Annotated in this window: 722 protein-coding genes, 9 tRNA genes, 5 rRNA genes, 11 pseudogenes and 1 riboswitch (2 of these 748 running past the window's edge); of the genes and pseudogenes, 422 read left to right on the plus strand and 325 right to left on the minus strand. The window is 68.4% G+C overall.

Translation table 11 applies throughout. The annotated features are described in order from the left end of the window. The 5 genes from JRI60_RS20050 to JRI60_RS20070 form a co-directional block, all read left to right on the plus strand. Positions 1 to 1,506, plus strand: a 23S ribosomal RNA gene (locus JRI60_RS20050) (it extends 1,462 nt beyond the left edge of the window). Positions 1,507 to 1,674: 168 nt separating this feature from the next. Further along, positions 1,675 to 1,791: ribosomal RNA gene (gene rrf, locus JRI60_RS20055) — 5S ribosomal RNA — on the plus strand. Between the two features lie 332 nt (positions 1,792 to 2,123). Then, positions 2,124 to 4,958, plus strand: coding sequence for a serine/threonine protein kinase (locus JRI60_RS20060; RefSeq protein WP_204227461.1), 2,835 nt, complete (start codon positions 2,124 to 2,126; stop codon positions 4,956 to 4,958). Positions 4,959 to 5,054: 96 nt separating this feature from the next. Then, complete coding sequence (locus tag JRI60_RS20065; RefSeq protein ID WP_204227462.1) at positions 5,055 to 6,425, plus strand: KamA family radical SAM protein; 1,371 nt, start codon at positions 5,055 to 5,057, stop codon at positions 6,423 to 6,425. Beyond that, positions 6,425 to 7,636, plus strand: a complete 1,212-nt coding sequence (locus JRI60_RS20070) for a KamA family radical SAM protein (protein WP_204227463.1) — start codon at positions 6,425 to 6,427, stop codon at positions 7,634 to 7,636. Before JRI60_RS20065 ends, JRI60_RS20070 begins: the two co-directional genes overlap by 1 nt. Before the next feature lie 10 nt (positions 7,637 to 7,646). Here JRI60_RS20070 and JRI60_RS20075 read toward each other — a convergent pair whose 3' ends face one another. The 3 genes from JRI60_RS20075 to JRI60_RS20085 all read right to left on the minus strand — a co-directional run bounded on the left by JRI60_RS20075 (position 7,647) and on the right by JRI60_RS20085 (position 9,205). Next, positions 7,647 to 8,189, minus strand: a complete 543-nt coding sequence (locus JRI60_RS20075; protein WP_204227464.1) for a hypothetical protein — start codon at positions 8,187 to 8,189, stop codon at positions 7,647 to 7,649. 132 nt (positions 8,190 to 8,321) lie between these two features. Next, positions 8,322 to 8,645, minus strand: a complete 324-nt coding sequence (locus JRI60_RS20080) for a hypothetical protein (RefSeq protein ID WP_204227465.1) — start codon at positions 8,643 to 8,645, stop codon at positions 8,322 to 8,324. Between the two features lie 38 nt (positions 8,646 to 8,683). Beyond that, positions 8,684 to 9,205, minus strand: a complete 522-nt coding sequence (locus JRI60_RS20085; protein ID WP_239470620.1) for a hypothetical protein — start codon at positions 9,203 to 9,205, stop codon at positions 8,684 to 8,686. Between the two features lie 89 nt (positions 9,206 to 9,294). On the opposite strand from JRI60_RS20085, the gene JRI60_RS20090 reads away from it, so the two are divergent. The 6 genes from JRI60_RS20090 (at position 9,295) to secF (ending at position 16,307) form a co-directional block, all read left to right on the plus strand. Beyond that, positions 9,295 to 10,401 carry a SpoIID/LytB domain-containing protein gene (locus tag JRI60_RS20090; protein ID WP_204227466.1) on the plus strand — a complete coding sequence of 369 codons (1,107 nt, stop codon included), beginning with the start codon at positions 9,295 to 9,297 and terminating at the stop codon, positions 10,399 to 10,401. A gap of 48 nt (positions 10,402 to 10,449) precedes the next feature. Continuing rightward, positions 10,450 to 11,535, plus strand: a complete 1,086-nt coding sequence (queA, locus tag JRI60_RS20095; RefSeq protein WP_204227467.1) for a tRNA preQ1(34) S-adenosylmethionine ribosyltransferase-isomerase QueA — start codon at positions 10,450 to 10,452, stop codon at positions 11,533 to 11,535. 13 nt (positions 11,536 to 11,548) lie between these two features. Continuing rightward, positions 11,549 to 12,733: a tRNA guanosine(34) transglycosylase Tgt gene (gene tgt, locus JRI60_RS20100; protein WP_204227468.1), complete on the plus strand. Its 1,185-nt coding sequence runs from the start codon at positions 11,549 to 11,551 to the stop codon at positions 12,731 to 12,733. Positions 12,734 to 12,996: 263 nt separating this feature from the next. Further along, entirely contained in the window at positions 12,997 to 13,347 is a 351-nt protein-coding gene (yajC, locus tag JRI60_RS20105) for a preprotein translocase subunit YajC (protein WP_204227469.1), read from the plus strand. Then, positions 13,347 to 15,116, plus strand: coding sequence for a protein translocase subunit SecD (gene secD / locus JRI60_RS20110; protein WP_204227470.1), 1,770 nt, complete (start codon positions 13,347 to 13,349; stop codon positions 15,114 to 15,116). Before yajC ends, secD begins: the two co-directional genes overlap by 1 nt. 21 nt (positions 15,117 to 15,137) lie before the next feature. Next, entirely contained in the window at positions 15,138 to 16,307 is a 1,170-nt protein-coding gene (gene secF, locus JRI60_RS20115) for a protein translocase subunit SecF (RefSeq protein ID WP_204227471.1), read from the plus strand. A gap of 83 nt (positions 16,308 to 16,390) precedes the next feature. Here secF and JRI60_RS20120 read toward each other — a convergent pair whose 3' ends face one another. After that, a complete protein-coding gene (locus tag JRI60_RS20120; protein ID WP_204227472.1) occupies positions 16,391 to 16,990 on the minus strand; it encodes a hypothetical protein in 600 nt (199 codons plus the stop codon). Between the two features lie 216 nt (positions 16,991 to 17,206). On the opposite strand from JRI60_RS20120, the gene recJ reads away from it, so the two are divergent. Beyond that, the gene (gene recJ, locus JRI60_RS20125; RefSeq protein WP_204227473.1) at positions 17,207 to 18,919 is read left to right on the plus strand and encodes a single-stranded-DNA-specific exonuclease RecJ; all 1,713 of its coding nucleotides are present in this window, start codon (positions 17,207 to 17,209) and stop codon (positions 18,917 to 18,919) included. Positions 18,920 to 18,966: 47 nt separating this feature from the next. Here recJ and JRI60_RS20130 read toward each other — a convergent pair whose 3' ends face one another. From JRI60_RS20130 to JRI60_RS20140, 3 genes are all read right to left on the minus strand, one after another. Then, complete coding sequence (locus JRI60_RS20130) at positions 18,967 to 19,188, minus strand: YHS domain-containing protein (protein WP_204227474.1); 222 nt, start codon at positions 19,186 to 19,188, stop codon at positions 18,967 to 18,969. 208 nt (positions 19,189 to 19,396) lie between these two features. Next, positions 19,397 to 20,173, minus strand: a complete 777-nt coding sequence (locus tag JRI60_RS20135) for a hypothetical protein (protein WP_204227475.1) — start codon at positions 20,171 to 20,173, stop codon at positions 19,397 to 19,399. Next, complete coding sequence (locus tag JRI60_RS20140) at positions 20,170 to 21,444, minus strand: hypothetical protein (RefSeq protein WP_204227476.1); 1,275 nt, start codon at positions 21,442 to 21,444, stop codon at positions 20,170 to 20,172. The genes JRI60_RS20135 and JRI60_RS20140 overlap by 4 nt, the downstream gene beginning before the upstream one ends. 149 nt (positions 21,445 to 21,593) lie before the next feature. Here JRI60_RS20140 and aspS point away from each other — a divergent pair, with 149 nt between their 5' ends. From aspS to JRI60_RS20165, 5 genes are all read left to right on the plus strand, one after another. Next, complete coding sequence (aspS, locus tag JRI60_RS20145) at positions 21,594 to 23,414, plus strand: aspartate--tRNA ligase (RefSeq protein WP_204227477.1); 1,821 nt, start codon at positions 21,594 to 21,596, stop codon at positions 23,412 to 23,414. A gap of 19 nt (positions 23,415 to 23,433) precedes the next feature. Continuing rightward, positions 23,434 to 24,351, plus strand: coding sequence for a diacylglycerol/lipid kinase family protein (locus JRI60_RS20150; protein ID WP_204227478.1), 918 nt, complete (start codon positions 23,434 to 23,436; stop codon positions 24,349 to 24,351). Between the two features lie 136 nt (positions 24,352 to 24,487). Further along, a complete protein-coding gene (locus JRI60_RS20155) occupies positions 24,488 to 25,537 on the plus strand; it encodes a DUF72 domain-containing protein (protein ID WP_204227479.1) in 1,050 nt (349 codons plus the stop codon). An 86-nt stretch (positions 25,538 to 25,623) separates the two neighbouring features. Further along, a complete protein-coding gene (locus JRI60_RS20160; RefSeq protein WP_204227480.1) occupies positions 25,624 to 25,875 on the plus strand; it encodes a hypothetical protein in 252 nt (83 codons plus the stop codon). Further along, positions 25,862 to 26,200, plus strand: coding sequence for a Smr/MutS family protein (locus JRI60_RS20165; RefSeq protein WP_204227481.1), 339 nt, complete (start codon positions 25,862 to 25,864; stop codon positions 26,198 to 26,200). Before JRI60_RS20160 ends, JRI60_RS20165 begins: the two co-directional genes overlap by 14 nt. Positions 26,201 to 26,252: 52 nt before the next feature. Here the strand turns inward: JRI60_RS20165 and JRI60_RS20170 are convergent, their stop codons facing one another. The 6 genes from JRI60_RS20170 to JRI60_RS53460 form a co-directional block, all read right to left on the minus strand. Beyond that, a complete protein-coding gene (locus JRI60_RS20170; protein ID WP_430384391.1) occupies positions 26,253 to 29,093 on the minus strand; it encodes an SNF2-related protein in 2,841 nt (946 codons plus the stop codon). Positions 29,094 to 29,329: 236 nt separating this feature from the next. After that, entirely contained in the window at positions 29,330 to 29,794 is a 465-nt protein-coding gene (locus JRI60_RS20175) for a DUF4265 domain-containing protein (RefSeq protein WP_204227483.1), read from the minus strand. Then, on the minus strand, positions 29,791 to 30,183 hold the full coding sequence (locus JRI60_RS20180) for an HNH endonuclease (RefSeq protein WP_239470818.1): 393 nt from the start codon (positions 30,181 to 30,183) through the stop codon (positions 29,791 to 29,793). The genes JRI60_RS20175 and JRI60_RS20180 overlap by 4 nt, the downstream gene beginning before the upstream one ends. A 239-nt stretch (positions 30,184 to 30,422) precedes the next feature. Continuing rightward, on the minus strand, positions 30,423 to 31,748 hold the full coding sequence (locus tag JRI60_RS20185; protein ID WP_204227485.1) for a DUF58 domain-containing protein: 1,326 nt from the start codon (positions 31,746 to 31,748) through the stop codon (positions 30,423 to 30,425). Continuing rightward, complete coding sequence (locus tag JRI60_RS20190) at positions 31,745 to 32,722, minus strand: AAA family ATPase (RefSeq protein ID WP_204227486.1); 978 nt, start codon at positions 32,720 to 32,722, stop codon at positions 31,745 to 31,747. The genes JRI60_RS20185 and JRI60_RS20190 overlap by 4 nt, the downstream gene beginning before the upstream one ends. Next, complete coding sequence (locus JRI60_RS53460; protein WP_239470621.1) at positions 32,719 to 33,399, minus strand: hypothetical protein; 681 nt, start codon at positions 33,397 to 33,399, stop codon at positions 32,719 to 32,721. The genes JRI60_RS20190 and JRI60_RS53460 overlap by 4 nt, the downstream gene beginning before the upstream one ends. On the opposite strand from JRI60_RS53460, the gene JRI60_RS53465 reads away from it, so the two are divergent. The 3 genes from JRI60_RS53465 to JRI60_RS54555 all read left to right on the plus strand — a co-directional run bounded on the left by JRI60_RS53465 (position 33,398) and on the right by JRI60_RS54555 (position 36,578). Beyond that, on the plus strand, positions 33,398 to 33,619 hold the full coding sequence (locus JRI60_RS53465) for a hypothetical protein (RefSeq protein ID WP_239470622.1): 222 nt from the start codon (positions 33,398 to 33,400) through the stop codon (positions 33,617 to 33,619). The genes JRI60_RS53460 and JRI60_RS53465 overlap by 2 nt on opposite strands. 225 nt (positions 33,620 to 33,844) lie before the next feature. Next, positions 33,845 to 35,905, plus strand: coding sequence for a peptidylprolyl isomerase (locus tag JRI60_RS20200; protein ID WP_204227488.1), 2,061 nt, complete (start codon positions 33,845 to 33,847; stop codon positions 35,903 to 35,905). 544 nt (positions 35,906 to 36,449) lie between these two features. Next, positions 36,450 to 36,578: a hypothetical protein gene (locus JRI60_RS54555; protein WP_275439399.1), complete on the plus strand. Its 129-nt coding sequence runs from the start codon at positions 36,450 to 36,452 to the stop codon at positions 36,576 to 36,578. 11 nt (positions 36,579 to 36,589) lie between these two features. On the opposite strand, the gene JRI60_RS20205 is transcribed toward JRI60_RS54555, so the two are convergent. After that, positions 36,590 to 37,696 carry an HD domain-containing phosphohydrolase gene (locus JRI60_RS20205; protein WP_204227489.1) on the minus strand — a complete coding sequence of 369 codons (1,107 nt, stop codon included), beginning with the start codon at positions 37,694 to 37,696 and terminating at the stop codon, positions 36,590 to 36,592. A gap of 257 nt (positions 37,697 to 37,953) precedes the next feature. On the opposite strand from JRI60_RS20205, the gene JRI60_RS20210 reads away from it, so the two are divergent. The 4 genes from JRI60_RS20210 (at position 37,954) to JRI60_RS20225 (ending at position 42,082) form a co-directional block, all read left to right on the plus strand. Then, positions 37,954 to 38,955: an NAD(P)H-dependent amine dehydrogenase family protein gene (locus JRI60_RS20210; protein ID WP_204227490.1), complete on the plus strand. Its 1,002-nt coding sequence runs from the start codon at positions 37,954 to 37,956 to the stop codon at positions 38,953 to 38,955. 13 nt (positions 38,956 to 38,968) lie between these two features. Then, positions 38,969 to 39,418 carry a MaoC family dehydratase N-terminal domain-containing protein gene (locus tag JRI60_RS20215; protein WP_203403837.1) on the plus strand — a complete coding sequence of 150 codons (450 nt, stop codon included), beginning with the start codon at positions 38,969 to 38,971 and terminating at the stop codon, positions 39,416 to 39,418. Next, positions 39,418 to 40,071, plus strand: a complete 654-nt coding sequence (locus JRI60_RS20220) for a MaoC family dehydratase (protein WP_204227491.1) — start codon at positions 39,418 to 39,420, stop codon at positions 40,069 to 40,071. Before JRI60_RS20215 ends, JRI60_RS20220 begins: the two co-directional genes overlap by 1 nt. A 172-nt stretch (positions 40,072 to 40,243) precedes the next feature. Then, complete coding sequence (locus tag JRI60_RS20225; RefSeq protein ID WP_204227492.1) at positions 40,244 to 42,082, plus strand: acyl-CoA dehydrogenase; 1,839 nt, start codon at positions 40,244 to 40,246, stop codon at positions 42,080 to 42,082. 122 nt (positions 42,083 to 42,204) lie between these two features. Here JRI60_RS20225 and JRI60_RS20230 read toward each other — a convergent pair whose 3' ends face one another. Further along, positions 42,205 to 42,654, minus strand: a complete 450-nt coding sequence (locus JRI60_RS20230; RefSeq protein ID WP_204227493.1) for an ExbD/TolR family protein — start codon at positions 42,652 to 42,654, stop codon at positions 42,205 to 42,207. Positions 42,655 to 42,665: 11 nt separating this feature from the next. Then, complete coding sequence (locus JRI60_RS20235; protein WP_204227494.1) at positions 42,666 to 43,382, minus strand: MotA/TolQ/ExbB proton channel family protein; 717 nt, start codon at positions 43,380 to 43,382, stop codon at positions 42,666 to 42,668. A gap of 43 nt (positions 43,383 to 43,425) precedes the next feature. Here JRI60_RS20235 and JRI60_RS20240 point away from each other — a divergent pair, with 43 nt between their 5' ends. The 8 genes from JRI60_RS20240 (at position 43,426) to JRI60_RS20275 (ending at position 51,074) form a co-directional block, all read left to right on the plus strand. After that, positions 43,426 to 44,247: a DUF4292 domain-containing protein gene (locus tag JRI60_RS20240; protein WP_204227495.1), complete on the plus strand. Its 822-nt coding sequence runs from the start codon at positions 43,426 to 43,428 to the stop codon at positions 44,245 to 44,247. 89 nt (positions 44,248 to 44,336) lie between these two features. Continuing rightward, complete coding sequence (locus JRI60_RS20245) at positions 44,337 to 45,083, plus strand: general secretion pathway protein GspE (RefSeq protein ID WP_204227496.1); 747 nt, start codon at positions 44,337 to 44,339, stop codon at positions 45,081 to 45,083. Between the two features lie 21 nt (positions 45,084 to 45,104). After that, on the plus strand, positions 45,105 to 46,253 hold the full coding sequence (locus JRI60_RS20250; protein WP_204227497.1) for a general secretion pathway protein GspE: 1,149 nt from the start codon (positions 45,105 to 45,107) through the stop codon (positions 46,251 to 46,253). 38 nt (positions 46,254 to 46,291) lie between these two features. Then, on the plus strand, positions 46,292 to 47,284 hold the full coding sequence (locus JRI60_RS20255) for an ABC transporter ATP-binding protein (protein ID WP_204227498.1): 993 nt from the start codon (positions 46,292 to 46,294) through the stop codon (positions 47,282 to 47,284). Further along, positions 47,281 to 48,312 (plus strand): ABC transporter ATP-binding protein, encoded by a 1,032-nt coding sequence (locus tag JRI60_RS20260; protein ID WP_204229020.1) that lies wholly within the window; start codon positions 47,281 to 47,283, stop codon positions 48,310 to 48,312. Before JRI60_RS20255 ends, JRI60_RS20260 begins: the two co-directional genes overlap by 4 nt. A 1-nt stretch (position 48,313) precedes the next feature. Continuing rightward, entirely contained in the window at positions 48,314 to 48,721 is a 408-nt protein-coding gene (locus tag JRI60_RS20265; protein ID WP_204227499.1) for a DUF2085 domain-containing protein, read from the plus strand. A 308-nt stretch (positions 48,722 to 49,029) separates the two neighbouring features. Beyond that, positions 49,030 to 49,629, plus strand: coding sequence for an RNA polymerase sigma factor (locus JRI60_RS20270; protein ID WP_239470623.1), 600 nt, complete (start codon positions 49,030 to 49,032; stop codon positions 49,627 to 49,629). After that, complete coding sequence (locus tag JRI60_RS20275; RefSeq protein WP_204227501.1) at positions 49,626 to 51,074, plus strand: zf-HC2 domain-containing protein; 1,449 nt, start codon at positions 49,626 to 49,628, stop codon at positions 51,072 to 51,074. The genes JRI60_RS20270 and JRI60_RS20275 overlap by 4 nt, the downstream gene beginning before the upstream one ends. 118 nt (positions 51,075 to 51,192) lie before the next feature. Here JRI60_RS20275 and JRI60_RS20280 read toward each other — a convergent pair whose 3' ends face one another. Genes JRI60_RS20280 through JRI60_RS20310 form a run of 7 tightly spaced genes read right to left on the minus strand, consistent with a single transcriptional unit; the run spans position 51,193 to position 57,893 of the window. Beyond that, on the minus strand, positions 51,193 to 51,948 hold the full coding sequence (locus JRI60_RS20280) for a hypothetical protein (protein WP_204227502.1): 756 nt from the start codon (positions 51,946 to 51,948) through the stop codon (positions 51,193 to 51,195). After that, entirely contained in the window at positions 51,945 to 52,172 is a 228-nt protein-coding gene (locus tag JRI60_RS20285; protein WP_204227503.1) for a hypothetical protein, read from the minus strand. The genes JRI60_RS20280 and JRI60_RS20285 overlap by 4 nt, the downstream gene beginning before the upstream one ends. Beyond that, on the minus strand, positions 52,169 to 52,966 hold the full coding sequence (locus tag JRI60_RS20290; RefSeq protein WP_204227504.1) for a hypothetical protein: 798 nt from the start codon (positions 52,964 to 52,966) through the stop codon (positions 52,169 to 52,171). The genes JRI60_RS20285 and JRI60_RS20290 overlap by 4 nt, the downstream gene beginning before the upstream one ends. Further along, the gene (locus tag JRI60_RS20295; protein ID WP_239470624.1) at positions 52,963 to 53,736 is read right to left on the minus strand and encodes a hypothetical protein; all 774 of its coding nucleotides are present in this window, start codon (positions 53,734 to 53,736) and stop codon (positions 52,963 to 52,965) included. The genes JRI60_RS20290 and JRI60_RS20295 overlap by 4 nt, the downstream gene beginning before the upstream one ends. Beyond that, the gene (locus tag JRI60_RS20300; RefSeq protein WP_204227505.1) at positions 53,727 to 54,872 is read right to left on the minus strand and encodes a TadE/TadG family type IV pilus assembly protein; all 1,146 of its coding nucleotides are present in this window, start codon (positions 54,870 to 54,872) and stop codon (positions 53,727 to 53,729) included. Before JRI60_RS20300 ends, JRI60_RS20295 begins: the two co-directional genes overlap by 10 nt. An 8-nt stretch (positions 54,873 to 54,880) precedes the next feature. Continuing rightward, positions 54,881 to 56,908, minus strand: coding sequence for a TadE/TadG family type IV pilus assembly protein (locus JRI60_RS20305; protein WP_204227506.1), 2,028 nt, complete (start codon positions 56,906 to 56,908; stop codon positions 54,881 to 54,883). Positions 56,909 to 56,912: 4 nt separating this feature from the next. Next, the gene (locus tag JRI60_RS20310; protein WP_204227507.1) at positions 56,913 to 57,893 is read right to left on the minus strand and encodes a TadE/TadG family type IV pilus assembly protein; all 981 of its coding nucleotides are present in this window, start codon (positions 57,891 to 57,893) and stop codon (positions 56,913 to 56,915) included. Between the two features lie 271 nt (positions 57,894 to 58,164). Here JRI60_RS20310 and cpaB point away from each other — a divergent pair, with 271 nt between their 5' ends. The 11 genes from cpaB (at position 58,165) to JRI60_RS20365 (ending at position 70,199) form a co-directional block, all read left to right on the plus strand. Continuing rightward, positions 58,165 to 58,986: a Flp pilus assembly protein CpaB gene (cpaB, locus tag JRI60_RS20315; protein ID WP_204227508.1), complete on the plus strand. Its 822-nt coding sequence runs from the start codon at positions 58,165 to 58,167 to the stop codon at positions 58,984 to 58,986. A gap of 62 nt (positions 58,987 to 59,048) precedes the next feature. After that, positions 59,049 to 59,894 (plus strand): type II secretion system F family protein, encoded by an 846-nt coding sequence (locus JRI60_RS20320; RefSeq protein WP_204227509.1) that lies wholly within the window; start codon positions 59,049 to 59,051, stop codon positions 59,892 to 59,894. Positions 59,895 to 59,904: 10 nt separating this feature from the next. Continuing rightward, the gene (locus tag JRI60_RS20325) at positions 59,905 to 60,795 is read left to right on the plus strand and encodes a type II secretion system F family protein (RefSeq protein ID WP_204227510.1); all 891 of its coding nucleotides are present in this window, start codon (positions 59,905 to 59,907) and stop codon (positions 60,793 to 60,795) included. A 34-nt stretch (positions 60,796 to 60,829) separates the two neighbouring features. Further along, positions 60,830 to 62,359 (plus strand): FHA domain-containing protein, encoded by a 1,530-nt coding sequence (locus JRI60_RS20330; RefSeq protein WP_275439628.1) that lies wholly within the window; start codon positions 60,830 to 60,832, stop codon positions 62,357 to 62,359. A 38-nt stretch (positions 62,360 to 62,397) separates the two neighbouring features. Next, positions 62,398 to 64,212: an FHA domain-containing protein gene (locus JRI60_RS20335; protein ID WP_204227511.1), complete on the plus strand. Its 1,815-nt coding sequence runs from the start codon at positions 62,398 to 62,400 to the stop codon at positions 64,210 to 64,212. Beyond that, positions 64,209 to 65,957, plus strand: coding sequence for an exodeoxyribonuclease VII large subunit (gene xseA / locus JRI60_RS20340; protein WP_204227512.1), 1,749 nt, complete (start codon positions 64,209 to 64,211; stop codon positions 65,955 to 65,957). Before JRI60_RS20335 ends, xseA begins: the two co-directional genes overlap by 4 nt. Before the next feature lie 82 nt (positions 65,958 to 66,039). Further along, entirely contained in the window at positions 66,040 to 66,399 is a 360-nt protein-coding gene (xseB, locus tag JRI60_RS20345; RefSeq protein ID WP_204227513.1) for an exodeoxyribonuclease VII small subunit, read from the plus strand. A gap of 30 nt (positions 66,400 to 66,429) precedes the next feature. Beyond that, the gene (locus JRI60_RS20350) at positions 66,430 to 66,819 is read left to right on the plus strand and encodes a response regulator (RefSeq protein WP_204227514.1); all 390 of its coding nucleotides are present in this window, start codon (positions 66,430 to 66,432) and stop codon (positions 66,817 to 66,819) included. A gap of 1 nt (position 66,820) precedes the next feature. Continuing rightward, positions 66,821 to 67,711: a polyprenyl synthetase family protein gene (locus JRI60_RS20355; RefSeq protein WP_204227515.1), complete on the plus strand. Its 891-nt coding sequence runs from the start codon at positions 66,821 to 66,823 to the stop codon at positions 67,709 to 67,711. Next, the gene (locus JRI60_RS20360; RefSeq protein ID WP_204227516.1) at positions 67,708 to 69,462 is read left to right on the plus strand and encodes a 1-deoxy-D-xylulose-5-phosphate synthase; all 1,755 of its coding nucleotides are present in this window, start codon (positions 67,708 to 67,710) and stop codon (positions 69,460 to 69,462) included. The genes JRI60_RS20355 and JRI60_RS20360 overlap by 4 nt, the downstream gene beginning before the upstream one ends. Continuing rightward, entirely contained in the window at positions 69,459 to 70,199 is a 741-nt protein-coding gene (locus JRI60_RS20365) for a TlyA family RNA methyltransferase (protein WP_204227517.1), read from the plus strand. The genes JRI60_RS20360 and JRI60_RS20365 overlap by 4 nt, the downstream gene beginning before the upstream one ends. A gap of 392 nt (positions 70,200 to 70,591) precedes the next feature. Here the strand turns inward: JRI60_RS20365 and JRI60_RS20370 are convergent, their stop codons facing one another. Further along, complete coding sequence (locus JRI60_RS20370; RefSeq protein ID WP_204227518.1) at positions 70,592 to 71,218, minus strand: PAN domain-containing protein; 627 nt, start codon at positions 71,216 to 71,218, stop codon at positions 70,592 to 70,594. A 183-nt stretch (positions 71,219 to 71,401) separates the two neighbouring features. Between JRI60_RS20370 and JRI60_RS55125 the strand changes: the two are divergent. The 5 genes and pseudogenes from JRI60_RS55125 to JRI60_RS20390 form a co-directional block, all read left to right on the plus strand. Continuing rightward, a pseudogene (locus tag JRI60_RS55125) lies at positions 71,402 to 71,539 on the plus strand (IS3 family transposase); the annotation flags it as partial. 105 nt (positions 71,540 to 71,644) lie between these two features. Beyond that, positions 71,645 to 72,526 (plus strand): annotated as a pseudogene (locus JRI60_RS20375) (transposase); the annotation flags it as partial. A 467-nt stretch (positions 72,527 to 72,993) separates the two neighbouring features. Then, positions 72,994 to 75,657 (plus strand): Ig-like domain-containing protein, encoded by a 2,664-nt coding sequence (locus tag JRI60_RS20380; protein ID WP_204227519.1) that lies wholly within the window; start codon positions 72,994 to 72,996, stop codon positions 75,655 to 75,657. Between the two features lie 296 nt (positions 75,658 to 75,953). Continuing rightward, a complete protein-coding gene (locus JRI60_RS20385) occupies positions 75,954 to 77,510 on the plus strand; it encodes a serine/threonine protein kinase (RefSeq protein WP_204227520.1) in 1,557 nt (518 codons plus the stop codon). After that, on the plus strand, positions 77,507 to 78,358 hold the full coding sequence (locus JRI60_RS20390; protein WP_204227521.1) for a tetratricopeptide repeat protein: 852 nt from the start codon (positions 77,507 to 77,509) through the stop codon (positions 78,356 to 78,358). Before JRI60_RS20385 ends, JRI60_RS20390 begins: the two co-directional genes overlap by 4 nt. A 726-nt stretch (positions 78,359 to 79,084) precedes the next feature. On the opposite strand, the gene JRI60_RS20395 is transcribed toward JRI60_RS20390, so the two are convergent. After that, complete coding sequence (locus tag JRI60_RS20395; protein ID WP_204227522.1) at positions 79,085 to 79,894, minus strand: hypothetical protein; 810 nt, start codon at positions 79,892 to 79,894, stop codon at positions 79,085 to 79,087. Positions 79,895 to 80,203: 309 nt separating this feature from the next. Between JRI60_RS20395 and JRI60_RS20400 the strand changes: the two genes are divergently transcribed. From JRI60_RS20400 to JRI60_RS20410, 3 genes are all read left to right on the plus strand, one after another. After that, positions 80,204 to 80,806, plus strand: coding sequence for a PadR family transcriptional regulator (locus JRI60_RS20400; protein ID WP_204227523.1), 603 nt, complete (start codon positions 80,204 to 80,206; stop codon positions 80,804 to 80,806). Beyond that, positions 80,787 to 82,367, plus strand: a complete 1,581-nt coding sequence (locus JRI60_RS20405) for a nitrilase-related carbon-nitrogen hydrolase (RefSeq protein WP_204227524.1) — start codon at positions 80,787 to 80,789, stop codon at positions 82,365 to 82,367. The genes JRI60_RS20400 and JRI60_RS20405 overlap by 20 nt, the downstream gene beginning before the upstream one ends. A 288-nt stretch (positions 82,368 to 82,655) precedes the next feature. Then, on the plus strand, positions 82,656 to 83,858 hold the full coding sequence (locus JRI60_RS20410; RefSeq protein WP_204227525.1) for a threonine/serine ThrE exporter family protein: 1,203 nt from the start codon (positions 82,656 to 82,658) through the stop codon (positions 83,856 to 83,858). Positions 83,859 to 83,871: 13 nt separating this feature from the next. On the opposite strand, the gene JRI60_RS20415 is transcribed toward JRI60_RS20410, so the two are convergent. Together JRI60_RS20415 and JRI60_RS20420 are read right to left on the minus strand one after the other, a co-directional pair. After that, positions 83,872 to 88,068, minus strand: a complete 4,197-nt coding sequence (locus JRI60_RS20415) for a protein kinase domain-containing protein (protein WP_204227526.1) — start codon at positions 88,066 to 88,068, stop codon at positions 83,872 to 83,874. Positions 88,069 to 88,221: 153 nt separating this feature from the next. Then, positions 88,222 to 88,932 carry a peptidoglycan-binding domain-containing protein gene (locus JRI60_RS20420; RefSeq protein WP_204227527.1) on the minus strand — a complete coding sequence of 237 codons (711 nt, stop codon included), beginning with the start codon at positions 88,930 to 88,932 and terminating at the stop codon, positions 88,222 to 88,224. Positions 88,933 to 89,192: 260 nt separating this feature from the next. Between JRI60_RS20420 and JRI60_RS20425 the strand changes: the two genes are divergently transcribed. Together JRI60_RS20425 and JRI60_RS20430 are read left to right on the plus strand one after the other, a co-directional pair. Continuing rightward, positions 89,193 to 89,777, plus strand: a complete 585-nt coding sequence (locus tag JRI60_RS20425) for a DUF1360 domain-containing protein (RefSeq protein ID WP_204227528.1) — start codon at positions 89,193 to 89,195, stop codon at positions 89,775 to 89,777. 16 nt (positions 89,778 to 89,793) lie between these two features. Then, complete coding sequence (locus JRI60_RS20430; RefSeq protein ID WP_204227529.1) at positions 89,794 to 91,677, plus strand: glycoside hydrolase family 15 protein; 1,884 nt, start codon at positions 89,794 to 89,796, stop codon at positions 91,675 to 91,677. Between the two features lie 9 nt (positions 91,678 to 91,686). Here the strand turns inward: JRI60_RS20430 and JRI60_RS20435 are convergent, their stop codons facing one another. After that, a complete protein-coding gene (locus JRI60_RS20435) occupies positions 91,687 to 92,460 on the minus strand; it encodes a nucleotidyltransferase domain-containing protein (RefSeq protein WP_204227530.1) in 774 nt (257 codons plus the stop codon). Between the two features lie 100 nt (positions 92,461 to 92,560). Between JRI60_RS20435 and JRI60_RS20440 the strand changes: the two genes are divergently transcribed. Continuing rightward, positions 92,561 to 94,072 carry a PLP-dependent aminotransferase family protein gene (locus JRI60_RS20440; protein WP_204227531.1) on the plus strand — a complete coding sequence of 504 codons (1,512 nt, stop codon included), beginning with the start codon at positions 92,561 to 92,563 and terminating at the stop codon, positions 94,070 to 94,072. A gap of 36 nt (positions 94,073 to 94,108) precedes the next feature. Here JRI60_RS20440 and JRI60_RS20445 read toward each other — a convergent pair whose 3' ends face one another. Together JRI60_RS20445 and JRI60_RS20450 are read right to left on the minus strand one after the other, a co-directional pair. Beyond that, a complete protein-coding gene (locus tag JRI60_RS20445; RefSeq protein WP_204227532.1) occupies positions 94,109 to 96,427 on the minus strand; it encodes a right-handed parallel beta-helix repeat-containing protein in 2,319 nt (772 codons plus the stop codon). Between the two features lie 87 nt (positions 96,428 to 96,514). After that, the gene (locus JRI60_RS20450) at positions 96,515 to 97,249 is read right to left on the minus strand and encodes a methyltransferase (protein ID WP_204227533.1); all 735 of its coding nucleotides are present in this window, start codon (positions 97,247 to 97,249) and stop codon (positions 96,515 to 96,517) included. 349 nt (positions 97,250 to 97,598) lie between these two features. Between JRI60_RS20450 and JRI60_RS20455 the strand changes: the two genes are divergently transcribed. Continuing rightward, entirely contained in the window at positions 97,599 to 98,024 is a 426-nt protein-coding gene (locus tag JRI60_RS20455; RefSeq protein WP_204227534.1) for a YciI family protein, read from the plus strand. Between the two features lie 57 nt (positions 98,025 to 98,081). On the opposite strand, the gene JRI60_RS20460 is transcribed toward JRI60_RS20455, so the two are convergent. Further along, positions 98,082 to 99,056 (minus strand): arginase family protein, encoded by a 975-nt coding sequence (locus JRI60_RS20460; protein WP_204227535.1) that lies wholly within the window; start codon positions 99,054 to 99,056, stop codon positions 98,082 to 98,084. A gap of 123 nt (positions 99,057 to 99,179) precedes the next feature. Here JRI60_RS20460 and JRI60_RS20465 point away from each other — a divergent pair, with 123 nt between their 5' ends. The 3 genes from JRI60_RS20465 (at position 99,180) to JRI60_RS20480 (ending at position 102,293) form a co-directional block, all read left to right on the plus strand. After that, positions 99,180 to 99,575: a YkgJ family cysteine cluster protein gene (locus JRI60_RS20465; RefSeq protein WP_204227536.1), complete on the plus strand. Its 396-nt coding sequence runs from the start codon at positions 99,180 to 99,182 to the stop codon at positions 99,573 to 99,575. Between the two features lie 249 nt (positions 99,576 to 99,824). Then, complete coding sequence (locus JRI60_RS20475) at positions 99,825 to 101,870, plus strand: Ig-like domain-containing protein (RefSeq protein WP_204227537.1); 2,046 nt, start codon at positions 99,825 to 99,827, stop codon at positions 101,868 to 101,870. A 48-nt stretch (positions 101,871 to 101,918) separates the two neighbouring features. Beyond that, positions 101,919 to 102,293, plus strand: coding sequence for an ADYC domain-containing protein (locus tag JRI60_RS20480; RefSeq protein WP_204227538.1), 375 nt, complete (start codon positions 101,919 to 101,921; stop codon positions 102,291 to 102,293). 128 nt (positions 102,294 to 102,421) lie between these two features. On the opposite strand, the gene JRI60_RS20485 is transcribed toward JRI60_RS20480, so the two are convergent. Then, positions 102,422 to 105,892 carry an ATP-binding protein gene (locus tag JRI60_RS20485; protein ID WP_204227539.1) on the minus strand — a complete coding sequence of 1,157 codons (3,471 nt, stop codon included), beginning with the start codon at positions 105,890 to 105,892 and terminating at the stop codon, positions 102,422 to 102,424. A 328-nt stretch (positions 105,893 to 106,220) separates the two neighbouring features. Between JRI60_RS20485 and JRI60_RS20490 the strand changes: the two genes are divergently transcribed. The 3 genes from JRI60_RS20490 (at position 106,221) to JRI60_RS20500 (ending at position 108,085) form a co-directional block, all read left to right on the plus strand. Then, positions 106,221 to 106,721: a hypothetical protein gene (locus JRI60_RS20490; protein ID WP_204227540.1), complete on the plus strand. Its 501-nt coding sequence runs from the start codon at positions 106,221 to 106,223 to the stop codon at positions 106,719 to 106,721. A 105-nt stretch (positions 106,722 to 106,826) separates the two neighbouring features. After that, positions 106,827 to 107,513 carry a hypothetical protein gene (locus tag JRI60_RS20495; protein WP_204227541.1) on the plus strand — a complete coding sequence of 229 codons (687 nt, stop codon included), beginning with the start codon at positions 106,827 to 106,829 and terminating at the stop codon, positions 107,511 to 107,513. Next, a complete protein-coding gene (locus JRI60_RS20500; RefSeq protein ID WP_239470626.1) occupies positions 107,498 to 108,085 on the plus strand; it encodes a DinB family protein in 588 nt (195 codons plus the stop codon). Before JRI60_RS20495 ends, JRI60_RS20500 begins: the two co-directional genes overlap by 16 nt. Before the next feature lie 6 nt (positions 108,086 to 108,091). On the opposite strand, the gene JRI60_RS20505 is transcribed toward JRI60_RS20500, so the two are convergent. The 6 genes from JRI60_RS20505 to JRI60_RS20530 form a co-directional block, all read right to left on the minus strand. Beyond that, complete coding sequence (locus JRI60_RS20505) at positions 108,092 to 108,436, minus strand: hypothetical protein (protein ID WP_204227542.1); 345 nt, start codon at positions 108,434 to 108,436, stop codon at positions 108,092 to 108,094. A gap of 75 nt (positions 108,437 to 108,511) precedes the next feature. After that, on the minus strand, positions 108,512 to 109,942 hold the full coding sequence (locus JRI60_RS20510) for an MXAN_6640 family putative metalloprotease (protein WP_239470627.1): 1,431 nt from the start codon (positions 109,940 to 109,942) through the stop codon (positions 108,512 to 108,514). Further along, positions 109,939 to 110,688 carry an HmuY family protein gene (locus JRI60_RS20515; protein WP_204227544.1) on the minus strand — a complete coding sequence of 250 codons (750 nt, stop codon included), beginning with the start codon at positions 110,686 to 110,688 and terminating at the stop codon, positions 109,939 to 109,941. The genes JRI60_RS20510 and JRI60_RS20515 overlap by 4 nt, the downstream gene beginning before the upstream one ends. Before the next feature lie 11 nt (positions 110,689 to 110,699). Beyond that, a complete protein-coding gene (locus tag JRI60_RS20520; RefSeq protein WP_204227545.1) occupies positions 110,700 to 111,311 on the minus strand; it encodes an HmuY family protein in 612 nt (203 codons plus the stop codon). A 10-nt stretch (positions 111,312 to 111,321) separates the two neighbouring features. Further along, on the minus strand, positions 111,322 to 113,166 hold the full coding sequence (locus JRI60_RS20525) for a TonB-dependent receptor plug domain-containing protein (protein ID WP_239470628.1): 1,845 nt from the start codon (positions 113,164 to 113,166) through the stop codon (positions 111,322 to 111,324). Positions 113,167 to 113,259: 93 nt separating this feature from the next. Next, entirely contained in the window at positions 113,260 to 114,288 is a 1,029-nt protein-coding gene (locus JRI60_RS20530; RefSeq protein WP_204227546.1) for a DUF6607 family protein, read from the minus strand. Positions 114,289 to 114,413: 125 nt separating this feature from the next. Between JRI60_RS20530 and JRI60_RS20535 the strand changes: the two genes are divergently transcribed. Continuing rightward, positions 114,414 to 115,859 (plus strand): chondroitinase-B domain-containing protein, encoded by a 1,446-nt coding sequence (locus JRI60_RS20535; protein ID WP_239470629.1) that lies wholly within the window; start codon positions 114,414 to 114,416, stop codon positions 115,857 to 115,859. 61 nt (positions 115,860 to 115,920) lie between these two features. Here JRI60_RS20535 and JRI60_RS20540 read toward each other — a convergent pair whose 3' ends face one another. Continuing rightward, complete coding sequence (locus tag JRI60_RS20540) at positions 115,921 to 116,283, minus strand: GFA family protein (RefSeq protein WP_204227547.1); 363 nt, start codon at positions 116,281 to 116,283, stop codon at positions 115,921 to 115,923. A gap of 101 nt (positions 116,284 to 116,384) precedes the next feature. Here JRI60_RS20540 and JRI60_RS20545 point away from each other — a divergent pair, with 101 nt between their 5' ends. Beyond that, positions 116,385 to 117,212: a helix-turn-helix domain-containing protein gene (locus JRI60_RS20545; RefSeq protein WP_343213417.1), complete on the plus strand. Its 828-nt coding sequence runs from the start codon at positions 116,385 to 116,387 to the stop codon at positions 117,210 to 117,212. On the opposite strand, the gene JRI60_RS20550 is transcribed toward JRI60_RS20545, so the two are convergent. Continuing rightward, positions 117,167 to 117,853 (minus strand): RNA 2'-phosphotransferase, encoded by a 687-nt coding sequence (locus JRI60_RS20550; RefSeq protein ID WP_239470631.1) that lies wholly within the window; start codon positions 117,851 to 117,853, stop codon positions 117,167 to 117,169. The two genes, JRI60_RS20545 and JRI60_RS20550, sit on opposite strands and share 46 nt — an antisense overlap. A gap of 101 nt (positions 117,854 to 117,954) precedes the next feature. Between JRI60_RS20550 and JRI60_RS20555 the strand changes: the two genes are divergently transcribed. Both JRI60_RS20555 and JRI60_RS20560 read left to right on the plus strand, forming a co-directional pair. After that, on the plus strand, positions 117,955 to 118,815 hold the full coding sequence (locus tag JRI60_RS20555; protein WP_204227549.1) for a LysR family transcriptional regulator: 861 nt from the start codon (positions 117,955 to 117,957) through the stop codon (positions 118,813 to 118,815). A 261-nt stretch (positions 118,816 to 119,076) separates the two neighbouring features. Beyond that, on the plus strand, positions 119,077 to 122,367 hold the full coding sequence (locus JRI60_RS20560) for a LamG-like jellyroll fold domain-containing protein (protein ID WP_204227550.1): 3,291 nt from the start codon (positions 119,077 to 119,079) through the stop codon (positions 122,365 to 122,367). Positions 122,368 to 122,483: 116 nt separating this feature from the next. Here JRI60_RS20560 and JRI60_RS20565 read toward each other — a convergent pair whose 3' ends face one another. Both JRI60_RS20565 and JRI60_RS20570 read right to left on the minus strand, forming a co-directional pair. Further along, positions 122,484 to 127,898 (minus strand): trifunctional serine/threonine-protein kinase/ATP-binding protein/sensor histidine kinase, encoded by a 5,415-nt coding sequence (locus tag JRI60_RS20565; protein ID WP_204227551.1) that lies wholly within the window; start codon positions 127,896 to 127,898, stop codon positions 122,484 to 122,486. A gap of 189 nt (positions 127,899 to 128,087) precedes the next feature. Further along, positions 128,088 to 129,029: a LysR family transcriptional regulator gene (locus JRI60_RS20570; protein WP_239470632.1), complete on the minus strand. Its 942-nt coding sequence runs from the start codon at positions 129,027 to 129,029 to the stop codon at positions 128,088 to 128,090. A gap of 169 nt (positions 129,030 to 129,198) precedes the next feature. Here JRI60_RS20570 and JRI60_RS20575 point away from each other — a divergent pair, with 169 nt between their 5' ends. From JRI60_RS20575 to JRI60_RS20585, 3 genes are read left to right on the plus strand one after another with little or no spacing between them, the layout of a single operon-like run. After that, positions 129,199 to 130,446, plus strand: a complete 1,248-nt coding sequence (locus JRI60_RS20575) for an MFS transporter (RefSeq protein WP_204227552.1) — start codon at positions 129,199 to 129,201, stop codon at positions 130,444 to 130,446. Between the two features lie 26 nt (positions 130,447 to 130,472). After that, positions 130,473 to 130,784 (plus strand): hypothetical protein, encoded by a 312-nt coding sequence (locus JRI60_RS20580; RefSeq protein ID WP_204227553.1) that lies wholly within the window; start codon positions 130,473 to 130,475, stop codon positions 130,782 to 130,784. Between the two features lie 54 nt (positions 130,785 to 130,838). Continuing rightward, the gene (locus tag JRI60_RS20585; protein WP_204227554.1) at positions 130,839 to 131,264 is read left to right on the plus strand and encodes a hypothetical protein; all 426 of its coding nucleotides are present in this window, start codon (positions 130,839 to 130,841) and stop codon (positions 131,262 to 131,264) included. Positions 131,265 to 131,273: 9 nt separating this feature from the next. Here the strand turns inward: JRI60_RS20585 and JRI60_RS20590 are convergent, their stop codons facing one another. Then, positions 131,274 to 132,131 carry a LysR family transcriptional regulator gene (locus tag JRI60_RS20590; RefSeq protein WP_204227555.1) on the minus strand — a complete coding sequence of 286 codons (858 nt, stop codon included), beginning with the start codon at positions 132,129 to 132,131 and terminating at the stop codon, positions 131,274 to 131,276. Between the two features lie 103 nt (positions 132,132 to 132,234). Here JRI60_RS20590 and JRI60_RS20595 point away from each other — a divergent pair, with 103 nt between their 5' ends. Continuing rightward, positions 132,235 to 133,080, plus strand: a complete 846-nt coding sequence (locus JRI60_RS20595) for an MBL fold metallo-hydrolase (RefSeq protein WP_204227556.1) — start codon at positions 132,235 to 132,237, stop codon at positions 133,078 to 133,080. Positions 133,081 to 133,141: 61 nt separating this feature from the next. Here JRI60_RS20595 and JRI60_RS20600 read toward each other — a convergent pair whose 3' ends face one another. Next, positions 133,142 to 134,017, minus strand: a complete 876-nt coding sequence (locus JRI60_RS20600; protein WP_204227557.1) for a hypothetical protein — start codon at positions 134,015 to 134,017, stop codon at positions 133,142 to 133,144. A 150-nt stretch (positions 134,018 to 134,167) separates the two neighbouring features. Here JRI60_RS20600 and JRI60_RS20605 point away from each other — a divergent pair, with 150 nt between their 5' ends. Together JRI60_RS20605 and JRI60_RS20615 are read left to right on the plus strand one after the other, a co-directional pair. Then, positions 134,168 to 136,306, plus strand: coding sequence for a hypothetical protein (locus JRI60_RS20605; RefSeq protein WP_204227558.1), 2,139 nt, complete (start codon positions 134,168 to 134,170; stop codon positions 136,304 to 136,306). A gap of 781 nt (positions 136,307 to 137,087) precedes the next feature. Further along, positions 137,088 to 137,369, plus strand: a complete 282-nt coding sequence (locus JRI60_RS20615) for a hypothetical protein (RefSeq protein WP_204227560.1) — start codon at positions 137,088 to 137,090, stop codon at positions 137,367 to 137,369. A 15-nt stretch (positions 137,370 to 137,384) separates the two neighbouring features. Here JRI60_RS20615 and JRI60_RS20620 read toward each other — a convergent pair whose 3' ends face one another. Beyond that, the gene (locus JRI60_RS20620; protein WP_204227561.1) at positions 137,385 to 138,764 is read right to left on the minus strand and encodes a cytochrome P450; all 1,380 of its coding nucleotides are present in this window, start codon (positions 138,762 to 138,764) and stop codon (positions 137,385 to 137,387) included. Positions 138,765 to 138,809: 45 nt separating this feature from the next. After that, complete coding sequence (locus tag JRI60_RS20625; protein ID WP_204227562.1) at positions 138,810 to 140,837, minus strand: lipoxygenase family protein; 2,028 nt, start codon at positions 140,835 to 140,837, stop codon at positions 138,810 to 138,812. A 295-nt stretch (positions 140,838 to 141,132) separates the two neighbouring features. On the opposite strand from JRI60_RS20625, the gene JRI60_RS20630 reads away from it, so the two are divergent. Then, positions 141,133 to 141,756, plus strand: coding sequence for a hypothetical protein (locus tag JRI60_RS20630; protein ID WP_204227563.1), 624 nt, complete (start codon positions 141,133 to 141,135; stop codon positions 141,754 to 141,756). 47 nt (positions 141,757 to 141,803) lie between these two features. After that, positions 141,804 to 143,252, plus strand: coding sequence for a tetratricopeptide repeat protein (locus JRI60_RS20635; protein ID WP_204227564.1), 1,449 nt, complete (start codon positions 141,804 to 141,806; stop codon positions 143,250 to 143,252). A 113-nt stretch (positions 143,253 to 143,365) separates the two neighbouring features. Here the strand turns inward: JRI60_RS20635 and JRI60_RS20640 are convergent, their stop codons facing one another. Both JRI60_RS20640 and JRI60_RS20645 read right to left on the minus strand, forming a co-directional pair. Continuing rightward, positions 143,366 to 145,942, minus strand: coding sequence for a PAS domain-containing sensor histidine kinase (locus tag JRI60_RS20640; protein WP_239470633.1), 2,577 nt, complete (start codon positions 145,940 to 145,942; stop codon positions 143,366 to 143,368). A gap of 333 nt (positions 145,943 to 146,275) precedes the next feature. Continuing rightward, a complete protein-coding gene (locus JRI60_RS20645) occupies positions 146,276 to 146,869 on the minus strand; it encodes a DUF1993 domain-containing protein (protein ID WP_204227565.1) in 594 nt (197 codons plus the stop codon). A gap of 211 nt (positions 146,870 to 147,080) precedes the next feature. Between JRI60_RS20645 and JRI60_RS20650 the strand changes: the two genes are divergently transcribed. Continuing rightward, the gene (locus JRI60_RS20650) at positions 147,081 to 147,605 is read left to right on the plus strand and encodes a glycine cleavage system protein R (protein ID WP_204227566.1); all 525 of its coding nucleotides are present in this window, start codon (positions 147,081 to 147,083) and stop codon (positions 147,603 to 147,605) included. A gap of 64 nt (positions 147,606 to 147,669) precedes the next feature. Here the strand turns inward: JRI60_RS20650 and JRI60_RS20655 are convergent, their stop codons facing one another. After that, complete coding sequence (locus tag JRI60_RS20655) at positions 147,670 to 148,812, minus strand: hypothetical protein (RefSeq protein ID WP_204227567.1); 1,143 nt, start codon at positions 148,810 to 148,812, stop codon at positions 147,670 to 147,672. Positions 148,813 to 149,183: 371 nt separating this feature from the next. On the opposite strand from JRI60_RS20655, the gene JRI60_RS20660 reads away from it, so the two are divergent. Next, entirely contained in the window at positions 149,184 to 149,549 is a 366-nt protein-coding gene (locus JRI60_RS20660) for a hypothetical protein (RefSeq protein WP_204227568.1), read from the plus strand. A gap of 11 nt (positions 149,550 to 149,560) precedes the next feature. On the opposite strand, the pseudogene JRI60_RS20665 reads toward JRI60_RS20660, so the two are convergent. Then, positions 149,561 to 149,962: pseudogene (locus tag JRI60_RS20665) on the minus strand (hypothetical protein); the annotation flags it as partial. Positions 149,963 to 150,043: 81 nt separating this feature from the next. Between JRI60_RS20665 and JRI60_RS20670 the strand changes: the two are divergent. Next, on the plus strand, positions 150,044 to 152,251 hold the full coding sequence (locus JRI60_RS20670) for a site-specific recombinase (RefSeq protein ID WP_239470820.1): 2,208 nt from the start codon (positions 150,044 to 150,046) through the stop codon (positions 152,249 to 152,251). Positions 152,252 to 152,285: 34 nt separating this feature from the next. Here JRI60_RS20670 and JRI60_RS20675 read toward each other — a convergent pair whose 3' ends face one another. Then, positions 152,286 to 153,281: a hypothetical protein gene (locus JRI60_RS20675; RefSeq protein WP_204227570.1), complete on the minus strand. Its 996-nt coding sequence runs from the start codon at positions 153,279 to 153,281 to the stop codon at positions 152,286 to 152,288. Between the two features lie 166 nt (positions 153,282 to 153,447). On the opposite strand from JRI60_RS20675, the gene JRI60_RS20680 reads away from it, so the two are divergent. Then, on the plus strand, positions 153,448 to 154,191 hold the full coding sequence (locus tag JRI60_RS20680) for an alpha/beta fold hydrolase (protein ID WP_239470634.1): 744 nt from the start codon (positions 153,448 to 153,450) through the stop codon (positions 154,189 to 154,191). A gap of 38 nt (positions 154,192 to 154,229) precedes the next feature. Here JRI60_RS20680 and JRI60_RS20685 read toward each other — a convergent pair whose 3' ends face one another. The 4 genes from JRI60_RS20685 to JRI60_RS20700 form a co-directional block, all read right to left on the minus strand. Beyond that, positions 154,230 to 154,910: a GON domain-containing protein gene (locus tag JRI60_RS20685; protein WP_204227572.1), complete on the minus strand. Its 681-nt coding sequence runs from the start codon at positions 154,908 to 154,910 to the stop codon at positions 154,230 to 154,232. A 26-nt stretch (positions 154,911 to 154,936) separates the two neighbouring features. Beyond that, the gene (locus tag JRI60_RS20690) at positions 154,937 to 158,086 is read right to left on the minus strand and encodes a HEAT repeat domain-containing protein (RefSeq protein WP_204227573.1); all 3,150 of its coding nucleotides are present in this window, start codon (positions 158,084 to 158,086) and stop codon (positions 154,937 to 154,939) included. Between the two features lie 122 nt (positions 158,087 to 158,208). Continuing rightward, on the minus strand, positions 158,209 to 159,807 hold the full coding sequence (locus JRI60_RS20695; protein ID WP_204227574.1) for a hypothetical protein: 1,599 nt from the start codon (positions 159,805 to 159,807) through the stop codon (positions 158,209 to 158,211). A gap of 16 nt (positions 159,808 to 159,823) precedes the next feature. Then, positions 159,824 to 161,917, minus strand: coding sequence for an OmpA family protein (locus JRI60_RS20700; RefSeq protein ID WP_204227575.1), 2,094 nt, complete (start codon positions 161,915 to 161,917; stop codon positions 159,824 to 159,826). A gap of 184 nt (positions 161,918 to 162,101) precedes the next feature. Between JRI60_RS20700 and JRI60_RS20705 the strand changes: the two genes are divergently transcribed. From JRI60_RS20705 to JRI60_RS20745, 9 genes are all read left to right on the plus strand, one after another. Continuing rightward, the gene (locus JRI60_RS20705; protein ID WP_204227576.1) at positions 162,102 to 164,603 is read left to right on the plus strand and encodes an ATP-binding protein; all 2,502 of its coding nucleotides are present in this window, start codon (positions 162,102 to 162,104) and stop codon (positions 164,601 to 164,603) included. A gap of 20 nt (positions 164,604 to 164,623) precedes the next feature. Then, positions 164,624 to 166,498, plus strand: a complete 1,875-nt coding sequence (locus tag JRI60_RS20710) for a tetratricopeptide repeat protein (protein WP_204227577.1) — start codon at positions 164,624 to 164,626, stop codon at positions 166,496 to 166,498. A 17-nt stretch (positions 166,499 to 166,515) separates the two neighbouring features. Next, positions 166,516 to 167,352 carry an alpha/beta hydrolase gene (locus JRI60_RS20715; RefSeq protein WP_204227578.1) on the plus strand — a complete coding sequence of 279 codons (837 nt, stop codon included), beginning with the start codon at positions 166,516 to 166,518 and terminating at the stop codon, positions 167,350 to 167,352. Positions 167,353 to 167,415: 63 nt separating this feature from the next. Next, positions 167,416 to 167,760, plus strand: a complete 345-nt coding sequence (gene bacN / locus JRI60_RS20720) for a bactofilin BacN (protein WP_108076791.1) — start codon at positions 167,416 to 167,418, stop codon at positions 167,758 to 167,760. A gap of 48 nt (positions 167,761 to 167,808) precedes the next feature. Continuing rightward, complete coding sequence (locus tag JRI60_RS20725; RefSeq protein ID WP_204227579.1) at positions 167,809 to 168,135, plus strand: bactofilin family protein; 327 nt, start codon at positions 167,809 to 167,811, stop codon at positions 168,133 to 168,135. Positions 168,136 to 168,138: 3 nt separating this feature from the next. Next, positions 168,139 to 168,852: a bactofilin family protein gene (locus JRI60_RS20730; protein ID WP_204227580.1), complete on the plus strand. Its 714-nt coding sequence runs from the start codon at positions 168,139 to 168,141 to the stop codon at positions 168,850 to 168,852. Positions 168,853 to 168,933: 81 nt separating this feature from the next. Continuing rightward, positions 168,934 to 169,761, plus strand: a complete 828-nt coding sequence (locus JRI60_RS20735; protein ID WP_204227581.1) for a ParB N-terminal domain-containing protein — start codon at positions 168,934 to 168,936, stop codon at positions 169,759 to 169,761. Then, entirely contained in the window at positions 169,762 to 170,328 is a 567-nt protein-coding gene (gene pyrE / locus JRI60_RS20740; RefSeq protein ID WP_204227582.1) for an orotate phosphoribosyltransferase, read from the plus strand. Next, on the plus strand, positions 170,325 to 170,954 hold the full coding sequence (locus JRI60_RS20745) for a hypothetical protein (RefSeq protein ID WP_204227583.1): 630 nt from the start codon (positions 170,325 to 170,327) through the stop codon (positions 170,952 to 170,954). Before pyrE ends, JRI60_RS20745 begins: the two co-directional genes overlap by 4 nt. A 15-nt stretch (positions 170,955 to 170,969) precedes the next feature. Here JRI60_RS20745 and JRI60_RS20750 read toward each other — a convergent pair whose 3' ends face one another. From JRI60_RS20750 to nadB, 3 genes are read right to left on the minus strand one after another with little or no spacing between them, the layout of a single operon-like run. Continuing rightward, on the minus strand, positions 170,970 to 171,563 hold the full coding sequence (locus JRI60_RS20750) for a TIGR00730 family Rossman fold protein (protein ID WP_204227584.1): 594 nt from the start codon (positions 171,561 to 171,563) through the stop codon (positions 170,970 to 170,972). Further along, a complete protein-coding gene (locus tag JRI60_RS20755) occupies positions 171,564 to 172,304 on the minus strand; it encodes a rhomboid family intramembrane serine protease (RefSeq protein ID WP_204227585.1) in 741 nt (246 codons plus the stop codon). It abuts the gene before it with no gap. Positions 172,305 to 172,311: 7 nt separating this feature from the next. After that, a complete protein-coding gene (gene nadB, locus JRI60_RS20760) occupies positions 172,312 to 173,901 on the minus strand; it encodes an L-aspartate oxidase (protein WP_204227586.1) in 1,590 nt (529 codons plus the stop codon). 87 nt (positions 173,902 to 173,988) lie between these two features. Between nadB and JRI60_RS20765 the strand changes: the two genes are divergently transcribed. From JRI60_RS20765 to JRI60_RS20805, 9 genes are all read left to right on the plus strand, one after another. After that, on the plus strand, positions 173,989 to 174,678 hold the full coding sequence (locus JRI60_RS20765) for a lytic transglycosylase domain-containing protein (RefSeq protein ID WP_204227587.1): 690 nt from the start codon (positions 173,989 to 173,991) through the stop codon (positions 174,676 to 174,678). Next, positions 174,632 to 176,128: a tetratricopeptide repeat protein gene (locus tag JRI60_RS20770; RefSeq protein ID WP_204227588.1), complete on the plus strand. Its 1,497-nt coding sequence runs from the start codon at positions 174,632 to 174,634 to the stop codon at positions 176,126 to 176,128. The genes JRI60_RS20765 and JRI60_RS20770 overlap by 47 nt, the downstream gene beginning before the upstream one ends. An 11-nt stretch (positions 176,129 to 176,139) precedes the next feature. Next, entirely contained in the window at positions 176,140 to 176,832 is a 693-nt protein-coding gene (gene pgsA, locus JRI60_RS20775; protein WP_204227589.1) for a CDP-diacylglycerol--glycerol-3-phosphate 3-phosphatidyltransferase, read from the plus strand. Between the two features lie 84 nt (positions 176,833 to 176,916). Beyond that, positions 176,917 to 176,991 (plus strand) — tRNA-Gly (locus JRI60_RS20780). Between the two features lie 15 nt (positions 176,992 to 177,006). Further along, a tRNA-Gly gene (locus JRI60_RS20785) sits at positions 177,007 to 177,081 on the plus strand. 155 nt (positions 177,082 to 177,236) lie between these two features. Further along, the gene (locus tag JRI60_RS20790; RefSeq protein WP_204227590.1) at positions 177,237 to 178,019 is read left to right on the plus strand and encodes an ABC transporter permease; all 783 of its coding nucleotides are present in this window, start codon (positions 177,237 to 177,239) and stop codon (positions 178,017 to 178,019) included. A 5-nt stretch (positions 178,020 to 178,024) separates the two neighbouring features. After that, entirely contained in the window at positions 178,025 to 179,371 is a 1,347-nt protein-coding gene (locus JRI60_RS20795) for an ABC transporter ATP-binding protein (RefSeq protein WP_204227591.1), read from the plus strand. A gap of 19 nt (positions 179,372 to 179,390) precedes the next feature. Beyond that, positions 179,391 to 180,224 carry a glycosyltransferase family 2 protein gene (locus JRI60_RS20800; protein WP_239470635.1) on the plus strand — a complete coding sequence of 278 codons (834 nt, stop codon included), beginning with the start codon at positions 179,391 to 179,393 and terminating at the stop codon, positions 180,222 to 180,224. A gap of 14 nt (positions 180,225 to 180,238) precedes the next feature. Next, positions 180,239 to 181,651 carry a glycosyltransferase family A protein gene (locus JRI60_RS20805; RefSeq protein ID WP_204227593.1) on the plus strand — a complete coding sequence of 471 codons (1,413 nt, stop codon included), beginning with the start codon at positions 180,239 to 180,241 and terminating at the stop codon, positions 181,649 to 181,651. Positions 181,652 to 181,736: 85 nt separating this feature from the next. On the opposite strand, the gene JRI60_RS20810 is transcribed toward JRI60_RS20805, so the two are convergent. The 4 genes from JRI60_RS20810 to JRI60_RS20825 are packed head-to-tail and all read right to left on the minus strand — an operon-like array spanning position 181,737 to position 186,010. After that, entirely contained in the window at positions 181,737 to 182,624 is an 888-nt protein-coding gene (locus JRI60_RS20810) for a hypothetical protein (protein WP_204227594.1), read from the minus strand. Then, positions 182,621 to 183,880, minus strand: coding sequence for a glycosyltransferase (locus JRI60_RS20815; RefSeq protein WP_204227595.1), 1,260 nt, complete (start codon positions 183,878 to 183,880; stop codon positions 182,621 to 182,623). Before JRI60_RS20815 ends, JRI60_RS20810 begins: the two co-directional genes overlap by 4 nt. Next, entirely contained in the window at positions 183,877 to 184,392 is a 516-nt protein-coding gene (locus tag JRI60_RS20820) for a hypothetical protein (RefSeq protein WP_204227596.1), read from the minus strand. Before JRI60_RS20820 ends, JRI60_RS20815 begins: the two co-directional genes overlap by 4 nt. Further along, complete coding sequence (locus JRI60_RS20825; protein ID WP_239470636.1) at positions 184,382 to 186,010, minus strand: glycosyltransferase family 4 protein; 1,629 nt, start codon at positions 186,008 to 186,010, stop codon at positions 184,382 to 184,384. Before JRI60_RS20825 ends, JRI60_RS20820 begins: the two co-directional genes overlap by 11 nt. A gap of 120 nt (positions 186,011 to 186,130) precedes the next feature. Here JRI60_RS20825 and rfbB point away from each other — a divergent pair, with 120 nt between their 5' ends. Together rfbB and JRI60_RS20835 are read left to right on the plus strand one after the other, a co-directional pair. Beyond that, positions 186,131 to 187,159, plus strand: a complete 1,029-nt coding sequence (rfbB, locus tag JRI60_RS20830) for a dTDP-glucose 4,6-dehydratase (protein ID WP_204227597.1) — start codon at positions 186,131 to 186,133, stop codon at positions 187,157 to 187,159. A gap of 4 nt (positions 187,160 to 187,163) precedes the next feature. After that, positions 187,164 to 188,063 (plus strand): SDR family oxidoreductase, encoded by a 900-nt coding sequence (locus JRI60_RS20835; protein ID WP_204227598.1) that lies wholly within the window; start codon positions 187,164 to 187,166, stop codon positions 188,061 to 188,063. Here the strand turns inward: JRI60_RS20835 and JRI60_RS20840 are convergent. Beyond that, complete coding sequence (locus JRI60_RS20840) at positions 188,023 to 189,627, minus strand: hypothetical protein (protein WP_204227599.1); 1,605 nt, start codon at positions 189,625 to 189,627, stop codon at positions 188,023 to 188,025. The genes JRI60_RS20835 and JRI60_RS20840 overlap by 41 nt on opposite strands. Positions 189,628 to 190,039: 412 nt before the next feature. Between JRI60_RS20840 and JRI60_RS20845 the strand changes: the two genes are divergently transcribed. The 8 genes from JRI60_RS20845 to JRI60_RS20880 all read left to right on the plus strand — a co-directional run bounded on the left by JRI60_RS20845 (position 190,040) and on the right by JRI60_RS20880 (position 199,046). Beyond that, a complete protein-coding gene (locus JRI60_RS20845) occupies positions 190,040 to 192,586 on the plus strand; it encodes a glycosyltransferase (RefSeq protein ID WP_204227600.1) in 2,547 nt (848 codons plus the stop codon). A gap of 1 nt (position 192,587) precedes the next feature. After that, a complete protein-coding gene (locus JRI60_RS20850; RefSeq protein WP_275439411.1) occupies positions 192,588 to 193,580 on the plus strand; it encodes a GDP-mannose 4,6-dehydratase in 993 nt (330 codons plus the stop codon). 9 nt (positions 193,581 to 193,589) lie between these two features. Further along, positions 193,590 to 194,306: a sugar phosphate nucleotidyltransferase gene (locus JRI60_RS20855; RefSeq protein ID WP_204227601.1), complete on the plus strand. Its 717-nt coding sequence runs from the start codon at positions 193,590 to 193,592 to the stop codon at positions 194,304 to 194,306. After that, positions 194,299 to 195,219 carry an NAD-dependent epimerase/dehydratase family protein gene (locus JRI60_RS20860; protein ID WP_204227602.1) on the plus strand — a complete coding sequence of 307 codons (921 nt, stop codon included), beginning with the start codon at positions 194,299 to 194,301 and terminating at the stop codon, positions 195,217 to 195,219. The genes JRI60_RS20855 and JRI60_RS20860 overlap by 8 nt, the downstream gene beginning before the upstream one ends. Before the next feature lie 7 nt (positions 195,220 to 195,226). Beyond that, complete coding sequence (gene rfbA, locus JRI60_RS20865; protein ID WP_204227603.1) at positions 195,227 to 196,108, plus strand: glucose-1-phosphate thymidylyltransferase RfbA; 882 nt, start codon at positions 195,227 to 195,229, stop codon at positions 196,106 to 196,108. Further along, positions 196,105 to 196,656: a dTDP-4-dehydrorhamnose 3,5-epimerase gene (rfbC, locus tag JRI60_RS20870; protein WP_204227604.1), complete on the plus strand. Its 552-nt coding sequence runs from the start codon at positions 196,105 to 196,107 to the stop codon at positions 196,654 to 196,656. The genes rfbA and rfbC overlap by 4 nt, the downstream gene beginning before the upstream one ends. A gap of 143 nt (positions 196,657 to 196,799) precedes the next feature. Next, positions 196,800 to 197,888 carry an alpha/beta fold hydrolase gene (locus tag JRI60_RS20875; RefSeq protein WP_204227605.1) on the plus strand — a complete coding sequence of 363 codons (1,089 nt, stop codon included), beginning with the start codon at positions 196,800 to 196,802 and terminating at the stop codon, positions 197,886 to 197,888. A 117-nt stretch (positions 197,889 to 198,005) separates the two neighbouring features. Then, positions 198,006 to 199,046, plus strand: a complete 1,041-nt coding sequence (locus JRI60_RS20880) for a YihY/virulence factor BrkB family protein (protein ID WP_204227606.1) — start codon at positions 198,006 to 198,008, stop codon at positions 199,044 to 199,046. On the opposite strand, the gene JRI60_RS20885 is transcribed toward JRI60_RS20880, so the two are convergent. Together JRI60_RS20885 and JRI60_RS20890 are read right to left on the minus strand one after the other, a co-directional pair. After that, complete coding sequence (locus JRI60_RS20885) at positions 199,043 to 200,641, minus strand: ABC-F family ATP-binding cassette domain-containing protein (protein WP_204227607.1); 1,599 nt, start codon at positions 200,639 to 200,641, stop codon at positions 199,043 to 199,045. The genes JRI60_RS20880 and JRI60_RS20885 overlap by 4 nt on opposite strands. Before the next feature lie 226 nt (positions 200,642 to 200,867). Further along, positions 200,868 to 201,290: a hypothetical protein gene (locus JRI60_RS20890; RefSeq protein WP_204227608.1), complete on the minus strand. Its 423-nt coding sequence runs from the start codon at positions 201,288 to 201,290 to the stop codon at positions 200,868 to 200,870. Positions 201,291 to 201,438: 148 nt separating this feature from the next. Between JRI60_RS20890 and JRI60_RS20895 the strand changes: the two genes are divergently transcribed. From JRI60_RS20895 to JRI60_RS20905, 3 genes are all read left to right on the plus strand, one after another. After that, positions 201,439 to 202,956 (plus strand): alkaline phosphatase D family protein, encoded by a 1,518-nt coding sequence (locus JRI60_RS20895; protein WP_204227609.1) that lies wholly within the window; start codon positions 201,439 to 201,441, stop codon positions 202,954 to 202,956. A gap of 109 nt (positions 202,957 to 203,065) precedes the next feature. Then, complete coding sequence (locus tag JRI60_RS20900; RefSeq protein WP_204227610.1) at positions 203,066 to 204,124, plus strand: hypothetical protein; 1,059 nt, start codon at positions 203,066 to 203,068, stop codon at positions 204,122 to 204,124. 123 nt (positions 204,125 to 204,247) lie between these two features. Continuing rightward, positions 204,248 to 205,327, plus strand: a complete 1,080-nt coding sequence (locus tag JRI60_RS20905) for an ADYC domain-containing protein (RefSeq protein WP_239470637.1) — start codon at positions 204,248 to 204,250, stop codon at positions 205,325 to 205,327. Between the two features lie 28 nt (positions 205,328 to 205,355). Here JRI60_RS20905 and JRI60_RS20910 read toward each other — a convergent pair whose 3' ends face one another. After that, complete coding sequence (locus tag JRI60_RS20910; RefSeq protein ID WP_343213426.1) at positions 205,356 to 206,282, minus strand: sigma-70 family RNA polymerase sigma factor; 927 nt, start codon at positions 206,280 to 206,282, stop codon at positions 205,356 to 205,358. 99 nt (positions 206,283 to 206,381) lie between these two features. Between JRI60_RS20910 and JRI60_RS20915 the strand changes: the two genes are divergently transcribed. From JRI60_RS20915 to JRI60_RS20930, 4 genes are all read left to right on the plus strand, one after another. After that, positions 206,382 to 210,347: a bifunctional serine/threonine-protein kinase/formylglycine-generating enzyme family protein gene (locus JRI60_RS20915; RefSeq protein WP_204227611.1), complete on the plus strand. Its 3,966-nt coding sequence runs from the start codon at positions 206,382 to 206,384 to the stop codon at positions 210,345 to 210,347. A gap of 18 nt (positions 210,348 to 210,365) precedes the next feature. Continuing rightward, a complete protein-coding gene (locus tag JRI60_RS20920) occupies positions 210,366 to 213,833 on the plus strand; it encodes a CHAT domain-containing tetratricopeptide repeat protein (RefSeq protein WP_239470638.1) in 3,468 nt (1,155 codons plus the stop codon). A 93-nt stretch (positions 213,834 to 213,926) separates the two neighbouring features. Continuing rightward, positions 213,927 to 216,116 (plus strand): PKD domain-containing protein, encoded by a 2,190-nt coding sequence (locus tag JRI60_RS20925; RefSeq protein ID WP_204227612.1) that lies wholly within the window; start codon positions 213,927 to 213,929, stop codon positions 216,114 to 216,116. Positions 216,117 to 216,155: 39 nt separating this feature from the next. Next, entirely contained in the window at positions 216,156 to 219,608 is a 3,453-nt protein-coding gene (locus tag JRI60_RS20930; protein WP_204227613.1) for a CHAT domain-containing tetratricopeptide repeat protein, read from the plus strand. 121 nt (positions 219,609 to 219,729) lie between these two features. On the opposite strand, the gene JRI60_RS20935 is transcribed toward JRI60_RS20930, so the two are convergent. Next, positions 219,730 to 220,326 carry a peptidoglycan-binding protein gene (locus JRI60_RS20935; protein ID WP_239470639.1) on the minus strand — a complete coding sequence of 199 codons (597 nt, stop codon included), beginning with the start codon at positions 220,324 to 220,326 and terminating at the stop codon, positions 219,730 to 219,732. Between the two features lie 233 nt (positions 220,327 to 220,559). Between JRI60_RS20935 and tgt (JRI60_RS20940) the strand changes: the two genes are divergently transcribed. Continuing rightward, positions 220,560 to 221,738, plus strand: coding sequence for a tRNA guanosine(34) transglycosylase Tgt (gene tgt, locus JRI60_RS20940; RefSeq protein WP_204227615.1), 1,179 nt, complete (start codon positions 220,560 to 220,562; stop codon positions 221,736 to 221,738). A 4-nt stretch (positions 221,739 to 221,742) separates the two neighbouring features. Continuing rightward, the gene (locus JRI60_RS20945) at positions 221,743 to 222,591 is read left to right on the plus strand and encodes a tRNA (5-methylaminomethyl-2-thiouridine)(34)-methyltransferase MnmD (protein WP_204227616.1); all 849 of its coding nucleotides are present in this window, start codon (positions 221,743 to 221,745) and stop codon (positions 222,589 to 222,591) included. A gap of 99 nt (positions 222,592 to 222,690) precedes the next feature. Here the strand turns inward: JRI60_RS20945 and JRI60_RS20950 are convergent, their stop codons facing one another. From JRI60_RS20950 to JRI60_RS20965, 4 genes are all read right to left on the minus strand, one after another. After that, positions 222,691 to 223,323: a DUF2378 family protein gene (locus JRI60_RS20950; RefSeq protein ID WP_204227617.1), complete on the minus strand. Its 633-nt coding sequence runs from the start codon at positions 223,321 to 223,323 to the stop codon at positions 222,691 to 222,693. Between the two features lie 195 nt (positions 223,324 to 223,518). Then, the gene (locus JRI60_RS20955) at positions 223,519 to 223,713 is read right to left on the minus strand and encodes a hypothetical protein (protein ID WP_204227618.1); all 195 of its coding nucleotides are present in this window, start codon (positions 223,711 to 223,713) and stop codon (positions 223,519 to 223,521) included. Then, positions 223,682 to 225,520, minus strand: a complete 1,839-nt coding sequence (locus JRI60_RS20960) for a hypothetical protein (RefSeq protein WP_204227619.1) — start codon at positions 225,518 to 225,520, stop codon at positions 223,682 to 223,684. The genes JRI60_RS20955 and JRI60_RS20960 overlap by 32 nt, the downstream gene beginning before the upstream one ends. 4 nt (positions 225,521 to 225,524) lie before the next feature. Further along, complete coding sequence (locus JRI60_RS20965) at positions 225,525 to 226,889, minus strand: UbiA family prenyltransferase (protein WP_204227620.1); 1,365 nt, start codon at positions 226,887 to 226,889, stop codon at positions 225,525 to 225,527. Between the two features lie 160 nt (positions 226,890 to 227,049). Here JRI60_RS20965 and JRI60_RS20970 point away from each other — a divergent pair, with 160 nt between their 5' ends. The 3 genes from JRI60_RS20970 (at position 227,050) to JRI60_RS20980 (ending at position 233,331) form a co-directional block, all read left to right on the plus strand. Next, on the plus strand, positions 227,050 to 229,608 hold the full coding sequence (locus JRI60_RS20970) for a DEAD/DEAH box helicase (protein ID WP_204227621.1): 2,559 nt from the start codon (positions 227,050 to 227,052) through the stop codon (positions 229,606 to 229,608). 77 nt (positions 229,609 to 229,685) lie between these two features. Further along, positions 229,686 to 232,358 carry a phosphoenolpyruvate carboxylase gene (locus tag JRI60_RS20975; RefSeq protein ID WP_204227622.1) on the plus strand — a complete coding sequence of 891 codons (2,673 nt, stop codon included), beginning with the start codon at positions 229,686 to 229,688 and terminating at the stop codon, positions 232,356 to 232,358. Between the two features lie 97 nt (positions 232,359 to 232,455). Beyond that, a complete protein-coding gene (locus JRI60_RS20980; RefSeq protein WP_204227623.1) occupies positions 232,456 to 233,331 on the plus strand; it encodes a Uma2 family endonuclease in 876 nt (291 codons plus the stop codon). 6 nt (positions 233,332 to 233,337) lie between these two features. Here the strand turns inward: JRI60_RS20980 and JRI60_RS20985 are convergent, their stop codons facing one another. Further along, positions 233,338 to 234,408 carry a TauD/TfdA family dioxygenase gene (locus JRI60_RS20985; protein ID WP_204227624.1) on the minus strand — a complete coding sequence of 357 codons (1,071 nt, stop codon included), beginning with the start codon at positions 234,406 to 234,408 and terminating at the stop codon, positions 233,338 to 233,340. A 300-nt stretch (positions 234,409 to 234,708) separates the two neighbouring features. Further along, positions 234,709 to 235,569 carry a hypothetical protein gene (locus JRI60_RS20990; protein WP_239470640.1) on the minus strand — a complete coding sequence of 287 codons (861 nt, stop codon included), beginning with the start codon at positions 235,567 to 235,569 and terminating at the stop codon, positions 234,709 to 234,711. A gap of 219 nt (positions 235,570 to 235,788) precedes the next feature. Between JRI60_RS20990 and JRI60_RS20995 the strand changes: the two genes are divergently transcribed. Next, positions 235,789 to 236,145, plus strand: coding sequence for a TIGR02266 family protein (locus JRI60_RS20995; RefSeq protein ID WP_204227626.1), 357 nt, complete (start codon positions 235,789 to 235,791; stop codon positions 236,143 to 236,145). A 24-nt stretch (positions 236,146 to 236,169) separates the two neighbouring features. Here the strand turns inward: JRI60_RS20995 and JRI60_RS21000 are convergent, their stop codons facing one another. The 3 genes from JRI60_RS21000 to JRI60_RS21010 all read right to left on the minus strand — a co-directional run bounded on the left by JRI60_RS21000 (position 236,170) and on the right by JRI60_RS21010 (position 238,836). Continuing rightward, the gene (locus tag JRI60_RS21000; protein WP_204227627.1) at positions 236,170 to 236,661 is read right to left on the minus strand and encodes a GNAT family N-acetyltransferase; all 492 of its coding nucleotides are present in this window, start codon (positions 236,659 to 236,661) and stop codon (positions 236,170 to 236,172) included. 108 nt (positions 236,662 to 236,769) lie between these two features. Further along, positions 236,770 to 237,825: an alpha-ketoacid dehydrogenase subunit beta gene (locus JRI60_RS21005; protein WP_204227628.1), complete on the minus strand. Its 1,056-nt coding sequence runs from the start codon at positions 237,823 to 237,825 to the stop codon at positions 236,770 to 236,772. 3 nt (positions 237,826 to 237,828) lie between these two features. Beyond that, positions 237,829 to 238,836, minus strand: a complete 1,008-nt coding sequence (locus JRI60_RS21010) for a thiamine pyrophosphate-dependent dehydrogenase E1 component subunit alpha (RefSeq protein WP_204227629.1) — start codon at positions 238,834 to 238,836, stop codon at positions 237,829 to 237,831. Between the two features lie 641 nt (positions 238,837 to 239,477). Here JRI60_RS21010 and JRI60_RS21015 point away from each other — a divergent pair. The 11 genes from JRI60_RS21015 to JRI60_RS21065 all read left to right on the plus strand — a co-directional run bounded on the left by JRI60_RS21015 (position 239,478) and on the right by JRI60_RS21065 (position 258,840). Further along, positions 239,478 to 241,088, plus strand: coding sequence for a SpoIIE family protein phosphatase (locus JRI60_RS21015; RefSeq protein WP_204229033.1), 1,611 nt, complete (start codon positions 239,478 to 239,480; stop codon positions 241,086 to 241,088). Between the two features lie 5 nt (positions 241,089 to 241,093). Then, positions 241,094 to 243,625: a tetratricopeptide repeat protein gene (locus JRI60_RS21020; RefSeq protein ID WP_204227630.1), complete on the plus strand. Its 2,532-nt coding sequence runs from the start codon at positions 241,094 to 241,096 to the stop codon at positions 243,623 to 243,625. Then, positions 243,622 to 244,527, plus strand: coding sequence for a PhnD/SsuA/transferrin family substrate-binding protein (locus JRI60_RS21025; RefSeq protein WP_204227631.1), 906 nt, complete (start codon positions 243,622 to 243,624; stop codon positions 244,525 to 244,527). The genes JRI60_RS21020 and JRI60_RS21025 overlap by 4 nt, the downstream gene beginning before the upstream one ends. A gap of 169 nt (positions 244,528 to 244,696) precedes the next feature. Further along, positions 244,697 to 246,964: a TonB-dependent receptor plug domain-containing protein gene (locus JRI60_RS21030; protein ID WP_204227632.1), complete on the plus strand. Its 2,268-nt coding sequence runs from the start codon at positions 244,697 to 244,699 to the stop codon at positions 246,962 to 246,964. A gap of 16 nt (positions 246,965 to 246,980) precedes the next feature. Beyond that, positions 246,981 to 247,838 carry a hypothetical protein gene (locus JRI60_RS21035; protein ID WP_239470641.1) on the plus strand — a complete coding sequence of 286 codons (858 nt, stop codon included), beginning with the start codon at positions 246,981 to 246,983 and terminating at the stop codon, positions 247,836 to 247,838. Positions 247,839 to 247,849: 11 nt separating this feature from the next. Beyond that, the gene (locus JRI60_RS21040) at positions 247,850 to 251,107 is read left to right on the plus strand and encodes a serine/threonine-protein kinase (RefSeq protein ID WP_204227633.1); all 3,258 of its coding nucleotides are present in this window, start codon (positions 247,850 to 247,852) and stop codon (positions 251,105 to 251,107) included. A 45-nt stretch (positions 251,108 to 251,152) separates the two neighbouring features. Then, complete coding sequence (locus JRI60_RS21045; protein ID WP_204227634.1) at positions 251,153 to 253,462, plus strand: lantibiotic dehydratase; 2,310 nt, start codon at positions 251,153 to 251,155, stop codon at positions 253,460 to 253,462. Further along, entirely contained in the window at positions 253,459 to 254,967 is a 1,509-nt protein-coding gene (locus JRI60_RS21050; protein ID WP_204227635.1) for a hypothetical protein, read from the plus strand. The genes JRI60_RS21045 and JRI60_RS21050 overlap by 4 nt, the downstream gene beginning before the upstream one ends. Next, complete coding sequence (locus JRI60_RS21055) at positions 254,964 to 257,252, plus strand: lantibiotic dehydratase (protein ID WP_204227636.1); 2,289 nt, start codon at positions 254,964 to 254,966, stop codon at positions 257,250 to 257,252. The genes JRI60_RS21050 and JRI60_RS21055 overlap by 4 nt, the downstream gene beginning before the upstream one ends. Then, positions 257,252 to 258,358, plus strand: a complete 1,107-nt coding sequence (locus JRI60_RS21060) for an NAD(P)/FAD-dependent oxidoreductase (protein ID WP_204227637.1) — start codon at positions 257,252 to 257,254, stop codon at positions 258,356 to 258,358. The genes JRI60_RS21055 and JRI60_RS21060 overlap by 1 nt, the downstream gene beginning before the upstream one ends. Before the next feature lie 14 nt (positions 258,359 to 258,372). Then, positions 258,373 to 258,840, plus strand: coding sequence for a hypothetical protein (locus JRI60_RS21065; protein WP_204227638.1), 468 nt, complete (start codon positions 258,373 to 258,375; stop codon positions 258,838 to 258,840). Between the two features lie 27 nt (positions 258,841 to 258,867). Here the strand turns inward: JRI60_RS21065 and JRI60_RS21070 are convergent, their stop codons facing one another. The 5 genes from JRI60_RS21070 to JRI60_RS21090 all read right to left on the minus strand — a co-directional run bounded on the left by JRI60_RS21070 (position 258,868) and on the right by JRI60_RS21090 (position 265,075). After that, positions 258,868 to 259,185 carry a hypothetical protein gene (locus JRI60_RS21070; protein ID WP_204227639.1) on the minus strand — a complete coding sequence of 106 codons (318 nt, stop codon included), beginning with the start codon at positions 259,183 to 259,185 and terminating at the stop codon, positions 258,868 to 258,870. After that, a complete protein-coding gene (locus JRI60_RS21075; protein ID WP_204227640.1) occupies positions 259,185 to 260,831 on the minus strand; it encodes an SH3 domain-containing protein in 1,647 nt (548 codons plus the stop codon). The genes JRI60_RS21070 and JRI60_RS21075 overlap by 1 nt, the downstream gene beginning before the upstream one ends. A gap of 114 nt (positions 260,832 to 260,945) precedes the next feature. Then, positions 260,946 to 262,094 (minus strand): Gfo/Idh/MocA family protein, encoded by a 1,149-nt coding sequence (locus JRI60_RS21080; protein WP_204227641.1) that lies wholly within the window; start codon positions 262,092 to 262,094, stop codon positions 260,946 to 260,948. A gap of 44 nt (positions 262,095 to 262,138) precedes the next feature. Beyond that, positions 262,139 to 263,233 carry a Gfo/Idh/MocA family protein gene (locus tag JRI60_RS21085; RefSeq protein WP_204227642.1) on the minus strand — a complete coding sequence of 365 codons (1,095 nt, stop codon included), beginning with the start codon at positions 263,231 to 263,233 and terminating at the stop codon, positions 262,139 to 262,141. A 63-nt stretch (positions 263,234 to 263,296) separates the two neighbouring features. After that, positions 263,297 to 265,075 (minus strand): hypothetical protein, encoded by a 1,779-nt coding sequence (locus tag JRI60_RS21090; protein WP_239470642.1) that lies wholly within the window; start codon positions 265,073 to 265,075, stop codon positions 263,297 to 263,299. Positions 265,076 to 265,293: 218 nt separating this feature from the next. Between JRI60_RS21090 and JRI60_RS21095 the strand changes: the two genes are divergently transcribed. Next, positions 265,294 to 266,352, plus strand: coding sequence for a hypothetical protein (locus JRI60_RS21095; RefSeq protein WP_204227644.1), 1,059 nt, complete (start codon positions 265,294 to 265,296; stop codon positions 266,350 to 266,352). Here the strand turns inward: JRI60_RS21095 and JRI60_RS21100 are convergent. From JRI60_RS21100 to JRI60_RS21155, 12 genes are all read right to left on the minus strand, one after another. Beyond that, a complete protein-coding gene (locus JRI60_RS21100) occupies positions 266,272 to 267,189 on the minus strand; it encodes a sterol desaturase family protein (RefSeq protein WP_204227645.1) in 918 nt (305 codons plus the stop codon). The genes JRI60_RS21095 and JRI60_RS21100 overlap by 81 nt on opposite strands. 11 nt (positions 267,190 to 267,200) lie before the next feature. Then, positions 267,201 to 267,836 (minus strand): TetR/AcrR family transcriptional regulator, encoded by a 636-nt coding sequence (locus JRI60_RS21105; protein WP_204227646.1) that lies wholly within the window; start codon positions 267,834 to 267,836, stop codon positions 267,201 to 267,203. Between the two features lie 313 nt (positions 267,837 to 268,149). Next, positions 268,150 to 269,439: a GTPase family protein gene (locus tag JRI60_RS21110; protein ID WP_204227647.1), complete on the minus strand. Its 1,290-nt coding sequence runs from the start codon at positions 269,437 to 269,439 to the stop codon at positions 268,150 to 268,152. Between the two features lie 48 nt (positions 269,440 to 269,487). Beyond that, positions 269,488 to 271,128 carry a cyclic peptide export ABC transporter gene (locus JRI60_RS21115; protein ID WP_204227648.1) on the minus strand — a complete coding sequence of 547 codons (1,641 nt, stop codon included), beginning with the start codon at positions 271,126 to 271,128 and terminating at the stop codon, positions 269,488 to 269,490. Next, complete coding sequence (locus JRI60_RS21120; protein WP_204227649.1) at positions 271,125 to 281,762, minus strand: non-ribosomal peptide synthetase/type I polyketide synthase; 10,638 nt, start codon at positions 281,760 to 281,762, stop codon at positions 271,125 to 271,127. The genes JRI60_RS21115 and JRI60_RS21120 overlap by 4 nt, the downstream gene beginning before the upstream one ends. Positions 281,763 to 281,866: 104 nt before the next feature. Next, positions 281,867 to 282,805: a formylglycine-generating enzyme family protein gene (locus tag JRI60_RS21125; RefSeq protein WP_204227650.1), complete on the minus strand. Its 939-nt coding sequence runs from the start codon at positions 282,803 to 282,805 to the stop codon at positions 281,867 to 281,869. Positions 282,806 to 282,835: 30 nt separating this feature from the next. After that, positions 282,836 to 284,161, minus strand: a complete 1,326-nt coding sequence (gene ribD, locus JRI60_RS21130) for a bifunctional diaminohydroxyphosphoribosylaminopyrimidine deaminase/5-amino-6-(5-phosphoribosylamino)uracil reductase RibD (protein WP_204227651.1) — start codon at positions 284,159 to 284,161, stop codon at positions 282,836 to 282,838. Next, positions 284,158 to 285,882, minus strand: coding sequence for a WD40 repeat domain-containing protein (locus tag JRI60_RS21135; protein ID WP_204227652.1), 1,725 nt, complete (start codon positions 285,880 to 285,882; stop codon positions 284,158 to 284,160). The genes ribD and JRI60_RS21135 overlap by 4 nt, the downstream gene beginning before the upstream one ends. 23 nt (positions 285,883 to 285,905) lie before the next feature. Further along, the gene (locus tag JRI60_RS21140) at positions 285,906 to 286,547 is read right to left on the minus strand and encodes a GTP cyclohydrolase II (RefSeq protein ID WP_204227653.1); all 642 of its coding nucleotides are present in this window, start codon (positions 286,545 to 286,547) and stop codon (positions 285,906 to 285,908) included. Positions 286,548 to 286,915: 368 nt separating this feature from the next. Next, positions 286,916 to 289,594 (minus strand): protein kinase domain-containing protein, encoded by a 2,679-nt coding sequence (locus JRI60_RS21145; protein ID WP_204227654.1) that lies wholly within the window; start codon positions 289,592 to 289,594, stop codon positions 286,916 to 286,918. A 69-nt stretch (positions 289,595 to 289,663) separates the two neighbouring features. Further along, positions 289,664 to 290,029: a J domain-containing protein gene (locus JRI60_RS21150; RefSeq protein ID WP_204227655.1), complete on the minus strand. Its 366-nt coding sequence runs from the start codon at positions 290,027 to 290,029 to the stop codon at positions 289,664 to 289,666. Position 290,030: 1 nt separating this feature from the next. Next, positions 290,031 to 291,788: a DUF6109 family natural product biosynthesis protein gene (locus JRI60_RS21155; RefSeq protein ID WP_343213427.1), complete on the minus strand. Its 1,758-nt coding sequence runs from the start codon at positions 291,786 to 291,788 to the stop codon at positions 290,031 to 290,033. A 109-nt stretch (positions 291,789 to 291,897) separates the two neighbouring features. Between JRI60_RS21155 and JRI60_RS21160 the strand changes: the two genes are divergently transcribed. Beyond that, a protein-coding gene (locus JRI60_RS21160; protein ID WP_430384330.1) for an IS5 family transposase occupies positions 291,898 to 292,715 on the plus strand; the annotation gives its coding sequence in 2 pieces (ribosomal slippage) (positions 291,898 to 292,240 and positions 292,240 to 292,715; 819 coding nt in all). A gap of 46 nt (positions 292,716 to 292,761) precedes the next feature. Here JRI60_RS21160 and JRI60_RS21165 read toward each other — a convergent pair. Genes JRI60_RS21165 through grpE form a run of 3 tightly spaced genes read right to left on the minus strand, consistent with a single transcriptional unit; the run spans position 292,762 to position 295,256 of the window. Further along, positions 292,762 to 293,049, minus strand: coding sequence for a DUF6109 family natural product biosynthesis protein (locus JRI60_RS21165; RefSeq protein ID WP_204227657.1), 288 nt, complete (start codon positions 293,047 to 293,049; stop codon positions 292,762 to 292,764). A 3-nt stretch (positions 293,050 to 293,052) separates the two neighbouring features. Beyond that, on the minus strand, positions 293,053 to 294,732 hold the full coding sequence (locus tag JRI60_RS21170) for an Hsp70 family protein (RefSeq protein WP_204227658.1): 1,680 nt from the start codon (positions 294,730 to 294,732) through the stop codon (positions 293,053 to 293,055). After that, on the minus strand, positions 294,729 to 295,256 hold the full coding sequence (grpE, locus tag JRI60_RS21175) for a nucleotide exchange factor GrpE (RefSeq protein WP_204227659.1): 528 nt from the start codon (positions 295,254 to 295,256) through the stop codon (positions 294,729 to 294,731). The genes JRI60_RS21170 and grpE overlap by 4 nt, the downstream gene beginning before the upstream one ends. Before the next feature lie 419 nt (positions 295,257 to 295,675). On the opposite strand from grpE, the pseudogene JRI60_RS55130 reads away from it, so the two are divergent. Then, positions 295,676 to 295,848: pseudogene (locus JRI60_RS55130) on the plus strand (AHH domain-containing protein); the annotation flags it as partial. A gap of 165 nt (positions 295,849 to 296,013) precedes the next feature. Here JRI60_RS55130 and JRI60_RS21180 read toward each other — a convergent pair. From JRI60_RS21180 to JRI60_RS54955, 10 genes and pseudogenes are all read right to left on the minus strand, one after another. Further along, entirely contained in the window at positions 296,014 to 296,484 is a 471-nt protein-coding gene (locus JRI60_RS21180; protein ID WP_204227660.1) for an NUDIX hydrolase, read from the minus strand. Beyond that, positions 296,481 to 297,890 (minus strand): DUF2380 domain-containing protein, encoded by a 1,410-nt coding sequence (locus JRI60_RS21185; protein ID WP_204229510.1) that lies wholly within the window; start codon positions 297,888 to 297,890, stop codon positions 296,481 to 296,483. Before JRI60_RS21185 ends, JRI60_RS21180 begins: the two co-directional genes overlap by 4 nt. 621 nt (positions 297,891 to 298,511) lie before the next feature. Then, positions 298,512 to 298,598, minus strand: a tRNA-Sec gene (locus tag JRI60_RS21190). 118 nt (positions 298,599 to 298,716) lie between these two features. Then, positions 298,717 to 299,010: a hypothetical protein gene (locus tag JRI60_RS21195; RefSeq protein WP_204227661.1), complete on the minus strand. Its 294-nt coding sequence runs from the start codon at positions 299,008 to 299,010 to the stop codon at positions 298,717 to 298,719. After that, positions 299,007 to 299,390 carry a DUF3969 family protein gene (locus tag JRI60_RS21200; RefSeq protein ID WP_204227662.1) on the minus strand — a complete coding sequence of 128 codons (384 nt, stop codon included), beginning with the start codon at positions 299,388 to 299,390 and terminating at the stop codon, positions 299,007 to 299,009. The genes JRI60_RS21195 and JRI60_RS21200 overlap by 4 nt, the downstream gene beginning before the upstream one ends. Before the next feature lie 14 nt (positions 299,391 to 299,404). Continuing rightward, positions 299,405 to 299,680 (minus strand): hypothetical protein, encoded by a 276-nt coding sequence (locus JRI60_RS21205; protein WP_204227663.1) that lies wholly within the window; start codon positions 299,678 to 299,680, stop codon positions 299,405 to 299,407. 3 nt (positions 299,681 to 299,683) lie between these two features. Beyond that, the gene (locus JRI60_RS21210) at positions 299,684 to 300,001 is read right to left on the minus strand and encodes a hypothetical protein (RefSeq protein ID WP_204227664.1); all 318 of its coding nucleotides are present in this window, start codon (positions 299,999 to 300,001) and stop codon (positions 299,684 to 299,686) included. A gap of 24 nt (positions 300,002 to 300,025) precedes the next feature. Then, positions 300,026 to 301,321 carry a SitA5 family polymorphic toxin gene (sitA5, locus tag JRI60_RS21215; RefSeq protein WP_239470643.1) on the minus strand — a complete coding sequence of 432 codons (1,296 nt, stop codon included), beginning with the start codon at positions 301,319 to 301,321 and terminating at the stop codon, positions 300,026 to 300,028. A gap of 81 nt (positions 301,322 to 301,402) precedes the next feature. After that, positions 301,403 to 301,666, minus strand: coding sequence for a DUF2381 family protein (locus tag JRI60_RS21220; protein WP_343213428.1), 264 nt, complete (start codon positions 301,664 to 301,666; stop codon positions 301,403 to 301,405). 154 nt (positions 301,667 to 301,820) lie between these two features. Beyond that, positions 301,821 to 302,795, minus strand: a pseudogene (locus tag JRI60_RS54955) (hypothetical protein); the annotation flags it as partial. A 317-nt stretch (positions 302,796 to 303,112) separates the two neighbouring features. Between JRI60_RS54955 and JRI60_RS21225 the strand changes: the two are divergent. The 6 genes from JRI60_RS21225 (at position 303,113) to JRI60_RS21250 (ending at position 308,104) form a co-directional block, all read left to right on the plus strand. Then, complete coding sequence (locus tag JRI60_RS21225) at positions 303,113 to 303,856, plus strand: hypothetical protein (RefSeq protein ID WP_204227665.1); 744 nt, start codon at positions 303,113 to 303,115, stop codon at positions 303,854 to 303,856. Positions 303,857 to 303,891: 35 nt separating this feature from the next. Further along, positions 303,892 to 304,932 (plus strand): IS21 family transposase, encoded by a 1,041-nt coding sequence (gene istA / locus JRI60_RS21230; protein ID WP_204227666.1) that lies wholly within the window; start codon positions 303,892 to 303,894, stop codon positions 304,930 to 304,932. A gap of 93 nt (positions 304,933 to 305,025) precedes the next feature. Further along, positions 305,026 to 305,843, plus strand: a protein-coding gene (locus JRI60_RS21235) for an IS5 family transposase (protein WP_430384330.1) whose coding sequence is annotated in 2 segments (ribosomal slippage) — positions 305,026 to 305,368 and positions 305,368 to 305,843 — 819 coding nt in all. Because the reading frame shifts where the segments join, the coding sequence is not laid out codon by codon here. A gap of 50 nt (positions 305,844 to 305,893) precedes the next feature. Next, the gene (locus JRI60_RS21240; RefSeq protein ID WP_204227667.1) at positions 305,894 to 306,361 is read left to right on the plus strand and encodes a transposase; all 468 of its coding nucleotides are present in this window, start codon (positions 305,894 to 305,896) and stop codon (positions 306,359 to 306,361) included. A 118-nt stretch (positions 306,362 to 306,479) separates the two neighbouring features. After that, positions 306,480 to 307,238 (plus strand): IS21-like element helper ATPase IstB, encoded by a 759-nt coding sequence (gene istB, locus JRI60_RS21245; protein ID WP_204219788.1) that lies wholly within the window; start codon positions 306,480 to 306,482, stop codon positions 307,236 to 307,238. An 80-nt stretch (positions 307,239 to 307,318) separates the two neighbouring features. Further along, positions 307,319 to 308,104, plus strand: coding sequence for a DUF2381 family protein (locus JRI60_RS21250; protein WP_204227668.1), 786 nt, complete (start codon positions 307,319 to 307,321; stop codon positions 308,102 to 308,104). 241 nt (positions 308,105 to 308,345) lie between these two features. On the opposite strand, the gene JRI60_RS21255 is transcribed toward JRI60_RS21250, so the two are convergent. From JRI60_RS21255 to JRI60_RS21265, 3 genes are all read right to left on the minus strand, one after another. Then, positions 308,346 to 308,801: a hypothetical protein gene (locus JRI60_RS21255; protein ID WP_204227669.1), complete on the minus strand. Its 456-nt coding sequence runs from the start codon at positions 308,799 to 308,801 to the stop codon at positions 308,346 to 308,348. Then, a complete protein-coding gene (locus JRI60_RS21260) occupies positions 308,798 to 310,117 on the minus strand; it encodes a hypothetical protein (RefSeq protein ID WP_204229036.1) in 1,320 nt (439 codons plus the stop codon). Before JRI60_RS21260 ends, JRI60_RS21255 begins: the two co-directional genes overlap by 4 nt. 238 nt (positions 310,118 to 310,355) lie before the next feature. After that, entirely contained in the window at positions 310,356 to 311,612 is a 1,257-nt protein-coding gene (locus JRI60_RS21265; RefSeq protein ID WP_204229035.1) for a hypothetical protein, read from the minus strand. Between the two features lie 805 nt (positions 311,613 to 312,417). Here JRI60_RS21265 and JRI60_RS21270 point away from each other — a divergent pair. Further along, the gene (locus tag JRI60_RS21270; RefSeq protein ID WP_204227670.1) at positions 312,418 to 313,053 is read left to right on the plus strand and encodes a hypothetical protein; all 636 of its coding nucleotides are present in this window, start codon (positions 312,418 to 312,420) and stop codon (positions 313,051 to 313,053) included. A 138-nt stretch (positions 313,054 to 313,191) separates the two neighbouring features. Here the strand turns inward: JRI60_RS21270 and istB (JRI60_RS21275) are convergent, their stop codons facing one another. Beyond that, on the minus strand, positions 313,192 to 313,965 hold the full coding sequence (istB, locus tag JRI60_RS21275; protein WP_204227671.1) for an IS21-like element helper ATPase IstB: 774 nt from the start codon (positions 313,963 to 313,965) through the stop codon (positions 313,192 to 313,194). Positions 313,966 to 314,190: 225 nt separating this feature from the next. Here istB (JRI60_RS21275) and istA (JRI60_RS21280) point away from each other — a divergent pair, with 225 nt between their 5' ends. Together istA (JRI60_RS21280) and istB (JRI60_RS21285) are read left to right on the plus strand one after the other, a co-directional pair. Next, positions 314,191 to 315,735 (plus strand): IS21 family transposase, encoded by a 1,545-nt coding sequence (gene istA, locus JRI60_RS21280; protein ID WP_204220288.1) that lies wholly within the window; start codon positions 314,191 to 314,193, stop codon positions 315,733 to 315,735. A 127-nt stretch (positions 315,736 to 315,862) separates the two neighbouring features. Further along, the gene (istB, locus tag JRI60_RS21285; RefSeq protein ID WP_204220289.1) at positions 315,863 to 316,603 is read left to right on the plus strand and encodes an IS21-like element helper ATPase IstB; all 741 of its coding nucleotides are present in this window, start codon (positions 315,863 to 315,865) and stop codon (positions 316,601 to 316,603) included. A 248-nt stretch (positions 316,604 to 316,851) separates the two neighbouring features. Here istB (JRI60_RS21285) and istA (JRI60_RS21290) read toward each other — a convergent pair whose 3' ends face one another. After that, positions 316,852 to 318,372: an IS21 family transposase gene (gene istA / locus JRI60_RS21290; protein WP_204229037.1), complete on the minus strand. Its 1,521-nt coding sequence runs from the start codon at positions 318,370 to 318,372 to the stop codon at positions 316,852 to 316,854. Positions 318,373 to 318,628: 256 nt separating this feature from the next. On the opposite strand from istA (JRI60_RS21290), the gene JRI60_RS21295 reads away from it, so the two are divergent. Next, positions 318,629 to 318,844 carry a DUF2381 family protein gene (locus JRI60_RS21295; protein ID WP_204227672.1) on the plus strand — a complete coding sequence of 72 codons (216 nt, stop codon included), beginning with the start codon at positions 318,629 to 318,631 and terminating at the stop codon, positions 318,842 to 318,844. Between the two features lie 85 nt (positions 318,845 to 318,929). Here the strand turns inward: JRI60_RS21295 and JRI60_RS21300 are convergent, their stop codons facing one another. The 3 genes from JRI60_RS21300 to JRI60_RS21310 all read right to left on the minus strand — a co-directional run bounded on the left by JRI60_RS21300 (position 318,930) and on the right by JRI60_RS21310 (position 322,227). After that, positions 318,930 to 319,244: a hypothetical protein gene (locus JRI60_RS21300; RefSeq protein ID WP_204227673.1), complete on the minus strand. Its 315-nt coding sequence runs from the start codon at positions 319,242 to 319,244 to the stop codon at positions 318,930 to 318,932. Between the two features lie 132 nt (positions 319,245 to 319,376). After that, positions 319,377 to 320,921, minus strand: a complete 1,545-nt coding sequence (locus JRI60_RS21305; RefSeq protein WP_275439435.1) for a hypothetical protein — start codon at positions 320,919 to 320,921, stop codon at positions 319,377 to 319,379. Further along, the gene (locus tag JRI60_RS21310) at positions 320,911 to 322,227 is read right to left on the minus strand and encodes a hypothetical protein (protein WP_239470644.1); all 1,317 of its coding nucleotides are present in this window, start codon (positions 322,225 to 322,227) and stop codon (positions 320,911 to 320,913) included. The genes JRI60_RS21305 and JRI60_RS21310 overlap by 11 nt, the downstream gene beginning before the upstream one ends. A gap of 318 nt (positions 322,228 to 322,545) precedes the next feature. Between JRI60_RS21310 and JRI60_RS55135 the strand changes: the two are divergent. After that, positions 322,546 to 322,704, plus strand: a pseudogene (locus tag JRI60_RS55135) (IS3 family transposase); the annotation flags it as partial. Between the two features lie 108 nt (positions 322,705 to 322,812). Then, on the plus strand, positions 322,813 to 324,468 hold the full coding sequence (locus JRI60_RS21315) for an ISL3 family transposase (protein WP_204227674.1): 1,656 nt from the start codon (positions 322,813 to 322,815) through the stop codon (positions 324,466 to 324,468). A 515-nt stretch (positions 324,469 to 324,983) separates the two neighbouring features. Here JRI60_RS21315 and JRI60_RS21320 read toward each other — a convergent pair. Both JRI60_RS21320 and JRI60_RS21325 read right to left on the minus strand, forming a co-directional pair. Further along, positions 324,984 to 325,079 (minus strand) — tRNA-Sec (locus tag JRI60_RS21320). A gap of 46 nt (positions 325,080 to 325,125) precedes the next feature. Beyond that, positions 325,126 to 326,202, minus strand: coding sequence for a metallopeptidase family protein (locus tag JRI60_RS21325; protein WP_204227675.1), 1,077 nt, complete (start codon positions 326,200 to 326,202; stop codon positions 325,126 to 325,128). A 91-nt stretch (positions 326,203 to 326,293) separates the two neighbouring features. Between JRI60_RS21325 and JRI60_RS21330 the strand changes: the two genes are divergently transcribed. Further along, positions 326,294 to 326,650 carry a response regulator gene (locus tag JRI60_RS21330; protein ID WP_204227676.1) on the plus strand — a complete coding sequence of 119 codons (357 nt, stop codon included), beginning with the start codon at positions 326,294 to 326,296 and terminating at the stop codon, positions 326,648 to 326,650. Positions 326,651 to 326,807: 157 nt separating this feature from the next. Then, positions 326,808 to 328,448 carry a chaperonin GroEL gene (gene groL / locus JRI60_RS21335; RefSeq protein ID WP_204227677.1) on the plus strand — a complete coding sequence of 547 codons (1,641 nt, stop codon included), beginning with the start codon at positions 326,808 to 326,810 and terminating at the stop codon, positions 328,446 to 328,448. A gap of 107 nt (positions 328,449 to 328,555) precedes the next feature. Here the strand turns inward: groL and sinK are convergent, their stop codons facing one another. Next, positions 328,556 to 330,145 carry a hybrid histidine protein kinase/response regulator SinK gene (gene sinK, locus JRI60_RS21340; protein WP_204227678.1) on the minus strand — a complete coding sequence of 530 codons (1,590 nt, stop codon included), beginning with the start codon at positions 330,143 to 330,145 and terminating at the stop codon, positions 328,556 to 328,558. A 141-nt stretch (positions 330,146 to 330,286) separates the two neighbouring features. Here sinK and JRI60_RS21345 point away from each other — a divergent pair, with 141 nt between their 5' ends. Continuing rightward, positions 330,287 to 330,682, plus strand: a complete 396-nt coding sequence (locus JRI60_RS21345; RefSeq protein ID WP_204227679.1) for a demethoxyubiquinone hydroxylase family protein — start codon at positions 330,287 to 330,289, stop codon at positions 330,680 to 330,682. 10 nt (positions 330,683 to 330,692) lie between these two features. Here the strand turns inward: JRI60_RS21345 and JRI60_RS21350 are convergent, their stop codons facing one another. After that, the gene (locus JRI60_RS21350; protein ID WP_204227680.1) at positions 330,693 to 332,066 is read right to left on the minus strand and encodes a GGDEF domain-containing protein; all 1,374 of its coding nucleotides are present in this window, start codon (positions 332,064 to 332,066) and stop codon (positions 330,693 to 330,695) included. Positions 332,067 to 332,112: 46 nt separating this feature from the next. On the opposite strand from JRI60_RS21350, the gene JRI60_RS21355 reads away from it, so the two are divergent. The 4 genes from JRI60_RS21355 (at position 332,113) to nadC (ending at position 338,888) form a co-directional block, all read left to right on the plus strand. Next, the gene (locus JRI60_RS21355; RefSeq protein WP_204227681.1) at positions 332,113 to 332,925 is read left to right on the plus strand and encodes a chemotaxis protein CheW; all 813 of its coding nucleotides are present in this window, start codon (positions 332,113 to 332,115) and stop codon (positions 332,923 to 332,925) included. A gap of 125 nt (positions 332,926 to 333,050) precedes the next feature. Beyond that, positions 333,051 to 334,376: a response regulator gene (locus JRI60_RS21360; RefSeq protein WP_204227682.1), complete on the plus strand. Its 1,326-nt coding sequence runs from the start codon at positions 333,051 to 333,053 to the stop codon at positions 334,374 to 334,376. Positions 334,377 to 334,470: 94 nt separating this feature from the next. Next, entirely contained in the window at positions 334,471 to 338,022 is a 3,552-nt protein-coding gene (locus JRI60_RS21365) for a valine--tRNA ligase (RefSeq protein ID WP_204227683.1), read from the plus strand. A gap of 23 nt (positions 338,023 to 338,045) precedes the next feature. Beyond that, on the plus strand, positions 338,046 to 338,888 hold the full coding sequence (nadC, locus tag JRI60_RS21370) for a carboxylating nicotinate-nucleotide diphosphorylase (RefSeq protein WP_204227684.1): 843 nt from the start codon (positions 338,046 to 338,048) through the stop codon (positions 338,886 to 338,888). Between the two features lie 9 nt (positions 338,889 to 338,897). On the opposite strand, the gene JRI60_RS21375 is transcribed toward nadC, so the two are convergent. Further along, positions 338,898 to 340,514, minus strand: a complete 1,617-nt coding sequence (locus JRI60_RS21375; protein ID WP_204227685.1) for an alkaline phosphatase family protein — start codon at positions 340,512 to 340,514, stop codon at positions 338,898 to 338,900. A gap of 95 nt (positions 340,515 to 340,609) precedes the next feature. Between JRI60_RS21375 and JRI60_RS21380 the strand changes: the two genes are divergently transcribed. The 4 genes from JRI60_RS21380 (at position 340,610) to JRI60_RS21395 (ending at position 343,045) form a co-directional block, all read left to right on the plus strand. Continuing rightward, positions 340,610 to 341,011: an acyl-CoA thioesterase gene (locus JRI60_RS21380; protein WP_204227686.1), complete on the plus strand. Its 402-nt coding sequence runs from the start codon at positions 340,610 to 340,612 to the stop codon at positions 341,009 to 341,011. A 40-nt stretch (positions 341,012 to 341,051) separates the two neighbouring features. Beyond that, positions 341,052 to 342,017: a class II fructose-bisphosphatase gene (glpX, locus tag JRI60_RS21385; RefSeq protein ID WP_204227687.1), complete on the plus strand. Its 966-nt coding sequence runs from the start codon at positions 341,052 to 341,054 to the stop codon at positions 342,015 to 342,017. Positions 342,018 to 342,044: 27 nt separating this feature from the next. Beyond that, positions 342,045 to 342,470 carry a type II toxin-antitoxin system RatA family toxin gene (locus JRI60_RS21390; protein ID WP_204227688.1) on the plus strand — a complete coding sequence of 142 codons (426 nt, stop codon included), beginning with the start codon at positions 342,045 to 342,047 and terminating at the stop codon, positions 342,468 to 342,470. A gap of 395 nt (positions 342,471 to 342,865) precedes the next feature. Further along, entirely contained in the window at positions 342,866 to 343,045 is a 180-nt protein-coding gene (locus JRI60_RS21395; protein ID WP_204227689.1) for a hypothetical protein, read from the plus strand. 93 nt (positions 343,046 to 343,138) lie between these two features. Here the strand turns inward: JRI60_RS21395 and JRI60_RS21400 are convergent, their stop codons facing one another. Beyond that, entirely contained in the window at positions 343,139 to 344,206 is a 1,068-nt protein-coding gene (locus JRI60_RS21400; protein ID WP_204227690.1) for an ADP-ribosylglycohydrolase family protein, read from the minus strand. A gap of 96 nt (positions 344,207 to 344,302) precedes the next feature. Between JRI60_RS21400 and eno the strand changes: the two genes are divergently transcribed. The 5 genes from eno to JRI60_RS21425 all read left to right on the plus strand — a co-directional run bounded on the left by eno (position 344,303) and on the right by JRI60_RS21425 (position 350,769). Then, the gene (eno, locus tag JRI60_RS21405) at positions 344,303 to 345,598 is read left to right on the plus strand and encodes a phosphopyruvate hydratase (RefSeq protein ID WP_204227691.1); all 1,296 of its coding nucleotides are present in this window, start codon (positions 344,303 to 344,305) and stop codon (positions 345,596 to 345,598) included. 22 nt (positions 345,599 to 345,620) lie between these two features. Continuing rightward, positions 345,621 to 346,415: a 5'/3'-nucleotidase SurE gene (gene surE, locus JRI60_RS21410; RefSeq protein WP_204227692.1), complete on the plus strand. Its 795-nt coding sequence runs from the start codon at positions 345,621 to 345,623 to the stop codon at positions 346,413 to 346,415. Positions 346,416 to 346,423: 8 nt separating this feature from the next. Continuing rightward, positions 346,424 to 347,332, plus strand: a complete 909-nt coding sequence (locus JRI60_RS21415; protein WP_430384392.1) for a peptidoglycan DD-metalloendopeptidase family protein — start codon at positions 346,424 to 346,426, stop codon at positions 347,330 to 347,332. Between the two features lie 1,242 nt (positions 347,333 to 348,574). After that, positions 348,575 to 349,615, plus strand: coding sequence for a hypothetical protein (locus JRI60_RS21420; protein WP_204227693.1), 1,041 nt, complete (start codon positions 348,575 to 348,577; stop codon positions 349,613 to 349,615). Between the two features lie 17 nt (positions 349,616 to 349,632). Further along, on the plus strand, positions 349,633 to 350,769 hold the full coding sequence (locus JRI60_RS21425) for a tetratricopeptide repeat protein (RefSeq protein ID WP_204227694.1): 1,137 nt from the start codon (positions 349,633 to 349,635) through the stop codon (positions 350,767 to 350,769). A 76-nt stretch (positions 350,770 to 350,845) separates the two neighbouring features. Here the strand turns inward: JRI60_RS21425 and lexA are convergent, their stop codons facing one another. Next, on the minus strand, positions 350,846 to 351,508 hold the full coding sequence (gene lexA / locus JRI60_RS21430; RefSeq protein ID WP_204227695.1) for a transcriptional repressor LexA: 663 nt from the start codon (positions 351,506 to 351,508) through the stop codon (positions 350,846 to 350,848). Between the two features lie 251 nt (positions 351,509 to 351,759). On the opposite strand from lexA, the pseudogene JRI60_RS21435 reads away from it, so the two are divergent. The 9 genes and pseudogenes from JRI60_RS21435 to JRI60_RS21465 all read left to right on the plus strand — a co-directional run. Continuing rightward, a pseudogene (locus JRI60_RS21435) lies at positions 351,760 to 353,982 on the plus strand (response regulator); the annotation flags it as partial. 162 nt (positions 353,983 to 354,144) lie between these two features. After that, positions 354,145 to 354,447: pseudogene (locus JRI60_RS55140) on the plus strand (response regulator transcription factor); the annotation flags it as partial. Positions 354,448 to 354,552: 105 nt separating this feature from the next. Further along, positions 354,553 to 355,023: pseudogene (locus JRI60_RS55145) on the plus strand (diguanylate cyclase domain-containing protein); the annotation flags it as partial. Beyond that, on the plus strand, positions 355,020 to 356,891 hold the full coding sequence (locus tag JRI60_RS21440) for a sensor histidine kinase (RefSeq protein WP_204227697.1): 1,872 nt from the start codon (positions 355,020 to 355,022) through the stop codon (positions 356,889 to 356,891). The pseudogene JRI60_RS55145 and the gene JRI60_RS21440, both read left to right, overlap by 4 nt. Before the next feature lie 12 nt (positions 356,892 to 356,903). Further along, positions 356,904 to 357,887 (plus strand): FecR domain-containing protein, encoded by a 984-nt coding sequence (locus JRI60_RS21445; protein WP_204227698.1) that lies wholly within the window; start codon positions 356,904 to 356,906, stop codon positions 357,885 to 357,887. 79 nt (positions 357,888 to 357,966) lie between these two features. Beyond that, a riboswitch (cyclic di-GMP riboswitch) is annotated at positions 357,967 to 358,047 on the plus strand. Positions 358,048 to 358,147: 100 nt separating this feature from the next. Further along, a complete protein-coding gene (locus tag JRI60_RS21450) occupies positions 358,148 to 359,887 on the plus strand; it encodes a hypothetical protein (protein WP_204227699.1) in 1,740 nt (579 codons plus the stop codon). Between the two features lie 62 nt (positions 359,888 to 359,949). Beyond that, positions 359,950 to 361,854, plus strand: a complete 1,905-nt coding sequence (locus JRI60_RS21455) for a hypothetical protein (RefSeq protein WP_204229040.1) — start codon at positions 359,950 to 359,952, stop codon at positions 361,852 to 361,854. Next, positions 361,851 to 365,447, plus strand: coding sequence for a flagellar motor protein (locus JRI60_RS21460; protein WP_204227700.1), 3,597 nt, complete (start codon positions 361,851 to 361,853; stop codon positions 365,445 to 365,447). The genes JRI60_RS21455 and JRI60_RS21460 overlap by 4 nt, the downstream gene beginning before the upstream one ends. 55 nt (positions 365,448 to 365,502) lie before the next feature. After that, positions 365,503 to 368,643, plus strand: a complete 3,141-nt coding sequence (locus JRI60_RS21465; RefSeq protein WP_204227701.1) for an MYXO-CTERM sorting domain-containing protein — start codon at positions 365,503 to 365,505, stop codon at positions 368,641 to 368,643. Positions 368,644 to 368,655: 12 nt separating this feature from the next. Here the strand turns inward: JRI60_RS21465 and JRI60_RS53475 are convergent, their stop codons facing one another. After that, the gene (locus JRI60_RS53475; protein ID WP_239470645.1) at positions 368,656 to 370,635 is read right to left on the minus strand and encodes a DUF4388 domain-containing protein; all 1,980 of its coding nucleotides are present in this window, start codon (positions 370,633 to 370,635) and stop codon (positions 368,656 to 368,658) included. A gap of 29 nt (positions 370,636 to 370,664) precedes the next feature. Here JRI60_RS53475 and JRI60_RS21480 point away from each other — a divergent pair, with 29 nt between their 5' ends. Further along, entirely contained in the window at positions 370,665 to 371,051 is a 387-nt protein-coding gene (locus tag JRI60_RS21480; protein ID WP_204227702.1) for a VOC family protein, read from the plus strand. Between the two features lie 70 nt (positions 371,052 to 371,121). Further along, positions 371,122 to 372,525 (plus strand): general secretion pathway protein GspE, encoded by a 1,404-nt coding sequence (locus JRI60_RS21485; protein ID WP_204227703.1) that lies wholly within the window; start codon positions 371,122 to 371,124, stop codon positions 372,523 to 372,525. A 33-nt stretch (positions 372,526 to 372,558) separates the two neighbouring features. On the opposite strand, the gene JRI60_RS21490 is transcribed toward JRI60_RS21485, so the two are convergent. Continuing rightward, positions 372,559 to 373,485, minus strand: coding sequence for a transporter (locus JRI60_RS21490; protein WP_204227704.1), 927 nt, complete (start codon positions 373,483 to 373,485; stop codon positions 372,559 to 372,561). A gap of 191 nt (positions 373,486 to 373,676) precedes the next feature. Between JRI60_RS21490 and JRI60_RS21495 the strand changes: the two genes are divergently transcribed. Both JRI60_RS21495 and JRI60_RS21500 read left to right on the plus strand, forming a co-directional pair. Beyond that, a complete protein-coding gene (locus tag JRI60_RS21495) occupies positions 373,677 to 375,524 on the plus strand; it encodes an ATP-binding protein (RefSeq protein WP_239470646.1) in 1,848 nt (615 codons plus the stop codon). Between the two features lie 52 nt (positions 375,525 to 375,576). Beyond that, positions 375,577 to 376,089 (plus strand): GNAT family N-acetyltransferase, encoded by a 513-nt coding sequence (locus JRI60_RS21500; protein ID WP_204227706.1) that lies wholly within the window; start codon positions 375,577 to 375,579, stop codon positions 376,087 to 376,089. Positions 376,090 to 376,159: 70 nt separating this feature from the next. On the opposite strand, the gene JRI60_RS21505 is transcribed toward JRI60_RS21500, so the two are convergent. Beyond that, complete coding sequence (locus tag JRI60_RS21505) at positions 376,160 to 377,593, minus strand: ELWxxDGT repeat protein (protein WP_204227707.1); 1,434 nt, start codon at positions 377,591 to 377,593, stop codon at positions 376,160 to 376,162. A gap of 380 nt (positions 377,594 to 377,973) precedes the next feature. On the opposite strand from JRI60_RS21505, the gene JRI60_RS21510 reads away from it, so the two are divergent. Then, positions 377,974 to 378,447 (plus strand): DoxX family protein, encoded by a 474-nt coding sequence (locus JRI60_RS21510; RefSeq protein WP_204227708.1) that lies wholly within the window; start codon positions 377,974 to 377,976, stop codon positions 378,445 to 378,447. A gap of 3 nt (positions 378,448 to 378,450) precedes the next feature. Here JRI60_RS21510 and JRI60_RS21515 read toward each other — a convergent pair whose 3' ends face one another. Beyond that, positions 378,451 to 379,926 (minus strand): hypothetical protein, encoded by a 1,476-nt coding sequence (locus JRI60_RS21515; protein WP_204227709.1) that lies wholly within the window; start codon positions 379,924 to 379,926, stop codon positions 378,451 to 378,453. 110 nt (positions 379,927 to 380,036) lie between these two features. Beyond that, entirely contained in the window at positions 380,037 to 382,748 is a 2,712-nt protein-coding gene (locus JRI60_RS21520; RefSeq protein WP_204227710.1) for an ELWxxDGT repeat protein, read from the minus strand. 272 nt (positions 382,749 to 383,020) lie between these two features. Between JRI60_RS21520 and JRI60_RS54560 the strand changes: the two genes are divergently transcribed. After that, a complete protein-coding gene (locus tag JRI60_RS54560) occupies positions 383,021 to 383,146 on the plus strand; it encodes a hypothetical protein (protein WP_275439439.1) in 126 nt (41 codons plus the stop codon). A gap of 46 nt (positions 383,147 to 383,192) precedes the next feature. Here the strand turns inward: JRI60_RS54560 and JRI60_RS21525 are convergent, their stop codons facing one another. Beyond that, complete coding sequence (locus JRI60_RS21525; protein WP_204227711.1) at positions 383,193 to 385,391, minus strand: RICIN domain-containing protein; 2,199 nt, start codon at positions 385,389 to 385,391, stop codon at positions 383,193 to 383,195. Between the two features lie 386 nt (positions 385,392 to 385,777). Here JRI60_RS21525 and JRI60_RS21530 point away from each other — a divergent pair, with 386 nt between their 5' ends. The 3 genes from JRI60_RS21530 (at position 385,778) to JRI60_RS21540 (ending at position 389,314) form a co-directional block, all read left to right on the plus strand. Further along, positions 385,778 to 386,737, plus strand: coding sequence for an endo alpha-1,4 polygalactosaminidase (locus JRI60_RS21530; RefSeq protein ID WP_204227712.1), 960 nt, complete (start codon positions 385,778 to 385,780; stop codon positions 386,735 to 386,737). A gap of 12 nt (positions 386,738 to 386,749) precedes the next feature. Continuing rightward, complete coding sequence (locus JRI60_RS21535; protein WP_204227713.1) at positions 386,750 to 388,183, plus strand: carotenoid oxygenase family protein; 1,434 nt, start codon at positions 386,750 to 386,752, stop codon at positions 388,181 to 388,183. A 93-nt stretch (positions 388,184 to 388,276) separates the two neighbouring features. Further along, positions 388,277 to 389,314 carry a hypothetical protein gene (locus JRI60_RS21540; protein ID WP_204227714.1) on the plus strand — a complete coding sequence of 346 codons (1,038 nt, stop codon included), beginning with the start codon at positions 388,277 to 388,279 and terminating at the stop codon, positions 389,312 to 389,314. Positions 389,315 to 389,317: 3 nt separating this feature from the next. Here JRI60_RS21540 and JRI60_RS21545 read toward each other — a convergent pair whose 3' ends face one another. Both JRI60_RS21545 and JRI60_RS21550 read right to left on the minus strand, forming a co-directional pair. After that, positions 389,318 to 390,259: a ferritin-like domain-containing protein gene (locus tag JRI60_RS21545; protein ID WP_204227715.1), complete on the minus strand. Its 942-nt coding sequence runs from the start codon at positions 390,257 to 390,259 to the stop codon at positions 389,318 to 389,320. Positions 390,260 to 390,463: 204 nt separating this feature from the next. Further along, the gene (locus JRI60_RS21550; protein WP_204227716.1) at positions 390,464 to 390,874 is read right to left on the minus strand and encodes a RidA family protein; all 411 of its coding nucleotides are present in this window, start codon (positions 390,872 to 390,874) and stop codon (positions 390,464 to 390,466) included. Positions 390,875 to 390,995: 121 nt separating this feature from the next. Here JRI60_RS21550 and JRI60_RS21555 point away from each other — a divergent pair, with 121 nt between their 5' ends. After that, positions 390,996 to 391,901, plus strand: a complete 906-nt coding sequence (locus JRI60_RS21555; RefSeq protein ID WP_204227717.1) for a LysR family transcriptional regulator — start codon at positions 390,996 to 390,998, stop codon at positions 391,899 to 391,901. 517 nt (positions 391,902 to 392,418) lie between these two features. Here the strand turns inward: JRI60_RS21555 and JRI60_RS21560 are convergent. The 9 genes from JRI60_RS21560 to JRI60_RS21600 all read right to left on the minus strand — a co-directional run bounded on the left by JRI60_RS21560 (position 392,419) and on the right by JRI60_RS21600 (position 400,546). Beyond that, a complete protein-coding gene (locus JRI60_RS21560) occupies positions 392,419 to 393,036 on the minus strand; it encodes a DUF4238 domain-containing protein (protein ID WP_239470648.1) in 618 nt (205 codons plus the stop codon). Between the two features lie 996 nt (positions 393,037 to 394,032). Then, positions 394,033 to 394,191, minus strand: a complete 159-nt coding sequence (locus JRI60_RS21565; protein WP_204227719.1) for a hypothetical protein — start codon at positions 394,189 to 394,191, stop codon at positions 394,033 to 394,035. Positions 394,192 to 394,274: 83 nt separating this feature from the next. Further along, positions 394,275 to 394,610 (minus strand): hypothetical protein, encoded by a 336-nt coding sequence (locus JRI60_RS21570; protein WP_204229511.1) that lies wholly within the window; start codon positions 394,608 to 394,610, stop codon positions 394,275 to 394,277. 62 nt (positions 394,611 to 394,672) lie between these two features. Next, positions 394,673 to 395,305 (minus strand): ankyrin repeat domain-containing protein, encoded by a 633-nt coding sequence (locus JRI60_RS21575; protein ID WP_204227720.1) that lies wholly within the window; start codon positions 395,303 to 395,305, stop codon positions 394,673 to 394,675. Between the two features lie 3 nt (positions 395,306 to 395,308). Next, positions 395,309 to 396,193 carry a hypothetical protein gene (locus JRI60_RS21580; protein ID WP_204227721.1) on the minus strand — a complete coding sequence of 295 codons (885 nt, stop codon included), beginning with the start codon at positions 396,191 to 396,193 and terminating at the stop codon, positions 395,309 to 395,311. Positions 396,194 to 396,826: 633 nt separating this feature from the next. Beyond that, positions 396,827 to 397,644 (minus strand): IS5 family transposase gene (locus tag JRI60_RS21585; RefSeq protein WP_430384330.1). Its coding sequence is split into 2 segments (ribosomal slippage): positions 396,827 to 397,302 and positions 397,302 to 397,644, totalling 819 coding nucleotides; the frame shifts between segments, so codons are not numbered across the junction. Between the two features lie 286 nt (positions 397,645 to 397,930). Beyond that, positions 397,931 to 398,485 carry a hypothetical protein gene (locus JRI60_RS21590; protein ID WP_204227722.1) on the minus strand — a complete coding sequence of 185 codons (555 nt, stop codon included), beginning with the start codon at positions 398,483 to 398,485 and terminating at the stop codon, positions 397,931 to 397,933. Between the two features lie 239 nt (positions 398,486 to 398,724). Beyond that, positions 398,725 to 399,309 (minus strand): superoxide dismutase, encoded by a 585-nt coding sequence (locus JRI60_RS21595; RefSeq protein ID WP_204227723.1) that lies wholly within the window; start codon positions 399,307 to 399,309, stop codon positions 398,725 to 398,727. Positions 399,310 to 399,592: 283 nt separating this feature from the next. Then, positions 399,593 to 400,546: a hypothetical protein gene (locus JRI60_RS21600; protein WP_204227724.1), complete on the minus strand. Its 954-nt coding sequence runs from the start codon at positions 400,544 to 400,546 to the stop codon at positions 399,593 to 399,595. Between the two features lie 204 nt (positions 400,547 to 400,750). Between JRI60_RS21600 and JRI60_RS21605 the strand changes: the two genes are divergently transcribed. Beyond that, positions 400,751 to 401,839 (plus strand): helix-turn-helix transcriptional regulator, encoded by a 1,089-nt coding sequence (locus JRI60_RS21605; protein ID WP_204227725.1) that lies wholly within the window; start codon positions 400,751 to 400,753, stop codon positions 401,837 to 401,839. A gap of 11 nt (positions 401,840 to 401,850) precedes the next feature. Here the strand turns inward: JRI60_RS21605 and JRI60_RS21610 are convergent, their stop codons facing one another. The 4 genes from JRI60_RS21610 to JRI60_RS21625 form a co-directional block, all read right to left on the minus strand. Next, positions 401,851 to 402,381, minus strand: coding sequence for a hypothetical protein (locus JRI60_RS21610; protein ID WP_204227726.1), 531 nt, complete (start codon positions 402,379 to 402,381; stop codon positions 401,851 to 401,853). A 182-nt stretch (positions 402,382 to 402,563) separates the two neighbouring features. Next, positions 402,564 to 403,262, minus strand: coding sequence for a hypothetical protein (locus JRI60_RS21615; RefSeq protein ID WP_204227727.1), 699 nt, complete (start codon positions 403,260 to 403,262; stop codon positions 402,564 to 402,566). After that, the gene (locus tag JRI60_RS21620) at positions 403,259 to 405,340 is read right to left on the minus strand and encodes a serine/threonine protein kinase (protein WP_204227728.1); all 2,082 of its coding nucleotides are present in this window, start codon (positions 405,338 to 405,340) and stop codon (positions 403,259 to 403,261) included. Before JRI60_RS21620 ends, JRI60_RS21615 begins: the two co-directional genes overlap by 4 nt. A 51-nt stretch (positions 405,341 to 405,391) precedes the next feature. Beyond that, positions 405,392 to 406,711, minus strand: coding sequence for a trypsin-like peptidase domain-containing protein (locus tag JRI60_RS21625; RefSeq protein WP_204227729.1), 1,320 nt, complete (start codon positions 406,709 to 406,711; stop codon positions 405,392 to 405,394). Positions 406,712 to 406,842: 131 nt separating this feature from the next. Between JRI60_RS21625 and JRI60_RS21630 the strand changes: the two genes are divergently transcribed. Then, on the plus strand, positions 406,843 to 407,841 hold the full coding sequence (locus JRI60_RS21630; RefSeq protein WP_204227730.1) for an ATP-binding response regulator: 999 nt from the start codon (positions 406,843 to 406,845) through the stop codon (positions 407,839 to 407,841). Positions 407,842 to 407,845: 4 nt separating this feature from the next. Here the strand turns inward: JRI60_RS21630 and JRI60_RS21635 are convergent, their stop codons facing one another. The 3 genes from JRI60_RS21635 to JRI60_RS21645 all read right to left on the minus strand — a co-directional run bounded on the left by JRI60_RS21635 (position 407,846) and on the right by JRI60_RS21645 (position 411,265). Further along, positions 407,846 to 408,883 (minus strand): agmatinase family protein, encoded by a 1,038-nt coding sequence (locus JRI60_RS21635; protein ID WP_204227731.1) that lies wholly within the window; start codon positions 408,881 to 408,883, stop codon positions 407,846 to 407,848. A gap of 360 nt (positions 408,884 to 409,243) precedes the next feature. Continuing rightward, entirely contained in the window at positions 409,244 to 410,233 is a 990-nt protein-coding gene (locus JRI60_RS21640) for an NAD(P)H-quinone oxidoreductase (RefSeq protein ID WP_204227732.1), read from the minus strand. Positions 410,234 to 410,269: 36 nt separating this feature from the next. Further along, positions 410,270 to 411,265 carry a magnesium transporter gene (locus tag JRI60_RS21645; RefSeq protein WP_204227733.1) on the minus strand — a complete coding sequence of 332 codons (996 nt, stop codon included), beginning with the start codon at positions 411,263 to 411,265 and terminating at the stop codon, positions 410,270 to 410,272. 54 nt (positions 411,266 to 411,319) lie between these two features. Between JRI60_RS21645 and JRI60_RS21650 the strand changes: the two genes are divergently transcribed. The 3 genes from JRI60_RS21650 to JRI60_RS21660 are packed head-to-tail and all read left to right on the plus strand — an operon-like array spanning position 411,320 to position 413,320. After that, the gene (locus tag JRI60_RS21650; protein WP_239470649.1) at positions 411,320 to 411,532 is read left to right on the plus strand and encodes a DNA gyrase inhibitor YacG; all 213 of its coding nucleotides are present in this window, start codon (positions 411,320 to 411,322) and stop codon (positions 411,530 to 411,532) included. Next, on the plus strand, positions 411,529 to 412,266 hold the full coding sequence (locus tag JRI60_RS21655) for a tyrosine-protein phosphatase (protein ID WP_204227735.1): 738 nt from the start codon (positions 411,529 to 411,531) through the stop codon (positions 412,264 to 412,266). The genes JRI60_RS21650 and JRI60_RS21655 overlap by 4 nt, the downstream gene beginning before the upstream one ends. A 16-nt stretch (positions 412,267 to 412,282) precedes the next feature. Then, a complete protein-coding gene (locus JRI60_RS21660; protein WP_204227736.1) occupies positions 412,283 to 413,320 on the plus strand; it encodes a lysylphosphatidylglycerol synthase transmembrane domain-containing protein in 1,038 nt (345 codons plus the stop codon). A gap of 248 nt (positions 413,321 to 413,568) precedes the next feature. Here JRI60_RS21660 and JRI60_RS21665 read toward each other — a convergent pair whose 3' ends face one another. After that, entirely contained in the window at positions 413,569 to 413,811 is a 243-nt protein-coding gene (locus JRI60_RS21665; protein WP_204227737.1) for a ribbon-helix-helix domain-containing protein, read from the minus strand. A gap of 346 nt (positions 413,812 to 414,157) precedes the next feature. Between JRI60_RS21665 and JRI60_RS21670 the strand changes: the two genes are divergently transcribed. Then, entirely contained in the window at positions 414,158 to 414,736 is a 579-nt protein-coding gene (locus JRI60_RS21670; protein WP_204229042.1) for a TMEM165/GDT1 family protein, read from the plus strand. A 6-nt stretch (positions 414,737 to 414,742) separates the two neighbouring features. Here the strand turns inward: JRI60_RS21670 and JRI60_RS21675 are convergent, their stop codons facing one another. Further along, positions 414,743 to 417,004 (minus strand): sensor histidine kinase, encoded by a 2,262-nt coding sequence (locus tag JRI60_RS21675; protein ID WP_204227738.1) that lies wholly within the window; start codon positions 417,002 to 417,004, stop codon positions 414,743 to 414,745. Between the two features lie 112 nt (positions 417,005 to 417,116). On the opposite strand from JRI60_RS21675, the gene JRI60_RS21680 reads away from it, so the two are divergent. After that, on the plus strand, positions 417,117 to 418,493 hold the full coding sequence (locus JRI60_RS21680; protein ID WP_204227739.1) for a hypothetical protein: 1,377 nt from the start codon (positions 417,117 to 417,119) through the stop codon (positions 418,491 to 418,493). Positions 418,494 to 418,528: 35 nt separating this feature from the next. Here JRI60_RS21680 and JRI60_RS21685 read toward each other — a convergent pair whose 3' ends face one another. The 3 genes from JRI60_RS21685 to JRI60_RS21695 form a co-directional block, all read right to left on the minus strand. Then, entirely contained in the window at positions 418,529 to 420,418 is a 1,890-nt protein-coding gene (locus tag JRI60_RS21685; RefSeq protein ID WP_204227740.1) for a T6SS phospholipase effector Tle1-like catalytic domain-containing protein, read from the minus strand. Continuing rightward, positions 420,408 to 421,022 carry a DUF3304 domain-containing protein gene (locus JRI60_RS21690; protein WP_204227741.1) on the minus strand — a complete coding sequence of 205 codons (615 nt, stop codon included), beginning with the start codon at positions 421,020 to 421,022 and terminating at the stop codon, positions 420,408 to 420,410. Before JRI60_RS21690 ends, JRI60_RS21685 begins: the two co-directional genes overlap by 11 nt. Before the next feature lie 145 nt (positions 421,023 to 421,167). Continuing rightward, positions 421,168 to 421,241 (minus strand) — tRNA-Ile (locus JRI60_RS21695). A gap of 508 nt (positions 421,242 to 421,749) precedes the next feature. Here JRI60_RS21695 and JRI60_RS21700 point away from each other — a divergent pair. Together JRI60_RS21700 and JRI60_RS21705 are read left to right on the plus strand one after the other, a co-directional pair. Further along, positions 421,750 to 422,052, plus strand: a pseudogene (locus tag JRI60_RS21700) (AHH domain-containing protein); the annotation flags it as partial. Positions 422,053 to 422,078: 26 nt separating this feature from the next. Then, positions 422,079 to 422,303: a DUF2283 domain-containing protein gene (locus JRI60_RS21705; RefSeq protein WP_204227743.1), complete on the plus strand. Its 225-nt coding sequence runs from the start codon at positions 422,079 to 422,081 to the stop codon at positions 422,301 to 422,303. A 145-nt stretch (positions 422,304 to 422,448) separates the two neighbouring features. On the opposite strand, the gene JRI60_RS21710 is transcribed toward JRI60_RS21705, so the two are convergent. Together JRI60_RS21710 and JRI60_RS21715 are read right to left on the minus strand one after the other, a co-directional pair. Then, positions 422,449 to 423,003 carry a hypothetical protein gene (locus JRI60_RS21710; protein ID WP_204227744.1) on the minus strand — a complete coding sequence of 185 codons (555 nt, stop codon included), beginning with the start codon at positions 423,001 to 423,003 and terminating at the stop codon, positions 422,449 to 422,451. A 578-nt stretch (positions 423,004 to 423,581) separates the two neighbouring features. Continuing rightward, positions 423,582 to 423,794 (minus strand): hypothetical protein, encoded by a 213-nt coding sequence (locus JRI60_RS21715; RefSeq protein ID WP_204227745.1) that lies wholly within the window; start codon positions 423,792 to 423,794, stop codon positions 423,582 to 423,584. 121 nt (positions 423,795 to 423,915) lie between these two features. Between JRI60_RS21715 and JRI60_RS21720 the strand changes: the two genes are divergently transcribed. The 6 genes from JRI60_RS21720 (at position 423,916) to JRI60_RS21745 (ending at position 431,848) form a co-directional block, all read left to right on the plus strand. Further along, positions 423,916 to 424,533 (plus strand): hypothetical protein, encoded by a 618-nt coding sequence (locus tag JRI60_RS21720; RefSeq protein ID WP_204227746.1) that lies wholly within the window; start codon positions 423,916 to 423,918, stop codon positions 424,531 to 424,533. Between the two features lie 46 nt (positions 424,534 to 424,579). After that, positions 424,580 to 425,098: an FHA domain-containing protein gene (locus JRI60_RS21725; protein WP_204227747.1), complete on the plus strand. Its 519-nt coding sequence runs from the start codon at positions 424,580 to 424,582 to the stop codon at positions 425,096 to 425,098. 69 nt (positions 425,099 to 425,167) lie between these two features. Beyond that, positions 425,168 to 426,439, plus strand: coding sequence for a Stp1/IreP family PP2C-type Ser/Thr phosphatase (locus JRI60_RS21730; protein WP_204227748.1), 1,272 nt, complete (start codon positions 425,168 to 425,170; stop codon positions 426,437 to 426,439). 107 nt (positions 426,440 to 426,546) lie between these two features. After that, a complete protein-coding gene (locus JRI60_RS21735; protein ID WP_204227749.1) occupies positions 426,547 to 429,516 on the plus strand; it encodes a carboxypeptidase-like regulatory domain-containing protein in 2,970 nt (989 codons plus the stop codon). 100 nt (positions 429,517 to 429,616) lie between these two features. Further along, positions 429,617 to 430,834: a bifunctional phosphopantothenoylcysteine decarboxylase/phosphopantothenate--cysteine ligase CoaBC gene (gene coaBC, locus JRI60_RS21740; RefSeq protein ID WP_204227750.1), complete on the plus strand. Its 1,218-nt coding sequence runs from the start codon at positions 429,617 to 429,619 to the stop codon at positions 430,832 to 430,834. A 141-nt stretch (positions 430,835 to 430,975) separates the two neighbouring features. After that, on the plus strand, positions 430,976 to 431,848 hold the full coding sequence (locus tag JRI60_RS21745) for an OmpA family protein (protein ID WP_204227751.1): 873 nt from the start codon (positions 430,976 to 430,978) through the stop codon (positions 431,846 to 431,848). An 80-nt stretch (positions 431,849 to 431,928) separates the two neighbouring features. Here the strand turns inward: JRI60_RS21745 and JRI60_RS21750 are convergent, their stop codons facing one another. Continuing rightward, complete coding sequence (locus JRI60_RS21750; protein WP_239470650.1) at positions 431,929 to 432,387, minus strand: hypothetical protein; 459 nt, start codon at positions 432,385 to 432,387, stop codon at positions 431,929 to 431,931. Positions 432,388 to 432,741: 354 nt separating this feature from the next. On the opposite strand from JRI60_RS21750, the gene JRI60_RS21755 reads away from it, so the two are divergent. The 9 genes from JRI60_RS21755 to JRI60_RS21795 all read left to right on the plus strand — a co-directional run bounded on the left by JRI60_RS21755 (position 432,742) and on the right by JRI60_RS21795 (position 440,943). Beyond that, positions 432,742 to 433,695 carry a uracil-DNA glycosylase gene (locus tag JRI60_RS21755; RefSeq protein ID WP_239470651.1) on the plus strand — a complete coding sequence of 318 codons (954 nt, stop codon included), beginning with the start codon at positions 432,742 to 432,744 and terminating at the stop codon, positions 433,693 to 433,695. Positions 433,696 to 433,724: 29 nt separating this feature from the next. Next, on the plus strand, positions 433,725 to 434,732 hold the full coding sequence (locus tag JRI60_RS21760; RefSeq protein WP_204227753.1) for an alpha/beta hydrolase: 1,008 nt from the start codon (positions 433,725 to 433,727) through the stop codon (positions 434,730 to 434,732). 166 nt (positions 434,733 to 434,898) lie between these two features. After that, a complete protein-coding gene (locus tag JRI60_RS21765; RefSeq protein WP_204227754.1) occupies positions 434,899 to 435,930 on the plus strand; it encodes an L-erythro-3,5-diaminohexanoate dehydrogenase in 1,032 nt (343 codons plus the stop codon). Positions 435,931 to 435,942: 12 nt separating this feature from the next. Further along, complete coding sequence (locus JRI60_RS21770) at positions 435,943 to 437,493, plus strand: lysine 5,6-aminomutase subunit alpha (protein ID WP_204227755.1); 1,551 nt, start codon at positions 435,943 to 435,945, stop codon at positions 437,491 to 437,493. After that, positions 437,493 to 437,984, plus strand: a complete 492-nt coding sequence (locus tag JRI60_RS21775; protein WP_204227756.1) for a hypothetical protein — start codon at positions 437,493 to 437,495, stop codon at positions 437,982 to 437,984. The genes JRI60_RS21770 and JRI60_RS21775 overlap by 1 nt, the downstream gene beginning before the upstream one ends. A 5-nt stretch (positions 437,985 to 437,989) precedes the next feature. Beyond that, positions 437,990 to 438,778: an OAM dimerization domain-containing protein gene (locus JRI60_RS21780; RefSeq protein ID WP_204227757.1), complete on the plus strand. Its 789-nt coding sequence runs from the start codon at positions 437,990 to 437,992 to the stop codon at positions 438,776 to 438,778. Next, positions 438,775 to 439,170 carry a hotdog fold domain-containing protein gene (locus JRI60_RS21785; protein ID WP_204227758.1) on the plus strand — a complete coding sequence of 132 codons (396 nt, stop codon included), beginning with the start codon at positions 438,775 to 438,777 and terminating at the stop codon, positions 439,168 to 439,170. Before JRI60_RS21780 ends, JRI60_RS21785 begins: the two co-directional genes overlap by 4 nt. Further along, positions 439,167 to 439,994 carry a 3-keto-5-aminohexanoate cleavage protein gene (locus JRI60_RS21790; protein ID WP_204227759.1) on the plus strand — a complete coding sequence of 276 codons (828 nt, stop codon included), beginning with the start codon at positions 439,167 to 439,169 and terminating at the stop codon, positions 439,992 to 439,994. The genes JRI60_RS21785 and JRI60_RS21790 overlap by 4 nt, the downstream gene beginning before the upstream one ends. Positions 439,995 to 440,166: 172 nt before the next feature. Beyond that, on the plus strand, positions 440,167 to 440,943 hold the full coding sequence (locus JRI60_RS21795) for an SDR family NAD(P)-dependent oxidoreductase (RefSeq protein ID WP_204227760.1): 777 nt from the start codon (positions 440,167 to 440,169) through the stop codon (positions 440,941 to 440,943). Positions 440,944 to 440,950: 7 nt separating this feature from the next. On the opposite strand, the gene JRI60_RS21800 is transcribed toward JRI60_RS21795, so the two are convergent. From JRI60_RS21800 to JRI60_RS21810, 3 genes are read right to left on the minus strand one after another with little or no spacing between them, the layout of a single operon-like run. Beyond that, the gene (locus JRI60_RS21800) at positions 440,951 to 441,574 is read right to left on the minus strand and encodes a peptidylprolyl isomerase (RefSeq protein WP_204227761.1); all 624 of its coding nucleotides are present in this window, start codon (positions 441,572 to 441,574) and stop codon (positions 440,951 to 440,953) included. Between the two features lie 38 nt (positions 441,575 to 441,612). Next, positions 441,613 to 442,521, minus strand: coding sequence for an aromatic amino acid exporter YddG (gene yddG, locus JRI60_RS21805; RefSeq protein WP_204227762.1), 909 nt, complete (start codon positions 442,519 to 442,521; stop codon positions 441,613 to 441,615). Between the two features lie 52 nt (positions 442,522 to 442,573). Then, positions 442,574 to 443,617, minus strand: coding sequence for an aquaporin (locus tag JRI60_RS21810; RefSeq protein WP_204227763.1), 1,044 nt, complete (start codon positions 443,615 to 443,617; stop codon positions 442,574 to 442,576). A 123-nt stretch (positions 443,618 to 443,740) separates the two neighbouring features. Here JRI60_RS21810 and JRI60_RS21815 point away from each other — a divergent pair, with 123 nt between their 5' ends. Beyond that, positions 443,741 to 445,426: an amidase gene (locus tag JRI60_RS21815; protein WP_204227764.1), complete on the plus strand. Its 1,686-nt coding sequence runs from the start codon at positions 443,741 to 443,743 to the stop codon at positions 445,424 to 445,426. Positions 445,427 to 445,541: 115 nt separating this feature from the next. Continuing rightward, the gene (locus JRI60_RS21820; protein WP_204227765.1) at positions 445,542 to 446,855 is read left to right on the plus strand and encodes a flavin monoamine oxidase family protein; all 1,314 of its coding nucleotides are present in this window, start codon (positions 445,542 to 445,544) and stop codon (positions 446,853 to 446,855) included. 45 nt (positions 446,856 to 446,900) lie between these two features. On the opposite strand, the gene JRI60_RS21825 is transcribed toward JRI60_RS21820, so the two are convergent. The 3 genes from JRI60_RS21825 to JRI60_RS21835 all read right to left on the minus strand — a co-directional run bounded on the left by JRI60_RS21825 (position 446,901) and on the right by JRI60_RS21835 (position 452,465). Continuing rightward, positions 446,901 to 448,733: a bifunctional metallophosphatase/5'-nucleotidase gene (locus tag JRI60_RS21825; RefSeq protein ID WP_204227766.1), complete on the minus strand. Its 1,833-nt coding sequence runs from the start codon at positions 448,731 to 448,733 to the stop codon at positions 446,901 to 446,903. A 107-nt stretch (positions 448,734 to 448,840) separates the two neighbouring features. Continuing rightward, entirely contained in the window at positions 448,841 to 450,973 is a 2,133-nt protein-coding gene (locus JRI60_RS21830; RefSeq protein ID WP_204227767.1) for a hypothetical protein, read from the minus strand. Between the two features lie 229 nt (positions 450,974 to 451,202). Then, the gene (locus JRI60_RS21835; protein WP_204227768.1) at positions 451,203 to 452,465 is read right to left on the minus strand and encodes a TCR/Tet family MFS transporter; all 1,263 of its coding nucleotides are present in this window, start codon (positions 452,463 to 452,465) and stop codon (positions 451,203 to 451,205) included. A gap of 113 nt (positions 452,466 to 452,578) precedes the next feature. On the opposite strand from JRI60_RS21835, the gene JRI60_RS21840 reads away from it, so the two are divergent. The 3 genes from JRI60_RS21840 (at position 452,579) to JRI60_RS21850 (ending at position 457,766) form a co-directional block, all read left to right on the plus strand. Continuing rightward, positions 452,579 to 453,691, plus strand: a complete 1,113-nt coding sequence (locus JRI60_RS21840; RefSeq protein ID WP_204227769.1) for a hypothetical protein — start codon at positions 452,579 to 452,581, stop codon at positions 453,689 to 453,691. Positions 453,692 to 453,810: 119 nt separating this feature from the next. Further along, the gene (locus JRI60_RS21845) at positions 453,811 to 455,703 is read left to right on the plus strand and encodes an SUMF1/EgtB/PvdO family nonheme iron enzyme (protein ID WP_239470652.1); all 1,893 of its coding nucleotides are present in this window, start codon (positions 453,811 to 453,813) and stop codon (positions 455,701 to 455,703) included. Next, on the plus strand, positions 455,700 to 457,766 hold the full coding sequence (locus JRI60_RS21850; RefSeq protein ID WP_204227770.1) for a M14 family metallopeptidase: 2,067 nt from the start codon (positions 455,700 to 455,702) through the stop codon (positions 457,764 to 457,766). Before JRI60_RS21845 ends, JRI60_RS21850 begins: the two co-directional genes overlap by 4 nt. Before the next feature lie 88 nt (positions 457,767 to 457,854). Here JRI60_RS21850 and JRI60_RS21855 read toward each other — a convergent pair whose 3' ends face one another. After that, positions 457,855 to 458,856 (minus strand): alpha/beta fold hydrolase, encoded by a 1,002-nt coding sequence (locus tag JRI60_RS21855; protein ID WP_204227771.1) that lies wholly within the window; start codon positions 458,854 to 458,856, stop codon positions 457,855 to 457,857. A gap of 121 nt (positions 458,857 to 458,977) precedes the next feature. Between JRI60_RS21855 and JRI60_RS21860 the strand changes: the two genes are divergently transcribed. The 4 genes from JRI60_RS21860 to JRI60_RS21875 all read left to right on the plus strand — a co-directional run bounded on the left by JRI60_RS21860 (position 458,978) and on the right by JRI60_RS21875 (position 462,592). Continuing rightward, positions 458,978 to 459,769: a class I SAM-dependent methyltransferase gene (locus JRI60_RS21860; RefSeq protein ID WP_204227772.1), complete on the plus strand. Its 792-nt coding sequence runs from the start codon at positions 458,978 to 458,980 to the stop codon at positions 459,767 to 459,769. Positions 459,770 to 459,774: 5 nt separating this feature from the next. Further along, positions 459,775 to 460,563, plus strand: coding sequence for a GNAT family N-acetyltransferase (locus tag JRI60_RS21865; RefSeq protein ID WP_204227773.1), 789 nt, complete (start codon positions 459,775 to 459,777; stop codon positions 460,561 to 460,563). A 376-nt stretch (positions 460,564 to 460,939) separates the two neighbouring features. Then, positions 460,940 to 461,803, plus strand: coding sequence for an SGNH/GDSL hydrolase family protein (locus tag JRI60_RS21870; protein WP_204227774.1), 864 nt, complete (start codon positions 460,940 to 460,942; stop codon positions 461,801 to 461,803). A gap of 81 nt (positions 461,804 to 461,884) precedes the next feature. Beyond that, positions 461,885 to 462,592, plus strand: a complete 708-nt coding sequence (locus JRI60_RS21875) for a lipase family alpha/beta hydrolase (RefSeq protein WP_204227775.1) — start codon at positions 461,885 to 461,887, stop codon at positions 462,590 to 462,592. 10 nt (positions 462,593 to 462,602) lie between these two features. Here the strand turns inward: JRI60_RS21875 and JRI60_RS21880 are convergent, their stop codons facing one another. Beyond that, positions 462,603 to 462,818, minus strand: coding sequence for a hypothetical protein (locus JRI60_RS21880; RefSeq protein ID WP_204227776.1), 216 nt, complete (start codon positions 462,816 to 462,818; stop codon positions 462,603 to 462,605). A 64-nt stretch (positions 462,819 to 462,882) separates the two neighbouring features. On the opposite strand from JRI60_RS21880, the gene JRI60_RS21885 reads away from it, so the two are divergent. Then, entirely contained in the window at positions 462,883 to 463,851 is a 969-nt protein-coding gene (locus JRI60_RS21885; protein ID WP_204227777.1) for a DMT family transporter, read from the plus strand. On the opposite strand, the gene JRI60_RS21890 is transcribed toward JRI60_RS21885, so the two are convergent. The 6 genes from JRI60_RS21890 to JRI60_RS21915 form a co-directional block, all read right to left on the minus strand. Next, a complete protein-coding gene (locus tag JRI60_RS21890; RefSeq protein WP_204227778.1) occupies positions 463,852 to 464,247 on the minus strand; it encodes a hypothetical protein in 396 nt (131 codons plus the stop codon). It lies immediately after the preceding gene. A gap of 6 nt (positions 464,248 to 464,253) precedes the next feature. Next, positions 464,254 to 465,666: a glycosyltransferase gene (locus JRI60_RS21895; protein ID WP_204227779.1), complete on the minus strand. Its 1,413-nt coding sequence runs from the start codon at positions 465,664 to 465,666 to the stop codon at positions 464,254 to 464,256. 67 nt (positions 465,667 to 465,733) lie between these two features. After that, a complete protein-coding gene (locus tag JRI60_RS21900; protein WP_204227780.1) occupies positions 465,734 to 466,954 on the minus strand; it encodes a cytochrome P450 in 1,221 nt (406 codons plus the stop codon). A 176-nt stretch (positions 466,955 to 467,130) separates the two neighbouring features. After that, on the minus strand, positions 467,131 to 469,704 hold the full coding sequence (locus JRI60_RS21905) for a putative metal-binding motif-containing protein (protein WP_204227781.1): 2,574 nt from the start codon (positions 469,702 to 469,704) through the stop codon (positions 467,131 to 467,133). A gap of 53 nt (positions 469,705 to 469,757) precedes the next feature. Continuing rightward, the gene (locus JRI60_RS21910) at positions 469,758 to 471,011 is read right to left on the minus strand and encodes an OmpA family protein (RefSeq protein ID WP_239470653.1); all 1,254 of its coding nucleotides are present in this window, start codon (positions 471,009 to 471,011) and stop codon (positions 469,758 to 469,760) included. A 63-nt stretch (positions 471,012 to 471,074) separates the two neighbouring features. Next, entirely contained in the window at positions 471,075 to 471,656 is a 582-nt protein-coding gene (locus JRI60_RS21915) for a TIGR02265 family protein (RefSeq protein WP_204227783.1), read from the minus strand. A 393-nt stretch (positions 471,657 to 472,049) separates the two neighbouring features. Between JRI60_RS21915 and JRI60_RS21920 the strand changes: the two genes are divergently transcribed. The 4 genes from JRI60_RS21920 (at position 472,050) to JRI60_RS21935 (ending at position 482,203) form a co-directional block, all read left to right on the plus strand. Then, positions 472,050 to 472,742: an FkbM family methyltransferase gene (locus tag JRI60_RS21920; protein ID WP_204227784.1), complete on the plus strand. Its 693-nt coding sequence runs from the start codon at positions 472,050 to 472,052 to the stop codon at positions 472,740 to 472,742. Positions 472,743 to 472,784: 42 nt separating this feature from the next. Beyond that, complete coding sequence (locus JRI60_RS21925) at positions 472,785 to 474,092, plus strand: MFS transporter (protein WP_204227785.1); 1,308 nt, start codon at positions 472,785 to 472,787, stop codon at positions 474,090 to 474,092. 62 nt (positions 474,093 to 474,154) lie between these two features. Continuing rightward, positions 474,155 to 481,333: an amino acid adenylation domain-containing protein gene (locus tag JRI60_RS21930; RefSeq protein WP_204227786.1), complete on the plus strand. Its 7,179-nt coding sequence runs from the start codon at positions 474,155 to 474,157 to the stop codon at positions 481,331 to 481,333. Positions 481,334 to 481,375: 42 nt separating this feature from the next. Next, a complete protein-coding gene (locus JRI60_RS21935; protein ID WP_204227787.1) occupies positions 481,376 to 482,203 on the plus strand; it encodes a cupin-like domain-containing protein in 828 nt (275 codons plus the stop codon). A gap of 25 nt (positions 482,204 to 482,228) precedes the next feature. Here JRI60_RS21935 and JRI60_RS21940 read toward each other — a convergent pair whose 3' ends face one another. Next, positions 482,229 to 483,371, minus strand: coding sequence for a bifunctional chorismate mutase/prephenate dehydratase (locus JRI60_RS21940; protein WP_204227788.1), 1,143 nt, complete (start codon positions 483,369 to 483,371; stop codon positions 482,229 to 482,231). A 110-nt stretch (positions 483,372 to 483,481) separates the two neighbouring features. Then, entirely contained in the window at positions 483,482 to 484,636 is a 1,155-nt protein-coding gene (locus JRI60_RS21945) for an acyltransferase family protein (RefSeq protein WP_204227789.1), read from the minus strand. 147 nt (positions 484,637 to 484,783) lie between these two features. Here JRI60_RS21945 and JRI60_RS21950 point away from each other — a divergent pair, with 147 nt between their 5' ends. The 3 genes from JRI60_RS21950 (at position 484,784) to JRI60_RS21960 (ending at position 486,611) form a co-directional block, all read left to right on the plus strand. Beyond that, positions 484,784 to 485,689 carry a hypothetical protein gene (locus JRI60_RS21950; protein ID WP_204227790.1) on the plus strand — a complete coding sequence of 302 codons (906 nt, stop codon included), beginning with the start codon at positions 484,784 to 484,786 and terminating at the stop codon, positions 485,687 to 485,689. Positions 485,690 to 485,896: 207 nt separating this feature from the next. Further along, positions 485,897 to 486,100, plus strand: coding sequence for a cold-shock protein (locus JRI60_RS21955; RefSeq protein ID WP_204227791.1), 204 nt, complete (start codon positions 485,897 to 485,899; stop codon positions 486,098 to 486,100). 328 nt (positions 486,101 to 486,428) lie between these two features. Next, positions 486,429 to 486,611: a hypothetical protein gene (locus JRI60_RS21960; RefSeq protein ID WP_204227792.1), complete on the plus strand. Its 183-nt coding sequence runs from the start codon at positions 486,429 to 486,431 to the stop codon at positions 486,609 to 486,611. A 5-nt stretch (positions 486,612 to 486,616) separates the two neighbouring features. Here the strand turns inward: JRI60_RS21960 and JRI60_RS21965 are convergent, their stop codons facing one another. Both JRI60_RS21965 and JRI60_RS21970 read right to left on the minus strand, forming a co-directional pair. Then, positions 486,617 to 487,648, minus strand: a complete 1,032-nt coding sequence (locus tag JRI60_RS21965) for a hypothetical protein (protein ID WP_239470654.1) — start codon at positions 487,646 to 487,648, stop codon at positions 486,617 to 486,619. 217 nt (positions 487,649 to 487,865) lie between these two features. Beyond that, the gene (locus tag JRI60_RS21970; protein ID WP_204227793.1) at positions 487,866 to 488,480 is read right to left on the minus strand and encodes a PH domain-containing protein; all 615 of its coding nucleotides are present in this window, start codon (positions 488,478 to 488,480) and stop codon (positions 487,866 to 487,868) included. A 225-nt stretch (positions 488,481 to 488,705) separates the two neighbouring features. Here JRI60_RS21970 and JRI60_RS21975 point away from each other — a divergent pair, with 225 nt between their 5' ends. Then, positions 488,706 to 492,101 (plus strand): DUF4082 domain-containing protein, encoded by a 3,396-nt coding sequence (locus JRI60_RS21975; RefSeq protein WP_239470655.1) that lies wholly within the window; start codon positions 488,706 to 488,708, stop codon positions 492,099 to 492,101. A 111-nt stretch (positions 492,102 to 492,212) separates the two neighbouring features. Here the strand turns inward: JRI60_RS21975 and JRI60_RS21980 are convergent, their stop codons facing one another. Both JRI60_RS21980 and JRI60_RS21985 read right to left on the minus strand, forming a co-directional pair. Further along, positions 492,213 to 493,268: a zinc-binding dehydrogenase gene (locus JRI60_RS21980; RefSeq protein WP_204227794.1), complete on the minus strand. Its 1,056-nt coding sequence runs from the start codon at positions 493,266 to 493,268 to the stop codon at positions 492,213 to 492,215. Positions 493,269 to 493,608: 340 nt separating this feature from the next. Beyond that, the gene (locus JRI60_RS21985) at positions 493,609 to 494,373 is read right to left on the minus strand and encodes a zinc-dependent metalloprotease (RefSeq protein WP_204227795.1); all 765 of its coding nucleotides are present in this window, start codon (positions 494,371 to 494,373) and stop codon (positions 493,609 to 493,611) included. 670 nt (positions 494,374 to 495,043) lie between these two features. On the opposite strand from JRI60_RS21985, the gene JRI60_RS21990 reads away from it, so the two are divergent. The 4 genes from JRI60_RS21990 (at position 495,044) to JRI60_RS22005 (ending at position 504,503) form a co-directional block, all read left to right on the plus strand. Further along, entirely contained in the window at positions 495,044 to 496,471 is a 1,428-nt protein-coding gene (locus JRI60_RS21990) for an alpha/beta hydrolase (protein ID WP_204227796.1), read from the plus strand. A 151-nt stretch (positions 496,472 to 496,622) separates the two neighbouring features. Then, positions 496,623 to 498,641 carry an amidohydrolase family protein gene (locus JRI60_RS21995; RefSeq protein WP_204227797.1) on the plus strand — a complete coding sequence of 673 codons (2,019 nt, stop codon included), beginning with the start codon at positions 496,623 to 496,625 and terminating at the stop codon, positions 498,639 to 498,641. Positions 498,642 to 499,018: 377 nt separating this feature from the next. Then, positions 499,019 to 500,848 (plus strand): cellulase family glycosylhydrolase, encoded by a 1,830-nt coding sequence (locus tag JRI60_RS22000; protein ID WP_204227798.1) that lies wholly within the window; start codon positions 499,019 to 499,021, stop codon positions 500,846 to 500,848. A gap of 283 nt (positions 500,849 to 501,131) precedes the next feature. After that, entirely contained in the window at positions 501,132 to 504,503 is a 3,372-nt protein-coding gene (locus tag JRI60_RS22005) for a beta strand repeat-containing protein (protein WP_204227799.1), read from the plus strand. 47 nt (positions 504,504 to 504,550) lie between these two features. On the opposite strand, the gene JRI60_RS22010 is transcribed toward JRI60_RS22005, so the two are convergent. The 5 genes from JRI60_RS22010 to JRI60_RS22030 form a co-directional block, all read right to left on the minus strand. Next, positions 504,551 to 505,390 carry a CheR family methyltransferase gene (locus JRI60_RS22010; RefSeq protein ID WP_239470656.1) on the minus strand — a complete coding sequence of 280 codons (840 nt, stop codon included), beginning with the start codon at positions 505,388 to 505,390 and terminating at the stop codon, positions 504,551 to 504,553. A 96-nt stretch (positions 505,391 to 505,486) separates the two neighbouring features. Further along, complete coding sequence (locus JRI60_RS22015) at positions 505,487 to 507,283, minus strand: methyl-accepting chemotaxis protein (RefSeq protein WP_239470657.1); 1,797 nt, start codon at positions 507,281 to 507,283, stop codon at positions 505,487 to 505,489. A gap of 238 nt (positions 507,284 to 507,521) precedes the next feature. Beyond that, positions 507,522 to 508,343: a peptidoglycan-binding protein gene (locus JRI60_RS22020; protein WP_204227801.1), complete on the minus strand. Its 822-nt coding sequence runs from the start codon at positions 508,341 to 508,343 to the stop codon at positions 507,522 to 507,524. A 182-nt stretch (positions 508,344 to 508,525) separates the two neighbouring features. Beyond that, positions 508,526 to 508,780: a hypothetical protein gene (locus tag JRI60_RS22025; RefSeq protein ID WP_204227802.1), complete on the minus strand. Its 255-nt coding sequence runs from the start codon at positions 508,778 to 508,780 to the stop codon at positions 508,526 to 508,528. Between the two features lie 178 nt (positions 508,781 to 508,958). Beyond that, positions 508,959 to 509,786 carry an SDR family oxidoreductase gene (locus tag JRI60_RS22030; RefSeq protein ID WP_204227803.1) on the minus strand — a complete coding sequence of 276 codons (828 nt, stop codon included), beginning with the start codon at positions 509,784 to 509,786 and terminating at the stop codon, positions 508,959 to 508,961. Between the two features lie 178 nt (positions 509,787 to 509,964). Here JRI60_RS22030 and JRI60_RS22035 point away from each other — a divergent pair, with 178 nt between their 5' ends. From JRI60_RS22035 to JRI60_RS22055, 5 genes are all read left to right on the plus strand, one after another. Then, positions 509,965 to 510,513 carry a TetR family transcriptional regulator gene (locus JRI60_RS22035; RefSeq protein WP_204227804.1) on the plus strand — a complete coding sequence of 183 codons (549 nt, stop codon included), beginning with the start codon at positions 509,965 to 509,967 and terminating at the stop codon, positions 510,511 to 510,513. Positions 510,514 to 510,787: 274 nt separating this feature from the next. Beyond that, on the plus strand, positions 510,788 to 511,525 hold the full coding sequence (locus tag JRI60_RS22040; protein WP_204227805.1) for a TetR/AcrR family transcriptional regulator: 738 nt from the start codon (positions 510,788 to 510,790) through the stop codon (positions 511,523 to 511,525). A gap of 19 nt (positions 511,526 to 511,544) precedes the next feature. Then, the gene (locus JRI60_RS22045) at positions 511,545 to 511,970 is read left to right on the plus strand and encodes a VOC family protein (protein ID WP_204227806.1); all 426 of its coding nucleotides are present in this window, start codon (positions 511,545 to 511,547) and stop codon (positions 511,968 to 511,970) included. Positions 511,971 to 512,217: 247 nt separating this feature from the next. Further along, positions 512,218 to 513,030 (plus strand): helix-turn-helix domain-containing protein, encoded by an 813-nt coding sequence (locus tag JRI60_RS22050; protein WP_204227807.1) that lies wholly within the window; start codon positions 512,218 to 512,220, stop codon positions 513,028 to 513,030. Positions 513,031 to 513,248: 218 nt separating this feature from the next. Then, entirely contained in the window at positions 513,249 to 514,097 is an 849-nt protein-coding gene (locus JRI60_RS22055; RefSeq protein WP_204227808.1) for a class I SAM-dependent methyltransferase, read from the plus strand. A gap of 88 nt (positions 514,098 to 514,185) precedes the next feature. Here the strand turns inward: JRI60_RS22055 and JRI60_RS53480 are convergent, their stop codons facing one another. Further along, complete coding sequence (locus JRI60_RS53480; RefSeq protein ID WP_239470658.1) at positions 514,186 to 515,523, minus strand: hypothetical protein; 1,338 nt, start codon at positions 515,521 to 515,523, stop codon at positions 514,186 to 514,188. A 248-nt stretch (positions 515,524 to 515,771) separates the two neighbouring features. Continuing rightward, positions 515,772 to 516,005, minus strand: a complete 234-nt coding sequence (locus JRI60_RS22065; protein WP_204227809.1) for a hypothetical protein — start codon at positions 516,003 to 516,005, stop codon at positions 515,772 to 515,774. Positions 516,006 to 516,180: 175 nt separating this feature from the next. On the opposite strand from JRI60_RS22065, the gene JRI60_RS53485 reads away from it, so the two are divergent. Together JRI60_RS53485 and JRI60_RS22070 are read left to right on the plus strand one after the other, a co-directional pair. Next, positions 516,181 to 516,327 carry a DUF6310 domain-containing protein gene (locus tag JRI60_RS53485; protein ID WP_239470659.1) on the plus strand — a complete coding sequence of 49 codons (147 nt, stop codon included), beginning with the start codon at positions 516,181 to 516,183 and terminating at the stop codon, positions 516,325 to 516,327. A 1-nt stretch (position 516,328) separates the two neighbouring features. Continuing rightward, complete coding sequence (locus JRI60_RS22070; protein ID WP_204227810.1) at positions 516,329 to 517,087, plus strand: DUF5953 family protein; 759 nt, start codon at positions 516,329 to 516,331, stop codon at positions 517,085 to 517,087. 290 nt (positions 517,088 to 517,377) lie between these two features. Here the strand turns inward: JRI60_RS22070 and JRI60_RS22075 are convergent. Further along, a protein-coding gene (locus tag JRI60_RS22075) for an IS5 family transposase (protein ID WP_430384330.1) occupies positions 517,378 to 518,195 on the minus strand; the annotation gives its coding sequence in 2 pieces (ribosomal slippage) (positions 517,378 to 517,853 and positions 517,853 to 518,195; 819 coding nt in all). A gap of 449 nt (positions 518,196 to 518,644) precedes the next feature. Here JRI60_RS22075 and JRI60_RS22080 point away from each other — a divergent pair. From JRI60_RS22080 to JRI60_RS22095, 5 genes are all read left to right on the plus strand, one after another. Beyond that, a complete protein-coding gene (locus JRI60_RS22080) occupies positions 518,645 to 519,121 on the plus strand; it encodes a hypothetical protein (protein WP_204227811.1) in 477 nt (158 codons plus the stop codon). After that, positions 519,121 to 519,693 carry a TetR/AcrR family transcriptional regulator gene (locus JRI60_RS22085; protein WP_204227812.1) on the plus strand — a complete coding sequence of 191 codons (573 nt, stop codon included), beginning with the start codon at positions 519,121 to 519,123 and terminating at the stop codon, positions 519,691 to 519,693. Before JRI60_RS22080 ends, JRI60_RS22085 begins: the two co-directional genes overlap by 1 nt. 117 nt (positions 519,694 to 519,810) lie before the next feature. After that, entirely contained in the window at positions 519,811 to 520,107 is a 297-nt protein-coding gene (locus JRI60_RS53490; RefSeq protein ID WP_239470660.1) for a hypothetical protein, read from the plus strand. 75 nt (positions 520,108 to 520,182) lie between these two features. Beyond that, positions 520,183 to 520,428: a hypothetical protein gene (locus JRI60_RS53495; RefSeq protein WP_239470661.1), complete on the plus strand. Its 246-nt coding sequence runs from the start codon at positions 520,183 to 520,185 to the stop codon at positions 520,426 to 520,428. 7 nt (positions 520,429 to 520,435) lie between these two features. After that, on the plus strand, positions 520,436 to 520,885 hold the full coding sequence (locus tag JRI60_RS22095) for a hypothetical protein (RefSeq protein ID WP_204227813.1): 450 nt from the start codon (positions 520,436 to 520,438) through the stop codon (positions 520,883 to 520,885). Positions 520,886 to 520,976: 91 nt separating this feature from the next. Here JRI60_RS22095 and JRI60_RS22100 read toward each other — a convergent pair whose 3' ends face one another. Together JRI60_RS22100 and JRI60_RS22105 are read right to left on the minus strand one after the other, a co-directional pair. Next, positions 520,977 to 521,120, minus strand: coding sequence for a hypothetical protein (locus JRI60_RS22100; protein ID WP_204227814.1), 144 nt, complete (start codon positions 521,118 to 521,120; stop codon positions 520,977 to 520,979). Positions 521,121 to 521,303: 183 nt separating this feature from the next. Further along, the gene (locus JRI60_RS22105) at positions 521,304 to 521,777 is read right to left on the minus strand and encodes a hypothetical protein (protein WP_204227815.1); all 474 of its coding nucleotides are present in this window, start codon (positions 521,775 to 521,777) and stop codon (positions 521,304 to 521,306) included. A 396-nt stretch (positions 521,778 to 522,173) separates the two neighbouring features. On the opposite strand from JRI60_RS22105, the gene JRI60_RS22110 reads away from it, so the two are divergent. Continuing rightward, positions 522,174 to 522,926, plus strand: coding sequence for a hypothetical protein (locus tag JRI60_RS22110; RefSeq protein WP_204227816.1), 753 nt, complete (start codon positions 522,174 to 522,176; stop codon positions 522,924 to 522,926). 626 nt (positions 522,927 to 523,552) lie between these two features. Here JRI60_RS22110 and JRI60_RS22115 read toward each other — a convergent pair. Further along, positions 523,553 to 525,136: an acyl-CoA carboxylase subunit beta gene (locus JRI60_RS22115; protein WP_204227817.1), complete on the minus strand. Its 1,584-nt coding sequence runs from the start codon at positions 525,134 to 525,136 to the stop codon at positions 523,553 to 523,555. Positions 525,137 to 525,211: 75 nt separating this feature from the next. On the opposite strand from JRI60_RS22115, the gene JRI60_RS22120 reads away from it, so the two are divergent. From JRI60_RS22120 to JRI60_RS22135, 4 genes are all read left to right on the plus strand, one after another. After that, positions 525,212 to 526,270, plus strand: coding sequence for a hypothetical protein (locus JRI60_RS22120; protein ID WP_204227818.1), 1,059 nt, complete (start codon positions 525,212 to 525,214; stop codon positions 526,268 to 526,270). 328 nt (positions 526,271 to 526,598) lie between these two features. Further along, a complete protein-coding gene (locus JRI60_RS22125) occupies positions 526,599 to 527,753 on the plus strand; it encodes a zinc-dependent alcohol dehydrogenase (RefSeq protein WP_204227819.1) in 1,155 nt (384 codons plus the stop codon). A gap of 16 nt (positions 527,754 to 527,769) precedes the next feature. Next, positions 527,770 to 528,351: a hypothetical protein gene (locus tag JRI60_RS22130; protein ID WP_204227820.1), complete on the plus strand. Its 582-nt coding sequence runs from the start codon at positions 527,770 to 527,772 to the stop codon at positions 528,349 to 528,351. 87 nt (positions 528,352 to 528,438) lie between these two features. Beyond that, on the plus strand, positions 528,439 to 528,867 hold the full coding sequence (locus JRI60_RS22135; protein ID WP_204227821.1) for a hypothetical protein: 429 nt from the start codon (positions 528,439 to 528,441) through the stop codon (positions 528,865 to 528,867). Positions 528,868 to 528,870: 3 nt separating this feature from the next. Here JRI60_RS22135 and JRI60_RS22140 read toward each other — a convergent pair whose 3' ends face one another. Continuing rightward, complete coding sequence (locus tag JRI60_RS22140; RefSeq protein ID WP_204227822.1) at positions 528,871 to 530,427, minus strand: ChaN family lipoprotein; 1,557 nt, start codon at positions 530,425 to 530,427, stop codon at positions 528,871 to 528,873. A 108-nt stretch (positions 530,428 to 530,535) separates the two neighbouring features. Here JRI60_RS22140 and JRI60_RS22145 point away from each other — a divergent pair, with 108 nt between their 5' ends. Together JRI60_RS22145 and JRI60_RS22150 are read left to right on the plus strand one after the other, a co-directional pair. After that, positions 530,536 to 533,406, plus strand: coding sequence for a TonB-dependent receptor domain-containing protein (locus JRI60_RS22145; protein ID WP_204227823.1), 2,871 nt, complete (start codon positions 530,536 to 530,538; stop codon positions 533,404 to 533,406). Continuing rightward, positions 533,406 to 534,245 carry a 5'-nucleotidase C-terminal domain-containing protein gene (locus JRI60_RS22150; protein ID WP_204227824.1) on the plus strand — a complete coding sequence of 280 codons (840 nt, stop codon included), beginning with the start codon at positions 533,406 to 533,408 and terminating at the stop codon, positions 534,243 to 534,245. The genes JRI60_RS22145 and JRI60_RS22150 overlap by 1 nt, the downstream gene beginning before the upstream one ends. A 25-nt stretch (positions 534,246 to 534,270) precedes the next feature. Here the strand turns inward: JRI60_RS22150 and JRI60_RS22155 are convergent, their stop codons facing one another. Both JRI60_RS22155 and JRI60_RS22160 read right to left on the minus strand, forming a co-directional pair. Further along, on the minus strand, positions 534,271 to 534,489 hold the full coding sequence (locus JRI60_RS22155) for a TIGR04563 family protein (RefSeq protein ID WP_204227825.1): 219 nt from the start codon (positions 534,487 to 534,489) through the stop codon (positions 534,271 to 534,273). 5 nt (positions 534,490 to 534,494) lie between these two features. Then, positions 534,495 to 534,707, minus strand: coding sequence for a TIGR04563 family protein (locus JRI60_RS22160; RefSeq protein WP_002628981.1), 213 nt, complete (start codon positions 534,705 to 534,707; stop codon positions 534,495 to 534,497). A gap of 448 nt (positions 534,708 to 535,155) precedes the next feature. On the opposite strand from JRI60_RS22160, the gene tilS reads away from it, so the two are divergent. The 11 genes from tilS (at position 535,156) to JRI60_RS22215 (ending at position 548,929) form a co-directional block, all read left to right on the plus strand. Next, the gene (tilS, locus tag JRI60_RS22165) at positions 535,156 to 536,526 is read left to right on the plus strand and encodes a tRNA lysidine(34) synthetase TilS (RefSeq protein WP_204227826.1); all 1,371 of its coding nucleotides are present in this window, start codon (positions 535,156 to 535,158) and stop codon (positions 536,524 to 536,526) included. Positions 536,527 to 536,703: 177 nt separating this feature from the next. Then, complete coding sequence (ftsH, locus tag JRI60_RS22170; protein ID WP_204227827.1) at positions 536,704 to 538,623, plus strand: ATP-dependent zinc metalloprotease FtsH; 1,920 nt, start codon at positions 536,704 to 536,706, stop codon at positions 538,621 to 538,623. A 90-nt stretch (positions 538,624 to 538,713) separates the two neighbouring features. Beyond that, positions 538,714 to 539,964, plus strand: a complete 1,251-nt coding sequence (gene folP / locus JRI60_RS22175) for a dihydropteroate synthase (RefSeq protein WP_204227828.1) — start codon at positions 538,714 to 538,716, stop codon at positions 539,962 to 539,964. 194 nt (positions 539,965 to 540,158) lie between these two features. Then, positions 540,159 to 541,553: a phosphoglucosamine mutase gene (glmM, locus tag JRI60_RS22180; RefSeq protein WP_204227829.1), complete on the plus strand. Its 1,395-nt coding sequence runs from the start codon at positions 540,159 to 540,161 to the stop codon at positions 541,551 to 541,553. Between the two features lie 67 nt (positions 541,554 to 541,620). Beyond that, positions 541,621 to 542,346, plus strand: coding sequence for a pyridoxine 5'-phosphate synthase (locus tag JRI60_RS22185; RefSeq protein WP_204229048.1), 726 nt, complete (start codon positions 541,621 to 541,623; stop codon positions 542,344 to 542,346). Positions 542,347 to 542,351: 5 nt separating this feature from the next. Further along, positions 542,352 to 542,729 (plus strand): holo-ACP synthase, encoded by a 378-nt coding sequence (gene acpS / locus JRI60_RS22190; RefSeq protein WP_204227830.1) that lies wholly within the window; start codon positions 542,352 to 542,354, stop codon positions 542,727 to 542,729. 3 nt (positions 542,730 to 542,732) lie between these two features. Then, on the plus strand, positions 542,733 to 544,265 hold the full coding sequence (locus tag JRI60_RS22195; protein ID WP_204227831.1) for an NAD(P)H-hydrate dehydratase: 1,533 nt from the start codon (positions 542,733 to 542,735) through the stop codon (positions 544,263 to 544,265). Further along, positions 544,262 to 544,738 (plus strand): tRNA (adenosine(37)-N6)-threonylcarbamoyltransferase complex ATPase subunit type 1 TsaE, encoded by a 477-nt coding sequence (gene tsaE / locus JRI60_RS22200; protein WP_204227832.1) that lies wholly within the window; start codon positions 544,262 to 544,264, stop codon positions 544,736 to 544,738. Before JRI60_RS22195 ends, tsaE begins: the two co-directional genes overlap by 4 nt. 155 nt (positions 544,739 to 544,893) lie before the next feature. Then, on the plus strand, positions 544,894 to 545,334 hold the full coding sequence (locus JRI60_RS22205) for a hypothetical protein (RefSeq protein ID WP_204227833.1): 441 nt from the start codon (positions 544,894 to 544,896) through the stop codon (positions 545,332 to 545,334). A 65-nt stretch (positions 545,335 to 545,399) separates the two neighbouring features. Further along, positions 545,400 to 546,602 carry a sensor histidine kinase gene (locus JRI60_RS22210; protein ID WP_204227834.1) on the plus strand — a complete coding sequence of 401 codons (1,203 nt, stop codon included), beginning with the start codon at positions 545,400 to 545,402 and terminating at the stop codon, positions 546,600 to 546,602. Beyond that, positions 546,599 to 548,929, plus strand: coding sequence for a hybrid sensor histidine kinase/response regulator (locus JRI60_RS22215; protein ID WP_204227835.1), 2,331 nt, complete (start codon positions 546,599 to 546,601; stop codon positions 548,927 to 548,929). The genes JRI60_RS22210 and JRI60_RS22215 overlap by 4 nt, the downstream gene beginning before the upstream one ends. Position 548,930: 1 nt before the next feature. On the opposite strand, the gene JRI60_RS22220 is transcribed toward JRI60_RS22215, so the two are convergent. From JRI60_RS22220 to hutU, 3 genes are all read right to left on the minus strand, one after another. Beyond that, positions 548,931 to 549,767 carry a class II glutamine amidotransferase gene (locus tag JRI60_RS22220; protein WP_204227836.1) on the minus strand — a complete coding sequence of 279 codons (837 nt, stop codon included), beginning with the start codon at positions 549,765 to 549,767 and terminating at the stop codon, positions 548,931 to 548,933. A gap of 71 nt (positions 549,768 to 549,838) precedes the next feature. Next, positions 549,839 to 551,104, minus strand: coding sequence for an imidazolonepropionase (gene hutI / locus JRI60_RS22225; protein ID WP_204227837.1), 1,266 nt, complete (start codon positions 551,102 to 551,104; stop codon positions 549,839 to 549,841). A gap of 3 nt (positions 551,105 to 551,107) precedes the next feature. Beyond that, on the minus strand, positions 551,108 to 552,763 hold the full coding sequence (hutU, locus tag JRI60_RS22230; protein ID WP_204227838.1) for a urocanate hydratase: 1,656 nt from the start codon (positions 552,761 to 552,763) through the stop codon (positions 551,108 to 551,110). A gap of 204 nt (positions 552,764 to 552,967) precedes the next feature. Between hutU and argG the strand changes: the two genes are divergently transcribed. The 4 genes from argG (at position 552,968) to JRI60_RS22250 (ending at position 558,317) form a co-directional block, all read left to right on the plus strand. Then, positions 552,968 to 554,323 carry an argininosuccinate synthase gene (argG, locus tag JRI60_RS22235; RefSeq protein ID WP_204227839.1) on the plus strand — a complete coding sequence of 452 codons (1,356 nt, stop codon included), beginning with the start codon at positions 552,968 to 552,970 and terminating at the stop codon, positions 554,321 to 554,323. A gap of 80 nt (positions 554,324 to 554,403) precedes the next feature. Then, entirely contained in the window at positions 554,404 to 555,369 is a 966-nt protein-coding gene (locus JRI60_RS22240) for a Vps62-related protein (protein ID WP_204227840.1), read from the plus strand. A gap of 33 nt (positions 555,370 to 555,402) precedes the next feature. Continuing rightward, positions 555,403 to 556,668: a hypothetical protein gene (locus JRI60_RS22245; protein ID WP_204227841.1), complete on the plus strand. Its 1,266-nt coding sequence runs from the start codon at positions 555,403 to 555,405 to the stop codon at positions 556,666 to 556,668. Between the two features lie 311 nt (positions 556,669 to 556,979). Then, complete coding sequence (locus JRI60_RS22250) at positions 556,980 to 558,317, plus strand: cupin-like domain-containing protein (protein ID WP_204227842.1); 1,338 nt, start codon at positions 556,980 to 556,982, stop codon at positions 558,315 to 558,317. A 24-nt stretch (positions 558,318 to 558,341) separates the two neighbouring features. Here JRI60_RS22250 and JRI60_RS22255 read toward each other — a convergent pair whose 3' ends face one another. Beyond that, a complete protein-coding gene (locus JRI60_RS22255; protein ID WP_204227843.1) occupies positions 558,342 to 559,727 on the minus strand; it encodes an MBL fold metallo-hydrolase in 1,386 nt (461 codons plus the stop codon). 76 nt (positions 559,728 to 559,803) lie between these two features. Between JRI60_RS22255 and JRI60_RS22260 the strand changes: the two genes are divergently transcribed. Together JRI60_RS22260 and JRI60_RS22265 are read left to right on the plus strand one after the other, a co-directional pair. Further along, positions 559,804 to 560,481 (plus strand): hypothetical protein, encoded by a 678-nt coding sequence (locus JRI60_RS22260; protein ID WP_204227844.1) that lies wholly within the window; start codon positions 559,804 to 559,806, stop codon positions 560,479 to 560,481. Positions 560,482 to 560,557: 76 nt separating this feature from the next. Next, positions 560,558 to 560,851, plus strand: a complete 294-nt coding sequence (locus JRI60_RS22265) for a hypothetical protein (RefSeq protein WP_204227845.1) — start codon at positions 560,558 to 560,560, stop codon at positions 560,849 to 560,851. Between the two features lie 71 nt (positions 560,852 to 560,922). On the opposite strand, the gene JRI60_RS22270 is transcribed toward JRI60_RS22265, so the two are convergent. From JRI60_RS22270 to ccmA, 8 genes are all read right to left on the minus strand, one after another. After that, positions 560,923 to 562,047 carry a zinc ribbon domain-containing protein gene (locus JRI60_RS22270; protein WP_204227846.1) on the minus strand — a complete coding sequence of 375 codons (1,125 nt, stop codon included), beginning with the start codon at positions 562,045 to 562,047 and terminating at the stop codon, positions 560,923 to 560,925. A gap of 190 nt (positions 562,048 to 562,237) precedes the next feature. Further along, positions 562,238 to 562,777 (minus strand): TlpA family protein disulfide reductase, encoded by a 540-nt coding sequence (locus JRI60_RS22275; protein ID WP_204227847.1) that lies wholly within the window; start codon positions 562,775 to 562,777, stop codon positions 562,238 to 562,240. Then, a complete protein-coding gene (locus JRI60_RS22280; RefSeq protein ID WP_204227848.1) occupies positions 562,774 to 564,798 on the minus strand; it encodes a heme lyase CcmF/NrfE family subunit in 2,025 nt (674 codons plus the stop codon). The genes JRI60_RS22275 and JRI60_RS22280 overlap by 4 nt, the downstream gene beginning before the upstream one ends. Next, positions 564,795 to 565,283, minus strand: a complete 489-nt coding sequence (locus JRI60_RS22285; protein ID WP_204227849.1) for a cytochrome c maturation protein CcmE — start codon at positions 565,281 to 565,283, stop codon at positions 564,795 to 564,797. The genes JRI60_RS22280 and JRI60_RS22285 overlap by 4 nt, the downstream gene beginning before the upstream one ends. A gap of 3 nt (positions 565,284 to 565,286) precedes the next feature. After that, entirely contained in the window at positions 565,287 to 565,463 is a 177-nt protein-coding gene (locus tag JRI60_RS22290) for a hypothetical protein (RefSeq protein ID WP_204227850.1), read from the minus strand. A gap of 1 nt (position 565,464) precedes the next feature. Continuing rightward, complete coding sequence (gene ccsA, locus JRI60_RS22295; RefSeq protein ID WP_239470825.1) at positions 565,465 to 566,154, minus strand: cytochrome c biogenesis protein CcsA; 690 nt, start codon at positions 566,152 to 566,154, stop codon at positions 565,465 to 565,467. A 142-nt stretch (positions 566,155 to 566,296) separates the two neighbouring features. Beyond that, on the minus strand, positions 566,297 to 566,992 hold the full coding sequence (locus JRI60_RS22300) for a heme exporter protein CcmB (RefSeq protein ID WP_204227851.1): 696 nt from the start codon (positions 566,990 to 566,992) through the stop codon (positions 566,297 to 566,299). Next, positions 566,989 to 567,651 carry a heme ABC exporter ATP-binding protein CcmA gene (ccmA, locus tag JRI60_RS22305; protein ID WP_204227852.1) on the minus strand — a complete coding sequence of 221 codons (663 nt, stop codon included), beginning with the start codon at positions 567,649 to 567,651 and terminating at the stop codon, positions 566,989 to 566,991. Before ccmA ends, JRI60_RS22300 begins: the two co-directional genes overlap by 4 nt. 601 nt (positions 567,652 to 568,252) lie before the next feature. Between ccmA and JRI60_RS22310 the strand changes: the two genes are divergently transcribed. The 5 genes from JRI60_RS22310 to JRI60_RS22330 all read left to right on the plus strand — a co-directional run bounded on the left by JRI60_RS22310 (position 568,253) and on the right by JRI60_RS22330 (position 573,755). After that, positions 568,253 to 569,341 carry a polysaccharide deacetylase family protein gene (locus tag JRI60_RS22310; RefSeq protein WP_239470826.1) on the plus strand — a complete coding sequence of 363 codons (1,089 nt, stop codon included), beginning with the start codon at positions 568,253 to 568,255 and terminating at the stop codon, positions 569,339 to 569,341. After that, a complete protein-coding gene (locus JRI60_RS22315; protein WP_430384409.1) occupies positions 569,335 to 570,879 on the plus strand; it encodes a lipopolysaccharide biosynthesis protein in 1,545 nt (514 codons plus the stop codon). Before JRI60_RS22310 ends, JRI60_RS22315 begins: the two co-directional genes overlap by 7 nt. 76 nt (positions 570,880 to 570,955) lie before the next feature. Continuing rightward, positions 570,956 to 571,486, plus strand: coding sequence for a serine O-acetyltransferase (locus tag JRI60_RS22320; RefSeq protein ID WP_239470662.1), 531 nt, complete (start codon positions 570,956 to 570,958; stop codon positions 571,484 to 571,486). Between the two features lie 18 nt (positions 571,487 to 571,504). After that, on the plus strand, positions 571,505 to 572,566 hold the full coding sequence (locus JRI60_RS22325; RefSeq protein ID WP_204227855.1) for a glycosyltransferase family 4 protein: 1,062 nt from the start codon (positions 571,505 to 571,507) through the stop codon (positions 572,564 to 572,566). Further along, positions 572,553 to 573,755 carry a glycosyltransferase gene (locus tag JRI60_RS22330; RefSeq protein ID WP_204227856.1) on the plus strand — a complete coding sequence of 401 codons (1,203 nt, stop codon included), beginning with the start codon at positions 572,553 to 572,555 and terminating at the stop codon, positions 573,753 to 573,755. Before JRI60_RS22325 ends, JRI60_RS22330 begins: the two co-directional genes overlap by 14 nt. Positions 573,756 to 573,772: 17 nt before the next feature. Here the strand turns inward: JRI60_RS22330 and JRI60_RS22335 are convergent, their stop codons facing one another. From JRI60_RS22335 to JRI60_RS22375, 9 genes are all read right to left on the minus strand, one after another. After that, a complete protein-coding gene (locus JRI60_RS22335) occupies positions 573,773 to 574,396 on the minus strand; it encodes a pilus assembly FimT family protein (RefSeq protein ID WP_204227857.1) in 624 nt (207 codons plus the stop codon). Continuing rightward, on the minus strand, positions 574,393 to 575,682 hold the full coding sequence (locus JRI60_RS22340; RefSeq protein ID WP_204227858.1) for a PilW family protein: 1,290 nt from the start codon (positions 575,680 to 575,682) through the stop codon (positions 574,393 to 574,395). The genes JRI60_RS22335 and JRI60_RS22340 overlap by 4 nt, the downstream gene beginning before the upstream one ends. Next, positions 575,679 to 576,209, minus strand: a complete 531-nt coding sequence (locus JRI60_RS22345; RefSeq protein WP_204227859.1) for a type IV pilus modification PilV family protein — start codon at positions 576,207 to 576,209, stop codon at positions 575,679 to 575,681. Before JRI60_RS22345 ends, JRI60_RS22340 begins: the two co-directional genes overlap by 4 nt. Before the next feature lie 11 nt (positions 576,210 to 576,220). Next, entirely contained in the window at positions 576,221 to 580,444 is a 4,224-nt protein-coding gene (locus JRI60_RS22350) for a DUF4114 domain-containing protein (RefSeq protein ID WP_204227860.1), read from the minus strand. 1 nt (position 580,445) lies between these two features. Further along, positions 580,446 to 580,805, minus strand: coding sequence for a c-type cytochrome (locus tag JRI60_RS22355; RefSeq protein WP_204227861.1), 360 nt, complete (start codon positions 580,803 to 580,805; stop codon positions 580,446 to 580,448). Positions 580,806 to 580,851: 46 nt separating this feature from the next. After that, entirely contained in the window at positions 580,852 to 581,589 is a 738-nt protein-coding gene (locus tag JRI60_RS22360) for a hypothetical protein (protein WP_204227862.1), read from the minus strand. A 252-nt stretch (positions 581,590 to 581,841) separates the two neighbouring features. Continuing rightward, positions 581,842 to 583,212, minus strand: a complete 1,371-nt coding sequence (locus JRI60_RS22365; protein WP_204227863.1) for an FAD-binding oxidoreductase — start codon at positions 583,210 to 583,212, stop codon at positions 581,842 to 581,844. A 27-nt stretch (positions 583,213 to 583,239) separates the two neighbouring features. After that, positions 583,240 to 584,208: a hypothetical protein gene (locus JRI60_RS22370; protein ID WP_204227864.1), complete on the minus strand. Its 969-nt coding sequence runs from the start codon at positions 584,206 to 584,208 to the stop codon at positions 583,240 to 583,242. A 114-nt stretch (positions 584,209 to 584,322) separates the two neighbouring features. After that, the gene (locus JRI60_RS22375; protein WP_204227865.1) at positions 584,323 to 585,450 is read right to left on the minus strand and encodes a Kelch repeat-containing protein; all 1,128 of its coding nucleotides are present in this window, start codon (positions 585,448 to 585,450) and stop codon (positions 584,323 to 584,325) included. 295 nt (positions 585,451 to 585,745) lie between these two features. Here JRI60_RS22375 and JRI60_RS22380 point away from each other — a divergent pair, with 295 nt between their 5' ends. Genes JRI60_RS22380 through JRI60_RS22390 form a run of 3 tightly spaced genes read left to right on the plus strand, consistent with a single transcriptional unit; the run spans position 585,746 to position 591,342 of the window. Further along, complete coding sequence (locus tag JRI60_RS22380; protein WP_204227866.1) at positions 585,746 to 586,870, plus strand: efflux RND transporter periplasmic adaptor subunit; 1,125 nt, start codon at positions 585,746 to 585,748, stop codon at positions 586,868 to 586,870. A 15-nt stretch (positions 586,871 to 586,885) separates the two neighbouring features. Continuing rightward, a complete protein-coding gene (locus JRI60_RS22385) occupies positions 586,886 to 590,083 on the plus strand; it encodes an efflux RND transporter permease subunit (protein ID WP_204227867.1) in 3,198 nt (1,065 codons plus the stop codon). Next, the gene (locus tag JRI60_RS22390; RefSeq protein ID WP_204227868.1) at positions 590,080 to 591,342 is read left to right on the plus strand and encodes a TolC family protein; all 1,263 of its coding nucleotides are present in this window, start codon (positions 590,080 to 590,082) and stop codon (positions 591,340 to 591,342) included. Before JRI60_RS22385 ends, JRI60_RS22390 begins: the two co-directional genes overlap by 4 nt. Before the next feature lie 49 nt (positions 591,343 to 591,391). Here the strand turns inward: JRI60_RS22390 and JRI60_RS22395 are convergent, their stop codons facing one another. The 4 genes from JRI60_RS22395 to JRI60_RS22410 form a co-directional block, all read right to left on the minus strand. Further along, complete coding sequence (locus JRI60_RS22395) at positions 591,392 to 591,979, minus strand: TIGR02265 family protein (RefSeq protein ID WP_204227869.1); 588 nt, start codon at positions 591,977 to 591,979, stop codon at positions 591,392 to 591,394. Positions 591,980 to 592,210: 231 nt separating this feature from the next. Then, positions 592,211 to 593,413 (minus strand): DUF4350 domain-containing protein, encoded by a 1,203-nt coding sequence (locus JRI60_RS22400; protein WP_204227870.1) that lies wholly within the window; start codon positions 593,411 to 593,413, stop codon positions 592,211 to 592,213. Then, complete coding sequence (locus JRI60_RS22405) at positions 593,410 to 594,291, minus strand: DUF4129 domain-containing protein (RefSeq protein ID WP_204227871.1); 882 nt, start codon at positions 594,289 to 594,291, stop codon at positions 593,410 to 593,412. The genes JRI60_RS22400 and JRI60_RS22405 overlap by 4 nt, the downstream gene beginning before the upstream one ends. Continuing rightward, positions 594,291 to 595,301 carry a hypothetical protein gene (locus JRI60_RS22410; protein ID WP_343213418.1) on the minus strand — a complete coding sequence of 337 codons (1,011 nt, stop codon included), beginning with the start codon at positions 595,299 to 595,301 and terminating at the stop codon, positions 594,291 to 594,293. Before JRI60_RS22410 ends, JRI60_RS22405 begins: the two co-directional genes overlap by 1 nt. A gap of 256 nt (positions 595,302 to 595,557) precedes the next feature. Here JRI60_RS22410 and JRI60_RS22415 point away from each other — a divergent pair, with 256 nt between their 5' ends. From JRI60_RS22415 to JRI60_RS22425, 3 genes are all read left to right on the plus strand, one after another. Further along, positions 595,558 to 596,130, plus strand: coding sequence for a hypothetical protein (locus tag JRI60_RS22415; RefSeq protein WP_204227873.1), 573 nt, complete (start codon positions 595,558 to 595,560; stop codon positions 596,128 to 596,130). A 100-nt stretch (positions 596,131 to 596,230) separates the two neighbouring features. Further along, the gene (locus JRI60_RS22420; protein ID WP_204227874.1) at positions 596,231 to 597,241 is read left to right on the plus strand and encodes a dipeptidase; all 1,011 of its coding nucleotides are present in this window, start codon (positions 596,231 to 596,233) and stop codon (positions 597,239 to 597,241) included. Positions 597,242 to 597,287: 46 nt separating this feature from the next. After that, entirely contained in the window at positions 597,288 to 597,662 is a 375-nt protein-coding gene (locus JRI60_RS22425) for a hypothetical protein (RefSeq protein WP_204227875.1), read from the plus strand. Positions 597,663 to 597,681: 19 nt separating this feature from the next. On the opposite strand, the gene JRI60_RS22430 is transcribed toward JRI60_RS22425, so the two are convergent. Beyond that, complete coding sequence (locus JRI60_RS22430; protein ID WP_204227876.1) at positions 597,682 to 598,095, minus strand: hypothetical protein; 414 nt, start codon at positions 598,093 to 598,095, stop codon at positions 597,682 to 597,684. Positions 598,096 to 598,385: 290 nt separating this feature from the next. On the opposite strand from JRI60_RS22430, the gene JRI60_RS22435 reads away from it, so the two are divergent. After that, positions 598,386 to 598,808, plus strand: coding sequence for an SRPBCC domain-containing protein (locus JRI60_RS22435; RefSeq protein ID WP_204227877.1), 423 nt, complete (start codon positions 598,386 to 598,388; stop codon positions 598,806 to 598,808). Between the two features lie 43 nt (positions 598,809 to 598,851). On the opposite strand, the gene JRI60_RS22440 is transcribed toward JRI60_RS22435, so the two are convergent. The 4 genes from JRI60_RS22440 to solA form a co-directional block, all read right to left on the minus strand. After that, positions 598,852 to 599,820, minus strand: coding sequence for a protocatechuate 3,4-dioxygenase (locus JRI60_RS22440; protein WP_204227878.1), 969 nt, complete (start codon positions 599,818 to 599,820; stop codon positions 598,852 to 598,854). Between the two features lie 149 nt (positions 599,821 to 599,969). Continuing rightward, positions 599,970 to 601,649 (minus strand): RluA family pseudouridine synthase, encoded by a 1,680-nt coding sequence (locus JRI60_RS22445; protein ID WP_204227879.1) that lies wholly within the window; start codon positions 601,647 to 601,649, stop codon positions 599,970 to 599,972. A gap of 119 nt (positions 601,650 to 601,768) precedes the next feature. Next, entirely contained in the window at positions 601,769 to 603,025 is a 1,257-nt protein-coding gene (locus JRI60_RS22450; protein WP_239470663.1) for a cytochrome B6, read from the minus strand. 327 nt (positions 603,026 to 603,352) lie between these two features. Then, positions 603,353 to 604,462, minus strand: coding sequence for an N-methyl-L-tryptophan oxidase (gene solA / locus JRI60_RS22455; protein WP_204227881.1), 1,110 nt, complete (start codon positions 604,460 to 604,462; stop codon positions 603,353 to 603,355). 76 nt (positions 604,463 to 604,538) lie between these two features. Between solA and JRI60_RS22460 the strand changes: the two genes are divergently transcribed. Beyond that, positions 604,539 to 605,849: a glycosyltransferase gene (locus JRI60_RS22460; protein ID WP_239470664.1), complete on the plus strand. Its 1,311-nt coding sequence runs from the start codon at positions 604,539 to 604,541 to the stop codon at positions 605,847 to 605,849. Between the two features lie 45 nt (positions 605,850 to 605,894). Here JRI60_RS22460 and JRI60_RS22465 read toward each other — a convergent pair whose 3' ends face one another. The 5 genes from JRI60_RS22465 to JRI60_RS22485 form a co-directional block, all read right to left on the minus strand. Then, a complete protein-coding gene (locus JRI60_RS22465; RefSeq protein ID WP_204227882.1) occupies positions 605,895 to 606,470 on the minus strand; it encodes a dihydrofolate reductase family protein in 576 nt (191 codons plus the stop codon). A gap of 126 nt (positions 606,471 to 606,596) precedes the next feature. Continuing rightward, positions 606,597 to 607,010 carry a hypothetical protein gene (locus JRI60_RS22470; RefSeq protein WP_204227883.1) on the minus strand — a complete coding sequence of 138 codons (414 nt, stop codon included), beginning with the start codon at positions 607,008 to 607,010 and terminating at the stop codon, positions 606,597 to 606,599. A 160-nt stretch (positions 607,011 to 607,170) separates the two neighbouring features. Then, complete coding sequence (locus tag JRI60_RS22475) at positions 607,171 to 608,424, minus strand: hypothetical protein (protein WP_204227884.1); 1,254 nt, start codon at positions 608,422 to 608,424, stop codon at positions 607,171 to 607,173. A gap of 461 nt (positions 608,425 to 608,885) precedes the next feature. Continuing rightward, positions 608,886 to 610,325 (minus strand): SLC13 family permease, encoded by a 1,440-nt coding sequence (locus JRI60_RS22480; RefSeq protein WP_204227885.1) that lies wholly within the window; start codon positions 610,323 to 610,325, stop codon positions 608,886 to 608,888. 118 nt (positions 610,326 to 610,443) lie between these two features. Then, a complete protein-coding gene (locus JRI60_RS22485; protein ID WP_204227886.1) occupies positions 610,444 to 611,916 on the minus strand; it encodes a PLP-dependent aminotransferase family protein in 1,473 nt (490 codons plus the stop codon). A gap of 68 nt (positions 611,917 to 611,984) precedes the next feature. On the opposite strand from JRI60_RS22485, the gene JRI60_RS22490 reads away from it, so the two are divergent. Both JRI60_RS22490 and JRI60_RS22495 read left to right on the plus strand, forming a co-directional pair. Continuing rightward, a complete protein-coding gene (locus tag JRI60_RS22490; RefSeq protein WP_204227887.1) occupies positions 611,985 to 612,836 on the plus strand; it encodes an isocitrate lyase/PEP mutase family protein in 852 nt (283 codons plus the stop codon). 99 nt (positions 612,837 to 612,935) lie between these two features. Continuing rightward, complete coding sequence (locus JRI60_RS22495; protein WP_204227888.1) at positions 612,936 to 613,871, plus strand: bestrophin family protein; 936 nt, start codon at positions 612,936 to 612,938, stop codon at positions 613,869 to 613,871. Positions 613,872 to 613,932: 61 nt separating this feature from the next. Here the strand turns inward: JRI60_RS22495 and JRI60_RS22500 are convergent, their stop codons facing one another. From JRI60_RS22500 to JRI60_RS22510, 3 genes are all read right to left on the minus strand, one after another. Next, positions 613,933 to 615,300: a class II 3-deoxy-7-phosphoheptulonate synthase gene (locus tag JRI60_RS22500; RefSeq protein WP_204227889.1), complete on the minus strand. Its 1,368-nt coding sequence runs from the start codon at positions 615,298 to 615,300 to the stop codon at positions 613,933 to 613,935. Between the two features lie 42 nt (positions 615,301 to 615,342). Next, the gene (locus JRI60_RS22505; protein WP_204227890.1) at positions 615,343 to 615,705 is read right to left on the minus strand and encodes a hypothetical protein; all 363 of its coding nucleotides are present in this window, start codon (positions 615,703 to 615,705) and stop codon (positions 615,343 to 615,345) included. Between the two features lie 162 nt (positions 615,706 to 615,867). Next, on the minus strand, positions 615,868 to 618,177 hold the full coding sequence (locus tag JRI60_RS22510; protein WP_239470665.1) for an endo-1,4-beta-xylanase: 2,310 nt from the start codon (positions 618,175 to 618,177) through the stop codon (positions 615,868 to 615,870). A 270-nt stretch (positions 618,178 to 618,447) separates the two neighbouring features. Between JRI60_RS22510 and JRI60_RS22515 the strand changes: the two genes are divergently transcribed. Beyond that, entirely contained in the window at positions 618,448 to 619,335 is an 888-nt protein-coding gene (locus JRI60_RS22515) for an NAD-dependent epimerase/dehydratase family protein (RefSeq protein WP_204227891.1), read from the plus strand. Between the two features lie 44 nt (positions 619,336 to 619,379). Here JRI60_RS22515 and JRI60_RS22520 read toward each other — a convergent pair whose 3' ends face one another. Beyond that, the gene (locus tag JRI60_RS22520; protein WP_204227892.1) at positions 619,380 to 621,650 is read right to left on the minus strand and encodes a hypothetical protein; all 2,271 of its coding nucleotides are present in this window, start codon (positions 621,648 to 621,650) and stop codon (positions 619,380 to 619,382) included. Positions 621,651 to 621,975: 325 nt separating this feature from the next. Here JRI60_RS22520 and JRI60_RS22525 point away from each other — a divergent pair, with 325 nt between their 5' ends. The 4 genes from JRI60_RS22525 to JRI60_RS22540 all read left to right on the plus strand — a co-directional run bounded on the left by JRI60_RS22525 (position 621,976) and on the right by JRI60_RS22540 (position 626,690). Further along, complete coding sequence (locus JRI60_RS22525; protein WP_204227893.1) at positions 621,976 to 623,151, plus strand: RICIN domain-containing protein; 1,176 nt, start codon at positions 621,976 to 621,978, stop codon at positions 623,149 to 623,151. 124 nt (positions 623,152 to 623,275) lie between these two features. Then, on the plus strand, positions 623,276 to 623,926 hold the full coding sequence (locus JRI60_RS22530) for an Isoquinoline 1-oxidoreductase subunit (RefSeq protein ID WP_204227894.1): 651 nt from the start codon (positions 623,276 to 623,278) through the stop codon (positions 623,924 to 623,926). Continuing rightward, positions 623,923 to 624,384 carry a (2Fe-2S)-binding protein gene (locus tag JRI60_RS22535; RefSeq protein ID WP_204227895.1) on the plus strand — a complete coding sequence of 154 codons (462 nt, stop codon included), beginning with the start codon at positions 623,923 to 623,925 and terminating at the stop codon, positions 624,382 to 624,384. The genes JRI60_RS22530 and JRI60_RS22535 overlap by 4 nt, the downstream gene beginning before the upstream one ends. 11 nt (positions 624,385 to 624,395) lie before the next feature. Then, positions 624,396 to 626,690 (plus strand): xanthine dehydrogenase family protein molybdopterin-binding subunit, encoded by a 2,295-nt coding sequence (locus JRI60_RS22540; RefSeq protein WP_204227896.1) that lies wholly within the window; start codon positions 624,396 to 624,398, stop codon positions 626,688 to 626,690. Between the two features lie 68 nt (positions 626,691 to 626,758). Here the strand turns inward: JRI60_RS22540 and JRI60_RS22545 are convergent, their stop codons facing one another. Both JRI60_RS22545 and JRI60_RS22550 read right to left on the minus strand, forming a co-directional pair. Further along, positions 626,759 to 627,148: a DUSAM domain-containing protein gene (locus JRI60_RS22545; RefSeq protein WP_204227897.1), complete on the minus strand. Its 390-nt coding sequence runs from the start codon at positions 627,146 to 627,148 to the stop codon at positions 626,759 to 626,761. Between the two features lie 502 nt (positions 627,149 to 627,650). Continuing rightward, on the minus strand, positions 627,651 to 628,481 hold the full coding sequence (locus JRI60_RS22550) for an SDR family NAD(P)-dependent oxidoreductase (RefSeq protein WP_204227898.1): 831 nt from the start codon (positions 628,479 to 628,481) through the stop codon (positions 627,651 to 627,653). A gap of 111 nt (positions 628,482 to 628,592) precedes the next feature. Here JRI60_RS22550 and JRI60_RS22555 point away from each other — a divergent pair, with 111 nt between their 5' ends. The 5 genes from JRI60_RS22555 (at position 628,593) to JRI60_RS22575 (ending at position 634,532) form a co-directional block, all read left to right on the plus strand. Then, positions 628,593 to 629,552, plus strand: coding sequence for a hypothetical protein (locus JRI60_RS22555; protein ID WP_204227899.1), 960 nt, complete (start codon positions 628,593 to 628,595; stop codon positions 629,550 to 629,552). Between the two features lie 15 nt (positions 629,553 to 629,567). Next, the gene (locus JRI60_RS22560) at positions 629,568 to 630,407 is read left to right on the plus strand and encodes a hypothetical protein (RefSeq protein WP_239470666.1); all 840 of its coding nucleotides are present in this window, start codon (positions 629,568 to 629,570) and stop codon (positions 630,405 to 630,407) included. Positions 630,408 to 630,427: 20 nt separating this feature from the next. Continuing rightward, entirely contained in the window at positions 630,428 to 632,446 is a 2,019-nt protein-coding gene (locus tag JRI60_RS22565) for a PEP/pyruvate-binding domain-containing protein (protein ID WP_204227900.1), read from the plus strand. A gap of 26 nt (positions 632,447 to 632,472) precedes the next feature. Further along, positions 632,473 to 633,171 (plus strand): hypothetical protein, encoded by a 699-nt coding sequence (locus JRI60_RS22570; protein ID WP_204227901.1) that lies wholly within the window; start codon positions 632,473 to 632,475, stop codon positions 633,169 to 633,171. 71 nt (positions 633,172 to 633,242) lie between these two features. Next, positions 633,243 to 634,532: an MFS transporter gene (locus JRI60_RS22575; protein ID WP_204227902.1), complete on the plus strand. Its 1,290-nt coding sequence runs from the start codon at positions 633,243 to 633,245 to the stop codon at positions 634,530 to 634,532. A 34-nt stretch (positions 634,533 to 634,566) separates the two neighbouring features. On the opposite strand, the gene JRI60_RS22580 is transcribed toward JRI60_RS22575, so the two are convergent. The 3 genes from JRI60_RS22580 to corA are packed head-to-tail and all read right to left on the minus strand — an operon-like array spanning position 634,567 to position 637,631. After that, positions 634,567 to 635,829, minus strand: coding sequence for an extracellular solute-binding protein (locus JRI60_RS22580; protein WP_239470667.1), 1,263 nt, complete (start codon positions 635,827 to 635,829; stop codon positions 634,567 to 634,569). Between the two features lie 57 nt (positions 635,830 to 635,886). Further along, complete coding sequence (locus JRI60_RS22585) at positions 635,887 to 636,669, minus strand: alpha/beta fold hydrolase (RefSeq protein WP_204229053.1); 783 nt, start codon at positions 636,667 to 636,669, stop codon at positions 635,887 to 635,889. Between the two features lie 17 nt (positions 636,670 to 636,686). Then, positions 636,687 to 637,631, minus strand: a complete 945-nt coding sequence (gene corA, locus JRI60_RS22590; RefSeq protein ID WP_204227904.1) for a magnesium/cobalt transporter CorA — start codon at positions 637,629 to 637,631, stop codon at positions 636,687 to 636,689. 126 nt (positions 637,632 to 637,757) lie between these two features. On the opposite strand from corA, the gene JRI60_RS22595 reads away from it, so the two are divergent. Further along, positions 637,758 to 638,924, plus strand: a complete 1,167-nt coding sequence (locus JRI60_RS22595; RefSeq protein WP_204227905.1) for a hypothetical protein — start codon at positions 637,758 to 637,760, stop codon at positions 638,922 to 638,924. Position 638,925: 1 nt separating this feature from the next. On the opposite strand, the gene dctA is transcribed toward JRI60_RS22595, so the two are convergent. Beyond that, the gene (gene dctA / locus JRI60_RS22600; protein WP_204227906.1) at positions 638,926 to 640,269 is read right to left on the minus strand and encodes a C4-dicarboxylate transporter DctA; all 1,344 of its coding nucleotides are present in this window, start codon (positions 640,267 to 640,269) and stop codon (positions 638,926 to 638,928) included. A 384-nt stretch (positions 640,270 to 640,653) separates the two neighbouring features. Between dctA and JRI60_RS22605 the strand changes: the two genes are divergently transcribed. The 3 genes from JRI60_RS22605 to JRI60_RS22615 all read left to right on the plus strand — a co-directional run bounded on the left by JRI60_RS22605 (position 640,654) and on the right by JRI60_RS22615 (position 644,726). Further along, the gene (locus JRI60_RS22605; protein ID WP_204227907.1) at positions 640,654 to 642,567 is read left to right on the plus strand and encodes a M4 family metallopeptidase; all 1,914 of its coding nucleotides are present in this window, start codon (positions 640,654 to 640,656) and stop codon (positions 642,565 to 642,567) included. A gap of 147 nt (positions 642,568 to 642,714) precedes the next feature. Further along, entirely contained in the window at positions 642,715 to 643,533 is an 819-nt protein-coding gene (locus JRI60_RS22610; RefSeq protein ID WP_204227908.1) for an HAD-IIB family hydrolase, read from the plus strand. Then, the gene (locus tag JRI60_RS22615) at positions 643,530 to 644,726 is read left to right on the plus strand and encodes a class I SAM-dependent rRNA methyltransferase (RefSeq protein ID WP_204227909.1); all 1,197 of its coding nucleotides are present in this window, start codon (positions 643,530 to 643,532) and stop codon (positions 644,724 to 644,726) included. Before JRI60_RS22610 ends, JRI60_RS22615 begins: the two co-directional genes overlap by 4 nt. Before the next feature lie 117 nt (positions 644,727 to 644,843). On the opposite strand, the gene JRI60_RS22620 is transcribed toward JRI60_RS22615, so the two are convergent. Then, on the minus strand, positions 644,844 to 645,263 hold the full coding sequence (locus JRI60_RS22620; RefSeq protein ID WP_204227910.1) for a hypothetical protein: 420 nt from the start codon (positions 645,261 to 645,263) through the stop codon (positions 644,844 to 644,846). A 161-nt stretch (positions 645,264 to 645,424) separates the two neighbouring features. On the opposite strand from JRI60_RS22620, the gene JRI60_RS22625 reads away from it, so the two are divergent. The 6 genes from JRI60_RS22625 to JRI60_RS22650 all read left to right on the plus strand — a co-directional run bounded on the left by JRI60_RS22625 (position 645,425) and on the right by JRI60_RS22650 (position 649,508). Next, positions 645,425 to 645,802, plus strand: a complete 378-nt coding sequence (locus JRI60_RS22625) for a HEPN domain-containing protein (RefSeq protein ID WP_204227911.1) — start codon at positions 645,425 to 645,427, stop codon at positions 645,800 to 645,802. After that, positions 645,796 to 646,101 carry a hypothetical protein gene (locus tag JRI60_RS22630; RefSeq protein WP_204227912.1) on the plus strand — a complete coding sequence of 102 codons (306 nt, stop codon included), beginning with the start codon at positions 645,796 to 645,798 and terminating at the stop codon, positions 646,099 to 646,101. The genes JRI60_RS22625 and JRI60_RS22630 overlap by 7 nt, the downstream gene beginning before the upstream one ends. Position 646,102: 1 nt before the next feature. After that, positions 646,103 to 646,618: a hypothetical protein gene (locus tag JRI60_RS22635; protein ID WP_204227913.1), complete on the plus strand. Its 516-nt coding sequence runs from the start codon at positions 646,103 to 646,105 to the stop codon at positions 646,616 to 646,618. 39 nt (positions 646,619 to 646,657) lie between these two features. Beyond that, entirely contained in the window at positions 646,658 to 647,290 is a 633-nt protein-coding gene (locus JRI60_RS22640; protein WP_204227914.1) for an alpha/beta hydrolase, read from the plus strand. Between the two features lie 140 nt (positions 647,291 to 647,430). Continuing rightward, the gene (locus tag JRI60_RS22645; protein WP_204227915.1) at positions 647,431 to 649,296 is read left to right on the plus strand and encodes a S8 family serine peptidase; all 1,866 of its coding nucleotides are present in this window, start codon (positions 647,431 to 647,433) and stop codon (positions 649,294 to 649,296) included. Further along, positions 649,293 to 649,508, plus strand: a complete 216-nt coding sequence (locus JRI60_RS22650; RefSeq protein WP_204227916.1) for a DUF5818 domain-containing protein — start codon at positions 649,293 to 649,295, stop codon at positions 649,506 to 649,508. Before JRI60_RS22645 ends, JRI60_RS22650 begins: the two co-directional genes overlap by 4 nt. Position 649,509: 1 nt before the next feature. On the opposite strand, the gene JRI60_RS22655 is transcribed toward JRI60_RS22650, so the two are convergent. From JRI60_RS22655 to JRI60_RS22665, 3 genes are read right to left on the minus strand one after another with little or no spacing between them, the layout of a single operon-like run. Then, positions 649,510 to 649,920: a DUF3037 domain-containing protein gene (locus JRI60_RS22655; protein ID WP_204227917.1), complete on the minus strand. Its 411-nt coding sequence runs from the start codon at positions 649,918 to 649,920 to the stop codon at positions 649,510 to 649,512. Continuing rightward, the gene (locus JRI60_RS22660; RefSeq protein ID WP_239470668.1) at positions 649,898 to 650,683 is read right to left on the minus strand and encodes a HipA family kinase; all 786 of its coding nucleotides are present in this window, start codon (positions 650,681 to 650,683) and stop codon (positions 649,898 to 649,900) included. The genes JRI60_RS22655 and JRI60_RS22660 overlap by 23 nt, the downstream gene beginning before the upstream one ends. Before the next feature lie 51 nt (positions 650,684 to 650,734). Next, complete coding sequence (locus JRI60_RS22665; RefSeq protein ID WP_239470669.1) at positions 650,735 to 651,895, minus strand: type II CAAX endopeptidase family protein; 1,161 nt, start codon at positions 651,893 to 651,895, stop codon at positions 650,735 to 650,737. A gap of 169 nt (positions 651,896 to 652,064) precedes the next feature. On the opposite strand from JRI60_RS22665, the gene JRI60_RS22670 reads away from it, so the two are divergent. Beyond that, complete coding sequence (locus JRI60_RS22670) at positions 652,065 to 652,376, plus strand: cupin (RefSeq protein ID WP_204227919.1); 312 nt, start codon at positions 652,065 to 652,067, stop codon at positions 652,374 to 652,376. A gap of 9 nt (positions 652,377 to 652,385) precedes the next feature. Here the strand turns inward: JRI60_RS22670 and JRI60_RS22675 are convergent, their stop codons facing one another. The 5 genes from JRI60_RS22675 to JRI60_RS22695 form a co-directional block, all read right to left on the minus strand. Continuing rightward, a complete protein-coding gene (locus tag JRI60_RS22675) occupies positions 652,386 to 654,938 on the minus strand; it encodes a 1-acyl-sn-glycerol-3-phosphate acyltransferase (RefSeq protein ID WP_204227920.1) in 2,553 nt (850 codons plus the stop codon). A gap of 31 nt (positions 654,939 to 654,969) precedes the next feature. Beyond that, a complete protein-coding gene (gene argS / locus JRI60_RS22680; protein WP_204227921.1) occupies positions 654,970 to 656,688 on the minus strand; it encodes an arginine--tRNA ligase in 1,719 nt (572 codons plus the stop codon). Between the two features lie 77 nt (positions 656,689 to 656,765). After that, positions 656,766 to 658,451 carry a hybrid sensor histidine kinase/response regulator gene (locus JRI60_RS22685; RefSeq protein ID WP_204227922.1) on the minus strand — a complete coding sequence of 562 codons (1,686 nt, stop codon included), beginning with the start codon at positions 658,449 to 658,451 and terminating at the stop codon, positions 656,766 to 656,768. 222 nt (positions 658,452 to 658,673) lie between these two features. Beyond that, positions 658,674 to 659,399, minus strand: coding sequence for a HEAT repeat domain-containing protein (locus tag JRI60_RS22690; RefSeq protein ID WP_204227923.1), 726 nt, complete (start codon positions 659,397 to 659,399; stop codon positions 658,674 to 658,676). Between the two features lie 101 nt (positions 659,400 to 659,500). Further along, positions 659,501 to 660,679 carry a DnaJ C-terminal domain-containing protein gene (locus tag JRI60_RS22695; RefSeq protein ID WP_204227924.1) on the minus strand — a complete coding sequence of 393 codons (1,179 nt, stop codon included), beginning with the start codon at positions 660,677 to 660,679 and terminating at the stop codon, positions 659,501 to 659,503. A 113-nt stretch (positions 660,680 to 660,792) separates the two neighbouring features. Between JRI60_RS22695 and JRI60_RS22700 the strand changes: the two genes are divergently transcribed. The 36 genes from JRI60_RS22700 (at position 660,793) to rplQ (ending at position 683,010) form a co-directional block, all read left to right on the plus strand. After that, positions 660,793 to 661,497 (plus strand): hypothetical protein, encoded by a 705-nt coding sequence (locus JRI60_RS22700; RefSeq protein ID WP_239470670.1) that lies wholly within the window; start codon positions 660,793 to 660,795, stop codon positions 661,495 to 661,497. After that, positions 661,494 to 662,003, plus strand: coding sequence for a ribosomal protein S18-alanine N-acetyltransferase (gene rimI / locus JRI60_RS22705; RefSeq protein WP_204227925.1), 510 nt, complete (start codon positions 661,494 to 661,496; stop codon positions 662,001 to 662,003). Before JRI60_RS22700 ends, rimI begins: the two co-directional genes overlap by 4 nt. Before the next feature lie 206 nt (positions 662,004 to 662,209). Further along, positions 662,210 to 662,581 (plus strand): 30S ribosomal protein S12, encoded by a 372-nt coding sequence (gene rpsL, locus JRI60_RS22710; protein ID WP_095986884.1) that lies wholly within the window; start codon positions 662,210 to 662,212, stop codon positions 662,579 to 662,581. A gap of 141 nt (positions 662,582 to 662,722) precedes the next feature. After that, complete coding sequence (gene rpsG / locus JRI60_RS22715) at positions 662,723 to 663,193, plus strand: 30S ribosomal protein S7 (protein WP_043408972.1); 471 nt, start codon at positions 662,723 to 662,725, stop codon at positions 663,191 to 663,193. Between the two features lie 142 nt (positions 663,194 to 663,335). Further along, a complete protein-coding gene (gene fusA, locus JRI60_RS22720; RefSeq protein WP_204227926.1) occupies positions 663,336 to 665,411 on the plus strand; it encodes an elongation factor G in 2,076 nt (691 codons plus the stop codon). Between the two features lie 118 nt (positions 665,412 to 665,529). Then, entirely contained in the window at positions 665,530 to 666,720 is a 1,191-nt protein-coding gene (gene tuf / locus JRI60_RS22725) for an elongation factor Tu (protein WP_204227927.1), read from the plus strand. Positions 666,721 to 666,909: 189 nt separating this feature from the next. Next, positions 666,910 to 667,218: a 30S ribosomal protein S10 gene (gene rpsJ / locus JRI60_RS22730; protein WP_002625389.1), complete on the plus strand. Its 309-nt coding sequence runs from the start codon at positions 666,910 to 666,912 to the stop codon at positions 667,216 to 667,218. Between the two features lie 53 nt (positions 667,219 to 667,271). Next, positions 667,272 to 667,895: a 50S ribosomal protein L4 gene (gene rplD / locus JRI60_RS22735; protein WP_204227928.1), complete on the plus strand. Its 624-nt coding sequence runs from the start codon at positions 667,272 to 667,274 to the stop codon at positions 667,893 to 667,895. Then, positions 667,892 to 668,185 carry a 50S ribosomal protein L23 gene (locus tag JRI60_RS22740; RefSeq protein WP_204227929.1) on the plus strand — a complete coding sequence of 98 codons (294 nt, stop codon included), beginning with the start codon at positions 667,892 to 667,894 and terminating at the stop codon, positions 668,183 to 668,185. The genes rplD and JRI60_RS22740 overlap by 4 nt, the downstream gene beginning before the upstream one ends. A gap of 32 nt (positions 668,186 to 668,217) precedes the next feature. Continuing rightward, positions 668,218 to 669,063 (plus strand): 50S ribosomal protein L2, encoded by an 846-nt coding sequence (gene rplB, locus JRI60_RS22745; protein WP_204227930.1) that lies wholly within the window; start codon positions 668,218 to 668,220, stop codon positions 669,061 to 669,063. Positions 669,064 to 669,078: 15 nt separating this feature from the next. Beyond that, entirely contained in the window at positions 669,079 to 669,360 is a 282-nt protein-coding gene (gene rpsS, locus JRI60_RS22750) for a 30S ribosomal protein S19 (protein ID WP_204227931.1), read from the plus strand. A 40-nt stretch (positions 669,361 to 669,400) separates the two neighbouring features. Then, a complete protein-coding gene (gene rplV / locus JRI60_RS22755; protein WP_204227932.1) occupies positions 669,401 to 669,748 on the plus strand; it encodes a 50S ribosomal protein L22 in 348 nt (115 codons plus the stop codon). Positions 669,749 to 669,796: 48 nt separating this feature from the next. Further along, positions 669,797 to 670,462 carry a 30S ribosomal protein S3 gene (gene rpsC / locus JRI60_RS22760; protein ID WP_204227933.1) on the plus strand — a complete coding sequence of 222 codons (666 nt, stop codon included), beginning with the start codon at positions 669,797 to 669,799 and terminating at the stop codon, positions 670,460 to 670,462. Between the two features lie 55 nt (positions 670,463 to 670,517). Next, positions 670,518 to 670,937 carry a 50S ribosomal protein L16 gene (gene rplP, locus JRI60_RS22765; RefSeq protein ID WP_204227934.1) on the plus strand — a complete coding sequence of 140 codons (420 nt, stop codon included), beginning with the start codon at positions 670,518 to 670,520 and terminating at the stop codon, positions 670,935 to 670,937. 61 nt (positions 670,938 to 670,998) lie between these two features. Further along, complete coding sequence (gene rpmC / locus JRI60_RS22770; RefSeq protein ID WP_108075877.1) at positions 670,999 to 671,205, plus strand: 50S ribosomal protein L29; 207 nt, start codon at positions 670,999 to 671,001, stop codon at positions 671,203 to 671,205. A gap of 11 nt (positions 671,206 to 671,216) precedes the next feature. Beyond that, entirely contained in the window at positions 671,217 to 671,531 is a 315-nt protein-coding gene (rpsQ, locus tag JRI60_RS22775; protein ID WP_204227935.1) for a 30S ribosomal protein S17, read from the plus strand. Positions 671,532 to 671,639: 108 nt separating this feature from the next. Then, the gene (gene rplN / locus JRI60_RS22780; protein WP_002625379.1) at positions 671,640 to 672,008 is read left to right on the plus strand and encodes a 50S ribosomal protein L14; all 369 of its coding nucleotides are present in this window, start codon (positions 671,640 to 671,642) and stop codon (positions 672,006 to 672,008) included. 37 nt (positions 672,009 to 672,045) lie between these two features. Then, the gene (gene rplX, locus JRI60_RS22785) at positions 672,046 to 672,375 is read left to right on the plus strand and encodes a 50S ribosomal protein L24 (RefSeq protein ID WP_204227936.1); all 330 of its coding nucleotides are present in this window, start codon (positions 672,046 to 672,048) and stop codon (positions 672,373 to 672,375) included. A 336-nt stretch (positions 672,376 to 672,711) separates the two neighbouring features. Further along, positions 672,712 to 673,203, plus strand: coding sequence for a 50S ribosomal protein L5 (gene rplE / locus JRI60_RS22790; protein WP_239470829.1), 492 nt, complete (start codon positions 672,712 to 672,714; stop codon positions 673,201 to 673,203). 14 nt (positions 673,204 to 673,217) lie between these two features. Then, entirely contained in the window at positions 673,218 to 673,403 is a 186-nt protein-coding gene (locus JRI60_RS22795; protein ID WP_043409024.1) for a type Z 30S ribosomal protein S14, read from the plus strand. A 180-nt stretch (positions 673,404 to 673,583) separates the two neighbouring features. After that, positions 673,584 to 673,985 (plus strand): 30S ribosomal protein S8, encoded by a 402-nt coding sequence (gene rpsH, locus JRI60_RS22800; protein WP_204227938.1) that lies wholly within the window; start codon positions 673,584 to 673,586, stop codon positions 673,983 to 673,985. Positions 673,986 to 674,043: 58 nt separating this feature from the next. Then, positions 674,044 to 674,613, plus strand: coding sequence for a 50S ribosomal protein L6 (rplF, locus tag JRI60_RS22805; protein WP_204227939.1), 570 nt, complete (start codon positions 674,044 to 674,046; stop codon positions 674,611 to 674,613). 96 nt (positions 674,614 to 674,709) lie between these two features. Beyond that, positions 674,710 to 675,066 carry a 50S ribosomal protein L18 gene (rplR, locus tag JRI60_RS22810; protein ID WP_204227940.1) on the plus strand — a complete coding sequence of 119 codons (357 nt, stop codon included), beginning with the start codon at positions 674,710 to 674,712 and terminating at the stop codon, positions 675,064 to 675,066. Positions 675,067 to 675,093: 27 nt separating this feature from the next. Beyond that, entirely contained in the window at positions 675,094 to 675,612 is a 519-nt protein-coding gene (gene rpsE, locus JRI60_RS22815; RefSeq protein ID WP_204227941.1) for a 30S ribosomal protein S5, read from the plus strand. Between the two features lie 2 nt (positions 675,613 to 675,614). Next, the gene (gene rpmD, locus JRI60_RS22820) at positions 675,615 to 675,884 is read left to right on the plus strand and encodes a 50S ribosomal protein L30 (RefSeq protein ID WP_204227942.1); all 270 of its coding nucleotides are present in this window, start codon (positions 675,615 to 675,617) and stop codon (positions 675,882 to 675,884) included. Positions 675,885 to 675,902: 18 nt separating this feature from the next. Then, on the plus strand, positions 675,903 to 676,424 hold the full coding sequence (gene rplO, locus JRI60_RS22825; protein WP_204227943.1) for a 50S ribosomal protein L15: 522 nt from the start codon (positions 675,903 to 675,905) through the stop codon (positions 676,422 to 676,424). Positions 676,425 to 676,550: 126 nt separating this feature from the next. Further along, positions 676,551 to 677,897, plus strand: coding sequence for a preprotein translocase subunit SecY (secY, locus tag JRI60_RS22830; RefSeq protein WP_204227944.1), 1,347 nt, complete (start codon positions 676,551 to 676,553; stop codon positions 677,895 to 677,897). Between the two features lie 140 nt (positions 677,898 to 678,037). Continuing rightward, entirely contained in the window at positions 678,038 to 678,685 is a 648-nt protein-coding gene (locus JRI60_RS22835) for an adenylate kinase (protein WP_204227945.1), read from the plus strand. A 421-nt stretch (positions 678,686 to 679,106) separates the two neighbouring features. After that, on the plus strand, positions 679,107 to 679,286 hold the full coding sequence (gene infA / locus JRI60_RS22840; RefSeq protein ID WP_013375891.1) for a translation initiation factor IF-1: 180 nt from the start codon (positions 679,107 to 679,109) through the stop codon (positions 679,284 to 679,286). Between the two features lie 79 nt (positions 679,287 to 679,365). Continuing rightward, positions 679,366 to 679,482, plus strand: coding sequence for a 50S ribosomal protein L36 (gene rpmJ, locus JRI60_RS22845; protein ID WP_002633586.1), 117 nt, complete (start codon positions 679,366 to 679,368; stop codon positions 679,480 to 679,482). 52 nt (positions 679,483 to 679,534) lie between these two features. Beyond that, positions 679,535 to 679,918, plus strand: coding sequence for a 30S ribosomal protein S13 (rpsM, locus tag JRI60_RS22850; protein WP_204227946.1), 384 nt, complete (start codon positions 679,535 to 679,537; stop codon positions 679,916 to 679,918). A gap of 68 nt (positions 679,919 to 679,986) precedes the next feature. After that, positions 679,987 to 680,436, plus strand: a complete 450-nt coding sequence (gene rpsK / locus JRI60_RS22855) for a 30S ribosomal protein S11 (protein ID WP_204227947.1) — start codon at positions 679,987 to 679,989, stop codon at positions 680,434 to 680,436. A 63-nt stretch (positions 680,437 to 680,499) separates the two neighbouring features. Continuing rightward, entirely contained in the window at positions 680,500 to 681,126 is a 627-nt protein-coding gene (gene rpsD / locus JRI60_RS22860) for a 30S ribosomal protein S4 (protein WP_204227948.1), read from the plus strand. Further along, positions 681,127 to 681,294, plus strand: a complete 168-nt coding sequence (locus JRI60_RS22865; protein WP_204227949.1) for a hypothetical protein — start codon at positions 681,127 to 681,129, stop codon at positions 681,292 to 681,294. It begins immediately after the preceding gene. Positions 681,295 to 681,330: 36 nt separating this feature from the next. Next, positions 681,331 to 682,410, plus strand: coding sequence for a DNA-directed RNA polymerase subunit alpha (locus JRI60_RS22870; RefSeq protein WP_239470671.1), 1,080 nt, complete (start codon positions 681,331 to 681,333; stop codon positions 682,408 to 682,410). A 174-nt stretch (positions 682,411 to 682,584) separates the two neighbouring features. Continuing rightward, entirely contained in the window at positions 682,585 to 683,010 is a 426-nt protein-coding gene (gene rplQ, locus JRI60_RS22875) for a 50S ribosomal protein L17 (RefSeq protein ID WP_204227950.1), read from the plus strand. A 137-nt stretch (positions 683,011 to 683,147) separates the two neighbouring features. Here rplQ and JRI60_RS22880 read toward each other — a convergent pair whose 3' ends face one another. Genes JRI60_RS22880 through JRI60_RS22890 form a run of 3 tightly spaced genes read right to left on the minus strand, consistent with a single transcriptional unit; the run spans position 683,148 to position 686,018 of the window. Beyond that, complete coding sequence (locus tag JRI60_RS22880; protein WP_204227951.1) at positions 683,148 to 683,783, minus strand: hypothetical protein; 636 nt, start codon at positions 683,781 to 683,783, stop codon at positions 683,148 to 683,150. 36 nt (positions 683,784 to 683,819) lie between these two features. Beyond that, on the minus strand, positions 683,820 to 685,217 hold the full coding sequence (locus JRI60_RS22885; RefSeq protein WP_204227952.1) for a tetratricopeptide repeat protein: 1,398 nt from the start codon (positions 685,215 to 685,217) through the stop codon (positions 683,820 to 683,822). Positions 685,218 to 685,232: 15 nt separating this feature from the next. Then, the gene (locus JRI60_RS22890) at positions 685,233 to 686,018 is read right to left on the minus strand and encodes a lysophospholipid acyltransferase family protein (protein WP_204227953.1); all 786 of its coding nucleotides are present in this window, start codon (positions 686,016 to 686,018) and stop codon (positions 685,233 to 685,235) included. A gap of 128 nt (positions 686,019 to 686,146) precedes the next feature. Between JRI60_RS22890 and JRI60_RS22895 the strand changes: the two genes are divergently transcribed. From JRI60_RS22895 to JRI60_RS22905, 3 genes are read left to right on the plus strand one after another with little or no spacing between them, the layout of a single operon-like run. Further along, the gene (locus tag JRI60_RS22895) at positions 686,147 to 686,797 is read left to right on the plus strand and encodes a deoxynucleoside kinase (RefSeq protein WP_239470831.1); all 651 of its coding nucleotides are present in this window, start codon (positions 686,147 to 686,149) and stop codon (positions 686,795 to 686,797) included. After that, positions 686,794 to 687,966, plus strand: coding sequence for a DUF2314 domain-containing protein (locus JRI60_RS22900; protein ID WP_204227954.1), 1,173 nt, complete (start codon positions 686,794 to 686,796; stop codon positions 687,964 to 687,966). The genes JRI60_RS22895 and JRI60_RS22900 overlap by 4 nt, the downstream gene beginning before the upstream one ends. 27 nt (positions 687,967 to 687,993) lie before the next feature. Next, positions 687,994 to 689,700: a sigma 54-interacting transcriptional regulator gene (locus JRI60_RS22905; RefSeq protein ID WP_204227955.1), complete on the plus strand. Its 1,707-nt coding sequence runs from the start codon at positions 687,994 to 687,996 to the stop codon at positions 689,698 to 689,700. 12 nt (positions 689,701 to 689,712) lie between these two features. On the opposite strand, the gene JRI60_RS22910 is transcribed toward JRI60_RS22905, so the two are convergent. Then, positions 689,713 to 690,633: a DMT family transporter gene (locus JRI60_RS22910; protein ID WP_204227956.1), complete on the minus strand. Its 921-nt coding sequence runs from the start codon at positions 690,631 to 690,633 to the stop codon at positions 689,713 to 689,715. Positions 690,634 to 690,753: 120 nt separating this feature from the next. Between JRI60_RS22910 and JRI60_RS22915 the strand changes: the two genes are divergently transcribed. The 6 genes from JRI60_RS22915 to JRI60_RS22940 all read left to right on the plus strand — a co-directional run bounded on the left by JRI60_RS22915 (position 690,754) and on the right by JRI60_RS22940 (position 699,933). After that, positions 690,754 to 691,671: a pseudouridine-5'-phosphate glycosidase gene (locus tag JRI60_RS22915; RefSeq protein WP_204227957.1), complete on the plus strand. Its 918-nt coding sequence runs from the start codon at positions 690,754 to 690,756 to the stop codon at positions 691,669 to 691,671. A 235-nt stretch (positions 691,672 to 691,906) separates the two neighbouring features. After that, positions 691,907 to 693,130, plus strand: a complete 1,224-nt coding sequence (locus JRI60_RS22920) for a sensor histidine kinase (RefSeq protein ID WP_239470672.1) — start codon at positions 691,907 to 691,909, stop codon at positions 693,128 to 693,130. A gap of 33 nt (positions 693,131 to 693,163) precedes the next feature. Then, positions 693,164 to 695,122 (plus strand): hybrid sensor histidine kinase/response regulator, encoded by a 1,959-nt coding sequence (locus JRI60_RS22925; protein ID WP_204227959.1) that lies wholly within the window; start codon positions 693,164 to 693,166, stop codon positions 695,120 to 695,122. 52 nt (positions 695,123 to 695,174) lie between these two features. Then, positions 695,175 to 697,418, plus strand: a complete 2,244-nt coding sequence (locus JRI60_RS22930; RefSeq protein ID WP_239470673.1) for a sensor histidine kinase — start codon at positions 695,175 to 695,177, stop codon at positions 697,416 to 697,418. A 132-nt stretch (positions 697,419 to 697,550) separates the two neighbouring features. After that, positions 697,551 to 699,050, plus strand: a complete 1,500-nt coding sequence (locus tag JRI60_RS22935) for a peroxidase family protein (protein WP_204227960.1) — start codon at positions 697,551 to 697,553, stop codon at positions 699,048 to 699,050. 55 nt (positions 699,051 to 699,105) lie between these two features. Further along, positions 699,106 to 699,933: a cyclase family protein gene (locus JRI60_RS22940; protein WP_204227961.1), complete on the plus strand. Its 828-nt coding sequence runs from the start codon at positions 699,106 to 699,108 to the stop codon at positions 699,931 to 699,933. Between the two features lie 21 nt (positions 699,934 to 699,954). Here JRI60_RS22940 and JRI60_RS22945 read toward each other — a convergent pair whose 3' ends face one another. Together JRI60_RS22945 and JRI60_RS22950 are read right to left on the minus strand one after the other, a co-directional pair. Then, positions 699,955 to 700,404, minus strand: coding sequence for a hypothetical protein (locus JRI60_RS22945; protein WP_204227962.1), 450 nt, complete (start codon positions 700,402 to 700,404; stop codon positions 699,955 to 699,957). A 19-nt stretch (positions 700,405 to 700,423) separates the two neighbouring features. Then, positions 700,424 to 702,568 carry a transglycosylase SLT domain-containing protein gene (locus JRI60_RS22950; protein ID WP_204227963.1) on the minus strand — a complete coding sequence of 715 codons (2,145 nt, stop codon included), beginning with the start codon at positions 702,566 to 702,568 and terminating at the stop codon, positions 700,424 to 700,426. Positions 702,569 to 702,973: 405 nt separating this feature from the next. On the opposite strand from JRI60_RS22950, the gene JRI60_RS22955 reads away from it, so the two are divergent. Beyond that, complete coding sequence (locus JRI60_RS22955; protein WP_108076015.1) at positions 702,974 to 703,207, plus strand: hypothetical protein; 234 nt, start codon at positions 702,974 to 702,976, stop codon at positions 703,205 to 703,207. Positions 703,208 to 703,265: 58 nt separating this feature from the next. On the opposite strand, the gene JRI60_RS22960 is transcribed toward JRI60_RS22955, so the two are convergent. Further along, positions 703,266 to 704,774, minus strand: a complete 1,509-nt coding sequence (locus JRI60_RS22960) for a CAP domain-containing protein (RefSeq protein ID WP_204227964.1) — start codon at positions 704,772 to 704,774, stop codon at positions 703,266 to 703,268. 2 nt (positions 704,775 to 704,776) lie between these two features. Beyond that, positions 704,777 to 705,085, minus strand: a complete 309-nt coding sequence (locus JRI60_RS22965; RefSeq protein ID WP_343213419.1) for a DUF721 domain-containing protein — start codon at positions 705,083 to 705,085, stop codon at positions 704,777 to 704,779. 187 nt (positions 705,086 to 705,272) lie between these two features. Here JRI60_RS22965 and JRI60_RS54565 point away from each other — a divergent pair, with 187 nt between their 5' ends. From JRI60_RS54565 to JRI60_RS22995, 6 genes are all read left to right on the plus strand, one after another. Continuing rightward, positions 705,273 to 707,924 (plus strand): carboxypeptidase regulatory-like domain-containing protein, encoded by a 2,652-nt coding sequence (locus tag JRI60_RS54565; protein ID WP_204227965.1) that lies wholly within the window; start codon positions 705,273 to 705,275, stop codon positions 707,922 to 707,924. A 305-nt stretch (positions 707,925 to 708,229) separates the two neighbouring features. Beyond that, the gene (locus tag JRI60_RS22975; RefSeq protein WP_204227967.1) at positions 708,230 to 709,108 is read left to right on the plus strand and encodes a GGDEF domain-containing protein; all 879 of its coding nucleotides are present in this window, start codon (positions 708,230 to 708,232) and stop codon (positions 709,106 to 709,108) included. Further along, a complete protein-coding gene (locus tag JRI60_RS22980) occupies positions 709,105 to 709,776 on the plus strand; it encodes a hypothetical protein (RefSeq protein WP_204227970.1) in 672 nt (223 codons plus the stop codon). Before JRI60_RS22975 ends, JRI60_RS22980 begins: the two co-directional genes overlap by 4 nt. A 163-nt stretch (positions 709,777 to 709,939) precedes the next feature. Further along, positions 709,940 to 710,293, plus strand: coding sequence for a hypothetical protein (locus JRI60_RS22985; RefSeq protein WP_204227972.1), 354 nt, complete (start codon positions 709,940 to 709,942; stop codon positions 710,291 to 710,293). Between the two features lie 292 nt (positions 710,294 to 710,585). Next, complete coding sequence (locus JRI60_RS22990; protein ID WP_239470674.1) at positions 710,586 to 716,324, plus strand: RHS repeat-associated core domain-containing protein; 5,739 nt, start codon at positions 710,586 to 710,588, stop codon at positions 716,322 to 716,324. Positions 716,325 to 716,430: 106 nt separating this feature from the next. Continuing rightward, positions 716,431 to 717,066 carry a hypothetical protein gene (locus JRI60_RS22995; protein ID WP_204227974.1) on the plus strand — a complete coding sequence of 212 codons (636 nt, stop codon included), beginning with the start codon at positions 716,431 to 716,433 and terminating at the stop codon, positions 717,064 to 717,066. A gap of 484 nt (positions 717,067 to 717,550) precedes the next feature. Here JRI60_RS22995 and tnpC read toward each other — a convergent pair whose 3' ends face one another. After that, entirely contained in the window at positions 717,551 to 719,227 is a 1,677-nt protein-coding gene (gene tnpC / locus JRI60_RS23000; RefSeq protein WP_204227976.1) for an IS66 family transposase, read from the minus strand. A gap of 36 nt (positions 719,228 to 719,263) precedes the next feature. Next, positions 719,264 to 720,007 (minus strand): IS66 family insertion sequence element accessory protein TnpB, encoded by a 744-nt coding sequence (gene tnpB / locus JRI60_RS23005; RefSeq protein WP_204227978.1) that lies wholly within the window; start codon positions 720,005 to 720,007, stop codon positions 719,264 to 719,266. A gap of 53 nt (positions 720,008 to 720,060) precedes the next feature. Between tnpB and JRI60_RS23010 the strand changes: the two genes are divergently transcribed. The 4 genes from JRI60_RS23010 to JRI60_RS23025 all read left to right on the plus strand — a co-directional run bounded on the left by JRI60_RS23010 (position 720,061) and on the right by JRI60_RS23025 (position 731,350). Further along, a complete protein-coding gene (locus tag JRI60_RS23010; protein ID WP_204227980.1) occupies positions 720,061 to 720,708 on the plus strand; it encodes a transposase in 648 nt (215 codons plus the stop codon). Positions 720,709 to 721,092: 384 nt separating this feature from the next. Beyond that, positions 721,093 to 721,446: a hypothetical protein gene (locus JRI60_RS23015; protein ID WP_204227981.1), complete on the plus strand. Its 354-nt coding sequence runs from the start codon at positions 721,093 to 721,095 to the stop codon at positions 721,444 to 721,446. A 460-nt stretch (positions 721,447 to 721,906) separates the two neighbouring features. Continuing rightward, positions 721,907 to 727,474, plus strand: coding sequence for an RHS repeat-associated core domain-containing protein (locus JRI60_RS23020; protein WP_239470675.1), 5,568 nt, complete (start codon positions 721,907 to 721,909; stop codon positions 727,472 to 727,474). Between the two features lie 3,204 nt (positions 727,475 to 730,678). Then, positions 730,679 to 731,350 (plus strand): tetratricopeptide repeat protein, encoded by a 672-nt coding sequence (locus JRI60_RS23025; protein ID WP_239470676.1) that lies wholly within the window; start codon positions 730,679 to 730,681, stop codon positions 731,348 to 731,350. Positions 731,351 to 731,586: 236 nt separating this feature from the next. Here the strand turns inward: JRI60_RS23025 and JRI60_RS54570 are convergent, their stop codons facing one another. Then, complete coding sequence (locus JRI60_RS54570; protein WP_204227987.1) at positions 731,587 to 733,629, minus strand: lysophospholipid acyltransferase family protein; 2,043 nt, start codon at positions 733,627 to 733,629, stop codon at positions 731,587 to 731,589. Positions 733,630 to 733,631: 2 nt separating this feature from the next. Next, positions 733,632 to 734,594, minus strand: a complete 963-nt coding sequence (locus JRI60_RS23035; RefSeq protein WP_204227989.1) for an NAD-dependent epimerase/dehydratase family protein — start codon at positions 734,592 to 734,594, stop codon at positions 733,632 to 733,634. Between the two features lie 101 nt (positions 734,595 to 734,695). Between JRI60_RS23035 and mutL the strand changes: the two genes are divergently transcribed. Further along, a complete protein-coding gene (mutL, locus tag JRI60_RS23040; RefSeq protein WP_204227991.1) occupies positions 734,696 to 736,585 on the plus strand; it encodes a DNA mismatch repair endonuclease MutL in 1,890 nt (629 codons plus the stop codon). 12 nt (positions 736,586 to 736,597) lie between these two features. On the opposite strand, the gene pip is transcribed toward mutL, so the two are convergent. Next, a complete protein-coding gene (gene pip / locus JRI60_RS23045) occupies positions 736,598 to 737,557 on the minus strand; it encodes a prolyl aminopeptidase (RefSeq protein ID WP_204227993.1) in 960 nt (319 codons plus the stop codon). Positions 737,558 to 737,657: 100 nt separating this feature from the next. Here pip and JRI60_RS23050 point away from each other — a divergent pair, with 100 nt between their 5' ends. The 3 genes from JRI60_RS23050 to JRI60_RS23060 all read left to right on the plus strand — a co-directional run bounded on the left by JRI60_RS23050 (position 737,658) and on the right by JRI60_RS23060 (position 739,660). Further along, positions 737,658 to 737,816, plus strand: coding sequence for a hypothetical protein (locus JRI60_RS23050; protein WP_204227995.1), 159 nt, complete (start codon positions 737,658 to 737,660; stop codon positions 737,814 to 737,816). A 3-nt stretch (positions 737,817 to 737,819) separates the two neighbouring features. Beyond that, on the plus strand, positions 737,820 to 738,509 hold the full coding sequence (locus JRI60_RS23055; protein ID WP_204227997.1) for a hypothetical protein: 690 nt from the start codon (positions 737,820 to 737,822) through the stop codon (positions 738,507 to 738,509). A gap of 179 nt (positions 738,510 to 738,688) precedes the next feature. Beyond that, the gene (locus JRI60_RS23060; RefSeq protein ID WP_204227999.1) at positions 738,689 to 739,660 is read left to right on the plus strand and encodes a tetratricopeptide repeat protein; all 972 of its coding nucleotides are present in this window, start codon (positions 738,689 to 738,691) and stop codon (positions 739,658 to 739,660) included. Positions 739,661 to 739,766: 106 nt separating this feature from the next. On the opposite strand, the gene JRI60_RS23065 is transcribed toward JRI60_RS23060, so the two are convergent. After that, positions 739,767 to 741,593, minus strand: coding sequence for a hypothetical protein (locus JRI60_RS23065; protein WP_204228000.1), 1,827 nt, complete (start codon positions 741,591 to 741,593; stop codon positions 739,767 to 739,769). Between the two features lie 170 nt (positions 741,594 to 741,763). Here JRI60_RS23065 and JRI60_RS23070 point away from each other — a divergent pair, with 170 nt between their 5' ends. Further along, a complete protein-coding gene (locus JRI60_RS23070) occupies positions 741,764 to 742,354 on the plus strand; it encodes a hypothetical protein (protein ID WP_204228001.1) in 591 nt (196 codons plus the stop codon). Between the two features lie 85 nt (positions 742,355 to 742,439). Beyond that, positions 742,440 to 744,152, plus strand: a complete 1,713-nt coding sequence (locus tag JRI60_RS23075; RefSeq protein WP_204228002.1) for a serine/threonine-protein kinase — start codon at positions 742,440 to 742,442, stop codon at positions 744,150 to 744,152. A 27-nt stretch (positions 744,153 to 744,179) separates the two neighbouring features. Here the strand turns inward: JRI60_RS23075 and JRI60_RS23080 are convergent, their stop codons facing one another. From JRI60_RS23080 to JRI60_RS23105, 6 genes are all read right to left on the minus strand, one after another. Continuing rightward, entirely contained in the window at positions 744,180 to 746,243 is a 2,064-nt protein-coding gene (locus tag JRI60_RS23080; protein ID WP_204228003.1) for a glycosyl hydrolase family 28-related protein, read from the minus strand. Positions 746,244 to 746,329: 86 nt separating this feature from the next. Continuing rightward, on the minus strand, positions 746,330 to 746,893 hold the full coding sequence (locus JRI60_RS23085) for a GNAT family N-acetyltransferase (protein WP_204228004.1): 564 nt from the start codon (positions 746,891 to 746,893) through the stop codon (positions 746,330 to 746,332). A gap of 62 nt (positions 746,894 to 746,955) precedes the next feature. Further along, on the minus strand, positions 746,956 to 748,152 hold the full coding sequence (locus JRI60_RS23090; RefSeq protein WP_204228005.1) for a lactonase family protein: 1,197 nt from the start codon (positions 748,150 to 748,152) through the stop codon (positions 746,956 to 746,958). A gap of 18 nt (positions 748,153 to 748,170) precedes the next feature. Further along, a complete protein-coding gene (locus JRI60_RS23095; RefSeq protein ID WP_204228006.1) occupies positions 748,171 to 749,991 on the minus strand; it encodes a carbohydrate-binding domain-containing protein in 1,821 nt (606 codons plus the stop codon). Positions 749,992 to 750,114: 123 nt separating this feature from the next. After that, complete coding sequence (locus JRI60_RS23100) at positions 750,115 to 750,828, minus strand: hypothetical protein (RefSeq protein ID WP_204228007.1); 714 nt, start codon at positions 750,826 to 750,828, stop codon at positions 750,115 to 750,117. Positions 750,829 to 750,873: 45 nt separating this feature from the next. Further along, positions 750,874 to 751,833: a LysR family transcriptional regulator gene (locus tag JRI60_RS23105; RefSeq protein WP_204228009.1), complete on the minus strand. Its 960-nt coding sequence runs from the start codon at positions 751,831 to 751,833 to the stop codon at positions 750,874 to 750,876. A 70-nt stretch (positions 751,834 to 751,903) separates the two neighbouring features. On the opposite strand from JRI60_RS23105, the gene JRI60_RS23110 reads away from it, so the two are divergent. Continuing rightward, positions 751,904 to 752,869, plus strand: coding sequence for an MBL fold metallo-hydrolase (locus JRI60_RS23110; protein WP_204228010.1), 966 nt, complete (start codon positions 751,904 to 751,906; stop codon positions 752,867 to 752,869). Positions 752,870 to 753,004: 135 nt separating this feature from the next. On the opposite strand, the gene JRI60_RS23115 is transcribed toward JRI60_RS23110, so the two are convergent. Beyond that, complete coding sequence (locus tag JRI60_RS23115) at positions 753,005 to 754,039, minus strand: hypothetical protein (protein WP_204228012.1); 1,035 nt, start codon at positions 754,037 to 754,039, stop codon at positions 753,005 to 753,007. Positions 754,040 to 754,680: 641 nt separating this feature from the next. Here JRI60_RS23115 and JRI60_RS23120 point away from each other — a divergent pair. The 3 genes from JRI60_RS23120 to JRI60_RS23130 all read left to right on the plus strand — a co-directional run bounded on the left by JRI60_RS23120 (position 754,681) and on the right by JRI60_RS23130 (position 758,528). Further along, positions 754,681 to 756,846, plus strand: a complete 2,166-nt coding sequence (locus JRI60_RS23120; protein ID WP_239470677.1) for an ATP-binding protein — start codon at positions 754,681 to 754,683, stop codon at positions 756,844 to 756,846. 120 nt (positions 756,847 to 756,966) lie between these two features. Next, a complete protein-coding gene (locus tag JRI60_RS23125; RefSeq protein ID WP_204228014.1) occupies positions 756,967 to 757,269 on the plus strand; it encodes a putative quinol monooxygenase in 303 nt (100 codons plus the stop codon). Positions 757,270 to 757,376: 107 nt separating this feature from the next. Beyond that, a complete protein-coding gene (locus tag JRI60_RS23130) occupies positions 757,377 to 758,528 on the plus strand; it encodes an oxygenase MpaB family protein (RefSeq protein ID WP_204228016.1) in 1,152 nt (383 codons plus the stop codon). Here the strand turns inward: JRI60_RS23130 and JRI60_RS23135 are convergent. From JRI60_RS23135 to JRI60_RS55150, 4 genes are all read right to left on the minus strand, one after another. Continuing rightward, entirely contained in the window at positions 758,525 to 758,893 is a 369-nt protein-coding gene (locus JRI60_RS23135; RefSeq protein WP_204228017.1) for a hypothetical protein, read from the minus strand. The genes JRI60_RS23130 and JRI60_RS23135 overlap by 4 nt on opposite strands. 524 nt (positions 758,894 to 759,417) lie before the next feature. Further along, positions 759,418 to 761,925 carry an ATP-binding protein gene (locus JRI60_RS23140; RefSeq protein WP_204228018.1) on the minus strand — a complete coding sequence of 836 codons (2,508 nt, stop codon included), beginning with the start codon at positions 761,923 to 761,925 and terminating at the stop codon, positions 759,418 to 759,420. Continuing rightward, the gene (locus JRI60_RS23145; RefSeq protein WP_204228019.1) at positions 761,922 to 762,890 is read right to left on the minus strand and encodes an ABC transporter substrate-binding protein; all 969 of its coding nucleotides are present in this window, start codon (positions 762,888 to 762,890) and stop codon (positions 761,922 to 761,924) included. The genes JRI60_RS23140 and JRI60_RS23145 overlap by 4 nt, the downstream gene beginning before the upstream one ends. A gap of 25 nt (positions 762,891 to 762,915) precedes the next feature. Continuing rightward, positions 762,916 to 763,125: a hypothetical protein gene (locus JRI60_RS55150; protein ID WP_430384410.1), complete on the minus strand. Its 210-nt coding sequence runs from the start codon at positions 763,123 to 763,125 to the stop codon at positions 762,916 to 762,918. A gap of 214 nt (positions 763,126 to 763,339) precedes the next feature. Here JRI60_RS55150 and JRI60_RS23150 point away from each other — a divergent pair, with 214 nt between their 5' ends. From JRI60_RS23150 to JRI60_RS23180, 7 genes are all read left to right on the plus strand, one after another. Then, positions 763,340 to 764,518 carry a hypothetical protein gene (locus JRI60_RS23150; protein ID WP_204228020.1) on the plus strand — a complete coding sequence of 393 codons (1,179 nt, stop codon included), beginning with the start codon at positions 763,340 to 763,342 and terminating at the stop codon, positions 764,516 to 764,518. 238 nt (positions 764,519 to 764,756) lie between these two features. Continuing rightward, on the plus strand, positions 764,757 to 765,353 hold the full coding sequence (locus JRI60_RS23155; protein WP_204228021.1) for a carboxymuconolactone decarboxylase family protein: 597 nt from the start codon (positions 764,757 to 764,759) through the stop codon (positions 765,351 to 765,353). Further along, entirely contained in the window at positions 765,350 to 766,252 is a 903-nt protein-coding gene (locus JRI60_RS23160) for an RNA polymerase sigma-70 factor (protein WP_204228022.1), read from the plus strand. Before JRI60_RS23155 ends, JRI60_RS23160 begins: the two co-directional genes overlap by 4 nt. A gap of 455 nt (positions 766,253 to 766,707) precedes the next feature. Continuing rightward, the gene (locus JRI60_RS23165) at positions 766,708 to 767,775 is read left to right on the plus strand and encodes an alpha/beta fold hydrolase (RefSeq protein WP_204228023.1); all 1,068 of its coding nucleotides are present in this window, start codon (positions 766,708 to 766,710) and stop codon (positions 767,773 to 767,775) included. Then, entirely contained in the window at positions 767,772 to 768,608 is an 837-nt protein-coding gene (locus tag JRI60_RS54575; RefSeq protein WP_204228024.1) for a MerR family transcriptional regulator, read from the plus strand. The genes JRI60_RS23165 and JRI60_RS54575 overlap by 4 nt, the downstream gene beginning before the upstream one ends. Positions 768,609 to 769,161: 553 nt before the next feature. Continuing rightward, the gene (locus tag JRI60_RS23175; protein WP_204228026.1) at positions 769,162 to 770,418 is read left to right on the plus strand and encodes an FAD-dependent monooxygenase; all 1,257 of its coding nucleotides are present in this window, start codon (positions 769,162 to 769,164) and stop codon (positions 770,416 to 770,418) included. 221 nt (positions 770,419 to 770,639) lie between these two features. Continuing rightward, positions 770,640 to 771,158: a hypothetical protein gene (locus tag JRI60_RS23180; RefSeq protein WP_204228029.1), complete on the plus strand. Its 519-nt coding sequence runs from the start codon at positions 770,640 to 770,642 to the stop codon at positions 771,156 to 771,158. 9 nt (positions 771,159 to 771,167) lie between these two features. Here JRI60_RS23180 and JRI60_RS23185 read toward each other — a convergent pair whose 3' ends face one another. Then, positions 771,168 to 771,683: an FHA domain-containing protein gene (locus tag JRI60_RS23185; protein ID WP_204228031.1), complete on the minus strand. Its 516-nt coding sequence runs from the start codon at positions 771,681 to 771,683 to the stop codon at positions 771,168 to 771,170. A 193-nt stretch (positions 771,684 to 771,876) separates the two neighbouring features. Here JRI60_RS23185 and greA point away from each other — a divergent pair, with 193 nt between their 5' ends. After that, positions 771,877 to 772,386: a transcription elongation factor GreA gene (gene greA, locus JRI60_RS23190; protein ID WP_204228033.1), complete on the plus strand. Its 510-nt coding sequence runs from the start codon at positions 771,877 to 771,879 to the stop codon at positions 772,384 to 772,386. Positions 772,387 to 772,477: 91 nt separating this feature from the next. Then, the gene (gene recG, locus JRI60_RS23195; protein WP_204228035.1) at positions 772,478 to 775,153 is read left to right on the plus strand and encodes an ATP-dependent DNA helicase RecG; all 2,676 of its coding nucleotides are present in this window, start codon (positions 772,478 to 772,480) and stop codon (positions 775,151 to 775,153) included. A 10-nt stretch (positions 775,154 to 775,163) separates the two neighbouring features. On the opposite strand, the gene JRI60_RS23200 is transcribed toward recG, so the two are convergent. The 6 genes from JRI60_RS23200 to JRI60_RS23225 all read right to left on the minus strand — a co-directional run bounded on the left by JRI60_RS23200 (position 775,164) and on the right by JRI60_RS23225 (position 786,757). Continuing rightward, positions 775,164 to 775,451 carry a hypothetical protein gene (locus JRI60_RS23200; RefSeq protein WP_204228037.1) on the minus strand — a complete coding sequence of 96 codons (288 nt, stop codon included), beginning with the start codon at positions 775,449 to 775,451 and terminating at the stop codon, positions 775,164 to 775,166. A gap of 172 nt (positions 775,452 to 775,623) precedes the next feature. Continuing rightward, positions 775,624 to 777,657: an immunoglobulin domain-containing protein gene (locus JRI60_RS23205; protein WP_204228039.1), complete on the minus strand. Its 2,034-nt coding sequence runs from the start codon at positions 777,655 to 777,657 to the stop codon at positions 775,624 to 775,626. A gap of 3 nt (positions 777,658 to 777,660) precedes the next feature. Beyond that, on the minus strand, positions 777,661 to 781,890 hold the full coding sequence (locus tag JRI60_RS23210) for a M4 family metallopeptidase (protein ID WP_204228041.1): 4,230 nt from the start codon (positions 781,888 to 781,890) through the stop codon (positions 777,661 to 777,663). Between the two features lie 294 nt (positions 781,891 to 782,184). Further along, the gene (locus JRI60_RS23215) at positions 782,185 to 785,010 is read right to left on the minus strand and encodes a hybrid sensor histidine kinase/response regulator (RefSeq protein WP_204228047.1); all 2,826 of its coding nucleotides are present in this window, start codon (positions 785,008 to 785,010) and stop codon (positions 782,185 to 782,187) included. Positions 785,011 to 785,135: 125 nt separating this feature from the next. Next, on the minus strand, positions 785,136 to 786,338 hold the full coding sequence (locus JRI60_RS23220) for an alanyl-tRNA editing protein (RefSeq protein WP_204228048.1): 1,203 nt from the start codon (positions 786,336 to 786,338) through the stop codon (positions 785,136 to 785,138). Positions 786,339 to 786,394: 56 nt separating this feature from the next. Continuing rightward, on the minus strand, positions 786,395 to 786,757 hold the full coding sequence (locus JRI60_RS23225) for an STAUR_1299 family protein (RefSeq protein ID WP_204228049.1): 363 nt from the start codon (positions 786,755 to 786,757) through the stop codon (positions 786,395 to 786,397). Between the two features lie 305 nt (positions 786,758 to 787,062). Between JRI60_RS23225 and JRI60_RS23230 the strand changes: the two genes are divergently transcribed. From JRI60_RS23230 to JRI60_RS23265, 8 genes are all read left to right on the plus strand, one after another. Then, positions 787,063 to 788,715, plus strand: a complete 1,653-nt coding sequence (locus JRI60_RS23230; RefSeq protein ID WP_239470678.1) for a glycoside hydrolase domain-containing protein — start codon at positions 787,063 to 787,065, stop codon at positions 788,713 to 788,715. 86 nt (positions 788,716 to 788,801) lie between these two features. After that, the gene (locus tag JRI60_RS23235) at positions 788,802 to 789,443 is read left to right on the plus strand and encodes a protein-L-isoaspartate(D-aspartate) O-methyltransferase (protein ID WP_204228051.1); all 642 of its coding nucleotides are present in this window, start codon (positions 788,802 to 788,804) and stop codon (positions 789,441 to 789,443) included. A 132-nt stretch (positions 789,444 to 789,575) separates the two neighbouring features. Continuing rightward, positions 789,576 to 790,139 (plus strand): hypothetical protein, encoded by a 564-nt coding sequence (locus tag JRI60_RS23240; RefSeq protein WP_204228053.1) that lies wholly within the window; start codon positions 789,576 to 789,578, stop codon positions 790,137 to 790,139. 12 nt (positions 790,140 to 790,151) lie between these two features. Next, the gene (gene thrC / locus JRI60_RS23245) at positions 790,152 to 791,474 is read left to right on the plus strand and encodes a threonine synthase (protein WP_204228055.1); all 1,323 of its coding nucleotides are present in this window, start codon (positions 790,152 to 790,154) and stop codon (positions 791,472 to 791,474) included. 175 nt (positions 791,475 to 791,649) lie between these two features. After that, positions 791,650 to 791,988: a hypothetical protein gene (locus JRI60_RS23250; RefSeq protein WP_204228057.1), complete on the plus strand. Its 339-nt coding sequence runs from the start codon at positions 791,650 to 791,652 to the stop codon at positions 791,986 to 791,988. Then, on the plus strand, positions 791,985 to 792,665 hold the full coding sequence (gene tmk / locus JRI60_RS23255) for a dTMP kinase (RefSeq protein ID WP_204228059.1): 681 nt from the start codon (positions 791,985 to 791,987) through the stop codon (positions 792,663 to 792,665). Before JRI60_RS23250 ends, tmk begins: the two co-directional genes overlap by 4 nt. Positions 792,666 to 792,678: 13 nt before the next feature. After that, on the plus strand, positions 792,679 to 793,413 hold the full coding sequence (locus JRI60_RS23260) for a competence/damage-inducible protein A (protein WP_204228061.1): 735 nt from the start codon (positions 792,679 to 792,681) through the stop codon (positions 793,411 to 793,413). Positions 793,414 to 793,552: 139 nt separating this feature from the next. Beyond that, entirely contained in the window at positions 793,553 to 794,653 is a 1,101-nt protein-coding gene (locus tag JRI60_RS23265; protein ID WP_204228063.1) for a cyclic nucleotide-binding domain-containing protein, read from the plus strand. 24 nt (positions 794,654 to 794,677) lie between these two features. Here JRI60_RS23265 and JRI60_RS23270 read toward each other — a convergent pair whose 3' ends face one another. Both JRI60_RS23270 and JRI60_RS23275 read right to left on the minus strand, forming a co-directional pair. Then, on the minus strand, positions 794,678 to 796,312 hold the full coding sequence (locus tag JRI60_RS23270; RefSeq protein WP_204228072.1) for a M28 family metallopeptidase: 1,635 nt from the start codon (positions 796,310 to 796,312) through the stop codon (positions 794,678 to 794,680). 78 nt (positions 796,313 to 796,390) lie between these two features. Continuing rightward, positions 796,391 to 797,926 carry an amino acid permease gene (locus JRI60_RS23275; protein WP_204228074.1) on the minus strand — a complete coding sequence of 512 codons (1,536 nt, stop codon included), beginning with the start codon at positions 797,924 to 797,926 and terminating at the stop codon, positions 796,391 to 796,393. 214 nt (positions 797,927 to 798,140) lie between these two features. On the opposite strand from JRI60_RS23275, the gene asnS reads away from it, so the two are divergent. Beyond that, positions 798,141 to 799,541, plus strand: a complete 1,401-nt coding sequence (gene asnS / locus JRI60_RS23280; protein WP_204228076.1) for an asparagine--tRNA ligase — start codon at positions 798,141 to 798,143, stop codon at positions 799,539 to 799,541. A 126-nt stretch (positions 799,542 to 799,667) separates the two neighbouring features. On the opposite strand, the gene JRI60_RS23285 is transcribed toward asnS, so the two are convergent. Both JRI60_RS23285 and JRI60_RS23290 read right to left on the minus strand, forming a co-directional pair. Next, positions 799,668 to 800,567: a 1,4-dihydroxy-2-naphthoyl-CoA synthase gene (locus tag JRI60_RS23285; protein WP_204228077.1), complete on the minus strand. Its 900-nt coding sequence runs from the start codon at positions 800,565 to 800,567 to the stop codon at positions 799,668 to 799,670. Positions 800,568 to 800,691: 124 nt separating this feature from the next. Beyond that, entirely contained in the window at positions 800,692 to 805,767 is a 5,076-nt protein-coding gene (locus JRI60_RS23290) for a tetratricopeptide repeat protein (RefSeq protein WP_204228079.1), read from the minus strand. 228 nt (positions 805,768 to 805,995) lie between these two features. Between JRI60_RS23290 and JRI60_RS23295 the strand changes: the two genes are divergently transcribed. Beyond that, entirely contained in the window at positions 805,996 to 807,009 is a 1,014-nt protein-coding gene (locus tag JRI60_RS23295) for a zinc-dependent alcohol dehydrogenase family protein (RefSeq protein ID WP_204228081.1), read from the plus strand. A 14-nt stretch (positions 807,010 to 807,023) separates the two neighbouring features. Here JRI60_RS23295 and JRI60_RS23300 read toward each other — a convergent pair whose 3' ends face one another. The 9 genes from JRI60_RS23300 to JRI60_RS23340 all read right to left on the minus strand — a co-directional run bounded on the left by JRI60_RS23300 (position 807,024) and on the right by JRI60_RS23340 (position 825,683). Beyond that, positions 807,024 to 808,376, minus strand: coding sequence for a hypothetical protein (locus JRI60_RS23300; RefSeq protein WP_239470679.1), 1,353 nt, complete (start codon positions 808,374 to 808,376; stop codon positions 807,024 to 807,026). A gap of 191 nt (positions 808,377 to 808,567) precedes the next feature. Then, positions 808,568 to 809,602, minus strand: a complete 1,035-nt coding sequence (locus tag JRI60_RS23305; RefSeq protein WP_204228083.1) for a hypothetical protein — start codon at positions 809,600 to 809,602, stop codon at positions 808,568 to 808,570. Between the two features lie 202 nt (positions 809,603 to 809,804). Next, positions 809,805 to 811,694 (minus strand): hypothetical protein, encoded by a 1,890-nt coding sequence (locus JRI60_RS23310; protein WP_204228085.1) that lies wholly within the window; start codon positions 811,692 to 811,694, stop codon positions 809,805 to 809,807. 27 nt (positions 811,695 to 811,721) lie between these two features. Further along, complete coding sequence (locus JRI60_RS23315) at positions 811,722 to 815,444, minus strand: DUF6603 domain-containing protein (RefSeq protein ID WP_204228086.1); 3,723 nt, start codon at positions 815,442 to 815,444, stop codon at positions 811,722 to 811,724. Between the two features lie 34 nt (positions 815,445 to 815,478). Next, the gene (locus tag JRI60_RS23320; protein WP_204228090.1) at positions 815,479 to 816,486 is read right to left on the minus strand and encodes a ComEC/Rec2 family competence protein; all 1,008 of its coding nucleotides are present in this window, start codon (positions 816,484 to 816,486) and stop codon (positions 815,479 to 815,481) included. Positions 816,487 to 816,504: 18 nt separating this feature from the next. Then, positions 816,505 to 818,742: a hypothetical protein gene (locus JRI60_RS23325; RefSeq protein WP_204228091.1), complete on the minus strand. Its 2,238-nt coding sequence runs from the start codon at positions 818,740 to 818,742 to the stop codon at positions 816,505 to 816,507. After that, positions 818,739 to 822,791, minus strand: a complete 4,053-nt coding sequence (locus JRI60_RS23330; RefSeq protein ID WP_204228092.1) for a hypothetical protein — start codon at positions 822,789 to 822,791, stop codon at positions 818,739 to 818,741. Before JRI60_RS23330 ends, JRI60_RS23325 begins: the two co-directional genes overlap by 4 nt. Positions 822,792 to 823,110: 319 nt before the next feature. Next, complete coding sequence (locus JRI60_RS23335; protein WP_204228094.1) at positions 823,111 to 825,414, minus strand: hypothetical protein; 2,304 nt, start codon at positions 825,412 to 825,414, stop codon at positions 823,111 to 823,113. After that, positions 825,411 to 825,683: a hypothetical protein gene (locus JRI60_RS23340; RefSeq protein ID WP_204228095.1), complete on the minus strand. Its 273-nt coding sequence runs from the start codon at positions 825,681 to 825,683 to the stop codon at positions 825,411 to 825,413. The genes JRI60_RS23335 and JRI60_RS23340 overlap by 4 nt, the downstream gene beginning before the upstream one ends. Positions 825,684 to 825,993: 310 nt before the next feature. Here JRI60_RS23340 and JRI60_RS23345 point away from each other — a divergent pair, with 310 nt between their 5' ends. Continuing rightward, positions 825,994 to 827,109, plus strand: coding sequence for a hypothetical protein (locus tag JRI60_RS23345; protein WP_204228096.1), 1,116 nt, complete (start codon positions 825,994 to 825,996; stop codon positions 827,107 to 827,109). Here JRI60_RS23345 and JRI60_RS23350 read toward each other — a convergent pair. Next, a complete protein-coding gene (locus JRI60_RS23350) occupies positions 827,090 to 828,829 on the minus strand; it encodes a serine/threonine-protein kinase (RefSeq protein WP_239470833.1) in 1,740 nt (579 codons plus the stop codon). The two genes, JRI60_RS23345 and JRI60_RS23350, sit on opposite strands and share 20 nt — an antisense overlap. A 701-nt stretch (positions 828,830 to 829,530) precedes the next feature. On the opposite strand from JRI60_RS23350, the gene JRI60_RS23355 reads away from it, so the two are divergent. Beyond that, complete coding sequence (locus JRI60_RS23355; protein WP_204228099.1) at positions 829,531 to 830,319, plus strand: DUSAM domain-containing protein; 789 nt, start codon at positions 829,531 to 829,533, stop codon at positions 830,317 to 830,319. A gap of 237 nt (positions 830,320 to 830,556) precedes the next feature. Here the strand turns inward: JRI60_RS23355 and JRI60_RS23360 are convergent, their stop codons facing one another. From JRI60_RS23360 to JRI60_RS23410, 11 genes are all read right to left on the minus strand, one after another. After that, the gene (locus JRI60_RS23360; protein WP_204228100.1) at positions 830,557 to 830,754 is read right to left on the minus strand and encodes a hypothetical protein; all 198 of its coding nucleotides are present in this window, start codon (positions 830,752 to 830,754) and stop codon (positions 830,557 to 830,559) included. Beyond that, positions 830,751 to 831,149 (minus strand): arsenate reductase ArsC, encoded by a 399-nt coding sequence (locus tag JRI60_RS23365; protein WP_204228101.1) that lies wholly within the window; start codon positions 831,147 to 831,149, stop codon positions 830,751 to 830,753. Before JRI60_RS23365 ends, JRI60_RS23360 begins: the two co-directional genes overlap by 4 nt. A gap of 47 nt (positions 831,150 to 831,196) precedes the next feature. Next, positions 831,197 to 831,559 (minus strand): ArsR/SmtB family transcription factor, encoded by a 363-nt coding sequence (locus JRI60_RS23370; RefSeq protein ID WP_204228103.1) that lies wholly within the window; start codon positions 831,557 to 831,559, stop codon positions 831,197 to 831,199. A 115-nt stretch (positions 831,560 to 831,674) separates the two neighbouring features. Then, positions 831,675 to 833,012 carry a hypothetical protein gene (locus tag JRI60_RS23375; RefSeq protein ID WP_204228105.1) on the minus strand — a complete coding sequence of 446 codons (1,338 nt, stop codon included), beginning with the start codon at positions 833,010 to 833,012 and terminating at the stop codon, positions 831,675 to 831,677. Continuing rightward, a complete protein-coding gene (locus JRI60_RS23380) occupies positions 833,009 to 835,294 on the minus strand; it encodes a hypothetical protein (protein WP_239470680.1) in 2,286 nt (761 codons plus the stop codon). Before JRI60_RS23380 ends, JRI60_RS23375 begins: the two co-directional genes overlap by 4 nt. Before the next feature lie 285 nt (positions 835,295 to 835,579). Continuing rightward, complete coding sequence (locus JRI60_RS23385) at positions 835,580 to 836,977, minus strand: FAD-binding oxidoreductase (RefSeq protein ID WP_204228107.1); 1,398 nt, start codon at positions 836,975 to 836,977, stop codon at positions 835,580 to 835,582. A 114-nt stretch (positions 836,978 to 837,091) separates the two neighbouring features. Beyond that, on the minus strand, positions 837,092 to 838,216 hold the full coding sequence (locus JRI60_RS23390) for an FAD-dependent oxidoreductase (protein ID WP_204228108.1): 1,125 nt from the start codon (positions 838,214 to 838,216) through the stop codon (positions 837,092 to 837,094). 21 nt (positions 838,217 to 838,237) lie between these two features. Continuing rightward, positions 838,238 to 839,305 carry an amidohydrolase family protein gene (locus JRI60_RS23395; protein WP_204228110.1) on the minus strand — a complete coding sequence of 356 codons (1,068 nt, stop codon included), beginning with the start codon at positions 839,303 to 839,305 and terminating at the stop codon, positions 838,238 to 838,240. Positions 839,306 to 839,308: 3 nt separating this feature from the next. Further along, a complete protein-coding gene (locus JRI60_RS23400; protein ID WP_204228112.1) occupies positions 839,309 to 840,334 on the minus strand; it encodes a fumarylacetoacetate hydrolase family protein in 1,026 nt (341 codons plus the stop codon). A 2-nt stretch (positions 840,335 to 840,336) separates the two neighbouring features. Beyond that, positions 840,337 to 840,687 (minus strand): Rieske (2Fe-2S) protein, encoded by a 351-nt coding sequence (locus JRI60_RS23405; protein WP_204228115.1) that lies wholly within the window; start codon positions 840,685 to 840,687, stop codon positions 840,337 to 840,339. A gap of 11 nt (positions 840,688 to 840,698) precedes the next feature. Further along, complete coding sequence (locus JRI60_RS23410) at positions 840,699 to 841,652, minus strand: VOC family protein (RefSeq protein WP_204228117.1); 954 nt, start codon at positions 841,650 to 841,652, stop codon at positions 840,699 to 840,701. 86 nt (positions 841,653 to 841,738) lie between these two features. Between JRI60_RS23410 and JRI60_RS23415 the strand changes: the two genes are divergently transcribed. Continuing rightward, entirely contained in the window at positions 841,739 to 842,659 is a 921-nt protein-coding gene (locus JRI60_RS23415) for a LysR family transcriptional regulator (RefSeq protein ID WP_204228118.1), read from the plus strand. A gap of 11 nt (positions 842,660 to 842,670) precedes the next feature. Here the strand turns inward: JRI60_RS23415 and JRI60_RS23420 are convergent, their stop codons facing one another. Next, complete coding sequence (locus JRI60_RS23420) at positions 842,671 to 843,654, minus strand: fumarylacetoacetate hydrolase family protein (protein WP_204228119.1); 984 nt, start codon at positions 843,652 to 843,654, stop codon at positions 842,671 to 842,673. 176 nt (positions 843,655 to 843,830) lie between these two features. Here JRI60_RS23420 and JRI60_RS23425 point away from each other — a divergent pair, with 176 nt between their 5' ends. Continuing rightward, entirely contained in the window at positions 843,831 to 844,622 is a 792-nt protein-coding gene (locus JRI60_RS23425) for a cyclase family protein (protein WP_204228120.1), read from the plus strand. Between the two features lie 3 nt (positions 844,623 to 844,625). Here JRI60_RS23425 and JRI60_RS23430 read toward each other — a convergent pair whose 3' ends face one another. Further along, on the minus strand, positions 844,626 to 845,156 hold the full coding sequence (locus tag JRI60_RS23430; RefSeq protein WP_430384393.1) for an SgcJ/EcaC family oxidoreductase: 531 nt from the start codon (positions 845,154 to 845,156) through the stop codon (positions 844,626 to 844,628). Between the two features lie 262 nt (positions 845,157 to 845,418). Between JRI60_RS23430 and JRI60_RS23435 the strand changes: the two genes are divergently transcribed. After that, entirely contained in the window at positions 845,419 to 846,813 is a 1,395-nt protein-coding gene (locus JRI60_RS23435; protein WP_204228121.1) for a trypsin-like serine protease, read from the plus strand. Between the two features lie 79 nt (positions 846,814 to 846,892). Here JRI60_RS23435 and JRI60_RS23440 read toward each other — a convergent pair whose 3' ends face one another. Further along, complete coding sequence (locus JRI60_RS23440) at positions 846,893 to 848,122, minus strand: MFS transporter (RefSeq protein WP_239470681.1); 1,230 nt, start codon at positions 848,120 to 848,122, stop codon at positions 846,893 to 846,895. A 62-nt stretch (positions 848,123 to 848,184) separates the two neighbouring features. Further along, positions 848,185 to 849,417, minus strand: coding sequence for an MFS transporter (locus JRI60_RS23445; RefSeq protein ID WP_204228122.1), 1,233 nt, complete (start codon positions 849,415 to 849,417; stop codon positions 848,185 to 848,187). A gap of 46 nt (positions 849,418 to 849,463) precedes the next feature. On the opposite strand from JRI60_RS23445, the gene JRI60_RS23450 reads away from it, so the two are divergent. After that, a complete protein-coding gene (locus JRI60_RS23450; RefSeq protein WP_204228123.1) occupies positions 849,464 to 850,030 on the plus strand; it encodes a hypothetical protein in 567 nt (188 codons plus the stop codon). A 12-nt stretch (positions 850,031 to 850,042) separates the two neighbouring features. Here JRI60_RS23450 and JRI60_RS23455 read toward each other — a convergent pair whose 3' ends face one another. The 6 genes and pseudogenes from JRI60_RS23455 to JRI60_RS23480 form a co-directional block, all read right to left on the minus strand. After that, positions 850,043 to 851,839, minus strand: coding sequence for a tyrosinase family protein (locus JRI60_RS23455; protein ID WP_204228124.1), 1,797 nt, complete (start codon positions 851,837 to 851,839; stop codon positions 850,043 to 850,045). A gap of 25 nt (positions 851,840 to 851,864) precedes the next feature. Next, positions 851,865 to 852,566: a YebC/PmpR family DNA-binding transcriptional regulator gene (locus JRI60_RS23460; RefSeq protein ID WP_204228125.1), complete on the minus strand. Its 702-nt coding sequence runs from the start codon at positions 852,564 to 852,566 to the stop codon at positions 851,865 to 851,867. A 455-nt stretch (positions 852,567 to 853,021) separates the two neighbouring features. Beyond that, positions 853,022 to 853,160, minus strand: a pseudogene (locus tag JRI60_RS54960) (type IV pilin protein); the annotation flags it as partial. Positions 853,161 to 853,209: 49 nt separating this feature from the next. After that, positions 853,210 to 854,124 (minus strand): hypothetical protein, encoded by a 915-nt coding sequence (locus JRI60_RS23470; protein ID WP_204228127.1) that lies wholly within the window; start codon positions 854,122 to 854,124, stop codon positions 853,210 to 853,212. Between the two features lie 135 nt (positions 854,125 to 854,259). Further along, positions 854,260 to 856,419: a polyphosphate kinase 1 gene (gene ppk1, locus JRI60_RS23475; RefSeq protein WP_204228128.1), complete on the minus strand. Its 2,160-nt coding sequence runs from the start codon at positions 856,417 to 856,419 to the stop codon at positions 854,260 to 854,262. Positions 856,420 to 856,555: 136 nt separating this feature from the next. Then, positions 856,556 to 857,110, minus strand: a complete 555-nt coding sequence (locus JRI60_RS23480; protein WP_204228129.1) for a hypothetical protein — start codon at positions 857,108 to 857,110, stop codon at positions 856,556 to 856,558. Positions 857,111 to 857,390: 280 nt separating this feature from the next. Here JRI60_RS23480 and JRI60_RS23485 point away from each other — a divergent pair, with 280 nt between their 5' ends. From JRI60_RS23485 to JRI60_RS23520, 8 genes are all read left to right on the plus strand, one after another. Next, positions 857,391 to 858,839, plus strand: coding sequence for a beta-1,3-glucanase family protein (locus JRI60_RS23485; RefSeq protein WP_239470682.1), 1,449 nt, complete (start codon positions 857,391 to 857,393; stop codon positions 858,837 to 858,839). A 117-nt stretch (positions 858,840 to 858,956) separates the two neighbouring features. Further along, positions 858,957 to 860,852 carry an RICIN domain-containing protein gene (locus JRI60_RS23490; RefSeq protein WP_204229066.1) on the plus strand — a complete coding sequence of 632 codons (1,896 nt, stop codon included), beginning with the start codon at positions 858,957 to 858,959 and terminating at the stop codon, positions 860,850 to 860,852. An 88-nt stretch (positions 860,853 to 860,940) separates the two neighbouring features. Next, complete coding sequence (locus JRI60_RS23495) at positions 860,941 to 862,377, plus strand: glycosyl hydrolase family 18 protein (RefSeq protein ID WP_239470684.1); 1,437 nt, start codon at positions 860,941 to 860,943, stop codon at positions 862,375 to 862,377. Between the two features lie 277 nt (positions 862,378 to 862,654). Further along, complete coding sequence (locus JRI60_RS23500) at positions 862,655 to 863,785, plus strand: ABC transporter substrate-binding protein (RefSeq protein ID WP_204228131.1); 1,131 nt, start codon at positions 862,655 to 862,657, stop codon at positions 863,783 to 863,785. 17 nt (positions 863,786 to 863,802) lie between these two features. Beyond that, on the plus strand, positions 863,803 to 864,591 hold the full coding sequence (locus tag JRI60_RS23505; RefSeq protein WP_204228132.1) for an ATP-binding cassette domain-containing protein: 789 nt from the start codon (positions 863,803 to 863,805) through the stop codon (positions 864,589 to 864,591). Beyond that, complete coding sequence (locus tag JRI60_RS23510) at positions 864,588 to 865,823, plus strand: sugar ABC transporter permease (RefSeq protein ID WP_239470685.1); 1,236 nt, start codon at positions 864,588 to 864,590, stop codon at positions 865,821 to 865,823. The genes JRI60_RS23505 and JRI60_RS23510 overlap by 4 nt, the downstream gene beginning before the upstream one ends. Positions 865,824 to 865,890: 67 nt before the next feature. Then, on the plus strand, positions 865,891 to 866,502 hold the full coding sequence (locus tag JRI60_RS23515) for an HAD family hydrolase (RefSeq protein WP_204228133.1): 612 nt from the start codon (positions 865,891 to 865,893) through the stop codon (positions 866,500 to 866,502). A gap of 111 nt (positions 866,503 to 866,613) precedes the next feature. Beyond that, positions 866,614 to 868,455: a glycosyl hydrolase family 18 protein gene (locus JRI60_RS23520; RefSeq protein WP_204228134.1), complete on the plus strand. Its 1,842-nt coding sequence runs from the start codon at positions 866,614 to 866,616 to the stop codon at positions 868,453 to 868,455. Between the two features lie 209 nt (positions 868,456 to 868,664). Here the strand turns inward: JRI60_RS23520 and JRI60_RS23525 are convergent, their stop codons facing one another. The 7 genes from JRI60_RS23525 to JRI60_RS23555 all read right to left on the minus strand — a co-directional run bounded on the left by JRI60_RS23525 (position 868,665) and on the right by JRI60_RS23555 (position 881,121). Further along, complete coding sequence (locus tag JRI60_RS23525; RefSeq protein WP_239470686.1) at positions 868,665 to 869,273, minus strand: RNA polymerase sigma factor; 609 nt, start codon at positions 869,271 to 869,273, stop codon at positions 868,665 to 868,667. Between the two features lie 228 nt (positions 869,274 to 869,501). After that, on the minus strand, positions 869,502 to 871,148 hold the full coding sequence (locus JRI60_RS23530; RefSeq protein ID WP_239470687.1) for a glycosyl hydrolase family 18 protein: 1,647 nt from the start codon (positions 871,146 to 871,148) through the stop codon (positions 869,502 to 869,504). A 451-nt stretch (positions 871,149 to 871,599) separates the two neighbouring features. After that, on the minus strand, positions 871,600 to 874,338 hold the full coding sequence (locus JRI60_RS23535; RefSeq protein WP_204228136.1) for a family 20 glycosylhydrolase: 2,739 nt from the start codon (positions 874,336 to 874,338) through the stop codon (positions 871,600 to 871,602). A gap of 54 nt (positions 874,339 to 874,392) precedes the next feature. Beyond that, positions 874,393 to 875,733 (minus strand): carbohydrate porin, encoded by a 1,341-nt coding sequence (locus tag JRI60_RS23540; RefSeq protein ID WP_204228137.1) that lies wholly within the window; start codon positions 875,731 to 875,733, stop codon positions 874,393 to 874,395. 167 nt (positions 875,734 to 875,900) lie between these two features. Continuing rightward, complete coding sequence (nagE, locus tag JRI60_RS23545) at positions 875,901 to 877,586, minus strand: N-acetylglucosamine-specific PTS transporter subunit IIBC (RefSeq protein ID WP_239470688.1); 1,686 nt, start codon at positions 877,584 to 877,586, stop codon at positions 875,901 to 875,903. Between the two features lie 80 nt (positions 877,587 to 877,666). Continuing rightward, entirely contained in the window at positions 877,667 to 880,216 is a 2,550-nt protein-coding gene (ptsP, locus tag JRI60_RS23550) for a phosphoenolpyruvate--protein phosphotransferase (RefSeq protein ID WP_204228139.1), read from the minus strand. Beyond that, positions 880,216 to 881,121, minus strand: a complete 906-nt coding sequence (locus tag JRI60_RS23555; RefSeq protein WP_204228140.1) for an N-acetylmuramic acid 6-phosphate etherase — start codon at positions 881,119 to 881,121, stop codon at positions 880,216 to 880,218. The genes ptsP and JRI60_RS23555 overlap by 1 nt, the downstream gene beginning before the upstream one ends. A gap of 261 nt (positions 881,122 to 881,382) precedes the next feature. On the opposite strand from JRI60_RS23555, the gene JRI60_RS23560 reads away from it, so the two are divergent. Genes JRI60_RS23560 through JRI60_RS23575 form a run of 4 tightly spaced genes read left to right on the plus strand, consistent with a single transcriptional unit; the run spans position 881,383 to position 885,288 of the window. Then, entirely contained in the window at positions 881,383 to 882,165 is a 783-nt protein-coding gene (locus JRI60_RS23560) for a GntR family transcriptional regulator (RefSeq protein ID WP_204228141.1), read from the plus strand. 4 nt (positions 882,166 to 882,169) lie between these two features. Then, positions 882,170 to 883,240 (plus strand): SIS domain-containing protein, encoded by a 1,071-nt coding sequence (locus tag JRI60_RS23565; RefSeq protein WP_204228142.1) that lies wholly within the window; start codon positions 882,170 to 882,172, stop codon positions 883,238 to 883,240. Further along, positions 883,240 to 884,403, plus strand: a complete 1,164-nt coding sequence (gene nagA, locus JRI60_RS23570; protein ID WP_204228143.1) for an N-acetylglucosamine-6-phosphate deacetylase — start codon at positions 883,240 to 883,242, stop codon at positions 884,401 to 884,403. The genes JRI60_RS23565 and nagA overlap by 1 nt, the downstream gene beginning before the upstream one ends. A 51-nt stretch (positions 884,404 to 884,454) precedes the next feature. Continuing rightward, on the plus strand, positions 884,455 to 885,288 hold the full coding sequence (locus JRI60_RS23575; protein ID WP_204228144.1) for an SIR2 family NAD-dependent protein deacylase: 834 nt from the start codon (positions 884,455 to 884,457) through the stop codon (positions 885,286 to 885,288). Between the two features lie 22 nt (positions 885,289 to 885,310). Here the strand turns inward: JRI60_RS23575 and JRI60_RS23580 are convergent, their stop codons facing one another. Further along, complete coding sequence (locus JRI60_RS23580; RefSeq protein ID WP_204228145.1) at positions 885,311 to 886,171, minus strand: SDR family oxidoreductase; 861 nt, start codon at positions 886,169 to 886,171, stop codon at positions 885,311 to 885,313. Between the two features lie 58 nt (positions 886,172 to 886,229). Continuing rightward, complete coding sequence (locus JRI60_RS23585) at positions 886,230 to 886,844, minus strand: TetR/AcrR family transcriptional regulator (RefSeq protein WP_204228146.1); 615 nt, start codon at positions 886,842 to 886,844, stop codon at positions 886,230 to 886,232. A 166-nt stretch (positions 886,845 to 887,010) separates the two neighbouring features. Here JRI60_RS23585 and JRI60_RS23590 point away from each other — a divergent pair, with 166 nt between their 5' ends. From JRI60_RS23590 to JRI60_RS23600, 3 genes are read left to right on the plus strand one after another with little or no spacing between them, the layout of a single operon-like run. Beyond that, positions 887,011 to 888,669, plus strand: coding sequence for a M14 family zinc carboxypeptidase (locus JRI60_RS23590; protein ID WP_204228147.1), 1,659 nt, complete (start codon positions 887,011 to 887,013; stop codon positions 888,667 to 888,669). An 11-nt stretch (positions 888,670 to 888,680) separates the two neighbouring features. Next, on the plus strand, positions 888,681 to 889,907 hold the full coding sequence (locus JRI60_RS23595; protein WP_204228148.1) for a cytochrome P450 family protein: 1,227 nt from the start codon (positions 888,681 to 888,683) through the stop codon (positions 889,905 to 889,907). Then, positions 889,904 to 890,851, plus strand: coding sequence for a threonine/serine dehydratase (locus JRI60_RS23600; RefSeq protein ID WP_239470689.1), 948 nt, complete (start codon positions 889,904 to 889,906; stop codon positions 890,849 to 890,851). The genes JRI60_RS23595 and JRI60_RS23600 overlap by 4 nt, the downstream gene beginning before the upstream one ends. An 8-nt stretch (positions 890,852 to 890,859) precedes the next feature. Here JRI60_RS23600 and JRI60_RS23605 read toward each other — a convergent pair whose 3' ends face one another. The 4 genes from JRI60_RS23605 to hutH form a co-directional block, all read right to left on the minus strand. Further along, positions 890,860 to 892,128, minus strand: coding sequence for a DnaA N-terminal domain-containing protein (locus JRI60_RS23605; RefSeq protein WP_204228150.1), 1,269 nt, complete (start codon positions 892,126 to 892,128; stop codon positions 890,860 to 890,862). A 293-nt stretch (positions 892,129 to 892,421) separates the two neighbouring features. After that, a complete protein-coding gene (locus tag JRI60_RS23610; protein WP_204228151.1) occupies positions 892,422 to 893,678 on the minus strand; it encodes a carbohydrate porin in 1,257 nt (418 codons plus the stop codon). Between the two features lie 468 nt (positions 893,679 to 894,146). Continuing rightward, positions 894,147 to 895,502, minus strand: a complete 1,356-nt coding sequence (locus JRI60_RS23615; RefSeq protein WP_204228152.1) for a glycoside hydrolase family 6 protein — start codon at positions 895,500 to 895,502, stop codon at positions 894,147 to 894,149. A 426-nt stretch (positions 895,503 to 895,928) separates the two neighbouring features. Then, on the minus strand, positions 895,929 to 897,455 hold the full coding sequence (gene hutH, locus JRI60_RS23620; RefSeq protein WP_204228153.1) for a histidine ammonia-lyase: 1,527 nt from the start codon (positions 897,453 to 897,455) through the stop codon (positions 895,929 to 895,931). A 160-nt stretch (positions 897,456 to 897,615) separates the two neighbouring features. Between hutH and JRI60_RS23625 the strand changes: the two genes are divergently transcribed. From JRI60_RS23625 to rrf (JRI60_RS23665), 9 genes are all read left to right on the plus strand, one after another. Further along, positions 897,616 to 898,845, plus strand: a complete 1,230-nt coding sequence (locus tag JRI60_RS23625; protein WP_204228154.1) for an aspartate kinase — start codon at positions 897,616 to 897,618, stop codon at positions 898,843 to 898,845. Positions 898,846 to 898,848: 3 nt separating this feature from the next. Next, positions 898,849 to 899,232, plus strand: a complete 384-nt coding sequence (locus JRI60_RS23630; RefSeq protein ID WP_204228155.1) for a ComEA family DNA-binding protein — start codon at positions 898,849 to 898,851, stop codon at positions 899,230 to 899,232. A 63-nt stretch (positions 899,233 to 899,295) separates the two neighbouring features. Then, the gene (locus JRI60_RS23635; RefSeq protein ID WP_204228156.1) at positions 899,296 to 901,434 is read left to right on the plus strand and encodes a hypothetical protein; all 2,139 of its coding nucleotides are present in this window, start codon (positions 899,296 to 899,298) and stop codon (positions 901,432 to 901,434) included. 195 nt (positions 901,435 to 901,629) lie between these two features. Further along, on the plus strand, positions 901,630 to 902,814 hold the full coding sequence (locus JRI60_RS23640; protein ID WP_204228157.1) for a glycosyltransferase family 2 protein: 1,185 nt from the start codon (positions 901,630 to 901,632) through the stop codon (positions 902,812 to 902,814). 956 nt (positions 902,815 to 903,770) lie between these two features. Beyond that, a 16S ribosomal RNA gene (locus JRI60_RS23645) occupies positions 903,771 to 905,306 on the plus strand. A 183-nt stretch (positions 905,307 to 905,489) separates the two neighbouring features. Beyond that, a tRNA-Ile gene (locus JRI60_RS23650) sits at positions 905,490 to 905,566 on the plus strand. 68 nt (positions 905,567 to 905,634) lie between these two features. Continuing rightward, positions 905,635 to 905,707 (plus strand) — tRNA-Ala (locus JRI60_RS23655). Positions 905,708 to 905,954: 247 nt separating this feature from the next. After that, positions 905,955 to 908,922: ribosomal RNA gene (locus JRI60_RS23660) — 23S ribosomal RNA — on the plus strand. A gap of 168 nt (positions 908,923 to 909,090) precedes the next feature. Then, positions 909,091 to 909,207, plus strand: a 5S ribosomal RNA gene (rrf, locus tag JRI60_RS23665). Together the 16S, 23S and 5S rRNA genes with 2 tRNA genes alongside form the textbook arrangement of a ribosomal RNA operon. A gap of 86 nt (positions 909,208 to 909,293) precedes the next feature. Here rrf (JRI60_RS23665) and JRI60_RS23670 read toward each other — a convergent pair. Both JRI60_RS23670 and JRI60_RS23675 read right to left on the minus strand, forming a co-directional pair. Then, the gene (locus JRI60_RS23670; protein WP_239470690.1) at positions 909,294 to 910,613 is read right to left on the minus strand and encodes an MEDS domain-containing protein; all 1,320 of its coding nucleotides are present in this window, start codon (positions 910,611 to 910,613) and stop codon (positions 909,294 to 909,296) included. A 302-nt stretch (positions 910,614 to 910,915) separates the two neighbouring features. Then, positions 910,916 to 911,665 carry a CHAP domain-containing protein gene (locus JRI60_RS23675; protein ID WP_204228158.1) on the minus strand — a complete coding sequence of 250 codons (750 nt, stop codon included), beginning with the start codon at positions 911,663 to 911,665 and terminating at the stop codon, positions 910,916 to 910,918. 135 nt (positions 911,666 to 911,800) lie between these two features. Here JRI60_RS23675 and JRI60_RS23680 point away from each other — a divergent pair, with 135 nt between their 5' ends. The 8 genes from JRI60_RS23680 (at position 911,801) to JRI60_RS23715 (ending at position 918,693) form a co-directional block, all read left to right on the plus strand. Further along, positions 911,801 to 913,489 carry a HEAT repeat domain-containing protein gene (locus JRI60_RS23680; protein ID WP_204228159.1) on the plus strand — a complete coding sequence of 563 codons (1,689 nt, stop codon included), beginning with the start codon at positions 911,801 to 911,803 and terminating at the stop codon, positions 913,487 to 913,489. Positions 913,490 to 913,558: 69 nt separating this feature from the next. Further along, a complete protein-coding gene (locus JRI60_RS23685; protein ID WP_204228160.1) occupies positions 913,559 to 915,586 on the plus strand; it encodes an ATP-dependent helicase in 2,028 nt (675 codons plus the stop codon). A 22-nt stretch (positions 915,587 to 915,608) separates the two neighbouring features. After that, complete coding sequence (locus JRI60_RS23690; RefSeq protein ID WP_204228161.1) at positions 915,609 to 917,237, plus strand: Hsp70 family protein; 1,629 nt, start codon at positions 915,609 to 915,611, stop codon at positions 917,235 to 917,237. Between the two features lie 8 nt (positions 917,238 to 917,245). Continuing rightward, positions 917,246 to 917,671 (plus strand): SCP2 sterol-binding domain-containing protein, encoded by a 426-nt coding sequence (locus JRI60_RS23695; RefSeq protein ID WP_204228162.1) that lies wholly within the window; start codon positions 917,246 to 917,248, stop codon positions 917,669 to 917,671. Between the two features lie 22 nt (positions 917,672 to 917,693). After that, positions 917,694 to 917,972, plus strand: coding sequence for a hypothetical protein (locus tag JRI60_RS23700; protein WP_204228163.1), 279 nt, complete (start codon positions 917,694 to 917,696; stop codon positions 917,970 to 917,972). Positions 917,973 to 918,024: 52 nt separating this feature from the next. Beyond that, a tRNA-Val gene (locus JRI60_RS23705) sits at positions 918,025 to 918,096 on the plus strand. Positions 918,097 to 918,121: 25 nt separating this feature from the next. Beyond that, positions 918,122 to 918,193: transfer RNA gene (locus tag JRI60_RS23710), tRNA-Val, on the plus strand. Between the two features lie 83 nt (positions 918,194 to 918,276). Next, positions 918,277 to 918,693 (plus strand): DUF4265 domain-containing protein, encoded by a 417-nt coding sequence (locus tag JRI60_RS23715; RefSeq protein ID WP_204228164.1) that lies wholly within the window; start codon positions 918,277 to 918,279, stop codon positions 918,691 to 918,693. Positions 918,694 to 918,738: 45 nt separating this feature from the next. Here the strand turns inward: JRI60_RS23715 and JRI60_RS23720 are convergent, their stop codons facing one another. Then, complete coding sequence (locus JRI60_RS23720) at positions 918,739 to 919,731, minus strand: TerC family protein (protein ID WP_204228165.1); 993 nt, start codon at positions 919,729 to 919,731, stop codon at positions 918,739 to 918,741. 45 nt (positions 919,732 to 919,776) lie between these two features. Further along, positions 919,777 to 920,676, minus strand: coding sequence for a zinc metalloprotease HtpX (locus JRI60_RS23725; RefSeq protein ID WP_204228166.1), 900 nt, complete (start codon positions 920,674 to 920,676; stop codon positions 919,777 to 919,779). Positions 920,677 to 921,194: 518 nt separating this feature from the next. On the opposite strand from JRI60_RS23725, the gene JRI60_RS23730 reads away from it, so the two are divergent. Further along, positions 921,195 to 921,956, plus strand: a complete 762-nt coding sequence (locus JRI60_RS23730) for a carbohydrate-binding protein (RefSeq protein WP_343213420.1) — start codon at positions 921,195 to 921,197, stop codon at positions 921,954 to 921,956. A gap of 248 nt (positions 921,957 to 922,204) precedes the next feature. Continuing rightward, positions 922,205 to 922,746, plus strand: the beginning of a protein-coding gene (locus JRI60_RS23735; RefSeq protein WP_204228168.1) for a Rieske 2Fe-2S domain-containing protein. The gene runs 1,069 nt beyond the window's last position; only the first 542 of its 1,611 coding nucleotides appear in the window; the start codon lies at positions 922,205 to 922,207; its stop codon lies beyond the right edge, outside the window.

The raw sequence follows: 922,746 nt of genomic DNA on the forward strand, positions 1-922,746 counted from the left end.
CGCCATCTTGTAGACGTTGAACCGAGGAAGGACGGAGAAAGCTAGGCGAGCTGGCCGGTGGTTGTGCCAGTCCAAAGGCGTAGGGGTGTCGCGTACGATGAAAAGGCGCGGCAGCTATCCCCGAGACCCGACGGCGCCCCGCAAGGGGTTAGTTGCTGATGCTCGGCTTCCAAGAAAAGTTCCGCGGGGAGTCTACAGGGTGTCCGTACCGCAAACCGACACAGGTGGGTGAGGAGAAAATCCTAAGGCGCTTGAGAGAACTCTCCTCCAAGGAACTAGGCAAATTTCCACCGTAACTTCGGAAGAAGGTGGGCCTCTGGTAGGTGAAGGCGTACAGCTGGAGCCGAGAGAGGTTGCAGAGAAATGGCGGTAGCGACTGTTTACCAAAAACACAGGACTCTGCGAAGGCACGAAGCCGACGTATAGGGTCTGACTCCTGCCCGGTGCTGGAAGGTTAAGGGGATTCGTCAGCCGCAAGGCGAAGCGATGATCCGAAGCCCCAGTAAACGGCGGCCGTAACTATAACGGTCCTAAGGTAGCGAAATTCCTTGTCGGGTAAGTTCCGACCTGCACGAATGGAGTAACGACTTCCGCACTGTCTCGGAGAGGGACTCAGCGAAATTGAAATAGCTGTGCCGATGCAGTTTACCCGCAGCAAGACGGAAAGACCCCGTGAACCTTTACTACAACTTGACAGTGACACTAGGGTTCGACTGTGTAGGATAGGTGGGAGCCTTTGAAGCCGGGCCGCTAGGTTCGGTGGAGGCAACGGTGAAATACCACCCTGTCGGATTCTGGTGTCTAACCATGCCCCCTCAACGGGAGCTGGGACACTGTCTGGTGGGTAGTTTGACTGGGGCGGTCGCCTCCCAAAACGTAACGGAGGCGCGCGATGGTTCCCTCAGCCCGATTGGAAACCGGGCGGCGAGTGCAATGGCATAAGGGAGCTTGACTGCGAGACAGACATGTCGAGCAGGTGCGAAAGCAGGTCATAGTGATCCGGTGGTCCTGAATGGAAGGGCCATCGCTCAACGGATAAAAGGTACTCCGGGGATAACAGGCTTATCTCCCCCAAGAGTTCACATCGACGGGGAGGTTTGGCACCTCGATGTCGGCTCATCGCATCCTGGGGCTGGAGCAGGTCCCAAGGGTTTGGCTGTTCGCCAATTAAAGCGGTACGCGAGCTGGGTTCAAAACGTCGTGAGACAGTTTGGTCCCTATCTGCTGTGGGCGTAGGATACTTGAGAGGCTCTGACCTTAGTACGAGAGGACCGGGTTGGAGACACCGCTGGTGTACCAGTTGTCTCGCCAGAGGCATCGCTGGGTAGCCATGTGTCGATTGGATAACCGCTGAAAGCATCTAAGCGGGAAACCGACCTCAAGACCAGGTATCCCGGGCGCAAGCCCCAGAAGACCCGTCGAAGACTACGACGTTGATAGGCCGGGTGTGTAAGCGTGGTAACACGTTGAGCTAACCGGTACTAATTGGTCGAGCGGCTTACTATACCTCAATCTCTGGCAGGCTCCCCGGTGTAAACCGGAGGGAGTCTGGAGATTCGAGGCCGAGGTCGAGGCCCCGAGCGCGCTACAAACAGCGGCGCCGGGCCCGGAAGAAGGCACAGAGCTTTTCAGCAGGAATTGAAACTACCCTTTGTATGTACGAGTCACATGTTTTCCGGTGGCAATGTCGGAGGGGTCCCACCCGTTCCCATCCCGAACACGGAAGTTAAGCCCTCCAGAGCCGATGGTACTCCGCGGGAAACCGCGCGGGAGAGTAGGTCGCTGCCGGATTTTTTTTGAAGGCCCCGAGTCCTCACATCACGTGAGAACTCGGGGCCTTCGCCTTTGCGGGCTCCAGGGGTCCTCCCGGAGGCCTGGCGTCCCGGGCGCATGCGCTTCCATGCTCCCTTGCTCCCAGGCCTGAGCGGCCGGACGCTCGCTCGGGTCATCGCTCGGACGGCGGCGTTTCTGGCCCAAGTGGCTGGAACTCTTGGGGAATCCACCTCCAGGTGCGGTTTGACTCCCCGTTCGTGCTCCGACTAAAGTCCCGGGTTCGTCCGGTTTTCCCACCCACTGCTCCTCGGACGGCGCTGTGGCCCTCCGGGTGCGGGCGGATCCACGCAATGAAGAAGCCGACCCTATTTGGGAAGTACCTCCTCCTCGAGCGTATCAACGTTGGCGGCATGGCGGAGGTCTTCACGGCCAAGGCCTTCGGCGTCGAAGGGTTCGAGCGGATCCTCGCCATCAAGAAGATCCTCCCGACGATGGCGGAGGACGAAGAGTTCATCACGATGTTCATCGACGAGGCGCGGATCAGCGTGCAGCTGAACCACGCCAACATCGTGCACATCCACGAGCTCGGCAAACACGAGGACACCTACTTCATCGCCATGGAGTACGTGGCCGGGCGGGATCTGCGCACGCTCCTGGAGCGCTACCGGCGGCGCAAGGAGATCATGCCCACGGCCCAGGCCGTCTTCATCGCCTCGAAGATCTGCGAGGGCCTCGACTACGCGCACCGCAAGAAGGACGCGCGCGGGCAGGACCTGAACATCATCCACCGCGACGTGTCTCCGCAGAACATCCTCATCTCGTACGAAGGCGAGGTGAAGATCATCGACTTCGGTATCGCCAAGGCGGCGAACCGCTCGCAGAAGACCCAGGCCGGCATCCTCAAGGGCAAGTTCGGCTACATGAGCCCGGAGCAGGTCCGCGGCCTGCCCATCGACCGCCGCAGCGACGTCTTCGCCGTGGGCGTCATCCTCTACGAGCTGCTGACCGGCGAGCGGCTCTTCGTCGGCGAGTCGGACTTCTCCACCCTGGAGAAGGTCCGCAGCGCGGACGTGCCCATGCCGCGGCAGTTCAATCCGAACATCCCGGCGGGGCTCGAGAAGGTGTTGATGAAGTCCCTCGCCCGCGATGCGGAGGATCGCTACCAGTGGGGGTCGGATCTGCAGGAGGACCTGATGCGGTTCCTCCTCGCCGGCGACGCCATCTACTCGTCCAAGCACCTGTCCGGCTTCATGAAGGAGGCCTTCGCGGAGGACATCATCCGTGAGGCCGAGAAGATGGAGCGCTACTCCACCGTCGAGCGCCCGGAGCAGATCGAGACCTCCGGCGTCACCGGTGACATCTCCCGCTCGCAGCGGCGGCAACAGGCCACCCCCGCCACCCCCGTGGCCGGTCGCTCTCCCACCTCTCCGGCCCAGCCCGCCGTGAAGAGCGGTTATGTGCCGCCCCCCACCGAGGAGGAGCTGGCGGAGCTCGATGGGGCAGGGGACAAGACGCAGATCGTCGACTCGGCCCGCGCCCTTCGGCCGGATTCCTCCGCTCCGGAGCCCTCGGCCAGTGTGCTGGTCGATGACAGCCTGACCGGTGAGACCGGCGGCTACCTGCCTCCCGAGGACGAGACCATTCCTCCCACGCCTCGCGAGAAGTTCCGCGGCGCCGGCAGGCAGCAGGTGGTCATCGGCGAGGAAGGGGAGGGTTACTCGGGTGCCACCGTCGTCGGGCCCGCTCCCACGGCGCGTCCGGACTCGGACGAGCCCGTCGAGTCCAACGCCACCCGCGTCGGCCAGATCGAATCGGGCGGTACCATGGTCAGCCCGATGCCCACCGGCCAGCGGCCACGGCTCGAGATGGATGAGGAGGATCCGTATTCCTCCCAGCACTCGGAGGCGGAGCACGACGAACAGCGGATGTCCGACGAGGAGTCTCCGGACGAGTATGGCGAGGAGCCTCACGACCTGGAGTCGGCGAGAGATCCGCAGGAAGAGGAGGCGACCGGCCCCATCGACATCTCTCCGGGGGCGCAGGATTCCGCTCAGGAGAAGTCGAAGCCCGTGTCCGGCAAGTCGGCTCCGCGTGCTTCTTCCATCGGGAAGAAGCTCCCCCCGAAGGCCCTCATCGGAGTGGCCGCGGGCGCCGCACTGATCGTGATCGTGCTCCTGGGCGTCGTGCTGTTCTCCGGTCCCAACACCGGCAGCTTGATGATCTCCGTCCAGCCCGCCGAGGGCGCCGAGGTCCGGATCGACGGGCAGATCGTCGCGCAGAACCAGGTCATCGAGCTCGCCGAGGGCTCCCACAAGCTGACCGCCACCGCTCCGGGTCATCTGCCCGCCGAGCAGGAAGTCTCCGTCGCCAAGGGACAGAGCCCCCAGGTGGTTTCCGTGACCCTGGACGCCGAGCCTCCCGCAGACGCGCCCGCCAAGCCGGCGGGCAGCGGCTCCCAGGTCGCCACCACGGGGACCGAGACCGGCACCGGTACGGGTACGGGTACGGGTACCCAGGCCGCTACGCCGCCGGACTCGCAGCATGCGGCGGACACTCCGGACAAGAACGACGAGCCGCAGACCACCGCTTCGGCCACTGGAACCGGCACGGGTACCCCGTCCGCTCCGGTGCAGCCGGCCAAGCCGACCACGTTCGCCGCGGTGTTCGTTGGCGAGGCCGGCGCGGAGATTGAGGTGGACGGCAAGCGCGTGGGCAAGACCCCCGACGCGAAGCTCAACGACCTCGCCATCGGCAAGAACTACTCCTTCACCGTCAAGCGCGCGGGCTACAAGCCCTTCTCGAGCAAGTTCCGCTCCGAGGGCGAGACCGAGGTGAAGGTGGCCTTCTCGCTCGAGAAGGAGGAGCCGCCTGCTCCGCCCCCCGAGCGTCCGGTCGTGAAGAAGACGCCCGAGCCCAAGCCCGTCGTGGCGAAGGCCTCCACTTCCACCCCTCGGACCGCCGCCAAGGGCAAGCTCGCCTGCAGCTCCAAGCCGCTCGGTGCCCAGATCTGGGTCGATGGCAAGTACACCGGCCGCGATACCCCCGCCGCGTTCGGCAACCCGGTGATCCTCCCGGTGGGCAGCCACACGGTCGTCTTCAAGCTCGACGGCAAGCAGAGCAAGCCCCAGAAGGTGAACATCACCGAGGGGGACATGGCCAAGCTCATCAACATCGCCGTCGAGTAGTCACGCATTCGTTGCCCTCTTCTCTTTGTTGGGTAAAGAGGGAGCTCCACCCGGGACCCCGACTCCCGGGTGCTGTTTCCATTAAGGTGGATCGCCATGACGACGCCCATCCGCGGCAAGGCCTCCTCGGCCGGCCCCGCGCAGCAGCCTTTCTCCTATCCGCTCCGCCGCGAGTTCGTGGAGCCCGACTGGCGGCGCCTGCCCGGCTACAAGGACGTGACCCAGGCTGATTGGGAGAGCTCCGTCTGGCAGCGCAAGCACACCGTCAAGAACCTCAAGGAGCTCAAGGCCGTCCTCGGCCACCTCCTGCCCGATGACCTCCTGGCCAGCCTCGAGCGCGATCAGCGCGAGCGGGCGACCATGTCCATCCTCGTCCCTCCCCAGATGCTCAACACCCTGGACGAGACGGACCTGTGGAACGACCCGGTCCGCCGTTACATGCTGCCCGCCTTCGACGACCGGCACCCCGAGTGGCCCAATCACCCCAAGGCCAGCCGCGACAGCCTCCACGAGGCGGAGATGTGGGCCGTCGAAGGTCTCACCCACCGCTACCCCACCAAGGTGCTGGCGGAGATGCTCCCCACCTGCCCCCAGTACTGCGGCCACTGCACCCGCATGGACCTCGTCGGCAACGACGTGCCCCAGGTCCAGAAGCACCGCTTCCAGCTCGGGCAGAAGGAGCGCTACGAGCAGATGCTCGACTACCTGCGCCGGACGCCCACCGTCCGCGATGTGGTCGTCAGCGGCGGCGACATCGCCAACCTCCCCATCCAGGCCCTCGAGCCCTTCGTCAGCGCCCTGCTCGACATCCCCAACATCCGGGACATCCGCCTGGCCAGCAAGGGCCTCATGGCCATCCCCCAGCACTTCCTCCAGGACTCCGTCCTCCAGGGGCTGGATCGGCTCGCCAAGAAGGCCAATGAGCGCGGCGTGGACCTCGCGCTCCACACCCACGTCAACAACGCCCGCCAGCTCACCCCGCTCGTCGGCAAGGCCGTCCGCAAGCTGCTCGACATGGGCTTCCGCGACGTGCGCAACCAGGGCGTCCTGCTCCGCGGCGTGAACAGCACCCCCAAGGATCTCCTCGAGCTGTGCTTCACCCTGCTCGATCACGCGAAGATCCTCCCGTACTACTTCTACATGTGCGACATGATCCCCAACTCGGAGCACTGGCGCCTCAGCGTGGCCGAGGCCCAGAAGCTCCAGCACGACATCATGGGGTACATGCCCGGCTTCGCCACCCCGCGCATCGTCTGCGACGTGCCCTTCGTCGGGAAGCGGTGGATCCACCAGGTCGCCGAGTACGACCAGGTCCGCGGCATCTCGTACTGGACCAAGAACTACCGCACCGGCATCGAGGGCGATGACGCCGAGGCCCTCACCCGCAAGTACGAGTACTTCGACCCCATCTACACGCTGCCCGAGGCCGGTCAGCAGTGGTGGCGCGATCAGGCCAAGGCGGCGTGATGCTCCCCCCAGTGCCGCCCTCCAAGGGCGCCTCCGCGCGTCCGGCCTCCGAGGCCGGGCGCCGGGCCCTCTTTCCCGAGGCCACCGACGCCGAGTGGGCCGACTGGCGCTGGCACCAGCGTCACGCCGTGCGCAACCTCGCCCAGCTGGAGAAGTACGTCCCCCTCACGCCCGATGAGCGCGCCGGCGTGCAGGAGACCTCCTCCCTGTTCCGCATCGGCATCAGCCCCTACTACCTGTCCCTCATCGACAGGGACCATCCGCTCTGCCCCATCCGGATGCAGTCCATCCCCGTGCGCGCCGAGGCCCGCATCCGCCCCGGTGAGCTCGAGGACCCGCTCGGCGAGGACAAGACCCGCCCCGAGGAGGCCATCGTCCACAAGTACCCGGACCGCGTGCTCTTCCTCGCGCTCGACACGTGCTCCGTCTACTGCCGCCACTGCACCCGCCGCCGCATCACCAAGGGCGGCGAGGCCGAGCTCTCCAAGGAGCAGATGCGCCGCGGCCTCGACTACATCCGCCGTCACCCCGAGGTCCGTGACGTCCTCATCTCCGGCGGAGATCCGTTCCTCCTCTCCGAGGAGCGGCTCGAGGAGCTGCTCGCCCCCCTCCACGAGATTCCCCATGTGGAGATGGTTCGCATCGGCACCCGCGTCCCCGTGTGCCTGCCCATGCGTGTCACCGACTCGCTGGCCCGGCTCCTGCGCCGCTATGCCCCCGTCTACGTCGTCACCCACTTCAACCACCCCAAAGAGGTGACTCCCGAGGCCCGCGAGGCCTGCGAGCGGCTCGTGGACCACGGCGTCCCCGTCGAGAACCAGGCCGTCCTCATGCGGCGCCTCAACTCGGACGCCCGCATCATCAAGGAGCTCTCCCACTCCCTGCTGCGCATCCGCGTCCGCCCCTACTACCTCCACCAGATGGACGTCGCCCAGGGCTGCGAGCACCTGCGCACCCCCATCTCCAAGGGCATGGAGATCCTCCAGCAGCTCCGCGGTCACACCACCGGCCTCGCCGTCCCCCACCTCGCCGTGGACCTCCCCGGCGGCGGTGGCAAGGTGACCCTCCAGCCCGACTACGTCCTCGAGCGCGGCGAGCACGAGACCCTGTTCCGCAACTACAAGGGCGAGCGCTACGTCTACCCCGAGCCCGAGGAGACCGACTGCTCCTGCCCCTATGACTCCGTCTGGCTCCAGCGGCGCTGGGGGTAGGGCTCGCGGCTTACTGCTCCTCCGAGGGCACGGCCTCGGAGGGTAGCTGCTCGGCCCCCGGGTCTTCCTCTCCCGCCGGAATGCCCATCTCCACCGTCGGCGGCGCGCCCTCCTGCTCCTCCAGCATCACCGGGTTCTCTTCGTTGATCCCCTGCTGGATCTGGATCTCCTCCGTCCCCTCTCCCCCGGCCTTCGCCTCCCCGGCCCCCGCTGCCTTTTCCTTCGCCTCCAGGCTCTTCTCCGCCGCCGCCACCGCCTCGTTCCCCTTCGGCCCCATCCGTGCCGTCTGTCTCGCGTAGTCCTTCGCCGAGACCCCGTGCTTGTCCATCACCCCTCGCGCGGCTTCCTGCTGCTCGCGGATGATCTCCCGGCGCTCCTCCGTGCTCAGCTCCGACGGCTTCTTGTTGCCGTGCGCCGCGTTCACCTTGTCCATCGCCTCCTTCTCGTCGCGCCGGATCCGCGCCATCTGCTCGGGCGTCAGATCCTCCCCGAACGCCAGACTCGGCACGGTGAGCCAGGTCGACAGCAACAGCATGGACAGACGGCGGGTCATGGGGACTCCTGGGTGGACCTCGGTATCGTACGGGAGGGAAGGGGGTCCTGGGTACAACCCGTGGGCCGGATACCCTCACCCCGTCCCTCTCCCAGAGGGAGAGGGGTTGTGTTCGAGGGCCGCTCGATTGGCTCAGCGCTCCCGGCAACGTGTGCAGCTGTCCGTTCCCTCCGCGCAGGACTCCCTCGCCTGCACACACCTCTGCGGCAGATCCGTTCGATCTGGATGCGCCTCGACCAGCCCGCAGAGGTTTTCAGCCACCTCGCACGTCCGCGTCGTCAGCGTGCATCGGTCCTCACAGGTCAGGTTCCCCTCCGTCCCCCTGGACCGCAGCTCCTCGAGCTGCGCCTCGTACGTGGTGAGCTGATCGTCGTCCGAACCGGCCACCCGGGTTTCCACCTGCTTGTGACATCCCACGAGGGCCAGCATCAGCAAGGCAAGGCTCGCAGCGCGCATGTGTCTCCCTTACGCGCCGCCGCTTGCTCCGTCCAGCCTCAGCGCTCCCGGGGTCGTGTCGGGGTGGGGCGCTCCGGCGGCTCCTCGGGGCGGTTGCAGTACATGTACGCCGTCAGCCCCAGCAGCGCCAACACCGCCAGCTTCCTCAGCCAGTCCTCCCTCCGGCGCTTCGGTGACTCCTCCTCCTCTCGCTCGGTGGTTTCGAGCACCGCCGCCACCTCCCCACCCAGCGTCCGCAGTCTCCGGCACACTGCCACCGTCTCCGCCAACACCTGGGGGATGGTCGCCGTCTCTCGCTCCAGGGCCTCGGCCAGCGCTCGCGCCCAGACGTCCTCCTCCGCGTCGTTCTCCGGTGGACGGCTGGGGAGGGTCAGCGCCTCCGTCAGCGCCAGCCCCGCTCGCAGCAGGTGCACGGAGAAGGCTTCCCGGGAGATGCCGTAGAAGACCGCGCTCTCCTCCAGGGTGCGGCCCTGGACCAGCCTCGTCACGAGGAACGCCGCCTGGCGGTAGGGCAGCGCTCGCAGCGCGGCGCAAAGCTCGGCGGCCGTCAACCGGGACATGTCGGGGGCAGGGGACACGGGGGCGGCATTCTCCGTCATCCGCCGGCCGATTTCTTGAGCCATACGCATCCACCCCTACACTGCCCACCATGTCGCGACCTGTTGCACTGCTGCTGCTCTTGCTCGCGCCCCTCCAGGCGCTCGCCGTGGAGACCATGCGCATCGCCATGGGGGACTCCCAGGGCGAGGTGCGCGTGAGCGGTCGGGGCCTGTCCTTCGGTCCCGATACCGAGGACGCCCGCTTCTCCCCCCTCAGCCAGGACGGTGTCACCGTTCGTCGTCGCGGCTCCCGGCTGGAGCTCAACGGCGCGCCCGTCATCGGTAACGCGGTGCGCTTCCGCGCCGGCGCGGACTCGGACGACGCGGGCGTGCCCGGCTCCTCCCCCCTGCGCGCGGGCGATATGCAGGTCCGCGGCGACGTGGTGGTGCGCCTCTACAAGGACGGGCTTCAGCTCATCAACGTCATCCCGCTCGAGGACTACCTCACCGCCGTGCTCGGCAGCGAGATGCCCGTCTCCTTCCCTCCGGAAGCCCTCAAGGCCCAGGCCGTCGCCGCTCGCACCTACGCCCTCCAGAAGAAGCTCGAGACCTACGGCAGCCCCTTCCACATGGGCAGCAGCGTGCTCCATCAGGTCTACGGCGGCGTCAACCGCGAGGACCCGCGCACCCGCGCCGCCGTGGAGGCCACCCGCGGCGAGGTGCTCACCTACGAGCTCGCCCCCATCGAGGCCTACTTCCATGCCTCCTGCGGCGGCCGCACCGAGACCGGCCAGGATGCCCTCCAGCGCGACCTCCCCTACCTGCAGGCCGTGGACTGCCCGTGTGGCCGCCTGCCCGCCAGCCGCTGGAGCGCCACTGTCTCCGACTCGGAGCTGCGCGCCGCCCTCGGCCAGTCCACCGAGGGCTTCCGCGTCACCTCCCGCACCCCCACCCAGCGGGTGAACCGGGTCGCCACCTCGGGCGGCGCCTCGCTCGATGGGGCGGCCTTCCGGCGGAAGCTCGGCTACACGAAGCTCAAGAGCCTGGAGTTCGACGTGGAGCGCACCTCGGGCGGCTGGCACTTCAATGGCCGCGGCTATGGCCACGGCGCCGGCCTGTGCCAGTGGGGCGCCAAGGCGCTCGCGGACGAGGGCCTCTCCTACCGCGACATCCTCCTGCACTACTACCCGGGGACCGAGCTCCAGCAGCTCTACTGACACATCCCGTTCCGTCGCGGCGTCCGGGCTGTTACAAGCCCCACCTCCGTGTCGTCACTGCTCTCCGATTACGACTTCGAGCTCCCCGAGGCGCAGATCGCCCAGGCCCCCCTCGCGGCCCGCGATGCCTCCCGCCTCATGGTGGTGAGCCGCTCCTCGGGCGCGTGGACCCACCGCCGCTTCGCCGAGCTGCCCGACCTGCTGCGAGAGGGCGACCTGCTGGTCGTCAACGACGCGCGCGTCATCCCCGCCCGTCTCCTCGGCTCCAAGGTCGGCACCGGCGGCCGGGTGGAGCTGCTCGTCGTCCGCCCCTCCGCTCCCACGCTCACCTCACAGGCGCTCGGCGGCGCGGCCGAGGCGCTCGAGTGGATCTGCCTCGGTCAGGCCTCCAAGGGCCTCAAGCCCGGGGCGCGCGTGTCCTTCCCCGAGGGGCTGGAGGCCGAGGTCCTGGAGGCGCTCGGAGGAGGGGAGTACCAGGTGCGCTTCCACGCCGCGCCGGGCACGTCGCTCGCGGAGGTGCTGGAGAAGGCCGGCCGCCTCCCACTGCCCCCCTACATCACCCGCGCCCCGGAGGCCTCGGACGCCGAGCGCTACCAGACGGTGTACGCGCGGGCGTCGGGCGCGGTGGCGGCGCCCACCGCGGGGCTGCACTTCACCGACTCCACCTTCGCGGCCCTGGCCGCCCGGGGCATCCACCGCGTCGAGGTGACGCTGGACGTGGGGCCGGGCACCTTCTTGCCCGTGCGCGAGGAGAACCTGGAGAAGCACCACATGCACCCGGAGCGCTACTTCGTCTCCGAGGCCACCGCCAACGCGGTGAACGCCGCGAAGGCCGAGGGCCGCCGGGTCGTGGCGGTGGGCACCACGGTGGTGCGCACCCTGGAGTCCGCCACGGACCCCGAGACGGGGCGCCTGCGCGCCGGTCCCGGCGAGACGACCCTCTTCATCCGCCCCGGCTTCGCCTTCCGGCAGGTGGACGTGATGCTCACCAACTTCCACCTCCCGCGCTCCACGCTGGTGGTGCTGGTGAGCGCGCTGCTCGGCCGGGAGCGCACCCTGGCGGCCTACCGGGAGGCGGTCGCCGCCGGCTACCGGTTCTTCTCGTACGGCGACGCGATGCTGGTGACGGAGTAGGAGACACGACGCAATGGGAGAGCCGCGCAAGGAGAAGGGTGACACCCGCGTTCCGCCGAGTCTGGTGCGCTACGAGCTGCTGCACGAGGACGCCTCGGGCTCGCGCGCCCGCCGGGGTCGGGTGCACACCCCTCATGGTCTCATCGAGACGCCCATCTTCATGCCCGTGGGCACCGTGGGCAGCGTCAAGGGCGTGGGCCCGGATGATCTGCTGACGCTCGATGCTCAAATCATCCTCGGCAACACCTACCACCTGATGCTCCGGCCCGGAGACGACCTGGTGGGGGAGATGGGCGGTCTGCACCGCTTCATCTCCTGGGACCGCCCCATGCTCACCGACAGCGGCGGCTTCCAGGTCTTCAGCCTCGCGGAGAAGCGCAAGATCACCGAGGAGGGCGCGGCCTTCCAGTCGCACCTGGACGGGCGCCACATCCTGCTGACCCCCGAGCGCTCCATCGAAATCCAGGAGACGCTCGGCGCGGACATCATCATGGCCTTCGACGAGTGCCCGCCCTCCACCGAGGACCGGGCCTACATGGAGAAGTCCCTGGCGCGCACCACGCGCTGGCTGCACCGGTGCGTGAAGGCCTGGAGCCGCGAGCGCTCCTCCCTCTTCGGCATCGTCCAGGGCGGCCTGGACAAGCAGCTGCGCAAGGCCCACGCCGAGGAGGTGTGCGCGGCGGACCTGCCCGGCTACGCGCTCGGTGGCTTCTCGGTGGGAGAGACCCCCGAGGCCATGCACGAGGGCGTGGCCTTCTCCGCTCCGCTGCTCCCCCGGGACAAGCCGCGCTACCTCATGGGCGTGGGCACGCCCGTGGACCTGGTCACCTGTGTGGAGCACGGGGTGGACATGTTCGACTGTGTGTTGCCCACCCGCTGCGCGCGCAACGGCCTGCTCTTCACCTCCGAGGGCAAGGTCGTCATCCGCAACGCCGCCTACGCCAAGGATCCCCGGCCGGCGGACCCGGCGTGCACCTGCTACACCTGCCGCAACTTCAGCCGCGCCTACCTGCGCCACCTCTTCGTGGCGGGGGAGATCCTGGCCATGCGGCTCAACACCCTCCACAACCTCCACTACTTCCTCACCCTGATGAAGGACGTGCGCCAGGCCATCGCCGAGGACCGGTACACCACCTTCGCCCGCGACTTCCGGGAGAAGGCCCGGGCCCAGGAGGCCGAGCGCACCCGGAAGAAGTGACCCCCGGCGGCGGCCATCCAGACGGCCGGTTCCCGGGTCCTCTTGGAGCGGGACCGGATTGACGACCCCCGAGTTTCCCTCGGAGGGGGGCACCCAGGAGGTGGGCGGGCGGGCATGACGCACCTCGGAAAGGCCAGCCCCTCCTCGCCGTTCACTTGCCCGGGATGTGCGCCTGCTGCTAAGAGGCCCACCTTTCCGGCTTATCCGTTGTCCGCTGGTGGACGGCGGTGGGGCCGAACCCTTTCCAAGCAACGAGGCGGTTTGTGGCAGACAGCTTTCTGATCCTCGCCCAGGCAGCGGGCGGACCCGGCGGGATGATGAACATCGTCTTCATCATCGGCCTGTTCGCCATCATGTATTTCGTGATGATTCGCCCCCAGCAGAAGCAGATGAAGGCGCACCGCGAGCTGCTCTCCGGGCTGAAGAAGGGTGATGAGGTCATCACCCAGGGTGGAATCATCGGGCGCATCCAGGTCGTCTCCGAGCGCGAGGTAACGCTCGAGGTGGCCACCGGGGTCCGCATCCGCGTGCTCAAGTCGTCCGTGGCGGGCCGGTTCGCGGTGAGCGAGCCGACGGCGGCCGCCAAGACCGAAGAGAAGAAGGAGGAGAAGTAATGGACCGCGGCTGGTACTGGAGGTTGGGCCTGGTCATCGGCGTGACGCTGCTGACCGTGTGGTTCCTCATCCCCTCCTATTATTCGATGTTCGTGCTCGACAAGAGCGAGCGCAACAACCTGGCGCTGCTCGAGCAGCGCCTGCCCAAGTGGGCTCCCCCCGCCAAGTACCGCATCAACCTGGGGCTGGACCTGCAGGGCGGCATCCACATGGTGATGCGGGTGGACACCAAGACGGCGCTCCAGAAGCGGACCGAGCGCCGGGGTGATCAGATCGCCCGCTACATCAACGAGAAGCAGCTGGGCCAGGTGTCCGTGGACACGGATCCCCAGGCGCTGCAGATGACGCTGACGGCGCAGGATCCGGCCACCATGGACGCCATCGAGAAGGAGGTGCTCGCCACCTTCACCGACTTCGTCCGGGTGGCGCGTGACGGGGCGAAGCTGACGCTCGCGCCGGACGAGGGCCAGGTGAACCGCTTCCGCGAGGAGTCGGTGGACCAGGCGATGCTCGTCATCCGCCGCCGCATCGACAAGTGGGGCGTGGCCGAGGTGGACGTGCGCAAGCTGGGCACCGACGCCATCCAGATCTCCCTGCCGGGCCGCAATGACCCGGAGCAGGCCAAGGAGCTGGTGGGCACCACGGCGCAGCTCGAGTTCCGCATGGTGGACGACTCGACCGATTTCTTCGGGCAGGTCATCCAGCAGAATCCTCCTCCCGAGGGCAGCAACATCACGCTGACCAACAGCGAGGGCTTCCCGCAGCTGCAGGGCCCCAACCGCGAGGCGCTGCTGGAGTACTTCAAGGGCAAGACGCCCGAGGGCCGCGAGGTGCTGCTCGAGTGCGTGCCCAGCGCGACGAAGAAGGGCGTGTGCGACAGCTACCGCACCTTCCTGGTGGAGAAGAACGTGCCACTGACGGGCGAGAGCCTGACGGGCGCGGATGCCTCGCTCAGCCAGCTCAACGAGCCGGAGGTGAACGTCAGCTTCGACGCGGCCGGCGCGCGCGAGTTCGAGCAGCTCACCGAGAAGGGCACGGGCCGGCGCATGGCCATCGTGCTGGACGACTACGTGCAGTCGGCGCCGCGCATCAACGAGCGCATCGGCGGTGGCCGGGCGCGCATCACCATGGGCCGCGCGGGTGGCCGTCCCCTGCAGGAGTGGCTGTCGGACGCGCAGACGCTGGCGCTGGCCCTCAAGGCGGGCGCGCTGCCGGCGCCGGTGACCACCGGTGAGATCCGCCAGGTGGGTGCCGCGCTGGGCGACGAGCTCATCCGCAAGGGCAGCCTGTCGGCGCTGGTGGGCCTGGCGCTCGTCATCGCCTTCATGGCCATCTACTACAAGGGCGCGGGCATCATCGCGGACGTGGCGCTGCTGCTCAACGGCCTGCTCATCCTGGGCGGCCTGGCGCTCTTCAACGCCACGCTGACGCTGCCGGGCATCGCCGGCTTCGTGCTGACACTGGGCATCGCGGTGGATGCCAACGTGCTCATCAACGAGCGCATCCGCGAGGAGATCGGCCACGGCAAGACGGTGCGCGCCGCGGTGGACCAGGGCTATGACCGCGCCTTCTGGACCATCTTCGACGCCCACGTCACCGCGCTCATCGCCGGCTTCATCCTCTTCTTCACGGGAACGGGCCCGGTGCGCGGTTTCGCCACCACGCTCATCATCGGCCTGCTGGCGTCGCTCTTCACGTCCATCCTCGTGACGCGCGTCATCATGACCTACTTCGTTCACGGCCGTAACGCGCAGACGGTGTCCGTCTAAACGGGCCCGGGGGAACAGCAGATGCAGATCCTCAAGCACAAGACGAACATCGACTTCATCGGCAAGCGCAAGCCGGCCCTCTTCATCTCCACGGCGTTGAACCTGGCCATCCTGGTGGGCATCGCCGTCTTCGGGTTCAACTTCGGCGTGGACTTCGCCGGCGGTACGGTGGTGGAGGTGAAGTTCAACCACCCCGTGTCCGCGGCGGATGTGCGCAAGCGCGCCGAGGCCGGCGGGCTGCACGACGTGTCGGTGCAGAGCATCGGCGCGGCCGAGGAGAACTCGTTCCTCCTGCGGCTGGGCGGCGTGACGCAGCTCACCGAGGAGAGCGCGGGCAAGGCCGAGAACGCCATCAAGGCCCTGGGTCCCATGAAGAACGTGGTGGCGGACCTGGCCAACGGCATCATCAACTTCCGCTCCGAGCAGCCGCTCACCGCCGATCAGGTCCGCAAGGCGGTGGAGGGCACGGGCACGGGCGTGGAAGAGGTGCGCGAGCTGGGCCAGTCGCAGTCCGGTGGCTTCGACTACCAGGTCGTCGCCAGCGGCATGGCGGACCGCATCCACAGCGCGCTGGAGACGGGCGCGGAGGGAGGCAAGGCGGACTTCGAGATGCGCCGCACGGAGTACGTGGGCCCTCAGGTCGGCAAGCAGCTGCGCAACCGCGGCGTCATGGCGCTGCTGTACTCCATGGTCGCCATCCTCATCTACGTGGCGTTCCGGTTCGACTTCAAGTTCGGCCCCGGCGCGCTCGCGGCCATGCTCCATGACGTGGTGATGGTGGCCGGCTTCTACCTGGTGACCCGCGCCGAGTTCAGCCTCACCGCCATCGCGGCGCTGCTGACCATCGTGGGCTACTCGGTCAACGACACCATCGTCATCTACGACCGCATCCGCGAGGACATGGCCAAGTTCCAGGGCAAGCCGCTGGCGGAGGTCATCAACATCGCCGTCAACGACACCCTGGCCCGCACCATCCTCACCTCGGGCGTCACGGCGCTCTCGCTCGTCGGTCTGCTCATCTTCTCCGTGGGAGAGATCCGCGACTTCGCCTGGGCGATGCTCGTCGGCATCGTGGTCGGCACGTACTCGTCCGTGTACATCGCCAGCCCGCTCACCATCTGGCTCGACGAGCGCGCCGCTCGCGAGGGTCAGAAGGGTGGGGGGATGAAGCAGCAGGCCACCCCGGGATGAGGGGCGGCTGAGTGCGCACCAAAGGCCCTCGTGCTCCGCGTCACCGCGGGGTCGAGGGCCTTCGGTGTTTCAGGGGCCGCGCGTCAGAAGCGGCCACCCACCGTGAGGCTGGCGTCCAGCAGGCCGCCACTCGCGTCACCCGGCACCGCCGCGTCCGCGAAGCCGTCATCCACGAGGATCCGGTAGGTGCCCCGGAGGCCCGCCGTCAGCGCTCCGGTGTTGAACTCGACGCCCGCCGACAGGGGAATCTCCTCCATCAGGTCCGACTCGTACGGGCCACCGGCCTGCGCGCCCCGCGCGTAGACGTAGGAGACGCCGAGCCCGCCTCCCACGAAGGGGCGGATGCGCTCCATGGGCGGCGACAGCTTCACCAGGCTGCTCGCGCCATGGCGGATGAAGGAGGGGGCGTCGGCGGCACGGAAGCGGTCGTCCGTCACGTCGTTCTTCGAACCGTCGTAACCCACCTCGAAGCCCAGCATCTTGAAGGGTTGGAGGTTGAGGGTGACGCCCCACGTGGGTCCCGTGGCCGTCAGTCCGCCGAGATCGCCCGTGTACCCGCCAATGCCGCCGTCCACGAAGACGTTCACATCTCCTTGCCTCGGATACCCGTCCTGTGCCATCGCGGTACCGGCCACTCCCACCCCGAGCGCCAGGGCCGCCATCCGGATGCCCCTGAGTGTCATGCAGATCTCCTTGTCCGATGCTGTGCATTTCAAGCTGTGCATCCGTCGCAACGCGTGCGCCCGGAGGGCATCCCAGGAACGCTCGTCCGCCTGCTCGTCCCAGGGCCGGAGGGACGAGCACCAGGTCGGGTTCCCACGCAGAGACTTCCGAGGTAGACTGAGGGTGGATTTCTATCCCGGGCGCCCCTGGAGGGCCCCCGAGGAGGAGATGCGAACGTGCGTTGGTTGATGCCGGAGGTGCCCCAGGAGCAGGCCGCGTCACTGGCCGTGGAGCTCGGGCTGCATCCGCTCTCCGCGCGCGTGCTGGTGCACCGCGGGTTGCGCACGCCCGAGGCCGCCTCGGCCTTCCTGTCCGACAAGCTGGCGGATCTGCCCGATCCGTTCCGGATGAAGGGCATGGTCGCCGCCGTGGAGCGGCTCTTCCGCGCCATCCGCGAGAAGGAGAGCATCACCCTCTACGGGGACTATGACGTGGACGGGGTGTGCTCCACCTCGCTGCTGGCCCTGTTCCTCCGGGAGCTGGGCGCCCGGCCGGCCACGTACATCCCCCACCGGTTGGACGAGGGCTACGGCCTCAACCTCCAGGCGGTGGAGAAGATCGCCGCGGAGGGCACCCGGGTGCTGGTGACGCTCGACTGCGGCGTCACCTCGGTGGCGGAGATTTCCAGGGCCAGGGACCTGGGCCTGGACGTGGTGGTGGTGGATCACCACACGGTGCCGCCCACGCTGCCCCCGGCCGTGGCGGTGCTCAACCCGCACCAGCCCGGCTGCGAGTACCCCACCAAGCACCTGTGCGCCGCCGGCGTGGCCTTCAACCTCTGCATGGGGTTGCGCAAGAAGCTGCGCGAGGACGGCTGGTTCGCCACCCGCAAGGAGCCCAACCTCAAGGCGCTGTTGGACCTGGTGGCCATGGCCACGGTGGCGGACGTGGTGCCCCTCACGGGCGCCAACCGCATCCTCGTGCACCACGGCCTGCAGGAGCTGTCGGCGGGCCGCCGCCATGGCGTGCGCGCCCTCAAGGAGGTGGCCGGCCTGGACGCGGACAGCCCCGTGACCGCCGGGCAGGTGGGCTTCCGGCTCGGGCCCCGCATCAACGCCGCGGGCCGGCTGCATGACGCGTCCCTGGGGTTGCAACTGCTGTGCTCCGACTCGCTCGACGCGGCGCGCTCGCTGGCGAAGGTGTTGGACCACGCCAATGCGGAGCGGCAGGCCATCGAGAGCGGAATCCTCACCGAGGCGCTCGCCCAGGCGGCGGAGCGGGCCGAGCAGGCGCGGGGCTTCGTCCTCTACGCGGACGGCTGGCACCCGGGCGTCATCGGCATCGTCGCCTCGCGCGTGGTGGAGCGCTACCACCGGCCCACCGTCATGGTGGGGGTGAAGGACGGGGTGGGGAAGGGCTCGGCGCGCAGCATCGAGGGCTTCCACCTGTACGACGCGCTCAGTGGCTGCGCGGACATGCTGGCCCGCTTCGGTGGGCACAAGCACGCGGCCGGCCTCACGGTGGAGGCCAAGCACCTGCCCGCCTTCCGCGAGGCCTTCGAGCGCATCGCCCGGCAGCGGCTGACGCCGGAGGACCTGATTGCGCGCTGCAAGGTGGACGCGGTGGTGGGCGTGCGCGAGCTGGACGAGCCCGCGGTGGAGGCCCTGCAGAAGCTCGGACCCTTCGGACAGGGCAATCCCGAGCCCGTGCTGGTGCTGCGCCACCAGGTGGCCCGCCCGCGCGTGCTACCGCACAAGTCGGGCGGTGCTGGTCACCTCAAGCTGGCCCTGGTGGACGCGCCCAGCGTGGACGCCATTGGCTTCGGCATGGCGGATCGGCTGGCGCTCACGGAGGGGCCTGTGGACCTGGCCTTCCAGGCCAGCTTCGACACCTTCCGGGGCCAGCGTCGACTGTCCCTCAAGCTGAAGGATCTGCGCGTCGCCGCCTGACGCTCCCTCTCCCTCCGGGAGAGGGCTGGGGTGAGGGTACGTGTCCCTCAGGCAATGCCCCAGCGCACCCGTCCTGGCGTCAGCAGGGCACCCGCCCGTGCCAGGTCGTTCATGCGGAACCGTTCCGCCTGCCGCTCGAACGCCGTGCGGCACCGCTCCGAGCAGAAGAAATACTTTCGCTTCTTGTACTCCGTGGACGGACGACCCTCGGGTGCCTCCAGGTTCTTGCCGCACACGGGGTCCAGGTGTCGCTTCGGTACGTCCTTCATCCCTCGCCTCCCAACCAGACTCGCCTGACCGATGCCAGAGCCCAAAGCAGCGGGCATGCCAGTGGTGACCCTCGTGGAATCGCGGGGTTGCGGGGGGAGAAGTCCAACACAGAGGCGAAGGAGGGCCCGAAAGGGGAAAAGTTTTCCCCGATCGCGGGTGCCTATTGCACCGCGGGGCATGGCCGGTCGAACGGCCCGCCCCGGGGTTCTAGAACGCGGTGCCGACGCTGGCGCCCAGGAAGGTGTCGTCCATGTATCCGCGACGGAAGCGCATCAGCTCCACGCGCCAGGCCAGCCGCAGGTTGGACTCCGAGGACAGGGGCGTGCGGCCCCGCAGGCCCACGCCGTACTGGATGAGGGACTTGATGCCGTCCACCGGCGTCACCTTGCCACCCACCTCCAACGCGGTGTGCTCCCACACGATGCCTCCGCCCACCTGGGCGTAGACGCCGTAGTCCTTGCTCTCCCCGAAGGTCAGCTCGTACGCGGGGGCGATGGAGGCGTAGTGCAGCCGCGTGTCGCCGATGATGAGCGCCGTGCCCTCGCGCACCCCGGCGTAGGTGTAGCGCACGTCGAACCAGAGCGCCTCGCGCAGCGGCTCCACGTTGAGGATGCGCCCGAACTCCCAGGTGAAGCGCCCGCCCACGGCCGGCAGGAGGTCGACGAGCTGCCCGCGCGGGCTGCTCAGCAGCATCGCGCCACCGAGCACCTCGAACGCGATGCCGGTGTTCGGGTCGTCCAGGCCCGCCAGGTGCTCGAACTTCCCCTCCTCGCCGTCCTCCTCGGAGACCCGGCGGAAATCGTCCACTGTGTCCTCGGGCTCGGCGCGGCGCCGGCGCTGCGAGGTGTCCTCCTTTTCGGACTCTTCTTCATCCGGGTAGGCGTAGGGCTTGTCGTCGTCATCCTGCCCGAGCGCGGGCGTGGCGAGGGCGAGCCCCCCGAGGAGGCAGGACAGGAGCCAGGAGTGCGCGGCAACGGTTTTCATTGGGCGATCGGGGGGCAGGCGTCGGAGGTGGTGGTGCTCTGCGGGCAGGCGTCCTGTCCCGCGGAGAGCTCCTCGATGGAAAGCTGCAGGTGGGTGACGAGCCGGGTGCACACCCTCTGCTTCAGGTCGACGTTGCCAGCGGGAATGTGCTGGACGATGGAGCGGGCGGCGGCGCCCAGGGAGAAATCCTCCTGCCTGTTCAGGGCGTTGCGCGCCAGCTGGTTGAGGCCGTACTTCAGCGGGTTGGTATCCGAGTAGGCCGCCGCCACCGCGCGAGCCAGCACCTGCCGGTCGGCGTCCGACCCGGAGGCCTTGACGAGCGCGCTCGCGAGGATGGTGCCCACCTGGTACTCGCGGCCGGAGAACACGCTGAAGTTGCCGGAGAACATCAAATCCCGCAGCTCCTTGCTCATGCACCAGTTCTGCGACAGGTCGCGATCCTCCACGGGCCTGCCCTCGAAGGAGGAGTCCAGCACGCGCGTGTTGCAGCCGAAGCTCGACCTGCACGAGGCCACGTAGGCGTGGAAGTCCGCCAGGCCCTCGTCCAGCGACTTGATGACGTTGAGGCCCGGGGTGGGCGAGCCCCCGCCGATCGTCCAGGCGGCGATGGGCTCGGGGATGCCGCGGCCGTCATACACGCGGCGGTTGAAGACCAGGTGCGCGTACTCGTGGGTGAGGATGGAGGCGTTGATGGCCAGCGGCGCCTTCTGGACGGTCTCGAAGGGCAGCACCATGAAGGAGCGCGTCGGCGCGAAGAAGAGGGCGTTGTCGCGCTGCGGCTTCTCGCTCGAGTCGGCCAGGACGAACTCGGGGAAGTAGTACACCGTCGTCTGGGGCAGCTCCTCCTTCTTCACCTCGGCGGTGGTGGTGAAGTAGTCCCAGGCGCGCTCGAAGTTGTAGTACGTGGTGACGAGGTTCCACGTGTGGAAGTCCGCCGGCCACAGCACGCCCGCCTCATCGGCGATGTAGCTGGCGGTGACGCGGTGCCCCTCCTCCTTCACCAGCGCGCGCTCCAGCGCTTCGTCGGTGGTGGCGGCCTGGGCCTCGGGATCTCGCGAGTCCAGGCGGATGTTCGCTCCCCCCTGGAACCGGATCACCGTGCCCTCGAGGGCGACGATGTCGGTGACCGTCTTGAGCTCCACCTCCAGGGGGGCGTACTGCCCATCACTGGAGCGCACGAGCGCACGGACCTTCACGGGCGTCTGGGTTTCCGGCGCGCACGAGACGGCGAGCGTCGCGAGCGCGGCGGCGGCTGTCAGCTTTCGGACCATGTCGCCCTTCATACTACGGGTCCGGTGGCCATCAGAAGCCGGGGGGCCGGGTCAGGCGGGTTGCCCGGCGCCTTCTCGGATTCCTTGACGCGTCGTTTCCACGCTCTCTATGGTCCCGCCCTTCCAACCCCTCTGTAACAGGCGGTGTCATGGCGGTCCCGTTCATCACCGAGGTCAAGCGTACTCATACTTGCGGGCAGCTCACCAAGGCGAACATCGGTGAGGAAGTCGTCCTCTTCGGCTGGGTGCAGAACCGGCGAGACCACGGCGGCGCGGTCTTCATCGATCTGCGAGACCGTGAGGGTCTCACGCAGGTGGTCTTCGAGCCGGACATCGCCAAGGAGGCCCACGAGCTGGCCGGTCAGCTGCGGCTCGAGTACTGCATCGGTATCAAGGGCAAGGTCGTCTCGCGCGGCGCCCAGGTGAACCCCAAGCTCAAGACGGGTGAGATCGAGATCAAGGCCTCGGACCTCACCATCTTCAACCGCTCCGAGCCCACGCCGTTCCTCGTCGAGGACAACGTGGACACGGCGGAGGAGAAGCGCCTGGCGTACCGCTTCCTGGACCTGCGCCGTCGGCCGCTCCAGCAGACGCTGATGACGCGCTCGAAGATGAACGCGATCACCCGCTCGTACATGGTGGACAACCGCTTCCTGGAGCTGGAGACGCCCTTCATGGGCAAGTACACGCCGGGCGGCGCGCGCAACTTCCTCGTCCCCAGCCGGCTCAACCCGGGCAAGTTCTACGCCCTGGCCGAGAGCCCCCAGCTCTACAAGCAGCTCTTCATGGTGGCGGGCTTCGACCGCTACTTCCAGATCGTCAAGTGCTTCCGCGACGAGGACCTGCGTCTGGACCGGCAGCCCGAGTTCACGCAGATCGACGTGGAGATGAGCTTCGTCACCCAGGACGACATCTTCTCCATCATCGAGGGCCTGCTCAAGCGGCTGTGGGGCGAGGTGCTGGGCATCGACATCCCCACGCCGTTCATGCGGATGAACTTCGACGAGTCCATGGCGAAGTACGGCAACGACAAGCCGGACCTGCGCTTCGGACTGGAGCACATCGTGCTGACGGATCTCATCCGCCAGCATGGCGCCGCGGGCGGCGTGCCGATGATCTGGGAGGCGGTGGAGCAGGGCGGCATCGTCAAGGCCATGGTGCTGCCCGCGGACAAGCCGATGAGCCGCGCGGAGAGCGACAAGCTGGAGGAGTTCGCCAAGCAGAACGGCGCCAAGGGACTGGCGCGTGCCAAGGTGGCCGAGGGCGGTGAGTGGACGCAGTCGCCCCTGTCCAAGACGATCACCCCGGCGCTGCGCCAGGCCATCAACCAGGCGTGCAACGCGAAGACGGGCGACCTCATCCTGTTCCAGTTCGGCCGCGAGTCGCTGGTGCACACGGTGATGGCGAACCTGCGCGTGCACGTGGCCAAGAAGCTCGGGCTCATCCCCGAGTACGGCAGCGGCGGCGTGTGGAAGTTCCTCTGGGTCGTCAACCCGCCCCTCTTCGAGTACGACGAGGAGACCAAGACGTGGGCGGCCGCGCACCACGCCTTCACCCGGCCGCACGACGAGGACGTGGAGTACCTGCTGACGGATCCGGGCCGCGTGAAGTGCCACCGCTACGACGTGGTGCTCAACGGCTTCGAGATCGGCGGCGGCTCCATCCGTCTGCATGATCCGAAGGTGCAGGCGGAGGTGTTCAAGGCGCTGGGCATCTCGGACGAGGAGGCGAAGACGAAGTTCGGCTTCCTCCTGGACGCGCTCAAGTTCGGCGCGCCGCCGCACGGTGGCATCGCGCTGGGCATGGACCGGCTGGTGATGCTGCTGACCGGCGCCGAGTCCCTGCGTGACGTCATCCCGTTCCCCAAGACGAAGATGGGCACGGACCTGATGACGGGCGCGCCGGGCGACGTGGACGACAGGCAGCTGCGCGAGGTCCACGTGCGCCCCGTGCCGCTGCCGCAGAAGTAGGCCAGGGGGATTCCAGGCGATGAAGACGTTCCTCGTGGTGAACCCGCGCAGTGCCGGTGGACAGACGGGCAAGCGGTGGGCCGAGATCTCTGGCCATGTGACCCGGGCGATCGGTGACTTCGGCTTCGGGTTCACCGAGGGCGCCATGGACGCGACGCGGCTGACGCGCCAGGCGCTCTTGGATGGCTACGAGTGCGTCGCCGCGGTGGGCGGTGACGGCACCGTCAACGAGGTCGTCAACGGCTTCTTCGCCGACGGCAAGGCCATCAACCCCCAGGCCGCCCTGGGGCTCATCCCCCGGGGCACTGGCGGCGACTTCCGGCGTGCCTTCGGGTGGGACCTGGAGCTGGACTCGGCCCTGGCGCGGCTGCGCTCCGACAAGACCGAGCCCTTCGACGTGGGGCTGGCCGAGTACGTCAACCACCAGGGCCAGAAGGAGTCGCGCTACTTCGCCAACATCGCCTCCTTCGGCGTGAGCGCGGAGGTGGCCCACGAGGTCAACACCGGCAGCAAGGCGCTCGGCGGCAACCTGAGCTTCGTCTGGGGCACGGTCAAGACGATGGCGAGGTACAAGGACCGCCGCGTGCGTCTGCGCGTGGACGGCGGCGAGCCCGAGGAGCTGGGCATCACCGTCGTCGCCGTGTCCAACGGGCGCTACTTCGGCAGTGGCATGTGCGTGGCTCCCAAGGCCATCACCCATGACGGGCTCTTCGAGCTCACCATCTGGCGCGACTACGGCGTGCACGACTTCGTCATCAAGTCCAAGGGCGTCTACAACGGTGACCACATCACCTGGAACAAGACGCGCTACCTCCAGTGCCGCACCCTCGAGGCCGAGAGCGATCAGGACGTCCTCCTGGAGATGGATGGCGAGGTGCCCGGCAAGCTGCCCTGCCGCATCTCCATCCTGCCCGGCGCCATCCGCTTGAAGGTGTAGCCCTCTCCGTCCACTCACGTGGACTCGTGCCGCCTGTCTCCTCGTGGGGCTGGCGGCCTTCTTTTTTTCCGCGACTCGACCTTGGAAGTTAGCCTGTTCCGGCGTACTTTTGAAATCAGGTACGCCGGAGCACTCCATGCCAGACAGAGATCCGTCGCAGCTCGACCTCTTCACCGGAGCCCCCAGCCCCACGCCGCCCCGTGGGCGCCGGCGCGGGCACGAGGAGCCCGTGGGCCCCGCCGAGCAACCCGAGGACGTGAGGGCGCTCGGTGAGCACCTTCCCCCGGGTTTGCACCTGGGCACCTCCTCCTGGTCGTTCCCGGGCTGGAAGGCCATCGTCTACGACCGCGAGGCCACCGCGGCACGCCTCGCCCGCGAGGGGCTCGCCGCGTACTCCCGGCACCCCGTGCTGCGCACCGTGGGCGTGGACCGGACCTTCTACGCTCCCATTCCCGCCTCCACCTTCGCCGAGTACGCCGAGCAGGTGCCCCCTGGCTTCCGCTTCCTCGTGAAGGCCCACGAGGCCTGTACGCTCGCGCGCTGGCCCGTGCACCAGCGCTATGGTGACCTGCGCGGTCAGCTCAACGACCGCTTCCTGGATGCCGCCTACGCCCGGGACCTGGTGGTGGCCCCCTTCGTCGAGGGATTGGGTGACAAGGCCGGGCCGCTCGTCTTCCAGTTGCCCCCGCAACATCCGGAGGACCTCGGGGAGGGCGGGCCCTTCGTGGAGCGGCTGCACGCCTTCCTCGCGGCGCTGCCCCGCGGCCCCCTCTACGCCGTCGAGTTCCGCAACGAGTCCCTCCTGACGGAGGCCCTGGCCCAGGCGCTCTCGGACGTCGGGGTGTGTCCGGTGCTCGCCGCCTGGAAGAACATGCCCCCCGTGGAGCGGCAGGCCGTGCGCACCCGGGCGCTGAGCGCTCCAGCCCTGGTGGTGCGCTGGATGCTGCCGCCGAACCTCGACTACGAGGAGGCCCGCCGGCGCTACTTCCCCTTCGACAAGCTGGTGGACGAGGACGTGCGCACCCGCGAGGCCATCGCCCGCGTCTCCGCCGCGGCCCTCGGGGCCGGGCGCCCCGTTTTCGTTACGCTCAACAACAAAGCGGAAGGAAGTGCTCCCCTGTCCGCCGTGCTCCTGGCGCGCAGCGTCATGTCGCGAACTCGAAACACCGGCGTTGTGGACTCTTGATCAATGCGGGTGTGCGCTTATGGTGAGGGATGTAGCAGGTGGGTCACCCGTTGGACTGAGCACGCGGCTTGCTTGGAAGGGCAGTCATGAGATCGGTCCTTGTTGCAGCGCTCGTGGCACGCATGGCGGCGTCCGGAGGGGCGGGCGCTGGCGTCGAGGAGGCTGCTCAACGCCAGCAACCCAGCGACACCTGGGAAGACGTGCGTAAACAATTCGCCGCCCTGCGAAACGAGATTTCCACCTTGGAGAGCGAATTTCGCGACGCCCAGGAGCGCCACCGCCTTGACGCGGAGCGCAAGCAGCGCCAGCTGGAGCTCGAGCGCCGTGGTCAGCCCTGACCAGGACAGCGACGGCGACCCCGATTTCGACCCCGAAGCACCGGTGGAAGTTCCCCTGGATGGGAACCTCGACCTGCATCTGTTTCACCCCCGCGACGTCAAGGACGTCGTCTCCGAGTACCTCTGGGCCTGCCGTCAGAAGGGCGTACTCGATGTCCGCATCATCCACGGCAAGGGGACGGGCGCGCTGAGGCGCACTGTCCAGGCCCTCCTCCCGAAGCTGCCCGAGGTCGAGTCGTTCCGCTCCGCTTCCGAGGCCGACGGCGGATGGGGCGCCACCTGGGTCCGGTTGACGCCCCTGGCGCCAGGGAACTCCGAAGGGTAGTCCGGTACCCTCACCCCGACCCTCTCCCGGAGGGAGAGGGGAGATTGAGGGCTCAGGACAGCCAGAAGTAGGCGGAGGCGATGAGCGAACGCTTCTCCGTCACCTTCGACTTGTTGGCCAGGTCCGCCACCTGCCGGTCCTTCGCCGCGTAGCGCTTCTCTTCCTCGTTGCGCAACGAGGCCAGCTTCTTGCGGTACTCGCGCTCCAGCCGCTCCGCGTGCCCTCGGGCCTTCACTCGCTCCGCGGGGTCCTCCTGCGCGCACACCACCTTACGCGCCTCCTGCCAGGCCTCGCGCGCCTTCTCCACCTGCTCGCGCGACTCCAGCAGGCAGTCCTCCGCGTACCGGTCCGCTCGCTCCCGCGCCAGGTCCAGCTCCAGCGCGTTGCGCCGCTCCGCCGCCCGGAGGATCTCCTCCTTGGCCGCCATCAGCGCCTGCTCCTGCATCAGCGACACCGACACCGGAGGCGGCTGCCGGCGCCGCTCCTCCTTGGCCGACAGCTTCACGAAGTGCTCGCCGTCCGTGAGCGGCAGCGCCCGGAAGCCCTTGCCGTCCCGTTCCAGCACCAGCACCAGGTGCACCATCTTCTCCTCGGCCTTCAGGCCCGTCGTCTCGAACTTGTAGACGAACCACCAGCCCTCGCTGCCCGCCAGCCGCGCCAGTCGGGCCGGCAGTTCCGCCGCGCTCAGCTGGAGGTAGTTGATGGCGTCGTGCGTCCGGTCGCGCACCGCGTAGGCCGCCTTGGCCACCTGGAGCCGGCCCGAGGCGCTGTTGTTGCCCAGCACCGAGCCCGTCAGCGCCCGCGCCCCCTGCTGGCGCTTCTCCAGCGCCTCCTTCGTCACGGCGCCCGCCATGCGCAGCCGCCGCCGCACGTCCCCGTCGAAGCGCTCCATCAGCACCGAGCGCGCCTCCGTCATGCGCGCGCTGATGCGCCCCTCCATGTCCGAGCGCAGCTTGTCGAACGCCTTGTTGATGTCGTCCGGGTGGCGGCAGGACTGGTAGATGTCCAGGATGCGCCGCTCGAAGTCCACGCCGCTCTCCAGCGCGCCCAGGATTTCATCCGACGCGCCGAACACGCCGTCGAAGAGGTTCAGCTTCTTCTCCAGCAGCTCGTACAGCCGCGCGTCCGCGGCGTTCTGCCGGTTGAGGAAGTTGATGACGAGCACGTCCCGCTGCTGGCCATAGCGGTGGCAGCGGCCGATGCGCTGCTCCACGCGCTGCGGGTTCCACGGCAGATCGTAGTTCACCACCAGGTTGCAGAACTGGAGGTTGAGGCCCTCGGCGCCCGCCTCGGTGCAGATGAGGATCTGCGTCTTCTCGCGGAACTCCGTGACGAGCGCGCGGCGCTCCTCCGGGCCTCCCCCCGCGTCACCGGACAGCAGGGAGATCTTCCCCGCGTAGCCGTTGGCCGACAGCAGGTTGAAGAGGTACTGCTGCGTGCGCTTGGACTCGGTGAAGATGAGCGCCTTCTCCGGCCAGCCCTGTCCCTTCATCACCTTGAAGGTGCGGTCCAGGGCGCGCTTGAGGGCCTCGCCCTTGGCGTTCACCTTGATGGAGTCGGCCAGGTCCGCGTACTGCTTCAGCTCCCACTGCTCGTTCTCGAGCGTGCGGATGCTGACGGGCTTGGCGGGGTCATCCGACCACTCCTCGCGCTCCTCGACGTACTGCTTGGCCTCCTCGGGCTCGAACATCTCCAGGGCGCGCTGGCCCAGCTTCGCCGCCTCCAGGCGCTTGGCGAGGTTGTCCGCGAGCCGCCGCAGGGTGGGGGCGATGGCGTACGTGGAGGAGGCCAGCAGCTTGCGGTAGCAGAGCGTGAGCAGCGTCTTCTTGCCCGGCTCGATGGCGGCCACTTCGGAGCGCCGCAGGTACTCGCTGACCTTCTCGTAGAGATCCTGCTCCTCGGCGGAGGGCGCGAAGTCCTCCACGATGGAGCGGCGGTTGGTGTAGCGGACGTACTCGCGCACCTGCCGGCGCAGCGTGCGCTGCACCACGGGGGCCAGCCGCTCCTTGAGCTCGTTGACGGCGTCCGTCTGCAGCCCGCCCGTCTCCGCCTCCAGCCGGTAGCGGCTGCGGAAGGCGTGCTCGGGGCCGAGGATCTGCTCGTCCAGGAGCGTCACCAGCCCGAACAGCTCCATCAGGTCGTTCTGCAGCGGCGTGGCGGTGAGCAGCAGCTTGGGACGGCCGCTGAGCGCGGAGCGGAGCGCCTGGCCCGTCTTGTGGCCCGCGCGGTAGGCGTTCCGCAGGCGGTGGGCCTCGTCGATGATGACGACGTCCCAGGGAATCTCCGCCACCAGCTGCGCCTTGTTGGCGGCGAACGGGTGCGAGCAGATGACGGGGAAGGGCTGGTCGAAGCAGTTGCCCGTGGCGCGCACGGTGCGGCCGTCCACCATCACGGACTCGAGGTCGAACTTCTCGCGCAGCTCGCTGTTCCACTGCGCCCGCAATACGGCCGGGGCGAGGATCAGGATGCGCGTCTTCCCCTCGGCCATGAGCTGGGCGATGACCATGCCCGCCTCGATGGTCTTCCCGAGCCCCACCTCGTCCGCCAGCATGCAGCCGCCACGCGACAGCGAATCCATCGCGAAGCACGCGGCCTCGAGCTGGTGGGGGTTGAGATCCACCTTCGCCTCGGCGAGCGCTCCCGCGAGCCGCTCGCGCGAGTCCGAGCTCTTGATGGTGAGCTCCTCGGCCAGCAGACGCTCGTGGAACGGCGTCAGCGGCTTTCCCAGCTGCTCAGCGTCCGCGCGGACCTCCGTCCCCGCCGCTGCCGCCGCCGCCGCATCCACCTCCACCCGCAGCTCCCTGAACTCCCTCGCGACCTCCGGCAAGTCCCTGTCTCCCCGTCCGTATGAAACTGGTGCTCGCACAGGCGTGTAGCACGAAAGGGGGGCCATTTTGGGAAGTGCGACGAGCGTGTAAAGGGGGTCTTCGCGGAGGCCGAAAACTCGGCTCCGGAGCGATTGGCACGCTTTTTCTTCGGGAGCGTCGTCGCGCGAGCGTGTGCGCGAGGGTGTGGCGCGCGCGACTTGACGGAAGGAGTTACAGGATGCCCCGCGCCTTCACGTGCAGATAGGTGTTGACGGCCGCGGCGCCAGCAGTCCACGTGCCTCGATGTTCGGCCGCTTCGTTTTCACTCGTGGCGAATACAGGCGTCCTCGAACTCCAGGGTGCCCGACGATTGCTGCTCCATGAGCCATGAGCGCACGACTTGGAGATCGACCTGGGCGGGCACGTCCACGGCCAGCATCTTCGAGACGTTCAGCTCCGTCGAGCAGCCGAGTTCCTGGAGTCGGCGACGGACATCCGCCACGTGGGATTCATCGAAGACGATGATGCGCAGCGTGCTGTTGCCTGAAGCACGCAACAGCTCGGAGAAGACCACTTCCTCGCCGTTCTCCTGCTGTGCGGCGACCACGTCGCCTGCACTGATACCCCGGACGAAGAAGGGGATGTTGTCGATCTCGAACGAGCCATCGTCCAGGCGTCTGGCCCAGAGCCGCTCATAGTCGACGGGCGGATAATCCTCGTCCTCCTTGTCGAGCTTGAAGAGGACTCTCACGTGTTCATCCGACATGTGCTCGGGCGTCCAGGTCATTGCTTGTCGCTCTTCTCGTTGTTGCACTCCCTGCACAGCACCTGCCCGTTCGAGGGCGAGCCATCTCCGCCCTTCGCTCGCGGGATGACGTGATCCACCTGGGTCTCGGTCTTCGGTGGTGTTACGCCCTTCTGGCTCTTCTGTGCCTCGACGGTCGTGACACCGCAGTTCTCGCATTGGTTCTCACCGCCATGTTTCTGGGCATTCTCGTCTCTGACCTCCTGCTTGCCCTTCGGCGTGAAACGCATGTACGCCCGCTCGCCATTCGCCGTGCCTTTCGAGGGCGGCTTTCCTCCTTTCTTGCCTGCCGCGATGGTCGCGGAGTCAACGGGTAGGAGGTGCTGCGAGGAGGGGTCCGCCGCGGTGGCTGCCGCATGTTCCGCCACCATCGCCACGTCTGAGCCGGCTCCTGGTGCCTCTCTGGCGGGCTGCGCGAAGGACGGTATGGCGGCGAACGCCGCGACCAGGAGCAGGGCCGTCCACCGAGGCAGGATTCGTGAGATGGCCGGCTTGTGCGGTTCCGACATGTTTTTTGCTCCCCAGCAGGTGTCGAGGTGGCCAGGCGGGCCATGCGGCGTTCGTGCAGACCGCCCGCGTCCCCTGCATGGCACATCGCTGCCGACGGCGGCTACAGCAGTCCCCGCGCCTTCACGTGCAGATAGGTGTTGATGGCGGCGGCGCCGAAGCCCTTCGCGGGGGCCCGCACGACGAGTGCACCCGCGTCTCGAAGCGTGAGAGCCGTGCGCTGGTAGTCCTCCTCGAGGCGCGCGGCGGCCTGGCGCGCGTAGGCGTCCTGTTCGGAGGCGGGCATTCGGGTGGCGGCGCCCTGAAGATCCTCGTCCAGTAGCGAGGCCACCACGGGCAGGTGGCGGGGGCGCAGCGCCAGGGTGCGCGCCAGCAGCGTGCCCGAGGCATCGGGGTCCACCAGGTCCGTGAAGAGCACCACCAGCGAGCGCCGCGAGGAGCGCGCGAAGGCGAAGTCGTAGGCGCGGCCGTAGTCGCTCTCCTCGAGGGCGGCCTCGGCGCGGTAGAGGGACTCGGTGAGCAGGCGCAGGTGCTCGTGGCCCTTGCGCGGCGGGAGGTAGGCGCGCACGTCGCTGGCGAAGGCGAGCACGCCCACCATGTCCCCCGCGTCCAGGCTCACCTTGGCCAGCCGCAGCGCCGCGTCCACCGCGTGGTCCAGCTTGCGGCGGCCATCCACCCGGCCCGCCATGTGGCGCCCGCAGTCGAGCAGCAGCAGCACGGGCTGGTTCCGCTCGGGCTGGTACACGCGCACCATGGTGCGGCCCCGGCGCGCCGAGGCCTTCCAGTCCACCGTGCGGTAGTCATCCCCGGTGCGGTACTCGCGCAGAGACTCGAACTCGCGGCCCTCGGCGGAGCGGCGCAGGGTGCGCTCGGCGGGGGCGTCCGAGGCCACGGCGAGCGCCAGGGCCTCCCGCGTCAGCGCGGAGAGATCCGGGTACACCTTCACGTTCTGCTCGAGGGGCACGCGGACCTGGCGCGCGCACAGGCCCAGCGGGCCCAGCAGGCGCAGGTGCACGTCCCCGAGGCGCAGGTCTCCACGCGCGGGCGGCGTGAGGGCGTAGGAGAGGGTGGCGCGGGGCGCGTCGGGAGTGAGGGTGAAGGGCTGCTCGTGCCCGCGCACGTCCACGCCCGGGGGCACCTCGTCGCGCACGCGGCCTCGCACGGGTTTCTGGCCGGACAGACCCAGCTCCAGGCGCACCGGGTTGGCGGTACCCGAGGAGAGGACGGGCTCCACCGCGCGCCGCACCTCCACGTCCGAGGCGCGAGGGGCGGCGAGGAAGTCGAGGGCGCACAGCAGCAGCACCGCCGAGTCCAGGGCGACGGCGAGCCACAGGAATGCGGAGCCGGCCACGGCCAGAGCCGCGGGCACGAGGGCCGCCGCGACGAGCGCCACGGCGAGCCCCGTGGGGACGGGCCGTCCGAGACTCACCGGGGGACCTGGACGCGCTCCAACGTCTGGCGGAGCACGTCGTCCGCGGTGAGGCCCTCCACCTCCGCCTCGGCCTTCAGCAGCAGACGGTGGTTGAGGACGCTGGGGCAGACGGACTTCACGTCGTCCGGGGTGACGAAGTCGCTGCCGTTGAGGGCGGCGCGGGCCTTGGCCGCGGCCAGCAGCGCCTGCGAGGAGCGGGGTGAGGCGCCCAGGCGCACGCGCGGGTTGGAGCGTGTCTCGCGGATGAGCCGCACCACGTAGGAGAGGATGGACTCGTCACAGGCCACGCGCGCGGCCTGGACCTGCAGCTCCGCGAGCGCCGAGGCATCGAGCACCCGCTCCACCTGGGCGGCCTTGCCCTGGCGCTGGTGGAAGGCGCGCACCATGTCCAGCTCGGACTCGGGCGGCGGGTAGCCCACGCGCACCCGCATCAGGAAGCGGTCCAGCTGCGCCTCGGGCAGCGGATAGGTGCCCTCCAGCTCCAGCGGGTTCTGCGTGGCCACCACGAAGAAGTGGGAGGGCAGCGCGTGCGTGGTGCCGTCGATGGTGACCTGCCGCTCCTCCATGGCCTCCAGCAGCGCGGCCTGGGTCTTGGGCGGGGTGCGGTTGATCTCATCGGCCACCAGCACCTCGGTGAAGACGGGGCCCTTCACCAGCTGGAAGGCGTTGTCCTGGGGCCGGAAGACGTTGGTGCCGAGGATGTCGCTCGGCATCAGGTCGGGGGTGAACTGGACGCGGGTGAAGGCGAGCCCGAGCGCGGAGGCCATGCTGCGCGCGGTGAGCGTCTTGGCCACGCCGGGGACGCCCTCCAGCAGCACGTGCCCGCGCGCGAGGAACGCGGTGACCAGGTCCGCCACCACGTGCGGCTGTCCGAGCACCGTGCCCTCCAGCGCGTGGACGAGGCGCTCCAGGGCGGGGCTCCGGTTGCCCGGGGCCGGCGCGGTGGCCGCGACGGAAGGTGACGACGTCATGACGCGGGCTTCTCCTTCAGTCCGAGCAGTGTGCCCGCCAGGCTCGTCAACGCGCCCAGCATGCCGATGAACACGCCCATGCTGGGGGAGGAGTTCATGATGGTCGCGTTGCCGATGGGCGAGGGCACCTCGGTGGCGTCGTACGCGAGCTTCATGAAGATGATGCACCAGAGGACGCCGAAGACGGACAGGCCGAGCTGCACCAACCAGGGGATGAGCACGTTGAGGTTGGGCAGCAGCCGGCGCACGCGCACGGCGATGGATCCGAGGATGCCGGCGGCCGCCAGCACGGCCATGAGCCCCAGGCTCATGAGGCCGAGGATCTCTCCCTCCTCGGCCGTCTCCTTCCAGGGGAGGAAGGCGGAGAGGATGACCACGCAGCTGCCCGCGAAGGCGATCTTGTCGGAGAGGCCCAGCACGCCCACGAAGTCGCGGAAGTCCTCGATGACCTGCTCGGGGGCGACGATCTGCCCGGTGCCGGTGTTGGAGGTGTCGCGGGGCGGGACGTAGTTGATGTCCGCCGGATCGAGCTCGGTCTGCGGCTGCTGGCGCCGGGGAGGGGCGGGACGGGCACTGCTGCCAGCGGGAGCGGGGCGCGGCGCGGAGGTCCCTCGGGCTCCAGCGGTGGGACGACCGCTCGCGGTGCGCGGGGGCGCGTTGCGGACGATGTCCTCCATGTTCTTGATGTTGGTGGAGTCCTCGTCCGGGAGGGCGGGGGCGGCGGGGCGGGCCCCCGAGGCGGTGGTGACGCGGGGACGAGCGCCCGCGCCAGCGGAGCTCCGGGCGGCGGGACGGGATGCGGTGCCGCGCGTGCCCGCGGCGGTGCGCGGGCGGGTCGAGGCGGCCGGCTTGCGGGCGGGGGACGCTCCGGAGCCCGACGCTTCACCGGAGTCCTGAGGGGCGTCCGTCGAGAGGAAAGAGCCGTCGATGATGTAGTCGCACGAAGGGCAGATGGAGGTGCCATCCGCGACCTTGGTGCCACAGCCAGGGCAGTTCAGGACCGGCGCTCCTTTTGAGGCGGAAAAACGCCGAGCATCTTCCGGTGCCCGGTGGTCCAAGTCAAACGGCATCAAGAGGCTAACCCCTGGATTTTCGCGGGGAATTGGCCTAGGCGGAGCGGCCATGGGTTCTCTTCGCGCCGCCGTGCCCGCCTGTCTGCTGTGGGGTCTCATGCTCTCGGGTTGTGTCCACTCCGCGCCGACACCGGACGCGGGGGAGGGGAGGGAGGTGGCTGTCTGGGAGGATCGCCGCTCGCTGGCGGACGGGCGGCTGGTGGAACTGGCGACCCGAGGGGCCGTGCCGGTGCGCGTACGGGCGCTGCGTGCCCTGGCCCGGATCCAGGCTCTCTCCACGCTGGAGACCGTGCTGGCGGGGCTCGGTGCCGCCGAGGTGCCGGTGCGCGACGAGGCCGCCTTCGCCGCCGGAGTGCTGGCGCTCTCGTGGGAGCCGCTCACGGACGCGGAGAAGGCGCGAATGACGGAGGCGCTATTGGCCGCCGAGGCCGCGGAGAAGGACGAGGGCGTCCGGCGCACGCTGCTCGATTCGCTGGGGAAGCTGGCCACGCCGGGAGCGGTGCGGCGGCTGTCCGATCGGCTCACGGATGGACATCCGGGCGTGGGGGGTCGGGCGGCCATGGCCCTCGGGGTGGCGGCGCGCAGGGGCGCGTCGATGGCGGAGGTGCCGCTGGCGCAGGTGGCGGTACTGACGCGGCCCGGCCAATCCGACGAGTCCCGGTATGGGGGAGCCTATCTCCTGGCGCTCGCGAAACGCTCCGAGGCGTTGCCGTCCCTGCGTCGCTGCCTCGGAGACGAGGCCCCCGATGTGCGCGCCCTGTGCGTGAAGGGCATGGGGGACACGGGAGGCCCGGAGGACGCGGCCGTGGTGGGGGGCCGGTTGCTGCGCGATGAGGTGCCGCGCGTGGCGGCCGAGGCGGCGCGGTCGCTCGCGAAGCTGGCCGGGCGCTGTGGCGGGGACTGCACGCCGTTGGACGAACTGCTGGCGTTGAAGTCCCGGGTCGGGAGCGTGGCGCGGGGTGACTCCGCGTCGGGCCATGCGCTGCTCGCGCTGGCACAGCAGGGGTTGCCCGAGGCGGGCCGTCCGGTACTGGTGGCGCTGCGGCGAGCGATCCAGGAAGCGGCGCCGGGCGCGGTGTCCGAGGTGGCCACGGGGGACCTGATGAACCTGGACTGCCGATTGGCGGCGGCGCTCGACCGGCAGACGGGGACGCTCGACGAGAGCTTGCGCTGTGGCGGTGGCCAGGTGCCGGAGGCGAGGCGGCTGGCGCTCGGCCTGCGCGAGATTGCCCAGTCACGTGGGAAGGGAGGCGCGAATGGTGCGGTGAAGTACCTCTCGCACCCGGACACGCGGGTGCGGTTGGCCGCGCTCGATGCGGTGTCGAGCCGTCCCGTGCCCGAGGCCGCCGGGCCCGTGCGGGAGCTCATCGGCGGGAGCGACCCGGTGGTGGCGGCCTCGGCGGCGAGCACGGCCGGGAAGTTGAAGGACGCGGAGGCACTGCCGCGGGTGCGAGCGCTCGCGGAGCGTGTTCCCCAGGAGCCGGACATGGCGGAGCCGGTCGCGGGAGGACTGGTGGAACTGGCGGGGAAGGACGCGGAGCCGGTGCTGCGGACGTGGCTCCAGCACCCGCACGCCAACGTGCGCCGGGTGGCGGCCGAGTCCCTCTCCGGTCTCACGGGTCAGCCCGTGCGAGCCCTTCACGTGGAGCTGCCAGCGGACGCGCGCCACCCCGAGCCCGCTCCGGCGGGGAGCACGCTGACCTTCCGCACGAGCAAGGGAGCGTTCACGGTGGCGTTGGATGCGGAGGCGCCGCTGACCTCGGGCAACCTGGTGACGCTCGCGCGCAAGGGGTACTTCCGAGGCATCACCTTCCACCGCGTGGTGCCGGACTTCGTCGCACAGGGAGGAGACCCGCGCGGAGACGGGGAGGGCGGGCCGGGCTACTCCATCCGTTGCGAGATGACGCGTCGTCCCTATCGCCGGGGCGTGTTGGGGATGGCGCTGTCGGGCAAGGACACGGGCGGCAGCCAGTTCTTCTTCACGCACTCGCCACAGCCGCACCTGGATGGCCGCTACACGGCCTTCGGAGAGGTGACGCGGGGCATGGACGTGGTGGACCGGCTCCTGGAGGGCGACACCATCCTCGACGTGGAGGTTGTGACGGACTGAAGACCAGTTCGGGTGCGCACTTCGGCAAGCTCCGTCAGGAGCCGCTCGCGGAGCCTGTTGCCGCGAGCGAGGCGGAGAATGCTTCGCTCGACGTCATCCAACATGCGCCTGGCCTCGTGGTCGTCGTGCTGAGGGTGTCGTCGGCACCATTGAGCATAGAGGCAGGCAACGTGGTAGCGGCGCTCGACGTTCGAGTAGCCCAGCCGCTGGATACGTCGCAGCGTGGGCCCTAAAACCGGCCATGGACAATTGCGTCCGTATGCTTCGGTGAAGAGCGTCTCGGCAATCCGCCGCCGTACCTCCTGCCGCTCGTATTTCGTTTTCACCACCGAGCGCAGGAACTCGCGCTCCAGTACTTTGAACCTGGCTTCCAACTCCTCGAAGGACTCGCCGAAGGTCTTCACGAGCAGTTGGTCCACCGCTCGTGCCACCTCCGCGAAGCGGCGCTCCGAACTTTCGGACAGCCTCACAGGTAAGGCCTCCCATCCCGAAGTCTATCTGGCCATATGCCGTTGCTCGCGAGGACGAAGTACACGCGGCGGTGATGACCTCGCTCCGTGCCGCGCTCGACCGGTGGCCGTTGCGCTCGCTGACGGAGCAACTGCTGGAGTCACGGGCGCGCAGCGAGGTGACCTGGCTGCGCGCCTTCGTGGGCAGAGCCACGCTCCCGTGAGGAGCGCGGGCTCAGCTCGCGACGCGGTTGGGCACCTTGCCCGGCGTGAAGCCGGCCCAGAGTGCGTTCTCCGCGTTCTCCATGTCCTCGACCTTCTTGCGGATGCGCTGCCACTCCGAGTCCGGAATGCGCAGGAAGGCCTCGGCCACCTCGGGATCGAACTGCGTGCCCGAGCAGCGCTTGATCTCATCGCGCGCCACGGACATCGGACGGCCCTTGCGGTACGGACGGTCCGAGGTGATGGCGTCCACCGTGTCCGCGATCGCGAAGATACGCGCCCCGATCACGATCTCCTTGCCCTTGAGCCCCTGCGGGTAGCCCTTGCCGTCCCACCGCTCCTGGTGGTGCAGCACGATCAGCGAGGCCTCGTGCAGGTAGGGCATCTTCGCGAGGATCTTGTAGCCGTACTCGGGATGCTTGCGCATCTCCACCCATTCCTCGGGCGAGAGCGGACCGGGCTTGAGCAGAATCGTATCGCTCACGCCGATCTTCCCGATGTCGTGCAGCAGCGCTCCCTGCTCCACCACCTCGAGCTGCTCGCCGCTCAGGGCGATCTCCTCACCGATACGCCGCGAGTACAGCGACACCCGGCGCGAGTGCCACTGCGTCTCGGTGTCGCGGTAGTCGAGCGCGCTGATGAGGCCATCGAGCAGCCCGTTGGTGCGCTCCACCACCATACGCTCCAGGTCGCGGTTGATCGCGGTCAACTCCGCGTTCTTCTCCGCCACCTCTCGCGTCAACCTCTCATTCGCCTCCACCAGACGGCAGTGTTCGAAGGCCTGCCGCACGGCACTGGTCAGCTCACTGAGCGACCAGGGCTTGCCCAGCAGACGGAACACCTCACCCCGGTTGACGGCTTCGGATGCAGTGCGGAAATCCGCGGCGGCGGTGAGCATCAAGCGGACCGCGCGAGGATTCTTCTCGCGCAGCGTCCGCAGCAGCTCCACGCCGTTGAGCAACGGCATCATGAAGTCCGTCAGCACCACCTGGAAACCCTCTTCCTTGGCGGCCTGGGCCGGATCCGTATGGGTGATGACCTCGTAACCCTCCGACTGGAGAATCCGCGAAAGCGCGGCGAGAATGAGGGGATCGTCATCCACCACGAGGATGCGGTCCATGAACCAAGCCTCCCAGCCCTTACAGGACGGACGTTGAAGAACCGGGCCGTTATACACGGCTTCGCACCCAAAGGTCACACCTGCCAGGAGTGCGCTCCGCTTCTTGCTCGCTGCACAACCCCTCGAAACCTCTGTTCTTTCTGAAATCGGAGGGAGGACCTGCCTCACGAGCCGCTTGCCTGTCCGGCTGGGGGTGGTCTATGGTGCGCGAATTGCTGCAATGTGGTGTAACTCCTTGATTTTAGGAGAGTTCTCCGATGCCTAGAGCCTCCGCAGGGCCGGTCCCGGTGGTGGTCATGGGGTTGGGAGTCATCGGGCAGGAGATCGCCAGGGCGGCCCAACTTTCATCCGAGGTGGAGCTGATCGGCGCCATCGACGCCAGCCCGCAGCTGGTGGGTCGGCCGCTGTCCGAGGTGCTCGGGGTGCCCGGGCTCAACGGGAAGGTGTCCGAGACGCTGGAGGCGGCGGTGGGGCGGCGCAAGGGCGTCGTGCTGCTGCATGCCACGGGCTCGCGGCTCGAGCAGGTGATGGATCAGCTGCTCGACGCGCTGAAGCTCGGCCTGCCGGTGGTCTCCACGTGTGAGGAGCTGGCCTTCCCCTTCCTCAAGTACCCGGAGCTGGCGCAGAAGCTGGAGCGCGCGGCGCAGAAGGCCGGCGTGGCGGTGCTGGGCACCGGCGTCAACCCGGGCTTCGTGATGGACAGGCTGGTGGCCACCGCGGGCCAGGCGTGCGGCCCGGTGCGCCATGCCACGGTGTCGCGCGTGGTGGACGCGCGCACCCGCCGTGAAGCGCTGCAGCGCAAGGTGGGCGCGGGCCTTTCCGAGGACGAGTTCTTCGCCCTGGTGGACAAGGAGCAGCTGGGCCACGTGGGCCTGGTGGAGAGCGCGGCCCTGTGCGCGCTGGGACTCGGCATGGACTGCGACGACTTCGAGGAGGAGATCGTCCCCGTCTTCGCCGAGGAGGACATCACCGGCGGCGCCTTCCCGGTGAAGAAGGGCCGGGTGGCCGGCATCTTCCAGTCCGCGGTGGGTCTGGAGGAGGGGCAGGAGCGGGTGCGGTTGGAGCTCACCATCGCGGTGGGGGCTGACAATCCGGGAGATCGCATCGAGATTGATGCGGACTCCAAACTGGTGCTGGAGATTCGCGGGGGCGTGCCCGGTGACCGGGCCACCGCCAACACGCTGGTGAACGCAGCCCCGCGCGTGACGGCCGCCGAGGCCGGGCTTCTGACCGTGCTCGAGCTTCCGGCCGGTCGTTAAAAGGGAGAGGGACATGCTGGACAAGAACGCCATCGGACGGGCCTCCCCGCCGTTCCTGAACGAGGTGGAGAAGGGCGCCATCCGGCGCTTCGCCGAGTCCCTCGGCGACTACAACCCCATCTATTACGACGAGGAGTACGCACGGGCCTCGGGCTACCCCACCGTGGTGGCGCCGCCCACGTTCCCCGCCTCCTTCAGCTCGGCGGCGGATCTGCGCGAGCTGCTCGGCGTGGGCATCAAGAGCCTGCTGCACGCCGAGCAGTCCTTCGAGTACGAGCGGCCCATCTTCGCGGGCGATCGCATCTTCGTCGCCACCCGGGTGGCGGACGTGCTCGAGCGCACCGGCCCGGCCGGAAAGATGGATGTCGCCGTCATCGAGGACGAGGGCCGCGACGAGGAGGGCAACCTCGTCTTCCGCGCCCGCCGGACGCTCATCGTCCGTGCCGCCAAGGAGAATCCGTGATGCCCGCGCGCAAGCTCTACTTCGAAGGACTCCGCGTCGGTGACGAGCTGCCGGCGCTGGCCAAGGCTCCCATCGACCGCGTACAGCTGTCCCGCTACGCCGGTGCCTCGGGCGACTTCAACCCCGTCCACGTGGACGAGGTGTACGCCAAAAGCGTGGGCATGCCCTCCGTGTATGCCCCGGGCATGCTCGTCATGGGCATGCTGGGCCAGCTCGTCAGCGACTGGGCCCGTGGCGGCCAGCTGCGGCGCTACCACGTGCGCTTCATCAAGATGGTGTGGCCGGGCGACACCATCGTCTGCAAGGGCCGCGTGAGCGACCGCCACGGCGAGGGGGGGCGCTACTTCGTCGAGGTGGAGCTGTGGGCGGAGAACCAGCGCGGTGAGCTGGTGATGAAGGGCAACTCCACCATCCAGCTCTTCTACTCGTTGGAGGACGAGAACCGGCAGCGCTCCGGCCAGTCCCCCATCGTCGTGGATGTGCCGCGGGAGAGCCTCCTCAACGCCTCGGCCGCCCAGGGTGGAGAGGACGACGAGGATCGCTCGGCCGCCACCTCGGGCTCCAAGAAGGCGCCCACCCAGAAGCCGGCCGCCAAGACGGCCACGGCCCCCGCCGCTCCGGGCGCTGCCGCCGCGAAGAAGGCCAAGAAGTAGGTCCTTGTCGTCCATGTGCCACTTCAGGTGGCGAGGAAGGCCTCGCCACCCAACGCGAGGCGTCATTCGCGGTTGACTCTAAAATCAATCGACGTAACCTTTCCGTGTCCCAAGTGGGGCCGCGGACCGTCGATTGTGCGGCCGTGAGCCCCCCAACGTACGGGGAGTGGCAATGTCCGCCGGCATCAACACCTACAAGACCGACCTTCGGGAAATCTTCTTCACGCTGTTCGAGCAGTTCGGCTTCGGCCAGGTCGCCGGACAGGCCCCCTTCGACGCCTGGGGACCGGACGAGGCGCGCGCCGTCCTCCAGGAGACGTACCGGTTCGCCAAGGAGGTCCTCGGGCCCATCAACGCCTCGGGTGATCGCGAGGGCTGCCGGCTGGAGAACGGCAACGTCATCACGCCCAAGGGCTTCAAGGAGGCGTGGAAGAAGCTCTACGAGCAGGGCTTCAAGACGGTGGGCGTGAGCCCGGAGCACGGCGGTCAGGGCAGCCCGATGATGCTGTACGTGCTCATCGAGGAGATGCTGTCGGGGGCCAACTCGGCCTTCAACATGTACCCGGGCCTGGCGTTCGGCGCGGCGGAGCTGGTGGCCGAGTGCGGCACGCCGGAGCAGAAGAAGCTCTTCGTGGAGCGCATGCTCAACGGCACCTGGGGCGGCACCATGTGCCTGACCGAGCCGCACGCGGGCTCGGACGTGGGCGCGGCGAAGACGAGCGCGCGCAAGAACGCGGACGGCACCTACAGCATCCGCGGCACGAAGATCTTCATCTCGGGTGGTGATCACGACCTGGCGGAGAACGTCATCCACCTGGTGCTGGCGCGCATCGAGGGCGCGGCGCCGGGCACCAAGGGCCTGTCGCTCTTCATCGTGCCGAAGATCCGCGTGAAGCCGGACGGCTCGTCGGCGGGGAGCAACGACGTGACCGTGGGCTCCATCGAGCACAAGATGGGCATCAAGGCGTCGGCCACATGTGTGCTGAACTTCGGCGAGAACGACGGCTGTGTGGGCGAGCTGGTGGGCGGGGTCGAGAACGTCGGCATGAGCCAGATGTTCAAGATGATGAACGGCGCGCGCATCGCGGTGGGCATCCAGGGCCTGGCGCTGGCGAGCGCGGCGTACTTCAACGCGCTGGAGTACGCGAAGGATCGCAAGCAGGGCGCGCACGCGAGCAAGTGGAAGGATCCGTCGGCGCCGCGCGTGGCGATCATCGAGCACCCGGACGTGCGCCGCATGCTGCTGGAGATGAAGGCGCACGTGGAGGGCATCCGCGCGCTGGTGGTCAAGCTGGCCATGCACACGGACAAGGCGCACCAGCTGGCGGGCAAGGATGACGACAAGGCGGCGTACCACCGCGGACAGGTGGAGCTGCTCACGCCGCTGGTGAAGTCGTACGCTTCGGACCAGGCGTTCCGGCTGTGCGCGCAGGCCATCCAGGTGTACGGCGGCGCGGGCTACTGCCAGGACTACCCGGTGGAGCAGTACACGCGCGACTCGAAGATCTTCTCCATCTACGAGGGAACCAACCACATCCAGGCGATGGATCTGGTGGGCCGGAAGATGGGGCAGGCGGGCGGCGCGAACTTCCAGCAGTTCATGGCGGACGTGGGCGCGTTCATCGAGGGGCACCGCGAGCACAAGGTGTACGGCGATGCGGTGCGGCAGCTGGCGGCGGCGCAGGAAGGCGTGATGGCGAGCGCCATGGCGGTGCTGGGCTGGTCGCAGGATCCGGCGAAGATGACGCTCATCCCGCTGTCGGCGAACCGCTTCCTGAACATGATGTCGGAGCTGGCGGTGGGCTGGCTGCTGCTGGAAGCGGCGATCCTCGCCGAGCGCGTGGGCGAGAAGGCGACGGGCGACGAGAAGTCGTTCTACGAGGGCAAGAAGTGGAGCGCGCTGTGGTACGCGCGCAACGTGCTGCCCAACGTGGAGCAGGCGGCGAGGATGATGGCCACCGAGGACACCTCGTCGGTGGAGATCACCAACGCGGCGTTCGGAGCCATCTAGCCAAAGGAAGAGCCCCCACTCCCTCCCTCCAACACCCTCCCTCTCCCTCTGGGAGAGGGTCGGGGTGAGGGTAGGTAGCTCCGGGGTTGCTGCCCGTGCGGTGCAGGGCGGGCGCGGGCCGCCTACTGCGCCTCGCGAACGCCGATGGCGAGCTGCCCGAGCCCAACGCTCTTGGCCAGCTCCATCACCTGCACCACGGTACCGTGGGGAACGCCCTCATCGGCCTGGACGATGACGATGGTGTCCGGGTTCTTCTTCTGAGCATCGGCGAAGGCGCGCTTGAGCTCGTCCTCGTTGACCACGTTGCCGGAGAGGACGAAGCGCCCATCCGAGAGGACGGCCACGGACAGATCCGTGGCACGCGCGGTGACGTCCGTGCTGCCGCCCTTGGGCAGGTTCACCTTGAGGCCCTGCTGGGCCCCGCCACTAGGTGACTGCTGCACGATGACCGAGCTCGTCACCATGAAGATGATGAGGAGCACGAGCATGACGTCGGTGAGCGGGGTGATGTTGATCTCCGCGAAACCGACGTCGTCGCCCTCTCCGTCTCCGGGTACCTTGCCCATCGCCATGTGAGTGGACCTCAGGCTTCCGGCAGGGAACGCGCTTCCACCGGGGCCGGAGCAGCGGCGGTGGAGGAGGGGACGGACGGCGTGGTCACGGGGCGCTCGCGCAGCAGCTCGACGAACTCGTCACCCAGCAGCCGCAGCTCCACGAGGACGCGGGACAGGCGCGCCTGGAAGTAGTTGTAGAAGGCCATGGCCTGCACGGCGACGAGGATGCCCACGGCGGTGGCCACCAGGGCCTCGGAGATGCCCGTCATCACCGCGGCGGTGCCGCCGGTGCCGCCGGCCTGTACGTCCAGGCCCAGGTCCTTGAAGGACTTCATGATGCCGGCCACCGTGCCGAAGAGGCCCACGAACGGGGTCAGCGAGCCGATGGTGGCGAGGATCCACAGGCTGCGGCGCAGCCGCAGGCCCACCTGGGCGCGCTCGCGCTCTACGGCGGAGTCCACCCCGTCACAGGTGCCGCGGGTGCGCTCGAAGCGGTCGAGGCCGGCGATGAAGATGTCGGCCACGGCGGCGTCCGAGCGCTCGGCGGCCGTGCGGGCGGCGGCGACGTCTCCGCGCAGCAGGTGCTTGTTGACGATCTCCCCGAGCGCCCGGGAGCGCTCACTCACCCCCCAGAGGGCGATCAACCGCTCGATGGCCACGACCAGTGCCACCACGGAGGCGAGGAGGAGGGCGGCGAGGGTGAAGCCGCCAATGCGCAGGTAGTGGAGAATGTCGGAGAGGCTCATGCAATGGTGGCCAGGAGGGTCGGCCTGGCGCGAGACTTAAGCCATGAACCGCGCAGCCGCAGCAATCTTCCTGGCCCTCTTCTGTTCAGGCTGTCCCAAGCGCATCGATTTCGGCCCTCGGGGGCAGATCACGGACGCCCAGGAGCTCTTCCAGCTCACCCGCTCGGCCCAGGAGCGGGTGGTCTCCCTCCAGGGGGACGGGAAGCTCCGGGTGGAGTCGCCCCAGGGGACGGGGAGTGTCTCGGCGTACCTGGCCGCCATGCGACCGGGCCTGCTGCGGGTGGAGATGTTCGATTTCTTCAACCGGCCCATCGCCGTCCTGGTGACGGACGGGCAACGGTTCGGCCTCTTCCAGGCCCAGGAGAACAGGTTCTACCAGGGGCCGGCGACCCCGAGGAACCTGTCGCGCTTCCTGCCCGTGGCCCTGCCGAGCGAGGAGCTCGTCTCCGTGATGCTCGGTCAGGTGCCCTTCATCCCCGCCGAGCGGATGACGCTCTCCCTGGACGAGAAGGAGCGGGTCTACATCCTCACGCTCCACCAGGGCGCGGTGTCCCAGGTGCTCCGGGTCGAGCCCGGGAACCTCCGGGTGGTGCGCAGCGAGGTGCGGGGGGCGCGGGCCTATGACCTCGAGTACGACCACTTCAAGGAGCACGGGGAGCTCGTCCTGCCCCACGAGGTGAAGCTCCTGGCCTCCACGGCGGACACCTCCCTGGGCCTGCGCTACACCGATATCACCCTCAACGAATCTCCGGACCTCACCCTGTTCGACCTCGCCGCCCCCGAGGGCGTGCCCGTGGTGGACGTGGACGAGGACGGCCAGTCCCTGCCCCCCGTCGCCCTCCCGCCCGTCTCGCCCGGCTCTTGAGCGAGCGGCTTCAAGAATTCAGCAACCGTTTGAATCTCGGGTAGAGTGGCCAGACCGGCGGGTCCGTTGGGACTTCCCGAGACAGCGACATGGCACAGATCAAGCTCGGTGAACTGCTGATCAAGGCGAACGTGCTCCAGGAGAGCCAGCTCAAGGCCGCGTTGGCGGAGCAGGCGAAGTGGGGCGGAAAGCTGGGAGAGATCCTGGTCCGGATGAACCTCGTGTCCGAGGACATCCTGGTCCGGGCCCTGTCCAAGCAGCTCGCCATCCCCGCGGTGAACCTGGACGCGGTGAAGGAGATCGCGCCGCACGTGCTCAACCGCGTGCCGGTGCAGACGGCGCGGGACTTCTCGGTGCTGCCGCTGCAACTGCGCGACGACGGGAAGACGCTGGTGGTGGCGATCTCGGACCCGCTCAACGTGCGGCAGTTGGACGAGCTGCGCGCCATCACCAAGTGCCGCATCGTGCCCAACGTGGCCGGGCGCACGGCGATCGCGCGGGCCATGGCGCGCTTCTACGAGGACCAGGGCGAGCTGGCGGACGCGGACACCAACTTCAAGGTGGTGGACGCCCAGGGCCGCACGGTCGTCAAGCACATGGACGTCCCGGGTGGGGGCGCCCCCGCGGCGGCTCCGGCGCCGACTCCGGCTCCCATGCCGATCAACCCGTCGCGCGAGGTGCCGTCGGTGCGTGGCGGCGGCAGCCCGGTGGAGCTGCTGCGCAGCGTGGAGGAGGTGCAGCGCAAGGAGGTGGCGGCCCTCAAGGCCATGGTGGAGCTGCTCATCGAGAAGGGCGTCTTCACCCGCGACGAGTACCTGGCGAAGGTCAAGCGGTAGGCCGTCCAGCCCCGGGTTCGTATGCGCAAGAAGATCGGCGAGCTCCTCATCGAGTCCGGAGCTGTCAGTCAGGAGCAGGTCCGCAAGGCGCTCGGCCAGCAGCGGGCCTATGGGCACGGCCGGCGGCTGGGCTCGGTCATCATCACCCTGGGCTTCGCCTCTCCCGCGGCGGTGGCCCGGGCCCTGGCGCACCAGTTCAGCCTGCCCTTCGTGGAGCTTCCCGAGGTTGCCGAGCACGTGCGCTCGATCGTCTCGCTCGACTTCCAGGCCGAGCACCGCATCGTCCCGTTCCGGCTCGAGCGGGAAGGGAGGAGCGAGCGGTTGCACGTGGCGGTGGATGATCCCTCGGACCTGTCCATCGTGGACGAGCTGAGCTTCCAGCTCAACAAGCCCATCCGGGTGCACGTGGCCGCCGAGGACGACCTCGATCGCTCGCTGGACCTCGTGCGGGGCCAGGTGGTGGATCCCCTCGCGTTGGGCGAGGACTCAGGTGAGGCGCTGGAGCTGGAGAACAGCGTCGGCATGGTGGCGGGGAGCTGGCAGGGTCAGGCCCCGAGGGCCGCGTCGCAGTCCGCCGCGGCCCTGCTCGACTGGGAGCTGCCGCCGGCCCCGCCCCTCCCGCTGCTCGCGGAAGACGACGACATCACGCTCATCACCCCGAGGTCCGCCTTGAAGCCAAAGCCCCCGGCACCGCCACCGTTCGATGAGGAGGACGATGAAATCACCCTCATCACGCCTCGGGCCCCGGTGAAGTCGAAGGCCTCCGCGGCCCCGCCGCCTCCTCCTCCGCAGGAGAGCGAGGATGTCCTCGACGAGCTGCTCGGCGAGCCCGAGCCCGAGCCCAAGGGCCGGCCCGCCCCGCCCATGCTGTCGGCCCCGCCCGTGTTGACTCCCACGCCCGCCACACCCGCCAAGGGGGTGCCGGTGGTCGTCTTCGGCGGTGCCGCCCAGGGTCTGCCGCAGCCGCCTCCGCCTCCGGATCTCTCCGACATCTCCGAAGAGGACCTGAAGGTGCTCGAGGAGATCGAGCGGATCGCGGATGGGGACGAGTCGACGCTGCACACGGAGAAGGTGAAGCCCGCGCGCATGGTGGCCAGCCTCATCCGCCTGCTCATCCGCAAGCGCGTCATCCACGAGGAGGAGTTCCTGGAGGAGCTGTCCCGGAAGTGACGCCCCGGGCCGGGTGTTCTGGCCCGGCCGTGAGCCTTATGTCCGAGCCCCTCCTCGACGTCCGTGGCCTGAAGACCCAGCTCTCCCTGGAGGAGGGCCCGGTGCTGGCCGTGGACGACGTGTCCTTCTCCATCCCGCCCGGAGGCACGTTGGGGGTGGTGGGGGAGAGCGGCTGTGGCAAGAGCCTCACCGCGCTCTCGGTGATGCGGCTGGTGCCGGAGCCGCCCGGCCGGGTGGTGGGCGGGCAGATCCGCTTCCAGGGGGAGGACCTGCTCGCGCTCCCCGAGGGGAAGATGCGTCGCGTCCGGGGGCGTCACCTCTCCATGGTCTTCCAGGAGCCGATGACCTCGCTCAACCCCGTCTACACGGTGGGCGAGCAGATCGCCGAGGGCGTGCGGCTGCACCAGGGCCTGTCGCGCTCCGCCGCGCGGGAGCACGCGGTGGAGATGTTGCGGCAGGTGGGAATCCCCGCCCCCGAGCAGCGCGTGGATGGCTATCCGCACCAGCTCTCGGGAGGCATGCGGCAGCGGGTGATGATCGCCATGGCGCTCGCGTGTGGCCCGGAGCTGCTCATCGCGGACGAGCCCACCACGGCGCTGGATGTCACCATCCAGGCGCAGATCCTCGAGCTGTTGAAGCGGCTCCAGGCCGAGCGCCACATGGCGGTGATGTTGATCACCCATGACCTGGGGGTGGTGGCCGAGAGCTGTGACGCGGTGGTGGTGATGTACGCGGGCCGAGTGGTGGAGCGGGCGCCGGTGAAGGCGCTGTTCCGCCAGCCGGCGCACCCGTACACGGCGGGGCTGCTGCGCTCCATCCCCGCGCTCCACGAGGCGGGGGCGGCGGGGGAGCGCCCGCGGCTGAAGACGATTCCGGGCATGGTGCCGAGCCTCCGCCGGCTGCCCGGGGGCTGCCGCTTCCGCGACCGTTGTGAGCGCGCGTTGGACATCTGCGCGAGGGTGGAGCCGGCGCTGGAGCCCAAGCGCGATGGCCAGGAGGCCGCGTGTCACAACCCGGTGCCCGCGCCATGACCGAGCCCCTGCTGCGAGTGAGAGAGCTGAAGACGCACTTCCCGGTGCGAGGGGGGTTGCTGGGGAGCGTGCGGGGCACGGTGAAGGCGGTGGACGGGGTGGGGTTCGACGTGCGTCGCGGCGAGACGCTCGGCCTGGTGGGCGAGAGCGGCTGCGGCAAGAGCACCCTGGGGCGCACGCTGCTGCGGCTGGTGGAGCCCACCGAGGGCTCCATCCGCTTCGAGGGGCTCGAGCTGACGGGCCTCTCCCAGCGTGAGCTGCGTCCCCTGCGGCGGCGGATGCAGCTCGTCTTCCAGGATCCGTACGCCTCGCTCAACCCGCGCATGTCGGTGCGGGAGATATTGGGCGAGCCCTTCGCCATCCACGGGTTGGCGCGTGGCCGCGAGCGCGAGGCGAAGGTGGCCGAGCTGTTGGACCTCATGGGCCTGCCGCGCGATGCACTGGACCGCTATCCGCACGAGTTCTCGGGTGGCCAGCGCCAGCGCATCGGCATCGCCCGGGCGATCGCGCTGAGGCCGGACCTGGTCGTCGCCGACGAGCCCATCAGCGCGCTGGACGTCTCCATCCAGGCGCAGATCGTCAACCTGCTGGTGGACCTGCAGCGCGAGCTGGGGCTCACCTACGTTTTCATCGCGCACGACCTGAAGATCGTCGAGTACGTCTCCACCCGCGTGGCGGTGATGTACCTGGGCCGGATCGTGGAGCTGGCGGACGCGGCGGACCTCTACCGGAGGCCGAGGCACCCGTACACCCAGGCGCTGCTGTCGGCGGTGCCGGTGCCGGACCCCGAGCGCAAGCGGACGCGCATCATCCTCCAGGGGGACGTGCCGTCACCGCTCGCGCCGCCGCCTGGATGCACCTTCCACCCTCGCTGCCCGTACGCCATGGAGAGGTGCCGGCGAGAAACGCCGCCGCTCTACACGTTGGACAACGGGCACACGTCCGCGTGCTTTCTGGTGGAGGAAGACGCGCGGCGGGTCACCCCGGGCGGGCCGGAAGCGGGCGCTCCACCGGTCTCGGGAGGGTAGGGTGTTCTGGCTCAGCCATCATCACGCGGAGGAGTACAACCGCACGTACCTGCTCGGCGGGGTGCGGGTGTGCGCGCGCTGTCTGGGGACGTACCCGGTGCTGCTGGCCGTGATGGTGGGCCTCTTCAAGGCACGGGCGCCCCTGGCGTGGCACTGGGACGTGCCGGTGGTGCTCGGCCTCACACTGCCGGCGCTCGTGGACTGGGCGGTGGGCCGCTTCCGTCCGGCCAGTGGCTCCAACGCCGTGCGCACCCTCACCGGGGTGCTGCTGGGCGTGGCGCTCGGCCGTTCGTTGTTCATCCACGTGCAGAGGCCCCTGCCGGCGGCGCTGCTGTGGCAGGCCGGATTGGTCGCGGTGGTCGCGCTCCCCGTCCTGTTCGCCACCTCCAGAGGGCCGAGGAACGAGTAGGCCTGTCGTGGACCGTGGCTTCAGCCCGCAACTGCCCACGGGCCCACGGTGTAGTCGCCCTGGCCCCAGCATGTGGGTGCTCCAGGTGTGCTTGGGGTGGGGGCCTTCCCGCCGACCGTGCGAGCAGGCGAGCTGACGGGATGACAGTGGCCGCGCGCCCTGTCATTCTCGCCACTTACAGAGGGCCAAAAAACGGGTAGACCCGAATCGCCCCACGCCCGTTTGAAGCGGGCGAGAGGGGTTGAGGACAAGGCACGAGGCCCTGAATTGGGGGAGTGTTGGGACTGGAGACCTCAGACGAACGGCTGATGCTCGCCTTTCGGGCGGGGGATGCGCGTGCGTTCGAGGTGCTGGTGCGCAGGCACCGGACACCGGTGTTCAACTTCATCCTCCGTTTCACCAGCCACCGTGCCCGGGCGGAAGACGTGCTGCAGGAGACGTGGCTGAAGGTGGTGCGCAGCGCGCCGGAGTACGAGGCGAAGGCGAAGTTCACCACCTGGCTCTACACGATTGCGAGGAACCTCTGCGTGGACAGCGCGCGCAAAGAGAGCTACCGGCAGACGGCCTCGCTGGAGGCGCCCACGACGGGTGCCGAGGGCGACGAGGGCCGTTCCCTGGGTGAGGCCCTGCCGGACGAGGGGATGAGCCCGGAGCGCGGCGCCTACAATGCCCGCGTGCGGCCGCTGCTGGAGCGCGCGCTGGCCAGCCTTCCGGAGGAGCAGCGCGAGGTCTTCGTGTTGCGCGAGTACAGCGGTATCCCCTTCAAGGAGATCGCTGAGGTAACAGGAGTGTCCGAGAACACGGTGAAGAGCCGCATGCGCTATGCCCTCGAGGGGCTGCGCCGGAGGCTGGCCGAGCTCGGAGTGGACGGCGACCTGGCCGAGGACGGAAGGACGGTGGCGGGATGAAGCCCCAGGGCAGCCATGCACACGAGGATCGGCTGTTGGACTTCGCCTATGACGAGCTCCCGCCCACGGAGGCTCGTCAGATGGAACTGCACGTGCAGGGCTGTGCGCGCTGCACGGAGGCACTCCACGGCATACGAGGGGTGCGCACCACGATGTCCCGGCTGCCGCTGGAGGCCGCGCCGGACACGGGGTTGGAATCGCTGATGGCGTACGCGCAGCAGGCCGCGCGCCGGTCCGCGGCGGGACCCGAGCCGGCGCCCCGTTGGTGGCGCCGCCTGCTGGCGCCCGCGCTGGGCATGGCGGCCGTGGGTGTGTTCGGCGTGGTGGTCCTCCAGGTGAACCGGGAGGTGGACCTGAGCCCGGTGCAGAGCAAGAAGGAGGTCGCGCGGGATCAGGTCGCTCCGCAGAGCAAGGACGTGGCGAGCCCCACGCCCGCCGCGCCCACCGCCGCGCCGGGGTTTTCCAAGGCCGAGCAGCTCCACGCGGAGTTCGACGAGGAGGTGCGCGCCAAATCCACGCAGAAGAAGGCGCCGGCGCCGCAGAAGCCCATGCGCCGCGCGGAGGAGCGGGCGGACTGGTCCAACGCGGGGGCGGGCAGTCCGGGAGGCTTCCCGGAGAAAAAGGTCGCGCTGGGGGACGACGAGGACCTGGGGGCCTTTGGTGGACTCTCGACGAAGGGAGTCTCGAGCTCCAAGCGTGGCGCGGCCAAGAGCAAGAGCATGCCCTTGCCGTCGACCGCGCAGCGTGCCGAACCCAGTCAGGACTGGGATGAGGCTCCGGCGCAAGAGCTGATGGCGGGGGCTCCTACGACCGGGGGCCCCATTCCTGGCGAGTCCCAGCAGGCCACGGAGTACGCGCCGTCTGGCAGTGTGATGAAGATCAGCGGCTCCACGGCGCGTCCGGCATCCGTGGCGAGCGTGGCCTCCGCGAATGATGACTACGCGCAGCGGCAGGCCCCGGGACGAGCCCAGGCTCCCGCCGCCATGCCGCCGCCACCTCCTCCAGCGCCGGCGGAACAGCCTCCGATGGCCGCTGTGACCGTTGCTCAGGCGGAGGGTGTGGATGCCCAGAAGACCGAGGAGGCGGAGAGTGCTCGTGGGAAGGCCAGCGCCGGGAGGAACACTCCTTCGCCGGCGGAACTCCTGAGGCAGGCCGATGTGGCCTCGCGCTCCGGGGACAAGGTGCAGGAGGCTGCCTTCCTGCGAGCGGCACTGAGCGCTGGAGCCCAGGGGGCGCAGCGATTGGATGCGCTCTCCCGGCTGTGTGAGGCGGAGTTCGATCTGGGCCGTCGGCAGAGTGCCATCGAGATCTGCAGGAGGCTGATGGCGGAGGCGCCCGGCTCACGAGTGGCCCGGCAGGCACAGCGTCGGCTGGAGAGCGAGCAGCCATCTCCGGCGGACGAAGCCGACAGCGAGTCCAAGAGCGCGGCCCCCGCGACGAAGTAGGGCCCAACCCAACCTCCCTCTCCCTCTGGGAGAGGGTCGGGGTGAGGGTATAAGTCCCCGCGCTCCCCCCCGAGAACCCAAGAGAACCCGTTCCCGGCCCGTGGTCACCCCCGCCGCGTCAAGGCGTCGCGTGACCCCCTCTATCGGGAAGCGGGAGCAGGTCGGGATTGAAAGCACCGCGGAAGACGATGTCCTCGCCCTTGGGATCGCGCAGGAGCCAGGGCTCGCCCGAGGGCGAAATACCCACGGGGTGGATCTCATAGGCGACACCGCCCTCCATGACGTAGAGCAGCAGCGAGCCGGGAGGAACATTCGAGGGCAGAGCCTCGGGCGAGTCGATCTTCTGGATGCGGAAGGGAAGAGGCGCGAACGAGCGGGTGCGGACCGGGGTGGTCTGCCCCATCGTCACCTGCTGCAGGGTGGCCTCCCAGGCGACGAGGTCCTCGGGTGCGGAGCCCTGGTTCTGCAGCTCGCTCACCATGCGGCCATGGAGATCCCTCGCCACGCGGAGGATCCTCAGGTTGGCGGAGTCAGCGGTGCGTCCCGCGACGACCACGCCCTCGCGGTTGCCCCAGAGGGCAATCACCAATCCACCAAGGATGAGCAGGGACCAGAACAGCCGTGCGCTGCGCCCGCGCAGGGCCTGGACGAGCACGGCCGTCATGCCCACGAGCGCCGCGAGTACCGCCAGCAGCAGCTCCGGACGAGGAGGCGGACCGGCGTGAAAGAGCTGGAGCTGCGAGTGGAGCAGGTGCTGAGCCTCGGGCCAGCCGGACACGAGGCAGATCGCCGTGAAGCCCGCGAAGACGATCGCGTGGATGAGCCGGAGCGGCAGGGAGGAATCCTGCCGCGCGGCGGAGGAGGACGACTTCACGGGAACGGCAGGTTCAGCACGAAGTAGAACGAGTCGTAATAGATCTGGTACGCGCGCAGGAAGACGTCGATGACGTTCATCTCCTCCTTCCCGTTGCCCAGGTTGACGCTCATCGTGACGACGAGCCCGAACAAGAGGATCCAGTTGAGGAAGGAGTACTCGACCATCGCCTGTCCACGAGGATGACGGCGGCGGAGCGAGGGGCGGCGAGAGGGGGTCTTCATGGGCGGTTCTCCTGCGGACCCGAAGCGGTACCAGACTGGGGCAGGGGTTGGAAGTGGGGAGGCAGGTTGCTGGCCGGCTCCATCGTGATCTTCTTGTCACTCGGGGCGGGAGGCACCATGCGCGGTTTGGCATCCACGCCGTAGTCGCGCACCTCCATGGTGTACCGGACGGGGGGGAGCTCGATTTTCGCCAGGCGGAGGATGGGAATCTCGCGGCTGAGCCAGTAGCGCTTGAGGACGAGCTGGCGGTGACGGACCTCCATGGGCTCGGCGGTGACGGTGCCCGCGAGCGTCATGACGCGGGCGGGCTTGCCCCGGTTGACGCTCGTGCCCTCGCCAGCGGGCAGCAGCGCCGAGGGCGGGAGCGGGGTAGGGCGGGACGAGTCCTTCTCGGGCGTGCCGACGAAGAACGGCATGGCTCCCGTGTCCACCTCCTGGAGCTTCTCGAAGCCCTGGGTGGCGAACAGCCGCGAGATGCCCTCGCGGCGCAGCCCCGTGTCGCGGGCCACCAGCATGAGGAACTGGGCCAGGGGGGCCTTCAGCTCCGCGTGCTCGCCGAACTCCAGCTCCATCCACACCGCGTCGCGGCCCTGGGCGTCCTTCTGCTCGGCGACGACGGCCAGACGCATGAAGCCCTCGGTGGGGCCACCATTCATCTGGTACGTCACCCACTCGCCCACGCGCGCCTCCATCGTTTCAGGGGCGGCCTCGAAGAGCAGGCGCCCCTCGCGCGGCAGCTCGGCGGGCGTGGCGCCCAGCAGCACCAACGACACCGCACACAGGAGCGCGCTCATGGCTGCTTCTCCTTCACGAGGCCCGTGCGGATGGCCTCCTGGCGTGCCTGGTGCACGGCATCCGCGTTGGGCATGCCATCGGGCCGATCCGTTCCCACCCACGTCTGGGAGATGGCCACCCGGGAGGGCTCCAGCTCCACCAGGGTGGTGATCGTCTGCTCGGCGCCGCGTGCGTACTCGAGGACGAGGGTGCGCTGACGATCCAGCGTGCCCCCGGAATCGCGCACCGGCTTGTAGCCGGCGGCGGTGAACTTGGAGGCGAGCTCCTGGCGCACGGTGTCCAGGCCGCGCTCGACCACCTGGGTGCGGTGCCGCGAGCCTCCGGCCTCATCGCGCGTGCCCACGTCGGCGCTGAAGAGCGCGCCCTCCACCTGGATGAAGTGGCCCTTGCCGGCGTCGGGGGGCGTCTCGTACAGCCACAGGTCCTTCAGCACGGTGAAGCCCACCGTCTTGCCCATATGGGTGCGCAGCACCACCGCGCGCTGGAGTCCCTCGCGCGTGTAGAAGGCGGACACCACCCCTTCCTGCTTGAAGTCGCCGCTGGCGACGACGGGGTAGCCCTGCTTGCGCCAGAGGTCGGTGAAGTACTTCGCCACCTTCACCATCGGGTCCGGGGTGGTGAAGTAGGCCATGCGGTGGTACTGGCCGCCGATGAGCAGATCATTGCCGATCCGCGTGTGCACGGTGCCGGGGTAGACGGCGAGCTCCTGCTCCGCTCGCGACGGAGCGGCCCACAGCAGGAGCAGGAGGGTGAAGAGGATTACTCGCACGTGACCTTCTGCTGGTTCTTGTCCTGGTTGGTGCTGGGATCGGCCTTGGGGGTGCTGGGCATGTCGGCCTGCATGTTCTTGCAGCCCATGAAGTTTTCGCCACGGGCCATGAAGACCTTGCGGTAGAGCGAGCTGTCGTACGCCTGGGTGTCCCGGAAGGGAGCGGTGTCGAAGCAGCGCTGGTCCGGGTCGTCCAGTCCGGGGTAGCTGTTCAGGTTGTTGAGGCCCATGGGGGCACCGTGCTTGCTCTTGTTGCAGTCGCGAGCGCTCTCGCCGGGCTTGTAGTTGTGGGCCACCACGAAGGGGCCGAGGAAGTCGGGGAGGAGGAAGTTGGCCACCTCGCTGAGCTGGTCCAGGCCCACCTGGCCCGTGTAGTTGCCGATGCCCAGGAACTTCATCCGGTCCACCTGCAGGTAGAGGCCGTGGTCGGAGCCGCCCCCGTGCACGCCTGCCCGCTTGGACTTCACCAGGGCGTCACCGCCATCGGGCAGCTGCCAGCCGTTGGCGATGAGCGTGAAGCGGTTCTTCACCTGCATGTTGCTCAGGTCCTTGCCGCCCCAGTTGTCCACGGTGAAGAAGCCCTTGTCCTCCTTCTGCAGGTAGTTCCTGGGCAACCCGATGCTGGTGAGCCGGCTGCGGAGCTCCACCTCCACCTGGCCCTTGGTGTTGAAGTGGAAGTGCTCGAGGAAGTAGTCGAGCGTCTTGCCCACCGCGGAGGCCGCCTCGGCGCCCATGCCGCCCGAGCCCTCGAAGACGCGGCTCAGGTCGATCCCCGACACGCCCTGGTTCTTGATGGTCACCTGCGCCGGCTCGGCGCGCAGCATGGTGCCGAACCTGCCCTCGGGCTCGATGGAGTCGAGGTCCCGGTAGCGCTCGGCGGCCTCCTTCACCGAGGCCGTCATGGCCACGTCGAAGGCCTTCTCGTGGTCCCCGCTGCCGTAGTCGCTCAGGGCGTAGCTCGTCATCTCCCAGGCGACGTACCGGCTGGCCTCCTGCAGCTTGAGCTTGGCCCGGATGATCTCGCTCAGGAAGATGCTGAACATCAGGATGGAGACGAGCAGCGGCACCACGAGCGCGAACTCGACGATGGCGGCGCCACGCTGGGACGGCTTGCGATGTGCGTGAGGGCGGAGCATGGCGGGCCTCAGTGGGTGATGATCTTCGCCGGCGAGTCCTTGATGGCGTTGGGCAGCGCGTTCGCCAGCTTGTTGACCAGCGGCAGCTGCTCCTTGCCCTGCCACACGGCCGCCAGACGAGGCCGCCAGTAGGGGTTGAAGAAGTTGGGCTGCTCGGTCCAGTTGCCGGGCCGGTGGTAGTACGTCTGGCCGCGCGAGATGACGTTCATCCCCGTCACCAGGTCCCACCCGCCGACGGAGATCTTCATCCGGTCGTTGTCCAGGTCCAGCGTCGTGGGCGACTGGCCGAAGGCGAACTTGAGCTTGCCGCTGGAGTTGAGCCGGCCCGGCCCGTTGTGCGTGGCACCGGTGGCGTCGGCCTTGTCGTTGTGCAGCTGCTTCGTGTCCTTGTTGAGCATCACCCAGGCGGAGGGCTGGTTGAAGTCGTCCTTGCGCTCGGCCATGGCGGTGGTGCTGGCGTCCTCGCCGAAGCCTCCCGCGCAGTCCTTCGCGTAGTCGCCCGGTTCGAAGTGAGGGAAGGGGGCCAGACCCTCCCAGGGGTGGTTGTCGTCATCCGGATCGATGCGGACGTTGGCCACGAAGATGGACATGTCGTCGAAGACGCACTTGCCGAGGAGCCTCGCGAGGCAGGGCTTGGACTCGTAGAGGCCCACCTCCCGGTCGTTCTGGTTCTTGGCCTGCCCGGGGAAGACCACGCGCCAGTGGATGCCGTTCTCGCGCAGGTCCGTCCTGCTCATGGCCCAGATGCTGGTCTTGAGCGTGTCGTTCTTCTCCTCGCGCGGATCGCCCCAGCAGTCACGCCAGGTCCGCTCATCGCTTTTGCTCGGCTCCTTGGGGCAGCGGAAGGGGTTGTTGATGCTGGCGATCTTGATGTCGATCTTCGACGGTCCCGGCAGCTTGATGTAGTACGGGTCGTCCGCGCCGAGCACGTCACCCTGGCCGAGCATGCCCATGGGCAGGTTGGGCAGGTCGTTGGCCTCGCGGATCTTGTTGCGGCGCTTGGAGGCATCGCCCTTGGTGGCCTCCATGCCGCCGAAGCCGAGCCGGTAGGTGAGGAAGCGCGTCTGCCCCCACTTGGGGAAGTCGTTGAGGAAGGACTCCAGCGGCTTGAGCCAGCTGGGGATGGGCATGAGGCTTCCCAGCCGGCGGTCGGTGACCATCGTCTCCGGGCAGATGCCGGTCTTCGAGTCACAGGGGAAGCGCGTGGCGTTGGTGATGCCCGCCATCACCCGCTTGGCCCGGGCCACCTTGTCGGTCTCGTCCCGCTTCGTCGGATCCAACGTGTCGAACGGGTTGACCGGACTGAAGGGCGTGCCGTTGGCCTCCTTGTAGTGCGTGCGGTTGTAGAGGCACTGGTTGATGACCCCCGCCACCGTCTGCGGGATGAGCGAGTCCACGTTGGGATCGTTCGCCTTGATGATGGTGTTGGAGGTCCCCAGCACGTACGAGGACGTGGACAGCATCACCGCGGTGGCCGCGCCGGCCATCACCGAATTGAGCATCCGGTGTCCTGGCACGACCACCTTGCCTATGACCTGGTCGATGGGCTCCATCACCCCCTTCATGAGGAGCAGCATCCCCCGGAGGATGGTGTAGATGGTGTCCAGCGCCTTCATGATGACGTTGATGTAGGGCAGTTTGTCGAGGACGGCGCAGATGAGCTTCCAGACCCCGCTGCGGCTGTTCTTGGGGAAGCACGGGCCGATGGTGCGCATGAGCCCGAAGATGTCCGTCAGGAAGGCCTGGACGAAGAAGATGAACGAGTCCAGCGACTGCCACAGCATCGCGGACACGTAGTGGGACACCTGCGTGCGGTTGGTGAACGCGTAGAAGTTGAACGCGCGCGCCTCCATGGCCGCGGTGGAGTAGGCCGCCGCGTCCGCCGTGTTCTGCAGGCGGATCCGCTCGTGCACACCGTGCCCGATGTTGACCGTGGTGATGAGCGCGATGCTCAGGATGAGCATCAGCAGGCAGGCCAGGACGAGTGCCTGGCCTTCCTGGCGCTCGAGGCTGCGTCGGAGAGCGCGGGTCACCATGGCGTCACAATCCCCAGTCCGGGTTCAGGTGCATCAACCACTTGTAATAGAAGTTCGACTGCATCCTCATGCTGTAGGTGGCCGTCAGCGGGATGAAGTAGCGCTTGCCCACCAGCTTCGAGACGAGCGGGATGCTGCCGGTGGCCAGCCCCCACAGCACGGTCATCTCCACCGTGTAGAGCGTGTTGTAGCCCTTCTGGTGGTCCAACCCCTTCACGGGCACCATCGCCACGTCCTTCATCCCGCCCTGGCGGTTGGTGATGAGCGCCCTCGAGTTCACCGAGGGCTTGTAGATGGCGCCGCCCAGGGACACGCCCGCGTTGGCCGCCCACCACGAGGTGAAGATGATCCAGTTGGCGAAGGGCACCCGGAGCTCGTACCAGTAGCGCACGCGCACGCTCAGCACCGTGGCCTTGCGGAACACCTCCTCGCCGTCGTCCGGCAGCGGGAGGTTGAAGAACTTGGCGATCTTCGCCTCCAGCTCCGGCACCTCCGGGTAGGAGTCCGGTCCGTCGAAGTCCATCTCCCGCCAGTTGACGGCCGAGCGCAGCTTCCACACGCTCTGCACCGGCGAGTACCAGGACGGGTTCACCGTATCCACGCGCACCTGGCCGAACAGGTTGGAGCCGTTCACCGACGCCGGCACCACCGAGTTCTTGTTGGGCCAGGCCAGCAGCTGCAGCGCCTCGTCGTAGAGCTGCGCCAGCGCCCACGTCTTGGCCAGCTTCGGCAGGTCATCCGTGCGGCCCATGGTGGGCAGCAGCGCCACGATGGCCGCGTCATGCATGCGCTCGTTGTTGCCGTTCCAGACGATCCCCGTGCGCGCCGCGCAGTACGCCGCGTACTCGGTCATCAGCTTGGCGTGCTGCATCATCGTCAGCTGGATGATGCCCAGGCCCAGGAACACCATCAGCGGCAGTACCAGCGCGGATTCGACCGCGGCCTGCCCGGATTCCCGGGTTCGGTGGAGGGGGGTTGAAACCATGGATGTCGCCATCTAGCGACATTCATGCCACATCTTGTATCCGTCAGGTGGACGACGATTGGGGGGTCTCCCCAGAGGGACGGACCGGGCTCGGAACCGGGACGTCAAGCCGTCAGAACGGCTTAATCCGTGAGGGTGACTTTGACACCCCACATGACAGGTGGATAACATCCCACCCCGCTGACGCCCCCGGGCCCATCTTGAGTGCAGCTCTCCCACCCATGCGTACCCGCCCCCCCGGCGTCCCCCGCTTTCTGGAGGTCCTCGAGACATGTTGAAGGGTAAGACTCCGCTCGTCATCGCGCTGGCGCTCGGCCTGCTGGCTGGCATCATCGCGTGGTCGGCCATCAAGAAGAAGGAAGCGGACGTGCGCCGGGGCTGGAACCTGGTGCCCGTGGTCGTGGCCTCCCAGGACATCCCCGAGGGCACGGTCGTCTCCATCGAGATGATCAACCAGCGCTCGGTGCCCGAGCAGTTCGTGACCTCCTCGGTGGTGAAGCCGGACTCGGCCACCTACGTGGTGGGCCAGAAGGTGCTCGTGGCGCTGCAGGCCGGTGATCCGCTGCTGTGGAGCCAGTTCGAGACCACCAAGGCCGCCGAGCGCCTGTCCACCAAGGTGCAGAAGAAGGTGCGCGCCATCACCATCGAGTCGCGCCCCACCACCTCCGTGGGCGGGTGGATCCGCCCCAACGATCACGTGGACGTGATCGGCACCTTCCGCGATCCCCAGACGGACGAGAACGTGGCCGTGACGCTGCTGCAGAACGTCATCGTGCTCGCCACGGGCAAGATCACCGGCACCACGAACGTCAACCTCATCCCGGAGACCCAGCGCGACTACACCAACATCACGCTCATGGTCATCCCCGAGGAGGCGGAGATCCTCACGCTGGCCGCGGAGCTGGGCAACCTGACGCTCTCGCTGCGCAACGAGGAGGACGTGGACATGATCGAAGAGCGTGGCCGCGCCACCATCAGCACGCTGTTGTCCGGCGAGCGCACCCGCGTCCTCGAGCAGAAGCGCCGCGAGATCATCCAGATCATCAAGGGCAACACCTCCGAGAAGAGCACCGTGGGCTCGAGCGTCCCGTAGTCACGGTCTTCGTCCCCTTCACCGTGTCGTCCCCCCTCCGCCGCTGAAGGAAGTCCCCGCCCATGCTGGCCGGAATCGTCCTCCTCCTCGTCACCGGGTCCGTCTTCTTCTTCAGCCTGGTGATCTTCACCGTCCTGGCGAAGGCGTACGAGCAGTACCAGGAGCGGTACGTCGTCAAGTCGATGAACGACTTGAGCGACATGTTCCTCTTCATCGATGCCCGTCAGCTGCTGGTGCTCAACATCGCCAGCATGTGCTTGTTGGGCATCCTGTCGTACATCATCTTCAACCCCATCCTCTGCGTGGGTGCCACCATCTTCGGCTTCTTCCTGCCGATCATCCTGGTGAAGCACTACCGCAAGCGGCGCATCAAGAAGTTCAACGTGCAGCTGGTGGACGCGCTGCAGGCGATGGCCAACGCGTTCAAGGCGGGTCTCACGTTCCCGCAGGCCATCGAGCACGTGGCTCGCGAGGCGCAGCCGCCCCTGGCCCAGGAGTTCGGGCTCTTCGTGAAGGAAGTGAAGCTGGGCGTGCCGCTGGAGGAGGCCCTCATCAACATGGGCCGCCGGGTGGGCAGCGACGACCTGGAGCTGGTCGTGGTGGCCACCAACATCGCGCGCCAGCTGGGCGGCAACATGGCGGAGATGTTCGAGACCATCTCCACCGTCATCCGCGAGCGCTTCCGGCTCGAGGGGAAGATCGACGCGCTCACCGCCCAGGGCAAGCTGCAGGGCTGGGTGGTGGCCGCCATGCCGGCCATCCTCGGCATGGTGCTCAATTACATGCGTCCGGACCTGATGGAGCCGATGATGGACCACTGGTTCGGCTACGTGCTGGTCACGATCATCGCCATCATGGAAGTCCTCGGCGTGTTGATCATCCGGCGCATCGTCAACATCGATATCTGAAGGAGCAGCCGTGGGCGACGTCCTCACCTATACGTTGATGGGAGGCTCGGCGCTGATGTTCGCGGCGGCGGCGGGCTTCCTCGGCTTCGGCGTCTACCAGAACTTCTTCGAGCGCTTCGTGTCGGAAGTGCGCGACGAGTCCGCTGGTGGCGTCAAGGGCATGGGCTCGGTCACCGTGCGCAAGCTCGGTGCGCTCAACCGGCGCCTGATGTGGCCGGGCTACGAGTCCAAGATGCGCCGCAAGCTCATCAAGGCCGGCGAGCCTCAGGCCTTCAAGCCCGAGGACATCATGGCGCTGCAGGAGATCTGCGCCATGCTGGGCCTCCTGGCGGGCCTCATCCTGATCAACGCCCTGAGCCAGAACCTGGCCTGGTCGCTGCTCTTCGCGCTCTTCGGCCTGTATTACCCGCTCATCTGGGTGAACGATCAGGTGAAGAAGCGCCACCTGCTCATCTCTCGGGCGCTGCCCTACAACCTGGACCTGCTGACGCTGTCGGTGGAGGCCGGTCTGGACTTCACCGCGGCGCTGGCCAAGGTGGTGGAGAAGGGCAAGACGGGTCCGTTGCGCGAGGAGATGCAGATCGTCCTCAAGCAGCTGAAGATGGGCAAGACGCGCGAGGAGGCCCTCAAGGCGATGATCGCCCGGGTGGATCTGCCGGCGCTCACCACGTTCGTCACCGCGCTCATCCAGGCGGACAAGATGGGCACCAGCCTGGGCAAGGTGCTGCGCATCCAGTCCACGCAGCTGCGCATCGACCGCACCCAGCGCGCGGAGAAGCTGGCGGGCGAGGCCCCGGTGAAGATGCTCTTCCCGCTCATCGCGTGCATCTTCCCCACGGTGTTCCTGGTGCTCTTCGGGCCCATCGTGTTCCAGTTCATGTTCGGGGACGTCGGGGGGTAGGGTCCTGGGCTTCCAGCTGACCATCGCCAAGGGACTGCAACAGGGGAAGGAGATCACCTTCGAGCAGTCCGAGGTGAACATCGGCCGCACCGTGGAGAACGACGTGGTGCTGCAGGATGCCGGTGTATCCCGCCGGCACGTGCGCATCTCGGACCGGCTGGGGCGCTTCTTCGTGCAGGATCTGGGCAGCTCCAATGGCACCCTGGTCAATGACCAGCGGCTCGCCGGTGAGCAGGAGCTGCGCAACGGGGACCGGATCTCCCTGGGCCCCGTGGAGTTCGTCTTCCAGGAGGTCGTGAGCGACGAGGACGCCACCCGGCCCTTCATGCCGGTGGAGGACGACGACGCCACGCGGCCCATCCGGCGCAACGTCCAGCCGGTTCCGCGGACGGAGACGGACGACGGGATGGCGGCTCCGATGTCGGGGCTGTCCCCGGTCGTCGATGAGACCGCGGAGTTTCCGCCCTCGGCGCCTCCCGTCCTGCATCCCGTCTCGGACGGCGCGGCGAAGGGTGGGAGGGCCCGCTCGGAGAGGGTGGACGCGCTTCCGGCCGCGCTGGCCCGGCCCGAGCCGCATGCTCCCGTGAAGGCCGCCCCCGCGCCCTCCGCGAGCGCGGGTCTGTCCGCCGCCGAGAAGGCCCGGCGCAAGCGCGAGCTGGGTGACACCCTCGGGGGTCAGCTCAAGCTGTGGTGGTCCGAGCTGCCGGGGGGCGGGAAGTTCGCGCTGGTCACCGTGGCGACCTGCTTCGTGGTGGGCATGGTGGCTGCGTTCCTCATCGTCTTCCGTCCCAAGTTCGAGCTGGGACCCAAGGGGTCCGAGCCGACGTCGCTGGGCCTCCAGGTGCTGACGGACTCGTTCGGCCTGGGCGAGGGCGTGACGTGGCCCCAGCCGGACATGAAGGCCTTCGACTTCGAGTTCGTCTCGCCCACGCGCGCCGTGGGCGTGCTGCGCTACCACGCCAGCGGCATCTCCAAGGAAGAGGTCAACATCTCCCTCAACGCGGTGAACGTGGCCTGGGTGCCTCCGGACACGACCAACACCGTGGAGCGCGAGGTGCAGCAGATCCTCTCGCCGTCCATGCTCAAGCGCAACGAGCGCAACCAGCTCGTCTTCGACAACGTCCGCAACCCCCCGGGCAAGGACAGCTGGCGGGTGTGGAACCTGCGGCTGGAGATCATCCCCGTGCCGGACCTGCGTCCGGAGGAGCTCCAGGAGACGGCGCGCAACTACGTGTCCAGGGCGCGCGGCTTCTACGAGCGCAGGGACGTGGGCCCGGAGAACCTCTTCCTCGCCTGGGAGAACTACCGCTCGGCGTGGATTACACTCGAGGCCCTGGACGACAAGCCGGACCTCTACCAGGACGTCCAGTTCATGCTGGGCCAGGTGGCGGCCGACCTGGACCAGAAGTGCGGTCAACTCATGCTGGATTTCCAACGGAACATCCAGTTCAAGGACACCAAGAGGGCCGTGCAGGTCCTGGAAGAAGTCAACAGGCGCTTCCCTACACCGGCGCATCGCTGTCACAATCTGGCGCTCGAAAAAGCCAACGAGTACGGGCTGTGAGGCCCGTACCCGCGCACGAAATGAAGTGGTGACTTCCCATGTCGAACGGTTCTCCTCCCGCACGCCGTCGTCCGACGACGGGCTCCCCCTCGGGTGGCGCCACCTCTCAGCGTCCCTCGGTGCGCAAGACGTCCACGGGCGCGTCGTCTCCCGCCGTCCGCTCCGAGTCCGTCCCGGTGACGGGCACGAAGCTGGTGTGCTCCGCGGGCCCCCGCGCCGGTGAGGAGTTCGGGCTGGAGGATGGCGAGTACGTCGTCGGCCGCGCCAACGACAACCCCATCTGCATCCCGGACACCTCGGTGTCGCGCAAGCACGTGCTCATCCGCCGCGTGGGCGGTGGCTGGGCGGCCAGCGACCTGGGCTCCGGCAACGGCACCCTCCTCAACGGCGAGCCCCTCACCGACGAGATGCCGCTGTCCCACGGCGACGTCCTCACGCTCGGCGACACGGAGCTGACGTTCAACGACAGCTCCAACGCCACGATGATGATGCCGGCGCCGTCGGCTCCCCCGTCACGGCCGGCCCGGAGCGGCTCGAGGTCCTCCGCTCCCGCTTCCGCCCCCGAGGCCGCCGATACCGTGGACGAGGGCGCGGCGCCCGTTCCGCGCCGTCCGCCGCCCCGGCCCGATCGCGTCCCGCGCGGAGGCCGCTCGGCGGCGGCTCCGGATCCGGCGGCGCAGCAGCGCAAGAAGCGCCTGCTGATCCTGACCGCGGGCGTCTTCGTGATGCTGGTGGGCCTGCTGGTCGTCATGAAGGTGCAGCAGCAGAACAAGGCCGAGGCCGCCGCCCTCCAGGCGCGCCAGGTCCAGGAGCGGCGCGAGGCGCTCGACGCGCTCTTCCAGGACGCCAAGAACCTCATCCGCGAGAGCAACTGGGTGGGGGCCAAGGCGAAGCTGCTGGAGCTCCAGGAGGCGGAGCCCGAGTACCTGCAGCTGCAGGACTACCTGGCGCGCGTGGAGAAGGAGATCCCCAACCAGGAGGCGATCAACACGGCCAAGGCGGCGCTCGACAAGGGACAGCTCGCCACGGCCTCGGCCGCGCTGGCCAAGGTGAGCAAGGACACCCAGCTCTTCGAGTCGCTGCGCACCCTCAAGACTTCCATGCAGGACAAGGCCGACAAGCGCGTGCGCGAGGCCCAGGCCCTGCTGGAGCAGAGGCAGCTGGACCCGGCCCGGCAGGCCAAGGCCATCACCGACGACGTGCTCGCGGCCTTCCCGGAGCACCGCGACGCCAAGGTCATCGCCGAGCAGGTGGATCTCTTCATCGAGAACGCCACCCGGCCCGCCCCGGTCGTCAAGGGTCCCGAGGCTCCCAAGCCCTGGGATCAGGCCGTGGATCTCTTCCGCGATGGGGACCTGCGCGGCGCGGTGGCCATGGCCAACTCCTGCGCGGGCAAGAACCCCCAGTGCAAGACGCTCATCGCGCAGATGACGGACTTCGACAGCCTCTACAAGAAGCTGGAGGACCTGGACGCCAAGGGGCTGGCGCGCCTGTTGGATCTGGACAGGAAGATCACCAACGGCCGTGGCAGCAAGCTGTCGCGCAACGCGGGCACGCGCGCGGCCAACATCTTCTTCAAGAGCGCCTCGGCGGCGAAGGCGGCTGGCCAGTGGGGCCGCGCCATGGAGAACGCCCAGCGCGCCCTCCAGTCCGACCCCAGCCACGCCGGCGCCAACAACATCGTCACCGAGCTGCGCCAGAAGGCGAAGGATCTCTACCTGCAGGCCTACGCCCTCAAGGACACCAATCCCGAGGACGCCGTGCCCAAGTTCCGCGAGGTCATGGCCATGACCCTGGCGGACGACGAGACGCACCAGAAGTCCAAGTCCTGGATCGAGAAGCTCCAGCGATGAAGAAGCGGCGAGGGACGCAAGAAGCCCCGCCGAGCACCCCCGCCGGACAGGGCGACCTCTTCGGCGGCTCGTTGGCGGCACCGGCACCGGCGCCGAAGCGGGCCACGGCGGCCGCGGCCTCCAAGCCGCCGCCCGAGCCTCCTCCCGCGCCCGCCGCGCCCCCGGCTCCCTCGGAGCTGAAGGACGTGTCCGAGGCCCTGCCGTCGCTGCCTGGCGCCCCCACGCGCACGGCACCGACGCGCACGGTGCTCACCGTGGGCGAGCTCACCCAGCAGCTCAAGGCGACGATCGAATCGCGCTTCCCGCGCGTGTTGGTGCGAGGCGAGGTGTCCGGCTTCCGGGGCCCCAACGCCCGCGGCCACCTGTACTTCACGCTCAAGGACGCGGAGGCCTCGCTCGACGTGAAGATGTGGGCCTCGCAGGCGGCGCGGCTACGCTTCGCCCTGCGCGACGGGCTGGCCGTGGTGGCCGAGGGCAGCGTGGACCTCTACGCGCCGGCCGGCCGCTACAGCCTCATCGCCTACAAGCTGGAGCCGGAGGGGGAGGGCGCGCTGGCGCTCGCCTTCGAGCAGCTCAAGGAGCGGCTCGCGGCCGAGGGGCTCATCGGCGACAACCGCGTGCGCCCTCCGCGCCCGCTGCCCTTCCTGCCCCGGCGCATCGGCGTGGTGACGAGCCGCACCGGCGCGGCCTTGCAGGACTTCCTGCGCGTGCTGCACTCGCGCCACCCGCGGCTGTCCGTGCTGCTGTGCGACGCGCGCGTGCAGGGCGAGGGCTCCGCCGAGGAGGTCGCCCGGGGCATCGAGCGTCTGTCGCGCACGGACGTGGACGTCATCGTGGTGACGCGCGGCGGCGGCTCGAAGGAGGACCTCTGGACGTTCAACGAGGAGCGGGTGGCTCGTGCCATCTTCGCCTCGCCCGTGCCGGTGGTGTCCGCCATCGGGCACGAGATCGACTTCTCCATCTCGGACTTCGTGGCGGACTGGCGCGCCCCCACCCCGAGCGCGGCGGCCGAGCGACTGGCGCCGGTGCTGAGCGACCTGGAGTACGGCCTGGCCACCCAGAAGGTGCGCCTGCGCAGGGCCGCCGAGCGTCAGGTGCTGGAGCTGCGCGAGCGTCTGGGCTCCCTGCGCGGGCAGGTGGTGGATCCGCGGCGGCTGCTGTCCACGGAGCGGCTGCGCCTGTCCGATGCCGAGGACGCGATGACGCGGGTGCTGCGTCAGGTGCTGCGGGAGAAGCGCGAGGAGCTCAAGGGTCACTCGGAGCACTTGCAGCGCCAACGTCCCCAGGCCCGGCTGGCCGAGCAGAAGGCGCGGCTGGTGCAGCTCTCCGCCCGGTTGAAGGACGCGGTGCGGGCGGACGTGGCGGACCGGCGGGCGAGGGCCGCCCAGAACCGGCTGGAGCTGGAGCGGGTCTCTCCCATCGCCCGGGTGGCGGAGCTGCGCGCCCGGCTCGCCCACCGGCAGGCCCGGCTGGTCGCCCTGCAGAAGGACACCCTGGCGTCCGCCCAGCGACACTTCCAGCGGCTGGAAGGCCGGCTGGACGCCATGAGTCCGCTCAAGGTCATGTCCCGGGGTTACGCCGTCGCCTTCCGGAAGCAGGATGGGGGGGTGGTGCGCTCCATCGCGGACGTGCGGCCCGGCGAGGTGCTCGGTATCAAGTTCGCCAGCAACGGGGCGAAGACGCTCCAGGGTTGTGAGGAAATCGAAGCGACCGTCACCGCCGTGAAGGGACCGGTGGATTGCTGACGTCCGGGTGAAGTCCCCCTGGCACCCGGGCGGGCGCCTCCTCTAGAGTCCCGCGGCTTTTTCTCGGCGAGGTGGACCGGAAGTGGCGAAGGACAGCAAGGGCAAGGCGGCGGAGGAAGTCCCCGAGCAGTACGGGGACGTGGTGCAGCGTCTCGAGGACGTGGTGGCGCGCCTGGAGGGCGGCACCCTGACCCTCGAGGATTCGCTCAAGTCGTTCGAGGAGGGCATCAAGCTGGTCCGTCGCGGCGAGCAGCTCCTCAACGCGGCGGAGAAGCGCATCGAGGAGTTGTTGAACGAGGAGGGCCAGGACGTGGTGGTGCCCCTGCAGGCGGGCGTGAAGCCGCCGGCGCTGCCCTCCGCTTCCACGCCAGCCCCGGCCTCGCGGGGGAGCTCGGGCGCATCGCGCTCCACTCCACCCCCCGAGGACGACGTGCCGTTCTAGCCCCTCGCGTGTAGACGTACCTGTGTACTCATGCCGAAGCCCAAGGTCACCATCGTCGACGATGACCGCGATACGCGGGAGCTGCTCTCGCTCGCCCTGGAGTCCGAGGGCTTCGAGGTCACCGCCGCGGCCAATGGGCTGCGGCTGATCGCCTCCCTGCAACTCAAGCGGCCGGACGTCATCCTCATGGACGTGAACATGTCCTGGATCGACGGCTTCGAGCTGTGCAAGGCGGTGAAGAAGAACGAGCAGTTCCGGGACATCCCCGTCATCTTCATCAGCGGGCGCGGGGAGCTGGAGGACAAGCGGCGCGGGCTGGAGGCCGGCGCCGCGGATTATTTCGTGAAGCCCCTGGATCTCAACGCGCTCATCAATCGGCTGCGTGCGCTCATCCCGTCGCCCGCCCCCGAGGTGCCCTGACATGTCGTCCTTTGACCTGGATTCGTACCTGCAGACCCAGCAGGAGCGGGTGGAGAACCTGCTGCGCGCCCGCTCCGACGAGATGGGCGTCCACGTGCCGCCGCGCCTGCTGGAGTCCATGCGCTACTCGCTGCTGGCCGGAGGCAAGCGGCTGCGGCCGGTGCTGTGCCTGGCCTTCGCGGAGGCCGTGCTGAAGAAGAGCACCGTGTCGCGCGTGGTCGAGGACGCCGCGTGCTCGCTTGAGTTCATCCACACCTACTCGCTGGTGCACGACGACCTGCCGTCCATGGACGACGACGATCTGCGCCGCGGGCGGCCCACCAACCACAAGGTCTACGGCGAGGCCATGGCCATCCTGGCGGGTGACTCGCTGCTCACGGACGCCTTCGCCCTGGTGGCCGGCGGCCCCGAGCCGGTGCGCGGGCTGCTGTGCCGCGAGCTGGCCGTGGGCGCGGGCTCGGCGGGCATGGTGGGCGGCCAGGTGCTGGACATCGCCGAGGACCGTCCGGCGCACATCGACTACATCACCCGCATGCACCGGCTGAAGACGGGGGCGCTCATCCGCGCCGCGTGCCGCATGGGCGTGCTCGCCGCGGGTGGGGACGCGGAGGAGCTGGATCGCGCGGACACCTACGGGGACGCGGTGGGGCTCGCCTTCCAGATCGCCGACGACATCCTGGACGTGACGGGGGATGCCTCGTCCCTGGGCAAGCCGGTGGGGGCGGATGCCGCCGCCGGACGCTTCACCTTCCCGGCGGTGCTGGGACTGGAGGAGTCCAAGCAGCTCGCGGCGCAGAAGGTGGCCCAGGCCATCGCCGCCGTGCAGACGCTGGAGCCGGGGGATGGCCCGCTGGCGGCGCTCGCGCGCTACTCGGTGGAGCGGCGCTCGTGACGGAGCGGCTCCTGCCGCGAATCCAATCTCCTGGGGACGTTCGGGCGCTCCCCGAATCCGCCCTGCCTCACCTGTGTGAGGAGTTGCGCGAGGACATCATCGCCCTGTGTGGCCGCGTGGGCGGTCACCTGGGGGCCTCGCTCGGCGCGGTGGAGCTGATCGTCGCCCTGCACCGTGTCTTTCATTCGTCCCAGGACGCGCTCGTCTTCGACGTGGGCCATCAGGCCTACGCGCACAAGCTGCTGACGGGCCGGCGCGAGCGCATCGGCACCTTGCGCCAGGCCGGAGGCATCGCGCCCTTCCTGGACCCGCGCGAGAGCCCTCATGACGCGGTGGCCGCGGGCCACGCGAGCACCGCCGTCTCCGCGGGGCTGGGCATTCTCGAGGGCCGGCGTCTGCGCGGCCTGCCCGGGCACGTGGTGGCGGTGGTGGGGGATGGGGCGCTCACGGGCGGGCTCACCTTCGAGGGGCTCAACAACACCGGGGGCACGCACCTGCCGCTGGTGGTGGTGCTCAACGACAACCAGATGTCTATCTCGGCCAACGTGGGGGCGATCCCCGCGCTGCTGCGCACCCGCGAGGCCCGCGCCTTCTTCGAGGGGCTGGGCTTCACGTACCTGGGGCCGGTGGACGGGCATGACCTCGGGGCGCTCATCCGGACGCTGCGCGAGGCCCGTGCCTCCACGCGTCCGGTGGTGGTGCACGCGCTGACGCAGAAGGGCAGGGGTTTTCCGCCGGCCGAGGCGGACGCGCAGACGCGCGGCCACGCCATGGGGCCGTACGAGTGGCGGGATGGCAAGCTGGTGCGCTCGCGCGGAGGCCAGCGCACCTTCAGCGAGGCCTTCGCGTCCGCGCTGGAAGAGGCGATGGCGAGGGACGCGCGTGTGGTGGCGGTGACGCCGGCCATGCTGGAGGGCTCGGCGCTGGTGGGCCTCAAGGAGCGTTACCCCGAGCGCGTCTTCGACGTGGGCATCGCCGAGCAGCACGCCGTCACCTTCTGCGCGGGCCTGGCCGCCTCGGGGCTACGACCGGTGTGCGCCATCTATTCCACCTTCCTGCAGCGCGCGTATGACCAGGTCATCCACGACGTGTGCCTGCCGGGCCTGCCCGTGCTGTTCGCGGTGGACCGTGCCGGGCTGGTGGGCGCGGATGGCGCCACGCACCAGGGCACTTATGACGTGGCCTCGCTGCGGCCCATTCCGGGGCTCACCCTGATGGCGCCGGTGACGGGCGAGGATGTGACGGCGATGCTCGCCACGGCGCTCGGTTTGCCCGGGCCCTCGCTGATGCGCTTCCCTCGGGGAACCCTGCCGTCGCTGCCGCCGGAGCTGCACCCGGGCACGGGTCCGGTCCAGGGGGCGCGCTGGTTGAAGCGGGCCGAGCGGGCGCGGGTGTGCTTCATCACGCTGGGGCCGCTGGGGCTGGCCGCGCTGGAGGCCGCCGCCGGGGAGCCGGGCTGGAGCGTGCTAGACGCGCGCTTCGTCACCCCGCTCGACGAGACGGCGGTGCTGGAGGCCGCCGCATGCGGGCGTGTGGTGGTGGTGGAGGAGGGGACGACGCACGGCGGGCTGGGCAGCGCGGTGCTGGAGGTGCTCGCCGCGCGAGGCGTGATGGCCCGGGTGAAGCTGCAGGGGATGCCGGACACCTTCGTGCCCCATGGGGACGCGCGCGTGCAGCGAGCCGAGCTGGGCCTGGATGCCGCGGGCCTGCGGCGCGCCGCGCAGGGGCTGCTCGGGGAGGGGACGCCGTGAAGCCGCGCAAGGAACGCCTCGACGTGCTGGTGGTGGAGCGGGGGCTGGCCGAGTCCCGGACCAAGGCCCAGGCGCTCATCCTCGCCGGGCAGGTGGTGGTGGCGGACCAGCGGGTGGACAAGCCCGGGGCGCTGGTGCCGGTGGAGGCCGAGCTGCGACTCAAGGGCGAGGTGCTGCCCTACGTGTCTCGTGGCGGGTTGAAGCTGAAGGCGGCGATCGAGCGCTTCGGCCTGGACGTGCGGGGCAAGGTGGCGGCGGACATCGGCGCCAGTACGGGAGGCTTCACCGACTGCCTGTTGCAGGAGGGGGCCACGCACGTGCACGCCATTGACGTGGGCTACGGGCAACTGCATGAGAAGCTGCGCACGGACCCGCGCGTCCGCTCGCGGGAGCGGGTCAACGCCCGCTACCTCACGGCGGAGGATCTGCCCGAGTCCGTGGACGTGGTGGTCATCGACGTGAGCTTCATCTCGCTGACGCAGGTGCTGCCGGCGGTGCTGCCCTTCCTGAAGCCGGGAGGACTGCTGGTGGCGCTGGTGAAGCCCCAGTTCGAGGTGGGGCCCGACAAGGTGGGGAAGGGCGGGGTGGTGAAGGATCAGGCGGCCCGGCAGGAGGCGATCGACACCGTGACGGCCTTCGTACGGGAGCGGGGCCTGACGGTGCGAGGGGTGATGGACTCGACGGTGCCCGGTCCCGCCGGAAACGTAGAGGCGCTGCTCGTCGCGGACAAATCGTGACGTGGTGAGCGAGCCCATCCCCGAGGTGATGCTGTACGCGGGCGATATCCTCTTGGTTGCCGGACGGGGAGCGCGCGTGGCGTCACTGGCCCAGTTGTTGTGCGAGCCGGAGCGTTAGAACTCAGGCTCGCACGGCACGACGAGGCGGCGGGTTCGATTCCCCGCCTCTTCCAATAGAGGTTGCCCGCCGCCTGCGTCGACCCCACCCCAAACGAGGAGGCTCGGATCGTCTTAGGGGTCCAAATCGGTTCTTGTCGGACCAAATTTGGACCAAGTCCGGAGGCATATGTGTATAGGAAAGATGGGGGCGCTTTTGAGGGGACTGGCTGGTGCAGGTGCAGAGGGGCCGATGAGGGCTGCTGACGGGGCTGTGCGCCAAGCCGGTGGACAGGCTACATCTCGGCGTTGATGACGCCAGAGTCAGTCCAAGGGTTGATGACAGGGGAGGGGACGGCATCCTTGAGATAGCACCAGCCCTTGTGGTTGCCTGGCTTGACGTATGTAAAGGCCTTGCATTTATTGTCAGCTGATTTGAGGCAGGCCTCCCGGCAGAGCTCCGGCCGTGCGTCCTCTAACTCAAAGCTGTCGTAGTCATGGCCGGGACGGTCGAGGTTGGTCTCCACCAACCCACTGATGAGCCCGGCGTTGCGAGGTGCCTGGGTCGTGCCAGAGACGGCGTTAGAGTCGAGTACGGGCTCGGGAACACCCTCTTTGAGGTAGCACACTGCATGAGAGCCGGAATTCAAGGGCCTGATGTACGTGAAAGATTTGCACTTCGGAGAGTTGTTGAAGCAGGCCTCCCGGCACAGCTCTGGTCGCGCCTCTGGCAATACGATGCTCGCGTAGGTGGGGCCTGGGCGGTCAATGCCCAGTTCGAGGGTCGTACTCTTGTTGTCCAGGTGGCTGGCATCGAGAACCGGCTCTTGCGCGGCGGCAAAGCGAGCCGGAGTGAGCAATGCGAGGAAGAGCAGGATGAGCGGATGGACGTGGGAGTCATAGAGGAAACGGAGCAACGCCATGGTGGGCCTCACAGGTCAACAGATAGCCTTCAGCAAGGGCGGTTTGGGGCTGTCCTTGTGTCACGAACGCTATCCACAATCCCTCAGGGGCTGTGAAAGACCTCACTCAGGAGAGGAGAAGTGCATCACACCTTTCCCAGTCGCCACAGCAGCAGCTTGGACAGATCGGCAGGAATGAGGCTCAGCCTGGGTAATTGGGTGAAGGAGGCTGACGGTGGGAAGGCCAAGACGGCAGGCGCGCTCTCAGCAGACGAGCGGGAGGAGTTGGTCCAACTGCGCAAGGAGGTGCGCCATCTGGAAATGGAGCGTGACTTCCTAAAAACTACGCCGGCAAATAAGACCCGTCTTCTGCGGTGTTGTCGGAGTAGAGACACCGGCGGTAGTGCCAAGGCCCGCACCACGAGCCACCCGCCGGCAAGCAAGCAGATGGGATTGGAGAACCAGCGGAGGAGGTGTGCCGCATGCGGTAGTCTGGCACGAGCGGACTACCGGGCGCGCCGCAGCGTCGTGACGCTGGATGCCGTGGTGGCGCTCAAGGTGCAGGTGCGAGTGTGCCACCGGGAGGGCTGTGTGCTGTACCTCAAGGCGGTACGTGCAGAGGAGGAGGGACGGTGAGTACTGCCAGAACACGAGCTCGGACTGGACGTCATCGCCTTCATTGGCGCGCTGCGCTATCAGGAGCACCGCAGCGTGCCGGAAATCCACGCCGCCTTGCGTGAGCGGGGCGTGCCCATTTCAGAGCGAAGCGTCACCAATCTGCTCGACCGTTATGACGAGTTGCTGGCCTTGCGCTTGGCCGACAGTCAGCGGCTGCGCGAGGTGACAGGCAAGCAGGGTCGGGTGGTGCTGGCCATTGACGGGTTGCAACCGGACGTAGGGCACGAAGTGCTCTGGGTAGTGCGCGACTGCCTGTCGGGCGAGGTGCTGGCGGCCAGAAGTTTGTTGTCCTCGAGCGAGGACGAGTTCGCCGCGCTCTTTAGGGGGTTACTGGCGGCGCTCGATGTGCCCGTGGCGGGCGCTGTCTCCGACGGCCAGCGCTCCATCCGCAATGCGGTCGCCTCGACCTTGCCCGGCGTGCCGCACCAGTTGTGCCGCTTCCATTACCTGCGGGAGGCGGCGCGCCCGCTGTATGAAGCGGACCGGCATGCGAAAAAGGAGTTGAAGAAGCTGGTGCGAGGCGTACGCCCCCTGGAGCAGGCCGTGGAGGGACGTGACGATGTCGAGGCCCGGGTGGTGCGTGGCTACTGTGCCGCCGTCCGGAGTGCCCTCACCGATAACCGCCGACCTCCTCTCAAGCCCTTTGGTCTGCCGGCCGAGATACTCAAGAACGAGCAGGGAGCGGCAGGGGCACACGTGCGCACACGCATGAGCGACCTGCTCTCCTACGACGTGAAGGGACTGCCCCGGACGAACAACGACTTGGAGCACCTCTTTGGCAGTTGAGCCTGCCCCCGGTTATGTGACTCTCCCGCAGTTTGTGTGGCTCTTGGGCGCATGCGGACTGCTGGTCACGTGAGGCTCGTTTGCTCGTTGCCGCTGAACCACAAGATGTGCGGGAGAGCCACGTAATCGGGGCAAGCCCAGTTCTACAGAGCTGTGATGGTCTTCACCTTCTACGGATGAAGCGGTTTACAGCGTCCGTTCTGTTCCTGAGGCACCTTGCCGGCCACGGGTCTGCACACGAGGGCCCTTAAGGTCCTGGCGGGGTGGACACCTTGCTGAGTCTTCTGCTCTCCTATGGAGGGACTTCCCAGTCCTCACTCCGGTTTATGCCCATGTGGAAACTACTCCTGACCGCGATTTCGTCCAGCACGGGCTGGCAGTTCCGCTGTCCACCAAGTGCTCTGGCGTCACTGCTCGTTGTTCTCGTGCTCGGCGTGTCCGGTGGTGTTGAAGCCGCGCCAAAGCAGCGTTATCAGAACGACCTGTGCGGCGACTTCACCATCATCGGCAATACGCTCGCCCAGGACTGCCGCTACACCACTCCCGTGCCGCTGATCGGCAAGATGCCGCCGGTGGGGACGTACGTCCCCGGAGAGCGCGCGTGCTACCAGCGTGACGGCTCGCCGGACTTCTTCTGGACCCTGGATGATTGGACACACGAGGGTACCGGAGCCACCACTCAACCCCATCTCCCACTCGATGGGAGTTCGCCAACTCCCGCAGATCCTTTGTACGCCCGCAGCCAAGCGGTGCTCTCCCTCCCTCCAGATGCCAGCGTGGTATACGCGCGCCTGTATTGGGCGGCCACCCGTTTCAACGCCTCGGCGGGCGATATGGTCGCGTCGCCGGACCTCACCGTCCAGCTGTTCCGACCGGGCGTCGCTGGCTTTGAGCTGTCTCTCATCGCCGATGACTACGCCGTCCAGTACGTGGTGGGCGCGGAGTACCAGTACCAGTCCTCTGTGGACATCACGGAACTGGTGAAGGGCTTCGGTTCGGGGGCCTACCAAGTCAGTGACGTGCTGGCATTTCCCCTGGACAGAATTTCCGGCGATCGCCTCTTCGACGCTTGGTGGATGGTGGTCTTCTATGTGCAGCCGGAGCAGTCCAAGCGCCACGTGGTGCTCTTCGACGGCATGGACGTAGTGGCGGGTCCTTCCGTCGAAGTCACTCTCGACGGCTTCACCGTGCCGCTCACGGCCTACGATGCGAAGCTGGGTGTGGTGGCTTTCGAGGGTAATGCTCCTGAACCTGACATCAACGACATGCTCGAGATCAACGGCGTGGCGGTAAGCAATGCGCTGAACCCGGCCAACAACTTCTTTAACAGCACGCGGAGTTACCTGGGCGCCTCGTTCACCTCGGAGCGGGATCGCCCCTGGTTGAACGGCGAACCGGGAAGCATGTCCGGCATGGACCTGGATGTGGTGGGCGTTCCCGTGCAACCCGGCGACACATCCGCCAGCGTTTCCATCAAGACTTCCAGCGATCTCTTCTGGCTGGGTGGCCTCGTTGCCTCGATCTCCACCGAGCGCGGCACGACCTGTGCCAGCAGCCATGGTCCGAATCTCAGCGACACCATCAAGAAGGTCACTAACTTAGATGCTCCGTCAGGCGAGATGGGCTGGGCACGTCCGGGCGACATTCTTGAGTACACCCTCACCGCGATGAACACGGGCTCGGATCACGCCATCCTGACAGTGCTGGAAGATGCATTGCCTCCGGGGATGGAGTACGTGCCCGGCTCCTTGCAAATAAGAATGGGAGGGCCGCTGACGGATGCCGCTGGCGATGATACGGGCGAGTACGACGCCGCCCGCCGCACCCTCCGGGTTCGTCTGGGTTTTGGTGCCGATAGCAGTCAGGGGGGCACGCTGCCTAGCGCTACCTCTGTCGACGTGGTCTTTCGAGTGAAGGTGAACCCCGATGCCCAGGGGAGCTTGAACAATCAGGCCACCATCACGGCCTTTGGCCAGTCGGACTCGCGGAAGTTCTATGCGGAATCCCGGCCCGACAGATTCTCCCCGGCTGGCCCCACATCCATCAGCATCATGGCCTCGCTCCCTCCAGTGCCTACCATCAATTCGCCTTTGCCGGGTGCCTATGTCAATACCCAACGGCCGTCCTACGGAGGCACAGCGCAGAAGGGCGACACGGTCTTCGTGAGCCAGAACGGCGACCAAGTGTGCAGCGTGAAAGCCGATGCCCTCTCTGGCTTCTGGTTCTGTGTCTCCACCCTGACGCTGGCGGAGGGAGGGCCCTACGTCGTCAGTGTCTATTCCAAGGACTCGAACAGCAATCCCAGCCCAACGGCGAGCAGGAACTTCTACGTCGATACCGTTGTACCCACTCCCTCCCTTTCCAGCCCCGTCCAGGATGGCCTCGTGAGTACCAGAACGCCTCTCTTCGCGGGTAACCTGGAGGCCTATGCCAGTCTGACCCTCACCGTTGATGGCAGGGCGTATGGCCCCATCGACGTGGGCCTCGACGAGACCTGGAGCTTCACTGTGCCCGACCCGCTGCCGGATGGGAGCCACACCCTGACCGCGACAGCCATTGATCGCGCCGGGAACACGGGTCTCACCTCCCTCTCCTGGAGCCAGGACACCAAGCCCCCAGACGTGCCGGTGGTACAGGAGCCGGCGCCAGGGGCCCGGCTCTTCACGCGTACACCAACCTTTTCCGGAAGCACCGAGCCAGGGAGCATCGTGCGGGTCTTTCTCGATGACACCGAGGCAGGTAGTGCACGGGCAGATGAGAATGGCTCCTGGCGCCTAGTATCCTCCACCCGATTCAAAACAGGGTCACATCGTGCCTGGGCCGTAGCCCATGACGCGGCCCGTAACACCAGTGGCCGGTCGCCCGAGGTCGCCTTCTCCACCTCGCTGGGCAGTCCCTATGGCCCGGGCTGTACGGCCTCTCCCTCCGCCACGGTATGCTGGCCCTGGGCCTTGCTGTTGCTCGGACTGCCGCTGCGTCGCCGGCTCTCCAGGTAGGGGGGACCCCCGCGCGCTGGCCAGCCCGGACGCCTCCTCTCGGTCCCTGGGTCTGCGAACACTGTGGGGATGTGCTACGACAGCAGTTGTGAGGACTCCGGCGGATGAGTGTGCGCACATCCCTTCCCTGCTCTACCTGTGGCACGCTCATTCCCGATGGGGCGGTGGCTTGTCCTCGTGATGGAACACCTGTGTCAGGCAAGGGTGAATCCCCTAGCACGCAGACCCTTTCGCCCCGCTCGCCTCAGCAGGAAGCCCCGCAGGCACAAGCCCCTGCGCCCACACAGGATGCGCTGTTGGGCCAGCGGCTCGGCGAGTACTTGGTGCGCCGATGCATCGGCAGTGGCGGCATGGGGGTCGTCTACGAGGGCGAGCACGTCGTCCTGGGCCGCAAGGTGGCGCTCAAGCTTTTGCGCGAGGAGCACGCGAAGAGCACTCACGTCCGTGATCTGCTGACCGAGGCCCGTGCCGCCAGTGCCATCCGGCACCACGGCATCATCGACATCTTCGGCTATGGTGATCAGCAGGGCATCGGCCAATACCTCGTCATGGAGCTGCTTGAGGGTCAGCCGCTCAACGAGATCATCGAGGCGCGGGCGCCCCTGCCTCCCGCCGAGGTCTTCAAATTGCTCGGCGAGGTGCTCGACGCGCTTTCGGCCGCGCACGCCGAAGGGGTCATCCACCGCGACCTCAAACCGAGCAACATCTTCGTCGTCCGGCAGTCGGATGGCTCGCAGCACGTCAAGGTGCTCGATTTCGGGCTGGCCAAGCGCAGCAGCATGCCAAACGGCACCACGCCGCAGACCCACTCGAACATCATCGTCGGCACTCCTCAGTACATTGCCCCGGAGCAGGCCCTGGGCGAGGAGGTAGGGCCCCGGACGGACTTGTATTCCCTGGGCGTCATCGCCTTCGAGATGCTCACGGGGGAGCGGCCCTTTTCGGGCCGCTCTCATATGGAACTGGTAGCCCATCATCTGAAGAACCCAGCGCCAGCACCTTCTTCGATCGTCGCGCTGCCCCGTCAGGTCGATGAGTTCATCCTTCGGCTGCTCGCCAAGCAGCCTCAGCAGCGGCCTGCCTCGGCCAGCATGGTGGCCGACGAGATGCGGACCCTAGCGCGGGGGCTCGGGGGGGATGGCAAAACTCCGCCAGCGCGCCGTGGAACCGGCTCGGAGTCTTCTTCCATCGCTGCGGTGGTGAATGCTCCGACGTCCACCGTGAATTCCCCCGCGGCCATGCTGGGCGTCGGCGCGGAGGTGCTCCAGCCGGCCCGGCCACGTTCCTCTCGGTGGCGTTGGGGCGCGGCTGCTGGTGGGCTGATGATTCTGGCCGGCGGCGTGGGCTTGGTGGTGGGGCGCGGGCCGTATGAGGACGCGGCCCTAGACCCACTCCCCCAGGTCCAGGTCCCCGTAGTGGCTGTCTCCCTGTCCCCCTCCAGCACGCGCGAGCCCGAGCCGGAAGTCTCGTCGGCTCCCATGCCCGTGCGGAAGCCTGCTTCCAAGGTGACGGCTCCGGTTTCCACCTCTTCGAAGAAGAAGGCTCCCAGGCGCGAGCAACCTGTCCTCACGGCTCCCATGGAGGTGCCGACATCACGGGAAGGCACGGCGAGTGGCACCCTCCATCTTATCATTCGAAGCGCCTGGGCCGAGGTCTGGGTGGATGGGCAGAAGCTCGGGAGCGCGCCTCCCCAGCACCGCTACACTCTGGCCGCGGGTGAGCATGTGCTCGAACTGCGCAATCCTGCCTTTAAGCCCTACCGGCGCGTTCTCGTCGTCCCTTCCCATGAGGTCCTGTCCCACGAGGCCCTCCTGGAGCCCACGGCACAGGTGCCGCTCTCCCCATCTCCATGAGCCTGAACTCCTTGCTAGTGCTGCTGGTGCTGCTTTCCTCCTTGCCAGTCCGGGCGGCGACGACGGGCCTCCAACTCTACGAAAGTGGTGAGTACGAGGCAGCGGCCCAGGTCTTCGCGCAGGTGCTGACCGCATCCGATAGCACTCCGGAGGATCGGGGGCGGTCGCGCGTCTACTTGGCTGCCTCGCTGCATGCGCTCGGGCGGATGGAGCAGGCGGGGGAACAGCTTGAGCTACTCGCGCGCGAGCACCCGGAGCTGCGGTTGGATGCGGCCCGCTTCCTCCCGGACTTGGTCGCGCTGGCGGAGACCATTCGCCAGCGAGTGGAGTCCGAGCGGAGGGACCTTGAGTTGCGGGCCGAGCGCGAGCGCGTGGCACGTGAGACTCCGCTCCAGCCTTCACTGCAACCGGTCCCCACCACTTCGCCCTCGCTGCCCGTGCTTGGGGCTCGCCTGCGGCCGGAGGCCTTCGGGTTCGCAGATACCCTTGGCTTCCTCGACTCAAGCCAGCGCTCCTGGCGGTGGGGGGCGGGGCTCGCCTATGGCCAGGGAAGTCTGGAGGGCAGCGCGCGCGTGTGGCTTGGCGGTGTGCCCGTCTTCCACGTCCAGGGCGGAGTCCTGTTGGGCCACGGCACCGCCCAGCCCTACCTGGGTCTGCGGGCCGTTCTCATCCCTGGCGGTGGACGTTACGGAGGGGGCGCGGTGGTGGGGGGCCGGGTCTCGCTGCCTGCGGGGTTCGTGGCGCTGATGGATGTGGGCGTCGAGTATCTCCCTGGCGCTGACGACTCCATCCGCCCCCTGGCTCTCACGGCGGTGGTGGGCCTGGGCTTCGACGTGCAACTCCAGTAGCCGAACTCACGAGCAGCAGCACCCACCAGCGGAGCGTCCCCGGAGGTGTTGCAGCCACGGTCGCTGACGAGGAGGTCGTCCGTACCGTCCAGCGGATTGCTGCGGCGATTCAACTCATCACCGATTCCGCCGTGATCCATGTCCCCGTCTCTTGGGTCGGTCTCACCGGAGTCGAAGAGGCCATCGTGGTTCGTGTTCTCGTCACCGTCATCGAGTTCATCTCCGTCAGTGTCGGCCTGCTTCGGATGGGTGGTGGGGGGTCCTCGTCAGGCACGAAGTTGAGCGAGTGGGAATGGGTGCATGCGGGAGCGGTGGCCTGCGTCACGCCAAACTCGGTCCCGTCCGCGAGCCCATCGTTGTCACTGTTCGCGTCTTGTTGGGGTTGGTCTCGCCCAGGTCAACGCGACCGTTGTGGTTTCTGTCCTCGGTGCCATCGGACACACCGCCACCGTCCGTGTCGGCATCCTTCTCTTTCGTGGTGGAGGAGGGGTCCGTGTCGGTGAGAAGACGGACGCGTCAGTGCTCAAGTCGTGGGGGAGAGGCAAAGCCCCGCTCGGTGTCGTCCTGGCGGCTGTCACCATCGGTATCGAGTTTCGTCAGGTCGGTCTCGCCGTCATCCACGGCGCCGTCGTGGTCGGTCTTCTCGGCGGCTCATAGGATAGGCAAGGGGCTGATTGAGTGGGGAGTGAGCCTGCCCTGGGCGCGCGGCACGCGGATCCCACACACTCACTGCCCGAGCGATTGGGGTGGCGGCCTGGCGCTGAAGATGGGCGCATAGCACTCCCCCTGATGTTCGAAGAGCTCGTCCGGGCACGGGGCCGTGAGTTTGTGAGGCCCCCAGCAGGCGCCGACGAGTTCGACCTCGACGCGGCGAGTGCAGGGAGGGCGCTTCTGTCCTTTGAAGGGCTCGCGAGGAAGAGGGCGGGCGAGCACGGATTGCCATTGGGGCGTGGTGTTCTCGAGCCAAGCACTGTAGCGAGGGTCAGGAGTCTCGGTCATCGCCAGGACGTCGTGGCGCATGAGCGGTGGCGGGGCGTTCGCCACAAGCCCCGGGCCGCTCGGAGGTTGGAACACAGGGGCCAGATGAACCAGGGCGAAGAGCAGGGCACCCGCTGCGGCGGCACCCGACAGTCCCAATCCCGGGTGCCACCAGATGCGGCGAGGTCCGGACACGGCGGAGAATGCGCGAGCCATGCGCCCCACGGCCTCGTGTACATCCTCCAGGGTGGACACCAGCGACTCCACCGATTGCCTGTCGGGAGCCACGGACCACGGGGTTTGCTCTACCTCCATAGCGTCGTAGCCAGGTGTGGCCGAGGAGATGATGCGGACCCGCAGATCGGTCAGCGGCCCTGTCCTCTCCTCCTTGCTGGCGGCGGGCTTGAGCACCAGGGCTGGCGCCCCGCTCGTCTCGTGCGTGGCCCGGTAGAGTTCCCCCTGGCTGTACTCGTCCTGCGGCACCTGCTCCTGGAGTTGGTACGGCCCCAGCTGCTCCGCGTCCTCCCAGCGTGACCCGGACTTCTCCTGCTCGTCCATGCGTGCTCCTCACGGGCCTCTCCTCCTGCCCGAGACCCTGATCCGCTACTTGCACAGACCCGAGCCCATGCACCAGGAGGTATGCAGTTTCCCGAGGGGCTCCCTACTGCACAGGAGACGCTTCCGGCGCTCTCGGTAGCGGAGAAGTCACCGTCTCGGTGCCGCCGGGGAGCCGGGCTGGAGCGTGCCGGACGCGCGCTTAGGCCGCCGCGTGCGGGCGCGTTGAAACCGGGAGGCCTGCTGGTTGCGCTGGACCAGGGGGTAGCGGCCGATATATCACTCTGATATATTGGCGTGGAGGAGGCAGTCGTGGCGAGAGAGAGCACCTGTCAGTTCGCCATCCTGGGGATGCTGTGCCGGGAGCCGATGAGCGGATACGACCTGCGTGGCGCCATCGAGCGGTCGGTGGGGCACTTCTGGCAGGAGAGCTACGGCAACCTGTACCCGACGCTGGAGCGGATGGGGGAGGAGGGCCTGGTCGAGCTCGACCGGGAGGAGCACTCGCGGGGCGGACGGGTGCGGAAGGTGTACCGGGTGACGGCGAGCGGGCGGAAGGCGCTCGCGGAGTGGTTGAGGCGGCCGGTGCTACCCCACGTCGAGCGCAACGAGCTGTTGCTCAAGCTCTTCTTCGGAGCCCAGGTGGGGCCGGAGGACTCGCTGGCCCATGTGGAGCGCAGCCGCGCCGAGGCGGAGGGGTTGCTGGCGGCGCTGCGTCTCATCGACGAGGAGGTCCGCCACTCCCGGGAGGGCCACCCGGAGCTGCCCTACTTGCACCTGTCCATCCGCGCGGGGCTGCTCGGACTGGAGGCGCACCTGCGCTGGTGTGACGAGGCTCGAGACGCGTTCCAGCGGCTCGCCCGGACGAAGGTTTCGACGAAGAAGAGGGAAAACGATGAGCGGTCATCCGGATGAAGGAGCGCGGCGCCTGCCGGCGTTCGTGCCGTGGCTCGCCCTGTTGGGGGGAACCGGGCTGTTGATGTTGCTGAACACGGAGTGGGCCCTGCTGCCCGGCTGGCTGATGGGGGCGCTGTTTCTCCTCTTCTCCCGGCAGCGTCGTCCCTGGGTGGGCTTCGTGGGCCTGCTGGTGGCGAACACCGTGGCCGCCGGCGTGGCGAACCTGCAGGTGTTCCCGGGCTCCGCCGCGAGCGCCTTCGGGATGGCCTTCGGTGGAGCCGTGGTCGTCGCGCTGGTGTACCTGGCGGACCGGCTCATCGTGGGGCCGCGGGCCTCCTTCGCGGGGACGCTCTTCCTGCCGGCGGCGATGACGGGGTTGGAGCTCTTCAGCAGCATGGGCAACCCGTTCGGCACCTGGGGTGTGCTGGCCTACACCCAGGCCCGGGCGCCGGTGTTGGTGCAGCTCGTGTCGGTGACGGGGTTGTGGGGCCTGACGTTCGTCATGGCGTGGTTCGCCTCCGTGGCCAACTGGGCCTTCGAGCACCGGGACGAGCGGCGCCGAGTCCTGCCCGGGGTGACGGTGTACGCGGGGGTGTTGGTGGCCATCCTCGCCTTCGGCGCGCTGCGGCTCGCGGGGGCGGGGAGCGTGGGCGAGCGCGTCCGGGTGGCGGGCATCACCGTGGCGGGGGAGGTGGCCAAGGGCCGCGAGGCGGGGCTGTCCCGGCTCATCAAGGGCGAGGCCTTCGGCGACGAGGACTGGCGCGCATTCGCCGAGGCCTCGCGCGCGGCGAACGAGGAGCTGCTGCGCCTGTCGGAGCGGGAGGCCGCGAGTGGGGCGAAGCTCATCCTCTGGTCCGAGGGGAACGCGGTGGTGCTGGCCGGGGAGCTGGAGGCCCTCATCGCGCGGGGGAGCGCACTGGCGCGCGAGCGGGGTGTGTGGCTCGGCATGTCGGTGGGGAGCTTCACGCCCTCGGAGGAGCGGATGCTGCGCAACGAGATCATCCTGGTGGGGCCGGACGGGGCGGTGGCGTGGCGCTACGTGAAGTCCCGGCCGGTGCCGGGTTGGGAGGCGGAGCACTCCATCCCGGGCAGCACGGAGCTGCCGGTGAGCCAGGCCCCGGGAGTGGGGATGCTGGGGGGAGCCATCTGCTTCGACGGGGACTTCCCCGCGGTGTTCGCCAGCGCCTCGGCGCGAGGACTCGAGCTGCTCCTGCTGCCGTCGAGCGACTGGAAGGGCATCAGCCCGCTGCACACGCGGCAGGCGGTGTTCCGCGCGGTGGAGCGGGGCTTCAGCATGGTGCGGCAGGTCAACCAGGGGCTCTCGGTGGCGGTGGACGGCTACGGGCGCGTGTACGGCGAGCTGGACCACTTCACGGCGGAGGAGCGGGTGCTGCGCGCGGAGCTGCCGGTGGGGCGGGTGCCCACGCTCTATGCGCACCTCGGGGACTCGGTGGGGCTGCTCTCCGGGCTGGCCGCGCTGGGGTGGGTGCTCGTGGCCGCCGTCCGCGGGCTCGTCGTGAGGTGGCGAGGCCCCGTCAGGGGAGTCGAGGCGAGCCGGGCCCAGCGGCCAGCGGGGTAGAGGAGGAAGGGGGGCCCTGTCGAGGGGGCGGCTCGGAGCGCCGCACGGGACGGGCATGCGATTGGAGGCCTGACTTCCCAGCGCCAGTTGCCATACCCGGGGCGCGACAACAGCGTTCGAGGTGCGGCTCCCCCTTTTCTGGAACCTGCGCCCATGCGCCCCCTGCTCCGCCTTCCGCCCCGTTTTCGTCGACCTCGAGGCCGGAGCCTGGAGCCTCCACGCCAGGCAGCCCAGGAGGCAGCGCCCCGTGCGGAGCCATCACACCTCGACAGACAGGAGCTCGGGGAAGTGCTCGGCGTCGCGCTCCGGGCCGGACAGGTCATGGTGGAGAGCGGCGCCAACGCCGCCCGGGTGGAGGAGGCCATCATCCGTTTCGGCAACGCGCTCGGCGCCGAGCGGATGGACGTATTCGCCACCCCCAGTGGCATCGTCGTCTCCGCCATCTGCGGAGAGCAGCACCGCACCCGGGTCGTGCGCGTGGTGAAGACCGGGATCGATCTCAATCGCGTGGCCGCCATCAGCAGGCTCGCGGAGCGCGCCAGCTCCGGTGATCTCTCCCGGGCGCGGATCCGGGCGGAGCTGGAGCGCATCGCCACCCAGCCCCGCCTCTACGGGCACCTCACCACCACCGTCTCGGTGGGCGCCGCCTGCGCGGCCTTCGCGCTCCTCTTCGGAGGCTACCCCCTCGAGGCCCTGCTGGCGGGGGGGGCCGCCGTCGTGGGGCAGGCCGTGCGCGAGCTCCTGGTCCGCTGGCACTTCGGCCGGCTGACGATGACCTTCCTGGTGACGGTGCTGGCCGCCAGCTTGGCGCTGCTGGGCTCGCGCCTGCTGAGCGTCCCCGCGCCAGGCCTCGCCATGGCCTCCGCGGTGCTGCTCCTGGTGCCCGGCGTCCTCATGGTCAGCTCCATCGTCGACCTGTTCCGCGGGAACATCCTCTCCGGCATCGTACGGGCCACCTCCGCCGTGCTCATCATCGGCACCATCGCGGGCGGACTGTTCGTGGTGCTGCTCCTCTCCGCGCCCCACCTGGCGCTCACCACCCGGACGCCGCCCCCCCTGTGGGCCGCCACGCTGCTGGGATTCGTCGCCGCCCTCGGTTTCGCCGTGCTCTTCGACGTACCCCGCCGCACGCTGTGGGGGAGCGGTCTCACCGGGGCCATGGGCCTCGCCATGCGCAACGGCCTGCTACTGCTCTTCCCCGGCGTGCCGCACGAGGCCGCCATGCTCTTCGCCGGGTTCGTCATCGCCCTGGTGTCCAGGGTCATCGCGCACGTCATGCGCACGCCCACCGGCATCTTCACCATCCCCGGCTTCATCCCGCTCGTCCCCGGCGTGCTGGCCTTCCGCGCCGTGTTGGGGTTCGCCGAGCAGGACTACTCCGCTGGCACCAGCAACCTGGTGCAGGTCACCTTGCGGCTGGCCGCACTCGCCGCCGGGCTTGGCACCGCCCAGGCGCTCACCCGGCACGGGTGGTGGCCCTTCGCCCGGTAGCTCGCGGCTCCGCCTATACGCCGGCCGGCTCTTCCATCTCCGTCCCTGCGGTGAGCCGCTCCAGCAGGGCCCTCGCGGCCTGGAAGTCGTGGGCGTCCTGGCGCAGGTCGAACCGCTCGCCGAGCCGCTCCAGCAGCCGCCGGGCCTTCTCCGGCGCTCCATTCTCCAGCAGCAGGCGCGCCAGGCCCACCGACGTGCGCACCTCGAACGTGCCCGCCTCCTGCTGGCGCGCCACCGCCAGGGCCCGGAAGAAGCAATACCGCGCCTCGTGCGCCTTCCCGCGCGCTCTCAGGAGCTCTCCCCGGAGGCGATGCAGCTCGGCTTCGTAGACGCGCTCGCCCGTCTTCTTCACTCCGGCCAGTCCCGCTTGCACCGTCTGGAGCCCCAGCCCGGTCTGGCCCAGCTTCAGGTGGATCTCCGTGAGCAGGCTCGAGGTGTAGCTACTTCCCAGACGGATGCCGAAGGCCCGCCAGCGCTCGAGCTCCCGTTGGAAGAGCTCCAGTCCCTCCCGGGGCTGTCCCAGCTCGGACAGTGCCCAGCCCCGGAGGCTGGACGACCACACCCTCCACAGCTCGTAGCTGCGCTCGCTGGCGAGCGAGATGGCGCGCTCGGCCCACTTCAGGGCGCTCGCGGTCTCCCCGCGTATGCCGTAGGCCACGGCCGTGTACGTCAGGGTATAGGCGAGCGTGTGGGGGTGGCCGAGCTTCTCCGCCTGTTCCAGGGCCAGCTCGCTGTAGCGCCGGGCCTGCTCCGGCCTTCCCATCAGCGAGAGGGCCACGGGCGCGTAGACCAGGGCGGCGACGCGCGGGTCGACCCATTGCAACTCGGCCTGGAAGTAGGACGGCTCGTGGCCGGCCTGGGTGCGGTAGCTCACCGCGCGCTCCGCGTACTCCATTGCAGCGCGAGCCCTGCCCCTCATGAGGAGGTCGTAGGCCATGAAACGGTAGCCCTGCGTGAGCAACTCGGGGCTGGAGTGGCGCTCGCCCAGACGCACCAGCCTCTCTCCCAGCGCATGACACCGAGAGATCTCCGCCCGTGCGTAGTGCCAGGAGAACATTCCCCCATAGGACAGTTGTTGTGGCGGGAGCGCATCGCCCAGCTGCTCGAACAGCTCCCAGATCCGCGTGTAGGTCCGCTCCGCCTCGGGCGAGCCGAAGCCCTGTTGCTGATAGAGGGGTGGACCCAGGGCCAGGAGGATGCGCAACTCCTCGGTGGCTCGTTGGCTGGCATCCGGCAGACCGCGCAGCAGGGTCAACGCCTGGGTGAGGTGTGCCACCGCCTCCTGTCCGGCGGAGCGCGTCTGGGCGAGCTGCCCGGCACGCAGCCACCACGAGATGGCCTCCTCGTGATTCCCCGCCGCCGTGAGGTGGTGGGCGATGAGCTCGGGGCACGACTCCACCTCGTGGCCGAAGCGCTCCAGCAGGACGCGGGCGAGGCGCCGGTGGTAGTGCCGCCGCTCGCGCCAGGACAGGGACGCGTAGGCCGCCTCCTGGAGGAGCGCATGACGGAACCGGAACATGGGCTCTCGGGCTCGCGTCGGCTCCCGATGTTCCTGGAACAACCCCCCTCGAATCAGCCCGGCGAGCTCCCGCTTCAGCAGGGACTCGTCGGCCCTCGTGAGCACCAGGAGGAGGGAGAGGGAGAAGTCGCGCCCCACCACCGAGCACATCCGGACCAGGGCCCGCTGGCGCGTGGGAATCAGATCCAGCCGCGCCAGGAGCAGCTCGTGGAGGGTGGCCGGGAGGGTGCCCGGCAGCTCCGGCCGGCCGCCCCGCTCCAGCACCATGCGCATCATCTCCTCGATGAAGAGCGGAATGCCATCCGATCTCCTCGCCAGCTCGTGGACCAGCTCCGTTGGCAGTGCCTTGCCGCCGGCCGCCGCCTTCACCATGTCCGTGGCGAGCTCGGGGCCGAGCCGGTCGAGCACCATCCGGTGGAGCCAGGGCCGTGGTGGCCAGGGCGGCTGGAACTCGGGCCGGGCCGTGAGGACGATGAGGATCCGCTCCCTCTCGATGTGCTCGAGCAGGTAGTCGAACAGCTCCAGCAGGAAGGAATCGGCCCAGTGCATGTCCTCCACGGTGACGAGCACCGGGCGGTCCTTCGACATCCGCCGCAGCAGGGTCTCCAGCGCCTCGAAGGTCAGCTCCCTGCGCCGCTCGGGCGTGAGCTGGCGCACCAGGGCATCCTCGGCCACGGGCAGATGGAGGAAGAGGCCGATGAGCTGCACGTGCTCCTGGCTCATGCCGAGCTCTCCCCCCAGCCGTGTCTCCAGCTCCGTCAGCTGGGTGCGAGGGCTGCTCTCCGGGGAGACGTGGAGGAGGTGGTGTTTGAACACCTCGAAGCCCGGCAGGAGCGCGCCGGAGCTGAAGCGCGGCCAGCACTGGGCTGGCAGCAGGTAGGAGGTCTTCGGCGGTATCCGCTCCAACAATTCCTGGAGGACACGGGACTTGCCGATGCCGGCCTCGCCGATGAGCAACACGCAGCCGCCCTGGCCGGCGCGGGCGCGCTCCCACCCATCCGACAGCCGCCGCAGCTCGTCCTCCCGGCCCACCAGCGGCGTGAGTCCCCGGGCGGTGCGGGCCCGGTTGAAGCGGGACAGGGCCTCGCGCTCGCGCACCACGCGCCAGGTCTCCAGGCTCATCGTCCCGGCCAGCCCCTCGAAGGAGTGGGAGCCGCGCGGCTCCGTCGCGAAGCTTCCCCCCACCAGCCGCCAGGTGGTGCCGCCGACGAGCACCTCGCCGGGCGCGGCCTGCCTCGCGAGCCACTCCGCCACCTGCGGGGCCTCGCCCTGGATGGCCACGGCTCGCTCCCGGGGGTCCGGTGCGTGCTCGCCCAGCACCATCAGGTCCGTGTGGACACCCACCTTGGCGGCCAGCGAGCCCAGGGCGAGGTGGGGCAGGATCCGCTGGAGGGCTCGGGGGAGGGAGCTGGCCAGGAGCAGCGCCGCGCGGACCGCGCACTCCGCGTCGTCCTCGCGCATCTGGGGGCTGCCGAAGGAGGCGAGCACCTGGCGTCCCAGGTACAGGGTGATGGAGCCGCCGTGCTTGCGGATGATGTCCACGCATTTGCGGTGGAAGGCCGCCTCCAGCTCGCCGAGTGCATCGACATCGAGCGGTTCGGCGGTTCCATTCGTGCCCGTGAGCAGGCAGCACACCAGCGTCACCTGCCGGCGCCGGGGCACCCGGGCCCGAGGCTCCCCCTGCAGGAAGCCGAGCCGCGTTCGCAGATCCTTCAGCTCCTCCGCCATCTCCCGTGCCGACTGGAAGCGCTTCTCCGGCTCCTTGGCCAAGGCCATGGCCACGAAGGACTCCAGCTCCCTCGGCAGCTCCGGCTGGTGCGTGCGCAGCAGGGGAGCGGGCTCGCCCGACACCACCTGATGCCGCAGCTCCTCGAGGGTGGCGTACGGCCAGGGCAGCTCACCGGTCAGCATCTCGTAGAGCACCACGCCCGTGGTCCAGAGGTCGGTGCGCGCGTCCTGCGACGTGCCCTCCCATTGTTCGGGAGCCATGTAGGCGGGCGTGCCCGCGGAGGGCAGATGCAGGGCCTGCGAGGGACCACCCGCCGCGGTGAGGTGCGCCAGTCCGAAGTCGAGCAGCTTCACCGGGCCCTGCCGGGTGAGGAAGACGTTGCTCGGCTTGAGGTCGCGGTGGATGACGTGGTGGGCGTGGGCGTGTGCCAGGCCCGAGAGGATGCCCTCCAACACCTCCAGCGCGCGCTTCGGCTCAACCCGGCCCCGCCTCATCAGCGCGGCCAGCGATTCGCCCTCCAGGCATTCCATGACGAGGAAGGGAATGCGTGTCGTCCTGTGCAGGGGGATCCATTCGCCGACGTCGAAGATGCGGACGATGTGCTCGTGGTCCAGCCGGGCGATGGCCCTGGCCTCCAGCAGCGCCAGATCCGCCAGCTGCTCGCGCGGCAGCAGGAACTTGAGCGCTACCACGCGCTGCAACTCCTGATCCCTGGCTCGGAAGACCTGCCCCATGCCCCCGATGCCAATCTTCTCGAGGACTTCGAACCGGCGGCCCTCCTTGCCTCCCAGCCACTCTCCGGGCCTGGGCAACCGCAGCGGCATGGGCGCCTGGGCCACCTCCCTCAGGAAGGAATCGAAGGAGGCATCGATGGAGTCCTCGGCCGCCTCTTCCTCGGATTCCACGGCCCTGTTCCGGGGCACGACGGGGTCATCACCCGTCTGACTGGCCTCCCTGCTCATGGCACACTCCCAGCCCCTTCGGGGCTTGCCATGAGGGAAGCTGACAATGGAAGTACGGCGCCGCAAATGGAGCCAAGCGGGCCGGCCGCCGTGCTCCTCCCCTCTGTGTCAGGGCGCGCGCGTTGCGCGGCACGCGCCCATGGGTTCGGGTGCTCACTTCGGGGCGAAGATGCCAATCACGTAGGTGTTGCCCGCGGGGAAGTTCTGCGAGCCGCCGTAGCCCATTTCGCCGCCGTTGTAGAACTTGCCGTTGCCATCGGCGACGGCGATGTCCCCGGCGGTTGGGTGGCTGGTGCCTGGAGTGCCGGCGCGCACCACCACGATGGCCCCCGCGGGAGCCTTGTAGGGGTTGGTGAGGTTCATCTTCTGGATTTCAAGCGTCTGCAGGTTCGCGTTGAGCCACTCCCCGTACCTGTAGGCATAGGGTAGGCGCGGCGAGTTGCCGTTGCCGATCCGCGCGTAGGTGATGCCGTTCAGCCAGTCGTTCACGTGCTTCAGGCAATACCCGTCGGGCCGCTTCCCGGCACTGTTGCTCCGGGCGACCTCCAGCAGCCTGCGCATCTGCTCGCGCCCCTGGGTCGAGATGCTGGTGGAGACCGGCGGGAGCGCCGCCAGAGCCCTGTCGAGGGCCGCGCGGGTGTACTGGCCCACGATCCCGTCCGCATCCAGACCGTTGGCGCTCTGGAACTTCCTCACCGCCGCATCGGTCTGCGAGCCGAAGATGCCCGGGCCCGTGTCCATCTGGGTCTGGGTCATGTAACCCAGCCGCACCAGATCCTTCTGCAGTGCCTTCACCGCGTCTCCCGTGGCTCCCTTCATCAGCACCGTGGTCGAAACGAGAGGGATTGCTTCATTGCCTTTCATGGTGTCTCCCCGCTTTCGGTTGATGGTCCACCAGGACCAAATGGATTGATAGGTCGGGCTTGGTGTGTGATTGAAACTTATGGGGACGGCGGCCGCCGGGCGGTCGTCCACGCCCTCGTGGTTCCGGCCTACGAGCCGGTGCGTCAGGTCAACCCGCGTTCCATTCCCGCCTCGCCGTTGAACGCCTGGAGGGCATTCGAGTATCCGAGCGGGGCGGTACGCGGTGTCGGGTACACAGCGGCGTGTCCATCTTGCCGGGCATGGCCATTCCATTGAGGGAGCGCTGGCCCTTCCGGGGCTACCGCGACGAGGATCAGCGGCCGTTGGGCTCGTACGCGCTGCTGATGACGGCCTGGAATCTCGGCCTGGTGGGACTGCTCACCCTGGGGCGCCGCCGGCTGAAGCATCGGATGGACCTGGGCGACACCGTGCTGCTGGGCGTGGCCACACACAAGCTGACGCGCCTGCTGGCTCGTGACCAGGTGACGAGTCCCTTGCGTGCGCCCTTTACCCGTTTCGAGTCGAAGGGGAGTGCTGGCGAAGTCAACGAGACGTCACGCGGCGAGGGCCTGAGGCGCGCGGTGGGGGACCTCGTCAGCTGTATCTTCTGCCTGGGACCCTGGGTGGGCCTGGGCCTCACCGGACTGTACGTGGCGAAGCCGGAAGCGGCCCGGGTGGTGGGGTCTGTCTTCGCCCTCACGGCCACGTCGGACTTCCTCCACCGGGGCTATGAGTGGCTCGGCGCGGAGCTGCACCGGGCCGAGGCCCGGGAGAAGCAGGCTGGAGTCGAAGCCCACCTCGCCGCGCGGCGGCAGGAGACGGAGCGGCCCACCCCCGCGCACTGAGTGAGGTCTGAGTGACATGAGCCAGCCCTCCATCGCGGACTACGCCCTGCTCTCCAACTGCCGCACGGTCGCCCTCGTCAGCCAGGGCGGCTCGGTGGACTGGCTGGGTTTCCCGCGCCTGGACTCGCCCTCCATTTTCGGACGCCTCCTGGACGAGACCGCCGGCCACTTCTCCCTCCAGCCGCTCGACCTGGTGCATGTCCACCGGCGCTACCGTGACCGCACGCTGGTGCTGGAGACGACCTTCGAGACGAGGAGCGGCAGCGCCGTGCTGGTGGACGCGTTGGCCGTGGGCCCCCACGAGCGCGACCATTCGCTCGGCACCCACTCGCCCCCTGTCCTTCTCCGCCACCTCCGCTGCACGGAAGGCGAGCTCACGGTGTCGTTGGAGTTCGTGCCTCGCCCGGAATACGGGCGCGTGCTGCCGCTGCTCGAGCCGGTGGCGGGGGGCGTTCTCGCCTCGGCGGGCGTGAGCACCCTGCGTCTCTCCTCGCCTCTGCCGCTGAGGGCTGACGCTGGAGCTGCTCGGGCCTGGTTTACCCTCCGCGAGGGCGAATCGGTGGCCTTCGCCCTGGAGTGTGGCGCACGCGAGGGGGCGCGGCCGTCGCGGTGGACGCAGCGGCGGATTCTCCGGCGAATCGAGGACACGGCGAGGGCGTGGGAGAGCTGGTCCTCGCACCACCAGGACTACCAGGGGCCCTGGCGTGAGCTCGTCCAACACAGTGGCCGTGTCCTCCAGGGGCTCAGCTTCCAGCCCACCGGGGCCATCGCCGCCGCGGCCACGACCTCCTTGCCGGAAGTGACTGGCGGCGAGCGCAATTGGGACTACCGGTACTGCTGGGTGCGGGATGCCAGCCAGACGATGGAGGCCCTCTGGGTGGCGGCCTGCCCCGACGAGGCGCTCACCTTCTTCCGCTTCCTGGCCCACGCCCTCCTGCCCCCGTTGCGAAGCCAGGGACACCTTCCGGTCGTGCTCGGCGTGAGGGGCGAGTGCGAGCTGAAGGAGCAGGTGCTGTCCCACTTGTCGGGCTGGCATGGCAGCCGTCCCGTCCGAGTGGGAAATGGCGCGTGGGACCAGCGCCAGCTGGATGTGGCGGGAGAGCTGCTGGGCGCGGCCCACCGTCTCCAGGAGCAACTGGAGGACATGGACGAGGACGTGCGCCAGTTGTTGGTGGAGGTGGCCCACTGGGCCGCCGCCCACTGGCGGGAGGACGACCGCGGCATCTGGGAGGTGAGGGGACAGCCGCGCGCCTTCCTCCATTCCAAGCTCATGTGCTGGGTGGCGCTGGACAGGGCCGTCCAGCTGGCACCCCGACTGCGCGCGGAGGCCGAGGCACGCACGTGGCGGAAGGCCCAGGAGGAAGTGCGGCAGGCGATCCTGACGCGCGGCTGGAACGCTCGCGCCAACGCGTTCACGCAAGCCTTTGGCAGCGAGGCGCTCGACGCCTCCGTCCTCCTCATGCCGGTGGTGGGCTTTCTCCCCGCCAGACATCCGCGCATGCTCGCCACCCTCGAGGCCGTGGCAACACGGCTCACCGACTCCCGGGGCCTCGTCTACCGCTACGTGAACGAGGATGGCGTCGAGGGGGCGGAGGGTCCCTTCATCCTCTGTACGTTCTGGCTCGCCCACGCCTGGGCGCTGGCCGGCGAGGTGGAGCGGGCCCGTGACGCCTTCGCACGGGCCGCCTCCTTCATCAATGACGTCGGCTTGCTGGCCGAAGAGGTGCACCCGAGCCAGCGCGAGCTGCTGGGCAACTTTCCTCTCGCCTTCAGCCACGTGGGCCTCATCAATGCGGCGTGGGCCATTTCCCAAGCGGAAGCGGCTTGCTCGCGAGCAGCGGGGAGTCCCACTCCTGTGAGCGGTTTTGTCAGGGTTCCCGCAACCCCGGAGAGGCTTTAGACCTCGTGCTCAACGGCAATGCGCCCCTGCTGCGCACACCTCCGCCAGGTATGCGCGGACGTCAGGCTCCGCCGGTGAGTGCCGAGGTCTGTCCGACTCCTGGAGCTGACTCCGCAGCGCGGTGTAGACATCGACCGCGGCGGCCATCGCGCGAAGACACTCTTCCGCGTCGTGGCGCGCACAGACCCGCGAGAGCGCCGGCGCATGGCGTGAGGCTTCGAGCCGCCGTACCCCGCGCCACACGCCACCGTCAATGAGCCGTATCAGCGGAGCCAGGGCCTGGGCCCGCAGAAACGCCAGCATGTCCAGGCACTCGAAGAGCTCTCCGCGCCGGATCTTGTCGATGCCGTAGTGGATCCACACCCAGATGCGGTCTTCGATCCATTGCGCCGACGGCGTTCCCAGAGGACTCGCCCGTGTCGAGCCCAGCCGCTCTGTGATGATGCCAGCACGCTCGAAGAGGACCTCCGGCTCCTCGATGCGGGAGCCGAGCTCGGAGACGGAGATGAACTTCAGATCGACATGAAGCAGCGGCGGGCCGTAGAGGCAGATCAGCAGGCGGGGCTCGCCAACGTGCTCCCCCGTGAATCCCTGAAGGAGGGGACCCGCGGCGCGGGCGATCGCGATGCGCTCCTGCTCGATGGCGGCCCGCAGCTCGTCCGAGACAACGAGGATGAGATCCAGGTCGGAGAACTCGTCCATGTTCCGGCTGAGGTACGAGCCACCGGCCAGGACCCCCAGGATTCCGGGGTTGGCCCGCCAGGCACCCAGTGCGGAGGTCAAGAATTCACGGTGTCGGACCGGTAGGTGTTGCATGCCGCCCTGATAGCATCCTGCCTGGACCCATCCATAGGGCCAGAAACCGCACGAAGCATGGAGCCAGATGCGAAACGGTCGAGCCGATGTCTCACACCCGCTCGTGACGCTGCGGCGGGATGCGCCTCTCCAGAAGCAGATCGTCGGAGAGCTTCGAGCGCGAATCCTCAGCGGCGAGCTTCCCGGTGGCGCCAGGCTGCCATCCGCGAGGCTTCTCGCTCGCGAGCTGCGCGTGGCGAGGATCACCGTCGTCACCGCGTACAACGCACTCGCTGACGAGGGGTACGTCGAGATCGAGGCTCGCCGTGCTCCGAGGGTCGTCGCCGTTCCTCCCGAGGCTCGCATGAACGTGGAGGCTCACGCGCCCGCGCGGCGGGTGGACCGGGAACCTCCGAGGATCTCCACCCGTGCGCGCCGCCTGCTCCATTCAGGCCGCGGGGCGTTGCTGTCGTATGACGGAGGCCCCCGTCCTTTTCGGGCGGGTCTTCCACCGCTCGATCTTTTTCCTCTGGAGGACTGGGCTCGGGCGGTGGCGCGTGCCGCCCGGCGCGCGACGAGGCGTGATCTCGTCTATGGTGAGCCGCAGGGAACGCGCGGGCTTCGGGAGGCCATCCTCGAGCATGTCTGTGCCGTGCGTGGTGTACGCGCCCATGTAGACCAGGTCTTCGTGACAGCGGGCTCCCAGGCGGGTTTCGATCTCTGTGCCCGCGTGCTCATCGAGCCCGGCGCGACGGCGTGGGTCGAGGATCCCGGTTTCCCGGGCATCCGAGGTGCGCTCCTGGCGAATGGAGGCAGCGCGGTGCCGGTCCCCGTGGATGGTGATGGGCTGTGCGTCGGGATTGGACGGGCTCGCGCTCCGGACGCGGCCGTGGCGTTCGTCTCGCCATCGCATCAATTTCCCCTGGGCGTCCGGCTCTCGCTGTCGCGGCGTCTCGAGCTCCTGGCGTGGGCGCGGGAGAGGCGGCGCTGGATCGTGGAAGATGATTACGAGAGCGAGTACCGATTCGAAGGCCGCCCCGTGGCCGCACTCGCCGCGTTGGATGCGTCACACCGGGTTCTCTATGTCGGCACGTTCAGCCGGGTCTTCCTCCCAGGCTTGCGTCTGGGGTACGTCGTCGTGCCCGAGCAGCTCGTCGATGCCTTCGCCGCGGTGCGTGTTCTCGTGGATCGTCACTCGCCGTACCTCACCCAGCTCGCATTCGCGGAGTTCCTCGAGAGCGGTCAGTTCGCGCGTCACCTGAGACGACTTCGTGCCTCGACGCTCGAGCGGCGTGACCATCTGCTCTCGGCGGTGGGGCGCCTGTTCGGAGCGCGCCTCCGGGTGGATGTTCCTGATGCGGGGAGTCACATCCTGGGTTGGTTGGAGCGCGGATGGGATGACCGGGAGGTCGCGCGGGCCGCGGCTCGGGTCGACGTGGACGTGTTCCCGCTCTCGCGGTTCACGATGCGCCGACGCATGCCTCCGGCGCTCGTGCTGGGGTATGGGGCGTATCCTCCCAGCGCCGTGTCGGAGGCCTTGGAGCGGCTCTCCGGTCAGGTGGGGTTGCGAGTGCCGGGTCGTGTCGCGCGAATCCTTTGACCCCCCTCTCCGGTCGTAGGCTTCCGGCGTGGGCGGTCACCCGTTGCGCACCGTGACAATGATGGGCGGGCTCTTGACGACCGTGCGGGTCGTGCCCACCACCCTGACGACATGGGCTCGGATCTCATACGGGCCGTCGGCCACGGTGGTCGTGTTCCAGACGAAGGCGTATCCGAACCCCCGGTTGACCGTCGAGCCCACCTTCGTCGTCGTCATGGAGCCGACCCGGTTGACGTGGTACTCGACGCTGGTCACCCTCGCCGGGTCCGGCACGTTGGTGGCCAGGGCCACGGCCGGGCCACGGATCGTCGACCCGTAGGCCGGTGCTCGCAGTTGCAGCGTCGGCCACGCCAACGCGCCCCGGTCGACGGGTGCCGGGTCAGCGGGCACGCCGATGGCGGCGGCGACAGCGGGCGGCAGCGGGTCCCCGCTTGCCCGGGCCGGGCTACTGGCCAGCAAGGAGAAGTCGCCGTTCGCCGCGTCGACGAAGAAGGGGTCCGCCGCCTGATCGAACGCCAGGCTGTGATCTTCGGCCGCGGTGAAAGCCTGCACCGACGCCAGACTGGCGTGGTCGACGTGGAAGGGGCCACCCTGGGCCGTCGGGCGGGGGTGCAGCCATCCGGCGAACGTTGTCGGCGTGGGCGGGCCGCCGGCGGCGGTCGACCGGTGGTAGCCGTTGTGATCCATGGCGGTGATGAAGGTGTCGGCGGGCACCCGAGCTGCCGGGTTCGAGACGCCCGTGGAGGAGTTGAACAGCCGCCTCGAGCCCGCTCCTCCGGTGAGGTTGTTCCTGATCACGATGTTGCGGGTCCGCCACCGCTCGACGCACCCCGCCTGGGGGCAACCGGGTCGTTGCAGGTCGAACACGACCAACTCGGCGCCGAACAACTCACCGGGTCGCGTGTCGGAGTTGCCGTACAACGTGTTGTTGTAGATCTGCACCCCGTCCGCCCCGCCGATGGACAACCCGGCTTCGGTGTTGCCGGTCAGCACGTTGGAGGCGATGATCGCCCGCTGCGAGACCTCGTAGAAGATGCCGTTCCCGATGTTGTTGCGACTGACATTGCGGGTGATGGTGGCGTTGGCGCAATCCAGGTCACACCAGAAACCGCTGCCGTCGTTGTGGTCGAAGATGTTGTCCCGAACGGTCAACGGCGAAGTGGAGGTGATCTTGACCCCGGCGGCGCCCTCGGCCTCGCCACCGGTCAGGGTGTCGTGCAGACCCTCGGTGTTGTTGCGGAAGACGCGGTTGCCGTCGAAGGTCAGCCCGCCGGTGGTACCGGTGATGTTGGCGCCGACATAGCCGTTCTCCGCGAGCACGTTGTCGCGGATCACCGCGCCGGTGGCCTTCACCGCGGTGAGGGCGGTGGAAGCGGACTGCGTGATGGTGTTGTTCTCCACCCGGGTGTTCGAGACGTTGTCGAGCAGCACGACGCCTCCCTTCGGCGGGCGCTCCGTCGACTGCTTCGCCGTCTGCTCCTCGGTGGCGTAGTGCTTGAACCCGAGCCCCTGGATGACGGTTCCGCTACCGCCGGTTCCCGGATCCCAGCCCGAGACGTGCAGGGCCAGGTCGCGATTCGATGCCTCGATCCTGGCACCGGTCGGCGAGTCACCGATGTAGAGGTGTCCGAGCGAGGTGTCGACGAAGAACCGACCGGGGCCCACCTCGGCGAGGGTCGCCACCTGGCGCAGCGGTCGATCATCGCGGAACACCATGTCCTGGGCACCGGCCATGGGATAGGTCGGGTTGTTCAGTGACGGGTTCTTGCAGAACCGGTCGCTGCGGCCGTCGGTCGGTCGCTGGCAGAAGCGGGTGGTCCACCCTGTGTGGCGCCAGAGGTTGGTCCCGACCGAGGCCCAGCCCGTGACCACGACACTGCCCTTCATCCAGACCTTATCTCTGTGGTAGGGCTGGATCGTGACGGGGAATTCGATTTTGTAGGCGCCGGTCGGGCCCGCCGCCGCGGCCCCTTCTTCGTAGATGCCGGCCAGCAGGACGACGGTCGCCGGTCGGGGGCCCGCCTTGGCCGCGGTCAGCGCTCGGCCCAGGGTCTTGAACGGCGTGGCATCCGAACGCCCGTTGGCGGCGTCGTCACCGTTGTTCGAGACGAAGTACACCGCCCCGACCGTGGGCACCGGGTAGTCGACGTTCTTGGGGTTGGGTTCGATGGTGGGCGCCTGAGCCATGGCCGGGTCGAAGGGCGCGAGGGTGGCAGCGAGTACCGCGGGAACGCCGACACTCGCACCGCCATCGACCGCGGCGGTGCCGTGGGCGGCTGGGCTGGTGACAATGGCACCGAACAAGCTGACGCCCAGTGCGGCGGCGCTGGCCTTGGCTTTCAGGAACTTCACCATGGTGTACTTCTTTTCTCGAAGCTTCGTTTTCCTTCACTCAGATAGACGAGGCCCGAAAGAAGTGTGACGGCCATGGTGCATGGGAGGTCACCTGCTTGGGGGCACGGCCTCGGGCTCGTAGCGCGCGAGGAAGACCTTGAACTGAAGCGAGACGAAGATCGGACGCGGCGCCACCATTCCGGCCTGGGCGAGCATCGCGAACAGGGCGGCATCGGACTCGACGGGCTGTAGCGTCGAGAAGGCCTGGCGGCGGCGCTCCAGCTCGTCCGGGGGGGTTCCATACGCGCGCCATCGCCGGAACTCCACGTTCGTCAGCACGGGGTCCTTGCCGATGCGGCAGCCCACGACGAAGGGCGCCCCGGGCTTGAGCCGCCGGGCCACCTCGCGCAGCAGCTCGAGCCGGGCCTCATGTCCCTGCACATGGTGCAGCACCCCCATCATCTGCGCGCCGTCGAACGGAGGCCGGGGGGGCAGGGTGTGCAGCTCCCCGACGTGCAGATGCGTCCGGGAGAGCAGCCCCTCGGCCTCCAGGCGCTTCCGGGCGACCGCGAGCATGGCGTCGGAGGGATCGACGCCCGTGAAGCGCCAGCCCGGCACGTCGAAGCGGAGGTAGGGCATCAACTCCGCGCCCGTGCCCATGCCCACGAAGAGCAGGGATGCCGCGTCCTGGCCGTCCAGCTGGCTCGCGAGAGCGCTGACGCCCACCTCGTACAGCGCCTGGGCGCCGGGGAGGCTGATGGCGGCCTGGGCGTCGTAGTGGGCGGCGCGGTCGGCGCCAAAGCCCGGCACGATGTGGACGTGGGGCGGGTGGGAGTGCGTCATGGCGTTTCCTCCAGGGGCCCGCGGCAAGCGGGCGCTACGAGGGGGAAGATGCGCCGGGAGAGTCCGCCACGGGAGAGCGGGGATTCAGGCCGGATCGGCGGGGATTTCGGTCCCGCCGCCTCGGGCCACGCGGACTGGCTCGAGGAATGGGTCCGGAAATTCGCCAGGGGCGGTGAGGACCACCTGTCCCGCGCCGACCGGACTCCGGTGGTGTGAGGAAATATGCCTGGAAATTCAGGCGCTTGGCGATGTCGGGTGGAAATTTGAGGGGCGTGTTGATTTCGCCAGCCCTCGTTCGACGTATGGGTAGAAGGAAGCTCCGCTTCCCCAAACCACAGGAGAGTCGACGATGCGCTTCATGGTGATCATGTACCCGGGCCCCCAGGCCGAGGCGGGCGTTCTGCCGGACGAGAAGACCCTCGCCGAGATGGGGAAGTTCAACGAGGAGCTGGTGAAGGCCGGAGTGCTGCTTGGCGGCGAGGGCCTCAAGCCGAGCTCGCAGGGAGTGCGCATCAGGTTCCCCGCCGGTGGCAAGCCCCAGGTCAGCGACGGCCCCTTCACCGAGGCCAAGGAGCTCATTGGCGGCTTCTGGATCATCCAGGTGAAGTCCAAGGAAGAGGCGGTGGAGTGGATGAAGCGCTGCCCCGCCGCTGGTGGCGAGATGATCGAACTGCGCCCGGTGTTCGAGACGGAGGACTTCGCTCCCAGCGATCCGTCCGGAGACTTGCGGGCGGCCGAGCATCGCCTGCGCGAGCAGGTGGCCGCGAAGAAGTAGGGCCAATCCAGTCGCGGCGTCCACGCCGTGGCCAGTGGTGTCGCGAGGGGGCGTTCGCTACGAGCCCCGGGTCGCTCGGAGGTTGGACACCAGCGACTCCACCTCCATGGCGTCGTAGCCAGGCGAGGCCGAGGAACTGGGTGCCGAGGTCCCCAGCGCCTCGGTCAGGGCATCCGCGAGGCCGCGGCCGGCGGATCCGTCCTCGTCGAGCTTGGGATTGTAGATGGCCACCTCCAGCCCCATCGCCTTGCCGCTGGCGATGGCCACCCGGAGTGTCGTCGTCAGCTCGTCCCAGGAGAGGCCGCCCGCGAGGTGGTAGTCCACAGCCGGCATGAGCTCATCGTCGAGGCTGTCGGCGTCCAGGTGGATGAAGAACCCGTCCAGGCCGTCGCGCGTCAGGTGCTCCACAGCGGCCAGGGCCGCTGTCTCGACGCCCATGCGCCGCACCGTCGCCAGGTCGAATGCGCGGAGCCCGGGCGGCAAGGGCTGGCTGCCGTACTCGGCCTGCTCGTCGGCGTCCCGGAAGCCGAAGAGGAAGGCGTCCTCGTCGCGCACCAGGGGCCCGCGCCCTTCGAGGTCGGCCAGGAGCGCGGGGCCGTGGCCGGTGGCGAAGGCGAGGTCCATGGAGGCCGCCTCGCCGTTGGGGTTTACCTCGGGCTGGTAGAAGTCCGCGTGTCCGTCGATGAACAGCAGGCCGTAACGTCCGCGACGCTTCAGCGCGAGGGTGGGCCCAAGCACCATGGAGCAGTCGCCGCCCAGGACCACCGGGAACTCGCCGGCGGCGATCACCCCTTCCACCGCGTCGGCCAGCTTCGGCGACCACTCGGCGATCGCCTGGGCGTTGAGGGTCCGGGTCTCCGGATCGCGCTCGAAGCTGTAAGGTGGGACGTCGAGCCGGCCTGCCCGGCGGGCCTCCAGGCGCTCCGCCAGTCCGTGGCCGAGCAACCGCGCCGGGAGTGTCTCCACACCCGTCGGCTTCAGCCCCAGGTTCGAAGGCGCCTCGATGATGGCGTAGTGGCGGACGTCCGGCATGGCGAATCCTTCTCTTTGAGAACCCTCTCGGAGACACCCTTTCGGCCGAGCCCCCCGGGCCAGCCCTCGCCTGCCCCCTCGCGCGCACGGGTGGCTTGGTGGGGTCGTGGCTATATGAGTTGCGTGACGACTCCTGGCACACCCGAATCTCCGCTCTCGATCCTCTGCCGCGGCTGCGGCCTGTGCTGCGATGGCAGCCTCTTCAGCCACGTGGGGCTTGAGGCGGACGAGCTGGAGCGTCTGCGCGCCCTCGGTATTCCCACGCAGCAGCGGGGGAGTGGGAAGGAGGTGCTTGCGCAGCGGTGCCCAGCGCTCAAGGGCCGTGACTGCCAGATCTACAAAGACCGTCCGTCGAGCTGCGCCGCGTACCAGTGCTTGCTCGCGGGCTCCCTCGTCGAGGACCGGATCACACTGGAGGAGGCTCAGGCGGTGGTGCGCAAAGCGCAGCGGCTGATTGCCGACGGCCACGCCCGACGCTTCCTTCGACAGCGCTTCCGTGGACGCAAGGGCCTCGATTGATCGCCGCCGCCTGTTCGCCCCGCTCCGGAGCGCTCATGCCCGTCGTCGACGCCGTGTACCCCATACGCGAAGCCCTCTCCCGGATGGCGCGTAACGAGATCGTGGGCAAGCTCGTCCTCCGCTGGGAGGAGTGAACGGCCTGCCCGGCTGGCCGCTCACCAATCAATCAAGCTAAAAGCCTCCGCATGCGGAGAGGGGGGACACGGCGGTCAGTGTCCCATGCCCGCCGTGCATGAACAGGGAGGCAATATGTTCCGACGTGCAGCATTGCTCGTCCTCTTCGCCGCGGCGCTGGCGGCCTGTGGTGGTGATCCCGATGCCGAGCAGGATGCGGGCACCCCGCCGGATGCGGGCACCTCGCTGGATGCCGGTGACACCTCGCCGGATGCGGGCACTCCGCCGGATGCCGGTGACACCTCGCCGGATGCGGGCACCCCGCCGGATGCCGGTGGCTCTCAGGACACCCAGGCGCCCACCGTTCGCTCCACCTCGCCGGGCAACGGCGCGACCGGAGTGCCACGGGGAAGCGCCATCCTCGTGACCTTCTCCGAGCCGATGGACACCCAGTCGGTGCGGGTGGAGCTGAGCCCCACGGTGAGCCTCGGCAGCGCGAGCTGGAACACGGATGACACCGGAGTCAGCCTGACCCCCCTGGCGGAGCTCTCGCCAGGCACCACCTACGTCCTGACCGTGTCGGGCAAGGACGTGGCTGGCAACAGCCTGACGGGGACCACCACCTTCAACTTCACCACCGAGGTGCCCGATACCACCGCGCCCACCCTCCGCGGCACCACGCCCGCGCCGGGGGCCACCAACGTGGACCCCACGGCGGCGCTCACCCTGACCTTCTCCGAGGCCCTGGACACTGGCACCTTCAAGGTGGACATCTCTCCGGCGGCGGACATCCAGCTCTCGTGGGACGCGGCCAGCACGATCCTCACCGTGCTGCCTCCAGCGGCGGGCCTGGCCTACGGCACCCAGTACACGGTGACGGTCAGCGGCAAGGACCTGGCCGGCAACGCGCTCGGTGGCACGACGGCCTTCTCCTTCACCACCGCTACCCCGCCGGACACCACCCGGCCCACCGTGTCCTCCAGCTCTCCGGTCAATGGCGCCACCAGCGTGAGCACCTCCACCAGCATCTCGTTGTCCTTCTCGGAGAGCATGAACCGGCTCGCGGTGGAGAACGCGTTCAACGTGAGCCCCTCCGTCACCTGCGCCTTCTCGTGGAACACCGCCAGCACCCTCGTCACCTGCGCCCCCGCTTCGCCGCTGAGCTACAGCACCCCGTACACCGTGACGCTCGGCACCGGGGCGAAGGACCCGGCGGGCAACACGCTGGCCTCGGATTACAGCTTCTCGTTCCAGACCGCCTCGGCTCCTGACACCACTCCGCCCACCGTCACCGACTCCACCCCGGCCAATGGAGCCAGGGGCGCGGCCCGCTCCGACAGCATCACCGTGGTCTTCTCCGAGCCCATGAACAAGGTCTCGGCACAGACGGCCTTCGCCATCACCAGCCCCTCCGGCTACAACGCGGGCTACTTCAGCTGGAACACCGAGGGCACGGCGATGACCTTCGACCCGGACAACGACTTCTCCTACGGCACGCAGGTGTCCTGGACGGTGAGCAACACGGCGAAGGATCTCGCGGGCAATACCCTGACGGCCGACGTCGGCCGCTCGTTCCGGGTGGCCTACCTGGGCACCGCGTCCCTCTACAGCGTGGCCGCCCTGGACGGCTACGTGAACAGCGACGGGGTGGTCTCCAGCACGGGTACCATCACGGCGCTCGGCGACACCTTCTCCGGCAAGTTCATGAGGGGCTTCTACAGCTTCAACCTTGGCGAGCTTCCGGGGACGGTGGCCCGCATCAACAGCGCCACCCTCTACCTGTACCAGGCGGCCAAGGTCGGCGCGCCCGACACCGAGTTGGGCACCTTCTGGGTGCAGAGCGTGGATTATGGCACCGCGCTCGACAGGGACGACTTCAACACGCCCGTCATCAAGACGTTCTATTGCCGCCAGATCGGCGACCGCATCTCCTGCGGGACCTTCGACGATCAGGAATCGCTTTCCGTCACTGCGATTGGCCAGAAGTCCCTGGTGGTGACGCGCAAGGTGATGGATGACTGGGCCTACCGCACGGTCCGCGGCCTGCGCTCGCAGTTCCGCCTGCGGTTCGGCACGGACGTCTCCACCGACACCACCGATGACTACGTGACCATCTACACGCGCGAGAACTCGACCTCGACGAACTGGCCACGCCTGGCCATCGAGTACGAGTACGAATGACCACCGCGGCGGCGAAGCAGGTGAGGCTCGGGCGCTATCGCGACCTGCATGCTGTGGGGGTACAAGCCGTGGGACTCGCCTTCCGAGCAGCCGGGACGCGTACGCGAGGACCTCTTTGCTTCCTGCCTGCACGCCAAGCGCGCCGCGTACTTCGTCGGCCAGGGTGACTTCGCCAGCTACACCCGCAACGGCACCCGGATCCTCGTCCAGGATGCGTATGGAATCCAGGGCAAGGGCGCCCGGCTCGAGCACCTGGAGGCCGTCTGGGGACCCCAGGGTGCGGTATGCCTCAATCCGGAGAACCGGCGCCGTCCGGAGGTGGACCTCCCCACCCACCCGGGAGTGAAGCCCTGCACTGCCGCCGGGTTGCGTGAGGGCGTGCTCGCCACCGGGCGCCTCTCGATGCATGCGGCCTCTCGCTGAGGGCGGAGCGGGCGGCCCTGCTGGTATACCCGGCGCCTGCCTCCACACCAGGCACAGGTCAACAGGGCCCCCATTCGTCTCTGGCCCACCATCGGCCGGGCATTCACTCGCGGTGAGTCGCGTGGACATCAGTGCGGGGGTGGCTCGCGGGGCAGCCGCACGATGAAGGTCGTTCCCCTGCCCTGACTCGACTGCGCGGACACGGTGCCTCCGTGTTCCTCCACCAGGTGCTTCACGATGTACAGACCGAGGCCGATGCTGCGGCTCGCCCGGTCCATTTCCCGGGCGCCACGCTGGAGCGGCTCGAAGAGGCGGGGGATGAGGTCGGGCGGGATGGGCGCGCCCTCGTTGTGGACCGACAGCACCGCGGCCTCGCCTTCGGCGCACAGGTCCACGCGCACGGGCGTATCCGTGGGGCTGTACTTGAGGGCGTTGGTCACCAGGTTGGACACCACCTGGGCCATCCGGTCCGAGTCCCACTCGCCCCAGGTGTTGCCGCGCTGGCTCACCTCGATGCGTCGCTCCGGCCAGGCCACTCCCACCTCTTCCAGCACCTGCTGCACGAGCAGCCGCAGGTCCGTGGGCCGGCGCTCCAGCGGGATGCCTCCGCCCAGGCGGGCCTGGGTGAAGTCGAGCAGATCGCGGATCATCCGCGTGGCACGCTCCGCGGAGGAGAGGATGCGATTGGCGGACTTCACGGCTCGCGCGTCGAGCCCCTCGCGCCACAGCAGCGTTCGGGCGGCCAGGGTGATGGCGTTGATGGGGTTGCGCAGGTCGTGGCTGACGATGCCGACGATTTGTTGCTCGAACTCCACGCGGCGGCGCAGTTCCGCTTCCTGTTCCTTCTGCTGCGTCACATCCTGGCAGATGGCGACCCCCGCGATGATGCGGTTCTCGTGGTCCCGGATCGGACTGGTTCTCACCCGCCACAGTGCTTGCGTTCCGTCTTGCCGCACCATGAGCAGCTCCTGGTCCACCAACTCCTCTCCGTGGAGCAGCGAGCGCGCCAGGGGCCACTCCTCGGGCCGAATGGGGCGGCCGTCCAGATGGAAGCCGCGATAGTGGATGAACTCCTCCAGGGAGTTGGTGGTGAACAGAGGGCCGCGCATCATCCCCTCCATCTGATGGTTGTGAAATGTCATCCGGCCCGACGGCTCGGTGAGGATGAAGCCGGCGGGCATCTGCTGGAGCACCGAGTCCAGCAGCCGCTGCTTGGCCTCCATCTCGGCCACGTACTGCTGCTCGCGGCGGAGTGCTTCCTGGCGCATCCGGGCGATGGTGAGCGCGGCACCCACGCGGGCCACCAGCTCGCGTGCGCTGAAGGGCTTGGTGAGGTAGTCGTCCGCGCCAGCGCCCAGTCCCTCCACCGTGGCTTCCTCGCCCGCGCGGGCGGACAGCAGGATGATGGGCACCGTGTGGGTGCGCGAGTCCTCGCGCAGGGCACGCAACAGGCCGAAGCCGTCCAGCCGAGGCATCATCACGTCGCTGAGCACGAGGTCCGGCGGGCGGGCGAGGGCCGCCTCGAACGCTGCGGCTCCGTCTCTCACCGCCTCCACTTCCCAGCCCTGCGCGCGCAGCAACCGCTCCGTGTAGGAGCACATGTCCGCGTTGTCGTCGGCGAGCAGGATGCGGGCCTCGCGCGGAACGGAACACGGCAGGGGGGCCGCGGCTCTCGGGACGGTTGTGACGGAAGGCGTGCACACGGCCGCGGGGGATGGAGCCGCCTCCGTCCACCCGGCGGTTTCCTGGAGGAAGGGGCTGGCTCCCACTGCGGTAGAGACCAATGCCCTTGCCGTCCCGAGCCGCTCGGGTGGCAGGTGCGCGTTTCCCGTGGGAATGCTCACGGTGAAGGTGGTGCCCCGATCCAGCTCGCTCTGGACCCTCACGGTGCCACCGTGCAGCTTCACCAGCTCCTGCACCAGCGCCAGTCCGATGCCCGTTCCCTCGAAGGATCGCCCTCGCGCGCCCTCCACGCGGTGGAAGCGCTCGAAGATGCGCGGCAGCTCCTCGGGGGTGATGCCCGTGCCCGTGTCGCGCACGGTCAGCTCCACGTACGGGCCCCGCCACCGCAGGGCCACCTCCACCTCGCCCTCGAAGGTGAACTTGAAGGCGTTGGAGATGAGGTTGAGGACGATCTTCTCCCACAGCTCCGGGTCCACCCAGGTGGGGGCAGGCAGGGGCGGGCAGTCCACCACCAGCCTCAACCCGGCGCGCTCCATCGCCGAGCGGAAGGTGCTGGCCAGGTCGGCGGTGAGGGTGGACAGGTCCGTGGAGACATAGGACGCCTGCATGCGGCCCGCTTCGATGCGGCTGAAGTCCAGCAACGTGTTGACGAGCTTGAGCAGGCGCACACCGTTGCGGTGCACATGGGATAGCTCCTCACTGGCCAGGCACTTCTGGGGAGAGGCCAGCGCGTCCTCCAGGGTGGCGAGCATCAGCGAGAGGGGAGTGCGGAACTCATGGGAGATGTTGGAGAAGAAGGTCGTCTTCGCCCGGTTCAGCTCGGCGAGTTGCTCGGCACGGCGGCGCTCGGCTTCGTAGGCTTGTGCGTTGGCGACGGCGGAGGCCACGTGTTCGGTGGCCAGCTCCAAGAAGCCCCGGTAGGACTCGTCCAGCCTGCGGCGCGGAGACACGCCCGCCACCAGCACGCCGTAGGGCTCCTTCTGTCCGGGCTGCGAGATGGGCAGCAGCACCGCCGAGTGCGGTGACTCGTCCCAGGCGCCTCCCGGCAGATTTCCGAAGAGCTCGCGCACGTGGGGGACCACCTCCATGCGCCCCGTGGCCACCACGCGTGCCAGCGGCCAGCCGTGGGCACCTGCTTCTTCGAGGCGCACCTTCCGGGGGCTCGCCGCCCCGCCTTCCTCCAGCCCCGACGCACCTATCAGGGAGGCCTGGGTGCGCCGCTCGTCCAGTTGGTACATCAGCGTGAAGGGCACGTCCGCCGGGTTGGCCGAGAAGGTGCGCGCGGCCTGCCGACAGGCCTCCTCGGGCGAGCGGGCATCGCCGACGTGCTCGGCGAGCTCGCGCAGAGTGCGCAACCTCCGCTCACCAATGACGTGCTCGGTGCTGAAGTTCACCGCGGCGAAGATGCCGTCTACCCGGCCCGTCTCGAGGCCAATGGGGCTATAGGAGAAAGTGAAGTACGTCTCCTCCAGGTAGCCGGCCCGATCGAGGACGAGCTGCAGATCGTCCGACCACGTGGCCTGACCCGTGGTGAGGACTCCTTCCAGCATGGGCCCGATGATGTGCCAGATCTCCGGCCACACCTCGCGGCTCGGCCGGCCCAGGGCCTCGGGGTGTTTGCGCCCGAAGATGGGAATGCTGGCGTCGTTGTAGAGGATGAGCAGCTCCGGCCCGTAAAAGAGGAGGATGGGAAAGCGCGAGGCGAGGCTGAGGCTCACCGCGCTGCGCAGCGGTTGGGACCAGCTCTCCACGGGCCCAAGTGACGTGGCCGCCCAATCAATGGCTCGCATGCTGGCCCCCATCTCTCCGCCGCCCGCGAAGATGTCATCCGGGAGTATGGACAGCGGGGCGTGTGCCTCCTCGTACGGGCGCGTCTTGGGTGGAATGGAGAGATCCACAGGAAGGTGCTGGCTCATGGGCAGTGTCGTGTCGTGGGATGACCCGACCAATCCCAACACGCTCGGAGCGTGCGGAATTCATTCACATGCATCTCTTCCATAAGGATGGCGAATAATCTCCTCGGTGGCAGGGAGAGCAACCGCAAGGGGCGGATGAAGGGGCGCTTCAGCGGCAGGGGGGATGCGTATCCCGCCGCCTCCACCTGCGGTTCCGCCGTCTGATGCCTCGGAAGGGTGAACGCTCGTTCCCTCTTTCAGGTGAGTATTTTCCTGGACTTTCGAGTGTTCTTTTCCGAGGTGTGACTCTCTACCCTCGACAGAAAGAAAGCGGAAAGGGAGGATCTCCATGCTACGTAGTGCAATGCGCTCGTTTTCTGTCGTCGTCGGGTTGTCCTTCTCGTGGGCGCTCCCCGCGTTGGCGGAGGACCAATCGGTCAACCTCGGGAGCCTCGAATGCGAAGGCATTCGTGAGTTGAAAGCGCTGGTCGAGAAGCAACAGTCCATCCTGGCGCAGAACAATGCCTACGCGGTCAACATGACGGAGTTGGTAGCAGCGGGATACATGCCCGCGGCGTGTCCGGATGGCTCGCGTGTGCGCGTGTCAGGGTCGAATCTCGTGGGCGGGTGCCACTTCACCTATGGGCTGGTATACGTCGTGAACAACCCGCAGACCGGTGACTTCACCTTCGAAACCGTGGCCCTGGGTGTCAAGGGGACGCCGTCCGAGGGGCTCGAATTGTATATCACCCGGATCGTGAATCGTAGTTTTGAATTCATCGAATCCTATATGTATCGCAAAGGGGTGTACAGCGATGTGGATTTGAATGCGTGCTCGGAGGCCGGGTAGTGTCAATAGGCGGTGAGTCGCGAGCGCGTTTCTGCTAGGACGCACCGCATGCACTTTCACACGCCTCGCATCGTCCCAGGGTGGTCCGCTCTGGCTCTCTGCCTTTTGATCCCCGTCGCTCACGCGGCCGAGGTCTCCCCCGCCAGCCAGGTGGAGACCTCCCCCGGCCTCTCTCCCGAAGCGGTCAAGCGCGTCTTCGACCAGCAGCGGCAGGCGCTGGCCTCCTGCATGCGTCTGCTCACCGAGGAAAGCCCCAAGGAAAACACTCCTTGGAACCCTCCTCCCGATGTGGATGATCGGGTCTTGCTGAGCTTCGAGGTGGGGCGCGACGGCAAGGTGCGAGAGGACGCGCGCGGCGGAAACGGACCGCGCGTGGAAGGCCTCTATCTGGACAGACCCTGCGCCCGGATGCTCGTGCGCTCCTGGAGCTTTCCCGCATTTCCCGCCCGTCAGGGCGAGTGGGTGAGGGTGGAGCTCCAGGCGCGCTTCAGCACCACGGCGGCCGAGCGCAAGGCCGGACTGGCTCGAATCCGCGAGGATTTCGACGCCCTCTGCCGCGCCCTCTCCGCGCTGGGTGGAGACAAGCCGCCAACGGAGCAGGATGTGACGCGGACCCTCCAGCGCTTCCTCACGGAGCGTCGCTCACGCCTTCATCCGAGCATGCGGTACGGCCTGGAGGGGCTGTCGGGCGTCAACGTGCGGGACATGGTGACCCTGTACGAGAGCTCCGCCATCGAGCTCCTGGGCACGCCTGCCGCATGCCCTACGGTCCATGGATGGACTACACGATAGCGACTGGCGCCCTCATGTCACTCGATCCGCGTGAACATGTGGCATGGTCTGAAGAGCTCAGGACGAACATGATTGCCATGACGCTTTCCGCATTGGCGGAGTTTCCCTCGCGGCTGGAAGGATTCTACCACGCGTTTCCGCGCGAACTGACGCGCTGGGTACCCGATTCCTGGGAGGGTTGTCCTAGCGAGAACCTGACTGCTCTGGAGCAGATCTGCCACGTGCGTGACATCGAGCTCGACGGCTATCACGTGCGCTTCAGCCGGCTGTTGAACGAGACCGGGCCGGTGCTGGCCTCGTTGGATACCTACGCCCTGGTCAAGGAGCGCGACTATGCCGCCGCGGAACCCCCGGCCGTATTTGCCGCGTTCCGCGCGGCGCGCCGAGCGACGGTGGAGATGCTCAGGCCGTTGAGCGACGAGCAACTTGCCCGCGCGGGAACGTTCGAGGGCTACGGCCCGGTGACGGTGCGTGGGCTGATCCACTACCTCTGCAGCCACGATCAACAGCATCTCGCGGGACTGCAGTGGCTCATGGGCAAGGCGGAATCGGCGCGTTCCCGCACAACGTGACGGCATTCAGCGGGATACCGAGCCCTCCGTCCCCGACGTCCGCGTGGAGTCTCTCGGTGCGGATCTGGACTCGCTCGCACGCGCGGCAATCGCGGCGAATGCCAGGGCGATCAGGAGCACGAGCGGGTGGCGCTCCATCCACGCCACCGCGGGGCCGGTCGGGTTCGGAAGTCCCGCCGTGCGCTCGAGGAGCCAGCCGGACGCGAGAACACCCGCGGTGAGCGCGCCGCCGATGCGAAACGCGTGGTACGCACGCGTCCGGGCCAGGAGCAGGAGCCAGGGGAGGACGACAGACAAGAGAGCGAGCTGCGCGAGCTCGATTCCCGTATTGAAGCCCAGGAGCGTCCACAATGCGCTCTTGAAATTACAAAAGTCTCTCCCCAATCCGTTGCTTGGGGAATGTAGAAGCTTGGGAGAGCAATCAGCTCAGGTCGTGCGCCGCCTCGGGGAACGTCGCCATACGGTCGCGGTCAGGAGCAGTGCCCAGGGGAGTGCCCCCGGGGCGGTCTGGCAGCCACCAGAGGGTTCCTCGTGCGGAGTCATGGAGGAGATGCGCAGCCGTCCATACCGGCCGTCTCCCTCCGGCCGCCCGTTCACCATCGCCACCACCACGTGTGTGGCATCCCGGGCGGACACCTGGGCGGACAGGATTCCCGGCCCGTCCGCACGGACGACCCGCAGCACCTCGTGCTCGTTCACCGCCGCGACCAGCAGGTGGATCGCCGCGCTCTCCGTGCCCTCCCTGGGGTCGAAGGACGCCGAGACGCTCTCCGTTCCGCCCGGTACCTCGAAGTAGCGGGTCGAGGCGGCCGCCACCCGCACCGAGGGCTCGTCCACCGGGAGGTCCCTGGCCGCGAGAACGAGACCGGAGTAGTCCGCGCCTCGTGCATACCCACTCCCTTCTCGCGCCCGCGCTCCCGTGGCCAGGTTCCACTGCGCGAACTCGCGGAACGCGGTGTCGAAGTCCATTCCCCAATCGCGGCGCAGGACCGTCTCCAGCAGTGCCGGCCAGCGGGCGGAGGGCGCGTGCACGCTCTCCTCCCACATCGACAACACCACTCCCTCTCCCAGGCGCTCGCTCAGGAATTGGAAGAAGAGCGAGGCTCCATAACTGAAGGACTGCGCCGGTCCGTCTGGATCCACCACCAGGCTGCGATCCGCCTGCGACAGGTACGCCGGAGAGACTCGCTCCAGGTCGTCCAGCTCGGGCTCGAACTGTTCGGAGGCCCAGACCGCCGTGCCTTCCTCCGCCACGCGTCCCAGGCCGGTGCGGTAGGCGGCCTGCACGGCGTGGAAGAACTCATGGCTCGCCAACGTCGCCACGGCGTGTTCGTAGGAGGGATAGCCATAGCCGGCGAAGTCGTTCTCCTGGAGCATGTACCCGCTACAACCCAGGTCCGCCGTGAGACATCCTTCCACCCGGAAGGCCCCATCCGCCCGTCCGGCGAAGTCCACCAGGTAGACGTCGAAGCGTTCGTCTCCTCCGTGCTCGCCAGTCCCACCGGAGTCCCCGGGCGGCAGGCGGTAGCCCATCCCCGAGTAGAAGACAGCCACGGCGTCATAGGTACGTGCCACGGTGTCGACGGAGTCCGGGACGCCGTTCCCATCCGCGTCCGCCACCGGGACCGCGTTGGCCCCACTCCGAGAGAAGTGGAGCCGGAAGAGGCCTCCGGGAGACACCACCGATTCCACCTGCTCGCCGGGCGCGAAGCGCGGTGGAGCCGCCGTGGCCTCGGTGGGTCGGCCTCCCTGGAGTTCTGCTCCCAGCTCCCTCCCGAGCGCTTCATGCGGGGGATTGCCGTCCGGACCCCCGCACCGGGCGCCCAGGATGAGGAGCAGCAACAGGGAGAGCCTCACGGCAGGAAGGCCCACCTGACGCGAAACTGGGCCGCTCCGCTGGGCTGGGGCACCTTGCCCGTCTGATTGCACGTCTGCTGCGGTGCCGGGTCATAGTAGTGCGTCACCTCCAGCTTCACATGCCGCCCATTCGCCAGACGCACCACGAAGATGTCGCCCGTCATGGCCAGACAGGCCTGGTATGTCCAGAAGCCGCCCAGCCGCGTCTCGGGTGAGCCGAGGGTCGCCTCCCCGGAGATGACCTCGCAGCTTTCGGTGAAGTAGTTCTCGGTGCGGAACTCCCAGGTGGAGTCCACCGCGTTCACCGAGTCGAAGGTCGTGCCCGCCGGGGTCTGGGCCACCGCGATGCACGAGGGGCCGGACACACCGCTGTTCACCCGGATGTTGTAGCGGCGGAAGGCGATGTCCCAATCCGTCGAGGCGAGGGCCGCTTGATCATCCACCTCCACCCGGCTCAGCCCCTCGGGGGTGAAGCGGGTATAGGTATAGGATTGTTTGGGAGTGGCCCCTTCCGCCCGTGCATCCACATAGGTGTGGAACTCGCCCGGGGTCGTTCCTTCCTCACGGATCTCCCCCGTGGACACCGTGGTGAGCAGCCTCAACGCGTCGATGCTCTGCTCCGCGCAGCGCACGGGACTCGCCTCGCACCGTGGGGCCTCGGCCTGGGGCCCGGGCTCCGGTGTACCGCAGGCGCCCAACGTCAGGGCGAACGTCAAGAGAGTGGTCTTCCAGAGATTGTTCTTCATGAGAAGTCTTTCTAGGGAGTCTGGGATTGGACCGGCGGCTCCACCTGCTTCCACCGGAAGGAGAGCATGGCGGGGGAGCCCGCCTGGTCGTAGTAGCTCTGTATCTGGAGCTTGAAGTACCGGCCCGCATCGCTCCGGATGACATAGGTCTGGGCGCGCGGCGAGAGCGTGTGGGTGGTCACGTCATAGCTGTACCAACCCCCCTCCGTTTCGAAGACGTTGTCCGGTTCGCTGTCGGAGTCCGCGCCGTCCGCGACATCCTCCCGGTAGCCCGAGGCGGGCGCCGTGGAGATCGACTCGAAGGGGTCCGCGACCACAGTCACCGTGACGCCTCCCGTGCCGTTGACTCCCCCCCGTGTCCGGATGTGGAAGCGCTGGAAGGACAAATCCCAGGCGGCCTGTGTGGAGGCATCCACGGTCTGGCTCGTATCGAGATCGAGGGCCCTCCACGCGGCCCCATCGGTTGCATCGACGACCGTGGTCACTGTTCCGTCCGCCTGGGGCGTGTGGCGGAACCAGTCGGTCGGCGTGCCGTCGATGGGCGCCGGGTCGGGGTCTGGCTCCGGTTGGATGTCTCCACCGCACGCGGCGAGGCAGAGCACCAGGGCAATGCGTTTCATCATGCGTCCTCCCTCACAATTCGAGGATGAGCCCCGCGTGGAAGGCGCGAGGCTGGATGGGCAGGTATTGCGAGTCCCCCGCGTTCAGCAGATTGCGGCCGGCGACGAACGCCCGGACCGTCTCCAGCACGCCGTAGGCGAGTCGTGCGTCCAGGGTCGCGTAGGCGGGGGCCATGACCGTTCGATCCGTCCCATCGGAATCCTGGTAGTAGGGGCGGGGGCCGACCAGCGCTCCCTGGAGGGATGCCTCCAGCCTCCAGGGCCGGTATCGCATCCCGAGCTGGGTGGTGAGCCGGTGCGTGCTCTGTCCCTCGAGGGGTCTGTCCTCCTCGATATCCCGCGCGCTGATGAGCGTGTAGCCCACATCCAGCCAGGCCCCGAGGGGCAGCCGCTGCTTCCACCCCACCTCCGCGCCCTGCACGGTCGCGCGAGAGATGTTGGCGTACGTGAAGCGCAGGGTGGGGGAGTGCTCGTCCTGCACCACGGAGATCATGTCGGAGAGGTCGTTGCGGAACAGGTTCGTCCACAGCAGGCCGCGGCTCGTGAGCCGCCACTCCGCGGACAGGGTCGCGCCCCGGGAGTGCTCGGGTCGCAGCGTGGGGTTGCCCGCGACCACGTACCCCACGCTCGGGTTCTCGAAGTCGATGAGCTGCTCCTGGAAGCTCGGTGCCCGGAACGCGTGGCCATAGCTGGCGCGCACCGTGAGTGTCTCCACCGGCGCCAGCCGCACGGCGATCCGGGGCGTCAGCACCGTTCCGAACTCGGAGTCCACATCCAGCCGCAAGCCGGGCACGACGTGGAGCGCCACCGGCAGGGGCGTCTTCCAGGAGTCTTGTCCGTAGAGCGAGACCCGGCCGCGCCGGCCCGCCCCCGCCAGCCGGTCGGAGTCGAGCGTCTCGCCAATGGCCTCCACGCCCACCACGAGCTGATGCACCTGGGCCAGACCCTGGTCGAGCTGCACGCCCACCCGAGCCATCTGCTCGTGCGTCTCCTCCACCTGATCCAGGACGGAGGCGTTGCGTTGATCCAACACATAGCGATGGCGGAAGCGCGAGTAGCGACCGGAGAACTGGAGCGTGCCGGTGGGAGAGAGGACCAGCGAGGGTGACAGCGTCGCCTCGTAGCTCTCGTTCTGACTCGCGCGATCGAACAGCGCGCTGGCCGCGCCCTCGTCGACGCCTCGCTGCACCCGGCGGGACGCCGCGGCGCTCGCCTCGAGCCGGAACGACTCCGTGGCCCGCAGGTCTCCGCGCAAGGAGGCCTGGTAGCCTTCGAGCGAGCTGCCCGTGGTCGCGGGAGAGTCAGGGGTCAGGTCGTAGCCATCGCGGCGTTGGAAACCGCCACTGAGCCGCATTCCCGCCCGCTCGCCCCGTGTCTCCACGGAGCCGTCCACCTCCAACTGCCACAGGCTGCCGAGCGAGACCTGCGCCGTGGCTCCCAGGGGACGCCGCGCCTTGCGGGTGATGATGTTGACCACGCCCGCCACGGCGTCGCTGCCGTAGAGGACCGAGGACGGGCCGCGGATGATCTCGACCTGCTCGATGTCCTCCGTGGAGAACCGGGAGAAATCCAGGGCGCCCCCCAGCCGCCCCGTCACGCGCTCGCCGTCCACCAGGACGAGGGTGTACTCGGAGGACATCCCCTGTACCCGCAGCTCCGTTCCCGCGAAGCTGCGCCGGAGCTCCAGGCCGGGACGTGCGCCCAGTGCCTCGGCCAGGTCGCGCGCCCCCGTGGCCTCGATGTCCTTGCGGGTGATGACCTCGACGGCCACCGGCGTGTCCTGGAGCCGCTCCACGGAGCGGGACGCCGTCACCACGGTTTGTGGTGCCGCGGGTTCTTCCGCGACCCCTCCATCCACGGCTGGCGCCTCCCCCTGCGCCAGCGCGGGCGCGCTCAGGAGCCAGCCAAGAACCCATACGAACCCGCGTATCGCGTTCCCTTTCACGGCCGTCTACTCGCCAGCGGGAGCCGTGCTGGTACTCACCGCGGTCTCGAGGAAGCTCTCGAGCGTCGCGCGGATCCGCTCACGCCGCTCGGGGGCCGTCGTTTCCTCGAGCTCGAAGAGGTGCTCGTAGCGTGGCTTGCCCTCGACGCTGTCCCGAAGGGTGAAGCGCGGGTGGGATTGGAAGAGGGTCCGCCACTCGTCACGGACCTCGCTCCAGAAGCCCTGCGTCTGCTTCCAGGCGGTGCTCGCCTCGGTGGAGGCCGCGTCGGCCGGCTGGCGTGTGTAGACATTGAGCCCGTGCTCCCGTGCCAGCGCATGCGGATTGGGGCCGAGCACCACCTTGAGGCTGTCCTGCTCATGCACCCATCCGGTGGGCGTCAGGGCATGCCGGTTGGTGGTGACGAGCACGTCATAGTCACTGCGCTTGGTGTACTCGCGGCGGGGCAGGGGACGCCACGACTCCTCGGACTGCCAGGCGGAGACACCGTGGGCGTGGGTCCATCGTCCGTAGCCCTCGTACCGGGGCCCATCGTCCACTTCGTACACGGCCTGACTCCACGTGCACGTCACCTCGTGAGGCGCCAGGACGCGGCGCTCCCACGTCCGGTGCCCGCGAAACTCCAGCAGCGTGGTGTCCTCGAAGGTCCAATCCTGCCGCCAGTGCTTCAGGGTCGAGCGCTTGCCGTCCCGCTCCGTCACCAGGACATGTTGGAGCGATATCCGCCGGGGCGTGTCCTCCAACACCTCCACCCACTCCGTCGCTTTCGCGCGGTAGGGCTCATGAAGCGTGTAGCCCTCGCTCAATCCCACCGTTTCGTCGAAGGCGAACCCGACCCGGTAGTTGCCCGCCATCTGGAGGATGGCGGCCCGGTCCCGCTCCGGGTCGCACGCGGAGGACGACACGGGGCGCTCCTCGCTCCCGGCGGAGACTCCGGGCCGTGAAGCACAGGCCAGCGTCAACGTCAGCGTGGACAGGGCGAGGACACGCCAGGGGCTTTCCTGGAGCGGCCACGAAGGGGATGCGGACAGCGGCATGCGCGGTCTCCTGTGACGAAGTGACGGCCTCTTCTAAATGAAATCGATTATCAAAGTCAATTTCATCATTTGTGCCCTCACTCCCACCAACAGGTCCAAGCGGGCATCGGGTAGCCTCGCCGGTCATGCGGATGACCTGCCTCGCCCTGCTCCTCCTGTCGCTGCCCGCCGTGGCCGCGGTGAAGAACGTCTCGACGGTTGCCCAGTTGCAGTCCGCGCTCGCCTCGGCACGGGCGGGCGATGAAATCGTCCTCGCGGATGGCACGTACGCGGTGAACGTCAACCTGAGCTGCGCGGCGGAGGGCACCGCCACCCAGCCCATCACCGTGCGCGCCGCGAACCGGCACGCGGCGCTCATCCAGTTCAACGCGCTCGAGGGCTTCAAGGTGTCGGGCCGGTACTGGACCTTCGACGGCCTGACCATCGAGGGGGTCTGCTCCCAGGACAGCAACTGCGAGCACGCGTTCCATGTCACGGGCCACGCGGAAGGCTTCGTGCTGCGCAACAGCCGCATCCGCGACTTCAACGCGCAGCTCAAGGTGAACGCGGTGAAAAACGCCAGTGGCGTCTATGAGATGCCCCACCGCGGCCTCGTGGAACGCAATGAGTTCTACGATACGCACGCGCGCTCGACCTCCAACCCCGTCAACAAGATCAACATCGATACCGGTGACGACTGGGTGGTCCGCGACAACGACGTGCACGACTTCTCCAAGGTGAACGGCATCTCCTACGGCGCCTTCATGAAGAGCGGTGGCAAGCGGGGCGTCTTCGAGCGCAACCGCGTCCTCTGCGTGAAGGACTACCCGAGCGGAGGGACGCGCATCGGCCTGTCCTTCGGCGGCGGAGGAACGGGCAATGCGTTCTGTGCGCCCGCCTTCGATGCGAACGTTCCCTGCGACCCCGAGCACACGGACGGGGTCATGCGCAACAACGTCATCATCAACTGCTCGGACGTGGGCATCTACCTGAACAAGGCCGCCAACACGAAGGTGCTGTTCAACACGATCATCTCCACCACGGGCGTGGACTTCCGCTTCGCCTCCTCCACCGGAGAGGCCCACGGCAACGTGCTGTCCTCGGTCGTCCGCACTCGCGACAGCGGCAGCTTCACTGCCGGCACGAACCACATGAACGTGGCCACGGGCACCTGGACCACGTGGTACCAGGCGCCCCTGAGCGGAGACCTGCGACTCAAGGGCAACGCGTCGCAGCTCATCGGAGCCGCCGAGGCGCGGGCCACGGTGACGGACGACTTCTGTGCCCGCCCTCGTCCCTCGGCAGGGGCCTATACGCTGGGCGCGCTCGAGCACTCGCTGGGAGACTGCGGCGCGGGAACCGGCGCGGACGCGGGAACGGCCTCGGATGGGGGCACCTCCACGGATGCGGGAGTGTCCACGGACGCGGGGACCGGCGGTGGCCAGCCCGACGCCGGCACCAACCCGGGCACCGACGACGGCAATGGGCAGGTCTCCACGGGCTGTGGCTGCAACGCCAACCCGGGCCTCACGGCCGGGTTCCTGTTCATCCTGTTGCCGCTGTATGCCGTCTCACGTCGGCGCTGGCGGTGAGCGCATCCGGCGGCGGAGCGCTGAGGGGAGCATCTTCCTCCGCGCCAGCCCCCTTCGGGGCCTACATGCTCTTGCCGTCGACCTGTGTCACCTCGAGCGCGTCGAGCTCGACTCCGTCCAGGCAGCGGACGTTGATGGCGTACATCTGGCGGCCGTCGGGCGCCGTACCCCGGCTGAGCGGACGGATGCCGCAGGCCGGGCAGAACTGGTGATGGATGCGCTTCTTGCCGAACTGGTAATCCCCGAGGGCGTCCGCACCCGTTCGAATCGTGAGCTGGTCCGCCCCCACGAAGGCCAGGAGCGCGCCCGTCTTCGAGCAGAAGGAGCAGTTGCACGAGATGATCTGACCGCCGAGATCCACCTTCGCCTCGAAGCGAACCTTGCCGCAGTGGCACCCACCTTCGTACGTCTTGAGATCGTTCATGCGGCGAGCATTCCCCGAAAGCCCGGCCGCGTATTGTAGAAACGCGTCAGCCCATGCGAGCCCCGAGCGCCAGTCAGAGAGGTGTCCTGAACCCACGTGCGATGGGGACACACTTCCATCTCACGCGCTACCCGCCGTCCGAGGACCTCGCGTTCTTCGTCGAGCGTCACTGGACCGTGCGGTGGGACCTCCGCGACCGGGAACCGTTCCCGCAGGAGGTATTGCCCCATCCGTGCGTGAACCTCGTACTCGAAGCCGGGCGGTCGGCCGTCCACGGTGTGGGGACCCGGAGGTTCTCCACCCTGCTCGAGGGGAGGGGGCAGGTCGTCGGCACCAAGTTCCGGCCCGGAGCGTTCTTCCCGTTCGTGCGCTTCCCCATGTCCGGGCTGACGGATCGAGCCCTGCCACTCCACGAGGTCTTCGGCCCCGCCGGGGCGGACCTCGAGCCAGCGGTCCTCGCCCGCCATGACGAGCACGAGCAGATCGCCCTCGTCGAGGAGTTCCTGCGCCAGCGGTTGCCCCCATGTGACGTGACCGTCGCCACGGTCGTGCGAGTCATCCAGCACGCGCTGGAGCGCCATGAGATCGCCCGGGTCGAGGACCTGAGCGCCCAGGTTGGCCTCTCCGTCCGGACCCTCCAGCGCCTGTTCCGCCAATACGTGGGCGTCAGCCCGAAGTGGGTGCTTCGCCGCTTCCGCCTGCATGAGGCCGCCGACCGCGTCGCCGCGGGCGTGCACGTCGATTGGGCGGCCTTCGCCCAGGAGCTCGGGTACTTCGACCAGGCGCACTTCATCCGCGACTTCAAGGCACAGGTCGGCCGCTCACCGACCGAGTACGCCGCCCTGTGCGCCGCGCACGAGTTTCCTCCCGGCCAGGAGCAGCCTCACCGCGTGCGAGCCAGGGTGTCCGGCGTGCTCGGACCCGGCTGATGATCGTGCCTCGTGGTGTCACTCCGTCTTTTCAGCTCCGCGAGCGCTGAGCGTCCCGGGCCATTGCACGCGAGCACGTCCACGATGGCGGCGGCGGGGATGGCGCGCGCGAGCAACACCCCATTGGGTGCGCGGAAGATGCGCAGCCCCGAGGCCCGCAGGCGCGCGGGGGAGATGACCAGCAGCACGTCCACGCCGGCGCGCTTGCCCACCTTCGAGTCCACCGTGGCAGCCAGGTGGACATGGGTGCGCGCCGCGGAATGGACGCCCTCCCCGGAGAGGATGGCGTGCGCGGCGGCCACGGACGTGCCGTGGTAGAGGGGCGCGTCTCCGGGCACCTCGTCCCAGCTGCGCTCCAGCCCGTCGAGCGTCACGGGGGTTCCCTCCGGGGAGTGGCCCTGCACGGCACGCACCTGCTTGCCCCGCACCTCGAAGCGTGACTTGTTGTTCTCCGCGACCACCTCGTCGAGCTCCTCGCGAGACAGCCCCGTCATCCGCAGCACCTCGCCGATGTGGGCAAAGCCCGCGGAGTCCATGGCGAGGCCCATCTCCCGGGCGCCATGGCGCAACAACCATGAGAGCTTCTTCGATTTCCTGGCGAGTGCCTGGAGTTCCCCCTCCGGGCGGCGTGAGCTGGCCATGACCGTTCTTCCTTTCTTTCGCGAGGAACATTAGCCGACACCATCGCCGCCCACGAATCGGGACTTCCTTCCAGCTATCGAAGAAGCGGATAGTTCCACTCATGGAAACGGATGGGCTTCGCGCCCTGGTGGCGTTCGCGGAGGCTGGCTGCAACCTGACGCTCGCGGGGCGAGCTATCGGGCTTTCCCAGCCAGCGGTGCATGCGCGGCTGCAAGGGGTTGCGCGGGCGCTGGAGACCTCCCTCTACGAGCGGCGGGGCCGACGCCTCCAGCTCACCCCGGATGGAGCGCGCGTACTCGCCTGGGCGCGTGACGTCCTCGAGCGTGAGCGCGTCCTGCGCGTGGAGCTCCGACAGGGAAACGCGGAGGAGCGGGTGGTGCTGGCCTGCGGAGAGGGGGCCCTGGTGCATGTGGTGGCCGAGCGCATCGCTTCGTTCCTTCGCGAGCGGACCGGAGTGCTCTCCTTCCTCGTGCTGGATGGCCCCGCCGCGGTCGCCGCCGTGGAGCGTGGCTCGGCGCACCTGGCGGTGGTGGCCGGGCCCGCGTCCAGTCCCCCGGGGCTGCGCTCGCAGCCGCTCGTCACCGCCACGATGCTGGCCGTGGCTTCCCGGCAGCACCCGCTGGCTCGGGCGGGTCGAGAGGTGGAGGTGGGGGCCCTGCTCGAGCACCGGCTCCTGGTGCCTCCACTCGGCCGAGCCCTGCGCGCCACCCTGGAGGATGCCGCCGCGGCCCATGGACGGACCCTCGAGGTCGCCGCGGAGGTGACTGGCTGGGAGGCGGTCCGCCGGCTCGCGGCATTGGGGGTGGGGGTGGGGGTGATCAACGACGTGGTGGACACCCCGGATCTCGCACGCCTATCCGTGCGCGGCCTTCCCCCGGTGACCTACCGGTTGCTGATGCGGCGGGGACGTGGCACTCGGCTCGCGGAGGAGGTGGTGCGGGTCCTGACCCGCGAGCGGTAAGGATGGCTGCGTGACAGTCGCTCCAGCGCCGCTCCCGCGTTACGCAACGTGCCGGGCTGTCCCGTTCGAGTTCTTTGTTTGGCACCTTTGATGGCTTTGCCACGTCCTGGCGTGTGGCCTTCATGATGGACATTCCGATCATTTCCCGTCCAAGCTGTCCGGCCCCTCACACCAACGACAGTTCAAGAAAATTCGAGAAGGGACGCCATGTCACGCCCTGAGTTCAGGTCGCTCCCCCTGGTCCTGCTGTTACTCTCCTCCGTGCTGATCCACCCCCTGATCGGCTGCAAGCCACCAGCCCCGGATGAGTCAACGCCGGATGCGTCAATGCCGGATCCGGATGCGTCGACACCGGATGCGTCGACACCGGATGCATCGACGCCAGATGCGTCGACACCGGATGCATCGACGCCAGATGCGTCGACACCGGATGCGTCGATACCGGATGAAGTGCACGGTCTCAAGGGCGAGTACTTCCGTATGTCGGCGCCCGGCGCCCGTGATTTCGCCCAGCTCGGCGCGGTCGCACTGGATCCGAACATCAACTTCTCTGGCCTGGCGTCCATGTTCGAGACGCTGACCGGCCGCACCGAGCACACTACGGCCCGGTGGACCGGCCGGATCACCGCGCCGGAGACCGGCGACTACACTTTCTTCGCGATTGGCGACAATGGCTTCCGGCTGTTCATCGACGGCGCACCGGTGATCGACCACTGGGTCGGCGATTGGGATGTCGAGCAGCGCAGCGCGCCGGTGCACCTCGTCGCGGGCGAGGCACACGACTTCCGGCTGGAGATGTTCCAGGACGTCGGCGGCGCGAACATGTTCCTGCGGTGGTCGAGCGCCACCATCGGCAAGCAGATCGTGCCGACCACGGCGTTCACTCCGCCGGTCGGCTTCGAGATCTTCCCGGTCGACATCACCGTCGGCGAGGACGGCCGTCGGCTGACGCTCGACTTCGCCGATCCGGTCACCGCGCTCGGCGACCCGGTGCCGCACCTGACGGTGGAGGCCGACACCACCCCGATGCCGCTGGCCTCGGCCACCGTCGCCGCCAACGACTCGTCCATCGTGGTGGTCACCCTCGCCGAGCCGGTCCAGCGTGGCCAGCGCGTCCGTGTCGCCTACGACGGCGACGGCGACCTGGCCGTGGAGGGTGAGGCAGTGCCGCAGCTCATCCGCGAAGCCATCAACGAGTCGACCCACCGGCTGCGCACCGAGTGGGGCGACCAGCTCGACCCGGCCAACCCGCTGCCCGAGTACCCGCGGCCGCAACAGGTCCGCGCCCAGTGGCTCAACCTCAACGGCCCGTGGGAGTTCTCCGGTGCGGCCGCGGGCGAGCAGCCGGTGTTCGGCCGGACGCTGCCGGAACACATCATCGTGCCGTTCCCGGTGGAGTCCCAGCTCTCCGGGCTGGAGCGCCACGAGGACCACATGTTCTACCGCAAGCTCGTCACCGTGCCCGAGTCCTGGCGGATCGGCGCCGGGCAGCGGCTCCGGCTGAACTTCGGCGCCGTGGACCACCACGCGCGGGTGTGGGTCAACGGCAAGCTGGTCGCCGAGCACACCGGCGGCTACACCGCATTCACCGCCGACATCACCGACGCCCTGAGCGGTTCGGGTGAGCAGGAGATCATCGTCGCGGTCACCGATACCACCGGACCCAACCAGCCGGTCGGGAAGCAGTCGCGCAATCCGGGAGGCATCGTCTACACGCAGTCGTCGGGCATCTGGCAGACCGTCTGGCTGGAGCCGGTGCCCGACGTGGCGATCGACGACGTCGTGACCACGCCGGACATCAAAGCAGGCACGCTCGCCGTCGAAGTCCGTTCCGTGTCGGCCTCGTCCGGCGCCAGCGTCACCGCCGTGGCCCGCGACGCCGCCGACCGCGTGGTCGGCACCATCACCGGCCCGGCCAATACCCGGCTCACGTTGCCAGTGCCGCAGCCGCACCTGTGGACGCCGGACGACCCGTACCTCTACAAGCTCGACGTCACCCTCACCGAGGGGCAGAGCACCGACACCGTCGGCAGCTACTTCGGAATGCGCTCGGTGGCGATCCAGGACGTCGGCGGCTTCCCGAAGCTGGTGCTCAACGGCAAGCCGATCTTCTCCCTCGCCATGCTGGACCAGGGGTTCTGGCCCGACGGGCTCTACACCGCGCCCAGCGACGCGGCCCTGCGTTGGGACCTGCAGGTGCAGAAGGATCTCGGGTTCAACGCCGTCCGCAAGCACATCAAGGTGGAGCCAGCGCGCTGGTACTACCACGCCGACCAGATCGGCCTGCTGGTGTGGCAGGACTTCGTCTCCGGCAGCATCACGAACGTGCAGGGACAGCAGGCGTTCCTCACCGAGGGCCTCCGCATGATGGAGCAGTTGCACGACTCACCGGCCGTCGTGGGCTGGGTGGTCTTCAACGAGGGCTGGGGCGAGTGGAACCGGGAGGAGACGGGCCGGATCGCCGAGCAGGTCAAGGCCGCCGACCCCTCGCGGGTGGTCAACGCGCACAGCGGAGTGAACTGCTGCGACTCCAAGGGCGACTCCGGCAAGGGTGACGTCCTCGACCACCACGACTACAACAACACCGACCCCGCCTACCCGGACGCCACGCGCGCGGCGATGGACGGCGAGCACGGCGGGTTCACCCTGCGCACGCCGGGCCACATGTGGCCGGGCGCGCCGACGGTCATCTACAGCGGGGTGGCGGACAAGGCGGCGCTGACCAGGCGGTACGTCGAGAACACCACGACCTTCTACCTGGCCGCCGCCGGGGCGGAGCTGTCCGGTTCGGTCTACACCCAGGTCACCGACCTGGAGAACGAGCTCAACGGCTTCTACACCTACGATCGGCGAGTGCTGAAGGTCGACCTGGGGCCGGTGCGTGAGATCAACCTGCGGGTGATCGCCGCGGGCGCCACGGCGGGCGAGGACGCGACGTTCCCCGGCCTCGGGCACTGGCTGCTCGACGAGGGCAGCGGCACGCTGGGCCGCGACACCAACGGGCTCAGCGACATGACGCTGCGCGGGAACGCCGCCTGGACGACAGGGGTCCTCGGGTCGGCGCTGCGCTTCGACGGGAACGGCGACTTCGCCGAAACCGCCGCTCCGGTGCTGGACACCCGCGGCGACCACTCGATCTCCGCGTGGGTGACGCTCGACGCGCTGCCGGGCAACTACGCCACGGCGGTCAGCCAGGACGGCCGCCGCAAGGAGAACCCGTTCTACCTGCAGTACGGGCATGGCGCGTTCGCGTTCAGCGCGCCCGGGGGGTTCCGCGCCACGTACGTCGTGACGCCGGAGCTCGGCCGCTGGTACCACCTCGTCGGCGTCCGGGCCGGCAACGAACTGCGGCTGTACGTCGACGGCCGCAGGGTGGGAGTCATAACGGCGGGCGCCCCGACGGTGAGCACCGGGCCGCTGGCGATCGGGCGTGCGAAGTACGACGGCCGCGACACCGACTTCTGGGCCGGGTCGATCGACGAGGTGCAGGCCTTCGGCCGCGCGCTCGACGACAGCGAAGTGAGCGCCCTGTACTCCGCGGTGCAGCGCTGAACGCATGAGGAGGATGGGGCGCTGTGCCCCTCGGCCTGGGGGGCCCTCGCGCCAGGGCCCCCCTGAGGCTTGCGCCCCTTCTTCCGCTCACCATGGACCGGGCTTGTCCCGACGGCTCAGTCCTGGCGGACGGGCTCGGAGGGAACCCGACCACTGAGGGGCAACTCCAGGGTGAAGCATGCGCCCCGCCCGCGCCCCTCGCTGGCCACGACCAGACTCCCTCCCATCTCACGGGCGGTATTGGCCGCCCAGTGCAGGCCGTAGCCCAGGCTCCCCGGCCGCGTGGTGAATCCGAACTGGAAGATGCGCTGCAGGTCTTCCGCGGCGATCCCCACGCCGTTGTCCCGGACCATGAGGAGGAAGCGCCCCGGTGGGCAGGGGCGTGCCTCGATGCGGATGCGCTTGTCGGCCTGCTGCGCCTCCATCAGGGCCTGCTTCGCGTTGCTGATGAGGTTGACCAGGATGTGCAGCACCTTGTGTCGCTCGAGGGAGGCCACGGGCAGCCGCTCCATGTCGCGCTCGATGAGCACCTGGTGCCGGGACAGGGAGGACTGATGCATGCGCAGCGCGTCTTCCACCAGTGCATCCACGTCCACCTGCTCCACGAGCCGTGGCCCGTGGGCGTACACCTGCTGCACGTGGATCGTCGCGCCGATCTGCTCGAGGTTGGTCTTCATCGACCGCAGTTCCCCGAGCATGTTGTCGGCGTCCGACCGCAACTTGTCGCCCAGCTTGTCGAGGTACTCGGGAAGCATCCGCCCCCGGGAATCCTTCTCGAGGAACCCGGAGAACTCCTCATCCTTGCCCGCCAGCAGACGGGCGCTCTTCTTCAATTGCTCCACGGGAAGGCGAGCGACGTCGCGGGCCAGGCTCTCGGTGGTGACCACGAGCGAGGTGAGGGAGTTGCCGATGTTGTGCAACACCCCGCTGGCGATCTCCGCCATGCCCGCGCGGTGCGCCACCTCGACGAGCTGCTTGTGCGCCGCTTCCAGCGCGCTCGTACGCTCCTGGACGCGCTGCTCCAGGTCTCCATAGAGCGCCGCGTTCTCCAGCGAGAGCGCGATCTGCGAGGCGAGGAGCGTCAGGGTCTGCAGGTGCCTGGAGGTGAAGACGCCCGGGGCCAGGTTGTTCTCGAGGTAGACGACGATCAGCAGCCGGCCCTGGTGGAAGATGGGGAGCGACAGGACGGAGCGCGGAGCATGCCGGTGGACGTAGGGGTCATCGGCCAGGGAGTCGTCGCGCGACAGGTCCTGCAGCACGATGGGCTGCTGCGTCCGGATCGAGCGGCGGATGACCGAGGCGGGCACGTGCTCGGCGTCGGCGGGCGTGTCGCTCGAGTGGCGGCGGGTCTCTCCCGTGAGGGCGGTGTGCTCCATGACCACGGAGAGGTGCTGCCGCTCCTCCCGGAGGAGGACACACCGCTGGGCGCCGGCGTTCTCGCAGAGGATGACCACCACCCTCTCCAGCAACCGCTCCAGGTTCATCTCCGAGAAGAACACCCGTGAGGACTCCAGGACGCTCTGGAGGTCGAGCAGGTCGAGGCCGGTCCGGGTCTCGTCCGGTGCTCGCGCCTCGGGGTCCCCGGCCGGACGCACGGGCAGTCCCTGCTCGCGGTAGCGGGCGGAGAGGTGGCGCAGCATGGCGTGCGCCCCCCAGCGCGAATGGGCCTCATGGGCCTCGTGCAGGTGGGGACGCGCGCGGTGCTCCATTCCCCACTCGAGGAAGAAACGCGCGGTCAGCTCGTGGGCGAGGGCCTCGTCATGAGGATGCTCGTGCTCCCGGGCGAGCGCGATGGCCCGGTCGTAGTGCTCGAGCGCCTCGGCACGTGCGCCTCGCACCCGGCAGCGCTCGGCCTCCACGAGATGGTACGGGTGGAGGAAGTTCATGGGCGCCGACCGGGCCCAGCGCTCCATCCGCCGTTGGTTCGCGGCGATCCGCTCCAGCGTCGTGCTCCGCTCCTCCTCACCGAGCTCGGGCAGGAGGGCGAGCCGCGCCAGGGAGTCGAAGAAGTAGTAGCGGGGGACGAGGAACTGGGCCGCCACCGCCGGCAGGTACTTCTCCGCCGCGTCGGCGCACTCCACCGCCAGCCGGTACTGCCCGAAGAGGTAGGCCAGCATCAGCTTGTTGACGTACGCGATGCAGCTGGCGGTGCCATCGTCGTCCGCCACGTAGCGCGGGAGCAGCTCGTCTTCGTTCCAGGCCCGCCCCACCAGGCGCCAGGGGGTCTCCCCCTCACCCGAGAGATTCAGCACGGCCTGCTGGTACACCGCATACTGCCTGAGGGTCACTCGACGGTGGTGGTGCTCGAGGACCTTCCGGTACTCGTCCATCTCCTCGACGAGAGGGCCGAGCGGCCGCCCCAGGAGGAACGAGTGGTGGCAGTAGAAGTCCGCCGACCAACCCATGAACTCGAGGTCTCCCGTCTCGAGCCCGCTGGCGTACGCGTCCAGCAGTGGCTTCAGGCTCTCCCGCACGTGGCGCTTCCAATGGAGCGTCTTGACGTTGACCACGTAGAGGGTCTTCGCGCGTGGCTCCCGGACGTTGAAGCGCTCGAGGATCTTCAGCGCCAGTTGACCGGACTGGAATCCCTTGTCGAGCTCGTCGAACATCCCGCAGAGGACGAGCCCGTACATCGCGAAGGTGGAGGCGGAGATGGGCGCCACGCCATGCCGCGCGGTCAGCACGATCGTCCGGAAGATGAGCAGTTGCAGCAGCGCGGGCTTCGTCTGGTAGGCGGGCGGCGCCAGCAGGGTCAGGATTCGAATCTCCGCGAGACACCTGGCATCCGTCATCTCCGGCAGGGAGATGAGCTGCTCCAGGGAGCCGTCACCCACCGCGGCCCGGACCTCCTCGCGCCCCCGTTCGATGTCCTCGGACCGGGGAGCCGCGGGGAACTCCACTCCCAGGTCCCTCAGCACGTGGAGTCCGGTCTCGAGCGCGAAGGCGAGCCGCTCCTGGGCGATGGCCGTCTGGATGCGGATTTCGTAGGCCCGCACCCGCTCCAGCACCGTGCGCGCCTGGGACAGCACCGCGTCCACCAGCTCCTCCTGCCGTGCGAAACGCTTGCTGAGCCATGCCGCGCTCGCCGCCTCCTCGTGGAGGGCGAGCGTCAGCTCGTAGTGGGTCCGCCAGCTCGCCGGTTCCAGGAGCGTCAGACCCATCTCCAGGTACTCCCGGGCCACCTCATACGCGTTGGACGCCAGCGCCTTCCTGCCAGCCCGCAGATTCGCCTGTGCGAGCTCGTGGCGCTCCTCCACCTCCACCAGGAGCCCCCTGGCGACATTCAGGTGGTTCACGATGTCGAACAGGTGCTCCTCCCGTTCCCGCACCGAGGCCGTTTCGAGCAGGCGCCTGCCTATCTCGAGGTGGGTCCGCTGCCTGTCCGACTCCGGGATGAGCGAGTGGGCCGCCTGCTGGACACGGTCGTGCAGGAACCGGTAGCGCGCCGACAGGGGCTCCATGCCAGCCGCATCCAAGCCCGCGAGGTCCTGATAGAACTTGTAGACTTCCGAGGTGGGGAGGATCAGCCCCTCCTGCAGCGCGCACCACAGCGCCGCCGCCGTCTCCGCCTCCGGGCACCCGTACACCCGTGAGAGCGTCGCCAGCTCGAACCGGTTGCCGATGCACGCGGCGAGCTCGAGCACCTTCCGGGTCTCCTCGGGCAGACGCTGGAGCTGACCGGCCATGAACTCCACCACGTCCGAGGACAGCGACTGGGCCCGCACCTGCGCCAGATCGCACTGCCACATGTGCGCCGAGGCGTCGTAGCTCACGAGGCCCCGCTGAAAGAGGCTCTTCAGGTACTGGGAGGTGAAGAAGGGATTGCCTCCGGTTTTCTGGTAGACGAGCCCGGTCAGGGGCCGGGCCCGCTCCGGCGGACACGAGAGCGTCTCCGCCACGAGCTCGTTCACCACGTGCTCCGGGAGCGGCGCCAACGTCATCGGGTGGACCCTCACTCCCGCGTTGCGTATCTCCTCCAGGGTCAGCATGAGGGGATGGGCCGGGGTCACCTCGTTGTCCCGGTACGCGCCAATCAACAGCAACCGGGCGGAGCCCAGCTCCGTGGCCAGCAGGTGCAGCATCTTCAGCGAGGCCGAGTCCGCCCATTGCAAGTCATCGAGGAAGATGACGAGCGGATGCTCCTGCGTCGCGAACGCGCGGAGGAGCCGGGTGAAGAGCAGGTTGAAGCGCTGCTGCGCGGCGGCGGGCGCGAGCTCCGTCACCTCGGGCTGGGGTCCAATGAGGCCCTCGAGCTCCGGCAGCACGTCGACCAGTACCCGGCCCTCCCCGCCCAGGGCCACCTGGAGCCGCTGCCTCCAGGTCTCGAGCCGCTCGCCGCTCTCCACCTGGAGTTGCCGCACCAGGGAGGAGAGCGCCTGCACCAGGGCCGAGTACGGGATGCTCCGCCCGAGCTGATCGAACTTGCCCGAGACGAAGAATCCCTTGGCGCGGACGACGGGCCTGTGGATTTCGTTGACCACGGTCGTCTTGCCGATGCCCGAGAAGCCCGCCACCATCAGCAGCTCCATTCCCCCCTGGCACACCCGCTCGAATGCGTTGAGCAGCGTGCGGCTCTCCTCCTGGCGGCCGTAGAGCTTCTCCGGAAGGTGGAACCGGTCGGAGACGTCCCGTCGTGCCAGCTCGAACGAGGGGATTGGCTTCTGCTCCAGCAGGGCCTCGAGACACGTGCGGAGATCATGCCGGAGCCCGTGCGCGCTCGCATAACGAGCCTCGGCGGCCTTGGCCATCAACTTGAGCACGATGCGCTCGACCATCTCGGGGATGGCGGGATTGAGCTCGCGCGGCGGACGTGGTGGACGCGCGATGTGGCAATGGGCGAGCTCCAGCGGATCCGTGGTCTGGAAGGGGAGACGGTCCGTGAGGAGCTCGTAGAGCGTCACGCCGAGCGAATAGAAGTCGGTGCGGTAATCGATGCCACGGTTCATCCGCCCGGTCTGCTCGGGAGACATGTAGGCCAGGGTTCCCTCGAGCAGCTCCAGGTTCTTGAGCGTCTGGGTCTCCCGTGGCAGCCGCGAGGCGATGCTGAAGTTCATCAGCTGGATGTCGCGCGTCTCGGGGTGGATGAGGATGTTGGAGGGCTTGAGATCCTTGTGGATGACCCGTTGCTGGTAGAGCCCCTCCAGCGTCTCGGCCAGTGAGATGCCGAGCTCGAGCACCTGAGACACGGAGAGTGGGTGGGCGGCGCGGTAGTCGTTCAGCGGAACATGTCCGCGATCCTCCATGATGATGGCGAAGCCATTGTGGCAGCGCTCGAAGGCCAGTGGCGGGGCGACGCCCTGGAGCCGGAGTTCGCGGGTGATGGTGTAGTGGTTGCGGAGCTGAAGCAGCTCGGTGAAAGAGGGCCGCTCCGTGCACGGGAGCTGGATGATGACGGGGGCCTCGTCTCGCGTCCGGTGTCCCCGATAGAGGAGCAACCGGGTCCCCGCCTGAAGCAGTGCGCCCACCTGGTATCCGGGAAGGGTGGGGACGAGCGTCAGGGGAGTTGCGGCAGAGAACGGAGACTGCGTCATGATGGAATTCTCTATTGAATGTCCTCGGTGCAGCCATCCGATTCGTGATTCCCTGGATGTCGGCCATACACCCGGCACCTCGGTCCTCTGCTCGTCATGAAGAGCCAAGTCTCGTAGAGAGGGCACCTTCACGGAGAGACAGGTTGCGTGGCGGCGCCTCAGCCCGTGCCAGGCCGCCTACCGTTCCGCTCAGACCCCGTCCGTCGCCACCGCCACGGCCGCCGGGATCGTCTCCCGCATCAACTCCACGAAAGTGCGCAGCCTCGCCGGATGGAACCGCGCATACGGATAGAGCAGGTACATCGGCAAGGGCGCGGCCCGCCAGTGCGGCACCAGGTGCAGGAGCCGACCCCTCATGATGTCTTCTTGGAGCACCCAGGACGAGGCCACGCAGACGCCGAGGCCGTTCACCGCGGCACTGCGGATGGCGTAGAGGCTGTCCGTGCTCAGGCGCGGGTGGAAGACGATGGGCTGGACCTCGCCGGTGGCCACGTGGGTCAGCGATACCTCTTTGCGATAGAACGTGCGCAGCGACAGCCAGGGCAGCCGTGCGAGCTCGTCGGGATGGGTCGGCATGGGCAACCCAGCCAGCACTGAGGGGGCGGCCACGACGATGCGCGGCACCTCGGCCACGCGGATCGCCACCACGTTGGGGTCATGCACTTCGCCGACGTGGATCGCGCAGTCGATGCCATCCGCGATGAAATCCGCCGCCCGGTCGTACAGCAGCCATTCGACCGATACCCGCGTGTGACGATTCAGGAATTCCGTCAGCGGCCCCACCAGCAGCTGTTGCCCGAACGCGTGGGGCACCACGACGCGCAGCGTGCCCTCCGGTTCGTCGCCCGTGCCGCGCAGGTCGGCCTCGAACATTTCCCAGCTGGCCAGCAGCTCCTTCGCGCGTTCATAGCAACGTGCGCCGTCTTCGGTGAGCTTCATGGCATGGGTGGAGCGCTGGAGCAGCCGCAGCCCCAGCGAGCGCTCCAGCGCTTGTAGCCGGCGGCTCACCGTCGGCTGCGTGGTGCCCATCTGCGCGGCGGCGGAGGACAGGCTGCCGGCGTCGACGATGCGGATGAAGGTCTGCATCAGCTCGAGCCGGTCGGCGGTGGCCGGCGCGACGGGTTGGGACATCCGTGGTTGGGAGACACGCGACCGGGGCGGCTTTGATGGAGGGGGCATGACGGCTCACTTCCAGCGGCTTTATACGCGGAGCGTATATCCACTGTGCGAGGTACGCTACTACCGATGCCCACCCGTCTGGCGCACAGTTGCCTCGACTCGATCGCCAGGGGTGAACATCATGTCCTTCATTCGTGCCGTACATACAACCGCCGGAAACGGCACCGCGACCGCCAGCCGCGGCGACGGCGAGCCTCTATCGGGTGGCCTGCGCCTGCTGCTGGCCACGGGCGCCGGGCTGTCGGTGGCGTCGATCTACTACAGCCAGCCGATGCTGGGGGTGATCGGGGCCAACATCGGCGCCTCGGACACCGCGGTGGGCTTCGTCCCCATGCTCACCCAGCTGGGATACGCGCTGGGCATCCTGCTGCTGACGCCCCTCGGTGACCGCTTCGACCGGCGCCGCATCATCCTCATCAAGGCCGCCCTCCTGAGCGTGGCGCTGCTGCTGGGCGGCATCGCCCCGGACATCCGCCTGCTGCTGGCGGTGAGCTTCGCCGTCGGCCTGACGGCGACCCTGGCGCAGGACATCGTCCCGGCCGCCGCGACCCTGGCGCCCGAAAGGCATCGCGGCAAGGTGGTTGGCACGGTGATGACCGGCCTGCTGCTCGGCATCCTGCTGTCTCGCGTCGTCAGCGGCGTGGTCGCCGAGCACTTCGGCTGGCGCGCCATGTACATGATCGCCGCCGCCAGCGTGGCCCTGATCGGCGTGGTGGTCTGGTTCGGCCTGCCCCGCTTTCGCCCGAACAGCACGCTCACGTACGGCGCCCTGCTCGGTTCGCTCTCCAGCCTGTGGCGGAAGCACGGCGCACTGCGCCGGGCCGCGCTGGCGCAGGGCCTGCTCTCGGTCGGCTTCAGCGCGTTCTGGTCGACCCTTGCCGTGATGCTGCATGGCGCGCCGTTTCACCTGGGCAGCGCGGCCGCCGGTGCATTCGGCCTGGCCGGAGCGGCCGGGGCGCTGGGCGCGCCGGTGGCGGGCCGCATCGCGGATCGCTTCGGCCCCGAGGTGGTCACGCGCCTGGGCGCCGGACTGACCGCCCTCTCGTTCGCCACGATGTTCGCGTCGCCGTGGCTCGAACCGGGCACCCGGTTGTGGCTGATCGCCGCCAGCGCGATCGGCTTCGACCTCGGTGTCCAGATCACGCTCGTGGCGCATCAGACGATTGTCTTCGGCATCGATCCCGCTGCACGCAGCAGGCTCAACGCCGTGCTGTTCGTCGGCACGTTCATCGGAATGTCCATCGGCGCGGCAAGCGGCAGCCTCCTGCTGGCCCGGTGGGGATGGGTGGCGGTGACGCTGCTGGCGACCGCCTCGGCGCTGGCGGCCTTGCTGGTCCGCCTGTTGCCTGGGGCCCGCACGGCCCGCTGATTCACCGCCGCCCCGGGGCGCTCCTGGTGGCCGCGGTGCTGCTCCAGGCGGCGGAAATGAGGGATGAGGGCCGCGAGCTCATCGCCATTCTCAGGGAGAAGGAAGGACTCAAGGCCTTCCTGCTTTGGAGCGGCCCGGCTGCAAATGGACTGCATCTGCAGTGTGACTTCGCGCAGCGTGAAGTCAAAGAGACCATGGCGGCTTCCGCGGAGACTCCCGGGCGAGTCCACAAGACCAATGGATCGGTGATTCATCTCTACAAGCCAGAATCCTCTCGATTCAGTTTCTTCTGGGACAAGTCCAAGTCCAGGTTCAAGGACGTCAGTACCGCGGATTGATGGGATGTGCTCGTCCCACGCTCCACCGCTAGACTGGGGAGCCGGAGGGGACGCATGCCGCAAGGCCCACGTGAGTGGATGGTGGGAGACCACATCTTCCGTTTCGAGCCGCCGGACGTCATTTGGGCGACCTACCATGGCCCTCTCACCCTGGAGCACGCGACCCGCGTCATGGGCATCTTCCAGGAACTGCGCGAGTTTCACCCCCTCATCGTCGTGTCGGTGATGAAGGACGCGGGCCGCCTCGACCCGGAGGCCGGGCGTTACTTTAGCGAGAAGATCCCCTCGGAGTGGTCGCTGGGCACCATCTATATCGGTGCGCGGCTGCTGCACCGGGCGTTGGCCAAGGGCATCGCGCTGGCTGCTCAGCTCACGGGCCACGGCGATGGGCGCGGGGCGGAGAGGCTTCTTTTCGTCTCCACGTTCGAGCAGGCCCACGAGGCCATCGCCCAGTTGCGCGCGCGGCGCCGGAAGGCGTGAAGCCCGGAATCATGGGCGCACGCCGTTCATTCCCCCGAGCCATCCCATCACCGCCCGCACCCTGGGCACATGCTGCTTGGAGCGATGGACGACCATCCAGATGTCGCGCGAGGGGAGGCGGTCGTTGAGCTGCGCTCCGATCCGCCGCGGAACAACCTCCACGACATCGTGGAGCCGCGCGGCGAAACCTCGGGGCAGGAGGGCCACACCGAGGCCGGCTTGGACCGCGAGCCCCAGTGACTCGGGGTCTTCGACGAGCAGTCGCGGGGGGCGGGTGGTGAAGGCGCGGTCGGCGTAACGCTGTTCGGGGATGCCGGCGAGCGAGCCCGTCAGGCCCAGCCACGGGACCTCGGGGTGAAGCTCGAGCGAGGAGGCCGCGAAGAACGCATAGGACACCGCGTACACCTTCCGCGCGACGAGCTCGCCACGCTCGGGGCGGAACATCCGGAGCGCCACGTCGGCTTCGCCGGCGGCGAGGCTGCTGACCCGGTTCTCCGCCAGGATGCGCAGGCGCAAGTGAGGAAAGGCCCGGTAGAACTCCGGCAGGCGGGGGGTCAGTTCCCAGCGCACCAGCTCGCCGACGGTGGTCAGGGTGACTTCGCCGTGGAGCTCCGGCGTGTCTTCCAAAGCGGACCGTGCCGCCAGCGCGGCGTCCACCATGGGCTGCACCGCCGCCAGCAACGAGGACCCGCGCTCCGTCAGCCGCGGTGGGGATTCGCGCAGCAGCAACGGGGAACCGGCGCTCTCCTCCAGCCGGGCCAGATGTCTGCTGACGGTCGACTGGCTCACGCCCAGCGCCTTCGACGCGGCGGTCAGGCTACCGAGGCGAGCGACCGCCTCGAACGTGCGCAACAGATCCCACTCCACACGAACCTCCATGCGAAAACGGATGCCCGGCTTCCAAATCTAGCGGTACTCATCCGTTCGTGCGGTCTCTAGTTTACCGGGCGACCCCTCACTGGAGTGCCCCATGAAGATCCGCCACCTGCGCAACGCCACCACCCTGCTGACGTTGGGAGAGCACCGTCTGCTGGTCGACCCGATGCTCGCCAGGCCGGGGGCGTTGCCGGGCTTCAAGTTCTTCGGAGGCGGCCGTCGCCCCAACCCCCTGGTCGCGCTGCCGCCCGACACGTTCGCGTTGCTGGAGGATGCGACGGGCGTGCTCGTCACCCACGAGCACCCGGATCACCTGGACCTGGCGGGCCTCCGATGGATCCAGAAGCGCGGGCTGCCCGTGTGGGCGAGCCGCGTGGACGCGCCGAACCTCAAGAAGAAGGGACTCGACGTTCACGAGCTCGGAGACGGTGCGCTGGGGATGGCGGTGGAGATCATCCCGGCCCGGCACGGTCGCGGGTTGCTCTCGTGGCTGATGGGACCCGTCTCGGGCTACTACCTGGCGCACCCGGGCGAGCCAAGCGTGTACCTCACATCGGACGCGGTGCTCACGGACGCAGTCCTGGAGGCCGTGGAGCGTCTCCAGCCCGACGTCATCATCGCCCCGGCGGGCGCGGCGAACATGGGGGTGGGCGGCGACATCCTGTTCTCGGTCGACGAGCTCGTGACGCTCGTCAGGCGCGCGCCCGGATGGGTCGTCCTCAACCACCTGGAAGCGCTCGACCACTGCCCGACCACGCGCGACGGGTTGCGCGAGCGGATGAAGGCCGAGGGGCTGCTCGCGAAGGTGCACATCCCCGAAGACGGCGAGGAGCTGCACTTCGAGCGACCGGACATGCTGCCGCATCCGCGCCCGAATGCGGGCACCATCAAGGGGCCAGGCTTTCAGAAGTGGGTCACCGCGAGGTTCACGGGGACGTGATGGCGCTGACAGCCCCGGGAAACAGCGGGGCCATGGCCACCATGTGGTCGAGTCGGATGTGTCAGATCTGCTGCCACGGGATGATGGACTTCAGGTAGCCGGTGCGGTTCGAGCGCGGGCCGGGGCGGGTGTAGTCGGCGATGCCCGCGACATGGAAGAAGAAGTCCCAGGTGTTGACGGCCGTGCGCACGCCGAAGACCAGGCACATGGTCTCGTGCAGCGCGACACTGCCCCGGTTCTGCGCCGTCTTGCGATTGCGGTAGGCCAGCGTGACGCCCGACTCGATCTTCGCGTTGACGCCCACGTTCCAGATCTTGGCGAGGTACTGGCTCTTGCGCATCTGGTGGACGATGTTCTCATTGGGGCCGATGGCCGCCTGCATGAGCGCATCGAGGTAGTGTTCCGCCAGGTCCGGACGATTGTGATTGGCGGCCTCGCCGACCTTGTTGGCGTTGGCGTGGTGGACGCGGAGCTGGTTGTTGACGGTGTCGCGGGTGACGTAGAAGTGGCAGCCGTTGAAGGGCCCGGACATGAACAGCGGTGGCCCGGCGTTGCTCAGGTCCATCGACACGATGCAGGAGTCCTCCCAGCTCAGGTACTGACAGCCAAGCGCGCCGCCCGGGTTGTGCTGGTAGGCGTGCAGCTCGTACACGGGGGCATTGCTGTACAAGGCCTCGGTTCTGCTCGTGAGGTTCAGGTAGAGCGTGATGTTGTTCTGCTCGATCACGGCGTTGTTGGGGACGTGGACGGCGTTGCCCACCACCATGCCGTTGATCTCCGCCTGGGTGAGCCCCGGGAAGGCCGCGTTGCCGGACAGCGGGTTCGTCCGGTTGTACCAGGCGTTGTTGGGCCGATGGTTCAAGCTGAGAAACAGTGGCTTCTTGCTCAGCAGATTCAGCCGCGTCGGAGCGTTATTGAACTGCCCGATCAAGGTCATCCCGTCTCTCCCTCGCTCACCCGCACGGAGAGTAACACGGATCTCACAGCGCACCCGTGCCACGGGGCTCGGGGCATGACCGCCAGCGTCGCGTGGGCAAGCCCAAGCGGAGTGACACCGGACGAGGGGTCCGGTGTTCCAGCACATACGATGAAACCCATCCCCCTCTTTCATCCTCTCTCACTCGTCCTGCTCTGTGTGTCCCTCGGCTGGAGCACGGACCCCGCCCACGCCGTCTCGTCCCTCGTGGAGAGCGGCGCCTACCAATACAACCAGGCCATCACCACGGCCTCTGGTAGCGAGGAAAAACTGAGGCTGTCTTCAGCGGACACGAGCTCCCTCACCGCGACCCCCATCTCCTTCGAGACGGGGGCGCTCACCGACGGCACCGACACCACGATGTGCACCGAGGTGGGTTGGAACGCCGGGGCGGGCGCTCCCTCGAAGGTGGCCGTCGTCTTCGACCTGCTGCGGGACTACACCATCGACCGGGTCGAGGTCGTGGCGAGGGCTCCCAATACCTATTGGGGTGTCCAGGACATGCAACTGCATGACCGGACGGCGAGCGACCCCCTCTTCCGTTCCGCCGGGCAGCAGCCCTGGGCGTCGGGGAAGACGCTCGTCTTCTCCCTGCGGGGCCGGAAGGCGCGCTACTTCCGCCTCATCTTGAAGCGGCCGCACTCCGGCGTGCACATGCCCCTGAGCGAGGTCCGCTTCTACACGACGGACACCCTGCCCACCGGCTCGGTGGCTCTGCCTGGCGATCTCTCGGCGGAGTTCAAGCGCGAGACCCTGATGGTGGACCGGTACGGGCAGTTCCTCTGGGAGGACTGGCCCGGGAAGATCTCCTCCGACGCGCAGCTGGTCGCCGATGCCGCCGCGGAAGCACAGCGGTTGGAGCAGCCCGCGAGCACATCGCCCCAGCCTCGCTACCTGGCAACGGGCTTCTTCCGTCTCGAGAAGATCAACCAGCGCTGGTGGCTCATCTCGCCGCAGGGAGACCCCTTTTTCGTCATCGGCGTCGATGGCGCGATGTTCAAGGACGGGGGCTACTCGACCCCGGTGAACAACCCGGACAACACGCCGCGGAAGGTGTTCCAGGCGCTCCCTTCGTCCACGACCTTCCCCGATGCCTACGCCTCGGTGAATGGTGTGCGCGCCGTCAGCTTTCTGACGGCCAATCTCCGGCGGAAGTACGGCACGGGTGGCACCGGTGAGGACTATGGCTCTCGCTGGGCCCAGGTGATGGACAAGCGGCTGCGCGCCTGGGGCTTCAATACCCATACGAAGTGGACGCGCGATGACCGTATCGCCTTCCCGTACATCACCGTGCTCAAGCCTCCCGCCATCTGCCCCATGTGCGAGCTCACGACCTGGGGGGCCGTGGATCCCTTCGACCCGGGGTGGGGGCCGGCGCTCGAGAGCAACCTGAAGGGCTACCTGGACAGCGTGAAGGCGGAGCCGCGCATCATCGGCCACACCTTCGAAAACGAGCGGGGATGGGACCGCTCCGTCGTGACGGCCGTGCTCGCGCTCGACTCCACCAGCCCGGCCAAGCGGGAGTTCATCACCTTCATGTTGGAGCGCAATGGCGGGAGCACGAGCCTCGTCGCGCAGAAGCTGGGGCTGCCGGCGACCTCGACCCGGACGCAGCTGGAGGACACCCCGGTGACGACGACGTCCGGTCTGGACGCGGACATCTCCGCCTTCATCGTCCGGGCCTCGGCGAAGTACCACGAGGTGGTCCGCCGGGTCCTCAAGCAGTACGACCCCAACCATCTCTATCTCGGCGGCTCCCTGGTTCCCGGGTGGAGGAGCTCACCCGAGTGGGTCGCGGGTAGCGTGCCCTTCGTGGACGCCCTGAGCTTCGACGTCTACCAGAAGTCCCCGTCCTGGATTGAGCAGTACCTCACCCATGACAAGCCCATCCTGCTGCTCGAGTTCTCGTTCTCGACCTACGGGCATGGACTGACGGCCCACTCCGCGTCCACCGCCACTCCAGACCAGAGGTCGCGCGGGCTGCACTACCGCTATTACGTGGAGCAGCTCGCCGCCCGTCCGCAGTTCATCGGCTTCGGGTTCTTCCTGCTCTACGATCAGGCCGTGACCCACCGCTCGTTGCCCGATGGCGAGAACTTCAACATGGGCCTCATCAACCAGGCGGATCAACCCTACGAGGCCATGATCGAGGAGATGAAGAAGACCCATCAACGCGTGCAGGCCATCCACCGGGGGGAACTGGCGCCGGTGGGGACGGAAATCCTGAGCAGCACGACCCTGTCGCAGTGACTCCCGATAGGAGGAATCGCCCCTCATCATGACAGGGCGCGTGCCACCCGGATGATCGCCGAGCAGGGCGTCAACAGCTTCATCACGCGGCCACCATCAGCACGGATCCTCGCAATCATTTTCAGTTCACATTGGGCGCCAGTGTCGCCGCGGGGAGCTTTTCCCAGTGGCCAGAGGCCCTCGGGTTCGCGGCCATCGGTGACGAGGCCCTGGTCAGGCGTTTCGGAGACATCGCACGGCAGGAGTACCGTGCGGTCGGTATCCAGGAAGCGCTCTCTCCGCAGGCCGATCTCGCCACCGAGCCTTCGGGCTGAGCTGCTAGAGTTCGGACAGCATGGCCCCGCGTGTCCCGAAATGTGCCTCGTGTGGAGCACGTCTTCCTCCAATGACCGGAGCGGAGGTGCGTTGCTCGTACTGCGATACCCTCTATACCCAGCCTCCAGAGGAGGCGATGAACGGCGGAGGGTCTCGGCCGGATGGGCGGAGGCTCCTCCTGTGGGGCGCTGGTGGAGCCCTGGCCAGCATCACCCTGGGCCTCGCGCTGTACTCCTCCCTGTCGCCAGCGCGGCGCCCCTCCCCACCGCGTCCCTCCATCACCGCCGTTCCTCCCACTCCAGCGGCCCCGGCTCCGCGGTCCATCGTTCCGCCGATCCCCGTGCCACCCGCGCCACCGCCGCCCACCTCGCCAGCGCCCTCGAAGCCCAGGCGGAAGACCACGCCGCGGGAGTGGCTTGCCGCGCGAATGGTCGGTCCCAAGGGGCGGGAGGAACGTGAGTGGTGCATGGCCCAGGAACTGGCGCGGCGGCCGGATGCGGCACGGAGCTACCGCATCACCCTTCACTTCGACGAGCAGCTCCTTGCGGAAAGGGACAAGAGCCGGTTCGACCCGGCGCCGAGCAAGGCGCTGAGCAACTGCCTCCACCACCACCTCATGTACAAGGCGTACGAGGCCATGAGCACGGCCATGGGCGACGCGCCGAAGGGCGGTCCCGTGGACGTCACGGTCACCCTGAGCTTCGCGAACGTGAAGCCAGCGGAGAAGCTCGACGATCGGTTCTACTGACGGTGACCCCGATGCTCAGCGCGCGGTGAACTTCGTCTGGACGTTCGTGGGGAGGACCACGCCGAAGAAGAAGCCCTCCTCGAAGGGCTCCGTCGAGGCGACCTGGACCCTGGCGCGAGCGGCGATCGTCGCGATGGCCGTGCGCAGGAATACCATGGCGAAGTTGGCGGCCACGCACATGCGCGGGCCCCGGCCGAACGGGAAGAAGTGGCCGCTGCCGATGGGATCTCTCGCCAGGCCCCCGTCCAACCATCGTGTGGGCTCGAAGGAGTCCGGGTTGGACCAGTGCGCGGGGTCTCGGTGCAGGTGCTGGTTGGAGATCATCAGCGTCGTCCCCGCGGGCAGCGTGACGCCGGCGAACTGAACGTCCTTGACCGGAGTGCGGATGAAGATGCGGACCGCGGGAAGAATCCGCAGCGCCTCCAGGGTGACGGCCTCGACCCACCGCGCGTCGTTCAAACGCTCGAGGGTGGGGGGGCCCCCGGCGAACGTGGCGGCCTCGGTCACGAGTCGCGCCTCGGCGCCGGGGTGCTTCTGCAACTGGTGGAACGCGCCCACCAGCGTGGTGCACGACGAGAAGACACCCCCGTAGAACATCAGCGCGACGTGGCGCGCCAGCCACTGGTCATCGAAGCCGGGCATCTCGCGCAGCATCCACGACATCAGGTCATTCGCCCCCGGCTTGGGGGAGCGGCGCAAGGCACCGAGACGCTCCTCGAAGTACCGGTAGAACCGCTCACGGGCCGCCTCGAAGCCCTTGGGCAACGAGACGAACCTCAAGGGCAGATTGGACTGGAGCCGGGCATCCGCTCCCTTGGCGAGCAGCATGAAGTCCTCGTACACCGAGTCCGGCGTCTTCTCGCCCGTGCCGGCAACGGCGAAGGCGTCGAACGTCAGCCGGCGGAGCGCGGGCGCGAGATCGACCGTCTTCCCGCTCGCGATGAGGGCATCGACGGACTCGGCGATCACCGCCTGCATGGGGGCGACCTGGGCGGCCAGCCACCGCGGTGACCAGGGCTGGACGAAGGGATCCTGCTGGCGCTTCGTGGCCCAGTCCCCATTCAGGTTCGCGATGAAGATCGAGTGCTCCGTCGTGGTCGGCTTGAGTTGCTCGTGGAGCGAGCCCTTCTCGAACTCCATGCGGCGGGAGTCGACCACCTGCTCGATGAGCGTGGGATCATTGAGCACCAGGGCCGGCTTGGGCCCCAGCCAGACCACGGTGACACCTCCGTACTCACGGCCGTAGCGCGCGCAGACGTTCCAGGGCTTCTCGCCACCGAGGAAGTCTCCGGCGTTGCCGAGGATTCCAGGCACGGGCCCGGGCAGGGACGCGAAGGCCCGGCGCCTGGAGCCGAAGAACAGGTTGAACAGACCGCGAGACAGCAGGTTCGGCACGGATGGACTCCTTGGAGACACGGGTGGGGCGGGAGGAGCAACGACTCAGACGGTGATGCCGCAGGGGATCCGGTCGGGCTGGAGCACCGTGTAGGGCACGTCGCGTTTCGCGTTGCGGGCCTTCACCACTTCGAGCTGGGCACGCAACCGCTCGTAGAGCCGCTCCCGGATGGCGAGGAACCCGGGCTCCTGGAAGTACGTCTCCCGCCACCCGCCCTCGTTGAGCAGGAACTCCTCGTCCTCGCCGAAGCTGGCGAGCGCGCGTCCGATGGCGACCTGCCAGAGTGTCTGGGATTTGGTCGGAATGATCTCGGCGATGTCTTCCAGGCGCAGCACGCCCTTCCGCTCCGGGGGAGGCTTGCGCATGCACAGCGGCGCGTTGGGGACGAAGGCGTAGTGCTCGTACTGGAGGTAGTTCACCGCGGCGTGGTGGACGCTGCCCGTGTAGAGCACGGTGGTGAGGATGTCGGTGAGGTCCGCGACACGCTCGAGCCTGGCGCAGGGCATCTTGTCGACGGGGATGCCGTGCGCGAGGAGATCGGCCCACCATGCCTGTATCTCGGTGTCGTTCACGAGGTCGGCGTCGGACTTGTAGAAGGGGGCGAGCACGCCTCCCACGAACTCCTCGAGGGCGTCCCACAGCGGCAGGGCATCGTCCCGGTACGGGTAGTCGGGCAGGATGGCGGGGTCGAGCACGCCCCGGCGCTCGAAGTCCAGGCGCGGCTTGTTGTCCGCCAGCTTCCAGCGCTGGAAGCCCTTCTGGCCCAGCTTGATGTGTCCCTTGTCCGGGCCCCCGGTGGCGATGAAGTCGTCGAACACGCCACCCTCGTCGAGCAGGCCCTTGCGCGCCCCCTCGTTGATGGCGAGCGTGTAGCGGAAGTGGCGGCGCATCAGCTTGTAGACGGGGTGCGGATCCGGCAGGTTGCGCATCGTGGCCATGACGAACGGCTCCACCACGAAGTGCGTGCGCAGCGCGTGCGCGATCATCTGGTGGGCGTTGCCCTCGCTGCAGCGCAGGTAGATCTTCGCGGCGAGCCAATCCGCCTCGGAATCGTTCGGGGTGAACACGGGATCCTTCGCCGGATCCCGGCCCAGTTGGATGGCGAGCGGACGCAGCCGCTGGGAATCCTCGCGGTAGAGCAGGCACCGGGACGCGGGCGCCCAGCGCCGCTCCTCCACTCCGTGCTCGTCGACCTTGCGGAACATGGGAATGCCCTCGAGCACCTCGAAGTCGAGCAGGAACACCCGCCTGGCCTCGAGCGCCCCCGCCAGCGTGGTGCCCGGCGACAGCAGCCCCCGGACCTCTTGGTCCGTGAGCGGCATCCCCTGGGGCAGGGCGGTGATGCTCGTGATGTGGAGCGGATTGACGCCCTGGACGGCCTGCCGCGCGAACTCGTGGTCGTCCTGCCACCGCTCGGCGAGCTTGGGCAATTCCAGGTGCCTGAGGATTCCGAAGGTATCCACCAACCCATTCCAGGCATCGGTCAGGATGGGCAGGTGCAGCCGGAGCGTGGCCATCGTCTTGGCGATGACGCCCTCGTAGCTGCCCTCGGTCAGGCCCCGGTACAGCTCGTCCTTGGGCAGCGGGCGCTCCTTGCTGATGTCGAGCGCGCCGGGCAACGAGGCGGTCGCCTCGGCGGGGCGCCAGGGGTACATCTTCTTGCGGTTCTCGAGCTGCGCGCGGCGGGCCTCCACCGCGCGTACGTGCCGCACGTTCTGCGGCAACACGGCCGAGCCCTCGAGGACCTCGACCGTCGTATGGGCCAGGACCCAGCGGTAGTGCGGAAAGTGCCAGCTGTTGCCACCCGAGGTGACATGGGCGAAGTCGAGGAGCCAGTCACCCGCCAGTCCCCCGGCGTTGGTGAAGCGCAGCAGGAGCAGCTCACCGACATCCCGGGTCACGAGCGTATAGACATCTTCCGTTCCCGCCTCGAAGTCGTTGTGGAAGCGCTTGTCCAGGACGTGCTGCTCGCTCTCTCCCCGCGAGCCCACCAGAACAACGCTGATGTCGGTGTCCGTCCCCGACCCCAGACGCGCGCCCGTGCGAACCTTGATCTTGTATTCCACGCTCATGGCTCCACCTCCGTGCAGCTCCCATGCCGTATGTCCGATGGGGAACGCATCGCATCATCACGCGCGCCACGGCGCCAGCGACTCCCCCGTGTCGCATGGCTGACACGTCGAGCGACACGGGCCGACACGTCGAACGACACGGGCTGACACGGTGTCCCGAGCGGGATGTGCGACAACCACCTCCACGAGGGTCCTGGAGCTGCTCCCACGGAAAACCCGTGGATTTTCCGCATGATTCTTCCGCTCGCCGGCTCTGACTCGATGCAGGGCATTCAACTCCAAGAGGGGGAAGTGCATGAAGCCGGTGTGTCTGTCCGACAGGAAGTCCATGTTCCGTTCGTTCGTGTTCGTCTCGTTCTTCGCCTCGAGCCTCGCGCTTCCGTCCATCGCACTCGCGCAGGAGGGGACGCCGCAGGGAGCTTCCACGCCCATTCGTTCGCAGCGTCGCTTCGCGCTCATGGCGGAGGCCGGGTGGAACACCCTCAGCGGGGTGGGGCTGCAGGCCACCTACCACTTCATGCCCTCGCTCTCGCTCGACATGGCGGGAGGGCTGTCGGCGTCGGGGTGGAAGGGCGGCGCGCGCTTCCGCTACAACTTCCTCGCCTCCAATTTCACGCCCTTCCTGGGCGCGGGATTGATGATGACCGGTGGCGCGGGTGACGAGCCCATCTCCCTCGATACCAACAACAACAGGGTGCTCGCCCGGGTGAAGCCCGCTCCCTTCGCCCAGGTGGTCGGTGGCCTGGAGTTCCTCGCGGATGGAGGCTTCTGCGTCTCGGCGACCGCCGGCTATGCCTTCGCCTTGACCCAGAATCCGGAGATCGTCTCCGGAACCCCCAACGAAGCGCAGCGGCAGGCCTTCCAACTCTTGTACGGCAACGGCATCTCGTTGGGTCTCGCGCTCGGCTACGCCTTCTGACCCGAGCGGACAGGGAGGTGGCACATGCTATCGTCGCCGCCCTTCCCATGCCCTCCCGTGGATTCCAGCTCCTCCTGGCACTGTTGCTCCTCCTGGTGGCGATGCCAGCGGTGGGCGCCAGACCGGCGCTGCCGCCCACCGAAGACGTGATGAAGATGCTGCGGGAGATCCAGACCGCGCGCCTGCGCGGCGGGGCCCCGCAGCTCGCCAGGGACCTGGAGGCGAGCGCCGAGGCACGGCCCTCCGATCCGATGCCCCGCATCTACAAGGCGTGGCTCTCGTTCCCCGCGGACACGTGCTGGAACGAGCTCAAGGCCGTGTCGGTCCTCCACCCGGAGAACCCGTGGCCCCATGTGGGCATGGGGATCATCTACGTGCGCTGGGGGCTGCACGCGGAGGCGAGGGCTTCACTGGCCGCCGCCGTCCGGATTGCGCCGGGCTTCCCGCCCGCCCTCTGGGGCGAGGCCCTGCTGCTGCAGGCGGAGAGCAAGCCGGTGGAGGCGGAGGCTCGCCTGCGCGAGGCACTCTCGCGGCTGGATGTGCCGCAGCTCCACACGGACCTCGGCCTGATGCTCGCGCGGCGGCCGGAGCAGGAGGCCGAGGCACGCGCGGAGCTGGCGCGCTCGGTGGCGGCCTGGCCGGAGCAGCCCGAGGCACTGGAGACGCTGGCCCGGCTCGCCCGCGCGGCGAAGGACGCGCGTCAGGCCGCCGAGGTCGGCGAGCTGCTCGTCTCTCTCCGCCCCCAAGATCTGGAGGCGCACCGGGCGCAGGGCGAGGCGTGGCTCGCCCTGGGCGAGCGGGAGAAGGCCGCGCTCTCGTTCGGCCGGTATGTCGCGCTCGGTGGCTCCTCGCCCGCGCCGCTCTCGATGTTCGCCCGGCTGAACGCCGACCTGGGCAGGTCCGCCGAAGAGGAGAAGATCCTCACCCGGCTCGTGTCCGTGGACACGGCGGACGCGGAGCCGGTGAGCCGCCTGGCCTCGCTGGCCGAGGCCCGGGGAGACCTGGCCGCTACCGAGCAGTGGCTCCTGAAGGCCTCGGAGCGCGCGCCGAAGCGGAGTGACTTCCACGCGCGCCGGGGCCGGCTGCTCGTGAAGCAGGAGCGGTGGCGCGACTCGCTGGAAGCCTACCGTCTGGCGCTCGCCGCCCCCGAGCAGCGCATCGCGGAGGCCGAGGCGGAGGCCGCCGCGGTGGTGAAGCGCTTCCGCCTGATGGCCACGCCCGCGAAGGGGACGCAAGAGCAGATCTACAATCGCGTCTCGCTGGGCCTGGTCGCCCTCTACATGGAGCGGCTCAAGGAGAAGCCAGACCTCAAGGGCATCCTCAAGGTGCGCGTCCAGGTGGACGAGACGGGGCACGCGACCCAGGTGGCCGTGGTGTACGACAGCCTCGGGGACGCGCTGCTCGCTGGGCATGCGTACTTCGCGTTCCTGGACGCGCAGTACCCTCCTGGCCGCGCCGAGCCCGTCTTCCAGTATGTCTTCCGCCCGCCGAAGTAGCCTGGCGGACTCCTCGGGGTCACTGGAGCGTGTCGATGTTCAGCGGGTTCCGCGGGTCGATGGGGCGCATCCACTGACCCTGTCCGACGAGTTACGACTTTATCGACTGCTCTTCAGTCCTCCACCGGGAGGGTGAAACGGAAGGTGGCGCCCTGGCCCGTCTCGCTCTCCACCCAGATGCGGCCACCGTGGCGCTCGACGAGGTGCCGGCTGATGTAGAGCCCGAGCCCCAATCCGCCAAAGCCAGAGACGGGGGCATTCCGGGCCCGGAAGAAGCGCTCGAAGAGGTGCGCCTGTTGGTCCGCCGGGATGCCGATTCCGGAGTCCGCGACGGAGACGATCGCCTCCGCTCCTTTCCCGGTGAGCGCGACGCGGATCGGCCCTTTCTGGGGGCTGTACTTGCGGGCGTTCTCCAGCAGGTTCGTCAGCACCTGCTGGAGCCTGCCCCGGTCTCCCTGGACGACGAGCTCCTCCCCGTATTCCTCGTACTCCAGCGGGTGATGGAGACTGCGCGGGCGGAAGTCGGCCAGCACCTCGCGGATGAGCTCCTGGAGCGACAGGCGCTCGCGCTCCAGCTCCAGCAGGCCCGCCTCGATCTGCGAGGAGTCCAGCATGTCGGAGATCACCCCCGTGAGCCGCTCCACCTGGGTGAGTGCCTTCTGCGCGAGCTGGGGCGGGACGGGCTGCCCGGCGGCGCATCGCTGCTCGAGCCTCTGCAGGTGGAGCTTGATGGGCGTGAGGGGAGTCTTCAGCTCGTGCGAGGCGATGGAGAGGAAGTCATCCCGGATCCGGATGGCCTCGTGGGCCTCCCGCAACAGCCGCTCCCGCTCCACCTGCGCGAGGCGCTCCTGCGTCAACTCGACGACCACGGCGCCGACGCCCACGACCTTTCCGCTCTTCATCCGAACGGGGTAGTAGCTGACGCGCCAGTATCTCAACTGGCCCGGGGTGGCTGGGACCTCGAGCGCCATGTCCAATCCGATGACGGGCTCTCCGGTCTCCATGACCCGACGCATGAGGGGCTCGATGGTGCTCGCCGCGTACGGCGTCATCTCGCGGAGCTCCCGGCCCACCTCCTCTTCCCGGGTCTTGCCGTGGAGCGCGGCCAGCGCGTCGTTGGTCCGGATGAAGCGCAGGTCGCGGCCGAGGAAGCCCAGTCCGATGGGCGCGTTGTTCAGGAAGGTGTCGAGCAGGGCGAACGACTCCTCCATCTGCTCGCGCGCGTTCTGCTCGGCCGCGAACAACCGCTCCTGCTCCGCCTTGGCGTGGCGCTCCTCCGTGACATCCCGGTAGCTCCAGACGCGTCCGATGATGGTGCTTCCCAGCCGCTGGGGGAGCGAGGTGCGCTCGAGGATGCGTCCGTCGAGGAACTCGACGGTATCGACGTACACCTGGTCGGAGACCACGAACATCTCGTGAAGCCGCGTGATGAACCGCTCCGGGTCCTTGACCAGGGGGGCGGCGGCGGTGACCGCCTTCGTGACGTCCATGTTCACCAGCAGGACGTCATCGGGGAGCCCCCAGAGCTGCTGGAACCGCTTGTTGTAGGCGGTGAGCCGCTGGTTCGTGTCCACCACGATCACTCCATCCCCGATGGAGTCGAACGTGGCGCGCAGCACCGAGGCCGCCCGCTCCAGCTTCTCCCGGGCCCGGCGCTCCTCCGTGATGTCGCGGTAGCTCCAGATGCGTCCGATGATGGTGCTCCCCAGCCGTTGGGGCATCGAGGTGCGCTCGAAGACGCGCCCGTTGCGGAGCTCGACGATGTCGACGCCCTCCATGTCGGGATCCGAATACATCTCACGGATCCGTGCGCTGAAGCGCTCCGGGTCCTTGACCTGGGCGAGCGCGATCTCGAGGGACTTCTGGGTGTCTGGCGCCCCTTGCAGAGCGTCGTCGGGGAACTCCCAGAGCTGTTGGAACCGCTTGTTGTAGGCGGTGAGCCGCTGCTCCTTGCTCACCACGAGCACGCCATCCGTGATGGAATCGAACGTGGCGCGTAGCAGCGAGACCGTCTGCTCCAGCTTCTCCCGGGCCTGGCGCTGCTCGGTGACATCCACCATGATGCCGCGGAGCTTCGGGGGCTGTCCTTCCTCGAAGAGTACCGTGACGTGGGCGCGGAGCCACACGAGGCGTCCATCCGCGGCCACCATGCGGTACTCGAACTCATAGGGCCTGCGCTCCCGGGTCGCCTTCATGCAATAGGCCTGAGCCCACCCGCGGTCCTCGGCATGGACGTGGTTCTCCCAGAAATCCGGCTCCTGTATCCATTGGAGGGGGGAATAGCCGAGCAGGCGCTCAGCCTGTCTGTTCACGAAGGTGAAGCGGAAGCCCACGTCGGCTTCCCAGACGATGCAATCCAAGGCGTTGAGGAGCTCTTCGTACTGTTGCTGGGTCCGGGTGAGCTCCTGTTCCAGCGCCTCGTGGCGGGCCGCCTCGGGTCGCACGGTCTCGATCGCGCTCAGGCGGGCACATGCCCCCAGGCATTGATCCGCATCTCCAAAAACGGGAAGCACGAGGGCTCTCAGCCGCCGAGTCGGCTCGCCGCTTTCGCAGACCGTCTCCTTCCCGGTGAGGGCCGTCCGGAGTGCCTTCGTGAGCCAGGGGAGGTGGTGGAGCACCTCTTCGAGATCCCGTCCTTCGAGCGGCACCTCGTCCCCCCACCCGGGAGTAGGTGCCAACGAGCTGTCCATCCGGATGATCCGACCCTGACTATCTATGATCAGCGAGGCATGGAGGCTGGTGCCTACCTGGAGAAGCAGTTCGGGGAAGGAGGGGACGGAAGGCTTCCTCCTTGCTTCACGTCCATGCCCGTCTGCTGCTGTCGTCATGGACTCCTTGCTCCCCTTGTGACGAAGCCCCGCCGTGTCACGTCAACTTTGCAACACGGCAAGTACATCACAAAATCAGCTCTTCTCCTCCCTGTCCTGCTGAGGGGGTGCCATTGTCCGTGCGAGGTGCCCACGACGCGCCCGGGGACGATGTGTTACCTCGTCTGGCGGAGAGGGCGGGTGGCGCCTGTCCGCTCACCCGGCATCTTCCACGGTGCGTCGGACTCGATAGGCTGGGGCTCCCTCGAAGTCCTGCTTGCCCAGGGGAACCCCCGCCGATCTCAGCAAGGCGTACACCACCGTGATGTGGAAATAGAGATTCGGGAGGACGAAGCTGAGCACGAACGTCTGGGGATTCTCGAAGACGCGAACCTCCCCCGGCTTGGCCACCGAGATGGGACGTTCTGGCGCGGCGTCGACCTCCTCCCGCGAGATCGTTTCCAGGTAGACGAGAGCCTCCTGGATCAGCGTCCGCAGCGCGGTGAAGGACGTCAATCGCTCGCCGAACTCCCGCTCGGAGCCCCTGTTGAAGACCGAGAGCTCCCGCGTCTCATCGTCCGGAGCGATGCGGCCGGCCAGGCGCGCGGCGCACCCCTTCGCGCCGGAGACGACGATCTCCACCTGCCGCGAGAGCGGGAACATCTCCGGATGAAGGCGCCGCTCCAGGAGCAGCTCCGGGCTCGTTCCTTCCTTCTCCGCGAAAGCGGCTGCCTTTTGAAGGATATGACCCAGGTTCCGCAGCATGCGGACCAGGGTGGGGATGCTGGCTTGATAGACCGGGATTTCCATGGCGGTGCCTGTTCGTGACCTGCTGGTGCGGGCTGGTTCGGGAAAGACCGAGGTTATGGCCTTCCCGGGGAGAGCGCCCGCACCTTCTGGGGTGCCATGACCGTTGGTTCCGGCACGGCGGCGACGGAACGTCAGCTTCCGACAGGTCGGCCCCGCTCCATGAAGGATGTGCGTTCGCGACGCCGAGCCGGGTTGTTATGGTGCTCGCCCTATGCCTCAGCTCATCGTCACCGCAGTGGGTCCCGATCGTCCCGGGCTCGTCGCCGACCTGACCCGTCATGTGTTCGACGTAGGCGCGAGCCTCTCCGATAGCCGCATGGTCAACCTGCGCGGCCACTTCGCCCTGCTCGCACTCATCGAGGGCTCCCCTGATGCGCTCGCCTCGCTCCGGCGCAAGCTCGAGAGCGACGGCTCGGGGATGGGGCTCCGCCTCGAGATGTACGAGGCGGCCGCCAGCACCTCTCGGGCTCCTGGCGGCGTTCCCTACCGCCTCAAGGTCTACAGCAACGACCAGCCGGGCATCGCCGCCCGCGTGACCGCGCTCCTCCGCCAGCACTCCGTCAATGTCGAGGAGCTCGAGACGCGGGTCGAGTCGGCCCCCTTCGCGGGGACGCCGCTCTTCGTGCTCGAGGGCGTCGTCACCCTTCCGCAGGGCACGAGCGCCCGCAGGATGCGGGACGAGCTGGGGGCGCTCGGCGAGAAGATCGGCTGCGACATCGATCTCGACGCCATCTGACGGAGGCACCGCCCGAGGGCGCGGCTCCACCCCGGCCGCGCCTCTCGATAGACCACGCGGGCGCTCAGTGAGGGCAGGTGCGCGCCGAGTGCTGTACCTGCGCCGGGCCCAGGAGGCAGGTGCTGGCGTTGTTCATGTCGCACGTGGCGGCCGGGTACCAGGTATCCCGGACGGCCTCGCTCACCGAGTCCCAGAGCGTATCGCCCAGGTCCCGTTCCTGTTCGATGTGCAGGAAGCGCCCCACGTACGTCGAGGTCCCCGTGGTGCAGGCGTTGCCCGCGGGCCGATTGGTGTACCGGCCCTCGACGTTGGTCTTGCCGCACAGCGCCTCCTCCGGGCTGCCCGAGGCCTGACAGGCATCGACCCGCCTGTCGGTGGCGGTCAGCCGCGACGACAGGTTGTTGGCGTAGGTGATCGCGACCGAGCTGGCGAAGGTGTCGTTGATCGTCCCATCGCCGATGATGGCGCGAGCGACGCCACTGCCCTTGCCGTGCAGCTGGACGAAGCGCGAGTCGAACAGGTCCTCGAAGCGCTGGTGGGCGGCGAAGAACAAGGTCTCCGTCTCGTGGGCCACATCGGAGCGGCGGGGCGGGCTGCTCGTGCTGGTGCACTGGCTCTGCGAACCATCACAGCTGGTGTCGGTGGCGCTGGCGCACCGGGTCGCGCCATTGAGGATCAGGGCACGGGCCGACAGGTCCACGAAGAGCCGGATGCCCTCGCGCCCCGTATAGTCTTCCGCCGCCGAGCCGGTGAAGGTTTGGGAGTGCGGCACCTCGATGACCAGGTTGCGCCGGGCCTCCGGGTTGATGAACAGGGAGGCCTGCCCCTCGCCGGTGTTGTCGAAGGCGTGGATGAACCACCGGTCCGTCACCGTGTCGTAGTAGCGCTGGACGGTGTAGCCCGCCGTCGCGGCGCGGGAGATCACCAGGCACCAGTCTCCTGTCTCCGGGTTGGCCAGGCTGGCGTTGGTCGCCGTGAACACCGCGTCGAGGAAGGCGTTGAAGTTCGTCAGGCGGGTCGCCGAGGGCACCGCATAGCCCGTCGTCGGGTGGTTCAGCCCGTGGACGAAGGCGACCAGATCTCCCGAGTTGGCCGGAAGGACGCGGAAACGGCCCTCTTCCCAGGCCTCGGCCCGTCCCGCCAGCACACACAGTCCGAGCGCCAGGGAGAATCCAATCATCCGTCGAAGGCTCACGATTCGCTGCATGACTCGCTCCATCGGAGGGTCCAGTCCAGGTGACGACCCTACCGGAAAGCATTGGAGTCGCGTCGAAGCGGATGTGATGTGACGTCCTCCGAACATCCGGAGCCCGGCCGCCCGCTTCCCCTGGCGCCGGATCTGGGTTCCAGTGGCGTCCAGAAAACCCTTGTCCCGATTGTTTCCCGAGTCAAAGGAGCGCTCCCATGCCTGCTATAAGTCGCCGGGTGATGATGTCCCTGTATCTCGCGCTGATGGGGGGAGCGTTGTGTGGGATAGGGGCCTGCCGCACGGCAGGGGAGGGGAGTGCGCTCCCGCGTGGGAATGGGTCACCTGCCGGCCCGGCTTGTACCGATGACGCGTGGGAGGACAATGACACGTTGGAGCAGGGACTGGCCGCTCCCGCCGTCTCCCATATCTTCAATCATGGGCCGTTGAAGCTCGAGGGGAGGGTGGCATGCCCTGGGGACGCGGACTGGATTCATGCCCATGGAGATTGCTGTTACCCCTCCGGCGCGGTCGTGCGCTGGGACGCGGCGCTGGGAGCGTTGGAGGTCGAGCTCCTCGATGGCAAGGGCAGCCCGCTGCCGCTGGGCGCACCTGGAGACATCGTCCAGCGCCAGGCGGGTGAGGTGCGCCTCCTGCGAGCCGAGCATGGAGGCACTCTCCTCGTCCGCGTCCGTGCCGCTGGCGCGGCGGTGGTGCCGTACTCCGTCGACGTGTTCGCCCCCGTGTTCGTCCGGTAGCGCACTCGGTTTCAGACTCGGTGCCGCTCGGCCACGCGGTAGAATTGGGTGAGGGAGTAGTCCAGCAGCGTCTGACACGAGCGCATGTATTGGTGCGCACGGGCAAAAGGAAACCACACGCGGTTGCCTACGAGCACTTGGGCCTCCTCCAGCTTCTGGCGCGGAATCCACTGGCCGCCGAGGTTGCGCACCAGCACCTCGCCCAGGTACGCGCCAATGGCGGGCACGGCGGTCTGGTCGATGACTTCCCGCAGGCGGCTCGTCGGGAACTCCTCGCGCCAGAAGTAGAAGTCGGCGTCCGTGAGGGACTCGGGCGTCGCCTCGAAGACGGAGGGAACCTCCGTGTGCAGCAGGGCCACGAGGTGCTCGGCGAGGGTGCTGTAATGCTCGCGAGCACGTTCCTCGTTGTCCACGAACGGGCTGGCCCGTGGGACAGGCAGGCTCGGCCACCCCATTTCGGGTTTTGTTGATTTGAGGACAAAGATTCCGTGTCCATGATCTCCAGCCCCGTTCAGGTCCCGCGCTCCGAACCCGATCTCTACCCATCCTCGCTGGAACGCCTGCTCGACCATTACCCGGGGACTCCCGAGGCGGAGGAGCGACTGCGCGAGCTGCATGCGCTGATGACATCGGCCCGGCCCCGGGCATCGCTGACGGAGCGCATGGAGTGGCTGGAAGAGCTGGCCCGCTGGCTTCGAACACGTGGCGCCACTCCCTCGCGGCGCGGGCGGCTGGCGTCGGTGGAGTCCTCTGGCTCGGCGCGCCTGCGACTGCTGGTGGAGGTGCTCGCCGAGGTGCCCGCATGGTGCGAGCGGTTGCGCGGTGTCGTCGCGTCGGTGCTGGCCGAGACGTCCGCGCTGCGGCTGTTCACCGAGCCGGGCCTGTCCGCCGGCCGGAGCCTGCTGGGGGATGCCGTGGCGCGGCTCGGACGACGGTTGGTGCCCCCCGCGCCGGACGAGCACGACCTGGCGCCATGGGTGTGGCGCCTGTTCCCCGGTGAGGATGGGGAGGCCTGGCTGGACGAGCTGTCCGAGGAGCACGTGGTGGCCCTCTGCGCCCTGCTTCGCTCGCCGTCCTTCTCCCCGTTGAAGGCGGCGGTGGAGGACGCGGTGGTGGTGCTCGCCACGCGCGCGAGTGCCCTCGGCCTGGAGGGCGACGTGCTGGCCAGGCTACCGCCGGGGCCGCTCGAGCTGTCTCCCTTCGTCCTCCTGCCGCGCGCATGCGAGGCCTTGCGGGTGGAGGTACGGGCGGACCCGGAGGGGCTCGCGGTGGAGCGGGCACGTGAGGCCTGCTCCGAGGCCCTCTCCGGCTGTCGCGCCGCCGTGCAGGGCGTGTTGCGCCACATGGATGCGCACGCGGTGGGAACCGATCTCGTCTACCGGCTCGAGCAGCTCGGCCACGCGTTGGACCGGCTGGAGCCCTTGTTGTGGTTCCTCGCTCCGGACCGCACCCAGGCTCTGCCGGGCGCAGCCACCCGGCTGCTCTCCTGCCTGGTTCATGCGCACGCGCAGGAGCGCAGTGTGGTGGGTCTGTTCCGCAGCAGCGTGCGCTGCATCTCGCGGCGCATCTTCGAGCACACGGGCGAGGTGGGCCGTCACTACATCACCACCACCCAGGACGAGTACCACCAGATGGTGAGCGCGGCGGCGGGTGGAGGGCTGCTCACCGCGAGCACCGCGGCGTTCAAGCTGCTCATCGCCTTCGCGGCGCTGCCGCTCTTCTTCGAGGGGCTGGCGGCCGCCACCAACTACGCCCTGGGATTCCTGCTCATCCAGCTGCTCGGCTTCACCCTGGCCACCAAGCAGCCCTCCATGACGGCCGCGGCGCTGGCGGCCTCGATGGACGTGAAGGCCGGCGACAAGGGGATGCACAGCCTGGTGGAGCAACTGGCTTGCATCACCCGCTCCCAGCTGGCCTCGGTCTTCGGCAACCTCGGCGCGGTGGTCGCCACCGTCACCCTGGTGGGCGTCGTCCTCCAGACGTTCCGGGGCCATCCGTTGCTGGACGTGAAGGAGGCGGAGTACGTGGTGCACTCGCTCCACCCGCTGAAGAGTGGCACGCTCCTCTTCGCCGCCCTCACCGGGGTGCTGCTGTGGTGTTCGAGCGTCTGCGGCGGATGGTTGGAGAACTGGGTGCACTACAGGCGTTTGCCGGAGGCGCTCGCGCGGCACGAGGGCCTCGTTGGCCTGCTGGGCGGGGCGCGGGCGAGAGGGTTGGGCGAGGCACTCGCGCGCCATGCGTGCGGCCTGGGCGCGAATGTCAGCCTCGGTCTGCTGCTGGGCATGACCCCCGCGGTGTGTCGCTTCTTCGGCCTGACTCTGGACGTGCGGCACGTCACCCTCAGTGCTGGAACGCTCTCCTTCGCTGGCGTGACGCTGGGGCCCGAGCGACTGGTGGAGCCGGACTTCCTCTGGGCCGTGCTGGGCCTCGTCCTGGTGGGAGTGGTCAACCTGGCCGTGAGCTTCTCGCTGGGGCTCTCCGCGGCGGTGCGAGCGCGAGGGCTGGAGCCGGTGGGGTTCCTTCGCCTGGCCTGCGCGGTCCTCGCTGGAGGCCTCCGTTCCCTCTCCAGCTTCATCCTCCCGCCCCAGCCCCTGCTTCCGGTCCACCGGCCCTCCTCACCGTACGGTGTGCGGTCGGCGGCACGCCCGCGCTCCTCCGCTCATGGGAGACAGGGAGAGGAGCACTCCCCGCGCACTCATTGAGGTGTCCGATGCGCCAGGCACCGGGCGGCGGGGCTCAGGGCTGCACGACCCCCACCGTGTAGGCCTCGAGGATTTCGTGCGCGCAGACGCGCGACATCTCGCCTTCACCTCCGGTGGTATTCAGGCGGGCGCGGGCCAGGATCATGTACTGGCTCTTCCCGGCATCCACCCACGGGTAGAACCCGAACATCCCTGGCGAGGAGTGGCCCGTCACGCTCCAGACGTTGTTCACGAGCTCACGCTCCAACCAGTGTCCGAGCCCGTAATACGCCTGGCCCGCCGCCGTCCACGGCGTGTACGTCACGCCAGGGCCACCGGGCCAGGCGGGCACGGCGTCGGCGTTCAATCTCACCGACATGGCGTACTGGTTGCCGAGCAGGTTCTGGAGGAAGACGCGGTAGTGCGCCGCGCTGCCCCAGAATCCTCCGGCCACGGCGACGGCACTCGAGGACTCCGGCAGGCTGGTGCCCAGCTGGGCATTGAGCCAGTCGATGATGCTGAGCAGGCCCGTGCCCATCCTCCCGCCCATGTCATCCAGGGCGAGCTTCTGCATGTGACCGCCGTCGTAGAAGAACTTGCCGTCCTGGAGGCTTTTGTACGAGACGTTCTTGTAGCTCGGGCCGTAGCAGTCCGAGACGGTCGTCTCCGCGTCTCCACAGATGGTATCGGTGCCCTCGAGGTAGCCGCTGGTGAAGTTGAGCCGCTTCTTCTCGGCCGCGCTGAGATTCGTGTAGCCCTTGGACTGCAGGTAGGCGCTCGCGTAGAGCCACTTGCTCGCGGAGGCGAGCGGCATCACCGTCGTCTCCGCCACGCCGCTGCCTCGTGAGAAGCCGAAGAGCTTCGCCGTGCCGTTCCCTACCTCCCAGTAGAAGTCCCCGAGCGACGTGCAGTCCGGTGAGGTGTTGGCCGTGTCCACCGCGGCCTGCTCGTACACCGTCAGGGCCGCATGCGAGGTGCCGGGGGTCGCGATGAGGCCCAGCATCGACAATCCGCCCGCCAGGATGTGGCCCGTCTTGCATGTCCGCTTCATTCTTGATTCCTCCTCGAGTGGCTCTTCCAACCTGGAAGGCGACATCAGATTGCACGCGGAGCGGGAGGGAGTGGAAGCTCCGGGGATGGGCGCGCGGCCGAATGGGAGGCAGACCTTGCTCGACACCTCACCCGAGCGGAAGTCGTTGGCGATTCATGGAATCGACTTGTCCTACGAAGTCCGCGGGCACGGAGAGCCCCTGCTGCTGCTCCATGGCTTCACGGGGGCGGGCTCCGACTGGCGGTATGTCTTCGACCTGGACGCGCTCGCGCGGGAGTTCCAACTCATCATCCCCGACCTGCGCGGCCACGGCGGATCGACCAACCCCTCCGGGACCCTGACGATGCGGCAGTGCGCCCTCGACGTCCTGGCGCTGCTCGACCAGCTTGGCATCGAGCAGCCGCTGGCCATCGGGTTGAGCTTTGGGGGCAACACGCTCCTGCATCTGGCCACGCTGCGCCCCCAACGTGTGAGGCGGATGGTCATCGTCGCGGCCACGCCGTACTACCCCACCCAGGCGCGAAAGCTGATGGCGGCGATGACCGAGGAGACCCGCTCCCCAGCCGAGTGGGCGGAGATGCGGGGCCGCCACGTCCACGGTGATGAGCAGATTCGCGCCCTGTGGCGGATCGGGCGTGGCTTCGCCGACAGCTACGACGACATGAATTTCACGGGCCCGCTGCTGTCGACCATCGTGGCGCCCACCCTCGTGGTGAACGGGGACCATGATCCGCTGTACCCGCCCGAGCTGTCGCTCGAACTGTTCCGGTCCATCCCCGACGCGCGGCTCTGGATCGTCCCCAACGCGGGGCACGGCCCCATCTTCGGGGAGCACCGCGAGCCGTTCGTGCGCACGGCGCTGGCATTCCTGCACGAGGGCACCCGCCCACCCGCCGCTGGCGGTCCGTGACCGCGAGGAAACCCGCCAGCGGATGGGTACCGCGCGCTCTACGGAGTGACCTTGTAGCGCAGGTCGATCTGGAAGCTGCCGCGCTGGTTGAAGGGGTTGTTGGCGGCCAACGGACCCGTCCAGCCGCAGTTGCCGCCGCCCGTCACGTTCACCACCTGGTTGCCGCTGGAATACTGGACCGTGCCGTTCGGCAGATAGCCCTTCGTGACGAATTGATCCGGAGCCACCTCGAACGGGGTGCCGGTCAGGTCGATGTTGGCCCCGCCCGGAGCCCAGTTGCAAGACATGCCCGTCCCGTAGGTCATCGAGGTGACTGGACGGCCGTGCCAGAGATTACCCGATGACGTGGAGAACCTCTGGTCGGAGGTGTCCACCCTCAGGGTGAAGGGATCGATCCAGATCCGGGTGTAGAGGGTGACCACGGTGGAGCCAGGCGAGGAGCCGCCAGCGATGTACTGCGCGAAGTTGAAGCCGGAACCCGTCTTGTTCAGCGTCAGGTATTCGGCCGGCCGGCCGGCCATGTCATGGCAGTACGCCGTCCAGGGCTTGCTGGAGTCCTGCCCGATGTACAGCACGTACTCCCCATCCGGAGCCGACGGATTGCTCACCTTGATTTCCGAGCATGTGTCCGGCGCGGCGGACGCCGCGCCACTGCCCAGCACGGTGAGCCCCAGGACAAGCCCACCCAGACACGACGGAAGACCACGGATCGCACCCATGTATTCCTGGAGGATGCTGCTCGGCGCTACGCCCCGTCGCGAACCCGCTCCGCGTGCCGCCTCGCCTTGAGCAGGTTCACGAACTCGTCGCTCACCGTATGGTCACGCGTCTCGGCGGCGTGCTCCACCAGGTGGTCCTGCAATTCCTTCGCGTTTCCTGGCTCCAGCAACTCCGTCAGCAGGAAGTAGACGCCTCGGAAGCGCGGATCCTCCATGTGCTCGATGATGCGCGGGTTGTCCGGTCCCAGGAATGTCTGGGCGATGAAGAAGCATTGGATCTTGTCGTGGCGGAAGTGCCACTCGCGCCCCTGCATTCCCTCCGCGCCCCTCCACTCCCGGCGCACCACCATCTTGAAGGCCTCCATCCGCAGCAGCTCCTTGCCGAACTTCTCCTCCGAGATGGCCGACCGGTCCTCCTTCCTCATCTGGTACGCCTCCTCGGAGAGCGCCTCCAGGGGGAACTCGGCCAGGTTCACCGCCTGGTAGTCCCTCGCCATCAGCTCGTACTGCTGCCGCCGCAGGTGGAACAGATCTGGCGAGTGCCCCTCGGACAGCATCCTCGCCACCACCGTGAGATCCATCGGGTTGGAGAGCACCTCCAGCATCGCCTGGCGCAGCTCCCCGGGTTGCTCGGGGGACAGTGCCCGCTTCAAGAAGTGCTCGCAGGCCTCGCGGTAGGAGGCCTCGCCTCGCGGTCTCGCCCGCGCTCCCAGCAGGGGCGCGCGGCCGAGGAGGAACTCGGAGAGCCGCTCCTCGGAGAGCGGTTGGAGCTCGTACAGGCGCGCCGTGACCGGTGGAGTCCACTCCATCCGCTGGGTCGCCAGCAGGATGTCACCGTGGAACTTGGGCTCGACGAACTGGACGATGCGCGCCCGGGTGTCCGCCGCCACCTCGTTGAGCCCGTCGATGTAGATGTCCAGCGCCCCGCTGTAGATGATGCTCTGCAGGAACGTGGTGTCCCGCGCATGCCCTTCCAGCTTCGCCTGGATGGCCTCGAGGACCCCCTCCTTGCACCGCTGTGCCGTCAGGTACACCGACAGGTGTTTCGAGGTGCGCAGCAGGTACTTGATGAACATCGACTTGCCGAGCCCCGACGCCCCCTCCAGCACCACCTGACCCCGCAGGCTCGGGAGTGCCTTCAACAGGAGCTCCCGCTGGCCCGTGGAGGCGATGAGGACCTCGGAGCGGTCGAAGTAGGCCTCTACCTGGAAGTGCTCCAGGTCGGCATCCGCGAGCAGCAGATCATGGAAGGGCGCCAGCAGGCGGCGCCGCAGGAAGGGCACCCACGTGAGCAACAGGCCCACGTACCCGAAGCCCAGGATCCTTCGCACCCAGGGGTTCCAGAAGAAGATCGCCTGCACCTGGGGCGAGCGGGGATAGAAGAAGATGAGCAGCATCCAGAAGCCCGCATGCCCCGCCCAGCTCCAGGCGAACTTCTTCAGCCATCGCCCACGCTCCAGCGTCCTGAGCTCGGCCTGGAGCTCATCGGCCTGCTTCAGCTGAGCGCTCCTCAGTTGCTCCTCGAGCTGCGCTATCAGTGCACGACCCTCCACCGTCCACTTGCCCCGGTTGAGGTACACCACCTGGGCGATCTGTCGTGCCAGCTCCTCCCCCAGGTCCGGATACTGACTGGTGGCGGGCCAGAGCTCGTGGAAGGCTCGCAGGGTCTCGTACGCCTCCTCGGGGCTTAGCTCCTGGGGCGTCTGCCGCCCGTCGCCCCCGAGCCAGCGCAGGGCGCGCTCCACCTGGGGATCGCCTCCTCCCGCCATATAGGCCTGGACCAGGCCCAGGGGGAGGGTGGTCGAATCCTTCTCGGCCAACACCACGAGGGCGGCGATGTGCTCCATGGGGAGTGGGGCCATGGCGACGAGCGCGTCACTGGCCCGCATCCGGGTCTCCCCGTCATTGCTCTCCAACAGGGGGATGAGATGTGGGGCCTCCTTCCTGGCGGCGCTTCCGATGTGCCCCAGGGCCAGTGCCGCTGCCCCAGCGACCCCCGGCTCCCGAGCATTCAGCAGCATGCCGAGCTGGCGGACGTACGCCGTGGCATTCTCTCCCATCCTTCCCAGGGTCTGTGCCGCCGCCCCGTGGACCCCCGGGTCCGGATCCTTGATGAGCTCGAAGAGTCGCGGGAGGTATGGCCTGGCGGCCTCTCTCATGTTCTCCAGGGCCAGTGCCGCCGCCGCGCGGATCCGGGGGTCCGGATCCCTCAGCAGCTCGCCGATGCGGGGAGCTTGCGCCCTGGAGAATTCCGCCATGTTGGCCAGGGCCCGCGCCGCCTCGTCAGGGACCAGTGCGTCCGGATCCTTCAGCAGCCCCACGAGGCGGGGGACGTATGCCCTGGCGGCCTCTCCCATGTTTCCCAGGGCCAGTGCCGATTCCCGACGAACACCCGGGTCCGGGTCTTTCAACAGCTCGCCGAGGCGGGGAACGTACGCCCTGGCGGCCTCTCCCATGTTTCCCAGGGCCAGTGCCGATGTCCGACGGACCTCGGGGTCCGGGTCTTTCAGCAGCTCGCCGAGGCGGGGAACGTACGCCCTGGCGGCCTCTCCCATGCTTCCGAGGGCCAGTGCCGCGGGCCCCCGAGCCCCGGGGTCCTCGAGCAACTCCGCGAGGCGGGGGAGGTACGCCCTGGCGACCTCTCCCATGTTCCCCAGGGCCCGCGCTGCCTTCCATTGAACCCCCGGGTCATCGAGCATCTCCACGAGGCGGGGGAGGTATGCCCTGGCGGCTTCTCCCATGCTCCCCAGAGCCCGTGCCGCCACGTCACTGACGTTCGTGCCGAGGGCATGGTCCTTCAGCGTGAACGGGTTCTCGAGCCACTCGATGAGGAAGGGGATTTCATCCGGGGAGGCCAGACCGAGGGTTGCTCGGGCGAGAATGGCGGCCTTCCAGAGTGTCCCTCTTCTGGTTTCCAGGGCCTCCTTCAGGCGTGGCTGCTGGAGGAAGGACTCGAGCCGCTTCTGGAGGTCGGGATGGGTGGGGAGGCTCGGGTCCACCAGCATCACCAGGGCCGTGGCCACCACCTCGTCGTCGGGATCATCCAGGGCCGCGAGCAGTCCCTGGATGACCTCGGGTGATTCCCCGTGCTCGGAGGTGGCGGGAGCCGCCCGCGCGATCCCACCGAGTGCCACGCAGGCGGCGAGCAACAGCGGCAGTACGTCTCGTCCGCGCATGTGGCCTCCGCTCTTTCCATTCAAGAGATGGATGCCCGCGAGTCGCTTTGTCAGCTGAAGGCAGGTGCATGCAGGGGAGACGGCGTCAGGCTGTCTCCCCGCTGGCCCTCATGCTCGGCGGCTCAGCGCACCTGCCGGTATTGCTCCAGCGAGAGCGGCTTCACCAGCTTGCGGCCCACGCGCAGCCAGAGCGCGCCCGCGTCGTCCGTGGCACCGGCGATGCTCCCGCCCGGCACCTGATAACGGAACACCTCGCCCTTCTCCGCCGCGTCCGTGGCGATGATCTCCACGGGGTAGGGGATGGGCTGCGACTCCGTGGCCACCCCGCTGGTGAAGAGGTAGAAGGACTGGTCCAGCCCCGGCAGCACCTGCCGCGCCACCAGCGCGCCGGTGGGGGAGAGGGACTGCTTGTCCTTGTTCACCAACTGCCCGTTCGCCGTGTCCAGGAACCAGGTCCGGTTCGTGGCGATGACCGCCAGCCGCGTGCCACTGGCATAGGGCACCAGGGCCACCACCTGTCCCGTCAGATCCGAGGAGATCCACTTGCGGTTGGTCGGCGGATCGCACCGCCCCGCATCACCGTAGATGCCGGTGATGGCGCAGGCGCGCACGTACGCGGCGCTCGTGCCCTGCGTGGCCATGTAGAGCCGCGTGCCCGTGGAGTCGAGCGCGACCGCCGGCGCCGGGGCGTTGAAGGGCGTCTGGGTGTCGATGAGGGAGAAGTTGCTGGTCCACCGTCCATCCTCTTTGGACAGCACCCCCACCATGATCTGCGCCTCGCCGCCGATGACGCCGCTCTGGACCGGGACGGCGATGGTGCCGTCCCCCCGGTCCACCGGATCTCCGATGAGGAAGCCCGGGATGTCCCTGGTCGAGTCCGGGGAGCCGCCCTCCAGCTGCCACAGCTTCGTGCCCGCGGGGTTGTAGCGGGCCAGGGTCTTCGGGGTGCCGCCCTCGCCCTCGTCCCAGGCCAGGGCATCTCCATTCGGCAGCACCGTGAGCCGATCCACCTTCACGCGGACCGCGGTGCCCAACGTGAACTGCGAGCTGACGGAGAAGAACCCCGTGTTGGGCGTCCACACCCAGCGCCAGCCCGTGCCGGCGGGCTTCCGGTCGGTGATGTTCGTGTCACGGGCGCACGGGATGATCATCTCCACGCGCTGCGTGTTGTCCGGGTTGCTCCTCGGCACCTTGTAGAGTCCCGAGCGTCCGTTGCCCTCCTGGGCGCAACCGATGAACGCCACGTTGCTCTGGGACTCCTTGCCCTCGGCGATGAAGACGTCCGGCACCACCTGGTCGGTGGATGAAGTGGGCTCCACCACTTCCGCCACCGGCAGGAACGTGGCCGGCTGCGCCTGGGAGATGTTGCTGCGTCCGTCGGCGCAGGTGACGCGCGCGGTGATCGACAGGTTCGCCGCGATGCCGCGCGAGTAGCGGATCTCACTCATCCCCAGCACCACGGGGGTGGGATTGCCGGCGTAGGCCACCTGCTTGATCAGCTCGTTGTTGTCGAGCAGGTCCACACGCTGCACCTGGTCGCAACCGGACGTGGAGACGGAGAGCTTGAGGCTCGTCCCCACGGTGCTCGGCTCGTCCACGATGACGCTGACCTGGGGCGGGTCCGGCGTGGTGACGGGCGGGGGGTTGTTACAGGCCAGCGAGAGGAGGGGCAGCAGCAGCGCCGGGCGCACGAGCACCCGGCTCGGAGAGCGGTTGGACATGGTGGAGCCCAGTCTATCAGGGCTCCACGATGACGATCTCCACGCGCCGGTTCAGCTCGCGGCCCTTGGGCGTGAGGTTGGGGGCGATGGGGCGGCTGTCACCAAAGCCCTCGGATTCGATCCGCGAGACATCCAGCCCCGCCGTGACCAGGTAGTCCGCCACCGCGCGCGCCCGGTCCTTCGACAGGGTGAGGTTGGTCTCCTTGTTGCCCTGGCTGTCGGTGTGGGCCTCGACGCGGATGCGCTTGATGCCGGTGCGCACCACCAGGTCCATCACCTGCGCGAGCATCGGGTAGCTGTCCGGGAGCAGCGTGGCCTTGCCCTCCGCGAAGCGGACCGGCTGGAGCAGCTCCAGCTTGTCGTTCTCGCGCTTCACCAGCCACTGCTTCGGCTCGGGCTCCAGGTCGAAGGCCAGGTCCAGCGCGGCGCCATCGGCGACCCGCACGTTGCGCGTCTGGGCCAGGAAGCCGGGGGCGGTGACCTCCACCCGGTAGAGGCCCGCGGGCAGTTGCAGCGCGTGGGACGCCGCGTTGCCCTCGGAGAAGGCCACCTGCCGGGGCTCGGGGCCGCCCAGGAAGGCCAGCGTGGCCGACACCGGCTTGCGCTTGGAGGTGATGGCGAGCTTGAGCGTCGCCGGCTTCACCTCCGCCACGAGCGCCAGCTCCACGGTGGCCGTCTCGCCCGCCTTCAGCACCACTTCCTTCTCCAGCGGGAGGTAGCCCTCCTTGCGCACGGCGAGCTTCACCGGGCCAGCCGGCAGCGAGTACGTGAGGAAGCGGCCATCGCGCGGATCCGAGGCCACCGGCGGCAGCGTCGAGTCCACCATGGCCACGAGGACGCCGGGCAGCGGCTGGCGCGTCTTGGCGTCCAGCACCACGCCGGACACCTGGGCCGTCTGGGCGACCGAGGCGGTCTGGGGGCGCGTCACCGGCGTCACCGTCGGCGTGCTCTCCGCCCGGCCCATCCCCTGGGGAGCGGCGCCCGACTGCACCAGCGGATCCACGTTGAGCGAGGCTCCGAGCACCAGGTTGAAGGGCACGACGGGCGTCACGCCCCGGCCCACCTGGCGCGTGAGACCGAACTCGGCCGCCGCGGTGAAGGTGAAGTTCGGCAGGGCCGTCACCCTGGCGCCCAACCCGAGCGTCTGCGGCGCCACCCGGCCCACGGGCACGAGCGTCCCGTCCGGCGCGACGAGCTGGCCGCCCTCCACGCCGAGCGGGGACGCCAGTCCGTACTCGAGGAAGGGGGTGACCATGGGCAGCGGCGCCTCCACCCCGAGCCCGGCCGTGAAGCGCGGGTAGCGGTTGATGCCCAGCGCGTACTCCTCGGCGGCGTTGAGCCGGTCGGCGTCCACCAGCGAGCCCGTGCCATCCACCAGCAGGCCCAGGTTGGCATGGACGCGCAGGGCCACGGGCAGGGGCAGTACCCCGCTCGTGTCATAGGTGGCGATCGCCCGGGGCGAGAAGCCGAAGGCGACCTTGTCCTGGCTGCCCACGCCGGAGAACGACATGACGCGCAGGTCTCCGCCCGCCCAGAGCCCTGGAATCCACTGCTTCGTGCCTCTGACGCCGAGCGTCACGTCGCCGAGCGCCTGGATGAGGGTGGGGGAGGAGCGCGTGTTGTTGTTGGCCGAGGCCGTGTAGGCCAGCGACACCTCGAGGAAGTCCAGCGGCACGTACGAGAGGCCGAAGGTGCCCCCGGTGCGGGAGTTCTTCGCATCCCGCACGGGGAAGTCGGCGCTGGGGGAGAGCTCCCCGGAGAGCGACAGGCGCAGCAGCCCGGGGCGCCCGAGGTCCGCGCCCGCCACGCGCAGCAGTCCCACCCCGCCGGTGGGGGTGGCCGAGCGGCGGACATTCCCCGGGGCGCTCAAGGCGTTGCCGACGGTCGCGGGGGTGTGGAACAGGTCCCCGGAGCCAACCGGTTGGGTCGTCCGTTGGGCGGCCGGGGAGGCGAGGGCCCTGGTCTCCGAGGGCAGGGCGGCCGGGGGCGCGGAAGGGGGCGTCGTGGACGCGGGGGGGTCCTCCGCACGGGCCGTGCCGGTCCCCAGGAGGGCCGTCAGCAGCAGGGGGTTCAGAGGGAAGGAGGACAACGAGGGTCGCGGAAGTCGCACGGCCGCCGAGTATACGCGGGGGGGACCTCCTCACAATTCTTGCTCGGACACGTCGAGTCCGACACGCTGGCCCCCTGGCAGCTTCGGCGGCATGATTCGGACCCGCGCATGAAGGTTGACGCTTTCTTGAAATATTTCCGGTCTCTCCACACGGCCACGCAAGGCCTGGCACGCGAGGGCTTCGTTGAGAGCTGAACTCGCGGGGTCACGTGGCCGTGTCCTGGTGATTGGTGCCAAGGCGGCGAACGACGCCGTGCTCGCGCACCTGTCCGACAGCGGCTTCCAGTGGGCCATCACGGAGGACATGGGCGAGCTGTCCAAGCTGGCCGAGTCGCTCCAGCCCGATGCCATCCTCGTGGCGACCACGGGCAAGCGGGCCGCCGAGGCGCTCGCCGCCGTCCGTCAGGATGCACGGCTGCGGGATGTGCGGGTGCTGGCGGATCTCACCCGCTCACGCTCGGAGGTGCTGCGCAAGCTGCCCGTGGATGACTGGGTGCGCAACCTCCAGGAGCTCGTGCCCCGGTTGGAGTCGGTGCTGCGCGAGCGCAAGCTCATGGAGCGCACCCGCAACCGCACCGAGCGGCTGCTGGAGATCACCCAGGCCGCCACCAGCTCGCTGGAGCTGGAGCAGATCCTCCGCCTGGCGGTGGAGAAGGTGGGCTCCGTCATCAACGCGGACCGCTGCTCCGTGGTGCTGGTGGAGGACATCAACGCCCGCACCGCCAGCGTGGTGGCCACGCTCGAGGATCCCGGCCTGTCGCTGGACGTGGACCTCGCCCGCTACCCCGAGCTGCGCCGCGCCCTGGAGACCCGGCAGCCGGTGCTGGTGGACGAGCCCGAGCGGGATCCCCTCATGGAGGAGGTGCGTCCCGCCCTCAAGTCCCTGGGCGTGCGCTGCATCCTCGTGCAGCCGCTGGTGTGCCAGGACGAGCTGCTCGGGGCGCTCTTCCTGCGCATCTCCCGGGGTTCGGAGAGCTTCGGCCGGGACGAGCAGGAGTTCGCCCAGGCGGTGGCGGCGGCGCTCGCCAACTGCATCCGCAACGCCCGCCTGCACACCGCGCTCAAGAAGAAGCGCGACGAGCTCGAGCTGGCCTACGTGGAGCGCTACCGCGAGCTGAGCGAGGCCAACCGCCGCCTCAAGGACCTCAACCGGCTCAAGGACGAGATCATCGCCGTGTGCAGTCACGACCTGCGCGCCCCGTTGCAGGTGCTGCTGGGTCACGGCCGGCTGCTGCTCGAGGGCGGGTTGGATCCGCAGCAGAAGCAGTCCGCCGAGGCGATGATCCGCCAGGGCCGGAAGATCCTCGGCCTGGTGGAGTCGCTGCTGGAGCGCGGCAAGGGCGATGTGGCGCGCCTGTCCATCGAGCCGCGGGTGCTGGACATCTCCGTGCTCTGCAAGGAGAGCGTCACCGAGCTGGAGATCCTCGCCGCCGAGCGCGGGGTGGCCCTGAGGGCCGAGACCACCGAGAGCCTGATGCTCATCGGCGACGAGCTGAAGCTGCACGAGGTGCTCCAGAACCTCATCACCAACGCCATCCACCACGCGCAGGACGCGGGCGAGGTGGTGGTGAAGGCCTCGAGGCTGTTGCGCCCGGACGGCGACGTGGCGCGCATCGTGGTGCAGGACGACGGCAAGGGCATTCCCGCCGAGGAGCTGCCGCTCGTCTTCGATCGCTACCGCAGCGGGGCCAAGGGCGGTGGTGGCACGGGCCTGGGGCTCGCCATCTGCAAGGAGTTCGTGGAGCTGCACGGCGGGGAGATCTGGGCCGAGGCCCCGTCCGAGGGCGGCGCCGCGTTCATCTTCACCCTGCCGCTGGCGCAGGAGGTGAGCCGCGCGGTGCGCAACCTCCCCAACAAGGAGACGGCCGAGCAGCCGCGCGTGCTGGTGGTGGAGGACGAGCCGGAGATCGCCGCGGTGCTGGTGGAGGTGCTGCGCTCGCGCTACCGCGTGGACGTGGCGCGCGACGGCGCCGAGGGCCTGGCCCGGGCACGTACCTCCAAGCCAGACCTGGTGGTGATGGACGTCTTCCTGCCCAAGCTGGACGGCCTGGACGCCGCGGTGGCGCTCAAGTCCTCCTCGGACACCGCCAGCATCCCCGTCATCCTCCTGTCCGCCCACCAGGGCGTGGCCGACAAGGTCCGCGCGCTCAACCTCGGCGCGGTGGACTACATGAGCAAGCCCTTCAACGCCATGGAGCTGCTGGGCCGCACCGAGCGCGCCCTCAAGCTGCGCAAGGCCGAGTCGGAGCTGGAGCGCGCCTCCTCGCTCATGCGGCGCAGCGGGAACGATCCCATCACCGGCCTCTATGACCGGCGCGGCCTCATGCTGCGGTTGGATCACGAGGTGAGCCGCGGGCGGCGCTACAGCCGGCCGGTGAGCCTCGCCGTGCTCCGCCCGGATCGCTACGTGCTCGACGACGCGCTGCGCGGCGTGCCGGACGTGATGCGCGCCCGCCTGCGCACCCAGGACATCCTCGGCCACCTGGGCGAGGGTGTGCTCGCCGTCGTCCTGCCCGAGTGCAATGTTGAAGCAGGACGCAACGTCATCGGCCGGTTGCTGCCGGATGTCGAGAAGCACACAGGGGTGGAGTACCGCTCGGCGGTGGCGGACGTGAGCCATGACAGCGAGCCGGCGGAGCGCATCCTGGAGCGCCTGGGGGCGCCCGCCCCCGTGCCGAAGCTGTAGGCCCGGGTTAGACTCGGGGCGTGCGCCCGAGTCGAACCCTCACCCGAGTCGTGCCCCTCCTGGCCCTCGTCGGGCTGGGTGCGGTCGCGGCCCCCGCCTCGCGCCGGCCTCCGGTGGACCGGTCGGCCATGAGCGAGGCCATCACCGCGGCGGCCAATGATGTTGGCATCGCCTCGCCCGCCAGCTACGCGCACTACCTGCGGGCGCAGTTGTCGAGCCTCGCGGGGGACCACCGCAGCGCGGTGGACGAGCTGCGCCTGGCGCTGGCCACCGACGAGAACGAGCCGCTCCTGCTCACGCGGCTCGGCGAGGAGTACGCGCGCCTGGGAGACCTCACCCGGGCCGAGCGCGAGCTGCGGCGCGCGGTGGAGCGGCACCCCAGGTACTACGCCGGCCGGCTGCTGCTGGGGCGCGTATTGATGGAGGCCGGCAAGCCCGCGCGGGCCCGGACGCACCTGCGCCGCGCCATCCAGCTCCAGCCCCGCGAGCCCGAGGCCTACCTCGTCCTCGCGCAGCTCCACCTGGATGCCCGGGCGAACGAGCAGGCCGTGAAGGTGGTGGAGGAGCTGGCGGTGGCGCTGCCGGGCGAGTCCATCGGCTACCGGCGCCTGGGACTCGCCCTGGCCGAGCGCGGCGATAGCGCCCGGGCCAGCGTGTTGCTCGCCAAGGCCATCGAGCGTGACCCGGGGGACGTGGAGTCGCTGACCACGCTCGCGCAGCTCCAGGAGAAGGCCGGCCGCGTCTCCGAGGCGGAGGAGTCGCTGGCCCGGGCGCTGGAGCGCGATCCGGACAGCCAGTCGGTGCTGATGGGCGCGGGCCGGCTCGCGTTGCTGCAGGGCGCGACGGTGCGGGCGCGGGCGTACTTCGACCGGCTGCTGTCGCTCTCCGATGATCCGGAGCTGGCCGTGCGGGTGGCCCAGTCCTTCCTGTCCGCTCGGGACATGCCCTCCGCCCTGGCGGTGCTGGACGGCGCCCGGAAGGGGAGGGAACCCTCCCCCCGCGTCTCCTTCTACGCGGGCCTGGTGCACGAGCGGCTTCATCACTTCGACGTGGCCGCCAAGGCCTATGCCGAGGTGCCCGTCTCCTCCGAGTTCTTCTCCGATGCCCGTGTCCGCCGCGCCGTCTGCCTCTCCCAGGGGGGCGACCACGAGACCGCGCTCGCCCTGCTGCGCGAGGCGCTCGCCGAGCGTCCCGACGACACGGACCTCTGGGTACAGCAGGCCCGCGCCCTGGAACGCGGCGGCATGCCCGAGCGCGCCGTGGCCGTGTTGAAGGAAGCCCTCGGGCGCAAGCAGGAGCCGGACCTCCACGAGGCGCTCGCCTCCACCCTGCGGCGCCTGGGTCGCGCCTCCGAGGCCCTCACCCTGCTGCGCGAGGCCATCGAGCAGCACCCTCGTGAGCCGGCCCTGCGCTACACCCTGGCCAACGTGCTGCTGGCGCTGGGGGACGAGGAGGGGGCCCTCACCTGGATGCGCGGCGTGCTCCAGGTGGACCCGAACAACGCCGCGGCCATGAACTTCATCGGCTACGTGCTGGCCCAGCGCGGACGGGACTACTCCGAGGCGGAGCGGCTGGTGCGGCGCGCCCTGGAGCTGCGCCCGGATACCGGCTCCTTCCTCGACTCGCTGGGGTGGATCCACTACCAGCGCGGTGACTACCCTCGCGCCGTGGAGGCGCTGGAGCGCGCGGCGGAGCTGGAGCCCGACGAGCCCGTCATCCTCGAGCACCTGGGCGACGCCTACCACCGCGTGTCACGCGCCGGTGAGGCCGCCAGCGCCTGGCGGCGCGCCCTGGACGTCCTCGCCCTGAATCCGGAGGCCGCCGAGCCGCCCGAGCAACGGGCCCTCATCGAGCGCAAGCTGAAGTTGCTATCCACCGGTGCGGCGGATCGCTAATGTCCTCGGCAGAGACCATGGCGCGACTCGACGAGGGCTTCTTCACTGGGAAGGACGGGCTGCGGCTCTTCTGGATGTCCGAGCAGCCGGAGCAACCCCGTGCCCATGTGGCGGTGGTGCACGGCTACGGGGACCACATCGGCCGCTATCGCACCACCTTCGACGCCCTCACGGCCCAGGGGTATGCCGTCCACGGCTTCGACTATCGCGGTCATGGCCGCGCCGACGGGCGCCGGGGCTACTGCGACGCCTGGCCGGACTACCTGGACGACCTCGCCGCCTTCTGGGAGCGGGCGCGCCGCGCGGCCGGGGGACGGAAGCTCTTCGTGCTCGCGCACAGCCATGGCGCGCTCATGACGGTCCACCTGCTGGGGCGTGGCGGGCTTCAAGGCGTGAGCGGCGTTGTGCTGTCCGCGCCTTATTTCAAGCTCGCCATCACTCCACCGGCGCTCAAATTGGTGGCCGCCCGGGCGGTGGGCAGGGTCCTGCCATGGATGCCTCTCAAGACCGAGCTCACACCGAAGGATCTCAGCCGGGACGAGGCGGTGCAGGAGGCGGCACGTCAGGACCCCCTCTACAATCAGATCGTGACACCGCGCTGGTTCATCGAGGCCACCGAGGCCCAGTCCCGGGTGATGGCGCTCGCTCCGGAGATGAAGGTGCCGCTCTTCCAGCTCTGCGGGGCGGAGGACGGGGTGGCGAGTGTGGAGACCGGGCGCCTCTTCTTCGACGCCGTGGGCTCGAAGGACAAGGTGTACAAGGTGTATCCGGGGATGCGCCACGAGCCGCTCAACGAGCTCGGCAAGGAGGAGGTCCAGCGCGACATCTGCAACTGGATCTCTTCGCATCTCTGACGTAGGTTCCAATTCCTTACAGCGCAAACTTCGATGGGCGAGGACGCCTCCGAGGGTCACCGCATGGCACAGGGCGAGCAGACGGGCATCATCGGCAAGGGCATCGTCATCCGGGGGAATCTCACGGGTGGCGGCGATCTCATCATCGAGGGGCGGGTGGAGGGGCAGATCTCCCTGAAGAACCACCTGACCATCGAGGGTACCGGCAAGGTCCAGGCGGACATCCGTGCCGAGGAGCTGACCATCAACGGCGAGGCGAGCGGCAACATCGACGCGTCGGGCCGGGTAGCCATCAATGCCTCGGCGAAGGTCGCCGGAGACATCAAGGCTCCGCGCGTGGTCATCGAGGACGGGGCGGTCTTCAACGGGTCCATCGAGATGGACGTGAAGCTGCCGGACGACATCTAAACGGGCCTTGGGGCCAGCAGAACCCTCCGGGAGGGGTGGACAACACTCATGGCGAATACGGTCATTGGTTCGAGCATTGTCATCGACGGTGAGATCTCCGGCGACGAGGATCTGGTCATCCAGGGGACGGTGAAGGGGAAGATCTCCTTGAAGGAGAGCCTCTACGTCGAGGGCAGCGGCGTCGTCGAGGCGGACATCGAGACGCAGAACGTCGAGATCGCCGGCCGCGTCACGGGCAACATCGCGGCCACCGACAAGGTGGAGCTGAAGACGGACTGCCGCGTGGTGGGTGACATCAAGGCCCCGCGCATCCTCATCGCCGACGGCGCCTCCTTCAAGGGCAACGTCGACATGGACATCCCGAAGGAGCGTTGATCCTTGGCCACCGCGAAGGAACTGGCCCCAGGGGCCTCCGTCAACAACACCGTGGTGGGTCAGTCCATCCTCATCAGCGGCAAGCTGACGGGTGACGAGGATCTGACCGTGCGCGGCCGCGTGGAGGGTGAGCTCACGCTGAGCCGCACCCTCATCGTGGAGCCCACGGGCGTGGTGAAGGCGAACGTGGCGGTGAGGAATGCCATCGTCAGCGGCGTGGTGGTGGGCAACATCAACGCCACCGAGAGCGTGGAGCTCACCCGCGAGGGCCGCATGGTGGGCGACATCCACGCCCCGCGCGTCATCATCGTCGATGGTGCGAGCTTCCGCGGTCGCGTGGACATGGGCGAGGTGGAGCCGGGCCGCGTGCCCGCGGATCGTCCGGCGCTGCCGCGTCCGACCACCGTGCGTCCCGCCGTGCGCCCGGGCACCAACGTGCCCGCCCGTCCGGCGCTGCCCGGTGCGCGTCCCACGACGCCCGCCGCCGCTGCTCCGGCCCGTCCGGCCGCCGCGGCGCCCGCCGCTCGTCCGACGCCGCCGCCCGCTCCGGGGGCCACCGCGGCTGCTCGTCCGGCACCGCCCGCGCCGCCCGCCTCCAGGGCCGCCGAGCCGCCTGCCCGGCCCGAGCCTCCACGGCCGCCGGCCGCCGCGCCAGTCCCGCCGACCGTGGCGGAGGCGGCCAGGAAGAAGGTCGTCGTGAAGAAGAAGGGCCGTTAAAGCGTTGGGGTGGTTCCGTCGCGCCGCCGCACCGCCGTCGCGGCGCTACGACGGGCCGATCCAGGGGTGCCGATGAACGCCATGAGCGCCGAGAACAGAATCGACGAGGTGGACGCGAAGCCGAGCACCCCGGCGGAGGAGTCGCCCGGGGCGACCTCTCCCGAGTCGGCCGCGTCCGAGTCCGCCGCCTCTCCTTCCGAGCAGGAGGGGGCGGCGCAGGCTTCCGCGGGTGAGGGGACGTCCGGAGCAGAGCCACCCTCCGGGACTCCCGCCGAGGTCGTGGAGGCCGTCGCGCCACGCCGCCGCGGGCACGTGGCTCCCGCCCACATCCCGCTGGAGCGGATCGACGAGGACACCACCTTCCAGATCCGCCCCGTGGGGGACCTGTCCGCGCTGGCCACCGACCTGGCCCGGCTGGGGCAGCTCTTCCCCGTGGACGTGCGCTTCAAGCCGCCCGATCGCTTCCAGGTCATCTCCGGCTTCCGCCGGGTGGCGGCGCTGCGCTTCCTCAAGAGGGATCGCGTGCTGGCCCGCCTGCACACGGATCTGTCGGACGAGGACGCGCTGCTGATGGCGCTCGCCTCGGCCATCCATGCCTCGCCGGTGAGCCGGGAGGAGCTGGAGGCCAAGCGGACGCAGCTCGAGGCCGAGGGGCGGCTGACGCCCATCGCCCGGGACATGTTCGAGAAGGCGCTGGCCGACGACGAGTCGCTGGCGCCAGAGACGGTGGAAGAGGAGGTCGACGCGGACGAGCTGGCCGCGGAGGCCACCCAGCGGCTGGTGGATCTCAACCAGGATCTGGCGCTGCTGGCGGACGTGTTCGCCGACCTCGACGAGACGCGGAAGCAGGAGCTGCTCACGCAGCTGCGCTACTCCTCGGATCTCGTGGCCTGGCTGGAGAGTTTGTGAATGGTGGACACGCTCGCGCGTGACAGGGCCCGCCTGCTGGAGCTGCTCACCGAGCGCTCCTTCGAGCGGCGCAAGGTCGTTCTCTCGTCCGGCAAGGAGTCGGACTTCTACATCGACTGCAAGCGCACGGCGCTGCTGGCCGAGGGGCACTTCCTCATCGGCCGGCTGCTGCTGGACGCCGTGCGCCGGGAGGCCTCGGAGGCCGTGGCGGTGGGAGGGCTCACGCTGGGGGCGGACCCGCTCGCCTCGGCCGTCAGCCTCTCCAGCTACCTGGCGTGCACGCCGGTGCATGCCTTCATCGTCCGCAAGGAGCCCAAGGGGCACGGGACGGGCCAGTGGATCGAGGGCATGAAGGCCCTGTCTCCCGGTGCGCCGGTGGCCATCCTGGAGGACGTGGTGACCACGGGAGCGTCCACGCTCAAGGCGATCGAGCGAGCGCAGCTGGAAGGACTGAGGGTGCTCGGGGCGTTCGCGCTGGTGGACCGACTGGAGGGTGGTCGCGAGGCGGTCGAGGCCGCCGGACACCGGCTCTTCACCCTGTACACCCGCAAGGACTTCATTCCATGAAGATGCAGTTGCGGCTCGGGGCGTTGCTGTTGGCGCTCACGGGCTGTGTCTCCACGCCTCCCACGCTGGGAGACCCCGCTCCCGCGCTCAAGGACGAGCGGGAGGAGCTCGCCTACCAGCAGGTGCTGGAGCGGTACACGGCTCGCGATGAGCTCTACAGCGGCTTCGACACCGTGCTCTTCGCCGCGGCCACCCTGCAGACGGAGAGCTTCCGCCAGGCCCGCCTCCAGCGCACGGGCACCTTCAAGGCGCTGCCGCAGGAGCGCGTGCGGGAGCTGCTCACGCAGGAGATGGCGGAGGCGGTGAAGACGCACGAGTTCTTCCTCGGCGTCCACGTCTACAACTACCGCTACGAGGACTTCGATCGGCCCTCGTCCATCTGGAACGTGGTGCTGGTGACGCCGGAGGGTGAGGTGCGGCCCGTCAGCGTGGAGCGCCTGGGACGGGCGGACCAGGAGATGCGGGCCTTCTACCCGTACCTGGGCACCTTCTGGGTGGGCTACCGCCTGCGCTTCCCCACCACGTTCCCCGACGGCAAGCCCGTCATCCTCCCGAACACCGAGCGCGTGGTGCTGCGCATGGCCTCCGCGCTCGGCAAGGTGGAGATGCGGGTGCACGCGCACTGACGCGCACCCGGTGCGTCAGGTCTGATCCGGCCGCAGCAGCTGCTTGTCCGGAGCGAGCGGCTGCCCGGCCTTCTGGAGCACATCCAGAAGCGCGGCTGGCGAGGCCTCGCAGGCGAAGGGCTGGGCGCGCGTCTCGGGGATGAAGCCTTCGTCCACCGCGCGCCTCATCAGCGCCAGCAGCGGCCCGTAGAAGTCCGCCACGTTCAGCAGGCCGATGGGCTTGTGGTGGATGCCGAGCTGGGCCCAGGTGGTGATTTCGAAGAGCTCCTCGAAGGTGCCCACGCCGCCGGGCATGGCGATGAAGGCATCCGCGCGCGAGGCCATCATCGCCTTGCGCGCGTGCATGGAGTCCACCATGTGCAGCTCGGTGAGGCCCCGGTGGGCGATCTCCCTGTCCCCCAGCACGTGGGGCAGCACGCCCACCACCTTGCCGCCTCCGGCGAGCACCGCGTCCGCCATGGCGCCCATCAACCCCACGCTGGTGCCTCCGTAGACGAGGGTGAACCCCCGCCGGGCGAGCTCCGCGCCCAGGGCCCTGGCCCCCTCGAGGTAGTCAGGACGGGCTCCCATGCGCGAGCCACAGAAGACGCAGACCGATTGGATGCTCATCTAAGGTACTCCCCTGAAACGTTCCGGATTGGCGGCGATGTAGACCACCGCCACGGTGATGGCGAGGAGCAACGGCGCGGCGCGGACGAAGACCCGGGAGCCCATGCGCAGGGCGAGGCCCATGGGCAGGCCGAAGAGGAAGCCTCCGAGGTGCGCGGCCCAGCTCACTCCCGGCAGGAGGCTGATGACCAGCACCTGGGCCAGCCAGAACATGAGGCTGCGGCGGAACTCGCGCGTGGCGATGAGGAGCATGGCGCCGCCCCAGCCGAGGATCATCCCCGAGGCCCCCACGGTGGGCACGTTGAAGTTGAAGAGCAGGGCGAAGGCGGACGCGCCCAGCGCGGTGGCCAGGGAGATGACCAGGAACCGCCCGCTGCCGATGCCCCGCTCCAGGGGCATGCCCAGCGAGTACACCACCGACATGTTGAAGCCCAGGTGGAGCAGGCCACCGTGCACGAAGACGCAGGAGAGCGTGCGCCAGAACTGGCCCATCTGGACGAACGGCCCGTAGAGGGCGGCCCACTGGAAGACGGGGCCCCTTGCTCCGACGAGGAGCGCGCCCTTCTCCGGGCTCAGCAAGGCATCCAGCAGGTACAGGGCCACCGAGCCCACGAGGACGGCCGTGCATACGGGAGGCCACGGCTGGCGCACGGGCGGGGTGGGGGACTCGGTGGGCCGCTCGGGACCGGGAGCTCCCGCGGGCTCCCACGTGTCACGTGGCTCGTCGTTGGGGGCGCTCATCCGGTGGTCAGATCTCACGGCGGACGACGGTGTCGCGCTTCCAGTGGTGGTCGTCCGTGTTGGGGTAGTCCAGCGTGAAGTGCAGGCCGCGGCTCTCCTTGCGCCGGCTGGCGCAGTCCACGATGAGGGTGGCCACCTCGCAGATGTTGCGCAACTCGATCACGTCGCGCGTCACCTTGAAGCGCCAGTAGTAGTCGCGGATCTCCTCGCGCAGCAGCTCCAACCGGCGGCGCGCCCGCATCAGCCGCTTGTCCGTGCGGACGATGCCCACGTAGTTCCACATCAACCGGCGGATCTCATCCCAGTTGTGGGTGACGACCACGCTCTCGTCCGAGGCCACCGCGCTGCCCTCGTCCCAGGCGGGTGGCTCGTCATGGTGCTTGCCGTTCGCACGCGCCTCCTCGGCACACACCGCGGCGGCCCGGTGGCCGAAGACGAGCCCCTCCAGCAGCGAGTTGGAGGCGAGCCGGTTGGCCCCGTGCAGGCCGGTGTGGGACACCTCGCCGATGGCGTAGAGGCCCGGCACGCTGGTGCGCCCGTACAGGTCCGTCACCACGCCGCCGCACATGTAGTGGGCCGCGGGCACCACGGGGATGGGCTGCACGGCCATGTCGATGTTGAAGGCCTTGCACGTGGCGTAGATGTTGGGGAAGCGCTCCATGAGGAAGGCGCGTCCCAGGTGCGTCATGTCCAGGTGGACGCAGTCATCACCGGTGCGCTTGAGCTCGGCGTCGATGGCGCGCGCCACCACGTCGCGCGGGGCCAGCTCGGCCAGCCGGTGGTAGCGGTCCATGAACTGCTGGCCGTTGCGCAGCCGCAGCTTGCCGCCCTCGCCGCGCAGGGCCTCGCTGATGAGGAAGCTCTTGGCCTCCGGGTGGTACAGGCAGGTGGGGTGGAACTGGTAGAACTCCATGTTCGCCACCTCCGCGCCCGCCCGGTACGCCATGGCCACGCCGTCGCCCGTCGCCACGTCCGGGTTGGAGGTGTAGAGGTACACCTTGCCCGCTCCGCCGGTGGCCAGCACCGTCACCTTCCCCAGGAAGCGATCGATGCTCCCCGAGGGCATGAGCGCGTACACCCCCAGGCACCGCCCGGGCGCACCCGGCACCGGCCGCCGATCGAGGATGAGGTCGATCGCCGAGGTGTTGGGGAAGAAGGTGATGTTGGGCTGCTCGTCGCAGGCCTCCAGCAGGGCGCGCTGCACCTCGCGCCCCGTGATGTCGCCGGAGTGGATGATGCGCCGCTCGGAGTGGCCGCCCTCGCGGGTGAGATCGAACTCGCCGGTGGTGCGGCGGTTGAAGTCCGCGCCCAGCTGCACCAGCTCGCGGATGCGGTCGGGGCCCTCGCGCACCGTCACCTCCACCGCGTCCAGGTGGTTGAGGCCGGCGCCGGCCTCCAGGGTGTCCTGGATGTGCGACTCGAACGTGTCGGTGGGGGACAGCACGCTGGCGATGCCGCCCTGGGCGTAGGCGGTGTTGCTCTCGTACCGCTCCCGCTTGGTGAGGACGGCCACCGTGCCGTGCCTGGCCGCCTGCAGGGCGAACGAGAGGCCCGCCACACCACCACCCAAAACGAGGAAGTCGAACCGATGGGCCATGTGTCAGAGCCTTAATGGCTGTAAGTGCCGGAAACAAGGCGATTTCTTGAGGACTTTCGGGCGGGGATCTAAGGTTGAGGGGCCGATATGCGAGCCATTCCCGTCCTGCTGCTGACCGTGCTGCTGCTTGCCCCCCTGGGCGCCCATGCGTCCGAGGGCATCTACAGGTACGTGGAGAAGGATGGAACGATCGTCTACACGAACGTGCCACCCCCCGGCTCGAAGAAGGCGAACAAGCTCAAGGGCACCTTCTCCGAGGCGCCCGCGCCCACCGCCCCCGTGAGGGGCCGGGCGCGCACCCCGGAGGAGCTCGAGCCGCACATCGTCCAGGCCGCCACGCGCTACCGCATCCCCACCGCCCTGGTGCGGGCCATCATGCACGCGGAGAGCAACTTCAACGTCAACGCGCTCTCGCCCAAGGGGGCCAGCGGCCTGATGCAGCTGATGCCCGGGACGGCCTCGGAGATGTACGTGAAGGACATCTTCGACAGCCGGGACAACATCGAGGGTGGGGTGCGCTACCTGCGGGTGCTGGCCAACATCTACAACGGGGACATGGTGAAGATGGTGGCCGCGTACAACGCGGGCCCGGATGCCGTGCGCAAGTACGGTGGAAAGGTGCCGCCGTACCCGGAGACGCAGGCCTACGTGCGCAAGGTGCTCCAGCTCTACTTCCATTACAAAGAGCGCGAAGGGCTCACGAAGAACGAGCCTCGCGGGACGGATCCGGATGGCGACGACGCGCGTGACGGGGCGGGGGCAGAAGAGCCCCGTTGACGAGGAGTTCCTGAAGCAGCTCTACCAGGGTGGAGAGCTGCTGGCGCAGGGCAGGGTCACCGAGGCCCGGCAGTTGCTGGAGCGGGCCCATCAGCTCCAACCGAGGAACGAGAAGGGCCGCAACCTGCTCGGGCTGGCCTACTTCAAGCTGGGCCTGTTCGACAGGGCCGCCGAGCTCTACGAGGCGCTGGTGCGCGACAACCCGGTGGACGCCACGCTGCGCGTCAACCTGGGGTTGGTGTACCTGAAGACCAACGCCCTGCAGCGCGCCATGCGCGAGTTCGAGGCCGCGACGGACCTGCAGCCGGACCACAAGAAGGCGCACAACTACCTGGGCCTGGCGCTGGCGCAGGCCGGGGAGTACGGGCGCGCCCGGGAGCACTTCGTCAAGGCCGGCAGCGACGTGATGGTGGAGAAGATGGCCAGGGCCATCGCGGGGGAGAAGTTCGCCCGGCCGTCGAGGCTCTCGCTGACCGCGGTTCCAGCGGTCGCGCCCACCGCCGCCGCGCGTCCGGCCGCCGTTCCCGCCGAGGGGGAGTGGGGCGCCCAGTTCGGTCTGGACGAGTCCAATTCCGCCGTGACGCCGCCCCCGGCGGACCCGGAGAACACGGAGGAGATGCGCTTCGCCGATGACGAGGGGCCGGGTGCCCTCGCGGCGAGCCAGGGCGCGTCCGGCGAGGTCGAGGCGGAGACGGAAGCGGCCTTCGCGGAGACGTCCGCGGCGGTGGAGACGAGCGAGCCGCTGCCGCAGACGCTGGAGGGGGCCACCCCCGAGCTGCCGTCGAAGGTGAGCTTCCGGCCGGGCGCGGACGTGCCGGTGCTGGCGGAGCTGGCTCCGGCGGTGGCGCTGGCGGGGGCGAGCCCGTCCAGCCCCTTCCGGGTGGGCAATGGCAGCTTCTCCGCGCGCGTGGACGGCGAGCTGCTCACGCGGCTGGAGGGGCTGGTGGCCTTCAGCGGGCAGCTCGGGTTCCAGCCGGAGATGAAGCGCTTCCGGGGCCTTCCCACGGAGGAGACCTTCGGCGAGGGAGCGGGACAGCTGGTGCGCGTCAGCGGCTCGGGCGTGCTCTTCATCGAGCCGGCGCGGGAGTGCTCCTTCCTGGCGGTGGACGTGGGCGACGAGGGCGCCTATCTGCGCGAGGAGTGCGTCTTCGCCTTCGAGGAGCCGGTGGCCTTCGAGAATGGCAAGGTGCCCTCGGACGTGGCGCCGGACCTGGGCCTGGTGCACCTGCGCGGGCAGGGGCGGGTGCTGCTGAGCCTCGCCGGGACGCTGCGCTCGGTGCCCATCGCCGAGGAGGCGCCGGTGACGGTCCCCCTGTCGCACCTGGTGGGCTGGCGGGGCGGGGTGACTCCCCGGGTGGTGCCGCTGCCGGCGCCTGGGAGCGAGTCGCCTCGGAGCGCCGTGGAACTGAGCGGTGAAGGATTTGCCCTCATCGCCCTCCCAGTCCGATAGAAGGCGGCACCATGGATCGAGCTGAGCAGCGGGCCTTGCGGAAGCGGCAGAAGAAGGAGGAGCGGGCGCGGCGTCGGGCGGCGCGCGAGCCCAGCGTGCTCGTCCAGGAGTTCTGGAACCTGCCCAACATGCTGACGTTGGGGCGCATCTTCCTCATCCCTGTCTTCGTGTGGCTCACCTACGACGCGGATCCGTACTCCTCGCTGCTGGCGGCGGCGGTGTTCGCGGTGGCCGCCATCACGGACGTGGTGGACGGGTACCTGGCGCGCCAGTGGAACCTCATCACCGTGGTGGGCAAGTTCATGGACCCGCTGGCCGACAAGCTCATCGTCATGGCCGCCCTGGTGATGATGGTGCGGCTGGGACGCATCGCGGCCTGGGTGGTCATCGTGCTGCTGGCGCGCGAGCTCATCGTCAGCGGCCTGCGCACCATCGCGGCGAGCGAGGGGATGGTCATCGCCGCCGGGCAGGAGGGCAAGTGGAAGACGTCCCTCCAGCTCGTGGGCATCATTTCGCTCTGCGTGCACTACGAGCACCTGATCGACGTGGGCTTCTACGCGGCGCCCGTGGACTTCAACAAGGTGGGCCAGCTGTTGGTCTATCTGTCGGGGGCGTTCTCGGTGTGGAGCGCCGTGGTGTACTTCCGCGCCTTCCTCGCCATGCTGGCCAGACGGGGGAGCGGAGCCGACGCACAGAAGGCTTGACGCACCTGGGAGCGGACTGTATATCCCCCCTCACTTTCGACGGCGCCGCGAGGCACCGGCGAGAGGCTTCAGGAGTCGAGAGAAGCGGGAATAGCTCAGTGGTAGAGCATCGCCTTGCCAAGGCGAGGGTCGAGGGTTCAAATCCCTTTTCCCGCTCCAATACTCCGACCTGATGCGGGAATAGCTCAGTGGTAGAGCATCGCCTTGCCAAGGCGAGGGTCGAGGGTTCAAATCCCTTTTCCCGCTCCAATCGAAGGCCCCCTGGGAGACCAGGGGGCCTTTGTTTTTTCCAGGCCCTGCCCCCCGCCTGGCTCGAACAGCGAACCGGCCGTCGCGAGGAGCGGGGCCCCGCATGTCCGCCTGCCTCGCGTACCGGCTTCGGCCTGCTATATGAAGGCCGCCCCATGCTTCGCCACTTCCGAGAGCTGTACCAATACCGGGGGTTGCTCATCAGCCTCGTCCAACGCGAGCTGAAGGCGCGCTACCGCGGTTCCATCCTCGGGTTCTTCTGGACGTTCCTGAACCCGACGCTCCACATGTTGGTGTACGCGCTGCTCTTCACCGTGGTGATGCGGCAGAACATCCCGAGGTACGCCTTCTTCATGTTCGTGGGCCTGCTGCCGTGGATCTGGTTCTCCAGCTCCGTGGGCGCTGGCGCGAGCACCATCAGCGACCGGCGGGACTTGATGACCAAGGTGCGCTTCCCGGCGCAGGTGCTGCCCTCCACCGTGGTGGCCACCAACCTCATCAACTACGTGCTGTCATTGCCGCTGATGCTGGTGCTGGGAGCGTTCTACGGCGTGTGGCCCACGTGGCACGTGGTGGCCTTCCCGATGGTGGTGCTCATCCAGCTCGTCTTCACCCTGGCGCTCGTCTACATCGTCTCCGCCATCAACGTGACCTTCCGAGACCTGCAGCACATCGTGCAGAACCTGCTCACGCTCTGGTTCTTCTGCACGCCGGTGCTGTACCAGGTGAGCACCATCGCCGATCCGAAGATGCGGGTGCTGGTGACGCTGGTCAATCCCGTGGCCATTCTGGTTACCTCGTACCAGGCCATCTTCTACGATCACCGGCTCCCGGATGGGCTGCCCCTGCTGGGGCTGGCCCTGGGGTCGCTCGCGCTGCTGTGGGGCGCCTCGCAGCTCTTCGAGGCCCGTCGCGAGGACTTCGCGGAGTCCATCTAGTCGCCATGCAGGAATCCATGGACGCCATCGTCATCCGTGACGTCGTGAAGAGCTTCCGGAAGCGGACCATCCGGGGCGAGTACACGACGTTCAAGTCCGAGCTGCTGCGCTGGATTCGCGGGCAGCGCCAGCCCGAGGAGGCGCGGCTCATCACCGCGCTGCGCGGGATCGATCTCACCATTCCCCGGGGAAAGACCATGGGGATCCTCGGGCGCAACGGCTCGGGGAAGAGCACGCTGCTGAAGATCATCACCGGCATCTACGCGCCCACGTCGGGCTCCATCCAGATCAACGGGCGGATTTCGGCGCTGTTGGACCTGGGGGCGGGCTTCCACCCGGACTTCTCCGGGCGGGAGAACATCCTCATCAACGGCATCATCCTGGGCATGAGCCGCGCCGAGGTGCGCGCGCGCATGGATGAGATCATCGCCTTCAGCGAGCTGGGCGAGTTCATCGACGAGCCGGTGCGCACCTACTCCAGCGGCATGTACATGCGCCTGGCGTTCGCGGTGGCCACGCACGTGGACCCGGACATCCTCATCATCGACGAGATCCTCGCCGTGGGCGACGAGCACTTCAGCAAGAAGAGCCTCGCCAAGATGACGGAGTTCAAGCGGCAGGGGAAGACGATCGTCCTGGTGACGCACGACCTGAACACGGTGGCCACGTGGTGCGACAGCGCGGCGTGGCTGGACGGTGGGCGCATCCGCGAGGTGGGCGAGCCCGCCAAGGTCATCCGTCACTACCAGCAGGCGCTGCGGTTGGCCGAGGCCCAGGGCTCTCCGCTCCTGGCCCCGGCGCTCAGCCCGGGCGGAGGCGCGCTGCCGGAGATCCAGGGCGCCGACGTGGCCGCGGCGGTGGCCTCCGAGGCTTCCGCGGCGAACGCGGCGCCCGTGATTCCTCCGGTGGAGATCCACTCGTTGGACCTGGTGGCGCCCCGGGGCGATACGGGCGTGGTGGTGGACACCGAGCAGGGCATGGAGGTGCGCATCGGCTTCTCCTCCCGGGCGCAGGTGTCGGACGTGGGCTTCGCGGTGGACATCCGGCGCGACGACGGCACGCAGGTGTACGGGACGAGCACCTTCCTGGAGAAGGTGGAGCTGCCCAGCCCGCTGCCGGAGCGCGGGACGGTGCGGTTCGTCATCGAGCGCGTGGGCCTGTCGCCGGGCCGGTACTCCCTGGGCGTGTCGGCCCGCTCGTCCGGTGGCACGGTGCACGCCACCTCCGGACAGCCGAGTGCCTTCGAGGTGCGCTCGCCCATCGCGGACGAGGGGCTGGTGCGCCCGCCGCACCGGTGGGTCGTCGAGCGGGCCGAGCCGCTGGCGGAGCCCCTGCGCAGCACGGCCTCGTGAGGTGGGGCAGGAGGTACGGGTGAAGCGGCAAGTCGACGGCGTCCGACTGGGCGTCGTGCTGTACCGGAACTCCCGCCACGAGCTGTCGCGGCTGGTGGCCTCGTTCGGGCTGTGCCGGCGCTCGCCGGGCACGCCCCCGTTCGAGGTGATGTGGCTGGACAACTCGCCGGACGAGTCGCTGCGCGAGGTGCTGGCGGAGCTGGCGCCGGGCAGCGACTACCGGCACTCGGGCGGCAACCTGGGCTTCGGCGTGGCGCACAACCGGATGATGGCGCGGGTCTTCGCCGAGCCCGGGGTGGGCCACTACGTGTGCGTCAACCCCGACGCGGTGCTGCACCCGGACTGCGTCCGCGAGCTGGTGGCCGAGGCTCGCCGCCACGCGCGCACGGGACTGGTGGAAGCCCGCATGTTCCCGGACGAGCACCCCAAGCCCTATGACGCCGTCACGCACGAGACGCCCTGGTGCTCGGGCTGCGTGCTGCTCATCACCCGGGAGCTGTACGGGGCCGTGGCCGGCTTCGACGAGCGCTTCTTCATGTACTGCGAGGACGTGGACCTGTCCTGGCGGGCCCGGGCGGCGGGTTTCTCCACGCATGTGGCGCCCCTGGCACTGGCCCACCACTACACGGTGACGCGCGAGGTGAGCCCCCGGCGGGAGCAGAGCGTGCGCCGCAGCGGTGCGCTGCTCGGCGCGAAGTATGGCGACGCGGAGTTCACCGAGAGCTGCCTGAAGGAGTACGCCGCCCTGGGCGGGCCGCCGTTCCCCAGGCCCACCGTGGAACGTCCGTCCCGAGCACTCGCCCGGGTGGCGGACTTCTCCCATCGCTTCGATTTCGCGGGGTCACGCTGGTGAGGAAGCCCTCGGACATGGAGTCGGAGGTGCCGCTGCACACCTGGGTGCTGGAGCAGGTGGGGGCGGGAGCGCGGGTGTTGCTGCTCGCGCGCGACGAGGTGCTGGCGGAGCGGCTCGTGTCCGCCGGGTGCACCGTCCTGGACATGGCCGGGGCCTCGGAGTCGGACAGCCCGCTGACGGAGATGCTGGGCTGGCTGGCCCCGAGTCACGTGGTGTTGTCCGGTGACGGGGGCCCATCGGCTCTCGAGGAGACACTGCGGGCCGTCGCCCAGGCCGTGCCCTCCGCGACGCTGCTGGTGGGCGCGCGCAACGCCGCCTCCTCGACCGCGCTGCTGGAGACGCTCTCGGGCCAGGCCCCGGCGGTACTCGGCGCCACCGAGGAGTCCCTGTCGCGTTGCTTCTCCTCGCTCGGATTGAAGGTGCTGGCGCGGCGCGCGGTGCCCTGCCAGCCCCGGACGACGGCGCTCGCCGCCGGGACGGAGGCCGCGCTGAGGGGGCTCCTCGCTCAGCTCTCCCCCACCACGGAGGCGGAGGTGCTGCTCTACGCGCTCGCGCCCTCCGGTGTGCCCGAGGAGTCGCCCGCGCCGGCTCTTGTCCCCGAGCTGCTCAGCGTGGTGCTGTGGGCCGGCGAGGCCCAGGCGCGCCCGCTGCTCGACGAAGCCCTCTTCTCGCTCGCGTGCCAGGAACAACATCCGCTGGAGGTCGTCCTCGTCACTCCCTCGAAGGACGAGGCCGCGCGCGAGCTGCTGGAGCGCTACCAGGCCATCGGTGGCTACACGTTCCAGCTCGTCGAAGCGGAGGCCCCGGTGGCGTTCGCCGAGGGAACCTGCCACGCACGCGGCCAGTACGTGGCCTTCCTCGATGCGGCCTGCGTCGTCTACCCGGACCACTACGTGAAGCTCGTCCAGGCGCTGCGGGACGGCTCGGCCGCGTGGGCGGTGTCACGCGCACGGCGGACGCCCGTCCAGGGCTCGGAGCGGTTCGTGAGCCACAAGCGGCCACTGCCGCTGGGTGAGCACCTCGAGCCGACGCACCTGCACCAGGAGCCGTCCCTGCTGTTCGCCCTGGTGGTGGACCGTTCGCGCCTGGGGCCATTCCGTCTGGAGCGTGCCGCGGAGCGTGCCGCGGAGCTGACCCTGCGCCTCACAGCGCTCTTCGAGCCCACCTTCCTGGGGAGTATTGCCTCCTGCGAGCAGCGCTTCACCGGTACCGAGAAGGAAGGGCCGGCGGGACCGCCCCCCGAACTGCGCATGCTCACGTCCCTGGGGGCCGTGGAGGACCGGGTGGAGCGGGCGCGTGCCGATGGCGCGAGCGCGAAGGGCATGCGCCACCGTGTCATCGATGAGCTGAACAACCGGTTCCGCGAAGGTGCGCCGCGACTGCACGGCGCGCTGAAGTCCCTCGCGGGCCGGCTGGTCCGGTCTTAGGGCAGGGGCTGCCGGGCGCGACATTCAGCAACTGGTCTGACAGTCAGACCAGTTCGTGCCGCGCGCGCCCGGAAGGTCGGCTGACTCAGTCCGCGGAGGGCAGCCGTGTGAGGTGTTCCTCTACGCCACCCAGAAGGGAGGCATCGTGGAGGAGCCGTTGAAAGGCGGCGGAGGCATCGAAGGCTTCGCGCACCTTCTGCCAGGCGCGCACGCGCACCGCGTGGAACGACCCGGGCATCCGCACGAGCTCATCCACCGCGCGCACCATGTCCTCGCCGCCACGAACGAGGAGCTCGTCCTCGGGCTCCACGTACCAATCGGTGGAGAAGGGCGTGTCGGCGATGAGCAGCAGGCCTCGCGAGAGCGCCAGCATTGGCAGCGGATCGTGCCGGCCGAGGAGCTCGCGGGAACTGTGGAGCAGCACGCCCGCGCCCTCCAACCGCTCTAGCAGCGCCGAGGGATCCAGCCCCCTGGGGAGTAGCTCGACGGGCGCCAGCTCACGGATCCGTTCGAGCACGGGGGCGGGGGGCGAGGCCCACTCCGGGACGAGGATTCCGGTCCGTTGCAGCCGGGGGCCCTCGGTGAAGCGGCGCGTGTCCACGGGCAGCGGAAGGGTCTGCAGCCAGGGGAGTGAGGCCAGCTCCGAGGGGACGGGGGATTCCGGCCAGGTGAGCCAGCGGAACCCCGACAGCGGCGTGACGGCTTCGAATATGTCGAACGGGGCCGGGACGATGCCGACCTTCATCCCAGGGAGCCGCGCCACGACATCCCCGCCGAGCTTTTGTGGCTCGAAGACGAGGCAGGCCTCGGCGCCCCAGGCGCGTGCCTCGTCCGCGGCCGTGGCCCCACCGTCTTCGCCGAGGACGAAGAACCGGAGGTCCGCCCACTCCGCCGTGCGCGGAACGTGCGGCTCGAACACGGACCGCCCGAGGAAAGCCACCTTCATCCGTGCCGATGACGAGAGGACCCTCATTCCAACCTCCGGGTGAAGAACGCGCGCACGGAGTGCTTCAAGGAGTCCGGCACCAGCCGCTTCACGGCCTCGATGCCCGGGTTTTGCTTGAGCTTCCGGTAGCGTTCGAGCAGCAGCCGCTCACCGGGTCCGGCGTCCAGCGAGACCTCCGCCACGTGCCGGACCTCGTCGAGCCAGTGCTCCTTCATCGTCGCCATCGCGGTGAGCGCGGGGCGGAGGTGCTCGTTGCGCAGCCCCTCGCCGTGGAGCCGCCGCAGCTCGCTGTCGAACTGACCGATGCTGGTCTCCCAGTCCGGGAAGGCGCGGGCGGTGCGCAGGGCCGCGGCGCGCAGGCGGTCGAGGTACGCGGGCGAGGCCGACAGCACCTCCAGGTAGCGCGGGAGCTGCCGCCGGTCATGGGGCGGCACCAGGAGCGCGTTCTCACCGTGCACCATGTACTCGTCGGAGCCGGTGACGGTGTAGGTGATGGCCGTGCCGCCCTGGGAGAACATCTCCAGCGGCGGGCCGAACATGCCCTCGACCCGGGACAGCTTCAGCATCACGTCGTACCGCTGGTACACCTCGCGGACCCGGTCGATGGGGATGCGCTCGTGCACCCGGACGGGCTGTCCTCCCACCACGGGTACCTGTCCACCGCTGCTCGACGAGAGCCAGCCCACCTCGAGGTCCACCCGGGGGCGGGCCTCCTCGAGCAGCGCGAAGGTCTCGGCCACTCCCTTGAAGTCGATGCCCCAGGGACCTTCCACGAGCACCCGGAGCGGACCGGTGCGCGGCGCGGGGGCCTCGACACAGGGGAAGTGCTCGCGGCTCAGCCCGTTGCGCACGTAGAGCACCTGTCCCGCCGGCTGTACGGTCCGGATGAACTCGGCGAGCCACCGAGCCTCCGTGACGAAGAGCAGCGGCAGCGAGTAGGTGATGCGGTTGAGGTGCTTGAGGTGTCCTTCCGGCCGGAAGCGCGATTCGAGGCTCTGGTTCAGGTAGCCGTAGACGGCGCTGTCCAGTCGCCACAGGTCGAACCAGGTGAGCCACCAGGTGGCGAAGACGAAGTCGAAGCGCTCGCGCGCCGCCTCGGTGAAGGTCTGGAAGCGCAGCTCCGGCAGCCTCGGGTGCCAGGGCGGCGAGGAGATGCGCACCGGCCGGTGGGTGACGAGCACCACCTCGTGGCCGAGCGCCCGCAGCCGCCACGCGTACTCGATGATGACGTTGGCTCCGCCCGAGATGTTGCCGACGTCACCGGCCAGGAAGGCGATCTTCATCGGGTTCCGCCGGTGGGCTTCTTCGCCTTCCGAGAGGCGCGGGGCTTGTCGTCCGAGGGCTTCGCCTCCGCCGCGCCACGCTCCGCCTCGAGCCGCGCCAGCCGGCGCTCCATCTCCCGCCGCCAGAGGGCCTGGGTCCGCGAACTCTCCTGCTGGTGCTCGTAGATGACGGCGAGCGATTCGAGGATGGCCTCGTTGAACTCCACCTGCCGGCGCATGATCTCGTTGATGAACGGCTGGAAGGCGAGCCGGAAGGCGCGCTTGGCGGTCACGAGCACCGGACCCACCACGGGACGGTGGGAGGTGGGCGGGTCCGCGTAGCGGGTGTCCTTCTTGTTCCGCGGGGCCTGGAGGACGGGCGGCCACTCCGAGGAGGCGGGGGCGCGCTCGGACACCTCCAGCAGGCGCCGCACCTCGTCCAGCGAGGCCTCGGGCACGGCGGGGAGCTTGGACGTCTCCGCGGCGATGGCCTCGGCGGAGGGCTCTCGGGTCAACAGGTCTTCAGCGCGCATGGCGGTCTCCGTGAGTATCGAGAACACGGGTGATGTGCCCGACGGCCTTATCGGGCCGGGAGGGATCCACGGTGAGCAACCGGTCACCGTAATCCAGGGCTCCCGCCGGGCGTTGTGAGGAGAAGGTGACGCCCCACGCGCGCTCGCCGATCCGAGGCATCGTGTCGCGCGCCACCTGCGTGTCCGCGCCCAGGAAGATGGCCGGCGCTCCCGAGACACACACGGCGGTCTCCAGGGACGAGGAGCCTGACGGCTCGCTGGATGCTCCACGCGGCAAGGGCTGGTCGGGGCTGAAGCGCCACACCTCGTCGGCTCCAGTGGTATCCACGGCGGGAGCGGTGGAGGTGAGCAGCGCGCCCGCCTGGAGCGAGAGCACGCGTGCCCTCGGGAGCCGCTCCATCAGCCGCCGCGTGAGCTGGGACATGGGCGCCTCTGGCTCCGCCGAGAAACCGGGACACACCAGCTCCACCGCGTGGCCCGTGGTGGAGGGGGCAGGGCGGGTGAACGTCCCCTCCAGGAGCGGACGCAGGGCCTCGCGCACGGCGGCGGCGACGGTGTCCTGTTCGAGGCCTCGCAACCGGGCGCGCTGGGCCTCCACCACCCGGGCGCGCAGTCGGGGCTGGCGCTCCAGCACCGCGAGGAGCTGGGCCACCTCGACGGGGTCTCCCGACAAGGTGGCGAGTCCCGCACCGGCCATCGTCTCGGGCACGGCCGCCGCGCCGTACGCCACCACGGGCACGCCCCGGTACATGGACTCCAGGAGGGGCACGCCGAAGCCCTCGTGCCGGCTCATGGACAGGTACGCGGTGGCCACGGAGAAGCAGGCGGAGAGCTGTGCCGCGCTCACCCGTCCCAGCAGCAGCACCCGCTCCGGGCCGAGCACGTCCCTCAGCCCGAGCAGCCACGTTCCATAGGCCGAGTCGCGGTTGAGGTAACCGGCCACCAGCAGGCGGCTGCGCGGCTGGTACAGACGCTGGTACGCGGTGAAGACGCGCAGCACGTCATCCACGCCCTTGCTGGGCACCGCGCGGCCCACGAAGAGGATGTTGGCGTGGCCATCGTCCAGCTCGGCGCGCAGGGTGGGGTCGGGCGCCACGTCGAAGGCGCGCCAGTCCACCGCGAAGGGGATGACGGAGACGTGGGGGAAGCCGCCCGCCACCAGCTCCTCGGCGCTGAAGCGCGAGTAGGCGAACGCGCACTCCACGAGCGGCTGGAGGGCGAGCAGCTCCTCCCGAGCCGCCACGCAGCCGGCCGCCACCTTGCGCTCGAAGCCCTCGAGCAGCCGGGCGGGCGTCACGTTGTGGTACACGAGCGCCTTGCGGCCGGGCGAGCGCCTGACGAGCGGGACGAGCCGCGACTCGTAGCTGTGGTGGATGAGCAGCAGCGAGTCCCCATCCGCCTCTCGGGGGTAGTCCCGGGCCGGGCGGACCTGGGCGCGGCACTCCTCGTCCCACTGGTCCGCGTAGATTTCGGAGGGATAGCCCCAGCCGCGCAGCAGCTCGCGCAGGTAGCGCACCTGGTTGCCCACCGCATCGCCCCAGGCGAGCCGGGGGACCAGCTGGTGGACGGCACGAAGCGGGGGAGCGGCGGAGCGCTGATCTCGTCGCGGTGGGCTCAAGGCGCCTGCTCCCTTACAACCCGGGCCCCGTGGCGCACAAGCTCCTCGGGGCCGGCTGCCTTGACGGCTGGTGCGGGCTCCGTTACTCGGGAACCTCTCCTCGCTCCGGCGGCAGGTTTCATGAACGTCCTCGTCACTGGCGGTTGCGGCTTCATCGGTTCCAATCTCGTCAGGTACCTGCGGCGGACCCGCCCGGACTGGAAGGTCGTCAATCTCGACGCGCTCACGTACGCGGGCAACCTCGAGAACCTCATCGACCTCGAGGGCGATCCGGGCCACCTCTTCGTCCGGGGGGACATCCTCGACCAGGCGTTCGTCGAGCGGCTGATGCGCGAGCACGCCATCGACGCGGTGATGCACCTGGCCGCCGAGAGCCACGTGGACCGCTCCATCCTCGGCCCCGAGGCCTTCGTGCAGACCAACGTGCTCGGCACCCAGCGCCTGCTCGAGGCGTCGCGCAAGCATGGCGGCATCCGGCGCTTCCTCATGGTCTCCACCGACGAGGTGTACGGCTCGCTGGGGCCCACCGGCGCCTTCACCGAGACTTCGCCGCTCCAGCCGTCCAGCCCGTACTCGGCCTCGAAGACGAGCGCGGATCTGCTCGCCCTGGCCTGGCACCACACCTTCGGTCTGGACGTGGTGGTGACGCGCTGCTCGAACAACTACGGCCGCTACCAGTTCCCCGAGAAGCTCATCCCCCTGATGGTGGTCAACGCCCTGCACGACAAGCCGCTGCCGGTGTACGGCGATGGCGCCAACGTGCGGGACTGGCTCCACGTGGAGGACCACTGTCAGGCGCTGCTGCTCGCCCTGGAGAAGGGCCGGGCCGGCGAGGTCTACAACATCGGCGGTGGGGCCGAGCGCAAGAACATCGAGATCGTCAAGGCCATCCTCGCGCTGGTGGGCAAGCCCGAGTCCCTCATCCGCTTCGTGAAGGATCGCCCGGGGCACGATCGGCGCTACGCGATCGATCCCTCGAAGAGCCGGGCCGAGCTGGGCTGGACGCCCGCGCACACCTTCGAGCGGGGCCTGGAGGAGACGGTGCGCTGGTACGTGGACCACCGGGACTGGTGGCAGCGGGTGATGAGCGGCGCCTACCGGGACTATTTCGACACGCAGTACCGCGCGCGTCTCCAGGTGACGGGGTGAACCGATGCGAATCCTGGTGACTGGAGCCAACGGGCTGGTGGGGAGCAGGACGTGCCATCTGCTGGTGGAGCAGGGGCACGAGGTGGTGGGGCTCGGGCGGGGCGAGCGCCGCGCGACCGGGAGCTGGCGGTACGTGCCCTGCGAGCTCACCCGGGAGCAGGAGGTGTCCGCCGCCTTCGCGGACGCGTCCCCCGAGGTCGTCATCCACTGTGGCTCCATGACGGAGGTGGATGCGTGCGAGCGGGAGCCGGAGCTGGCCTTCGCGGCCAACGTGGACGCGACGGCCTACGTGGCCCGGGCCTCGCGCAGGGCGGGGGCGCATCTGGTGCACGTCTCCACGGACTACGTCTTCGACGGCGAGGCGGGCCCCTATGACGTGGAGGCCCTCCCCAATCCGCGGGGCGTGTACTCCGTCACCAAGCACATGGGCGAGCAGGCCGCCCGGGTGCTCGCGCCCGGCTGTGCCATCGCCCGGACGGCGGTGGTGTACGGCTGGCCTCCGGTGGCGGGCCGCCTCAACTTCGGGGCCTGGTTGCTGACCACGCTGGAGAAGGGCCAGCCCGTCCGCCTCTTCGAGGATCAGTTCGTCTCACCCAGCTACGCGGAGAACGTGGCCGCCATGGTGGCGGAGCTGGGCGTGCGCCGGCTCGGAGGCATCTGGCACACGTGTGGCGCCGAGGTGCTCAGCCGCGTGCACTTCGGCCGGGCGTTCTGCGAGGTGTTCGGCTTCGACGTGGGGCTCATCGTCCCGGTGAAGCTGGCCGAGCTGAAGCTGCCCGCGCCTCGCCCCCTGCGCTCGGGGCTGCGGGTGGACAAGACCCGGCACGAGCTGAAGGCCCGCCCCCTGGGGCTGGCCGAGTCGCTCACTCGCTTCCACGCGGACTGGCGGCGCACTCGGGGTTGAGCCCGGCCGCGGCATCGGGCCCCTCGGGGGTTTTCTCCGCGGTCTTCTGCTCGGCCCGCTGTTGCCACCAGTCGCGAGCCTTCTCCACCTCGCCCAGGTGGGCGGTGGCGTCGCGCAGCTGGGTGCTCGTGTCCTGGGCCTGCTGTTGCCACCAGTCGCGCGCCTGCTCCACCTCGCCCAGGTGGGCGGTGGCGTCGCGCAGCTGGGTGCTCAGGTCCTGGGCCTGTTGCTGCCACCAGTCGCGAGCCTTCTCCACCTCGCCCAGGTGGGCGGTGGCATCGCGCAGCTGGGTGCTCAGGTCCTGGGCCTGTTGTTGCCACCGGTCGCGAGCCTGCTCCACCTCGCGCAGGTAGGTGGTGGCGTCGCGCAGCTGGGTGCTCAGGTCCTGGGCCTGCCGTTGCCACCAGTCGCGTGCCTCCTCCAGCGCACGTGTCTCCTGGAGGAGCGTGTCGGTTCGCTGCTCGATCGAGGAGGTCAGGTCCGCGAGCGCCGTCATCAGTCGATCCGGCGGAGGAGGCCGCACGGGCCGCAGGTGGCGGCGCAGGGTCTCCAGCAACACCCGGGGCGAGGCGGTGCGGGCCACGCGCTCGACCACGCCCTCCAGATCCGCTGTGGTCATCTGCCCGAGCGTGGCCCAGACCTCGGCGGGTGGCTGCTCCGGCAGGCCCAGCCCCGCGAAGTTGGTGGCCTGGAGGGTCGCCCAGCTGCTCGGAGTGAGCGCTCCGGCGAGCCCGCCTCCGGGCTTGGCGGCCACGGCCACCCGGCGCCCTCGTACCGCCGCCTCGAGTGCCACGAGTCCCACGGCCACCACCACGTCGGCCTCCCGCATGTACGTCTCGAAGTCACCCGATTCGATGACCTCGGCGCTCAGGCCGGGCAGGGACTCCAGCCAGGCGCGGAACCCGGCCGCGTGCGGACCCTGGCCCACCACCTTCAGCGGCACGTGTCCCGCCATGGCGAGTTGCGCCGCCGCCTTCAGCACCCACCGCTTGTCGTCGCTCAGCCGCATTGGTGCCAGCACGGAGCCCATGCCCGGGAGTGAAGAGGGGGGGCACTCGGGCAGGGGCGTCGCGTTGGGCAGGACGGAGACCTGCTCGGTGGAGATTCCGAACTCCCGCGCGACGCCGTCGACGTACGCCTGTCCGGGAACGAGCACCTGGGGACCCCCGGGCGCGCCAACGGCCGTGGCCAGCACCTCGAAGCGCTCCGCGCCGAGCCACTCCCGGTTGGTGCCGGGCGAGCCGTGCACGCCCACCACCGCGGAACGCGCCTCGCCGAGCGCCGGTGCCAGCAGCGCTGTCTGCGGGGAGCTCAGCAGCAGCACGTCCGCCCCCTTCATCCATCGCAGCACCTGTCTCTGCCCGGCCCCGTTCCAGGCCTCGAGGAGGCGGACGTCCACTCCAGTCAGGTGCTCGGAGACATCTCGCGCGCCTCGCACCGAGACGATCGTCGCCGGCATCCCCTCCCGGCCCGCCTGCCTGGCGACATCGCAGGCATGGCGGAGCAGTCCTCCCAGAGTCAGCTCGGGCAGGAGGATCAACAACCGGGTATCTTGCACTGTCATTGAGCTATTTCGTGTTCTCTGAACGGGCATCCGGCACATGCCCGCTCGTTCATGGGAGTCCTTGGATTCCAAACTTGTAATGCATAAGAAGCGAGAGGGGTCAAGAGGACGAGGGGAGGATGGGCCGCTCGCGGGGTTCGACGCCCCTCGTCACGAATTCTCAAGAGGGCCGAATACAGGCGCCAGGCCGCCTGCTCGCCGGGGTGGGTTGCCTTGACACCACAGCATCAATCCCGTAACACACGCGCGGCCAGCCGGGTCAGGGTGCTGGGCCGCGTCGAGGCATGTGGGTAGGGCCGGAGCTCCCGCGGCAGAGTCTGGCGATGGGCTGAACCCTGTTCGTCCCAGCGCCACTCGCCATCTCCTCACGCCGGGGTGGGGGCGGGTGCACCGCCGGTGAGTGAGAACGGTCATGAATCGCCAGGGAAGCAAGCAGTCGCTAGTCGCCACGGTGGTGAAGGGGAACGAGCGGTCTCCGGCACCCCAGGAGAAGTCCGACGCGCCGATGGGCGATGTCCTGCCCTTGCGCCAGAAGGTCGCCTCCAAGCCCAAGCCACCCAAGCCGCCCGTGAAGCGTCAGCGCGCCTCGAGCACGATGGACGAGGCGGTGCAGATGCGGGAGCGGCTGCGCGAGATGGAGCGCAAGCTGACGCAGCTCCAGGCCACCAACAACTGGCTCCAGTCCGAGCTCAACGCGCGCGAGTTGCAGGTCCGCAACTACAGGACGCACCGCGCCTTCGAGTTCGCGCAGGAGCTGGTGGACATCAAGGATGATCCGACGCGGGCCTGGCGGCTGCCGCTGGCCATGGCGAAGCTGGCGGTGCCAAAGCCGGCCCGCAGGTGGCTGGACCAGAACGTGATGAACCCGGCACTGAAGGTGAGTGAGCGCCTCCTGGAGATCGCCCTGGAGCAGCCGCTGCGCAGCCTGCCGGATCCCCAGCCCCTGGTGGACGGGGCCTCGGCGCTCTACCGCAAGGTGGAGCGCAATGTCTTCGGCAATGCCCGCCTCGAGCCCAGCCGTGAGCGCTGGCCCGCGTCCCAGCCGCTCGTGTCGGTCATCATCCCGTGCTTCAACTACGGGCGCTTCCTGCCCGACGCGCTGGTGAGCCTCGACAAGCAGACGCTGCAGGACTTCGAGATCATCATCGTGGAGGGTGGCTCCACGGACGGCACCACCCAGGAGCAGGTGCTGGCGCTGGAGCACCGCAAGGTGCGGAAGATCTTCCAGCCCGAGCCCACGCTGGTGGGGGAGAACCGCCTCGCCGGGCTGCAGCAGGCGCGCGGCAAGTACATCGTCTTCCTGGACGCGGACGACATGCTCGCCCCCACGTACCTGGAGAAGGCGGTGATGGCGCTGGAGCTGCTGGGCGTGGACGTGGTCTACCCCTCCGTGCAGCTCTTCGGCCGTGAGAACCGCATCTGGGAGACGGCGGAGAAGTTCTCCCTGGCCGACCTGTGCAAGACCAACACGGTGGCCACCGTGGCGGTGTTCCGCTACGACACGTGGAAGTCGCGGAACATCGGCTACGGCAGCAACAAGGACGGCTCCATCGAGGACTGGGACTTCTGGCTGCGCTTCGCCGAGCGGGGCGCCCGGGGGTACAAGATCCGCGAGCCGCTGATGCTCTACCGCATCCACGGCAACAGCCTGTCGGACGCCATCAAGCCGAAGCTGGAGCAGGCCTACCGCAAGACGCTGGCGGCGCACCGGCGCTACCTGGGGCCTCGCCGCGTGGCGCGCATCACCCGCGAGCAGACCCAGCCCATCGAATCGCTGGGGCCCTCGCCGGACCTGTCGCGCGCCCTGCTGCCGGCGCGCACCTCGCTGCGCATCGCCCTGGCCCAGCCGTGGATGGTGATGGGCGGCTCCGACAGCCTCATGCTCCAGGTGTTCGCCACCTGCCACAGCGAGGACACGCGGCTCACCGTCTATTCCACCATCGACACGCCTCCCAGCATGGGCAGCTCGGCGGGGGCCTTCCAGCGCCTCACCGACGACGTCTTCGAGCTGTCCAAGGAGCTGCCCGACTCCGCTCACGACGAGGCCATCCTCCACCTGCTGCGCACGCGCCAGGTGAACGTGCTGATGCTCATCGGCTCGGCGCGGACGTACGATCTGCTGCCGCGCATCCGCCGGGAGCTGCCGCACATCCGGGTGGTGGACCACCTGTACAACACGGTGGGGCACCTGCAGAACAACCGCCGCCACGCGGGGGAGATCGACTTCCACATCGTCGCCAACGAGGAGGTGCGCGACGCGCTGCTGCAGGGGGGCGAGTCGCCCGAGCGCATCCGCATCATCCACCATGGCATCGACATGAAGCGCTTCTCGCAGGACACCGTGCCCTATGTGGCCGGAGGTCCTCCCCGGCTGGCGCTGGCGCCCGGTGAGCGGCTGGTCCTGTACTCGGGCCGCTTCTCCGAGGAGAAGGGCGTGCTGCGCTTCGTGGAGATCGTCCGCCGCATGCGGCGCGACAAGCACGTGCGCTTCGCGATGACGGGTGACGGGCCGCAGCGCGCGGAGGTGGAGGAGTTCATCAAGCGCCACGGACTGGCCGATCGCGTGGAGCTGCTGGGCATCGTGGAGGATGCGCGGCCCTACCTGCGCCGGGCGGACGTGGTGGTCATCCCCTCGGACGTGGAGGGGCTGCCGCTGGTGTGTCTGGAGTCGCTGGCGCTGGGCACGCCGGTGGTGGCGTCGAAGGTGGGGGCGCTGCCCGAGGTCATCCAGACGGGCCGCACGGGCTTCCTCGTGCCGCCCACGGACGTGGACGGGTTCGTGCGTGACATCCACGGCGCGCTGAGCCTGGACTCGCGGCGCACGCGCCTGGCGCGCACGTGCCGCCAGAGTGTCGAGCAGCGTTTCTCCATCGAAACGGCTCGACAGAAATACTACGAAGTGTTCCGCCAGCTGACGTCCGATCGGGCGACGAGCGGCACCGTTCAAGGGAGTCGATGACGTGAAAGTGCAGGGTGCGAAGGTTCTGGTGACGGGGGCGGGTGGCTTCATCGGGAGCCACCTGGTGGAGGCGCTGGTCGCGCGCGGTGCCGAGGTCACGGCCATGGTGCACTACGATGCCCGGCCGGATCTCGCCAACCTGGAGTTCGCGCCCGCCGCGGTGCGCTCGAAGATCAAGGTCGTCTCCGGCAACATCGAGGATCCGTTCTTCGTGTCCTCCGCGGTGGCCGGCCAGGACGTGGTGTTCCACCTGGCGGCGTTGATCGCCATCCCGTACTCGTACGTGGCGCCGGCCAGCTACGTGCGCGCCAACGTGGAGGGCACGCTCAACGTCCTGGAGGCCGCGCGCACGCACAAGGTGTCGCGCGTCGTCCATACCTCCACCTCCGAGACTTACGGCACCGCGCTCTACACGCCCATCGACGAGAAGCACCCGCTGCAGGGCCAGTCGCCCTACTCGGCGTCGAAGATCGGCGCGGACAAGCTGGCGGAGAGCTACTTCCTGAGCTTCGGCCTGCCGGTGGCCACCATCCGCCCGTTCAACACCTTCGGGCCGCGGCAGTCGGCGCGCGCCGTCATCCCCACCATCATCAGCCAGGCCCTGTCCTCCGCGCCGGTGGTGAAGCTGGGCTCGCTCACCCCGGTGCGCGACCTCAACTACGTGGCCGACACCGTGGAGGGCTTCATCTCCGTCGCCGAGAGCGACAAGGCCCTGGGCGAGGTGGTGAACGTGGGCTCCGGCAAGGCCATCAGCATTGGCGAGCTGGCCAAGCTGATCCTCCGCCTGGCGGGGGTGAACAAGGAGATCGTCTGCGAGACCGAGCGCACCCGCCCCGAGAAGAGCGAGGTGATGACGCTCCTGGCCGACTCCCGCAAGGCCGAGGCGCTCACCGGGTGGAAGACGCGCGTGGGGCTCGAGCAGGGCCTGCGCGAGACGATCGAGTTCATCCGCAACCACGCCGACCGCTTCCGGCCGGACGTCTACAACCGGTAGGTCACCACCTTGCAAGCCATCATTCTCGCGGGTGGAAAGGGCACGCGCCTGCGGCCCTACACCACCAACTTCCCCAAGCCGCTGATGCCCATCGATGATCTCCCCATCCTGGAGATCGTCGTGCGGCAGCTGGCGCGCGCGGGCTTCGACCGGCTCATCATCACCACCGGCCACCTGGCCGAGCTCATCCGCGTCTTCTGCGGGGATGGCAGCAAGTGGGGCGTGCACATCCAGTACTCCCACGAGGAGGAGCCGCTGGGGACCGCTGGGCCGCTGTCGCTCATCCAGGACAAGCTCGACGAGAACTTCCTGGTGATGAACGGTGACCTGCTCACCACCATGGACTACCGCCGCGCCTTCGAGTCGCACGTGGCCAGCGGCGCCATGGCCACCATCAGCCTCTACCAGCGCGACGTGAAGATCGACTTCGGCGTGGTGGAGGAGGAGCCCACCGGGCAGCTCGGCCGCTACATCGAGAAGCCGACGCTCTCCTACAACGTCAGCATGGGCATCAACTTCTTCAATCGGGGCGCGCTCCGCCACATGGAGCGTGGCAAGCGGTTGGACATCCCCGAGCTGATGATGCGCCTGAAGCAGGCCGGTGAGCGCGTGGCCTGTGCCCGCCAGGACTGCTACTGGCTCGACATCGGCCGCACGGACGACTACCAGGTCGCGACGGACGAGTTCCAGAAGCGCCGGGATCAGTTCCTCCCCCGCCATGGCTGAGTCCGTCCTCATCACCGGGAGCGCCGGCTTCGTCGGACGGGCCCTCGCCGCGCGAGTGCGTGCCGAGGGTCGCCCGTGCCTGGGCGTGGGCCGATCGCCCCGGGAGGAGCAGGGCTACCACGCCATCGATCTCTCCGCGGGCGCGGGTCCCCTGACGGAGCTGCTCTCGCGCGAGCGGCCCTCGCTCATCTACCACCTGGCGGGTGGAACCGCGGGCGGGGCGCAGGGCATGTTCTCGTCCAACGTCTCCTCCACGCTCCACCTGTTCCAGGCCGTGCAGGCCGTGCAGGGCTACCAGCCGCGTGTCCTCGTGTCGGGCTCGGCCGCGGAGTACGGAGACCTGGGCCCCGAGCCCATCTCCGAGGACGCCCGCGAGCGTCCGGTGGGCGAGTACGGCGTGGCCAAGCTCGCCGAGACGCGGCTGGCGCTGTTGGCCCGGCGCCGCGGGCTGCGCGTGGGCGTGGTGCGCTTCTTCAACATCATCGGTCCGGGCATGCCCGGCTCGCTGGCGCCGGCCCGCTTCGCCCGCGAGTCCCTGGCCCTTGCCGCCGCCGGCGGTGGGGTCCTCACCGTGGGGGACCTGTCGCCCGTCCGGGACTATGTGGACCTCACGGACGTGGTGGACGCCCTCTGGACGCTGGGACAGCGCGATCCGGAGGAGGAGCTCCTCAACATCTGCTCCGGCCAGCCCGTGCGCATGGGCGCGCTGCTGGAGGAGATCCTCCGGCAGGTGGGCGTGCGCGTGGAGGTCCGCACCGCCGAGAACCTGCTGCGTGGCCCCGGCGACGTGCCGGTGAGCGTGGGAGACACCCGGCGCCTGGAGCGCGTGCTGGGACGGCGCTTCACCTTCGATCTCTCGCGCTCGGTGGCGCGGCTGGTGGAGAGCCTGCGGGGCGGCTCGCGGGCCTCGTGAGGAGCACATGAAGGGAATCGTGCTGGCCGGTGGCTCGGGCACGCGGCTGTATCCGCTGACGCGCGTCGTCAGCAAGCAGCTGCTGCCCATCTACGACAAGCCGATGGTGTACTACCCGGTCTCCACGCTGATGCTGGCGGGCATCCGGGACATCCTCCTCATCTCCACGCCCGCGGACCTGCCGCGCTTCGAGGAGCTGCTGGGCAGCGGCGAGCAGTGGGGCGTGCGCTTCCAGTACGCCGTGCAGCCGCGCCCCGAGGGGCTCGCGCAGGCCTTCCTCATCGGCCGCGAGTTCGTGGGGACGGACCGGGTGTCGCTCATCCTCGGGGACAACATCTTCTACGGGCACGGCCTGGTCGAGCTGGTGCGGCGGGCGGCGGCCCGGGAGAAGGGGGCCACCGTCTTCGGCTACTACGTGAGGGACCCCGAGCGGTACGGCGTGGTCGAGCTGGACGCGAACAACCGCGCGCTGAGCATCGAGGAGAAGCCGGCACAGCCGAAGTCCAGCTACGCGGTGACGGGCCTGTACTTCTACGACAACCAGGTGCTGGACATCGCCGCGGGGCTGAAGCCCTCCAAGCGGGGCGAGCTGGAGATCACCGACGTCAACGCGGAGTACCTGCGGCGCGGGCAGCTCGACGTGGAGCTCATGGGCCGAGGCTACGCGTGGCTGGACACCGGCACCCACGAGTCGCTCATGCAGGCCTCCAGCTTCATCCAGATCATCGAGGAGCGGCAGGGGCTCAAGGTGGCCTGTCCGGAGGAGATCGCCTGGCGGATGGGCTACATCGACGCGGCGCAGGTGGCGAAGCTGGCCGAGCCCATGCGCAAGAACGAGTACGGGCAGTACCTGCTGCGGCTCCTCGAGAACAAGGGAGCGCGGGGGTGAAGGTCCTCGAGACGGCGCTGCCTGGTGTGCTGCTGCTGGAGCCCCAGCGCTTCGGCGATGACCGGGGCTTCTTCATGGAGATGTTCCACGCGAGGCGCTACGCCGAGCTGGGCATCCCGGGGCCCTTCGTGCAGGACAACTTCTCGCGCTCGATGAAGGGGACGCTGCGCGGGCTGCACCTCCAGGAGCCGAACGGGCAGGGGAAGCTGGTGCAGGTGCTGGCGGGCGCCGTCTACGACGTGGCGGTGGATGTCCGCCGGGGCTCGCCGACCTTCGGCCGGTGGGTGGGGGTGGAGTTGTCCGCGGACAACCGGCGCCAGCTCTGGGTGCCCCAGGGCTTCGCCCACGGCTTCTGCGTCCTGAGCGAGAGCGCCGACTTCCATTACAAGTGCACCGACTTCTACGTGCCCGCCTCCGAGCGCGGCATCCTCTGGAGCGACCCGGATCTGGCCATCCCCTGGCCCGTGACGGCGCCGTTGCTGTCGCCCAAGGACTCGGTCGCGCCGCGCCTGAAGGACGCGCCGGTGCTGCCCTCGTACGTGCGCTAGCCCTCCGGGCCGGGGCGGGAAGGGTGCCCACCGGCCTCCCAGCCGAGCGGCGGAACCCCGCCCGAGCATGTTCACGTCTCCTTCGATGTGAGAAACCTTGGCGTCCGGGCCCGGGGGCGTCGATGCTCCCGCTGGCTCTCGCGATGTCCCGTCCGCTCCCACTCGCGCCAGTGCTGCTGTTGTCCATCCTGCTCGCCACGGGCTGTTCCACCATGGCCGCTGGCGCTCGGAGCACGCCCTCCTTCGAATCCCTGCGCATCCAGACGGAGGACGGCTGGAACCTGTCGATGCGGCACGTCCCCGCCGTGGGGCCGGTGCGCGGGCGTCCCATCCTGCTCGTGCCGGGGCTGGCCTCGGGCGACGTGAGCCTGTTGCTGGATGAGGAGCACAGCCTCGCGTACTGGCTGGCGGCCCATGGACGCGAGGTGTGGACGGTGGCGCTGCGGGGCACCGGCGAGTCGGACCGGGCCGACGTGGCGATGGGACGTGCACCGGGCTATGGCTTCGACACCCTGTGGCGGGAGGACTTCCGCGCGGCCCTGAGCACCGTGCGCCAGCGCACCGGCGTGGACCAGGTGGACGTCGTCGCCTACAGCCTGGGGGCGCTGGTGCTCTATGCCTACCTGGCCGAGGACGGGGACGGTGTCGCCGCGGCGGTGGCCATGGCCGGGCCCACGCGGTTGGATCGCAGCGAGGCGTGGCTGGTGGGGCTCGCGCGGGTGGGAGACCGTTTCGTCTCTCGGGACGAGACGCTCGACATGGGCTTCATCTCCTCCGTGACGGCCCCCGTGCAGGCGCACCTGCGGGGCAATCCGGTGGAGCGCATCGCCCTCAACACGCGCAACACCCCGCGCGAGCGCTGGAAGCTCTTCGCCCGGAGCGTCTTCGGTGAGCTCTCCGGAGGGGTGGCGAAGGATCTGTGCCGGATGATCCTCACCGGGCGCTTCACCAGCTCGGACGGGCGCCGAGACTACCGGGCGGGCCTCTCCCGGGTGCGCGTGCCGGTGATGGTGATGGCGGGGGAGGGCGACCTGGTCGCCACCGTGGGCGCGGTGCGCGATGGCTATCTCGCCCTCGGGGGACCCAAGGCGTGGCGGCTGCTGGGCACCCGCGCCGGGCTCGCCGCGGACTACGGCCACGTGGACGTGGTCATCGGTGACCGCGCGCCCTACGAGGTCTGGGCGCCCCTGCTCCAGTTCCTGGATCGCTCCGCGTCCGGCCGCGCCGAGTGACGGCCCGGGAGCCGCCGCTCCGCATGCTCCGGGAGGAGGCGGGCGAGCACGGCTCCAGGGCGTGGGGGCAGGTGGGAGGAGTGAACATCCTTGCCCTGTCACCTAGGAGGAGACGCGATGGTGCTCCCGGGCAAGGGAATCCGTTGGAAGGAGTTCTTCACCGACCTGAAGAACGAATACCAGAACGACAAGGTGAGCAACGTGGCCGGCGCCGTGACGTTCTTCGGCGTGTTGGCGCTGTTTCCCTTCATCCTGTTCCTCGTGGCGCTCGCGAGCGTCATCATCGATCCCGCCCAGGCCGAGGTGCTCATCAAGGAGCTGGGCCGGGTGGCTCCGGAGGCGGTGACCCAGATATTGGGCCAGCGGCTGCACGACCTGGCGGCGAGCAACAGCGTGGGGCTGCTGTCGGTGGGTGCGTTGGGCGCGGTGTGGGCCGCGTCGGGCGGGGTGGTGGCGCTGATGGACGCGCTCAACACCGTCTATGACGTGAAGGAGTCCCGGCCCTTCTGGAAGGTGCGCGGCATCGCCATCCTGGTGGCGCTGGGGGGAGCGGCGCTCTCCATCCTCGCCTCGCTGGCCATGGTGGGCACGCCAGCCGTCGCGAAGTGGTTGGGGGAGCCGCTCGGCACCGTGGTGACGTGGCTGCGGCTGCCCGTGGCGGGCCTGCTCATGATGCTGGTCTGGGCGCTCATCTACTACGTGCTCCCGGACGTGAAGCAGACGTTCAAGTTCATCTCGCCCGGCTCGGTGGTGGGCGTCATCATCTGGCTGCTCGCGTCCTGGGGCTTCTCGGTCTACGTGCGCAACTTCGGCAGCTACGACGCGAACTACGGCGCGCTCGGCGGTGTCATCGTCATGCTGCTGTGGATGTGGATCTCCTCGCAGGTCATCCTGCTGGGCGCGGAGATCAACTCCGTGCTCGAGCACAGGTCGCCAGAGGGCAAGGCCCCGGGGGAGAAGCGCCCGGGCGAGCACGGTGGCCCTCGCAGCATGACCAAGAGCGAGAAGAAGGATCGGGAGCGCAAGGAGATCGAGGAGCGCTTGCGCCCCCCGCCGCCGCGGCGGCCCGAGCCGGCCCGGATGTCGCCACTGGGAGCGGCGACCACCTGGGCCACGGGCTTCGGGCTGGGGCTGTTCCTGCTGCGCCGCAACCGCTAGCGGCGCTGGGCGGCGTGGTAGGGGTTCTTCTCGAGGAACTCGGCGAAGGTGCCGGTGAAGTCGTTGACCGGCTTGCCCTCCTCGAGGCTCCAGATGCGGGTGGCCACCTCGGAGATGAGCTCCTGGTCGTGCGTCACGATGATGGCGGTGCCCTCGTACTTCTGGAGGCCCTCGGCCAGCGCGCTGATGGACTCCAGGTCCAGGTGGTTGGTGGGCTCGTCGAAGACGAGCACGTTGTCCTGGTTGAGCATCAGCTTGCACAGCAGCAGGCGCACCGTCTCACCACCGGAGAGCGTGTCCGTGGGCTTCATGCGCTCCTCGCCGGAGAAGAGCATGCGGCCCATCACCCCGGAGATCTCCTCGTTGGTGAGCTTGGTGTTGATGTCGCGCAGCCACTCGAAGGCGGTGGTGCCCTTGCGGATGGTGCCGTGGTGGTCCTGCGGCAGGTAGGCCATGGAGGCCTGGTGGCCCCAGGTGATCTTCCCCGCGTCCGGCTCGAGCTGCCCGGCGATCATCTTCACCAGCGTGGACTTGCCCACGCCGTTGCGGCCGATGACGCAGATCTTCTCGCCCTTGAGCACCAGCGGGCTGAAGGGCCGGATGACCTGCTGTCCATCGAAGCTCTTGGCGATGCCCTCCACCATGAGCGTCTGCTTGCCGCTGGTCTGCTTCACGTCGAAGCGGATGAAGGGCCGCGCGATGTTCGAGCGCTTGAGATCGTCCGTCTTGAGCTTGTCGATCTGCTTGATGCGGCTCTGCACCTGCGAGGCGCGCGTGCCGGCGTGGAAGCGGGCGACGAAGTCCTGCAGCTGGGCGATCTTCTTCTTCTTCTCGGAGACCTCGGACTCGATGCGGCTGCGCACCTGGGCCTTCTGGCGCACCATGTCATCGTAGCCACCGGTGTACTGGATGATGGTCTCGTAATCGATGTCCGCGATGTGCGTGCAGATGGTGTTGAGGAAGTGCCGGTCGTGGCTGATGGTGATGAGCACGCCCTCGAAGGCCATGAGGAACGTCTCCAGCCAGCGGATGGAGGCGATGTCGAGGTTGTTGGTGGGCTCGTCGAGCAGCAGGCCCTGGGGCTTGCCGAAGAGGGCCTGGGCGAGCAGCACGCGCAGCTTGAGGCCGCCGGTGAGCTGCTTCATGGGGCCCTCGTGGAAGGCCGCGGGGATGCCGAGACCCTCGAGCAGCGAGGCCGCCTCGGACTCGGCGCTGTAGCCGTCCTCCTCGGCGATGACCATCTCCAGCTCACCCAGCCGGTTGCCGTCCTCCTCGGTGATGTCGGACTTGGCGAGGATGACGTCCTTCTCCTTCATGACGTCCCAGAGGGCCTTGTTGCCCATGACGACGACATCGAGGACGCGGTTGTCCTCGTAGCGGAAGTGGTCCTGGCGGAGGATGCCCAGCTTCTTGGGCCGGGAGATGGTGCCCATGTCCGCTTCCTCGTCTCCGGCGAGGATCTTCATGAAGGTGGACTTGCCCGCCCCGTTGGGGCCGGTGAGGCCGTAGCGGCGGCCGGGCGAGAAGGCGACGTTGACCTCCTCGAAGAGCTTCTTGGGCCCGTAGGCCTTGGAGACGTTGACGATCGTGAACATGGGGGGCGCTTTCTAGCGGAAGGGGTAGGCGGCCGGAAGGCGCGCGACAGGTGGATTTCACCGGGACCGACGGTGAGGACCCCTTTTAACCCCAGAGGAGGCGCTTTCTATGCCGCCGAAGTGGTGGGAGAGCCCGCTCCCGGGTAGGCGTCGATGTGGGATACCCACCGGGCCCCTGGATGCCCGCTTGGAGGGCTGGGGGAGGGTGGTGCCCCAACCGGGATGCTCAGTCCCGTGGTTCGGGGGAGATGAGGTCCGTGCCGTTGAAGACCCTTCCGTTCAAGCGGCGCGCCAGTTCCAGCGCTGCTTTCAGGAAGACATCATCGGAGAGAACCTCCGAGGTTCCCACGACACCGACCAACCACTTGGTTCCTCCCACGAAGCGAATCAGTTCCTTCTTGGTGGATTGATCAAGGTCCTCACGTCGCCAGAAGTAACTGCTGGTACCGAGGATGAGCTTGCCGAACGGATCCATCGGTCCGGTGAACACCAGGGAATTGAACTTGAGCGTGCCCTGGGCGCTCGTGAAGCTCGCGGAACTCCACTGCCCAGGTTCGCCCTCCCAATGTAGCAACCACCCGGGGAGGACATCTCGCACGGACTGGATGGCCTGATGGTCAATGACCGGACTGTAGATGGTGCAACGCACGTCTGGTCCTCTCTTTACTTGGGACGCCCACCGGAGGCTTCCCGGCCTCCAGAATGGCCCGTCCTAGCGGTCTTTCGGGGGACGTGTCCGGCTGGCTGCCCGGTGGACCCCGTGCGCCTGGGGCCTGGGTTCGTGGGATGATGGAGTCATGGCGAGGCCATTGATCACCACCATCGGGTACTGCACCAGCACCACGGCCCGCATCTGCGTCACCGCGAAGGATGGGCTCTCTTACGCCCGGCTCGTCTTCCGCTCGGGAGACGGCTCGTTCCAATCGCGTGAGGCGCGGCTCTCCCAGCCCACGGGCTCCACGTTCCTCCATGGCACGTTCGACCTCGACGGCCTCGCCGAGTCCTCCACGGTCGAGTACGCGGTGGCTGTCTCGGCCACGCCGGAGGGACTGCCCTCCCTGTCCCAGCTCTCCCAATCTGGCGGGCTCGGCCGCTTCCGGCTGCTGCCTCCCCCCGGCCAGCCCCTGCGCATCGGCCTGGTGAGCTGCAACGGCGGCTACGTGGTGAGCGATCACGTCCGTCGTCATGCCATGTGGAAGCGGCTGGGCGAGGTGGTCGCGGCGGGGGAGGTGGACCTGCTGTTGCACATAGGCGATCAGATCTACGCGGACCACATCCGCGAGGCCTGGCAGCGCAATGACCTGGACGACCACCTGTCGCCGGAGAACGAGGAGTTGATGCGGCGGCTCCGGGAGTCCTTCCGCGTCCTCTATTGCGACACGTGGCAGCGGCCCGAGCTCGCCGCGGTGCTCGGCTCGGTGCCCTCGATGATGATGTGGGACGACCACGACATCTTCGACGGGTGGGGCTCGCATGACGAGGTGACACCGGCGGATCGCGCCTTCTTCGAGGCCGCGCGGACGACGTTCGCGGAGTTCCAGGCGCGGCTGAACCCGCCAGCGTTCAGCGAGCACTCGTATGCCTTCGGGTGGGTGAGCAACGGCCTGGGGTTCCTGGTGCTCGACGCGCGTACGCACCGGAGCTGGAAGGACCAGACGATCATCGGCCGGAGGCAGTGGGCCGAGGTGGATGCGTGGCTGGAGGCGCAGGTGCCCGCCGGGCTCAAGCGGCTCTTCGTCGTCACGGGAGTGCCCCCGCTGCACGCGAAGGTGGCGGCGGCCAGCAAGCTGCTGGAGAAGCTCGGCTTCGACTCGTTCCTGGGCGATGTGCGGGACTCGTGGATGGCGCCCAACAACACCGAGGAGCTGCGCAAGCTGCTCAACCGGCTCTTCGAGTTCCGCAAGCGCTCGCCCGGCACGGAGGTGACGTCACTGAGCGGGGATGTCCACGTGGGGACGACGGCGCGGTTGCGCTCGCGGGTGCCCTTCCACAAGCGCTCCGAGTCCGACCTGCCGGAGATCACCCAGGTGGTGTCCAGCGGTATTGGCTCGATGCCGCCGGACGGCCTCATCCGCAAGGTGGTGGAGCTCGGCCTTGGCTCCGAGGCGGTGGACATGTACCAGGACCTCTTCTCGGGGCGGTTGCTGGAGCTGCCGGGCAACCCGGATGGGCGCGTGCTCTTCCGCAGGAACTTCGCCGTGCTGGACCTGGGCGCGAGTGGCAAGGCCGGTTGGGACCCCGACCAGAACCTGCGCGTCCGGTACTACGCCGAGGGCCTGGAGCGCCCCATCGAGCAGACGCTGCTGGCCCTCTGAGACTGTTCTCCACCGGGTGGATGTCCGCACCCCCGAGACGGGTTGTGAGGGGAGGGCGCGTGCTTCAATCTCCCGGGCCGCAATGGCAAACGCGGGTCCGGGGGATCTCATGAACGCACTGCGACATGTACGGCTGGCCTGGAGTCTGGTCTTCAGCTCACTGCTGCTGGTGTCCTCGCCAGGGTATGCTCACCCCTCCGATGCGAGTGGTTGCGCGGATCGTCAGAGGGAAGGATTCCGGGACATCTCCCGCTGGCCGGACATCGCGGGATGTGCGGGCGCATGGCGGATTCCCGGTCTGCACACGGAGAACCCGGGCGAGGCCCCCGCCTGTCCTGGCCTCCCCACGTTCGACACCCTGACGCCTGCCTGTGGCCGCCAGGGCGGTGACGATGGCCCGCGTCCGGGCGGCGCCGGGTGCAACGTGGCGGACCTCTGCGCCGTGGGGTGGCACGTCTGCGCGAGCGACGTCGAGGTGGCGAGCCGCTCCCCCACCGGCTGCGTGGGGGCGACCCGTGAGGGAGACAATCCTCTCTTCTTCACCACCCGGCAGAGCAGCAACGGCTGCGCCGTGTGCGCCAACGGAACCTCGACGGGCCCGGAGTGCGACTCCGCGAGTTGCACCGAGGGTTGCAAGCAGACCGCGCGGACGTCGAACGACTTCTTCGGCTGCGGCAACTTCGGCTCCGAGGCCACCTGCGGCCCCCTCGACCGGTTCTCGAATGACCTGTGCTTCGGACTCGCTGGCTCGCCGTGGTCGTGCGACGCCTCGACGCCCGCCGACGACAATGGCCTCTGCGAGGCGTACACGGTCACCAAGACGGGCTCCCGCTTTGGCGGAGTGCTCTGCTGCCGCGATACCTGCACCGACACCGACAAGGATGGCGTCTGCGACAGCGTGGACCGGTGCGCGAGGACCGTCCTCCCCGAGCTCCCGTCCGAGGGCCAGCCGGGTGTGAATCGCTTCGCGGACACCGATGGCGACGGTACCTTCGACACGACCCTGGCGAGCGAGGGCGAGCCGCGGCGGCACTTCACCCTCGCGGACACCGCCGGTTGCAACTGCTCGCAGCTCATGAATGAGCTGGGGCTGAGCGACGAGCACACCCGAGTCGGGTGCAGCCTCGGTGCCATGGAGGAGTGGGTGTCGCGCGTACGGGGGAAGTGAGCGCATGCTCGGGGCCCGTGCATCGCGCCCGGTGCCCCACGAATTTCTCCGCATGATTTTTCAGGTCACCGGCTCTGAACGATTGCGGGGCGAGTCGTTCGAGCCCTCCATGAACCCGATGGAATGAAAACGGTGACCGCCATGAAGAAGTACCTGCTTGCCTGGATGTGTCTTCAGCTCCCCGTGATGGCTCAGGCCGCCACTCCGGCCGCCGCGAAACCCGAGCGCCCGGCCGTCCAGGTTCCCGAGGCCGATCGCTACGCGCGGCGGTGCCAGTTCCAGGCCCCCCACCGCACCGTCAAGCCCCAGGGGACGATGCTGTGGGGCACCAAGCGGAGCTGGGACACCGAGAAGACGGCCCCCGAGCTCAGCAGCGTGCTCGTCTCGGTCGACCTCGCGCCCCTGCGTCAGGCGGATGCCCAGGTGAAGGCCCTGACGCTCGAGGGCGGACGTCTGGTGGCCTCGGGCAAGGGCGTCGTCGGCACCGTGCTCCAGGGCACGGCGAGCGACGGCAAGCCCGTGGAGGTGGCCATCTGCGGCGCCGAGCCCTCCCCCGAGGATCCCGGCATGATCTGGTACCGCATCGAGGCCTGGAACGCGGTGGCCCAGGAGTGGGAGAACCCCTGCGTCGCCCTCGACCGCGTGCCCGACCCCCGGGCGCTCGCGGTGGGCGGCACCTGGGACGCGAGCGGCGCTCACCAGGACGCCCCGGGCAAGCTCACCTTCGCCTGTGAGAACGGCGCCATCACCAAGTGCATCCGCTGGGGCTACAAGCCCTGGGAGAGCCGCGACGGGCATTCCCTGGCCGACCTCCACCAGGCCTGCACGCGCATGGCTCGCGCCGACTACTGCGGCAACGGCCGCAGCCACACGCACCAGGACACCGCCATCGACATGTACGATCGGCTCGGCGTGCTCGCGCGGACGACGGAGGCCGCCGACGGTTGGGATCCCGCGCGGGCCTCGTTCGAGGCGGCCTGGGCTCCCGATGGGGCCACCTGCCTGGCCCGGACCCGCGATGGCCGCGCACTGGAGACGATCCTCAAGGAGTGTCCCAATCGCTTCCAGACGGGCGCGGCGCTCGAGCTGGGCCAGGGGGATCGCTGCACGGTGCGGCGCGCGGACGCGAGCCCCGCGACGGCGCTGCTGCGGAACATGTCCTATGGCGCCCCGAAGGGCGCCTCCGCGAGTGAAGGGCCGTAGCACTCCTGGTGGAGTGTTCCCCCCCGCGTCAGTCCTTCCCTGGAGGCCGGGGTACTCCATCCCGCACACCCAGGAGCTGACTGATGTTCAGCTCGAGCTGGCTGTCGAGGACGGCCAGGAAGCTCTTGAAGTCCCGGGTGGAGAGACCCAGACGCTCCTGCAGACGACGCCGGGTCTCCTCGTAGACCTCCTGCCGTGCACTCTTCAACCAGCGGGAGACTGTCGATTGATTGACACGAAAGAGCGAGGCCAGCTCGTACATCGAGAGCTGATCGACGAAGTAGAGGCGCAGCAGGTGGCGGTCGTCGGCCGAGAGCTCGGAGAAGGCCTCGCGCACGGCCTGACGGAAGTCCGTTTGGTAGCGCCGCTTGATGAGCTCCAGCTCCGCGTCCCCCCCCGGCGTTGGGATCTGCTCCAACTCGGGGTCCGAGTCTTGATCGGGCGCGGGCTTCTGGGCGGCCTGCAGCTTGATGGCGATGCGCACGGTGATGACACGCACCCAGCTCAACAGCGCGCCCCGGCCCGTGTACTCGGCGATCTTCGGGGCGCCTTCGGGCGTGGGGACCAGGAGCTTCACACGTGCCAGCTGGCAGATGTCGTCGATCATCGCCTCGGGCTGCTTGGGACCCCTGAGCAGCCCCGGCAGCTTCGCGAGGTAGTTCCGATCGAAGAGCTCGATGGCGGCGGGCGCACCCCGCAGACAGGCGCACGCCAGGTAGAGCTCCGCCAGGGACAGCTGCGCGAGCAGCGGCTCGATGGGGCTGTCGGGACTCGCCTCGGGTAGCCGCTCGGCGAGGTGTGTCACGAACGCCTCGGCGGGGAGCTCCACGGCCGGCCACCGCTCACGGGCGGTCTCCCATGCACGCAGGAGCAGTCCGTCGAGCTCGGCGGATGCCTCGGGTGGAATGAAGCGTACCTTCGCGTGTGCGAGAAACGTCGCGGCCAAGCCGGGCACCTGCGCCATTCTCATCCCTGTACCATGCGCTTCCTCGGGCCAGCAACGGGGGGCGTTGAGTGGCTCCCGGTCCACGACTAGCCTGCGCCCATCGACTCCATGCGTCAGTCCACTCCCAGTGACAGCGGGTCGAGCCCATCCGATTGCCTGACGGATGAAGTCCTCGTCGATCTCCTCGATGGCCGGTTGTCGGACGAGGCGCTGACCCTCGCCCATCGACACGCCGCCGGGTGCGTCCCCTGCCGGCTCCTCCTCTCCTCGGTGTCGCGCGGTGGCGTCGGGGGAGAGCAGAGCGTCGCGGAGAGTCCGGAGCCGGTCGTCGTCACCGCCGAGGAGCCGGGTGTCTCCTGGACGCCGCCCGACACGTTCGACGAGTTCCGTCTCGAGCGCATGCTCGGCCGCGGCGGCATGGGCGTCGTCTACCTGGCGCACGACACCTCGCTGGACCGGCGCGTGGCGGTGAAGTTCATCGCCTCGAGTCAGCCCGAGCCCTGGGTCCGCGCGTACTTCGAGACCGAGGCCCGTTCCATCGCCCGGTTGCAGCACCCGAACGTCGTCAATGTGTTCCGCGTCGGTGAGGTCGGCGGGCACCCGTACATCGTCTCCGAGTACGTCGTCGGCCAGAGCCTCGCGGAGCTGCCACTGCCGGTACCGTGGCGCCGCGTCCTGAGCCTCGGCATCGGTCTGGCCCGGGGGCTCGCGGCGGCGCATCGCCAGGGCGTGCTCCACCGCGACCTCAAGCCGTCCAACGCCCTCGTCACCGAGGACGGCGAGGTGAAGCTGCTCGACTTCGGTCTGGCCGAGCGTTTCGATCCGGGTGCGGCCTCGCCGTCGTCCAGCTCGAACCTCATCGTCGGCACGCGGCCCTACATGGCGCCCGAGTTGCTGGAGCGTGCTCCGGCGACTCCGAGGAGCGACCTCTATGCCCTGGGACTCGTGCTCCACGAGCTGTGCACGGGCGAGCTGCCGCGGGGCATGCCTCGACGGCCGGAGGAGGAGCCACCACCGGCGGGAGGAGGGCAGGGGATCGATCCGGACTTCGCCGCGATCATCGCGCGGTGCCTCGCGCCCGACCCGCAGGACCGCTTCGCCTCGGCCGAGGTGCTCTGCGAGGCCCTGGAACGTCTCGAACGGAGCAGCGCCCCCGCGCCCCTGGTCGCCGGCAATCCCTATCGTGGCCTCGCGCCCTTCGAGGCCGAGCACCGGGAGCTCTTCTTCGGACGCGACGCGGACATCCGCGCCGTGCTCGACCGTCTCCGCCACCAGCCTCTCGTCCTCGTCGCCGGGGACTCGGGGGCCGGCAAGTCCTCGCTGTGTCGCGCCGGCGTGCTGCCCCGGGTGGCCGCCGGGGCCCTGGACGATGCGCGTGAGCAGAGACCGGTCACGCTGTGGCCCGGCCACCGCCCACTCGAGGCCCTGGCCGCCGCGCTCGCGCCCGTGCTGGATCGAAAGGAGGCGGAGCTCGTCACCGCGCTCGCGGACACGCCGGGCTGGCTCGGGCGGGCGCTGCGTGAGGCACACCAGGGCGGGCGGGGTCTGCTCCTCTTCATCGATCAGCTCGAGGAGCTCATCACCCTCTCCGAGCCCACCCAGGCGGCGCACTTCGCCCGCATCCTCGGGGAGCTCGCCCTGCCGTCGGCGGGGGTGCGCGTGCTGCTGGCGGTGCGCGGCGACTTCCTGACGCGCCTGTGCTCCCTGCCCGGTCTGGGCGAGGAGGCCGAGCGGGCGCTCTACATCCTCCGCCCCATGTCTCCAGAGGGCGTGCGCGAGGCCATCGTGGGGCCCGCGCGCGGCCGTGGCGTGGTCTTCGAGTCCGCCGAGCTCGTCCAGACGCTCGTGGCGTCCACGGCGCACGGCGTGGGCAGCCTGCCCCTTCTCCAGTTCGCGCTCGCCGAGCTGTGGGAGCGGCGCGATCCGGCGCGAGGCCGCATCACGCGGGCGGCGCTCGAGGAGATGGGCGGAGTGGCCGGAGCGCTGTCACGGCATGCGGACGGAGTGCTCGCGCGCCTGAGTCCCGCCGAGCGCGAGGCCGCGCGGCGCCTCCTCCTCCAACTCGTGACGGGGGACGGCACGCGCATCGAGCGCGGCGAGGAGGAGCTCGTCGAGGCCTCGGATGGGGCCTCGCTCGTGGCCCTTCGCGCGCTCATCGAGGGTCGCCTCCTGCACACGCGCACCGCGCGCGGCCAGCCGCGCTGCGAGATCGCCCACGACTCGCTCATCGAGAGCTGGGGCACGCTCCGAGACTGGCTCGACGATGACATCGGCCATCGCGCGGTGCGCAAGCGGCTCGAGGCGGCGAGCGCCGAGTGGGATCGCCTGATGCGCACCAGGGAGGCCCTCTGGGGGCAGCGTCAGCTCGACGAGGCCCGTGCGCTCGAGCCCTCCACCCTGGGGTCGCGCGAGCGTGCCTTCCTCCTCGCCTCCCGCCGCGCGGTGATGCGCCAGCGTTGGGGCCGATGGCTCGCCGCGCTCATCCTCGCGCTCGCCATCGCCGCCTCCTATGGAGGGCTTCGCCTGCAGGCGTACCTCGAGGACACGCGCTTCGTCGCCGCCCGGATCGGTCTGGCGCGGGAATTCCTCACCGAGGGGCGTGCCCTGGCCCAGCAGGCCAGCATGCGCCGGGAGGAGGCACTGGAGCTGTTCGACGGCCGGCCTTCTCCGTCCACGGGCTTCGAAACCCTGACGGGTCCCCAGGACCTCAGGAAGGCCGCGGAGCGGCAATGGACCGAGGCGCTCTCCCTGCGCGAGCGGGCCAATGCGGCCTATGCCCAGGCCAGCCGGACGCTCGACAAGGCCCTTGATCGCGAGCGTGGCCACGCGGGCACGCGCCAGCTCATCGCGGAGGTCACCTATGAACGGCTCCTCCTCGCCGAGCGCTTCCACCAGCGGCGCGAGCGCGACGAGTGGGTCCAACACCTGGAGCAGGTGACCGATACCTCGAAGGAGGGCGCGGAGTGGCGACAGCGGCTCCTGGCTCCGGCCGAGCTCGAGCTCGTGACGGAGCCCCCCGGTGCCCGCGTGGTGATCGAGCGCTACACCGACATCCAGGGAAAGCGACGCCGCGAGCCCGTTCCGGAGGCCGGTTCCCTGGGCCCGACGCCCCTCTCCCGCGTCCTCCTGCCCGAGGGCTCCTATCTCCTCCACGTCACGCATCCAGGGCGCGTGCCGGTGGAGCTGCCGTTGCTCCTCACGCACGGTGCCAGCGAGCGGATCCGCCTCATGCTCCCCACCCGGGTGCCCGCCGGCTATGTCTACATTCCGCCCGGGTGCTTCCTGCTGGGCAGCGCCGAGCCGGAGGAGGTGCGGGGCTTCATGCTCAGCCCGCCGATCCACCGGTTCTGTCTCAACGAGGGCTACCTGATCGGACAGCGGGAGGTGACGTTCGGCGACTGGCTGGCCTACCTCGACGACCTGCCCGCGGATGCGCCCGCGAGACGGGTCCTCGAGCAGCCGCGTTTCAGCACCACCGGGGCGGTCTCGCTGCGGCATCGGCCCGATACGGGCTGGGTCTTCTCCTTCTACCGTTCACGCGAGGACGTCTTCACGGCGAGGGAGGGGGAGACCTTCCGCTACCCGGGGAGGAGCCGGCGGAACACCGCCGACTGGCGCCGGTTTCCCCTGTCCGGCGTCTCCGCCGAGGACCTGGCGGGCTACTTCTACTGGCTCGACTATTCGGGGCGTCTTCCGGGAGCGCGCCTGTGCACCCAGAACGAGTGGGAGTTCGCCGCTCGCGGCGCGGATGGCCGCGGCTACCCCCATGGCGACCAGCTACTGCCCGACGATGCCAACATCGACACGACCTATGACCGGCAGCCCACGGCCTTCGGACCCGACATGGTCGGCTCCCACCCGGTCTCGGTGAGCCCCTTCGGGCTGGAGGACATGGCTGGCAATGCCTTCGAGATCACACGCTCCGTGACACCGGAGTTCGGGCGCGTCGTCCTGCGGGGTGGGGCGTGGTATTACGACGACTTCGGCGCGCACATCGCCAACATCTCCGTGGGCGATCCGACGGCGCGCGATGCCGCGATCGGCGTGCGCGTCTGTGCCTCGTTTTCTCCGTGATTCAGAGGGGGGTTGGACATGCGACGCATTCTTGGATGGATGACGGTTGTCATTCTTTGTTGTTGGGTGGGGACGGCGGTCGCGGAGGAGCCGGCGGATGCGCGGCTACAGGAGGCGCAGACGGCCTTCGACGAGGCGAAGCAGCTCCACAACGCGGGCAAGTTCGTGGATGCCACCTCGCGGGCCGAGCATGCGCTCGCGCTGCGGGAGGCGGTGCTCGGGGGCGCGCATCCAGAGGTCGCCAGGAGTCTGCAATTGCTGGGGGCCATCTACCTGGCGCGAGGGCAATTCGCCCGGGTCGAGCCCCTGCTTCAGCGCGGACTGGAGATCCGGGAAGCGGCGCTCGGGAAGGACCATCTCGACGTCGCCGACTCGCTCAATGGCCTTGGCAAGTTCTATTCGGATCGAGGGTCGTATGAGCGCGCCGAGCTCCTGCTTCAGCGCGCGCTGAAGATCCGGGAAGCGGCGCTCGGCGAGAACCATCGCGACGTCGCCATGACGATCAACAACCTCGCCAACCTCTACAGTGCACAGGGTTTGTACGCGCGTGCCGAGCCCCTCTACCAGAGGACGCTCGCGATCTACGAAGCGGTTCTCGGCACCCAGCATCCCCTCGTCGCCCGATCACTCAGCAACCTCGCCATCCTCTACGCTCAACAAGGGTTGCACGGCCAGGCCGAGCCGCTCCTCGAGCGTGCACTCGCCATTCTCGAGGCGGCGCTCGGGAAGGACCATCCCGACGTCGCCCAGGTACTCAACAACCTCGCGGGCCTTTACCATGATCAAGGTTCGTACGAGCGGGCCGCGCCACTTCACGAGCGCGCGCTGGCCATTCGCGAAGTGGCCCTGGGCAAGGTCCATCCCCTCGTCTCGATGTCGCTCATCAACCTCGCCAACGTCTACCTTGCCCAGGGTCTGTATGAGCGGGCGGAGCGCCTCTACGAACGTGCGATTGCAATCAATGAAGCAACGTTCGGGAAGAGCAGCCCTCACGTTGCCACCGCCCTTGGCAACCTCTCCACCGCCTACATCACCCGGGGTGCTTATGACCGGGCCGAGCCGTTGCTTCAGCGTGCGCTCGCGATTCGGGAAGCGGCCCTGGGCAAGAATCACCCGGATGTCGCCCACTCGCTCAACGGCCTCGCCAATATCTACAGGTTCCAGGGGTTCTACGATCGCGCCGAGCCGCTTTATGAGAGGGCCCTCTCGATCTGGGAAGTGGCCCTGGGCAAGAACCATTCCCTCGTCGCCACCGTGCTCGGCAATCTCGCGCAGCTCCACAAGGTCCGGGGGCAGTACGAGCGGGCCAGGTCGCTCAATGAGCGTGCGCTCGCGATTCGGGAAGCGGCCCTGGGCAAGAACCATCCCGAGGTCGCTGAGTCACTCGACAGCCTCGCCAATCTCTACGTGAATCAGGGGCTCTATGCTCGGGCCAGGCCGCTCTTCGAGCGCGCGCTCGCCATCCAGGAAGCAGCGTTCGGCAAGAACCACGACCGGAGCGCTCGCGTGCTCAACAACCTCGCCGGCTGCTACGAGAGCCAGGGGGCCTATGAGCGGGCCGGGCCGCTGTTCCAGAAGGCGCTCGCCATCTTGGAAGAGACCGTCGGTGCGAATCACCCCAACGTCGGCAGGGCGCTCGGCTCCCTTGCCCAGATCCGGTTGGCCCAACATCGTCTCACCGAGGCCTTGCCGCTGTTCTCTCGCTCCTTCGCCATTTCCGAGGGGCGTTTGCGGCAGGAGGCCTTGTCCTTCTCGGAGTCTCGCCTGACGAGCTTCCTCGCGCTTCTGCGTGCCGAGGAGGAGCGGCTCTACGCGTTGCTGCGCGCGCATCCAGACGACGCCGCCGTGAGGCGTCTGGCCCTGGGTGCCGCGCTCCTCCTCAAGGGCCGCTCCGTCGAGGAGACGGCCGACACCTCGCGCACCATCTACCGGAGCCTGGGCACCGAGGACCGTGACGGTTTCGAGCGGCTGCGAGGACTGCGCGCCCGGATCGCCAAGCTGTCGCTCGATGGCCCCGGCTCGCTCGCACCCGCCGACTACCAACGGCGCCTGAAGGAGCTCACCGAGCAGGGTGACGCCCTCGAAGCCGATCTGGCCAGGCGCTCGGCTCCCCTGCGCGTATTGAGGGCGTTGCCGGCTCCCGATGAGATTGTCGAGCGCGTCGCCGCGGCGCTTCCCGAGGACGGCGTTCTCGTCGAGCTCCTCGCCTACACGGACTATCCACTCAATCGCAAGCGCAAGCCCGGCACGCCAGAACGGGAGACGCCGGGTGAGCCCCGCTATCTGGCATTGGTGCTCTTCCCCGACGGGCGGACCCGAGCGCTCGACCTGGGGCCCGCCGCGCCCATCGATGCCGCCGCCTCGCGCCTGCGCGATGCCCTGGCCATCCGCGACGCCTCCTTCCAGACCCACGCCCAGGCGCTTCATGACCAGGTCTTCCGGCCCCTGTTGCCGCTGCTGGGTGAGACCCGCCGCCTGTTCCTCTCTCCCGACGGACAGCTCGGCCTCGTCCCCTTCGCCGCCCTGCACGATGGCCAGCGGTTCCTCGTGGACGCCTTCGACATCACCTATCTCACTTCGGGCAGGGACCTGCTGCCACGCCCCCAGGACACGGCTGCCTCGCACTCGGTGGTCGTCCTGGCTGACCCGGACTTCAGCGCCGCTCCCCTGGCACCCACCTCCTCGGAGGCTCCTGCCTCGGAGCTGGCCGAGCGTTCCGCGTCCCTCGAGCGTTTCTTCTCCGCGCGGAGTGCCGAGCTGGCGGAGGGCTCGTGGACACCCCTGCCCGGCACCCGCCAGGAGGCCGAGGCCATCCAGCGTCTGATTCCCCAGGCCCAGCTCTTCCTGGGTCCGGAAGCCACCAAGGAGCGGCTGCTGCACCTGGCCACGCCCGGGGTGTTGCACGTGGCCACCCATGGCTTCTTCCTGGATGACGCTCCGGTGCCCGAGGGCTCGCGCGCCGTGGGCCACTTCGGTGCGTTGGGAGACCCGGCCCGAGCCCTGGCGCCCGACCCGCTGTTGCGCTCGGGGCTCGTACTGGCGGGAGCGCGTGCCCCGGCACCTGAGGGCTCCGCGAAGACGCCGTCCGAGGGCGCGCTGGTGACGGCGCTGGAGCTGGCGGGACTCAACCTGTGGGGCACGGAGCTGGTGGTGCTGTCGGCGTGCGACACGGGGCGAGGGGACGTGAAGCCAGGGCAGGGGGTGTACGGGTTGCGCCGGGCCTTCGTGGTGGCCGGAGCCGAGACGGTCGTCATGAGCCTGTGGAAGGTGAAGGACGACACGACGAGGCAGTTGATGGAGGGCTACTACCGCAACCTGCTGGCGGGGCAGGGGAGGGCCGTGGCGCTGCGCGAGGCGATGCGCGCATTGCGTCAAACCCAGCCCCACCCCCACGACTGGGCGCCCTTCATCGTCCTGGGCCGTGACGCCCCCCTGCGCTCGCTCGCGCCCGAGCCCCCGGGGGTCGCCGGAGAAATCATCCGCTGATTTCCTGCATGACTTTCCAGCTCAGGGGCTCTGCCTTCATGGGGGGCACCTGTTCGGGCCCCGAATTTGACACTTGCCTGCTGGAAAGGGCCCATGCGCATGCGCATCCGTTGGTTCTCCGCTTTGGTTGGAGCAGTCCTCTTCTGTGCCTGTACGGAGCAGCCACCCCCCGCCGACTGCAAGGCATCGCAGTCGCCTCCGGTCGCCCAGGCGGGACCGGACCAGACGATCAAGCCAGGCGCGCTCGTCACGCTCGAAGGGGCGGCCTCCACCGTCCCCGGAGAGCAGGGCCGCTATCACTGGACGCTCTCGAACGTTCCCAGCGGCAGCAAGGCCGGGTTGTCGGATGTCTCCAGCCGCACTCCCACCTTCACGGCGGATCTGCCGGGCCTCTACGTGGCCACGCTGGTCGTCTCGGACAGCTGCCAGCAGAGCAGTCCGGACACCGTCCTCGTGAAGGCCGAGCAGCCCGTGCCGCCCGAGAACCAGCGACCGGTGGCCCGCCCGGGTTCCTCCAGGCAGGTGGAGCTCGGCCTGCCCGTGGAGCTCGACGGCAGCGCCAGCTCCGATCCGGAGGACAGCGCGCTCACCTACAGCTGGTCCTTCGCTTCGGTCCCCTCGGGCAGCGCGGCCGTGCTCTCGCAGCCCACCTCCGCGAAGCCCTCCTTCACCCCGGACCTGGTGGGCGCCTACATCGTCCGGCTGGTGGTCAGCGACGGAAAGCTCGAGTCCGAGCCGGTGTTCATCACCCTCACCGGCAAGAACACCGGGCCCGCCGCGCCCGTCGCGCGTCCAGGTGCTTCACGCACCGTGCTCAGCCGCAGGCCGGTGACGCTGGATGGCAGCGCGAGCTCCGCCGCGAGCGGGGAGCCGCTCACCTACAGCTGGACCTTCGTCTCGGTCCCCACCGGCAGCACCGCCGCGTTCTCGGACGCGACCCTCGTGAAGCCCACCTTCACCCCCGACATGGACGGGGACTACGTCGTCCAACTGATCGTCAGCGACGGCCTGCACCCGTCCGCGCCGGCCACCCTCACCCTGACGGCCCAGAACCGGGCACCGGTGGCCAACGCGGGTGCCGACCTCATCGTCTCCGTGGGCTCCGCCGCGACTCCGAAGGGGCAGGGGAGTGACGACAATGGTGACACCCTCACCTTCACCTGGACGCTCACCCGCAAGCCCACGGGCAGTGCCTCGACCCTGAGTGGCGGCAACACCCCGACGCCTTCCCTCCGGCCGGATCTCGAAGGCACCTATGAGCTGTCGCTCGTGGTGGACGATGGCCGCGCCACGAGCCCCGCCGACACGGTGGTCCTCACCGCCGAGCGCCCCACCACCCACGGGCTCGGCCACCGCGTCCTCGACGCCGAGTACAGCAAGTCGCTCGACCGGGTCGTGATGGTCGCCGCCGACCCCAACACCCTCTACGTCTACGACCCCGCGACGCACACCGAGAAATCCGTGGCGCTGCCCCTGGCTCCCACCGCCGTGAGCGTGGCGCCGGACGGCAAGTTCGCGGCGGTGGGCCATGACGCGTACATCTCCTACGTCGATCTCTCCACGCCCGCGCTCCTGAAGAGCATTCCGGTGAGCGCGGACGCGTTCGACGTCGTTCTCGCGGGCAATGGCTATGCCTATGTCTTCCCCCGCGTGGACCAGTGGGTGGGGATCCACTCCATCGAGATCGCCACCGGGAAGGAGTCGCTGGGCTCCTCCTACTCCATCCGCGCGGGCACGCGGGCGCGCCTGCACCCGGGTGGCACCGCCATGTACGGAGCCGACAACGGACTGTCCCCGGACGATATCGAGCGGTACGACATCAGCACCGGGATCGCCAAGGTCGCCTACGACTCGCCCTACCATGGCAACTACTACATGTGCGGAGACCTCTGGTTCTCCGAGGACGGTGCCCGCATCTTCACCCGCTGCGGCAACACCTTCCGTGCCTCCAGCGTCAGGTCCGAGGACATGGTCTACGCGGGAGCGCTGTCCGGAGCCAGTGCCATCCATCACCTGACGCACTCCACCGCGGCCAACCGCATCGCGCTGGTGCAGGAGAGCTATGGCACCTCGGAGGTGGGCAAGCAGGTGCGCCTCTACACGCCCGACTTCCTCAACTTCGATCAGGCCATCCCGCTGCCGCCCTTCAAGGTGAACGCCACCGAGTACGCCAGCTACGGCCGTTTCGTGTTCTACTCCGCGGCGGGTGACAGGCTGATCGTGGTGGTCCAGGCCGCCGCGAGCTCCGGAATGCTGAACGACTACGGCATCGTCACCTTCTGAGGCACGATGCCGCGCCTGCGTGCGCGACGAGGGGGGGAAATGCGGCGGTTTCTCACGTGGATGACGGTGGTGCTCCTGTTCTGTGCGGCGGGAGCCGCCGCCGGTGAGGAGCAGCCGGATGCGCGGTTGCAGGAGGCGCAGACGGCCCTGGATGAGGCGAAGCAGCTCTACGGCGCGGGCAAGTACGCGGAGGCGACTTCCCGGGCCGAGCATTCCCTGGCCCTACGGGAAGCGGTACTCGGGGGCACGCATCCAGAAGTCGCCAAGAGCCTGCATCTGCTCGGCGCCATCTACCTGGCTCGAGGAGAATTCGCCCGGGCCGAGCCCCTGTTCCAGCGCTCGCTGGAGATTCGAGAAGCGGCGCTCGGGAAGAGCCATCCCGATGTCGCCGCCTCGCTCAATGCCCTCGGCAAGCTCTACTCGGACCGGGGGTTGTATGCTCGCGCCGAGCCCCTGCTTCAGCGCGCGCTGGAGATTCGGGAAGCGGCGCTCGGCGAGAAACACGACGACGTCGCCATGACGCTCAACAACCTCGCCAACCTCTACAGGGCACAGGGCTTGTACGCGCGCGCCGAGCCCCTCTACCAGAGGACGCTCGCGATTCATGAAGCGGTTCTCGGCGCCAACCATCCCCTCGTCGCCCAATCGATCAACAATCTCGCCATCCTCTATTATGGACAGGGGTTGTACAGCCAGGCCGAGCCGCTCTTTCAGCGTTCACTCGCCAGCCTCGAGGCGGCGCTCGGGAAGGACCATCCCGACGTCGCCTACGTGCTCAACAATCTCGCGAGCGTCTACCATGCTCGAGGTTCGTACGAGCGGGCCGCTTCACTTTACGAGCGCGCGATTGCCATTCGAGAAGCAGCCCTGGGCAAGGACCATCCCCTCGTCGCCACCGCGGTCGGCAACCTCGCCAACGTCTACCGCGATCAGGGCTTGTATGAGCAGGCCGAGCGCCTCTACACCCGTGTGATTGCCATCAACGAGGTAGCGTTCGGCAAGGACAATCCCCGCGTCGCCACCACTCTCGGCAATCTCGCCAACGTCTATATCGATCAGGGCCAGTATGAGCGGGCCGAGGCGTTGTTCCAGCGTGCGCTCTCCATTTGGGAAGTGGCCCGGGGCAAGGAGCATCCCGAGATCGCCCCATTGGTCACCGGCCTTGCCATCATCTACAGGCGCCAGGGGTTCTACGAGCGCGCGGCGCCATTCTATGAGAGGGCTCGCTCGATCTGGGAAGCGGTCCTGGGCAAGGACCATCCCCACGTCGCCACCGCGCTCGGTAATCTCGCGCAACTCTACAATGATCAAGGGCAATACGCACGGGCCAGGCCGCTCTATGAGCGTGCGCTGGAGATTCGGGAAGCGGCTCTGGGCAAGAACCATCCCGAGGTCGCTGACGCACTCGACAGCCTCGCCAATCTCTACAAGGAACAAGGGCAATACGAGCGGGCCAGGCCGCTCTTCGAGCGTGCGCTCGCCATCCATGAAGCGGCCTTCGGCAAGAAACATCCCGCGAGCGCTCGCGTGCTCAACAACCTCGCCACCTTCTACGATCACTCAGGGGCCCAGGAGCGAGCCGAGCCTCTGGTGCGGCGCGCGCTCGCTCTCTGGGAAGAGACCCTTGGCGCGAATCATCCCAACGTCGCCACGGCGCTTGGATTGCTTGCCCATATCCGGCTCGCCCGACATCGCCTCTCCGAGGCCCTGCCACTGCTCACACGCTCCTTCGTCATTTCCGAGGGGCGTCTGCGGCGGGAGGCCCTCGACTTCTCCGAGGTGCGTCTGGCCAACTTCCTCCAGTTCCTGCGCGCCGAGGAGGAAGGTCTCTACGCGCTGCTGCGAGCCCATCCAGAGGATGCCCGGGTCCGACGCCTGGCCCTCGGCGCCGTGCTCCTCCTCAAGGGCCGCTCCGTCGAGGAGACGGCCGACACCTCGCGCACCATCTATCGCAGCCTGAGCGCCGAGGACCGCGACACCTTCGAGCGGCTGCGAGGTTTGCGTACCCAGCTCGCGAAGCTCTCGCTCCAGGGCCCCGTTTCGCGAGCACCCGCCGACTATCAGCGGCGCCTGAAGGAGCTCATCGAGCAGGGCGACGCCCTCGAAGCCGACCTCGCCAGACGCTCTGCCCCCCTGCGCGCGCGCAGAGCGCTGCCGGCTCCCGATAAGGTCGTCGACCGGGTGGCCGCCGCTCTTCCCAAGGATGGGGCCCTCGTCGAGCTCATTTCCTACGTGGACCATCCGCTCGTTCACGCGCCCGGCACGAGCGAACCGAAGACGCCGGGTGAGCCCCGCTATCTGGCCGTGGTGCTCTTTCCCGACGGGCGGACCCGGGTGCTCGACCTGGGGCTCGCCGCGCCCATCGATGCCGCTGCCTCGCAGCTGCGCCATGCCCTGGCCATCCGCGACGCCGCCTTCCAGACCCATGCCCAGGCGCTCCACGACCAGGTCTTCCGGCCCCTGTTGCCGCTGCTGGGAAAGACGCGCCGCCTGTTCCTCTCGCCCGATGGACAGCTCGGCCTCGTCCCCTTCGCCGCCCTGCACGATGGCCAGCGGTTCCTCGTTGACGCCTTCGACATCACCTATCTCACCTCGGGCAGGGACCTGCTGCCGCGCCCCCAGGAAACGGCTCCCTCCCACTCGGTGGTCGTCCTGGCCGACCCGGACTTCAGCGCCGCTCCCTCGGCACCCACCTCCTCGGAGGCTCCTGCCTCGGAGCTGGCAGAGCGCTCCGCGTCCCTCGAACGATTCTTCTCCACGCGGCGCGCGAGTCTGGCGGAGGGCTCCTGGACGCCCCTGCCCGGCACCCGACAGGAGGCCGAGGCCATCCAGCGTCTGATTCCCCAGGCCCAGCTCTTCCTGGGCCTGGAGGCCACCAAGGAGCGGCTGCTGCACCTGGCCACACCCGGGGTGTTGCACGTGGCCACCCATGGCTTCTTCCTGGATGACGCTCCGGTGCCCGAGGGCTCGCGCGCCGTGGGCCACTTCGGTGCGTTGGGAGATCGGGCCCGAGCCCTGGCGCCCGACCCGCTGTTGCGCTCCGGCCTCGTGCTGTCGGGAGTACGAGCCCCGGCGCCTGATGGCTCCGCGAAGACGCCGTCCGAGGGCGCGTTGGTGACGGCGCTGGAACTGGCGGGACTCAACCTGTGGGGCACGGAGCTGGTGGTGCTGTCGGCGTGCGACACGGGCAGAGGGGACGTGAAGCCAGGGCAGGGGGTGTACGGGCTGCGCCGGGCCTTCGTGGTGGCAGGGGCGGAGACGGTCGTCATGAGCCTGTGGAAGGTGAAGGACGACACGACGAGGCAGTTGATGGAGGGCTACTACCGCAACCTGCTGGCGGGGCAGGGGAGGGCCACGGCGCTGCGCGAGGCGATGCGCGCATTGCGTCAGACCCAGCCCCACCCCCACGACTGGGCGCCCTTCATCGCCCTGGGCCGTGACGCGCCCCTGCGCTCGCTCGCGTCTGGACCCCAGGCGGCGCTGGAAAAATAGCCCGCGAATTCTTCGATGCATGAGTTCCCGGGTCACGGGCTCCTGTGTTGTAGGGGGGTGGGGTTCCCCCGGGCCCCTGGAGGAGGGGCGGGGCCCGGGGGCACTCCGTGCCATGTGCCCATCAGTACCTCAGCCCGGGAACCAGAGCGCCCAGCGTCCACTCACGATTGGCGCTGAAGCTGCCCACGCCGTAGGCACTGCCCCTGGCCTCGATGGTCATCCCGTTCCCCAGGCTGATGGCGACATGCTCGGGCCTGAAGAGCAGCGCTCCCCGGGTGCGCTTGGCCTGGTCGATGGAGATGACCGTGTTGTTGCGCTGGCAGTAGGGGATCTGGTTCATCGTCCCATCCGGCATGAAGACGCCCACCTGGTGCGCCGCCCATTCCACCAGCTCCGAGCAGTCGAAGGCCGAGGGGTTGGGATCGGCCAGATTGACCTCCGCGCCGTAGACGTAGCGATCGCCGGACTGCGACAGGGCTCTCTGCACGAAGGCCTCGGCCGTGGCGCTGGTGCCTAGCAGCCGGCTCCATGTCATGGGACCGACAATGCCATCCACCACGAGGCCATTGGCGCGCTGGAAGGCCATCACCGCCTGCTTCGTCTGCGCGCCGAAGATGCCGTCCACCGGCCCTGGGTTGTAGCCAGCCGCCAGGAGCCTGCGCTGGAGCTCGACGACCGCGGAACCACTGGAGCCTTCCTTCAACGTTTCGTAACTCATGATGTCTCTCCTCATTCGGTGGCGACGGAGTCGCCGTCGCCGGGTGATTGGTCATTTCGACCAATTGGACTGATGGGAGAGACACGGCATGTGACGAAAACTTATGAATGGCGGGGACCTCGCGGGTTTCTTCCAACGGATGGAGCGAGCCGCATGGTTGGTTCCCTCCCCGGGGAGCGGCCGTGCGGATAGCGGGCATGTCCAGCGCCCGCCGCGGGTATAAGGCGGAGCCAATGGCCGTCCGTTTCGAGCTCGTCACCACAGACCCCACCGGGGCCCGTGCCGGGGTGCTTCACACCCGGCGTGGCTCCATCCCCACGCCCGTCTTCATGCCGGTGGGCACCCACGCCTCCTTCCGCCACCTCGGCATGGACGAGGTGAAGGCCACCGGGGCGAAGATCCTCCTGTCCAACACGTACCACCTGATGCTCAAGCCGGGCATCGACGTGTTCCAGCGCTTCGGCGGCATCCACCCCTTCATGCAGTGGGACGGGGCGGTGCTCACGGACTCGGGCGGGTTCCAGATCTTCTCGCTGCCCGAGGACCGGCTCATCACCGAGAAGGGCGCGCACTTCCGCAGCTTCCACGACAACAGCCGCCAGCTCCTCAGCCCCGAGTCCAGCATCGCCATGCAGCAGGCGATCAACTCGGAGATCATGATGGTGCTGGATGTGTGCATCGACTCGCGCACGGAAGAGGCGGGCACACGCGAGGCCATGGAGCGCACCCACCGCTGGGCGCTGCGCAGCCTCGCGGCCAAGAACAAGGTGGACACCGGCCAGGCCCTCTTCGCCATCGTCCAGGGCGGGGTGCACCCGCACCTGCGCGACGAGAGCGCCGCCTTCCTCACCCAGCACCCCTTCGACGGCTTCGCCATCGGCGGCCTCGCGGTGGGCGAGACGAACGAGGAGCGCAAGGCCATGACGGCCCGCGCCGCCGCCTCGCTGCCCCAGGACAAGCCGCGCTACCTCATGGGCGTGGGCACCCCCACGGATCTGCTCGAGGCGGTGCTGCGCGGCGTGGACATGTTCGACTGCATCATCCCCACGAAGATGGCGCAGCAGGGCTATGCCTATACCTTCCAGGGGCTCGTCCGGATTACCCGCCAGGTGTTCCGGCTCTCGGACGAGCCGTTGGATCCCACGTGCGACTGCTACGTGTGCAAGCGCTACAGCCGCGGGTATCTGCAGCACCTCATGAGCGGCAAGCACCACACGGGCTCGCGCATGCTGTCCGTGCACAACGTGCACCACTACCAGCAGCTCACCTGGAAGATGCGCGATGCCATCCTCAAGGGCTCCTACGCGCAGGCCTACCGCGAGCTGAAGCAGGCCGTCGCCACGCCCAAGGATCTCAAGGACGCGAAGCTCGAGGTGGGGCCCGGCGCCGTCACCCTCAAGGAAGTGGGCTGAGCGCGTGGACGCACAGAACCCTCGGGATGGCGACTTCGAGCTGGTGACGTTGCGCAACGGCTCGCGGGCGGTGCGGCACCTCGGGCACGGGGAGGTGATGCACCCCTCGGTGGGCCCGTGGCAGGAGGCCCTGCGCCTCTACGTGGAGCAGTCGCGTCTGGCCGAGCGTCTGCGCACCCCGGGCGAGCCGATCGTCATCCACGACGTGGGCCTGGGGGCGGCCACCAACGCGGTGGCGGCGCTCACCTGCGCGCGCGAGCTGGGGGCCGAGCGCAAGCGGGGGCTGGAGCTGGTGAGCTTCGAGGTGGACCTGGCGCCGCTGCGGCTGGCGCTGGCGGACGCGGCGGGATTCCCCTTCCTGCAACCCTTCCGCGAGGCGGCCGAGGCGCTCATGCGCGACGGCGTGTGGGAGGTGGAGGGCCTGCGCTGGCGGCTGCACCTGGGGGATGCGCAGGGGCTGATCGGCGCGGGGCTGCCGAGGGCGGACCTGGTGTTCTTCGACCCGTTCTCCCCGGCGTCCAACCCGGAGATGTGGACGCCTCGGGTGCTGTCGCAGGTGAGGGCGTGCTGCCGGGAGGACGGAGAGGGCGCGCTGCTGCTGACGTACAGCGCGGCCACGCCCACGCGGGTGACGCTGCTGCTGGCGGGCTTCTACGTGGGAGCGGGGCTCTCCACGGGAACGAAGGGGGAGACCACGGTGGCGGCCACGCGCCGCGAGTCCCTGGCCGCGCCCCTCGGAGAGCGCTGGCTGGACAGGTGGCGCCGCTCCTCGTCCCGGGCCCCCCACGGTGAGCCGCTGACGCCCGAGCTCGAGGCGCGCGTGCTCGCCCATCCCCAGTGGCGAATGGCCTGAAACGACAAGAGGGTCACCCCCTTTCCCAGGGGCGACCCTCCAGTGGGTATCGCCGGAGCCATTCATTCGCGGCTCCGACGAGACTCGGGTTCAGGCTCCCTAGGCGGGAGGACGGGGCGCGGACGCGCTGTTCCCGGCGGCGCTCCGCGCGGTGAGCTCCGTGCCCACCACGGCCTCGGCCTGCTCGGACCAGCGCACGTGGTAGGTGGCGGACCGGCCGTCGAAACCCTCGGGGATGGCGACGACCCGCTGGCCACCCGCCAGCTCCGTCGCCCGGGCCAGCACGCCCGCCGCGAACGTCGGCTGGTCGGCCATGATGTCGCTCAGCCACACCTCCATCGAGGTGGACTCACGCTCCACGACCCGCACCTCGCTGCAGTTGGTGCTGCTGCGGAAGCCGAGCCGGACCTGTGCCAGTGCCCGCCGCGGACCCGCCAGCCGGACCATTCCCAGCAGGGCGCGACCGAACAGCGTGGAGAAGTACCCGTCGATGAACCGCTCGCCGAGCGAGTAGTACGCCGCTTCCACGGGCATCCCCGCGTAGATGTGATCCGCCGCCACGCGGAGGAACTGCCTCCACTGCTCATGCGTGTAGGTGGGAGACAGCTTCTGGTCGAGGTCGAGTCCAGCCTCGCGCAGACGCATCCGGCACGCCGGCGTGAGACGGTTCTCGAGTGCCCTCTGGAACAGCGCCTCGATGGTTCCTGCGTATACGAGCTTTTCGTCGCTCATGGGGTATTCGATATATCCGGTAAGCAGGCGTGAGCGCTACATGTCCGTTCAGGGACCGTGCAGTTATGCACGTTAGATGAATTCGTCCACCCCTATAAAGAGTGAGCGCATGTGGGCAGATCCGCTGCCGTTGATGGTCTGACAGGAAAAAGGAGGGGAGTGGGCTCACATGAGCGGTGCTCGTGTGGGGGAGGCCTACAGCCCCAGCACCTCGCGCCACCAGGTCAGGAGCGCCTTCACGCCGACCTTGCGGTCCCCGAGGCGGGCGGCGAGCACATAGGTGAGGGTTCCGGCCAGTACGAGGACGGCCCAGAGCCACGGGAGCCAGCGCGGGGTCTCCGGGGCGTTGCCCGCGGACTCAGTGGAGGATCTTGCGGAGCTCGAGTCCATCATCCGTCTCCTCCCTGAAGAGGGTCTCCGTGGCCAGCCCCGCGAGCTCCCTGTCCAGGGTCGCGCGCTTGCCGAGCACCACGGTGGGTTTCAAGCGCCGCACGGCCTGCTGGAGGCTCTCCTTGAGGAGGCTGTGCCCCAGGATCCGGTTGCCGAGGTCCGGCTTCCACAGGGCGGCCACGAAGGACACGTCCTCGGTGTACAGCAGCACGTCCTCGTCGCGGAGCCGGGAGGGCAGCTCCCCGAGGAAGGCGCCATGGAACCAGGGCCGCGACGTCGGGGTGCGCAGGGTCGCGAGCTGACGTGCCTCCTGGGGGCTCAGGTACCCGAAGCTCGCGGTGCCGAAGACGCACCAGGCGAGCCCGGCCAGCCACAGGGCCGCCACGGTGGTGTGCGCGACGCGCGGCAGGCGCCCGAGCAACGCCCCCAGCGCGACCGCCGCGAGCATCGGTACGTGCATCGAGTAGCGCCCGTACTGCCGGCCGGGATCCATCACGTGCAGCCCCACCGCCAGCAGGACGAACCAGGCCAGGGGCGTGAGGCGGCGGGCGCGCGAGGAGTCGACGGCGGCGAGTACCCCGGCGGTGAGCAGCGAGGGCAGTAACAGCATCAGCCACAGCGGGCCGAAGCCGGCGAAGTTGGTGTCGAAGTTGTAGAGCGGGCCGAACCACGTCCTGGCCTCGAGCCACGCGAAGAGCCAGCGTTGCAGGGGGGTGAGGGTGCTGGGCGGGCCCTGCCACGTGGCGACGAGGGCGGGGGAGAACCGGCCGGGCAGGTGGAGCGGCCCCACGTCGAGGATGAAGGGCCAGAGCGGGTTGCCGTACAGGAAGATGTTCCGGACGAACCAGTGGCCGCCGAGCAGCAGCAGGGCCAGACCCACCACTGCCGCCAGCCGCACGATGGCGCCCCTGGAGAGCTTCTGGCGCCAGCAGTACAGCGCGGTGGCCACGGAGGGCAGCGTGGCCCCCAGGTAGGGCCCCGTCGGCTTGCAGCCGGCCAGCACGCCTCCCATCACCACGCAGATGAAGAGGCCGGCGCGTCCACCCCGGGCGGCCAGGAAGAGGCCAGCGAAGACCATGCAGACCAGCGACGCGTTGGCCACGTCGATGTACGCGGTCTTGAGCTGGCACATCACCATGGGGATCTGGAAGGGGACGAACGCCAGGGGAGCGGCCAGCTCGCGGTCCGCGCCGAGCCGCCGGGACAGCACGTAGATCGCGAGGCACGCGCCGGGCAGGAACAGCAGCTGCACCAGCTCCACCCACTGCATCGAGCCGGAGAGGATGACGAAAGTGGTGCCGATGAGCTCGAGCGACTTGGGGTAGGCGTTGATGTAGTCGACGTTGTCCGCCACCGGGAATGGCCCCAGGTCCCCCGTCTGGAAGGCGTGGACCATGAAGGGCAGGTGGTAGAAGTAGTCGTCCCACCCGAGGGAGGGCGTCTGTGCCGCCAGCAGCGCCCAGAGGCACATCAGCGCGGCCACCGCCGCCGAGACGCGGAAGAGCGGGCTCCGGGGCCATTCGAGGGCCCGGAGGGAACGCAGGCCCTCTCCCAGCTCCGCCAGCGCGCCGCGGCGGACCAGGGTCGCGGCCCCGAGTGCGAGCGCCGTCCCGAGCAGCACCGGTCCGCGCAGCAGCCCCGCGGCGCCGAGCACCGTCGGGAGCGCCACCGCCAGCCCGAGCAGGGCGGACCCGGTGAGCAGCAGGCGCTCGGCTCCCCGGGCCTGGGGGTCCACCCGGAGACCGATGCGCCGGGCGGCCAGGAGCAGGGCGGCCAGGTAGAGGCAGATGAGGAGGAGCGCGAACATGCTCTCAGGAGGCGGCGAGGAGGACCCCGGCGGCGATGACTCCCACCGCGTAGCTGACCTTGTCCTTCAGCGCGAAGACGAGCGGATCCTCGTTCACCTCGCCACGGTGGGCGAGCAGCCATACGCGCCCCACCCAGTACATCATCACCGGGCACAGCAGCCACAGCCGTTCCGGGTGGGTGTAGAGGGCCGTCACATCCTTGCTGGTGATGTAGAGCGCGAGCACCAGCACGGACAGGTAGCCGCTGGAGACGCCGAGCATGGAGAGCTGCTCGTAGTCGCCGGCCACGTACCCGCGCCCGTGCGCCGCCGTCTCGTTCGTCTGCCGCAGCCTGCGCACCTCGCTCAGCCGCTTCACCAGCGCCAGGGAGAGGAAGAGGAACATGGAGAAGGTGAAGAGCCAGCTGGAGGTGGGCACGCCCACCGCGAGCGAGCCGCCGAAGATACGGACCGTGTACAGCCCGGCCAGCACCAGCACGTCCAGCATCATCACCTGCTTGAGGTAGAACGAGTACGCCAGCGTGATGGCGTAGTAGGTGCCCAGCAGCGCGAGGAACTCGCGAGGCAGCAGCGACGTCACCGCGACCCCGGCGCCCAGCAGCACCGGGGCGAGCCACAACCCCGCGTGCACCGACAGCGCCCCCGAGGCGAAGGGCCGCCGGCGCTTGGTGGGGTGCCGCCGGTCCGAGTCCAGGTCCAGCAGATCGTTGAGCACGTACACGCTGGAGGCGCACAGGCTGAAGGCGATGAAGCCCAGCACCGCCTGGAGGAGCATCGGCAGGTTCAGCGCCTTGTGCGCGGCCAGCAGCGGCACGAAGACGAGCACGTTCTTGGCCCACTGGTGGACCCGCAGCGCCTTGAACATGGCGCGGGGCCCGGACACGGTGGCCCCCTGGGGGCGGGCCTCCTCGGGCCGCTCGCCCAGGGCCTCGCGCAGGCGGGCCTCGCGGCGGACCCCGGACAGCTCCTGGGCGCCATCGCTCGCGTACACCGCCTCGAAGAGTCCCAGGTGGGCGGCCACCGCCTCGGCCACCTTCTGATCGGCCGCCGTGGCCAGCACCAGCCGCCGGCCCCGTGCCTTCTCCTCGCCCAGGTGCGCGACGAGCGCCTCGTCATAGGGCAGCCGCGTGACGTCCAGCTCCACCCGACGGGCGACCTCGGCGCGCACGAAGGCACGGCCCTTGAGCCTCCACCCCAGGGACGCGAGCGCCTGGAACGGATGGTGCTTGAGCAGCCGCAGCAGCCCCTCGTGAAGGGTATGGGTGCGCGTCAGGACCCCCTCCAGCTCGACCGCGAGCGGCGGGTTGCCCCGCTGCGACTCGGAAGCGGTGGACGCGGGAGGTGAGGTGACGGGAGGTGAAGGATGCATCGCGTGCGGCCGGGCAGGATAGCGTGGCCGGGGGACCCGGCGACAGGCCTTCTCTGGAATGCAGAGGAGGGAGCGATCCGTTTCCCACCGAGCGGCTCCGGAGTCCACCCTGCATTTTTCCGGGCTGGCTGCCCACGCTCCCGCCTAGAGTCCTTCATACATGGTCACGCTCGATACCCCCCGTGCGCCGCTGGCGGCGCTGCTGCCCGACCGCTCGCAGGGCCCCCTGGACTCCGATGAGATCCTCAGCCGTTTCGTCGGCTGGGTGGAGTCCACCGGCCTGTCCCTCTACCCGGCGCAGGAGGAGGCCATCCTCGAGCTGCTGGGGGGCAAGCACCTGTTCCTCAAGACGCCCACCGGCTCGGGCAAGTCGCTGGTGGCCATGGCGCTGCACTTCAAGGCCATGGCCGAGGGGAAGGTGTCCTTCTACACCTGCCCCATCAAGGCGCTCGTCAACGAGAAGTTCTTCGCCCTGTGCGAGGCCTTCGGTCCGGAGAACGTGGGCCTGCTCACCGGTGACGCGGCCATCAACCGCGAGGCCCCCATCCTCTGCTGCACGGCGGAGATCCTCGCCAACCTGGCGCTGCGCGACGCCATGCTGCGCGCGGACTACGTGGTGATGGACGAGTTCCACTACTACGCGGACCGCGAGCGCGGCATCGCCTGGCAGATTCCGCTCATCACCCTGCCGACGACCACGTTCCTGATGATGTCGGCGACGCTGGGCGACACGCACCTCATCGAGGAGCGGTTGCAGGAGTTCAGCGGCCGCGAGGTGGTCAGCGTGCGCAGCGCGCAGCGCCCGGTGCCGCTGGACTTCGAGTACCGCGAGACGCCGCTGCACGAGACCATCCAGGAGCTCATCCGCCAGAACAAGGCGCCCATCTACCTGGTGAACTTCTCGCAGCGGGCGGCGGCCGAGCAGGCGCAGAACCTGATGAGCGTGGACTTCTCCACCAAGGAGGACAAGGAGGCCATCCGGCAGGCGCTGCTGGAGGCGCCCTTCGACACGCCCTACGGCAAGGACTTCCAGCGCTTCCTGCGGCACGGCATCGGCATGCACCACGCGGGCCTGCTGCCCAAGTACCGGCTGCTGGTGGAGAAGCTGGCGCAGACGGGCCTGCTCAAGGTCATCAGCGGCACGGACACGCTGGGCGTGGGGGTGAACATCCCCATCCGCACGGTGCTCTTCACGCAGCTCTTCAAGTTCAACGGCGAGAAGCTGGCCACGCTGAGCGTGCGCGACTTCCAGCAGATCGCCGGCCGCGCGGGCCGCAAGGGCTTCGACACGCAGGGCAGCGTGGTGGCGCAGGCGCCCGAGCACGTCATCGAGAACGTGAAGATCGCCCAGAAGGAGGCCAAGGGCGGCAAGCGCCTGCCCCGCAAGCCTCCGCCGCAGAAGGGCTTCGTCAACTACGACAAGAGCACCTTCGAGCGGCTGCAGACCGGTCTCCCCGAGCCGCTGGAGTCGCGCTTCGAGGTGACGCACGGCTTCCTCCTCAACCTGCTGCAGAGCGAGATGGTGGGCGGCGCCGAGGGCTACCAGCGGCTGGTGCGGCTCATCTTCCGCTCGCACGGCTCGGACTACATCAAGCGGCGCAACCTGAAGGAGGCGGCGGCCTGCTTCCGCACCCTGCGCAACGCGGGGCTGGTGATCGTCCAGAAGGGGCAGGAGGGCTCGGGCGCGACGGTGACGGTGGCGCCGGGGCTGCAGCGCGACTTCTCGCTCAACCAGACGCTGTCGCTGTACCTGCTGGACACGCTCAACAAGCTGGACCACGAGGCGGAGACGTACGCGCTGGACGTGCTGACGCTGGTGGAGTCCATCCTGGAGAACCCGGAGGTGGTGCTCTACGCCCAGCTGCACGAGCTCAAGGGCCAGAAGATCAACGAGCTGAAGGCCCAGGGCATGGAGTACGACCAGCGGATGGAGGAGCTGGAGAAGCTCGAGTGGCCCAAGCCCAACCGGGACTTCATCTACACCACCTTCAACGCCTTCGCGGAGAAGCACCCGTGGGTGGGCGCGGAGAACATCCGGCCCAAGTCCATCATGCGCGACATGTACGAGCGGTACATGTCCTTCCATGACTACGTGCGCGAGTACGGCCTGCAGCGCAGCGAGGGCGTGCTGATGCGCTACCTGGGGGATGCCTACAAGGCGCTCACCCAGACGGTGCCCGAGCGCTACCGCAACCAGGAGGTCAACGAGATCATCGACTGGATGCGGGCGATGATCCGCCACGTCGACCAGAGCCTGCTGGACGAGTGGGAGCGGATGAAGAACCCGGGCGAGGTCGTCGTGCGCCGGGCGGAGGCGCCGGAGCGCCGCCCGACGGACCTCACGGACGACCCGCGCGCCTTCGCCGCGCACGTGCGCAACGAGCTGCACCGGCTGCTGCGGGCGCTCGGGTACAGGCGCTACGCGGACGCGCTGGCACTGCTGCGGCTGGAGGCGGGAGGGGAGGACTGGACGGTGGCGAAGCTGGAGGCGGCGATGGCCCCCTACTTCGAGGCGAACGGGAGCGTGGTGCTCACCCCGCAGGCGCGCCGGCCGGCCAACACCTTCCTCAAGGAGACGGGTCCGCGGCAGTGGGAGGCGCAGCAGCGCATCCTCGATCCCGAGGGCCATGGCGACTGGATGCTCGACTGCGTCATCGACCTGACCGGGCGCAAGGTGGACGACGGTCCGCTGCTCACCCTGCGCCGGATCGGCACGTGACGACGCCGTGTCATCGCTGAGAGTCCCTCTTTCAACGTGAATCGGGCCGCGTGAGCGGCAGTAGTCTGGTGCCTCGTATGTCTTCCATCCGTCGTCGCGTCGATTCGCAGTTGCGCCGGGATGTCCGGCTCCTGGGCCGCCTGCTCGGTGAGGTCCTCATCGAGCAGGAGGGACAGGCCCTCTTCGATCTGGAGGAGCGCGTCCGGCACCTCTCCATCGAGCGCCGCCGCGGGCCGAAGACCGGCCGCCGGGCCGCCGCCACGCAGCTGGCCGCGCTGCTCCGGGAGATGCCCCTGGAGCAGGCCGAGCCCGTGCTGCGTGCCTTCTCCACGTACTTCCGCCTCGTCAACCTCGCCGAGCAGCATCACCGCATCCGCCGCACCCGCGAGCACGCCATCGGCGGCCAGGGAGGCCCGCAGCGGGGCTCGCTCGAGGCGGTGATGCAGACGCTGCGGCAGGCCGGCGTCCCCGCCCAGAAGGTGCGCGAGCTGTTGATGTCCATGCGGGTGACGCTCACCCTGACGGCGCACCCCACCCAGGCGGCCCGCCGCACGGTGCTGGAGAAGACCTACCGCCTGGCCCGGCTGCTGGAGAACCGCGATCGCTGCCACCTCACCCCGCGCGAGAAGACCGACACCCAACTGTCCATGCGCGAGGAGATCACCGCCCTCTGGCAGACGGACGAGCTGCGCCGCGAGCGTCCCACCGTGGGCGACGAGGTGAAGAACGTCCTCTGGTACGTGGAGGAGGTGCTCGGTGAGCAGCTGGCGCTCATGCCGGAGACGCTCGACTGGGCCTTCGAGCGCGTCTATGGCGAGCCGCTGGGAGTGCTCGCCACGCCCGTGCGCCTGCACTCGTGGGTGGGCGGGGACATGGATGGCAACCCGCTGGTGACGCCGGAGGTGCTGGCGGACACGCTGCGCGCCCACCGCGCCCGCGGCCTGCGAGCCCTGATGAACCAGGTGGCCCGGCTGGGCTGGGTGCTCACCCAGTCCGAGCGGCATGCCTTCGTCTCGGAGGAGCTGAAGGCCTCGCTCGCCGAGGACGCCGCGGCCCTGCCGGAGGTGATGGCCCGTTACGGCTCGCGCACCACGGGCGAGCCCTGGCGCCGCAAGCTGCGCTTCATCGAGGCCCGGCTCCAGGCCGCCCTGGCGTACGTCGAGGGCCGCCGCGCCGGCCGCACCGAGCCGCTTCCTCCCGCGGCCTACCGCTCGCCCGCGGATCTGCTGCGCGATCTGGAGATCCTCGAGCGCTCCCTCATCGAGGCCAAGGCGAAGCAGGGTGGGTTGAGCAAGGTGCGTCGCCTCGTCTCCCTGGTGCAGGCGGTGGGCTTCCACCTGGCCGAGCTGGAGGTTCGCACGCCCGCCGAGGACGCGCGCAGCGCCGCCGCGTCGTTGGCGGGAGGGCCCGCGCCGACGGAGGGCGGAGCGAGATTGCTGGCCGTGTTGCAGCGCATGCGCGAGGCCCAGGCCGAGTCGGGAGAGGGGTGCTGCCGCACGCTCATCCTCTCCATGGCCGCCAGCGCCGAGGACGTGCTCGCGGCCTTCCAGTGCGCGCGGGGGGCGGGCCTGTGGGACGAGGCCCGGGGGTGCGCCACCGTGGACGTGGTGCCCCTGTTCGAGCAGCTCGGGGCGCTCGATGATGGCCCTCGCATCCTGCGCGAGCTGTTCACCCACCCCGAGTACCGCCGTCACCTGCAAGCGCGAGGCGTGCAGGAGGTGATGGTGGGGTACAGCGACTCGGGCAAGGAGGTGGGGCTGCTGGCCGCCAGCGCCGCGCTCTACCGCGCCCAGTCCGCGCTCACCCAGGTGGCCCACGAGGCCGGCGTGCGCCTGCGCCTCTTCCATGGCCGGGGCGAGACGGTGGCCCGTGGCGGTGGCCCCGCGCAGGAGGCGATCCTCGCGCTCCCGCCCGGCAGTGTCGCCGGCACGTACAAGGCCACCGAGCAGGGCGAGGCGTTGGATCACAAGTACGCCCGGCCCGAGCTGGCGCGGCGCACGCTGGAGTTGGTGCTCGGCGGGGTGCTGCTGCACTCGCTGGATGCGCAGCCGCGCGTGGCTCGCGAGGAGGAGGCCTCGTTTCGCGCCACCTTCGACGAGCTGGCGGAGATCGGCCGCCGCGCCTACCGCGCGCTCGTGTGGGAGGATCCGAACTTCGTTCCCTTCTTCCAGGCGGCCACGCCCATCGAGCAGATCTCCGCGTTGCCCATCGGCTCGCGGCCCAGCAAGCGTTCCGCCGGGGGATTGGAGTCGCTGCGCGCCATTCCCTGGAGCTTCGCGTGGACGCAGAACCGCGCCATCGTCCCGGGCTGGTACGGCGTGGGCTCGGCGCTGGAGGAGCTGGGCTCACGGCCCGGAGGCCAGGAGTTGTTGAGGCGCATGTACCGCCAGTGGCCCTACTTCCACACGGTCATCGACAACGTGGCCATGGTGCTGGCGAAGGCGGACATGGCCATCGCCTCGCGGTACGCGGCGCTGGCGCCCGAGTCCACGCGTCCGTTGTGGGAGCGCATCCGCGCCGAGTACACGCGCACGCGCCGCTGGGTGAAGCAGGTGACGGGCGAGACGCGCATCCTGGAGGGGAACCAGCAGTTGCGGCAGAGCATCGCCCTGCGCAACCCCTACGTGGACCCCATGTCCTTCCTCCAGGTGGAGCTGATGCGGCGCAAGCGGGCGGGGTGTGAGAACTGCGAACGGCCGCTGTTGCTCACCTTGAGCGGCATCGCCGCGGGCATGCGCAACACCGGGTGAGGAGGGGGCTCCAGGCCGCCGGACGCCTTCCTCCAGACGCTTCCGTCCGCCCCGGCTTGGTGCATGCCCCACGAGGCATTACTCTGTCCTCAGGCCCATGCGCGTCCATCCCTATCGCGTCGACCCGGACGATCCTCGCGCGCCGCCCCAGGAGGAGTGGGAGCGGCTCTCGTCGGAGGAGCGCGCTCGCATCGTCGACAGCCTGCCCTCCGAGTTCCCCGTCTCCGAGGCCTCGACACCCGAGGGGGACCCCCACTACGAGGCCAAGTCGCGTGCGCGCGAGGTGCTCGGTGGCTACTTCGCGCGCATCGGCCGCAAGGTGTACCTGGGATGTGAGCTGCCCGTGTACTACCCGGGCGAGCCCATGTTCGCCCCGGACGTCATCGCCGTGGTGGACGTCGAGCCCCACTCGCGCATGCGCTGGGCGGTGAGCGCCGAGGGAAAGGGAATCGACCTGGCGCTGGAGATTCATGTCGCGGGTGATCGGCGCAAGGACCTGGAGAAGAACGTCGAGCGTTTCGCCCGGCTCGGCATCCGCGAGTACTTCCTCTTCGATCGGGGACGCTTGCGGCTGACTGGCTGGCGGCTGGAGGAGGGTCGGCGTGTCTACCGGCCCATCCTGCCCCAGCATGGCCTCTACTCCTCCGCGGTGCTGGGGCTGGAGCTGCAAATCGAGGACGAGCGGCTGCGCTTCTTCCATGGAGGAGCGGTGCTGCCGGAAGCGAACGAGTTGATCGCCCGGCTCGAGCGGATGGTGGAGGGCACGGAAGCACGCCGTGCCGAGGAGGCCCGCCTGCGCGAGGAGGAGGCCCGCCTGCGTGAGGAGGAGGCCCGCCTGCGTGAGGAGGAGGCGAGCCGTAGGAAGGAAGCCGAGCACAAGCTGGCCGAGGAGGCGAGCCGCAGGAAGGAAGCCGAGCGCAAGCTGGCCGAGGCGCTCGCCGAGCTGGAGCGACTGCGCGGCGGCCGGAGCTGAGCGTGGCTACGCCGCGTCGAAGTACACGCCCCGCACCCAGCGGGCGCCGGTGAAGTTCGTGCGCGCGTGGAGCATGCGCCAGTTGTCGTAGATGAGGAAGTCGCCCTTCTCGAGGCGGAAGCGGTACTGGTGGCGCTCGTCCCGTACGAGCTTCGCGAAGCGGTTGTACGCGCGGTACCACGCCTCCATCTCGGCGAAGGGCCGGCGGTGGGGCGCGAGGGTGAAGTAGCTGTAGCGGATGCGGAAGCCGCCGGGCGCGTCGAAGTCGAGGATGGGTGAGACGAGCACGCGCTCGAAGGCCTTCTGCTTGCGGTGGAAGGTCACCGGCACCGTGCGCAGCAGGTCGAAGGCGGGCCGGTCGAGGTCGGCCAGGTGGTGCGCCGCCGCGAGCGCGTCCACCACGAAGTTGTCGCCTCCCGTTTCCGCGGGCCGCTGACAGTGCAGCAGCTGGTAGCGCGGTGGCCTGTCGAGGAATGGCTGGTCCGTGTGCAGTTGGACGGCGCTGTCCGTGTAGCCGAGCTGGTCGGTGTTGCGGTTCGTCGTGTTGTCGGTGCGCAGGTCCTCGATGCGCCCGAAGTGAGTCTCGATGACGGAGAGTCCCTCGCCGCCGATGGCGTCGATGAGGGCCTCCGTGTCGGTGCCGAAGCCGCGCACGACCAGGGCTCCGGTGCGCTGGAGGGCACGCACGGCGAAGCGCCCGAGCGGCTCGTCCAGCCGCGAGGCCTCCACGGTGATGGCGGCGCTGTCGGAGGGAGGAGCGGGGGAGGGGACCCGGTCGGCCGCGTAGGCGTTCTCACGGAGCCAGTCGGCGGCGTAGCGGCTCACCTGCCCGTCGGAGCGGTCGCCCCAGTCGATGTCGAGGGCAGCCGCGTCCTCGGTGAGACGCACGTGGCGGGGGCGGAGCTCGAACGGTAGCTCGGAGGAGCAGACGATGCGCTCGCGGGTGAGGGGGTGCCGGTCCAGCTCGGAGTTGTGCCGCAGCCAGAACCAGTGGAAGTCGGCGTGGCGCGGGCCCTCTCCCGAGGCGAAGTGGACGCGCAGGAAATCATCGTGGGGCTCGAATCGGGCAATGGGCATCGGCACTTCCTCTTCCAGGAATGGCCGGACACACGGTGGGGCCGGCCAGGCTCGAGCACGCGCCCACGACGGCGCGTCGGAGACGCTCCGTGGCGAGACGCCGTGCTCAGGGGGGCGAGACGAGGGCTCCCTCGCGCCGCGCCAGCGGGTACTCCGCTGGTGCTGTCAGAGGGACGTGGCTGCTCGCCTAACAACACTCGCCGCAGCAACAGGGGCTGCAGGCGGTCGTCAGGAAGCGGGCGCACGTTGCACTCATGGTGAGGCCAGCTTAACGGCGGGTCGCGGACAGATCAACCCGCCCTACGGCACGCAGGCCCCCACGCCCGGGAAGTCCTGCAGGGGTTCGCAACGCCCGCTCTCGCAGCCCGGCGTTCCCGAGGGCGTCCGGCACAGCGCGCGGCACACCAGGCCCGCCCCGTCCCTCACGCAGGCGCTCCCCGGCCGGCAGTCGTTCGAGTACGTGCAGGGCGCGCCGTTCTCCACCGTTCCCGCCGGCACGCACACCGGTCCGCTCCTCGTCGAGGGGTAGCACCCCAGCGAGCTCGCGCAGCCCTGCGCCAGCAGATCGCACTTCGGCCCCGGTTCGCCGCACACCCGGGGCAGCTCGTCCGAGCCCTCGAAGCGCAGCACCTCGATGCAATCGCGCGGGGCCGTGCACTGCGCGCTCCCGTAGCAGAACCTCTGGCACGTGAAGGTCGTGCCCCCATCCGCCGCGGTCTGGTCCGTGCAGTACAGCCCCGCCTTGCACGTGTCGTGGAAGTGGCCCTCCGGGGTCGCCGTGCTCTGGCAGGCTCCGCCTTCCTCCACCATCTGGTCCCGCACGCAGCGCCGGCTCGTCGTGCTCCCCTGGCGCACGTAGGTGCACTTGTCCCCCTCCGGACAGTTCTGCGCCACCAGATCGCATTCGTCCGCGGGGAAACAGCGGTTGCCCTGCCCACCGTCCTCCAGGAAGCCCCGCAGGCACAGCGAGCCCGCGTCACAGCCCTGTTGCCGCGCCACGTCACAACCCGAGAGCACCTCTCCCGCGTCCCCGTCTCCCGAGTCCGGTGTCCCTCCGCCCCCGTCGTTCTTCGCCCCCGGCCCACCGTCGGCCAGCGTCCCGGAGTCATTCCCCGCGCCCCCGTTGCCGTTGCGGCAGCCACTGGCTACCCATCCACCCAACAGGAGAACACTGCACACTAGGAGAACTTTGGCCCGCATTCCTCGCCCCGTCTGGAGTAACGAACGGGACTAATAAGACGTCCGTGGAGAAACGGGCCCCCCTTGAACAAGACCTGGGGTACAGCGGACACTTGGTACTGCCACACGGTCTCCGACCGAGTGCGTCATCTCAGTGCCATTCACCCAAGACGAGAGCCCGAGGAATCAGTGCGCATGACCATGAAGACGTCCGAAGCCGCGGAGTCGCCGGCGGTGCTGCACTCCAACCGGAGGGCCCATGAGAGGGTGACGGCGACGTTCGATGTCCGCTTCCAGGAAGCCCAGGACGCGGCGCGAGCGCTGCGGGCCTACTCGCTCAACCTGTCGGCGGGAGGCCTGTGCCTGCGCACGCGCCGCTCCTACGACGTGGGCTCGCGCGTGCGCCTCCAGATGACCGTGAGCGGAGAGGACTTCGACCTCGAGGGCATCATCTCGTGGGTCCGTGACGACGCCGAGGCCATTGGCGTGCGCTTCGTCGACGTGACCGAAGCCGACCAGGCGCGCCTGCAGCGCGTGGTGGGCAGCTTCAAGCGCTGAGGCGGGGCGAGGCCGGGTGCCGCGCTACTGGCCGTGCTGGCCTTCCAGCTCGGCGTAGCGCAGCACCTGCCGGTCCATCTTCACGAAGCCGCAGGACTCGTAGAAACCCCGCAGCTCCTCCTGACCGTAGGAGCACACCTCGAGCCGCTTGACGCTCAGCGCACGCGCGCCACAGCGCTCGATGACCTGCTGCATGAGCGCCCGGCCCACGCCGCGGCGCCGCCAGCCCTCGGTCACCACCAGCTCGTCCACCGTGGCCACCCGCCCGCGCAGCCTCAGCTGCGGCCGGTGCGACAGCGACACCATGCCCACGGGGCGATCCTGCACGTCCGCCGCCACGAAGATTTCAATCTCCGGATGGCTGATGACCCAGTGGACCGTCTGGGCATCCGAGCCATGGGGGTAGCCCATCTCTCGCAGGAGCGCGGCCAGGCTCTCGGCGTCACCGCGGCGAGCACGGCGGATGCGGAAGGAGGGAGCGTCCGGGGCGGGGGTTCTGGAGGGGATCGGTTGCACGGCGCGCACAGTCTACTCAAGGGGCGGTCGACCTCGCAAAGGTAGAGGGCGGCTCCGGACTCTTCTCCGGGCCGCCCTCGCACACTTCCGCCTACCGTGAGGTGAGAATCAGGGCTGCTCGGACGCCAGCGAGCGGATGGCGGAGGTGATGTCGCCCTGCTGGGGCACCGAGGCCATCTCCAGCGTGTCCGCCAGGCCGATGCCCGGCACGAACTTGCCAGCAAGCAGCCGGGGAGGCGCCATCAGCTTGTAGAAGAGCTCCTCGACCGTGCGGCGCACCAGGTGCTCGCCGAAGTTGGTCACCTCGGTGTCCTCGTTCACGTAGAGCACGCGGCCCGTCTTCTCGACGGAGCCCTTGATGAGCTCCCAGTCGTAGGGCCACAGGGTGCGCATGTCGATGACCTCGGCGTCCACGCCCTCGTTGGCCAGGTCGTCCGCGGCCTTCTTGCACAGCGGCAGCGTGCGGCCGTAGCTGACCACCGTCACCTGCGCGCCCGCGCGCACCACCTTGCCCTTGCCGATGGGCACCGCGTACGCCTCGAGCTGCGGCCACTGCGGCTTCCACTGCGTGCGGTCACCCAGCGGCGCGTCGATCATCTTCGACAGCAGCTTGTCGTCCTCGGGCTCGCCCGGAATCCGCTCCTCGCCCTTGATGCGCAGCAGCGCCTTGGGCTCCAGGTACATGACGGGGTTGATCTCCTGGCAGGCGGAGATCATCAGCCCGTACGCATCCAGCGGGTTGGAGGGGATGACGATCTTCCAGCCCGGGATGTGCGTGGCCGTCGCGTCGAAGGAGTGCGAGTGGTAGATGGACCCGCGGATGCCACTGCCCACCGGGGTCTTCACGACCATGGGCAGGTTCCAGTCGCCGTGGGTGGCCCAGCAGGTGTTGCCGGCGATCTTCAGCAGATCGATCGTGTTGTAGATGTAGTCGGCGAACTGGATCTCCGCGACGGGCTTCGAGCCGGCCATGGCCAGACCGATGGCCATGCCGATGATGCCGCGCTCGTCCAGGGGCGAGTTCCACGCCGTCTTGAGGCCCTGCGTGGCGGTGAAGACGCCGCCCAGGGGAGCGCCCACGTCCTCGCCGAAGATGTCGGTGACGCCGAGGTTCTCCTCGGCGTAGTGCAGGGCCATGCGAACGGCCTGTGCCATGTTGGCCATGGGTTACTTCCTCTCCGCGAAGATGTGGTTCCAGATGGTCTCGGGGGCCGGCAGCGGCTCCTCGCGGACCTGACGGGCCATGGCGGCCATGTCCTCGGTGTAGCGGTTGCGCAGCTCGTCCATCTCCTTGCGCGTGAGGATGCCCTGCTTCTCCAGGCGCTCCTCGAAGGCGGCCAGGCAGTCCTGCTCGTTGCCCACGAAGTTGGCGCCGGACGCCGAGGAGTGCCCGTACAGGCGCGACACCAACGCCTCCATGAGGAAGGGCTTGCGCTCCTTGCGCACGTACTCCATCGCCTCCTTCAGCTCGAGGTAGGCGTTGATGGGATCGTTGCCGTCGATCGTCTTGGTACGGATGTTGAAGGCCTTGCCGCGATCCGCCACGTGCGTCTCTCCGTGCTGGCCGGCGGCCGGCGTGGAGATGCCCCACTTGTTGTTGGTGACGATGATGAGCAGCGGCAGCTCGTTGCCAGGGCGCGAGCTCCACACCAGGCACGAGGCGAAATCGCCCTCGGCCGTGCCCGCGTCACCGCCGGTGACGATGGTGATGCCGTCGCCGCCGTGGCGCTTCTGTGCCAGCGCGGTGCCCGGGGCCATCACGTACTGCACCTCGATGGGGGAGGAGACCGGGGCGATGTTCCACTCGCGCTTGGAGAAGTGGCCCGCGAAGTTGCGGCCGCCGGAGTAGGGGTCCGCGGCCACGTTCTTCATCTGCCGCAGCGCGCCGATGGGCTCCTCGCCCAGGGCCATCATCGTGGCCGACTGGCGGTAGTGCGCGTGCAGGTAGTCGTAGGCCGGGCCCTGGCCCTTCTTCATCAGCAGGCCGAGGGGGACGTTGAAGGCCTCCTCACCCGGGCCACCAATCCAGAAGTAGCCGTGGCCCTGCTTGTACATCTGGATGAGGCGCTCTTCGAGGACGCGCGCCTTCACCATCAGGTCGTGCATCCGGACCAGGAGCTCCCGCTCGAGCGGAAGCGAATCTTCATCGCGGTTGAGGAGGCGGGGTTTCGGCACGCGCGTCTCTCTTGGGAAGGGAAAAGGACGGCGCCCCCTATACCGCAAAGGTGCCCCGGAATCTCAAGCACACGAGGGTGTCACGGGCCCGTCGAACATGCCGCGCCGCGGCGTAGACGGACGGTGCGTTACGGTGAACACACCCCCGGCGTGGGACGCTCGTTTCCGGGGGGGAAAGGGCTGCTGGCAGCCAGCAGGGAGACTGATGGGGCGGCTGTGGTGGGAGACGCGTCCGCGGAGATCGGGATGAGGTGGGCGGTGGCCCCTTCAGGACCCGCCAGGTCATGCCCGCGACCGCATGCCTGGCGGCGGGTTGGCGAGCACGTACGCCACGTAGTGGAGGAGACGTATCGAGAGAGGGAGGGCCCGTGGGGGAGCGGGCTCCCAGATTCTCAGGATCCACGTGGTAACCCGATGGGGGTGCTCGCCTAATCGGAAAAGTGCGCTAAAGTCGCGTCCGGTCTCCCTGTTTCAACGCCGTCGCGCCCCCCAGCGCCCCCCCACAGAGTTCCGCCTTGTCCAACGCCCCGCTGCCTTCCCAGCCCCCACCCGAGGGGTCGTTCGAACAGCACGAGCCTACCTTCACGGCTACCCGTGTGGCAGGCCTCACGTCGACGAAGCTCTCCCCGCTCCATCCGGAGATGACGGGGACCATCGTCGCCCCGCTCGAGGCCGGCGAGCTGCCCGATGTGGCCGCCATCCGCGGCCTGCGGTTGGAGCAGCTCCTCTTCGTCACCACCGGTGTGCTGGTAGGCGTCATCGTGGGCCTGCTCGCCTCCGTGGCCTGGGTCTCCACCAAGGCCCAGTTCGAGGAGTCCTCCGGGCGCTTCCGCGCGCAGATCGAGCAGCAGGCCCGCGAGCTCGGCCAGACGGTCAGCCATACCCTGTCGCTCACCTCGGCCACCTCGCTGCGCGACAACAACTACGCCTTCCTCAGTGAGGTGGCGCGCTCCATCATCACCGACAACCCCAACATCCTGCGCGTGCAGATCTACGACGCGGAGAGCCAGCTGGCCGCGGACTCCGCGCCGGACGCGAAGCTGGGCACCCCCACCACGCGCAAGCCGAAGCGCGACTGGGAGAACGGGCTGTATCAGGGCAAGCCCATCATCGTGTACCAGGAGCCCATCGACTACGGCTCGCAGAGCGGCCAGGGGCTCGTCGTCATCAGCTACTCGATGGAGGCGCTGCAGAAGCAGCTGGGCGATCTGGAGGAGACCAAGCGCGAGTCGCTGCGCCGCAACGCCACCACCATGTCGGGCCTGGGCCTGGGCTTCGTGCTGCTGGCCGGCGTGCTGGTGGCCTTCCAGAGCCGCCGCATCACCCGGCCGCTGGGCGTGCTCACCGGCAAGGTGATGCAACTGGCCGCCGGAGACCTGGGCGCGCGCGCCGAGCAGGCCCGGGGCGCTGGCCGAGAGGTGACGACGCTCGGCGTGGTGTTCAACCACATGGCCGAGCGCATCAAGGTGCTGCTCGAGGACGTGCGCACCAAGGCCCAGCTGGAGCGCGACGTGTCGCTCGCGCGCACCGTGCAGGAGACGCTGCTGCCCGGCCGCGAGGGCTTCCAGGCCGGCCCCCTGCGCATCGCCGGGCTCGTCGTCACCGCGGATGCCTGCGGCGGCGACTGGTGGATGCGCGCCGCCCTGGACGAGCGGCGCGTGGTGGTGGGCATCGGCGACGTCACCGGCCACGGTCTGGCCACCGCCCTGGTGGCCACCAGCGCCACCAGCGGCTTCACCGCCGCCATGACCATGCGCCCGCCCGAGGAGCTCTCCGCCCAGCTCCTCATCTCCTCGCTCAACGTCACCATGGCCCACGTGGGCCGGGGCGAGCACCAGATGTCGAGCGCGCTGGCCGTCATCGACGTGCGGACGGGCGTCGTCGACTACGCGAGCGGTGGCCACCCCAGCCCCATCGTCTACAACCGCCTCTCGCGCCAGGTGGCCTCGCTGCCCGCCCGTGGCGCGCTGCTGGGCGCCTCCGCCAGCTCCCAGTACGCCTCGCGCCAGGCCCAGCTGCGGCCCGGTGACATCATCGTCTGGTACACGGACGGTCTCACCGAGTCGCGTGACGCCAGCCAGAAGCAGTATGGCACCCAGCGCCTGGCCGCAGCCCTCCAGGCCAACGCCCACCTGTCCGCCGAGGGCTTGCGTGATGCCATCCTGGCCGATGCGCGCGCCTTCAGCGCCGGCCTGCCCGCCCAGGACGACATCACCGTGGTCGTCGCCGAGTTCAGCCCCGCCTCCCCATGAGTCGCATGAGACGCTCTTTCCGTCCCTCCGTCCGCCGCCTCGCCGCGGCACTCGTCCTCGCCCATTCGCTCGCCGGCACGGGCGCGCTCGCCCAGTACCGTCCTCCTCCCATGACCGAGTCCCAGCGGCTCGCCCGGGAAGGGGAGGCGGCCCAGGTGGACGCGAGCGCCGCCGCCACCTCCGGCGACAAGAAGCGCGCCGACGCCAAGTACCGCAAGGCCCTCGAGCTCTTCGAGAAGGCGCTCGCCGCCGAGCCCGGCTCCGTCCAGGCCGCCGCCGGCCTCGGCGCGGTGGGGCTCGCCCTCCAGGACTACACCCGCGTCGCCGAGCGCCTGACGCCCGTGTACGCGGCCAACCCCGACTCGCTCGAGCTGGCCTATCCCCTGGGCATCTCGCTCTTCAAGCTGCGCCGCTACGAGGAGGCGGTGCCGGTGCTGCAGAAGGTCACCGTGGCCAACCAGCCCGAGCACCTGCTCGTCCACTACTACCTGGGCAACTACTACGCCCTCATCGCCATGGACGGCGAGGCGACGGTGGCCGAGCTGCAGGCCTACCTGGCCCAGCGCCCGGACAAGGTCGCCGCCAACGACTATCAGATCCACGAGCTGCTCGGCCGCGGTCACCTGTTGAAGGGGGACCCGGCGGCGGCACGCCTGTCCTTCCAGCGCGCCCAGGTGGGCCGCGCCGAGTCCGTCTCCATCCAGATGGGCCTGGGCGCGGTGCTGGAGATGGAAGGGAAGATGGCGGAGGCCATGGCCCTGCTGGAGGGCCTCACCACGCGCTTCCCCCAGGTGCCCGAGCCCAAGGAGCGCCTGGGCCGGCTGCTGCTGGACTCGCGGGAGCTGCCGCGCGCCGAGGTGCAGGCGCTGGCCCAGTTGAAGCTGGGCAGCACGCCCGCGGCGCACATGCTGATGGGTGACGTGCGCATGGCCCAGGGCCGCCCCGCCGAGGCGGAGACCGAGTTCCGCAAGGTGTTGGACCTGGCCCCCGGTGACGTGGGCGCGCAGATCTCCGTGGGCATGGCGCTGCAGAAGCAGGGCCGCAACGAAGAGGCCATCTCCTTCCTGGAGGGCGCCGTGCAGTCGGGCGCCGACAGCCTGGAGCTCTGGGCCACGCTCGGCAGCGTCAACCGCCGCGCCGGCCGCTACGCGCGCGCCGTGGAGGTGCACCGCCGCGTGGCGGAGATGGCCCCCAAGCAGGCGCTCGGCCACGTGCTGCTGGGCGCGGACCACTTCGCCACCGGCCAGTGGGACCTGACCATCGACGACTACACCCAGGCCCTCAAGCTGGAGCCGGAGCACGCCGGCGCGAAGAAGTGGCTGGCCCGTGCCCTGGCCCACCGCGCCCGGGACCGCGCTGGCAACGGACGCCTGGACGACGCGGTGCGCGACCTGCGCCGCGCCTTCGACCTGGAGCGCAGCTCCGCCATGGCGCGCCGCCTGGGCGCCGCCCTCATCCAGCAGGGCTCCCACGCCGAGGCCCGCAAGGTGATGGAGCAGGGCATCCAGCTGCCCGAGGCCGCCTGGCGCGAGCACCTGGTGCTCGGCTACGCGCGGCTGGGCGCGGGCGCTCCGAAGGAAGCGCTCGAGGCCTTCGCCCAGGCCGAGAAGATGGCCCCGGACGTGGCGGCGATCTCCGACGTGTCCGCGGGCTCGGCCCTGGCGGAGATGGAGCTCGGCCAGGTGGACGCGGCCCTCAAGCGGCTGACGGATCCCGGCACCTCCAAGCGCGCCCTCGAGGTGACGCGTGCCAACCTCTCGCGCGCCTACCTGCGCCGCGCCTTCTCCCGGCTGGAGGCCGGTGACGGCGCGGGCGCCCGCCAGGACGTGGAGTCCGCGGAGCGCGCCGGTGTCGGCGGCAACTCGTCCGACCTGGGCCGCCTGTCGGGCTTCGCCAAGGCGCTCGCCCAGACGGAGGAGGGACGCTTCGCGGACGCGAACACGCTCCTCAAGCGCGTGCTGTCCCCGACGCCCTCCTGGGCCCGTCCCAACATCCGCCAGCTCGCCGACGCCTACGTCCTCTACCGCCGCGACATGCTGCCCCAGTCGCGCAAGTTCCTCACCGCGGCCATCAAGCGCCCCATCCCCGAGCAGTCGCAGTGGACGAGCGCCCTCACCAGCGCCCTCCACCGCCGCGAGGCCGAGCGCGCCTACGCGTCCGGCAACATGAAGGCCGCGGAGAAGGCCCTCAAGGCCGCGCTGGCCCTCGCGCCGGACAGCGCCGCCCTGCAGCACAACCTGGCCTGCGTGGCCTACCGCGGTGGCAAGTCCGCCGATGCCGTGGCCACCTGGCGCAAGCTGGAGGGCACCGTCCCCCAGGCCACGCTCAACCTCGGCATCGACGCCCAGGAGCGCCGCCGCAGCATGGGCGAGGCCGTGGACGCCTACCGCCGCTACCTCGCCTCGGGCACCGCGTCGCGCGCCGCCACCGTCCGCGAGTGGAAGGATCGCCTGCAGATGCTCTACGGCATCTCCGACTCCGCTCCGACCTCCAACCCCGAGCCCTCCAGCGCCACCGCTTCGGACACCACGCCATGAACCTCCTTCGCTCGCTCTTCCTGGCTCTCACGCTCGTGTGCGCGTGGGCGCCCGCCGCTGGCGCGGCCGCCAAGAAGGCCACCCTGGGCGTCTTCCTGCCCACCACCCTCACCGACGGCCAGCAGCGCTTCCAGTACGCCGAGGCGCTCGCCGCGAAGCTGTCGACGGCCACCGGCCGGCCCACCGCCGCCAAGAGCTTCGCCCGCTACGAGGACTTCTCGAAGGCCGTCTCCGAGGGCATCGTCGACTTCGCCGTCGTGGACTCGTGGGCCGCGGTGCAGCTGGCCAAGGCCACCCCCGTGGCGCTCGCTCCGCTCTCCGGTGAGACGTCCCAGCGCTGGGCCATCGTCTCCCTCTCGAAAGGCTCCATGAAGGAGCTGGCCGGCGCGCGGCTCGCCATCGTCAAGGGCGCGGGCGCGACGGATCCCAAGTTCGTCACCAACGTGGTGCTGGCCGGTGACCTGGACGCCAAGAAGCACTTCAAGCTCACCCCCGTGCCCAACGTGGAGTCCGCCCTCAAGATGCTCGAGGCCAAGGGCGCCGAGGCTGCCCTGGTGCCGCTGACGCACGTACCGCAGGGCGTCAAGGTTCTCTTCCGCAGCACCAAGGTGCCGGGCGCCGTCCTGGTGGGAATGAAGGGGGACGTGGAGGACCTGCAGGGCAACCTGCAGAAGCTCGACGCGGTGGCCCCCTTCGGTGCCTTCGTGGCCGTGCAGGCCAAGGAGCTGGAGGACTTCCGCAAGCTCCTCCAGAGCGGCCCGCCCCGCCGCCAGCCCGTGCTGGTGGATGCGCCCGCACTCCGCGTGGAGACCCGGGCCTTCATGGAGCCGGCGGCCCTCCAGCCCGTGCTGCCTTCCTTCGCCGATGCCCTGGACGTGTCTGCGGAACAGCCGGATGACTGACCCGGGCGGGGGGCGACTTTTCCCTCGTCTAAAAGATAGAGTACCCACCATTCAACAACCTGGACGTTCGGGGACAGCCGTCTCGAGGACGGCGCGGGGAGCGCACCGGTCGGCGACCATGGACGTGTCCTCGAACGCTTCTTCTTCAACTCGCGGGACGTAGAGAACGATGCACTCGACTCGAAACGCTTGGCTCCCGGCCCTCGTCGGGCTGGTGTGTGGCCTCGCCGCCAGCAGTGGTGGGGCGGCGCAGACGAAGTCTTCCCCGGCTGCTCCCGCGAGCACCACGACCGGGCCGGTGGCCCAGGCTCCGGCCTCCTCGGGCGCGGATGCCCCGAAGGCGCGCAAGCCGCTGCCGCTGCCGGCTCCGTCCTCGTCCAACATCCCCAAGAGCGCGCCCTTCACGGGGCCGTCCGCCTCGCGCCCGCTGCCTCCGCCGTCCGCCCTGGCTGGCGTGGACATCCCGGATCCGCTCGCCGGCCCCGGCGCCGACTCCCTGGAGGAGTCCGTGCAGCAGCTGCTGAGCGAGGCGGTGGTGTCCACGGCCTCCAAGCGCAGCCAGCGCATCGCGGACGTGCCGATGACGGTGTCCTGGATTCCCGCCGAGGAGCTGGAGGGCACCGGCCAGTTCACCTTGTGCGAGGCCATCCAGTACTTCCCCGGCATGGAGTGCCGGCGTGGCTCCATGCGCAAGGCGGCGGTGAGCGCGCGCGGCCTGGGCTCCAACTACCTCTCCAACCGGCTCCTGCTGCTCAAGGACGGCCGGCCGCTGACGGACCCCTGGACGGGCCAGTTCTACGCGGACGAGACCACGCCGCTGAACAACCTCAAGCAGATCGAGGTCATCCGCGGCCCCGGTTCGTCGCTGTACGGCTCCAACGCCTTCAGCGGCGTCATCAACATCATCGAGCGCCAGCCGTCGGACCTGATGCAGGACGGGCGCAACTGGGGCGTGGACGCGCGCCTGCTGGCGGGCCAGGACCGCACCTGGCGCGCGCAGGCCACCGCGGCCGGCCGCGGCGGCCCCGTGGAGGCGCTGGTCAGCTACTACGGCTTCGGCTCGGACGGCCCGCAGCTCTTCAATGATCCGCAGATTGGCCGCGTGGACACCAACGAGGACTCGCTGGTGCACCAGGTGAGCGGCAAGCTGAACGTGAAGGGCGTGGCGCTGGACGCCTCCTTCACCGACGCGGAGATCGGCCGCCCGGGTGGCCAGCAGATCTCCACCGTGGGCAACTGCGGCCGCTGCCACTACACGCCCAACGACGTCGAGCGCGTGCAGAACTTCAACGCGAGCGCCCAGGTGGACCAGCAGGTGACGGACAACCTGCGCCTGTTCGCCCAGGGCTACACGCTCTTCAAGCGCCGCGACGTGCAGATGGAGAACGCCTTCTCCGACACCCCCAACACGGCGCTCGGCAAGCGCCGCCGGCTGGGTGCCGAGGCCCGCGCGCTGCTCACCCTGGGCGACCTCACGCTCACCTTCGGTGGTGACTACAAGAACGACCTGGTCAACAACCCCAACGTGCTGCCCGGCCTGACGCTGGAGGAGACCCGGCAGGACATCGCCGGTGGCTTCGTCGACGCGGAGTACCGGCCCCTCAGCCAGCTCGTGGTCAGCGCGGGCGCTCGCTACGACAAGTACATGATCCCGGAGAAGATCTGGCAGGCGCGCACGGATCAGATCTCCCCGCGTGCCAGCGTCGTCTTCCACGCCCGGCCGGACCTGACCTTCCGCGCCAACTACGGCCGCGCCTTCCGCGCTCCCACGCTGGCGGAGCTGGCCATCAACCAGCAGATGTACGCGTCCACGCTGCTCGGCAATGGCAACCTGCGCGCCGAGACGCTGGACACCGTCGAGGCGTCGGTCGACTTCTGGCCGTTCGACCGGACGGTGCGCGTGACGGGCACGGGCTTCTACAACCTGGCGAAGAACTTCATCAACCAGGAGCTCCTCTTCGGCTCCACGTCGCAGTTCAAGAACATCGGTGATGCGCGCGTGAGGGGCTTCGAGCTGGAGGCCGCGGCGCAGGTGGCGGCCATCAACTCCTCGTTCGACGTGGCGTACCAGTTCCTGGATGCGCGCGCGCTCGCCTTCGAGAGCCGGCCCGAGCGACCGCTCGACTACGCGCCCGCCCACCGGGTGTACGCGCGTGGCCGGACGAACTTCGGCAAGTTCGCCTTCGCCGAGTTGTACGCCCTGTACGTGGGAGACCGGTATGATCCGGGCTTCATGACGAACGCCCAGACCGGAGAGCTCGAGCAGGTGAAGCTGCCTGGCTACTTCACCGCCACCGCGCGTGTGGGTGCCAACGTCACCAAGGGGCTGACGGTGTCGCTGCTCGGCTCCAACCTCTTCAACGCGAAGTACGAGGAGTCCCACGGATTCCCCGCGCCGCCGCTGAGCATCTTCAGCGAGGTCAAATACCAGTACTGAGACGCCGAGCCGTCACGTGAGAGCCGCCCATCGCCCGGAGGCCGCCACCGGCCTCCATCTGGTCGCAGATCCCTCCCTGGCTCCCGCCGCGCTGGAGCAGGCCACGCCCTCGCTCGTGCGCAGTGGCCTGCCCCTGGTGTCGGGTGGGGGGCGCACGCGGGCTCCGGCACGCGAGCTGGTCCTCTTCGACGGCCGTCTGGGTCCATCCCATGCGGCGCTCCTGGAGAGGACCCCACCGGCCCTGCTGCTGGCCACGCGCGAGCCGGGGGGCACCCCGTCCGCGTGGGAGATGCGGGTGCTGGCCTCGCTCCTGCGGGGTGAGTCGCTGATGCCCCCCGGGGCGGCGGTGGCGAAGCTGTGGCTCGAGCGGGTGGTGGATCTCAAGGGCGCCTCGTCCGAGGCGGCCGCGCTGGTGGAGGCCTCCAAGGGCAGCCGGAGCGCGGCGAGCCTGGCGGCCGAGGTGATGCACGAGCTGGCCGCCAACGCGCTGCTGGACGCGCCCGTGGACGCGAGCGGTACGCCGCTCTATGCCCACCGGCGCGAGTCCGTGCAGGCGGTGGCCCCGGAGCATGTCTGCCAGGTGTCCTTCGCGGTGGGGGAGGGCGGCATCTACCTGGAGGCGGTGGATCTCTTCGGGAGGCTGACTCCCGGGCCCATCGCGCGGGCGGTGGCGTCGCTGGGCGGACGCATGCAGGTGAATGCGTCAGGGGGTGGAGCAGGGCTCGGGATGCGGCGCATCCTGGAGGCGTGTGAGCTGATCGCGGTCCGCGTGGTTCCGGGCAAGGAGACGCGGATGCTGGGCGTGGTCGGATTGGGGGAGGCGCGCCGCCGCGCGGCGCTTCCCAAGTCGTTGCTGTACTTCCAGTCGGAATGAGGAGCGGGACGGTGGAGACGCAGGGTTCCAATGCCACTATCAGCCGCGTGCGCGTGGGTACCATCAACCACGTCCGCATCGCCGGCATCATCGACGAGACGTTCCCGCTGACGTCGGCGTCGCCAGATCTCGGTGGGCTCCTCATCGTGGATCTGGGCCAGGTGGAGCGCATCAGCTCCTTCGGCGTGCGGCGGTGGATCGAGTTCGCCAGCAAGCTGCCCCCCGGGGGCATCTCGCTGTACGTGGTCAACGCGCCACCGGTGATGGTGGACCAGCTCAACATGGTGGAGGGCTTCGTCGGTGTGGCGCGGGTGCTGTCGGTGCTCGCGCCCTACACGTGCCGCACCTGCGGGGAGGACCGGCTGCGGCTGGTGGACCTGCAGACGGAGTCGGCCGTCATCGCCGAGGGCCGTGCGCCGGAGCACTCCTGCCCCGTGTGCGCGGGCAAGCTGGAGTTCGCGGATCTGCCGAGCGAGTTCTTCGACTACGCCAAGCGCCAGCAGTTCGGCACGGTGGATCCGGTGGTCATGCGCTATCTGCGCGCCACCACGCCCAGCGCGCCGGCGTCCCTCTCCACGCACCTGAAGATCGTCCAGGACGACATCACCTACGTCACCCTGGCCAGCGAGCTGAAGGGCGACTTGAACGTGCGCCGGCTGGCCTCGGGCCTGGAGGGGCGCGTCGCGTTCGACTTCGCCCACGTCTCCAAGGTGGAGCCGGAGGCGGTGCCCAAGCTGGAGCAGGTGCTGGCCATGGCGGCGCAGGGCGCCAAGGAGGTGGTGCTGTGCCGCGTGCCACCGCCGGTGCTCAGCGCCCTGGCGCGCTTCACCAAACCGATCTCCGCGAAGATCGGCACGCTGTGGCTGCCGTGCGAGTGCCGCAACTGCGGCCATGAGCACCAGCAGCGCGCCCTGGCCTCCGAGTACCTGGCCAAGCTGCGCGCCAACGCCAGCCCGGAGCGCCAGTGCCCCATCTGCGGTGGCACCGCGCGCCTTCCCTCCGTGCCCCAGCTGATGCCGCTGCTCAACCGCTCGTCGCTGGTGGACCAGCCGCTGGAGGACATCGAGGCGCTCGAGCCGCGCGCCCTCAGCCAGTACCTCTTCGGCTCCACCAACGTGGACCCGAGCGGGAACAAGGGCAGCAACTCGGACATCAGCAACTCCATCTCCGCCAGCAAGCTTCAGGTCATCCGCCGGCTGGGCCAGGGCGGCATGGCCGAGGTGTTCCTCGCCAAGCAGGTGGGCGTGAAGGGGTTCGAGAAGTTCCTGGTGATGAAGAAGATTCTCCCGCAGTTCGCGGAGAACGCCGAGTTCGTCGACATGCTCTTCGCCGAGGCGCGGGCCAACGCGCGCCTCACGCACCCCAACGTCGTGCAGACGTTCGACGTGGGCATGTCCGACGGCGTGGCCTACATCCTCATGGAGTACGTGCGCGGCCCGGACCTCAAGAAGTTGATGAACGAGCTGCGGCGCAAGGGCCTCGCGCTGCCCATGGAGCACGCGCTGCGCATCGTCGCCGAGACGGCCGCGGGCCTGCACTACGCGCACAGCTACGTGGACCCGGCCGGCGTGCCCCACCCGGTGGTGCACCGCGACGTGAGCCCCCACAACGTCCTCATCTCGCTCGACGGCGCCATCAAGCTGAGTGACTTCGGCATCGCCAAGGTGCAGGGCGAGGAGAACACCCAGGCAGGCGTGCTCAAGGGGAAGATCTCCTATATCTCCCCGGAGGCCGCCGCGGGCCGCGCCCTGGACGCGCGCAACGACGTGTTCGCCCTGGGCGTGATGCTCTTCGAGCTGCTCACCGGCCAGCTGCCCTTCAAGCGGGACCACGACGCGGCCACGCTCAACGCGATCGTCCGCGAGCCGGCCCCCGTGCCGTCGCAGCTCAAGCCGACCATCCCCCAGGACGTGTCGGATCTCATCCTCCGCGCCCTGGTGAAGGACCCGGCGCGCCGCACGCCCTCCGCCGCCGCCATGCGCGAGGAGATCGAGGCGGTGATGGCCCACCACCGGCTCAACTCGTCGCCGGCGGCCGTGGCCCAGTTCTTCAAGGCCACGCTGGGAGAGCGGCTCGCGGAGTTCGGTCCCATCACCGGCCCGATGTCCGGCTCGTTCCCGGGCGTGAGCGGGGCGCCGGGGCTCACGGGCAGCGGGCCTCGTCCTCCCGCCCCTCCAAGCCCCACGCTGGAGATGGCGGCGCCCGCGGACACGAGCGCGGCGGTCAAGCCCGCGGCGGGCGCTCGGCCCGGAGTGGGCTCTGGCACCGGGCAGTATGGTGCTCCGCCGCCCGTGCCCCAGCACCCCGTCGCGGCCCCGCGCCCGGCGCCGAGGCCTCTGCCCACGGGAGCGCTCCCTCCGGACGAGCGCACCGAGGTCTACCGCCCGGTGCAGCAGGGCCTCATCGCCCCCAGCGCCCTGCCTCCCGAGCCTCCGACGCAGAACGAGCACGCTCCGGCGCCCGCGGCGCAGGGCCGGCCCTCGCTGCCCGTGCCGGCCGTCGCGCCCCCCGTGCCGCCTCCGCCTCCGCCGACCGTGGCGGCGCGTCCGTCGGCGTCCGTTCCGCCGCGCGCGTCTCTCTCCAATTCCGCCGTGCCGCCCCGCTCGTCCGGAGCCGGGCAGCAGCCCTCGGTCCCGGTGTCCAACCGCACGGTGACCCAGGCGGCCTCCCCGGCTGCTCTGGCTCAGGTGGCCGCGTCTCCCCGGGCTCCGGCCGCCCCGGCTCCGGCCGCTCCCGTCGCCGCCGCGGCCCCGAAGTCCTCGCCGCTCAAGTGGGTCCTCCTCGGCGGCGTCGCGCTGCTGATCGTGGGAGGGGTGGGACTGGTGGCTCCGAAGCTGTTCTCCGGCGGAGGGGTCGAGGTGATCAACCGCGCGCCGGGCGAGCAGCTCTACATCGCGGGTCTCCGGGTGGAGGACACCTCGGGCCTCAGCCTGGAAGGAGCCCGTCAGAACGTCGTCTCCACGGCGGTGAACGGACGCCTGCGCCGCTTCGGCATTCCGGTGCGCAAGGATCTCATCGACGTGCACACCCTGCCCGAGGCGAAGTCGGAGTCGGACGGCAAGGGCACGCTGCGCATCGGCGGGCAGCCGGGCTGCTTCGTCAAGGTGGGCGCGGACATGCTGCCCGGTGCCACGCCGGTGACGGCGCCCATCGATGCCGGCAAGGAACTGGAAGTCGTCGTCACCTGCCCGAACCTGCCGGTGTGGTCCCGGTGGGTGATGGCGGTGCCCGGACAGGAGATCGAGGCCGTACCGCTGCCGAAGAACTAGGGATGCTTGCCTCTCCAGAGGCCGTTGGGCCGGGGTGCGTCACCCATGAAGGGTTGGAGTGTCTTTCCTCACCTCGTCGTGCGCACCACCGGCTTCTCCTTCGAGCGGCTGGAGCGGCTGCGCTGTCCCGAGGCCGCGGCGAGCGCCCGGAAGTTGTGGACCGCGCGGCGTGAGTTGGAGGGGTTGAAGGCCAGCGGTCCGCGCCTGCGCCGTCCTCCGCCCGCGGTGCTGGCGGCGTTGAAGGCGGGGCGCCCGGTGGAGGTGGAGGGACTGGAGTCCCCCGAGTCCTTCGCCGCCTACAACACCCAGGCCCGGGCGGCGCAGGAGGCCGCGTCCGCCTTCGAGGCGGCGTTCACCCGGGAGTCGGCCTTGGTGGAGGAGTCGCTCGCGGCGCTGCGCACCGAGCCGCGCTTCCTGGAGGCGGTGGCCAGCTCCAGCCCTCCGGTGGCGAGGGATCTGATCTCCGGCCGGGACGGGGCGCGGCTGAAGCGGCAGGTGGCCAGCTACCTGCAGCGGCTGTGCGCGAAGAACGAGACGATGAGCTTCTTCGGCCCCATCAACTACGGCCGGGTGGAGCCCGACGCGCCCACGGGGGTCTCGGTGCGCTGGTCCGGCCCGGAGTGGCTGGTGGGGCGCAACACCTTCGCCGCCTCGTGGCTGGTGCTGGGCCTGGTGCGCGCCATCGCGGCGGATCCCGAGGTGGCGCCCTGGCTCGTCCTGCGCCGCAAGTCCTTCGCCACGCTGCCCCCGCGCAAGGGGCCGGCACCCCCGGCGGCGAGCGCGGAGGATGTGCTCCCGAGGCTGATGGAGGCGGTGGATGGGACGCGGCCCCTGTCGGCCCTGCGCGAGGCGCTCGGGGTGGAGTGGCCGCTGCTGCTCGAGTGCGTCCGCTTCGGACTCCAACGCAACCTGTTCACCCATCAGCTCGAGGTGCCCGCGGCCTCGCACCACCCGCTGGAGGATCTGGCCGAGCGTCTCGCCGGCATCCCCGGTCAGGTGGCGCGCGACCATCTGCGAGCGCTGGAGGGCCTGCTGCGATTGATGGCCCGCTACGGCGCGGCGGACGCGGCGGGCAAGATGGCGCTCAACGAGGAGCTGGCGAAGCGCGCCCGGGAGCGCTGGAGCGTGGCGCCACCGGCTCCGGGGTCGAGCGGAGACAGTCACAACTTCTACCAGGACCGTTTGCCGATGCGGGAGGAGTGCGGCGGAGACCTGCGCCTCACGGTGGGTGGCGAGCGTGCACGGGAGCTGACGCGGAAGCTGGAGCCGGCGCTCGGGCTGATGGGCGAGGCGGCGCTGCGCACGCGCGAGGCGGCTCGCGCGGCCGTGGCGGCCCTGGTGGGGGCTCGCACGGTGCCGTTCTGGAAGGTGGTGGCGGCGTATGGAGACCGGCCGCTGCCCTATGACACCACGGTGGCCGAGGCGCTCGCGGCGGCGATCCCCGACCCGGCGGCCTCCCGCGTGGAGTTGGAGCCGTCGGTGCTCCCCACGCCTCGCGAGGACGCGCACCTGCCGATCGTCACGTCGATCGATCTGCTCATCGGAGCCTCGGACGTGGAGGCCTGGAGCCGGGGCGACTACGAGCTGGTGGTGGGGGACGTGCACGACACGGCCCTGGTGTGGGGCTGGGCGCTGCAGTTCCACGAGGAGCGGAGGCGGGTGGAGAGCGAGATGGTGCGAGCGCTCGGCGCGCTGCGGCGGCCGATGCCGTTCGTCACCGTGCTGGCCTCGAGGCGCACCGGACTGCTGCCCGCGGAGTTCCCCGGGCCCGTGGTCGAGCTGGGGGGCGTGAGCGCCCGGGCCTCGGCGTGGCGGCTGCCCTTCGATGACCTCCTGGTGGAGAGCGACGGGCGCACGGCGCGGCTGCTGTCCACGCGGCTGGGCTCGGAGGTGTGCCTCTACAACGGGGAGATGGAGAGCCTGGTGCAGACGGCCTTCGCCCTGCCGCGCATCCGTCCCCTGCGAGTCTCCCTGGGTTCGCACACGCCCCGCGTGGTGCTGGGGGGCGCGGTGCTTCAACGTGAACAGTGGCGGCTGGAGGCGGAAGACCGGGACGCGCTCCTGGCGTGCAAGGATGACCGGGCCCGGCTCCAGACGGCGGTGGGCATCTGGGCGCGGAGGGGGCTGCCGGACCACGTGTTCGCGAAGTTTCCGGGAGAGCGCAAGCCGGTGCTCATCGACGTGCGGAGTCCGGCGTTGCTGCGCGTCTTCGTCAACCTGCTCGAACAGAAGGGAGAGGTCATGGTGTCGGAAATGCTTCCCACGCCTGGACAGCTCTGGCTGGGCGCTGCCGGCGGGCGGCACACGGCGGAGCTGCGCTGCTGCTTCCTCTGGGGCGCGGAGGTGCGCGAATGAAGCTGCTCGTCCTGCCTCCCCACCGTGACGTGACGTGCGTGCCGGACGCGCCCGAGGGGTGGTGCGTGGTCGACGTGGCACGTACCTTCTGCCAGCGAGTGCTGGCTCCGGAGACGCTCTCGCGAGCGGTGCAGGCGCGGGAGCGCAGCGCCGCCACGCCCCAGACGATGCGGGAGTTGTTGCTCCTGCGCGCCGCGCGCGTGTTGCTGAAGCGGGGTGGAGCGGATGCGCACCGGCCCCTGCGGGCCCTGGGCGCGGTGCTGACCGCGCTCTCCGGCCCTCCGTCGGGCGTGCGCCTGCGGCTGGATGACATCGAGCTGGAGGGCGGCACCACCCAGCGCGTGGTGGACGTGCTGCGCAACGTCCAGCAAGCCGCGCCCTTCGACGAGGATCTGGCCCGTGCGTCGGATTTCCTCTCGAGCGCGGAGCGGGTGAGGCTGTGGCTGGAGAGGGATTTGCAGCTCCCGGCGGCGGTGAAGCTGGCGGGGGCCTGCCCGGCCTCGGTCCCGCTGGAGGTGGCGGGCCCCTTCGCGAGCGCCCATCGCGCCGTGCTGTGCACGCTCCCGGCCTTCCAACGGGCTTCCTTCCCCGAGGACGTGGCTCCCCTGCGCTGGCGGGTGGAGTCACTGGATGTGGATGCACGGGAGCCGCTCACCTGGTGCCCCGAGGGCGCGCGTCCGCCCGCCGATGGTGGGCCCTGGGCGGGCCACGTGGCGCTGCGGGCGCTGCTCGAGCCGGAGCTGCTCGTGGCGAGCGGCTGCCTCACGGTGGTGGTGGGCTTCTGCGCGGTGGACGAGGACGGGGTGCTGGGGGTCGATGGTGTACGCGTGCCGCTGGAGGCGCTGGCCGGCTCGGTGGAGCGCCTGCGTTCCGCCGGAGTGCGCGTGGTGGCGGAGTGGTGGGTGGGGGCTCCCAGCGTGGACGAGCCCGCGCACGAGCGGACCCTCGAGCTGCTCGGCCAGCGACCCTTGTTCGATTGGGTCTCGGGGGTGAGGCGGTTCCACTGGACGCGCGGGCGCACCGGCGAGGACTTCGCGGGGGTGCCGGTGAGCTTCCTCCCGTCACCCGAGGGCTGGGAGCTGGCGCGCACCGTGCCCTTCGAGGCACCAGGGACGGTGCCTCGCGATCGGCTCCCGGAGCTGATGGGCTCGCTGGCGGGGCGGCTGCTGCAACGCGCGCCGCTCAGTCCGGGCCGGGTGGCCTGGGCCTCGCTCCACCCACCGAGGCCCCTGTCTTTCGCGGGGGATCGGTTGCGGTTGGATGGAGACTGCGCGCTGGTGCAACTGCCGGCGACGCTGGACGGAGTGGCGAAGCTCTCCTGGTACGCGGCGAACCTGCGCACGGGAGGGGTGCTGGCGGTGGACGCGCGGCTCGTGCCGATGATCGCGGGAGCCGAGCACCCGGTGAAGGCGGCGGAGCTCTTCGCGACGTTGCCGGAGTCACAGCGCGACAAGGTGGAAGCGACGCTGGTGGACCGGGGGATCCTCGAGAGGGTACAGGCATGAGCGGGCGGTGGACGCTGGGCGAGGTCTTCGTACTCCGTCACGCGGGCTTCCCGTTCGACTGGTTGGAGGGACTGGGCTTCTCGGAGTCGCTGCGGTCCGAGGTGGCGGTGCTGCTGGAGGACGAGCGGGCCCTGGTGGAGGCCGTGCGCACCGCGGGGGGCGAGGACGCGGCGCGCTCGGCCCGCGAAGCGCTGGAGCGGGGCAAGGAACCTTCCCTGAAATCGAAGTACGGGCCCGAGAGCCAGCAGGCGCTGGAGCGCTACCGTTCGCGCCGGGCAGTGCTGTCGGCCCGGTACACCGAGGAGCGGCAGGACCTGCGGAGACGCCTGCGTGAGCGAGCGGCGGAGCCAGCCATCCAGGAGGCCGTCTTCTTCTCCAACCCGGCGATGTACGAGAACGTCTGGTCGCGCTACCTGGAGGGGGACGCGCGACCGGACAACTCGGATGCGAGGCGGGTGGAGCGGCAGGTCTACACGTACCTGCAACGCTTCTGCGCGAAGAACGAGACGACGAGCTTCTTCGGTCCCATCTCCTACGGCGAGTGTGACGGCGAGGACGGGACGGACGTGCGCGTGGTGCCGAGCGGGAGTACACGGCGGCGCACCTTCCTCACGTTCTGGGCGGTCACCGAGCTGGCGCGGGCGGTGGGCCGGGAGCGGGCGGTGCGCCCGCGCCTGCCGTTGCGCGTCAATCCGATCTTCAAGGTGGAGGCGGGGAGGGCGAGCTGTGCGCCGCTGAAGCTGGAGGTGGCGCTGTCGCCGGAGGCGGAGCGGCTGCTCGGGGTGTTGCCCACGGCGCCGACGCTGGACGCGGCCGCGCGCGAGCTGGGCGTGCCGGTGGAGACGGTGGAGCGGTGGGTGGTGCCGCTGGTGAAGTCGGCGGTGGTGCTGCTGGGGCTGCCCTTCGTGGCCAACGACTTCGCCACGCTCGAGAGCCTGCGCGAGGCGGTGGTGGCGCTGCCCGCCTCCGAGGCGCGGGAGCGCTGGTTGTCGCGGCTGGACGAGTTGGAGCGCCTGCGCGCCGAATTCGAGGGCGCGGGGCTGGCACGCCGCCGGGAGCTGTTGCAGACGTTGGAGACGCGCTTCACCGAGTACACGGGCAAGCCCGCGCGCCGGGGCGAGGGGCAGGTGTACTCGGACCGGCTCATCCTCTACGAGGAGGCGTCCTCGCCCTTCCGGCTGAAGCTGGGCCGGCGCTTCAGCGAGGAGATGGCGGCGAAGCTGTCCGGAGGACTGGAGCTCTCGGCGGCCTACGGCGACCGGGTGCAGGGCAGCTACCGCGAGCAGGTGCGCGACGCACTGGGCTCCGAGGAGCGCCCGTTGGACTTCCTGGAGTACGCGGTGCGGTTGCGTCCGGATCAGGTGGCGGGGAGCCGCTTCGCGCCGGTGCCGCCAATCCTGCTCGACGAGGACCTGTCGCGAGCCCGGACGCTGCCGGAGGATTTCCTGGGCACCTCCAAGCCGGGAGGCCGCTACGCGCTGCCAGACGTGTGCCTCGCGGCGACGGGGGACGGCTACGAGGTGATGTGTGCCCGCGTGCACCACCACCTGATGTTGTGGAGCTGGCTGAGCGCCTTCTATCCGGACCGGGCGCGCTACGAGTCGGTGGCCGGACAGTGGTTGCAACGTGAGCCCGCGGCGCGAGGGCTGGTGGGGCTCGCGATCCGCCGGCGCAACAAGGGCTTCTACGTCTACCCGGGGCGGCGGCTGGTGTACTCGGTGTCGGACGTGCTGGACGTGGAGCAGGGGGCGCTGAAGCCGCACGACGTGAAGGTGCTGCCCACGCGGGAGGGCCCTGTGCTGGTGGATGGCGAGGGGCAGGAACTCTCGCTGTACATGCCGCTGGACGACTTCAACACGTATCCGCCGTTCGCGGCGCTGGCGCATCCGCAGGTGCTGCACGCGAAGCTGCGCACCCAGGGCCGCCACCTGCCGAGGCTGAGCATCGGCGGCGCGGTGTACCAGCGCGAGCGCTGGGAGTTGCCGACCACCACGTTCTCGCAGGTGAGCGGGGTGGATCTGCTGCTCGCGGTGGAGCGCGAGCGCCGCGCGAGCGGCTGGCCGCGCTTCGTGTTCATGCGCAGCTCGACGGAGCGCAAGCCGTACCTGATCGACACGGCGTCGCCGTTCGCGCTGGAGCTGTTGCTGTACCTGTCGCGAGCGGCGGATCAGCTCTCGGTGGAGGAGATGTACCCGGCACCGGAGCAGCTGTGGTTGAAGGACGAGCGGGGCCGCTACACCTGCGAGATGCGGATGCAGGCAGTGCGCTGGAGCGAGGCGGACTGATGAGCGAGACCCAGGACATCCTCGTTCTCGGGGCGGGAGTGATGGGCCTGTCCGTGGCACGCCGGTTGGCGGCGCTCGGGGCGCGGGTGACGGTGTTGGACCCGGTGGAGCCAGGCGGGCAGGGCTCGCGAGCGGCGGCGGGGGTGGCGATTCCCTCGGTGCGGCTGCTGGACGACCCGGACATGCTCGCCTTCACGCGGGCGGCACACGGAGCGCTGACCGAGGAGCTCGCCTCACTGGGTGAAGGACTGCACCTGCGCCGGGGCCAGGGAGTGCTCCGGGTGGCGATGGACGCGAAGGGCCGGGACGCGCTCGGACAGAAGGCCGCGAGCCATCCGGAGTGGCTGGGGACGTGGATGGACGCGGCGCACGTGGTGGAGCTGGAGCCCGCGCTGGAGGGCACGCCGCTCCTCGGAGCCTTCGTCACCGAGCAGGGCTACATGGTGGACACGGAGGCCTACCTCAACGCGCTGCTGCACGACGTGCACCGGAGGGGCGTGCGGGTGCGCCTGGGCGAGGGCGCGCGCTCGGTGGCCGAGGTGGACGGAGGCGTCGAGGTGCGGACGGAGCACGAGACGCTCCGGGCGGGGAGGCTGGTGGTGTGCGCGGGGGCGTGGTCTGGAGGACTCGTCGGGCTGCCGGCGCTGCCAGTGAAGCCCGTGCGAGGGCAGATGCTGACGATCTTCCACCCGGAGGTGAGGCTGACGCGGGTGGTGTCGGGGCCCACGTACCTGGCGCCGTGGCGCGCGGGGGAGATCGTCGTGGGGGCCACGGAGGAGGACGCGGGCTTCGCGTGCCACGTGACGCCCACGGGACTGATGCACCTGGGAGCGACGGTGGCGAAGCTGGCGCCGAGGCTGCGCGAGGCGCGCTTCGTCCGGGCCTGGGCGGGACTGCGCTCGGTGGCGCCTGGGAGCAAGCCCCTCATCGGGCGTTACCCGGGAACGAAATCGGTGCTGATCGCGAGTGGGCACGCGGGGCAGGGCATTCTCACGAGCGCGCTCACGGGCCGCGCAGTGGCCGAGCTCATCGAGCACGGGCACAGCGAGGTAGCCGCCGCCTTCGAGCCGGAGCGAGTGCTCGCGTCGGCCTCGGAGCGCTTCTAGACCCGAGAGCAGCCATGAGTGCTTCCATCACGTTCGACGACTCGCACTGGCCACTGCTCGTCACCCGGTTCCAGGGGGCCGCGACGGACGCGCAGTACGAGGAGTATCTGGCCCGGGGGACGGCTTATCTCCAGCGGGGAGAGCCGTACGTCAGCATCATCGACATGGGGCAACTGGCGATGCCCACGAACGCGCAGCGGCAGCGTCAGACCGAGTGGCTGAAGGCGCACCAGGTGCTCCTGCGTGAGCGCCTGCTCGGCTGCGCGCTCATCGATACCTCTCCGCTCATCCGGCTGGTGCTGAGCGCCATCTTCCACGTCATTCCCCTGCCCACGTCCTACGTCGCGATCCGGGACATGGCCGAGGGGGTGAAATGGGCCACGGCGCGGCTCGCGGAGGCCGGCCTCGGAGATGCCGCCGAACGCATCCGCCGCGACTTCAGCGCACAAGCCAGGCGTCGCTCCGGGCCAAGTCGTACGTAGCGAGGTGGACGGGTTTTGGTCGAGGCTTCAACCAATGAAAATCCCGGACACCTCGTCGAGGTTCACGTCGTCAAGTTCCTGCAGAATGAAATCGATGCGTTCCAGGATGGAGGCATTCTTTGGGTTGCTTGCCAGGGCCTCCCGCATCTTTCGGAATTCATTCGTCACTGCGGCCAGATCGTTCACATCGACAATGGGCCCGTCTTCGAACAGGGGCACCCACTTGAGGCCCAGTTTCTTCGCCGTGGGAAGCCACACGGTGTGATACGTCCCCTGCGTGGCTACCGGAATGGAAAGTGAGCCTCTATCTGTCGCTTTGAATTTGATGTGGATTGCGACGGACATCACCAGTTCTCTTGAGTATGGCCCACAGTGGCCCAATCAGGTAGGGGCGGCAATTGGATGTCGAGGCCCCAACGCACCTCGAATGTCCAGCTGGGGTATTTCGCACGGAGCGTTCGTAGCGCAACCTCCACTCCTGCACGCAGTCCCGGAAAGTCCGCATCGATGCGGAACTGCAAGTGCCGGAAGCCTTGTATTTCCGCGAGAGTAGGGGCCTCAGCCGATCCTCTCTGGGTTACCCGTGTTCCGGTCGCATCATGCATGAGCGCTTGGATGCGAGCGACGGTGGCTTCATGAATCGCTTCGTTGGCCCAGTCCGCCGGGTTTCTCGGTGGACTTGCCCGATGAAGTCTCCGCGCCGTCTTGTATTCGATGAACATCCTACGGAGCATGTCGATTCCGTCGAATTCTCCGAGGGCTCTGTTCTTTCCCTTTTTCGTCAGCTGGACGAGCTCCACTCCCCTGAAGAAGCGGGCTTCGACCACCCTTTGAGAAAGACGACCCAGGACTTCCCGCGGGCGTCCTGCACGCGCTTCTCGAAAGGCATCGATGCGTCGGTTGAGCCATTCCGCCAACCGAGCTTCTCCTATCTTGCGAGCAAGGGCCGTTCCGCGCAGCGCTCTCACCATCCAGGACACCCCGCGAGACATTGCCAGCATAAGCAACCCCTCCATGATAGCGCTGATCAGGGTTGCGATGGCCTCTGCGAACTCGCGAGCGGCGCGATCGACAGCGGTCGCGTTCCCTCGGGCATTCCACACGGTGCTGATGAATTTCTGGAACGCCTGGGCAACCTTCCAGAGGGACTCCACGACCCAGTTCAGCAGCATGGCCAGTCCCAACCACTCGAGAATGATGAGGCCGATCTCGAACCCGGCGGCGGCACCCGGTGCTGCGCCAACACCGCCAGCCAGTGCTCCGATCCCAGCCCCGATCGCGGTTGAAATCGCTAGCACCGCGATCCCTCCCAGAACCATCTCCGCAACCGCCATGACGGTATCACGCAGCACTCTCTCGGCCTGTCGCGTAACGGCCTCGCCGAGATACCGCGTTGATAGGGCAATCGCGCGGTGGAAATCGTCCCGGAGCTGCGTGACACGAGCGACCGTGGAGCCCAGCGTCGTCGCAAGGTTGTAGGAGAACGACCCGGAGTTGACGGAGTCGGATAGGGATTGAGCGTAGCGGCGACTCGGAATCCAAATCAGGGTGTCGTAACGAAAGTGTACCTCGCGCCAGCCGGTCGTTCGCGGCGGAACCGGCAGGCGATTCACGTGCGCGAGGACATTGACAAAGAAGCGCAGATCCTGCCCCCATTGGTTCGCCAGATCCCCGTAATAGTTTTCAGCGATGGCGATGGCGGTACCAGGGACGCCTGATTCAACCCGGTGCAGCCGTGCGCCGGGTTCGGGCAGATGGGTCCAGATGTATTCGGAAGCCACGAAGCCTGTTTGGCCGCCCCGAGTGGCGACCTGGGACCAGCCACTTGCCCAACGGCTGATGACCTGGACATTCGTATTGAAGGGCAACGTCTGGATGATGTTCGCTTCGGTGGTGCTGCGCGTCGAGCGAAGTCGTGCCTCGGAGGCCCCGTCCCACTGGATGATTCCCACCTGGCCTACGGCTTCGCCGTCGTTGCGAATGTCCCCCATACTGGTAGTTCTCCTGTCACCCGCGCCTTGTGGGTGCAGGCTGAGTGCTTTCAGGTGAGTTCGACTCCTGGACCTCCGTGATGGTACACGGGTGGGACGCGGCCGTGTCGCGGCCTACAGCGCCCACGGCATCGGCGCGATGGGGCCGCAGGTCGTCGTCATCTTCCTCGGGGTACCGGGCTCCACCGGGTGCTGGATGGCGAGGGTGACCTCGTTCACGTGCAGCGCGAACCGCGGGGACAGCCGGCACGGGCGCCCCTGATCCACGGCCTCGGCCACCTCGGCGATGCCTCGCGACACATCCATGACGTTGGCCTTCCTCGCCGCGCGGGGCTGGCCAGGACCGGGCACCAGGGGCAGTTTCTCGGGGCCCAGCCCCAGCAGCTTCGCCTTCAGCGGGTTCTTCTCCGCCTTCAACCCGAGCGCGTCGCGCCTCCGCAGGTACACCGGCGAGCCGTAGAGCCAGCACTCCTCCGTGCTCAGAATGCCCCTGTCTCCGATGATTCGCAGCCCGTGGTCATAGGGCGCGTAGATGCTGTGCGTGAGCCTCGCCACCGTGCCGGACGCGAACTCGATACAGGCCACGCTGAAGTCCGGTGTCTGCCGCTCCACCTCCTGGCCCTTGTCCGGCGTGAGCACGGTGGAGAAGGACGTGACGCGCACGGCCGGGCCGAAGAAGGCCACCATCCAGGTGATGTAGTAGCCCGCGTGCGCCAGCGTGCAGCCGACCTCGTACTCGTCCTTCAACGGCCACGGGTTGCCCGAGTCGCTGCGCCACCGCTCGGGCTTCATCAGGTGGATGGGCCCGTCGTCCAGCTCCGCGTACACCAGCCGCACCTGGCCGATGCGCTCCTCGCGCAGTGCCTTCCACAGCGTCTGCGCCGTCTCACTGAGCAGGTTGCACGGCGCGCTCGCGAGCTGGAGCCCCCGCGACTCGGCGAGCGCCACCAGCTCCTCGGCCAGCGGCATCTCCATGGCCAGCGGCTTCTCCGAGTAGACGTGCTTGCCGGCCTCCAGGGCCGCCTTCGTCAGCGTGTAGTGGCTGCCCGGGTTGGTGAGGTTCACCACGCACTCCACGCGCTCATCCGCGAGGAGCTCCTCGTAGGTGCGGTACACCCGGGGCACGTGGTGGAAGCGTGCGAAGCGCTCGGCACGGGCTCCATCCCGGTCCATGACGCCCACCAGTTGCAAGCGTGGGTGATTGGACAACGTCTTCAGGTAGTAGTCGGCGACGTAGCCCGTGCCGACGATGGCGATACGCATGTCTCCTTCATCCCCTGGGGCATCCCCCCTGCTTCGGTGCGCCTCTACTCCCGGCCCTGGCGCGCCCATTCACGGCGGATGGCATCCACCGTTCTCATCAGTTCCAAGGACTCGTCGAGCGGCATCAGCGGGCTCTCCTTCAGCCCCTCTCGCAGGCAGCGCATGACCTCGAGGGCCTCGTGCGCGTAGCCGTTGCCGAGCACCCGGCGCGTCACCCGCTGGGTCCTCGCGAGCTGGAGGAGCTCGCGCACGTCGCGCACCCGCGGGTGCTGCGCGAGTCGCTCCAGTCCGAGCCGCTCCGCGTATCCTCGCACCCGTGAGGCCGTGCGCGCACCGCCCTGCCGGGCCGCGCGCACCAGCGACAGTGTCTCCGGACGGTAGATGGGCTCGTGGAGGTGGATCATCCCGTCCGTGCCCATCAGGGTCGCGTCGTTGGGCGTGCGGTTGCGGATGCTGGTGGTGATCGCCGCCTGCCGACCCTCGGGAAACTCGAGGAGGATGGTGCATTGCTCGTCCACCCCCGTCTTCCCGAGCACCGCCTGGCTGGAGATGCGCGTGGGACTGCCCATCAGCCGCAACGCGAGGGCCAGCGGGTAGACGCCCAGGTCCAGCAGCGCGCCGCCGCCGAGCGCCAGATCGAAGAGGCGGTGCCGTGCGTCGAACTCCACGGGGAAGCCGAGCTGCGCGGTGAGCATGCGCACGTCACCGATGGCCCCCGCGCGCACCAGCGACTCCAACTCGCGCATCACGGGCACGCAGTGCATCCACATGCCCTCCATGCAGAACAGCCCTCGCGCCCGGGCCGCCTCGACGACGGCGGAGGCCTCGGCGGCGTCCAGGGTGAAGGGCTTCTCGCACAGCACGGGCTTGCCGTGCTCGAGCGCCAGCAGGCAGTTGTCCCGGTGCGCGTTGTTGGTCGTGGCCACGTAGACGACGTCCACCTCGGCGTCGCGCACCAACTCCTCGTAGGAGGCATGGGCGCGCGTGGCCCCGTGCTCGCGGGCGAAGGCGTCGGCGCTCTGGCGCGAGCGCGAGCCCACCGCGACCAGCCGGGCGTCGGGAAGCTCCCGCAGCCCGCGCGCGAAGAGCCCCGCGATCCAACCCGTTCCGAGGATGCCCCAGCGAATGGTGTTCCGCATGCTTCCCGGAACGCTATGACAGGGGCCCCCGTTGAGACAGCAAAGATCGGAGGTCCAACACCCTCAGTACAAGTTCACCGCGTCGAAGGGGCGGTTGAGCTTGCTGCGAGCGCGGGGTAGTGCCTTGCGCACGGCCTCTGCATCACCGCGAGAGAGTGCCTGCACCAGGGGTTCCGTCTCGGCCGGGGTGGTGGTGCTCGCGTTGGCGCAGCGCAGGGCCTCGGTCCAGTCCCGGCTGCCCTCGGCCAGCACCTGGCCGGCGAGGCTCTGCGCCACCCGGAGCGGATCTCCGGTGACCCGCCCGTGCTCCGCCGCCCGCGAGAACCACTGTGCGGCGGTGGCCGGCTGCGCGTCCAGCAGGTGCAGCCCCAGGTCGGCGGCGATCACCTGCTGGTGCAGGGGGTCTCCCAGCTGCCCGGCGCACTCGTAGGCCTCGGTGTAGCTGCTCACCGCGGCCTCGCGCTCGCCGTTGGCCATCTGCAGCGCGGCCAGCCGGTAGCGGTGGTGCTTGGCGAAGTTCGCGCCCCAGTTCTCGCTGATCTTCTCGAAGCGCCGCCAGATGGCGATGGAGGCCGGGTAGTTGCGCGCCGTCTCCTGAAGATAGCTGGCGTTGGAGATGAGGTTGATCTTCAGGTGCGTGGCGCTCGCGTCGTGCAGGTCTCCCACGCAGCGCATGGCCAGCTTCTCCTGCTCCTGCGCCAGGTCGAGCTTCTTCTCCAGGAAGTACGTGAGCGCGTAGACGTTGCGCAGCCAGGCCTCGTGGAGCAAGCGCAGCCCGGTCTCCCGGGTGCCCTCCAGCAGCTTCAGCCCGGCTTCCACCTCGGCGCGGGCATCGGGCATCTGCGCCAGGCGCTTGGTGCGGGTGAGGGCGCGGAACATGTGCAGGTGCGCGAGCCGCTCCGGGGGCGCCCGGCGCTCCAGGCCCCGGCCGAAGGCCTCCAGCGCCTCGTCGTGCTGGCCGGTGAAGACGTGCACCACGCCGATGCCGCGCTCGAAGAGCACGCGCAACTCCTCCGCGTCCCCCAGGCTCGTCCGGTCGATCTCGATGGCCGGCGTGGTGAAGCCCGTGTCGAGCGCGTCCCAGCCCTCGAGCACCCGCGCGGGGGCGAGCGCGTCACCCGCGGCATCGAGCAGCGCCAGTCCCCGCTCGGCGGCGAGCAGGGCGCCCTCGTAGTTGGTGGTGAAGAAGCAGCCGCGGATGGCGAGCACGGCCGCGGCGATGCGGTGCTCGAGGGGCGCCTCGTCGTCCACCACATGGCGCAGGTAGCGGCCCTCGAGGTCCACGGCCGGCTCCAGCGCCCGGCCGGACACGGGGCCCACGCCGCCGCCGGGGCGCGCGGTGCGCATCCGCTCGCAGAGCGAGTCGAGGAAGGCCCGGCGCCGCTCCTCGAAGCAGGCGGCGTAGTGCGGCCGGCGCACATTCCAGCCGGTGAGCAGGATGCGGCCCTCGAGCTGCTCCAGCCGGCCCCACTCGGCCGCGCGCATCACCGCGCGCAGGCTGACGAGATCGCACTCTCCGGCCCCGTGGATGACGAGCGGCCGGCCACTCACCCGCAGCGTCTCCACGATGGCGCGCGCCGCGAGGTTGAGGATCCAGAAGATCTCCTCCGACTCGCGGTGGAGCCGGCGCTCGGAGGGGGTGAGGGCCAGGTCGGTGAGATCCGGGGCGCCCTGGATGGAGCCGGGGAAGAGGCGGTTCCACTCGGAGGGCCGCTGCCGCGCCAGGGGGCGCACGGCCTCGGGCGCCGCGTCCTCGCAGGCCTGGAGGATCTTCCGCAGGCCACCGAAGGCCACGGGCAGGGCCACGCCGGCGTCCACCTCGATGGCTCTGGCTGGCAGCATGCTCGGTGAGCCACCTTCCACCACGACCGCGATCGCGCTCCGATTGCTCACCTGTACCTCGGGGGGGGGAAGAGACCTGTTACTCCTATTTTTCTTAGATTCCGGCAATCAGTCAAACGGAAGGGATATCAGGCGCGCTAATCCGGAAGGAGGAACCAGCCGACCCAGGTTATGGGGGCTGCACGAATGGCTGGATCTGGGGGAGACTGGAGACATCCATGAGCAATCTGGCTCCGGGAGAGTCCCCGGTCCTGTCCTTCCGGCACCTGCTGTCGGACGCGGTCTGTTCCTTCCTCAATGAGGTCGGGTTGGGTCCCGAGCAGGTGGGGGATCCACTCAGCGAGCTCATGGTGACGCTGTCGCGCTACCGCGAGGAGGGCGAGCCGCTCTTCCCGGTGGCGTTCATGGGAGACGACCTGGAGGGGATGCTGCGGGTGCTGGGCGGGAGGGATCCGGTCGCGATCGGGAAGGGCCCTCGGACGCGGGAGACGATCCAGCGGGCGCTCAAGCAGTGCGCGCCCTTGGGCCAGGGACGGTGGTGGTCGCTGTACATGCTGCTGGTGCCGGAGGGCTTCGCCTACGGCATCTTCCGGACGGATCCCTTCCCGCTGGTGGAGACGCCGCTGGAGCGGATGCGGAGGGCCGGAGATCGCTCGCTGCGCCTGGTGGGCGTGCTGCAACTGGCGGAGAACATCATCGAGCTGAGGGGGATGGGAGGCCTGTACCGGCACGTCTTCCTGTCCGGCGCGAGGGCGGAGGTGACGCTGCCCACGGTGGCCATGGACGAGCTGGCGCTGGGGCTGACGTCGGACCTGAAGGAGCCGGCGAGGAGCCTGACGCGGGACTTCTACCGGCGGGTGCTCTTCGAGGCGATGCAGGCCTCGCACGGCACGCTGGTGGCGGTGTTGCCCAGGAGGAGCACGGGCTCGCCTCTGTTCGTGGATGGGGTGTTGCTGGAGGAGCCGATCGACATGGTGGCGCGGGTGATGCGCTACCACGAGAGCCCGGACGTGGAGGCGGCGTCGGCGGTGAGCTCGGCGGCGCAGCTGCTGCGGGGGATGATGGCCACGGATGGAATCACGGTGCTGCGCTCGGACGGGTGCATCCTGGGCTACAACGTCTTCATCCGGCACCCGGAGACGCTGATCCGCGAGCCCGCGCGCGTGGGAGGCGCGCGGCGGCGGACGTACGAGGTGCTATGCGCCTGGGTGGGACGGGAGCTGACGACCGCCTTCTTCCGCTCGCAGGATGGCGCCATCGCCTGCTGTCGCGACTGAGGCCTCCGGCGGCTTCCAGGCGGGGTTGCGGAAGACGAGGCCGAGACGGACGCGCAGCGGGTTGGGGCGGAGCACGTCGCGGACGATGGCGGCGTACTCGTGGAAGGCGATGCGCACGGGGTTGTACGTCTGGATGTTCTTGGTGAGGCCGTAGACGGGGCGCTCGTCCTCGGGCTGGAAGGTGCCGAAGAGCCGGTCCCAGATGATGAGGATGCCGGCGTAGTTGCGATCCAGGTAGCGCGGGTTGGAGCCGTGGTGGACGCGGTGGTGCGAGGGCGTGTTGAGCACCCACTCGAGCGGACCCATGCGGCCGATGGACTCGGTGTGGATCCAGAACTGGTAGAGCAGGCTGAGGGCGTGCTGGGTGAGGATGAGGGCGGGGTGGAAGCCGAGCAGGGCGAGGGGTGCCCAGAAGAGCAGACCCGTCATGGGGGTCCACGTCTGCCGCAGGGCGGTGGAGAGGTTGTAGTGCTGGCTGGAGTGGTGCACCACGTGCGAGGCCCAGAAGAAGCGGGACTCGTGATGGACGCGGTGGAACCAGTAGTAGCAGAGGTCCTCGGCGAAGAAGAGCGCCACCCAGGTGAGCACGCCGGTGCCGAGCTTGAAGGGGGAGAGCTCGTAGAGGGCGAGGTAGAAGGCGTACTCGACGCCTTTCCAGAGCATGTAGATGAGGGAGTAGACGGTGCCCATGGTGAGGCTGGCCGCGGTGTCCTTGACGGCGTAGCCCACGAGACCTTCCTCGCGGTGGCGTGCGAGCCAGACGCTCTCGATGACCATCAAGAGGATGAACGCCGGAGTGGCGAGCTGGGTGGGATCGAAGGAAGGAAGGTCAGCCATGGTGGGACTCGCTAGGGCTGGGGTGGAGAGGAGAGGGTGCGGCGAGCGAGCTGGGTGAGGAGGGCGAGCATCTGGCGGTGATCGGGATTGGCGGGGAGGGCGACGCCGCCGACGGCGGCACCCTGGACGGCGTTGAGGATGAGCTCGATGGTGGCGTCGAAGTCGGGGTGGGAGGAGGCGGCGCCGGGGAAGAGCTCGCGAGCGACCTGGTGGAGGTGGCGGCGGTGGGGCGGGTCCACGGATCCGAGGGCCGAGGCGAGCTCCGCGTCGGTGCGCGCGGCGATGTACAGCTCGAGGGCGGCGATCAGCTCGGGGCGCTGGTAGATGGACCACAGGCGCTCGATGGCCAGGGAGACGCGGTCCGGATTGGGGATGGCGTCGAGACCGTCGCGGTACTCGGAGATGAGCCTGGGGAAGAGGTGGGCGACGGCGGCGGCGAGTAGCTCGGCCTTGGTGGGGAAGTGCTTGAACAGGGCGCCCTGGGAGATGCCGGCGCGCTGGGCGATGGCGATGGTGGTCGCCTGGGCGTAGCCGAGCTCGACGAGACACTCGACGGTGGCCTCGAGCAGCTTGAGGCGGGTGGAGTCCCGCCGTTCCTGCTGGGTGCGTCGGGCGCGGGGAGCGGCCGTCGAGGAGAACTCAGACATACGAGGAGTGTACCGGTCGGCGCTTTAAAAAGAAAGTGACCAGTCACTCACTAAATGGAATACCCCCGTCTCCCGAGAGGAGACCGAGCAACCAACCCCTCTCCCTCTGGGAGAGGGTCAGGGTGAGGGTATTCCTTCCAGTGCCCTCACTCGTGTGACAGCGCACGGGGGCAACCCGAGTGCTCCCCATACCCTCACCCCGTCCCTCTCCCAGAGGGAGAGGGTCTGACTTGATTGGCCATTGTGTAGGTCCCCTCTCCCTCTGGGAGAGGGCTAGGGTGAGGGTAAGTACCCCCGTCCTCCCCGCCGTGCCTCACCCGTCGGTCAGAGCCCGGTCCGGATGAGCCTCGGCGGAAGCGCGAGTGGACTGGAACAGGTTCCGAGCCTCCTCGGCCGAAACACCACGCAGAAAGAAGGCCCGCGCCGCAGCCCCGATGGCGAGAGTCCCGGCGAAGGCAACAGCCCCGGAGACGACACTCCCCGCGCCAGGAAAAACGAACTTGATGAGAGCGCGAGCGGCCTCGCGAAGAGCGAAGGCGGCGCCGACGTTGACGCCGAGGGCGGCGAGGAACTCGGTGGAGGCCTTGAGGTCCAGCTGTCGGCCGGAGATCCACGCGATGCCGACGATGAGGCTGACCTGTGCGGAGGTGATGGGGATGATGTCGGCGATGGGGATGGGGACGACGGCGAGGCCCATGCAGAGGGAGGCCATGGCGCGGGTGAGGGCGTTGGCGAGCTCCTCCTGGAGGGCGCGGACGCGAGTCACACGGGCGAGGACGAGCCGGCCCTGTTCGGGAAGCTCGCGAAAGAGGACCTGGGCGAGCTCGCCCAGCCTCCATCGCTCGTCGGAGCGGATGGTCCCATCGGGGCGCCAGGACAGGTAGGAGGAGACGCCCATGACGGTGACGAGCTCGCCGCGCAGCTCATCGCGGGAGCGGATCTTCTCGCGCAGCTGACGCTCGACGGCCTCGACGTGGCGGAGCTTCTCCTGGAGGTCGGAGGGGTCCTGGGAGTCGGGGTGGTGGAGGTCGGTGCGCTTGGGCTCGAGCAGGTCGCAGTGGGTGGCGACGGCGAGGAGGGGAGGGCGGGAGCCGTGGGCCTGCTCGACGGCGGAGACGATCTGCGCGAGCACATCCAGGTCGGCGTCGATGGCGGCATCGACCTCGGTGGACTTGACGAGGAAGAGGAGGGCGTCGGGGGCCTTGCGGCGGACCTCGTCGAGGATGGAGTCGAGGGGGGTATCGGCCTCATCGGCCTCCTCGGGGCGGGAGCCCTCCTGGATGCCGCGGGTGTCGAGGATGGAGAGGGTGCCGAGCTCGCCGTGGACATCGAACCAGCGCCCGCGGCCGGTCTGTGCCTTGACGTGACCGACCTCGGCGACGCGGGCGCCGAAGAGGGCGTTGATGAGGGAGGACTTGCCGGAGCCGCGGCGGCCCACGAGGACGAGGTTGGGCGAGCGCTGTTCGAGCAGGAGGGCGCGCAGGTGGGCGATCTTCTGGCGGATGTCGCGGGCGAGCGGATCCGGGACGCGGTCCAGCAGCTCCTCCAGGCGGCGGATCGTCTCGGCGATCTCCTGGAACGTCGGCTCGTTCGTTTGGGCCATGGGGGTTCCCCTTCGGGTATGGCCATACCATACGGGGGAGGGCGCGGCTCAAGCGGGGGCCGACGCACTGCTCTCCACGGGTTGGACGAGCCTGCCGGACATCAGGTGGAGGAGGCGGTCGGCCACCGGGAAATAACGGTCGTCGTGAGTGATGACGAGGACCGCCTTGCCCTTGCGTTTCAGGTCCGGCAGCAGCTCCCGGTAGAAGATGTTCCGGAAGGTGGGATCCTGATCCGCCGCCCACTCGTCGAACACGTAGACGGGGCGGTCCTCCAGGTAGGCCACGAGCAGGGCGAGCCGCTTGCGCTGCCCCTGAGAGAGCGCGGTGGTGGAGAGCACCCCGTCCTCGCTGATCCGCACCTTGTGATCGAGCTGCAGCCGCGACAGGTATCCCTGGACCTGCTCGCGCGAGCGGGTCCTGGCCAGGCCCAGCAGGCTCTCGAACAGGTAGAAGTCGGAGAACACCGTGGAGAAGAGCTGGCGATAGCGCGCCCGTTGCGCCCCGGTGACGACAGGGACTCCATCCAGGAGGATCTCTCCGTCTTCCGGGAGGTAGAGCCCCGTGAGCAGCTTGGCCAGCGTGGTCTTCCCGCTCCCATTGCCTCCCACCAGGAAGACCAGCTCACCCGGCCTCAAGGTCAGGTGGATGGGACCGAGGGTGAAGGGAGTGTCCTCCTGCTCCCGGTAGTACGTGTGAGTGACCCCCACCAGCTCCAGCCGAGTGAAGCCACGGGGCTCGGGCTCCAGCGGGGCCGTCGGCTCCGCGCCCGGGTCCAGCTCCGGCAACAGCTGGAGCTTCCGCAACGCGACGTTCCCCTGCCCCAGGAAACGGAGGTTGCTCAGCACCAGGTTCAACGGTTCCTGGAGGTAGAGGATCGTGAGGACGTACCCCACCAGGACGCGCGAGTCGAGCTCCTGGAACCTCGGCAGGACGAACAGCAGCAGCCCGATGAAGGCGAAGTACAGGAACAGCCCCCAGCTCCCGCTGGCGGAGTAGAGCTGATGGCTGCGCGTGGACAGGCGCTTCACGTCCCGGGCACTGGGCTCCAGGCACTCGGTGAGGAAGGCCTCGCGCCGGCCCGGGTGCAGCTTCAGCTCCTTGATGCCCTCGATGAGACCGCGCAGATGTTTGAAGAGCGAGTCCTGCCGGTCTCGCGCGTGGAACAACAGCTTGCGGGCCCAGGCGGACGGCAGCCAATAGCTCAGCACGCCGAACGCCAGGAAGCCCGACATGACGAGGAAGAGGGGCCACGACAGCCCGGCCAGGACGACGAGACAGCCGGCGCCGATCGCCAGGCTGACCAGGATGAAGGGAAGCACTCCCAGGCAGTCGCTCAGCGCACGGATGTCATCCACGAGCATGGCCGTCAGCCGGTGCGTGCCCATCTCCTCCAGGTGACGCAGCGGGATTCCCAGGAGCTGACGGCAGAGCCTGGCGCGGAGTGCGAACACCGCGCCGAACTGGACCCGGCCCAGCAGGAACTGGGAGGCGATTCGCGCCAGCAGCGCGACCAGCCCGCAGGCCACGAAGCCGGGCACCACCGGGAAGCCCGGGGGCGTGCTGTGCGTGAGCACGCCGTTGATCAGCCAGAGCAACGCCCCGCTGGCGGCTCCGGAGACGAGCCCGAAGAACACCACCAGCAGGACGGCCACCCGGGACTCCCGCATCAACAGGGCGAGGAGCTTCATCGCGTCTCCTCCTGGACCTGGTCATCCGCGGCCTGTGCCCGTTCCAGGCACGCCCCGAGCCGCTCCGCCACTCCCTGGACCGCCGGGTAGCGCAGGAAGAAGTTGTGATCCCCCGGAAGCACGTGCTGCTCGATTCCACCTCGTGCCACCGCGCCCCAGCCGAGGTCCGGCGATGCCTCCACGCCCGCCGGAGACTGGCTGGCCCGGAGCAACGTGACCGAGCCCCCATAGGGCTTGGGCTCGTATCGCCCGTAGGCGAGATGGTTGTGCTCGAAGACGCGGTACAGGGCGCGCAGCTTCTCGAGCCCCACCTCGGGACCGAGCACCTGGCCGCGCTGGACGACTCCCAGGAGCCAGCGCAGCAACGCCTCCGGCTCCAGCTCCGGAATCGGTTCTTGAATGCCTGACTGGGCCGTGACCACCCGCATCACTCCCTCGGCGAAGAGCTTCATCATTCGCCCGGGGTCCGTCTCGTGAGGTGCCGCCTCGAGCACCGGGGCACTCGAGTCGAAGAGGGCCAGGAGCGCCACCCGCTCCCCCCGTTGTTCGAGCTGGCGGGCCATCTCGAAGGCCACGACGCCTCCCAGGGACCAGCCCCCCAGCAGGTAGGGCCCGGCCGGCTGCACCGAGCGCACCGCCTCGAGGTGGAAGGCAGCCAGCTCCTCGATGGAGGCCAGTGGCTCGCACTCGCCCTCCAGCCCTGGCGCCTGCAGACCATAGAGCGGCTGTTCCGGCGCGAGCAGCCGGGCCAGATCGTTGTAGGCCAGGACGCTGCCGCCCACCGGGTGGACGCAGAAGAACGGCCGCCGGGAGCCATCCGCCTTCAAGGGCACCAGCGCGGACGCGGGGTTGGAGGACTGCCCGAGCCATGCCGCCAGTTCCTCCACCGTCGGTGCCTGGAACAAGGCCGCCACGGGCACCGTCTTCCCGGTCTCCTCCCGGAGGCGGGCCTGCAACCTCATGGCCAGCAGGGAGTGCCCTCCCAGCTCGAAGAAGTTGCTTCGCACGCCCACCGGACGAACTCCCAGCAGTTCCTCCCACATGCGGGCGAGCCGCTGTTCCAACGCGTTGCGCGGGGCGACGAAGGACTCCTTCCACTCGGCGCCATCCGGAGCGGGAAGCGCCCGTCGATCGACCTTGCCGTTGGAGTTGAGGGGCAGGGTGGGCAGCGCGACGAAGGCCGAGGGAACCATGTACTTGGGCAGCTTGTCCCCGAGGAAGGCGCGCAGGGCGGGGACTTCGAGGGTGTGTCCCTCACGCGCCACGACGTAGGCCACCAGGCGCTTGTCGCCGGGCACGTCCTCGCGGGCCACCACCGTGGCCTCGCGCACCGCCGGGTACTGGGCGACGACGGACTCGATCTCCCCCAGCTCGATGCGGTAGCCGCGCAGCTTCACCTGGAAGTCGATGCGGCCCAGGTAGTCCAGCGAGCCATCGGTCCGCCAGCGCACCTTGTCGCCGGTGCGGTAGAGGCGCCCGCCGGGAGTGGCGCTGAAGGGATTGGGGAGGAAGCGCTCGGCGGTGAGGTCCGGGCGGTTGAGGTAGCCACGGGCCAGGCTCAGGCCACCGATGCACAGCTCACCGGGCACGCCCACGGGGACGGGCCGCTGGTTCTCGTCCAGCACGTACACGTCGACGTTGGGCAAGGGACGGCCGATGGGCGGCGCGCGGCCATCCGCGGTGCACGCGTGCAGCGTGCTGACCACCGTGGTCTCCGTGAGGCCGTAGGTGTTGAAGAAGGTACGGCCCGGCGCCCACCGGGACACCAGCTCGGCCGTGCACGCCTCACCGCCGACGATGACGGTGCTCAGGGCGGGCAGGTTCTCGCTGGGAGTGGCCGCCAGCACGCCCGGGGTGACGCTGACATGGGTGATGGAGGCCTCGCGCAGCAGTGTGTTGAGCTCGGGGCCGGCCACGACCTGGTCGGGCCTCAGCAGTTGCAGCGTGCCTCCCGCGGCCAGGGTGGTGAAGATCTCCTCCACCGACAGGTCGAAGTTGATGCTGGCGAACTGGAGCATGCGGCTGCCGGGCCCTATCCCGTAGGCGTGCTTCTCCACCGTCACCATGTTCGCAAGGGAGTGGTGGGTGATGAGCGAGCCCTTGGGCATGCCGGTGGAGCCGGAGGTGTAGATGACGTAGGCGAGGTTGTCCGCGGTGACGCCCGAGGGCGGCGCGTGCGTGGGCTGGCCGCGTACCTCGGGCACGTCTTCATCCAGGCACAGCGTGGTGCCGGAGAAGGCGGGCAGGGTAGAGCGCAGGTGCCGCTGGGTGAGGACGACGGAGGCTCGCGAGTCCTGGAGGAGGAAGTCCTGGCGCGAGGAGGGCAGGTGCGGATCGATCGGGACGTACGCGCCGCCCGCCTTGAGGATGGCCAGCAGGGCTACAACCATGTCGAGCGAGCGCTCGACACGCACCGCGACGCGGACCTCGGGACCGACGCCGAGCGAGCGCAGGTACCAGGCGAACTGGTTGGCGCGCTCGTCGAGCTGGTGGTAGGTGAGCCAGGAGCCCTCGAAGCAGAGCGCCGGGGCCTCGGGAGTACGGGCCACCTGCGCCTCGATGAGCTGGTGGAGGGTGGCCTCGCGCGGGAAGTCGGCGGAGGTGCCGCTCCACCCCACGAGCACCTGGCGGCGCTCATCCGCGGAGAGCAGTGACAGCTCGGACAGGCGCGCGCCGGGCTCCGAGACGATGGCTTCCAGCAGGTGGCGGAAATGGCCAGCCATGCGCGCCACCGTGGAGGCATCGAAGAGGGCGGTGTCGTAGTTGAACGTGCCGCGCAGGCCGCCCGGCGTCTGTTCCAGGACGAGTGTCAGGTCGAACATCGCCGTGCCGGTGTCCACCTCGCGCGCGGAGAGCCTCAGCCCCGGCAGCTCCATCGCTGGCAGCGGCATGTTGCGCAGCACCAGCATCACCTGGCACAGCGGAGCGCGACTCGGGTCGCGGGTGGGCTGGAGGACCTCCACCAGCTTCTCGAAGGGCACGTCCTGGTGGGCATAGGCCTCCAGGGCCACCTCGCGCACACGGCCGAGCAGCTCGCGGAAATGGAGGTCCCCGGAGAGCCGCGTCCTCAGGACGAGGGTGTTGACGAACATGCCGATGAGGCCCTCCAGCTCGGCCCGGCCGCGGGCGGCGATGGGCGAGCCGACGCACAGGTCCTCCTGGCCGGAGTAGCGGTGCAGCAGCGTCTGGAAGGCCGCCAGCAGCACCATGTAGGGGGTAGCGCCCTCACGCTCCGCCAGGGCCTGGAGCTCCTGGGACAGCGGCGCGGGCAGGTCGAAGAAGTGGAGGGCTCCCTTGAACGACTGCATGGCGGGGCGCGGTCGATCCGTGGGCAGATCCAGCGCCGAAGGCACTTCCGCGAGCTGCCGCCGCCAGTACCCGAGCTGTGCTTCCAGCGCCTCGCTCTCCAGCCACTTCCGCTCCTGGCTCACGTGGTCGGCGAACCTCAGGGGCAACGCTGGCAGCGGAGAGGGCCGGCCCCCGTGGAAGGCCTCGTAGAGCGCCGCCACCTCGCGCAGGAGGACGCCGAGCGACCAGCCATCCGAGATGATGTGGTGCATCGTCAGCAGCAGGACGTGCCGCCGCTCATCCAGGCGCAGCAGGGTGGTGCGCAGCAACGGGCCCTGGTCGAGGGCGAAGGGCCGCCGGGCCTCCTCCTCGGAGCGCCGGGCCACCTCCGCTTCGAGCGCGGCCTCGGGCAGCCCGCTCGAGTCCACCACGTCCAGGGTCTGGATGCGCTCCGGGGCGATGCGTTGGAACGGCAGCCCGTCCTCGACATGGAAGGTCGTCCGCAGCACGTCATGGCGGCAGACGATCTCGTTCAGGCTTCGTTCGAGCGCGGGGACATCGAGCGCTCCCTCGAGTAGGAGGGCGTGGGCGACGTTGTAGATGGAGCTTCCCGGTTGGAACTGCTCCAGCAGCCATACCCGTTGCTGGGCGGAGGACAGGGGGAAGCGCGCCTCGTGCGGGTGCTCCTCCCCGGTGGAAGGCTTCTCCTCCTGGGGACGTGCTTCTCCCGAGGGGAGCGATTCGAGTACCGCCTCCGTGATACCGGCCAGCGAGGGAGCGCGCACCAGCGCCACGATGGGGAGCGTGAGCGACCAACGCGCTTGAATCCGGTTGCGCAGCTCCAGGGCCATGATGGAGTCGAAGCCCAGCGAGGTGAGCGGCTCGTCCGCGCTGATCCGGGACGGTGCCACGCCGAGCACCGAGGCCGCCGCGCCACGAAGGAATGCCTCCACCGTGCTCCGGCGTCCGGCCTCGTCGAGGGCCAGGAGCTCCTCACGGGCCCGCGGGGCGTCCGGAACGGGAGCGTCCGCCTGGACGGCTTCCCGTGGCTCCGGTTCCGCCACCACCTGGGAGAGGAACGGCGGCACTCCGCGCGCTCCCATCACCTGTCGCAGCATCGGCCACCGCACGTCCATCACTCCCACCTGGGCGGCACGCGAGGCGAGCGCGGGCCCCAGGGCCTCCACCGCCCGGCCGGGGGCGAGACTCTCCACGCCCCAGAGCGCGAGCCGTCCACCCCTGTCGGGGCGGGCCGCCAGTCCCACGTCGCTCCAGGGGCCCCAGTTGAGGCTCTGGCCGGGCAGGCCCCGGGCCTGGCGATGGTGCGCCAGTGCATCCAGGAAGGCATTCGCCGCGCCGTAGGAGGCCTGTCCGGGAGAACCCAGGAGCGAGGCCGCCGAGGAGAAGGACACGAAGAAGTCCAGGCTCCTCTGAGCGAACATCCGGTGGAGGAGCCAGCCCCCCATCACCTTGGGTCGCAGCACCTCGTCCCAGGTCCGGGTGTCGAGCTGGGACAGGGACTGGTCTGCGAGGACGCCCGCCGCGTGGACCACGCCTCGGATCTCCGGCCAGCCCTCGAGCTGGAACTCCTCCAGGTACGCCCGCAGCGCCGCCTCGTCGGCCACGTCCACGGCCGCGAGGTGGATGCTGGCGCCCAGTGACTCCAGCTCGCGCACCGTGCGGATCATCCCCCCCAGGTCTGTGTCGGGATCCACCTCGCGCCACGTGGAGCGCGGTGGCAGCCGCGTGCGGCCCATGAGGATGAGCCGGCGTGCACCGTGCTCGACCAGCCAGCGCGCGACGCGCCCGCCGAGTCCCCCGAGCCCTCCCGTGAGCAGGTAGCTCGCGTCCGGCCGGAGCGGCGGCGGGGAGCCGGGCTTCGCGGGCATCCGCATGCGCGCCAGACGCGCGACGTACGGCTGGCCCTGGCGGATGGCGGCCTGCGTCTCCCCGCCGGAGGCACCGAGCCACCCCGCCAGCTGTCGCACCTGTTCCTCTCGTGGCGCCGAGGGATCCAGATCCACCAGCCCGCCCCAGAGCTCCGGATGCTCCAGGGCCAGGGTGCGGCCCAGACCCCAGAGCATGGCCTGGAGGGGCTCCACTGCCTGGGACGTGCTCCCAACGGCCTGCGCGCCGCGGGTCACCAACCACAGCCGGAGCGAGCCCCGCCACGGCGCCGGCTCCAGCAATGCCTGGACGAGGGGAACGACGGGCCAGGGCCCCCGCTCCAGCGCCTGCTGAAGGGAGGCCGCATCACTCTCCTCCGTGAAGGCGCCATCGAGCCCCCGGAGGTAGATCAACCGGACATCGGATGGGTCTTCGCCGGCCAACATCCGCTCGAGCAACCGCCGGAGCGCCTCGGGATGCGCGGGGGTTTCGTCGAGGGAGACGAGGTCGGCCCGCGCGCCTCTCTGCCGCAGGGACAGGGACAGCTCCGCCCCCAGGCCCTGGCTGTCGGCGAAGATGAGCCAGCGCGTGGCCGCCGGCTCCTGCCCGGTCGCGGCGGCGGAGGCCGGCTGCCACTGGAGCTCGTGGAACCAGTCAGCTGGAGCCCCCTCTCGCGTGTCTTGCACGGCACGCGCGCGTGTCCCCTGGAAATCCAGCCAGCACCGCTCGCGCTGCCAGGGATAGGTGGGCACGCGGACGAGGCCGGTGTCCGATGGGAAGAGAGCGCTCCACCGCACGTCCTGTCCCCCGACGTAGAGCGCCCCGAGTGAGGACAGCAGGGTGGACCGTTCGTCCTGGCCGCGGCGGAGCGAGGCCACGACGAGGCCCGTGCGAGCGTGCCCATCGAGCAGACGCGTGACTTCGGTGCCCAGCATTGGATGGGGGCCCACTTCCACGAAGCGCGCATGGCCTTGCTGGAGCAGGTGCTCGATGGCGGGCGCGAACAGTACGGGCTCGCGGAGCTGCCGGCCCCAGTACTCCGCGGTGAGGCTCGTGCCTTCCACGGGAAGTCCGGTGACTGTCGAGATCATCGGCAGGGAGGTCGCTCGTGGGCGGAGCTCCGCGAGGGACGCCTCCAGCTCCACGCGCGGCGGCTCCATCCAGGGGCAGTGCGAGGCGTACCCGACCGCGGACAGTGGCCGCGCGTCGATTTGACGCTGTTCGAGTCCAACCACGAGCTCCTCGATCGCCCGGGCCTCGCCCGACACCACGGTGGAGGTGGGTCCGTTGTGAGCGGCGATCCACAGCCGTCCCTCGTAGCCTCGCAGGGCGAGCGCGGTGTCGGCCGCGGAGAGCCGCACCAGCGCCATCCTTCCGCCCGCCGGAGCCCGCTGCGTGATGCGGCCCCGGTGCCAGGCGAGGTGGAGCGCCTGGGACAGGCTCAAGGCCCCGGCGACGTGGGCCGCCGCGATCTCTCCGGCGCTGTGCCCCACCACCGCCTCGGGCTCGATTCCCCAGGAGCGCCAGAGCGCGGCGAGCCCCACCTGAAGGGCGACGAGCGCCGGCTGGGCGATCTCCGCCTCATCGAGACGTGAGCGCCCCTCCTCCGCTCGCAGCTCGTCGAGCAGCGACCAGCCCGTCAGGGGGCGCAGGATCGCGTCGCACTGCTCGAGGACCTCCCGGAACACGGGCTCCTGTTCCATCAGCCCCGGGCCGACTCCCGCCCAACGGGGGCCTTGGCCAGCGAACACGAACACGAGCCCGGGCAGCGCTCCAGCGGCGACCCGGTCCGTCCGAGGCCCCGTCCCGTCCACTCCGGACAGGAAGGCGCGCAGTGCATCCTTCAGCTCCGAGACGCTCTGGAAGGGAAGGGCCACCCGGTGGGAGTGATGACCGCGCCGGGCGCTGGCCGTGTAGCAGATGCGCTCCAGCAGCGCGGGAGCGTCCTCGGACCCGGTCAGCTCCAGGTAACGCTGGGCCAGTGCGCGCAGCGCCTCCGGGCTCCGGGCCGACAGCGGCAGCAGCCTGGCCCGGGAGGAGGTGGCCCTTCCCCCGGTGCCGGTCCGGTCCACCGGCCTCCGCGCCTGAGGAGGGGGGCCCTGCAACACCACGTGCGCGTTGGTGCCGCCGAAACCGAAGGCGCTCACTCCGGCGAAGGCCTCTTCTCCCTCCGGCCCGGGCCAGGGCTCGAGCCGTTGCTGGACTCGGAGCGGCAGCCGCTCGAAGGGGATCCTCGGGTTCGGCTCGTGGAAGTGAAGGGAGGCGGGGAGCTCCCGGTGGTGGAGCGCGAGGGAGACCTTGATCAGCCCGGCGATGCCAGCGGCCGGCTCGAGGTGCCCGATGTTGCTCTTGACCGACCCGAGCGCGCAGGTGTTGCCCGGCTCGCGGCCCGAGGCCAGGACGGCGCCCAGTGCCTCCACCTCGATGGGGTCTCCCAGCGCGGTGCCCGTTCCGTGAGCCTCCACGTACCGCACCTGGCCGGGGGAGATGCCCGCGCGCTGGTAGGCCTCGCGCAGCACGGACTCCTGGGCCTGCCGGTTGGGGGCAGTGAGCCCGTTGGAGCGGCCGTCCTGATTCACCGCGCTGCCGCGAATGAGCGCGTAGATGCGATCTCCATCCGCCAGCGCTCGCGACAGGGGCTTGAGGACGACGACGCCCGCGCCCTCGCTCCGGGTGTACCCATTGGCGCTCGCGTCGAAGGGCTTGCAGCGGCCATCGGGTGCGAGGAAACCGCCCTGGCTGAAGTTGGAGGAGATCTCCGGGGAGAGCAGGACGTTCACGCCCCCGGCGAGCGCCACGGTGGACTCTCCCGCCCGCAGGCTGCGGCAGGCCAGGTGCAGCGCGACGAGCGACGAGGAGCAGGCGGTGTCGACCGCGAGACTCGGCCCCCGCAGGTCGAGGAGATAGGAGATGCGGTTGGCCGCGATGCTGAGCGCGTTGCCGGTGCCCGCGTAGGCATCGGCCCAGATGTCCGAGGAGAGCTGGAGCAGACCGTAGTCGTTGCTGGAGATGCCGATGAAGACGCCGGCCTTCGTGCCCGCGAGCCCCTCGGGAGGCTGTCCCGCGTCCTCGAGCGCCTCCCAGGTGACCTCCAGCAGGAGACGTTGCTGAGGATCCATCCGGGCCGCCTCGCGCGGAGAGATGTTGAAGAAGGCGGGATCGAAGGAGTCGATGTCCTCCAGGAAGCCGCCCCAGCGGGTGTTCATCTTGCCGGGCGTGCCGGCGGTCGGCTCGTAGTAGTCGCGCCAGTTCCACCGCTCGGGAGGGATTTCACGGATGGCATCCCGTCCCTCCCGCAGCAGCCGCCAGAAGGATTCCACGTCACCGGCTCCCGGGAAGCGGCAGCCGATGCCGACCACGGCGATGGGCTCCTCCGCGCCCGTTGAGAGCACGTCGGCCTTTGAGGATGGAGCCTCCGACCCGGCGAGGTGACGCGCCAGCGCCTCGATGGTCGGATGATCCCAGACGAGCGTGTCCGGCAGCTTGCGCCCCAGCCACCGCTCCAGCTCGCCGGTGAGCTGGACTCCCGCGATGGAGTCCAGGCCGTACTGGGCGAAAGGCTGGCGGATGTCGATGCTCTCGGGCCGCGTCTGGGTGGCCTGGGCGAGCGCCACGACCAGCCAGGCCTGGAGCTCCCCTTCACGGCGGCCGGGTGTGCGCGGAGGGGCTTCGGTCCCTGGGGACGCGGGCTCGGGTGCTGGAGCGGGCGCGGCCGGTTGCTCCAGGCGCCAGAGGTGCACGGCCTCCAGCCGGTCCTCCAGGAAGGCCGCCTTGCAGCTCCCGCGGCGGATCTTCCCACTGGACGTCTTGAAGATGCTCCCGGGAGGAATCAGGGCGACGGCATGGAGCTGCAGGCCATGCTCGCGGGCGATCGCGCCGCGCAGGGCCGCGACCACCTCGTCGGGCTCGGCGCCAATGCGGGTGTCCAGCTCCTGCACGAGCACGAGCCGCTCCTCGCCCTCCTCACCGATGGAGAAGGCCGCGCCGCAACCCGGGCGCAGGGCCGGGTGGCTCCGCTCCGCCGTCAGCTCGAGATCCTGCGGGTAGTGGTTCCTCCCGCGGAAGATGAGCACGTCCTTGCTCCGGCCGGTGATGAACAGCTCGCCGTCCGGGGACAGGAAGCCCAGATCGCCCGTGCGCAGGAAGGGGCCCTGCCCATCCGCGAGGTGCGCCCGGAAGGTCTGCTCCGTCTCCTCGGGTTTGTGCCAGTACCCCCGGGCGACGCTCGGACCCGAGAGCCAGATCTCCCCCACCTGGTCCGGGGCGCACGGCCGCCGCGATGAGGTATCGACGATGACGAGCCGCTGCTCCGCGGGGGCCTTGCCACAAGCGACCAGCGTTCGCGCGCCCACCTGTCCCGGCGCCGGTACGGCGCGCCCCTCCTGCATCGCCAGCGGATCGAGCGCGAGGAGCTTCGGCGCGGCACCCGCGTTCCCGCCCGAGGCGAACAGGGTGCCCTCCGCGAGGCCGTAGCAGGGATAGAAGGACTCCGGGCGGAAGCCCGAGGGCGCGAAGGCCTCGACGAACCGCTCGAGCGACTCCGGGCGGACGGGCTCGGCGCCGCAGAAGGCCAGCTCCCAGCGGCTCAGATCCACGGCCCGCCGCTCCTCGGGGGTGCTCTTGCGCACGCACAGCTCGAAGGCGAAGTTGGGGCCGCCGCTGAAGGAGGCCCCCGTGCGCGAGAGGGTCTCCAGCCACAGCATCGGGCGCCGCAGGAAGGTGAGCGGGGACATCAACGTGGTGGAGATTCCCCCGTGGAGGGAGCCCAGGATGCCGCCGATGAGCCCCATGTCGTGGTAGGGCGGCAGCCAGATGACCGCGGAGCTCCCCTCGCGCAGCTGGAAGGCGCGGGAGATCATCGACAGGTTGTGCAGCAGGTTGGAGTGGTCGAGCATCACCCCCTTGGGCGTGCCCGTGGATCCGGACGTGTATTGGAGGAAGGCGAGCGTGTCTGGCTTCAGCTCTGGCCGCCGCCAGGTGGCTTCCGAGCCCTCCTCCAGCGTGTCCGTCGCCACCCAGCGCAGCGCTTTCAACTCGGGGGCCTGCTCGAAGAGGAACTCGGCCATGGACAGGATGGCCGAGGTGGTGAGGACCACGTGGGCCTGGGCGTCCTGGATGATGGCGCGCAGGGTGGGCAGGGTCCGCCCGAGCCGGGAGGGATCTGGCGGATAGGCCGGAACGGCGACCACGCCAGCGGCGAGGCATCCGAAGAAGCCGGCGATGTAATCCAATCCAGGCGGGTAGAGCAGCATGGCACGCTCTCCCATGGTGGCGCTCTGCTGCAACGCCGCGCCGATCCGCCGCGCGCGTTGGGCCAGCTGGTCGTAGGTGAGGACGGCCTCCTCTCCCTCACCATCCTCGATGAACCTGAAGAGGCTCTGTCCGGCCTGGAGGGAAGCCCTGGTCTCGAGGAGCTCGAAGAGCGTCGCGTTCTGGGGACTGGAAACGGAAGAAGTCATGAGAGGTCCTTGCCGCGAGCGGGACTCACTCGGCCCCTGGGACGCGGCTCTCCGGTATGAGTGGAGGCCTCTCTGTTTGTGATGGAGGCCGGTGTCCCTGGACGTCAGGGGTCCTCGGCCAGGCGGAACCCGATGACGCTGGACGAGTCGGGGACGGGACCGTGCCGGCGGTGGCAGCGCGCCAGATCCTGGAACTTGTCGAAGGCGCCCCCGCGGGTGATGCGATAGCGGCCGAGCTTCTGGAGGATCTCGTCCTCGATGAGTCTTCCGCCAGGGTAGGGCCGGTACTCGTCGGCGACGTACTCCTCGACATTGCCGGCCATGTCGAGGGCCCCGAAGGGGGAGCGGCCCCCGGGGAAGATGCCGACGGGCGTTGCCGAGAGCAGACCCGCCTCGCGGGTGTTGGCCAGGTCCTCCGAGAAGCGTTCCCCCCAGGGGAAGCTGCGAGCCTCTGGCCCGGAGGCGGCATATTCCCATTCGAACTCGGTGGGCAGGCGGAAGCGTCGGCCGGTTCGTGAGGAGAGCCATGCCGCGTAGGCCTCCGCGGCCCGGGGCGAGAGGGTGTGGACCGGCTGGTTGGCCGCGGCGAAGCCCACGCGCCCGAAGCTCCAGGAGGAGGGCAGCTCGCCGAGTGGGTTCTCCTTCAAGAACGCGATGAACTCCAGGTTGGTGACCGGATACCGGCCGAGGCGGAAGGAGCGGAGCTCGACCTGGAAGCGCGGGGATTCCTTCTCGAGCCACTCACGTTGGACGCCAAGCCAGTCGTATTCTTCCTGAAGGGCATCGAGGCGGGAGGGCTCGACGCCGATCGTCGCGACCCCCGCCGGGATGTCGACCATGGGCGGGTCGAACACCCGGATGCGGGGATCGCCAGACAAGCCCAGCAGGAGCCCCGAGGCCAGTCTCCGCTCCAGCCGTTCGGAGGGCTCCTCGGCGAGCACCGCGAGCCTCTCCACGTCCAGCCCCCGGAGCGATCGGAGCTCCGCGGACAGATCCTCCGCGGTGGGTGGGACGTAGTCCTCGAGCGGGGAAAAGCCAGACATGGACGTCTCCTGGAAGGAAGCTGTCTGTCTTCAGACGTTGGCGCAAGCGGGCTCCTCCTGGAGCTCCATGACGGCGGGAATGGAGTCCAGGCCCTCCAGCAGCTTGCTCGTGGAGGGGAGCAGGTATTCGGTCAGCAGATCATCACCCAGGCGGGCGTGAGCGAAGGGATGCAGCCGGAGGCCCGTGCCATCGGGAGCGGAGAGGCCCAGACGGTACCGGAGGCCCCCTCCGATGGTTGGTGCCGTGAAGACATGGGCCAGATCCAGCAGGCCGGCTTCGGCCAGGGCGGAGAGCAGACGTGGACCCCCTTCCACCATGATGCTGTGGAGGGGCCGGCTCACCCGCTCGGCCAGGAGGGGATCCTCCAGGGCCGCGTACAGGCGGGCCACCGTCGAGGCTCCCGCTGGGAGCGGTACCAGGTGGACCTGCTCGAGGCCACGGGCCTGGAGCCGCTCGCGCCGGGCTTCCGTGAGCGCTGCTTCGTCCACCAGCAGGACGGTGGGCGTCTCCGCGGTGAAGGTGCGCTGGAGCAACGTCCGCCATTGCTCCTCGGGGCAGGAGAGGATGCGCGCGTTCGGATCGAAGAGCAGGCGGATGGGCTGACGATGATGCGGTCCTTGGCACGAGCGCACCGTGAGGGCGGGGTGATCGGCCAGCACCGTGCCCGCGCCCACGAGGATGGCGTCGTATTTCTGGCGGAGCCAGTGGGTATAGGCGCGGGACTCGGGGCCGGAGATCCATTGGGAGCGACCGCTGTCGTAGGCGAGCTGGCCATCGAGTGTCTGGGCCCACTTGGCGGCCATCAGGGGGCGACTGGCGAGGTGCCAGAACAGGAAGGGCAGGTGCCAGGCGATCAGCTCGTCGCGCAGCACTCCAAAGCGGAGCTCCACGCCGGCCCGGCGCAGGCGGCGCAGTCCGCCACCGGCGACCAGGGGGTTGGGATCCACCAGCCCGATGACGCAGCGGGCGAAGCCGCAGCTCTCCACCAGGTCCACGCACGGTGGCTGCCGGCCCGTATGGGAGCAGGGCTCCAGCGTCACGTAGAGCGTCGCGCCGCGGAGCCGCGAGCGGTCCGCCACGCTGTCGATGGCGACCCGCTCGGCATGCCGCCCGCCATGGACCTCGGTCGCTCCCTCCGCGAGGACGCGGCCCTCCTTGACGATCACACAACCCACCGTGGGGTTCGGGTTGCTACGGCCACAGGCGGACATGGCCCGCTCCAGCGCGAGCCGCATCCAGTACGCGTCATCTTCCCGAGAGGGCCGCTCCACCGGCTCGGTCCCGTACTGGAGCGGGTCCGGCAGTGTGCGGGAGAACAGCCCCCCGCTACCAAAGCCCCTTCGCAAGGAGATCACGGATGCGCCTCCATGAGGGGTGGAGTGGCGGTCTTCCTCACCGGGGACGGAGCCCTCACCGGGTAGAGGTGTCCGTCGTAGCAGCTGGCGGTGAACTGGCCCGGCTCGGGCGCCGCCGCGAGCGAGGAGATTCCCGCCGCCGTCGGGCGCGTGACGAGCACCCAGCGGTGGTGCTCGACATCGAAGAGGCCGATGGAGCCGGCGTAGTCCCCGGTGGCGATCCACCGCCCGTCCGGGGACGTGGCGACGCACTTGATGGAGTGGCGGTGCGGAGAGGGGAAGACCTCCGCATGGCCGTCGGTCCAGATCCGGAGCTTGCGATCCCGGCTGATGCTGACGAAGCGGCCATCGGGAAGCGCGGCACAACCATTGGCGATCCGGTCATGGGCCTTGTCGAACTCGCGCATGAGGCTGAAATCCGAGAGCCGGTGCATGGCGGCGGCCCCGGTGGCGCACACCGAGAAGAGGACGGTGCGCGAGCAGGCGAGGCCCTTGATGGCGTTGTCGTGCAGGGGCACGGTGGCCACGTGGACGATGGATTCGCCCTCGTAGCGGAAGACGAGCCCCTCGCCGGTATAGGCGCCGATGACGGCATGGGGGATGCCGTCCTTGACGAAGGTGGCCCCGCAGTTGAGGGGAGAGCGGTGTTGGTGGCGCAGCTCGCCGCTCACCGCGTCGAAGACCCTGCCCATCTGGCCGCCGGTGAGGACGGCACGGCCGAACGGCAGCAGGAAGTTGCACAGGCTTCCGGGCGTGCTGATGGGCTGGCCGTCCTTGTAGGCCACGCCCGCGTCTCCGATGGCGTAGGTGGAACCATGCGCGTGCGCCACCGCGTTCAGGCTGATGTCGGGGGCGATGCCGCCCGTGTCCCACGTGTCGCTGGCGTAGTCGTAGAGCGCGTAGGTCGACCCGAAGGTGCCGAAGGCGAGCTTCGTGGGGCCGAAGAAGGCGCAGGAGCGGGGCCAGACGATGCTGGGGAACTCGGAGACGCGGATGCGCCGCAGCGTGCCGTCCTGTCGATAGGACCAGATCATCACGTTGCGGTCGTAGCTCAGGCTGATCAACCGCCGCTGGTCGTAGACCAGCCGCTTGATGCCGGCGGCGTGGGCCGTGACACGGGTGATGCCCTCTGGGCGGATGATGAGGATTTCGCCGTTGTCATTGCCGGCGAACACCGCCCCGTCCTCGGCGATGGCGATGGTGTCGGTTTCGACACTGCCCAGGTCGATGGTCTCGAGGAGCTCGCCGGTCTCCGCGTTCCACCGTCGGATCGTCCCATCGTCGCTGCTGGAGAGCAGCTGGCTATCGCCGCGCTCCCAGCTCACGGAGATCACATCCGATTGGTGCCCGTGCATCTCGGCGCGCAGCCGGCCATCGAGCGAGAACACGCGCACGGTGTGATCCCGGGAGCAGGTCGCCACCCGGTCTCCGCGCTCGTTGAAAGCGGACATCTCGACGTCGTCCTCGTGGTCGGCGAGGACGGCGTGCAGCTTCAAGTAGGGGAGCTCCCAGATACGCGCCGTATGGTCGCTGCTCGAGCTGACCAGGTAACGGCCACAGGGGCTGAAGGAACACTGGTTGGCCAGATGGTCATGGTTCGCGCGGGCGATGGCGGTCCGGCTGTGGCCATCCCAGAGGATGAGCTGGTTGTCGTAGCCGGCCGTCGCGATGTATTGGTCTTGATAGGCGGAGATGCCGCTGATGGGGCCGATGTGTCTCATGGAAGTGTCTGCCTTTCTGGATGTCAGCGAAGCTTGAGGTTGTGATGGGTGCGAGAGACCTTGGCTCGCAGGTAGCGCTCGTTGTGGGCCGTCAGGTAGAGGCCGGTCGGAACCAGGTCCACGACCGAGATGCCATGCGCGGTGAGCTGGGCCGCCTTGTCCGGGTTGTTGGAGAGCAGCCGGATGTGGTTGACGCCGAGCGCGTTGAGCATGTCGGCGGCGCAGGCGTAGCTGCGCAGGTCGTCCTCGAAGTCGAGGCTCCGGTTGGCCTCGAAGGTGTCCATCCCCAGCGACTGGAGGTGGTAGGCGTCCATCTTGGCGTAGAGCCCGATTCCCCTTCCTTCCTGGCGCAGGTAGACGAGATAGCCGCCCTCGGAGTTGAGCCGGAAGAGTGCCTCGCGCAACTGCGCACCGCAGTCGCAGCGCTGTGAGCCGAAGACATCCCCGGTCATGCACTCGGAGTGGAGCCTGACCAGGGGCACGCGGCCGGGCTCCTTCGGGCCCAGCTCCACCACGATGTGCTCCTTGCCGTCGGACAGATTGTGAAAGGTATAGAAGACGCCCCTGGCGTACCCATCGAGAATGGGGATGGGGACGTTCCTCCTCACCGTGACGGAGGGGTTGGCATCGACGGGTTGTGGGATGGGTTGTGGCTGTATGGACATGGGATTCCAGAAGGAGAGACTCGAGCGGTGCGCTCTGGCGTGCCCAGGAATTCACCAGGGCTGTGCGGAGTGAGTGAGGGTCCGGGGGGGTGTGATGCGGCCGCGGCGGTCCCGAGCGAGACAATTCCCGGGAAATGGTTCCCTTGCTGGCTGACCAGCGCGCCGAGCAGCCACCACCACCCCAACGAAGATGCTCTGGCGGGGGTCTGGTGGTTCAAATGCAACCGGGTTGCATCATCCCGGGCGCGGAGCTACGAGGAGCGCCCACTGGACGCGGGCAGAGGTGGGCAGGCGGGCGCGCGAGGGCCACTTGGAGCACCTGCTCATCGAGTCCACCGGCATCTCCGAGCCCAGGGTGGACCTGGGACTCAGCCTTCGAGCCACACCTCGACGCGCCGGTTGCGCTCGCGGCCAGCCGGGTCCGTGTTGGGCGCCACCGGCATCTCCGCGCCGAAGCCCCGCACCTCCACGGCGTGGACGCCGCGCGCCGACAGCTCGGCGCCCACCCGCCTCGCCCACTCGAGGGAGAGCTTGTGGCTGGCGGCCGGGCTCGCTCCCGCGTCGGAGAAGCCCAGCAGCAGCAGCCGCTTGCCGGAGTGGCTCCGCAGGAAGAGCACCAGCCTCTCCAGGTCACGTTGGCCTCGTGAGTCGAGCGTGTCGCCGTCGGCGCGGAACCGGAAGTCCAGGCTGAGCCGCCGGGCCCTCTTCACGAGCTGCCGGTACTTCGGTGAGCACCGGGTGCAAGCCTCCACCACCTGGGCTTCGACGGAGAGGTCCACGAAGCCCTGCGCACGTACCGCCTCCTGGCCGGCCGGGGACAGCGCGAAGCCCACCAGGTTGGACATCATGGGCACCCGGGTGCCCACCGGCGTGTACAGGTACAGGCGGCGCGCGAGGGGGTAGCTCTCGGTGTTGACGGTGAAGGCCGAGGGGAACGTCGGGGGAGCCTCACCGCTGGCGATCGCCAGGGCCTTCGCGTTGCGCACGTAGGCCACGCCGATGAAGCCAATGCCCGAGGGATCACCCGCCACGTCATCCGACAGCTTGTTGCTGTCCTCGTACCGCTTCGCGCCGCCGGACAGCTTGTCCTTGTGGAGGACCAGATTCTGGAAGGTGTCGAAGGTGCCCGATCTGTCGTCACGTGCGTAGAGGCGGATGGGCCCCGTCGCGCCGCCCACCTCGGACCAGTCCTCGATCCGGCCGGAGAAGATGCCCTGGAGCTGCTCCACCGTCAGCTCGCGCACCGGGTTGGCGGGGTGGACGATGACGGCGATGCCATCGAGCGCCAACACGTGCTCGCCGCCGGGCAGCCGCACATCCCCGAGGCCGGCGGCCGTCAGCTTCTCGGCCTCGTCGTCCTTCACCGGGCGCGAGGCCATGCCCAGGTCGCACGTGCGCGCCGCCAGGCCCGTGAAGGCGGTGGCGCTGCCCTGCGCGTCGATACGGATGAGCTGCGGACGGGGCCGGCCGGACACCTGGGCCGAGATGTAGAGCTGATCGGCCTGGAGGCCCGCCACGCGCGATATCTCGCTGGCTCCCTTCTGCCTGAGGAAGGACTCCACCAGCGTCGGCATCAGCTCCGCGCCGACGGTGTTGGAGCCGCAGATGCGGAGCACCAGCTCGCCCGTGGCCTCCGGGTCCAGGGGCGCGGAAGGTGGGGCAGGGGACTCGGCCACGGCCACCGCCGCCGGGGGCCTGGTTCCGGAGTCACGCCGTCCCACCAGCGCGGCGGCGCCGACGAGCAGCACCAGCGCGAGGGAGACCCCGGCCAGGACGACTCCCCGCGTGCTCGCGGTCCCAGGTGCCCGACCAGCGGGGAGCGATTCGGGCTCGGGAGTGGACGGGCCGGTCAGGGCCTGGACGCGCGCCGCGGTGTCCGGGATGGCTCGCGGGACCGCATCGGAGGCACGCGCACCGCCACCCGCGGGACCGGAGCGCGAGAAGGGATTGGTGTGCTGTTTGCGGCTGGCCGGGGTGACGAGACTGGGCAGGGCGGGGGCAAGGGGCTCGCCCTCGACCGTCACGTCCAGGTCCAGATCCTCGTCCTGGGCCGAGCGCATCATTTGTTGGATGCGCTCCTCGACCTTAGCGCGCTCCTCGGCGAAGAGGGCCTGGATGGTGCGGGCCAGCTCGTCCCGGCGAGGCGCGCGGGGGCTGAGGCCTTCGAGCGCGGCCTCCAGCTCCTCACGGAACAGCCCCGCGGTGGGGTAGCGCCGGGCCGGATCCTTTTCCAGAGCGCGCATGCAGACGGCCTCCAGCCGCGCGTCCAGACCCGGCACGAGCCCCGCGAGTGGGGGAATGGGTTCCTGCAGCAGCTTCTGGAGCGTGGCGGCGGGGGTGTCGGCGTGCCACAGACGCTGGCCGGCGAGCAGCTCCCAGAGCACCACGCCCATGGCGAAGACGTCGGCGCGCCGGTCCATGGGCTGTCCGAGCGCCTGTTCCGGAGCCATGTAGGCCAGCTTGCCCTTGACGAGGCCGGCCTCGGTCACCTCTCCGGAGGAGAGCGCGGCCTTGGCGATGCCGAAGTCGACGAGCTTCACCTCTCCCTCGTAGGTGACGAAGAGGTTATGGGGGCTGACGTCGCGGTGGATGATGTGGAGGGGCGAGCCGTCGAAGTCGCGCAGCTCGTGGGCGTAATGGAGGCCGGCGAGGGCGTCGGCGACGAGGCGGCCCCAGAAGGAGGGGCCGGGCCGGTCGGGCCTGCGCAGGGTGGCGCGGATGAGCTTGTCGAGGGGCTGGCCGTCCAGGTACTCCATGGCGATGAAGGGGCCTGCGGCGTTCTCGCCCACCTCGAGGGTCTGCACGACATTGGGGTGGTGGAGCCGGGCGGCCAGGCGCGCCTCGTCGAGCAACATGGCCACCATGGGGGCCTGGTCGGTCATGTCCGAGCGCAACTTCTTGATGACGACGAGCTTCTTGAAGCCAACCGGGCCGCGCGCGAGGGCGAGGAACACCTCGGCCATGCCGCCGCGACCCAACGTGGCGAGCAGCAGGTACTTGCCGAGCTCCGCGTGAGGGGCTGCGGGAGCGGAGTTTCCAGGAGCCATGCACCGGGTTCGTAGACCCGTCACATTGCTTTGACGTGGAGCCCGGGTGTCGGCTCTGCAACATGAACCCTACCTGGCAAAAGCCCTGAGCGCCTCATCCCAGCTCATCCGGGAGCACCGTTCCACCCACCGCGCCACGGTCTCCGCTCCCGTTCGTGCGGCCAGCGCCACCACGGCGGCCTTCTCAAGCGGTGCATCGAAACGCTCGCGCGCGTCCCTGGCCAGCTTCTGCACGTCCACGGGGCTGGTCAGGTATGCCACCGCCAGGCCTCCCGGTCGGGTGAGCGCCTCGTAAGCTCGGCGCAACCGCTGGAACCCCTCCAGATCCTGGTGAGGTGGGTGCCGCGCCAGCGCGGCGAAGTATGCGCTCTTGACGGCGACCGGGTCCATCGTAGGCGCCAACCCCAATACGGCGAACGGCTCTTCGGGCGTCATATCAGCTGCTCTCATCCCCTTCCTCTGGAGAGACAGCCTTCGGGGGGCCTCTCTCGGACTCCTTCGGTGGCGCCGCGCCCTCCGCGGCGGGCTTCTTCTTCGAGCGTGACGCACGGCGCGCCGTGGTGCTCGCGGCCTTCTTCTTCCGCGAAGCTCCGCGCTTGCGCAGCCGGTACCCATGCTCGTGAGCCAACGCCTGCGCCTGCTCCACCACCGGGGCCTGGAGAACGGGTAACTGCTCCGACAGGGCCCGCATGAAGGCCTCCAGCACCGGGTGGAGGTACTGGCAAGGGGTGTTCATCCCCCCGGCGGCCACCACCGCCTCGGCGAGCGCCAGCACATTGGCGGCGCGGCGCTCCAGCCAGCGTTCCAGAATGCGCCTGGCGAGCGCCTCCCGACCGGACACCTCCATCGTCCGGAGCGCCTCGATATGCCCCGTGTTCCCAGGATGGGCCTCCAGGTACCGCACGGCGGCATCCCATGCCTCGGCGTCCGAGGAAGCATGGCGCACCGCCTCCTCGAGGAACTCCACCTGATAGGTCAGCACCCTGGGCGCGAACCGGCGCCAGATGCGCAGGCCGTCCCCGGTCAGCTTCATCGAGGAGTAGACCTGCTCCATCGCACCCTCCACCCCCATCAGCATCTGCTCTGCATCCTCCATGTCCCGCGCGCCGCGCAGCAGCCGCTCCAACTGCCGTCCTCCCTGCTTCATCCGACTGCGGTCCAGCAGGATACAGACGGCTTCGCTGAGTTCCCTCCGGAGCTCCTCGTTCGCGTCCTCCCAGCAGACATCCACCCATGACTCCACCAGGCCCGATGCGCAGGTAGACGCCACGCATTCGATCAACTCCATACGCTCAGAGGGCACGGCCCCACCCAGCCAGGACAGCAGGGAGGAGGCCTTCGTGGCGACCAGCCGGCCCAAGCCTTCCTGGAGCCACCCGGGTGCGTTTGGCGCCTCGGGGTTCTGCTCGCACCAGGCCAAGAAGGCCCGCGCCCAGAGGGGCGCGTTCGCGATCCGGGCCAGCAATTCCTGGTAGAGGCCCAGCGCCCGCGGCAGGGCCGCCCCCTCGAAGCGAAGCCCGGACACCGCCTGCACCACCCAGGGCTGGGCCGATGGTTGGAGCGCCGCGGCCTGAGCCAGGGTGCAGAGGGGTTCGGCGTCCTCGATGCGCGAGACGACTGTCTGCGCAAGCCCCGCGGCTACCACCCGCAGCGCCTGCAACGTAGGCGCGGACAGAGCCTCGGAGGCTCCTCCCTCACGCACCGCCCGGGCCAACAGCGAGGCTGACTTTGAGAGAGCGGCGTGCTCCTTGCCCTCCGCCGCCCGGAGCCACAGCTCTCGCGCCGCCAGCTGTCCCGCCAGCTCCCATATCGCTCGAGCTACCTCGGCGGGTGCCGCTCGTGCCCATGCCTCGGCGCGGCTGGCGAAGACGGGGAAGGGCTCGAGCGCGCACAAGGCGAGGAGCGCCTCTTCCACCTCCTCCAGCGAGCGGGGCGGCGGCAGGGAGACGCGCTGGCTCGGCGGTTCGATTCCCAGGAGCGAATCCACCGGGGGCAGGTGCTCGAGCGCCGGGGCGATGAGCTCTGGAGAGGGACTCCCCTCGGAGGAGAGCCAGCCATCCATCGCCCTGGCCAGAAGGGGCGCATGCGCTCGCGCCGGGTCGGTGAGGGGTTGCCACAGCCGCCGCGCGCGCTCCCAATCGCGGGCGCGGCCCGCCGCCCATACCAGTGGCCAGTAAGAGCTCGTTTCAAAAATGGACCAGGGAGCCTAGGTCATCTGACCTGCCTCCCCGGGATTGTTTCATAAATGAACCGCAGAGGTATCCAGACTTCCCTCTACGTACCTGGTGCTCATCCTCGCAAGCATGAGGCGCGAACTGGTCCCGGACGAGCTGTGGGCGAGGGTGGAGCCGCTGCTGCCACGACATCGCCGCAAAGGGAGAAGAGGTCGTCCATTGCGCGACGATAGGGCGTGCCTGCGGGGCATTATCTTCGTGCTCAGGACGGGCATCGCCTGGAGAGACCTGCCAGCCGAGGTGTTCGGGTGCAGCGGGGCGACGTGCTGGAGGAGGCTGCGAAAGTGGAGCCGAGCAGGAGTCTTCGAGAAGCTCCAGCGGGTGTTGCTGAACGAGTTGGGGCACAAGGGGCTCATTGACTGGAGCCGGGCCTCGTTCGACTCCAGCAGCCTACGGGCGATAAAAGGGGGGCCCAAACAGGCCCGAATCCAACGGACAGAGGAAAGGCGGGCAGCAAGCACCACCTGGTCGTAGACCGCCGGGGCCTGCCGCTGGCCACCTTGCTGTCGGCCGCCAACGTGCACGACAAGCGCGAGGCGCTGCCGCTCCTCGACGCCATCCTCCCCATCAAGGGGCCACGAGGCAGGCCACGCAGGCGTCCGGCGAAAGGGCACGGCGACAAGGGGTACGATTATGCCGATACCCGCCGGGGATTACGGAAGCGCCACATCGTTCCCCGCATCGCCCGCCGAGGCGTGGAGTCGAAGGAGCGTTTGGGACGCCATCGCTGGGTGGTGGAGCGCTCCCTGGACTGGTTCCACCAGATGAAACGCCTGCGGATTCGCGAAGAGCGGAACCCACAGATGCACCTGGCACTCCTTCGCCTTGGCCACTGCCTCCTTCTCTATCGCGTGCTTGAGCGCCATTTACGAAATGGCCCTGAATAGGCAGGGCATGTTACCTGACCTCTCAGGTCCATTTTTGAAACGAGCTCTAAATGGCCCAGGCCTCCTCTGGAGCCGCGCCTCGCTCCACCAGGCCGGGTTCGGCGTCCACGCGCACGGCCTGGGTGCTGAGCGTCCTCCAGGAGCCGCGGCGGTGCTGCTCCCGGACGGCCTGCCGGAAGAGGGCGGCGGCGCTGGGGAGCAGTTCCTCCCTCAGCGGCGGCGGCAGCCGCAGGAGCGCGGACAGCATCCCCTCCAGGTCCCCCCGTTTCTGGTACTTTCGGGCCTCCTCCAGCCACTGGCGGTGCTGGCGCCCGGTGCGGTCGTGCTTCTCCATGGCTCAGGGTTCCGGGGAGCCCGACCCGTGTTCGAGATTGAGGAAGAAATCCAGGAGCGCCTCCTCCGCGCGCTCGCGCGCCACGCCGTGGGCCTGCGCGTACTGGTCAAGAAGCCGCTTCAACTCGGCGCGGAGCTCGGGAGGGAGCTGCTCGAGCAGGGCGTGCCCCTTGCGCTCCACCGCGCTCTGCCCCCGCGCCAGGGCCGGGACGGCCTTGCCCACGTCCGCCACCGAGAGGGCCACCGTCTTGGCGTTCGTCGTGCCGGGTTGGCTGACGGATACCTTCACCACCCCGTTGAGATCGTAGGCGAACTCCACCCGCACCGGTGAGTTCGCGGGCCGGGGCTCGAGCGGGAACTCGAAGGCCCCCACCCGTGTGTTCTCCGAGGCTCGGCGCGACTCGCCCTGAAACACCTCCACCTGGACGAGCTCCTGCTCGGACACCAGGGTGTAGAACTCCTCCACCTTCGTTGTCGGCAACACCGTGTTGCGGCGGAGGACCGGGGCAAAGGTATCCGGCGTGGCGCTCCCGAGGTCGTCCTCTCCGATGACGCGCATGCCCAGGCTATGCGACGCCACATCCACGAGGATGCGTCCCACCGGCTCGCCGGACAACATGCCGGCCTGGATGGCCGCGCCCAGCCCCACGGCCAGGTCTGGATCCACTTCCTCATGGATGTCGACTCCGAATGCCTCCTCCAGCATCTGGCGGACCCGAGGGATCCGCGTCGAGCCTCCCACCAGGCATATCTTGGACAGCGACTGCCCCTCGAGCCGGGCCTCCGCCAGGGCCTGGCGGGTCAGGGCCACGGTGGACTCGAGCAGCGGCTCGATGAGCACCTCGAAGACGCGCCGCCGCACCTCCATCTCGAGGTGGATGGGCCTGCCTTGCGCTTGGGTGAGGAACTCCTCCTTCACGTGCACGGAGATGTCCGCGGACAGACGGATCTTCGTCTCCTCGGCCAGCTGGCGCAGGCGCGCCATGGCCCGCACGTCCTCGCGAGGCTCCACGCCCTGCTTCTTGAGCTCCTCGAGGAAGAGCTGAACGAGCTTGTCGTCGAAGTCGTCCCCGCCCAGGTGGGTGTTGCCCGCGGTGGAGCGCACCTCGCGCACCCCCTGGAACACCTCGAGCACCGACACGTCGAACGTGCCTCCCCCCAGGTCGTAGACGAGAAGGATTTCGGGCTCGGCCACACGGAGGGCCTCGGGATGCAGCACGCGCTCATACAGGAGCGAGGCGCTGGTGGGCTCATTGAGCAGCCGCAACACGTGCAGCCCCGCGCGCTGGCCGGCCTCAAGGGTTGCGCGGCGCTGGGCGTCATCGAAGTAGGCAGGCACGGTAATGACCACGTCACGCACGGGGACGCCGGTGGCCTTCTCGGCTCCCCGCTTGAGCGCGGACAGGATTTCGGCGGAGACCTCCTCGGGAGACACCTCGCGCCCGGCGATGGAGTAGCGGTGGAGCGTCCCCATCTTGCGCTTGGCCGAGCGGATGCACCGCTCGGGCCTCAGCATCTCGAGGTTGCGCGCCTCGCGCCCCACGACGACACGATTGTCCTCGTAGAGGACCACCGAGGGGACGATGCGACTGCCTTCCACTGGCACGGCCACCGGGCGGCCCTCAACCAGGTGGGCGATGACGGAGTTGGTCGTACCCAGATCGATTCCAAAGACATGGCTCAAGGGGTATTCCTCACGATGATGGCTTCGCCCTCGCGAATGAGGTGCTCGCCCCGCAGGGCGGCGGCGCGAACCACGCGGGCAATGGCGCCCTCGGCGAAGCTGGGGTGGGGCTGAGTGCCTACAATCCGGAACAGGCGCCCGTCGGGAATGTGGCCGATGGACGCCAAGCGCGTGATCCCGGAGGAGGTCAGAAAGCGCTCGATCCGGGCCGCCACTCCCATGAGTCCCGATGCGAGCGCCGCATCCGCCGCGACGCGGGAGGCCTCTTCGAGCAGATCCAAGGCATCCAGGAGCTCGTCCCAGGGGGGCTCGCTCCCCGAAGAGCTGCCCGACGTGGCGCCGCGGAGAGAAGAGAGCGAGCCCCTCAGCTCCGCGAGTCCCCCTTCCAGCTTGCGCTCCAGATCCTCGACATGGAGGGCCAGACGGGCCTGGGCCCGGGAGGACTTCTGGACGGTATCCAGAAGCAGGGTGCCCCAGGTGGGAGGCGACTCGGCAGGTAATGTGGCCCCGGGGAGTCCGGGCACTCCTGAACGTCCAATGAACAGGCGTCTCAGCCAGGTGAACATCAAATCAACGCCGAGCGTTTCCGACCGGCGCTCCATACAAAACAGAATTGGAGCCGTAGCTTCAGTTCACGCATCAACGCTCGCGCGGATGCGTCTCCCATTCTTCTCTCGATACGGACATTCCTGGGGCCTACTTCTCCCATGGGGCTCCATGGCATGACCTCGCCCGTCACGTCCAGTACTTCCTCCTCGCTTTCATCCCCCCTTGGGAAAGCCCTCTCCCATGAGCCGGTACAGGTAGGTGTCTGTTGTTGAGACCTTGAGGTGGTGCTCACGCTCAACCTTCAACCAGAACTCGCCTTCCCTTTGAAGGACCACCTGGGGCGTCTACCCGCTGGTCCACCCTATACGGTGGGGTGCTCCGGCAGTCCTCGCGTGCCACGGGCACCTCACACGGCAGCCTCCTCGCGGGCTACCGTCACAACTCGCTCATGCCCCCGCCGGTTCCAAGGAGCGGGTGGCCGCCATACCGGAGCCCGGCCTCGAGTCCGCCACTGTGTACGTCGTAGACTTCATGGAGCCCAGTGCCGTCACCACCCGGCCGGTGCCTGCCCGAGGCGCCCGTCGGAATACGCAGGCTGCGACCCGATCTTCGGAGAAGATGCTCAGGAGCGGCAGGAGAGTAGGGCTCATGCCGCCGTCCTGCCTGGTGTGTCTGGTACCAGCGCTGCCAGGTGCCGCCATCGTGCGGCCTGGCTCGACCAAGAGGTGAAACTCAGGCTTTTTCGTCAGGCAGGAGCGTGAGTAGCAGTTCGTCGTCCGGCCCGAGCGGTCGCCACCCGGGAGGAGGAGGCGTGGCGAGGAGCACATCACCAACTTTATCGGCACGCTCCCTATGAGTTTCTGGGGTGTCGGCGAACCACGAGCCGAGCGCCTTGGCAACTTTGAAACGGTTTGCGTCATCCAGCACGGCTGGCCAGCCGTTGGGAAGACACTCTGACAGTTCGCGCACAAGCACATCGCGGACAAAGCGCGTGACCTGCTTGCTCCGTTCCGCCTCGGCGAGCAGCCCGCTCAACACCTGTGCCCCTACGACATCGTCGGCACCAAGTTCCTCGGCCAGCGCAACCAGCGAAGCGGTGGGGCGGGCGTTCGCGAAGGCGGTAAGCGAATCGTAACCGCGCTCACGGACCCGCTCATACAGGCGGACCCTCCAGTTGCCTCGCCAAGCTTGTTCGCCGCTCATTGCCCTCTCCAGCGAGTGAACTCCATCGGGATACCATAGCGCCGCATACGATACGCGACGATGTCCAGGACCTCATTCCGCGTCAACATCCGGCCCGCCCTGGTCTCGGCTTGATTTAGCGCATCCATGACCATCCGGTTCCATTCACCAGGCCATTTGCGGCCTAGCTTCCAGTCGCCACCGCCGTGAATGGCCTCGTGGTATGCCTGCTCCATCTCGACGCAGAACTCGTTGATGTCCATCTCGCCCGTGAAGCCGCGCTTCTCGAACCACTCGCGGAACTCCTTGGGCATGACGTGGTGCCGCGGCGGCTCGGCCATGCCTGCCCCCGCTTTGCCCGTCTCGTGCATGGCCCCCACCTCGGGCCCATCGCCCAGCGCGTCCCTCACGCCCCTGGGTAGCTCGTTGTGCGCCTGTGCCAGCATCACCTGGCCCGCCTGAATTCGGACGGCGGCGCCGACGAGGGGCAGGGAGAGCACGCCCGCGCGCACCAGCTGGCGCACCAGTTCCACCCACTCGGCGGACGCGACAATCCGCGAGCCCATCATCACGCCGTCGCCGCCAACCGCCAGGCCGATGCCGACCAGGGCGGGAGCGGACGGAGGCACCGAGGGCAGCGAAAACCTCATGGTCGAGAGCATGGTGATGGACTCGATGGCCTCCTTGAGCAGCAGCAACTTCTGGAGGTTCTCCGCTGCCACGCGCATTCTCTCCACGGTGGCCGCGAACTCGTCCGTGAGGTGGCCTACCAGCGGGGGCACGTCTTGCGCCGCGGCCTCCACCATCCCGTGCTCCCGGGAGGAGAGCGCCGTCATGGCGGGCTCGAGCATCCTCTGTCTGCGCCACATGTCCGCGAAGAGCGTCTCCACGGGGTAGAGGTGCTGTCTGAGCGCGACGTCGGCGAGGTTGAGGGAGTCCACCCAGACGGCGAGCAGGAGTGAGCCCACCATGGCGGCTTCCAGCCGAGGGCCGGCGAGGCGCAATAGGGCGAGTTGCATGTCCGGGTCCTCCACCTCCGAGGCGGCGTTGGCCAGCCGGGAGGAGGCGGCGAGCTGGGCCTCCATCCACCGCAGTTGCTGGGCGCCGTAATCGACGTAGCGGAGGAAGACGCCGTTTCCGCTGGCGAGGCCACGCCCACTGGCCTTGAGCTTGGAGAGCTCTGCGGAGATGCGGCGGGTGGAGTCCGACACGTCGAGAACGGCACTGCGAAATGCCAGCTGGGCCGCGAGGGCGCTTTGCCGCGAGGCTCTCGCGCGAGAGGCCTCGTGCCAGTCCACTGGCCTGGCACCGGAACGAGGGGTGAAGACGAGAGGGTCGGTCTGGTCTGTGTCCAGGCGCACGACCCGGGAGGCAGTGCCACACCCGAAGAGGAGAACCATCATCACAGCCGTGCAGCACAGCTTCATGGGGATTCCTCCCGGCCATCTCTCCATGGGTAGCCAGTCTGGGAGGATCCAGCGGGTACGACAGCCCCCGGGACGGGGTTCACGGGAAGGTTATGCTGCCGAGGGTGACAAGCCAGCCTTCGTTTTCGTCCCCCAGCTTGAAGGTGCCCCGCGCCCCACATGGTGGTGGGCCGCAAGAATCACTACGGCCATCGAGAATCCCGGCACCGTCACGCTCCCGTCCAGCTTCGACTGACGTTTCTGCGCCTTGCTTCGATACCCGGCAGGCTCATATACCCGCCCCGTCCAGACGGACTGCGGCGAGCTGTTACGGATTTTAGACCACCCGTGCAGCCGGCGCGCTGATCCGAATATCCTTGAAGATTTCCCTCACCTGTAACGCTGCGCTACGGCGATCTCCCATATCGACCAAGACGTCGAGGGTCCTCCGCATCTTCTGAGCCACTCGGCGGTCCGTGGGTCGTCACCGTTGACAGCGTCAGGTCAGTAAAGGCCGCAGTGGAACGAACGGTAAGGCGCGTTCGCAGAGGGTAAGGATAAACGCTTGTGTGCTCGTCCGAACACTTGGACCCGCCGATCCAACAGCTCCAAGTGCCCGTTTCCAGAAGAGAAACGACTCGGTAGGACAGAGGAATCGAACCTCCCAGGGACATGTCTCCATGCCCCCCACCGGTTTTGAAGCCCCATCGCCCGGATCGGCGGGGTCCTCGTGGGGGTTAGCTTCCCTCTGGAGAGGGGTCGGCGGCGCGTCCGTGGAGGTCCACCCGCGTCCGTTCATCTTGGGTACGATTTGGGTACGCGGCGGCTGCATGTCCCCGTGGTCCCATTAGGAGACGAGCTTCGAGCCGATGAAGCGCAGGAGCGACGAGAGCCAGACCAGGGCGTAGGCGATCGGAGGGCGTTGGCCGGACGCGATCCTCGCCACCTCGTTCCAGTCATCGGACAACTGCCCCACCGTCAGCTCGGACTCGGGAGGAGGGGAGTACACCGAGTACAGGTGCTTCTCCGGGATGTTCCAGTAGAAGTCCTCGGTGAGGTCGATCTCCGTGCGGCCTGTCCGTTCCAGGTGATCGAACAGGGCATCTGCCGCCCGTCGCAGGTCGGAAAGCTGGATCCTCACGGGGCCCTCACCAGCCACTTCTCGCCAGCAAGGTCGGACGGAGGGAAATCCGCCAGGGCCTTCAGGAGTTCGGCTTCGACATCCGCGATCGCGCTGGCCAATTTGTCCGGGATGAGGTCGGCCACATCTTCAAGCTCGGTGGCCATGTGGATTGCATGGCGAAGCCCGGGGGATGCGCCGAGCTGATCGAGTCGCGCCAGCAAGGCCGGTCCGAAAAGCCGGTGACAAGCGTAGGCAGGGCTGATCGTGCCCGTGGCCAACGCGCGACACATGCCGAGGGAGGCTACGGCGATGAGTCGCTGCACTTCATCCCCGTCCTTTGCACGGAGCCACAAGATCTGCTCCGCGTATGCTTCCTTGCTCGTGCGCTTGTCGTCCATGTGATGCCTCAACGTCAGTTGCCGAATTCAGCATCGAACGCGGCGATTGCCTCCTCGATGGAGGCATAGGGTACAGAGCGTTGATCAGGAGCCTCCTCACAAAAGAGTTCCCAGAGCTGCCGTTCATGATGATTCATGGATTCCGGACGCATTGGTAGGTTGATCCAGTCGGCGCTTTGGACGACAAAACCTCCTTCCGGAATCAGTTCAAAGCATCGGTAGATAATGGCTTTTTCGGCACTGATGCGACGGAAGACATTGATCAATCTATACAGCGTCGAGTTACTCATCCCTCAGAAGTCCTGTGGGTCAGTCCATTCAAAGTCCTCATCTCGCCAGTCCTTGCGAGAGTTCAATCTTTCACCCAGTCTCGTGATGAGATCCTGGAGGGCCTCTACTTCTGTCCGTCCGAGTCCTGCCTCCCCATCAGGGGTGCCATTGGCATTTTTTACACTCACATTGGCAATTGCGAGGAAGTGCCCGGAGCCTTCTTCGAGAACCTTGATCTTGTATTTGGTCCATGGAATGCCGCGCATGTCGCGAATCTCGAAGACGTTGACCACCCGCGAAATGCTCGCGGCACCATGCAGATCGATTGCCCTCCAATCCATCTGATTTCTCCCTTCTGGTTTGTTCTACCGAGACCCGAAAGATAAGATTCGCCCATCTGATGCAAGATCAATATACCGGCCGTTCTTGACATAGCGAATCACACCCTCGGTGGCGCCTTCAACTGGGAATTTTTGTGCGCCCCTCAGTCTTTGTGCGAATTCAAGGGCCTTCCGTAGATACTGCGCGACGTCTTTGGCATCAACCTCTGCTCCATGTTTGTTGAAGTGGGCCTGGAGTGACTTCGACGGAGAGTCGTAACTCCCTTCATGCCACCGCGCATTGACCTGCTCAAGGTCGTCCCCCTTCGGAGTGTCGCCACCGCTCGTGCCGCTTGATGTCATGGCCACCGCACCTGGAGCGAGGGCGATGGTGACGGTCTCGGCACTCACGGCGACCGTCTTCACTTCCCCCACCGCCGCGAGCCGGATGCCCACCTGCGTCTCGGCTTGTACGGCTGCCTGCATCGAGCCGGGCAGCTTCGACACCTTCGCGGCCAACCCCGGTGCCGTGTTGCCGATGGCCGCCATGGCCAGCATGGCGAAGGCTCGCGCCGCGTTCCTGCCCATGAGCTTGCCGTACCGCTCGCCCGCTGCGCGCAGCTCGTTGAACGTGGTGGCCCGGTCCGCCTCGTCCATCAGCCGCTTGAAGCCCACGACGAGGCCCCAGAAGGTATCGACGCCCACGTACGAAATAATCGTGGCGGTCATCACGGCCGCGAGGCCCTTGGAGATCGTCACGTCGGGAATGGCGACGAGGATCATGTACGTGGTCCAGGTCCAGAGGACCGCTGCCACCATGGCGTGGGGGTCGGCCATGTCCTTGAACGCCTCCAGCATCTCGTCCAGCACGGCGCCCTTGGCCAGGGCCATGGCCAGCGCGAAACGCCCATCCCCATTGACGGTGGGGCTCTCCGCCAGCAGGCGGAGACAGTCCCCGGGCCTGCCGGTGCGCTCGCACCAACGCAGGTAGTCGCGCGTCAACTCCACCTCCGGCGTTGTGGACTGCCCCTCCAGGTGCTCGCCCGGCTTGAGCGGAGTGATGCGGCGGCTGGGTGTCTCGTACGAGTACGAACCGCTCCGCGCCTCCATCTCGAACAGCCGCCGGGCGGCTTCCTGGGGCCGAGTGGGGGGCCGAACATCCCGAGCCAGTTCCGACACGGCCTCCTCGAACTCGCCGCTGCCCAGAGTCACCGGCCTGGCGCTGGAACGAGGGGTGAAGACGAGGGGGTCGGTCTGGCCCGTGTCCAGGCGCACGACCCGGGACGCCGTGCCACACCCGACGAGGAGAGCCAGCATCACAACCGTGCAGCACAGCTTCATGGGGATTCCTCCCGGCCACCCCTCTATGGGTAGCCAATCCGGAAGGCTACCCAATTGGTACGACAACCCCTGGAGCGGGGTTCACGGGAAGGTCACTCCACCCAGGGTGACAAGCCGGCCTCCGTTCTCGTCCCACAACTTGAGGGTGAAGGTGCCCCGCGCCTCGTGAGCCAGCAACTCCGTCTCCACCATCACGAGGCCCGACCCTCCCGGCGGAATGGGCGCGAGCTGCCACGCCTTCGCTTCCTTCACGTCCTGGCCCTTTCCCACCAGCAGTGCCGCATCCTTGGCCGTCCAGGGGGCCGTGCCGGGGTTGTCCATGACCATCGCCACGGCCACCCGCATCACGTCTTCGCCTTTTTCCCGGCGCGTGGTGGTGGAGCGGTAGCTGATGACGGTTGGCGTGAGGAGCGCGTTGGCCGAGGGGTTGGTGATGGTGCTCGTGAGCCGTGGTACGTATACTGCTGTGGTTGAGCGCTTGAGAGACGGCCTCCAGGGGCAAGCCACCTCCCTGCGGGTTGTAGGTGCTGCCCCGCTCGATCAGCCACGTGGCGAAGCTGTGCCGGATGGCACCGAAGTGGACGAACTCCAGGCCCGTGCGCTCGCACACTCGCTCGACGGCCTCACGGATGGTCTGCCGATCCGGTGCTGAGCCTCGTACCTGGAGACGCTGGGCGGCGGCGAGCGCCTGGGCATCGAGGGACACGGTGAAGCGCTTGCCCGTCTTGTGCTTGAAGGTGACGGTGCCAGCGATCTCGCCCTGGTTCTTCAGGACCGCGATCTTGCCGTCACCGCTGGCCAGCCGATCCACTTCGGTGCCGTGCATCCCGCTCTTGGCCTGGAGGCACAGCACGTCGCGGATGGCCTGCGAGCCCAGCGCCGCGTAGAGCTTCTGGATGTGCTCGATGCCGTAGCCCTTGAGTTCGTGGTTCCGGCGCGCAGGCGGCACCTTCAGGAATCGCCCCGGGTTCTCCATCGGGTCCAACTCACCGGCATCCTGGAGGTACGAGGTAAAGGACTTGAAGACGATGATTCGCCACTTCTTGCCGGTGTCCCAGGTGGCCAGCAGCTTCTTCAGCGCCGGACCCGTCAACGCGCGGAGATCCTTGCCCGCGAGTGCGGTGGCCCAGGCAGCCAAATAGCTGCGCGTGCTCTTGAGGTATTCGACGGACCTGTCGGTGTCCTTCAGGTGCTGGAGGAACCGTTGGGCGCGGTTCTCGTCCAGGAACACCGCCTTCGCGGCGTCCTCCTGGGCCTTCTGGGCCCCCTCCACGCGCTCCTGGTTCGCGGTCCGGTACGCGGCCGGGTTGCGGCGGAACACCGCCAGCTCGGCCAGGGCCTCGGCCTCGCTCCGCACGTCCAGCGTGATGTTGTAGGCGGCCCCGGCGACGGTCTTGCGGATGATCCACCGCGTGCTGCCGTCGTTGGCCGTGTACGTGCGGCCTCCGAGCCACTTCCCGCTCCACTTGGGCATGTCCGGCTCCTGTACCCAACCCCCACTTGGGTAAAAGTTGGGTACAGGAGGCACAAGAGGGCAGGGCGTCCCACAACCCCACTGGGGCGGTTTCAGGAAATTTCAATGAAAACGGGTCGGTAGGACAGAGGAATCGAACCTCCCAGGGACATGTCTCCATGCCCCCCACCGGTTTTGAAGACCGGGCCGGCCACCAGGTCCGGAGTCGCTACGCCACGATGCAACCGCCGTGATCACGGCAGGTTACGAGGGGATGGGCCCCTTGGCTCGGCCCTGGCTGTCTTCCGGTACCAAGGACGGTACCAAGGAGCAGCCAGATGCCGCGCTGGACGGGCACCTGGAGGGGCGGTCGGACGTACCAGAAGCGCAACGGGCAGACGGTCTACGTGCTCAGGAAGACCGTGGACGGGATGGCCTACCAGCATGTTCTGGATGTCCGCACCGAGGAACTGGCGGAGGCCGAGCTGGCCCTCTTCTTTCGTGACCCGGCCTCCTACCGGCCCCGGCGGATGCAGCACGATGTTCGCCTCGGGGTGGACAGCATCGCCCGGTACGTGGGGCACCTCCGGACCAGCGGGCACTCCGAGTCCTACATCCAGGACAGCCGCCGGTACCTGAATGCCTGGGCCACGAGCTTGAAGGGCGCCAACCTCGCGAAGCTGGACCCCAGCGGCGTGAAGGCGACCCTGAACCGGTGGCTGACGGCGAGGAAGACGCGGATCATCGTCTTCAAGGCGTTCTGCTCCTGGCTCCGGGTCCAGGGCCTCCTGCCCGAGGAGAACGACCCTTCGCGGGCCCTGCGGGTGCCGGCCAGCCGGCCTGAGTGCGTGCACCGGACCATCGCGATCACCGATTCCGGAGCAAGCCGATCACCGATTCCGGAGCAAGCCGATCACCGATTCCGGAGCAAGCCGATCGGTGACACGGACGTAGGGATGACGGATGCAGTCCAAGGGGTCATCCCCGGAGTCATGGGAGCGGAGAAGACGCTGGACGTCACATGGAAGCAGGCTGCCTCCCTCGCAAGGAGGAGGACCTGGCCGCACCGAGGATGTCCATGAGGAAGCTACGAGAGATTCTGAGACTACACCTGGAAATGGGACTGACCGGCAGGGCGATAGCGCGCAGCTGCGGACTGTCACCGAGCACGGTGAGCGATTACCTGGGCCGGATAAAGCTGGCGCGGCTGAACTGGCCACTGCCGGCGGAGCTGGACGATGACGCAGCTCTGGAGCAGCTGCTCTTCCCCGACGAGCACAAGCCGAAGCTCAATCGCCCGGAGCCCGACTTCGCGCGAATCCACGAGGAGCTTCGGCGCAAGCACGTCACCAAGCAATTGCTGTGGCAGGAGTACCGGGAGCAGCACCCGGATGGCTACCAGTACAGCCAGTTCTGCGAGCACTACGCGCGCTGGTGCGCGCAACTGTCGGTGACGATGCGGCAGACGCACCGGGCCGGAGAGAAGGGCTTCGTGGACTTCAGCGGGGATGGGCTCGAGCTGGTGGTGCCCGAGACGGGGGAGAGGCAGAAGGTGAAGCTCTTCCTCTTCGTGCTGGGCGCCAGCAGCTACACCTACGTGGAGCCGGTGCTGGGGGAGGACCTGGCCACGTGGGTGGGCTGCCACAGCCGAGCGCTGGAGTACTTTGGCGGCGTGCCTCAGGTGGTGGTGCCCGACAATCTCAAGGCGGCAGTGCAGCGGCCTGACCGGTACGAGCCGGAGCTCAACCCCACCTACGCGGAGCTGGCCCGGCACTACGGTTTCGCCGTCATTCCCGCGCGCGTGCGCAAGCCGCGAGACAAGGCGAAGGTGGAGGCCGCGGTGCTGCTGGCCGAGAGGTGGATTCTGGCCGTGCTGCGCCACCAGCGCTTCAGCACGTTGCAGCAGGTGCGCGAGGCGGTGCGTCCGTTGCTCGAGAAGCTCAACGAGCGCCCCATGCGCAAGCTGGGCAAGTCGCGGCGGCAGCTCTTCGAGGAGGTGGACCGGCCCGCGCTCAAGCCCCTGCCCGCGGAGCGCTACGAGCTGGCGTGGTGGAAGAAGGCGCGCGTCAACATCGACTACCACATCGAGGTGGATGAGCACCTCTACAGCGTGCCGTACCAGTTAGAGCTCGTTTCAAAAATGGACCAGGGAGCCTAGGTCATCTGACCTGCCTCCCCGGGATTGTTTCATAAATGAACCGCAGAGGTATCCAGACTTCCCTCTACGTACCTGGTGCTCATCCTCGCAAGCATGAGGCGCGAACTGGTCCCGGACGAGCTGTGGGCGAGGGTGGAGCCGCTGCTGCCACGACATCGCCGCAAAGGGAGAAGAGGTCGTCCATTGCGCGACGATAGGGCGTGCCTGCGGGGCATTATCTTCGTGCTCAGGACGGGCATCGCCTGGAGAGACCTGCCAGCCGAGGTGTTCGGGTGCAGCGGGGCGACGTGCTGGAGGAGGCTGCGAAAGTGGAGCCGAGCAGGAGTCTTCGAGAAGCTCCAGCGGGTGTTGCTGAACGAGTTGGGGCACAAGGGGCTCATTGACTGGAGCCGGGCCTCGTTCGACTCCAGCAGCCTACGGGCGATAAAAGGGGGGCCCAAACAGGCCCGAATCCAACGGACAGAGGAAAGGCGGGCAGCAAGCACCACCTGGTCGTAGACCGCCGGGGCCTGCCGCTGGCCACCTTGCTGTCGGCCGCCAACGTGCACGACAAGCGCGAGGCGCTGCCGCTCCTCGACGCCATCCTCCCCATCAAGGGGCCACGAGGCAGGCCACGCAGGCGTCCGGCGAAAGGGCACGGCGACAAGGGGTACGATTATGCCGATACCCGCCGGGGATTACGGAAGCGCCACATCGTTCCCCGCATCGCCCGCCGAGGCGTGGAGTCGAAGGAGCGTTTGGGACGCCATCGCTGGGTGGTGGAGCGCTCCCTGGACTGGTTCCACCAGATGAAACGCCTGCGGATTCGCGAAGAGCGGAACCCACAGATGCACCTGGCACTCCTTCGCCTTGGCCACTGCCTCCTTCTCTATCGCGTGCTTGAGCGCCATTTACGAAATGGCCCTGAATAGGCAGGGCATGTTACCTGACCTCTCAGGTCCATTTTTGAAACGAGCTCTTAGTGGGCAAGCGGGTGGAAGTACGCGCCACCACGGCGTGCGTCGAAGTCTTCCTCGCAGGCCGTCGCGTCGCCAGCCACCCGCGCGCCAGCGGGCCGCGGCCGACGACGCTGCCCGAGCACATGCCCAGCTCGCACCGCGCCCATGCGCAGTGGACGCCCTCGCGAATACTCGAGTGGGCGGCCAAGGTGGGCCCCTCGACTGCGGCGCTGGCCGAGGAGCTGATGCGTCGGCGCAAACATCCCGAGCAGGGGTTCCGCGCCTGCCTGGGCCTCATCCGCTTGAAGGAGAAGTACGGCCCGGAGCGGTTGGAGCGCGCGTGCGCGCGTGCGCTTCGGCATCGTGCCTGTACCTACGGCAGCGTCGCCGCCATCCTGCGCAACAAGCTGGAAGCCGTGGAGCCGGTGGCCGAGGAGCGCGCCGCGCTGCCCGTCCACGAGAACATCCGCGGCCCTGACTACTACCACTGAGGTGAGAGTCTTCCTCCCCCTCGGGCAGTCCTCGAGCTCTCTGCCCCGGGGGAGCGCGGCGTCGCGCGGTGCGCGCCGCCGCGCGCTATCGCCGAGCTCGCTCACACAGAGGAAAGCCATGCTGATGAAACAGACACTGGAGAAGCTCAAGGCGATGAAGCTGCTGGGGATGGCCAGCTACCTGGAGGGGTGGCTGGACGTGCCTCCCACGCAGGACGTCAGCGCGTCCGAGTTGCTCGGGCTGCTGGTGGACGCCGAGTGGACGCAGCGAGAGAACCGCAAGCTCTCCCTGCGGTTGAAGAACGCGAAGCTGCGGCAGCCGGCATGCGTGGAGGACATCGACTACGCCCACGCCCGAGGGCTGACGAGGGCCCAGGTGGTGGAGCTGGCCTCGTGCCGCTGGGTGGCCGCCCACCAGAACGTCCTGCTCACCGGGCCGACGGGAATGGGCAAGAGCTACCTGGCGTGCGCGCTGGGCAACAAGGCGTGCCGCGAAGGCTACACGGTGGTGTACCGCAGGGCCTCCCGGCTCTACGACGAGCTGGCCCAGGCGCGGGCCGATGGCACCTGGCGCACGGTGCTGCAGCGCTTGTCCAAGGCGCACGTCTTCATCCTCGACGACTTCGGCTTGGAGCCACTGACGGCCAACGAGCGAAGGGACCTGCTCGAAGTCTTGGAGGACCGGTGTGGAACTGCTTCCACCGTCATCACCTCCCAGCTCGATCCCAAGCAATGGCACGCGCTCATCGGTGATGCGACCGTCGCCGACGCCATCCTCGACCGGGTGGTCCACAACGCCCACCGCATCAAGCTGATGGGCGAGTCCATCCGCAAGCAGCATGGAAAGTTGACGACCGAGCCGAAGCCGGAGAAGTGAGGGGCACCAGCGTCGCTCCGCTCCGATGATCGGCTTCGTCCGGAACAGGTGATCGGCTTCGTCCGGAACGAGTGATCGCGATGGCCGGAATACGCACCATCACCTTCCGATTCGACTCGTTGCTCCGGCAGGACTCCCTGAACATTCAAGAGCGGGGATGGTTCGAGGACTGGGCCTTGGGGCAGCAGATGCTCACGCTGGCTCCTCGAGAGAACCTGGCCCCCGGGAAGCGGACCGAAGTGGAAGTGTGCTTCGCGGACGGTGCCGCGCCCGCGTGCGCCACCTTCGTGCTCGTCGTCCATCCCGGGCTCGGAATGCAGGAGGTGAAGGTGCTGCGGCAGTCGCGCCCCGTGGCGCACTTCCAGCAAGTCGCCAAGGAGGCTGAGGCTCAGGTCCAGCAGTGCCGTGAGGAGGTGCGGCAGCTCCGCTCCGAGCGCGGCGTGCCGGATGGCTTGACTGGTGCCGTTGCGTCCGGACTGGTGAATCTTGGAAGGGGTGTTGACGGCAAGGACCTGACCGACGATGCCACCGAGAAGGAGGGAAATACCCTCATCAAGGATCGCGTCTTCAGCTACCGCTCCAAGGAGCGGGTGGCGGTAGAGGTGTACCTCGCGAACCCGGGCACGACGCCCTGGACGGCGACGGGCGCGGTACTCCGCGGGCCCAAGGGCGAGGTCCTCAAGCCGCTGCTGCTCTGGCAGCCGGACCCCATCGTTCCGGCCGCGCCAGGAGAGGAGGGCAAGCGAGGGCGCGTCGTGGTGGAGGTACTGGCCACGGAGAAACAGGCCAGGGGCACCTACACCCTCATCCTCTGGGACGCGACTCGCCAGCGCACCATCACCCTTGGCGAAGTCTCATTTCCGTAGGAAGCAGAACCACATCATTCCTAGCATCGTCCACGCTGTAGACAGGCGGGCAAGAGGACCCCCGTCACTCGCGATCAGGGTGTACCTGATCGAAATCGGCTCGTGGGTGTGCACCCTCGTCGCGGCAATCCTCTGCATCCGGATGATCCGTGCGGTGCAGGTTCGGCTCGAATCCCACCGGAGCGGCCTTTAGACTCGCTTCGGCGACCGACGCAATAAAGAATGACGCTGGCCGACGTCTCTATGCATTGTTCATGGCGGCAACCATCTTCAGTGCATTCCAAAAACCGAAGAATGCCGCCCCTGCCTCAAGCTCTAGTTCCACCGTCTCTCCTCTTCGGAGCAGAATCTTCAGTCGATTGAGGGCCAGTTTTCCGTTTGGGCTTGAGGCCAGGGTTCCGTCGACGTGAGCTGCATCTACCGTCGCGCCTTCAATTTCGCTCCAGGGAAGATGCAGGATGCCGTCAGGTCGCCATGTGATAACCTGCTCAGTAGTGAGTAGCACCCAATGTTCTGGATCTCGAAAGTGCGAAAGCACCGGGAGTTCCCCGCTCCGAACGGCAGCCACATTGAGCAGACTCGTGCGTACCTCCGCCGGGAATTCGTCAAAGGGGCGCGTCCACGTTCCTTCGCGCCCTGAGCGATAGAATTTCCGGAGGAGCCTCTGGCGCCTCGCCTCTGCGCTGAGGTCGGTCATGGTAGCAGTTCCTTGACTAGCTCAATTGTATCGTTATTGATGCGCCGAAACGCGAACCCGTAACGCTGCGCGATCGCGGGGTTCAAGAAACCCTGATTAATCACAGCATGCCCCGTAATACTCAGGCGAGAGGCACCAGCAGCGCGCGCTTCAGCCTCGAAAGCCTCTATCAATTTTTTCAAGGATGAAGCTCCTTTGGTCTCGGCCTCGATCAAAAGAACATTACGCTGAAATGTTTGTCCAACAAGTCCCTTGTTCCCAAAGATTCGGAAGCCGTTGAGTCTCTCGGGTGGTAGTCGAGTTGCCTGCTGAAGAAGTTCCTCGGCTGCTGGGCGCATCTGTCCTTGGGATGACTCCGAGGCCCCACTATCTGCCCCACCTGCCTGCTGGATAATGACGGCCGCCCACGGCCCGCCTTTCAGCACTGTGGCCGCCTTGCCCACTGGCACCACGACGCGCTCCATCACCAGCAAGCCCTCGGCCGACAGCGAGAGCACCGGCACAGTGGCCTCCAGTCCTCCCACCGCCCGCGTCAGCGCGCCCGTCGTTCCACCAGCCGTGCCAAACGTGACGATGAGGTTGGTCAGCAGCTTGGAGACGGCCTTTACCTGCTCGCCGCGCGTCATGTACCGGAAGCGCTCGCGGTACTGGGGCGAGGAGGCAATGAGGGCCGCGACTCCCGCAGGCAGGTGCCGTAGCGCCGCGATGCTGTCCGACGGGTGGGAGAGAAACTGGCCCATGGCGTGGTACAACTCGACGAAGGCCTCTTCGGCCCCATCTAGCGAACGGCCGATGTAGTCGGCGTCGTCGTACACCTCGGCCAGCCCGGGTCCTTCCATGACGGGGCTCAGTTGGGCGTCCGCCTCCCGGAAGACCCACCCCTTGACGGTGTAGAAGCGGCCCAGCTCAAAGGGGCCCGCGCGGAAGGCTTCCTCCTTCCACTCCACGGAGCCCACCTTCTGCTGAGTACGTCCGTTGAGCGTCCACGCGAGGTAGCCATCCGGCCGCAGCACGGCCACCGTCTTGAATCGCTCCACACGGCGCAGCAACTCCTCGCGGGACACTTCCCCTCCCTCCAGCACCTCGCGCAACAGGTGGCAGGCGGCCATGCGCGGCGGAAAGGAGCCCAGCGTCACCGGCTTCTTCATCAGCACCGTCAGCACCCGGGCCGCCTCCTGGGGTGTGAGTGGCGCCCCTCGCGGGGGCTCGTCGTTGACGTTGTCCAGGCCCGCGAGCAGCAGCAGGTACTCGAAGGCATCCGCCTGCCTGGCCCCGCTGGCCACCGCGCGCACGGCCATCTCAGCCGGGCTCACCATGGCCACCTCCGTGCTCCGAGCGCGCTCACCCCGACGACGGTGGAGCCGCGCGGGCTCGCTCTGGCCCGTGGACGCGGTTGGGGAGTCGCCGCGCAGCTCGCCTGCCAATGTGGGGTCGTGCACACCTCGAGGGGTGTGCTTCAGGTGTGCACCGCCTCCCGCTGGAGGCGTCACCGTGGCGCAGCCCGTAGCCAGCAGGACGCCGCAAAACAGCAAAGCGGCCCGGTTGCGCGCCGTCTCAGCGGGCATGGTCCACCCCCAGGCCAGCGGAAGCGAAGGCGCCTGGGCGCAGCGTCCCGTCCGGCGCCGCAAACAGCAGCGTGCCGCCCTGGCCCACGGCGTACAGCCACCCGCCGAAGCGCCAGCGCACCTCGCCCGAGTACAGGAAGCGCGCCTGCGGCTTGCCCACTCCGGCGGCCAGAGCGTTGACGGCCACCTCCACGCGCCGCTCGGCGAGCTGCACCGCGAGCCGCCCGTCCACGTCCACGCGCCCCCAGGTAAACGCCTCCGCCCCCAGGGAGAGGTGCAGGTGGCGTTGCCGCAGCCCGCCTAGCCGCACCGCGTCCCACCCCACCACGGCCTCGCCATACACCGAGAAGCCATTGGGGAAGGGCGCCTCCACGACGGGCAACCCGGAAGGGCCCGCCGCGCGCAAGCGCGCCAGCTCGTAGTCGGGGCCGAAGAAGCCCTGGCGGAAGCCTCCGCGCTGCCCTCGCACCTCCAGCCGCAGCCGCGCATCCAGCGAGGGTGTCACCGCATCCGCGCCCACGCCAGCCACCGCGCCCCAGGCACCGCCCACGCCCGGACGCCCACCCCAACCCGCCAGCACGTGCAGCTCGTAGCCTGGGCGCACCAACACCACCGCCGTTCCATCCAGGTGTGCCAGCATCACCTGGGGCGAGTGGCCTCCGGCCCGCCCCCAGTCGTGTACCGCGGACAGCGCCAGTGTGTAGCGCCCAGGCTGCTCTTGTGGGCCCATGAAGAGGTGTGCCAGGTCGAGCGCTACCTCCGCGCCGATGAGGCGCGCGCCCAGCACGTCCGAGGAAAACGCCTCCGCGTAGACTGGCCCGAGCGTGCCGGTGAGAAAGGCTCCAGCCGGGTGGTAGTCCGGATTGGCGCGGTTGGAGTACCGCCGCACCAAGTGCCCGGAAAGGAGGCTGTAGCTGTCAAGAGCGCCAGCCCACAACCCCGCCGGGGAAGAGTCCGAGCCCAGCTTGAGGGCTCGTACCAACTGGCCCCAGTCCGAGAGGCTGTCCCAGTCCTCGCGACGCACCAACCCGGCCCCTGGAGTTCCTCCACCCACCCGCAGGCGTACCGGAGCGCCCAGGTTGACGCCGAGCTCCTCGCCTCCGTCCAGCACCAGCATGGGTGTCAGTTGGGCGTAGCTCTCCAGCCCTTCCGCCCCGCCGCTCGGCAACAGCGCCAGCCCGGAGGCCTCCACGCGCGTGAGGTAGTGCCATCCTCCCGCCAGGACCGCCGGGAGCGGTGGCTCCATGGCTCCAGCAGGCGCGTCATCAGGCCGTTCCGCCTGGGAGAGCAGCAGCAGCACCAGCAGTGTAGGCGTCATGAGGGCCTCCGGTGGAGACATCCCATGGTACCAGGAGCGTCCTCCTAAACCGGAGAGTCACGACAGAACAGTCAACAAATGACTTGAGGAGTCGGCGTGCCATGCCAACCTCATAGGCTAGGTGGGGCGGTCCGGCAACCGTCGTCAGACAGCTCCTGTGCGTCCTCCTGGCTTCTGCCTGGGCAACCGCGCCGTTCCGAGGCTTGGCGCTCCGAAAGGCTGCTGCACGGCGCTAGGCACGCTGGCGCTCCGGCTGTTGCCGTGCATGGGGGTTGCCGAGCAGGTTGGAGGAGGGGGACGTGGGCACGGATGGGCACCCAAGGTGATGGAGAGGCGCCCGGGCGGCACCTGGTGGTCGAACTCACCGGCCTTCCGCTTCAGAGCATGGGCCCCTGGAACGTATGGATGGGGGGCACTCCCGAGCATGCGGACCGCTTTGTCGCCTTCGGATTCCTACGTCGTTCTCCCCGTCCTTGGAGGCTGGGAGTACCCTGGCGAAGTGACTGACGCGCAGCCCACCATCACAGACGAGGTCGAGCGCTACCTCCGCACTGGCCACACCGACCCGCATCTCACCGCGTGGCCGGGAGGTTTCCTCGAGCGTGCCCGGCGAGCTCACGACGACCTGCGAGACGCGCTCGTCCGAGAGGTGAGGCGTCTCGCGGCTGGCCGCGCGCCTCGCCCGCTGCCGGAGACAGACACCGTCGCACTCACTCGCCGGAAGGTGGAGCCGATGGCCCGAGGCCTCTTTCCAAGAGTGGAGCAGGACGCCGTGCTGGCGATGCTCGAGAAGTCCGTCGTGTTCCTCACGAGCGATAACATCGAGAAACTGCTGCGCGAGAACGCCTACGACAGCTCGGCCTGGGACTTGGCGAACCTCTACCTCGCGAGCCTTGGCGTGGAGCTGTTAGGGGAGGATGCGCCGCTCATCGTCGGGCTGAGCGAGGCGACGAGCTGCTACGTGTCCGCGGAATACTTCACCGAGAACGCGCCCTTCGCTGACTTCATCGTCCACGAGGCCGCGCACATCTTCCACAACTGCAAGCGCCGCACGGTGGGCCTCCCCGAGACCCGCTGGCGGGAGTGGCTGCTCGACATCGAGTTCCGCAAGCGCGAGACGTTCGCGTACTCGTGCGAGGCGTACTCGCGCGTGCTCGAGCGAGCGTCGACGGCATCCGAGCGGCGGCATCTCGCTGCCGAGTTTGGCGCGACGGTGCGAATCTCCGACGAGCGCGTGGATGCGGCCGAGGTGGTGGAAATCGTCCGCGAAGCGGCGGCAGCCCGGAACGGCTGGAAGGTCATCCGCGGGCGGTGCGCTTCCAACCAGCGATCGATCTCAAGCCTCTCGCTGTTGAGCGCGACGCGATGAAGCAGGTGCACGATTCATCCGCAGGCCCTCCTGCTCTGCGTGCGTATTCCGGCGAAGTGGAACACTCGTTCCGGGCGAAGTGGAACACCCGTTCCGGCCATGTGGAACAGTCGGAGCGTCAGCGACGCTGGCCGGGGTTCACTTCGCCCCCTTCTTGGACCGGGTCAAATTCCTTTCCGGGTCGCGCACCGAGTCGCCCGAGAGCTTGAGCCGATGGGCGTTGTGCACCAGCCGGTCGAGGATGGCGTCGGCCAGGGTGGCCTCACCAATCACCGCGTGCCAGTCCTTGGGGTCGAGTTGGCTCGTCACCACGGTTGCGCCGGAGCCATACCTGTCCTCCAATACCTCCAGCAGCTCCTTGCGCTCGCTGGCCCCCAGGGGCTCCAGGCCGAAGTCGTCCAGAATCAGCACCTGGGCCTTGGCGAGCCTGCGCAGCAGGTGCGGGTAGGTGCCGTCGGCGCGAGCCTGCGCCAGCTCGTCGAAGAGACGCGAGGTGCGGCGGTACACCACGCCGTAGCCATCACGGCACGCCTTCTGTCCGAGCGCGCACGCCAGGAAGCTCTTGCCCACGCCGGTGGGGCCCGTCACCAGCACGTTCTGAGCCTGCGCCACCCAGCGCGAGGTGGATAGCTCCATTACCTGGGCCTTCGTCAGCCCGCGCGCCAGGCTGTAGTCGATGTCCTCCAGGCACGCCGTCTGGCGCAGCCGCGCGTTGCGCAGGCGCGAGGTGAGCTTCTTGTTCTCCCGGTGCACCCATTCGGCGTCCGCCAGCAAGCCTACCAGCTCCGTCGGGCCCATCTGTGTGTCCGCTGGCCGCTCCATCCAGGTGCGCAGGTAGTTGGCCATGCCGTACAGCTTCATCGCGTTGAGCTTCTCCAGCGTCTGCTCCGTCAGCTGCGCGCGTCGGCCCATCGTGATCACCAGGATCGGAGCATCGTGATCAGCGAGATCGGAGCATCGTGATCACCGGGATCGGCCATCGTGCTCAGCGGGCCAAGGTGCCCGAGGACTACGCTGGAGGTCAGGTGGTTCGCCCTACGGGGCCCGTCGGCTGGTAGCAACCGGACGCGGGAGGGCGGGCGAGCCGAGCGAGCACGCTGGACGGCATTCGTCGACGGCCCTCCGCGAGGAGGGCCGATGGCCACGGAGCGACTGTCCATGCGTCACATACGAGAAGTGCTACGGCAGAAGTGGGAGCAGAAGAGAAGCCACCGGGAGGTGGCCAGCAGCCTGGGAATCAGCGCGGGGGCGGTGGGGAGCGTGCTGGCGCGCGCTGCGGCGGCGAAGCTGAGCTGGGAGCAGGTGGAGCAGATGCGGGAGGAGGAGCTGGAGGAGCGGCTGTATGGCGCCGTGCCGAAGCCCACGGCCCAGAGGCCCCTGCCCGACCCGGTGTACATCCACACGGAGAGAAAGAAGCCCGGCGTCACGCTGGAGCTGTTGCACCTGGAGTACCTGGAGAAACACCCGGAGGGGTACCGCTACACGCAGTTCTGCGAGTACTACCGGCAGTGGTTGGCCAAACACCGGCTCACCATGAGGCAGGAGCACCGGGCGGGAGAAAAGCTCTTCGTCGACTACTCGGGAAACAAGCCGCACCTGGTGGACGAGACAACGGGCGAGCGCGTGGAGGTGGAGCTGTTCGTGGCGGTGCTGGGGGCCTCCAACTACACGTACGCGGAGGCCACGCGCACGCAGCGAGGGCCGGACTTCATCGCCAGTCACCAGCGCTGCTTCGTGTACCTCGGTGGCGTGCCGGGAGCGCTGGTGCCTGACCAGCTCAAGAGCGGGGTGACGCGCGCGTGCCGCTACGAGCCGGGAGTGCAGCGCACGTACGAGGAATTCGCGCGGCACTGCGGCACGGTGGTGCTGCCAGCGCGCCCGCGCTCGCCCCGGGACAAGGCGAAGGTGGAGGTGGGCGTGCTGGTGGTGCAGCGCTGGCTACTGGCGCGGCTGCGCCACCACACCTTCTTCTCGCTGGAGGCGCTCAACGAGCGCATTGGCGAGCTGCTGGAGGACCTCAATAACCGAAAAATGAGGCTGTACGACGCGAGCCGGAGAGAGCTCTTCGAGCGGCTGGACAAACCGGCGCTGCGGCCGCTACCGGCCGAGGCTTTCACCTACGGCGAGTGGAAGCAGGTGCGAGTCAACATCGACTACCACGTGCAGGTGCACCATCACTTCTACTCGGTGCCGTACGCGCTGGTGCACCAGGTGCTGGAGGCGCGAGTGACGGCCACCACGGTGGAGCTGTACCAGCGCGGCGAGCGCGTGGCGAGTCACGTGCGTAGCGACGAGCGGGGCCGGCACACCACGCAGCCGGAGCACATGCCCAAGGCGCACCAGAAGCACCTGGAGTGGACGCCCTCGCGGCTGGTGCACTGGGCGGGCACCATCGGCCCCAACACCCAGAAGCTGGTGGAGAGCATCCTGCGCGAGCGTCCTCACCCGGAGCTGGGTTACCGCTCCTGCCTGGGGATACTGCGGCTGGCCAGGCGCTACGGCAACGAGCGGCTGGAGGCGGCGTGCACGCGAGCCCTGGCCGTGAGCGCCCGCTCCTTCCGGCACGTGGACTCCATTCTCCAGAATGGGCTGGACCGGCTCGCCCCACCAACGGACGAAGCGCAACCGGAGCTCGCCGCGCAGACGCACGAGAACGTGCGCGGCAGCGACTACTACCACTGACCCTCACGCTACCCACGAGCCTCGTGCGTGAGGGGCGCGCCGTCGCACTGCGTGCGCCGGCGCGCGACGACGAAGCTCTCCAACACCGCGGCACCCAAGCAGGTGCCACACACCCGAGGACAAGCACATGCTGAACGAACCGACGATGCAGAAGCTGCACTCCCTGAAGCTCTCCGCCCTGGCGGCCGAGTGGGAACGGCAGCAGAAGGACCCCGAGCTGGCGAAGCTGTCCTTCGATGAGCGGCTGGGGATGTTGGTGGACGCCGAGTGGCTGCACCGGGAGAACGCGCGTACGGCGCGCTGCCTGCGCGAGGCGAAGCTGCGGCTGAGCAGCGCGAGCCTGGAGGACCTCGACTACGCGCCCAAGCGCGAGCTGGACAAGAGTCTGGTGCGCCAGCTGGGCTCGTGCCGCTGGGTGGCCGAGCACCAGAACGTGGTGATTACGGGAGCCACGGGGACCGGCAAGACGTACCTGGCCTGCGCACTGGCGGAGGCTGCGTGCCGCAAGGGCTACAAGGCGCTCTACCGCAGAGCGCCCCGGCTCTTCGACGAGCTGACGCTGGCACACGCGGATGGCTCGTACGCGCGGGTGCTGGCGCGTCTGGCCAAGGTGGACGTGCTGGTCATCGACGACTGGGGGCTGGCTCCACTCAAGGAGCAGGAGCGCCGGGACATGCTCGAGATTCTCGAGGACAGGTACGGCAACCGCAGCACCCTCATGACCAGCCAGCTGCCCACCACGAAGTGGCACGACCACCTGGGGGACCCGACGGTAGCCGACGCTATTTGCGACAGGGTGCTACATAACTCCCATCGGGTCGTGTTAAAGGGCCCCTCCCGCAGGAAGGAGGAGTCTGCGGAGAAGTAGGTCCCCGGTCAGCGTCGCTTCGCTCCGATCACGATGACCGATCCAGGTGATCACGATCGACCGATCTGGGTGATCACGATGGCCGGAATACGCAGTCAGCATCGTCTCGTCTCTTCGTTGGGGGTTGTCGGGTGTTGAGCCGCCGGAGCGCGCCCGAAGGGCGCGCGCAGGCGTCCTGCGTGGTTGCGGGCCGCGAGGGCCAGCACCGCGGAGGGTTGTCCGCGCACCGTGGCCGGGCGCGGGAGGCTTCAGTGGTAGTAGTCGGCGCCGCGCACGTTCTCGTGCTGGGGCAGCGCTCCCTTGTCCTCGTGCACCGCCTGCGCGTCCTCGAGGTGGTGCTGGAGGATGGCGGCCACGGACTTGTAGCTGTAGGCGCGGTGGCGCAGCGCCCGCGCGCACGCCTTCTCCACGCGCTGCTGTCCGCGGCGCTCAGCCAGGCGGATGACGCCCAGGGCGGAGCGGAAGCCCTGCTCGGGATGGGGCCGGCGCTTCATCAACTCCTCCACCAGCCTCGCCGTGCTGGGGCCCACCGTGGCGGCCCAGGAGAGGATTCGGCTCGGCGTCCACTGCGCATGCGCGCGGTGGCTGGCCGGCATGTGCTCGGCCAGTGTGGTGAAGCGTCCGCGTTCCTCACTGCGCACGTGGCTGGCCACGCGCCGGCCGCCCAGCAGCACCTCCACGCACGACTGCGTGTAGCGCACCTCCACCTGCTGCCCCACCAGCCCGTAGGGCACGCTGTAGCAGTGCCCCTCCAACTCCACGTGGTAGTCCACGTTGACGCGCGCCTTCTTCCAGTGCGCCAGCTCGTAGGGCTTGTCCGGCAGCGGTTTGAGCGCCGCCTTCTCCACCTCCTCGAAGAGTTGCCGGCGGCTCTTGCCCAGCTTGCGCATGGGCCGCGTGTTCAGCTTCTCCAGCAGCACCGCCACTGCCTCACGCACCTCGGACAGCGACGTGAAGCGCCGGTTGCGCAGCGTCGCCAGAATCCACCTCTCGGCCAGCAGCACCCCGTTCTCCACCTTCGCCTTGTCCCTCGGCTTGCGTGGCCGCGCCGGCACCACCGCGAAGCCGTAGTGCCTGGCCATGTCCGCGTAGCTGGGGTTGATGTCCGGCTCGTACCGGTTGGCTCGCGTGACTGCCGCCTTCAGGTTGTCGGGCACCGCCATCTCCGGCACTCCTCCGAAGTACGCGAACGCGCCCTGGTTGCACCCCACCCACGTGGCGATGTCCTCACTGAAGACGGGCTCCGCGTACGTGTAGTTGCTGGCCCCCAGCACCGCCAGGTACAGCTTCGCCATCCGCGCCTCTCCGCTCACCACGTCGTGGACTTGCAGCCCGTCTCCGCTGAAGTCCATGAAGCACTTCTCCCCGGCCCGGTGCTCCTGGCGCATGGTGACGCTCACGCTCTTCGCCCACCGCGCGTAGCGCTCGCAGAACTGGCTGTACTGGTAGCCCTCCGGGTTGCCCTCCCGGTACTCCTGCCACAACAGTAACTTGGTAACGCCCTTCCTCCTGAGCTCCGCGTGCACGTGCGCCCAGTCCGGCTCGGGCCGGCTCGCCACCACCTTGCCCTCCTCCGCGAACAGCAGCGCCGTGAGTGCCGCGTCGTCGTCCAGCTCCGGCGGCAGCGGCCAGCTCGTCAGCTTCGCCGCCTGCGCCCGGTACAGGTAGCGATTCACCGTGCCCACCCCGATTCCCAGGCTCCGGGCAATCTCCCGCACCGACAGCTTCAGCTCCAACCTCTGTCTCAACAACTCTCTCAGCTTGCGCATGGACAGCCTCTCTGCCGCCATCAAGTCCTCCTTGGGGGAGGTCAGAGGCGGCGGCTCGTCCAGCACCGTCAACGCTCCACTGTGTCGCCCATCCCGCTGCCTACCTTCCGGGTGTGTTCCACTTGCCCGGAATCGGTGTTCCACATGGCCGGAATGGGCGTTCCACATGCTCCGGAATCAGTGTTCCACTTGCTCCGGAATCGGTGTTCCACATGGTCCGGTGCACGCATCGGCGCCCTGGACGGCTGCCGGCGCGGTGCTCCGGGGACCGAAGGGCGAAGTGTTCAAGCCGGTGCTGCTCTGGCAACCGAGCCCCATTCTCCCCGCCGCGCCGGGAGAGGCGAGCAACCGAGGGCGCGTCGTGGTGGAGGTGCTGGCTATGGAGAGGGAGGCCCGGGGGACGTACACCCTCATCCTGTGGGATGCTGGGCGCCAACGCACCGTCACCCTCGGTAACGTGACGTTCCTGTAGGGGAGCAGAACCACAGCTCCCCTGGTCCTCGTTCACGCTGGCAGTTCGCGGAATAGAGCTGAGACACGGCTCTCGCGAATCGCCCTCATCGAAAGGCGCGAGCGAACGCCTCTAGGGCAGAGGTGAGATCTTCCAGAGCTGGATCACTGTGAGGGAGCATGTTCTCCGGCTGCTGAAAGAACGTTTCAGCGCCGGAGAGAACAGCCCGGCACAGGGTCGTGGCATTCACTTCGCCGAGAGGGCTCGCTCCGCATTGGATGGCGATACGTTCCCCCTTCGCCTTCCGGAAGCGCACGGAGAACGACGAGTCGGCTCCAACGAAGGTGTATTCGCTTCGCCTCTCCAGCAGGAACCGACGCAGTCCATCGAGAAGCTCCACGATGGCGATGGCGAGCATCATGGCTTGATCAGGTGTCCTGCCCCGCGAGCTACAGATGCCTTTTTCGCTCACGAACGTCATGTGCCCCAGGTCAAAGCCCGAGCGTGTGGAGGTCCTCGGTCCATCGGCCCACTCACATTTGAACTGGAACATCTATCCACCCCTGACTGGGAACATCGTAATGACACGGTTGGCGTCGTCCGAATCAACGATGACCCGCACCAAGTCTCTCACACCGTTGATCTTTACCTTCATCTGGAAGACCTGGATACGCCTGCCAGGTTCCGAGATGCGGTTTCCATTTTTGACGATGTCCTTCGCTGCTTCCAGGAGTTGTGCGCGAGAGGTTCCCGGTGCGAAGAAGTCGCCCGGCCCGGTTGGATGAGTGCCGGTGATGTGCCTTGCTTCGATATGCTGCCAGCCCTCCTGAGGGTTGCCATCCTCGATCCGAGGCTCCGCCCTGTTGGGTGACCTCGCGGGCCTGGAGGGGCCCGCACCAGTCGCGCTCTGTCCCTGGCTGGCCATGTGGAGGATGGCGATGGTGCCCACGCCCACCTCCAGCGTGGTCGTCACCGTGCCCGCCGACACCGCCACCGTCCTTACCGCCAGCAGGCCCTCGGCCGAGAGGGACAGCACCGGCATGGTGACCTCCAGCCCACCCAACGTCCGCGTCAGCGTGCTGGCCGTGCCCCCCGCCGTGCCCAAGGTGAGGATGAGGTTCGTCGCCAGTTTCGAGACCGCCTTCACCTGCTCGCCCCGAGTCATGTACCGGAAGCGCTCGAGGTACTCCGGCGAGGAGGCGATGAGGGCCGCGACTCCCGCCGGGAGGTGTCGCAGCGAAGCGATGCTGTCCGACGGGTGGGAGAGCAGCTGGCCCATGGCGTGGTACAGGTCGACGAAAGCTTCCTCCGCGCCATCCAGCGAGCGGCCAATGTAGTCGGCGTCGTCGTACACCTCAGCCAGTGGGGGCCCTTCCAGGAGGGGGCGCAGTTGCGCATCCGCCTGCCGGAAGACCCACCCGCTGACGGTGTAGAAGCGGCCCAGTTCGAAGGAGCCAGCGCGAAAGGCTTCCTCCTTCCATTCCACCGGGCCCACCTTCTGCTGCGTGCGTCCGTTGAGCGTCCAGGCCAGGTAGCCATCCGGCCGCAGCACGGCCACGCTCTTGAAGCGCTCCACGCGGCGCAGCAACTCCTCGCGGGAGACATCCCCTCCCTCCAGCACCTCACGCAGCAGGTGGCAGACGGCCATTCGTGGCGGGAACGATCCCAACGTCACGGGCTTGTTCATCAGCACCGTCAGCACCCGGGCCGCCTCCTGGGGCGTGAGGGGAGCGCCTCGCGGGGGCAGGTCGTTGAAGTTGTCCAGACCCGCGAGTGCCAGTAGGTACTCGAAGGCGTCAACCTGCACGGCGCCACTGGCCACCGCGCGCACGGCCATCTCGGCTGGGCTCACCATGGCCACCTCCGTGCCCTGCACGCGCTCACCCCGTCGGCGGAGCAGCCGAGCGGGTGCATTCGAGCCCGTGGCCGCATACTGGGCGTCATCACGCACCGCGCCCGCCAACCCAGAGGAGGCACGCGGGTTGCGGTCCAGAAGCATGCCGCGTCCCGCTGGTGGCGTCACCGTGATGCAGCCGGTGGACAGCACGACAGCCCCGAGCACCAGGGCCACCCACTTCCGCGCCAGCTCAGCGGGCATGGTCCACCCCCAGGCCCAGGGACGCGAAGGCGCCCGGGCGCAGCGCTCCGCCCGGTGTCGGGAACAGCAACGTGCCGCCCTGGCCCACCGCGTACAGCCACCCGCCAAAGCGCCAACGCACCTCGCCCGAATACAGGTAGCGCGCCTCTGGCCTGCCCACTCCGGTGGCGAGCGCGCTGACGGCCACCTCCACGCGCCGCTCGGCCAGCTGCGCCGCGAGCCGCCCGTCCACGTCCACGCGTCCCCAGGTAAACGCCTCCACCGCCAGGGAGAGGTGCAGGTGTCGTTGCCGCAACCCGCCAAGTCGCACCGCATCCCACCCCACCACCGCCTCGCCGTACACCGAGAAGCCGTCGGGAAAGGGCGCCTCCACGACTGGCAATCCGGAAGGGCCCGCTGCGCGGAAGCGCGCCAGCTCGTAGTCCGGGCCGAAGAGGCCCTGGCGAAAGCCTCCGCGCTGCCCTCGCACCTCGAGCCGCAGCCGTGCGTCCAACGTGGGCGTCACCGCATCCGCACCCACGCCGGCCACCGCGCCCCAGGCCCCGCCCACACCCGGACGCCCACCCCAGCCGGCCAGCACGTGCAGCTCGTAGTCCGGGCGCACCACCACCACCGCCGTTCCATCCAGGTGCGCCAGCGTCACGTGGGGAGAGTGGCCTCCGGCCCGCCCCCAGTCGTGCACCGCGGACAACGCCAGCGTGTAGCGCCCCGGTTGCTCCTGCGGGCCCGTGAAGAGGTGTGCCAGGTCGAGCGCTACCTCCGCGCCCATGAGGCGCGCACCCAGCACGTCCGAGGAAAACGCCTCCGCGTACAAGGGCCCCAGCGTGCCGGTGAGAAAGGCTCCAGCCGGGTGGTAGTCCGGATTGTTGCGGTTCGAGTACCGCCGTACCAGGTGCCCGGAAAGGAGGCTGTAGCTGTCGAGGGCGCCCGCCCACAGCCCCACCGGGGAGGCGTCCGAGCCCAGCTTGAGCGCACGCACCAGCTGGCCCCAGTCCGAGAGGCTGTCCCAGTCCTCGCGGCGCACCAACCCGCCGCCCTGAACTCCGCCCCCCAGCCGCAGCCGCACCGGAGCGCCCAGGTTGACGCCGCGCTCCTCGCCGCCGTCCAGCACCAGCATGGGGGTCAGTTGGACATAGCGCTCCACGCCGCCCGTCCCGCCACCCGGCAGCAGCGCCAACCCGGTGGCCTCCAGGCGCGCCAGGTAGTGCAGGCGCCCAGCCGAAGAAGCCGATAGCAACAGGAGGCTGCCAGCGTCTTCGTCAAATTCCTCCTGAGCTCGGAGATCCAGCAGCGGGCCTACGATCATGGCTTCCGCCCGGCGCAACCCTCCGTGCGGCCCTCGCCGGAGCAAGCGGAACGGATGCAAGGTCTGGCGCGGATCGGCTTCAAGGAGAATCCCGCCTCCGCACCTTTGGTGGTGACGCCGGCTGTCGCGCGCGTCCTGCTGGATAACTGGGCGCTGGATTCCTCCACTGCGACAAACGCAGCCTCAGCCCCTCCCGTGGCATCCCAGCCCGGGCCCTGATGGGGCGCTTCGTCCCGGCACTGTTCGCCGTTGTCGACGAGCGCCAAGACGGCCGCAGCTGAGCCTGCCCCAGGTGGCCAAGGAGCTGGACTTGACCGAGTCAGCGTGAAGTTCGAGCTCATCGACGCGCAGAAGGCCCATTTCTCCGTGGACTTCATGTGCCAACAGCTGGGCGTGTCGCGCTCGGGCCACTACGCCTGGAAGGGGCGCACGGAGGCCGAGCGGCAAAGGCGGATCGCGAGCTGGCCCAGGTGGTGGCGGCGGTGGGCTTGCCCCGGTTACGTGGCTCTCCCGCACTTTGTGTGATCCGCGAGCGAGGAAGCAGGCAAGGACGGCAACAGGCAGGTGGGGCGAGTACGACTGGGGATGAAAGAGTCGTATTCGATTCCTGGTTGTCGGGTGGAGCGGGTGGTGCGAAGCGGCTCCACGCAAACCGTCCTCGTGGTGCGCACGGAGCGTCGAGGCGCTCCGTGCCCTTCCTGCAAGCAACATAGCGACGCGCAGCACAGCACCTACGTCCGTCGGCCAGCCGACGTGCCCTCCGCGGGGCGTGCGGTTCAGCTCGAGCTGCACGTGCGCCGTTTCTCCTGTCGCAATGCGAGGTGCGAGCGGCGCACGTTCGCCGAGCGCCTGCCCCGCCTTCTGGCCCCGAGTGCCCGGCGCACGCGCCGGCTCGCCCGTGCGCAGTGCGCCGTGGGCATGACGGCCGGGGCCGAGGGCGGAGCCAGGCTTCTCAAGCCCCTGGCCATGCCGACGAGTCCCGACACGCTCCTGCGGTTGATGCACCGCGCCCCGCTGCCCGCGCAGATACCGCCTCAGGCAGTGGGGGTGGATGATTGGGCCTCGCGCAAAGGGCGCACCTACGGCTCCATCCTGGTCGATTTGAAGAAGCACCGCGTTGTTGACTTGCTGCCCGATCGGTCGGCTTCCACTCTGGCCGCATGGCTGCGTCGGCACTCGGGTGTCGAAGTCATCGCCCGTGACCGCTCGAGCGAGTATGCACGCGCAGTCGCGGAAGGGGCTCCCCATGCTCAACAGGTCGCGGACCGCTGGCACCTGCTGCTCAACGGGCGGCAGATGGTGGAGCGTTGGCTGACGGGAGCGCATGCGCGTCTGCGTGCGCTGCCCGAAGTGCCGAGCGCGGATACCGCCCCCGTGCGCCGTCACGCCAGTTTCCCACGCACTCACAGCGAGGCGCGTGCTCGTGAGGAGAGCCGGGCACGACGTCTCGCCGTGTACCAGGCCGTGCGCCGCCGCCACATGGCCGGGGAGCCTCTGCTGAGAATCAGCAACACCCTGCGGCTGGCGCGGGGGACGGTGCGCAAGTACGCCTTGGCGACGAGCTTTCCAGAGCGCGCAGCGCGTGTGCCCGGTCCGAGCATTCTCGACCCTTACCTGGAGTATCTCGTCCAGCGGCACACCGCCGGTTGCGAGAACGCATTGGCCTTGTGGCGGGAGATTCGCGCCCGGGGCTTCAAGGGCACATCGCGGCAGGTCCATCGCTGGCTGCAGACGCGACGCACGACGGTGGCACATTCGACGCCTCGCATACGCCGCGGCAATGACTCGAGCCCGAATCTCTCGCCCCCTGGTGGCGCGCTCCCCTCGCCCAAGCAGCTGGCGTGGATGTGCGTTCAACCGAAGGACGCGCTCACACCCACTGAGGTGACCACGCTGGCGCGCATCGAGCAGGACACGGAGGCCGCGCGAGTCGTGACACTGGTGCATCGCTTCGGGGAAATCGTGCGCGAGCGGAGCGTCACACGAGGAGCCAAGCCCATCAACACCTGCAGCACCTTCGAGCAGTGGCTGGGTGAGGCGCGCACCTGCGGCGTGCGCGCGGTGGAGACCTTCGCGCAGGGACTCGAGCAGGACGGTGATGCCGTTCGGGCCGCGCTGACCACACCGTGGAGCAATGCCCAATCCGAGGGGCAGATAACGAAGCTCAAACTCCTCAAGCGCCAGATGTACGGTCGCGCCAGCTTCGACTTGCTGCGCCGTCGCGTGCTGCTCGCCGCGTGAGCGCGTCGATCACACAAACTGCGGGAGAGCCACAAAATCGGGGCAGGCTCAAGACCACGCTGACGCTCAACGTCACAGCGGAGTCGATGGCTGGTCCCGGATCTCCACCCTCCTGAACTGGCCAATGAGGGGGGTGATGCGGCGCGTCAGCGGTCTTGAACTGGGCGACCCCGCATGGCCGCGCTGTGCTTTGGGTCGTAGCGGGGTAACAGCGCCAGAACCACGCACGTCCAGCACCGCGGGCCAGCTTGGCTGCTCCAAATCGCCACATCCTGCCCCTCGCACGTCGTCGGCCCCGGTATCTTGGCAAGATGCACCGGCCTATTTCCTGGAAGCACAGGGCTCGTGCGGCAACTCCACTTCCCGGCACGCCCCTCTGAGGGACGTAAGAGGAGGGGATGCAACGACAGGGACGTAACAGGGACGTAATCAAACGGACGCCCCCGAACGCGGGCGAACACTTGAATCCGACGACTCACCAGCCGCAAGCGCCCGGTTTCAGAGGGAAAAAGGGTCGGTAGGACAGAGGAATCGAACCTCCCAGGGACATGTCTCCATGCCCCCCACCGGTTTTGAAGACCGGGCCGGCCACCAGGTCCGGAGGTCCTACCACTCGCGATTACTGCCGGGCCCCGCCTCCCGCGTCAACGTCGCGCTTCAGTCCAGCCCGCGCTCCCACAGGTCGTCCTCGTCGAGCCCCATCAGGTGACCCACCTCGTGCATCACCGTGATGCCGATCTGCTCGATGAGCTCCTCCCGCGTCTTCGCGAAGCGCTCCAGGTTCTTCTGGTACAGCACGATCGACGCCGGGTACGGATCGAATCCCCCCAGGATGCTGTTCCGCTCTCCCACCGGCGAGCCCCGGAACACCCCTAGGATGCACGGCGACAGCGGCGGCGACTCCCCCAGCAGATCCTCGTCCTTCGGAATCTCCTCCACCGCGATCGTCACGTTGTCCAGGTACTCCTTCACGTGCCCGGGCAGCGCCTTCACCGCGTCCTCCACCGCCTTGTCGAAGGCCTCCTCGCCCAGCTCCACCGGCGGGGGGAACTCCTCCGGCGCCAGCGTCTGCGCCTTCCCGAACCGCTTGCGCGCCTCCTTCCCCTCTCCCCGCCGCTCCGCCAGCAGCCCCAGGTAATGATGCGCCCACGGCTCGTCCGCCGCGTCCCGCAGCACCTCCTCGAACGCCGCCTGCGCCTCCGGGAACCGGCACAGCTCGAACAGCGCGATGGCCCGCTCCAGCCTCGCCTCCATTGACCTCGGCATGTGCCCCAGCGCCGCCTCCAGGCTCGCCAGCGCCTGCACACACTCGCCCACCTGGTTCAGCCCCGTGCCCTCCAGCAGGAGGAACTCGAAGAGCAGCTCCACGTCGCCCGCCCGCTGGGCCATCTTCCGGCCCCGGGCGCACAGGGAGAGGCCCTCCTCCACCGCCTCGCGCTCGTCTCCCGCCCGCCCCACCAGGCACTCGGCCGCCCCGAGCAGCAGCTCCAGATCGTCCGGCGACACCTTCAGGGCCCGCCCGTAGGCCTCCACGGCCTCCTCCAACTGCCCCAGCTCCACCAGGGCCGCCGCACGCCAGTGCAGGGCCTCCGGGAGCTCGGGCGCCTCGGCCAGCAGCGTCTCCGCCCCGGCCAGGGCCTCCTCGAAGGCTCCTTCCTCGAATGCCGCCGCCACCCCGTCGAGCCGTACCTCCACGTCCGACGGCGCCGCCTGTTTCGACGTACGCTTCCCCATGCGCGGCCACATACGAACCCCTTCCGCGCGTTGTCAACGTGCGGAGCGGCTGTTACGTTCCGCGCCCCCTGTCTCCCGCTCGTAAGGGTCCGTGAACATTCTGGTCGTGGACGATGACGTCGAGCTGTGCACGCTGCTCTCTCGGTTCCTGGAGAAGCACGGGTACACCGTCTATTCGGCGGCAGACGCCTTGCAGGCTCTCGACATCCTCGAGCGCCACGAGGTGGGCCTCGTCATCAGCGACTACCGGATGCCCCACATGGACGGCATCCAGTTCACCGCCATGCTCAAGGCCGACCCCCGTCACCAGAACACCTCCGTCATCCTCATGACGGGCAATGCCGACGGCAACGTCCAGGACAAGGGCCTGCGCAAGGGCGTGGCCATGACCCTCGAGAAGCCCCTGGACTTCAATCAGCTTCTCAACCTGGTGCGCTTCGCCGAGTAGTCCACCCGGCGTCCGGGCCGTCCGCTCCCCCACAGCCCCCGCCTTCCGTGTTGACAAGCCCGGCCCGGCTCTTATTTTGGCGCTCGCCTAGGCCGAGTGCTAACCCCGGCACCCCCGGCCTGCGTAGTTCATTCTTCAATCTTTTCAGGAGGTTACGATGGCAGCGAAGGAGATCTTCTTCCACCAGTCGGCCCGGGAGGCCATTCTGCGCGGTGTTCGCATTCTCTCGGACGCGGTGGCGGTGACCCTGGGCCCCAAGGGCCGCAACGTGGTCATCGAGAAGTCGTTCGGCTCGCCCACGGTGACCAAGGACGGTGTGACGGTCGCCAAGGAGATCGATCTCGAGAACAAGTTCGAGAACATGGGCGCCCAGATGGTCAAGGAGGTCGCCTCCAAGACCTCCGACAAGGCCGGCGACGGCACCACCACCGCCACCGTGCTCGCCCGCGCCATCTATGAGGAGGGTCTCAAGCTGGTGGCCGCCGGCCACAGCCCCATGGATCTCAAGCGCGGCATCGACAAGGCCGTGGAGACCGTGGTGGCCGAGCTGAAGAAGCTCTCCAAGCCCACCTCCGACAAGAAGGCCATCGCCCAGGTGGGCACCATCTCCGCCAACGGCGACGAGACGATCGGCAACATCATCGCCGACGCCATGGAGAAGGTGGGCAAGGAGGGTGTCATCACCGTCGAGGAGGCCAAGGGCCTCGAGACGACCCTGGACGTGGTCGAGGGCATGCAGTTCGACCGCGGCTACGTGTCCCCGTACTTCGTCACCAACCGCGAGCGCATGGAGGTCGTCCTCGACGACCCCTACATCCTCATCAGCGAGAAGAAGGTCTCCGCGATGCAGGACATGATCCCCATCCTCGAGCAGGTCGCCCGCTCCGGGAAGCCCCTGCTGATCATCGCCGAGGACATCGAGGGCGAGGCGCTGGCCACCCTGGTGGTGAACAAGATCCGCGGCGTGCTCAACGTGGCCGCCGTGAAGGCCCCGGGCTTCGGTGACCGCCGCAAGGAGATGCTCAAGGACATCGCCACCCTCACCGGCGGCACGGTGGTGAGCGAGGAGCTGGGCCACAAGTACGAGGCCCTCACGCTCAATGACCTCGGCCGCGCCAAGCGCATCACCATCGACAAGGACAACACCACCGTCGTCGATGGCGCCGGCAAGCGCGAGGACATCGAGGGTCGTATCAAGCTCATCCGCGGCCAGATGGAGACCACCACCAGCGACTACGACCGCGAGAAGCTCCAGGAGCGTCTGGCCAAGCTGGCCGGTGGCGTCGCCGTCATCCACGTGGGCGCCGCGACCGAGACCGAGATGAAGGAGAAGAAGGCTCGCGTCGAGGACGCCCTGCACGCCACCCGCGCGGCCGTCGAGGAGGGCATCGTCCCCGGCGGCGGCGTGGCCTACCTGCGCTGCCTGGGCGCCCTGGAGACGCTCAAGCTGGGCGGTGAGCTGGACTTCGGCGTGGAGATCATCCGCAAGGCCCTCCAGGAGCCCCTGCGCAAGATCGCCTCCAACGCCGGCCTCGAGGGCCCCGTCATCATCAACAAGGTCCGCGAGGGCAAGGGCGCCTACGGCTTCAACGCCCGCACCGAGGTCTTCGAGGACCTCGAGAAGGCCGGCGTCATCGACCCCACCAAGGTCGAGCGCACCGCCCTGCAGAACGCCGCCTCCGTCGCCTCCCTGCTCCTGACCACCGAGGCCATGGTCGCCGAGCGCCCCAAGAAGAAGGCCAAGGGCGCGGCCTCCGGTGGCGCCCCGGACTACGGTGGCGACGACCTGGAGTACTGAGCCGCTCTGAATCGTTGGGTTGATGCTTCGGCCCCGGGTGCCTTCCTCGTGGAGGTGCTCGGGGCCGTGGTGTTTTTAGGGGGTGGAACCCCAGGGAGGGGAGACCCTCACCCCGGCCCTCTCCCAGAGGGAGAGGGTGAGGGGGCGTGGCACAGGATTCGCGAGAGCTCGTGGCTGAGCTCGTGTGCCTCCAGCTCCCTCGCCAGGCACCCCGAGGCGCCCGCTCGCAGGGCCTCCAGCACTGTTTCCTGCGAGAGGTACTCGGCGAGCACCACGAAGGGCGCTCCCCGGGATTGCTTCCGGGCCAGCTCCAGCGCCTGCCTCCCGTAGGCGGTGCCCAGGTCCCAGCTCACCACCACCGCCGCCGGAGGTTCCGCCGTGGGCTCCTCGGAGGCCGTGGTCAGCACCCGCGCCTCCAATCCCAGCTGGGCGAGCGCCTCGGTCGCCCGCCTCGCCGAGGCGGGGCTGTCATCGAGCACGTCCACGCGGCTGCTCCCCGGGCGCAAGCCCTGCCGGGTGGGGGGCGCATGGGTGAGGGCCTCGCGCAGCTTCGTCCGCACCTCGCGGATGTCGTCGAAGGGCTTGAGCAGATAGTCCAGCAGTCCCAGCTCCAGCGCCTGCTGCGCCGTCACCAACGAGGGGTAGCCCGTCATCAGGATGACGCGCGAGTTGGGATCCAACCGCCGCGCCCGCTGCGCCAGCTCCAGTCCCGACAGGCCCGGCAGGTTCTTGTCCGTGACGATGAGATCCACCGGCTCGCGCTCGAGGTACGCCAGTGCCTCCTCGGCGTTGGCGGCCTCGAGCACCTCGCACTCCCGGCTCATCAAATCCTTGAAGACGCTGCGGATGATCTCCTCGTCGTCCACCACCAGCAGGCGGCGGCGTGAGGGGGCCGGAGTGGGGGAGGGGGAGACCGGCGCGCGGGCCACGGTGGCCGGGACGGCGTCCGGAGCGGGGAAGAGGACTCGGAAGACGGTGGTGGGCGGCGGCTGATCCGGCAGCACCGAGGCCGGGACGAGCTCCAGCTGCGCGTGGTGCTCCTGCGCGATGCGCTTGCACACCGCCAGCCCCAGTCCGGTGCCGCGCTTGCTGCCCGTCACGTAGGGCTCGAAGAGCCGGTGGCGCACGGCCTCGGGTATTCCCGGGCCCCAGTCCGCCACGTACATCACCGGCGAGCGCCCCTCGCGTCCCAGCACCACCTTCACCAGCCCCCGCCCCGTCGCCGCGTCGCGCGCGTTGTTGAGCAGGTTGAGCGTGAGCTGCTCCAACAGCCGGCCGTTGCCCTGCACCTCGAGCGGTGCATCGGGCGCCTCCAGCTGCAGCGAGATGCGCGACGAGTCCGGGTTGAGCGCGAAGGCGCGTGCCGCCGCCTGCACGTGCGTCACCAGCGGCACGCGCTGCTGCGGCGCGGGGCGCTCGCTGGCCAGCCGGGTGAAGTCGGAGATGATCTGCTCCATCCGCTCCACCTGCGCCAGCATCTGCCGCAGCGGGCCTCGGGTGCCGATCTCCTCGGTGAGCAGCTGGGTGTAGGCCTTCACGCCCAACAGCGGCTGGCGCAGCTCGTGGAGCACCTCGGCCGCGAGCTGGGTGGTGATGGCGCTGCTCCGTTGCAGCTCCGCGGCGGCTGCCTTCGCCGCCGGCAGGTCTCCCGCTTCCAAGGCCTGGAGCAGGAGCGCGAGCGGGGCCGGGATGTCCATGGTTCATCAGCATGGCCGAGCCACCCGCCCGGCCGCAACGCGAGCCGCTGGATTCCGTTGACCGATGACCCCGGGACACGGATGCTTCCGGGCTCCTACACGGTCCGCTCATACTGGCCGTACGTCCTCGGAGAGCTCTCCATGCCGCAGACCAATCCGTTCCACTCGGTGGTGCCCAGGAAGTTGACGGACTCGGAGCTGGCCCGTGCCATCCGTCTGGACATGGAGGCGGAGCTGGACGCCATCAACCTCTACGCCGCCCACATCGAGGCCACCGACAACGAGGCGGCCAAGGCCATCCTCCAGCACGTCATGGACGAGGAGCGCGAGCACGCCGCCCTCTTCTGGCAGCTCATCGCCTCGTTGGATCCCGCCCAGGCCGAGCACATCAAGGTCATGTCGGAGAAGTTCCGGCTCATCGTCTCCGGTGCCTCGCACGAGGCCGTGGAGGCGGCGGGCGAGGGGGGCGAGGGCCGCTCGTCGGCGGACTCCACCGGTCTGGACAAGCGGCTGACGGTGGGCTCGCTGCGGCGCTGAGCCCCGGCGCTCAGCCCCCGGTGGGCTGGCTGTGGCGGGCCTCGGGGGTGGCCTCCAGATCCCTCGCCGCCATGTAGACGACGTTCCGGGTGCCCTTCTTTCCCCGGTACATGGCCCGGTCGGCCAGGTCCAACAGCGTGGCCTTGTCCCGGGTGTGCTCGGGGAAGCTGGCCACGCCGATGCAGGTGGAGAGCGACATCGACTGTCCCTCGCGCGCCAGGAAGCGGTGGTTCTCCACCGTGCGCCGGATGCGCTCGGCCACCTTCAACGCGCCACCCGAGTCCGTGCCTCGCAGCAGCACCACGTACTCGTCCCCGCCGTAGCGCACCGCCACGTCGTGGTCTCGCACGCAGCCCTTGAGCACGCGCGCCATCTCCACCAGCACCTGCGAGCCCACCAGGTGCCCGTGCGTGTCGTTGATGGTCTTGAAGTAGTCCAGGTCCAGGAACAGGAGGCTGAAGACCCCCTGCGTCTGCTGGGCGCTCTTCAGCTCGCGATCCAGCACCAGGTGCAGGTAGCGGGTGTTGAAGAGGTGGGTGAGATCGTCCAGGTAGGCCAGGTCCTCCACCTCGGCGATGCGGCCCAGGTTGCGCAGGGCGAGCGCCAGACAGCGCGCGAGGAAGCTGGTGGCCTCGGCGATGCCCTCGGGCGGCGAGCCGGGGAAGAGGAGCACGGCGTGTCCGAGCAGCGCTTCCCCGTCCAGCGCGGGCACCACGAGGGCTCGCGGCCAGGGGCCCGGCACCTCCTCCAAAACTCGCGTCTCCCGGGACGTCCCGAGGTGCGGTGTCAGGAAGGGGACCAGGGACGCCCGGAGCGCGCCGGCCACGCCCTGATCGCCCAGCTGCCGCGGACGACCCCCGCTGTCGTGCTCGAACAGCATCACCGCGCCGGCCGAGCCCATGGCCAGGAACGACGCGCAGGCGGTGTCCGCCAACCGGCTCCGATCGAGCGTGGTGGAGATGCGCTGTCCTGTCTCCAACAGGGACACGTACCGGCGCAGCGCGGCGTTCTCCCGCAGCAGCTCGCGCGTGGCGAGCGCCCGCTGCACCGCGTGCTGGAGCACCTCCGGCGCCACCGGCTTGACGAGGTACTCGGCGGCCCCGCTCTTGATGGCGCGCACCGCCGGGTCCACCTTGTCCAGGCCGGTGATGACCACCACCTCGATGCCCGGGTGGTGCTCCTTCGTGTGGCGCAGCACTTCCATCCCGTCACCGTTGGGGAGGATGAGATCCGTCACCACGGTGTCGTAGCGGCCGTCGGCCAGCGCCGTCCTGGCCTCCTGGATGGTGGAGACGGCGGTGACCTCGTGCCCCACGGCGCGCAGGTAGTCGCCGTAGAGGGTCTGGGCCAGCTTCTCGTCATCCAACAGGAGGATGCGCGCCATCACGAAGGGCTTAGCACCAAGCTTCGGGGGCTGCTAGCCTGCCCCCGTGCCTCCCTATGAAAGCGGACGCCGGCTCTGTCTGCTGATGGAAGCGGGCGAGACGCGCTTCTCCGTCGAGGCCACCTCCATCATGGAGGTCGCCGCGCCGGGCCCCGATGAGACCAGCCTGCGTGGAGTGCTGGAGGTGAAGGATCTGTCCGTGCTGCTCGGCGGCGATCCGGAGCCGGGCCCGGGCATGGTCGTCGTGTTCGACGTGAGCCCCACACTGGCGGTGCGCGTGCGCTCCATCGTCGAGGTGGTGGACGCGGCCCAGGCTCCCCACTTCCTGTTGCCCTCGGGGCTGGGGGACACGCTGGCCGCGCTCAGCCGCAGCGCCGTGCTGCACAAGGAGAAGCTCTACCTGGAGCTCACCGCCGAGGCGCTGCCCCACGAGCCGGGCACCGTGCACCCCCCACCCGAGCACCCGGTGCACCTGGTCCGGGGCTCGCCCGACCGCTCGCTCGTCTTCGAATCACAGGGGCGGTTGTTCGGCCTCCCGCTGCCCCTGGTGTCCCAGGTGGTGGTGCGCGGGCCGTCCTTCAGCGCCCTGCCGGGCAAGGGAGGCGCGGTCGCGGGCGTCTACCCCCATGCGCAGGCGCTCTGGCCCATCTACTCCGCTCCGGCGCTGCTGGGCGCTCCGGCCACCCCGGAGGGCTTCCTCGTCCTCGTCGACCTGCCGGGCCGGACCCTCGGACTGTGCGCCTCGCGCGTGCTGGGCCTCCATCCCCGCTTCGAGCCCGCCGAGGAGCCGGGGGAGTTCCTCGCCCCGGGATTGCCAACTCCCGTGCTCTTTCTGGACCTGAAGCACATGTTTTCTTGAGCTTCCGCTTGTTTTCTTGAAGGCCCGGGTGGCGAACCGTAAGCTGCCCGGCCTGACACTGGGACCCAGGGTCCCGATTTCTCAACGAATTCCAGGGGGTTTGCAGCCCCCGAGGCCCGAAACCGATGCCCAAGAATCTGCTGGTCGCCGATGACTCGCTCACCATCCGCAAGGTGATCGGGATGATCTTCGCGACCGAGGACTTTCAGGTCACCGCGGTCGACAACGGGCTGGACGCCATCACGCGCTCCCGCGAGCTGCGCCCGGATGTGGTGCTCGCGGACGTGATGATGCCGGGCAAGAACGGCTACGAGGTCTGCGAGGCGCTCAAGAATGATCCGGCCACGCAGGGCATCCCCGTGCTGTTGCTCGCCGGCACCTTCGAGGCCTTCGACGAGGCTCGGGCGCGTGCGTCCAGGGCGGACGACCACATCACCAAGCCTTTCGAGAGCCAGGTGCTCCTGGACAAGGTGAAGGCGCTGGTGGGGCAGAAGTCCAACACCATGCCCGCCTCCGCCGCCACCCAGGTGACGGCTCCTTCCGCCGCTCCCGCCCAGCCGCAGCGTCCCGCGGGTCCTCCGGGGCCCGGCGCGCCCCGTCCGCCGGGGCCGGGTGTACCGCCGGGACCGGGCGCTCCGGGCATGGCGCGTCCGCCGGGGCCGGGAATGCCGCCGGGGCCGGGCGCTCCGGGCATGCGTCCGCCGGGGCCGGGAATGCCTCCGGGGCCGGGTGCTCCGGGCATGCGTCCACCGGGGCCGGGAATGCCTCCGGGACCGGGCGCTCCTCCGGGCATGGCGCGTCCGCCGGGGCCGGGAATGCCGCCGGGACCGGGTGCTCCGGGCATGCGTCCGCCGGGGCCGGGAATGCCTCCGGGGCCGGGTGCTCCGGGCATGCGTCCGCCGGGGCCGGGAATGCCTCCGGGACCGGGGGCTCCTCCGGGAATGGCGCGTCCGGGTATGCCGGGGCCGGGGATGCCGCCGGGGCCGGGTGCTCCGGGCATGGCGCGTCCGGGGATGCCGGGGCCGGGTGCTCCCGCTCCGGGTGGGCCGGGTGGCCTGCCTCGCCCGCCGGGTGCCACGCCGCTGCCCGGGACCGCGCCCGCCGTGTCGGCTCGGGGCAAGGATCCGTTCGGCCTCGGTGCTCCCGCGGCCCAGCCCGCTCCCGTCGAGGAGGTGACCCCCGAGGCGAACGGCCTCGAGGATCTCTCGCTCGATGAGCCCGTGGAGGAGGTCGCGCCGGCTCCGGTGCGCACTCCGGCCCCCGTTGCCGTGGAGGCCCGTCGTCCCGCCCCCGCCGCCGATGGGGGCGAGGCGCAGCTGCGCGAGGCCCTCTCGAAGGCCTCTCGCGAGGTCATCGAGAAGATCGCCTGGGAGGTCGTGCCCCAGCTGGCCGAGACGATCATCCGCGAGGAGCTGGAGCGGTTGATCAAGGACCGCGAGACGAAGCACTGAGCGCGAATCGTCGTCATCCGTCTTCTTCACCCCGACCGGCCCTCGTCGGGCCGGTCCTCCGCCACCGGCCCGCGTGGGCCGGTTCTCATTTCCAATGAGCGATACGACCGAACTTCCGAAGGCCTATGACCCCAAAGAGGTCGAGGCGCGCTGGTACTCCCACTGGCTGGAGCGCGACTACTTCCGCGCCGACGCCACCTCCGACAAGCCGGCCTTCAGCATCGTGTTGCCGCCGCCCAACGTCACGGGCAGCCTGCACCTGGGCCACGCGCTCACCGCCACCATCCAGGACATCCTCATCCGGTGGAAGCGCATGAGCGGCTTCAACGCCCTCTGGGTCCCGGGCACGGATCACGCCGGCATCGCCACGCAGATGGTGGTGGAGCGCGAACTCAAGGAGAAGGAGAAGAAGACGCGCCACGACCTGGGCCGCGAGAAGTTCCTCGAGCGCGTCTGGGAGTGGAAGAACAAGTACGGCAACCGCATCCGCGAGCAGCACAAGGTGCTCGGCGCCAGCCTGGACTGGAGCCGCGAGCGCTTCACCATGGATCCGGGCGTCTCCTCCGCCGTGCGCGAGGTCTTCGTGCGCCTGCACGAGGAGGGCCTCATCTACCGGGCCCAGAAGCTCATCAACTGGTGCCCCTCGTGCCACACCGCGCTCAGCGACCTGGAGGTCGAGCACGAGGAGAAGCAGGGCTCGCTCTGGCACATCCACTACCCGGTGAAGGGCAGCGACCGGAAGCTCACCGTCGCCACCACCCGTCCGGAGACGATGCTCGGCGACACCGCCGTGGCCATCCACCCCGACGACGAGCGCTACAAGGGGCTCGCCGGCCAGAGCGTGGTGCTGCCGCTCACCGGCCGCGAAATCCCCATCATCGCCGACGCGGAGCTGGTGGATCCGGCCTTCGGGACTGGCGTGGTGAAGGTGACGCCGGCCCATGACTTCAACGACTACCAGACGGGTCTGCGCCACCACCTGCCCATGCTCAGCGTCCTGGACGAGGCCGCGCGCGTGAACAAGGAGGGTGGGGCGTACGCGGGCATGGACCGGTTCGCCGCGCGCAAGCAGATCCTCGAGGACCTCACGGCCCAGGGCCTGCTGGAGAAGGAGGAGCCGCACAAGCTGTCCGTCGGCGGCTGCCAGCGCTGCACCACCGTGGTGGAGCCGCGCCTGTCTCCGCAGTGGTTCGTGAAGATCGAGCCCCTGGCCCGTCCCGCCATCGAGGCGGTGGAGCAGGGCCGCACGAAGTTCGTCCCGGAGAGCTGGACGAACACGTACTTCCACTGGATGCGCAACATCCACGACTGGACCATCAGCCGCCAGCTGTGGTGGGGCCACCAGATTCCCGCCTGGTACTGCGCCGACTGCAGCCCGCGCCTGGAGGCCACCGGCGGCATCGACTACTCGCGCGCCGAGCCCATCGTCGCGCGCACCGCGCCGGCCCAGTGCCCCAAGTGCCAGGGCTCGCGCCTGGAGCAGGACCCGGACGTGCTCGACACGTGGTTCTCCTCGGGTCTGTGGCCCTTCAGCACCCTGGGCTTCCCCGAGCAGACGGGCGAGCTGAAGACCTTCTACCCGAACTCCGTCATGGAGACGGGCCACGACATCCTCTTCTTCTGGGTCGCCCGGATGATGATGATGGGCCTGCACTTCATGAAGGACGTGCCCTTCCGCACCGTCTACCTGCACGCGATGGTGCGCGACGAGAAGGGCGAGAAGATGTCCAAGACGAAGGGGAACGTGATCGATCCCCTCGACATCATCCAGGGCGCCCCGGCCGACCAGCTCGCCAAGAACCTGCGCAACAAGTTCCCCCAGGGCATGCCCGCCCACGGCGCGGACGCGCTGCGCTTCACCCTGGCCGCCCTCACCCAGCAGGGCCGCGACATCAAGCTCTCGCTGGACCGCGTGGCCGGCTACAAGGCCTTCGCCAACAAGCTGTGGAACGCCAGTCGCTTCGCCCTGATGAACATGGGCGACTTCCAGCTCGGCACGGGCTCCATCAAGGACCGCGAGCTCACCCTGGCGGACCGGTGGATCCTCTCGCGGCTGCAGCGCGCCACCGTGGAGACCCGCAAGGCGCTGGAGGGCTACAACTTCGGCGAGGCCGCCTCCACGCTCTACCAGTTCCTCTGGGCCGAGTTCTGCGACTGGTACATCGAGCTGGCCAAGGGCGCGCTCTACGGTGAGGACCCGAAGGCCAAGGACAACACCCGCGCGGTGCTCGTGTTCTGCCTGGACCGCATCCTGCGGCTGCTCCACCCGTTCATGCCCTTCATCACCGAGGAGATCTGGCAGAAGCTGCCCATGTCGCGGCCGGCCGAGTCCATCATGATCTCCCCGTTCCCCGAGCCGGATGCGGCGCTCGAGGACGCCGCCGCCGAGGCGGAGATGGGGCCGGTCATCGCGGCCATCGAGGGTCTGCGCAACATCCGTGGCGAGAGCAACCTGCCGCCCTCGGCCCGCATCACCGCGTACGTGCAGAGCCCGGACGCGCGCACCCGCGAGCTGCTCGAGCGGTGGCGTGGCTACCTGATGCCGCTGGCCGGCCTGGGCGAGCTGCGCGTCACGGCCCCCGGACCCAAGCCGGCCCAGTCCGCGGCCTTCGTGGGACCGCAGATGGAGGTCTTCGTCCCGCTGGCGGGCCTCATCGACGTGGACGCCGAGCGCGAGCGCCTGCGCAAGGAGATCACCCGCTCCGAGCAGGAAGTGGGCGGCATCAAGCGCAAGCTGGACAACCCCAACTTCGTGGCCAAGGCGCCCCCGGACGTGGTGGAGAAGGACCGGGCCCGCGTCGAGGAGCTGGAGGCGCGCATCTCCAAGCTGCAGGACAGCCTGACCCGGCTCGCTCCGGAGAGCGCCACGCCCGAGGCCCGGCCCGAGGAGACGCCGGTCGCGGACGGGGAGCCTGCCCCGGCCGCCAGGCCCAGGGCCAACAAGGCGGACGCCGATGGCGAGGTCGTCAAGGCCGAGTCGGGTACCACCGACGGCGAGATCGTCGAGTCCAACGTCGTCGAGATCGAGGAAGACGACGAGGACGAGGATGCCGACGAGGACGTCCACGAGGTCGGGTCCGGTGAGATCGAGGAAGACGACGAGGACGAGGATGCCGACGAGGACGTCCACGAGGTCGGGTCCAGCGAGAGCGAGGAGGAGCAGGCTCCGGCGAAGCCCGTGCGGAAGGGCGGCATCGCCAGGAACGCGGTGAAGGCCCAGGCGGCACCCGAGGTCAAGGCCACGACCCGCGAGGCCACCGCGAAGAAGGCGGCTCCGGTCGCCAAGGCGGCTCCGGTCGTGAAGGCCGCGGCCACGAAGGCGGCTCCAGCCAAGAAGGCAGCGGCGGCCAAGAAGGCTCCCGCGAAGAAGGCGGCTCCAGCCAAGAAGGCTCCCGCGAAGAAGGCGGCTCCGGCCAAGAAGGCTCCCGCGAAGAAGGCCCCCGTGAAGAAGGCGGCGGCGAAGAAGGCTCCCGCGAAGAAGGCGGCGAAGAAGGCCCCCGCGAAGAAGGCTCCGGCCAGGAAGACCGTGGCCAAGGCCAAGGTGCCTGCTCGGGGCTCGGCCAAGGCCAAGGGGAAGCCAGCGGCTCGCGAGCCCTCCGCCCGGAAGAAGTCGGCGGCGTCTCGTGTAGCCAAGGCCCGGCGCTGACCTCACTCGGAGACGCGACTCACATGGACGCCTTCCTGGATCGCCTCATCTCGCTCGCCCTCGAGGAAGACCTCGGGGCAGCGGGCGATGTCACCACCGAATCCCTCGTCCCCGTGGACGCCCAGGGCACCGCCGAGCTGCTCGTCAAGGAGCGGCTCGTCCTCGCCGGGTTGGACGCCTTCGTCCGCGTCTTCCTGCGCGTGGATCCGGACGTCCATGTGGAGCTCCTCGCTCGCGACGGGCAGGAGCTTCAGCCCAAGACGGTGGTGGCCCGGGTGCGCGGCCGCATGCGCGCGCTCCTCACCGCCGAGCGCACCGCCCTCAACATCATCCAGCGCACCTCGGGCATGGCCACCCTGTCCCATCAGGTCATGTCCGCGGTGCGCGGTACCAAGCTGCGCATCCTCGACACGCGGAAGACCGCCCCCGGCATGCGCTCCCTGTCCAAGCAGGCCGTGAAGGCCGGTGGAGCCTTCAACCACCGCTTCGGCCTCTTCGATGGCGTCCTCATCAAGGACAACCACATCGCGGCCGTCGGCGGCTCCGTCCGCGAGGCGCTCCGCCGCGCTCGCACCAACGCGCCCCAGCTCGTGAAGATCGAGATCGAGGTCACCAACCTCGATCAGCTCGCCGAGGCGCTCGAGGAGGGCGCCGACGTGGTGATGCTCGACAACATGGACGACGAGCAGATCCGCCGCGCCGTGGAGCTGACCGCCGGCCGCATCCCCCTCGAGGTCTCCGGCGGCATCACCCTGGAGCGCCTGCCCCGCCTGGCGAAGCTCGGCGTGGACTTCGTGTCCATGGGCGCGCTCACGCACTCGGCGCGCGCCATGGACCTGTCCCTGGAGATCGTCCAGGCGAAGTAGCCCGGCCGCTCAGCGGCTGGGGGCGAGGGCCTCGTAACGGGGTTTGCCCTCGGCGGAGGCGGGGAGGTTCATCTCCAGCACCGCCGCCACCGTGGGCGCCACGTCCGTGGTGCTGATCTCCTGCGGATACGTGCCCGGCTTCACCCCCCTGCCCGCCAGGACGAGGGGCACCAGCTGGTCGTACGCGTACGGCGTCCCGTGGTTGGTGCCGACGGTGTCGGCGCTGATGACGTGGAAGGGCTTCACCACGAAGAGCACGTCACCGCTGCGCCCCGCGTAGTAGCCGCGCCGCAGCGGCTCCATCAGCCCCGCCACGTCCGGTGCCGTGTACAGGTCGTCCCTCGCCACCGCCAGGGAGATGGCCGGCTGCTTCGCCAGCCAGGCCGCCGCGGCCCGCCGCACCGCCGCTCCGTCCACCTTGCCGCCTTCCAGGGTCTTGCCCCCCAGGTACGCGTCCAGCTCCTCGATGGTGGCGGTGACGTCCCCGCCGAACTGCGCCCGCAGCGCCTCGGTCAGCCCCTTGGAGAGGGCCTTCGGGTCCACTCGTTCCGAGCCCACTCCCTGAGCGGCCCAGTGCTCGGGTACCGCCGCGCCACCGTGGTCGGCCGAGAGCACCACGAGGAGATTGGCCCGGCCTCCCGCTGCCTTCTCGGCCAGGGCCACCAGGTCGCCCACCGCCTTGTCCAGCCGGTACATCGTGTCCTGCATCTCCCACGAGTTGGGGCCGTACTGGTGGAAGACGCGATCCGTGGCGCTGAAGCTCACCGCGAGCAGGTCCGGCACCTCGTCCTTGCCCAGGCCCTCGCCGTCGATGGCGGCCCGCGCGGCCTTCACCACCAGGTCCAATGACAGGGGGGAGATGGCGAAGGCGGTGTATGCCTCGGGTCCGGAGGAGGTGAGGCCTCCTTTGAGCGGATGCGGGAAGGTGCGCCCCAGCCCGTAGTACTCGCCCTCGTAGGGGCGATCATCCTCGCCCACGTACTCGGTGCGGGGCAGCAGCGGCTCCCACGTCTTGCCGAAGAAGGCCTCGGGCGGGTTGGCCGCGTTGAAGGTCTTGAGCCAGCCGGGCAGCTCCTTGGTGTACCAGGTGCCCGTGACGAACTTCCCCACCGTCTCGTCGTACCAGTAGGCCTGACCGAGCCTGCCGGCCAGGGGGATCGCCGAGCGCGCCTTTCCCGAGATCGCGAGGGCCTTGCCCTGCTCCTGGGTGGTCAGCCGCAGCCTGTCCGCGAGCGTCTCCGCCATGAGGTTGGCCGGGCTCACGTCTTCCAGGGAGAGGGGGGCCTCCAGCACCGGATGCGCGGCGTCCGGGAAGACGCGCTCGGGCTTGCCCGTGGCCCGGTCGATGATCCGGTTGTCCACGATGCCGTGGCGCCAGGGGTTGGCGCCGGTGGACAACGTGGCGTGGCCCGGCGCGGTGCGCGGCTTGGCGTACTGGTAGCGCGCATAAGGATAGAACGCACCCGAGTCGATGAGCTGCCGCAGTCCGCCCTTGAGGCGCGGCTTGGTGCGCAGCAACAGGTCCGAGCCCATCGCGTCCACGGTGATGAAGAGCGTCAGCCGGGGCGGCTTCGCCAGGGCGGGGAGGGCGGTGAGCAGCAACAGGAGGGTGAGGGCGCGGAGCATGGGCGCGATCCTCTACGGCTCGTGCTCAGAAGCAACCAACTCCCTCGCACCATGCTTTCCGGTCGGACACTCCCCTGTTACGGTCGAAACGACCCATGGTCGAGGCACGACTTCGAGTGATCTACGGCGACACGGACCAGATGGGTGTCGTGTATTACGCCAATTATTTCCGCTACTTCGAGTTCGCCCGGAGCGAGTACTTCCGTTCGCGCGGGGGCAGCTACCGCGAGTTGGAGCGCGAGGGACTGATGCTGCCCGTGGTAGAGGCCACCGCGTCCTACAAGTCGCCCGCCCGCTACGAGGACGTGCTGCTCGTGCGCACCCGCGTGAGCGAGCTCAAGCGGGTGTCGCTTACCTTTTCCTACGAGATCTTCCGTGAGGGAGGCTCGGACACCCCCCTGTGCACCGGGCGCACCGTGCACGCCTGCGTGAGCCGCGAAGGCCGGCCCACCCGACTGCCGGAAGCGGTCGTCCGCCTGTTGCACGAAGCGCCCTGAGTTCCCACTTCTTCATTTTGTTCCAAGGAGAAACCCGACAATGGATCGCAACCTGGCAATGGAGGCCGTGCGCGTCACCGAGATGGCGGCCATCGCCTCCGCCCGGCTCATGGGCCGCGGCAACAAGAACGAGTCGGATCAGGCCGCCGTGGATGCCATGCGCAAGGCCTTCGACGCGCTGCAGATCAACGGCACGGTGGTCATCGGCGAGGGCGAGCGCGACGAGGCCCCCATGCTCTACATCGGCGAGAAGGTGGGCCGGCGCAACGAGGGCGATCCCGAGGTGGACATCGCGTTGGATCCCCTCGAGGGCACCAACCTGTGCGCCTACGGCCGCCCGGGCAGCATCGCCGTGGTCGCCATGGCCGAGAAGGGCAAGCTGCTCAACGCCCCGGACACCTACATGGAGAAGATCGCCGTGGGGCCCCGCGCCAAGGGCGCCATCGACCTGCGCCGCTCTCCCACCGAGAACCTCCACGCCATCGCGGAGAAGATGAAGGTCTACGTCTCGGATCTCACGGTCATCATCCTTGACCGCGAGCGGCACGCGGACCTCATCAAGGAGGTGCGGGCCGCGGGCGCGCGCATCCGCCTCATCGATGACGGGGACGTGGCCGGCGGCATCGCCACCTGCTTCGAGGACACCGGCGTGGACGTGCTGATGGGCGTCGGCGGTGCCCCCGAGGGCGTCATCGCCGCCGCGGCCATCCGCTCGGTGGGCGGTGACATGCAGGGCCGCCTGGTGCCGCGCAACAACGAGGAGATCGAGCGCGCCAAACGCATGGGCATCTCCGACATCTCGAAGATCTACACGGCCGAGGAGCTGGCCGGCGGCGAGGTGATGTTCGCCGCCTCCGGCGTCACCAGCGGCGACTTCCTGCGCGGCGTGCGCTTCTTCGGCACCGGCTGCGAGACGCACTCGGTGGTGATGCGCAGCAAGACCGGCACGGTGCGTTTCATCCAATCCCGTCACAAGTTCGACAAGAAACCGGGTTACAACTTCTAGTCACACCCCTTCGCGGAGACACGCACCATGGCTGGCGCTACTCGCTCCATCATCATCAACGCCCCCCCGGAGAAGCTCTTCGACATCATCGCCAACTATGACCGCTACGGGGAGTTCCTCCCCGAGGTGAAGAAGATCTGGACCTCGGACCGCCAGGGCAACCAGGTGAAGGTCCACTACGAGGTCAACGTGGTGAAGACGATCCGCTACACCCTCCTCGTCAAGGAGGAGCGGCCCACGCGCATGTCCTGGTCCTTCGTCGAAGGTGAGGTGATGAAGGACAACAAGGGCAGCTGGGTGCTCGAGCCCGACGGCGAGGGCCGCACCAAGGCCACCTACACGGTGGAGATGGCCCTGGGGCCGCTGGTGCCCAAGGCCATCATCAACGGCCTGGTGGATCAGTCGCTGCCCAAGATGCTGGAGGCCTTCAAGCGCCGGGCCGAGGGGACCTGAGCTCCACGGCGCACCGCGTCGTCACGACTCGTCCCCCGGGCGGACCGGGGGGCAGGCGGGAGAGCGAGCCACGGCCTGTCCCACCCATCACTCCGGATGCCCCGGAAGCTCCATCCAGTTGGACCGCTTGCGGGGAACCGTGGCTCGATTACAATCCAGTCAACGTTCTCGGCGTCTGGTGGTTCGAGGCCATTTGATTTACTGGACATTTCCGCCAGGTCCAGCTGTCGGGTGGCGGACGGGCAAGCATGCGGGGGTGCTGGCACGTACTCATCAGGAAACCGAGGCCCTTACTTTGCATCTTAGGTACTCAGATGCCGACGGGGTCGCGGGAAACCAGGAGCGGGATGGCGGGCGTACATCGGGGTACGTAGGCTGACGGAGAAACCGAACCCATGCTCGACGCCTTCATCATCGAGGAAATCAAGCGCCGGGAAAGGAACCGGGAGGAGCGGGAGCGCCCCGCGCTCGAGATCCCCCTTCCGGTTCCAGAGGAGCGCCCCAGGCGCCGCACGGACGCGGACGACGACGAGAAGCCCCAGCGAGGGGTCATCATCATCGATCTTCTCGGCTGAGCGGCCGCATTGCCTCCGAGGCCCGCGGTGGACGTCCCGGTGACTCCGGACGCGCCACGCGGGCCTTGCCATGTCCGCGGTTCCGGCGAGCCCTCAGTCCGGCGCCAGCAACAACAGGTGTCGTGGGTGGTAGAGGGTCCACAGGGGCCCCGAGCCCCACGGGCCCAGCGCCTCCAGCACGCCCTGCCGCCACCCCGACGGGATGGCCTCCTCGCCGTGGAATGCGCCCAGGAGCGCTCCGGTGACGGCTCCGTTCACATCCGCGTCCCCGCCCCGGTTGATGACGTCCACCACGCCCGCCTCGAAGCCGGGCGCGTGCAACAGCTCCCAGTAGGCCAGCCGGAAGGCCACCCGGACCCGGTCCGGGTGCAGGTGCAGGTGCAGGTCCGGACCGTACAGCAGGGGGTCGTCCCGCTGCGCCGCCGCCAGGTCCTCCCGGAGCGCGGCCGTGGCGCGCGACACCTCCTGGACGTAGTCGGCGGCCGAGCGGCCCAGGGACGCACTGGCCACGGACAGCCCGCTGATGGCGGCCGTGATGAGATCCTCCGTCTTCAGCTTCTCGCCCGCGCCAAGGGCGTGCGCGATGGAGCCGTTGAGGGCGGCGCAGGCCAGCTGGCAGCACGGGTCGAAGTGCGTGAGCGCGGAGTCGGCGAGCGAGGCCTGCACTCGCGCCTGGGCGTCCTTGTGGAAGAAGACGCCGATGGGGGCGGTACGCGCGAGGCTGCCGTTGCCCGCGGGGCGCCGGAGGCCGCGCAGCCACACGCGCCGCGCGGCCGTGGCCCTGGGCAGGCCGGACTCGAGGAGCTCCGTCATCACCTCGCGCGTGGACTCGCTCATGCCCACGGCATGCCCCTGCCAGGCGAGGTAACGGCGCAGCATGTCATCCGGGTCGTAGCTCTTGAGCTCGCGCAGACCGGCGCCCAGACAGCTGGCCATCTGCCCGCTCTCGCCCACCTGGCCCCGCCGCAGCTCGAAGGGGCCCCCGCCCTTGAGCTCCCGGAAGAGTCCGTCCGCGAGCTGGGGGAAGGGTGGGGCGGGCAGACGCCGTGTCTTCAAGGGGGCGCCGAGCGCGTCACCGACGGCGAGGCCCAGGAGGGCGCCTCGGCCGCGCAGGCGCGGGTGCGGGTCGGAAACGGGGGCGGCGGGTCGGCGCGGAGGCATGGGGCGGCGGGAGGGGCTTCGGGGGGCCGACAGTGTAGCAGTCCTCCTGTCGAGCAAGCTTGCTCGGGGCGGGGGTGTCCTCTAGAACCCCGCGCCATGACCGAGATCGCTCAAATCGTGGCGCGTGAAGTGCTCGACTCCCGCGGTAACCCCACCGTGGAGGCCGAGGTTTTCCTGGCGGGCGGAGCCAAGGGCCGTGCGGCGGTACCGTCCGGTGCCTCCACCGGTGAGCATGAGGCCCTGGAGCTGCGGGACGGGGAGAAGAACCGCTACCTGGGCAAGGGCGTGCGCAAGGCCGTCTCCAACATCATGGAGACGATCGCCCCCGAGCTGGTGGGCATGGATGCCGCGGACCAGTACGCGGTGGACATGCAGATGCTGGAGATGGACGGCACGCCCACCAAGAGCAAGCTGGGCGCCAACGCCATCCTGGCGGTGTCCATGGCCACGGCGCGCGCGGCGTCGGATGCTTTCGGCGTTCCCTTCTACCGCTACGTGGGCGGCGCGCAGGCGCGCACCCTGCCGTTGCCGCTGATGAACATCCTCAACGGTGGCGCGCACGCCGACACCCGCGTGGACGTGCAGGAGTTCATGGTGGTGCCCGCGGGCGCTCCCTCCTTCTCCGAGGGCCTGCGCTGGGGCGCCGAGGTGTTCCACGCGCTGAAGAAGATCCTCAAGGGCCGCAAGCTGGCCACCGGTGTGGGCGACGAGGGCGGCTATGCCCCGGACCTGCCGGCCAACGAGGAGGCGCTCAAGCTCATCATGGAGGCCATCTCCTCGGCGGGCTTCAAGGCCGGCGAGCAGATGTTCCTGGCCATGGACGTGGCCGCCAGCGAGTTCTTCGACAAGGGCAGCAAGAAGTACCGCCTCAAGGGCGAGGGCAAGGAGTTCGATGCGGCCGGCATGCTGGACTACTACCAGCAGCTCGTGTCGCGCTACCCCATCGTCTCCATCGAGGACGGCATGGCCGAGGACGACTGGGACGGCTGGAAGCGCCTCACGGACGCGCTGGGCAACAAGATCCAGCTGGTGGGTGACGATCTCTTCGTCACCAACGTGGAGCGCCTGGGCCGCGGCATCCAGGGCGGCGTGGCCAACTCCATCCTGGTGAAGGTGAACCAGATCGGCAGCCTCACGGAGACCTTCGACGCGGTGCGCATGGCCCACAAGGCCGGCTACACCTCGGTGATGAGCCACCGCTCGGGCGAGACCGAGGACACCACCATCGCCGACCTGGCCGTGGCGCTCGACTGCGGACAGATCAAGACGGGTTCGGCGTCGCGCTCGGACCGCATCGCCAAGTACAACCAGCTGCTGCGCATCGAGCAGGAGCTGGGCGCGGGCGCTCGCTACGCGGGCATGCACGCCATCAAGGGACTGAAGTCGAAGTAACGAGAGGAACGGAGAGAGAGCCGTGGCCGACAAGAAACCCCGCATCCTGGTCTCCAACGACGACGGCTACTTCTCCGAGGGCCTGCGCAACCTGGTGGAAGCGGTGACCCCGTTGGGGGAGGTGTGGGTGGTGGCGCCGGACCGCGAGCAGAGCGCGGCCTCGCACGCCATCTCCCTGCACCGCCCCCTGCGCATCACCGAGGTGCGTGAGCGCTGGTTCGCCGTGGATGGAACCCCGGCGGACAGCGCTTATCTGGCGATCCATCACCTCATGAAGGATGATCGCCCGCGGATCATGGTGTCCGGCATCAACCACGGGGCCAACCTGGCCGACGACGTCAACTACTCGGGCACGGTGGCCGCCGCCCGCGAGGCCGCGCTGCTGGGCATTCCGTCCATTGCCTTCAGCCTGGTGTCTCGCGCGCCGTTCGACTTCCAGCACGCGGCGCGCTTTGCCCGCTCGCTGGTGGCGGCGGCGCTCGCCCAGCCCCAGCTGCCGCCCCGGATGCTGCTCAGCGTCAACGTCCCCCGGGGCGAGCCCACGGGGTACGCCATCACCCGGCTGGGCCGGCACTCGTACGGGTACGACGTGGTGGAGAAGGAGGATCCGCGCGGTCGCAAGTACTACTGGATCGGTGGCAGCTCCTACGCGCACGAGGACGTCCCCGGCAGTGACTGCAACGCGGTGCACCTGGAGCGCCGCATCTCGGTGACGCCGCTCAACTTCGAGCTCACCGACACGCAAGCCATGACGGCGCTGGCGGGTTGGAACCTCGAGGGCTTCCCGCGCTCCGACGTGGGCAGGGGAGGCGACTGAGGTTGGCGGTGGCGGACGCCAGGTGGGTGCGGCCGGCGCTGTTCGCGCTGCTCGCGCTCCTCGGCACCACCGGCTGCTCGCTGGTGTCGAAGTCCGTCACCCCTTCACCCTCCGCGTCCGTCTCCGAGCAGTCCCCGTTGGGCCTCGGCGAGCTGCGCGAGCCCCACCCGGAGCTGGAGCTCATCCCCGTCTCCGTCTCCGTCCAGCGGACGGTGGCCGTCCGGCACACGGTGGCCCCGGGCGAGACGATGTACCGGATCTCCAGGAACTACGGCGTCTCCGTGGAGGAGCTGTCCAGGGCGAACGGCATCAATGACCCGCGCACCTTGTCCGTGGGGCAGGAGCTGGTCATTCCCGGAATCGAGAAGCTGGTGCCGGTGGCCACCGAGTCCTCTCCCACTCCGGAGCCGGGCAGGGGCAACGAGCGCCCGGTGCCGGGGAAGAAGTCTCCCGTGGTGGTGACGGCTCCGGGATCGCGTTCGGAGCCCCGGCCCGTGTCCCGTCCCGCGCCGGCCCGCCCGGTGCCGGAGACGAAGGGGATGCTGGATTGGCCCCTGCGCGGGGTGCTGTACGCCCGTTTCGGGAAGAAGGGGCGCGAGCCGCACGATGGGATTGATCTCGCCGTGCCCGTGGGTACACCGGTGAAGACGGCCCAGGAGGGCGAGGTGCTGTACGCGGGCGAGCAGCGCGGCTACGGGCTCATCGTCATCGTCCAGCACTCGGAGCGCCTCATCACGCTCTACGCGCACAACCGCGACCTGCGCGTGAAGAGCGGCCAGAAGGTGCGGCGCGGTCAGGTCATCGCCACCGTGGGCGAGTCCGGCAAGACGAGTGGTCCGCAGCTGCACTTCGAGGTGCGCGTCGACGGCAAGCCGGCGGATCCGCTCGATTACCTGGGGCCGCTGCCGTCGTCGTAGAATGCGGGTCCTGGCGGCTTGTTGCCCGGGGGGCCTGTATGCGTGCGAGGCGTGTACTTGAAGTCGCGTTGCTGATGCTGGTCCTTGGAACCGGGTGCCCGGAGTTCCACAAGAAGGGCGGCTTCATCGACCGGGCCGCGGCGAAGGACATCGCCGAGAATACAGGGGTCGCCAGACCGCCCTTGTGTGCCGACGGCAGTCAGGCTGAGTGGAGCTGTGACGAATCCTCCGAGGATTCCGAGGAGGATTGCGGTTGGAGATGTCCGTGAAGTCGCGGGTGATGATCGGCGCTGCCGCCGGTCTGCTCCTGTTGCTTCCGCTCGCCCTCCTCTCGAGTGTCCGTCTGTACTCGCAGCGCTGGAGCCAAGGGGTCGATGGGGTGGAATTCAGTCCCGTGCTCTCCCAGGAACGACGCGTTGGGTTGAGTACCTTCGAGCGGCGTTGCGGGAAGCGCGAGGACTGCGAGCCACCCCTGGAATGCCTGGCCTTCTTCACGGGCTTCGAGAGCTACTGCCTCGATAGTGACTGTCTGACGGATCGGCATTGCAAGGAGGGCTTTACCTGTCGGGCCCTGAAGCCCCTGGGGGGAGGCGCTCTGGTTCGACGCTGCACCCCGGCGGGTTCTCTCGGGGAGGGGGAGCCTTGCATGGCAAGCTCCCAGGAGAAGTCGGTGGTTTGTGAGCGAGGGCTGATCTGCAACGGGTATTGCGGTCGTCCGTGCCAGATGGATGAACCCGAGAACTGCCCGGAAGGATTCTTCTGCGCCAGAGGCAAGAACGGTACATCCTGCCTCCCCACCTGTGAGGGGAAGGCGTGCCCGGAAGGCAAGCAGTGCGTCCGATACGACTCGGGCATGTCCGTATGCGCCCACGTCCGCGGCGAGAATTGCCAGGACATGCCGTGTCCTCGGGGCCAGCGATGCAACAAGAGCTACTCTCCCAACCACAAGGACTGGGTCTCCATGGAGTGCGTCACCCCTTGTGGTGAGGAGGCTCCTTCTTGCCCGGATGGATTCTTCTGTCAGCGAGGCGAGTGCCGTCGGCCGTGTGAGCCCGATGCGGCGGACACGTGTGGCCCTCGCGAGCGGTGTTCCTTCGACCCGGTGCGAAGAGCCGGGTTCTGCCAACTGAGATTTCAGTGAGCCGTGCTGCCCGGTCGTGGACCGGGCGAGCGGCTTTCCCGTCCCTTCCCCCGGCTGTCTCCGATCCACGGCTGGCCGTCTGGTACTAGAGTGTCGGCCCCGTGAGTCGCCTCCTGCCGCTACTCCTCGCCCTCTCGCTCGTTCCGGCCGCCCGGGCGCAGTCGTCTTCCGAGGCCCCGGAGGGCGTGACGCCCGCGGCGGAGACACCCGCTCCGCTCATCGTCGTCGCCATCCTCCCCCTGCAGGCCAATGAAGACGCCCGCGACGAGGCCCCGGGCCTGACCGCGCTCCTCGTGAGCCGGCTCTCCGAGTCTTCTCGCCTCGCCGTGTCCTCCGCGTCGGATCGGGAGGCCGTGCGCACCGCCGGAACCTGCTCCGTGAGCCCGTGTCCGGAGGCCGCCCCAGGCTCCCCCGGCTCCAGCAAGGCGCGCTACGTCATCACCGGCCGGATCGATGGCTTCGGTTCCCGCTACCTCCTCACCACCAGCCTCGTGGACTCGGAGAGCGGGCGCGCGCTGAGCCGGCCCCGCGTCGAGGTGGCCGCCCGGGATGCCTTGCCCCGCGCCGCTGTGTCGATCGCGGATCAGCTCCTCGCCACACTCGTTCCGGAGGCCTCGCAACGGTCTGACCCGATGGTTGCCTCCGCCTCGAAGGTTCCCGGGACGGGCTCGTTCCTCCTCGGCCTGCGCTTCAACAACAGCCTCATCTCCGACTTCTCCACCTTCAATCCCGGCGGCGACGTGGAGATCGGCTTCCAGTTCCATCCCGAGTGGATCGTCTTCGGCCAGGTGGGCTTCTCCTACGTTCGTTCCGAGCAGGAGGGCCTCAAGGGCGGCCTCAACGTCCTCCCCAGCGTGCTCGGCATGCGCCACTACCACAACGTCGAGCGCTCCTTCCGCCCGTACTGGGGCTTCGGCCTCGGCATCCAGCTCTCCTTCGGCGAGTACGGCATCTTCCAGCAGACCGGGCCGCTCCCCACCGTCATCGGCTTCGCCGGCTTCGAGTACCTCATCGCCGGCCACCTCGGCCTTCAGCTCGAGGCCTCCACCAACATCGCCCAGGCCACCCTCGGTCTCACCGATGGCGGCCTCGGCAGTGGTCTCAACCTCGACCTCAACGCCGGCATCGCCTGGCACTTCTGAGCCTGGAGTCTCCGCACATGAACCCGCGCTGGCGTGTCCTGCCCCTCCTCGTCCTCCTCGCCGCCGGTTGTGAGGACCGCCCCTCGCCTCCCGGGCCCAAAGAGCAGGCCGAGGGCTATTACATCAAGGGCACCTCCGAGTACCTCCAGGGTCAGTTCGACGCGGCCATCCTCTCCTTCAACACCATGAAGGAGCTCTCCCCGGAGGATCCCCGCCTGCCCGCCGCCTACGGCGAGGTCTACCTCTCCATGGGCCGCTTCAACGACGCCGCCGCCCAGTTCGAGCTCGCCCTCAAGCGCGACCCCAAGCGCTCCACCAACTGGAGCCGCATGGGCTTCATCCACGCCCAGCTCGGCCGCCTCGACGAGGCCGAGAGCGCCCTGCGCAAGGCCCTCGCCCTCTATCCCCGCGACTACAACGCCCTCGAGCAGCTCGCGGAGATCCACCTCAAGCGCGGCGACAAGGACTCCGCCGTGAGGCACTTCGCCCTCGCCGCCGAGCACTGCCCCGAGGCCAGCAAGGCTCCCCTCGTGCTGCGCGCCGTCGAGGTCCTCACCAACGACGGGCGTCACTCCGATGCCCTCGCCGTGCTCGGGGACTGGGTGGGCAAGGGCGTGCGTTCTCCCGAGCTGCTCTCCGCGCTCGGTGATGAGCAGGTCCGCGCCGGTCAGCTCGTCCCCGCCGCGGCCTCCTATCGCGAGGCCGCCAGCAACTCGCCCAAGGATCCCACCCTGTGGGAGCTCGTCGGGGAGATCTACACGAAGCTCGACAAGCCCGCCGATGCCCTCGCCGCCTACCGCGAGTCCCTCCGCGTGAAGGACCGCGCCATCGTCCATGTGGCCATCGCTCGTCTTCAGCTGGCTCGCAACGAGCGCCAGGCCGCCGAGGAGGAGCTGGGCAAGGCCCTCGAGGCTGTCTCGGGCTCCGATGTCCGTGAGCTCACCGAGCTGTCCGACCTGCTCTCCACCTTCGGGCGCAAGCCGGATGCGCTGCGCATCCTCATCAACCTCAGCGCCGAGCCGGACCACTCCAAGGACCTGAACCTGCAGCTGCGCACCGCGGGACTAGCCCGCGAGCTCAAGGACGAGGCCACTGTCCGCACGGTGTGTGACCGCATCGCGAACAGCGGGGTGAAGCTCAAGAAGTGCCCTTGAAAGCAGGGGGCCACGGGGTTTGACCCCCGGAGGCCCCTATACCCTCACCCCGGCCCTCTCCCAGAGGGAGAGGGGGTCAGATCTTCCCGCCGGGCAGCTTGCGGTACACGCCTACCACCTGGCCCAGGATCATCGTCGAGCGGAACTCCGCCTTGCTCACGTAGATGGGCTGCATCGTGGCGTTCGCCGGCTGGAACCGGATTCGCTCTCCCTCCGGGTAGTAGCGCTTCACCGTGGCCTCGTCCTCGATGAGCGCCACCACGATGTCTCCGGCCTGCGCCTGCGGCGTCTTCCGCACGAAGAGGTAGTCCCCGTCGAAGATGCCGTCGTCGATCATCGAGTTGCCCTTCACCCGGAGTGCGAAGACCTCGCGCCCCTGGCCGCCCAGCAGGAAGCTGTCGATGCGGACCGAGTCCTCCACGTTCTCCTGAGCCAGCAGGGGAGCGCCCGCCGCTACCTTGCCCAGCAGCGGTACCTCCACCATCCCCGACTCCTTCCTCACCCCCAGACCCAGCAGCAGCCTCGCCCGCTTGGTCGGCACCAGCGAGCGGCTCTGCTGCTCGCCCCGGTTGAGGTACCCCTTGCGCTCGAGTGCCTTGAGGTGATCGTTCACCCCGTTGGTCGAGCGGATATCCATCTCCTCGCCAATCTCCCGGATCGTCGGAGGGAAGCCCCTCGACTCCGTCTCCTTGACGATGAAGGCCAGGATTTCCCGCTGGCGTTCCGTCAGCTCTTCCATGCCTCGCTCCCTCGTCTGGTGGGCAACCCACCGGCGCAACAGGCTTTCAGTACCGTCATGCTCCCTGAACATACGTATAGAGTCAATTCGTTCAAGGCTGAGCACGCACAATCCGTGTGGGTCCGCCGTGGCCCAACAGACCCTGGGGTCTCCTCCCGTCTGCGCGTAGACTTCCGGACATCTTGTCCGAGCACCGACACACCCTCTTGTTGGTCGACGACGAACCCGACGTCATCGACCTCCTCGTGCGCATGTTCCAGCGGCGCTACCACGTGCTCTCGGCCGGCTCAGGCCCCGAGGCGCTGGCCCTGCTGCGGCAGCACCCGGTGGATGTGCTGATCACCGATCAGCGCATGCCAGAGATGACGGGCATCGAGCTGGTCACCGCCGCTCGCGCCGAGGGTATCGATGTCACCGCGCTGCTGCTCACCGGGTACACGGACCCCGAGGACATCATCGCCGCCATCAACCGCGGCCAGGTGTACCGCTACATCACCAAGCCGTGGGACCTGAACGACCTGCTCATCACCGTGAAGAACGCGGTGGAGTACACGCAGTTGCGCCGCGACAAGGAGCGGCTGCTGCGCCAGCTCCACCAGCGCGTCGAGGCGCTCGGCGTGCTCTACGAGGTGAGCCGGGCCAGCGCCGGCGAGCCGCTCGGCTATGACGCCATCATCGATCGCGTCCTCACCGCGGTGTCGCGCGTGCTGCCCTATGACTGTGGCGCCGCCCTCATCGCCGTGGGGTGGGATCGCACCGCCACGCTGCGTCTGCGCTGCCAGGGCACCGTCGTCGGTGAGAAGGCCCTGCTGGGTGTGAAGGAGTCCATGCTGGCCGCGTGGAGTCAGCGCTCGGGGCTGGTGCTGCCCGAGGATCGCGTCATCACCCACGTCACCGGCACCACCACCCAGGACGCCGCCGCCCCGGCCACCTGGGTCAGCCAGCTCACCGTCGCCCTCACCGCCGGGGGCCGCCCCGTGGGAGTGCTGTCCCTCTTCTCCCAGCGTCCCTGCGTCTACTCCGAGGAGGACGGCGCGCTGCTCGACACGCTCGCCAACCAGACGGCGGACGCCATCCAGTCCCTGCGCACCTCCGAGGAGGCCTCGCGCCAGCGCATGGAGCGCATGGTCGAGTCCATGGCCGACGGGGTCATCCTCACCGACGAGAAGAACGAGATCGTCGTGCTCAACCCCGTCGCGCGCGGCCTGCTGGCGCTGGGCGAGGGCCCCGCTCCGGATGCCGGCAAGCGGCTGAGCGAGAAGCTCGGGTTCGATCCCTTCGAGCTGGTGCGCGGCTGGGAGTACGGCGGCGCCCAGGTGCTGCGCGAGGAGCTGAAGCTCGACGAGCGCACCATCCACACCACCGTCACTCCGGTGAACGACGCGCGCGGGGTGCTGCGTGGCGTGTGCGTGGTGCTGCGCGACGTCACCGAGCAGAAGCAGCTCGAGGAGCGCAAGGACGAGTTCGTCCACATGGTGAGCCATGAGCTGCGCACGCCGCTCACCTCCATCTCCGGCTCGTTGGACCTGGTGCTCAACTTCCTGTCCAACGACATGAACGAGAAGCAGCGCCGCTACCTCATGCTGGCGCGCGACTCGACGGAGAAGCTCAACGCCATCGTGGACGACCTGCTGGACCTGGCCAAGTTCGCCAAGGGCCGGCTGCGGATGAACTTCGAGTGGGCCTACGTGGACGACCTGGTGCGCCGCGCGGTGGAGAAGTACGGCCCCGCCTTCATGGAGAGGCGCGTCAAGGTGTCCGCCGGCCTGCCGCAGCACGGATTGAGGATGCTGGCGGATCCCAACCGCCTCACCCAGGTCCTCAACAACCTGCTCACCAACGCCGCCAAGTTCACCCCCGAGAATGGCGAGGTGCGGCTGGAGCTCAAGGCCACCTCGGCGGTGCCCGGCTACGTGGCCCTCACGTGTTGGAACAGCGGCGAGCCCATCTCCGAGGAGAACCTGGAGCGCATCTTCGACCGCTTCGAGCAGGCGCGCACCAAGGCCAACCGCACCGTGCGGGGGACCGGGCTCGGCCTGGCCATCTGCCGCAACATCGTGGAGGCCCACGCCGGCCACATCTGGTGCGAGCCCTGCCATGACGGTGTGCGCTTCGTGGTGGTGCTCCCCGTGGAGCCTCCCGCCGAGTACCTGCGGCCGGATGGGCTGGACTTCAACCAGAAGCGCAAGCCCGAGCGGCGGGGTGGGCTGGTGCTCGTCGAGTCCGAGCCGGACATCGGCTACATCACCAAGGCCCTGCTGCGCGCTCGCGGCTACGAGGTGCGTCTCGCCACCAGCTCCGAGGAGGGGCTCACCCAGGCGCGCACCCTCCGTCCGGATGCCCTGCTGGTGGATGCCCGGATGCCCATCATCGACGGCCTGCGGCTGGCGGAGATCCTCCGGCATGATCCGGACACGCGCCAGTCGCCGCTGCTCCTCTTCTCCGCCTTCGACGAGCGCCAGCGCGCCTTCCGGGCCGGGGCGGACGCCTTCCTGTCCATGCCGCTGCAGGGGGATCGGCTGCTGGCCACCGTGGACTCGCTGGTGCGCGGACGCGCCGGCCAGCACCACGGCCGCGTGCTGGTGGTGGACGACGACGAGAAGGTGGTCGCCATCTGCCGCGAGGTGCTGGTGAGCCTCGGCTACGAGGTGCAGGTGGCCTCCACCCTGGAGGAGGCCCACCGCTCCCTGCGCGAGCGCCGCCCGGACGTGCTGCTGCTCGACGTGCAGCTGCCCGACGGCGATGGCTACCTCTTCCTCGAGGAGCTCAAGTCCGAGCGCGCCAGTGGCTACATCTCCGTCATCTTCATCTCCGCCCGCACCGAGACGGGCGCCAAGGTGCGCGCTCTCAAGCTCGGCGCCGACGACTACCTCACCAAGCCCTTCGACGCGCTGGAGCTGGGCGCTCGCGTGGAGACCGTCCTGCGCCGCAAGGAGCAGGAGCTGGGCGCCTCGCCCACCACGCAGCTCCCCGGCTCGGGCGCCATCGAGCGCGAGGTGCAGCGCCGGCTCGCCGAGCGCCAGCCCTTCGCCTTCTGCTACCTCGATCTGGACAACCTCAAGGCCTACAACGACTACTACGGCTTCGCGAAGGCCGACGGCGTCATCCGCCAGACGGGAGATCTGCTGCGCGAGGTGTTCGGCCAGGAAGGCCTGCCCGGCGACTTCCTCGGGCACGTGGCGGGCGACGACTTCGTCTTCGTCACCTCTCCCGAGAGCGTGGATCGCATCTGCCAGCGCGCCATCGAGTCCTTCGACGGCATCATCCCGCTCTACTACGACAAGCAGGACCGGGAGCGCGGCTACATCGAGACGGATGACCGCTACGGGGAGAAGCGCAAGTTCCCCATCATGAGCGTGTCCGTGGTGGCGGTGCTGAGCGATGGCCTGGCCCCGGATCATGCCGAGCTGGCGCGGCGGGCCGCGGACATGAAGAAGCGCGCCAAGGCCATCCAGGGCTCCGTCTACCTGCGCAGCGATCGTGAGCTGGCGATGAGCCGGACGGCCGCTGGATGAAGCTCTACCAGCAGCTCGTCCTCTTCATGTTCGCCGCCACGGTGCTCCCCCTGGCGGCGATGGGCTTCCTGCTGCTGTCGCGCGCGGAGTCAGAGCTGGCCGGGCGCATCGTCTCCGAGCAGCGCATCATCGCCGTCACCACCGCGGAGAGCGTGTCCGCTGAGCTGGTGAAGACGGTGGATGTGATCGCCCGCTCGGCGGAGGCCATCCCCTGGGAGCACGCCACCCCCGAGGAGTTCCGCGGCGCCCTGTCGCTCCTCTACGAGCAGTCTCCCGCCGTCAGCGCGGTGCTGCACCTGGACTCGGAGGGCCTGCCGCAGGGGCCTCCCATCTTCCGGGCCGCCGGTGAGAGCGAGCATCCGGGGTTCGAGCCCTCCGGTGCACCGGCGCTCGCCCAGGCGGTGCCAGTGCAGACGCTGCGCCGTGGCAACAAGGGACAGGCCGCCCTGGGCCGCGTCTACGCGCACGCCCCCAGCGGTCGCGCGGCGGTGGCGGTGGCGGTGAAGCTGGGCAACGGGGAGGCCGCCCCCTACGCCATCCTGGAGATCGTTCTCTCGGATCTGGAGGAGATGCTGGTGCGGCATGCCGGGGACTCGCCGGGCTACATCGACCTGGTGGACGCCTCCTCCGCGCGCGTCCTCGCCAGCTCCCTGCCGGAGCGGCGCCTGCGGCCCTTGGACTCCGCGCTGGCCGCCTGGCTCTCCTCGGGAGGCGAGCAGGTGCGCGGCTTCCGCATGGGGGACCCCGTTCAGCGGGTAAGCACCGCGCGAGTGCCCCGCGTCCCCGGCTTCGACGTGGTGGTGGCGGTGGACGAGGCCGTCGCCCTGGCGCCGGTGCGCGCCATGCGCCGCACGGTGCTGCTGTCCCTCTTCGCGGCCTTCGTGGTGTTGCTCGCCCTGGGAGGGCTCTACACCCGCCGGGTCAACCGCCGCCTGTCCGAGGTGGTGGCCGGGGTCGACGCCTTCGGCCGTGGCGAGCTGGACCGCCGTGTCCGGCTGGAGGGCGATGACGAGCTCACCGACCTGGCCTACGCCTTCAACCGCATGGGCGGCGAGCTGGAGGCCGCCCGCGCGAAGCTGATGCGCTGGAACGATGACCTCAAGGCCCGGGTGGACGAGGCCACCGCCGAGCTGCGCGATGCCCAGTCCCAGCTGCTCGAGGCCCAGAAGCTCGCCGCGGTGGGCCAGCTCGGCGCCGGCGTGGCCCATGAAATCAACAACCCCCTGGCCGGCATCCTCGGCAACACCCAGCTGCTGATGCTCGAGCGCGACGAGAAGGATCCCGACTTCGACGCACTGCGAAAGATCGAGCTGAGCGCCAAGCGCTGCAGGGAGATCACCCAGAACCTGCTGCGCTTCTCCCAGCAGCGCGCCAGGCCCGAGCTGCGCTCGGTGGATCTCAACACCATCATCCGCGACGCGCTCTCGCTCTCGGAGAATCAGATCCGCGGGGAGGGAATCTCCCTGCTCACCGAGCTGGTCTCCCCACCCGTCAGGGTGAAGGCGGACCCGGGGCACCTGTCCCAGGTGGTGCTGGCCATGCTGTCCAACGCGCGCACCGCGATGATGAAGAGCGAGACGAAGCGGCTCGTGCTGCGCACCGGCGAGCGGGGCGGGCGCGGCTTCCTCGAGGTGGAGGACACGGGCAAGGGCATCGCCCCCGAGCACCGCTCGCGCATCTTCGAGCCCTTCTTCACCACCAAGGACGTCTGGACCAACGTGGGCCTGGGCCTGTCGGTGGCCTGGCGGGCCGTCAGCGAGGCGGGCGGCACCATCGACGTGCGCACGGAAGTGGGGCAGGGCACCTGCTTCACCGTGTGGTTGCCGGTGGCTGCCGAAGGTGTGAGTCCCGGCACGCGTCTGAGGTAGTTTCCAGGCCCCATGGACGCCCCCCGCTCCCCCCGGCGCACCGTTCGCTTCCTGATCGCGCTCGCCGCCATCCTGGCGGCGCTGCCCCTGGGCTATTTCCTCTTCCTCCACGAGCCTCCTCCGGCCGCCGCTCCTCCGCCCGCGCCCGTCGTGGAGCGGGAGGCTCCGCCGCCCCAACAGCGGCCCCCGGAGGCGCAGCGCGTGCTGAAGCTGGAGGAGATCCACGGCACGGTGGAGGTGCGCCGCGGCAATGGGGAGTGGCACGCGGTCCGCCCCGGCGAGTCCCTGCACCCCTCGGACGCGGTGCGCACCCTAGAGGGCTCCTACGCGGTGCTCGTCAACGGCGAGACGGTGGAGGTCCGCATGGAGGCCGGCACCGAGGTGTCCATCGAGGCGCTCACCGACACCCTCTCCCGCCTCATGCTCGCCAACGGTATGACGACGACCCGCGTCAAGCCCGGCACCCGGCAGACCTTCGAGGTGCGGGCCGCCGGCAGTGACGCCGTGGCCCGGACCGAGGGCGGTCGCTTCACCATGAGCAACAACGGCGCGGGCACCGTCGCCGTGGGCACCCAGGAGGGCGAGGTCGCCTTCATCGGCCAGGGCAAGGTCGTCATCGTCCGCGCCGGTCAGCAGTCCATCGTCCGCCCCGGCCGCGGGCCCTCGGATCCCACCCCCATCCCCACCAGCCTCCTGCTCAAGATGAACTGGCCCGCCCGCCCCACGCTCACCAGGCGCCAGATGGTCGTCTCCGGGCAGACCGAGCCCGGCAGCCATGTGGACGTCGAGGGACGCATCATCCCCACGGACGAAGAGGGTCGCTTCTCCCAGACCGTCCCCCTCGGGGAGGGTCGCAACACCGTGCGGGTCCACGCCCGCTCCGTGGGGGGCCTGCGCCAGGAGCTGAAACACGAGCTGAACGTGGATACGACCCCTCCCAGCCGGGTCACCGTCGACCCGGGGATGTGGAATGACCCACGTCCGGACAGCCAATGATAGCAGGCTGACAGACGAGCGGCGGGGCAACGGGTGGCCGGGCCCGCGAATTGCACGGTCTCAGGTGCTGAGAGTCGTCCTTGTACAAGGGCAATCCCGGGCGAAAGCCCAGGTGCGCAAAGCCGTGGGGCCCGAGGGATGGCCGGCCATGGCTGCCGTGGGAGGTGGCGCGGGTTGGCGCCTGGGGGGCTGAGCTCGGGAAAACCCTTTGTCGTGAGGATGGGTCTTCCCGCCCGAAGTACCACCGGAGGTCAGCCACGATGCTGCGGACGCCCATCCTGCTTGTGTGCCTGCTGCCCGCGCTGGCCCTTGGCCAGACCGTCGGGGCGCCGTTGCACGGCAAATCGCTGGTCATCGACAACGGACCTGGAGACCAGACGGACCCCCACGTGAGCGGTCCGGTGGTGGCCTACACGCAGCGGCTGAGCATCAGCAGCAGTGAGATCCGCTACCGCGACGTCCTCACGGGCCAGGCTGGGGTGATCCCCAACGAGGGAGGATTCGACTCCAGCGCCGACGTCAGCGGAGACACGGTGGTCTTCACCCGCACCACCGGCGGCAACCGCGTCTACCGCTTCAATGTTCGCAAGGGGGAGACGGCGGAGGAGCTCGCCCCCCGCACGGGAGCGGACCGGCGCGCCGTCGCCATCGGCAAGCAGACGGTGGCGTGGCAGGAGCTGGGCTACACCGCTGGCTCCAGGCCGGCGGAGATCTTCGCCTACCGCATGGACTCGCCGGCGGCGCTCACCCTGCTGACGGATGACCTGCGCCTGGACAGGACGCCCGCCGTCAGCGCGGATGGGTCGGCGGTGGTCTGGGTGAAGTGCGCCACCAGCAGCGACGGGTGCGACGTCTGGTCGGCTCGCGCGGTCGAGGGGGGCTACGAGGTCACTCAGCTCACGGGGACGGAGGGCGAGGAGTCCACGCCCGACAGCAACGGCGAGGTGGCGGTGTACGCCATCTCGCGCACCGTCAATGGTGTGTTGGAGTCGGACATCGCCTGGCAGCCGGTGGGGGGCGGCCAGGCCCGGGTCCTCCCGCTGCCGGGAACGGACTCCAACCCCAACATCAGCGGCCCGCTGATCGCCTTCGAGCAGAAGGATTCCTCCGGCACGACCTCCAATGTCGACGTCATGCTGTACGACCTGCGCACGCAGACGTACTACCGCCTCACCGACACGCCGGAGAGCGAGACGCTCAGCGACATCAGCGTGGAGCCGGGGGGTCTGGTGCGCGTGGTGTGGGCGGTGCGGCAGGACGGCGAGCTCAACGTCTACGCCTACGTATTCCGCCTGCCGACGGACTGCGCGTCGACACCGACCATCGAGAATCCGGCCGCCGTGTGCTCCCTGCCCGGGGCCCGGCCGCTGCTGGGCACCCTTCAGGTGACCCGACCCTCGGGGGCCTCGGAAGTGGTCTCCCTCCAGCTCGAGGCCCGGGGCACCGGCGTGCTGTGCGTGGACAACGGCTACAAGGGGACGCCGGCCACCGCGGGCTGGGTGTGGCTCGGCCCGGGGCTGCACGTGGGACCCGAGTCCTTCGGGCTCGAGGTGCCGGGCGTGGCCAAGGCGGTGCCGCTGCAGGGCGGCTTCAAGCTGTCCGCCCGGGCCGATGGCGTGACCGGCAGTGCCTTCCAGGTGCGCGTCTACGGTGAGCCGTCGTGCGATGTCGGGCTGGGGGACGATTCGACCAAGGAGGGGGGGGAGCTGCGCTACGGCCAGCTCGTGCCCTCCGTGCCCCTGGGCTCCGGTGGGGCGAAGGGACGTCTGCCGCGCACCTTCGTGCCGAGCGGGTACGAGGGGCTGGCGAAGGCGTCGGGCAGTGGCTCCGGCACGGGCGGCTCGGGGCTGGTGGAGGGCGGCGAGGCTCCGCTGAAGCCGTTCCCGGGCTGTGGCGTGGGGGGCGGCCCGGTGTCCCTGCTGGGCGTGTGGCTGCTGGCCGCGGTGTCGTTCCGTGACAGGACCGCCCGGACTCGGGCCCGTGCCACCGGGCGTCGATAGAATTTCGGGCACGGCATGCTCGCTGGTAATTTACCGACCCTCTGAACCTCCTATTGCCAGCGCTGCTGCTGGTCGCCACCGCGGCCTCGGCGGACACGCTTGACATCCTGGGCCCCTCCGCGGCCGTGCCACCCGAGGGCTTCTCCATCGCCCTGGTGCGCCGGGATGCCACCGGTGTGCCCGTGTCCGCGGAGGGGCTCTCCGTGTCCGCGAGCGGGGCTCGGCTCACCCCCGGGCCCGAGCAGCCGCCGTTGCGCACGTTCCTGGTCATCCCCGAGCCGGGCGCGCGGGAGGTGCGGGTCAGCGCCGCGGGAGCGGGGCTCGGGGCCGAGGCCCGGTACGTGCTGGGGCCGCCGGTCACCCAGGTGTCGCTCGAGTTGGATCCTCCCGCGCCGGTGAAGGGGCGGGACAAGGAGGCTCGGCTCACGGTGCGGATGCTCGGCGCGGACGGCTCGCCGGAAGACTCCGGGGCGCCCCCCGTGTTGCGGGCCAACGTGGGCCGGGTGGAGGGGCTCGCGCGTACCGGGCCCGGTACCTGGCGGGCCCGCTATGTGCTGCCGGACACGCGCTACCCGGAGGTGGCCATCCTGGTGGCCCTCTCGGCGTGGCCCCACCCGCAGTCCATCCATGGGGCCTACGGCAAGGTGCTGGTGCCGCTGGCCACCTCGGTGGAATTGCCGGGCCGTACCGAGCCGAACGCGCAGCTCTCCGTCACCATCGCCGGCGCGACCTTCGGGCCGGTGAAGGCGGCACCGGACGGGCGTTTCCGGGTTCCCGTCATCGTTCCCCCCGGCCACCGCTTCGGCCAGGCGCGCGCGGTGGACGCGGCGGGCAACGTGCGGCGCTCGCGGATGGATCTGGCGCTGCCTGCCACCGACGGGCTGGCGTGCGTGCTCAACCCGCAGCGGCTCCCGGCGGATGGTGTCTCCCGGGCTCGCATGCTGTGCGCCACCAGTGATGCCTTCGGCCAGCCGGTGCTGGATGCGCGGGTGTCGGCCACGGCCCGTCATGGTGCTTTGCGCGGCCCCACGCGCGCCGAGGGCGGTCTGTTCGAGTGGATCTACACCGCTCCGAAGATGCAGCCCTCGGAGCCGGATCGCTTGGTGGCCCAGTGGCCGGAGCGCGGGGCCAGCTCGCGCGAGGAGCTGTCGCTGCAACTCGTGCAGGGGCCCGTGGCGAGCGTCTCCCTGTCCCTGCCCGAGCCGATGGTGCACCTGGGCTCGACGGTGGCCGTCACCCTCACCGCGCGGGACGCCCTGGGCCAGCCGAGGCCCGGGGCCCTGGCGGAGGTGGAGTCGTCGGTGGGCACGTTCGGCCCGGTGCGCGAGGAGGCTCCGGGGGTCCTCACCAGCACCTGGACACTGCCGCCCGAGGGCCCGTCGGGTGAGACGGTGGTGAGAGCGGGGGCGTATGGCCCCGCCGGCACGGAACCGGCGCGCTTGAGCATCTGGGTGCAGCGGAGCGAGCTGTACGTGGGCGTGACGGACCTGGTGGGCCTGCCGGTACCGGCGCAAACCTTGCGCGTGGGCGACGAGGAGTGGGTGACGGGGGCGGGAGGCGCGGTGGCGATCGGTTCCTTTCGCCCGGGCCGGGTGGAGGTGGTGCATGGCCAGTGGCCCGGCCTGCGGCAGACGGTCTACGTGGTGGCCGAGGGCGGGCCGGTGTTCCCGCTGGGGCGGGCGCTCGCACCGGCCACGGCGGAGCGGGCGGTGCGACTGGCGCCCTCCGTGCCGGTGAACGTGCGGCTGAAGGTGGAGGGCTCGCGCGTCACGTTCTGGGTGGAGGACGCCTCGGGCCGGCTGCTGGAGGGGCGGAAGGTCCACATCGCGCTGTCCGCGGGCGAGCGGAGTGAGGTGGCGGAGAAGGAGGGCCGCGGCAGCTTCGTCGTGAAGCATGAGGGGCCGGTGAGCGTGTCCGTGGCGGACGTGGCCACCGGCGTCACCGCGCTCGCCGAGGTGCGGCCGTGAAGGCGGCCGGGTGGGGGGTGTGCCTGCTGCTGCTGCTGCTCCCGGACATCGCGCGGGCGCAGCTGGCGCGGGTGGAGCCACCGGAGCTGGGCGCGGCCATCGTCGGACGCGTGTGCCGGGACCTGGACGGGGATGGGCGCTGCGCTCCCGAGGAGCCGGGGCTGCCCGACGTCCGGTTGGTGCTGGCCACCGGCCGCGAGGTGCGCACGGACGCCCGGGGCCGCTACCACTTCGCGGAGGTGGACGCGCGCGGTCCCGACGTGACGGGCGGCGTGCACCTGCGGCCGGGCCGGCAACGGCTGCGGTTGGATGCGCGGACGCTGCCTCCGGACAGCGAGGCCGCTCCCGAGGCCGTCACGGTGGAGGTGCCCTGGGCCGCCATGGTGCTCCAGGACTTCGCGGTGCGCACGAAGGCCGAGCCCACCACTCCGCTGTCACGCTCCTATGAGGTGTCGCCCCCCTCGGCGGCGGTGGTCCCGGGCGGAGTGGACTTCCTCGTGGCCGGGAAGGCCTCGCCGGGGGACGTGGTGACGGTGGGGAGCATTCCGGCGGAGGTGGACGCGGAGGGTTCCTGGCGCGTGCGCGTCCGGCTCGAGCCCGGGGAGAACGTGCTGCCCATCTCCGCCCTCGGGACCGGGAACACCCTGCGCCTCTTCCGCCAGCGCATCGACGTGGTGTCGCGCGAAGGGAGCCTGCTCGTCATCCCCCGCGAGCCCGAGCCCGTGGGAGCGTTCCGGTTGCCGGGCGAGCGTGGGAAGCCCGTGGCCAGCGGCACCTCCTCGCTGCTCGCCGAGTTCCCCGCGGGCACGCGCATCCGCGCGCCCCGGGGCGAGGTGACGGTGGGGCCGGAGGGGACCGCGCTGGTGCCGCTGGTGCTCGTGCCGATCCACAACCCGGTGGACCTGGTGGTGCTGCGTCCCGGCGAGCCGGCGCGGACGGTGATGCTGACGTTGCTGGCGGAGCCGCGGCCTTTCGCGGTGGGCCTGCTGGACGTGGAGGCCACGCTGTCGCCCGTCACCGGGGACTTCCGGCTGCGAGGGCGGGGCGCTGCCCATGGCGAGGCACGCCTGGGCCCCTTCTCCCTGACCGGCGAGCTGGACTTGCGAGACACCGACGTGGACACCCTGCGCGAGCGGCCGCTGGCGGACTGGCTGCGTGTCCGCCTTCCCCGGTTGGATCGGGCGCCGGATCCGGATCTGGCCATTCCCGAGTGGGGGGACACGTCCGTGGGCCTCACGCCGAACCCCGCCGAGAGCCGCCTGCGGCTGGAGGTGCGCCATGAGAAGTTCGGCCGGGTGGGTCTGGGGACGTACCGGGCGCTGGAGGCGGAAGGGGAGGTGGGCCGCTACCACCGGCCGTTGTTCGGTCCCTTCGCGGAGCTGGCCGCGAATCTGGGGCAGCTGCGCGCGGGAGTGAATGCCTTCGCCGGAGGGCTGGCGGATCCCACGCGGTCGCTCTCCGCCGTGCCCGCGTACGAGGAGCTGCGCACCACGGGCGGCAGCCTCTACTACCTGGGCTCGGGGTCGGTGGCGGAGGGCTCGGAGCTGCTGCGCGTGGAGCTGCGCGACGGCGTCACCGGCCTGCCGTTCGCCGAGCGGCACCTGGTGCGAGGCAGGGACTACGACATCGACTACACGGCGGGCCGCATCCTGCTCGCGCGCCCGCTGTCCCTCATCGCCGGACAGGCGCTGCTGCGCACGGATCCCCTGACGGCGGCACCGGAGCCCGTCCTCTGCGCGCAGTACGCCGTGCTGACGGTGGCCTCCCCGACCGACACCGCCGGAGGCGAGGCCTGGGCGGAGTGGGGGCGCAACCGGGTGTCCCTGTCCGCCGTGCGCGAGCAGCGCGAGGGGCGCCCCTACGTGCTCCTCTCCGGGCACGCGTTCGCCAGGCTGGGCGGCTATTCGCTGTGGGCCGAGGTGGCCCGGAGCCAGGGCTCGGCGGTGCTGCCGGAGCTGTTCGGGGTGTCGGACGACGGAGGCCTCACCTGGCTCCGGCCGGACGAGGAGTGGGCACCGCAGGGAGGAGATGCCCTGGGGCTGCGCCTGCGCGGGCCGGGACTCTTCGGCAGGGGCGGCGTGGACGCGGCCTTCCGCCGGCGCACGGCGGGCTACTCCGATGGAACGCACACGGACACCCGGTCCTTCCGTCAGCTCTCCCTGCGCGCGGTGCAGCCGCTGGGCGCCTTGCACCTGAAGCTGCTGGCGGATGACCGGCTCTCGGCGGATCCGCGGTGGCCCTTCGCGGATGTGTCGCTGGGGGCGCGCACGCTGGGCGTGGGTGTGGACTACGAGAGGGGGGAGTGGGGCGTGGGCGTGGAGCTGCGTGACGCCAGCCTGCGGGCCCGCGACGCGACCGGCGAGGGTCCATTGCTCGAGGGAGGAAGGACGTCGGCGGGGATCCACGGGCACTACTCGGTGAACGAGTGGCTGCGCGTGTCGGCCGGCCACCGGCAGGCGCTGGTGCTGCGCGGCGAGGGCCCGGGCCGGGTGGATGACTCCTTCACCTCGGCGGGCGTGGACGTGGGGGTGCGTAACGATGCCATGGTGGGCGTGCGCGGCGGCTGGGGACCCGAGCTGGGACCGCTGGCCTGGGTGCAGGGCACGTGGCGCCGGGGCGAGGACGTCTACTACGGCAGCTACTCGGTGGACGTGGATGGGCCGGACTTCGGCGCCGGCCGCGCGGTGAGCGGGGCGCACACGGACCTGTCGCACGGGACGAGCCTCTTCGTGGAGGATGTTGCCGCGCATGACGCCACCGCGGTGCGTCTGGCGAGGGCGGTGGGCTTTCGGCAGACCCTCTTCGGCGCGCTGAACGTGAGCGCGCGCTACGAGCGGGGTGTGCGCTCTCCCCTGGACGTGCCGGACCCGCTGCGGCGCGACGTGGCGAGCCTCTCCGGGCAGCTCGTCCTGGAGCGCTTCCGGGCCGACGGGCGCGTGGAGCTGGGCTTCGCGCGGGGCGTGCCGGTGCGCGGCTCGACGGAGCCGATGGATCGCATCCAGGCGGTGATGGTGCTCGCGGCGGAGGCGGTGCTGCGCGAGGACCTGACGATCTCCGGGCGGATGAACTACAGCCGCTCGTATCAGCGGGAGACGCGGCAGGCGGAGGCACGGCTGCTCGAGGGCTATGCGGCACTGGCCTGGAGGCCGGGGCCGTTCCTGCTGGTGGCGCGCTACGGGCTGACGCGCGAGCTGCTGCCCGGCGAGCGCGCCGCCTTCGGGGAGCGAGCCCAGCAGATCATTTCACTGCTACCGGCGGTGCGTCTGGGGGATCGCTTCGCGCTGGCGGCGGGGCTGCATGTGGGGCGGAGCAACCGGGGCGATGTTGCGATATGGGTAGTGACCAGCTCGCTGCGTCCTTCGGTGCGAGTGGTGGACGGGGTGGAGGTGGCGGTGGAGGCGGCGCTGCGTTCGGTGGCGCCCGAGGGCGACGATGCGTTGGGTTCTCTACGTGGCGAGGTGGCGTACCGGGTGAACGAGCGGTTGCGTGTGGCCGCTGGCTATACGCTGCTGGGGTTCACCGGGACGGGCTTGACGGAGGAGGCACGCGATGGTTCCGACAGGCTCTATCTTCGGGCGGAGCTGGCGTACTAGCGGCGGGTGGGGCGCGCGCCTGCGGCTCCTGGCCGCGGGGTGGGTGGCCTGCCTGGTGGTGCTGGTCTCCGCGAGGGCGCATGCCGAGTGGCACGCGGGCCCCTCGCTGAGCGGGACACCCAACCACGTGTTGGACGTGTGGGGGCCCGGGAAGTTCTCGGTGGGCTATGGACTGGGCGCGTACCTGTTCCTGGACGAGCAGCCCCCGCGCCAGCTCACGTTGAACGTGAGCTCCCCATCGGTGGGCACCTACTACCAGGAGTTCACGGGCTGCCTCGTCACGTTCTTCAGCGATTCGCGAGGCGAGCGTCGAAGCATCCGATGGGACGACACGTACGGGTGCGCGGTGGGGCGTGATACGGCCTTGCTGCCGGGGACCGCACCGCTCGTCCTCCGGGTGAAACACACGGAAGGGGTCGCCGTCGCGGTCGCCTATGACGATTCCGCGAACGGCGGCGTCTTCATGTCGGACTCCAGCATCTACGACAACAAGCCGCTCACCCTGATGCACGGAGTGCAGGACTACCTCGTCGGCTCTCTCGGAGTGGTGCGGGTGGGCGGCAGGACCTACGCGCTCGTGAGCTCCAACAGCAACCAGGCACAGGTCTACTGGGTCGACAGCGACAAGCGCAGCACGAATCAGCTCCAGAACGTGTTGCCCACGGTGGGGATCGCGCAGGCCATCGAGCTGTTCGCCGCCGGCAGCCCGGAGCTTCCCCATGCCGTGGTCGGCACGCAGTCCGCGATCCTTCAGGGTCCGCTCCGGAACATCGACACCCCTCTGCCCACCAGTGACATCCGGCCGGTGTGGAGGTTCGACGCGGGGGGCCTGGGGGTGACCGGCGTGTCCATGAACGTGGATGCGGCGAACACGGACGCCTACGGTCATGGGTTCGGGATGGCCGTGGTGGGGCTGCCGGGGGGTCGCTACGCGGTGGCGAGCCCGGTGCCCATGCCCGATGCCACGCGGGCGGGCACCCGCTGGATGTTCAGGGAAGACATTCCAGAAGGCATGAAGCTGGCCCCCTTGAGTCAGGTCGCCTGTACGGGCGCGAACTACTGCGTCGTCACCGCCTCCAAGGCCAACACGGGCAATCTCTTCATCTACACCAATGCCGCGCGCCCCCAGTTCCCGGCGGGCGCCATCGTGGAACTCGACGAGGGCCAGAGCGGCCAGTTCTCCTTCGCGGCGACCGACCCGGATGGAGATCCGGTGCTGACGCTGGCCGCCACGCCGACCCAGGGTGGGGCGCAGTGGTCCGCGCGGCAGGTGGACGTGGGAGCCGCTGGTGGCGCCTGGGTGCCGGGGGATCCCGTCGTGATGAACGTCACCGCGGGCAACGTCTGCGATTATGAGCAGGTGGGCTCCCTGGAGCTCCGCGCCTCGGATGGCTGGGCGGAGCATGACGTCACCCGGGGCATCCCGGTGTTCGTGAGGCACACGCGGCCTCCGGACGCGCCCGAGGTGAGCTTCTCCAAGACGGAGCTGCGCGCGGGTGAGCAGGAGCCCCTCGTTGTCCGGGTCCGCGAGCCATACGCGGGCTGCCCGCTCTCCGGATTCCACTGGAGCGCGCGGCCGATGCCCTCGGGGCTGGTGGGCCCCTCGTTGACGCAGGATGGGAGCAGCGCCGCCACGCTCACCGCTCCGCCCACGCTCTGCTCGGCGGATGGCGCGGACTTTCCCTTCCAGCTGATGGTCGAGGACAACAAGGGGCTGACCAGCTCCGTCCCGAGGGTGTTCCAGGTGCACGTGGCGCCCTGGGGCAAGCCGAACGCGGTCTTCGGGGCGAGCGATGGGGGCGTCATCATCGCCGGTCAGTCGCGGGAGCTCTCGCCTGGCGGGAAGACGCACGAATGTCTGGGCACGAGCGGCTTCCCGGGCGTGGAGACCACCTGGCGCGTGACGTCCGACAGGGAGCTCTCCGAGGGGGGCATCTCGCTGCAGGACGCCGACGGCAACCCGGTGGCGCTGGGGGCCGAGGTGCGATCGCCCAGGCTGACGGCGAAGACGACGGATTGCGTCGATACGACCCACCTCACGTTCACGGCCGTCAACCACCTGAAGGGGACGAGTGACATCACCGGGCCGGCCTCGGAGCAGCGCGTGACGGTCGAGACCTCGCTGGCACCGTTCGACTCGGGCAAGCTCGAGCTCGGGGTCCACGAGGTGTCGGAACCCTCGGGCGATCTGCGGGTGGATGTGGGCTCGAACCTCAACTGCCCCGCGCGCCGGGGCCTGCGCGCCGACCTCCAGGTCTCCCAACCGGGCGCGGGTGGGCGCTCGGTATCCGGACAGGTGCCCATCCAGGGCTCGTGGACGGTCTCCCTGGGAGAGCAGTGCCTGGGTGGACGCCTGCAATTGAAGGCCTCGATGGCGGACGACGCGGGCAGCCGCTCCCCCGAGACGGTGACGGAGCTGGTGGCTCCCCCGGTACGTGCGGGAGTGGAGCCCCTGCCAGCGGGCACGGCCCTGGTGGCCGCGTGCGGCCAGCAGGCGAGCACCACGCTGACGCCCACCTTCCCCAAGGGCTTCTGCCAGTCGCCGGCCCTCACCTGGCGTCAGGTGTCTGGCCCCGAGTCCACGCAGAGCACGAATCCCGATGGCACCGTGTCGGTGTCCACGAAGGAGACCGGGTTCGACACGCTGGTGGGCAGGCCCGTGGTGATGGAGGTGACGGCGAGCGCGGGCCCGGAGAGCCAGACCACGGTCCAGCACACGCTGCCCATCACCGTGGAGCCCTTCGTGAAGGTGCAGCGCCGCGCCGAGGTACCAGCCGCCTCGGACACGGGGCTCGTCGGTGTCTCCGTCGATCTCACCAACACCACCGGGTGCGACGTGAATGACGTGAGCTACGAGGAGCGTCTGGAGGGGCTGACGTACGTGGAGGGGAGCGCGCAGGTCCAGGGCCAGGACGCGGGGATGGAGGTCTCCTGGAACGAGGGGGTGCTCTCCGTGAAGGGCCTGTCGCTCGCGGGAAATGGCACCCGGAGGCTCACCTACGTGGCGCGCCCGCACCTGGTGGGCTCGCGCCGCATGGAGGGTGTGGCCCGGTTGCGCGACGTGCCCATCTCCATCAGCGACAAGCCCGGACCGCGGGTGGACGTCTCCGGCTGTGGCTGCACCAGCTCGGGTTCCGGCCCGGTGGTGTTGGTGCTCGGGGCCCTGGTGGCGGCCATGCGGCGCCGCCGCCGGTGAGGCCCGGGGTGTCTACAGGCCGAAGGTGATGCGGCGGCTGTTGCTCGGCTCCTCGCGCCGCTCCTCCAGCACGCCGATCAACTCCAGCCCCCGCAGCGTGGCGAGCACGTCGCGCTCGGGAAGCTCGGTGATGGTGAGCAGATCCTCCACCGTCTTGGTGCCGTCGGCGTAGGCCAGCAGCAGGGCCTGCTGTCCCTTGAGCTTCAGCTCGTGGAGGCCGTAGGCCGGGGCCGCGGAGGGGAAGAGCCGGCGCGAGCGAGGCATCTGCTGGCGCAGCGTCACCAGGGGCTCCGAGCGGAGGATTCCCTCCAGGATGAGGTCCCCGGGGAACACCGACAGCTTCACCAGCCCCGCGCGAGGGGGCTGCAGCGGGCTGAAACCGTAGGCGCCCTCGGTCCAGGAGAAGGTGGACCAGAGGATCTCCTTCACCTGCTCCTCGATGAGCTGCTGGCGCTTCTTCGCGTCCAGCAGGCCCAGGCGGCTCATCGCCTCGCTGGAGCGGAGGTTCTGCTCGCGGGCGAGGGTGGCCACCTCCGCGAGCCTCTCCTCTGGAATCACGCCCCGGCGCGCGCAGAAGCGGAGGAAGCGCTCGTGGGCGAGGTTGGACGCCGCGTACACCGGGCGGCCCGCGCCGAAGTAGATGACCTTGAGCAGGGAGCCCTGCCGGAGCTTGAGCTCTCCGCTGTGGCGGGCCTCGTAGTAGGCGTTGAGCAGCCGGGGAACGCTGGTGTTCTTCAGGTCCCCCGAGAGCGACCACTCGGGCAGGGGACGGCGGCGGGTGCCGGGCGTGGAGGAGGGCTTGTTCCACACCTTCTCGCGCTCGCCGAAGGGCAGGGCGATCCCAGGCTCGGGCTCCGAGTCGTCGCGGGTCGTCTCCCCGCTGTTCGTGGCCTCGGGCGTGGGAGCCTCCTCGACGGGGGAGAGCGCGTCGAGCGCCTGGGTTTCCTCGGAGGTGATGGCGGGTGCTGGCGTCTCCTCGGCCGCCGCGAGTGCATCCAGCGCCCGGAGCTCCTCGGGGGTGATCTCCGAGACCGGGGTCGCGTCGACGGGCCGGAGCGAGTCGAGGGCCGCGAGCTCCTCGGGGTCAGTCGCGGGAGCCGGCGGGGCTTCTTCGACGGGCCGGAGCGAGTCGAGGGCCGCGAGCTCCTCGGGGTCAGTCGCGGGAGCCGGCGGGGCTTCTTCGACGGGCTGGAGCTCCTCGGGGGCTGGCGCCGGCTCCTCGTCGGAGGACGCGAGCTCCTCCATGGCCCCGATCTCATCGAGATCCTCCGTCTTGAGGGTGACGGGCGTGGCGTTCTCGGCGGCGGCGGGCTCCTGCTCGGGCGGGACAGGCTCCTGAGGGGGCGCCTCGAATTCGATGGGCGCCGTCTCGATGGGGACCTGCACCACGAGGGCTGGCGGCGGGGCCGCGCGCCGCGGTGGCTCCCTCACCTCCTCGATGAGCCCCTGCACCACGGGAGCCTGCTGCTCGGGAGGGAGGGCGAAGACGGGCTCGTCCTCGCTGGAGTCGTCGGAGGTGAAGCCGGGCTCGTCCTCGGCGGAGTCGAAGAGGGGCTCGTCGTCCAGGAGCGAAGCATCCTCGAAGACCACGACCTCGTCGTCGTCCTCGGCCGGGGGCGGAGCCAGCGGGCGGGTGAGACCGCACAGCTGCTCGACGGACTCCAGGAGCTGGAGGAGCTCGAAGGGCTTCTCGAAGAAGGCGCGGGCGCCGTGGACCTCGATGGCCTCGCGGGCGAAGCGGTCCCCCTTGAAGACGCCGCTGACGGCGACGGCGGGGATGGCGTGGTCCCGGAGCGCGGAGAGCACGGCGCTGCCGCGCATGTCGGGCAGCAGCAGGTCCACCACCGCGGCGTGGAAGGCGGCTGGGCGCAGGAGGGCCAGCGCGGCTTCGCCGGTATGAACGGCCGTGGCCTCATGACCGCGGCTTTCGGCCGCGGCAACCATGAGGGAGGCCAGTTCGGGGTGGTCCTCGACGATCAGCAGTCGCGCCATGGGGGCCGGACACCATACCATTCCATTCCATGGACGTTCATGGCTTCCACCATCTGGCCATCCAGGTTCGGGACGTAGAGAGAGTCACCGCTTTCTACCGGGATGTGCTGGGCTTCTCTGAGCTCAAACGGCACCACCGAGCGGACGGCTCGTTACGCAGTGTGTGGGTCGGGGTACCGGGCGGGGGCTTCCTCGCCCTGGAAGAGGTCTCGGGCGAGCCCGAGCCAGGTCCCTTCCAGAACGAGCGGCCGGGCCTCTTCCTGTTGGCCTTCCGCATCCCCAAGGAGGAGCGGGCGCGGGCGGTGGAGGGCTTCGCCCGGGCGGGGGTGCCCCTGGAGAAGGAGACGAAGTGGTCGGTGTATGTCCGGGATCCCGAGGGAAACCGGGTGGCGCTCAGCCACCATCCCGAGGATTGACCGGGCGAGGGCAGGGGGCGCAGGGGCGCCTTGCGGAAGGCGGCGGGGGGCGGCTACAAGCCGTGCCGTCATGCGACTGGGCGAATTGCTCCTTCAAGAAAAGCTCATCACTCCCCAGGCGCTGGAGGAGGCGCTCGAGTCGCAGGTCGTCCATGGAGGGCGGCTCGGGACGAACCTCGTGGAGCTGGGGCTGGTGTCCGAGCAGGACCTGGCCCGGGTGCTGGGCAAGCAGCACAACGTGGCGTTCGCCTCGGGGGAGATGATTCCGGACCCCCGTGCGCTGGAGCTGGTGGACCTGAGCCAGGCGGACGAGCGGGACTTCATGCCGATGCGCGTGGACTCCACGCGGATGAGCGTGGCGGTCATCAACCCCCAGGACATCCAGACGTTGGACGCGCTGGCGTTCAAGACGGGCAAGCGCGTGGTGCCGGTGGTCATCCCCGAGTTCCGGATGAACCAGCTGCAGCGGCGCTACGCGAAGGCGTTCCGGGCGATGCGGGCCATCGACATGAACGCCGTGCGGCCCACGCGCGAGCAGCAGGAGGCGGAGAAGGCGGCCTCGAAGGTCGAGGACCTGATCAGCGAGGAGGAGTTCCAATCGCTCTACGCCCAGGCGCTCACCGGAGGGGCCAGGCCCCTGGGGGAGGAGCCGGTCCTGGAGCTCGTCGAGATGGTGGCGGAGGAGGAGGAGGTTCCCGCCCCCATCCTCACGGAGTACCAGCCCGAGGCGCCGGCGCCCGCGATGGAGGAGGAGCCGGAGCTGCTGCTCGAGCAGGTCGTCGAGCCGGTCCCGGAACCGGTCATCGAGCCGCCCGTGGCCCAGCCCCTCGAGCCCCTCCCGGAGCTGCTCCTCCCCGAGACGCCGCTGCCGGAGCCGGTCGCGCCCCCGGTGCCGCCGAGCATTCCTCCGGTCACGCTGCCGCCGCCCAAGGCCGCGCCGGTGCGGCCCCGGGCGAAGGCGCCGGTGGTGCGCGAGCCGCTGCCCACGCCGCTCACCTTCGCCGAGGCCCAGGCGGAGCTGTCGCGCAGCTCGGACCGCGAGCAGGTGGCGACGACGGTGCTGCGCTTCGCGTTGGGCAAGTGGAAGCGCAGCCTGCTGCTGAGCGTGCACGGCAGCCTGGTGACGGGCTGGCGGGGGATGGGCAAGGGGGTGCGCGAGGCCGCGGTGAAGCGCATCGGTATCGGCCTGCAGGGGCCGAGCACCTTCCGACTGGTGCGCGACACGCGCGCGCACTACGTGGGGCCGGTGAAGCGGGACGCGGCGTCGGGCTTCTTCTACAAGCTGCTGGGAGGGGACTACCCGACGACGGCCGTCATCCTCCCGCTGCTGGTGCGCGGCAAGCTGGTGCACATGCTGTACGTGGACAACGGACCCGGCCAGCTCACCCCGCCGGACGTGGGTGAGCTGCTCATCCTCTCGCAGAGCGTGGGCCGCTCGTACGAGGCGATGATCCGCCGCCGCAAGAGTGCCTGAGCCGGAGCCCGTGGGGGCCCGGCTCGGGGGGACTCAGCGCTTGCGAGGCGCCGTGGGCTTCTTCTTGGGCTCGGACTTCTTCTTCGTCGGCCTGTCGTCGTCGTCGTCGGGCAGGGCCGGACCCGAGGCCAGGTCGAACTCGTAGGTTCCGCCGAGCAGCAGGCGGAACTGGTAGATGTCCGAGAGGTCCGGCGTCACCGAGATGCCGGCCACCGCCTCCAGCACCAGGCCCGGGAACACCTCGCGGCGCACCACGGGGATGATCTCCACCTGGTTGGCGTTGTTCGTCCACGCCGGGGTGATGACGGGCTCGAAGTAGCGGCGGCCGATGACCTCCAGGCCCACCAGGGTGGCGTTGTTGATGTTGTAGGTACCGGCCACGCCCAGCTGCACGGCGTCGGGGACGTCGAAGTCCGGCAGGTTGCCGCGATCCCTCGTCCCATGGTGGAGGTAGCTCGCGTTGAGCATGAAGCGCAGGTCCCTGCTCACCCGCAGCTCGCCGATGAGCGTGCCCTCGAAGTCCCACGTCCCGTCGGACAGGCTCGGGGGGATGGCGTCCTGGTCGCTCGGCCCGGTGGGGAAGGTGACGCGCCCGTAGGCACCGAGGGAGAAGGGACTGGTCTCCAGGAACGTCCACTGCACGCCGAGCGGGATGTCACCGAAGGCCAGCTGGAAGCCGTTCTCGCCGGGGTTGCCGAGCCCGAGAACCTCGAAATAGACGTTGGCCTCCACGTTGTCGAGGATGCCCCAGCGGATGCTGGGGGAGACCTGGTGGTAGGGCAGGGACTTGTCGGAGTCGAGGGCGAAGAAGCCCTGGTAGCGCAGGCCGAGCTCCATGTTGCCGCTCCGCGTGGTCGATGCGGTGCGGGTCACCATGGCGCGGTAGGGCTTGGCCCACGTGGTGGGTGACAGGAGGCATACAACGACGGCGAGAGCGAAGGTCGAATGCCGAGCGTTCATGCGGCGGGACCTTATCTCGCCTACCCGGCTCCTTATTTGGGGAAAATCCTGCTCCCCGCGCACAATCCCCCCCGGACGAGTCGCGAGCCCCATCCTCGCGACTGTCTCCACACTCGGCCATGGCGAAATTTCCATCTTTCGAGACATCTCCGTCCACCCTCAACCCGCCCGAGAATCGTCGACAGGACTCCATGTCCCATGTGGGCCGTCACTGGCTGCTGGAGCGATTGGACTCCATGCTCTCGGAGCCCCTGCGGAATTCAGCGCCCACGGACCTCATCCGTCACCGGATCATGGTGGGTGCTGCCTGCTTCCTGACGCTGATCAACGTGGTGTTCGTGCTGCGTTCCATCTCCACGAACGCCCTCCCGCTCGGGAGCATCATCGCCGGCCTGGGCTACCTGGGGACGCTGTTGCTGGCACGCGGGGCTCGCACTCCCTCCCTACCGGCCATGGTGCTGTTGGTGACCCTGGGTATCGGGCACGTGTCCTCCGTCTTCGTGAACCCGAATCCCGCCGGTGGCGCGCATGCCATCGGCATGTTGCTGCCCGCCCTCGCCGTGTATCTGGCGGGGCCTCGGCTGGGGCTGTCCATCACCCTCTTGTTGTTCGCGGCCCTGGGAGTGGCCCATCCGTACTACCGTGAGCAGATCGGCATCGACGTCAGTGCCATCACCGCCAGCACCATCTGGTTCGGCCACGTCTTCGCGGGCCTCTGCTTCGTGGGCAGTTGGGGACTGGGCTCTCTGCACAGCACCGCGCGCAGCGCGGCGCAGGCCTCGCTCGAGCGGACGCTCAAGGAGCTGAGGGAGAGCGAGAGCAAGCTCAACAGCGTCATCGAGAGCACCGACGATCTCGTGGTCTCGCTGGACCGCGAGGGGCGCCTGCTCACGGCGAACTCGGCCGCGAGGGATATCTATCTGCGGCGCGCTGGCATCGTGCTCGAGCCGGGACAGCTGCTCTTCCAGCATGACACTCCCGAGGCGCGCAAGCTCTGGGAGGCACGCTTCGCCCAGGTGATTCAGGGCCAGCGCCTGCGCCTGGAGCAAACCTACGAGGAGGGGGGCGCCCGTCTGGTGATCGACATCAGCATGCACCCCATTGCCGGCGCGGATGGCCGGGTGGTGGGGGCGACGCTCTTTGGCCGCGACGTCACCGCCCGCCGGGAGGCGGAGACCCGGCTGGGGGAGATGCACCGCACCCTGGTGGACGTCTCACGCCAGGCGGGCATGGCCGAGGTCGCCACCGGTGTGCTCCACAACGTGGGCAACACCCTCAACAGCGTCAACATCTCCACCAGCCTCGTCACCGACCGGCTCCGTCAGTCGCGTGTCTCGGGACTGGCCAAGGCCGCCAACCTCCTGCGCGAGCATGTCTCGGACATCTGCTCCTTCCTCGCGCACGATGCCCAGGGACAGAAGCTCCCGGCCTATCTCATCGCCGTGTCGGACCAGCTCCTGGATGAGCGGGACGCCCTGCTCCAGGAGATGCGCTCGCTGGGGGAGAGCGTCGAGCACATCAAGTCCATCGTGAGCATGCAGCAGAAGCACGCGAGGGCCGCGGGGGCCGTGGAGCAGGTGGTGGTGCCTCAGCTCATCGACGAGGCGTTGCGCCTGCACGCCGTCTCCTTCGAGCGCCTGGGCATCCGTGTCGAGCGCCACTACGCCGAGGTGCCCGCCATCTACCTCGACCGGCACAAGCTGTTGCAGATCCTCATCAACCTGCTGAGCAACGCGAGGCACGCGTTGATGGACAGCGCGAAACAGGACAAGCGCCTGGGAATCCAGGTGCGGCATGAGCCCGACACGGGTCATCTGCTCATCGAGGTGGAGGACAACGGCATCGGCATCGCGCCGGAGAACCTGGCGCGCATGTTCACCCAGGGGTTCACGACCAAGAAGACGGGGCACGGCTTCGGTCTGCACATCAGTGCCCTGGCGGCCGCCGAGATGGATGGACGGCTGGCCTGCTCCAGCCAGGGTCCCGAGCAGGGCGCCACCTTCACGCTGGAGCTGCCGATCAATCGCGAGGAGCAGTAGCCGGTCGCCGTACGCTCCCCGTAGTCTGTCCTGGCCACCCGAGGAGGGCCCGATGTTCCAAGTCGACGGAAGTGCCGTGGTGCAGCTCGGAGCGCAAGACGTGGAGGCCCTGCGCGCGCTGGTCGAGCGCTGCCACGCCTTCATGACGCTGGTCTACGGGGCGCTGGAGCCCGATGCCGCGGAGGCGATCCTCGAGAGCCTCCCTCCGGGGAAGACGCTGGAGGACAAGTTCGCCTTCGGGCTGTACGCGGAGGGGAAGAAGGAACTGCTCGGAGTGCTCGATGCCGTGCGTGGCTTTCCCGAGCAGGACGAGTGGATCATCGGTCTGTTGATGATCGACCCGGACCACCGCCGCGCCGGGCTCGGGGCCCGCTTCGTCGGTGCGTTCGAGCAGTGGGTGCGCGGCCAGGGCGCGGCGGGCATCCGGCTTGTCGTGCAGGAGCAGAATCCGGATGCGCTCCGCTTCTGGCAGCGGCAGGGCTACGAAGTCACCGGGATGACGCTCCAGAAGACGCCCCGGCGGCAGAACCTCATCCAACTGCTGCACAAGCCGCTGGCGCCCTGAAGGCCCGGCACGGACAGACCTTCGGACGCGGACGTGGACCGCTCACCGTGGCTCCACCGGTTCCCCTGGCTCAACGCTCGGCTCCCACCACCGAGGCGTGGCTCGAGCGCCGCACGGGAAGGACCCACAACGCGTCGCCCTCACCCTCTCGGAAGGCGATGAAGAAGACGCAGTCACCCACGCGGGTGAATGCATGCGGGAACGAGGACGCGAGCCCTGGGTTGATGTCCCGCAGACGCCGTGTGCCCTTCACCGTCCCGTCGCTCACCCACAGCTCCGTGTCTGTCTCGTCCGCCTCGTTATTGGCGGGGAAGAGGAGGAGGTCACCCACGGGGAAGAGCTCCGTCGTGAACTCATCCGAGAGGCTCAGGGGCCGGTGCAGCAGCTTCGTCCCGGACTTCGTGCCGTCGGTCACCCAGAGCTGGTGGTCGATCGGGGCGGGGCCGGGGCCGAAGAAGGCGACGGAGAAGAAGAGCTCCCTGCCCGTGGTGGCGAAGGCGGTGATGAAGGAGGTGACCTCCGGGTTGCCGGCGAAGGGATTGGGCAGCGTGGTGACGAGCTTCGGGTCGCAACGGCTGTCGCCACCCACCTTCACCTTGAACAGGCGCATCACCGTCCCGGTCTGGTCGCGGGTCGTGAAGAACAGCTGATCGCGAGCCACGTCCAGGAGTTGCAGGGTGGTGCTGGCGGGACCGGGCGTGAGGTCCTCGACGAGCTCCGTGCCGGCCACGGTGCCGTCCGTCCTCCACAGCTCGTTGCCGTGGGTCGAATCTTCGGCGATGAAGTAGACGAGACGTCCCGCGATTCGAAGAGAGCTCGGCGGGGAGCCCAGGGGCGCCGGGTCGAAGGTCCTCAACCGCATCGTGCCCGCCCCGGAGCCATCCGACTTCCACAGCTCGTGCGTACCATCCGGGTTCGCGAGGAAGAAGAAGAGCGTATCGCCCCGGGCGATCACCCTGTCGGATCTCGCGCTGGTTCCCGGCCCGAAGTCACGTACCCGCACCGTCCCTTCCGCGGTGCCGTCGGACGTCCACAGCTCGGTCCGCCCAGGCGAGGAGGGATCCCCTCCAAGGGTGCGGAAGAAGAACAGGGTCTTTCCCACCGCCACGAGGGTGTGCGGTGCCGAGCCCTCGGTCCCTGGCGTGAGGTCCTCCACCAGCCTCGTCCCCTCGCGCGTCCCGTCGCTGACCCACAACTCATTGCCATGGGCCTCGTCCCCGACCGTGAAGAAGAGCTGACACCCCACGGGGGTCAGATTGGACAGGAAGTCGAAAAAACCCGCGGGACGGCTCAGCGGTGGAAACTCCACCACCACGACGGTGCCGGCTCTGGTGCCGTTGCTCTTCCACAACTCCCTCCGCCCATCCTGGTGGTTGGCGGCGAAGGAGAGCTTCCCGCGGAAGCTCACCAGGTTCTGTGGTTCGGCCCCCCTGAAAGCCGCTTCCGGGAAGATGTCCTTGACGAATCGTGCCCGCCCCAGGGTCGGGGTGTCGTTCGTCCACATGGCCGCGACTTCATCCCCCGGCATCTGTTCGTCGGACGGCGGTTCCACTTCCGGAAGCGGTCCGCCACACCCCGCGATCAACGCACAGGACAAGGCAACAGCTCTCCAGGTCTGCATTCCCCACCTCCCGGATTGACTGCAGGACAAGATGGGGCGCAACAGACCTTCGGCCCATTGCCTCCTGGGGTTGGGAAATCTCTTAGACACGCGACCCACGTCGCCCCCGAGGAACCGGGCAACCTCCTGGTGTGGTCCTCTGGCCTCCAGTGATTTCGGGCGTTTGGCGGGACTCCAGGAAAAATCGCCCGCTGTGTCGATCTTGCGGATCGTCATTCGTCGTGACGATAGATCCCGGTTTTCGACCCTGAAGGAGACACGACATGAAGGCCACCCTGGGAACGGACACGACGCTCGCGGCGACTGCCGCCGAAGGCAAGACCCCGAAGTCGATCGCTCGCCATCTTCCGACCGCCGGACGGCTCTTGATGGGGCTGATGTTCTTCGTCTTCGGGCTGAACGGCTTCCTGAACTTCCTGCCTCAACCCACGACGCCCATTCCCGAAGGCGCCCTCGCGTTCGCCGGCGCGCTCGGGAAGACGGGCTACATGTTTCCGCTGATCAAGGGCACCGAGGTGCTCGCGGGGGTGCTGCTGCTGTCCAACCGCTTCGTGCCGCTGGCGCTGGCCCTCCTCGCGCCAGTCATCGTCAACATCGTCGCGTACCACGCCTTCCTCGCTCCGGAAGGCACGGGGATGACCGTCTTCATCCTGGCGCTGGAGGTCTACCTGGCCTGGTCGTACCGGGGTGTGTACCGCCCCATGCTCGCCATGCGCGCGACCCCGGGCTCGAAGTGAGCGTCATTCCGGCCGTACCGCCCCCGACTCGAGGCCCGGCCGGTCATCGAACAGCTGGACCCAGCGCCCGTCGAACCCACCGTTCTGGGTGAGGTACCACGCGCCCGGGAGCCAGAAGCCCTGCTCCACGCCCTCCGTCGAGTCCACGGTGCCGGAGTGCACGAAGTAGTCGTGCTGCCACCAGAAGGAGCCGGGTGACGTGGTGTAGCCGCTCGCGCTCGCCCGCGTCTGGCCCCGGGAGTCCACCCCGGTGCTGGCCCATGCGTTGTCATGGAAGGCACCGGAGCCCCCACCGCCCGTGTCCGACGCGCTGGCGTTCAGCTCGAAGGTGCCGAGGAGCCACTTCTTCGCGGGGTAGCCCTCGCGCTCGTCCTCGTTCTCGATGTCGCGCGTCTGGGGGAAGAAGCGCTGCATGCCCGCGCTCACCTCGGCCTGCCCGGCCTCGTTGACGACGGGACTCTCCAGATAGAAGTCGATGGGCGAGGTGCTCAGCCAGTGCGTCTGGTAGCCGCCGTATTGCCAATGCGTGGGCAGGATGTCCGCGAGATCCTGCAACTCATAGGTGATGCGCTTGACGTTGGGCCAGGTGATCGTCTTGCCATTGTCGTAGCGGCTCGCGAGCAGGTCCGCGGTGGCGTAGCTCAGCGGCCGTGCGCCAAATGCCGTCACCGCGCTCGCGGACGCCTCGGGCACGAACACGTAGTGCACGTTCTTGCGGCCATCGTCGTTGTTCACCCCGGCCTCCGCGTTCCCCGCGGTCGACATCCGGCCGGCGAAGAAGGAGTAGGGGTCGGTGACGAAGCGCAGCTCCTGTCCGTGCGCGGCCAGGAGCTTGTCCGACCACTCCGCCTGCCAGATGAGCAGGTGCTTGCCGGTGGCGGACTGCATGAAGTTGAGGTCGACGTGGCCCTGCTGCCGGATGACGTTGCGCTTGTGCTGGGTGACGATGGCATGCGCGACGGACTCACCGCTGCCCGGAGCACCCACCACGTTCTTGACGAGCAGCTCCACGCGCTCCCAGTCATGCAACTGGTAGTCGCCCGCCGCGTTCTTATCGAGCGCGTGATAGATGTGATAGACGAGGACGAGGTTCTTCCCCCCATCCATGAACTCGATGAGCGAGGAGTAGAGCGTCGGGCGGATGCGCCACCGGTCGAACGCGCTGGGGCCGGTGCGGGAGGCATCGACGTACTGGTTGATCGTCTTCCAGTGGAGCTTGTTGTTGGAGAAGTCGCCGTCCTGGTCGAAGTCGAACTGGGTGATCCAATCGTAGCCATGACGGCCGTCATTGCCGTTGGCGCGCTTGAGGACGATGGGGGCGTAATACTGGAGGAAGGCCTTGCGTTGGGCGGTCGTCAGGGACCAGGTCTGCGCGTGGGCCTCCGCGGGCCAGCACAGGCCCGCCAGGGTGAGTGCGAGCACGGCCAACAGCCCGAGCCCTTGGGACGACGGAGCATGTCTGGTCTGGCAGGAGAGCATGGGGCCGAGGAAACCACGGTCCGATTCACTCTGTCACTCAACTCCGCGTACCAGGTGAGGCGTGCTCCCGGGCCTGGGAAAGCACCCGGGAGCACCTTCTTCTCATGGGCTCACGGCGCGGGAGCCGGGAGCAGATCCGTCACCCGCAGCGCCCACAGATCCCTCGCGCCGGTCTGATCATACGCACTGAAGAAGACCAGGCCCTGGGAGCGGACGAAGCCGGAGGGCCTGGACGGAACGGCACCGGGAACGATGTCCTGGAGCCGCACCGTGCCGGCGGTGGTGCCGTCGCTCATCCACAGCTCGCCGCCCGAGTCCGCATCGGCCGCGGTGAACAGCAACAACCCCTCTGGCTCCAGGAGGAGGGGCGCCTGCGTGCCGACGAGTCCACCGCTCCCCCCCGGCAGCATGTCCTTGACCAGCGCCGTGCCGGCGGTCGTCCCATCCGTCTTCCACAGCTCGGTCCCCGAGGCGCTGTCGGTGGCCGTGAAATAGAGCTGGTTGTTGATGCGGCTGAACCCCGAGGGCCGCGACTCCTTCGCCCCGGTGAAGATGTCCTTCACCAGCACGGTGCCCGTGGCCGTCCCATCGCTCTTCCACAGCTCCGTCCCCGTCACACCGTCCGTGGCGGAGAAGTAGAGGGCGCCATTGAACAGGGTGAGCCTGGAGGGGAAGCTGGAGTTGGTCCCGGGGTAGATGTCCTTGACCAGCACCGTGCCGGCGGTCGTCCCATCCGTCTTCCACAGCTCGGAGCCCGAAACACTGTCCGCGGCGCAGAAGTAGAGCACCCCGCCCAGCTCCTGGAAGTACGGCAGGTTCACCAGCGAGGAGTTGGTTCCGGGGTAGATGTCCTTGACCAGGACCGTGCCGGCCGTCGTCCCGTCCGTCTTCCACAGCTCGACACCCGTCGTGCTGGTGTTGGCGGAGAAGTAGAGGCTGCCGTTGAACTCGGCGAACGTGGTGTTGTTGCTGAGCGAGTTGACGGTGCCCGGGTTGATGTCCTTGACCCGGTATGTCCCGGCCGCCGTTCCATCGCTGCGCCACAGCTCCAGTCCCGAGGTGCCGTCGTTGGCGGTGAAGTAGAGCAGTCCCTGGGCCTTGGTGAACACGGAGGTGGAGGAGAGCGAGGAGCTCGCCCCGGGGTAGATGTCCTTGACCAGCACCGTGCCGGCGGCCGTTCCGTCCGTCTTCCACAGCTCGTAGCCCAGGCCGGACGCGCTCGCCGCGAAGAAGGCCGTGCCGTTGACCCAGGTGAGCTTGGAGGGAGACGACGGCGTGGTGGTGATGATGCTCGTGCCCGCCTCCGTCCCATCGCTCTTCCAGAGGACCTGGAAGCCACTGGCCGGATTCTTCGCGACGAAGATCAGCGTGCCATCGGCGTCAATCAGCTCGACCGGATTGCCGTCGGGCAGTGGCGCGTAGACATCCCGCAGCACCGCCGTGCCGGCGGCCGTCCCGTCGCTCTGCCACAGCTCCTTGCCCAGGGTGCCATTGTTGGCGGCGAAGAGGAGCTTCCCATTCAGCGCGATGAAGTTGTCCAGGCCCGAGGAGCTGAAGCCCGCCAGGATGTCCTTGACCAGCACCGTGCCGGTGGCCGTCCCATCGCTCTTCCACAGCTCGACCCCGGCGACACCATCGGTGGCCGTGAAGAAGAGCGTGCTCCCCGCCGCCGTGAGCAGGGAGGGGCTCGAGGAGCTGGTGCCCGCGCGGAGGTCCGTCACCAGCACCGTGCCGGCGGCCGTCCCGTCCGTCTTCCACAGCTCCCGGCTGGCGGTGGGATCCTGCGCGCCGAAGAAGAGCGTCGTGCCTACCACGGCGAAGGTGTTGGGATACGAGCCGGAAGAGCCGGGCCAGATGTCCTTCACCAGGACGGTCCCCGCGGCGGTGCCATCCGTCTTCCACAGCTCGAGGCCGGAGACGCCATCGTTCGCCGAGAAGTACACCGCGCCGTTGAAGAGGGCGAAGTAATAGGGGGAGGAGGAGCTGGGGCCCGCCTGGATGTCCTTCACCAGGACCGTGCCGGCGGTCGTCCCATCCGTCCTCCACAGCTCGTTGCCGGAGGTGGCGTCCTGCGCGGAGAAGTAGACGTAGGAGCCCAGGGCGATGAACCCCATGGGGTAGGAGCCAGACGTCCCGCTAGAGATGTCCTTCACGCGCACGGTACCCGCGGACGTGCCATCCGTCTTCCACAGCTCGACGCCCGCGGCGGAGCTGGTGGCCGAGAAGAAGAGCGTGTTGTTGAAGGTGAAGAAGTCGCTCGGCCGGGTGGCGAGCTCCGTCACGGTGCCCTGCTGGACGGGGACGGTGCCCGCGGCCGTTCCATCGCTCTGGTAGAGCCGGTCCTCGACGCCGTCATAGGCCCGGAAGAAGACCTTGCCGTTCAACGCGCCGAAGGTGCCGACGATGAAGCTGTCAGGGCCCGGGGTGAGGTCCTTCACCAGGACGGTACCCGCGGCCGTGCCATCGCTCTTCCACAGCTCCGCTCCCGTCACGCCGTCATTGGCCGTGAAGAACAGGGTGCCGTTGACGTTGATGAGGTTGGTCGGGGACGAGCTGTTCGGGGTGCCGACCGAGTTCACCCCCGGGTGGATGTCCTTGACCAGCACCGTCCCGGCGGCGGTGCCGTCCGACTTCCACAGCTCGGTGCCCGTGCCCTCGTCCGTCGCCACGAAGAACACCGTCGTGCCCACGCGGGTGAAGGAGCCTGGGTTCGATGCGGAGCTGGTGGTGTAGGGTTGCGATACGAAGTCCTTCACGAGGAACGCGGGGTTGGTCACCACCCCCGCGCGAGCCGTGTCCCAAGAGGACAGCCCCTCCGTCATTCCGGGTTCCCCGCCGCACCCCGCGGACAGAGTCCCCACGACGAGCAACGAGCCCAACGTTCTCGACCAACGCTTCACGGTACGACCCCCTCTGCTCCAGCAAACGCCCGACAGGGCGTGGAGCACACTGGTTCAAGTGATGGGGACGACCATAAGGCCCTACTCTGACTTTGCGCTCCGAGCGTGAAAACGGCACGGGCTCGGAGCGTGTGCGGGCCCGCCGCAGGAGGTGTCCCTCGAGGTGGGAGCGGCGCGATGCGCCCGTTCCGGTGGTGGCCATCATCAGCCTGGAGAACGTGCCCTCCCTCCGCGTGGCGGAGCGGCTCGGGATGCGACGCGACCGGATCATCGACTACCAGGGCCTCCCCAGTGCCGTGTCTCTGGGTGGGGCTCTCTGAGCGGGTCAGCGAGCCCCAGGCCGGGTTGGAGTCCCTCGAACTTCGACTACTGGACCGTGATGACGGCGATGTTGTGCGCGTCGTTGGGCGTCGCCTCGGACGTCCACCAGCTCGTGTCACACGAGAAGGCCTGGGCGTAGCGGAAGCGGAGGTAGTAGACGCCGGGCGTCGTCGGCGCCGTGATGCCCAGGAAGCCGGTTCCCGAGGTGCCGGAGCCGCTCGGAATCCCGTCGAAGACGCATCCCAGCGGTCCGGTCTGGAGACCGATCAAGATCTGGTCGATGCACGAGGGGCATGTGCTGATCTGGGTGATGGTGTAATCGACGGCAACCTGGATCATCTGGCCTCGCGACGCGCCGACCAGCGTGTTGCTCCCACCGTTGAGCCGCACGTCTCGGATCGTGATGGGGACCGGAGCCGCCGCCTTGACCGTGTTCGAGTTCGGCAGGAGCGGTGCCTCGAACCATTGCTGTGCCTTCGTCCCGTTGCACTGGTAGATCTGCACGTTCGTCCCATCCGCCGTCCCCGCGTTCGCGACATCGAGGCAGATGTTCGAGCCCAGGGCGCTGCGCAACTCCCCGGCGGCGGTGCGGGTCCATTTCTGCGCGTTGGTCCCGTTGCACTGGTAGATCTGCACGTTCGTCCCGTCCGTCGTCCCGGCGTTCGAGACATCGAGGCACATGCCCGAGGCGACGGCGCTGCGAAGCTCTCCGGCCGACGTCAACATCCACCGCTGAGCGTTGGTCCCATTGCACTGGTAGAGCTGGACGTTGGTCCCATTCGCGGTGCCCGCGCCCGAGACGTCGAGGCATCGATTCGCGGCGACGCCACTCTGGATGACGCTCTGGACGCCGCCGCTCGGGCTCGGCGTGTTGTTCATGAAGTTATCGAGGACGGCCTTTCGCTGCGGCAGGAACACATTCGTGAGGGCGTTCGAGATGATGAACCGCTCGCCATCCTGCCCGGGCTCCGTCTGCTCGGAGACGTGGGTGAACCCGAGCGAGGCTGGCCAGGTGAGCCCGCCGCCGAGCGGTTGATTGTTCGAGAGCGCGTGGCAGCCCGCGCAGGACAGCGCCTTGGCGCGCGCGACGATCTGCGCCGGCGTGAGGGTCGAGTTGATCTGCGTGAGCTTCGCCTGGATATTGCTGGCGAACGTGCCTGTCGTGCTGAACTGCTTGTCATAATCGTCCGTGCCGAAAGACTCCACCGCGCTCTCGCCCGTGTTGAACTTGTCCGGCACGGCGTAGTTGAACGCATTGAGGTCGTTCACTGCGAGGGCCGCCACCTGGGATGGGAAGAACGTGTTCTGGAACTCGGCGGCGAGCGGCTCCGTCGAGCCCGACGTGAAGAGCTTGCCGAAGGGGTTGGTCTTGTCCGTGATCGGCTGGAAGACCATGGAGCAGCTCGTGCCGCACGTCTTCTTCAGCTTGAACTCGCGCAAGAGCCAGGGCATCTGGAGGAACTGGTTGGTCCGGACCTGCCCCGTCGTCGAGCGTCCCGCGCCGAGGACGCCGTAGTTCTCCACGTGCACGACGGGCATGAACCCGCTGAGCCCATTGAAGTAGAAGCTCACGAGCGCGTTCTTGCGTGACGTCACGTCGGTGTTCGTGGAGAGATCCGACCAGAACTTCGCGATGGGGCGGCAGCCCTCCAGCCCGAGATCGGGGCGCGGGTTGGCGAGCACCGCCTCGAAGATGATGAAGTTGCGCGCGCCGCTGGGGGCGCGTGCGAAGACCATCCGGTACTCACCGCAATCCGCACCGTTGGCCGGAGCCAGATCGAAGCGGTTGAACAGGCCAATCGCCGAATAGCTGTCCATTTCGGCATCGGGGTTCTGCGCCTGGGCACCGTCGGCCGTGCGGCAGCGATAGGGGAAGCCGTTCACCGAGGGGACGTCATTGCAATGCGGTCCAACCGTCAGGCCCGGGCTCGGGTTCTGCGTGTCCCAGAGCTGCTTGAAGAGCTGGCTCCCCGTGAGTCCCGAGACGCCGCTCTGGGAGGCCAGTCTGTCGAGCACCGCGCGCAACGTGAAGCCGTTCACGAGGGCCTTCTCCGTCACGGCCAGGGAGCGCCGTGCGTCGACGGAGACCGGGCCCGTGACGAGGGGTTGCCGGGCAACGCCAATGCCCATCCGCTCGGATTGTCCGGTCTCCTCGTTGGTGAAAGGCGTGTCGGGGCCTCCGCACGCTCCCAGGGAGAGAACGGCGGCGGAGAGGGTGCTCAAGGCAAACAGCTTGCGGTTCATGACAATCTTTCGTGCGGATCCGTTCACGGTATCCGTTCACCAGGAGCCACCGTGGCTTCCATGGACACGCATTCTGGGGAAGGCACGGCGGGAGCGCTGTGACGGGCCGCACAAGCCCGCTGTGAAGCCCGTCACCTCGAAGGGCTCTCCGGAAGATCCAGCCCATCCCTGTCGCTGCTCGCCTGGACGCCCTGCGTGCAGTCCGCGCGGCTCAATCTGTATGTTGATTTGTGCCAACCACGTTGGACAGAGATGAGAGTCGCAGGATGTGTGGGTGGAGCCGACATGGGGCCCGCGCCGCGATTGCAACCCCATGACGGATGCTTCGTATGTTACAGACGCACCGCGAGGCGGGGCCGCCATGTTCAAACGCGCCGGACGCTTCCATGGAGACACCTGTGTCGAAACTTTCGCTGGTCGCCGCACTTGCTCTGGGTGCCTTGCTCGGCTGCGGTGTTCAGAGCTCTCCGTCCGCCCCGGACTCCGATGGAAGCACCGAAGCGGCGGCTGACGCTGGCGGCGATGCGGGGGGAGCCGGCGATGCGGGAGCACCCCTGAACGATGCCGGAACTCCGACGAGTTGGTGGCGCCCCACTCCCGCGCAGCCCATTCACTGGCACTGGCAGCTCTCCCAGGACTTTTCCTACCCGCGCGACGTGCTGCCCAACAAGACGGTTTATGACCTCGACGGCGAGCTGACGTCGGCCGACACGGTGGCGAAGCTTCACGCCCTCGGACCGGACATCGTGGTGATCTGCTACTTCGACGCGGGCGTCTACGAGGACTACCGGTCGGACAAGGCGCGCTTCCCGGCGTCCGTGATTGGCAACGAGGATGAGGGCTGGGACGGCTCGTACTGGCTCGACATCCGCCAGCTGGACATCCTCCTTCCGATCATGAGGGACCGGATGATCAACTGGTGCAAGAACAAGGGCTTCGATGCCATCGAGCCGGATGAGACGGAGGTCTGGAGCAACGACTCCGGATTCCCCATCACCAAGGCCCAGAACAATGCCTACAACAAGGCGATCGCGGACCTCGCCCACTCGCTCGGAATGTCGGTGGGGCTCAAGGGCAACAACACCGAAGCGCCGGAACTGGTGAACTACTTCGATTGGGCCCTGACGGAGCAGTGCTGGGAGTATGACGAGTGCGAGCTCTTCAAGAACAGCTTCATCGCGCAGGGCAAGGCGGTCTTCAACGTGGAGTACAACACCAACCCGAACTGCACCCGCGCGAATCAGTGGCACATCAACTCGAGCCGCCGCGACCTCGACCTCGTGGGACCGACCGCGAGCGGCTACCTCTACCAGCCCTGCGTCCCCGACACCCAGGCAACCTGGTGAGGTGGAGCTCCCATGACGCGTGCCGCCTCCGCCCTCCGTTCCGCCGAGCCCCCCTCCTGGCTCAATGCCTACCGGGACCTGTCTCGGACCCATGGCTTCGAGCCGATGCGCGTGGAGGGCCGACTGCCTGAGGAGCTGAACGGGACCCTGGTGCGCGTGGGGCCGGTGGCATTCGGCGTGGGGGGGCAGCGCTACGGCCATTTGTTCGACGGGGATGGCGGCGTGCTGGCGGTGCGCTTCGCGGGCGGCCAGGCCCAGGGGGCGGCGCGCACCATCGACACACCGAGTATCCGCGCCGAGCGCGAGGCGGGCCAGGTGCTCTACGCCAACTATGGCACCCGTGCGCCCTCGCTGTGGCGGCGGCTGTTCGGCGGGGTGAAGAACGCGGCCAACACCTCACCCTTCGTGTGGAACGGACGGCTCTTCGCCCTGGTGGAGTCCACCCTGCCCACGGAGCTGTCCCTGGAGGACCTGAGCACCCTGGGGGAGACGGACCTCGGAGGCAGGGTGGGACCGACCTTCTCCGCCCACCCGCATGCCGTGGTGTCGCGGCGGGCGTCCTACAACTTCGGGGTACGCTACGGGCGTGTCACCCAGCTCGAGCTGTACGAGCTGCCCGACGCCGGAGCCGTGCGCCGCCTGGGCAGCGTGCCCCTGCCCGGCCCGACCGTGGTCCACGACTTCATCGCCACCCACCACCACCTGGTCTTCTTCGTGTCGCCGGTGCGCCTGCACCTCTTCCGGGTGCTGCTCGGCCAGGGCAGCGTGTCGGACAATCTCGAGTGGCGTCCGGAGCTGGGGACGGAAGTCCTCGTCATCCCCATTGATGCGCCCGCCCAGGTGGCGCGCTTTCCGGCCGAGCCCTTCCATACGTGGCACTTCGGCAATGCGTTCGAGGACGCCGGACGCCTCCATGTGGACTACGTGCGCTATCCAGACTTCGGCACCAACCGGTGGCTGGCCGAGCTGCTCCACGGCTGGACCCGCACGGACGCCCAGGGCCGGCTGCACCGGGCGACGTTGGACGTGGATGCTGGCATGTTGCACTCCGAGCAGGTCTCGGACCGGCGCTGCGAGTTTCCCAGTGCCACGCCGCTGCGGGCCGGGGCGCGCCACCGCTACACGTACGTGGCGGCGCACTCGGGCCCCGACGCCTGGCGAGGACCCCATGACGTGCTGGTGAAGGTGGATATGGAGACGGGCGCGGAGACGGTGGTGACGCTGGGCGACGGGCACCATCCCTCCGAGCCCATCTTCGTCCCGCGGGCCGGAGGCTCGGCCGAGGACGACGGCTGGCTGCTGGTGCAGACCTACGATGCCACGAGCAACCGGACGTATGTGGCGGTGCTGGACGCGAAGGTACCTGACGCAGGACCGGTAGCCCGGGCCTGGTTGGACCACGCCTTCCCCTTCACCTTCCATGGCACCTGGGTGACAGCGCGCTGACGCCGGGCACCGCCGTGGACCACGGCTGCATAAAAGACTCGTTGCCCGGATTTTCCCCTCGCGGGTCCAAGGAGACAAGACACGAGGGAACAGATGGCCAGAAGCCTTTCCGAGCTGAAGTCATTCGTCGGCCCCCTGTTTCATTCGCAGGCCGCGTCGGCCGATATCTCCGTCACCTGTTCCGTCGACGGGGCGCCGCCGATGCAGACCGTGGAACCGGTGACCCTTCGCCCCCGCGCCGAGGGTGGCGAGGTGCTCTCCTTCATCCAGGAGGGGGTGACCCGCTATGCCTGCCTCAACCTGCCCGCGCAGGCCGCCCAGCCGGGCAATGCCGGACGGAAGTGGCCGCTCCTCATCCACCTGCACGGCTCACGCGCCACGCCCGCGAGCCTCTATTCGCTCGGCGAGTCGCTGTTCGCGCTCCACGACACCGCCGCGCTGTCGAGCGATCCGGAGACCCGCGGCTTCCTGGTGCTCTCCCCCATGGGTCGGCGCGCCCGTCCCGCCGGCGCCCTCAGCGGCACCGGCTTCCATTGGGACGAGTGGTATCGCAACCCCACCGCCAATCTCGACGCGCTCGCCATCGATCATTTCCTCGACGAGGTGGTGGCCCGAGGCATGGTGGACACCCGCCGCATCTACGTGTTCGGCTGGAGCAATGGCGCCTACATGGCGGCGCTCTACGGCATGTGGCGGGCGAATCGGATCGCCGCCATCGCCCAGTACGCGGGCGCCAATCCCTGGACGCGCCTTCCGTGTCCCGTGCCGATGACCTGGACCCGCAAGGTGCCCATCGCCTTGATGCGCAACCTCTGTGATGCGCTGGTCCCCTATGCCACCACGCAGGAGTGGATCGACACCCTCCAGGCTCAGGCCTGGCCGTTCGAGTACCAGAGCCTCGATCTCCACGGAGCCACGACCGCCCCCGACGCCACTCCTCCTCGTCGCAGCGGCAAGCTCCGCGGCCTCTATGAGCACGTCCGCTGGCCGGACCAGGCCGTCTTCGAGAAGGCGCTCGCGTTCCTCGGCCGCCATCCGCTCCCGCCCTCCGTCTCTCACCAGGGCCATCCGGACAAGGCCACGCCCTACCCGGAGAGCTCGAGGATGGGGGTCGCTACACGGAAGGGGTGAGACCTAAGCGACCAGCACGGCCATGCCGTGGAGCAGGCTCAGGGCCTGCTCACGCGAGGGCAGACCCGCCTCGCGCACGAGCTGCTCGGGAGGAATCTGGCTGCGCACCTCGTGCTCCAGCGTGCGCAGTGCCTCGCGGCGGGCCTGGAGGACGCGGTCCCTCTTGGAGGGCGTGAGGCACTCGGAGGCCCAGGCATCGATGGCCCAGGCCAGCTCGGCGTGGCGCAGCTCGTCGCGCGAGATGGGACCCAATGCGCGGCGCACCTCGGCGTCACCGGCGGTGCGGGCCTGCCAGGCCGTCACCAGGGCCCCGAAGGTCTCGCGCACACACCCCTCGATGGCATTCTCGGTGAGCATGGCCTCCAGGGAGCGGGGCTGGAAGGGATGGATGTCCACCTCGGGCATGCGCGCTCCGTGGCGCCGGGCGAGCGACTGCATGGCGCGGGTGTGGCGGACCTCGTCCGCGGCCGAGCGCCGTGCGGCCTTCACCAGGACCTCCGGAGCACCATGGGCGGAGAGCTCGTCGGCGAGCCGGAGGAAGGCCGGGACGGAGGCCGCCTCCAGCCAGGCCACATGGGCATGAAGGGCGCCGAGCAGGGAGTCCGCCTCCCCCAGGAGGGGCTCCTGGAGTCCCTCCGGCCGCCGGCCATCGTTGTTACAGGTGAAGTAGGTGCAGACGACCTTCACGCCCCCATCGCTCGTGGATTCACCGCAGGTTGTCAGGCGCGCGCCATGTGGGTGCTCGGGGCAGTTGGCGCACGAGAGACTTCCGTCCGGATTGCGCTGGATGCCCTCGGCGGTCAGGGTATCGGGGCCGCTCACGCAGTCCTCGCTGGACCCGGGGCATGCCATCAGTGGGAGTACGGGCGCGGCGAGCAGCAGCCGGTAGAGGGTGCGCCTCAGCACGCGATTCTTCGGGAGCGACTCGTTCTTTCGATGGGACATCGGACCCCCTTTGTCTTTCGGGGATGGGTCCAACCTCCGGCCTGGTTGAACGGGCGGCGCCAGGATACAGCATCCCGAGACGACGTGGCCCCCCGGCCCCTGTGTCACGAGGCCGCACGGTGACACGTCGTCGCGGATCCTGGGTTTCCTGAGCGCCCCGCGGTCAATCGGCCGTGGGGCGCTCGTGCCAGGTTGCCGCGTTGGTCAGTCCACGACCGCGGTGGCTTCGATCTCGACGAGGACGCCTGGCTCGAAGAGCACGGAGACCCCGATCAGCGATGCCGGCGCTGGCACGATCTGCAACTCCTTGGCGACCTGTTCGATGCCGGCAAGGAAGTCGGACATCATCTCGCGCTTCCAGTCGACCACATAGAACGTCAGTCGGACGACGTCGCTGAACGTCGCCCCGGCGGCCGCAAGGGCGATGGCGACGTTGCGGTAGGCCTGCGCCACCTGTCCAGCCAGGTCACCCGGCGCGACGAGCTGACCCTTCGCGTCATACGCGACCTGCCCCGCGATGTGCACCTGCCGGGTGCCGGTGGCAATCGCCACCTGTCGGTATCGGTACGCGTCGGTCTTCGGGATTCCGTCGGGGTTGATCAGGGTTACGGGCATGGGTGATCTCCAGTTGGCGGTGTCGGGTGAAGAGCTCCGGGAACGTCGCTCGTATACCGAGTCCATTGACGAACGGCGTTCCCCTCTCCGGCGACGCGGGAGCTACAGTGGAAAGCCATCAATGAAACGCGCCCATCTGGATGAGATCTTCGCCTTCATGTCCGTCGTGGACGCGGGCAGCTTCGTGGGCGGCGGCCAGGCCCTCGGCCTGACGCGCTCGGCGGCTGGCAAGGCGTTGGCCCGGCTGGAATCCCGCCTCGGGGTGCGCCTGCTCAATCGCACGACGCGCCACCTGAGTCTCACCGACGATGGCCGTGTCTTCCATGAGCATTGCCTGCAAGTCCTGGCGGCCCTGGACGAAGCGGAAGCCAGCGTCGGTCAGCGCACGGGCACTCCCCGGGGGGTTTTGCGGCTCACCCTGCCCGACGCATTCGGCAGACTGCATGTCCTTCCCTTGCTGCGGGACTATCTGCGGACCTGGCCCGAGGTGCAGGCGGAGGTGAGCTTCACCGATCGCGTCGCGGATATCATCGAGGAAGGTTACGACCTGGCCGTGCGCATCAATGCGTCCAGCACCGATACGCGCCTGGTTTCCCGGCTCGTGGCTCAACACCGGGCGGTCGTCTGCGCCGCGCCCTCCTACCTCGAGGCGCGTGGCAAACCCGAGACGCTGGAGGAGCTCGCGGCGCATGATTGTCTGATATTCAGTAGCCGGACGCGACGACAGGGTTGGCGTCTGCGCCAGAAGGGCGGCTCCTGGGTGAAGGTGGAGGGGCGAAGCCGCCTTCGTCTCGACAGTGGCGAGGCGATCCGGGACGCGGCTGTCGCGGGGCTGGGCATCGCCGCTCTTCCCGGCTTTCTGGTCGACGAAGACCTGGCGGGTGGGCGGCTCGAGGCGCTGCTGCCGTCTTTCGAGACGGAGGACGTCCGGATCATGGCGATCTATCCGAGCAAACGTCACCTGCCGGCGAAGGTGCGGCGCTTCATCGACCTGATGGTCGAGCAATGGAGCGCGAAGTCGCTCTGATGCCACTTGTCGCCCGACACGTCACGCCCCCCAATCCTTTGAGATTGCAGAGCTTCTGAAGGTGGAGGCGGCGGGAATCGAACCCGCGCCGGGCGGTGCGAAACTCCCAGCAGAATCGCGCCCTTACCTCGTAACCGCCCGGAATGATTGGGAGTCGTCATCCCGCCGCGTCCCCTCCTTTCTCGCCCCATTTCAGCCCATTCCGCAGGCTCCTGCGACATACGTGCAACACAGCAGATCCTCACCAGAGCCGGTCGGCCTCCTCCTGCGCAATACGGGATGTGCAGGGGCAGGGCTGACGCTCGACCGTTGCGCAGCGCAACGTCCCAGCGCGGTGCCGCCCAGACGGTGAGGGTGAGGAAGAACAAAGGACGAAACCGGGCAAGAGGGCGTGCGGCGAGGAGGAGTGGCGGCCCCGGTGGAGCCTCACCATGGAGGCCGAGTACTTCTTCGGGCCCTGATGCCATAGTGTCGTGGATTGTTTTGTGTCTCTCTGCAATCGCGACAATTCAACGCACTATGCGCTATCCGGCTCAAGATCTGCCCTCCTAGCAGCATACACCTGCTCTAACGCTATCGAAGCAATGATGCCGTTGTACTTCCTGACGTCGTCCGCAGAAATGGTTTTTCGTCCACGACCCGCGCACTGCCCGCTAAAATCCAAGATCAAAGCAAGAGAAGGAGTGAGAGGATAGTAGATCTCCAGCTCTGTTGGTGGCTCATCATTCACCTCCACAGCGCGCAGGTTGACAAGCGGGTGATCTCCGGCGATGAATCTCGCGTCCGACGGTGCATCTATTAGTGTGATTTGACTCAGCGTGCGCCGGAAAAAAATGCCAGCGCCCATTGTCGTCGAATATACAGCCCGAAGTGGGCCCATTATCGCATCGACATTGCACTTCAATTGCGGAAATTCCAGAAGGGCCCTGGTCATGCGGCCAATCATAAGCGGCGTCCGCAGGTGCTGCATTGCGATGAAACGGGCAAAAGATACGAAATTATCGTCGTCATTCAGGACGGCCAAGTTGCCCCGTCGCAACTCGTCGACGATCTCGACAACGTCGCCTTCTATCTCTGAATGAATCCCTTCCTCTAGAGTGTTAATCTGCACCTCCAATTCTTGCTCAATCTCCAAATCGCGCCGACCCCTTGCCTCATAGATTCTCTTGAGGTGAAAGATAGAGGTGAAGCTAGGAAGCCAACCGGCAGCCAAATGCCGGAGCTCAGGGTCTGTTATCCTGCTAGTCAAAAGCCTAATGGCGCTAATGTCATCCTCGCTCTCTCAGTCGATAGAAGTCTCGAGCATTGGCAACATTCTTAGCGCTCGTGGCAAACACTTTGCCATCGCGACGACACCAAAGTTTCCCATCCACCTCCCACGCCGACAGGTAACTCCTCCATACGTAATGCTGCCGCCTAGTGTTGTTTGTCATGAATCCCCGACCTTGTCTCTTGTCAACGTGACATGTAGTCTGATGCTCCACCATGGAGCGACTCACTGCTTAGAACTCTGCGGCATCGCGCTCGATCGCCGCGTGCTCCGCCTTGGTAAGTACATAGCACATCCGTGCTCTGTCAGCCCCGTTTAGCCTCCCCTGCGACTCCTGAGTCGCTCTCTTCGGCTTGCCGAAAGCTGTGCCGCCAGCAACTGTCGTAGTCTGCGCCCATATATCCCCTCCCGCTCTCAGACCGAGCGCATTACGTTGCGGCCCTCGGTGCTCAGGGAGCTCGTCCGCGCGCCGACTGTTCCGCGCACATTTCAGGCTGGCCGCTCCTTCTTCCCAGGCATGGTTGCCCGCCGCAACAGGCGCACCAAAGCTCAACCTCGCGGACACCGCCTTCCTTGACGGGCCCTTCTTCAAGGGCGAGGAAGAACAAAGGACGAAACCGGGCAAGAGGGCGTGCGGCGAGGCGGCGCCAGCGTCGAGCGGCAGACGCGTGCGCGCTGCTCCGACAAGGGCGGTGGACAGTCGCAGGTAAGCGGGGGCGCTGCGTCGGCACAGGCGCCCGGTGTCGCAACCGCAAGGCAGGAGGCAGGCCGCCCGGGGGGCCCGTGACGTCCACCGCGCGGCACGCCGGGGAGGCGCCGGCCCACGCCGCTCCAGGCGCGAGAGCCGCTCGCGTGCGGACTCTACGGACGTGCCAGCACCTGGCGCCGCCCTCCGCACGGGCAGCGCCACACGTCCTCGCCAAAGGTGCGCCGCTGCAAGCCGGCCCCGTCCAGCCTCGACCGCTTCAGGGGCGCGTCCGTGACGGCCGCCTCGGTGACGAAAGCGCCGACGAGCCTCAAACCGGCGGGGGGACCACCGAGCGAGTCACCCGTCGGCTCTCTCGGGACGAGCCCAATAGCACACCCGGACGAGCGCTCTACGACTAGAGACTCCCGAAAATGCGCTCGAAGGTCGAGGGAGAGGCCTCTTCCTTCAACCTCTTGACAAGCACGACGCTGATCCGGCGAAGGACGGCGCTCCGACCCCGAGACCCGCCTTGTGTCGCGGACGCGTCGTCCCCCATGGCGGCGTGCGTCGCGCCTGCCGCCTTCCACACGTCGCGGAGCATCGCCTCGTGGTCGGTCTCCTTCCTCAGTCGCTCGCGGAGAGCCTCGACCTCTTCCAGCGTTGCAGCGGCCGCGACGAGAAGCTCCTTGTCAAGGGATGAGCGCCCGCCGATCTTCGGGAAGCGCTCGGAGTCCCGTTTGAACGTGTCCAAGTGCGCGGGGTTGTCCAAGTCGAGCGGCGCCCTCCGTGAACCGGAGGCGCGCGCCCTCCACTCTACAAGGGGATGCGGTCCTTCGCTCCTCCGAGCAATTCGAACGCGGCGTCCCATGTTTGGGAATCGGATTCAGCGCGCGGCGGCAGGCGGTAGTGCGCGGGCCGACCGTCCTCGTCCGGAGCCCTCGGATCAGCGCCCGCGTGGAGAAGCAGCTTGATCATGGGGAGGTCCAGCCGATTGGCAGCGTGCCCGAGCGCGGTGTATCCGGTCAGCCCGCCCCAGTCATTGATCGTCCGGGTGGCTCCCGCGCCCAGGAGAAGCGAGGCCATGTCCAGATTGCCCACCTCCGCCGACGTCCGCAGTGGCGTGATTCCGTCGCGGCTGCACACATTGGGATCGGCTCCCGCCTTCAAGAGCGCTTCGACTGCCGCCAGCTCGTCTTCGCAGGCCGCTACCAGCAAGGGGGTCCTGTCCCGCTCGACGTCCCATGCGTTGACGTCCGCACCGTGTTCGAGGAGAGCTAGGAGCACGTCGAGTTCGCCTCCATCGGCGAGCTCGTAGATGGCCACCTGCAGCGGACGCAATCCCGGCCGCTCTGGCCGCGGCTCGTTCGGATCGGCCCCCCCGGCTAGCAGTTCCTTGACCCGGGCCGTATCGTGCTGCTCAATCGCCGCGAAGAGTTCTTTCGACATGGCTCATAGCTCCGACATCGGATGACCCGGGGCGCAATTCTTCGCTTCGAGAGCCTTGAGATCCGCAAGGCCCTCTTCGAGTTGGGTCATTGCTGTGTTGTGGCCCGGATCGGGCTTCCCGCCAAAGCATTTTTTCTGAATCTCCCACCGCTTCTCCAAGACTTTCTTCGTGGCTTCAAGGCGCAGCCGGACCCTGGAGCACGGCACCTTGTCCAGCTTCTTTTCGTTCTTCGTGTTGGGGACCTTCGGATCGTAGCGGGGAATTTCCTTGGTGAGCTGATCCTTCTCCGCTTCAAGCTTGTCGAGCAGGCTGTTCTTGCAGGTCTGATTCGGGTAACGCGGAACCCGCTCGTACTCCTCCTCGGAGGAATAGTTCTTGCCCGTCGCCGGATTGATCCTGGTCCGCCAATCAGTGGGAGTCGCGACCGCCGCAACCAGGTCCGAATCAGGATCCGGCACGGCCTCCTCTGATTCCTGATGCGCAAGTTCCTCCACGAGCCGCCGCGACTCCTCCGCGACGTCCCGCAGCCGTGCCTCGTACTCCCATTGAGCGTCGACCCACGCCGGACGGCGGTCGATCTCCGCTGGTGCGGTACTGGAGGGATAGAGCAGAAGGAGGACTGCGAGCAACGGACCCACCCGGGGGAGCGCTTCGGCCAACGTCTTGACGCGTCCAGCCCGCGCGAATCCCTCCGCTCCCCTCGACACCTCGGCGGCTCGCCCAGTCGCCTTCGCGGCCCTGGAGAATCGCTCGAAGGCCCGTTCCGTTGCGGTGAGCTTGCGATTCAATGCTTCCCATTGACGCGACTCCAGGTCATTGCGCGCACGAGACAACAGAACCCTGGCCTGCTCCAGGTCCGCCTTTCCAATCCGCGACGGTGGCTGCACCGGGGGGTCTATCGGCGCGGAGACGAGCCGGAGGCTTGGGCCCGAGGAAGGAGTCAGGACGAAGGCATGGGGCCGTGGCATCGACGACGGGGCGGGCGCGCCCGCACAGGCGGAGACCCAGAGCAGAACTACGATGCACGCTCGGAAAGGCATGGAGACGTCCTCCGATACAGTCAGGACCCATCAAGTCCTGGCGGAACGGATCGGAGTATGCGGGCAACCTCTGACGGTGCGGAGGATGCCGGAGCAAGGCGGGCGCGGCCCAAAATCGTGAAGAAGCGGGACATCTCGGGATGGGAGCACGGGCGGTGCGGCGACGGAGCAGACGGAGACGATTGGACGGCATCAGTGCGCTACGGGCCACCACGGTGGGCACCTCGGGCTCGCTTCAGGACCGTGGGGAGAGTCGGTGGCCTTGGCGGTGGTGCCCCCGATTTCACGTGCTTTGTGAGAGGTGGGTGACAACTGGTGGCCAACTGGTGGTGCTCGCGGAGTGGTGGCCCACGACAGCGGCAATCGCTGTCAGGGGGAGTCCCCCTGACTTGGGCCTCACCTCCTGGCCGCATTCCGAAGCCCACGTCACTAAGAGCTCGTTTCAAAAATGGACCTGAGAGGTCAGGTAACATGCCCTGCCTATTCAGGGCCATTTCGTAAATGGCGCTCAAGCACGCGATAGAGAAGGAGGCAGTGGCCAAGGCGAAGGAGTGCCAGGTGCATCTGTGGGTTCCGCTCTTCGCGAATCCGCAGGCGTTTCATCTGGTGGAACCAGTCCAGGGAGCGCTCCACCACCCAGCGATGGCGTCCCAAACGCTCCTTCGACTCCACGCCTCGGCGGGCGATGCGGGGAACGATGTGGCGCTTCCGTAATCCCCGGCGGGTATCGGCATAATCGTACCCCTTGTCGCCGTGCCCTTTCGCCGGACGCCTGCGTGGCCTGCCTCGTGGCCCCTTGATGGGGAGGATGGCGTCGAGGAGCGGCAGCGCCTCGCGCTTGTCGTGCACGTTGGCGGCCGACAGCAAGGTGGCCAGCGGCAGGCCCCGGCGGTCTACGACCAGGTGGTGCTTGCTGCCCGCCTTTCCTCTGTCCGTTGGATTCGGGCCTGTTTGGGCCCCCCTTTTATCGCCCGTAGGCTGCTGGAGTCGAACGAGGCCCGGCTCCAGTCAATGAGCCCCTTGTGCCCCAACTCGTTCAGCAACACCCGCTGGAGCTTCTCGAAGACTCCTGCTCGGCTCCACTTTCGCAGCCTCCTCCAGCACGTCGCCCCGCTGCACCCGAACACCTCGGCTGGCAGGTCTCTCCAGGCGATGCCCGTCCTGAGCACGAAGATAATGCCCCGCAGGCACGCCCTATCGTCGCGCAATGGACGACCTCTTCTCCCTTTGCGGCGATGTCGTGGCAGCAGCGGCTCCACCCTCGCCCACAGCTCGTCCGGGACCAGTTCGCGCCTCATGCTTGCGAGGATGAGCACCAGGTACGTAGAGGGAAGTCTGGATACCTCTGCGGTTCATTTATGAAACAATCCCGGGGAGGCAGGTCAGATGACCTAGGCTCCCTGGTCCATTTTTGAAACGAGCTCTAAGTTCGAGTTTCGCACTTTTTCGGGACCAACGCCGACGCCCCACAGAGGGCGTTCGTTGTTCTCGAGGGGAAAGGCGGGGGTTTTTCGCGCTCCCATGGACCACGATGGTTCGCAGAAAAATCCTTCAACAGCTTCTATTGGTGGGCGGCGATGCCCTCTACGGGCTGCGGACGGCACCGCTCGCTCTACTCATGAAATCGTCCAGAAAGTGCGAAACTCGAACTAAGCTGTGCCGGTACTCCCCGAAGCGCACCGGCTCTATCCCCAGTTCCTTGCAGGCGCGGCCCACCACCCTGCGGATATGGCTATCCACAGGCGCAGCTCCCCGCGCTTGCAACCGCTGCACCGCTGCCAACGTCTGCCGGTCGATGCTCTGGCGATGCACGTTCCCGCTCTTGTGGATGAACGTCACCGTCGCCGCGATCTCGCCGGGCTCCTCCAACACCACCACCTTGCCTTCCCCTCGGGCCAGCCGCTCAATCTCCGTGCCGTGCATGCCTGTCTTCGCGTGAATGCACAGCACGTCCCGCACGCACTGAACCTCCGTTGTGCGCCGCGTCGCCTCTTGATTGAAATTGGTGCCCGCGCTGTGCATCGACTCCAGGAACCGGCCCACGGTCTCCGCCGTGAGGTAGACTGCGGCCTCCTGTTTGAGCTGCCGCGCTTCCTGGCGCGTCCGGTAGCCCTCCGGGTCGCGCAGGAACAGCGCCAACTCGGCTTACGCCTCCGTCTCGCTGTGCGCGTCCAGGTGGACCGTATATGCCCGTCCCTGGACCATCTTGCCTGCTATTGCCCACGTCGGGACCCCTCCGTTTTGTCCTTCTTTGGTCCCAGGGAGCCCGATTTGGTCCCCAAACGCAAACCGCGCCCCTTCGACAGGAGAGGGCGCGGCTCGCGGTGGCAGGCAACTTCCTGTGGAGGCGGCGGGGAACCCGCCGCCCGTGCTTCGACTCAGCGCCCCGTGAGGTTCTGGAGGACGAAGTCCCAGTTCACGAGCTTCTCGAGGAACGTGTCGATGTACTTCGGACGCGCGTTGCGGAAGTCCACGTAGTACGCATGCTCCCACACGTCGATGGTCAGCAGGGCCTTCTGGCCGTGCTTGAGCGGCAGATCCGCGTTGCCCGTCTTGGTCACCGAGAGCTTGCCCTTCTCGAGCACGAGCCAGGCCCACCCCGAGCCGAACTGCGTCGCGGCGGCGTTCGCGAACTCCTCGCGGAAGCGCTCGAACGAGCCGAAGTCGCGCGTGATGGCATCCGCGAGCTCACCGGTCGGGCGACCGCCTCCGTTCGGCTTCATGCAATGCCAGTAGAACGTGTGGTTCCACACCTGGGCGGCGTTGTTGAAGACACCCCCCTCGCTGCCGAGGATGACCTGCTCGAGCGACTGGCTCGCCTCAGGCTTGCCGTCGAGCAGCTTGTTCAGGTTCGTCACGTACGCGGCGTGGTGCTTGCCGTGGTGGTACTCGAGCGTCTCCGCGCTGATGTGAGGGGCGAGCGCATCCTTCTTGTAGGGCAGGTCGGGCAGCGTGAACGGCACGGGATACGTCCTTTCGTCCTGGGTTCTCCGAGTGATGCCTCCGCTCTACCGGTGCACGGTCCATGCGTCAGCGACTTGGACAATGGGTTGGCGGATTTCCAATGGGTTGGCGCGGGTGCTTCAAGGATGCGTCTCGAACACCTCGGCCGCGTACCTTCCCTTCAGGCGGAGCGCGGCTCTCGCTCCAACTGCCTGTCCCAGGCAGTCAGCTGCACGGCCACCGTGTATGTGTAGGCGCTGGAGAGCGACTCGAACCTTCCGATACAGTGCCTCTTTGTCCGAGCTATGTGTCGCTGTCGCCGCCGGGTGGCTGTGGCGGCTCGGGTTCCTTGCGGAACATCTGGGCGAGGAGCCGCTCCGCCGCGTCCGCGAGCACGTCCCGCTCCAGCCGTATCTCATCGCCGAAGAAGCGCTCGCCCACGCTGGCATCGAGCGCGTGGGTGGCGAGCAGCTCGAAGGCCGCCGCTTCGTCGAAGGCCGTCTCGGCCGCCAGGACGCGCTTGCCCGGTTGGAGATCCTCCTGATCGAAGCGGCCCTCCCACGTCTCCCCCAGGGTGACGGAGAAGTATTGCAGAGCCACGTTCCCGGGCCGGGACATGTGCGAGGCCGCGACTACTGCGCGCAACCGGATGCGCTCCTCCGGAGTCATCTGCTTCTTCCAGGCTTCGACCGTGGCATGCATGGTCTCGAGCTGGTCGCGCGCCGCGTCCTCCGAGTTGCGCATGAGGTCTTCCACCTGTGCGCGGGTGAAGGCGGAGAGGGCCTCGGATGCGACGCGGTTGTCGGCGAGCACCTGTTCAACGAGCGCGAGCGAGGCGTCGAGGATCCGGTGCTGGCGTGCGAGCGACTCCGGGGTGAAGCCACGCTGGTCGATGCCGGCCGCCGCCGTGGTGATGAGCTGCCGGAGCTCGGTGAGCCGGCCCCGCGTGGCCTCGTCGAACGTGCCGCGTACTCCCGACAGGAGCACATGGAGGGCGAGGGGAAGGTGGTTGATGGCCTTGAGCTCGTGGTAGCGCCGGGTCCGCGCGGGGCCCTCGAAGCGCTGGCCACCGCGTCGGAGGATGAGCAGGTCGTCGATCTGCGCGATGACCGGGCCCATGCTGGCGAGGACGGCCTCACGGCGCGCGGCGTAGGCGCCACGGAAGGCTTCGTTGAGGGCCTGGAGTGGATCGGAAGGCTCCAGCGCGACGCCGCGTCCAGCGGACGGTGGGGCAGGGGTGGTGGGGCACTCGGCCATGTCTGGACCCTAACGCGGAGGACGTGGCCTCGGGCGGGCACATTTCAAAGGACTATGCGCCCCCCGCTCCCCAGAGCGGCTTTCGCGCGCACGGATGGTGGATTGTAGACGCTCGCCTTTCTGGAAGTGGGGCAGGGGATTGAGGCCGCCCCAAGAGGTTGGGGAAGAATGCTCCAGTCCTCTTGGGCAATGGAGACAGCGCGCATGGATCTGGCGAACATGAAACCACATGAGCGATCGCTCACGTGCAAGCTGCTGGAAGCATTCATCTATGCTCGGAGCCTGCCGGAGGTAGCCTCTTTCACCGAGGAGTTCCTGTCCAGGCTGGTCTCAGCGGACTACATGGCGCTGTGTGTGTCCAGAGCGGGCCAGCCCAGCCAGTACGACTGGTGGGTGGCGAAGATGCCCGCCGAGTTCTTCGCGGTCTCGCCCGAGTTCGAGAGGCGTGATTTCGTTCGCACGGCGGTCTCGCGGCGGCCCGGCGAGGTTCTGCTCGATTCGGACATGATTTCGCGCCAGGAATTGGAGCGCAGTGCCATGTACCGGCGCAGTCACGACATGGGCATGCCCCTGAAACAGGTCATGTCGGTGCTCATGCCCGATGAGGGGCAGACGGGATACAGCGGCTTCTCGGCGTATCGTGCCCGGTACCGGCCCTTCACCGAACGGGAGCGGCGTATCCTCCAGCAGGTCGCGCCCTTGTTGGCGCGCACCATCCAGAAATGCCGGCTGTTCGCGCAGTGGGAACTCGATGGTCGCCTCCTGGAGTCATTGTCCCAGGACGAGAACGCGGCACTCCTGGTGGTGGCGCCCTCCTCACATGAAGTCATCAAGAGAACGGAGCAGGCTTCCACGTTGCTAGCGAAGTGGTTCTCTCGGGACGAGTGTGGCCCCTCGGGCCTTCCCCGTGAGTGGGCGGAGCGACTGTCCGTGCTGGCGGTGAAGAAGGACGACGCAACGGGCGAGCTGGGGACGTGGTGGCGCCACCATGATCAGGAAGGCGAGAGCCTGCGTGTCACCTTCCGCGAGTGGAGTGGTCAGGAGGGTACTCGATGGACCCTGACACTCAAGGAGGTCGCGCACTCGATTCCCCTGCCCGCGGTCTGGCGTTCACGGCTCACCGAGCGGCAAGCCGAGGTCGTGAGCTATGTGCTTCACTTCTGGGACCAGAGGACCATCGCCGAGGAGCTGGGCTGCACCGTGGGGACCTTGAAGAAGCACATGCAGGATATTTTCGATGAAATGGGTGTCTGCAGTCAGAAGGCACTCATTTCCCTCGCACTCCGCTCCTGAGCGAGGAGGGGTTACCTGGAGGCGGAGGCGGACGAAGCGGGCATCTCCACGTGTTGCCACCGCTGGTTGCCATCGCGCCGGTAGAAATTGTCCACCTCGAAGGTACCCGCCCGCAGTCCTCCGTCTCGGATCTCCACCGGCCCCACGCACTGCACGGGTCTCCCGCTGAGCGCCTCCGCGAGGTAACCGTCGCGGCGCAGCACGAAGAGTGTCTTGAATTCCTGAACGCGGCGGCCCAGTTCGGCCCGTGAGGTGGCTTCCTGCTTGCGCGCCACCTCGAGCAGCAACACGTCCGCGACCAACCACGGCGAGTACTCCATGAGCCTGGGAGGGTTCAGGTCGAAGTGGAGCCGGAGTTGCCTGGCCTGGCTGGGAGACAGCTCGGATCCCATGGGCAGGAACTCCGTGGGCAACCCCGCCTTCAGCAGGAGGACGCCGAACTCGTCCAACTCCGCGAGCTTGTCACGGGTAGAGCCGAACGCCTGGGATGGGGGGGTGCTGCTGGCACAGCCCAGGGGGCCCGGCAGCACCAGCGAGCACATGAGAAGCAGGACCGAAAACCGACGGGTGGAAGAGGGGGATGGAGCATCGCTCTGCATGGTGGCACCTCCGAGGCATCTGTGATTCGTGCCAGTGTCCAGGCGGCAGGATGCCCCGTGGGGTCGGCGGCGTCTGTACACCTTAAGGAGGTGGTGCTGGGCGGGTCCCCTTTGATAGCGGCCGCTCAGAGGCGGAGGCCGGCGAAGAACTGCACGTTGAAGCCGCTCATGCTCCAGGTGGACTGGGTGTCGGAGAGGGTCACGTTGCCCGCCCGGACGGTGTAGTCGTACTGGCCGGAAGACAGCCGCAGGCGGCCCTCGGCCCCGAGGAAGAGGTTGTCCTGGATGAAGTACTTGCCGCCAATGCCCAGTCCCACCGAGGGGCTCACGTCGTGGCCCTTGTACTCGAAGGGCGTGCCGGCGCCGTCACCCGTCACGCTCGTGGTGGTGTAGGTGATGCCCGCAAGCACCAGCCCGTAGAGGTCCACCTTCTCGAGGCCCGACGACTTCTCCGGGACGAAGTGGTAGGTGGCCCGCGCGTGCGGCGCGTAGAACAGGTGGCTGAAGCTCCAGCCGGTGGCCAGGTTGAGCGCGACGCAGGGGGTGACGCAGGCGCCCACCTCGAGCTCGCCGCCCACCGCGAGCACTCCGGGGCCCAGCTTCAGCAGCCCCAGGTCCGCTCCCACGCCCAGGTTGACGAAGGCCAGGATGATGTCCGCGTTGAGCGTCGCGCGGATGTCGACGTCGCCAACGCCCTGCAGCCGGTTCGGACGGGCCTCGGTGACGGCTGGGGTCTCCACCGCCTGCATCTGGGGATCCTGGGCCCGCGCGGACGTCACCGACAGCAGCGTGGCCAGGCACAGCATTCCAATCAGGGTTTTCATGGGGTCTGATACTCCACGTCGAACGTGACCTTCTGCTTGGGTTCCAGCCGGAAGGACTTCTCCCAGCGCGCCTTGCCGGAGGTGACGACGAGCTGGTGCTCGCCCTCGAACAGCGAGAGCTTCGGGCCCACCTTGCGGCCGTCGAGGAAGATGCGCGAGCCCGCGGGAGCTCGCACCTGCACGGAGCCCTTGCCCAGGAGGAAGCGCTGGATCGTCGTGCCCTCGGGGCGCACGGTGATGGCGCGCGTCGTCCGCACGCCCTTGGCCGGGTTGCTCAGCTCCAGCGTGTACGCGCCGGGCGCGAGCGGCACCGCCATGGGCGTCCGGCCGAGCCGCTTGCCATCGAGCGACACGTCCACCGGCGGCAGCACGAAGAGTTGCAGCCGGGTGGTCACCGCCGTCTGCCCGGTGGAGGCCGCTTCGGGCGCGTCCTTGTCCCCGGAGGCGGGAGGCGGCGCGGGGACCGTCCCCGAGGCGGGCACCACGGCTCCCGTTGGCGCGGCGGGCGGCGGACCTCCCGCGGTCACGACGGACGAGGCCGTTGCCTGATCCGTATCGCCATCGCCCGTCGGCGCGGGTTGTGCGCTGGCCGGGGCCGCTCTGGCGGCTCCCGGTGGGGCCGCGAGCCCGCCTGCGTTCGCCGGGGCGGGGGAGGCGGGCGGCCTGGTGGCCACGGGCACCACACCCGGGTTCGCGGGCCGGGCGGCCTGCTGGCGCTCGTTCCACAGGAAGAAGCCACCCGCGGCGGCGGCGGTGGCGGCCAGTGCTCCCACCATCAACGGGACGCGCGAGCGCCGCTTCGGGCGCGGGGGCTCGTCGTCCTCCTGGACCTTCGCTCTCGGCTTCGGCTTCGGCTCCGGCTCATCGAGGGGGAGCGGGCGGATCGGCTCGCGGGTCGGCGGGGTGGGATCCTCGCGTGAGAGCGGACGGGCGATTCCGGGAAGGGAGTGCCGGCCGGTGAGCTCCATCACCGAGTCGATGGCATCCGCGTCCTCGTCCTCGAGGGCGATGTCCACCGGGATGTCGTCCGACTCCAGGGGCTCGGGGGACTCCACGGGGGGCACGCTGACGGAGATGGGGCGGGTCGCGGGGAACGCGGGCGGAGGAGGCGCGGGCTGGACGATCGGCAGCCCCGAGCCGGAGATCCGCCGGGCCGTTTCCGCCAGGCCGATCTCCAACATCTGGCGCCGGGTGGCGCGCGCGTCGCGGTCGGGCGGAAAGAGCTGGGAGAGGAACTCGGCGAAGGTCTCCGCGGAGGGGAGACCCTGGACGGCGGCCACCACGGCCTCGCGGAACTCGAGGGCGGTGGAGTAGCGATCGTTGGCGCGCTTGGCGGTGGCGGTGCGCACCACCTCGGCCAGGGGCCTGGGGATGTCCGAGGGCAGGGGCGGGAGCTGCCGGGAGATGGTGGCCTGATCGGCGTCCGGCGCGTCCTGGAAGGGCATGCGCCCCGTGAGGCACTCGTAGAGCAGCAGGCCCAGGAGGAACACGTCGGTGCGCGCGGTGACGGCCTCGCGGCCACCCATGAGCTGCTCGGGGGCGCTGTAGTTGCGGCGGTTGCGCACGCGGCGGCCGTTGCGCTCGCGGGGGGCGACGCTCAGGGCCCCATAACCCGTCACCTTGCACACGCCGTTGAAGGAGACCATCACCGTCTCCGGGCGCAGGTCTCCGTGCACGAGCGCGGTGCCGTCGTCATTGCCGGCCAGATGGGCGTAGTGGGCGCCCATGGCCACGTCCGAGGCGATGAGCGCGGCGAAGGCGGGAGGGATGCGCGGGCGCACCTCCAGCAGCCGGCGCAGCGACTCGCCATCGGCGAACTCGGTGACGCGGGCCAGGCCCGCCTCCAGGCTCACCAGTCCGTGGACGCGGAGGATGTTGGGATGATCGAGGACGGCGGCGCGCTGCGTCTCCCGCTGCAGCCCGGCCGTCAGATCAGGATCCCGGGCGACCTCGGGTGGAGCCCACACCAACACCACCGGACGGGGCGGGGCGCCCGTGTCGAGCGCCAGGCCCAGGAAGGCGCGGGAACCCTCGCCCGCCAGGAGCGGGCCGAGGGGCTGATAGCGAACCAGACTCATTGGAGCCCCATGCTAGAGGCCCCGGCCCGGGGATCGCTAGTTCCCCCCTACCTAGAAGGGCAGGGTGACGTGATATCCGTAACGTCCGCGTCGCACGAGCAGCAGCACGCTCCGGGAGCCCCGGGCGCTCAGCAGGGCCTCCTGGAAGGAAGCGGGCTCGGCGACCGGCTGGTTGTTGACGCGGGCGATCAGGTCTCCCGGCTCCAGCCCCACCTCGTCGGCCGCCGAGCCGGGGCGCACGGACTGGACGGACATGCCGCCGCGCACCGGCTTCACCCTCAGTCCCAGCCGGTTCCACGCCAGGGCCTCGATGAGCTGGGGCGGGAACTCCACGGGCGTCACCTGGAGGGTGCGCTGGCCGCCCTCGCGGAAGACGACGAGCGGGAAGGCGGCGCGGGCGGGGTAGCCACGGGCGCGGGTGACATAGTCCTCGGCGTCGGAAACGCGCGAGCCGCCCATCTCGGCCAGCACGTCGCCACGGCGGATGCCCGCCTGCTCGGCGGGGCTGCCCGGCTCCACGTCGCTGACGACGGCGCCGTAGGTGCGGTCCCACCCGAGCTGCCGGGCGAGCCTCGGAGACAGATCCTGCGCCTCGATGCCCACCCAGGCCGGGCGCACCTTCCCGAAGCGGGTGAGCTCGTCCATGATCCGCCGCACCTTGTCGGCGGGGATGGCGAAGCCGATGCCCTGGGCGCTGGCGAAGATGGCGGTGTTGATGCCGATGACGTCTCCGTCCACGTTGAGCAGCGGCCCGCCCGAGTTGCCCGGGTTGATGGCCGCGTCCGTCTGGATGAAGTCGTTGTAGGTGCGCCCGTCCGCCTTGAAGGTGCGGCCCGTGGCGCTCACCACGCCCGACGTCACCGTCTTGCTCAGGCCGAAGGGGCTGCCGATGGCGACGACCGTCTCGCCGATCATCAGATCCGAGCTGGTGCCCAGCTTCGCGGCGGGCAGCGGCTGCTTGGAGCTCACCTTGAGCACGGCCAGGTCGTTGTTGGCGTCGCTGCCGATGACCTCGGCCTCCAGCTCGCGCCCGTCGGCCAGCACCACGTGGATGGCCGAGGCGCCGCGGATGACGTGGTCATTGGTGACGATGGTGCCGTTGGGGTCCACGATGACGCCGCTGCCCAGGCCCTGCTGGCGCTGCGCCTGCGGGGGCGCGCCGAAGAACTCCTCCATCATCGAGCGGCGGCCGCGGAAGGGGGACTCCGCCTCCTGCTCGGTGCCGATGAAGACGACCGCCGGAGAGACCTTCTGGACCACCTCCACGACCTCATTGCGCCTCCGGGCGGCATCCGCCCGTGCGCTGGTGCCGCCAGTGAAAGCCAGCAACACCGCCAGTAGCAGCCCCCATCGGATCGCCTGGTTCTTCACGTCGAGTCCTCCCTCTGCGCGAGTGCAATGTCGGGTGAGAGACGCCCTGACTGTCGGGAACCGCGCAAGCTTTCCGACATTCCCGGAGAGCGCACTGGACGTCCCCGGACAGGGGTGAGTGGAATGCATCCATGAGTCTCGTCCTTGTAGCGGACGATGAGCCCGCGGTGCTCGAAGTGTTGAGTCAGGTCGTCGAGGATCTGGGACACGATGTGATCCAGGCGCGCGACGGCGAGGAAGCGTGGAACCTCGCGCGGGCGCGTCGTCCGAACCTGGTGGTCACGGACCACATGATGCCGCGTCTGAGTGGTCTGGACCTGTGTCGCAAGCTGAAGGGCGACGAGGTGCTGAGCCATGTGCCCATCATCCTGTTGAGCGCGGTGCTCCCGCATGGTGCGCCCGAGGCACATGCCTTCCTGCACAAGCCCTTCGAGATCACCGACTTCGAGGCGTTGATCCGCCAGGCGTTGGCGGAGGCACCGCGTCCGAAGGCGCTGGAGGGAGCGTCCGCGGTGGAGGCGCTGGGCCACTGGGTGGCGCGCGGTTTCGAGGGGCCGCTGTCCACGGCCCGGGCGCAGGTGGAACGGCTGCGGACGGAGGGGAAGGCGGATGGTGGGGCGTTGGAGACGCTCGGGGCCCAGCTGAAGGCACTGGAGACGCTGACGCGGGACTTCCAGGAGGTGGCGGCCCTGACGGCCCGGACGGTGACGCTCAATCCGGTGCTGGCGGATCTGGGGGTGCACCTGCGCGGAGAGCTGGAGGCCTGGACGCAGGCCCATCCTCGGGTGCGGTGGGTGCTGGAGGTGCCGCCGGGGCCGGTGGAACTGCGGTTCGATCTGGCGCGGATGCGGCAGGTGCTGGACGTGTTGCTGAACCATGCGAGCCGGCACGGAGAAGAGGTGCGGGTGGAGCTGGAGTCCACGCCGTCGCTGGCGACGGTGCGGGTGAAGGAGCGCGGCCCGGGCATCTCGGACGAGGACCTGCGGCAACTCTTCGAGCCCTTCCAGACGGGAGGAGGGCTGGGGCTCTACATCGCCTCGGAGCTGGCGCGGCTGCATGGCGGCGGGCTGTCGGTGGAGTCGAAGAAGGGGCAGGGCACGACGTTCAGCGTGATCCTGCCCCGGGGCTGAGCCCCTACTTGCGCTCGGACTTCAGCATCCAGCCGATCATCTTGTAGAGCAGCCGGGCACCGACGTTCCCATCCCACTCACCGCCGTCCGGATCCGGGGCGACCTCGGTGAGGTCGAACCCGACGATGGTGCGGCCGGAGCGAACGACACCGGAGATGAGCGCGACGGCCTCGGGGAAGGAGAGTCCGCCGGGGACGGGGGTGCCGGTGTGGGGGCAGAGGGTGGGATCGAGCCCGTCGATGTCGAAGGACAGGTAGACGTGCTGGGGCAGGTGCTTGACGATCTCATCGACCTGACGGTTCCAGGGGATGCCATCGAAGCGCTTGTGGTTGATGTCCGAGTCGAAGAAGGCGCGGATGCGGCCGTTGGACTGCTCGATGACGCGGTGCTCGTCCTCGCTCATGTCACGGATGGCGACCTGGACGAGGGAGTGCACGCCGGGGATGCGCTTCACCACGTTGAACATGATGGAGGCATGGGACCAGGTGAAGCCCTCGTAGGCGTCGCGGAGATCCGCGTGGGCGTCGAGGTGGAGGACGCCGAGGCCGGGGTACTTCTCGGCGTGAGCGCGGATGATGCCGTAGGAGATGGAGTGGTCACCCCCGACAGCGCCGACGCGCTTGCCCTTGGCGAGCCACTCCTGGGCGGTGCGGTAGACGGCGTCGTGGAGCTGCTCGCAGATCTGGTTGACCTCGGTGGAGGCGGCGCGGAGCTCGGGGTTGGAGTGGTCGATGCCACCGGCCTCGATGATGGGGACGGCGCGCTCCTTGGCGCGGGTGTTCCAGGTGCGCCACTGCTCGGGCTCGTGGAGGAGGGCGATGCCGCGCTCATAGGGGCGGCCGGTCTCGACGTCGAAGAGGTCGACCTGGCGGCTGGCCTCGAGGACGGCGGAGGGGCCGTCGGAGGTCCCACCGCCGTAGCTGGTGGTGGCCTCGAAGGGGACGGGGATGAGGACGACGTGGGCCTCATCGGGGGAGTGGGGGAGGCCGAAGATGCCGGAGTCAGGGGAGGCGGCGGCGCTGGGATCGAAGGCGGCGGGCATGGTGGCGGCGGAGGATAAGGGTCCGTGTGCGTGAAGCAACGGTCCTCTTCACTGGAGCCATTTCCCCTCTCCCTCCGGGAGAGGGACGGGGTGAGGGTACCCGTGCCCGTTCTCCTACCCGGCGGCCAGCCCGTCACCCGGGAGTACAATGAGGAGAAGAAGCTGGAAGGGGGAAGGGCCCAGGAATGGAGCCCTCCCCCCTCCGCTGACGGACCCTCGCCCTCGGGGAGAGAGTCAGGGTGGGGGCATCTTGCCTGGCCACCCCTTTCGCGCTTCCAGTAGTTGCAAGGTACCCGGGGAGCCCGGGGATTGCTGTGAAGCAGGCCACAGGATTCCTGTGAAGCGCTTCACTCCATCCGCTCACTCCCAGCGGAGGACGAGCTTGCCGACGGTCTCGTTGCGGGCCATCCGGGAGAGCGCGTCGCGGGCCTCGCGCATGGGGTACACGGCGTCGACGACGGGGGTGAGTGTCCCGGCTCGGAACAGGGGGAGGAGGTGCCTCTCGGAGGCCTGGGCGAGGGCCATCTTCTCCTCGGGAGGCCGGCTGCGGAGCACGGTGCCGGTGATGCGCAGCCGTCGGGTGAGGACGACGTTCAGGTCCACCGGGGCCTGTGCGCCGGCCACCACTCCCACGAGCATGATCCGCCCTTGAGGCGCCATGGCCCGGAGGGTCTCCGGGACATAATCCCCGCCCACGAGGTCCAGCGTCAGGTCCACGCCGCGCCCGCCGGTGGCCTCGCGCACGGCATCCGCGAAGCGGGGGGGCGAGGCCTCACACAGCACCGTCTTCTCCACGCCCCAGGCGGAGGCGCGCGAGAGCTTCTCCGCGTTCCGCCCCGTCCCGAAGACCCGGGCTCCCATGGCGCGGCAGAGCTGCGCGGCGGCCGAGCCCACGCCGCTGGCCACGGCGTGGATGAGGACGGACTCGCCCATGCGGAGCCCGCCCTGGAGCACGAGCGCGTCGAAGGCGGTGAGGTACGCCTCGGGGAGCGAGGCGGCCTGCGCGAAGTCGAGGTTCTCCGGCATGGGGAGGGCCTCGCGCTCATGGGTGATGAGCTGCTCGGCGAAGGCGCCACCCCCGACGAGCCCCATCACCCGGTCACCAACCTTGAAGCGGCGCACGAGCGGGCCGGTGGCGATGACCTCGCCGGCGTATTCGAGGCCCGGGACATCGGGAGGGGCGCCGGGGGGAGCGGGGTAGGCGCCGCGGATCTGGAGGAGGTCGGCGCGGTTGGGGGCGGTGGCGCCCACGCGCACGAGGAGGTCCGAGGGACCGGGAGTGGGGGCGGGACGTTCCTCGAAGTCGAGCACCTCGGGGCCGCCGGGGCGGGTGATGCGAAGGACCTGCATGGGGGCACCTCAAAGACGGAGTGGCGAGTCACGGAATCACACGCCCCGGACGACGAGGTGCGTGACGAGGGTGAAGTACGTGAAGAGGGTGATGTTGTCGGAGATGGCGAGCACGAGGGGCGCCGAGGCCATGTGCGGGTCCACGCGGAAGCGGTGGAAGAGGAAGGGCAGCACGGCGCCGAGGCTGGCGGCGAGCGTGGTGGACAGCGTGATGGCGATGAAGAGGACGATGGGAAAGGCGAGGCTGGGGGCGTAGAGGCGTCCGAGGAGGGCCACCACCGCGGCGGCCATCATCCCGGCGAGGCTGGTGCCGAGCACCTCGCGGCGCACCTGGAGCTTGTCCACGTGCTTCTCGGCGAGCATGGACGCGGACACGGCGGTGGTCTGCACCCCGAGGCTCTCCGAAAGGACGAGCACCATGGGGATGAAGGCGGCGACCACGACGAGCTCCTCCACCGTGCGCTCGAAGATGCGCGAGATGGTGGCCGCGAGGAAACCGCCGCCGATGTTGACGAGCAGCCAGGGGAAGCGCCGCAGGGCCATGACGAGGGGGCGCTTCTCCTTGCTCTCGTTGTCGGGGAGGCCGACGAAGCGGTACACCTCGCCGCGCACCCGGCCCTCCACCTCGTCGAAGAGGGTGTCGGAGAAGGTGTCGACGAAGTTGCTGACCTCCACCACGCCGACGATGCGGTTCTCGGTGTCCACCACGGGGAAGGCGAGGAAGCGGTAGGTGACGAAGAAGTCCTCCACCAGCGAGTCCGGCGCGTCCGCGGGCAGCTTCACCACGCGGGTGAACATGAGCGAGGAGATGCGCTCCTCGGGCGAGGCGCGGATGAGCTTGCGGCTGGGCACCACGCCCACCAGGCGGCCGTCCGGATCGCACGCGTAGCAGTAGAAGATCTCATTGGTGCCGGGGGCGGCGCGGATCTTCTCCAGGGCCTGGGCGACGGTGTCCTCGGTGCCCACGGCGACGAAGTCACGCGAGAGCCGATCGCTGCGCAACAACGAATGTTCTTCGTCGGGAGAGCCCACGCGGGGACTCTAAACGCGCTGGCCCGTCGGGGCGTCAAGGCTTATGACTACGGCGTGTCCACGACTGTGCGAGAGTGTTCCATCTGCCGGAAGTCGGTTGCCCCGCGCGCCGAGAACCCGGCGTATCCCTTCTGCTCCAAGCGCTGCCGGATGGTGGACCTGGGGCGCTGGCTGGGGGAGGAGTACCGGGTGCCGGATCGGCAGTCGGACGAGCAGGAGGACGAGCTGCCGGCCGATCAGCATCCCGAGCGCGGTGGCGACGCGTGAGCGGGCTGTGCGACCTGCACTGCCACCTCGTGCCCGGGGTGGATGACGGGGCGCGCACGCTGGAGGACGCGCTGGAGATGGCGCGGGCGCTGGTGGACCTGGGCTTCACTGCGGTGGCCCCCAGTCCCCACGCGCGGCCCGAGTACCCCTCGTACTCGCGGGAGACGGTGGAGGCGCGGCTGGCGGAGCTGCGCGAGGCGCTCGGGCGCGAGGGCGTGAAGCTCACCCTGGGGACGAACGCGGAGAACTTCCTCGACGACGCCTTCCTGCGCGGGCTGGGGACTCCGGAGGCGCGGCTGCTGGGGGCGGGGAAGTACGTGCTGGTGGAGCTGCCGTACACCTCGCCGGTGCCGGCGCTGACGGACATCCTCTTCCGCATCCGCCTGAAGGGCGTGACGCCGCTGCTGGCGCACCCGGAGCGCTGCCTGGAGTTCGAGCGTCCGGGCAGGGCGGCCGAGGCGGTGCGCGCCGGAGCGCTGCTGCAGTTGGATGTGGGGGCGCTGACGGGCCGGTACGGAGGGACGGCGAAGAAGCTGGCGCGCGCCTTCCTGGAGGACGGGCTGTACGCCGTGGGGGCCACGGATCTGCACGGGCCGGTGGGGGCGCGGGAGTGGGTGGGGAAGGCGCTGGCCGAGCTGCGGAGCCGGGTGGGCGAGCGGGCCTTCACCCGGCTGATGGCCACCTCGCCGGCACGATTGTTGATGGGAGAACCCCTGGAGTCCGGGCGGGGGTGACGATATACGGGCGCACGTGAACCGCGCCGTCAAGCTGATTGCCAGCCTGCTCGTCACCCTTCTCTTCTCCTGGTGGGCCTTCCGGGACACGGACTGGCACTCCCAGGTGTCGAGTCTGAAGTCGGCCAACTACCTGTGGGTGTTGCCGTACTTCGTCATCCTGACGCTCATCCACCTGGCGAGGACGCTGCGCTGGGGGTGCCTGCTGTCGGGACTGGAGCGGGTGCCCTTCAAGAGGCTGAACGAGGCGTCGGGCATCGGCTTCATGATGCTGCTGGTGCTGCCGTTCCGGCTGGGCGAGTTCGCGAGGCCCTTCCTCATCGCGCAGCGCAGCTCCATCCGCCGGAGCGCGGCGATGACGTCGGTGGTGCTCGAGCGCATCACGGACGGCATGTTCGTGTCGGTGGGGATGTGGGTGCTGCTGCTGTTCGTGAAGGCGGAGGTGCCCGAGGTCCGCTACGTGAAGCTGGGCGCGACGCTGATGTTCGCGGTGTTCGGCGGGGGGCTGACCTTCCTGCTGTTCGCGCTCAAGCACCAGGCGCGCGCGGTGCATCTGGTGAGGGCCACGGTGGGCCGCCTGGCGCCGGGGGTGGCGGACAAGATGGCGGACATCGTGGACACCTTCGTGGGGGCGATGAGGCAGCTGCCGGCTCGCGGCCAGATGGTGGGCTTCTTCATCTACACGCTGGTGTACTGGGGCTTGAACGGCCTGGGGATGGCGATGCTGTCGAGGGCGTTCGGGACGATGAACCTGACGCCGTTCCAGGCGTACGTGGTGATGTCGGTGCTGGTGGTGGGGGTGATGATTCCCGCGGCGCCGGGAATGGTGGGGACGTTCCAGGCGGCGGTGAAGGTGGGGCTGTCGCTGTTCCTGCCGGCGTCGGTGGTGAACTCGAGCGGGCTGGCGTACGCGAACGTGCTGTGGCTGTGCCAGACGGTGCAGCAGATCGGCTTCGGGGTGGTGCTGATGTCGATGGCGCACGTGTCCTTCAAGGACATCGCGGGGAAGCTGGACAAGGAGCAGCAGGCCACCTCGTCGCTCCCGTCGGCCTGAGACCCATCCACCCCTCTCCCTCCGGGAGAGGGACGGGGTGAGGGTATCGAGTCCCCCGAGTTGCCCCCGTGGATGCCCCCTCTCCCCGACCTACAACTCCTCGTTGAGCCAGCGGATGATGGCGTCGCGGATGGAGGCGGGGCGCTCGACGGAGCCACGCGTCCCGAACCCACGACCCATGTCCGCCGGAGGCGGAGCCTTCTCACGACCCAGCGCCTGATTACGCCCCGGGGAGGGCAGGGCGGTCCTCACTGGCCGCCTCCGGGGGCGGACAGGCGGCCGTACTTGGCGAGCAGGTCCTCCACGGCCTCGCGGAGGTACTCGCTCTGGTGGATGCGGGTGCGGCGAGCGAGCTCGCGCAGCTTGTGGACCTGCTCGATGGGCACGAGCACGTGGGTGGAGACCACGGACTCGGCGGCGTCGGGACCGTTCGAGTCGGCCGAGGCGGGTGTGACCTCGGAGCTCATCGGGCTGGAGCTGGCATCCTGCATCGGACTTCCTCCTCGGGGCTGCTACAGGCCACTACTGGCCTGTGAGAGGCATTAGGGGGGCAGGCGAGCGAGCCGTCAAAAAAACCACCGGAGGGCGCCCGAGGCTTGACGGAGGTGGTGGGCACTGTTACGTGCGGCCCCCAGCAAGGGGAGTAGTTCACGCCGGAAGAGAGCGGCGTCGGGGAACTCGACACACTGGCCCGGAAGGGCCCGGGTCCCCACCTCGGCGGTGCGCGAGGCGAACGAGACCTTCGGACAGGATTCAACCTGGCCGAGGTCCGTCGTGCGCGCGAAAGGCTCCCACGATTCCTCGGCTCGAACACGCGGTACGAGGTGCGTCGTGACGGTGGAAGCGATCATCGGTTCGTTCGTGTTGGTGGCCGCCAGCGAGATGGGGGACAAGACCCAGCTGCTGGCCTTCTCGCTGGCGTCGCGCTTCCGCAAGCCGTGGGTGGTGCTGGCGGGAATCCTGGTGGCCACGCTGGCCAACCACGCGCTGGCGGCGAGCGTGGGCAGCTGGGTGTCCGCGCACGTGCCGCAGCGGGTGATGGCGGGCATCCTGGCGGCGCTCTTCATCGGCTTCGGCCTGTGGACGCTCAAGCCGGACACGCTGGACGAGACGTCGAGCCCGGCGCGCTTCGGCCCCTTCCTGACCACCGTCATCCTCTTCTTCCTGGCGGAGATGGGGGACAAGACGCAGTTCGCCACGGTGGCGGTGGCGGCGCGCTACCAGTCGGTGTTCTGGGTGACGGTGGGCACCACGCTGGGGATGATGGCGTCCAACGGGCTGGCGGTGTTCCTCGGTGAGAAGCTGGCGGGCAAGGTGCAGGCGAAGTGGATCCGCTGGTCCGCCGCCTCGCTCTTCTTCCTCTTCGGCGTGGTGTCGCTGGTGGCCGCGGTGCGAGGCGTGTCACCGACGGCGTGATGGGAGTCAGGAGGGCGTGGAGTCTCGGGGGAGCCGCACGGTGAAGCGGGTGCCCGAGGCCTCGTCGGAGCTCACGGTGATGGAGCCGCCGTGGGCCAGGACGATCTGCTGCACGATGTAGAGCCCCAGCCCGAGTCCCTGACGTGCCGACGGTGAGCCGCTCCCGGCGCGCCGGAAGGGATCGAAGACGTGGGGCAGCAGCGTCTGGGGGATGGGGGTCCCCTGGTTCGTCACCGTGAGGACGAGCTCGGCGCTGTCCTCGCGGAGGTCCACCTCCACCGGAGTGTTCTCGGCCCCGTGCTGGAGCGCGTTGCTCACCAGGTTGGTGACGACCTGGGCGAGCCGGTCCAGGTCCCACTCTCCGGCATAGGGCCCCTGGCCATGGGACAGCACGACGCGGCCCGGGTGCGTCACCTCGAGCTCCTCGAGCGTGTTGCGCACCAGGTCCACCAGCTCGCCCGGACGGCGCTGCAGGGGGATGCCACCGCCCGTCCGGGCGCGGGTGAAGTCGAGCAGGTCGGTGATCATCCGCGACATGCGCTCCGCGCTCCGGGAGATGCGCCGCACCCCGGTGAGCGCGGGCGCGGGGATGTCCTCGCGGCGCAGCAGCAGCTCGGAGGCCAGCGAGATGCTCTGGAGGGGGCTGCGCAGATCATGGCTGACGATGCCCACCAGCCGATCGCGCAACTGCTCGGCGCGCTTCTGCTCGGTGATGTCGCGGAAGAAGACGGCCAGCCCGCCCTCGCTGGTGGGAAAGGCGCTCATGCCCACCCAGAGATCCATCGGGGGGTAGTACTCGTCGAACTGCACCGGCACCTTCTGCTCCATCACGCGGTGGAACTCACGCCAGATGGTTGATTGGGGCGTGGTGAGGGTGGGAAACACCTCCCAGAAGACACGGCCGAGCGTGTCCTCGCGCCGCATCCGGGCGATGCGCTCCTGGTTCTCGTTCACCAGGATGAAGCGGAAGTCCTTGTCGAGGACGAGGAGCGCCTCTCCGTGCTCCAGCACCTCCACGGCGCGCTGGCGCTCGCGCAGGGCCTTCTCGGCCTGCTCGCGCAGACGTGTCTGCTCGCGCAGGAGCCGCTCGCGCTCCTCGTCACGGCGTTTGCGCTCGGTGATGTCGTGGAAGTAGACGGCGAGCCCCTCGTCGGTGGGGTAGATGTGGAGCTCGAACCAGCGATCCCACGGGGCATAGTAGTTCTCGAAGGTGAGGGAGATGCGCTCGGAGGCCGCGCGGCGGAAGTTGTGCTCCAGCGCCGTGCCGAGGGTGGCGGGGTAGACCTCCCAGTGGTTGCGGCCCAGCAGGGCCTCGCGCGATTGACCCATGAGGCGTTCGGCCTCGCGGTTGACGTAGATGAAGCGCCACTGTCGATCGAAGGCCTCGAAGGCCTCGGAGATGCTCTCCAGGATGGAGATGACCCGATTCTTCTCCCGCTCGACGGCTTCGCGTGCGCGCACCCGCTCGGTGATGTCGAGCACCGTGCCGATGAGGCGTACCGCCCGGCCCCTCGAATCGAAGAAGGCCCGGCCATTGGCGCTCAGCCACCGCTCGATGCCGTCCTTCAGGCCGACAACCCGGTAGTCGATCTGGTAGGTGCGGCTGCCGGCCGGATCCAGGGCCTGCCGCACCAGTTGATGAGCGCGTTCGCGATCCTCGGGGTGCAGTGCGGCGAGGAAGGTGTCGTAGTTCTCCACCACGGCATCCGGAGGCAGGCCGCAGAGGGCCTTGCAGCGCTCGTCCCAGAGGAGGGCGCCGGTGGTGGGATCGTAGTCCCAGGTGCCCAGGCCGGTGGCCTCCACGGCCAGACGCAGACGCTCCTCGTTCAACTGGAGTGCCTCGACCTCGGGCGGAAGGGGTGCGCTCGGGGGGTTGAAGACGGAGACGGTGTGCTCCCTGGCGGCCTGGAGCGCGTCGAGGAGCCGTTGGGTGTCCTCGGGAGCCGGCTGCTGGTCGGGAGGGAGGGACTCCCAGAGGCGCGAGAGGAGTTGGCCGAGGAGGTCGAGCTCGGCCAGCACGTCCTCCGGGGTGTAGCCGAGCCGGAGACGCTGGCCGAGGTGGGCCTCTTCCATTCGCCACCGGGTATGACCGGGCTCACCCCGCTGGCCGCGAGAGAGGGCGCACAGGGTGTCGAGGTACGCCGGGAGATTGTCGAGGAGGTCCTGGGGGCTGACCTGCCGGGCGGAGGGGCGCCGGCTGGCCTCCTGGAGGAATCGCTCGAGGAGGTTCTCGCGGTGCTGCTCGATGAGCTCGGCGACGGAAGGCATGGGCGAGGAGAGACCTCTCGTACCGACCAACGTTCACGGGTTGAGCCCTGTGTTGTCCGAGCCCTCCCATCTTCAGGAGACAGGTATCAGTCTCCAGGATGCGAGGTGGAATATGCGCATCGTCCTCCTGTCCCTTTGCCTGCTCCTGGCCCTTCCCGCTGGAGCCGGAGCCCAGGCACTCGGGGGGGAGCACGAGGGTCATGACGAGCCCTCGGCTCCCAGCAAGGACGCGCCCCGGGGTGAGCACGAGGGCCACGGCCTGCACGGTACCGGACACGGGGGGCGCATGGCAGGGCAGGTGCCCGAGGTCCGCTCGCTCCGGGACATTCCGCTGATGCGCCGGGGCTCGGGCACGGCCTGGCAGCCGGACCTCATTCCGTCGTCGATGCTGCACTGGGACGTCTCGGGGTGGAACCTCATGTTCCAGGGCGTGCTCTTCGGCGGCTACGACGTGCAGGGCGGGCCTCGGGGGGAGAGCGCGCTCGCCGGAATAGGCTGGCTGATGCTCATGGTGGACCGGGAACTGCCCTCGGGGCAGCTCGTCGCGAGCGTGATGATGAGTCCCGAGCCCTTCACCGCTGGCGCCAACGGGGGCTACCCGCTGCTGCTCCAGACGGGAGAGGCCTACAGGGACGAGCCGCTGCACGACCGGCAGCATCCGCATGACCTCTTCATGGAGCTGGCGCTCTCGTACACCCACTATTTCACGGACACCTGGGGGCTGCTGCTCTACGCGGCGCCCGCGGGCGAGCCAGCGCTGGGGCCCGTGGCCTTCCCGCACCGCGTGTCGGCCTGGTACGACCCGCTGGCCACGCTGGGTCACCACTGGCAGGACGCCACGCACATCTCCTTCGGAGTGCTCACGGCGGGCCTCGTCACACCGGTGGCGAAGCTGGAGGCCTCCTGGTTCAACGGCCGCGAGCCCGACGAGCACCGGTATGACCTGGACCTGCGGACTCCGGATTCGTACGCCGTGCGGCTGTCGGCCAACCCCACGGCGCGCGTCAGCACGCAGGTTTCATACGGCTACCTGAAGAGCCCCGAGGTGCTCGAACCGGACGTCCCGGTGCATCGGCTCACCGCGTCGGCCACGTACCATGCGCCCTTCGGGGAGCGAGGCTTCTGGGCGACCACGGCCGTCTTCGGCCGTAACGTGGAGGGGGAGCACCCGGGCACCAACTCCTTCCTCCTGGAGAGCAGCCTGGACCTGGATGGGCACCACGTCGTCTTCGGGCGTGCCGAGTACGTGGAGAAGCCGGGGCACGACCTGGTCCTCCCCGAGGAACTGGAGGAGGGCGTCTTCGATGTGGGCGCCCTGATGCTGGGCTACGTCTACCACTTCGGCCCCTTGGGGCCGGTGCGGCCAGGGGTGGGCGTGCGCGGTGCGCTGAACGTGGTGCCCGAGGGGCTCGAGTCCTTCTACGGAGGCCGCACCCCGGTGGGCGGCATGGTGTTCGTCCGGCTGGCCCCGGCCGGACGCCACCCCTGAGCCGGACGCACACGGACAGAGAACGCCTCCCTGTCTCAGCCGGTGTTCGCGGCCCAGGATGCTTGCGAGGAGTTCATGGCGTACTTCAGCTCCTCATCCCCGCCGATGTAGATGATGCGTGGATCCGAAGGCAGCGTGGAGTCCCTGGCGAAACCGGCCAGCGAGTCATGGACGTAGTCATCGAAGAACGCGATGAGCTCCGCATCCTTCAGGCCGTTCTTCTTCTCGAATTCATCCACGTAGGCGTCCAGCAGCGCTTGGTAGTGGGGCCGGAGCTTGTTCTTTCCCTTGTTCGAGAGCTGCTTGAGAATCGCCGCGTCCGCGAGGAGCTGCTCGTCGTAGATCTTCATGTGGTCCACGAGATCATCGACCGAGCCAGGAAGGGTATCGAGCCTGGCCACGAGCTTGCGATACTCGTCCTCCTTGGCATTGGCCAGCTGGTGGTACCTCTGCTGTTGTGGCGTCCGCGGCATCTCCCCGTCCGTCCGCGACCTGAAGGGCTTCGCCTGGATCCGGTAGCTCGTGAGCTCCGTCCACAGCTCCTCCTTCTTCTTCTCCAGGTTCTTGCGCTCCTGGTTCCACTGCTTCTCGGTCTGACGGAGCCGGAGCTCGTCCAGCGTCCTCATCCCAGTCTTTCGAGCTTTCTGGTCCAAGGCGATCTTGTGGAAGCGCCACTTGTAGTAGAGCTTCATGTGGGAGAGGAAAGCGGTTCCCAGGGACACGCCTCCATCTCCCGCGAGCTTCTTGTAGGCGGCGTACCGCTTCTCCAAGATTTGGAAGGCAGTGGCGCTGGCGATATCGAACGCGAAGTCCCTCTTAAGCGCGTCGGATCTCATGTCCGTATTGAGGGGCACTCCTGATTGGATCGCCTTTTGATACATGCGCCTGAGGGGAATCAGGCTGAGGTGCGCGCCAGCGGCCATCCCGCGAGCCCCTTCCTCTGGACGGTAGCCGCCTCCCACGTCCGAGTGGCTGCCGGGGAAGACGATCTCCTCGCAATGGGCCGGGTAGTACTTCCCGTCGAGCAGGCTATCCAGCGGGAAGGAGTTGCGGATCTCATGGGCCGCCACCATGTGGACGCAGCGCTCCACCATCTTGGGAATGCGGAGGTTGCTCGCCCAGGAGGCATGCCCATCAATGAACCCTGGAGATGGATCGGCCCCCGGTGTGTCGCCCGGGGCAATATTGAAGAGCGAGGCGCTGCCGGTCGAGCGGTTGAGCAGGGCGAGCTTGAGACTGAACATGCCACCGAGCGAGGAGTTGTCCACGCTCGTCGGCAGACCGACCGAGGCCACGGTGTCGAACAAGCCCATGAAGTACAGGCGGATGGAGCGCTGGGTCCCGTTGAGGTACCACGTCCCATTCTTGTTCGAGCAGCGCTCCGCGAGGCGCCGGGCAAAGGCGCGCGCCAGCGTGGCTCCTCGTGAGAAGCCGAACAAGGCAACGTGGATCTTGTCCTTGCCGCCGGCAATGGTCTTGTCGAACCGCTCCATGGCCCAGTCGAGGCGGGCGTCGCCCTTGGCGCCGAAGCCGGGCCCCGTCGTGCCACCCCCGTCGTCGTTGACCTCCTTGAAGTACGTACCGATGCCAGGGATGTAGAAACGGAAGACCCCAGGTGACGCAGGGTCCGCCGACTCGTTGCCGAGATGGGCCCGGTACAACCGCGTCACGTTGCTGTGTTCCTCGGTGCCGAGGTCCGCATCCTGGTTGTTGCCGGTACCATCGAAGAAGAAGCTGAGCCACTGGCCCGGTGTGCGCGTGGGGGGCTCGGCGACGGGGGTCTTGATGGTCTTGAGCCCAGTGTCGGTGCTGGGCTGGGTGGGCGCGGTGGAGCCGGCCTTGACCATGCTCGCGGCCCGGCGCAGCGCCGAGGGCGCTGGCGTCCGCCCGGAGACCTTCTTCTGGGAGGGCTTCCTAGTATCCATCCTGGCACCTCGAGGTCTGTTCATCCCGGACGGTGTTGCCGGAAGCCTTGCGCTCTTCCGGATGCACCCGGTCCAGTTGGATTTTCAGCCGTGGGGGGGCTTCAGTGATTTCGGCCTCGATGTGCCCATCGGGGAAGAAGTGCACACCGAGGTGTTGGGGGTTCACGGGCACTGGCGAGCGGATGGGAACTTCCTGCTCGCACCACCGCTTCCGGTCGCGCGTCCACCGGATGCGCACGGGGAGCGGTGCGTCGGTGCCCGGCGTCCAACTCGCGCAGCACACACTTCCGCCCCCTCCGCTCGTCTTCGAACTGACGTAGAGGTTTCCCCCGCCTTGCCCGTTCACCTCGAAGGAGTCGATGTACAGGTCGGTGTAGTTGAAGCCGTTGATCTCGAGCGCGGCGGGCGCGGAAGACGGTGAGGGCGCCGTGGGGGCCGACGACGGTACGGGGGTCGTCCCAGGCTTGGAGCCCGCGGGCGATTGACTGCACGCGGCGGGCACCATGAGCCCCCCAAGTAGCAGCAGCCATCGGCACACCGCACGCGAGACGGTCAGCCCGTCCCGGCGCCGTGCGCGTCGCTCGTCGTCACGAAAGCTCCACATGCCCGATCTCGAACGGTTTGGACGTTCCACACGAACGCAGACATCCCTGGGGAGCCTACCACTCGGGCGAAGGGTTCCGAATCTGTCCGGACGCTCCGGGCAAAAGAAAACCCCGGAATCACTCGTGAGAGTGACTCCGGGGCCTTGGCCAGGGTCGGACTTGAACCGACTACCTGCGGATTATGAGACCGCCGCTCTAACCAGGTGAGCTACCTGGCCAAAAAGTGGGCCCTCTCATAGCGGGACCCGCGCCCCACTGCAAGAGGATAGGTGAGCCGAAGTGAGCCCGGCTCTCTGGCGGGCGGCCAGCCAGCCCTGTCCTCGCGCTCAGAGCGGCTCTCCCGTGCTCCCTGGTGAGTGGAACACCCGCCCGCTCCGTCCCACTTCCCAGGAGACTCCAGCGGGGACTCCATAAGGCGTGCTTTTGAAGAAGGGGAGGCCGTGGCCCGTGCCCAGGAGGCCAAGGCCACCGAGGAGACGAGACCACATCGGGCAACGCGCCGGTCCTCCTGGACCTTCCCATTGTGGAAAGGTTCCTCAAGGTGCCACCAGCCTGGCTCGAGAAGGCCCTCCCACGACAAGGGCTACTCCATGTGTGATGTAGAGCGCGTCTACGCCGCCATCAACGGGTGGGAGTCGGCGGCCGAGAGCGGCGAACACCGGGAGTTGTCAGACCAATCAATTGGAGTAGCTGCCCATCAGGTGGTCACCATCAGGGGAAATTCCCATGAAACCGGGCTGGACGGCGGTGCTGCTGGTGCTCCTCGCCGGGTGTGCTACCGCTTCTCGGGTCTTGCACCTGGACATGGGCCAGGCCGACACTCTCGTTTTCACCCCACGCTCCAGTGCCCAGCCGGTGAACTTGAACGGCGACGAGTTCAAGAAGGCCGTGGAGATGCGTGCCTGGGAGGTTCGTCCCTCCACTCGGCCCCAGGAAGCCGCCCGGAAGTTGTTCGAGGTCGAGGCGCGGAGTGGTTCGTACACGTACGAGACACGTAGCCGCCGCGTCACTCCGCTCGGGCCGCACGAACAGACCGTTTTGCAGTGGAGGCCGTAATGGGGCAGAGCGATTCAAAGAAGAAGCTCGGGCGCTTCGAGCTGCGAGTCTCCGAAGACGCTCAGGACGTGGCCTATTTGCGCCTCCCGAGTCACCCCGGTGAGACCTGCAAGATGTCGAAGTCGATCAGGCTGGCCGAACTCATGGGTTCCTACACGGGCCCCGATGTGGTGTTCGACTTCGACCAGGATGGAGTCCTGGTCGGAATCGAGATCCTGGCGTGATGCCCTGCCGATGATGACGCGCATGGCCCCGCTTTGAGCTGAGCACCCAGTGGTGGGCCTCTACTGGCCGGGGGAATTGCGTGCACCGGGCCAAGTCGAGCACCGATTCCGGGGCGGTCGAGCACCAGCACGGGGCCACGTGGGTTCATCGCTCGGTGCCTCGACGGCGTGATGTTCCCTTGGGCTTGGACTCTGTCCGTGTTGGTGTGGGTGGTGTCAGGCCCTTCTTGGCCACCTGCTGTTTGACACTGGCGATGGCATCCAGGCCCTCCTTCCGCCGGAAGTGACCCTGCCGGATGCGGCGCAACCGGCGCTCTGCGTCCTCCATCATCTCCCAGGCCATTGGTGCTCGGTCCCGGTCGTGGCTCGACACCCACAACAAGGCGAGGCAGGCGGTATGAACCTGATTGTCCAGGTCGATGAAGCCGAGTCGTTCGATGCGACGCAGCACCCGCGAGAACTCCTCCCAACGCTTCGCGCGGGGATGCGCGACGTTCAAGATATCATGGGCGATCAGCCTCTTGATGTGCCGCCGCTCCCACTCCATCCGCGCTCCATCCAGTAGCTTTTTCTGGAGGGCCAGGTACTCGCGCTCCGCCATTTCGAAGGGAACCCCATCGGAGCCCGGGCCGAAGGCCATGAAGGTATCGTGGCGTTCCTTGACGATCCGCTGCCAGAACAACTCCCGTGAGGGCTTCATGACTCATCCTCCCGGGCACCGCTTGCCGTTGGCACTCCAAGGCCAGTACCTCTTCTTCCTGCATAGGTCGAAACAGCTTTGGCAGTGGCTCGTCATCGTTATCGGAAACATCAATGAGCGGCGGTGGGCGGCGGGGTTGAGCCTCCGTCGGAATCGGTTTCGTCTCAGCAGGGGACGGCTGCTGCTGCGTTGGTGGCGTCGCACCGCACTTCTCGTACTGGCCGGGGTTCTGCTTGAGGCAGCAGGTAACGGTGCTGTCCGTTTGATTGCACTCGTCCTTCGCTGTGTGGGGTTATCGACACACTCGGGCCGGGGACTGGTGGATGGTGCCGAGCACGTGGGCTTGTCGAGAAGACGTCCTCGGCGAACGGGGCCTTGGCGGCCGGGTCCGGAGCTTCGAGGAGATTTCGCTGCCTGGGGAACAGGAGGGCCGGCGAAGGGGCCGATGCGCCGCTCCCCGTGGCGGCGCTTCTCGGCGGGACCGAGCGGGGGCTCGGGGTGGGCATCGGCCAGGTCGGGACGTGCCGGAGACGTACGGTCCAGGGCTCCGGGCGGCGCAGCCGGCGCGCCACTTCACTTCAGGATGCGCGAGACAATTTGCGGCGGCCTATTCCATCCTCCGCGTCGTCCGACTCGTAGTAGAGGGTCGCCCCTCCCTCGTCGTAGACGACCAGAACGCGCTCGCTCTGATCCAACAGGCCCGTGGCGGCTGCCGCCGCCTCTCGGACCAACGCGTCGGTCTTCACGGGACGCTTCCGGGTGTTGCCTGTACGCACTGACGCACTGGGCATGGTGGGAGATGACTCCTTGAGCCCTCACGTACGGCGTGGGGGGAGGGGTGCTATAGCCAACGGGAGACTTCGTTGACAAGCGCTTGACACACCCCCACCGGTGGCGAGGTAAGGAATCGTCATGAATCGTCGCTTCGTCCCCTGGCTCTTGTTCACTCTGTGTCTGTCCGTTTCCGCCTCGGCCCAGACGCGCGGTCCGTCCTCGTCGGCCTCGTCCACCCCGCCCTGGCTGCCCCGGAGTGCCTTCCTGGGCACCTACATCCGTGAGCACGAGGAGCAGCTGGCCATCCTCCCCCAGGCGCGCGTCCAGTGGGAGCTGGTGTTCTACCAGGGCTACAGGGATGTGCTCGCCCTGCTCATCGAGCCCATGGCCGCCTTCGCCGCGGTCAAGCCGGACACCGTCGTCGAGGGCTCCTCCGTGCCCATGACGTCGCTCCAGCTCTACTCGCTGGTGCTCGGGGTGGGATACCGCAGCCGGAGCTCGTCCGGTCTGGAGTGGGGCTTCCAGCTGGGCACCGGCCCCGCCTGGTACGGCGCTCGCTTCCGTGGAGGCTCCAAGGCGCAAGAGTCCTACTTCGTGGGGCTGCTGGATGGTCGGGCGCAGGTGGGCTACCGCTTCGGTCCTGTCTCCCTGGGCGTGGTGGTAGGGTATGGTGACCTCTACAACTACAGGCGGACGAGCCTGGCCCGTCCTTATACGGGCGGCCCGCAGTTCGGGCTGTACGCGGACTGGCGCTAGGCGCCTCTGGACCCCGACCCCCCGGGTGGGGTGAAGTGCGTACCGAATGGTCGAGCTTCTCAGCCTCCACATCAGCCGCTTCCAGCGCGAGCGGGCGGAGTACGAGCGCGCGCTGCCGCCGGCGTTGCTCGTGTTCTCGCCCATGCCGGCGTTGGCGCAGATGCCCGCGGATGAGGACGAGGAGCTCCACCACTTCCGCACGCTCACCAACGTGTCCACCCCGATGCTGGGCGTGGGCGAGCCCATCGTCTTCCCCGTCACCAAGAATCAAGAGAACGCCTTCGGCCGCGGCATCACCGTGGGGCGCACGGGGAACAACGACGTGGTGCTCGACGATGGCACCGTGTCGCGCTTCCACGCCTGGTTCCAGCGCGAGCCCGATGGTCGCTTCGTCCTCACGGACGCGGGCTCGAAGAACGGCTCGTTCGTGGGCGGGGTGAGGTTGACCCCCCGACGCCCGTCCCCGGTGGTGGACGGTACTCGCCTGCGCTTCGGCCAGGTGGAGGTCACCTTCTACCTGGCGAGCGGCTTCACCAAGGTGCTCGCCCGGCGGCTGGGGCCGTGATCTTGTCAGCCCTTCCACGGGCTTCGTAACGTGTGATTCACCCCTCTCAGGGAACAGGGAGCGTTCGCGGTGCCATTGACCACAGAGGCGTTCGGCCTGACCGACGTAGGCCGGAAGCGGCAGCACAATGAAGACTCGATGCTCGTGGACGCCTCGCTCGGCCTGTTCATCGTGGCCGACGGTATGGGAGGCCATGCGGCCGGAGAGGTGGCCAGCGCCCGAGCGACCGAGGTCGTGCGCCAGCACATGGCCTCCAACCGCCACCTGCTCAAGGACCTGAGCACCAACCCCAGTCAGGACAGCCGCAACGCGGCCCAGGCCCTGATGGAAGTGGCCATCCAGCGCGCCTGCGCGGACATCTTCCGCATGGCCCTGTCCGACCCGAGCAAGCGCGGCATGGGCACCACCTTCGTGTGCCTGGCCGTCAGCGGCAACAAGGGCGTCATCGGCCACGTGGGTGACAGCCGCGTCTACCTGGTGCGCCACGGTCAGTGCCACCGGCTCACCGAGGACCACACCCTGGTGGCCGCCCAGCTCAAGGCCGGCACCATCACCAAGGATCAGGCCGCCACCTCGCAGTACCGCAACGTGATTACGCGCGCCGTGGGTATCCAGGAGTCCGTCCAGGTCGACACCCTTATCGTCGATCTCTTCCCGGGCGACCTCTTCCTGCTGTGCTCGGACGGCCTGCACGGCTATCTGGATGATGACGAGGTGCTCCCGCTCGTCCAGGGCATGGCTCCGCCGGAGCTGCCCAAGAAGTTCGTGGACCTGGCCAACGAGCGCGGCGGCAAGGACAACATCACCGCCGTGGTGGTGAAGGTCTCCGGCGAGGGGACGATGGAGGCGGAGACCTCCGAGGCGCAGAGCCGCATGGAGGCGCTGCGCAAGATTCCGCTCTTCCGCCACCTCACCTACAAGGAGCAGACGGCGGTGCTGTCCATCGCCACCACGCGCACCTTCCCGGCCGGCAGGGAGATCGTCGTGGAGGGCCAGCCGGGCGAGGAGCTCTTCGTGGTCATCCGCGGCCGGGTGGTCATCGAGAAGAGCGGGGTGGAGATCGCCGAGCTGCGGCCCGGCGGGCACTTCGGCGAGATGGGCCTCATCGACAACGCGCCCCGCTCGGCCACCGTGCGGGCGGTCGAGCCCACGCGCACCATGGTCATCTCCCGTTCGGACCTGATGGGCCTGATGAAGCGGGAGTCCATCCTGGCGGTGAAGATGCTCTGGAGCTTCGTCCAGGTGCTGTCGGACCGGCTGAGGGCCACCAACTCGGAGCTGAGCGAGGCCCGGCAGGAGCTGGCGGTGGCGCAGGCCATCCAGCCTTTCGCCGAGGAGTGAGCCTTTCCCGTCCGCCCGGAAGACGTCGGGCGGACGACTTGGCGGAATGAACGGCCAAGAATGTCGGTTGGCAGGCCGGTCGCGGGGGTAACGTCCCGCGCCGTCCGATGCGCAAATGGCTCGTCATAGGGGCGGCATCCGCCCTGGTCGTCGTGGCGGTGGCGGTGCTGTGGCCTCGGGGCACGCCACCTCCGCTGTCGCTCTCCGCCGTGGATGCGTCCGCGGCGCGTGCTCTCCCCGAGTTCGAGTCGGTGGAGGTGTCCTCCGGCGCGGCCGAGGGTCTCACCCTCACCGGGCGGGTGCTGGATTCCGCCGGCAGGCCCGTGGCGGGGGCGGAGGTCTTCCTCGCCGCGAGCGCGCAGAAGACGCTGACCTCGGTGCGCTGTGACGAGTGCGGGCAGGCCCTGCTGGCCTGCGAGGCGCGGGAGAGCGGCCTGCACGCGCTGGCCTTCTTCGAGCAGGCGCGCGGCTTCCTCCAACCGAAGGCCACCGAGCGCACGGACGCGCAGGGGCGCTTCCGCTTCGAGCGCCTGGCCGGGGTGTCCTTCTCCGTGTGGGCCCGGGCGGAGGGCTTCGGCGCGGCCATGCGCGAGCGCGCGGCCCCGGGTGAGCCGGTGGACCTGTATCTGCCTCCGCTGCGGAGCATCGGCGGGCAGGTGGTGGACGACGCGGGCCGGCCGGTGCCGGGGGCGCGCGTGCACGCGGTGTCGCGCAAGGTGCCGCTGCAATCCGAGGCGGTGGCGGGGCCGGATGGCGCCTTCACCCTGTCCGGGCTGGGCGAGGGGCCCTTCTACGTGCTGGCCACGGCGGCCGGCTTCCTCCCGGCGGTGGAGTCGCAGGTGGAGGCGGGTCCCCAGCCGGTGCGGCTGCGGCTGGAGCCCTCGCGGACGCTGGAGGTGCGCGTCACCCGGAACGGGGCGCCCATGGCGGCCACGGTGCGGCTGAAGGCGGACCACCTCGCGCGGGAGGCTCGCGCCGAGAGCGGAGTGGCGCGCTTCGAGGGCCTGTACCCGGACGAGCTGGTGGTGACGGCCGAGGCCGGGAAGCTGGGGGCCACGCCGCGCACCCTCACGCTGAGCGAGCGCCTCACGCAGGTGACGCTCGAGCTGGAGGAGGCGGGCACGCTGCTCGTCACCGTGGTGGACGAGGCGGGAGAGCCGGTGCCCTCGCCGGAGCTGGTGCTGCGCTCCATCCGGGGCCAGCCCCTGCAGTCGCAGAAGCCCTCCACGGGAGAGCTGGTGCAGTTCGGTCCGGTGGCCGTGGGCGACTACGTGCTGGAGGGCCGCGCGAAGGGCTACAAGGACGCGCAGCTGCCGGCGAAGGTGAAGCAGGGCGAGACGGAGCTGGAGCTGGAGCTGGCGCGCGCCACGATGATCTCCGGGCAGGTGCTGGACCAGTACGACCGGCCCGCGCCCAACGTGTCGGTGCTGGTGCAGCCCACGGGCGACACGGTGCTGGCGGACGCGGACGGCCGCTTCACGGCGGCGGTGCCCACGCCGGGCCTGTACGAGCTGCACGCGCACCACTCCGAGTGGGGTGGCGGGCAGGTGAAGGTGACGGCTCCGGCCGAGGGCGTGAAGCTGGGGCTGGAGCCCCGGGCGGCGCTCGAGGTGACGGTGATGTCGGAGGGGCGCCGGGTGGAGGGCGCGGACGTGTTGTTGTGGCTGGACAACGAGGGCGTCTTCCGCAGCGACAGCTCCTCCGGGCCGGACGGCATGGTGCCCATGCGCGGGCTGCCGGAGGGGACGTACTTGATGGTGGCCACGCACCGGGACTACCTGGCCTCGGAGCCGAGGAAGGTGACGGTGGTGGATGGGCAGACACAGAAGGAGACGGTGTCGCTCGCGCCCGGGGCGTCGATCCGCGGCGAGGTGGTGGACACGCGGGGCGCGCCGGTGGCGGGAGCCTCGGTGGCGGTGCTGCCGCGCACGGCGGAGCCGGTGACGACGGATGCCCAGGGACACTTCGAGGTGCGCGCGCTGAAGCCCGGACGGCCCTACCTGGTGGAGGCACGGCACCCGGGGTACGACCAGCGCGAGCACCAGCAGACCACGGCCGGAGGAGACCCGGTGCGGGTGGTGCTGGAGGCGCGGACCACGTTCCGTGGCCGGGTGGTGGCCGAGGACGGCTCTCCGGTGCGGCGCTACCGGCTGGACGAGCACGACGTGACGAGCGCGGACGGACGCTTCGAGCTGGCGCTGCCCACGGCGGGAGACCGGGTCATCGTGGCGGTGGAGGCGCCGGGCTTCGAGCCACTGATGGTGGACAAGCCGGTGCAGCCGGACCTGGGGGACCTGGTGCTGGAGCGGGCGCCCACGGTGACGGGACTGGTGCGGGAGGAGGGGGGCGGGCCGGTGGCGGACGCGGTGGTGGGGTGTGATGCGTGCGAGGAGTCGGTGATGACGGGGCCGGACGGGCGCTTCACGCTGCCGGCCCCCTCCTTCGTGGCGAAGTTCACCGTGTCGGCACGCAAGGGGAGGCTGAGCGCATCGGTACAGGCCTCGCGCGAGACAACGGCGGCGGTGGAGCTGGTGCTGAAGCCGGCCACGCGGATCCACGGAGCGGTGTACCAGCCGAACGGGGCGCCCGCGGCGGGCTTCCAACTGGAGGGAGTGAACGCGGACCGGGGCGAGCCCATCAGCATCGTCACGGGGCCGGACGGGCGCTACAGCGTGGACGTGCCGCCGGGCAACTACCGCTTCGCGCTGGGCGTGGCGCGCGAGTTCTCCGGGGAGCCGGCGCTGGTGGTGCGGGTGGCGGGAGGGGAGCAGCGGCTGGACTTCGGACCGGCGCCGGGGACGGCCTCGCTGACGGTGCAGCTCAAGCCCGAGCGGGGCAAGGCGCTGTGGGTGGTGGCGGGGGACGTGGGAGCGGTGGGCAACCCGCCGAGGGAGCTGATGCGAGCCAGCTACGGTCAACTCCTCTACCAACCGCCCGGGGAGCGGGTGACGCTGCAGGGATTACCACCAGGGCGCTACACGGTGGTGTGGGGCCACTTCCACATGGAGTCGGCGGAGCCACCGGTGGTGCGCGCGGTCCAACTGCCGGCCGCGGGAGACCTGGTGCTGGATCCGTGAATGCCCCCTCTCCCTCTGGGAGAGGGCTGGGGTGAGGGTATCGCCGCCCGTACCCCCACTGTGGTTGCGAGCCCGTCCCCGCGAGCATAAGGAAGCCCTCATGGAAGCTTCGGCTCTGCAGGGGCGCCGGATAATCATCGGCGTCGGTGGCGGCATCGCGGCGTACAAGGCGTGTGAGCTGGTGCGCGAGCTGGGGCGTGCCGGAGCGCAGGTGCGAGTGGCAATGACCTCGGCGGCGAAGGAGTTCGTCACGCCGCTCACCTTCCAGGCGCTCAGCGGGCACCCGGTGCTGACGGACTACTTCGACCCGTCGCAGGAGGGGAACTTCGGGCACTTGGATCTGGCGCGCTGGGCGGAGCTGTACGTGGTGGCACCGGCGACGGCGGATCTGCTGGCGCGCATCCGTGCGGGGATGGGGAACGACGCGGTGACGACGTCGTTGCTGGCGTTCAAGGGGCCGGTGCTGCTGGCGCCCGCGATGAACGTGGCCATGTGGGAGAACGAGCGGACGCGGGAGAACGTGGAGGCGCTGATCGCCTCACCGCGCATCCACGTGGTGGGCCCTGGAGCGGGGCTGCTCGCATGCGGGGACGTGGGGTCGGGGCGGCTGGCGGAGGTGCGGGACATCGTGGAGGCGGCGGCGAGGCTCTTCGCGGCGGGACCGCTGGCGGGGCGGCGGGTGCTCATCACGGCGGGGCCCACGCGCGAGTACCTGGATCCAGTGCGGTTCATCTCCAACCCGTCGACGGGGAAGATGGGGCTGGCGCTGGCGGAGGCGGCGAGGGCGCTGGGGGCGCGGGTGACGGTGGTGCTGGGCCCGGTGGGCGAAGTGGATCGGAGCGGGCTCGAGGTGGTGGACGTGGTGAGCGCGGAGGACATGGCGCGCGAGGTGCTGGCGAGGGTGGAGGAAGTGGACTGCTTCATCGCATCGGCGGCGGTGAGTGACTGGAAGCCGCAGACACGCGAGGCGCAGAAGGTGAAGAAGTCGGAGGGGCCGGAGACGCTGACGCTGGTGCGTACGCCGGACGTGCTGGCCGAGGCCTCACGCCGGGTGTCAGGGCGGGCGCGACGGCCGGTGCTGGTGGGGTTCGCGGCGGAGACTCAGCGGGTGGTGGAGTACGCGCGCGAGAAGCTGGAGCGCAAGGGACTGGACGCGATCGTGGCCAACGACGTGACGGCCCCGGGAGCGGGCTTCGGCGTGGACACGAACCGGGTGACGGTGCTGACGCGGGACGGCCAACAACGCGAGCTGTCCGGGACGAAGCGGGAGGTGGCTCGCACCATCCTGGAGCTCGTCGGAAATCTCCTCCCGAAGTGAAACCCAGCCAGGGAGATAGAGTTTTCGCGTGTCACCGTCGTGTTTCCGCACCTTCGACTCCTCAGGTGGGGAACGTGCTCCCTCTCCAACGCAAAGGCTCGGATGTATATAGGGGGCTCTTTCAACCCCAAGGAGCCTCGAATGCGTCTGCGTTGGTGTGTCCTTCTGCTGGTTCCGTTGGTCGGCTGCGTTTCCCAGAAAGCGTTTGATTCGAAGTCGGCGGAGGCGAGCAGCCTCAAACAGCAGTACAGCACCGAGGCGGAGCGGGCGAAGGCCCTGGAGCAGAAGCTCGCCGAGAGCGCGACCGCCGCCGAAGCCGCGGAGAAGGAGCGGGCGGAGTTGGAGTCCTCGCTCGCCCAAAGTGATGCCGAGCGCCGCGCGCTGCGCAAACGCGTGGACGAGCTGTCGGCGCTCAACCAGGAACTGTCCCGCAGCACCGAGAAGCTCGCCGCGGCCAAGGAGGCGCTCGAGAAGAAGTCCACCGAGTACGAGAACCTCGCCAAGAGCCTCAAGGACGAGATCAAGACCGGGAAGATCGAGCTGTCCGAGCTGAAGGGCCGGATGGTGGTGAAGATGAAGGACAAGATCCTCTTCTCCTCCGGCAGCACGAAGCTCAACAAGGAAGGCCAGGCGGCGCTGGAGAAGGTGGCGCAGGCGCTCAAGGACGTGGAGGGGAAGCTCATCCGCGTCGAGGGCCACACGGACAACGTGCCGGTGGACTCGAAGGGTGAGTTCGCCTCGAACTGGGAGCTGTCCACCACCCGCGCGCTCGTGGTCGTGCAGCTGCTCCAGGAGCAGGGCGTTCCGCCCACGATGCTCTCCGCGCTCGGCTACGGCGAGTACCAGCCCATCGCCTCCAACCAGACGGCGGATGGACGCAGCCTCAACCGGCGCATCGAGATCGTCCTCGCGCCCGCCGAGCAGGCCCCGTCCGCGGTGGTGGCCGCCTCGGTGAAGAAGGCGGCCCCGGCGCCGGCTCCCGCCGTCAAGCCCGCCGCCGCGAAGAAGAAGTAGCCCGGTACCTCTCGGACAGGTCTGGCCCGCGCTCGAGGCGCGGGCCGGACCGTCCAGGCATCACGTCCGGACTGCTCGAATCACAGCGGGGTGTTGGCGGACACCACCGAGGTGAACACGCACGGAACGTCGTTGGCCAGCGTGCTGCAGGTCGACGGCTGCGCCGGAGTCCACGTCGTCGCGTTGAGCTTGATCGCCGCCTGCGCGCGCTGGCGGTAGACCCCCGCGCTGTAGGCCGTCGGAGTCGCCGTCTGCCCGCCGAAGTCGGTGTTCGTCTCGGGGTAGCAGCTGCGGCTGCCCGGCACGGCCGTCCAGGTGACGGTGCCCGTGCTGCTCACCGACTTCTTCTCCAGGATCGAGCACACATAGATGATCGGATACTCCTCTTCGCAGTCCCAGACAGATGCCTGCGCGCTGATCATGTTCGCGTACGGACCGCTGTCGTACTTGTAGGGATCGGTCGCCTCGACGACGCAGGTCGTACCCGAAATGGCCTTCGTCACCTTCGCCTCGAGCTGCCCGAGCTCGGCTCCGCTCACGGTCTGCTCCGCGCCTTCCTGGCCGGGACCGCACGCGCTGAAAGCGATTGCAACCACTGCGAGGCCACACGTCTTGAGTTTGCTCATGGTCATTCTTGTTGAAGGGTCGATGTTGGGGGTGCAATCGATCAGCGGTCAGGCCCAAGACGCCTACTTTCTCAATCTTTGGGTAAACCGAGATTAACGCGGAATGACAGTAACTCATCCACCCTAGAGCGTCTACTCTCCACGTGGGAGCGCGCCCAGGCTGCCCCTCGTGAATTTCCGCCGTGGCGCTGTACTCGCCCCTGGGGTAAGCGTACGGACTCCCTACCCGTCAGGCGGTTGAACCGAGTCCCCTGTACCCATAAACCCATGGCCACCGTGAGCGAAGCCCCCGAGACCTCGCAGGAGTTGAGCGAAGTGCTGGAGGATCTGCGCCGCCACCTTCTCTGGCAGGAGGAGGACGGTGGGCGGGTACTTCAGGTGGATGCACGTCTGGCCGCCGAGCTGAGAGGCGCGGGACTTCCGCGTCCCCAGGCCCTGGCGCGCCCACCGGCCGCGAAGGCCGCGCAGCCTTCGCCGCCAGTGCCCGCGCCACAGCCAGCCCCGGCCCCCAGAGCCCCGTCTCCGGAGCCCGAGCGCCCCATGGCCGCGCGCCCGGCGATGCCTCGCGCGGCGCCCTCGCCGGAGACGCTGCTCGAGGTTCCCCCTCAGTCGCGTCCGTTCGCGGGCGCGCTGCCGGGGGTGGTGGAAGGCGAGCGGCCGACGCTGGATCAGATCCGCCGCGAGCTGGGGGACTGCCGCCGCTGCAAGCTGTGCAGTGGGCGCAAGAACATCGTCTTCGGCTCGGGCAACCCGCGAGCGGAGCTGGTCTTCGTGGGCGAGGGCCCCGGGGCGGATGAAGACGTGCAGGGAGTGCCCTTCGTGGGCGCGGCGGGCCAGCTGCTGACGAAGATGATCGAGGCGATGGGCTACAACCGCGACCTGGTCTACATCTGCAACGTGGTGAAGTGCCGGCCGCCGGGCAACCGCAATCCCGAGCCGGACGAGGTGACTGCGTGCGAGCCGTTCCTGCGCGCGCAACTCCAGGCGGTGCGGCCCAAGGCGATCGTCGCGCTGGGCAAGTTCGCGGCGCAGACGCTGCTGCGGGACACCACGCCCATCACCCGGATGCGGGGTCAGTGGCGCGAGTACGAGGGCATCAAGCTGATGCCCACCTTCCACCCGGCCTATCTGCTGCGCCAACCGGCGGAGAAGAAGAAGGCGTGGGAGGACCTGCAACAGGTGATGAAGTTCTTCGGCAAGCAACCCGGGCAGCGAGGCTGACCTAGGGAGTCCCTGGGAGGGGGCTACGGATGAAGGGAGTCCTCGAGACGCAGGAGATGCACTCACCGGCGCTGGAGTCCAACCCGTTGGGGGATCCGGCGCGGCGGCAGCTGACGGTGTACCTGCCCCCTGGCTACGCGCAGGGGGCGCGCCGCTACCCGGTGGTGTACTTCCTCAACGCGTTCTCCAACAGTGGCAAGTCGTGGACGAACTTCTCGGCGTTCTCGGTGAGTGTCCCCGAGCGCCTGGACGCGCTCGTCGCGGCGGGCACGATTCCTCCGGTCATCGGCGTGTTCCCGGATGGCTGGACGTCGCTGGGCGGCAGCCAGTGGGTGAACAGCGATGCGATCGGCCGTTACCGGGACTTCCTGGTCAAGGACGTGGTGGGCTTCGTGGACCGCACGTACCGCACGCTGCCCAAGCCGGCGGCGCGTGCGGTGGTGGGGCACAGCTCGGGCGGGTACGGCGCGCTGGTGATGGGCCGCTACCACCCGGAGATCTTCTCGCACCTGAGCGCCCAGTCGCCGGACGCCTACTTCGAGTACTGCTACCTGCCGGATCTCCCCAAGGTGGCCGCGGCGCTGCTCAAGGCGGGGGGGGTGGAGGCGTGGTACCAGGACTTCGTCCGGCGCGCCCGCGACACCAAGGCCCGCGGCGATGACTTCACCGTCATCAACGCGCTGGCCATGGCCGCGGCGTACTCGCCGAAGAAGGGCGAGCCGCTCAACCTGGAGCTGCCCTTCGATCAGCAGACGGGCCGCCTGAAGCTCGATGTGTGGAACCGCTGGCTGGTGCACGATCCGGTGCGCTTCGTGCCCAAGTTCGTGGACGCGTTCCGCAAGCTGAAGACCGTCTACATCGACTGCGGCACCCGCGACGAGTTCAACCTGCGCTGGGGCGCCCGGATGATCGCCGAGGACCTCAAGCCCAGCGGCACCGAGCTCATCCACGAGGAGTTCGAGGACGGGCACACGGGCGTCAACTACCGCTTCGAACGCTCGCTGGCGGTGCTCGGCCCGAGGCTCGCGCTCGAGTAGCGGGCAGCGGGGGCACGATGACGCGGGGCGTTGTCCCCGCACTCGTGCCTTCGCCGTGACGTCCTGGTGACGATGTCTCTGGCGCTCCAACGTTCGCCCGGGTAGAGGCTACCCGTGCATTCGCGCGGGTGGGGACCATGCGCACCCGCGGCCTGGAGACAGAGCCATGAGTATCGACCGCTACGGACTGTCCCGCGTCGTCGGGGAGAAGGGCGTGCTGCCCCAGCGGGCGCGCAAGTTGGATCCGTCGCTGCCCTGCCGGGAGGCCGAGCTCCTCATCGACGTGGAGAGCCTCAACATCGACGCCGCCTCGTTCAAGCAGATCAAGGACGAGGTGGGCGCGGAGCCGGCGCGCATCGCCGCGCGCGTGCAGGAGATCGTCCGCGAGCGGGGCAAGATGCAGAACCCGGTGACGGGCTCGGGCGGCATGCTCATCGGCCGGGTGAAGGAGATCGGTCCGAAGCACCCGGCGCGCGGCGAGCTCCAGCCGGGCGACCGCATCGCCACGCTGGTGAGCCTCAGCCTGACGCCGCTCGTCATCGACGAGGTGAAGGCCGTGCACCCCTCCATCGACCGGGTGGACATCCGCGGCTCGGCCATCCTCTTCGCCACGGGCCTCTACGCGAAGCTGCCCTCGGACATGCCGGACACGCTGGCGCTGGCGGCGCTCGACGTCGCGGGCGCGCCGGCCCTGGTGGCCCGGTGGTTGCGCCCGGGGATGACGGTGGGGGTGCTGGGGGCGGGCAAGAGCGGGGCGCTGTGCCTGGCGCAGGCGCGGCGCAGCCTGAAGGGTCAAGGCCGGCTGCTCGCACTCGACATCTCCGAGCAGGCGCTCGCCACCTTGAAGGGCATCGACCTGTGCGATGTGACCCTGAAGGTGGACGCGACCCAGGCCGTGGACGTGATGGAGGCCGTGTCGCGGGCGACGGATGGGGCGTTGTGTGATCTGGTGATCAATTGCGCCTCGGTGGGCAACACGGAGATGGCGTCCATCCTCAGCGCGAAGGACGGGGGAACGGTCATCTTCTTCTCCATGGCGACGAGCTTCACCGCCGCGGCGCTGGGCGCCGAGGGCGTGGGCAAGGACGTCACCATGGTGGTGGGCAGCGGTTACGTGCCGGGGCACGCGGACTTCACCCTGGAGCTGCTGCGCGCGGAGCCGGCCCTGCGCCGCCTCTTCGAAACGCGTTACGTATAGTAAGGTGCCGACATGCCAGGACCGTTCATCGAAGACGCGCAGATCGTTCGCGCGCGCAAGCTGGCGGAGGACATCACCGAGCCCATCTTCGAGCTCATCCGCCGCCACACCACTGTCTCCATCGAGCGCACCGTGCTGCGCTTCTTCGGCATCGCGGATGCCGGCCCCGGAGGCGTGCCACTCGCCAACCTGATGGTGGACCGGCTCAAGGCCGCCGGGGTGCTGAACAGGGGAGCGGCGTATTGGTACGGCCGTGCCCTGCAGCTGGGCGCCCGCAGTCCGCTGGAGGCCGTGGAGCGCCTGACCGCGCTGCCAGCGGAGAAGCTGGGGCCCCTCTCGCCGGAGATGGAGCACAACCTGCGCGAGGAGGTGCAGGCCGAGGCCCAGGCGGCCATGGACGATCTCAAGTCCCGCATCGCCCAGCGTGACGCGCTGCGCAAGGAGCTGGGAAGCGCTCCGGCGCCGCACAAGTACGTCATCGTGGCCACGGGCAACATCTACGACGACGTGGACCAGGCGCGGGCGGCGGCGCAGGCGGGCGCGGACATCATCGCGGTCATCCGCTCCACGGCGCAGTCGCTGCTGGACTACGTGCCCCACGGGGCGACCACCGAGGGCTACGGCGGCACGTACGCCACCCAGGAGAACTTCCGCATCATGCGCGAGGCCCTGGATGACGAGAGCCGCAAGCTCAAGCGCTACATCCAGCTGACGAACTACTCGTCGGGCCTGTGCATGGCGGAGATCGCCTTCGCCGCGGCCTACGAGCGGCTGGACATGCTGCTCAACGACGCGATGTACGGAATCCTGTTCCGGGACATCAACATGCGGCGCACGTTCATCGACCAGTACTTCAGCCGCCGCATCTGCGCCCTGGCCGGCATCATCATCAACACGGGCGAGGACAACTACATCACCACGGCGGACGCGTACGACGCGGCGCACACGGTCATCGCCAGCCAGTTCATCAACGAGACGTTCGCCAAGCGCGCGGGGCTGAAGGACTGGCAGCTGGGGCTGGGGCACTCGTACGAGATCGACCCGTACCGGGCGGACACGCTGCTGTTGGAGCTGTCGCAGGCGATGCTGGTGCGCCGGTGCTTCCCCAACGCGCCGCTGAAGTACATGCCGCCCACCAAGCACAAGGAGACGGACATCTTCTTCAGCCACGCGTACGACGTGATGGCGGACCTGGTGGCCATCTGGACGCGGCAGGGCATCCAGCTGCTGGGGATGATGACCGAGGCCATGCACACGCCGCTGTTGGCGGACCGGTACGTGGCGCTCAAGGCGGCCAGCTACATCTACAAGGCGGCCAAGGGCATCGACGAGGAGTTCACCGTGCGCGAGGACGGGAAGATCGCCAACCGCGCGCGCGAGGTGTTCGCCAAGGCGATGGAGTTGCTGGAGGAGTGCCAGAAGGACGGCATGGTGGCGGCCATCGGCCGGGGCCACTTCGGCGACGTGAAGCGCACGGAGACGGGTGGCAAGGGGCTCGAGGGCGTGCTGGAGAAGGCGCCGGATTACTTCAACCCGTTCCAGGACATGCTGGAGGCACTGTGATGCTCGGCTCGCTGCTGGTGATGGTGCTCACCGCCGGGGAGCCGGCGGAGGCGCTGAAGAAGTACGAGGTGAAGACGCTGGCGTTGCAGGTGCCCGCCGAGTGGAAGCAGTCCGAGGCGGACGGCACGCAGCGCTTCGACGACCCGTCCGGGGGCGCGTACCTGCTGGTGGATGTGGGGGCGGTGCAGACGGCGGGGATGAAGCCGCAGGTGTGCCTGGACAAGGTGCTGGGCGCCATGGGGAACGAGAAGGGCTGGCAGAAGTTGAAGCTCGGCAAGGCCCCGGCGGCGCGGCGGGTGGACACGGACACGACGCCGGATGGCGCGGAGTCGGTGGAGACGGTGACGTACGTGGGGTGTGACGGGAAGACCACGTGGTCGCTCGTCTTCCACATGGACACGAAGCAGAAGGACCGCTTCGAGGCGCTGTCGGCGAAGGTGGCCAACAGCATCGCGTACGCGAAGCCCCCGGCGGGGAAGAAGGGGAAGTAGGCGCCATGGCGACGAAGCCGACGAAGCAGATCATCCGTCCCTACGGAGACCGGCGCGATGACGGGGTGGTGCAGCTGTCGTTCACGCTGCCGGTGCCGTTGTCGGAGAAGGCCAAGGAGGCCGCCGCGGTGCTGGCGCGGAAGATGGGGTTCACGGACGTGAAGGTGGCCGCCGCCGAGCGCGCCGCCGACACGTACACCTTCTTCATCGTGTACGCGCGCACGCCGCAGTCTCTGGACTACTCGGAGATCGACGTGCCCGAGGTGGTGGTGAAGAAGCTCGGGTTCGACGACCTCAACGGGCTCATCAAGGACAAGGTGGGCCGGCGCATCGTGGTGTTCGGCGCGTGCACGGGAACGGACACGCACACGGTGGGTATCGACGCCATCCTCAACATGAAGGGGTATGCGGGCGACTACGGCCTGGAGCGCTATCCCTGGTTCGAGGCCCACAACCTGGGCAGCCAGGTGCCGAACGAGGACCTCATCAAGAGGGCCATGGCGCGCAACGCGGACGCGATCCTCGTGTCACAGGTGGTCACCCAGCGGGACGTGCACAAGGACAACTCGCGCCAGTTCATCGATGCGGCCAAGGCTGCGGGCATCCACGGGAAGACGCTGCTGCTGCTGGGCGGGCCGCGAGTGGACCACAAGCTGGCGTTGGATCTGGGCTTCGACGCGGGCTTCGGCCCGGGGACGAAGCCCTCGGACGTGGCCAACTACATCGTGCACCAGGTCCTCCAGAAGGAGGGCAAGGAGGCGAAGAACGTGCACTGGGAGGGGGAGCCGCAATGAGCAACGTGAAGGCGGTCATCCGGCTGCGCATGAGCAGCCACGACGCGCACTACGGTGGGAACCTGGTGGACGGGGCGCGGATGCTGGGGTTGTTCGGCGACGTGGCCACGGAGCTGTGCATCCGCCTGGACGGGGACGAGGGGCTGTTCCGTGCGTACGACTCGGTGGAGTTCCTGGCGCCGGTGTACGCCGGGGACTTCATCGAGGCGGAAGGGGAGATCATCCAGACGGGCAACACGTCGCGGAAGATGCGCTTCGAGGCGCGCAAGGTGATCCGCCCGAGACCGGACGTGAACGACTCTGCTGCGGACGTGTTGGCGGAGCCGGTGGTGGTGTGCCGGGCGAGCGGGACGTGCGTGGTGCCGAAGGACAAACAGCGAGGCCAGCGATGAACACGCCCATGGTGATTACCGCGGCGATGGTCGGCGCGGAGACGACGCGGGAGCAGACGCCGTACCTGCCCATCAGCGCGGAGGAGATCGCGGAGGACGCGGCGAAGTGCCGGGAGGCGGGGGCGGCGATGGTGCACCTGCACGTGCGCACGCCGGACGGCAAGCCGTCGCAGGACACGGAGCTGTTCCGAGCGGCGATCCGGGCCATCCGCAAGAGGACGGACGTGCTCATCCAGGTGTCCACGGGCGGAGCGGTGGGGATGGACGTGGACGAGCGCTGCGGCGGACTGCGGCTGACGGGTGAGGATCGCCCGGACATGGCGACGCTGACGACGGGCACGGTGAACTTCGGGGACGAGGTGTTCTGGAACCCGCGTCCGCTGGTGCGAGACATCGCGAGACGCATCAAGGCGCTGGGGCTCCGGCCGGAGTTCGAGTGCTTCGACGTGGGGATGGTCGACGAAGCGCGTGCACTGGCGAAGGAGGGAGTAGCGGAGTTGCCGGGGCACTTCGACTTCGTGCTGGGTGTGCCAGGGGCGCTGACGGCGCGCGAGGACGCCTTGGACTTCATGATCAAGTCGCTGCCGGAGGGAAGCACGTGGACGGTGGCGGGGGTGGGGAGGCACCAGTTGCCGTTCGTGGAGCTGGCGGCGGTGCGAGGGGGTAACGCGCGAGTGGGGCTCGAGGACAACATCTACGTGTCCAAGGGAGTGCTGGCGAAGGGCAACTGGGAGCTGGTGGCGGAGGCGGCGAAGAGGGCGAAGGAAAAAGGCCGGACGCTGGCGACGCCGCAGGAAGCCCGCAAGCTGCTGCGTCTGACGTAACCAAACCCAAACACCCCTCTCCCTTCGGGAGAGGGACGGGGTGAGGGTATCTCGCCCCCCGGGTTGAGCCTGTTCAAGCTCCCTCTCCCTCTGGGAGAGGGCTGGGGTGAGGGTCTACGACTCGAGAGCCCGTGACCCCGGACCCACGCACCACTGAGGAACCCAAGACACCATGGAAACGGATCTGCGAGGCAAAGGAGTCCTCGTCACTGGGGGAGCGGGAGGAATCGGGAGCGCGGTGGTGCGAGCCTTCGCGGAGGAGGGGGCGAAGGTGGCGGTGCACTACCACCGGAGCGCGGACAAGGCCGAGTCGCTGGCGAAGGAGCTGGGAGGAGCGGCGCTGCGCGCGGACCTGACATCCGAGTCCGACGTAGATGCACTGGTCCCCGCCGCGGTGAAGGCCCTGGGGCGACTGGACGTGCTGGTGGCGAATGCGGGGGTCTGGCCGCCGCCGGACGAAGGCGTGTGGCAGATGTCGCTGGAGCGCTGGCGCCGGACGCTGGCGGAGAACCTGGACAGCGTGTTCCTGAGCTGCCGCGCCTTCCTGCGCCACGTGGCGACGACGGGGACGGGGAACATCATCCTGATCAGCTCGACGGCGGGGCTGTTCGGGGAGGCGGGGCACTCGGACTACGCGGCGGCGAAGGGGGCGCTGGCGAGCGGGTTCCTCAAGAGCCTGAAGAACGAGATCACGCGCATCGCGCCGTTGGGCCGTGTGAACACGGTATGCCCGGGGTGGACGGCGGTGGATCGGCACAAGGACAAGCTGGAGAACCCGGCGTTCATCAACCGGGTGACGCGGACGATGCCGATGCGCAAGGTGGGCCGACCCGAGGACGTGGCGCGGGTGGTGGTGACGCTGGCGTCGGACCGCATCTCCGGCCACGTGACGGGCGAGGTCATCACCGTGGCCGGAGGCATGGAAGGCCGCGTGCTGCACGAGACCTGAGCGTTGCTCACGGCTTGCGCGAGGCGCGCAGGATCTTCACGGGCGGGGTGAGCGCCTGCCCGCTCGCGGGCGCCTGCTGGATGGATCGGACCACGTCCATGCCGCGCACGACCTTGCCGAAGGCGCCGAAGCCCTGGCCGTCCGGGTTGCGCTTGCCGCCGTGGTCGAGCGCGGGCTGGTCGCCGATGCAGATGAAGAAGTCCGAGACGGCGGAGTCGGGCGTGTCGCGCGCCATCGAGACCGTGCCGTCCTTGTGCTGGATGCCGGTCTCGTTCGTGCGCTCGAGGGGAATCGGCGGGCGCTGCTCGGACTCGCGGGCGGGGTTGATGCCGCCCTGGATGACCTCGATCTTCACCGTGTTGTTCGGCTGGTTGTCGGGCTTCAGCTTCACGGTGCGGTGGAACACACCGCCGTCGTAGAGCCCGGCATCCACATAGGCGAGGAAGTTCTTCACCGTCTTCGGGGCGCGGGCCTCGTTGAGCTCCAGCTCGATTTCCCCCTTGTCGGTCTGCATCACCACACGGACCGGCTTGGGCTGCTCGGGCTTCGGGTCCTTCTTCGGAGCGGCGGCGAAGGCGGCGGGAGCGAGGGCGAGCAGCACGGCGAGGCAGGTGGAGGAAAGCGTGTTCATCGGAATCTCCTGAGCACGGGGGAAGAGGCGGGAACGCATCACGAAGTCGTCTGGCCCGGCGGCTCACGGGTCCACAGGTCGCGCGAGGCGAGCATGGCGCCACCGATGATGAAGAGACAGGCCAGAGCCAGGGTGACGCTGGGGCGGGTGCGCCCGGAGACGATGAGCAGCAGCGTGGACAGCAGCGGGGTGGCGTAGGAGAGGCCCGCGAGCGCCCGGATGTTCCCGCGCTTCACGCCGACATCCCAGACGAAGAAGGCGAGCCCCGTGGGCCCTGCACCCATGAGGAACAGGGCGAGCCACTCACCCGGAGCCGGCCAGACGGTGCGCTCGAAGGCCAGGTGGCAGAGCGCGGCGAGCACCGCGGTGACGCCGCAGAAGCCGCCGACGGTGTCGGTGGGCACCGAGCCGAAGCGGCGCGAGAGGACCGAGTAGGCGCCCCAGGTCACGGCGCAGGCGAGCGCCGAGGCATATCCAGCGACGTACTCGGGGCGGAAGACGACCCGGCCACCATCCGTCACCAACAGCAGCGTGCCGCACAGGCCCAGCACGGCCCCGGCCACATGCCATGCGCGCAGACGCTCGCCGGGAAGCAGCGCCGAGAAGAGCACGATGAGCAGCGGCCACAGGTAGTTGATGAGGTTGGCCTCCACGGGGGGCGCCGTCTTCAGGGCCAGGAAGTAGAGGAAGTGGTAGCCGAACAACCCTCCCACGCCGATCAACCACACCACGCCCGGTTGGCGCAGGTGGCTCCCGATGTCCTCGCGCCGCACCAGCCACTTGCCGAGCGTCAGCAGGAAGGCGACGGCGAAGGAGATGGCCACGGTCTGGAAGGGAGGCACGGAGCCCGTGAACGTCGTCAGGAGCGCGAGCGAGGCCCAGAGCAGGATGGCCACCGCGCCGATGGCCGTGGCGCGGGCGGTGGAGGCGGAGGGGGCAGGGGCCATGGTCGGCTCCCTTCGTAGGCCGACTCGGCGCGGGCAACAAGGCCGGAGGGCCTCAGGTGGTCTCCCGCGGTCCCTCGGGAGCGGCGACTCCGACGGCGCGCAGGCGCAACCAGCCCCGGTCATGCAGGAAGCGCTGGATGGGCTTGCGCAGCGCCGCGCGCAACTGGCGCTCTCCCTCCCGAGTCGTGGCTTCGTGGACGGGCAGGCTCCAGGATTCGTCACCGGGCGAGGGGAGCTCGTCCAGCCAGGCCGCGCCAGCCGGTGCGAGCCGTACCACGAGGGTATGGGGCGCGCGCTCGCCCGCGGGCGGGTGGCTGGCGATCGCCTGGACCCGGTCGGGAGAGGCCAGGCTGTTGAAGAGCGCGGCGGCCAGCTCGGCGACGCCCTCCTGGGCGCAGTGGAAGACGACGGTCCAGGGCCGAGCGGGCCTCACGTCCGGCACCTGCAACCAGCGGAAGAGGCACACCGCGAGTGCCGCTCCCAGCAACTGTGCGGCGACGAAGGACTCGACGTCCATGGGATGCACGGCGCTGGCGTGGCTGCTGACCGCGCGCGAGAGGATCAGCGCCGGGTTGGCCAGGGAGCGCGAGTCGGTGAACCACACGCTGGCGGCCACGTAGCCGGCGACGGCGAGCGGCAGGGCGGCGGGGCGGGTCCGCACGCAGCCGCGCACCACCACCAGCAGTCCGAACGTGGTGACCAGCTCCGAGAGGAACTGCGCCGAGCTGGCCGCCGGGGCGCGCGTGGCGATGAGCAGGGGCTCGCCGCACATGAGGTGTGCCACGAGCCGGCCCGCCAGCCCGCCCAGCAACTGGGCGAGCACATACCGGGGTACATCTCGCCAGGGCGTCCCGTCCTCCAGCGCATCGGCGAACGTGAGGGCCGGGTTGAAGTGCGCGCCCGAGAGCGGTTGGAGCACCAGCGTGAGGCACGCCAGGACGGCGCCGGCCGCCAGGGACATAAAGAGCCTGCCGTCGGTGGCGCTCACACCCAGGTGCTCGGCGCCATGGTGCGCCCCCTCGAGGGCCACCACCAACAACCCGCAGCCGAGTGCCTCGACCGCGAGGCGCCGGGGCCTGTTCAAGCCAGCAGTCATCGCGTGGCCCTCCGCCCTGGAGACAGGGACTCGCCAAGGTACGTTACCCTCCGGTGCCCGTCAAAGGCCGCTCCCAGGGCATCGGTTGCGGCCGTCCGCGCGCGCTGGTGTAGTCGCGCCCCCATGAAGAAGACCCTTCCTCCCTCTGGGAACCCCCAGGGCCTGAGCCGCCGCGCGTTGCTCGGTGGTGCGGCCGCCGCTGGCACGCTCGTCGCTCTCGATGTCCATGCCGAACCCGCGCCGGGCCACGCCGAGCGCGCTCCCGCCCCCGCTCCGGGCGGCAAGCCCTTCGAGCTCGAGGAGGCCACCGTCTCCGAGCTCCAGGCCGCCATGACGTCGGGGAAGCACACCGCGCGAGGTCTCGCAGAGCGCTACCTCACGCGCATCCAGGAGCTGGATCGCTCGGGGGACCTGCCGCTCCTCTCGGTCATCGAGCTCAACCCGGACGCCCTGGCCATCGCCGCCGCGCTCGATGAGGAGCGCAAGGCGAAGGGACCTCGCGGGCCGCTGCACGGCATCCCCGTGCTCATCAAGGACAACATCGCGACCGCGGACAAGATGCAGACCACCGCCGGCTCGCTGGCCCTGGTGGGCGCGGTGCCCTCGCGCGATGCGTTCGTGGTGGAGCGGCTGCGGGCCGCGGGCGCGGTCATCCTCGGCAAGACGAACCTCAGCGAGTGGGCCAACTTCCGCTCCACGCACTCCTCCAGCGGGTGGAGCGGGCGGGGCGGCCAGTGCCGCAATCCCTATGCGCTCGACCGGACGCCGTCGGGCTCGAGCTCGGGCTCGGGCGCGGCCACCGCCGCGAACTTCTGCGCGGTGTCCGTTGGCACCGAGACGGATGGCTCCATCGTCTCGCCCTCGGCGGCGAGTTCCCTGGTGGGTATCAAGCCGACCGTCGGGCTCGTGAGCCGCTCGGGCATCATCCCCATCTCCGCGAGTCAGGACACCGCGGGTCCCATGGCGCGCACGGTGGCGGACGCGGCGGCGCTGCTCGGCGTGCTGGCGGGGATCGACCCGAACGACGCGGTGACGGCCACGAGCAAGGGCCGCGCCCAGGCGGACTACACGCGGTTCCTGGATCCGAACGGGTTGAAGGGGGCGCGCATCGGTGTGCCCCGCGAGCGGTTCTTCGGCTACCACCCGGCCACGGACGCGCTCGTGGAGCGGGCGCTGGAGCTCATGAAGGCCCAGGGCGCCATCCTCGTCGACCCGGCTCCCATCCCCATGGCCGCGAAGCTGGACGAGCCGGAGCTGGAGGTCCTGCTCTACGAGTTCAAGGCGGGCGTCGAGGCGTACCTGGCCGGGCTCGGGGACAAGACGCGGCTGAAGACGCTCGCGGACCTCATCCGGTTCAACGAGGAGCACCGCGACAGCGAGCTGCCCTGGTTCGGCCAGGAGCTCTTCCATCAGGCGCAGGAGAAGGGGGCGCTCACGGACAAGAAGTACCGCAAGGCGCTCGAGGCCTGCCGGAAGCTGTCGAGGGGGCAGGGCATCGACGCGGTGATGAACAAGCACAAGCTGGACGCGCTGGTGGCGCCGACGCAGGCGCCGCCGGGGCTCATCGACCTGGTGGATGGAGACCACTGGCTGGGGAGCAGCTCCACGCCGGCGGCCGTCGCGGGGTACCCGAGCATCACCGTCCCCGCGGGGTACGTGGCCGGACTGCCCGTGGGCCTGTCCTTCATCGGCCGTGCGTGGAGCGAGCCGACGCTGCTGCGGCTCGCCTTCGCCTACGAGCAGGCCTCCAAGCACCGCCGTCCGCCCGGCTTCGCCCCGACGGCGGATCTGCGCAAGCCCACCTCGTAGCGCCGCGGACGAGAGCTCCTCCCCGGCGTCACAAGCCGGCGGATCGCGCGTCTCATGGGTGTCTCCGCGTCAAGGTCCGTGAGGCCGGCGCGGATGCCGCGGGAGGAACACATCCATGCATGTCGTGATCATCGGTGGCGGGGCGGCGGGCATCGCCGCGGCTCACACCATCCTGGGCTCGTCGAAGAGCCACAAGGTGACGCTGTTCGAGTCCCGGGGCACCTACGGCGGGCGAGCCCTGACGGACGACACGTCGATCAGCGGCTTCGCGTTCGACAAGGGCTGTCAGTACATCCAGGACGAGAAGCACAATCCGTGGACGGCCATCGCGAAGGAACTCGGGTTCGACACGTTCCCGGAGAAGGTCGACGACGTCCTGCGGCGCGAGGAGGAGGACGGGAAGTTCGTGGACGAGAAGACGACGGCGGAGCCGGTCAAGGAGGTCTCCGACGCCATCGAGGCCTCCTATGAGGAGGCCAGGAAGCAGCCGAATGTCATCGTGGCACGCAAGCCCCGCCTCGATACGCAGGCGGAGATGTTTGGCCACGCCGTCTCGGAGTTCGGCCCGTTCACCGAGTCCGCCGAGGTCTATCAATACATCGCGGCCGATCGCGCCCGGGTGGTCTCCTATGAAGGAGATGGCAATGCGTTCGTCACCCGGGGACTGGGGACGCTCGTCAGGGCGTACGGTCTCGAGCTGAAGAAGCGCTTCGGGGACCGGATCACCGAGTACTTCCAGACGCCCGTCGGGATCGTGCGTTACACCGGGAGCGGCGTGACGGTCGTCTCGAGGAGCGGCGGGAAGACCGTGGCCGCCGACGCGGTGATCATCACGGTTCCCACGTCCGTGCTGGCGAGCGGAGCAATCGCCTTCGATCCGCCCCTGTCGAAGGAGTACCGGAGCGTCTTCAACATCCTGCGTCTCGGCAGCTACAAGAAGCTGGCCCTGAAATGCAATCGCATCCCGGACGAGCTCGAGGTCGACACCAATTACTACCTGATCGAGACGGAGCCGGAGGGCGTCTGGAAGTACTACCGTCTGTCGAAGACGCCGGACGTGCTGGTCGTCCATGCCGCTGGCGACTTCGCCATGGCGCTGGATGGGATGGCCGACAAGGATGTCTTCGCCCTCTTCAAGAAGACACTCCAGGAGGCCTACGAGGGCCTCATCGCCTACGCGCCCGGCAAGGCGATCACGAACTGGAGCAGGGACCCCGATGCGCTCGGTGCCTATTCCTACACGGCGATGGTCGGTGGCGGCCCATCGGATCCCACGGCGTTGAACGCCCGCATCCAGCTCAAGAAGCCGGTGTCCGGGACGGTCCACTTCACCGGCGAGGCCGCGAGCCTGGGGTTCTACGGGACGCTCTCGGGCGCCTACGACGAGGGCGTCGCGACCGCCAGGGCGGTGCTCGGCGTCTCGGGGTGAGGTGGGTCCGGCCCCCTCGTCGGGACGAGGGGGCCGGGGCGCGCCTCACCGCACCGAGCACTTCGTCGGGCCGAGCGTGGCCTCGAAGAAGTACGCGTACAGGTCCGGCGTGAGCGTGAAGTTGCACGTGTTCACGTCGTTCGGATCCAGGTCCGGGTGGCTCTGGATGTAGCGGGCGACGTAGTCGCGCACGCCGTCCGCCGAGGTCCACAGCACCGTGCCCTCCTTGAACATGGAGTAGCCGCCACCGCCGCTGGCGCGGTAGTTGTTGATGGCGATGCGGAAGACCTGGTCATCGCGCACGTCGGCGCCCTTGAACCGCAGGTGGGTGAGGCGCTGGCCCGCGGGCTTCGTGAGGTCGTACCCGTACTCGATCCGCGAGTAGAGGTCCCAGTTGAAGTCCGCCACGTTGCCCACCTTGGCCGCCGCGGGCGTGGAGGCGGAGGGGGGCGCTTCGGGATTCCAGCGAGCGAAGTACTGGGCGTTGAACTCCAGCGCGCGGCGCAGGATGGAGCCGTTGACCTCCATCACATACAGCGTGTTGTCGTAGATGTAGATGCTGTAGGCATCGCGCAGGGTGATGTTGCCCGCGGGCAGCATGCCGTCATCGGTGAAGAGGGCGGCGAGCGAGAGGTCCACCGGGAAGCCGTTCTCCTCGGCGGCCTGCTCCTGCACGGCGTTGATGAGGTCGGACAGCGCGCTGTCCCCGTAACGGGCGGGGTTGCCGCCGGGGAAGGGCGCACGGGTGGTGCCGAGCGGGGCGCTCACGTACTGCAACGTCCGGTCGTGGTAGCTCTGGACGAGCTGCGCCACCGCCGGCTCCACGGTCACGGAGTCGTCCACCGCGAGCAGCTTGGAGTCCTTGCCGTCCACCTTCCAATGGCCGCCCTCGTAGACGAGGGAGAGGTCCACCTGGCCCAGGTGGCTGCCCCAGCGGTTGGGCTGGATGAGCAGCACGTCCTGGCCCTGGGTGTTCTTCAGCAGCATCTTCGGGATGGGCTGGTGGGTGTGGCCGGTGAGGAGCACGTCGATGCCCTCGACCTGCTGGGCGATCTGCACCGCCTCGTTCTCCCCGGGCAGGTTGCCGCGGTCCGCCCACTTGCTGGAGTCCGAGTAGTCGGCGAGCCAGGAGTCGGGATTGCTCGCGCTGCCGGTGGGCTGCTTGTCCGGGCCGGAGTGGATGGCGACCACCACCACGTCCGCGCCCGCCTGCCGCAGCTTCGGGACGTACACCCGCGCCGTCTCCAGCGGATCATCGAAGCGCAGGCCGGGGATGTTCTCCGGGCGCTCCCACGTCGTCACGCCCGGCGTCACCAGTCCGAGCACGCCCACCTTCACCCCGCACACCTCCTTGAGGAGGTAGGGCGACAGGGCCTCGCTCCCGTCGCTCCGGCGCACGTTGGCGCCGAGCAGGGGGAAGCCCACCTCGCTCTTGAACTTGTTGAGCAGGACGAGGCCGTAGTTGAACTCGTGGTTGCCGACCGCCATGGCGTCGTAGCGCAGCTCGTTCATCGCCACGGCCATGGGGTGCTTGGGGGTGTTGTCCACCAGGGCGTAGTAGGTGCCCAGCGGCGTGCCCTGGATGGTGTCACCGGTGTCGAGGAGCAGGTTGCAGTTCGGATTCTCCGCGCGCGCCTGCTTGATGAGCGTGGCCACCTTGGTGAGGCCGCGCCTGGTGTCCGCCTTTCCCGTGAAGTAGTCCCAGGGGAAGAGGTTGGTGTGCAGATCGCTCGTCTGCAGCAGCCGCAGCGTGCGCGGCGAGGTGTCCACTGGGGGCTGCTCGGTGTCACCGCAGGCGGTGAGCTGGAGCAGCGCACAGGTGCCCAGGGTGGAGAGGAGGGCCGCGCGACGGGCGCTCGCCAGGAAGCTCGGAAGCATGGGAAGAGAACCTCGGATGGAGATGTGCCCGGGAGGCCGCTCCCGGGCACACGCAAACTATACGAATGCCCGCCAGGATGTGCCTCCTGGCGGGTGACATCTCGAAGTCAATACTTCTCGGAGGTGCAGCGGACGTAATACTGGTAGGGGGCGCAGGTGGCGTACTTCACCTGGTTCCAATCCGCCTGGGGCCAGACGGTCTTGGCCCAGTCGGCGATCTCGTTGATGAGCTGGGCGTTCACGCCGTGGTACTTGAACTGCGGGAGCAGGTACCAGATGCGATTGCCCAGGGAACTGTCATAGAAGCCGTTGATGACCTCGGTGGTGCTCGCGCCGCCACCACTCGTCCGCCAGTCCGAGGCGGGATACTGGCGCGTCTTGTCCCACCAGGTGGACAGGAGCGCCTCCAGGATGGCCCGGCGCTCGTCCGCGGTGATGCCCGCCCAGCCCGACATGTTGGAGGGCACCACCAGCCGGCTCAGGTCCGCCGCGGTCCTCGGGCTCCACCCCGCGGAGCCGGGCGTGCTGGGCTTGAGCGTGGTGTTGGAGATCTGCATGCCCTTCACCAGCCACAGCGTGAGCAGTCCATTGGTCGGTGTGGGGGTGGTGCCAATGCGCTGCATCTCCGAGATGAAGGCATGGACATAGCCCCAGTCGATCGGCCGCTGGCCATCGCGATCCGCTCCATCCCAATGGTTGCCATTGTAGAGGACCAGCGACAGCTGGTACCACGCCATGGAGAAGTAGGTGAACATCGCCGGGCTGTTGTCATTGATGCCCGTGTTGTTCCTCGGCAGCTTGAGCAGGTTGGGGGAGCTCTCGAAGGTGGTGTTGGACATCCAGCCCCGGGTCTCCCGCGAGGTGGGGAACAGCTGGCGCTGCTGGCCCTCGAGCCCGAACTCCTGCATGACCTCCCAGGTCTTCACCAGCTGCCAGAGCGCGGTGGAGTAGATCTTCCGTGAGTAGTTGATGTCCAGGCCGGTGGTGGCGTTCTGGTACCTCGGCTGGAGGAACTCGTAGTTGGCCTGGGTCCAGGTCCGGTGGGGGTAGAAGAGCTCGGTCCTGTAGTTGGTGTAGCCCGCGGCCCGGACCTTGGAGGCCAGCTGCCTCACGCTGGCGTTGACGCCGGTCGCGGTCCCCTCGAAGGCGTAGAGCTTGTTGATCCGGTGGTTGGTGAAGGCATCACCCCAGGCGTCCTTGGGGTGGATGCTGGGCAGCCAGTGATTCCAGTCGGGGAGCTGGTAGGCGAGGGGCACCTCGCGGGCGCTCAGGTTCGCCGTCGTGGCGATGGCCGCCTTGGTGATGCCATTGGGGAACATGTAGCGGAGGATGTCGCGATCCTTCTCCAGGACCGCGTCGACTCCGGCGCCGGCCGCCCATTGCGTGACGGGTTTGGCGTCGAGCCCCGGTCCCGGCTGGTACGGTGGATTCCAGGGACGGCCCGGGTTCGGCACGCCCGGCAGGGTCCGGATGTAGGAGGCGATCTTCTTCGCCTCGGTATCGCCCATGCCGTGGAACTTCGCCCGTTCGATGATGGAGGCATTGGAGTAGTTGAAATACTTCAAGTCCCGGCCGTCCTGGGCATGGCAATCCATGCAATGGGCGCGGAGGGTCTGGCTGTTCTTGTAGGACGTCACCAGCGTCCGCGTGCGCCAGAGATTCTCACCCTCGGCGATGGAGGCGGCGTCGGTGAACGGAGGCTGCCAGGTGTTCGGGTCGTCCACCGTGAAGGCGCTGTCCGGGAGGACGCGGCTCCCATCCGCGCGAAGGAGGTTCAGCTTCAGCACGCGGAAGCCCAGCGAGCGCTCGTCCGCGGTGTTGAACCGGAAGGAGATCTGGTTCGAGCCCGTCACGAGCGCCCCGGAGGGAACGTTCAGGCTCAGCTTCAGGGTCGCGAAGGCGCCGCCGATGCCGCCGTACGTCTTCCCGAGCCCCTCGACGTTCACCGTGTCGTTGCGCAGGGGCAGCCAGGTCCCGGAGTTGAATTGGACGCTGGCCTTGTTCGCGTAGCTCAGGCCATGCACCTGCAGCCAGAGCTTCAGCGGCTGGCGTGCATCCTGGTCGCTCACGGTGACCGTTACGGTGCGCGAGGTGCCCTCGCGGCCAAAGACCTCGATGGGCAGGACGATCCCCGAGGTGACTTCGCCCGTCTGCTGCTGGAAGGGAGCCGGCGGCTCCAGTGTTTCCAACTCGTCGGGGGGTGAAAGGCAACCCGTCAGCGCCAGCGCGAGGCTCAGCATGAGGGACGAGGTGAGGCCGTGACTCAGATGCTGTCTGGTTTTTGGCATTGTGGAGCGGTTTGACCATCAACCGTTCCACAATGCTATCGACGAGCAGGAGAGCGAGCACCTGTCCGCAAGAGGGGAAGGCAATGATTGTCAGACCGTGAGTCATTGCCTCTTCACGGTTTGTGGGTCATTTTCACGGCTTGTGAGTCATTGCCGTCCCTCGGGTCTGGTTGGTGAGGGTTCAGACGGCGGGGGAGGCGGGAGCAACCTCGGCGCGAGGGCTGGTGACCCGCCAGGCCAGCCCTATCGCGAAGAGCAGCAACGACGCGGCGAGCAGGAAGGGAGCGCCGGGCAGGTGTGCGCCGCTCTGGGGCGAGATGAAGTGCGCGAACGTCTGGGTGAAGAGGCTGGGGCCGATCATCCCCGCGATGCCCATGAGGCTGGAGAGCGCGCCCTGGAGCTGTCCCTGCTCCGACTGGCCGATGCGGCTCGACATGAGCCCCTGGGAGGACGGTCCGAACAGCCCCCACAGCGACATCACCGGGATTCCGAGCCAGAACATGGCACCGCTCTCGGCCAGCCCGTAGATGGCGAATCCCAGCGCACCGAACGAGAGCCCCAGGAGCAACGTGCGCCGCTCACCCAGCTTCTTCACGATCGGCCGCACCAGCCCGCCCTGGACGATCAGCGAGGAGATGCCAGTGCCCGCCATGGTGAGCCCCACGGCGCGCTCGTCCCAGCCGAAGCGGTAGCTCGCATACAGCACGAAGACGCTGGGCAGCGCGACGTGGGCGAGGTTGTAGATGAAGTGGACGGACGCCAGTCCGAGCACCTCGGGTTTGGAGCGCAGCATGGCCAGCGCGCCCACCGGGTTGGCACGCCGCCACTGGAAGGGCCTGCGGCGCTCGGGCGGCAGGGACTCGGGCAGGACGAAAAGGCCATACAGGGCGTTGGCGAGGCTCAGTCCGGCCGCCACCCAGAACGGCAGGCGCGGGCTGATGACGCCCAGCATTCCGCCAATCGCGGGCCCCAGCACGAAGCCGATGCCGAACGCGGCCCCGAGCAGTCCGAAGCTGGCGGCGCGCTTCTCTGGCGGCGTCACGTCCGCGATGTAGGCGCTGGCCGTGCTGATGCTGGCCGCGGTGATGCCCGAGATGATCCGGCCCGCGAACAGCCAGCCCAGCGACGGCGCCAGCGCCATGAGGATGTAGTCGAAGCCCAGCCCGAAGTTGGACAGCAGCACCACCGGCCTGCGCCCGAAGCGGTCGGACATCGCGCCGAGCACCGGTGAGAAGATGAACTGCATCAGCGCCCACATCGTGGAGAACAGGCCCAGGATCTCGGCCGCTCGCGCGGTGTCTCCTCCGAGGAAGCCCTCCACCATCTTCGGCAGCACGGGGATGATCATCCCCATCGCCAGGATGTCGAGCAGGATGGTGATGAAGATGAAGACCAGCGCGGCTCGGCGCGGGCCTGGGGTGGAATGGGAGCTGGGTTCGGTCATGGGAGGGGGGGCCGGGTCAGCAGACGGGCAGGGGTTCCTCGCAAAAAGGAGCCGTTCGCGCAAGTCTGGCGTCTGACCTCGGAGGTCACCCGGATTCGTGGTAGGGAAGTTGGGTGTCCACACGTCTCGGGAATCCAGGTAGGTCTCCCTCTCACTTCGAGCCATCCCAGCTGCCCGGGGTCTCCGCGCCCGAGCTGCTGCGCGCCGCTCGGCGGATCCTCCGGAGCCGGACACGTGCTCCCCGTTACTGGGCGGCGGCGGATCGGCTCAGCGACCTGTGGCTCGGTGGGCCGCTGCGTTCCTCCTCGGAGTTTCAGCTCGCCGCATCGGCCGACCTCGGGGCCGTCATCGACTGGCTGTATGACGAGCCGCTGAGCTCCAGCGCCTCCGCGGCCGAGGAACTGGTGGGGCTCACCGGGCGGCTCCAGGAGATGGTGGACTTCGAGAAGGCCCTGGCACTGCTGCGGCGGTTCGAGACGGCGCCCCTGGAGCCCGAGGCGGAGCTGGTGGAGGCCACTCGCGCGATCATCGCCACGCTGACCGTGCACGGGTACGCGACGCTCCACGGGCGGGGCTCGGCGGAGCTGGCCACCCGGTGGCTGGAGGCCTGGGCCGACGCCATGTGGCGGCAGAACGTGCAGCAGCAACAGACCTGCGGATTCGGCCTGTTGGCCCGGCTGCCTCCCGGGGAACGGCCAGCGTGCATGGCGCGCCTGGGTCTGACCCCCGAGGACCTGATGCCCCGGAGTACCTCCTTCTCCGAGGGCGTGGAGGAGTTCCTGGAGCGGTATGGCGAGACCGCCGCGTCCACGGTGGCCGTGCTCGGCGGCCTGCCGTTCTCCACGTTGCCCACCTCGGAGGTGGAGGCGCTGCTCCGGCTCTGCACCGGGGAGGCCGGCCTGCTCACCCCCATCTCGCGGCTCCTCCGGCTGGCCCCGGACGTGAGCTTCGATCCGGCCGAGGCCATGAACACCGGTGTGTTCGCCAGCGCCGCCGAGCAGCGCCGGAGCGTCCTCGAGGTCGTCTCCGAGGGGAAGCTGTCCAAGCCGGAGCTGGACGCGAGGCTCGGCCAGGAGTGGGCACGCTTCTCGGTCCAGGCGCGCCGCCTGCTCGAGGAGCGGATGGCCACGCACGCGGAGCAGGTGGGCCCGGAGGTAGCGTCCGGTTGGCTCCCCGCGCTCTACACGTTGCTGGAGCGGCTGGTGCCGGGCACGTGGAAGGGCTGAGCGGACGGCCCGGCGGGCGGATGTCGGTGTGTCCAAAGAGGAGGCGCGACACGACCGGTGTAGCATCCGCCCCCGATGAAGATTGAAAGAGTCCTTCGGGATTTGGGAGAGCGGTCCCCGTGACGCCACTCGTGCTGATATGGCTCCTGGCGGCGGTGCCGTGCGAGAAGACGCCGCCTCCGGGGATGGTGTGCATCGAGGGGAGTGACGCGATCCTCGGCGCCGACGATCAGACGCCCGCCGAGAAACCGCGGCACGCGGTGTTCGTCGAGACGTTCTATGTCGACGCGAAGGAGGTGACGGTCGGCGACTACACCCGCTGCGAGCGCGCGGGGGCGTGTCCCAAGCTGCCGCGTCCGTCGTTCTACGCGCGCTTCCAGCGTCCCGAGCTGCCGGCCGTGCCCATCACCTGGGACATGGCGCACCAGTACTGCGTCTTCGCCGGCAAGCGGCTGCCCACGGAGGCCGAGTGGGAGAAGGCCTCGCGCGGGCCCGAGGGGCGCACCTGGCCCTGGGGCGAGGAGCCTCCGTCGTGCGACAGGGCGAACTACAAGGGCTGTCCGGACAACACGACGAAGCCACCCGGCGGCTTCGCGCCCAATGCCCAGGGCGTCTACGACATGGCGGGCAATGGCTACGAATGGGTGAAGGACTGGTGGACGCCGTGCTACCAGGGCTGTGACAAGGCTTGTGGCAAGGCCTGTGTCGAGGCCAATCCGCGTGGCCCGTGTGATGGCGCGCGCCCGTGCAAGGGCTACACGCAGCGAGTGCTCAAGGGGGGCTCGTGGTACTGGCCTCCGGAGATGATGCGCGGCTCCTGGAGGCGCGGGCAGAACCCGTCGAGCGGGCTCCACCGCCTGAGCTTCCGCTGCGCGTCGTCGAGTGCGCGGCTGTCGGCGTGGCCGCCCCGGTTCATGACGGATCCCCCGGCCCGGCCCGCAGATCCCCCTGCGCCGAGCCAGCAGGAGCGGGAGAAGGCGCTCGCGGTCGTCGAGGACACCGACATCTTCCAGATCCCCGTGTGCCGCAGCAAGGGCAGGGCGCGCCTCGATTGCAGGGATCCGATGAGCTACATCAAGTCGAACGAGGCGCTCCAATACCTCTTCGGTGACGCCATCAAGAACGTGGGCGGGGGCTACGTCGGGCTGGGAGCGGATCAGAGCTATTCGTTCATCGCGCACGCGCGGAGCGAGTGGGCGTGGATCTTCGACTACGATCCGACGGTGATTCGCATCCACCACGTGTTGCGCGCGGTGGTGAAGCGCGCGCCGACGCGCAAGGACTTCGTCGAGGCCTTCACCGACAAGCGCGCGGCGGCGACGCGTACCGCGATCGAGCAGGAGTGGGCCTCGCTGCCGGAGGACGAGCGTGACGCCATCGTCGGTGTGTTCGACCAGGCGCGGCGTCAGCTGTGGGCCGAGTATGCGCGCGAGATGAAGCCCGCGCGTTGGACGGAGGGCTTCGGCTGGCTCCAGAACGACGAGAACTACCGCTACGTGCGGCTGCTCTTCGAGCAGGGGCGCATCACGGCGCTCAAGGGGAACATGCTCACGGACAAGGCGCTGCCGTCGATCGCGCAGGCCGCGCGCGCCGTCGGGGTGCCGATCCGCGTCTACTACCCGTCGAATGCCGAGGAGCAGTGGAAGCAACTGCCCCCCCAGTACCGCTTGAACCTGCGCCAGCTCCCATTCGACGAGCGCACGGTGATCTTGCGGACGTTGTTCACCAAGAAGTTCCACAAGTCGGGCTCGCGCTGGCACTACGTCATCCACGGAGGGCTGCATGCGCAGGCGCACCTCGCCCTTCCTGGCTACGAGAACGTGTGGAGCTTCATGGAGGATCGTCAGCAGGTGGGTGCGTTCCTGGCCAGGGCCGCGGATGCGGACGTGGAGAAGGAGAAGGCATCCGGGCGGAAGCGCTACCTCGACTTCCTGAGCTACATCGGCGTTCCCTCGGGGCGCTCGGAGCCCACGGCCAGCGTGGCCACGCCGCGCGCGGAGTCCACGCCGTGAGGTTGCTGGGGGCGCTCGCCATCGCCGTCCTGCTCGTCGCGGGCCGCGCGTGGGGCGAGGGCTATCCCATCCCCCGGGGTGAGCGCCCCATCGCGTGGAAGGCGGTGGAGAGCGTCGGGGAGTGGCGGATCGAGGGGGATTCTCTCTCCCTCGCCACGCCGCGCGCGAGCCGCAACTACTTCATCCAGGAGGACCTGGCGCTCCCGGCGCCGTTCCTGCGTGCGCGGGTGCGGAACGTGGCCCGCGCGGACCTGGCGATCCTCTTCCGCGCGAAGGTGCGCGCGACCCAGCCCCTGTTCTCGCTCACGGGCTATGGCTTCTACGTCGATGGGCGCCGCGAGACCGTCGGGTTCGTGCGCTACGACGGGGCGCGCGTCGATGACAGTGGGGTGCGTGCCAGGGTGCGCGGGCTCGGGAAGGTGGGGGAGATCGAGATCGCGCTGTTCGTCGCAGGACCCGCCTTCGCCGCTCACGTGTACGACGCACGGAGCAAGAAGGAGCTCGCGAGCCTCACCTGGTCCGACCCGGCGTTCGCCGAAGGCACTCCCGGCGTGTACGCGAACCGGAGCCAGCCTCCCGAGGTGAGCGTGTCACTGTTCGTGCCCGAGCCGCCTCCCCAGGAAGCCTCCGCGCGCGATGGTCTCACCACCGAGTGGCTCGTGCGGCTCATGCGGGGCACGGTGCTGGATGCCCAGGTGCGCGCCCATTTGCGCCGCGCCGATCGCGAGGAGGACGCCGACGTCTACGTGGCCAGCGAGGTTGGCGTGGAGCTCGTGCGTGCGAGCGTGTCCTCCCAGGTGCGTGACATCCGGGCCGGGGTGCCGTACCGCTTGCGCGACCCTTCCTTCAAGACGCGGCTCGCGAAGGCACGCAACGCGCTTCCACGGGACGCGTTCGTCGAGGGAATCAAGGACCCCGAGCTCATCGGGCTCGCGTTGAATGCGCTCGCCGCTCGTGAGCCGGCGCGGGCTCGCGTCATCGAGGTGGGCCGTACGCACGAGGACAGGCCGATCCTCGGGCTGGTGATTGGGGAGGCACCCGAGGATCGCTCCCGCCCGGCGGTGCTGCTGTGTGGCGGTACCCATGCGAACGAGGCGGTGACTCCCGAGGTGCCGCTCGATGCCGCGCGCTGGCTGCTGGAGCACCGGGGGGAGCCTCGCGTCGCGCGCTGGTTGCGCACGTACAACGTCGTCGTCGTCCCGCTCGTCAACCCCGATGGGAGCCATGCCTTCTGGCACGTGTCCGACTCGATCGGGCGCACCAACCGGCGGCGGGACGAGCAGGCGAAGGAACTGGAGCTGCTCGAGTACGGCGTGGACCTAAACCGCAACTATCCCTTCCAGTGGAGGAACGTGGAGGATCGCTTCAACCGGGATGACGTGCGCTCACCGTTCTTCCGTGGACCGGCACCGGGCTCCGAGCCCGAGGTGCGGGCGATGATGAAGCTGGGCGAGGCGTGGCGCTTCGTCGGGATGGTGTCGTACCACGCGGCCGCGACCCGGCTGCTGGTGCCGTACACGGTCGAGGGGGCGCGCGAGCCCGTGCCCTCGGCGGCGTGGGTGTTGGCGCCCGAACTGGTCGCATCCACCCAGGTGAGCCCGGCGGGGAAGCGCTACGAGGCCGTGCGCAATCTCTACCCGGTGGGGGGAACGGATCAGGACTGGTTCTATTGGAGCTTCGGGACGCTCGCGTACATGGTCGAGCTGCCGTTCACGGTGCCGGGAGCACGCCGGCCCCTGGAGCCGATGATCGAGGGCGTGCGACCCATCTGGCAGGTGTTGATGGATCGTTTCCTGGATGGCCCGTCGCTCACGGTGCGGGTGCCGGAGACGTTTCGGGCGGAGGGTCCCGTCATGGTGGCCATCGAGGAGATCCAATGGCCGAACGGGGAGCGCTTCACCACGCATCCGGAGACGGGAGTCTTCCACACGTATCTCCCGGCGGTCGGACGCTACACGGTGCGCGTCACGAGCACGTCGGGGAAGACAATGTCCCGCGCCGTCGAGGTGGGGACGGGCCGTGCCATGGTCACGCTCGAAGACGGCGCGACACCCGGCCCGTGATAACTCCCCTCCCTCTCCCTCCGGGAGAGGGTCGGGGTGAGGGTACCCGCGCCCGTGCACCCCACCGTGCACGGGCGCGACCCCGGGCTCACTTCGAGAGGAATCCGAGCAGCGCCTGGTGCCACTTCTCGGGAGCCTCGAAGTGAGGAATGTGCCCCACGTTCGGAAGCTCCACGAGGGTGGCGTTGGGGAAGGCCTTCGCGGCGCGCTTGCCGAGCTCGGGGTACTGCCCGAACTGCGGGAGCAGCTCGGGGGGCACGCGCCCACGACCGACCACGGTGCGGTCGGCCTGACCGATGACGAGCAGCACGGGGACCTTCACGAGGGGGAACTCGTGGACCACGGGCTGCTGGTAGATCATCTGCTCGGTGGCCGCCGACACCCAGGCGAGCCGCGGATAGTCACCGCTCAGCGTCTGGCGGAAGGGCACCTGGACGTACTCGTCATACTCGGGGCGCCACGTGACGTAGTACGTCTTCTGGTACTTGCGCATTCCCTCCTCGGTGGCGCCGAGCTGGTCGCGGTAGAGGTCCTCGGTGGAGCGCCAGGGGACGAAGAAGCGGTAGTCCTCGAGGCCGATGGGGTTCTCCAGGACGAGGTGGGTGGTGGTCTCGGGGAACAGGCGCGCGAAGCGGGTGGCGACCATGCCGCCCATGGAGTGACCGACCACGATCACCTTTGAGACACCGAGGGTATCGAGCACCTGCTTCGTGTTGTTGGCGAGCGTGTGGAAGCTGTAGTCGAGGGCCGGCTTGGAGGACTTGCCGAAGCCCACCTGATCGGGGACGACGACGCGGTAGCCGGCCTGGCTGAGGGCGCGGATGGTGTCCTTCCAGTAGGCGCCGAAGAAGTTCTTCCCATGCAGCAGCAGGACGGTGCGCCCAGTGGCCTTCCCGGTGGGATGCACGTCCATGTAGGCCATGCGCACGTCCTGCCCCTGGAGCGTGAGCGGGAGGAAACGGACGGGGTATGGGTAGGGATAACCCTCGAGCGCGATGCCGAGCGCTTCGGGGGTCTTCGTCGGCTGGGCGGAGGCGGGCGCGGCGCAGAGCACCAGGATGAGGGCGAGCAGGAGACGTTGAACGGGCATGGATCCTCCGGGAAACGGAATGCGAGGCCTTCCTTATCCGCTCAGGGTGCCTCGCGCTCGGAGAACCGTGATATCGCGTGGCTCCTGGCTCGAGGAGTCGACACTCGAAGGAGGAAGCGGCATGAAGCGCGATTTCGACCTGAGGGACTACAACCGCGAGGCCTGGAACCGCCAGGTATCGATGGGGAACCGGTGGACGGTGCCGGTGGGGCCGGAGGTGATCGCCGCGGCGAGGCGGGGCGAGTGGAGCGTGGTGCTCACTCCGTGCAAGCCGGTGCCTCGCGCCTGGTTCGGAGACCTGACCGGCAAGGACGTGCTGGGTCTGGCGAGCGCCGGAGGGCAGCAGGTGCCGGTGCTCGCCGCCGCGGGGGCGCGTGTCACGGTCTTCGACAACTCCCCCTCCCAACTGGGCCGGGATCGCGAGGTGGCCGAGCGCGAGGGCCTGTCGATCCGCACGGTAGAGGGGGACATGCGCGACCTGTCGGTCTTCCCGGACGCGAGCTTCGATCTGATCTTCCATCCCTGCTCCAACGGCTTCGTGGATGACGTGCGGCCCGTGTGGCGCGAGGCCTTCCGGGTGCTGCGGCCCGGAGGGGTGCTGCTCTCGGGCTTCTGCAATCCGGTCATCTTCCTGTTCGATCCGGACCTGGAGAAGCAGGGGGTGATGCAGCTCAAGTACCGGATGCCGTACTCGGACGTGACCAGCCTCACCGACGCGGAGCGCCGTCGTTACACCGACGTGGGCGAGCCCCTGAGTGTCGCGCACTCACTGGAGGATCAGATCGGCGGGCAGCTCGAGGCCGGCTTCCTGCTCGCCGGCTTCTACGAGGACACGTTCGGTGAGGAGGACCGGCTGTCCGAGTACCTGTCGGGATTCTGTGCCACCCGGGCGGTGAAGCCCGCGAAGGACTAGCCACCATGAGCCTGATCGAACGTCTGCAGTCCTATATGCGCCGCGCAGCCGCGCGAAGTTACGAGGCCATCGCGGTCCCGCCCTTCACGGCGTTCATCCATCCCTCCGACGGGCTCATCTATTTCAACTACGCCATCCCGGACGGGCCCATCACGGGTGACGTGCGCGAGCCCTTGCGGCGGCTCCGTGCGGTGTTCCAGGAGCGCAAGCGGTTGCCCCGCTTCGAGTACGTCTCCGCGCTGGCGCCGACGCTGGCGGACACGCTCCTCGCCTCGGGCTTCCGGCTGGAGGCCGAGGCCCGGGTGATGGTCTGCACGCGCGAGAGCTTCACCCCGGTCCCCGTGCCGGAGGGGCTGTCGTTGTCAGTCCTCACGCCCGGGTCTTCCCGCGAGGAGGTGCGCGCGTACTGCAACACCGGGCGGCGGGGGTTCGTCCCGAACGAGCCCTACGAGGCCCCCGAGGAGGAGCTCTCCAGGGCGTTGGAGGATGTGAAGTCCGGCGGTGCGGTGCTGGGGCGCGTGGAGGGGCAGCCGGCCGTGGTGGGCATGTTCACCCCACCGTCCGAGGGCATCGCCGAGCTCGCCGGGGTGGCGACGCTCGAGGGTTTCCGGAAGCGGGGACTTGGCACCGCGCTGACGTCCCGGGTGGCTCGCGAGGCCTTCGATCGGGGCGTGGAGGTGCTCTTCCTGAGCACCATCACCGAGGAGGCCGGTCGCATCTACGAGCGGGTGGGTTTCCGGTTCGTGACGCGGATGCTCTTCATCGTCGATGCCGCTCCTCCAGAGGGCATCTAGTGGAGTGTCCGCGAAGTTTTTGGACAGAGTCCGAGGGCTCGTGGATATCCCCTCTCCCTCTGGGAGAGGGCTAGGGTGAGGGTCTTCCCGATGGAGCGCATGACCCCATGGGAGCTCACAGAGGGCGGCGAGGGGGGCAGTTGCGTGCCGTGATGCAAGCCGGGGCGCGGAACACGAGGGTGACGACCCTCACCCCCCGCCCTCTCCCAGAGGGAGAGGGAGCATGCGCAACACGACTATCTCCACGAACTTCGTGGACACTCCACTAGCCGTCCGCTCCGGGCCAGGAAAGGGGCGCCCGCTCCTCCCTTCGCCCGGCGGGCGGCGAGGCGGATTTGTTCTCAGCCACGCGGGGGCGCGGTAGCTTGGGCGCGAGATGGAGAATCACCTCGCCCGCGCGCTCGTGTGCCTCACCGTCCTGTTCACGGGGGTGGTGCACGCCGTCGAGTCGCCTCCTGCTTCCGAGAAGCCCGCGTCCACGCGGACCGTGCTGTTGCTCGGCGACAGCCTGATCGTCACCAGCTTCGGCGAGTACCTGGAGAGCTCGCTCAACGAGCAGCCGGGGATTCGCGCCGTGCGCCGGGCGAAGTCCTCCACGGGGCTCGCCCGTCCCGACTTCTTCGACTGGATGAAGGTCGGGCGCGAGGAGATCGAACGCCACCGGCCCGACGTGGTCGTCGTCATCATGGGAGGCAATGACGGGCAGGATCTCACGGACGACAAGGGCAAGGGGCGGGTCCACTGGGGCAAGCCCGCGTGGGAGGCCGCGTACCGTCAGCGCGTCGGGGCGTTCCTGGACATCCTCGCCGCGCCCGGCCGGAAGATCCTCTGGGTCGCGCTGCCCATCACCGGGTTGAAGAATTTCGAGCGCAAGCTGGAGGTGATCCGCCGCGTCCTGCACGAGGCGGTGTCCGCGCGCGAGGACTCGCTCCACCTGGACACGAAGTCCTTCTTCACCGACGCGAAGGGCGGCGTCCTGCGCGAGGCCTCCGTCGAGGGCTTCCGCAAGCCGATGCGGCTGAAGATGGACGATGGCGTCCACTTCACGGTGGCGGGCGGCCGGTACTTCGCGAGCAAGGTCCGTCCCGCGGTACTCGCTCTGCTCGGATCCACCATGCCGGAGCCCGACACCGTCCCGACTCCGCCCGAAGCGGCGGGAAGTCCGGAGCCGGCGGTCTGCCGCGAGTCCGATGCCGCATCCGAGGTCCCGATGACGCCCATGGCCTTCTGCGGTCCGTGAGGCATGCCGGGGCCCGTCGTCGCACACCGCCTGGTTGCGCTCCTGTTGCCGCTGGCGACATGCTCGTGCGGAGCCGTCACCATGACTCCAGCCACCGTGCGTGTCTCCGCCTCCCTCGCGTCCACTGCCTCCGCCTCGACTTCGGCCTCCGAGCGGCTGCCGGTGTTGTTGGTGCATGGCATCGATGACGATGCGCGTACCCTGGCACCGCTCGCGGCGTGGTTGACGCGGGCCGGCTTTCAGCAAGTGCGGATCGTCGAGCTGAAGCCCAACAACGGAGATGCACCCATCGCGGTGCTGGCCGGGCAGGTGGCCGAGGCCGCCGCGGACCTGCGCGCGCGGACGGGCAGTGCGCGGCTGGACGTGGTGGGCTTCAGCATGGGGGCACTCGTCAGCCGCTACTACCTGCAGCGGCTGGAGGGCCGGGCTCACGTGCGCCGCTTCGTGTCCATCTCCGGGCCCCATGCCGGAACGCTCACGGGCTGGTTGCGTTACAACCCCGGGGCCCGGGACATGCGGCCGGGGAGCGAGCTGCTGCGAGGGCTCTCCGCCGAGCCGGCTCCCTTTGGTGACGTCCAGGTCTTCACCCTGTGGACGCCGCTCGATCTGATGATCATCCCGGCCAACTCCTCTCGCCTGGACGGAGCGCGGGAGCGCACCATTCCCGTCATCCTGCACCCCCTCATGGTGAGGGACGGCCGGGCGCTCCGCGCGGTGGAGGAGGCGCTGACGGTGGAGCGTCCGGAGGACTTCATGCCCCGGCCGCTCGTGCCTCCGCGCGAACCGTGACGCCCGGGTGTCAGGATGGGGTGGGCCCGGAGCCCGAGGGCGCCGGGGCTGGCCTCTTCGGCACCAGGGAACGGCGCGGGCCCCGGATGGCGTAGTTGAGCAGCATCGCCGCCGGCATGAGCATCCCCAGTCCCTGGGTGAGGTTTTCGGGCGGATGGACCACCGCGCCGAGTGCCATCGCGGCGAAGAGAACACCACAGACCACACGGATGATGAGGGAGCTCACGAGCGTTTCCTTGGAACGGTGCGAACCATGATAACCAGGGGTTCACACCGCGCACGTCCACCCCATGCGAAAGTCCTCCTCCGCTCTGCCCGCGCTCCTGATTGGTCTGGGCTCGGCGCTGTTCTTCACCATGACCTATGTGCTCAACCGCAGCATGGCGGCGGCGGGGGGACACTGGGCCTGGAGCGCGGCGCTGCGCTACTTCATCATGCTGCCCATCCTGTCCGTGCTGGTGGGCCTGCGCGGAGGCTGGCCCTCGCTGGGGGCCGAGCTGCGGCGGCACCCGCGTGAGTGGTTGCTCTGGGGCGGGGTGGGCTTCGGCGTCTTCTACTCGTTCCTGGCCTTGTCGGCCGACTACGGGCCCTCGTGGCTGATCGCCGGCTCCTTCCAACTGACGGTGCTCGCCGGCCCGCTGCTCTCCCCGTTCATCTACACGGACGCCCGGCGGCGGATACCGCTCAAGGCCGTGGCGGTGGGCTCGCTGATCCTCGTGGGCGTGCTGGTCCTGCAGCTGGGTCACTTCCACCTGGCCATGCCCGCCAGTGCCTGGCTGGCCCTGGTCTTCGTGGTGCTCTCGGCCTCGGCCTACCCGCTGGGCAACCGCAAGCTGATGCTGCACCTGGAGCGCGAGGGCGTCTCGCTGGATGCCAGCCAGCGCGTGCTGGGCATGACGGTGGGCAGCCTGCCGGTGTGGTTGTGCGTGGCGGCCTACGGCTACGTCCGGGCGGGGTGGCCCTCGCCAATGCAGGTGCTGCAGTCCGCTGGCGTGGCGGTGTCCTCCGGGGTGATCGCCACCACGCTGTTCTTCCGCGCCACGCACATGACCGCGAACAACCCGGTGGGACTGGCCGCCGTCGAGGCCACGCAGGCCACCGAGCTGCTCTTCGCGCTGGTGCTGGGCGTGCTCTTCCTGGGCGAGGAGTGGCCCTCACCCTTCAGCCTGGTGGGGGCCGCGCTCATCGTGGTGGGTATGGTGCTCTACAGCCGCATCAGCGTGAGCTCCGAGCTGGAGCCCACCGCCGTGCAGTCGTGACTAGCCGAGCCAGTCGATGAGGGCGCGGACCGTCTCCTCCCGCCGGCGGGAGGACTCCTGGACGGCCTGGAGCGTGCCCGTCAGCGCGCCCATCATCCCTCGGGAAGCCCGCTCGGGAGCCGTCCGGTAGTTCTCCGCCAGCTGCTCCAACTGCTCGCGCAGCCACGGGTAGCGATCGCGCACGCGGGCCGGCTCGGTGCCCGCCTTCACCTCCGTGAGGAGCGACGTGGCGAGCTGCCGCCATCCATCGAGGCCCTGCCCGGTGCGGCCCGCGAAGCCGCGGCGCACCATCGGTCTGACGAAGAACGGCATGGACGCGAAGTCACGCTCCGTGTCCTCGATGGCATTGCGGAACGCGGCGACGAGCGTGACGGAATCCGAGGTGGTGGCGGTCATGGGGGCTCAGGCGCTCCGTGTGGCGGGGGTTGTCGAGTCGTCGAGTGAGGCGAGCAGCGAGTCCAGGCCCGTGCGCGTGACGGTGCGCGGCGAGCCGAGGGGGAGGCACAAGGGCTTGCGGCGGCGCGCCAGCAGGGAGATGAGGGCCGAGGCCGAGGTCGGACCGTCGCTCTCCTCCAGCCACAGGCCCAGCGCCTCGGCGTTCTCGCGGTAGGTGGGCTCCTGCCGCAGTCGCGTCACCTCCTGGCGCAGGCGCTCCGCGGTCAGCTCCAGCAGGGGCAGGAACAGCCCGACACCGAGGTACTCCACCCGCCGCGCGTTGTCGTGCTGCTCGCCGCCCACCGGAATCACCAGCAGGGGCTTGCCCGCCGCCAGCGTCTCGTTGGTGGTGTTGTTGCCCCCGTGGCCGATGACGAGATCCATCTTCGGCAGCAGGTCCACCTGGGGGACGCGGCGGAAGAGGAGCACGTTGGACGGCAGGGGCTTGGAGATCAGGCTCGGGTAGGCCGCTCCCGCGCTCACGACGACCTGGATGCCCGGCGCGTCGAGTCCCCGGAGGATGGTGCGGAACACCTCTGGCTTGTCGTTGAAGACGGTGCCGAGCGAGACGTACACCTTGTAGAGGTTGTTGTTCAGCTTCTCGAAGGGGAAGCCCTCGGCATCGATGCCGCGTCGCGTCGAGAAGCAGGGGCCGACGTAGAAGCAGCTCTGTCCCTCGTTGGAGCGCGGCGCCTCGAGCCCCTCGTGGCTCATCACCAGGTTGAGCCAGGGCGAGGCGGGGTTGCGCAGCACGTCGTCCGGACCGGGGCCCAACCCGAGCGAGCGCCGGACCTTGTTCATCTTGCGCGCCAGCTTCGCGAGCACCTCCGCCTCGGCGTCCTCGGCGGCCTTCAGCTCGGGACCGGTCTGGGTGCCGAGCGGCAGACCGCTGCCCCAGGGGGGCACGCCACGGCCCCGGAAGGTGAGGCCCGAGTGGTAGACGGCCGCCCAGGGCAGGCCCAGCTTCTCGGCCGCGAGGATGGCCGGGTAGAAGACGAAGTCGGTCACCACCACCTCGACGGGGTTCTTCTCCAGCCTGCGGATCACCTCGCGTGCACCCGACTCGGCCCCGGCGGTGAAGAGCTCCAGGGCGATCCGGGTCTCCTGGTAGGCCATGCTCCGGGCGAGCCGGATGGCGTGGTAGAGCACGCCGAGTGCGGGACGAAGTCGTTCCAACGGCAGTCCCGCGCGCTCCACCATGGCGGGCACGTCCACCACGTTGTTGAGGATGTCTGGCCGCAGCCGGAACCCCAGGGAGGGTGCCCCCGGCACGAGGAGGCGAGGGTTGTAGACACCCTCGACCTTCATCTTCAGTGCCGTCGACAGCAGCGTGTTGAGGTGTCCCACCGTGGGGTGGCACAGGAATGCGATGTCACTCATGTACCCCTATGATGGACGAGCACGCGGTCGCATGCGAGTGCCACTCCCTCGGCTGGGGTTCGTTTTGCTACGGGTGTGGTCCAGGTTGGCGCGTCGCGTCGGCGCTCTGCTGGTGAGTCGGTTCCAGGTGGAGCGATAGGCTCAGGGGGCCTCTGGCGATGATCGACCGCGACCAGGAGAGCTCGCTCCGCGAGAGGGAGAAGCCGCGGATTCGCGAGAAGAGTGCCTCGAGCCCCAGGCGGGCCTCCAGGCGAGCGAGCATCGCTCCCAGGCAGAAGTGGGGGCCGTGTCCGAAGGACAGGTGGCTCTGGCCCTCGCGCTCCAGGAGGAAGCGGTCCGCCTGGGGGAAGCGGCGCTCGTCGCGCATGGCCGCGCCCATCAGGACGACGACGAGGGCCCCGCGGGGGATGGTGACTCCGGAGAGCTCCACGTCCTCGGTCGCGAGCCGGAGGCTGCTCTGCCCGGGTGGCTCGTAGCGGAGGACCTCCTCGACGAGCCGGGGGATGAGCGCCGGCTCCGCGCGCACGCGCTCCAGCTCGTGCGGATGGTCCGCGAGGACGACCATCGTGTTGGCGAGGAGGTACACGGTCGTCTCCATGCCTGCGGGCACCATGCCGAAGAGGAAGCTCAGGAGCTCCTCGTGCGTCAGCGCCTCCGAGCGGAGCAGCTCGCTCACCAGGTCATCGCTGGGCTCGGCGCGCCGGGCCTCGATGAGGGCCTCGAAGCAGTGCTCCATCTCCGCGAGGCTTTGACGGACCTCTGCAATGCGCTCGGGCGAGGGCTGGCTGGCGGGGATGCTGACCAGATCGTCCGCCCAGCGCTTCAGACGCGACGCCATGGAAGGCTCCAGGCCGAAGAAGAGGTTCAGGACGCGGGTGGGGAGGGGCAGGGCGAAGTCGGCAACGAAGTCCACGTCCTGGCGGCGCACGGCGGCCTCGGCGAGCTCCTCGGCGATGGCGCGGATGCGCGGCTCCAACCGGCTCAGCGCCGGACCGCCGAAGGCCTTGCCGACCAGGGTGCGCAGTCGGGTGTGCTCGGGCGGATCCTTCATGACCAGGGAGTCGGCCGTGGGATTGCGCTCCAGCCAGGGCGGCCGGAAGCTCCGGCCCAGTCCCTCCGAGGAGAAGCGCCGGGGATCCTTGAGGACGGCGACCACGTCGTCGTAGCGGCTGATGGCCCACATGCCTCCCGGCTCCACCTGGCACACCGGCCCGCGTCGGAGCTCCTCGTAGAACGGGTAGGGATTGGCCCTCACTTCGGGTGCCATCAGGTTCAGGGACTGGTTCATCTCGGGGTTCCTCGCGGGGGTGGAGTGAAGCGGTTCCACGCGCGAGGGTGGCAATTCGCGGGCCAGTCGCCGTGCTCGCCGTTCTCCGAGGGAGGACGGAGCACGGGACCCCGAGGTCCCCCGCGCCGGTCGGTCGAAGCGACCGGCGGGGTCGTTCAAAACGGAAGAGCGGGGTTCTAGGGCTCGAGCTGGACGGCGTAGGAGGTCCACTTCGCGGCATCCGAGGAATTGTCGCGGAGGATCTCCAACCTGCCGTCGGGGGTGAACCGGAGCCGCCCGGTGGCCACGCCGATGATGTCATCGCCTCTGTGTCCGCTCTCGCCGCCTCCCTGACCGCTGAAGCCCTGGCTGCTGGAGAGGAGCAGGGTCCGGGTGGGATCCACCACCGTGGGGAGGGTCGCGGTGGCGTTGTTGGAGCCACCGTTCGCGGTCAGCGTGCTGGTCTGGACGAGAACATGGGAGGGGAATGTGATGCGCTCCCAGACGATGGAGGAGATGGCGTTGCCGAGGTCGCACGACGTGTTGCCCGCCGAGCGAGAGAAGCGCAGCTGGGTGTCGTTGACGATCTCGCCCCGCACCATGCGGTTGCAGATCTCGGTGTTGGCGACCAGGGTATTCAAGCTGGACAGCAACACGGAGTGGTTGGAATCCGCCGTGGCGAGGCCCGACACATCGACCGAGCTCTTGTTGGCGTTCATGGACGCCGTCACCCCCCGGGTCACCGAGAGGCCATCGAGCTCCACGACCTGCAGGGCGTAGCGGGTGGGGGCGCAGCCCCCCTGGTTGGTGATGTCCACCCGGGTGTTGTTGGCGAGCTGGGCCATCACGACGTCGTTGGAGTCGACCGTTGTTCCGGCTTGCGCGACACTGAAGAGGACGAAGGTCTTCTCCGGCTGCACCGTGGTGATGTTCACGGAGGTCGTCAGGCCCGTGCAAGTCACCAGTCGGTGCTGGACGCGCAGGCCGCGGAGGAGTTCGACCACCTGCCATTGAATGAAGGCGTTTCCCTGATTGCTGTCGCGGTCGCAGGTGATCTTGTTGTTGTCGGGCAGCGCGCAGCGGACGAACGCGGAGCCGGGAGTGTTGTTGCTGGTGCTGGCCTGGAAGATGAGGAAGGCCTGGTCGCGGTTGCGCAGCGGAATCGGCAGGGCACAATCGACGCTCGTGTCACCGTTCTTCAGGAGGCACTCGCCCCGGCGGACCGCGGGAACCACCGTCTCCGACTGCTTCGCCTGGGCGAGCGTCGATGCGGACGCGGACACGGTGATCTCCACCGTCCCGCCGGTCCTCCCCTTGAAGCGGAAGCCCGTATCGGTGACTCCGTCGGGAAGGTTGAGCGTGGAGGTGGTGGCGCCCGCGCATTGGGTATCCGTGTAGAAACCGAAGCCCTCCGCCGGCTGGGCATTCAGGGTGAGGGTGGTGCCTCCCGGGATGGAGGTCACGTTGTCGAACTCGTCCCGGATCCCCACGGTCACGGAGCTCGAGCACTCACCCGCCAGCAGGGTCTGCCCGGTGGTGGGGCCGAGGACCAGTTTCTTGGGTTCGCCGGGCTTCACGGTCTGCTTCTGCTTGTCGCCGGTGACTTCGAGCGCCGAGGCCGAGACCTCGAACGAGTCCGCACGGGTGGCGCGGAAATAGAAGGTGAGCGCCGAGTCCTGAGCGGAGAAGGTCGGGGAGGTGAGGGGCGTGGCACAGCTCGCGTCCTGGTAGAGGGCGGCCTGCGCCGAGGGCACGGGCGTGAGGGTGAGGGCCTGGACCGTCCCGGAGGTGGGGTTGTCGAACTCGTCGCGCCGCTCGACGGTGATGGGGGCGCACTCGCCCGCCTTCGGGGTCCGCGGTGGAGAGGTGAAGACGAGCTTCGACACCAGTCCCGGGATGAGGGTGTGGCCCAGGGTGGCCGGCTGGAACCCGCTGGACGTGGCGGTCAGCTCTCCGGCCCCGGGGCGGGTGCCGCGCACGTAGAAGGAGAGGGTGCTGCTACCCGGAGCGATGGAGGGCGACGACAGGGGACGTGTGCAGTCCGAGTCCGCGTGGAGGGTGGTGCCGGCCGGGAGCGTATTCTCGAGCGCGACAGGGGTGGCGAGCTGGGGCGCCGCCGGGTCGTTCTTGGAGTCGTTGCGCTGCACGACGAACGGCCCCGAGCACTGGCCCGCGCGCGCCTGTCTCGGGGGGCTGGTGAAGGCGAGCGAGGTGGGCATCCAGGCGCAGGCCGTGGGCGAGCACGTGGCATCGTCACAGCCTCGGTTCCCGTTGCAGTTGAGGTCCTCGCTGCCGTCGCACACCTCCTGGGCGCTGGGGTTGCGAGGCGTCCGGTCATCGTCGCAGTCCGGGCCACCGCTCTGGTCGGAGATGAAGCCGTCCTGGTCCGCGTCCTCGGAGAGGGAAGGCCGTAGCAGCTCGATGGGGATGGTGTGGATCTGCTCCGGATCGAAGCGCGCCTCGTAGCTCCTGCTCCGTCCGTTGAAGCTCAGCGCCTTCTCGTCCTGGCAGTTGGCGCCCCACAGGGCCCTGGCCCGGAGCTGGAGCTCCTGGGGCAGGTCGCCCCGGAAGATGGCGATGCGCAGCTCGTTCCGGTCGGCGCGACGGGCGATCAGTCGGCTGTGCAGGACCGTCCCGTCATTCGAGACCACGTCCAGGGCAATGCAGCTCGCGGGCAGCTGGGGATCGATCTGGATGACGGCCTGGATGGCTCCTGGATCCTGGCTGCAGCCGACGAGCACGAGGCTGAGGGCGAGGGCGACTCGTTTCATGGGGCCAGCATTCTAACCAGGAGATCGCTGGATGCGCCGTGCCGCGTGCGCTTTCACTTTTCGAGAACGATGAACTCCACGCGCCGGTTGAGCTCACGTCCGCGAGGCGTGAGGTTGGGGGCCTTCGGCCGGGTGTCACCGAAGCCCGCCGACTCGATGCGTGCCGGGTCCACTCCCGCCTTCACGAGCCACTCCACCACCGCGCGCGCCCGTGCCTCGGAGAGCTGCGGGCGCTCGGACTCCGCGGCCTCCATGTTGTCGGAGTGTCCCTCGATGCGCAGGCGTCGCTGGGGGCGGCGCACCAGGGCGTCCACGACGTGCTGGAGGAGGGCGGCCCCGCGTGGCTCGAACGCCGCCTGGCCCATGCGGAAGCGGAGCGGCTGCCGCGGCTCGAGCCGGTTCTTCTTCTCCTGCACGAGCTTCCTCTTCGGAGCACGCACCAGCTCGAAGCCCAACGGCAGCTTCTTGTCTCCCGCGAGCTCCACCCGGCGCGTCTGCGCGAGATAGCCGGGAGCGAGGATGTCCACCGTGTAGGCGCCCGGTGGCATCTCCACCTCGGTGGCGGTCCTGGCTCCACGCTTGAGTGCCACCTGCCGCTGGGTGGCCCCGCGCACGAGGAGCGTCGCCCCCACGGGCTTGCGGCGCGCCGTGGCTCGCACCAGCAGTCGCCCCTTCTGTGTGGCGTCCGCGGTGCTCGGCCGCGGCTCCGGGCTGCTCGCGGTGGAGGCCGTTGGGGGCGCTGGCACCGGCTCGGGGAGCTCGCCGTCGGCGAGCTTCGCGGTCATCTCCACCGTCACGTCGTGCGACAGCTTGAGCTTGAGCCGGGGATCCTTCGCGTCCGGCACCAGCACGGTCACGGCCTTCACGTCCACGCGCAGCCCGCGTTGCGCCTGGAAGTTGAGCGTGGAGGTCATGTTCCACAGGAAGCCGGAGGTCTCGCTGAACAGGTTCCACGAGGCGTCCATGTAGACGACGTTGGACACGAGCGTGTGCGGACCCTCCGCCACCTGCCGGGAGGTCAGCACCCGCGGTCCGGGCGAGCCCAGCTCCTCCACCGGAGGCACGTCGAGAGGCTGGCCATCGAGCGTGAAGTGGACCTCGACGAGCTTGTGCTCCGCCGGGTCCAGGCCGGCGAACAGCAGCCGTACCTCCGGCGGCGAGCTGGTCACCATCTCCTGGAGCTGCCGGTCCAGCTCGGCGCGTACCCGCTCGGTGCGCGCCTGCTCGGCGGACACGGGATCCTCCGCGCGAGCGGTGCTGGCGCAGAGCAATACCGTGAGGAGGGCGAGCTTCAGTGGCGAATCCAAGGGGGTGGTCCAGGCCTGGGGGGCGCCGGCATCGTACATCGAGAAGGCCCGGCCCGGTGGTTCTCAGCCCCAGGTGAGCGCGAACTCGCTGTCCGCGGGGCCGATCTGCTGGCCCGTGACCTTCACGTTGGCCACTCCCGTGGCCATGAGTACCTCACTCAACACTCCCTCGAAGTAGGGGTAGGGAATGACATTGCCGTGGATGAAGGCGGTGTACTGCCCGGGGCCCATCCACTGCACCGTGCTGATCCCATGCTGCCAGCCCGTCCGGTAGGCGGACGGCAGGCCCTCGGCCAGACGCTTGGGGTTCCTCCCCGCCAGCAACAGCATCGTCCTGCCCACCGTGTTCCGCAGGAACTCCTGGGCCACGTTTCTCCCGAGGTGCCGCAGGGCTCTCTCGAAGCCGCCGTGCTTCTCGCTCAGGCCCCACGCCGCGGTGTAGAGCAGCCGGAGCAGGGAGCTGATGGGGTAGTTGAAGAAGGCGGCGAACTTCTCCTGCCCGAGCACCTCGATGCAGCGCTTCAACACCGCCTCGTCGTCCTGACGCCGGACCTCGTCCAGGGCACAGTTGAAGAAGTAGCCGCACGCGGTGTCCTCGGGCCTGACCAACGCCAGCCGTCGTTCCAACTCCTGTGGCGAATCCATGCTCGCCAGGCTCTGCACCAAAGTCATGTCTTTCCCAGGGGAAGCGGGAGAGCCCTCTACCTCATGCGTGCCGGGCTCGCAGCTGACTGGTGTCGTTTCCCAGGGGGGTAAACCTAACATGTGGCTCTTCTCCCGATGTGGCTTTGCTCCCAGTCGTGATCGGTCCGGGTGCTCTCCACATGGAGTGAGAGCATGTGCATCGGTGGCGCGGTGCGTACCCATCGGGACGCAGTCGCAGTCGGGTTCTGGACGTCGCGCGAGTCGCGCATCCCGGGCGCATGACCTCCGCGGTGGCTCCAGAGGCGGAAGAGCACATCTCGGACTTCGATAAAATGGAGCCTGGCACGAAGCCTGGGCGCGGCGTGGCGCATCGGCTAGTGTTCGCGCCAAAACATGTACACCTTCCGCACTCTCTTTCGGACCCATGGCGTGAAGCCCGGCGGTCTCATCTACGCTGGCGCTCACGTTGGTGAGAACCTCGGCGCCTTCCTGGACGCTGGCTTCGAGTCGGTGCTCGCCATCGAGCCCAACCCGGAGGACTTCTCCAAGCTCGCGCGGCTCGAGTCCCAGCGCATCCGCTGCGTCAACAACGCCCTGTCGGACAGTGATGGGGCGTGCACCTATTTCATGATCCCCGGTGTCCCCACGCTCAACTCGCTGCTCGAGCCGGACTACGACTACTGGGTCCGGCAGGTGGGCAAGGAGGCCGCGGACGCGCACGCTCCGGCGAAGGTGCAGGTGGAGGCACTCCGGCTCGACACCCTGATGGAGCGGCACGGGCTGGCGGGTAGGTACAACGTGCTCTACATGAACATCCAGGGCGGCGAGCTGAAGGCGCTGCGCGGTGCGCCCCGGACGCTCCAGGACATCGACACCCTCTTCGCCGAGGTGAACTTCGAGAAGCGCTACACGGGCTGCGTGCTCTTCGACGAGCTGGACGCGTTCCTGCGCGACAATGGCTTCCGCCTCATGTACCTGGAGAAGTTCCCGCACTCGGCGGGCGAGCACGGCGAGGCGCTCTACCGGCGCATCTCCTCGCTGCCGCGGCCGACGCTGGAGCCCACGTCCGACCTGGAGGCGCGCTAGCGCGCGAGGGGGGTGGGCTCACAACCAGCGAGCGTCCGTCGAGTGGCCACGGGCTTCCAGGCCTTTTTCATCCTCTGGATCGGCCAGTGGCTCTCCCTGCTCGGCTCGCGCCTGTCGCGGTTCGCGCTCGGTGTGTGGCTCTTCCAGCGCACGGGAGCGGTGGCGGACTACGCGCTCATGGCCGCGTGTGACATGGTGCCCACCCTGGTGCTCACGCCCTTCACCGGCGTGCTGGCGGACCGCTATGACCGGCGCACGGTGATGCTGCTGGCGGACACGGGCGCCGCGCTGGGCATGCTGGTGGCCGTGGGGCTCGTCCTCGCGGGGCGGTTCGAGCCCTGGCATCTCTACCTGGCCATCGTGGTGAGCGCGAGCGCCGGTGCGCTGCACTCCCCCGCCTGGTCCGCCGCGACGGCGCTCATCGTTCCCCGGGCGCAGCTGGGCCGGGCGGTGGGATTGACGCAGGTGGGCGAGGGCGTGGCGGACATCGTCGTCCCGTCGCTGGCGGGAGTCCTGCTCGTGTCGACGGGCATCATGGGCGCGCTCGTGGTCGACTTCACGTCCTTCCTGGCGGGAATCTCCGTACTGCTCGCGTTCCGCTTCCCGCCCGTGCCGCGCGTCGCGGGCGAGGCGCCGGTGCGCTCGGTCTGGGGCGAAGTGGCCGAGGCCTGGGCGTACACGGCCGCGCGGCCCGCGCTCGTGGGTCTGCTGGTGCTCTTCGGCTTCGTGATCCTCGCCCTCTGCGCGGTGCAGGTGCTCGTGATGCCGATGCTGCTGGCGCGGGCCTCACCGGAGGCCATGGGCCTCGTCCTCTCCGTGAGTGGGGTGGGCGCGCTGTGTGGCAGCGTGGCGATGAGCGTGTGGGGCGGGCCTCGGCGGCGTGTGGACGGGATGCTGGGCGGCGGGGCGGTGGTGGGCCTGGGCCTCGTGGTGGGCGGGGCGGTGCCGTCTCTGCTGGCGATGGCGGTGGTCGGCTTCGTGATCATGTTCTGCGCGCCGGTGGTGCTCGTGTGCCACGCGGCCATCTGGCAGACCCGGGTGCCGGCCGAACTGCAGGGCCGGGCCTTCAGCCTGCGGCGGGTGTTGGGCGCATGCATCTCGGTGGTGACCTACCTGTCGGTGGGGCCGCTCGTGGACCGGGTGCTGGAGCCGCTGCTCCTGCCCGGTGGGGCGCTCGTCGAGAGCGTCGGGCGCGTCATCGGCGTGGGGCAGGGCAGGGGCTCCGGCCTGCTCTTCATCATCATTGGCGTGGTGCTGGTGCTCATGATGGCACTGGGCCGCGCATCGCGCCTCATCCACAACATAGAAGACGCGCTGGAGCCAGGTGCCGCCCCGGTGCCGAGCGCATAGCCCCCTTCGAACCTTTTTTTCACTCCAGAGAGCGAGAGCGCGCCTTGCGCGCGTGAATCCGCATGGCCGACATCGCGACCGACTCCAGGACCGAAGAGCTTCAGAAAGGCGAGGCGTTCGCCTTCCCCGCCTCGCACGCACAGGCGCGCCTGTTCTTCCTGGACAGGCTCGATCCGGGAAACGCCGCCTACCACATGCCCTTCGCGCTGCGGCTCACGGGTCCCCTGGACGTGGCGGCGCTCGAGCGGGGTCTCTCCGAGGTGTATCGCCGGCACGAGGCCCTGCGTACGCGCTTCGAGGACGTGGACGGCGAGGTGCTCCAGCTCATCTACCCACCGGAGCCGCTGACGCTCGCGCGGGTGGACCTGAGCACGCTGCCCGTGGGTGAGCGGGAGGCTCGCGCGCAGGCGGTGTGCGCGGAGGAGTCGGCGCGGCCCTTCGAGCTGTCGCGCGATGTGCTCGTGCGAGGCTGGCTGCTGCGGCTCGCCGAGCAGGAGCACCTCCTGCTGCTGGTGCTCCACCACATCGTCGCGGATGGCTGGTCCATGGCCGTCTTCGCACGGGAGTTGTTGGAGGTGTACGCGGCGGCGCGCGAGGGCCGGCCCTCTCCCCTACCGGAGCTGGAGCTCCAGTACGTGGACTACAGCGAGTGGCAGCACGGCTGGATGCAGGGGGACGGGCCGCGAAAGCAGGCGGAGTTCTGGAAGCGCAAGCTCGCGGGGCCGCTGCCGGTGCTGGAGCTGCCACTGGACCGGCCGCGTCCGGCGTCCCAGACCTTCCGCGGCGCCACGCTGGACTTCACGCTCCCCCGCGCGCTGGTGGAGCGGCTGCGGGCCTTCAGCCAGCGCGAGGGTGCCACGCTCTTCATGACGCTGCTGGCGGGCCTGGACGCGCTGCTGCACCGCTACTCGGGGGCGGCGGAGCTCGTCGTCGGCACGCCGGTGGCCAACCGCAACCGGCGCGAGCTGGAGGGGCTGGTGGGCCTCTTCGTGAACACGCTCGCGGTGCGCGTGTCGCTGGAGGGCAACCCGGGCCTGGGCGAGCTGGTGCGCCGGGTGCGGACGGAGACGCTGGACGCCTACGCGCACCAGGAGCTTCCGTTCGAGAAGGTGGTGGAGGAGCTGCGGCTGCCGCGCGATCTGAGCGTTCCACCCGTCTTCCAGGTGATGCTGGTGCTGGAGAACCAGCCCCAGGTGCCGCTGCGGCTCGCCGGACTGCGCGTCACGCCGGAGTCCATCGCCACGCGCGCGACGAAGTTCGACCTGACGCTGTCGCTCGCGGAGACGGAAGAGGGCCTGCGCGGCTTCGCCGAGTACAGCACCGACCTCTTCGACGAGGCCACCGTCCGCCGGCTGCTCGCCCACCTGGAGCGGGTGCTGTGGGGCGTGGAGACGCCGGAGGTGGGCATCGCGGACCTGCCGCTGCTGGGTGACGAGGAGCGCCACCGCATCCTCGGCGAGTGGAGCCGGGTGCCGGTCCTGGGCGGCGAGGGGCTCACGCTGCCGGAGCTCTTCGAGGCCCAGGCGCGGCGCACTCCGGACGCGGTGGCCGTCAACGAGGGGGACATGACCCTCACGTACCGGGAGCTCAACCGCCGGGCCAACCAGCTCGCCCACCACCTGCGCGGGCTGGGCGTGGGTCCCGAGGTGGTGGTGGGCATCAGCGCCGAGCGCTCGCTGGACATGGTGGTGGGGCTGCTCGGCATCTCCAAGGCGGGCGGCGCCTACCTGCCGTTGGATCCCGACTACCCGGAGGACCGGCTCGCCTTCATGCTGCGCGACAGCCGGGTGCCGGTGCTCGTCACCCAGTCGCGCGTGGCCCGGCGCATCCCCTCGCAAGGTGAGCGGCGGGTGCTGCTGGACGCGGACCGGGACATGCTCGCCCGCGAGCGCGAGGACGATCCGCGGAGCGGCGTGGGGCCGGAGCACCTCGTCTACGTCATCTACACCTCGGGCTCCACCGGCCGCCCCAAGGGCGTGGGTGTGCCGCACCGGGGCGTGGCGCGGCTGGTGACGGGCGCCACCTATGCGCGGCTCGGTCCCGGTGAGCGCGTGCTCCAGTTCGTGTCCATCTCCTTCGACGTCTCCACCTTCGAGCTCTGGGGGCCGCTCACGAATGGCGGGCAGGTGGTGGTGGCTCCGCCGGGGACGCCTTCGTTGGAGGAGCTGGGGCAGACGCTCCAGCGTCACCGGGTGAGCACGCTGTGGCTCACCGCGGGCCTCTTCCACCAGATGGTGGAGGAGAACCTGGAGGGCCTGGCCGGGGTGCGGGTGCTCATCGCTGGAGGCGACGCGGTCTCCGCGCACCACATGCGCCGTGTGCGTGAGCGCTTCCCGGACTGCACCCTCGTCAACGGCTACGGTCCCACGGAGGACTCCTGCTTCGCCTGCACCCACGTGGTGCCGCCGCGCGCGCCGGTGGATGGCTTCCCCATCGGGCGCCCCATCCCTGGTACCGAGGCGTACATCGTCGACTCGCGCCTGCGCCCCGTTCCCATCGGCGTCCCGGGGGAGCTGCTGCTCGGTGGCCCCGGGCTCGCGCGCGGCTACCTCGGCCAGCCGGAGCTGACCGCCGAGCGCTTCATCCCTCATCCCTTCGGCGAGGAGGCCGGGGCCCGGCTCTACCGCACGGGAGACCTCGCGCGGTTCCTGCCGGATGGCCGCATCGAGTACCTCGGGCGGCTCGATCGGCAGGTGAAGGTGCGCGGCTACCGCGTGGAGCTGGGGGAGATCGAGGAGGTGCTGCGGACGCGGCCGGACGTGCGTGACGCCGTGGTGCTGCTGCGGCCGGACGCCTCCGGAGACAAGCGGCTCGCCGCCTTCGTGGTGCCAGCTCCGGGCGCGACGCCCTCCACGGCGGAGCTGCGCGCGGCCCTGCGTGAGCGCCTCCCCGAATACATGGTGCCCACCGCGTGGACGTTCGTTCCGGTGCTGCCGCTCGGGCCCAACGGGAAGGTGGATCGGCAGCGGCTGCTCGCCGCCGAGGCCACGCCGGTGGTCGAGTCCGGGCCGCACCGCCCGGCCGTCACCCAGGAAGAGCACACGCTCGCGGAAGTGTGGGCCCAGGTGCTGGACATCGCTCCCCCGGGCCTGGATGCGGACTTCTTCGCGCTGGGCGGCCACTCGCTGCTCGCCACGCGCGTCGTCTCCCGCATCCGCGAGGCGTTCGGCGTCCAGTTGCCGCTCAAGGCCTTGTTCGAGCACCCGACTCTGGAGGGACTCGCGGCGCACCTGCGGGCGCTGAAGGCTGGCACCGGGCCGCTCGCCACCGTGCCGTTGCGGCCGGTGGAGCGGGGGGGACCGCTGCCCATGTCCTTCTCACAGCAGCGGCTGTGGTTCCTGGATCAGCTCGAGACAGGCAGTGCCTTCTACAACATGTCCTTCGCGGTGCGGCTCGCGGGGCGGGTGGAAGCGAAGGCGCTCGCGGCGGCGGTGCGAGCGCTGGTCTCCCGGCACGAGGTGCTGCGCACGCGGCTGGTGTCGGTGGACGGCGAGCCGCGCCAGGTCATCACTCCCGGCGAGGACGTGGTGCTGGAGCAGGTGTCGCTCCAGGACGTGCCGGAGGCGGAGCGGGAGTCGCGCGCTCTCTCCCTGGCGCGGGCCTGGGCGGAGCGGCCATTCGAGCTCGCGCGGGGGCCGCTGCTTCGCCTCCACCTGTGCACGCTCTCGTCCGAGCGGCACGTGCTCGTCGCCGCCATGCACCACGCCGTCTCGGATGGCTGGTCGCTCCAGGTGCTGGTGCGGGAGCTGGGTGAGCTCTACGCCGCGCACCTGGAGGGGCGCGAGCCGCGGTTGCCGGCGCTCCCCATCCAGTACGCCGACCATGCCGCGTGGCAGCGCGAGTGGATGGGCTCGGGTGCTTTCGCCGAGCAACTCGCGTACTGGCGGCGGCAGCTCTCCGGGGACTTGAGCGTGCTGGAGCTCCCGCGTGATCGGCCGCGTCCGCCGCGCCAGCGCTACCGGGGCAGCACCCTGCGCCGCGTGCTGCCCGTCCCGCTCCGCACCGAGGTGCTGGCGGCGAGCCAGTCCGCTGGGGTGACGCCCTTCATGCTGGCGCTCGCGGCCTACATGGCCCTGCTGCGCCGCCTCACCGGCCAGGAGGATCTGCTGGTGGGCTCTCCCATCTCCGGACGCAACCACCGGGAGGTGGAAGGGCTCATCGGCTGCTTCATCAACACGCTGGTGCTGCGCGCGCGGGTGCCGGAGTCGCTGCCCTTCGGCGAGCTGCTCGCCCGGGTGAAGCAGGTCTGCCTGGACGCCTACGCGCACCAGGACGTGCCCTTCGAGCAGCTCGTGGAGTCGCTGCAGCCGGTGCGCTCCACCCAGCACACGCCGATCTTCCAGACGATGCTCATCTACAACGAGCGAGGCGGCGTGCCGGTGCGCTTCGCCGCGTTGGACGCGAGCCCCGTGACGGTGGAGACGGGCACGTCCACCTTCGATCTCACCCTGTCGGTGACGGACACCGGGGACGGGCTCACGCTCGAGGCCGAGTTCGACACGGACCTCTTCGACGCGGAGTCGGTGGAAGGCTGGCTGGTGGGCTACGAGGCCCTGCTCACGGAGGCGATGCGTGTCCCCGCGCGCCGCGTCCACGAGCTGCCGGTGATGGACGAGGCCACGCGGCGGCGCATCACCCGCGAGTGGAACCTCACCTCGGAGGCGCGGCCGGCGCACCAGACCCTCGTGGCGCTGCTCGCGGCCCAGGTGGCGCGCACGCCGGAGGCCATCGCCGTGTCGCTGGATGATCAGCGGCTGACCTACCGCGCCCTGGATCAGCGCGCGCGCCGCGTGGCCCGCTACCTGCGGGCACTGGGCGTGGGGCCCGAGGTGCGGGTGGGCGTGTGCGCGGAGCGCTCGCTGGAGATGGTCATCGGCGTGCTGGGCGTCATCCAGGCGGGTGGCGCGTACGTGCCATTGGATCCCACGCATCCCGCCGAGCGGCTCGGGTACATGCTGGAGGACGCGGACGCCCGGGTGCTGCTCACGCAGCGGAAACTGGAGGACAGGCTGCCGGCCATGGCGCTCCCGCGCCTGTTCCTGGACGACGCGGAGCTGCGGACGGAGGACTCCGCGCCGCTGGCTCCCGCGGCGGTGCTGCCGGAGAACCTCGCGTACGTCATCTTCACCTCGGGCTCCACCGGCCGCCCCAAGGGCGTGATGCTCGCCCAGCGCGAGGTGTGCCAGCGGCTCGCGTTCGGACAGGCCGCGTACCCGCTCGGCGAGGGCAGCCGGGTGCTCCAGGTGGCGTCGCTCGGGTTCGACCCGTCCGTGCTGGAGATCTTCCATGCGCTGTCGACGGGGGCGCGGCTCGTCCTGCTTCCGCCCGGTGGCAACAGGGATCCGTCGATCATCGCGCACCACGTGGCCACCCAGGGCGTCACGAGCCTGGAGCTGGTGCCGTCCATGCTGGAGCTGGTGTTGGATCAGCCGCGCTTCACGGGCAGCCCGTCGCTCCGGCGCGTCTTCGTCGGCGGCGAGGCCATCTCGCTGGAGCTGCAGGAGCGCTTCCTCGCGACGATGTCCGCCGAGCTGGTCAACACCTACGGTCCCACCGAGGCCACGGTAGACGTGGTGCACTGGACCTGCCGCTCCGTGCCCGGCCTGCAGAGCGTGCCCATCGGCAGGCCGATCTCCCACTCGCGCATGTACGTGGTGGACGCGCACCTGCGGCCGGTGCCGGTGGGCGTGCCGGGCGAGCTGCTCATCGGCGGCGACTATCTCGCGCGCGGCTACCAGGGCCGGCCGGACATCACCGCGGAGAAGTTCGTGCCGGACCCGTTCGGGGACGAGCCCGGGGCGCGGCTGTACCGCACGGGAGACCTGTCGCGGTACCTGCCGAGCGGGGAGATCGAGTTCCTCGGCCGCACGGACCACCAGGTGAAGATCCGCGGGGTGCGTGTCGAGCTGGGGGAGATCGAGGCGCGCCTGCGCACGTGGCCGGGCATCCGCGACTGCGTGGTGGTGACGCGCGCCTACGGGCCGGGAGACGTGAGGCTCGTGGCCTACTGCGTGGTGCGCACCGAGGTGCCGGAGGCGGAGTTGCCGGCCTGGACGGAGTCGCTGCGCGCGCACCTGTCCGCCACACTGCCCCCCGCGATGATCCCCGCGTACCTGGTGCCGCTGACCGCGCTGCCGGTCAACTCGAGTGGCAAGGTGGACCGCAAGGCGCTGCCAGCCCCGGAGGACGCGCATGGGGGTCCGCGCGCGGAGGCCGTGGCGCCTCGCGACCCGGTGGAAGAGGCGCTCGTGGACATCTGGAAGAGCGTGCTCGGGCAGGCGCGGGTGGGCATCACGGACGACTTCTTCGCGCTGGGCGGCCACTCGATGCTGGCGCTGCGGCTGATGGCCCAGGTGGAGCGCCGCTTCGGCACGCGGCCGCCGCTGGACGTCCTCTTCGAGTCGCCCACCATCGCCTCGCTGGCGGAGCATCTGCGCTCGCGTCCCGGGTCCCAGGCGCGCTCTCCACGCGTGCTGCTGCGCGACGGTGGGTCCCAGCCGCCGCTCTTCTGGGTGCACCCGGTGGGCGGCGGGGTGCTCTGCTACCAGCCCCTGCTGCAACGGCTCGGTCAGGAACGTGCGCACCATGGCCTGCGCTCGGTGGGCCTGCTCGGCGGGGAGCGACCGGAGGAACTGGAGGAGTTGGCGCGCGAGTACGTGCGGGCCGTGGTCGAGGTTCAGCCGGAGGGTCCGGTGCACCTGGCTGGCTGGTCCTTCGGTGGCGTGGTGGCCTTCGAGATGGCGAGGCAGCTCGAGGCGAGGGGCCGGCAGGTGGGCGCGCTCATCGCCATCGACTCCATGCCCGATGATGGCGCCGAGCTGCCCGAGGGCTGGGAGGCGCTGGAGCTGGCGGAGGTGGTGGGCGCGGAGCTGGGGTTGCCGGCGGAGGAGTGCCACGCGCTGCTCTCCGAGGGGGGCCTCGCGCGGCTCGCTCAGCGTGGCGCCGAGGCCGGGGACGTGCGGCCCGAGGACGTGCGGCTCCTCCTGGAGGAGCTGAGACGGAACCTCGGGGCGCTGCGCCGCTACCGGCCCCGTCCCTACCTTGGGCGCATGGTGCTGGTGGCGGCCGCCGACCGGCCCCATCCGCTACCCCAACCGCTCGAGTCTCTCTGGCGGCCCCTCGTTCCCGGAGGGCTGGAGCACCACCGGCTCCCGGGCGATCACTCCCAGCTCGTGCGCGAGCCCCATGTCGAAGCGGTAGCGGAAATCGTCCGGCGCGTGCTCTCGCGCTGGACACTTTGATTCCATGGTAGTTAGTTTTTTCTCGGAAACGAGCCAGCCATCATGAGCAAGAGACCCGTTGACGTCCGCGAGAACCTGACCCCCGAGGAGTTCATCCACGAGTACATCGAGAAGAACCGACCCGTCATCGTGACGGGCGCGATGAAGAACTGGCGCGCCCCGTCCACCTGGACGCCCGAGAGCTTCCGGGAGCTCTTTGGCGACATGCCGGTGGAGGTGACGGCGGACGGTCCCGTCGTGCTGGAGAAGATGCCGTTCTCGGCCTTCTACGAGCACCTGAAGGCCGCCAGCGAGGGCCCGGGCGAGCCGGACGGCAGCATCGACAAGCTGCGCTACATGCGCATGCGCGAGCTGGAGTCGCTGGAGAAGGTGAATGGCGACTGGGCGCGGCCCGGCTTCATGCCCGAGGGTGGCTACGTCATCCCCTTCGCCCCGTTCGGGATGGATCCCACGCGCAAGCGCTTCCCGGGCTTCGGGTTGTTCATCTCCCCCAAGGGCGCGGCCAGCAAGCTGCACGTGGATGGCATTCGCTCCAATGCCATCGTCTGTCAGGTGTACGGCTCGAAGCGCTGCTTCATGTTCGCCCCGGACCAGGAGGCGCTGCTGCCGGATCAGGAGTCGCGCCGCGCGCGCAAGCTGAAGCGGCTGGACTACGAGCGTCCGGATTTCGGCAAGGCGAAGATGGTGGAGTTCGACGTCAACCCCGGAGAGATCGTCTTCGTGCCTCGCCAGTGGTTCCACGAGGTGCACACGCTGAACACCAGTATCTCGCTGACGTACAACTTCGTGCACGGCTGCGAGGCGCTCGGCTTCGCGTCGTGGTTCCTCCGTACGTCCATCACCAACCCGGCGTCCCACAACGTCGGGTAGGTGTCCCGGGTTGCTCTCGGGCTCTCTAGCCCGGGGGCAACTCCACGCGGGGATAGGTGCCGAGCAGCCGCATCGCGGTGGTGTAGGGCCGCAGGGCCTGGAGCACGGCCTCGATCGACGCGGAGGCGGCATGCCCCTCCAGGTCCAGGAAGAAGCGGTAGGCCCACGGTGTGCCCGGCAGCGGCCGGGACTCCAGCCGGGCCAGGTTCACCCCGTGCTCGGCGAGCACCAGCAGCGCCTTGCTGAGCGTGCCGGGCCTGTTCTCCAGCACCATCAGCAGCGACGTCTTGCAGGGCACGTCCGCGGGCAGGGGCGTGGCCTCCCGCGCCACCTCGAGGAAGCGGGTGAAGTCCGCGCTGGCTCCCTGGAGATCGCGCGCCAGCACCTCCAGCCCGAAGCGCTGCGCCGCCGAATCACTGGCGATGGCCGCCACGGTGGGATCATTCCCCTCGCGCACCCGCTGGGCCGCGCCGCCCGTGTCCAGCTCGGGGAGCTGGAGCACCCAGGGCAGCTGCTCGCGCAGGAAGGTCTCGCATTGGAGCAGGGCCTGCGGATGGGAGCGCACGATGCGCAGCGACTCCAGCTTCGCCCCGGGCAGCCCGAGCAGCCGGTGCTGCACCTGGCCCACCAGCTCGGAGATGATGGTGATGCCCTCCTCGGCGAGCGCATCGTACGTCTCGTACATGGCCCCCGCGGTGGTGTTCTCGATGGGCAGCAGCGCCAGGTCCACCTCGCCCTGGCGGAGCGCGTCCACCGCGCCGCGCGAGGTGTCGAAGCCGGTGAGGAGCACTCCGCCGGGCCGGCCCCCGTAGCGCTTGTGCGCCGTCAGGTGGCTGTAGGAGCCCTCCACGCCCGGGTAGGCCACCCGGAGCGGCGTGGTGTCCAGCGTCGTCACCAGCGCCTGCTGCCGGGCCACGGACATCTCCATGATGAAGCGGTAGAGACGCTCCACCTCATGGGGATCCAGCTGACGGGCCACCGCCGCGGCGCGGATGCGGCGCAGCAGCAGATCCTCCCGCCGTTGATCCCGGATGGGGGACGCCGCGGCCAGCTTGGCCCGGGCGATGTCCTCGGCCAGATCCATCCGGCGGCGCAGGGCGTCGAGGAGATCCTCGTCCACCCGCTCGATGGCTACACGCAGTTGCTGCAGATCCGGAACGTCCGACATGGCGACCTGAACTCCCTGGAGGGATGCGAGCACCCGCACCGAACGAATTCGCAGTGTACCCGACGGGATTCCAGGTCGACCCCGATTTCGTGGACACCCCGGAGGGGCGCCTACGCCTCGGCCATCAACCCGTCCGCCTGGCGGCGGCGACGGCGCAGCACCGCGCGCAGCCACTGGCGTGCCGGCTCCTCCACCCAATGGAAGGCCGCCAGGGAGAAGAGCACGGCCACGCCCAGGTAGCAGGAGAAGAGGAGGGGTCCGGGGGTCACCCCCAGGGCGCTGCCCGCCTGGACCACGTAGCTCTTGATGGGCTGGTGGAGGATGTAGAGGCCGAAGCTGGAGCGCCCCAGGAGGACGAGCACGGGGTGCCGCAGCCAGTGCTGGCCCGGCGTCTGCCGGAGGGCCAGCCCGTAGACGATCATCGCGAACAGCGGCAGCAACAGCCCATTGTGCAGCAGCAGCGGGGGGATGCGAGGGCTCACCAGCAGCACGCCCAGGAGCCCGGCGGCTCCGGCGGGCGCGAGCAGTCGCAGGGCCGGCGGTACCGGCAAGGACTGGGAGTGCCTCAGGAGGTACATCCGTCCGAGCACGATGCCGGCCAGGAACTCGGGCAACCGCATCAGCGGGTTGAAGCCGGCCAGGCCCATCCAGAAGCCACTCGCCGCCGCATCGATGCCCCAGACGAAGGGCGCGGTGAGCAGCAGCGAGGCACCGGTGCAGGCGGCGAGCATGGGCACCAGCCACCGCGCGCGGAGCCGTCCCACCCGCTCCGCCAGCAGGGGGTACAGCAGGTAGAAGAAGGCCTCGTTCGACAGCGACCAGCCCGGGGCGTTCCAGGCCGAGGCGAGCTGCGGCAGCCAGGCCTGTACCAGTCCCAGGTACGCGGCTCCGGCCACCATCGACTTGAGGGCCCCGAGCAGGGGAGGGTGGTGGTCGAGGAAATAGCCGACCGCGCGCGGGGCATCGAGCAGGAAGCTCAGCAGGTAGATCGGGTAGATGCGCGCCACCCGGGCCTTCCAGAACGCTCCACGGTCCAGCGGCTTCTCCGGCCCGGTGTCTCCGTAGGCGTACGCGAGCACGAACCCCGACAGCAGGAAGAAGAAGCTGACGGAGACGAACCCCGTGCTGACGAGCGTGTGGACCCAGGCCGGAAGCGCACGCGCCGAATCCCCGAGCAGGTACAGGTTGTGGAACAGCACCACGTGCAGCGCCGCGAAGGCACGCAGGCTGGTCAGCTCCAGGAACTCGGGCTTGGCTCGACCCATGGTGTCCAGCATAGGACAGTCGGTGCGCGAGCGCGCCAGCGATCTCCCATGCCTGCCCGGCCCCCTCTTCTGCGTCCAGGCGCTGTCAGGAACCTCGGCGGAACGGCGTCCTCTCGCGCGCCAACCCGTCGATGAAAGTGGGACTCGTTGATCCTCTCCTCTTCGCTCCGTCTCCTGCCTGGCCTCTCCCTGCTGCTCCTCGCGGCGGGTCCTTCGCTGCCCGCTCACGCGGGTTCCGCTTCCGAGTCCCTCTTCGCTGGATGTACGGCGGAGCCGATCGCGGACGAGGGGTGGAGCTACGAGTGCGGCGACTTCAACGCCATCGTCTCCGACCATGCGGCCGTCTCCGCCGAGGTCTTGTGGGAGAGCAGTCGCCGCACGTTCGAGGGACAGGCCGCGGGCCGGATGAAGTTCGAGGAGGAGCCGGCGACGCTGGCGGGCAGGAAGGCCCGGCTGCTGCGCATGAGCGCGAAGGAGCCGGCGGCACAGGAGCTGTCGGCGTTCGCGGTCTTGCCGGTGGAGGGGAAGGGGGCGCGGCGGGTCCTCTGTAAGGCCCGGAACACTCCGGAGCACCAGGCGCGCTGCGGGCGCGTGTTGGAGAAGCTCGCGGGCAATGGGTGGAGGGCCGGACCCGAGGCGGGGGTGAGCGTGAAGCACTCGGAAGCCTCGCTCGCTGGCCGGGAGCTCCCCGCGCCCGCCGGGTGCAAGGTCCTGGCCGATGACGGCAGCGGTCGGGTCGAGTGCGAGGATGGCTCGCGGCTCGGTTGGACCCATCTCCCCGAGAGCTCCCGACTGGGGGCGTTCGTGAGGGATGGCGTGAAGACGTTCAAGGATGTCGCTCGGGTTCCGTACATGGAGTCCCGCATCCCTTGCGTCATCGACGGTGTCCGGACGGAGTGCACGCACCTGCGCCTGCTCGAGCCTGGCGGACGGCGTGATGTGTACGTCGGGGGCGTCGAGTTGCGCGGCTCGGCGACCGTCATCACGTGCATGGCGGGAGGGACCTCGCGGCAGGTGCCCCACGCCTGCCAGCAGGTGCTGAGCTTCCGCTGAGCCTTCCTCGGGGCGAGGGCGGAATGGACGCCCGGGGCCGAGGGTTACATCCCCAGCCGCCAGTCACGGGGGCCACTTTTCGGAGATATTCGAAGGGGGGGCCCTATGCACGAGCCTCGAATCGTGACACACGGCAATGGTCGCGCCCGGTTGGGAAGCGGCCTCCGGCTCAACTCTTTGAGGCTGGACAAGAAAGAAGACGAGTAAATGGCAATCGGTACCGTGAAGTGGTTCAACGACGCGAAGGGCTTCGGTTTCATCACGCAGGAGGGCGGGGGCGAGGATCTCTTCTGCCACCACAGCGCGATCCAGGCCGACGGCTTCCGCTCCCTTCAGGAAGGGCAGAAGGTCGAGTTCGATGTCGCCCGCGGCCCCAAGGGTCTGCAGGCGCAGAACGTCCGCCTCGCCTGAGTCGCGACGTCAGGTCCTGTCACCAGGCCCTGTCACCAGGCCCAGTCTCCTCGAGAGGTTGGGCCTTTTTCATTTCCAACGCGGCACCCGGTTGTCGGCGTTGGATGATGGACACCCCCCTGTGTTGGGGTGGCATCTCCGGTTCAGGTGCTTAAATCCATGGTTCACCGCGCTCCGATGAGCCGGGCGGTGCCCTGAAGGATTCCCATGACGGGAGGCTTCTGGGTCTCCTTGCCTGCCTGGCGGGCGCGGTTCCATGTGCATCAGACTGTCAGCACGGGCCCGTCTCAGGGAGGAGACAGGCCTCTCACTCTCTCCTTGGAGTCTCATGACCGTCACATTCATCAAGCGTCAGAAGGAACGGGCCCGTCAGCAGCGCAATCAGGACAAGCAGGTCAAGCGCGAGGAGCGCAAGCGCTTGAAGTCCGAGCGCCCCAGCCGTGCGGAGTGCGGAATGGATCCGGACATCGCGCACATCATCCCGGGGCCCCAGCCGCCGCTGGAGCCGTGAGGACCCTAGAAGGCGCCCATGCTCACCAGGCCGAAGGAGTGCCTCACCCGGCCCTGGATGCCGAAGAAGAGCCCGGACAGCACCGGGCCCGTCCGCAGCGTGGCCGTGGCCATGGCGTGGGTCCGCGTGGTCACCCACTGGTGGCTGAACACGGCGCGCAGGTCGAATTGATCGCGCCGCATGATCGTCTCGAGGTCCATCCAGAGCAGAGGCTCGGCGTGGTTGGAGCGGACCCCGAAGGTCAGCTCGAGCCAGGACAGCCGGCCCCGCAGGTGGGCCCACCGCTCATCGAGCAGGAGCCCTTGGGGGACACGCGCGGCCGAGCCTCCCACCTCGAGCTGTTCGAGCCGGGCGCCGAGCAGCTTCAGCCGCAGTGTCTCCGGCAGGCGGAAGCTCGCCGCCACATCCGCGCGTGCGTTCTGGAAGTGGGGCTCGGTCAGCAACCGGACGGACGCGCGGAGGTGCCCGCCGAGCGTGGTGCCCCTCAGCTCGGGCGACAGCCCGAGGGCTTGCGCCTGGGTGGTGCCGAACTGGTAGGCCAGCCCGACTCCCGCCACGGTCGCCGCGATGATCGCGGTCGTCTCCTGTCCAGGCAGGCGATCGAGGAGCGGCCGCAGGGTCTTCTGGATCGGACTGTTGGGCCCGCGTAGCCACGGGCCGAGGTCGTGCACCCGGAAACGTTCACCCTCGGGACCGAGCTCCAGGAACTTCGCCAGGCGGCCTCCCGCCGGAATGTCGGACAGGGTCAGGTCCTGCGAAGACAGGGAGAGCACGTCCCAGGCCTCCCGCTGATCGCGCGCCCCGGGCCGCACGAATCCCCAGGCCCGCGCGCGCACGGCGAGCGAGAGGTTGGGGACGGCGAAGCCTCCCTCCAGGGCGCGCTGGGGATCCGCGAAGGAGAAGAGCAGCTCCTCGAAGGCGGGCAGTTCGGGCAGCTCCACCGGAGGAGTGGTGTATTGCCGGTGCACCTCGAGGGGCTCCGCACCGGCTGGGAGCGCCCGGAGCGCCACCATGAGCGTTACCGCGCATGCTGACACGAACCGGCCCATTGGAGGTAAAGGTGGGCACCCTTCCCCCTGGCCGCAAGGACGCCCCCTGCGTAGGGGGCGTAGAAGGGTTCATTGCCTGTCTTCCAGCCCGCTTTGATGGACTTCCGACACCTGCCGGTCGGCTCCACACGGGCTCGCTCGTCATCCAGCCGCTCGTCCAGGTTGTAGAGCGGGAAGGGCCTTCATGCGCCCGAGCCTGGCGACCTCATGCCTTGATGTAGCGCTCGAACACGAAGCCGAAATCCTTCACCCAGTATTTCTGCTGAGCGCCAGCGAGCCACGAGAAGGCGGCCTGGTTGAGCTCCTTGAAGGACTCCACGATCGGCGCGGCGCCAGCCTGGCCGCGACCGAGGGTGGTGGAGGCGACCTCGATGCTGGCCTTGGCGTGGCCGAGCGCCACTTCGTTCTCGTGCATCAGTTCGGAGATGCGGAACAGTGCCTTGTAGAGGTCCTTCACCTGCTCGAGGTGCTTCTTGTGCACGTCGATCGAGAAGTCCTTCGTGCCGAGGCGGAACTTGATCTCCACGTCCATGTCGATGTTGCCGGCGGTCTCGAGCAGCACATTCGAGACAGGGTGGGTGCTGTAGCTGTAGCGGCGCAGCGTGCGCTTCTTGCTGGCGGCGCTGGTGCCGTCGAGGTGGACGAGGGCCTTGTTGGTGAAGCAATACTCGTCTGACTTGGACTTGATCAGGAAGAAGATCTTCTCCTGGTCCTCGTGCATCACGTAGTCGTCGGCGTCCACCTTGTTGTAATCCGTGGGGGCGATGACCGAGCCGATGTCGCTGAGGCCAAGGGCGTCGGCGGCGATTTTCCCGAACATGTTCATTCTCCTGGGGTAGGTGCTGCGTCGGAGGGTGGCGGTGTGAGCCCGCGGTCCCGTGCCAACATAGCTCAATCCATCGAGCGCCTTGCCACAACCCGATGCATCTTCATGAGGGTCGAGCAGGCGGATCCCGATTGTGGACGAATCAACCAGGCGGATAGATGGGGATGCGCGGTTGCCACCGCGTTACAACACGACTCCACCCTCATCAGGAACGTCCCAATGACATCACATCTCCAACGGCCCCACCGGGCCGTCCAGCACCTGCTCCGGTGCGTTACCACGGCGCTCGCGTTGGCCCTCCTGGCCCTCACCCCCGGGAGCGCGCACGCGCAGACGACCTTCTCCCTCCTCTCGCCCAACAGCACGCCCGCCGTGCCCTCGGTGACGAATGACTCCACCGCGGTGGAGCTGGGCGTGAAGTTCAAGTCCGACGTGGCGGGCGACATCGTCGGCATCCGCTTCTACAAGGGCGCGGGCAACATCGGCACCCACATGGGCCACCTGTGGAGCGCCACCGGGCAGCTGCTCGCCTCGGCCACCTTCGTCAACGAGACGGCCACTGGCTGGCAGCAGGTGACGTTCGCCACGCCGGTGCCCGTCGCCGCCAACACGACGTACGTGGCCTCGTACCACGCGCCCAACGGGGCCTATGGCTTCACGGACTCGGGCCTCATCGTGGGCATGGACAGCCCGCCCCTGCACGCACTGCCAGGCAGCACCACCAGCGGAGGCAACGGCGTCTTCAAGTACGGCCCCTCCGGTACCTTCCCCACCGACAGCTTCCGCAACTCCAACTACTGGGTGGACGTGGTCTTCCGGCCCGCGGCGCCGGTGAGCATCTGGCCGTCCACCGCCATGCCGGTCATCGCCTCGGTGACCAATGACTCCCGCCCCGTCGAGGTGGGCGTGAAGTTCCAGACCTCCGTGACGGGCAACGTGGTGGGCGTACGCTTCTACAAGGGCGCGGGCAACACCGGCACCCACGTGGGCCACCTGTGGAGCGCCACCGGGCAGCTGCTCGCCTCGGCCACCTTCGTCAACGAGACGGCCACCGGCTGGCAGCAGGTGACGTTCTCCAACCCGGTGCCCATCGCCGCCAACACGACGTACGTGGCCTCGTACCACGCGCCCAGCGGGGCCTATGCCTTCGACGACGCGGGCCTCGTCAATGGCGTGAGTGCCCCGCCCGTGTCCGCGCTTCCCGGCCCCACCAGCGGCGGCAACGGCGTCTACGCGTATGGGCCCTCGGGAACCTTCCCCACCGGCAGCTACGGCGACTCCAACTACTGGGTGGACGTCCTGTTCCAGGCCACGGGCGCGCCGCCGCCGGAGCCGCCTCCGCCGGGCAACACCTTCAGCCTCTTCCCCGTGAGCACGACGCCCGGCACCCCCACGGCCAATGACACGTCCTCCATCGAGGTGGGCGTGAAGTTCCGTTCGGACGTGGACGGCCGGGTGAAGGGCATCCGCTTCTACAAGGGCGGGGCCAACACCGGCACCCACGTGGGCAACCTGTGGAGCGCCTCCGGCCAACTCCTGGCCAGCGCCACCTTCGTGAACGAGACGGCCACGGGCTGGCAGCAGGTGACGTTCGCCTCGCCGGTGTCCATCACCGCCGGCACCACGTACGTGGCCTCGTACTTCGCCCCGGTCGGCGGCTACTCCGCCGACCTGGGTGGGCTGGCCAACGGCGTGGACAGCCCGCCCCTGCACGCACTTCCGGGCAGCACCACCAGCGGCGGCAACGGCGTGTATGCCTACGGCGCGGTGTCCAGCTTCCCCAACAGCAGCTACCAGAACGCCAACTACTGGGTGGACGTCCTCTTCGAGTCGAACGGCCCGCCGCCGCGCCCGGGTGTCACCGGCTCTGGCCCGGTGCTGCTGGCCACCGACCCGGCCAACCCCTTCACCGACTACCTGAAGGAGATTCTAAAGGCCGAGGGCATCGCCTCGTTCGCCACCACCGACGCCGGCAATATCGGCGTGTCGGTGTCGCTCAATGACTACCGGGTGCTCATCCTCGGCGAGACGACGCTGAGCGCCGCCCAGGTGACGCTCGTCACCAACTGGGTGAGCGCGGGCGGCAGCCTCATCGCCCTGCGGCCCTCCGCCAACCTCGACGCGCTGCTCGGCCTCAACCCGTCCACGGGCACGCTGTCCGAGGGCTACCTCCTGCTCGACACCACCCAGGCGCCGGGCGCGGGCCTCACCGCGGAGACGATGCAGTACCACGGCACCGCGGACCTGCACACGCTGGCCACCGGCACGCGCGCCGTCGCCGCGCTCTACTCGAGCGCCACCACGCCCACGTCCTACGCGGCCGTCAGCCTGCGTCCGGTGGGCAGCGGTACGGCCATCGCCTTCGCGTACGACCTGTCGAAGTCCGTCGTTCTCACGCGCCAGGGCAACCCGGCGTGGCAGGGCCAGAACCGCGACGGCTCCGGCATCGGCCCGGGGGCGCGCTCCAACGACATGTTCTACGGCAACGCGTCGTTCGACCCGAAGCCGGACTGGGTGGACATGAGCAAGGTGCAGATTCCCCAGGCGGACGAGCAGCAGCGCCTGCTGGCGAACATGCTCCACCTGACCAGCGCCGTCCCGTTGCCGCGCCTCTGGTACTTCCCCAGCGCGAAGAAGGCCGTGGTGGTGATGACGGGTGACGGGCACCCGGGGGGCGCCACCGTGCAGCGCTGGCAGCAGTACCTCGACGCCAGCCCCGCGAGCTGCAACGTGGACAACTGGGAATGCGTGCGCGGCACCGTCTATGACTTCATCGGCGGGCTGACGGCGACGCAGGCCGCGGCATACGAGGCCCAGGGCTTCGAGTACGCCCTCCACGTCAATACCGGCTGCGCGGACTACACGGCCACCACACTGGACCCGAACTTCTTCACGCCGCAACTGGCGAACTTCGCCGCGTCGTACCCGGGCATCCCCGCGCCCACCACCAACCGCACGCACTGCATCGCCTTCAGCGACTGGGCCACGCAGCCGAAGGTGTCGCTGCGCCACGGCATCCGGCTGGACACGAACTACTACTACTGGCCGGACTACTGGGTGCAGAACCGCCCGGGCCTGTTCACCGGCTCGGGACTGGCCATGCGCTTCGCGGACGTGGACGGCACGCCCATCGACGTCTACCAGCTCGCCACGCAGATGACGGACGAGTCCGGCCAGTCGTACCCGCTGCACATCGACACGCTGCTGGCCAACGCGCTCGGCCCCAAGGGGTACTACGGTGCGTTCAACGCCAACATGCACGTGGACGCGGACCCGTCGGCGGGCTCCTCGGGCTCGGCGGCCATCATCGCCTCGGCTCGGCGCGAGGGCGTGTCCGTCATCACCGCGAAGCAGCTGCTCGCCTGGCTCGGCGCGCGCGAGGCCACCCAGGTGTCCTCCGTGGCCTTCACGGGCACGGCGCTCACCTTCACCGTGGCCACCCCGGCGCGCAACCTGTCGCTCATGATCCCCACGCGGACGGCGACGGGTCGCACGCTCGTGTCCGTGAGCGTCAACGGCACGCCGGTGACGACGGTGCCGCAGACCATCAAGGGCGTGGGCTTCGCGTTCATCAACGGCGCGCAGGCCGGCACGTACACGGCCACGTACAACTGAGTCGCGCGCCACCCCGTCCTTCGGGGTGACGCAAGCGGCCCGGCGCGGAGTCCTCGCGCCGGGTCCACCCGGCACTGGCTGACGGGGGCCAGACATCGAGAGCCCCAGCTCTCAGGGCCGGATGGCGACCTTGATGACGCCCTCGCGCCGCTCGCCGAAGAGAGCATAGGCGTTCCGGATGTCGTCGAGCTTGAAACGATGCGTGAGCAGCGGCGTGAGATCCACCCGCTTGCTCCGCACCATCTCCATCAGCCGCCGCATGCGCTCCTTGCCGCCAGGACACAGCGTGGTGACGACGTGGTGGTCTCCCAGGCCCGCCACGAAGGCGTCATGGGGCAGCTCCAGCTTCTCCGAGTACACGCCCAGGCTGGAGAGGGTGCCCCCGGGCCGCAGGCAGCGCAGCGCGTTCTCGAAGGTGCCCGGCGTTCCGAGCGCCTCGATCGCCACGTCCGCGCCGCCTCCGGTGAGCCGCTTCACCTCCCGCACCACATCCACCTGTCGATAGTCGAGCACCACGTCCACGCCCATGCGGTGCGCCATCTTCAGGCGGCTCTCATCTCCATCCACGCCGATGACGAGGGCCGCGCCCATGAGGCGGGCCCCGATGGAGGCGCATAACCCGATGGGCCCCTGGGCGAACACCACCACCGCGTCGCCGATGCGCACCCTGCCGGACTCCGCGCCGCTGAAGCCGGTGGAGGCGATGTCCGTCAGGAGCACCACCTGCTCATCGGTCAGCTCGTCCGGGATGGGGGTCAGGTTGGCCTGGGCCGAGGGCACGCGCACGTACTCGGCCTGGACACCATTCAGCGTGTGGCCCAGGCGCCAGCCGCCGAGCGCCTCGTGGCCTCCGCCATGTCCGCACTGCGAGAGCAGCCCGGAGAGGCAGGCGCGGCACTGACCGCACGGAGTGACGGCGCCCACCAGGATCCGTTGCCCGGCCTGATAGCCCTCCACGCCGGGGCCCAGTTCCTCGATGACTCCCACGAGCTCATGGCCGATGACGAGCCCCGGCTTCACCGGGTACTCGCCCCGCACGATGTGCAGGTCCGTGCCACAGATGGTGGTGAGCGTCATCCGCACCACGGCCTCACCGGGGCCTGCCTTGGGACGCTCGACCTCCTCGATTCCAAACTGATTCACGCCGCGAAAGACGTTGGCCCGCATGGTTTTCCGCCTCCTTGAGAAGCGGGCACACGGTGACATCGCACCTCGTCGTCCCCATCCGTCCCGGAGGAGGGGTCGCGGCCTTCCGTACAGAACCGGCCCGTGCACCGTCGAGCGGCACACGTCCCCCTGCCTCCCCGGACGATGGACACCTGGCTACTGCGTCGAGAGGGCGCTCCGGGCGGGCCTCAGGGCATGGCCCACCTCATCCTCGTCGGGATCGAACCCCAGCAACCGTGGGATCGAGCCCGTGGGGCCGGGAGCAATGCACTCCGTCGTTGGCGACGAAGTGTCGGAGGGACCCCAGGGCTCGGAGCCGTGGAGGCTGTCGTTCCAGCTCTCAGTAGAGGTAGTCCAGCGCGGTCTTGTCGGAGCTGCTCCACTCGCCGGACTCGGTCGCCCGGAAGCAGGAGTTCATGATCGACCCGCCCACGCGGGCATCGGACGGCGTGCCGGGGATGAGGATGGCTCCCACGTTGGAGGCGCCCTCGTTGCTGTAGGCGCCGCCGCAGCTGATGGACCGATCGTAGTAGTCCGAGTGGCGGAAACCGATGCAGTGGCCAAGCTCGTGGGTGATGACGTGCTCGCTCACGTCAACGCTGTAGTTCTGCAGGCCGGTGCCGATGTTGATGGTGCCGTAGGGCTTGCCGCCCGTGGGGAAGCCCGCGGAGCCGCCGGTGCCGTTCGTGGTCTTCGCGGAGATGGTCGCGCTGCAGTCGGGGGCCGAGCCGCGCACCATGGTAAAGGACAGGTTCTGGCTATTGTAATTCTCGATGGCCAGGTCGAGCCCCGCGCTGAGGGTGCTATAGTTGTTGAACGTGGAGGTGGGGATGACGCAGATCTTCGTCACGCTGGAGCTGACGAGATTGGTCGTCCGGTACTGCTCCGCGCTCTCCTGGGTGGGCTGCAGCATCTCGAGGGACGCCGCGAGGGTCACGTGCGCGTCGTTCCCCACGTACACGGAACCATCGGCGACCATGATGTCGTTGGCCGGAAACCCAGCCTCGATCAGGTTGGAGATGATCTGCTGGTTCTCGAGCTCCGGGTCGACACCGCAGCCGACGAGAGCAACACCGGCCAGCAACGCCATGGACAGCTTCCGCATGGGGGCTTCCTTTTCGGGGGACTACAGGGATGGGGCGCTGCCGCCTGGGGTCTCCAGCCTTCGGCCGCGCACCCATTGCCCTGAGCAACCCTCGGGCCAAGCCCTGGATATACGGAAAAACAAAACCTTAGAAAGTAATACCCGGTTGGCACTGGATCATGGGTGTACCTATCGTCCCGGGAAATCTTGTAAAGAGTCCTGACATTTCCTGGTGAATTGTTTGTTGGTTCAAAGGGTTGCGAGCATGAATCTGGATTGTCCGAGTCTCGGACGGGGTGTTCACGAATCGGACAGTGGGCCCGCACTCCAAAAAGACGCATGAAGGCGTGGACCCGGACAAGGAGGAGACAATGGCGAAGCCTATCAACCTGATGGCGCCAGAAGTTCTCGCGAATCCCTATCCCCACTACGCGGAGCTGCGGCGCCTGAGCCCGGTGTGTCAGGTGAAGCCGCTGCGCTCCCTGGTGTTGCGCGCGTTCGGGCCCACCACCATTGCCCGGCTGGAGTCACGCGTGCGGGCCACCGCCGAGAAGCTCACGAGCGGTCTCGTATCTCCTTGGCAACTCGCTCCTCTTTCTGGCCAACCATCCCGAGATGATGGCGCGCTTGCGTGCGGAGCCCTCCCTGATTCCGTTGTTCATCGAGGACCAGTCTCTCTCGGAGCACGAACATGAAGCATCCCACTTTCGCAGCCGTGGTCGCGCTCTGGGGCGCACTCGTCCTGGGCAGTTCTTCACACGCGTCCGATCAAGGCACGGCGACTCGTGCCGATGAGTTCATCGGTTGCCCGGACGCGAAGGAGGATGACGCCCTCGCCGGTTCCCTCTGCGCTCGCTTCAGCGCACCGTTGGACTACGCGGAGCCGAGCCGTGAGCGGCTCGAGCTTTTCGTCCGCAAGTTCCCGGCTCCGGGGCGAGCGGCCGGGCAAGTCTGGCTCGTGGCGGGTGGGCCCGGCGAGTCAGGGGCTTCGTTCTACCCTCTGCTCAAGACCCTACGGGCCGCCTTCCCGGGATATGACTTGCTGGTCCCCGATCATCGCGGGACCGGTTTCTCGAGCCGGCTCTGCCAGAAGGAAGAGGCCGCCGACAGCGCCGATGGTTTCGCGCTTCAAGGGGCCGAGTGGGCGACATGCTTCGAGGCGCTGGAGTCCGATTCCAAGCGCACCCGCGCCTTCACCATCACCCACGCCGCCTACGATCTGCGTGCGCTGATGGAGCGCTACTCCGCCGGCCGGCCAACGTGGCTCTATGGGGTTTCCTACGGCACGCAGCTGGTGTTGCGCATGATGACGGTCGCCCCGCCGAAGCGCCTCGAGGGGATCGTGCTCGATTCCCTCGTTCCTCCGGAAACGACCGAGCAATGGGACCTCAGTCATCGATCGGCCGTCGTCGACGAGGTGGGCCGTGCGGTTCTCGCGCAGTGTGACGCGGACCCTGGCTGCCGTGCTCGTCTCGGAGGCTCGGCGGTTGCCGCCATGCAGGGGCTCGTCGACGACTCCAAGTTGTCCGCTGCCGTCCCCGGGGGGCGTCCGAAACTCTTCTTCGGCGCACTGTTGGACAGCCCGGAGCCGCGGGCGCGGATTCCCCTTGTCCTCGCGGGCCTCAGAGGCGGCGACCTCGAGCCGTTGCGGCAGGTCCAGCGTGACTTGGAGGCACTGAGCGCCCGGTTCGGCCGCTTCCCGCAGTCGTCGATTTCCATCCCGCTCGTCAGTGTCATCAGCGCATCCGAGAACAACGCCCGGCCGGGCCTCACCAAGGCCCAGGTGGAAGCCGAGGCCGCCCGGTTCCTGTTCGTCAGCAGCCTGCCGGGTCAGCTCGTCGGTCGAACGTCTCTGTCCTATCCGCGCGACGAGTGGTTCGGCCGGTCTCCCGCCGCTCTTCCGCCCGTTCTGGTTCTCCAGGGCGACATGGACCCCAAGACACCCCATGCGGGTGCCCAGGCCCATATCCGTCTGCTGCCCAAGGCCGCTGGCATCAACCTGTTCACCGTCAAGGGCGGGCCGCACTTCCTGCTCTTCACGGCGCCAGATTGCTTCAAGGCCGCGGTGAGCACCTTCGTCCAGAAGCGGCGAGCGCCTCGTGCGGCCTGCTCGATTTGACCCCGGCATCATCGGGCAGACAGCCAGGAGGCCCCTGGCCCCCGCCGCGCCCTTCATGCTTTGACACCGCTTGGGGATGCTGGACAGCGGCAACCCCAACCGCGTAGGGCTTCGCGGGTGTGATTGGCCGAACCGGCCGAGGGAGGGGACGATGATGAAGAAGGCATGGGCCTTGGGGCCATGGGTGCTGGCGGGACTCTGTCTCTCGCTGGCCACGAGCGCGGGGGCCGCGACCGAGCGCAGCACCGTGTTGCTCCTGGGCAACGTCGCGGGGCGCCAGCAGGTGGAGTACCTCCCCGAGGGAGAGGTGAGGGTCCACTACGAGTTCAACGATCGCGGGCGGGGACCGGTGCTCGATTCGACGTTCCGCGTGAGCGCGAATGGCACGCTGGTTTCAGCCGAGAGCCGTGGCGTCGACTATCTCAAGGCGCCCGTCGACGAGCGCTACTCCGCCACTGGCGCATCCCACCACTGGAAGAGTTCGGCCGGGGAGGTGCGGCGCGAGGTCTCCGGGCCCGTCTTCTACCTGAGCCTCGAGTCCCCGCCCGAGGAGGCCGTACTGCTCATCCGCGCGGCGCTCCGGGCGCCCGGGCAGCGGATGGCCTTGCTTCCCTCGGGCGAGGCCCAGGTCGCCGCTGTCGGCTCCCTGACCGTCAAGAGCAAGGCCGGCAGCCGGCGCGTGCGGCTCTACTCCCTGAGCGGGCTGGACCTCGCTCCGAGCTATGTGTGGCTCGATGAGCAGCAGCGCTTCTTCGCCAGCGTCTCGAGCTGGATGAAGCTCGTCCGCGAGGGCTTCGAGGATACCCTGGAGCAGCTGGATGGATACCAGGAGGCCGAGCAGCGCCGCCTCGCGCGGGCGCGGGCGCGCGCCCTCACGACGAAGCTCGACCGTCCGCTCGCCATCACGCATGCCCGCGTCTTCGACCCGGGAACGCTCACCGTGGAAGAGGACCAGACCGTGCTCGTCACCCAGGGCCGCATCTCGGCCGTGGGCCCCTCGGCGAAGCTGGTGGTGCCTCGCGACGCGCGGATCCTCGATGCCCAGGGCCGCTTCCTCATGCCAGGCCTCTGGGACATGCACGTTCACATCACGGGGGGCGCCGATGGTCCGCTCGCCCTCGCGGGCGGGGTGACCACGGTGCGCGATCTCGCCAACGAAGACCGCACGTTGACGCGGCTCATCCAGGAGATCGAGGCCGGTCACGACATCGGACCCCGGGTGCTCAAGGCCGGTTTCATGGATGGCCGCAGCCCGTACTCAGGGCCGACCCGGGTCTTCGTGGACAACGAGGAGGAGGCGCGCACCGCCATCGACAACTACGCGGCCAGGGGCTACGAGCAGATCAAGATCTACAGCTCCATCAAGCCGGAGCTCGTCCCGACGCTCGTGCGCCTGGCCCATGCGAAGGGTCTCCGGCTCAGTGGCCATGTGCCGGCCTTCATGACGGCGCGGCAGTTCGTCGAGGCCGGCGCCGATGAGCTTCAGCACATCAACTTCCTGGCGCTCAACTTCCTGTTCGACCGGGTGCAGGATACGCGCACGCCCGCGCGCTTCATCGCCGTGGGAGAGCATGCCGCCACGTTGGATCTCGGCTCGCCCGAGGTGCGTGCCTTCCTCGCGCTGCTGCGAGAGCGGGGCGTGGTGGTGGACCCGACGGTGTCCATCTTCGATGACATGTTCCACGACCAGCCCGGCCACTGGAACGCGGGTCTGAGCCCGATTCTCGGCCGCCTGCCGCCCACCCTGCAGCGGCGGCTGGGCTCGGGCAGCGGCGGGCTCCCGGATGTGGCGAAGCAGCCCGAGCGCTACCGCGACTCCTTCCTTCGCCTCGTCGAGCTCGTGGGGCTCCTGCATCGAAGCGGCGTGCGCATCGTCTCGGGCACGGACAACCTCTCCGGCCTGTTCCTGCCGCGGGAGCTCGAGCTCTACGTCGCCGCCGGCATTCCGCCCAGGGAGGTGCTGCGCATCGCCACGCTGGGCAATGCCGAGGTCATGAAGCGCGACAAGGAGTACGGGCGCGTGCTGCCCGGCTATGTCGCCGACCTCATCCTGGTGGACGGCGACCCGACCCTGCTCATCAGCGACCTGCGCAAAGTGCGCCACGTCATCCGGGGTGATCGCCTGTACGAGAGTGCGGCCCTGTTCCGCTCGGTGGGCATCGCGCCCTGAGTCTGAGCCTGCCCCTGTGTTCAACCCCACTCGGACGTCCACATGAGCCGAGTGGGGGGCTCAGCCGAGAACGACCAGCGCGTCAACGCGAGCTTCCCTCCGTACGAGGAAGCGCTGAAGGCGAACAAGGTGAATTACCAGGCATTCACGTGCGCTGACTCTTGGGCGAGCTTTGCCTTGCTCGTCCGGCCAGGCCTGGGACGTCTCCTGGACGTGTTCGCTTGCGTGAGGTGTGGCCCCTGGCACTGCTACTGCCCGGCTTCTTGAAGGCCGCTGCCTGTTCGCCGCTAGAAAGTGTGCAACCCGAACCGAGCTGCTACGCTTCATACGAAACACTCTTATCTTCAGGCGTGGGGGTGACTTCGGTGAAGCGATCGGTGCTCTTCCTGGTGCTCCTGCTCATGTCGCTGGTGACGCCTGCCGGTGCGGCGGACCGCTTCTGGTTCGACGACGCCGCAGTGCACGTCGCCGACGGCGCGTTCCGCGATCAGTACGGCCGTGAGGTGGTGCTGCGGGGGTTCAACGTCTCCGGTTCGGCCAAGCTCGCCGAGTACCGGGGCCTGCCGTTCGCGAGCACGGCCGACGCCCGGTCCTCCGCCGCGGCGATGCGGCGGCTGACCGGCGCGAACGCGGTCCGCTTCCTGCTCACCTGGGCGTGGATCGAACCCGAGCCCCGCCTCATCGACCTCGCCTACCTGGACAAGGTGGCCGAACAGATCAGCGCGTTCACCGACCAGGGCATCCGCGTCCTCCTGGACTTCCACCAGGATCTGTACTCGCGGCACCTGTTCAACCGCGACAGCTGGTACACCGGCGACGGCGCCCCGGCGTGGGTGGTGCGCGCGGGCGGCTACCCGCGCGAGTCGTGCGGCCTGTGCTTCCACTGGGGCCAGAACATGAAGAACAACAACGCCGTCACCGCCGCCACCTACGACTTCTGGCACAACCGCGAGGTGACCACCTCCGCCGGGCCGATCCGCATCCGCGACGAATTCCTGTACGCGGCCGGCGAAGCGATGGCGCGGGTGAAGTCGCGGCTGTCCGCCGACGCCTTCCGGCTCGTGGTGGGCGTCGATCCGCTCAACGAGCCCTACGCCGGGCGCTACGACTCCGGCCAGGACAGTATCGAGTGGGAGCGCGACCTGTTGTGGCCGTTCCACCAGCAGTTCCGGGCACGCATGGACCAGGTCGGCTGGGCGGACAAACCCGCGTTCGTCGAGCCGCTGGTGTTCTGGAACCAGAACGTCGACTTCTTCGCCGAACCCGGCGGGTTCACCGACGTGCCGCCGCTCGGGCAGCGCTACGTGTTCAACGCGCACTTCTACGACGGCAAGGCACAGTCCGGCGTGCTGATGCCCGGCAAGGCCGGCGACGGGCAGTACACCGGTGACTTCAACAAGATCCGCGACCGCGCGCGTGCCCTGGGCACGGCGGGCATCGTGACCGAGTACGGGCACCCGGTCGACGGCAACACCTCTGACAAGAAGTCCACCGTGCTCAAGGCCATGCACCAAGGCCTCGACTCGCGCCTGTCCGGCACTCAGTGGTGGGCGTCGGCCGCGTCGTCCGGTCCGGTGCTGTCGGGCAGCCAGTGGCACTGGGACGTCAACTACGACCGGCACCACGAGCTGATGAACGACAACCCCGACAAGGTTCGCACCGACGGAGACGCGATGAACGACGAGCACTTCTCCGCCGTGCACGTCGACGACAACGGCATCGCCGCCCTGACCGTGGACGAACGCCTGGTAGACCGGCTGTTCCCGCGCGCCGTGGCGGGCACGACGGCGGCGTTCGCCTACGAGGACCGAGCGCGCGACGGCAGCACCGTGCTGACGTGGAACAAGATTCCCGACACGATGCCCGCGGTACGCGCACTGGTTGGCACGGGGCAGTTCGGCGTGCTGGTGTGGCGGTCCAACGGCGGCACGGCGCCCACCGAACTGCACCTGCCCGCGTCGTTCGCGCCGGGCGCGACGACGGTGGTGAGCTCGATCGGCTCGGTCAGAGGTGTGCCCGCGTACACCGGCGCCGAGTCGGTGGCTGCGGCGGCGGAACCGGGCGTCACGGGCGTGAACCGGCTCTTGCTCTCGACACGGGACTCCAACCTCCACTTCGCTCTGGTGACCAACGGCGCGGGGGGCGCGTCATTGGAGGCAGCAAGGGCCGAACTGGCGGCGTGGGCGTCGGCCGCGTTCGGCGGCTGATGCCCTCTACTCCGCCGGGTGGTCTCCCCAAGCTCAACAGGCCTCCCATTCGCCCGATGCTTCGCAGTTGCTGGAGCCGGCCCGGCGGGTGTTCCGGTGGTTCAACTGGACGAAGCGCGGGAGGAGACCACAGCCGCCTGCTTGGACCTCCAACGCATTGGACTGCAAATGTTTCCAGTGACTTCTTCCTTCATGCAACCCGGTTGAAGCATGCGAACGTCCGGCCCCCCGGGGCCGAAGTGCCGCCGGCTGGCCGCTGTTCCAAACCACAGGGAGAAGGTCCATGCGTCTGCCATTCGCAGGTCCGCGAGCCTGTTCGCTCGTGCTCGCGTTGCTCAGCTGTTCACCTCCACCGCGGGATGATGGGAATCCGGTAGCGGCGAGCGCCTCCGGGAGCGCGTATGTCAGCCTGACCTCGCCGGAACCGCAGCTCCTTGCTTCCGCGACCTTCGCGCCTTCGGATGGGCTCGCCTTCGTGACCATCACCGTCACGCCGCGAGACTCGAATGGAGCGCCCCTGGGGCCAGGGCTTCACGTCGAGGTGCTGAGCAGCGACGGGTCCGTCACCCTGGGCGGCACGGGAACCACGGCATGCACGGTCAATGCTCCGTCAGCGACCTGCCTGACGGCGGTGGACTCGGGCGCCGGGAGCTACGTCGTCACGGCGAAGAGCTCGACGGCACTGGCCGTGCCGACGACCTTCTCCGCCACCGTCACGGGTGCGAGCGGCACCGAGGCGCTTCCGGACACGGCGGACGTCACGTTCGATTCGAGCCGGTTCGAGGGCGGCGCCGGTTGCGCCGGCACCTGTGGCACCACCATCACCACGGGCAACGTGACCATCACCAGCAGCCATGCGGAGGGCCGCAACCTCTACATCACGGGGGGCACGGTGACGTTCGACGCCACCACGGTGGGGCAGACCTTCGGTGACGTCTTCATCACCGGCGGCACGGTGACGCATCTCCAGGCCACCAACGCCGCGATGTACAAGCTCGACATCCTCACGGGCTCCTGGAACCTCCTGGGCGGCACGGTCAACACCACCAGCAAGGGCTATGGCATGACCTGTTTTCCCAATGGCTCCTGCAGCGGCAACGGGCTGGTCAGCTTCGGCCCCAATGGCGCGCCATCGTCCGCGCTGTCAGGGACGAGCCAGCTGTACGGCGCCAGCCACGGCGGCATGGGCTCCGGCAACTACCGCATCAACATGACCGCGGCCAGCAACGCCCATGCTGGCAACGCGGGAACGACGTACGGCGATTACCGAGACCCGAAGTATCCCGGTGCCACCAACAGCACCTACTCGGGTTTCCATGGGGGCGGCGTCGCGCGCATCACCTCGGCGGGGACCTGCGTGCTGGCTGGCACCGCCTCCATCACCGCGAGCTCTCCGTTCAATGGCGCGGGGGGCTCCATCAACCTTCGCTGCCGGGGCATCACCTCGACGGGCTGGACGGGAAGCATCAACGCGGACGGAGGCCCCGGTGCGGGGAACTCCTCCATCCCGATGGGCGCTGGCGGGGGAGGGCGCATCGCGCTGGTCAGCACCGGTGATGCCGCGACCATCACCGGCGCGGTGAGCTACCCGCCCACGAATCTCACGGCCCGGGTCCACGCCTTCGGCGGCGCGCCGGCCAACTCCAGCTACGTGATTGGCGCTGGCGGCGCGGGGACCATCTATCTCAAGCACAGCGGGCTGACGTACGGCGACCTCCTCATCGCGAACAACTCGCCCGCGCATTACCAGAACGAGGGGACGACGCGGCTGCCCGCGATTGCCGGCACCCTCACCGCGAACGTCACCGCGGGCGCCACCCAGCTGCCCGTCTCCATCGCCAGCACCAGCTTCAACACGACCTATTACGAGAACGCCGGTGCGCCGCTGAACACGAACCCGGCGCTCACCCAGAACACGACTCCCTCGTCCTCGGCGGCCTACAACGGGGTGTTCGCGGGCGGCTGGCTGCGGCCCGACATCAGCGCCGCGGGCGGGGCGCTGTTCGACCCGTCGAACCTGGTGAGCGTCACCACCAACGCGGTGGGCAGCCTGACGACCACCGCCGTTCCTTCCGACATCGCCGCGGGCTCGTTCTTCCGGAGCGTGGAGGTGCTGGATCACCTCGACGTGCTCGGCAACGCGATTCTCGAGACCAACGGTGACATCTACGTTCTCTCGGGCAACACGACGAGCTCCGGGGCGAGCACGATGACCGTGAACGGCCTGGTGCTCTTCGACACGACGAGCAACCGGACGGGCCGCATCCAGTACGCGGGTGGGGCGGTGAACGTCGTGCAGAGCACCCAGGCAATGCCTCCGGTGGGGGGCGGCACGCTCGTCGCGGACAACGTGTCGTTGACGGCGGGCGCGCTCACCGTGCCCACCATCGTCGCGTCCAACGACGTGGCCGTGTCGGGGGGCACGCTGACCACCAACTCGCTGACGGCGGCGCGCTATGCGCAGACCGCGGGCGTCCTCAAGCACTACCCACCGATATTCAAGACCTCGCCGGCCGCCGCGATGGTGTACGGGCTCCACCTGACGCTCGCGGACACCTTCACGCTCACGGGGGGCTCGGTGGACGTGGCGGGGCTGGGCTATCCGATGGCGTGCGATCCGCAGGGCGCGCCGCTGACGGCCTGGGGCTTCGGAGCGACGGGCCCCCTGGCCGCGACCGGCGTGGCGAACGGCTACGGTGCGGGTCACGGTGGTGTCGGCGGCGGGTACGCGGCCGGGGCGGTTCGCGGCATGGCCTACGACGACTATCGAGACCCCCGGTATCCCGGCGGGGCGGCCGCGAGCGTGGGCGGCTCGCCGTCGTACCTCTCGTACCGGAGTAACGGAGGTGGCGTCTTCCGGCTCGAGGCCGCCGGAACCTGCACGCTGGGCGGAAGCACGCTCATCAAGGCCGGCGCGGTGACCACCGGAGCCCAGTACGGCGCCGCGGGAGGCTCGGTCTCCATGCGTTGCGGTGGCTTCGACACCACGGGTTGGAACGGCTCTATCACCGCCAACGGGGCGAACGCCTACTCGGGCTCGATCGGCTCCGTGCGCGCGGGCGGTGGCGGCCGGATTGCGCTGGTCAGCACGGGCGGGGCCTCGAGCCTCGTCGGCGCTCTCACCTATCCGCTCGCGACGGGCAACGCGCAGCTCCAGGCACGGGGAGGCATCGGCCTCAACGCGACGTACACCGACGGTGGCGCGGGCACGGTGTTCCTCAAGCACGCCGACGTGGCGTACGGCCAGCTGCTCATCAACAACAACAATCAGACGCACTACCCCGCGGGTGGATACACCCCGTTCATCTCCATCGCGGGAACGGTCAGCAGCGCGGTCACCGCCGGTGACACCACGATGGGGGTGACCATCACCAGCACGCCGCTCCACGGCTCGGTTGCACTCAACCAACGCCTCTCCGGCATGTGGCTGCGACCTGATACCAGCGTGAACAGCGGAAACCTGCCCGCGGACAACCTGGTCACGGTCTCCGGAAACACCTTCGTGAGCTCTACGCTGACCCAGCTGACGATCTCACCCGCCCTGGCCGCGGTGCCGGCGGGCGCGAGCTTCAAGAGCGTCGACCTCTTCGACGTCTACGACGTCGTGGGCGGCGCCATCACGCAGACGAACGGCGACATCTACATCGCTCCGTAGCCGCTCCGGTGGAGTATGAGCGTTTCCGTCCCAATAGCACACTGAGCTCAGTTCACCGGTGCGTACACCGCCGGCTGCACGCACCGGGCCCGCACCAGGCTCCCCGTCAGGCTCTCCGAGTGCCCCAGGAGCAGGTAGCCCTGGGGCGACAGGTGAGTGAACAGCCGCCGCAGCACCCCCGTCCTGGACGCCAGGTCGAAGTAGATGAGGACGTTGCGGCAGAAGATGAGGTCGAAGGTGCCCACGCCGGGGTAGCTCCCGGCGTTCAGGTTGAGTCGCTCGAAGCGCACCACCGAGCGCAGCAGCGGGCCCACCCGCATCCAACCCTCCTGCGAGCGCACTCCCTTGAGCATGAAGGTGCGCAGGTACCCGGGAGGTATTTCCCGAGCCTTGTCGACGCGCCACAGCCCCTCGCTGGCCTGCTCCAACGCGCGTGTGGACAGGTCCGTGGCCAGCACCTCCACCTCCCACCCCGAGCCCGGTGGGAACTGCGAGAGCAGGACCATGGCCAGCGAGTAGGGCTCCTCGCCCGTCGAGCACGCCGCGCTCCACACCCGCATGCGCCTCGAGCGCTGCCCCGCCGCCGCCTGCTCCCTCCATCGGGGGCACACCCGCTGCTCCAGGAAGTCGAAGTGGGCCGGCTCCCGGAAGAAGTGCGTCTCGTTGGTGCAGATGCAGTCCAGCATCCGCACCTGCTCGTCCTCGTTCCCCTCGGCCACCACGTGGCGGTAGTAGGCCGCATGGGAGTCCAGCCCCAGCGCCCTCAGCCGCGGCGCCAGGCGCGCGCTCAGCATCGCCTTCTTCACCGGCGGCAGGAAGATGCCCGCCTGGCGGTAGACCAGCTCCTGGAAGAGGCGGAACTCCCGGTCGCTGATTCGCGCGTTCACGCCGCCTGCTCCGCCGCCCGCGACACCGCGAGCAGCTCGGACACCGAGAGCAGCCGGTCCAGGTTCAACAGCAGCACGAATCGGCATGGCACGTTCCTAGAAACGCGTGAAGTCGCGCAGGCGGGGTGCACCCGGCGTCGGGGCAGGCACGGACTCGGCGGACACGGTGGACACGGCGCGCGCCAGCATCTCCGTGGCGGGCGCTCCGGGCGACCATGGCGCCCGTCTCTGCTGGACCTGCCGCAGCGTCAGGCCCCCGTCGTCCATTCCATGGATGCGGAAGAAGGACATGAGCTGCTGGAGTGCCTGCGCCTGCGCGCTCAGCTCCTCCGCCGTGCTCGCCAGCTCCTCCGCCGCGGACGCGTTGCGCTGCGTCACCTGGTCCACCTGCTCCATGGCCTTGTTCATCTGCATCAGGCCCGAGGCCTGCTCCTTGGACGCCGCGCTCACCTCCTGCACCAGCTCCGCCGTCTTCCGGATGGAGGGCACCAGCTCCTTGAGCAGCACCCCCGAGCGCTCGGCGATCTTCACGCTGCTGCTGGCCAGGCCACCAATCTCCTTGGCCGCCTTCTGGCTGCGCTCGGCCAGTTTGCGCACCTCGGTGGCCACCACCGCGAAGCCCCTGCCATGCTCGCCCGCGCGCGCCGCCTCCACCGCCGCGTTCAGCGCCAGCAGGTTCGTCTGGTAGGCGATCTCCTCCACGATGGAGATCTTCTCCGCGATGGCCGTCATCGCCTGCACGGTTTCCGCCACCGCCGCGCCGCTCTCGGCGGCGTCCTGGGCTCCCTTGGTGGCCATCTGGTCCGTCAGCCGGCTGTTGTCCGCGTTCTGGGTGATGGTGCTGCCGATCTGCTCCAGCGTGGCGCTCGTCTCTTCCACCGAGGCGGCCTGGCTGTTCGTGCCTTGCGACAGCGACTGCGACGTGGCCGACACCTGCGAGGCCGCCGAGGACAGCGCCACGGCCCCCGCCCGCACCTCGCCGATCATCCCGCCCAGCTTCTGCACCATGGAGCCGAAGGCCCGCCCCAGCGTGTCGTTCTCCGAGCGCGGTATCACCTGCACGGTCATGTCACCGGCCGCCAGGGACTCGGCCACCCGCGTCATGTTCCGCAGCGAGCGGATCATCTCCTGCATCCCCGCCAGCATCTGTCCCGTCTCGTCGCGGCCGCGCGCCTGCACCTCCGCCGCCAGGTCTCCCTGCGCCAGCCGGCCCATCGCCGCCACCGCCTCGTTGATGGGGAGCACGATGCCGCGGCTCAGCAGCAGTGCCAGCACCACCGCCAGCACCGCCCCCATCCCTCCACCCGTCATCAGGGTGCGGTACATGGCCGCTTCCAGCTCGTTGGAGGTCCGCGAGCGCTGCTCCAGCAGCCGCAACTCCTCGTTGGAGATCTGCGCCATCCCCTCGCGCATTCCGTCCATGAACTGCTTGCCCCGGGCGGTCCCCACGAAGCCCACCACCTCGTCCACCGGCACCTCGCCACTCGTGGCCTTGCGGCGCAGCTCGACGAGGGGCTCCACCTCCTGCGACAGCCAGCGCTGGTAGTCCTCGCGCAGCATCTGCAGGCGCTCTTGTTGCCGGGGGTTGTCCGTCGTCAGCTCCCGGGCCCGGGCGAAGTGCTGGGTGAAGCCCGCCTTGCCGGACTGCAGGGGCCCGAGGAACTTCTCATCCCCCGTGATGGCGAACCCCCGCAGCCCCGTCTCCATGTCGACGAGCGACTTCATGGTGCCGTTGATCTCCTGGAGTACCTCGTAGGAGTGCTTGTCCCAGCGGTTCGCTTCCGAGAGCTTCTCGAAGCTCGAATAGGAGATGCCCACCACCAGCAGCAGGACCGCGATCATCGAGCCGAAGGCGAGGTACAGCTTCTTTCCGATTCCGACGTCTTGGAGCATGGGACCATCCTCGGAGGAGGGGGGAACAGGCCGCGGCGGACAGCGCACGCGGCTTGGGTGATGCCCAGCAGGTAGAGCGTGACGGCCTCGTGCGTCAGCATCGCGGCGAAGACGTCCATAAGACAACCGCCCCCCTCCCGGCATGGATGCACGGAGAGGAGGGCGGTGCGAGTGAGTCGGGTCTTCTGTTGCTTACTGAACCAGGTGGAGGCGGAGTTGGGGTCCCGCCCGGTCCCGCCTAATGGGCGAGCATGGTCAGCGCGCGTCGGTAGAAGACCATGTGCCTGGGCAGCACGGTGTCGCGCCCGATGAAGCGGCGGGTGATTTCCTCGAAGTCCCCCTGGTCCGCCAGGGGGTTGAGGTCACGGCTGGTCCAGTACCAGGCCGCCACGCGGAAACCCACTTCGGGGTTCGCGGCGAGCTCGGGGTCGTTCTCCAGGTCGATTCCCAGCGCCTTGCCGGCGGCACGGTAGTTGGCCCGGCCGGTGAGCAGGAAGGGGCCACGGCCCTTGTAGCGAGCGCCGTCCCCGGGCCGCACGTTGCCCAGGTCTTCCCGTCCCTCGTACTGCTCGCCTGAATCTGGCTCCTCGAACCGATTGAGCTGGCCCGTCACGAAGGCGAGCTCCGCGAGGAAGGCCGCCTGACGCTGGGGCGTCGTGATGTCCGCCTCGATCATCGCCTTGTTGAGGTGCGGCAGCAGCTCGGCGGCCCGCATTTCCGAGCAGTTGGGCATGACGGTTCGCAGCTGCTCCAGGGTGAGGCCCGGGCCTTCGGGCTCTTCCTGCTCCGGAGGCCGGAAGTGGACCCCGAGTTCGCTCCAGGTGTCGGAGTCCACGATGCCGTCCTCGTTCATTCCCCTGCCTCGCTGGAAGGACAGCACCGCATCCTCCGTCTGCGAGCCGAAGAAGCCATCCGTCGGGCCGGGGTTGAAGCCGGCTGCCGTCAGCTTGCGTTGCAGCTCCATCACCAACGGGCCACGCGAGCCCTTGTGCAGCACGGTGGACAGGCCCACGGACGTGAGTTGAAGGAACGTCGTGTCGATCTCGGTAGGAGTTGGCATCACGGAAACCTCCCTCTGCTTCAAGGTGTGGTGGTGCCAGCGGCTTTGTGAAGGCTGGCAACTCCCAGACAGGCATCCGCTCCCCGCCAGGGCAGAGAGAGGACCTGACCCGGAGGACTCGCCTCCACGGTCCGCTGCTCGGTGTCACCCTCGAAGGGCTCGAGCTTGTCCGCCGTGGAGTCTTAGAACAGGACGGGGATGGTGGAGAAGCCGCGCAGCCCGGCGCCCGCGCCGGTGCCCCACTTCAGCTCCTCGGCGGGGATGGCCAAGCACATCTGGGTCCTGCGCGCGCCGTCCTGGGCGGGGTCGAAGCGGTCCGAGTTCATGATGCGCTCGGCCCAGACGTGGATGCGCTCGCGGTCCTCCTCGGGGATGCCGAGCATGTCACTGATGACGGTGATGGGCATGGGGTGGGCGAAGGCGGGGACCAGGTCCATGCGGCGCTCACCGGGGGCCTCGTCACGGGAGGCGGCCTCGCGCTCGGCGCGGTCGAGCAGGGTGCTTGCGGCTGTCGACGTGGACCGTGTCGCTGAGGTTGCGGGGGCATCCTCCTGGAGCACCCGTGGGGCTCCATCCCGGGTTGTTTATGTGCTTGGGCGGGGTTGGCCCCACTGCTCAGGACGGCGACGTCCCCTCGGCCTCCACCGAGACCTGCTCCCACTCGCCCCAGGTCTTCAGCCGCTGGGTGTAGAGGTGCTGCACCAGCTTCGTCGGCATCTGGCCGAAGAGAACGCGCAGGGGGGGCTTCTCCGCGTCGACCACCTTCAGCAACGCGCGCGCGGCGGCCTTGGGATCGCCGGCCTTCGCACCGCTCCTCTGACTGGCGAGTGCCGTGCGCAGGCCGTCGTAGGCGGGATGGGGCTTCGAGCGCACCGCGGAGGCGCCCCCCCAATCCGTGGCGAAGAGGCCCGGCTCGACGAGGGTGACCTTGATGCCAAGGCCCCCCACCTCCTGCGCGAGGGACTCGCTGAAGCCCTCGAGTGCCCACTTGGATGCGTGGTAGCCGCCCAGGTTGGGGAACGCGCCGACTCCACCGATGCTCGAAATCTGGAGGATGTGCCCGCTCTTCTGGGCCCGGAGCGTGGGCAGCACCGCCTGCGTCACCCACAGCGCGCCGAGCACGTTGACGTCGAGCTGATGCCGGATGTCCTGTTCCGAGAGCTCCTCGATGGCACCGAACAGGCCGAAGCCCGCGTTGTTGACGACGACATCGAGACGGCCGAAGCGCTCGGTGGCCCTGCCCACGGCCTGGAACACCGCATCCCGGTTCGTGACATCGAGTGTGAGGACGAGGAGTGCCTCCCCGTACTGGCGACTCAGGTCGGCCAGCGCGTCGGCGTTGCGGACCGTCGCCGCGACCCGGTCTCCCCGGCCGAGGGCCGCCTCGACGAACGCGCGGCCAAACCCGCGAGATGCTCCTGTGATGAACCAGACCTTGCTCATGTTTCCTCCAGCGTCCGACCCTCGTTGATGTTGGCTGTTTGTGTCAAATGTGGCAGTCAATGTCAAGAAAGGCATATTCTGACATTGTGTTCTGTTGTCGTATGCTGACGGGATGAGGAGCCGGAAGACCAAGGAAGCAGCAACAGGGTTGCGAGAGCGGACGCGACGAGCGGTTCAGGTGGAGATCGCGAATGCGGCCATGCAGCTCTTCCTCACGCGGGGCTTCGATGCGACGACCACCGAGCAGATCGCCGCCGCGGCGGGAATCTCCACGAGGAGTTTCTTCCGCTATTTCGAGACGAAGGAGGACGTGGTCCTCGGGTACTTGTCCGAAACGGGGCTCGCCCTGCAGCAGGCGCTGGAGGCGCGTCCACTCTCCGAGAGCCCCTGGGCCGCCCTGCGCCGCGCCTTCGACGTGGTGTGCGAGGGCACGAAGCGCGACCCGGAACGCGCTCTCCGAGGCGCCCGGATGCTCGCGCAGACCCCGTCGCTTCGGGCGCGGCACACGGAGAAGCAGATGCAGTGGCACGACGCGCTCGTGCCCGCCATCGTGAAGCGCCTCCCGCCGCGTGCCGGGTCACCGCAGGGGGACCCTCGTGCGGCCGCCATCGTGGCCGCGGCCCTGGCGTGTCTGGATGCCGCGCTCGCAGCGTGGACGGCATCCGGAGGCAAGGCGGATATGGGGGCCCTTCTTGATGACGCGATCCAGGCGGTCCGTCACCCATAACTCCCGCCCCGGAGTCGGCGGGAGTTGATGCACTACCGCTCGCGCCTGCTCCGACGTGGACAGAAACCATGCGAAGAGGGCTGCCGGCCTCTCCACCGGCCTGTGGCGCACAGCTCGGCGGCACCCGTCCGCGGCCCTCCTTGGCCCCTCTGCTCAAGCCCTCACCCTCAACAGGCCTCCCATTCGCCCGGTGCTTGAATAACGACACCGGACAATTTCGGAACTTGACGGTTCCGGAACTCAGCAGTATCAATATCATCTCAAGGATGACTGCATGACTCAGAACGATGACGACGCCGTTGCCGTCGAGCCTGCACAGCCAGGACGCAAGCGAGACCACTCGCGCGACGCAAAGATTCTCGACGCCACGCTCGAGGTTCTCGCCGAGGTGGGCGCAGCGGGCCTGACAATGGACATCGTGGCCGCGCGAGCCGGAGCAGGGAAGGCGACCATCTACCGCCGATGGACGTCGAAGACAGAGCTGGTCATCGACGCCGTCGCGCACATGAAACGCAATCAGGTCGATCTCGAGCGTCTGCCCGACACGGGCACGCTCCGCGGAGACCTGCTCGGCCTGTTCAAGCCGCAGTCGATCGAAGAAAGCGAGCGCAAGCTCAAGATCATGACGGGGCTCGCCTCGTTGCTCTCGCAAGACCAGGCGCTCGCCGACGCAGCAAACGCCGCGGTGGTTCAACCGTGGGCCGAAGCGCACTTCGCGCTGATGCGGCGAGCGGTCGAACGCGGTGAGATCTCGGCGTCCGCCGACATCGGCACTCTGTCCCAGGTCATCCCGTCGATGGCCGCCTACCGCACCCTGGTTCAGCGCAAGCCGATCGACCTGGCCTTCCTCGTGTCGATGGTTGACGGAGTCATCGTGCCAGCCCTGCGGCGTCAGCCCTCGGAGGTACCACCCGATTCGACAGGTCACAGACCTGTTCCCACCACCTCACGGGTCGACGAGCCCCCGTCGCCCCGACGAGCCGCGAGCGTGCGGAAACGCTCGAAAATCTGAACCTGCATAGGAGAGAGTCATGACCGTCAGCGTTACCAACCACCTCAACTTCCGTGGCGATGCTCGTGCGGCGCTGGAGTTCTACCAGTCCGTGTTCGGCGGAGACATCGCCATCGTCACCTACAAGGACGCCCAGAACGTCCAGGCTCCGTCCGAGGCGAACCAGGTGATGTGGGGCCAGGTCGCCGCCAAGAACGGCTTCCGCGTGATGGCGTACGACGTGCCGTCCCGGATGCCGTGGGACCCAGGCAAGAATGCATCCTTCGTCTCTGTCCGCGGTGACTCGGATAAGGAAATCACCGCGTTCTGGGAAAAGCTCTCCGTTGGCGCGACCGTCGCGCAGCCGCTGGGGCCGTCGGGATGGGCGCCCCTCTACGGCATGCTCAAGGACCGCTTCGGCATCACGTGGGTCCTGGATGTCGCTACGGGGTACAAGGCGCCCTGAGTCAGCGAAGGAACGGGCGCGGAGCCGCCAGGCAAAGAGCCCTTCCGTAGAGCCGGATGACGCGAGGCGGTTCAGTGCCCTGGGCGCCGCGCGTCACCTGGCGAAGGCGGAAGCAGCGCCGGCGGGGGCGCTTGAAAGTCATGCGAACTACTCGCATAGTTCGAGTTCGAGGCGTTCGAAGTGCTCCAGCGCGATGTCTCCGAGCACCTGGGCTTTCCGGCATCTGCAAGAGCTGTCAGCGCACATCATGACCCACGCGCTCTATCGCCCAAGGGCACCTCTGGATCGGCTCGTCGACTTCTTCTGGGTGTCCAACGCCCATGTCGCGCAGGCTCCGCGAGAGCGCGTGCTGCCGACGGGCGCGCAGGCGCTCGTCGTCCACCTCGGAGAGAGCCCGATGCGCATCTATCCCGATGAGCGAACGAGCGAGCCGGCCGAGCTCTCCGGGGCCATCTTGTGCGGCGCGCGGCAGAGCCCGCTGCTCATCGGCACCTCGCATGGCTCGACCGTCGGCGTCCACTTCAAGCCTGGCGGAGCACGCCCCTTCTTCGATGTCCCCGCCGACGCGACGGCGGAGCAGACCGTCTCGCTGGAAGCACTGTGGGGCACGTCAGCCCGTTCACTGCGTGAGCGACTCATGGAGGCACCCACGCCGGTCGATCGAGTGCGTCTCTTGGAGGCCCTGCTTCTCGAACGAGTCCGCCGCTCGTTCGACCTGGGCCCCGCGCTCCGCGCGTCTCTCCGCGCGTTCGAAGAACCCACCCTCACGTCGGTTGCGGAGGTCAATCGCCGGACGGGGCTTTCGCCGAAGCGCCTCCTGGCGCTTTTCCGCGACGAGGTCGGCTTGAGCCCCAAGTCCTTCTGGCGCGTCCGACGGTTTCGAGCAGCGTTGCGCGACCTGGAGCAAGGGGCCTTGCGGGGTGCGGCCCTGGCCTACGAGCACGGCTACTGCGACCAGGCCCATTTCCTTCGCGAGTTCCGCGCCATCGCGGGCTCGAGCCCGCGCGAGTGGCTCTCGGCGCGTGTCGCGGGCACCGACCACGTCTCGGTGTACGGGTAAAAAAATCCAATACGCGGCGCCGCGCCCGCGCTTTCCTCGGCGGCATGAGCCCAAGTGAACGCTCCGCGCACCGTGCGTCGGCCTTGACGGAAAGATCGAACTTCCAGAGTCGGGCACATGGGCTCGATCGTCCGGCTTCGCGCGGAGCTGCTCGAGGCCGGATGGTCGAAGCGTAGCATTCGCACCAAACCATACTGGGCCTACGGAAAGCGTGGACTATGAAGACGAACAAGCACTCCACAGAGTTCGACTGGGCCGCGACCCGAGGCGAGAAGTGGCGCGCCAGGCTCGACGGCATGGAAAGAATGCTCGCGCCCATCGACGCGCCGCTGATCCATGCGCTGCGTCTCGACGGGCCTGTTCGGATCGCCGACGTCGCATGTGGCGGCGGCGGAACGACGCTGGAGATCCTCCGTCGAGCGCCAGAGGGGAGCATCGTTGACGGGTTCGACATCTCGCCGGGGTTGATCGAGACGGCACGCGCTCGCATTCCACCCGATGAGCGCGCCATCTCCTTCACGAGAGTGGACGTGGCGACGACGCCACCGCCCGGGGGCCCCTACGAGCGGCTCACCTCACGTTTCGGAGTGATGTTCTTCGACGACGCACCCGCCGCCTTCCGCAACCTCGCGGGCTGGCTCGCGCCGGGTGGTCGCTTCGCCTTCGCGGTCTGGGGGCGACCCGCTGACAATCCGTGGGTGACGACGGTGCGCGATGTCGTTGCCGGGTTCGTCGACGTGCCACCGTCCGACCCCGACGCTCCAGGCCCGTTTCGCTACGGCCAGGCCGACACGCTATTGAAATTGCTTCGGCAGGCTGGTTTCGGCGAGGTGGAAGTGAGCGAGTGGCGCGAAGGGCTCGCGATCGGCGGTGGCCTCGGTGCGGCAGATGCAGCGGACTTCGCGCTCGCGGCCTTCTCGATCGCGGAGCCCTTGGCCAAGACGGACGACGTTGTGCGCGGCAACGCGCGTCGAGCCTTGACGGAACGCTTCTCGCGCCACCTGCGAGACGGAGTCGTTCGACTGGATGCGAGGGTCAACCTCGTGACGGGTCAGGTCTGCAAGTGACATCCGGGTGAGCCGGTTGCACCGAGCTGCTCGAGCCATGCCTCCAGTGATCGACGAGAGGGTCCCCTGTGAGGAGGACCCTCTCGAATCAGATGGGCAGCATGTTGACGACGTCCTTCACCTCCTGGGGAGCGGCATCGGTCTCACCCAGCGCGCCCGTGTAGGCGCCCAGCAGCGCGGAGGCGGGGTTGACCTTGCCAGTCCCCAGCGCCCCGAGCACTCCCTCGGCGGCCCCCTTCCAGGTCTTGACCATCCCACCCAGGCCCCCCTCGATGACGCCCTTGACGCCACCCTCGGAGTTGCCAATCCCGGTCAGGACATTGCTGACGCCCGGCAGGAACCACAAGTGCTTGCCCGCCTCGCCGGCGAACCACTGGAAGTTGTCCTTGTTGCTCCCGTCCTTCTTGACGTGGGTGTCGGACGTGGTCGGCAGCCGGTGCTCCGAGCCCAGGGAGGCGTAGCCCTTCTCGGCGAAGTCCTTGACCATTCCGGCCTCGGTGCCGTGCCGGGCGTCTCCATCCTTGGTGATGCCCTCGATGTTGCCGTCTCCCTTTCCGCCCTTGACCTTGCCCGTCCGCTCCCCACCGTCGGAAATCTTGGAGCTGTCGATGTACTCCAGCACCTTCGCCAGCCGGTAGACGGCATCGGGGTTCTGACGGGAATCCTTCAGGTCGAGCTTGGCATCCACGCCGGTCTGCTTGCACAACTCATTGAACTTGATGTCCTTCTGACGACCGAGCTTGGCCAGCGCGGGAGAATCGTTGACGATGTCCGCCGCCGAGCGGGTGTCCCCCTGCGGCCGCTTGTCCGTGGCCTGGGGAATGGGCGTCCCGTCCTCCGCGGTCGGCGCGGCGGCTTTGCTCGGGGGATTCTTGCTCACGGCCGAGGGGCCGCCGGTAGGGATGGCCGTGGCGGGGGCAAGGTCCCCGCCAAAGCCAGGGAGCATGCCGCCGGCCGAGAAGGGGTCCATCATCGGCGCACCGGCCAGCTCCGGCGGCAGGCCACCAGCGGAGGCGTACGGGTCCATCATCGGCGCACCAACGAAGCCCTGGTCCAGCAGACCCGCGGCCGCGTAGGGGTCCATCGCGGGCGCCATCATCTGCGGCGCCATCATGCCGAGTGTGGAGGCGGCGTCGAGTCCGGCTCCGGCCAGCCCCGCGGCCCCCTGGGCGACCCCGCTGAAGGCATCACCCACGCCACCCAACATTTTGCCCGGCTTGTTGAGCTTGGGGTTGTTCAGCCCGTTGAGCTCGAAGCTGTCCCGGTTGAAGCCCGGACCGTTCAGGCCCGGCTTGTTGCCGTTGATGTCGGGGCGCGGCGTGAACTGGGGCTTCACGTCCGGCTTGGGAGCGCTGGGCTTGAAATCCGGAATCTTGTTGCCGCCACCCTTGAAGAGGTTGCTCGCACCACCGAGTTTGATGCCCATGACGTGCTCCGGAAGAAAGAGGATTGAGAAGAGGAAGCCGAGATGGCGAAGCGTTAGTGCAGCGTGCGTGCCAGGCCTTGGTTCCTGGCCAGACGCTGTCTTCTCAAGGGGTTGGGCCAAGGGGTGCGCGCCTCAGGGGGCCAGGCTGGTGACGAGGCTCACCAGGGGGAGGGTGGAGTCGAGTCACCACTGATGACCGGAGTCACCAGGGGGGCTGGGACTGCCGGGTGTAGAGGCGGGCCGAGGCGTCATCCACGGGGTCGGCGAAACATCGGCATTACGAGCGGCCCCGCACCGACCTGGATCACCCGCTGCTCCTCGAAGCTGCTCATCGCCTGCGCGAGCGCGCCCATCCCGCAGTCGATGCCACGGCCCCACGCCTTCGCGTCGACTCCCACCTTGGGCCCGCGCATCCGGCTCGTTTCCACGCCGATGGAGCCGGCACCGGAACGGTCGTGGATTGGAAAGGCGGACCTGGACAAGGCCAGACCGTCGTCCGCCCTGGGTCGACGCTCAACGGGAGTTCGAGGCACGGCTGCGGGCCGTCTCGGAGTCCTCGCGGCAACTCATGGTGGAACTTGAGGTTCAGCCTCGTGCGGCGAAAGCACCGGCCCGGGAGCCGCCGTCGCAGATCGGTCCCAGGACTTTCTTGCTAGAGTGAAGTTGCCGGAATTACAACGCGAGGACAGGCTCGCCAGACAGTGTGGGTATAACTTCATCGTTGGCGTCAAAAGCGCCGCGCACAAAGCCGTGTTGTTTAAACTAGACCGCACCCTCAAAGTTGTCGTCATGGATTGGTGCTGAGATGGCAGCCACACAAAAATCTTTACACCTTACCGTCTACGCACCTGCGCTTGTGGGCGACGATGGGCGTCCTCTTGCCATCGTCCATGGAATGGAGCGCGCGGTTCCCGGCTTGCGGCTGGGGTGGACGACTTCTGAAAAGGACGACCTCATTGCATTGCCGCACCGTGATGAGTGGGTCGCGACAGACAGGACAGACAACGGGTTTCCGTTCCTCTGCAATGACGACGAGAATCGCGTCGTGACGCTTACCGGATGGGAGAACGCGAGAGGTCTTGCCGCGGACATGACGCCACACTTTGAAGTCCACGCGAGGCTGCCACACGACGAAGCAGGTATTGCGGTGGCAGCGGATGCGCTGGAAGCCGTAGCGGAGGGCGCTCGCGCGATCTGGGGACACATGGATCCGGATGGGGTGGCCGAGACAGTGGCGCAGCAGTTTCGCCACCCGGGGGATGATCCGCATGTCCCGCCTAAAGGGTTGCCCTCGCTCAAACTCCCATGGGACATCCCCGCGCCTGAGATTCCGCACTTCCTCGGGTGGCTCAACTACTGGTCGGATGCTGCCGCACGAGCCATCGGCTTTCCGGACCCGACGCGCGACGCGGAGCTGCTCGCGCGCTCACGGCGTACCGCGATGGGCGGGTGGGTTGTCAGGCTCACCGATGCGCCGCTCGACCTGGACAACCCCGCCCACCTGGACGCGCTCAAGCGGGCCTACGAGTGCTTCCCGGAGATCGGCGGGCGCGTAGTCCCTTGAGGGGCACGGCTCGCGGTGGCAGTGCTCATGGTCCCGTCTTCTGGACTCGGCGGATTCAGGCCGGGCGAGCCAGTAGGAACCAGAATAATACGTTTCCATCATCGGACGGCTATCCCTTACGGGGTCGGGGGGGTTGGGGGAATATGAACGACCTCGATGTCTTCGAGGCCGTTGGCCTTGAACAGCTTCCTGAGTACACCCGCCACCCCGAAGGGCCGCTCCCGAAACGCCACGGAGTGCTTAGAGCTCGTTTCAAAAATGGACCTGAGAGGTCAGGTAACATGCCCTGCCTATTCAGGGCCATTTCGTAAATGGCGCTCAAGCACGCGATAGAGAAGGAGGCAGTGGCCAAGGCGAAGGAGTGCCAGGTGCATCTGTGGGTTCCGCTCTTCGCGAATCCGCAGGCGTTTCATCTGGTGGAACCAGTCCAGGGAGCGCTCCACCACCCAGCGATGGCGTCCCAAACGCTCCTTCGACTCCACGCCTCGGCGGGCGATGCGGGGAACGATGTGGCGCTTCCGTAATCCCCGGCGGGTATCGGCATAATCGTACCCCTTGTCGCCGTGCCCTTTCGCCGGACGCCTGCGTGGCCTGCCTCGTGGCCCCTTGATGGGGAGGATGGCGTCGAGGAGCGGCAGCGCCTCGCGCTTGTCGTGCACGTTGGCGGCCGACAGCAAGGTGGCCAGCGGCAGGCCCCGGCGGTCTACGACCAGGTGGTGCTTGCTGCCCGCCTTTCCTCTGTCCGTTGGATTCGGGCCTGTTTGGGCCCCCCTTTTATCGCCCGTAGGCTGCTGGAGTCGAACGAGGCCCGGCTCCAGTCAATGAGCCCCTTGTGCCCCAACTCGTTCAGCAACACCCGCTGGAGCTTCTCGAAGACTCCTGCTCGGCTCCACTTTCGCAGCCTCCTCCAGCACGTCGCCCCGCTGCACCCGAACACCTCGGCTGGCAGGTCTCTCCAGGCGATGCCCGTCCTGAGCACGAAGATAATGCCCCGCAGGCACGCCCTATCGTCGCGCAATGGACGACCTCTTCTCCCTTTGCGGCGATGTCGTGGCAGCAGCGGCTCCACCCTCGCCCACAGCTCGTCCGGGACCAGTTCGCGCCTCATGCTTGCGAGGATGAGCACCAGGTACGTAGAGGGAAGTCTGGATACCTCTGCGGTTCATTTATGAAACAATCCCGGGGAGGCAGGTCAGATGACCTAGGCTCCCTGGTCCATTTTTGAAACGAGCTCTTAGCACTTGGAACGGCCGACGTGGCCTGATCAACTCGATCCAGCGCAGGGGGCCCCAGAGCGCGTCGGACGTCGAGAGCCTCGGCCGCTGGTCGCGGCGCCGGACCGCTCGCCGCGCCGGCCTCGCTGATGCCTGTCTCGGTGGATCCCGTGCTCATCTGATTCCTCCCGTGAAGTGTTCTCGGCGGCGGTGAACGATGCCTTCCAGAGGGAGTAAGCGCGAAGCCGACGAATTTACTCCTGGACGGGAACCCCGGTCCCGGTGAGGTCGAGAAGGAATGCCGGAGTGGACCACTGGGGTGTACCGGTGGTACACCCCTCGGATGCATATTGTCATTCGCATCCTCGGAACCGCAGCTGTGACTGCGCTTCTCACCTACCCGTTGTGGTCTCCGGAGTGGGGGACTGGGCTGCTGGGTGAGATCGTTCTGGTCCCATTTCCGGGCAACCTCCTGATCATCGTCGGCTTCCTCGGACTGGTCGCCTGGTACTGCGCCTCCCTGCAGCAAACGCTGCGCAGAGCCGGGGCCGCAAGACCAGCGTCGGTGTGGTGGATGTTCGCGATCCCAGCGAACTTCGTTGAGGACTTCTATATCGTCGACCGCGTCAGTGACGCTCTGCGTCCGAGCACTTCCTCGGTGACGTTGCTGAGCTGGACGGCCCTCGGGTATGGCTGGTGCGGGTTCCAGATCCTCTCTCTGTTCCCGGGTCCGGTCGGGGTGGTGAGCGGGGGAGTCGCCATCGTGCTGTGGTTGACTCACTGGGTGTTCACGCTCATCTTGAACCGACGGTTGCGCTGATGCCGCTGCCACGATTCGACCGATTGCCGGCCGACGACAAGGCTGCGATCCTCTCCGTCGCCCGGGCGCATTTCGCCCGCGACGGGTACGACGGAGCCTCATACAACAAGATCATCCATGAGGCTGGAATCTCCAAGACCTCGGCGTACCACTACTTCGACGGGAAGTCGGACCTTTTTGCCACCGTGCTGGCCGACTGCGTGACCCGGGCCCAGACCGAGATCGGCGACTGGACGCCGGCGACTGACGCGGCCGGCTTCTGGGCGCAGCTGACGGCCACGAGCCACACCCTCGTCCAGCACCTCAACACCCACCCCGATGACCGGTCCGTGCTCGCGCAAGCACCTCGGTCACCGGAACCGAACCCGTGGACGCAAGCGATGGTCGACGACGCCATCAGACTCAGACTCGTCAACCCAGCCGAACGGACCCTCATCACCGTTGCCACCCAAGGCGTCCTCGATGCGCTCGACGATCACGCCCTCGACCATCCGGCCCGCGCCTCGGAGATCGCCGGACAGTTGCCAATCCTCTTGGCCCGACTCTGGGCCGCGACAGCACCCGCACCCTGACCGTCCAAACGACCGGTCCGTCCCGGAGTGCAGAGGGCGGGTCTTTGGCGCTACCAAACTGGAAGCCTTCCACCTCCAGGAAGAGCTCATTCCGTATGATTTTCTTCTGAGATGCGCGTGACTCCTGACGTCCACTACAAGAACCGCGAGATGGAGGGCGAGCGGCTGGAGCTGACCGACAAGGAAGCCATCTACTGGCTCGGGCCCAACCTATCGCTCCGGCGCTGCACCGTGGTCCTCGGCATCGGAGGGCGGCAATTAGTTCCGATGTGGGGGAGGCTGATCGACTGCACCATCGAGGCAAAGCGTGAGTTCGCCGACGAGTGGTTGACGTCCCTGTCGTTCGAGGGCTGCCGGTTTAAGGGCCGCTATTCAAACGTCGGATTCGGGCAGCGAGTGGGAGTTGATACCTGATGGGAACACGGAGGGATCGCGAATTGCGATTTCTCCGAGGCCCGGCTGGACCTGTGCAGTTTCCATGGCTGCGACATGCGGACGATTCAGCTCCCGAAGTGGCCGTGCTTTACCATCCTGGACCCGCTCAAGCACGGACCGGAGCTGCTGAGCGTTCCCTGGCCGGGCGATTTCTTTCCGGTCATCCTCGAGGGTCCGCGAAAAGAGCGGCCTGATAGGGCCGCGCTGTCCTTCTACGCGCCGGCAGAGGCGAAGCGCTCTGGGACGACGCTGGAGGAACTCAAGGCGGCAGTGGAGCGATTCGACTTCATCGTGCGGTAAGGGAACAGTGCGAAACGAAGCGTACTCGGCCACTGCATCCGAGGTGGGCCCCGACGTGTACCGGTTGTGGGGCTTCCTCGATGCCAATGGTGACGCGGACCTGACCGTCGATGTGCTCGCTCAGCCAGGGGCGGGCGATTGGGTCCCCGAGTCCTCCGTCGAGCTGAACGTGCAGCCCGGGCAGGTGCTGGCGGTGGACCTCGCGCTGCCGCGCCGGGTGCTGCGTCCGCTCCCCGCGTTCCAGGTGGTGGAGCAGGGGGAGGGGAGCGTGCTGACCCTGACGGACTCGGCCACGGCGATCACCTCGTTCTCCGTGAAGAGCGAGGGCTTCGGATTGCTGCGCGGAGAGGCGCACCGGCGCGCCCGAGCCCGGCAAGATGACGTCGAACGAGGCGGACATCTTCTCGGGCATCCTCACCGCGATGGGCGTCGATACCTCCGGCAGCGGGTTGCCTGACGCGAGCGCATTCCGGCGCACCTGAGCGCTCCGCGAAGGTGTCAAACGACTCGTGGGGCGGGAATTCGTGGTGCGCGAGTAGCCGGAAGGCTCAGTCCAGGTGGCGCCAGAAGGAACCCCGCTCCGTGATGAGGTGCAGGGCCTCCCGCAGTTCCTCGTCATGCTCGGCGCGCGTGGCGAGGTTTGCCATCGAGACGATTCCCACGAACTGGCCGTCGCGTTCCACCACCGGCACGCGGCGCTAGGAGTCGTGTCGTTCATCCAGTTCTTCGGCTCGGCCGTGCTCCCCCAAGCAGGGGAGAAGCCGGAGCCGGAGGAGGAGAGCCCGTCCTTTGCCGCGAAGGTGGAGGAGCCGAAGAAGGAGCGCACACTGTGGCCCATCCCTTCGATGAGTACGCGCTCGGCACCGGGATGGCTTCTATCCCCGGGTGTCCGGCAGCCACTTCCGACCGAACGACCTGTGGTACCGGTATTGCCGCAACGTTCCGTCGGGACCGACCTCAAGCACCCGACGGCCTTTCAAGCTCTGGACGTATCTGTCGCCACAGCGGCAGCGCATCAGACTCCCAAGGCCTTCCTGGAGCACCCGCGCAGCCAGTTGCCGGTCGGTCTCCGGTAGATCCTGGACCATCCAGAGATGCACGTAATCGTCGGTGCCGCACCTGCCCTGGCGGCACATGGGCAGGCCAGGGCGCCACCATTCTCCGAAGCGAATCAGGCCGGCAATGAGCAGCCCGAGCAGGACGTAGGCCGCCAGCCCGGCCACGCCGCCCACTGTTCCATAGAGGACCACGCCGGGCAGCGACGTCTCGCCGCCGGAGACGCCGATGCCGACGCCGATGCTTGCTCCCATGATGGGAAAGAGGAGGAAGAGAAGCTCGATGAGCGTCATCGCAGCGGAGCACATCCAAGCCGCATGCCAGAGTCACCCGCTGGCAGGCCTTCGAGAGTGGAACACGCACTGTGACGCATCGTCGAGGAGGGTGAGCCTGGAGTGACAATCCGGCGCTCGCCCCGGCGCGGGTCGGCGGGCGGGTGGTGGCGACGCGACTGTCCGGCGGCGTTCCGCGGCCGTTCGGAGAGGTGGGCGCATGGGCCCCTGGCGCATGCGGCAGCCCTGCTTCACGCCAGGCCGATCCTTTGTCGCCGCGACCTCGAGGCATGACCTCTCAAGTTCTGAACCTGGAAGGAACTCCGGCCGTGGTATGAAGCGAGCACGCCGGGCTTCCGCTGACGCCACGCGGGCGTGGCCGGCAAGCACGGCAGAGGGCAGCGCATGACGGTTACCATGAAGAAGCAAGGCAGAAGGTTGGGCCCCTTCCAGCTCGGAAGACGGTGCAAGCACGCGGCGGCGGAGCTGGGCCACATCCACGAGGCGCGCAATGTCGAGACGGGCGCCTCGTCCCTGGTGATGATGCCCGGGCCACGCCGGGTCCCCAGGAAGAACTGGCAGGTGCGCATCTCCTTCCAGACCCGCCCCCCTTTCTTCGCGCTGGAGATGGAGCAGGCGCCGGCCTCGGGCTCGCTGGCGGAGCTGGCCAACCTGCTCACCCTGCTCCTCGCGGGGCTCGACGCCGTGAGGCGCAACGCCAGGACGCGCGCTCACCTCACCCGCGAGCCGACGTGTCCGTGGCTGAGGCGGCCTCAGGTAAAAGCACTGGCGGCCGCGGGCCTCGCCGTGCTCGCGCTGGGCGGGGGCTTCTGGTTGGGCACGGGAGCCCCATCGATGGATTCTCCCACTCCGCCACCGTCGACTCCGGGTCTCGGCGAGTGGGCCGATGCCGGGTTCCCGCCCTCTTTCCTGATCGACGGTGCCGAGCGGACCCCGACGGGTATCGCCTATCCGCTTCCCGACAAGCCTTTCGCGAGCCAGCTCAGGCCCCCCTGCCGCACCAAGGCAGACCATGTCGCGATCAACGGCGGCTGCTGGGTCGCTCTTGAACGCCGTCCGCCGTGCGATGAGGAGCAGGCCGAGCACCAAGGCAAGTGCTATCTCCCGGTGATGAAAGCACCACGACCGCCTCAATCCCTCTCACCGTGAGATTCAGCGGGACATGAGGCACGCGGTGCACTCACCTCGAGTCGAAGCCTGAACCCCTTCTCGAGGCGGCCCTGCTGCGCCTGGGCGTGGAGCCGCTCCTGGCGGTGAAGGTGCTCGGTGTCGTGTGCGGGCTCGTGCTGGTGGGCATCAGCATGGGGCTCGCCCGGGAGTTGAGCGGCTCGCGGGCGGCCGGGGTACTCGCGGGTCGCGGGGCTCCTCGTGGCGTTGCACACGGGCGTCGCGGTGCGAGCTTTGTAGGGGTTGTTAGGCTCACGCTAATCTCCCGCTGCATCTGCTCCTTGCGAAGCACCCTGAACCAGAGCCCCTTCCCTCCACGGTCGTTACCCGCTTCATCGGTAGTACGGGCCCTTCCGACTCCTGGCCGTCGCCACGCCCTCACGGCGTGTTCGGGTCGCTACCCCGCTCGGACCAGGTCTCCCGTGTTGCGCACTTCACCGTGTGCTCACATGTCGCGCCCCACTAACCCGCTGGTCAAGTGCACCTTCACGGCGCACGCACACTGAGGGCACATGAGGAACAGGGGACAAAGGAAAAGCCCAGCAATCCCTTGAGATTGCTGGGCCTTCCAGGTTGTCCCCGACGGGATTCGAACCCGTCGGGGCAGGCTACACGGGGGAGATTTCGCGGCGGCGGAAGGGGCGCTCGACCTTCTTGTTGGCTGTGCGCTTGAGAGCCCGGGCCAGCAGCCTCCGTGTGTCGCGCGGGTCCACCACGTCGTCCACCATGGCCATGGCCGCCGTGCGCTCGATGCGGATGTGCTGGCGCAGGCCGTCCGCCAGCTCCTTCTTCATGGCCTCGGCGGCCTCGGGGCTCTCCGCGCTCTGCAGCAGCTTGCGCGCCGCGATGGACACCATTCCCTCCGGGCCCATCACGCCAATCTCCGCCCCAGGCCACGCCACCAGCAGGTCCGGCTCGAAGGCCCGGCCGTTCATCACGTAGTAGCCCGCCCCGTAACCCTTGCGCACCACCACCGTGAGCTTGGGCACCGTGGCGCTCGCCACCGCGTACATCATCTTCGCCCCGTGCCGGATGATTCCCTGCTGCTCCACCTTCGTGCCCACCATGAAGCCCGGCACGTCCTGCAGGAACACCAGCGGGATGTTGAAGGCATCGCACAGGTTGATGAACCGCGCCGCCTTGTCCGACGCGTTCACGTCCAGGATTCCGCCCAGGTACATCGAGTTGTTCGCCACGATGCCCACCGGCCAGCCATCGATCCGCGCCAGCCCTGTAATGAGGTTGCGCGCGAACCTCGGCTTGAGCGGGAAGAACTTCCGGTCATCCACCAACGACAGGATGACCTTGTGCATGTCGAACGCCTGCCGCGGGCTCTCCGGCACCACCTTCAGCAGATCCTCGTCCCGCCGGTCGAACGGATCCGACGACTGCTTGCGCGGTGGCTTGTCCTCGCAGTGCGAGGGGAAGAAGGACAGGTACTCGCGGATCGCGGTGAGGCACGCCGCGTCGTCCGGGTACTCGGCATCCGCCACCCCGGAGAGCTCGTTGTGCACCTTCGAGCCTCCCAGCTCCTCCTCCGTCACCTTCTCGCCCACCACCGACTCCACCAGGTACGGGCCACCAATGGCGATGGAGCTCGTTCCCTTCACCATGGGCACGAAGTCCGCCAGCGCCGGGATGTAGGCCGTGCCCGCCGCTCCGGGGCCCACCATCGCCGCCACCTGCGGAATCACCCCGCTCATCACCACCTGCTCGCGGAAGAGGTACCCCGTGTCCGCGAAGCTCGCCAGGCGCCTCGGGTCCACCTCGCCTCCCGCCTCCAGACGCGCACCCGCCGAGTCCACCAGCCACACCATCGGAATCCGGTTCTTCAGCGCGATGTCTCTCAGCCTCGCCACCTTGCGCTCGCCCACCGTGCCGATGGAGCCGCCGAACACCGTGAAGTCGTAGATGGCCGCCGCCACCGGCCTGCCGTCGATCTCCCCCACGCCCGTGATGACCCCGTCCGCTGGCGAGGGCTTGCCCGGCTCCCCCTCCTCGGGAAGGTTGCCCTCCGCTCCGGCCAGCAGCCCCATCTCCTCGAAGGTGTTCTCGTCGAACAGCTGCTTCAGCCGCTCGCGGGCCGTCAGCTTCCCCTTCGCGTGCTGGCGCTCGATGCGCTCCGGCCCTCCCATCCCCTCGTTACGCCGGCGCTGCTCCTCCAGCTTCTCCACCCGATCCTTCATCTTCATGGTGTGGCCTCCCAGGAGAGTCGGGGCGATACCTTGCCAGAGCCCCGAGCACCCCCGGAAGGGTAGAGTGGCGCTGTGTCTCCCATCGCCCTTCGTGTCCTCTGCCTGACCCTCGGGCTCGTCCTCGCCAGCTGCTCCGAGCCCTCCACGGAGCTCCGGCGCTCCGCCCGCGTGGAAGGCAGTGTGGCGCCGTCGGGCCCCGCTCGGGGCAATGCCTACCTGTTCCTGTTCGCTCCCGGCGAAGCGCCTCCCGAGCAGCGCGGGGAGCCCAGGTACGTGACCGCCGTCCCCGAGGTGCGCCTCGCGGCCGGGGATGCGCGCTTCCGGTTCTCCGAGGTGGGCCCCGACGTGTACCGGTTGTGGGGCTTCCTCGATGCCAATGGTGACGCGGACCTGACCGTCGATGTGCTCGCTCAGCCAGGGGCGGGCGATTGGGTCCCCGAGTCCTCCGTCGAGCTGAACGTGCAGCCCGGGCAGGTGCTGGCGGCGGACCTCGCGCTGCCGCGCCGGGTGCTGCGTCCGCTTCCCGCGTTCCAGGTGGTGGAGCAGGGGGAGGGGAGCGTGCTGACCCTGACGGACTCGGCCACGGCGATCACCTCATTCTCCGTGAAGAGCGAGGGCTTCGGGTTGCTGCGCGGAGAGGCGCCCCGGTTCTTCGTCCGGCTCGCGGACTCCAATGGGGATGGGACTCCGGATGACGTGAACGGGGATGGGGTGTTCGACCTGTGGCCCCAGTTCTTCCTGCGCTTCGTGCCCCGGCCCGGGCAGACCGTGCCGCTCGACAGTCAGGGGCGGCCCGCGCAGGTCCTCGTGCCGCTGCTGCCCAATCCGGCCCCGTTCCTCGGCGGCCTGCAAGGCGACCCGAGCCGGGAGATCGCCGCCGACCTGCTGCAACTCTTCGTCATCCCGCTCGCCCAGGCCGTCACCGACGAGCCCGGGCGGGGCAGGGTGGTGACCACGCTCGGGGCCATCCCCGTTGGCGAGTACGAGCTGTGGTGCGTGAACGACGAGGGGGGCTCCTGGTTCGTTCCCAATGACCTGGGACGGCGGACCGTGGAGCCCGTGTCGAGTCAGGCGCTGCGGTTCCGCGTGGTTCACGCCGACGCCGCGGATGCCGGAGCGGGCTCGCGGTAGGGCGAGCGAGAAGGGGAGCCGCGAGGGCTCGCGGTGGGTGACTTCAGCCGTGCATGCGGCCTGAGCCCTGGCAAGTCGCCTGCCCGGTGGTCGACAGTGCGACTGCCCCTCTGTCGCAGCGACGTGTCGGGCACAGCCGCGCCGCGGGCGCCCCTCGTTCCGCGGTGAGGGGGCGTACTCGCCAAGACGCCCGGCCTCGGGGCGACCTCGACCGCGTGGCGCGCGGCCGACCAGGCGCGGCGCCGCCCATGCTTGCCGTGGACGGCGTGCGCACGATGTGTCGGGTAGCGCTCAATCCCTACGCGCCTGCATACCGCAAAGGACGCCAATGCTAGCACTCACGTACGAAGGACCGTGGCGGGTGTCGGTCAAGGAGAAGCCGGACCCGCGCATCGAGCACCCCCAGGACGGCATCGTCCGGGTGGAGACCGCGGCCATCTGCGGTTCGGACTTCCACATCATGCACGGCCTGATCCCCGACACCCGCGTCGGCTCCACGTTCGGCCACGAGTTCGTGGGCATCGTGGAGGAGGTGGGCCGGGACGTCACGGGCGTGAAGCCGGGCGACCGGGTGGCGCTGCCGTTCCAGATCTTCTGCGGCAGCTGCTACTACTGCCAGCGCGGCCTGACGTCGTGCTGCCTGAACACCAACCCCGGCACGGACGCGGCGGCTGGCATGTACGGCTACTCGCACACCATGGGCGGCTACGACGGCGGCCAGGCCCAGTACGTGCGCGTGCCCTTCATCGGCGTGGACGCGGAGCACGTGCCCGAGGACGTCTCGAGCCTGGACGCGCTGCCTCTCACCGACGCCTTCCCGACTGGCTACCAGGCCGCCGAGATGTGCAACATCCGCGGCGGGGAGACGGTGCTCGTGCTCGGCTGCGGGCCGGTGGGCCTCTTCGCCATGTGGTCGCTCTGGGCCATGGGCGCCGGCCGCGTCATCGCGGTGGACCACTACGACTACAAGCTCGAGTTCGCGCGCCGGTGGCTGGGCGTCGAGACGCTCAACTTCCGTGACGTGGACCTCGTCACGACCGTCAAGGGCATGACCGAGGACCTCGGTGCGGACGCGACCATCGACGCGGTGGGCGCCGAGGCCGCCGGCAGCCCCATGCACCGCGCACTCGGGATCTATGCGAAGCTCGAGGCGGGCAGCCCGCAGGCGCTCAATACCGCCATCCACGCCACGAAGAAGGGCGGCACCATCTCCGTCATCGGCGCGTATGGCCCGCCGTTCACCGGCGTGGACATCGGCACGTACATGAACAAGGCGCAGACCATGCGCACGGGCCAGGCGAGCGTGAAGCGCTACATGCCGCTGCTCTTCGAGCACATCCGGGCCGGCCGCATCCGCCCCTCCGACGTGCTCACGCACCGTGGCCCGCTGGAGAAGGCCCCGGAGTTCTATCACACGATGGCCCAGAAGAAGGACGGGTGCATCAAGTGCGCCCTCTTCCCCAACGGCCCCAGCATCCACTAGCCCGGAGACGACCCACATGGAAACGACGAACACTCCGCGTGAGTCCCAGGTGCGGGCTCCCCGCATCGACACGACCCATGCCCCACGGGAGCCCAAGTTGAGCAGCGTCGAGGACATCCAGCGGCACTCCGGCTACAAGGCCGTGCAGGCCCCGCAGCGCCCGGCCTACTGGGGCGTGGACCGTGAGCTGTCGCGCCGCCCCGGCGTGCCGATGATGCGGCCGCCGGAGCCCTGGCCCAATGCGCGCCTGGACATCGAGCCCATGGACCCCGCGCGCTCGGCCGTGTTCAAGCACGGCCGTCCCAACCGGGAGTGGCCGCCCGTCTTCGGCACCACCTGCCCTCCCAAGGGGCTGTCGGGCCTCATCCGCAAGTGGGCCTCGAGCCTCCCCGACCACAAGCCCCAGTACTGGCTGCTGAAGCTGCTGGGCGACCGCGTGGACAGCGCCGAGCACCGCCTCAAGAAGCTCGCGCCCGTGGCCCTGCCGCTCGCCGCCGCGGGGCTGCTGGGCCGCTTGTACCTGCGCGACAAGCGCAGCGGCCCGAGGCGCGGCCGCGTGCGCAGCACCCTGCACCTGCGCACCGCGTACGGGCACTGAGCCTCGGGAGGTCGCAACGTTGAGCGCAGCACATCCGTGGCGGGAAGCCTCTTTATTCGAGGCTTACCCGTCTATCAGGATGAACCCATGTCCGAGCAACGCGAGTGGAAGGTCGGAGACACCACGCTTCGTTTCGAGCCGCCTGACCTCGTCTGGGTGCACACCCGTGGCCATGCAACCCTGGAGGACGCCATCCGCATGTTGGCCATCTACCGGGAGCTGGGCGAGCAACAACCCCTCTTCATCGTGGCGGACCTGAGCCAGGCCACCAAACTCGATCCCGAGGGCGGGCGCTATCTCAGCGAGCACGCTCGATCGGAGTGGATCCAGGGCTGCATCTACATCGGAGCACGGCTGCTGCACAGAGCCATCTCCAAGGGGATTGCCCTCGCGGCGCACCTGTCCGGACGCGCGGACGAAAGCGCGCTGACCCGGGTTCACTTCGTCTCCTCGGAAGCCCAGGCGCGCGACCTCATCCCCCAGCTGCGCGCGAAGCGCCTCGGGAAGGCGGCCTAGTCGTCACCGGGAGAGTCGGCGGACCCAGTCGAAGTACGTGGCGCGCGGGTCCTCCAGCGGATGGCGGAACAGGGCCCGGAGGTCCGCCTTGTCCACCTGATCCCCGTCGAAGCCCCGGTACAGCGCGTCTCCGAGCAGGTACCCCAGCGCGTGGCTGACGCCGTGGAAGAGCCGGTCCTTGCGCAGGGGCAGCAGCTTCACCGCCTCGTCGGGCACCTCCACCTCCGCCGCCTTGTGCGCCAGCACGAACGCGGCGATCTGCCGCTCCACGCCTCGTGCCTGGGCGAAGCGCAGCGCCCACTCGCCCGGGCCCAGGCAGCTGCGCCGCGGGTTCACCAGCTTCGAGCCGAAGAACCCCAGCGCCTCCTCCAGGCACCGCGCGTAGAACGCGTCCGAGGCCCGCCTCGGTGCCTCCATCGCGTCTCCCACCGCGCAGTGCCGCACGAAGTGCGCCGCCTCCTCGGCCGCGTGGTTCAGCGACAGCGAGGCCAGGTACGCCGTCCGCGCCCGGGGGATGTAGCAGCTCTCCCGCGACAGGATGTGCCGCCGCAGCTGCAGCAGCTCGCCCTGCGTGAAGCGGCCCCGCTGCTGGATGCGCACCAGCGCGTCCTCGTCCGCCGCCGTCACCACCTCCACCTCGTCCAGCGCCCGGCCCACCGGCACTCCCGCCAGCCGGCCGATGAGGCTCGCCATCTCCCGGAAGCGCTCCGCCGCGCTCCGCTCCCGCAGCGGCGAGTCCCCGGACTCCGCCTCCAGGTAGTCCAGGAAGCTCTGCTGGCACACCACCGGTGAGGCGTTCAGCAGGCACAGCGAGCCGTCCGGCAGCTCCACCGCCTGCGCCGCGCCCGCCTTGCCCTCGCGCGCCAGCCGCCAGTACACGCCCTCGGCGTTCTGGTACACCACGAGCCCGCGCAGCCCGTGTCCCTCGCCCAGCGCCCGCTCCACCTGCGCCGGAAGGTGACAGGGCGCCACGTGGTACTGGCCCACCAGCACCATCACCCGCGGCCGATCCTCCGCCCGCACCGCCCGGGCGATCCGCTCCGCCGCGTACGCGTCCCGCAGCTCCAGGGAGCGCTCGCCCTGGGCCCTCCGGTCGATGCCCACCACCTGCAGCCGATAACGCTTCGCGTAAGCCAGCAGCGAGCGCAGACCCGACCAGGCTCCGTTCCCCTGGCCCACGCCATGGCCCAGGCGGGCGAGCAGCGAGCGCTCCGCGAGACGACCCGCGAGGTATGCCTCCACCGCCGCCTGGTGCCGGCCCTCCACGCACTCGAGCGCGAGCACCACCCGGCGGCCCGCCTCGCGTACGCCCTCGACGAGCTCCAGGTACGTCTCCTGCGCCAGCGGCAGCGTGTGGTAGTCGCCCACGTACACCACGTCCGAGGCCTGTACCTGCTGGGACACCGTCGAGGCGGTCAGCACCCGCCGGTACTCGGAGGTGCGCCGGCGATAGCGGGCCTCATAGGCCCGGAAGGCCACCGACTGCCCCTCGATGGCCCGGGCGATCTGGGCCTTCTGGCGGCGGAACAGGGCGAGGTGGAGAGCGAGCGACGCGCGCATGGACGATCACAACTCGCACGCGCCCGCCACCCCGGCAAAAATTCGGCGGCCGGGCCCACCCCCCTTCCTTGACGTGCCGATCCCCTCGGAGGAGCATCCAGGTTACCCGTGAAGTCCGCACTCCCGAGCCCCCCCACCGTCCTCTTCGCGCTGGTGCTCCTCGCGGCGCTGCCCGTGTCCGCCCAGGAGCAGGCGTCCCTGCTCCATACCGCGCCCGCCCAGGCGGAGCCCGGGGCGACGCTGGTGGTCGACGGCGTGCTCACCGGGACCCAGCGCATCCAGCGCGTCGTCATCCGCTACCGCGGCCCCGGCGAGCCCTACTCGGAGGCGCCCATGGAGCTGCAGTACGGCGACCTCTACCGGGGCGTCATCCCCGGAGGGAACGTCGTGCCGCCCGGCGTCGAGTACTACATGGAGGGCTACACCCCCGACGGCGACCGCGTGCCTCTCTTCAAGAGCGCCACCCGCCCGGTCCGCGTCATCGTCGTGGGGCAGGTGCCCTCCACGCGAACCCCGCTCTCCACGTCCCGGCCCGCTCCGGAGCCGGCTCCCTCGCCGCGTGCCACCGCCTCGGCCGCGCCGGCCCGGACCTCCGAGCCGGAGCCCGTCGCCCGCAGGCCCGAGCCCGCCCGGAAGGGCGCGTCGGCCTCGAAGGGGGAGTCGGCGCCGAAGACCGCCGAGCCGGCGCCGAAGGCCGAGTCCCGGCCCGAGCCCACCCGGAAGACCGGGTCCTCCGATGACGCCATGGCGGCCCTGTCCGCCGACCTGCCTCCGGACACGGAGAGCGCCTCCTCGCGCCCGGCCCTCGCACGGGCCCCCCGGCCAGCCGAGCCCACCGAGCCCCCGCCCGAGCGCTCGGCGCTGGAGGAGGACCTGGCCCTCTACACGGCCGAGGACACCCTGGCGCTCGCCACCCGTCACGAGGAGAAGGTGAAGAAGGTGCCCGCCATCGGCGCCTCCTTCGGGCGCGAGCAGATCCGTGCCCTTGGAGCGCGCACGGTGGCGGACGTGCTGGACGTGGTGCCCGGCCTCACCATCAGCCGCGACGTACAGGGCTTCCACCGCGTCGCCATCCGCGGCCTTCGCAATGACGCCGAGGTGCTCTTCCTCCTCAATGGCCAGCGCCTCAACAGCTTCTTCGATGGCAAGGCGCTGATGAACCTGCCGGTGGAGAACCTCGAGCGCATCGAGGTCATCCGCGGGCCCGGCTCGGCGCTGTACGGCGCTGGCGCCTTCCTCGCGGTGGTGAACCTCGTCACCCAGCGCACCGAGGGCTTCCTCGCGGCCGTCTCCGGTGGAGGTTTCCCCGCGCTCGACGACCGGCTGGCCACCACCTTCGATGGCCATGCCTCCGGGGCTCACTCCTTCGGCCGCTTCAAGCTCTTTGGCGACGCGGACGTCTGGTTCCAGGAGGGGGACTCGGTCCCCATCGAGACGGACGCGCTCGACGCGGAGACGCTCGCCCAGAAGATGCGCGAGCCGTTGGATCCCGTCGGCTACACCCAGGACAAGCGCTTCCTGCTCAACCTGGGCCTGGGGTTCGGTCTCGACGTGACGCCCAAGGGGCACCTCAACGTCTCCGCGCGGATGATCTCCGAGGATCGCGACGCCCTGATGGGCCTCTTCGACACCGCGGGCCCGGGCTCGCGCCTGGGGTGGCAGGTGTTCCTCGGCGACGTCACCTACGAGCACGAGCTGAACGATCAGGTGCGGCTGCGCGCGCGCCTCTACGGGGACCAGCAGCAGACGGATCGGCTCTTCCACATCGGCCCGAACGACTTCCGCACCGGCCCCGACGACAACCAGCTCTTCCCCGAGGGCATGCAGGAGCAGACCCGCGTCACCGTGCGCTCCATCGGCGCCAGCGTGGACTCGGACATCTCGCTCTTCGAGGGCAACCGCCTCTCGGTGGGCGCCGTGGGCGAGCTGCAGATGCTGGGCGCCTACAGCTACGAGACGAACTACACGCTCGACAGCCGGCGCCGGGCCGAGCTCACCACGCCCGAGGGCCTGGTGGACATCCTGAACCTCGCGGGGGGCGCGGCCGCGCGGCGCCTGTCGCTAGGCGCCTTCGCGCAGGACCAGTGGACGGTGGTGGAGCCGCTCACGCTCACCCTCGGCGTGCGGGTGGACGCCACCCAGCTGCCCACCGTCAATGCCTCCAACGTCATCACCGGCACCCACCTGGTGCCCACCATCAACCCGCGCGTGGGGCTCGTCTTCTCCGCCACGGACTCGCTCGTCCTCAAGCTGCTCTACGGCCGCGCCTTCCGTCCGCCCACGCTCCAGGAGCTGGTGGAGACCATCCCGGACACGGACTACAACCAGGGCCGCTTCGAGGGGAACCCGGCCCTTCAGCCCGCCGTGGTGAACACGCTCGAGGCCGGCGCGGACCTCGTCCAGGCCGCGGGTGATGCGCGCGTGCGCCTGCGCGCCAACGCCTTCTTCGAGAGCTTCTCCGACCCCATCATGGCCGTGGACACCTCGGGCAACATCGTCCCGGTGCGCAACCGCGAGCTGGGCGTGCTCGTCTACGGCCTGGAGGGCGAGGCCCGGCTGGAGGCCTCCAAGCGCGCCAACGCGTGGGTGAACGCCAGCCTCTTCCGCGCCGAGGACAAGGAGCTGCCCACCAACCACCAGTACCTCACCGACATCCCCCAGGCGCGCTTCAACGCGGGCGTGTCCATGCCCATCGGTGACTTCATCAACTTCGATCTCGTGGTGCGCGCTGGCGCCGAGCGGCGCAACAACACCCGCTCCGTGCTGGAGCTCATCCGCCGCTACAAGATTCCCGCCTACAGCCTCATCACCGCGCAGCTGCGCACCGAGCCCATCGGCGACCACTTCGAGCTGGCCGTGGTGGTGCACAACGTCTTCGACTCCGACCTGCGCGACGACGTCCCCCGGCCGGACCGCATGTCCGGCCTGCTGCCACGCGAGGGCGTCTCCGCCTTCCTCACCCTGAGGGCCCGCAACTGATGTCCCGCACGCTCACCGCCGCCATCCTCGCCGTGGCCCTCGCGCCGGGTCTCGGCTGCATCCAGTTCAACGACCAGTGCCAGCCGCTGGTGGACGATCCGAACTCCGTCGTCGGCTACCTGGCCCAGGACGTCCTGCTCGACAAGCCCTTCACCCGCCACGACAACAACGCGCTGGGCCAGCTCGCCGCGGACGCCTTCCTCCACGCGGAGGACGGCTCCAAGGCGCCCGCCGAGCTCGGCATCGTCAACGGGGGCTCGCTGCGCGCCGAGGGCCTGTGCGTCACCCGCACCTCCGTGCCCAAGGGCCCGCTGAAGAACGGCCTGCTGCACGAGATCCTCCTCTTCGAGAACGCCGTCATCACGGTGGACCTCACCGAGCAGCAGCTGGTGGACATGTTCGAGCACTCGGTGGAGGCGCTGTCCCCGGAGGGCCAGCCCATCGTCTCGCCGTCCGGCGCCTTCCTGCACGTGTCCGAGGGCACCACGGTGCGCGTGGACTGCTCGCGGCCCAAGGGCCAGCGCGTGGTGGCGCTCAAGGTCAAGGACCGCACGGTGCCGCTGCCGCCGCGCGCGGATGCTTCCATCCGCTACCGCGTGGCCATGGCCGAGTTCCTCCTGGGAGGAGGGGACGGTTACGGCGCCATCTTCAAGGACGCGGGCAAGGACCTGTCACGCAACCCCGTCACGGCGAGCGCGACGGATGGCAAGGCCACGGACGCCAACCTCACCGAGGCCTATCTGCGGAAGAACCACGCCACGGACAAACAGCCTCTGGCGGAGGCTGAGCGTATCGTCTTCGTCGACTGCGCCCGGCCGGGCGGGCCCGGGGTGCAGTAGGCCGGCGGCGCGTGGCGCGCACGCTTCAGGACTGCGAATCTCCCGAACCGTCTGGCCGCGACGGCGTCGGCCCGAACACGTCATTGGGCGACGGCATCTTGCGCAGCTCGGCTCGGGCCACCTTCCATGCCTGCTGGACGATCCACGAGAGCGAGCGATCCTGCCGCGTCGCCTCGCGCTGGATTTCGTCCAGCATGTCCTCGGGGAAATAGAGGCTCTGCTTTCGATGATCGGTTGCGGCCATGAGGGCTAGGACCTTCCTTCCTCGCGAGGGTCCTGCCGCTCGTCGCCCGTGACGTCGTTCACGGCGGGGAACGACTTGATACGATCGCGAGCGATCTTCCAGGCCTGCTGCACGACCCACGAGAGCGAGCGGTCCTGGCGATTGGCCTCCTCCTGGATCTCCTTGAGCATCTCCTCGGGGAAGTACAGGGACTGCTTGCGCTTGTCGGTGCCTGCCATACCTGGGTCTCCGGAGCGGATACGAGGTGACGACCTGAACACACCGGTGCCGTTATCCGACAGTCTCCCTGACGGGTCAACGGTTTCGGAGTGCTCCCACAGCGTATGCACCCGGACTGACGCCGTCTGGGAAAAAAACCCGCAAAAGGGAACGCCCCGGGTCCTCATGGCGAGAACCCGGGGCGTTCCGGAAAGAAGGACCGCCAGGACTGATCCCGGCGGCCCCGTGGGCCCAGAGGGGGAGGGGGGGGACCCCTAGGCCCAACTCCGTCAAAAATCCATGTTCAGAACATCTTTCGTCGCGCGACCATTTCCCCCCACCCTCTTTTCCCCGACCCTCCCGTCCCTCGCGACCTGCGTGACGATCATAAGAATCGTCTTGCGCCCCTTCAACCGGCTGCATCCGGTGTAACCCGACTCGCCCGATTCTGATTCCTTCCCCTGTTCAATGGCCTCCACTGGTGAAACGAGCGTCCTTTTTTCGACGGCCCTGGAGCGGGCCTACCGGCAGTTGGGGCTGGCGGGGGGCTCGGTGCTGCTGGCCGTCTCGGGGGGAGCGGACTCGTCCGCGCTGCTCGTGGGCACCGCGCGGGTGCGCGAGTCCCTCTCCTTGAGGGTGGAGGTGGCCACGCTCGACCACGGCCTGCGGCCCGAGGCCCGGGAGGAGGTGGAGGCGGTCGCCCGGCTGTCCGCCCGCTGGGGGCTGCCCTGTCATGTTCGCCAGCTGCACCTGTCACCGGGTTCCGGGGTGGAGGCGCGGGCGCGCGAGGCCCGCTACCGGGCCCTGGAGACGCTGCGGCGGGAGCTGGGACTCCGAGTGGTAGCCACCGCGCACACGGCGTCGGACCAGGCGGAGACGCTCCTCATGAGGTTGGTGCGGGGCACGGCCCTCCGGGGCGCCGTGGGCATCCACCGGGCACGTCCCTTCCTCGTCCGCCCGCTCATCGAGCGCACGCGGGAGGAGGTGGAGGCCTTCCTGGCCGAGGAGGGTGTCTCCTTCGTCGCGGACCCCATGAACGTGGACCCCGCCTTCCTGCGCACCCGCATCCGCTATGAGGTGCTGCCGGTGCTGGCGCGCGCCGCGGGTTTTCCCGTGGCGCCGCACCTGGCCACCTTCGCCCGCCTGGCCGCCGAGGACGAGGCCCTGCTGGGCGAGCTGGCGGACGGGGCATGGACGCGGCTCACCCTCCCGGATGGAAGCCTGGATGCGGTGGGCGTGCGCGCCCTGGAGCCGCCGCTGCGCCGCCGGGTGCTGGCCCGCCTGCTGGCCGAAGCGGGCGCCGAGGTGAACGATGCGTCCCTCTCCCGGGCACTGGACGCGGTGGAGACGGGCCGGCCCGTGACGCTGGGCGGAGGCCATGAGCCCGGGGCACTCCAGCTCCACACGGCGGGAGGGCGTGTGCGCTGCGTGCGCCGTGGGGGTTCCACTCCACCGCCTCCGGCGCTCGTGCTGGCGGGGGAGGGGGCGTCGGGCGTCCAGGAGGGCACGGGGTGGCGCTTCGCCGTGGCGACGGACGCTCCCCCTCCGGGCACCCTGGGCCTGCCGCTGCCGGAGGAGACGCGCTGGCCCCTCAGCGTGCGGACACGGCGGCCCGGAGACAGGGTCCGAGGGCCCGCCGGCTCGCGCAAGCTGCAGGATGTGCTGGTGGACCGGCGCATTCCCGGGGAGCGCCGCGACTCGCTTCCCGTGGTGACGGACGCCGAGGGGGCCGTGCTCTGGGTCCCAGGGGTCTGGAATTCCACACCCGCGCGGGCTGTAGGCCTCTTTCTGTGGGCCTCGCCTCCGCACCCGGGCATGCTCGGGACGACTCCGTTATAGAGTCGACCACTGCGGAGGATGCGGGGGTGGAACCCCCAAAATAGTTGAGGCGTTTTTGCTGTTGCTGATACCGTCCGACAAACGGGTCACACACCCGGTGTCGTGACAAACGGTCGAAATGCTAGGCCTTTTTGACCGTGCCCTCATCCTGCCGAGCACCGAAAGGGCAGCTGACACGTGCGTTCGACTTACAAGACCATCGGCCTCTGGGTCATCCTGATCGTCCTCTTCGTCGCCTTCTACAATTTCTTCTCCACGAGCAACGATCCGGTCCAGGAACCGACGTTCACCCAGTTCCTGGCCAAGGTAGAGGACAAGAAGGTCCGAGCCGTCTCGGTCAAGGGGAACACCTACTCGGGTGTCTACACCGATACCGAGGACAAGTTCCGCACCACCGGCCCCGAGGCCGACGCCACCGTTCTCGAGCAGTTGCGCAAGAACAACGTGGACGTGAAGTACGAGCGGGAGGAGCAGAACAGCCTCTGGCTCACCATCCTCGGCCAGTGGATGCCGGTCGTCTTCCTGTTCCTCTTCTTCATCTTCTTCATGCGCCAGCTCCAGGGTGGGAGCGGCAAGGCGATGACCTTCGGCAAGTCGAAGGCGCGGCTGCTCAACGAGAGCCACAACAAGGTCACGTTCGCGGACGTGGCCGGCGCCGACGAGTGCAAGGAGGAACTCGAGGAGATCGTCGCCTTCCTCAAGGACCCCAAGAAGTTCACCAAGCTGGGCGGCCGCATCCCCAAGGGCGTGCTGATGATGGGCCCTCCGGGTACCGGCAAGACGCTGCTGGCCCGTGCGGTGGCCGGTGAGGCCGGTGTGCCCTTCTTCTCCATCTCCGGCTCGGACTTCGTGGAGATGTTCGTGGGCGTCGGCGCCAGCCGCGTGCGCGACCTGTTCGAGCAGGGCAAGAAGAACGCCCCCTGCATCATCTTCATCGACGAGATCGACGCCGTGGGCCGTCACCGTGGCGCGGGCCTCGGCGGTGGTCATGACGAGCGCGAGCAGACGCTCAACCAGCTGCTGGTGGAGATGGACGGCTTCGAGTCCAACGAGGGCGTCATCCTCATCGCCGCGACCAACCGTCCGGACGTGTTGGATCCCGCGCTGCAGCGCCCGGGCCGCTTCGACCGCCGCATCGTGGTGCCGCGTCCCGACCTGAAGGGCCGCCTGGGCGTGCTCAAGGTGCACACCCGCCGCGTGCCGCTGGCCCCGGAAGTGGACCTCGAGGTCATCGCCCGCGGTACGCCGGGCATGACGGGCGCCGACCTGGAGAACCTGGTCAACGAGTCCGCCCTCATGGCCGCGCGTCAGAACAAGGAGCGCGTGGACACCAGCGACTTCGAGCAGGCCAAGGACAAGGTCTTCATGGGCCCCGAGCGCAAGTCCATGATCATGACCGAGAAGGAGAAGAAGAACACGGCCGTCCACGAGGCGGGCCATGCTCTCATCGCCAAGCTGCTGCCCGGCTGCGATCCCCTCCACAAGGTCACCATCATCCCGCGCGGCCAGGCCCTGGGTCTCACCTGGAGCCTGCCCACCGAGGACAAGGTCAACGGGTACAAGAAGCAGATCCTCGACCAGATCACCATGGCCATGGGCGGCCGTATCGCCGAGGAGCTCCTCTTCAACGAGATGAGCTCGGGTGCGTCCAACGACATCGAGCGCGCCACCGAGACGGCTCGCGCCATGGTGTGCCGCTGGGGCATGAGCGAGAAGCTGGGGCCCCTGGCCTTCGGCAAGAGCGACGGTGAGGTGTTCCTGGGCCGCGACTTCAACTCGGCCAAGGACTACTCCGAGGACACCGCGCGGCAGATCGACGCCGAGGTGCGCGGCATCGTCATGGGCTGCTACGAGAAGGGCAAGGCGCTGTTGACCGAGCACCTCGAGGGCCTCAAGCGCGTGGCCGATGCGCTGGTGGAGTACGAGACGCTGGATGCCGAGGACGTCAACATCCTCCTCCAGGGGGGTCAGCTCACCCGCGAGCGTCCGCCTCCCCGCGTCGTGGCTCCGCCCACCAAGTCCACCGAGAAGAAGGACAAGCGGAAGATCCTCGACGCCCTCGAGGGCATCCCCAACATGGAGCCGAACAAGGCGTAGCCTGAGCCGCGCTTCCGTGTAGAACCCGGGCCCTCTCCACTCACGTGGGGAGGGCCCTTCTGCTTTCCGAGCCCCCGGAGCCGACCCGACATGATTCGCGCCCGCCCCGTCCGCGCCGACCGTCCCGCCGACCTCGAGCCGACCCTGCTCCGCATGGGGCTGCCCGCTCCCGCCCGAGAGCACCTGCTGGAGAAGCTGCCCGCGCTGCACGTGCTGCTCACGGGCCTGGAGCGCGAGCAGGGCCGCTTCCTCTCCGGCCTCTTCGCGTCCTCGGTGGCGCCCGGGCGCGAGGAGTTCCCTTCCTGGGTGGCGGGCGACGAGCGCACGCGGCCCGGCACCGGGCTCCTCTCCGGACGCAAGGTGCAGTTCGAGCGCGTGGTGGCAGAGGCGAAGGCCCGGCCGGAGCTGGCCGCACTGGGCGCGGCGCTGGCTCGTGTGCTGGAGGCCTCGGCTCCGCCCGCCGCCCTGGTGCTGGGCGGTCGCACCTTCTCCTTTGGGACGCGCACCTACGTCATGGGCGTGGTGAACGTGACCCCGGACAGCTTCTCGGACGGCGGGCGCTACTTCGACACCGAGCGGGCCATCGCGCACGGGCTGCGGCTGGCCGAGGCGGGCGCGGACATCCTGGACGTGGGCGGTGAGTCCACCCGGCCCGGCTCCCCGCCCGTGTCCGCCGAGGAGGAGGTGGCCCGCATCGTCCCCGTCATCCAGGGCCTGCGCGCCCGCACGGAGGTGCCCATCTCCGTGGACACCACCAAGGCGGCGGTGGCCCGCGAGGCGCTGAAGGCCGGCGCGGTGCTCGTCAACGACATCAGCGGCTTCCTCTTCGACCCGGAACTGCCCCGCGTGACCGCCGAGGCGGGCGCGGCCTGTTGTCTCATGCACATCCAGGGCACCCCCGAGACGATGCAGAAGGACCCCCACTACGAGGACGTGGTGGACGAGGTGCTCGCCTTCCTGGAGGACGGCGTGGCGCGGGCGGTGGCCGCGGGCGTGCCGCGCGAGCGTGTGCTGGTGGACCCCGGCATCGGCTTCGGCAAGACGCTCGGGCACAACCTCTTCCTGCTGCGGCGGCTGGGGGAGCTGCGCGTGCTGGGGCTGCCGGTGCTGGTGGGCACCAGCCGCAAGTCGTTCCTCGGGAAGCTCGCGGGGGGGAAGCCGGCGAACGAGCGTCTGGCGGCGACATTGGGCTCCGTGGCCGCCGTCGCCGCGGCGGGGGACGCGGACTTCGTGCGCGTGCACGACGTGGCCGAGGTCCGGGACGCGCTCGCCGTGGCGGATGCCGTGCGCGCGGCGGGGGAGGGCGGGTCGCTCTACCTGGCGGGAAAAGTACGAGACTGAGGGAGTGTCTCCCCCACGGCGGATGTGCGCCCCGAGACGACCCACCACGGGGAGGGGCAGCCTGACTGGCCGCAAGCTTGTTTAGGGGGCTCGTACTCCCTAGCTTCGGGGCCTGTGGAGGGCAGGGTATAAGCCCTCGGCGTCGGAGGTTCCGGCTTCAGGGCCGGGCTCAGGGAAAGGTGGAGCGGCACACCATGGCTTACAGGATGAACATGCCCCCCAAGGAAGAGCGGGCGTCGCAGCGACTGTTCGGCACGGACGGCGTCCGGGGCGTCGCCAACGTGTACCCCATGACGGCGGAGGTCGCGATGCAGCTCGGACGAGCGCTCGCGCACCTCATCCGCAACGGGCCCCACCGGCACCGCGTCATCATCGGCAAGGACACGCGGCTGTCCGGCTACATGCTCGAGCAGGCGCTCGCCGCCGGCATCATCTCCATGGGCGTGGATGTGGACCTGGTGGGTCCTCTGCCCACACCGGGCATCGCCAATCTCACCACCTCGATGCGCGCCGACGCCGGCGCCGTCATCTCCGCCTCGCACAACCCGTACCAGGACAACGGCATCAAGTTCTTCTGGCGCGACGGCTTCAAGCTGCCGGACGAGACGGAGGCCAAAATTGAAGAGCTGGTGGCCAGCGGCGCCATCGACTCCATCCGCCCCACCGCGACGAAGATCGGCCGGGCCTTCCGCCTGGAGGACGCGCGCGGGCGCTACATCGTGTTCCTCAAGACGACCTTCCCCCGCGAGCTGACGCTGGAGGGGATGACCATCGTCGTCGACTGCGCCAATGGCGCCGCCTACAAGACGGCCCCGGCGGTGCTCGAGGAGCTGGGCGCCAAGGTGATTGCCCTGGGCGTGCAGCCGGACGGCAAGAACATCAACAACAAGTGCGGCGCGCTCTACCCGGAGAACCTCTCCCGCGCGGTGGTGAAGCACGGGGCGAACGTGGGCATCGCGCTGGACGGTGACGCGGACCGGCTCATCGTCGTGGACGAGAAGGGCAACGTGGTGGATGGCGACGCCATCATGGCCATCTGCACCGGCGAGCTCGTCACCCGCAAGGAGCTGAAGAAGAAGACGCTCGTGTCCACGGTGATGAGCAACATCGGCCTGGAGCGGGCGGTGGCGCGCTGGGGCGTGAAGGTCGTGCGCACCAAGGTGGGTGACCGCTACGTCGTCGAGGAGATGCGCAAGAACGGCTACAACATCGGTGGCGAGCAGAGCGGCCACCTCATCTTCTCGGACCACACCACCACGGGCGACGGCACCCTGGCCGCGCTGCAGCTGCTGGCCGTCATGTGCCGCCAGCAGAAGCCCGTGAGCGAGCTGGCCTCCATCTTCGAGCCCGTGCCGCAGACGCTCGTCAACGTGGTCGTCAAGCAGAAGCGCGAGCTGGGCGAGCTGCCCACGGTGATGAGGGCCATCCAGGACGTGGAGAAGAAGCTGGGCAAGGAGGGCCGGGTGCTGGTGCGCTTCTCCGGCACCGAGCCCAAGGCCCGCGTCCTCATCGAGGGCACCGACGCCGCGCGCAACGAGCAGTACGCCCGGGAGATCGCCGAGGCGCTCTCCAAGGCGCTCAACGGTTGACATCCGGTCTCGGGCCGCCAATAGAAGGGCGCGCGTGCGCTGGTACGCGCGCCAGGGAGCGGCCGAGATGGGACAGCGATTGGGTGTGAATGTGGACCACGTGGCGACGCTGCGTCAGGCGCGGCGCACCACGTACCCGGATCCGGTGACGGCGGCGGCCATCGCCGAGCTGGCCGGTGCCGGGCAGATCACCATCCACCTGCGGGAAGACCGGCGTCACATCCAGGAGCGCGACCTGCGCATCCTCCGGGAGACCGTCCAGACGCTGCTCAACCTGGAGATGGCGGCCACCCAGGAGATGGTGAAGATCGCCTACGAGCACAAGCCGGACGTGGTGACGCTGGTGCCCGAGCGGCGCGAGGAGCTCACCACCGAGGGCGGGCTCGACGTGGCCGGCCAGCGGGATCCGCTCGCGAAGATCATCAAGAACCTCAAGGACGGGGACATCCCCGTGTCGCTGTTCATCGATCCGGACCTGGACCAGGTGCGGGCGTCGCACAAGGTGAACGCGGACCGGATCGAATTGCACACCGGGCGCTACTGCGAGGCGCGCAACGAGCGCGAGCGGACGCGGGAGCTGAGCCGCATCGTGGACGCGGCGAAGGCGGCGGCGCGGCTGGGCATGACGGTGGCGGCGGGCCACGGGCTCAACTACGACAACGTGCTGCCCATCGCGCGCATCCAGGAGATCGACGAGCTGAACATCGGTCACTCCATCGTCGCGCGGGCGGTGCTGGTGGGCTTCGAGCGGGCGGTGCGGGAGATGGTCGAGCTGATGCGCAACCCGGGATAGGTGCCATGGCGATCCTCGGCCTGGGGATGGACATCTGCTCGGTGGCGCGCATCCAGCGCATCCTCGACGGGCCGCGCGCCGAGCGCTTCCTGGAGCGGGTGTACACGGAGGCCGAGCGGGCGCTGTGTGGCGCGCGAGCGGACGCGGCCAGTGCCTACGCGGCCCGCTTCGCCGCCAAGGAGGCCCTGGTGAAGGCGCTGGGCGCGCCTCCGGGCCTCACCTGGCAGGACATGGAGGTGGTGCGCCAGGGCGGTCCGCCGGGCTTCCGCCTCTCCGGGGTGGCTCTCCAGGAGATGGAGAAGCGAGGCGCGGAGGCCCTGCTCGCGCTCACCCATGACGCGGGGGTCGCCGCCGCGACGGTCATCCTTCAGAAAAGGAGCTGAGCCATGCGCCGTGCCCTCACCGCCGCGAGGATGCGCGCGGCCGACCAGGCCGCCGAGTCCCGTTTCGGCATGCCGTCCCCTTTGCTGATGGAGAACGCCGGCCGGTTCCTCGCGGACGCGGCGCGCGAGCTGGGCGCCCCGGAGGGGCGGTACGTGGTGGTGTGCGGGCCGGGCAACAACGGCGGGGACGGGCTGGTGGCGGCGCGCTTCCTCCACGCCGCCGGGCTCCCCGTGACGCTGGTGCTGGTGGGCGACAGGGCGAAGCTGACGCCCGAGTCGAAGCGCAACCTGCACGCGCTCGGGCCCTCGGGGATTCAGCCCCAGCCGCTCGGGGCGGTGGCGGAGCCTCGGGGCGGGGACGTGGTGGTGGACGCGCTCTTCGGCACGGGGCTCACGCGGGCTCCGGCCGGGGAGTTCGCCGAGGCCATCCAGCACATGCTCCGCTGGCGCGCGGCGGGCGCGAAGGTGGTGGCCGCAGACATCCCCTCGGGGCTGCACACGGACACCGGCGAGCCCTTCTCTCCCTGCGTGGAGGCGGACGTCACCGTCACCTTCGGCTTCCTCAAGCAGGGGCAGGTGCTGGAGCCCGGCGCCACCCTGTGCGGCGAGCTGCGGTGCGTGGACATCGGCATTCCTCCCGAGGCCGCCGAGCCCCACCCGGGCGTGGAGCTGTTCCTCGTCGAGGAGTCGGATGCGCGAGGGGCCATCGCTCCGCGCCGCTCGGACACGCACAAGGGCACCTACGGGCACGTGCTGGTGGTGGCCGGCAGCCACGGCAAGTCCGGCGCGGCGGCCATGTCCGCCCTGGGAGCGCTGCGCGCGGGCGCGGGGCTCGTCACCGTGGCCACCCGCTCCGAGGTGGTGGAGTCGGTGCTGGGCCATGCGCCCGAGGTGATGGGGTGGCCGTTGGAGAACCGGGGGCCGCTCGGCATGGCGGACCTGGAGCCCCTGCTGGAGGCGGCGGAGAAGAAGGACGTGCTCGTCGTGGGGCCCGGCATCCCCCGGGGCCCGGAGACGACGAAGCTCCTGGGCGAGCTGCTCTCGCGCGTGGATGCGCCCGCGGTGCTGGACGCGGACGCGCTCAACGCCGTGGCCACGGACCTGGACGTGCTGCGCCGGGCGAAGGGGCCGCTGGTGCTCACCCCGCACCCGGGCGAGATGTCCCGGCTCACGGGCGTGCCCACGAAGGATCTCCAGAAGGCCCGCGTGGAGGTGGCGCGGGACTTCGCGCGCACGCACGGGGTGACGCTGGTGCTCAAGGGCGCTCGGACGCTCATCGCTCACGCGGATGGCTCCGTGTACGTCAACCCCACCGGCAACCCGGGCATGGCCACCGGAGGCATGGGGGACGTGCTGAGCGGCGTGCTGGGCGCGCTGCTGGGACAGGGCCTGAAGCTCCCCGAGGCCGCCTGGACTGCGGTCTACGCGCACGGGCTGTCGGCGGACCTGATGGTGGCCCGGCGCGGCAGGCTGGGGTTGATCGCCACGGACGTGGCCAAGGGGATGTGCAACGTGTGGACGAGGTGGAACCGATGAGCGCGCCCTCGCTGGGCCGCACGGTGCTGTCGGGCTCGCCCGAGGAGACGCACCGGCTGGGAGTCCGGCTCGGGGAGCTGCTCCAGCCGGGGGACTTCGTGGGCCTGGTGGGCGACCTGGGCGCGGGCAAGACGCACCTGGTGCGCGGCGTGGCCGAGGGCGCGGGCGTGTCGCGCTCGGAGGTGGCCAGCCCCACCTTCGCCATCGTCTACCCCTACCGGGGCCGGGTGCCGCTCTACCACGCGGACCTCTACCGGCTGGCCGACTACGACGAGCTGTACGCCACGGGCTTCCTGGACCTGGTGGGCGGGGACGGCGCGGTGCTGGTGGAGTGGCTGGACAGGGTTCCGGAGGCCGCGCCCCGCGAGTACCTGCGCATCACCCTCCGGGACACCGGCGAGGAGTCGCGCGAGCTGGTGGCCGAGGCCTGGGGCTCGCGGCCCGCGGCGCTGCTGAAGGCGTGGCTGGGGTAGGGGACTTCAGCTGGTCGTCGTCGCCCTGGCGGACTTCGGGCCTGGTTCCGGAGTCCGCCTGCGGGTCTGGCGGGGGCGCCAGAGAGCATTCCAGCGGACAGTGGGAGGCCGCCATCCTGGGCAGAGCCTCCCGGTCCCTGGGTATCTTCCGCCCCATGCCCCTCTCCCACGCAGCGAAGTGGCTCCTGGTGGTTGTCCCGCTGGCCGGCGCGGTGCTGGCCGGGTGTGGCGCCATCGAGCCTCCCCCTCAGCAGCATCCCCATGCCACCGTCACCTTCGAGGTGACCGTCCCTGCCGACACTCCGGCCGACGCGGTCGTCCTCGTGGTGGGCTCGGACCCCTCACTCGGGACGGACACGGCTCAGGGCTTCCAACTCCGCCGTCAGCGTGAGCGGCTCTATTCGGGCTCGGTGCGCCTCGCGGTGGGCTCGGAGGTGTCCTTCGAGCTCTGGGTGGGTGACGCGTGGCGCCCCGAGCTCGCCATGGACGGCTCGCCCATGTCCCGCCACACCTTCCGGGTGGAGGGGGACATGACGGTGCCCGCCACCGTGGCTCGCTGGGGCGCTCCGAGCAGCGGTCCCCCGCCGAGGGAATGAGGGCGAGGACCCCTGGTCCGAGCCCACATCTCCCCATACGTCAGCTTCGATGTTGGAGATTTCAAATGAGCAACGGCCCCGATTCCAGACGCCCCCGGCCCTGGCGTGTGCTCATCGTCGATGACGATGCCGCCAGTCGGAGGACGGCATCGGCGCTGCTGTCACCCGCCGGTTACGAGGTGGTCTTCGCCATCAACGGCGAAGAGGCGCTGGCCGTCGTGGGCGAGGCTCACCCCGACCTGGTGCTGCTGGACGTGATGATGCCGGGTCTGGACGGCATCGAGGTCTGCCGCCGCCTGCGCGAGCGCTCGGGGAAGGACTACGTCCCCATCATCCTCCTCACGGCGTTGGATGGGAGGCGAGAGGTCGTCCTCGGGCTCGAGGCCGGCGCCGATGACTTCCTCACCAAGCCGGTGCATGGGGCGGAGCTGCGTGCCCGCGTGGCCAACCTCCTCAAGGTGCGCGCCTACCACCAGCTCCTCACCACGCAGCGCGACAGCGCCCTGGCCACCGTGGACGAGCTGCGCCAGCAGATCCTCCAGGCCGATCGCCTGGCGACGCTCGGCACCTTCGCCGCCGGCGTCAGTCACGAGCTCAACAACATCGCCCAGGTCCTCAATAGCGCCGTGGACGAGCTGCCTCCCCAGCCGCCCGCTCCCGAGGACGCGGACGCCCGGGACACGCGCGAGGTGCTCGCGATGGCGACCCGTCACGTCACCGAGCTGGCCCGGACCATCCTCCGCATGGCCCGCCCCCAGGAGGAGGCCACGCCCCTGGCGGACCTGGGGCGGACGCTCGGTGAGGTGCGCGACATGCTGCGCCTCACGGGCCGCGCCCGGCACGTGCGCCTGTCGCTCGAGCTGCCCGAGACCCCCTGTGTCATCCAGGCCAGCCCGGTGCATGCGCAGCAGGTGTTCCTCAACCTCCTCGCCAACGCCGCGGATGCCCTGTCCGGGACGGCCCAACCGGAGATCCAGGTCGGCGTGCGCCACGTTCCCGGAGGGCATATCGAGGCGTGGGTCCAGGACAATGGCCCCGGCATGAGCGAGGAGGTGCTCGCCCGCGTCTTCGAGCCCTTCTTCACCACCAAGCCCGCCGGTCAGGGCACGGGGCTGGGTTTGCCCGTCGTCAAACAGCTCGTAGAGTCGTGGGGTGGACATCTCCACCTCCACAGCCGGCCGGGGCATGGCACCCGCGTCGTCGTGGAAGCCCGGGCGGCCCCCTCGCTCGCCACTTCCTCCTCTTCCGTTTCGAGTCTCCCTCCGTGAATCCGCCTCCCGCCTCCCCCTCGTCACCGGCCTTGATGCTCGTCACCAATGAGGCCGGACGCGTCCTCTCCAGTTGTGGCAGGCAGGAGGGATTGTCCGGCACGGCCTTGGAGGGGCGCACGCTGGCGGAGCTCTTCGGAGAAGAACCCTCGCGCCAGTTGCTGGCGGGGAGACCCGACTCCCTCGGCCTCTCGCGAGGGGGGCCCACTCCCGAGGAGGGCGGCGAGCCCTCCGTGTGGCATCTGCGGAGCCAGCCGCTCGTGGGGGGTGGCGTGCTCGTCTCCGTGAGCATACCGGAAGCGCTGGCCAGCGAAGTGCCGGCCGCCTGGGAGCGCCGCATCAGCCGCAGGCTGCTCAGCTCGAACGAGGATCTCCTCGGCCAGCAGCGCGCCTTCATGCTGTCCATCCTCGACGCGGACCCCAGCCTCGTCTACGTGACGGACCGCCAGGGCCGCTTCGTCTTCGCCAACAAGGCGCTGGCGGATGCGTACGCCACCACGCCAGACGAAATCGTCCTCCACCGTCCCGCGGAGATGCACTCCAACCAGGAGGAGCTCGAGGTCTTCGCGGACGTGGACCAGCGCGTGTTCACCACCGGGGCCGAGGCCCGGCAGCTCGAGCGCTTCACCAAGCCGGATGGCACCGTCGGCTGGTACGACACGCTCAAGCGGCCCCTCCTGGCTCCCAGTGGGGAGCTGTTCGTGCTCGGCATCACGGTGGAGATCACCGAGCGGGTGCGCGTGGAGCAGCAGTTGCACGACGCCAAACAGCGCCTGGAACTGGCGGTGGGGGCGGGGAGCCTCGGCCTGTGGGACTGGACCGTCGGTGAGGACCACGTCTACTACTCGCCCACCTGGAAGGCACAGCTCGGCTACGAGGAACACGAGCTGCCCGACACCTTCGCCACCTGGAAGGACAACATCCACCCGGAGGACGTGGAGAACGCGCTCCAGACGTTCCAGCAGCACGTGACGGATGCGTCACGCGGCGACCGCTTCATGAGCGAGTTCCGCATGCGGACCAAGGACGGCTCCTGGCGGTGGATCGCCGGTTACGGCCTGGTGGTGCGCAACGAGAAGGGCCTGGGGGTGCGCATCACGGGCTACCACCTGGACATCTCCGAGCGCAGACAGCGCGAGCAGGAGGCGGAGCTGCGGCGGGACAACGCGCGGCTGGCGCACCTGGCGCGGATGAAGGACGAGTTCCTCGCCAACATGAGCCACGAGCTGCGCACCCCGCTCAACGCGGTGCTGGGCCAGGCCGAGGCCATGGCCGAGGGCATCTTCGGGCCGGTGACGGAGCAGCAGCGCGGCTCGCTGCAGACGATCGAGGAGAGTGGCCGCCACCTGCTGTCGCTCATCAACGACGTGCTCGACATCGCCAAGAGCAACGCGGGGCACCTGGAGCTGGACTTCGAGGAGGTGCCCGTGGAGGAGGTGAGCCAGGAGAGCCTGCGGCTGGTGCGCGAGCAGGCGCGGCGCAAGAAGATCTCCGTGGCGTACTCCAGCGACGGCGAGGTGCAGTATCTGCGCGCGGACCGGCGGCGGCTGAGGCAGATCCTCATCAACCTGCTGAGCAACGCGATGAAGTTCACCCGGGAAGGAGGGCGCATCGGGCTGGAGGTGGCGTCCCGGGAGGAGGGGGATGCGGTGGCCTTCACGGTCTGGGATACGGGGGCCGGCATCGCCCGGGAAGACGTGAAGCGGATCTTCGAGCCCTTCGTGCAGCTCGACGCGGGGCTGGCGCGCCAGAACGAGGGCTCGGGCCTGGGGCTGGCGCTGGTGCGCCGCTTCGTGGACCTGCACCACGGGATGTTGGAGGTGGACAGCGAGGTGGACCGCGGCAGCCGCTTCACGGTGGTCCTGCCCGTGGGGGAGATACTCGCCGAGGAGCCGGCGCGGAGCGCCAGCCCGAGCACCGAGCCCGCCCCGCCGACGGTGAGGCCCGACTCCACCTCCCAGCGCACCGTGGTGATCGCCGACGACAGCGAGGCCAACACCCGGCACCTGCATGGCTACCTGGTGGCCCACGGCTACTCCGTCCGCATTGCCCGGGACGGCCTGGAGGCGGTGCGGCTGTGCCGCGAGGTGCGGCCCCTGGTGGTGCTGATGGACATCCAGATGCCCCGGCTGGACGGCCTGGAGGCCATCCGCTGCTTGCGGGCCGAGCGCGTCACCGCCTCGATTCCCATCATCGCGCTCACCGCCCTGGCCATGCCGGGAGACCGCGAGCGGTGCCTGGAAGCGGGGGCCAACGAGTACCTGAGCAAGCCGGTGCGCCTGCGGCAGGTACTGGAGGTGATGCGGCGGTTCGAGGCGCGGGCCTGACTCAGGGCCGGGTGCAGAGATCCTGCACCTTCCAGCGGTGCAGCACGAGGCGGCTGTCCACGCCGACGATGTCCTCCTCGTCGATGGGGTGCCAGTGGTCCTCGCCCGACAGCTGCTCGCTGGCGAGCACGAACTGCTCCAACTGCGTCCCCGGCTTCGGAGGGCCCGAGAGCCCGCGGTGGGGGCGCTTGCCCGTCTCGGGCGCGGTGTCCGAGAGGAAGAGCGTCCGGTTGCGCCGCGTCGCCACCATCACGTCCCCGTTCGTCACGAGGAAGTTCATCGACGAGCGGTCCTGCCCCGGCACGTCCGTGATGGACGCCACCAGCTCCATGGTCCGTGCCAGCGCGCAGGCGACCTTCTCCACGCACGCCTGGCCCTCGAGCGTCTGCTGCTCCGCCAGCTGGGTGAGGAAGAGGTAGAAGCAGCGCTCCGAGTCCGTCGCGCCCTGGATGTGGGCGCGCAGGTCCGGGCGGATGAGCGCCTCCACCTCGGCCTTATGCCGGGCGAAGTTCTTCACCGTGCCGTTGTGCACGAAGCACCAGCGGCCGAGGGAGAACGGGTGGGCGTTGCGCTTCTCCACCGCGCCCACGGAGGCCAGCCGCAGGTGGGCCACCACCGTGCGGGCGGACACCCGGCTGCTCACCCGCTCGAAGTCGGGATCGCAGTACGCGGGGCCCAGGCCGTGCGCGACGAGCGGGCGCTCGCCTGCTTCATAGGATGCGATACCCCAGCCGTCCTTGTGCTCCTTCGATTGATGGAGAAGGGAGTTCTTCTCCGTGACGAGGGAGGGATGAACGGCAGTGGGGATGGACGAACGAAAGCCGAAGAGACGGCACATGGTCTTGCTTGTCTTTTATAACGGCCGGCCCCGACGGGAAGTCCCGGAGTGCACCTGCTGTCCGACTGACATCACGGACAGAGGGCCCGCTCGCTTTCTACCACCACATGGCCATCTTTAATGACAATCCGCGCGTGATTGATTCCCAGGTGATAGGGCAGATGGCGATAGTTTGAGCACGAAAAAACAACGATGTTCGCCGGATCCCCCACGGTAATCCGGCCGTATGTGTTCAAACCAAGTGCGAGGGCGGCCCCCCGGGTAGCGGCCCAGTAGGCCTCGGCGGCCGTCAGGCCGTTCTCCAGGCAGGCGAGCCCCATGGCGAGGGGAAGGTTCTCGCTCATGGCGGAGCCGGGGTTGAGGTTGGTGCCGAGCGCCACGTTGACCCCCGCGTCGCGCAGCTTGCGGCCGGGGGCATAGGGCCGCACGCGCAGGAAGAGGGTGGAGGTGGGCACGAGGACGGCGGTGACACCCGCCTCGGCCATGGCGCGGATGCCCGCGTCGCTCACGTTCTCCAGGTGGTCGGCGGTGGCCGCGCCGAGCTCGGCGGCCAGCTCGGCCCCCCCGTTGGAGGTGAGCTGGTCGGCGTGCAGCCGGGGCTTCATCCCCAGCTTCTGGGCGGCCACGAGGATCCGGCGCGCCTCCGCCAGGGTGAAGGCGCTCTGCTCGGCGAAGACGTCGCAGAAGCGCGCCAGGCCCTGCTCGGCCACCGCGGGGATGATCTCCCGGATGCACAGGTCCATGTAGGCCTCGCGCCACTCGCGGTACTCCTCCGGCACCGCGTGCGCGCACAAGAGCGTGGGGATCAGCTCCAGGGGCTGGAGCGCCGACAGCCGCTGGACCACCCGGAGGATCTTCAGCTCGTCCTGCAGGTTGAGGCCGTAGCCGCTCTTCACCTCGGCGGTGGTGATGCCGTACTCCAGCATCATCTGAAGCCGGGGCAGGGCGAGCCGGATGAGATCCTCCTCGTTGGCGAAGCGCGTGGCGCGCACGGTGCTGACGATGCCGCCGCCGGCCTGGGCGATCTGCAGGTAGGTGGCACCCTGGGTGCGCAGGTCGAACTCCGCCGCGCGCTCACCGGCGAAGACGGCGTGGGTGTGGGGATCCACGAAGCCGGGGCCGACGAACTGCCCGTGCGCGTCGATGACGCGGGTGGAGGGGCCCACCGCGCCCGGAGGCAGGGCACCCTCGGGGCCCACGTACCACACCTTGCCCCGGCGCACACCGACACAGGCATTGGGTTGGGGCGTGAGGGCCTTCTCGGCGGGCTCGGTGTGCGAGCCCTCCACGGTGAGCACCTCGGACGTGTTGCGGACCAGCAGCTCCAGGGTTTCCATGAATCACTCGGTGATGCCGGGGATGCGCACGCCACGGCTGCGGGCGACGTCGACGGCCTCGGGGTAGCCAGCGTCGGCGTGGCGCAGCACGCCCATGGCCGGATCCGAGGTGAGCACGCGCTCGATGCGGCGGGCGGCCTCGGGGGTGCCGTCGGCGACGATGACCTGGCCGGCATGCAGCGAGTAGCCCATGCCCACGCCGCCGCCGTGGTGGAAGGACACCCAGGAGGCGCCATTCACCGCGTTCACCAGGGCGTTGAGGATGGGCCAGTCGGCCACGGCGTCCGTGCCGTCCTTCATGGACTCCGTCTCGCGGTTGGGCGAGGCCACGGAGCCGCAGTCCAGGTGATCGCGCCCGATGACGATGGGGGCCTTCACCTCGCCCTTGCGCACCATCTCGTTGAAGCGCAGGCCGGCCTTGGCGCGCTCGCCGTAGCCCAGCCAGCAGATGCGCGCGGGCAGACCCTGGAAGGCCACGCGATCCTGCGCCATCTTGATCCACCGGTGCAGCGACTGCTTCTGGGGGAAGAGCTCCAGCACCGCCTGGTCCGTGCGGCGGATGTCCTCGGGATCTCCCGAGAGCGCCACCCAGCGGAAGGGCCCGAGGCCCTCGCAGAACATGGGGCGGATGTAGGCCGGGACGAAGCCGGGGAAGTCGAAGGCGTTCTCCAGGCCGGCCAGCTGCGCCTGGGCGCGGATGTTGTTGCCGTAGTCGAAGACGTGGCTGCCGGCGCGGGCGAAGTCGAGCATCGCCTCCACCTGCATGGACATCGACTGGCGGGCCTTCTCGACGTAGCCCTTGGGATCTCTCTGGCGCAGCTCGGCCGCGGCCTCCAGGGACAGGTCCACGGGGATGTAGCCGTTGAGGGGGTCGTGCGCGCTGGTCTGGTCCGTGACGAGGTCCGGCTTGAGGCCGCGCCGGTACAGCTCGCGGTACACCTGGGCCGCGTTGCCGATGACGCCGATGGAGCGGCCCACGCGTTTGGCCTGGGCCTCCTTGGCGAGCGCGATGGCCTCGTCGAGGTCCTTGGCGACGACGTCCAGGTAGCGCGTCTCGACGCGGCGGCGGGCGCGGTGCGGGTCGATCTCCACGCCGAGGAAGACGGCGTTGTTCATGGTGGCGGCCAGGGGCTGGGCGCCGCCCATGCCGCCGAGGCCGCCGGAGAGGACGAGCCGGCCGGAGAGGTCATCGGAGCCGAAGTGGACGCGGCCGGCCTGGGCGAAGGTCTCGTAGGTGCCCTGGAGGATGCCCTGGGTGCCGATGTAGATCCACGAGCCGGCCGTCATCTGGCCGTACATCATCAGACCCTTCTTCTCGAGCTCGAAGAAGTGGTCCCAGTTGGCCCAGTGGCCCACGAGGTTGGAGTTGGCGATGAGGACGCGGGGAGCATCCGGGTGGGTGCGGAGGATGCCGACGGGCTTGCCGGACTGGACGAGGAGGGTCTCCTCGTCGGTGAGACGGCGCAGGCCGTCTACGATGCGGTCGAACGAGCTCCAGTCACGAGCGGCCTTGCCGATGCCGCCGTAGACGACCAGGTCCTCGGGGCGCTCGGCCACGTCGGGATCCAGGTTGTTCATCAGCATCCGGAGGGCGGCTTCCTGGACCCAGCCCTTGCAGGACAGGGTCGTTCCGCGGGGGGCACGAATGGTACGGGACATGTGTCTCCTCGGGGGTGTTGCGCCGCGCGGAGACTAGCCGAAGCGGGGTTCCCGGGGCACCGAATCCATCCGCGTCCGTCGTGGACGAACGAGGTGGGTGCCAGAGTGTGAAATGCATCCCATCAGCGGTGGCGGGCAGGCGCCAGACATCTCGCAAGTTGCTCTGGGACGCGCGCGCGTTTCCGTGCTAGCACGCACCGCGCCATGAGCCGCATCTATCGTTCGCTTCCCCCCGCTGGTACCCGGATTGGTCTCGCCTTCTCGGGCGGTCTCGACACTCGCGCCGCCGTGGCGTGGATGTCCCGTAAGGGACTCGACGTCTACGCCTACACGGCCGACCTCGCCCAGCCCGACGAGAAGAACCCCGCCGACATCCCTCCCGTCGCCATGCAGCACGGGGCCAAACAGGCGAAGCTCGTGGACTGCCGCGAGGCCATGGTGCGCGAGGGCCTCGTCGCCATCCAGTGCGGTGCCTTCCACCTGTCCGTGGGCGGCAAGAAGTACTTCAACACCACGCCCCTGGGCCGTGCCGTCACCACCACCGCCATCGTCCGCGCCATGCGCGAGGACGACGTGCACGTCTTCGGCGACGGCAGCACCCACAAGGGCAACGACATCCAGCGCTTCTACCGCTACGGCATCCTCGTCGACCCCGAGCTGCGCATCTACAAGCCCTGGTTGGATCAGGAGTTCGTCAATGCCTTCGGCGGCCGCAAGGAGATGAGCGAGTACCTGGTCTCCATCGGCCTGTCCTACAAGATGGGCACCGAGAAGGCCTACTCCACCGATGCCAACGTGCTCGGCGCCACGCACGAGGCCAAGGACCTCGAGCACCTGGACAAGGGCATGAACATCGTGGAGCCCATCATGGGCGTGGCCCACTGGCGCCCCGAGGTGGACGTCCGCCCCGAGCGCGTCACCGTGGAGTTCGCCCAGGGCCTGCCCGTGTCCCTCAACGGCAAGCGCTTCCCGTCCCTCTTCGAGCTCTTCCTCGAGTGCAACCGCATCGGCGGCCGGCACGGCCTGGGCATGAGCGACCAGCTCGAGAACCGCGTCATCGACGCCAAGAGCCGCGGCATCTACGAGGCTCCGGGCATGGCGCTGCTCCACATCGTCTACGAGCGCCTGCTCTCCGCCATCCACAACGAGGCCACCACCGACCTCTACTTCTCCCTCGGCCGCCGCCTCGGCCGCATCCTCTACGAGGGCAAGTGGTTCGATCCCGAGGCCATGCTCCTCAAGGACTCGCTCACCCGGTGGGTGGCCCCCAGCATCACCGGCAGCGTCACCCTCGAGCTGCGCCGCGGTGACGACTACACGCTGCTCGACACCCAGGCCGAGCACATGGCCTACGACCCGAGCAAGCTCTCCATGGAGAAGGTCGCCAGCGCCTTCACCCCGGAGGATCGCATCGGCGCCCTGGAGATGCAGAACCTCTCCGTCGGCGACAACCGCGGCCTGCTCCTGCACCACCTCTCCAGCGTCCGCCGCCTCGCCTCCGGTCCCACGGGCACCGGCACCGGCCTCGCGCAGTTGCTGGGCGACGGTGAGGAGGAGTGAGGTTTTCTCATTCCTCTCGGTTTGCGTGAAAATGAGAATTCCGAGCCGGGGATGAGCCCCGGCGGTCAGGAGTTCTCTTCATGCGAACCGGACGGTCGTTGCTGTTGTGCTTCTCCACCCTGACGCTCGCTGCGTGCGGCCCCCTCGCCGAGGAGGACGCCGCGCCCGGCGAGCGCTCGGATGCGTTGATCACCGATGTCGACGCGGACGGCCTCGACGATGCCTTCGAGGATCAGCTCGCCGCGAAGTTCGCACCCGAGGTGCGGCTGGCCCCGGACTCCATCGACTGGACGCGGCCGGCCAACGTGGACTGGTACCTGGCGCGGGTGCACATGCGCTTCGACCACGATGGGTGCCCGGACTGCCAGGTGCTCGCGCTCGGCACGGCCACCCAGGCCAACCTCTCCACGCGGACCCACAACCTGAAGAGCGGGCTGCTCTGCGGTCACAACAGCACCGTCTACGCCTCGAGCGCGTCGCACAAGGAGTTCTTCCTCCAGCCGCCGGATGATGCCGTGCACAACGGCACGACGTCCTCCGGGTGGCGCGTGTACGTGCACACGAAGAAGAGCGCGGTCGTCTCGGGCGGCTACGACCTCCAGTACTGGTTCTTCTACCCGTACAACGACTCCTACGCGTCCGTGAACCACGAGGCCGACTGGGAGCACATCACCGTGTCCACCGACTCGGCCGGCAACTTCCAGTCGGCCTGGTACGCGCAACACGGTGGCGGGAAGCGCTACACCGCCTCGCAGCTCAAGTGGAACGGGACGCATCCCATCGTCTACTCGGCCGATGGCTCGCACGCGAGCTACCCCTCCGCGGGGACGTTCCCCACCGAGGTGTCGGGCTTCGATGACCACAGCTATGACGGCGGTCCGGTGTGGCAGACGTGGAACAACTGGGTGAACGTGGGCGAGAAGGGCGCGCCCCGCAACGGCCAGTCGTTCATCAAGTACGGCGGCCGTTGGGGCGAGGTGGGCCAGCTCGACGACACGAGCGGCCCGCAGGGCCCGTCCTTCCAGGGCGCCTGGAACACCTATTGACGCCCGGCCGGAGCCGCCTGGAGAGTGCATCGCATGAGCGATTCCCTTCGCCGGGCGGTTCCGTTGTTCGCGGCCTGTGTGGTGCTGTCCACGTCCTCGGCCCTGGCCGGGGGCTCCATCTCGGGGATGGTGAGCGTTCCTCCGGGTCACGACATCAACGGGGCCATGGTGGTGGCGTGCAAGATGGGCCTCAATGCCGAGTGTGACGAGCGGACCGCCGTCTCGGGCATGTTCGACGACGAGCACGGGCAACGGCACGAGTACGAGCTGCCGGACGTCCCCTCGGAGGGCCGGGTCGTGATGGCCTGGAAGGATCTCAACGGCAACGGGGAGATCGACGCGGGAGACCTGCTCGGCTTCTACTCGAATCCGAAGGGCGGTCAGGAGGTGGCGATGGTCACCGCGCCCGCCAGGAACATCCACATCCAGATGAAGATCCACGGGAGCGGGGGTCCGCTCGCGGGCGGGTCCTCCGGCGGGTCCTCCTTGTCGGGCAAGGTGACGGCCCCCAAGGGGCAGGATGTGAAGGGCACGGTCATCATCGCCTGCATCCCGGCGGGCGGAGGCTGCGGCGAGCCGACCTACTCGGCCCAGGTGGCGGAGAGCGGTCGCTCGGGGTCCTTCGCCATCCAGAACGTGGCCCCGGGCAGCTACCAGATCGTCGCCTGGAAGGATCTGAACGGAAACAAGGAGATCGACTCGGCGGACCTGGTGGGGGCCCAGACCCAGAATGGCGCCTACGCCCGGGTGTCTCCACCCGCGAGCGTCAACCTGGAGCTGAAGATGGGAGGCCAGCCGTCCGGGTCGGGCAAGCAGCCCGAGGCCGCGGCACCCGTACCGAACGCCGCGCAGGGCACTCCAGGGGGCCCCGTGGAGGGGGCCTTCTACAACGGCTCCATCCGCAAGGGCGGGTACTACAACGGCAAGGCGCGCTCGTGGATCATCAATGCGTCCGATGACCTCGACGGCTACTACGTGCGCTTCCTGCCGAAAGGCCGCTACGAGTTCTCCAGCCTGTACCGCACCCGCATCAACTTCAACACGGCGTGCTACCTGCGGCTCTACACCTATCACTCGGGGCGCGTGCAGTGGGGCGCCAATGGCCAGGTGACCGTGACGCCGGAGTTCAAGATCGGCCGCCGCGAGAACCTCTGCAGCCCCTCGTCGAACACGGACTTCACGCCGAACATCGGCGCCCAGACGTGGACCGTGAGCCAGACCCCGGACCCCAGCGGCAAGCCGGCCCTCACCATCGTCGAGCAGGGCGGGGTGACCCGCACCTACGTCCGGGGCGAGTGAGCGGGCTGGGAGAAGGTCTCACGTCTCATGGGGGGCATTGACGTGCGTTACGCGGGTAGGTGAAGTGGAAGCCAGGTTCTGGCTCAGGAGCCCTGGGCCCCGGAGGCTCGTGGATGTCAGCCCTTGGCCGGAACGAGCCCTGCTCGTGTGGTAGTGGCAAGGAATCCAGGCACTGCTGCGGATGCGAGGGCAGGGCGCCCGCTCCCGCTCCGGTCCAGGCGAAGCCGCCTCCCGTGAATGTCGATTCCGTGGAGTCGCTCGAGAGTGCCCTGGCCCGTGAGCCTGGGGACTCTTGGTACAGGTTCAGACTCGTGGATTTGTACATCCGCGAGCGGGGAGATCATCGGAAGGCCTTGACGTTGCTGGAGGAGGTATCGCCGCGGCAACTGCCGGCCACCACCGCACAGGAGGTCTGGCGCCTGCGGGGCGAATGCCTCAAGCAGCTCGGCGAGCTGCCGGCCGCGGTGGAGGCGTACCAGCAGGCCATGACGAGCGAGCTCGCGGCGCTGGAATCGAGTGACCCGCCAGAGCGAGCCGCGGGGATTTCGTTCTTCCACCTCGGCCGCGCGCAGCTGCTGTCGCGGGAGTTCGCCAGGGCTGAAGCCACCGCGCGGCGGGGATTGGAGCGGTTCCCGGAGCGGTGGCAGCTCCAGGACATCCTGGCGGTGGCGCTCCACAAGCAGGGGCGTACGGCGGAGGCCCTGGAGGTGTACCGTCAGGCCGCGAGTCACCTGCAAGGGATGTATCCGCCCCAGGCCGCGCGCGTCTCGAGCATCTACGGCAGCATGCTCGCGTACATCCAGCATGGCTCACCGGCGGGCGGGGTGGTGGAGGAGCCCACTTCGAGCGGGGCGCATCCGGATGGAGGATGGGCCGTGGAGCGGGTGCCCGAGCTGGACTCCCCCTTCCGGAACATCGAGCGCCGGCACCGGTTGAGCCCCGAGGAGTTCATCGCCGAGTACGCGCTCGCGAATCGTCCCGTGTTGCTCAGCGGAATCCTGGAGGACTGGCCCGCCTGGCGGAACTGGACGAAGTCCGCGCTCCTGCAACGACATGGGGACACCTGGGTCCAGGTGCGCAAGAGCAGCGACGTCACGGACGACAATTACCAGGAAGGCCGCCAGCGGCCTCGAATGCGGCTGCGTGAGTACGTCGAGCAGGTGATGGGCAAGGGGGCCTCGGGCGAGCGCGATCCGCTCTATCTCTTCGGATTGCAGGTGCTCGAGGGGATGGAGGGCGATTACCGTCACCCGCCGCATTTCGCGGGCCCGATGTTCGCCTTCGATGAGGAGCAGCGCCATTCCAGGGCGCTGTTCTACGTGGGGCCGGCCTACTCCGGAGTGAGCTTCCACCAACACACGGCGGCCTGGAACGCGTTGCTCTTTGGCTACAAGCGGTGGTTCCTGCTCCCACCGTTCCACTTCCATGGCCCCACGACGATCGCCATGCACGAGTGGGCCCGAGCCCACCGGGAGCCCTTCGCGGCGGAGCTGCACGAGTGCGTGCAAGGGCCGGGAGAGGTGCTGTTCGTGCCGCAGCACTGGTACCACGCGGTGCTCAACGTCTCGGACTGCGTGGGGATCGCGGTGGAGCTGGGTCCCAACTCGAGGCTCTTGCAGCACCAACTCGACAGTGCTGCTTCAGGGTGACTCGGTTCTTGAACCGCCCGTGTCCTACTTCGCCAGCTCGACCTTCTCCATGTACCCGGGGATATAGGCCGGCCAGCCGCGCGCCTCGACCCGGCCCTTTAGCGCCTGCAGCGCCGAGGGCTCCCCGTGGACGAGCAGTGTCTGGCGTGGCGGGGCCTCGAAGCCGTCCATCCAGCGCAGCATCTCCGTCCAGTCCGCGTGCGCGGAGAAACCGCTCACCGTGCGCAGCTCCGCCTCCACCCGCACCATCTGCCCGTGGATCTTGATCTCCTTCTCGCCGTCCAGCATGCGCCGGCCGCGCGAGCCCTCGGACTGGTAGCCCACGAAGAGCACCGTGTTGCGCGAGTCCGGCAGCCGGTGCTTCAGGTGGTGGAGGATGCGGCCCCCGGTGGCCATGCCCGAGGCGGAGATGATGATGCCCGGGCCCTCGAACTGGTTGATCCGCTGGCTCTCCTTCGGCGAGGTGATGAAGCGCGTGCGCTTCGTGGCCAGCGGTGACCCACCGCGCTCCACGATGGCGGACATGTCCAGGTCGTGCTCCTCCGCGTGCGCCAGGTAGATGGGCGTGGCGTCGCACGCCATGGGCGAGTCCACGAACACATCCAGCTCCGGGATGCGCCGCGCTCGCTCCAGGTTGCCCAGGTGGTAGAGCAGCTCCTGGGTGCGCCCGATGGAGAAGGCAGGGATGACGACCATGCCCTTGCGCTCGACGGCCCTGTTCACGGCCTCGCACAGCGCGTCCACGGGGCGAGTCTCCGCGTGCTCGCGGTCGCCGTAGGTGCTCTCCACCAGGAGCGTGGTGGCCGAGCGGACCGTCTGCGGATCCCTCAGGATGGGCGCGTGGTAGCGGCCCAGATCGCCGCTGAACACCACGCGCTGGTTCGTGCTCTCCAGGTGGAACACGCACACCGCCGAGCCCAGGATGTGGCCCGCCCGGTAGAAGGTGAGGGTGATGCCGGGGAGGATCTCCCGGGTGCGCTCGTAGCCGAAGGTCTCGAAGAGCTTCAGCGCGCGCTGTGCGTCCTCCACCGAGTAGAGGGGGAGGGCGGGGTGGTGCTTCGAGTAGCCCTCCTTGTTGGCGTAGCGGGCCTCTTCCTCCTGGAGGTGCGCCGAGTCCGGGAGGAGCAGCGCGGACAGGTCCCTGGTGCCAGACGTGCAGTAGACGGGCCCGTGGAAGCCGTCGCGCACCACGCGGGGCAGGCCGCCCGTGTGGTCGATGTGGGCGTGCGTGAGGACGATGGCGTCGAGGCTCCGGGCGGGCACGGGCAGGGAGTGCCAGTTGCGCTGGCGCAACTCCTTGCGTCCCTGGAAGAGACCGCAATCGACGAGCACCCGCTTGCCCTGGTGCTCGAGGAGGAACTTGGAGCCGGTGACGGTGCCCGCCGCACCGAGGAACTGGATGGAGGCCATGCGCGCGACTCTACCCGACCCCGCCTCATGGAGGGCACTCGTGGCGTAGTGTAGGGGTCATGAGAAGGGGGGCGTCATGGACCAGGAGTCGAGGAGTCACACCCGGCTGGGGCCACTCGAGCTCACGCTGTTCTCCGTGGGATTCGTGTTGTTGCTGCTGCTCGGAGTCCGCTTCGCGCTCAGCTTCGTGAAGTTCGGCCCCACCAGGGTCCACGAGGCGAAGGCCAACCTCAAGGCGCTCTACACCAGCCAGAGAGCCTACTTGCAGGAGAAGGACCGGTACGGCCAGCGGCTCCATGAGATCGGCTTCCTGCCGGAGCGTGGCAACCGCTTCGCGTACTTCCTCCTGTCCTCCGGTCCCATCGAGCTGCGCGATGCCACGGTGGAGACGCGCGTCAACGATGCGGTCATCGTCTGGAGCGACCGCTATCGCTTCAAGAACGCCCCCGCGCCCACCGGCTTCGCCGGGACCGGCTGTCCCCTCATTCCCGGAAAGGACGAGGCGGGCAGACCCCTGGGCGTCGGCGTCTGGGGCACCCCTCCCCACGAGGCGTTCATCGCCGTGGCCGCGGGCAACCTCGACAACGATGCCACGCTCGAGTGCTGGTCCATCGCCTCGGTGCCTCGGGTGGATGCGTATGGCAACGTCATTCCCGAGGGCCAGCCCTACCTGGAGCAGGACGACCTGCCGCAGCCGACACGGTGGGAGCGCCTCCGGAAGCTGGTGCTCGGACCGCTGGATCCGAATGGCTGAGCCGCGCCCGCTTCCCTGGGGAGGGCATGCCCTCCTATCCTCTCGACAAACGTTTCATCAGGAGGATGTGCGAGCCATGAATCGAGTGAAAAAGGCCTCGTGGTGGAGTGCGATGCTCGTCGGTGGAGTGCTGCTGGCGCTGCCGGCCGCGGCCGCTGGCAAGCAGACTCCGGATGAGTGCAAGGGCCAGTGCCTGGTGAAGGCCAACACGGCCATGAATGCATGTGTCGCGGGCTGCCCGAAGGGCGGTGAGGCCGGCAAGGTCGACGAGAAGTACGGGGCCTGTGTGAACCGCTGCGCCGAGAAGCTCCAGTCCAGCACCCAGTCCTGCGACAAGACCTGCGGGAAGTCGAAGCCCCAGGGGCACTAGCCCGGGTTACGCATGCTCCCTCTCCCTCTGGGAGAGGGCGGGGGGTGAGGGTCGTCACCCGCGGAGGGCCCTCACGCCTCGCGCGTGAAGGCCTGGTACACCCCGGCGAAGCCCACCGCGGCCAGTCCCGCGAGGAACAGCAGGGGCCCTGGCAGCAGCGCCCCGCACGCGAGCGTCCAGACCAGGCCGAGCACCACCACGGCGATGGGAACGAAGCGCAGCCAGCCCGGCCGGGCCACCTCCGGGCGCAGCGCCAGCAGGGCCAGCACCGCCAGCAGCAGCAGCTCCATCGTCTCCGCCAACGGCTTGTCCCAGCCCTTGTCGTAGGCCTGGGCGAGCAGGCTGTAGACGACGTCGTCCGACGGGCGCGGCGCGTCCACCACCTCCAGCCCCGGCGGGCCCTGGGTCGTCGGCACTGGCCCCGAATAGCTCCTCCCCGGCGTCCAGGTGAGGAACAGCGATACCAGGCACAGCACCACGCCTCCGAGCGCCACCCCGGATGTGCCGCGAATGAGCTGTCGCGGCTCGAAGAGGCGGCTGAACCCGGTCTCTCCCGCGTACACCTTGCGGTACTGGTCGTAGCCGATCAGCCCCGCGCCTCCCAGCCACAGCAGCGGCGTGAGGCCGATGCCCAGCATCCGGATCGCCAGCCCCACCGTCAGCACCGCGTACACCGCCGGTACCGCCGGGTGCAGCAGCGAGTCGGGCACCCAGTCCACCAACCCGTGCCTCGCGCCCGCCACCCGCATCTCGCGCGCTGTTACCAGCCATCCGCCCACGAACACCGCCAGCGTGCCGAGCGCTCCGACTCCCGCGAAGAAGGGCAGGATGGAGAGCACCAGCGCCACTCCCAGCAGTCCTACGCCCAGTACGGTCGGCGAGTGTCCCGGCACGTGCGCCAGCCAGATCGGTCCGTCGTACGGTGGGGCTGCGGGTCTGCCTGGATCCGTGTGCTCGTCCGCGTCGTCCGTTCGCACGCGGCGCGGGCCGGGATTCGTGTCCTCGGCCTCGTCTCGGGCGGGCACCGCCCTCGCCGTCGATGTGCTCCGCGAGCGCCCCGTCGTCTGCACCGCCGCCGTTCCAACGGACGTCCGGCGAATGCTCCCCGGCGGCGGCGTCGGCATCTTCGCCCCGCAGTTCTCGCAGTAACGCAGGGTCGGATCCTGCGCTCGCTCTCCGCACTCCTTGCACCGCATGGGTTACGGCCTCCTGCTCCCGGGCCCTCGGTGCTCCGGGTTCATGCCGCTCGGAGTGTACTGGATTCCGGGGATGACCCTCACCCCAGCCCTCTCCCAGAGGGAGAGGGGGTTTGACACCTTGGCAACCCGGGGGACTCGGTACCCTCACCCCGTCCCTCTCCCGGTGGGAGAGGGGTGGTTGTTGTTGTTACTGCTGCGCCGTCGGGGCGCTCGCGGACAGCTCCTTGATCCAGTTCGCCAACGACTGCGGATCGATCGGTCCCACGTGCTTGCCCCGGATCGTCCCCTGCGCGTCGATGAAGTACGTCTCCGGCACTCCCGCCACCCCGTAGTCCACCGCCATCTGCGACCGCGGATCCATCAGCTGCGGGAAGCTCGCCCCCATCTGCGACAGGAACTGTCTCGCGTTGTCCTCCGTGTCCTCGAAGATGACCCCCAGGAACGTCGCCTGGTTGCCGAACTCCCTCGAGCCCCACTCCAACACCGGGTGCTCCATCTTGCAGGGGCCGCACCACGACGCCCAGAAGTTGATCACCACCGGCCGGCCCTTGAGCTGCTCCAGCTTCACCAGCTGCCCGTTGTTCAGCGACCTCAGCCCGAACGCCGGCGCCGGTTTGCCCTTCAGCATGAAGGGCACCTCGTGCGGATCCCTCCCGAAGCCCTTGTTGAGCACCAGCAGCAGCCCCAGGCACAGGACGACGAAGCTCAGCGTGACGCGCCAGTTCATGCCGCACCCCGGTTCATCTCACCGCCAGTCTCGGGCGACGCTCCAGCCGCCGACGTCTCCGCCCCGGCCACCGCGCGCGCCTTCCTCGCCGGCCACAGCGCGATCAGCGTCCCCAGCACCAGCACCGGGATGCTCCACCAGATCCACCCCACCAGCGGGAAGACCCACGCGTTGAAGCTCGCCGTGCCACGCTCCTCGGAGAACGCCATCAGCGACAGGTACAGGTCTTCCTTCGCCGTCGTGCGCACCGCCGGCGTTCCCACCGGATCCGTCATGCGCTCGTAGTAGTTCATCCGCGGCGCCAGCTCGCTCACCGATCCATTCGGCGCCGTCACCTCGACCTTCGTGGCCACGAAGGTGCGGTGCGGCTCCTGCCCGCTCGCCAGTCCCAGGTACTTCACCTGGTACTCGCCCACCTTCATCGTCTGGCCCACCCGCACCGTGCCCGAGGTGTGCGTCACGTACGCCTGCGACGCTCCCACCGCCACCAGGATCATCACGATCCCCAGGTGCACGATGTAGCCGCCGAAGCGCCGCCGCGCCTTCGTCGCGCTGCCCACCAGCGCCGTGACGAAGCCCTCCTTGCGCTCGCTCATGCGCACCTTCACCGGCAGCGCCAGCTCCCGCAGGGTGATGACCGTGACGAAGCCCGCCAGTCCGAAGGTCAGCAGCGGGTAGAAGCCCCTCAGGCCTCCCAGCAGGCACGCGCCCACCACCGCCACGCCCACCCCCGCCGGAATCCAGAAGCGCTCGCGCACCGTCTTCGCATCCGAGCTGCCCCACGGCAGCATCGGGCCCACGCCCATCAGGAACAGCACCATGATGCCGCCGGGCACCGCCATCTTGTTGAAGTACGGCTCGCCCACGCTCACCCGCACCCCGCGCACCGCCTCGGAGATGAGCGGGTAGAGCGTGCCCAGCAGCACCGTGAAGGTGATCGCCACGAACACCAGGTTGTTCACCAGGATCGTCGCCTCGCGCGACACCAGCGACTTGAGCTCGCTCTCGGCCACCAGCAGGTGCCCGCGCGTGGCCAGCAGCGCGATGGACACGAACAGCAGCACCGCGATGAACACCAGGAACGTCGGGCCGATGTCCGACTGCGTGAAGCTGTGCACCGAGTTGAAGATGCCGCTTCGCGTCATGAACGTGCCCAGAATGGTCAGCACGAAGCTGCTCAACACCAGGCTCAGCGTCCACAGCTTCAGCATCTTCTTGCGCTCGTGCACCAGCGTGGAGTGCATGAACGCGGTGGACGTCAGCCACGGCAGGAAGGACGCGTTCTCCACCGGATCCCACGCCCAGTAGCCGCCCCAGCCCAACACCGCGTACGCCCACCACGAGCCCAGGATGATGCCCACCGACAGGAACAGCCACGCCACCAGCGTCCAACGGCGCAGGGGCGCCATCCACGCATCGCCCATCTCCCCGCGCAGCAGCGCGGCCACGGCGATGCCGAAGGGCACCGTCATCCCCACGTAGCCCAGGTACAGCATGGGCGGATGGATGACCATCAGGTAGTGGTTCTGCAGCAGCGCGTTGGGGCCCGGTCCGTCCGGCGGCACCGGCGACATCGCGTGGAACGGGTTGGCCGGCCCGGCGATGAGGAAGGTGAAGAACACGCCCACCGCCAGCATCGTGCCCAGCGCCAGGGACATGTAACGCGCGTGCTCGCGCCGGTGCACCAGCGCGAAGGCCAGCACGTAGCTGCCCATGATGAGGCCCCAGAAGAGGATGGAGCCCTCGAGCGCGCTCCACAGCGAGACGATCTTGAAGACCGTCGGCGTGGCCAGGCTGCCCACCTGCGCCACGTACTTCACGCTGAAGTCGTTGGTGAGCAGCGCCCACTCCATCACCAGGTTGGCGCCGAGCATGCAGGCGAAGAAGCCGTACACGCACCGCATCACCCAGGGGAAGGCCGCGTCGTCGCGGCGCATCCCGCCCACCAGGCCGACCAGCGCTCCGAAGCTCGCGAACGCGAGCCCGCCGAGCACCAGCCCGTATCCGAGCGTTCCGTTCACGGGTTCCTCACCGCCGCCGTGGTGGCTTCCTGCTTCTGCATCTCCTCGAACATCTTCTTCACGTCGTCATCCGTCTTCGGCGCCCGGTACTCGTTGGAGTGGTTCACCATGAGCCGGCTGCCCTCGAAGACCCGCGACTTGTCGAAGGTGCCCTCCACCACCACGCCGATGCGCTCGCGGAACATCTGCGGCGGCACCTCGGTGGTGCGCACCATCACGTGCGCCGCGTCGGGCTGCTCGCTGTCCATCACCTCGAAGTTCAAGGTGGTGTGCTGCTCGTTCCACTGGATGCTGCCCGGCTTCACCTGGCCACCCAGGCGGATGGTGGGGCCGTAGGCCTTCTCGCCCTGGGCCAGCATCTCCGAGGGCCGCCAGTAGTAGACGAGGTTCTCACCGATGTTGCCGAAGGCCACCAGGGCCAGGCCCGCTCCGGCCACCAGCAGGGCCACCACGGCGATGAGGCGGTTGCGGTTCTGCTGAGTCATGGCTCACTCCTTCGCGTCATTGGCGGCCTTGCCGGGCCGGCGCAGCCAGAGGGACAGGGCATACAGCGAAAGCGACGCCCAGGCGATGCCGTAGGCGGACCAGATGTACTCCCAGCCACCCTGGATGCGACCCATGCCCACCTGGGCGAGCAGCGTGTACGTGTGCAGTGCCGTGGTCATGTCAGGCGACCTCCGAAGCGCGGTTGTCCCGCGAGGCCGGCGCGTCCGTGGGGAGCGCCTCGGGCAGCGCCACCTCCGCCTCACGCGTGGCGAGCGCCACCCGGTAGCGGTGCAGCAGGAAGAGGGTGAGGATCATCAGCGAGGCCCAGGCGTTGACGCGCAGCGACAGCACCATGTCCGGGTCCACCGTCTTCGGCGTCGACTGCACCTGGTGCAGGCTGCGCCACCACTTCACCGAGAACCACACGATGGGCAGGTTCACGAACGAGATGATGCCCACCACCGAGCTCCACACCGCCCGCTTCTCGGGGTCTTCCACGAAGCGGCGCAGCGCCATGTAGGCCACGTACGTCACCAGCATGATCGCCATGGCGGTGAGCCGCGGATCCCAGTCCCAGTACGTGCCCCACGTCGGCTTGCCCCAGATGGCGCCCAGCACCAGTCCGTAGCTGCCGAAGAGCAGCCCCACCTCGCCGGAGGCCTCCGCCAGCGCGTCCGTCTTCCAGCTCGACTTGAAGAGGTAGGCCACGCACAGGCCGAAGTTCAGCACCAGCGCCAGCATCGCCATCCACATGGCCGGCACGTGCACGTAGATGATGCGGTAGACGTGGCCCATCTCCCGGTCCTCTGGCGTCCACACCAGTCCCAGGTACGTGCCCACCGCCAGCAGCGCCAGCGTCGCCACCGTCATGCCGGCCAGCACCGGACGCGCGTTGAAGCGCGAGCCCGGAGGCGCCCACTTGCGGCCCAGCCATACTCCCAGACCGACCGTCGTCAGCGCCGCCGCCGCCGAGCCCGTCTGCAGCACCGTGTTCATCACACCGCTCATGACCTCAATCCTCGATGACCCGGGGGAACAGGAGGAATCCCAACCCCCAATAAATCAGATTGAACCCGAAGAGCAGCCCGAACCATGAGCCGAGCTGATTCATCGGGTCACCCTGCAACACGAGCGATGTCGCCTTCGCGGCGGCGAGCAGCGCTGGAATGATGAGCGGGAACAGCAACAGCGGGAGCAGCACATCTCTTGCCCGCGCATTGCTCGCGATGGCCGAGTACACCGTGCCCGGCGCGCTGATGGCCATGCAGCCGAGCACCAGGGTGGTAGCGAAAGGTCCCACCCCCATGGCCACCTGTACCCCGTAGAGGGCCACCATCACCGGAATCAGCAGGGCGCCCAGGGCGATGAGCAGCAGCGCGTTGCCCACCGCCTTCGACAGGAAGATGGCGCGCGCGTCCGCCGGGGCCAGCCGCAGCCCGTCCAGGGTGAGGTTCTCCTGCTCCACCCGGAAGGACTCGCCCAGCGCGAGCACGCTGGCGAACAGCAGCGCCAGCCACAGGTAGCCGCCCGCGTTGCGCGCCAGCACCTTGCTGTCCGGCCCCACCGCGAAGGAGAAGAGCAGCAGCGTGGCCAGCGCGAAGAAGATGAGCGCGTTGAGCCGCGCGCGGGTCCGCCATTCGATCAGCAGATCCTTGGCCAGCAGCACCCCCACCGTCTTCAGCAGGGAGATGGGTCGCACGCGCTTCATGCCGCCACCGCCCGGCCCTCTTGCAGGTGCAGGCGCTCCTCGCACAGGGCCATGCCCTGCTCGATGAGGTGCGTGGCCAGTACCACGGTGACGCCCGAGTCCTTCAGCTCGCCGATGATCTTCTCCATGTCCTGGATGCCCGAGGGGTCCAACTCACCGAAGGGCTCGTCCAGCAGCGCCAGGGCGGGGGACTTCATCAGCAGCCGGGCGATGGCCAGGCGCTTGCGCATGCCCGCGGAGAACTGGCGCACCGGACTGTCCGAGCGCTTCGTCAGCCCCACCTTCGTGAGCAGCTCGCCGGCCACGTCCGAGGGCCCGTCCATGCCGAGCAGCCTCGCCAGCACCACCAGGTTCTGGTGGGCGGTGAGGTCCTCGTAGAGGAAGCTCGCGTGTGACAGGAGCGCCACCTCGCGCCGCACGGTCTCCCGGTCCTGCACGCAGTCCTTGCCCCGCACCTCCACGCGGCCGTGGGTGGGGGAGAGCGCGGTGGCCACCAGCCGCAACAGCGTCGTCTTTCCGGAGCCGTTGTGCCCCGTGAGCAGCAGGGAGCGGCCCTGGGGCAGGGTGTAGCTGAGGCGCGCGAGTGCCCAGCGACGTCCATATCGCTTGCTGACATCGTGAAGGGCCAGCGCGGGGGGCGCTACGGAGGGAGCTTCCATCGGCGGGACCGTTCGTAACTGGAAACTCCCCCGCACTCCAGCGAAAGCAGGCCCGGCAGCCTGGCCAGGAACCTGGAGACGGGGCCCCGGGACGAGACCCGAGCCCCCAGGCGGGGTCATGGCCGCCCGAGGCTCGGCCGGAGGGCCCCGACGCGGAGGGTCGAGCCGTGGCCCGGGGAGGGAAATCCAACGGTACGATCTGGGGTCTTCCGGTGCGATCCGCGCGAGGCGTCAGAGGAACCCATTTTCAATCCCTGGGCCACACCGATGACCCTCACAGGGTGTCCGCGGGTTCGTGATGGGCGCGAATGGGGCTCTTGTCCTCCGCGAAACGGAAGATCTTTCACCCGCTGACACCCGACTTGCACCGGCCCTTGCGCGTGCACGTAGTGAATGGGCACGGAGTTACCGTCAACAGTGGCTCGATCTTCCAGGCAGGTCCTCGCTGTGCGGCTGGCATCGCGTGTGCAGACTCCTGGCGCGGAGAATGGGCGGCGGCGTCATCTGGGAGGAAGCAGCGATGGACATGCGGGGAATGGTGCGGCGGGCGATGAAAACAGCGGCGGCGGGTGTGTTCCACCACACCGGGCTGCGCAAGGCCATGGCGGCCTGGAGACGGCACCAGTCGGGTGGGCGCCGCATCCTCATCGTGAGCTACCACCGGGTGGTGAACGATTTCTCCGGGGAGCTCCAGCGCTCCATCCCGGGGCTGCTCATCTCCCAGGAGACGTTCCGCAAGCACCTGGAGGGGCTCGCCGAGGCCGACTACGAGTTCGCCTCCCTCGGCGATGCGCTGGACGTGATGGCCGGCAGGCGCACGGCGCGCAAGGACCTGTGCGTCGTCACCTTCGATGACGGCTACCGCGACGTGTACCGGTACGGCTACCCCGTCCTGAAGGAGATGGGCGTGCCGGCCATCACCTACCTGCCGGCGGACCTCATCGGCACCCAGCAGCGCTTCAACCACGATCGGCTCTTCCACCTGCTGCGGCTGCTGCAGTCCCAGCAGAAGCAGGTGCTGTTCGACGTGATGCCCGGGCCCGCCGCGGAGCTGGTGGAGGCGGTGCTCACCGGCCGCAAGCGGCTGTCCGCGGCGCTCGACGACTTCATCGGCCAGTACCCCACGGCCACGCTCGTGGAGACCATCCAGGCGCTGGAGGCGCGGCTCGAGCCCGGGACTCCGCTGCTCCCCGAGCAGGGGGACCTGATGGACTGGGAGGAGGTGCGGCGCATGGCCAGGGACGGCTTCGAGTTCGGCGCGCACACCCTGGGCCACGTGGTGCTCACGCACGAGCCGCTCGAGGTGGTGGAGCGCGAGGTGCGCGAGTCCAAGGCCCTCATCGAGCGCGAGGCCGGCATCACCGTGCGCGACTTCGCCTACTGCAACGGGTGGTACTCGGACGAGGTCATCGGCGTGCTCAAGCGCAATGGCTTCCGCTCGGCCGTCACCACCGAGGACATGTCCAACCTCATCGGCGGAGACCCGTTCACCCTCAAGCGCAAGGTGCTCTGGGAGAACTTCAGCGTGGGCCTGACGGGGTACTCGCGCAGCCTCACCGTGTGCCAGCTGGATGACTGCTTCGGCGTGCTGGGCCTGCGCGAGCCCGTGCCGGGCCGGCGTCCGCAGCACTCGAAGGCCGTTCTGGGCAACCCGCTCGTGGTGGGCCCGGTGGGGGAGGTGTCCTGGTGAACGAGAAGTCCGCTCCCGCCTCCTCCTTCCTGGGGAAGGCGGGACCGCTGGTGCTGGCCCGGCTGTTCACCGCCGGGCTGACGTTGTCCATTCCCCTCGTCCTGGCGCGAGTGCTGAGCCTGGAGGACTACGGCACCTACTACCAGCTCTTCCTCATCGCCACGACGCTCTACTACGTGCTGCCCTTCGGGGTGGTGCAGAGCCTCTACTACTTCGTGCCTCGCGCCGAGGAGAAGCGGCCCTGGTTGGGCCAGGCGCTCCTCTTCACGTCCGGCGCGGGGCTGGTGGGCGCGGCGCTGGTGTGGGGCCTGCTCGGGTTCGTGGCCGACAGGTTCGGCAACCCGGCGCTGCTGCCGTACCGGGCGACACTCGCGGCCTATACCGCCTTCCTGATCGGCTCCTTCCCGCTGGAGATCTCCCTCACGAGCCAGGGCCGCACGAAGCAGTCGGCGCTCGTGTACCTGGTGTCGGACGTCGTACGCGCGGCCGTCATGGTGGTGCCGTGCCTGCTGGGCGCGGGCCTGCACGGGCTGATGATGGCGGTGGCGGGCTTCGCCTTCCTTCGCTACGTGGCCACCTGGGTGGTGGTGCCGCGCGGGGCCTCGGGTCCCCTGGTGCGCGCGAAGCTGTGGCGCGAGCAGATCGTGTACGCGGCGCCCTTCGGCGCGGCCATGGCGCTCGCCATTCCCCAGCAGAACGCCCACCTCTATATGGTCGCGGGCGCGGTGGCCCCGGCCCTCTATGCCCTCTACCGCGTGGGGTGCTTCCAGCTGCCCGTGGTGGACCTGCTCTACACGCCCACCAGCGAGGTGCTCATGGTGCGCCTGGGCGAGCTGGACAAGCAGGGGCGCCCGGAGGAGGGCGTCCTGGCCTTCCGAGAGGCGGCGGGCAAGCTGGCGTTCGTCTTCCTGCCCTTCGCCGCGTTCCTCTTCGCGGCGGCGCCCGAGTTCATCGGCGCGCTCTTCGGCGCCAAATTCCTTCCGGCCGTTCCCATCTTCCGGGTGAGCGTGCTGGGCGTGGTGCTCGCCATCCTGCCCATGGACGGCGTGCTGCGCGCTCGCGGACACACGCGCGCCATCTTCGTCTCGTACCTGCTGAAGGCGGTGGTGACGGTGCCGCTCGTGTGGTTGGGCGTGCGTCACTTCGGGATGATGGGCGGTGTCGTGTCCTGGGCGTTGGCCGAGGTGGTGGGCAAGTGCTCACTGCTCGTGCGCGTGCCGGCGGCGCTGTCCACTCCGGAGCACCCGCTGCGCGTCCGGGACGTCATCCCCTGGCGCGAGCTGGGCAAGGCGTCTGTCGCGGCCGTGGCCGCCGGGGTGGCCGTCTTCCTGCTGCGCGCCGGGACGGAGCACGCCTGGCTCGGACTGCCCGAGGGCTTCGTCTGGAGGATCCTGCCGCTCGCGCTGGCCGGCATGTTGTTCCTCGCGGGGTATGTAGGCGTCCTGTACGCCACGGGAGTGCGTCCGCTGAGCGTCCTCGCCAGCCTGCGTGCTCGCCGCGCCAGTTGCTCCTCCAGACATGTCACTGGTGGACGGTGACGGGTCTGGGGGGACTCCCGCCCCAGGGGGCTGGTACCTAGCTTGGGGCTCCGTTCAACTGGGGAGGAGTGGCGTGATGGGTATTGATGCGATGACGCTGTATCGGATGGCTCGCAAGCTGCACCTGCGGGGTGTCCCCGTGTTGCCGGCCGTACTGCGCAAGGCGATTCACTTCCTGCATGGCTCGTACATCCCCGCCGAGGCGGAGATCGGCGAGGGCACGCAGCTGGGCTACGGCGGCATGGGCATCGTCATCCACAAGGATGCCCGGATCGGTCGTCACTGTCTCATCTCCCATCAGGTGACGATTGGCGGACGCTCGGGGCTCAAGGATCTGCCCGTCATCGGCGACTACGTGCGCATCGGCGCGGGCGCCAAGATTCTCGGCAACATCCACATCGGGGACTTCGCCGTCATTGGCGCGAACGCCGTGGTGGTGAGGGACGTGGCTCCCGGCGCGGTGGTGGGGGGCATCCCGGCCAAGGAGATTCGCAGGGATCCGGATCCGCTCGCCGCCTATGAGCGTGAGATGGGGCTGCGCCCGCCGGTGCGGCGCCCCGAGGCGGTCCCGTCCGTTCCTCCATCGGCGTCGTCCGCCGCGCGCTAGTCCAGAAGGGAACCGAGCATGCGAGTGCTCCTCGTCGGTGACTATCCGCCACCGCATGGTGGCGTGGCGATCCACGTCCAGCAGCTCCACGGGTACCTGCGCGAGCGCGGGGTGGAGGCGGTGGTGCTGGACATCGGGAAGGGCGGCCGGCCGGCTCCGGACGTCATCCCCGTCCGCACCCCCACGCAGTACGGCAAGCGGCTCGCGGGCTTCCTGCGGGACGGGTGGACGGTGCACGTCCACACCAGCGGCAACAACCCGAAGTCCTGGATGCTCGCCGCCACCGCGGGGGTGAGGGCGCCTCGCTCGCAGCGGATCATCACGCTGCACTCGGGGCTGCTGCCGGACTACCTGGGCGCCTCCGTGTCGCGCCGGGCCTTCGCCCGGGTGGCCCTGGCCGGCTACTCGCGTGTGGTGGCGGTGTCCGAGGCGGTGCGCGAGGCGCTCCTGCGCTGCGGCATCCCCGAGAAGAAGGTCGTCGTGTATCCGGCCTTCTGCGGCTCGCAGGTGAAGCCGGGGGTGGAGACCCTGGAGATCCGCGAGGCGCGCCGCCGCCGCCGGACCCTGCTGGCCATGGCGCACCACCCCTCTCCCGTCTACGGCCGCCAGCTGATGTTCCGCGCGCTGCGGATGCTCGCCAACGAGCTGCCCGGCGTGGGGCTCGCCGTCTTCGGACCCGGTACCCGCTCGGAGGAGTTCCTCCGCGATGCCCGCGAGTCCCAGGTCGAGCAGCACCTGGAGGACCTGGGCGAGCTGGAGCACTCGCGGGCGCTGGCGCTGATCGCCCGCTGCGATGCCTTCATCCGGCCCACCACGCACGACGGGGATGCCATCTCCGTGCGAGAGGCGCTCGCGCTCGGCGTGCCGTGCGTGGCCAGCGACGTGTGCACGCGGCCACACGGGGCCTACACCTTCCGCGCGGGCAACGCGATGGACCTGGCGGACCAGGTGAAGCGCGCGCTCGCGAACGGGCCCGCGCAGGTGGTGTCACCGGACGCCGGTCCGGTGCTGTTCGAGCTGTACGGCGCTCTGGCGCAATCCACGATGGTTGGAGGAGGCGAGACACATGCGGCGCAGTGAGGAATTGGAGGTGGCCCGCCGGGCCCTTCGTGGCAGGGACCTGGTGGTGTTCTCCAACGACTGGGATGGGGACCCGCTGTCCAAGGTCCACATCATGCGGATCCTCTCCCGGGACAACCGTGTCCTCTGGGTGAACAGCATCGGCAACCGGGCCCCGAAGGCCAACGCGCACGATCTGCAGCGCATCTGGAAGAAGCTGGCCTCGTTCACCGAGGGCATTCGCGAGGTGGAGCCGAACCTCTTCGTGCTCGCCCCGCTGGCCATTCCCTTCTACGGCTCGGAGGCGGTGCGCGCGGCGAACCGCGAGCTGCTGCGCGCCCAGGTGCTGCGCGCCATGAAGTCGCTGCACTTCAAGCGGCCCATCTCCTGGTCGTTCCTGCCGGCCTCGGCGCCGGTGTCCGGGCGGCTGGGCGAGGAGTTCGTCGTCTACCACTGCGTGGACGAGTTCTCCGCCTTCAGCGACACCAACGGCCGGCACATCGCCGAGCTGGAGGAGAAGCTGATGCGCCGGGCGGACCTGGTCATCACCTCGGCGGAGCGGCTGCGGGAGAACAAGGCGCGCGTCAACCCGAACACGGTGCTGGTGCGCCACGGCGTGGACTTCAACCACTTCGTGAAGGCGTGCGATGCGTCCACGCCGATTCCGGAGGACATCGCGAAGCTGCCTCGGCCCATCCTGGGCTTCTTCGGGCTGGTGGCGGACTGGGTGGACCTGGAGGCCATCGCCGCGGCGGCGAAGGCGCACCCCGAGGGCTCGGTGGTGGTGATCGGCAAGGTGGCGCCGGACGTGGATCCGTCGGTGCTCAAGTCCGAGCCCAACATCCACCTGCTGGGGCGCAAGCAGTACGCGGAGCTGCCCGGCTACTGCCGTGCCTTCGACGTGGCGCTCATGCCCTTCAAGGTGAACGAGCTCACGCTCAACGCCAACCCGCTCAAGGTGCGCGAGTACCTGGCGGCGGGCCTGCCCGTGGTGTCCTCGGACATCCCCGAGGTGCGCAAGGTGGGCCTGTGCAAGCTGGCGAAGGACACCCAGGACTTCGTGCGGAAGATCGACGAGTGCCTCGCGGAGGGCGCTGGCCCCACCCGTGAGCGCGCCGAGCGCATCCGCCACGAGAGCTGGGAGGCCAAGGTGGAGGAGATCCGCGGCTTCGTGGGCGAGGCGATGCTCAAGGCCGGGCGCGGTCTGTAGTCACGCCCGGCTCGAGCTCAGGGCCCCGTGCAGGCGGGGTCCGGATGGCTCCCGGTGCAGTCGATCATCCGCATCGCGCCGGTGAGCCCGTCCACCTGGAGCAGGTGGTGCACCACACCCCCGCGCTCCTTGATGCGAAGGGGCCCCTGGGGCGGCGCCGCGGTCTTGTCGCAGTCCTTGGGGGAACCCACCGTACCGCGCTGGCGCGGCTGGGCGCTCCGGGCCAGCCAGCACAGCCCGTCCAGGGCGGAGATGTCCAACGTGTCGGGCACGGGAATCGGCTCGCCCACCGCGACACAGGTGCAGCCCCCGGTGCCACAGGCGTTCGCCTGACAGGCCGCGGAGGGGCAGTCGACGCCCCACTTGTCGTCCGGGTTCGTACACCCCAGCTGCTCCCAGCGGATGATGTGTCCCGGGCGGTCCGCGCGCGGGTGCACGGCCAGTCGCACGGGGTACTGCCCCTTGCGGGCGGAGGTGCGGGCCTGGATCGCCAGGATGGAGATCTCCCGGAGCCCATCGCGCTCGTTCTGCTTGAGCCGCACGTCGTCCATGTTCACCAGGGCGATGGAGGCGATCACTCCGATCACCGCGAGCGTCACGGCGATCTCCATCAGGGTCGTTCCCCTCTGGGTGCGCTTCATGGAATCACCCCCGCGTAGGAGTAGTTGCGAGGCATGACCTCGACGGTGGCGGTGCGCCGCTTGTAGCCGTCCTGGGGGTTGCCGTCCGCATCCAGGACGAAATCGCCGCCGCTCTTCCTGGCCAGCGCGGGATCCGCCCGCGAGGTGCGAGTGGTCACCGTGAGCTCCACCATGCGCAACCTGCGCATCAGCGCGTCCCTCGCGGTGGGCTCGTCCGCGCTGGCCGTCCAGAGAGTGCCGCCGGGCATGGGCACCAGCGCGTTGCAGGTCGCGTCACACGAGTCGATCGCCGGACGGGCGGGAGCGGCGGTCGTATCGGGGAACCAGAGGACATTCGCGTCCAGCTCGGCGAGGTTGTCCTTCACCCCCAGCCGCGCCCGCAGCTGCTCGACGTCCCGGGACAGGGCCACCCAGGGGGCGGGGGGCAGGCCCGGCCTCACGTCCGAGGTCTGCTCGTGACGCTCGAGCACCGGCCCGCCGCTCTTCCAGTTGATGCGGAAGGAGATTCCGCGCACGGGCATGACGAAGGCGCCCGCGGTGTCGTGCTGCCAGAAGTTGGTGTACTCGGTCGACGGGGTCGCGCCGGGCGCCGAGCACAGGTCTCCCACGGGCGGAGGATTGCCCGGCAGCCCCGGGACGATCGTCACCTGCCAATAGGGGATGGGCACGCTCGTCACCTCGTTGGCGGCCCGCACCTGCATGATGCAGGCGGTCCGCGTGGCGGGCTTGACCACCATCACCAGCCGGTCCATCAGCGCGGCGGGGTTGGTGAGCATGCACAACGTGTCGCCGCTCCGGTACAGGGAGGGGGCGGGGGGCGGCGTCGGGCACGTGTCCAGCGGGAGCATGGGGATGGGTTGGCCCGCCGCGTCCTCCGCCTCGGTGTCCCAGGTCCACACCTGCAGGGCGTCGGAGGCCCGCGTGGCATAGGGGCCCGTGGGCAGGGCGAAGGACGTGTCCTCGGGAAAGAGGCCACTGCCATTGAAGGGCTCGCTCGCGCTGACGGTGATGGCATAGCGCACGTCGGCGGCCCCACTCGGCCGGCTGCCGAAGACCAGGCGCGCGCTTCCCGCGCCGGTGCCCGCGCGCTGCAGGTCGACCACGAGCAGGTCTCGCACCGCGCGCATCGCGTTCTGCGCGCTCATCAGCGACTCCTCCAGCGTGCCGCGCCGCTGCAGCTCCGCGGCGCTCCACAGGGCCGCCGCGAGCACGATCAGCGAGATGCTGCTGGCCACCATCACCTCGAGGAGGGAGAAGCCTCCGTTTCCAGCCACTCGTTGCTTCATGGTCCCACCCGCGTCTGCAGGGCCACTGCCTGGAAGGAGTCCCCGCTCCCCTCGTCCTGCCAGCCCACCGTCACGCGCACGTTGACCGCGCGCCTGAGCGTCACGCCCTTCTCCGTGCGGTTGAGGACCGGGTCTCCCAACTCATTGCCCTCCAGGGGCGGGTCCACGTCGATGCTCACCCGGTACGGCCGCCGCACCTCCGGGTCTCCCGCCGCGGGCACCTGCAGGGTGGGAGCCCCGCTGGCGCTCCAGTAGACGGTCTCTTCCTTGTGATCCAGGGCCGCGATGGCGCTGCAGGGGTGGTCCGGATCGGCCACCGCGTCACACCCGATGCGGGTGACGCGCTCCAACCACCACTCGGCGATGGTGTACGCCTGCGCCTGGGCCAGGTTGCGGCGGTTGAGCTTGGTGACGGTGATCACCGTCCCGGCCACCATGCCGATGCCCAGGATGAGCACCACCGCGGTCACCATGGACTCCAGGAGGGAGACCCCGCGGACGCTCCGGTGGCGGTGGTGCTTCATCATGGTTCGAGTCCTCACGGCTGCAGGCGCCCGCTCGCGCTCGCGTCCCAGAGGCGGATGCGCACCGGCCCGGAGTTGGTGGTCGCGGTCTGGTTGTTCCACTTGGCGGGGTCGCCCTTGACCATCACTTTTCCGTCCGCGGTCAGCATGATCAGGTGCTCGTCGTGTACCACCGGGGTGGACAGGCCATGGCCACCCAGCGACGTCCCGGAGTTGGGCATCGCCGCGCCAGTGGCACTGGCGAAGGCGTAGAAGTTGCCGCTGTCCGTCGCGCTGAGCTCACAGGCGTTGGCCGCCTTGCCCACCGCGGTGGTGGTGTACACGCTGTCTCCGGCGATGGCCACACCACCCCAGACGAGCTGGCCCTCGCCCAGCTGCTGGGTCCACAGGTGGGTGGCGTCGATGCAGGTGGTGGCCGTGGGGTTGGCGTCCTCGTAGGCGAGCACGTAGCCGTGCGGGCGGGGGTTCGCCAGGTCGGCCGGCTCGTTGGAGATGTCCGGGTTGTTGGCGGTGCCCAGGTACACGCGCACCACCTTGCCGGCGGCGCCGGCCTGCAGGCGCACCGAGATGCTCGAGTAGATGCCCTGGTGGTTGGCGTCCGAGCGGCCCTCGGCCGTCAGCTTCTCCTTCACGTCCGCCAGCTCGCACACCTTGAACGTCTCGCCGAGACCGCGCTCGGGATCCACCTGGGTGGTGCTGATGCGGAAGAGCTTGCCGCCCGTCGTGGCGGCATAGAGGAGATCGTACGAGCCGTCCTCGTTGGCATCCACCGCCGCGGGCTCACCGCCCACGCCCTCGCCCTGGGCGAGGGGCACCACGCCGGCCAGACGGGACGCGGCCTTGGTGCCCGCGACCTGGACCGGCTGGCCCGTCTTCATGTCCAGCAGGTACAGCGCACCGGCGGTGCCGGCATTGGGCACGTAGTCGGTGCCCACGACGGCCACCCACTTGCGGCCGCCCTGCGCTCCGAAGTCCATCCGGACGATGGGCGTGGAGTGACGCGAGCCGCGCGTATCCGGCACCAGGTCGGCGTCCAGGTCGGCGAAGGCGTCCTCCACGGTCATCGCGGTGACGGAGGTGGGCGCATCGCTCACCCCGCTCATCGACACGGCGTCACTGGCCATGTCGAACTCCCACATGGGCTGCGGGTAGGACGGATGGGAGGGGTCGGTGATGTCCAGCGCGAACACGACGCTGAGGCTGGGGCCGGTGGGCGACACGAGCACCGTCTTGGCGCCCTCGGTGGGGCCGGGGCTGTTGCCGATGGTCCAGGCCGGCTGGGTGGAGGTGTTGCCGCCCGTGGCGACGTACGGGCCGAAGCCCAGGTCCACGTCCGCCACGGAGGGCGAGGCGTCCACCGTGGCGCGCTTGCCATTGCCCTGGCGCAGGTAGGAGTCCACGTAGTTGGGCAGCAGCTTGCGCGGCAGGTAGGCGAACAGCTCGCGCGCGTTGCCGTAGTTGCGGTTCTCGTTGCAGCCCTCGAAGTGGCCGCGCGCGTCACGCTCCACCGTGCACGGGTCGTCCTTCATGCGCAGGGCTCCGGACTGCACGCCGTGCAGGTAGCCCTGGATGGTGCCCACGTAGGCCACGGTGGAGCGCTGGCTCACCCGCGCGTCCGACAGGAAGTTGGAGGTGAACTTCGCCTGCTCGGTGCCCGTGACGCGCGTCCACCAGGGCGGGGTGGAGCCGCCGCCGATGATGGCCGGCGTGGACAGCTGGACGCCGCCCATGGGCCAGGTGCGCTTCTCGTTCGTGGAGGACGAGCCGTTGCGGCGCTCCCAGCCGTACAGCCAGTTGCGCAGCAGCGCGCGATCCTCGCTGTCGGGCGCGCCGCCGCTGTTGTCCAGGTCGCACACCCAGTGACCGCCGTTGGCCCCACCGCAGTTGGTCGACGAGAAGGCCTCGCCGCCGTTGCTGTCGAGCAGCACGTCCTTGAGCTCGGCCCGGGTGTTGTTGGGCCGCATGGTGATGAGCTTGCGCCAGCCGGTGGGCTCCTCGCTGCGCACGACCTCGCCGAGCTTGCGACCGCCGTCCCACAGCATCTCGCCGCTGGTGGCCGTCGGGGTCTCCGGCTTGTAGAGCTCCTTGAGGTAGAGGTGGCCGCGCTCGGACAGATCCAACCGGCCGTCCACCACGCGGGTGGAGGGCGGAGTCGCGGTGCTCTCGAACCAGGTGCGGCCGGGCGTCTCGTACGCCCCGTACAGGACGGTGTTGGCCACGGTGGAGACGGCCGCGCGCCCGTAGTCACCGGCCTTCATCGCCTTGTAGGACACGTTGATGTTGCGGATGGTGGGCTGGCAGGTGTCGTCCTTGCTGCGCATGATGGAGCGCCAGCACAGCTGCGAGCCGGTGAGGCTGCGCTGCAGGAAGTCCCGGATGGTCGCCGACGAGTCGCGCTGCGCGCCACTCGTCGGGGGCTCATCCAGCGGCACGTCCGTCCAGGTGGGGTACTCGTTGACCGACAGGGTGGGGTTGGTCGTGCCGCAGTTGGCCGTGCACACCTTGCAGTCGAGCGCGACCTGGTAGGTGATGCGCGGCCGATCCTCCGCGGGACGGGTCCGGCAGTGGGCCGGATTGGTGGAGCTGTAATAGGGCTCGTCCACCGCCCGGAACGTCACCTCGGTGATGGTGTAGTCCTGGGAGATGCTCGGGGACAGATCGCCCGAGACCACGGCCGAGCGCACCACGCCGCCGTTGGACTTGTGGATCATGAAGCTCACGTCGTTGAAGTCGCGGTCACCGCCGCCGGACAGGTCCTCGAAGCCGAGGATCCACCGGTACTTGTCGGTGGAGGGGGCGCCCACCAGGACGTGGGGCAGCACGCTGCGGCCGCTCGTCGTGTCGGCCTTCACGTAGGCCTTCTCGTGCGGCATGTTCAGATTGCGGTAGGCCGGCTGCGTCTGCAGGCGGTTGAGCGTGGCCTGGTCCAGCCAGCCCTCGAGCGACTCACCCGTCTGGTTGCAGGTCCCCGAACCATACGCGCATCCGATGTCGCGCTTGGCCACCACGGAGATGTTGTTGCCCGCCGCGTCACTCGCGGTGGAGGGGGCCAGGGCGTTCTGATCCATGTTCAGCAACGTCTTGGAGAAGAAGACCACCGTGGGGCTGACGAGGTGGAGCTTGCAGGCGCCTCCTGGGGTGGTGGAGTCGAAGCTCAGGCAGGGATACACCTGCGGAGACGAGCCGCCCGGAGCGTGGTTGGGGCCGCCCCAGGACACCATGTAGAAGACGATCTCCTGGTCGCCCTCGATCTCTCCCAGGTTGACCGTGCGGTCGCGCTCCTCGTTGAGGGTGTTGTCCGGAGCGGTGGCCAGGGGCCGGCCATCCTGGTCGTAGGCGGAGACGTTGTAGTCGGGGATGCCGTTGAACTGGTCCGAGGTGTCATTCGCCGGCGTCATGCTGTTGTAGACGCTGGTGTCGCCATCGTCGTCGGAGTGGAGGAAGACGAGATGACCGATGCCCCGGCCTTTTTCAGTGCTCGTGGCGCCCGACCTCTTGTTCTTGTTGTCGAGCGGCTCCAGGAGGTTGGGGATGGTGGGGTAGAGCCCCTGATCGCTGAACTGGGTGCCGGAGCGGCCAGCCGAGGGCGCCTGGCCCACGGTGGCGACCGTGATGTTCCGGCTGGTCTGGCCAGGGCGGGCGTCCTTCAGGGAGACGGTCGAGTTGTACGTCGCGTTGCAGTCCTTGGCGGCCAGCTCCGGCTCGAAGAATGTCTTCCCATTGAAGGTGAAGGTCCGCGTCGGGCAGCGGCGGGTGGTGCCGCCGATGTAGTCGCGGGTCGTGGACATCGAGTAGAGGTCCTCGTGGAAGTCCGCGATGCCGTTGTTGTCGGTGTCCGCCAGCTTGTCGTCGCTGCTGTCGCCCGGGGTGCCGTTGACGTTGATGTAACCGCGGGCGACGAGGTCTTTGTAATAGAAGTAGCCGAGCGCGGCGGAGTTGCCGGCGGACTCGTACAGGTAGCTGACGCTCACCTGCTGGGTGAAGGGGAAGTAGATGCGCTCGGTGTTGAGCACCTCGAGGTTGGTGTTCAACCGGATCGCGGGCGGGCTGTCGTTGGTGAGGGTGACGGACGTCCAGTCGAAGCCGGCCGTGGGGCTGAAGTCCGGCTGACGGTCCTGTCCCGTGGTGTCGTGGCAGAGGGCCACCATGGCCCCGCCACCACCGGTTCCACCAGTCTGGGCCGTGGCGGCCGAGGCGCACAGCAGCGCCACCATCAATGTCTTACGAGGCGCGTGCATTTCAGTTCCTCTTGGGGGGGGTCTGCGCGCCGGGGGCCGGGGTGGCCGGCGTCTGGGCGCTGCGCAGGTAGGAGATGAGGTCGCTGACGTACTGAGGCTGCAGCTGACGCGGATCGCACTGCGTGTCCGCGCGCACCTTCCAGGGGTCCTTCACCCACTTGCGTAGCTCGGTGCCGGAGTGGGTGCTCAGCCAGAGGGAGAGGTTGGCCGGGGCGGTGGCGTTCTTTCCGTCCGCACGGGCGGGCTCCGCCACGTGGCACTGCGCGCACGCTGCCTCGAAGGCCTTCTTGCCGAAATCGGCGTCGCCCGCGCTCGCCGGGAGGGCCAGCAGGAGCGGGAGGAGCAGGAAGGGTCGGTTCATCACGAGCCTCGGAATACCGGTGGGGGGGTGGGGGCGGGGGGGAACTTCAGAAGGTGGTGCCTTGGGCGATGTTGGGGGGCGACACGTCCAGCGACGAGCCCGACGTCTTGTCCGAGCCGCCGAGCTTCTGGCCGCCGTAGCCGCTGGCCGCCTGCGACGACAACCCCGCGGCCACGAGGACGCGCACCACCGACCTCGCGAGCACCACGCCGCCCTTCCCCTGCACCTCGCCCATGGACACCAGCCAGACGGACTTGTTGGTATCATCGCGGCGACCGTCGTTCGGGTTGCTTGGGTCGTCCTTGTCGTCGTCGTCGTCGTGCACGAAGACGCGGTAGAAGACCGTGGACTGCTCGGGGAAGGAGACGTAGGGGCGGCCGTTCGGATCGCGCATCTCCCGCAGGGGCGTCGCGAAGCTGGAGTCCAGCGCCTGGCCCGTGCCCGACAGCAGGCTGTAGCGGGTGAGGGGGAGCACCTCGTACCAATGGGCGCCGTTGCCCGGGAAGTCGGGCTCATTCACCGCCCCGTCCAGGCCGTTGCCGCTCGAGTAGATGTCGCCCAGCTTGGCCATCACCGCGTTGAAGTTGGTGGCGTTCGCGCTGCTGCCCAGCAACGTGGTGAGCACCTCGCGCCCTTCCGCCAGACCCGCCTCGGCGGCGAAGAAGGCCTCGCGCGCACGCCGCTCACCGCCTTGCAGCTCGCTCTCCTGGCTGACGATGCGCAAGCTCACCAGCGTGGCCGCGGTCACCACCGCCAATGTCCCGAGAGCCACCAGCAACGTCATTCCACGCGGATGTCGACGATGTAGGCGAACCTGTTTCATCCTGGGCTCTCTCCAAACGGGAATAAAACGGGATATTCGATCATCCCGTTCGTTTCCAGTATGTCAAGAACCGAATGGGTGACCAAGCCCGTAGGGCAGTTTTATTGGTAGCCGACACTTCCGCGCGGAGCCTGGAGCGGAGGGTACCCGGGTCGCCACACGACATCCGGGGTCGTCTCAAGGGGTGAGAAAAAAGAGGGCCGCCCCTCGGAGTCAGAGCATCTTGCCGGGGTTGAGGAGGCCGAGCGGATCGAGCGCGGACTTGATGGCGTGGTGGAGCCGCAGGGACTCGGGGCCGAGCTGAGCGGCGAGGAAGGGGCGCTTGAGGGCGCCGACCCCGTGCTCGCCGGTGATGGTGCCGCCCATGTCGAGCACCACGCGGAGGATGTCGTCGAAGGCCGCCTTGGCCCGCCCCACCGCGTCCGGATCGTTCCGGTCGAAGACGAGGGTGGGGTGCATGTTCCCATCGCCCGCGTGGCCGAACGTGCCGATGAGCACGCCGCGCCGCTCGGCGATGAGCTCGACCGCCGCGAGCAGCTCGGCGATGCGCGAGAGCGGCACGCCCACGTCATCGAGCAGTGTCGCCCCCTGGCGCTCGAGCGCGGGAAAGGCGAGCCGGCGCGCCACGAGCAGCAGCTCGCCCTCGGCCTCGTCGGCGGAGTGCGCGACGAAGGTGGCCCCGGCGGCCTCGCAGGCGGCCACCATCCGCGTGCACTCCGCCACGCCCTGCTCACCCCCGGCATCGGAGCGCGCCAGCAGGAGCGCCGCGGACTCGACGTCCAGACCCAGGGGCTTGAAGGACTCCACGGCGCGCACCGTGGTCCGGTCCATGAGCTCGAGCACGGAGGGGCGGGTGCTCGCCATGATCTCCGTGACGGCCGCGCCGGCCCCGACGAGCGTCGGGAACGAGGCGACGAGCGTCGTGGCCGGGGGAGGGCGCGGGCGCAGCCGCAGCGTGGCCTCGGTGACGACGCCGAGCGTGCCCTCGGAGCCGACGAAGAGCCGGGTGAGATCATATCCGGCGACGTTCTTGACCGTGCGGCCACCGGTGCGCACGACGGAGCCATCCGCGAGCACGGCCTCCAGCCCGAGCACGGCATCCCCGGTCACGCCGTACTTCACGCAGCACAGACCGCCGGCATTGGTGGCGACGTTGCCGCCGATCGTCGAGAACTCCCAGCTCGCGGGATCCGGCGCGTACCAGAGCCCGTGCTCCGCCGCGGCCGCCTTGAGCGCGCCGTTGAGCACGCCCGGCTGGACGACGGCGAGCAGGCCGCGCCGGTCGATCTCCAGGATGCGGTTCATCCGCGTGAGCGAGAGCACGATGCAGCCGTCCGTGGCGTTCGCGCCGCCCGACAACCCCGAGCCCGCTCCTCGGGCGACCACCGGCACGCGCAGGGCCGCCGCCACGCGCAGCACGGCCTGGACCTCGGCCGTCGAGGCCGGACGGACGAGGACCCCCGGGACACCCGCCGCGGCCCATCCAGCCTGGTCGTGGCGGTGCGCTTCGAGCACGTCGGGATCGGTGACGAGGCCCTCGGGGGGCAGGACGGACGCGAGCTCGCGGATCAGGTTCACGCTCATCGGCCCGTCACGCTACCACGGGGATGCTCAGGCCTCGGCGGTGATCACCCACTCGGCGAGCCCCTGGACCAGCTTCCGGGCCTGCTCGCGCGAAGGCAGCCCGGCGAGCCGGACGAACTCCTCCTGCTCGACGCTCTCCTCCACCTCGCGCTGAAGGGTGCGCAGGGCCTCGCGGCGCGCCTCCTGGATGCGCCGCCGCGCCGCCTCGTCCAGCCGGCTCAGGGCCCACGCGTCGATCTCCCAGGACAGCTCGGCGTGCCGCAGCTCGTCCGGAGCGATGCGGGCCAGGGACTGGCGCACCTCCGAGTCTCCGGCGCACCGGGCCTGCCACCCGGCGAGCAGCGCGCCGAACGTCTCGCGCACGCACCCCTCCACGGCGTTCTCCAGCGCCAGCCGCTCCAGGGCGCGCGGCTGGAAGGGCTCGACCTCCACGGTGGGCACGGGGGCTCCGTGCCGCTCGGCCAGGGTGCCCATGGCCTGCGCATGCCGCACCTCGTCCGCGGCGGCGCGGCGGGCCGCGCGCACCAGGCGGGCCGGTGCCCCGTGTGCTTCCAGCTCCCGCGCGAGCCGCTCGAAGGCGGGGACGGAGGCGGCCTCCAGGTGGGCCATGCTCGCGAACAGCGCCCCGAGCGCGGACACACGGCCGTCCACGGAGCCGTCGCTGAGCAGGCCCTCGGGACGGCGGCCCTCGCACAGGAAGGTGACGGTACACGTCACCGTCTCGGGCGTGCCGCCATCACCGCTCTGGAGGCTGCAGGGCCCCGGGGGGTTGTCCTGGGGGGCCGCGAGGACGCACAGCTGCTCGCAGGACGCGCCCGGCTCGGGCGTACCGCCATCGGCCAGTTGGAGGTCCGCGATGCGGAACGTCTGGTTGACCTTGGACGGCTCGCCCGTGCCTTCGCCCGCGGGGCCGCACGAGCTCGTGTACATGTTGCAACCGAGCAGCGGGAGGGCGGGGGCGGCGAGCAGCAACCGGGCGAGGGTACGGCGGAGCATCCTGCGGGACATGGACACCTCGAGCATTCACGACCTGCCGGCCCACAGGCGCCCGAGAGTCTGTCACATCTCGCGCCGGGGTGAAGCCCCGAAGCGAGCGCGTCGTTCGCGGGCTCAGCGCTTGAAGCGCTCCACGGTGGAGGTCTCGGTGAAGGCCCCGTTGGAGCCGCCGCCCGTCACCAGCACCTCACCGGTGTGGAGCAGCGTCGCGGCGTGGCCCCAGCGCGACTGCTGCATGGGGCTCGTCGGCAGCCACGAGTTCGTCGACGGATCGTACAGGGCCGCGTTGGCCGTGCCGTTGCCCGCCACCAGCACCTCGCCCGAGAAGAGCAGCGTCGCGGTGAGATCGCCCCCCGACACCGGGCAGGGGGGCACCGGGAGCCACGTCTCGTTGTACGGGTTGAACAGCTCCGCCGTGCCAGCGGTGTCGCCACCGACGACCAGCACGTAGCCCGAGTAGAGCTCGACCGCGACGTGGTAGGCGCGCGACTGCTGCATGGGGGGCGCCGGCGTCCAGGTGTCCGTGGCCGGGTCGTACAGCTCCGTCGAGTTGCCCGGGCCGGACCACGAGCCGCCCGTCACCAGCACCTTGCCCGAGAAGAGGACCGTGGAGGTGTGGCCCTCGCGCTTCTCGTTCATGTAGCTGGCGATGCTCCAGGAGTCCGTGGCCGGGTCGTACACCTTCGCGTCCCGCGTGACATGGATGGAGCCGTAGTTGCCGCCCGTCACCAGCACCTTGCCCGAGTCCAGCAGCACGGCGGAGTGGCCGATCCGGCCTCCCAGGGTATTGGCCGTGTTGTTCCACGTATCCGTGGCCGGGTCATACACCTCCGCGGTGTCGGGCAGCCCGGGGCCCGCCGACGAGATGTGGCGGCCACCGGCGACCAGCACCTTGCCCGACGCGAGCAGCGTCGCGGTGTGGTCGTAGCGCGACTTCTTCATGAACCCCGCGGGGCGCCAGCTGTCCGTGTACGGGTTGTAGAGCTGCCCGCGCACCACGGTGCCCGCGCTGTCGTAGCCGCCCGCCACCAGCACCTCGCCCGAGTTGAGCAGGGTGGCGGTGTGGGACTGCTCCTCGGTGAACATGGGCCTGTTGCTGCTCCAACCTCCCAGTGTGGTGAGGGCCGACTCGTGCGTCTTCAACGCGGCGTCGGAGGCCGGCGCGGGGGCCTCGGGCTGGCAACCCGTGACGAGCGAAACGACACCGGCCATCAGCAATGACAAACGAAGCGTCTTCTGCATGGACACCACTCCCTGGGGTAGGTCGCGGCCCCCACGGCCCGGGCTCGCGCGAGGGCAGACTAGAGGGAAGGCTCTGGCATGCAAGGCAATTGGTAGTACCTGGAAATTCTCGCTCTCCAGGAGTGCCCCGGCACTAAAACGGGCCCACATGCAACCCCCCGGTGACGCCTGCCTGTCCGCCCCATCCTTTGCTTGACATTCCCTCCCCCCCCGGGGTTAGTTAGTTTGCGTTCACTAACTTATCTCGGGCCGAGGAAATACCCCTCCATGAGGGGCACGGCGACGGGAGCACGGTATGCGGAAACTTCATCGACAGGGCAGGACGGGCACGGCGCCGGTGTACAAGGTGCTGGTGGCGGGTGGGCTGGTGCTGACGCTGGGCGCTGGCTGCGGAACGCGGGTGGACGCCGCGCAGAGCAAGAAGGGGCAGCAGCAGGCCTCGGCGCAGGAGTCCGCGGTGAAGGCGGACACGGTGCAGGTCGGCGAGGCGAAGGTGCCGCGCTTCCTCACGCTCACCGGCTCCCTGTCGGCGTTCGAGGACTCGGACGTGGCGGCCGGTGCCATGGGCAAGGTGGTATCCGTGCACGTCGAGCGCGGCTCGGTGGTGAAGAAGGGCGACGTGCTGGTGAAGCTCGATGGGCGCTCGGCCACGGCGAGCCTCGAGGAGGCGCGGGCCCAGCTCTCCCTGGCGAAGTCCCAGCAGCAGCTGGCCGACGCCGACTGCGCGCGCAGCGAGAGGCTCTCCAAGGAGGGCAGCATCTCCTCCGCGGATTTCGACCGCTCCCAGGCCCAATGCCGCAACGCGGCGGCCCAGGTCGCCTCCGCCACCGCGCGCCTGTCCATGCTGGAGATCAGCATGACGGATACCACCATCCGCGCCCCCTTCGATGGGGTGGTGTCCGAGCGCGTGGTGTCCGTGGGTGAGTACGTCCGGCAGGACTCGAAGGTGGTGACGCTGGTGGCGTTGGATCCGCTGCGGCTGTCGCTCACCGTGCCGGAGTCCTCGGCGGCCTTCATCCAGAAGGATCAGTCGGTGGAGTTCACCCTGACGGCGGCGCCCAACGTGGTGCACAAGACGAAGGTGTCCTTCGTGGGCGCGGGCCTGCGCAACGGCACCCGGGACCTGGTGGTGGAGGCGCTCGTGCCCAACAAGGACCGCGCGCTGCTGCCGGGCCAGTTCGCCACCGCGAAGGTGCAGCTGGGCGAGCAGCAGTTGCCGGTGGTGCCGCGCTCGGCGGTGCTGGAGGACGGCGCGCGCCGCAAGCTCTTCGTGGTGAGCGACGGGCGGCTGGAGGAGCGCTTCGTCCAGGTGAGCGAGTCCTCCTCGGATTCGCTGGGTGTGATGGCGGGCGTGCGCGTGGGCGAGCGCGTGGTGGCGGTGGCGCGGGAAGACCTGCGCGACGGCCAGAAGCTGCAGTAGGCGAGGACACCTCTCATGCAATGGCTAGCCAGTATCTGTGTCCGTAAGCCCGTCTTCGCGACGGTGCTCATCCTGCTGATCTGCGTGCTCGGCATCGCCGGGTACGTGAAGCTCACCGTCGACCGCTTCCCCAAGCTCGACTTCCCCACCGTGGTGGTGATCACGCGCCTGCCCGGCTCCTCTCCCGAGGAGATGGAGACGGACGTCACCGAGAAGGTCGAGGAGGCGGTCAATACCATCTCCGGCATCGACGAGATGTCCTCCATCACCGCGGAGGGCGTCAGCCAGGTCATCGTCACGTTCGTTCTGGAGAAGAACGTGGACGTGGCCGTGCAGGAGGTGCGCGACCGCATCAACCAGATCACCTACGAGCTGCCGCGCGACGTGGAGACGCCGCTGGTGCAGAAGTTCGATCCGGACGCCGTGCCGGTCATCATCCTGGCGGTCCAGGGTGAGAAGCCCGTGCGCGAGCTCACCGAGTACGCGGACCGCGTGCTGCGCCGCCGGCTGGAGACGGTGCCGGGCGTGGGCCAGGTGTCGCTCATCGGTGGCCGCAAGCGCCAGGTGAACGTGTGGATGGACCCGGTGAAGATGCGCGCGGCGGGCGTGAGCTCGGCGGACGTGCAGCGGGCGCTGTCCGGGCAGAACATGTCGATGCCGGGCGGAAGCATCGAGACGGGTCCGGAGCGCCTCACCCTGCGTCTGCGCGGGCGCGTCTCCAGCGTGGAGGAGCTGGGCCAGCTCGTGCTGCGCGAGAGCAACGGCCACATCCTGCGCGTGCAGGACGTGGCCCGGGTCGAGGACGGCCAGGTGGAGGCGGACACGGCGGCCGTGCGTGATGGCAAGCCGGCGGTGCTCCTGTCCATCCGCAAGCAGTCCGGTGAGAACACCGTGGCCCTGGTGCAGGAGGTGCGCCGCCGCGTGGGTGAGCTCAGCCAGACGCTGCCGGCGGGCTACTCGCTGGAAGTGGTGCGCGATAACTCGGAGACCACCATCACCAGCGTGAACGCGGTGAAGGAGCACCTGCTGCTGGGCGGCGTCTTCGCCGCGCTGGTGGTGCTGCTGTTCCTGGGCAGCTGGCGCAGCACCCTCATCGCCGCGCTCGCCATTCCCACCTCCATCATCGGCACCTTCGCGCTGATGAACGCGGCGGGGCTCAACCTCAACACCATCAGCCTGCTGGCGCTCGCGCTGGCGGTGGGCATCGTCATCGACGACGCCATCGTGGTGCTGGAGAACATCCACCGCTTCATCCACGAGAAGAAGCTCAAGCCCTTCCCGGCGGCCATCCTGGCCACGAAGGAGATCGGCCTCGCGGTGCTCGCGACCACGCTGTCGCTCATCGCGGTGTTCCTCCCGGTGGCCTTCATGGGAGGCATCCCCGGCCGCTTCCTGAGCAGCTTCGGCTGGACGATGGCCTTCTCCATCGCCGTGTCGCTGCTGGTGTCCTTCACGCTCACGCCCATGCTGTGCGCGCGCTGGCTGGTGGGGGGCTCCGCGGCTCCTGATCACGGCCACCACCGCAAGCCGCTGCTCGAGCGCGTCACCGACGTGGTCTACATGCCCCTCGAGCGCGCCTACGAGCGCGCCCTGCGCTGGGTGATGGCGCACCGCTGGGTGATGGTGGTGGCGTCGGTGGTCACGCTCGGCTCCTGCATGCCCCTCATGAAGGCGGTGCCCACGGGCTTCCTCCCCAAGAGCGACGAGGCCCAGTACCAGGTGACCATCCGCATGCCGGAGGGCACCAGCCTGGACTCCACCCTCCTGGTGTCCGAACGCGTGGCGCGGGAGATCCGCGAGAAGATGCCCGAGTTGACGCGCTCCACGCTCGTCACCATCGGCGACAGCGCGGACAAGACCCCCAACGTGGCCGGCATCTTCGTGAGGATCGTCGACCCGGATCAGCGCCAGGAGACCCAGGACGACATCATGAACCGGGTGCGCCAGGAGATCACCTCCAAGCTGCCCAAGCAGTACCGGGTGAGCGTGTCCAACGCGCCCCTCTTCAGCGGCGCCGGCACGCAGGCCGCGGTCCAGTACGTGGTGACGGGCCCCGACTTCGACGAGCTGGGCAAGCAGGCCAGCGTGCTGCTGGAGAAGATGAAGCAGATCCCCGGCGTGGTGGACGCGGACAGCAACCTCATCGTCGGCAAGCCCGAGGTGAGCGCGTACATCGACCGCTCGCGTGCCGCGGACCTGGGCGTGCAGGTGCCCGACGTGGCCAGCACCCTGCAGATGCTGGTGGGCGGCTTCGACGTGTCCACCTACGTGGAGAACGGCAACCTGTACGACGTGCGCCTGCGCGCCGAGCCGGGCTCGCGCGACAGCGTGGAGGCGCTCGGGCAGGTGACCGTGCCCTCCATGCGGCTGGGCGCCGTGCCCCTGACGGACGTGGTGAAGCTGCAGCACGAGGAGGGTCCCTCGCAGATCAACCGCATGAACCGCCAGCGGCAGATCATGCTCTCGGCCAACACCGCGCCGGGCGTGAGCACGGGTACGGTCGTGGAGCAGTTCAACAAGGTCATCGAGGAGACGAAGCTGCCGGCCGGCTACGTGGCCAAGCCCGCGGGTCAGTCCCGCGAGATCGCCCGCACGGCCATCAACTTCCTCATGGCCTTCGCGCTGGCCTTCATCTTCATGTACCTGATCCTCGCCGCGCAGTTCGAGTCGTGGATCCACCCCATCACCATCCTCGTCTCCCTGCCGCTCACCGTGCCCTTCGCGCTGGTGTCGCTGCTCATCTTCAGGCAGTCGCTCGACCTGTACTCGATGCTCGGCCTGCTGGTGCTCTTCGGCGTGGTGAAGAAGAACTCGATTCTGCAGATCGACCACACCAACCAGCTGCGGCGCGAGGGTCTGCCCCGGCTGGAGGCCATCGTCCACGGAAGCAAGGACCGGTTGCGCCCCATCCTCATGACCACCCTGTCCTTCGTGGCGGGCATGATTCCCCTGCTGCTGTCCAAGGGCGTGGGCGCGAGCTTCAACCAGGCCACCGCGGGCGTGGTGGTGGGTGGTCAGACGCTGTCGCTGGTGCTCACGCTGTTGATGACGCCGGTGGTTTACTCGCTGTTCGATGACGCCTCGGCATGGTTCAGCCGCAAGTTCGGCTCCAAGCGCTCGCCCGAGGAGACGGGCGAGGCCGAGGTAGCCCGGGCCTACGGCGGTGGTCACCTGACCGAGCTGCGGCCCTCGAATGATCAGGAGGCGGCATGATTGCCCTGCTCGCACTGACACTGACCGTGAGCGCCGCGACGCCGGTGCTCACCCTGGATGAGGCGCTCCAAGCCGCGCGCGACAACAACCTGGACCTGCAGGTGGCGCGCGCCCGGCTGGAGCAATCGAGGCTCCTGTCCAACCGGGCGTGGGCGGCCTACCTGCCCACGGTCTCCGTGGGCGGCAGCTACACCCGTAACTCCAACGAGGCGGTGGTGGCGTTGCCCGGTGGGCCGGAGATCGTCATCCAGCCGTACGACCAGTTCGCCGCCCAGGCGGAAATCCGGCAGGCGATCCTCGCGCCGTCCCTGATTCCCGCCATCCGCAACGCGGGCATCGCCGAGGACGTGGCGGAGCTGAACACGGAGAACGCGCGGCGGGAGATCCTCTTCGCCGTGGCCCAGGCCTACTTCGGGGCCGCGAGCTACCAGGAGGCCATCCGCGCCGCGGAGTTCCTGCTGCAGGTCAACCAGGCGCGCGAGCAGGACACGCAGAAGCGCTTCGACGCGGGCACGGTGACGCGGGTGGCGCTCCTCCGGGCGCAGCTCGACCGGGCGCGCGCCGAGCAGGACCTGGTGCGGGCCCGCAACGCCTTCGCCTCCTCGCGGCTGGCGCTCGCCACGCTCATCCAGCGCAACGCGGACTTCTCGCTGCAGTTGCCGCCGGTGCCACAGGTGCCGGCCGAGAGCGACGAGGAGCTCATCAAGCAGGGTCTGGAGCAGCGGCCGGACGTGGCCGCCGCGCGGCGCAACCTGGATCTGGCCATGGGCCGCCGCACGGGCGTGTGGTTCTCGTACGCTCCCTCGGTGGGGTTCTCGGGTGTCTACCGCCTCAGCAACGCGGCGGGCTTCACGGGGCAGAACGACTCGTGGGCGTTGACGCTCAGCGCGCAGTGGACGCTGTGGGACGGCGGCATCCGGGAGATCAACCTGCGCGAGGAGTCCGCCCGCGTGGCGGAGGCCTCGGCGCAGCAGAAGCAGGCGGAGGCGCGCACGGTGGAAGAGGTGTCGCGCGCCCGGCTGGACTACGAGAACGCCAAGGCCAACCTGTCCAAGGCCGAGGAGGCCCTGGCGCTGGCGCGTGAGACGCAGCGTCTCACGGAGATCAGCTTCAAGGCCGGTGTGGCCACCTACCTGGAGGTCGCGGACGCCAACTCGGCGCTGACGAACGCCGAGGTGGGTGCCATCTCCGAGCGCCTGCAGACGTCGCTGTCGGCCCTGCGCCTGCTCCGGGCCGCCGGGCTCTTCATGAAGGAGTAGGGGGCCGACAGGCCCTCGGTCCGGGCCCCGCTCCTGGCGGGCGGGGTCCTCAGTCCCACGTCATGTGGTACTCGGTGTCGAGCGGACCGATGGGGTGGGCGGTGATCTTGAAGCCCTTCACCTTGGCGGCCTCGAACGTGCCCTGCATGCCGCCTTCCGTATAGGCGCGGGGCATGAAGTCTCGCTTGTAGGTGAGCACGGCGCTCCGGGGCCCCGTCAGGTGCGTGGAGACCTCCGCGCTCTTCCACGTGGTGTGGAACGCCGAGGGCATGGTGTCGAGCAGCCGGGCCGGCCCTCCCCGCGACAGCAGCAGCACGGCCCTTCCCGCCGTGGACGAGTAGAAGCTCATGGCGGACTGATAGCCCATCTGCCACAGCGCCTTCTCGGTGCTCCCGTACTTCTTCGCCAGGAGCTCCGCCGCCGTGTAGGTCATCTCGATGAGCGAGCGGAAGGGGTAGTTGAAGTAGTCCATGAAGCGCCCCTCGTGCGCGACCTCGAGGCAGCGCTCGACCGCGTGCTCGTCACCCAGCTGCCGCACCACCTCCAGCACGCTGTTGAACACGACGCCCCGGATGCTCTCCGCAGGGTCGATGAGGGACAGGCGCCACTCCAGCTCTTCCCGCGAGCCGGGGGACATGGTTGGGCTGCTGAGACTCCGGCTTTCCATGTGCGTCACCGTTCCGCCTGAAGGGCCCGGCTGGGCAGGCCTTCAGAGGGGCCCGAAGGCCCGAGAGTGAGAGACCACTCCCCCCTCGACGAGACTACTCCGTTGGACCGTGGGACTGTAAGAGGGGTCTCTGGGAAGGTGGTGGAGACGTCCTCTCCCAGGCACTTCCGCCTCTCATGGCTGGTTGCTGTGTAGGGCGTTTTACTGAGCGCGTGGATCAGTGGCCGCACGCCCTGTGATGATTTCCTCGATCCTCGCGTATTGGCGCGCCAGGCGCGCGTAGTCACCGGGGCGGATGTCGCGTTGGTCCAGGGTGCGGCTCAGGTCTTCCCGGACGGCCAGGTAGTCCGCGGCGGGAAGTCCGCAGGTGTGCTCCAGGGCGCGTGCCGCCTCGTCCTCCGGCAGCGTGAGGGGAATGCCCAGCCGCTCGTGCATCCGCCGCCGGAGCTGCCGGGCCAGCTCCGGTACCAGCTCGCGCTCCACCTTCGAGCGCCGGGCGAGCCAGCCCAGGGACCGCACGTACTCCAGCGCCGAGCGGTGCTTCTCCACCACGAGCGGCCGGGGTGGACCGAAGCGCGTCCCGCGCGATACCGCGTAGAGCAGCCCCACGACCAGGCCCTGCGCCACGAACACCCAGAGGGCGCGGGCCGACGGCGGCTCCGGCCTGGGCCCCACGCCGTGGTGGTACTCGTCGAACGCGATCGGCCCTCGCGCCGCCAGCGCGTCCCAGAAGCGCAGGTTGTCCAGCAGCTCCAGCCGCCGGTTCTCCGCCAGGTCCACCCCCGCCAGCACGTACACCTCGCCGAGGCCCACCGGCACCCGCCACACCACCGCCGCGCCCTTCGTCCCCGCCAGGGGCACCGCCTCCGGCCGCTCCACCACGAGGCCGCGATCCAGCGACACCCGGAAGCGCTCCAGGCCTCGCGCCGCGCCCACCGGCACCCAGACGCGCGCCGTCGTCCCCGTGAGATCCTTCTCCCCCTCGGGGAGTCCCTCGGAGCTCGGTGACAGCATCGGGCCCGAGGAGACCTGGAGCCAGTCGTCCAGGTGCGGCTGCTTGCCCTTCGACTCCCTCGACACGAGGTAGACGAGCGTCCCGCCCCCGGAGACCCACGCGCGAAGGGCCTCGGCCTCCGTCTCCGACACGGCTCGCCCCGCGGGCGCCGCCACCACCAGCGTGCGCACGCTCGAGGGAGGTCCCGCTTCGCCAAACGCCTCCCGAGGCGCCGAGACCTGCGCGCCCGACTCCTGGAGGTACAGGTACAGCGCTCGCAGGCCCTGGGGCCCCGGGTTGTCCACCGAGGGCACCGTCGAGCGGGGCGGCGTCTGGTTCACCGCGAGCCCCAGCGCCAGCGCGAGCGCCACCAGCACGCCGTAGATGGCCGCCGTCCTCAGCCCCTTCATGCCACGGCTCCCGCCAGCTCGCGGTGGAGCCGCTCCACCTGATCCACGAAGAGCGCGGCGTCCTCCGCGGGCACCGGCTCCAGCGAGTAGAAGGCCCGGTCGTACCAGCGCACCAGCCGCTCCACCTCACGCGTGAGCTGCGTGGATGCCCCCCGCCCAGGCAGCTCGCCCACCAGCTCGCGGTTCGTCCTCACGCGATCCGGCCGGGCCAGCCGCTTCGCCTCGAGGGAGGACAGCAGCGCCAGCAGTGCCTCCCGGATGGCCTCGCGTGGCTGTCCCGCCAGCGCCTTCCGGGCCCGCGTCAGGTGCTCACCGGGGGAGTCGAGCACCAGCGCCGTCGCCGGGCCCGTGCCCGCCTCCTCCCTTCGCCGGGAGGGGCCCCGCCTCCAGTGGCGCAAGCGCAGCAGCGCGAAGAGCACCACCGCGAACCCCAGCACCAGCACCGCCGTCCGCGTGCCCGTCGCGAAGCTCTGCGCCTCGCTCGTTTGCAACAGGTCCTCCAGCCACGCTCTCACCGTGCGCACCAGCCGTTGGAGCAGATCCCCCTGGCGATCCCGTGCCAGGGCGAACTCGGGCCGCGAGAGGATCTCCCGCAGCCGGGCCTGATCCGAGTGGGGTGGGGGGCTCTCCGTGCTCGCGGGGGCCTCGAGCTGAGCGCAGACGCCCTGGAGACGGCGGGCCGCCGTCCGGGCGCGCTCCTCGGGCGTGTGGTCGTCCGGCGAGCGCAGCGTCAGTCCTCCCCAGCGCTGCTCCAGGGACTCGAGCCGTGCGTCCACTGACTCCGGCGCTCGCGTGGCCAGCTCCACGAGCTGCCGCGCTTCCCGTTCATGTCCCTCGCAGGGCACGGCCGCGAGCCACAGCAGCACCCACCCGGACATCAACGCGCCTCCAGGCGCCGCTCGAGGTCCAACCCCTCCCGGCGCACGCGCATGTCCAGATAGAACAGGGCGTAGAAGACGAGCGCCAGCGGGCTGAACACGGCCTGTCCCACCACCTGGAGCAGCTCGGCGGGGACGAGGAGGGTCTGGGGCACCGGGTTGGCCGCCACGGACGCCGGATCGAGCGGATTGCGGTAGGAGAACTGGACGATCAGCGCGGGCAGGCCGGACAGCAGGCTCACCGCGAGCAGGATGACCGACACCACGGTGACGAGGATCATCGCCCGCACCGTCACGCGCCCGAGGAAGCCCGGCTCCACCCGCCCCGACAGCAGCAGGCCCGAGCGCCGGAAGGCGCTCATCGCCGACAGGTCCTCCATGGCCACCACCGGGGCCAGCAGCGAGAAGCGCAGCAGGTACCAGAGGATGCCGCCCGCCAGGCCGAGCAGCACCAGGATCAGCCCCACCCCCATCACAACACCGCCGGCAAGCCGGCCGCCCGGGCCGTCCGACAGCGCCAGCAGGCCCGCGCCCGCCCCGGTCAACAGCCCTCCGGGGAGCGCCATCAGCAGGTTGGCTCCCACCGCCCACAGGAGCGAGAGCACGAACGCGCCGGTGAGCGTCCCGAGCCGATTCAGCCCGCGTCGCAAGCCCTCCACCGGGCTCACCGTCTCGCCGAGCAGCGTGGGCACCACGTACCGGGACACCACCAGGGTGGACATCCAGTACAGCCAGAAGGTCACCACCAGGGTCCCGGTCAGCACTCCGAAGAACCGGCCGTACTCGCCCAGCACCGTGGCGGGATCTCCCCGGCCCACCGCCGCTTCCTGGAAGACCTTGAGGCTGCGCTGCATCGCCAGCTGCATGGCCTTCGTGACGATGTAGGTCACCAGGTTGAAGCCGAGGCTCAGCAGGAACAGGGTCTTGAGGTGCTTGCGCCAGAACGTGGCCGAGCGGTCGATGATCTCACCGAGCGCCAGGGGGCGCAGCTCCGAGAGGGGATGGCTCACGGGCCGCAGCATACTTGCGCCACGGACGGGTGGGGGGAAGACGCTCACCTGACCTCCGGTCGCGGAGATTCACCGGATATTCCTGGAATCCAGCCCACTCCAAGCAGGCAGGCCGCCGGGCGCACTCCCACCGGCGCGGTCCCCCTGTATCGCTTTTTCGTTCCGACAAGCGCTGTGCACCCGCGGGTGGAGCCTCCAGTTTCCTGCCACACGCCGGGGAGGTTTCTTCCTCGGTGAGCGATGAAAGGAGCAGCACATGCGGAAGCTCATGATGGCGGTGGTGGCGGTGTCGGGGCTGGGGCTGATGGCGGGCTGCAAGAGCAACAACGTCGAGGAGAAGCGTGAGGACGTGGCCGAGGCCCGTCAGGACGTGGCTCAGGAGCAGCAGAGCGCGCAGCAGGAGGTCGCCGAGGCCCGCCAGGACGCGCAGAAGGACGTGCTGGATGCCCAGAAGGACCTGACCGAGGAGCAGCGCGAGCTGGCCGCGGCCGAGAACCAGCAGCTGAACGACGCTGCCCGGACCGACGACGCCACGGGCGGCAGCGGCATGGCCAACGTCAAGACCGAGGAGGTGGAGGGCACCATCCAGTCCACGTCCGGCAACACCCTCAAGCTGATCGTCCCGGACAAGAACAACCAGGTCATGCAGTTCCAGGCGAACTCGCAGGTCCGGGTGATGAAGGACGACAAGCCGGTGGCCCTCAAGGACCTGAAGGCGGGTGACGAGGTCCGCGCCTCCTACCAGCTGGACTCGAGCGGCAAGATGATCCTCCAGAGCATCGAGGTGGAGAAGATGAGCGCCCAGCACCCGGGCCAGAAGAAGGAATAACCTCCTCGTCACGGAGCAGACGCGGCCTCCGCCCTCGGGCGGGGGCCGCCGTCGTTCCGGGATGCTTGTGGTGGGATGCCGGAGCGCCGAGACTGCCACCATGGACACGAGCAAGGTGCTGGAGCTCCACCAACGCTGGTGCATCGCGGACGGGCACGCGGACTCGTTGATGTGGAACCGCGACCTGTGCGAGCGCTCCTCCGAGGGTCACGTGGATTTCCCCCGCCTGCGCGAGGTGGGGATGAAGCTGCAGTGCTTCACCATCGTCACCCGCGGCTTTCCCTTCATCGGAGGCTTCGAGGCCTTCGCCATCTGGCGGGGCTGGCCTCGCGAGGCCCGCGAGAGCGAGTGGTCTCGCGCCCTCTGGCAGATCGACCGGCTGGCCGACTTCTGCCGCCGCTCCGAGGGACAGGTGGGCATCACCACCTCGGGACGGGCGCTGGAGGAGCACCTCGCCCAGGGCCGGTTGTCGGCCGTGCTCGGCATCGAGGGGGCTCACGCCATCGAGGGGCAGGTGGAGCGCGTGGCCGAGCTGCACCGGCGGGGCGTACGCTTCATGGGCCTCACCCACCTGTCCAACAACGAGGCGGGTGGCTCCTCGTTCCCGTTGATGGGCAACCGGCCGCTGTCGCCCCTGGGCCACTCGGTGCTGGAGGAGATGGTCCGCACGGGCATGAGCGTGGACGTGGCCCATGCCTCCGAGCGGACGCTGGAGGACATCCTGGCCCACCCCAAGGCGCGCGTCTTCTCCTCACACACGGGAGTGCGTGGAGCGGGTGGTGGCTGGCGCAACCTCTCCGACGAGGTGCTGCGCCGCATCGCCGAGCGGGGCGGCGTGGTGGGCATCATCCTGGCGCCCGTGTACCTGGGCGGGGACGCCATCGACGACGTCGTGCGGCACATCGAGCATGCCCTGGGAGTGATGGGGGAGGAGGGGGTGGGTATCGGCTCGGACTACGACGGCATGGTGGCCCTGCCCAAGGGCATCCGGGACGTGACGGACCTGCCCAAGCTCACCGAGGCCCTGCTGCGCCGCCACCCGGAGGCGCTCGTGGAGCGAATCCTCGGGGGCAACTTCCGGAGGTACTTCCGCGAGACGCTCGGGGAGTGACTTGGGTTGACCGGGCTCGCGGCGCCTGGAATCGTCCGGCGCCGTGATGAATCGCTCCTTCTTCCTGCTCCCGTTGCTCGGTTCCCTCGTGCTCTCCGCCTGTGGTGTCAAGGCGGGCGACAGTTGCGAGGGTGGTGGTTACACCTGTTCCTCCGAGAGTGAGGCTCTCGAGTGCCGCGACAAGGTGTGGCGCCCGCTGCCCTGCAAGGGCTCCGCCGGATGCACCGAGGATGACCAGACGGTGAGCTGCGACCTGACGGGCAACGTCGAGGGGGACGCGTGCGCGGCGTCCGCCGAGGGCCGAGGGCTGTGCACGGCCGACGGCAAGGCCGTGCTCGAGTGCCGCATGGGCTCGCTGGTGCAGGTCAAGACTTGCAGCGCGTGCACCATGGACAGCGCACGCGTCACCTGCCAGCCGTGAGCCGCGCTCACCGCGCCGCTCAGGCGTTGACCGGCCCGGTCGTCAGATAGGTGTGCTTGCCCCAGCGCGCTCCGACCTGACCCCGGTAGTCCGTCAGGGCGGAGAAGACGATGTAGCCCACGCCCGCCAGCACCTGGCCCAGTGCCACCGCGGGCGCCTTCTTCGCGTAGCCGAACAGCCACGGGGTGGCGATGGTCGCGAGGCTCCACACGTAGTCGATGGCCTCGTGCACCTCGATGGGCAGCCACTTCTTGACGCTCAGCCGGTAGTCGGTGACGAGCGACACGCCCACGCCGGACAGCGCGAGCATCAATCCCGCGGCGCGTCCGCGCGACGTGTCGCTGCAGATCGCGAGGGTGCCGACGCCCAGCGCGCCGAGGTAGTCGCCCACGCTGTGGATGTCCTGCGGGATGAGCCGCTTGAGCGGCAACACCCCGAATAGGGCCTCGCTGGGGAAACCGGCGTCCGCCCCCCGATTGAAGGCACGGTGGACCGCGTGCTGTACGGAATGGGGTATGTGCGCATGAGTGTCGTCCTCGCGGGGCGGTTCGACATTCGTCTCCGTGGCCACGGCTGGAACTCCTTGTCTCGACGCGAGCAGCGTCCTGGATTCAACGCTGTGCACCGGCCCTGGCTCGAACCGCCGTGACGATCATGGCTGGCTGGAGCTCGAGCGGCCGGGCTCCGTGCGAAGATGGAGCGTCGACCCAAAGGAGAGAGCCCATGAAGGAGTTCAAGGCCAGCACGACCATTCACGCGCCCGCCGAGAAGATCTGGGCGATCCTCACCCAGGTAGCCACCTGGCCCGAGTGGGATCCCTACTGCGAGAAGATCGAGGGCCGCGTGGCGCCCGGAGAGAAGATCAAGGCGTTCAGCAAGCTGAGTCCGGGCCGGGCGTTCCCGGTGAAGGTGACGGAGCTCGTTCCCAACCAGAAGATGACCTGGACGGGGGGAATGCCGCTCGGGCTCTTCAAGGGGGTTCGGACGTTCAGCCTGACCCCGAAGGGCGACAACACCGACTTCACGCTCCACGAGGTGTTCAGCGGGCCCATGCTCGCGCTGATCGGCGGATCGATCCCCGACATGACCGACGCCTTCCAGAAGTTCGTGGCGGGACTGAAGAGCCGCGCGGAGGGGTCTCGCTGAGCCCCTCGCGCGGCTTCGAATCAATGCCGAGCGAGCTCGCGCGCTAGGGGGCGCCCGTACCTCCATCCGTCCCCGGAGGCGGGCCCATGCCGCCATCCCGAGGGGGACGGATGCCGCCATCGCCCGGAGGGGGACCACCGCCACCGCCCGGCATCTGGCAGGACGGGTTGGAGAGCGAGGAGCGGATGACGAGGGTCTTCCAGGCCAGCATCGCGCCGTCCGGCATGCGCTGGGTCTGGAACATGTAATCGGGGGCGCTCTCCGCGGAGACGACGTTGTCGTTCGCGTTCGTCGTGTCGCGCGGTCCGCGCGTGTTGTAGAGCGGCTGGTTGTTGATGACGTCGTCGTTCAGCGCGTCATCGAAGACGAGCTGGGAGGTCACGTACTCGGCGTCGTTGAGGCGGATGGTGAAGTGGATGTGGATCGTCCGGCTGCTGTACCAACCGGGGAAGCAGGTATCGAACTCCACCCGGCCGTTCGCGTCCGTCGTCTGCACACCGCGGAACCACCGCGCGGAGGTCGCGGTCGGATCATCCGCGGTGCAGAACGTGCTGGCGTCCTCACCCGAGTAGAGTCCTTCCGGCGCGGCATGCCAGATGTCGACGCTCGCGCCCGGGACGGGCTTGCAGGACTCGTCCACCACGAGCAGCACGATGCGCACGGGCAGACCATTGTGGCCCTCGCTGATGTCCTTGCGGACCAGGGTGTTCGCGTAGCAGGGCCCCAGGGTCGCCTCGCACGTCAGCTTGCACGTCGAGCCGATGCCCGAGGCGAACGGGTCGGGATAGCTGCTGACCGCCGTCATCGCGGCCGTGCCTCCGGTGGCCCAGGCTCCGGGATCGGTGATCGTCCCCGCGTCGTTTCCGCCCCCCGTGTCTCCCCCGGTGCCCTCACCGCAGGCGGCGCTGAGATGGCCGAGCGGCGCGGCCATCAGGGCGAGACCGATACCGCCGAGGACCTTCCGGCGCGTCACGATCGTGGGGGGGGTGTCGTTCTTGGCGTCGCTGCTCATCCCGATGCCTCCGGGAGCGGCGGGCGTGCCGCTCCTGTCTTGCCCATGTCGTTGGGCTCGACCCTTTCTTCGCGTGGAGACCTTAAGAAGGCCTTAAGCGCTGAAATCCGGGGGGATGGTTGCAGGAGCGTGGATGCGGTGCGGTCCCCTCAGAACGGTGCCCGCCGCTCGAAGGCGACGTGCTGTCCCGTCCCTGGATGCCGGAAGGAGATGGACTCCGCATGCAGCAGCAGGCGGTCGTCCTGGCGGCCGTAGAGCCGGTCGCCGACAATGGGCGCGCCGAGGCCGAGGGGATGTGCCGCATGGACGCGCAGCTGGTGGGTCCTGCCGGTGAGGGGAAAGAAGGCCACGCGGGTGCGTCCTCCACCGCGCTCGAGCACCTGCCACTCCGTCACGGCGGACTTTCCGTGCACGGGGTCGTGAATCTGCCGAGGCCGGTCGCCGAGGTCGACGCGCATCGGGAAGTCGATGGTGCCCCGCTCGCCCTGGACGTGCCCCTCGACCCAGGCCACGTAGCGCTTGCGGACCTCGCGGTGGAGGAACTGCCGCTGCAGGTCCGCGTGAGTCCTCGGGTCGAGCGCCGCGACGAGGAGGCCCGAGGTGTCCAGGTCGAGCCGGTGCACGAGGAGCGGGCCCGTGGCGTGCGGATACCGTGCGCGCAGCCGGGCGAACACTGAGTCCGTCACCGATTCGTCCTTCGCGGGCACGGAGAGCAGGCCATGGGGCTTGTCGACGACGACGAGCCAGGCGTCCTCGAAGACGATGGACAGACCCTGGGTCGCGACGGCCGGCGGGGAGAAGGTTCGCGGAGGCGCGACGTGCAGGCCGTCCAGCATGAACGGGAGGAGGGGAGCGCACTTGTCCCGGCAGGCGGCATAGAACTCACCGGTCACGCGTCCTCCCGCGGGTGGCGGAGCGCCCCACCAGAACTCGGCGAGCGCCAGCGGACGCAGACCGTGTGTGAAGGCATGGGCGAGGAGCTTCGGGGCCGCGCAGTCGGCGGCGCCCGAGGGGGGCTCTCCGGGGGCGAACAGGGCGCGCAGGGGACGACGCTCACCGCGCGCATTGGGGACCTGATAGGTGTCGTGGATCCGCTTCATGAGCGCGCGACAGACGATCCATCGCAAGCGCTCGAGGGCCCGGAGACGCCGCTCGAGCCGCGCTCGTTTCGGCTCGATGGACAGGCGCTCCGCGTCCTGAGCTGCCTCCAACCGGCGCAGCTCCGCCTTGTCGCCTCGGCTCTCCTGGTCGAGTGCGTGGAGGGCCGCGCGCTTCTCCGCCTCCGTGAGCGTGTCCGACGCCGAGATCTCGGCCCGCCGTACATGACGCCGCTTCTTTCTTTCTTCGTGCCGGGCGCGCAGCGCCGTCCGTTCTCCGGTGTGGCGCGCCTGCTGTGCTTCATGGGCGGCCCGGACCTCGACGAGCTCCGGCGAGTTCCGGAACACCTCGGCGCGGGCGAACAGTGCCTTCACCACGGCTTCGCCCGAGGGCTCCACCTGTGCGCGTGCCTCGCGATCGAAGAGCGGTGGAACGAAGCCCGGGACCTCCCATCGCCCCGCGAGCATGCCGGAGAAGGAGCGGAGATACCCGATGCGCCCGTCGGGCTGCTGGACGACCAGCACGCCGAACATCTTGCCGCCCTCCGGGCCGTCGAGCGTCGAGGCTGGAATCCCCGGCGCGACGAAGCCCGTCCGGAGCTCCGCCTGCATCGCCTCCGCGGCTTGGCGCGCCAGGACATGGGGGCCAAGCTCATCGAAGGGGCTCGGGAAGGCTCCGGCGACGTCGCGGGGGGCTGGCTGCGGCTCGAAGGGGGTGATCCACGTCTCCACGGCTCCCCGGTAACACGAAACCGTGGACGTGTGCGCGCGTACGCCTGAGAACGTACCTCCCGAGGCGTGGGGAACGCGCCCCGGGATGGGGGATGTACCTGAAGAGGGCTGGCTGCTCCTCAGAGCGCTCGCATGTAGTGGACGAGCGCTTCCTTCTCGCGGGGCTCCAGCTTGAGGCCCAGGACAAGGTTGAAGAACTCCACCGAGTCCTCGAGCGTCAGCAGGCGCCCGTCGTGCAGATAGGGAGGCGAATCCTTGATCCCCCGGAGCGTGAACGCCTTGATGGGTCCATCGGCGTGGATGGCCTGATCGTTGATCGTCTGCGGCTTGAAGAATCGCTCGACCTTGAGGTCGTGCATGTTGTTGTCGAGAAAGAAGGGCGGCGGGTGGCAGGTCGCGCACTGCCCCTTCTCGAAGAAGACCTTCTCGCCCAGCTTCTCCATGTCCGTGGCCAGTGCCGGATCGAGGCGGCCCGTGGGCAGGAGCTTGGGAGCTGGCGGGAAGTCGAACATGTTCTGCATCTGAGCCATCATCGCCACCTGGGTGGGGCGGTCGGGCTCGTTCACGCCCTTCTTGGCGGCATCCGCGATGTCTCCGTTGAAATAGGCGGTGCGTTGCTCGAACTCGGTGAAATCCTCGATGGAGCGCAGAGAGCGCTTCGAGCCGTGGATCTGCTGGTTGAACATCCCCCGGAGGCTGACCGTGTCGAGCCGGAAGCGCGCGGCCTGGGGCCGGGTGTCCGGGTTCAGGTGGAAGGCTCCGTTCGTGTGGCCATTCACGTGACAGTCGAGGCAGGTGACGCCCAGGCTTCCCTCGGCCACCTTCCGACCGTCGGTCGCGTTGAACTCCGCCTGCGGGAACGGCGTGAGGAGCTGCCGGAGGCCATCCATCTGAACGGGGGTGAGCTTGCCGTTCATGATCTCGAAGAAGTTGCGGATGGTGAGGACCTTGCCCTGGGAGACGTCACCCAGCTCGGGTCGCTGCGAGAGGAAGATGGGCGGCGGGAACTCGGGCAGGAGGTGCTCGGGGAGATCGAAATCGACGTCGAAGCGCTCGAGCGAGCGGCCTTCCTGCTTGCGGATCTCGTCGATCTCCATCTTTGGAAACACCTGCCCCCCCACGGCGTGCTTGACATGAGGCAGTGGAAGGAAGCCCTGCGGGAAGAGGCCCTTCTCGCGGATCTCGTCTGGGCGCATGGCTGCGAGCTGCTCCCAGGTCACTCCATTCGGGAGCTTGACGCGGACCCCCTCCTGCACGGCCTTGCGGCCGCCCGCCATCATGGATTTCGCGGGCCGGTTGGAGAGGTCATATCGGGCCTCGAGGAGCGCCTGCTGGCGGCGCATGACCCCGGCCTTCTCTTTCATGTCGCGGGCCATGACGGCCTGGAAGCTCTCCTCGGCCACTATTGGAATCGTGTACGTCTGGTCGCCTGTGTCCTTGGGTGTAGGAGTCTTGAGACCACCCGGCTTGGGATCCTTGGCCGACTGCGCGAAGGCACAGCCCAAGGACAGCAGGACAGCGACTGAGGCGAGGACGGTGTGACGAAAAGTCCGAGGCATTCGTGGGCTCCCTTCCCTGTGGAAAGGGACCGGACCCTACGCGCGACGGCTTCAGCGCTTCTGGGCTCCGGGTGGGCACTTTCGGAGCGTGTCACTCCCATGACATCCCATGGGAGTCTCTCGTTTCCCAGATGACGCCATCGCTTACAGGGCGAAGCGCGAGAGCTCCCACGGCACCTTCCGGTCCGTGGCCATCCAGGCCGCGATGCGTCCGAGCAACACGGTGAACTTGAAACCGTGCCCGCTCAGTCCTCCCACGAGGGTGACGCGGGGCTCGCCCGGCAGATGGTCCACCACGAAGTCGCTGTCCGGCGTCATCGTGTAGAGGCAGACCTTCTCGTAGGCAGTGCGCGACGACAGCCCGGGCAGGTGCCCGGCGCAATAGCGTCGGAGGGGCTCTCGGTCCTCCTCGTGGAGCGTCCAGTCCACCTGGTCGGGGTCCGTGGGCGTGCCGGGCATGTGCCATGCGACCTTCACGCCGGGCGATTGCCCATCGTGCGGGAAGCCATAGAAGTTCGTCGCGAGGTCGATCCACACCGGGAACCGCTCCGCGCCGAAGTCCGCGAGTGGCGCCTCCGGCTCGAAGTGGCAATACACCTGCCGGGTCACGGTGAAGGGCAGGGTGACGAAGGGGGCGAGCAGACGAGCGGTCCACGGCCCCGCCGTCACCACCAGCCGATCGATCTCGAGCGCTTCGCCGCCAGCCAGCGTGAGCCGGATGCCCCCCGGGCGGGGCTCGAGACCCTCCACGGGAGTGCGGGAGCGGACCCGGGCCCCGTGAGCGGTTGCCAGGCGGAGGTTGGCTCGCACACATGCCGAGGCCCGGAGAAAGCCAGCCTCCCGCTCGAACACGCCGGCCTCTCCGGGCAGGAGCTGGAGCCGTGGGAACCTCCGCGCGCACGTGCTGGGCTCCAGCTCCTCGAAGGGGACACCGTTGTCCTTCAGCGCGCGCCGGACGGCGGCCAGCTCCGGGTGGTCCTCGGGGCCGAAGAAGAGCCCGCCGGTGCGCGCGAACAGGGACTCGCCCGCCTCGCGTTCGAGCTCGTCCCAGAGCGGGTACGCCTCGCCCATCAACGCCGTGTAGAAGCCATCGGTGTACGTCTTCCGGATGATGCGCGAGGTCCCGTACGAGCTGCCCCGGTCGTGGTCGGTCTCGAATTGTTCGAGCACCGTGACCTCGTGTCCCTCGCGCGCGAGGAACCGCGCCGCTGCGCTCCCCACCCCACCTGCTCCGAGCACCGCGATGCGTGTCATTGCCCACCTCTGGACGGGAGTGGCGGAAACCTCCCTCCATGGTAGCCGAGAAGCGCGGCCGCTGGAGAAGCCCGCCGTGGTGTCCCAGCACGTTCGCGGGCTGGGCGACGACCTGATGAAAAATCGCGTCACTCCCGCCACCGGTGTCTTCTCTCTCGAAGCGTCCAATGCGGGCGCCGAGAGGAGAACGACGGTGCGGGTACTTCTGTCAGGAATCGGGACGCGCGGCGACGTGCAACCCATCGTGGCGTTGGCGGTGGAGCTGCGGGAGCGCGGTCACGATGTGCGGCTCTGTGTGCCGCCCAACTTCCTCGATTGGGTCGGGGGCTTCGGCTTCGACGCGACACCGATCGGCATCGCGATGCGTGAGCCCCGAGGCGGGTCGGCGGGGACAGTGCCGACCCCGGAGCAGATGCGCGAGATGGTCCGACACCTGGTGACCAACCAGTTCGACGTGATCGCGTCGGCCATGGAGGGATGCGAGCTGATCGTCGGCGGAGGGGCGCACCAATACGCTGTCCGTTCCATTGCCGAGTCGCGAGGGATCCCCAGCGTCGTCGCTCTATATGCCCCGGTGGTGCTTCCGTCGCCGGACCACGCGCCGGGTGGAGAACCCGGGGGAGACCCGGTTGCGAACATGCAGCGATGGGCGGACGAGTCGCGGGCGTGGGATCAGCGATTCCTCGAGCTCGTGAACGACAACCGGCGCCGGCTGGGGCTCGCCCCGCTGAGCGACGTGCTCAACCACGTCCTTTCCGATGAGCCGTGGCTCGCGGCCGACCCCACGTTGGGGCCGCTGCCCAGCACACCGGGGATGCGCGTCGTGCAGACCGGTGCCTGGATCCTCGCGGACGAGGAGCCGCTGGAGCCGGCGCTGGAGGAGTTCGTCGCGGCCGGAGCGCCGCCGGTCTACGTCGGCTTCGGCAGCATGCCCGCTGATCAGGCGGCGGGCCGCACCGTCGTCGAGGCCGTGCGGTCGGTCGGCCGCCGTGTGGTGCTGTCGCGAGGATGGGCCGAGCTGAGCCTGAGCGACGACGCGGACGACGTGATCGCGATCGGCGATGTGAACCAACAGGCGTTGTTCCCACGCGTCGCGGCGGTGGTGCACCACGGGGGAGCGGGGACCACGACGACTGCCGCTCGGGCCGGCGTACCGCAGGTGCTCGTCCCGATGTTCTCCGACCAGCCGTACTGGGGTTCCCGGGTTCGCGCACTGGGGCTCGGAGCATCCGTCCCGCGCGCCGAGCTCAGCGTCGACTCGGTGGCCTCCGCTCTGCGCGTCGCCCTCGAGCCACGAGTCGCAAACCGCGCCGCGGCGCTGGCCGGCGACGTGAAAGGCGATGGCGCCGCGGTGGCCGCCCGTCTCCTCGAGCGCGAGTACGCATGAGAACGTACCGTCCCGAGGCGTGGGGAACGCGCCTCGGGATGTGGCTCAACGGACTCGTGAGTAGTACAGGACCGCGTTGCCCCCGGGGAAGGTCTTCACGTCGTCGAGGTTGAAGTTCGTCGGTGAGAACCGGGAGCCGAAGGCGGTGCGGCCCGCGCCGGCGACAACGGGATACAGCTTCACGACGAGACGGTCGATCTCGTCGAGGAGTTGCCCGGCCAGCTCCCCACCTCCCGCGAGGTAGATGTCGAGCGCCAACTCCTCGCGCTTGAGCGCCCGGACTGTCTCCACCACGTCGCCGTTCACGATCCTGACGTTCGGGTCACGCGGCTCGAGGGTGCGGGAAAACACGTACTGGCGCAGGTGAGCGTACGGACTCGTGATGCCGAGCTTGAGCGCGGGGTCGTAGGTGCGCCTGCCCATGACGATCGTGTCGAAGTGCCGGTTGGGTGCGTCGTCGATGCCGAGGTGCCGACGGACGTGGGTCGGAAGCGCATCGGGATAATCGGTCGCCATCCAGCGCATGTACTCGTCGGCTCCCGGATAGAAGTCGACTTCGTCGTTGGGGCCGGCGATGAACCCGTCAATCGAGAGAGCGATGTAGTAGACGAGCTTGCGCATTCGACGATCCTTTCCCTGAATACCGCACCCAACGTACTTCACGCGTAGTGGTTGCGCCACGAAGAGGAGCGATGGCCAGCCCCCGGCGGTCCGTGACGTTGGCGTCAGCGCGTGTCCATGCTGCGTTCAGTCGCCGGGCGGCGGGGGAAGGCCGGGAGGCGTCTGGTATGCCTTCTCCTCGGTGGGGCCGAGACGCTCTTGAACCCATCCAAAGAGCGGCTGCGCCTCTTCGCCCAGGCGCAGCTCGTCGGTCGCGGCTCGGGTCCCCGTGCACTGTGCTGTCTCGTACAGGCGCAGAACGTCCGAGCGCACCAGTTGTCCGTAGATGGCTTGGCCCGAGTCGAGGTGAAAGACGAGGCGGGCATCCCAGGGGGGCGGGGTCAGGGCCGCATCCGCGGAGAGCGTGGCCTGGGAGAGGGCCTGCTGGAGCTGCCGCAGAAGGGGGGGCGGCAGCGTCGCGATCCGTCTGCCTTCCGGGCACGAGACGAGCTCGATGGCGGTGAGGTGAGCGGCTTGCGTCTTGAGGATCTGCCCCGGCACCGGAGGCCGGGGGTTGGGGGCAGGTTCCGCGCTCGGGACGGACGACGGCTCCAGCTTGGTGGGGGGCGTCTCGGGTGTGCCCGGACGAGGTGCCTCCTTGCATGCGCCCCCCGCGAGCAGGATTGCGAGGAGGCCGGTGAGCAGCCGTGTGCGAGCCCTCTCAGAAAAGGATGTAGCCGGTGTCATCGGGGACGAGTCCAAAGAGCTTGCTCAACGCCGTGTACTCAAGGGCGTAGGTGAGCTTGTTGATGTACATGTGATTGTGCTTCTTGCTGCCCACGGGGACTGCTCGGAGGTCCGCTCCCATTCCGGGAGGTGCTCCATAGACCTTCAGGCCGCCGCCGACCGCCGTGCTCAACTTCGCCATGTAGTTGAACTCGAAGATACTGTCTCGGAAGTATTTCTTCGCGTCCCCTGCGGTCATCTTCTTGGTGGTTTTGTTCCATTCGAAGGAGATGGTCTCGGAGTCGCTCTTGGCCTTGGCGATGGCTCGGAGGAGATTGCGGTAGGCGGTGGTCGCCATGCATCCCCAGATCTTGGCGATGGCATCCGCGGCGAACGCGGCCTTGAAGTCCTTCAGGCGGGGCATGTTGACGAGCTCGAAGTCCTTGATCCGGGGGTCCTTGTCGTTCGGATCCCGCAGGGTCTGTTGCGCGCCGCCCACGGCGTACGCGGAACCCTCATAGGTCTCGACGAGAATGGGCCCACCGGCCCATGCATGGGAGAAGATGTGGAGTTCCCTCAGCGAGCCAGGGGCCGCGGCACCCAGGGTGATGATGTAGTTGTAGACATGCTGGATGGAGATGGAATCGTCGAGATAGCGCTTCTGGACGTTCGTCGCGTCCTTGTAGGAGCCGAGATGGGTCTTGACGGTCCCTTGAAGGACTCGGTCCATCTCCATCCATCCCGAAGCGCTCTTCACCATCCGCGAGCGATTGCCCGTCTTGAAGTCGAAGATGGTCACGACCGTGGAGTTGTCGATTCTCCGGGGAATGCTCTGCCTGGCGCCGGTCCGGTAGGTCGTTCCCGAGGAGAGGTCATCGCGGTAGGTCTCGCAATAAGCGACGTTGTTCGTGCCCCCGCTGAAATCCCAGCCCGCGACGAGGATCACCTCGGAGTGCGTCTTGGTCAGGGTGAAGGCCAGGGTGTGAAGCTGTTTCGTGGAGGCTCCGGAGGTCTCACTGCTTGACGTGATGGTCGGGCAGCACAGGGGCGCGCTTCCCGTGTACTTGGGGACCAATCCGGTGCCTTCCTTGACGAGGGACAGCGGGAAGACGAGATCTGGGTGACCTGCGACGGAGATGCACAGCTCGTACTTTCCCGGGCTCAGGCCACTCAGGGCGAGGTGCGGTGTTTTTCCCGGCCCCACGGGAGTGCTCTTCGCGGGAGAGGGCTTCAGCTTGACGTCATTCACGAGGAGAGGGGTGCTGCTCTCATCAGTCGCGGTGACGACCAGAAAAGGACTCGCACTCATTGTGTGTGCCTCTCTCGAATGGAGGCACGAAGTGTACGAGCCGCCAGCGGCTCCCGTCGAGCATAAGACGAATGGGGATGCTGTGGAGGGAGCGAAAGGGTGAAGAGGGGCCGACCCTCGACACGGCTGCTACCTGTGCCACGCTCTCGACCGTTCTGGAACCTTCTCGCCGGAAGCATCCGGCGGCGGCTTCGATTCCCGCCGCCTCCAGTCGAGGTTGCCCGCCGCTCTGTCCAGGCCGCCCTCCCAGGAGGGGACGACAGCGACGAGGATGATTGGAGCACTTGGAACGACCCACGCCGCGCCATGCTTCGCCGCAACGCGGGTGCAGCAGGGCCAGCAGCCGGCCAGCAAGCCTGCGGCCCCGGCCACTCCCCCAGGAGCCCGCCGCGCCCCGCCGCTCAGCCGAGCACGAAGCGCACCCAGAGGAGGCCGTAGAGGGTGAGCAGGGCGCAGGCCAGCAGGTCCAGTGCCACGCCGAGCTTCATCATCGTGGGCAGGCGCACGTAGCCGCTGCCGAAAACGATGGCGTTGGGAGGAGTGCCCGCCGGCAGGGCGAAGTCGCAGGACGCCGCGAAGGTGCTCACCGCGAGCAGGGGCAGAGAGCCGGGTAGCACGTTGAGCAGCACGTTCACCGTGGCGGTGTTGGAGGCCACGGCGGACAGTGCCACGGTGGACAGGGCCACGGCGCCGTACTGCGCGATGGGGCCGAGGGCCTCCAGGCCCGCCAGGCGCGCGGCCATGTATGTGGACAGGCCGCTGCCCTCGATGCCGGCGGCGAGCGCGAAGCCTCCTCCCAGCAGCAGCAGCGTGTCCCAGGGCACCCGGGCGAGGGCCCCGCGCGACAGCCGTCCCAGCAGCACCAGCGTCCCGGCGGCGAGCAGCGCCACGGCCGCCTCGTAGTGCTTGCCCAGCAGCTTGAAGCCCTCGAAGGCCGAGGCCACCCACGGCGCCAGCACGCCCCGGAAGAAGTCCCCGCCCATCCACAGCACCGCGGCTACCAGGAAGACGGTGCCCACCACCTTCTCGCCGCCCGAGAGGGGCCCGAGCGCGGCCAGCTCTCGTTGGATGATGTCCACCCCCTGCCCGGGGCCGAGTGCGTCCCGGCGGCCCTCGCGCCACAGCACCCACCACACGAGCGGCAGGAAGAGGACGACGAAGGGCAGGGCGGCCACCATGTACTCGACGAACCCCACCTCAGTGGCCAGCCGCCGCGAGGCCACGCCCGCGAAGACGGAGTTGGTGGGGCTGCCGATCTTGGTCCCGATGCCGCCCACGTTGGAGCCGTAGGCCACTGCCAGCATGAGCGCGGCGCCGAAGTGCTGGAGCTTGCGGCCCTCGGTGGACTCGAGCTGGGCGAGGAGCGCCATGCCGATGGGCACCATCATCACGGCGGTGGCGGTGTTGGAGATCCAAAGAGAGACGGAGGCGGTGGCCACCAGCATGCCGAGCAGCAGTCGCTGGGGCTGGGTGCCAATGGCATGCATGATGAGCAGGGCGATGCGGCGGTGCAGGTGCCACTGCTCCAGGGCGGCGCCCAGGGCCATGCCTCCGAGGAAGAGGAAGATGTAGGGGTCCACGTAGGGGAGGGCGGCGCGGCCCATGGCGGCGGGCAGGCCGTGCACGCCGAAGAGGCCCAACGCGGGGAAGAGGACGAGTGGGAGGAGGGCGGTCCAGGCGATGGGGACGGCCTCGGTGAACCACCAGAGGGCCATCCAGGCGGCCACGGCGGCGGCGGCGGCCGGACGGTGTCCCATACCGGGCACTTCGTGGAGTCCCGAGGGGATGAGCAGGAGGGCCGCGGCGGCGAGCGGCCCGGCGAGCAGCCCGAGCAGGCGCACACGTGACGGTGAAGTGGGGGTCGCACTCCGGGTCGAGCGGGAAGCCACGTGCCCACCGTGGCACAGGTGGCGCGAGCGGGGCCATGGGCTCGGGGTGGGTTCCTGGTGGAGATGATTGTTACTGACCTACCACCCCGCACGGGGCACCGTTTGAAGGAGCCCGGCGCGCCAGCTCGATGGCTCGAGAGAGCCGGGACACCGCCTCCCTCGCGCGAGGAGCGGGCAGGGTGGTGAACCCGAGCAGCAATCCATCGAGCCGACCCTTCTCGGGGCTGAGCTGGTAGCTCGACAGTGCTCCTGGCGCGAGGCCTAGCGAGCTGGCGTGTGTGACCACCGCATCGTCACGGACACCGCTCAGGCGTGCCAGCAGGTGCAGCCCGCCCGTCGTGGGCTCGAGCTGGAGGGAGGGAGAGGAGAGCTCGTCGAGCGCACGCAGCAGCGCGGTCCGGCGCTCCGCATAGAGGTTGCGCATGCGCCGCAGGTGACGTGCGAAGTGCCCTTCACCCAGGAAGTCGGCGGCCGCGCGCTGTATCGCGAGGGGAGGGGCTGGCTGCAGCAGGTTGGCGACGCGGGCGAGCGCGTCGCGTGCCCTGTCCGGCACGACGAGGAAGCCGAGGCGCAGCGTGGGGAACATCGACTTGCTGAAGGTCCCCGCGTAGAGCACCCGGCCCTGGTCATCGAGGCTCTTGAGGGCGGGGAGCGGCGCCGAGTCGTACTGGAACTCCCCGTCGTAGTCGTCCTCGACGATCCATCCGTCCGCGCTCCGAGCCCAGGCCAGGAGGGCGAGCCTGCGAGGCAGTGAGAGCGCCATGCCCAGAGGCATCTGGTGGCCGGGCGTCACGAACGCGAACCTGGCGCGCGGGGCGAGGGCGACGCCCCTGGCGACGTCGAGCCCTTCGTCATCGACCGGCACGGCGGCGAGCCGCAACCCCGCGAGCGAGAGCGCCATGCGCGCCCGGTGGTAGCCCGGATCTTCAATCCAGGCCTGGTCTCCCGGGCTGGAGAGTGCGCGAGCCATCAGGCCGAGCGCACCGTGGTAGCCGCCGGTGATCAGGACCTGGTCCGGATGGGCGATGACGCCCCGTGCGACCGCCAGGTGGGTGGCGATGGCCTCGCGCAGGGAACTGTCACCACTGGCGTCGGAGTGGGCGAGGTCCATGGCCCGAGCGCCGCGAGCATGACGACCCAGCAGCCGCGACCAGGTCGCGATGGGGAATGCGTCGACTCCGGGGATGCCGATCTGGAAGGGGTGAATCACCGGGCGGGCCCGAGTCTCGGCACGTCGAGGCTGCGGCGGGGCCGTCGAGGCTCCGCGAGGCGTGAGGGGGAGCGGGCTCGTGACGAACGTGCCGGCTGCTCCCCGTGTGACGAGGAACCCCTCGACGATGAGGCGCGCGTACGCGACATCCACCGTGCCTCGAGAGACGCGGAGCTCCAGGGCCATGGCTCGCGCCGAGGGGAGCCGCGTGCCCGGGGTCAGTGTCCCGGCGAGGATGGCTTCTCGGAGCCGATCGTAGAGCTGCACGTGGAGGGGACGGTCACCCCGCCGCCGCGAGATCGAGGGATGAAGCATGGCTCCACGAGTGCTCATGATGGCCTGGTCATTTTCATCTTTCTTGGCCCTTTCTCTACTCCATCGTGAGCCTATCCTGCCGCGCCATGACCACTGAATCCCTGGCTTCCGCGGACGCGGCGCGGTTCCGAGCACTCCATGCGCCAGGCCAGCTCCTCATCCTGGCCAACGCTTGGGACGCGGTCAGCGCCCGGCTGATCGAATCCATTGGCGGTACCGCCATCGCCACCAGCAGTGCCGCGATGGCCTGGGCGCATGGAGCCGCCGATGGCGAGCGCCTTCCGTTCGACCGGCTGCTCGCCGCGACTCGCGACATCGTCCGCGCGGTGCATGTCCCGGTCAGCGTCGACTTCGAGAGAGGCTACAGCACGAGCCCGGCGGAAGTGGCCGACGCCATCTGCCGGCTCTCGGAGGTGGGCGTCGTCGGCGTGAACCTCGAGGATGGCGCCGAGCCGCCCGAATTGCTGGCCGCGAAGCTGTCGGCCTCACGGGAGGCGCTCCGGCGCGAGGGACGAGACATGTTCCTGAATGCGCGCACCGATGTGATCTTGCGTCGCATGGTGTCAGGCCCCCAGGCACTCGACGAGGTGGTGCGGCGCGCGAGGCGCTACGTGGACGCGGGCTGCGATGGTGTCTTCGTGCCAGGCTCCTTGACGGCCGAGGAGCTGGCTCGAGTCGTCGAGGAAGTGCGAGTCCCGCTCAATGTCTGGGCCGCACCGACGTTGCCCCCGCTCGAGCAGCTCCGGGCGATCGGTGTACGCCGGGTGAGCGTGGGGCCCCGCCTCGTGCTGACGGCGCTCTCGGCCGTCAGACGGGACGCGGAGCAGGTGCTCGCGGGGCGGTGGGCTCCCGCACCCGAGGGAGCGACACCGACCTACGCCGAACTCAATGCCTGGTTCGGGCCTGATGTCGACGTCCGGGTGGGACACCCGCACTGATGCCCACCGTGCAGAGGAAGTGACGGGCCGCGCGTCTCCGACACGGGGGCGCACGGCGCGCTTGCGAGCGGCGGGGAATTGGAGCAGGAGGGGCCGGTCGTGATTGTCCGTCCCCGCCCCGGTGCCCTGAAGCTCCTCTTTGTCATGCGCGGCACCATCCTGCCGCGCGTCCTGCCCCACGTGCTGGGCATCGCGGCGCTGTCCTGCCTCGTCGTCTGGACGCTCCAGGCGGGCCACCTGCGGCTCCCGGTGACCTCGCCCGCGCCCTTGTCGCTGCTCGGCATCGCGCTGTCCATCTTCCTCGGGTTCCGGAACAACGCCTGCTACGACCGCTGGTGGGAGGCCCGGAAGCAGTGGGGCGCGCTGCTGATCGAACTGCGCGCGTTCTCACACCAGGCCATCGCGCTGCTGGACGACGGGGACGCCGAGGTGCCCGTCGTGGGGCGGCAGGCGGCGCGGCGGCTGATTCACCGGAACATCGCCTTCGCGCACGCGCTCGCCGCGCACCTGCGCGGGCATGACGCCCGGGAGGACATCTCCCGCTTCGTCGCGGAGCCGGAGCGCTCGCGCGTGCTGACCAGTGGAAATCGGCCTGGCGCGCTGCTGCGCGAGCACGAGGTCGAGCTGGCCGCGCTGCGGCGGGAGGGCCGGCTCTCCGACATCGTGTGGGGCTCGCTGGCCGCACGGGTCCACGCGTTGATGGGCGTGCTCTGCGCCTGCGAGCGCATCCGCTTCACGCCGCTGCCCTTCGCGTACACGGTGCTGCTCCACCGCACCGCGTATCTCTTCTGCCTGCTGCTGCCCTTCGGCCTCGCGGAGGCCCTGGGCTGGTTCACGCCGGTGCTCGCGGCGATGATTGCCTACACCTTCTTCGGCCTGGACCGGCTGAGCGACGAGTTGGAGGAGCCCTTCGGCACGGCTCCCAACGACCTGCCGCTGCTCGCGCTGGCCCGGACGGCGGAAATCAACCTGCGCGAGGCGCTGGGCGAGCCGCGGCCCGAGCCGCTGCGCCCCGTGGACTTCATCCTCCCGTAGGCGCCGGGCCGCTCGCCTCCGCTCGCGCTCGAGCTCCGCGGCAGCGTGCCAGCCCCCCGGCTCAGGGCCGGGGCGCGCGGGGCAGGCGGCTCATACGCCGGGCGATGCGGAAGCTCATCTCCAGGGCCTGGCGGTAGTTGAGCCGCGGATCGCACAGCGTGGCGTAGTTGCGCTCCAGATCCTTCTCGGTGATGCCGACGGCACCGCCCATGCACTCGGTGACGTCCTCGCCGGTGAGCTCGAAGTGCACCCCGCCCAGGTAGGAGCCGAGCTGCTCGTGCACGTCGAAGCTGCGCTCCACCTCGTGCAGGACGTCATCGAAGTTGCGCGTCTTGATGCCGGAGGAGGTGCTCACGGTGTTGCCATGCATCGGGTCGCACACCCACAGCACGAGCCGGCCCGCCCGCCGCATGGCCTCCACCACCGGGGGCAGCGCGTCCGCCACCTTCTGGGCGCCCATGCGGGTGATGAGCACGAGCTTGCCCGGCTCGTTGTCGGGGTTGAGCTGCTCGGCCAGCCGGACGGCGTCCGCGGGGGACACGCTGGGGCCCAGCTTCACGCCCACCGGGTTGCGGATGCCGCGGAAGAACTCCACGTGCGCGCCGTCCAGGGCCCGGGTGCGCTCGCCAATCCACGGCAGGTGCGTCGTCAGGTCGTACCAGCCCTGGCGCCACGGCACCTGGCGCGTCTGGGCCGACTCGTAATGGAGGTTGAGGCCCTCGTGGCTGGTGTAGAAGTCCACGCGGGTGAGGTCCGCCACGGTGCGCTCGCCCAGGGCCTCCATGAAACGCAGGGCCTCGCTGAGCTTGCGGGTGGTCTGCTCGTACTCCTCGCGCAGCTCGCCCGGCACGGCGGCCTGCTGGAAGAAGCTCAGGTCCCAGTACTCGGGGTGGTGCACGTCCGCGAAGCCACCGTCGCTCAGCGAGCGCACGAAGTTGAGCGTCATCGCCGCGTGGTGGTAGCAGTCCAGCATCAGCCGGGGATCCGCCCGCCGCGCCTCGGGGGTGAACTCCGGCCGGTTGACGAGGTCCCCGAAGTAGCTGGGCAGCTCCACGCCCCCGCGCGTCTCGGTGGGCTTGGAGCGTGGCTTGGCGTACTGGCCGGCGATGCGCCCCACCCGGATGACGGGCCGGTGCCCTCCGTGGATGAGCACCAGCGACATCTGCAGGATGATCTTCTGCCGGTTGGTGATGATGTCCGGACGGCAGTCGGAGAGTGACTCGGCGCAGTCCCCGCCCTGCAGCAGGAAGCGGCGGCCCTGCTGGGCCTCCGCCACCAGCTCGCGCAGGCGTTCCACCTCCCAGGAGGTGACCAGCGGAGGCAGCCGGCCGAGCTCCGCGACGACCTCCTCCACCTCCTTCTGCACCTCATAGCGGACGTCTTGGGTGATGGGCTTCGTCTTCCAGGAAGTGGGGGACCAGGTGCTCATGCGGGGGGCAGGAATATCACACCCCGCTTCTTCAGCGCCCTGCTAGCAGAGCCCGGCCCAGCGGACGTACATGTCGCCGTAGTAGTTGCACACATAGCCACTGGGGCAGGTGGGATAGCCACGGACCCAGTACTCACCATTCGACCAGAACACCTGGCTGTTCGTGTCGAAGTGGTGGCCGTAACTCAGGGTTTCGAGGAGCAGGCTGGACGTGGACGGCGACGAGTAGACGCCGAGAGCGCCCCAGCAGACCATGTAGACGGCCTGCTGATGGACCCCGCGCTCCGGTTCGGCCGAAGGCTGCTGCTTCGCCTCCGTCGTCTCCTCGGGCGCGCCACCGCACCCCATGCCGAACAGCGTGGCACCACCCACAAGACACACGAGCATTCGCAGGTTCTTCTTCATCGGATGTTCTCTCCGTGAGGGGAAATGATGACGCCCCGCGTCGTGAGCGGCCCGGGGCTCATGCGAAGAGAGATTGATCCGACGCGACCGTCATGGATCGAAGTGCAGCGCGAGACGCTCCGAGCGAGCATCGGGCAGGAGCCAAGGTGGCCACCAGCGGGATTACGGCTCGCTCCCCCAAATGAGCTGACCGTTCCGGTAGAGCGTCACTCTCTCCCAATTGGTGAAAGAGGTCTTGGAGGGGTCGAAGGAGTAGTCATTGGATTCGTCGAAGTTCGACCAATCTGCCTTGTGGCCGCGGATCTGGATTTCGCCTGAATCGCCAACAGCCGGAATGCTACCAGCAGCGGAATTGAAGGCGATCTCCAGGTAATGATCCGCCCCCGTCTTCCCCATGCCCATCTTCACCAGCTTGCCGGTGACGTTCGAGTTGCCGACGCGGGCATAATCACAGTAGATGGCAAGCGGCTTTTCCCCATCCATCGTGAACCAGTAGCGGATGGACAGCTCGCTCATCCCCACGGGCTCGCCGCCGTTGTTCTTGATCTTGAAGTGCGGCTTCAATCCGTTATCACCCACCAGGATGTCCGCCGCACGGTATTGCAGCACGAGATTGCCCGAGGGAGGCGTCGATGTATCCCGAGGGGTTGCGCTCAGCTGCGCCGAGTTCCCGCTCTCGCCCGCGGCGTTTACCGCACTGATGGCGTAATGATACGTCGTTCCGTTCGTCACCGACGTGTCGGAGTAGCTCGTGCCGCTGACCGCTGCCAGGGGGGTGTACGGTCCGCCACTTGTCGTCGAGCGCTTGACTTTGTATGAGCTGGCATTGGTCGAGGTGCTCCAACTCAAATCGACCCTTCCATTGCCCGCCGTCGCGGTCAACCCGGTGGGTGGAGCGGGGACGGCGGACGCGTTCACGATGGCCCAGTAGGCCTGTTTGGATTGCAGACGCTCATTGAACAAGAGGGGCCAATTGTTTCGGGCCACCGGGAACGTTCGCAGCCAGGTATTTCCGTCATCCTTGCCCCACAACGTGACGCTGGTGACCAGGTTCTTGTGTCTTTTGAAGACCTCGAATAGCTGTTTGTAAAGAGAGGCCTGATTCTGCTTCAACTCCTCCGGGAACGTGTCGTACCGCTGCGAGGAGTCGTAGTACACGCTCATATCCAGTTCGGTGATGTGCGTCTCGACACCCAGATCGGCGAATTTGACGATGGAGCTCTCGATCTCCTGAATCGTCGGATAGTAGAGGCTGACGTGCGTCTGGTGTCCGACACCATCAATCGGAATCCCCTTGGCGATCAAACGCTTGACCAGGTCATACATGGCCTGGCTCTTGCCTGATTCGTGTGTATTGTAATCATTGATGAACAATACCGCGTCCGGGTCCGCTTCGCGGGCAAACAGGAACGCCTTCTCGATGAACTCCTCCCCGGCGATCTGGTACCACAAGCTGCGGCGCAATCCGTCAGGCTGCGAGGCATCGAGGACCTCGTTGACCACATCCCAGGCGTATATCTGGCCTTTGTAACGGCCCATGACCGCGTTGATGTGCGTCTTCATCCGTTGGAACAAGAGCTCCTTGCCCGCCAGATTTCCGCTCGCATCACGGAAGACCCAGTCCGGCGTTTGTGAGTGCCAGACCAGCGTATGCCCCCGGACCTGCTGCCCATTTCCAACCGCGAACTGAACGGCGGCATCCGAACCGCTGAAGTCGAATACTCCTTCCCGCGGCTCCGTACTGTCCCATTTCAAGACATTTCCCGGTGTCGTGCTGTTGAAGTGCTTGGCGAGCAACTTCCTGTCCGCATCCGCCAGGAGCTCACTGTTGGAGAAGGAGGTCCCGATCAGGAAGTCATTGGCGAAGACGTCCTTGAGCGAAGGAATGCCTTCTTCGATGACGATGGGCCCGAGATCGGGCAGCCTCTCCAGACGGAAATCGTCGACATGGAAGACCAGCGAGGAGTCGTTCGGTGCTTCGAAGTAGACGGACAGGTTGTCCGCCGCCTCGAGAAGCTTGTACTGGGCCTGGAACCTCACCCAGTCATTGGACGTGGCCGTGTCGAAGTATATCCTCTCGTAGTAGGTGGTACTCGGCGTCTTGCGCTGGAGCGTCATATGAACGGTGGTGCTCGGAGCTGCCTGCGGTAGCTTGATCCACCCCGTGAACACGTAGGTCTGGCCCGGTTCCATGTACGCCGTCACGTCCAGCGTCGGTCCGTGCCACGACTGCTTGCGGCCACCCACCTTCAGACCGTACGAGCCGCCGCGGGCCGCTTCCGCTACCGCCGCCAACGTTTCCACACCACCGCGTCCAGTCCAGCCCTGCACCGTTCCATCTTCGAAATCAGTCTGGAGGAGCAGGATGTTTTCCGAATGTGCGGGATGCGGCGAAAAGAGCAGCGGAATCAAGAATGACGCCAGGAGCGTTTGAAGCACTCTCAGAACTGGCTTTTTCTTCATTGAGCTCATACGTAGCGCGCCTCAGGGGTAATAGTCAGGCGTAGTCAGTGATTGACGGTAAATCGAGCAAGCACCTTATTCAGTGATTTCACTGCGCGTCAAATGGTTCGAAGATAGGAGAATTTTCCGTTGAGCCGTCAGCGTCCCTCACCAATAGAGAGGGGCGGGGCGGCTTTTTCATGTTTTGAGAGTCATGGCGACCCCGCGATTCATCCGCGTCAGCGGACCGTTTGACGTAGAGTGAACGCTCGCGGTTCGCTCGGTGTGCTTGGAGGGCTCATGACGAAGCCTTGGAACTCCTATGGCGCGGCCACGGTTCCGCCTCCACGGAAGCTCCTCGTCACCGGCAGTTCGGGGCAGCTCGGCGCGGAGATCTGCCGACAGCTCTCCCTTGAGTACGAGGTGACGGGACTGGATGTGGTACCCGGCCCCTTTACCCAGGTGGTTGGAAGCATGGAGGAGCGCACACGGGTCTTCGACCTGGTGGCCCGGGTAGACGCGGTCATCCACGCCGCCTCCCTGCATGCGCCCCATCGGGCCCATCTGCCAAAGTCACGCTTCATCGACGTGAACGTCCAAGGCACGCTCCACCTGCTCGAGGCGGCGGTGGAGCACGGCTGCAAGCGCTTCGTCTATACGAGCACCACCTCGGTCTACGGACGCGCGATGGAACCTCGAGGAGATGCCGCCGTGTGGGTGACGGAGGAACTGACGCCCGAGCCCCGGGACATCTACGACGTCACCAAGTTGGCCGCGGAACAGCTCTGCCGACTCATACACGAGGAGACAGGATTGCCCGTCATCATCCTGCGCACCTCGCGATTCTTCCCTCAATCACAGGAGACCCTGGCCATCCACCGGCTGAATCGGGGGCTGGACGTGCGTGACTGCGTGTGGGCACACCGGCTCGCGCTCGAGTCGCACATCCCCTTCGGGCTGTACAACATCTCTGCCCGCCCTCCCTTCCACCGAGAAGACATGGCGGAGCTGCTGCGTGACGCTCCTGGCGTCATCCGCCACAGGGCCCCGGAAGTCGTCAGGGAGCTCGAACGGTGTGGAATTCCCCTTCCCCCGAGCATGGATCGCGTCTACGTCATCGAGCGGGCGGAATCCGAGCTGGGATTCCACCCACGTTTCAACGCACTCGAGTTCCTCCAGGGCGAATGAGTCAACCGCCCTGCCGAACCATGAACAGCAGCAGGGACCGTGTATCAGTAGGACGACTTCGACACCATGTTCTGGTGGGTGACCGCGTTGCCCGTGCCGTTGATGATGTGGTTGATCGCCGCGCCCGGGGTACTGCCGAGGAACACGGTGATCATGTGCTGGAACTTCACCCCGGCGTTGGTCGGCGACTCGATGGCGTTCTCCAGCACCACCGGGTTGTAGAACACGGAGTAGATGCCCAGGCCCCGGGCGTCATGGCTCGTCACCGAGTTCGCCACCTTGTACGACGCGTATCCCCTCACGCCGTCGTGCGTCCACCGGCTCTGGTCCGGAACGTCGTAGGGAATCTCGGACTGGTAGAAGTAGACGCGGCCGCCGTTGCCATTCCAGACGGTCTGATACCCCTCGAAGTGCTCGACGAAGAGGCCATAGGCAGACACGTTGTTGCCATTGACGGTGATGCCGTTCGTGCTCTTGTTCACGTCCCAGCCCACGCCGTTGCCGTGATCGGCGCGCCACAGCCAGAGGTTGTCGATCAGGACGTCGTTGCTGTTGAGGGTGACGCAGCTCGTCGCGTTGCCGGCCTGCGCCCCGCCCACGCGGCAGGAGACGTCGAAGAGCGCCGTGGGGTTGGCCGCGTGGCTGACCGTGCTCGTCGCGTTGCCGAGCTTGAGCAGCACGGGGGAGTTGGTGGGACCCGCGTCGAAGAGGATGCCCGCGATGGTCACACCATCGACGTCCGCGACGTTCATCGCGGCGGTGCCGTAGTCCGGGATGAGCGTCGCGAGGCCGAGCCCCAGGACGATGGTCCCCGGGTTCGACACCTGGAGGGGGCTCGCGAGGTGGTAGATGCCGGGGGTGATGAGCAGATGCTTGCCCGCGCTGAGCGCGGCGTTGAGCGTGTCGGCCGTGTCCCTGTCGGAACGGGCGATGTGGAACTTGTCGAGGGTCAACACCGCCCCGGCGGTCGTCCCGGCGCTCCACGTGGTCCCCTTGCTGTTCGTCCGCAGGGAGGGAACCTTGACCGCGTAGTTTCCGGCGCTGTCGATGAAGAGATAGGGCTTCTCCCGGATGACCGGCGTCGTGTCGACGACCGTGTAGACCTGGTTCGGCCAGGTGCCCGTCGGGGCCTGCTCGTCACCGACGAAGACCATGTTCCAGTTCTGGCCCACCCAGTAGTTCAGGCTGGTGTTGCGGGTGAGGAACTGCTGCTGGGTTCCGGAGTTGATGGTGTTGTCGATCTTGGAGTCCGCGATGAACCCGCCGCTCGACCAGGCGTTGGACCAGGCGTTATCCCAGAGATTGATGGAGCCCTTCACGTGGATGCGGCGCATGGTGGTCGCTTGTGAGACGGCCCACACCGCCGTGTTCGAGTCCTTCGTCGGGACGATCGAGAGGTTCTCGACGCCGCGCCAGAAGTTATGGGTGGCATTGCCCTGGAACCAGTCCGCCTTGGTGCGGACCGCTCCGGTGATCGTCACGTCGTCGGGCGATTGCCCGAGGCCGAACACGTTCATGTAGAACCCGACCTGGACGTCGAGGTTGTACTGGCCCGGCTTGAAGAAGTACGCGTACCGCTGGCTGCCGAACTGGTTCGTCTCCTGCTGCCGGAAGATGGTGTCGACCTGACTCTGGATCGTCGCCATCGACATGGAGGGGTCGAAGATGCGGACGTTGGGTCCGAAGTCCGGGCCGGACCCGTTGCCTCCACCGCCGCTCAGGATGTTCAGCGTGAGCGTCTCCCACTCCCTCGCCGCGGGGGCGGACGCGACGACGGTGCTGCCGCCGGCGTTGATGGCGGAGACGAACTGGCCGCTGACCGTCGTCTTCAGCGCGATCTTGTCGCCGCTGACGATGTCGCCGGTGCCGCTCAGCTTCACGATGCTGAACTCTTCCCAGGCCAGGGGCGTCGTCGCCGTGAACCGGATGTTGCCGCCGCCGCCGTTGATCGCCGAGCCCCACTGGCCGCTGATCGACCGCAGCGTCACCACGTCTCCGCTGACGAGCGAGCCGCCGTTGACGTCCGTGAGCGTGAACGTCTCCCACTCCTTGGCCTGCGTGCTGTACGCCATCAGATCGGCGCCACCGCCCTGATCGGCGACGAGGTAATGGCCCGACCAGGTCCGCAGGGTGACCGTCAGCGGGTTCGCCGCGAGCGCCTTCTCCTCGTGGCCGGTGCGCTCGTCCCGCTCCGTGTCCGGGGGCACGGCGCAACTCGCGCTGGCCGCCAGCAGGGTCGATGCGGCGATCCCCAGGACACGTGTCCGGCGGGGATGAACGGCAAACAGCGATTCATCCGGGTTACCTCGGCTCATGGTGCTTCCTCTGCGTTGGAGTGGGTTCATCGAGATTGCCCTGTCGAGCACTCTCCGGGCTATCTGCAACAACTCGACCATCAAACAAATCCGCTTTTACTTGATATTTCCGGCTGGCCCCTGCCGTCCCACGCCAGAATGGAGCCGAGGACCCCCCATCCCTGGTGACAGCAGTCACCAGGGGTGAGGACCGCGGTCACCAGGGTCACGAAGCCAGGAAGCGCATGGGTGAGCAGGCAATGACCCGAAAAACGGGGGGCGGCCCTCTACATGGCACCGAGTGAGGACGAATCCGTCTCATTCGAACCATCTCGAGGAGAGCAACATGTCTCGTATGAGTGTGTACCGTTGTCTGTCGTTGTTGGGCGTCGTGGGTGGACTGGGTGGATGCACCACCAACGAGCTGGAGAGCGCCGAGCAGACCGCCCAGCTGGAGAGCGCGGCCATCGTGTCGAGCATCACGGAGGGCGACTACGTCATCCGCTCGGCCATGACCAACAAGTGTGTCGACGTCGCCTCGAGCAGCACCGCGGATGGCGCAACGGTGCAGCAGTGGGATTGTAACGGCACCAACGCGCAGAAGTTCCACATCTCCCCGACGTCGGATGGCTACTGGAAGATCATCAACGTCAACAGCAACAAGGCGCTCGACATCAAGGACAACAGCACCGCGCAGAACGCCTACTTCCACCAGTGGACGTACGTCGGCGCGAACAACCAGCAGTTCAAGTTCGTGGCCCGGGGCAACAACCAGTTCAGCATCCATGCGCGCCACACGGACATGGTGATGGACCTGTACTGGGGCTCGGCGAACAACGGCACGCAGTACGTCCAGTACCCGTACACCGGCACCGCCAACCAGCTCTACACCCTGGACAAGGTGAGCGGCGGCACCGATCCGGGCACGGGCCGCGGGTGCGCCATCGCCAATGATGGGCAGACCACGCTGCGCTTCATCAACCGGTGCGGCTTCGAGGTCAACTTCGCCGGCAACAACATCACGGGCGGGCTCCTGGGCTCGGGCCAGGAGGCGTGCCGGACCATCGGCTCCGTCACGGCGTACATGCCCACCAAGCGCTACTGGGGCTTCCGCAAGGGCGAGGACCCGGGCTTCGAGCACCACTCGCTGGCGGAGTTCGGCTTCAACGAGGTGTTCTACTCCTACACCAGCTGGGACTGGTTCAACCTCAGCCACGTGGATGCCCACAACCTCCCCCTGAAGATCATTCCCTATGAGCTGGGTGGGACGACGACCTGCTCGGGGCAGACGCGGAGCTGCCCGATGGACCTGCTCCCGAACTGCCCCGCGGAGGGACAGCTGCGCAACGCCGCCGGCAAGGTCATCTCCTGCGTGAGCCGCGACCGCGACAATCCCAACAGCGTCGTGGCGCGGTACTTCGACGCGGCCTGCTCACAGTCCTACTCGTGGTCCGGCGATGACTCGGTGATGGCGGCGTGCAACGCCGAGGACTTCGACATCGTCTTCTGCCCGCCCAACTGAGCGGCCTGCGCACCCCGTGGTCCGCGCCCTCTCGGACCACGGGGTGAGCCCCAAGTGTCGGGTTGTGCCTCCTGCGCTTTTTCACCGTTGCCGGGGCGCTCGGATTCCTGGATTCTCGCCGTCGATGCGGAATGCTCTTCTCGTCGTGACATCTGGTCTCGTTCTGCTCGCCGCGGGCGCGTGCCGACGTCAGCCCGAGCCCGTTGATGCTCGGGGGGCGCTCCCCCAGGTTGGCCCCGGTGAGCTCCGTTCCCCCGAGGCGTTCGGAGTCATCGCGGACCGGGCCGATCGTTCTCGCGCCCTGTTCCTCGAAGCCAGCCGGGTCCTGCTCCATCCCCGGTGCGCCAACTGTCACCCCGATGGCGATACGCCGTACCATGGAACCGACTGGCAACCGCACAATCCTCCCGTCGTGCGCGGCCCCGAGGACCGGGGCGTGGTCGGGATGGAGTGCACGAGCTGTCACCAGGACAGGAATCTCGAGCTCGCGCGGGTGCCCGGTGCGCCGAACTGGCACCTCGCTCCGCGCTCGATGGCGTGGGTGGGCAAGAGCCCGCGCGCGATATGTGAGCAGCTGAAGGACCCCAAACGGAACGGAGGCAAGACGTTGGCGCAGATCGTCGAGCACAACGCGCATGACGAGTTGGTGGGCTGGGGTTGGACGCCGGGCGCTGACCGGCAGCCCGCTCCGGGAAATCAGAAGCTCTTCGGAGCCATCGTGGCGGCCTGGGCCGACACCGGCGCCGAGTGCCCCTCCGAGGAGGCACGGCCATGAGCATTCGAGTCCGCGTCAACGGTGTCGAGCACGAGCTCGATGTGGATCCGGAGATGCCCCTGCTCTGGGCCCTGCGCGATGTGCTCGGCCTCACCGGCACGAAGTACGGCTGCGGCCAGGCGCTCTGCGGCGCGTGCACCCTCCATCTCGACGGTCAGGTGGTCCGCTCCTGCGTGACGCCGATCCGCCGCGCGGCCGGGCGGTCGATCACCACCATCGAGGGACTGTCCTCCGATGGGAGCCACCCCCTCCAGCGCGCCTGGGTCGACCTGGGCGTCCCCCAGTGCGGCTTCTGCCAGGCCGGGCAGATCATGACCGCGGCGGCCCTGCTCGCGAAGAATCCCAAGCCGACCGATGCGGAGATTGACCAGTCGCTCGCGGGCAACCTGTGCCGGTGCGGCACGTACACGCGCATTCGTGCCGCCGTGAAGAAGGCCGCGGGCCTCTCCGAGGAATGACGAGGACATCCATGAGCAAGAAGCCCATGTTGATTGCCCGGCGGACATTCCTCGCCGGGATGAACGTCTCCGCCGGTGGGCTCGCCCTGGCCTTCTTCACCGGTCAGAAGCCCACCAGCGAGCCCACGGGCCAACCGGGGCCGAAGCCCAGGACGAGCTCCCAGGCCGAGGAGAACGCCTCGCCCGGGCTCAACCCCAACGTCTTCGTGCACGTGGCTGCCGACGGGCTGGTGACGATCGTCTGCCACCGCTCGGAGATGGGGCAGGGCATCCGCAGCTCGCTCCCGGTGCTGATCGCCGATGAGCTGGGCGCGGACATGGCCCGGGTGAAGATCGTCCAGGCCGATGGCGACCCGGTCTACGGCGATCAGAACACCGACGGCTCCAACAGCGTTCGCAGCATCTATGAGGAGATGCGGCGGGTGGGTGCCACCGCGCGCGTGATGCTGATCTCCGCCGCGGCCAGGCGCTGGAAGGTGGCGCCGGAGCAGTGCGAGGCGCGCGATCATGTCGTGATTCATCGCGCGAGCAATCGCACGCTCGGCTTCGGCGAGCTGGCGCTCGAGGCGGGCAAGCTGCCCGTCCCCAAGCCGGCGGCGGTCGTGCTCCGGCCCAAGGCCGAGCTCCGGCGCGCCGGTGGGCCGCTGCCGTTGCTGGACGGGCCCGCGTACGTCAACGGGAGCGCCACGTTCGGGGCCGACATCCGGCTTCCGGGCATGCTCATCGCGGTGATCGCGCGTCCCCCTGTCGTGGGAGGCCGGGTGGTGAAGTACGACGCCTCCCGTGCGCTCGCCATCCCCGGGGTGAAGCGCGTCATCGAGCTTCCCGCGCCGAAGCCTCCGTACATGTTCCAGTCCTGGGGTGGCATCGCCGTCCTCGCGGAGAACACCTGGGCGGCCATGCGTGGCCGCGCGGCGCTGGACATCACCTGGGATCATGGGGACAACGCGAAGTACGACTCGGAGCGGTTCCGCCAGGAGCTCACCGCGTCCGTGCGAGCGCCCGGCATGCCCGTCCGCAACGTCGGAGACGCGGACGCCGCCCTCGCCAAGGCCGCGCGCTTGATCGAGGCGGAGTATCACGTGCCTCACCTCCCGCACGTGTCGATGGAGCCGCCCGTCGCGCTCGCTCGCGTCCAGGATGGCACCTGCGAGGTATGGGCCCCCACCCAGAATCCGCAGGCGGCTCGCACCGAGGCGGCCCGGGCGCTCGGGCTTCCTCCGGAGAAGGTCCAGGTCCACGTGACCTTCCTGGGCGGTGGTTTCGGGCGCAAGTCGAAGGCGGACTTCGTCTCCGAGGTCGTGCTGCTCGCCAGGGAGGCCGGTACTCCGGTGCGCGTGCAGTGGACGCGCGAGGACGACGTCCAGCACGACTACTACAACACCGTCAGCACCCAGCTGCTGAGCGCGGGGCTCGACGAGCGCGGTAAGGTCGTCGCCTGGCGGCACCGCACCGCGTTCCCACCCATCGGCTCCACCTTCGCGCCGGTCAACCGGCCCGGGGAAGGGGACCTCCAGCAGGGGGTGCTGGATCTCGCGCTCGCGGTTCCCAACGTCCGCGCCGAGGCGTGCGAGGCCAATGCCCACGTCCGCATCGGCTGGCTCCGGTCCGTCTACAACATCTTCCACGCCTTCTCGGTCAACTCCTTCATCGATGAGATCGCCCACGCCCGGGGTGAGGACACCCGCGATGTGCTGCTGGAGGTGCTCGGGCCTCCCCGGCTGTCCTCACTGGAGGAACTGGGGATCAAGAACCTCAGGAACTATGGCGCCTCGCTCGATGCCCACCCTGTCAATGTCGGGCGCCTGCGCCATGTCATCGAGCGCGTGACGCAGCTGTCGCGGTGGAGCGAGCGGAAGAAGGAGGGCAGGGCCCTGGGCCTCGCCGCCCACCGCAGCTTCGTCAGCTACACGGCGGTGGTCGCATCGGTCGTGCGCGACGCCGCCGGCAAGATCCGGGTCGATGAAGCCTGGATCGTCGCGGACGCGGGGACGGTGATCAATCCGGACCGTGTCCGGGCCCAGATGGAGGGCTCGGTCATCTTTGGAATGAGTCTGGCGCTGTACGGTGGCGTCACGATGAAGGGCGGCATGACGGAGCAGTCGAACTTCCGCGACGTCCGGTTGGTGCGCATCGCGGAGGTGCCGCGGAAGATCCACGTGGAGATCATCCAGAGCGACGCGGCTCCGGGCGGGGTGGGGGAGCCCGGTGTTCCTCCCGTCGCTCCGGCGATCGCCAACGCGGTCTTCGCGCTCACGGGCACGCGCGTCCGGGAGCTTCCGATCTCGAAAGCGCTCCAGGTCTGAGCCCGTCTTCCTCCGAGCCAGCGGGATGCTCATCCCGTCTGGCTCGTCAGGGCGGCCACGAAGGGTGCCTACGAGAGCTTGTTCAGCTTCTCGATCTCGCCTTCGGCAACCTCCCGGTACAGCGGTACGACCTCCACGGCGAGCACGTCGCGCATTTGTTGGCGTGCGCCGTCAAGGTCTCCTTTTTGCTGAAGCTGGTACATCCGATCGAGTGCATCCACCAGTCGATTGGAACCCTCGGTGATGCGACGCCGAATCTCATGGAGTAGGGCCGTGCCGCTGTCCACACGGGCGAGAGCGGTTTCCGCATCAGCCTCGGGGATTGCCACCGTTGGAGCGGTGCGTTTGATCAGGTCGCGCACGTCATCGGTGAGTTCCAGGGCTTCTCCCCGCTGAACCTGATTGTCCAGCACTCGTATCTCGTGCCAGTCGCTTTCTTCGGCTTCCTCTGTCTCCATGTCTCGCATCTCTCTACCTGCGCGGCCTGCATTTGCGGATCGGCCATTCGTGTTGGCCCTCGCAATATCGGAGACAGTCATCACATTTTCCTGTCCACCCAGCGTTCTGACAGTTGACGTAGGCCTTGATGCACCGCTGCTTCCACTCCGGTAGGTCTTTGTTGTTGGCGAATTCGTCCCCATCGCTCATCGTCATGATGGGAGCGACTTCATCTGCCGTTGTCACGGACTCTAGCGCCTGCTCTATGTCCGACGCAGTGGCACCGCAGGCCTCCGCGGGGTCGTATGGGTGCTTTTTGATGCAACAGGTCATCGTGGAGTCCCCGGGCCGGCAGTCACTCGGGCCCATGGCAGCCGACCCTGCCGAGCACCCCGAGGCGAGAACACTCCACGTCATGAACACCCCAAGCAATGGGGCATGATTCAGGTGCTTCATGTCCGCGAGACTACCCTCACCCCCCGCCCTCTCCCAGAGGGAGAGGGAGCATGCGCAACCCGGTTATCATCGAGAAGTCGTTGGATGCTTCGCTAGCATGCGCTCGGTGGTTTCTCGCACCGCTCGCCTCGTCGCCTCGTCCTCCGCCACGGCCGGCCACGGCTGCTCGTTCTCCTCGATGAGCCAGCGGGCTTCTCCGGCCGATGACCAGCGCTCGCGCGCGAGGATCCGTGCGAGGCGTGCCGCGCACACCTCTGGCGTCTCCCAGCCCCGCTTCACGAGTGACAGGAGCCAACCGATGGGGCCCGAACGTGCCCCGAGATCCGTGCGCACCACGCCCGGATGGAGGATGACCACGTCGAGCTCCGGCCTGGCGGCCGCGAGGTCGCGCATGGCCAGCGCGAAGCAGAGCTTGGTCGTGCAGTAGGTCCGGATGCCGGAGAAGTCCTCTCCTGTCGGCGTGCGAGCTGCGTCGAAGCGCCCCTTCAGGATCAGACCGGCGCTCACCACCATGACCCGGCGCAGGCGCCCGGCATCCAGCAGCGCCCTCTGCATCTCGAGGGGCGCCAGGTGGTTGACCACGAAGGCCGCTTCGAGTCCTTCGGGCGTGAGCACCCGCTTCGCTGGCCACAGCCCGGCATTGTGGATGAGCGTCGCACCGGGAGTGACCACCTCGACCAGGCGTTGCCCGAGCTCCCGGGCCTCCGCCAGGGACGAGAGGTCTCCCGGCACCGCGATGGCGCGGCCTCCCTTCTGCTCGACCGCGGTGACGAGGGCTTCGAGACGGGCTCGGTCGCGGGCGACGAGCACGAGGCGATCGTCGCGCCGCTCGGCCAGGGCCAGCGCCAGGGCGTGACCGATGCCGCGGGAGGCGCCAGTGAGGATCAAGTCAGCCATGGCCAGAGCCTGACAGGCCCCCATCCAAAGTGGAAGGCACTTAAGGATTCCTTAAGGGCGCACCTCTACAAAGAGGTCTGCATCGGGAGCACGCCCGCCATGGAGACTGTCTTGAAGAGGCTTCACGAGGTCCGGACCCTTCTCCTCATCCTCCTCGCGTTGTGTGGGCCTGGCTGTGGCTCATCCTCTACGCCTCCGGACGACACCGAGGACACCACGAGCTCCGAGCTCGCCTACGAACCCTGCGACGCGAGCCAACGGGTCGGACAATTCACCGTCGAGCTGGGGGATGGGTACACGTCCGTCCAGGGCCGCGTCCTCAACGGTGTCGTTCCGGCCAACGTGCGGCAGGTGCAAGCCCAGGAGGGTGAGTGCCGTCTCCTGCGTGGACGCACGCTCTTCTGTGAGCCGACCTGTGGCGCCTCGCAGACGTGTGGAGAAGGCGGCGTCTGCATTCCCTATCCGACCGCGCAGAACGTGGGCACCGTGCGCGTGCTGGGATTGAAGGCCGAGCTCTCCATGTCACCGAACTCGGCGAGGTTCTATTTCAACGGCGGGACCTCGCTGCCGTACCCTGGCTTCGACGAGGGCGCCAACATCAAGCTCGAGGGCAGTGGCGCGGACGTCCAGGCCTTCTCGCTTCGAGGGCAGGGCATCTCTCGTCTCACCGTCCCCGAGGGGGCCATCACCGTCGAGCGGGGAAGCCCGGTGACCGTGTCGTGGACGCCTCCCACCACTCCCGGAGCGGCACGCATCCAGATCGTCATGGATCTCGCGCACCACGGCGGCATTGCCGCCTCGCTCGAGTGCGATGGTGTCCCTGACACGGGCAGCTATGTCATCCCCGCCGGGTTGAGCTCGCAGTTGCTCGACGTGGGCGTCGCCGGCTTTCCCAAGATCACCATCAGCCGCCGTACGGCGGACTCCGCGGACACGAGCGCCGGGTGCGTGGACCTGATGGTGCTGTCCCAGGTGGAGCGCGAGCTCCTCATTCCCGGACTGGTGTCGTGCAGCGGTGACGAGGACTGCCCGGCGGGACAGACCTGCCAGGCGGACCTGACGTGCAAGTGAAAGGAGTCGTCCCTCATGAGAAACACATTCGTCATTCCCGCGGTGACCCTGCTTGCTCTCGGCGTCTGCGCTACCGCCTGCGGTTCGGACCCCATTGATACGGATCAGGACCAGGGTGATGGTTCCACGGGTGGAGACACCACGGATGGTGGTGGCACCACGGGTGGTTCGGCGGATGAGACGAAGTTCAGTTTCTTCGTCACCAGCATCGAGGCCATGCGCCAGCTCTCGGGCAGCTCGAACGGCTTCGGCGGAGATCTGCGTTTCGGTGAGGCCACGGGGTTGGAGGGTGCGGACAAGATCTGCCGGACCATCGCCGAGATGGGTCTTCCCGGCTCCGGGCAGAAGGTCTGGCGCGCCTTCTTGAGTGCCTCGACCGGTGGTGCCGACGGCGGCACCGTCCACGCCATCGATCGCATTGGCGAGGGCCCCTGGTACGACCGCAATGGTCGGCTCGTGGCCTCGAACAAGGCCGGGCTCTTGAGTGCGCGTCCGAAAGGCGATGCGCAAATCGTGAACGATCTGCCCAACGAGCGGGGCGAGCCCAACCACCAGGGCGTCGACAACCACGACACCCTGACGGGCTCGAACAAACAGGGGCAGTACGCGGGCAGCAAGTCCTATACCTGCAACGACTGGACGAGCGCGGTCGGCTCCACCGGGAAGCCGTACATCGGTCACTCCTGGCCTCGTAGCGCCAGCAATCCCACGAACGGCGGCAACTGGATCTCCGATCACCAGGCGCCGGGCTGCGCCGCCGGCGTCAACCTCTCCCAGAACGGCCCGGGTGGTGGGTCCTCCGTGGGCGGAGGCGGCGGGTACGGTGGCCTCTACTGCTTCGCGATCAATCCCTGACATCCCCCGAGGAACCCGTCTTGCGCTCCCATCTCTTCGTCGTCATCACCGCGCTCCTTCTCGCGTGTTCTTCGGACTCCTCGTCCACCCCTGACGTGGTGCAGGAGGGGACCTGCGAAGTGACCGACGAGAGCTCGAGCCCCAGCTTCCTGGCGCGCATCGGGTGCCAGAAAGACTTCAACGCCCTCGCCTCCGAGCCGCTCGACACCAGCATCCCGGGCGCCCGCTCCGTGAAGGTCGTGCTCGATCGGTTCGACAACGACACCCTCTACTTCCAGAACAGCACCCGCTACGCCATCCATTACGAGTTCGTCTCCGCCAATCTTTCCGGTGGGGGACGGCCCATCGTCGGCTCGCTGGCGGACTTCAACCAGACGGAATACTACTCACCGGATCGCCGCTTCCTGCTCGGGTCCGTCACGTATTACGAAGGACCCGACGTCTGGGCGCTCGAGATCGCGCCCTATGACTCCGCCTCCGCCTCGATGGTGACCCGTCTCTACGAGGCCGTCCGCGACGCGGGCTACTTCGGTCCCGCGCTGTTCTTCCACCCCACCTCCCAGGCGGTCGAGGCCGAGGCGAAGAATCTGCCCACCTCCGTCCGCGTGAAGACGACGGCCGAGCTCTTCGCCGCCATCGACTATCAACCCCTCAACCTCGCCACCTCGGTCGGGCGGCTGCGTTTCATCAAGGCCGCCGACCTGGCGACGACCTACCTCTCCTACCGCGACATCGTCGTGCTGGACCGCATCCCCAATGACATCTCGGTGGTGCTCGGCATCATCACCGAGGAGTTCCAGACTCCGCTCTCGCACGTCAACGTGCTCTCCCAGAATCGCAAGACCCCGAACATGGGATTGCGCGACGCCACGACGAACTCCCAGCTCCGGGCGCTCGAAGGGAAGTGGGTCCGTCTCACCGTGGGCGCCTTCGATTGGAGCGTCGAGGAGGTGACGAGCACGGAGGCCGACGCCTATTGGGAAGCGCACAAGCCCGTGCCCGTGCAACTGCCCGCGGCCGACCTGACGGTCACGGACCTGCGCGATCTCGAGCAGGTCGTGGTCGAGGGCTCGGGTTCCCTCCGGGACGCCATCAAGGCCGCCATCCCCGCGTTCGGTGGGAAGGCCGCTCACTACTCCGTCATGGTCAACACGCCGGGGCTCCCCATCCGCAAGGCTTTCACCATCCCGGCCTACTACTACGTCCAGTTCATGGAGGAGAACGGGTTCTACGCCAGGATGGATCAGCTGCTGGCGGATCCCGAGTTCCAGGCGAAGCCCGAGGTGCGTGACGCGCGTCTGAAGGAGTTCCGCAAGGCCATGGAGGCGGCGCCCGTGAATGCCACCTTCCAATCCATGCTCAAGGCCAAGCTGGCCACGGACTACCCGGGACTGACCATGCGCTTCCGCACCAGCACGAACAGCGAGGACCTGGAAGGGTTTCCGTGCGCGGGTTGCTACGAGTCACACACCGGAGATCCCAGCGATTGGGAGGATGTGCTCGATGCCATTCGCGAGACCTGGGCCAGCATCTGGTTGTTCCGCACCTTCGAGGAGCGCGCCTACAACGGCATCGATCACAAGGCAGTCGTGATGGCCCTGCTGGTGCACCACAACTTCCCGGACGAGGAAGCCAATGGAGTGGCGCTCACGGCGAATCCATTCGACCCGTCGGGCCTGCAGCCGGGGCTCTACGTGAACGTGCAGGCGGGAGGGGACGCCGAGGTGGTCCACCCCCCACCGGGAATCACCAGCGACCAGTTCATCTATGAGTTCCACCAGCCAGGACTCCCCATCACGTACCTGTCCCACTCCAACCTGGTGGCCGAGGGCGAGACGGTGCTGACGCCCGCCCAGGTCTTCGAGCTCGGTCAGGCGCTCGACAGGATTCACGAGCGTTTCTCGCCGGCCTATGGACCGAAGGCGGGCAACACCGGCTGGTACGCCATGGATGTCGAGTTCAAGTTCGACGGTGAGCCCGGCCAGACGCCGACATTGACGGTCAAGCAGGCTCGCCCGCACCCGGGTCGAGGCCAATGAGCAGCTCCGCGAGGAAGGACACGACGATGCGTACCTCTCACTTGTTCCAGGTGCTGCTCCTGGCCGGCTCCCTGGCCACGGGATGCGGCGGGACCTCTTCCACTCCTCCTCCCGACAGCGTGGACGGCAGCGGCACGGTCGGCTCCAACCCGCTGCTGCCGTGGAAGGCGGGAAACCGCTGGACCTACCGGGTCACCGAGGACGGAGAGGTCTCCGAGAAGGTGACCACGGTCGGTGAGCCAGAGCCCGTGGGTGGCACGGGACCCCACCGGGACGTCCTCGCGAACAAGGTGACCACGTTGAAGAGCTCGGGTGCCAGGACCCTCAGCTGGCAGGCCTATTCGGGCGCGCGCCTCGTTCGCTACCGCGAGCAGTCGCTCCGCGCGAACACGGACACCGTCAAGAGCGAGGAGCTCTGGGATCCCCCCAGGCTTCACATCGACGAGTCGCCCGAGCACGCCGTGGTGGGCGCCTCCTGGCTCGAGAGCTACGAGGAGACGGCGCTCTCCGCTGGTGAGAATTCGAGCACGACCGTCCGGGAGCGTTGGACGGTGATCGCCGATGGAGAGTCCGTCACCGTCCCCGCCGGCACGTTCCAGGCGCTCGTCCTGCAGAAGGCGGGCGGCAGTACGGCCAAGACCTACTGGTTCGTTCGGGGCATTGGAAAGGTGAAGGAGGAGGGCGGGCAGACCGAGGAGCTGGTCAGCTATGAGCTCCAACCGTAGCGCTCCCTGGCTCGCCTGCTCCAACTGTGACTGGCGAGCGCGTGGGGCTTGCGTTAGAGCCGCCTGACCGTATGGCTTCCCCCGACGCTCCCTCGGCCCCTCCCTCCGTCTTCCACTACCGCGACTTCCGCTTCTACCAGCTGGCACGCCTGTGCGCGGTGCTCGCCGTGCAGGTCGAATCGGTCGCCATCGGTTGGCAGGTGTACGAGCTGACGGGCAGCGCACTCGCCCTGGGCTACACGGGTCTGGCGCAGTTCCTGCCCTTCCTCGCCTTCGCCCTCGTCGGAGGCCAGGTGGCGGACCGGGTGGACCGGCGCGCCATCCTCGTGGTGTGCCAGTCCATCATGCTGCTGTGCAGCCTGTTGCTGCTCTCCTTCACGCTGGGCCACATCCGGGACGTGCGTTTCGTCTATGGCGTGCTGGTGCTCTTCGGTACCGCACGGTCCTTCTATGCGCCCGCGAGCTCGGCGCTCGTTCCCCGCCTCGTGCCCCCCGAGGCGCTCACGCGCGCGGTGGCCATCAACTCCACCACCTGGCAGGTGGCCACCATCGCCGGTCCCGCCGTGGGCGGACTCCTCTACGGGTGGGCGGGCGCCAGGGGGGCCTATATCGGCTCGGCCCTGCTGTGCTCGCTCTCCGTGGTGTGGATGCTGTCCCTGAAGGTGCGGACGGGCCAGTCCTCCCGCGAGCCCTTCTCCTTCTCCACGTTCCTGGCCGGGTTCCACTTCGTGCGCCGCCAGCGGCTGCTGCTGGGCAGCATCACCCTGGACCTGTTCGCGGTGCTGTTGGGAGGCGCGGTGGCGCTGCTGCCCATCTACGCGCGCGACGTGCTGCACACGGGGCCGTGGGGGATGGGGCTGCTGCGTAGCGCGCCCGCGGTGGGCGCGGCGCTGGTGGCCGTGTTCCTGGCCTCCCGTCCCATCGGAGGTCGGGCTGGATGGAAGATGTTCATCTCGGTGGCCATCTTCGGCGCGGCGACGCTCGTCTTCGGGGTGAGCCGCTCGCTGCCCCTGTCCGTCGTGGCGCTGGCGATCGCCGGAGCCGCCGACATGGTGAGCGTGGTGGTGCGCAGCACGCTGGAGATGGTGGCCACGCCGGATCACATGCGGGGCCGCGTGGGCGCGGTGAACATGATCTGCGTCGGCGCCTCCAACGAGCTGGGTGAGTTCCGCGCCGGAGTCTTCGCCGAGCACATGGGCGCGGTGTCGGCGGTGGTGTCTGGCGCGGTGGGCACGCTGGTGGTGGTGGGGCTCTGGGCCTGGGGCTTCCCCGAGCTGCGGCAGGTGGACGAGCTGGAGAAGGCCGCCCGAGAGCCCCTGCCCGATGAACCGGAGCCCCAGGAGGCCCCCGCGGCTCCGTGAGCCCGCGGGAGTCCTCCGCCGAGGCGGCTCGGGCTCAGGGGGCCTTCGTGGTGAGCTCCTGCACGAGGTGGTCCCTCATCGCCTTGCGGATCCCCAGCACGCCTCCGTTGGGGAAGGGCGAGGCCGTGCGCGTGGTGGTGTCGATCCGCTGGTAGAGCGGATCCTCCTTCAGCCCGGGCGCCTGGTAGGCGTCCAGCGTCGCGGGCATGAGGTAGCGCGGCACGCGCCCGGTGGCGGGAGCATCCTCGCTGAGGAGGATCCACGCGTACGTGCTCGTCTGGCTCATGTAGCTCACGAACGCCCTCGCGGCCTTCTCGCACTCGCCGGTGCACTGGGCCCCGAGGAAGAAGGAGTCGGTGAACAGCAGGGTCTGGCTGCCCGCGCCCAGCGGGGCAGGGGAGATGCGCAGCTGCCGCCGGTCCTCCGCCTGGGGCAGCTTCTTCACGATGGTGTGCAACCGCTCCGAGTAGCCCAGCGTCACGTCGGCCTTGCCCTCCGCGAAGAGCGTCGCGGGCAGATCGATGTTCTCGTCGGCGTCGAAGGTCCCATCGAGGCAGGGATTGCCCGCCGGGGTCTCGCAGGCCTGGGCCAGGGTCCTCATCCCGGCGATCACCTGCGTGTCGTAGCGCTCCGTGGTGACGGCCGATTGGATCTGCTCGGGGCCGTGGGTGTCCGACCAGGCGTCGAGGTAGAGCGAGGGCAGGTTCCAGCTCCCCAGCAGGTTGCCCGCCACGTCCATCTCCGGGGTCTTCCGCGACGCGATCAGCTGCACCAGCTCATTCACCGTGCGGGCGTTGCTCACCGCCTCGTCGCGCGAGATGACGTAGTGCGTGCACAGCCAGTGGGGCACGCCGTACAGCTTGCCGTCCAGCGTCGAGGCCTTGACGCCCGCGGGATGCCAGTTCACGCCTTCCGGCAGCGCCGACCAGGGACGGACCGCCCCGGTGGCGACCAGCTCGCCCAGGAGCATCGTGTCCGTCTCGACGAGATCGTAGGCGCACTCTCCCTGTCCCTGGAGGGAGCTCGCGAGCTGGGTGGGCTCGTAGAGGTCATCCTTGAAGCACGAGGGGTTCACCACCAGATCCACGTCCGGGTGCTGCTGCTCGAAGTCGGCCTCGATGCGAGCGGACATGGCCTTGAGGCCATCTCCCGCCGCATCCGGGATGTACGAGTAGAGCGGCACCCGGAGCTGGGTCCGGGGCGTGGGCTGAGGATCCGGCTGCGGCTCCGACGTGTCGCAGCCCAGCATCGGCCCGAGGGTCGCTCCGAGTACCACCATCCACTTCTGAATTCGCATGTTCTCGCTCATGGTGTGGGGGGACTTCTGACTGCTCCCGTTGTACGGGGACGGTCCTCACAGCCCCGACAGGAAGCTGTCGAGCACCGCGTTGAATCTCTCCGGCTGCTCCTGGTTGGTCAGGTGCGCCGCGTCTGGAATCACCTCCAGCCGCGCCCCGGTGATGAGGTCCGCCATCTGCTTCGCCTTCTCCAGCGGCGTCACCGGATCCTTCTCGCCCACCACCACCAGCGCCGGCCCGGCGTAGCGCGCGAGGATGTCCTTGCCGTCCGGTCTCAGCGCCATGCCCCGCTGCGCCGCCGCGAGGCCCGCCGGTGTCGCCGTCCGGATCAGCGCCGCCACCTCGCGCCCCACCTCCGAGTCCGGTCCCGCCGCCACCAGCTTCGGCAGCAGCGCCCGCACCGCCGCCTCGGGCCCCTCCCTCAGCGCCTCCTGGGCCGACGTCTCCCTCCGCGCCCGTCCCGCCTCGTCGTCCGCCGTGGCCTGCGTGTCCACCAGCACCAGCCCCCGCACCCGGCCCGCGTCTTCGCGCAGCAGCGCCATGCTGGCGTAGCCGCCCATCGACACCCCACCCACCACCGCCGACTCCACGTTCAGCGCGTCCAGCAGCGCCAGCCCGTCCCGGGCGATGCGCGACATCTCCGTGGGGCCATCCCCCAGTCCGCTCCTCCCAAAGCCCCGGACGTCCGGGAGGATGAAGCGGTAGCGCCCCGACAGCGCCTTCACCTGCTTCTCGAAGGCATCCGCGTTCAGCGGGAACGCGTGGAACAGCAGCACCGGCAGCCCGCGGCCCTCGTCGCGGTAGTGCAGGGGAACTCCATCGACGGTGATGGTGAGCATGGGCTCCTCCAGGGACTTCAGATCCACTGCTTGCTCTTGAACCAGAACACCAGGCCCACCGGCAGCCCGACCACCGACACCATCATCAGCCAGAAGAACCCCCGCTGACTCAGGAAGTCGAAGTTCTGTCCGAAGAAGCCCGTGATGAACGACAGGGGCAGGAAGATGGTCGAGAAGATGGTGAGCTGCTTGGTGATGTCGTTCGTCCGGTTGGCGATCATCGACAGGTAGCCATCCATCACGTTGCCCAGCAGATCCCTCACCGCGTCGATCTGCTCGTGCAGCCGCACCAGGTGGTCGTACACGTCCCGGAAGTACAGCGCGGTGCGCTCACCCACGTTGGGGATGCCTCGCCGGGTCAGCAAGCTCAGCACGTCCCGCTGGGGCGACAGCACCCGCCTCACCGTCACCAGCGCTCGTTTCAGCTCGAAGATGCGCTGCAGGTGCTCCGGCTGCGGGTTCTCGAAGACCGCCGACTCCAGATCCTCCAGCTCATCGTTGAACTTGTCGAGGATGGGGAAGTTCCGGTCCATCAGCGCGTCCGCCAGCAGGTACAGCAGGAAGTCCACCCCGCGTTCGAACGTCGCCTGGGGCTCGCGCTGGACGCGCTGCCGCACCGTATCCAGCCCCTCGAAGCGCAATTCGTGGACGCTGATGAGCCAGTCCGGCCCCAGGAAGAAGTGGTGCTCGTGCAGCGTCAGCTCGCACGCGTCCTTCGACTCCGAGGTGAATCCCTGGAGCACGATGAACTGGTGGTTCGGGTACTCCTCCAGCTTGGGCCGCTGGTCCAGGTGGAGGCAGTCCTCGATGGCCAGCTTGTGCAGCCCGAAGCGATCCCCGAGCCGCCTCATCTCCTCCTCGGTCGGGTGGAGGACGTCGATCCACCGGGTGCCGGGCTGGTCGAGCAATTCCTCACCGCCCGAGAAAACCTTGCCTTCGTTCAGGAGCAGAACCTGGATCATTCGCGCGCGTCCTTAGATCGCCCCCCACCCGAAAGTCGAGAGCCCCAGGCCAAGTGCCCGGATCCACACGCTCCGGGCTCCGAAGTCCGCGACGCGCCTCGACAGAACCGTTACAGTGTGCGCGCCGTGGCCGCCGATACTCCTCCGCCCGTTCTCTCTCCGAAACTCGAAGAGCTCCTTCAATCCCTGTCCGATCGGGCCTTCGCCGAACGCCTGCGCAAGGTGTACACCGCCGCGGGTCAGGCCATCGCGCGCCTGAGCGACCTGGACCTGGTGAAGTACGAGACGGCTGGCGTGGACGGCAGTCCGGACCTGTCGCTCTGGGAGGAGATGGCCCCCGTCATCCGCGACACGGTGGTGGACGTCAACGCGCTCCTCAACGTCATCCGCGAGCAGTTCCAGGCGGCGGGCGCCGGCGGCACGTCGGGCTTCGCGGCGCCCCTGGCGGCCACCGTGGAGGCGCGGCGGGCCAAGGACGCGGCCGAGCTCCTCCAGGGCTGGATGCAGCAGCTCGCCCAGGGCATCACCCAGCTCGGCGAGACGATGCGCAACCCCTCGGTGGTGTCGGACCGGTGGACGCTGCTGGCGGAGATCCAACGCCTGCGCGCGCGCTTCCGCGAGCACATCGGCAACCTCGTCTTCGAGTCCGCCAGCGCCTTCGGGCCCATGACGCGCCAGCAGGTGGTGCCCGGTCACGAGGCCGAGGTGAAGGCGGCCGTGATGGTGCGCGCCATCGTGGCGGACCTGTCTCGCATCGTCGCCGCGCGGTTGAACAAGGTGCGCGAGGCCGAGCCCGAGGACGTGCAGTGGAACGCCCAGCAGTTGCAGACGGAGCTGGACGCCTTCGGCCGCACCGCCGCCTACCGGCACCTGCGCGCGCAGGACAAGCGGCACATCATCGAGATGCGCGGCAACGTGGGCCGGCTGGCCATCCAGGACAGTCCCAGGAAGCAGGAAGTGCTCTCGCTGGTGGAGGAGCTGGACACCTTCGTGCGCTCGCTCTCCAACGTGAACCAGCGCCAGGTGCTCATCGCCCATGACCGCGAGGTGTGGGCGGGCTGTGGGGTGCGGCTGGAGCGGGCGCTCGGGCTGCTGGGTTCGGAGCCGGCGGCGGCGGCGCGGGCCCTGGCCGAGGCGGCCGCCAGTGCCCAATCCCTCTACGGGAGGGATCCCCGGCTCGATGCCTTCCTGCGCAAGGTGCGCAAGGTGCAACTCGTCCAGCTCACCGGTGCCGAGCTGCGCTCCACCATCGGGGAGCTCCAGTCCCTGCTGGCCGGGCTGGACGTGATGTGAGTCACCCGCGGGCGTCGGACGCGCTCGCGGACCTGGCCACCTCCCCGGCTTCCCGGGCCTCCACGGCCACCTCCGCGGCCATCATCGAGGGAGGTGGGGCCGCGAGCACCTCATTGGCCAGTTGGATGTCCAGGCTGCCCTCCCATTTGGCCACCACGAGCGTGGCCACCGTGTTGCCCACGAGGTTGGTGAGGGCGCGCACCTCGGACATGAACCGGTCCACGCCCAGCAGCAGCACCATTCCCGCCACGGGCACATGGCCGGTGGCGGAGAGCGTCGCCGCGAGCGTGATGAAGCCACCGCCCGTGACGGCCGCCGCTCCCTTGGAGGTGAGCAGCAGCACCGCGAGCAGCGCCAGCTTCTCACCCAGGCTCAGGTGGGTCCCGGTGGCCTGGGCCACGAAGAGCGCGGCGAGCGTGAGGTAGATGGAGGTGCCATCCAGGTTGAACGAGTAGCCCATGGGCACCACGAACCCCACGATGCTCTTGGGGCACCCCAGCGCCTCGAGCTTCACGATCAACGAGGGCAGGGCGGACTCGGAGGACGAGGTGCCCAGCACGAGCAGCAGCTCGTCGCGCATGTAGCGCAGCAGCCGCCACAGCCCCACGCCCGTCCAGCGCGCGATGGGTCCGAGCACGAGCAGCACGAAGAAGAACGCGGTGGCGTAGAAGGCGCCGAGCAGCCGGCCCAGGCCGACCAGCGTCCCCACCCCGTACTTGCCCACCGTGAAGCCGATGGCGCCCAGCGCTCCCAGGGGGGCCAGCCGCATGATGAGGCCCACCATGCCGAAGAGCAGGTGGCCGACGGTATCCAGCCCGTGGAGGATGCCCTCGCCCGCCTTGCCCATCTTCGCCAGCGCGATGCTGGCCAGCAGCGCGATGAGCAGCACCTGGAGGATGTCTCCCTTGACGAAGGGCTCCACCAGGGAGGCGGGGACGAGGTTGAACAGGAAGTCCACCGTGGACATCGACTTGCCGGCGCTCGCGTAGCCCTCGATGGCCTTGGCATCCAGGCGGGACACGTCCACGCCCAGCCCGGCCCCCGGCTGCAACAGCTCGCCCACCACCAGCCCGATGGCGAGCGCTCCCGTGGTGACCACCTCGAAGTAGATGAAGGCCTTGAGCCCCACGCGCCCCACGCGCTTGAGGTCTCCCATCTTCGCGATGCCCGTCACCACCGTGGTGAACACCACCGGCGCCACCATCATCTTGATGAGCTTGATGAAGCCGTCGCCCAGCGGTTTGAGCGATTCGCCCGCGTGGGGCCAGAAGTGTCCGAGCAGCGCTCCGGCCACCACCGCGATCAACACCTGCACATAGAGGTTCTTGAGCCACGAGAGCCGCATGGGGCGCGACTCTAGACCGGCCGGGCGGATCTCCCATCGCACATGCGCGGAGGGCCTCCGGCGGAAAGTTGCTTCTCAAGCTAAAATGTTTATATTCCAATATCCAGAGAGATGGGTCAGATTAGACTTCTTTTTCGAGGGACTGTCTGAAAAGAGGACAGTCTCCAGGGGCTCACGCAACCCCCTGGAATCCGGGTGCTTCTGGCCGCGCGTGTAAACACTCCATACATCGCGGGGAAGACCTGGCGTGACATTCCTGCTCCACACGGTTGAGGTGGAGGGAGGCAAAGGCTCGGATTCCAATGCTTTATGGGTTGGCCCGATACCTGCTTAAGCCTCCTGCGTCCAACGGCACCCTCGTCGTTGGCCAGGAGGAACCCCCCTTTGCTTCGCACTCGTTTCCTTGCTGCTGCGCTGCTCGCCCTTCCCCTCGCCGCCTGCGGTGTCGACAACTCGCAGCTGCCCGAAGGCGCCCAGAAGTTCGACGAGGCCGCTGACTCCCTCGGTGACGTGCAGGCCGCGCTCGCGGCGCTGCCCTCCGCCCAGGTCGTTGGCGCGGATGAGAGCAACTTCCCCTTCATGATCACCGGCAAGCTGGGCACCGCCAGCAGCGCCGTGCAGGGCCTGGCTGCTCGTGACGCGCACAGCCGCGTGAGCGGCGCGCTGCCCGGCATCGCCGCCGTGTTCCGCCTCAACGCCGCCGACCTCGTCGCCAAGCGCTCGCGCGTGGACGAGCAGGGCATCACCCACCTGCGCTACGGCCAGACCAAGAACGGCCTGCGCGTGGCGAACGAGGAGCTCATCGTTCACGTGGCCGCCGACGGCACCATCATCGGCGCCAACGGCACCGCGCGCGACGGTGAGATCGTCTCCTCCAAGACGACCATCTCCCCCGAGGCCGCCCAGTTCGCCGCCGCCAAGGACGTCGACGGCAGCCGCCTGTCCACCGAGGGCGCCGAGCTGGTGTACGTGCGCGCCAATGGCAAGCTGAAGCTGGCCTACGAGGTGTCGCTCAAGGGCGAGGGCCGCGACCTGCCCATCGACGAGCAGGTGTACGTGGACGCGCACAGCGGCTCCATCCTGCTGCGCGACACCAACATCCACAGCGCGCTCAACCGCAAGGTGTACAGCGCCAACAACGGCACCTCCACCCCGGGTACGCTCAAGCGCTCCGAGGGCCAGGCGGCCACGGGTGACGCGCACGTCGACGGCAACTACGACAAGCTGGGTGGCACCTACAACTGCTACAAGAACAACTTCAACCGCGACTCCTTCAACAACGCGGGCGCCACGCTCACCAGCACGGTGCACTACAGCTCCAGGTACGTGAACGCGTACTGGGACGGCACCCAGATGGTGTACGGCGATGGTGACGGCGTGAACTCGGGCATGCTGGGTCTGTCCGCGGACGTGACCACGCACGAGCTCACCCACGCGGTGACCGAGTACGAGTCCAACCTCACCTACTCGGGTCAGTCCGGCGGCCTCAACGAGGCGATGAGCGACATCTTCGGCGCCTACTGCGAGAGCTACGCCTCGGGCACCTGGGCCACCACCAACGCGGTGTTCATGGTCGGCGACGACATCTGGACCCCGGCGACCGCGGGTGACGCGCTCCGCTACATGTACGACCCGGCCAAGGACGGCGCCTCGCTCGACTTCTACACGAGCTCCTCCGGCAACGTGGACGTGCACTACAGCTCCGGTATCGCCAACCTGGCCTTCACGCTGCTCTCCAGGGGCGGCACGCACCCGCGCGGCAAGAGCACCATCAACGTGACGGGCGTTGGCGTGCAGAAGGCCGGCGCCATCTTCTACAAGGCCAACACGGACTACATGACGGCCTCCACCACCTTCGCCCAGGCGAAGACCTACACCGAGCAGGCCGCGACGGCCCTCTACGGCGCTGGCGCCGCTGAGATCGCCTCCGTGACGCAGGCCTGGAGCGCCGTGGGCGTGGGTGTGGTGACGCCTCCCCCGACCGCCACCGCGCTGACCAACGGCGTGGCGAAGACCGGCCTGGGCGCCTCCTCGGGCTCCGAGCTGTACTACTACCTGGACGTGCCGGCCTCCAAGGCCTCCACGTACGTCACCAGCGGCGGTACGGGTGACGCGGACCTGTACGTGAAGGCCGGCTCGCAGCCGACGACCTCCTCGTACGACTGCCGTCCGTACCTGTCCGGCAACGCCGAGACGTGCAACATCGCGGCGAAGACGGCGGCCACCCGCATCTACGTCACGCTGCGCGCCTACAGCACCTTCTCCAGCGTCTCGCTCAAGGGCTCGTACACGCCGTGATTCGCTGAAGCAGAGTTGAGCTGAACGGCCCCTGGGAGGCACTGCCTCCCGGGGGCTTCGTTTTGCGGGCCACCGTCGCTGATGGGCCGAGAGGTTGCACGCGGGCCTTCCCGCGAGGCCGGGAAGGGTGTAGGTGCCCCAGTCCTCATGACCGCCCCCCGCCCCTTGCGCGACGCGGACCTCTCCCGGGTGGAAGGGGTCTTCACCGACGTCGACGGTACCCTCACCAGCTCACACAAGCTGCGCTCCACCACCGTGCGGGCGCTCGAGCGCCTGGCGGACGCCGGCCTCAAGCTGGTGCTGGTGACGGGACGCCCGGCCGGCTGGGGCGAGGCCTGGGCGCGCACGCTGCCGGTGGATGGAGTGGTGGTGGAGAACGGGGGCCTGCTGTTCCTGCGTGGGCCCGGAGGCAAGCTGCGCAAGGTGTACGCCGAGTCCCCGCGCGTCCGGGAGTCGAACCGGAAGCGGCTGGTGGCGGAGGTGGCGGACGTGCTGCGGCGGGTGCCGGGGGCGCGCCTGTCCATGGACAGCGCCTACACGGAGGTGGACCTGGCCGTGGACTACAACGAGGAGGCGCGGCTGGGCGAGCAGGGGGCCGAGCGGATCGAGTCGCTGCTGCGAGCGCGCGGGGTGACGGCGGTGCGCTCGTCGGTGCACATCAACTGCTGGCTGGGCCGCTTCGACAAGCGCTCCGCGGTGCGGCGCTTCCTGAAGCTCGCCTGGGACCTGCGGCTCACGCCGGGGGATGAGCGCTTCGTGTATGCCGGGGATAGTTTCAACGATGCCCCGATGTTTGGAGAGTTCGCTCTCAGTGTCGGGGTGGCCAACGTGCGGCGGGTGCTGGACCGCATCGAGACGCCGCCGGCCTTCATCACGCGGGCGGAGGAGGGGCGGGGCTTCGAGGAGCTCGCGCGCGCCATCCTCGCCCAGAGGGGCCGCGGGGCCCGTCGAGGAGTCAGGGTATGAACGTCGTGAAGCTGGAACTGGCCCCGGGGCTGGGCCGTCACCTGCGCGCGGGGCACCCGTGGGTCTTCCGCAAGGCGCTGGACAAGGTACCGAAGATTCCACCGGGCAGCGTGGTGGATCTGGCGGAGAACGGGAAGTTCGTGGCGCGCGGGTATTTCGATCCGCACTCGGCCATCGCGGTGCGGGTGCTGACGCGCAACCCGCGGCAGAACATCGACGCGGCCTTCTTCGCGCAGCGGGTGAAGCAGGCGCTGGCCGAGCGGCGCTCGCTGATCGACCTGAGCGACACGGACAGCTTCCGGCTGATTCACGGCGAGGGAGACGGGCTGCCGGGCGTGGTGGTGGACCTCTATGGCCAGTACGCGGTGCTGAAGCTGTACTCGGCGGGGCTCACGCCGTACCGGGGGCTGATCGTCGAGGCGCTGAAGGCGGCGGTGCCGGAGCTGAAGGGCATTCTCGGCCGGGACGAGGTGGGCCGGGACGACGCGGAGGAGGACGAGGGCCGGGGTACGGGGCGGATGCTGTGGGGCGAGAAGGCGCCGGAGCTGCTGAGCATCCGCGAGCGGGGCGCGACGTTCCTGGTGGACGCGTGGCGAGGGCAGAAGACGGGCTTCTTCCTGGACCAGCGGGAGAACCGGTACCTCATCCGGCGGCTGGCGAAGGGCCGGGAGGTGCTGAACTGCTTCTGCTTCAGCGGTGGTTTCTCGGTGAACGCGGCGCTGGGCGGGGCGAAGAGTGTGTTCTCGGTGGATCTGGATCCGGACGCGATCGCCCTGGCGCGGGAGAACTTCACGCGCAACGGGCTGCCGGCGGAGAAGCATGACTTCCTGGCGGCGGACGTGTTCAAGCTGCTGGCGTCGTTCCGGGAAGAGGGGAGGACGTTCGATCTGATCATCCTGGACCCGCCGGCGTTCGCGAAGAGCCAGCGGGCGGTGCAGGCGGCGATCGACGGATACGCCTCGCTGAACCGTCAGGCGCTGGGGCTGCTGAAGCCTGGAGGGCTGCTGGCGACGGCGTCGTGCTCGGCGCGCGTGGGGCCGGATGACTTCATGGGAGCGGTGAAGGAGGCGGCCTTCAAGGCGGGAGTGGACCTGGCGATGGTGGAGGAGCGCTACCAGCCGCCGGACCATCCGATCCGTCTGCAGTTCCCCGAGGGCCGCTACCTGAAGTTCTACGTGATGGTATCGGTTTGACCCACTACCCCTCTCCCTCCGGGAGAGGGACGGGGTGAGGGTATCGCGGATCCGTGCCCGGTGGAGCGGGGGGAGCGACTCGCGCCGCTCCCTGAAGCTCCGCGTGTGGCGAGTGTCTCAGCGCTTGAACACCCGCGAGGCCACGCGGTCCAGCACCTCGTCACCCCACACGAGGCTGGCCTGGGTGAGGCGCTGCATGTCCGCCTTGAAGGCCGCGTCCGGAGGGGGCGTGGAGTAGATGCGGCTCAGGAAGAGGCTCTTGTTCTCGGTCTCGTAGTCCACCGCGCCACCGCCGGTGTCGGTGCCGGCCTTCTCCTCTTCGCGGAAGCCATCGAGCACGCCGGGCTTGGGCGGATCGCGGAACTTGTAGACGAGGGCGCTCGCCTCCAGTGCCTGTTTGTCCGAGTGGTACTCGAAGTAGAGCTGGGCAGCTCCGAGCACCGCGCCGCCGAACCCCTGCGGGTTGAGGCCTTCGCTCGGCTGTCCGAGGGACATCATGAACGCCTGCACCAGGCGCTGCGCTTCGTCGCGGGTCATGGGTCCTCCGCCTCCAGGAGGCGTCGTTCGTCCAGGGGAGACGTTAGCAGCAGCCCGCCCGGAGTCGCGAGGAATGCGGTGGATGACCGCGTGGGTGGGGGCGGGGGGCCCCATGTCAGAGGTGGGCGATAGACGGGAAGGAGGCGGGGAGGGGAAGGGCGATGGAGCGGAAGGCGTGGGAGAACCTGGCGGCGGCACGTGTGCTTCTGGACGATGAGGATCCGTGCCCCAACGCGGCAGCCTCGCGGGCGTACTACGCGGCCTACCATGCGTGCTGGCACGCGATGAACGAAGTGGGTATTCCTACTCCCGGAGTCAGGCCCGGTGTATATTACTTCGTGCATGACTCCCTTCCCTACGAGGCACGCAGGGTCGGGGTGCTCGATGCTCAGGCGAGCGAGGGACTGTACGATTTGTTCGAGCTACGAGTGGCTGCGGACTACCTCGATGAAGACTTGACGGTCGAACACGCGAGGGAGGCGCTGGAGATGGCTACATCCATCGTCCATCAGGTGCTTGGGGAGGAGCCGACATGGTGAATGAGCGTGAGGAGATTCGTCGGCAGGTGAAGGAAATCGTCGGGAATCGACCCGTGAGGTGGGTGGATGCGCGAACGGCGAAGATTCCCTTTCCAGGGCGGGATTGGGCCCTGGAGGTCTTCGACGTGCCTTTCGCCGAGCGACGAGAGCTCATCCATCGGCTCTGGGGGATGCTGACGCGGCTCTGGGAGGAGAATCACCTGGCGTTGCTCGTGCTCTTCCACACCCCCGAGAACACCGATCGGTATTACGCCTGGGTCCGCGAGGAGCACGCGGCGGAAATGGCGGGAGCGACCTGACATGCGATACCTGGGAACCGCGGCGGTGCTCACCGTGCTCGCCGGCTGTGGAGGGGGAGAGGAGATCCGGCGCTACCGGGTGTCGGTGGATCCCGCGCCCTTGTCGGCGCTCCCGGCCTCCTGCTTCCGGGGCGGTACGCCTCCGTCCTCGCGCGTGGAGGATCGCAACCTCTACCAGGGGCTCGTGTGGACCGTCTGGCAGGCCGGGAAGAAGGACAGCGCCTTCCTGGAGCTGGAATCGCCCGAGGGAGGTTGGCGGCTGGGGGATGCGCCTCCGGTGATGCTCTCGGGGAACATCATCGGTGACGGGGATTCCTTCTCGGCCGAGCGGGTGCAGGTGAACGAGGGTCAGGTGCAGGAATCCACGGCCCTGCACATCGTCTTCGAGGACCGGGACACCATCTCCAAGGGAGTGGTGGAGCTGAAATCGCACTGCGCCTCGTGCGCGGGGGGAAGCGCCCTGTCCTGTGAGGCCCGGCTGTCGTTCACTGCCCGAGAGGAAATGCTCCAGGAGTGAAGCGCCCGGACAGGCCACGCGTTAATCTCCAGCCCCTCTATGGTCCTCAAAGGACAGTTCCTCGAGCGCTCCACGCTCATCCCCGTGGGCCGCGAGGTGATGGAAGGTGTGGCGCACCGGGGCGACGAGCGTCCCCCGCTGCTCGTCCTCCCACCCCGGCCCGAGGAAGGGGGTGGCATGGACCATGTCATCGGGGCCGAGCTGGCCTTCGCCGCGGCCTCGGCCGGCCACCCCACGCTGCGCTTCAACTACCGCGGTGTCGGTGGCAGTCAGGGGGCGCGGGGCTCGGGCGAGGCACTGTTCCAGGACGCCGAGGCCGCGCTGGGGGTGGTGCTGGAGAACGCCCAGGCGCCCACGGCGGCGGTGGCCGCGCTCCACGGGAGCGCCCGGGTCGTCCTCGAGCTCCGGGCGCGTCACCCGGAGATCGCTGGCCTGTGCCTGGTGAGCCCCAGGGGAGTGAGCGCTCGGGAGCTGGCCGGGCTCGGGCGGGAGCTGCTGGTGGTGGTGGGTGAGCTGGACTCCACCCTGTCCCGGGCCGAGCTGGCACAGGCGGTGGATGCGGCGGGGGGGGTGTTGCAGGTGGTGGAGGGCGCCGGTGCCAATTTCCATCACGCCCTACCCTTGGTGGGAAAAGCCGTGCGCACCTGGCTGAAGATGCTGTCGGGCAAGTGACCGATGTGCTGTAACCCGTTGAATTGACGAAGGATCCTCATCCTGGGGGGAACTTGTCCCCCGGGAGGGGTGTCGACCAGACTCGAGTCAGACCCAATCGTTCCGCCGTTCGTTCGTATGGGTCGTCATAAGGAGCGCCCATGCCCATGAAGCGATTGACCCTGGCACTGGCGGTGCTGGCCCTGACGGCGGCGGCCTGCGCGTCCCGCTCGGACGGGGAGGGGAAGGAGACGGCCGCGGAGAGTCCGGCCGTGGACACCTCGCGCAGAGAGCTGTCCCAGGAGGTGCCCGGCGGCATCGTCGTGGACTTCAAGGACGGCACCACCAAGGCCGAATTCGATGCCTGGGAGCCCGATTGGGGGGTGGACCTGGAGTTCAACTCCGTGGAGGGCTCGCAGACGGGCGTGACGATCGCCCGGGACGTGGGTGACGTGGACGCGGTGCTCGCGCGCATCCGTCAGAACCCGGCCGTTGAGTCCGCCGAGCCGCTGAGGGTGTACTCGGTGCCGCCGGGCGAGGATCTCGTGTCGGAGGAGCCGGCCGCGCGCGAGGACGCCGACGAGGACGGCTTCACGCCGAACGATCCGGACTATCCCAAGCAGTGGAACCTCCGGATGATCCACATGCCGAAGGCGTGGAAGGAGAGCCGCGGCAAGGGCGTGGTGGTGGCGGTGCTGGACACGGGCATCGCCTACGAGGACCACGACGACTTCAAGCAGGTGCCGGACCTCAAGGGGGCGAAGTTCAAGAAGGGGTACGACTTCGTCAACGACGACGAGCACGCCAATGACGACCACGGGCACGGCACGCACGTGGCGGGCACCATCGCGCAGGCGACCAACAACGGCCAGGGCGTGGCCGGCGTGGCCTTCGAGGCGACGCTGATGCCGGTGAAGGTGCTGAACCACTTCGGCTCGGGCACGTCGGCGGACATCGCCGAGGCCATCCGCTTCGCGGCGGACAACGGCGCCAACGTCATCAACATGTCCCTGGGTGGTGGAGGCCACTCGCAGGTGATGGCGGACGCGGTGGCCTACGCGCGGAAGAAGGGCGTCACGGTGGTGGCGGCGGCGGGCAACGCCGGGCGCTCGCGGGTGGAGTTCCCGGCGGCGTATCCGGGCGCGGTGGCGGTGGCGGCGGTGGGCCCGGGCGGCACGCGTGCCCCGTACTCGTCCTATGGCAAGGAGCTGGACATCGCGGCCCCCGGTGGTGACAAGCGCCAGGGCGACGCGGGCGGCATCCTGCAGAACACCATCGACCCGAGGGATGTGTCGCGCTCCGTCTACGCGGCCTACCAGGGCACGAGCATGGCGACGCCGCACGTGGCCGCGGTGGCGGCGCTGCTGTACGCCGAGGGCGCCAGCGGACCGGACGAGGTGGAGAAGGCCCTCTACGCCGGGGCGAAGCGGGTCCAGGACCAGGCCTGGACGGAGGAGTACGGGCACGGGCTGCTGGACGCCGAGGCCTCGCTGAACGCGCTCGGGGGTGGGGTGTCCCGCTGGCCGTCCATGTGGTGGGCGCTGGCCCTGCTGGCGCTGGTGCTGCTGACGATTCGCGGGCGCGAGCGTCCGGGTTACCTCAACATCCTCTTCCGGCCGAGCTTCCTCCTGCCGCTGGTGCTGGCCACGGTGGGCGTGTTCTTCGCGCGCTCGTGGTTCGGCGGGGCCTCGGGCGTGGCGGGAGACGTGGTGGACGCCGCCTGGCTGCCCATCCCCGACTGGCAGCGCATCATCTTCGGCCGGGGCAAGCTGGCCAACCCGCTCTTCTACAGCTCGCTCATCCCCCTGCTGCTGTCCTTCCTGGCCATCAAGTTCCAGGGGCTCCGGCCGGCCATCGGCGGGCTCTCGCTGGGCTTCGCGGGCTTCCTCTCCTACGCCGCCTGGTCCAATGCCCCCGCGCTCGCGTGGATGCCCTTCACCTTCCTGGCGCTGCCCTGGCTGGTGATCAACGTGTTCATCTGCCTCATCATCGCGCGGGCCATGCTCCGCAAGGAGACGGCGGTATGAAGCTGACCGGCCGCGTGGTGTTCCGCGACATCGAGACGGGCGTCTGGGTGCTCGAGGGGGATGACGGGCGCACCTACCAGCTCGCCGGTGGCGACCGGAAGATCAAGAAGGACGGTCAACGCGTGGAGGTCGAGGGCGACGTGGCCCGCGACGTGTTGACCGCCGCCATGGTGGGCCCCGTCTTCAACGTGGCCTCCTACCGGTTCCTCTGAGTCAGCGGTGCGGCTCTCCTCCCGAGGGGGGCCGCACCATCCGCTGCATCAGGTGCTCGAGCGCCTTCGTTGGCTCCTGGCACAGGCCCGAGTGCACGGGGCCCGTCTGGAGCATCGTGCTGCGCGGCGCCACCAGCCAGTGGAAGCGCTCCTTCTGTGGCAGCTGTCCGATGGGCCCCGCCGCCCTGCCTCCCGCGCACAGGCGGGGGATGGCCTCCAGGTGGCCGCGGATGAGGTCCACGTCGACGTCCGGCGCGAGCGCCAGCAGGCGCCGCTCGTCCAGCTCCACCCGCGCATCCAGGAACCGCCGGGTGAGGCAGTAGAGGATGACGCCCGCGTTGATGAACTCCTCGCGCTCCACGCGCGGCACGACGCGGATGACGGCGTAGTCAAACGAGCTGTGCGCGGGCACGCTCCGCCTCCTCGATGAACGCTGGCGCCGCTTCCAGGCGCTTCAGCAGGTACGTGGCATACGCCTCCCGGTGCTCCGTCACCGTGGTGAAGCGCGGCTCCACCGCCGGGCCCAGCCACGCGTCCGGGACGCACGAGACGACGTGCTGGATGACCTCCGCCGTCACCTTCTGGCGCAGCGTGGCCAGTGCCTCGGACAGCGCCGAGGCCCACGGCAGCAGCACGTGATCGCGGATGGGCTGGAAGCGGCTCTGGCTGCGCTCCAGGTAGTCGTCCCACGCGTGGTGGAAGTACAGGGACGCGCCGTGGTCGATGAGCCACAGCTTCTTGTGCCAGCTCAGGAGGTTCGGGTTCTTCGGCGTCCGGTCCACGTTCGTCACGTAGGCGTCGAAGCAGACGATCGCCGAGGCCTCCGCGGCCTCCGGCGCGGGGCGTACCGTCGGATCGAACGTGATGGAGCCCGGCAGGTAGTCCATGCCCAGGTTGAGCCCCGGGCTCGCCTTGATGAGGTCGCGGATCTCCTCGTCGGGCTCGGCGCGGCCCAGCGCCGGATCCAGCTCCACCAGCACGAGCTCCGGCATCCTCAGGCCCAGCGCCCGCGCCAGCTCGCCCGAGAGGATCTCCGCCACGAGCGCCTTGATGCCCTGGCCCGCTCCCCGGAATTTCAGCACGTACAGGCCCGAGTCCTCCGCCTCGATGATGGCGGGCACCGAGCCGCCCTCGCGCAAGGGCGTGACGTAGCGTGTCGCGGTGATCGTTCTCACGTTTCGACCCTCACCCCAGCCCTCTCCCAGGGGGAGAGGGTGCATCCACGGTCAGCGAACATGGGTTCTCTTCAGTTTGGACTGCCTCGCCCGCTCCTGGGCGTACTCCTCGAGCGGGATTTCTCCCCGGCGCGCGCGCACCCGGAGCTCGTACAGGGCTTCGCGCTCGGCGTGCAACGCATCCGAGGCGTCCTCGGGGATGGGCCGCAGGGGGTAGTGCTGATCGATCTGGCTCAGCTGGATGCCCCGCGTGTCCAGGGCCACGTAGGCGCCCAGTGAGAGCGCCGCGGCGAACATCCAGGGGACCGCCAGATGGAGGAGCCTCGTTGCCGGCTCCAGCCGCACGGGGGCCTCGCGGGCCTCCACGAGCTCCGCCGGACGGGGCGGGCCCAGCAGGCCCGGGAAGCGGCGCGCGGCGGATATCAATCCCCAGACGGCTCCGCTGCCCAGGAGCGCGAACATCAGGATGAACTGCACCTCCTGGCCGGCCGTCGGCTCCTGGGGGGAGTCGATCTGTTTCGCGATGAAGAACAGCACCGTGGACACGATGTTGTTGGCCGCGTGCGCGAGGATGCCGGGCCACAGCGAGCCGGTGCGCAGCAGCAGCCAGCCGAACAGCACTCCCAGCTCCACGCGGGCGACGAAGCCCACCGGATCCAGGTGGAACGCGCTGAAGACGACGGCCGAGAGGACGAGGGCTCGCAGGGGAGGTCCCCCCGGTGCCTTCAGTCCCTGGAAGAAGATGCCCCGGAAGAAGAACTCCTCGCACACCGGGGCCCCGAGGCTCACGCTCGCCACGATGAGGGCCAGCTCCACGGGCGACTGGCCCCGGAAGATGTCCGCCACGTCGTAGATCTCCCGCCAGGCCTTGGGCATGAGCGCCTGGGAGACGTACTGGACGGGGGCGACGATGGCGAAGAAGTTGACCGCGCCCAGGAGGAAACCGAAGGCCAGCGGTCCCAGGCCCGGGAAGGTCAGCCCGGTGTAGCGCACCGGATCCCGCCCGGTGGCTCGCAGCACGAACCAGCCCAGGCCGAGGAAGACGAAGATCTGCGTGAACCAGATGCCGAAGGCCGCGTTGAGGAGCTGGACGAACACCCCCGTCACCAGGAAGGCCACGAACACGATCATCGCGGCGACCACCGCCACGGCGCGTGGCTCGAGCAGCGGCGGCGAGGGTGTGGGCGGCAGGCTGGGGGTGACGTCTTCCACCGGCTTTCTCCGGCTGCGAGGGCGGCGCTCGGAACGCGAGGCGCCGGGGTGCGGCACTTCTATAATGCCCGGATGACGACGTGCTTCCCGGTTATGAACGCAGGCGAGGACGTACGGGGTGGTATGAGCCTGACCGGCCGTGATGGGTGCGGTAAGGAGTGAGTAGGGGATGCGACACTTTCGGAGCAGTGACTTCCGTGCCGGGCGGGCCTGGGGCGCCCTGGACATCGCCGAGCTGAACGGGGTCTCGGTGCGTCTGCACTGGACCAACGCGCCCTACGAGTGGCACGTCAACGAGGGCGAGGAGGTGTTCGCCGTCCTCGACGGGGCCGTGGACATGCACGTGAGGCAGGACGGCGAGGTGCGGATCATCCCGCTGCGCGCCGGGGACGTCTTCCACGCCCAGGTGGGGGATGAGCACGTGGCCCATCCCCTCGGGGAGGCGCGGATCCTGGTGATTGAGAAGGCCGGCAGCGTGTAGGGCAGGGGCTCAGGCCTGCTGGCGCAGGTAGCGGCGGATCTCCTCGGCGAACTGCTTGCAGGCCGCCGTGTCGGGCGCCGCCGGCCCCAGCTTGAGCTTCTTGTCCTCCTCCACGAGGTAGCGCTGGTCCAGCAGGTAGGCGACGGCGTTCTCCAGCGTCACCTTGGCCAGGGACTCGGCGGCGGTGATGCGCCCCGAGTGGTACTCGGCCCGGCCCAGGTCCATGGCCTGCTTCACGAAGGACTTGCGGTCCTGTGCCACGCCCGTCGCCACCTCCGGCAGCGTCTGGGTCGCGATCAGGTAGGCCTCCAGGTAGTCGCGCAGCAGATCCGCCAGGAACTCCAGCTCCGGACGCGCATGGGGCTCGGGCGCCACGCTCAGGGTGTCCCCTTCGTACAGCACCAGCCCCATCCGCACCATCCGCTCCACCATCTCCGAGAAGATGGTGTCGAAGCTGGCGCCCACCCGGTAGATGAACTCCACCTTGAAGAGCCGCGACAGCCACAGTGCCCGGGCCTTCACCTCGTCGAACGGCGCCGGGGCCCCCACCAGCAGCGCGGTGGCCACGAGGCTGCGCGCCGCCACCAGGTTCATCAGCGTGTTCTTGTAGAAGGACATCTCGGCGCGGCGATCGTCCTCGGCCTGGTAGATGACCTCGCCGTGCGCCTTCTGCGTGCGCACCATCCCATCCGAGCAGAAGGTGCGCATGGCGTCCTGGATGGCGCCCATGGCCTCGGGGTTGCTCGGCGAGTCCTTCAGCAGGGTGGACAGCGGTGCCTTCTCCTCCGCCGCGATGCGGCGCAGGACGGAGATGCGGTCCGTCAGCTCGCGGCTCGTCATGCCGCGCCGGCGGTGGGCCAGCAGCGACGCGCTCACCAGGGCGTGGGGCGTGACCGTGGACACCTTGCTGATGCCGTACATCACCCGGTTGCCCAGCGCGCGCACCAGGCCCTTCTTCTGGTCGTCCGAGATGGGCTGGGCCGGATCGAGCCCGCGGCTCTTCATCAGCTCCACCAGCGACAGCGGCTCGTCGAAGGTGAGGTGGATGCGGCCGTAGCGCGCCGTGAGCACCTTGGGGGTGCTCAGCAGGGCCTTGATGTCCTCGGGCTTCTTCTCGCCGCCGGCCAGCTCCTTGGAGTAGCTGCCCGACTCCACGACCTTCTCGTAGTCGATGGACACGGGCACGAAGATGAGATCGTTGCGAGCGCCCTCGAGCACGGACTCCACCTGCCAGGTGAACATGCCCAGCTTGGGCTGCAGCAGCTTGCCGGTGCGCGAGCGCCCGCCCTCGGGGAAGAACTCCTGGTGCACGCCGTCGTGGGCCAGCTTCTTCACGTAGCCCTTGAAGGAGGCGGCATACACCTTGTCGTCCTTGAAGGAGCGGCGCAGGAAGAAGGCGCCGCAGCGGCGCAGCAGGGGCCCCAGGGGCCAGAAGGACAGGTTGGCGCCCGCGGCCACCAGTGGCACCGCGTAGCCGCGGTTCCAGAGGATCCAGCTCATCACCAGGTAGTCCACGTGGCTCTTGTGCGAGGGGCACAGCACCAGCGGGGCCTTGCTGGCCGCCTTCAGGGCCCGGTTGAGCCCCGCCTCGTCCACCTCGATGCCGTCGTAGATGCGGTTGAACACCCACCCGAGCAGGGGCGAGACGAAGGCCAGCGTCGTGGGGCTGGGCTTGGCGGCGATGGCGCGCAGGTTGCGCCGGGCCTGGCGCAGCACGCTCTCGGGGCGGCGGTTGCTCTCGGTGGCGACCGCGTCCAGGGACTTGCGCAGGGTGCGGTCGCGCAGCGTCTCCTCGATGATGCGCTCGGGGGACTTCACCGGTGGCCCGAAGACGGCTTGCGTCTCGCGCGCCAGGTGATGGTTGAGCGCGCTGCGCACCTTGCGGGCGATCACCTCGTCCGAGTCCTGCGGGTTCTCCTCGATGAAGCGCTTGAGATCGATGGGCTCGCCCACGCGGAACTGCGCGCGGCGGTAGTTGCGGAAGAAGGCCACCATCGAGTGCAGGAAGCCAGGGGCCTCGGGGCTGCCGAAGACGTGGTCCCACACGTTGGGCTTGGCGCGGGCGGTGCGCTTCTCCCAGACGAAGAGCTCCGGCACCAGGTAGACGGTGCGGTCCCCCTTGCGCGCCATGGCCACCAGGGAGGGGAAGGGGTTCTCCTTGATGTCCTTGCCCGAGGCGCTCAGCAGGGCCGTCTTCTTGAGGAAGATGAGGCCGCTGCCGCCGTGGCGCCGGGCGTAGGTGAAGCGCACGTCGAAGTCACCCCGCTGCGCCGTCTTGCGGAAGGGCCGGGTGAACCAGGGACGCAGGTTCACCACGGCCCGCACGGGGGGCAGGGCCCGGCGCACCATCGCCCAGGCCAGGTAGAGGTAGTTGACCCAGGCCGTGGTGCGCATGACGTGCACCACGAAGCCCTTGGCGTGGAGCGCACGCAACTCGTCCTCTGCCTCGGTGGGGAAGCGCACCCCATCGAAGTAGCGCTGGCCCAGCACCCGGGAGACGGGGCCGAACTCCTCCTTCAATGCATCGCTGTGATTCGTAGCCTGCACCAGGGCGGTATCCACGTGCGGCCCCCCTTTCTCCACGCGAGCCTCTCTACATGTACTCCGGAGTTGCCATTCCCAGCAGCGTCAGGCCCGCGGCGAGCGATGCGCGCGTCGCGTCCGTCAGCGCCAGCCGTGCGGCCTTCAGGGCGTCATTGTCCTCGAGCAGCACGCGCTTGCCGCGGTCCTGGTTGCCCGCCGTGAAGTAGCTGTTGAAGGCGGCGCCCAGATCCAACAGCCAGCGCGCCACGAAGCTCGGCTCGAACTGCTCGGCCGCCTCCTGCACCACCACCGGCAGCCGGGCGATGCCGCGCAGCAGCGCCTGCTCCTCCGGGAGGGTGAGCAGCGACGCGTCGTACGAGGCCGGAGCCCCGCCGCCCTTGCGCAGGATGCTGCAGGTGCGCGCGTGCGCGTACTGGAGGTACGGGCCGGAGTGGCCCTCGAAGGCGAGCACGTCGTCCCAGTCGAAGGTGTAGTCCGTGGTCCGGCGGTTCTTCAGGTCACCGAAGAAGATGGCGCCCAGGCCGATCTGCTCCGCCAGGCCGTCCGGATCGTTCGTCTGGATGCGGCCCGCCTTGATGTTCTCCTGGACCTTCTCCAGGGCGCGCGCCTTGGCCTCGTCGAGCACGTCCGTGAGGAGCACCACCGTGCCCTTGCGCGTGCTCATGCCGTGCACGCGGCCGAAGTTGACGTGCACCATCCGCTTCGTCCACTCGCGGCCCATGGCCTCGAGCACGCGGAAGAGCTGCCGGAAGTGCAGCGCCTGGTCCGTGGCCACCACGTACAGCGACTTCTCGAAGTGGAAGCGATCCCACCGGTCGTTGGCCGCCGCCAGGTCGCGCGTGGCGTAGAGCGTGCTGCCGTCGTTCTTCTTCAACATGACGGGCGGCTCGTTCTCCGCGTAGGGCAGGTCCACGATGGTGGCGCCCTGCGACTCCTTGACGCCGACCTTCTGGGCGAGCTCCTCGATCACCGGCTCCATCTTGTCCTGGTAGCGGCTCTCGCCCTCCATGTGCTCGAACTTCACGCCGAGCCGGGCGTAGATGCGCTCGAAGTCGCGCAGGGACGTCTCGCGGAACTCCTTCCACAGCGCGAGCGCCTCGGGCTCCTTGGCCTCCATGCGCCGGAAGAAGTCGCGGGCGCGCTCGTCGAAGGCGGGCTCGGCTTCCGCTCGCTTGTTGGCCTTGACGTACACCTCCACCAGGTGGGCCATGTCGTTGCGGCGGGCCGGGTCTCCGTACTCCTGGAAGCCCACGGCCACGAGGCCGAACTGCTTGCCCCAGTCGCCCAGGTAGTTGATGCCCTCGACCTTGTAGCCGAGCGCCCGGTGCAGGTTGGCGATGCCGTGGCCGATGACCGTCGAGCGGATGTGGTGGAAGGCGATGGGCTTGGCGATGTTGGGCGACGAGTAGTCCATGACCACCGTCTTGCCGGTGCCCACGTCACCACCGCCGTAGCGCACGCCCTGGGCGCGCGCCGTGTCGATGACCTCGCCGGTGAAGGGCATCGGCGCGAACTTCGCGTTGACGTAGGGGCCGGCGGCCACCACCTCGAGGCCCGGCACCTTGATGGCCTGGGCGAGCGCGGCGGCGATGGCCGGCGGCGCCTTCTTCTGGGCCTTGGCCAGGGGGAAGGTGGGGAAGGAGAAGTCCCCGTGAGCCGGGTCGGCCGGCTTGATCTGGGAGTCGAGCTCGGAGGCGGGCACGCCCAGGTTCTGGGCGAGCGCCTCGACGAAGGCAGTCCGATAGCGGGAATAGACGGAAGGATTCATTGGATCGCGCGGATACTAAGCGAAGCCCGGCGATAAACCGCGCACCTTCTGTCAACGCACCGCGCCGGGAGTGCCTTTCAGGTGACTGCCGGGTTGCGGCGGCTCGGACGGACCACGGCGGCCACGGTGTCCAGCAGCCGCGGCAATTGCAGTGGTTTCTCGAAAAATCCGTCGATGCGGTCCAAGCCCTGGCCCGCGCCGAGGCTGGAGACCTCGCTGGCGCCGGAGATGATGTAGACGGCCACGTCGGCGAGGGACTCGGTGCCGCGGATGAAGCGCAGCACGGAGCGACCGTCGTCCTCGCTCAGTCGCAGATCCAACAGCACCATGGCGGGGCGGATGTGAGAGAGGATGGAGCGGGCCTCGGAGGCGCCCGAGGTGGACATCACCCGGTACCCCTCCTGCTCGAGCACCTGCTGGAGCACCTCGCGGCAGTCGGCGTCGTCCTCGACGAGGAGGATGCCACCGGCGCGAGGCCCCGCCTGGGCCGCGTCGGGAGAGCTGACGGCGCCGGCGAACATGGGCAGCACCATCTGGAAGCTGGTGCCTTCACCCAGGGTGCTGGAGGCCTCCACGCGGCCGCCGTGGAGCGCGAGGATCTTCGCCACCAGGGGCAGGCCGAGGCTGCGCCCCGGACCGCCGCGGCTTCCCTCGGGGCGGTGGAAGGGATCGAAGACGTGCTCCAGGTCCTCGGCGCCGATGCCCGGCCCGGAGTCCTTCACGGTGAGCACGGCGAGCCCGTCATCGACGGAGACGCGCAGCTCCACGGAGTCCTCTTCCTCGCAGCGGTGGATGCCGGCCTCCACGAGGTTCTGGATGGCCTCGGCGATGCGCTCGCGGTCGCCGCGGACGAAGACCTCGCCGGAGGGGGGCAGGTCGAGCCGCACCTTGGACTGCTCGGCCAGGGGCGTGAGGTTGCGGACGACCTCCTCGGCCACGGACTTGAGCCCGAAGGGGCGCTGGTTGAGCTGCATCTTGCCGGCCTGGAGGCGGGACATGAGCAGCAGATCGTTCACCATGCGCAGCATGCGGTCCGCGCTGCGGTCGCACACCTGGACCGCGCGGCGCTGGGCGTCGGCGATGGGCCCGAGCTTCTCGCGGCCCATCATGGCCAGGTAGGCCTTGATGGTGGTGAGGGGGTTCTTCAGGTCGTGCGAGACGTTGCCGAGCAGCTCGTCGCGGCTCTGCTCGAGGGCCTTGAGGCCGGCGATGGCCGTCTGCAGGTCCTTGTTGCGCCGGGCGCTGTCGTCGCGCAGACGGGCCACCTCGTAGGAGGCGGAGAGCTGGCCGGCCAGGGCCATGAGCAGCGAGTCCGAGGCCGAGCGGCGCGGGGCGATGAGGGCCAGCACGCCGCTGACGCCCTGGGGGCTCTCGAGCGGCACGGCGACGGTCTCCTCGTCACGGAGGATGGCCTTCTCGGCGAAGGAGCGGCCCACCAGACCCTCCTGGGGAGTGGCGGCGGTGATGCGCTCGTCGTAGCGACCGCGCACGTGCTCGACATGGAGCTGGTTGCGCGAGGGGAGGAAGCGCGCCACGTAGCAGGCCTTGGCCTGCATCAGCCCGTGGATGATCTGCAGCTGCGAGCGCAGGGCCTCGGTGGGACCGGCGCTGGAGGTGATGTGCTGGGCCATCTCCACCAGGGCGCGCTCGGCGTCCTCGGCCTCGACGGGAGGCTGGGGCTTGATGGCGCGCCGGGGGGACTTCTTCACCTCGGGGCGCAGGGTGACGACCTCTGCCAGATGCGGAACCTTCTTCTTCGGCACGGAGCTACCTCGGCGACCAGGGGGTGGCGCGCCATCCCCCGTCCAGGTGGAGGCGGCGCGATCACCACTCGAGGCGATCCTGCGCCACCCGGCGCCGGGGTGGAAACCCTTCCCCGGCCCCCCGTCGGAACAGGGACGACCGCAGGACAATTGCGCTGTCCGATGGAGGACACAATGGGGTGGGCGGGGGCCGCCCGACCCGTCAGGTGCCAGACACGGGGCTCAGGAGCGGCGCTTCACCACGCCACCGCCATCGACGAAGAAGGGCTCGGAGATGACGGACTCCACCTTCTCGCGGTGGGCCTGCACGTTGAAGCCGCTCTCCTGGAGCGCCTCGATGGCGGCCACCTGCACGCGGCGTCCGGAGTCCCCGGACGTCAGGACGTGGAGGATGGGCTCGCGGGCCGGCTCGTGCTTCAGGGGGCCGAGCGCCTTGAGGGCGGCGATCTTCACCTCGTCGGCCATGTCATCGAGGTGGGGCAGCACCACGGCGGGGATGCGCGGATCCTGCTTGCCGGTGACGTAGTGGAGCAGGACGACCTTCTTCTCGGGGTTGCGCATGTACTGGGTGCTCAGGGTGCCGAGCGCGTCCACGACGATGCCGATGACCTCGGCCTCGGGCAGCAGGGCCTCGAGCAGGCGCAGGGCCCAGGAGGTGGCCTGCTCGTTCTTGCGGAGGAAGTCGGTGATGGGGGCCACCGCGTCCTGGCCGAAGCCCTTGACGAGCTCGAAGACGTGCTCCTTCTCGTCGGCGTCGGTGGTGAGGGGCTCCACGGTGATGTTGTAGCGGTGGAGCAGGACGCCGACGGCCTCGGGGATCTTCATCTCCCCGAGCTGCTGGAGGGCCTTCTGACGGGTCGTGGGATCCCCATACTTCTGGGTCACCTTGGACTTGAGCTTGAGAGCCTTCTCGGGGCCGGAGCCGCCGAGGAAATCGAAGATGCCCATGATGGAGATGCTCCGAGGGGTGCTGCGAGTTCTTGGGCGCCGTGTAGGACGCGGCGCAAGCTAACGCAAGAAGCTTGGTTGGCCAGGGTCTGGCCGTCGATTCACAACTGCAGTGAGCCCCGGACATCCGTCTGGTAGGCGCTGGCGAGCGCCTCGGCGGCCTTTCGGGCCTCGGAGGAGGGGTGCTCGGGCACCTTCACCTGGAGTGTGAGGTAGAGATCACCCGAGGGCCCACCCTTGAGCGAGGGAGCGCCCCGGCCGCGCAGCCGCATGCGGCGGCCGGACTGCGAGCCCGGAGGCACCTTCACGGTGACCTCGCCCTGGAAGGTGGGCACGCGCACCTCGGCGCCCAGCATGGCCTCGGTGACGGTGACGGGCAGGTCCAGGTAGAGATCGTCTCCCTCGCGACGCACGAGGGGGTGCTCCGCCACCTGCGTCTCGATGTAGAGGTCTCCCGGAGGGCCGCCGTGCATGCCCGCCGCGCCCTGGCCGGCCAGCCGCACCTTGGAGCCCGTCTGGACGCCGGCGGGGATCTTCACGGTGAGGCGCGCCGTCTCGTCCACCACGCCCGTGGCCTGGCAGGAAGGGCAGGGGGGCGCGGCGCGGCCGGAGCCGTGGCAGGTGGGGCAGGCGCCTCCCGCCATGCCCAGGATGCCGCTGCCCCGGCGGATGCGCCCGCTGCCGCCGCACGTGGCGCACGTGGTGGGAGTCCCCACCTGTCCCGAGCCCTGGCAGCGCTGGCAGCGGCCGGGGCGCTGCAGGGAGATGCTGCGCTCGATGCCGGTGAGGGCCTCGCCGAAGCTGAGCGTGAGGCTGGCCGTGATGTCCTCGCCCGGGGTGGGGCCATCTCCCCGGCCTCCCGCGGCGCGCCCGAAGATCTCCCCGAAGTCCACGCCGCCGCCGCCGCCACCGCGCGAGCGGTTGAAGATGTCCCCGAGGATGTCGCCCAGGTCGAAGTCCGCGCCGCCACCAGCGCCACCGAACGGCATGCCGCCGCCGGCCGCCTGCGCGGCCTTGTAGGCCCGGTACTGCGTGGCCTTCTTCTCATCGAAGCCGAACTTGGCCGCCTCGTCGCCGAACTCGTCGTAGAGCTTGCGCTTGCGCTCGTCCGAGAGCACTTCGAAGGCCGCGTTGAGCTGCTTGAATTTCTCCTCGGCCGCCTTGTTCCCCGGGTTGACGTCGGGGTGGTACTGGCGAGCGAGTTTGCGGAAGGCCTTCTTGATTTCGTCGGCAGAGGCCGTCCGGGACACGCCGAGAATCTGGTAGTAGTCGTCCGCCATGGGGTTTGCCGCCCTCCAAACTGCAAGATCGTAACCAGCCGTGCGGCAAGCGCCAGCACGGCGTGTGTCCTTCGGTCCGGATGTATAAAGTGGCCGGAGGGACGAGGGAGAGCATGGGAGCGCGGCGCCTGCGTGGAGCGAAGACGGGGCTGATGGGCTGGCTCGTGCTGGTCTCGTTGGGGGTGGCCCGGCAGGCCGCCGCCGAGGAGCCCGCGGCGCCCGAGGGCCGCGTCATCGACCGGGTGGTGGCGGTCATCGAAAATCAGGTCCTCACCTTGAGCGAGCTGGAGTTCGAGGCGCGGGTGACGCTCGTGCAGCTGGGAGGCGTGCGAGCGGCGGAGGCCCCGCTCGACGAGCAGACGCTCCAGAAGGCGCTGGAGCTGGCGATCGGCCATCGGCTGCTGGTGGCGGGGGCGGACAGGCTGCAGGCCTTCCAGGCGGAGCGTTCGGAAGTGGAGGCGCGGCTGAGGTCGTTCCGTGAACGCTTCGAGAGCGAACCGGCGCTGTTGGGGTTCCTGGCGAGGCATGACGCGGACCTGGAGCAGCTGACGGCGGTGTTGGAGCGGGGAGTGCGGGCCGAGCGCATCCTGGACAGCCGGATCCGCCTGCGCGCGCAGGTGAGCGAGGCGGAGGTGCGGCGGTACTGGGAGGAGCACAAGGCGACCCTGGGCGGGCCATACGAGTCGGTGCGCGACGCGCTGAAGGAGAAGCTGGTCCGGGAGAGCTACCGCCGGCTGGCGAAGGAGGAGCTCGACAAGGCGAGGGCGAGTGCGCGGGTGCGGCGGGTGGCACCCTTCGCCCGGGAGGCGCTGCCATGAGGCGGATGCGCGAGGAACCCCGTCCGAGGGAATCGAAGCCCTGTCCGTTCCTGATCCGGAGGATGACGCGGGAGGACCTGCCGGCGGTGATGGATCTGGAGAAGGCCTCGTTCCGCAGTCCGTGGTCGTTCGAGCTGTTGCAGCGCGAGCTGAGTCACGACTGGTCGGTCATCTTCCTCCTGGAGGAGCCGATATCGGAGGGATGCCGCCGTCTCTTGGGGGTCTCCATCTTCTGGATCGTCCATGACGAGGTGCACGTGCTCAACGTGGCCACCGCGCCGGAGCACCGACGGCGGGGGGTGGGCCGGCGGCTGATGGAAGCCACCCTGGACGAGGGGCGGGCGCGCAAGTGCTGCCTGGCGACATTGGAGGTGCGCCGGAGCAACGAGCCCGCCATCAACCTCTACAAGTCATTCGGCTTCCGCCCGGTGGGCGTGCGGCCGAACTACTACGTGGAAGAGGGCCAGCCCCCCGAGGACGCGATCGTGATGGTCCTCGACTTCTAGAGGCTGGGGGAGTAGAGGAGCGAGCCCGCCGACAGACCATTAGGAATGGACCCCGGTGTGGTCCACGGTTTGAACCCCGTGGGCCGGCAGTGCTTGACACGGGGTGCTCCCTCCCTATACTCGCGGCCCTTTTTCAAGCGCAGTTGTAGGTTTGTATGCGCCCCCGGGTACACCCGCCCGGGACAACGGGAAGGAAGAGAAGCTCAGTGCCAACCATCAGTCAGCTGGTCCGTCAGGGCCGCGAGAAGTTGAACATCAAGGGCAAGAGCCCCGCTCTGAAGGAGTGCCCTCAGAAGCGCGGCGTCTGCACCCGCGTGTACACCACCACCCCGAAGAAGCCGAACTCGGCGCTCCGCAAGGTGGCCCGTGTGCGCCTCACCAACGGGATCGAAGTGACGTCCTACATCCCCGGCGTGGGTCACAACCTCCAGGAGCACTCGGTGGTGATGATCCGCGGTGGCCGTGTGAAGGACCTCCCGGGCGTTCGCTACCACATCATCCGCGGCACGCTGGACTCCGTGGGCGTGGCCGGCCGCAAGCAGGGCCGTTCCAAGTACGGCGCCAAGCGCCCGAGCTGATTCGGGTCGATCACCTTCGTCTCATTCGCATAGGTCGCTTGCCCCGCACCCTGGGGAGCTTCCTCGACATCGCCAACGCAGTTCGAAGCCCCAACAGAGTCTCCCGGGTGCATGGGAGCGGGGCGTAAGGGATAGAAAGCAATGCCTCGTCGTCGCGTAGTAGCCAAGCGCAAGATCCTTCCCGATCCGAAGTTCCAGGACCGCCTCGTCACGAAGTTCGTGAACGACCTGATGCGCAAGGGGAAGAAGTCCATCGCCGAGCGGGTGTGCTACGGCGCCTTCGCCCTCATCGAGGAGCGTGCGAAGGAGGATCCCCTCAAGACCTTCAAGAAGGCCCTGGACAACGTCAAGCCCGTGCTCGAGGTGAAGAGCCGCCGCGTCGGTGGCGCCACCTACCAGGTTCCCGTGGAGGTCCGTCAGGACCGCCGCGTGGCGCTGGGCATGCGCTGGATCATCACCTACGCCAAGGCGCGCGGTGAGAAGACGGCCATGGAGAAGCTGGCTGGCGAGATCATGGACGCCGCCAACAACCGTGGCAACGCGGTGAAGAAGCGCGAGGACACGCACAAGATGGCCGAGGCCAACAAGGCCTTCGCCCACTACCGCTGGTAGTCCTCGGTTTTATGTAGTACCCGGCACCCGGATGCGGCCCCCCGCGTCCGGGTGTTTCAGGTCTTTGACATCCGTTTACGTGAGTTCGTGGTTGGAGGGGCAGGGGAGCACGCCCATCCCGTTCTTGGAGAGGTTCGGAGAAATGCCTCGCGAGTATCCGCTCGAGCGCTATCGCAACATCGGCATCATGGCGCACATCGATGCCGGCAAGACCACGACCACGGAACGGATCCTGTTCTACACGGGAGCCATCCACAAGATGGGCGAGGTGCATGAAGGCACCACGACCACGGACTGGATGGTGCAGGAGCGCGAGCGCGGCATCACCATCACCTCGGCCGCCATCACCGCCTTCTGGACCCGGAGCGATCAGAAGTTCCGCATCAACATCATCGACACGCCGGGGCACGTGGACTTCACCATCGAGGTGGAGCGCTCGCTTCGCGTGCTGGACGGGGCCATCGCTGTCTTCGACGGCGTGAACGGTGTCGAGCCCCAGTCCGAGACGGTCTGGCGTCAGGCGGACAAGTACAAGGTCCCCCGCATCTGCTTCATCAACAAGATGGACCGGGTGGGCGCGGACTACACGATGTCCGTCAACTCCATCAAGGAGAAGCTGGGCGCGCGTCCGGTGCGCCTGCAGCTGCCGCTGGGTGCCGAGGAGAAGCACCGCGGCGTCATCGACCTGGTGCGGATGAAGGCGCTCGTGTTCCACGACTCGGAGCAGGGGAGTCGCTTCGACGTGGTGGACATCCCCGAGGAGTTCCACGAGGAGGCCAACGCGGCCCGCGCCGAGCTCGTCGAGACGGCCGCCGAGCAGGACGACGCGCTGACCGAGAAGTTCCTCGAGGGCCACGAGCTCACCGAGGAGGAGATCCGCGCCGCCATCCGCAAGGGATGCCTGTCGCTGAAGATCTTCCCCGTGTTCTGTGGCTCGGCCTTCAAGCACAAGGGTGTTCAGCCGCTGCTGGACGCGGTGGTGGACTACCTGCCCAACCCGCTGGAAGTGCCGCCGGTGCACGGCAAGAGCCCCAAGGGCGAGGACGAGACGCGCGAGACGAGCGACAAGGCGCCCTTCAGCGCGCTGGTCTTCAAGATCATGAACGACCCGTCGTTCCAGTCGCAGACGCTCACGTTCCTCCGTGTGTACTCGGGGAAGCTGGAGGCGGGCGGGGCGGCGTGGAACTCGGTGAAGGGCAAGCGCGAGCGCATCAGCCGTCTGGTGCAGATGCGCGCGGACAAGAAGGACGAGGTCCAGGAGGTCTACGCCGGCGACATCTGCGCGGTGGTGGGCCTGAAGCTGGCCACCACGGGCGACACGCTCTGCGACGACAAGCACCCCATCATCCTGGAGCGGATGGAGTTCCCCGAGCCCGTCATCGACGTGGCCATCGAGCCGAAGTCCACGGCGGACCAGGACAAGATCATCACCAGCCTGGCGCGCCTGGCGATGGAGGACCCGTCCTTCCGCGTGAAGACGAACGAGGAGACGGGGCAGACCATCATCGCCGGCATGGGCGAGCTGCACCTGGAGATCATCGTCGACCGGCTCCTACGCGAGTTCAAGGTCGACGCCAACGTGGGCAAGCCGCAGGTGGCCTACCGCGAGACGATCACCAAGGCGGTGCAGAGCGAGGGCAAGTACATCCGCCAGACGGGTGGCAAGGGCATGTACGGCCACATCAACCTGCGCGTGATGCCCAACGAGCCGGGCGCGGGCTTCGCCTTCGAGAACCAGATCGTCGGCGGGGTGGTGAGCAAGGAGTTCATCGACGCGGCGAAGCAGGGCGTCCAGGAGGCCATGCAGAGTGGCCCCATCGCGGGCTACCCCATGCTGGACGTGAAGGTGGAGGCCTACGACGGCTCGATGCACGACGTGGACTCCAACGAGATGGCCTTCAAGATCGCCGGCTCGATGGCCTTCCGGGACGCCGTGCGGAGCGCCGACCCCGTGCTCCTCGAGCCCATCATGGACTGTGAGATCGTCACCCCGGACGACTTCACGGGCGACGTCATCGGCGACCTGAACGGCCGCCGCGGGAAGATCATGGGCATGGAGCCCCGGCCGGGAGGCGTGCAGGCAATCCACGCCCAGGTGCCGCTCGCCAAGATGTTCGGGTACTCGACCGACCTGCGCAGCCGCAGCCAGGGAAGAGCCACCTACACCATGCGGTTCAGCCACTACGCGCCGGCATCGAAGGACGCGTTGAACCGCTGACTTGACCGCTCCCTCGTAAAGGGGGCGGGCGATTTAGATTGACGTTTCCGCGGGTTTGGAGCACGACGCAGCACCTTTTCTCGATTCGGCCGGAAACCCGGCCTCGCGAGGAGCAGCAATGAGTAAGGAAAAGTTCGAAAGAACGAAGCCGCACGTGAACATCGGCACCATCGGTCACGTGGACCACGGCAAGACGTCCCTGACGGCGGCCATCACGAAGGTGCTGGCGAAGACGGGCGGCGCGACGTTCCTCGCGTACGACCAGATCGACAAGGCCCCCGAGGAGCGCGAGCGCGGCATCACCATCTCCACGGCGCACGTGGAGTACCAGACGAAGAACCGTCACTACGCGCACGTCGACTGTCCGGGCCACGCCGACTACGTGAAGAACATGATCACGGGCGCGGCGCAGATGGACGGCGCCATCCTCGTGGTCTCGGCCGCCGACGGCCCGATGCCCCAGACGCGCGAGCACATCCTGCTCGCCCGCCAGGTGGGCGTGCCCTACATCGTGGTCTTCCTGAACAAGGTCGACATGCTGGACGACCCCGAGCTGCGTGAGCTCGTGGAGATGGAAGTCCGCGACCTGCTCAAGAAGTACGACTTCCCCGGCGACACCATCCCCATCGTCCCCGGCAGCGCTCTCAAGGCGCTCGAGGGTGACACCTCGGAGATCGGCGAGCAGGCCATCCTGAAGCTGATGGAGGCGGTGGACTCCTACATCCCGACCCCGCAGCGCGCCACGGACAAGCCCTTCCTGATGCCGGTGGAGGACGTGTTCTCCATCGCCGGCCGTGGAACGGTGGCCACTGGCCGCGTGGAGCGCGGCAAGATCAAGGTGGGCGAGGAAGTGGAGGTCGTGGGTCTGCGTCCGACGCAGAAGACGGTCGTCACGGGCGTGGAGATGTTCCGCAAGCTGCTGGACGAGGGCATGGCGGGCGACAACATCGGCGCGCTGGTGCGCGGCCTGAAGCGTGAGGACCTCGAGCGCGGCCAGGTGCTCGCCAAGCCGGGCTCCATCACCCCGCACACCAAGTTCAAGGCGCAGATCTACGTGCTCACGAAGGAAGAGGGTGGCCGTCACACCCCGTTCTTCAAGGGGTACCGTCCGCAGTTTTACTTCCGCACCACGGACGTGACGGGTACGGTGAAGCTGCCGGAGAACGTCGAGATGGTGATGCCGGGCGACAACATCGCCATCGAGGTGGAGCTGATCACCCCGGTGGCCATGGAGAAGGAGCTCCGGTTCGCCGTCCGCGAGGGCGGCCGTACCGTGGGCGCCGGCGTCGTGGCCGAGATCATCGCGTAGTTTCCGTCGTACCCACTTCCCTGGTCTTTTGTTCAGAAAAGTCCGGGGAGGTGGGAATAAGGTTGCATCCACCAGGGGCCGGTGGTACAAGCCGCGCCCCTTCGTTCGAAGAAATGGCTCTGTGACATCCAGGGGACGTTGGTCGTAGCGCCTCCCGAAGGCAGAGGCCGTTTAAAGAGGTTTTTGCGAATGGCGACACAGAAGATCCGCATCCGGCTGAAGGCGTACGACTCCAAGCTCCTGGATCAGAGCGCTGGGGAGATCGTCGAGACTGCTCGGCGCACGGGCGCCAAGGTGGCCGGTCCGATCCCCCTGCCCACGCGCATCAACAAGTTCACGGTTCTGCGCTCGCCGCACGTGGACAAGAAGAGCCGCGAGCAGTTCGAGATCCGCACGCACAAGCGCCTGCTCGATATCCTCGAGCCGACCCAGCAGACGCTGGACGCGCTGATGAAGCTGGATCTCTCGGCCGGTGTTGACGTGGAGATCAAGTCCTGAGGAAGCGGGGCTGAGCCCTCGCGGTTCCACTCCGTTCCCCAGAGGAAAGAGCCATGGCGAAGTTCGACGTAGTCGACCTGGATATGAAGAAAGTGTCGGAGCTTGAGCTCTCCGACGAGGTTTTCGGCGCCGAGCCGAACGCGAACCTCTTCTATGAGGTCGCGAAGATGCAGCAGATCAACCGGCGCCGCGGCACGGTGGGTGTGAAGAACACCTCGCTGGTCAGCGGTGGTGGCAAGAAGCCCTGGAAGCAGAAGGGTACTGGCCGCGCCCGTCAGGGCTCCATCCGCGCCTCCCACTGGGTGGGTGGCGGCAAGGCGATGGCCCCGAAGTCGCGGGACTATCTCTACCGCCCGCCCAAGAAGGTCCGCCGCGGTGCGCTCAAGGCGGTTCTGTCGCTGCGCGCCCGTGAGAAGTCGCTCATCATCCTGAGCGATTTCAACCTGTCCGCTCCCAAGAGCAAGCAGGCCTTCGAGGCCCTGACCAAGCGGCTGAAGCTGGCTGACGCGCTGGTCATCGACGCCAAGACCAACACCAACCTGCACCGCAGCGTGCGCAACCTGGCGAAGTTCGACGTGCTCCCGCCCGAGGGCCTGAACCTCGAGTCCGTCCTCCGCCACAAGCACCTGGTGCTCACTTCCGCGGCCGCCAAGGCCATCGAGGGGGCGCTCTCGTGAATATCAACGACGTCATCAAGGGACCGCTCATCACCGAGAAGCTGGACGCGGCCCGTGAGAAGTTCCGGCAGTACTCGTTCATCGTGGACAAGAAGGCCACCAAGTACGACGTGGCCCACGCCGTCGAGTCGCTCTTCAAGGTGAGCGTCGAGGGTGTGCGCACCAACATCGTCCGCGGGAAGACGAAGCGCGTGGGCCGCTCGATTGGCAAGCGGCCGAACTTCAAGAAGGCCGTCGTCACCCTCAAGGAGGGGGACAAGATCGAGCTCTTCGAGGGAGGCGCGGTCTAGCGCACGGCGCTGACCGTCGTTGAGGAACCACCATGGGCATCAAGAAGTACAAGCCGACCTCCGCCGCCCGTCGTCTGATGACGGTGTCCGACTTCGCGGACATCACCAAGGGCAAGCCGGAGAAGAAGCTCACCGAGTCTCTCTCCAAGTCTGGCGGCCGCAACGTCCACGGCCACATCACCCGTCGTCACCAGGGTGGTGGTCACAAGCGCCGCTACCGCATCATCGACTTCAAGCGTCGGGACAAGGACGGCGTGCCGGCGAAGGTCGCGGCCGTCGAGTACGACCCGAACCGCTCCGCCAACATCGCCCTCCTGCACTACGCGGATGGCGAGAAGCGCTACATCCTCGCTCCGGTGGACCTGAAGGTCGGGGACACCGTCATGGCGGGTGAGAACGCGGATATCCGTCCGGGCAACACGCTGCCGCTGCTCAACATCCCGGTCGGTACCATCATCCACAACGTGGAGCTGAAGCCGGGCCGCGGCGGGCAGATCATCCGCTCCGCGGGCTCCTCCGGTCAGCTGATGGCCAAGGAGGGCCGCTACGCCCAGGTGCGTCTGCCCTCGGGTGCCGTGCGCATGGTGCTCATCGAGTGCCGCGCCACCGTGGGCCAGGTGGGCAACCTGGAGCACGAGATCATCCGCATCGGCAAGGCGGGTCGCAGCCGCTGGCTGGGCATCCGGCCCACCGTCCGCGGTCTGGCGATGAACCCGGTCGACCACCCGCACGGTGGTGGTGAGGGTAAGTCCGGCCAGGGCAACCCGCACCCGGTGTCGCCGTGGGGCCAGAAGACCAAGGGCCTCAGCACCCGCAAGAACAAGCGTACTGACAAGTTCATCGTGAGCGTCCGCCGTCCGGGCGCGCGCAGCCAGTAGTCGAGGGTTCACACAATGGCGCGTTCGATCAAGAAGGGTCCGTTCGTCGATGGTTACCTCGTGAAGAAGATCGAGGACATGATCAAGACGAACAAGAAGAGTGTTGTGAAGACGTGGTCCCGGCGTTCCACCATCCTGCCGGAATTCGTGGGCCACACCTTCGCGGTGCACAACGGCCGCAAGTTCATCCCCGTCTTCGTGACCGAGAACATGGTGGGCCACAAACTCGGCGAGTTCTCCCCGACGCGTACGTTCGGCGGTCACTCGGCGGAGAAGAAGGTCGCCAAGGGCAAGTAGCCGGCCCCGCTGACAGGCGGCGTCCGCCAGAGGAGATGACATGGAGTCGAAGGCACATCTGAGGTTCCTGCGCATGTCGCCCCGGAAGGTTTCCACGGTGGCGGCACTCGTCCGGGGCAAGCCGGTGGAGCAGGCGCTGAACATCCTGCGTTTCACCAGCCGCGCCGCGGCCGTCCCGGTGGCCAAGCTCATCAAGAGCGCCGTGGCCAACGCGACCGACCTGTCCAAGGGCCAGGTCGACGTGGACAAGCTCGTCGTGAAGACGATTTCGGTGGATCAGGGGCCGTCCCAGCGCCGCTACATGCCGCGCGCCATGGGCCGCGCCACGCGCATCAACAAGAAGACCAGTCACATTCACGTGGTGCTGGCGGAGGCGGCCAAGAAGTAAGGCCTGCCGCCTGGCGCCCCCACGCAACCGATTCGAAGGAGAAGCACGTTGGGCCAGAAAGTCCATCCCATTGGGTTCCGCCTCGGGGTCATCAAGACCTGGGACTCCAAGTGGTTCGAGCACAAGAACTACGCGCAGTGGCTGCATGAGGACATCCGCATCCGCGAGTTCGTGAAGAAGTCGCTCGCCCACGCGGGTGTCTCCAAGGTGGAGATCGAGCGCGCGGCGAACAAGGTGAAGGTCAACGTGCACACCGCGCGCCCGGGCATCGTCATCGGCAAGCGCGGTGCCGGCATCGAGACGGTGAAGAAGGACCTCCAGCAGTTCACCAAGAACGAGGTCTTCCTCAACATCGTCGAGGTCCGCAAGGCCGAGACCGATGCCCAGCTGGTGGCCGAGAACATCGCCACCCAGCTCGAGCGCCGTATCGCCTTCCGCCGCGCCATGAAGAAGGCGCTGCAGACGGCGATGAAGTTCGGCGCCAAGGGCATCCGCGTCTCCTGTTCCGGTCGTCTGGGCGGCGCCGAGATGGCTCGCTACGAGTGGTACCGCGAGGGCCGCGTGCCCCTGCACACCCTCCGCGCGGACATCGACTTCGGCTTCGCCGAGGCCAAGACCACCTACGGCAAGATCGGTTGCAAGGTCTGGATCTGCCGCGGCGAGGTCCTGCCCACCAAGGGTGGCCAGGGCGCCGCGCCGGCCGCCAACCGCTAACTCCCCGGGGGCCGCCCCGGGAGGGGCGGCTGGCCGGGCTTGAAGGACACCGACGATGCTTCAGCCTGCTCGTACGAAATTCCGCAAGATGCACAAGGGCCGCACGCCCGGCCGGGCCTATCGCGGCAGCGATCTCACCTACGGTGAGTACGGCCTGATGTCCCTGCAGCCGGGGTGGATCACCTCGCGGCAGATCGAGGCGGCCCGTATCGCGATGACCCGCCACATCAAGCGTGGCGGCAAGATCTGGATCCGGGTGTTCCCGGACAAGCCCATCACGAAGAAGCCCGCCGAGACCCGTATGGGTACCGGTAAGGGTGGTGTGGAGTACTACGTGGCGGTGGTGAAGCCCGGTCGCATCCTCTACGAGATGGAGGGTATGACGCCCGAGGTTGCCACGGCCGCCATGAAGCTGGCCCAGGCGAAGCTGCCGGTGCTGACGAAGATCGTCACCCGCAGCGAGCTGGCGCTCTAGTTCCGCCCTCGGGCGGCCCCTGATATGAGGGCCGCCCGCTGGCTCTGAGGAGATTTAGAAGATGGCGACTGCGAAGGAACTCAAGGAGCTCTCGGCGGACGACCTGAAGCGGCGCGCGGCCGAGCTGCGCGACACGCTGTTCCAGGACCAGCTCAAGCGGGCCACCGGCTCGCTGGACAATCCGTCCGAGCGCACGCAGCACAAGCGCGACCTGGCTCGCATCCTGACCGTCCTGGGGGAGAAGACCCGGGCGGAGAAGAAGGCTTAGGAGCTTTTCCCATGGCTGAAGCGACTCAATCCACCTCTGCCAAGACCACCTCCCGCGGCCGTCCCAAGACGCGCGTGGGCATTGTCACCTCCAACAAGATGCAGAAGACGGTGGTGGTCACCGTCTCCCGCCGCGCGGCTCACCCCAAGTACGGGAAGATCATGAGCATGCGCGAGAAGTACAAGGCGCACGTCGAGGATCACGACTACCCCGCGAAGATCACCATCAACGAGGGTGACCGGGTGCGCATCGCCGAGACCCGTCCCGCTTCCAAGGACAAGCGCTGGCGCGTGGTCGAGGTGTTGGAGAAGAGCAAGAACGTCTGAGCCGTCCGAGCTCGCGCCGCCGTTCAGGCGCGCGCGGCCGTGGCTCGAGCCCGCGCGGTGCCCGTCCTCGCCGGAGGGGCCTGCCGTAGCTAGAGAAGGAGATTCCAGATGATTCAGATGACGAGCGTGCTCGACGTGGCCGACAACTCGGGCGCCAAGAAGGTGTTCTGCATCAAGGTGCTTGGCGGTTCCAAGCGCAAGTACGCGTCCATCGGCGATGTGATCGTCGTGTCGATTCGCGAGGCGCTGCCGAACTCCAAGGTGAAGAAGGGTGACGTGGCCAAGGCGGTCATCGTGCGCACCGCGCGCGAGGTGGGCCGTCCGGATGGCAGCTACATCAAGTTCGATGGCAACTCCGCCGTCCTCATCAACAAGGACATGGAGCCCATCGGGACGCGTATCTTCGGGCCGGTCGCCCGTGAGCTCCGCGCCCGCAAGTTCATGAAGATCATCTCGCTCGCTCCCGAGGTCCTCTAGTAGGGCGTCAGGCGGTCCGCGAGGAGGGAGAGGAACCATGGAGAAGCTCAAGGTTGGAGACACCGTCCAGGTCATCGCCGGCGCCGAGCGCTCGGAGAAGACCCCGGCGACCAAGCGCGGGAAGATCCTCAAGATCGACCGCGAGGCCCAGCGCGTGACCGTGGAAGGCGTGCGCCTGGTCAAGCGGCACCTGCGCAAGACGCCCCAGCAGCCCGAGGGCGGCATTGTGGACAAGCCGGGCACCATCCACATCTCGGATGTGCAGCTGGTTTGCGCCAAGTGCGACAAGCCGACCCGCGTGGGTATCCGGGCGGATGGGGACAAGAAGAAGCGGTTCTGCAAGAACTGCGACGCCCTGATTGACTAGGGGCGCGGGTTCGGGCATGTATGCGCGCCCTTTGCCCTACCCGGGTGAGGGGAGGGCGGGCGAGCACACCGGAAGCCCTGAAGAATCGGTAGGGGCTCCGGTGTTTCCAGTTTCCACGCAGTACTGATCGGCGCACTGGGTCCACGACGGCGCTCCGAAGCAGAGGGTCAGACGATGGCTGAAGAGAAGAAGGAAGCGGCTCCGAAGAAGGAGAAGAAGGGCCGCAAGAAGGAAGAGCTCAAGAAGGCAGGCTTCGCGGCGAACATCGAGGAAGGTCTCGAGTCCAAGCCGGCGCGTCTCAAGCTGCGCTTCCGCAAGGAAGGCGTCCCCGCGCTGATGAAGGACCTCGGGCTGAAGAACCCCATGCAGGTTCCCCGCCTCGAGAAGATCGTCGTCAACATGGGTCTGGGCGAGGCGCTCGCCAACAACAAGATCCTTGAGTCCGCCGTGGACCAGCTGGGTGCCATCACCGGCCAGAAGCCCGTGGTGACCCGCGCCCGCAAGTCCATCGCGAACTTCAAGCTGCGCCAGGGCCAGGCGATCGGTTGTGCCGTCACCCTGCGCGGCGACCGCATGTACGAGTTCCTGGACCGCCTCATCACCGTGGCCCTGCCGCGCGTGCGTGACTTCAAGGGCGTGTCCCCCAAGGCCTTCGACGGGAATGGTAACTACACGCTCGGCGTTCGCGAGCAGATCATCTTCCCGGAAATCAACTACGACCAGATCGAGAAGGTGAAGGGGCTCAACATCAGCTTCGTCACCACCGCGAAGAACGACGAGCAGGGGCTGGCGCTGATGCGTCACTTCGGCATGCCGTTCCGCACGTAAGAGGATCCGCATCCATGGCCAAGCTCTCGAAGATCGCCCAGGCGAAGCGCAAGCCGAAGTTCTCCGTCCGCGCGTACAACCGCTGCCCGCTCTGCGGCCGGCCCCGCGCGTTCCTGCGGAAGTTCAACATGTGCCGTATCTGCTTCCGGCACCGCGCGCTCCGCGGCGAGATCACCGGCGTCACCAAGTCGTCCTGGTAGTCGGACGCGGGCATCCCGGTCCCTGACAGGAGGCCGGGAAGCCTGGTCCGCCCGCGAGCGGGTGGACCGAATGCAGTGTGTGCATGGCAATTCGTGGCGAACCCCCGGGATGGGCCCGGCAGGCGCGGCGGTTGCGAACGCGGAGGCGGCCAGGCCGCTCCGCACGGAAGGTAGCCATTCATGTCGGTCGTCAACGATCCCATCGGCGACATGCTGACCCGCCTGCGCAACGGTTCGCGCGCGCGGCACGACAAGGTCGTCATCCCCCACTCGAACCTCAAGCTCGAGATCATCAAGGTCCTCAAGTCCGAGGGCTTCATCGGGGACTACACCGTTCACGAGCGCAAGCCGCAGAGCGAGATCTCCGTCCAGCTGAAGTACGGCCAAGACCGCGCTCCCGCCATCACCGGCATCCGCCGCATCTCCAAGCCTGGTCTGCGCCGGTACACCAACTCGCGTGAGATCCCCCAGGTGCTCGGCGGTCTGGGCATCTCCATCCTGTCCACGTCCCGAGGCGTGATGGTGGACACCGAGGCTCGCAAGCAGAAGGTCGGCGGCGAGCTGCTCTGCACCGTCTACTAGCCAGCAGTCCGGGTGCCGCGGCTCGCGCCGCGACCTGGACTCACCGCACGAGGGAATCATGAGTCGGATTGGAAAGCTTCCGGTCAAGCTGGCGGACAAGACGAAGGCCACTGTTTCGGGCCGCCAGGTCAGTTTCGAAGGTCCCAAGGGCAAGATGGTCGTCCAGCTGCCCGCCACCGGCGTGAAGGTGAAGATCGCCGGCAACGAGGTGACGGTCGAGCGCGAGAACGATTCGCGCGAGGCCCGCAGCCTCCACGGCCTGACCCGCACGCTGCTGGCCAACGCGGCCAAGGGCGTGTCGACGGGCTTCGAGCGTCGCCTGGACATCCGCGGCGTCGGTTTCCGCGCCGAGGTGAAGGGCAAGACGGTCAACCTCTCGCTGGGTTACTCGCACCCTGTGGTGTTCAACCTGCCCGAGGGCGTCACGGCCGAGGTCGACAAGGCCGCCCGCACCGAGGACGGTCTGCCCACGCTGGGTCTGACGTTGCGGTCAGCGGACAAGGAGGCCCTCGGGGCCGCCGCGGTGAAGATCCGCGCGCTGCGCCCGCCCGAGCCGTACAAGGGCAAGGGCATCAAGTACGCCACCGAGAAGATCCGCCGCAAGGAAGGCAAGACCGGCACCACCTAGTCGGAGTGAACACCCAACCGCGCGGCTCCCTGAGGGGCCGCGCAATCATCCGGCGGTGGAATTCCCCATCACCGCCGGACGGAGAAGGAATCATCCATGTCGAACAAGCTCGATCCGCGCCTCAAGAGGAAGGACCGCATCCGCCGGAAGATCTCGGGTACCACCGAGCGCCCGCGGCTCACGGTCTACAAGAGCCTCAAGCACATCTACGCCCAGGTGGTGGACGACACCACGGGCCGCACCCTGGCCTTCGCCTCGTCGCTCTCCAAGGAGCTCAAGGGCAAGGACGAGGGCGACAAGAAGGCCGAGGCCAAGCGCGTGGGCGCTCTGATCGCGGAGAAGTGCAAGGCGGCCAACGTGAACGCGGTGGTGTTCGACCGCAACGGCTTCCCGTACCACGGGCGCATCGCCGCCGTGGCGGATGCCGCGCGTGAGGGCGGGCTGAAGTTCTAGAAACCTTTCGAATAAGGAAGTTCCCAAGTGGCAACTCCGATCAATCCGAACGATCTCGACCTCACCGACCGCGTGGTGAACATCAACCGCGTCGCCAAGGTGGTGAAGGGCGGCCGGCGGTTCTCGTTCGCCGCCCTGGTGGTGGTGGGCGATGGCGCCGGTCATGTGGGCGTCGGCCTGGGCAAGGCCAACGAGGTTCCCGAGGCCATCCGCAAGGGTGGCGAGAACGCGAAGAAGAACCTCTTCCGCGTCCCGCTGCAGGGTCACACCATCCCTCACGAGGTGCTCGGGCACTTCGGCGCGGGCTGGGTGCTCCTGAAGCCGGCCGGTGAGGGTACGGGCGTCATCGCCGGTGGCGCGGTGCGCGCGGTTCTCGAGGCGGCGGGCATCCGCAACATCCTGACCAAGAGCCAGGGTTCGCGGAATCCCCACAACGTGCTCAAGGCGACCGTGGCGGGCCTGAAGAACCTGCGCTCGCCGGAGCAGGTGTCGCGCCTGCGTGGCAAGGACGTGGGTCCCCAGAAGTCCGAAGAGGCGAGGGGTTAATCATGGCTCTCAAGGTCAAGCTGACGAAGAGCTTCTCGGGCTCGTCCGAGGATCAGATCGCGACGATCCGGAGCCTCGGGCTGAAGAAGTTCGGTGACGAGCGGCTGCTTCAGGACACGCCGGCGGTTCGCGGCATGGTGAACAAGGTGCGTCACCTGGTGACGTCCGAGACGGTGCAGGGTGATGCTCCCAAGCCTTCCCGCCGCAAGCCTCGGAAGATTCGGGCCCGGGACGCCGCGCGCGCCCGGAATGCCCAGGCCGCGAAGGCCTAGTGCGAGAGGGTTCAGACAATGGCGACTACGCTCCATAACCTGAAGCGCCCTGAGGGCTCGTGGCACCGCAAGAAGCGGGTGGGCCGCGGCCAGGGTAGCGGCCTGGGCAAGACGGCCGGCCGCGGTGGCAAGGGCCAGAAGGCCCGTAGCGGCAACATGCGTTTCGAGGGCTTCGAGGGCGGTCAGAGCCCCCTGCAGCGCCGGCTGCCGAAGTTCGGCTTCATCTCCCCCAACCGCACCGTGTACGCGGTGGTGAACCTGTCGGACCTCGAGGGGTTCGACGCGGGCGCCACGGTGGACGTGGCCGCGCTGGAGTCCCGGGGCCTGGTGAAGGGCCGCTACGACGGCGTGAAGGTGCTCGGCAACGGCACCCTCTCCAAGAAGCTCTCCGTTCGGGCGCACAAGCTTTCGGCGACCGCCCGCGAGGCGATCGAGAAGGCGGGCGGCTCCGTGGAGGAGCTCCCCCTGGTGGCGCACAAGCCGGAGTCCGCGGCCAAGGCCCACTCCGGCAAGGGCGTCAAGCAGGCCAAGAAGTCGTGAGGGTAGGGCGCGTTACACTCTTAGTGGTGCGCGCCTTTCCATCCGTGTAGGATTCCGCGCCCCTTTCCGAATTCGGACAGGGGCGCTGTTGTTCTGGCTGAAACCTTTCTGGGGGATGGATCCCACGTGGCTCTGAACGCCTTCGTCAACGTCTTCCGCATCGCGGAGCTGCGCAGCCGGCTCATCTATACGCTGATGCTGCTCGCGGTGTACCGCATCGGCATCTTCATCAACACGCCTGGCGTGGACCGGGCGGCGATGAACGCGTTCATGGACGCCCAGCGCCAGTCGGGCGGCCTGTTCTCGCTCTTCAATCTGTTCTCCGGCGGCGCCCTGAACCAGATGTCCATCTTCGGTCTGGGCATCATGCCGTACGTGTCCGCCTCCATCATCATCCAGCTCCTGGCGGTGGTGGTGCCCAGCCTCGAGCGGCTGCAGAAGGAGGGCGCCGGCGGCCGGCAGAAGATCAACCAGTACACCCGCTACGGCACCATCGCGCTGTCGATCGTCCAGGGTGTCGGTATCTCGCGCTGGCTGGCCTCGCTGGGCCGCAGCGACGCGGGCCAGTCCGGCTTCAACCAGGTGGTCGTCCCCAACGACAACGTCTGGTTCACCTTCATGACGGTGATCAGCCTGACGGCGGGCACCGCGTTCATCATGTGGCTGGGTGAGCGCATCACCGAGCGCGGCATCGGCAACGGCATCTCGCTCATCATCTTCGCGGGCATCGTGTCCGGCCTGCTGCCCAGCGGCAAGACGCTGTTGGACCTGGTCCAGCAGGAGGTCGTCAGCATGGCGGCCGTGGCGGCCCTGCTGCTCTTCATGGTGTTGGTCGTCGGCGTGGTGGTCTACGTCGAGCGCGGCATGCGGCGCATCCCGGTGCAGTACGCCAAGCGCATGGCCGGCCGGCGCATGTTCGCCGGACAGGCCACGTACTTCCCGATGAAGGTGAACACCTCGGGCGTCATCCCGCCCATCTTCGCCGGCGCGCTGCTGTCCTTCCCGGCCACGCTGGGCACCTGGTTCCCCTTCCTGCAGGGCATCCAGCGCAGCATCGAGTCGAGCCCCTGGGTCTACAACGGCATCTTCGTCCTGCTCATCATCTTCTTCTCCTACTTCTACACGGCGCTGACCTTCCGGCCGGACGACGTGGCGGACAACATCAAGAAGCAGGGCGGCTACATCCCGGGCATCCGTCCGGGCCGGCAGACGGCGGACTTCATCGAGGGCGTGCTCAACCGCATCACCTTCGGTGGCGCCCTGTATCTGGCCGCCATCTGTGTGATTCCGTCCATCATCAGCAACATGCTGGGCGTCAACTTCACCTTCGGCGGCACGGCGCTGCTGATCGTCGTGGGCGTGGCGCTGGACACGGTGCAGCAGATCGAGGGCCACCTCATCAGCCGCAACTACGAGGGCTTCGCCGGTCCGCGCGGCCCCCGTATCCGCGGCCGGGTCCGCGTGGCGGCCTGAGCGAGGAAGTCGTTCTCGGGCGCTCCTCCCCCTCACCCCGGGGAGGGGCGCCTCGTCGTTCCAGGGGTGTGAGAGCGGCGTGGGGGGCATGTTCGCCGTGGCCCCCGGCGCGCTCCTTCCTGACGAGCTGAGAGGAATACATGAACCTCATCCTGTTTGGCCCTCCGAACGCGGGGAAGGGCACCCAGGCGAAGATGCTGTACTCGGAGTTCAAGATTCCGCAGATCTCCACGGGTGACATCCTCCGCAAGGCGGTTCGTGAGGGCACGGAGATGGGCAAGCTGGCCGGGCCGTTGATGGCCGCCGGTGCCTACGTGCCGGACGAGATCGTCATCGGCATCGTGGAGGAGCGCCTGAAGGAGCCGGACTGCGCCAACGGTTTCATCCTGGATGGCTTTCCTCGCACCACGCCCCAGGCCGAGGCGCTTGAGCGCATGCTGGCCCGGCTGGGCAAGAAGATCGACGCGGTGGTGTCCCTCGAGGTGCCGCACGAGAAGCTCATCGAGCGCGGCTCGGGGCGCCGCTCCTGCCCCAGCTGCGGGGCCGTCTACCACGTCTACCAGAGCCCGCCGAAGCGGGCAGGCTTCTGCGACAAGGACGGCACGGGCCTCGTGCAGCGCGAGGATGACAAGGCCGAGGTCGTTGAGAAGCGCTTGAAGAAGTACGACGCGGAGACGGCTCCCCTGAAGCAGTTCTACGCGCAACGTGGGCTGCTCAAGAGCATCGACGGTGTAGGGTCGCCCGAGGGCGTCTACGCGGATATCAAGAAGGCGATGGGCAAGGCCTGAGCGCCCGTATACCAGCGGGCCACCAGGCAAGGGCCGGGCGCGCGGAGTGCGTGCCCGGCGTTCGTCCAGGAATGGTCCTCCCCGCCGAGCTCATGGTGAACCAGGGCACGGATGAGGTGGACCTCCTCGGCGATGACTGGACAGCCGATCTCCTCGACATCAAGCTTTCCGCGTACTTGGAGCATTCGGGTGCTCATCACCGAAGGGGGGCGGGAAGTCCTCACCCGGCGCCAGGCTGGGTGGGAGTGTGGAATACAAGGGTGTACGCAGGGAGTTCGTAGAATTTCGGGGTTTTCAGCGCGAGGATGCTTGCCACTTCAGGACCAAAGTGTTATCCCGCCGCGCTTCCAGTGTTCAGGTGGTCCGCAAGAGGGTTATCTGATTGCCGAAGGATGATTCCATTGAAGTCGAGGGGACGGTCATGGAGCCCCTCCCGAACGCGATGTTCCGCGTGGTGCTGGACAATGGCCACAAGGTGCTCGCGCACATCTCGGGCAAGATGCGGATGCACTTCATCCGAATCCTCCCGGGCGACAAGGTGAAGGTGGAGCTGTCCCCGTATGACTTGACCCGGGGCCGCATCACCTACCGAGCGAAGTAGCAGGGGCCTGGTTCCGCGGAATGGCGGACAGGCCCTCGAGGCTTTTCTTTTCTAAAAGCGAAGGAAGGGAAGTACCGCCATGAAGGTTCGGGCGTCCGTCAAGAAGATCTGCGACAAGTGCAAGGTTGTCCGCCGCAAGGGCATCGTGCGCGTCATCTGCGCCTCCAACCCCCGGCACAAGCAGCGCCAGGGCTGAGTCCCCCAGGGACTGAGCTCCAGACCAACTCCACCCAGAAGGAACGACGAAGATGGCTCGTATCGCCGGCATCGACCTCCCGCCCAACAAGCGCGCGGTGATCTCGCTGCAGTACATCTACGGGATCGGCAACAAGTCCGCCCACGACATCATCGTGGCCGCGGGGATCGACCTCGCCACCCGGACCAAGGATCTCACCGAGGAGCAGACGCGGAAGATCCGCGACCTCATCGAGACCAACTACAAGGTCGAAGGTGACCTCCGTCGCGAGGTGACCATGAACATCAAGCGGCTGATGGACCTGGGTTGCTACCGGGGTCTGCGTCACCGCAAGGGTCTGCCGGTTCGCGGCCAGCGGACGCACACCAACGCGCGTACCCGCAAGGGTCCCAAGCGCGGCATCGTGCGCGCCAAGCCGGCGGCGGGCGCTCGCTAGTTCTTCCACCTGCGCCGGTTCCATGAGGAGCCGGCGTCGATCACCTACCTCCAGGAGCAACGAGTTCCATGGCTGAAGAGACCAACGCGCCCGCGGCGACCGAGGCGGCCCCCGCGACCGGCGAGGCCCCTGCCGCTGCCGCGCGCAAGAAGGGCAAGAAGGGCAAGAAGAGCATCCTCAACGGCGTGGTCCACATCCAGTCCACGTTCAACAACACCATCATCACGATCACGGACGTGTCCGGGAACGTGATCTCCTGGTCCTCCGCCGGCGCCCGCGGTTTCCGCGGCAGCCGCAAGTCGACGCCGTTCGCCGCCCAGGTGGCCGCCGGTGACGCCGCGGCCAAGGCCATGGAGCACGGCCTGAAGAACGTGACGGTGCTGGTGAAGGGTCCGGGAGCTGGCCGTGAGTCCGCCCTGCGCGCGCTCGCCGCCGCCGGCCTGAAGATCTCGCTCATCCGCGACGTGACGCCCATCCCGCACAACGGCTGCCGTCAGCCCAAGCGCCGCCGCGTCTAGTTCCATTCCGGGCCGCTCTCCTCGCGGGAGCGGCCCCAGACCACCTTTACACGGAGAAGCATCGTGGCCCGTTATACCGCCTCCGCCTGCCGCATCTGCCGGCGTGAGAACCTGAAGATGTACCTGAAGGGTGACCGCTGCTACACGGACAAGTGTGCCATCGAGCGGCGTCCCTATCCCCCCGGCCAGCACGGCCAGGGTCGCGTGAAGTTCTCTGGCTACGGCGTGCAGCTGCGCGAGAAGCAGAAGGTCAAGCGCATGTACGGCCTGCTCGAGAGCCAGTTCCGCGGCTACTACCACCGCGCCTCCGCCGCCAAGGGCAAGACCGGTGAGAACCTCCTGCAGCAGCTTGAGCTGCGCCTGGACAACGTGGTGTTCCGCATGGGCTTCGCGGACACCCGCGCCGAGGCCCGCCAGCTGGTGCGTCACGGTCACTTCACGGTCAACGGCAAGCGGGTCAACATCCCGTCCTTCGCCGTGAAGCCGGGCGCCACCATCGAGGTGGCCGAGAAGAGCCGGAAGATCCTCCGCATCTCCGAGGCGCTGGAGACCGTGGACCGCCGCGGCGTGCCGCAGTGGATCGACCTGGACAAGAAGTCCTTCAAGGGCACGGTGCGCACCGCTCCGAACCGCGAGGACCTCACCATGCCGATCCAGGAGCAGCTCATCGTCGAGCTCTACTCCAAGTAATTGGCCTGGCTCGCCCACCTGCTGGGCGTGCTGCCGCTGGAGCTGTCGTACGCGCCCTGGCCTCACCGCCGGGGCGTCGTGCTTCTACCGGCCCTCCCCGAGCAACTCCGGGCCGGGCCGTTCATCCAAGAACCCCACGTGCCCATCCTCCCGTCATCCGGCGGGTAAGTCGGTGGTGGCGCACGGCATGAGGAGTACACGGACATGGCTGACTCTTTCATTGCGAAGAACTGGCGCGACCTCATCAAGCCACGTCGGCTCGAGGTCGATCAGGACTCGCTGTCCCCCACCTACGGCAAGTTCGTCGCCGAGCCGCTCGAGCGTGGCTTCGGCACCACGCTGGGCAACTCGCTGCGCCGCGTGCTGCTGTCGTCCCTGCAGGGCGCCGCCATCACCACGGTGAAGATCGAGGGCGTGGACCACGAGTTCACCACGATCCCCGAGGTGGCCGAGGACGTCACGGACGTCGTGCTGAATCTGAAGGAAGTCCTCCTCCGGATGCACACGAACGAGCCGAAGACGCTCCGCATCGAGGCCGAGGGCCCCAAGGACGTGAAGGCCGGTGACATCATCGCCGACCAGGACGTGGAGATCCTCAACCCGGGTCACCACATCTGCACCATCTCCGAGGGTGGCAAGGTCCGCATGGAGCTCACCTGCCGCCGCGGTCGTGGCTACGTGCCGGCAAACTCCAACAAGGTGGCGGGCTCGCCCATCGGCACCATCCCCATCGACTCGCTGTTCTCGCCCATCCGCAAGGTGAACTACCAGGTGACCAACGCCCGCGTCGGCCAGGTCACCGACTTCGACAAGCTCACCCTCGAGGTGTGGACGGACGGCTCCGTCACCCCGCAGGACGCCGTGGCCTACGCGGCCAAGATCGTCAAGGAGCAGCTCACGGTCTTCGTCAACTTCGACGAGACCGAGGAGCCCGTGGCCGTCGAGGCTCCCAAGGAGGAGGCCAAGCTCAACGAGAACCTCTTCCGCTCCGTCGACGAGCTGGAGCTCTCCGTTCGCTCGGCCAACTGCCTGCAGCAGGCCAACATCAAGACCATCGGCGACCTGGTGCAGCGCACCGAGGCCGAGATGCTCAAGACCAAGAACTTCGGCCGCAAGTCCTTGAAGGAGATCAAGGAGATCCTCGCGGAGATGGGCCTGTCGCTCGGCATGAAGCTGGAGAACTGGCCTCCGAAGACCCCTCCGCCCGCTCCCGCTCCGGGTGCTGGTGCGGCGGCGGCCGCCGCCGGTGCGGCCGCGGTGCCCCCGGGCGCTCCCAAGGCCTAGTCGTTTCCGCAGCACCTCCTCCCACGGGGCGGCACTGCCGCATGCCTCGCGGGAGGAGGGGGCCTCACCAGGCCCAACACAGCAACGGTGGAGCCCGTGCCGGTTCCATCCTTCCCACCCGGTACCTCATACGGCCGGAGTGGTGGGTCCTCCCCGGACCCGGAAAGTCAGCCCATGCGTCACAAGGTCGGACAGAGGAAGCTCCACCGCACCACGAGCCACCGGCTCGCGATGCTCCACAACATGGTCACCTCGCTGCTCGAGCACGAGGCCATCCGCACCACGCTGCCCAAGGCCAAGGAGGCCCGGGCCCTCGCCGAGCGCATCATCACCCTCGGCAAGCGCGGTGGTCTGGCCAACGTGCGCCTCGCGGAGCGGACGGTTCGCAACCGCGCCATCCTCCAGAAGGTGTTCAGCGAGTACAAGACCCGCTACGCCAATCGCCCGGGCGGTTACACCCGCATCGTGCGCCTCGGCTTCCGCAAGGGTGACGGCGCCGAGATGGCCCTGCTGGAGCTGGTGGATCGTCCCGCCAAGGCCGTTCAGCCCGAGGGCACCGAGGGCGCCGCTCAGGCCACGGAGCCCAAGACGGAGGGGTAGTCCACTCCCGTCGGTAGGGTAGGTAGTGCACGGAAGCGTCCTTCCCCCTGGGAAGGGCGCTTTCGCGCTTTCTGGGGCCTGTCATGGGCTCGTGGAGCGGAGGGCTCCCGGGGAGCCCTCGACGCCCCTCGGGGCTACTACTCGTCCTGGGTGAGGTTCTTGCCGTTCTCGAGCAGCACGGCGCGGCCCTCGGAGGTGCGCATCTCCACACCCACGATGCCGATATCCGCGGGCGCCGCCCGGCCATCGGCTCCCAGCAGCTGCTTGGGGCTGATGGTGACTTCCTTGGCCGGCTCCACGCGAGCCACCGAGGCACGCCACTCCGCGCCCTTCCTGTCCTTGATGATGACGAGGACGTCCAGCCAGGGCTCCTCGCTCTTGTTCATGATCGTCACCGAGGAGCGGCTGGTGACTGGAACGAGCTTGGCGCCGAAGTCTCCCGTGTCCTTCGTGCCCCGGGCCCAGGTGGCGCCGACGGTCAGCATCGAGAGCAGGACCCAGCCGGCCACGATGAAGGCCTTGTACTTGAAGAAGCGGTCCTGCTGGCGGAACTCGTCCACCTTCTCCTTCACGACGGAGACGGCGTTGAGGGCCACGTTGGCGGACTCGGACTTCAGCCGCTGGCTGAGTGCCTCCTGCTGTTTGTCCTTTGGCAGGGGCGCCGCTCGCGTGGCACTCATCACACGCAGGTTGGTCTGCGACACGCGCGGCACGTTCGACGACGACGGAGTCCCGCGCGCCGGCTGCTGGGGCTTGTTGGCACCTTCACTCATCGGGCCCCCAGTGTAGAAGGCCCGGGCTCCCGCTGGCTACTGGCCGGGAGTCTTCAGCTGCTGCAGCGCCCGGGACGCCATCACGTTCTCCGGCTGGGCCTCCAGCACCTTGCGCAGCCAGCGCTCCGCCTTCTCGGCCGCTACCCGGCGCTCCTCGGGCTTCGAGGACTGCTTCGCCTGCTCGGTGAAGAGGATGCCCAGCCGCAGCGTGAACTCGAGGTTCTCCGGATCCTTCTCCACCACCTGCATCAGCTCGCGCTCGGCGCCCGCCCAGTCGCCCTCCAGCTGGAGCACCAGCGCCAACTTGCCCCTCGGCGGCACCGCGTCCGGCTGCAGGTGGGTGAGCACCCGGAAGGCCTCTCCCGCCGCCTTCAGGTCCTTGCGCTCCAGGTGGAGGTCCCCCAGCCGGAACCACGCCGTGTCCAGCAGCGGGTTGAGCTCCACCGCCTTCTCCAGGTACGGCCTCGCCGCCTCCGGCCTCTGCCGCGCCAGGTACAGCTCGCCCAGGTAGAAGTGGTTCTTGCCGTCCTCGGGCGCCAGCTCGATCGCCCGCTTGAACTCCTCCACCGCCCGGCCCGCGTCGTCCAGCCGCTGCCACGCCAGCCCCAGCAGCGCGTGCACCACCGCCAGGTCCGGGTAGTCCCGGAGGATCTCCTCGAAGTTCACGATGGCCGGGTGCGGCGCGTCCAGCTCCTGGAGGTAGCGCATGGCCTCCTCCAGCTTCGGCTCGGCCGCCTTGGGGAAGCGCGCGAAGGGATCGGCGATCTGATCCATCAGCGCCCGGGCCCTGGCCACCTCGGAGGGGCTCGGCTCCCTCTTCACCAGCGCGCCCAGGGCCTTCACCGCCCCCGCCGAGTCCCCCGTGTGGTGCAGCGCCTTGGCCAGCGGCAGGCGGATGCCGGCGCGCTCCGGGGCGAGCTCGGCCGCCCGGCGCAGCGGACCCACCGCCTCCGCGTACTGCTCGGACTCCAACCGGGCGAGCCCCAGCCGGTAGTGGAACTCGGGTTCGTCCGGCTTCATCGCCAGGGCCCGCTCGAAGGCCGCCACCGCCGGGCTCCCCGCGTCCGAGGCCCGCGAGAAGTACGCCAGGCCCAGCATGTAGTGGTTCACCGCCCGCTCCCCCTGGGCATTGCGGCGCTGCAGCTCGGCGATCCACGCGTCCGTGTGGCCCGCCTTCACCTGGGCCTCGGTGAGGGCCCGCGCCAGCGCCAGGTCCTCCGGAGCCCGGGCGAGCTCGGCCTCCAGCAGCGGCACGGCGCGCTCGGGCTGGTTCTTCGCCAGGTAGGCGCGGGCCTGGTCGCGCGGCTCGAGGGGGCGCTCGGCGGCGGTGCCATGGCCGCAGCCGGTGGCGAGGCCCAGGCCCAGCACGGCCACTCCGGCCCAGGTGGTGAGACGGCGCGGCGGGCGGCGGGAGTCGGAGGGGGGAAGTCGCACGGGGAAACGGTCTCCTCAGGAGGCGCTGCGGGCGCGGGAATCGCCCTCGATACCGACGGCGGCGACGGCGCGCTCGGGATCGCCTCCCTTGCCGCCCAGCTCGAGGCTCTGCGCGATGATGACGTCTCGGACGGCCCGGGCCAGCCCCTCGCGGTCATCCTCGGCGAACGCCGTGGTGTCGATGGGCTTGCCAATCTTCACGTACACGGGGCCGGGCTGGATGTTCCAGGAGTTCTTCGGCATCACCCTGCCGGAGCCCTCGATGGTGATGGGCACCACGGGCACGCGGGACTTGAGCGCCAGCGCGAAGGGGCCCTTCTTGAAGGGCAGCACGCGGCCGTCGTCCGAGCGCGTGCCCTCGGGGTAGAGGAACACGCTCGTGCCGCCGCGGATCTTCCGCGCCGCGTCATCCAGCGAGGCGATCGCCTTCTCGCGCCTGCCCCGGTTGACGAAGATGTGCCCGGCCATCCACAGGTACCAGCCGATGAGCGGCACGTACTTGAGCTGGTGCTTGGCCACGTAGCGGAAGTTCACCGGCACCGTCACGAAGTGGATGGGGATGTCCAGCGTGGACTGGTGGTTGGAGACGTAGATGGTGGGCCGCTTGGGGTCCACGTTCTCCTGGCCCGTCACCACCACGCGCGCCCCGCCCGTGAGGATGAGGATGGGCGACCACAGCCGACGTGCCACCCACACCGTGGCCCCCGGATCCAGGGTGACGAGCGCCACCACCACGGTCATGGGGAAGAAGATGGCGGTGGCGACCACCGCGACCACTATGCACAACAGGTTACGGAGCATCCTAGCGACCTCAGCTTCGTCCTACGGGCAGCCCACCACGGGGCCCTGGCCCGCTGTCCCACCGGAAACGCCTGAACAGTTGGAGCCTCCGGTCTCTGTTCCGTATGTACCATGCCACCTTGTCTCTGGTGTGTGTCGCCCGGTGGGGGTACAAGCGGGGTGCCTTGGCCAGGAAGAAGTTCATCGCGATCGCGGGCAACATCGGGGCCGGGAAGACGGAGCTCACGTCCTTCCTCTGCCGGAAGTACGGCCTCACTCCCTTCTTCGAACCCAATGAGGAGAATCCCTACCTCGCCGACTTCTACAAGGACATGAAGACCTGGGCGTTCCGCTCCCAGCTCTTCTTCCTCACGGCCAAGTTCCGCCTCCACCGCCAGCTCGAGCGCTCGCCGGGCACGGCCCTGCAGGATCGCACCCTGTACGAGGACGCGGAGATCTTCGCCAAGAACCTCTTCCGGCAGCGCTACATCGACAAGCGCGACTGGGGCATGTACCGCGAGCTCTACGCGTCCTTCTCCGAGACGCTCGCCCCGCCGGATCTGATGATCTACCTGCGCTGCCCCGTGAGGACCCTGCGCCAGCGCATCCGCCTGCGCGGCCGGGAGATGGAGCAGGACATCCCCACCTCGTACCTCAAACGGCTCAACGGCCTGTACGAGGAATGGTTCACTGGCTACAAGTTGTCCCCCGTCCTCGTTCTCCCGACGGACAAGCTGGATTATCTGACGAACCTGGTGGATCGCGTGGACCTGTTCCGACAGATCGAGAAGCACCTGTGAAGGAGGTCTACCTCGTCGCCAGCGCTCGCGCTTCGCCGGTGTCCCTGGAAGCGCTGCGCGCCTCCTTCGAATCCGAGGACATGACCTTCCTCCCCGGACAGGACGGCCAGGGCTTCAACGTGGAGGCCGAGGGCGTCCGCGTCGAGGTCGTCTACGAGCAGCGGCCCACCCCCCAGGAGTGGACCTCGGACCTGTTCTCCGGCAGCGAGCCCGCCTTGTCGGCGCTCGGCAGCGCCCGCGGCTTCTACCGCTTCGCCTTCGAGGTGGGCACGCCCCAGCCCACCGTGCCCGTCTTCGTCGCGCTGATGTGCGCCCGAATCCTCCTGCTGCACTCGGAGGGCGTGCTGGTGGACATCACCTCGTCCAAGGTCCACGAGGCCGAGGACGTGTCGGAGATCACCGAGCTGGACTTCGACATCCGCGACCACGTCAACCTCCACGCCGTGGAGGTCATCGAGGGGGATACCCCCTTGTGGGTGCACTCGCACGGCATGGAGAAGTTCGGCGCGAGGGATCTGGAGATCTTCCACCTGGGCGAGCAGGACCTGTTGCCCGCCGAGGCCTTCCTCCACGAGCTGTGCACGGACCTGGCCTTCGGGCAGGTGCCGGCGCTGCGCACGGAGATGGGGACCAGCGAGGGGCAGACCTTCATGCTGGTGCCCTCGGAGGAGGCGCGCACGAACCTGCTCGGGGTGCCGCTGGAGGCCTTCGAGGGCCATGAGGGCCTGTTCCTCACCGTGGTGTCGCCTCAGGGGCGGCACAACACCGCGGAGCTGCTGCGGCCCTTCCGGGAGCGCTTCGCCCAGGAGCCGACCGAGCGCACCGAGTCCATGCAACAGGAGACCCAGGTGCTCCTGCCGGCCTTCAAGGCGCGCTTCCTGCGCCGGGGACTGATGGAGCCGCTCACCTTCGTGGTGCGCTCCTCCTTCGAGACCCACCCGGAAGGCAACACGGTGACGGAGCAGCTGTGGATGGAGGTGCTCTCCTGGGACGACGGCGTCGTGGTCGGCCGCCTGGTGGACGGGGCGGTCCACACCACCGAGTGGCGCAAGGGCGCCCACGTCGAGGTGCCCGAGTCGGAGATCAACGCACTGGCACTCAGCCGCGAAGGTCGCACCCTGGACGAGGAAGAGGTCCGCGCCCTGCTGAATGCCGAACGCCCGATGTAGAGGCCCGGTGTAGCATCGCGGCCCCCCATGCCCGCCCTGTTGCTCCTCTCCGGCCCCGCCGCCGGCCTGCGTTACGAGGTCCTCGCGGAGGCGACGATCGGCCGCAGCCCCTCGTGTGAGATTCCCCTCCCCGAGGACGACCAGGTGTCCCGCCGCCACGCGCGCTTCGCCGTGGTGGACGGCAAGGTGCGCCTGTCCGATCTGGGCTCGCGCAACGGCACGGCGGTCAATGGCGAGCGCATCTCCGGCGAGGTGGTGCTCCACGCCGGCGATCGCGTCCAGGTGGGCAAGACGACGGTGCTCGTGGAGCCGCCTGGCGCGGCCTCGCTGGTGGGCTCGGCCCCGGGCGAGGCGAGTCACCGCCCCATCGAGGAGGTGCTGCCGCACGTGGGCGCGGAGGCGGCGCTGTACTCGGCGGGGACGGCGCTGCTGGGCGCCACCAGCGAGGCCATGGTGCTGCGGCACGCCGCGGAGCAGGCGCTGCACGCGCTGCACGCGGACGCGGCCGCCGCGCTCCTCGGCAGCATCAAGGGGCTGCTCACCGCGGCCGTGGTGGGTGCGCCTTCCGTGGAGGTGCCTCGCGACATGGCCCTCATCGCCCTGGAGCGCTCCGAGCAGGGTCGCTCGGACCAGGCCCTGTGCTCACCGCTGGTGGCCTCGGGCGGGCAGCCCTTCGGGTTGTTGTACGTGGAGCGCTCGGAGCCTCCCTTCACCGAGGCGGAGGGGCAGCTGGCGGCCATGCTGGGACGGCTCGCGGGCGAGGCCTATGTGGCGGTGCGCTCGCGCGCGGGCGGAGCGCCGCCCCGGGTGGACATGGCCGGCAACTCGCGCCCCTTCCGCAAGTTGGTGGAGCAGGCCCGCCGCGCCGCCGCCAGCGCCGCGCCCGTGGTGCTCTCCGGTGAGCCCGGAAGCGGCAAGTCCCTGTGCGCCAGTTACATCCACTCGCGCTCGCCCCGGGCCCTGGGGCCCCTGGTGCGGGTGGACTGCCGGGACGCGGCGGCCTCCCTGGAAGAGGTGCTCTTCGGACGCTCCAGCGGCTCCGGCCAGCCCCCGCTGACCTCGGCGCTGCTCGTCGCGGACGGGGGCACGCTGGTGCTGCTCCACGTGGAGGCCCTCCCGCGCGCCATGGCGGAGCGGCTCGCCCGGCTGCTCGCGCGCAAGACGGCCCCGGCGCGACAGGGCGGCGAGGAGCCCGTGGACTTCCGCCTCATCGTCACCGCGGGCACCCCGCTGTCGGCCCTCGTCGCGAAAGGGGAGGTGGAGGCCTCGCTGATCCGACAGCTGGCGGGGCTCGAGCTGCAGGTGCCTCCCCTGCGCGAGCGCCGCGCCGACGTCCCCACGCTCTTCGAGCTCTTCTCCACCCGGGGCGCGCGCGCCACCCGGAAGGGGCCTCCCGTGCTCACCCCCGAGGCCCGGCGGTTGCTCGTGGACTACGACTGGCCGCACAACGTGCGCGAGCTGGGCCTGCTCGCCGAGCGGCTCTCGCTGGTGCACGCCGGCTCGCAGCTCCACGCACTGAACCTGCCGCCGGAGATCCAGGAGGGCAGTGCCGCGCCCTCGTCGCTCACCCTCCAGGAGCGCGTCACCCGGCTGGAGCGCGACGCCATCGCCGAGGCCCTGCGCACGGCGGGCGGGAAGAAGATCGTCGCCGCCCGGATGCTGGGCATCAGCCGGCCCACGCTGGACAAGAAGATCGAGGACTACGGCCTCACGGTGTCGCGGCGGCGCGCGTGAGTCCCCGAGGGCTCAGCGTCTTCGGCTGACGAGCACGCCGCAGATGACGAGCACCGCGCCGGCGATCTGCAACCCCGTGGGCTGTTCGCCGCGCACGAGCCACGCGGTGACGGCCGCCACCACCGGAGTGCCGCTGTTGTAGATGGCCGTGCGGCTGCTGCCCACCGCCTGCACGCTGCGGCTCCAGACGACATAGGCCAGCACCAGCGGGATGAGCGCCGAGTACACCAGGCCGGACCAGGCGCCCGGGCCGATGCTCTCCACCTTCAGCTCCATCACCGAGGGCAGGCCCATGAGAATGACGCCGGGCGCGCCGGTGATCATCGTGAGCGCGGTGATGCGCAGCGCGGACAGCTCGGCGCCGAGCGAGCGGATGCCCACGGTGTAGAGCGCCCAGCACAGCGAGGCGCCGAGGATGAGGAAGTCGCCCTGGCGCGTCGCCGCGTCCAGCTCGGGGCCGCGGGCGCTGACGATGAGCAGCATGCCCGGCACCGCGAGCGCCAGTCCCATCGCCAGCGGCTTGCGGAGCCGATCCACGCCCAGCGCGGCGCCCAGGAGCGCCGTCAGCACGGGCGTGCCCGAGGTGAGCATCCCGCTGTTGGCGGCGGTGGTGTGGGACAGGCCCAGGATGAAGCAGAGCTGGTAGAGCGTGTTGCCCACGAACCCGAGCCCCACGAGCTTGAGCAGGGTGGAGCGGGGCAGGGGCTTCCAGCCCTCGCGCGTGTGGAGCACCACGGCCATGGCCGCCGCGGCGATCGCGAAGCGCAGCGCCATGAAGGCCAGCGGCGGGAAGGAGCCCAGCGCCTCCTTCACCACCGTGTAATTGGTGCCCCAGATGATGACGACGAGGACGAGCGCGAGATCCGAGAGGGAGATCACGCGGGGTGCGTCGGCGGAAGCGGGGGCGGCGGCGGTGGTGCTCGGGGAGCTCAAGGCGAGTGCGGCATACAGCCCCCGGGTTGTGCTGGCAATGGACAGCAGGTGCGTGCACCAGCAACGGTTCGCGCCTCCTTGCTTGTCCTGCCCGGCCGCCCGTGGCGTATATGCCCCCCCATGGACTTGCGTTATTCGGAAGAGGTCCGGCGCGCGAAGGAGCAGGGCGCGCCGCTGGTGGCGATGGAGACGAGCGTCGTGGCGCAGGGGTTGCCGTACCCGGACAACCTCGGGGCCGCGCGGGCGTGCGAGGAGGCGGTGCGCCGGGCGGGCGCCGTGCCCGCGCCCATCGCCGTGGTGGACGGGCAGGTGTTCATCGGCCTGGAGGAGCCCCAGATGCGCCGGCTCGCCGAGGGCCGTGAGCGCCTGCTGAAGCTGGGCTCGAGGGATCTGGCCGTGGCCATCGCCCGGGGCGCCACCGGAGGCACCACCGTGAGCGCCACGTGCGAGCTGGCCGCGGCGGCCGGCATCCGCGTCTTCGCCACCGGCGGCATCGGCGGCGTGCACCGGGGCGTGGCCGAGCACCTGGACATCTCCCAGGACATCTGGGCGCTGGCGCGCTTCCCGGTGGCCGTGGTGTGCGCCGGGGCCAAGTCCGTGTTGGACCTGCCCAAGACGATGGAGGCGCTGGAGAGCGCCGCGGTGCCCGTCATCGGCGTGGGCTCCGACGAGCTGCCGTCCTTCTACAGCCGCTCGTCCGGGCTGATGCTGGAGCACCAGGTGGAGGACGCGGTGGCGGCGGCGCGCGTCGCCCGGGCGCGCTTCGAGACGCTGGGGCAGGGCGGTGTCCTCTTCACGCTGCCTCCGCCCGAGGAGACGTCGCTGCCGCGCAACGAGGTGGAGCTGCACATCGCCTCCGCGCTGGCCGAGGCCGACCGGCAGGGCATCCGCGGCAAGGCGGTGACGCCCTTCCTGCTCTCGGAGATGGCCCGGCGCACCGGCGGTAAGACCCTGCGCGCCAACCTCGCGCTGCTGACGAACAACGCCCGCTTCGCGGGACAGCTCGCGGTGGCCTACGCCCAGGGCTCCCGGACCTGAGCGCGGCGCTCGGTGCGCCGATCAGCGGACGTGCGGACATGTAAAGTGTCAACCACTTTACATGTTTACCCGCTATGGTAGGTGTACATACGAAATATCCTGAAATCTTCTTGGCTGTGGGAGTCCTGGTTGCTCCACGACAGCGGTTCGCGATGGGGACGATTCGCCTGAATGGAGCGCCGAAAGGCCACCGATGGGCGTTCATCCACCTAACGAAAATCCCGCGACCGCACCCGTGAACGGGACCACGCTCGAGGAGTTGCTCGCGCTGGTCTCCAGGATGGCGGCGAACGAGCCTCACGCGCGGTGTCGCGTCGCCGCGGGTCCACTGGCGCCGCTGGCCGAGGCCCTCAACCACCTGGCGGACCAGCTCGCGACGCGCCATACCCGGGTGGAGGATGCGTTCGGCGTCCAGGCGCTGATCGAGCAGTCGCCGAACATCATGTTCACCTGTGATGTGAACGCGCGCATCCGCTTCCTCAACTTCACCATTCCCGGGCAGACGGTGGCGGACGTGGTGGGCGCCAACCTCTATGACTTCATCGCCCCGGAGTCGTTGGAGAACGCGCGCACCGCCATCCAGCGGGTGCTCGCCACGGGGGTGCCCGACGGCTACGAGGCCCGGCCCGCGGCCAACACGGGCGCCGAGTGGTACGCGGCCCGGGTGGGACCCATCAAGGTGGGCCAGGAGATCGTCGGCTTCACGGTGATCCTCACCGACATCACGGACCTCAAGAGGACCCAGCTGCGCCTGGAGCAGTCCAACCGCGAGCTGGAGAGCTTCGCGTACGTGGCCTCGCACGACCTGCAGGAGCCGCTGCGGAAGATCCAGACCTTCGGGGAGCGCTTGAAGGCCACGTCCGCCGCCGCGCTGGGCCCCGAGGGGCTCGGCTACCTCGAGCGGATGTATGGCGCGTCGACCCGCATGCGCCGGCTGATCGACGACCTGCTCTCCTTCTCCCGGGTGGCCTCGAAGGCGCAACCCTTCGCCCGCGTGGACCTGGCGGAGATCGCACGCGACGTCGTGGGGGACCTCGAGGCGGCCATCGAGAAGGAGGGGGCGACCATCACCCTGGGCACGCTGCCCGTGTTCGAGGCGGACCCGATGCAGATGCGCCAGCTGCTGCAGAACCTCGTGAGCAACGCCCTCAAGTTCCGCCGGGAGGACGTGGCGCCCGCCATCTCCATCCACGGCACGGAGGATGCGAGGACCGGCCGGTGCGAGCTGGTGGTCCAGGACAACGGCATCGGCTTCGATGAGAAGTACATCGACCGTATCTTCAACGTGTTCCAGCGCCTGCACGGACGCACCAGCAAGTACGAGGGCACGGGGATCGGTCTGGCCATCTGCCGCAAGATCGCCGAGCGGCATGGCGGCAGCATCACGGCACACAGCTCACCCGGGGAGGGGGCGGCTTTCATCGTCACGCTACCGCTCGTGCAACACTCGGACAGGTGAGCTTCCTGGAGTGGAGAGAGCCCATTGTCCCCCATGCGGCCTGACCCAGAACATGCTTCGCGTCCCATCCGTGTCCTGCTCGTCGAAGATGATGAAGATGACTACCTCCTGACACGTGAAGCGCTGGAGCCCGTGGGGCCGCGCCGGAGGATGGTGCTCGAGTGGGCCCAGACCTGCGAGCAGGCGCTCGCGGAGATGGCGTCGGGGCGCCATGACGTGTGCCTGCTCGACCATCGCCTCGGGGCCATCACCGGGCTCGAGCTGCTCGAGCAGGCGCGACGCAGGGGGTGGCGTGGCCCGGTCATCCTGCTGACCTCGCAGGGGGACGACGCGCTCGACCATCAGGCGATGGAGGCCGGGGCCGCTGACTTCCTCGAGAAGTCTCAGCTGACACCGACGCTCCTGGATCGCTCCATCCGTTATGCGCTCCAGCACGCGCGCACGATGGAGGAGCTGCACCGATCCCATGCGGGCTTCCGGGAGCTCATCGAGCGACTGCCCGATGGAATCGCCGTGTTGGACGACGAGCATCTCATCTACGCCAACCCGGCGCTCCTCACGTTGCTCGGGTGCTCGTCGCCGGACGAGCTCGTGGGGGGGCGGGTGGCCGAGCTGGAGGAGCGCTTCTTCCACCCGGAGGATCTGTCGAAGCTCCTCCACGGACTCCGCGAGGGGGCGAAGTCGGGGCAGCCGGTGTCGCCAGGAGAGGTCCGCCTCGTGCGCAAGACCGGGGGGGTCGTCCCCGTGGAGTTCGCCCAGGCTCCCGTGGTGTTCGATGGCCGGCCGGGTCTGGTCCGCATCGTGAGGGATCTGACCGAGCGCAAGCAGATGCAGGCGCGGCTGATGTTGTCGGACCGCATGGCCTCGCTCGGGACGCTCGCCGCGGGAATCGCGCATGAGATCAACAACCCGCTGGCCTATACGATCGCCACCCTGGGTCACGTGGAGACGGAAGTGCTCCCCCGGTTGGGAGCGCACGAGGACGACCTGCGCAAGCTGATCGCCGACGCCCAGCTCGGGGCGGGCCGCGTCCGGGACATCGTCCGGCAGCTGAAGCTGTTCTCGCGCGCGGACGAGGACGCGCGGCCAGGGCCCGTGGAGGTGCACCGCGTGCTGGAGACGGCGATCCGCATGGCCTCCAATGAGATCCGTCACCGCGCGCGGCTGGTGTGTGACTTCTCGGAGCGGCTGGTGGTCGAGGCGAACGAGAGCCGGCTCGGGCAGGTGGTGGTGAACCTGCTCGTCAACGCGGCGCAGGCCATCCCCGAGGGACAGGTGGATCGCAATGAGATCCGCGTCAGCTCCCGGCCCCATGCCGAGGGGGTGATGATCGAAGTGCGCGATACGGGCTCGGGCATCCCGGCGGAGCACCTGGACAGGCTGTTCGAGCCGTTCTTCACGACCAAGCCCGTCGGGGTGGGAACGGGGCTCGGGCTGCCGATCTGCCACGGCATCGTGAGCGGTTTCGGTGGACGGATGGAGGTGGAGAGCGAGGTGGGGAAGGGGAGCACCTTCCGGGTCATCCTGCGCGCCGCCACGACGGAGGCCCCGCCTCCGGCCCCCTCGCACCCGGCCCAGGAGTCGAGGACCGCCCCCGTGGCACCCGAGGCCCCGCGGCGGGGCCGGCTCCTGGTCGTGGATGACGAGCCCATGTTGGGGGTGTCCATCCGTCGCACACTCCAGCGCGAGCACGACGTCGTGACGCTGACGAGCGCGCGCGAGGCCTGCGCGCGGCTGCTGGGCGGCGAGCACTTCGACGTCATCCTGTGCGACATCATGATGCCGGAGATGAGCGGGATGGAGCTGCATCAGGAGCTCGAGCACCGCGCTCCCGAGCTGGCCAGGCGGATGGTGTTCCTGACGGGAGGCGCCTTCACTCCGAATGCGCGCGCCTTCCTGGAGCGGGTCGGCAACCCCCGGGTGGAGAAGCCCTTTTGCGCGCAAGAATTGCGCGAGCTGGTGCAATCGCTGGTGACCGGGAGTCGTGGCTGAGGGTCTCCGTGTAATGTCCAATGGCGGACCCCCAGCCGAGGCAGTTCGCGACATGCTGCTTTCCCCCCGTTCGCCAGCCTCCCTTTCCCGCTCGACACTGCTGAAGATGGGCGTGCGCATCGCCGGGGTGATCGCCCTGGCCACGCTCTTCAGCTACCTCCACGTGCTGAACTCGGTGCGCACCGAGAACCTCGCGCGGTTGGAGCGGTATGTCGTGGAACGCAGCCAGCGCGAGGCGGGCATCTTCCTGCTGGCGGAGGACAACCACGCCGTCCTGCGCGACGCGCTCGCGGAGAAGCTCCAGGCCTCGCGGCAGGAGGACGTGAGCGCGCGCTTCGACAGCCTCTTCGCCCGGATGCCCGACGGCACCCTGCGCAACCGCCCCGAGGTCTTCGACGGCACGCGCATGCCGGGCGTCTTCATCCCCGCGAGCCTGGAGCCCGACGCCGAGCTGCGCCGACGCATCCTGGCCTCGTATGACGTGCTCGCCCAGTACGGGCCCGCCTTCCGTACGCGCTTCACGAACACGTTCATCGTGCTGCCGGAGGGAGTGCTCGTTCTCTACTGGCCGGAGCGCCCCACGTGGTGCCAGGAGGCGGAGACCGGTTTCTCGGTCGTCACCCTGGATTTCTTCATCCGGAGCCTTCCCGAGAAGAACGCCGCGCGGCAGTCGGTCTGGTGCGGCATCTACGCGGATCCGGGCACCCAGAAGCCGATGGTCTCGGTCTCCACGCCGCTGGACGTCGATGGCCACCACGTCGCGACGTTCGGCCACGACGTGCTGTTGAAGGAGTTGATGGACCGCGCCATCCGGGACCACCTGCCGGGCGCGTACAACATGATCCTCGGCGAGGAGGGGGCGCCCATCGCCCATCCCGATTTGAGCCCGGAGGCAGTCGGCGATGCCTCCCACGGTGAGGGACAGCACGACAGCGGGCAGACGGGCGTGGGCTCCCTGGGCACCGAGGAGCAGCGGCTCCACGTGCGGCGCATCTTCGAGCGGCTGAAGGCCACGCCGCCCGACCAGACGGTGGTGAAGCTGCCGGAGTACGGCGAGTACCTCTCCCGTGCGCCGCTCGAGGGTCCGGGTTGGGACTTCGTCACGGTGCTCCCCGAGCACGTGGTGTCCGAACCCGCCCTGGGCGCGGCGCGCTACGTGCTGCTGTTCGGCCTGGCGTCGCTGCTGCTGGAGCTGGCCATCATGTATTGGGTGCTGAAGCAGCAGATCACCCGTCCGCTGGAGGCCTTCACCCAGGCCACGGATCGGGTGGCGGCAGGGGATTACCATGTCGAGCTGGACACCTCGCGCGAGGACGAGCTGGGGCAGCTCGCACGCGCCTTCCGGATGATGGCCGACCAGGTCCAGCGGCGCCAGGAGGAGCTGCGGCAGGCCAATGAGGGGCTGGAGCATCGGGTCGAGGAGCGCACGCGGGAGCTGAAGGACGTCCACCAACGGCTGGTGGATTCGGCCCGGCGGGCGGGGATGGCGGAGATCGCCACCAACGTGCTGCACAACGTGGGCAACGTGCTCAACAGCGTCTACACGTCCGCGCAGGTGGCCAAGGAGCGCCTGTGCCGGGCGCGGTTGGAGCACGTGAGCCGGGTGGCGGGCCTGCTCCAGTCGAACCAGGACGATCTCACCACCTTCCTCACCCGGGACGAGCGTGGCCGGCACCTCATCCCCTTCCTGGAGAGGCTGGGCCAGCACCTGGTGGAGGAGCGGCAGGGCATCCTCTCGTTGCTCGACGACGTCGGCCGGTACACCGAGCACATCGGTGACATCGTCAAGGTGCAGCAGAACTACGCGAGGACGCCCCGGATGCATGAACCGGTGCTCCTGTCGGAGCTGGTGGAGGATGCCCTGCGCATCAACTCGGCCGGGCTCTCCAGTCACCAGGTGCAGGTGGACAAGCAGCTGGCGTCCCTGCCACCCGTGCTGACCGACAAGCACAAGACGTTGATGATCCTGGTCAACCTGATCAGCAACGCCCGGTATGCGCTGGACGCCGTGTCACCGGACGAGCGCCGCCTGTTGGTGCGGTTGGAGACCCCCGCCGCCGAGCGCTTCCGCCTGGAGATCCGCGACAACGGAGTGGGCATCGAGCCGGAGATGCTCACCCGCATCTTCCAGTACGGGTTCACCACGCGCGAGGAGGGGCATGGCTTCGGTCTGCACTCCAGCGCGCTGGCGGCCCAGGAGCTGGGCGGCTCGCTGATGGCGCACAGCGACGGCCCGGGGCGAGGGGCCACGTTCACGCTGGAGTTGCCCTATCAGCCGGCCCAGGGCGAGACCTGAGCGACGCGCGGTCCCGTACCTCCTCCAGCCGAGCAGCCGAGCAGCCGAGCTTCCCGCCACGGGGTGGGGCCTCGCTCACAGACGCGTCGAGCGCTGTCTGTCTTGGGCGCAGGACTCCTAGGAGGTAAAGCGATGCCGTCCATTCATGGTCTACTGGTGCGCAACGGGGAAGGGACTCCGTTGGGGCAGTTCGTCCCATCGGGCAAGTTCGGGAGGCTCTTCCCATCGCTCCAGCCGTTGCTACCGCCGCTGGCGGCATTGGAGGAGCTCGGCGGGGCGATGAGGGATGCCACCCCCGCGGATCCGAAGGGCGACAACGAAGACATCCCCGCGGGCTTCACGTACCTCGGCCAGTTCATCGACCACGACATCACCTTCGACACCACGCCCATCCAGGAGGTGCAGGTCGACCCGCTGGCGCTCCACAACTTCCGCACGCCCGCGCTCGATCTGGACTGCGTCTACGGCAGGGGTCCAGGCGACCAGCCCTACCTCTACGAGCTGCCTCCCAACGAGGCGCGCTTCGTCCTCGGGCGCACCAACGCGAAACCGGGTGGCGGCGACCCGAAGGTGAAGACGGAGCTCCCGTTCGATCTGCCACGTGGCTCGCAGGCACTGGCCATCATCGGCGACCCGCGCAACGACGAGAACCTCATCGTCGCCCAGCTGCACCTGGCGTTCCTCCGCTTCCACAACAAGGTGGTCGATGGGCTGAAGGACGGGAGCATCGCGCCCCCTCCGTCCTCGACGCAGGCGACCCTGTTCGAGCAGGCCCGCAAGCTCGTCATCTGGCATTACCAGTGGATCGTCCTGAACGACTTCCTGCGGCGGGTGGTGGACGATGACGTGCTCGACAAGGTGCTCGAGAAGGGCCGGTCGTTCTACCTGCCGACGGTCGATGCCTACATCCCGGTGGAGTTCTCCGCCGCCGCGTACCGCCTGGGGCACAGCATGGTGCGCGAGGCGTATGACTACAACGAGGTCTTCACCTTCAAGCCCAGCGCGCGCCAGAGGACGCCGGCGTCGCTCAGCCTGTTGTTCCGCTTCTCCGGGCGCTCGGGCACGGGCGTGCCCATCCCCAGCGATTGGATCATCGACTGGCGGCGCTTCTTCAAGTTCCCCAACGATGGGGTGACGGCCGGTCTCAGCCGCAAGCTCGATCCGTTCCTCGTGCCAACGCTCTCGGCGATTCCCGACCACGGCGTGCTGCCCGGCGTCAACCTGCCCATCGCCAACCTGAAGCGTGGACGCAGTCTGGGCCTGCCCTCGGGACAGAACGTGGCGCGGCGCATGCGCATCGAGCCGCTCTCGCCCAAGGACATCGCCAAGGGGCCCGATGGCGAGGTGGCCGCGAAGCACAACCTGCACCTCGAGACGCCGCTCTGGTACTACATCCTCAAGGAGGCCGAGCAGCGCGGGAACAGCAAGCACCTGGGTCCCGTGGGCAGCCGCATCCTGTCCGAGGTCTTCGTGGGCCTGCTCGAGCTGGACTCGGGCTCGTTCCTGGCCAGCAATCCGCAGTGGAAGCCCACGCTGCCCGCAGTCAAGGCGGGCACCTTCACGATGACGGATCTGCTCTCCTTCGTGGGGGACCTGTCGCCGATCAACGACGGGAAGAACCTGCTTCCTTGAGTGGAAGGAGGCAGCGCATGACGTAGCCTGGAGACCTCTTTCAACGGAGGTCTCCATGTTCGTGTTCAGTCGTCTGTTCGAGAAGAAGGCTCCGGCGCGTCACCTGCTGGCGGTGCTGCTGGCCCTGGGTGCCGCGGCGGCGCATGCCGCCGATGGAATGAGCCTGGCCGAGGCCTACAAGGTCATCTCCACCCGCAAGCTCGTCGATCTCTCCCAGAGCATCAGCCCCAGCACTCCGGTGTGGCAGGGTTTTGGCCAGGCCAGCTTCACCACCGCGTCGGACCCGAAGACGTACCGGCCCTACAGCCTGGAGCAGGATGGCTTCCGGACGACCTACTATTCCATGGTGGGCCAGTACGGCACGCACGTGGATCCGCCCGCGCACTTCCATGCGAAGGGGATCACGATGGATCGCATCCCGCTCAAGGAGATGATCCTGCCGCTGGTGGTGATCGACATCACGCCGCTGCTCGCCAAGGATCCGAACCACGCGCTCACGGTGCAGGACATCCAGGCGTGGGAGAAGAAGAACGGCCGGGTGCCGGCGGGGGCGTTCGCCGCGCTGCGAACGGACATGTCCAAGGACTGGAGCACCAACCCCGAGCGCTTCAAGCGGCACCCGTTCCCCGCCTGGTCGCTGGCGGCGGTCAAGTTCCTCTTCGAGCAGCGGAACATCACGGCCATCGGCCATGAATCCATGGACACCGACACCACGCCGACGATGGAGTCGCAGAAGTGGGTGCTGGAGCAGGGGCACTATCAGATCGAGGTCATGGCCCACCTGGACGAGGTGCCGCCCACGGGTGCGCTCATCGTGGTGTCCTGGCCCAAGGTGGAGAACGGGTTCGGCTTCCCGGCGCGAGCCTTCGCCATCCTCCCGTGAGACACCGCGTGGGGCCGTGCGTCAGGGCTCCGACAGGCCGGAGGCGAGCAACGCGAGCCGGGGGACGATCTGCTCTTCCGTGAGAGGAATGAGCTTGCTGATCGAATAGAGGAGGCTGATGCGGATGTCGTGGTTCCTCATCCACTGGATGAGCTCCTCGACATCCTCCACGTCATCGTGTCTGACAATGAATTTCCCGTCGATGGGAATCCGAGACAGATAGAGCGCCTGAAGTGAGTCCAGGGCGCTCCCGGAGTAGACGGGATAGGTGTGTTTGAACCAGGGTTTGACGTCCTCCAGGAGCCATTGGATGCGAGTGCTCTTGAAGCGCTCGAGCTTCAAGAACTCCTCCAACTGGTCGCGCTCCAGGAGGATGCAATCATCGCCGGCACACCACGCCTCGATGCTGAGGTGATGTGCCAGCAGGCGGTGCTGACGTCTGCAGTACTCGCGATGGGGCTCGGTGGCCATACCCGTGTTCTACACGGCCTCAGAAGCTCACGCCCTCGATGGAGGGCGCGGGCACCGTCAGCGACAGCCGTTGCGGCGCGGCGTCCTTCCCGTAGAAGGACTGGTACAGGTACAGGTCCGCCAGCACCTGCTTCACGTAGCCGCGCGTCTCGCGGAACGGAATCTCCTCGACGAACAGGTCCAACGGCAGCGAGCCCTTCTCCTTCACCCACCGCACCGTCGCGTCGGGACCCGCGTTGTACGCGGCCGCCGCGAGCGCCGGGTGGGAGAAGCGCTTCATCAGCTGGGACAGGTACCACGCCCCGTACTTGATGTTCAGCGAGGGCGAGAACAGCTCCGCGGGCGCCGGGGCCGGCTCCGCCAGCTGCTTCGCGATGGCTCGGGCCGTGGGCGGAATCACCTGCATCAGCCCCCGCGCGTCGGCGGAGCTGGCCACCTCGGGCCGGAAGGCGCTCTCGCGGCGCATGATGGCCCAGACGAAGAAGGGGCTCACCTTGTAGCGCGTGGCCTCGCTCTCCACCGCGTTGGCGAAGGCGCGCGGGTAGAAGGCGGCGAGCGCCTCGGGCAGCCGCGCTCCGAAGGCCCGGCCCCACAGGTGCCTGGCGGCCACCGCGTGCGCGTGCCCGTACTCGCCCAGCCGCAGCAGCGCGTGCGCGAAGGCCATCGCCTGCTCCTGGTTGTGGATGCGCGAGGTGCGGGCCTGTACCTCCTCGGCCGCGTCGCGGAACAGCCCCGCCTCGGTGAGCACCATCGCCAGCTTCAGCTCCGGCGGCACCTCGGCGCGCTCCAGCTGCTTGGGCGCCTCGGGGAAGGCGGCGGGCGGCTCGCGGCCCAGCTCCCGCAGCCGCTCGGAGGCCAGCAGCGCGTAGTAGGAGTTGGGGGCGCTGGTGATGACGGACTCGTACGCGGGCCCGGTGACGTCCGCCGGGGAGCCCTCCAGCTCATGGCCGCGGGCCGACCAGTAGCGCGCCTGGGGCACCAGGCTGCTGCGCGGGAAGGTGTCCACCAGCTTGTCGAGCACCTCGCGCGCCGCGCCGTACTGCTTCAGCCGGATGTGCGCGAGCGCGCGGAACCACATGGCCTCGTCGCGCTTGCGCGAGCGCGCGTGCCGCTGGTCGAACGCCGTGAAGGACTTCACCGCGTCCTCGAAGCGCCCGGCCTGCAGGTCCAACCAGCCGACGTAGAAGCCCGCGTCGTCGGCCACGCCCTCCTTGGGCCAGGCCTTCTCCACGGCCGCCATCAGCTCGCGGGCCTTCACGTTGTCATCCGTCTTGAGCGCGCGGCGCGCGGTGAAGTAGGCGGCCTCGGCGGCCACCGCGGCGGGCCCCTGGCGCGCCACGGCCAGTGCCTGCTCCGCCTCGTCCTTCTTGCCCGTGGCGTAGAGCGCCTGGGCGCGCACCAGCGCCACCTGCGCCTTGTCCTGCTTCGCGCGCACCAGCTTCTGGGCTTCGGCCTTCTCCAGCTCCTCCAGCGCGCGCTTCGCCTCACCGGCGTCCAGCAGCCCGCGCGAGCGCTGCAGATACTCGGCCAGTGTCAGCTTCAGCGAGGGCTTGAGCGACTCGAGCTTCGCCAGCGCCTCGTCCGCGTACGGGTGCGCCGGGTAGCGCAGCGCCACGGCCTTCAAGTCCGCCCGCTCGCCGGTGGCGTTGCCCACCGCCAGCCGTGCCTGGGCCCGCTGGAAGAGCAGCTCCGCCGACGGGTCCTCCGTGGCGGCGGCCTCCAGCGACTCGGCGGCCTCCTTCGCCTTGCCCGCGGCCAGCAGCGCCTCGCCCAGCCGCGCCTGGACCCTCGGCGCCAGGGCCGGAGACGCCTTGGGCGCCGCACGCGCGAAGGCCTCCGCCGCCGCCGCCGGGTCTCCCGAGTAGAACCACGCCTGTCCCTGGTAGAAGGCCAGGTAGGGCTGGAGCGGCTCGGCGACCTTGGCCCCCGTCAACAGGGTACGAGCCTCTGCCACATCCCCCTCGGACAGGGCGAGGGTGCCCGCGAGCAGGGAGATGCGGCCCGCGTCGGGGCACTTCTTCGCCACGCACGCCTCGAGGTCCTTGCGGGCCAGCTCCCGAGCGTCAGCGCGATGCAGCCGGACGGACTCGAGCGTCTCCGGGGACTGCGCCCACGCCACACCCGACCCTACCCACACCGTCAGGAGCCCCGTCCACCGCCGCATGTGCCTCTCCTTTTCTTCCAAAACTCTCATCGCGTGAGCCAGGGACGGGTAACAGCAGACCCGGACATTCCATTCCCGATTCGTTTGAGCACCGGGTCGGATTTCTCCCACACAGGGTGCGGTTTGACAGCCGGGCCGACAAGCCCTAGATCGGCCCCCACAACGGCAGGGCAGGGGTTGTTCACCGGAGGTCAGTGCAGTTGCCGGAGAGATCCCTGGAATGAGTTTTATTTTGTGAAAGCGGCCCTGTCCCGTTGCGTCAATAGGGGGCGCTTCTTAGGTTGTGCCGCCTTTTCAGGGCATGACCTGAAAGGTCGCCGATGAGGTGATCTGCGTTCCGGGCCGTTCGCGGCCCCATGCGTTCGGGGGGGAAACAAGCTCTACCAGGGAGGGCTCCGTTCCATGCTGAAGCCGTGTCCGACTGATCTGCCGCAGACCATCAACCCCGAGGCCGGGCCCAAGCGGGCTGGCGTCGAGACGCATCGTAATCTCAACTGCAACTACTACGACAACTGCCTCGACGAGGCGGTGCGCCGAGGGTGGCAGTCCTTCACCTGCGTGAAGTGCCCGATGAACCAGCAGGTGGCTCCGCCGCAGATGGGTATCGAGGCCTACGCCACGCAGCGCCGCGCCATCTGAAACCGCTGCCAGGCCGAACGCGAAGCGGGCTCCCGGCGGTGAAGGCCGGGAGCCACCCTCAACGCGTGGCCGCGTAGATGACCACCATCCAGTATTGCCCCTTGCCGTAGGTGCGCGAGTCCCCCCGGACGGCGCCCACCCCCACCACGGTGTTCTTGCGGTCCCCGAGGCTCTTGGAGTCCGGGAGCAGGGACGGGCTCTCCGCCACATAGAAGTCCACCGAGGCGCTTTGGGCCTGGTCGAGGGCGCTGAAGACGCGGTCGTGCACCTTGGAGCCGGGCAGCTGCACCCGGGGCTGGTCCAGTTCGAGCGCCCGCCGCGCATGCTCCAGGGCGATGCGCTCCAGCTCGGGGCTGCGCCGCAGCGCGGGCAGGCCACGGGCGGCCCGGTGGGTGGCGAGTGTCTGGTAGGCCTCCTGGAGGGGATCCTCCGGTGGGCGGGTGTCGGCGACGGCGGAGGAGAAGACCTCGGTGAGGATGGCCTGGTCGCGGCCGTCTATCTTCTGGAAGGCCACGCCGATGCCCGCGTGGGTGAAGTGCGTGCCGAGCAGGTTGCTGCGGTGGCCGGGGCTGTGCTCGATGCCGAAGTGGGCGGAGAGGGGCCCGGAGGCCATGCCGAGGTTCTCCCCGGCGGTGCGGTAGGGGGAGCCGGCGGCGGCCAGGCGCCCGCGCAGGTCCGAGCCATCCGGCGCCACGTGGGCGAAGAAGCCCTCCCGGGCCATGCGCTCGCTGTAGGCCTGGGCCACGGTGTTGAGGGTGTCGTCGAGCGCCAGCTCCCGTCCGCCATGGGCGCGGCGCAGGGCGTTGATGCGGGCCAGCACGGCCACGCGGGCGTCCTCCACGGTGGTGGGCTCCACCAGCCGCTCGCCCTTGCCGCGCTGCCTGGAGGCGCCCACGTCCACGAGGAAGAGGGCGGCGACCTCGGGCCCCTTCGCGCCGCGGCCGATGATCTCCACGGTGTAGCGGCCCGCGGAGGGGAAGAGGAGCCGGGAGCAGAAGGAGGGGCCCTGTTCGCGCGTGAGGGCGGGGCGCTCCACGCGGCCATCGGGGAGGGTGACGTAGACCTCGGCCCAGCGCAGGGGGGCCTCCAGCTCGCCGCACAGGCTCTGGCTGGCGCCGGGCTTGTCGAAGGTGCGGGGGAAGCGTTGGAGGGTGGCCTTGCGCTCGGCCAGGAGCACCACGAGGGCGGCGCGCTCGCCTTCCACCTCCACGCCCACTCCCATGTGGGTGGCGGGCTCCTGGGAGAGATCCTTGCGCTCGAGCAGGGTGCCCACGGTGTGCTCGCGAGCCCAGGCGCGGATGACGTAGGAGCGGGGGGTGGGATCGAGGCCGCCCGCGTCGCTGACGGCCTCGGTGAGGGCCATGAGCTCCACGGCGCCGGAGGGGCTGTCCTCGAGCGCCTCGCGGGCCAGCTTGCGCGCGGCCTGGGTGAGGGCGGGGTCGGCCTGGGGGGCGCGCCGGCCCACGCGCTCGAACTCCTGGAGCACGTGGTGCGAGGCCTGCTGCTCCATGGTGGAGGGGGAGAGGGGCGTGGCCGCCAGCAGGGCGGTGAGGGCGAGGGCGAGCATCGCTACTCCAGCCGGAAGACGAGGGCGGACACGGCGCCGGTCCCCAGCCGGGCGTTGAGCTGCTCGCGCAGGGAGGGCTCCTGGCGCGACAGGGTGTGGGCCCACTCGGCGCTGGCCACGGTGATCACCAGCTCTCCGGCCTCGAGGGTGTAGGGCCGGGTGTGTTTGGAGATATGGGGACCCACGGTGGCGTTCCAGACCGGGACGAGGGACTGGGCCTTGCCGGATTGTTCGGCCAGGCGGGCGAGGACGCGGGGGAGGAGCTGTTCGAGGGTCTGCGGGTCACGCCGGGCCATGGTGGGGAGCATCATCGGCCGGGGAGGAGGGAATGCCAACGGGGGAGTGCAGGGCGTGGCTGTCATGGGGCAGGGGGGATGTTGGGCGTGCAACCCCTTGGAATCCGGGCCCGGCATGAAGCTGGCTAGGAGGAGGGGGAGACCCCCTGCTTGACAAGGTCCGAGGGGAGCCGTTTCCCTGCCCCTCCGACTGGAGCCGCCGATGAACCCCCCCCTTCGTCAGGCGCTATGCGCCGTCCTGCTGTGCACGAGTCTGCTGTGGAGCGGTTGTTCCGCGAGTTCGGATGAGCCGCCCGGGCCCACGCCGCCGACGCCGGACGAGCCGGGCGTGTGCCAGGTGGATCAGGACTGCCCGGATCCCGGGCTCTTCTTCTGCGACACGGTGACGTCGCGCTGCCTGGCGGCCTGCCGGACGCAGGAGGACTGCACGGCGGCGAAGCGGGGGGAGTACCGGCTCGCCGAGTGCGACGGAAACCCGCTGGGCTGCCGGTGTGACAACAGCCGGTGCGAGGTGGCGTTGTGTTCGGCGGACGCGGAGTGCGCGGCGTCGGGAAAGGTGTGCCGGGACGGGGGGTGCGTGCAGGCGCCGGAGGCGAGCGCGGTGGCGTCGTGCCGGGTGACGCCGGACTTCGTCATCGGGAGGGAGGGCACGTCGGCGCGCTTCTCGGTGCTGGCGGTGGACGGGAAGGGCGGGCCGGTGGTGGTGCCCACGGGGGCGACGTGGGCGGCGGTGGACGGGAGCGTGAGGGGGAGCGGCGCGGGGGTGGAGGCCTCGTTCGTGCTGGCGGTGCCCACGGAGGAGCCACGGGAGGCGGTGGTGGCGCGGGTGGGAAAGGCGACCTGCGCGGCGCGCGTGGTGGTGTTGGGGGTGGCGGTGGCACCGGGGCAGATGCGCGCGGTGGTGACGGACGAGCAGACGGGCCGGCCCATCCCGGAGGCGGTGGTGGTGACGGCGGACGCGCAGGGGGTGGTGAAGGGCACGGCGCGGACGGACGCGAGTGGAGTGGCCCTGCTGGCGGCGCTGGAGGAGGTGGGGAGCGTCTCGGTCTTCCATGAGGAGTATGGCTACCTGACGGTGGCGCACGAGGGGGAGGGAAGCCCGAGGGACGTGGCGCTGCCGCTGAGGCGCAACCCGGCGGACAGGTACGGGGGCTACAAGGGGACGTTCCTGCACATGCCGACGACGCAGGACATGCACGCGGGGCTGGCGGGGCTGTCGTCGCCGGACGCGGTGACGGATCTGTCGACGTCGCTGCTGGTGGGGCAGACGCGGCGGGTGAGCTTCACGTCGCAGGGGCAGACGCGCGAGGTGACGCTGCCGGCGGGGGCGTACGTGGTGCTGCCGGGCACCACACTGGCGGCGACGGACATCTCGGCGCAGGGACTGGCGGGCGCGTGTGACGCGACGCTGGGGGGGGTGACGAGCCCGGAGGAGGCGATGGCGGCGGGGGAGTGTGGCACGAGGACTGCGTGGGCGCTGGGCGGGGACATTCCGCTCAGCGCGCTGCCGTTGGGCTCGGTGACGGGCTCGGTGGACGTGGGGCAGCTGCTGGCGCGGACGATTCCGCTGCTGCGCACCTTCAGCTCGTCGGTGAAGAGGGACGTGCAGTTCCGGCTGAAGGAGACGCCGGGGACGGGCACGGGGGAGCCGGATTACGGGGACCAGGCGCACTTCACGGGGGTGGACCACGACTTCGCGAAGGGCCAGAGCCTGCCGTTGGGGTTCCAGTTCGCGGTGCGGGTGCCGGCGCTGCCGAAGTACCGGGGAGTGTGGATGGACAGCGCGGGGGTGCTGGGAGTGGCGCGGGTGGCGGGACGGGGAGTGGTGCCACTGGGCCTGGGAATGGGGGCGAACACGACGCCGGCGGATCCGAACACGGACACGCAGGCGGGGCTGCCGGGGCCGGGACTGGTGAGCGTGCGGATGGCGCCGACGCACCATGGACTGGAGGGAAGCCCGTATGAAGTGATCCTCACGGCCTCGTCGTCGGCCGCGACGAACGACGCCACGGCGGGAGCGGCGTCGAGCGTGCTCATCCACCGGACGCTGGAGAAGCTGCCGTTCGATCCGAAGGGAGGGGCGCCGGTGACGGTGAGCGGGCCGTTCCTGCCGGTGCCGGAGGGGTTCCGTTACAACTACAACGTGGACGCGGCGGGAGGGCTGGAGGGGAGGCAGCTGCGCTTCGTGCTGTCACCGGAGTCGATGATGTTGCCGGCGGCGACGGTGTTGCGTGCGGTGTTCACGAACCGGGAGGAGCACCGGTGGGTGGTGCTGATGGACGTGGGGAGGGCGGGCACGGGGGTGAGGCTGCCGGTGCCACCGGCGCCGTTCGAGGACCGGACGTACTACGGGGACGTGACGGGCTCGCGAGCGCCGTTCGGGATGCAGGCGCTGGTGACGAGGAGGACGGGTACGTCAGCGGGGGCGGCGGTGGATCTGAACGGGCTGGTGGAGGCGGACGGGGTGGATCTGGAGCACCTGGGGGATCTGACGGTGGCGTACTCGGCGTTGGAGTACGGGAGGCCGCTGGTGACGTGGGTGACGCCGGGCGAGGATGGCCAGAGCGTGAAGGAAGGCTCGAAGGTGAAGGTTCAGGTGCGAGCGTTCCGGGTGGGGAGCGGCAACCAGGACGAGGGCTACGTCAAGCTGACGTTCATGGGGGGGACGGGGTGCGAGGGCAACGTGGTGAACGGGCAGGTGGTGGACTCCCAGGGACGAGGGGAGGTGGAGCTGTTGCTGCCGGGGGGTTGCAGGGGGTCGGAGGTACAGCTCACCGCGACGTTGGTGGACACGGAGGGCAACGCGTTGAGTCCAGGGGTGACGAGCACGAGGTCCGTGACGATCACCCCCTGAAGCGGTCAAAAGCCGCGCGCCGCCAGCAGCGCTCCAACCCCCAGTCCCCTCCCTCTCCCTCCGGGAGAGGGTCGGGGTGAGGGTATCTCGTTCCCCGGGTCGAGCCCGTGTCTGCCCCCTCTCCCTCTGGGAGAGGGCTGGGGTGAGGGTCAAGAGCCGGTAACCCAATGAATCCAGTGAGGGTCCGGAGCGGACACAGGCGTACCCAACCACTGCGAGTCACCCAGGGACGCACGTGTAAGGGCGTACAGAAGTGAAGGTGTGCTGGCTCAGGAGGTTTTACGGGTGGTACCGTCTTGTCCGGTATGGCTCAGAACGAGACGGTCGTCACAGTCATCTCGAAGATTTCGGAGCGGCCGGTCAATCTGGATGCGGCGCTGGTGGTGATCTACGGGCTGGACCTGGGCCGGAAGTACGAGTTGGCGAAGGAAGAGATCCTGATAGGGCGTTCGTCGAAGGCGGACATCCAGGTGGATCAGGAGTCGATCAGCCGGAACCACGCGTGCATCACGAACACGACGAGGGGTGTGCACATCAAGGACCTCGAGTCGACGAACGGGACGTTCGTGAACGACGAGGCGGTGCAGGGGGAGAAGGCGCTGCAGAACGGGGACTTGGTGAAGATCGGGAGGACGATCTTCAAGTACATCGCGGGGGGGAACATCGAGGCGGCGTACCACGATGAGATCTACCGGCTGACGACGATGGACGGGCTGACGCAGATCTACAACCGGAGGTACTTCGAGGAGGCGCTGGAGAGGGAGGTCTCGAGGTCGCGGAGGTACGAGCGGAGCCTGGCGCTGGTGATGTTCGACGTGGACCATTTCAAGCAGGTGAACGATCGATACGGGCACCTTGCTGGGGACTACGTGCTGAAGCAGCTGGCGTCGACGCTGAGGACGAAGATCCGGCGGGAGGACGTGTTCGCGAGGTACGGGGGAGAGGAGTTCGGGCTGTTGCTGCCGGAGATCGACGTGGCGGGGGCGGTGAAGCTGGCGGAGAAGTCGAGGAAGCTGGTGGAGAAGCAGCGGTTCGAGTTCGACAAGAACGTGATCCCTGTGACGGTCTCGCTGGGGGTGGCGGTGCTGGAGGCGGAGCACCGGGCGCCGGAGGACCTGAAGCGAGCGGCGGACGGGAAGCTGTACGAGGCGAAGGCGGCGGGCCGCAACCGCGTGTGTTCGTGAGGGAGGGAGGCCCGGTCGAGGAGTGGCTCCTGGGCTTCGACGTGCGCGAGCTGTGGCTCGACGTGGGACGCGAGTGGCCGGAGTCCCGGCGAGGGCGGTACCTGCTCCGGGAGGACGTGAGGAAGCCGCTGGCGGTGGACACGGCGGTCTGGCCGTCGCTCTTCGGAGAGGGCCTGCCCGAGAGCGAGTACGAGCGGCTCGGGCTGCGAGAGGCCGCGCTGCCGGCCTGGAGGGGTCCGAACGCGCCGCTCTGGGATGACCTGGAGCGGATGAAGGGCTGCCTGGAGACGCTCGGAGCGGCGCGGGAAGAGCCGCACGCACTGATCGCGGTGAGCGTGTTCTGGGACGGGAGACCCGCGGAAGGAACCTGGAGCGGGGTGCCCTACCGTGAGCGGACGGAGCCATCGGTGCGAGGGGAAGGCTGGAAGCTCCTGGGCTTCGACGTCGGGGATGGCGGATTCATCAGCGGCCTTGCCAACTGCGGGTACACGGAGCCGGAGGCTCGGGAGTTCCGGAGGGACTGGGCGGAGCGCCTGAACGAGCACCACCTGCTGGGCGAGCTGGAGCAGGCGCTGGAGTTTCGGGACCTCAGTGATCGCCGCGTGCCCGAGCATGCGCCGTTCTTCGTGTGGGGCCTCTGGCTCATCGACGGGGTGGGGAGTCGCTGACGGCGCCCCATCTCGTTCTACGGACGTGTCATCCGCGGACCGGGATGCCCCTGCCGAGGACCCACGGCATAAAGCCTTGAAGTGACGGGACGGAGCCCCTGGCCCCGAGTTTGCCATGGCGGGCGAGACCGCATTTCCGCGGACTCATCCGTCGAGGTCGTGTGTGCGTCGTACTGTCTGGATGCTGGTGCTCGCAGCGGGAGCATGGGCGGGCTGTGGTGCCACGCGTGTGGAGCCTGAAGCCGCCAAGGGGGTGGTGCCGGAGCTGCTCACGGAGCACCGCGCGCTGCGAGCCGAGAAGGCGACGAAGCAGGTGGGGGAGGACTGCACGGAGAATGGCGCCAGCGCGTGCCTGTCCGGTGTCTGCCTTCACGTGAAGCCTGGCCGGGAGGAAGGCTACGTCTGCAGCCGTGCATGTCGGGGCGAGCAGGAGTGCCCGCCCGACTGGCGCTGTGCCCAGGTGTATCCGACGCCCGAGGGCGGGCTGTGTGTCCCTCTTCTTTCTTTTCACGAGTGAGAACATGAATCATTCACATCCATTCTTGTATTGCTGGCGTTTCTTTCACAGCCGTGGCCGATGGGAGGCGGGGCTGGTGGTCCTTCTGTGGCTCGTGGGCCTGCTGGGTCCCGTGGCCTCGCATGCGGCGAGCTACGAGGTCATGCAGTTCGTGAGCGAGAGCTCCAATCCGTCCCAGTATGGGGATCTGTACAGATCCTATGCGTGTGTCTGTCCAGGCGAGGAGCTCCAAACGTGCTATGACTGTTCGAGCAAACACCCCTCCTGTCCTGGCACGACTTCCGGCAACTGCTTGCAGGAGGGCAAGACGCAGTGTATCGGGACCGGTTCCTACAACATCCGCGACGCGCCGAAGACGAGCTACGTCAATTCCATCGATGCCTGTCCGGGGAATTCAGCGTGGGCGTGTAGACGCAATGCGGACTGCTCCGCTTGTGGCGGCGGCAAGTGCATTGGGAATGGCGTGGTGCTGTCGGTGGGTGGCGGTTCCGCCACGGTGCTGTATGGAGAAGGCTCGCACTGTGAATACCCGCAGGAGATGTGTGGGGACAAAGTCGATAACGACTGCGATGGGTTGGTGGACGAGGACTGTGGGGTCGTGGGGAGCGATGGAGGAACCGACGGAGGCTCGTCCTGCGGTGAGGAGGTCTGCGGGGACGACGTGGACAATGACTGTGACGGGGAGGTGGACGAGGATTGCGCGCCGGTCGAGCCGGATGGTGGGGCTCCGCCCACCTGCAGCGGGCCGAAATGCATGTGCGACGGCACGAACCTGTACGATCCCGTCAACATCGTCACGGGCACGAGCTACGAGCGGATCACGGATGTGGAGGTCTCCGATGAAGTGGCGACGCTGAGCTTCGAGCGGACCTTCAGCTCGCGAGGGGACGAGTGGGTGCCTGACTCGCCGCTGGTGGGAGTGCCCAAGCCGTTCGGGGCCAGCCCCGGCAACGCGGGCTCGGTGGAGTGGTGGCACAACTGGCTGAGCCTGGTGGTGGAGCATCAGCAGTACTGGAGTGTGCGGGACAGGGACGGGCAGCTGCTGCGCTTCACTCCCTGCACGGGGGTGCCGTGCCAGGCCTCCCTGACGCCGGGAACGCCCAGCCACCATGAGCGCCTGTGGCGGACGGCCTCGGGCTATGAGCTGGTGCGGGCGGATGGGTCCCGGCTCGTCTTCGAGGGGCGCTTCGTGGCGGCGCCGGGTGGGCGCAACCGCTACTTCCTCTCGCGCGTCGTGTCCTCGACGGGGGTGGACCAGGCGTTGCTCACCTATGCGACACCGCCCGTGGGGGGTTGTCCCCAGGGGGCGTCCGGGAGCAGCCCGGGAGTGCCCTATCTGTCATCCGTGCGGACGGCGGCGGGGCGCATGTTCAGCCTCAGCTACCGCGCGCTGAGGCGAGCGGACGGGGCACTCGAGTGCGTCATCGCCGCGGTGAACCTGGGCGGTGCGGTGACGGACGGGGGCATCGGTGAGCCCGAGGTCCAGTACACCTATGCGGGCAATGGCGACGAGCGGCCCGGGCGTATCGCCAACGCCCGGTATCGTTCGCGACTGGATGAGTATCTGTACACGTCGGGAGAGTTCCGGCGCTCGCAGACGGGGGTGGAGCTCGTCCGGCACACCTACGGAGCGGACAGGCGGGTGGGGTCGGTGGAAGCGGAGGGGCATGCCGTGTCCATCTCCTGGGACCCGACGGTGGGCAGTTGCCAGCCGGGCTCCAACTGCTGCGGCAGGCAGCCCCAGGTGAGACAGGCGACGGACTACGGGGTGGGGCGAGGAGATGGAACAGAGGGCTCGGCCTTTCTGTCATCCACCTACGAGACGCTCTCCAACTATGGACAGCAGATGGCCCCGCGCCTGTACCAGACGACGGAGTCCTGCACGCCTGGCGAGGCATGCAGCCCTGGCTCGGAGCGCACGGAGTGGGCGTGCTCGTCGGCCGGCACGCCTGGCCATGAGGCGGCGCGCAAGGACAAGCGGGACAACTGGGAGGTGTATGGCTACTCGCTGCCCACGGACACGCAGCCACGTCTGGAGCGGACCAGCGTGAAGCGAGGGGCCTCGGACATGCTCGGCACGGGAGCGCTGGAGGAGCAGACCTTCAGCTACACCTACGGTCCCAATGGAGAGCAGTTGCCGCGGGCCACGGAGGAGCGGAGCGTGTTGGGGGGCTCGGGGGCCCGCCGCCGCACGTTGAACGTGTACGAGGCTGGTGGAAACCGGAGGAAGGCCGTCATCGAGACGGGCTGGACCCGGGAACGCGCTGGCGATGGCACCTGGACGACGAAGCCCCGCCTCGTGGGGACGTTCTCCTTCACCTCGCATGTGTCCTTGGGGGCGACGACGCCAGACCCACTGGGCCGGACGATGGAAGTGCACGGACCCTGCACCGTCACGCGCGAGGACGCCACGGATTGCGAGCTGTCCGATTACCCACTGACACGCTACTCCTACCATCCCAATAACAGCACGGTGGGAGTGAATGAGCGCAACCGGCTGGCGATGGTGGAAGTCTACCCGACCCGTACCACCACGAAAACCTTGACGACGCTGTTCAGCGCCTACGACAAGCGCGGGCACGTCACGAAGACGACGGATCCAAACGGGCTGTTGACCACCCTCACCTATGACGAGGATCGGCTGACGAGCAAGCGGGTGGAAAGCCAGCCGTTCACCTACTACTTCTACGCGGATGGCAAGCACCTGACCGCCGTGCAATCCCCTTCAATGGGTGTCGAGGTGTTCTGCTACCGGATGGGCACGACGGGCGAGACCTGTACGGGAGGGAAGCTGACGGACAAGGTCCAGTGGAAGGCGAAGGCGGCGCGTACGGACGGCACCGGGTGGACGGAGAGGGTGGTGTATGCGTACTGGCCGGACGGGACGCTGAAGGAGGAGCGCTACCTGTCGAAGACGGGAACGACGGTGGAGACGCGGCGGGTGTTGAAGTACGCGGTGGACGCGCACCGCAGGCCCACGTGGCAGAAGTGGGGCGAGGGAGGGGGGAGCTTCAGCTCGGCGAAGTCCTTCGATGGAGCGGACAACCTCACGGGTGTGGGACTGCCCTTCAACGAGCCGCCCGCCTGGTGCGGAGGCGTGAGGCGGGGTGTGAGCCCGGAGGTGGACGGGACGCCCCTGTCCCAGCTGTGCTCCTCGATGGCATATGACAGGGCCAACCGGCTGGTGCAGGTGGACGAGTACCCGGCGGAGGGACTGGCCCAGCGTACGCTGTTCCAGTACGACGCTCAGGGCAACGTGTCTGGAGTGAAGACAGGATGCATGGCCACGGACAGCTTCGACACCTGTGGCCAGCCGGCCGCGACGTATACGTACGATGATTTCGGCAAGGTGGTGGAGGTCTCTCTTCCGCACGCGGATGGCCCGGTGCGCTACGCGTACGATGCGCTGGGCAACACGGTGGTGAAGGAGACGGAGGCCATGCGTCAGGCCGGCGAGTACCTCGCCTTCACCTACGACATGCTCTCCCGTTTGAAGACGGCGGAACGTCACTACTCCCGCCCTTCGGTGGGAATCGATGTCCTGTACCGCCTTGTCTATGACGCGGAGGGGGGAGGCACTCCAAGCGGGTGCAAGAACCCGGTGAATACGAAGGGCCGGGTGCGCTACCGGGAAGACTCCTTCGGGAAGACCTGGTACCAGTATGACCAGGAGGGTCGCGTCGTTCTCGAGTTCGGTGTGCGGGCGGGCACGTCGACGTGTGGCATCGTGGCCAACGCCAATCCGACGACGGCCTACAGTTATAAGCCCGGCGGCAATCTTGCCTCGGTGACGTATCCGAATGGCCGTACGGTGACATACGTGTATGGATCGGGCGGCAACGCCGACCGGGTTGTGTCCGTCGGGATGACGCTGCATGACGGTACGGAGTGGAAGCCGGGTAGCGTGCTGTTGAGCGACGTCACCTGGGAGCCGTACGGCGGGCTGCGTGGCTACACGATGAACCATCCCACGACAAACACGCAGAGCAGGGTGGAGTACGCGCTGGGAGACGATGGCTCCGTGGCGCCCGCGGGCTGCTCGACGGCCATGCCGTCCGCGGCGAGCTCGGACCTGACGGGCCGGCTGCGCAGCCTGCGCGTCACTTCGCCCCTGGAGGGCGGGGGGAACAAGAACATCTACCAGCGCACGTACACGTGGAAGGCGGACCAGGTGGTGCGTACCGACACGTGCCTGCTGGGAGAGACGACGCCGAAGACGGAAACGTACAGCTATGACAGGACGCTGCGGCTGACGGGAGCGGGCCGGCCGGCGGGCAACTTCGACGCCACGGGTGGTGCCTTCGACTCACGTACCTACGGGTACGATGGCCGAGGCAACCGCACCTCCATGAGCAGCGACGGCGTTGCCTACGCGCTGAGCTACGCGGCCTCGCCTCGAGGGGACAGACTGACGGGCTGGAACTCTTCGACGACGGGGAGCCTCCTGGGGTACTCGCTGGCGTATGATGTGGATGGGCGCGTGACCCGGAAGGAGGGGGCCCGGAAGATGGATGGGCAGCCGACGCACGTGATGAGCTTCGCGTACGGCCCATCGGTGGGAGTGGCCACGGAGACGGTCTTCCGGGCGGTGAATGTGAATGGAGGCTTCTACAACTACTACTACGACGCGAAGGGGCGTCGCCGGGCGAAGGTCTACCCGGGAGGAGCTTCGGACGAGTACTTCCACGACGTGGGGAACCAGTTGCTGGTGGACCGGGGGAGCAGCGGCACCACTCCGCCGGTGGAGCACTACACGCAGGACGACTACGTGTGGCTGGACGGGCGCCCGGTGGCGATGGTGCGCGGCAAGCTGAGCAACACGTGGACGCGGCTGTCGGACACCTCGGCGGACTGTTCGCGCAACGGTGAGGCCGCGACGTGTGGGGTGTACTTCCCGGTGACGGACCACATCGGCAAGCCCGTGTTGATGCTGGATGGCAGCGGCCGTGTCGCGGGGACGGCGGACTACGATCCCTTCGGCCAGGTCAACCGGGTGGCGCTGAACGCGGAGACGGAGCACCCGCTCAACGCTACGGGTAGCGCCTCTACGCTGGCGGAACTGAGGCAGCCCACGGATGCGTCGGTGACGGTGAAGATGCGGACGCTCTTCCACCTACTCGACACGAAGGGAGTGGGTTACGTCGAGCTGGTCGACGGAAACAACGGAACGAGGCTGGCGGGCCCTTACGATAGAACCGGGCAGGGGCTTGTATGGTCGGATTGGGCACAGCCTTCAACGGGACATGCCAATGTGATGATTACTCGTTACGGCACGGCTGATTCTTCCTCCGCGTCCGGAGTGGTACTGGAAGGGTACGAGTATCAGCGCTACCAAACGGGGGCTCAGCCCTTCTGGACGCCGCTGCGATTCCCTGGACAGTACTACGACGTGGAGACGGGTCTGTTCGAAAATTGGAACCGCTATTACGCTCCGAGCATCGGCGGGTATTTACAACCAGAGCCGATGCTAATTGTGAGAGCGGACAGACTCCCTGTCTATTCATACGCCGAAGGCAATCCGTTGAGCAGTGTTGATCCTGATGGACTGTTCAGGCGTAAGTTCTCTGATGTGGAGTGCCCCAATTGGAAGTATGCACTGGCGAAGGCGCGAGGAAAAGCGCGCTGTGGCACTGGTTACTCGGAGAATCGCAGTGATGGGAATTGTGCCTGCCAGAAGATCGTTCCATGCGATGTGTGTGTTTTTCTAAACGAAATCAGTCCTCAAGATACATTCATTGATGATATGGGACCGATATTTTTCAGGAATGGGGAATTGATCTCGGAAGGAGTTTATGCTGTTACGACATTTGAGTCTGGTCTTGAGGCTGATGCTCCAATAGTGCGGTGGGGTAGGATTGCTCATCTCAAGATTAATAGCGGCTTGTGCTTCGACGAGCGATTGATTGACGAATTCGCTCTCACGCTGATTCATGAGGCTTCTCATATGTGCAGGGCAATCACCCTTCGGGCTAGATTGGATGAGTTGCTTCCTGGGCGGCATTTTCAGGATATTGAGAATGCTTGTCGTTGAGTGTGGAGGTCTTGGGTTGGTGATTTGTTGATTTTTTAATGCGTGGTGTGTTTCTGAGGGAATGGGATGTTTCGCGTGTTGCTGAGTCTGGACAATCGGATAGGTCATGTTTCTTCAATTGAGAAAAACGACGTTACTGTGTTGTTTTTTTGTTTTGCATTTTACTTCTTGTCGCTCGGGGAAGGAGCAGTTTTCGCCGTGTCAGGTGGTGGATGGGGGATTGAAGGATGGGCGAGCTTCGTGCGAGGTGTATGCGGCGTTGATTGCGTATGGGGGGCAGGAATTTTCAAAGGCTGTTGTGTTGAATGAGACGATCACGTTGGGTGGATTTGATCGATCGAGGGTCGGCTCCGTTGATGGACGTGCTCTTGAAGATATGTGTTCTCGCAGTTTGGGTTCGGTGCGCGCCAACGCCGCTTTGATTCACTCGTTATGTCAGTCGAGTGGGGCGGGCGTCCCACTCAGTGATGTTTTTCCCCCATCGAATGGACCTCATTTGGTTCCGGTTGATAGAATTTGGTCTCGCGATGGTGATGGTGGGCTCGTTGCGAGAGCTGCTGGCGATTTAAGTGTCTACGTGGTGTTTTCAAAGGTAGCCTTCGACGAGCAAAAAAGAAGTGCTGTTGTTTATATGGGATATCATTGTGGTCCTCGCTGTGGAGAGGGGTGTTTGTTTTCAGTTGAGAGAACCAAGGACGGCTGGAAGAATGTTGGTTGCGTCTGGAGAGGCTGGGAGAGCTGATTTGTATAGATCGGCTGAGGATGGGAATCCCGAGCCCGGCGACCCGGGATTATGAAACAAATCCGTTTGGTTGTGGTTAGAGAAGGCCCTTTGTCTCAGAGTTTGTTGAACTGGGCGGGCTTATCGCTTCGGCAGCTCGTTGAATGATTCTGATGCTTCACGGGAGCGATGAGCCATGGCCAATTCTCCGCAGTCAGGGGCATGAAGCGCATGCCCCTGAAACAGCACGCCCCCATCCCCACCACCGCGCCGGTGGACGACTCCTGCTTTTGGCTGCCCGCATGTCCGCTGTCGCAGCACCTCCTCCTGGTTACCTTCCAGAAAAGTAGGGGCGGGGACATGACCGCGCAAGTTGTGCCGTATCCGCTCGGCGGAGCGGTGCAGAGGGACGGCGAGGATGGTATCCGCTCGGCGGAGCGGTGCAGCGTGGAGACGGAGATGTGGTAGGGGGCGCGCCGCCTGGTTCGACCGGGAGGAGCGGCGCTCAGGTCGTCGCGGGCGAGGCAGAGGGAGCCCGTGCGGCGGCCTCGCGCGAGGCCTTCCACATGGGCGGCAGCAGTTCCTCGAGTCGGCGCTGCGGCCAGCCCTGGGCGAGATTCTCCAGCACGTCGGCCAGGTATGCCCACGGGTCCACGCCAGCCAGCACGCAGGTGGCCACCAGCGTGTACACGCACGCGGCGCGTTCAGCTCCCGCGTCACTGCCGGCGAACAGGTAGTTCTTCCTGCCGACGGCAATCTCCCGCAGCCGTAGCTCCGAAGCGTTGTTGTGCAATGGCAGCCGTGCGTCTTCCAGGAAGCGCATCAGCGGTTTCCACTGGTTGATGGCATAGCGGCACGCCTGGGCCAGTGGACTCTTCGGCGGCTCCGCGTTGTAGGTGTTGGCCACCCAGCGCCCCAGTTGCTCGGTATTGGGACGTGAGAGCGTGTCTCGCCTGCGCAACCGCTCGGCGTCGTCTACCCGCGACTCACTGGCTTCGCGCTCCACCTCGAAGAGCCGGCCGATGAGCGAGAGCGGCAGCGCCGCCCGCGTGTCGCCGGCTTCCAACGCCTCGACGAAGTAGCGCCGGCAGTGGCTCCAGCACCCCACCTCCACCGCGGTGGCACCCTCGCGAGTGAAGAGCTTGTCGTAGCCCTTGTACCCGTCCACCAGCAGCCAGCCGGTGCGCTCGTCCAGGAAGGACGGCGGCCCCTCCTGCTTCCAGTCCGGCGTGTAGACGAAGGCCGCCCAGGTGCTGTCCCCCAGGTATACCCACATGTGCCCGCGCTTGAGTCCGTTGGGATGCTCCCTGTCGAGCACCTTCAGGTGCGTGTCGTCGCTCTGCATCACGTGCGAGGCCAGCGCCCTCTGGCCCACCTCCTGCGCCAGCGGCTGGAGGAGGTCGGCCCCCGCCGCCACCCAATCCGAGAGCGTCGAGGTGCGCAGCTGCACGCCGTGGCGCGCATAGATTCCGCTCAGCCGGTGCAGCGGCAGGGAGTTTTTGAATTTGGACACCAACACGTGGGCCACCAGGCCCGGCCCTGGCAAGCCCCCCTCAATCACCCTGTCGGCGGGCGGTGCCACCACCAGTCCGTCACCACACGGCCGGCAGGCATACTTGGGACGTACCTCCTCAATCACCTTGAAGTGGCCGGGCACCCACTCCAGCGTCTCGCTCTTCTCCTCGCCACAGCGCGTCTTGTCCCGCCCGCACGCCTCGCACCGCAGCGCCTCGGGCGGAGGCTGGTGGACGCGCTGCTCACGCGGCAAGTGGGAGGGCAGCGGGCGGCGCCCGTGTCCCTTGCGCTCCTTCTTTCGCGACTCCTTGTTGGGCGGCTCGGACGGGGGTGGGGCGCCCTGCGCGACGCCAGCGTCCCCGGCACCAGGCGTCGCCGCCTGCGTCTGCTGGGCACTGGCGTCCTCCTGCCCCAGCTGTGTCAGAAACAGCGAGAGTTGCTCGGCCGATAGTTTCTCGCTGGTGCGGCCAAACCGCTGGCGCATCGCCTTGAGCAGGCGCAGCTCCAACTCGGCGTTCTTCTCCACCAACTGCGTGAGAAGGCCCACCACCAGCTCAATGGCCTGCTCCTCCTGGCCCTCGGCCAGCAGCCCCCGCAGCAGCGCCGCCACTCCGTGCACGTCCGTCCTCTTCTTGCCGGGGGCCTCGCCGCTCATGACGCGCGACATGAGCCACGGCCCGGCCCCTCAACGCAAGAGGTTTTCTCACACAGGTAACTCCAGAGGTGGGGGCTGCCAGCGTGGCCGACGGACGCTGGCCTTCAAATCAATCCCCTCCAGCAGCAGGGTGAGCTCCACCGCCTCGAGCGTCACGGCGCCCGTGTCTTCCGGCAGCGGACGCGGCAGGCGGAAGCTGCCCTTCTCCAGTCTCTTGGAGAAGAGACAGAAGCCTCCAGAGTGCCACCACAGCACCTTCACCATGTCGCGCGTGCGATTGAAGAAGACGAAGAGGTGTCCACTCAAGGGGTCCTCTCGCAGTACCTGCCGCACCAGCAAGGACAGCCCGTCGAAGGACTTGCGCATGTCCACCGGCTGGCTCGCCAGGTGGATTCGCACCGAGGCGGGCAGCGTCAGCGCTTCCTCCAACGCCCTCACCAACCGCGCCACCTCCCCCGCGTCGAAACCCGGCTCCACCCGGATTCTCCGCCCCCTGGCCAGCACCACCTCCATGCTGGCTGGGCCCGCCGGTGCCTCTCGCACTTCTCTCGGCGGCGGCGCGGCAACGTGCACCGGGATGAACGAGAGCTTCGAGTTCTCCTCCTCTCTCCTCCGCTTCTTCCACCACCTCAGCCGCTGCGCTCCAAGCCCATGTCGGCGGGCGAACTCCGCCACCGACAACCCGCTCGCCTCATACGCCTCGAGTACCACTCGCGCTTCGGACTCCGACCAGTAGCTGCTCGCCGCCGCCCTCGCAAGTGTTGCTTCCTCTTCTGCCGTGTTGCGTCCCATGTCCATTCCTCCTGGCACGCGACGCTGCTCGGCTCTCTCTTCTCTCGGAAGGTGTGGTCCGTCGAGCGCTTACGCTGGGGGCACTGGAGCGCGAGCGCGCCAAGAAGAAGAGCGCCAGGGACAAGCGTCAGGTGCGCGCCTCCACCACGGACGCGGACGCGCGAGTCATGAAGATGGCCGATGGAGGCTTCCGGCCCGGCTACAACGTGCAACTGGCAGTGGCAGGCAAGGCCGAGGGAGGGCCGCGCACGATTGTGGGCGTGCAGGTGACGAACGTGGGCAGCGATGCGGGCAGCGTGGGGCCAATGCTCGAGCAGCTCGAGGCGCGTACTGGCCAGTTGCCCGGACATCTGCTGGCGGATGCCAACCACGCGACGTTGGCGGACCTCAAGGCGTGCGCGGACAAGGGGGTGGACGCGCTGATAGCCGTGCCCGAGCGCATGGCGCACGCCCAAGGTCAAGGCGACCATTCGGCGCAGGTAGAGGCCTGGCGTGAGCGGATGCAGACACCAGAAGCCCAGGAGCTGTACCGGGGTAGGGCCAGTCTGGTGGAGAACGTGAACGCACAGCTCAAGCAGCACTACAGCCTGGAGAAGCTGGTGGTGCGCGGGCTGGACAAGGTGACGAGCGTGGCCGTGCTCACGGCACTGGCGCACAACCTGCTCGTCCACGGCCCCACTCTCGTGAACCTGCTGAGCTGACAATTCCCACGGACCCGCCGCGACCTCCGCCGGGCCCACGCCCCATCACGCTCCTATGCGCCCTATCCGGTCCGAGTGTCAGCCGACGGGGGGTCGTGCTGCGCCCGCATCTGGCCTCTCTCCTCGATTTATCGACTGCTCTTCAGTGACCGCCGTGTGCCCGAGCATGCGCCGTTCTTCGTGTGGGGCCTCTGGCTCATCGACGGGGTGGGGAGGCGCTGACGGCGCCCCCGTCTCGTTCCGCGGACGTGTCATCCGCGGACCGGGATGCCCCTGCCGAGGACCCACGGCATAAAGCCTTGAAGTGACGGGCCAGTGCCCCTGGCCCGGCGTTTGCCATGGCGGGCGAGACCGCATTTCCGCGGTCTCATCCGTCGAGGTCATGTGCGTCGTACTGTCTGGATGCTGGTGCTCGCAGCGGGAGTATGGGCGGGCTGTGGTGCCACGCGTGTGGAGCCTGAAGCCGCCAAGGGGGTGGTACCGGAGCTCCTCACGGAGCACCGCGCGCTGCGGGCCGAGAAGGCGATGAAGCAGGTGGGGGAGGACTGCACGGAGAATGGCGCCAGCGCGTGCCTGTCCGGTGTCTGCCTTCACGTGAAGCCTGGCCGGGAGGAAGGCTACGTCTGCAGCCGTGCATGTCGGGGCGAGCAGGAGTGCCCGCCCGACTGGCGCTGTGCCCAGGTGTATCCGACGCCCGAGGGCGGGCTGTGTGTCCCTCTTCTTTCTTTTCACGAGTGAGAACATGAATCATTCACATCCATTCTTGTATTGCTGGCGTTTCTTTCACAGCCGTGGCCGATGGGGGCTGGGGGTCTTCCTGTGGCTCGTGGGGCTGTTGGGTCCCGTGGCCGCGTATGCCGCGGCGAGCTACGAGATCCTGCATTTCGTGAGTGTGAGCAGCAATCCGTCCCAGTATGGGGATTTGTACAGATCCTATGCGTGTGTCTGTCCAGGGGAGGAGCCCCAGAAGTGCTACAACTGTTCGAGTCGATACCCCACATGCCCTAATCAGACGTCCAACAACTGTTTGTTGGAGGGCGAGTCGCAGTGTGTCGGGACCGGTTCCTACAACATCCGCGACAAGCCGAGGACGACCTATGTCAATACCCTCGACGCATGCCCGGGGAATCCGACGTGGACGTGTAGACGCGATGCGGACTGCAATGCTTGTAGCGGCGGCAGATGCGTTGGGAATGCCGTGGTGCTGTCATTGGGCGGCGGTTCGGCCGAGGTGCTGAGGGGAGAGGGCACGCACTGTGAATACCCGCCGGAGATGTGTTGGGACAAAGTCGACAACAACTGCAATGGGCTGGTGGACGAGGGCTGTGGGGTCGTGGGGAGCGATGGAGGAACCGACGGAGGCTCGTCCTGCGGTGAGGAACTCTGCGGGGACGACGTGGACAACGACTGTGACGGGGAGGTGGACGAGGATTGCGCGCCGGTCGAGCCGGATGGTGGGGCTCCGCCTTCCTGCAGCGGGCCGAAATGCAGGTGCGACGGCACGAACCTGTACGATCCGGTCAACATCGTCACGGGCACGAGCTACGAGCGGATCACGGATGTGGAACTCTCCGATGAAGTGGCGACGCTGAGCTTCGAGAGGACCTTCAGCTCGCGGGGGGACGAGTGGGTGCACGACTCGCCGCTGGTGGGAGTGCCCAAGCCGTTCGGGGCCAGCCCCGGCAACGCGGGCTCGGTGGAGTGGTGGCACAACTGGCTGAGCCTGGTGGTGGAGCACCAGCAGCACTGGAGTGTGCGGGACAGGGACGGACGGCTGCTGCGCTTCACTCCCTGCGCGGGGGTTCCGTGCCAGGCCTCCCTGACGGAGGGGACGCCCAGCCACCATGAGCGCTTGTGGCGGACGGCCTCGGGCTACGAACTGGTGCAGGCGGATGGGTCCCGGCTCGTCTTCGAGGGGCGCTTCGTGGCAGCGCCGGGTGGGCGCAACCGCTACTTCCTCTCGCGCGTCGTGTCCTCGACGGGGGTGGACCAGGTGTTGCTCTCCTATGCGGTGCCGCCGGTGGGGGGCTGTCCCCAGGGGGCGTCCGGGAGCAGCCCGGGAGTGCCCTATCTGTCATCCGTGCGGACGGCGGCGGGGCGCATGTTCAGCCTCGGCTACCGCGCGCTGAGGCGAGCGGACGGGGCACTCGAGTGCGTCATCACCTCGGTGAACCTGGGCGGTGCGGTGACGGACGGGGGCGTTGGAGAGCCCGAGGTCCAGTTCACGTATGCGGGCAATGGGGACGAGCGGCCCGGGCGTATCGCCAACGCCCGGTATCGCTACCGGCTGGACGAGTACCTGTATACGTCGGGAGAGTTCCGGCGCTCGCAGACGGGGGTGGAGCTCGTCCGGCACACTTACGGCGCGGACAGGCGGGTGGGGTCGGTGGAAGCGGAGGGGCATGCCGTGTCCATCTCCTGGGATCCGACGGTGGGCAGTTGCCAGCCGGGCTCCAACTGCTGCGGCAGGCAGCCCCAGGTGAGACAGGCGACGGACTACGGGGTGGGGCGAGGAGATGGAACGGAAGGCTCGGCCTTTCTGTCATCCACCTACGAGACGCTCTCCAACTATGGACAGCAGATGGCCCCGCGCCTGTACCAGACGACGGAGTCCTGCACGCCTGGCGAGGCATGCAGCCCCGGCTCGGAGCGCACGGAGTGGGCGTGCTCGTCGGCCGGCACGCCTGGCCATGAGGCGGCGCGCAAGGACAAGCGGGACAACTGGGAGGTGTATGGCTACTCGCTGCCCACGGACACGCAGCCACGTCTGGAGCGGACCAGCGTGAAGCGTGGCGCCTCGGACATGCTCGGTACGGGAGCGCTGGAGGAGCAGACCTTCAGCTATACCTACGGTTCCAATGGAGAGCAGTTGCCACGGACCCTCGAGGAGCGGAGCGTGTTGGGGGGCTCGGGAGCCCGCCGGCGCACGTTGAACGTGTACGAGACTGGCACCCACCGGAGGAAGGCCGTCATCGAGACGGGCTGGACCCGGGAACGCGCCAGCGATGGCACCTGGACGACGAAGCCCCGCCTCGTGGGGACGTTCTCCTTCACCTCGCATGTGTCCCTGGGGGTGACGACGCCAGACCTGCTGGGCCGGACGATGGAAGTCCACGGACCGTGCACCGTCACGCGCGAGGACGCCACGGATTGCGAGCTGCCCGACTACCCGCTGACCCGATATTCCTACCACGCTAATAGCAGCACGGTGGGAGTGAATGAGCGCAACCGGCTGGCGATGGTGGAGGTCTATCCGACCCGCACCACCACGAAGCCGCTGAAGACACTGTTCAGCGAGTACGACAAGCGCGGGCACGTCACGAAGACGACGGATCCGAACGGGGTGTTGACCACCCTCACCTACGAGGAGGATCGGCTGACCGAGAAGGAGGTGGGTGGCCAGCCGAGTACCTATTACTACTACGCGGATGGCCAGCATCTGACCGCCATGCGGTACCCCTCGGAGGGTGCCGAGGTGTTCTGCTACCGGAAGGGCACGACGGGAGAGACCTGTCGGGGAGGGACGCTGACGGACAAGGTGCAGTGGAAGGCGAAGGCGACGCTCATGGATGGCACCGGGTGGACGGAGAAGGTGGTGTATGCGTATTGGCCGGACGGGACGCTGAAGGAGGAGCGCTACCTGTCGAGGACGGGCACGACGGTGGAGACGCGGCGGGTGTTGAAGTACGCGGCGGACGCGCACCGCAGGCCCACATGGCAGAAGTGGGGCGAGGGGGCGGGGAGCTTCAGCTCGGCGAAGTCCTTCGATGGAGCGGACAACCTGACGGGCGTGGGGCTGCCCTTCAACGATCCGCCCGCCTGGTGTGGAGGAGTGAGGCGGGGCGTCAGCCCGGAACTGAACGGGACGCCACTGTCGCAGCTGTGCTCCTCGATGGCGTATGACAGAGCCAACCGGCTGGTGCAGGTGGACGAGTACCCGGCGGAGGGAGTGGCCCAGCGCACGCTGTTCCAGTACGACACTCAGGGCAACGTGTCTGGAGTGAAGACGGGATGCATGGCCACGGACAGCTTCGACACCTGCGGCCAGCCGGCCGCGACGTATACGTACGATGATTTCGGCAAGGTAGTGGAGGTCTCCCTGCCGCACGCGGATGGCCCGGTGCGCTACGCGTACGATGCGCTGGGCAACACGGTGGTGAAGGAGACGGAGGCCATGCGCCAGGCCGGCGAGTACCTCGCATTCACCTACGACATGCTCTCCCGGTTGAAGACGGCGGAACGCCACTACTCCCAGCCGTCGGTGGGGATCGCTGTCCTGTACCGCCTGGGCTATGACGAGGACGGGGGAAACACTCCAGGCGGGTGCAAGAGCACGGTGAATACGAAGGGCCGGGTGCGCTACCGGGAAGACTCCTTCGGGAAGACCTGGTACCAGTATGACGATGAGGGTCGCGTCGTTCTCGAGTTCGGAGTGAGGGCGGGCACGTCGGTCTGTGGTGCCGTGGCCAACGCCAATCCGACGACGGCCTACGGTTATACGCCTAACGGCAATCTTGCCTCGGTGACGTATCCGAACGGCCGCAAGGTGACATACGTGTATGGATCGGGCGGCAACGCCGACCGGGTTGTGTCCGTCGGGATGACGCTGCATGACGGTACGGAGTGGAAGCCGGGTAGCGTGCTGTTGAGCGACGTCACCTGGGAGCCGTACGGCGGGCTGCGTGGCTACACGATGAACCATCCCACGACAAACACGCAGAGCAGGGTGGAGTACGCGCTGGGAGACGATGGCTCCGTGGCGCCCGCGGGCTGCTCGACGGCCATGCCGTCCGCGGCGAGCTCGGACCTGACGGGCCGGCTGCGCAGCCTGCGCGTCACTTCGCCCCTGGAGGGCGGGGGGAACAAGAACATCTACCAGCGCACGTACACGTGGAAGGCGGACCAGGTGGTGCGTACCGACACGTGCCTGCTGGGAGAGACGACGCCGAAGACGGAAACGTACAGCTATGACAGGACGCTGCGGCTGACGGGAGCGGGCCGGCCGGCGGGCAACTTCGACGCCACGGGTGGTGCCTTCGACTCACGTACCTACGGGTACGATGGCCGAGGCAACCGCACCTCCATGAGCAGCGACGGCGTTGCCTACGCGCTGAGCTACGCGGCCTCGCCTCGAGGGGACAGACTGACGGGCTGGAACTCTTCGACGACGGGGAGCCTCCTGGGGTACTCGCTGGCGTATGATGTGGATGGGCGCGTGACCCGGAAGGAGGGGGCCCGGAAGATGGATGGGCAGCCGACGCACGTGATGAGCTTCGCGTACGGCCCATCGGTGGGAGTGGCCACGGAGACGGTCTTCCGGGCGGTGAATGTGAATGGAGGCTTCTACAACTACTACTACGACGCGAAGGGGCGTCGCCGGGCGAAGGTCTACCCGGGAGGAGCTTCGGACGAGTACTTCCACGACGTGGGGAACCAGTTGCTGGTGGACCGGGGGAGCAGCGGCACCACTCCGTCGGTGGCGCACTACACGCAGGACGACTACGTGTGGCTGGATGGGCGCCCGGTGGCGATGGTGCGCGGCAAGCTGAGCAACACGTGGACGCGGCTGTCGGACACCTCGGAGGACTGCTCGCGCAACGGTGAGGCCGTGGCGTGTGGAGTGTACTTCCCGGTGACGGACCACATCGGCAAGCCCGTGTTGATGCTGGACGGAAGCGGCCGTGTTGCGGGGACGGCGGACTACGATCCCTTTGGCCAGGTCAACCGGGTGGCGCTGAACGCGGAGACGGAGCACCCGCTCAACACCACAGGGAGCGCCGCTACGCTAGCGGAACTGAGGCAGCCCACGAGTACGTCCGTGACGGTGAAGATGCGGACTCTCTTCCACCTGCTGGACACGAAGGGGGTGGGCTATGTCGAGCTGGTCGACGGAAACAACGGAATGAGACTGGCGGGCCCTTACGATAGAACCGGGCAGGGGCTTGTATGGTCGGACTGGGCACAGCCGTCCACAGGACACGCCAACGTGATACTTGCCCGGTACGGCACGGCTGGCGCTTCCTCCGCGTCCGGTGTGGTGCTGGAAGGGTACGAGTACCAGCGCTACCAGACGGGGGCACAGCCCTTCTGGACGCCGCTGCGCTTCCCAGGACAGTACTACGATGCGGAGACAGACCTGTTTGAGAATTGGAACCGCTACTATGATCCGAGCGTTGGAAGATACCTGCAGCCTGAGCCGTTGTTGGCTTCCCCTGGCTATATGCTGAGCATGGTAGAGAGTGGGCTTGGCACCCCAGCTTACGGCTACGCTGCTGGAAATCCCATTGCCTTTGCCGATCCTGATGGACGGGAGTTGGTGGTACACCCGATGACAAGGCTACTATTCCCGTCAGCGAAGGTTGCAATGCTGGAGAGTGCTATTTCAATGGTCAACAATGACGGGTTCGGAAGATGTAACTGCGCGCTGACCGCCGGTGGAGGTTTTTCGTCAAGACCATGGGACAACAAGCTCGTGTTTGTTTTACTCGATCCAACATTGAGATACCTCGGCGCAATCGGCATGGCACCGCCAATGCCGATGTTCGCGGGCAGGATTCAGTTCATGGCCATTGACCCGAATCTACCATTGGAGGTGATGGCATCAACAATTGCTCATGAAGGGGGACACTACAGGTTCCCATGGTTGGGGCACCGATTCCAAAGCCAGGAGCGCTTCGAGCGGCCGGAAGCTCATTGCGGCGACGCGGCATACAGGGGGTTGCCACCTGCGCTCGAACACGGAGGAGCTGGATGCCCATGCGATTGATATCACACAGTCGGATCTTGCTCGTTGTGGTTGGTTCCGCGATATTGTTGATGGCAATATTTGTGTGGTCAGAGGGGCAATGGTTTGATGCGAAGGCGAATCAAAGGATGCGGCTGGTAGCCTCGGCCGTTGCTGAATTCCGGCGGGCGAAAGGCATTTGGCCTGGGAACATAGAGGAAATGGTGCCGCCCAGATGTGTTGGTGCCGGTTGCATGCAGGGAACGGTGCCACGCGACCAGTGGGGGCGAGTGTTGGTGCTGAGCGAAGACGCAGGATGTATCTCGCTTCGCTCGTTGGGGCGTGATGGTGTCGCAGAAACTGATGACGATCGAGTCGTCTTGGTCGAATCGTCATGTCCTTCGAACGGGCGCTGAGCGCTACCTTGCCCAGCCGGTTTATCAGCGACTGCTGTAGCATAGGCCCGTCGAAGCGTTATGCTCCAGAGTGGTCGGTCACCAGCCACAGTGGCTCTTCCAGCACGTGGCTGGCCCCCTGCTCCGACATTGTCAATTCGATTGGGCTAATGAATAGCGGGCGCTCTGATTCTGTGAGCGTGGAACTCGTTCTGTTTGTATGTCCTGCATGCATGAAAGGCGCTCACCCTGATGACCAGTTGGCTGAGGATTTTGATGTGTGGGGTGCTGCCTGGAGTCATCTCTGGAGCGTTCGTCGGCGCCTACCACCGCGAGCATACTCTCTCTTATGAGGCGCTCCGCTGGGCTGATCGTCAGAGTGAGCCATGGGGCGTAGGGCCGGGGCTTGTTCTTGGAGCCCTCGCGGGAGCAGTAGTCTTCGTGATGGTTCGACGATTGTGGCTGCGCCTTCCTGGGGCGATAGCTTCGGCTCTCACTGCGAGCTGTGTGTCTCTCCTCGGGTTGGTGCTTTCAGCGAGTCGCGTTGATTGAGGGCCATCTCGACCTCCTGTCCCGTCAGCAGTTGCTCTACTTCTCTCGTAAGTTGTGGGGTTGGTGTGAACAAGATTCCATGGGGTTTCGCTTATGTCTGTCGAGCAGCCGAGGATTCTCGATCTCTTGCTTCAGATTCATGCCGGACGGCATAGGCCGCATTTTCTCCCGTTGATCGGGGACAGCGGACTACGATCCCTTCGGCCAGCTCAACCGGGTGGCGCTGAATGCGGAGACGGAGCACCCGCTCAACACTACGGGTAGCGCCTCTACGCTGGCGGAACTGCGGCAGCCCACGGATGCGTCGATGCCGGTGAAGATGCGGACGCTCTTCCACCTGCTGGACACGACGGGAGTGGGTTACATCGAACTGGTCGACGGAAACAACGGAACGAGATTGGCGGGCCCTTACGATAGAACCGGGCAGGAGCGTGTCTGGTCGGATTGGGCACAGCTGTCCGCAGGACACGCCAACGTGATGCTTACGCTACTACGACCCCGGCGTCGGCATGTACTTGCAGCCGGAGCCGTTGCTACAGGAGCCGGAAGCTGCAAAGGCTGTGATGCTACGTGGGCAACTCATGCCTGCATATGCGTACGCCTTCAACAATCCCCTTCGTTTTTGGGATCCAGACGGGCTGCTTCCATTCGATGGCGCGAGCACTGATAGATACCTGGACGCTCAGATGCAGATAACTCGGGCATGCCAGGCGGGAGATCAAGCGAGTTGTAATTTCCTGGCGGGACAAGTAGCGGTCGGAACGTTCACGGCTGCATGGTTCTCGCTCCCTCTAGCCTCATCAGATTTGCTTGTACCGTTGTTTTCTCCTATAGCTTCCAAGGCGAGCGATGTTTGCGCGAACATCTCTTCGAACATTTCCGATTATTGGTTTCGCTTTGATCGTACTGGCCACTGGAAAAATAATGGTGAATGGCGGAGCGGGCCTCATTTTCATTTTGATCCGTATCCGTATAGCAAAGAGCTAATGAAGTGGCATCTGCCATACCAGGCACGACAGTGGTGGTATAATTTTTGGTCGAAGTGGCGTAGATTTGAATAGTCGGGAGCGATCTTGGATTGCATAAATTTCGAGGAATGGGAAATTGATCCCGAGGCACGCTATCCAGGCTGGCACTTCGTCGAAGAGTTCGCGCGGAGCGCTTTGGATGATGGGTACATCGAGAGGATTGTCATCTTCGAGCGAGCGTCCTCGTCGCAGTATGAACTCAAGTATACGCACCACTGCTCTGGAGGTCAGACAGCGGAACTTGGGGGGGTGATTCGTGATGCGCTTCGGCGGGATGCGCTACTCGGTCTTGTACTCCGCGGGTCACACGAGCCAATCCATCTCCTCAAGAATTACCGGTGTAACAGCCGGAAGGCAATTCAGCTGCGAGATGTTGCACGTGAGTTCGACGCTGATGTGTTGGGTCTGGATGCTGTGCTTGCAGCAGGTCGGCGACTCATTCTCGTGAGTCACGATGGTGATCCATTGTTCACCCTGGTGCTTGCTTCAACGTAGTTGTTCACCCTCGCTCAGGCTGGGGTTTTGATCTGAGCGAGTAGTCAATGGGTATCAGACCTTGAACAGGACCCATGCCGGAGAGGATATCCTGGCATGGGTCCTGTCTTGCCAGCATGGTCGACATTGAGATACCTTCCATGATGACCAGTTGGTTGAGAGCTGTGGTGTACGGAGTGCTGCCCGGAGCCATTTCTGGAGCGTTCGTCGGAGCCTACCATCGCGAGCGCTCGCTCGCCTATGAAGCGCTCCGATGGGCTGAGCGGCAGAGCGAGCCGTGGGGAGCGGGTCCGGGGCTCGTTCTCGGAGCCCTCGCGGGCGCGGTGGTCTTCACATTGGTTCGGCGCTTGTGGTCACGCCTTCCCGGGCCGCTGGCCGCAGCTCTTACCGCGACTTGTGTGGTGCTCCTTGGGTTGGTGCTTTCAGCGAGTCGCGTTGATTGAGGGCCTGCTCGTGTACCGGACCATACGGAAAATACCGAGTGCAAACTGCACGAACTGGCCATGGGCACTGGAACTGGATGAGGCGCGACGCTCACCAGTGTGGTATACGCTTTGAACGGATTGGGGTGGGTTTGAATGGTCGGGAGAGATGTGTGGAACTCTTGCTCGGGTTGAGATGTCGACTGGGGGAACGAGATGCCAGGGCGCTCAATGCAGAGTCTGGCTGAGTCTGCCATGGACAGAGCTTGGAAGCTGGAAGGGTCTCCACGGCGTAACGCCAAGGCGGTCTTTCACGCATATCTGGTAGCGGCGCGAGCTGGAAGAGTGGAGGCCATGACGAATGTGGGTCTTCACTACGCGTATGGAGATGGTGTTGCGCGGGATGTGAAGCAAGCGCTTCTGTGGCTCAGAGAAGCCGCTAGCCATGGTGATGAGGTTGCCGCCTTCAATCTCGGCCTGTTCTATGATGTGGGGGAGGGGGTCAGAAGAAACAAAAGGCTTGCTGAGTCATGGTACCGCCGTGCCGCCAAAGGAGGCTTCTCGCCCGCTTTCGCGAATCTTGCGGACCTGCTCTCTTCCAGCAGGAGGCCCGATGATTGGGTGAAGGCCATTGGATTTCACAGGAAGGCGGCTCGGGAGGGGAACTCCGTGGCAATGTACAATCTTGCATTGGCGTACGAGCAAGGAAGAGGTGTGCGGAAGAACCTGAGGAGAGCCATGGCGCTTTATACCCAGGCCGCGGAGTTGGGTGATGTTGATGCTCAACTCGCCTTGGGGTGGGTGTTTCTCAATGGGATGGTTGGCCCTCCGGATTACGTGAGTGCATTTCGGTGGTATCGGCAGGCTGCGAAACAAGGCAATGCGAGTGCCCTCTTCAGTCTGGGGCAGATGTTCATGGAGGGACTCGGTGTTCCGTGCTCTCGGATGCGCGCGGCTCGATATTTTCGTGCAGCGGCAGTTGCTGGTCATGCAAAGGCCACTGAGCTTCTTCGGGACCTTGAATAGGTCCGACGGCCAGAACAGGTTTGATTCTTGAGTTACAAGCTTGGTGACCTGGCGCGCGATCTTCGCGTGCTCCTCGAGAAGCCCGTGGCCACCAAAGGTCTCGGGGCTTCAATTGGGTGCGGACGGTCAGCCCATCTGTCCATTGGGCTGACTGGATGCGAGCGCTGGAAACCGCGGAACCAGGAAGGCGGTGAGGGTGGGGCCCGTTCACCGCCCAATTGACTGCATGGATGCGCTCAGCCCGCGAAGACGGAACGGCGCTCCTTGAGCAGGGCCTGCAGCATTCCCTGGATGGACTCGCGGGTGCGCTCGGTGAGCCGCTGCACCTGGGACATGTCGTCGGCGGCCTCCGGCGGCAACTCGCCCATGCCGATGGGCTCGCCGAAGCGGATGGTCCACCGGGCTGGCAGCGGCGGCGGCGTCAGCGGCAGGTAGGGAATCCCCAGGAAACTGGCCGGAATCTTCCCGAACAGCGGTGCCGTCTCCTCCGCCCCCACGATGGCCACAGGCACGATGGGTGCTCCCGTGCGCAGCGCCAGCTTCACGAAGCCGCCCCGGCCGAAGCGCTTGAGCTGGTAGCGCTGCGCGAATGGCTTGCCCAACCCCTGGATACCCTCGGGGAAGACGATGACCGGGCGCAATTCGTCCAGCAGCCTCAGTGCGTTCTCAGGGCAGGCCCGCACCGCTCCCAACCGGTTCATCAGCGTGCCCAGCATCGGCGCGTGGAAGACCTGGTCCTCCGCAAGCCAGCGCGCCTCCTGCAGGTCGGGCCGCTCCCTCGACAGCGACTGCTGCAGCATAGGCCCGTCAAAGGGCAGCGCCCCCGAGTGGTTGGCCACCAGCAGCACCGGCCCCGCCGGCACGTGGCTCGCCCCCTGCACCGACACCCTCCAGTAGCGCTCGTACAGGAAGTCCAGCACCGGCTGCAGCACGTTGCCGAGCGCCGCGTCCTTCCCGTACTCGTCGATGGCCGTTCCGCCCCCCATCCCCAACCCGATCCCCGTCAGCGCCGCTCCCAGCAGACCCTGTGCCGAGCTCACCGTCTTGCTGAACCGCTCGCTCGCCAGCGCCTGGAACGCCACGTCCTTGGCCAGCGACATCAGCCCCGAGAACCGGTCTCCGAACCGGCGCGGCTCGGCTCCCGGCGACTCGTCCGTGAAGAAGACCTCCGTGTGGCTTCTCGCGACCGCCAGGGCAGGGGCCAGCGCGGCCTCCACCTCCACCTCGATACGGGCCTCCACCTCGGCTTCGGCCTCGCTGCTCGGCGCGTACTCGTCCCGGCTCCCGTCGAGCACCTCCACCGCTACCACTCCCGCCACCGGCCTCGCCGCCGCGTCCTCGAATCCGGGCACGGTGACCGTCCCGGTGGGCAGCTCCTCGCCGATGGCCTCCTCCAACTCCCGGAGCGTCTCCGCGGCCGTCATTGCCTCCGCCACTCGCTCCAGCAACTCCTCGGCCACCTCCGATTCCTCGGACTCGGATGGCACGGCGGGGGCTTCGGGCTCGCGCGGAGCCGCCGGCTCCTCGACGGCGGGCCGTTCCCCTGCATGCGCCTTCGCCTGTGCTGGCTCGGGAGTCGGCGGCACCTGCGGCGCGACCGGAGTCGCCACTTCGGCCCCGGCGGCGCTGACCGCCTCGGGCTTTGTGCGCACCTCCACCCGGGACGGCGCGGCCTCGGGGACGGCGGTTTTCTCCTTGAACGGCGTGGCCTTCTTCGCGCGAGCGCCTGCCGGCGGCTTCGGCTCCCCATGTCCGGGCGTGGCGCTCGCCGAGGGCCTGGGCGTCGGCTTCGACTCCGCGGGCGCGGTCTCGGCCTTCTCGCGAGCGCCCGCCGTCGGCTTCGCTTCCCCATGTCCGGACGTAGTGCTCGCCATGGACCTGGGCGCCGGCTTCGACTCCACGGGCGCGGACTCGGCCTTCGCGCGAGCACCCGTCGCGGACGCGGCTACGGGTTTCGGCTCCGCCGCCTTGTTCGCCGTGCTCTTGGACGTCGCCGCCTTCTGCTCCACCGGCTTGTGCGTGACGCTCGCCGCGGGCTTGGGCGCCGACTTCGGCGCGGCCGGCTTGGGCGCGGCGGCCCTGGCCACGGGCTTCTCCTTCTGCGCGGGGGCCTTCTTCGCGGCCTTGGCCGGAGGCGCGGACTTCTTCGCGGCCGGCGGCGCCGCCTGGGCCTTCTTCGGCTCCGGCGCGGGCGCCGTGCCGCCCGTCCTCGGCTCCGAGGGCCGCTGTGCGGCGCCCCTCTGGAACGGGTCGTTCCCGAGCACTCCCTTGCTGGCCATGATCAACTCCTCCGCATCGCCGCCACGGCGTCCCGGGCGTGGAACATGGGAATGAAGCCGAGCTCTTCTTCCGCCCGCTCGCCGTCGGCGACCCAGCCGTAGTGCATGTAGTCGAGCAGCGCCGTGGGGAACCCCGGTCCCCCCAGCGAGGTCATCGTCTTCAGGGCCGCACGGTAGAAGGGTCCGGGGAGGGGAAGCGGTTGCGCGCCCGCCTGCCGGATGAGCGCCGACAGCGGCAGCACCCCTCGGCCCACGATGTTGAACTCGCCCTCCGCGTTGGCGCTCAGCGCCTGGTACAGCGCCCGCGCGGCGTCCTCCTCGTGCAGCGCCTGCCAGAGCGGATCGTACCCGAGCAGCGTGGGCACCACCCGGTGCGACAGCATCCGCGTCGCCGGGTTGTCCACGTGGGGGCCGAACATCGGCGCGAAGCGCAGGACGATCACCCGCGTCTCCGGGTGGCGCTCGCGGAAGGCGCTCACCTGCTTCTCCACCTCGACCTTGTCCGTGACGAAGCGGCTGCCGGGGCACCCCATGAGCGGCGTGTCCTCGCTCAGCAGGGCCGGGTGCTGGCCTCGCGCCCCGTAGAGCGCCGTCAGCGAGGGGACGATCAGCCGCGGCACCCGCGCCCGTCCCACCGCGCTCAGCACGCTCATGGTGCCGATGACCTCCAGCTCGTGCGCCAGCGAGCCGTCCCGCACCGGCCCGTACAGGAAGGCCAGATGGTAGAAGATGTCCACGGGCAGCTCGGCGAGCGCGTCGGACAGCTCGCTCTCCGCGTCGTGCCGCGTGAGGTCCACACGATGGAAGTCCACCTTGTCTCCGGCGGGCTTGGCCACGTCGAGGACCAGGATGCTCTCCACGTCGGGGTCGCGCTCCAGCAGCGGTAGCAGCAGCCGGCCCAGGTCACCGGCCGCGCCCGTCACCGCGACGCGCAGCCCCCCCTTGCTCGCCTGTGTCGCTTCCATAAAGGAGAGGGCGTGATAGCTCAGTTCCCCCACGGTTGTCAGCCGCGATGCGTCAGGATTCCTGGCCAACTCCGCGGGTCCTGCGCATGATGTGACCTCCCATGGCACGTATCGCTCTTCTCAGCGACACCCTCATCAACAAGATCGCCGCTGGCGAGGTGGTCGAGCGCCCCGCCTCCGTCGTGAAGGAACTGGTGGAGAATTCCATCGACGCTGGTTCCCGCACCGTGCGCGTGGCCCTCGAGCGAGGGGGGCTCGGGCGCATCACCATCTCGGACGACGGGCACGGCATGGGGCCGGAGGACGCGCGGATGTGCCTGGCGCGCCATGCCACCAGCAAGCTGCGCCAGCTGGACGATCTGTTCACCATCAGCACCAAGGGCTTCCGGGGCGAGGCGCTGCCGGCCATCGCGTCCGTGTCGCGCTTCACGCTGCACACCGCCGAGCCCGACGCCCAGGTGGGCACGCGGGTGGTGGTGGAGGGGGGCGGCGAGCCGCTCGTGGAGGAGGCGCCGCCGCGGGTGGGCACGGTCATCTCCGTGGAGGACCTCTTCTACAACACGCCGGCGCGGCGCAAGTTCATGCGCCGGGAGTCCACCGAGCTGCAGCACGCGGAGGAGGCCGTCATCCGGCTGGCGCTCGCGCACCCGGACGTGTCCTTCTTCGTGGAGCACGGGGGCCAGCAGCTCTTCACCAGCCCGGCGAGCCCGGGAGACCCGCGCGAGCGCATCGCCGCGGCGCTGGGACCGGGGGTGCACCCGCACCTGGTGCCCGTGGAGGAGCGGCGGCTGGGAGTGACCGTCACCGGACACATCGCCTCGCCCGAGTACACGCTGCCCAACGCTCGCGGCATCTACACCTTCGTCAACCGCCGCTACATCCGGGACCGGGGGCTCAACAGCGCCATCCAGCGCGCCTTCCAGGAGTTCCTCGCCGCCGGGCGCCAGCCGGTGGTGGTGCTGTTCATCGACATGGAGCCTCGGGCGGTGGACGTGAACGTGCACCCGCAGAAGCTGGAGGTGCGCTTCGCCGATGCCCGGGGCGTGGGCGACGCGGTGAACGCCGCCATCGTCCGCGCGCTCCGAGCCGCGCCCTGGCTGGGCAGCAAGGGCGACGGGCTCGCCCCCGAGCAGCCCCGGCAGGCCGCGCACTACGCCATGGCGGTGGAGCGCTTCCTCACCCGCGCGCAGGAGGCCACGTGGGGCGCGCCGCTGCCGCTGCCCGGCACCCAGGACGCCCCCGGACCCGGGTCCGCGGCGGAGTTCCCCTTCGCCCCCGGGCCCTCGTCGTCCGGGTCCGCCGGCTCCACCTTCGCGCCCGTCTCGCCGCTGCCACCGGGACGCACGCCCGCCTTCGGCCAGGCCCAGCCCCAGCTCAACGAGGCCCCGCCGCCGGGCTACTTCGGTGCGCTGCGGCCCATGGGCGTGCTGGGGGAGCGCTTCCACGTCTGCGAGGGGCCCGGTGGCACCCTGGTGGTGCTGGACGCGCACGCCGCCCTGGAGCGGGTGCGGTTGATGACCTTCCAGAAGGCCCTGGAGGACGAGAAGCCTCCCGTGCCCACGCTCTTCGGCGCCACGGTGGAGCTGCCCGTCCCGGTGGCCCGGGCGCTGGTGGAGGGGCGCGAGGCGCTCGCCCGGTTGGGGCTGGAGGTGGAGCCCTTCGGGGGCACCACGCTCGCCGTCAAGGCGCTGCCCCCCTCGCTGGTGGGCGCGGATGCCCGGGCGCTGCTGGAGGCCCTGGCCCGCGCGCTGCCTCCGCCCGGCGGGGCGCTCGACGCGACGTCCCTGGCCGAGGCCCTCCGGGTGCTCGCCTGTCACGCCGCGCGCCACGCCGAGGGCCAGCTCAGCGACGGCAAGCTCCGGGCGCTGCTCGGCGAGCTGGACGCGGCGGACTTCCACCCCTCGTGCATCCACGGCACCGTGGTGGTGCTCGAGGTGCCGCTGCTGGAGCTGGAGCGGCGCGCGCTGCGGCCCCCCGGCCCGAGGCCCTGACGGCCACTGGCCTCAGCGGCGGAAGCGGTCCGTGGCCTCCACGAGCGCGGCGGTGATGCCGGGCTCGTAGGCGGAGTGCCCCGCGTCCGGGATGATCTTCAGCTCCGCCTCGGGCCACGCCTTGTGCAGGGCCCAGGCGCTCTCCACGGGGCAGGGGATGTCATAGCGGCCCTGCACGATGACCCCGGGGATGTGGCGGATGCGCGGCACGTCGTCCAGCAGCTGCGTATCGCTCCGCAAGAAGGCGCCGTGGACGAAGTAGTGGGCCTCGATGCGCGCGAAGGCGAGCGAGTACGCGTCCTCGCCGTAGAGCGCGACGGTGGCCGGGTTGGGGAGGAGGTAGCTCGTGCGGGCCTCCCAGATGCTCCAGGCGCGCGCCGCTTCCTGCCGTACCCGCGCGTCCTCGCTCGTCAGCCGCCGGTGATAGGCCTTCAGCAGGTCGCCCCGCTCCTCGGGAGGGATGGGGGCCAGGTAGTCCTCCCAGGCGTCCGGGAAGAGGGCGTGCGCGCCGTGCTGGTAGAACCAGTGAATCTCCTGCTTGCGCAGCAGGAAGATGCCGCGCAGCACCAGCTCCGTGACGCGCTCCGGGTGCTTCTGCGCATAGGCGAGCGCGAGCGTGCTGCCCCACGAGCCGCCGAAGACCTGCCACCGCTCGATGCCCAGGTGGCGGCGCAGCGTCTCCATGTCCTCCACCAGGTGCCAGGTGGTGTTCTCCTCCACGCTGGCGTGCGGCGTGCTCTTGCCGCAGCCGCGCTGGTCGAACAGGACGATGCGGTAGGCCGCCGGGTCGAAGAAGCGCCGCTGCTTGGGGTCCGAGCCGCCGCCAGGGCCCCCGTGGACGAAGACGACCGGCTTGCCCTTCGGGTTTCCGGACTCCTCGAAGTACACCTCGTGCAGCGCGGAGACGCGCAGCCGGCCGGTGTTGTAGGGCTCGAGGGGAGGGTAGAGGGTGCGCGGGGTGGCCTGGGACATGGGCGCCGTTCTAGCAGGGCCCGCCCGAAAATTTGACCCTCCAACCGCCGCTGCTACGGTGCGCGACCTGCCTGTAGCACCCTGACGCGAGGAAGAACGCATGCGCGGCGTGATCACCCTGCGGGACGTGGTGGCCAACCTGGGCGTGGTCCGCCGGGAGTTCGGGGCCTTGTGCGTGGTGCGGTGCCTGCTGGCCACGCTGTCGCGCCGCCGCACCACGTTCCTCGAAGTCGCGCTGCGCCTGAAGAAGGACTCCTGACCGATGCGCCGTTTCGCCCTGCTCACCGCCCTGCTCGCCACCGCGAGCGCCTCAGCCCAGGAGGAGCCCATGCAGCTCGACGGGGTGGGCCGCATCTCCGTCCAGGCCGGTTGGCGGTTGACCTCCAACGACACCTTCTACGACAGCTTCTACGCGCTGCCCGACTACCGGGGGCTCGAGAATCCCGCCCGCTCCTCGCCGGGTGGACCCTTCCTGGCGGGCTCCTTCGCGTACGCGGCCTCGGAGTTCATCGAGCTGGGGATCGATCTCTTCGCCACCGGCGAGCAGCTGCGGCTGACGGGGGCTCCCACGCTCACCAACGTCACCTATGGCGCGCTGGTGGGCGTGCGCTTCCAGACGCTGCTGGACTTCCTGACGCCCGAGGGCGTGGTGCCCTTCATCGGCATCCAGAGCGGTCCCACGCTCGCCTACTCGCTGGCCGAGGGGGTGGGACGCAGGGAAGTCCTCACCCAGGCCTGGGTAGGCTCCGTGGGGGCCACCTTCCGCTTCTCCTCGCACTGGGGACTCACCGCCGAGTACCGCCTGGCCTTCGCCCGCGGCCAGAGCGCTTTCAACACCCAGGCGGCCTTCAAGGACCTGGCGTCCTACAACGCGGGCGGCAACTGGTTCGCGCTGGGGGTGACGTACCTGTTCTCCCCCGAGCCGGATCGACCTTTCTCCTCGCCTCCCTAGAAGGGTGGCGCTTGTCTGGCCCCCTGCCTTCGAGGGATGCACCGGAAATTCCTCGGGGTGAGGGGCCTGTTCCTGGGGCCGACACACGACGGGTGTGAAAAATCAAAGACCCGCCCGAGGGAGCCCCTACGATGCGCGAAGAGGCCGAGATCATTTCCGGGCCCAACAGGAAGATGTCCATGGCTGCTGCTGAGACGAAGCCGGAGCAAAGCAACAAGGAACTGAGTGAGATCCGCAAGGAGGTCATCGAGGCCCGCAACCTCGTGATCAAGACGGACAGCCTGCTCAAGAACCTTCACGCCGAAGTGAAGGCCATTGGCAAGCGCCACGAGGATCTCCAGAAGCGGCAGTGGATCTCCTCGGGCGTGGCGTACGCGATCTTCGCGGCGCTGTGCGTGGCGGGCGCGGTGATGGTGAGCTCGGCGAAGACGTCGACGGCGGGTGCCGAGCGCGAGCGGCTGGAGAAGACGGTGGCCGAGCTGACGTCGCAGCTGGACAAGCAGCGCACGGAAGCGGCGGCGATCCAGACGTCCCAGCGCGCGGCGGCCGAGGTGTACCGGCTGATGACGAACCTGCCGGGCGACGAGCGGCTCAAGGGCGTGGACGAGCTGGTGAAGCTGGACACCTCGAAGCTGACGCAGCTGGAGCGCCATGCGCTCAACGACAAGGCGACGCAGCTGCGGCGTGAGATTGGCGACGCGGCGTTCGAGCGGGGCAAGACGGCCTTCCGCCGCAACGACATGAAGGCGACCATCGAGGAGATGTCGCGCTTCGTGGCGATGAACCCGCCGGCCGAGCAGCTCATGGAGACGTCGTTCTTCCTGGGCGTGGCCTACAACATGGAGAAGAAGCACGACCAGGCGGTGCCGCTGCTGACCCGCTTCATCGAGAGCGACAGGAAGGCGAAGAACCGCGACTACGCGATGCTGCTGCTGGCGCAGTCCCTCCAGGAGACGAACCAGCTGGAGAAGGCGATGCAGATGGCCAATGACGGCGTGGTGCAGCACCCGGCCAGCGAGTTCATCCCGCAGTTCCGTGGCCGTATCGCGACGGTGCGGCGGGCGATGTCGGGTGGCACGGCGGCGGCCCCCGCGGCGCAGCCCGCGGCTCCGGCGGCCCAGCCGGCGCCCGCGCCCGCTCCGGCGCAGTAACCCCTCCTCCCTCTCCCTCTGGGAGAGGGTCGGGGTGAGGGTCGTCCCCTCCAAGGGCCCGGGTTCACACCCGGGCCCTTTTTTCATGTGGCTCCAGCCCCGGACGTCAGTGACCCGGCGGCGGCCACACGGCCGCGTCCCCCAGGTCCGCGTCCCAGACGGCCCCCCGGTTGCCAGGAATCTCGCGGCCCTCCGGGTCCGTCACGAAGTTGCCCACGTCGCCAAACGCCCGCTCGGTATTCACCCGTCCCCCGCGCTGACGCAGGGGCTCGAGCCGGGTGCCCCGCCGCACCGCCACCACCTCGTGCGGCCCGGGTCTCAGGTCCACCAGCGCTCCCTTTCGCCTGGGATCCAGCAGCTGCTGCTCGTTGCCAATCGGATCGGCCACCGTCTTGGCCTTGAGCGTCCACACCAGCAGGCTGGTGGGCTCGCGTCCGGCGAAGGCGTGCTCGAGCAGGTCCTTGATGCCGAAGAACTGCTTGCCGATGTCGTTCTGGTTCACCGGCCCCGCCATCAGGCAGATGCCCCCGAGCAGATCACACCCCTCGGGAATCTCCGTCGAGCCGGCCACCTCGGCCACCAGCGCGCTGCGCGCCGCCCCCGCGCCGAAGGCGCGCACCGCGTGGGCGAAGGACAGCCCCGCCCGCTCGACCTCGCGGCGAGACAGCCCTCCGACATAGATGCGTTGTCCCGCCATCGCGAAGGCCTTGCGCCCCCGTGCGCTGTTGCGCGAGAGCGCGCGCCCGAGCGCCAGGTCCGCCCACAGCGGCAGCCGGGCGATGATCTTGTCGGTGACCTGCTCCAGCTCCTCGCGCACCATGCGCAACCGCTCCTTGCCGTGGGGCGTGAGCACGTCGATGCGCTCGAGAAGCACCAGCTCCTTGGCGCGCTCCCGGGACAGGCCGGTGAACTGGGCGAAGGCATTGTAGGCCGCGCGGCCCGCCTGCACCGTCAGCTCCTCCGGGACGTCCATGGGCTGGCGCGCCTGGTAGGCAGTGGGGGCGCTCGGCTCGGCGTTGACGCCGGGTTGGATGCGCTCGCTGCGCAGGGCGAGCAGGGCCGCGCCCAGACGGCGCGCCGTGGTGCGTGTCATGGGCACGCGCTCCTGCTCGGGCACGTAGCCCACCTGCGCCACCAGCGAGATGCGCCAGCCCGCCGCCCGCTCCACCGCGGTGAGACCCACCAGGGCCTCCAGCTCGCGCAGGGCCGCCGCGTCCGCCGGCAGATCGAAGGGCTCCAGGAAGACCTGGGCACGCCGGGTGCCCGCCGAGGCGATCACCGTCGCGCGCTCCATCGCATCCGCGAGCACGCCGAGGTGCAGCTCCTTGAGGTAGCCGATGGTGGGGATGTCGTCCGCGTGGCGGAAGCGCTTGGCCCAGGCGCGCAGCGGCACGGTGACGAGGCTGGTCAGGGGCCTGTGCCCGACGAAGGTGAGCAGGAAGGTGAAGGGCGTGCGGTACGGGCGCGCGAGGACGACATGGGTGTAGGCGGCCCCGTCGAGCACGGGCGCCTCCCCGCGGCCAATGCGCTTGAGCAGGGAGGCCGCCCGTTCTGAGTCCGCGGGGCCGAGCAGCACCTCGCGCTGGCCGCGGTAGTTGGTGGACTGCCGTGCGGAGAGCACTCCGAGTGAAGACTCCTCGAAGAGCTCGCGCTCGGTGAGGGCAGGACCCGGGACGAAGCGTGCCGGCCGCGGCAGCGAGAGCAGCGAGAGCAGCGTGCCGGCCTCCTCGCGCGAGAGGGAGACGCGCGTGCGGTAGCCGATGGGGGAGGGCGACTCGAGCGACTCGGGCAGGTGATAGCGGTTGCGCTTCTCGCCAGGGGCGGCGAAGCGCGCGTCGCGGCGGACGCGGGACTCGGACGGGGGGGTGGGAATCGTCACCAGCTCGAGCGGCTTGCTCGCGGACGGCTCTCCGACGTGGGCGGGCTTCCTCATGGCCCGCGAGAGTGCCAGGAGCGGGCGCCGGCTGTCGCGTCCCGTCGCGGGCGCGCCGCGTCATGCTGTTCTCGAGAGAAAGTTCCGGGAGGATCAGGGGGGCCGGGGTCCAGGGACACGTTCCGCTCGCGAAATCGCAACGGGCGGCCGGTGTGACACAATGAGGGCTCATGTCCCTCCAGCCAGCCATCCGCGGCTTCGTCTGCAGGATGATCCTCGAAGGGGCCCGGGCGTTGCCGGCCGACAAACAGCGCCGGGTGTTGCCACGGGTGCCCGAGCAGACGCTCGCGCTCATCGAATCCACCCCGCGGATGGGGTGGGTGCCCATGGAAGAGAGCATGAAGCTCACCGAGGCCCTCCACGCGGTGTTGGGCACTCCGGGCTTCCGTCAGTTCCTCTCCGAGCAGTCGGAGCGCATGGCGGCCTACCCGCTGCTGCAGACCTTCTTCGACGGCGCGGTGCGGCTCTTCGGCCTGACACCCCAGGCGCTGCTCAAGTGGTCCACCTACGCGTGGGAGCAGGCATTCCGAGACAGTGGGCGGCTGGTGTACCAGCCCCTCCGGGAGTCGACCGAGGGAGGCCGGGTGGAGATGAGGCTGGAGGACGTGCCGCCCCTGTTGCTGCTCGAGGGGACCTTCGCGCAGGCGCTCGCGGGTGCCTTCGAGATGTTCCTGCGCCGCTGCAACCGCAAGGGGAGGGTGGAGTTGCACGAGCCCGGCCCGCGCGCCACCCGCTTCGTGTACGACGTCTCCTGGGAGTAGCGTCACCCATCAGGAGGGATGGCGCTGGGAGGTCGTGTCGCGGACTCGCCTTGCCGTCCCAGCTCTCGGAGAATGGGAGGCGCGTATGCCCCAACCCCCTCGTTCAGACACCCTGGCTCCGGTTGGCACCCAGTTGCTCGCCGAGCACCTCCGGGCGGACGCCGCCGCCCGGGAAGCCTCCGTGACCTGGTTCAACAGTGGGGTGGCCTTCTTCTTCCTGCTGTGCGCGGTGGGCCTGGGCCCGCAGCTGGGGTGGCCCCGGGCCTTCGCCATCATCGGCAGCTGCGCGGTCTACGGTGTATATTTCGGGGGGGTGTCCCTGGTGGTGCGGCGCGGGTGGTTCCACCCCGCCATCCGGTGGTTCAACGTCTGCCTGGAGACCGGTGCCGGCGTGTGGCTCTTCGCCTACGACATCGTCTTCGCGGATGCCGAGCAGGCGCTGTCCAATCCCGCGGCCGTGCTCTGGAGCACGCTCATCGTGCTCGCGGCGCTGCGCTCCAAGCGGTTGGCGCTCTTCGCGGGGTGCCTCGTGGCGGTGGAGATGCTGCTGCTCTACTTCCTGGTGGCCCTGCCCCGGCTGCCCCCGCCCGTGCCGGTGATGTTCTCCCCGCCCCTCATGGTGCAGCGCGCCGTCTACTACTTCATCACCGGCGGCATGGCGGCGCTGGTGGCCGGCCACCTCACGCGCAAGGCCGAGGAGGCCCTGCACGCCATCCGGGCCAAGGATCTGCTGGGCAAGTACTTCCTCCACGAGCGGCTGGGGGTGGGGGGAATGGCCGAGGTGTTCCGCGCCACCTACAGCCCGGAGGGTGGCTTCGAGAAGGTCGTGGCCGTCAAACGCATCCTCCCGGCCTACGCCGAGGACGAGGACTTCGTGACGCTGTTCCGCCGGGAGGCGGAGCTGGGCTCGCTGCTCAACCACCCCAACATCATCCAGGTGTTGGACGTGGGCCGCTTCGCGGACACCTACTTCATGGCCATGGAGCACATCGAGGGCATGTCCCTGCGCGAGCTGCTCAAGCTCCACGGCCCCCTGCCGCCGTCGGTGGTGGCGTACATCGGGGCCGAGCTGGGCGAGGCACTCGACTACGTGCATCGGCGCACCTCGAGCAACGGCGTGCTGCTGCGGCTCGTCCACCGGGACGTCAATCCGCCCAACATCCTCCTGTCACGCATTGGCGAGGTGAAGCTGGGGGATTTCGGGGTGGCGCGGGCGGCCACCCATGTCAGCATCACCCAGACCAACCGGGTGCGCGGCAAGCTGGGCTACCTGGCGCCGGAGCAGGCCCGGGGCGAGGCCTTCGACGGGCGCGCGGATCTCTTCGCGCTGGGTGTCACGCTGCACGAGGCCCTCACGGGACAGCGCCTCTTCAGGGGGGAGGACGTCTCCGAGCGGCTGAAACCCACCGCGCCCGCGTCGCTCCGGCCGCCCTCGGCCTTCCGTCCGGACGTGCCTCCGGAACTGGACGCCGCCATCATGGACCTGCTCCAGTGGCGGAGCGAGGAGCGCACCCAGAGAGGGCAGCGGTTGCGCGAGCAGCTATGCGGGCTGACGGGAGCGCACGCGCCCTATCCCCAGGGACAGCAAGCCCTGGCCCGGCTGATCCAGGAGGCGCTGGGGCGCAAGGCGGGCCAGGAGGCCCCGAGCAACGAGGAGCCCGACCTCGTGGCCCCCACGCACCCCCCATGCGAGGAGGCGAAGAACGAGGAGGAGCCCACGGTCGCCCTGGGAGTGGGGGACAAGGGCGCGGTGGAGCCGCAAGGAAAGCTCGCCGGGCAGGGAGGCCGCGAGGAGTGAGGGCGGGCGAGGGCGGGGCCGATTCGCCTACTGCCGGATGAGCTTGATGTAATCGACGGCGATGTTGAAGCCGCTGCTGGCCGCGTTCTTGCCGCTCACCGTGAAGGTGAACGCCTTGGGGTTGAGATCCGAGAACGTCACCAGTCCCAGGTCCTCTTCCACATAGACCGTCGAGCTCGAGTACTCGTCCTGGGTGGCTCCCTGGAGCGCCCCGTCGATGTCGAGCTGATACTGGCCGCGGGTGTTGTTCTTCTTCGTCCTCACCTTCACCTGGAAGGTCCCGATCGTCCGGGGGTAGAGGGTGTAGGTGACCTTGCCGCCCACGGCGGTGGTGTTGTGGTAGCGCAAGCTCCCCTTGTCGGCCTGTGCGTCGATGTTCGTCGAGGACGTGTCGTTCACCTGGCTGGGGAGGATGTTCTCCGCCTGGTAGATCAACTCGGTACCCGCGTGCTCCTCCGTGCCGCCCAGGCGCCGCTGAATCTGATCGACGTAGAGCGACTGGGGGGAGAGCAGGTTGCCGGACGAGGCCGTTTCCGCGAAGTCGGCCGGAGCGGTCTTCGTGGTGGTGGAGAGGTCCACGCCGGTGGCGCTTCCGCGCACGCCAATCACATAACCCTGGCCATACTGTTGCGAGCGGATGATGGAAGTGGTCCCGGAGCGGTACTGCGACCCGTTCGTGTTCCAGAACACGCTCTGCGTGGTGGTGACCCCGTGGCTCGTCGTGCCGTAGGGCGAGCGGTCCGCGGCCTCGAATTTCTCCTGATGCAGGGTGAGGTTGTCCATCAGGTTGGCGGCGCTCAGGTGCATGTGGAAGTCGGACACCAGATCGCCATTGGACGCCCGGTCATTGAACAGCACGTTGCCGGTGGCCTGCATGGAGCGGAAGTTGAAGTTGTGCCGCCCTCCATAGGCCACGCTGTCCTTGATCAGGTTGTCACTGCCCCGGATGGAATACAGGTAGCCGTTGCCGCCTTCGCCCTTGTACTGCGGCTTGTTCAGCTCGCAGGAGTCCACGGTGATGTTCCGGGTGAAGAGCAGATCGATGCCGTTGGACAGCACGTGGATGTCCCGCGTGTTGGACGGCGGCCGGTAGGATTTGACGTTGACGATCCATCCGTCGACCGTGTGGTTCATCACCACGGCGAAGGAGTCATGCATCTGATAGGCGCCCGTTCCGGGAGTGCCGAAGTCATCGCCCGCCGTCCCGGGCGTCGAGTTCTCCTGCATGCCAATGGCCAGGTTCTCGATGCCGACCTCGGACAGGTGCGCGGCCACCTTGTAGACCCGCGCGTTGTCCCGGGTCTTCATCTCCAGACGCAACGGGATGTCGATCGTCAACGTCTTCGCGGTGGAATCGACGGCGGTGATCCGACGGTAGAACGACGCTCCGGGAAGCGAGGTCCAGTCGCTCCCCATGTTGAGCTCCTGGCTCAAGGACTCGGTGAGGTCCGTGCGGAGGACGATCCACTGGCCCACGCTGAAGCCACTCACGCTGGCGACGGGAATGCGCGTGGTGAGGATGGGCAGGTTCGCGGTGACCAGGGTGCTGGTCGCGGAGGACGGGGTCCAGGAGACCGACGAGGCCTGCGGCGAGACCCGGATGACGCTCCGGCCGCGCATGTCCGTCGCGGCGTTGTAGAGGAACGTCTCGGTGGGACCCTGTCCCCGGAGGACGACGTTGCTCTTGTTCAGCAGCAGGGCGTGGTTCTTGGCGGACTGGGGCGACACCTTGTAGGTGCCCGCCGGCAGGTACACCACGGCACCTCCGCTCTGGGCTCCCGCGTCATCGATTGCCCGTTGCAGCACCATCGTCACGTCCGAGATGCCCGTCTTGTCCGCGTAGTAGGGGGCCGCGGTCACGTCGATCACGCGATCCACGCGGATGGGCGGCTCCGCCTGCCGCGCGCGGTAGCCCGCGTAGGAGAAGTCGTGCAGGAACTGGGAGGGGTTGCTCGGGTTCGTGTAGCCGGGTGTCCACGTGGAGGGGTACAGCACGCTCCTCCATGCGGCGTCCGCCTCGCCGGGAGTCGTCATTCCCAGTGCGACACCCATGAAGACGCACATCGAGCGCAATCCCAGTTTCGCGTTCATCTGAATTCCCCTGGCGATACGAGTCAGGCGCCCGCTTATGTCACGAAGAGAGAGAGTAGTAAAACGAGAATAGATAGTAATGAAGGTTACTTCCGCGGCTCCCACTCCGAGCGCGAGAGCCGGTAGAGCACGTGCCGGCGAAGGGGGTGCTGCGCGGGAAGGCGAGGGTGGTCGAAGTCCTCGGCCGGAGTGCGGTGCATGCCCAGCCGCTCCATCACCTGACGGGAGCGCAGGTTGGCGGGCACGGTGAAGGAGACGATCTCCTCCAGGCCGCGCTGCTCGAAACCGAAGCGGAGGGCCTCGCGCGCGGCTTCGGTGGCATAGCCGTGGCCCCAGTGCGCACGCGCCAGACGCCAGCCCACCTCGACGCAGGGGGTGAAGGGCGCCTGGAAGGTGGGAATGGAGAGCCCGACGAAGCCGGCGAAGTCCGTCACGCCGGGCACCTCCAGGGCCCACAGTCCGAAGCCATTCCGGGCGAAGTGGTCGCGAATGCGCGTGGCCAGCGCATCACTCTCCTCGCGCGAGAGGAGGGACGGCATGTACTCCATCACGGTGGGGTCCGCGTTGAGCGCGGCGAAGGAGGCGAGGTCGGCGTCCCGCCACTCGCGCAGAAGCAGACGCCCGGTCCGGAGCTCCAGGGAGGAGGTCATCCATCCATCCTACCTCCGAGCGGGCGTGGAGGGGGCCCGGCGGGTGGGTCCCCCCCAAGGGCTCAGGCGGAGGGCGGAACCACCAGCAGGCACGTCGGAGTGGGGATCTCCAGGGGCTGGCCGACGGGCGTCAGCCTTCCGGTCTGTGCGTTCCTCTGGAAGGAAACGACGGTGTTTCCTTTTTGATTGGCCACCAGCAGGTACGTCCCGGTCGGATCGATGGCGAAGTTGCGCGGCCAGTTGATGTTCGTGGTCACGTGCTCCACGAAGGTCAGCCTCCCGGCCTCGTCGATGGCGAACACGGCGATGCTGTCATGGCCGCGGTTGGAGCCATACAGGAACCGGCCGTCGGGACTGACGTGAATGTCCGCGCAGTAGCTGGGCGTGGTGAGCCCTTCGGGCAGGGTGGAGACGGTCTGCAACGCCGTCAGCGCACCTCGCGTCCCGTCATAGGAGAAGGCCGTGATCGTGGAGTCCAGCTCGTTGATGCTGAAGGCGAAGCGGCCATTGGGGTGGAAGGCCAGATGGCGCGGTCCCGCTCCCGGCGCGCTGGAGACCGAGGCCGGCTCGCCGGGCGTGAGCGTTCCCAGTTTGTTGTCGAACCGGTAGGTCATGACCTTGTCCAATCCCAGGTCCGAGACCAGGACGTACTGGTTGGCGGCATCCAGCCGGGCCTGATGGGCGTGCGCGCTGTCCTGCTGGGGCTTGGGCCCCGAGCCCCGGTGCTGCTTCAACTCGACGGCGGCGCCCAGTCCGCCGCCCGCCTGGATGGGAAGGACGGCGACATTTCCGCCGACGTAGTTGGCCACCAGCACGAAGGCGCCCGTCGCATCCACCTCCAGGTGGCAGGGTGCACCGCCCCGAGAGGGCTGTTGGTTGATGAAGGTCAGCTCACGGCTCCGGGAAGCGACGGCGAAGGCACTCACCGCGCCACTTGGCTGGCCCGCGAAAATCGTCAGTTCATTGACGGCATAGAGGTATCGACCTGTCGGATCCAGGGCGAGGAAGGACGGATCGGCCACGCCCCGGGTGACACCCACCCGCTCGAGAGTGCCCGTCTCCATGTCCAATCGGCAGAGGTAGATGCCCTCGCTGCCGGTGTCTCCCGAGGTGTAGGTGCCGACGTAGACCCAGAGCTCCTTGGGCTTCTGAGTGGGTTCCATGGGGGTCTCCTCGTCACGGCAGGACAGGCTCAGTGCCGCCGTGCCCAGACCCGCAAGATAGATGAAATCGCGGCGCGTCATGGCTTTATCGTTCATGGTGCCTCCACTCGCGTCTCAGGGAACGGGCCGGTAGCCCTGGGTGACCGCGGTGTTCACGGGGTTGAAGGCGTCCGCGGGCTGTCCCGTCCAGGTCGTGCTCGGCGCCCGGAGGGGAACCGGAGTCCCCGCCGCGCCGTCGCAGACCACGCTGTCGACCACCTCCAGCGTGGTGCCGCCCTCCTTGGAGGCCACGGCGCCACACGGTCCCGCGTCCGAGAGGATGGAATGGACGAGCTTCACGCGCGCCGCGGGCGTGGTGTTGTTCTCGAGGACGATCTCACTGCCCTCGTTGGCGAAGAAGGTGGAGTCGTAGACCTCCACGTAGCCCTGGGACCACAGGCCCGCGGTACTGTACGTGTCACGCTTCTGGGCATACGCGCCCAGCACGTTGTGGAGGAGGGTGGGCTGCGCGTTGTCATTCCAGAGGCGGAAGTTGCGCTTGTTGCGCAGCGCCACGCAGTTCTCGTAGTAGGCCGCCTGGGACTTGTCGTCCCACCCACCATCCGTGTTGTCGAGCGCGGCCGAATTCAAGAAGGACACCTTGGAGGCGGAGCGCTCCAGGGAGAAGCCGTCCCCGTTCTGGTAGCCGGAGGTGGACGTGAACGTGTTGTTCTTCATGGTGACGCGGTTGAACACCAGGTCATGCGAGCCCGGCGTGGCGGCGTCGGCGGGGTTCTCCACGGAGACACCGAAGGGATAGGCCTCGGTCGGCCAGGAGGAATCACCCGTCGTGGCATCCGCGGTGAAGTCCTGCACGAGCAGCTCCGACACGGTCTCGCCCAGACGGATGCCCCGCTTGGTGTAGCGCGACACGTCCGACTGGAGCAGCTTCGCCTGGGACACGTTGCTCAACGAGAAGCCCTCCCGGACGCGGGTGAAGTGCAGCTGGCTGAGCTGGAAGTGGGAGGAGCCGTCGGCCCGCACGCCGTGGTAGTAGCCCTCGGCGCTCAGCCCCTGGATGTCCCAGTAGTGCGCGTTCGTGAAGCGGATGAGCGCGTAGCTCTTGTTGCTGCTGCCCGGATCCGTGGGCGTCCACAGGCCCTTGAAGACCGGTGGGCCCGAGCCCAGGTCCACGCCCACCACCTTCTTGGGCAGCGCCTCCGTCCCGCTCGTGGTGAGATTGAAGGCATACGGTGTCGAGCTCTCGTAGAGGCCGCCCGCGACGTAGAGCGTGTCCCCCGCCGCGAGCGTCTGGTTCAACGCGGTCGAGAGCTGCGCGGCGGAGAAGGCCTGGCTCCAGCTGGAGCCGTCCTTCACCCCCGCCCCGGAGCGGCTCAAGTAGAAGGAGCGCCCCGGAAGCAGGGCCGAGGACAGCCGCCGCAGGTAGACGTCCCCGCCGACGAACGAGAACCGCAGGACGTGACGGCCCGGGGTGACCTCGAGGGGCGTGGTCACCTTGTAGGCCTGGAAGGTGCCGTGCCCGCCCGTGGCGGGAAGCGTCACGGGGAGGGGAGCCGCGCCATCGAGGCCGAGCGAGACCTGCGCGCTCCCGCTCGGCTGGGAGTAGGTGATGGAGACTTCGTAGCGGCCACCCGTGGGCACATCGATCGTGTATTCGAGCCACTCGCCCGGCGAGCCCCGGACCTCGTAGTCCCCCGAGCCCCGGACGCCGATGTCCACGGCCTCGCCGGGCCGGTAGTACTGATAGGCATTGACCGCGTCCGAGTCGTGGTAGGCGACCCCTTCGCCCCCCTGGTCGAAATCATACGCCTTGATGGCGCCGGGAAAGGCATTGGCTCCGTAGGGCAACTGCTCCGCGGCGCTCACGACCCCGGGAGCGCTGACGCACAAGGCCAGGACGAAGGCCCCGCACCCACCACGCACCTGACTCGACATGTGAGAATTCCTGTATCCTGAGATTTACGTGGATTCCAGGGAAATATGTATCCGAATCAGGGGCGGAACGAAAGGGGGCAATCCTGGCTGGCGGGAAGCGTGTGGTCCGGCGAGGAGGGCGCATCAGGCGCCGCAGATCCTCTTCCTGAACTCCGAGTACTCGAGGGTGTCGCGGGTCTTGCAGGACTGCTTGGAGAGGGTCTCGAGGGTCTTCAAGTCCAGACGTGGGTCGTTCTCCAGCATCCGGAGCATGCGCACCGTGGCCATGCCGCCCACGTCCTCGAGTCCGTCGTCGCAGTGACGGTTCTGGACGTACGTCTCATGGACCTGGTGGTACAGGTCATGGCAGTCGTCCTCGTCCGCGGCCTGCTTGCCCTTCGGGGCCACCTTGTGAAGGGTCTGCTTGCCGTCCTGGTAGATGAGGGTCGCGCGCTTGCCCTGGTCGTAGCCCAGGTCCACCTTGATCGTGTCCCTCTCCTGCATCGTCGAGACTTCGCCGGTCTGCGAATAGAAGACCTGGGTGATGACGGGCGCGGCATCCTTGCGCAACTGAATGAAGAAGTGCGAGTCGATGGTGCCAGAGCCGCCAGGGTTCTCACTGAACAGCACCACCTCGCCGTTGCTCGTGTGGAAGACCTTGACGATCGACAGGTGCATCCCCTCGCTTTGATAGATGCGCTTGCCATTCAAGACAGCCTCTTGTTCGGTGTCGCTCTCTCCTATCATCTTGATTTCGAGCTTGCCCAGACGGGTATCGGCCTCCAGGATGTAGGGGCTCTCTTCCTCCGCGAATGACACCGTGGACAGCAGGATCAGGCTCAACAGCAGGCGATGCATCGTTCTCTCCAGGCCGGTTCTTCCGTGATGGGGACGGAGCCCACTCTACCGGGTATGAGGGGCCGCGGAATCTCCCTCCTCCGCGGGCGATGCGCGCGCGGCGGCGAGCACCTGCTCACGGAGCCAGCGGTGCGCGGGCTCCTGTTGTCGATGCGGGTGCCAGAGCTGCTGCACGCGCAGCGGCTCGTGGGGGAGCTCCACCGGCACCACGGTGAGCGGGAAGGCCTCGGCGAAGCGGCGCGCCACCCGCTCCGGCAGCGCGGCGATGAGATCGGTACTCGACAGCACCCAGGGCGCTACGAGGTAGTGAGGGGTGAAGAGCACCACGTTGCGGCGGACCTTCGTCTTGCGCTCGAAACCCCCCTCGGTGCCGCCGCGCGGTGAGACATGGAGCTGTGGCAGTGACAGATCGAAGCGCTGCGGCTTGCGCAGGGCGGGATGGCGCGCGCGGCCGACGAGCATGAAGCGCTCGCGCACCAGCACCTGCCGCTGCAGTCCTCGCGGCGCACGGTCCCCCGGGGCGAGATCGAAGACGCCAAGGACCAGGTCGAGCTCGCCGGACTCCAGCTCGGGGGTGGGGAAGTCGCGCGGCAGTGGCACCACGCGCAATTTCACGCCGGGGTAGTTCGTGAGTCGCGCCGCGAGCTGTGGGAGCACGAGGAGCTGTGCATGATCGCTCGCGGCGAGCACGAAGGTGCGGCGCGCGGTCTCGGGCACGAAGTCCTCGGGCGGCACCAGGGCCTCCTGGAGCTGCCGCAGCGCGAGCGTGAGTGGCCCGCGCAGGGCCCGGGCCCGAGCGGTAGGCACCATGCCCTGACGGCCGCGCACGAAGAGCGGGTCTCCGAGTGCGTCGCGCAATCGCGCCAGTGCGTTGCTGGTGGCCGGTTGCGAGAGCCGCAAGCGCGCCGCCGCGCGCCCCACGCTCTGTTCGATGAAGAGCGCGTCGAGCACGCGGAGCAGGTTCAGGTCGAAGGTGGCGAGATTCACACCGTGAATATCGCTCATTCTCACATCCAGAAGGCAAATGGGACGGCGGGAGGGCATCTTGCGGTCGAACTTTCAGGAGAGGTGCCCCATGCGGAAGCTCATCGTGTTGTCGTTGCTGTTCACCGCGTGCGCGTCGTTGCCCCCGGCGGCGCCGCATGCCTTCGTGCCCTCGCCAGCCCCGGGCGCGCCGATCCAGGTGTGCTGGATCGACACGGGGGGCGTGACGGTGCCGGGAGGGTACGGCGCGGGCGGCTCCACCAAGGCCGCCACCTGGGAGGTCACCTCCGCGGCGCTCGTCATCCGCCACCCGAAGGGCGACCTCGTGCTCGACACCGGCATCTCCCCCCACGCGCAGGAGGAGCAGCGGGAACTGGGCGCCTGGGGACGCTTCACCTTCTCGCAGACCGCGGGTCGCAACGCACCCCGGCGGAACTTGAAGGAGGCCCTCACCGCGCTCGGGGTGACCCGGCCGAAGGCGCTGCTGCTCTCTCACGTGCACGCCGATCATGCCGGCGGGGTGGCGTCGCTGCCGGACGTGCCGGTGTGGCTGGCCGCCGAGGAGGAGCAGCTCATCGAAGCGGAGCTGGAGCACCCGCGCGGGGTGGCGCTCCCCGCGCATGCTCGGGCCTTGAAGGGCCGCATGGTGCCCATCCCCTTCGCGGCGGAGCCGTACGCGAACTACGAGGCCCGCTTCGACGTCTTCGGCGACGGCTCCGTGGTGGTGGTGCCGACCTTCGGGCACACACCGGGCAGCGTGGCGACGTTCGTGAACGTGTCACCGGCCCAGCGCTTCGTGCACGTGGGGGATCTCATCAACCTGCGGGAATCCATCGAGCGGAACGTGGGGAAATCGTGGCTGATGCGGCGGCTCACCGACGAGGACTCCGCGCGCACCCAGGCGGAGGTGGCGAAGCTGGTGCAGCTCCACGCGCGGGATCCGGAATTGCTCATCCTGCCCGCGCACGATCGCAGGGCCTTCGTGGAGCTCTTCGGCGCGGACGAGGGTGGGGTGCCGCCGTGCATTGGCACACCGCCGCGGCCATCAGGGGGCTGAGCGCCCGCCAATCTCAGGGAAGCGCTCGGGGAGGGTCGGCTTCCGGGCGCGAGTTCAAGCAACTGGTCCGATGATCGGACCAGTTCGAGCTGAGTGCCGCCGGAAGGTGTCCCTCGCAACGTCGTGGGCAGTCGGCTAGTAATGAATACGAGCGCTGACGGCGCGGTGGCCGGAGTAGTTGAGGTCGTCCCGGTCGGCTCCGGTGAACTGCAGGTCGGCGGCATCCCCCTCGTTGTAGGTGATCGTCTTGCCATGCGACGAGGTCGCCGCCGCATTGAAGAAGAGGAAGTCGATGCGGCCGCCTCCGCCACCCGTCCAGTTGTCATCGAGGCAGCTCCGACTCTCCGAGCAGGCCTCGTAGACCGGATCGTTCCAGTTGTAGTCGATCGTGCTGGGAATCCAGGAGTTCGCCTGCTTGTACCAGTCCTTGTAGGCGCCGTTGGCGTAGTCACCCTCGTTGGAGTCGACGCCCCAGACAATCAGGTTGGCGTCGCTGATGCCTCGCATCTTCGTGTCCGTGAGCTGGATGTTCTTCTCGGCACACGCGCGGTCCGAGCTCGGGCCCTCCTGCGCGGTGGGCCAGTGCGACGAGCCGAGGACGACCTTCTTGTGGGTGATGACGTCCGTGAAGGCCATGCGCACGCCGATGGAGCGCGACTGATGGTTGGGCACGCACGAGCCACCCGCGCCCTTGTAGACTTGCCACGTCGCCTTGGTCCCGGAGATGGGCTGCAGGCGACCCGTGCGATAGATGATCGCATTGGTCTGATAGTCCTTCGCCGGGCCGCAGGGGCTGTTCATTGCCTCCGGATTCGCTTCGGCAACGACGTAGTCATACAACCCGGGAAGGTTGTCCTGCATGTACCGCGCGAGCTCGGCGGCCTGTGCGGCGCCGCTCATCTGGTGGACGATGAAGACATCCGGCGAGTACTCCTGGGTCCTCATGTAGTAGATGAGATCCTGCCAGTCCCCCGCGCACAACTCGCTGGCGGTCGGCAGGTTCTCGTAGTTCACGTTGTAGACCACCAGGAAGCCCGCGTTGCCGTTCACCGAGACTGCCTGAGGAAGCGTGCTCAGTGCGTCGGGCTCCGCCGCGTCTTGAGCTTCGACGTTCCCGCATCCGAACAGGAACAGGGAGGTCATCACCGAAACCGCGATTCTGGGATTCATGGGACCTTCGAGGCAATGGGCCCGAGGAATTCAGGCTTCACCCTGGAGGAGGGTCCGACCCGGCCGCCATCCCAAAAATCAGCACCGGAGGCCTCGCGCGGCTCAGTGTTGGATGAAATGACGTGGGTTGGATGAAATGACGTGGTGTGAGCACGTTGCCCGAGTCCGCGACGAGCCTGCCGTTGACCGCGTAGCTCACCTCCGGGGGATGCGGCCTACCAGCAGCCCCGGGCGACGCGGCTCTACGAGAGACGGCTGCCTACATCCGCGACTTCGAGGCTTCGCTCGCGGCGGCCCACCACGTGGACGGCGTGAAGCGTGCGTCGAACGCACCGGCTGCAGCGCGGTGGCGGTGCGCCACACGTTCTTCACCGGGTCATGCAGGGAGCCCTGCCCGGAGTCGTTGAGCACCAGGACCTCTCCGGTGGAGAGCCGCGAAGCACTCGGGCACCCTGCGTCTCTCGCTCATGCTCTCCCAACAGCCTGCCTGGCGGACCTCTACCTGCACATGTTGGCGCGGAATTCCTGTGACTCGACTCGTGTCAGAGCGTCACAGTCGACCTCGTTAGCCGTGCTTCGGCCCCTGCAGCCAGCGCCTGACCTGCATGCTTGCCGCCGAGAAGCCAGGTCGCTACGCCACCATGCCGACATCCAACCGCCCCCGTGCCTCCCTGGCTCAGTCCACGCTCATCAAGATGGGCGTGCGCATCGCTGTCGTCATCGCGCTGAGCACCCTCTTCAGCTACCTCCACATGCTCCACACCCTGCGCGCCGAGGCCCTTGCGCAGCTGGAGCAGCATGTGGCGGAGCGCAGCCAGCGTGAGCAGTCCATCTTCCTGTTGGCCGAAGACAACCTCTCCGTCCTCGAGAAGGCCCTGGAGGAGAAGATCCGCGCCTACCAGCACGAGGACGTGAGTGCCCGATTCGACAGCCTGTTCGCGCTGATGCCCGATGGCGCGATCCGCAACCGTCTCGAGGGCTTCGACGGAACGAGGATGCCGTGTCTCTTCGTCCCCCGGGGCGTGCCCGTCGACATGGACCAGCGTCGCCGGCTCCTGGCCGCGTACGACGTGCTCATCCAGTACGGGCCCGCCTTTCATACGCGCTTCACGGACTCCTTCATCACGCTGCCCGAGGGATCGCTCGCCATGTTCTGGCCGGAGCGCCCCAACTGGATCAAGGAGAGCGATCCCACCACCTCGATCATCACCCAGGACTTCTTTCCCGGCAGCCTGCCCGAGAACAACCCGAAGCGGCAGACGACCTGGTCTCCCATCTACAAGGAGCCGGTCACGCAGCAAGCGATGTCCACGGCCACCACTCCCCTGGACATGGATGGCCGCCATGTCGCGTCGATCAGCCATGATGTCCTGATCGAGGAGTTGATGGCCCGCACCATCAACGACCACCTGCCCGACGCCTACAACATCGTCTTCCGGGATGACGGCAAGCTCATCGCCCATCCTGAACTGAAGGGGGAAGGCGCCGTCGAGCAGCAGGCCCATCTGCGGAGCATCGTCGAGCGGGTGATGGCGAGCCCACCCGGCCAGGCCATCCTGAAGTTCCCGGAGCACGGTGAGTACCTCGCCGTGGCACGGCTGAGAGGCCCCGGTTGGTACTTCGTCACCGTTCTGCCCGAGAGCGCCGTGTCCCACCCCGCCTTCCAGGCGGCGCGCATCATCCTGCTGCTCGGCATGGTGTCGCTGTTGCTCGAGCTGGCCATCGTGTCCTGGGTGCTCAGGCAACAGATCACCCGTCCGCTGCTCGCCTTCACCCAGGCCACCGATCGCGTGGCGTCCGGGGAATTCAAGGTCGAGCTGGACACCACGCGCGATGACGAGCTGGGGCAGCTGGCTCGCGCCTTCCGGTTCATGGCCGACCAGGTCCAGCGCCGTGAGGAAGAGCTGCGCCAGGCCAATGACGGGCTGGAGTTGCGCGTCGAGGAGCGCACCCGAGAGCTCAAGGAAGTCCACCTGCAACTGGTGCAGACGGCCCGGCGCGCGGGCATGGCGGAGATCGCCACCAATGTGTTGCACAACGTCGGCAACGTGTTGAACAGCGTCTACACCTCGGCCCAGGTCGCCAAGGAGCGGTTGAGCGGGATGCGGCTCGAGCATGTGAGCCGGGTCGCCAACATGCTCGAGGAGCGCCAGCCCGACCTCGCGACCTTCCTCACCCAGGACGAGCGAGGGTGTCACCTCATGCCCTTCCTCAACAAGCTGGGGCAGAACCTGGTGGATGACCGGGAGGAGATCGTCACCCTGCTCGATGATGTGGGCCGGTACACCGAGCACATCGGTGACATCGTCAAGGTACAGCAGAACTACGCCCGGACGCCTCGCGTGCATGAGCCGGTCCTCCTGACGGAGCTGGTGGAGGATGCCCTGCGCATCAACTCGGCCGGGCTCGTTCGTCACCAGGTGAAGGTGGAGCGGCACCTGGCCTCCCTTCCGCCGCTGCTCACCGACAAGCACAAGACCCTGATGATCCTGGTCAACCTGGTCAGCAATGCCAAGTACGCCATGGACGTCCTGCCCGTGACCGAGCGGCGCCTCATCGTCAAACTGGAGCGCACTGCCGACGACCACGTCCGGATCGCAATCCACGACAACGGCATGGGCATCGCGCCGGAGATGCTCACGCGCATCTTCCAGTATGGCTTTACCACCCGTGAAGAGGGACACGGGTTTGGACTGCACTCCAGTGCCCTGGCGGCCCAGGAACTGGGGGGCTCGCTCACCGTCCACAGCGACGGCCCGGGTCACGGAGCCACCTTCACCCTGGAAATGCCCTACCTCTCCGCCTAGAAGCTTGTCGGCGAATCGGCCAGGAGTACGAAGGCGCGTAGCAGGCACCATGTGGCGTGCCAGCAAAGAAGGCAGCGTAGGTTGGATGAATGGCGGGAGCCGTGTCCAGGAGGAAGTGTCATGTACGGATTGATTGGAAGGATGATCGCCGCTCCGGGCAAGCGGGATGAGTTGCTCGCGGCGATGAGCGGAGGCACCAGCGGCATGCCTGGGTGCCTCAGCTATGTCATCGCGCTCGATCGCGAGAACCCGGATGCCCTCTGGATCACCGAGGTCTGGGACAGCGCGGAGAGCCACAAGGCGTCCCTGTCGTTGCCCGCGGTGCGGGAGGCCATCGCCAAGGCTCGACCGATCATCGCCGGGTTCGACAGCCGGGTGGAGACCGTCCCCGTCAGCGGGGTGGGTCTGCAGGGCGCGAAGTAAGGACCGCGCGTGCGCCTCGCTCCAAGAAAACACACGGAGCGAGAACAGGTCTGGGCCCCCCTGGTTGGCCTACCGGTTGCCAGGTACGCTGCACCCAAGGAGGAATCATGTCTGTATCTCGTGGTCGTTGGACGGATGATGTGCTCGAACCCTTTCGCTCCATGGGCGAGCCCGTGGCGGATGCGGCCATTCAGGCGGTGTTCGCCAACAACGAGGTGGCGGCCGTCAACCGCATTCTCCAGAGCATCCAGTCGAACGTGCACCTGGTTCCAGCGGAAATGCCGGACGCGGTGGAAGACTATTTGAACCAGACGGATGACTGGCCCGAGTGGGCCGATGCGGAGAAGGTCCGTCTGGGCCAGCGGCTCTTCCAGCGTTACGGCATGCAGATGACCCTGGCCTACTTCACCTGGTCCCTGCCCAACTGCTACGCCTGGGCCAAGGCGGCCAAGGTGCTGACCTGGACGGGTGGCATCGACAAGCACGTGCACCGCCGGATCATCGAGACGGCGCAATTCGTGCTGGATGTGATGGCGGAGGGCGGCCTGGAGCCGAAGGGATTCGGGGTGCGCACGGCGCAGAAGATCCGGCTGCTGCACGCCACCATCCGCTACCACGTCGGGAGGGATCCCAAGTGGCAGGCGTCCGAGTGGGGCACTCCGGCCAATCAGGAGGATCATGTCGCGACGCTGTTGACGCTCGCCCTGGTCCCCCAGGTGCTGACCAGACTCGGGCTCGACTTCACCCCAGAGGAGGAGGACGCCTACTTCCACTGCTGGAAGGTGATTGGACACTTCCTGGGCATCCACCCAGCGCTGTTGCCCCGAGATCTGGTAGATGCGCAGCAGCTCTGGGAGGCCATCCAGCAGCGCCAGGTGAGACATTCTGCGGATGGGGTCGCACTGACCAAGGCGCTCGTCGACTATTTGAAGATGCGCATCCCTGGCACGATGATGGACGGCATCGCGGTGACGACGATGCGCGAGCTGTGCAGCGAGGCGGTCGCCGACGCCGTGGGGCTCGAGAAAACGGACTGGACCCGTCATCTGCTGGGACCGATGCGGTTGATGTTCTCCCTGTCGGACGAGGCGCAGGATCAAGCGGGTTTCGCGGCGAAGATCTCCGCCTCCCTGTCGCGCAAGCTGCTGGAGGGGCTGCACTCCTCCGAGACGGGCGGCGGCCGTGTGACGTTCCGCATCCCTCAGTCACTCCAGGAGTCGTGGAACCTCGCGGGCCCCGGGGAAAAGAAGGCCGGCTAGGCGCGAAGGCACTCGCGGCCTCCAAAGATGAGGAATGGCACCCACGCGCGGTTCCAGAATGCAAAATGCCACTTCTCCTCGCGCGCCTCTTCGTCCATCGCCTCATACTCGGCCGCCAGGTCATCCCAATCGGACTTCTCACTCAGAATGCCGTCGATCGACAGGAGCCGAAGCGTCGAATCAGGGAACAGCGTCTCCTCTTCTCCTTCACATTTCAGCCCGTCGTCGTCCCAACGAGGCTCGGCATTGCCGTTGAAGTTGGACAAGAGCTCCAGCAGCTCCTTCGGGATTGCGAGCGCGAGAGCTTCGGAGAGAAGCCAGGGCCGGATTGTCGCTGACGACGCTGACGAACTGGGCGACCGCATGGGAAGATTCAACTGCCATATTCCTACCTCTCTCTTACGACTCGATCGCCACTCCGGTTCTCCACCGAGAGAGCACGTATTCAACGGGTGCTCGACGAGGGCCCGTTCAAAGCGGGATCCGCTCGAGTCCGCGGGCGCTCGCAACGTAGAGGTGATCGTCGTCCATCGCGAGCGCCTATGTCGAGCCGATGCTACGATCGATGATCTCGAGGCGGCGGCTCGCGCTCTCGATGCGGAAGAGTCCCTTCTTTCCGGAGTCGCACCGAAGATGGCGTAGAGCACGCCGCCCCGCACCACCATCGCTGAGAGGGTGAGGGAGTCGAGCGACGCGATCATCGAGACTACATGGGAGCAGACGCGGGCGAAGCGGGAGGTGCTTTGCTGGAGGACCCAGGCCGAGGCCGCCGATGTGCCGCCCAGACCGGTCTCGAGGATGACGGTGCGTGGGCCCTCGCCGCTGCAGTGGATGTGCATGCCGGCGGGCCCCGCACCGACATCGCTTCGGGCCGCGCACCCGCCAGCCTTCAGAGGGAAGAGCTGGTCTGCTCGGAGTCCAGGCAAGGGGTCCCGTGTGTTCGCGAGTCCCGGGCGGGCTCGAGCGGTAGCTCGACGGTGAAGACGGAGCCGGCTCCCGGCTGGCTCGCGACGTGGATGTCCCCGCCGAGCGCGCGGACGATGGCCAGCGAGATGTAGAGGCCCAGCCCCAATCCGCCATACTGCCGGGTGGAGACCGCCCGCTCGAAGCGCTCGAAGATGCGCTCGAGGTCCTTGGCGGCGATTCCGATGCCGTGGTCCCGGATGCTCCAGAGCGCCCTCCCTCCGGACGAGGCGACGTGGATCTCCACCGGCCGGCCCGCGCCGTACTTCAGCGCGTTGGTGACGAGGTTGGTGAGGACCTGCTCCAGGCGCATCCGGTCCCAGTGTCCCACGGTGGGCCCCTCGGTGGTGACGAGGAGCTGGCAGCCGGCGGCGCTGGCCTGCTCGGAGAAACGCTCGGCCTGGTCCCGGGTCAGCTCCACCAGGTCCACCTCTTCCAATTGCAGGCGGATTCGGCCGGAGGTGAGGCGGGAGACGTCGAGCAGGTCATCGACGAGCCTGGACAGGCGCTTCACCTGCTCGAGCGCCTTGTCCACCTTCGGCATCAGGCGGCTGGCGCCCGCTCCGCCGACGCTGGCGGCCAGCGCGCGCTGGAGCGTCTGCAGGTGAAGGCGCAGGGGCGTGAGAGGCGTGTGCAACTCGTGGGAGGCCACGGAGAGGAAGTCCTCGCGCAGGCGCACCGCCTCCTGGGACTGCTGGTAGAGCCGGGCGTTGTCCATGGCGACCGAGGCGCGCCGGGCGAGCTCCTCGGCGAGTGCCAGCTCATGGGGGCCGTACTCGAAGCCCGGTGTGTCCGACACCAGCAGCATGGCCGCCAGCGTCTGCCCCCGTGCGGAGAGCGGGAGGGCAATGGCGGTCCTCGCTCCGAGCCGCCGCAGCATCTCCGGGTACTCCGCGTCGGCGTTGCCGGTGTGGAACAGGGCCTGGGTGGCCTCGCTCGCCAGGAGCGGCCTGCCGGTGCTCAGCACGCGCGCGGTGGGCTGGAGCGTGTTCCAGCTCGGAGGGTAGCGCTCCGTCAGCTCGCGCAGCAGCCTCTTCCGGGTCAGGTCCTGGTGCACCTCGGCCGCGCGGTGGATGCGCCCCGCGTCGTCCACCCTGTCGATGACGCACCACTGGCCGAGCTGGGGCACGGCCAGCCGCGCCACACGCTCCAGGGTGCTCGTCTCGTCGAGCAGCTCCGCCAGCTGCGTGCTGGCCTCGATGAGGACGTGTTGGGTCTCCTCGGCGCGCTTGCGCTCGGTGATGTCGATGAACGTCGAGACGATGCCGACCTTCCTGCCCTCCTGGCGCATGGGGTGGGACCAGCGCTCCACCGGGAAGCTCGTGCCGTCCTTGCGCCAGAGGACATCCTCCTCGGTGTGGTACGGGGTGCCGGTCTTCATCGCCTGGATGATGGGGCACTCGCTCGGGGGGTAGGGCGTGCCGTCCGCGCGGGTGTGGTGCCATGTCGCGTGCGCATCGCGGCCCAGCAGCTCGCTCGTTTCCGAATAGCCGAGCATCCGGACGGCGGAGCGGTTGACGAAGGTGCTGCACCCGTCGGGGTCCACTCCGATGATGCCCTCCGCGGTCGAGTCGAGCAGCAGCCGGACGTGGGACTCGCTCTCCTCGAGCTGGGACTGGGTCGTGCGCAGACCTTCGGCCATGTCGTCGAAGGCCTGGCACACCTGGGCGAGCTCGTCGCTCCCGGTGAGCCCGCAGCGCGTCTCCCAGTCGCGCGCGGCGAAGCGCCGGGTGGCGGCGACCAGCCGGTCCACCCGCCGGGTGAGGGCGAAGTAGGAGAAGAGCCAGAGCAGGCCCGCGAGCAGTCCGATCATCAGACTGCGCTTCATCACGCCCATCCGCACCTGCTGGAGCCCCTGCTGCTTGAGGGTGGTGAGGTCCCGCTCGACGACGAGCAGCCAGACCGTCGAGGGGGAGAGCATCCCCGGCTGTGGCGGCCCCAGGACGGGGTAGTAGCCCACCAGGGCTCCACCATCCCCGGTCACCCGGACGCTCGCGGCGAGGTGCCGGCGGGCCTTCTCCATCTGGTGCTCCGCCTCCCCGGTGTACAGCTCGGGGTGGAGAGCCCGGGCCGGCCGACCCAGCTCGATGCGCCGGGTCGAGGCGACCACCGTGCCGGTCTCGTCGATGAGCAGGGCCGTCTGGATGTGCGGATCCGTCCCCAGGCGGGCGAGCTCACCCTGCGTCTGCTCCAGGTCCCGTATTCGCAGGAGCAACTCCAGGTGAGCCTGTTTCTCGCCCAGTCGCTGGGCGAGCTCCTGGAGGGTGTACTCCTCGATCCGCTGGATGGTGACGCGCGAGTTCTGTCGCAGGTCGTAGAGGCCCAGCGTCGCCGCGAAGATCAGCAGGACCAGCGGGAGGGTGATGCGCAGGGGGGGCAGGCCACGACCTCCCTTCGCACGGTCTCCGGGTTGGTTGTCCCGGGAGCGCCTCATCTCCCGTCCTCCCGAACCTCCTCGAGGAAGCGAGCGTCCAGCATCTCCTCGGACCGGATGGGCTCCTGCATCAGCCCCTGTGACAGCATGAAGCGTTGCAGGCGCCGCGCCGGTCCGACGAGCGCGGGAGAGGGTGCTCCCAGCAGGGCGCGGTTCTCGTCTAAGGACAGCAGCCGCAGGCTCCGCATGGCCGTGGTGAATTCCGAGGGGCTCATGTCGAGACGTGGGCTCATCCGGGCCGCCGCGCCGTCCGGGTCGCGCCGCAGATACTCCAGGCCCTGGAACCATCCCTGGAGCAGGTGTTCCACCTGACGGGAGTACCGCGCGAGGCGATCCTCGCGCACCACCAGCACGTCGATGATCTCCTCCGGCAGCGCGCTGCTGTCGAAGAGCTCGTGCGCTCCGGCTCGCCGCAGCCTGTCCACGAAGGGCTCGAAGGTGACCACGGCGTCCACTTCTCCCGCCTCGTAGGCGCGCACCTGCTGGTCCACCGGTATCCGGACAATCTGGACGTCCGAGGGCCGGAGTCCCGCCTGCTCCAACGCCCGGCCGAGCACGTACGGGCTCGTCGTCAGATCCTCCACCGCCACCTTCCGCCCCCGGAGGTTCTCGAGCCGCCGCACCTCCGGCCGCGCCAGGAGGGCATCGCCTCCGTGCGAGTAGTCCAGGACGAGCACCACTCGCGGCTCGAAGCCGTGTTGCTGGAGCACGAGCGCCATGTCGAGGGTCATGTGGGCCGCGTCGATGACCCCGTTGCGGAAGGCCCGGCCGACCTCGCCCAGGGAGGCGTATTCCACCAGACGGACGGAGCGGTCGTCCGTGAGGCCGAGCTCACGCGCGAGGAAGAGGGGCTCGCTCCCCGGCCAGAGGACGGTGCCGAGGCGCAGCGGTTCCGTCTCCTCTCGAGCACACGAGGGCACGATGAGGAGGAGCAGCAGACCGAACACTCGGACGAGGCTTCGCACGGACTCTTTTCCTGGGGCGCCTCACTCAAGGCTTGGGACGCGGCGGGGCCACCGCAAGGCGGCGCGGGCGAGCGCTTCGGGAAGCGATGCCCCGGACGATGGCTCTCGCCGGGGACGGAGGCCTCAGGAGGCTGACGTGGGCCTGACGCAGGCGGCGCCTTCGGCGTGCGGCGAGCGCAGCCGTAAGGCCGAGCAAGTAGGCAATCATGCCCGCCGGTTCCGTCGCGGACGGCAGCGTGCAGCCGCACGAGCCGCTCCCATGCGGATTGTTTCCGTGATCGCCCTTGCAGCCCTCATCGGTCTCTCCGTCGCAATCATTGTCAGCCTCGTCGCCGCAGACCTCCGGTCCTGGCGCGCCCGCTACGGCGCTGCAGGCCGTGCTGCCTCCCCGTCACAGAGGGGGAGGGGGCTTGTTCGCCGCGTGCTGTATCCCGTATTCAGCTGCTCGCATGTCTCGCACTCTTCTCGTTGCCTTCGTCCTGCTGCTCTCCACAGTCCCCGGCTCCGTGCTCGCCGCCGAGGGCTCCACCTGGGGTACCACCTTCCCCGCGGATGCCCTGGCGACGCACCTCGGCGACACGCCGGCCCGCTACCTGCTGGTGCCCGCCGGGAGCGACGCGCCGGAGCTCTCCCAGGCGGAGCTGGCCCTGTCCTCGGCGCTGCGGGCCAGCGGCAAGGCCCTTCTGGTCATGAATGCCCAGGCACTCGGTCCGGTGGCGCAGTTGGATGACGCCTCCATCGTCCAGCGTGGCGCGGGCTTCCCCGTGGATCGCGTGATGGTGCTGCGGCTCTTCCCGGATGCCTCGGGCGCACTGACCCAGGCGGTGGTGACCCTCTATGACACGGCAGGCCAGTCGCGTGGCTCCTTCTCCGCGGTGGCGGGGACGGCGCTCGCCGCCAGGACCCAGGCGCCCCAGCAACAGGTGGCCGCCACGCCCGCGCCGATGGCCCCTGTCAGGCCCGCTCCGAAGGCGCCCGCTCCGCCGACCGTGCCGAATGCGAATCCGACGGAGCAGTACGAGCAACAGTACATCGGCTTCGACGAGCTCATCGCCGTGAGCTCGGGGACCGGCGCGGTGGTGTCCACGTGGACCGTGCCCTACGTCGGCAAATTCAAGAGGCCGCTCGAGGGTGACGCCCTCTACAGGCTGGTGGGCCGCAACGACCTGGTGCAGGCCTACCAGGACAAGATGAACACCAAGACGCTCGTGAGCGTCGTGGGTGGGGCGGCCCTCCTGGGCGGAGGCATCCTCTCCATCTCCGCCCTCGCCGCCAAGGATGAGGACTGTGATGTCTTCTCGTCTGACTTCAACGCGTGCTTCGATCGCAACCGGCAGCGCTTCAAGGAGAAGACGACGACGTCCCTGGTGGGCATGGGCATTTCGGCGGTGGGCATTGGCGTCCTGGCGTGGGGCATCGTGATGAGCCCCCACCCGATCACCCCCAGCGAGGCGCGCGAGCTGGCCGACGGCTACAACAAGCAGCTCAAGGCGAACCTGGGGCTCTCCGAAGAGGGGACGCCCGTCACGCCCGAGCCCACTCCCTCCACTCCCGCCTCCATCCAGGCCCGCCTCTCCCCGGTGCTGGGCCCCAACGGTGCCGGGCTCCTGCTGAGCGGGAGGTTCTGAGACGAGTTGAAAGCGAGCGCTCGCGTCACATGTCCAGGCTACCATGGGTTTGCGGGGATTCGCTGCGAGGGTTGCAAGCCGGTAAGGGGTGTCGTCCTTGCCGGTGGGGAGGCGGTCGGAGTCGAGGAACTCAGCGTCAGCCACGGCTGACGAGGATATCCGGCGCGGATGTCACACGCGCCGGGCGTCCGGTGTCTCCATGTCGACGCAATCTCACACGGACACACCAGGAGGAGACATGACCACGACCAGGATTCCCCCGAAGGAGCTCACCGGGCTTTACGGCGCGATGGTGAAGAAGTTCGCTGGCAGGATGTTCGGTCAGGTCCCCGAGTCGCTCGGCGTGATGTGGCACCACCTGCCAGTGCTCAAGGCCAGCATGGGCTTCGGGCAGAAGCTCCAGAAGTGGGACCAGTGCGACGAGAGCCTGAAGTCGTACGCGCACATGGCGGTGGCGTCGCTGGTGGGCTGCTCGTGGTGCCTCGACTTCAACTACTTCATGGCCCACAACCACGGGTTGGACGTGGAGAAGGCGCGGGAGATCCCGCGGTGGCGGGAGTCGGACGTATTCACCCCGCTGGAGCGGGAGGTGCTGGAGTACGCCGAGGCGATGAGCCAGACGCCCCCCACGGTGACCGACGAGATGGTCGCGAGCCTGCTGAAGCAGCTTGGTGCCGCAGCGGTCATCGAGCTGACCACCGTGATCGGGTTCGCCAACCTGACGACCCGCTCCAACACCGCGCTGGGCATCGAGTCGGAGGGCTTCGCCGCGTCCTGCGGACTGAAGCCGCTGGCGCAGCCGAGCGCACGGCCGGGGGTAGCGTCCGCGTCATGAACACCCCACGAAACACCATGACCGAAGAGGACCCCTTCGTCACCCACCGCAGCCTGCTCTTCACGGTCGCCTACGAGATGCTCGGCTCCGCGGTCGACGCCGAGGACGTCGTGCAGGAGACCTGGCTGCGGTGGGCGGACATCGGTGACGCGGGTCGGGCAGAGGTGCGCGACCCGCGCGCCTACCTGGTGAGGATCGTCACCCGGCAGGCCCTCAACCGGCTGCGGACGCTGGCCCGCCGCAAGGAGGAGTACGTCGGCGAGTGGCTGCCCGAGCCGCTGCTCACCAGTCCCGACGTGGCCGAGGACGTCGGGCTCGCGGAGAGCGTCTCGATCGCGATGCTGACCGTGCTGGAGACCCTCACGCCGGCCGAGCGCGCCGTGTTCGTCCTGCGTGAGGTCTTCGACATGCCGTACGACGAGATCGCGTCGGCGCTCGACAAGACGCCGGCCGCGGTCCGGCAGATCGCCCACCGGGCGCGGGAGCACGTGGCCGCACGCCGGCCCCGGATGCAGGTCGACCGGACGCAGCAGCAGGCCGTCCTGGAGCGGTTCCTCGCCGCGGTCAACTCCGGCGACCTGCAGGGGCTGCTCCAGGTGCTCGCCCCCGACGTGGTGCTGGTCGCGGACGGCGGCGGTCTCGCGAGGGCGGCCCGGCGCCCGATCCTCGGCGCCGACACCGTGGCCACCTTCCTGTCCCGGTTCCCCACGCTCGCGCCCGGTGCGTCGATCGCGACCGTGTGGATCAACGGGGCGCCCGCGCTCCGGGTCGACGCCGCCGGCAAGTTCGACACCGCGGTCAGCGTGGTGGTCGAGGACGGCCGGATCACCCGGATCTACGCGATGCGCAACCCGCACAAGATGGGCCGGCTCGACGAGGAGGCCGAGCTCACCCGGTGACGTCCGCGACGGCCGGTCCGGGCATGGATCGGTCCGTCACGGCGTTGGTCCCGGTGTGCACGTGTACGACGCGGTGGTGATTGGCGCCGGCCAGGCCGGCCTGTCGGCGTCGTAGTCCGCCGTCCAGTTCCTGGGGGAGCTGGCGCCGGTGACCGACACCGTCTGGGTGACCCGCCGGGAGCCGGTGTGGCGCGACCACTTCGACGAGCAGGCCGGGCGCGACGCGGGGGCTCACTGCTCGGGCGGCCCCTGCCAGCGGCCCTCCTCGGCCCCTCCGCTCCAGCCCTCACCCTCCACACGGCCTCTATTCCGCCTATGCGCCGGCGGCGCCATGGGGCAGGTCTTCAGCGCGGGGAAGCCCCGGGTGGGCTGCGCGGCACACGCTTGACTCTCCCCCAGGGGCAGACCGCCACCCTCCACGCATGTCACCCAGATACAGGTCGCAGAGGAACCTCATGGCGGTAGCGCTTGGAGCACTCGTCTTGCTGGTGGGCGTGGCGGTGGGAGCGTGGTGGTGGATGGGGCGCGCGCTCTTCCAGCCGGGCACCGTGGAGCAGACGCTGGCCGCGCGCGGCGAGACACTGGAGGTGCCCCCCGGACAGCGGGCCGACGCTTCGGAATGGCAGGTGGCGCCGGGCGTGCGGCTTCACCAAATGGCCGTGGGCGAAGGAAGGGATGTCGTCGTCGTGCACGGCGGCCCGGGCCTGCCTCCAGCAGCGCCGTGGCGCGCGGCCGTCCTCACCGGCGACACCCTGCGCTGGCACTTCTACGACCAACGCGGCTGTGGTGCCTCCTCGCGGCCGCTCACCCACGCTCCAACGGGCGGAACGTGGCAGGCCATGCGGGAGGTGGAGGCACGACTGGGACTTGCCGCTCAACTGGCGGACCTCGAGCGCATCCGACGTCTGCTCGGACGTGAGCGCCTCACGCTGGTGGGGCACTCCTTCGGAGCCCTGGTGGCCGCGCTCTACGCGGCGGAGTGGCCAGAGCGGGTGGAGGCCCTCGTGCTGGTGGCGCCCGCGCCGCTGGTGACGATGCCCGCTGGCGACGGCGACCTCTTCACGCAGGTGCGGGCCCGACTGGACGCGGAAGGACAGCGCGCGCTGGAGGTGTGGATGGAGCACACCTTCGACCTCCCCGCGCGCCTGAAGGACGACGAGGCCCGTCTCGCCGAGCACTTCGCGGGCTTTGGACCTCTCTACGCCCAGGCCATGCGGCGGGAGCGTCCCGGAGCACGGCCGCCCGGCTCCGGCGCTCCCGGAGGCTTTCTCTCCCTGGGGCTCTACCTGAGCCTGGGACGCCACCACGACTGGAGCGACTGGCTGCGCCGGGTGCGCGCGCCCACCCTCGTCATCCACGGAGCCGAGGACCTTCAGCCGCGTTCCGCCACCGCTCGCGTGGTACAAGCCCTGCCCCACGCGCGGCTGGTGGAACTGGCGGGCAGCGGGCACTTCCCCTTCGAGGAGCAGCCCGAGGCCTTCGCGGCCACGCTGCGCGCCTTCCTCGTGGAGGTGGAGCGGTGAGTGGATTGCTGTACGCCATCGGAGAGGTGTCGCGCATCACCGGCGTGAGCGTGAAGGCGCTGCGCCTCTACCAGGAGAAGGGTCTGCTCCAGCCCTCGCGCGTGGACCCCTCCTCCGGCTACCGCTACTACACCGAGCACGACATCGCCCAGGCCCACACCCTGCGCGCGCTGCGCGACCTGCGGCTCTCGCTGGAGGAGATTCGCGGGGTGCTCGCGGAGCTGGACCAGGGCGCCTCGCTCGCCGAGCAACTGGGGCGGGTGCGCGCCCGGCTCGCCGAGGAAGCGGCCAGCGCGCAGCGGGCGGTGATGGCCCTGGACACGCTGCTGCGGCACCAGGCCCGGGCGGAGGCCTACCTGCGCGCGCCCCCGCCGCTCGTGGAGCGGTGGCTGCCATCGGTCCGCGTCGCCGTGCACCGCGCCCGGGGGCGCTACTCGGACGCGGCGGTGGTCTTCCCACGGCTGCTGGCCGCGTGCGGCCCCCACGTGGCCGGTGCTCCCTTCTGCCTCTTCCACGAGGCGGAGTACCGCGAGGACGACGCGGACATCTCGTGGTGCGTGCCCCTGGCGCCCGGGGCACGCCCGGAGGGCGTCCACGTGGAGGAGCTGCCAGAGGTGCAGGCGGCCACGCTCGTTCATACCGGACCGCCCGACTCGGTGGGCCCCTCCTGGGCGCGCCTCTTCGCCCACCTCCATGCCCGGGAGCGAGCCCCGGCCGTTCCCCTGCGCGAGACGTACCTGCGCGTGGGCGCGACGGATGCGGCGCCCGCCTCCTCGTGGCTGACCGAGCTCGCGCTGTCCTGGGAGGAGAACGGGAGCCGGGGCACTCCCTGAGGTGGGGCCACGCGGGGTCCGAATCCGATTTCGTTGACTTCACCTCGGAGCAACGCCGCCCTCCAGAAACCCCATCGGAGGGGGAAGCTCCATCAGAACGCCTCGCTCACGTTCAGGTAGAAGCCCAGTTCCGAGCCGTAGGCCACGTCGAGCCGGATGTTCACGGGGGCGTCCTCGAGCGGAGCGAACCGCTCACCCCTCCTGCTCCCTTCACGTACGCCAAGCCCCGCCGCCGGCCTCCACACCTCACAACCAGGGGCGCACGGTGCTCCAGGGAGGTTCGTGGGAGCATAACGGTAACGTGTGCCCTGGCGAGAGGTGTGGCTGGGGAGGGGAAGGTGGAGGAGCGCGGGTGGGAGTACCGGCGGAGGCGGCCGGAGGGGACGGTGCTGTACGAGGCGGTGAGGGACCACCTCGCCACGTTGCTGGTGGCGGTGAGCGAGGTAGGGCGCGGCCCACGGCCTGAGTGCGAGCAGCGCCGCCGCCCTGGAGGCGGAAGGGCCCGCGGACCCTGCCCCAATCCAAGCCGATTTCCCGCACAATCCACGCTCTGGTGACGGGCACCGTCGCTCTTTACCGTCTGGACATCATGACGGACTCAACGACACCTCGTCGCCGTGTTCTGGTGGTTGGACTCGGCATCAGCGGCATCGCCACGGCCATCCGGCTTCACAAGCTCGGCTGGGAGCCCGTGCTCATCGAGCGGGCACCCGAGCGCCGCAAGGGCGGCTACTTCATCGGCCTGTTCGGTACCGGCCAGGCGTCCGCCAGGCGGCTCGGGGTGCTGGACACCCTGGTCGATCGCAATTCCCCGCTGATGACGACCTACGAGGTCGACCGGGCCAATCATCGGACCCGGGGCATGTCCTTCGTGGACGCGCCCGGCGCGCCACTCCCGCTGCTGCGCGGCGACGTGGAAAACTCCTTGTTCTCCGCGTTGCCGAAGGACGTGGAGGTCCGCTTCGCGACGGTTCCCACCCGGATAGAGCAGGGCGCGCAGGGGGCCGACGTCACGCTGACCCACACGAAGAGCGGCACGAGCACGACCGAGCGCTTCGACCTCGTGGTGGGCGCTGATGGCATGCGCTCGACCGTCCGTCAGCTCGTCTTTGGTCCGCACGAGAACTTCCTGCACCCGCTGAACTACATGATCGCCGCCTGCGTCCTGCGCAACCCCGTGCAGGGCTACGCCACGCACGAAGGACTGGTCCTGGCCGAGGCGGGAAGGTCGGCATGGGTCTTTCCCTTCGCGAATCACAACCCCACCTTGCTCTTCTCCTACCGCGTCGATGACGTGGCCGCGCAGTTCCGCGGCCGTCCCATCGAGTCGCTGCGCAAGGCGTACGGACCGGAAAAGGCGGGGTCGGTGCTGAGCCATCTGCTCAATGAGTTCGAGACCGCGGACGAATATCTGTTCGACTCGACCAACCATGTCCGCATGCCGAGCTGGCACAAGGGGCGGGTCGTGCTGGTGGGCGATTCCGCGTGGTGCTTGACCCTGTATTCAGGGATGGGCGTGTCGACCGGTCTGGCCGGGGGGGAGCTCCTGGGTGACATGCTGGAGAAGCATCCAGACGACATGGAACGCGCGCTGACCCGGTGGGAGGAGAAGCTGCGCCCGTTCATCGAGGACATGCAGCGCGACTCGCTGAAAGCGAGACAGCTCTTCACTCCGGCCAACGAGGCGCAGCGAGTCTTTCGCGCGGTGAGCATCCGCCTCATGAGCAATCGCCTGACGGGCCCGCTCGTCAAGAAAGTGATGCGCGACAAGGACTTCAAGGCGAAGATGATCGACATCGTCGCGCAGTAGTGCGGCCCGGGTCTCGAGCTCCTTGAAGGTGCGGACCTGGGGCAATGGGCGTCGGGACGTGAGAGGCATGTGGAGGGTCAACCCTCGAGCATAGGACGACTCGTAGGGCCCGAGCGGTGAGGGGTGGGGTTATCGGAAAGTCGAGAAATGACGTCTCCACCCCTCGGGCCGGTTCACCCGGGCGTTGCCACGAGGGGCTCGCGGTCGTAAGACGGGACCCCGTGTCCGCCCCCGATCCCCGGAAAGACCCCCGTTTCCGCCCCTTCCGAGTCGCCGCCTACGGCCTCTACATCGCCGTGGTGAGCGTCTTCTGCCTGGCGATCATCATCAGCGTGACGCGCTCGGTGGCGGCCATGACGCCGGAGAAGAAGCCCCCGGCCGACCAGGTGCTCTCCTACCGGGAGTGCCTCGACGCGGCGGACTCGCTCTGGAAGCAGCTCGAGTCCGAGCGCGAGGTGCTGGTGCGCACCTCGCCCGCTCGCAAGGTGGACCAGGAGTGGATGCGCTTCCGCACCTCCTGGTTGCAGCAGTTCCGCGACCGCGAGGCCCAGTGCGCCCTCCAGTCCAGGGACCGGGTGGGCCTCAAGGACGTGTTCCGCCGGCTCGAGGCCGTTCAGGACCTCTACAACATCCACGCCGTCCAGTACGCCGGCGAGGTGGGCGGCGAGGTGGACGCGCTCCACGCCGCCTTCTCCGCCGCGCGCAAGAGCCCCTCGGCGGGCTGGCCGCAGCAGCAGTAGCGCCGAGCCTCAGCGCGGCGACGGCTTCCCGGCGCCCAGCCGGGTGTGCAGCGTGTCCGTCAGCAGGTACCAGAACTGAACATTTCCGAAGCTGAGGATGTCGCCGTCCTTCAGCGTCGCCTCGCGCGTGGAGAGGTTCTGCCCGTTGAGGAAGGTGCCGTTGGTGGAGCCCAGGTCGCGCACCGTGCAGCGGCCCTGGGCCTCGTTCCACCTGAGCACCGCGTGGCGCTTGGACACCGACCCGTCGTCGATGAACAGATCGCAGTCCGGCAGCCGGCCCACGCTCAGCTCCTCCTCCCGGTCGAGCGGGGGGAGGGTGGTGATGAGCAGGTTCTCGAACTCGAAGAGCAGCGTGAGCATGCCTCGCTCGATGGCCTCGGACGAGGCCACGCGCGTGGGCTCCAGCACGGCGTCGGACGGCAGGCCGGGCGGGCGTTGAATGAAGACGAAGGGGCCCAGCTGACGGCGGAAGGCCCCGATGGACAGTGACGCGCCGAGCGCGCGGAGTTCTTGGATGGACAGCACGGTCCGGCAGCATGCCAGAAGTCCGGCCGGCCGGTAGGGCGAGTGCCGCATCGTCGCTTGTGCGATGGGCGGGTTTCGTTGACCAGCCTGTCAAACTCCTCTTACAGTTTCCCTTTCGGCCCGGTCGCCGCCATCGTGAAGGAGGGTGGTGGGACCCGGCGTTCACCTATTGGCGTGGGAAGGAGTCGTATCAATGAGTGGGAGCGGGAACATTCCGATGACCCCCTCGGGTCTGCGGAAGCTGAAGGCGGAGCTGAAGCACCTTCAGACCGTCGAGCGCGGGAAGATCTCCAAGGAGATTGAGGTGGCGCGCGCGCACGGGGACCTGCGCGAGAACGCCGAGTACCACGCGGCCAAGGAGAAGCAGTCGCACATCGAGGGCCGCATCCTGGACCTGAACGACTGGATTGCCCGGGCCGAGGTCATCGACCCCAGCAAGCTGGGCGGGGACAAGGTCGTCTTCGGCGCGACGGTGGACCTGTTGGACGTGGAGACGGACAAGACGGTCTCCTACCGCCTGGTGGGCGAGCTGGAGGCGGACCTGAAGAAGCGGTGGATCGCCGTCACCTCGCCGGTGGCGCGGGCGCTGATCGGCAAGAAGGTGGGCGACGTCGCCACGGTGCAGAGCCCGGGCGGCGTGCGCGAGTACGAGGTCCAGGAGATCCGCTTCGACGATCCCCAGGACGAGTCCGCCGAGAGCTGACGCGCCGCCTTGAGGGCGAACAGCCGGGGGAGCGGGCACCAGCTCGCTCCCCTGTGTCGTTCTGGTGGCGGAGTGCAGTCCTCGCCTTAGGATGAGACGTTCGGATCCGCCTGTGAACCACCCGCTCGCCAGCCTCGTCGGCCCCCTGAAATATGCCTGCCGGAGTGACTTCGCCCATCTGTCGACGGTGAAGGACCTGCGCGGTCTGTTGGAGCGCACGCTGGCGGGAGCCTCGGGGGTGGACGCGGAGGCGCTGAAGCACCTGAGAGCGGCGTTGCCGCACGTGGACCATCCGGCGCTGGACAGGCGCAAGGCGGCGCTGCGGAGGGTGGTCGCGGGCCTGAAGCTGAGCGGAGTCCCACTTCCGGACGAGCTGGTCCAGGTGGCCAACGCCCCCACCCCCATCACCCCTCTCCCCCCGGGAGAGGGACGGGGTGAGGGTCGTCCCGAGGTGGTCCCCGAGTGGAAATCGACGGCCCCCGTCCCTCCGCCCCCCGGGAGCAAATCCGCGTCCCCCGCGCGAACCCTCGCGAGACCCACCCCTCCGGCCGCGGAGCCAAAGAAGCCCGAGCCGGCGGAAAAACCCTCGGACAAGCGCAAGAAGCGGGTGGCCAAGGGCCAGGAGGAGTCTCGGGCGGAGGCGAAGCTGCTGTCGATCGCGCCACGCTCGGGGCCCCTGGCGATTCCGCTGAAGACGATGGGCAAGAGGCTGGGCCCGCGACTGCTGGCGGCGCTGAACAAGAAGGGGCTCAAGCGGGTGGGGGACATCCTCTTCCTGCTGCCGCGCTGCTACGAGGATCGGCGCAAGCTGCTGAGCATCGCGGAGCTGATGCCCGGAGAGCGGGGCGTGACGGTGGGCGAGGTGAAGCTGGCGGACTTCGTGCCGAGCCGCACGGGCAAGCGCTACTTCCGGGCCGTGGTGGCGGACCGCTCGGGGAGCATCGCCGCGACGTACTTCAACGCGGGCCCGTGGCTCAAGCAGCGCTTCCCGGTGGGCAAGCGGCTGGTGCTGTCCGGAGAGGTGCGGGCCTCGCTGTCGGGGCGCGAGATGGCGCACCCGGAGATAGAACCGGCGGAGGACCTCGAGGGGTCCTCGGTGCACTTCAACCGGATCGTCCCGGTGTACCCGGGCTTCGAGCGCGGAGACCAGCGGATGTTCCGGGAGCTGGCCTCGGTGGTGAGCGAGTCCTACTCGAACCACGTGGAGGAGCCGCTGCCGGAGGGCCTGCGCAAGAAGCTGGGCCTGATGACGCTGCCCGAGGCGCTGCGGGCCATCCACTTCCCGTCGGAGGACGCGGATCCGGAGATGCTGGACCGGCACCTGAGCCCGGCGCACCGGAGGCTGGCCTTCGACGAGCTGTTCTTCCTGCAACTGGGCGTGGGGCTGAAGCGGCAGGGGGTGAAGCAGGAGAAGGGCATCACCTTCGACATCTCGGAGCCGAGGCTGGAGAAGGCGCGCGGGGCGCTGCCGTTCCAGCTCACGGGGGCGCAGAAGAAGGTGATTGGCGAGGTCGCCCAGGACATGGGCCGCCCCGAGCCGATGAACCGGCTGGTGCAGGGCGACGTGGGCTCGGGGAAGACGGCGGTGGCGGTGGTGGCGTCGCTGCTGGCGCTGCAGGACGGCTACCAGGTGGCGGTGATGGCGCCCACGGAGATCCTCGCCGAGCAGCACGAGCGGACGTTCCGCAAGCTGCTGGAGCCGCTGGGCTACAAGGTGGGGCTGGTGAGCGCGGCGGGGACGGCGAAGCGCAAGCGGGAGATCCGCGACGCGGTGGCGCGCGGGGAGATCCACCTGGCGGTGGGCACGCACGCGCTCGTCCAGGAGGACATGGGCTTCCAGAAGCTGGGCTTCGTGGTCATCGACGAGCAGCACCGCTTCGGCGTGCTGCAGCGGCACACGCTCATGAGCAAGGGCGTGCACCCGGACGTGCTGGTGATGACGGCGACGCCCATTCCGCGCACGCTGGCGATGACGCTGTACGGGGACCTGGACGTGTCCATCATCGACGAGCTGCCGCCAGGGCGCACGCCGGTGAAGACGCGCGTCTTCAACGACAAGCAGCGGGCGCGCGTGTACGAGGCCGTGGCCTCCGAGGTCCAGAAGGGCCACCAGGCCTACGTGGTGTATCCGCTGGTGGAGGAGTCGGAGAAGCTGGACCTGGAGGACGCCACTCGCGGCGCCGACAAGCTGCGGCAGGTGTTCCCCGGCGTGGAGGTGGGCCTGCTCCACGGGCGCATGAAGCCCGAGGAGAAGGACCTGGTGATGGACGCCTTCCGGTCCGGCACCATCCAGCTGCTCGTCTGCACCACCGTGGTGGAGGTGGGAGTGGACGTGCCGAACGCGTCGGTGATGGTGATCGAGTCCGCGGAGCGCTTCGGCCTGTCACAGCTGCACCAGCTGCGCGGACGCGTGGGCCGCGGCGCGGCGGTCAGCTACTGCTACCTCGTGGCCAACCTGGCGCGCTCGTCCATGGTGTCCTCCGAGCGGCTCGGCGTGATGGAGCACAGCACCGATGGCTTCGTCATCGCGGAGAAGGACCTGGAGATCCGCGGACCGGGCGAGTTCCTCGGCACCCGGCAGAGCGGCATGCCAGAGCTGGCGGTGGCGAACCTCGCGCGGGACGGGGATCTGCTGTCGCTGGCGCAGCAGGAGGCTCGGAGCATCCTGGCGAGAGATCCCCTGCTGCAGGCCCCCGAACATCAGGGACTGGTGAAGGCGCTCGAGGAACGCTGGGAGGGCCGGTTGGCCCTCGCCAGGGTGGGGTAGGCCGGAGCGCTCAGCCGACGGCGAGCAGCGCCTGCTCGGCGGCGGGCTCCGACGCGGCCCAGAGCCACTCGGAGAGCTCGGCCGTGCGGCTGGTGTAGAGCTCGTTCGGATCCAACCCGAGCTCCCGGCACTTGCCGTGGAAGAGGGCCTCACCACCGCGGACGTGACAGTGGTTGATGAAGTCCTGCACCGTCTCGAGCGCTGGGTGCTCCTCCAGGAAACGCCGCAGCGCGAGGTTGGTGCCGGACTCCTGGGAGTGCTGGACGACGGGGGTGAACATGTTTCTCTGGGTATTCATGCGCCCTCCGGATTCGCGCGGAGTGTAGCTTTTCCGCGCTTCGTCACTCCAGCGTGACCTCCGTTTTTTCCGAAGTTTCGAGAGAAAGTTCTCTCAACTTCGTTGCAAATAAAAAACGGTGGCCCCACTGAAATGGGGCCACCGTTCGTCCGGCGAACCGCGAGGGTTCAGCTCACTGGGCGGTGAGGGCGCCCACGGCCACGTCGATGGGGCCCAGGGTGCCACTCCCGGGCAGCGCATGGGCCTTGGTGACCCGGAGCTCGACCGGGCCCGAGGGCAGCGTGGGGCCCGTCTTCAGGTCCAGCGCCACCGAGAGCACGGGCCCGGTGAAGGACACCGCCGGAGCGGCCGTGCCCTTCTGGAACGCGCCCACGAGCAGGGTGCTGTCCTTGGCGTTGCTCCTGAAGAGCTGGGGGCCGCTGCCCAGATCGAAGGCGTGGTTGAGCGCGTACTCGGAGTCCCCGGAGGCCAGCTTCGCCCAGCTGGCGCGGGGCTGGTCCGCCGAGAGCGTCAGATCCACGCCCCGGCCCGCCGTCCCCGCGGGCGCCAGCAGGTCCAGCACGAGACGGTCGTCCGTGGACAGCGCGGCGTTCTTGACCAACCTCCAGCCGGTGCCCTGCGGGTCCTCGTAGGAGATGCCCGTGGCGGCCGGCACGGTGACGGTGGCGGAGGCCGTCTTCGTCGGGTCGGCCACGCTGGTGGCCACCACCGTGAACCGGCCAGCGGCGGCGGAGGGCGCGGTGTAGAGACCGTCGTTGGAAATCGTTCCGCGGCTGGAACCGCCACCCACGGACCAGGTCACTCCCGTGCGCGTGGTGCCCTTCACGGTGGCCGTGAAGGAGGTCGACTCCCGGGCGGAGAGCGTCTTGGACGTGGGCGTGAGGGAGATCTCCACGTCGCGGACGGTGACGGCGATGGTGTCCCGCTTGGTCGTGTCCGTCACGCTGGTGGCGACGACGGTGTAGGTGCCCTTGCGGTTGGGAGCCGTGTAGACGCCCGTGTTGGTGATGGTGCCGTTGCTGGCACCACCCTCCACGGACCAGGTCACCGCCGTGCTGCCCGTGGTGCCGGTGACCTCCGAGGTGAAGGTCGCGGTGGCGCCCTGGTCGAGCGTCGCCGTGTCCGGGGTGGCCGTCACGTTCACCGCCACTACCGTCACCTGGGCGGTGGCCTTCTTCGAGGGATCGGCCACGCTGGTGGCGACGACGGTGTACGTGCCACCGCGGGAGGGCGCCGTGTACACGCCCGAGCCGTCGATGGAGCCGTTGTTGGCACCGCCCTCGACGGACCAGGTCACCGCCGTGCTGCCCTTGGTGCCCGTCACCGAGGCGGAGAACGTCAGGCTGCCCGTGGAGTGGGTGCTCGGCTGGGCCGGGGTGAGGCTCACGGCGATGGGACGCACCGTCAGGGTGGCGCTGCCCTTCTTCGTGGGATCGGCCACGCTGGTGGCGAGGATGGTGTACGTGCCCGCGGTGTTGGGAGCCGTGTAGATGCCGGAGCTGGTGATGGAGCCGTTGTTGGCGCCGCCTTCCACGGACCAGGTCACCGCCGTGGTGGGGGTGCCCGTCACGCTCGCGGAGAACTCCACCACCGCGCCCTGATCCACCGTGTCCGTTCCAGGCGTGAGCGCGATCGTCACCGGCACCACGTTCACCCGGAGGGTGCCCTTGCGACGCGGGTCGGCCACGCTGGTGGCGACGAGGGTGTAGGTGCCCGGCGTGGTGGGCGCCGTGTACACGCCCTGCTCGGTGATGGAGCCACCGGCCGCGCCCTCCACGAGGGACCAGGTGACCGCGGTGTCATCGGCCCCCGTCACCCGGGCGGTGAAGGTGGCGCTGCCCGCGGTGGGGACGGTCGCGGCCGTGGGCTCGATGGCGACGACCACGGCCTCGAGGACCGTGATGGTGGCCGTGTCCTTCTTCGAGGTGTCCACCGCGTTGGTGGCCACGACGGTGTACGTGCCCGCCGTGGTGGGCGCGGTGTAGACGCCCGAGCTGGTGATGGTGCCGTTGCCGTCACCCCCCTCCACGGACCAGATGACGCGCGGCTCCTTGGCCTCCTGGACGGTGGCGGAGAGCGAGGTGCTGTCACCCGCCAGTACCGAGGCGGTCTTCGGCGAGACGGTCACCGGGCCCGCGTCCGGGTCGCCGCAGGCGACGAGCGTTCCGAGCAGGAGCGGAACAATGAGTTTGATCAACGTTTTCATGGCTTACCGTCCGAACTGGCTGACGAAGAGGGTGACGTCGTTGTCGCTCACGGAGCTGTCGGCATCGAGGTCCGCGGTCGTGTCGAAGGCCGGCTGGCTCGAATCATTGCCGTACGCCTGGGCCATCAGACCCATGTCCTCACCGTCCACGATGCCGTCGCCATTGAGGTCGCCGGTGTAGACGATGACGGTGGCCGTGGCGCTCGTGGCCTTGTGCGCGTTGCTGGTGGCGCCGATGTGGCAGACGCCAGGGTTCGTGGCGGCCGAGTACGCACCGGCGGCGGTGATGGCGCCGCAGGTGTTTCCCTCCTTCACGGCCCAGCTCACCGACGTGTCGAACGCATTCTCCACGCTCACGGAGAAGCTGGCCGTGCCGCCCACCGCCACCACCACCCGGGCGGGAGAGACGGTCAGGTAGGGCTGCGTGAACTCGAACGTGGTCGTCCCCTCGCCGGAGTGGCCATAGGCGTCGTACGCCAGCGCCTTCACCGTGTGCTGGCCCTCGGCCAACAGGGCGGCCTTGTAGACGAACTCGTAGGACGGAGCGTAGCCCCGGCCCACGGGGGCTCCGTCCACGTAGTACTCCACGTGGGCGATGCCCGTGTCATCGCTGGCGTCGACCTGGAACTTGAAGAGCTCGAACCGGGCATCCACGCTGACGGCGTTGACGGTCGGCGCGTTCGTGTCGTCCGTCCTGGTGTTGGCGATGGTGAAGGCCACCTCCTCCTGGGACTCGTTGCCCACCGAGTCCTTCGCCTTGACCACCAGCGTGTGAGGGCCATTGGACAGGCTGGTCGCATCGAACGGAAGCTGGTAGGTGCCGGCCGCCGGATCGACGCGCTCGGCCGCGGGGTTGCCGTCCACGAGGAACTCGAGCTTCGACGTCCAGACGTTGTCGCTCACGGTGGCGTTGAGCAGGATCGTCCCGTACGAGCCATCCACCGAGGCGGTGAGCGCCGGGGGCTGCACGTCCGTGGCGGACGAGACGTGGAGCTCGACGTCATCGAGGAAGAAGAGCGAGTAGCCGCCCGGGAGCTGCGCGGCGACGAACTCGGACTCGAAGTAGAGCTGGATCGTCTGTCCCTTGTAGGCGCTCAGGTCGAAGCGGTGCGGGACGTAGTCGTCGCTGGAATCCAGGTTCGAGTACGTCGCGAGCGTCTTCAGATCCGTGCCGGCGGAGTCGCGCACCTTGACCTTGAACGTGTCGTGCGCCTTGCCGTCGGAGAACGCGCTGCTGAGGGCCGACAGCCAGAAGCTGTAGATGGCCGACGTGGCGTTGGCCGGGATGGTGACGGTCTGGCGCAGGCTCGACTTGCCCGGTCCCCGGTCACCCCGGAAGAGGATGTAGATCAGGCCCTCGTGCGAGAAGCCGCTGTAGAAGCCGATCGACCCGGTCCGGTTCGTGGCAAGGGACCAGATCGGGGTGGTGTAGTTCTCGAAGCTCGGGTTGCGGACGAGCTGGCTGCGGGTGGTGTCGAGGGCGAAGCGCACCGTGGACGAGTCCGTCGTGTTGCCGGCCGCGTCCGTGGCCCGGGCCACGAGGGTGTGAAGGCCGTTGGCCAGCGTGGAGAGCTTCACGAGCTTGGAGAACGACCCGGCCGACTGTCCCAGGGACTGCCCGTCCAGGATGAACTCGACGGCATCGACGTGGCCGTTGTCCGAGACGTCCGCGGAGAGCTCCACCAGGCTGTCGGAGGTGGTGACATGGGCCACCACGGACGGGGGCGCGGCGTCGCGCGAGTCGATGACGCGCAGGGAGAAGTCGTCGACGTAGAAGCTGGTGGCGTTCTGCGCGTCCTCGTTGCCCTCCAGGTACACGCGGATGGTCTGGCCCGCGTACGCGCTGAGGTCGAAGCTGCGCTGCACGTACCCGAGCGTGGCGTCCAGGTTGGACCAGGTGGCGAGCGTCTCCAGCACCTCGCCCGAGGTGTCACGCACCTGCAGCACGAGCGTGTCCCTGGCCGCGGTGCCCGGCTCCTCGGTCTCCAGCTTCATCCAGAAGGTCAGCGAGGTGCGCGCGGCGTCCGCCGGGATGGTGACGTCCTGGTGCAGGTTGTCCATGTGCGCTTCGCCATAGCCGTTGAGCCAGGACAGGCCGTAGCCGGTGCGCGCGATGTCGACGGGGTAGTTGATGTTGCCGGGGGGACCCTCCTCCCAACCCTGGCTGTCGCTCTCGAAGCCGGGGTTCTGGAGGAGCTGGGAGAAGCGGTTGGCCACCGTGAAGGTGAAGGTCTCCGACTGGGTGTAGTTGCCCGCCGAGTCGTGGGCCACCACGTAGAGCTCGCGCTGCCCGTTGTCGAGCGTGGAGACATCGAGCGGGATGCTGAAGGGCAGCGAGGTGTCCGTGCCCAGCAGGATGCCATCGACGTAGAACTCCACCCGCTTCACGCCCACGTTGTCCGTGGCCGTCGCGTTCAGCTGGAGGAGGGGGGCGTTGCCCGAGACGCTCGCGATGGCCGACGGAGGCGTCCGGTCGTCATAGGTGCCGCCGGTGTAGCCCACGTTGATGGCGGCGAAGGCGTTCTGCACCGCGCGGTACTCGTTGGACTGGGAGCCGAAGAGATCCGCCGCCGCCTCGAGGCTGGCCGTGCGGGCCATGTTGTAGTTGGCCGACGGGTACAGGTAGACGGTGATGGCCCGGTACCAGATGGCCGCGGCCTTGTCGTTGCCGATGCCCGTCATGCCGGCAGGCAGGAAGTCGCTGGCGTAGTCGTCGGGCGTGTCCGTCTTCTTCTTGGCGCCCTGGGACAGGAAGTAGAAGGCCCGGTTCATCGGCCCGCTGCTGAAGTGGACGTCGATGCTGGCGAGGCCGGGATACCAGGCATCCACGCTCACGCCGTCCTTGCTCGGCTTGTACATGTAGCGCATGGGCGAATCGGAGAGATCCTCGCCCATGGTCCAGTTGGCGCCGGTGTCGCCGATGGTGTTGCCCCGACCATTGCGCACCCAGAACTCCGTCATGGTGCCGAAGATGTCGGAGTTGGCCTCGTTCAGACCGCCGGACTCGCCGGCGTAGATGAGCTGGGCCGTCTGGGACATGACGCCGTGGCTCAGCTCGTGGGCGGCCACGTCCAGCGAGTTCAGGGACTTGGCGCCGCCGGGCTCCGGGTAGGAGCCGTCGCCGTAGCTCATGCAGAAGCAGCCACCGCTCCAGAAGGCGTTGTCGTAGAGGTTGGCGACGTGCACCCGGTTGTAGGTGGGGGTGCCGCGGTCATCGATGCCGTTGCGGCCGTGGATCTTCTTGAAGTAGTCCCACGTCACCTGCAGGCCGAAGTGCGCGTCCACGGCGGCCGTCTGGCCGTTGGCGTTGCGCGTGGGCCCGCCATCCTCGTAGTTGTTCCCGTCGCCCCAGGCGTTGTCGGCGTCGATGTAGGGGTAAAGCGTGGCGGGCAGGCCGAGGTCCACCCGGGCGTGATTCACGTCATAGGTGCGGTTGCCCTCGCCGGAGCTGCGCGTCGTATCGCGCAGCTCGTAGGTGCCGTCGGGCAGCTGCCAGGTATCGAGCTGCACCTCGCCGCTGTACTGCGAGAGGCCCTTGCCGACGGCCGCGGCCGTCTGCAGCGAGTTCCACCGCTTGAGCACCGTGCCGGTGCGCGCGTCGAGCAGGAAGTCCGTGTGGACGATGCCGTCCTGGGGGTTGTCCAGCTCGGTGTGCACGTGCCAGGCGAGCCGGTAGCCCGTCACCTCCTCGGAGAAGTCCGCCGCGTTCAGCTCCGCGTAGGGCTTGTCCGCCAGCTTCACCCGCCGCGTCTGGGGATAGATGACGAGCTCGGCCTTGGGCTCGGTGCCCAGGAGGCCGCGCGAGGCCAGCTCCAGGGTGGCCAGGGAGATGGCGCTCGCCGCGTCCACCGTCGGCCGCATGCCCACGCGGATGCCCGCGCGCAGGCCCTGCTTCGTCACCGGCAGGCTGAAGCCAGCCTGGCTCATGTGCGTGATGGCCATGGCACCCCACACCGGCACGCCCTGGTGGAGCTGCTGGAAGTGGGCATGGGTCTGACCGAAGCGATCCGTATGGGCGCCCGCCAGCTTGAAGTCATCCTCGGGCTTCAGTCCGAGGTCGCGGCGCTCGGCCTTGAGGAGCGCGAGGGATTCCGCCACGCGTGACGGCTCCCGGGCTCGCAACTGCAGCAGCGAGGACTGGGAGAGCGGGGTGAGTTTTTCACCCGCGAGGGAGGGGCCCGCCGTCAGGAGCGCGGCGAGAAGCAGGGGCCAGCGTGGCCACAGCATGGACATATGGGGAACTCCACCGGACTGCATCAAGGGAGAGTCCCGGTCGGATGACACTTGCTGGGGGGAGCGTCAGCGGCCGGGGATGCTCGCGTCGCTGGAGTTGGAGGGGTCCAACTGGCCAGCGCAGCGGGGGCGAGCATACCCAAACGTTAATTAATTTAAAATCGCACCGGACCCCCGAGGCGGCCGATCGGCCACACACAAAATCAAGGGTGTCCTGAATTCCGGTTGGATTCTCAGCCGCCGGAATCCCGTGAGGTCTGGAATCCCGCCGAGCCGTGCGCGATCAGGCCGCGCTCAACGCCCCGCGAAGCGGTTGACGAGGTTGGCCAGCGACATCACCAGCTCCGTCGGATCGACGGGTTTGGGCACGTGCACCTGGAAGCCGGCGGCCAGGGCGCGCGTCCTGTCCTCCAGCCGGGTGAAGGCGGTGAGGGCGGCAGCGGGCACCTGACCTCCGCGCTCCGGGGGGAGGGCACGCACCCGGCGGATGAGCGCGTAGCCATCCTCGCCTGGCATGCCGATGTCCGAGACGAGCAGAGACGGCGGGGTGCGCACCAGGGACTCGAAGGCCTCGGCCACGCAGGTGGCGACCGTCACCTCCGCCTTGCGCTCCTCCAGCAGCGTCCGGAGCAGCTCGCGGGTGTCCAGCTCGTCGTCCACCACCAATACGCGCACGCCGGACAGCTCGGGCAGGTGCTGCTCGGGCACCAGCAGGCTCGAGGGCAGCGCCGTGGCGTGCGTGCCGGACAGCGGCAACCGCACGGTGAAGCGCGAGCCGCGGCCCGCGCCCTCACTGTGCACCTGGACGGTGCCGCCGTGCAGCTCCACCAGGTGGCGCACGATGGCCAGCCCCAGGCCGAGGCCCCCATGGCGGCGGGTGGTACTGCCGTCCGCCTGGCGGAAGCGCTCGAAGACGTGGGGGAGGAACTCGGGGGCGATGCCCTGGCCCGAGTCGGTCACCTCCAGCTCCGCGTGCATCCCCGCGCGCCGCAGCCGCGCCGTCACCCGGCCTCCCTCGGGTGTGAACTTGAGGGCGTTGGTGAAGAGGTTCCAGGCCACCTGCTGCAGCCGATGAGCGTCTCCCCGCACGGTGCCCACGCCGGCCTCCAGATGGGACTCGAGCTGGATGTCCCGGGCCGCCGCCGTGGGGCGCACCGCGTCCAGCGCCGCCTCCACCACGCAGCCCAGCTCCACCGGCTGCGCCTCCAGGCGCATCCTCCCGGCGACGATGCGCGAGATGTCCAGCAGATCATCGACGATCTGCGCCTGGGCCCGGGCACTGCGCTCCACCGTCTCCAGGGCGCGCGCCTGCTTGTCGGGCGGGAGCGCGCTGCCGCGCAGGATGCTGGTCCACCCGAGGATGGCCGTGAGCGGGGTGCGCAGCTCGTGCGAGACGGTGGCCAGGAAGTCGTCCTTGGCGCGGTTGGCCTCCTCGGCCCGATCGCGCTCCTCGCGGGCCAGCTCGAAGAGGCGCGCGTGCTCCACGGTGATGGCGATCCGGTGGGCCAGCTCCTCGGCCATCCGGAGATCTTCGGCGTCATGGGGGCGGTACCCTTCGCCCGCCGCCACGACGAGCACGCCGAAGGCGCGCCCCTCCAGGGTCAGGGGCACCCCGAGGCCCCTCAGGCCCATGAAGGCGCGCCGCAGCTCCCTCCGGGCCTCGTCCGGCTCCGAGGCGAGCGCCTCCTCGGTGAGGGCGGGGATGAGGTCGGGCCGGCCGCTCTCCAGCACCGCGTGGGGCCCATGGGGCACGTCCTCCAGGGACCGGCCCGCCTTGCGCAGCCGCAGGGCGCGGACGGGGTCCACGTCCGTGAAGGCCACCCGTGTGAGGGAGCCCTGGCCCTCGCGCAGGTAGATGCCGCACCACTCGCCGAAGCGCGGCACCAGGCTCCGGGTGAGGCGCTCCAGGGCCTGGCGCAGCTCCAGGGTGGAGGAGAGCGCGGCACTGGCCTCGGAGAGGAGCTCCAACGCCTGGCGCGCGCGCCGCTGCGCGGTGATGTCGGTGATGGTGCCCACCCACTCGCGCACGGAGCCGTCCAGCTCCATCACTGGAACGCCGCGCGACACCACCGGAGTGTACGTGCCGTCCTCACGGCGCAGGCGGTACTCCACCTCATAGAGGCCGCGGGTGGAGAAGGCGCGCTTCCACGCCGCCGAGGCCCGGGCCCTGTCCTCGGGGTGGATGGCGTCCAGCCACCCGGTGCCGCTGCGCCACTTCTCGTAGGACTGGCCGGTGAAGCCGCACCAGGTGGGTGAGTCCTCCTGGAAGACGCCCGAGGCGTCCGTCGTCCAGAGGATGGTGGACGTGGCCACCACCAGCGAGCGGAAGCGGGCCTCGCTGCGGCTCAGGTCCTCCGCCAGCCGCTCCGCCCTCCAGCGCGCGCGCACCAGGTCCGTCACCTCGAAGGCGAACGCGGCCACGCCGTCCACCCGGCCCACCGCGTTGCGCAGCGGCTGGCAGGTGAGGTGGAAGAGGCGCTCCTCTTGCCGGCCCCTGGCGCCCTCCACCCTCAGGGGCACCTGCTCGAGGATGAAGGGCGTACCGGTGACATAGACGCGGTCCAGCACCTCCAGCAGCCCCTGGCCCTCCAGCTCCGGCAGGGCGTCGCGGGCGGGCTGGCCGGCCATCTCCCGCCCTCCATGGAGCTGCCGGTGGCGCGGATTGGACAGCTCGAAGACGTGCTGGGGCCCGCGGGTGACGAAGGCCACCGCCGGGGCGCTCATCACGAGCGCGTGCAGGCGCGCGTACTCGGTCTCCATCTGCTTGAGCGGCGTCACGTCCCGCAGGAAGACGAGCAGGCCTTCCTCGGAGGGGAACACCCGTGCCTCCAGCCAGGCTCCCAGGGGGACGATGTGCTCCTCCACCGTGGAGGGCACTCCCTGGCGGAGCGCGCTCTGGCATGCCCGGCCGAGCTCCGTCTCCTCCAAGTCCGGGAGCGCGTTCCACAAGCAGTGGCCCAGGAGCTCCTGCCGGGAGCGGCCCAGGATGCGTTCGGCGCTGACGTTGATGTAGGTGGGACGCTCCTGGACGTCGAGTACGAGCACGCCATCCGTGACGGCCTCGAGGAGCTGCTCGAGTCGTGGCGGCGCGGAGCGGTACGTGTCCGTCAGGGGAACCATGCGAGGGAGCGTGACAGGTTGACCACGCGACCGCCCGTCACCGCTCCGTTCCAGAGATCGACAGTGAACGTGCACCGTCGAGATTCTCACGTCCCGACACGCCCAGCGTTGGATGCCCTACACGGTCAACCGAGCAGCGAGGCCACGAGGGCCGGCCAGTCAGTATTGGGCGGGAGGCGGCCCTCGGCATGCTCGGGGCGGCCACCACCGCGTCCACCGGCGGCCTCGGCGGCGTGCTTGAGGAAGGCACCGCATCCGAAGCTGGAGCCACTGCCCCGGGTGATCAGCACGGACACCCCCTCGGGCGAATGGCCCGCGAGCAGCACCACGGCCTCGGGATGGTTCGTGAGGCGCGCCGCGACGGAGCGCAGGTATTCGGGCGTGGCGCCCTCGAGCATCGCGACCACACGCCTGTCCGGGGAGCGCTCCAGTTGGGCGGCGAGCTCGGCGGCGGTGGACTCGGCGAGCTTCGCCCGGGCGGCGCCCAGGGCCTCGCGCACGTCGGTGAGATCCCTCCGCAGCTTGTCCACGGAGGCGGGCACGTCCAACGGTCCGCACGAGAAGGCCCGGCCGAGCGATCGCAACGTGCCGGCCTCGTTCCACAGCTCGCTCCGGGCGCGGCGGCCGGCGGAGAAGAGGACGCGGCCCTTGCCCTTGTAGCGCTCGACGCCCAGCACGCGCACCATGCCCACCTGGGCCGAGCGCGTGCAGTGCGTACCGCCGCAGGGCGACACGTCGAAGTCGCCGACCTGCACCACGCGGATGTTCTCCGTCACCTTGGGCTTGCGGCGCAGCGGGAGCGTGGCCAGCTCCTCGGGCGTGGGGAAGAAGGCACGGATGGCGATGTCGTCGTCGATGATGGAGTTGACGAGCTCCTCCGCCTCGGCGACGCGCCGCTCGTCGAGCACGTCCAGGTCCACGTCGATGGTGCACAGCGTCTCGCCCAGGCGCGAGGACACGGTCTGGGCGTTGGCCACGTCCACCAGCGCGCGAGACAGCATGTGCTGGCCGGTATGCAGCGCCATGTGCACGCGGCGGCGGATGCGGTCGATCTCTCCGGACAGCTCGGCGCCGACCTCGGGGAGCCGCGAGCCCTCGGGCGTCTCCAGCACGTGGTGCACCAGGCCCGCGTCATCCACCTGCACGTCGCGGATGGCGAGGCCGCCGAGCACGCCCCGGTCGGCCATCTGGCCACCGGCCTCGGGATAGAAGGCGGTGCGGTCGAGCACGACGGACGGCGCGCCATTCCACGTGCCATGCGCGAGGACGCGTCCGGTGAAGTGGAAGAGGAAGGGGTCGCTGAAGTAGAGGCGCTCGGTGGGAGTCATGGCCGTGAAAGGGATAACACGCCGTGGAGGCGCGGGAGTCCGTGGAGGGGGCGGGGCTATTTGGGCCCGTAGCGCTGCTTGAGCTCGGCCATGGACAGGCCGCTCCACCGCGAGAGCAGCTCCACCACGTCGCGGGCGCGGATGAAGTGGAGGGTGTCCCCGGCGAACACGGAGAGGAACACGCCGCCGCACTGGGGCAGCTTCGCGCCGCTCGACTCGAGGTAGTCCACGAGGCGCGGCAGCGTGTAGTCGAGCAGCCAGGCGCGGACGTTCTCCTTCGGGAGGACGAGCTCGTAGCTGGTGGCTCCGGAGAGCTCGTCGCCCTCCTGGGCCCGGGTGCGTGAGATGGCCTGGTTGGCTTCGACGGCGGGGGCGCGATCGAAGGCGAGGCGGAGCAGTTCGTCGGTGGTGGCGTCCATGAGCGGCTCTCCCGTGCCGATTCCCACCACGCGACTCGCGGAAGCGCAAGCGGTGAGTGGATTTCCAGCGCGCTCCCACCTCTTTGGGGCCCCCTCGGGGAAGCGACGGCCGTGCCCGCGCCAGCCCTCCTGACCGTCACTCCCTTTGTTCACATGGCACCAACGGGCAGGAGGCCACTTCCTGGATTCATTCCCATGGTCAACACACCATGAGAACACTTCCTTACGTTCTAGGTGTGCTGGCGTTATTGGCTGGACTCCCCGCCTGGGCAGAAGACGTCCCGGCGGCCTGGGGAGCGAGCGCCATGGAGAAGGTGCGGCCCCAGACGCCACCGGAGTCCAACACGGGCGTTCGGCTGGTCGCCGCCCGCAACGAGTTCGTCTCCTTCCAGGTGGGGCTGCACGGTGGGTCGTCCGGGTGGAGCGGGGTGCACGCGAGATTCCCCGTGCTGGATGGGCCCATGCTCATCGAGGGGGCCGACATCGTCCTCTACCGGGAGGCGTTGGTGCCCATCCACCGGGCGTCGACGGTGCACACGGCCACGGGGTTGTGGCCGGACGGGCTGATCCCCGACGTCGACGAGACGGTGGGGGAGAAGCGCCTGGCCTTCCCCCTGGACGTTCCCGCGAACGAGTCTCGCGCCCTCTGGGTGGACGTGCACGTCCCGCTCTACGCGCCCCCTGGCGAGTACCACGGCACGTTGGAGGTCTGGGGTAACGGGTACAGCACCCAGGTGAGCGTGTCCCTCACGGTGTTGGACGTGGAGATGCCGAGCACGGCGTCGCTCCGGACGCACTACATCCTCTGGTCGCCCAGCGTGTGCAAGGCCTTCACCGGCGAGCGCGAGTGCTCTCGCGAGGTGTTGTATCCGCTGCTGTCGTCCTTCCAGCGGATGGGGCTCGAGCACCGCGTCTCGCTCTCCAGCCAGTTCGATCCCGATGACATCCCCGACTGGGACACCTTCGATGCGTGGTGGAGTCCGTTCTTCTGGGGAACCGCGCCCCTGCGCCTGCCCGGCGCGCGGATGACGAGCCTGCAGTACCTGGGGCCGCAAGAGCCCGAGCGCATCTCCAGATTCGCGACCGAGGCCGACGCGCGCGGCTGGCTGTCCCTCGCCTTCAACTTCGTGGCCGACGAGCCTCCCTATCACAGCAATTTCGATCAGGTGCGCACCCGCGCCAGCCAGTCCCGGCAGGTGGCTCCGAGACTGCGCACGCTGCTCACCTCCAATGAAAGGGACGTCGCGTACTTCGGGGCGACCGACCACATCGACATCCTCGTCGTGGCGGTCAACTTCATCGATGGGCTCCGGGCTCCGTTCGTGGGAGATCAGCGGTCCCGGTACGAGTCGTTCCTCTCGCTGCCGAACCGGGAGCTGTGGCTCTACCAGAGCTGCTTGAGCCACGGCTGTGGTGCCGTGCTCCCAGAGAACGCGCCCTCGCAGGGCTGGCCCTCGTACATGATTGATCGCCCGGCGGCGAAGGCTCGGGCCATGGAGTGGGTGTCCTTCCTGTCGGGCGCCGCGGGCGAGCACTACTACCAGGTGGCGGAGATGCTCTCCACGGCGTGGACGGATCAGTACACCTACGCGGGCAATGGAGACGGGACGCTCTTCTACCCGGGGACGGTCTCCGTCATCGGGGGCACCACCGACGTGCCGCTGCCGTCCATGCGCCTCAAGCTGATCCGCCTCGGACTGCAGGACTACGAGTGGCTGAAGATGGTGAGCGACGCGGGAGACCCGGCCTTCGCGCGGCGGGTGGCGCGCGAGCTCATCCCCGCGGCCTGGCGTGTGCCCGATGACGGCCGGGCCTTCGAGCGGGCCCGCCTGCGCCTCATCCGGCGCTACCTCGAGCTGGTGGAGACGGGGATCCCTCCCGTCGTGGCGGAAGGCATCCCCGAGCCGACTGTCTCGGCCCCCTCCAGCCCGGACGCGGCCTTCCGTCTCGCCCAGTGAGGGAGGGGAGGCGGTGACTCCCGTCCGGACCCCATCCGGGCGGGAAAGGGCCTGCATCACGTTCTTCTCATGGTTAGGGTTGCCACATGGGTGACGTGGAGCTCGCGGAAGCACTCCGGCGGCAGGGTATCTCCGACGAGCGTGTGCTCGAGGCGATCCGCCGCCTGGAGCGGGCGGAGTTCGTCCCGGAGGCGATGAGGAACGTGGCCGGTCAGGACTCGCCCCTGCCGATCGGCCATGGGCAGACCATCAGCCAGCCCTACATCGTGGCCTTCATGACGCAGGCGCTGGAGCTCAAACCCGGTGAGCGGGTGCTGGAGATCGGCACGGGCTCGGGCTACCAGACGGCGGTGCTCGCGCAGCTCTGCGGCGAGGTGTACTCGGTGGAGGTCTTGCCCGAGCTGGCGGGTCCTGCGCGGGAGCGACTGGAGCGGCTCGGCTTCGGCAACATCCACTTCCGGGTAGGCGATGGCACGGCCGGCTGGCCGGAGGCGGCGCCCTTCGACGCCATCCTGGGCACCGCCGCTCCGGAGCGTCTGCCGCCCGCGCTCTACCAGCAGCTGCGGCCGGGGGGTCGCCTGGTGCTGCCGGTGGGGCCGCTCCACGGAACGCAGGAGCTGATCCGGGTCACCCGGCCGCCAGCAGGGGAGGCGGCCCGGGTGGAGAACCTGCTGAGCGTGCGCTTCGTCCCGATGACGAGGGCTCCCCCGGCTGACCTCCTCCACTGAGCGTGCGGGCCGTGCATGCCCCCTCTCCCTCTGGGAGAGGGCTGGGGTGAGGGTCTTCCCACCCGCGTGACCGCGCAGCGGAGCCTCTGGGGCGCATTGCCCGGGTGGAGCGGGGCCGCTAACCTCCCGATCATGATCATCTGCCCCATGTGCGAGCACCAGCAGGCTCAGGGCACCGAGTGTGAAGTCTGTGGAAAGAAGCTGACGGCGGTGGCGCCGGTGGCGGTGGCCGTGGCGACGCTGCCGGAGCTGGAGCAGACGCAGCTGGCGGGGGGACGCGCGCCGGTGCAGACCGCGGCGATCCCGGACCTGGAGGTGACGCGCCAGCAGTCGGTGCAGAACGTCGCCGTGCAGCCGGTGCCCGAGCTGGACACGGGGCGCTCGGCGGCCGCGGGCAACGTCCTGGTGGCGCCCATGCAGGAGATGGACACGGGGCGGGCCGCCTCGGACGGACTGAAGACGGCGGCGCCCTCGGGCGCGGTCGTCTGCCGCTACTGCCGCAACGTGCAGGCCTCGGGGGCGGTGTGCGATCGCTGCGGCATGCGGCTGCCCAAGCTGCGCATGGAGCGACCAGCGGCCGCGTCCGCCAAGGCAGCCGCGTCCGGCGAGCGGGCGGGTTGCCCCCGGTGCCACACGCCCGGGTACGCGGGCCGGGCCTGCGTCACTTGCGGCACCCTCATCCCCGCAGCGGAGTGATACACAGTGAGCATGCCTGACTTCCACGCCGAGTATGCATGCAGCGAGGGGTGCGGTTTCCGCGCCTCCCTGCTGGAGATCGTCTACCGCTGTCCGCGCTGCCAGGGGCTGCTGGAAGTGGCGCACGACGTGGAGGCGTTGCGCTCGGTGCCCGCGGCGGAGTGGCGTCGCCGCTTCGAGCAGCGCTTCGGCGCCTCGCGGCTGCCGTACGCCTCGGGAGTCTGGGGCAAGCACGAGTGGGTGTACCCGCAGCTGCCGGCGGAGGACATCGTCTCGCTGGGAGAGGGGCGGGTGCCGCTCAAGCCGTTGCCGCGCATGGCGGCGGAGCTGGGGCTGGCGAGCCTGGACTTGAAGGAGTGCGGCGTCTCGCCGACGGGCAGCTTCAAGGACTGGGGAATGACGGTCCTGGTGTCCGCGGTGAAGCACATGCGCTCGCGCGGGGTGCCCATCCGGGCGGTGGCGTGCGCGTCGACGGGGGACACCTCGGCGGCGCTGTCGGCCTACTGCGCGGCGGCGGGGATTCCCTCGGTGGTGTTCCTGCCCAAGGACAAGGTGTCGCTGTCGCAGCTGGTGCAGCCCGTGGCCAACGGGGCGCGGGTGCTGTCGCTGGACACGGACTTCGACGGCTGCATGAAGCTGGTGCAGCAGGTGACGCGGGACTCGGGCCTGTACCTGGCCAACTCGATGAACTCGCTGCGCATCGAGGGGCAGAAGGTGGTGGCCATCGAGCTGTGTCAGGACCTGGGCTGGGAGCCGCCGGACTGGGTGGTGATTCCGGGCGGCAACCTGGGCAACGCGAGCGCGCTGGGCAAGGGCTTCGAGCTGCTGCACGCGCTGGGGATCATCTCCCGGAGGCCGAGGATCGCCGTGGCGCAGGCGCAGCGGGCCAACCCGCTGATGCGGGCCTTCCGCGGGGGCTTCCAGGAGCTGGTGCCGATGAAGGCCGAGCGCACGCTGGCGTCGGCGATCCAGATCGGCGATCCGGTGTCCTTCCGGCGCGCGGTGCGCATCCTGAAGGCCTTCGACGGGGTGGTGGAGGAGGCCACGGAGTCCGAGCTGGCCAACGCGGCGGCGCGGGCGGACCGGGAGGGCACCTTCACGTGCCCGCACACGGGTGTGGCGCTGGCGGCGCTGGAGAAGCTGGTGGCCCAGGGGGTCATCGCCCGGGGCGCGCGGGTGGCGGTGGTGTCCACGGCGCACGGGCTGAAGTTCCCGGACTTCAAGGTGGGCTACCACCGGGGGACGCTGGCGGACGTGACGAGCCGGTACGCGAACCCTCCGGTGGATCTGCCCGCGGACCTGGACGCGGTCCGCAAGGCCCTGGCCGATCTCTGAGACGTCGGCCGGTAACGGGGGCCGAGGATTTCACTTCTCACCGGTGAGAAGTGGATTCGGCCCCCTCGGTTTCACTTCTCACCGGTGAGAAGTGCATTTGAAATACCACTTTTCACCCGGCACGGCCCCTCGCCGACTCGACGAGGCCCCCCTGTTCCGCTACCTTGCCGGCCCCGTGAACGCAGATACCCAGAATCTCCACGAACAGCTCGAGCGCCTCCAGGAGGCGCTGTCCACTCGTCAGAGCACGCTTCTCTTCGCCCATGCGGGCGTGTCCTGCATCGTCTCGCTCATCCTCGGAGGCGCGACGGCGAAGCTCTTCTGGGACTCGGCGAGAGCGCCGCACGTGGCGTGGCTGGGCCTGACGGCGACGGTGGGGCTGATGGTCTACGCGCTGCTGCGCTACCGCCAGGGCCGCACGGTGTTGGCGGACGAGCTGGTGCGCTACGAGACGATGCTGGATCTGCGCCGCCAGCTGCGGCTGGACGATCCCACGGCGCTGCTGCCCCGGTGAGTCCCGCCCGGAAGCCCGCGCGGAGCGGGCGTCTCATCGTCCTGGAAGGATTGGATGGCGCTGGCACCACCACGCAGGTGGAGCGGCTGGCGGCGGCGTTGCGGGCCGAGGGGCAGTCCGTCCTCACCACGCGCGAGCCCTCGGACGGACCGGTGGGGGTGCTCATCCGCCAGGCGCTGACGGGGCGGCTGGTGTTGCCCGGAGTCGGAGGCCCCGAGCCGCTGGCTCAGGAGACGCTGGCGCTGCTGTACGCGGCGGACCGGACGGATCACCTGCGGGCCAGGGTGCTCCCGGCGCTGGAGGCGGGGCAGGTGGTGCTCAGTGACAGGTCGGTGCTGTCGTCCCTGGCGTACCAGGGGGCGGCACTTCCCATGGACTGGGTGGAGAGCCTCAACGCGTATGCGGTGCCGGCGGACCTGACGCTCTTCGTCGAGGTACCCATCGCGGTGGCGGCGCGGCGGAGGGCGGCGCGAGGCGGGCCGGAGGAGCTCTTCGACGCGGAGGAGAAGCAGCGGCGGATCTCCCGGCAGTACGAGGCGGCCATCCGCCTGCGCGGCAAGCGCGAGCACGTGGTGCGCATCGATGGGGACCAGCCGGTGGAGGCGGTGACGGCGGAGTGTCTGGCGCAGGTGCGCAAGTTGCTCGGACGCAAGCCCGGACGCGCGGCGGTGCGGTAGAGTCTCCGGCCGCATGGATCCCACCGGCGCGGCGGCGGTCATCATCGGCAACGAGGTCCTCACGGCGAAGGTGGTGGACGCGAATGGTCCCCACCTCATCCGGCGCCTGCGCGAGGCGGGTATTCCCCTGCGCACCCTGGAGGTCGTCCCCGACGAGGTGGACGTCATCGTGGAAGCGGTGGCGCGGGCGCGGATGCGGGCGAAGTACGTCTTCACCAGCGGTGGCATCGGCCCTACTCACGACGACGTGACGGTGCGGGCGGTGGCGCTGGCGATGGGGCGCAGGGTGGTGCGGCTGCCGGAGATGGTGGAGCTCATCCGTGAGCGGGCGATGGACAAGCTGACGGCCGAGGCGCTGCGGCTGGCGGATGCCCCCGAGGGCTCGGTGCTGATTCCCCAGCCGGGGAGCTGGTACCCGGTGCTGACGGTGGAGAACGTCTTCATGCTGCCCGGGGTGCCGCAGCTCTTCCGCACGCAGCTGGACGCGGTGCTGGCGCGGCTGAGCGGCACGCCGGTGCACCTGCGGATGCTGTACCTGAACCTGGGCGAGAGCGCGGTGGCGGCGGTGCTGGACCGCGTGGCGCTGGACATGCCGCACGTGGCCATCGGCTCGTACCCGACGTTCGACCGCTCGCTGGACTACGTGGTGAAGGTGACGGTGGAGAGCGTGGAGAAGGCCGCCGTGGAGGAGGCCCTGACCCGGCTCCAGGCGGGGCTGCCCGCGGGCTCGGTGGTCCGCACCGAGTAGGCCCCCGAGGGGTGTGAGACAAATCGTCCCTGGCGTGTGAACCGTTTCACAGACGGAGCGGGTAGGAGCGTACAGCCTGTAGGGAGAACAGGCCCCGGCGGCACGCTCGCTGTACGGGGTCCTGTCACAAGGGGGGACCATGTCAGACACACGGGGTCCGAACGAAGACGTGGATGTCCAACTCTCCTCCAGCCAGGAGCCGGAAGCGGCGCTCTCGGACTACGAGGCGCTGGCGGAGTCCTGGGCCCGGCAGGGCTGGCTATTGCGTGCCGTGGCCCTGTGCAGGGTCATCCTCCGGCTCGAGCCGGGTCATGAGCCCACGCGGCGGCTGCTGGCGGAGCTCGATGCCCGGAGGATGGACGTGTCGGGGGGCGCGGTGGAGCCGGTGCCGGCCATCGAGGACGGGCCGGCGCGCGCCTCCCTGTTCTCGCGGCTCGGCGAGCGGGAGTTCCTCTCGGTGTTGGAGGCGCTGGAGCTGCGCGACTTCCAGCCGGGAGAGACGATCGTCGAGGAGGGTGAGCCGGGCAGCTCCCTGTTCGCCATCGTGGAAGGAAGCGTGGAGGTGGTGAGGAGCCCGCGGTCGGGAAGGCGGCGCACGGTGGCCTTCCTGGGCGAGGGCGACTTCTTCGGAGAGATGTCGCTGCTCTCCGACGTGCCGAGGCTCGCGAGTGTCAGGGCCTTCGAGCGCACGGCGGTGTTGGAGCTGACGCGCGAGCGGCTGGAGCGGATCATCCAGCGGCACCCCTCCGTGGAAGAGGTGTTGCGCTCCTTCCACCGCGAGCGCCTGTTGGACGACGTGCTGCGCTCCAATCCAATCTTCCGGCTCCTCACGCCCTCGGCGAGGGAGGCCCTGGCCCGTGATTTCCAGCTCTGCTCCAGGCCCGCGGGGACGCGCCTGCTCGAGCAGGGGCAGGCGGTGGATGGCCTGTACGTGCTGCTGCGGGGACGGTGCCAGGTGCGGCACCGTCACCCGGACGGGAGCGAGAGCCACCTGCGCACCCTGGGCGAGGGCGACGTGTTCGGGGAGATCTCCCTGATGCTCGGCCTGCCGGCCACCGCGACCGTGCTCGCGGACACGTCCAGCCTGTTGCTGCGGCTGGACTGGGGGAGCTGCGAGCGGAACCTCTTCGACCAGCCCGGGGTGTGCGAGGCGCTCTCGCGAATGGGCAACGAGCGCCTCCTGAGCTCGGCCGGACTGCTCTTCGAGTCCTCGTCGCGCGGAGAGACCCCGCGCACCTGAGGCGTCCCCGGGCCCCGGGCCGGTTCAGGGAATCGGCCGGGCGGTGGGAGCGGGCGCCTCGGCCCGCTCGAAGCGCCGGAAGAAGCTGTCCTCGTTCCAGCTCGGACGCTCGGGGGCGTCGGCCACGCGCCTCGTGAGGTCGGCCAGCAGTTGCACGAAGCGGACGGCGCCCTCGCGATCCACCGGCTGCGCCAGGTCATCGGACGGGCCGTGGTAGCGCTTCATGAACCACTCCTCGTGCAGGCGCTCCTCTTTCGACCCCTTGCGGTAGCCGAACTTGAAGGACAGCGCCGGCACACCCTCGCGGATGAAGCTGTACTGATCGCTGCGCACGAAGACGTTGGCTTCGGGATTGGGGTCGCGCATCACCTCGACACCCAGTCGCCTGGCGCTCGCCTTCAGGGGCGCGGCCAGCGAGGACTCCTCCACGCCATAGGCCACCAGCTGCTTCAGCGGCGTCAGCGGCATGAACATGTCCAGGTTCAGGTTGGCCACCATCCGGCCGCTGCCCTCGGTCGGATGGGCGGCGAACGCGCGCGAGCCCAGCAGCCCCTTCTCCTCGCCCGTCACGGCCACGAAGAGCACCGAGCGGCGCGGGCGCACCTTCTTCTCCTGGAAGGTGCGGGCCACCTCCAGCAGGGCGGCCACGCCGGAGGCGTTGTCCATGGCGCCGTTGTAGATGCGGTCCCCGTCTCCGTTCACCGGCTCGCCCAGGCCCACGTGGTCCAGGTGCGCCGAGAGGACCACGGACTCGCCGGCCAGCTTCGGGTCGCTGCCCGGAAGGCGGCCCACCACGTTGACGGAGGTGAGCTGGGAGCTCTCCAGGGCCACCTCGCCGCGCACCGAGACGGGCAGGGCGAAGCGCGGCATCGGCTTGCCCGCCTTCGCCTGGGCGGCCACCTCCTCGAAGGTGTGGCCTTCGCCCGCGACCAGCTTGCTCGCGAGCGTGGGGCTGGCGAGGGAGAACAGCGGAATGTCACCCAGGTCCCGCAGCGCGGGGTCGGCCAGCATCATCACCGGGTGGTCCTGCCCCACCTTCGCGCGCTCCCAGGGGACCTCCATGGCGTGCGGGTTCATCACCCCCAGCACGCCCGCCACGCCCGCGCGGGTGTACGCCTTCACGCGCTCGGCGAGGGTGCCGTAGTGGGCGGCCAGGTTGCCGGGCACGCCCGGCGGAATGCCGCCGAACAGGACGACGATGACCTTGCCCTTCAGCTCCAGCCCGGCCAGGTCGTCATGTCCGGCCTCGGGGATGCTCAGGCCGTACCCGACGAAGACGAGCCCCGCGTCCACGGGACCGGCGCGGCCGGAGAGCGAGCTGAGGATCAGATCCTCATCGAGGGAGAGCGGCTCCTCCTGGCCCTCGCGGACCAGGGCCATCCGGCTCCGCTCCTTCACCAGGCGGCGGGACAGCAGGGGGACATCCTGGAGATAGCCCTGACCCGCGCCGGGCTGGACGCCCAGCTCCGCCAGCTTCTCCGCGACGTATCCGGCGGCGCGGCGGTGTCCCTCGCTGCCCGTGTCACGCCCCTCCATGCCGTCGCTGGCGAGCACCTCCACGTGGGACCACCAGCGCCGCGCGGCGGGGGAGGGCTCCCTGGCGAGCGCGAGGGAGGGAACCAGCAGGAGCAGCGAGGTGCAGGTGCGGAGGAGGGACATGGGGCGCGCGCGGGTTGGTACGGGTGGTGTCTTCGTGCCAGGGCTACGCCCGGAGGCGGAGGGCATTGCCTCCAGGAGTCACTTCCCCTGGCCGATGTCGGGACTGACCTGGGCCTCCAGGTCCACCGGAGCCACGCCCCGCCGCAGCACGGAGTTGCGGTAGCCGTAGGCGAAGTAGAGGACGAGGCCGATCGCCAGCCAGATGCCGAAGCGCTCCCAGGCGTGTACGGGCAGGCCCTTCATGACGAAGAGACAGGCGGCCGCGCCGGCCAGGGACACCGGCCAGACGAAGGGCACCTTGAAGGGCCGGGGGCGGTTCGGATCCTTCAGCCGCAGCACCGGCACGCCCAGACACACCAGCATGAAGGCTGACAGGGTGCCGATGTTGGTCAGGTCGTAGGTGGCGGCGTCATCGGCCACCAGCGCGCCGAGCGCCACCAGCACGCCGGTGACGAGCGTGGTGACGTGGGGCGTGCGGTACTTGGGGTGGATCTTCGCCGCCCAGGGGGGCAGCAGACCATCGCGCGCCATGGCGTAGAAGATGCGTGGCTGGCCGTACTGGAAGACGAGCAGCACCGCCGCCATGGAGACGACCGCGCCCAGGGAGATGATCCAGCTGAAGTGCGTGAGTCCCGCCACCTCGAAGGCGTGGGCCAGCGGGTCCGAGGACTTGAGCTGCTGGTAGGGGATGAGGCCCGTGGCCACCGCGCCGACGATGACGTAGATGACGGTGCACACGCCCAGTCCCAGGAGGATGCCCTTGGGCAGGGTGCGCTGGGGATCCTTCGTCTCCTCGGCCGCGGTGGAGATGGCGTCGAAGCCGATGTAGGCGAAGAAGACGATGGCCGCCGCCTGATGCACGCCGGTGAAGCCGTTGGGGGCGAAGGGCGTGTAGTTGGCCGGGTTGATGTGCATCGCGCCGACGCCGATGAAGAGGGCGAGCACCAGCAGCTTCACCACCACCATGGCGTTGTTGACCCGGGTGCTCTCCTTGACCCCGATGACCAGCAGCCAGGTGATGAGCATCACGATGAGGAAGGCCGGCAGGTTCACCAGCACGGGGATGCCGAAGAGGCGCGGGGCGGTCTCCAGCAGGCCGTGGATGGCGGGATCCGTGCTCGCCTGCACGTTGTAGTAGCCGTGCGTCAGCCAGCCCGGGATGTGCACCCAGGGGGAGATGAGCGAGTTGAAGTACCCGGCCCAGGCGATGGCCACCGCCACGTTGCCCACCGCGTACTCGAGGATGAGATCCCACCCGATGATCCACGCGATGATCTCCCCCAGCGTCGCGTAGGAGTACGCGTAGGCGCTGCCGGACTGGGGGATCATCGAGGCCAGCTCGGCGTAGCAGAGCGCCGCCAGGGCGCACACCCCGCCGAGCAGCAGGAACGACATCACCAGGGCGGGGCCGGCACCGTGGCGCACCACCTCACCCGAGGGGAGCACCTCGCCGGCGGCCGCGGTCCCGAGCGTGGAGAAGATACCGGCGCCGATGACCGCGCCGATGGAGAGCATGATGAGGTCGCCGGTGCCCAGCGCACGCTTCAGACCACCGGACGACTCCCCCTCGGGGAGCAGGTCGGCGATCTGCTTGCGTTGGAAGAGTGAACGCATGGGGCGCGATTATCACGTTCCCACCCGTCTGGTCTCCCTCCCCGTCCGTGCCGCGCCGCGTTGGCTCCCCGGTCCGGGCGGGCGGACCCCCCCTCCGGACGTGTCAAGCAGCGGCTGACCGCCCGGTCGGTGTACAGGGGGTGTTCATGGTGCTTGTCCTCGGGCCAGAGGGCGGCTAACTCCGCGTCCCCGACTTGGAGGAAGGAAGGGTTTCATGCAGGTCGTCAGTGTGAAGAAGGCGCTGGATGGTTCGATCGCCCCGGACACGAAGGTCGAGGTGCGCGGCTGGGTGCGCACGCGCCGTGACTCGAAGGCGGGGATCAGCTTCATCAACGTGAGCGACGGCTCCACCTTCGATCCGATCCAGGTGGTCGCGCCGAACGCTCTGCCCAACTACGAGAAGGAGGTGCTGCACCTCACCGCGGGCTGCTCCGTCATCTGCCGCGGCACGCTCGTGAAGTCGCAGGGCAAGGGCCAGTCGTTCGAGGTGCAGGCCGACGAGGTGCGGGTGCTCGGCTTCGTGGAGGACCCGGACACCTACCCCATCCAGCCCAAGCAGCACACGCTGGAGTTCCTCCGCGAGGTGGCGCACCTGAGGCCGCGCACCAACACCTTCGGCTCCATCACCCGCGTGCGCAACGCCGCGGCGCAGGCCATCCACCGCTTCTTCCACGAGGAGGGCTTCTGCTGGGTGAACACGCCGATCATCACCGCCAGCGACGCCGAGGGCGCCGGGCAGATGTTCCGCGTGTCCACGCTGGACGTGGTGAACCCGCCGCGCACGCCGGAGGGGAAGATCGACTGGCACAAGGACTTCTTCGGCAAGGAGGCCTACCTCACCGTTTCTGGCCAGTTGAACGTGGAGGCGTACTGCCTGGCGATGTCGAAGGTGTACACGTTCGGGCCGACGTTCCGGGCGGAGAACTCGAACACCACGCGGCACCTGGCCGAGTTCTGGATGATCGAGCCGGAGATCGCCTTCGCGGACCTGAACGAGGACGCGAACCTGGCGGAGCGGTTCCTCAAGTACGTCTTCAAGGCGGTGCTCACCGAGTGCGGGCCCGACATGAAGTTCTTCGAGGAGCGCCAGCAGAAGGGCGTCACCGAGCGGATGGAGAAGTTCATCAACTCGAGCTTCGAGCGGATCGACTACACGGAGGCGATCGAGATCCTGAAGAAGGCGAAGAAGAAGTTCGAGTACGCGCCGGAGTGGGGGAACGATCTGCAGACGGAGCACGAGCGCTACCTGACGGAGGAGCACGTGGGCCGGCCGGTGGTGGTGATGAACTACCCGGAGAAGATCAAGGCGTTCTACATGCGCCTGAACGAGGACGGGAAGACGGTGGCGGCGATGGACGTGCTGGCGCCGGGGATCGGGGAGATCATCGGAGGGAGCCAGCGCGAGGAGCGGCTGGACATGCTGGACAAGCGCATGGAGCAGTTCGGGCTGAAGCCGGAGCACTACCAGTGGTACCGGGACCTGCGACGTTACGGGACGGTGCCGCACGCGGGCTTCGGGTTGGGGTTCGAGCGGCTCATCGTCTACATGTGCGGCTTGCAGAACATCCGTGACGCGATCCCCTACCCGCGAGTGCCGGGCTGGGCGCAGTTCTGATTCAAGAGGGGAACCCAATCCAATTCCCCTCCCAACCCCCCTCCCTCTCCCTCCGGGAGAGGGTCGGGGTGAGGGTATGCGCCTCCGTGTTCCACGATGCCGCGCTCCACGGATGGAGCTCGGCCCTCAGTAGTGCCAGGGGAAGCGCTTGAAGTTCTTCTCGCGCTTCTCCACGAAGGCGTCGCGGCCTTCCTGGGCCTCCTCGGTGCCGTAGGCCAGCCGCGTCGCCTCGCCCGCGAAGAGCTGCTGGCCCACCATGCCGTCATCCGGCAGGTTGAAGCCGTACTTCAGCATGCGCATCGCCGTGGGGCTCTTGGAGTTGATGATGCCCGCCCACTCCAGGGCCACGTCCTCGAGCTGCTCGTGCGGCACGGACAGGTTGATGGCCCCCATGGCGGCGGCCTGATCCGCCGTGTAGTCGAGTCCCAGGAAGAAGATCTCCCGCGCCTTCTTCTGGCCCACCTGCCGCGCGAGCAGCGCCGAGCCGTAGCCGCTGTCGAAGCTGGCCACGTCCGGATCCGTCTGCTTGAAGCGCGCGTGCTCCTTGCTGGCCAGGGTCATGTCGCACACCACGTGCAGGCTGTGCCCACCGCCCGCCGCCCACCCGGGCACCACGGCGATGACGATCTTGGGCATGAAGCGGATCAGCCGCTGCACCTCGAGGATGTGCAGCCGGCCCAGGCGGCCGACGTCGGGCTTGCCGGCCTCATCGCCCTCGTACTTGTAGCCGTCCTTGCCGCGGATGCGTTGATCTCCGCCCGAGCAGAACGCCCAGCCGCCGTCCTTGGGCGAGGGCCCGTTGCCGGTGATGAGCACGCAGCCCACGTCGGTGGTCATGCGCGCGTGGTCGAGCGCGGTATACAGCTCGTCCACCGTCTTGGGCCGGAAGGCGTTGCGCACCTCGGGCCGGTTGAAGGCGATGCGCACCGTGCCGTGCTCCACGGCGCGGTGGTAGGTGATGTCTTCGAACGTGAAGCCTTCCACCTCGCGCCAGCGCGCGGGATTGAAGATGGCGGAAACGGTCATATCGGGTCGCTCCTGGGAGGCGGCGCGACCCTAGTGACGTCACCCGCGAGCGTCAACGAACGCTTGCGCGGCCCTCCTCGCCGGTATCGTTGCGCAGCAGGAGAAACCTGCTGCCACGAGCGGCCTACACCGTGAAGCCGAGGCGCTGGCGCAGACGCATGAAGTCGTCGGACAGCGCGTAGGCGAGGAGCTGCTGGAGGTCGGTGCGCTCGCGCAGGGCCTGGAGCAGGGGCTCGGCGTGGTCCACGCGGACGTTGGCGAAGTTCGGATCCTCGCGCAGCGCCAGGGTGAGGCCCACCGACACGTCTCCGCACATCAGCAGGCCGGCGCGGTCCGCGGAGTAGCCGAAGCCCTCCACCACGGGCTCCAGCTCCACCTTCGACTGGGGTCCGAGCTCCAGGGCGGCCGGCTCCAGGGCCTTGAGCGCCTTGCGCGAGTAGGCGCGGCGGTACTGCCGCACCATCTCCTCGTTGTTGCGTCCCAGCGCCGTGAACTGCGGGGCGAAGATGCGCACCGAGTTGCCGAACAGGTCCGCCGTCTCTCCCCGGGACAGCTTGGAGAGCACCGCCGTCTTGTTCAGCAGGCCCAGCACCGCGCGGCCGATGAGGAACTTCTGCTCGCGGACGTTGAAGCGGCGCACCACGTCCTGGCCGACGCACACGGCCAGCGGCTCGGTCGTCTCCAGGGCGATGAGGCCGCGGCGGGCCTGGTAGACCTCGAACTCCTCCACGCCGAACACCTGCGCCACGGAGCGCACGGCCTTGAACACCGCGTGGTCCGGCTTGAGCTTGTCCGTCTTCCGGTCCACCCCGAGCAGCTCGAACTGCGGCGGGTACATCTTGCCGAGCTGGTCTCCCACGGCCCGGAGTACCTCGAGCAGCGGCCCGCGCGAGGCGGGGTGCGTCAGGCCCGTGTCCACGTCGGCGATGGCCAGCTTCTCCTGGGTCTCCTGGGGCAGCTTGCTGCGCGCCTCGGTGTAGAAGGCCGCCTCCACCTCGTTGGCCGAGCGCAGGAAGTGCAGCACCGCGGCCGCGCAGAAGGCCTTGTCGGTCTGCTTGAGGCCCTCCCACAGGCGGAAGAGCGAGTGCAGGCTGTCCACCCGCGAGGGATCCAACCGGAGGATGTGCCGGTGCTCCTCGATGGCGAGCTGCGCCGAGGCCGCGTCGCGCATGTACAGGCCCGCGAGGGAGGCGCGCGCCTGGACGTTCATCGTGTCCAGGTCGACGATCTGCCGGTACAGCGTCACCGCCTTCCCGGGCTCCTCCAGGGGGCCGGCGAACAGGTCCGCCACCTTCAGCCGCAGCGAGGCCGCGCGCTTCAGGTCTCCACTGCCCTGCGCCTGGGCGGCCTGGGCCTCCAGCATCTGCGCCAGCTCCGGCAGGTTGCCGGCGCGCTCGTACAGGGCCACGAGCCGATCCACGAGGGTGGCGTCGCCCGGGGTGAGCTCCAGGGCCTGACGGTACAGCGTGGACGCGGAGGCGCCGTCACCGAGCCCCTGCTCGTGGAGCTGCGCCAGCGTCACGGTGTGGCGCGCGCGCTCGGCCACCGGGAGCTCCTGCTCCAGCAGCCGGTGCAGGCAGTCCACCGCGCCGGCCCAGTTGCGCACCTGCTGGAAGAGGGTGGCCATGCGCTCCAGGGCCTCGGTGTTCTGGGGCATGGCCTCGCGCGCGGCGTGCAGGTGGACGGCGGCGCGGCTGGGCTCGGACAGGTGGTCCTGGTACAGCGAGCCCAGCGTGAGGTGCATCTGTGCCAGGGCGGAGGGCTCGCCGCCGAGCTGGATGCGCTGGGCGAGCGTCGAGGCCGCCTCGGCGTACTGGCGCTCCTCGAGCAGCAGCTGGGCGCGCAGCTCCAGGATCTCCGGGTTGGCCGGCTGGAGGGACAGGGCGCGGGCCAGCAGCTCCAGGGCGCGGGAGCGGTTGCCCAGCGCGGACAGGTGCGTCTTCGCCGCGCCGAGGAAGGCCGTCGCGGCCGCCGCCGTGTCACCCTGGGCCTGACGGGCCTCGCCACGCCGCTCCTGCAGCGCCGCCAGGTCCACCGCGCCTCCGCGCGAGGCCAGGAGCTCCTCCAGGCCCGCGGTCGCCGTGGCGTCCAGCGGATCGCGCTCCAGCGCCTGGCGGTACAGGGCGATGGCGCCCTCCGCGTCCTGCAGCGGGCCCGCGGCCAGCCGCGCCGCGGCGATGAAGGCCTCGATGGCGCCGCGCGGATCCCTGCTCGTGCGGGCCTCGGTCTCCAGCAGCAGCCGGGCGGAGTGGGAATCCCCGCGGCGGGCCAGCACGCGGCGCAGGCCCTGCATGGCGGGCAGGCACTGGGGCTGCACCTGCAGCACGGCGCGGTAGGCCTGCTCGGCGCGGGTGGAGTTGTTCAGCCGCGTCTCGTCCAGCTCCGCGCAGCGCAGCATCAGCTCCACGCGCTCCATCTCGTCGGACACCACGGAGAGGCGGCGGATGTAGAGCTCGGACAGTCCGGCCGCGTCACCCGCCTGGCGCAGGGCGCGCTCGAGGGCGAAGGCGAGCCGCACGTCCCGGGGGTTCTCCAGCACGGAGCGCTTGAGGGCCTCCAGGTCGGTGCCCTTGTCCAGGTCGGTGGCGGCGTTCACGCGCAGCGCGGTGCCCAGGCGCGCGTCCGAGACGATCTCGGACAGGCGCAGGCGCAGCTCGCCCCGGCGCGCCTTGTCCGCGGCGCGGATGCGCTCCAGCGTCTTGAGGGCGGACAGGTGGCCGGGCTCCACCGCCAGCACCGACTCGCAGCACTGGGCCGCGCGGTTGGGCTCCTGGAAGTGGTCCAGGTACAGCCGCGCCAGCTTCATGTACGCGGCCACCTTGGCGCCCGCCGTGTGGCCCACCTGCGTCTCGCGATCCAGCAGGCCCACCAGCTCCTTCACGTCCTCGTCGGCCAGGTACAGCCGCTCCAGGGCGCGCAGGGTGGCGGTGTGGCCCGGCGCCAGCCGCAGCACCTCCTGGAAGACGCCGATGGCCATGTCCGGCCGCTTGAGCTGGTCCTCCCAGATGGTGGCCGCCTGGTAGAGGGCGTTGGCGCGCTCCATGGGGTCCGTCCGGTTGGCGGCCTCGGCGCGCAGCACCTCGATGAGGCTCTCCCAGGCGCCCTGGGACTTGTAGAGCCGCGCCAGCGCGCGCAGCGCTGGGAAGTGGCTGGGCGCCAGCGTGAGCACCTCCTGGTACGAGGCCACGGCCTGGTGCACGTCCTTGAGCCGGTGCTCGCACAGCTCGCCGATCTTGTAGATGAGGGCGGCGGCGGCCTCGGGGGTGGGGGCGAACTCCGCCTCCGCGCGGTACATGCGCATGAGCTGCTCCCACTTGCTCTCCTGCGCGTACAGCCGGCCCAGGGCCTTGAGCGCGGGCAGGTACGAGGGCGAGAGCGTCAGCACGCGCTCGTAGGCGCCGATGGCGCCGGCGCGGTCCTTCAGGTGCTCGTCGAGGATTTCGGCGTTGCGGTGGTAGAGCGAGAGCACCTGCTTGGTGTCACCCACCAGCGAGGCCTCCAGCTCCTGGTGGCGGATGAGCTCCTGGAAGCGCCCGGCGCGCTCGAGCAGGCGCGACATGTTGCGGATGGTGGGCAGGTGGTCCGACGCCAGGTCGAGGATGCGCTGCATGCACTCGATGGCGTGGTCCAGGTCGTTCAGGCGCTCCTCGTGGATGAGGGCCACCTTGTTGAGCGTGGTGATGATCTGATCGCGGTCCTGCGTCTGGAGCAGGTCCTGCTCGTACATGGCGACGAGCTCGGCGAAGCGGTTCTGGCGCTCGTAGAGGCGGGTGAGGGCCTTCTGCGAGGGGAGGTAGCCGGGCTGGAGCTGGAGGCAGGCGTTGTAGCGCTGGATGGCCTCCTCCTGGCGGCCGAGCCGCTCCTCGAGGACCTCGGCCGCCTTGAACATGCGGGCGGCCTTCTCCTTGGGATCCTGCGCGGCGGCGCTCTCGGCGTCGAAGACGGAGACGAGGCCTTCCCAGTTCTGGGTGCGGTAGTAGAGCTTGCCCAGGCCGGCGAGCGCGGCGGCGTGGCCGGGGATGCGGGAGATGATGGCCTGGTAGCGGGCGATGGCGTCCGAGTCGCGCTTGAGCTCCTCCTCGTAGAGGGCGGCCAGGCGCAGGTTGATGGCGACCAGCTCGCCCTCGTCGTTGATGCTGCCGACCCAGGCGAGCAGCACGTCGGCCAGTTCCTCGAAGCGCTGGCGCGTCTCGTAGATGTTGGCGAGCGCGGAGAGGACGAGCGGCTCGTGGGAGCTCACGCGGCGGGCGTCGAGCAGGGCGGCGAGGGCCTCCTCCTTGCGCCCGAGCCGCTCGTACATCTTGCACAGCTGGAGCCAGGCCGGGGCGCCCTGGGGCCCGAGCACCTCGGCCTCGGCGGTGAGGATCTCGAGCAGCTCCTCGGCGCGGCCCTCGCGCACGGCGACGCGCTTGAGGGCGTTGAGCAGGAGCAGGTCCTCGCGGTCCATCGCGAAGGCCTCGCGGAAGCAGGTGGCGGCGAGGTCGGCGCGCTTGATGCGCTCCTCGAGCACGAGGCCCGCGGCGGTGAGGTAGTGGGCGCGCAGGGCGGGCTTCTCCAGGGTCCGGGCCAGCAGCCGGTACACCTGGACGAGCGAGGGGTAGTCATTGCGCGCGGCGAAGATGGCCTCGAGCTGGGAGAGGAGCGCCACGTCCTGGGGCTCGAGCTCCAGACACATCCGGAAGGCGGAGGTGGCGTCGGCCTCGCGGGACAGCCGCTCCTCCAGGAGGGTGCCCTTCTCGAAGAGGAGGGCGGCGCGATCGCCGGGAACCTCGGTGGCGTTGAGCTCGGCGTCGAGCAGCTGCACGGCCATCTGCCAGTTGCCGACGTCGGCGAAGAGGCGGCGCGCGGCGCGGATGTTGGAGAGGAAGCGGGGCGCGAGCCGGTAGGCCTGGTTGTAGGCCATGGCGGCGTTGCGCGGGTTCTTGAGGGGATCCTCGTAGAGGCGGCCGATCTCGTGGAAGAGGAGGGCGGCCTGGGGATCCGCGCCGAGCGCGCGCGCCTCGCGCTCCAGGGAGGCGATGCGCTCGCGGGCCTCCTGCTCGGGGCTGGAGGCGGCGGGGAAGGTGGAGAGGTTGGAAGCGAGTGAATCGGTGGCGCCGCCGCCCGGACGGGTGGGGGCTCCTCCCTGCGTGACGGAGGGCACGGGTACACCGGGAGAGGACCAGGACTGGATCCTGGGCAGATCGTTGCGCTCGCTCATGGGAAGACCGGCTCCGTGAGTTGAATCGTGCCGAAATGATTCAGGCCTGCCGGGGGTCGTACCATGTGCCCGGCAGGTCGCTCAAGTTCCTGACTTCCTTGGAATTTTGCCCGCGGATGGCCGCTCGCTGGGTGAGGGCGGAGCCGCGTGTCCACCCCTGGGCAAAGGCAGCTGACATGGCTGCCTGCTCGCTCCCCGAGCGGGCCGGGCGCGCTAGAACCGGGCGCCATGAAAGCCTACGAGATTCGCGGCGGATTCGGATTGGACAAGCTGGTGCCTGTTGAGCGGCCGGACCCGGAGCCGGGCCCTTTCCAGGTGCGGGTGCGGGTGAAGGCCACGAGCCTCAACTACCGCGACCTGATGATGGTGGAGGGGCGCTACAACTCGAAGCAGAAGCTGCCCCTGGTCCCCAACTCGGACGGGGCGGGCGTGGTGGAGGCGGTGGGGCAGGGCGTCACCCGGGTGAAGCCGGGGGATCGGGTGATGGGCATCTTCGCGCAGGCGTGGCTCGCGGGAGAGCCCTCGCGCGCGGCGCAGGGCAGCACGCTGGGAGGACCGCTGGATGGCGCGCTCGCGGACACGATGATCCTCCACGAGGAGGGGGTGGTGCCCACGCCCGCTCACCTGTCGGACGAGGATGCCGCCACGCTGCCGTGCGCGGCCGTCACCGCGTGGAGCGCGCTCGTCACGCACGGAGGGCTCAAGGCGGGTGACACCGTGCTGCTGCAGGGGACGGGTGGCGTCTCCATCTTCGCGCTGCAGATCGCCCGGATGATGGGGGCGCGCGTCATCCTCACCTCCAGCCGTGACGACAAGCTGGAGCGGGCCCGCGCGCTGGGCGCACACGAGGGCATCAACTACGTGACGACCCCGGATTGGGACAAGGCGGCGCGGGCGCTCACCGGCGGCACGGGCGTGGACCACGTGGTGGAGGTGGGTGGCGCCGGCACCCTGGAGAAGTCGCTGCGCGCCGTGCGGGTTGGAGGCACGGTGTCCGTGATCGGCGTGCTCAGCGGTGGCGTGGGCGCGGTGCCCGTCACGCCCATCCTCATGGGGAACCTGCGCGTGCAGGGCATCCTGGTGGGCCACCGCCAGTCCTTCGAGGCGCTCAACCGGGCGCTGACGCTGCACGGCGTGCGCCCGGTGGTGGACCGCGTCTTCCCGTTCACCGAGGCGCGCGCCGCCTTCGAGTACCTCAAGAGCGGAGCGCACTTCGGCAAGGTCGTCATCCGGGTGGAGTGACGCGCCCCTGGGGTCTACGGCTTGTCCGAGACGACGATGGAGAAGGGATACCGGGTCTCGTCGCGGAGATCCGGATCATACGGACCCGTCGGCAGGGCGGTCACGATGATCGTCCGGCGCTGATCGGCCGCGAACCTCAGCTGCTTCGGGCCCGACGAGAGGTCCAGGATCTCCCCGTCGGAATCAGGCGTCAGCCCGGGCACGGCCTGGACGACGAAGCGGCGCTGCGCGGCGTCCGGGGCCTCGAGGGACACGTAGACGGTCTGCGGGGTGCCCGCGCCGGCCGACAGCTCGATGTAGCTGGTGCCCAGCATCATCGGGGCGTTCTCCTCGGGGATGCTGATCCTGCCCGGCGTGGCCTCCTGCTGGGCGGCCAGCGAGAGCTTCGCGGCCTTGAGGTTGTCCAGCCCGTCCTTGAAGTGACGGAAGTGGCGGTCGTCGACGTGGTCTCCCGTGTACCAGCGCCAGCGCGAGAACTCGGGGACGGTCTCGACGTAGCTGGAGCTCTTCTCCGCGAGCATCCCATCGAGCGCATCGGCGAAGTCGGGCTCGTTGAGTGTCTGATCATTCTCCGCGCCGGGCGGGTTGCGCGACGCGAGCCACATGCGCGAGAGGAATTGCGGCTGGCCCCCGAAGAAGCGGTCCTTCAGGTAGAGCAGGTACATGGAGGAGCCATACATGTACCAGGTCTCGTACTTGTCATCGCGGTCGATGGCCCAATCGGGGTGGGCCTGGAAGTCTTCGAAGTAGGTCTTGATGTAACGGTTCGCGTACACCTGATCCGCGAAGACGGCGGACATCTCGAAGGTGTGCGGAGCCTCGTACCAGTCATCCGCGGCCTGGGAGGCGTGCGCCATCTCATGGACGACGGTCTCCTCGAGCTCGGGGCCGCCGTAGGGGCCCCAGGCATCGACGACCATGAAGCCGCGCCGGTCATCCCACGCGGTGGAGGGCTCGCCCGAGAGGACGTTGACGAGGCAGCTGCGGTGCCCCTTCCACACGAACACGTCGAACGCGTCATCCGGTCCGCACTCGCCCTTGTCGGTGAGGGCCGGGCGCATGCCGAGCTGGTTGACGTGATAGTCCCAGCCCTTCTCGACGTAGGCGAGGACCTGCTGGGCCGTCTCCTTCTCGACCTCCTTGTAGTAGTGGACGAGTACCGGGAGCTTCTCGGAGCGGATCGAGTACGGGAACATCTCGTTGAAGTCGGGCCGCCCGCAGATGGGGGTTCCTTCCTCCAGGGGGTGCGTGTAGTCGAGGGGGTCGACCTGGGGGTCGTCATTCGAATCACAACCCGAGATGGCAAGACCCAGCCCGAGGCAGGCCACCCAGGGCAGGAGCCTGGAGGAGGTGAAGCGCGAGAGCATGCTTTCGTTCCTTTGAAGACGGCGCGTTGAAGGCGTGAGCGGATCGAATAGCAATGCGTGTGCCGGCCTCCTCGATGACTGCGCTCCAATTGGGAGGGGCAGATGGGTGGGCGGCTGACATGTCAGCGCGAGCGGATTGACGTGTCAGCGCGAGTGGCTGACACGTCGGGGCCTGTCGCGCGTCGACGTCCTCAAGCCAGGTCGCGCAGGTGGACGTCCAGGTGGGTATCCGAGGTGCCCAGGGTGCTCAGGTCATCGGTGGGGATGACGTAGCCCTGATCGGCGCCGACGTGCTTGCGGTAGAAGTCCACGACGCCCGGATCCTGGACGTTGGACGTGGTGGTCTTCTTGATGCCGTAGACGGAGCCATCGGCGTTGCGGGCCTTGACGGAATCGGGGGCGGAGGCCAGGAGGTTGTCCATGGTGCCGGACAGCTTGCCGCCACTCTGCGGCTTGATGGTCATGGCGGCGTTGTCGCCCTCGATGTAGCTCACGTCGTAGTAGGTCTGGTTGCCGCCGCCGTTGAACTTGACCTCGCCGAGCGTGGCCGCGGCCCCATCGCCGGACGTGCTGCGGAAGTTGCCGGACCAGCCCTGGGGGAACTCCACGGTCTGGGACTTGCCGGGTTGCAGCGTCACGGGGGCGACCTCCTTGTCACCGGCGTTCGGCGTGAACTTGATGGTCATCGGCGACTTGCCATCGTTGGTGAAGGTCATCGTGTTGCCCTGCTTCGAGGACGAAGGGCCGCCAGCCGAAGAGGCTCCCTCCGGCTTGGAGACCTGGGCGCTCGGGGCGGCCGGCGCGCTGGGGGCGACCGGCGCGCTTGGGGCGGCGGAGGCCTGGGGTGCTCCCTGGAGCAGCGACTGGAGGCCAGGGGCGCCACTGTCCACGCCACCAATCTCCGGCACCTCACCACCAGGAATCGACAGCGAGTCACCCGTGGCGTCACCGTTCAATCCGCCCAGCAGGTCCTTGCACAGGGTCACCAGCTGCTGCGCCACCTGATTGAGCAGCTGGTCCATCTCGGCCACACCGCCCGCCTTCGTCGCGCTCAGAGGGGAGTCGAATCCATCGGCCTGGAACAACTGCTCCAGGGGATTGCTCTGCTGCGAGCTCTGGAGTGCCGACACGCCCTTGCCCTGGCAGGAGGAGACCGACTCGGTGCCAGTCGTGCTCGGGATGGACGGGGAGAAGACGGGCGACCTGGAGATGGGGGAGAGCGCCATGGCGGGGTTTCCTCGGGAGCGAAGTGGAAGTGAGCGGCCACTTGCCGGCAGCACGAGCCACCATGAAGCAGGAGGTGTGCCAACGCTCACTTCCCTCTCGAGTCCCTCTTGTGGGAGGCAGGTCCTGGTGACCGCCGTCACCATCGGAGGGGCCGCGAATCTGGTGACTGCCGTCACGCCCTGGTGACTGCTGTCACCACCCTCAGCTCCCCGTGCTGATGAACCGGACCTTCTCCACGCCCTCGATCATCTCCAGGGCGAACTGGGCGGAGGTGAAACCACTTCCGCCCAGCCGGCCCTTCATGGCGTTCGCGAGGCTCCCGATGTCGACCACGCCGAGCTGCTCGTTCCGCCAGGGAATGGGGAGCGGATTGGACAGCTCGTCGCCGGTGGTCAGGTCCCGCAGGGTCTTGTGGTACTGGGGCGGGTTGCCCGTGGCCGCGTCCACGCCGAAATGCATGGCCTCGGGCTTCTGGTGGATGTCGACCGTCCTCACGTCGCCGTCGAAGAGGCACAGGAGCACGTTCGATGACAGCCGCTCCATGCGCACGATCGGAAGCGGCTGCACCGCGTCGGGGACGAAGTCCGCGTTGTCGATGACCTGGGAATAACCGTCCACCAGGAGGTTCGGCCAGCCCGACACCACGTCCGAGCGCATCAGGAAGCCCGAGAGGTTCCCGTAGGGCGTCGCCAGGGGGTTCTCCGCGTCCTGCGCCACGTCGCCGTCCGTCACCCGGCCGATGCTGAACGCGCCGTCCAGCAGGCACTCCACCCAGCGCGCATCCACCCGGAAGAACCGGATCGACTCGATGGGCAGGAACCGCTCGTCCGGCACCAGGTAGTTGAAGGGCACGTTCTTCAGGAGGGAGAGATCCGAGAACCAGGTGGAGATCGTCGGGGGTACTTGCGAATCGGTCTCGGGCGCGGTCAGCGGCAGGTGCTCCACGGCCTGCTCGGCGGCCTTGATGTTCTGGGCCTGGCCCTGCTTCCAGTCGTACAGGGCGAGGGCCACGCCCTGGTTCCGCAGGGTGAGCAGACGTCCCAGCTCCCAGGCCGCGGCGTACGAGGCGTCGAACATGCCGGTGCCCTGGTCGTAGCGGTACAGCTCATCGGCGTCGCGCACGGGCAGGTTCAGGAGGTCCGTCGTCTGGCCCGGCCGGAAGGGCCCATGGTACCAGGAGACGGTCTTGTCTCCCTCGCGCAGCCGGTGGCGCAGTGCCACGCTGCCCGTGGCGAGGGCCGCGTTCGCATCGGCGTTGCTCGAATTCGCGAGGCGGAACGTGTCGTGAGCCAGGTTCAGGAGGAGCTGGGAGAAGCTCTGCTTGTCGTCGAGGCACGAGAACTGGAAGTGTCGCAGGACGACCAGGCGGATCTTGTCGTCGTCCCCGGCGTTCTGGAAGTCGAACGTGTCGCCGCCGCTCGGGTAGCGCCCCTCCAGGGAGATCAGATACGCCGTGCTGCTCCCTCCATTCTGGGGCAGGCGGTTGGCGATCACCGTCGCGATCTCCTCGCCCGCGAGGTTGCCCGAGTCGTCCAAGGGCTGCCGCACGTGGGAGAGATAGGCGAGCTCACTCTTCAGGGGTAGCAGCTGGGAGAGGAGCCCCTTTTTCACGTCGATGACGGTGACCTTGTCGGTCGGCGCCTGACTGGGCTCGAGCTCGAACGCCGGGTAGCGCGCGGTGCTCGCGGGAGTGCTCTGGAGCTGGGACAGGGTGATGATCTGCGGCTGCGGCTTGTCATCCAGCGTGGGGAAATCCGAGTCTCGCAGGACCAGCAGGGCGAGCCAGGGCAGGCCGAGGTCCTGCTCATCCGGAGCGCGCTCCCAGGGCAGGGTGCTGCGCGTGAGCGAGATGTGCGCCAGCACGTTGTTGTGGTCGCCGAGGCTTGCATCGGGCGGGAACACGGCCGAGACGTCGCTCGCATCGAGCGTGGAGAACCGCTCTCCGGTGACGGCGAACGCCACCTCGCGCGAGTAGGTCTGGGCACTCGGGATCGTGTTGCTCTTCGTCGAGACGACCTGCTCGACCCGGATGCGGTAGGTCCCGCTCTCCATCGCGGGCTGGTGGTACTGGATGAACTCGACCTTGGGCATGACGGTCTGCTCCTGGTGTCGGCCAGCTCAATGGACCTGCGGCGCGATGATGAAGCTATCGGCGACGGCGTTGGCATCGAGCCGGATGTCGTCGGCGCCGAACCCCAGGGCCGCGAGCATCTGGCTCCGCTTGTCGTTCTTGCCGACCGTGTTGCGGAGGGTGTCCCTCCGCTGGGAGTCATTCTCGCTGTTGGCCTGGAAGGCGGGGACGGGGGTCCAGGCGTAGGCGCCGTTGACGCACATCGTGTCGTATTGCAGCGCCTCGTTGTCGATTCCCGCGGTCACGCCTGCCTTCGGCGGGTCCGCGGGCGTGATGCGGTAGCCGCTCAGCGGATCGGCACCGGTCGCCCCATCGACGACGAACTGGGGATCGTTGACCCCGGGAGGCTGGATCCGGTCCGAATGACCCGAGACCGTCGTGGCCACGCCCCACAGCGAGCTGGGCGCCTTCTGCGTGCTGGGCGTGAAGGCGAAGTGGCTCTCGACGGGCACGTCCTCGTCGCCGTAGGTGATCGTGATCCGGTGGGTGGACTGGAGATCGTCGGCATGGACGGCCATCGCGTAGATGCCGAAGTCCTGGCAGGCGCCTTCCGTTGGGAGCGCGGTATCGCCGCTCGACCCGCGGAGCCCCTGCTTGATCGGGACGAAAGAGCCCGTGTCGAGCGCGAACTCCTTCGGGTTGACCACGTACAGGGTGTCAGAGCCCTGGGTGAGCTGCCGCTCGAGGCCGGAGCTGACCGCGATGCTCACGACGTCGCTGTCCGCGGGCATGTACTGGTCCTGGAACGTGCTCCAGTCGATGGCCAGCGGGTAGCGCGACGATTGATCGCCGAACGAGACCGTGACGCCGACGAAGACGATCTTGAATTTGGCGTGGCCCCCGAAGTCGGGCCCCCAGATGTGCACGTCCACGCCCAGGTCGACGGGCCCGACGAATCCCACGCCAGCGCGGATCTCGACCCGGACCTCGAGGTCGTAATAGTACGGCTGCCAGGAGATGAGGAAATCACAGCTGGCGCTGAAGTCGCAGTAGAGCGAGCCGGCCTTGTAATGAATCTCCGCGCTGCCGCCGGCCATCATCGCGTGGGCGCAGAGCGCGAAGTAGCTGCTGCCCTTGAGGAACGTGTCCCCGTCGATCTGCCAGTTGATGCCCAGGCGAGGAACCGTGGGGTAGTGACTGGGGACGTTGAAGCGGGGGTGGTAGCCGCCCAGGGTGATGACGAAATCGCCCGCGTGCGCGCCGGAATACCAGGCGTAGAACGCGAAGCCGCCGGTCAGGTGGCAGCCCTTGCCGAAGATGTACGAGGCCGGATCGAGCTCGGCGATGACGCCGAAGAACCCATCCGACGGGATGAAGCTCGCCTCGAGCAGCATCCGCAGCTCGGCCAGCGGGCTCTTCACTTCCTCCCCGTGCGGGATGCACAGATCCGCGACGCCCAGGAGGTCCACCTCGAAGCGCGACCCCAGGTCGACGCTCAGGAGCGCGAAGCAGTCGACCATCTTGAAGGAGGAGAACTTCACGCCCACCGCGATGAAGCCCGCGCCGATGAGCGGGGGGATGTAGCTGTCGATCTTCAGCAGCTCGTTCTGGAGGATCTCCGCCTGGTTCGCGGTGTTGCTGATGTCCGGCAGATCTCCAGAGATGGCTTCGGCGACCAGGGGGAAGGTGGCGACGCCGTCGATGGGTGGAACGATCAGCGTGCGGTTCCAACCAAAGCCCGCCGACACGGCCTCCACCGACAGGAACGGCGGACCGCCGATGGGGATGTCGAGCACGGCGTAGAGGAACAGCGAGGGATTGCCGTCGATCTCCGCGTACGAGCCGATGGCGTGCAGGCCGAGCGCGTTGTCCTCGACCTGGACCTCGACCACGGCCTCGCCATCGTACTCATCGAAGGTGTGGTTGTTCTCGGTCACCTGCGTGTGCAGGAGCGAACCACCGATCTCGAGGCAGTCGTTCTTGTAGTCGAGGCTCAGGCCCTCGAGGTGGAAGGTGGGATCGAGCTTCGTCAGCGGTGAGCTGACCCCCAGCCCGTCGAGCGCGGCCGACAGGCCGGCGATGCTCAGCGAGGCATTCACCAGGAACCAGAGCTGATCGTCCTGGTACTGCATCCCCACCTTCTCGATGTGGACCGGACCGATGGACTTCTGGACCGAGTACCACGTCGCGCCGCTCGAGCCCCCCGAGCTCGCCACGATGGCGGACTTCGTGTCCGTCGACGGGACGACGTTGCCGTTGTCGTCCATCTTCACGGGCAGATCCACCTGCTGGACCGTGTCCCCGATCGTGATGGTGCCGCGAAAGGTCAGCCCTGAGTCGATGGCCTGGGGCAGGAGCTTCACGCCCTGCTGTTGGAACAGCGGGACGAGCGCGTTCACCTCGCCCTGATCGAAGGCCGCGGAGGCGATGGAGACGCCATAGGTGAGCTTGATGGTCTCGCCTGATGGGAAGTACTGACCGATGAGCGGGAGCTCGGACAGATCGATGCCGGAGTTGAGGTCCACCTCGAAGAGCATCTTGCCGCTCCCCTGGGGCGAGACATCCGCGAAGGCGGCATCCACCAGCGAGACGGAGAGCCCGTCGGGAACCACGTTCGCCAGGCTCGTGGAGACGCTGGCGACCAGCTGCTTCACGTTCGTGGACGTGCCGGAGGGGCTGGTGTAGCTGGTGATGCCTGTCTTTCCGAAGGTGGTCTGGTTCGAATAGGAGTCGAAGTCGATCTGCCCGAGCGTGTCCCAGGTGGTCGTCAGCGAGAACGTATCGTCGCTGGTGTCGGCCGTGGCCTGGAGGTTCGTCAGCACGAGGCTGTTGACGAAGTTTGGAACCTGGACGCCGAAGGTGCTGGTCAGCTCAGTGATGAGCTTGCCCACGGGGAGCTGCTGGTCACCCCGGGTCCCGCCGGAGAAGAGCCAGCCCGTGGCGTTCTGGGGGTGCTGGGCCGAGCCGAAGAGCTGGACGCCGGCGAGGGTGAAGTTCGCGTCGATTCCGCCGGACCCGGGGCTCGAGCCCGTGCCGGCCATGTTCATCCCCAGGTCGTTCAGGGTGACGCCCGGGATGAGCTGCCAGTTCTGCTGCACGTCACATTGAAAGGACCAGCCCAGGGAGCGCGGATCGAGGCCGAGGATGAGGCGGGTGATCGTCCAATCCCCCGGCAATCCCAGGCCCGGCACGAGCTGATCGAGCAGGGGCTTCAGGTCCACGACCGAGCCATCCTCGAGCTCGCAGTGCAGCTCCAGCGAGGGGAGCATCAGGATGACATCGAGCAGGATCCCATTGAGGTTCAGCTTGCCCAGCAGGTAGCACGACAGGGTGGGCGAGGAGCCGTAGGGATAGGCGAGCGTGTAGGAGATATCGAGGGCGTTCAGCGCGAACGTCCCGGGGATGAGGGTCCAGGGGCTCGTGGACTGGACCTCCACCACCAGCGAGGCCACCTGCGCGAGCCGGGTATCGACGACGACGGTCAGGCTCTGCAGCCCGAGGAGGCTCGAGAGGGGAATCTGGGCGGGGATGACGCCGAAGTCCACGCCAGTGACGAGCTGGGCGAGGGCCGAGACGCCGGAGAGGTCCACCCCGCTGCAATCCGTGACGGCGACCCGCAGGCTGCCCCCGCCCTGAACGGGCCCGGTGGCGCGCAGCACGAGCGTCTTCGACCCTCCTTGTGCTTGGAGGGTGTACTGCACCCCGCTGCCCAGGAGATCGGGGAGCAGGTCCGGGTTGGCCAGATCCTTCAGACTGCTGATTGATTGCATCGCCGCGTCCTTTCCCGTCGCTCGCCCTGGTTCACTAGGTCCGCTGGAGATCGACCGAACCGTCGTCCTTGATCACGTAATGGTAGCTCCCGCCTTCCTGGTGGGGATGGAGCTGATAGAGCGTGGTGTAGACCCCTTCACGCGCGTTGAGCTGGGTGAACACCCGGTTGATGTCTTCGAAGAAGACGAAGTCATGGGCGTTGAAGGCAGACAGTGGGGACCACGTGTCGATGTTGCTGATCGTCGTCGAGTTGGGCAGGCCCGTGCCGCCGAAGGGGCGGGTATCCGAGCTGATGAAGAGGATCTGGGGCAGGATTTTCTGGATGAAGGCCTGGGACGAGGACGTGCGCGCGCTCCCGTGGTGTCCCACCTTGAGCGCCACGCGATTCTCCGGACCGATCGGATCGAGCAGTGTCGCGCCAGCGGGGTGTTCTGGAATAGGGACGCCGCTGAAGGCCGCCAGGGAGTAATGCTGGACGATGTGTTTCTCGGTGGCCACCGTCGCGTCGCCCATGAGGTAGACCTTGAGCTCCTGGTACAGGATCAGCAGCACGACGCTGTTCGTGTTCTTGTCGGCGTACGCGGTGTTCGGGTGGTTCGCCGCCAGGACCCAGACGTAGACCCCATCGGTCGGCGCGGAGAGATCCGCGTTGGGTGTGTTCGGCGGATCGGAATAATTGTCCTGGCCACAGATGGCATTGACGCTGGGGTGGCTCCGCAGGAAGTTCGCGGTGTTGTTCACGGTGTAGTCGGCGACGTCTCCGCCGTACAGCACGTGTTGGAAGTTGATGCCGGCCGTGACGAGCCCCTGGATCATGTTGTAGTGGTCCACGTCGGCGTGGGTGAGGACCAGCGTCTTGATGGTATTTCCCCCCGGTGTGGCGGGGAGATACATGTTGAGGACGTTCACGATCTCGGGTGCGACCACACCCTTCGATTTGGTGCTGCCGCAATCGATGAGCATGAGCGAGCCGTCCGGGTACACCACGAGCGTGGAGTCCCCCTGTCCGGCATCCATGAAGACGACACGCAGTTCAGCCATGGGATCCTCGACGCGGGCTCAGACGGAGAAGGTGTTCACGACATTGACGAATTCCCGCCGGATGAAGAGCGCCTGGATATTCCAGAAGCTATCGGGGCCCCCAATCACGTCGCAGGAGAGAATCCAATTATTACTGCCGCTATGGGATCCTGGCAGGAAACAGATACCCTCCATGGATTTGCTACTCAGCTTCGCATTGACGCCGGCGATGACGGCGACCCAATCGTTGAAGTTGTAACCCGTGTCGATGTTCGGGCTGTCCTGATTGACAATGTAGAGCTGGTACGCCATGGGTCTCTGGCCCTTGTACAGGATGGATCCGTCGCTCTGGATGGTGAGGATCGCGTTCCCGTTCATGTCACGCACCCGGAACAGGTCTTCGTCCGGCGGTGACTGGTCGACGTTGGGGTAGAGATCGATCGTGCCCCAGTTCTTGATCGGACCATCGACGCGCAGGCTCCCTCCCGAGATGTGCAGCGTCTCCGCAGGGCTCGTCGTGCCGATGCCGATGTTCCCGCCGGTCGTCACCGCCATGCGTGTCGTTCCGCTCTCGTCCGAGTCGAAGAGCAGGTTCTTGTCGAAGGTGATCCGGTTCTGGGAGTCCTGGGCCTTGAGCTTCAGGGTCCCGCCATCGCCGCGCTGAATCGCGACGGCGACGTTCGCGCCCGAGCGATAGACGTGCAGCGCTTCCGAGGGGCTCGTGGTACCGATGCCGAGGCTCCCGGAGTTGATGCCGAGGTTTCCCGAGGTGTCCAGCACCATCTGCGCCTGGCTGTTGTTGGTGTAGAACGAGAGGTTGTGGTTCGACTGTGTCCCCAGCCAGCCTCCCGTGCTGCTGACGTAGCTCGAGAGCCTGACGTTCCCGTCGGTGTGGGTGATTCCATACGATCCCGACCCCGTCTGCACCTCGAGCGTCTCGCTCGGACTGGTCGTGCCGAGACCCAGCTTCCCGTTGCTGGTGCCGGTCATGACCACGTTCCCGTTCATGTCCCGGAGCCGGAGCAGGTCCTCGTCGGACGGCGATTTGTCGGTGTTCGGCTGGAAATCGATCGGGCCCCAGCTCTTGTACTGGCCGTCGACGCGCAGGTTCCCCCCGTTCGCGACGTGCAGTTGCTCCTCGGGGGCCGTCGTGTTGACTCCCACCCGGTAGAGCACGTTGTTCTGATAGAACATGGGCAGCTTCTGGATGTTCAGCTGCGCCTCCCCATCTGGATGGTCCGGGAAGTCCTCATACCGCAGGTGCAGCGTCGTCTGTCCCGTCGCGTACCCCGTGACGATGTTGGAGATGGGGATCTCCAGGCTCTCGCCCGGGGCCAGGCTGGTCTTGCCGGCCCCGGGGGTGAGCGTCCAACGATTCGAGTCATCGGGTCCGCTGACCTGCCAGCTCCCGTTTCCGGACCAGCTCGTGTCGATGCCAGAGCTGTCCTCCTTTCCGGGGAGGTAGATGTCATGCACCTGGCTGTCGGCCGAGAGTGCCCAGCGGTCGTTGTTACTGCTCGACGTGTCGAAGAAGAGCACGAGCTGGGTGGGGCTGCCGCTGCCCTGTGGGCTCAGGTTGATGGCGTCCTGACCCGTGTTCACCAGCCGCACCACCAGCAGGTTCTTGGAGGTGCCGTCGTTGGCGACGACGTTGGGGGTGCTGAAGGACGCGTAGAGGGGCAGGGGGCTCGCGGCGGCGTTGCTCGGAGGACTCACGATGTCGAACGTCCTTTGCTCGGTCAGTTGGTAGGGGTTTCCCTGCCCATGAATGAGATCCTGGGACGGGGGGTCGAACTCCACGACGTAGGACGACTCATTCCAGTTGAAGGTCGCCACGCTGGACCGCTCGCCACCCTGCGAGGCGGCGCCGATGTTCGTGGCGTTCAAGGTCAGCGGGTTCTGCGGATTGATGCGCAGCGTGCTCTTGCTGAGCAGGTACAGTGACACTCCGGTCTTGGAGTCGTTCGTGCCCGTCGGGTGCTGGACGCAGGCGAAGGACCATTGCGCCGTGTCACTCACCTTGATTCCGGTGGCCCCCGCGAGCGCGCCCGGGTCGAAGTAGAGCTCGAAGTGGTAATTGCTGGCGCTCGCGACCTGGTTCGTCTGTGGTATCAGCGTGATCGTCACCCCTGGATTGGCCAGGCACTGGATCAGCACCGCCACGGTGTCCGCCGCGTTGGGCGTATCCGTGATGAGGATCTGGTTCGCGAGAGGCTGAGCCTGCCCCTGCAATGGCCAGGAGAAGTCGAAGGCGAAGGCTTGAATGGGTGTCGTCATTCTCGAGTCCCGTTTCCGCTGGTCTCCGTGCTGGACAGCTTCAGCCACCCCTCGCAGAGGAGCTGCTCCCCCGCGAAGCGGGCCGTCGTGTCGGGGGGCGTGAAGTTGGCTGACTCCAGCCAGTTGCCGCCCAGGTTGTTCAACCAGGACCACGCGTATCCGCCCTCCTGGGGCAGCGCGGCCTGGAGTTGTTGCTGGTCCGGTGGTTGTTCGTAGGTCGCGCGCGGGGTCATGAGTGGCGCGGACAGGAACGTCACCTCCAGCGCGGCGATGGCGCCGGCATACTGATCCGACGGGACTCCGATGGCCTTCGTTGGCAGGACGCCGCTCGTCGCGTGGACCCGCCCGCGCGGATCCACCAGCAAGGCGAGCGTCTTGGGTGCCTCCCCGGGTGCATGCAAGACGTCCACGGGCGCGTTCTTCGCCGTCTGGATGCTCCGGGGCTCCCCGGAGGCGGTCGCGAGTCCTTCGTTGTCGCTCTGGGGTGCGTAGAACACGTTGCCCGCGTAGCCCCCCTGTCCATCCTCGAGCCAATAGCCCGCCAGACCATCGTTGTACTGGCTGAACTCGCCGATGCGGATCGGCAAGCGCACGCCCTGGAACGCCTGGGTGATGCTGTCGGGGCTCTCGGTCACGGGCGTGACCGTCCCGTTCTCGTGATAGGCCTGGACCTCGTTCAGGAAGAGGTCCCAGCCCTCGTCGCGCGCGGGCTGTCCCTTCAGCTCGATGGAGACCGAGGCCCTGACCAGGGCCAGCGGGCGTCCCACGAGCAGTGCCATCGCCTTGTGCTGAGCGTAGTCCTCCGGGTTGATGTTCTGGATGGCGTCATCCAGCGTCGACAGGAAGGAGGTGGTGAATGCCTCGCCGCTCGTGAGGTTCGACGTCATGTATTGCACCATGGCCCGGAGGTGCGGGTTCTGGATGGACGCCACGTCGATCACGTGGAGCCGTCCCGGCGCCGAGCGCCACCGCCCCTCCGAATCGACGAGCCCCAGCAGGCCGCCATCGGCCTCGTAGATCATCAGGCTGTTGTCGAGGTTGTTGGGCAACACCCACCCGCAGATGGGCGAGGTGGCGGGGTGGGCGTTCATCTCCGCCTCGTCGTTGCCATTCACGGGCTCGGCGGACAACCAACGGAAGGACACGCGCGCCGCCTGGGCCAGACGTGGCAGGAGGCGGATGCGGCAATCGTCGCTGGTGGGGTAGCGCAGGGGCATCTGCTCGGTGGAGCTGATGACACACCCGGCGGAGGGATCGACCTGGAGGTCGTTGACCTGACCAAAGGTGTCCACCAGCCGCAGCGCGGAGATGCGCATCTCTCCGCTCCGGATCGGGGTGAAGTCGTTGTTGGGCAGGGGGGCGCTGAGCAGGCCATTGCGCACGGTCCCCTGGACCTGCAGGGCGAGCTGCATGTCGTCATCGTCGCCCGTCGGGTCGCCAATGGGGAGCTGCATGATGCGCTGCTGGGTGAGCAGGGCATCATTGAATCCGCCCAACGCTTGAGACAGGCAGGGCAGTGTCTTGAGCGCGTTGTACGACGACAGCGCGGTCACGATGGGATCGTTGTCACCCTTGGGCTGGTAGGACGCGAGGGTGGCCGTCAGATCCTGTGCGTCCAGGAGGGTGACCGCCTGCTCCACCGTCAAGCCCTTCAGCTCGGTGTCGAGCGGCGGGGGCAGGACCGCGCACTGTGTCACCAGATAGTCGGCGATCCACTGCTTGAGCTTCTCTCCCGCGTGGGAGCTCAGCAGGGAGAAGCCCCGGTAGGGCCGCTCGTCGCTCGAGATGTCCTGTTGCGTGGGCGAGAGGTCCACCGCGGTCTGGGGCAGGGTGTAACGGCTCGTGACGTAGTCGGTGGGGTAGTTGCCGTTCACCACCGTGTCGGGGAAGAACTGCACCTCCCATTCGAGGATGGCCGGGTTCCATGGCTGTTGGGTCCACCAGGAGAAACCCGCCGTGTCCGTGCCCGGGCTCGGCTGCTGGTTGTCCATGAGCTGGCGGATCTGGTCGACGAGCTCGCTGTGGTGGGGCAGGTCCTGCAGCGCCGCGTCGTCCACGTTGGGCAGGAGCAGGCACGGCAGGAGGCCGTCGTCGCTGTCGCTCCCGTCTTCTCCATGGCGATCGGTGGGCAGCACGGTATCGCCCACCATCAGGACGACGGGCTCGTTCGCATGCCAGTAGCGCGAGTGGGGCACGGGGCCGAGGGTGTAGTCGGGCGAGACGCTGGTCGCGGCGGTGCGCAGGTTCGAGACGGCCTGTGCGAGCCGGGTCGCGAGCTGATCCGGCAGCGGCGGGATGTAGAGGTTCATCTGGCCCTGCTCCACCTTGACCAGGTAGGTCGTGGAGCCGTCCTGGATCTGCCAGACCTTGCCCTCGTCCCCGCCGGAGATGCCCCCGGGCGGCTGCACCACGATGGCGTTCGAGGACAGCTTGATGCCGCAGTTCTCGAGCTCGCCGAACCAGGTGTCGGAGTTGGTCAGGTTGCCCTGGAGCAGGTCGTTCTCGTAGTCGCTGTAGTAGCTGATGTCCTTCGAGACGATGCCGAAGCCGACGCTCGTCGTCTGCACGTCGAGCAGGCCGGTATTCGGATCCCGGCTCCATTGCAGCTGGCCCGTCTGGGTGATGGACGTCCGCATCGGGGGGATGCCGCTCATGAAGACGGTCCAGAAGGCGTCCTCGAGGTTCCCGGGCCACTTCTCCTCCTCGAAGCCCTCGGGGTGGCGGCAGATCTGGTACTTGTACCAGTCACGGAAGAGCCGCTCGCTCATGCTGCCGATGGCTTCCTGCGCCTCGTCGTACTGCTCCTGCAGCTCGTTGAGCTCGTTCAACTGATCGGCGAGTGAGTCGGGCAGGGTGATCTGGAGGCCGGGCTTGCGGCTCTTGCTGCCAGGCTTGCCGCTCCGGATGGACCAGGTCACGCCGCCGAAGACACCCGTGAAGCCCTTCTGGTGGCGCAGCTCGAACAACCGCGCCCGCTGGTCGAGCTTCTGCTGCTCGAGCTCGTTGATGAACTGCATCGCCTCGAGCTGCTCCTCGAAGACGGATTTGTTCGCCGGTGCCAGGGTCTGCGCCAGATAGGCGGAGAGCGCCTCGGTACCCGTGTTTCCGACGGAGAGGGAGACATTCCGCGCGGTCGCATCCGGGTTGTCCCTGGGCCCGTTCTGGAAGGTGAGGCGGGCATAGCAGACGGTGCGATCGGGAAAGGACTGGGCCCCGACGTCCACGTTCCAGTCGAGCTCCTCGTTGAGCTCCTCGACCATCTGCTGTGAATCGTTCTTGTCGGGATTCTGGGTGTACCAGAGCCCCATGAAGTCCTGGCTGGGATCGCCGTACCAGCCGATGACGTCGTAGGCCAGCCCCTGCGGGTTCGTGTACGCCGAGGGGTCGTCATCCCGGAAGCCGAAGACGCTGAAGCAGTTGGGGTAGAAGGCGGCGAACGAGCTCTTGATGTGGTCGAGCGTGTTCACCCAATCGAACGGCCCCACGGAGGTGAGCGCGAGGCCGTACTGCTTCAGGTATTCGGCGTTGGGGTCGTTCTGGGTCCAGCTCGCCTGGGGAACCTTGCGCCCCATGTGGCGGAAGGGTTGGTAGGGTCCGCTCGTGGGATTGATCTGGGAGAAGGGGACGGTGACGGCGTCGGGCAGCTGAGCGCTCAGGATGGACAGGTCGGGATGGAGGTAATCACTTTCGACGACCCACTGGTTCTCGATGTTGCCGTTGCGGCGCCGGATGATGAGCCATCGGTTGGGGACGATGGGGAATTTGCGATTGCCCGCGGAGTCCCCCTCGTCGCTGTGGGTCAGCGTGTCGGGCAGGGCCCAGTGCAGGTGGATGCCGGGTGGCAATTCCAGGATGCTGCTGGTGAAGGGGGGCGAGAGGATGTTCTCGCTGAGGTTGGGCGTCTCCCTCGACGGATGGACCTGGGGTGAGCCGCCCTGCTCGTAGGTGAACGGCAGGCCGCTGTAATCGATCAGGGCCTCGCGTATGCCTGTGCTCTTCGTCAGGCAGAGGGCGTCCAGATACATGGGCACGAGCAGGACGGAGTGCATGGATTTCCTTCCCGGGGCCGCACCGGGACACGAATGAGCGCGGCGTGGAGCGGCGTCTGGGTCATGAAAACCTTCGACGCACTGTTGAGTCAAGGATGAATCAGAAAAACCATGAATGCCGTGAAGATTTGCAAGGCCGTTATACGTTTCTGTGTCGACTGACGTGTCAGCCGGCTCCGCTGCTGTGCCGGACGACATGTCAGCCGCACCGTCAGGATGACGGACTTGTTGCGGACGAGGTGGATTGCGTGAAAGCGATTCGTGGAGGCTTGGGAGCAACTGGTCCGATGGTTGGACCAGTTGGCGCGCTGCGTGGCCGTCAGCTCGTCGCTGTCCAGGTACCACTCACGAGTTGGCTTCTGATGAACAGGACCTGGAGCGTCCATCCGCCAGCGTCGTGGTACACGGTATTGATGTAGATGTACCACCTGCCGCCGGACTGGTAGAAGTAGGTCTCCTGTCCGTGCGAGTCGTCCTTGTGGGTGGGGAGCGAAAAGCCGGCGAGGACCGGGACCCAATCCGCTGTGGAGTAACTCGTCTGGTAATGGGTCCGGCCACTCCCCGAGTAGTTCTCGCACCTCATGAACTGCTGACCATTGAGTCGGATCCCTCCGACCACATCCAAGGCCGCCGCGGGATCCATTGTCCCGATACCCACCTTGCCGTCACTCCGGACCGTGAGGACCCGGCTTCCAGACATGTCTTGGATCCGGAGCAGATCCTCATTCGCTGGCGTCTTGTCGACGTTGGGGTAGAGATTGATGGGGCCGTAGCTCTTGATCGCACCGTCGACCCGCAGGTCCCCACCCGTGATGTGCAGCCTCTCCGCCGGGCCCGTCGTGCCGATGCCGACGTTCCCCGCGGTGTTCAGCACCACCTGTGCATGGCCGCCGTTGGTGAAGAACGAGAGGTTGTGGTTCGACCGGGTTCCCAGCCAGCCTCCCGCGCCGCTGACATAGCTCGAGACCTTCACGGTCCCGTCGGTGTGGGTGATTCCATACGACCCCGACCCCGTATGCACCTCGAGCTTGTCCGCCGGGCTCGTCGTGCCGATGCCGAGGCTCCCCGAGTTGATGCTGAGGTTCCCCGAGTTGATGCTGAGGTTCCCCGCGGTGTTCAGCACCACCTGTGCAGGGCCGTTGTTGGTGAAGAGCGAGAGGTTGTGGTTCGACTGGGTCCCCAGCCAGCCTCCCGCGCTGTTGAGATAGCTCGAGACCTTCACGGTCCCATCGGTGTGGGTGATTCCATACGATCCCGACCCCGTATGCACCTCGAGCGTCTCGCTCGGACTGGTCGTGCCAAGGCCCAGCTTGCCGTTGCTGGTGCCGGTCATGACCACGTTCCCGTTCATGTCCCGGAGCCGGAGCAGGTCCTCGTTGGCTGGTGTCTTGTCGGTGTTCGGCTGGAAATCGATCGGGCCCCAGCTCTTGTACTGGCCGTCGACGCGCAGGTTCCCCCCGTTCGCGACGTGCAGTTGCTCCTCGGGGGCCGTCGTGTTGACTCCCACCCGGTAGAGCACGTTGTTCTGATAGAACATGGGCAGCTTCTGGATGGGCAGCTGCGCCTCCCCATCCGGATGGTCCGGGAAGTCCTCGTACCGCAGGTGCAGCGTCGTCTGTCCCGTCGCGTACTCCGTGACGATGTTGGAGATGGGGATCTCCAGGCTCTCGCCCGGGGCCAGGCGGGTCTTGCCGGCCATGGGGGTGAGCGTCCAACGATTCGAGTCATCGGGCCCGCTGACCTGCCAGCTCCCGTGGCCGGACCAGCTCGTGTTGATGCCAGAGCCGTCCTCCTTTCCGGGCAGATAGAAGGCGTGCACGTGGCTGTCGGCCGAGAGTGCCCAGCGGTCGTTGTTACTGCTCGACGTGTCGAAGAAGAGCACGAGCTGGGTGGGGCTGTCGCTGCCCGATGGGCTCAGGGTGATGGCGTCCTGGCTCGTGTTCACCAGCCGCACCACCAGCAGGTTCTTGGAGGTGCCGTCGTTGGCGACGACGTTGGGGGTGCTGAAGGACGCGTAGAGGGGCAGGGGGCTCGCGGCGGCGTTGCTCGGAGGACTCACGATGTCGAACGTCCTTTGCTCGGTCAGTTGATAGGGATTGTCCTGTCCAGGGATGAAAATCGGGGACGAGGAGTTTTCGAACTTCACGACGGAGGACGATTTACTCCAGGTGAAGGTCGCCACGCTGGAGCGCTCGCCACCCCGCGAGGTAGCGCCGATGTTCGTGACGTTCAAGGCCAGGGGGCTCTGCGGATTGATGCGCAGAGTGCTCTTGCTGAGCAGGTACAGGGACACTCCGGCCTTGGAGTCGCTCGCGTCCGTCGGGTGCTGCACGCAGGCGAAGGACCATTGCGCCGTGTCACTCACCTTGATGCCGCTGGCCCCAGCGATCGCGTTCGGGTCGAAGTAGAGCTCGAAGTGGTGATTGCTGGCGCTCGCGACCGGGTTCGTCTGTGGCTCCAGGATGATCGTCACCCCTGGATTCGCCAGGCACTGGACCAGCACCGTCACGGTGTCCGCCGCGTTGGGCTTGTCCGTGATGAGGATCTGGTTCGCGAGGGGTTGATCCTGCCCCTGCAATGGCCAGGAGAAGTCGAAGGCGAAGGCTTGAATGGGTGTCGTCATTCTCGAGTCCCGTTTCCGCTGGTCTCCGTGCTGGACAGCTTCAGCCACCCCTCGCAGAGGAGCTGCTCCCCCGCGAAGCGGGCCGTCGTGTCGGGGGGCGTGAAGTTGGCCGACTCCAGCCAGTTGCCGCCCATCATGAGTGGCGCGGACAGGAACGTCACCTCCAGCGCGGCGATGGCGCCGGCATACTGATCCGACGGGACTCCGATGGCCTTCGTCGGCAGGACGCCGCTCGTTGCGTGGACCTGCCCGCGCGGATCCACCAGCAAGGCCAGCGGAGTGCATGGATTTCCTTCCCGGGCCGCACCGGGACACGAATGAGCGTGGCGTGGAGCGGCGTCTGGGTAATAGAAATTCTCAACGTCCTTTTGCGTCAAGGACAAAGGCGAAAAACCATGAATGCCGTGAAAATTTGCAAAGCTGATACACGTGTCTGTGTCGCCTGACGTGTCAACCGGCTCCGCGGATGTGTCGGCCGACATGTCAACCGCGCAGTCAGGGTGACGGACTTGTTGCGGACGAGGTGATCCGACCCTTTACTGAGGTCGAAGCCCCCCAGCCCAGAAGACGAGCCGTCACGTGCGTACCCTGTTCCACAAGAGAGTCGTCCCCGTCGTCGTGTTCCTCTCCTCGATGCCGTTGCTCTCCGCGCGGGCAGAGGAGAAGGGGGAGGAGGTCGTCAACCTGAAAAAGGAGGGGGCCGTCAATTTCAGGGCCACGCTCGGTACGATCAGCCGTCTCTACCGGCAGATGGAGTACGAGCAGGCGTTCGATCAAATCCAGCTCGCGCGTCAGAGCCCGCTGGGAACGTCCGAGCTGGCCGTCCTGTCCCTCTACGAGGGCATCGTCTTGTATGACATGGGAAAGCACGTGGAGTCTGGCGATGCCTTCCAGATGGCGCTGCTGATCCGGGAGGATGCGAGGCTTCCCGAGCAGGTCGCCCCCAAGATCCAGAGTCACTTCGAGGCCTTCCGGCGAAGGCTCCAGGAGGAGCTGACCTCCGCTGACGAGGCGCGCCCCGCCGCGGTGAAGGCTCCGTCGGATTGCCCCTCCGCGCGCATCGCGATCACGGGCAGAACCTTGAAGGCACAGCAACTGTGGCGCCTGGCCGTGATGGAGCGAATGCTGTGCTTGAAAGGGATTCGTGGAGGCAAGGTGGCCGAGACCTTGTCGGACTTGAAGACCCGGATCACGGAAGCGGGGACGGGCACCGAGTGGATGCGCGTGGGTCAGGAGATCGACCGGATCGCCCACCTGTACGCGGTCTACCCGTCCAACGAGGACTGGCGCATGGCGAAGTCCTCCGTGCCCGAGGAGCTCTGGGAGCTCGGGGACGAGGAGCAGGATGTGCCTCTGCCCGAAGCCCCCATCTTGCCCGTGGTGAGCTTGCCGTCCCAGCAGGCACCGACGAATCTGTTCGGGTGCCGCGCGGCCGTCGCCGTTGAGTGCGAACGGCTCATGCGGCGGTTGCTGCTCCTCCAGAACCAGATCCCCAGCATGAAGGCCGCGAACCGGAGCGCCGCGAGGAAGGAGCTGTTCCTCCTGGGTCAGCGGGTCCGGGAGGCCGGCTTCAGCGACAACTTGGCGGAGGCCGCTGAAGACATCGACGCCTGGCCGGGGAAGTGGAGCGAAGCCGACGCCGCGGTCCCTGCTCCCGCCGGGGGAGCCCCCCTCCTCAATCCTCCAGGAGGTTGATCTTCTCGAGGCTGTTCTGTCCGGCCTTGACGTCGACGACGAGCAGCTTCTCCTTGGGAATGCTCGGGTTGACCAGCTTCACGGTGTGAGGCCCCGCGGGCAACTCCAGGGGGCGCAGGGGGGTGTCTCCCATCCTCTTGCCGTCGACGTAGACGGTGGCGTAGGGCCGGACGCGCAGCTCCAGGGTGCCCTTGAACGCGCCCCTGGATGTCCCTGGAGCGGGCTGCTTGGGTTTAACGGGCGAGCGCTCCTGAGCCGGTTGCTCCGCGGGCACCGGCTCGGGGGCAACCGCGAGCCCCGTGTCTGGCTCATCGGCCTCGGGGCTTGGCGGAAGGCCCGTTTCGGGCGGCTTGGCGAGTGCCACCGTCGGCTGGGCTCGCGGGAGCTCCGCCGCGAGCGCGGTCCCCTGAACCTCTGGCTGGGCGCACGTCTTCGAGGACACCACGCCGCCGCCCGCCACGACCATCAGGCCACCCAGCAGGGTGGGTACCCACCGGTTCGAGGACCGGGGCTTCTCCGCCGACATGACGGGGCGCCACACGGGGGAGTCCGCCCGTGTCGGCCGCTGCTCCTGGTGGTCCACGTCGACGGGCGGCGGGGTGGGCCGGCGGGACGCGGCGGGAATCCGCGCCTGGACGGTCATCGGCTCGCGCTCGAGGCGCCGGGGCGGAGGTGTGACGAGGGCCCTGGGTTCCTCCTCTTTCGGCGCCTGGGGCGCGCGCTGGTTCGCCGTCACCGCCTCGTTCGAGGACGGGGCGGGACGCTTCCTGACGAGGAACGGTGGCTCGGCGAGTGAAGCCGGAGGTGGGGGCGTGAGCGCCGGAGGGAGGGGCTGCGAGAGGGCGGGGAGCTCCGGGTTCGTGGAGGTCTGGTGGATGAGCTGGGCCACCTGCTGCGTCATCACGGGCCTGCCGACGGAGACGATGAAGGCCTCCAGGTCGGCCTGGAGGGCATGGCAGTCCGGGTAGCGTTGCTCGCGCTCCTTGGCGAGCGCCTTGCTGAGAATCCGCCGCAGGGGCTGGGGGAGGTCCGGACGGTGCTTGGCCGCCGGGATGGGCTGCTCGTAGAGGATGGCCTGCATCAGCCCGGCGTCCGACGCCGCGGCGTACGGCCGCTGGCCCGTGAGCAGCTCGTAGAGCACCACCCCGAGCGCGTACACGTCCGCGCGCCGGTCCAGCTCCTTGGCGCGCAGCTGTTCGGGCGGCATGTACGCGAGCTTGCCCTTGATGACGCCGCTCTCCGTCTTGTGGCTCTGTCCGGCGGCCTTGGCGATGCCGAAGTCCACCACCTTCACCGCGCCCTGCCGGGATAGCAGGATGTTGTCCGAGCTGACGTCGCGGTGGATGAGGCCCATCGGCGCGCCCGTCTCGGGGTCGGTGAAGTCATGGGCGAAGGCGAGCCCCTCGCAGGCATGGGCGATGAGCCGGGCGCACACGGTGGGGGGAAGGGACAGTCCCTGGGCGGCGGCGCGCTTGATGAGCGTGCGCAGACTGGGCCCGTCGATGTACTCCATGGCCAGGAAGTAGGTGCCCTCGGACTCGCCGAAGTCGAAGATCTGCACGATGTTCGGGTGCGTGAGCCGGGCGGCGAGCCGGGCCTCGGACAGGAACATCTGGACGAAGGAGGTCTCCTCGGCCAGCTCGGGCAGGATGCGCTTGAGGACCAGGGTCTTCTCGAAGCCCATGGGTCCCGCGGCCTTGGCGAGGAACACCTCGGCCATTCCGCCCGAGGCAAGCTTGCGCACCAATTGGTATTTCCCGACGTGTTGCTGTGTCACGAGCCGGCCCTCTTCCCAACGTGTCAGGAGGTGGGCGTTGGATATCAGGTGGGCTTCGGCTTGTCGTGATCCTACCGCCGGGTCCTTTCCCGAGTGGTAGGAGCGGGCCGATTCCGTTCAACGACACGGCAAGACAGGAAGTCAGGCCAAAAATGAAAGCCATGTTGCCTTGAGAACGGACGGCACCTTCGTGTGCATCAGCGCCACGAGGTGCTCGGCCAGAGTGCTGTAGTGCTCACGAAAAACATGAATTGTGCCCTTCGTCTCGGGGCGGCTGTGCTGTGGGGCGTTCTCGCGTCGGGTTGCTCGGCAGGAACTGCTGCTCTGGGCCCGGCGGACTGCCGGCCGGGAGACTCCACCATGACCTGCTGCATCAAGAAGCACCCTCTTGACCCGGTAGGGGCCTGTGGCGCCTCGCCCTCAGAGGTCGAGCAGGTGCTACGAGCCGTGCGCGCCGACGAGGACGAGGACGATTTCGCCAACAACGCATCCCTGCCTGAGTGGAAGCAGGAGTGCATCCGGTTGTACGTGAGGTGCCAGAATCGCGGATGGACGGGCAAGTGTGACGATTGCTTGCGGTACTGTGAGGGTCAGCATGATTGGCCCCGCGATTGGTGCCATCCCCGGGAGTAAGGCGAGGAATCATGTCCGAAAAAATCGATTGGGGCCCTATCAGGGACTTGGCGCAAAGAGTGCTTGAACGTAGCGAGCCGCTGGAGCTTTCAGCAGATACCCGAGCCCTGCTGTTCAAGAGTGCCCGAGAGGTGGCCATCAGCCAGCAGGACGCGGAAGATGCTTTGCGCAGTCTGCCCGCTGCAACGACCCTGCTACGGGAGATCCGCCAACGCATCCGGGAAGGGTCGAAGCGACTCGGCAAGGCTCAAGACCGGGTGGACGAACTCCAGCAGAAAGGGGACCTCGACGGGGCACAGCAAGTCATGCGCGACGTGCTCGCCGTGGAGGTCGTTCCCCTCTACCGGGAGCAGGCCGAAAGAACCCTTGAGAGGTTTGCCGGGCTTGCGGAGGTGCGCGCAACCGGGCGGCTCAATCCGGACCTGCCCGACCGAGATCAACTCGCCGTTCTCACGCAGCGCATCCAGCAGGGGCACGCCCTGGAACTCACGGACGACTTGCGCGCCCTTCTACGCCGGACTGCTCCCATGGCAGCTGTCAGCGAAGCCGAGACCGAAGAAGCCCTCAAGAGCCCGGAAGGCGCCGAGGCCCTCATGGGGATGATTCTCTCGCGCTTCCAGAAGGGGGAGCGCCGATTCCTGCGCTCGATGTACCGGATGACGAGCCTCCGAGACGCGGGCGATCTCGAAGGTGCGCGTCAGCAGATGCGCGACGTGCTGGCCGTGGAGGTCGTGCCGCTATACCGCGAGATGGCCGAGGAGCAGCTAAGGGGCCTCGACAGACCGCCCCCGGAGTCGTAATCGCTCGGGAGCAACTGGTCTGACTGTCAGACCAGTTCGTCCGGAACGCGCCCGGAAGGTGCCCCTTCCTTTCATGCAAGAGCACCCCTGAAAGAACTGACTCCAGCTGGCTTGGGGCCGACGGAGTACCTGTCTTGAGCGAGCCGCCATGCACTGCCGGGTGGGAGGTGTGGTAGAGGCCCACTTCTCCGGTCTCATCCACGTCCCTGGAGGTTCCCGCACTCACGAGCCCGGGCCTCATCGTCCCCTGAAGAGAACCCGGCTCAGCACCGTGAGCATGAGGGTGATGGCCGTGGCCCCCAATGAGGCTGCGTTCACCCCTGTCCGAAGCAGCAGCACGGCGGAGAAGGTCGCACCGAACATCTGTGCGAGGCCCAGGATGATGCGCAAGACAGCGGCCAGCCGACTCGCACGGGGCTGGCCTTCGCGATTCACGTCCAGCCTTCCCGGGCCAGCAGCTCCGACACGCGGGAGCGCACCTCATCGCGAATCTGCCGGACCCGCTCCACGGGCTTGCCCTTGGGGTCCTCCAGCGGCCAATCCTCGCGCACGAGGCCTGGCACGTAGGGGCAGGCTTCGCCGCACCCCATGGTGATGAGCATGGAAGCCCCCTGCGCCAGCTCGTCGGTGAGCCGCTGGGGTTTCGCGCCCGACACGTCGATGCCCACCTCGGCCATGGCCGCTCGCACCTCGGGGTGGACACGCTCACCGGGCTGAGTACCAGCGGAGAGGGCTCGGGCGGTGGCGGGATTGGCCAGCGCGTTGAAGAAGGCGGCGGCCATTTGCGAGCGCCCGGCGTTGTGGACACAGGCGAAGATGACGGTCTTCATGGAGTCACCAGGGTCGAGAGGAAGAAGTCTGAAGGGAAGCCCGAAGCTCACCGGCAGGAGTTGGGCCCACGCTTCTCGAGGAGCTGTTCCACGTCCTTTCGGAGTGTCTCCTGCTTGCCGAAGGTGCTGACGAGCGCCTTGAGCTGCTGCTTGCACACCTCGTCGAGCTGGGGCGCGAGCCGGTAATAGACCCAACTCCCTTCTCTACGGGGCTCCACCACGCCGGCCGCCCGGAGCACGCTGAGCTGGCGGGAGGTGTTGGATTGCGTCAACCCGAGGGCGGATTCCAGGTGGCAGACGCACAACTCCCCGTGGGAGAGCAGCGCCACGATGCGCAGGCGGGTCTCATCGCCCAGCGCCTTGAAGAGGCGGGAGGCAGGTTGGACGTCGAGGGCTGTGGCGGCGGACATGACGATATTCGAATATCTGAATATCGTGATGCCGTAAAGCCCTTGGCGCCAACCTTTGTGTGACAGGTGCTTCCCGCTCACTCCAGCGTCTGGTCCACCAGCATCTGTCTTCTCCTTAGCCGCGGTGCCGCTCGGCAATGCGGTAGAGGTAGGTAAGGGAGTAGTCCAGGAGCGACTGTCGCGAGCGCATGTAGTTGCGGGCCCGGACGAAGGGTAACCACACGCGGTCGCCCACGAGCACCTGGGCCTCCTCGAGCTTCTGGCGCGGAATCCACCTGCCGCCCAGGTGGCGTACCAGCACCTCACCCAGGTACGCGCCAATGGCGGGCACCGCGTGCTCGTCAATGGCCTCCCGTAGGCGGCTCGTCGGGAACTCCTCGTGCCAGAAATAGAAGTCGGCATCCGTGAGCGACTCGGGCGTTGTCTCGGAGACGGAGGGCACCTCCGAGTGCAGCAGAGCCACGAGGTGCTCGGCGTAGAGGCTGTACTGCTGGAGAGCATGCTCTGGATTCTCTATGTCCGGGGGGAGGGCGGAGTCGGCGGGTCGCCATTCCTCGGGCTCGGGAGGTCTCCAGGCGTTGAGCGCGGCAATCCTCCGCTGGCGCTCGTGGCTGGCGGCGCGGTCCACCACTCGGGAGAGGAGCGGGGCCAGGTCCGGAGGAAAGCGGGGCTCCACGGGCGCGAGTGCGGCGCTACGCTCGCGCAGGCTGCGCAGCACCGTGTCGAAGTCCAGGTCCGGCCGAAGGTGGGCGTGGGCGCGGGCCTGCGCGAGCCGCGCCTTGTCGCCGGCGAAATCCGCGGCTGTGGGCCATGTCACCAGGAGCACCGAGCCGTTGGGCAATTCCTCCACCCGGTGAGCGGGCGTGGAGAGCATGCGCTCGCGGCCCACGGTTTCCACCAGTTTGGGGCCGAAGACATTGAGCCAGAACATCTCATAAATCTTGTCGAACCCGTCCCTCCGAGAAATCTTCTCGTCGCGCCCGAAGCGGGGGGAGCCCGCCAGCTCCGCGTCATCTGCGCTGTGGGCCGCAGCATGGGAGACACGGTAGCGGGAGGCCCAGGCACGCACCATCTCGATGAATTGGCGGCAGCGCTCGTCCTCCGCAAAAACGGAGAGCGGCTTTACCTTGATTGTGAGGTCCAGTTCGGGAGCCAGAGGTGGGGACCGGAGTCGCAGCGTCATGTCCAACGCAGGCCACTCCGCCCGATACAATCCGATGGTCGTTACTCTTGCGTGGCGCTCCTCCTCCAGTGCCTTCCATACGGCGGGACGGTTGTACTTGCGTCGCCGCTTGCCTTCAATGACGTCTGGCATCCACCCGTCGGCGTGCTCTTCAAGGGCAAGGAGCAAGGGCTCCAACTCGGTCTCCTTTGCCACCTGCGGCTCGAAACCCGCTTTGAAAGTGAGCCAAAGGTGGTCCTCTTTCAGGCCGTGAAACTCCAGCACTTTCATTGGAACGACACCTCCACACCCGGCACGGATGACTCGGTCGCATTCACAGCCGCATCCAAGTAGTTTGCATTCGTGGGTTTGAGGTTGCCGCCCTCGTAGATGAGGCGTACCTTCACGACCTGAACCTCGCTGCCCTCAGGGAGAATGGACTGGATGGAGTTTCGGCGGATGTCCAGCGTCTCGCCGTAATGTCTCAGGGCCTCGCTCGCGTCCGCCTTCATCTGCGATTCCAGAGCCCTGTCTCCTAGTTGCGAGAGATCGCGGCTCTTAAAACTGAACGTCTCCACGCGCCGCGGCTGCCCGCCGAGCTCGCCCTCTTCGATGACGAGCACATCCACGTAGCGCAGGCCGGGGCCCGGCTTCCTCACGCCCACCTGCGTTTCAATGCGGGGCTTGTCGAAGTCCCCGAGGAAGCTGCGCTGGGCCCGAGGCTTCTCCGAGTCAGCCTTCAGCAGCTTCACCATGTCGCGCTCGAAGGCCATCCCCCGGGCAAACCACGCGCGCATCCGCTCGTAGGGCGCCCACTTGAGGGGGCCCTCGGCGGCCGTGCCCTTCTCCACCTCGTTCAAGCGCTTCTCGTAATAGTCGACGTACTCGCGCCAGCGCGGATTGCCACGGGCCTCGGGCGGCGCCGCGTCGATGGAGGGTTGGTGCTGTTTCAGCACCTTCGCGTCCTTGGGTAGGCGCGGGCCCGTGGCCTCGACCTCCACCGCCGCGAGCTTTGCCTCCACCACCGACGGCGTGTGGCCAACCCCCTCGTCCACCAGCGAGGCCAGGGTGCTCTGACGCTCCGTGGCCGAGACCTTCATGGGAAAGGGGCGTGCGGCCTCGTCCGCCGCGGCGGCCGTAGCCCCGGGCCTGGCCTTGGACATGAGTGGCCGCGCCTTGGCCACATCCCCCCGGGCCTCGTACAGGGCCAGCGCGGCGTCCATTCCCCCCAAGGCCACGAAGCGGCCCGCCTCACGTCTGGCCTGTATGTACCGGGCCAGCTCTCGGAGTCCTTCTACGCCCGCGCCCAGCCGTGCTTGCAGTTCCCGCGTCTTCTCGGCGAGGAGACTCACTGGCACCCGCACCGTCTCGAGTCCCCTCTGGAGTCCGGCTCCTCCTCCCCGGGCCTCGTAGAGCGTGCGCACGCCCTTGCCACCCACGTACAGGGTTGCCAGCAGCGCGACGGGCGTCAGCTCGCGAATGGCCTGCTCGTACTCGCCCTGCGAGAGCGAGTACAGCCCGTGGCCCGTACCCGCCCCGAGGTAGTAGAAGCCCAGCGGCACGCCGAAGGTGAGGTGGTCCACGCTGCCCAGCACCACGTTGCTCGCCGAGTAGTGCTGTTTCGCCGCCTTCCGCTCCACCTCGTCGAGGTCCTGCTGGTAGGACGGTGGGAGCTGGCTTCGTTGCCGGGTGTAGTGGGTGTACCAGGCATTCTTCTCCTGCTCGTGGGTGAGCAGGTCGGTGACGGCACGGCCTGCGCCTCGCAGCAGGTCTCCGGGTTGGAAGTCCCTGTCCGGACGGGCCGAGAGCTTCAGGCTTCGCGCCTCCAACTCCGCACGGGCCCTCGGCATCAGCCCCAACGTGGTCTCCAGCCGCTTGTTCCTGGCCAGCCAGAAGAGAATCTCCCGCAGCTCATCGTCATGGGCCGAGTCGAGGAGGACGCGGATGAACACCTCGGCATGGGCGACTCCATACTTGTCGGTGGCATGGAGGAGGAACGAGAGACGCTTGCGGTTGAGAATGCCGGCGGCGTCCTCACGCACGGGCCCCAGGGAGCCAAGTCGCACGGCATCCCAGTCCGTCAGTGACTCCACCAGCCGGGGCATGTCCACCCGTTCCTGGAGTGCGACGTATTCGGCGGGCGAGGTGCACGTGAGGAAGGGGGCGAGCAGTGCCTCCTTGTCACTGGAGGAGAAGTCGGGCCAGCCCGGGGGTACGGCTTGTCCTCCGCACGAGGGCGGCTCCTGGGGGACTGGCCCCTTGCTGGCCACCTCGTATGAGGGCGTCTCGCCCGCACTCGCCAGGGCGGTATCTGGGCCCAGTCCGTGGGCACTGCGGCGGCGGTGCAGCCGCTCCTGCTCGTCCGGCTCTGCGGAGAGGGAGTGCTCGCCCAGCTCGGTAGACGCAAGAGGCGAGGTTGCCTCGAACGAGGGCGTATGGGCCTCCGCCCCTCGCAACGTGGAGAAGGCGTGGGAGCCCTCCGTGGGGCTGCCACCCTGTCGCGGCGCCAGCGTGATGCAGCCGGTGGAGAGCAGCACAGCCGCCAGCAGCACGGCCCGCGGGTAGGTCCTCATCGTGCGTGCCCTCCGGAAGCACCCCAAGCGGCTGCGCCCAAGCAAGCAATACCCGCTCACTTCGCCAGGACGACTATCACACGAGGCAAGAACCTGCCTTCTTTCTGGGTAGGCCGGTCACGCGCCATCTTCTTGGGCGGTTGTGCTGCCAAGGGGCACCTCGGGGGACGGAGGCCACACGCTCGTCACCGGGAGGCGCCCCGTCCAGGACGGTAGCGGCTCGCGCCGCCAGGCCGTGGTCCAATGTCCTGGCGGCGGTGGCACCGGGCGGGCACGGCTCTCTGTCTAGTGCACCGTGGTCCCGGAGCCGGGCGTCGGCTCCTCCAGTCCGAGCGCCGCCCGGCACGTCTTGGTGTAGAGGTCGCGGAAGATGTTGTCCGGGTCGGTGAGCTGTTTAACGGCCTGGTAGGTGTCCTTGTTCCAGAGGCTCCAGAAGGTCTGCTCGTCGTAGTAGTTGTACGAGATGAGCGTCTTGGTGCCGTTGACGCGCAGCAGCTCGTCCTCGAATTCCTTGTAGAGATTGCGGCCCGCTTGCTGTGGAAGCCCGTAGACGGCGAGGTCGAGGAACAGCGGGTCGTGTACGCCGGACCACCACTGGGGCGTGAGCCACTCGTAGTCCCGCATCCGCCGGTAGGGGACGCACCACACCGGGTAGAAGTGCATCTCGCGGTGATACCAGTCCATGAACTCGGCCGTGCGCGAGAAGGGGACGAACACGTCCACGATGACTTGCGGGTTCTTCGCCGGCAGGAAGCGGTGGAAGCGGTCCGCGGCCCTCAGCACGCTGTCCGAGTGCACCAGCTTGCCGAACAGCGCCCGGCCGACGAGGCTCTTCGGCGTGACGTGGGTGACGCCCCGGTCGTAGCGGAAGAGATAGTCATAGAGGGTGAGGTAGTCCTCGGAGAGCCGGGGAATGCTCTCGCAATACGCCTTGAGCCAGTCGTAGCGGCTCACGTACGGGGCGCGCTCCGCGAAGCGGCCCACGCACAGCACGTGCTTCGTCGGTGAGAAGATCTGCCCGTCGAGGTAGTCGGCGTCCTGGGCGGTGAAGTGGCGCCAGATGGCCTGCTGGAAGGCCTCGAGCGTGGGGTAGGTCTCGTACGTCACGTGCACGTAGGGCGCGACGTGCACGAGCTTGAGCTTCAGCTTCGAGAGGATGCCGAGCGTCCCGAACGAGCCGTGGATCATCTGGAACACGAGCGGGTGCTGGTCGGGGGAGCAGTGCAGCACGTCCCCCTTGGCGGTGATGAGCTCGTATTCGAGGCAGGTGTCGTGGAAGCCACCGTGCCGGAAGGACATGGACTCGATGGAGCACCCCGCGACGGCGCCCCCGAGGGTGATGGTCTTGTGCTCGGGGACGATGATGGGCGCGAGCCCGTAGGGGAGGGTGGCGCGGACCACCTCGTCGAAGGTGACCGCGGGCTCGACCGTGCAGGTCATCGCCACGGGGTCGATCTCGAGGATCTGATCGAGGTCACTCAGGTCGATCTTCTCGTCGCTCCGCCGCCGGTCGTTGCGTTTGGGGACCTGGTGCGGAGGCGTCTTCTTCTTGAGGGACACGGGCCGCGTGCTCGTCCGTTGCCGAAGCTGCCGCGCGATCCTCTCGACCTTCGCCGCGTGAAGCTCCTGGTGCCGCTCGGGCTGCTCCGACCAACGTACGTCAGGCACCGATTCGGTTTGCATTCCACGCCTCCGTCCCGAGAGGGTGGTGAAGCCCTGGGCGCTCGGTGAGTCAGGGCCCTCCGGACTGGCCCTCGCCCGCCCGGCCGCCTTGCACCCGAGGGTGGGACCTTCGCGTCAGATGGGCTGGGCCGTGACTTCCATCATCTTCTTCACGATCCCGGTCCGGTCGGCGTTGGACGCGCCTTGCATCTCCCAGTCACCGATCTGGATCGAGCTCTCGACGATGAACTTGCAGCGCTCGTAGCGCCGCTGCATGAAGCGGGACAGGAGCGCCTCCATCGGTGCGTTCTCCGAGAGGAGCTCCGAGAGCACCACGGCGTCCTCGATGGCCATGCCCGCTCCCTGCCCGAGGTGCGGCGTCGTCGCATGCACGGCATCGCCGATCAGCACGACCCTTCCCCGGTACCAGGGCTCGGGGACGAAGATCACCTCCATGGGCTTGTAGACGACCTGCTTCGGGTCGGTGATCTGGTCTCGCAACCGGCCGATGAGCCCGCCGAACTCCTTCAGGCGATCCCGCATGATCTCCGCGAGCCGGTCCTCCGGCATCCACGGGTTCCCGGGCTCCGAGGAGGTCACGAACAGGTACATCAGGTCCTGGGAGAGGGGACAGAGCCCGGCGTTGTGATGACGCCCGTAGAAGGCCGCCAGATGGTCGATCTCGGGCGCGCGCGGGAAGTTGTGGCGGAAGACCGCCTGTCCCGTGAAGCGCGGCTTCGGCTCCTTTCCGAGGATCATCGTCCGGACCTTGGAGAAGAGCCCGTCGGCGCCCACGACGAGGTCGTACCGGCCCCGCGTGCCGTCGGTGAACGTGACCGAGACGCCGTCGGGGTCTTGCGCCAGGTGTTCGACCGTGAGGCCCAGACGGATGGAGGCCCCCCGCTCCTCCGCCGTGGAGCTGAGCACGCGATGGAGAGCCAGCCGGGAGATGCCCAGGTTGGCCGGGTACTCCGGCCCCGCCGCGCGCACCCCTGGCAGCATTTGCAGAAGATGTCCCTCCGCCGTGTACAGCCCCACGTTCTCGTACGCGAACCCCGCGCCGAGGAAGCGGTCGGCCAGCCCCAGCTGGGCCATGGCCCGGATGACGTTGCATTGCTGGATGATGCCGACGCCGTAGACGGTCCACTCCTTCTTGACCTCGACGAGGTCGACCTCGATGCCACGGTTCCGCAGGCCGGAGGCCAACGAGAGTCCGCCGATCCCACCACCGACAATCAATACCTTGCGCACACTGGCCATCTTGGATGTCTCCTTGGCTCTTCAGGTTCGTTGCGTCTCGGCCGCGTCCAGGCCCAGCAGCTCGGCCGCGTTGATGCCGAGGATCCGCGCGCGCTCCGCGTCGCTCAGCCCTGGAACGGCGTCCACCAGGGCCTGGACGTCGTATGCGCCCATGTCGAAGGGGTAGTCGGTGCCGACCACCACCTGCGAGGCCCCGACGATGTCGATGAGGCGCCGCAGGACCTCGGGGTCATGCACGACGGTGTCGAACCAGATTCCCTTCAGGTACTCGGAGGGCGGGCGTTGGATATGGCCAGCCTCGGGACGGACCCGGAAAGCGTGGTCGGAGCGGCCCAGGTAGTGTGGCAGGTAGCCCCCTCCGTGTGCCGCGCAGAGCTTGAGCCCCGGGTAGCGATCCAGCACGCCCCCGAAGATGAGATGGGAGAGCGCCACCGTGGTCTCCACCGGCTGGCCCACGGTGTTGCACAGGTAGAAACGGTCCAGGCGCGCGCCCAGCGACGTCCCCAACGGATGCAGGAAGATGAGACAGCCGAGCTCCTCTGCCCTGGCCCAGACCGGCTCCAGGCTGCTGTCGGACAGCTCGAGCCCGTTCACGGAAGAGGACACCTCGAAGCCGCGCAGCCCGAGGCGGCGGACACCGTGCTCCAGTTGCTCGACGGCGAGCCGGGGGTGCTGCGGGGCGAGCGTGCCGAGCCCGACGATGCGGCGCGGGTGCCCGTCCGCCAGGGAGGCGATGTGCTCGTTCTGGACCCGGACGATCTCGCGGGCGAGCTCCTCGTCCGCCCAGTAGTAGTACTGGTTGGGTGAAGGGCTGACCACCTGGACGTCCACGCCCATGGAGTCCATGTCGCGCAGGCGGAGCTCGATGTCCGTCAGCTTGGGCATCGCCCGCGGGAGCATGACGGTGGCGTTGTGCAGCGTGGAGGCCTCACCCTGGGCGCGGAGTTGCAGCTGCGGCTCCGCCTTCTTCTCCGGCCGGTCCGCGACCAGTCGCTCCACTTCGAGGCTCAGGGCGTGGCAGTGGAGGTCCACCACGAGCCGCTGGCCCTGGGGTGGTCCGACGGGACGCCGCTCGTGACGCGTCGACATGATTCAGCCTTCCTCGGCGATGCAGGGATTGCGCTGGGTGCCGAGCCCGGTGATGGAGCCCTCCAGGACGTCGCCCGGGCGCAGGAAGCGGTTGTAGTGGGTGCCATTTCCAGCGGGAGAGCCGGTGCAGATCACGTCTCCTGGGAGTAGCTGGACGTAGGAGGAGATGAACTCGATGAGGCGCGCGACACCGAAGATCATGTCGGCCGTGCTCTCGTCCTGCATGGTCTCGCCATTGAGCTTGAGCGTGATGCGCAGGTCCTGCGGGTTGCCCACGAAGGCGGCGGGTACGAGGTAGGGGCCCATGGGCAGGAAGGTCGGCGAGCTCTTGCTGGCCATCCAATCCATTCCCATCTGCGGAACGTCCGGGCGGTAGACGAGCTCGCGGCTGGTGAGATCGTTCACGACCACGTAGCCGGCGACGAAGTCGAGCGCCTGCGCGCGGGACACGCGCCGGGCGGGCCGGCCGATCACCACACCCAGCTCGAGCTCCCAGTCGGGCTGGCTCACGTCGCGGGGCAGCACGACGGAGTCATGGGGGCCCACCACCGCGGACGAGGCCTTGAAGAAGACGAACGGCTTGCCCTTGGCCGCGCGCTCGTCCATGAGCTTCTCACCGTAGGCCTGGCGCTCCTCGGCGGACATCTTCTCCGTGAGGTGGCTCTTCTGGTCGATGATGAGATCGATGACGTGCTTGCGGTAGTTCGCCCCCGAGCAATAGATCTGCCGCGGCTGCGGGAGCGGCGCTCGGACCTGGAGCCTGTCGACTGGAACCAGGAGCGAGGCCACCCGAGGCGCCTCTCCGCCACGCAGCAGCTCCGCGATCCGGCTGAGCGTCGCGAAGTTGCGCGGCCACTCCAGGAGGAGCTCCTGGACGGAGGCGGTGCCAACGAGTGGCTGGCCGAGACTGGCGGCGAGGGGCGCGAGCGCCTCGAGCGCGACGACCTGTTTGTCGATGACGAGGCCGGGGAAGGACGGACTTCCCGCGACCGCGAAGGTACCGATTGAAAAGCGGGCCTGTTCGCCCATGGTCACTCCTCCTCGAGTATGGCGTAGACGTGATCAGCGGAATCCAGCTGCAGGGGCACGTGGGTCAGCGCCTGTCCCAGGCAGGGCCCGAGCGTGCAGAGCCCGGTGGCGATGTCGAACCGCGCGCCGTGGGCGTGGCAGACGATGCGGCTGCCGTCCCGGTTGAGATAGGCGTCCTTGCGCCAGGCCATGGCCGTGCCGGGCTGGTGAGGACAATCATCGCGCCAGGCGTGCAGGTCCCGGCCCTGGCGCACCACCAGCAGGGTGTCGCGGCCCGCGCCCAGCGGATCGAAGCCGCGCGACTGCCCGTCGGGCAGCTCGTCGAGCCGGCACAGGAATACCCCGCGGCTCATGTCTGGCGATGTCAGTGTTTACCGGGGGCGCCGGCTGGCGGCGGGCCGCCCGGGGCCCATTTTGTACGGTATTGGAACAGGAACAGCTGCGAGGCGTCAGCGCTCATCGGCGCCTCGCGTGCGGTCCAGGACAGGTCGTGCTGGTCCATGTCGGCGTCGTATTCGACGTGGCAGCCGAGCGGGCTGTTGAAGTACCAGAACCAGTTGGAGCCGAAGCGGTGCCGGCCCGGACCCCAGAACGACTGATAGCCCTTCTCGACGAAGCGGGTGCCGGCCAGCATCACCTCGGTCGGGCCGCCCATGTGGAAGGTGAAGTGCTCGATGCCCTTCATCTGCGGCGGGGTCTGGATCATGAACAGCGTGTGGTGGTCGGCCGTGCCGGCCGGACGCAGGAAGGGGCCCACGCCGGTGAAGCGGTCGGTGCAGGTGAAGCCGAGGCGCTTGACGTAGAAGGCCTCGGCCCTGGCGGCGTCGGGCACGAAATACACCACGTGCGACAACGTGCGCGGCAGCGCGGCGCGAGCCGGGTCCACGCCGAGCGCGTTCACGGGCCGCCGCGCGGCGCCGCCGGGTGCGTTGACGGTCTCGCCAGCCAGCGTCAGTGGTCGCCGCACGGTGACCTGGAAGGCCAGGGCGAAGCCCATGTCATCCACCGTGTGCAGGCGGCCATGGGCATCGCGGCGCACCTCGCGGTCACGGCCGAGCTCGGCGGCGATGAGATCCAGGGTGGCGCTGTCGGCCACACCGTAGACGGTCTCCCGCAGTTGGCTGGCGGTGCCCATCGCGGGCGGCAGACTAGGGTCGGCGTGGTGCTTGATGACGATGTGCGTACCGTCGAGGGCCTCGAAACGGCCGCCCTGCTCGTTCACGTCCACGCCACGCAGGCCGTAGTCCAGCAGGTACTGGCCGCAGGCGGCCACGTCGTCGACACCGAAGACCAGTGCGTCGGGTCCGATGATGTTCATGGGAAACTAACTAAGGATCCCGGAGGTATCGGAGAAGTCGTATTTTCCAATACGATGTATCGATCCCACCGATGCATGATGGGGCCATGCGGTTCCAGAACCTGGATTTGAACCTGCTGGTGGCGCTCGATGTCCTGCTCGAGGAGCGGAATGTCTCTCGGGCGGCGGCCCGGTTGCATTTGAGCCAATCGGCCATGAGCGGCGCGCTCGGGCGGTTGCGTGAGTTCTTCGGTGACGAGCTCCTGGTGCAGGTCGGGCGCCAGATGGTTCCGACGCCCCGGGCGGAGAGCCTCGCTCACAAGGTCCGGGACATCTTGTTGCGCATCCAATCCGCGGTCGAGACGAAGCCCAGCTTCGACCCGGCGTCGGCCCAGCGCACCTTCAGGATCGTCACGTCCGATTACATCACGGAGGTGTTGCTCGCGGACGTGGTGCGCCGGCTCAAGCGCGTGGCGCCAGGAATTTCGCTGGAGCTCACTCCCCCTGGAACCGCCACGGGCGAGGCCCTCCATCGGGGGGAGCTCGATTTCATCATCACGCCAGACACACACCTCCTGGACCTCCATCCCAGGGAAGTCCTCTTCGAGGAGACCTACTGCTGCGTCGTCTGGACCGGCAATGCCCGGGTCGGCGATACCCTCTCACTGGAGCAATATCTGGAGTTGGGGCATATCGGCGTCAATCTCAGCCGACAGGCACCGTCCGCCGAACAGGGCTTCCTGGAGCGGTTCGGGCACGAGCGCCGGGTCGAGGTGACCGTCCCCAGCTTCTGCACCGTGCCCCACCTGCTCGTTGGCACGGACCTGGTCGCGACGATGCATTCCCGGCTGGCCAGGCTCTATGCGCGATTCCTGCCGCTCCGCATCCTGCCGCTGCCGATCGAATTTCCCCCCCTGGTCGAGATGGTTCAGTGGAGCAGTTACTTCGAGGGCGACCCGGGCCTGACCTGGATGCGCGAGCTCTTCCAATCGTGTGTGGCCGAGCAGGAATCCCGCCAGGGCTCCTGAAACCTTCCTGCTCAGGACCGCGCGGAGACCACCTTCTGGTCGATCGCGCCAAAGACACTGTGGCCGTCGGCGTCGAGGGCCTCCATGTGCACGGTGTCACCGAAGCGCATGAAACCGGAGAGGGGCTTCCCGTGCGCGAGCGTCTCGAGCGCCCGGCGCTCCGCGATGCAGGCGGAGCCGGCGCTGGGATCGGCGTTCGAGACCGTCCCCGAGCCAATCACCGTCCCGGCGCGAAGCCTGCGGGTCAACGCCGCATGAGCGATGAGCTGGTGGAAGCTGAAGTTCATCTCCCCGCCATGGGGGTGCCCGAACCACTCGCCATTCCAACGCACGTGCAGAGGCAGGTGCACGCGTCCATCCCGCCAGGCGGCCCCGAGCTCATCGGGCGTGACGGCGACGGGAGCGAAGCTGGACGAGGGCTTGGCCTGGAGGAAGCCGAAACCCCTCTTCATCTCGGCGGGAGCGAAGGCGCGGAGGCTGACATCGTTCACCTGGAGCAACAGCTTGATGTGACCCGAGGCCTGTTCGGCCGTGCAGCCCATGGGCACATCGTCCACCAGGATGGCGAACTCGCCCTCGAAGTCGATGCCGTGGGCCTCGCTCGGAAGCGGGACATCGGCCCGGGGCCCGAGGAAGTCGTCCGACGCCCCCTGGTACATCAAGGGGACGGTCTCGAAGTCGGGGACGGGGGCGATGCCGAAGGCCTTCTCCATGAGCCGGCCATGGTTCAGGAAGGCGGAGCCGTCGCACCATTGATAGGCCCGGGGCAGGGGGGCCATCGCGGCGGCCGGGTCGAAGTCGAACGCGTCGGGCGCGGTCCCGGCGTTCAGCGCGTCGTAGAGCGCGCGCAGGGAGGGTTCGACCTCCGCCCAGTTCTCGATGGCATCCTGCATCGTGGACACGATGGGACGAGCGCGCACCGCCCGGCGCAGGTCGCGTGAAACCACGACCAGCATCCCGTCCCGGGTTCCATTCTCGAGCGTTCCCAGCTTCATGACGGATATCCATAGACCGTCGCCAGGAGTCCGAGAAGCCGGTTGTATCGATGCCACCCATCGGTGCCGCCGATGCCTGGTATCGCGAGAACCGCGTTCCGTCGCGCCCCGGAAGTGCGTGATCCTCCAGGCCAGACACGGCTCGGGAGCGAGCCACGGGCAAGAAAGGCCAGGACATGAACACCCAGGGGCTGCGCTTCGTCGATCTCTCCGTCACGCTCGAGAACAGTGACTACACGGACCCGCCCTCGCTCCTGCCGCACCTCGAGTATTCGAATCACGCGGAGGGGGCGTTGGAGATGGCCGCGATGTTCCCGGGCCTCACCCCCAACCAACTGCCGGAGCGCGAGGGTTGGGCGGGCGAGCGGATGAAGCTCACCGCGCACAATGGCACGCACATGGATGCGCCCTGGCACTACGCCTCGACCACGGACGGCGGCAAGCCGGCCTATGGGATCGAAGCGCTGCCACTCGACTGGTGTTTCCGCCCGGGGGTGAAGCTCGACTTCCGCGACAGGCCCAATGGCCATGTCGTCACGGCCGCCGAGGTCGAGGCGGAGCTGAAGCGCATCGGCCATTCGCTCCAGCCCTTCGACATCGTGCTCGTGAACACCTCCGCGGCCGAGCTCTACGGCAAGCCCGGCTATCTGGACGCCGGTTGCGGCATGGGTCGCGAGGCAACCCTCTACCTGCTGGAGCGAGGCGTCCGTGTGGTGGGCACGGACGCCTGGAGCTGGGATGCGCCCTTCAAGTACACGCGGGAGCGGTTCGCGAAGACCGGCGACGCGTCGATCATCTGGGAAGGCCACAAGGCCGGCCGCGACATCGGCTACGGCCAGATGGAGAAGCTCACCAACCTCCACCTGCTACCGCCCTTCGGCTACACGGTCGCGTGTTTCCCCTACAAGATCAAGAATGGCTCGGCGGGCTTCACGCGCGCGGTCGCCATCTTCAGCGGACAGGGCTGAAGTTCACTGGGGCCGTGAGGTACCGGGAGCGGGCGTGGGCTTCACGTCCGTGTTCTGGCCCGCGACGATCTCCCACCGCTTGCCGTTCTTCTTCATCACGTAGCGCATGCGGGTCTTCAGCACGCCGGCCTCCGTGGGCTGTACTCCGGGGGGCAAACCGGCATACCCGGTCACCACGTGCTCCATGTCCGTCACCGCCACGTCGCCACCGAGGAAGTGCACCCGCGTCACCGTCACCTCGGTCCGGCTGCCCTTGAAGAGGGTGTCGAAGACGAAGGCGTGCCGTGTCTGGATCTCCGTTCGTCCCTTGAAGACCGTTCCGACGATGTTGATGAACTCGGCATCCGGGGCGAAGTCCTTGCTCCACGCGGTCGCGTCCGAGCGGTTCCAGGCCTCGGCCTGATCCGCCACCAGCTTGCGGATGGCGGCCTCGTCCGTGCCTCGTGCCTTGGCCGAATCAGCCATGGCCGGCGGTGTGAGCAGGAACGTCAGGGCCACGGCCGCGGTCGTCATGAGTTGGAAGAAGGTTTTCATGTGGAATCTCCTGGATGAAACGGGGCTCTGGTTGGAGTCAGGCCCAGCATACCGGCTGCCACTCCCGGATCGTGAATGACCTCGCCGTGGGATTCGGGTGGGGCTCCTTTCCGAGGTCCTCCCGAGGGTGTCCAAAAATCAAGTTTTACTTAGATGGCGGTTCTGTACTATTACCAGGAGACTACCCGTTTCCTGGCGGCGAGTTCTCGCACCAGGAGGGGTTTTTCAGGCATTTGCAATCATTCTTGGGAGAGGGGCGCATATGAATTTGAAGCTCGTGAATTGGTCGTCGGCGTTGTGCGTTTTGCTTGGAGCCTGCACCGGCGTGGACGGCCAGCCGGAGGAGGACGTTCGTGCGTTGCCGCGGGAGATCATCAACGGCACGCCGACCCCCGCCGAGAACAGTGGCTTTGTCCTTGTCAGCAGCAGCGCGGGCTCCTGTAGCGGCACGCTCATCACCAACCAGTGGGTCCTCACCGCCAAACATTGCGGTGTGACGGTGGGCAGCTCGGTGTGGATGGGATCGCAGTTCAGCGGTGTGAATCATGTGGTCGACCACCCGACCCGCGATGTCACCATTGCTCACCTGCAGAGCCCGATGCTCATGAATGGTTCGACTACCGCGTACGTCAGGCCGCTGCGTACCACGCCTCTCTCTGTTGGTGAGACGGCGCAGTGCTATGGCTATGGCCTGAATACCTTCGACAGTGGTTCTGGCACGTTGCGCACGGCCACCTTGCGCGTTGGCAGCGTTTCGGAGACCGAGTACGTCTTCGACCGCAACGAATCAGGCCAGGTGCAGTGGAAGGGCGACTCCGGTGGTACTTGCATCGATGGCTCGGGGAGGGCTGTCAGCGTCGCGTCCTACTGCTGGTACAATGGGACCTCCCGTGAGGTGTATTCCTGTGCCGTGGTGCGCTCGGATGTTGTCAATGACTGGGTGAAGCAGTGGATGGATTCCGGCGTCATCGCCACCGTCTACTCCGGGGACAACTTCAGTGGTACCGCGGTGGCGATTCGCTTCCAGGGCACGTATGCGATGGACAGCGCGTGCGGCCCGGCGCTGGGATTGGGGTCTGACCATGTGTTGGGTTTCCGTCCCCGCTCCATCCAACTGGCTGACGGCTATCAGGTGAAGATCCAGGGCTGGCACGCCAATCCCGGAGATACCCACTGCGCTGGACCCAGCTACTCGCAGGTTCCGATCACTTGCACCAACTCGAAGAACCTCTATGACGCGGGGTGTCTGAGCGGTTGGGTGTACGACAATGTCGGTGGTGCCGTGATCGTCGAGAAGGTGCCGACTCCGCGGACGGACTCCGGCGTCATCGCCACCGTCTACTCCGGGGACAATTTCAGTGGCAAGGCGGTGGCGATTCGTTCCCTGGGCAAGTATGCGATGGACAGCTGGTGCGGCCCGGTACTGGGCTTGGGGTCCGACCATGTGTTGGGCTTCCGTCCCCGCTCCATCCTGCTGGCCGGTGGCCGGCAGGCGAAGATCCAGGGCTGGCACGCCAATCCCGGAGATACCCACTGCGCTGGACCCAGCTACTCGCTGGTTCCGTCCACCTGCGTGAACTCGAAGAACCTCTATGACGCGGGTTGCCTGAGCGGCTGGGTATACGACAACGTTGGCGGCGCGGTGCTCGTCGAGTAAGGCGATGGGGCCTGAAAATACCAAGGCCGGAAACCAGACTCGCCCAGGGGCCCGCGGGCATCTCCGTTGAGCGGGCCGTCTAGGACTTCGTCGCGGGCTTCGGGTGGGGTTCCCTTCCGAGGCCCTCCCGATTCAGCAGCGAGGCGAGCAGCGCCGCCACGAACGCGGCGATCGCCCCGGCGGCGAAGGGCACGCTGGGGCCCAGGGACGAATAGAGCGCGCCGCTGGCCACCGGTCCCACGGTTCGCGCGAGCCCTCCCGAGGACTGGGCCAGGCCCAGCGTCACGCCCAGGTAGGAAGGGTTCGCCGCCTGGGAGGCGAGGCTCGAGAGGAGGGGCTGGATGAAGCCCATCCCCATGCCGACCAGCACCACGGCGCCGATCAGCGGAAGGGGTGCACTGGCGAGGCTCACCCCCAGCATGCCGGCGCACAGGAGCAGCGTGCCGAGCACCAGCAGGCGTACCTCGCCCACCGCTCTCGACAGTGGACCGATGAGCACGCCCTGGATGATGAACCCCAGCCCGCCCATCAGCGCGAAGACGTAACCCACCTCCTTCGAGCTCCAGCCGAGGCGCGTCTGCACGAGCAGGGCGAGGGCCACCTGGTATGTCGTCATGGTGAGGAAGACGAGGAAGTAGAGCAGCAGCACGAGTGTCAGCGCGCGTGGCCGGGGCGTCTCCCGGAGCGCGGTGAAGCGCGACGCCGACTTCGGGGTGGAGTGGGCCTCGGCCCGGTGCGTCTCGGGCATGAAGAACAGGACGCCGAGCGCGCCCAGCAGCGCGAGCACTCCGGCCGCCAGTGGGGGGAACCACGCGCCCCATTCCGCGAGCAGTCCGCCGAACAGGGGGCCCAGGACGAGCCCCAATCCGATTCCGGCTCCGAGCCGGCCCATGGCCCGCGCGCGGGTCTCGGGGGTGGAGAGGTCCGCGAGGGCGGCCTGACACGCCGCGAGGTTGCCCGAGGTGGCGCCAGCGAGGATGCGCGAGAGGAACAGGAGCGGCAGCAGGTGCTGATGACTGGCGAGGGCGAACAATCCCATCGCGAGCGCGTTGGCCACGAGGCTGAGCAGGATGACGGGCCGGCGGCCGTACCGGTCCGAGTATTTGCCGAGCAGGGGCGTGGCGAGCAGTTGCGTGAAGGAGAAGCACCCGAGGAGCACGCCCACCGTGCGCGCCGAGCCGCCCATCGACTGGACGTAGAGGGGCAGCATCGGGATGACGATGCCGAATCCCACCAGGTCGAGGAACACCGTGAAGAAGACGAGTACCTCGACGCGGCGCAGCAGCCGTGATCGCTCCATTGCTTGCATGACAGCTCCCAGCGAGACCCGTCCACCTAAGCATGGGGCGCGCGGTTCCTGGAGCGTTTCCGTTATTGCCCGGCCGCGTCATCGGAGGATTCTGGCGCGGCGGCCAGGTGGCGCTCCTCGATGCGGGAGCCCGCCGCGAACGCGATCAACCCCATGCCGAGGATGGCCATGGTCCACGACAGCGACCACTCGGCGAGCAGGCCGATGAGGGGGTTGATCACCACGATCGCCAGGGTCCGCACCATCGAGACGAAGGAGAGCACCGTGGCCCGCTGGTCGGACGGGATGTGGTGATTGATGTAGGCGCTGAAGAGGGGGATGCGCGGCAGGCTGAAGGTGAAGCCCAGGATGATCCCCGCGATGACGAGCGGGGTCCACCGCGTGGCCCCGAGCACCAGGAAGCTTACCCCGGCGAGGACGGTGGCCCCGAGCAGCAGCCGCCGCATCGAGCCGATCCACCGCTCGATTCGCGCCACGTTGCCGAGGAAGGCGATCTGCCCGATGCAGGAGAGGGCATGCACCACGCCGAAGAAGCGGAGGGGCACCCCACTGCGCTCGAGCAGCGGCTGGAACAGCCAGATGAGCCCCCAGGCCAGCGCGTTGGTCAGGGCGAGCTCGATGGCGAGCAGCCGGACGACCTTGTGACCGAGGAAGTACCGTCCTCCCTGGGTGAGGATCCGCACGTAGCCCGTCCGGGTCGGCTGCTGCTGGACGGACGTGGGCGGCTCGCGCAGGGTGAGCGCGAGCAGGAAGGCGAGGGCGGCGGGGAGGACATAGGCCCGCATGGGAGCGCTCAGGCCGTAGGCGCTCGCGATGAAGCCTCCGATGAGTGTCGCGGTGATGATGCCGCCGAGCTTGAAGGCCTCCATGCGGCCGAGGACGTGCGCCGCCCGCTCCGTGTGCCCGGTGGCCTTGAGACTGTCATAGGCGAGCGCCTCGTCCGCGCCGGAGTGGAGCGTGTAGGCGATGGCGAAGACGGCCTCGGCGGCCATGAACACGGGGAAGGCGGGCCGGGACACGTAGAGCAGCGCGGCGCCGATGCCCACCAGGCTGCCCAGCGCGAGCGACACCTTGCGGCCGAGGTAGTCCGCCACCGTGCCCGTGGGGACCTCGAAGAGGAAGTTGCAGAGGAAGAACCAGGCGTTGAGGTACAGCACCTGCGCCAGGGAGATGCCGCCCCAGTCCGTGAAGAACGGCACGAGGACCGCGGAGAAGAACTGCATGTAGAACAGCAGCCGGATGGCCTGGAGCTTCCAGATGTTGGAGCCCAGGCGAGCGTCCGAGTCGGTCGACATGGGCGCGCATTCTGCACCCGACCAGAGTTGGTGGCACCATGGACGCATGATTCGAATGCTGTTGCCGCTGTGGCTGTCCCTCTCGCTCGTCGCCTGTGCCCGGTCCACCGCCGCCCAGCGCGGCGACGCGCCGGTGAACATGGAGCTCAAGTCCTCGTTGTCGGTGCTGCTCGACCACCGGAGCGAGCTGGCCCTCGACGACGACCAGGTGAAGCGGTTCGGGGAGATGGATCTCACCCTGCACGAGAAGAACGTGCTGCTCCAGCAGCGGCTCGAGGAGCTACGCGCCCAGCACAAGGCGGCCGAGAAGGCCTGGCATGGGGGCTACAAGGGCGGCGGCACGCATGACATCTATGGCGGAAAGGGTGGAAGCTCGACCGCGCCCGGCGAGGCCGAGGACCAGCAACGGCGCGCGAGGAGCCAGCGGCTGGAGCAGATGCAGTCCACGTTGCGCGAGATGCAGGACAACGACACGCGGGCCTATCTCGAGGCGGAGAAGCTGCTGCGCGAGGAGCAGAAGCCCCGGGCCCGCGAGCTCTTCTCCCAGGAGCGCGAGAAGCTGTTCGAGCGGGTCGAGGCGATGATCCTTCAGGTCCGGCGCAAGGGCTTCTGAGCCGGAGCCCCTTCAGGACGAGACGTGGTGGAGCCACAGGTTGCGCGTCGCGACCTGGGGCCGCGCGGTGAGGTCCGCGATGCGCTGTCCCGGAGGGAAGGGCCGGTTGAACGGGTAGCCCAGCTCGAGGTCCAGCTCCCCGTCGGTGAGCATCACCATCAGCCGCACGAGCAGGCCCTCGTGCCGGCCGCGTGGCAGCAGCAGGTGGGCGGGCCAGCCGCGCTCGTGCACCACCGAGGACAGCCGCGTGGGCCGGTGGATGACCTCCCGCCGCGAGGGCCCCAGCGTGTGGACGAACGTGTCCAGCTCCATCCACATCCGGCGATCCTCGGCGAACGCGTCCGCCGCGAGGTAGATGCGCACCGTCACCTTCTGCTCGCGAGGCAGCGGGTTCTCCACCCGGAAGAAATAGTGGAAGGGGTCGTGGTCGAGGTGCGGCTTGAGGATCTCCCGTCCGTCCGGGAGCCGCACCGGGTGCTGTGCCATGTGGGTGCGCAGCGTGTGCGTCGTCACGGAGAAGGCCGGAGGAGGGCTGTCCCAGTTGTCGCCGCCGAACAGGGCCTCGCCCCAGCGCTGCCCGTCGAAGTCCGGTGACGCGGCCCCGGGGATGTCCCGGTGCATGCACAGGAGGATGTCCGGGCTCTGGTGCGCCGGAGCCGTTCCGTCGCCGAGCCACTTGCGCATCCGCACCTGGGGCGTGTCGGACGGCTCGTGCGGCGGCAGGTGGGCGCTCTGCCAGGCATCGAAGATGTCGTTCACGTGGCGGTGCCAGCGGTAGAAGAGCGGATCCCTCGCCGCGGTGGCCGGGGAGGCCATGACACCGGGAAGGCCCGTCCTGTCCCGGGGGCCCGTCAGACACGCGAGCAGCACGTGCCCCAGGTGGTGGTGCGAGCCGTAGGGGCCGAGCGGATCCGCCCAGGCCTCGCCATCCACGGAGCCCCTGTTGGACTCGGCCGTGTCGGCGAGCTGCTCGAGGCTGTCGAGGAGGATGGGCGAGTCCCCGTGCCACAGCAGCCCCGAGGAGGCCGCGGTGAAGAGCCGGTCGCGGCGCGTGGCGTGGTCCGTGATGTCGTAGCCGGGAAGCCCCCTCGGGCTCAGGCCGGCGGGCCGGGGCGCGAAGCCCGGGAGCTGGGGGTCATAGCCCTCGTTGATGGGCGAGGCGTAGTCGCTCAGGGGCACGACGCGGGGCATGCCGAACGCCAGCCGCTCCGTGTCGTAACGGGCCAGCAGCTGCTGGTGCGTGTACCAGAACTGCTCTCCGCGCCGGTCCTGGAGGAGGCGCCGCTGGGGCCGCGCGGGGTCCGGGTATCCAGCCGCCGGGTAGTGCGCGTGCCACGTGTCGATGTGGTCGTTGAGCCCGGTGTCCTCGCGGAAGTAGTCGAGCCAGACCTCCGCGCCCGGGGTTCCAGGGTTTCCCTTCCGGGGCAGCTCCGGGCGTTGCGAGGGGACCACCAGGTGCGGAGCGCGCTCCACCAGGGGAGGCACGGACAGCGCGCGGCCCTCGGGGTGGTGGGCGATGAAGACGCGCAGCGCGTACTTCACCCATTCGGCGTCTCCGTGACTCGCCCGCTGCTCGGCCTCGTCGAGCACCGCCGCCAGTCCCGCCTCTCCGGGCCGTGCGTTGGCCAGCTCCATGAACCGGGCCGCCAGGGACACCGCCTGCTCCTGGTGGGAAGGCAGGAAGGGGAGGAATCGCTGGCCGGGGGAGGGGGGCGCCAGCGGCGCGAGCTCCCCTCGGGGGGTCATCGGCAGCGGAGGAAGAGGGGACTCCCGACACAGCAGGGCCCGGGCCCGAGCGTGCAGCTCCACCATCAACCTCCTCTGGCCACGGGCCTCACTTCAGGCCGACGTAGATGTTCTGGACGTCGTCGTCCTCGTCCATCGCCTCGAGGAACGACTCGACCTCGCTCCGCGCCTCGCCCTCGAGGTGCACCGGGTTCTTGGCGATCCACGCGAGGTTCTGCGAGCCCACCGTCCAGCCCATGCCCGTCAGGGCCCGGCTCACCGTGTCCAGGTCCGTCGCGGCGGTGAGGAAGCGGGTGGCGCCCTCCTCGGCGGCCTCCAGATCCTGCGCGCCCGCCTCGATGGCGGCGGCCTCGGCATCGGCACCACCCTCGGGAGGCGTGGCCTCGATGACGCCCAGGCGGTTGAAGTCCCACGACACCGCGCCGCTGGTGGCGATCTGCCCCTTGCGGAAGAGCACCCGGATGTTGGTGGCGGTGCGGTTCTTGTTCTCGGTGAGGCACTCGACGATGACCGGCACCTGGTGCGGGGCGAAGCCCTCGTAGGTGACGACCTCGTAGTTCACCGGCTCATCCAGCAGCCCGGCGCCCTTCTTGATGGCGCGATCGAGCGTGTCGCGCGGCATCGACGCCTTCTTCGCCTGCTCGACGGCCATGCGCAGCCGCGGGTTGGTGGCCGGATCGGCCCCGCCCGCCTTGGCGGCCACGATGAGTTCCTTGACCAGCTTGGTGAAGAGCCGGCCCTTCGCGGCCGCATGCTCGGTGCGGCCCTTGTGTTTCCACTGCGCGCCCATGGTGTGCGCTCCTATCTCATTCAGCGTCCGGGTTCACACGATTTCGACCGGGCGCGGGGCCCGTCAGCCGGGCCCCGGGAGGAGCGGCCGGGCGGTTCAGAACGTCTGGTCGTCGTTCACGACTTCCGAGTCCCACTGCCACATGCCGTCGCGCAGCTTGTACCGGACGGTCCGCACGTTCAGCACCCGGTCATGATCCAGGTCGCTCTTGGCGGTCACCTCCAGCACGTCGTCCGCCGGCTTGGTGACGTCGTAGGTGTAGTAGAGCAGTCCGTCCGGCTGCCAGCCCAGCACCGACCACCCGGGCAGAGTCTTGTCGAAGGGCTTCTTGACGCCGTAGTCCGTGCCCGCGGGGTTCTGCGCCAGGCTCGTCGCTCCACCCGGCAGGGCGTTGTGGACCGACCAGTACTCGGACACCGTGCGCATGAGCGAGGTGATCATCGCGTCCCGCTCGGCCCGCTTCGTGCGCAGCTGGAAGCTCTGCATCTGTGGAATGGCCACGGAGGCCAGCAGGCCGATGATGGCGACGACGATCATCAGCTCGATCAGGGTGAAACCCCGGTGCTTGCGTCGGTGGAGCGTCAGGTGAGCCATGACATACCCCCTTGAAGGGTAGAGGAAGCGGTGAGGAGGAGCGGGTGGGCTAGGGGCTGCCGTTGCCAGCGGTGACCGGAGCTTTCTGCGCGGGGCCGATGAGCCAGGTCCCCGGATCCAGCTCCTTCACCTCCAGGCCCTTGGCCTTCTGCTGATCGAGCCACGCCCGCAGCTCCGGAGAGGCCGGGCCCACGAGCGTCGAGCGCACCACCTGGGTGCCGGTCTTGGCATCGGTGGTGATGAGGGTGTTGTTCGGCGCGCCGGCGTGGTTGGACGGCTTGCTGCTGGGCGTGCTGGAGAGGTGGTACGCGCCCACCGCGAGCGCCACCACGACCAGGGCGGCGATCTGGAGGAGCTGCACCTTCTTCCTGCGTCCGGCCTGCTCCGGATTCTCCGTGTCGAACGACATCTTGCCGGTGGCGGCGGGTCTGTGGTGCGCCACGGGCGCGGGGGCGGGGGCCGCCGGCTGGTTCGACGCCGCCTTCACGTCGCTGGAGAAGTCGACGGCTTCCTGGGTGAGCGTCTCCCAGGTGCGATCGATGGCGAGCCCCAGCTCCGGCGTGGCGGGGTTCGCCGCCCGGAGCGTCTCCAGGGAGTGGTCCACCTCGGCCAGCAGCGCGTTGAGCGCCTCGGCGTCCACCTTGCCCCCGGCCGTCAGCAGCAGATCCCTCGCCGCGGCCAGGCGCCAGCGCGCCACGAGCGCCTCGCGCAACGCATCGGCCTGCCCATCCACCAGCAGGGCCTCGCGCTCGGGCTGGGTGAGCTTCTCCAGGAGCTTGCGCGCCCCGGGCAGCGACACCGCCAACGACAGCCTGCCGCGCAGCACCTCCAGGGCCTGGGCCTGCGAGGGCACGTTGCCGGGCCAGGTCGCGGGTTGCTCCAGCTTCCGGGGAGCGGGGGCCTGCGCGGCGACCGCGTTCTCATCCGAGGTCGAGGGGAGTTGGGAATCCTGATCGTTTGCCATGGGCCACGCGGGTTGACGGGTGTCCTCATCATCCGATCTGTGGGGGGCTCAATACAATCGACTCTCGGAGAGCGCCGTCCACGTGGATGTTTGCAGGAGCAATGAAGAGAGGATTTACCCGGGAAGACGAAAGAATCAGGGCAGGGGACGGCCGCTGGTGGCCTGGGCCATGCGCACAGCACGCTCCATCATCTCACCCTGGGCCCAGCGTCTCTCACCTTCGGGGACGCGCCGCTTCCACGTGCCGCCCGCGTCGAGCACCCAGGCGTGGGTGTTGTCCGCGAGGCAGCGGTCGAGCAGCTCCCTGACCTGGGCGAGTAGCTGGGGCTCCTCCACCGGGGCGAGGGCTTCCACGCGGTGGTCCAGGTTGCGCGGCATGATGTCCGCCGAGCCGATGTAGCAGCGCGTCTCGCCCGCGCGCTCGAAGAGGTAGATGCGCGAGTGCTCGAGGAAGCGGCCGAGCGTGGAGACGACGCGGATGTTCTCCGAGACGCCGGGGACGTTGGGGCGCAGGCAGCAGATGCCGCGCACGTTGAGGTCCACCTTCACCCCGGCGCGCGAGGCGTCGTAGAGGGCGCGGATCATCGCCGGGTCCACCAGCGCGTTCATCTTCATCTGGATGCGCGCGGGGCGCTCGGCCGAGTGGGCGGCGAGCGTGCGGCGGATCTCCTCCAGCAGGCCCTCGCGCATGTTGATGGGGGCCACCAGCAGCTTGCGGAAGGACTTGGGGCGGGCGAAGCCGGTGAGGAAGTTGAAGAGGTCCGCCACGTCCGCGCCGATGTCCGGGTCCGTGGTGAAGAGGCCGAGGTCCGTGTAGAGCCGGGCCGTCTTCGGGTTGTAGTTGCCGGTGCCCACGTGGACGTAGTGGCGCACCCGCTCGCCCTCGCGGCGGACGATGAGGATGGCCTTGGCGTGCGTCTTGAGCCCGGGGATGCCATAGACGACGTGCACCCCCGCCTCCTCCAGCGCGAGCGCCCAGTGGATGTTGGTGCGCTCGTCGAAGCGGGCCTTGAGCTCCACCATGCACACGGCCTGCTTGCCGCGCTCGGTGGCGCGGATGAGCGCGGGCACCAGTGGGGACTTGTCCGACGTGCGGTAGACGGTCTGCTTGATGGCGAGCACGTCCGGGTCCTCCACCGCCTCCGCGACGAAGCGCTCCACCGACGTGGTGAAGGACTCATAGGGGTGGTGGACGAGCAGGTCGCCCCGGCGCATGGCCGACATCACCGTGCCGACCTCTCCGCCATCCCCCTCGGCCTTCAGGCGGGGCTGGGTGACGGGCGTCCAGGGTGGATCCCTCAGCTCGGCGAAGCCCGGCGTGGACACCACGGCCATGAGGTCCGCGAGATCCAACAGGCCCTGCTCCTCGTAGATCTGCCGCGGCTCCAGCCCGAGCGCTTCCACCAGGGGCTCGAGCATCTTGGGGTTCATCCCCGCCTGCACCTCCAGGCGGATGACGTCCCCGAAGCGGCGCTGGCGCAGCTCGGTCTGCACGGCCACCAGCAGATCCTCCGCGTCCTCGGAGACGGTGAAGTCCGCGTCCCGGGTGACGCGGAACAGCCCATGGTCGAGCACCTCCATCCCGGGGAACAGGGCGCCCAGGTGGTGGGCGATGATGTCCTCGAGCGGGATGAAGGAGGTGCCCCCCTTGAGCGGGACGAAGCGCGGCAGCAGCTCCTTGGGCACCTTCACCCGCGCCACGTTCTCCATCTCCGTCACCGGATCCCGCAGCAGCACCGCCAGGCTGAGGGAGAGGTTGGAGATGTAGGGGAAGTGCCTTCCCAGGCCGATGGCCAGTGGGGTGAGCACGGGGAAGATCTGCTCGCGGAAGCGCTGATCCACCAGCGCGCGCGCCTCCGTGTCGAGCTCCTTCATGGAGAGGATGCGCAGGCCCTTGTCGGCCAGGGCGGGGCGGAGCTGGCGCTCGAAGCAGTCGCTGTGGCGCCGGCCCTGCTCGAGGATGCACTCGTGCAGCTTGTCCAGGGTGTTGCCCGGGGTGGCTCCGTCCGGCACCAGCCGGGCCACGCGGCCGCGCACCTGCTCGTGCAGGCGCGCCACGCGGATCATGAAGAACTCATCGAGGTTGCGGGCGTAGATGGCGCAGAACTTCACGCGCTCCATCAGCGGCACCGACGCATCCTCGCCGAGCTGGAGCACCCGGTTGTTGAAGGCGAGCCAGGACAGCTCCCGGTTGAAGAACAGGTCGCTGTCCGGCACGTCCGTCCCGGGCGGGATGACATCCCGCTCCATGGGTTTGCTGGGGTTGTTCCGGCTGGAGGATGCGCGCTTGGGCATATCCGCTCTCTTGGTGATGGGGGAGCGGTGTAGCAAGACGAGCCCGGGGGCTGTGTGAAACTTTGGAGAGAAGCCCCATCACCCGCTGCGATTCCCCCTGGGCATCCTTCGAGTCTCGCTGGTCCGGACACGGCCCTCACAGCTGCGCGGCGGCGCCCCCGGACTCCCACTGGCGGGTGGCCCAGCGCCTCGGGCTCCGGGGCGACCGCTCCTCCCGGGGCAGCAGGCCCCGCGGCTCGACGAAGTAGACCTCCTCCGGTTCGCTCGCCTCCCTCAGCGCCGCGAAGCACTCCGCGTGGGCCTGGACGGACAGAACGCAGATGTCGAAGCGGTCGTCCTCGTCGCCCTGGCGCACCACGGTCCAGCCCGCCAGCGGCAGTGGCTCCTCCACATCCGCGCGCCAGGTCACCTTGTCAGTGGAGATCCCCAGGTGCGCCAGCGCGTGCTCGACCTCCAGGTGCTCCATCCACACCAGGGCGGTGGACGACTGGCGCGCGTGCTCGACGATCAGCTCCAGGCCGCAGTCACAGCGGAAGCTCCAGCGGTCCTTGGGGCCCAAACCGTCCCCATCCGCGTTGCGCACGTGTGGAGCCCCGAGGCGTCGCTCGAGCTCGGCTCGAGACACCTCCAGGAAACAAGCACTGCGGTGCGTCTTCCAGAGCGCCGGACGGTTCGGGGGGAGCGGCTTCATGGGGTGTCCTCCTGAGTGGAGGGGAAACGTAAACATCGCCTGCTACTGCACTACGGCGCCAAGCCCTTTGGGCGCGTGAGACGTCGGATCCCGAACGGGTGGGGGGAAAGAGACGTCGCCGCGGTGACGACTCCTGGACAGCTCCCGACTCCTTGGAAAATTAAATTCTGCGAGAAAACCCGAAAAAAAGGGTTTAGCCCTCCATAACCCCGTTTCATGACCTCCACGTAGTCCGGTGCCCGGGTTCGGGGCACCGCCGAAGCAAGGAGCCGAGGACGACATGCCAATCACGGGAATGGGGAACACGGGTTGGAAGGCCGCGTGGCGCGTGGGCGCCGCGGGGTTGATGCTCACCGCGGGAGTGGCTTGCGACAGCCGGGGCGAGCTCGAAGAGGGCGGTTCGCTGGAAAGCACCACGCAGTCGGTCATCGTTGGCAGCCGGTACCAGGCGGAGAACTGGTCCTCGAGCGGCACGACGCCCGGTGGGGTGTTCAACGAGGGCGGCGGCGAGGGGCAGTCCGTCGGAGGCTTCCAGGTCAACGAGCAGATCCACTACCCCTCGGTGAACTTCGCCGGGGTGGACCAGATCCAGTTCCGAATCGCGGCCCCCTATGGCGGTGGCCGGGCGGAGATCTGGGCCGACGCGGTGGGCACTGGCACGAAGGTCGGGACGGTGGATCTCACCGCCGCCACTGGCGCCGACTGGAACGCCTTCATCACGCGCACCGTCAGCATCACGGAGATCGGCGGCACCCACTCGCTGTACCTCAAGGGCGTGGCGACGGGCGGTGACTGGCTGTTCAAGCTCGACTGGTTCGAGATGCACGACACCGGGGGGACCCAGCCCCCGCCTCCCACGGGCACCGTCCCGGTCAAGGTGACCAACAAGTGCCCGTTCAACCTCAACGTGACGTTGACGGGCGTGTACAGCATCCCGCTCGAGAAGGACTCGGCGGGCAACCCCATCTACCGCAACCTCGCCGCCGGTCAGAGCTACACCTACGCGACTCCGGCGAACTACCCCAGCGGCCGTGTGAGCGCCTACAGGACCCTCCCGTCGCCCACCTCGCCCCGGGAGCTGGAGAAGGCCGAGTTCACGCTGGAGAAGCCCAGCGGCGGCTCGCAGCTCTTGCACTACAACCTCACGTACGTGGACCACGTGGGCCTGCCCATGCAGATCAAGGGTGTTGGCACCGGCTCCAGCTGTGTCCAGGTGCAGTGCAACAAGTCCGCGAGCGCCATCCAGACGGCCATCGCCAACCAGTGTCCGGACGGTCTGCGCTACACCATGGGTGGCGGCACCATCTGCCTGGCCCCGCGCTCCTTCTGCCTCGACGGTGAGTACGCGAGCGATCCGCGCCGCGCGTCCATCTGCACGCGGCTGGACGGTGAGATCGCCCGCTGCGCCAGCAAGTACCCCGGAGTCTGCAACCCGGGCACGGCGAAGTCGGCGCAGGTCTACGCCTGCTCGCCGCCGTTCTTCGACATGAGCGCCAAGTGGTGCGCCGCGCTGAACCGCGGAATGTTGGACGCGCCCGACAGCACCACCGTGTCGCAGTACTACAACACCGGGAAGCCCTACAACCAGTACGCCAAGTGGGTCCACGACCAGTGCGGCGCCGTGTACGGTTTCGCCTATGACGACTACCCGATGGCCGCCAACCAGGCCGGCTTCTACACGTGCACCGGCGGGCAGCAGCTCGAGGTGACGTTCTGCCCGGCGGGCTGAGCTCCCCGCGAAGCACGCCTCCGCGCAACACCCCGCGCCCGGTCACCTCTCATGGTGTCCGGGCGTGGTTCGTTCTCGAACCGGCTTTTCTCAATGTCTCAGGAGACTCGTATGAAGATGGATCTGATCAGCAGTCGCGGTGCATGGCGCGGGCTCGCGACCGCATCGCTCCTCGTGTGCGCACTTCCTCCGGCCAGTGCGCTGGCCGCCGGGGAGTCCGTGCAGATCTGGGTGACGACCACCTCGGGCAGCTCGCTGGCCAAGAAGCTCAGCGCCGAGCCGTCCAAGAACTTCGGGCCGGAGAGCAGCACCTCCACGGTGATCGACGTCAACCCCGCGACCACCTATCAGACCATCGATGGCTTCGGTGGCGCGCTCACCGACTCGTCCGCGTGGCTCATCTACAACTCGCCCCAGCGCAACACCATCATGAACGAGCTGTTCAGCGTGGGCGCGGGCGCCGGGTACAACATGATCCGCCTGCCCATGGGCGCGTCCGACTTCGCGAGGAACAACTACTCCTACGACGACACCTGCTGCGATCTGAATGACTTCTCGGTGGGCCACGACACCGCGTACATCATCCCGCTCCTGCAGCAGGCGCGGCAGCTCAACCCCGAGGTCAAGGTCCTGGCCGTGCCGTGGAGCGCTCCCGGCTGGATGAAGTTCAACAACTCCTTCACGGGAGGCGGGTACCTGCGCAACGACCTCTATGGCCTGTATGCCAATTATTTCGTGCGCTTCATCCAGGCCTACAACAGCTATGGCGTGCCCATCCACGCCATCAGCATGCAGAACGAGCCGCACAACGCCAACGGCACCTATGCGACGATGCAGATGGAGTCGAGCGACCAGTCGAACTTCGCGGCCCAGAACCTCCGGCCCGCGCTGAACAACGCCGGGTTCGGCTCGGTGAAGATCATCGCCTGGGATCACAACTGGCACGACGGCAGCGGCCCCGCCGGTTTCCCTCACGAGGTGATGAGCTACAACAACAGCCAGGCGCGCTCGGCGGTGGCGGGTGTGGCCTACCACTGCTACGAGAGCCCCCAGGACGGCTACGGCGTCCAGACCGACTTCCACAACGCCTTTCCGGAAAAGGAGATCCACTTCACCGAGTGCACCGGCGGAAGCTGGGCGACGAACCAGGCCGCCAACCTGGAGTGGGAGCTGCAGAACATCGTCTTCGGCCCGCTGCGCAACTGGGCCCGGAGCTCGCTGTACTGGAACATCGCGTTGGATCCGAACCACGGCCCCTACGTGGGGGGCTGCGTCGACTGCCGCGGCATGATCACCGTGAACAACAGCAACGGCACCTACACCAAGAACGAGGACTATTACGTCTGGGCGCAGCTGGCGAAGGTGGTGCGCTCCGGCGCGGTACGCATCGCCTCGACGTTCCAGTCCGACGGCGGCATCCAGACCGTGGCCTTCAAGAACCCGGATGGCTCGCTGGCGCTGGTCGCGCTGAACACCAATGACACCAGCACCATCACCTTCAAGGTGCGTTGGAGCGGCCAGTCCTTCGACTACACGCTCCCGCCGCGGTCGGTGGCTTCCTTCAAGTGGGGCGGCAGCGGCACCACCACCACCGCCTACCGGATCGTGAACAAGGCCACGGGCAGGTGCGTGGACATCGCCGGTCCGAGCACCGCCGATGGTGCCAACATCCACCAGTGGGCCTGCCACACCGGCACCAGCCAGCAGTGGACGATGGAGCCGACGGACAGCGGCTACTACCGGTTCGTCTCGCGCTACAGCGGCAAGGTGCTCGACGTCGCCGGCCCGAGCACCGCGGATGGCGCCAACATCCACCAGTGGACCTCCTTCAACGCCACCAACCAGCAGTTCAAGCCCGTGTCGCTCGGCAATGGCTACTACCGGTTCGAGGCGCGCCACAGTGGCAAGGTGATCGACGTCGCCAACTGCACGGGCAGCGGCGACGGGGCCAACATCCAGCAGTGGACCTGGTCCAACAACGACTGCCAGCAGTTCCGGCTCGAGCAGCTGTAGGGGCCCGGGACGAATTCGCGCGCTCGTTTGACCCTGAATGACCGCGCGCTCTCTCTATGCGCACACGAGAACCAGAAGGGAGCCTCGCGTGCGCACCGCATTGCAATTCAAGACCCTGGCCCTTGCGGCCGTGTTCCTCGCCACCCTCGTGGCGTGCTCCGGACAACCCGATGCCGCGGCCGCCGCCGATGAGCCGGTGGCCACGCTGGAAGAGCGAGCGCTCTCCACCAAGGTCATCGGCTACGTCCCCACGTGGTCGGGCGACATCAACGCCATCCAGTACGACAAGCTCACCCACATCAACTACGCCTTCGTCCTTCCCACGGCGCAGGGTGGCCTCACGGGGTTGAGCAGCGGGGATGCCCGGCTGCGCTCCCTGGTCCAGACGGCGCACTCCCGGGGCGTCAAGGTGCTCATCTCGGTGGGTGGCTGGATGGACGGGAACGACTCGCCCTTCGAGCAGCTGGCCGCCAACGCCAGCACGCGCACGACCTTCGTCAACAACGTGGTGGCCTTCGTGGAGCAGGCCGGGCTGGACGGCGCCGACATCGACTGGGAGTGGCCGGAGGCCGGGGCCTCGGCCAACAACTTCGGGTTGCTGATGCGGGAGCTGGGCGTCGCGCTCCATGGCCGCGGCAAGCTGCTCACCGCGGCGGTCCTCGCCGTCGGGGGCGAAGGCATCCCCGCGTCCTCCTTCAGCGACGTGGATTTCCTCAACATCATGGCCTACGACAGTGGCTACCCGCACTCCACGTATGACCTCGCCGTCCAGTCGCTGAACTACTGGCTCGGCCGCGGGCTGCCCAAGGCCAAGGCGGTGCTGGGCGTGCCGTTCTACGGCCGCTCCCCGTCGGGTGCCTATACGTACGCCCAGCTCGTCGCGCAGGACTCGCAGGCGCCCTACAAGGACAACGTCGGCGACGTCTATTACAACGGCATCTCCACCATCCAGGCGAAGTCCCGGCTCGCGCTCCAGCAGGGCGGCGGCGTGATGATCTGGGAGCTCAGCCAGGACACCACGAACGCGACCTCGCTGCTGCTCGCCATCTACCAGGTGGTCGGTGGCGGTACCTCCAACCAGCCTCCGTCCGTGAGCCTCACCTCGCCCGCCAACGGGACGTCCTTCACCGCGGGGAGCACCATCACCGTCAGCGCCAACGCCTCGGACGCGGACGGCTCCATCGCCAAGGTGGAGTTCTTCGCGGGCGGCACCAAGATTGGCGAGGACACCACCGCCCCGTACAGCATCGCCTGGACGAACGTGGCGGCCGGGAGCTACTCGCTGACGGCCCGGGCCACGGACAACGGCGCCGCGAGCACCTCCTCCGCCGCCGTCTCCATCTCCGTCACCGGCACGGGGGGCGGCTCCTGCTCCGGCGTGGCCGCGTGGAGCGCCTCCACGGTGTACGTGAAGGACGATCAGGCCACCTACGGTGGCAAGCTGTGGCGCGCGAAGTGGTGGACACAGAACGAAATCCCCTCCGGCGCCGAGTGGGGCCCCTGGGCGCTGGTCACCAGCTGCTGACCTGTAGGGGGAGGGCGCTGCTGGCGTGTCGCTGAAAACCACTATCTGCACGGAAATTCCTCGGCACGGCGCCAGGGGGATTGCTCATTCCCTCGCCGCGGCGTGCCGAGGTCCACGGTGACCCTCATCCGTTAGACGCACTGCGGCAGATGGACGCGCTCTGGTAGCGCTTTCACCGAGTGGTCATGGCGCTTGCACGAGGGCGTCACTCCAAGCAGGATTCGCGACTTCCCAGGTACAGCACCCCGTCCAACTTTCACAGGGAGGCAGATTCTAGATGCGCTCTTCGTTCACACGTGTAGGTACCCCCGTAGCTCTGGCCGCCCTGATGCTCCTGTCGTCGGCCTGCAAGAGTGAGAAGAAGGAGACGGCCGCGGGTGGTGAGACCGCCGCGAAGGCGGGAGTTGCCGCGGGCGGGAAGATCGCCCTGCTGCTTCCCGAGTCCAAGACGGCCCGGTACGAGTCCCATGACCGCGTGCACTTCGAGCGCAAGGTCAAGGAGCTCTGTGCCGACTGTGAGATCATCTATAGCAACGCGGACCAGGACGCCTCCAAGCAGCAGAACCAGGCCGAGGCGGCGCTGACCAACGGCGCCAAGGTGCTCGTGCTGGATCCCGTGGACTCGGCCTCCGCGTCCGCCATCGTGACGCGCGCCCGTCAGTCCAAGATTCCGGTCATCAGCTACGACCGCCTGATCGTCAACGCGGACGTGGACTACTACATCTCGTTCGACAACGAGAAGGTGGGCAAGCTCCAGGGCCAGGCGCTGGTCGACAAGCTCAAGGCGGACGGCAAGGGCACCGGCACCATCGTCATGATCAACGGCTCGCCCACCGACAACAACGCCAAGCTCTTCAAGGCGGGCGCGCACTCGGTGATCGACGGCAGCGGCCTGCAGGTGGGTGCCGAGTACGACACCCCGGACTGGAGCCCGGACAAGGCCCAGCAGCAGATGGAGCAGGCCATCACCTCGCTCGGCAAGGACAAGATCGTCGGCGTGTACGCGGCCAATGACGGCACGGCCGGTGGTGCCATCGCCGCGATGAAGGCGGCCGGTGTGTCGCCGCTCCCGCCCGTCACCGGGCAGGACGCCGAGCTGGCCGCCATCCAGCGCGTCCTCGCGGGTGAGCAGTTCATGACCGTCTACAAGGCCATCAAGCCGGAGGCGGAGACCGCCGCCGAGCTGGCCGTCACCCTGGTGCGCGGCGGCACGCCGGCCCCGGGCCTGGTCAACGGCAAGGTGAACAACGGCCAGAAGGACGTGCCGTCCATCCTGCTCAAGCCGGTGGCCGTGACGAAGGAGAACGTCAAGAGCACCATCGTCGCCGATGGGTTCTGGACCCCCGAGCAGCTCTGCGTCGGGGCTTACAAGGATGCCTGCGCCGTGGCGCAGATCCAGGCCCCCTGAGAATCTCGAGGCTCCTGATGTCCAAGACCGCGTTGTTGTCGCTCCGGGGCATCTCCAAGCGCTTCGGGGCCGTCCAAGCGCTCACCAAGGTGGACTTCGAAGTCCACCCGGGTGAGGTGGTGGCCCTCGTTGGAGACAACGGAGCAGGGAAGTCGACCCTCATCAAGGTCATCTCGGGGATCATCCCCATCGACGAGGGAGAGATCCTCTTCGAGGGCAAGCCGGTGACCCTGGGCATGCCGCAGAAGTCCACCTCGCTGGGGATCGCGACCGTGTACCAGGACCTCGCCCTCTGCGATAACCTGGACGTGGTCGGCAACCTGTTCCTCGGGCGGGAGCTGGCCGCCAAGGGCATGGGCGGGCTGCTGGGCTGGCTCGATGAGACGACCATGGAGCGCCAGTCCGCCGAGCTGCTTCAACGGCTCTCGGTGAGCATTCCGAGCGCGCGCACGCAGGTGGCCTCGCTGTCCGGTGGCCAGCGGCAGTCCATCGCCGTGGCTCGCGCGATGATGGGCTCGCCGAAGATGGTGCTGCTGGACGAGCCCACGGCGGCGCTCGGTGTCGCGCAGACACGGCAGGTGCTCGATCTCATCCGGCGGCTGCGTGAGCAGGGCCTGGGGGTCGTGGTCATCAGCCACAACCTGGCGGACGTGTTCTCCGTGGCCGACCGCATCATCGTGATGCGGCTGGGCCGGCGGGTAGCGACGTTCGATGTCAAGGCGGCCAAGGAGGTGGAGGTCGTCTCCGCCATCACCGGTGCCATTCCGTCGGGCGAAAGGGCCCAGTCCGTAGGGGTGCAGCCATGAGCGCGGCTCCGAATGCCATGCCAGCGATCGATCCTCGTCTGATCCAGGATGAGCCGGGGCTGATGGGGGCCTGGAAGGGCTTCCGCCGCCGCGTCTCGCAGGGAGAGTTGGGAAGCCTGCCCGTCCTCATCGGGCTGGTGGCCATCTGGGTGACCTTCTACCTGGCCAATGAGCGCTTCCTGTCCGCGGTCAACCTCACCAACCTCATGCTGCAGATCGCCGCCATGGGGATGATCTCCGCGGGCATCGTGCTGGTGCTGCTGCTCGGGGAGATCGACCTGTCGGCGGGTGCGGTGAGCGGTCTGGCCGCCGCCGTGATGGCCATCCTCAACGTCAAGCTGCAGTGGGGGGCCATCCCCTCGCTGCTGGCCGGTCTGGGCACGGGCGCGGCGATCGGGCTGTTCCAGGGCATCTGGATCACCCGGTTCCGGGTCCCGTCCTTCGTGGTCACCCTGGCCGGGTTCCTCGGATGGCAGGGCGCGCTGCTCTACGTGCTGGGCGGTACGGGCACGGTGAACCTGAACGACCGGTTCATCACCGGGATGACCGGCACGTTCTTCGAGTCGTCCGTTGCCTGGCCCCTGGTGATCCTCATCGTCATCGTGGACCTGGCGACCGTCGCCCTCGAGCGGGCGAGGCGGTCGGCGGCGGGGCTGCCGCTGCCGCGCGTCCGCGCCACCGCCACCCGGGTGGCCCTCACCTCGGGTGCCCTGGTGGCGGCCACCGCCATCTTCACGCAGGATCGCGGCCTGCCGCTCGGGACGCTGATCCTCGTGGGCGTCGTCCTGCTGCTCGAGACGGTGCTGGTGTGCACGCGCTTCGGCCGTCACGTCTTCGCCGTGGGTGGCAACATGGAGGCGTCGCGGCGCTCCGGCATCCGGGTCGAGCGCATCCGGGTCGCCGTCTTCACGCTGGGCTCCACGCTGGCGGCCGCCGGAGGCATCCTCGCCTCCTCGCGACTGCTGGCGGTGAACCAGTCGTCGGGCAGCGGTGACATCCTGCTCAACGCCATCGCCGCGGCGGTGATCGGCGGCACCAGCCTCTTCGGTGGGCGGGGCTCGGCCTGGTCGGCGATCCTCGGGGCGCTGGTCATCGGCTCCATCTCCAACGGGATGGATCTGCTGGCGCTGTCCTCGTCGGTGAAGTTCATGGTGACGGGCGCGGTGCTGCTCGTGGCCGCCTCCATCGACGCCATCTCCCGGCGCGGCCGTCAGGCCTCCGGCCGGGCCTGAGAGCGGTGTATACCGGTGGCCGCCGGGCACTCCCGTCCGGCGGCCACTTCCCGGAGCTTCCGACTCCATGAATTCCCAACCGCTCGTGCCCGTGTTCGACATCGGCGGCGTGCTCCTCGACTGGAACCCGCGCTACCTCTATCGCAAGCTCTTCCCCGATGAGGCGGCGATGGAGCACTTCCTCACCACCGTCTGCACGTCGGAGTGGAACCAGCAGCAGGATGGTGGCCGCACCTGGGCCGAGGCCATCTCCGAGCTGTCCGGGCGGTTCCCGGAGCATGCCGAGCTCATCCGCTGCTACGACACGCGCTGGGAGGAGATGATCCCCCGTGTCTTCGATGGCACGGTCGATCTCCTGAAGGCCCTTCAATCCCGGGGTCCGGTCTACGCGATCACCAACTTCTCGGCGGAGAAGTTCGCGTATGCCAGGACGCGCTGGCCGTTCCTCGCGAGCTTCGACGGCTGTGTCGTCTCGGGGGAATGCCGGATGCTCAAGCCGGATCCAGCCATCTACCGGCGCCTCTGCCATCAGTACGGCCTCGAGCCCGAGCGCTGTCTGTTCATCGACGACGTCCAGAAGAACGTCGACGGAGCGCGGGCGGTGGGCATGCAGGCGGTGCGCTTCGAGAGCCCCGAGCAACTGCGCGCCGAGCTGCTCGCCCGCGGAATGCTGGCGTAGCCCGCGGCCCGCTCATTCCGAGACGTGGACATGGACATGCTGACCCGAAACGCCGGGTCCGGCCCTCTCATTCTCGGGCCTTTTGTCCCTGTCCCTTTCCTCGGAGGTCTCATGAGCAGGACGCGGAAGTTCCTCATCACCGGTCTGTTGGGCACGCTCGCGGCATGTGGTGGGCAGGAGCCCCAGGAGCCGGTGGGCTCCCAGGGTCTCGAGCTCGCGGCCAACGCCGCGGGACTGACCGCTACCTTCAGCAGCAGCTCGAGCTGGGAGGGTGGCTTCAATGGTGTGATCACCATCAAGAACACCACGAGCAGCCAGATCTCCGACTGGGCGGTGTCCTTCAAGTTCAACGGCAACGCCGCGATCAGCGGTACTCCCTGGGGCGCCGGCGGTTCCGCCACCCGGGCGAGCGACGGGACGTGGACCGTCCTGCCGAACACCTGGGGCGGCAACATCGTGCCCGCCAACGGCACCATCACCGTCACCTACGGAGGCACGGGCACCTACAGCGGGGTGAGCACCTGCACCATCAACGGGTACTCCTGTGGCGGGAGCCTGCCGCCTCCCGTGGATGCCACGCCTCCGGCGGTGAGCCTCTCGGCCAGCCCGACCAACCTCACGAGCGCGGGCAGCGTGAGCCTCTCCGCGCCGGCCACCGACAACGTGGGCGTGACGAAGGTCGAGTTCTTCAGGAACGGGGTGCTGCTGAGCACGGACACCTCCAGCCCCTTCACCGCGTCCGACGCCTTCAGCTCCAGCGGCCAGAACGGCACCTACGGCTACACGGCCAAGGCCTATGACGCCGCGGGGAACACCGCCACCTCCAGCGCGGCGAGCGTCACCGTCAACATCGGCGGCACTCCTCCGCCTCCCCCGACCGGGAGGATGTACATCGGCTACGCCAGCAGCTGGAACACGAGCATCAACGACCTCACGCCCGCCATCATCCCCAGCTACTACACGCACGTGAACCTCGCCTTCGTGCGGCCGGACATGGCGTACGTGAAGGGCTCGTACGAGTTCGATCAGGCCGTGGCGGGCTTCGAGTTCTTCGAGGGGGCCACGACGAACACCGGGCAGAAGAAGTTCACCCGGGAGCAGGCGCTGACGCTCATCAACAACATCAAGGCGCTGCGCCAGCGCGGCACCCAGGTGTGGATCTCCGTCGGCGGTTGGAGCTACAGCCAGGGCAGCCAGTGGGCGAACTTCAACGCGGCGCACGTCGTCGACCTGGCGCAGGACCTGGGTGCCGACGGCGTCGACATCGACTGGGAGTCCAGCGGCAGCAGCTGCAACAAGCTCACGGCGGACCAGTTCAGCTGCAGCAAGGATGGGGAGATCTCCAACATCATCACCAGCCTCCACAACACCATCCAGAGCCGGGGCCTGTCGCTGGGCATCTCGATCGCCGGCTGGTCCACGGGCGCCTACTACGTGAAGGGCACGCCGTTCGAGGAGGGCAAGGTGCAGTGGGGCTCGCCCTTCGGTGGAACGATGTACACGGTGGTGAAGAACCACGGCAACAAGCTGCACCACATCAACCTCATGTCCTACGACGGCGGCGACTACTACGACCCGCGCGAGGGCTATGAGTCCTACCGGGCCATCTACAGCGGGCCCATCGCCATGGGTCTGGAGATCGCTCCGGAGGGCGCCGGTGGCGCGACGCTGAAGCTCAACGCGGAGCCCGGCACGGTGTACGACGCCGAGATGCTCACCGGGCAGAACAACATGGCGACGAAGTATTACAACGTCGAGACGCTCGCCACGTACATGAAGAACAAGGGCAAGCCGACGGACGGCATGATGGTGTGGCAGATCTGGAAGGAGCGCGTCCACGCGTCGCCCCCGGCCGGAGCGGCGGGGGTGAACTCCGCTGGCCAGCTGGTGTGCCAGCTCCTGAGCATCACCAGCAATTGCAACCAGAGCCTGCCCAACCTCCCGAAGTACTAGCGGCGGGCGGGCCACCACCGGGTGCGAGCGGTGCTGACTCGCACCCGGTGGTGACACGGGTGATTCCGCCGCCAGGCCCTCCAGCAGTGGGGGTTGCCGGGGAGCGGGTGCTCGCGGGCACCAGGAGCCTCATCAGCAGTGGGGGTTGCCGGGGTCAGCCGGGTGCCACGAGCGCGACGACGAAACCACCAGAAGGCGTGAAAGGCCTTTCACAGCATCACTGCGTCTTGTCCGACCTCGCGGAAGAGGAGCTCGCGCAGGTGGGCCCGGCCCAGGCGCAGCCGGCTGCGGACCGTCTCGAAGGGGACCTCCAGCTCCTCGGCCATCTCCGGGACGCTCATCCCCATCACGTGGTGGAGGAGCAGGGCGCGCCGCTGCTCGTCGGAGAGCCGCTCCAGCAGCTTCGTCATGTGCTCGCGCAGCAGGCAGTCATCCGGAGCCTCGTCCTCCGAGGCCATCGTGGCCGACTCCACGGCCTCGTCGTCCACGTCCACCTGGCTGCGCTCGGCGCGCGCCCGTCTCGAGGCGGCGAAGGTGACGCGGACCACCACTCGGTCCGCCCAGGACACGAACGCGCCTTCTCCGCGGTAGGTGGGCAGCCCGCGCAGGATGGCGACCAGCGCCTCCTGGGTGATGTCATCTACCTCGGAGTCGACGTGGACCGAGTACCGGACGAGGTTGCGTACCCGCGGAAGCAGTTCCGCCAGCAGGGACTCGGCCGCATCACGCCGTCCCGCGATCGCCGCACGGATGCGCGGCTCCTCGGTGGGCACCATCATCGGGCGATTACACGTGCTGTGGGTTCTGAGCATTTGCATGGGTAGAAGGGGGGTGGGGGAGGGGGGTTCATCCCCGGTACGCCGGCCTGCGGGGGGCGGGGCTCTCTGGGTTCGAGCCCCAATCCCGGACCCTGACGAGCCCCGCCCCTCGGCCACGGCAATACCGGCACCGGCAAGGACGCATGCGTCCCCACCGGTCAGGTGCTGCGACTACCGTTCATGCTGGAGGTCCGGCCACGCGAGCACTTCGCGTGGCCGGACAGGGGGTTACTTCAGCTTCTGGTACAGCGCATCCGTCAGCGAGCCGTCATCCGAGCTCAGCTCCCAGGCCATCGAACCACCCAGGCCCTTGCTCAGGATGTAGTCCGCCTTGGCGTTCATGGACTGCACGTCGTCGTAGGCGATCCAGATCTTCGTGGACGGGTTGTAGACGTAGGCCTCATTGGCCTGCGGGTGGAAGTACTTGGTGTACCCGGAGCCGGCGCGCTCGTAGTTGTTCTTGATGTCCTTGAAGTCGAACACACCCGTCAGGCCGGACGCGCCGTCATCCCAGGTGCCCTTGGTGGGGACGCCAGGCTGGAAGAGGCCGTTGTTGGTGCTCGGCACGTTGCCCCAGCCGCGGCCGTAGTACGGCACGCCCAGGACGATCTTGTTGGCCGGCACGCCCAGCTCGAGCATCTTCGACACCGTCGCGTCGCTCCAGAAGCCGGTGCTCGCGGCCGGGTCGCCGGGGACGGCGTAGAGCGCGGACTGGAAGTTCGTCGTGCTCTCGAAGGCGCCGTGGTAGTCGTAGGTCATGACGTTGATCCAGTCGAGGATGTTCGACAGGTTCTTCGTCTCCTGCTTGTTCACCAGGCCGTCAGGAGAGGCCAGGGACGCGATGGTGAGCAGGTACGGCTTGCCCGTGCTCGAGGTGACGGCGTTGAGCTGGTTGCGGAACTCCTGCATCAGCAGCGTGTAGTTCTGCTTGTCCGCGGGGCTGCTGATGTTGCCATCCAGGCCGCCGCCCGTGGGGTACTCCCAGTCGATGTCGATGCCGTCGAAGACGCCGACGCCGTTGACCGGATCCACCCCGGGGTACTGACCCTTGATGTAGAGGTCCACGCAGGACTTCACGAAGGCCTGACGGGAGGCCGCGGTGGCGGCCACCTGCGAGAAGTACTTGGACCAGCTCCAGCCGCCCACGGAGATGAGGAGCTTGAGATGCGACTGGGTCTTCTTGAGCTCCTTCAGGGCGCGGAAGTTGCCGCGCAGCTGACCCGCGTCCCACTCGCCCGCCCAGCCACCGGCCTTGTCGATGTCGGCGTAGGAGTCGCCGAGGATGCACTTGCCATCCGGCGAGATGTTGGAGAAGGCGTAGTTGATGTGCGTGAGCTTGGCGGCCGGGATGTTGGAGACCTGGTAGTTGCGGCCGTAGATGCCCCACGCGGTGAAGTAGGCGATGCGGCGCTTGCCGCCACCGCCCGTGCCGCCGATGTTCACGGTGACGGTCACCGTCTTGGTGCCCACGTTGCCCGCGGCGTCGAAGGCCCTCACGGTATAGGTGTACGTACCGTTCTGGGTCGAGCTGCTGAAGCTGCGGCTGTAGCTGGAGGCGGTGGCGACGAGGACGTTGTTCTCGAGGATCTCCACCTTGGTGACGCCGACGTTGTCGGTGGCGCTGGCGGTGAGGTTGAGGGTGCCAGCGGCGGTGAAGTTGGTGGAGTTGGCGCTCGCGTTCACGGTGGGCGCCGTGGTGTCGCCGCCACCCGACGTGCCCAGGTCCTGCCACAGGGCGGGAACGTTCGAGGGCTCCCAGCCCGTCAGCGAGGTGTGGGCCTGGATACAGGAGTAGAGCCGGCCTCCGTAGGTGACCTGGGCTCCCACGCTATAGGCGACGTTCGGCGCCCAGGCAGTCGCGAGAGGAGCCTTCATCACACTTCCAGGCCCTTCCGCCTCTGGCGAGACCGTCTCCTGGCCACAAGCCCCGACCGACAGGGCGGACACGACCATGCCAACGACCCACTTGTTGCGACGCATTATCGACCTCTCATTCGCGTTGAAACCGCTTTCATGGCGCGACCCGCAATGGCCTCGTCCAGGGGGGGTGCTGATCGAGAACAACCCCCAGTCAGCCGCGCACATGTGTCTCTTTTGGCTGCAATCAATGGCGGGTACGCAGCCAAACAATCGCAAAAATGCGTTTTCGCGTCAAGTCGATTAAGCGGCAAGTCGGCCTTTTTAGCCTATCGCAGGCTTGTCCAGTTATACACGAATCTGTAGGGATTACACCACAGAAGAGAAATGGGGCTGGGAGCCCCAAAAAGTAACGCGCGTGTGAGCCGCAAGGACTCACACGCGCGTGGTTGCTACACACCTCTTCAGGTCAGTTCAGCTCGGCGGTGCGGCTGTAACGTCCATCGCTCGCGCGGGTCCTGAGCAGGACCTTGCCCGAGACGGCCACGGGCGCCGAGTACTGCTTCCAACTGGAGCCCCCGTTGGTGGAGTACTCCACGGCCAGGCCGGGGAAGCGCACGTTGGCGTTCAGCTTCCCGTCGAGGATGCGCGCACCGGGCAGGGGGATGCGGTAGTTCACGCCCACGCCATTGGGGATCTCATCGCGCAGGTCCACGGCGCGGTAGGCACCCAGACGCGGCAGCACGTACTGGCCCAGGCTGTTGGTGAAGCGGGCCCAGAGCGCGGGCATCTCCTCCACCGGCGGCAGCTCCGGGTTCCAGGCGCGCTCCGCGACGCCGAGCACCTTCGGGAAGGCCAGGTACTCGAGGATGCCCTCCGTCTTCACGTTCTCGCTGAAGAGCAGACCGTGCATGCCGAGGATGTTCTTCCTGCCCGCCTCGGTGAGCCGCACCTTGTCCTTCATGGCGTCGGCGGAGAGGGGGTTGCCCATGCGGTCATGGGTCGCGTTGGCGTAGATGTCGAAAGGCCGGTACTCGAAGGTCTTCTTCTCGTCGACGAAGTTGGCCCAGTAGTAGCCCGGCTCGTCCGGATCCTTGTTGTACGCCAGGTCCATGTAGAGGTTCGTCGAGTGGGAGAGGATGACCTGGTAGCCCTCGTTGGCGAACTTGTAGGCGTCGTCCTCGCGGCCCCAGCCCCACACGTTGCTCCACGGCATGGGGATGAAGCCATCCAGCTTCAGGCCGTTGTGGATGATGTCATCCCAGCCCGTCATCTTCGTGCCGGTCTTCTGGATGATCTGACTCCACTTCGTGAAGAAGCGGTTGTACAGCTGGATGTCCGTCAGGTCCTTCGTCTCGGGGTTGCTCTTGCACAGGGGGGAGCCCGTCCACCAGACGTTCGAGGCCGGATTCGGGAGCTCGTCACCGCCGCCGTGGATGGCCATCAGCCGGGCGCTGGGCACCGCGTCGTAGCGGGCCTTGATCTCGTTGGCCACCTTGGTGAGGAAGGCATACGAGCTATCCATGCAAGGATTCAGGAAGTTGTCCGTGTACTCCTGCACGCTCTTGTGCTTGGACGTGTCCTGGGGGTCGCGCAGGCGGTACTCGGTCGCCTTGGTGGGATCCGAGTCCTTGTACTTGCGGTAGCGGTACTCCATGGCCATCACGGCGGCGCGCGCGTGGCCCGGCACGTCGACCTCCGGGATGACGTCGATGTGACGCTCCGCGGCGTAGGCGAGGATCTCCTCGAAGTCCTTCGTCGTGTAGAAGCCGTTGCCCTTGCCGACGTAGTTGAGCGTCGCCGTCTCGAAGCCCTGGTAGGCCGGCCAGGCCTCGTTGCCATTGGCCAGCTTCTGCGAGGCCGGCTTGAGGCTGACGAAGTCGTCGCCCCCGAGGTCGTTCATGGACCCCAGCCCCGAGTGGAGCATCTCGGCCTCGGCCGGGTCGAACCCGCGGCGCGCGCCGTAGCTCGTCAGCTCCGGGATGCCGGGGATCTCCAGGCGCCAGCCCTCGTCGTCCGTCAGGCGGAAGTGGAACTTGTTGATCTTGTAGTGCGAGAGCACGTCGAGCAGCTTCTTGACCGTCTCCTTGGTCTGGAAGTGGCGCGCCACGTCCAGCGCCATGCCGCGGTAGACGAAGCCCGGCGCGTCGGCGATGTGCACCACCGGCAGGGCGAGCTCCGTGCTGCGGTTGGCGATCTGCGCCGCGGCGGCGTACGCCTCCACCGGCACGAGCTGGCGGAGCGTCTGGATGCCGTAGAACACGCCCGCGGCGTCCGCGCCCTTGATGGCCACCTTGCCGTCCTTCACGTCGAGGACGTAGCCCTCCGCGTCACGAGCGCCATCCTCGTCGATGTCGAGGTTGGCGTCGATGCTCAGGGAGATCTGCTCGCTCCCGCTCGCGGCCTGCATCGAGACCGTGCCGGCGAGCACGTCGCCCAGCGCGGCCGTCAGGTAGGCGGCCTCGTTCTTCAGGTCCGAGGGGTAGCCGATGACAGTGCCGCCGCGCAGCGTCACCTGGCCCGTTCCGGTCTCGATCCGGCGCGGGGAGGGGAGGAGCCGGGCCGAGAGCTCCAGGTTCTGGAGGGATGGGTTCTCGTCATGGCGCAGCGCCGGCGTCTGGACCGGCAGCACATCGCCCTCCCAGCGCGTGGTCTGCTTGGGGTCGGCCGGGTCGATCTTGACCGTCGACGGCACGGCGAAGGCGACCTTGGGGTCGAACCCGTCTCCCTGGAACGTGATGTGGAAGCCGGCCGGGGCGTCCGTCTTCATGATCGCCCAGTCCTGGAACAGCACGCTGATGACGCGCTTCTCACCCGCGGCGATCGGCTTGAAGCTCGGCAGGGGCTCGAGCACGAGGTAGTCGCCGCTCCCGGCCGCGTCTCCCTTCGAGAGCTTGAGGCCTTGCGCCGTGAGGTTCTGGATGCCGGTGTCGTCGCCTTCGCCCTCGTTCAGCGGACGCCGGATGATGCTGAAGTAGAGCTTCCAACCGCTGCTGCCCAGCTCGCGAGGACCCCGGTTCTCCAGGGTGAACTCGGAGCGGAAGAACTTCCAGCTGCCCACCGAGTTGTCGATGGGCTGCCATTGAACCGTGAGCTCGGCCGGGAGCTGCGGGGTGGAATCGCCGGTGTCGGGGTTCTTGTCACCCGGCTCCTGACAGCCCGAGGCCAGCACCGCCATGACAGGAAGAGAGATGAGGAATCGCTTCATGATGTCCTTCTGTTTCTTCTGTGTGGGATATCCGAAACGGTTGCTGGGAATGGCTCAGATCCACCACTCGACGCGAGCGCCGAGGAAGTGGCCGATGGAGCTGGAGCCGACGGTCTGGAGGTAGGGCGAGTGGAGCTTGTCCACCGCCTGCTGGTTGTAGAAGGCGATGGTGTAGAACAGGCGCAGGTGCGGCCGGGCGAAGGGGCTGCTCTGCCCGTTGGGCACGAGGGTCGGCACGAGCGACAGCTTGGTGGCGGTGTTGAGCGGGTCGCTGCCATCGCGCACGCCCTGGAAGCTGGCCTCGTTCATGAGGTGGAAGTTCTTGTGCAGGTACACGGTGCTCTGGGCGCCCACGGAGAAGTCCATGAACTTGTCCGTCGCCGCGCCGCTCGCGCCCTGGCCGTAGTGGAGGATGCCGTACCCGTTGAGGCTCAGGAGGGGATTGACGTTGTAGAGGATGTGCTCCACCACCTCGAGGCTGCGCGCGTTGCCGTACTTGCCGTTGGCGGCCGGGGCGCCGAAGGTCACCCAGGACTGGGAGCCAGCCGAGCCGCCGTTGGCGATGCGGCTGCCGTAGCGCACCGAGAGCTCGTTGAAGCTGTCGTTGCCGAGGTTCAGGTAGCCCTTGATGCCCGCCACCCAGCCGAGGTCGGAGGGCAGCACGGTGGAGTCCGACGGGAGCCGCGCCTTCGTCTCCGGCAGCGCGTGCAGCTCGCCGAGCACCTGGGCGTAGTGACCGGACGTGAACTGGTGCTTGTACTGGCCCACCAGGAGGGTGCGCTGACGACGGATGTCCAGGATGCCGTCACCGTTGGAGTCGAAGTTGTACTGCGAGCCGTTGACGGACGTCTGCAGCAGCACCGCCACGTCCAGCCCGCCGTACTGGACGCCCGCGCCCTGCGAGGAGAGGTTGTTGAAGTAGAAGGTATCCGCCAGGTACACGTTGGTGCCGCGGTAGTAGCGGGCTCCGGCCCAGAACTTCAGGCCCGGGGTGAGGATGTGGCCCGCCTCGAGGTAGGCCTCACCCAGCTCGAAGGTCAGCGTCTGGGCGCCCCGGTTGCTGGTGAGGGCGATGAACAGGCCGTTGTTGGCCCACATCGCCGGGGTGATGACCGCGGTGGCGTAGGGGGAGTCTTTGTTGACCGCCAGCTCCTCCGCGGTGGGCTTGAGAAGGTGGACCCTGATGGTGGGCTCCAGATAGTCGCCCTCCTCGAGGCGGCCACCCAGGGAGTTGCCCGTGAGGTTCAACGACTTGCCCTGGATGTAATCACCGGAGGAGGGGGCCCAGGCCACGCCAACGCGGCCGTACATCGAGAAGCTCAGCCGATCCGACAGCGAGTCCGCGCTGGCCGTGCCAGCGGACAGGAGAGTCAGGGCGGTCGCCAGCGAGCGCATGGAACAGCGAGGACGGGAGAGAGAGGCGAAACGGGGAGACTTCATGTTCGAACCTCGGTCGTCTGCGGGGGGTTGGGGGTTGTTGAAGACAACACCAGTCCATTCCTGGCGGGGATGGGTTTCCCCATCCCCCAGGCTGGTGCACGACTGGAAGGCTTTGGATGGGGTCAGGCCACCATCAGTGAGCGGATCTCGTCGGCCACCCGTTCGGCGGTGGGCCCGATGATGACTTGCACGGCTCCAGCGGCCGGCTTGACCACGCCGCGCGTCCCGAGCCCCTTGAGCGCCACCTCGTCCACGAGCTTGTCGTCGACGACGATCAACCGCAGGCGCGTGGTGCAGGTGCCGATCTCACGCACGTTGGCGGAACCGCCGAGGGCCGCGAGCATGGCGCGCGCCAGCGACTTGTCGTCCCTGGCGGCCGGGGCCGAGGTGGAGCCCTGCAGTGCCTCCCGGACCTCGCCCGCCACCTGGTCGGCGAGCGGCCCGATGATGACCTGCACGCTGCCCGCCGCCGGGCGGATGACGCCGCGCGCACCGAGCGCCTTGAGCGCCGCCTCGTCGACGCGGTTGTTGTCGGCGACGGTGAGCCGCAGGCGCGTGGTGCAGGCGTCGACGGCCTGGACGTTGGCGTTGCCGCCGAGCGCCTTCAGGTAGGCGGCACCCCGGGCCAGCGCGGGGGCGGAGATGCCACTGCCGCTGGAGGCCACGTCGGCGGAGGCCGCCGTCTCGTCCTCCCGGCCGATCGTCTTCAGGTTGAAGCGGGCGATGCAGTAGCGGAACACGCCGTAGTAGACGCCGCCGTAGACCGCGCCCACGGGCAGCAGCAGGATGGGGTGGGTCGCCTTGCCGTAGTTCAGCACGTAGTCGAACAGGCCGGCCGAGAACCCGAAGCCGAGCTTCACGTTCAGCGCGTCCATGATGACGAGCGACAGACCGGTCAGCACCGCGTGCAGCAGGTAGAGCGGCGGCGCCAGGAACATGAAGGCGAACTCGATGGGCTCGGTGACGCCCGTCAGGAAGGACGTCAGCGCCATGGACAGCAGCACGCCGCCCACCTTGGCGCGGTTCTGCTTGGGCGCCGCGTGGTACATGGCGAGGCAGGCCGCCGGCAGACCGAACATCATCACCGGGAAGAAGCCCGCCATCATCGCGCCGGCCGTCGGGTCTCCGGCGAAGAAGCGCTTCAGGTCACCCGTCACGCCGTTGAAGTCACCCAGCAGGAACCAGGCGATGTTGTTGATGATGTGGTGCAGGCCCGTGACGATCAGCAGGCGGTTGAAGAGGCCGTACATGAACAGGCCGAACTTGCCGGCGGCGAACACCGAGCGGCTGACGCCATCCAGGCCCGCCTCGATGACGGGGAAGCCAAAGCCAAACACCAGCGCCAGCACCAGACAGGCCAGGCCGGTGATGATCGGCACGAAGCGGCGGCCACCGAAGAACGCCAGGTATTCCGGCAGCTTGATGTCCTTGAAGCGGTTGTACATCGTGCCGGCGATCAGTCCGGACAGGATGCCGACCGGGACGCTGATCTTCGACGCCAGGCGCGCCTTGTAGCCGGAGACGGCCAGGTCCTTGGCGGCCCCGGTGAGATCCGCGATCACCTCCGGCGGCACGGTCACGAGCGCGTCCACGCCCTTGATGGTGATGAAGAAACCCACGGCGCCAGCCAGTCCGGCGGCGCCGTGGTTCTCCTTGGCGAAGCCGACGGCCACGCCCACCGCGAACAGGAGTCCGAGGTTGGAGAAGATGGCGTCGCCAGCGGCCGCGATGAAGGGAATATTCAGAAGGTCTGGCTGTCCAAGACGCAGCAGCAGACCGGCGATGGGTAGGACGGCGATGGGCAGCATGAGCGCACGCCCAAGTTGCTGCACTCCTGCGAATTTATTGGTCACCACGACTGTGCCTCCGTTTTCTCGAGAACGGCCCCTCACAGGCCCGGCCAGGTGCTCGTCACCAGAGCTCGTACTTCGTCACCGCTTTCGAACCGCAACGCCGTCCGCGCCACCTCCACGCACTGGGGGAGGGTGAGCGTCCGGATGAATGCCTTCAGATCGGGAACCACCGCCGGCGTCGCCGACAGCTCCGTCACGCCCAGACCGATGAGCAGCGGCGCCGCCCGGGGATCCGAGGCGATTCCACCGCACACCGCCACCGGGCGCCCGTGCTTGCGCGCCCCCTCCACCGCCTGCCCCACCAGTCGCAGCACACCCGGGTGCAGGCCGTCGAGCTGCGCCGCCACGTGCGGGTTGCCGCGATCCATCGCGAGCGCGTACTGCGTGAGATCGTTCGTGCCGATGGAGAGGAAGTCCGCCTCGGCCGCCAGCCGGTCCGCCAGCACCGCCGCCACCGGCACCTCGATCATCGCTCCGACGGAGATCGGCTCGGTGATGCCCAGCGCCTCGCGCTCGTCCTCGATGATCTCCCGCACCGCTCGCATCTCGGACGCGGAGGTGACCATCGGGACGAGGATGCGGCAGACGCCCACCGGCTTGACCCGCAGGATGGCGCGGAGCTGCGCGCGCAGCAGGTCGGGGTGGCGCAGCGAGACGCGCACGCCTCGCAGGCCGAGCACCGGGTTCTCCTCCTTCGGCAGGGGCAGGTAGGCCAGTGGCTTGTCGCCTCCCACGTCCAGTGTCCGGATGACCACCGGATGGCCCCGCATGGCGTCGGCGATCTCCTGGTACTGGGCGGCCTGCTCGGCCTCGCTCGGCGCGGTGACGCGCTCCAGGAACAGGAACTCGGTGCGCAGCAGGCCACAGCCCTCGGCGCCCTTGGCGGTGGCCGACGCCGCGTCGCCGGGACGGCCCACGTTGGCGAAGACCTCGATGCGGACGCCATCCGCCGTGCGACAGCCCTCGTGCGCATGCGCCAGGTTGGCCTCGCGGCGCGCCGTGCGGGCCGCGATGGCGTGCACGGTGGCCTCGAGCGTCTCGTTGGGCGGGAAGACGCGCGCCTCGCCCCGGTCACCATCGACGATCATCGCCGCGCCATCCGGTACCCGAAGGGCCGCGTCGCCGACCGCCACCACCGCCGGAATGCCCATGCCCGCGGCCAGGATGGCCACATGCGACGTCGGGCCTCCGCGCGCCGTACAGAGCGCCGCCAGGCGATCCGGAGGAACCGCCGCCAGGTCGGACGGCAGCAGCTCGTCGGCCACCAGGATGGCGTCCCGTGGCAGCTCGGCCGGCACCCGCGAGCCGCCCTTGCCCGTCAGCTGCGCGATCACGCGCCGGCCGATGTCGCGCAGATCGCCGACCCGCTCCGCCAGGAGGGGATCGTCCAGGTCGTGCAGCACCTTCACATGCTGCTCGACCGCCGCACGCCAGGCCCACGCGGCGCTCCGGCCCGCGGAGATCTCCTGGCTCGCGGCGTCGGTGAGCTCCGGGTCCTCCAGCAGCGAGAGGTGCGCCCGGAAGATCTCCGTCCTCGCCGCGGCACCCGCGCCCTCCTTCTCGACCAGCGCCTCGAGCTCCCGCCGCACGCTGGCGAGGGCCTCGCCCAGGCGGCGCTGCTCCTCCGCCACGCCCCGGCCACTCTCGGACAGCTCGGGCTGCTCATCGACAATCCGGACGGCGTGTCCGACCGCGAGGCCCGGGGCCGCGATGGTGCCCTTGAGCAGCACCTCCGTGCCGGGAGCGAAGGGCAGGGTGGAGGACTCGGTCGCCCGCGCCTCCTCGGGGGCGGGGGCGGCGGCCGGCTGCTCGGCGATGGGGTGGACCGGATCTCCCAGTCCGCTGATCACCAGCTCCGCCAGCTCCTTCGCCACGCGCTCGGCCTGCTCACCGCGCACGGTGATCGTCAGCGTGTCCCCGTGACGGGCGCCAAGCCCCATGAGCGCCACGACACTCTTGCCGTTGGCCGTGCGCTCCTTGCCGCTCAGCGTCACGGTGCCCGCGTGCAGCCGGGCGTGCCGCGAGAAGGCGGCGGCGGGACGGGCGTGGAGGCCGTGGGGGATGAGCAGGCGCACCCGCTGCTCCGCCGTCTCGGTGCTCACCGGGGCCTGGAGGGCCGCCGGCGCCTGGCCCGCGATCGACAGGAGCGGCTCGCCGACCGCCACCGTACGGTCCTGGACCCGGTCGGTGACCGTGTAGCCCTCACCGTTGACCACCACCATGCTGGTCACGAGGCTGCGTGCCTTGCGGGCCAGCAGATCCAGATCGAAGGAGATCAGCAGATCCCCCGTCCGCACGCTCTGGCCCTCGCGGACGCGGACCGTGAAGCCCTCGCCCTTCAGGTCCACCGTGTCGACGCCGATATGAAGGAGGATCTCCGCGCCGCTGTCCGAGCGGAGCGTGCAGGCATGGCGGGACGCATGCACCGACACGATGACGCCATCGCAGGGCGCCCGCAGCTCGGGCGACGTCGGGTCCACCGCGATGCCGTCCCCCACCATCCGCTGGGCGAAGGCGGGATCCGGTACTTCCTCCAGTCCAGTCGCCCAACCGGCGATGGGTGAGACGAGCTTCAGCGTGGCCATCAGCCGTTCCTCCGTTTGGGTTCGATCGACGAGAGCGCGGTACGCAGGTTCCCACCGGCGCGGTTCAGGGCGGCGTCGGCCTCCTCGGTGGAGAGGCCGGCCAGGCCGAGTACCGCGTGGGGGATGTCGCCATGGCGGGCGAGGGCGTCGGCGGCGGCGTCCTCCCCGACCTGGGCGATGCGGGAGATGATGGTGGTGCAGCGCTGACGCAGCTTCGCGTTCTCCGGCCGCACGTGGCACATCAGGTTGTCGTAGACGAGCCCGAGGCCCACCATGGTGGCCGTCGAGAAGAGGTTGAGGACCACCTTCTGCGACGTGCCGGCGCCCAGCCGGGTGGAGCCGGCGATGACCTCCGCGCCCGTGTTCACCACCACCGCGTGCTCGGCGGCGCGCACCAGCGGCGACTCCGCCAGGTTGGCGACGGCCACCGTCAGGGCGCCGTGCCGCCGCGCCTCGTCCACGATGCTCACCGTGAAGGCGCTGCCTCCACTGGCGGAGACGCCGAGCACCACATCGGAGGGGCCCAGCCGGGTGTCGCGGGCGCGGGTGCGTCCCGCCCCCTCGTCATCCTCGGCGCCACCATCGATACCGCGCACCAGGTCCAGACCCCCGGCCAGCAGGATGGAGAGGCGGCCCGTGGGCCAGCCGAAGGTCGGCCCCAGCTCGAGCGCATCCAGGGCCGCGAGCATGCCCGAGGAGCCGGCGCCCGCGTAGACCAGTCGGCCACCACTGGAGGACAGCCGCGCGACCGCTGCGTCCACGGCGCGCCCGAGCACGGGCAACGCCGGCAGACACGCCGCCGCCGCGCGCGATTGACTGCTCCACAGCGCCTCCAGGACCTCCCCGGTCCCCCAGGTATCCAGCCCCTGGAACCGCCGTGCAGTCCCCTCCGTGTCCTTCGCCATGCGGCCCTCCCCTCGGGACCCACTGGTATTAGATTGGACTGGCGCAAGATACCAGTTTGCTTGTCGCTTTCAACGAATTTTTCGCGTGCATTCTGGCAAGACGGGGAATTCCCATTTGACACACCGCGAAAAACCAGTGATTCCGAGGACTTATTCAGTAGTTCTTACACTGTGAGACGCGTTTTTGCTTGCGCCGTGGTTCTAGATTGGTATCATGGTAGTAGATTGGTATCACAGTGGTCTTGTGAGACCGGAGGCGTCATGTCCATCCACGCGAGCGGAGTCGATGCTCTCGACAAGCAGGCGCTGTCGAGTGATCTGCCGCTGCCGCTCTACCTTCAGCTGGCCCGGTATCTGAGGGGGCTGATCTCCAGCGGAAAGTTCGGCCATCGCGACGCGCTGCCGAGCGAGCGCGAGCTGGCGGAGCGGTTCGAGGTGTCCCGGGTCACGGTGCGCAAGGCCCTCAAGGAGTTGCTGGACGAGGGGTTGTTGCAGCAGCGCCAGGGCGCGGGCACCTTCGTGAACCGGGGCCCCTATGTGGAGCAGCGCCTGTCCACGCTGACCAGCTTCTCCGAGGACATGGGCTCGCGCGGGCTGTCCGCGGGTTCCCTGTGGCTGCACCGGATGGTCTCGGTGGCGACTCCCGAGGAGACGCTGGCGCTCGGCATCAGCCCGGGGACCACGGTCAGCCGGCTGCAACGTCTGCGCACGGCCAATGACACGCCCATGGCGCTGGAATTGGCGGTGATCCCCACCCGTTTCCTGCCGGATCCGAACGAGGTGCAGGGCTCGCTCTACGACACGCTGCGGCGCCGGGGCTACACGCCCCACCGCGCCCTGCAGCGCCTGGCGGCGGTCAAGCTGACGGCCGAGCCCGCCGAACAGCTCGGGGTGCCGGAAGGCGCGGCGGCTCTCTATATCGAGCGTCGCACCCTGCTCGAGGACGGGACCCCCCTGGAGTTCGTCCGCTCTCATTACCGCGGCGATGCCTACGACTTCATCGTTGAACTGAACCTGGCCGGCCCGACCGGTCCACAGAGGTGAGCTCATGAACCCTGGCACCCATCCCGCTCCCGCCGCTCCTGGTCCCGCTGCTCCCGTTCCCGCCATGGCGCGCGAGGCGGCCCAGTCGGCGGACGTCGCCCGCCGGCAGATCCAGCAGTGCGCTGGTACCTTCGCCGAGCTCGGTGAGCGGCTGCGCCAGCGGCCTCCGCGCTTCGTCGTCACCTGCGCGCGCGGCAGCTCCGACCATGCGTCCAGCTACGGCAAGTACCTGATCGAGACCACCCTGGGGCGCGCCGTGGCCTCGGTGGGTCCCAGCATCGCGTCCGTCTACAACACCCGGAGCCTGGACCTGCGGGACTCGCTCTTCATCGCCGTGTCGCAGTCCGGCCGCAGCCCGGACCTGCTGCGGTTGACGGAGGCGGCCCGCGCTGGTGGCGCCCTGGTCGTCGGCTTCGTCAACAACGAGGACTCTCCGCTCAAGGCCCTGTGCGACATCGGCTTCCCGCTGTGTGCCGGCCCGGAGCAGAGCGTCGCCGCCACGAAGTCCTACATCCTCTCCGGCCTCGCGTTCCTGCAGCTGGTGGCGCACTGGTCGGAGGATGCGGCGCTGCATGGCGCGATCGCGCGGCTGCCCTCGGCCCTGGAGGCGGCGCGTGAGCTGGACTGGTGGCCGGCGCTCTCGCGGCTCACCGAGGCGCGCAACCTGTTCGTGCTCGGACGTGGGAGCGGCCTGGGCGTGGCCCAGGAGATGGCGCTGAAGTTCAAGGAGCTGTGCCGGCTGCACGCCGAGGCCTTCAGCTCCGCCGAGGTGAGTCACGGTCCGCTGTCCCTGATCCGCCCTGGCTTCCCCGTGCTGGCGCTGGGGCAGGAGGACAACTCGGCCGAGAGCACCCGGAGCATCGTGCGCCGGATGGTGGAGCTGGGCGCGGACGTGCACTCGGTGCTGGACGTACCGGGAACCAAACCGCTGCCGTCGGTCCCTGGCGTGCCGAGCGCCATCGCGCCCCTGTGCCAGATCCAGAGCTTCTACATGGCGGTGCATCGGTTGGCGGCGGCGCTCGAGCTGGATCCCGACGCGCCCGTGCACCTCCGCAAGGTGACGGAGACAGTGTGATGAGACGAGTCCTGAGAGGGGCGAGACTCTTCGACGGCGAGCGCATGCTCGACGGCCACGCGGTGGTGCTCGAGGACGGGCGTATCTCCGCCGTGGTCCCCGCCTCGTCCGTGCCGGCCGGTGCCCAGGAGCAGCGGCTGCCCGAGGATTCTCTGCTGGTGCCGGGCTTCATCGACGCTCAGGTCAACGGGGCCGGGGGCGTGCTCTTCAACGAGACGCCCACGGCCGAGGCGGCGCTCGCCATCGCGGCGGCCGTGCGGCGCTCCGGCACGACGGGGTTGCTGCCCACCTTCATCACCGATGACCAGGCCCCGATGCGCCGGGCCTGCGATGCCGTGCTCGAGGTCCTGTCCCGGCCCGCCAGTGGTGTTCTTGGTATCCACCTGGAAGGCCCCTTCATCAGTGGCGAGCGGCCCGGGGTGCACGATCCCCGCTTCATCCGCGAGCCCGATGCCGGGGACGTCGAGTTCCTCACGGCCCTGCCGGAGCGGCTGGCCAGCAAGAAGGGCCGCCTGTTGTTGACGCTGGCGCCAGAGCGGGTCGACGACGCCTTCATCGCGCGGCTGGCCTCGGCGGGCGCGGTGCTCTCGGCGGGCCACACGGCGGCCTCCTATGAACGGACGGGCGAGGCGCTGGCGGCGGGCGTGCGGGGCTTCACGCACATGTTCAACGCCATGCCTCCGGCCCAGAACCGCCAGCCGGGCGTCGGATTGGCCGCGCTCATGTCCACCGAGGCGTGGTGCGGCGTCATCGTCGATGGCATCCACGTCCATCCGGCGATGCTGCGGATGCTCTTGAAGATCAAGCCGGCCGGCAAGGTGTTCCTGGTCACCGACGCCATGCCCCCGGTGGGAACCACCGCCACCTCGTTCACGCTCTATGGCCGCACCATCCTGCGCCGTGAGGGCCGCCTGGTGACGGAGAACGGAACGTTGGCTGGAGCCGACATCGACATGGCGGCGGCGGTGCGCAACTGCGTCCAACTCCTGGAGCTGCCTCTCGAGGAGAGCCTGCGCATGGCTTCGCTCTATCCCGCGAGCTACCTCGGACTGGACGACCAGCTGGGCCGGGTGGCGCCGGGCTATCGCGCCGATCTCACGCTGCTCCGCTCGGACCTGTCCGTGCTGGCCACCTGGGTGGGTGGACAGGACCAGTGGAACTGAGGCCTCGCCATCCCGTGGTTCAGGCAGGCGGTGCACAGGAGCAACGTGACCATGACGCGCCAGGAACTCCGCCGTGCCGCCGAAGTCCTCCGCTCGGCGGACGCACTCATCATCGGAGCGGGGGCCGGCATGGGCGTCGACTCGGGGCTGCCTGACTTCCGCGGCACCGAGGGCTTCTGGCGCGCCTATCCGGCCTACGCGAAGCTCGGGCTCGACTTCGCGTCCATGGCCAACCCCCAGTGGTTCCAGCGCGATCCCGAGTTCGCCTGGGGGTTCTACGGCCACCGGCTCGGGCTGTACCGCGCGACGAATCCCCACCCGGGCTTCGCGCTGCTGCGCACCTGGGCCTCCCGCATGCGGCACGGCGCCTTCGTCTTCACCTCCAACGTCGATGGCCAGTTCCAGAAGGCCGGCTTCCCCGAGGAGCGCCTGCTCGAGGTCCACGGCTCCATCCACCACGTCCAGTGCCTCGGCTCCTGCCAGACGATCTCCTCCGCCGCTCCGTACTCGGTGGACGTGGACCCGGAGACCTTCCGCGCCAGGCCGCCCCTGCCCACCTGCGAGCGTTGTGGCTCCCTGCTCCGGCCCAACATCCTCATGTTCGGAGACTGGGGATGGGACTCCTCACGCACCGAGGCCCAGGAGCAGCGGCTCGAGGAGTGGCTCGAGGCGGTGGAGCCCGGCACCCTGGCGGTCGTCGAGTGCGGCGCGGGGACGGCCATCCCCTCGGTGCGGCACTTCTGTGAGCGCGTGGCGGCGGCCCGGAAGGGGACGTTGATCCGCATCAACGTGCGCGAGCCCCAGGTTCCCGCGGGCGGCATCAGCCTCCCCCTGCGAGCGCTGGAGGCCCTGAGTGGGATCGCCGAGGAGCTGGAGCGGGCATAGGCCCGCCCCGAGCTCCCGAGGGTCAGGACCAGCAGGAGGCGTGGTCCCTGGCGAACCGCGCGAAGGAGATGGGCGGACGGCCGAGCACCGTCTCGATGTCGGGGGAGACGGGGGCGCAGAAGCCCAGGCGGACGAGCCGGTAGAAGCCGATCAACCGCTCGACACGCTCGGGAGACAGTCCCGAGCGCGCCAGGAGCTGGCGTGCGTCCTCTTCACCGAGTGGGACGTACTGGATGGGCCTCGCCGCCACGTCGGAGAGGGTGCGCGCCACCTCGTCATGATCGAGGGCCCGTGCGCCGGTGAGGGTGTAGGCCTTGCCGGCGTGGCCCGGCGCGGTCAGCGTGGCCACGGCCATCGCGGCGATGTCTCGCGCGTCGACGAACGAGAGCTTCGCATCGGCGGCCGGGATGTGGAGCGCACCGGTCGTCTGGAGGTCCTGGAGCAGCGGGCCTCCGGAGAAGATCTGCATGAAGAAGTTGGGGCGCAGGTGGGTGAAGCCGAGCCCGGAGGCTTCCAGGTAGCGCTCCACCTTCCTGAGCGCGAAGTCCTCCCGCTGCTCCGCGCCCATGGCGGTCAGGTTGACGACGTGGCGGATGCGCTGCCGCTTCATCTCGTCGATGAGCGGAAGGGCAACCCGGTCCGCCTGCTCGTCACCGGGGCGGGCCATGAGGAACACGCGGTCGACACCGTCGAGGGCCGGCGCGAAGGTCTCCGGCCGTTCGAGGTCGAAGGGCACGTACCGCGTCAGTCCGCCGGTGCGGCTCGTGGCACGGCTCGGATCCCGGGTCGCTGCCCGTACCTCTTCACCGCGCTGCTCCAACTGCGCCACGAGGTGGCTTCCCACCGTGCCGGTGGCTCCGATCACGAGAATCCTGCCTGCCATGACTTCCTCCTGGTTGATGGGTGAATGACACGTTCATTTATCGAGCAAAAAAAGAGGCTCAGCCGAAGAAGCTCTTGAGGCCGGCCAGGTGGTAGCGCGAGTAGTCGTCGATGGCCTGCCGGATGTCGGCCTCCTCGTGGAAGTGGGTGAGGATGTCCACCATCATCCCCACGAAGTTCCGGTAGAGCCGGTCGAGATTGAAGCGCATCGTCTTGGTGACCTTGAGCTCCGGGTTCAGGGCGCGGAAGTGCGCGATGGCCAGCTTCACGAGGGTCGCGACGAGCTCCTCGGAGAAGGTCTCGTAGCGGGTTCCCTGGGAGCGGCCGAGCAGGATGACGACGCGTTGTCTGTTGGCCAGACAGAAGGCGAGCAGCTCCTGGGAAACCCCATGGAAGGCCGCCGTGGGCGCGAGCTCTCGGATGTCCTCGATGCCATCGAGTGACTTCACGCGACGGCGCACCAGGTCCACGAAGGCCCCGACGAACTCCTCGGTGAGGAGCGCGTGGAACAGGTCCTCCTTGTTCTCGTAGTACCGGTAGATGTTGCCCGTCGAGATGCGCGCGGCCTTGCCGATGTCCGCCATCGTGGCCTGGCGGAACCCCTTGCGCGCGAAGATCTCCAGCGCGGCGGACGCGATGGCCTCCTGAACCTCGTCCTTGAGCTGCTGGGCCATGTGTTCTCCCGATGGGTGAACCAGCCATTCACGATTGGCATTCCCTTATGGGGCCTGGAGCCCGCCAGGTCAAGGGGGAGGGACTACATCTGAAGGCCGACCATCGGGCCTCGGACTCACCACAAGTGCTTGACGCTGGGGAATGGGGGCGCTCGGATGCGCCCCCATGACCGAGTTGCTCACCCGCGCCGAGGCATCGAACTACAAGGAAACCTCCCGTCACTCCGACGTGCTCGCCTTCGTGGACGAGCTCTGTCGCCGCACGAAGCTCGCGAAGCGTGTGGAGTTCGGCACGAGCGGCGAGGGGCAGCCCATGGTGGCGCTCGTCGTGAGCGACCGGGGCTGCTTCACGCCCGAGCTCGCGCGCAAGCAGAAGAAGGTCGTGGTGATGGTGGAGGCCAACATCCACGCTGGCGAGGTCGAGGGCAAGGAGTCCGTGCTCGCGCTCGCGCGCGACCTGACGCTCACGAAGCTCGGGCAGAAGCTGCTCGACAAGCTGTGCCTCGTGCTGATCCCGAACTTCAATCCCGACGGGAACGACCGCATCAGCCCGAACAACCGCAAGCTCAACCTGAAGGAGCTCGAGGGGCAGGTGAATCCCGAGGGCGGCGTGGGCACGCGCTACACGGGCGAGGGGTGGAATCTCAATCGCGACAACATGAAGCAGGAGGCGCCGGAGACGCGCTGCCTCGCCAGGCTGCATCAGACGTGGTGGCCGCACGTCTTCATCGACTGCCACACCACCGACGGAAGCATTCACGCCTTCGATCTCACCTTCGACACGTCGCACTCGAACGAGCCGCTCTTCTCGGAGCTGCGCACGTTCAACCGCGTGATGCTCGAGCGCGTGGCCAAGGCGGTGAAGACGCGCCATGACTTCGACAGCTTCTGGTATGGCAACTACAAGGTCGAGGGCGATCCGCTCTCGGGCTGGCACACCTATCCGGCGCTCCCGCGCTTCGGCAGCCATTACCGCGGGTTGCTCGGCCGGATCGACGTGCTGCTGGAGACCTACAGCTACATCGACTTCCCGCGCCGCTGCGCGGTGATGCGGGCGTGGTTGCTCGAGCTGTTCCGCGACGCCGCCAAGAACGCCAGCGCCTATCTCGCCATCACCCAGGCCGAGGAGGAGCGCATCATCGGTCGCGGCAAGTCGCCCGACGTCCAGACGCTCGTGGGCATCAACTACGGAGTGGCCACGCGCGACGACAAGGGCGCGCTCGTATTCGAGTACCCCGCCTACGCGAAGCCGGATGACGTCGCCCACATCCTGGCCTTCGACGAGGCGAGCATCGCCGCGCGGCGCTACCCGGGGAAGCGCCGGCGTGAGTACCTCACCTCTCATCACCGGACGTTCGTGCCCACGCAGGCGGTGAGCACACCGGAGGCGTATCTCGTGCCGGAGGCGCTCGCCTCGCGTCTGGAGGGGCACGGCATCCGCTTCGAGCGGCTTCAGACGCCTCGGCGCTTCACGGTCGACAGCTACCACGTGGCGCGGCGCGAGGAGACGTTCAGCCCGGATGTGGCCGCGAACGTTCCTCCGCCCGGCCAGGCCGAGGTGCCGCTCAGCCAGAAGCCCAAGCCCGTGCGCTTCGAGACCGTGCTCACGGTGGCGCCCGAGCGGTCCACGCGCGAGTTCCCCGCGGGAACCCTGTACGTCCCCACGGCGCAGCGCGCCGGAACGTTGGCTGTGTATCTGCTCGAGCCACATTCCGACGATGGCTTCTGCCGCTGGCAGTTCCTCGACGGTATGATCTCGGTCGGTGAGCACTACCCGGTCCACCGCGTGGTGGCCGCGGCCAGCGCTCCGAAGAAGGCCGAGTGACGGAGACCACCATGACCCCTGACGCTTCGACCGCCCCTTCCTATGACCTGTGGGCGCCGCAGGTCCGTGCCAATCCCTTTCCGCTCTACCAGTACCTGCGGGAGAAGGATCCGGTCGCTCGGGTCATGGATCCCCACCGGCAGATGCCGTTCTGGCTCCTGACGCGGTATCGGGACGTGGTCGAGACGGCCAAGGATCCCCGTCTCACCAATGACGTCGAGAAGCTGCCCGAGGAGCTCCGCAAGAAGTTCCGGGGCGGGGGCGCGCAGACGCTCAACCGGCATCTGCTCGTGATGGATCCGCCGGATCACACCCGGGTCCGTTCGCTGGCGACCCAGGCCTTCACCCCTCGCCGGGTCGAAGCGTTGCGTCCACGCATCACCGCGCTGTGCGCCGAGCTGCTGGAGTCCATGAAGGCCCGTGGCTCCGCGGACTTCGTCGAGGCGTTCGCCTTCCCGTTGCCCATCACCGTCATCTCCGAGCTGCTGGGCGTCCCGCTGGAGGACCGGGCCCAGTTCCGCACCTGGATCGAGGTGTTCTTCACCCCTCCCGCGCAGGGAGGGATGGAGCGGATCCGCGAGTCGCTCGATCGACTGTTGGCCTATCTGGAGGGCTTCATCGAGTTGCGCCGGCGGCAGCCCCAGGAGGACCTGGTCACCGCCCTGCTGGCGGTGGAGGAGCAGGGGGACCGGCTCAGCACCCGGGAGCTGCTGAGCATGATCTACCTGCTGCTCGTCGCCGGTCACGAGACGACGGTGCATGTGCTGAGCAACGGGACGCTGGAGCTGCTGCGCCACCCGGATCAGCTCCAGCTGCTGCGCGAGGATCCTTCCCTCATTCCCTCGGCGGTGGAGGAGCTGCTGCGCTTCTGCGGCCCGGTGGAGCTGACCATGGGGCGCTTCGCCCTGGAGGACTTCGAGCTGTGCGGCCAGCCCATCAAGGCCCACGATGTGGTGCGGATGAACATCCTGGCCGCCAACCACGACGCCGAGCAGTTCCCCGATCCGGAGCGGCTGGACGTGAAGCGCTCGCCCAACAAGCACCTGGCCTTCGGTCAGGGGATCCACTTCTGCCTGGGCTCGAACCTGGCCAAATTGGAGGCGACCCTTGCCTTCGAGGTGATCATCGAGCGGCTCCCGCACCTGCGGCTGGCGGTGCCACCCGAGCAGCTCCAGTGGCGCTCGAGCGCCCAGGTGCGAGGCTTGATGCGTCTGCCCCTGTCCTTCGAGGCCCCGTGACCCTTCCGCTCTCGCGTGATGACATCCGCGCCGCCCACGAGCGCATCCGCCCCTATATCCGTCGTACGCCCGTCTGGAGTCTGCCGAAGGGAACCCTGGGTCATGACGGCCCGGTGAGCCTGAAGCTCGAGTTCCTCCAGCACGCGGGCTCGTTCAAGTCGCGCGGAGCCTTCAATACCTTGCTGAAGCAGCCGATTCCGAAGGCGGGCGTCGCCGCGGCTTCGGGAGGCAACCATGGTGCGGCGGTCGCCTACGCGGCGAGGCAATTGGGCATTCCGGCCCGCGTCTTCGTGCCGGAGATCTCGAGCCCCGCGAAGGTCGAGGTCATCCGCCGCCTTGGCGCCGAGGTCGTCATCGGGGGACTGCGCTACGCCGACGCGCTCGCGGCCTGTGGCACGTACATCGCCGAGACGGGCGCGCTGTCCGTCCACGCCTATGACGCCCTGTCCACCATCGAAGGCCAGGGGACCGTGGCCCTCGAGTGGGAGGAGGATGGGCAGGGGCTCGATACGGTCCTCGTGGCCGTTGGAGGGGGAGGGCTGATCTCCGGCATCGCGAGCTGGTGGGCGGGGCGAGGCGTCAAGGTTGTCGGCGTCGAGCCGGAGGGCTCGCGGGCGCTGCATGCGTCACTCGAAGCGGGACGCCCCGTGGACGTGACGGTCGAGTCGATCGCGGCCGATTCGCTCGGTGCGCGCAACACGGGGGAGCTCGTGTTTTCCATTGCCCGTGCGGCGGTCGACCATGTCGCGCTCGTCACGGACACGGCGATCCGCGAGGCGCAGCGAACGCTCTGGCGGGACTGGCGCATCGCCTCGGAGCCCGGTGGCGCGGCGGCGCTCGCCGCCCTGCTCTCCGGGGCCTACCGACCACGGTCGGGCGAGCGGGTCGGTGTGCTCCTCTGCGGGGCCAACGTGGAGCTGAGCAAGCTCGGGGAGATCATCTGATCCGAGCGCTACCGCTCGGCCCCCGCCGCCTGTGAGGGCAGCAGCCAGCGCACACCCAGCAGGCCGAAGTCGCGCACCAGCAGGTCCACCATCTGGCCATAGTGTTCTTCCACCCATTGCCGGAAGTAGAGGTCCGGCACGGCGAGCATCAGGTGCCCGTGCTCCACGTCCACGGGCTGGGCCCGGGTGAGCCAGGAGAGGGCGTAGTGCTTTCCCTGGTCATGGAGCCGGGTGAGGCACTCCTGCCAGAGGTGGCCGGCTTCGGTGGTCACGTCCACGGACGGTGGCCCGGACGCCTCGGAGGAATCCGGCTGCTGGGGCGGGATGTAGCGCACCCAGACCTTCGGGGAGCAGAAGGCCAGGGCGGTACACACGGGCTGACGGGAGCGGCCCCAGTCGGACTTGAGATAGCCGCGGCATGCCGCCAGGAGGCGTCCCTCGTCACCGCCTACCTTCGACAAGGCCTTCGCGTACCAGTCGGCCCACCCCGCGGGCATGTCCTCGCGAGGCACGCCCCGGAAGGCCTTGGAGCGCTCGTCCTGGAAGGACTCGAAGAAGGCCGCTGCCTGCTGGGCCGGAGTGCCCCTGGGCTCCGGAGCGGGGGGCGCGGTGATCGGGTGTCGCTCCTCGGGTGGGGGAGAGACGGGCACGAGGTGCGTGCCAGGGAGGGAGAGCTGGACGGGGGTGGCGTCCGCGGACACGTCCTCGTCCGGGAGCAGGGGGACGGGGGCGAGTCGTCCCGTGGACACCGGGTTCTCTGATCCCGCAGCAGAAGAAGGAGTCTTCTTCTCATTCTCCTTCTCCCTTCTCTTTCTGGAGGGGGACGTCCCTGGCGCGTCCGCTGGACGTCCTGCGGACGCCGTCGAGGCCTTGTTGGCGCGCTCCCGGCGCTTGCGCTCGGCCTCCTTCCTCCTCTTGTCGAGGACTTGCACGTAGCGATCGCAGAGGGTGAGCCGGACGCTGTCGTCCTCGCGCACCAGGATTCCCGCGCGCAGCAGCGCGTCCCAGAAGGCACCGGGAGCGCCCGTCCACCGGACCGCGCTCTCCACCGCCTCGCGCCACACGTCCTCGTCCGCGGACGCGTCCGGCGCATGTCCGGCGGACGCGGCGAAGGGCTCGAAGCGTCCGGAGGGCAGAGCCTGCACCGCCCAGATCTGCAGCTCCACCATGGCTCCCAGGAAGGCCCGCCGATCCATCTCCAGGGTGCGCGCGGCGCACACCACGGCGAGGCTCATCGGGAAGCCCACGTCCACCTGCACCCAGTCCAAACCGGCCATGTCACCGCCTCCCCTGGGCCAGGCGCGTGGCACGCGAGGCCTCCACCATCGTCCGGACGGAGCCCCCCACCGACGGGGTGATCCACGAGCGCGATCTGTGTCGCCTCTCCTGGAGCGTCTACCCCCGATCATTCCCGCCAGGCGGGCTTCGGTTCCCGGCTGACGTCAGGTGCCGATCTACCGGTGATCCACGCGGATTCTGCTACAGGGTTCAACATGCCTGTAGCTCCCTACCACCGCGAATCCAGGCATGGACGCGGCCGAGCGAAGGCGCGGGCCGCGTCCGGGCCGGTTCACCACCAGGCTTCGGCCTGGAGTCCCACCGAGGTGCCCGCCGTCTCGGCGCCAAAAATCTGACTCAGACGCGAGGTCGGGTCGAAGCTGGCGCGAGCCGCCTCGTTCCAGATGGCGTGCGTGGCGAACAGACGGAACGTCGGGCGGGAGCCGGCCTCCTGACCCGCGGACACCGCCGCGGCCAGGGTGAACTTGGTCATGTTGCGGGTGTGCCCACCGTTATCCGGCTTGACCATGTCATGGCCTGCCTCGGCCAGCACACGGAAGGGACCGACGAGGTGCGTGTCGGAGCGGAGTCCGATGCCAAACCACTTGTTGCCGGCATTGCCGGCGGACTTGTTGATGCGGTACTCGGCCAGCCCCTCGATGACGGTTCCGCCAAACGCGGTAGGCGTGCCCAGGAGGGCGGACTGCTGAAGCACGACACGGCTGTTGCGCGTGGTCCCGTACCAATCCATCTTCACGCCAACGAGCGTGTTGCCACCGAGCAGCAAGCCGTTCAGGGTCTGGTACATACCCACGGCCAGTCCATTGGCCTCCGCGGCCGGCGTGTTGGAGTTCACCTGGTCATCGCTCTTGAGCTGCATCGACGGCGTGACGTACACGGCGAGCTGGCCATTGGGCAGGTCATTGATGCCGGTCAAGCGTACCGGCACGCTGATGCGGTTGTTGTTGGCGCTCCCGCGCGGGTTCAGCATGGCGGCGATGCTGAGCTTGCCCACGACGACGTTGATGTCCTCGAGGCCCGCGCCGTCGCCATCGTTGATCTCCAGGAACTGGTCGTTGATGCCAGTCTGAAGGCGGTTGTAGAAGCGCCGGCCCACCCAGATCTTGCCATTGCCGAGCGCCGCGATGTTGGTTCCATAGGCGAAGACCTGACCAAAGCGGGCCACGAGCTCGTCCGTGCCGCTGTCGGGGAGGGCCTGACCGCCAGGAGAGGAGTAGGTCTGGAACTCCCTGCCGCCCCAGGCGCGATAGATTCCGGGCATGAAGTGCACATGCCAGTCGGATCCCTCGAGCGAGACGAGCCTGGCGTTGAGGCTCGGCTCGACCACGTAGTCACACTCGTTGCCCAGGCGCCATTTGGTATCGGCACCGGGCAGGCCCATGCATACCTGCGTGCCACCCCGGACGTTGATGCCAGTTCCGGCGCGCATGTAGCCGGAAAAGGTGAGGGGGATGGGGAGCGCGTCGGCGTGGGCGGTGGCGGCGGCGCAGGTGGCGGTGAGGGCGGCGAGCAGGGCTTTGTTCTTCATCTGGTTTTTCTTCACGGGTTGTTGGGGTTGCAACGAAAGTGATTGTGACGTGAATGCAACGACACGCTCATGTCCGTAGCCGCCGCCGGGGAGAGGCGGAGGTGCGGGACATGAGTTGAAGTTCCGAGGCGGGGGGCTCAGCGACGTATGAGCGGACCTGACAGTAGCAATAGGCGAGCGTCATCCGTCAAGTACGCAACGACGCATTGCGAGGACGGAAGTGATTGACTCCGCGCGTCACTCGCGAGCTGAGAATTTTTGCACCGGCAAGGGGAAGCGAAATTTTCAGCGAGTATGGACGAGGCCGTGCCCTCGAGCATCCTGGCAACGGCTCGGCCATCTCCAGCGTTTGATGATGCGGCTTGAAACTGTCACGGATCAAAGACACACATCATCGGCGGGATGGACGTGATGATCTTTGATCGCATGTCACCCGCGGATGATGGAATGGAAGGGCTCGGGCGCCGCTCACGTGCCGTCGATCAGTCGGATCGCCAGGTCCGGGCTGAACTGGCCGGCGGGGATGCCCGGGGCGATTCCGCACTGGCCATCGGAGTCGCCGGGGACCTTCACCCACAGCAGCAGCTCGGCCCCGCCTCCGGTCTGTGACGGGGTGCCGAGTTTCCGCCCGGCCGGATTGCACCACTCGCCGTTGTGACCGTTGCCATTGCGGCTGGTGTCCACCACGAAGGGCCGGGTGTATCCATACCGGCTGGACAGGGCGGCATTGACCGCCGAGCCATAGGAGGTCGACTGGGCAGTGGTGTAGAAGTTCGACACATTGAGGGCGAAGCCCCGCACGTTGCGCGCTCCGGCGGACTCCAGCCGCTGCGCCATGGTGTCGGCGGCGATCCAACCGGCGTTGCCTCCGTCGAGATAGGCCCAGGTATTCGGCGCGCGGTCGCGCAGTTGCTCGGTGGCGTAGCGCAGCAGGCCGAGCCGCGTCTGCCGCTCGGTGTCGTTGGGCAGGCAGTCCAGCTGGGCCACGGCGTCTGGTTCGATGATGACGATGGCGGGACGGTTTCCGAGTCCTGTCACGAACGCGGAGATCCAGGCCCGGTAGGCGTCGGGGCTGCCCGCGCCTCCCGCGGAGTGGCTGCCGCAGTCGCGGCCGGGGATGTTGTAGGCCACGAGCACCGGCAGCTTGTCGGCGGCATCGGCCGCTCCGACGAAGCCAGACACCGCCGAGGTGATGTCCGTGTTCCAATTGCCGAACCAGCGCGCCATCGGCTTGCTCGCGATGGACGACTGGATGCGGGACGCGCGTGAGTCACCGCCGTTGGCACGTACCCAGTTGGCGGGGTTGGAGTTGGGATCCACGTAGAAGCCGCTGGTCAGCGCGATCGGCCCGGGACCGCTGCTGTTCGTGGTGAGGGAGATGTCGTCGAGCAGGATGGTGGCGGTCCCAGCGCGGCCACCGAGCTGGAAGGTCACCTGTCCCTGGTTGGAGGTCAGGGACGAGGTGAACGGGAATGAGAATCGCCGCGACGTGGTGTCGAGCGAGAGTTGTTGATTCAACGTCGTGGTGTAGGGAGCGCTCTCCATCTGCACCGTCGTGCGCACCGACACGCTCGACGAGGCGGAGGCGGTGAATGACAGGGTATAGGCCTGACCGCTCGTCAGGGAGATGCCGCTCTGCCCGATGAGCGCGTCCCACGGGTTGGCGGTACCCGCGGCGACGTCGACGCGCAGCCGGCCGTTCTCGACGCGCACCTGGGTATTGGCGCCGTTCCACCAGGGGGCGACGGTGCCCGTTCCGAAGGAGCCGTTCTGGATGAGCTCCGTGACCGCCGCGCGCTCGAGCGTCGTGACTGGCGCATCCATGCCATCCGGGGTGGAGGCTGGGCCGCACGCGGAAACGACAGTCGATGCGAGTGTCAGGGTGACCGGGATGAGGTGCCGGAGGGACAGGGATTTGGCGGGTTCACGAGGGTTCACGAGGGTATTCCTCCCAGGTTCGGATGATGAGTCGGAACCGGGCTAGTCCAGTCAACTAGGCATGTCAAGCAATCTGAGGAAAACCGGTGCGAGACGCCCGTTCGAACGAGCAATCCAAGACACGGAATATCCAGTGCGACCCGCTCCTCGTGTTCGAGCCGGGTCCGCGGTGTTCGTGTGCCGTGGCGATTTCAAGCAGGACAGCGACACCTGCGGGGCGTGCTGGGCCCCGGGGCGCATGGCCTGCTGGAAGTGGCGCCCGGGCCGCCATCATCGCGGCCCAGGCGTCCGGGGTGTTGAGCGAGTCCCGACCTACGCCGTGGCGGCGCGTACGACGCGCATCAGCTCGCCGGAGTCGATGAGCTGGCTGACGGCCTCGATGTCGCGGTGCAGCTCGCGATCCTTCTCCATGGTGGGCACGCGGCTGCGCACCAGCTCGTGCGCGGCGCGAGGCCCGCGGCCGGCCTTCACCGGCAGCCGGTAGTCCAGCGCCTGGCTGGCCACGAGGATCTCGATGGCGAGGCACGTGCGCGTGAAGTCCGCGACCTGACGGCCCTTGAGGGCGGCGGTCATGCCCATGGAGACGTGGTCCTCGCGGCCGGCGGAGGAGGGAATGGAGTCCACCGAGGCGGGGTGGCAGAGGACGCGCGACTCGGCGACCAGGGCGGCGCTCGTTACCTGGGCGATCATGAAGCCCGAGTTGAGGCCCGAGTTCTTCGCGAGGAACGGAGGCAGGTTGGACAGCGTGGGGTTGACGAGCTGCTCCACGCGGCGCTCGCTGATGGAGGAGAGCTGGGTGAGCGCCATGGCCGCCACGTCCATGGCGAGCGAGATGGGCTGGCCGTGGAAGTTGCCACCCGAGACGATGCGGCCGCTGTCGACGAAGACGAGCGGGTTGTCGGTGGCGCTGTTGACCTCGACCTCGAGGATGCGCCGGGCGAAGGCGAGCCCCTCGCGCGCCGCGCCGTGCACCTGGGGCATGCAGCGCAGCGAGTAGGGGTCCTGCACCTTGCTGCAGTTGATGTGCGTCTCCACCAGATCGCTGCCCGCGAGCAGCCGCCGCAGGTGGGCGGCGCAGGCCTTCTGGCCCTCGTGGGGGCGCACGTCCTGGATCTCCGGGATGAAGGGCTTGTGGCTGCCGAGCAGGCCCTCCAGCGTCATCGAGCCGGCGATGTCCGCCACGAGGGAGAGCATCTCCGCGCGCAGCTGGAGCAGGGAGCCCACGGCGCACATGGCCTGGGTGCCGTTGACGAGCGCCAGGCCCTCCTTGGCCTCCAGCACCACGGGGGTGAGCCCGGCGCGCTCGAGTGCCTGACGGGCCGGCATGCGGTGTCCCTGGTAGAAGGCCTCGCCCTCGCCGATGAAGACGAGCGCCAGGTGGGCCAGGGGGGCCAGGTCTCCCGAGGCGCCCACGCTGCCGCGCTCGGGCACCACGGGCACCACGTCCTTGTTGAGCATGTCCAGCGCCAGCTGCAGCGTCTCCAGGCGGATGCCGGAGAAGCCCTTGGCGAGCACGTTGCAGCGCAGCAGCAGCAGGGCGCGGGCCTCGGGGATGGGCATGGGCGCGCCCACGCCGGCCGCGTGGGACAGGATGAGGTTGCGCTGCAGCTCCCGCAGGTCCTTCTTGTCGATGCGCACCTCGGCCAGGGTGCCGAAGCCGGTGTTGATGCCGTAGGAGGGGGTATCCCCGGCGGCGACACGGTCCACCAGCTCGCGCGAGGCGCGGACGCAGGCCTGGGCCTCGGGGGAGAGCTCCACGATCACCTCGTTATGGGCGACCTGCAGGATCTCCTCCAACCGGAGGGTGTCACCATCGATCAGAAGGCGGGGACGGTACATGTGGGAGCTCCAAGGAGTGCGGCGGTACAACCAGAGGCGGCCCGTATATCCCAACAGGTGGCGGAGCGCAGCCCGTCCACTCCGGGAGTGTCCAAGAGCTTTTGACAGCGGGGGGGCACCTCACTACGGTGACGCACCGTTCCAGGAGGAACCAGCCAACGTGGCATTGATCGTCCAGAAGTACGGCGGCACCTCGGTCGGCGACATCGAGCGGATCAAGAACGTGGCCCGCCGCTGCATCGCGGCCCAGGCCGCCGGACACGACGTGGTGGTGGTCGTCTCCGCGATGTCGGGAGAGACCAATCGCCTTTTGAAACTTGTCTCCCAGATCACGGACCGGCCGAACGAGCGTGAGCAGGATGTGGTGGTGGCAACCGGCGAACAGGTGTCCATTGGCCTCGTGGCCATGGCCATCCAGGCGCAGGGGGGCCAGGCCACCAGCTTCCTCGGCTACCAGGTTCAGATCGTCACCGACAACGTCTTCTCCAAGGCGCGCATCAAACGCATCGACGCCGAGAAGATCGTCGAGGCGCTCAAACAGAAGCACATCGTGGTGGTGGCCGGCTTCCAGGGCCAGGACGAGCAGGGCAACGTCACCACGCTGGGGCGAGGCGGCTCGGACACCACGGCGGTGGCGTTGGCCGCGGCGCTCAAGGCGGATGCCTGTGAGATCTACACGGACGTGGATGGCGTCTATACGACGGATCCCAACGTGTGCCCCGCGGCGCGCAAGCTGGATCGCATCTCCTACGAGGAGATGCTCGACCTGGCGAGCGTGGGTGCCAAGGTCCTGCAGATCCGTTCGGTTGAGTTCGCGATGAAGTACAAGGTGCCGCTCTGGGTGAAGTCGTCCTTCACGGACGACCCCGGCACCCTCGTGTGCGAGGAGGACAAGTCGATGGAGAACGTGGTTGTCAGCGGCATCGCCTATGACAAGAACGAGGCGAAGCTCGCCATCAGCGGCGTGCCGGATACGCCGGGTGTGGCCGCGAAGATCTTCGGTGCGCTCGATGCGCAGAACATCGTGGTGGACCTGATCGTCCAGACGGCCTCCAAGGATGGCCGCACGGATCTGTCCTTCACGGTGGGCAAGACGGATCTGGTCAAGGCCAAGGAGATCGTGGAGCGGGTGTCGAAGGAGATCCACGCGGGCGGACTGGAGACGGATGGCGACGTGGCCAAGGTGTCCATCGTGGGCGTGGGCATGCGCAACCACTCGGGCGTGGCGGCGAAGATGTTCCAGGTGCTCGCGAGCGAGGGCATCAACATCCAGCTCATCTCCACGTCGGAGATCAAGGTGTCCTGCCTCATCCAGTCGAAGTACACGGAGCTGGCCGTCCGGGCGCTGCACACGGCGTTCGGTCTGGACAAGGCTCCCTCGGCGAGCTGAGCGGTGACCCGGACCGGTGCGCTCGCGGTGGCCTCGCTCGGGCTGTTGGGCCTGGGAGTGGTGGCTCGCGGGCGCTGGCCGGGGTCCTCGCCCGCGCTGGGCTGTGAGCCCGGCGCGGTGCGTGTGGTAGATGGGGTGGCGGTGTGCGGGGAGGGGGATGCTCTCTCCGCCCCGCAGCGCCTGCTGCTGGGCCAGAAGTTGGATCTCAACGCCGTCTCCGAGTCCGAGCTCGCGGGGGTGCCCGGGGTAGGGCGCTCGCTCGCCCGGCGTCTGGTCCAGGAGCGCGAGGTTCGAGGCCGATTTGCCTCCTGGACGGAGGTGGCGGACGTGCCCGGGGTGGGCGCTGCCCGGTTGGAGACCCTCCAGGCGACAACGGAGCTACGGTAGGAGCCAGGGCCCCGAAGCGTGTGATAAGCACCGACTGTGCAGATCGCCTGCCCTCAGTGCTCCATGCAGTATGCGCTCGACCCCAGGCTGCTTCCGCCTGGGGGAGTGCCGGTGCAGTGCACCCGCTGTAGCCACGTCTTCATCGCCGCACCGCCGGAGCAGGCGACGCCCCAGACGACGCAGGTGTTCGGGAGTCCGGTGCCGCAGGCCGCGCCGCGTCCCGCCGCACCCCAGCCGAACCCGAACCTGGGCTCCACGCTGCTCTACGGCGGGAACAAGGGCGCCCAGCAACCGTCGGCCCAGACGACGCAGGTGTTCGGAGCGGTGCCCCAGGTGCCGCCCGTGGCGCCGGTGGCCAACAAGCCGCCGCCTGTGGCCAACAAGCCCCAGCAGGCGGGTGGGCCACCCGTTCCCACGGGGACGCAGGTGTTCGGAGCGGTACCTCAGCCGACGGGTGCGCAGCCCCAGTCGTACAGGCCGCCCTCCGCGTCGGGGACGCCTCCCTTCGGCTCCGCCGTGCCTCAGATTGCTCCTGTCGCCAGGCCCCAGGCCGGAGCCGCGCCCGCCACGTCGACGACGCAGGTCTTCGGGGCCGTGCCGCAGCAGGGGCAGGCACCGGTGGGGACTCCGCCGACCACGTCGACGACCCAGGCATTTGGCGGCGTTCCGGTTCCCGGTCCTCAGCCGGGCAGTGCCCGAGGGCCGCAGCCCGTTCCCGGTATGGCTCCGGGGTCCGAGATGACCCAGCCCTTCGGCGGCAGGCCCGGGCAGACGGCGGCGGGGCCCACCTCGCAGCCTCCGGGCCTGGTACCTCGGGCCGCGACCCAGGAGTCCTCCGTCCCCGTGAAGCCCGCGCCCGCTCCGGTGGTGGGCGTGTCCGCGTCGACGACGATCGAGCTGCCCGACGAGGTGCCGATCCCGAGGACGCCGATGCGGCCGATCGCGGAGTTGCTGGAGGAGGAGACGGGGATGTCCCTCGAGGAGATCGAGGAGCCGTCTCCGTCGCGGGGCCCGTCACCGACCGTGTCCCAGCCGCTCGAGCTTCCGCCGGAGTTGTCTTCGTTGCAGGGCGCGTCCGGCTCGACGCTGTCCAAGCCGCTCGAGTTGCCGCCAGCACTGCTCGACGAGGCCGTCGAGAGCATCGAAGCGGGAGATCGCCGCAAGCGCCCCAAGTCGGGACGTGGGGGGAGGGGTCTGCTCATCGCGGCGGGCGTGCTCGTGCTCGCGCTGACGGCGTTCCTCACCTCGCCGGCCTGGCGTTCGAAGTCCAAGGCCGTGCCGCATGCGGCGCTGGTGGCCAGGGACGAGGCGGTGGCGATGCTGCGGCGGGACGACATGGCCTCCCACCAAGAGGCTTTCTCCCGGCTGAGGTCCCTGGCGGGTGCGCACCCCGACAGCATCGAGCTGCTGGCGGAGGAGGGAGTCGCGCTCGCCACGTACATGGACGACACGCGTGTGCTGGTGGCCACGCTCCAGGCGAAGATGGCGCGTCTGCAGGAGCAGATCAGCACTCTCTCGGAGGCCCAGACTCCGGCCGACTGGCAGAGCCGGGTCAACACGATGCGTGACGAGCTGGCCGCCACGCAGCGGGAACTGACTCCGATCGAGGAGCGCGGCACGCAGCTGGCGAAGGATGCCGCGCAGGTGTTGAAGCGGTTGTCGGGGGCTCCCGAGAAGGACAAGGAGGAGGAGAAGGAGGTCGCCCTGCTGCGTCTCCGGGCCCGAGCCATGTTGAGTGGCGCCATGAGTGTGAACGAGACGCTCAATCTGGCGGTGCAGCTGGCTCAGGCGGGGCAGCAGGACTGGAGCACGCTGGCGCTGGCCGTGTATGTGCTCAACAACCCCACCGCCTCGCCGAACCAGGTGTCTGAGACCATCACCGCGCTGGAGCGCATGCGCGAGTCGGACAAGACCTTCCTGCGGGCTTACGTGCTGGGGGCGCGGATTGCCCTGATGCGCCAGCAGCCGGCGGCCGCTCTGCCGTTGCTGGACACCGTCATCACCCTCAACCCCAAGCACGAGCTGGCCCAGAAGCTCCACGCATACGCTCAGGCGCTGGTGGATAAGGAACACGAGCCCGCTCCCCCCACACCGGCGCCTACACCCGCTCCGGAGTCGGCTTCCACGACACCCGAGGCCGCTCCGACGACGCCCGAGGCCGCTCCGACGACGCCCGAGGCCGAGGCCTCTCCCACGCCCTGACCCGGGGTGTGCATTTCGGGTCCTTCCGAGGGGAAAAAAGTTCCCACTCTCGAGCGGCGCGCCTCATTCAGGAGGCCGCCGATCAGAGACAGCCCTTCGGGGCCGTCATGGGAGGACCCATGGCGTGTCTCTTGCTTGCCCATGCCCCCGAGTAGCACGTGTCAACGCGTATCGAGGGGCGGGGAGGCAGGGGTGATGGCGGAGCTGGTGTTCTGGTGTGCCGCGGTGCTGCTGGTGCACACGTACTTTCTGTACCCGGTGTTCCTGTTCGCCCTGGATGGGGCGGCGCAGGTGCTGCACAACGTACGCTACATGCGCTCGGGGGCGAGCCGGCGTCGGGGTGAGCGGCCGGGCGAGCTGCCGCGGGTGAGCCTGGTGGTGGCGGCCTACAACGAGGCGAGCTGCATCGAGGAGAAGCTGCGCAACAGCCTGGCGTTGGACTATCCGGCGAATCGCTTCGAGGTGTTGATCGGCTCGGACGGCTCGACGGACGGGACGGATGAGCGGGTGCTGCGGTGCACGGACGAGCGGGTGCGGCTGTCGGCGGCGCCTCGTGGGGGGAAGACGTCGGTGCTGAACCGGTGCATCCCGGTGGCGAAGGGGGACATCGTGTTGCTGTCGGACGCCAACACGATGATCGAGCCGGAGGCGGTGAAGCGGCTGGTGCGGCACTTCGAGGACCCCGAGGTGGGGGCGGTGTGCGGGCAGCTGCGGCTCTTCAACCCGACGAAGGCCGAGTACGAGGAGAGCACGTACTGGACCTACGAGTCGCTCATCAAGTTCTACGAGGGAAAGCGCGGGGCGGTGGTGGGGGCGAACGGGGGGCTGTACGCCATCCGCCGCTCGCTGTTCAACGCGCTGCCGCCGGCGACGATCGTGGACGACTTCGTGATTCCGCTGCGCATCCTGGAGAAGGGCTACAAGGTGGTCTACGAGCCCGAGGCGGTGGCGCACGAGGAGACGACGGAGGACTACGGGAAGGAGTTCGGGCGGAGGGCGCGCATCGCGGCGGGTAACTTCCAGAGCCTGCGGATGGTGCCGGGGCTGCTGTCGCCGCTGGCGGGCTTCCCGGCGTTCGCCTTCTGGTCGCACAAGCTGCTGCGCTGGTGCGCGCCGGTGCTGATGGCCCTGGCGCTGGTGGCGAACCTCTTCCTGTTGCACAGCCCGCTCTATCGGCTGACGCTGGCGGGGCAGGTGCTGTTCTACGGGCTGGCGTTCCTGGGGAAGAAGGGGCTGCTGAAGGGAACGGCCCGGCGCGTGGCGTCGGTGGCCTACTACTTCGTCACCATGAACCTGGCGATCGTGGTCGGCTTCTGGCGCTTCCTGCGCAACACCCAGCGCGCCGCATGGGATCGCACGGCGCGCGCTCCGTCCTCCTAGTCCGGGAACGACGTACCGAGCGCTTGCTCGTCTCGCGCTGAGCGGGGCGGCAAGCGCTCCGCCATTTTCTCCATCTCTCCGTGTGAGCGAGGGAAGAGGGCGTTGACGAAGGCCGTTGACACCCAACGCGGCGGTGATAGAAGCCGCGCCCCCTCGGACGGGAAGGCGATGCCGCAACGGCGGCGGAGCTCCCGGACGGGTTGAAAGACGGAATAAGGAGTCGACGAAGCGGAGTTGACTCTCGACGCGGCGGTGGTAGAAGCCGCCTCCCTCCGAAACGGCGGAAGTCGCATTGGCGACAAAAGCCAGGTCGGTGGGAAGAGAGGGTCGACGAAGGTGGTTGACTCCTCTGGGACCGCGAGATAGAAGCCGCGCCCCTCGGACGGACAGGCGAAGTCGCACTGGCGACGGAGTCCCCCGGACGAAGCAGTGACAGATGAAATACGAAGTCGACGAAGCGAGTTGACTCCCAACGCGGTGGTGGTAGAAGCCGCCTCCCTCCGAAACGGCGAAAGCCGAGTCGGCGGGAAGAAGAGAGTCGACGAAGCGAGTTGACACGGGATGCGGAAGCGAAGTAGGTTCCGCGCCCCTCCTCGAAAAGGAAGAAACAAAGCGCTCCGGCGCGATGTTACCTCCCAATGAGGCGAAGCGGTGAAGCGGAGTGGCAACGGCCACTTGACAGAAAAGCCGCCTCGAAATAAAGAATGCGGCCCCGAGGTTGAATGGGGTGCAGCTGAGAAGCACACGGTAGCAAAAAGTCGCGGCAACGACAAGCGACTCGGTCTTTGAAAACCAAATAGCAAGCCCAAGAAGACAGATTGCGGAAACCGCAGTCAATTCTAAGCGGTACCCCGAAGCGAGTCGGCGTGAGTCGATTCCAGGGGTACCTTGAACAGCGAAGTCGGGTGTCCCTTAGCCGGGCCCTGACGGATGCCGGTTCTAAATTCTTCAAATTTCAATTGGAGAGTTTGATCCTGGCTCAGAACGAACGCTGGCGGCGTGCCTAACACATGCAAGTCGAGCGCGAATGGAGCAATCCTAGTAGAGCGGCGCACGGGTGCGTAACACGTGGATAATCTGCCTGGGTGTCTGGGATAACCAGTCGAAAGATTGGCTAATACCGGATAAGCCCCCGGGAGCTTCGGCTCCTGAGGGAAAAGGTGGCCTCTGTATACAAGCTATCACATCCAGATGAGTCCGCGGCCCATCAGCTAGTTGGCGGGGTAATGGCCCACCAAGGCGACGACGGGTAGCTGGTCTGAGAGGACGATCAGCCACACTGGAACTGAGACACGGTCCAGACTCCTACGGGAGGCAGCAGTGGGGAATTTTGCGCAATGGGCGAAAGCCTGACGCAGCAACGCCGCGTGTGTGATGAAGGTCTTCGGATTGTAAAGCACTTTCGACCGGGACGAAAACCCTCTAGCTAACACCTAGGGGCTTGACGGTACCGGGAGAAGAAGCACCGGCTAACTCTGTGCCAGCAGCCGCGGTAATACAGAGGGTGCAAGCGTTGTTCGGAATTATTGGGCGTAAAGCGCGTGTAGGCGGCTTTGCAAGTCGGGTGTGAAAGCCCTCAGCTCAACTGAGGAAGTGCGCCCGAAACTGCAGAGCTTGAGTGCCGGAGAGGGTGGCGGAATTCCCCAAGTAGAGGTGAAATTCGTAGATATGGGGAGGAACACCGGTGGCGAAGGCGGCCACCTGGACGGTAACTGACGCTGAGACGCGAAAGCGTGGGGAGCAAACAGGATTAGATACCCTGGTAGTCCACGCCGTAAACGATGAGAACTAGGTGTCGTGGGTGTTGACCCCCGCGGTGCCGTAGCTAACGCATTAAGTTCTCCGCCTGGGAAGTACGGTCGCAAGACTAAAACTCAAAGGAATTGACGGGGGCCCGCACAAGCGGTGGAGCATGTGGTTTAATTCGACGCAACGCGCAGAACCTTACCTGGTCTTGACATCCTTGGAATCCTTCAGAGATGAGGGAGTGCCCGCAAGGGAACCAAGAGACAGGTGCTGCATGGCTGTCGTCAGCTCGTGTCGTGAGATGTTGGGTTAAGTCCCGCAACGAGCGCAACCCTCGCCTTTAGTTGCCGCGCAAGCGGATCTCTAGAGGGACTGCCGGTGTTAAACCGGAGGAAGGTGGGGATGACGTCAAGTCCTCATGGCCTTTATGACCAGGGCTACACACGTGCTACAATGGCCGGTACAACGCGTCGCCAACTCGCGAGAGGGAGCTAATCGCATAAAACCGGTCTCAGTTCAGATTGGAGTCTGCAACTCGACTCCATGAAGGCGGAATCGCTAGTAATCGCGGATCAGCACGCCGCGGTGAATACGTTCCCGGGCCTTGTACACACCGCCCGTCACACCATGGGAGTCGATTGCTCCAGAAGTCATCCCACCAAGGGGTGCCCAAGGAGTGGTCGGTAACTGGGGTGAAGTCGTAACAAGGTAGCCGTAGGGGAACCTGCGGCTGGATCACCTCCTTTCTAAGGAGACCGGGTGCACGGTCAGCGCTTCGGCGCGACAGGGTGCACCAGCCACTTCGGTGGCCTAGGTCGACCAGGTCAACGTTTCGCAGTCTGTCAGGGCTTGCTGTTTGGTTTTGAGGGACCGAGTCCATGCGGCTCGGCTCTTTGAAAGAGAAGTAGCTGTTTCGGGACTCACCAACTGGGCCTATAGCTCAGCTGGCTAGAGCGCACGCCTGATAAGCGTGAGGTCGGTGGTTCAAGTCCACCTAGGCCCACCAGTTCCCCATCGGGGGAGACTGGGTGACGCGATGACGGCCGGCAGGTGCAAACCCAAGACGAACTTTCCGGGGCTGTAGCTCAGCTGGGAGAGCGCTAGCTTTGCAAGCTAGATGTCGTCGGTTCGATCCCGATCAGCTCCACAAGTTTTCCAATCACTGGATTGGAAGCGTTCTTTGACAAGTGCATACGAAGGGTAGAATTCAATTTCTGCTGAGAAGTTCTAAGCACCCGTGGAAGGTGTGACTGAGCCGAGAGGCCAGGTGCACTGGAAGCGAGGTGACTCAAGCAAGAAGTCTTCTTCCGGGTCCGCAGCGAAGAGCTGGGGCCTGGACCTTGGTCTCGAGATTCAGAATCCCGCCGGGAGGCGGGCTTGCGAGAGATTAAGGTAAGTAAGCTACTAAGGGCGTGCGGTGGATGCCTAGGTGCCAAGAGGCGAAGAAGGACGTGGGTGGCTGCGAAAAGCTCCGGGGAGTTGCCAACCGAACGTTGAGCCGGAGATGTCCGAATGGGGAAACCCCATGCGAGGAAACTCGTATGACCTCGGCCTGAATACATAGGGCCGAAGGAGCGAACCAGGGGAAGTGAAACATCTCAGTACCCTGAGGAAAAGAAAACAATGAGTGATTCCCAGAGTAGTGGCGAGCGAAATGGGAACAGCCTAAACCGGTGTCACGCAAGTGGCACCGGGGTTGCGGGTCCGCGGTAGGACCTTTGCTGGTTAGCGGAAGCACCTGGAAAGGTGCACCAAAGAGCGTGACAGTCGCGTACGCGAAAACTAGCGGAGGCCGAGCGGGGTACCCAAGTAGGGCGGGACACGTGCAATCCTGCCTGAATCTGCCGGGACCATCCGGTAAGGCTAAATACTCCTTGGCGACCGATAGTGAACAAGTACCGCGAGGGAAAGGTGAAAAGAACCCCTGTGAGGGGAGTCAAAAGAACCTGAAACCGCATGTCTACAAGCAGTCCGAGCACTACGTCGCAAGACAGTGCGAGGGCGTACCTTTTGCATCATGATTCGGCGACTTAATGTACGTAGCGAGGCTAAGCCGATAGGTGGAGCCGGAGCGAAAGCGAGTCCGAAACGGGCGATTCAGTTGCGTGCATTATAACCCGAAGCGGGGTGATCTACACATGGCCAGGTTGAAGTGAGGGTAACACCTCATGGAGGACCGAACTCATGAAAGTTGAAAATTTCTGGGATGAGCTGTGTGTAGGGGTGAAAGGCCAATCAAACTCCGTGATAGCTGGTTCTCCCCGAAAGATATTTAGGTATCGTCTTGGGTAATTCAATACCGGAGGTAGAGCACTGGAACGGCTAGGGGTCTCACCAGATTACCAAACCGTACCAAACTCCGAATGCCGGTAATTGTTATCCCGGGAAGCAGTCAGTGGGTGATAACGTCCATTGGCAAGAGGGGAATAACCCAGACCGACAGCTAAGGCCCCCAAGTCTAGTCTAAGTGAACACTAGAAAGGATGTGGCAGGTCATTGACAACCAGGAGGTTGGCTTAGAAGCAGCCATCCTTTAAAGAAAGCGTAATAGCTCACTGGTCGAGACAGGCCGCGCCGAAAATGTAACGGGGCTCAAGACTAGCGCCGAAGCTTCGGATTGCATGCGTCAGGCGCATGCAGTGGTAGGGGAGCGTTGCAACGACTGCGAAGCTAGACCGCAAGGGCTGGTGGAGTTGTTGCGAGTGCTGATGCCGAAATGAGTAGCGATAAAGGGGGTGGGAAACCCCCTCGCCGTAAACCCAAGGTTTCCTGGGTCAAGTTAATCTTCCCAGGGTTAGCCGGGACCTAAGCCGAGGCCGAAAGGCGTAGGTGATGGCAAGCAGGTTAATATTCCTGCGCCATCTTGTAGACGTTGAACCGAGGAAGGACGGAGAAAGCTAGGCGAGCTGGCCGGTGGTTGTGCCAGTCCAAAGGCGTAGGGGTGTCGCGTACGATGAAAAGGCGCGGCAGCTATCCCCGAGACCCGACGGCGCCCCGCAAGGGGTTAGTTGCTGATGCTCGGCTTCCAAGAAAAGTTCCGCGGGGAGTCTACAGGGTGTCCGTACCGCAAACCGACACAGGTGGGTGAGGAGAAAATCCTAAGGCGCTTGAGAGAACTCTCCTCCAAGGAACTAGGCAAATTTCCACCGTAACTTCGGAAGAAGGTGGGCCTCTGGTAGGTGAAGGCGTACAGCTGGAGCCGAGAGAGGTTGCAGAGAAATGGCGGTAGCGACTGTTTACCAAAAACACAGGACTCTGCGAAGGCACGAAGCCGACGTATAGGGTCTGACTCCTGCCCGGTGCTGGAAGGTTAAGGGGATTCGTCAGCCGCAAGGCGAAGCGATGATCCGAAGCCCCAGTAAACGGCGGCCGTAACTATAACGGTCCTAAGGTAGCGAAATTCCTTGTCGGGTAAGTTCCGACCTGCACGAATGGAGTAACGACTTCCGCACTGTCTCGGAGAGGGACTCAGCGAAATTGAAATAGCTGTGCCGATGCAGTTTACCCGCAGCAAGACGGAAAGACCCCGTGAACCTTTACTACAACTTGACAGTGACACTAGGGTTCGACTGTGTAGGATAGGTGGGAGCCTTTGAAGCCGGGCCGCTAGGTTCGGTGGAGGCAACGGTGAAATACCACCCTGTCGGATTCTGGTGTCTAACCATGCCCCCTCAACGGGAGCTGGGACACTGTCTGGTGGGTAGTTTGACTGGGGCGGTCGCCTCCCAAAACGTAACGGAGGCGCGCGATGGTTCCCTCAGCCCGATTGGAAACCGGGCGGCGAGTGCAATGGCATAAGGGAGCTTGACTGCGAGACAGACATGTCGAGCAGGTGCGAAAGCAGGTCATAGTGATCCGGTGGTCCTGAATGGAAGGGCCATCGCTCAACGGATAAAAGGTACTCCGGGGATAACAGGCTTATCTCCCCCAAGAGTTCACATCGACGGGGAGGTTTGGCACCTCGATGTCGGCTCATCGCATCCTGGGGCTGGAGCAGGTCCCAAGGGTTTGGCTGTTCGCCAATTAAAGCGGTACGCGAGCTGGGTTCAAAACGTCGTGAGACAGTTTGGTCCCTATCTGCTGTGGGCGTAGGATACTTGAGAGGCTCTGACCTTAGTACGAGAGGACCGGGTTGGAGACACCGCTGGTGTACCAGTTGTCTCGCCAGAGGCATCGCTGGGTAGCCATGTGTCGATTGGATAACCGCTGAAAGCATCTAAGCGGGAAACCGACCTCAAGACCAGGTATCCCGGGCGCAAGCCCCAGAAGACCCGTCGAAGACTACGACGTTGATAGGCCGGGTGTGTAAGCGTGGTAACACGTTGAGCTAACCGGTACTAATTGGTCGAGCGGCTTACTATACCTCAATCTCTGGCAGGCTCCCCGGTGTAAACCGGAGGGAGTCTGGAGATTCGAGGCCGAGGTCGAGGCCCCGAGCGCGCTACAAACAGCGGCGCCGGGCCCGGAAGAAGGCACAGAGCTTTTCAGCAGGAATTGAAACTACCCTTTGTATGTACGAGTCACATGTTTTCCGGTGGCAATGTCGGAGGGGTCCCACCCGTTCCCATCCCGAACACGGAAGTTAAGCCCTCCAGAGCCGATGGTACTCCGCGGGAAACCGCGCGGGAGAGTAGGTCGCTGCCGGATTTTTTTTGAAGGCCCCGAGTCCTCACATCACGTGAGAACTCGGGGCCTTCGCCTTTGCGGGCTCCAGGGGTTTCCCCCCAGACGCCTTATCGCTCCTGGCTGACCGAGCAGGGGAGCGAGACGGTGAAGGTGGCACCCTGGCCCAGCTGGGAGTCCACCCGAATGGTGCCTCGCATCGCCTCCACCAGCATGCGGCTGATGTAGAGGCCCAGCCCCAGACCGCCGTAGTGCTGCGCGGGCGCCGTCCGTGCGAACTTGCGGAACAGTCGGCTCCGCGCTTCCGGGGAGATTCCCATGCCCTGGTCCGTCACCTCCAAGGTGACGCACTCGCCACTCCGTTGGACCCGGAGCTGGATGGGTTTGCCCGCGCCATACTTGATGGCGTTGGACAGGAGGTTGACCACGATCTGGTCCACCCGCAGGGGATCCCAACAGCCCAGCGTTTCTCCCTCCACCTCCACCCGGACCTCGCAGCCCGCGCGCGCGAAGTCCGGCTCGAGTCGCTCCACCGCCTCGCGCACCAGCGTGGCCAGGTCCATCTGCTGGAAGTCCAGGTGGAGCTGCCCGCTATCCAGCGTCGTCACGTCCAGCAGGCTGCCGTTGAGCGTGTTGAGCCGCAGCAGCTGGCGCTCCATGGTCTGGAGCTTGGGCGTCAGCCGGTGGGCCACCTCCCCGTCGGCGCTGGTCACCGCCGATTTCACCAGCTCGAGCTGCAGTCGGAGCGAGGTGAGCGGCGTCTTGAGCTCGTGCGACGCCAGGGAGAGGAATTCGTCGCGGGCGCGCACCGCCGCGAGCGCATCCTGCTCGGCTCGCGCTCGCTCCTGGAGTGCCGCCTCGAGCGCGGCCGTGCGCTCCATGACGCGCCGCTCGAGCTGAGCGTTGAGCCGGCGCAGTTCCTCCTTGGCGATCTTCAGGGATGCGCTCTCCAAGACCTCCCACTCGCCCTCACGCCGCGCCACCGCGAACTGGTGGTTGCGCACCACATCGAGGATGCCCATCGGCTCGCAGCGGTGCAGGCAGTAGCTGCACATGGCGACGATCTCGTGCTGGTGGAAGGTCGCGTTCACCGTGGCCTCGTAATCGGCGAAGTCCTTCCAGTCCTTCGACTCGAGCCAGAAGGTGTTGCCGGTGAGGCGAAGCCCGGCGCGTCCGTGCGCCCGCGCCTGTTCCTTGCGGTCGATCCACCCCTGGAGGACGCCCGCGGCATCCGTGTCGCCGCTGCGCAGGTACCATTCCCGGTGATCGAGGATGTCGATACGGCCCTCCTCGAAATACATCTCCAGTCGCGGCACGGCGTTGCGCAACGCGGTCTTGGCGTCCTCCACCCCGAAGGGCTCGGAGGTGATCCACAGGCACTGCTCGTTGTGCTCGAGGCCCGCCTTGAAGAACGGGACCAGTGAGTCCACCAGATCTTCCGCCGTCGAGTAGAAGTTGCAGAAATGACTTCCCCACGGGATGGCACCGATCGCGGGAATACCACTCGGGGTCAGTGCTTGCGCATGCACGTGGAAGATCCTCTCGGGGCTGACGATGCGGGCTGCTTTCCCTCACGTACCGCACCGAGGCCGGCAACTCCGGATGTACTTCGAACAACTGCGGAACAACCAACGTGACAGGATGTCCATGACGTCCAACAACGCACATTGGTGACGCCTGCCTCCTGGGTGTCCGGCCGGGCTCCCTGGCGCGCTCCTCCTCGAATGAGGGTCTACCTCCGGGCCACCGCCGTGGGGCTCGGCTCGGGAAGCACGGACCCGAACGCGGCGAAGAGCTGTCCGGTGAGGACGGGCGCCTTGCCAGCGCCGGGCGCTCGCAGCATGTCGTTCAGCACTTCTCCGGTGCGCGGGTCCCTCTGGAGGCCCGGCTTCGCCAGGTTCATCCGGTAGCGCACCACGCCCCGCTTCACCCGGTGGATGACGACCACGGTGCCATCGTCCTCGATGCCGTCCACCAGCCCCACGTGAGTGAGCCCATCGTTGCGCCGCCCGTCGCGGTTCTGGTCATACGTCTCACGGAAGAACACCAGGTCGCCCGGCCTCGGCTGGCCCCGGGTGTACACGCGCCCATGCGCCTTCGCGTACCGGTAGAGCGCGGTGACCCCGTTGTCCCCAGACAGGCCCTCGCCCCGAAACGAGACGCCAGCCTGGGCGTACACGGCTTCGACGAAGCCGGTGCAGTCGTCCGGCCACGTGCGCCCGGCGAGCTTCACCCGTCGGCTTCCCACGAGCTCTCGCGCGACGGTGAGCACGTCCTGGCGGCGGGCAGCGGGCGGGGGAGGGCGCACCTGCTTGCGAGGGGCGGACGAGGAGGCGACCTCGCTCAGCGGCGCCCGGGGCGCGGCGGCGGGTGTCAGCGGGCTGTAGCGGTAGCTGGAGGCCAGCACCCGTCCGCCCAGGGGCGCGCCGGTGGCGCATCCCGTCATCACCACCAGTCCCGCGAGCAACACGCAGAGCCTCATGACGCGACCTCCCTGTAGCGATTCCACGAGACGGATGGTCCGGTCCAATGGGTATGTAGTCAAAAAAACCACCCAGCCGGGCGGACACGGTGGCTCGGGTTTTTCACCGGGGGACGTGGTGGTAATGCTGCGGCGATGCGCAAGCTCCGAGCCCTCTCCCTGTTGCTGCTGCTGACCGGTTGTGGTGCGCCCCGGGCGTACCAACGGGCCAGGGACGCGGACACGCTGGAGGCCTATCGCGCGTTCCTCCGCGAGTACCCGGTGGGGGACGAGGCCGAGGCGGTGGAGGTGCGCGTCACCGAGCTCGAGTTCGAGGAGGCCTCGAAGCTGCACACGGTCGTGGCCTACAAGCGCTTCCTGGAGGCGCACCCGGATGAGCCGCAGTCCCGTGCGGCCCGGGCCCTGCTCGAGGGACTGCGCTTCAACGCGGCCAAGGAGGCGGGGACGGCGGCGGCGCTGCGGCAATTCCTCCGGGACCATCCGGACGGGGCGCAGCACGAGGAGGCTCGACGGCTGCTGAAGGAGGCGGAGCTGAAGGAGCTGTCCTCGACGAAGGATACCCAGCAGCTCCGGGCCTACCTGCAGGAGGCTCCGGACGATCCCCGGCGGTTGCAGGTGGAGTCGCGGCTGGACGACGAGACCTTCGCGCGGGCCGAGACGGCGGGGGCCGCGCAGCTCTTCGCCTACCTGCGGGATTTCCCGGCGGGGCGGTACCGGGAGCAGGCGAAGGTGAGACTGTTGGCGCTCGAGGTGGAGGGGCTCCTCGTCTCCGGGCTCCTGGATGAAGCGGCGGGGCGTGTGGCGGGGCACCCGCTGGGGGCGAAGCTCGAGGACTTCCCCTCGCGCCTGGCCCGGGCCCGCGCCGAGCGCGTGGCGCTCCTGAATCCCGAGCCGCTGGTCCAGTTCACGCAAGTGGGGCACTACCTGCGGAGCATCGACGATCTGCGGCGCGCGCTCGTGGCGCCAGACCCGATGGACCGGTGGCAGGCGGCGGAGGAGCTGGGCCAGCACGTCTCGGTGAAGGCGCTGGAGCCGCTGGTGGAGGCGTTGCGCTCGGGACGCAACCCGCTCGTGCGGCAGCGGGCCCTGGCGAGCCTCCAGACGGTGTTGCGCGCCCTTCCGAAGCCGGTGGCGGACTACGAGGTGGCCGTGCGGTTGGAGTCGCTGCGCGAGAAGGCGGGCAGCCCGGAGCTGTACCTGACGATGGCGGCGCTGCTGGACCTCTCGGGTCGGATGGGCGAGGCGACCGCCGAGTACCAGCGGGCCTTCGTTCCGGAGGATCCGGATCCGGTGGTGCTGCGGCGCTGGGTGCAGATTCGCGAGGAGCGGCGCCAGTCCTTCTCGGCGGCGGTGGCGGCCCGGCAGCTCTCGCTGTGGTCGCTGCGGGTGGCGCGCGAGGAGTCCATCTCCCCCGAGGGTGGCGTCCCCCTGGCGGCGGCGCGGCAGCTGTGCGCGGCGGTGGAGAATGCCCGCTTCGCGTCGGAGACCATCTCCCGGGCCCGGAAGGCGAACACCGAGTTCCCCGAGGACCTCGACAGCTTCGCGGTCACGGCGGCCGAGGCGCTGAAGCTGGCGGAGGCGCGGCTGGCGGACGCGGAGCTGCTGCTGCGCGAGAAGACGCCCGGGGCTCGCACATGCGGAGACGACGCGGTCCGCGAGCGCCTGGAGAGCGCCGTGTCCCAGCGCCGTGACGCGCTGCGCTCGGTGGGAACGAAGCTGCCTCGGCTCGCGCCCCTGTTGCTCGGAGTGGCGCGGGAGCGGGATCCTTCCCCGGAGGTCCGTGCCGAGGCCTCCACGCAACTGTCGGCGCTCGGGACCCCCTGAACGGATCTTCCCCGTCCGGCGAACCCACCGGATCCGACAGGTCAGACCGACCAGTAGAGTGAGTCGCCCATGGCCACCCGTACGTACACGCTGAAGGCCGCGACGGCGTCCCACTCGCCGCGCATCGATTACGAGCAGCTGCTCAACGAGGAGCAGCTGCGAGCGGTGGAAGCGGGGGAGGGGCCGGTGCTGGTCATCGCGGGGGCGGGCTCGGGCAAGACGCGCACCCTGACGTTCCGGGTGGCTCGGCTCCTGGAGCGCGGGACTCCCCCCGAGGGCGTGTTGCTGCTCACCTTCACCAACAAGGCCGCGCGGGAGATGACGCGGCGGGTCGAGGAGCTGGCCGGCTCCTTCGCGGACGTGGGGAAGCTGCTCGGCGGCACCTTCCACCACGCGGCCCACGTGCTGCTGCGCCAGCATGCCGGGGCGCTCGGCTTCTCGCGCGACTTCACCGTGCTGGACCGCGAGGACGCGCGCGACCTGATGTCCTCCTGCATCGCCGAGCGCAAGCTGCCTCGGGAGCGGCGCTTCCCCAGGGCCGAGGTGGTGTTGGATCTCGTCTCCATGGCCGCCAACCTGCAACGCTCGGTGGCCGAGGTGCTGGTGGAGCACCGGCCCCAGTTTCTCCCGCTCCTCGAGGAGGTGCTCGCGGTCTCCCGCCGCTTCGCCGAGCGCAAGGCGCGCATGCACCTGATGGACTTCGATGATCTGCTGGTGCTGCTCAAACGCCTGCTCATCGAGCACTCCCTCCTCCGCGAGCGGCTCGTGGACCGGTTCCACTGCGTGCTCGTGGACGAGTACCAGGACACCAACCGGCTGCAGGGTGACCTCGTGGATCTGCTCGCCGGCGAGCGCCGCAACCTCACCGTGGTGGGCGACGACTGCCAGTCCATCTACAGCTTCCGCGGCGCGGACTTCACCAACATCATCGACTTCCCCCAGCGCCATCCCGGCTGCGCCATCTACCACCTCACCCGCAACTACCGCTCGACACCGGAGATCCTCCGGCTGGCCAACGCCTCCATCTCGCTCAACCAGCGCCAGTTCCCCAAGCAGCTCATCTCCTCGCGTCCCCCGGGGCCGGTGCCAGTGCTGGTCCCCACCCTGGACGTGGACCAGCAGGCCTCCTTCGTGGCCCAACGCGTGCTCGAGCTGCGTGACACGGGCGTGCCCCTCGAGCAGATGGCCGTGCTGTACCGCGCGCACAGCCATTCCCTGGAGCTTCAACTCGAGCTCACCCGCCGGGGCATCCCCTTCCGGGTGCGCTCGGGCGTGCGCTTCTTCGAGCAGATCCACGTCAAGGACGTGCTCGCCCACCTCCGGCTCGCCGCCAACCCGCGCGACGAGCTCGCCCTCAAGCGGATCGTCAAGCTGGTGCCTGGCATTGGTCCCGCCAGGGCCGAGTCCCTCTGGGAGGCGCTGATCGCCCTTCCTCCCGAGCTGTCCCTGGTGGAGGCCCTCTCCCGTCCGGAGATCCAATCCCAGGTGCCTCGCAAGGCCCTGCCCGGCCTCGAACGGCTCAGCCGCCTCCTGGAGCGGCTGACTCAACCAGGGTCAATTCCGACCCCGGGACAGATGATCCAGGACGTGCTGGCGGGTGGCTACGGCGAGTACCTGCGGACCGGGTTCCCCGAGGAGGAGCGGCGGGAGGACGACATCCGCCAGCTGGCCGAGTTCGCCGCGCGCTTCGAGGACCTGCCGCGCTTCCTGTCGCAGATCGCCCTGGTGGCCGAGTTCTCGGCCCGGGAGGCCACCGGCGAGGCTCCGGACGAGAGCCTCACGCTCTCCACCATCCACCAATCCAAGGGTCTGGAATGGCGGGTGGTCTTCGTCATCTCCCTGGCGGAGGGCCGCTTCCCGTTCCCGGGCGCCGCCAGTACCCCAGACGAAGAGGAGGAGGAACGCCGGCTGTTCTACGTGGCCGCCACCCGAGCCAGGGATGAGCTGGCGTTGACGTACCCTATCTCGGCGGTTCTCCGAGCGGGAGAGCGGGCGATCCTCCGGCTTTCCCGTTTCATCGAGGAACTACCGGCAGGCGAGGAGGCGCCTTATGACCGGTTGATCCTGGAGACGAGAACTGAGCAAGACGCCTCCTGACGTGATACAGAGTAGGACTCCAATGGCGGACAGACCTCGCATCATCGGGATTGATCTGGGTACGACCAACACTCTGGTCGCGTCCGTGAAGAACCGCATCCCGAAGATCGTCCCCACGGACCGCGGCAATCTGATCCTCCCCTCCGTGGTGGCACTCTCCGCCAAGGGTGACCTGCTGGTCGGCGGCGTGGCCAAGGACCAGATGGTCACCAACCCGAAGAACACGCTCTACGGGACCAAGCGACTCATCGGCCGCAAGTACCAGTCCAAGGTCGTCGATGACCTGAAGGGTTACTTCAAGTACGACATCGTCGAGGGCGCCGACGGGGAAGCGGCGGTGATGCTGGGCGGCAAGGTGTACTCGCTGCCCGAGGTGTCCAGCTTCATCCTCAAGCAGCTCAAGACAATCGCCGAGCAGTTCCTCGGGGGCCCCATCGACGAGGCCGTCATCTCCGTGCCGGCGTACTACACGGACAGCCAGCGCCAGGCGGTGAAAGAGGCCGGCAAGCTGGCTGGCTTCAACGTCAAGCGCATCGTCAACGAGCCCACCGCGGCCGCGCTGGCCTATGGCTTCAACCGCGGGCTGGATCAGAAGATCCTCGTCTACGACCTGGGCGGCGGCACCTTCGACGTCTCGGTGCTCCACCTGACGGGCAACGTCTTCGAGGTGCTGGCCACCGGCGGCGATACCTTCCTGGGCGGTGTCGACTTCGACAACCGGGTGATGGACTACGTGCTGGAGAAGTTCTGGGAGGAGACCCGGATCGATCTCTCGCAGAGCCCCATCGCCATGCAGCGCATCAAGAACGCGGCCGAGGCGGCGAAGATCGATCTCACGCTCATTCCCAACGTGGTCATCGACCTGCCCTACATCGAGGAGCGCAAGGGCAAGCCGATCGACCTGCGCATCCCGCTCACGCGCGAGAACCTCAACGCGCTCACCATGGACCTGGTCGATCGCACGTTCGAGATCTGCGACCGGGTGCTGGCGGAGAAGGGCATCAGCCGCTCGGAGATCGACGAGATCATCCTCGTGGGCGGGCAGAGCCGCATGCCCCTGGTGCAGCAGCGCATCCAGGAGCACTTCGGCAAGCCGCCTCGCAAGGGCGTGCACCCGGACGAGTGCGTGGCCCTGGGCGCGGCGCTCCTGGCCGACTCGCTGGGGACCATCGACTCGGTGACGCTGCTGGACGCGGTGTCCATGCCCATCGGCTACGCGCTGCCCAACGGGCGCGTGCGCCGGGTCATCGAGAAGAACTCCCTCATCCCGCTGGTGAAGAGCTTCCGGTTGCCACCGCCGAAGGAGCCCGGCGCGCCCTTCATCGAGATGGACATCTTCCAGGGCGACAGCGACCTGATGGTGGACAACGAGTACCTGGGCACCCTGAAGGTGCCGGCCGAGTCGGCGGGGCGGAAGATCGACTTCCGGCTCAACGAGGAGTGTCTGCTGCAGGTGATCGTCGAGGAGCCCAGTGGCCCCCGGCGCATCGAGCTGGCCACCCGGGACACCCCGGAGCTGCTCAAGAAGGAACTGGCCCGGTTGGCCGAGGAGAAGGCCCAGAAGGCCGAGCAGGCGGCGGCCTCGCCGTCATCCCAGCAGGAGGGCAGCGGACTGTTCTCCAGCATCAAGAGCATCTTCCGTAGGGGGTAGCGGGCGGCATGGCGACGTTCCCGTCCAAGCAGTGGTGTGAGGAGGCGGTACGGCTGGTGAACGAGGATCCGGAGCGCTCGCTGGCCGCCCAGGGCTGGGTGGGTGAGATCGGGATCATCGTCGACGCCGAGCCGGGCAAGCTGCCGCGCCCCTTCGTGGTGCACGTGGTGCCGCGCGACGCCCGGATCGAGAAGCTCCGGGTGCTGGATGATCCGGACGACCTGGACGAGCTCGAGCCGGCCTACCTGGCCCGGGCGCCGTACACGGTGTGGAAGGAGCTGCTCAAGGGCAGCCTGGATCCCGTGGAGGCGGTGCTCCGGCGGCGCATCGCGGTGAAGGGCGACTTGCAGCAGCTCATCGAGCGCTTGAGGTTCAAGGGCATCGCGGATCGCGTCTTCGCCCAGTTGAAGACGGAGTACCTGGACGAGCAGTGAAGCCAGTGGGGGGCAGGCCATCATGGGCATCCGGCAGGACTTGAAGAAGCAGGCGTTGGGCATGTCGCAGCTGGCGATGGAGAAGCTCATGGCCGACGAGAAGCGGGCCATGACCATCGCCCAGGCGCTCGGCTCCGTGCAGCGGGGCAAGCAGGCGCTGGACCGGGGCCAGGAGGAGCTGATGCGGGTGCTCAGCTTCGCGCCCCGGAGCGACTTCAAGGCCGTGGGCAAGAAGCTCTCGGGCCTCAAGCGCCGGCTGCGCGAGCTGGACGAGAAACTGGAAGAAATCTCGCGACAATAGGCGTTGACAGGGGGGCATCGCGGGTGGCATTTACCCGCCCGTCGCTTCGTCGGGGCGCATAGCTCAGCGGTAGAGCACTGCCTTCACACGGCAGGGGTCCCAGGTTCGAATCCTGGTGCGCCCACTCCTACGAAAGTCGATGTGCAGTCGGGCGCATAGCTCAGCGGTAGAGCACTGCCTTCACACGGCAGGGGTCCCAGGTTCGAATCCTGGTGCGCCCACACAGACGAGAGGCCGTGAGTTCGGGGACAATCCCAGGGCTCACGGCCTTTCGCTTTTCCGGGCCCCAGGAGGATTCGAGACGATGAGTCAGGTGAAGCTGCGCGTTCCGGGTGAGTCGAAGGAAGAGGTGCTGTCCGTGCAGGAGCTCGGACCCAACCGCTACCGGCTGCTGAGCGCGCCGCTGTGGGTGCCCGGCCTGGCCGCCGAGGACGAGTTCGAGCTCAGCGACGCGGAGCCCCGGGGCTTCCGCATCCTGAAGTCGGGCGGAAACCTGTGCATCTGGTTCCGCATGCCGCCCGAGGTGGCGGAGAAGCACGAGCTGGTGGTGGACGCGCTGGATGGGGGGCTGGAGTGGATCGGCGGGCGGCTGGACGGCAAGGCCGGCTCGGCCTTCTCCTTCACGCTCGCGGCCTCCGTGGACCGGCCCGTCTATGCCAAGGCCTTCGATGGGGCCGTGGCCCGGGTGCCGGGCTCGAGCTGGAAGATCAGCAACGTCTGACAGATGCGACGACGCCGGGGAGCACGGGCCCCCCGGCGCCGGGTGCTACTCGGCGGCGGGTGCCGGCTCGCTGCGTGAAGACACCGCCTTACCCGAGGCGGCCTGGAGCCGCTCCTGGGCCCGCGCCTTCATCAGCGAGGCCACGATGGAGCCACCCAGCAGCAGGGTGATGACACCCAGCGAGAGCGCGGGCGGCACCTTCACCACGTCCACCAGCGCCATCTTCGCGCCCACGAACACCAGCACCGCGGACAGACCCACCTTCAGGTAGGAGAACTTCTCCACCGCTCCCGCCAGCACGAAGAAGAGCGAGCGCAGGCCGAGGATGGCGAAGATGTTCGAGGTGAAGACGAGGAACGGATCCGTCGTCACCGCGAAGATGGCCGGGATGGAGTCGAGCGCGAAGAGCACGTCCGTCAGCTCCACCAGCACCAGCGACATGAGCAGCGGCGTGGCCAGCTTCCGGCCGTTCTCCAGCGTGAAGAAGCGGTCCCCATCGAAGCGATTCGTGGAGGGGATGATCCGCCGCGCCGCCTTCATGACGAAGCCGTCCTCCGGATGCTCCTCCTTGTTGCGCTGCAGGAAGAGCTTCACACCCGTGAGGATGAGGAAGGCGCCGAAGACGTAGATGAGCCAGTGGAAGCGCTCGAGCATCGCCACGCCCGCGAAGATCATCGCCGCGCGCAACACCAGCGCGCTCAGGATGCCCCAGAACAGCACCCGGTGCTGGTACAGCGAGGGAATCCTCAACGCCGAGAAGATGACGACGAAGACGAAGATGTTGTCGATCGAGAGCGACTTCTCGATGAGGTAGCCGGTGAGGAACTGCACGGCCGGCGTGGCGCCGAACTTCCACCAGATGCCCAGGTTGAATACCAGCGCCAGCGAGATCCACACCCCGCTCCACGTCAGCGCTTCCTTGAACTTCACCTCGTGCGTCTTGCGGTGGAACACTCCCAGGTCCAGCGCCAGCATCAACAGCACGAACGCGATGAACCCCCCCCAGAGGAGGGGGCTTCCTATGCTCTGCGTTTCCATATGTCTGGGGTTCCCTCTCTAGGGTTCGAAGGGGTTGAAACGTCGTTACTGGGGGAAGGGCAGGGCGCCGCTCCAGCCCCGGTTGCCGGTGGACATCCGCGCGGCCTGCTCCCGCAGCCTGCGCACGCGCTCCTCGGTGCGCGGGTGCGTCGAGAAGAGCGACAGGATGCTCTGCATGCCCGCGAAGGGGCTCACGATGAACAGGCTCGCGGTGGCGGGCCGCCCCTCCACCGGCATCGCCATGGCCCCGGCCTCCAGCTTCTGCAGCGCGCGCGCCAGCGCCTCCGGATCCCCGGAGATCTCCCCGCCCGACTGGTCCGCCAGGTACTCGCGCGAACGCGAGATGCCCATCTGGATGAGCGTGGCCGCGATGGGCGCCACCAGCGCCAGCGCCAGCGCCTGGATCGGCGACAGGCCCTCGTCCCCGTCCTCGTCACGGCCCGTCACCATCGAGCCGAAGAAGCCCACCGCGTGCGCCAGGTACGTCACCGCCGAGGCCACCGCGGCCGCGATCGTGGACACCAGGATGTCCCGGTTCTTGATGTGCGCCAGCTCGTGCGCCAGCACCCCGCGCAGCTCCCGCTCGTCGAGCACCTCCAGGATGCCCGCCGTCACCGCCACCACGCCATGCTCCGGGTTGCGGCCCGTGGCGAAGGCGTTGGGCTGCGCCTCGTTCATCAGGAAGACGCGGGGCTTGGGAATGCCCGCCCGCTGCGACAGCTCCTCCACCATGCGGTGCAGTCCAGGCGCCTGCTGGGGGCTCACCTCCTGCGCCCCGTGCATGCTCAGCACCAGCTTGTCCGAGAAGAAATACGCCCCGACGTTCATCGCCAGCGACAGCACCAGCGCGCCGATGAGGTATCCCTTGCCCAGCGCTCCGCCGATACCGATGAGCACCACGGACAGCACGCCGAGCAACAGCAGCGTCTTGATCTGGTTCTTCATGCCTCATGAATTAAGAGGCCGCTGATACTTAGGCAAATAGGTAATCGGGATGCATTCCTTCGTAAAAACCGAAGTCACGCGAGCGCTCGTCCCTCGCGCCTGATGCGCGGGCGGGCGGGTTCGGGCCTCGTACCCCAGGGCGGGATGGAGGACTGTCGCCCTCTGTTTCAGAGGCTTCGCGCCGGCGGACTCCGAATGTCCACCGGGCTTCCTCTCAGATGGAGACAGCCTCGTTGATCCGATTCCGATTCCTTTCCGCCCTCTGCTCTCCCTTCCTCCTGCTCGCGGTCGCCGGCTGTGACGCACCGGGGCAGGGGATGGAGACCCAGACGCCTCCCGGTATGAATGACGGGAGCGCGGGCGGGGACCTGCCGGTCGACCCATCGGCCGGACTTCCCGCTTCCCCTCCGGAAGCGACCGCTCCAACGCCTGAGTCCACTCCCGAGCCGACGCCACAGTCCCCTGCGCAAACCCCGTCCGCGCCCGCTCAGGCTTCCGCTCTCGCGTCGGACCAGGACGTGTTCGGCGTCACCATGCTCTATCCGACGAAGCCGGGCGGTGAGTCCTGGGCCCTCGCGAGCGATGCGCTGCGTGACTCGCGCTTCGATCCGCAGAAGACCATCACTCGCAACGCGGATGGCTCCTGGAAGATGCGGAGCACCCAGGTCCGCATGGAGGTGTTCACCTCCTCCGGCTACGACTCGAAGAAGATCCCCACCTACGACCGGGACGTCCTCGCGAGCCGCGGCTACATGCAGTCGCCCAACGATTGGAAGAACGTGGAGATGACGGGATTCGTGAAGGTGAACGCCACCGGCAACACCGGCGACAACTTCGCCTGGTACGCCCGCGGTGGCCGCCACACCGACTCGATCGCCTGCGAGGGCTCCTCCTACAAGGGCGGCCTGCACTACGACGGCCGCGTCCGCTGGGAGAAGGAGACCTGGCACGTGAGCTACGACAACGTGCCCTACAAGACGGCCACCTCGTCCCTCAAGGGCCGCTGGGTGGGCTTCAAGGCCGTCATGCGCAACACCTCCGCCAACGGCAAGCCCGCGGTGCGGCTCGAGCTCTGGCTCAATGACTCTGCCGACAAGCGGACGTGGAAGAAGGTCTACGAGAAACTGGATGACGGTTCCTGGGGCGGGGACGCGAACCACTGCGGTGGCTCCGCGCCGGCCATGCCCATCACCTGGGGCGGTCCCATCGCCACCTTCCGCTGGGACAGCGCCACGGACGTGGATTTCAAGTGGCTCAGCGTCCGTGAGATTACGGAATAGGTCCAGTCCCCGCGCCCTACCTGGGATGATGGGTGGGGCGTGAGGATTTCCAGCTTCCCCACTCCTTTTTCATATGGAGTGCGACAGGTCTGCACGGTCTTGGACCCTGGGCTCGCACCCAGGGCCCATGGCCGCATTTCCCGCGCCACACCAGCCTTCCGACGCCACTGAACGTATTCGTACGCGCTGGTGGCGCCATTCCGGGCCGTGCCTCCGACGGCTCCGGACCTCGCGGGGGGAGTCTTCTCATGCAGATCACGTTCCTCGGGCATGCCGGCTTCCTGATCGAAACCCAACACGCCCTGGTGGTCGCCGATCCTTGGCTCTCCCCTCAGGGGGCGTTCGACTCGGCCTGGATGCAATTCCCACGCAACCACCAACTGGCTCCCTTCGTGCGCGAGCGGCTGGAGTTCTCGACGAAGGAGCGCTTCCTCTACATCAGCCACGAGCACAAGGATCACTACGATCCCGACTTCCTCCGCACCCTGACGAAGCGCGACTTCACCGTCGTCATCGGCCGCTTCCGCCGCACTGCCCTCCGCGATGCGTTCGAGGCCTATGGCGCCAGGCGCATCATCACCTGCGAGGACCAGCAGGAGGTCCCCTTCAAGGGCGGCTACCTCAAGCTCTACCTCACCGACTCGGGCACCAACCGCGACTCGGCGCTGCTCGTCCAGGAGGGAGGGCGGAGCTTCCTCAACCTCAACGACTGCAAGATCCATGATCGGCTGCAGCGCATCGTGGCGGAGGAGGGGCCCATCGACGTCTTCACCGCCCAGTTCTCCGGCGC

This window comes from Archangium violaceum (genome assembly GCF_016887565.1).
Taxonomy (GTDB): domain Bacteria; phylum Myxococcota; class Myxococcia; order Myxococcales; family Myxococcaceae; genus Archangium; species Archangium violaceum_B.

Bases quoted from the DNA above. Each gene is read 5' to 3' on its own strand.
- JRI60_RS20060 (WP_204227461.1), top strand. From the start codon at position 2,124: ATGAAGAAGCCGACCCTATTTGGGAAGTACCTCCTCCTCGAGCGTATC.
- JRI60_RS20065 (WP_204227462.1), top strand. From the start codon at position 5,055: ATGACGACGCCCATCCGCGGCAAGGCCTCCTCGGCCGGCCCCGCGCAG.
- JRI60_RS20070 (WP_204227463.1), top strand. From the start codon at position 6,425: ATGCTCCCCCCAGTGCCGCCCTCCAAGGGCGCCTCCGCGCGTCCGGCC.
- JRI60_RS20075 (WP_204227464.1), bottom strand. From the start codon at position 8,189: ATGACCCGCCGTCTGTCCATGCTGTTGCTGTCGACCTGGCTCACCGTG.
- JRI60_RS20080 (WP_204227465.1), bottom strand. From the start codon at position 8,645: ATGCGCGCTGCGAGCCTTGCCTTGCTGATGCTGGCCCTCGTGGGATGT.
- JRI60_RS20085 (WP_239470620.1), bottom strand. From the start codon at position 9,205: ATGTCCCGGTTGACGGCCGCCGAGCTTTGCGCCGCGCTGCGAGCGCTG.
- JRI60_RS20090 (WP_204227466.1), top strand. From the start codon at position 9,295: ATGTCGCGACCTGTTGCACTGCTGCTGCTCTTGCTCGCGCCCCTCCAG.
- tgt (WP_204227468.1), top strand. From the start codon at position 11,549: ATGGGAGAGCCGCGCAAGGAGAAGGGTGACACCCGCGTTCCGCCGAGT.
- secD (WP_204227470.1), top strand. From the start codon at position 13,347: ATGGACCGCGGCTGGTACTGGAGGTTGGGCCTGGTCATCGGCGTGACG.
- secF (WP_204227471.1), top strand. From the start codon at position 15,138: ATGCAGATCCTCAAGCACAAGACGAACATCGACTTCATCGGCAAGCGC.
- JRI60_RS20120 (WP_204227472.1), bottom strand. From the start codon at position 16,990: ATGACACTCAGGGGCATCCGGATGGCGGCCCTGGCGCTCGGGGTGGGA.
- JRI60_RS20130 (WP_204227474.1), bottom strand. From the start codon at position 19,188: ATGAAGGACGTACCGAAGCGACACCTGGACCCCGTGTGCGGCAAGAAC.
- JRI60_RS20135 (WP_204227475.1), bottom strand. From the start codon at position 20,173: ATGAAAACCGTTGCCGCGCACTCCTGGCTCCTGTCCTGCCTCCTCGGG.
- JRI60_RS20140 (WP_204227476.1), bottom strand. From the start codon at position 21,444: ATGGTCCGAAAGCTGACAGCCGCCGCCGCGCTCGCGACGCTCGCCGTC.
- aspS (WP_204227477.1), top strand. From the start codon at position 21,594: ATGGCGGTCCCGTTCATCACCGAGGTCAAGCGTACTCATACTTGCGGG.
- JRI60_RS20150 (WP_204227478.1), top strand. From the start codon at position 23,434: ATGAAGACGTTCCTCGTGGTGAACCCGCGCAGTGCCGGTGGACAGACG.
- JRI60_RS20155 (WP_204227479.1), top strand. From the start codon at position 24,488: ATGCCAGACAGAGATCCGTCGCAGCTCGACCTCTTCACCGGAGCCCCC.
- JRI60_RS20160 (WP_204227480.1), top strand. From the start codon at position 25,624: ATGAGATCGGTCCTTGTTGCAGCGCTCGTGGCACGCATGGCGGCGTCC.
- JRI60_RS20170 (WP_430384391.1), bottom strand. From the start codon at position 29,093: ATGGCCCCCCTTTCGTGCTACACGCCTGTGCGAGCACCAGTTTCATAC.
- JRI60_RS20175 (WP_204227483.1), bottom strand. From the start codon at position 29,794: ATGACCTGGACGCCCGAGCACATGTCGGATGAACACGTGAGAGTCCTC.
- JRI60_RS20180 (WP_239470818.1), bottom strand. From the start codon at position 30,183: ATGGTGGCGGAACATGCGGCAGCCACCGCGGCGGACCCCTCCTCGCAG.
- JRI60_RS20190 (WP_204227486.1), bottom strand. From the start codon at position 32,722: ATGACGTCGTCACCTTCCGTCGCGGCCACCGCGCCGGCCCCGGGCAAC.
- JRI60_RS53465 (WP_239470622.1), top strand. From the start codon at position 33,398: ATGTTCTTGATGTTGGTGGAGTCCTCGTCCGGGAGGGCGGGGGCGGCG.
- JRI60_RS53460 (WP_239470621.1), bottom strand. From the start codon at position 33,399: ATGGAGGACATCGTCCGCAACGCGCCCCCGCGCACCGCGAGCGGTCGT.
- JRI60_RS20200 (WP_204227488.1), top strand. From the start codon at position 33,845: ATGGGTTCTCTTCGCGCCGCCGTGCCCGCCTGTCTGCTGTGGGGTCTC.
- JRI60_RS54555 (WP_275439399.1), top strand. From the start codon at position 36,450: ATGACCTCGCTCCGTGCCGCGCTCGACCGGTGGCCGTTGCGCTCGCTG.
- JRI60_RS20205 (WP_204227489.1), bottom strand. From the start codon at position 37,696: ATGGACCGCATCCTCGTGGTGGATGACGATCCCCTCATTCTCGCCGCG.
- JRI60_RS20210 (WP_204227490.1), top strand. From the start codon at position 37,954: ATGCCTAGAGCCTCCGCAGGGCCGGTCCCGGTGGTGGTCATGGGGTTG.
- JRI60_RS20215 (WP_203403837.1), top strand. From the start codon at position 38,969: ATGCTGGACAAGAACGCCATCGGACGGGCCTCCCCGCCGTTCCTGAAC.
- JRI60_RS20220 (WP_204227491.1), top strand. From the start codon at position 39,418: ATGCCCGCGCGCAAGCTCTACTTCGAAGGACTCCGCGTCGGTGACGAG.
- JRI60_RS20225 (WP_204227492.1), top strand. From the start codon at position 40,244: ATGTCCGCCGGCATCAACACCTACAAGACCGACCTTCGGGAAATCTTC.
- JRI60_RS20230 (WP_204227493.1), bottom strand. From the start codon at position 42,654: ATGGCGATGGGCAAGGTACCCGGAGACGGAGAGGGCGACGACGTCGGT.
- JRI60_RS20235 (WP_204227494.1), bottom strand. From the start codon at position 43,382: ATGAGCCTCTCCGACATTCTCCACTACCTGCGCATTGGCGGCTTCACC.
- JRI60_RS20240 (WP_204227495.1), top strand. From the start codon at position 43,426: ATGAACCGCGCAGCCGCAGCAATCTTCCTGGCCCTCTTCTGTTCAGGC.
- JRI60_RS20245 (WP_204227496.1), top strand. From the start codon at position 44,337: ATGGCACAGATCAAGCTCGGTGAACTGCTGATCAAGGCGAACGTGCTC.
- JRI60_RS20250 (WP_204227497.1), top strand. From the start codon at position 45,105: ATGCGCAAGAAGATCGGCGAGCTCCTCATCGAGTCCGGAGCTGTCAGT.
- JRI60_RS20255 (WP_204227498.1), top strand. From the start codon at position 46,292: ATGTCCGAGCCCCTCCTCGACGTCCGTGGCCTGAAGACCCAGCTCTCC.
- JRI60_RS20260 (WP_204229020.1), top strand. From the start codon at position 47,281: ATGACCGAGCCCCTGCTGCGAGTGAGAGAGCTGAAGACGCACTTCCCG.
- JRI60_RS20270 (WP_239470623.1), top strand. From the start codon at position 49,030: ATGCTCGCCTTTCGGGCGGGGGATGCGCGTGCGTTCGAGGTGCTGGTG.
- JRI60_RS20275 (WP_204227501.1), top strand. From the start codon at position 49,626: ATGAAGCCCCAGGGCAGCCATGCACACGAGGATCGGCTGTTGGACTTC.
- JRI60_RS20285 (WP_204227503.1), bottom strand. From the start codon at position 52,172: ATGAAGACCCCCTCTCGCCGCCCCTCGCTCCGCCGCCGTCATCCTCGT.
- JRI60_RS20290 (WP_204227504.1), bottom strand. From the start codon at position 52,966: ATGAGCGCGCTCCTGTGTGCGGTGTCGTTGGTGCTGCTGGGCGCCACG.
- JRI60_RS20300 (WP_204227505.1), bottom strand. From the start codon at position 54,872: ATGCTCCGCCCTCACGCACATCGCAAGCCGTCCCAGCGTGGCGCCGCC.
- JRI60_RS20305 (WP_204227506.1), bottom strand. From the start codon at position 56,908: ATGGTGACCCGCGCTCTCCGACGCAGCCTCGAGCGCCAGGAAGGCCAG.
- JRI60_RS20310 (WP_204227507.1), bottom strand. From the start codon at position 57,893: ATGGTTTCAACCCCCCTCCACCGAACCCGGGAATCCGGGCAGGCCGCG.
- cpaB (WP_204227508.1), top strand. From the start codon at position 58,165: ATGTTGAAGGGTAAGACTCCGCTCGTCATCGCGCTGGCGCTCGGCCTG.
- JRI60_RS20320 (WP_204227509.1), top strand. From the start codon at position 59,049: ATGCTGGCCGGAATCGTCCTCCTCCTCGTCACCGGGTCCGTCTTCTTC.
- JRI60_RS20335 (WP_204227511.1), top strand. From the start codon at position 62,398: ATGTCGAACGGTTCTCCTCCCGCACGCCGTCGTCCGACGACGGGCTCC.
- xseA (WP_204227512.1), top strand. From the start codon at position 64,209: ATGAAGAAGCGGCGAGGGACGCAAGAAGCCCCGCCGAGCACCCCCGCC.
- JRI60_RS20350 (WP_204227514.1), top strand. From the start codon at position 66,430: ATGCCGAAGCCCAAGGTCACCATCGTCGACGATGACCGCGATACGCGG.
- JRI60_RS20355 (WP_204227515.1), top strand. From the start codon at position 66,821: ATGTCGTCCTTTGACCTGGATTCGTACCTGCAGACCCAGCAGGAGCGG.
- JRI60_RS20370 (WP_204227518.1), bottom strand. From the start codon at position 71,218: ATGGCGTTGCTCCGTTTCCTCTATGACTCCCACGTCCATCCGCTCATC.
- JRI60_RS20380 (WP_204227519.1), top strand. From the start codon at position 72,994: ATGTGGAAACTACTCCTGACCGCGATTTCGTCCAGCACGGGCTGGCAG.
- JRI60_RS20390 (WP_204227521.1), top strand. From the start codon at position 77,507: ATGAGCCTGAACTCCTTGCTAGTGCTGCTGGTGCTGCTTTCCTCCTTG.
- JRI60_RS20395 (WP_204227522.1), bottom strand. From the start codon at position 79,894: ATGGACGAGCAGGAGAAGTCCGGGTCACGCTGGGAGGACGCGGAGCAG.
- JRI60_RS20405 (WP_204227524.1), top strand. From the start codon at position 80,787: ATGAGCGGTCATCCGGATGAAGGAGCGCGGCGCCTGCCGGCGTTCGTG.
- JRI60_RS20415 (WP_204227526.1), bottom strand. From the start codon at position 88,068: ATGAGCAGGGAGGCCAGTCAGACGGGTGATGACCCCGTCGTGCCCCGG.
- JRI60_RS20420 (WP_204227527.1), bottom strand. From the start codon at position 88,932: ATGAAAGGCAATGAAGCAATCCCTCTCGTTTCGACCACGGTGCTGATG.
- JRI60_RS20425 (WP_204227528.1), top strand. From the start codon at position 89,193: ATGGCCATTCCATTGAGGGAGCGCTGGCCCTTCCGGGGCTACCGCGAC.
- JRI60_RS20430 (WP_204227529.1), top strand. From the start codon at position 89,794: ATGAGCCAGCCCTCCATCGCGGACTACGCCCTGCTCTCCAACTGCCGC.
- JRI60_RS20440 (WP_204227531.1), top strand. From the start codon at position 92,561: ATGCGAAACGGTCGAGCCGATGTCTCACACCCGCTCGTGACGCTGCGG.
- JRI60_RS20445 (WP_204227532.1), bottom strand. From the start codon at position 96,427: ATGGTGAAGTTCCTGAAAGCCAAGGCCAGCGCCGCCGCACTGGGCGTC.
- JRI60_RS20450 (WP_204227533.1), bottom strand. From the start codon at position 97,249: ATGACGCACTCCCACCCGCCCCACGTCCACATCGTGCCGGGCTTTGGC.
- JRI60_RS20455 (WP_204227534.1), top strand. From the start codon at position 97,599: ATGCGCTTCATGGTGATCATGTACCCGGGCCCCCAGGCCGAGGCGGGC.
- JRI60_RS20460 (WP_204227535.1), bottom strand. From the start codon at position 99,056: ATGCCGGACGTCCGCCACTACGCCATCATCGAGGCGCCTTCGAACCTG.
- JRI60_RS20475 (WP_204227537.1), top strand. From the start codon at position 99,825: ATGTTCCGACGTGCAGCATTGCTCGTCCTCTTCGCCGCGGCGCTGGCG.
- JRI60_RS20480 (WP_204227538.1), top strand. From the start codon at position 101,919: ATGCTGTGGGGGTACAAGCCGTGGGACTCGCCTTCCGAGCAGCCGGGA.
- JRI60_RS20485 (WP_204227539.1), bottom strand. From the start codon at position 105,892: ATGAGCCAGCACCTTCCTGTGGATCTCTCCATTCCACCCAAGACGCGC.
- JRI60_RS20490 (WP_204227540.1), top strand. From the start codon at position 106,221: ATGCTACGTAGTGCAATGCGCTCGTTTTCTGTCGTCGTCGGGTTGTCC.
- JRI60_RS20500 (WP_239470626.1), top strand. From the start codon at position 107,498: ATGGACTACACGATAGCGACTGGCGCCCTCATGTCACTCGATCCGCGT.
- JRI60_RS20515 (WP_204227544.1), bottom strand. From the start codon at position 110,688: ATGAAGAACAATCTCTGGAAGACCACTCTCTTGACGTTCGCCCTGACG.
- JRI60_RS20520 (WP_204227545.1), bottom strand. From the start codon at position 111,311: ATGATGAAACGCATTGCCCTGGTGCTCTGCCTCGCCGCGTGCGGTGGA.
- JRI60_RS20530 (WP_204227546.1), bottom strand. From the start codon at position 114,288: ATGCCGCTGTCCGCATCCCCTTCGTGGCCGCTCCAGGAAAGCCCCTGG.
- JRI60_RS20535 (WP_239470629.1), top strand. From the start codon at position 114,414: ATGCGGATGACCTGCCTCGCCCTGCTCCTCCTGTCGCTGCCCGCCGTG.
- JRI60_RS20540 (WP_204227547.1), bottom strand. From the start codon at position 116,283: ATGAACGATCTCAAGACGTACGAAGGTGGGTGCCACTGCGGCAAGGTT.
- JRI60_RS20545 (WP_343213417.1), top strand. From the start codon at position 116,385: ATGGGGACACACTTCCATCTCACGCGCTACCCGCCGTCCGAGGACCTC.
- JRI60_RS20550 (WP_239470631.1), bottom strand. From the start codon at position 117,853: ATGGCCAGCTCACGCCGCCCGGAGGGGGAACTCCAGGCACTCGCCAGG.
- JRI60_RS20555 (WP_204227549.1), top strand. From the start codon at position 117,955: ATGGAAACGGATGGGCTTCGCGCCCTGGTGGCGTTCGCGGAGGCTGGC.
- JRI60_RS20565 (WP_204227551.1), bottom strand. From the start codon at position 127,898: ATGACGCAGTCTCCGTTCTCTGCCGCAACTCCCCTGACGCTCGTCCCC.
- JRI60_RS20570 (WP_239470632.1), bottom strand. From the start codon at position 129,029: ATGTCCCAACCCGTCGCGCCGGCCACCGCCGACCGGCTCGAGCTGATG.
- JRI60_RS20575 (WP_204227552.1), top strand. From the start codon at position 129,199: ATGTCCTTCATTCGTGCCGTACATACAACCGCCGGAAACGGCACCGCG.
- JRI60_RS20585 (WP_204227554.1), top strand. From the start codon at position 130,839: ATGCCGCAAGGCCCACGTGAGTGGATGGTGGGAGACCACATCTTCCGT.
- JRI60_RS20595 (WP_204227556.1), top strand. From the start codon at position 132,235: ATGAAGATCCGCCACCTGCGCAACGCCACCACCCTGCTGACGTTGGGA.
- JRI60_RS20600 (WP_204227557.1), bottom strand. From the start codon at position 134,017: ATGACCTTGATCGGGCAGTTCAATAACGCTCCGACGCGGCTGAATCTG.
- JRI60_RS20605 (WP_204227558.1), top strand. From the start codon at position 134,168: ATGAAACCCATCCCCCTCTTTCATCCTCTCTCACTCGTCCTGCTCTGT.
- JRI60_RS20615 (WP_204227560.1), top strand. From the start codon at position 137,088: ATGGCCCAGGAACTGGCGCGGCGGCCGGATGCGGCACGGAGCTACCGC.
- JRI60_RS20625 (WP_204227562.1), bottom strand. From the start codon at position 140,837: ATGAGCGTGGAATACAAGATCAAGGTTCGCACGGGCGCGCGTCTGGGG.
- JRI60_RS20630 (WP_204227563.1), top strand. From the start codon at position 141,133: ATGAAGCCGGTGTGTCTGTCCGACAGGAAGTCCATGTTCCGTTCGTTC.
- JRI60_RS20635 (WP_204227564.1), top strand. From the start codon at position 141,804: ATGCCCTCCCGTGGATTCCAGCTCCTCCTGGCACTGTTGCTCCTCCTG.
- JRI60_RS20640 (WP_239470633.1), bottom strand. From the start codon at position 145,942: ATGGACAGCTCGTTGGCACCTACTCCCGGGTGGGGGGACGAGGTGCCG.
- JRI60_RS20645 (WP_204227565.1), bottom strand. From the start codon at position 146,869: ATGGAAATCCCGGTCTATCAAGCCAGCATCCCCACCCTGGTCCGCATG.
- JRI60_RS20650 (WP_204227566.1), top strand. From the start codon at position 147,081: ATGCCTCAGCTCATCGTCACCGCAGTGGGTCCCGATCGTCCCGGGCTC.
- JRI60_RS20655 (WP_204227567.1), bottom strand. From the start codon at position 148,812: ATGCAGCGAATCGTGAGCCTTCGACGGATGATTGGATTCTCCCTGGCG.
- JRI60_RS20670 (WP_239470820.1), top strand. From the start codon at position 150,044: ATGATCTCCAGCCCCGTTCAGGTCCCGCGCTCCGAACCCGATCTCTAC.
- JRI60_RS20675 (WP_204227570.1), bottom strand. From the start codon at position 153,281: ATGAAGCGGACATGCAAGACGGGCCACATCCTGGCGGGCGGATTGTCG.
- JRI60_RS20685 (WP_204227572.1), bottom strand. From the start codon at position 154,910: ATGGGTGCGATCCGTGGTCTTCCGTCGTGTCTGGGTGGGCTTGTCCTG.
- JRI60_RS20690 (WP_204227573.1), bottom strand. From the start codon at position 158,086: ATGCGCGGACGAGACGTACTGCCGCTGTTGCTCGCCGCCTGCGTGGCA.
- JRI60_RS20695 (WP_204227574.1), bottom strand. From the start codon at position 159,807: ATGTCCAACCGCTCTCCGAGCCGGGTGCTCGTGCGCCCGGCGCTGCTG.
- JRI60_RS20715 (WP_204227578.1), top strand. From the start codon at position 166,516: ATGGCGCGACTCGACGAGGGCTTCTTCACTGGGAAGGACGGGCTGCGG.
- bacN (WP_108076791.1), top strand. From the start codon at position 167,416: ATGGCACAGGGCGAGCAGACGGGCATCATCGGCAAGGGCATCGTCATC.
- JRI60_RS20725 (WP_204227579.1), top strand. From the start codon at position 167,809: ATGGCGAATACGGTCATTGGTTCGAGCATTGTCATCGACGGTGAGATC.
- JRI60_RS20735 (WP_204227581.1), top strand. From the start codon at position 168,934: ATGAGCGCCGAGAACAGAATCGACGAGGTGGACGCGAAGCCGAGCACC.
- pyrE (WP_204227582.1), top strand. From the start codon at position 169,762: ATGGTGGACACGCTCGCGCGTGACAGGGCCCGCCTGCTGGAGCTGCTC.
- JRI60_RS20745 (WP_204227583.1), top strand. From the start codon at position 170,325: ATGAAGATGCAGTTGCGGCTCGGGGCGTTGCTGTTGGCGCTCACGGGC.
- JRI60_RS20750 (WP_204227584.1), bottom strand. From the start codon at position 171,563: ATGAGCATCCAATCGGTCTGCGTCTTCTGTGGCTCGCGCATGGGAGCC.
- JRI60_RS20755 (WP_204227585.1), bottom strand. From the start codon at position 172,304: ATGAGCGCCCCCAACGACGAGCCACGTGACACGTGGGAGCCCGCGGGA.
- nadB (WP_204227586.1), bottom strand. From the start codon at position 173,901: ATGGCCCATCGGTTCGACTTCCTCGTTTTGGGTGGTGGTGTGGCGGGC.
- JRI60_RS20765 (WP_204227587.1), top strand. From the start codon at position 173,989: ATGCGAGCCATTCCCGTCCTGCTGCTGACCGTGCTGCTGCTTGCCCCC.
- JRI60_RS20770 (WP_204227588.1), top strand. From the start codon at position 174,632: ATGGCGACGACGCGCGTGACGGGGCGGGGGCAGAAGAGCCCCGTTGAC.
- pgsA (WP_204227589.1), top strand. From the start codon at position 176,140: ATGGATCGAGCTGAGCAGCGGGCCTTGCGGAAGCGGCAGAAGAAGGAG.
- JRI60_RS20790 (WP_204227590.1), top strand. From the start codon at position 177,237: ATGCTTCGCCACTTCCGAGAGCTGTACCAATACCGGGGGTTGCTCATC.
- JRI60_RS20795 (WP_204227591.1), top strand. From the start codon at position 178,025: ATGCAGGAATCCATGGACGCCATCGTCATCCGTGACGTCGTGAAGAGC.
- JRI60_RS20805 (WP_204227593.1), top strand. From the start codon at position 180,239: ATGGAGTCGGAGGTGCCGCTGCACACCTGGGTGCTGGAGCAGGTGGGG.
- JRI60_RS20810 (WP_204227594.1), bottom strand. From the start codon at position 182,624: ATGAGGGTCCTCTCGTCATCGGCACGGATGAAGGTGGCTTTCCTCGGG.
- JRI60_RS20815 (WP_204227595.1), bottom strand. From the start codon at position 183,880: ATGAAGATCGCCTTCCTGGCCGGTGACGTCGGCAACATCTCGGGCGGA.
- JRI60_RS20820 (WP_204227596.1), bottom strand. From the start codon at position 184,392: ATGCGCGCTGAAGACCTGTTGACCCGAGAGCCCTCCGCCGAGGCCATC.
- rfbB (WP_204227597.1), top strand. From the start codon at position 186,131: ATGAACGTCCTCGTCACTGGCGGTTGCGGCTTCATCGGTTCCAATCTC.
- JRI60_RS20835 (WP_204227598.1), top strand. From the start codon at position 187,164: ATGCGAATCCTGGTGACTGGAGCCAACGGGCTGGTGGGGAGCAGGACG.
- JRI60_RS20840 (WP_204227599.1), bottom strand. From the start codon at position 189,627: ATGACAGTGCAAGATACCCGGTTGTTGATCCTCCTGCCCGAGCTGACT.
- JRI60_RS20845 (WP_204227600.1), top strand. From the start codon at position 190,040: ATGAATCGCCAGGGAAGCAAGCAGTCGCTAGTCGCCACGGTGGTGAAG.
- JRI60_RS20860 (WP_204227602.1), top strand. From the start codon at position 194,299: ATGGCTGAGTCCGTCCTCATCACCGGGAGCGCCGGCTTCGTCGGACGG.
- rfbA (WP_204227603.1), top strand. From the start codon at position 195,227: ATGAAGGGAATCGTGCTGGCCGGTGGCTCGGGCACGCGGCTGTATCCG.
- JRI60_RS20875 (WP_204227605.1), top strand. From the start codon at position 196,800: ATGTCCCGTCCGCTCCCACTCGCGCCAGTGCTGCTGTTGTCCATCCTG.
- JRI60_RS20880 (WP_204227606.1), top strand. From the start codon at position 198,006: ATGGTGCTCCCGGGCAAGGGAATCCGTTGGAAGGAGTTCTTCACCGAC.
- JRI60_RS20885 (WP_204227607.1), bottom strand. From the start codon at position 200,641: ATGTTCACGATCGTCAACGTCTCCAAGGCCTACGGGCCCAAGAAGCTC.
- JRI60_RS20895 (WP_204227609.1), top strand. From the start codon at position 201,439: ATGGCGAGGCCATTGATCACCACCATCGGGTACTGCACCAGCACCACG.
- JRI60_RS20900 (WP_204227610.1), top strand. From the start codon at position 203,066: ATGAACGCACTGCGACATGTACGGCTGGCCTGGAGTCTGGTCTTCAGC.
- JRI60_RS20905 (WP_239470637.1), top strand. From the start codon at position 204,248: ATGAAAACGGTGACCGCCATGAAGAAGTACCTGCTTGCCTGGATGTGT.
- JRI60_RS20915 (WP_204227611.1), top strand. From the start codon at position 206,382: ATGCGTCAGTCCACTCCCAGTGACAGCGGGTCGAGCCCATCCGATTGC.
- JRI60_RS20920 (WP_239470638.1), top strand. From the start codon at position 210,366: ATGCGACGCATTCTTGGATGGATGACGGTTGTCATTCTTTGTTGTTGG.
- JRI60_RS20925 (WP_204227612.1), top strand. From the start codon at position 213,927: ATGCGCATGCGCATCCGTTGGTTCTCCGCTTTGGTTGGAGCAGTCCTC.
- JRI60_RS20930 (WP_204227613.1), top strand. From the start codon at position 216,156: ATGCGGCGGTTTCTCACGTGGATGACGGTGGTGCTCCTGTTCTGTGCG.
- JRI60_RS20935 (WP_239470639.1), bottom strand. From the start codon at position 220,326: ATGAGTTACGAAACGTTGAAGGAAGGCTCCAGTGGTTCCGCGGTCGTC.
- tgt (WP_204227615.1), top strand. From the start codon at position 220,560: ATGGCCGTCCGTTTCGAGCTCGTCACCACAGACCCCACCGGGGCCCGT.
- JRI60_RS20950 (WP_204227617.1), bottom strand. From the start codon at position 223,323: ATGAGCGACGAAAAGCTCGTATACGCAGGAACCATCGAGGCGCTGTTC.
- JRI60_RS20955 (WP_204227618.1), bottom strand. From the start codon at position 223,713: ATGGACTCGAGCTCCGCAAGATCCTCCACTGAGTCCGCGGGCAACGCC.
- JRI60_RS20960 (WP_204227619.1), bottom strand. From the start codon at position 225,520: ATGTTCGCGCTCCTCCTCATCTGCCTCTACCTGGCCGCCCTGCTCCTG.
- JRI60_RS20965 (WP_204227620.1), bottom strand. From the start codon at position 226,889: ATGCATCCTTCACCTCCCGTCACCTCACCTCCCGCGTCCACCGCTTCC.
- JRI60_RS20970 (WP_204227621.1), top strand. From the start codon at position 227,050: ATGGTCACGCTCGATACCCCCCGTGCGCCGCTGGCGGCGCTGCTGCCC.
- JRI60_RS20975 (WP_204227622.1), top strand. From the start codon at position 229,686: ATGTCTTCCATCCGTCGTCGCGTCGATTCGCAGTTGCGCCGGGATGTC.
- JRI60_RS20980 (WP_204227623.1), top strand. From the start codon at position 232,456: ATGCGCGTCCATCCCTATCGCGTCGACCCGGACGATCCTCGCGCGCCG.
- JRI60_RS20985 (WP_204227624.1), bottom strand. From the start codon at position 234,408: ATGCCCATTGCCCGATTCGAGCCCCACGATGATTTCCTGCGCGTCCAC.
- JRI60_RS20995 (WP_204227626.1), top strand. From the start codon at position 235,789: ATGAAGACGTCCGAAGCCGCGGAGTCGCCGGCGGTGCTGCACTCCAAC.
- JRI60_RS21005 (WP_204227628.1), bottom strand. From the start codon at position 237,825: ATGGCCAACATGGCACAGGCCGTTCGCATGGCCCTGCACTACGCCGAG.
- JRI60_RS21015 (WP_204229033.1), top strand. From the start codon at position 239,478: ATGACGGGGACCATCGTCGCCCCGCTCGAGGCCGGCGAGCTGCCCGAT.
- JRI60_RS21020 (WP_204227630.1), top strand. From the start codon at position 241,094: ATGAGACGCTCTTTCCGTCCCTCCGTCCGCCGCCTCGCCGCGGCACTC.
- JRI60_RS21025 (WP_204227631.1), top strand. From the start codon at position 243,622: ATGAACCTCCTTCGCTCGCTCTTCCTGGCTCTCACGCTCGTGTGCGCG.
- JRI60_RS21030 (WP_204227632.1), top strand. From the start codon at position 244,697: ATGCACTCGACTCGAAACGCTTGGCTCCCGGCCCTCGTCGGGCTGGTG.
- JRI60_RS21045 (WP_204227634.1), top strand. From the start codon at position 251,153: ATGAAGGGTTGGAGTGTCTTTCCTCACCTCGTCGTGCGCACCACCGGC.
- JRI60_RS21050 (WP_204227635.1), top strand. From the start codon at position 253,459: ATGAAGCTGCTCGTCCTGCCTCCCCACCGTGACGTGACGTGCGTGCCG.
- JRI60_RS21055 (WP_204227636.1), top strand. From the start codon at position 254,964: ATGAGCGGGCGGTGGACGCTGGGCGAGGTCTTCGTACTCCGTCACGCG.
- JRI60_RS21060 (WP_204227637.1), top strand. From the start codon at position 257,252: ATGAGCGAGACCCAGGACATCCTCGTTCTCGGGGCGGGAGTGATGGGC.
- JRI60_RS21065 (WP_204227638.1), top strand. From the start codon at position 258,373: ATGAGTGCTTCCATCACGTTCGACGACTCGCACTGGCCACTGCTCGTC.
- JRI60_RS21070 (WP_204227639.1), bottom strand. From the start codon at position 259,185: ATGTCCGTCGCAATCCACATCAAATTCAAAGCGACAGATAGAGGCTCA.
- JRI60_RS21075 (WP_204227640.1), bottom strand. From the start codon at position 260,831: ATGGGGGACATTCGCAACGACGGCGAAGCCGTAGGCCAGGTGGGAATC.
- JRI60_RS21080 (WP_204227641.1), bottom strand. From the start codon at position 262,094: ATGCGTATCGCCATCGTCGGCACGGGCTACGTCGCCGACTACTACCTG.
- JRI60_RS21085 (WP_204227642.1), bottom strand. From the start codon at position 263,233: ATGCGGAACACCATTCGCTGGGGCATCCTCGGAACGGGTTGGATCGCG.
- JRI60_RS21090 (WP_239470642.1), bottom strand. From the start codon at position 265,075: ATGCTGCCAGCCAGAGCCATCGAGGTGGACGCCGGCGTGGCCCTGCCC.
- JRI60_RS21095 (WP_204227644.1), top strand. From the start codon at position 265,294: ATGAGCAATCTGGCTCCGGGAGAGTCCCCGGTCCTGTCCTTCCGGCAC.
- JRI60_RS21100 (WP_204227645.1), bottom strand. From the start codon at position 267,189: ATGGCTGACCTTCCTTCCTTCGATCCCACCCAGCTCGCCACTCCGGCG.
- JRI60_RS21105 (WP_204227646.1), bottom strand. From the start codon at position 267,836: ATGTCTGAGTTCTCCTCGACGGCCGCTCCCCGCGCCCGACGCACCCAG.
- JRI60_RS21110 (WP_204227647.1), bottom strand. From the start codon at position 269,439: ATGGCCCAAACGAACGAGCCGACGTTCCAGGAGATCGCCGAGACGATC.
- JRI60_RS21115 (WP_204227648.1), bottom strand. From the start codon at position 271,128: ATGAAGCTCCTCGCCCTGTTGATGCGGGAGTCCCGGGTGGCCGTCCTG.
- JRI60_RS21120 (WP_204227649.1), bottom strand. From the start codon at position 281,762: ATGACTTCTTCCGTTTCCAGTCCCCAGAACGCGACGCTCTTCGAGCTC.
- JRI60_RS21125 (WP_204227650.1), bottom strand. From the start codon at position 282,805: ATGTCTGGCTTTTCCCCGCTCGAGGACTACGTCCCACCCACCGCGGAG.
- JRI60_RS21135 (WP_204227652.1), bottom strand. From the start codon at position 285,882: ATGAGACACATCGGCCCCATCAGCGGCATCTCCGCCTATCAAGACCAA.
- JRI60_RS21140 (WP_204227653.1), bottom strand. From the start codon at position 286,547: ATGTCCATACAGCCACAACCCATCCCACAACCCGTCGATGCCAACCCC.
- JRI60_RS21145 (WP_204227654.1), bottom strand. From the start codon at position 289,594: ATGGCTCCTGGAAACTCCGCTCCCGCAGCCCCTCACGCGGAGCTCGGC.
- JRI60_RS21150 (WP_204227655.1), bottom strand. From the start codon at position 290,029: ATGACGCCCGAAGAGCCGTTCGCCGTATTGGGGTTGGCGCCTACGATG.
- JRI60_RS21165 (WP_204227657.1), bottom strand. From the start codon at position 293,049: ATGGAGAAGCACGACCGCACCGGGCGCCAGCACCGCCAGTGGCTGGAG.
- JRI60_RS21180 (WP_204227660.1), bottom strand. From the start codon at position 296,484: ATGAGCGGCGAACAAGCTTGGCGAGGCAACTGGAGGGTCCGCCTGTAT.
- JRI60_RS21185 (WP_204229510.1), bottom strand. From the start codon at position 297,890: ATGAAGCTGTGCTGCACGGCTGTGATGATGGTTCTCCTCTTCGGGTGT.
- JRI60_RS21200 (WP_204227662.1), bottom strand. From the start codon at position 299,390: ATGGACGACAAGCGCACGAGCAAGGAAGCATACGCGGAGCAGATCTTG.
- JRI60_RS21205 (WP_204227663.1), bottom strand. From the start codon at position 299,680: ATGAGTAACTCGACGCTGTATAGATTGATCAATGTCTTCCGTCGCATC.
- JRI60_RS21210 (WP_204227664.1), bottom strand. From the start codon at position 300,001: ATGGATTGGAGGGCAATCGATCTGCATGGTGCCGCGAGCATTTCGCGG.
- sitA5 (WP_239470643.1), bottom strand. From the start codon at position 301,321: ATGAAGCTGTGCTGCACGGTTGTGATGCTGGCTCTCCTCGTCGGGTGT.
- JRI60_RS21220 (WP_343213428.1), bottom strand. From the start codon at position 301,666: ATGCGGGTGGCCGTGGCGATGGTCATGGACAACCCCGGCACGGCCCCC.
- JRI60_RS21225 (WP_204227665.1), top strand. From the start codon at position 303,113: ATGCCGCGCTGGACGGGCACCTGGAGGGGCGGTCGGACGTACCAGAAG.
- istA (WP_204227666.1), top strand. From the start codon at position 303,892: ATGGGACTGACCGGCAGGGCGATAGCGCGCAGCTGCGGACTGTCACCG.
- istB (WP_204219788.1), top strand. From the start codon at position 306,480: ATGCTGATGAAACAGACACTGGAGAAGCTCAAGGCGATGAAGCTGCTG.
- JRI60_RS21250 (WP_204227668.1), top strand. From the start codon at position 307,319: ATGGCCGGAATACGCACCATCACCTTCCGATTCGACTCGTTGCTCCGG.
- JRI60_RS21255 (WP_204227669.1), bottom strand. From the start codon at position 308,801: ATGACCGACCTCAGCGCAGAGGCGAGGCGCCAGAGGCTCCTCCGGAAA.
- JRI60_RS21260 (WP_204229036.1), bottom strand. From the start codon at position 310,117: ATGGTGAGCCCGGCTGAGATGGCCGTGCGCGCGGTGGCCAGCGGGGCC.
- JRI60_RS21265 (WP_204229035.1), bottom strand. From the start codon at position 311,612: ATGGAGCCACCGCTCCCGGCGGTCCTGGCGGGAGGATGGCACTACCTC.
- JRI60_RS21270 (WP_204227670.1), top strand. From the start codon at position 312,418: ATGGCCCGAGGCCTCTTTCCAAGAGTGGAGCAGGACGCCGTGCTGGCG.
- istB (WP_204227671.1), bottom strand. From the start codon at position 313,965: ATGGGCCGACGCGCGCAGCTGACGGAGCAGACGCTGGAGAAGCTCAAC.
- istA (WP_204220288.1), top strand. From the start codon at position 314,191: ATGGCCACGGAGCGACTGTCCATGCGTCACATACGAGAAGTGCTACGG.
- istB (WP_204220289.1), top strand. From the start codon at position 315,863: ATGCTGAACGAACCGACGATGCAGAAGCTGCACTCCCTGAAGCTCTCC.
- istA (WP_204229037.1), bottom strand. From the start codon at position 318,372: ATGCGCAAGCTGAGAGAGTTGTTGAGACAGAGGTTGGAGCTGAAGCTG.
- JRI60_RS21300 (WP_204227673.1), bottom strand. From the start codon at position 319,244: ATGATGCTCGCCATCGCCATCGTGGAGCTTCTCGATGGACTGCGTCGG.
- JRI60_RS21305 (WP_275439435.1), bottom strand. From the start codon at position 320,921: ATGCCCGCTGAGCTGGCGCGGAAGTGGGTGGCCCTGGTGCTCGGGGCT.
- JRI60_RS21310 (WP_239470644.1), bottom strand. From the start codon at position 322,227: ATGATCGTAGGCCCGCTGCTGGATCTCCGAGCTCAGGAGGAATTTGAC.
- JRI60_RS21315 (WP_204227674.1), top strand. From the start codon at position 322,813: ATGAAAGAGTCGTATTCGATTCCTGGTTGTCGGGTGGAGCGGGTGGTG.
- JRI60_RS21325 (WP_204227675.1), bottom strand. From the start codon at position 326,202: ATGGGGAAGCGTACGTCGAAACAGGCGGCGCCGTCGGACGTGGAGGTA.
- groL (WP_204227677.1), top strand. From the start codon at position 326,808: ATGGCAGCGAAGGAGATCTTCTTCCACCAGTCGGCCCGGGAGGCCATT.
- sinK (WP_204227678.1), bottom strand. From the start codon at position 330,145: ATGGACATCCCGGCCCCGCTCGCGCTCCTGCTCCAGGCCTTGGAAGCG.
- JRI60_RS21345 (WP_204227679.1), top strand. From the start codon at position 330,287: ATGCCGCAGACCAATCCGTTCCACTCGGTGGTGCCCAGGAAGTTGACG.
- JRI60_RS21350 (WP_204227680.1), bottom strand. From the start codon at position 332,066: ATGGCGCGCATCCTCCTGTTGGATGACGAGAAGCTGGCCCAGACCCTC.
- JRI60_RS21360 (WP_204227682.1), top strand. From the start codon at position 333,051: ATGCCCAAGAATCTGCTGGTCGCCGATGACTCGCTCACCATCCGCAAG.
- JRI60_RS21365 (WP_204227683.1), top strand. From the start codon at position 334,471: ATGAGCGATACGACCGAACTTCCGAAGGCCTATGACCCCAAAGAGGTC.
- nadC (WP_204227684.1), top strand. From the start codon at position 338,046: ATGGACGCCTTCCTGGATCGCCTCATCTCGCTCGCCCTCGAGGAAGAC.
- JRI60_RS21375 (WP_204227685.1), bottom strand. From the start codon at position 340,514: ATGCTCCGCGCCCTCACCCTCCTGTTGCTGCTCACCGCCCTCCCCGCC.
- JRI60_RS21380 (WP_204227686.1), top strand. From the start codon at position 340,610: ATGGTCGAGGCACGACTTCGAGTGATCTACGGCGACACGGACCAGATG.
- glpX (WP_204227687.1), top strand. From the start codon at position 341,052: ATGGATCGCAACCTGGCAATGGAGGCCGTGCGCGTCACCGAGATGGCG.
- JRI60_RS21390 (WP_204227688.1), top strand. From the start codon at position 342,045: ATGGCTGGCGCTACTCGCTCCATCATCATCAACGCCCCCCCGGAGAAG.
- JRI60_RS21395 (WP_204227689.1), top strand. From the start codon at position 342,866: ATGCTCGACGCCTTCATCATCGAGGAAATCAAGCGCCGGGAAAGGAAC.
- JRI60_RS21400 (WP_204227690.1), bottom strand. From the start codon at position 344,206: ATGCCTCCGCGCCGACCCGCCGCCCCCGTTTCCGACCCGCACCCGCGC.
- eno (WP_204227691.1), top strand. From the start codon at position 344,303: ATGACCGAGATCGCTCAAATCGTGGCGCGTGAAGTGCTCGACTCCCGC.
- JRI60_RS21425 (WP_204227694.1), top strand. From the start codon at position 349,633: ATGAACCCGCGCTGGCGTGTCCTGCCCCTCCTCGTCCTCCTCGCCGCC.
- lexA (WP_204227695.1), bottom strand. From the start codon at position 351,508: ATGGAAGAGCTGACGGAACGCCAGCGGGAAATCCTGGCCTTCATCGTC.
- JRI60_RS21440 (WP_204227697.1), top strand. From the start codon at position 355,020: ATGAAGCTCTACCAGCAGCTCGTCCTCTTCATGTTCGCCGCCACGGTG.
- JRI60_RS21445 (WP_204227698.1), top strand. From the start codon at position 356,904: ATGGACGCCCCCCGCTCCCCCCGGCGCACCGTTCGCTTCCTGATCGCG.
- JRI60_RS21450 (WP_204227699.1), top strand. From the start codon at position 358,148: ATGCTGCGGACGCCCATCCTGCTTGTGTGCCTGCTGCCCGCGCTGGCC.
- JRI60_RS53475 (WP_239470645.1), bottom strand. From the start codon at position 370,635: ATGGCGCGACTGCTGATCGTCGAGGACCACCCCGAACTGGCCTCCCTC.
- JRI60_RS21480 (WP_204227702.1), top strand. From the start codon at position 370,665: ATGGACGTTCATGGCTTCCACCATCTGGCCATCCAGGTTCGGGACGTA.
- JRI60_RS21485 (WP_204227703.1), top strand. From the start codon at position 371,122: ATGCGACTGGGCGAATTGCTCCTTCAAGAAAAGCTCATCACTCCCCAG.
- JRI60_RS21490 (WP_204227704.1), bottom strand. From the start codon at position 373,485: ATGAACGCTCGGCATTCGACCTTCGCTCTCGCCGTCGTTGTATGCCTC.
- JRI60_RS21495 (WP_239470646.1), top strand. From the start codon at position 373,677: ATGTCCCATGTGGGCCGTCACTGGCTGCTGGAGCGATTGGACTCCATG.
- JRI60_RS21500 (WP_204227706.1), top strand. From the start codon at position 375,577: ATGTTCCAAGTCGACGGAAGTGCCGTGGTGCAGCTCGGAGCGCAAGAC.
- JRI60_RS21505 (WP_204227707.1), bottom strand. From the start codon at position 377,593: ATGTGGACGAACGACACCCCGACCCTGGGGCGGGCACGATTCGTCAAG.
- JRI60_RS21510 (WP_204227708.1), top strand. From the start codon at position 377,974: ATGAAGGCCACCCTGGGAACGGACACGACGCTCGCGGCGACTGCCGCC.
- JRI60_RS21515 (WP_204227709.1), bottom strand. From the start codon at position 379,926: ATGCTCTCCTGCCAGACCAGACATGCTCCGTCGTCCCAAGGGCTCGGG.
- JRI60_RS21520 (WP_204227710.1), bottom strand. From the start codon at position 382,748: ATGACGGAGGGGCTGTCCTCTTGGGACACGGCTCGCGCGGGGGTGGTG.
- JRI60_RS21525 (WP_204227711.1), bottom strand. From the start codon at position 385,391: ATGAACCGCAAGCTGTTTGCCTTGAGCACCCTCTCCGCCGCCGTTCTC.
- JRI60_RS21530 (WP_204227712.1), top strand. From the start codon at position 385,778: ATGGAGACACCTGTGTCGAAACTTTCGCTGGTCGCCGCACTTGCTCTG.
- JRI60_RS21535 (WP_204227713.1), top strand. From the start codon at position 386,750: ATGACGCGTGCCGCCTCCGCCCTCCGTTCCGCCGAGCCCCCCTCCTGG.
- JRI60_RS21540 (WP_204227714.1), top strand. From the start codon at position 388,277: ATGGCCAGAAGCCTTTCCGAGCTGAAGTCATTCGTCGGCCCCCTGTTT.
- JRI60_RS21545 (WP_204227715.1), bottom strand. From the start codon at position 390,259: ATGTCCCATCGAAAGAACGAGTCGCTCCCGAAGAATCGCGTGCTGAGG.
- JRI60_RS21550 (WP_204227716.1), bottom strand. From the start codon at position 390,874: ATGCCCGTAACCCTGATCAACCCCGACGGAATCCCGAAGACCGACGCG.
- JRI60_RS21555 (WP_204227717.1), top strand. From the start codon at position 390,996: ATGAAACGCGCCCATCTGGATGAGATCTTCGCCTTCATGTCCGTCGTG.
- JRI60_RS21575 (WP_204227720.1), bottom strand. From the start codon at position 395,305: ATGTCGAAAGAACTCTTCGCGGCGATTGAGCAGCACGATACGGCCCGG.
- JRI60_RS21600 (WP_204227724.1), bottom strand. From the start codon at position 400,546: ATGGCCGAGTGCCCCACCACCCCTGCCCCACCGTCCGCTGGACGCGGC.
- JRI60_RS21605 (WP_204227725.1), top strand. From the start codon at position 400,751: ATGGATCTGGCGAACATGAAACCACATGAGCGATCGCTCACGTGCAAG.
- JRI60_RS21610 (WP_204227726.1), bottom strand. From the start codon at position 402,381: ATGTGCTCGCTGGTGCTGCCGGGCCCCCTGGGCTGTGCCAGCAGCACC.
- JRI60_RS21615 (WP_204227727.1), bottom strand. From the start codon at position 403,262: ATGAAAACCCTGATTGGAATGCTGTGCCTGGCCACGCTGCTGTCGGTG.
- JRI60_RS21620 (WP_204227728.1), bottom strand. From the start codon at position 405,340: ATGAGTCTGGTTCGCTATCAGCCCCTCGGCCCGCTCCTGGCGGGCGAG.
- JRI60_RS21630 (WP_204227730.1), top strand. From the start codon at position 406,843: ATGAGTCTCGTCCTTGTAGCGGACGATGAGCCCGCGGTGCTCGAAGTG.
- JRI60_RS21635 (WP_204227731.1), bottom strand. From the start codon at position 408,883: ATGCCCGCCGCCTTCGATCCCAGCGCCGCCGCCTCCCCTGACTCCGGC.
- JRI60_RS21640 (WP_204227732.1), bottom strand. From the start codon at position 410,233: ATGCAGGTCCTTCGCATCACCCGCCCCGGCGGCCCCGAGGTGCTCGAC.
- JRI60_RS21665 (WP_204227737.1), bottom strand. From the start codon at position 413,811: ATGCAGGATGCCAGCTCCAGCCCGATGAGCTCCGAGGTCACACCCGCC.
- JRI60_RS21675 (WP_204227738.1), bottom strand. From the start codon at position 417,004: ATGCCTTCCGTCGCCGAGCTCATCGAGCAGCACCGCGAGAACCTCCTC.
- JRI60_RS21680 (WP_204227739.1), top strand. From the start codon at position 417,117: ATGCGCATCGTCCTCCTGTCCCTTTGCCTGCTCCTGGCCCTTCCCGCT.
- JRI60_RS21685 (WP_204227740.1), bottom strand. From the start codon at position 420,418: ATGGATACTAGGAAGCCCTCCCAGAAGAAGGTCTCCGGGCGGACGCCA.
- JRI60_RS21690 (WP_204227741.1), bottom strand. From the start codon at position 421,022: ATGTGGAGCTTTCGTGACGACGAGCGACGCGCACGGCGCCGGGACGGG.
- JRI60_RS21705 (WP_204227743.1), top strand. From the start codon at position 422,079: ATGGGGCAGAGCGATTCAAAGAAGAAGCTCGGGCGCTTCGAGCTGCGA.
- JRI60_RS21710 (WP_204227744.1), bottom strand. From the start codon at position 423,003: ATGAAGCCCTCACGGGAGTTGTTCTGGCAGCGGATCGTCAAGGAACGC.
- JRI60_RS21715 (WP_204227745.1), bottom strand. From the start codon at position 423,794: ATGCCCAGTGCGTCAGTGCGTACAGGCAACACCCGGAAGCGTCCCGTG.
- JRI60_RS21720 (WP_204227746.1), top strand. From the start codon at position 423,916: ATGAATCGTCGCTTCGTCCCCTGGCTCTTGTTCACTCTGTGTCTGTCC.
- JRI60_RS21725 (WP_204227747.1), top strand. From the start codon at position 424,580: ATGGTCGAGCTTCTCAGCCTCCACATCAGCCGCTTCCAGCGCGAGCGG.
- JRI60_RS21735 (WP_204227749.1), top strand. From the start codon at position 426,547: ATGCGCAAATGGCTCGTCATAGGGGCGGCATCCGCCCTGGTCGTCGTG.
- coaBC (WP_204227750.1), top strand. From the start codon at position 429,617: ATGGAAGCTTCGGCTCTGCAGGGGCGCCGGATAATCATCGGCGTCGGT.
- JRI60_RS21745 (WP_204227751.1), top strand. From the start codon at position 430,976: ATGCGTCTGCGTTGGTGTGTCCTTCTGCTGGTTCCGTTGGTCGGCTGC.
- JRI60_RS21755 (WP_239470651.1), top strand. From the start codon at position 432,742: ATGGCCACCGTGAGCGAAGCCCCCGAGACCTCGCAGGAGTTGAGCGAA.
- JRI60_RS21760 (WP_204227753.1), top strand. From the start codon at position 433,725: ATGAAGGGAGTCCTCGAGACGCAGGAGATGCACTCACCGGCGCTGGAG.
- JRI60_RS21765 (WP_204227754.1), top strand. From the start codon at position 434,899: ATGAGTATCGACCGCTACGGACTGTCCCGCGTCGTCGGGGAGAAGGGC.
- JRI60_RS21770 (WP_204227755.1), top strand. From the start codon at position 435,943: ATGCCAGGACCGTTCATCGAAGACGCGCAGATCGTTCGCGCGCGCAAG.
- JRI60_RS21775 (WP_204227756.1), top strand. From the start codon at position 437,493: ATGCTCGGCTCGCTGCTGGTGATGGTGCTCACCGCCGGGGAGCCGGCG.
- JRI60_RS21780 (WP_204227757.1), top strand. From the start codon at position 437,990: ATGGCGACGAAGCCGACGAAGCAGATCATCCGTCCCTACGGAGACCGG.
- JRI60_RS21785 (WP_204227758.1), top strand. From the start codon at position 438,775: ATGAGCAACGTGAAGGCGGTCATCCGGCTGCGCATGAGCAGCCACGAC.
- JRI60_RS21790 (WP_204227759.1), top strand. From the start codon at position 439,167: ATGAACACGCCCATGGTGATTACCGCGGCGATGGTCGGCGCGGAGACG.
- JRI60_RS21795 (WP_204227760.1), top strand. From the start codon at position 440,167: ATGGAAACGGATCTGCGAGGCAAAGGAGTCCTCGTCACTGGGGGAGCG.
- JRI60_RS21800 (WP_204227761.1), bottom strand. From the start codon at position 441,574: ATGAACACGCTTTCCTCCACCTGCCTCGCCGTGCTGCTCGCCCTCGCT.
- yddG (WP_204227762.1), bottom strand. From the start codon at position 442,521: ATGGCCCCTGCCCCCTCCGCCTCCACCGCCCGCGCCACGGCCATCGGC.
- JRI60_RS21810 (WP_204227763.1), bottom strand. From the start codon at position 443,617: ATGACTGCTGGCTTGAACAGGCCCCGGCGCCTCGCGGTCGAGGCACTC.
- JRI60_RS21815 (WP_204227764.1), top strand. From the start codon at position 443,741: ATGAAGAAGACCCTTCCTCCCTCTGGGAACCCCCAGGGCCTGAGCCGC.
- JRI60_RS21820 (WP_204227765.1), top strand. From the start codon at position 445,542: ATGCATGTCGTGATCATCGGTGGCGGGGCGGCGGGCATCGCCGCGGCT.
- JRI60_RS21825 (WP_204227766.1), bottom strand. From the start codon at position 448,733: ATGCTTCCGAGCTTCCTGGCGAGCGCCCGTCGCGCGGCCCTCCTCTCC.
- JRI60_RS21830 (WP_204227767.1), bottom strand. From the start codon at position 450,973: ATGCTGAGCCTCGCGCTGGCGCTGACGGGTTGCCTTTCACCCCCCGAC.
- JRI60_RS21835 (WP_204227768.1), bottom strand. From the start codon at position 452,465: ATGACCGAACCCAGCTCCCATTCCACCCCAGGCCCGCGCCGAGCCGCG.
- JRI60_RS21855 (WP_204227771.1), bottom strand. From the start codon at position 458,856: ATGCCCGTTCAACGTCTCCTGCTCGCCCTCATCCTGGTGCTCTGCGCC.
- JRI60_RS21860 (WP_204227772.1), top strand. From the start codon at position 458,978: ATGAAGCGCGATTTCGACCTGAGGGACTACAACCGCGAGGCCTGGAAC.
- JRI60_RS21865 (WP_204227773.1), top strand. From the start codon at position 459,775: ATGAGCCTGATCGAACGTCTGCAGTCCTATATGCGCCGCGCAGCCGCG.
- JRI60_RS21870 (WP_204227774.1), top strand. From the start codon at position 460,940: ATGGAGAATCACCTCGCCCGCGCGCTCGTGTGCCTCACCGTCCTGTTC.
- JRI60_RS21875 (WP_204227775.1), top strand. From the start codon at position 461,885: ATGACTCCAGCCACCGTGCGTGTCTCCGCCTCCCTCGCGTCCACTGCC.
- JRI60_RS21885 (WP_204227777.1), top strand. From the start codon at position 462,883: ATGCGAAAGTCCTCCTCCGCTCTGCCCGCGCTCCTGATTGGTCTGGGC.
- JRI60_RS21890 (WP_204227778.1), bottom strand. From the start codon at position 464,247: ATGACCGCCACCACCTCGGATTCCGTCACGCTCGTCGCCGCGTTCCGC.
- JRI60_RS21895 (WP_204227779.1), bottom strand. From the start codon at position 465,666: ATGAGTGACATCGCATTCCTGTGCCACCCCACGGTGGGACACCTCAAC.
- JRI60_RS21900 (WP_204227780.1), bottom strand. From the start codon at position 466,954: ATGAACCAGTCCCTGAACCTGATGGCACCCGAAGTGAGGGCCAATCCC.
- JRI60_RS21905 (WP_204227781.1), bottom strand. From the start codon at position 469,704: ATGAAACGAGTCGCCCTCGCCCTCAGCCTCGTGCTCGTCGGCTGCAGC.
- JRI60_RS21915 (WP_204227783.1), bottom strand. From the start codon at position 471,656: ATGGATTCGCCACAGGAGTTGGAACGACGGCTGGCGTTGGTCAGGCCC.
- JRI60_RS21920 (WP_204227784.1), top strand. From the start codon at position 472,050: ATGTACACCTTCCGCACTCTCTTTCGGACCCATGGCGTGAAGCCCGGC.
- JRI60_RS21930 (WP_204227786.1), top strand. From the start codon at position 474,155: ATGGCCGACATCGCGACCGACTCCAGGACCGAAGAGCTTCAGAAAGGC.
- JRI60_RS21935 (WP_204227787.1), top strand. From the start codon at position 481,376: ATGAGCAAGAGACCCGTTGACGTCCGCGAGAACCTGACCCCCGAGGAG.
- JRI60_RS21940 (WP_204227788.1), bottom strand. From the start codon at position 483,371: ATGTCGGACGTTCCGGATCTGCAGCAACTGCGTGTAGCCATCGAGCGG.
- JRI60_RS21945 (WP_204227789.1), bottom strand. From the start codon at position 484,636: ATGGGTCGAGCCAAGCCCGAGTTCCTGGAGCTGACCAGCCTGCGTGCC.
- JRI60_RS21955 (WP_204227791.1), top strand. From the start codon at position 485,897: ATGGCAATCGGTACCGTGAAGTGGTTCAACGACGCGAAGGGCTTCGGT.
- JRI60_RS21960 (WP_204227792.1), top strand. From the start codon at position 486,429: ATGACCGTCACATTCATCAAGCGTCAGAAGGAACGGGCCCGTCAGCAG.
- JRI60_RS21970 (WP_204227793.1), bottom strand. From the start codon at position 488,480: ATGTTCGGGAAAATCGCCGCCGACGCCCTTGGCCTCAGCGACATCGGC.
- JRI60_RS21975 (WP_239470655.1), top strand. From the start codon at position 488,706: ATGACATCACATCTCCAACGGCCCCACCGGGCCGTCCAGCACCTGCTC.
- JRI60_RS21980 (WP_204227794.1), bottom strand. From the start codon at position 493,268: ATGCGGGCCAACGTCTTTCGCGGCGTGAATCAGTTTGGAATCGAGGAG.
- JRI60_RS21985 (WP_204227795.1), bottom strand. From the start codon at position 494,373: ATGCGGAAGCTGTCCATGGCGTTGCTGGCCGGTGTTGCTCTCGTCGGC.
- JRI60_RS21990 (WP_204227796.1), top strand. From the start codon at position 495,044: ATGAAGCATCCCACTTTCGCAGCCGTGGTCGCGCTCTGGGGCGCACTC.
- JRI60_RS21995 (WP_204227797.1), top strand. From the start codon at position 496,623: ATGATGAAGAAGGCATGGGCCTTGGGGCCATGGGTGCTGGCGGGACTC.
- JRI60_RS22005 (WP_204227799.1), top strand. From the start codon at position 501,132: ATGCGTCTGCCATTCGCAGGTCCGCGAGCCTGTTCGCTCGTGCTCGCG.
- JRI60_RS22015 (WP_239470657.1), bottom strand. From the start codon at position 507,283: ATGCTCCAAGACGTCGGAATCGGAAAGAAGCTGTACCTCGCCTTCGGC.
- JRI60_RS22020 (WP_204227801.1), bottom strand. From the start codon at position 508,343: ATGCCAACTCCTACCGAGATCGACACGACGTTCCTTCAACTCACGTCC.
- JRI60_RS22025 (WP_204227802.1), bottom strand. From the start codon at position 508,780: ATGGACCTGGTCCCCGCCTTCGCCCACCCCATGCCCATCACCGTCATC.
- JRI60_RS22030 (WP_204227803.1), bottom strand. From the start codon at position 509,786: ATGAGCAAGGTCTGGTTCATCACAGGAGCATCTCGCGGGTTTGGCCGC.
- JRI60_RS22040 (WP_204227805.1), top strand. From the start codon at position 510,788: ATGACTCAGAACGATGACGACGCCGTTGCCGTCGAGCCTGCACAGCCA.
- JRI60_RS22045 (WP_204227806.1), top strand. From the start codon at position 511,545: ATGACCGTCAGCGTTACCAACCACCTCAACTTCCGTGGCGATGCTCGT.
- JRI60_RS22050 (WP_204227807.1), top strand. From the start codon at position 512,218: ATGACCCACGCGCTCTATCGCCCAAGGGCACCTCTGGATCGGCTCGTC.
- JRI60_RS22055 (WP_204227808.1), top strand. From the start codon at position 513,249: ATGAAGACGAACAAGCACTCCACAGAGTTCGACTGGGCCGCGACCCGA.
- JRI60_RS53480 (WP_239470658.1), bottom strand. From the start codon at position 515,523: ATGGGCATCAAACTCGGTGGTGCGAGCAACCTCTTCAAGGGTGGCGGC.
- JRI60_RS22070 (WP_204227810.1), top strand. From the start codon at position 516,329: ATGGCAGCCACACAAAAATCTTTACACCTTACCGTCTACGCACCTGCG.
- JRI60_RS22080 (WP_204227811.1), top strand. From the start codon at position 518,645: ATGCATATTGTCATTCGCATCCTCGGAACCGCAGCTGTGACTGCGCTT.
- JRI60_RS22085 (WP_204227812.1), top strand. From the start codon at position 519,121: ATGCCGCTGCCACGATTCGACCGATTGCCGGCCGACGACAAGGCTGCG.
- JRI60_RS53495 (WP_239470661.1), top strand. From the start codon at position 520,183: ATGCGGACGATTCAGCTCCCGAAGTGGCCGTGCTTTACCATCCTGGAC.
- JRI60_RS22105 (WP_204227815.1), bottom strand. From the start codon at position 521,777: ATGACGCTCATCGAGCTTCTCTTCCTCCTCTTTCCCATCATGGGAGCA.
- JRI60_RS22110 (WP_204227816.1), top strand. From the start codon at position 522,174: ATGAAGAAGCAAGGCAGAAGGTTGGGCCCCTTCCAGCTCGGAAGACGG.
- JRI60_RS22115 (WP_204227817.1), bottom strand. From the start codon at position 525,136: ATGAAGATGAAGGATCGGGTGGAGAAGCTGGAGGAGCAGCGCCGGCGT.
- JRI60_RS22125 (WP_204227819.1), top strand. From the start codon at position 526,599: ATGCTAGCACTCACGTACGAAGGACCGTGGCGGGTGTCGGTCAAGGAG.
- JRI60_RS22130 (WP_204227820.1), top strand. From the start codon at position 527,770: ATGGAAACGACGAACACTCCGCGTGAGTCCCAGGTGCGGGCTCCCCGC.
- JRI60_RS22135 (WP_204227821.1), top strand. From the start codon at position 528,439: ATGTCCGAGCAACGCGAGTGGAAGGTCGGAGACACCACGCTTCGTTTC.
- JRI60_RS22140 (WP_204227822.1), bottom strand. From the start codon at position 530,427: ATGCGCGCGTCGCTCGCTCTCCACCTCGCCCTGTTCCGCCGCCAGAAG.
- JRI60_RS22150 (WP_204227824.1), top strand. From the start codon at position 533,406: ATGTCCCGCACGCTCACCGCCGCCATCCTCGCCGTGGCCCTCGCGCCG.
- JRI60_RS22155 (WP_204227825.1), bottom strand. From the start codon at position 534,489: ATGGCCGCAACCGATCATCGAAAGCAGAGCCTCTATTTCCCCGAGGAC.
- JRI60_RS22160 (WP_002628981.1), bottom strand. From the start codon at position 534,707: ATGGCAGGCACCGACAAGCGCAAGCAGTCCCTGTACTTCCCCGAGGAG.
- tilS (WP_204227826.1), top strand. From the start codon at position 535,156: ATGGCCTCCACTGGTGAAACGAGCGTCCTTTTTTCGACGGCCCTGGAG.
- folP (WP_204227828.1), top strand. From the start codon at position 538,714: ATGATTCGCGCCCGCCCCGTCCGCGCCGACCGTCCCGCCGACCTCGAG.
- glmM (WP_204227829.1), top strand. From the start codon at position 540,159: ATGGCTTACAGGATGAACATGCCCCCCAAGGAAGAGCGGGCGTCGCAG.
- JRI60_RS22185 (WP_204229048.1), top strand. From the start codon at position 541,621: ATGGGACAGCGATTGGGTGTGAATGTGGACCACGTGGCGACGCTGCGT.
- acpS (WP_204227830.1), top strand. From the start codon at position 542,352: ATGGCGATCCTCGGCCTGGGGATGGACATCTGCTCGGTGGCGCGCATC.
- JRI60_RS22195 (WP_204227831.1), top strand. From the start codon at position 542,733: ATGCGCCGTGCCCTCACCGCCGCGAGGATGCGCGCGGCCGACCAGGCC.
- tsaE (WP_204227832.1), top strand. From the start codon at position 544,262: ATGAGCGCGCCCTCGCTGGGCCGCACGGTGCTGTCGGGCTCGCCCGAG.
- JRI60_RS22205 (WP_204227833.1), top strand. From the start codon at position 544,894: ATGCCCCTCTCCCACGCAGCGAAGTGGCTCCTGGTGGTTGTCCCGCTG.
- JRI60_RS22210 (WP_204227834.1), top strand. From the start codon at position 545,400: ATGAGCAACGGCCCCGATTCCAGACGCCCCCGGCCCTGGCGTGTGCTC.
- JRI60_RS22220 (WP_204227836.1), bottom strand. From the start codon at position 549,767: ATGTGCCGTCTCTTCGGCTTTCGTTCGTCCATCCCCACTGCCGTTCAT.
- hutI (WP_204227837.1), bottom strand. From the start codon at position 551,104: ATGGAAACCCTGGAGCTGCTGGTCCGCAACACGTCCGAGGTGCTCACC.
- hutU (WP_204227838.1), bottom strand. From the start codon at position 552,763: ATGTCCCGTACCATTCGTGCCCCCCGCGGAACGACCCTGTCCTGCAAG.
- argG (WP_204227839.1), top strand. From the start codon at position 552,968: ATGAGCCGCATCTATCGTTCGCTTCCCCCCGCTGGTACCCGGATTGGT.
- JRI60_RS22240 (WP_204227840.1), top strand. From the start codon at position 554,404: ATGCGAACCGGACGGTCGTTGCTGTTGTGCTTCTCCACCCTGACGCTC.
- JRI60_RS22245 (WP_204227841.1), top strand. From the start codon at position 555,403: ATGAGCGATTCCCTTCGCCGGGCGGTTCCGTTGTTCGCGGCCTGTGTG.
- JRI60_RS22255 (WP_204227843.1), bottom strand. From the start codon at position 559,727: ATGGCCTCCATCCAGTTCCTCGGTGCGGCGGGCACCGTCACCGGCTCC.
- JRI60_RS22260 (WP_204227844.1), top strand. From the start codon at position 559,804: ATGGACCAGGAGTCGAGGAGTCACACCCGGCTGGGGCCACTCGAGCTC.
- JRI60_RS22265 (WP_204227845.1), top strand. From the start codon at position 560,558: ATGAATCGAGTGAAAAAGGCCTCGTGGTGGAGTGCGATGCTCGTCGGT.
- JRI60_RS22270 (WP_204227846.1), bottom strand. From the start codon at position 562,047: ATGCGGTGCAAGGAGTGCGGAGAGCGAGCGCAGGATCCGACCCTGCGT.
- JRI60_RS22275 (WP_204227847.1), bottom strand. From the start codon at position 562,777: ATGAACTGGCGCGTCACGCTGAGCTTCGTCGTCCTGTGCCTGGGGCTG.
- JRI60_RS22285 (WP_204227849.1), bottom strand. From the start codon at position 565,283: ATGACTCAGCAGAACCGCAACCGCCTCATCGCCGTGGTGGCCCTGCTG.
- JRI60_RS22290 (WP_204227850.1), bottom strand. From the start codon at position 565,463: ATGACCACGGCACTGCACACGTACACGCTGCTCGCCCAGGTGGGCATG.
- ccsA (WP_239470825.1), bottom strand. From the start codon at position 566,154: ATGACGGTGGCGACGCTGGCGCTGCTGGCGGTGGGCACGTACCTGGGA.
- JRI60_RS22300 (WP_204227851.1), bottom strand. From the start codon at position 566,992: ATGAAGCGCGTGCGACCCATCTCCCTGCTGAAGACGGTGGGGGTGCTG.
- ccmA (WP_204227852.1), bottom strand. From the start codon at position 567,651: ATGGAAGCTCCCTCCGTAGCGCCCCCCGCGCTGGCCCTTCACGATGTC.
- JRI60_RS22310 (WP_239470826.1), top strand. From the start codon at position 568,253: ATGGCGGCCTGGAGACGGCACCAGTCGGGTGGGCGCCGCATCCTCATC.
- JRI60_RS22320 (WP_239470662.1), top strand. From the start codon at position 570,956: ATGGGTATTGATGCGATGACGCTGTATCGGATGGCTCGCAAGCTGCAC.
- JRI60_RS22325 (WP_204227855.1), top strand. From the start codon at position 571,505: ATGCGAGTGCTCCTCGTCGGTGACTATCCGCCACCGCATGGTGGCGTG.
- JRI60_RS22330 (WP_204227856.1), top strand. From the start codon at position 572,553: ATGCGGCGCAGTGAGGAATTGGAGGTGGCCCGCCGGGCCCTTCGTGGC.
- JRI60_RS22335 (WP_204227857.1), bottom strand. From the start codon at position 574,396: ATGAAGCGCACCCAGAGGGGAACGACCCTGATGGAGATCGCCGTGACG.
- JRI60_RS22340 (WP_204227858.1), bottom strand. From the start codon at position 575,682: ATGAAGCAACGAGTGGCTGGAAACGGAGGCTTCTCCCTCCTCGAGGTG.
- JRI60_RS22345 (WP_204227859.1), bottom strand. From the start codon at position 576,209: ATGATGAAGCACCACCGCCACCGGAGCGTCCGCGGGGTCTCCCTCCTG.
- JRI60_RS22350 (WP_204227860.1), bottom strand. From the start codon at position 580,444: ATGCACGCGCCTCGTAAGACATTGATGGTGGCGCTGCTGTGCGCCTCG.
- JRI60_RS22355 (WP_204227861.1), bottom strand. From the start codon at position 580,805: ATGAACCGACCCTTCCTGCTCCTCCCGCTCCTGCTGGCCCTCCCGGCG.
- JRI60_RS22360 (WP_204227862.1), bottom strand. From the start codon at position 581,589: ATGACGTTGCTGGTGGCTCTCGGGACATTGGCGGTGGTGACCGCGGCC.
- JRI60_RS22365 (WP_204227863.1), bottom strand. From the start codon at position 583,212: ATGAGCGTGAACCTGATCCGCGAGCTCGCGTCCGTCCTGCCCCCCGAG.
- JRI60_RS22370 (WP_204227864.1), bottom strand. From the start codon at position 584,208: ATGCTCCGCCGTACCCTCGCCCGGTTGCTGCTCGCCGCCCCCGCCCTC.
- JRI60_RS22375 (WP_204227865.1), bottom strand. From the start codon at position 585,450: ATGCAGAAGACGCTTCGTTTGTCATTGCTGATGGCCGGTGTCGTTTCG.
- JRI60_RS22380 (WP_204227866.1), top strand. From the start codon at position 585,746: ATGCGGAAACTTCATCGACAGGGCAGGACGGGCACGGCGCCGGTGTAC.
- JRI60_RS22385 (WP_204227867.1), top strand. From the start codon at position 586,886: ATGCAATGGCTAGCCAGTATCTGTGTCCGTAAGCCCGTCTTCGCGACG.
- JRI60_RS22390 (WP_204227868.1), top strand. From the start codon at position 590,080: ATGATTGCCCTGCTCGCACTGACACTGACCGTGAGCGCCGCGACGCCG.
- JRI60_RS22395 (WP_204227869.1), bottom strand. From the start codon at position 591,979: ATGTCCCCCGGCTCGCGGGAAGAGCTGGAGTGGCGCCTGTCCCTCATC.
- JRI60_RS22400 (WP_204227870.1), bottom strand. From the start codon at position 593,413: ATGAAGGGGCTGAGGACGGCGGCCATCTACGGCGTGCTGGTGGCGCTC.
- JRI60_RS22405 (WP_204227871.1), bottom strand. From the start codon at position 594,291: ATGTCCGGGTGGGTGCTGCTGTGGCTCGCGGCCGTGCCCTGCGAGGGA.
- JRI60_RS22415 (WP_204227873.1), top strand. From the start codon at position 595,558: ATGCGGAAGCTCATGATGGCGGTGGTGGCGGTGTCGGGGCTGGGGCTG.
- JRI60_RS22420 (WP_204227874.1), top strand. From the start codon at position 596,231: ATGGACACGAGCAAGGTGCTGGAGCTCCACCAACGCTGGTGCATCGCG.
- JRI60_RS22425 (WP_204227875.1), top strand. From the start codon at position 597,288: ATGAATCGCTCCTTCTTCCTGCTCCCGTTGCTCGGTTCCCTCGTGCTC.
- JRI60_RS22435 (WP_204227877.1), top strand. From the start codon at position 598,386: ATGAAGGAGTTCAAGGCCAGCACGACCATTCACGCGCCCGCCGAGAAG.
- JRI60_RS22440 (WP_204227878.1), bottom strand. From the start codon at position 599,820: ATGAGCAGCGACGCCAAGAACGACACCCCCCCCACGATCGTGACGCGC.
- JRI60_RS22450 (WP_239470663.1), bottom strand. From the start codon at position 603,025: ATGGCCCGCGACATGAAAGAGAAGGCCGGGGTCATGCGCCGCCAGCAG.
- solA (WP_204227881.1), bottom strand. From the start codon at position 604,462: ATGACACGCATCGCGGTGCTCGGAGCAGGTGGGGTGGGGAGCGCAGCG.
- JRI60_RS22465 (WP_204227882.1), bottom strand. From the start codon at position 606,470: ATGCGCAAGCTCGTCTACTACATCGCTCTCTCGATTGACGGGTTCATC.
- JRI60_RS22485 (WP_204227886.1), bottom strand. From the start codon at position 611,916: ATGAGCACTCGTGGAGCCATGCTTCATCCCTCGATCTCGCGGCGGCGG.
- JRI60_RS22490 (WP_204227887.1), top strand. From the start codon at position 611,985: ATGACCACTGAATCCCTGGCTTCCGCGGACGCGGCGCGGTTCCGAGCA.
- JRI60_RS22500 (WP_204227889.1), bottom strand. From the start codon at position 615,300: ATGAGCACCTGGTCCCCCACTTCCTGGAAGACGAAGCCCATCACCCAA.
- JRI60_RS22505 (WP_204227890.1), bottom strand. From the start codon at position 615,705: ATGAAGAAGAACCTGCGAATGCTCGTGTGTCTTGTGGGTGGTGCCACG.
- JRI60_RS22510 (WP_239470665.1), bottom strand. From the start codon at position 618,177: ATGAGCTCAATGAAGAAAAAGCCAGTTCTGAGAGTGCTTCAAACGCTC.
- JRI60_RS22515 (WP_204227891.1), top strand. From the start codon at position 618,448: ATGACGAAGCCTTGGAACTCCTATGGCGCGGCCACGGTTCCGCCTCCA.
- JRI60_RS22520 (WP_204227892.1), bottom strand. From the start codon at position 621,650: ATGAGCCGAGGTAACCCGGATGAATCGCTGTTTGCCGTTCATCCCCGC.
- JRI60_RS22525 (WP_204227893.1), top strand. From the start codon at position 621,976: ATGTCTCGTATGAGTGTGTACCGTTGTCTGTCGTTGTTGGGCGTCGTG.
- JRI60_RS22530 (WP_204227894.1), top strand. From the start codon at position 623,276: ATGCGGAATGCTCTTCTCGTCGTGACATCTGGTCTCGTTCTGCTCGCC.
- JRI60_RS22535 (WP_204227895.1), top strand. From the start codon at position 623,923: ATGAGCATTCGAGTCCGCGTCAACGGTGTCGAGCACGAGCTCGATGTG.
- JRI60_RS22540 (WP_204227896.1), top strand. From the start codon at position 624,396: ATGAGCAAGAAGCCCATGTTGATTGCCCGGCGGACATTCCTCGCCGGG.
- JRI60_RS22545 (WP_204227897.1), bottom strand. From the start codon at position 627,148: ATGGAGACAGAGGAAGCCGAAGAAAGCGACTGGCACGAGATACGAGTG.
- JRI60_RS22550 (WP_204227898.1), bottom strand. From the start codon at position 628,481: ATGGCTGACTTGATCCTCACTGGCGCCTCCCGCGGCATCGGTCACGCC.
- JRI60_RS22560 (WP_239470666.1), top strand. From the start codon at position 629,568: ATGAGAAACACATTCGTCATTCCCGCGGTGACCCTGCTTGCTCTCGGC.
- JRI60_RS22570 (WP_204227901.1), top strand. From the start codon at position 632,473: ATGCGTACCTCTCACTTGTTCCAGGTGCTGCTCCTGGCCGGCTCCCTG.
- JRI60_RS22575 (WP_204227902.1), top strand. From the start codon at position 633,243: ATGGCTTCCCCCGACGCTCCCTCGGCCCCTCCCTCCGTCTTCCACTAC.
- JRI60_RS22580 (WP_239470667.1), bottom strand. From the start codon at position 635,829: ATGCGAATTCAGAAGTGGATGGTGGTACTCGGAGCGACCCTCGGGCCG.
- JRI60_RS22585 (WP_204229053.1), bottom strand. From the start codon at position 636,669: ATGCTCACCATCACCGTCGATGGAGTTCCCCTGCACTACCGCGACGAG.
- corA (WP_204227904.1), bottom strand. From the start codon at position 637,631: ATGATCCAGGTTCTGCTCCTGAACGAAGGCAAGGTTTTCTCGGGCGGT.
- dctA (WP_204227906.1), bottom strand. From the start codon at position 640,269: ATGCGGCTCTCGTGGCTCAAGAACCTCTATGTGCAGGTGTTGATCGCG.
- JRI60_RS22610 (WP_204227908.1), top strand. From the start codon at position 642,715: ATGACCGCCCCCCGCCCCTTGCGCGACGCGGACCTCTCCCGGGTGGAA.
- JRI60_RS22615 (WP_204227909.1), top strand. From the start codon at position 643,530: ATGAACGTCGTGAAGCTGGAACTGGCCCCGGGGCTGGGCCGTCACCTG.
- JRI60_RS22620 (WP_204227910.1), bottom strand. From the start codon at position 645,263: ATGACCCGCGACGAAGCGCAGCGCCTGGTGCAGGCGTTCATGATGTCC.
- JRI60_RS22625 (WP_204227911.1), top strand. From the start codon at position 645,425: ATGGAGCGGAAGGCGTGGGAGAACCTGGCGGCGGCACGTGTGCTTCTG.
- JRI60_RS22630 (WP_204227912.1), top strand. From the start codon at position 645,796: ATGGTGAATGAGCGTGAGGAGATTCGTCGGCAGGTGAAGGAAATCGTC.
- JRI60_RS22635 (WP_204227913.1), top strand. From the start codon at position 646,103: ATGCGATACCTGGGAACCGCGGCGGTGCTCACCGTGCTCGCCGGCTGT.
- JRI60_RS22640 (WP_204227914.1), top strand. From the start codon at position 646,658: ATGGTCCTCAAAGGACAGTTCCTCGAGCGCTCCACGCTCATCCCCGTG.
- JRI60_RS22645 (WP_204227915.1), top strand. From the start codon at position 647,431: ATGCCCATGAAGCGATTGACCCTGGCACTGGCGGTGCTGGCCCTGACG.
- JRI60_RS22650 (WP_204227916.1), top strand. From the start codon at position 649,293: ATGAAGCTGACCGGCCGCGTGGTGTTCCGCGACATCGAGACGGGCGTC.
- JRI60_RS22670 (WP_204227919.1), top strand. From the start codon at position 652,065: ATGCGACACTTTCGGAGCAGTGACTTCCGTGCCGGGCGGGCCTGGGGC.
- argS (WP_204227921.1), bottom strand. From the start codon at position 656,688: ATGAATCCTTCCGTCTATTCCCGCTATCGGACTGCCTTCGTCGAGGCG.
- JRI60_RS22690 (WP_204227923.1), bottom strand. From the start codon at position 659,399: ATGGGCATCTTCGATTTCCTCGGCGGCTCCGGCCCCGAGAAGGCTCTC.
- JRI60_RS22695 (WP_204227924.1), bottom strand. From the start codon at position 660,679: ATGGCGGACGACTACTACCAGATTCTCGGCGTGTCCCGGACGGCCTCT.
- JRI60_RS22700 (WP_239470670.1), top strand. From the start codon at position 660,793: ATGGGAGCGCGGCGCCTGCGTGGAGCGAAGACGGGGCTGATGGGCTGG.
- rimI (WP_204227925.1), top strand. From the start codon at position 661,494: ATGAGGCGGATGCGCGAGGAACCCCGTCCGAGGGAATCGAAGCCCTGT.
- rpsG (WP_043408972.1), top strand. From the start codon at position 662,723: ATGCCTCGTCGTCGCGTAGTAGCCAAGCGCAAGATCCTTCCCGATCCG.
- fusA (WP_204227926.1), top strand. From the start codon at position 663,336: ATGCCTCGCGAGTATCCGCTCGAGCGCTATCGCAACATCGGCATCATG.
- tuf (WP_204227927.1), top strand. From the start codon at position 665,530: ATGAGTAAGGAAAAGTTCGAAAGAACGAAGCCGCACGTGAACATCGGC.
- rpsJ (WP_002625389.1), top strand. From the start codon at position 666,910: ATGGCGACACAGAAGATCCGCATCCGGCTGAAGGCGTACGACTCCAAG.
- rplD (WP_204227928.1), top strand. From the start codon at position 667,272: ATGGCGAAGTTCGACGTAGTCGACCTGGATATGAAGAAAGTGTCGGAG.
- rplB (WP_204227930.1), top strand. From the start codon at position 668,218: ATGGGCATCAAGAAGTACAAGCCGACCTCCGCCGCCCGTCGTCTGATG.
- rpsS (WP_204227931.1), top strand. From the start codon at position 669,079: ATGGCGCGTTCGATCAAGAAGGGTCCGTTCGTCGATGGTTACCTCGTG.
- rplV (WP_204227932.1), top strand. From the start codon at position 669,401: ATGGAGTCGAAGGCACATCTGAGGTTCCTGCGCATGTCGCCCCGGAAG.
- rplP (WP_204227934.1), top strand. From the start codon at position 670,518: ATGCTTCAGCCTGCTCGTACGAAATTCCGCAAGATGCACAAGGGCCGC.
- rpmC (WP_108075877.1), top strand. From the start codon at position 670,999: ATGGCGACTGCGAAGGAACTCAAGGAGCTCTCGGCGGACGACCTGAAG.
- rpsQ (WP_204227935.1), top strand. From the start codon at position 671,217: ATGGCTGAAGCGACTCAATCCACCTCTGCCAAGACCACCTCCCGCGGC.
- rplN (WP_002625379.1), top strand. From the start codon at position 671,640: ATGATTCAGATGACGAGCGTGCTCGACGTGGCCGACAACTCGGGCGCC.
- rplX (WP_204227936.1), top strand. From the start codon at position 672,046: ATGGAGAAGCTCAAGGTTGGAGACACCGTCCAGGTCATCGCCGGCGCC.
- rplE (WP_239470829.1), top strand. From the start codon at position 672,712: ATGAAGGACCTCGGGCTGAAGAACCCCATGCAGGTTCCCCGCCTCGAG.
- JRI60_RS22795 (WP_043409024.1), top strand. From the start codon at position 673,218: ATGGCCAAGCTCTCGAAGATCGCCCAGGCGAAGCGCAAGCCGAAGTTC.
- rpsH (WP_204227938.1), top strand. From the start codon at position 673,584: ATGTCGGTCGTCAACGATCCCATCGGCGACATGCTGACCCGCCTGCGC.
- rplF (WP_204227939.1), top strand. From the start codon at position 674,044: ATGAGTCGGATTGGAAAGCTTCCGGTCAAGCTGGCGGACAAGACGAAG.
- rplR (WP_204227940.1), top strand. From the start codon at position 674,710: ATGTCGAACAAGCTCGATCCGCGCCTCAAGAGGAAGGACCGCATCCGC.
- rpmD (WP_204227942.1), top strand. From the start codon at position 675,615: ATGGCTCTCAAGGTCAAGCTGACGAAGAGCTTCTCGGGCTCGTCCGAG.
- rplO (WP_204227943.1), top strand. From the start codon at position 675,903: ATGGCGACTACGCTCCATAACCTGAAGCGCCCTGAGGGCTCGTGGCAC.
- JRI60_RS22835 (WP_204227945.1), top strand. From the start codon at position 678,038: ATGAACCTCATCCTGTTTGGCCCTCCGAACGCGGGGAAGGGCACCCAG.
- infA (WP_013375891.1), top strand. From the start codon at position 679,107: ATGGAGCCCCTCCCGAACGCGATGTTCCGCGTGGTGCTGGACAATGGC.
- rpmJ (WP_002633586.1), top strand. From the start codon at position 679,366: ATGAAGGTTCGGGCGTCCGTCAAGAAGATCTGCGACAAGTGCAAGGTT.
- rpsM (WP_204227946.1), top strand. From the start codon at position 679,535: ATGGCTCGTATCGCCGGCATCGACCTCCCGCCCAACAAGCGCGCGGTG.
- rpsK (WP_204227947.1), top strand. From the start codon at position 679,987: ATGGCTGAAGAGACCAACGCGCCCGCGGCGACCGAGGCGGCCCCCGCG.
- JRI60_RS22870 (WP_239470671.1), top strand. From the start codon at position 681,331: ATGGCTGACTCTTTCATTGCGAAGAACTGGCGCGACCTCATCAAGCCA.
- rplQ (WP_204227950.1), top strand. From the start codon at position 682,585: ATGCGTCACAAGGTCGGACAGAGGAAGCTCCACCGCACCACGAGCCAC.
- JRI60_RS22880 (WP_204227951.1), bottom strand. From the start codon at position 683,783: ATGAGTGAAGGTGCCAACAAGCCCCAGCAGCCGGCGCGCGGGACTCCG.
- JRI60_RS22890 (WP_204227953.1), bottom strand. From the start codon at position 686,018: ATGCTCCGTAACCTGTTGTGCATAGTGGTCGCGGTGGTCGCCACCGCC.
- JRI60_RS22905 (WP_204227955.1), top strand. From the start codon at position 687,994: ATGCCCGCCCTGTTGCTCCTCTCCGGCCCCGCCGCCGGCCTGCGTTAC.
- JRI60_RS22915 (WP_204227957.1), top strand. From the start codon at position 690,754: ATGGACTTGCGTTATTCGGAAGAGGTCCGGCGCGCGAAGGAGCAGGGC.
- JRI60_RS22925 (WP_204227959.1), top strand. From the start codon at position 693,164: ATGCGGCCTGACCCAGAACATGCTTCGCGTCCCATCCGTGTCCTGCTC.
- JRI60_RS22930 (WP_239470673.1), top strand. From the start codon at position 695,175: ATGCTGCTTTCCCCCCGTTCGCCAGCCTCCCTTTCCCGCTCGACACTG.
- JRI60_RS22935 (WP_204227960.1), top strand. From the start codon at position 697,551: ATGCCGTCCATTCATGGTCTACTGGTGCGCAACGGGGAAGGGACTCCG.
- JRI60_RS22940 (WP_204227961.1), top strand. From the start codon at position 699,106: ATGTTCGTGTTCAGTCGTCTGTTCGAGAAGAAGGCTCCGGCGCGTCAC.
- JRI60_RS22945 (WP_204227962.1), bottom strand. From the start codon at position 700,404: ATGGCCACCGAGCCCCATCGCGAGTACTGCAGACGTCAGCACCGCCTG.
- JRI60_RS22950 (WP_204227963.1), bottom strand. From the start codon at position 702,568: ATGCGGCGGTGGACGGGGCTCCTGACGGTGTGGGTAGGGTCGGGTGTG.
- JRI60_RS22960 (WP_204227964.1), bottom strand. From the start codon at position 704,774: ATGCTCGCCCTCGCCCTCACCGCCCTGCTGGCGGCCACGCCCCTCTCC.
- JRI60_RS22965 (WP_343213419.1), bottom strand. From the start codon at position 705,085: ATGATGCTCCCCACCATGGCCCGGCGTGACCCGCAGACCCTCGAACAG.
- JRI60_RS54565 (WP_204227965.1), top strand. From the start codon at position 705,273: ATGAACCCCCCCCTTCGTCAGGCGCTATGCGCCGTCCTGCTGTGCACG.
- JRI60_RS22975 (WP_204227967.1), top strand. From the start codon at position 708,230: ATGGCTCAGAACGAGACGGTCGTCACAGTCATCTCGAAGATTTCGGAG.
- JRI60_RS22995 (WP_204227974.1), top strand. From the start codon at position 716,431: ATGTTTCTTCAATTGAGAAAAACGACGTTACTGTGTTGTTTTTTTGTT.
- tnpC (WP_204227976.1), bottom strand. From the start codon at position 719,227: ATGTCGCGCGTCATGAGCGGCGAGGCCCCCGGCAAGAAGAGGACGGAC.
- tnpB (WP_204227978.1), bottom strand. From the start codon at position 720,007: ATGGGACGCAACACGGCAGAAGAGGAAGCAACACTTGCGAGGGCGGCG.
- JRI60_RS23025 (WP_239470676.1), top strand. From the start codon at position 730,679: ATGACGAATGTGGGTCTTCACTACGCGTATGGAGATGGTGTTGCGCGG.
- JRI60_RS54570 (WP_204227987.1), bottom strand. From the start codon at position 733,629: ATGGCCAGCAAGGGAGTGCTCGGGAACGACCCGTTCCAGAGGGGCGCC.
- JRI60_RS23035 (WP_204227989.1), bottom strand. From the start codon at position 734,594: ATGGAAGCGACACAGGCGAGCAAGGGGGGGCTGCGCGTCGCGGTGACG.
- mutL (WP_204227991.1), top strand. From the start codon at position 734,696: ATGGCACGTATCGCTCTTCTCAGCGACACCCTCATCAACAAGATCGCC.
- pip (WP_204227993.1), bottom strand. From the start codon at position 737,557: ATGTCCCAGGCCACCCCGCGCACCCTCTACCCTCCCCTCGAGCCCTAC.
- JRI60_RS23050 (WP_204227995.1), top strand. From the start codon at position 737,658: ATGCGCGGCGTGATCACCCTGCGGGACGTGGTGGCCAACCTGGGCGTG.
- JRI60_RS23055 (WP_204227997.1), top strand. From the start codon at position 737,820: ATGCGCCGTTTCGCCCTGCTCACCGCCCTGCTCGCCACCGCGAGCGCC.
- JRI60_RS23060 (WP_204227999.1), top strand. From the start codon at position 738,689: ATGGCTGCTGCTGAGACGAAGCCGGAGCAAAGCAACAAGGAACTGAGT.
- JRI60_RS23065 (WP_204228000.1), bottom strand. From the start codon at position 741,593: ATGAGGAAGCCCGCCCACGTCGGAGAGCCGTCCGCGAGCAAGCCGCTC.
- JRI60_RS23070 (WP_204228001.1), top strand. From the start codon at position 741,764: ATGTCCCTCCAGCCAGCCATCCGCGGCTTCGTCTGCAGGATGATCCTC.
- JRI60_RS23075 (WP_204228002.1), top strand. From the start codon at position 742,440: ATGCCCCAACCCCCTCGTTCAGACACCCTGGCTCCGGTTGGCACCCAG.
- JRI60_RS23080 (WP_204228003.1), bottom strand. From the start codon at position 746,243: ATGAACGCGAAACTGGGATTGCGCTCGATGTGCGTCTTCATGGGTGTC.
- JRI60_RS23085 (WP_204228004.1), bottom strand. From the start codon at position 746,893: ATGACCTCCTCCCTGGAGCTCCGGACCGGGCGTCTGCTTCTGCGCGAG.
- JRI60_RS23090 (WP_204228005.1), bottom strand. From the start codon at position 748,152: ATGAACGATAAAGCCATGACGCGCCGCGATTTCATCTATCTTGCGGGT.
- JRI60_RS23095 (WP_204228006.1), bottom strand. From the start codon at position 749,991: ATGTCGAGTCAGGTGCGTGGTGGGTGCGGGGCCTTCGTCCTGGCCTTG.
- JRI60_RS23100 (WP_204228007.1), bottom strand. From the start codon at position 750,828: ATGCATCGCCTGCTGTTGAGCCTGATCCTGCTGTCCACGGTGTCATTC.
- JRI60_RS23105 (WP_204228009.1), bottom strand. From the start codon at position 751,833: ATGAGCGATATTCACGGTGTGAATCTCGCCACCTTCGACCTGAACCTG.
- JRI60_RS23110 (WP_204228010.1), top strand. From the start codon at position 751,904: ATGCGGAAGCTCATCGTGTTGTCGTTGCTGTTCACCGCGTGCGCGTCG.
- JRI60_RS23115 (WP_204228012.1), bottom strand. From the start codon at position 754,039: ATGAATCCCAGAATCGCGGTTTCGGTGATGACCTCCCTGTTCCTGTTC.
- JRI60_RS23120 (WP_239470677.1), top strand. From the start codon at position 754,681: ATGCCGACATCCAACCGCCCCCGTGCCTCCCTGGCTCAGTCCACGCTC.
- JRI60_RS23125 (WP_204228014.1), top strand. From the start codon at position 756,967: ATGTACGGATTGATTGGAAGGATGATCGCCGCTCCGGGCAAGCGGGAT.
- JRI60_RS23130 (WP_204228016.1), top strand. From the start codon at position 757,377: ATGTCTGTATCTCGTGGTCGTTGGACGGATGATGTGCTCGAACCCTTT.
- JRI60_RS23135 (WP_204228017.1), bottom strand. From the start codon at position 758,893: ATGCGGTCGCCCAGTTCGTCAGCGTCGTCAGCGACAATCCGGCCCTGG.
- JRI60_RS23140 (WP_204228018.1), bottom strand. From the start codon at position 761,925: ATGAGGCGCTCCCGGGACAACCAACCCGGAGACCGTGCGAAGGGAGGT.
- JRI60_RS23150 (WP_204228020.1), top strand. From the start codon at position 763,340: ATGTCTCGCACTCTTCTCGTTGCCTTCGTCCTGCTGCTCTCCACAGTC.
- JRI60_RS23155 (WP_204228021.1), top strand. From the start codon at position 764,757: ATGACCACGACCAGGATTCCCCCGAAGGAGCTCACCGGGCTTTACGGC.
- JRI60_RS23160 (WP_204228022.1), top strand. From the start codon at position 765,350: ATGAACACCCCACGAAACACCATGACCGAAGAGGACCCCTTCGTCACC.
- JRI60_RS23165 (WP_204228023.1), top strand. From the start codon at position 766,708: ATGGCGGTAGCGCTTGGAGCACTCGTCTTGCTGGTGGGCGTGGCGGTG.
- greA (WP_204228033.1), top strand. From the start codon at position 771,877: ATGAGTGGGAGCGGGAACATTCCGATGACCCCCTCGGGTCTGCGGAAG.
- recG (WP_204228035.1), top strand. From the start codon at position 772,478: ATGAGACGTTCGGATCCGCCTGTGAACCACCCGCTCGCCAGCCTCGTC.
- JRI60_RS23200 (WP_204228037.1), bottom strand. From the start codon at position 775,451: ATGAATACCCAGAGAAACATGTTCACCCCCGTCGTCCAGCACTCCCAG.
- JRI60_RS23205 (WP_204228039.1), bottom strand. From the start codon at position 777,657: ATGAAAACGTTGATCAAACTCATTGTTCCGCTCCTGCTCGGAACGCTC.
- JRI60_RS23210 (WP_204228041.1), bottom strand. From the start codon at position 781,890: ATGTCCATGCTGTGGCCACGCTGGCCCCTGCTTCTCGCCGCGCTCCTG.
- JRI60_RS23215 (WP_204228047.1), bottom strand. From the start codon at position 785,010: ATGGTTCCCCTGACGGACACGTACCGCTCCGCGCCGCCACGACTCGAG.
- JRI60_RS23220 (WP_204228048.1), bottom strand. From the start codon at position 786,338: ATGACTCCCACCGAGCGCCTCTACTTCAGCGACCCCTTCCTCTTCCAC.
- JRI60_RS23225 (WP_204228049.1), bottom strand. From the start codon at position 786,757: ATGGACGCCACCACCGACGAACTGCTCCGCCTCGCCTTCGATCGCGCC.
- JRI60_RS23230 (WP_239470678.1), top strand. From the start codon at position 787,063: ATGGAGAAGGTGCGGCCCCAGACGCCACCGGAGTCCAACACGGGCGTT.
- JRI60_RS23235 (WP_204228051.1), top strand. From the start codon at position 788,802: ATGGGTGACGTGGAGCTCGCGGAAGCACTCCGGCGGCAGGGTATCTCC.
- JRI60_RS23240 (WP_204228053.1), top strand. From the start codon at position 789,576: ATGATCATCTGCCCCATGTGCGAGCACCAGCAGGCTCAGGGCACCGAG.
- thrC (WP_204228055.1), top strand. From the start codon at position 790,152: ATGCCTGACTTCCACGCCGAGTATGCATGCAGCGAGGGGTGCGGTTTC.
- JRI60_RS23260 (WP_204228061.1), top strand. From the start codon at position 792,679: ATGGATCCCACCGGCGCGGCGGCGGTCATCATCGGCAACGAGGTCCTC.
- JRI60_RS23265 (WP_204228063.1), top strand. From the start codon at position 793,553: ATGTCAGACACACGGGGTCCGAACGAAGACGTGGATGTCCAACTCTCC.
- JRI60_RS23270 (WP_204228072.1), bottom strand. From the start codon at position 796,312: ATGTCCCTCCTCCGCACCTGCACCTCGCTGCTCCTGCTGGTTCCCTCC.
- JRI60_RS23275 (WP_204228074.1), bottom strand. From the start codon at position 797,926: ATGCGTTCACTCTTCCAACGCAAGCAGATCGCCGACCTGCTCCCCGAG.
- asnS (WP_204228076.1), top strand. From the start codon at position 798,141: ATGCAGGTCGTCAGTGTGAAGAAGGCGCTGGATGGTTCGATCGCCCCG.
- JRI60_RS23285 (WP_204228077.1), bottom strand. From the start codon at position 800,567: ATGACCGTTTCCGCCATCTTCAATCCCGCGCGCTGGCGCGAGGTGGAA.
- JRI60_RS23290 (WP_204228079.1), bottom strand. From the start codon at position 805,767: ATGAGCGAGCGCAACGATCTGCCCAGGATCCAGTCCTGGTCCTCTCCC.
- JRI60_RS23295 (WP_204228081.1), top strand. From the start codon at position 805,996: ATGAAAGCCTACGAGATTCGCGGCGGATTCGGATTGGACAAGCTGGTG.
- JRI60_RS23300 (WP_239470679.1), bottom strand. From the start codon at position 808,376: ATGCTCTCGCGCTTCACCTCCTCCAGGCTCCTGCCCTGGGTGGCCTGC.
- JRI60_RS23305 (WP_204228083.1), bottom strand. From the start codon at position 809,602: ATGGCGCTCTCCCCCATCTCCAGGTCGCCCGTCTTCTCCCCGTCCATC.
- JRI60_RS23310 (WP_204228085.1), bottom strand. From the start codon at position 811,694: ATGCCCAAGGTCGAGTTCATCCAGTACCACCAGCCCGCGATGGAGAGC.
- JRI60_RS23315 (WP_204228086.1), bottom strand. From the start codon at position 815,444: ATGCAATCAATCAGCAGTCTGAAGGATCTGGCCAACCCGGACCTGCTC.
- JRI60_RS23320 (WP_204228090.1), bottom strand. From the start codon at position 816,486: ATGGCTGAACTGCGTGTCGTCTTCATGGATGCCGGACAGGGGGACTCC.
- JRI60_RS23325 (WP_204228091.1), bottom strand. From the start codon at position 818,742: ATGACGACACCCATTCAAGCCTTCGCCTTCGACTTCTCCTGGCCATTG.
- JRI60_RS23330 (WP_204228092.1), bottom strand. From the start codon at position 822,791: ATGCACTCCGTCCTGCTCGTGCCCATGTATCTGGACGCCCTCTGCCTG.
- JRI60_RS23335 (WP_204228094.1), bottom strand. From the start codon at position 825,414: ATGACGACACCCATTCAAGCCTTCGCCTTCGACTTCTCCTGGCCATTG.
- JRI60_RS23350 (WP_239470833.1), bottom strand. From the start codon at position 828,829: ATGGCCGAGGTGTTCCTCGCCAAGGCCGCGGGACCCATGGGCTTCGAG.
- JRI60_RS23355 (WP_204228099.1), top strand. From the start codon at position 829,531: ATGTCCGAAAAAATCGATTGGGGCCCTATCAGGGACTTGGCGCAAAGA.
- JRI60_RS23365 (WP_204228101.1), bottom strand. From the start codon at position 831,149: ATGAAGACCGTCATCTTCGCCTGTGTCCACAACGCCGGGCGCTCGCAA.
- JRI60_RS23370 (WP_204228103.1), bottom strand. From the start codon at position 831,559: ATGTCCGCCGCCACAGCCCTCGACGTCCAACCTGCCTCCCGCCTCTTC.
- JRI60_RS23375 (WP_204228105.1), bottom strand. From the start codon at position 833,012: ATGAAAGTGCTGGAGTTTCACGGCCTGAAAGAGGACCACCTTTGGCTC.
- JRI60_RS23380 (WP_239470680.1), bottom strand. From the start codon at position 835,294: ATGAGGACCTACCCGCGGGCCGTGCTGCTGGCGGCTGTGCTGCTCTCC.
- JRI60_RS23385 (WP_204228107.1), bottom strand. From the start codon at position 836,977: ATGCAAACCGAATCGGTGCCTGACGTACGTTGGTCGGAGCAGCCCGAG.
- JRI60_RS23390 (WP_204228108.1), bottom strand. From the start codon at position 838,216: ATGGCCAGTGTGCGCAAGGTATTGATTGTCGGTGGTGGGATCGGCGGA.
- JRI60_RS23395 (WP_204228110.1), bottom strand. From the start codon at position 839,305: ATGTCGACGCGTCACGAGCGGCGTCCCGTCGGACCACCCCAGGGCCAG.
- JRI60_RS23400 (WP_204228112.1), bottom strand. From the start codon at position 840,334: ATGGGCGAACAGGCCCGCTTTTCAATCGGTACCTTCGCGGTCGCGGGA.
- JRI60_RS23405 (WP_204228115.1), bottom strand. From the start codon at position 840,687: ATGAGCCGCGGGGTATTCCTGTGCCGGCTCGACGAGCTGCCCGACGGG.
- JRI60_RS23410 (WP_204228117.1), bottom strand. From the start codon at position 841,652: ATGAACATCATCGGACCCGACGCACTGGTCTTCGGTGTCGACGACGTG.
- JRI60_RS23415 (WP_204228118.1), top strand. From the start codon at position 841,739: ATGCGGTTCCAGAACCTGGATTTGAACCTGCTGGTGGCGCTCGATGTC.
- JRI60_RS23420 (WP_204228119.1), bottom strand. From the start codon at position 843,654: ATGAAGCTGGGAACGCTCGAGAATGGAACCCGGGACGGGATGCTGGTC.
- JRI60_RS23425 (WP_204228120.1), top strand. From the start codon at position 843,831: ATGAACACCCAGGGGCTGCGCTTCGTCGATCTCTCCGTCACGCTCGAG.
- JRI60_RS23430 (WP_430384393.1), bottom strand. From the start codon at position 845,156: ATGAAAACCTTCTTCCAACTCATGACGACCGCGGCCGTGGCCCTGACG.
- JRI60_RS23435 (WP_204228121.1), top strand. From the start codon at position 845,419: ATGAATTTGAAGCTCGTGAATTGGTCGTCGGCGTTGTGCGTTTTGCTT.
- JRI60_RS23440 (WP_239470681.1), bottom strand. From the start codon at position 848,122: ATGCAAGCAATGGAGCGATCACGGCTGCTGCGCCGCGTCGAGGTACTC.
- JRI60_RS23445 (WP_204228122.1), bottom strand. From the start codon at position 849,417: ATGTCGACCGACTCGGACGCTCGCCTGGGCTCCAACATCTGGAAGCTC.
- JRI60_RS23450 (WP_204228123.1), top strand. From the start codon at position 849,464: ATGATTCGAATGCTGTTGCCGCTGTGGCTGTCCCTCTCGCTCGTCGCC.
- JRI60_RS23460 (WP_204228125.1), bottom strand. From the start codon at position 852,566: ATGGGCGCGCAGTGGAAACACAAGGGCCGCACCGAGCATGCGGCCGCG.
- JRI60_RS23470 (WP_204228127.1), bottom strand. From the start codon at position 854,124: ATGGCAAACGATCAGGATTCCCAACTCCCCTCGACCTCGGATGAGAAC.
- ppk1 (WP_204228128.1), bottom strand. From the start codon at position 856,419: ATGCCCAAGCGCGCATCCTCCAGCCGGAACAACCCCAGCAAACCCATG.
- JRI60_RS23480 (WP_204228129.1), bottom strand. From the start codon at position 857,110: ATGAAGCCGCTCCCCCCGAACCGTCCGGCGCTCTGGAAGACGCACCGC.
- JRI60_RS23485 (WP_239470682.1), top strand. From the start codon at position 857,391: ATGCCAATCACGGGAATGGGGAACACGGGTTGGAAGGCCGCGTGGCGC.
- JRI60_RS23490 (WP_204229066.1), top strand. From the start codon at position 858,957: ATGGATCTGATCAGCAGTCGCGGTGCATGGCGCGGGCTCGCGACCGCA.
- JRI60_RS23500 (WP_204228131.1), top strand. From the start codon at position 862,655: ATGCGCTCTTCGTTCACACGTGTAGGTACCCCCGTAGCTCTGGCCGCC.
- JRI60_RS23505 (WP_204228132.1), top strand. From the start codon at position 863,803: ATGTCCAAGACCGCGTTGTTGTCGCTCCGGGGCATCTCCAAGCGCTTC.
- JRI60_RS23510 (WP_239470685.1), top strand. From the start codon at position 864,588: ATGAGCGCGGCTCCGAATGCCATGCCAGCGATCGATCCTCGTCTGATC.
- JRI60_RS23515 (WP_204228133.1), top strand. From the start codon at position 865,891: ATGAATTCCCAACCGCTCGTGCCCGTGTTCGACATCGGCGGCGTGCTC.
- JRI60_RS23520 (WP_204228134.1), top strand. From the start codon at position 866,614: ATGAGCAGGACGCGGAAGTTCCTCATCACCGGTCTGTTGGGCACGCTC.
- JRI60_RS23525 (WP_239470686.1), bottom strand. From the start codon at position 869,273: ATGCAAATGCTCAGAACCCACAGCACGTGTAATCGCCCGATGATGGTG.
- JRI60_RS23530 (WP_239470687.1), bottom strand. From the start codon at position 871,148: ATGAAGGCTCCTCTCGCGACTGCCTGGGCGCCGAACGTCGCCTATAGC.
- JRI60_RS23535 (WP_204228136.1), bottom strand. From the start codon at position 874,338: ATGAAGCGATTCCTCATCTCTCTTCCTGTCATGGCGGTGCTGGCCTCG.
- JRI60_RS23540 (WP_204228137.1), bottom strand. From the start codon at position 875,733: ATGCGCTCGCTGGCGACCGCCCTGACTCTCCTGTCCGCTGGCACGGCC.
- nagE (WP_239470688.1), bottom strand. From the start codon at position 877,586: ATGCTGCCCATCGCCGTCCTACCCATCGCCGGTCTGCTGCTGCGTCTT.
- ptsP (WP_204228139.1), bottom strand. From the start codon at position 880,216: ATGGCCACGCTGAAGCTCGTCTCACCCATCGCCGGTTGGGCGACTGGA.
- JRI60_RS23555 (WP_204228140.1), bottom strand. From the start codon at position 881,121: ATGGCGAAGGACACGGAGGGGACTGCACGGCGGTTCCAGGGGCTGGAT.
- JRI60_RS23560 (WP_204228141.1), top strand. From the start codon at position 881,383: ATGTCCATCCACGCGAGCGGAGTCGATGCTCTCGACAAGCAGGCGCTG.
- JRI60_RS23565 (WP_204228142.1), top strand. From the start codon at position 882,170: ATGAACCCTGGCACCCATCCCGCTCCCGCCGCTCCTGGTCCCGCTGCT.
- nagA (WP_204228143.1), top strand. From the start codon at position 883,240: ATGAGACGAGTCCTGAGAGGGGCGAGACTCTTCGACGGCGAGCGCATG.
- JRI60_RS23575 (WP_204228144.1), top strand. From the start codon at position 884,455: ATGACGCGCCAGGAACTCCGCCGTGCCGCCGAAGTCCTCCGCTCGGCG.
- JRI60_RS23580 (WP_204228145.1), bottom strand. From the start codon at position 886,171: ATGGCAGGCAGGATTCTCGTGATCGGAGCCACCGGCACGGTGGGAAGC.
- JRI60_RS23585 (WP_204228146.1), bottom strand. From the start codon at position 886,844: ATGGCCCAGCAGCTCAAGGACGAGGTTCAGGAGGCCATCGCGTCCGCC.
- JRI60_RS23590 (WP_204228147.1), top strand. From the start codon at position 887,011: ATGACCGAGTTGCTCACCCGCGCCGAGGCATCGAACTACAAGGAAACC.
- JRI60_RS23595 (WP_204228148.1), top strand. From the start codon at position 888,681: ATGACCCCTGACGCTTCGACCGCCCCTTCCTATGACCTGTGGGCGCCG.
- JRI60_RS23605 (WP_204228150.1), bottom strand. From the start codon at position 892,128: ATGGCCGGTTTGGACTGGGTGCAGGTGGACGTGGGCTTCCCGATGAGC.
- JRI60_RS23610 (WP_204228151.1), bottom strand. From the start codon at position 893,678: ATGAAGAACAAAGCCCTGCTCGCCGCCCTCACCGCCACCTGCGCCGCC.
- JRI60_RS23615 (WP_204228152.1), bottom strand. From the start codon at position 895,502: ATGGATGCGCCAGTCACGACGCTCGAGCGCGCGGCGGTCACGGAGCTC.
- hutH (WP_204228153.1), bottom strand. From the start codon at position 897,455: ATGTACCGTCCCCGCCTTCTGATCGATGGTGACACCCTCCGGTTGGAG.
- JRI60_RS23635 (WP_204228156.1), top strand. From the start codon at position 899,296: ATGCAGTATGCGCTCGACCCCAGGCTGCTTCCGCCTGGGGGAGTGCCG.
- JRI60_RS23640 (WP_204228157.1), top strand. From the start codon at position 901,630: ATGGCGGAGCTGGTGTTCTGGTGTGCCGCGGTGCTGCTGGTGCACACG.
- JRI60_RS23675 (WP_204228158.1), bottom strand. From the start codon at position 911,665: ATGAGGCTCTGCGTGTTGCTCGCGGGACTGGTGGTGATGACGGGATGC.
- JRI60_RS23680 (WP_204228159.1), top strand. From the start codon at position 911,801: ATGCGCAAGCTCCGAGCCCTCTCCCTGTTGCTGCTGCTGACCGGTTGT.
- JRI60_RS23685 (WP_204228160.1), top strand. From the start codon at position 913,559: ATGGCCACCCGTACGTACACGCTGAAGGCCGCGACGGCGTCCCACTCG.
- JRI60_RS23690 (WP_204228161.1), top strand. From the start codon at position 915,609: ATGGCGGACAGACCTCGCATCATCGGGATTGATCTGGGTACGACCAAC.
- JRI60_RS23695 (WP_204228162.1), top strand. From the start codon at position 917,246: ATGGCGACGTTCCCGTCCAAGCAGTGGTGTGAGGAGGCGGTACGGCTG.
- JRI60_RS23700 (WP_204228163.1), top strand. From the start codon at position 917,694: ATGGGCATCCGGCAGGACTTGAAGAAGCAGGCGTTGGGCATGTCGCAG.
- JRI60_RS23715 (WP_204228164.1), top strand. From the start codon at position 918,277: ATGAGTCAGGTGAAGCTGCGCGTTCCGGGTGAGTCGAAGGAAGAGGTG.
- JRI60_RS23720 (WP_204228165.1), bottom strand. From the start codon at position 919,731: ATGGAAACGCAGAGCATAGGAAGCCCCCTCCTCTGGGGGGGGTTCATC.
- JRI60_RS23725 (WP_204228166.1), bottom strand. From the start codon at position 920,676: ATGAAGAACCAGATCAAGACGCTGCTGTTGCTCGGCGTGCTGTCCGTG.